We start from the raw sequence: 736,254 nt of genomic DNA, 5'->3' as shown, positions 1-736,254 counted from the left end.
AGGCAGCGAAGGCGTCATGGCGGGTTGCATCATTGGTAGTAGCCCGGGCCGCGCACGTTGGCGTGCGCCGGGCTGGTCCATTCGGCGGGCGCTTCCTGGGCGACGCGATCCCGGTTGTTGGCCAGCAGATCACGCACGTGTCTGTAGCGCACGGTCCCCAGCGCCAAGGCGCGCTCGCACGCCGCCTCCAGCCGTTCCTTGCCGTAGCGCCGCGACAGACTCAGCAGCCCCAGGCAGGAGCGATAGCCGTGCTCCGGATGCTTGTAGGTCTGCAGAAGCCGGGTGATGAGTTCGCCGCAGGCCATGCCGATCTGCCGGCCCCACTCGATCAGGCGCTGGGGCGTCCATTGCAGCTGTGCCCGGTGCGCTGCGGGCATGTGTGCTTCGACCGTGGTGTAGCCGCCGCGCCGGTCGCTGCGGACATGGGCGGCCACCCGCTGGCCGCGCAGCAGCAGCTCCACGGCGTGCTTCGTCAGCCGTGCCTCCAGCGTCTGCCCCACCAGCGCGTGGGGCACGCTGTAGTGGTGGCCGTCCAGCTGGACGTGATAGTCAATGTGGACCTTCACCGTCTTGAAGCGGGCGAGTTCATAGCGCTGCGGCGGCAGCGGCATCAAGGCCGGCGCGTCCAGCTCGGCGAACACGCTGGCGCGGCTGCCGGGCAGCTTTTGGAACGGGCGCTCGTTCACGCTGGGCAGCAGCTTGGCGATGGCCGCGTCGACCTGGGCGACGGTGTCGAAGCGGTGGTGACGCAGCCGCGCCAGCACCCAGCGGCCGATGATTTGCACCGAACTTTCTGCGGAAGCTTTATCTTTTGGCGAACGCGGGCGCGCCGGTAAAACCGAGGTGCCGTAGTAGCGGGCGAAGTCCTGCACCGTGTCGTTTGCGCGCGGCTCGTAGCGATCGGCCGAGGCGATTACGGCCGTGGCGTTGTCAGGCACGACGAGCGCCGGTAATCGTGAGGACCGTTTAATGCGAAGCAGAGTCACCCCCACTGCGGCACCACTCTGAACACCCCTTCCATCAGAAGGTCACCTGCTCGTCATTTGGCGGTTTCGTCTATGCCCTTGATCGGGATGCATCCCGATCAAGGAGACACGCCATGTTTGACCGCGTTTCGCCACAGCATGCTGCGCTGCTGAGGCAACTTAAGCACCAACTCGTTGACACCGGTTACAGCTCAGGCGCGATCCGACGCCAATGCGCCGTCGCTGCGAACTTCCTTCGCTACCTCGAGCGGCGCAAGCTCGCTGTCGCAGATCTGCAGCCGCTGCACGAGGAGCAGTACCTGCGCTGCGAGCAACGACGATTCCAGCGACGCCACGGACACGCGCCGCGGTCTATGGGAAGCTGGCGCGGCTCGCACAGCGCAGGCATCCACCAACTGATGCGGATGGTCATGGGCCGATGGCCGCCTGAGCCCTCGCCAGGCAATGAATTCGAGGCATTTGCCCACTCGCTTTGTGATGAGTTCGCTCAGTGGCTCGAGCAGGACAGGGGGATGGCCGCCGAGACCATTGACGACCTGGTCGCCGAGGCGCGGCGGTTCATGTGCTGGCGTCACGGCCAACAGTCGTTGGCCGACGAGCTGCGTTCGCTGAGCACCGCTGACATCGACGCGTACCAGCAGGCGCGGGCGCCTTCGTTGCGGCGCGTCTCACGCAAGTCGCTGGCCCAGCGGTTGCGCAGCTTTCTGCGCTTCCTGCACGCCAGTGGTAGAACGCCCGACGAGCTGGCCAGCCGCGTGTTGGCGCCGACACTCTACGCGCTGGAGTCGATCCCTTCGGCGCTATCGGTGCAGCAGATCAACGACGTCGTGCGGATCTGCCGCGCCGACCGCTCGCCGACAGGGCTGCGCGACCACGCCATCGTATTGCTGCTCGCTAATTATGGGCTGCGTGCCGGGGAGATCGTTCGGCTGCGGCTGGAAGACATCGACTGGCGAGGCGATCAACTGTTCGTGCGGCATTCCAAGACCGGCGCGCAATCGGTGCTGCCGCTGCTGCCGGCGGTCGGATCCGCGCTGCTCGCCTATCTGCGCCACGGTCGGCCCGCAACAGGTGCTCGCGAGATCTTCATTCGCGCACGTGCACCCTATCGGCGCTTTGCCAGCGGATCCAGTCTGTACGCGCAGCTCCAACGACGGCTCAACGCCGCCGGCGTGCAAACCGACGGCAAGCGGGGTCCTCATGCCTTCCGGCACGCGCGCGCGGTCAGCCTGCTGCGCAGTGGAGTCCCACCGAAGGTCATTGGCGATGTGCTGGGACATCGATCCGCAGCATCGACAGCGCCGTATCTGAAGCTCGCTGTGGACGAGTTGCGCGATGTGGCTCTGGAGATCGATGAACTCATTGGGGAGGGCGCGCGATGAACACCTGGCCTGACGACGACTCTGCGATCGAGCGGCATCTGAAGCACCTGAAGCTGCGCAGCCGCGACACAGTAGCGGTCTACCGGTGCGTGCTACGCGGGTTTCAGCGCTTCGTGCGCGAGCGTGACGACCCGAGCGTCGGCATCGCGACGCTGCAGGCCTGGCTGCGCGATCGTACGGCGCACTGGCAGTCATATCTGGTGCTGCATAGGGCGCGCATCGTCGATCGCTTCCTCGACTTCCTGCAGTCCGAAGCGGCGATCCCGATCAACCCCCTTGCCCAGCTGCGCGAGCGCTACGCTCAACGATGGAGCACCCCGGTCGTGCGTGCGCTGTTTGCGGCCGATCCACACGGCACGCTCGAAGCCCTGCGCCCGCCGCCACGGTTCGCCAGCTTTCTGGGCGACATGCTGCGCCGGCACGTCGAGCTGATGCGCGCCATCGGCTACCGCTATGAGACGCAGTCGGCGCGCCTGCTGCGTTTCGATCGCTTCCTGCAAGGCCGCCCGGAGCTCGCCGGCCAACCGCCGAAGGTGCTGCTGCAGCAGTGGGCGGCACAGAGCCGGACGCTGAACGACGCCTGGGAGTGCGAACAGACGGCGCGCACAGTCGCGCGCGCCTGGCGACGACTCGATCCGACCATCGATCTGCCTCCGCCGGATCGGCGGCTCAAGCGTTGCGCCAAGCAGCAACAGCGCCGCCCCTACATCTACTCCCCGCAGGAGCTACGCCTATTGCTCGACACCGCGGGAAGCTTTCCGTCCCCGTGCGCACCCCTGCGCCCGCACGCGCTTCACACCATGCTCGTGCTCGCTGGCTGCGCCGGGCTGCGGCTGGGCGAACTCGCGCGCCTCGATCTGCGCGACGTCGACTTGGACGCCGGTCTACTCGAAGTGCGCGAGACGAAGTTCTTCAAGTCCCGAGTGCTGCCGCTCAGCGGCAGCGTGATGGCCGTCTTGCGCGAGTATCTCGACGCCCGGCGCCGGGCCGGCGCACCGCAGGACGGCAGCAGCGGCCTGTTCTGGCATCAGCAGGCCGCGGGCCGCTACTCGCGAGTGATGATCGAGAAGCTACTTGTCCGGGTTCTTCGGCGAGCCGGGCTCAAGCCGGATCGGGGCAGGTGCGGACCCCGCATCCACGATCTTCGTCACGTATTCGTCGTCTATCGCATGCTGGCGTGGTATCGACAGGGCATTTATCCGCAGGCGCGGCTGCCGTACCTGGCGACCTATCTCGGCCACAAGGACATCCATTCGACGCTGGTGTACCTGACGGTGACTCAAGAGCTTCTGCAACTGGCCAGCGAGCGGTTCCGGCAACTGGCACTGCGCAAGCTGCACGCCACGACGGGAGCAGCGCGATGAAGCCGGTCGATCCGTTCCCTGCATTGCTGCACGCCTTCTTCTATGAGCGGCTGGTCCAACAGCGCAACGCCTCCGTGCACACGATACGCTCGTACCGCGACGCGTGGCGACTGTTCCTGCGCTTCGTCGCCGCGCACCGACACTGCCGCGTCACCGACCTCACTCTGCCGGCGCTGAGCGCCGGCGAAGTGGCTGCATTCTTGCAGTACAGCGAGTGCGATCGGAAGGTGTCGATCGGCACGCGCAACTGCCGGCTCGCGGCGCTACACAGCTTCTTCGCCTTTGTCGCCGAGCGCGAGCCTGCGGCCGTCGCGCAGTGCGCCGAGGTGCTGCGAATCCCCACCAAGAAGGCACCCAGGCCAGCCCACCGGGACCTCGAGCTGCACGAGATCGAGGCGATCCTGGCGCAGCCCGACCGTGGCCGACTGGAGGGTCAACGCGACCACGCGTTGCTATGGTTCCTCTACAACACTGGTGCACGTATTCAGGAGGCACTCGATGTCCGTGTCGCCGATGTTCGCTTCGATACACCACGTTGCGTTCGCCTGTTCGGCAAGGGCCGCAAGGAACGCATTTGTCCGCTGTGGCCGGAGACGGTCGACTTGCTCTCAGCACTGCTCGAGCGCCAGCCACGCACCGGTGATGAACTACTGTTCGTCAACCGCTACGGGGCACCTCTGGGCGCATCAGGCGTGCGGTTCAAGCTCGCGCAGTACGTCCGTGCCGCCACCCAAGTGATGCCAACGCTGGCATTGAAGAAGGTTTCGCCGCACGCGTTTCGGCACGCTGCCGCGGTTCATCTACTCGCCGCTGGAGTCGATGTCGCCGTAATCCGCAGCTGGTTGGGCCATGCGAGCCTTGAGACCACCTATCACTACGCCCAAGCCAACCTGGACACCAAGCGCGAAGCACTGGAGCGGCTGCAGCCACCACCGACCAAGAAGTCTGCGCCTTGGCGACGCGATGCCAGCCTGCTCGCCTGGCTGGAATCGCTCTGACTGCGTGCAGCCACCAATGCGAAGGAACTGTCCGTCTTGGGCGTGTTCGGATCCAGGGACCACATCAGTTCCTTCGCATTAAACGGTCCTCACGATTACCGGCGCTCGTCGTGCCTGACAACGCCACGGCCGTAATCGCCTCGGCCGACCGCTACGAGCCGCGCGCAAACGACACGGTGCAGGACTTCGCCCGCTACTACGGCACCTCGGTTTTACCGGCGCGCCCGCGTTCGCCAAAAGATAAAGCTTCCGCAGAAAGTTCGGTGCAAATCATCGGCCGCTGGGTGCTGGCGCGGCTGCGTCACCACCGCTTCGACACCGTCGCCCAGGTCGACGCGGCCATCGCCAAGCTGCTGCCCAGCGTGAACGAGCGCCCGTTCCAAAAGCTGCCCGGCAGNCGCGCCAGCGTGTTCGCCGAGCTGGACGCACCGTCCTTGATGCCGCTGCCGCCGCAGCGCTATGAACTCGCCCGCTTCAAGACGGTGAAGGTCCACATTGACTATCACGTCCAGCTGGACGGCCACCACTACAGCGTGCCCCACGCGCTGGTGGGGCAGACGCTGGAGGCACGGCTGACGAAGCACGCCGTGGAGCTGCTGCTGCGCGGCCAGCGGGTGGCCGCCCATGTCCGCAGCGACCGGCGCGGCGGCTACACCACGGTCGAAGCACACATGCCCGCAGCGCACCGGGCACAGCTGCAATGGACGCCCCAGCGCCTGATCGAGTGGGGCCGGCAGATCGGCATGGCCTGCGGCGAACTCATCACCCGGCTTCTGCAGACATACAAGCATCCGGAGCACGGCTATCGCTCCTGCCTTGGGCTGCTGAGTCTGTCGCGGCGCTACGGCAAGGAACGGCTGGAGGCGGCGTGCGAGCGCGCCCTGGCGCTGGGGACCGTGCGCTACAGACACGTGCGTGACTTGCTGGCCAACAACCAGGATCTCGTCGCCCAGGAAGCGCCCGCCGAATGGACCAGCCCGGCGCACGCCAATGTGCGCGGACCGGGCTACTACCAATGATGCAACCCGCCGTGACGCCTTCGCTGCCTGTAAACCACCAAACAACGCTGATCCCCATGCTCAATAACGCCACCATCGCCCAACTGCGCTCCCTCAAGCTCCAAGGCTTCGCCGACGCGCTGCAGCAGCAACACGAGCAGGCCGACTGCCTGGGCCTGTCCTTCGACGAACGCCTGGCCCTGCTGGTTGAGCGAGAGGTCTATGCCCGCAACGACCGCAAGCGCACCCGACTGCTGCAGCGGGCCCAGCTGAAGTACACGACCGCGACGCTGGAGGACGCGAGCTTCGAGGGCATCCGCGGCATCGATCGCTCGACGTTGATGGGTCTGGCGCTGTCCACGTGGATCGAGCGCGGCGAGACGGTCTGCTTCGCCGGGGCCACGGGCCTGGGGAAGACCTGGTTGGCGTGTGCCCTGGCGCAATACGCCTGCCGCCAAGGGCACTCGGCGCAGTACCTGCGCGTGCCGCGCCTGGCCGAGGAGCTGCGCATCCTGCACGGGGCGGGCAGCTTCCGGCGTTGGCTGCAGCAGCTGGCCAAGGTGGACGTCCTTGTGCTGGACGATTGGGGAACGGGTGCCATCGATGCATCCACCCGTGCCGACCTGCTGGAGATCATCGACGACCGCAGCGCGCAGCGCGCCACGGTCATCACGCACCAGTTGCCCGTTGAGCACTGGCACGCATGGCTGGGAGATCCGACCCTGGCCGACGCAATCCTCGACCGCTTGATGCAGCACTGCCGGCGCTTCACNCTCGAAGGCGAATCACGTCGCACGGGACGCAACGCAGGTGTGGCAAGCAAGACGAAAAAGACAACTCAGGAGGCCAAATCCTGACCTGACCTCACGCCCCGACCCTACACTTCACCCCCTACGCAGTACCCGCCGCCGGCCCGGCGGTCACGATCGCCGAAACGGGCGGTCACGATACCGAAACGACATTTGCCGACGCCCTCATCGGCGTCGGTCACGATGACCGAAATGATCGGTCACGTTGGCCGAAATACGCAGTTTCCAGTAGGCCATGAACTCGCGTTCAAACTCTCGGCGGCAATCTCCCTCTGACATGCACAGAAGCTGGATCGCGGCCTGCAGGTGATCCAGAACGCGCGATCCGGCTTCTGCGGCGCAGCGCGTAGCTATGAGACAAAGTCGCGCGTCTCGCTCAACATGAGGCCAGCGAAAGTCTCTTCCGGCTTGGGGCGCGAAGACCCGCGGCTGTGAGTTGGGAAACGAAGAGTCGATCGTCACGATCAAGTGGTCAACCCCGCCGATGCGCAATGTCTCGGGTGGAATTTCCACGCGCCAGCCGTGCCGCGAGCCACCATACGGGGCTTGTTCAAGCTTAGCCTGCGAAAGCCTCCTCCAACGCCCAGGGTACTGGGCGTTCAGGTTCTGCTCGATGTTCGCAATCAAATGGTTTCAGCCTCGCCGTGTCAGCCGAAACGGCCGCCGCCATCGCTCCTGCGCGCGGTTTCGACAGTCGTAACGGTAATGGCAGAGCCTTTGCCGTTGCCGCCATCAACGTCGTTGTCGGGGCGATCCGTGAAGAACGTTGTGTCGAAGACTTCGTCCCAAGCTTCTCGCGCCTTCTTTCGCGTGGTCTCGGCGCTATCCAGGACCTGCAACGTTTTGAGCGCGCTGCTCAGGCAGTCGCGAAAGAAGACGACCTCCTCGTCACCATGCTCAGCTAGGTTGGCCGAATTGACTGGATGCTTGACCTCCGTGGAAGCGAGCAACTTACTTTCGATCGCCTTCCATGTTTCCCGAAGGGCAAGGTCATCCCGAGTCTCCTTGTGAACAAAATGGTCCACGACGAGCTTGGTGATGCAAATTCCGCTGGTGGTCTCGTCTTTCCAGCTCTCGCGGCGCGCAAACTTCTTGGTGAGTTTCGTTACCCGGCGCATCTGGCTGCCATCACTCTCGCCTTGGTTCAGCTCACCAACAAGATCGTTGAACCAGCGTGTCACTGCTCTGGCATCAGATTTGACCCAATCGTCCCCACTGGCCAATTCGTAATGTTCGACCGATTCGCCACTTCCATTGACCGTTTTGACCACCCTATAGACGGGAACGTCAATGTGATAGCCCACTGCGTATTCCTGTCTAACGCAGTTGCTCTTTACCGTAGCTTCTTGCTTGAAGCGTCCATCCCACTTGAGCGCATCACAAACGCGCTGCCGCGCCGCCACAGGTGAAAGAGCAGTTCCGTTGCTGTCTTTGAGATCGTCTTGCTCAAAATAGGTGCCGTCGTCAATGTCGTAGTCATTGCCAGAATCCTGAACCATGGTTCGCATTTGATACGACCCCTGTGACTTCACCTCCCGGGGCTGGGGGTGGTCGGCTACTGTCAGCCCGTTTTGGAGGCGGGTTCGACCGTTATCTCTGCGTTCGCGCATATCTTTTTGCTGCGCTGAAGAGAGCGTCACTTCGTCGCGATGGAATGCGGTCATTTCGCCGTGGCAATCGATATCAGCCATGTTGATCCTTGTTCGAGTTGTTACCGGGTGGAGCGTTGGATAGGGAAAGGGCTTCGTGAAAGGCACGCATGCGCGGTTCTTTCTTCATTGCCGCCCAGGCATAGTCGACATCCGAGATCGCTTGTCGCGAGAGCGCATTCAATACCTTGGGGCGAGCGTCATCCATGTTCACCAAGTAGTGGCGAAGATCGTTTGACGGGCACTGAGCTGGCAGTCGAAACGCAAAGCTTTCATCGCCGCGAAGTTCTGCCATCTTTCCGCAGAGATAGTCATAACCCACGGCCTGAGCGTTCAAGCTTGCAGCAATAGCTTTCAGCCCGAATTTCCAGCCCCATGCTGCTCGATGCACGCTCGCGCCTGTCTCTTCTTCGCCGCCCTGAGAGGGGAGGGTGCCGAGCATGAAGAGCTGGATGGGCCGTTGCTCGCCACGGTCGTGAAGAATTTCGATCGCCTCCATCATGCCGACAAGGCCCGGGTTGTTCGCCCACAATCCACCATCCACATAGGTCGCTGTGGTGCCGTTGCCGCCGGGTTCCTCGAGCTGCGCCATCGAACGAAGAATGGGCGCAGCGCTGGTGGCCATGCAGACGTCGACCAGCCTGCGATCGTCATCGCGACCGTTCAGGCGCCGAAGATGTCGCGTTTTGAACACCACCGCTGCATGGCGATTGAGGTCGATTGTGGGGATGGCCAGGGCGATGCCTCGTCGCGCGTAGACCGCGCCGATGGTCTCATCTCCAAGAAATTCGGAGAGTGTCGACCTGAGCGCGCGATCCCCCGCGCGCAACCCGCACCCCAACATTGGGATCAGGGTGCTCAGGACTGGCCAGCGTCGCAAACGTTGGTATGGAAAAATCTTGTCGCCCGCGTCCTGATACAGGCGCCCCACAGTGTCAAGCGGCACGCCACCCGCCAACGCGCAGGCTACGATTCCTCCAGTACTGGTGCCGACTATGAGATCGAACGCGCGTCCTACGTCTATTTCATAGTTCACATCGCCTGAGGCTCGGGCTCGTTTGGCGAAAGTTGCTAGGTATGCCGCCTGGTAGGCGCCTCGCATGCCGCCGCCATCCAGACAGAGCACTCGAAAAGGTTCGGGCGCAATCCCCTCCATCCTCATTTCCCTTCATATTGTTTTTGGCAAGGTTGGTGCGAGGAATGTACTTTCAAGGACCCCTCAGCAAGATCCGACGCACGTGAGCGCCTATGGTGGGCATCTTCCCCAATGACGCCTCGATCACGAGGCTCGTCGGCGCCATGATGATGGAGCAGAACGCAGCTTCCGGAAAGACGCTTGAGGACCTCCGAGGCTGAACTGCGCTCGAGCGGATGTCCTTGGTTGATCGACTTCGAACCGATTCGTCAAGGCGCTGCAGGCCTGCGCCGAGGCGGATCGCTTAGTTGGTCATGACGACGCATTGGGGGCCCACGAGAGCAGGCGCTGCCCTTCTGACCGGGGCACCCGCTTGGTCGATCCAGCCGGAGCCTCTGTACTTCGTCCTCCGAGTAGGCACGCAAGCCCGGCGCTTCGAGATCCTTGACGCCGAGCACCTGAAGGTTAAGGGGGGGCATCGTCTGGTCCACCGTCCTATTGCAGATCCCAGGCGCGGTAAACGCTTCGTTGGGTGGACTACAAAAACGCCGGGGCCAGGAGCTGCGTGCTGCATTCCGGCAGGCACTCGAAGAAAGGCGGGCTGAGCTATGAATCGCCTCGGGTTTTGAGGAGGCTCAACACTCTGAGAGGATTGAGCCATGAGCAAGTCGAACAAGTTCTCACCCGAGGTGCGTGAGCGTGCCGTGAGGATGGTGCAGGAGCACCGTGGGGAGTACCCGTCGCTGTGGGCGGCGGTCGAATCGATAGCGCCCAAGATTGGATGCGTGCCGCAGACGCTGCTGGATTGGGTCAAGCGCGTCGAGGTCGACACCGGCGTGCGCGAAGGCGTCACTACCAGCGAGGCCCTGCGGATGAAGCAGCTCGAGCGCGAGGTCAAGGAACTGCGCCGGGCCAACGAGATATTGAAGCTGGCCAGCGCGTTTTTCGCCCAGGCGGAGCTCGACCGCCGGCTCAAGTCCTGAAGGACTTCATCGACAAGCACCGCGATGCCTTCGGGGTCGAGCCGCTCTGCAAGGTCTTGCAGGTCGCCCCGTCGGCATACCGAAGGCATGCGGCACTGCTTCGAGAGCCCCACAGGCGCTGCGCCCGCACTCTTCGAGACGAGATGCTGATGCCGCAGATTGAACGTGTCTGGCAGGCCAACATGCAGGTCTACGGCGCCGACAAGGTGTGGCGGCAGCTGGCACGCGGGGACGTTGTCGTGGCTCGTTGCACGGTCGAGCGACTGAGCTCTCCGGTGAGGCAGAGCGGCCGCCCGCAGTTTGCTTTTGTGTCGATTGTCGTAGTCAGACTACGATACCGGACGCAAGTCCAAGGTGCGCAAAAGTGCATATTGCTCCGACCAGTGCAGGGCCAGCGGATTGCCGGCGCTGATGGCCGCCGAGCGCGTTCCCGTGCCGGCTATACCTCCTGACATCGGCCCTGTTGAACTTTGCGCGCGGTGCAATGATCCCGAAGACATGGCGACGTGGCAGAAGTGCGAACTCGTCTTCGATGAGGACAGCGCCACCGTCGATAGCTTCGCCTACTTGGCAGTTCTATGCCGCAACTGCAGTTCGAACGGCAAGAGCGTTGAGGTCACACCTCGGCTTCCGTGGTTTCCGTCTGGCGCAGCTCTCGAACAACAAGCCTCTGGCGCTCTGACGGGCGAGGAGTGTTCGAACTGACATCGCTCGCTCGCAGTGGTTGATCACCGCGATACGGCGGGCGAAGTCTCCTCCAACTACCAGAATTTCCAGAACGAGCGCCTGCAAGGAGCAGCTTCAAGGGGTGCTCTGATCGTGGTTCCGCTACCGAACCGCGGCGTCGAACTTCTCGCTCGTGGTCATGGGCTGGTCCGCGAGCTTCCACATGACCACGGAGAGCCAAGAGTCGAAGTCGGTGTGCTCGGTCAAGAAGATCCTCGTCGGAGAGCTTGCCCGGCTCAGTGATCATGGTGGCGCGATTTTGCCTGAGCTCGGATCGCGACTCTGACCGGACGGTAGGCGCGCCGCTCGAACGCAATCATCCGCACTCACAAGCCGCGGTTCTCATGCCGCCGTTGCCACGGATCGCGCTGAACTTTCAAGTGACCAAAGAGTAATCCTCACGACCATCGTAATACCGTCTGGGCAGCCGCAATAGCTTCGGAGACTAAATCTGGCGCATAGAAAGCTTCCGGTCAGTGCAGTCATTCCCCGCGAAGGTCAAATTTCCGAGGTCAAACTTCACAAAAAAGGGAGCGAATCAGTTCGCAGAAAGTATTGAACGCGAACTTAAAAACGAGAACGTTTCGTGCGGAAAATGAAAGGCCTAAATCCGGGGTTAATCAGGACTCCGCACGTGCGCTTGACAAGCGGGCTGGACAGCGCTATCAATTCGCTCCCCGGCGCGCTCGATGTCAGAGACATCAGCTATAGCAGTGGCGTCAAGAACTACCACTGCCAACATCGCGAAGAGTTCCCTGAAGGGGTTCGACTTCGACGAGCTTCGATTTGCGATCGTCGCAAAACTTTCCGACGAAACATCGTCACGGCCTCAATTTGCTTGGAGGTCGCAAATGGAATCTTGCGCTCCCAAAGATCGTGAGCGCGTGCTCACTGGTCAAATTCCATTCATCTCGCTCCAGCCAACAACGATCCTGCCAGCCGCGCCAGTGGCCTTTTTCGAAGACGGACTGGACCCAGCCTTTGGAACGGAGGCATGGGCCAATGCAGTTTTTGCTTCAGCAAGTGCAGGCGAGGGTTGGTCGCGATCCCGAATGACGCATCGCCATCAAATCTTGATTGATGGCGAATATAAGCACATCGAAGGCTTCGAGAATTTGGCGGCCTACGCTTTGAACTATTTGGCTAAGACTGGGCAAATTGGTCGTTGGAAGTCACAGCCTTTTCAATGGCAATTGGAAAAAGATGGTCCCTTGAGGGTTCCGGATTTTCTGGTCGAACTGTTGGTGCCGCCGCCACGATATTTGATCATTCAGGTGAAAGCGGCGCGATTCTTGACGGTTGCGATTCAAAATGAATTTGAGCGAGAACGTGCCGCCGCGAGACCTCTGGGCGTCGAGCACGTTGTCTGGACGGACAAGCGTCCGCTCGATCAAAAGGCAAGAAATCTTTTCTTTCGAATAAGAAATTCAAGGCAGTATCCGGAAGGCGAGCTCGTCGCGCTGGTCTCCGAAGTTGAAAAGTCGGGCTCTTGCACGGCGTTGCAACTCGCGGAAAAAGGACATGACCCTGCTTTGCTGCCAATCGCGATTCAACAAGGAAGAGTGTTTTTAGATCTGCGGGGGTCGATCCATGAGCAAGCCATCATTTCCACGAGCCCCATCACTGATCCAAGAGAGTTTCTCCTTTGCAACTGGGCTGATCCTACGAGTTGGTGGAACAGTCTGCCAAGCACAAAAAATTGAGGGGCAAGACGTATACCTTCAGCATTGCGTTACGCACGAGGTCCGCATCGAACAGCTCTGCAAGCTGGAGGCCTTGGTCCCAGGTGTCGATTTCGTTGTCGCTAGTCCGAACGACCTGGAGCAGGTCATCGACCTGATAGCCCGCTCCGACAGCGAGCGCAAATTGCTTCGCGCCTTGCCAGCGGAAAACAAGTCGCCAGCGACGATGAGCATCTTCCTCGAGCGATTGCGATGGCTCAATGCCTTGCACTCATCGGGGCTCGGTCCGTTCGTCGAATCCGACCTTACATCGCTCGAGATCCGATATCTTGCCCAGAAGTACGACCTTCCCGTCAGATCCGGCGAGACCCTCGCCAAGTGGGAAAAGCTTGGAGCGGATGCCGGGCCCCAGCTGCTCCCGGACTTTGCTGCGCGCGGTGGAAAGGGGCAGGTCCGAGGGCAACCTCAGGTGGAGGAGTTGATCGCCCAGGCCGTAGTGATGGCTCGCGCCGGCAAGATCCCGCTGACCACCCAAGCCATCAAGGAAAAGCTCGAGACGATGGTCAACACGGCGAGGGTGGAGACTGGAGTTCCTCTCGATTTTCCAAGCGACAGCACGATCCGGCGACGCTGGATGAGTCAGGCAACGCCGTATGAGAAGGCTGTGGCGAAGGTGGGGAAGAAAAAGGCCGACCGGATGTTCAGGCCGGCGGGTGCGCGAGCCAGGGTGACAGAGCCTGGCCTCGTCTACGAGTTCGATGACACGGACACCAAGGTCTTCTGCGTAGACGATCGAACGAAGCTTCCTTGGGGGCGGCCGTGGCTGACGCTCGGCGTAGATCAGCATTCGGCGATGCCAACTGGCCTCTCGATGGACACCATACCGCTGTCGAGCCAATCGGCGGTGAGTGCGCTGGTGCACTCGATCGAAGTCAAAGATGTCGAGTATCTCAACTCCTCTGGCGGCGGCAACGGTATCAAGTACATGTGGGAGGTGAGCGGGTACCCAACGCAAGCCGTCTTTGACAACGCCGTGCAGAACAGCTTGCGCGTGGTCTCATTGAACGCGAACGTCGCCGACGCAAGTTGGGCAAGGCCCTACTGGCCGACTGACAAAAGAGAGGTCGAATACAAGAATGGACGCTTGGTGACCTGGCTCTGCAAGCAGCCCGGATTTCGCGGAGTGCGCGGAGATGTCGATGCAATCAAAGAAGGATTGGCCACCGCAACACTTTCCATCGATCAACTCAGGCAGGGAATCCTGCGATGGCTACTCGGCGTGGATGCGAACCAGCCTGGGAAGGACGGACTCACATCGAGGCAGCGCTATTTGGAATATGGGCGCGCCCTGAAGCTGGCAAGGCAAATTCCTCCGGACACGCGCCGACTTCGAATGCTTCGCATGCTTGCGCTTCCCAAACCGGTCACCTGGAATCGCTATGGCATTCGGATCCTGGGCGGACTTACGTATCAGGACGCCGACCTGTTCACGCGCTACATCAACCGCCCTGGCGGCGACATGAAAGTCAATGTCCGCATCGACCCGGAAGATCTTTCCTCCATCTACGTGATCGTCCCAGATTCCGAGCTCGTCTTGGTGGTCGACTGTTGCGTTCCAGACTATGTCGAAGGACTGACCCTGTACGGGCAGAAGCTCATTTTGAAGCTCTGCCGCGAGAAGAAGAAGCAGAACCCTTCGATCATCGACTTGTGGGCCGCGCGAATGGAACTCCAAACGATGACCGAGCAGTGGGTCGCGGACAAGAAGGTGGTGCTTCGCAAGCGCGCGGCGGCTATCAAGCAGTCAATCGCACTCAAGAAGCAGAAGAAGGAGGAGGAATACGCAGCTTCCCGCCTTGAGACCGCCTGCACTGAGCTGGACGCCGTGACGTTGGATCAGGAGGACGAAAGATGGCAACTGCCGATCGCCGACTAGGTCGAGAGCGTTGGCGCGGCGCCTCGCTCGCCGACCGCCATGCAGCCTTCAAGGCCGTCTACCTCGCACACCCACAGTCCGTGAGGATCATCAAGAACTTGGACATTCGACTCCGGATGCAGGGGCTGTCCGGGGAGAGCACGGGCATCGTGATCCGCTGTCCGTCGGACGGCGGAAAATCCGCCTTTATCAGATACCTCAGGCGCAGGTATCCGCCAGTGGAGAAAGAGGATCGCACGCTTTATCCAATCATCGGATTCAGCGTACCTAGTCCATGTAACCCGCTGCGCATCGCCAATGCCATCCTCGAGGAGATCCACGATCCCGATGCCGAGGGAATGAATGCAGGTCATCAAATCAGCCGTGCACGGAGGCTCTTCGGGGAAGCTGAAACGAAGATTATCGCGATCGACAACTTCCAGGACGTTCCTGAGCGCCGAGGAATCAAGGGAGTGCAAATCGTCGGTAACGCCCTTCGCGATGTGATCGATTGCAACCTTATCGCAGTCCTTTTAGGGACCGACGAGGGGGACATTGTGGTTCGATCGAACGAGCATCCAACGTGGCTACTGAAAACCAGGTATACGCGGGAGAGTCTTGTCCCCGGCCCCCAGTACTGCCCTCATTGCCTTGCGCAAAGCGGCGGTGGGTACTTCAGGACGGTGTGGCGCCTTGGGTTCGTCACGGTGTGTCCCATTCACCTCTGTGAACTGCTCGATCGTTGCCCCGCTTGTGGGGCAGGCGTATGGCCCGTAGGCGCGACAATGCCACGTCTCTTCGAAGTCGATCGGCCCACCGATTACCTGCACTGCGCGCGATGCGGGTTTCAACTCAGCAGAGCTCCCACCGATCGGGCGCCGGAACCCGAGGACACAACCTGGTGGGCGACATCATTAATCGCAGGCACGCCTCAGGAGCTCGCTGCTGATCTATCAGCAGCAAGCGTCGACTACCTCCAGGGGCTGGACGCGATCTGCCATCTGTTCATCCGAAACCGGCCGCGTGCGCAGATCGTTGCTAGTTCTACTGGATGGGCGGACGTCGCGAGCGGCTTGGTGCTCGAATCTGGTACCAACCAAGTCGAGCTCCTGTGCATTGAAGATCGCCGAAAGCTGATCCACCTCGCACGGCCGATGTTGAGCGACTGGCCCGATGCGTTCGTCGACTTCGCTCGGCGGACAGGCTTGAGCCAAGAGCACTTCAGCGGATCGGAGCACTTGATGCCCGAATGGATGAGGAAAGTCGTCTACCAAAAGCTCCGCAAGCAAAAGAGGGCATCCATGCCGGTCGTCTCCGCGGAGATTCAGGCGATGCAGTCGGCCGGCCTGAAGGTCACCCAGCAGGCCCTGCGTGAACGGCTGGGCGGTGATTCGAAAGCGATCAGGGTTCTGCTTCCATGTCGGCCGAAGGCGAACCGGTGGGAATACGCACGCTTCTCAAGGAGGACGACGAGCGGGCATCAACGACACCGAAAGCGTCAGACCGTGGCGCTCGTGAGGAATCGACTTCACCTGATCCTTGCGGCCCTCTCCGGTACGACCTTGGAGGGGGTGGCGGCCATGACGGTCCGAGAGGTCCAGGCATTCGTCGATGTTAGGCACGGAGGCGCGACCGCTGAGGAGCGTGCTCTTGTCGTTTCGATGGGCGAGCATTGGGAGCGCTTGTCTGCTCGGGCCGTGACCTGGGGGGATCCTGTTCTGCCATTTCGAACCTCGAACAATACCGATCCTGCTCGAACCGCCCGATATGCACTACTCAAAGTGATGCGCGGCATGAAGCCGGATCTGCGTCGCGACATCAGCGTCTTCTGGCGACGGGGGAGGCCGCATCAGGTCTAGAGCGCCGCCGCCGACGACCGGCCGGTTACCCGAAGGAAGTCGGTTCGTCATTCGTCCCGCGGCGCATGATGAACACGCCTGGCCCGGGTGGCTCATGGCGCTGGCCAGCGACAACCACTTCGATGGAATTCCAAAGTTAGCTGCGCTTTACGGTGTAAGCCCGCGGCAGCTGATTCAGCTCGACCCTGCGTACGGCAGGGATGCAATTCTGAGCGGCAAGCCAATCAAGGTTCAACCGACGACAGGCCGCGCCGGTAGTGAACGCTCGATCTTTTGCCGCGCGTGCGGGCAGTGTTTTGCGACAGACAAGAAGCCATATCACCGCGCGGAGTGGGATCTGCCGCTGAGCCTCGTTTGCAGCATCCACTCGACGCTGCTCATAGATACCTGCAGTGCCTGCGGGAAGCCCATCGACTACCTTCGTGCGGAGGTTACCCGCTGCTCGTGCGGAGCCTCATTTCCGGCAACCGGCGAGGCAGCGCCGCCTTGGCTGAACACCATGGTGAAGTTGTTCATCGACCCCGACGCCCCGCAAAGGCGGATGAGGTTCGCGTTGCCCGACGAGGACGAGATGCTGGCAGCCCGAGCGCTCATCCGGATGGCGGACCATCAGGCTGGGCGGTCGAAGGTGTATGCGAGCGGAAGACGCGTCGTCGTGCCGATGCTTCGACAGGAGCACCTTGAAGACCTGAGGCCGTGGTTCGAGCATGGCGCCGCATCCTTCCTTGCCCGCATGAGAGAACTCGGCGGCGAGGAGGAGGGCTGGATGCGCTACCGGATCAGTTTGAAGCTCTATCGGTTTCCGCGGCTGTCAGGAGTGCTATCAACTGCCATAAAGGCCAAGCCGCTGCGCGTTCGGCGAGCCGCAAGGCGCGACGGAGGTGAGACCGAGGAGTTCTACCGCGCGGACGATCTGCGCAGAGCCTTTCGCATGAATCGGGACACGGTCGTCTACTGGGCTTCGGTCGGCATCCTTCCTGCGGACTCGTTTCCGCCAGGCCAGCGTAGTCGCATCTCTGTGGCAGCGTTCGAGAAGGTCAAGAAGTTGTTCGATGGCAGTTGCTCGCAGGAGGAAGCTGTCGATCGTCTTGGGTGCACGAAGGAGGTCGTGCGAAAACTGATACGGTTGGGGCCGCTCAAACGTTCGAACTTGTTGCCTACGGTCGGCCACGACAGGGTCGAATTGAAATCGCTGCAGGACTTGAGTCGTTTCTTCTTTTCGCGCGCCGCGACGGGAGGTATCCAAGCTCAGAGCATCTCGCTCGAAGAGGTGGTCAAGGACATCGCGACTGCGGAAGGGTGGAAGGACTTCCAATTGAGCATCGCATCGGGGGCCTGTATTTGCTGGTTGGGGGAGGGGGACCCTCCGCGCTTGGGCGACGTGCGATTTCCCTGCTAGGAGATGACACGAGCACGGATCCTCATGACATCGCCGCCGCGGTCGTCACCGCAAGCGCACAGTTAGGAGCCAACCGAAGCCGAAATCGGAAGGTCGGCTGAGAGCCACTGACCAGTCGCGGCGCCGGCCCGTTGTCTACTTCGGCAACGTGCCCTTAGCGGACTAAGCGCGGTTTGAAAAGTTTTGCCAGCGCGACCAGTAAGCAGCCTCGAAGGACGATGCAATTTGTCCCTGAGACCGGACGTGCGAAAAAGTGAACACCGGCAGTCTGCTCGGACCTCCGAGGCCGTAATAGGCCACCGAGCAGATCGGGGCTTCCTCGTCCGTCGCACGAGGGCCCACGCTCGCCGCAGGTGTCATTCGAGCGGCGCCCCAGCAGCGAACGCGTCCTTGATTGTCACGATGAGACCGCCGTCGCGGACTTCCAAGGGCAACTTCTTGAGGCACAAGCCGCCCGTCCCGGGCATGCAACCCGTGGTCACGTCAAAGCGCAGCCCGTGTGCGGGGCAGCGAAGGATGCGTCCTTCCAGCTTCCCGCTCGCCACGGAGGCGCCCTGGTGAGGACACTCGTTGTCGATGGCGTGAAACTCGCCGTCGATGTTGAAGACAACCAGGCTGCGGCCATCGATGAAGGCGAGCTTGCGCCCGCCGGGCGGCAGGTCCTCCGTTCTGGCAACGAGAATCTCACGCATTCGTGGCTCCTGTTACTCAGGCTTGAAGCCGATCTCGCGAAGCAAAGCTTCCGTCTTTGCCGAGTCCGAGGCAAGTGCCCGCGTCAGTTCCTCCGGAGAACGGTTCACGCCTGGGAGCTCGAAGCCGATCTCGCTGAGACGGGTGCGCATGCCCGGCTGCGCGAGTGACTTCTCGATCGCTTCGCGCAAGCGGTTCTGCACCGTCGCTGGCACATCCGGCTTGACCCATACGGCGAGCCAGGAGACCGCTTCCAGTTGCGGATACCCCAGTTCGGCAAAGGTAGGCACATCGGGCAGCAACGGCGAGCGTTTAGGGGAGCTGACCGCGAACGGCCGGATCTTGCCCCCAGTGATCAGCGGCAATGACGTGGGAATGCCGTCGAACATCAAGGGCACGTGCCCGCCCATGACGTCGGCGAGTGCAGGAGTGGATCCCTTGTAGCCCACGTGAACCAGATCGATGCCGGCCGCCTTGTTGAACTGCAGGCCGAGAAGGTGCGACATCGTTCCCGCGCTGTAGGAGGCATAGCTCACCTTCCCGGGCTGGGTCTTCACGTACGAGACCAGTTCCTTGAGGTCCTTGGCGGGCACCGACGGTGCCCCGACGAGAACCAGTCCGGTGCGAGCAATCTCCGCCACTGGCTTGATCTCCCGGGACATGTCCACGGGGAGCTTGACGATATGCGGCACTTCGCTGACCAGCGAATTGACGGCGACGAGCACCGTGTGCCCGTCGTGGGGCGCCCTCGACAGTTCATTGACCGCGATCGCGCCGGCGGCACCCGGCCTGGGATCGACAACGGCAGGTTGTCCCAGTACCTTGCTCAGATTGTCCCCAAGCAGGCGCGCGACGATGTCGGCCGATCCGCCCGCCGGCCCCGCGACGATGACGCGCACCGGCTTCTCAGGCCAGTTGTCGGCCTGCGATGCGATCGGCGCAAAGGCCGCGATCCCAGCGAATCCTGCGAAGCAGATGGCGCGCAGCGCACCCCGAAGCGAAGTAGTGAAGTCCATAAGGTTCTCCTTGTGCGATCGGCGCCTCAGAGCGTGGGAAGCTGGTGGTTCTGGAACTGTTCACGCAGCTTGTTCTTCTGCATCTTGCCGGTGGCACCCAGCGGGATGCTGTCGACGAAGACGACATCGTCGGGTGTCCACCACTTGGCGATCTTGCCGTCGTAGAAACGGATCAACTCTTCGCGGCTCACCTCGGCATTTGGCTTCTTGGCCACCACGAGCAGCGGCCGCTCGTCCCACTTGGGATGGCGCACGCCGATGCACGCGGCCATCGCGACGGCGGGATGCGCCATCGCGATGTTCTCCAGATCGATCGAGCCGATCCACTCGCCGCCCGACTTGACGACGTCCTTGCTGCGGTCCGTGATCTGCATGAACCCATCGGTGTCGATGGTCGACACGTCACCGGTCGGGAACCAGCCATCGACCAGCGGATCGCCGCCCTCGGACTTGTAGTAGCTGGAAATGATCCACGGCCCACGGACCATGAGCTCGCCAGCGGATCGTCCGTCATGGGGAAGCTCCTGGCCATCATCGCCCACGATCTTCATTTCCACGCCGTAGATCGCCCGTCCCTGCTTGGCCTGCACGGCCGCGCGTGCGGTCGCATCGAGCGACAGGTGCTTCGGCTTCAGCGCGCAGACCGTGCCAAGGGGACTCATCTCGGTCATCCCCCAGGCATGCATGACATGCACGCCGTGATGGTCCTGGAATGCCGACATCATGGCCGGCGGGCAGGCCGAGCCGCCAATGATCGTGCGGCGCATCGTGCTGAACCTCTGGCCCGTCGTCTCGACATGTGTCAACAGGCCCTGCCAAACCGTGGGCACCCCTGCGGACAACGTGACACCTTCGCCCTCGAACAGGTCGTAGAGCGACTTCCCGTCCAGCCAAGGCCCTGGGAAAACCAGCTTGGCGCCGACCATGCACGCCACGTAGGGCAGCCCCCAGGCGTTGACGTGGAACATGGGGACGACGGGCAGGATCGTGTCGCGTGCCGAGCAGTTGAACGTATCGGGCAGCGCCGCCGCGTAGGTGTGCAGCACGGTGGAGCGATGGCTGTAGAGCGCGCCCTTGGGGTTGCCGGTGGTTCCCGACGTGTAGCACAGCGACGAAGCGGTGTTCTCGTCGAACGAGGGCCACTCGAACTCGTCGGAGTGCGCCTCGATCAGATCCTCGTAGCACAGGAGATCGGGTAGTGCCGCCGAAACCGGCATGTGGGCGCGATCGGTCATCGCGACGAACGCCTTGACGGTCTTCACACGCGAGGCGATGGCCTCGATGAGCGGCAGGAAGCTCAGGTCGAAGAACAGGATCTGGTCTTCGGCATGGTCCGCGATCCAGACGACCTGGTCCGGATGCAGTCGCGGGTTCAGCGTGTGCAGCACGGCACCGGAGCCGGACACCGCGTAGTACAGCTCCATGTGGCGGTAGCCGTTCCAGGCCAACGTGGCCACGCGGTCGCCAAACTTCATGCCGCGGGCCGCGAGCGCGTTGGCCATGCGACGGGCGCGCTGGCCGAGTTGCCGGTAGGTCTGCCGGTGCAGGTCGCCTTCGACGCGACGCGAAACGATCTCCTGCTCACCGTGATGGCGTTCGGCGTGGGTCAGCAGGGTGGAAATCAGCAGCGGCTGCCGCATCATCAGTGCATTCATGATGGTCCTTGAAAGTGATGCTTTGTTGAAAAAGGCGCTGCTCGCTCAGGCAAGCGCTTTTCGAGGCGCGGGAGGGAAGACGGGGCCGCCATCGCCGAGTGGCTCGCCGGCGCGCTTCGCATCGGCCTCGTAGCTGCGAGAGGCCGCCATGAAGGCCACTGCGGCGACCACGGCAAATGTGGGCATCGCGGTCAACGCCGTCTCCAGCCCCCAGTGGTCCGACAGAACGCCGGTGATGAAGGGACCGGCAGCCAGGCCGAACAGGTTCTGGCACAGCGCCAGCACGGAGGCTCCGGTGGCCCGCACGCCGGGGTGGATGACATCGATCGCCACCGCAGCGACGGGTCCGACCGTGCAAGTCATCAGGAAGCCACCGAACGCGATGAGTGCGAACTGCGACTGCCGCGAAAGACCCAGTTGCAGCTGGGCTTCGCCGAATGCCGTCGCGAGCACAATCAGCGAGGACAGGCACAGCAGCGCCATGAGCATGAGCTTGGCTCGCGGACGCCGCGCGCCGGCACGGTCGACCACGGCACCCCAGACCACGCTGCCCACGGCACCGCACAGGACGACCAGTGCTGCCTTGACGCCCGCCTGGTCGGCAGCCATTCCGTGTACGCGATTGAGGAAGCTGGGCAGCCACGACCAGACGGTGGAGACCACGATGAGCTGCATGGACCCGCCGATGCAGATCCACAGCATCGTCCGCGAACGAAGCAGCCCGCGCGCGATGGCGCGCGCCGCGGTCCCCGTGGAACGGGTCGCCGCATCGAGCCGGGGTGTGAGCGCGACCGTGCGGTAGTCTCGAACCGTCAGGTACAGCAATGCGAGCACCAGACCCGGGATGCCCACGACGCCGAACGCCGCCTGCCAACCCCACCGGGCCGCGATCACGCCGCCCAGCATCACGCCGAGTACTGATCCGACCGAGGCGCAGGCAAAGAAGCCAGCCATCAACATGCCGCGCAAGCGCGATGGAAAGTGACTGGCGATGAGGGCTCCGCCCACCGAACCGTAGCCCGCCTCGCCGAGCCCCACGACTGCTCGCGCGGCGAACAGCTGGCCGAAGTTGCGCGTGAACATGCACGAGATGCTCGCCAGGCTCCACGCCGTTGCCATCACGACGATGCTCCTCACGCGACTCGTGCGATCGGCAATGAGGGCCACCGGCAGGGCGCCCAGAGCGACGGTGATCGACACGACCGACACGAGGGAGCCGAGCTGCTTGTCCGACAGCCCCCAGGCAAGCTTCATGTGCGGGAACATCGAGACGATGACCTGACGGTCGATGTAGTCGAACACCATCAGGCCGATCGTCATCGCGAACGCGAACCACGCCTGGCGGGGGCCGTAGAGGTATTTGTCCGGGTGGGGCCGGGCGTCTTGAGTATGCAGGTCCATGATGGGTCTCAGGGAACGAGTACGGTGGCGCCGGTGGTGGCGCGCGATTCGAGGGCGCGGTGCGCGTCGGCCGCGCGGGCGAGCGAGAAGATCTGCTTCGGCTCGCTGACGATCTTTCCCGCCTTGACCAACGCGAAGACCTCATCGGCCATCTCCAGCATGTGGGCGCGCGGATGGATGTAGTGCACCATGGCCGGCCGTGTGACGAAGAGGGATCCCTTGAGGGCAAGTTGCCGGTGGGTATCGATCACGACGGGGCCGGAGGATGTGCCATTGCTTACCAGCAAGCCGCGCGGCTGCAGGCTGTCGAGCGAGGCTTCCAGCGTGTCCTTGCCGACCGAGTCGTACACGACAGGCACGCCCCTGCCGTCGGTGATCTCTTTGACGCGCTCGACGATGTTCTCGCGGGAGGTCACGATCACGTGCGCGCAGCCGTTGGCCTTGGCGATCTCGGCCTTCTCGTCGGTGCTAACGGTGCCGATCATGGTCACGCCCATGGCGCGCGCCCATTGGCACGCGATCAGGCCCACGCCGCCAGCGGCCGCGTGGTAGAGGATGGTCTCGCCTCCTTTGAGCGGATACACCTGACGGAACAGGTACTGCGCCGTCATGCCCTTCATCATGAGCGTGGCCGCGGTGCGATCGGAGACTTCATCGGGCAATGGAATCAGGACCGCCGCCGGCATAATCCGTACTTCCGAGTACGCACCCAGAGGACCCATCAGGTAGCCGACCCTTTGGCCGACCTGCACCTCCGTCACGCCGGGGCCAACGGCCTCCACCACCCCAACGGCATCCGAGCCCAGGCCGCTCGGCAGTGACGCCGGATAGAAGCCGGTACGGTGGTAGACGTCGATGAAGTTCACCGCGATGTAGGTATGCCGGATGCGAACCTCGCCCGGGCCGGGATCGCCCACCTCGACGTTCTCGAGTTGCAGCACGTCCGGGCCGCCCGTCGCATGGAAGAGGATGGCTTTTGGCATGGGAGAGCTCCTGTGAATGGAAAGAGAAAGTCTGAAACTTCGATCGCCATCAGCCCTTCCCGCCAGGGAAGGCCGATGCCGATTCGTTGAGCCCGGTGGCGGACCTCAGGCAGGGTCCGCCATCGCCGAGCTCAAGCGTGCTGCAGGAACCCCTTTTGCCCAGGCTTGCGATTGGGCGCAAAGCCATTCTTGGCCAGGGTTTCGTCGGCGTCCTTGTAGAACGTGCCGATCTTGTAGATCTCGCGTGCCTCCTTGCCGTTGGCGACCGGACGGCCGCACTCCTTGGCAATGCGTACCAGTTGCTCGATCTGTTCCACGCTGGTCATCTTGCGCGAGCGGTCAGGCCACCAGATCGTGTCCTCGATGCCGCAGCGCACGTGTTGCCCCAGCGCGATGGCCATCATGTTGAGAGGCAGGACGTTGTTCATCTGGGCCTCAAAGGTCAGCACCGCGCCGTCCGGTACCGCCTTGAGGAAGTTCGTCATGTTGTAGGGCGTCATCGAGTCGGCACCGCCGCCGATCGGGATCCAGGTGAGGATGAGGGGAACGTTGCACACGCCGCGGCGCATCATCCGTTCAACAGTCTCAAGGGAGTTGATGTTGCCCAACTGGAACTGGATCTGGATGCCGTTGTTGGTGAGGCGCCTGATGTGCTCCTCGACCCATTCCGGGCCGGCGGGAATGGTCATTTCCCGGTAGGCGTGCTGCTTCGCCGGATCCGCGAACGAGGTGCCCGCGACGTCGGATTCGTGCAGTGCCTCGATGATGTTGAACTGGTTCGAATTGATGGCCAGGGTCACCTGGTCCGGCTTGGGCGTCAGTTCAGCCAGCATGTGACGCGTGTCGTCCGAGAGCCACTTGGCGACGTCACCTTCGCTCTCCGGCGCGAACGAGATAGAGCCGCCCACCTGGATGATCATGTCGGGCACGGCCTCGCGAACGCCGGCGATCAGCTCATTGAACTTCGACAGGCGCTTGCTGCCCTTGCCATCCAGTTCGCGCACGTGCAGATGCAGCACGGTGGCGCCGGCGTTGTAGCAGTCGACCGCCTTCTGGACTTGTTCTTTCATGGTGACCGGGATGTCTTCCGGGAAGTCGCTGACCTCGAACTGGGGCCCATAGGGCGCTACTGTGATGACGAGTTTTTCCTGGTTCTCGGGGTAGAGCGATCCGTCGATGAAATTCATGATGTATCTCCTTGGTGAAAATGAGCGGTCAGAAGGGCTGGTCGCCGATGATTCCTGCGCGTTCCATCTTTCGATGACATGGCGCGTAGTCCATGACGGCGTAGTGCTGGGTCGAACGGTTGTCCCACATCGCCACGTCATTGGGTTGCCAGCGCCAGCGGACCTGATATTCCGGAATGGCCGCCTGGGCGATGAGGTACTGCAGCAGGTCCGAACCGCCGCGCGTGAAGTCCTGCCCAAAGCGAACATTTGTCGCCGTGTGGAAATTGGTGAAGTGCGTCGTGAACACATTCACGAAAAGAACCTTCTCGCCGGTCTCGGGATGTGTCCGCACCACCGGGTGCTCGGCGTCCGGGTACTGGGCCTTGAGCGCGAGGCGCTTCTCGATCGGCATGGCCGCACCGAAGGTCGCCTCGATGCTGTGGCGGGCGCGTAGCGGGGCGATCCTCGCCTTGATGTCGTCAGGCAGGCGCTCGTAGGCGAGGGCCATGTTGGCCCACATGGTGTCGCCGCCGACCGGCGGGCACTCGACGCAGCGCAACACGGCGCCGAAGGGCGGCTTCTCGCGCCAGGTCGCGTCGGCGTGCCAGCTGTTCTCGTAGCGCTCCTTGGGGGACTCCGGCGTCTTGTAGATGCGCACCAGCCCGGGGTTCTCGGGGTCGCTCCCGGCGACCGGGTGGTCCTCCAACTCGCCGAAATATCGGGCGAAAGCGACGTGCTCGGCGCGGGTGACGTCCTGGTCGCGGAAGAACAGGACCTTGTGTTTGACCAGCAGGGCGCGGATCTCGGCCACCAGGCCGGGCTCGCGCGACGCGGCGCCCAGATCGATGTTTTTTAGTTCGGCGCCGATCGCGCAGGTCAGCGGCTCGACCTTGATCGAGTCCGGTAGTGATGCGGCACGCGCGGTGCCCGGCGCCTGGGCTGGAATATCAATGGTCATCAAGTCGTCTCCTATGGTTCGGAGGGCTGCTGCTGACAGCGCCCCCCGATGGAGACGAACTTTAGAAGCTGGGGGGCGGCCAGTCCCCCCCCTTGGTGCGGGGGGAGGAGGGGGTCAGGCAGCGGCTTCGAGCAACCCGAGAATGCGGGCGCGCTGAACCACCTGCTTGCGCGAGCCGGTGTCCAGCTTGGCCATGAGATTTTTCACGTGCCATTTGATCGTCTGATCACCGGTCTGCAGCGCCAAGCCGATTTCCTTGTTCGTCAGGTTGCGCGCCAGCAGGGCGAGCACCTCGCGCTCCTTCGGCGTCAACGCCAGGCTGGGGGGCGTGGCCGGTGCCGACGGCTCCGGTTTCGTACCCGTCGGCACAGCCAGCGGGCCGGCGCCAGTTGCCAGCCGCCCACCCGCTCGGTGCCTGACGTCTCGCACCAGGTCGGCCAAGGCGGGGTGAGCATCCTGGAAAACCCGCACGAGACCACTGGAGTCCGCCAGGCTGGCTGCCTCGAGGATCAAGGGATGGGACTGCTCGCCGCGCCGGTCGAGTGCGAGCGCCCGAAGCCCCATGAGTTCGATGGTCAGCCTGCCCAGCTTCATGCGTCGCGACAGTGCCTGTGCCAACTCCAGCGCCTGGAGCGCGCCTTTCCAGTCCTGATCGGCGATTGCGGCATATCCACGACCAAGCTCGACGAGAACGTCGACGCTGCGGTGCCAGAGAGGTCCGCGGTTCCGCACGGAATCGGCCGCCATGGCTTCGTCCAGGCGCTGGCGGAGATCCCGGCATGTCTCGGAACGGAACGAGCGCGCGTGCATCCGGATCTGGTCCACGAGGCTGGCGATGCACAGCCTCGGCATGCCTCTGGAAAGACCGACGGAATGCATTTCGACGAGCAACTCGGTGGCGCGGCTCTCTGCGCCCTCGGCCAGCGCAATGCGAGCCAGGGTGCGGAAGCCGAGCAGCAGCGTTTCGGGCAGACCCACGTGCTCCAGGACGTCGAGGCGGTTCGCTAGCGCGGAGGCGGCATCTCCGAGCCGGTCCCGCTCCAGCAAGGCCGAGGCGAGCAGCGAAGCGAGCATGCAGGTGAACGGGCTGCGTCGCCCCAGGTCGGCCTCGACGGCCGCCAGCGTCGGCTGCATGAGTTCCTCGGCCAGACGGACCTGGCCTTCCCACAGGTAGGAGAGCCCAACGAAGAACTCGCTCCACCGCCGGATGTGGGAGAGCGCACCGTCGATGTCGCCCCGCGGAGCTTCCTGGACCCGCAGCCGCGCCAGACCCGGTTCGCCGTCGAGCAGCGCGCGCAAGGCGGACCGGTTCGCGTGCACATGCAGCAACAGGGGATCGCTCAGCGGCGGGTTCTGGCTCCACGGGTCGTGCAGCTCCGCAAACCGATCCGGTTCGTCGGCAAACATGGCCGCACCGCTTGAAATCATGGCGCACTCGCACCGCAGCGCGTCGTCGGCGCCGGGGTGGGCGAGCAGGCGTGAAACCAGCCCTCCGGCCTTACTGTGACGCTCGCTGAGGGCCAGCGACCAGGCCGCCGTCAGCAGCAGCCGGGGTCGGCGCTCGAGCTCCTCGTCCGGCAGGCGTGCCCACCACTCCAGCACTGCGGCCTGGCGACCTCGGCTGAACGCCTCGTAGAGGCTGCGCTCGGCCAGGTCGTACGCCTTGTCGCGCTGCCCTGCACTCAACGCGTGACCCGCGGCTGCTTCGACCAGCCCGTGCGCGTCGAGCCAGTCCGCCGCCCGCGTGTGAAGCAACGACCGGCGTTCGGCCGGCAGGGCGTCGAAGCGTCGCCGGAGCGCCTTGCGCGCCAACGTGTGCATGCGCATCCAGTCGCCGTACTCTGCAGCGACGAAGATCGGCGTCTCGCGGCTCAGGCGGCCGAGGCGTTCGGCCGCGGCGGCGTCTTCGGTGACTGCCCGGCACAGTTCCGGGTGCAAGGGATCGAGGATCGCGATGCCGGTCAGGAACTCCACGTCGGCCGCTGGCAGGTTCGCGAGCATCACCGGCACGAATCGATCGCCTGGCTCTCCTGCATGCGCGGAGATCGAGGAGATGGTTGCCGCGGGTTCCTGCCCTGCCGCAATGATGGACAGCGCGAGCTGCAGTCCGAGGGGCCAACCTTCGGTGAACTCGTGCAATTGAACGGCGGCTGCATCGCTCACGCGCTTGCCAAAGCGGTTGCGCACGAGCTGCAATGTCTCGTCCACCTGGAAGCGCAGCATCGGGGCGCCTACGGTGACGCAAAGTCCATAGTGGATCAGGTCGTCGACGCCAAAGCTGCAGTCGGCCCGCGCAGCGATCACGAGGCGCAGGTTGGGCGGCAGGTTGCGTAGTAGATAGGCCAGCAGTTCCCGAGACGCCTCGGGCAGGCGGTCCGCCTCATCGATGATCAGCACCGTGCTCAGCGCGGACTGGGCCACCTCTGCCAGCCAGATCGTGATGGCTTCGAGACCTCCCGGCGCCGATGCGTCCAGCAGCGTGTGGCCGAACGTCGGGCGCCCCGAACCGGTCCGGAAAGCCAGAACGAGCGCATGCACCAACCGCTGGGGCTCGTCGAATGGTTGCGCCGAAAACCAGGCGACGACGGTCCCGTGCGCAAGGTGCTCACGCCTCCACTGGGCCAGCAAGGACGTCTTGCCGAATCCGCCAGGCGCCTGAATCAGGACAACCGGACGGTCGCGAAAGGGCTCGGCACTGGACAGCAGGCGTGGACGCGCATAGAGGTCGCGCGGCACGCGAGGTGCCGTGACTCGAAGAAGCAGGTCATCGGTTGTGCCGGTCGTTCTCGGTTTTGTGTGAGTTGCCACAGTTTCGCGCCTGACGTTCAGTGAGCATGCCCCGGTGCCGAAGCCGCACGGTGCGCCCCGGTGCGGAAATCGGCTCCCTGACTCGCAAAGCATGATAGCGGCCATGCACGATGCGAAGGACCAGTGGGTTCCCGCGATTTCGGCGCATGCGTTCGCCCGTGAGCCGGCCTTCCCCGAGCCGGCGGAACTAGCCGATGCTTGGCTGCGGGACGAATGCCGAGTGACCGAGGAACGGGGGGTCCCCCCGCCAAGAGGGGGGAATCTCTCGCGCTGGCAATTCAGAATTTCGGACATGCCGCCCCGGGCGACGCTTCGGCTCCCAGGGCAGTCTACGACCTGCCTTCCCATCGACGATCTTTCGGAAAATCCCCATGGCAAAGACCCAGCACAAAGTCATCATCACCTGCGCCGTCACAGGTTCCATCCATACGCCGACCATGTCGCCGTACCTGCCGGTGACGCCGGACCAGATTGCCGAGCAGGCCATCGAGGCTGCGGAAGCCGGCGCAGCGATCTTGCATCTTCATGCACGCAAGCCGGAGGACGGGTCGCCTACGCCTGACCCAAATGTCTTCGACCGGTTCGTTCCGCGCATCGCGGAGGCCACCGACGCGGTGATCAATATCACCACCGGCGGCAGCACGCGAATGACAGTGCAGGAGCGCCTTGCATATCCGCTTCAGGCCAAGCCGGAGATGTGCTCGCTGAACATGGGATCGATGAACTTCTCGATCCACCCGGCCGCCCGGAAGATCAAGGAGTGGCGATACGACTGGGAGAAGCCGTACGTGGAAGGGATGGAGGACCTCATCTTCCGCAACACCTTCAAGGACATCAAGCACATCCTCCAACTGCTCGGTGACGGTTGCGGCACCCGCTTCGAATTCGAGTGCTACGACGTCGGCCATCTCTACAGCCTGGCGCACTTCGTCGACGAGGGGCTCATCAAGGGGCCGCTCTTCATCCAGTCCATCTACGGCATCCTGGGCGGGATGGGTCCCGACCCCGAGAACCTGGTGATCATGCGCACGACCGCCGACCGCCTGTTCGGCCGCGAGAACTACCAGTTCTCCATCCTCGGCGCGGGCAGGCACCAGATCCCGCTGCTGACCATGGGCGCGATCATGGGCGCCAACGTACGGGTCGGCCTCGAGGACAGCCTCTATCTCGGCAAGGGCGAGATGGCCAAGTCCTGTGCCGAGCAGGTCCGCAAGATGCGACGCATCCTCGAGGAACTGTCGATGGAGGTAGCAACGCCAGCGGAGGCGCGCGCAATGCTGGGTCTCAAGGGCAGGGACGCCGTGGCTTTCGCTTGAAGGCTTCCCATGACAAGCAACAAGCAGCTCTGCGAATCGCTGCCTCCCTGGGCCCGCAGAACCGTCCCCGCGCCAAGAGCGCCAAGGGGTGAACATCCAAACATCAGGGGCATCCGATGACCCAGCGCCATGAATATCGCATCGATTCATTGCTCGATCACGTCGGTCGCGATTTCGGTGTGACGCGCGGAATGCTGGTCGACCAGCCGCTAATCGACCAGTTTGCCGAATGCAGCCGCGATGACCAGTGGATTCACGTCGACGTGGATCGCGCCCGGAAGGCGCCGCTGGGCACGACGATCGCGCACGGTCTGCTCACACTGTGTCTGACCACCGCGGCGCAGTACGAACTCGGTGTCTTCCCGAGCGACGCGACCCAGGTGCTTAACTATGGCCTCGACAAAGTTCGCTTCCTGGCGCCGGTGCCTTCGGGGTCGAGCATCGTGATCCGCGTGGAACTCGCCAGTGCCGAACCGAAGGGTTCCGGGCGAACGCTCATCGCCTGCCGCAACACCGCCTATTGCGAGGGCAGGCTCGACCGGCCCGTGATGGTGGCCGAGTCTCTCTACCTGCTGATGGCCTGAGCGGAGGAGTTTCCCCTGCCTGCCCCTGGATACCTTCCATTCGCACGAGCTCGCATCGTCCGATGGATTCGCTGAATCCGAATTCCAAAGTCAATGAGTGCCACACAAAGGAATGAATTTATGAAGATCCTGGTCCCCGTCAAGCGGGTCGTCGACTACAACGTGAAGGTGCGCGTCAAGTCTGACGGCACCGGTGTGGACATTGCCAACGTCAAGATGAGCATGAACCCCTTCGACGAGATCGCCGTTGAAGAGGCGGTTCGGCTCAAGGAAAAGGGCGTGGCGACGGAAATCATCGCCGTGTCCTGCGGCGACGCGAAGTGCCAGGAGACACTGCGCACCGCCATGGCCATCGGCGCGGATCGCGGCATCCTCGTCGAAACCTCCGAAGAGCTTCAGCCGCTGGCCGTTGCCAAGCTGCTCAAGGCCCTGGTCGACAAGGAACAGCCCCAACTCGTCATCCTCGGCAAGCAGGCCATCGACGACGACAACAACCAGACCGGCCAGATGCTGGCGGCCCTCACGGACCTGCCGCAGGCCACCTTCGCCTCCAAGGTCGAAGTGGCTGGCGACAAGGTGAGCGTGACCCGTGAAGTGGATGGCGGCCTGGAAACCCTCTCGCTGTCCCTCCCCGCCGTCATCACCTCCGACCTGCGCCTCAATGAGCCGCGCTACGTGACCTTGCCCAACATCATGAAGGCCAAGAAGAAGCAGCTCGACACCTTCAAGCCCGAAGACCTGGGCGTGGACGTCAAGCCGCGCCTGAAGACCCTGAAGGTCGCCGAGCCCCCCAAGCGCGGCGCCGGCATCAAGGTGCCCGATGTGGCCACGCTGGTGGACAAGCTGAAGAACGAAGCCAAGGTGATCTGATCATGACCGTACTTGTTATTGCCGAACACGACCACGCCACGCTCAAGCCGGCGACCCTGAACACCGTGACCGCTGCCAAGGCCTGCGGCGGTGATGTGCACATCCTGGTGGCCGGAGCGAACGCCGCCGAAGCCGGCAAGGCGGCTGCCCAAGTGGCAGGCGTTGCCAAGGTGATCGTGGCCGACAGCCCGAGCCTGGCCGAGAACCTCGCGGAGAACGTTGCCGCCCAGGTGCTGGCGATCGCCAGGAACTACACCCACATCCTGTTCCCGGCCACGGCCAACGGCAAGAACGTCGCCCCGCGCGTGGCGGCCAAGCTGGATGTGGCCCAGATCAGCGACATCACCAAGGTCGACAGCGCCGACACCTTCGAGCGCCCGATCTATGCGGGCAACGCCATTGCAACGGTGCAGAGCAGCGACGCGATCAAGGTCATCACGGTGCGCACCACGGGCTTCGACGCAGCAGCCGCCACGGGCGGCAGCGCCCAAGTCGAAAGCGCCGACGGCGTGGCCGACAGCGGCAAGAGCAGCTTCGTGGGCCGTGAAGTGACCAAGAGCGACCGCCCCGAACTCACGGCCGCCAAGATCATCGTCTCGGGCGGCCGGGCGCTGGGCAGCGCCGAGAAGTTCAATGAAGTCATGACGCCTCTGGCCGACAAGCTCGGCGCAGCGCTCGGTGCCAGCCGCGCTGCAGTCGATGCCGGCTACGCCCCCAACGACTGGCAGGTCGGCCAGACCGGCAAGATCGTCGCCCCGCAGCTGTACGTCGCCTGCGGCATCTCCGGCGCGATCCAGCACCTGGCGGGCATGAAGGACTCCAAGGTGATCGTGGCGATCAACAAGGACGAAGAGGCCCCGATCTTCTCGGTGGCCGACTACGGCCTCGTGGCCGACCTCTTCACGGCCGTGCCGGAACTCGTCAAGGCGCTCTGATCCACCCGCAGATCGCTGTCTGAACCCAGAAGGGGCATCGTTCGCGATGCCCTTTTTCACGTCGGTTCGCATCGGGCCCGAGGGCCACAGGAGAGACCACCGTGAGCTACACCGCTCCCATCAAGGACATGCTGTTCGACATCGAGCACCTCGCCGACATCGCGAAGGTGTCGCAGATGCCGGGCCTCGAGGAAGCCGGACTCGAAACCGCGCAGGCCGTGCTCGAAGAGTGCGCGCGCTTCAACCAGGACGTGATCGCGCCGCTGAACGTCGAAGGCGATCGCAACCCTTCGTCGTTCAAGGACGGCAAGGTCACGACCACGCCCGGCTTCAAGGAGGCCTTTGCGCAGTACGTGGCGGGCGGCTGGCAGGGCCTGCAGCATCCCACGGACTTCGCCGGCCAGGGCCTGCCCAAGACGATCGGGGCGGCCTGCGTCGAGATGCTGAACTCGGCCAACATGAGCTTCGCGCTGTGCCCGCTCTTGACCGACGGCGCCACCGAGGCGCTGCTGACCGCGGGTTCGGACGAACTCAAGGCGACCTATCTCGAAAAGCTGGTGACCGGCCAGTGGACAGGCACGATGAACCTGACCGAGCCGCAGGCCGGCAGCGATCTCGCGCTGGTACGCAGCCGCGCGGAGCCGCAGCCTGACGGCACCTACAAGGTCTTCGGCACGAAGATCTTCATCACCTACGGCGAGCACGACATGGCCGAGAACATCGTCCACCTCGTGCTGGCCCGCGTGAGCGGCGCGCCCGAAGGCGTGAAGGGCATCAGCTTGTTCGTGGTGCCCAAGTTCCTCGTGAACAAGGACGGCTCGCTCGGCGCGCGCAACGACGTGCACTGCGTTAGCATCGAGCACAAGCTGGGCATCAAGGCATCGCCGACGGCGGTGCTGCAGTACGGCGACGGCACGGCGGCGAGCATCGCAGACAGCGCCGGACCCGGCGCTGTGGGCTACCTCGTCGGCGAGGAGAACCGCGGCCTCGAGTACATGTTCATCATGATGAACTCGGCCCGCTACGCCGTGGGCATGCAGGGCATCGCGATCGCCGAGCGTGCGTATCAGCACGCGGTGGCCTATGCGAAGGAGCGGGTGCAGAGCCGTCCGGTCGATGGCTCGATCAACGCGAGCGCGGCGATCATCCATCACCCGGACGTGAAGCGCATGCTGATGACGATGCGCGCCTACGTCGAAGGCTGCCGCGCCATGGCGATGACGGCGGCTGCTGCCTACGACGCGGCGCATCACCATCCCGACGCCGATACGCGCAAGCAGAACCAGGCCTTCTATGAGTTCCTCGTGCCGCTGGTCAAGGGCTACAGCACCGAGATGAGCCTGGAAGTGGCGTCGCTCGGCGTGCAGGTTCACGGCGGCATGGGCTTCATCGAGGAAACCGGTGCGGCGCAGTATCTGCGCGATGCCAAGATCCTGACGATCTACGAAGGCACGACCGCGATCCAGGCGAACGACCTCGTGGGACGCAAGACCGCGCGCGACGGCGGACAGGTCGGCAAGGCGATCGCCGCGCAGATCGAGAAGACCGAGGCCGAACTCGCCAGGCGCGACAGCGCCGATGCGAAGGCCGTGGCGAAGCGCCTGAAGGCTGCACGCGAGGCCTTCGTCGACGTGGTCGGCTTCGTCGCCGGGCAGACCAAGGCCTCGCCCAACGCGGTGTTCGCGGGCAGCGTGCCTTACCTGATGCTGGGCGGCAATCTGGTGGCGGGCTGGCAGCTCGCGCGCTCGCTGCTGGTGGCCGAGGACCTCGCCAAGGCGGGCACCGACGTGCCTTTCATGAAGGCCAAGATCGCGACGGCGCGCTTCTATGCGGAGCACATCCTGAACAAGGCAAGCGGCATTCGCGACAGCATCGTCGAAGGCGGCAACAGCGTGACTGCGTTGGACGTTCAGTCCTTCTGATGCAAGAAAGAGAGACTACCCGGCTACGCCCCGAACGACTGGCAGGTGGGCCAGACCGGCAAGATCGTCGCCCCGCAGCTGTACGTGGCCTGCGGCATCTCCGGCGCGATCCAGCACCTGGCGGGGATGAAGGACTCCAAGGTGATCGTGGCGATCAACAAGGACGAGGAAGCCCCGATCTTCTCGGTGGCCGACTACGGCCGCCCGACTCCAGTTTAGAAATGACCGGATTCGGGGGAGACGTCAATTCAACCTTCTTCCGCGAGGATCGGGTGTCCGCAAATCGGGTCAACTTCAACTTTAGACCTTGGAGAGACTTGCAATAAAAAGATCTCTAGTTGCCCTGGCTGTTGGCGCCGACAGCTGCTCGAGGCCTCCGCCTGACCCGCACCCCCTCCACCGAGGGTGGGGTGCGGCCGCCCCCTGGCTCCTAAAGTTCGTCTCCAATGGAGGCGCTTGCGAGCAGGCAAGCAAGCGGTTGGGTTCTGACATGACCCGGCATCGCGAATCTGCAATGACGGTCAGGCACACAAGCTCCGTACCCCAATCATCAATGACCAAAGCAACTCGACTACTCATGAAAAAAGGTCTGATCGCCCTGACCGTGCTCACCCTCTGCGGTGCTGCCTCGGCACAATCCTCCATGACCGTGTTCGGCGTGGTCGACGCCACGGTCAGTGGCTATGCGAATACCGCCGAGACCCCGCTGGGTGTCAGCGTGAAGACGAGCAGCACGGGGCAGAACAGCTCAGGCTATGCCGGCAGCCGCCTCGGATTCCGTGGCACCGAGGATCTCGGCGGCGGCGCAGCTGCCAACTTCTGGCTCGAAGCCGGCCTGCTCAACGACACCGGCGCAGGCATCTCGCCCGGCGGCGGTCTTGCGTTCAACCGCCGCTCGACCGTCAGCCTCTCGGGTGTCCTGGGCGAAGTCCGCCTCGGCCGTGACTACACGCCGACCTTCTGGAACGACGCGGTGATGGATCCGTTCACCTCCAACGGCGTGGGTCTGAATCTGATCGCCACGGCGAGCGGTTTCAACACCCCGGGCCAGGCCGCCAACGGCTTCCAGGGCAACCCCAACTACGTTCGCGCCTCCAACTCGGTGGGCTACTTCCTGCCGCCGAACCTGGGTGGCTTCTATGGCCAGGTGATGTATGCCTTCAACGAGGCGACCAAGTACGACCCGGGCCCCCTGACCCCGAGCGTCGCGAACAGCCAGCGCGCCGGCCGCTACGTCGGCGGCCGCTTCGGCTACACCAACGGCCCGCTGGATGTGGCAGTGGCGGCCGCGCGAAGCACCATCGGTGACACGTTTGCGCATCTCCAAGTGTGTTCGAATGGCCCAGACTTCTTTTGCCTTGAGCGGTGCCTTCTGGCCGATCAGCTTTCCCTTGTTCCAAGGTCCATGGGCGGAGGTGTCGTGCAATTCCATGATGCACTCCTTCTCAAAGGGATGGCAATGCCATCCTCCACCGAGGCCGCAGCCACCTGCGGCTGCTCACTGGAGCCGTCCACCGTCTTGAATGCTACAGAGAGGCCCCGGACAAGGGGCGTCGCCGCCACGTGCTCACTTCGGCTGAGCTAGGCAACGCGACGCGGTACGCACGCTGAGACCGGGCACAGCGGACCGCTCACGAGCGGTATCCAGACGGCGTCATTGGCCCTTCGAGGGGGCGGCTATCGGCAGGTGCGTGCCCATTTCGCTCACTGGGCCTTCTCAATCCAGGTGACCAGACGCCCCCAATGCCAGGGAACCGGACCGTCCACTTGCTGGCAGACTTTAAAGGTGCGGTCATCTCATCCATCTCCGCCACAGGAGATGATCGAGCGACCAGGCTCCGGCCCCGCGGCAAAGGAGCACCAGTAGCATCGCCGCCCACTGGATGTGCGTCGGCCACGCCTGCGGGTAGACGAAGACTTCGATCACGGTCGTCATGCCAAGGAGCACGAAGGCGGCGGGCCGGGTGAGCAGGCCCAGCACGAGCAGGACCGGCGTGCTCAACTCGATGCTCGCGGCCATGTAGGCGGCCAGTTCCGGCGCCAGCAGCGGCACACGGTACTCTTCGGTGAACAACGCGACGGCCGTGTCCCAGTTGGCCAGCTTGGTCATGCCGGAGTTCCAGAACACGGTCGCCACCGCAAGCCTCAGCGGCAGCGCCAACAGCGCATAGGGAACGGCTTCGAGCCAGCGGCGAATGCGGTCCAGGAGATCGGTCATGGCGCGTGCTCCGGCCGGAGAAGCTTGAATGCGATGCAGCGCCGCTGGAGCAGATGCTCGGCGAGCAACGCCGCACCATCGCTGCCCGGCGAAGCAGCGAGCGCGGCAACCAGCGGCGAGCCGCTGAACAGCGCGCTCGCAAAGGTCCATGCGGGCTCGTCGAGCCGCGCAACCTCGACAGCGCTGCCAAGGCGCTGCACTATCAAATGCACCGGGCCTGAGCCGGTATCGAGCACCGCCAGCGCCGCCTCGTCCTGCTGCAGTACGGCGCGCCAGATCGCGTCGATCGGGAAGTCCGACCGCAGCATTGAGATCGACGGGTGCGCCACGAAGCTCACGTGGTCCTGATCGGCGGGTGCAACCGCTGCCAGCTCGGATGGATCGAGCGCCTGTGCATCCGCCGCGTGCAGCGCGCGACTCACTGCCCATTCGAGTCGGGCGACGTCGGGCAGGTAGGACAGCATCGCCGCCGGCTCGAAGCGCTCGAGGAAATCAGGGAACTCGGCGCCGAAGGCATTGAGATCGGCGCAGCGCGGAGGCCGTTCGCGCGCAAAGATCTGCGCCGCGCCCTCGAAGAAGTCGGCTCCGACCAGGCGAAGCACGGCAGGGAATGACAGCCGCAATGCCTTGGCGAGGGTGCCGAGAATCGTGTTGCGATAGACGCTGAGCCGCTGCCCGGGTTCAAGTTCCCCGCCAACGATGGAGGCGTCGGGCTCGCGGTCTGGATCCTGTAGAACGCTGCGTCGGATCGATTTCTGCAGCTCAAGCAAGGTCGACATATGCTCTCTCCTTGGGCAGCGTGATCGAGCAGCGCGGTGGCTTGATCCGCCTCGGCCAGCAGCACGTCCAGCGATGGGAGGTTGTTGTCCCACTCGATCAATGTCGGCACCCGACCGAAGCGCGTCAGGGCCTGCACATAGAGCGCCCAGACCTCCGGCGCAACGCGCGAACCGTGATCGTCGATAAGCAAGGTCTGGCCGCCCTCGATCTGCTTCATGGCATGGCCGGCGAGGTGGATCTCTCCGATCGCCTGCGCAGGCAGGGCGTCCAGGTAGGCCACGGCGTCCCAGCCGTGGTTGCACGCGCTGACGTAGATGTTGTTGACATCGCAGAGGATGCCGCACCCCGTGCGTTGCGCCACCTCGGCGACGAATTCCCATTCGGGAATGGTCGAGTGCGTGTAGCAAAGGTAGCTCGACGGGTTCTCGACCAGGATTCGGCGTTGCAGCCAATCCTGTGTTTGATCCACATGGCGGCAGATGAGGTCGAGCGCCTCGTCGGTCATGGGCAGCGGCAGCAAGTCGGGCAAGTAGGTGCCGCCCGCCACGCTCCAGGAGAGGTGCTCCGAGACGAGCCCGGGCTCGATGCGGCGAACGACCTCCCGGATGCGTTCGAGGTGGGCAAGGTCCAGGCCTTCGGCGCTGCCGAGGGACAGCCCGACGCCATGCAGCGAAACCGGATAGTCGCGCCGGATCGCCTCGAGCGTCCCGATGGAGGGGCCGCCGCCCATGTAGTTCTCGGTATGCGCCTCCAGCCACGCGACATCGGGTCGTGTTTCAAGCACGGCCTGATGGTGTTGGAAGCGCAACCCGATCCCTGCAGCGGCCGGCACGGTGTCCCGTGCGTCTCGCATGACGTCGTTTCCGCTCAGGCCGCCTTCAGGCTGCCGCCCTGGATCTTGCTGCAGTCGCCCGCCGGCAGAAGCACGAAGGACTTCGGATCGCGCGCTTGCGTGGACTGGCCGGCGCAGGAGTGAGCGCCCTCGGCGCAGTCATTCTTGGCAGCCGCGTTGATGCCGTAGCACTTCTCCAGTTTGTTGGCCTGCATGCGCATCATGTTGTCCTTGACCACCTGCGGCGCCTTGCTCATGTCCATCCCCTGCGACTGGGCCGGCAGCGCTGCGGCGGCCATCACCAGGCCGAGCGCAGTGGCCAGGGTGGAGCTTGTAAACACCTGACGATTCATGGTTTCACCTCTCGCGTTGAGGTCTCGCCCATCGAGACCGCTACTTGGCAGTTCGCCGCGAGATGAAGAAAGGTTACCTGCATAGCGAAAAATATATCTTCGCTCGTTCCTTCCATTGCACGCTATCTTCAAGGCATGAACAACGACGCCCGCGACCACGCCCCGACGCTGAGGCTCGTGCCTGGCGCCGCGGCATCGGCGACGGCCACCGAAGCGGTCGCGGCGCTGCCCCGCGATGTCGACTGGGCCATCTTGATGGCGCACGCGCAGTCTGGCGATCGTGATGCCTATCGTCGCCTGCTCGAGGAAATCGCGCCCTACCTGCGGTCGCTGGCTGCCGCTTCGCATCGCGATCCACGCGACATCGAGGACACGGTGCAAGATGTGCTGATGACAGTGCATTCGATTCGCCAGACCTACGATCCGACGCGTCCGTTCGGCCCCTGGCTGGTCGCCATCGCGCGTCGACGCATCGTTGATCGGCTGCGTGTGCAGGGCCGCACCAGCGGGCACGAGACCCCTCTGCTGCCCGAGCATGAAACCCTTCAGGCTACGGAAGCGAACTGCGCTGAGGAGAGCGTTGATGCTGCGGCTGTGCGCGAGGCGGTAGAGCGGCTTCCGGCCGGCCAGCGTGAGGCGATCCATCTGATGAAGTTGCAGGAAATGTCGCTGCACGAGGCCGCCACGGCCAGCGGGATGTCCATCGCTGCCTTGAAAGTGGCAACCCACCGCGGCTTGAAAAGCCTTCGCAGAATTCTGACCGGGCCGCGCGACAGATCATGATCAATACGTCCGAACTGATCGAAGTCCTGGTGAGCGACGCGCGGCCGGTGCGTCGCTTGCTGCCGCCACTGCTGCGTGCAGCGCTTTGGTTGATGGCGCCTGTGTCGGTCTTCGCGCTGCTGGCACTGGGCCAGGGCGTGCGACCCGATCTCGCGCAACAGTTGCGCGAACCGGCGTTCGTGCTTGGGACGGCCGCGTCGCTGGCCACGGGCGTGCTGGCAGCGGTCGCGTCCTTCATGCTGAACCTCCCGGATCGGTCGCGCCACTGGGGGTGGCTGCCGGTGCCCACACTGGTTCTATGGATCGCGGCCGTCGGTCAGGGCTGCCTGATGCACTGGGTCGACATCGGTCCTGGTGGCGTGCAACTAGGCGAATCGGCGCGATGCCTGACCACCGTGCTGGTGACCAGTCTTCCGCTGTCGCTGACCCTCTTCGCCATGCTGCGCCATGGGTCTCTTCTGCGGGCGAATTCGGTAACGCTCACCGCAAGCCTGGCCGTGGCCGCAATGAGCGCGACCGCGATCTCGTTCTTTCACAGCATCGACGCAAGCGTGATGATCCTGATCACGAACTTGGGCACCGCAGCGCTCATCGTCGTAATTGGCAGCCTTTTCGGGCGCCGGGTGGCTTCCAGCGGCGGGCTGTGAAGTAGCGCGGACTGGGCAGTCTCCGCGGCGTTGTCCGGGTTCGGGATGGCGCTGCTCTACCCAAACCTGTCAGCGGCCGTGGCGGACATCTCGCATCCCTCATGGCGTGGCTCCGCCATCGGCTCTACCGCTTCTGGCCGCGACCTGGGCTATAGCATTGGCGCTCTGGGCTTGGGCCTTGTCGCTCATTTCACCGGGCAGATGGAGTCGGCTTTCTGGTTCGTCGCTCTCTCGATGTTCGCCTCCGGCGCGCTGCTTTGGTGGCTCGGCGAAGAGACCCATCTTCGATTGAATCCGGCAACCGACCCCTATAGCCGCTCTCAATCCGCAGCCAAGGCATGGATGATCGGACAGGTGCCGCGCTCCGATCCGTTATCGCACTGGCGCAGCAGCGCAGCCAGCGCTTTGCGCATCACGTTGAGACCGTCCAGCTTGTCTTCTATGACCTGCAGTTTGTGCGCGGCCAGGTCACGCGTTTCGGCGCAGGCGTGAGCCTCGTCAAGCTTAAGCAGGCTGATGATCTCCCCCAGGGTAAAGCCCAGCCCCTGTGCACGCTTGATGAAGCGAACGCGCCTGACCGCGTCGTCGGCGTATCGACGATGCCCATGCGTCGGCCTGGCCGGCTCCGGCATCAACCCTCGGCGCTGGTAGTAGCGAATCGTCTCGACGTTCACTCCGGCCTCGTCCGCCAGACGCCCTATCGTCAGCTCAGTCATCTCTGCACCCCTTGACTCCGTACCATGGTACGGACTCTAGACTGTCTGGCATCGAACAGTTGCACGACGGGTCAATGCCAACGATCAAGTACAAGGGTTCTCTTGCCGCCGGAGTGCTGGCTGCCATCGGTGCATCGGTGTGCTGCGTCGGGCCGTTGGTGCTGTTAACGATAGGCGTCGGCGGCGCCTGGGTTGCCAGCCTCACGGCGCTCGAGCCGTTGCGGCCGTGGTTCATGGCGGCGACGCTGGTCTTCCTGGGCCTGGCTTTCCGGCAGCTGTATCTGCAGCCGCAGGTCTGCGAGCCGGGGGCCGCATGTGTCGAATCGGCGGTTCTCAAACGCCAACGGCTGATCTTCTGGATCGTCACCTTGGCGCTGCTCTCGTTGTTGTCGGTGCCTTGGCTGGCACCGTTCTTCCTCTGAAGGAGCGCCTCATGCGCAATTCGATCGCCTCTCTGCTGGTTGCCGCGATGCCGCTGGCCGCGCTGGCGGCAACACCTCAAACTGCCGTGCTCGACGTGAAGAACATGACCTGCGAGCTCTGCCCCGTTACCGTCAGGAAGTCGCTGGAGAAGGTGCCCGGCGTGAGCCAGGCGCGGATCGACTTCACCAGAAAGACGGCCACCGTCATGTTCGATGCCGACAAGACGAATACGGCGGCTTTGGTCAAGGCGACGACCGACGCAGGCTACCCCTCGACGGTGCACAAGTGACGAGCACTGCCCCGGTGCTCGAGTCGGTACTGACCTGCCCCAAGTGCGGCCACGCCAGGACGGAACTCATGCCGACCGACGCCTGCCAGTTCTTCTATGAATGCGAGCATTGCAAGGCCGTGCTGCGTCCCCGGGCCGGCGACTGCTGCGTGTTCTGCTCATACGGATCCGTGAAGTGCCCACCCATGCAGATGCAGCAGGGCTGCTCTGCCTGCCGCGGGTGACGGTCGTCTGCGGTTTGGCAGCAGTTCACCGAACTTGCTCTCGGGTAATCAACTGAGGGCGGTCGATCCGCCTCGATCTTGGTCTCGAGAGCGGCACTTCATGGGCAACCTGAAGAGTCGATAGCCACTTGTCGGTATCGATGGTTCGTTCTGCAACTTGGAATCTGTGCTCGGCGCGAGGTCGGCTTCGCAGCGCGAGCGGTAGCCCGCGTTACCTCGCGAGCCGTCAGCTTCGGGGCCCGCTTCCGACCTTCCCCGAAGCAACTGCGCATTGCGGCTCCGCGCCCTTTGCTGACGTACAAGTGGGACAGTCTGTTCATGTGAGTTCTTCTGGGCCCCAGCTGCCTGACCTGCCGGCAGGGCATCCATCCTTGCCATCCGCCGTCGTCTCACTCCCGAATCTAGTCCGTTCGGATCTCAGCCTTGTCTTTGCTTCCAACTCGAAGCCGTCATTCCAAAGTTCTGTCTGAACCAGAAGGCGAAGGAGCTCGGACTCGAGAACCCGAGGAGATCGGCAAGCTCTGCCAAGGAGTGGTCACTGTCGAGAATATGTCGGCAGGCAAACTCGGAACGGACCGCACGCAGCAGCAACGAGAAATTCGTGCCTTCAGCGAGCAGATGCCGATGGAGGGTGCGCCGATCCATCCCCAGCGTTTTGGCGACCTGTTCGACCGTGCAGCGGCCAAGCGGCAGCAAGGCGATGATGACCTGCCGAGCGTTGTAGGCTGAACTCTCACCGGCGCAGGAAAGGGCCTGGTCCAGAAGACGTCGAGCGTAGGGCGCCAGGCGAGAGTCGGCATCGGTCAGACTGGCGTTCAGGTCCTGCGTGGCGCATGCAATGCCGTTGAAGCTTGCATTGAACTCCACGCCAACCCTGAACATCGATCTGTGGATGGTTGGACCATGCGGTGGGCGGTGTTCGAAACAGACAGCTCTCGGTTTCCAGCCAGGCCCCAGCAGCTCGGCGACGATTCGGTAGAGAACCCCGATGGCCAGCTCGATGGACTGGCGCACGGGGTCGCGGTTGTCGGTCAGTATTTCCTCACGGATGATCGACACGTCTTGATGCTCCTCGATACCGGTGAGCAGTTCCGCATTAAGCAAGCGCATGTAGCGACAGAGGTTGTCGATGGCCTCACGAGCGGTTCGAGCTTCTCGCATCACGGCGCTGATCGGCCCCAGATTCGACAGTTTCCGCGTCCTCGCCAATTGGAGCCCGAAGTCCTCGGCCCCTGACGCAGCAGCGGAGGCTTCCAGCAACTGGCGTACGGCCCGTGCGCTGATTGGCGTGTCTGGATCGGCGAGGTGCCGGGGATTCAGGCCAGCCCGTCGCAGCATCGCGTCAGGGTCGAGCCCGACCCCTCGCGCCAGCTCGGCATAGCCCGTGAGGCTGGCGCTTCGAAGCATGGGTACGGAGCGCTGCAATGTGTGTCCCCGTTTCGACATTCAATGTCCCGGAATATACATTCCGATGGTGCCGTCGTCGACAAACTTCACTCACCGAAGCAACCCTTTTCAGGAACAGACATGAACTTCCTCGACGGCTCTCTATTTCCCGAGAACCAGGACAAGCTGGTCATCACCGCTGCACCCTACGGTCCGGAGTGGTTTCCCTCCGACTTCCCCGAAGACATCCCGGTCACGATGGAAGAGCAGGTGCAGAAGGCGGTCGACTGCTACAACGCCGGCGCGACGGTGCTGCATCTTCACGTGCGTGAACTGGACGGCAAGGGCTCCAAGCGCCTGTCGATGTTCAACGAGTTGATCGCAGGCGTTCGCCGCGCAGTGCCGGACATGGTCATTCAAGTGGGCGGCTCGATCTCCTTCGCCCCTGAAGCCGATGGAGCGGCCGCGAAGTGGTTGAAGGACGACACGCGCCACATGCTGGCCGAACTCGATCCCAAGCCGGATCAGGTGACGGTCACCGTCAATACGACGCAGATGAACGTCGTGGAGCAGATGGACATCCGGGACATCGCCGGCACCTCCATGGGCGGCGAGACCTATCAGGCCTACCGCGAGATGATCGTGCCCTCGGGCCCCGGCTTCATAGAGGAGCACATTCGGCGGCTGAGCGCCGCCGGCATCCAGAGTGCCTTCCAGTTCTACAACATCAACAGCTACGAGTCCGTGGAGCGCCTGATTCGGCGCGGCGTCTACAAGGGCCCGCTCGTGATGAACTGGGTGGCGATTGGCGGTGGCATGGATGCACCCAACATCTACAACCTGGCCAATTTCCTGCGCGCCATCCCGGACGGCGCAATGCTGACGGTGGAAAGCACCATGCTCAATGTGCTGCCCATCAACATGATGGGCATCGCGCTCGGCCTGCATGTGCGCTGCGGCATCGAGGACAACCTCTGGAACCAGACGCGCACCGGGAAGATGTCGACTGTCAGGCAGATCGAGCAGCTGGTGCGAATCTCGCGCGAGTTCGGGCGCGAGATCGCCACGGGCAAGGAAGCCCGCGAGATCCTGAAGATCGGCGTCTTCCACGACACCGTGGAGGAAACGCTCGCCGCCAACGGATTCGCGCCCAACCCCTCGGGTCGTCAGCAGGGATATTTGCGAAAAGTGGCCTAGCACTCGCCGTTCCAGATTCAAGCCGACAAGACGGGCACATCATGAACAGTTCACTGCTTCCCCACCCTACACGGCGCGCCATGCTGGCCGCAGCAGCCCTGAGCGCCTTCGGCATTGCGGCTCGAGCGCAGAGCTTTCCCAGCAAGCCGCTGCGGGTGATTGCCGCTGGCACGGCCGGGGGCACCGCCGACATCGTCGCGCGCCTGATTGCCGATCCGCTGTCAAGGGGCCTTGGCCAGACCGCATTTGTCGAGCCCAAGTCTGGAGCGGCTGGAGCGATTGCTGTCAACGACCTGCTGCAGTCGCCGCACGACGGTCACACGTTGCTGGTAGGCGTCAACTCGCTCGTCAGCGAAATTCCGCATGCCGTGAAGCTAAAGATCGACATGGGGCGCTCGCTGCAGCCGATCGTCGAGCTGGCACGCAGCGGCCTCGTGCTCGTGGCCAACGCAGGTTTCCCGGCCAGCAACCTCAAGGATTTGATCGCCTACGTGAAGGCCAATCCGGGCAAATTCAGTTATGCCTCGTACAGTCCCGGCACGCTGAGCCACGTACTCGGCCTGCTGCTCAACAAGGAGGCCGGGCTCGACCTCATACATGTGGGCTACAAGGGCTCCTCGCCGGCGCTGATCGATGTGATGGGCAACAACGTGCCGCTGATGTTCGACGGCATCGGCACGTCGCTGCCGTTGCTCAAGAGCGGCAAGATCAAGGCGATCGCCGTGAGCACGCCCAAGCGCTCGCCCCTGCTGCCCGACGTGCCCACTTTCACTGAGCTCGGGTTTCCGAATCTCGAGGGGATGAGCTGGATGGGCCTGTGGTGCACGCCCGACGTGCCGAGCGTTGCGCAGGCGCGGGTACGCGAGGCTGCTCTGATGATCTTGACGCAGCAATCGGTGCGAGATCGCTTCTTCGAACTTGGCTTCGAGGTTCTAGCGCCGCGCAGCGTCTCCGAGATCGTGGCCAGCCTGAAGGCCGACTCAGACCGCGTCGGCTCCATGCTGCAGTCGATAGGGTTCAAGCCGGAATAGAAGAGTGCCTCTTGGCGAAGTGCCGCCGCCAGTCTGGCGTTCGAGGAAGAGCGGCCAAGATGAACGGTCCCCTCTATTGCGATTGATCCGAATCAATGGCCGGTGCCCTCAGGGGCGAAGCTAAGCTAGATTTCCTCGTCGCCATGGATGGTGATGATAGGCGCGCCCGATCGGTTGCCATATCTGAAGTCGGCCGACAACCGCGCGAGCGGTGCGATCGTCATCCAGATGGAGATTGTGTGATCGTGATGCAGATCGCCCGCATGGCGAAGTCCGGGCTTGCCGGCGATGTGATCAGCCGCTTGAATTTCGCAGATGCTGCCTATTGGACGGGGCGCGTGAACAACAGGGGAGGACCCGATCCGCTCTCGTCGTGCTCCGGACTGCGACTTCGCAGCGTGAAGCGTCCTTCAGGAGTGCAGGGTGGAAGGGCGGGTACTGCCCTTTGCGGACCTTGGTCCGAGTCATCGAAAAGACCGCTTTCGAGTCGAGCGGTCGCTCCATTTCGCTTGGGGTCGCTCTCTGCCCTCTAGCCTTCTTGGACGCCCTCGTCGAGCCAACCGGCCAGCGTGCGCACCGGCTTCAGCGTGAGAAGCCTGACCAACGCAAGCTAAAAACTGAGGTTCATGTTTGCCGTTGCCGCTGCGGGCGCTGCTTGGCTACTGGCGCGGGACCCCGCATCGCTGCTGCGACATAGGCGATCAACTCAGCCTCCAGTTCCTTGCGGTTCGCGGGATCCGCAATCCCTCCAGAAAGGCGTGCCACGCGGCTGTCGCGCGCCTTGTCCGTGACCGACATGAACACGGTCGTGGCCATGAAGTTGTAGCGCCAATACAGCGTCTTGAGTGTCGTGCCTGGAAGCGCATCGCCCAAGGCGCTGATGAACTTGCGCGCCATGGGATCGAAATGTTGCTCCATGATCTTCGTGGTGATCGGTGACGGACTCATGCGATTGAGCAGCAGAAACTGAGCAAGAAGTTCGCCGTGAGTCTGCTCGTTCGGCGCAAGGTATGGGTGCAGGAATACCTGAACGATTTCCTCGACGCTCGCCACATCACCTCTCTCACGTGCGCTCGCACACAACTCATCCAGCGCGCGCGACCGTGCGTCGTTGACCCGCTCAGCCAAGCTTGCGAAGACCGCTTCTACCAGCACGTCCTTCGAGCCGAAGTGGTAGTTCACCGAGGCCACGTTGACGCCCGCGAGGGCAGTGATGTCGCGCAGCGAAGCCTTTTCAATGCCGTGCTGAGCGAACAGCGTCTCCGCCGCCCGAAGAAGCTTCTCAGTGGCCAAGGAGTCCTTGGGAGTTCGACCGTTCGCCATCGTCATTCCCCTTCGCGAGGCAGCCGGGGCGGCAGTTCGCGCTCGGCAGACAGTTCCGCGCCAGAAGCAAGGGATTTCCCTAAGCACATATTTCAAACACCTGTTGGAAACTGCTGTTGGTTAACGATACCACTGTTTCAAGACCTATGTCAGACATCTTCAAACCCGGTCTGCCTCCTATCCGACGCTTGGTGACCGCGATCGACGCCGAGGGGCGCTCCACGTTCCAATCTGTTGGCCCATCGCCGACGACGCGCACCTCGGACGCGCGGCCCGGCTACCTCGTGACGGAAATCTGGCGAACAACTGAAACGCCGGCCCGCATCGAGGCTCCCGACACGATCGCCGAACATGTCGGCATTCGACCCCCCAGCGGAGGGTCGGTCCTACGCATCATCGACTTTCCGCCCGATCCGACTGATCCGGAAGAGTTCGCGCGCGGCGTGCAGGCGACCTTCGCCCGCACCTTTGGAAACGACGCTCATCGCGACGGCAAGGGAGACCCCGCCATGCACACGACCGATTCGATTGACTACGCAATCCTGTTGGCCGGTGAACTTGTTGCGCTCATGGACGACGGCGAACACGTGATGCGACCGGGCGACGTGCTGATTCAACGCGGCACCCGCCACGGCTGGCGCAACCGATCCAAGGAAATGGCGCGAATTGCCTTCGTGCTCATCGACGGTCATCGCGAATAGTGAAACCTGCCCACACATGCGAGGTTTATGACATGAACAACACCGCCAACGGATTGAACGCAGTGGCACCCAACTACGACGATAGCGTGGGCGAATTTTCGCGCGGCTGGCTGGTCCTGCTTGCGTGTCTGATCGGCGTCACTGCAGGATTCAGTTCGACCTACTTCTATTCTTCCGGCCTCTTCCTGGTGCCCGTGGCGAAGGAACTGGGCCTGACCCGTGGGCAGGTGTCGATGAGCCCGCTCTTTTGCTATCTGACGGCCGCCGTGGTGGCACCCGTTATCGGTCGTGCCGTCGATCGCTTCGGGCCCATCATGATCTCGCTGGTCTCGGGGTTGGGCCTGTCGCTCGGCTTCTTCCTCTTGGCCAACTTCACGCAAAGCCTATCGACATTCATCGCCTTGTCGATGCTGATCGCCATACTCGGCGCCGGCACCACGGCGGTCTCGTTCAGTCGAATGATCGTGGCCACCTTCCGCAAGCGCCGTGGCGTCGCCTTTGGCATCATGCTGACGGGACCGGGCGTTGGCGCCATCCTGATTCCCGCGCTTCTGTTGCCGTACCTTGCCGAGGCGGGCTGGCGAAGCGCCTATCAGGCCTTGGGCATCGTCGTGCTGGTGGCCTGCGCCGTCGTGGGCTGCATCCTGTATACGCAGCGCGCCCTCATTGCAGCAGGCAGCAAGGATGCCGCGTCGAGTGAAGTTCCGAATGCTTCGGTGCGGACCATCTGGCTCAGTGCACCGTTCTTGCTTCTCGGAGGTATCTTCCTGCTCGCGGCGCTAGGCGTCATCAGTGTCGTCGTGCACTTTGTCCCGATGCTGGTCGATGCAGGAATCACTGCGGCGAGCGCTGCAAAGCTTGCTTCGTCGATTGGCTTTGCCGTCATCTTTGGCCGACTCCTCACGGGGTACCTGCTCGACAAGATCGATGCCGAACTGATTGCGCTCGGCATGTTCGGCCTGGTCGTCGTCGGTCTAGCGCTGCTGGCACTTGGCGGAAGTGCAATGGCGCTCCCGGGAGCAGTGATCTCCGGCCTGGCCGTCGGCGCCGAGATCGACCTCCTGGCTTTCCTGACGGCACGCTACTTCACTGTGCGTTCCTACGGGACCGCATACGGCGGCATCTTTGGCCTGTTCCTGATCGGTGGCGCCATCGGCCCAGGCATGACTGGGAAGCTGTATGACATCACGGGCTCGTACAAGGTGCCGCTGATCTGCGCAATCGGCTTTATGGCGGTCGCTTGCATTCTTCTATATGCACTCCGCGTAGGTCGCAGCCGCTGGCAGAAGATCTAGACGCGCAAACAAGGGAAGTCCCATGAAAACACTCATTCGAAACGCATTCGTCGTCTCGGTCGACCCGACGATCGGCAACGTAGACGGAGCAGACATCCTGGTCGAGAACGGGCGCATTACTGCAGTGCGGCCCGACCTCGCGCAAGAGGTCGACCTCGCCGCATGCGAAGTCGTCGATGCAACCGGCCACATTGCTTCGCCGGGCTTCGTGGATACCCATCACCACGTATGGCAAAGCGCGGTGCGCGGCATCACCGCGGACTGGTCGATCCGCGACTACGTCTCTGGCATCAGATTGTTCGTTGCATCGTGCTACCGCCCGGAAGACATGTACGCGGCACAGTTGGGCGGCTTGCTCCAAGGCCTGCGCGAAGGAGTGACCACAACCGCTGACTACTGCCACAACCTGAACTCTCCCGACCACGTCGAGGAAAGCATTCGAGGCAACCAGGAGTCGGGGGCACGGGTGGTCTGGAGCTATGGTTTCAATCGGCCGCCGTTGCCCAATCCCGCCTTCACCAGCCTGCAGGATCGGGAAGACTACCTGCGTCGCACAGCAAGCAAATACTTCGCGTCAAAGGACAGCTTGCTCACTCTCGCCGTTTCGCCCGAAGAGTCATGGTTCTGGGCCGATCGCGCGTACGGCGCTCGACAGTTCCGTGTGGCGCGCGAGCTCGATGCTCACATCTTCTGGCATGCCAATTCCACGCGAAACATCTTCGACGGCACGCCTCGACGTGATGTGGGCCAGCTCGTGGAGGAAGGGTTGCTGGGTTCCGACCTCACGCTTGTGCACATGAATCACTCTCAACCGGACGAGTGGCACGCAGTGGCCGACGCGGGCGCGCATGTCTCGATCACGCCGGAGACAGAGCTTCAGATGAACATGGGGTGGCCCGTCATTGAGGAGACGCGACGCCACGGCATCAATGTGGGCCTGGGTATCGACATTCTTTCGAACAACAGCGCCGACCTTCGCTTCCAGCTGCGATTGCTCCTGCAAACAGGTAGGCGCATGCTCACCCAAGCCGAATCGGGCAAGCTTGATAAGGGTGTTCCGATCAGCTGCGCCGAGGCTCTGCATTGGGGAACGTTGGGCGGAGCGCAGGCGCTGGGCCTTGGCGACCAGATCGGCTCGCTCACGCCGGGCAAGGCGGCCGACATTCTCTTGCACGACGCCCGTGGTCTCTCGATGCTGGGCTGGCCCAGAAGCAATCCTGAGGCCGCAATCCTGCTGCACGGCGGCGCAGACACTCTCTCCACGGTCATGGTCGGAGGTCGCTTCGTCAAACGAGATCATCGACTCACCTGCGACGAAGGAAGGGCTGTTTCGTTGTTGTCCTCAACGCACGATCACCTGCTCGCCCGATTCGAGGAGCAAGGTGGCCTCGCCGCGGCGATGGACAAGCCTATCGACAGATATGCGGGTTCCAGTGATTCGAAGGAGGGCCGGGTCATCCGGGTGTAGTCGAAGGAGCGCGCTCAGGGCGCGGAAGCTGACGAGTTCGTAAACCGTTGGCTTCGTCATCCAACCAGTTGCGGCCTACGGGCCGCTTTTTCTTGGCACGGACGCTTCTGCGGGGGAGGCAGAGAGGACGGCAACCGGCTAGCGACATCGAGCCGCAGCCTGAATGACTTTAGTGGTGGGGAGAAAAGGAGAAGCGGATGCGGTGAGACGCGCCACCAATCAGTGGCGGTCTCCCGGGAGGTGCGCGATCGCGATCAGGCCTGCGCTACGAGCACCCTGCCGGTTGAACGGCCGAAGCCGATCGAAACGCAACCTGGTGCGGTCGCTTGCGCAGAAATGATCAGCTCATCTCCGTCTTCGAGGTACCCCCGGCTCTCTCCGTTCGGCAGAAGAATCTTCCTCTTGCCACCGAGTGTCAGTTCCATCAGACAGCCTAGTTCGGCCGAATTCGGGCCTGAGATCGTGCCGGTTCCGAGAAGATCGCCAGTCTCAACCGCGCACCCATTGCTGGTCTGGTGAGTCAGCATCTGGAAGGCGGTCCAGTACTGGTCCTTGAATTGAGGCTGTGAGATCAACGTGGCTGCTTCGCCGGCGGCCCGCATCGTTGGGGTCAACAACCGAACCTCGAATTCCAGAGACAGCCCACCTTTTGCCCGATCCTTCGGATCGTTGAGGTGGCTCAGGAGCTCGGGCGCACCCGCCTCTCGAGGTGCTGCAGGAATGCGAAATGGAGCGAGCGCCTCCAGCGTGACCACCCATGGGCTTAGCGTTGAGATGAAGCTCTTGGCAAGGAAGGGGCCGAGAGGAGCGGATTCCCACGATTGAATGTCGCGGGCCGACCAGTCGTTCAGGATTGAAAAACCAAAGATGTGATCTGGTGCGTCTTGAAGGCTGATGCGTTCACCCAACGCATTTCCCTTGCCAACATACACACCCAATTCGCATTCAAAGTCAACGGCCTCGCTCGGCTTGAAGACTGGTTGGGAGGAGCCCTCCGGAAGGAACTGACCCATAGGCCGCGCGAACTCAGTGCCGCTCACAACCAGCGTCGATGCGCGGCCATGGTAGGCCACGGGGAGAGAGTGGAAGTTCGCGAACAGCGGGTTGTCCGGACGCTTGAGCTTGCCGGAGTTGCGTGCGTGATTGACGGAGGTGAAGAAGTCGGAGAAGTTGCGAACATCAACGGGCTTGAGCATGTGTGCTTCATGGCGAGGCGACAGGCAAGCCTTCAGCGCTTCACTCACGCGCGAGTCCTTCCGCAGGATGCGCGAAAGGCTCAGACGCAGGGCCGATGCGGACTCCCGCGGCAGCGCCATGAGATCGTTGAGCCAACCGAGCCGGCATGCCGCCACAGCCTCCGCGGCCTTGCCATCGAGAGCGCCCGCCAAGACCGCCGCTTCCAAGTCGAGCACGGAGTCTCCGATCGCGACGCATGGTACTGGGCGTCCGGAGCGCGGGGAAATGAATCGCCCGTAGGGCAGGTTCTGAATGGGGAAGCTCGCCGCGTCCGGCAAGGTGGAAGGAACCCAAGTTCTCAGCTGGGCGTCATGGGTTTCGTTGATGTCGGGCGCCATATATCTCCTTGAAGAATAGGTCAATCGTATAGTAGATGAGTCGGTGTAGCAATGGAGGTTTGACTCTATTGATGCGGCACGTGGTGCGAACACAATTGGTCATTCATATAGTCAATAGGAGTTGCCATGAACATTTCCCCAAGTCGCCGTTTCGTCGATCTGTCGGTCGTTTTCGAAGATCGCCCCACGAGCCCCCCGGGCCATCAACCCAAGATCGACTACGTGGATCACCGCGGCTCATTCGAGGTCTTCAGCCGTGCCTTCGGCGGCCTTGAAGAAGGGGATCTGCTGGACGGCGAGGGCTGGGCGGTGGAGAGGGTTTCCCTCAGCACCCACGCGGGCACCCATATGGATGCGCCGTGGCACTACCACTCCACGACCAACCATCGACTCATTCCAGGCGGAGAGCCGTCCCCAACGATCGACCAAGTCCCGTTGGAGGTGTGCTTCCGGCCGGGCGTCAAGCTCGATTTCCGACATCTGGATGCGGGCTACATCGTGCAACCCGAGGACATCGATCGGGAGCTGCAGCGCATCGGTTACCAGATCCAGCCGTTGGACATCGTGCTGGCCAACACCGTGAGCGGCCAGCGTCACAGAGATCCGGACTTCGCCGACTGCGCCTGCGGATTTGGCCGAGCAGCTACGCTACATCTGCTGGAGATGGGGGTGAAGGTAGTCGGTACCGATTCCTATACCTGGGATCCGGCGTTCAAGGCGACGGCCCAGCGCTTCAAGGAGACCGGCGACCGGTCCCTTCTGTGGGAAGGGCACAAGGCGGGCAGAGAGATGGCGTACTGGCAAATGGAAAAGCTGTGCAACCTCGAACAGCTCCCTGCGTTCGGGTTCACCGTCATTTGCTTTCCGGTGAAGATCCACCGTGCGTCTGCCGGATGGACGCGCGCCGTCGCGATCCTGGACAACTGAAGAAAGCGGAAAGGCCAGCCGCGTCAGCGACTGGCCTTACCCAAGGGCTTCAGGCCCTTGCCTCGATCAGTTCCCGTAGTTCTCCCGCTGGTATCCCTTGGTGGAGCGCAACTGGTCGATGTTGATCTCCCGGTACTGCCTTTCCAGTCGCTCTCTCGAAGCCCAGACCTGTTCGACGATCGACGGTTGTTGCACGCCCAGCAGTGCCCCATTGCGCTTGATTGCGCGTCCGTCGACCCAGACGCTGTCCACATCATTCGGCGTGGCGTAGTGCACGAGCGTGGCTTCCGGGTCCCATGCGCCCATGGTGTTGAAGCTGGTGCGTCGCACGCAGATGACGTCCGCCTTCTTGCCTGGCGTGAGGCTGCCGATCTTTGAATCGAGCCCGATCGCCTCGGCTCCGCCCATCGTCGCGACGCGGAGCACATCGCGGCAGCGGAACTCCAGCCGTCGCGGAATCTGATCGTTCTTGAAAAGCACGTCGTTGTCCGCCCCGCGCTCTTCGACCAAGGCAGAGCGCATGGGGTGGAACATGTCGCCGCCGATGTTCGAGACGATGTCGACACCCAGTCCGATCTTTGCGCCGGCTCGCAGCGCGGCCCCGAGGATGGGCCTGCCCATTCCCATCTGCACCTCGATCTCCGGCGTAGCCGAAATCGCTGCACCGTGGTCGCGCACCATGCCCAGTTCGTGCCTGCTCAGGGAGTTCCCATGTACGAGCAAGATGTCCGGCCCCAGCAACAGGGCCCTGCCGAGGTTGGTGGTGACGGACGGGCGAACATGGACGCTGTGGCCCCCCATAGCCACGTGGCAAGAGATGACCTTTGCGCCGATCTCGCGACCAAACCGCACTTCCTCGGCGACCGCTTCGAACGCCGGCTTTTCCACCTCGGCTGGGGCAAGTCCCATGTAGACCGGACCGTCATCGCTCGCGAGCGCCCCTTTGCGAATTCGCCTGGCGTCATCGAGGCGCCAGCTCGGATCGAAATCGTCGAAACGGAACGGATGATGTTTCGGATTGGGAAAGAGCCCGTAGCACCAGACCGCTCGCCCGCCGGCTTCCCGCAGGCCGCGCAGGGCCTCGTCGGCGTGTTCAGGGGAGTTGAGGATGTGGCAGTGGTCCACGATCGTCGTCACGCCCGCGTTCAAGGCCTCAAGGGCGCCCGCGTAGTTGCCAAGGAAGGCGTCTTGCGGCTCGTAGAACGAGCTATAGCCAAGGCGAATGTTCAGGCCATAGTCCGACAAGGTGTAGTCGGAGGCGACCGTGCGTAACTGGGTCTGCCACGTGTGTCTGTGGGTGTCCACAAACCCGGGGCAGACGACCATGCCCTTCGCGTCGACCACTTCGGCATCTGCAACCTGCAGATTGGGGCCGACCGCTTGAATGACATTTCCTTCGATCAGAACATCGCCCACCGGCAGATCAGGGATGGAGGGATCGATCGTGAGGACATGCCCCCCGCGGATGAGGGTGCGACGTGAAGACATCTTGGGTTTCCTTCAGGTTTTACGGGTTGCGATTGATTTCGCAGTGGCCGGTTTGGCCTTGCGACGTGATGGGGACGTTGGCGGCGAGTCGGTCGGCGACTCGGCCTGCTGCGGGTAGTTCGCATCAGGCAGCGGTAGAACAGTTGCCAGCGACCTGGGTGTCAACGCGAGCGTTCCTGCTTTGCTCATGGCTGCGATCCGCTCGAACGCACCAGTGAGGAAAGGCACGAGCAGCGACATCACCGTTTTCACATCGTCTGGGTCCGCTTCGTTGTTGGACAGCAAGCGAACGCGACCGGTCGGCGAAATCGCGGCAATCATCGATCCCACGGCAAACACGTAACACCACGCCAATGTGGCGCGATCCAGCTCGGGCAATGCCAGGTGCAAGACCCGGAGCGTTTGCCTGGCGATCGGATCGGTGAAGGAGCGCGATATGTTCCGCGCATGTGGCTGGGGATCGTTGGTCACTTGCGCGATCAACTGAGCGTAGTAGTTGCCCCCGGACGCCTTGTCTCGGGAGAGCAGAACAGTGGGCTCCAAGAACGCCTGCAAGACGTCCTCGACAGCGGGCTTGCCAGACGGCTTGCAATTGACCTCCACCGCGTCCAGCAGTGCGAGTCGGCGATGGTTGATCGCGACGATCCGCCTTTCCATGACGGCGGAAAAAAGAGCTTCTTTGGTCTTGAAGTGGTACTGGACCAGCGAAACGGAGATGCCGGCGCCTTCGGCGACTTGGCGCATCGAGACGCCGTGATAACCGCGTTCCGCGAACTGAGCCTCTGCCGAGTCCAGCGCCTTGACAAAGGGATCGCTGCGGCTCATCGGGCCAGCTCCGTCGTCTTCCAAAAACTATTCATGTGACCTACTTTCATACGAATACCCTCCAGTGACATATAGGACAAACACCTATCACGACGCCAACTTGTGGCCTATACGATTGACCTAACGAAATCGAGCTTCGCAACTTTAACCCTCAGGAGACCCTTATGTCCGTTGCACCCGACCGAACCCGCCGCGGCTTGATTCAGGCCGCAGCCCTTGCAGCAGTGTCCACGACCTGGTCGGCGCGCGCGTTCGCCCAGCAGGGCCCCCTGAAGATCGGGATGATCGCGCCTCTGACGGGCGTTGCAGCAGCATTCGGTACCGAGTACGCCGAGGGCGCCAAGGCCTATGTCAAAGCCTGGAATCAGCGAGGTGGCTTCAAGGGCCGGCCGGTCGGCTTCGAGCTGATCGACGACGAAAGCACCTCGGTTGGCTCGCTGAGCGCGTTCAAGCGGTTGGCGAGCGCACCGGACACCTCCCTCATCTGGCTGGCGAGTGCCTCAAGCGCAATCCTCGCGGTTAAGGCGGTCACCGACGAATACAAGGTGCCCGTGATCTGCGGGGGGATCGTGGATCAGATCGGTGTGCCTCCGGCGCCCTATCTTTTCAAGGTGGCGCCGGGTACAGCCGACTTCCAAAAGGCGCTGATCGTTTGGATGGCCAAGAAGAACTTCAAACGAATCGGCGTCATGTACCCGAATGACGGCTACGGCCAGGCGGAGATCCTCACCATCAAGAAGCTCGCAGCCGACAACGGCGCCGAGATCGTGGCGGCCGAAACGTTCCAGAACCAGGACACCAACTTCGCGACGCAACTCACCAAGCTGCGCGCTAGCCGCCCGGATGTGGTCTACATCGCTGCTGCAGCGGCGCCTGCGATCCTGATCTACAAGCAGTACCGGCAGCTGCGCCTGCCGTTCCCCCTGGCGATGACCCAGGCGACCATCTCGCGAACCTTCTTCGAGAGCATTGGAGGAGCAGCCAACGCCAAGGGCCTGTACATGGCGACGAACATCGGAAGTCTTGGCGCGGGCGTCCCTGGTCCATCCGGCAAGCTGTACGCTGAGATGGAAAAGGCGCTCGAGAAAAAGGGGACCCTCTTCACGACGTTCGGCTGGGATCACGGCATCCTGACGGAATGGGCGACGGCCGCGGCGGGACCTGATCGAAAAGCTCTTCGGGACAAGATCGAACAGGCCAAGGACGTGCCGGCGATCAACGGGCCGTTTACCTACACACCCGAGAACCACATCGGGCAGGACTACCGAGGCCTGACCGTGGCTGAGCACGACGGCGAGCGCTTCGTCATTGCGCAATAGGCGACAAGCGTCGCGACAGGCCGCCCATGGATCTGCAATCCCTTTCCCAGTTCTTCTTCTCTGGCCTGTCGACCGGGTGCATCTATGCGCTGGTTGCCGTGGGCTACGTGCTGTGCTTCAACGCGACCGGCGTCATCAACTTCGCTCAAGGCGAGTATGTGATGGTCGGCGCGCTGGTAGCCGCGTTCGCACACGCGCATGGACTGCCACTCACGATCGCGATCGCTGCGGCGGTTGCCGCTGGCGGGCTCGTCGGCTTCGCACAGGAGCGACTGACTCTGGCTCCAATTCGCAGCAGTCCGGATTTCATCAGGGTCACCGTCACCTTTGGCTTCGCGGTAGTACTGCGCGGACTCGCGATGGTCGTTGCGGGCGCAGACCCATTGCCGCTTCCAGGCTTCAGTGGCGATGACGTCTTCGAACTCCTGGGCGCGTTTCTCGCATGGCAGATCGCGTGGGTGTGGCTGCTCACCATATTGGTACTTGCGATCGTCTTCTACTTCCTGATGCGTACTCGTTGGGGTCGCGCTGTTCGTGGTTGCTCCGAGAACCTGATGGCGGCGCGACTCATGGGCATCGCACCCGAGCGCGTGGCGCTGCTTGTTCTATCAGTCGGCGGTGCGCTTGCCGCCCTCGGGGGCGCAGTCGTCGCGCCCATCACGTTGGCGTCCTGGACGCTCGGGATCGACTTCGGGCTGAAGGGATTCATCGCAGCCCTGCTCGCCGGATTTCGATCACCGCAAAAAGCGGTCGCGGTTGCGCTCAGTGTTGGTGTGATCGAGACGGCCGCCGCGGGACTCGTCTCTTCCGGGGCACGCGACATCATCGTCTACGGATTGCTCCTGGCCTATCTACTCATTTCCGCAGGCGTCTCCAGCAAGCGCCAGCAACTCACCATGATTGGTCACTAAGTCATGCTGGCTCGTTCTCTCTCTGGCGAACGCCTCGCCCTGGTGGCGTTCATAGCGCTGATTGCCGTAACGCCACTCTTCGTCCAATCGGAATACGTCCTGGGAGTACTGATCGTCGTTGGAATGCTGGCCATCAGCGCGACCGGCATGGTGCTCATGTTCGGCCTGGCGCATCAACTTGTACTCGGCCAGGCAGCGTTCTGTCTCATTGGCGCATATGGGTCGGGGTTGCTCACGTTGAAAGCCGGATGGAGCCCATTGCCAGCGCTATTGGCATCGGCTGCCATCTCGATGATCTCCGCCTATCTGCTTGGCAAGCCGATTTTGCGGCTTCGAGGATTCGTCCTGGCCATGGCCTCGCTCGCGGTCCAACTGATCCTGATTCACGTCGCATCGGAATCGATGGAACTCACTGGTGGCGCAATGGGCCTCACGGGCGTGCCTGCCTTCTCCGTGCTCGGCTGGCGCTTCGAATCGGCCGCTTCGTTCTTCTACCTCGTATGGGCGTTCGCGCTGCTCGCGGTTTTCATCTGCCGCAACATCGCTGTGTCGCGCATAGGCCTGGGCCTGCGAGCAATCGCGACGACAGAGGCCGGAGCCGCTTCCGTTGGAATCGACATCGCAAAGCAGAAGGTTCGGATGTTCGTGCTTTCGGCGGCGATGGCTTCTATCGCTGGCAGCCTGACCGCACACTACTTGCGGCTGATTGAGCCGCAGGTCTTCAATCTGCAGTACGGCTTTGCAATCCTGACCTCCGTCATCATCGGCGGATTGACATCTCCATGGGGAGGCGTCATTGGCGCCGCATTGGTGACGGCCTTGCGCGAGGGCATGAAAGGCTTCTCCATGCCGCTGCTGGAAATGCTGATCATGGGCATCGCCACCGTGCTCGCGCTTATCGCGATGCCGGGTGGGATCGTCGGAACGCTGCGCTCCTGGCTGTCGCGCGATCGCTCGGACGCTGCACGTGGTGCTGCGCCATTGGCGGCAGGGGCAACCCCGAAGGAAGTCGCAAAGCTTCCAATGTCGACTCGAACCGACCGGCAACCCTCCGGCGACCTACTCAAGGCTTCGGACGTCTCGATCGCGTTCGGCAGCCTCAAGGCGGTGGACAGTGTGAGTTTTGCTGTGCCCGAAGGACAGATTACGGCCTTGATCGGGCCCAACGGTGCCGGCAAGACGACCACCTTCAACCTGTTGTGCGGTTACCTGCCGTGCAGCTCGGGGAAAGTGATGCTGGACGGTCGCGAGATCCAAGATCTTCGCGTTGACGAGATCGCGCGCCTGGGCGTTGCCCGAACTTTCCAACTGATCCAGCTGTTCGGTGGAATGACCGTTCTCGAAAATGTCATGGCCGGACGCACTCGATTCGCGCATGCTTCGATCGGAGCGATATGCGCGGCAACGCCGCATGCCCGCCGCGAAGCTGCAGACGCACGACTGCAAGCCATGAAGTATCTCGAGTTCGTCGGACTGAGCGAGCTCGCGGGCGCATCGCCTCAGAGTCTTCCTTTCGGCCAGCAACGGCAGGTGGAGTTGGCCCGCGCGCTGGCTTGCGAGCCACGACTCATCATCATGGACGAGCCGGCTTCAGGGTTGAACGACAGCGAAACCGAGGAACTTGCCCGACTCATCGTGCGCATCCGCGCAGCTGGCACTACCGTGTTGCTCGTCGAGCACGATCTACGTCTTGTCATGGGCCTCTCGGATCACGTCGTGGTGCTGGACCGCGGACGCAAGCTCGAGGAGGGACCTCCCAATGAAGTACGCAACGCCAAGAGCGTCATCGACGCCTATCTCGTAGGGAGCAACGCATGACCGACCGAGCACTTCTTGAAATCAGCAGCCTCGTTTGCGGTTATGGCCAGTCGACGGTCTTGCATGGCGTAGATCTCGTAGTGCGTGAGGGTGAAATCGTGAGTCTTCTCGGCGCGAACGGCGCCGGCAAGACCACCATGCTCTCAGCGATCTCGGGCCTCCTTCCGGCAACGGCTGGATCGATCCTCTTCGATGGGAAGGAGATAACCAATTGGCCGGCCGCCTCTATCGTGCTGAAGCGCTTGATTCAGGTGCCCGAGCGGCGGCAGTTGTTCTCTGGGATGACGGTCGAGGACAACTTGCTGCTGGGCGCCTTTCATCAGCACGACAGAGGCGTGATCCAGAGCGATCTCGAAAAATGCTATGAAGCGTTCCCAAAGCTCGCGGAGCGCAAGTCGCAACTGGCACGATCCATGAGTGGAGGCGAGCAACAGATGCTGGCCATTGCGCGAGCGATGATGGCTCGACCTCGCTTGCTCTTGCTCGATGAGCCCTCTCTGGGCTTGGCGCCCATCTTCGTCAATGCGGTGTTGGAGCTGACGCGAAAGCTGAGGGATCAGGGCTGTACCTTCCTGCTCGTGGAGCAGAACGCCCGTGCGGCGCTCGCAGTTTCGGATCGAGGCTATGTGCTTGCCGCAGGTCGCATCGTTACCGAAGGCACTGCGGCCGACCTGCTGTCTGACTCGTCAGTTCAGGAGGCATATCTGGGCAACGAGTCCGCGGGCGAAGGCGCGATGGAGGCGCGTATCCGTGCATTTGCTGCGCAGACATCTGCGTGAGATCTAGCCCTGTCCGATAGGACACCATGTGGTTCCTATTGCGGTCCCTCAGCAGAGCAATCTGAGCTGCAGGTCTGCAGCGTGAAGCGTCCTTCGGAAGGGCAGGGTGGATGGGTGGGTACGTGCCCGTTGCGTTCCTTGGCCTGCGCTTGGGAAGGACCGCTGTCGGGTCTACTTCATCCTCTACGCCCGCCCAGAAGGATGGCAGGGTGCTTGGTTGACGTGCTCGGGACTGCGATTCAAAACAGCGACGCCTTACTGTAATTTCGAATTCAATTCGTCTACTTTTGCGTTGCTCGGTAGCCGGTACAGAGCCGTCCCATCACTCGGTGCCTTCGTAGACGACGTTACTCCGAGCTCTTTTGCTTCTGACCAATCAGATCAGAGTACAGCGTCACCAGGTATCTTGCGTCGCCTCTGGCTCTTCTCTCCGCGGCATCCGCATCGGCGGAGTTGTTGCCGACCAATCTAATTGCGTCTGCCTCGAGTGCTGCTTTGATGATCTCGAAGGCCTGGGCTTCGTTGAAGTGCTCCATGGGAGTGCTTGCCCACCCGGGGCCCACTGTTGAAGAATGAGGAATTTACTCGGCGGACGCCCGCCATGCCAGCGGCCACGTGAGCGATCGCATCAAGGCATCGCTGGATGCGGGCATGCATGCCATCAACGCCCACCAATCGTGAGGCACCTAGCAGTTCAGAAGTCAGCAGACGGAGCTTGAGACTGCGAAGGCCGTCGTTGCCATCGACACCGGCAGGTCTCCCGTAGTGCTTAGCCCGCTGCATGCAGAAAAGTGAGAACCAGCGCGGCCAGAAGGATGGTCTCGCACAGGATCAGGGCTATGGGCCGAATGCCGACGTTCAACAGTTCCTTCGGTCGCGTCTTCATGCCGATGCTGGCCACCGCCACGACGAGCAGCCATCGCGACACGTCACTGCCCAGTTGCTGCGTGCTTGCAGAGAAGCAACCGACGCTATTGATGCACACAAGCACCGCGAAACCGGCGACGAACCATGGGACCAGTGGGGGACGACGCGATCCTGCAGCGGCGGTGGCACGTGTCATCGCCGCAGTCAAGGTGACGATCGGCAGCAGCATGGCGACCCTCAGCAGCTTGACCAACGTGGCCGTGTCGCCAGTCTCTTGCGACATCGAATAGCCCGCCCCGACGACCTGGGCGACGTCGTGAATGGTTCCACCCAGAAAGATGCCAGCCTTGTGCGGATCCAATGCCATCCAGCGGGCAATCGTCGGGTAGGCGACCATGGCGAGGGTGGAGAGCGTGCTCACAGCGATCACCGTGAGCATGGTGGCGCGCTCCTTTTGAGGGTGCGGAGGCATTGCACTTGACAGCGCCAATGCAGCAGATGCGCCGCAGATTGCGGTCGCTCCACCTGTAAGCAGTCCGAAGAGCGGATCAAAGCGCAATGCCCTCGCAGCGTGCATTGATAGGGCGATGATCAGGATGACCGAGAGCGAGATGAACGCCACGAGCGGCCAGCCGAGCGAAAGGATCTGCGGCAAGGTAATCCGCATCCCGAGCAGCGCGATGCCGGCACGCAGCATCGTCTTTGAGCAGAACTCGATCCCCGGCGTGCAGCGCACCTCGGTCGACATGAAATTCATGGCGATGCCGAGCAGGAGTGCAATCAGCATGACGGGCGCGCCGTGGTGTTCTGCGACCCAGGTTGCGGCTGCGGCAACGACGCCGCATGCCAGTGCGCCTGGGAGCAGGCGTCGGCTGCGCTCGGGCCATGCGCCCAGTGAAGTGGTGGCCATGGGATTCGCTCAGGCCGTCGGCAGCGGGTGCCGCTTGAATCGTTCGCGCAGTTCGTTCTTGAGCATCTTGCCGTTCGGATGAACAAATGCCCGGCAATTTACGAAGCGCCGGCCTCTTCGGAAGCCGCCCCCGCTACGCAAGACGATGGCCGAAGCGACCTCCTTTGAAGAGACAGGCGACATCTTTCCTACCTCTTGACGAGGTCGGCGCACGCCATATCTTTTCGAATGGCCTGGTCTTGCTTGTTGCCTACTGGCACATTCTGAGTGAGGTGCGTCACACAATCCTCTTTCGTGAGCGCAGTGGTCAGCTTTGCCTCTGTCCCGGATGCACAGGCGCTCAGATTGCTCGCGACGATGGCGACGATCGCGATTGAAATCAAGGTCTTCAAGGTGTCTCCTTTTGAGATGATGAAATGATTATGAAATTCGCTTCGAGCACTGCTGGTCGTCTACATTGATGGCCCCTCCTCGCATCGTCTCGGCGCTCCGCTCTCAGAGACGAGATTCCGGTCGCTTGTGCAGCGCGAAGTCGCTCATGCCCTACGCCCAGGCCGTCGCCAGCGGATGGCTCTTGAACTGCTCTCGCAACTTGTTCTTGAGCATCTTTCCGGTCGCGCCCAGTGGAATGGCTTCAACGAACGCGACGTCGTCGGGCGTCCACCACTTGGCGACCTTGCCCTCGAAGAAGGAAAGCAAGTCATCGCGCGTGAGCTCGGCGCCGGGCTTCTTCACGACCACCAGCAGCGGCCGCTCATCCCATTTGGGATGGGGCACGCCGATGCACGCAGCCATCGACACCTGGGGGTGTGCCATCGCGATGTTCTCGATGTCGATCGAGCCGATCCATTCGCCGCCGGACTTGATCACGTCCTTCGCGCGGTCGGTGATTTGCATGAAGCCGTCGGCATCGATCGTGGCGACGTCGCCGGTGGGGAACCAGCCGTCGACGAGCGGGTCGCCGCCCTCGTTCTTCAGATAGCGTGACACGACCCAGGGACCGCGCACCATCAACTCGCCACTTTGCTTGCCATCCCATGCGAGCTCGGCACCGTGCTCGTCGACGATCTTCATGTCCATGCCGGGCACGGCGCGGCCCTGCTTGGCTTGGATCGCGTAGCGTTGCTCGCTCGATAGCGACGCCAGGTCACCCTTGAGCACGCAAGCCGTTCCCAGCGGGCTCAGCTCGGTCATGCCCCAGGCGTGGATCACCTGCACGCCGTGCTTCTCCTGGAAACAGCGCATCATCGCAGGCGGGCACGCCGCGCCGCCGATCACGGTGCGGCGCATGGTAGAGAACGTCAGGTCATGAGCCTCGACGTGTGCCAGCAAGCCCTGCCAGACGGTGGGCACGCCTGCAGACAAGGTGACGCCCTCCGACTCCAACAGCTCGTGCAATGACCGTCCGTCCAGGCCCGGGCCGGGAAGCACCAGCTTTGCGCCGACCATGCAGGCGACATAGGGCAGCCCCCACGCATTGACGTGAAACATTGGCACGACCGGCAGGATCACGTCGCGCGCGCTGCAATTGAGCGAGTCGGGCAGTGCCACCGCATACGCGTGCAGCACCGTCGAGCGATGGCTGTACAGAACCCCTTTGGGATTGCCCGTGGTGCCGCTCGTGTAGCAGAGCGTCGCCGCGGTGTTCTCGTCGAACGTCGGCCAGACGTAGCGGTCATCGTGCGCGGCGAGCAAGTCCTCGTAGCACAACAGGCCGTCAATGCGGCTCGAGGCGGGCATGTGGGCGCGGTCCGTCATCGCGACGAACGCCTTGATCGTCGTCATGCGCGGCGCGACGGCTTCCACCAACGGCATGAAGCTGAGGTCGAAGAAGAGCACCTGGTCTTCGGCGTGGTCGGCGATCCATGCGAGCTGGTCCGTGTGCAGCCGCGGATTGAGCGTGTGCAGCACGGCCCCCGAGCCCGACACGGCGAAGTACAGTTCCATGTGGCGGTGACCGTTCCAGGCCAGTGTACCGATGCGGTCGCCGGACTTCACGCCCAGCGCGATGAGCGCGTTGGCCATGCGGCGTGCGCGCGATGCGAATTCCCTGAAGCTCTGGCGATGAATGTCGCCTTCGACGCGACGCGAGACGATCTGCTGGGCGCCGTGATGGCGCTCGGCGTGCGTCAGCAGCGATGAGATCAGCAGCGGTTGCTGCATCATCTGTCCGTTCATTTGATACTTCCTTTTTGAATGGCAGTCTTCGTCAGATCACAGCGCCGCCATTTGGACTGATCACTTGGCCAACCAAGTAGTGATCGTCTGATGCGAGATACACCGCCAACGATGCATATTCCGCCGGCTGACCGATGCGGCCTGTCGGGATCAACTGGAAGAGGCTGTTGCGTTGTGCCGCAGTCGCGGTGTCGAGGTAAGCCTGAAAGGGCGGCGTCAGCACGGCTCCGCACGCGATCGCGTTGACATGTATGTTGGCGCCGGCGACATCGAGCGCCGTGGTCTTGGTCAGGCTGATCACCCCCGCCTTGGTCGCGGAATAGCCGGGGCTATGCATGCTTTGCGTTCCTAGGCCGGCGATCGAAGCGATGTTGATGATCTTGCCCGAGCGTCGTGGCTCCATGATGCGCAGAGCCGCGCGCGTGCAGAAGAACACGCCATGCATGTTGACGTCCCACCATTTGAGCCAGTCTTCATCGCTCAACGAAGCAACGATGCCCAGTGACTGCCTCTCCATCGGCGTGGTCAGGTAGGCGTAGTGGCGGTTACGTCGTGATTCCTCCGCGGGTGAGGTCGGGACGCGGGCCGCGTTGTTGACCAGGATGTCGACTGTGCCGAACCGCTCCGCCGCCTGGGAGAACATCGCATCGACGGCCGCACTGTCGGACACGTCGCAGCGCAGCGCCAAGCATTCGACTCCGGTCGCAGCAAGTGCCTTCTCGGTATGAGACAACGCTTCGGAATCGATGTCACAGACGACGAGATTCGCCCCTTCCTGCGCCATCGCCAGGGCAATAGCACCGCCGAGGCCCGGTCCTGCGCCGGTGACCAGCGCGACTCGCCCGGCCAGGCGCCCCTGTGCTGCATTGCTTGATTTGCTCATGAGAAATTCCTTCAGTGAGCGATGGCCGGCGTTGGCGCGCATTGCACCTTCGGACCGCGCGCAGCCATCGCGAAGAACACACCGGCGAGAACGGCGAACAGGTCGGTTGCCAGTAGCACAACCGTCAAGGGTGATGCGAAGCCCGCGGCAGTCAGGCGATCACTCGCAGCGCCCGCAGCCAGGTTGCCGATCGCAACGGCCAGGACATTGATGAGGAGCATCGTCACGCCGGTCACCGTCGAGCGCATCTGCACCGGGGTCAGTCCTTGGATCAGCGCGAGCGCCGGGCCGTAGAGGGCGAGCGGCAGAAAGAAGCCGGCGCAAAGCCCGACATAGAACAGGTCTGAGCCCGCCGGCGCAAAGCGCGCGGCAATCATCAGCGGCGTGCACAGTGCGATCAATGCCAGCATGAAGCCGGCGTGGCCGCCTTTCATGCGGCGCGCGAAGCGGTCGCTCAGCATGCCGCCGACCAGCGCGCCCAGCACGCCGAACAGAATCTCCAGGCCGCCGAGCTGCCGCGCGATCTGGCTCGGATCGAAACCACGCTCACGCACCAGCCACAGTTGCGTGAAAACCAAGCCCACGAACACGAGGTGCACGAGCACGAAGCCGGCGATCGTCGCCTGCACGGTACGGTTCGCGCGCAGGACCGCGAGCACTCCACGCACTTGCTGCCGGAACGGCGCACCGCGTTCGGCCTCGCCCGGGGCACCGCGTCGATCGCGCAGCATCAGCAACGGCAGCGCGACTACTACTCCCACGATGCCGAGCATCGTGAAAGTCGATCGCCATCCCTCGCTCGCACCGAATGAGCCTGCCAACAGGAAGCTCAATCCCATGCCCAGGGGGATGCCCATGAAAAAGATGCCCATGGCCCCGCCGCGTCGCTCATCGCCGAACAGCTCAGCCAGTAATGACACCGCAGCGGGCACGAGGGCGGCTTCCCCGCTTGCGACAAGGAACCGGGCCGCGGCCATCTGCTCGAAGCTGTGCGCCGCGCCCGAGGCCGCGGTGCACACGCTCCACACCAGAATGCCCGCCGCCATCACCTTCGTACGGCTGAAGCGGTCGGCAAGCGTGCCCATGAAGACAGCCATGACACCGAAGCTCAACACCCACACCGCGCCGGTGAGGAACCCGTATTGCGCATTGCTCAGCGCGAGTTCCTGCGTGATCTGCGGCGAAAAGCCGAGCAGCATGTTGCGGTCGATGTGGGCCAGCACATGGATCGCGAGCAGTGCGACGAGCACGGCGCGAGGGCTGTTCTTCCAGCGCATGGGTGTCTCCTTATTTGACGTCCGTGAAGCCTCAGGCGACGCGACGCAGCGGCGTTTCGCGCTCTCCGGCGAAGCGATTGGGTGCGTAACCGAGCGCGGCCAACGTCTCGTCAGTGTTGGCGTAGTGGGTGCCGATCTGGTAGATGCGGCGCGCGTCTTCGCCGGTTGCCACCTCGCGGTGCAACTCGCGCGCGATGCGAACCATCTGCTCAATCTGCTGCACGCTCGTGAAGCGCTCGCCCTTGCATGCCCACAGGTTGTCCTCGATGCCGACCCGGACGTGCAAGCCCATCGCGATGGCCATCGTATTGAGCGGAAGCACGTTGCGCATGACGCTTTCGATCGTCAGCACTGCGTTCTCCGGGCACCGGTTGATGAACTCCATCATGTTGCGCGGATTGGGACCGTCGGCGCCGCCACCGATGGCGACCCAGTTCAAGATCAACGGGCCGGTGTAGGCGCCGCGCCGGATCAGGCGCTCGACGGACTCCAGGTTGGCGACGTGGCCGAGCATGAAGTGCGGCTGGATGCCGGCAGCCTGCAGGCGCTTCAGATGCTCGTCGACGAAGGCCGGACCCGACTCGTACCACATCTCGCGATAGGCCTTGTAGTAGGCCGGCGTCGAGAGCGACGTTCCGGCGATGTCGTCCGCGCTCATCAGCTCCATGATGTTCATCTGGCTGGTGTTGACGGCGACGGTCACCTGGTCGGGCTTGGGATCGAGCTCAGCCAGCATGTGGCGTGTGTCGTCCGTGAGCCACTTCGCCTGCTCGCCGTCGCCTTCCGGCGCGAACGAGATCGAGCCACCGACCTGCAGCACCATCTTTGGCACCGCTTCGCGAAGGCGCGCGAGCAGCTCGTTGAACATGGACAGACGCTTGCTGCCCTTGCCGTCGGCTTCCCGCACGTGGACATGCAGCACGGTGGCGCCCGCGTTCCAGCAGTCCACAGCCTTCTGGACCTGTTCGGCCATCGTGACCGGAATGTCGTCGGAGTCGCCAGGCAGGAATTCGGGCCCGTAAGGCGCGACCTGGATCACCAGGGGTTGCTGGTTCTCCGGCAGGAGGGAGTCATCGAGAAATTGCATGGTGGTTCCTTTCGGTGTTGGTGGAGGCTGTGTCGTTGCTGCGCTCGATTTCCTCGAGCAGGATGGGAGCGCCCAGACTCATGCTGTGAATGCCGAGTACCGCGACGCATTGGAGGACTGCGGCGATTTCTTCCTTGCTCGCGCCAAGGTCCAGCGCCTTGCGGATATGGCGGCGCACGCCCGGCCCGTACATGTGAGTGCAGGACGCGTCGACTGCGATGGCGAGGAATTCGACGGTCTTGGGATCCAGTGCGCCGCCCAACACGGGCGTGGCGCCCATCACCATGAATTTCTCGGTCCATGCCGGATCGAGTTCGTAGATGGGGTCCCAGTTGGGGTTCCATTCGCCTGCGTCGCGCAAGCGGTCGCACAGGGGCGTGGTTGATTGACTTGATGGCTTCATGTCGTGTCTCCTTGAGCCCGAATTCTTCTCAATCAGCGCTTTCTCGTCTTGACCGATCGGGACATTGACTTACCATTTCGGGACACCTGCCGTTTACCCCATGACGAACCTTGTTCGCAGCGCAAGCCTCACTTCCTTTGCGGAGATGGCGGGCGCCTGTGCTCTCGATGCACACGCCTTGCTGTCTGAGGTAGGACTGCCCAGCCGCTGCCTGGGAGAACCGGATCTACTGATCCCGGCACAGCCGGTCGGCAGGCTCCTGGAACTGGCGGCCCGGCGGGGACACGAGCCGGCCTTCGGGCTTCGAATGGCTCAATCGCGGCGCCTGTCCAATCTGGGCCCTCTCGGCTTGATGCTTCGTGATGAGCCCACGCTTCGGCATGCCCTTGAAGCCATCGTCGCGAACACGCATCTGCACAACGAGGCGCTATCGCTGCAAGTCGAGGAAGTGGGCAACCTGGTCGCGATTCGCGTTGAACTCGCGACGGAGGATGGCAAGCCCTACCGGCAGGCCACCGAGCTGGCCATCGGGGTGATGTTTCGAACCCTCGAGGTCTTCATGGGGGCACAGTGGCGCCCGCGTCTCGTGTGCTTCTCTCATCGGGCGCCGCAACGGCTTTCGCTCTATCAGAGCGTCTTCGGCCCGGCCGTCGAATTTGGCCACGCCTTCAACGGGATCATCTGCAATACGGCCGACCTCGATGCGCCAAATCCGGGCGCAGACCCCGTCATGGCCCGCTATACAAACCGCCTGCTCGGGACATCTCCAAGAAGGAAGCCGAAGGTCTCCGATCGAGTGCGCGAGCACATCGTGCTCTTGTTGCCGCGCGGACATTGCCGCGTGGAAGTGATCGCGCAGCATCTGGGCATCGACCGCAAGACCGTGTCGCGCCACTTATCGCGCGAAGGCACGACCTTCAGCGCGCTGCTCAATGACGTGCGCAAGGACCTGTTGAACCAATATCTGGAGGACGGCGCGCGCCCCCTTGGAGAGGTCGCCGCTTTGTTGGGATTCTCCGAACCGAGCGCTTTCTCACGCTGGCACAAACAACTGTTCGGAACGACAGCACGCAGCCGGTTCACCACCCGAGCAGGGTGGCTGGCAGGGCGGAGCTAGGAGACGTTCGCGCCGGATTCAGCGCACTGCACCGTGCGAGCCCTGTCCGCCGCGCGGACGAACGGCTATGCTTCGCCGCGATTCGCTTCTGTTCAAAACATTCTGTTTACTGAGGGGCATCATGGCCGCATGGACTTGGGCGATACCTGTAGCGACGATGGTCGTGCTGGCGCTTGCCGGCGTCGCGAGTGCAATGGGTGCAGTGCTCGGCACGCTTTGTGCCCTCGGTCTCGGCGCTGCGGTGGTGGCCGCGGTGCATCACGCCGAGGTCATTGCGCATCGAGTGGGCGAGCCTTTCGGCACGCTGGTGTTGGCACTGGCGGTCACCGTGATCGAAGCGTCACTGCTTCTCTCGATGATGCTTGCCGGCGGCGAGGAAATGGCCGTGCTGCCGCGCGACACGATCTATGCCGCGGTGATGATCATCTGCAACGGCGTGGTCGGCATTTGCCTGCTCGTTGGCGGGTTGGCGCATCGCGAACAGAGTTTCCGGATCGAAGGCAATGCGGCCGGAATGGCCGCTTTGATTGCGATGTCAGCCCTGATCCTCGTGCTGCCAGCATTCAAGTCCGGCAATGGAGGGTCGTACACCCTCCCTCAACTGTGGTTCGTTGCCTGCGCTTCTGCCGCGCTGTGGGCGATCTTCATCTTCATTCAGACGGTGAGTCATCGCGACTACTTCCTTCCGACCAATACGGCGGCCGATGAGCAAGCACATGAAGCGCCGCCGTCCGCGCGCGAGGCCTGGACAAGCTTTGCGCTGCTACTGGTGTCGCTCGTCGCGGTCGTTGGGCTCGCCAAGGTGCTCTCGCCAAGCATCGAGCGGGCGGTTGAGGCAGCCAATGCGCCCAGGGCAGTCGTCGGGATAGCGATCGCGTTGCTGGTGTTGATGCCGGAAGCGCTGGCGGCGACGCGCGCTGCCCGAGCGAACCGCTTGCAGACCAGTCTCAACCTGGCTATCGGTTCGGCCTTGGCTTGCATCGGTCTGACTGTTCCGGTCGTTGTCGTCGCCGCCGTCGCGTTCGACTTGCCTTTGGTGCTGGGACTCGATCCGATCGAAATGGCGCTGCTCATGGTGACTTTCATCGTCAGCGCCATCACGCTTGGCAGCGGTCGGACACATATGATGCAGGGAGCGGTTCATCTTGTGATCTTTGCGGCCTTCCTGTTCCTGGCGATTGAGCCCTGAGCGGATGCGCGGGCGACGATGCCGCCACAGCGCGCACCACGAATCGATGCTTCGCACTCGATAGAACGCGGGCTCGGCAGGGACGTCGGTCCAGATCGAGAATTGCGTAAACATGATGCGCCGTCGAACGACCGGTCTATGGCAGGGCGCATGTCCGCTATGGGGCGGCGGTGCCGCCGAAAGAGAACGTCTGAACCAAGTCGGTAGTGCAGCGTGTCCGGACAAAGTCGCATCGCTGCTCGAACGCCCGCAAACAGGCGGACAGCGGCCCTCCCAGTCGCCCTAGAGGGACGACCGCTGGGGGGCATACCGGCCTCACGGCAGAAATCAGACCCTCGCAATGCAGCCGTCGACATGCGTCCCAGTGGTCGGGCGAGCGCCGCTCAACTCCTTGAAGGCGCCGGCTTAATTTTGAAAAAGCGGGGGTCGGAAATTTGGAAGGCGAGGCGCTAAGTTGTTGATTTTCCTGGGTAACCAGAAGAGACAAGTTTGAAGAAACTCAGAGTTCGTTCAAAGTTAGGCCGGAATTCCATCAAATTTAGGGCCTAACTTTGACGACCGCGCGCGCAAGTCGTTGATTCGATGAGGAGTCGGGCGCCGCGGAACCCAAACGCCCTCGCCGTCCTTCTTGGCACTCGGGCAAAGACCGGTCAGGGTAGGGCGGGGCGGGGGAGCACGTCCGCCCCTACAGGGGACCCCCAAACCGCCCCAGAAGTCTTTCACGCGTCGCGTTCGACTGCACGATCCGTAGGGGCCTCAGGCAGTTCAAACAACTGCCCAACGCCAGCGACCACGGCAGTGACAGCGGCGGCGGTGTTGGGAATGTGTTCAAAAACACGCGCGGGATCTAGCTCTCCCACATAGTTTGATCGGGCCACATGTCTGAAGCCCAAGACAGACTTGAGGCTCTTCGCGCCTGCGGCATCGATCAGTGCGCCCCGGTCTTCCGTAGGCATGCTTGCAAGACGGATGAGATCTTGGTGCCACGTCTCGCTCTTTGGCAACTTGCCGTCCGTTTGCTCGATCACCTGCTTGAGCAGGCTCTCCAGCTGGGTGTAGATGCCTTGGATGTGCTGTGCGATGCCCGCGGCGTGGAATGCCTCGTCATAGGCGTCGGATGATTCGACTTCAATCGCTGCTGCTTCGCCTCGGCATCTTGCAAGGCCGCGATGGCCCGCTCCAGATCCGCCGCCTTTGACAAAAGAAGGGTTTGAAAGGCGTGTTCACTCACGGGCATGCTCTTTCATCAGCGCTACCTTCGTCGCCGGCAGGTGGTCCGCGAATACCAAGTCGACATCGACGTCCCGCAGGTGGGCCCATGCCACATCCCAGACGTCTGCCTCAGAGAGGCCGCCCTTGGACTCCACCAGGATGTCCAGGTCCGATTCCGCGTCGATGAGTGCGCTGGTGCGCGCGAATGATCCAATCACCTCGCACACCACGCCGCGGTGCCTCAGTGCCTCAAGGGTCTCCTGAATCTGCGCACGCAGCATCGCCCGCCGAGCATCGCTGCGATCTCGGAGAATGTCGCCAATGGGTCGACGCAGGAGACTGGGCATCGCATGATGTTAGCGGATCGACCAGCCTCACGCGGGGTTTCTGTCTTTCGCACGGTCACCGGTGGTTTGGCGCGCAGCGCAGGACTGCTTTTAACCAAAGGGGCTACAGCAGATGCGAGCGCCAGCTGCAGGAGGGGCAGGGCGCTCGGATCACCCCCGAAGCGCGTGCGCACTGATGGCATGGCAGACCACAATGCGCCACACCGCCGATTCCGGCCAGAACCAGGCAGTCGGTCGCGGCGTGAGCCACGTCCTTACCCGCACACGGAGGACGATGCTCGGCAAGACTGCACCGAGCAGGCCCATCACGTTGGATGGTGAGCTTCATGAACGCCAGATGGTAAATTGCCGCGCCTGAGCGCGCGGAGGTCAGCAGATCTCTCGCAGCGATATCAACATCGAAGGATCTTGGCAGCTGATGAGCACCGTACCCACGGACCAGGCCAACCACACTGCGCACCACGCGGCCTCGCTGGCGCCCTTGTTCACACCGCACGGCCGTCTCACCTTGGTCCAGGCGGAGGATGTGCCATCGCTGGAAGTCGCCACAGCTGCTCGTCTTCAGGAGGCGTTTGCGCGCGGCTCGGGCCTTGGACTGCTGCAACTCGGTGCGGGCGAAGTAGCGACTGCGCTGCCTGCCGTCCTGTCCTACTGGCGCGACTTCGCAACTCGGTACGTGACAGCGCTGTGCACGCTACCCGACGCCGACGAAAACGGTGCCAAGGTTCACGTGGCGCCCCCTGCTTACGATGTGCTGGCGTCGCTGGCCGATGCCGCCCCGCCCATGGCGGGCGCCGAATATGTCACGGGGACCGCGCTTGCCTCGCTCTGGCAAGAGCTCGATACGGCGTTCGCCAGCGAGTTGCTCCAAACGGGCAGCACCGTTCAGGAGTTTCTGCGGCGTCACGATCCGGCCTGGAACCTCGTCGGCCGCGTGCACTTCAACCTGGCCGAAAACCGCAAGGACGAGGAAGCCCCGTTCGCGTTCGTCGCCACCTACACGACCCGGCTGTCGAAGCAAGCCAAGGCCCAGCACCTTCCCTTGGGGCGGGCACTGCAAGAGTACGCCGACGCGTCGAACCAGGAACTGCTGTCGTTGCTGCTGCCAGTCCAGCGCGCGGCGGAGCAATGCGCCTGGCTCAAGGCGATGGTCGACAGCGGGGAGATCTTCCATCCCCTGCGCTGGACGCCGCAGGACGCCTTTGCGCTGCTGCGCGACGCCCAGGCGCTGGAGGCTGCGGGCATCGTCCTGCGCATGCCGGCCCGCTGGCGCACAGGCCGGCCGGCGCGCCCACAGGTGACGGCAATCCTCGGGACAGCGTCACCCTCGAAACTGGGAACAGACGCGCTGCTGGACTTCCGCATGGACGTCACGCTCGAAGGCGAGACACTCAGCGCCGGCGAGATCACGGAGTTACTCGCCGAGTCCGACGGGCTCGCGCTGGTTCGCGGCCAGTGGGTCGAGGTTGACCACAAGAAGCTCGCAGCGACACTCGAACACTTTGAGCAAGTCGAGCAAGCCGCCTCGTCGCAGGGGCTGAGCTTTGGCGACGCCATGCGGATGCTTGCGCGCGCCGACGCGGAAGGCTCGCTCGCCGCCCCCGAAGTCGGCGTGGACTGGTCGCAGGTGATGGCCGGCCCCTGGCTCGCGCAGACGTTGCAGGGGCTGCGCAGCCCGCAGGCGCTGGAATCGCTCGACCCGGGGCCGGCGTTGCGAGCAACGCTGCGGCCCTATCAGCAAGTGGGCGTGCGGTGGCTGCATCTTCTGGCCCGGCTTGGCTTGGGCGCCTGCCTGGCCGACGACATGGGCTTGGGCAAGACGATCCAGGTGCTGTCGCTGCTGTTGGTGCTCAAGAACCAGGTCGACGCTCGGACGCCGGCGAAGCCGAGCCTCCTGGTGGCCCCAGCCTCGCTGCTCGCGAACTGGGCGAGCGAGATCGCGCGCTTCGCTCCGAGCCTGAAGCTGCTGCTTGCGCATCCGTCCGCATTGGCGGCCAACGATTTGACTGCGGTCGATGCGGCACGGCTGGCACAGGTGGATCTCGTCATCACGAGCTACGGCACGTTGCTGCGCCTGCCCTGGCTGAAGGACACGGCGTGGCGCCTGGTCGTTATCGACGAGGCGCAGGCAATCAAGAATCCGAATGCCAAACAGACCCGCGCCGTCAAGCAACTCGGCGCCGAGGCACGCATTGCCTTGACCGGCACGCCGGTCGAGAACCGGCTTGGGGACCTATGGTCGATCTTCGACTTCATCAACCCCGGGCTGCTCGGCTCTTCCAAGCAGTTCGCGGCCCTGGTCAAGCAACTGGTGGAACGCGAACACAACCCCTACGGTCCACTGCGGGAACTGGTGCGCCCCTACATTCTGCGGCGCATGAAGACTGACAAATCGGTGATCGCCGACCTGCCCGACAAGACGGAGGTCAAGGCGTACTGCCCGTTGAGCCGCAAGCAGGCGGCGCTCTACGAGGCTGCGGTGCAAGAACTCGCAACACACCTCGAACAGACCGACGGCATTCGACGCCGGGGCGTCGTGCTCGCGGCCCTGATGCGTTTCAAGCAGATCTGCAACCACCCATCGCAATGGCTGGGAGACAACGCCTGGGCTGAAGACGACAGCGGCAAGTGGGCTCGGCTGCGTGAGCTCGCCGAGGTGATCGCGGCCAAGCAAGAGAAGGTGCTGGTGTTCACGCAGTTTCGGGAGATGACGGCGCCGATTGCAACGTTTCTCGCCTCGGTCTTCGGGCGCTCCGGCCTGGTCCTGCACGGCGAAACCGAAGTGAAGAAGCGCCACGAACTGGTGCGTCGCTTCCAGGACGACGAGGAGATCCCCTTCTTCGTGCTCTCGCTCAAAGCCGGTGGCGCCGGGCTCAACCTGACCGCCGCCTCGCACGTCATTCACTTCGACCGCTGGTGGAACCCGGCGGTGGAGAATCAGGCCACCGATCGGGCGTTTCGGATCGGGCAGAAGAAAAACGTGCTGGTTCACAAGTTTGTCTGCCGAGGCACCGTCGAAGAAAAGATCGACGAACTCATCGAGTCCAAGCGCCAGCTGTCGTCCAACCTGCTCGAAGGCGGCGCCGAGCTCATGCTGACCGAGATGAAGGACGATGAGTTGCTCAAGCTTGTCGCGCTCGACATTCATACCGCCATGGAGGAGACCTGAGTCATGTCCTACGAGTACGGCTGGAAGCCTTACGTGAGCGTCGCCGAGCGGCGCAGGAAGGCCGAACGTGAAATGGCCAAGCTGCGCAAGAAGGGATACAACGCCGCACCGGTGGTGCTTCAAGGGCGCAAGCTCGCCACCACGTTCTGGGGCAAGGCCTGGGGCGACAACCTCGAGTCGTACAGCGACTTCGCCAACCGGCTCCCCCGCGGGCGCACCTACGTGCGCAACGGCTCAGTGGTTGACCTGCAGGTCGACGGCGGCGAGGTCAAGGCCATGGTGATGGGATCGGAACTCTACGAGGTAACGGTGACCGTGTCGCCGCTGCGGAAGGCGCGCTGGAATTCGATCTGCACGGACTGCTCGGGATCGATCGATTCGCTGGTCGAGCTCTTGCAAGGGCGCCTGTCCAAGGCGGTGATGGAGCGCGTGTGCCAGCAAAAGACGGGGCTTTTCCCGTCACCCGCGGAGATCAAGCTGTCGTGCAGTTGCCCGGACTGGGCCGAGATGTGCAAGCACGTGGCGGCCGTGCTCTATGGCATCGGTGCCAGGCTCGACGCGCAGCCCGCTCTGGTGTTCAAGCTTCGTGCCGTCGACGAGGGCGAGCTGATCGCCGGCGCCGCGAAAGGACGCACACTCGGGAAGACAGCGCCCGTGTCGGCGAAGGTTCTTGACGGCGATGACCTCTCGGCCCTCTTCGGTCTGGAGATAGAGAGCACAGCGAAGCCCGAGCCGAAAACAAAGGCGAGCGCAAAGAATCCGAAGTCAGCGCCCGCCAAGAAGAAGCCAGCGGACGAACCACTTGCTGCGCGTACGCCGGCAAAGAAATCGCGCACCAAGCCGCTCACCCTGACTGACCCAGTCAAGGCACGATCTTCGAAAGCACGGCCGACGTAATGCGACTGCCTGAACGCGACGACGCTACTCGCCCGGCACGATGAAGAGCTGCTTCGATCCTGCCGTCCAGCGGTACCTGGTCCCGGCCAGAACCAGCCAGTCGGTCGCGCCGTGAGCCACGTCCTTACGCGCATAAGGGCGTGCCCCCAGGCAACAGGCATCCACATCGCTCCGTTCAACGAAATGCCCCGGGCGCTCGGCCTTGTCGAACGGGTTGCGTCAATATTGGTTTTGATATAAACTCGCGGCCAATGGACGAACCTCCGCGTAAGAAGATCACATTCCTCGGCGGGTCAGCTGGGCTGATTCGGGGCTTTCCGGAGTCTGCCAAGAAGGATGCCGGTTTCCAGTTGGACAAGGTTCAGCAAGGCTTAGAGCCCGACGACTGGGAACCAATGACCACGGTCGGACCGGGATGCAGGGAGATTCGAATTTGGGAGGAGGATGGAACATACAGGGTCCTGTACGTCGCCAAGTTTCCTGAGGCAGTGTATGTCCTGAACGCTTTCAAAAAGACGATGAAAAAGACGCCGCAAGCAAACATCGACGCCGCGAAAGCGGCGTATGCACAGATTCCGAAGCCAGCAGCGAAAGGAAAGGGGAAGAAATGAAGCACGCCACCGAGACTTACGACAATGTTTGGGATGCTCTGACGGATACCCCGGCAGAGGCTGAGAACATGAAGCTTCGTTCGGCTTTGATGCTGAAGATCGGCACATGGGTGAAAGGCCACGACTGGACGCAGGCTGCCGCAGCCAAGAAGCTCGGAATCAATCAACCCCGCCTGAACGATCTGCTCAAAGGGAAAATTAGCAAATTCAGTCTCGATGCGCTCGTGAACATTGCTGCTGCAGCTGGCCTGCACGTTCAGGTTGAAATCTTTGAACTCGAGGAAGCCTAGGCGATCGCTCACCCACCCACCGCGTTGGACCGCAGACGGCCACGAGCCGACGTTCGGCCGCGCCTCGGAATTCGCCGGCGAGCGGACATTCGCAGAGGGAGAGACGTCGCCGGGGCGGAGTCCTTCACCTCCATCTTCTTGAGGAGGGACCTCGCCGGCTTAAGTCAACTCGGTATGGCAGGATGCCGCATCGACCGCGGACCGCAATATGCCACGAAACTCATTTCAGAAGATTACCCAGGTTTTCGAGTTGACCGTAGCGCGCAGCATATAACACCACGATGAAAAGAATTTTGACCACAGTTTTTCTGCTGGTGTTTTGGTTTTTAGGTGTGGGTTGCACGGCTACACCTAAGGCCTCCGAGCCGCCACAGGGATACCTTTACTGCAATGTCTTTACGTCTAATGCTTGTTTCAGCATAGACAGAGGGGACGTCATGACGATGCGTCTTCCAGTTGATTTTGTTATTTACAATTTGGAATTATCCGGCGGATTGAAGCTGTTGCTCTATAACGGCTATCAGCCGTCTAAAGTGCCTGCAGCAGAAAGTTCCAGCGTCAAGCGCTACTCATCTCTAGATGGGAGCTATGAGTACGTTTTGGCGTCTGACGGGAGACGCGTAATCACTTACGCGTCAAATCAAAAAAAATTCCCAGCATTGCAACTTGTAATCAATAAATTTGAAACTTCGCAAAAGAAAGTTCTGATTGATTTTTTGGAGACTTTTCGACCTTGTAGCGGCGGCGGGACTGGAGTTTTTTCGTGCGACAAAAATGAAGTCCTTTTCAAGGACTTCATTCAGGAGAATTTGAGGTAAATCGCAATAACCTCTAAACTGCGGTTGCATGTCCGATTTCGGCCAGTAGCCGTCCTTCACAAGTTGGTCCTTGGACGACTGGTGGCGATCACAAAGCAGCCGCGGGTTGCGCGGATGCTGGTCGGCAGCTCGGTGCCGGAAGATGACAAGCAACTGTCGAGTTCCGTTGTGCAGCACGTGCCTTCGGGAGGGCAGGGCGGAACTGCGGGTTCGTCCACGTTGCAGCCTTAGACGGTTTTGGGGCGCCGTCGCATCGCGGCCTAGAACCGATTAGTGGGCCTCGCCTCACAATTCACGGGATCGCTGACGTCTCGTGGCGTTGACAGGCACGTACAGGACAGCCAGGGCACCCGCTAGACGGTACATTCGCATCGCATGGTGAAGCCAGATCGGTTTCAATTGCAACAACTCGCACCAAATCCCTCTAACCGGCGCTCGGGGCTTACCGTGTAGGAGTAGCGTCAGCGGATGCATTGGCCGACGCCAAGTAAGTGAGCTGGACTCATGCTTGCAGGCATTGCGCGTGCTCCATATTCTTCGGGATCCGAACCGCTGGGCGCAACAATGCAGCCGGACGCTCCATCCTCGTCCTGCAAGGAGATCCAATGAGCACCGCTACCGAAGCCAAGCCCCCGCTTCCCCCCTTCACGCTGGAGTCGGCACGCCAAAAGGTGCGTCTTGCCGAAGACGCGTGGAATACGCGCGATCCTAAGCGCGTCGCCCTTGCCTACACGGTGGGCAGCGAGTGGCGTAACCGCGCCGAGTTCCCGGTGGGCCGCACCGAAATCGAGGCCTTCCTCACCCGCAAGTGGGCGCGTGAGTTGGATTACCGCCTAATTAAGGAGTTGTGGGCGCACGACGGCAACCGCATCGCGGTTCGTTTCGCCTATGAATGGCACGACGACGCAGGCAATTGGTTCCGTTCCTACGGCAACGAAAACTGGGAGTTCGACGCAAACGGATTGATGGCAAAGCGATTTGCCAGCATCAACGACAAGCCCATCGCGGAGAGCGAGCGCAAATACCATTGGCCTCAGGGCCGGCGGCCGGATGAGCATCCGGGACTCAGCGAGCTTGGCCTGTAGGGGCTCTATCAGTCGATCGAATTCGACCCCCACACCGGCAGCGGGCCGCTCAGATGCACGAGATCGCAAATCCACCCGCCGTTTTGCCAGTTCCGGCGTCGGAGGTGCTGAGTGCCCCCTTGCGACGGGAAGACCGCAAAGGGCGCATACCAGCCCCACAGCAGACGTCAAGAGTGCAGCGGGCAATGCAACGCACTACTTGAATGGCCGCTAGGCGGCGGATAGTTGCCTCCACCATCGAGGTGTAGCTGCGACTGCATTGCGCACACCGGCCCTGCAGCAGACGTCAGAATCAGAACTGCCGCGAAGCCGTCGTCGGCAAGTCGTCGTAGCCGACCTGCAAGTGCGATCCCGCGTTCAATGCAGGGTGCCTGAAGCCTCGTCCGGATCAAGTACTTCAGCGGGCAGGTCCCTCAGTGCGAGATGAAGTCTGCCGGCATCGACGGCTCGAGCGACAGCATCTTGCACGGCCTGATAGATCTCTCGGGCTGTGAGATGCGCAAGTCTGTTGGATATAGCAGGGGAAGGCGCAGCGAACCCGCCAATGCCAAGTTGCTGAGCAGCAGCTGTCGCTACCACTCGCGCAGCCAGTAGTGCATCCGCGCCGGTCGGGGGCTCGATACGAAACTCACGAAATCGAGTGCGCAGCGATTCGGGCACCCTGCTTGGGTCGTTAGATGTCCCAATGTAGATTGCCAGACTCGCATCGAACTCGATATCGAGAGACGCATCGCGCACCCTGCTTGCCGTGGTCGGCTCGAGCAGCGAGTGGAGCGCAGCCAAGGGGTCATATTGGGACCGCCTGGGTGCCTTGTCGAGTTCATCGAGCAGGAACACCGGGTTGGCTACGGTTCCAAGGCCGATCTCTTGAAAGATCATCCCTTGGGTGGCAGTACTCCAATGCCGTTCTGTGCCGAGGAGAAGGGACGTGGTCTGGGCGTTCTCAAAGGAGTGCCGCCGGATCGGCGCGCCAAGCGCCTGAGCCAGATCGTTGGCGTAATGGGTCTTCCCGAGCCCAGGATCTCCCCAGAGGTGGAGCGGCGGGATCTTCAGAGGCTGCCGTCCGTGTATCGAAAGAGTCACGCGCCGGGCGACGAAGTCCGTGACTTCAGCGAAATGCGGGTGTGCCTCGCGCAGGTACTGAAGAGACTTCGCCCATTTTTGCGGTCGGAACGCGGGATTGGCAACTCTGCGCAGTGCACCAGCGAGCTCGAGCTTCTTGGTGAGTTCGAGTTCGCGCTTCTGATAGTCCTTGTCGCGAAGGGTGGCGATGCGCCCGATTACCCTCAGCAGTTCTTCGCCACGAAGGACGGGGTGTTGGCGATCACGCCTTCGGCGTAGCACTCCGCGCTCGAAGGCCGTCACGAACGCGATCGCGTTCATCACCGGGGCGGCCGGTGTTGCTGGCACCCGACTGCTAGACCGAGAGAATAGCTCCTCGCGACGTAGATCTTCCTCAGCGTCGCGGGCCGCTTGAGCGAGTCTTGCTCGCTCTTGCTCCTTTTCGCGCACTTCCTCGGCGACAGCTAGCGGTAACAGCAGCTCGAACGGTCTGTGAGGATGTGGGCGTGCTATTCCAGATAGTCGGAAGCCTGCCGGGACATCGTCTTGTATCGAGAACACGATGGGCTCCTAAGCGGAGCCCGCGGGTCAGGCTCCTGGATTTGAACGATGGGCAAAAGAGGCGAGATAGGTCTCGAGCTTCGAGATTCGCGATCGATTGCTTTGCTGCCGCGGACGCACGCATTCACACGCGCGATTCATCGCGCGCATGGTCGGCATCGTGAAGAGGTGCGGCATGACGTTCATTCCGTGTATGCGCTGAATGCTAGCCAGTGGCGAGCGCCGAGTCAAAGCCTCGGACGGGTGGATTAATTTTGAAAAAGCGGGGGGTGGAACTTTGAAAATCGCCGCGCTAAGTTGTTGATTTCCTGGGGTAACCAGGCGAGACAACTTTGGAGAAACTCACCGGGCCGTGGCGGTGAGCCGCCGCCGACCAGCGCGACCGCGCTCGCGGTGTGGTGCGGGCTGGCGGTGGGCCTTCGCATCCAGCGCTCGGCCGCGAAGCGGCCGGCCAGGCTCGCGATGGCGGCGCTTTCGAGCGCCTCCTCGATGCGCATCGCCGGCAGCAGCCCGGCAAAGCGCTGCGCGAGCATCGACTTGCCCGAACCCGGCGGGCCGACCATCAGCAGGCTGTGATTGCCGGCGGCGGCGATCTCCAGCGCCCGCTTGGCGCCGGCGTGGCCCTTGACGTCGGCGAGGTCGGGATGCTGTCCGGCCGCCGCCGGCGGCGCGGGCATGACCCGCGCCCATCCTTCCCCGGCGGGCGCTGCCGGCTCGCTGCCGGCCGGCAGGAACTGCTGCACCACGTCGAGCAGGTGCCGTGCACCGTAGATCTCCGCGCCGGGCACCAGCGCGGCCTCCTGCGCGCTGTCGGCCGGCAGCACCAGCCGGGTGGCAATCCCGCGCGTGTGCAGCGCCAGCGCCATCGCGAGTGCACCACGAACAGGCCGCAACTGCCCCGAAAGGGAGAGTTCGCCGGCGAACTCGTGGCCGGCCAGCCGGTCGGCATCGATCTGGCCGCTCGCCGCCAGGATGCCGAGGGCGATCGGCAGGTCGAAGCGCCCCGAATCCTTCGGCAGATCCGCCGGCGCGAGGTTGACCGTGATCCGCTTGTTATTGGGGAATTCGAGGCCGGCGTTCTGGATGGCCGAGCGCACGCGCTCGCGGGCCTCCCTGACCTCGACATCGACCAGGCCCACCAGCGTGAAGCTGGGCAATCCGTTGGCCAGATGCACCTCTGCCGTGACGCTGGCCGCCTCGAGACCCAAGAGTGCGCGGCTCTGCACCAAAGACAGACTCATTTTTGCTCCCTTTCCCCAAGATGGTGCGCCCACCTCTTCTTGTTTGTGACGACGTGCAAGCCCGTGCAAGCCATTGTGAATGGGCTTTGGCCCGGTTTGGCACGCTCCCTGCTTGACTTGGCTTCAAACGCTTTCAAAACCACCGAGGAGTTTCTTGATGATGCATCGTAAATCCGACCAGTTTCTGGCCGTGATCGCCCTGGCTGCCCTCCCTGCGATCGCAAGTGCGCAAAGCACCGATGCGAGCGCGGCCGCGGCAGCGCCCGCGCCCAATCTCACGGGGAACGTCTCCGTGACGACGAACTACAAGTTCCGCGGTCAGGACCAGGATGTCCTCGGGCGCAACGACTTCGCCAAGACGAGCTGGTTCAAGCCGGCGATCCAGGGTGGCCTCGACTACGTCTTCGGCGACAGCGGCTTCTACGTGGGCAACTGGAACTCGAGCGTCAACTGGCTCAAGGGCAACTCGGTCGAGATGGACTTCTACGGCGGCTACAAATTCAAGGCCGGCATCCTCGACCTCGACGTGGGCGTCTACCAGTACTACTACCCCGGCAACACCGCGGGCAACACCACCGAGATCTACGGCGGGGCTTCCTGGACCGACGAGAAGATCGGAACCTTCGCGGGCAAGTATTCGTGGACTGTCTCGAAGGACTACTTCAACTACGCGGGCCATCAGGGCGGCTCGGGCCTGGACGGCCAGAACACCGGCTACCTGAACCTGTCGTACACGAAGGAAATCATCCCCAAGGTCACCTTCAAGACGGCCGTGGGCTACACCTTCCTGTCGAGCGATATCCGCAGCCTCGGCTTCAAGAGCTTCTTCGATTACAACGTGGGCGCTTCGTACGACTTCGGCAGCGGCCTGTCGCTCGCCGGCTCGATCCAGGGCGCCACCGAACAGAGCGCGTTCAACCTCGTGGCCAGCCCTGGCTTCGTTGTTTCGGGCGTTCCTGTCGGCACGACCTACTTCTCGCCGAACAAGCCCCGTTTCATCCTGACCTTGACCAAGACGCTCTAGTAGTCGCCGCGGACGCGGCCCGGACAGGCCGCGCCGTTTCCATCCATCTGTAGGAGAACATCATGAAGCTGGTCACAGCCATCATCAAGCCCTTCAAGCTCGACGAAGTGCGTGAGGCACTTTCGGCAATCGGCGTGCAGGGCATCACCGTTACCGAGGTCAAGGGCTTCGGCCGCCAGAAGGGCCACACCGAGCTGTATCGCGGCGCGGAATACGTGGTCGACTTCCTGCCCAAGGTCAAGATCGAAGCCGCCGTCGCCGACGAGCTCGTCGAGCGCGTGATCGAGGCGGTCGAAGGCGCCGCGCGTACCGGAAAGATCGGCGACGGGAAGATCTTCGTCTACGACCTCGAGCAGGTCGTTCGCATTCGCACTGGTGAAACGGGCCGCGAAGCCCTCTGATACGCACGGCACGAAAGACAAACCGAAATGAAAAAATTCCTTGTTTCGCTCGCGCTCGGATTGAGCGTGCTGGCCGCCGGCACCTCCGGCTTCGCGCAGACGACACCGGCCGCCCCCGCCGCCCCGGCCGCGGAAGCGCCGGCAGCCGCCGCGGCACCTGCGGCTGCGGCCGCTGCTCCCGCTGCCGCCGCCGCAGCAGCAGCACCGGCCGCCGCTGCAGCGGCAGCCGCGCCGGCTGCGCCCGCGGCGGCCCCTTCGTTCAACAAGGGTGACACGGCCTGGATGCTGGTCTCCACGCTGCTGGTCATCATGATGACCGTCCCCGGCCTCGCGCTGTTCTACGGCGGCCTGGTCCGCAGCAAGAACATGCTGTCGGTGCTGATGCAGGTGATGGTCACCTTCTCGATGATCGTGGTGCTGTGGATGATCTACGGCTACAGCCTCGCGTTCACCGAGGGCAACGCCTTCATCGGCGGCTTCGACCGGATCTTCATGAAGGGCATCTTCGATCCGGCCACCGGCGTCTTCGCGCCGGGCGCGACCTTCAGCAAGGGTGTGTACATCCCCGAACTGCTGTTCGCCGCCTTCCAGGCCACCTTCGCGGGCATCACCTGCTGCCTGATCGTCGGCGCCTTCGCCGAGCGCATCAAGTTCTCGGCCGTGCTGCTGTTCATGGCGATCTGGTTCACCTTCAGCTATGCGCCGATCGCGCACATGGTCTGGTTCTGGATGGGCCCGGACGCCTACGCCAGCAAGGAAGTGGTCGACCAGATGAACGACAAGGCCGGCCTGATCTGGCAGTGGGGCGCGCTCGACTTCGCGGGCGGCACCGTGGTGCACATCAATGCGGCCGTCGCCGGTCTCGTGGGCGCCATCCTCGTGGGCAAGCGCATCGGCTACGGCAAGGAAGCCTACACGCCGCACTCGTTGACGCTGACCATGGTCGGTGCCTCGCTGCTGTGGGTGGGCTGGTTCGGCTTCAACGCCGGTTCCGCGCTCGAAGCCGGCACCAGCGCCGTGCTCGCCTTCATGAACACCTTCTCCGCCACCTCGGCCGCCGTGCTCGCATGGTGCCTCGGTGAAGCGATGATGCGCGGCAAGGCGTCGATGCTCGGCGCTGCATCGGGCGCCGTCGCCGGCCTCGTGGCGATCACGCCGGCCGCCGGCAACGTCGGCCTGATGGGCGCGATCATCATCGGCCTGGTCGCCGGCTTCGCCTGCCTGTGGGGCGTCAACGGCCTCAAGCGGATGCTCGGCGCGGACGACTCGCTCGACGTGTTCGGCGTGCACGGTGTCGGCGGTATCGTCGGCGCGCTGCTCACCGGCGTGTTCAACACCCAGGTGCTCGGCGGCCCCGGCCTCGTGGCCGACTGGGTCACCGCGTCCGTGACCTCCAACGGCATCGGCGCCCAGTTCTGGATCCAGCTCAAGGCCGTGCTGCTGACCGTCGTGTGGTCGGCCGTCGTGGCCTTCATCGCCTACAAGATCGTCGATCTCACCATCGGCCTGCGCGTGAGCGAAGAGGAAGAGCGCGAAGGCCTGGACATCTCGGCCCACGGCGAAACCGCCTACAGCCGTTGATCGCGAACGGGCCGCCCGGCGCGGCCCGCTCCTTTCGCAACACATCTTTCAAGACGAATTCCGTTTTTTCGCTGCGAGGTTCTCCTCTGGATGTTCGACCCGCCAGCGCTTGCGCGCCAGCGGGTCTTTTTTTGTCCCGATTTGCCCCTAAGCTGGCGCCATGTGGACCACACTGACCGACAGCCTCTGCCAGCTCGGCGAATCGCCGTTCTGGCATCCCCTGGAGCGCTCCCTCTACTGGCTCGACATCCCCGGCCGTGCCGCCTTGCGCACGCGCGGCGACATCCACCATCCGACCATCGAGCGCTGGGACATGCCGACCGAGCCCGGCTGCATGGCCCCCGCGCGCAGCGGCGGCGTGGTGATCGCCCTGCGCGACGGCATCTACCGTGCGCGTGAATGGGGTGGCACGCTCAAGGCGATGGCGCGCGTGGACCACGACGTGCTCAAGATGCGCTTCAACGACGGCAAGTGCGATCCGCTCGGCCGCTTCTGGGCCGGGACGCTCAACGAGGCCAAGGACGGCGCGATCGCCGCGCTCTATTGCCTCGACGCCCGCGGCGGCCGTGCGCCCGCGCTCCGGCAGATGGCGAACGAGGCGACCACCGCCAACGGCCTGGCCTTCTCGCCCGATGCCGACACCCTGTACTGGGCCGACACCGCCGCGCATCGCGTGGTCGCATGGACCTGGGCGGCGCGCGTCAACACCCTGTCGCGGCAGCGCGTGTTCCAGCAGTTCGACGAAAAGCCGCCCGGCTGGACGCCGGAGTCGCCGCTGCGCTACCAGGGCCGTCCCGACGGCGCGACGGTCGATGCCGAAGGCCACTACTGGGTCGCGATGTTCGAGGGCGGCCAGGTGCTGCGTTTCGCGCCGTCGGGCGAGCTGGTGGCATCCCTGCCCACGCCGGTGCAATGTCCGACCATGCCGTGCTTCGGCGGCGATGATCTGCGCACGCTGTTCGTGACCAGCGCGCGGCGGGGCAGGCCTGCATCCGAGCTCGAATTGCGGCCCGCGTCCGGGCATGTGATCGCGATGCGCGTCGCCACGCCTGGACTGCCGGTCAATTTCTTCGAGGACTGACAGTGTTCGGGGCGGTACGATCGCCGCCATGGAGCCAGCCCTTCGCCAGATCACCGAGCGCATCCGCGCCGCCGCCGCCGACGGCAAGATGCTGTCCATCCGTGGCGGCGGCACCAAGGACTTCTACGGCGAGCCGCGTGAGGGCGAGCCCCTGTCCACCAGCGGGCTCGCCGGCATCACCAGCTACGAACCGAGCGAACTGGTCGTCACCGCGCGCGCGGGCACGCCGCTGGCCGAGCTTGAAGCGGCGCTCGCCGAAAAGGGCCAGTGCCTGGCGTTCGAGCCGCCGCGCTTTGCCGACGGCGGAACGGTCGGCGGCATGGTCGCCGCGGGCCTCGCCGGCCCGTCGCGGCCCTGCGTGGGTTCGGTGCGCGACTTCGTGCTCGGCGCCGTGCTGGTCAACGGACGCGGCGAGGTGCTGACCTTCGGCGGGCAGGTGATGAAGAACGTCGCGGGCTACGACGTCTCGCGCGTGCTCGCGGGGTCGCTGGGCGTGCTCGGCGTGATCGCGCAAGTGAGCCTCAAGGTGCTGCCGGTCGCGCCCGCCGAAGCCACGCTGGAGTTCGCGTGCGAACAGGCCGATGCGCTGCGGCTGCTCAACGACTGGGGCGGCCGTCCGCTGCCGCTCAACGCGAGCGTGTGGCGCGAGCGCGATGGGTCGGGCTTTCTCTCGCTGCGCCTGCGCGGGGCCGTGGCTGCCGTGGAAGCCGCCTGCACGCATCTCGGCGGCGAGCGGCAGGACCCCGAACGTTCCGCGGCCGGCTGGCAATCCTTGCGCGACCAGCGCCACGCGTGGTTCTCGAGTCACGCGGAGCACGACCTCTGGCGATTGTCGGTGCCGCAGACCGCGCCGGTGCTCGATGTGGCCGGCAGCACGCTGGTCGAATGGCACGGCGGCCAGCGCTGGTATCTCGCGCCGCCCGATCAACGCCCGCAACTGCGCGCAGCGGCGCAGGCCGCGGGCGGTCATGCCACCCTCTTCAGGCCCTCGGACGCGCACGCCCATCGCGTGCTCGGCCGCTTCGATGCGCTGAGCGCCCCGGCCCTGCGCATCCATCGCGCATTGATGCAGGAGTTCGATCCTCACGCCGTCTTCCATCGCGGGCGGCTCTACCCCGTGGCCTGAGCAGCATGCAGACCGAACTCGCCCCCGAATTCAAGAACACGCCCGAAGGCCGCGACGCCGAGGCCATCCTGCGCAAGTGCGTGCACTGCGGCTTCTGCACCGCGACCTGCCCGACCTACCAGCTGCTCGGCGACGAGCTCGACGGGCCGCGCGGCCGCATCTACCTGATCAAGCAGGTGCTCGAAGGCAAGGCGCCGACGCGCAGCACGCAACTGCATCTGGACCGCTGCCTCACCTGCCGCAACTGCGAATCGACCTGCCCGAGCGGCGTGCAATACGGCCACCTGGTCGACATCGGCCGCAAGATCGTCGAGGACAAGGTGCCGCGTGCGCCGCTCGACGACGCGCTGCGCTGGACGTTGAAAGAGGGCCTGAACTCGCCGCTCTTCGCGCCAGCGATGAAGCTCGGGCAGTCGGTGCGCGGGCTGCTGCCGGCCAAGCTCAGGGCCAAGGTGCCCGAGCCGCGGCCGGCCGGCGCATGGCCTTCGCGCACGCACGCGCGCAAGATGCTGATGCTCGCGGGCTGCGTGCAGCCGGCGATGGCGCCGAACATCAACAGCGCGACCGCGCGCGTGCTCGATGCGGCCGGTATCCAGGTGCTGGTCGCGTCCAAGGCGGGCTGCTGCGGAGCGATCAGGTTCCACCTCAACGACCACGACGGCGGCAAGGCGCAGATGCGCGCCAACATCGATGCCTGGTGGCCGCAGGTCGAGCGCAGTGAAGTCCAGGCCGTCGTCATGAACGCCTCGGGCTGCGGCGTCACGGTGCGCGAGTACGGCCACATGCTCAAGGACGACCCGGTCTACGCGGAAAAGGCCGCGCGCATCAGCGCGATCACGCGCGACCTGAGCGAGCTGCTGCCCGACATCGCGCCCGCGCTGAAGCCGCGCGTCAGGCCGCCGGCGGGCCTCGTGGCCTACCACCCGCCGTGCACGCTGCAGCATGGGCAGCAGCTGCGCGGCGGCGTCGAAAAGCACCTGCGCGCGCTCGGCTTCGACGTGCAGCTCGCGCAGAACGAATCGCACCTGTGCTGCGGGTCGGCGGGCACTTATTCGGTGCTGCAGGCGGAGCTTTCCTACAAGCTGCGCGATCGCAAGCTCGGGCACCTGAACCAGCTGCAGCCGACCACCATCGTGTCGGCCAACATCGGCTGCATCACGCACCTGCAGAGCGGCAGCGAGGTGCCGGTGCGGCACTGGGTCGAACTGCTGGACGAGGCCCTCGCGCCCGCAGCCTGATCGCACAAGCACTGGGGGTCCGGTCTGACCCCGCGCGCGCCGGCGCGGCGCGAACATTCCCGCGTGTTCACCACGGGAGTGATTCGATGAAACGAACTTCCATCCAGACACTGGCACGCGCCGCCACGGTGTGCGCGTGCGCGCTCGCGCCATGGATGGCGCAGGCGCAGACCCCGGTCCTCGCGCCGTCGATGAAGGCCTTGGGCGCAGCCCGCTACGTGTGCGGCGGCATCGGCGCCGAGGAATCGAGCGCGATGCGCGCCGCGATGAAGGACCACCCGCTGTCGCTGCTCTTCGCCCGCGAAAGCGGTGCCTATCTAGCGGACGTGCAGGTCACGGTGACGGACGCCCAGGGCAGCACCGCGCTGTCGATGCGCGCCGACGGGCCGGTCTGCCTCGTGGACCTGCCGGCCGGCCGCTACACGGTCGAGGCCGCGAGCGAAGGTGTCGCCAAGACGCAGGTGGTGTCGCTGGGCAACGGCTCGAAGGTGGCCGACTTCCGCTTCTGACAGCGGTGCGCGGGCCTCAGGCCGCGAGGGCCGCCTCGATGTCCGCGCTGATCGATTCGGGCTTGTCGATCGGCGCATAGCGCCGGATCACCTGCCCGTCCTTGCCGACCAGGAACTTGGTGAAGTTCCACTTGATCGCCGCGCTGCCGAGAAGGCCACGCGCTTCCTTGACCAGCCACTTGTAGAGCGGCGCCGCGCCCGCGCCGTTGACCTCGATCTTCTCCATCATCGGAAAGCTCACGCCGTAGTTGCGGGTGCAGAAGGCGCCGATCTCCTCGTTGCTGCCCGGATCCTGCTTGCCGAACTGGTTGGACGGGAAGCCCAGCACCGTGAGACCCTTCGGCCCGTACTTCTCGTGGAGCGCCTCGAGCCCTGCGAACTGCGGCGTGAAGCCGCACTCGCTCGCGGTGTTGACGATCAGCAGCACCTTGCCCCTGAACTCGGAAAGCGAGATCGGCTTGCCGTCGATCTGCCGGGCTTCGAAATCGTAGACGCTGGTCATGAGGGTTCTTTCTGGAGTTCCTGTCGCGCATCATCCTCGTCGCCGGGTGTTCGCGCAAACGCCGACCATGCTGCCGCGAGAACGATCAGCGCGCCGCCCGTCCAGATGCGCGCGCTCATGGTCCCCGCGCCCAGGGCGACCGACGAGACGCTCGCGAACAGCACTTCCGACAGCATGATCACCGCCGTCACGTTGCCCGCCAGCCGGGCCGCGCCGTACTGCAGGCAGATGTTGGCGAAGACGAAGCCGGTGCCGAGCACCACGGCCCAGCCCCACCAGGCGGTGTCGGCCCACGGCGGCGCGGGCATCGCGCCCAGCGCGGTGCCGGCAATCGCGGTCGTGCCGGCCACCAGCGCGCAGCCGGCGAACATCGCCAGCGCGCGCGACTCGCCCGGCGCATGGCGCTGGCCGCGCAGCAGCACGTTCGTCACCGCGAAGCAGAAGCCCGCAGCCACGCCGAGCCAGTCCGGCAGGCTGGACGGCACCGGCCATTCGACCCCCGGCGTCTTCAGCACCACCGCGACGCCGACCAGCGCCAGCGCGACGCGGGCCAGCGCGGAGGCGGTCGGGCGCTCACCGAGCAGCAGCCACGCCAGCAGCACGCTCCACAGCGGCATCAGGTAGAACAGCAGCACCACGCGCACCACGTCGCCCTGCGTCACCGCCCAGTTGAACCCGACGTTGGTGAGGCCCGCCGCCAGCCCGAGCAACACCAGCCCCGGATGACGGACGAACATGTGCCACATGCTGCGGCGCAGCACGCCGATCACCGCCGCAATGACGATGTAGACCAGAAAGGTCGCCCACACCGGATGCAGGCCGTGGGCCTCGATCTGGCGGAAGGGAAACCATGAAACGCCCCAGACGAAGGCGTTGAAGACGAGCGCAAGCGCAGCCAAGTCAGTACGAACCAGAAATCAGTGATGCTTGTCGCTGCGGGCGATGGCCAGGAGGTGCTCGACTTCTTCCGGGTACCTGCGCAGGTTCTGCTGGTGCCAGCGCTTGATCAGCCACATGAAGCCGGCCACCACCACGCCGAAGGCGGTGATCGCCGCGTAGGCCGACATGCCGAGCCCCGTGCAGGCGCTGTAGAACGCGCCGAGGATCAGGATGCAGGCCTGCTCGTTGAAGTTCTGCACCGCGATCGAGCGGCCCGCGCCCATCAGGTTGTGGCCGCGGTGCTGCAGCAGCGCGTTCATCGGCACCACCAGGAAGCCGCCGAGCCCGCCGAGCAGGATCAGGAACGGCACCGCCACCCAGATGTTGCCGATGAAGTTCATCGCCATCACGAGGATGCCCATCGCGATGCCCATCGGGATCACGCGGGTCGCCATGTCCAGCCGCATGCGCATCGAGGCCACCACCGCGCCGATGGCGGTGCCGATGGCGACCACGCCCGTCAGCGACGAGGCCTGCGCGGTGTCGTAGCCGAGCGCGAGCGAGGCCCAGGCCAGAACGATGTACTTGAGGTTGCCGCCGGCGCCCCAGAACAGCGTGGTGGTCGCCAGCGAGATCTGGCCGAGCTTGTCGCGCCACAGGCGCGAATTGCAATGCCAGAAATCCGGCAAGAGCGCGAGCAGGTTGCGCACGAAGCCGTACTGCGGATTGGCGCGCAGCGGGCGCATCTCGACGCCGGTGTCCGGAATGCGTGTGTTGAACCAGGCCGCGACCACATAGACCAGGATCAAGGTCGCGATCGCAGCCTCGGGCGGCGTCTCGACGCCGGTGTCGATGAAGGGGAAGTCGAACGCGAGCAGGTGCCTCGACAGCGTATGGCCCACGAGCTGCCCGCCGAGCACGATGCCGAGAATGATCGATGCGATCGTCAGACCCTCGATCCAGCCGTTGGCCTTGACCAGCTGCGATGCCGGCAGCAGTTCGGTCAGGATGCCGTACTTGGCCGGCGAATACGCCGCCGCGCCGAGCCCCACGATCGCATAGGCGACCAGCGGGTGCGAGCCGAACAGCATCATCACGCAGCCCACCACCTTGATCGCATTGCTGATGAACATCACCTTGCCCTTCGGCAATGCGTCGGCGAAGGCGCCCACCAGCGGCGCGAACGCCACGTAGAAGATGGTGAAGATCGGGACCAGCGCGGCGCGCTGCCATTCCGGCGAGCCATTGCTTCGCATGAGTTCGACGGCAGCCACGAAAAGCGCGTTGTCGGCCAGTGACGAAAAGAACTGGGCCGACATGATCGTGTAGAAACCGCGCTTCATCGATGAGCTGACTGGCCAGCAACGAGTTCTGGCGATGGTGAAAGAGCGCCGCCTTGTTGGCGGCTGCGCGGTTATAGCATGGGGGTGCGGTGTCAAAATCGCGCGAAGTCCCGTAGTGCGGGGCTCCTTTCTGTGCGTGTTTTCAGCTTTCCCCGGGATTTTTTGCCGTGCCGCGTCCGATCCTCGCCACCATCCATTTCGCTGCGCTGCAGCACAACCTCGACCGCGCACGCCGCGCGGCGCTCGATTCGCGCGTCTGGGCGGTGGTGAAAGCCAACGCCTACGGCCACGGCATCGAGAACGTCTTCGAAGCCTTCCGGGCCGCGGACGGCTTCGCGCTGCTCGACCTCGACGAAGCCGAGCGGGTGCGCGCGCTCGGCTGGCGCGGCCCGGTGCTGCTGCTCGAAGGCGTGTTCGAGCCGCGCGATCTCGAACTCTGCTCGCGGCTGGACCTCTGGCACGCGGTGCACTGCGATGCGCAGATCGACTGGCTGGCCGCGCACAAGACACAGGTGCCGCACCGCGTCTTCCTCAAGATGAACTCCGGCATGAACCGGCTCGGCTTCACGCCCGAGCGCTTCCGCGCGGCCTGGACCCGGCTCAACGCGCTGCCGCAGGTCGACGAGATCTCGCTGATGACGCATTTCAGCGACGCCGACAGCCCGCGCGGCATCGCGCAACAGCTCGAAGTGTTCGACGAAACCACGCGCGACCTGCCGGGCGAGCGCTCGATCGCCAACAGCGCCGCGACCCTGCGCCACGCGGCGGCGGCGCGTGCCGACTGGGTGCGCCCCGGGATCCTGCTGTACGGCAGCTCGCCGGATTTCCCCGAGCACGACGCGGCGCACTGGCAGCTCCAGCCCGGCATGACGCTCGCGACGAAGCTGATCTCGGTGCAGACCCTGGAGGCCGGCGACACCATCGGCTACGGATCGCGCTTCACCGCCGACGGCCCGCTGCGCGTCGGCGTCGCCGCGGTCGGCTATGGCGACGGCTACCCGCGGCATTGCGACACCGGCACGCCGGTGCTGGTCAACGGCGTTCGCACCCGCATGGTCGGGCGCGTGAGCATGGACATGATCACCGTCGACCTCACGCCGGTGCCCGATGCGGGCTTCGGCAGCGAAGTCACGCTGTGGGGGCGCGCGTCGAACGGCGCGGTGCTTTCGATCGACGAAGTCGCGAAGGCGGCGGGCACCGTCGGCTACGAGCTCATGTGCGCGGTGGCGCGGCGGGTGCCGGTCGTGGCCGACTGAGCGGGGCGTACCCCTGAAGAGTCCACCCTGCGGTGGATGCGCCGGCATATAGTGGCGCTGACCTGTGCACGCCGTGTGTGCAGGCAAAAAGAAGCTTCAGGGAGTATTCAATGAAAAACCGCTTGCGGTCAGCGGAGGCGTGCGCGCCGTCTGCAAGAGCAGGGGCACCACGCCCGTGGCTGCTCAATGTCAAAGCCCATCTTCATCGGGGCCTGTGTGCCGCGGCCGTCGTGCTGTTCGGCGCGGCGGCGGGGGCGCAGCCGTCAGGTTGCGTAGATGTCTTCGGTGGTCACCACGTGGACCGTAGCATGGCTGTGGACTTCGTGACTCGGGTTTATCGCTATCAATTGGCAAACCCTTTGGAACCTTCGCCGCTCATGCAGACGCCGACAGACGTCGATGGGCCCACCGGCCTCTCCAATGCGTGTGGTATGGAGACGAGAAAGACGGTTCAGACCCATGGTCCGTACTCGTTGGTAGAAGGCGCCAACGTCTTCGATGGCATCACGTACCACTCAGTCGAATTTGCGATCCCGTATAGCAAGGGCCAGAGTTGCGCAGTCTGGACGAGCACCCATCGATGGCTCGGGGTGGATCCAGCAACTGGAGACAACGACTCATGGCGCGAGGGAGAAGGCGTGGTTTGCGCGCATTGGGTGAGCGGCCCCGAGATGACTATCGAGCCCCTGACTGTGCGCGCCGGAAGTGTCAATACGCCGATGCGCGTTCGCATCATGGCCAGCGGAAAACCTGTCCCTGACATGTTCGCGCGGCTGAGCATTGATCCCGCTGCGCCGGTGCGCGGGCGGCTGTACTGCGATTCGTACACCAATGCGGAGGGCTATCTTGGCTGCTCCTATACCGCACCCAAAACGATGACCGTCGAGAAGGTAACGGGTGAATGCGCGGAGTGTCTGCAGCCTGCGAAGAGCACGATCACGGTGACGAAGCCGATGGTGGTTGGGTTTTTTAATGGGGTGTGGAATACAGACTATCAGGCAAGCGATGGCCTCAAAGCACTCAAGGAACTCATCGGTCTGAAGTACGAGGGCACAGACCTTCGTTATGAGAATTTCTATAACCAGACCGGTTCGGGCAACGGCAACACAGCTTTGCAGGACATCGCCGAGGTGTTCATCCAGCGCGGCAAAGAGCTCGATGGCGTGCTCAACAACCGGTGGGAACACTACTGGGAGTTGCTCGCCGGCAAGCATGCCGAAGGCGATTCGCTCACGGCCCGGCTGCTGAATGGATTGGGCAATGGAGCATCGGCCTTGGCCGGGTTGCTCGATGCGACCTTCAGCGCCACGTTGGCCCAGATTTTCAGCGGCTACTCGCAGATGCTCAGCAATCCGCCCACCGCCGCGGACGTGGCGGCACAACTTCAAAAGCTCAGGAGCTTGGCCGACGAGGACCACTCCTTCGTCCTCATCGCGCACTCGCAAGGCAATCTCTTCGTGAACAGCGCTTACGACGGGCTTCGCGGCAGCCATCCGGACACCAAGGCCGGTGTGGTTCATGTGGCCCCGGCTTCACCCACCTTGCGCGGCGAACACCTGCTGGCCGATATCGATCTGGTCATCAATGGGCTGCGCATTCAGGGCATCAACGCGGTGGCCTCGAACAACATCAGCCTTCCGGCCAGCAAGAGCGACTTGAGCGGGCATACCCTGGTTGGCACCTATCTCGACGCCACCCGCGCGGCGCGGGAAAAGATCAACGGCATGGTGCAGGCCGTGCTCGGAAAACTCTAAGTTCTACACAGGGAGAAAATGAAATGACAGCATTCTTGAAATCGTTCATCGGTGGCGTTGTCTTGGTAGTCATGCTCACGGCCTGCGGTGGCGGTAGCAATGGCGGCTCCGGCTTCTTCGGGGCGGGCACCGGTTCGTCCGCGCCATCGACCGGCAGTTCGACCGATTCGTCCTCTAGCTCTTCATCCGGCACATCGCCCACTGCGCCGGGAAGTCTCTCGCTCTCGCAGCAGATCGAACAATTGGAGCGCAAGGGGGGGTATCCAACACTGGACCGTTCGTCGGATATCGCGGGACCCGACGCCAACAAGAACGGCGTGCGCGACGACATCGAGGCATGGATCGGAACGCTCGACGTGACCGAGCCGCAGCGCAAGGCGCTCATGCAGGATGCGCGCGCCCTTCAGCAGACTCTGATCGTTGACCTCACGGACAAGGCCGCTGTGCAACAAGCGGGGGAAAAAATCATGGCTGCGGTCAACTGCGGGGGGGACAGATTTACTCCCTATGCACAGTTCTCCAAGTTGGGGGGGAAGATCGAAGCAATGACCGCGAACACCCGTCAGCGCGCGGAGCGGTACATGCAATACAACAAAGCGCGTTCAGGCAGCAGCACGACGCTCCCCAGCTACGACACCTGCGAACCCTAAATGGCAGCGTCTTCGGCACACCGAAGAGTTCATCCAGCACCGCAGGGGACTCGGCGGCGTGCTCAACAACCGTTGGGAACACTACTGGGAGTTGCTCGCCGGCAGGCATGCCGAGGGCGACTCGCTCACCGCCCGGCTGCTGAATGGATTGGGCAATGGAGCATCGGCCCTGGCCGGGTTGTTTGACTCGACCTTCAACGCCATGCTGGGCCAGATCTTCAGCGGCTACTCGCAGATGCTCAGCAATCCGCCCACTCAGGCGGACGTGGCCAGTCAACTGCAAAAGCTCAGGAGCTTGGCCGACGAGGACTACTCCTTCGTCCTCATCGCGCACTCGCAAGGCAATCTCTTCGTGAACAGCGCTTACGACGGGCTTCGCAGCAGCCATCCGGACACCAAGGCCGGTGTGATTCATGTGGCCCCGGCTTCACCCACCTTGCGCGGCGAGCACCTGCTGGCCGATATCGATCTGGTTATCAATGGGCTGCGCATTCAGGGCATCAACACGGTGGCCTCGAACAACATCAGCCTTCCGGCCAGCAAGAGCGACTTGAGCGGGCATACCCTTGTCGGGACTTACCTCGACGCGGCCCGCGCAGCGCGGGAAAAGGTCAACAGCATGGCTCAAGCCGTGCTCGGCGCGCTCTGAGTTTTGAAAGTAAGGGAGAACTGAAAATGATGACATTCCTGAAGCCGCTCGTCGGCGGCATTTTCTTGGTGGTCATGCTCGTAGCCTGCGGAGGCGGGAGCGGCGGCGGGTCGAGCGTCTTCGGGACGGGCACCGGCTCTTCCGCGTCCTCGACGGGCAGTTCGTCAGAATCAACGTCGGGCTCGCCACCCGGCACTTCGCCCTCTGTTCCGGGAAGTCTCTCGCTCGCGCAGCAAATCGAACAGTTGGAGCGCAAAGGCGGATATCCGACGTTGGATCGCTCGTCCGACATTGCAGGTCCGGACAGCAACAAGAATGGTGTGCGAGATGACATCGAGGCATGGATCAACACGCTCAACGTCACTGACGTCCAGCGCGCCGCACTCATGCAAAAGGCAAGAGCGCTCCAGCAGACTCTCCTTGTTGACTTGGCGGATAAAGGCGCCGTGCAACGGGCAGGTGAAGCGCTTATGGCTTCTACCAATTGTGGTGCCAGCAGATTCAAGCCGTTCGCGGAATTCATCAAGCCAAACGAAAAGATCGAAGCCATGACGGCCAACACTCGAGAGCGCGCGGAGCGGTACATGCAATACAACAAGGCGCGCTCGGGCAGCGTCACGACGCTTCCCAACTACGACACTTGCGAGCCTTGATGGAGGCGTATCGCGAATCATGTCCCTGTGTCCCAGGAAATATCCTGCTTCTGGGCTCAAACTTGAAAGCCTTCGCTTGAAAATCCTGTCCGACTGGGGCTCGGTGCGCGTCTGGGAATCGAAGGTCGAGCACGACCTTCAACGCCATGCTGGCCCAGATCTTCAGCGGCTACTCGCAGATGCTCAGCAATCCGCCCACCGCCGCGGACGTGGCGGCACAGCTTCAAAAGCTCAGGGCCTGGCCGACGAGAACTACTCCTTCGTACTCATCGCGCACTCGCAGGGCAATCTCTTCGTGAACAGCGCTTATGACGGGCTTCGCAGCAGCCATCCAGACACCGCGGCCGGTGTGGTGCATGTGGCTCCGGCTTCGCCCACCTTGAGAGGCGAACACCTGCTGGCCGACATTGACTTGGTCATCAACGGATTGCGCGTCCAGGGCATCAACTCCGTGGCGGCGAACAACATCAACCTGCCCGCAAGCAAAAGCGATCTGAGCGGCCATACGCTGGTCGGCACCTATCTCGACGCCGCGCGGGCGGCGCGGGAAAAGATCAACGGCATGGTGCAGGCCGTGCTCGGCAAGCTCTAAGTTCTACAAAGGGAGAAAATGAAACGACAGCATCTTCGAAATCGCTCATTGGTAGCGTTGTCTTGGCAGCCATGCTCACGGCCTGCGGTGGCGGTAGTGGCGGCGGTTCCGGCTTCTTCGGGACAGGCTCCGGTTCTTCTGCGTCATCGACCGGCAGTTCGTCCGAACCGTCGTCTGGCTCGCCCTCCGGCGCATCGCCCACTGCGCCGGGAAGTCTCACGCTCGCGCAGCAGATCGAACAACTGGAGCGCAAGGGGGGTTATCCCACACTGGATCGCTCGGCAGATATCGCAGGACCCGACGCCAAAAAGAACGGCGTGCGCGACGACATCGAGGCATGGATCAACACGCTCAATGTGACCGAGCCGCAACGCGAGGCGCTTATGCAAAAAGCGAAGTCGTTGCAACAGACTCTCCTTGTCGACCTCGCGGACAAGGATGCCGTGCAGCGTGTCGGCGAAGGCCTGATGGCTTCCACCCATTGCGGCGCAACTAGGTTCAAACCTTTCGCCGAATTCATCGGACCTAACCAGAAGATCGAAGCCATGACCGCGAATACCCGTCAGCGTGCGGAGCGGTACATGCAGTACAACAAGGCGAGTTCGGGAAGCGTCACAACGCTGCCCAACCACGACACCTGCGAGCCGTAAACAGCGGCGTCTTCCAACACGCCGAAGGTTCATCCAGCGTGGCAGGGAACTCGATGGCGTGCTCGACAACCGATGACTACTGGAAGTTGCTCGCCGGCAGGCATGCCGAAGGCGACTCGCTCACGGCACGGCTGCTGAATGGATTGGGCAACGGAGCATCGGCCTTGGCCGGGTTGTTCGGTGCGACCGGTCATCGATCGCTTCATGGCGCAAGTGAATTCACTGCCCGCGGCGGTGCATAAGCTGCTCCACCGCTGAGCGCTGAGGTCCGCCTCAGTACAACCCCAACTGCCGCGCCCGCAGCCGCGCCAGCCCCAGCAGCGCATCGGTGAACGGCGCCTGAACACCGGCCAGTTGCCCGAGCTCGCGCACCGCCGACACCAGCGCATCGAGTTCGACCGCGCGGCCGGCTTCCACGTCCTGCAGCATCGAGGTCTTGAAAGCGCCGAGCTTGCGCGTCACCGCGTGGCGGTCCTCGGGGCTTTCGGCGATCGGCACGCCGATGCGGGCGCCGATCTCCCTGGCCTCCAGCATGATCGTGGAGATCAGGCCGCGCACCAGGTCGTCGGAGAGGATCAGGTCGGTGGTGGCGCCGGTCAACATGCTGATCGGGTTGACCGTCATGTTGCCCCAGAGCTTGTACCAGACGTCCTTCTGGATCTGCGGCGAGATGCGGGTGTCGATGCCCGCGCGCGCCAGCAGCTCGCCCAGGGCCTGGACGCGCGAGGTCGATTCGCCCGAGGGCTCGCCGATGATGAGCCCGTTGCCGAAGTGATGCCGCACCACGCCCGGCGCATCGAGCGAGCAGCTCGCATGCACCACGCAGCCGATGACGTGCCTGGCCGGAATCCCGGCATCGATCTTTCCGCCCGGATCGACCGCCTGCAACTGCGCGCCCGCCACGGGGCCGCCGAAGCCGCCCTGCAGGAACCACCACGGGACGCCGTTCATCGCGGTGAGCACGATGGTGTCGGGGCCGAGCAGCGGTCCGATGCGTTCCGCGACCGCGGGCAGCGCCGGCGCCTTCACCGCCACGATTACCAATTGCTGCACGCCGAGCGCGGCCGGATCGTCGCTGGCATTCACCGGCACCGAAACGCGCTTGTCGCCGCTCACCAGGGTGAGCCCGTCGCGCTTGAGCGCTTCGAGCGTCGCACCGCGCGCGACCACGTCGAGCTCGCAGCCCACTTGCGCGAGCTTCGCGCCGATCCAGCCGCCGATCGCGCCGGCGCCGTAGATGCAAACCTTCATGATGTCGTTCAGTTCTTGTAGGAGGAGTCGATGCGATCGACCTGGCGAACGAGCGCATCGAACACGTCCTGCCCCGCGCCGTGGTGGGGATTGAACTGCAGCGCATCGCGCGTGCACTTGCGGGCGATCTCTTCCGACACCGGGATCGGCGCGCCCATCGAGAGCGTCGCCATCTGGATCTCGCAGGCGCGCTGCAAGGTCCAGAGGATCGCAAAGGTCTGCGGCAGTGTCTGACCCCAGGCCAGCAGGCCGTGGTTGCGCAGGATCACCGCCGGCTTGTTGCCGATGCTCTTGAGCAGGCGCGGTCCTTCGTCGGCATGGATCGTGATGCCCTCGAAGTCGTGGTAGGCGACCATGTCGTGCAACTGCGCCGAATAGAAATTGGTCTGCTGCAGACCGCCCTGCAGGCAGGCCACCGCGACGCCCGCGGTGGTGTGCGTGTGCATCACGCAATGGGCGTCGGGCAGGCCGTCATGGATCGCCGCATGCACCGTGAAGCCGGCCGGGTTCACCGGATACGTCGAGCCGTCGAGCACGTTGCCGTGCAAGTCGATCTTGACCAGGTTGCTCGCGGTCACCTCGGTGTAGTGCAGCCCGAAGGGGTTGATGAGGAACTGCTTCTCGCCGCCGGTCACGCTCTCCGGCAGGCGCACCGTGATGTGGTTGTAGATCATCTCGGTCCATCCCAGCATCGCGAACACGCGGTAGCAGGCCGCGAGCTGCAGGCGCGCCGCGCGCTCGTCGGGATGGATGGCCGGATGCACCAGTGCCGTAGGGGAGGGGATGCTCATGGGGTTTCCTTCAAAGTTCCAACAATCTCCCCCGGCGCCTTCAGTGCGCCCGAGGGTCAGCTTTCAGCCGTGAAGCCGATCTCCTTCACGATCGGGCCCCACTTGGCCGTGTCCTTCTTCAACAGATCCGCGAGTTCGGCCGGCGACGAAGACATCGCCTCCAGCCCGAACCCGGCGAGCCCATCGATCAGGTCCTTCTGCGCCAGCGCCGACTTCATCGCGGTGTTGAGGCGCCCGACCGCTTCGAGCGATGCCTTCGCCGGCAGGAAGAAGGCGAACCATTCGCTGTGCGCCATGTTCTTGAGCCCTTGCTCGCCGAAGGTCGGCACGTCCGGCGTGAAGCGGCTGCGCTTCTCGCCCGAGACGCCGAGGATGCGCACCTTGCCGGTGGGCAGGTGCTGCATGATGTCGCCGATCGGGCCCGACACCGCCGAGATGTTGCCGCCCAGCAGGTCCAGCATCGCGGGCTGCGTGCCGCGATAGGCGGCATGCTTCAGTTCGAGGCCCGCGCTCTTGCCGAGCAGCGCGCCGATGAAGTGCGGCGTCGAGCCCGCTGCCGGCGAGCCGAAGTTGCCGCCGCTCGGGTTGGCCTTCACCCACGCGAGGAATTCGGGAACCGTCTTCACGCTCGCCGGCACCGCCGGGCCGACCGCGAAGCCGAAGTCGAACACGCAGGCCAGCGACACCGGCGACAGGTCGACCGCCGGGTCGTACGGCAGCTTCTTGTAGATGTGCGGGTAGATCGTGAGGATCGAGGTCGGCGTCTGCAGGATCGTCGCGCCGTCGGCCGGCTGGCTCTTCACGTAGGTCACCGCGATCTGGCCGCCGGCGCCGGTCTTGTTGTCGACCACGACCGACTTCGCATAGCCCGGCGCGAGCTGCGTGGCGAAGCGGCGACAGGTGGTGTCCGAGGTGCCGCCGGCCGCGAAGCCGGTGATGATGCGCGCGGTCTCGAAGCCTGCCTGCGCGAAGGCCTGCTGGCCGATGCTGGCGAGCAGTGCGGTGGCGCCGGTGGTTTGCAGCAGGCTGCGGCGAGTGAGGATCATGGTGTCTCCAAGGGGGTTCAGGATTCGTTGCGCAGCCACGTGACCGCGCCCGAGTGGGTCACCGCGCCCAGGTGAGCCGGGCGCACGGTGTGCGCGTATTTTTCCAGCAAGCCCCCGTGCCGGACCCCCGCGTTTACCTGACGTCTCGCTCATGGGATCGGATGGCGTTAGTAGGTGCCGCCCGATGGGGTCTTTGCCGCACTGCCCTTGAAGCGCGCCGCGAGCGCGGTCGTATGGCGCACCAGCAGGTTGGTGTCGAGCCCGACCGCGACGAAGAGCGCGCCGAGTTCCAGATAGCGCTTCGCCAGCGTTTCGTCCGGTGTCAGGATGCCCGCCGCCTTGCCCGCGCGGTTGATGCGCGCGATCGCATCCTCGATCGCGGCCTGCACTTCCGGATGGCCCGAATTGCCCAGGTGCCCCATCGAGGCCGACAGATCGGCCGGGCCGATGAAGACGCCATCCACGCCATCCACCGCCGCGATCGCATCGAGATTCGCGAGCGCCTCGCGCGACTCCGCCTGCACCAGCAGGCAGACGCGGTCGTTCGCTTCCTTCGCGTAGGCCGGATAGCGGCCCCAGCCCGACGCGCGTGCGCCGCCCATGCCGCGGATGCCGTGCGGCGGATAGCGCATCGCGCGCACGATCGCCTTCGCCTGCTCGGCGGTATCGACCATCGGCACCAGCAGCGTCTGCACGCCGAGGTCGAGGTATTGCTTGATCAGCGCCGTGCCCGCGTCGCCATGGCCGAGCGGCACGCGCGCGATCGCGTTCGCACCCGGATAGGCCGCGATCGCCTGCGCCTGTTGGAGGACGCTCTGGAGCCCGTTCGGCGAATGCTCGCCGTCGATCAGCAGCCAGTCGAAACCGGCGCCGGCGCAGATCTCCGCGCTGTACGCATCGGCGAGGCCGAGCCAGAGGCCGATCTGCGCGCGCTTTTCGGCGAGCGCCTGCTTGAAGAGGTTGATGGGGGTTTGCATGTCGGTTCTTTCAGTCGATGACGTTCAGACGAAGCGGAAGGCGATCGAGCCGAGCGGACCGTAGTCGGCATGGAAGGTATCGCCGGGCACCGCGTTGGTCGGCCGCGTGAACGAGCCGCCGAGCACCACTTCGCCCGCTTCGAGGTATTCGTCCCACGGCGCGAGCTTGTTCGCGAGCCATGCCACGCCGGTGGCCGGATGGTTCAGCACCGCGGCGGCCACGCCCGATTCCTCGATCACGCCGTTCTTGTAGAGCAGCGCGCTGACCCAGCGCAGGTCCACCGCATCGGGCTTGACCGGACGGCCGCCCATCACGATGCCGGCATTCGCCGCGTTGTCGGCGATGGTGTCGAAGACACGGCGCATGGCCTTGGTATGGCGGTCGAACTGCTCGATGCGCGCGTCGATGATCTCGATCGCCGGCACCACGTAGTCGGTGGCCGCGAGCACGTCGAAGATCGTCACGTTCGGCCCCTTGAGCGGCTTGCCGAGCACGAAGGCGAGTTCGACCTCGATGCGCGGCGCGATGAAGCGCTTGAAGGGAATGTCGCCGCCCTGCTCGAAGAACATGTCGTCGAGCAGCGTGCCGTAGTCGGGCTCGGTGATCTGGCTCGCCTGCTGCATCGCGCGCGAGGTGAGGCCGATCTTGTGGCCCTTGACCGTGCGGCCTTCGGCGATCTTGGCCTTCACCCATTCGCGCGAGATCGCGTAGCCGTCCTCGATGGTCATCTCGGGATAGCGCTTGGAGAAATGCTCGACCTGCACGCGCGACTTCTCGCTTTCGTGCAACTCGGCGGCGAGTTGCTGGATGACGTCCCTGGCGAGCATGGCGATCCTTATTTGTTGTTGAAGAGGGGATGCAGGTTGCTGTGCTTGGCGTCGTACACCTGGCCGGGGCTTTCGTCCACGTTCAGCGTGATGCCGATGAGGCGCCTGGCGAAGACCGGCTCGAAGTGCCGCTTCGCGCTCTCGATGAGCGCATCGCCCGCGCGCCGCTTCACCGCGTCGCTGCGGCCCGCGGCCATGCGCAGGTTGAGGTAGACGAAGGCGTAGTCGCCCTTGCCGTCGGCCACCGCGTAGTGCGCGGCCGGATAGGCGAGCACGCGCGTGCCGCCGGTCGGAAAGACCTGCTTGCCCGCTTCGTCGCGCTGCTCGAGCATGGTGTCGGCCAGCGTGCGGCAGAGCGCGCTCATGTCGGTTTCGCGCTCGATGTTCGGCGTGTAGAGGATGACCAGATGCGGCATGGCGAGCTCAGAGACGTGAAACGGCCTGAAAGCCTTCGGCGCTCGACGCCTGGGCCTTCGGAATGGCGCGCCCATCCTGCGGCGTGACCGGAAAGATCGCGTTGATCTGCCCGGTGCCCGAGGAGCCGAAGTAGGGCGTGATCACTTCCGCCTTGCCGTCGTAGGCCGACCAGCCGAGCGCGCCGAGGATCATCGCGGTGTCGTGCATGAAACCTTCGCCGTGGCCCTTGACCGCGTACTCCGGCAGCATCGAACAGAAGTCGGACCATTCGCCGTTCTGCCACATCTGCACCACGTCGTGGTCCATGTGCTCGAGCAGCGGGCTCCAGATGCGGTCGGCGAACTGCGGCGCCAGCCCGTTCTGCGCGAAGCGATGCGAGAGCGAGCCGCTCGCGAAGAAGGCCACGGTGCCGTCGTAGTGGTCCTCCACCGCGCGGCGCATCGCCCAGCCGAGGCGCGCGCTGTCGTTCAGGTAGTGGCCGGTGCACAGCGCCGACACGCAAATCGCCTTGAAGTGCAGGTCCTCGTTCATGTAGCGCATCGGCACCAGCGTGCCGTACTCCGGCCCGAGCGTGGTGGCATCGTGCGCCAGCGTTTCCACGCCCCACTCGTTGCAGGTCTTCGCGAGCAGCTTGCCGAGTTCCGGGTTGCCCGGAATCTCGAACGGCATGTTGCTGATGAAGTGAGGCAACTCGTTGCTCGAATAGATGCCCTTGAAGTGCGGCGCGCAGTTCAGGTGATAGCTCGCGTTGACCAGCCAGTGGGTGTCGAACACCACGATGGTGTCCACCCCCAGTTCGCGGCAGCGGCGGCCGATTTCGCGGTGGCCGTCGATGGCGGCCTGGCGGCTCCCCTTGCGCGGACCGTCGAGCTCGCTGAGGTAGAGGGAGGGGACGTGCGTGATCTTGGCGGCGAGTGCGAGCTTGCCCATGATTAGACTCCCCAATGTGGAATGTGATGACTGCCGAGCGAGACTGCGACGTTCTTCGGCTCGCAGAACACCTCGTAGCTCCAGGTGCCGCCTTCGCGCCCCGTGCCCGAGGCCTTGGTGCCGCCGAAGGGCTGGCGCAGGTCGCGCACGTTCTGACTGTTGACGAAGCACATGCCCGCCTCGATCGCGGCGGCCACGCGGTGCGCCTTGCCGATGTTCTCGGTCCACACGTAGCTGGAGAGCCCGTACTCGATGTCGTTGGCCAGGCGGATCGCATCGGCCTCGTCCTTGAACGGGATCAGGCAGGCCACCGGCCCGAAGATCTCGTCCCGCGCGATCTTCATGCGGTTGTCCACGTCGGCGAAGACGGTCGGCAGCACATAGTTGCCTTTCTTCACGCGGTCCGGCAGCTCGGGCGCTCCGAGGCCGCCGCAGAGCATCGTCGCGCCTTCCTTGGGGCCGAGCTCGATGTAGCTGCGCACCTTGGCCAGATGGGCCTGCGAGATCATCGGACCGACGATCGTCTTCTCGTCGAGCGGATCGCCGACCGTGATGCGCCTGGCACGCTCGACGAAGCAATCGACGAACTTCGCGTAGATCGACTGCTGCACCAGGATGCGACTGCCCGCCGTGCAGCGCTCGCCGTTGTTGCTGAAGATCATGAACACCGCGGCGTCGAGCGCGCGTTCGAAGTCGGCGTCATCGAAGATCACGAACGGGCTCTTGCCGCCGAGTTCCATGCTGAACTTCTTCAGGCCCGCCGTCTTCACGATGCGGTTGCCGGTCGCGGTCGATCCGGTGAAGGAGATCGCGCGCACATCCGGATGCGCCACCAGCGGCTCGCCGGCGTCCTTGCCGTAGCCATGCACGAGGTTCAGCACGCCCGCCGGGATGCCCGCTTCGAGCGCGAGCTCGCCAAGCCGCGCCGCGGTCATCGGCGACAGCTCGCTCATCTTGAGCACCGCCGTGTTGCCGAAGGCGAGGCAGGGCGCGACCTTCCAGGTCGCGGTCATGAAGGGCACGTTCCACGGCGAGATCAGCGCGCATACGCCGACCGGATGGAAGAGGGTGTAGTTCAGGTGCGTGGGCGTCGGATAGGTGTGGCCATCGACCCGCGTGCACATCTCGGCGAAGTAGTAGAAGTTGTCCGCCGCGCGCGGCACGAGCTGCTTGCCGGTCTGGGCGATCACCTGGCCGCAGTCGTTGGTCTCGGTCTGCGCGATCTCGGGCACGTTCTTGGCGATCAGGTCGCCGAGCTTGCGGATCAGCTTCGCGCGCTCGGTCGCCGGCATGCCGGCCCACTTCGGAAAGGCTTCCTTCGCGGCCGCGACGGCGGCGTTGACCTCGGCTTCGCCGCCAGCAGCGACCTCGGCCAGCACTTCCTGCGTGGCGGGGTTGACGGTCTGGAAATAGTCGCGGCCCGCGACCGGCTTGCCGTTGATGAGGTGGTCGATTTGCATGGGGGCTTTCGGGGTTCAGTCGATTCGGATCTCGCGCGCAGCGATCAGGGCCTGCCATTTCTTGCGCTCCGACTGCACGTAGCGGTTCATGTCGGCGGCGTTGGTGGGTCGTGCTTCCCAGCCGGCGTCGAACAGCTTCTGGCGCACGGCGGCGTCGTTCATGGCCTTCAGCAGGTCGGCGCCCAGCTTCTGCTGGATGTCCTTCGGCGTCGCGGCTGGCACTACCAGGCCCTGCCAGGTGTAGGCCTCGACCTCGCCGAAGCCGAGTTCTTTCGCGGTCGGCACCTGCGGCAGCTGCGGCACGCGCTCGCCCGACATCGCGAGCAGCGGCACCACCTTGCCGGCCTTGACCGCGCTGATGCCGCTCGGCAGGTCGAGCATCATCAGCGGCACCTGGCCGCCCATCAGGTCCTGCAGTGCCGGAGCGCCGCCCTTGTAGGGCACGTGCAGCAGTTGCACGCCGGCCTCGCGCTGGAAAAGCTCCAGCGCCAGGTGGTGCGGGCTGCCGGCGCCCGGCGTCGCGATGCTGTACTTGCCCGGCTCCTTGCGCAGCGCAGCGATCAGCGCCTTGGCATCGGCGAAGCCCGTGCCTGGCGCGGCCGTGATGATCAGGGGCGAGCGGCCCATCATGCCGAGGGCGACGAAGTCCTTCTCGGCGTCGTAGGGCAGCTTCCTGTAGAGCACCGGGTTGTAGACCAGCACGCCGTTGTCGGCCGAGAACACGGTGTAGCCGTCGCCGGGCGAGCGCGCCACGATCTCCGACGCGATGATGGCGGCGGCGCCGGGCCGGTTGTCGATGAGCACCGGCTGGCCGAGCTGCTGCGACAGCTGCGTGCCCACCGTGCGCGCCAGGAAGTCGGTGCCGCCGCCGGCCGGATAGCCGACCACCCAGCGCACCGGCTTGGCCGGATAGCTCTGCGCCGGTGCGTCGAATGCCAGCACCGATGCGGCCAGCGCGACCATCGCGGCCACGAGCTTGATCATCTTCTTCATCATCTTGTCTCTCTCGGCTTCCGTTGAAAAAAAAGAGGGGCGGCGCGCTCTCGCTCAGGCCGCGGCAATGGTGTTGACGAGCGCGCCGATGTGTTCGATCTCGGTCACGATGACGTCGCCGGGGCGGCAATCCACCACGCCATCCGGCGTGCCCGTGAGGATCAGATCGCCGGGTTGCAGCGTCATGAAGCTGCTGAAGTACTCGATGAGGAAGGGCGCGTCGAAGATCATGTCCTTCGTGTTGCCCGACTGCGTCAGCTTGCCGTTGACCGTGGTCGAAAGGGCCAGCGACATCGGGTCGGGCACGTCCTTGGCATCGACCAGCCACGGGCCGATCGGCGTGCAGGTGTCGCGGTTCTTCACGCGCAGGTTGGGGCGATACCAGTTCTCGAGGTAGTCGCGGATCGCATAGTCGTTGGCGACCGTGTAGCCGCCGATGAAGTCATAGGCGTCATCGCGCTTGACCTTGCGCGCGGTCTTGCCGATGACGATCACGAGCTCGCATTCGTAGTGCATGAACTGCACGTCCGACGGGCGATAGGTGAGTTGGCGGTGGCCGGTGAGCGTGCTCTCGCCCTTCACGAACACCAGCGGCTCTTCCGGCGCCTTGAATTCGAGTTCCTTCGCATGGTCCGCGTAGTTGAGCCCGAGCGCGAGGATGGTGCGCGGGAGCGGCGTCGGTGCGAGCGGCGGCAGCCAGGTGACCACGTCGAGCGCCACTCTGCGGCCGTCGCCCAGCAGCAACTGGCCGTCGCTCTCGACCGCGTCATGCACCGTGCCTTCATAGAGGATGCGTGCGCGCTTCATGCCTTCTCCTTCACGAGCGTGTTGACCAGCGTCTCGAAGCCCGGCGCGCTGATCTCGATGGTGTCCCCGGCGCGTGCGAGCGGCCGGCCGGCATCGCAGCCGAGCATCAGCACGTCGCCGTGTGCGAGCGTCATGAACGCGCCCACGTCCGAGAGCAATTGCGAGGCGTTGCGCACCGTCTTCGAAAAATCGACCGATTGCCGAAGCTCGCCGTTGATGCGCACCTCGAGCCTGAACTCCGACGGATCGGCGACCTCCTGCGCGTCGCGCATCGCGGGACCGATGCCGAGGAAGCCGTCGAGGCACTTGTACTTGACCGGCGGGCGGAAGAAGCTCGCGTGCGGGATCGAGAGATCGTTCATCAGCACGAAGCCTTCGACGTCGTTGTCCGGTCCGATCACCATCGCGATCGTCGCGCCCACTTCGACCTCGGCGACATGCGACGGCATCGTGATCGCGCTGCCGCTCGGACTCCAGGTGTTGGCCGTCTTCACATAGAGGACGGGTGCCTTCGGCGGCGCCTTGTAGGGCGGCTGCGTCATCTGCGGCGCGAGCGCCTCGACTTCCGCGCGGAAGTTGAGGAGCACGCCGTAGACCGTGCCGGTGGGTAGGAAACTCATGGTTTCGCCGCCGGGCCGCCCCAAGGCGAAACGTGCCCCCTCGGGGGGCCGCGACGACACGGAGTGCGGAGAGTGGGGGTTCATGGTTGCTCCAGTGCGATCAGTTCGTCGAGCAAGGCGTAGAGCTGGGTGAGCTTCTCCTTGCCGAGCGACTCTTCCATCCACTTGTAGTGCGCCTCGATGCTCACCGAGAGCCGCGCCACCAGCTTGCGCCCGTGCGGCGTCGCCTCGATGACGGTGCAGCGCTGGTCTTCGGGATCGCGGCTTCGCGTGATGAGCCCGTCGCGCTCCATGCGTGCGAGCACGCCGGTGAGGCTCGGACCGAGGATGAAGGCCTCGCGCGCCACCCGGCCGGTTTCCACCGCGCCGTGTTCGCCGAGCACGCGCAGCACGCGCCATTGCTGGTCAGACAGCTCATGCTCGCGCAGGCTCGGCCGCGTGTGCGCCATCACGGCTTCGCGCGCCTGCAGAAGCAGGCGCGGCAAGTTGCGGTGCGTGAAGGCGGTGCTCATGGCTGTCTCTCGATTTATTTAATATGTTAAATAAATCGGGGCGAGATGCACCTCGGGTTAACCCTTGGGTCTAAGCGGCCGAGGGGACAGTTACATCCGATGCGGCCTGCGCGAGATCGACCGCATGGCCGAACGCACCGCATGGCCGGAGCGCTGTGTCCAAGTGATGGGCATGGCCGATGCACCAGCCCAGGTATGGCAGCGCATCCGGGCGTTGAGGCGGGTGCTGGCGTGAGTCCCCGCCGAATGTTCCCCGGCGGCCTGCGCCCCTCTACCAGATGGCGAGAACCATCATCGCCAGTCCGACGATGCTGACCCCCCAGATTGCCGTGCGCAAATAGGCGATACCGGCGTAGTAGACCGGGATGTACAGCACGCGCGCCCAGAAGAAGATGTCCGCGCCGGTGGCCACCTTCGGACTGTTGGCGCCCGCCGCGTGCGCAACCAGTGCGATCGCGGCAAAGAGAATGAAGTTCTCCAGCGTGTTGCGCGCCGCGCGCTCGGCCCGTCCCGCGAACGGCGTGGCCGAGGGCAGGTTGTCGCGGTTGCCCAGCGCGACCATGGTGCCGGAAACCGTCCATCCCTTCACCCGGATGAGGCTCGCGACAAGCAGCGTGAGCCACGTCAGGATCGCCATATAGATCACGAGCGCGAGGGTGTGGGTCATATCGAAATCCTGTGAGGGTTGTTATTTGCGAACGGTGGGCCGGGCTGCGTCCGGCGTCGCTGGCGCGCCGACGATAGGCCGGATGGTCCTCCGCGTCTCGCCGGGGTTTGTACCTATCGCCCGCCCGACCTGGCCGCCTCCCTACACTCGACCCATGGCCAAGGAAAAAACAATCTACGTCTGCTCCGAATGCGGCGGCACGAGCGCCAAGTGGCTCGGCAAATGCCCGAGCTGCGGCGCATGGAACACATTGATCGAACAGGTCGCGACCCCGGCCGCGGGCGCAACCAACAACCGCTTCGGCACCCAGTTCGCGTCGCTCGGCGGATCGGCCGAACTGGCCACGCTGTCTGAAATCGAAGCCGCCGACGTCGCGCGTGCACCCACCGGCATGGAAGAACTCGACCGCGTGCTCGGCGGCGGCATCGTCGATGGCGGCGTGACCTTGATCGGCGGCGACCCGGGCATCGGCAAGTCCACGCTGCTGCTGCAGGCCGCCGACGCGCTGCAGAACGCGGGCCGCAATGCGCTCTACGTCACCGGCGAGGAAAGCGGCGCGCAGGTTGCGCTGCGCTCGCGGCGCCTCGGCCTCGACCACTCGCAGGTGCAGGTGCTGGCCGAGATCCAGCTCGAGAAGATCATCGCCACGCTCGACGCCACGCGGCCCACGATCGCGGTCATCGATTCGATCCAGACCGTGTACTCCGATCAACTGACCTCCGCGCCCGGCTCGGTCGCGCAGGTGCGCGAATGCGCGGCGCACCTCACGCGCTTCGCCAAGGCCAGCGGCACGGCGGTCGTGTTCGTCGGCCACGTGACCAAGGAAGGCGCGCTCGCCGGTCCGCGCGTGCTCGAACACATGGTCGACACCGTGCTGTACTTCGAAGGCGACACGCATTCGAGCTTCCGCCTCGTGCGCGCCATCAAGAACCGCTTCGGCGCCGTGAACGAGATCGGCGTCTTCGCGATGACCGAGCGCGGCCTCAAGGGCGTGACGAATCCGAGCGCGATCTTCCTGAGTCAGCACGCCGAGCCCGTGCCCGGCAGCGTGGTGCTCGTCACGCTCGAAGGCACGCGGCCGATGCTGGTGGAAATCCAGGCGCTGGTCGACAACGGCGGACCGAGCCCGAGGCGCCTGTCCGTGGGCCTGGACCGCGACCGCCTCGCGATGCTGCTGGCGGTGCTGCACCGCCACGCGGGTGTGGCGTGCATGGACCAGGACGTGTTCGTCAACGCGGTTGGCGGCGTGCGCATCAGCGAACCGGCGGCCGACCTGGCCGTGATGCTCGCGATCACGTCGAGCCTGCGCGGCAAGCCGCTGCCCAAGGGCTTCATCGCGTTCGGCGAAGTGGGCCTGGCCGGCGAAGTGCGGCCCGCACCGCGCGGCCAGGAGCGTTTGCGCGAAGCGGCCAAGCTGGGCTTCAGCGTGGCCGTGGTGCCGAAGGCGAACGCGCCGAAGAAGGGCGCGAAGGAGATCGAGGGGCTGACGATCCACGCGGTCGAGCGGATCGAGGAGGCGCTGGATATCGTTCGCCAACTCCAGTAGCTTCAGTCAAGGCCGCGGGCGGGAAAAGACGACGCAGTACCTGCATGAGCTGCAACAGACGTTCGGATCGCGACATCAGGCGATGTTAGGCCAGCGGGGCGAACGTCCGATTCCTCTTTTGGCTCGAGAGATCGGGATGAACTGGAAGTCAGCCTCGGAGAACTGAGTCGCAAGGCGCTGGCGCTCGGTGTGGCCCTCCAGCTCAGCTCCCCGTCGACAGCACGCACCGCGCGCAATTCAGGTCGTCCTGCACCTGCAGGCGAATCGCTTCGGCCAGCGCCGCCTTGTAGGTCGCCGGATCGAGCAGGGCCGTGTAGCAGATGAGGTGGTGAAAGCAGGGGAGCGTTGCGTCGATCGACACGCCGAGGCCGCCATCCACCGGGATCGTCTTTTCCTGATGCAACGGCTTGTAGCTCGAGAAGTGAAGCAGGTCCCGGGTCGGGACCTTCGGGACCTTGTCCTGCACGTAGTTCCAGAGGTCGTAGTTGATGTTCATGCCCTCGAAGAAATCGACGAAGCGCTGATTGCCGGTGTGGGGCGATGCGAAGAAGCAGCCCTTCGCCGGCGTCCCCTGCAACGCCAGGTCGAGCGTGAGGTAGGTGGCCAGGGCAGATCCCAGGCTGTGGCCCAGAACCGTGAGCGACGCGTTGGCCGGCAGGTTGAGGTTGCCGAGGCCCTGCGCGGCAGGGAGCGGGCCGCCGCCATTCAGCGGATGAAACATCAGGGTCCGGTAGATGCTCCAGAACCCCTGGTCCACGAGGCCCGCGTTGGGATTGGGGTGTTGCATCATGAGGAAATCGAGGTCGTCGGCCCACTCCAGGAGCCCGTGGGTCCCTCGGATCACAGCGACGTATTCGCCCGGGCCGCGACAAGCGACGTAGCCATAGCAGACACGGTTCATCGCCGCGTCGCTGCTTCCGAACATGCGACTGCGAAGGCCCGACCCCGAAACAAGAATGGCGTCGGATGCCGAGAGGTAGCCCACCAGGACATTGAAGCCGGCCGCGGCAATCCGCGCGTCCGGCGCGGGGGCCAGGTTCGAAGGCATGGCGGCGCACATGTCGAAGCCATACATAACCAGGAGCGCGTTCTGCGCAGCCGACACTCTGTCCATGACAAGCCTCCGTGACGGGAGTCGATGGGGTGGGGCGAATCTTCGTCCTATTCGGGTTCTTGTAAACAGCCGATCGGGGCGCTCGGCTCGATCTCTCCTCCAGGCTGGGGAGGGACGGCGCTATGAAGACAACTCGATGGTCTGGCGCAGCAGGCCTGATTGATCGGCACTCGGTCCGGCGAGGATCTCGACCTCGCCCGCCTCGAACACGGGCTGCAGGTCCGGCCCGAGCAAGCGTAGCTCGGCCGCCGGCAGCTCCAGCGTCACCGAGCCGGCTTCGCCGGGCATCAATCGCAGCTTCGCGTAGCCCTTGAGCTCCAGCAGCGGCCGGGTGACGCGGCTCAGCCTGGCGCGAACGAACAGGAAGACGGTCTCTTCGGCCTCTCGCGCCCCGATGTTGCGCAGCCTGACGCTGATCTTCAGCGTGTCCTGTTCGCGCACGCGCCGCGGCTCGACCCGAAGCTCGTCGTAGCAGAAGCGCCCGTAGGTCAGGCCGTGACCGAAGGCATACAGCGGCGTGTTGTCGACGTCCTGGTACTTGCTCGTGAAGTAGTCGGCGGGATTCATCGGCCGGCCGGTGGGACGCTGGCCGAAGTAGATCGGCACCTGCCCGACGACGCGCGGCCAGCTCATCGGCGTGCGGCCGCCAGGCGAGACCCGGCCCGTGACCACGTCGGCGATCGCGTGGCCGGCTTCGACGCCGAGGAACCACGCAGCCAGCAAGGCATCGGCGTGTTCGGACAGCCAGGGGACGACGAGCGGGCGGCCCGAAAACAGGATCGCGACGACGGGAATGCCGAGCGCGCGCGCACGCGCCACCGCTGCTTCGGCCAGCGCCTGCTGCCTGCCGGGAAGCGCCGGCGTGGCGCGGCTCGCCGCCTCGCCGCTCATCGTGGCACGCTCGCCCAGGCACAGCACGAGGGCGTCGGCGCCGTCGCACAGTGCGACGGCGGCTTCGATGCCGCTTTCGTCGTCTCCCTCGATGGCGACGCCGGGTGCATGGCGTATGTCGGCCTGCGGCAGCGCGGCGCGCAGGCCGGCCAGCACGCTGATGGCCGGCTCGTGTTCACCGGCACCCCACCACGGACCTTTCATCTCCGTGTGTGCGTCGGCCAGCGGGCCGATGACACACAGCGCCTTCGCCGCTGCGGGCAAGGGCAGGGTGTCGCGCTCGTTCTTCAGCATGACGATGGACCTGCGCGCCACATCGCGCGCCAGCGCGTGCCGCTCGGTGACGACAGCCGCGGGCTCCGGTGTCGTGCCGCGCCGGTAGGGGTCGTCGAACAGGCCGAGCGCCTCCTTGAGCCGCAACACGCGCCGCACGGATGCGTCGACTTCCTCGATCGTCACCCGTCCCTGCTCGAGCGCGATCGGCAGGCCCTTGCGATAGGCGTCGGCCATCATGTCGATGTCGACGCCGGCCTTCAGCGCCAGCACCGCGGCATCGACGAGATCGGCGGCGACCCCGTGCTTGATCAATTCCGCGATCGCGTTGTAGTCGCTGACGATGACGCCGTCGAAGCCCATCTCGCCGCGCAGCCAGTCGCGCAGCAGGGGGATGTGCGCCGTCATCGGCACGCCGTTGAGATCGGTGAAGGCGGGCATCAAGGTCGCGACGCCGGCGCGCACGGCCGCTGCGAAGCCCGGCAGATACACCTCGCGCAAGCTGCGCTCGGAGATGTCCACGGCGGCGTACTCGCGCCCCGCGGTGACCGCGCCATAGGCGACGAAATGCTTCGCACAGGCGGCCATCGATTCGGGCGACGACAGGTCGTTGCCCTGGAAACCGCGCACCTTGGCCTGCGCGATGCGTGCGTTGAGCCAGGGGTCTTCGCCCGGGCCTTCCGCGGTGCGGCCCCAGCGCGGATCGCGCGATACGTCGAGCATCGGCGCGAATGTCATCGCCAGACCATCGGCTGCGCCTTCGCGCGCGGCCTCGCGCGCCGTGCGCTCCCAGATCTCTTCGTCGAAGACGCCCGCCTCCGCGAGCGGGATCGGAAAGAGCGTGCGATGGCCGTGGATGATGTCCAGGCCGATCAGGAGCGGAATGCCAAGCCGTGACTTCTCGACGGCCAGCCGCTGCATCTCGTGCACGGGCCCGGCGCCGACCATGTTGAGCAGGTTGCCGATCGTGCCGTCGATGATCGACTGCGTGGAGTCCCCCGCGATCACCGGCCCGGTGACCGTGTAGCTGGAGGCAGTCATCGTCAGTTGGCCCAGCTTTTCGGATAGCGTCATGCGGGCGATGAGGGTGTCGATGCGACTCATTGGAGATTTCGAAACGGAACCCAAGGGGGCCTGATGATGGCATGCTGCGGGGGGTCATCGGCGGCGTGGCGTCGATGACTCGATGAAACCAAACGTGACACACCCAATCAGGAGGCGTTCGTGTTGAAGGATGACCGGAACCCGAGGGCACTGGCGGCCCTGCCCGATGAAGCCTTGATCGAGGCCGTGCAGCGCCAGACCTTCCGCTATTTCTGGGACGGTGCGGATGCCGCCAGCGGCCTGGCCCTCGACCGCCGCACGCTCGTCGGCCCCACAGGCGAAGACAGGGCCGACGAGCGGGTCGCGATCGGTGGCTCCGGCTTCGGCGTCATGGCCTTGATCGTCGCGGTCGAGCGCGGCTGGGTCACGCGGGACGAAGCCCTGGATCGCCTGCGGCGCATGCTGGATGCCTTGTTCCGCGCCGGGCGCTACCACGGCGCCTTCCCGCACTTCATGGACGGCGCCAGCGGCCGGGCGATCCCGATGAGCCCGAAGGACGATGCGGGCGATCTGGTCGAGACCTCGTTCCTCATGATGGGTCTGCTGTGCCTGCGCCAGTACTTCAGCGAGGACACGGCTGCCGAGCGCCGGCTGCGAAGCGATATCGACACGCTGTGGCACGACGTCGAATGGAACTGGTTCACCCAGGGACGGGACGTCCTCTATTGGCACTGGAGCCCGAACCACGGCTTTGCGATGAACCATGAGGTGCACGGCTGGAACGAGTGCCTCATCACCTACCTGATGGCCGCGGCCTCGCCGCGCCATGCGGTCGATCCGCGGGTCTACCACCGCGGCTTCGCGACGGGGCCGGACTTCGTCAACGGCCGCTCGTACTACGGCATCGAACTGCCGCTGGGCGCGCCGTACGGCGGCCCGCTGTTCTTCACGCACTACTCGTTCTGCGGCCTCGATCCGCACGGGCTGAAGGATCGCTACGCCGACTACTGGGATCTCAATGGCCGGCACGTGCGGGTCAACCGCGCGCACTGCATCGCCAATCCGAAGGGCTTCCAGGGCTACGGCGAATCGTGCTGGGGCCTCACGGCCAGCGACGACCCGGACGGCTACCTCGCGCACGCCCCGGACACCGACAACGGCACCATCTCGCCGACGGCGGCGCTGGCCAGCCTGCCGTATGCGCCCGCCGAGGTGATGCAGGTGCTGCGGCATTTCCTCACCGTGCATGGCACGCGGCTGTGGAGGGACTACGGTTTCGTCGATGCGTTCTGCGAGCAGCGCGGCTGGTTCGCTGAGACCTTCCTCGCCATCGACCAGGGCCCGATCGTCGTGATGATGGAGAACCATCGGACGGGCCTTCTGTGGAAGCTGTTCATGAGCGTGCCCGAAGTGCAGGCCGGCCTGCGCGCCCTGGACTTCACGAGCCCGCATCTCGGGTCGCCTGCACCGTGACCTTCAGCGTGCCGAGCCCGCAAGACCCGGCGTTCGAGTCCTGGCTCGAAACACAGCTCGGCCATTCGGCGCGCGCGATGCTGTCCAGCATCTCGCCGCTGTCGATCGTGAAGCACCGCCTGGGCTTCGCTCAGACCATACGGCCGATCGCCGGCGCCATCGTCGCCTCGCCCGTGCTGGGCAACTACGACCCGGACCCGGACTACTTCTTTCACTGGTTCCGCGACTCCGCCGTCGTCATCGATGCGCTGCGGCTGCTCTACGTCGACCGGCAGGTCGGTGACGAAGCCCTGCAGCATCTGCGCGACTTCACCCGCTTCAGCCTGGCCTTGAACCGACTCGACGGCCGCGCGGTGGCCGAGGTAGAGGGGCGCAGAGCGCGCGTGGCCCCCGATTTGCTGCAGTACCTGCGCGAGGACAGTGAGCTCGCGAGCGTCCACGGCGATGCCGTCGTCGCCGAGACGCGGGTGAACCCCGACGGCACGCTCGATATCCTGCGATGGGCGCGCCCCCAGCACGACGGGCCGCCGCTGCGCGCGCTGGCGCTGCTGCGCTGGGCGGCCGGCGGGCACCTCGACGCGCCCCTGCTGGCGGAGGTCACATCCCTGATCCGCTTCGACCTCGACTTCACGCTGCGTCACTGGCGCGAGCCGTCGTTCGACATCTGGGAAGAGGAAAGCGGCCATCACTACTACACGCTGCGCGTCTCGGCGGCCGCGCTGGCCGAAGGCGCGGCATGGCTGCAGGGCCTGGGCGAGACGGCGCAGGCGCAGCGCTGCCGGGACGAGTCGAAGGCCGTGCTGAGCCTGCTCGACGGCTACTGGATCGACGATCCCGACGCGACGCGCGGCTACTACCGCTCACGCAGGCTGCCGGACGACCGGCCCAGTCCGAAGGCGCTGGACATCGCGGTGATCCTGTCGGCGATCCATGGCCTCGGCACAGAGCTCGCGCATGGCCCGGCCGATCCACGCATGCAGGCCACGCTGGCACGCCTGGACGCGCTGTTCGATGCCGCCTATCCGATCAACCAGGGCCGTGCCGCAGGCCGTGGCGCGGCGATGGGCCGGTACGCCGGCGACGTGTACTGCTCGGGCGGCGCGTACTACTTCTCGACGCTCGGCGCCGCCGAGTTCTGCTTCCGCGCCGCGGCGGCAGAGGGCGGCGATGCACGCCACTGGAACCAGTGGATGGGGCGCGGCGACGCCTACCTCGCCACCGTCCGCGCGTACACGCCGGCCGGTGGCGACCTGTCGGAGCAGTTCGATCAGAAGAGCGGCGCGCAGACCTCGGCCAGGCAACTGGCCTGGAGCCACGCCGCGTTCATTTCGTGTGTCTCGGCGCGCCGCATCGCGGCCGCCGCCTGCCAGGCGCCGCCGCGGCGATGAGTGCAACGTCGCCGAACCGTGCCGAGCCGGCTGCGAGGACCGGCGTCTTCCATCAGGTCCGCGAGTTGCTCGGCGCCTTGCGCGTGTCGCCGGTCGGCAAGACGCTGGTCGCGCTGATGGGCGGGATCGTCGTGGTGGTCGCGCTCACCGCGTATGGGCAGATCGAGCTCAATCGCTGGAACAAGCCGTTCTACGACGCGATCTCGCGCCGCGACCTGAGCGACTTCATCGTGCAGGTCGGCGTCTTCGCGGTGATTGCGGGCGTGCTGCTGGTCTTGAACGTCGCGCAGCGGTGGCTGGGCGAAACCTTGCAGCTGAGGTTGCGCGAAGCCGTGGTCAATGACCTCGTGGGGCTCTGGATGCACCCGCGTCGGGCATTCTGGCTTCAGGCCAGCGGCCCCATCGGCGCCCACCCGGACCAGCGCATGCACGAAGACACGCTGAAGCTGTGCGACCTGTCGGTCGCCCTCGGCGTGGGCCTGCTGCAGGCAGCGATGCTGTTCGGCAGCTTCGCGAGCGTGCTGTGGGTCCTCTCCAAGGACTTCAGCATCTTCTACGACGGTCAGGACCACGTCTTGCCGGGCTTCATGCTGTGGGCGGCGATCGTCTATGCAGTCGTCGGCTCGCTGATGACCTACTGGGTCGGCAACGGCCTCGTCCTGCGCAACGCCGAGCGCTACGCGCGCGAAGGCGAATTGCGCTTCTCGCTGACTCGCATCAACGAGCATCTCGACGGCATCTCCCTGGCTGGTGGCGAGACCGACGAGAAGCGTCGCGTCGCCATGCATTTCGGCGACGTCCTGCGCGCCCAGTCGCGCGTGGTGCTCGGGCTGACCAACCTGACCTGGGTCACCGCGGGGTTCGGCTGGGTCACCATCATCGCGCCGACGCTGGTGGCGGCACCGCTCTACTTCTCGGGGAAGGTTTCGTTCGGCGGCTTGATGATGGCCGCCGCCGCCTTCACGCAGGCGCAGTCGTCGCTGCGTTGGTTCGTCGACAACTTCAGCATCATTGCCGACTGGCGCGCCACCTTGCTGCGTGTCGCCGACCTGCGCCGGATGCTGGCGTCCGACCTGGAGGCCCAACCTGGCGGCAGCCGCATCGCCTACGAGGAAAGCGATGCCGGAACCCTCTCGATCGAAGCGCTCGAGGTTCGCTCCTGGACCGGGCACGATCGGCTGGCCCCCCGGGATCTCGTCGTGCAACCCGGTCAGCGCCTGCTGATCCTCGGCACGACGGGCACCGAGAAGACCTTGCTGTTCCGGGCGCTCGCGGGCCTCTGGCCCTGGGGCTCCGGCATCGTGCGCCGGCCGCGCGGCCAGACGATCCACTACATGCCGCGCGGTACGCCCTACCTTCCCCGCGGCACGCTGGCCGAGGTGCTGTCGTATGGGATGGAGCCGCCCTGCTATCCGAGAGAAGCCCTGGAGGCCGCGCTGGCGAGCGTGGGCCTGCGGCGGCTGGAGCCATTGCTGGACAGGACAGGTCGCTGGGAGAGCGAACTCAGCATGGACGAGCAGCTGCGGCTGGGCTTTGCCCGCGTGGTGCTGCAGGCACCGCCCTGGCTGGTCATGGACGACGCATTCGGCGCGTTCGACGATGACACGCTCGAACTGATCATCGACCTGCTGGGCAAGCTCGCGCACACCGGCATCGTCCATATCGGCTCAGCCGGAGAGGCGCACGACCGGCTGTTCACGCAGGTGGTGCATCTGGTCAAGGCGCCTGATGCCCTGCCCGAGGAGCAGCGACCATGAGACACCCTGGGTCAACCGCCCGTCGCGCGCGTCGCGCCCTCATCCGGCTGCTTCTTGCGCTGCCCGCGTGGGCCTGGGCGCTGGATTTCGGCTTCCGACCACCGCGCGATCCCGACGATGCCTCCGCCGCCGACCTGATGCGGGATCTGGCGCAGCGCATCCTGCCGGTCTACCAGGAGGCGGACACCGACGTCTTCCTGGCCAACGTGACCGCGCTTCAGCTCGTCAGCGGCGCCTTGCGTGCGGCCTACGACAGCAACAGGTCGCTGCGCAGCCGGCGCCAGGGCAAGCCCTTCGACGACCTGGTTCAGCGTGCGATCCTCGACGGCATCTACGTGCGTGCGCGCGTGCTCGAAGCGGACGAGCACCTCGGCTTTGCCGAAGCCTACGCGCGCGCGTTCCGGGAGATGGTGTCGCCGCTCGACAATGCGCAAGCCCAGGCCATCATGGCGCGGCTCGAAACCCCGCTGGCCGTGTACGGAAAGCAGCTCGATCAACAGTTCGATCTCTGGCGCGCGAAGGGCAGCCTCCCGGAGGCCGACGCCGTGGCGCTCGTGCGCACCTGGCTTTCGTACGATTCGCGTCGCAACTTCGGTGCGCTGCTGCCCGACTTGTTCGCGGCCGAAAACCGCAGCCGCTACGTGGCGGATGCCGACGTCCGGATTCCCGTGCGTGCGGGCGTCATCCATGCCAGCCTGGTCCGGCCCGGCCGCGCGGAGGGCGCCCTGCCGACCTTGCTGCGCTTCACGCTCGATCCCGCCGAGGACGACGCGCATCGCAGCGCTGTCAAAGGCTACGTCGGCGTCACGGCCTACGTGCGCGGACGCACGCCCGACGGCAAGGGCGCCGTGTGGCCCTTCGTTCGCGACGGCGAAGACGCCGTCGCCGTCATCGACTGGATCGTCCAGCAGCCGTGGAGCGACGGCCGCGTCGCCATGCTCGGCGACGGCTACTCCGGCTACGCCGCCTGGGCGGCCGCGCGCAGAAGACCGGCGGCACTCAAGGCCATCGCCACGATCGCGCCGATGGCGCCGGGCATCGACTTCCCGATGGCCGGTCAGATCTTCCGCAATTCCATGGTGCGCTGGGCACAGGAGCACGCGACGCTCGAACCCCCGCGGGCCGCCATCGACGCGGACGCCGACCCGGACGCGATATGGCAGGCGCTCGACGCGCGCTGGTATCGCGGCGATCACCCTTACTGGGACATCGACCGCGTCCTGCTCGGCAAGCGCAGCAGGCTGATCCGGACCTGGCTGACGCACCCGAGTCACGATCGCTTCTGGCAGAAGTTCCTGCCGTCGCCGGAGCAGTTTGCGCGCATCGACATCCCGGTGCTCAGCTTTGCCGGCTACTACGGCGCCGACGCCGGCGCGCTGTACTTCCACCACGAGCATCGTCGCCAAAGGCCGCAGGCCGACACGACGCTGCTGCTCGGCCCCTACGACGCGAGCTCGATCCGGCTCGGCACGGCGGCCACGCTGCGCGGCTACACGCTGGACCCCGTCGCACGCGTCGACCTGCCCGAGCTGCGCTTGCAATGGCTCGACCACATCCTGAAGGGCGCGAACAAGCCATCTCTGCTGTCGGATCGCGTCAACTACCAGGTGATGGGCGCGGACCAGTGGCGCCATGCGCCGACGCTGGACGCACCGGAGCGCACCCGGCTGCGCCTGTACCTCGACACCCGCGAACGCGACGATCCGCACCGCCTGTCGTCGTCGCCGGCCGAAGGCGGTGGCAATGCGCGCCTCTCGGTCGATCTTGCCGATCGACGCGACGTGCGCATCCCGTGGTCGGATGCGCTGCGCGTGCAGCAGCTTCCGATGCGCAACAGCATCCGCTTCGTGAGCGATCCGCTGCCGGCGGACACCGAGATCGACGGCAGCCTGCGCGGCGTGTTCGACATCACGCCCTCGCGGCAGGACGTGGACTTCGTCATCTCGATGTACGAGCAGACGCAGAGCGGCGAATACCAGCTGCTGTTCGAGCCCTACGACTTCCGCGCCAGCTACGCCGGCCATCGCGTGCGGCGCCGGCTGCTTCGGGCCGGCATGCGTCAGTCGCTCGCCTTCAGCGCCGAGCGCGTGACCGCCTGCAGGCTTGCGGCGGGCAGCCGCATCGTGCTTGTGATCGGCCTCAACAGGCGCCCCGACCGGCAGATCAACTATGGCAGCGGCAAGGACGTGAACTCGGAAACCATTGCCGATGCAAGATGGCCCGTGCGCGTGCGCTGGCACGCGCACAGCTACGTCGAGATAACGACGCCTTCATAAGGCGCCAGCACCAGGGGCCCTTCGATGAATTCGGCGCGCGCCGGATCGGTCGATGCCAGCACGACCGGCTGGTGCGGCAGCAACGCCGGCGACATCGGCGCCGAGGTGGCGCCGAAGTTCAACAGCACCACCAGCCGTTGTCCTTCGCCGTTGCGCGCATAGGCGAGCACCTCACTCCCGGCATCAAGCGCTTCGTAGTCGCCCCGGTTCAGCGCAGGCTGCGCGCGGCGCAATGCGATGAGGCGCCGGTAGAGCGCCAGCATCGATCCCGCGTCGTGCGACTGGGCTTGCACGTTGTGCGTGCGCCAGTCGTGGGCCAGGCGCAGCCACGGAGCGCCGGTCGTGAAGCCGGCGTTGGATTCGGCGCTCCACGCCATCGGTGTCCGCTGCGGGTCGCGACCCATGCCGGGTTTGTTCTTCTCGAACGGGTCCTGGACTTCGCGGGCCGGGATGGGGACGTCGGTCATGCCGATCTCGTCGCCGTAGTAGAGCGTCGGCGTGCCGCGCAGCGTGAGCAGCAGCATGGCCGCGAGCCGCGCCATCTGCGGCCCGATGCGGCTCGCGATGCGGGACTTGTCGTGATTGCCCAGCACCCAGTTCGGCTGGGCGCCAGCGGGCAGGGCGGCCTCGTAGTTGCGCACCAGCCGCTCGATGCGCGCGGCCTGCCACTCGGTCTCGATGAGCTGGAAGTTGAAGGGCAATTGCAGGCCTTCGAGCACGCCCTGGGCGCTCCGGCCGTAGTAGGCGACCAGGCGCGAGAGCGGCAGGTAGAGCTCGCCGATCAGCACGCGCGACGAGCGCGTGTTGCTGAACGCATCGACCACGCGCCGCATCTCGGCCACGACCTCTTGCACTTCCGGCAGGTCCGTGTTGTAGCGCATCAACCAGCGGTGAAACGGGTCCTGGCCTTCTACGAAGTCCGGGTTCGGCGGGTTGTCGCGGAACTGCGCGTCCTTGAAGATCTGAGACAGCACGTCGACGCGAAAGCCGTCGACGCCGCGCCGTAGCCAGAAGCGCAGCACCTCGTACATCGCGGCTCGCACTTCGGGGTTGCGCCAGTTGAGGTCGGGCTGCTCCTTCAGGAACGCATGGCCGTAGTACTGGCCGGTCGCCGGATCGAAGGTCCAGGCCGGGCCGCCGAAGTTGCTGATCCAGTTGTTGGGCGGGCCGCCGCCCCGCGCCGGGTCGCGCCACAGGTACCAGTCGCGCCGCGGGTCGCTGCGTGCGCTGCGGCTCTGCACGAACCACGGATGCTGGTCGGACGTATGGTTCGGCACGAAGTCCAGGATGACCCTGAGCCCGCGCGAATGGGCATCACTGACCAGGGCATCGAAGCCGTCCAGCGTGCCGAAGCGTGGATCGATGTCGCAAAAATCGGAGATGTCGTAGCCGAAGTCGGCCATCGGCGAGGGGTAGATCGGCGAGATCCACACGGCGTCGATGCCGAGCGACACGAGATAGTCGAGCCGCGCGCGGATGCCTTCGAGGTCGCCGATGCCATCGCCGTTGCTGTCCTGGAAGGAGCGCGGGTAGATCTGATAGACGATTCCGTTCTTCCACCATGCGTCGGCCGGCATCCCGGGAGCGTGCCACGATCGAGCCTGGATGGGAAGAGCGAGGCGCAAGCCGGTCACACCGGCTCGCCAGGGTGTAGAGTCGAATGAGACCGAGGGCTGATCGTGAAAACCTTGTTTCTCGTGCGGCATGCCAAATCGAGTCGCGACGATCCGTCGTTGCCCGACCGGGAGCGGCCGTTGGACGATCGCGGCCGCCAGGACGCGCCGATGATGGGCAAGCGCCTCGGCAAGCGCGAGCTGAAGCCCGATCTGCTGGTGTCGAGCCCGGCACTGCGCGCGCTGACGACAGCGCAACTGATCGCCGACGAGATCGGCTATCCGCGCAAGAACATCGTCGTCGATGAACGGCTCTATGCGAGCAGCCCGGACGACCTGCTCGCCGTCATTTGCGCACTGGATGACAAGCTGAACCGCGTGATGCTCTTCGGACACAACCCCGAGTTCGCCGAACTCGCGCACCGGCTGTCGAGCGAAATCACCGACATGCCCACGTGCGCCGTCGCCGAGTTCCGCTTCGACGCCAAGGCGTGGGCGGATGTCCGGGGGATCGGCCCGTCGAAGGTCAAGCTGGACGCGCCGAGGAAATAGCCCGCCTCGTTCGCAGCCGCCGATTCACGGCAGGGCGACATCCTCGAGCATCGAGAAAAGTACCTGGAAGACTTCCCTTGTCGTGACCGAACCCTGCGCGTCCTTCTTGAGCTGGATGAGCTGCTGTGCATCGGGCAACCCGGCGGGTATCACCATCGTGCCGCCCGGCTTCAACTGGTAGATGAGCGCGGGCGGAATCAGCTCGGGCGCCGCTGTCACGATGATCTTGTCGAACGGCGCATGTTCGGGCCAGCCCTGGCAACCGTTGCCGGTCCTGATCTCGACGTTGTCGCACCCTTGGTCGGCCAGCCGATGCGCGGCCTGCTCGGCCAGCTCCTCGATGATCTCGACAGTGAAGACGCGGTGCGCGAGTTCCGAAAGGATCGCCGACTGGTAGCCCAGCCCCGTGCCGACCTCGAGCACCGTGTCGGTCGGCTGCACGTCGAGCAGATCGGTCATGACGGCGACGATGAAGGGCTGCGAGATCGTCTTGCTGAAGCCGATCGGCAAGGGTGTATCGACGTAGGCGTAGGGCCGCAGCTCGAAGGGCACGAACGCGTGGCGCGGCACCGTGGCCATGGCGTTCATGACCTTCGAGTCCAGCGCCGCCTTGCCCAGATACGTGGTCGAGAAGATCGTCTTGGCGGCGATCTCGGCCAGCATGCGCTGCCGCAGCATCGTGAAGTCCGGCTCGCTCATGGTGCTTTCCGGCATCTGGGGTCGGTCTATTCGCTCGGGGTGCGGATGTTGGGGAACGCGTGCGCGAGCTCCTTGCGTTGCACGTCGGCGTCGTACCAGAAGAGAGATCCTTCCTGCTCGTCGCGCGTCAGCTTGTGCGTGCCGTCGCAGAAGGGCTGGTTCGCCGACAGGCCGCAACCGCAGATGAATTTCGTCTCGCCGCCGATCTCGATCGGATAGGGCTTGCTGCGCGTGCGCATGACCAGTCTCGCCATGATTGCCTCCACAGAGTTTGACGCGGCGCCAGGGCGTTCGTTTCCGCATTTGAGCAAAGCGCAGGGGCATTCCGGCAACTTCGACCGGGAGACCCTGATGGCCGAGGAGGCACTCGGCCTGGGCGGCTGCAAGTTCTTCAGAATGGGCGGGAGCGTGTTTTCGCTCGAAGGAGACAGCCGTGGAACTCACAACCGTCCCGATCGACAAGCCGGACGACATGAACTTCATCCTCGGCCAATCGCACTTCATCAAGACGGTCGAGGATCTGCACGAGGCGATCGTTCAGACGGCGCCCCAGATGAAGTTCGGCATCGCGTTCTGCGAGTCGAGTGGCCCGGCACTGGTTCGCCGAACGGGAAACGACGCCGAACTCGTCGAACTGGCGCAAAGGAACGCCCTGGCGCTTGGCTGCGGACATTGCTTCATCATCTTCATGGCCGGTGGATTTCCGATCAACATCCTGAATACCATCAAGGCCGTGCCGGAGGTTTGCGGCATCTACTGTGCGACCGCCAACGCGACGGAAGTCGTCGTGGCTGACACCGGGAGCGGGCGCGGCATCCTCGGCGTCGTGGATGGCCTGAGAAGCAAGGGCGTCGAAACCGAATCCGACGTCGTGGCGCGAAAGGGTCTGCTGCGCCAGTTCGGCTACAAGCTCTGAACCAGCAAGCGGTCGATCACATGGAATTCTCGAACCATACCCTGAAGGACCTTTTCGGCCAGCTCGGCTTGCCCGACTCGTTCGAGGAGATCGAAGCGTTCATCTCGAAGCATCGGCCGCTGGCTGCCGGCGTCCGGCTCGCGGACGCCCCGTTCTGGACCTCGTCGCAGGCGAATTTCCTGCGCGACGAGATCGACGAAGACGCGGACTGGGCCGAACTGGTCGATCAACTCAACCTGCGGCTCAGGGAATAGTCCAGGCGATCCGCGAGCGGCGGTGCTCGCGGGACCGCTAGCTGCCAGTTACTTGCCAAACCACTTGGCCACGTGCTGCCACGAGCGCAGCATGAAGCCCGCGCGTTCCACGTCGGCCTGCGCGACCAGCGGCGCTTCTCCCACCGGCTTGCCGTTCGAGGTCGCGACCACCTTGCCGATCACCGCACCCTTGGTCACCGGCGCCTCCAGGTCGGGCTTGATCTGCGCCGAGGTTTGCACCTGCTGGCCGCGCGGCACCGTCAGCGACCATGGCGACGCCAGCGCTGCAGGAACCGTGTCGGCCTTGCCGAAGCTGACCTTGGCCGTCGCGACGACCGTGTTCGGCTGAATGGGGGTGGCCTTCTCGAAGTTGCTGTAGCCCCAACCGAGCAGCGCGCGCGTCTCGTCGGCACGCGCCTGCGCGCTGTTGGTGTTGAGGATCACCGTGATCAGGCGCATCCCGTTGCGCTTGGACGAAGTGACGAGACAGTAGCCCGCCTCCTGGGTGTGGCCGGTCTTGAGGCCGTCGACCGTCGGGTCGGTGTAGAGCAGGGCGTTGCGATTGCCCTGCTTGATGCCGTTGTACTTGAACTCGCGCTCGGCGTAGATCGGGTAGTAGTCGGAACTGTCGCGGATGATCGCGCGCGCCAGGATCGCGAGATCCCGCGCCGACGCCTTGTGGTCCGGATCGGGCAGGCCCGTGGCGTTCACGAAATGCGCGTGCGTCATTCCGAGGCGCTGGGCTTCGGCATTCATGAGCTTGGCGAAGCCCTCTTCGGAGCCGGCCATGTGCTCGGCGATCGCCTTGGACGCGTCGTTGCCCGACTGGATGATGATGCCGCGCAGGATGTCGATCACCGTGGCCTGGCTGTTGAGCGGCAGGTACATGCACGACTCGGTGCTCGAGCCACGGCACCAGGCGTACTGGCTGGTCGTGACCAGATCGTCCTTCTTGAGCTTGCCCGAGCGAAGTGCCTGTTCGACCAGGAAGCTGGTCATCATCTTGGTCAGTGACGCCGGCGGCAGCGGTTCGTCGGGATTGGCCGAGGCGAGCACCTCGCCGGAGTCGAAGTCCATCAGCAGCCATGCCTTGGCGGGCAGCGCCGGCGGCCCGCCGGCCACGGCGGTCTCTCCGGCGACTGGCGCCGGGGCGGGTGCCTCGGCCGCGGGTTTCGTATGGGTTGCGCGCTTGGCGGCGTGGGGGGCTGCGAAGGACTCGGAGCTTGGAACCAGGGTGCTCGCGGCGATGGCGAAGACGACCGGGAGGATGGAGAAAGTCTTGGATTGCATGGGTGTTCAGGGGCAGAACCGGGATTGTCGCGGATCGAGCGTCGATTCTTGGGTCGTGCAGTAAGCTCTTTGGTAACGACAAGCCACCCTCTGCATGAATGCCTTCCTCAATCACGCGGAACTCAGGGAACTCGCAAGGCGCCGGCTTCCTCGCGCCGTGTTCGAATACATCGACAGGGGCACCGAGGATGAGGCCGGCCTTCGGCACAACCGGGCGGCCTTCGACGCGGTGCGCATCCGTCCACGGGTGTTGACCGGCGGTGGCACCCGTTCGCAGGCCATCACCCTGTTCGGACAGGCATGCGACCTCCCCATCATTGCCGCACCCACCGCTTGTGCAGGGCTGGTGCGCTTTCGCGGAGAAGTCGAGCTTGCGAAGGCGGCAGCCGAGAGCAGGATCCCGTTCTGTGCCGCGCTGGAGGCCATCAACTCCCTGGAGGACATCACCGAAGCGAGCGCAGGGACCGTCTGGTTCCAGGTCTACGTCTGGGAGGACGAAGAGCGCGTGCGCGAACTGCTGGCGCGTGCCTGGGGCTTGGGCGTGCGGACGCTGGTCGTCACGCTCGACAGCCCGGTGGCGAGCAAGCGCGAGTACAACCTGCGCAATGGCTTTGGCCTGCCGTTCAGGTTCTCGGCGCGCAACGTCTGCGACGTCGCGCTCCACCCCCGCTGGGCATTCGGCGTTCTCGGCCGCTACCTGGTTTCCGGCAGCGTGCCTTCGTACTCGAACTATCCGCCAGGGCATCGCAGCACCCTCTTTGCATCGAGCAAGCCGCTGGCGTACCAGGCCGACCTCGGCTGGAAGCACATGCACTGGCTGCGCGACGAGTGGAAGGGCAACCTCGTCCTCAAGGGCATCCTGCACCCGGATGACGCCCTCCTCGCGGCCGAGCTCGGAGCGGACGGCATCGTGGTTTCGAATCATGGCGGGCGCACCTTCGACAGCGCGGTGGCGCCCATCGAGGTGCTGCCGGAGATCGCGCGCGCGGTGGGTGACAGGACGGTCGTGCTGGCCGACAGCAGCGTGAGGCGCGGCAGCGATGTATTGAAACTGATGGCGGCCGGTGCGAAGGCGGTGATGGTCGGTCGGATGCTGCTCTATGCCACCGCAGTCGGCGGCATGTCGGGCGCGAGCCGTGCCATCGAGATCCTGCGCAGCGAAATCGACGCTTCGCTGGCAATGAGCGGCTGCCAGGACATACGAAACGTCGACGGGAGCCTGCTGGTCGGCGCCGACCGGGAGACCCGGCCGCTCACGGCCGGAGCTTGAACAGCCGCTTCAACCAGGAGTCGCCCGCGCGCTCGGCCGCCGGCGCCGGGGCCTGCGCGTCCGTCATCTCGATGCCGCGGGCCATTTGCGCCAGCGTCTCGAAGACCAGGCGCTGCGTCTCCAGCCGCACTCCCGAGGAGCGCTCGAAGTGGATGACCGTGCGCCCGGCCTTCAGGGAGTCGCCGCCGAGATCGAAGAAGTTGTCGCGCGGATCGATCTCGTCCGGGTCCATGCCAAGCACCTCGGCCCACACAGCGGCGAGGGCTGCCTCGGCCGGCGTGCGATCCGCGCTGCGGACCTCCCGGCGGGCCCGCGCCTCGGACAGGGGCGCGGGAAGCGCATGCCGATCGATCTTGCCGTTGGGCAGCAGCGGCAATGCCTGCAGCGTCACGTAGTGCTGCGGCAGCATGTAGTCGGGCAGGCGGGCCCTGAGATGGTCCTTGAGGTGCGCGTCGTCGACGGTGGCGCCTTCCGTCGCCACCACGTAAGCCACCAGCCGCACATCGCCCGGCCGGTCTTCGCGTGTCACCACCAGGCATTGCGAGAGCTCGGGCAGCGCCCGCAACTGGGCTTCGATCTCGCCGGGTTCGATGCGATGACCGCGCACCTTCACCTGGAAGTCGAGCCGCCCCTGGTGCTCGAGCAGGCCGTCGTGGCGCCAGCGTCCACGGTCTCCCGTCCTGTAAAGCCGCGCGCCGGGAGCGGGGCTGAACGGATCCGGAACGAAGCGCTCGGCCGTCATCCCGGGCTGGTTCAGGTAGCCCAGCGCCACGCCATCGCCGCCGATGAAGATCTCGCCGGAGCACCCGACGGGGCAGGGCTGGCCGCGCGCATCGAGCACGTGCACGCTGGTGTTGGCGATCGGCCGTCCGATAGCGATCACCCCCGGTGCGGCCGGCACCTTCCAGCAGGTGGACCACACGGTGGTCTCGGTCGGGCCGTACATGTTCCACAGCTCGCCGGTGCGTACGGACAGCGCCTGCGCCATGTCCTCGCTCAGGCTCTCGCCGCCGATGAGCGCCTTGAAGCCGGGGGCGCCGTTCCAGCCCGCGTCGATGAGCATCCGCCAGGTCGTCGGCGTCGCCTGCATCGCGGTCGCACCCGACTGTTCGAGCAGGACCCGCAGCGCCGCGCCATCGATGGCCTGCTCGCGGGTGGCGAGCACGACGGTGGCGCCCACGGACAGCGGCAGCAGCAGCTCGAGCACGGCGATGTCGAAGCTCAACGTGGTCACCGCGACCAGCACATCCTCCTTGCCGAGGCCGGGTTCGCGCTGCATCGACAGCAGGAAGTTCACCACCGCCCGGTGCGGCACCATCACGCCCTTGGGCCTGCCGGTGGAGCCGGAGGTGTAGATGACATAGGCCGGGTCCTCCGGCCGCGCGTCGCGCTCGGCGTCGGGCGGCGGCGCGGTGTCGGGCGCCGCCTCGACCTCGGCGGCGTCCAGGAGGAGCATCGGCAGCGACAGGCCGTGCCAGTGCCCGGCCAAGTCGCTGCGGGTCAGCAGCAGCGACAGCTGCGCGTGCCGGGCCATGTCGTGCAGGCGCTGCTGCGGGTAGGAGGGGTCGAGCGGAACATAGGCGGCCCCGGCCCGGAGGACGGCGAGCTGCGCCACCACCATGCCGGGGTCGCGTTGGAGGCAGAGGCCGACCAGCGTGCCCCTGTGCACGCCGCGTCGGCGCAACAGGTGGGCCAGCCGGTGCACGCCCGACCACAGCTGCGCATAGCTCGCCGCATCGCCTGGAAGCTGCAGCAGGGCGGTGCCTTCGGCCCCGCAGTGGCGGGCCAGGAGGTCGTTGATCGTGTGGCCCTGCGGATAGGCACGCCCGGTCTGGTTCCATGCGGCCAACCTGGCGAGTTCCTGGGGACTCGCGAGCGCATGCTCCCGCATCGGCCGGTCCGGCTCGCGGATGAGGCGCTGCAGCAGATGCAGGTAGTTGTCCAGCAGGGCCTGCGCGGTGGCGGCCGTGAACAACTCGGTGGAATAGCTCAGGGAGAGCGCGTTCTCGCTCTCGGTGTCGACGGTGAGCGCCAGGTCGAACTGCGTCGCCCCGAGGCCGAGCGGCATGTAGTCGAGCTCGAGCCCTTCGAGCGCCAGGGCCTGGCGAGGCGTGTTGAGCACGTTGAACATGACGCGCACGTCGGGGATGCGGCCGCCTTCGCCGTGCTCGCGCAGATAGCCGACCAGATCGTCGAGCGGAACGTCCTGATGGGCGAAGGCCGACAGGCAGGTTTCGCGCACCTGGCGCAGCAGCGCGCGGAAGCTCTGCTCGGGTTGTACGACAGAGCGCAGCACCAGCGTGTTGATCAACGAGCCGACCAGGTCCTCGGCCTCGACGCGGGTGCGCCCGGCGATCGGCGTGCCGACGGCGACGTCGTCCTGCCCGCAATAGCGCGAGAGCAGCCACTGGAAGGCCGCCAGCAGGGTCATGAAGGAAGTCATTCCGTGCTGCCCGCTGAAGCGCTGGATCGCCATGAACCAGTCGTCGGAGAGCGCTTGCCGCACGCGCGCGCCCTCGCTGGTGAAGCGGTGCGCCGCAGAGGTGTCGACCGGAAGATTGAGCGGGCTCATGCCGGCAAGCTGCCGCAGCCAGTAGCGCACCTGCGGCGCGAGCACCTCGTCGTTGACATGCTCGCGTTGCCAGTTCGCATAGTCGATGAAATCGATCGCGCGGGCCGGCGGTGGCGGCGCTGCCTTTCCGTGCGCGCCCGCGCGATAGAGCGCCTGCAGCTCGCGCAGCAGGATGCCCCATGACCAGGCGTCGCCGATGATGTGGTGCATCACCAGCACGAGCGCATGGTCCTGCGCGCCGAGCTGGATGAGGACGAAGCGGTGCAGCGGGCCCCGCTGCAGGTCGAAAGGCTGCGCCGCGATGCGCCGGGCCTCGCTTTCGAACTGCGCCTGGCGCGTCGGCCCGGACCATGCGCGTACATCCACCTCGATCAGGTTTGCCGGCTGCGGCCGGCCGATGACGGCCATGGGCTCGGCACCCGCCAGCTCGAAGGTGGTGCGAAAGGCCTCGTGCCGGGCGACCAGTTCGTCCAGCGCGGCGCGCAGGACGTCTTGCCGCAGCGGGCCGCGCACGCGCAGGGCCTCGCGCATGTTGTAGGCCGCGCCCTGCGGGTCCATCTCGTGCAGGGCCCACATGCGCCGCTGCGAGAACGAAAGGAGCGCCGGCTGCGCGCGCGACACCACGGCGATGGGGCGGGTCGCCGCCGCATCGCCGCCCGGCGAACGGGCGAGCAGCCGCCCGACCACCCGGGCCAGCGCCTCGATCGTCGGGTGCTCGAACAGGCTGCGAACCGGCAGGTCGATCCTGAAGGTGGCGCTGATCCTGGAGACGATCTGGGTCGCGAGCAGCGAATGCCCGCCCAGGTCGAAGAAGTTGTTCCGCACCCCGAATCCGGACCTGCCCAGCACGGCCTGCCATGTCTCCAGCAGAACGGATTCGATCGGCGAGCGCGGCCCGATCCGGCCGGAGGCCGCCGCGTCGGGATCGGGCTGCGGCAGGCGCCGCCGGTCGATCTTGCCGTTGGGCAACTGCGGCAGTGCGGGAAGAAACACGAACGCCGCGGGAACCATGTAGTCCGGCAGGCGCGCCTTGAGTCCGGTGCGCAACGCATCCTCGTTGGCCTCGGTCTCGCAGGCGACGTAGGCGACCAGTTCCTTGTGCCCCGGCAGGTCCTCGCGCAGCAGCACGGCGGCCGCACGCACGCCGGGGCAGCCGAGGAGGCCGGCCTCGATCTCGCCCAGCTCGATCCGGAAGCCGCGCAGCTTGACCTGCTGGTCGTTGCGACCGATGAACTCGACGACGCCATCGTTCAGCCAGCGGGCCAGGTCGCCGGTGCGGTACATGCGCTCGCCGGGCCGGAAGGGATTGGGCACGAACTTCTCGGCGCTCAGCTCCGGCCGGTTGAGATAGCCGCGGCCCACGCCCACGCCACCCACATACAGCTCGCCGGCGACATTCACCGGCTGCGGCTGCAGCCAGGCATCCAGCACGTAGAGCTGCACATTGGCGATGGGGCGGCCGATCGGCACGATGGGGCGTTCCGGCAGCTGCTCGCCCGGCTCGTACCAGGCGCTGTCCACTGCGGCCTCGCTGGGCCCGTAGAAATTGCCGAGCGTGACGCCGGGGAGCGTCCGGCGAAAGGCGCGGGCGAGTGCGCTGTCCAGGGCTTCGCCCCCAGAGAGCACGTAGCGCAGGCGGGTGCGGCGATGCATCGCCGGCTCGTCCAGGATCGCGCGCATCTCCGACGGCACGAACTGGACGACGGTGATGCCCTGCTCGCGGATGGTCTCGGCCAGCAAGGACAGGTCGCGGTGCGCATCGGGTTGCGCCAGCACCAGCTCGGCGCCCGAACTCAATGCCCCGAGGAACTCCCAGAGCGACGCGTCGAAGCTGATCGAGGTCTTCTGCAGCACGCGATCTTCCGGGGCGAGCCGCAGCGCATCGTTCATCCAGAGCACGTGATTGCAAAGGCCCCGGTGCGTCAGTTGCGCGGCCTTGGGCTCGCCGGTCGAGCCGGAGGTGTAGACGAGGTAGGCAATGTGCTCCGGCCGGCTGAGTTCGTCCGGCGCGGGCAGCGGCTCCTGCGCCATCTCGCCGCCGCCTCCCTGCACCTCGAGGATTTCGCATGTCGGCAGCGCGTCGAGTTGCCGCAGGGCGTCGCCGAAGGGCGCCTCTGCGAGCACGAGCGTGGGCGCCGCATCGGCGAGCATGGCGCGCAGGCGCTCGGGCGGATGGTCCGGATCGAGCGGCAGCAGCGTCCCGCCGGCCTTGAAGACGGCGAGCAGCCCGACCACCAGGCCGAAGCCGCGTTTCATGCAAAGGCCGACCACGGCCTCCGGCCCCACGCCCTTGCGCCGCAGCAGGTGGGCGAGCTGCTGCGACGACGCGTCGAGTTGCGCGTAGCTCATGGCGTCCTGGCCGAAGCGCAGCGCGATGGCCTGCGGCGTCCGCAGTGCCTGGTCGCGAACATGCACGTGCACCGGCCGGTCGTTGGCGAGGGGGCGGGCGCTGTCGTTCCATTCGATGAGCAACTGCTGCCGCTCGGCCTCGCCCAGCAAGGGCAGCCGGGCCACCGCGCGTTCGGGCTCTGCCACCATGGCCGCGAGCAGCCGGCGCAAGTGCGCCGCCATGCGCTCGACGGTCTCTGCATCGAACAGGTCGGTGCGGTATTCGATCTCGGCTTCGAGGCACGTCCCGACCCCGACCACGTTCAGCGACAGGTCGAACTTGGCGCTTTGCGAGTGCACGCCCAGCCGCTCGCTGTGCAGGCCTTCGAGCTGGAGGACACGGTGGTCGAAGTTCTCCAGCGCGAAGGACACCTGGTAGAGGGGGTTGCGGCTTGCATCGCGGACCGGACTGAGTTCGCTCACCAGGCGGTCGAACGGCATCCCCTGGTGCGTCAGCGCCTCCAGCGTCGCCTCGCGGCTGCGCCGCACCAGCTCGACGTAGGAGGGCTCTCTGCCGAGATCGGCGCGCAGGACCAGCGTGTTGACGAAGAAGCCGACCACGTCGCGCACGCGCGGGTCATCCCGCCCTGCGAACGGCACGCCGACGGCAACGTCGTCCTGGCCCGTATAACGCATGAGCAGCGCCTGGAAGGCCGCGAGCAGGGCCATGAAGAGCGTGGCATCCTGCCGCGTCGCGAAGGCCCGCACTGCGGCCGTGAGCCCGGCGTCGATGCGAAACGCCAGGGTCCGGCCGGCCGAACCGGCCTGCGGCGGATGGGGCCTGTCGGTGGGCAGCTGCAGGGTTGGCAGGTCGTGCAGCTTGTTGCGCCAGTAGTCGAGCGCAGCGCCCATCTCGCCGTGTTCGAATCGCTCTCGCTGCTGCGCTGCATGGTCGCTGAAGGCAAGCACCGGTTCGGTCAGCGGCGGCGTTCCACCGCTGCGGGCGTAGAGCCGGGCGAGCTCGCGATGGATGATGCTCATCGACCAGCCGTCCGCGACGATGTGGTGGATCACCAGCACCAGCACGTGATCCTCGGGTGAGACGCGCAACAGGTCGGCGCGCAGCAGGGGTGCGTGCGACAGGTCGAAGGGCCGGGCCACGCTGGCGGCGATGTGGGCGTCGAGCACCGCGTCCGAGCCCTCCTGCGCCAGGCCTCGGACGCGTGTGAAGCGAAAGCCTTCCAGGGCTTCCGCGACCGGCATGACGCGTTGCACCGGCCCCTGCTCGGTCGCGTGGAACGAGGTGCGCAGGCTGGTGTGCCGGGCGACCAACGCACGCAAGGCTTGCTCGAGGCGCCCGGCGTCCAGCGGCCCTTGCAGCCGCGTGACCGAATGGATGTTGTAGGCGGCGCTGCCGGCCTCCAGCAGATCGAGGAACCAGAGCCCCTCCTGCGCGAACGACAGCGGCGCGTCCTGCGGCGGCGCGGAGGCGGGTCGCGACGCCGGCAGAGCGCGCTGCTGCTGGAGCTTTCGCGCGAGCAGGCGGCGCCGGACAACGGCCATGTCGATGTCCAAGGCCTCCGGCGGGGGTTGATTCAGGTCAGGGGCGACATCCATTTCGTGGCAGCAGAGGGTGGTGGTCAGGTGTCGTGGTCGAGGAGGCGCTCGATGTCCTCGTCGGTGAGTCGGTCGATCTCGCTCTGCAGTGCATCGCCAAGCGCATCGGCGTCGTCGATGGCGGCCTGGAGCAGCGCGGCGAAGGCGCCGACCGTGGGCGCGGCCAGCACCGCCGAAGCGGACAGCTCGACGCCCCAGGTCTCGTTGACCACTTGCGCCAGGCGCGCCGCCGACAGGGAGTCGCCTCCCAGTGCAAGGAAGTTGTCGTCGGGACTGGCGACCGGTCGGCCCAGCAAGCCGGCGAAAAGGCTCGCGGTGCGCGCCTCGATGGCGGTGAAAGCGCGCACGCTGCCGCCGGGCGCGGGCGCGGGCGCGGCGCGCTCGATCTGCCGGTGCAGCTGGCGGCGCTGCAGCTTTCCGCCGCTGCCTGTGGGGATCTCGTTCAGGACGTGGATGCGCGCGGGGACCTTGAAGTCGGCAATGGTCCCGAAGAGCGCCGTGCGAAGGGCGTGCGGATCGGCGTCGCGGCCAGGCTCCAGCACCACGGCGGCGTGCACGTCCTCGCCCAGCGTCGGATGCGGCACCGGGTAGGCGGCCGCCTGGGCCACGGCGGGCAGGCGCAGCAGCGCCTGCTCGATTTCGAAGGGCGCGAATTTCTCGCCGCCGCGATTGATGATGTCGGCGTCGCGTCCGACGATGTGCAGGTAGCCATCGGCATCGAACCAGCCAAGGTCGCCCGTGACGAACCAGCCATCCTGGAAAGCCTCGGCGTTCGCCGCGGGCGCATCCTCATAGCCGCTGAACAGCACGGGTCCGCGCGCCACGATGCCGCCGACGCTCCCCGCCGGCTGCTCGGTTCCGCCGGCGTCGACGACGCGCAACGCGGCGCCCGCGGGCAAGCCGACCGATCCGGCCTTGCGCAGTCCGGGCGGAAGCGGGTTGCTCGCCATCTGGGTCGCGGACTCGGTCATGCCGTAGGACTCGATGACCGGTGCGCCCCAGAGGTCTTCCAGTCGCTGCATCAAATCGGGCGGCAACGCCGAGGAGGCCGAGCGGATGAAACGCAACTTGTGGGTCGACAGCGCGCCGTTGGCCTCAAGTGCCAGATCGGCGACCGCCCGGTGGATCGTGGGGGCCGCGGTGTACCAGGTGGGCGCGAACTCGGCGAGCCACGACAGGAAGGCAGGGCCGTCGAAGCCGGGCGTGCACACGACGGACGCCCCGGCCGTGAGCGGCGCAAGCAGCCCTCCCACCAGACCGTGGCTGTGGAAGAGCGGCATCAGGCACAGGCCGCGATCGTCCGGGGTCAGGCCGAGATGGCGCGCGATGTTGCACGCGGAAGCCAGCACCTGCCGATGGGTGAGCGGCACGCGCTTGGGCTTCCCGGTGGTGCCGGACGTGAAGAGAACGAAGGCCGTGTCATCCGGCGCGGGCCGGGCGCGCGTGTCGGTTTCGCTGGCAAGCGTTTCCGTGGGGCTGGGCAGCAACCGTTCGAGATCGAGCGCAAGGCTCGTGATTCCTTGCTGCCGCGCGAGCCGCGCCGCAAGCGGATCGTCCGGCCAGCTCAGCACGGCATCGGCGCGCGCCTCGGCCAGCAAGGCTGCCAGCTCGGATTCCGTCAATCCGGGATGCAGCGCAACCACCGTGGCATGGCAGCCAACGGCCAGCACGGCGATCGCCAGCGCCATGCCGCTCGGCAGGCAAACGGCGACGCGGGAACCGACGCCCAAGCCATTCGACGCCAGCCATGTGCCCGCACGCGAGACGACGCCCGACAGGTCGGCGTAGGTGAGAGTCGGATATCCGGTCGCGAGCAGGGCAGGCGCGGAAGGTCTCGCATGCGCATGACTCACCAGCCAATGGCGCAAGGTCATGCGATCGGCGTTCGTCGCGACCATGAAATTCCCTTGCGGAGGTTCGAGTGCAGCAGTCACGGTGACCCTGGCGCTTTGAAGAGGGGCGCTGATCGCATATCAAGCCATTCTGGGCACGCCGTTCCCAGTGGGCTTGTAGGAATGCGACTTAACTTGGAGACAGTTTGTTGCAGTTGATTCGAGACCCCCATATTGCAACAATCGCGCCGGCCATGTGCCAATCGTGAAGGAAGAGGCGAGGGCCGCGAGCCGCTGCGCTGGTGCGGGTGAGAATACCGACCTTAACTCGGCGCGACAATCGCGCCCATGAATTTCGGCAAAGTCCTGGTGCCCCTCGTCGGCATCGTTTTGATCGCGGGGGCCTGGCGCAGCTACGGGTGGGCCGGCGTGGCGCTCGCCGTGGGCGCGATGGTGATGTTCGTGCTCCTGAATCTCAACCGAGCGATCCAGGTGTTGAAGCGCGCGGCCGATCGCCCGATCGGCACCGTCGCGAGCGCGGTGATGCTCAATGCCAAGCTCAAGCCCAAGGCGAGCCTGCTGCACGTGGTGGCGCTCACGCGCGCGATCGGCGAACTGCGCTCGCCGAAGGACACGCAGCCCGAGGTCTTCCGCTGGACCGATGCCGGCGGCTCGTGGGTCGATGCGAGCTTCGTCAACGGCAAGCTGACCGAATGGAAGCTCGTGCGGCCCGAGCCCACGGAAGACGAGGCGGCCGCGATCGAGGCCGATGCGCCGGCGTCCGATGCGGTCAAGCCCGGCGCGACGGACGCGCTGCGTCCGCCGGTCTGAACGCCTGGCGCCGGCTAGGGGCCTGTTCACACTATTTCCGCGACCCGGGAAATAGTGTGGACAGGCCCTAAAACGGCGCGGATTCGTCGGCCAGCGCTTCTTCTTCGGCCTTGGCCGGTGCGGCCGGTGCCGGTGCGGCGGCGGGTGCGGCACCGAGCTGCATTTCACCGCCCAGCGCTGCGAGCAGCTCCGGCACCAGCTGGCCCAGCTCGCCGGTCGCGATCGCCGCGTCGGCATCGAAGTTGTCTTCCTTGCCCGAGCCCGGCGCCTCATCGAGCGTGCCTTCGAGGAACACGATCTTGCGCAGCTGCATGCCCTCGGTCAGTTCGAAGGAAACGCGGTCGTCCCAGGTCATCGCGAGCCGCGTCGGGCGCTTGCCGCTGGCGATGTGCTGGCGGATCTCGTCGATGTCCAGCGGGTGCTTGGCGTAGCGCACCACGGCCTTCGATTCGTCGCTGGCCTTGAGCTCGCATTCGCGGTCGATCGTGAAGCCGGCCGGCGGCTCCTGGCTCGAGAGCCACTCGGCCATCGCGGCGGCCGGCTCGACCTGCGTGTTGACGAGGCTGACCGCGAAGCCGTCGAGCCCCTTCACGAGACTTGTGACCACCTCGTCGGCGCGCTGCGCGTTGCTCGCGTTGACCACCAGCCGGTGCGTCTGCGGATCGATCCACACCGCCACGCGCGCATGGCGCGTGAAGGCCAGCGGCAGCAGCTCGTGGGTGATGTCTTCCTTGAGCTCCTTCTTTTCCTTCTTGCCGGGCTTGCGGCCGGTGGCGGCCTCGATCTGCGCGGCGCGTTCCTCGACCTTGCGGCGCACCACCGAGGCCGGCAGCGCCTTGCTCTCGATCATGAATTCGAGCAGCCACTGCCCACCCACCGATTCGACCAGGGGACCGTGCGCCTCGCCGCGGGGCTCGATCCAGCCGATGGACTTCTCCTGCGAGGGGCCGCAGGGGACGAAGCGCTGGGCGTCGAGGCCCTTCTCGACCTCTTCGAGCGGCTGCGACCACGTGGTCTCGATGCGGTAGACGATGACGTTCTTGAAAACGGACACGGGAACCCTTTACTCTGGCTGATTGGCAAAGCCGAGCATTGTCGTGCGGCGGAAACTGGCTCGGCCGTAAAATCGTCAGCTTTTGCGACATCCCCCTCCCGCGAAGGACAAAGAACATGAGCGCGCTGCCCCCCGCACTGGACGACCGTGACGGCAAGATCTGGATGGATGGCGATCTCGTGGACTGGCGCGACGCCAAGATCCACGTGCTGACCCATACGCTGCACTACGGCTGCGGCGTCTTCGAAGGCGTGCGCGCCTACAACACGGCAGGTGGCACCGCGATCTTCCGCCTGCAGGAGCACACCGAGCGCCTCTTCAACAGCGCCAAGATCCTGCGCATGAAGATCCCCTTCACGCCCGAGCAGGTCAACGAGGCGCAGAAGCAGGTGGTGCGCGTCAACAAGCTCGAGAGCTGCTACCTGCGCCCGCTGGTGTGGATCGGCTCCGAAAAGCTCGGCGTGAGCCCCAAGGGCAACACCATCCACGCGATGGTCGCCGCCTGGTCGTGGGGCGCCTACCTCGGCGAGGAAGGCCTCAGGCAGGGCATCCGCGTCAAGACCTCGAGCTACACGCGCCACCACGTCAACATCACGATGACGCAAGCCAAGGCGGTGAGCAACTACAGCAACTCGATCCTCGCCAACATGGAAGCGACGGAGGACGGCTATGACGAAGCCCTGCTGCTCGACTCGGCCGGCTTCGTCTCCGAAGGCGCGGGCGAGAACATCTTCGTGGTCAAGGGCGGCGTGGTCTACACGCCCGACCTGTCGGCCGGCGCGCTCAACGGCATCACGCGCAACACCGTCCTGCACATCTGCAAGGACCTCGGCATCGAGGTCGTGCAAAAGCGCATCACGCGCGACGAGGTCTACATCGCCGACGAGGCCTTCTTCACCGGCACCGCGGCCGAAGTCACGCCGATCCGCGAACTCGACCGCGTGCAGATCGGCATCGGCTCGCGCGGCCCGGTGACCGAGAAGATCCAGAATGCGTTCTTCGACATCGTGAACGGACGCAATCCCAAGTACGCCCACTGGCTAACCAAAGTCTGAAGAAGCCCATGTCGTCCCCCAAAGCCGTCATCGAACTGCTCGCCAAAGACCTGAACGACCAGGGCGGCGTGTTCTGCCCGAATCCGAAGGCGGACATGCAGCTCTGGAATGCACACCCCAAGGTCTACCTCGACGTCGCGCGCCTCGGCGAAGCCAAGTGCCCGTACTGCGGCACGGTCTACCGCCTCAAGGCGGGTGAAGTGGCCGGCAGCCACCACTGAAGTCCATGAGTCTCCTTCGCGTTGCGGGTGGAGGCTCCATCCGGGCACTTCCGCTCCTTGGCATCTTCAGGGTCCGGCGCCGTGCGCGGGCCCAGCCTGCGCGGGGCCTGTTCCTCGTCAACGTCAAGGTGGGGCGCGGCTCCAGCAACAAGCTGTCCTCCGGATTGGCGGGCGCGTATGTCTCGGCCTACGTGACCGCGGCGGACAAGGACGCCGCCCAGCGCCTCGCGATCACCAAACTCACCGCGAAGGGCTTCGAGTTCCTGGCGACGCAAGGCCCCGTCGCGCGCATCGAGCTCGACGCATGGCCGCTGCATGTCGCGCAGTCGTGGCCCGAGTTCATCGACGAACTTCCTCGGCAGCACGAGCTCGCCGCCGGCCTCGAAAAGGACATGGTGTTCTTCGGGCCGTTCGTGGGCTACGAACGGTCGGCCTAGGAGTGTGGGCGGCAGAAGGGTAGTCCCTGAGAACCATCGAGGCGCGAGGGACGTTGAGCGAACATGAGCTACCGCCCCTACGAACCCGAGCAAGAGATGTTGCTGCCGGCATCGCTGCAGGACTGGCTGCCCAAGGGGCATCTGGCGTACTTCATCGGCGACAGTGTCGATGCCTTGAACCTGAAGGCGTTTTACGCGCGCTACGACGGTGGCGGCTCGCGCAACCAGCCGTTTCACCCGGCGATGATGGTCAAGGTTCTGATTTACGGCTACGCCACTGGCGTGTTCAGCTCGCGCAAGATGGAGCGGCGGCTGCATGAGGATCTGGCCTTTCGGATGCTGGGCGCAGGCAATTTCCCCAAGCACCGCACGATCCGCGACTTCCGCGCGCTGCACCTCAAGGAGCTGAGCGATCTGTTCGTGCAGGTGGTCAAGCTGGCCCAGGAGATGGGGCTGGTCAAGCTGGGCACGGTGGCCATCGACGGCACCAAGATCAAGGCCAATGCCAGCCGCCACAAGGCGATGAGCTACGAGCGCATGCAGCAGGCCGAAATCGAACTCAAGGCGCAGATCAATGCGCTGCTGGAGCGGGCAAAGACGGCCGATGCGGCCGAAGCCGACGCGCCTGAAGTTGACATCCCTGCAGAGATAGAGCGGCGCGAGGACCGTCTGAAGGCCATCACCGAGGCGCGCCAGCGACTGGAGCAGCGACAGCGAGAAGCCGACATCGCGCGCGGGCGCAGCGACGACGACGACCGACGCCCGCGCGACGATGGCGGCAACCCCAAGGGCGGGCGCTACAAGCGCGAGTTCGGCGTGCCCGAGCCCAAGGCACAAGACAACTTCACTGACCCCGACAGCCGCATCATGAAGCGCGCCGGCGGCGGCTTCGACGCCAGCTACAACGCCCAGACGGCGGTGGACGGCGCAGCGCACATCATCGTGGCGGCCGAGTTGGGCAACAACGCCGCCGACGTGGGCCAACTCGTGCCGATGCTCCAGGCGGTGAAGGACAACACCGGCATGGTGCCCGAGCAGGCGCTGGCGGACGCGGGCTATCGCAGCGAGAGCAACTTCGAAGCCCTCGCCGACTCGCCAACCGATCTGGTCGTGGCCATGGGGCGGGAAGGCAAGCGCTGCGCCGAAATCGATGCAACGGCGATGCCGCGCACGGCAGCGATGGCCGCCAAGCTACAGACCGAGGAAGGCCAGACGGCGTACCGCAAGCGCAAGTGGATCGCTGAGCCGCCCAATGGCTGGATCAAGAGCGTGCTGGGGTTGCGCCAGTTCAGCCTGCGCGGCCTGCAGCGAGTGCAAGCCGAGTTCAAACTCGTGTGCCTGGCGCTGAATCTGCGGCGCATGGGCACCCTGAGCACGGCATAAGGGTAGCGAGATGCGCAGATCTGATCCGAACAGGTTGCGCCAGCGGGCGCGCACTGCACACATGAGGTCCATCGACGCGGCGTCGGCGCGCTTCGCCAAAAAATCGGACTCGCCAAGGTCGCTCTCGGTCGCGATCATCAGGGCGGCGGACTTCTGCCGCCCACACTCCTAGACAGAATGGCTTGAGCCGTTGAGGAGGCCCGTCTCCGGGACTACCGTGGGTTGCGCACCGTGGGGTGCGCCGAGCCACAAGGCTGTACCCCGAGGGGCGAACAGCCTGCAACGTGCAAGGAGACGGGCCATGAGTCAATCTACCACCACTGCGGCCACCGTTTACGTTGGCCTGGACGTCCACAAGGACAGCATCGACATCGCCCTGGCCGAGGCCGGCCGTGACGGCGAGGTGCGCCATCTGGGCGTGGTCGCCGGCGGCGTCGTTGCCGTCAGCAAGGCCCTGCGCCGCCTGGTCAGCCGGGGCCACTGCGCGCAGGTGGTCTACGAAGCGGGCCCCTGCGGCTTCGTGCTGCAGCGCCACCTCTGCGCGCTGGGCTACCACTGCGAGGTGGTGGCGCCCTCGTCGATCCCCAGGCGCTCGGGCGACCGGGTGAAGACCGACCGGCGCGATGCGTTGATGCTGGCGCGCCTGGCGCGCGCGGGTGAACTCAGCGCGGTGCGCGTGCCCGACGCGGTGGACGAGGCGCTGCGCGACCTGGTGCGAGCTCGCGAAGATGCCGTGCGCGAGCAGCGCAACGCGCGCCACCGGCTGAAGGCGTTGCTGTTGCGCAGCGGCGTGGTGTACGCGGGCAAGAGTGCCTGGACGGCGGCGCATCTACGCTGGCTGGCCGGCCTGGCGCTGCCGCACGCCGCGCAGCAGATCGCCTTCCAGGAGTACCTGCACGCGGTGAGCGAGTCGGGGTCGCAAACACCCGCTGAGGAAACGCCTATCGGACAACACCATCTGAGGCCGGATCGGGAACGCGGCGCAGCCACGGCCACAGGGGAATCCTCGAGGCCGCTATTGGCGCAGCCACGCAAGTGGCCAACCGCAGACCCTAGAAAGCAGGCAGCCCCGCGACGAACACATGAACTGTCGGTAGCCAATCCACGCATATCAGCATGATCAACCGTCGCTCACGCACCCGGCTCCGTCGCGCTCCCCATCCGGCATTCGCGAACGATTCTGCAATCCGGCACCCGGAGGGATCGGCTCGCCCTCTTGACAGGATCAAGCCATATCAGCGGCTGATTGACACCCTTTTTCGCCCGCCCAAGGATGGCGGCGTGGACTCGACGTGCCTTCCAGGGCTGGAAGGGGCTTGCGGCAGATGAAACGTCGCGCCGTGCTCCTCGCGCCGGCCGCTACCGCGCTCTCGATGCTCGCAGCTTGCGCGCAGAGACGGGTTCACGCCGAGGAAGAGCCGAAGTCGCTGATGGATGCCGCCGTGGCGCAGCTGCTCGCTCAGCCGTCGGAGCATCCTTTCGGCGCGGTGGTCGACTTCTCGCGGCATTCGGCGAAGCCGCGCTTCCATGTGGTCGAGCGCAGTTCCGGGCAGGTCGTCCAGAGCTTCATCGTGGCGCATGGCATCGGCTCGGCGGCGCCCGCGGACGACGGCTATGCGGAGGCGTTCTCCAACCTCGAGGGCAGCGAAGCCAGCAGCCTCGGGCTCTACCGCACCGGCGACACCTACGTGAGCGAGCAGCTCGAGCATGGGCTGTCGATGCGGCTGCATGGCCTGTCGCCAAGCAACAGCAACGCCTACAAGCGCCTCATCGTGGTCCACGCGCACTGTCCATGGAGCCGCGCAACGTCCGCGAGCGCGGCAGCGCGGGCCTGAGCGAAGGCTGCATGGTCTTCTCGTACAAGGACCGCGATGCCGTCGTCGACCTGCTCAAGGGCGGCGCGCTGATCTTCGCGGTGAAGGACTTCGCGCGCCTTCAGGTCTGAAGCCGGGCCGGCACGGCGGCATTGCGTTGCGGCACCAGAGCGCGCCATGAATCGCCCGGCGCCTGCGCGAGCCGCAGGTAGACCATCGACACCCACAGGATCGAGAGTCCGATCTGCGCATCGCGAAGCGCGGAGTTGAGGCTGGTGGCGACGAGGAGGATCAGCGTCGCGACGAAGGCATGGCGGCCGGCGACATCGTCGCGCCGCCAGGCCAGCCAGATCGCGGTGAGCACGATCGCCAGCAGGCAGAGCGAACCCGGAACGCCCGCCTGCGAGCCCATCCAGAGAAAGTCGTTGTGCGGCATGTTGTAGTCGGCGAGCAGCTTCGGCCCGCGCAGGTGCCACTGCTCGGTCCATCCGCCGATGCCCCAGCCGGCGAGGGGTCGGTCGATGATCATGCGCGCGGTGTCGCGGTACATGTAGTAGCGCACCACCCAGCTGCCTTCCGACACCGCGCCGCCCTGCGCGGCCTCGATTTCCTGCATGCCGAGTTCGAACTTCTGCTGCACCGTGGGCGAATTCCAGATGCCCGCTGCAACCACCGCGCCGCCGATCACGATCGCCACCGCGAGCAGCTCCAGTTGCCGGCGCCACTTGTGCACGCAAGCCGCAGCCGAGGCGATCAGCAGCGCGAGCAGCGAGGTGCGCGACGGCAGCGTGAGCGTGATGATCGCGATCACGGCCAGCACCAGCGCGAAGGCCGGCACCGCGCGCCACGGGCGGTGCTCCATGAGCGACTTGAGGGCGAACACGAACGCCGTCGCCGCCATGATGGTGAAGAGCAGGGCGTTGCTGATCGACTTGTTGCCGACCAGGACCAGCACGCCACGCCACGCCTCGAGCATCGGAAACCCGACCGTGTAATAGAGCGCGATCATCACCAGGTTCACCAGGCCGATGATCCAGAAGCCGCGCAGCGCCCAGAGGGCCTCCTCCTGCGTGAGCGCGAGCGCCATCAGCACCGTGGCCGCGATGCGCAGTCCGTGGACCAGGTTCGACCCGGTCTGCGGATAGTGCGGCTCCAAGCTCAGCACGACCAGTGTCCACGCCACGTAGGCGATGACCGGCCACCACATCGGATTGCCGCGCAGCCGCACGGCGCGCTCGCGCCAGCCGCCGGCCGCGAACAGCGCGATGAGGAGGAGGAAAGCCGCAACGTAGGTGACGCCGACGGGCATGAACACCGTGAGGCCCCAGAACATGGCAGCGGGGCGGACGATGTTCTTTCTCATGAAAGGATTATCTCGTGCTCACTTCGTGTCACCGCCGGCTCGCTTCAGCCAATCAATGCGGCAAGGTGATGACGAAACTTGCGCCGCCGCCGGGCCGGTCTTCGCAGCGGACGCTGCCGCCGTGGCGTTCGGTGATGGACTTGACCAGCGCGAGGCCGAGGCCGACGCCGCCGTTGCGTTCGCTGGCGCCGGGCAGGCGGTAGAAGGGCTCGAAGATGCGTTCGCGCAGCGCGGCAGGCACGCCCGGGCCGCGGTCGCTGACTCGGATCTCGGCCAGGTTGCCGCGGCTCGCCAGTTCGACGCTGGTTTCGCCGGCGCCGTAGCGGCGGGCGTTTTCGAGCAGGTTGCGGATCGCGCGGCGCAGCAGGCGCGGCACGCCGCGCACCGTGAGCGCGTCGCTGTGGGTGCCTTCGCTCAGTTCGAGGTCGGCGTCGACCCGCGCGCACTCTTCGGCGGCGAGGCCGGTGAGGTCGACCGACTCGACGGTGCCCATGTCGGCTTCCTTCGCATCGAGCCGGCTGGCCAGCAGGATCTCGTCGATCAGCTGGTCGAGCTCGGCGATGTTGCGCGAGATCTCCTCGCGCGCGGCCGCGCTGGGCCGTTCGCCGCCCATCAGTTCGAGGCCCATGCGGATGCGCGCGAGCGGCGAGCGCAGCTCGTGCGAGGCGTTGGCGAGCAGCGACTTGTGCGAGCGCACGAGCTGCTCGATGCGGGCGGCCGCCGAATTGAAGCGCTTCGACAGGTCCGCCACCTCGTCCTGCCCGTCTTCGGCGACGCGCATCGAGAGATCGCCTTCGCCCCAGCTCTGCACGCCGCGCTGCAATTCCTCGAGGCGCTTGGTAAGCCGCCGCACGATCGGGTAGACGCCCAGCGCGACGGCGACGCCGATCAGCGCCACCATCCATCCGAGCCCGAACGGTGTGCGCCACGGCGCGAGGCCCGGCCCGCCGGGGCCGCCTGGGCCACCCGGTCCGCCTTGGGGCCGGGGGGCGACGCGCAGCGTGACATTGCGCCCGTCACCCAGGTTGACATCGAACTCCAGGCCCTGGCCCGGCACGCGCAGGGCCGTGCCGCCGCCGATCACCTTGTCCTGATCGTCGAGAACCACCACGTTGCGCGGCACCGGGGCCAGCCGCTCGCGCTCGTACTCGGCGGCCTCGCGCACGATCCAGTTGGCCGTCAGCGTGAGGATGAAGACACCCGCCACGACCGCCAGCCAGATGCGGACGTAGAGATGGCGCCGGTAGAGGTTCAGCAGCATCGCCGCGCCTAGTCTTGCTGCTTGGCGAACACGTAGCCCACGCCGCGCACGGTGAGGATGCGCTTCGGGTTCTTGGCGTCGGCCTCGATCGCGGCGCGGATGCGGCCCATGTGCACGTCGATCGAGCGGTCGAAGGCTTCGAGCTCGCGGCCGCGCACGGCTTCCATGATCTGGTCGCGCGTGAGCACGCGGCCGGCGCGCTCGGCCATCGCCGTGAGCAGGTCGAACTGGTAGGAGGTGAGGTCCGCCGGCTCGCCGCCGACCGTGACGGTGCGCGCGTTGCGGTCGATTTCCAGCGAGCCGAAGCGCATCACCGACGGCGCGGCCGCATCGGCCTGGCTTTCGCCGCGGCGGCGCAGCACCGCGCGGATGCGGGCGAGCAGCTCGCGCGGCTCGAAGGGCTTGGGAAGGTAGTCGTCGGCGCCGATCTCCAGGCCGATGATGCGATCCATCGGATCGCCCTTGGCGGTGAGCATCAGCACCGACACCTTGGCCAGCCCGTTGGGCAGCGCGCGGATGCGGCGGCAGACCTCGAGGCCGTCGGTGTCCGGCAGCATCAGGTCGAGGATGACGAGATCGGGCGTGCGCTGCTGCAGCATCTCGAGGCCGGTCGCGCCGTCGGCGGCGTGGCTGAAGCCGAAACCCGACTGCGTCAGGTATTCGCCCACCATCTGCGCGAGGCGGGTGTCGTCTTCGATCATCAGGAGTTGGGGCGTGCTCATCGTTATTTCCCTCCGCGGGGCGGCATCTTGCAAGGTTCCTCGCCCGCCGCCAAGCGGGCTTGAACGCAGCGTAAAGTTGGGTAAACGTCTTTCGCCGGATATTTCAGGCCGGTGCGAAAAGCATCGGTTCGCGAGGGCTCTCGCCGGCCACCAATGTCGGCCGCTCGCCCTGTACGGCGCGCAGTCCGCCGCCATCGAGCGCGGGGTGATCGCGTGTCGCGCGGTCGAGGACCTCGGCGGCGAGCAGGTCGAGACGCCGCGTCGACTCCTTCAGCCGCTGCACGAAGGCGCGATCGTCGAGCCGGTCGGTGAGGCTGCGGTTCAGCTCGGCGAACCACGGCAGCGCGGCATGGTCGAGCAGCACCGGCGGATTGCGCCGCCGGCTCACCGCCGACCAGGCGCGCAGGAAGCCCTGCATCGCGAAGTTCAGGCGCTGGCAATGCAAGAGCTCGCTGCGCAGCCGGCCCAGCAGCGCCAGGTCGGTGAGACGCTGCTGGAAGAAGATCTGCGACAGCACGCCCCAGTAGTAGGTGTAGTCCCAGATCACCTTGACCGGCAGCTTGCGCTTGAGCATGCCGGCGCGGCCGCAGGCATCGACCAGCCAGCGCGCGTGCAGCGCGCGGTTCTCGCCGCCGCACGCGCATTCGATCAGATGCGGCGATCGCGCGTCGCCCGCCAGGTCGATGCGGCGCACCGTCGCGCCGTCGATGAACTGCACACCGCGGTGCGCGGCCTCCTCGGCGAGGTAGTTCTCGAAGATGCCGCGGTCGATCTGGTAGCTGGGCACGAAGAGGTAGCGGCTGGCGCCGATCTCGGTCACCGCATCGATGTCGCGCCGCCCTTCGCTGAAGAAGAAACGGAAGCCGAACTTGCGCAACTGCGCGCCCCGCATGTGCGGCCCGAGGCCGAGCACGGTGTCGAAATAGTGCGCGCCGATCTCCACCGACGATTCGCCCACCTTGTGCGCCGCATGCGGCACTGGATGGTTCCGGCGCTCCAGCGCCACCACGTCGATGTCGGCGAACGTCTGCTTGAGCTGCAGCGCGAGCGTGAGCCCGGCCAGCCCGCCGCCCATGATCACGACGTCGTGCCGGGCGGCGGTGGCGGTCATGGCGACCTCAGCAAGCTTGCAGTGCGAGTTGCAGCGAGAGCTTGTCGGACAGCGGCAGGCGCAGCGATTCGGCATCGCCGCGCGCCAGCGCTTCGAACACGGGCAGCGCATCGGCCATCGCGTTGTCGCCCAGGGCGCGTGCGGCATCGGTGCGCAGCGGCGTCGCGGCCGCGGATCCGCGCGCCAGCGACCAGTCGATCGAGGCCACGGCGCGCTCGCTGCGCTCCGGGGCGACGACCAGCGCGACCGCCAGCAGGCCACGGCTCCTCGTCACCGAGGCGAGCGCACCCACGGCCGGCATGTCGTAGCCCACGAGCAGCACCGGGCGCTCGTCGGCCGCGCACTGCGCCGCCGCTTCGAGCAGGGCGGATGCGAAGGTGCTTTCGTAGGCCGAGAGCGAATTGCTCGCGGCCATGCAGCCGGTGCCGATGGTCCAGTAGCCGACGGCCGCGTTGTGCACCGAGTTGTGGAACTTGATCGGCGACAGCAGCTTCGGGTTGGCCGCGAGCGTGCTGCACATGTAGTCGTTGATGCCGAGGTCGCCGTGCGCCGATGCGAACACGCACGGCAGGTCGGCCGCATTGCGGCCCGAGCCGGCGACCGCGGCCGCCGCGACTTCGAGCGACAGCGCGACGGTGTCGGGCGCGCGGCGGCGCTCGGCGGGGGCCAGCAGCTGCGGCGAGGGCCGCTTGGCCGGCGGATCGACGGGCTGCGCCTCGCCGCGGAAGACCGCGCGCGCGACCTCCCAGCCGGGTAGCGTGGGCGCCCAGAACGCCGGTCCTTCGATGTAGACGGTAGGAGTCTTTGCGCTCATTGGGATACCTCCGTGCTTCGCACTGCGGTGCGAGCCCCCTTCGGAACGGCCGGGCGGGCGCTCATGCCGAGGCTCCCTTGCCGAAGACCAGCGAGCAGTTGTTGCCGCCGAAGCCGAAGGAGTTGCTCAGGGCATAGCGCACCTCGCCGCGCGCCGGCTGCAGCTTGATCTGCGGGCCGCATTCGGCGTCGAGCGCGGTGGTATTGACGGTGCCGGGCTTGAGGCCGGTCTCGATCGCGAGCAGGCTGATCACCGCCTCGACGATGCCCGCCGCGCCCAGCGTGTGGCCGGTGAAGCCCTTGGTCGAGCTGGCGTGCGTGGTCGGCGGGAAGCGCCGCGCGACCAGCGCGCCTTCCACTTCGTCGTTCTTGGTGCTCGCGGTGCCGTGCATGTTGATGTAGTCGATGTCCCCGGGCTCGAGGCCGGCGCGCGCGAGCGCGTCGTCGAGCGCCCGTTCGGCGCCCAGCCCTTCGGGATGCGGGGTGGACATGTGGTGGGCGTCGCTGGCCTCGCCGTAGCCCAGCAGTTCGAGCGGGCCCGCGCCGCGCTCCAGCAGCGCGAAGCCCGCGGCTTCGCCGAGGCTGATGCCGTTGCGGGCCGCGTCGAACGGCCGGCACGGTTCGGGCGACACCAGTTCGAGCGAGTTGAAGCCGAAGAGCACGCTGCCGCACAGCGTGTCGACACCGCCGACCACGGCCGCGTCGACCAGCCCGAGGCGGATCAGCCGCTCGGCCGACGCGAACACCTTGCCGCTCGACGAGCAGGCGGTGGAGATCGTCTCGGCCGGTCCTTCGAGGCCGAGCGCTTCCTGCACGAACAGGGTCAGCGAATGCGGCGTGTGCACCTTGGGCCGGCGCTGGTGGGCCGGGAAGGCGCCGTCGTCGAGTTCGGTGTAGGCGGCTTCGGTCTCGCCGATGCTCGAGGTCGAGGTGCCGAGGATCAGCGCGATGCGCTCCGCGCCGTAGCGTTGGCGCGCCGCGGCGACCGCCTCGATGAAACCATCGGCCTGCAGCCCGAGCCAGGCGAGCCGGTTGTTGCGGCAATCCCAGCTTGCGAGCTCGTCGGGCAGCCGGAGTTCTTCGAGGCCCTCGACGCGCCCGATCCAGGTCGCAAGCGGCGTGGGGCCGAAATCATTGGCGCGAAGGCCGCTCTTCGATTGTTCGAGCGCCGCGAGAAGCGGGCCCTTGCCCACGCCGACCGACGACGTGGCGGTGAAGGCGCTGACTCGCAGGGGAGGGATGCGTGAAGGTGACACGATGAAAGAGGTGTGCAAATGCGCTTCGGCGCGAAAACTTTAAGCCTAACAGCTACCGGCAGCTACGGGCGATTCGCATGCAACCGTCCGATCCGGTGCGGGGGGCCCATGGATCAGGTGGTGGCGGCAGGGTCGGGCGCCTCATCCTCGTCCTTTTCCTTGTCCTTCGCCGTGCCGTTGGTGTACGAGCGCGACGCCAGCGCCACCAGGAACAGCACCGGCACCCCCAGCGCCGCGGTGCCGACGAAGAAGGCCTGGTAGCCGTAGGCATCCACGAACGCGCCCGAATACCCGGCGATGAACTTGGGCAGCAGCAGCATGAGCGAACTGAACAGCGCGTACTGCGTGGCCGAGTAGCTCACGTTCGTCAGGCTCGACAGGTAGGCGATGAAGGCCGCCGAAGCGATGCCGCCCGCGAGGTTGTCGGCCGACACCACCAGCACCAGCGCCGTGAGGTCGTGGCCGCGCGTGGCGAGCCCGGCAAACAGCAGGTTGCTCGCCGCGCTCAGCACCGCGCCGAGCATCAGCACGCGCATCACGCCGAGCCGCATCGACAGCACGCCTCCGACGAAGGCGCCGAGCAGCGTCATCACCACGCCGTAGATCTTGCTGACGGTGGCGACCTCGTCCTTGGTGAAGCCCATGTCGACGTAGAACGGGTTGGCCATGATGCCCATCACCACGTCGCTGATGCGGTAGATCGCGATCAGGGAGAGGATCAGCACCGCCTGCCACTTGTAGCGGCGGATGAAATCCGCAAAGGGTTCGACGAGCACGCTTTCGAGCCATTCGCCCGCGCTCCGGGGCCGGGGCAGCGCGGCGCGCACCGGTTCGGGCGACAGCAGCACCGTGACGACGCCCACCGCCATCGAGCCGGCCATCACGAGGTAGGCGAACTTCCACGCACCGTTCTGGTAGCCCGCGAGGCCAGGGAGCTCGGCCCAGGCGGCGATCCACAGCACGCCCGCGCCGGCCCAGATCATCGCCAGGCGATAGCCCGTCTGGTAGGCGGCGGCGAGCGCGGCCTGCTTGCGCGCGGCGGCGGATTCGATGCGGAAGGCGTCGAGCGCGATGTCCTGCGTGGCCGATCCGAAAGCCACCAGCACCGCGCACCACACCAGCGGCGGCAGGCCCTCGCGCGGATCGTTGAAGGCCATGCCGACGAGGCCCGCGATCACCGCGAACTGCGCGAGCAGCAGCCAGCCGCGGCGCCGGCCCAGGAGGCTGGTGAACGGCGGCACCGGCACGCGGTCCACCAGCGGCGCCCACGCCCACTTGAAGCCGTAGGCGAGGCCGACCCAGCTCAGGAAGCCGATCGTGGTGCGGTCGATGCCCGCTTCGCGCAGCCGGAAGCTCAGCGTGCCCAGCACCAGCAGCAACGGCAGGCCGGCCGAGAAGCCGAGCGCGAGCATGCGCAGCGTGGCGGGTTCGAGATAGACCTTCAGCGCGTCGCGCCAGGGCAGGGAAGGGGGGGCTTCGGCAGCCGGTGGTGCGGACATGGACGGGTGTTGTGCTGAGGCCTCCCATTATTCCCGCTTGCGTAGTGCGTCCTCGCGGTCGATGCGCGTTCGCGCGTTGGCATACCGCTTGCAAGGCATCTTGTACACAAGACGGGATGCTTAAAGATGGTGCACGAGCAATGGGATGACAGAGCCGGGCCGGCGTGGATCACGCGGCTGGCCGCGCCCGTGAAGACGGCCGGGAGCGGCCCGCTGGCCGGCCTGCGCTTTGCGGCCAAGGACAACATCGACGTGGCCGGCGTGCCGACCACCGCCGCCTGCCCCGCTTTCTCCGAGTTCTCGCGCACACCGGCGGCGCACGCAACGGTGGTGCAGCGCCTGCTCGACGCCGGTGCGGAACTGCTCGGCAAGACCAACCTCGACCAGTTCGCCTGCGGCCTCAACGGCACGCGCTCGCCCTACGGCGCGGTGCCGAACAGCTTCGATCCGCGCTACGTCTCGGGCGGCTCCAGCTCGGGCTCGGCCTACGCGGTGGCGACGGGCGAGGTCGATTTCTCGCTCGGCACCGACACGGCAGGCTCCGGGCGCGTGCCGGCGGGCCTCAACAACATCGTGGGCATCAAGCCGTCGCGCGGCCTCGTGAGCGCGCGCGGCGTGGTGCCGGCGGCGCAGAGCGTGGATTGCGTGTCGATCTTCGCGCGCACCGTCGATCTCGCGGTGCGCGTGCTGCAGGCCGCGATGGGCTTCGACGCCGGCGATCCGTATTCGCGCAGCCTCGCGCTGGCGACGGAGCCGCTGCCGGCGAACTTCCGCTTCGGCGTGCCGTCGCTGCTGCGCTTCTTCGGCGACCTGCAGGCGCAGCAGGCCTTCGCGCAGGCGATCGAGCAGATGCGCGCGCTCGGCGGCACGCCGGTGGAGATCGACTATGCGCCGCTCGCCGAGGCCGCTGCACTGCTCTATGACAGTGCGCTGGTGGCCGAGCGCTACGCCGCGGTGCGCGAGTTCTTCGATGCGCACGAAGCCGAGGTGATCGAACCGGTGCGCGGCATCCTCGCGCAGGGCCGGGACTACAGCGCCGCCGATTTCGTCCTTGCGCGGGTGAAGCTGCAGGCGCTGGCCCAGCGCGCCGCGGCGCTGTGGGACGGCATCGACGTGCTGCTGGTGCCGACCGCGCCGACCCATTACACGATCGAGGCCATGCAGGCCGATCCGGTCGGCCTCAACCGCAACCTGGGCGAGTACACGAACTTCGTCAACCTGCTCGACTACGCGGCCATCTCGGTGCCCGCAAGCATCCGCGAGGACGGCCTGCCTTTCGGCATCACGCTCATCGGCCGCTCGGGCAGCGACTTCCAGCTGGCCGAACTCGGACAGCGCTTTCACCATGCCACCGGCCTCACGCTCGGCGCCACCGGCGAGCCGATGCCCGCGCCGCAGCCGCTGCCGATCGTTGCGCCGGCGGAGGCCGTGCGCGTCGCCGTGGTCGGCGCGCACCTGTCCGGGATGCCGCTCAACGGCCAATTGATCGAACGTGGTGCGCGGCTGCTGCACGCGACGCACACCGCGCCGCAGTACCGCCTCTATGCGCTGGCCGGCACGGTGCCGGCGAAGCCCGGGCTGCTGCGCGTGCCTGCGGACCAAGGCGCCGCAATCGCGGTCGAGATCTGGGAGATGCCGCTTGCGCGCTACGGCAGCTTCGTCGCGCTCATCCCGGCACCGCTTGGCATCGGCAGCGTTCTGCTCGCCGACGGCAGCAGCGTGCAGGGCTTTCTTTGCGAAGCGCTGGCCGTGCTGGGCGGCGAGGACATCACGCACCACGGTGGATGGCGAGCCTACATCGCATCGCGCCGCTGAAAGGAGCCGCCATGACGCCCGCCCAGATCGAAGCCTACGTTGACGCGACATCCGCCGCCCTCGGCCTGCGGCTGCGGCCCGACCACCGTGCGGGTGTCCTCCGCTACTTCGCGCTCGCGGCCGAGTTCGCCGCGGTCGTCGATGCGGTGCCGCTCACGCCGCACCACGAACCTGCGGTGGCGTTTTCGCCGGTCGTGCCGAGGGAGAAAGAGCAATGAACGCTGCCGGGATCGTGCTCAAGGATGCGACCTCGATGGCCGAGGCGGTGCGCTCGGGCGTGCTGAGTGCCGGCGCGCTCGTGCAGGCCAGCCTCGACCGCATTGCGGCCACCGACGTACGCGTGAACGCATTCACCGACGTGGTCCGCGAGCGCGCGTTGCGGCGCGCGTCGCAGATCGACGAGTCCCTCGCGTCGGACAGGGGCGCGCGCACGCGCGAACTGCCGCTCCTGGGCGTGCCCTTCGCGGTGAAGAACCTCTTCGACATCGCCGGCCTGCCGACGCTCGCGGGCTCGAAGATCGAGCGCGAGGCCACGCCGGCGCGCGCCGATGCGGCGCTCGTGCGCCGGCTGGAGAGCGCCGGCGCAGTGCTGGTCGGCGCGCTCAACATGGACGAGTACGCCTACGGCTTCACCACCGAGAACAGCCACGTCGGCGCGGCACACAACCCGCATGACCTGTCGCGCATCGCGGGCGGTTCGTCCGGCGGCTCCGGCGCGGCGGTGGCGGCAGGGCAGGTGCCGATCACGCTCGGCTCGGACACCAACGGATCGATCCGCGTGCCCGCATCGCTGTGCGGGGTGTTCGGGCTCAAGCCGACCTTCGGCCGCCTGCCGCGCACCGGCAGCTATCCCTTCGTGTCGAGCCTCGACCATCTGGGCCCGTTCGCGCGTTCGGTGCGTGATCTGGCGGCGGCCTATGACGCGATGCAAGGCCCGGAGACCCTGGGGCCGCGCGATCCCGGATGCGCGCAGCGGAGCATCGAGCTCGCGTCGCCGGCCCTGGGGCACGGCCTGCACGGGCTGCGCATCGGCGTGCTCGGCGGCTGGTTCCGCGAACGGGCGCTCCCCGAAGCGATCACCGCAGTGGATGCGGTCGCGCAGGCCCTGGGCGCGAACCACACGGTGGAGCTGCCCATGGTCGAGGCGGGACGCGCAGCCGCCTTCCTCATCACCAACGCCGAGGGCGCAGCGCTGCATCTGCCGGACCTGCGCGCGCGCCCGCAGGACTTCGAGCCGCTGTCGCGCGACCGCTTTCTCGCGGGCGCGCTGCTGCCGGCCGCGTGGGTCGCGCGGGCGCAGCGCGTGCGGCGGCTCTATGCGCAGCAGGTCGCGCGCCTGTTCGAACGCTTCGATGTGCTGCTTGCGCCCGCCACGCCGTGCGCCGCGACGCCGATCGGCGCCGAATGGTTCGAGCTCCATGGCCAGCGCCTGCCGGTGCGGCCCAACATGGGCGTGCTGACTCAGCCCATCTCGTGCATCGGCCTGCCGGTGTGCGCGGTGCCGGTGTGGGGCGCGCATCCCAGCCTGCCGATCGGCGTGCAGGTGATCGCCGCGCCATGGCGCGAAGACCTGGTGCTGCGCGTTGCCGCGGCGCTCGAATCGGCAGGCGTCGCGCAGGCGCCTGTCGCACCGCTTTGAAGAAAGCCGACCCGACGATGACGCTCCCCATCAATCTCCCCGAGGTCGTGGCCGAAGTCAGCGCCGCCTTCGATCGCTACGAAGACGCGCTGGTGAACAACAAGGTCGATGTGCTGGACGAGCTGTTCTGGGACAGCCCGTACACGCTGCGCTACGGCGCGACCGAGAACCTCTACGGCTACGTGGAGATCCAGGCGTTCCGCGCCGCGCGCCCGGCGCAGGGCCTGGCGCGCCAGATCCTGCGCACCGTGATCACCACCTATGGGCGCGAGTTCGCGACCGCCAACATCGAATTCCGCCGCGAGGGAAGCACAAGGACGGGGCGCCAGAGCCAGACATGGGTCCGCACCGCCCAAGGCTGGCGCGTCGTGGCCGCGCACGTGAGCCTTCTGGGCTGATTCCGGCCCCTTTCGAGCCCCATTCCGGCGCATCGCCACTGGTACGGTTTATGCATACCAACTTGTATCCAAGTTAGGCCTTCAGCGCCCTCCGACCCCTTCACTTCCAGGAGCCTGCACCATGAGCCAGTTCAATCGCCGAGATTCCCTCAAGTCCCTTGCAGCACTCGCGTCGGCGACGACGCTCGGTGGCTGGAGCGCGCTCGCGCGGGCGCAGAAACCGATGACGGTCGGCGTGATCTATGTCGGGCCGCGCGACGACTACGGCTACAACCAGGCGCATGCGCAAGCGGCCGCCGAGCTCAAGAAGATGCCTGGCATCAAGGTGGTCGAGGAAGAGAACGTGCCCGAGACCGCGGCGGTGCAGAAGACGATGACCGGCATGATCGCGCAGGACGGCGCGTCGCTGCTCTTCCCGACCTCGTTCGGCTACTTCGATCCGCACATCCTCGCGGTCGCGCCCAAGTACCCCGACGTGCGCTTCTCGCACTGCGGCGGCCTCTGGACCGAGGGCAAGCATCCGAAGAACGTCGGCAGCTTCTTCGGCTACATCGACGAGTGCCAGTACCTCAACGGCGTCGTGGCCGGCCACATGACGAAGAGCAACAAGATCGCCTTCGTCGCCGCCAAGCCCATTCCGCAGGTGCTGCGCAACATCAATGCCTTCACGATGGGCGCGCGCTCGGTCAAGCCGAACATCACCTGCAGCGTGATCTTCACCGGCGACTGGTCGATGGCCGTGAAGGAGGCCGAGGCCACCAACAGCCTCGCGGACCAGGGCTGCGACGTGTTCACGATGCACGTCGACGGCCCGAAGGTGGTCGTCGAGACGGCCGCCAAGCGCGGCAAGATGGTCTGCGGCTACCACGCGAGCCAGGCCAAGCTGGCGCCCGCCGCGTACCTCACCGGCGCCGAATGGAACTGGCTCACCGCCTACAAGACCATCATCGAAGCGGCAGAGGCCGGCAAGCCGCACCCGAACTTCCTGCGCGGCGGCCTCAAGGAAGGCTACGTGAAGATGTCGCCCTACGGCTCGATGGTGACCGACGCGGCGAAGAAGAACGCCGACGACATCAAGGCCAGGATGCTCGCCGGGACCTTCGACATCTTCCAGGGGCCGCTCAAGGACAACAAGGGCAGTGTCGTGATCGCCGCCGGCAAGACGCTCAAGCAGACGGATCTCGAACTGGAAAAGATGAACTACCTCGTCGAAGGCGTCGTCGGCTCCGTAGGCTGAGCCCTGCGCCCCGTCAGCACCCGAGCCCACGATGCCCAGCGCATTGAAAGAGATCGCCCTGCCGGTGCTCGCCATCGCGGCGGCGCTGCTGCTGTTCGGCGTGTTCGTCTGGTTCGCCGGCGTGAGCCCGGTGGATGTCTGGGTCATCCTCTTCAAGGGCGCGTTCGGCGACTGGTTCTCGTGGCAGAACACCCTGCAGCGCGCGGCGCCGCTGATGCTCACCGCGCTGTGCGTGGCGATTCCCGCGCGCGCGGGGCTGGTGATCATCGGCGGCGAAGGCGCGCTGGTGCTGGGCGGGCTGGCGTGCGCGGCATTGCCTTACGTGATGCCGCTGCCGGCCAACATCGCCGGCACCTTCGCGCTGTGCGTGGCGGGCGCGCTCGCGGGTGCGGCGTGGATCGCCCTGGCCGGCTGGCTGCGCCAGTACCGCGGCATCAACGAGACCATCAGCAGCCTGCTGCTGGCCTATGTCGCGATCGGCCTCTTCAAGCATTTCGTCGAAGGCGCATTGCGCGATCCGGCGAGCCTCAACAAGCCGGCCACGCGCTCGCTCGCCGACGGGTTGGGCATCGGCGGCATCGGCGGTTCGGACGTGCACTGGGGTCTCGCGATCGGCGTCGTGGCGTGCCTCGCTTCCGGGCTGTGGCTTCGCTTCACGGCCTCGGGCTTTTCTGTGCGCGTGGTCGGTGGCAACCCGCGCACTGCGCAGCTGGTCGGATTGCCGGCCAACCGCTTGATCCTGGCCGCGTGCGGGCTCGGCGGCGCGTGCGCCGGCGTGGCGGGTGCGGTCGAAGTCGCCGCGGTGCACACCAATGCGAATGCGTCGCTGATCGCCGGCTACGGCTATGCGGGCATCCTCGTGTCCTTCATTGCGCGGCACAACCCGGTCGCGATCGTTCCGGTGGCGATCCTCTTCGGCGGATTCGGTGCCGCCGGCAGCCTGCTGCAACGGCGGCTCGGGCTGCCGGATGCGTCGGTGCTAGTGCTGCAGGGCGTCGCCTTCGTGCTGATCCTCGCGAGCGAAGGGCTGCGCATGATCGACTGGAAGGGGCTGGTCAAGAGCCGCGCGCCGGCCGCGCCGCGCGCTGCCGCGATCGCGGCGACGGAGGTCACGCCATGACGGCCGACCAGTGGGTCGCGCTCTTCGCGGCGATCATCGGCGGCGCCTTGCGCGTCGGGGCGCCCTTTCTCTTCGTGAGCCTCGGCGAATGCCTGACCGAGAAATCGGGCCGCATCAACCTCGGGCTCGAAGGCGTGCTGGTGCTGTCGGCGATGGCGTCGTTCGGCGGCGCCTGGCTCACCGATTCGGCCTGGCTCGGCGCGCTGATCGGCGCCGTCGCCGGCGCGATGCTCGCGCTGCTGCATGGCCTCCTGTGTTCGCTCGATCGGGTGAACGACGTCGCGACCGGCATCGCGCTGATGCTGTTCGGCACCGGCCTCGCGTTCTATCTCGGCAAGCCGCTGATCCAGCCGCAGGCGCCGCAACTGCCGGCCATTGCGCTGGGCAACTGGAGCGACAACCCGGTGATCCGCTCGGCGCTGCAGGTCAACGCGCTGGTGCCGGTCGGCATCGCGCTCGCGGTGCTGCTGTGGTGGGGCTTCGCGCGCACGCGCATCGGCCTCCTGGTGCGCATGGCGGGCGATTCGGCGAACGCGACGCGGGCCCTCGGCTACTCGGTCTCGGGGCTGCGCATCGCGGCGACCACGGCGGGCGGCTTCATCGCCGGGCTCGGCGGCGCGTCGCTCACGCTCTTCTATCCCGGCAGCTGGAACGAAGGCATCTCCAGCGGACAAGGCCTGATCGCGGTCGCGCTGGTGATCTTCGCGCGCTGGAGCCCGCTGCGCTGCATCGGCGCGGCGCTGCTGTTCGGCGGCGCGGGCGCGATCGGGCCGGCGCTGCAATCGATCGGGGTGGGCTGGGGGTATCACCTCTTCAACACCGTGCCCTACGTGCTCACGCTCGTGATCCTCGTGCTGACCTGCAAGCCGGGCAAGGTGGCGGTCGGCAGTCCGGGCGAACTGTCTTCCACACGATGAACGCCATGAACACCACACATGTTGCGGCAGAGCCCTATCTCTGGCCCTACAACGGCGCGCTGCGGCCGGACAACACCGCGCTGATCGTCATCGACATGCAGACCGACTTCTGCGGCGAGGGCGGCTACGTCGACGTGATGGGCTACGACCTCACGCTGGTGCAGGCGCCGATCGAGCCGATCCGCCGCACGCTGGCGCGGATGCGGCAACTGGGCTTTCACATCATCCATACGCGTGAAGGCCATCGCCCGGATCTCGCCGACCTGCCCGCGAACAAGCGCTGGCGCTCGCGGCAGATCGGCGCGAATGGCGTCGGCATCGGCGATGCGGGCCCGTGCGGCCGCATCCTCGTGCGCGGCGAGCCGGGCTGGGAAATCATCCCCGCGCTCGCGCCGATCGACGGCGAAGTGGTGATCGACAAGCCGGGCAAGGGCTCGTTCTACGCGACCGATCTCGAACTGGTGCTGCACACGCGCGGCATCGAGAACCTGATCCTCGCCGGCATCACCACCGACGTCTGCGTGCACACCACGATGCGCGACGCCAACGACCGCGGCTTCGAGTGCCTGCTGCTGTCGGACTGCACCGCCGCGACGGACCACGGCAACCATCTCGCGGCGCTCAAGATGATCACGATGCAGGGCGGGGTGTTCGGCGCGCATGCGAGCTCCGGCGCGCTGCTGGAAACGCTGGCGACCTTCCGAGAGGCCACCGCACCATGATTGCACCCGTCGATCCGATCACGCCGGCCACCGGCGCCCTCGCGCTGGACACCTACGAGCTCACCAAGCGCTTCGGCAGCTTCACCGCGATGGACCGCGTGACGATGCGCGTGGAGCCCGGCACCGTGCACGCGCTGCTCGGCGAGAACGGCGCGGGCAAGAGCACGCTCGTCAAGTGCGTCGCCGGCTACCAGCGCGCCGAGGAGGGCAGCATCCTCATCGACGGCCGCGAGCAGGACATCGCCAACCCGATCGTCGCCCGCGCGCTCGGCATCGGCATGGTCTACCAGCACTTCACGCTCGCGCCGGGCATGACGGTGGCCGAGAACCTGCTCCTGGCCGGCGGCAAGACACCGCTGCTCATCGACTGGAAGCGCAAGCGCGCCGAGCTGAAGGACTTCCTCGCCACCACGCCCTTCAGCCTCGACCTCGACATGCGCCCGGCCGAGCTCGCGGCCGGCGAGAAGCAGAAGCTCGAGCTGCTCAAGCAGCTCTACCTGAAGCCGCGCCTCCTGATCCTCGACGAGCCGACCTCGGTGCTGACACCGCAGGAGGCCGACGAAGTGCTCGGCCATGTGCGCGAGTTCGCGCAGAGCGGCATGTGCACCGTGCTCATCATCACGCACAAGTTCCGCGAGGTGATGGCCTATGCGGACAGCGTGACGGTGCTGCGGCGCGGCAAGGCAGTGCATCACTGCAAGGTGACGGACACCGACCCCGCGCGGCTCGCGGCGGCGATGATGGGCGAGGGGGAGGGGCCGCCCCCCGAAGGCGATACGCCGCCGGCCTCCGGTCGCGCATGGCATGCGGTGACGCCCACGCGCGCCGATGCGCCGGTTGCACTCAAAGTGGAGCGGCTGAGCGCCCAAGGCGATCGCGGCACGCTCGCGGTGCACGACCTCAGCCTGCAGGTGCGCAGCGGCGAGATCCTCGGCGTGGCCGGCGTGTCGGGCAATGGCCAGCGCGAGCTGGTCGAGGCGCTGGTCGGCCAGCGCCCGCGCCTTCGCGGACAGGTCACGGTGATGGGCGAGCCCTACGGCGCGCGGCGCGAGGAGAACCGCCGGCTGAAGGTGCGCAGCCTCCCCGAAGAGCCGCTGCGCAATGCCTGCGTGGGCGATCTCAGCGTGTCGGAAAACATGGCGCTGCGCGATTTCGACCAGCCGCCGCTGGCCTGGAAGGCGAGCGGCGCGGACGTGCTGAACTTTCCGGTCTGGCGCAGCCGCGCGCGCGAGTGGATCGCGGAGTACGGCGTCAAGACGCAGGGCGAAGGCGCCCCGATCCGAAGCCTGTCCGGCGGCAACGTGCAGCGCGCGGTGCTGGCGCGGGAGCTGGCTGGCGACATCAACGTGCTGATCGCGGCGAACCCGGTGTTCGGCCTCGACTTCGCGGCGGTCGCGGAGATCCACGGCCGCATCAGGCAGGTGCGCGCACGCGGCGGTGCGGTGCTGCTCATCAGCGAGGATCTCGACGAGCTGCTCGAAATGGCCGACCGCATCGTCGTGATGAGCGAAGGCCGCGTGGTCTTCGAGACGCCCGCCGCCACCGCCGAGCGCCATGTGCTCGGCGCGCACATGGGCGGCGGGGACCATCAGCACGCGGCTGCCGCATAAGCTTGCGGACATCCCCATGCAGATCGACGCCAATCCGTTCGCCTACGAATTCGAGCTCGCGAAGACCGCGCTCGTGCTCATCGACATGCAGCGCGACTTCATCGAGCCCGGCGGCTTCGGCGAAACGCTGGGCAACGACGTGTCGCTGCTCGAAGCCATCGTGCCGGCGACCCGCAGGGCGCTCCAGGCGTGGCGCAAGGCCGGCGGCCTCGTCGTCCACACGCGCGAGGCGCACCAGCCCGATCTTTCGGACTGTCCGCCGGCCAAGCGCAACCGCGGCAATCCGACCCTGCGCATCGGCGACGAAGGGCCGATGGGCCGCATCCTCGTGATGGGCGAGCCCGGCAACCAGATCATCGAGGCGCTCGCGCCGGCCCCGGGCGAGATCGTGGTCGACAAGCCCGGCAAGGGCGCCTTCTACGCCACCGGCCTGCACGAGATGCTGAAGCGGCGCGGCATCACGCACCTGATTTTCGGCGGCGTGACCACCGAGGTCTGCGTGCAGACCAGCATGCGCGAGGCCAACGACCGCGGCTACGACTGCCTGCTGCTCGAAGACTGCACCGAAAGCTACTTTCCCGCCTTCAAGGCGGCAGCCATCGAGATGATCCGCGCGCAGGGCGCGATCGTCGGCTGGACCGCCCGCAGCGAAACACTGCTCGCCGCGCTCGACAGGCCCTAACATTCCATTCGTGTCCAACGTCCGATCCCCTTCCGACCCCGCCGCCACCGCGTCCCAGGACGCGGCCTTTCGCACACGCGCCGACCAGGTCTATGCGCAACTCAAGCGCGACGTCGCCGAGTTCCGCCTCGTGCCGGGCGACCGCTTCACCGAGAACGAAATCAGCGAGCGGCTCGGCGTCTCGCGCACGCCGGTGCGGCAGGCGCTGTTCCGGCTGCAGCAGGAAGGCTTCGTCGAAGTGCTGTTCCGCAGCGGCTGGCGGGTGCTGCCTTTCGACTTCGACCAGTTCGAGCAGCTCTACGACCTGCGCATGGTGCTGGAGACCACCGCGGTGCACCGGCTCTGCGAAAGCGACCATCGCGTGGACCGCAGCCTGCTCGACAGCCTCGCCAGCATCTGGCTGGTGCCGGCCGCGCAACGCAGCACCGACACGGTGCAGGTCGCGCAATGGGACGAGGCCTTCCACTGCGCGCTCGTCGAAGCCGCCGGCAATGCCGAGATGGCGCGCGTGCATCGTGACGTGACCGATCGCATCCGCATCATCCGCCGGCTCGACTTCACCAAGCAGCCGCGCATCGATGCGACCTACGACGAGCACGCCAAGATCCTGAAGGCGATCCGTGCGAATCGCGGCGATCAGGCCGCGATGCTGCTGCGCGCGCACATCGAGACCAGCCAGGCCGAGGTGCGCAAGATCACGCTGCACGAGGTGCACATGGCGCAGCATGCGGGCCGCGCGCGACGGCCCGGGCGCTGAGCTCGCTGCGTTGCTCAGCCGGCGGCGGTGCCGCCGCGCTCAGAGCTTGAATTCGTAGTCGACCGTGATCGGCGCATGGTCGCTGAACTTGATCGTCTTGAAGATCGACTCGGTGCGCGCGAGCTTCGCGATCGCCGGCGTGGCGAGGTGGTAGTCCAGACGCCACCCGACGTTGTTCGCGTAGGCCTGGCCCCGGTTGCTCCACCATGTGTAGGCCTCGCCGGTGGTCTCGGGCTTGAGCTGGCGGTAGACGTCGACGAGGCCCGCGCCTTCCGCGCCGGCGTCGAGCAGCTTCGTCATCCAGGCGCGCTCCTCAGGCAGGAAGCCGCTGTTCTTCTGGTTGCCGCGCCAGTTCTTGAGGTCGATCTCCTTGTGCGCGATGTTGATGTCGCCGCACAGGATGAACTCGCGCTCCCTCTTGAGCGCGACCAGGTGCGGGAAGAAGCGCTTGAGAAAGCGGAACTTCGCCTCTTGCCGCTCCTCGCCGGACGATCCGCTCGGGAAATAGCAGCTGATCACCGAAAGCTTGCGCCGGGGCGTGTCGAAGCGCAGTTCGAGGTAGCGGCCCTCGGCATCGAATTCGGTGTCGCCCCAGCCGACCACGACGTCGCTCGGCGCGTGCCGGGTGTAGACGGCGGTGCCCGAATAGCCCTTCTTCTCGGCGAAGTGGAAGTGGCCCCTGAGGCCCGCCATCTGCTCGAAGCGGCCCTCGATGTCGCTGGCCTGAACGCGGGTTTCCTGCATGCAAATACAATCCGGCGCCAGTTCGGCCACCCAGTCGGCGACGCCCTTGGTGGCAGCCGATCTGAGGCCGTTGAGGTTGAGGCTGGTCAGTTTGAACACGAGGACATTCCCTATGGCTGGAGAGATCGGAGAGGGCGGCGCGCTGGCACAGGATTTCGTGCAGTTCGCCCTGGAGTCGGGGGTGCTGCGCTTCGGCCAGTTCAAGACCAAGGCCGGTCGCATGAGCCCCTATTTCTTCAATGCGGGCCTGTTCGACGATGGCGCCAAGATCGCGCGGCTCGCAGGATTCTATGCAGACCGCCTGATCGAGAGCGGCCTCGAATTCGACATGATCTTCGGCCCGGCCTACAAGGGCATCCCGCTGGGCGCGACGGTGGCCGCCGAGCTCGCGCGGCGCGGACGCAACGTGCCGTTCGCCTACAACCGCAAGGAAGCCAAGGACCACGGCGAGGGCGGCACGCTGGTCGGCGCGCCGCTCAAGGGCCGGGTGCTGATCGTCGACGACGTGATGTCGGCCGGCACGGCGGTGCGCGAATCGATCGCCGCCATCCGCAATGCCGGCGCCACGCCGCACGCGGTGGCGATCGCGCTGGACCGTCAGGAGAAAGCGACCGAGAACGGCGTCGACGTGGACCACAGCGCCGTGCAATATGTACGGAATCAGCTCGGCCTGCAGGTGGTGGCGATCGCGACGCTCGACGACTTGTTACAGTACCTGTCGGGCCGCGCCGACGGAGAATTGGGCGCCTACCGTCAGGGAGTGTTGGAGTACAGGGCGCGCTACGGCGCGCGCTGATTCGACCTGCCTGAAGGATGGACGTTGGCGAGAACCCAAGCACTGTTGGCTTTCATGGCGCTCGCGCTGGCTGCGGCCGGTGGGGCGCAGGCGCAGCAATCCGGTGCGGCTCGCCAGCCGGGCGGCGGCGGCGCCGGCCCCGGCATCTACAGCTGTGTCGACGCCAAGGGTCGCACGATCACCGCGGATCGTCCGGTCGCGGATTGCATCGACCGCGAGCAGCGCGAACTGAGCCCCAGCGGCACCACGCGCCGCAAGATCGAACCCACCTACACCGCGCGCGAGCAGGCCGAGCGTGAAGAGCGCGAGCGCCAGGCCCAGCTGCAGGCCGCGCGCCAGGTCGAGGAGCGCCGGCGCGAACGCGCCTTGCTGGTCCGCTACCCGAACGCCGCCGCGCACGACCGCGAACGCGCCGAGGCGCTGGTGCAGATCGATGCGGTGACCAATGCCGCCAGGAAGCGCCTGGGCGAACTGGCCGAGGACCGCAAGCGCATCGATGACGAGCTCGAGTTCTACAAGAGCGATCCGGCCAAGGCGCCCGGTTCGCTTCGTCGCAAGGCCGACGACAACGCGCGCAGCGTCGATGTGCAGAACCGCTTCATCGCGGAGCAGGAAGAAGAAAAGAAGCGCGTCAACGCGCGCTTCGACGAGGAGCAGGCCCGCCTGAAGCCGCTCTGGGCCGCCAATGCGGCCTCGCAGGCGCAGCGCTGACCGCCGCCCCGTTCAGCCCAGCTTTGACTTCAGCAGCGCATTGACCTGCGCCGGGTTGGCCTTGCCCTGGCTGGCCTTCATGACCTGGCCGACCAGCGCGTTGAAGGCCTTGTCCTTGCCGGCGCGGTATTCGTCGATGTTCTTCTGGTTGGTGGCCAGGACGCCATCGATGATCTTCTCGAGCGCACCGGTGTCGCTCATCTGCTTCAGGCCCTTGGCCTCGATCACGCGGTCGACATCCTGGCCTTCGCCGGTCCAGAGCGCGTCGAACACCTGGCGCGCGGCGTTGTTCGAGATGGTGCCGTCGCTGATGCGCGCAATGAGCTTGGCGAGTTGCGCGGGACGCACCGGCGCTTCGTCGATGCCGATGTCCTGCAGGTTCAGCCGGCGCGCGATCTCGCCGGTGATCCAGTTGCTCGCGAGCTTGGGCGAAGCGCCCTCGCTCACCGCATCGTCGAAATAGCGCGCGAGCGCGGGGCTCTGCGTGAGCTGCGTCGCGTCGTATTCCGACAGGCCGTGCTGCTGCACGTAGCGCTCGGCCATCGCGCGCGGCAGCTCGGGCATCCCGGCGCGCACGCGCTCGATCCACTCGGTCGCGATCGCCAGCGGCGGCAGGTCCGGGTCGGGAAAGTAGCGGTAGTCGGCGGCGTCTTCCTTGGTGCGCATGGCGCGCGTCTCGCCGGTGTCGGGGTCGAACAGCACCGTCGCCTGCTGGATCGCGCGGCCTTCCTCCAGTTCGTCGATCTGCCAGCGGATCTCGTAGTCGATCGCCTGCTGCATGAACTTGAAGCTGTTGAGGTTCTTGATCTCGCGCCGCGTGCCCAGCGGCTCGCCGGGCTTGCGCACCGACACGTTGGCGTCGCAGCGGAAGCTGCCTTCCTGCATGTTGCCGTCGCAGATGCCGATCCAGGTCACGATCTTGTGCAGCTCGCGCGCATAGGCCACGGCCTCGGCGGTGGAACGCATGTCGGGCTCGGTCACGATTTCCAGGAGCGGCGTGCCGGCGCGGTTGAGGTCGATGCCCGACTGGCCGACGAAGTCCTCGTGCAGCGACTTGCCGGCGTCTTCCTCGAGATGCGCGCGCACCAGGCGCACCGTCTTCTTCTCGTCGCCGAGGTAGAAGCTCACCGAGCCGCCCTGCACGACCGGGATCTCGTACTGGCTGATCTGGTAGCCCTTCGGCAGGTCGGGGTAGAAGTAGTTCTTGCGCGCGAACACGCTGCGCGGCGCGATGTGCGAGCCGAGCGCGAGGCCGAGCCTGATCGCGCGCTCGACCGCGCCCTTGTTCATCACCGGCAGCGTGCCGGGCAGCGCGAGATCGACCGCGCTGGCCTGCGTGTTCGGCTCCGCGCCGAAGGCGGTCGAGGCGCGGCTGAAGATCTTCGATGCGGTGGAAAGCTGGGCGTGCGTCTCGAAGCCGATGATGACTTCATAGCCGCGCACCAGCGGACCCGTCGGGCGTCCCTGCTGTTGCGCTTCAAAGGTGTTGGTTTCGCTCATGTCAGTTCTTCGCCATCAAAAGCCGACAGGCGCGCGCTGGTGCCAGTCGGTGGCTTGCTGGAAGCGGTGCGCCGCGTTGAGTAGTCGCGATTCCTCACAGTAGTTGCCGAGCAACTGCAGGCCGACCGGCATGCCGCTGTCGAAGCCGGCCGGGATGCTCATGCCGGGCAGGCCCGCGAGCGAACCCGGCAGCGTGAAGATGTCGGCCAGGTAGTCGGCCACCGGGTCGCCGCCGTGCTCGCCGAGCTTCCATGCGACCGTCGGCACGGCCGGGCCGGCGATCAGGTCGCATTGCTCGAAGGCCTGCTGGAAGTCGTCCGCGATCATGCGGCGCACCTTTTGCGCCTGCAGGTAGTAGGCGTCGTAATAGCCGTGCGACAGCACGTAGGTGCCGATCATGATGCGGCGCTTGACCTCGTCGCCGAAGCCCTCCTCGCGCGTCCTGGCGTACATGTCGGCGAGGTCGCGATAGTCCTTGGCGCGATGGCCGAACTTGACGCCGTCGAAGCGGCTCAGGTTGCTCGATGCCTCGGCCGCCGCAATGATGTAGTAGACCGGGATCGACAGCTCGGTGCGCGGCAGCGTGATCTCGACGCGGCGGGCACCGAGCTTTTCGTATTCGGCGAGCGCGGCCTCGACCACGGCGCGCACGCCGGGCGCCACGCCGTCGCCGAGGAATTCCTTCGGCACGCCGATGCGCAGGCCTTCGAGCGAATCGCCGAGGCGGCGCGAGAAGTCCTCGGCCGGGCGGTCGAGCGAGGTCGAGTCGCGGTCCGGGTCCGGGCCGCACATGGCGGACAGCAGCAGGGCGCAGTCTTCGGCCGAGCGGGCCATCGGGCCGGCCTGGTCGAGGCTCGACGCGAAGGCGACCATGCCATAGCGCGAGGCGCGGCCGTAGGTCGGCTTGATGCCGGTCACGCCGCAGAACGAGGCCGGCTGGCGGATCGAGCCGCCCGTGTCGGTGCCGGTGGCGGCGGGCGCGAGGCGTGCCGCCACGGCCGCCGCGCTGCCGCCCGACGAGCCGCCGGGGATGCGGCCTGGGTCCCAGGGATTGCGCACCGGCACCGCCTTGTCGAAGCCGACCGCGGGCACCGCGACGTTCTCGTTGGACGAGCCCATCGCGAATTCGTCGCAGCTGAGCTTGCCGAGCGTCACCGCGCCGGCTTCGGCGAGACGCCGCACCACGGTGGCGTCGAAGGGCGAGCGATAGCCGGCCAGGATCTGCGAACCCGCGCTGGTCGGCAGGCCGGTGGTCACGAAGATGTCCTTGTGGGCAATCGGCACGCCGGTGAGCGCGCCGGCATTGCCGGCGGCGAGCTTCTGGTCGGCGGCGCGGGCCTGCGCGAGCGTGAGTTCTTCGTCGACGGCCACGAAGGCGCCGAGGTCCTTGTGCTGGCCGATGCGGTCGAGCTGGTGCCGCGCTGCCTCGACCGCCGACACCTTGCGCCCCTGCAGCGCCTTGGCGAGCTCGGTCACGCCCATCTGATGGATTGCGACGCTCATTTCAGCCCCCACTCTCGGCACTTCGTGTCCTCGCTGCCCCCCGAGGGGGCGCGAGCTTGCTCGGGGCGGCCCGTCGCGGCGCTCATTCGATCACCTTCGGGACCAGGAACAGGCCGTTCTCGACGGCGGGCGCGCTGCGCTGGTTGGCTTCGCGGTTGTCGGGCTCGCTGACGACGTCTTCGGCCAGGCGAAGCGTCACGTCCTGGATCGTGGCGACCGGGTGGGCGAGCGGCTCGACGCCGGTGGTGTCGACGGCGCGCATGCGCTCGACGAGGTCGAAGAAGCCGTTGATCTGGCCGCGCAGGCGTTCGCTCTCTTCGGGCGCCAGCTGGAGCCGGGCGAGCGATGCGATGCGCGCAATATCGGAAGCAGTGAGGGACATCGGAAAAAGAAGGCTTGGCGGCCGAGAAAAACGCGGAGCGTCGGACCCTTAAAGGTGCGCCGGAACGCTGGCGCGTCAAGGGATTCGGTTATTATCCCGCCTTTGCCGCAACCCCCGCGAACGCGCCGGCATTTGCCGCAAAAACGTTTCAATCCACCCCTGTCAAACGACCCACCAAGAGGGCGACGGACTGCCGACGCGCAGGCCGTGCTCCAGAGGATTCCACAATGTTCGGAGCTTTTCGTCGGTACTTCTCGACCGACCTCGCGATCGACCTCGGCACCGCCAATACGCTCATTTTTGCCCGCAACAAGGGCATCGTCCTGGACGAGCCGTCGGTGGTCGCCATTCGCCACGAAGGCGGCCCCCACGGCAAGAAGGTGATCCAGGCCGTCGGCCGCGAAGCCAAGGCGATGCTCGGCAAGGTGCCCGGCAACATCGAGGCCATCCGCCCGATGAAGGACGGCGTGATCGCCGACTTCGTGATCACCGAGCAGATGATCAAGCAGTTCATCAAGATGGTGCACCCGCGCTCGCTGCTCACGCCGAGCCCGCGCATCATCATCTGCGTGCCCTGCGGTTCGACCCAGGTCGAGCGCCGCGCGATCAAGGACGCGGCCGAAGCGGCGGGCGCCACCTCGGTCTACCTCATCGAGGAACCCATGGCCGCAGCGATCGGCGCCGGCCTGCCGGTGTCGGAAGCCAGCGGCTCGATGGTCGTCGACATCGGCGGCGGCACCACCGAAGTGGGCGTGATCTCGCTCGGCGGCATGGTTTACAAGGGCAGCGTGCGCGTCGGCGGCGACCGCTTCGACGAGGCCATCATCAACTACATCCGCCGCAACTACGGCATGCTGATCGGCGAGCCGACCGCCGAAGTCATCAAGAAGAGCATCGGCTCGGCCTTCCCCGGTTCCGAGGTCAAGGAAATGGAAGTCAAGGGCCGCAACCTGAGCGAAGGCGTGCCGCGCAGCTTCACCATCAGCAGCAACGAAGTGCTGGAAGCGCTGACCGATCCGCTCAACAACATCGTTTCCGCCGTCAAGAACGCGCTCGAACAAACCCCACCCGAGCTCGGCGCCGACATCGCCGAGCGCGGCATGATGCTCACCGGCGGCGGCGCGCTGCTGCGCGACCTCGACCGCCTGCTGGCCGAGGAAACCGGCCTGCCGGTGCTGGTCGCCGAGGACCCGCTGACCTGCGTGGTGCGCGGCTGCGGCATCGCCCTCGAGCGCATGGACCGGCTCGGGAGCATCTTCACGAGCGAATAATGCGCCTGATGCGCAAATGGCCGGCCCGCGTTTGCGCAGGGCCGGCTTTTTCAATTTAAAGTCCCTCCGCCATGCCGCTCGGCACGCTCGATCGCACCGCGCCACCTCTGTTCAACCAGGGGCCCTCGGCGCTCAGCAAGCTGATCTTCTTCAGCGCGCTCGCGCTGTTCCTTATGGTGGCCGATGCGCGCTTCAACATCGTGCAGCCGGTCCGTACGGCAGTCGGCGCGGTGCTCTACCCGATCCAGTGGCTGGCGCTGAAACCCGTGCAGCTCGTGGTGGGCGGCAGCCGCTATCTCGAAGACCTGCAGGACGCGCAGGCCAAGGAGGCCGAGGCGCGCAAGGCCCTGGCATTGCAATCGGAGCGCGCCAGCCAGGCCGACCTGCTGGCGCAGGAAAACGCGCGCCTGCGCTCGATGCTCGAGTTGCGCCAGGTCACGCAGACGCCGGGCCGGGTGGCCGAGGTGCTCTACGACACCTCCGATCCGTACACCCGCAAGGTCGTGATCGACCAGGGGCTGACGCACGGCATCGCGGCGGGCTCGCCGGTGATCGACGAGAACGGCGTGCTCGGGCAGGTCACGCAGGTGCAACCTTTCACGAGCGAGATCACGCTCGTGATCGATCGCGATCTCGCCATCCCCGTGCAGAACACGCGCACCGGTGCGCGCAGCGTGGCCTTCGGCGACGCCAGCGCCCACGGCGGCGGGCTCGAACTGCGTTTCATGGGTGCCAACTCGGATGTGCAGGAGGGTGACCTGTTGACGACGAGCGGGGTCGACGGCGTCTATCCGCCCGGGCTGCCGGTCGCGAAGATCGATCGCATCGAACGCCGTGCCGATTCCGCCTTCGCCCGCATCCACCTGACGCCGATGGGTCATGTGGACTCGGCGCGCTACGTGCTGGTGCTGGCGCCGACCGGCACGCCGCCGGTGCCCAAGCCCGCTCCGGCGGCGCCGGCAGCGGGCACCCCGGCCAAGAAGAAGAGCGACAAGGCCGGCGCCAAGGCGGACAAGGCAGATAAATCCGACAAGTCCGACAAGGCCGGCGCAAAGACCGACAAGACCGACAAGAAGGAGAAGCGCACGCCATGATCATGCGTCCCGGCCAGCAGCAGCTCCTGTTGCCCGTCAGCCCGCTGTTCATGTGGGCCAGCCTGATCGTCGCCCTGTTGATCAACATGGTGCCGATCGGCCGGGCCGCGTGGACGCCGGATCTTCTGGCGCTGGTGATCGTGTTCTGGAGCGTGCACCAGCCCGCGCGGATCGGCATCGGCGCCGCCTTCGTCTTCGGGCTGCTGATGGATGTGCACCAGGCCTCGATGCTGGGGCAGCATGCGCTGTCCTATACGACGCTCGGCTTCTTCGCGATCATGATCCACCGGCGGCTGCTGTGGTTTTCGGTGGCCTCGCAGGCGCTGCAGGTGCTGCCGCTGTTCGCCGTGTCGCACCTGATCGAGCTGGCGATCCGCATGATCGGCGGCGGGGTGTTTCCGGGCTGGACGCTGCTCATCGCGCCGGTGATCGAGGCCGCGTTGTGGCCGCTGGTCAGCGTGCTGTTGTTGGCACCGCAGCGTCGGGCGCCGGAACCTGACGCCAACCGGCCACTCTGATGTTGCTCGCCCAGCCGATGGAGTTGCTGGTGAGTATTTGCTTTCGATGTTCGTCCCGCTAAGCTGAGCTTCCATGACCGAGATCCGTAACGTCGCTGCCGACCTGTCGCGCTTCAAGCGCCGGGTGGTCGTGATCGCGCTGGTCGTGCTGGTGTGCTTCGGGCTGCTGGCGTCGCGGCTCGTCTACCTGCAGGTGGTGCGGCACGAGGACCTGGCCGAGCAGGCGGAGAGCAATCGCACGGCGATCGTGCCGGTGGTGCCGAACCGGGGCCTGATCGTCGATCGCAACGGGATCGTGCTGGCCTCCAACTACTCGGCCTACACGCTGGAGATCACGCCATCGAAGGCCGGGGATCTCGAGGAAACGATCGACAGCCTGTCGGCGGTGCTGGAGATCTCGCCGCGCGACCGCCGGCGCTTCAAGCGGCTGCGCGAGGATTCGCGCAGCTTCGACTCGGTGCCCATCCGCACCCGCCTGAGCGACGAGGAGGTCGCCCGGTTCGCCGCGCAGCGCTATCGCTTCCCGGGCGTGGAGATCAAGGCGCGGCTGTTCCGCAACTACCCGAACGGCGAGCTCGCGAGCCATGTGCTGGGCTACATCGGGCGCATCAACCAGGCCGAAAAGGCGGCCATGGAAGACTGGGAAGACGAGGACCTCGCCAACTACAAGGGCACCGAGTACATCGGCAAGCTCGGCATCGAGCAGAGCTACGAGAAGACCCTGCACGGCCTGACCGGCGTCGAGCAGATGGAAACCTCCGCCGGCGGCCGCGCGGTGCGCCGGCTGGCGGCGCATCCGGCGACGCCGGGCAACACCGTCATGCTCTCGATCGACATCAAGCTGCAGAAGATGGTCGAGGACATGTTCGGCGAGCGGCGCGGCGCACTGGTCGCGATCGATCCCAAGACCGGCGAGATCCTGGCCTTCGTGAGCAAGCCGACCTTCGATCCGAACCTCTTCGTCGAGGGCATCGACAGCGAGAACTGGAAAGAGCTCAGCGAGTCGATCAACAAGCCGCTGCTCAACCGGGCGCTGCGCGGCACCTATCCGCCGGGCTCGACCTACAAGCCCTTCATGGCGCTGGCCGCGCTGCAGACCGGCAAGCGCGCGCCCAACGTGGTGGTCAACGACCCGGGCTACTTCAATTTCGGCGGCCACCGCTTCGGCAGCCCCGAGGGCAACATCGGCGGCGTGGACATGCGGCGCGCGATCCAGCTGTCGAGCAACATCTACTTCTACTCGCTGGCCAACGAGATGGGCGTGGACCTGATCCACGACTCGATGAAGCCGCTGGGCTTCGGCCAGATCACCGGCATCGACATCGGCGGCGAAGTGCGCGGCGTGCTGCCGAGCACCGAGTGGAAGCGCAACACCTACAAGCGCCCCGAGCAGAAGAAGTGGTATGCGGGGGAGACCATCTCGCTCGGCATCGGCCAGGGCTACAACGCCTTCACGATGCTGCAGCTCGCGCACGCGACCTCGATCGTGGCCAATGGCGGCATCAAGCTCAAGCCCCACCTGGGCCTCGCGATCCGCGACACCGTGACCGGCGTCGTGAAGCCGATCGAGCAGGCGCCGGCGCAGAACCTCAACATCCCGGCAGCGAACATCGGCGTGGTCCGCGATGGCCTGGTCGCGGTGGTCAATGCCGGCACCGCGCGCGGCGTCTTCGTCGGCGCGGGCTACCAGGCGGCCGGCAAGACCGGCACCGCGCAGGCGGTGGGCATGGCGGCGAACACCAAGTACAACGCCAAGGCGCTCGAGGAGCATCAGCGCGACCACGCGCTCTTCACGGCCTTCGCGCCGGCCAACGATCCGAAGATCGCCGTGGCGCTCATCGTCGAGAACGCGGGCTGGGGTGCCGGCGCCGCCGCGCCGATCGCGCGCCGCGTGTTCGACTACTGGCTGCTGAACCAGTACCCGAGCGAGGCCGACATGGCCGCCATCCAGCAGGGCAAGGCCGCCGCGCCGATCGGCAAGCCGCGCGTCGCGAGCGAGGTCGCGTGGCCGCCGCCGGGCACCCAGGCCGCTGCATCGGCCGCCCCCTGATGCGGCGCCGCCGGCTCATTGGAGTACCTCCGCGCAGCAGCGCTCCGGTATTCGCCTTGGGGCGGCCCGGCGGCTCATGCGCCGGCTTCAGCGCAGGAAGGCGTCGTAGGCGGTCTTCAGGATCAGCGCGCTCACCACGAAGATGAACACCGTGCGCACGAAGCCCGCGCCGTGACGGATCGCCACGCGGGCGCCGATCACGCCGCCCGCGACGTTCGCCACCGCCATCACCAGCCCGTAGTGCCACAGCACGTGGCCCTTGAGCCCGAGCAGCAGCAGCGCGCCCAGGTTGGTCATGACGTTGAGGAGCTTGGCCGACGCGGCGGCGTTGAGGAAGTCGTAGCCCAGCCAGCGGACGAACAGGAACACGAAGAAGCTGCCCGTGCCCGGCCCGAAGAAGCCGTCGTAGACGCCGAGCGCGAAACCGATCGCTGCGGTCGCGGCGAGTTCGGCGCGGCCGTGGAAGCGCGGCTCGTGATGCTTGCCCATGTCCTTGCGCGCGAGGGTGTAGAGCAGCAGCAGCACGAGGATCACCGGCAGCAGCTTGCGCAGGAAATCGCCCGGCACCGCCGTCACGGCCCAGGCGCCCATCAGCGAACCGAAGAATGCCAAGGCCGCCGCCGGCATCAGCGTGCGCCAGCGCAGGCCGACGCGGTAGTGGAACTGCGCGGTGGCCGCCGCCGTGCCCCAGACCGAGGCGCTCTTGTTGGTGCCCAGCAAGGTTGCCGGGGCCACGCCGGGCAGCACGCTGAAGAGCGCCGGCACCAGAATCAGTCCGCCTCCCCCCACGATCGAATCTACGAATCCCGCGAACAGCGAGGCCAGGGTCAGCACGACGATTTCCATTGGCGGAGATTGTCGCAGCGCGGTTTGCTATTGATTTTGTAGCTGCAAACCCATGGCCGGCAGGAGCTCCCGACCGGCGGGCCAAAAAAAGAAAAGGCGCCGACCAGCGGCGCCTTGATCAAAAAAACAGCATCTCGTGCGGATGCCTTGTGTCTAGTGTTCTGGTTCTTCGAAGGTTTGTCTCCTCGGTCCCCCGCGCAGCGGGCAGGCCCGTTTGCGAGTGGGGGGACTTTATTCGGCGCACCGCCGCAGTGCATCGGGGATTACCCGCCAATCGGCCCCAATCTGCAACAACCGGCAACGCAACTGCCCTCAAACCCGCTCAGCAGTGGTTTCGAGGACCCATGCGGCCGCCTTCTCCGCCATCATCAGCGTCGGGCTGTTGGTGTTGCCGCTGGTGATCGTGGGCATTGCGCCGGCATCGACCACGCGCAGCCCGCCGATGCCGCGCACGCGCAGGCGCGGATCGAGCACCGCCATCGGATCATCGTCTCTGCCCATCTTCGTGGTGCCGACGGGGTGGAAGATGGTGGTCGCGATGTCCCCCGCGAGGCGCGCGAGTTCTTCGTCGCTCTGGTACTGCGGGCCCGGCTTCCATTCCTCGGGGCTGTACCGCGCGAGCGCCGGCTGCGATGCGATGCGGCGCGTGACGCGCAGCGAATCGGCCGCCACCTTGCGGTCCTCGTCGGTGCTGAGGTAGTTGGGCGCGATCGCGGGCGCATCCTCGAAGCGCGGGCTCTTGATGCGCACCGTGCCCCGGCTCGTCGGGTTCAGGTTGCAGACGCTCGCGGTGAAGGCCGGAAAGCTGTGCAGCGGCTCGCCGAAGGCGTCGAGCGAGAGCGGCTGCACGTGGTATTCGAGGTTCGGCCACTCGTAGGCCGGCGAGCTGCGCGTGAACGCGCCGAGCTGCGAGGGCGCCATGCTCATCGGTCCGGTGCGCCGGAGCACGTATTCCAGCCCGATCTTCGCCTTGCCGTAGAGCGATGACGCCAGCACGTTGAGCGTCGGCGCATCCCTGATCTTGTAGACCGCGCGTATCTGGAGATGGTCCTGCAGATTCGCGCCGACCCCCGGTGCATCGCGCACGACGTCGATGCCGTGCTGGCGCAGCAGATCCGCCGGACCCACTCCCGAGAGCTGCAGGATCTGCGGCGAGCCGATGCTGCCGGCGCAGAGGATGGTCTCGCGCGTGGCGTGCGCGATCACCATCTCGTGCCCGTCCCACACCTGCACGCCGGTGCAGCGGTGGCTGCCGTCCGCATGGGTGTCGAAGATCAGGCGCGACACCTGGGCGCCGGTCCAGAGCTCGAAGTTCGGGCGCCCATAGCAGGTCGGCCGCAGGAAGGCCTTGGCGGTGTTCCAGCGCCAGCCGTCCTTCTGGTTGACCTGGAAATAGCCCACGCCCTCGTTGCTGCCGCGGTTGAAGTCGGAGCTGCGCGGCACGCCGGCCTGCACCGCCGCTTCGGCGAAGGCGTCGAGGATGTCCCAGCGCAGCCGCTGCTTCTCGACGCGCCATTCGCCGCCGGCGCCGTGAACTTCATCCGCGCCGAGGTAATAGTCCTCGTGCTTCTTGAAGGCGGGCAGCACGTTCGCCCAGCGCCATTCGTCGTCGCCGGTGAGGCCCGCCCACTGGTCGTAGTCGCGCGACTGGCCGCGCATGTAGATCATTCCGTTGATGCTCGACGAGCCGCCGAGCGTCTTGCCGCGCGGATAGCGCAAGATGCGGCCATTGAGGCCCGCGTCCGGCTCGGTGTTGTAGAGCCAGTCGGTGCGCGGGTTGCCGATGCAGTAGAGATAGCCGACCGGGATGTGGATCCAGTGGTAGTCGTCCTTGCGGCCGGCTTCGATGAGCAGCACGCGCATCCGCTTGTCCGCGCAGAGGCGGTTGGCCATGAGCGATCCGGCGGTGCCCGCGCCGATGACGATGTAGTCGAAGGTGGTGTCGGTCATGCCGCTGCTCGTCTCTGCTTGTTGTGAGTTGCCGGGGTTCGGTCGCCGATTGTGGCAAACGCCCGAGAGATGCGCCCGTGCGCCGTGCGCGTTCGTCCCGAGGGTTTGCACGGACGCACCCGGTTAGGATGCTGCGTTGTTCGTTGTTTGCTGACGCCCCCTCCGCCTGCATGTCTGCCAACCCCCCGCCCCCCACCGCGCCGGAAGCCGAGAGCGATCGCCCTCGGGTCGAGGAGCGCGAGCAGGAGGGCGGCCACTGGGCCATTGCGAGCGGCCGCTGGACCGCGCTCGCGATGTCCTCGCGGCGCGCCTGGGACGCGCTGTCGAGCAACCTGGCCGTCGTGCCGCCGAGCGACGACCGTGCGTGGGACCTGCGGTCCATCGAGACGCTCGACCACATCGGCGCGCAACTGCTGTGGGACCACTGGCGCCATGCCTGGCCGGCCCGCATCGAGATGGACTCGCAGCACAAGGCGGTGCTGGACCAGGTCGCGCTCTACACCTGCGTGGCGCCGGCCGAAGTCGGTCCGACGCTCGCGGACCGGTTCAAGGCCTTCGCGCACAACGGTCCGCGCATGATGTTCGTGGCGCGCGATTTCCTGGGCCTCATCGGCCAGCTCACGCTGGACGTCGGCAAGCTCCTGCGCGCGCCGCACCGCGCGCCGTGGCGCGACTTCTCGGGGCAGGTCTACCACTTCGGCGCCACCGCATTGCCGATCACCGCGCTGGTGGGGCTGCTGATCGGCGTGGTGCTGGCCTACCTGACCTCCCAGCAGTTGCGGCAGTACGGCGCGGAAACCTTCATCGTCAACATCCTGGGGCTCTCGCTGATCCGCGAGCTCGGCCCGGTGCTCGCGGCGGTGCTGATCGCGGGTCGCTCGGGCTCGGCGATCACCGCGCAGATCGGCGTGATGCGCGTCACCGAAGAGCTCGATGCGATGCGCGTGATGGGCATCCCGCACGGCTTCCGGCTCGTGATGCCGCGCGTGCTGGCGCTGGCGATCGCGATGCCGCTCATCAGCATGTGGACCTCGATGGCGGCGCTGTTCGGCGGCATGATCGCGGCCGACCTTGCGCTCGACATCTCGCCGTCGTACTTCATGTCGGCGCTGCCGCGTGCGGTGCCGATGGCGAACCTCTGGCTCGCGATGTCGAAGTCGGCGGTGTTCGGCGTGCTGATCGCGCTCATCGGCTGCTATTTCGGCCTCAAGGTCAAGCCCAACACCGAGAGCCTCGGTCGCGGCACGACGTCGTCGGTGGTGACCTCGATCACCGTCGTGATCCTCGTCGACGCGCTCTTCGCGGTGCTGTTCAAGGGCGTGGGATTCCGCTAGGCATGACACTCGCCCCCAGCGCGCCTCTCGTCGAGATCCGCAAGCTCTGGACGGTCTTCAAGACCCCGGACGGCGATCAGGTGGTGCACCGCGATCTCGATCTCACGATCCGGCGCGGCGAGGTGCTGTCGCTGGTCGGCGGCTCGGGCACCGGCAAGACGGTGCTGCTGCGCCAGATCCTCGGCCTGGAGCATCCGTCCAAGGGCACGGTCACGGTGCTCGGCCGGCCGCCGGGCCAGTTCAGCGCGAAGGGCGCGGCCAACGTCGGCATGCTGTTCCAGCACGGTGCGCTGTTCTCGGCCTTCAGCGTGCTGGACAACATCGCGTTCCCGCTGCGCGAACTCAAGGTGCTGCCCGACGAGCTCATCCGCGACGCCGCGCTGGTCAAGCTGCAGATGGTGGGCCTGGAACCCAAGCACGCGACCAAGAGTCCGGCCGATCTCTCGGGCGGCATGATCAAGCGCGTGGCGCTCGCGCGCGCGCTCATCATGGACCCGCCGCTGCTGCTGCTCGACGAGCCCACCGCCGGCCTCGATCCCGAGGGCGCCGACGGCTTCTGCGACCTGCTGCGCGGGCTGCATCGCGAACTCGGGCTCACGGTGGTGATGGTCACGCACGACCTCGACACGCTGTTCGACCTGAGCACGCGCATCGCGGTGCTGGCCGACCACAAGGTGATCGTCGCGGGCACGGCGCGCGACGTCATCGCCTACCCGCACCCCTTCATCCACGAATACTTTCTCGGCGGCCGCGGCCAGCGCGCCATGGAGGCGCTCCATGACGGCTCCGTCCCCGCGGCCCTCGCCGGACCGGCCGACACGGCCTCGTCCCCCCAAAACGAAAGGTAGCTGCCATGGAAAACAAGGCCCATGCCCTGGCCGCCGGTGTCTTCGTCCTCGGCCTGGTCGCCGTGCTCGTCGCGCTGGTCGTCTGGCTCACGCGCGACGACACGGTGCGCAACACCTTCGAACTGTCCACGCGCGATCCGGTGAGCGGCCTGCAGCCGCAGGCGATGGTGCGCTATCGCGGCATCGCGGTCGGCAAGGTCGCTTCGATCGACTTCGATCCCAAGGTCAAGGGCAATGTGCGCGTGCGCATCACGGTCGACCAGCGCGTGCCGCTCACGACCTCGACCTTCGCGACGCTGAGCTACCAGGGCGTGACCGGGCTGGCCTTCATCGCGCTCGACGACAAGGGCGAATCGCAGGTGGCGCTCGTGCCCGACAACGACAACCCGCCGCGCATCCCGCTCAAGCCCTCGCTGCTCTCGCAACTGCAGGACCGCGGCGAGGCGATCGTCGGCCGGGTCGAGGACGCGACGAAGCGCCTCAACACGCTGCTGAGCGAGGACAACCAGAAGCGCATCGCCGATGCGCTGGAGAACATCGCGCAGGCGGCGGCGAGCGCCAACCAGCTCACGAGGTCGCTCGACGACACCATCAAGACCGGCCTCAACCCCACGCTCAAGGCCCTGCCGCCGCTGGTGGAGCGCACCAAGGACACCATGGTCTCGGTCAAGGGCGCGGCCAGCGACGTTTCGCGTGTCGCAGGCAACCTCAACAACACGGTGGTGCGGCTCAACGCGCAGGACGGCCCGATCGACCGGCTCGGCGACGGGACCAGGTCGCTGTCGCAGGCGGTGGAGTCCTTCAACAACGCCACGCTGCCGCGTTTGAACCGCGTGGCCGACGACACTTCGCGCGCGGTGCGTCGCCTCGGGCGGGCGGCGGACAACATCAACGACAACCCGCAATCGCTGCTGTTCGGCAGCGGCGGCGTGGTCGCGGGGCCGGGCGAACCGGGCTTCGCTTCGCCTTCCGCTTCCCCCGCGCCCTGAGATCATGACCATGAAGATGCTCCCACCGTTGAAGAACGCGGCCACCGCCGTTGCGCTGCTGGCGGCGCTCCTGATGGCGGGCTGCGGCGCGCTGCCCGACAAGCCCGCCCGCGCGACGCTCTACGACTTCGGGCCGGGGCCGGTATCGGCCGCTTCCGCACGCACCGGCACGCCCGCGTTGCAGCCGCTGGCGCTGGCCGACATCGAGGCGAACACCCGGCTCGACGGCACGCAGATGCTCTACCGCCTCGGCTACGCGGACGCGAACGAGGTCAGGCCCTACGGCCAGTCGCGCTGGAGCCAGGCGCCTGCCCAATTGTTCCGGCAGCGGCTGCGCGAGGCGCTCGTCGCCACGCGCCCGGTGCTGGGGCCGGAGGAGAGCGCCACCATCGCGCGCACCGAAGGCCGGATGCCGGATACCTTGCGCGTCACGCTGGAGGAGTTCAGCCATTTCTTCGAATCGCCCTCGACCAGCGTGGGCCTGATCCGCGTCAACGCGACCCTGATCCGCACCGCGCCGGGCGGCGACCGCGTGCTCGCGCAACGCAGCTTCACCGCTCGGCAGCCGGCGCCGAGCAACGACGCGCCGGGCGGCGTGAAGGCGCTCGCGGCCGCGAGCGACGCAGTGGTCACCGACATCGTGGCCTGGGTCAGCCAGCCGCGCTGAGGGCGGCAACACCGGCTGCTGCCGCATGCGACGCATCGGCCTCGTCTCTGACACGCACGACCTGCTGCGGCCCGAGGCGCTGGCGTTCCTGCGCGGCTGCGACCACATCATCCATGGCGGCGACATCTGCGGGCAGCGCATCCTCGACGCGCTGGCCGGGGTCGCGCCGCTGACCGTTGTTCGCGGCAACAACGACCGGGGTGCCTGGGCACAGGAGATTCCGGAAACGGCCTTGCTCGAGCTCGATGGCGTGCGCATCTACGCGATCCACAACCTCGCGGAATTGCCCGCGGGCCCCGTCGCCGCCGGTGTGCGCGTGGTGGTTTCCGGGCATTCGCACCGGCCGCTGGCGCAGGAGCGCGAAGGCGTCCTCTACATCAATCCCGGGAGCGCCGGGCCGAGGCGCTTCAAGCTGCCGATCTCCGCCGCCGAACTGCTGCTCGATGGCGGCGCGGTCACGCCGCGCATCGTCGAGCTGGTTGCACGCTAAGGTCGGGGATCACGCCGCCCGGTGCAGCACCGGGAACAGCGTGCCGAGCCCGGCCGCCATCACTTCGACCGCGAGCGCGGCGAGGATCAGGCCCATCAGCCGCGTCATGACGTTGATGCCGGTCTTGCCGAGCACGCGCGAGATCGGCTCGGCGAGCGAGAAGGTCACGCCGGTGGCCAGCCCGATCACGACGCCGTAGCCGACCAGCACCGCGAGCTCCCAGTAGTGCTGCGCCCGCTCGGCGAAGATGACCACGGTCGACATCGTGGCCGGTCCGGTCAGGAGCGGGATGGTCAGCGGCACCACTGCGATCGAGGCGCCGAGCGAGGCCTTCACCTCGGTCGCGCGGATCTCCTCGGTGGTGGTCTTGGATTCGGCCGGCTGCGCATTGAGCATGGAGAGCGAGCTCATCAGCAGCAGCATGCCGCCGCCGACCTGGAAGCTCGCGATCGAGATGCCGAAGAACGACAGCAGCTGCAGCCCGAGCAGCGCGCTCACCGCGATGACGACGAAGGCGCTGAAGGCCGACACCCAGGCCGTGCGCCTGCGCTGCAGATCGGTGCAGCCCTGGGTGTAGTGGATGAAGAACGGGACGATCGCCAGCGGATTCACGATGGCCAGCAGCGTGATCAGCGGCTTGATCAGGTCCATCGTCGGCGTGGCCATCTAGTGCAGTGTTCCATTCTGTTTGGAACTTAAGCGGCGGTTGGCACGAATGACCTTCTGCAGGATGTCGCGAGCGCTCTTGGTCCAGATGAACGGCTTGGGTTTGATGTTGTGATGTGCGACGTACTCATCGATGGCAGCGACGAGTTCGGGCACGCTGGTGAACACGCCGCGGCGCAGCCGCTCGGTGGTGATGTCGCGAAAGAAGCGCTCGACCATGTTCAGCCACGACGCCGAGGTGGGCGTGAAGTGCATGTTGAAGCGCGGATGCTTGGCCAGCCACTCCTGCACGGCCGGATGCTTGTGCGTGGCGTAGTTGTCGGCGACCAGATGCAGCGTCTTGTCCTTGGGCGTCTGGCGATCGATTTGGCGCAGGAACTTCAGCCACTCGACGTGGGTGTGGTGCTGCTGGCACTGGCCGATGATCTGGCCGTCCAGCACGTTGAGCGCGGCAAACAAGGTGGTGGTGCCGTTGCGCTTGTAATCGTGCGTCATGGTGGCCGCGCGCCCCTTCTTCATCGGCAGCCCGGGCTGCGTGCGGTCCAGCGCCTGCACCTGGCTCTTCTCGTCACAGCACAGCACCAGCGCATGCTCGGGTGGCGACATGTACAGCCCCACGATGTCTTCGAGCTTCTGGACAAACTTCGGGTCCCGCGAGACCTTGAAGCCGCGCACGATATGCGGCTTCAAGCCGTGGGCGTGCCAATGGCGCATGACGGTGCTGGCGCTCACGCCCAACTCGGCGCCCATCTTGCGCGTGCTCCAGTGCGTGGCCGCCGCGGGCGTGCTCTGGGTCGTCAACGCCACCAGGCGAGCAACGTCAACCTTCACCGGCGGCGCGCCGCGCGGCAAGTCGCGCTGGATGCCGGCCAGGCGCAATTGCCCATAGCGCTCACGCCAACGTGCGACCTGCACGCGTCCGATTCCCAACTGCTCGGCGATGTCCTTGTTTTGCACCCCGTCAGCGGCCAGCAGCACGATGCGCGCGCGCTGCGCCAGCCTCACGCTCGTGAGCTTGGAGCGAACCAGCCTCGTCAACTCGCCTCGCTCCTCATCGTTCAACACTATTTCGGAGGCAACTCGCATTCGCTCTCTCCAACCTGGATGGCAGTAGAGCATGAGAGAAGCCCGATTCATATAAGTTCCGTTAAGAACAGAACACTACACTAGCGTCCGCCCGTCACGTCGAGCGAGGTGCCCGTCACATAGCTGGCGTCATCCGACAGCAGCCAGACGATGGCCTGCGCCACTTCCTCGGCGCTGCCGGTGCGTTTCATCGGCACCGTCGGCGCGAGCTGGAAGGCGCGGTCGGGCATGCCGCCCGAGGCGTGGATCTCGGTGTCGATCAGGCCCGGCCGCACCGCGTTGACGCGGATGCCCTCGTCCGCGACTTCCTTCGCCAGCCCGATGGTGAAGCTCTCGATCGCGCCCTTGCTGGCCGCGTAGTCGACGTACTGCCCCGGCGAGCCGAGCCGCGCCGCCGCGCTGGAGAGATTGACGATGGCGCCGCCTTCGCCGCCGTGCTTCGTGCTCATGCGCCGCACGGCCTCGCGCGCGCAAAGGAAGCTGCCGATCACGTTGATGCGCAGCATGCGTTCGAGGCGCTCGAAGCTCATCTCGTCGACGCGCGCCTGCACGTCGACGATGCCGGCGTTGTTCACCAGCGCGGTGAGGCGGCCCAGCTTGGCATCGACCTTGTCGAACATCGCCAGCACCTGCGCTTCGACGCCCACGTCGGCCTTGACGGTGATCGCGGTGCCGCCGTCGGCGCGGATCGCGCGCACCACTTCATCGGCGGCGAGCGAATTGCTCGTGTAGTTGACCGCGACCGCAAAGCCGCGCTTCGCCGCCAGCAAGGCCGTGGCGGCGCCGATGCCGCGACTGCCGCCCGTGACCAAGAGCACCTTGTCCAATTCCCACCTCCTGCACAGAAGCCGTGCCTCAGTTAAAAACCCTGGGTCGGATTACATCATCGAGGAGCCTCCCGTGAGCCGCACCATCGACTACTACTTCACGCCCCAGAGCCCTTGGACCTACCTCGGACATGCGCGCTTCGCCGCCATCGCCAAGTCCCACGGCGCCGCCGTGCGCGTGCGGCCGATCGATTTCGGCGCGGTGTTCCCGGTGTCCGGCGGGCTGCCGCTGGGCAAGCGCGCGCCGCAGCGGCAGGCCTACCGGCTGGTCGAGCTGGCACGCTTTTCCCACCATCTGGACATCCCGCTGAATCCCAAACCCAAGTTCTTCCCGGTGGCGAGCGACGATGCGGCCAAGCTCATCATTGCGGTCGATCTGCATGACGGCACCGACATCGCGATGAAACTGTGCGCGGCGATCTTCGCGGCGGTGTGGGTGCAGGAACGCAACATCGCGGACCCCAAGGTGCTGGAGGCCCTCGTCGCCGAATGCGGCCTGTCGGCGCGGCGCGTCGAGCAGTCGCTCAGCCAGACCGTGCAGGAACGCTACGAGGACTACACCCAGGAAGCCATCGACACCAAGGTCTTCGGTGCGCCGAGCTACGTGATCGACGGCGAGATCTTCTGGGGCCAGGACCGGCTCGAATTCGTCGAGCGCGCACTCAAGCCATAACGATCAACAAGCAAAGGAGCACTCACATGGGTCAATTCATCGATCTCACCGCCAGGGACGGCTGCACCTTTCCCGCGTACGTCGCGGAACCGGCGGGCAAGCCCAAGGGCGCCGTGGTGGTCGTGCAGGAAATCTTCGGCGTGAATTCGCACATCCGCGCGGTCGCCGATGGCTACGCGGCGGACGGCTATCTCGCGATTGCGCCGGCGACCTTCCATCGCGTGAAGCAAGACGTCGAACTCGGCTACGCCGAGGACGACATGAAGGCCGGGGCCGCGCTCAAGGCGGCGGTCGAAGGGCTGCCGGCGCCGGGCGTGCTGCAGGACCTGCAGGCCGCGGTCGACTACGCGACGAAGGCCGGCAAGGTGGGCATCGTCGGCTACTGCTGGGGCGGCCTCCTGACGTGGCGCGCGGCCGTGCAACTCTCGGGACTGTCGGCCGCGGTGCCCTACTACGGCGGCGGTTCGACGACGCCCGGGGAAATCGCACGCCAGCCCAAGGTGCCGGTGCTCGCGCACTTCGGCAAGGAAGACCACTGGATTCCGCTCGACACCGTCGAAGCCCTCAGGAAGGCGCATCCCGGGGTCGAAGTCCACCTCTATGACTGCGGTCACGGCTTCAACTGCGACCAGCGCGGCGCCTACAACGCCCAGGCGGCCAAGCTCGCGAAGGAGCGCACGCTGGCGTTCTTCGCCAGGCACCTCGGCTGAGCGGATCAGGCCGGCGCCGTCGATGCGGCGCGGGCCACGCGGGTGCTGCGCTTCGCAGGCCGGGCGGGCGCCGCCTCGGCGACCCTGGACTCGAGAAAGTCGAGCATGGCGCGAAGCGCCGCGCTGTTGTGGCGGCGCTGCGTGTAGGCGGCGTACAGCCACAGGTCGGTCGGCATGTAGTCCTTGAGCACCGGCACGAGCGCGCCGCGCTCGATCTCGGGCTGGGCCATGATCGCCGGCACGCACACCGCGCCGAGTCCGGACAGGGCAACGCCGATCAGCGGCGCCGCGTCGTTGGCGTCCATGCGGCTGTGCACCGGGACGCTGTAGGGCTTGCCGTCCACTTCGAAAGGCAGGCTGGGCGTGTTGCCCGCCAGCGAATAGGTCAGCACGTCATGCCGCCGCATGTCGTCCGGCTTCCTGGGGAGGCCGCGCTTGGCCCAGTAGCCCGGCGTCGCGCAAAGCGCGAGGTCCATCCGCTGGAGCCGCCGCACGATGAGGTTCTCGTCGCGGATGCGGCCCAGGCGCAGCGCGATGTCCACGCCTTCCCCCACGAGGTCGATCACGCGGTTGCTCAGGTGCAGGCTTACATGCACGTCCGGATAGGTGGCCATGAATTCGCCGATCAGGCCCGGGAACTTGCCCTGGCTCAGGCCGTGCGGCGCGGTGATCCGCAGCCGTCCGCGCGGATTCCCCGCGTGCTCCTGCAGCTCGCTCTGCGTGAGCTCGACCATTTCCATGAACGGCGTGCTGCGTTCGAGCAGCAGATGCCCGGCGTCGGTCAGGCTCACCGAGCGCGTCGAGCGGTTCAAGAGCCGCACGCCGAGGCGCTCCTCGAGCTGCGCCACGTATTTGCTGATATTCGCCTTCGACATCCCGAGCGTGGTCGCGGCGCGCGAAAAGCTGCCCCGCGCGGCAACCTCACGAAAGGCTTTCAGCAAGTCAAGACTGTCCATTGGAATTCCATTGTTTCTCTTTGGTGAACACCGTTGTTCAGTTTTATAGGGTTTCTACCTAGAAAACGGGAGCAAACTCGCGGCACAGAGCAGCCAACCAAGACTGATCTGGCCGAGCCGGGATCCCATCGCTGATGAATGCCCGGCCGACGTAACCAGAACCAAACCAAGGAAGACCTCCAGAATGAACACCTCGAAGCTCATCGCCGCCGCAGCCCTGTCGATTCTCGCCGCCGCCGGCGCGCAGGCCGAAACCTACGACGGCGTGCACGCGCCCGTGTCGGCCAACAGCCGCGCCGAAGTCCAGGCGCAGGGCGTGGTCGCCGCCCGCAGCGAGAATGCATACGGCGATGCCGCCTCCTCGCGTGTCGAACCTGCGCTGACCGCGTCGGCCGACCGCCAGGCAGTTCGCACCACCGCCGTTGCCACCGCGCACTCGGCGAACCAGAACCTGAAGCGCGAAGCGTTCGTGAACAGCGTGGTCCCGTCGCAGTTCAAGCTCGAGACGACGAAGCAAGCCGGCCTGTAATCCCCGATTCGCTCGGAACAGGGCGGGCCGCGTGCAAGCGCGGCCCGCCTTCATCTTTTCGGCGTTTTCGCGATTGTTTCGATCGCGGAAACGCCGTGTCTCATTTCTCGGTGTTTTCCCTGAGGTGTTCCGCCGGACACTCTGCCGCACAGGCCAGCGACAGCGAGCCTGGGTTGAAAACGATCCCGACCTCCGACGAACCAAAGGAACTGAAATGAAGACCTCGCACATCCTCGCCGCTGCCGCTCTCTCGATCCTCGCCGCCGCTGGCGCCCAGGCTGAAACCTACACCGGCGTGCATGCCGCCGTCTCGGCCAAGAGCCGCGGCGAAGTGAACACGGAAGCCGTGAGCGCCGCCGGCGCTGCCGACCAGAACATCCCGCGCGGTTCGCGCGGCGCCGAGCCGTTCAAGTCGGTCGCCAATGAGGCGGCGGTGCGCGCCGACGCCGTCGCCACGGCCAATGCGCCCGACCAGAACGTGTCCGCCGGTTCGCGCGTCAACAGCCGCGTGATCTCGACGATGAACAAGTCGGCCGAGCCGCGCGTCCAGGCCCAGAAGGAAGGCGCAGCCGCGGCCAAGTAATCCGGCCCCCGCCTGCCAAGGCCGGACGGTGCGAAAGCGCCGTCCGGCTCTTTCTTTTTCCGTTCGCACTAGCGCGTGCGCGCCAGGTAGCGCTTGCGCCAGAAGACCACCACGAGCACCAGCGCGATCGCGCCCATGGACCCCATGGCGATCCAGAAGCCGTCGGCCTTGTGGATCAGCGGGATGAACTCGAAATTCATCCCGAAGATGCCGGCGATCAGGTTGAGCGGCAGGAACACCGCGGTCAGCACGGTGAGCACGCGCATGATGTCGTTCGTGCGGTGGCTCTGCACGCTGAAGTGCATCTGCACCGCGGTTTCGGCGTTCTGTTCGAGGCGCCGCACGTGGTGGACCACGCGCTCGATGTGTTCGAGCACGTCCCGGCTGCGGATCATGACGAGCTCGTGCTCCCGGTGCGCCGTGGCGCTGGCCGGGGCCGGCAGGGTTTCGAGCGCGTCGATCCAGTCCTGGATCGAGGCGCGCTGGTCTTCGCAGATTTCGCCCAGATGGTGGAGCGATTGGCGGGCCTCCATCAACGCGCCCCAGTTGCTGAAGCGGCTCTTCGGGTCGATCAGTTCGGACTGCCAGTGATCGAGCTGGCGCGTCAGTTCGCGCCTCAGGTCGAGATAGGCATCGACGATGTGGTTGACGACGCGCAGCATGAGGTCGGCCGGGTTCGCGGGAATGCGCGCCGAAACCGCCCGCACGTCGAGCGCCGGCGCCGCGCTGCCGCCGAGTTCACCGGGTGCGGCCGCCGCAAGGAGCTTGGATGCGAACGCATCGCGCACCGCGCCGTCTTCGGGATGGACCGAGAGCAGCACCCGATCGAACAGCGCGAAGCCGACCGGTCGCGTATCGATCCGCCGCAGCACGGTCGGCCCCGTCTTCGGCGCGGCAGGCGCGGCCTGCTCGGACGGCGGATGGCCGTTGGAGGCCGCCAGCCGGCGAAACACCAGCAGGTCGTACTGGGAGGTGTAGTCGTAGCGCGAGGGAAGCTGGTCGTTTAGCAGATCGCTCACGTGCAGGTCGACCAGATGCGTGCTGCACAGGGACTGCAGCACGTCCTGCGCCTCGGCGAGCGAGGCGCGGAATTCGTCCCGCGTCAGCGACAGCCAGAGGTAGCCCTGCTCGCAGGCGCCCGGCGCAGCCATGGGCGCGAGCGCGTCGTGTTCGGTGACCTGCGTACCGTTGATCTTGAAGATGCGCATGAGGCCTCTTGCCGTGGGGTCCATGACGCCGGCGCCGTGGCCGGGGCGCCGGCAGTGTCGTCCGCTCAGCGCCGCTTCAAAAGCCGTGCGGCATCGCGCGCGAAATAGGTCAGGACGCCATCCGCGCCGGCGCGCTTGAATGCAAGCAGGCTTTCGAGGATGACCGCGTCGCGGTCGAGCCAGCCGTTCTGCGCCGCGGCCATCAGCATCGCGTATTCGCCGCTGACCTGATACGCGAAGGTGGGCACCTGGAACTCGTCCTTGACCCGGCGCACGATGTCGAGGTAGGGCATGCCCGGCTTGACCATCACCATGTCCGCGCCTTCGGCGATGTCGATCGCGACTTCGCGCAGCGCTTCGTTGCTGTTGCCAGGGTCCATCTGGTAGACCTTCTTGTTGCTCTTGCCGAGGTTGGCGGCCGAACCGACCGCATCCCGGAAGGGGCCATAGAAGGCGCTCGCGTACTTGGCGCTGTACGCCATGATCCGCGTATGGATGTCGCCGCGCGCTTCGAGCGCCTGGCGGATCGCGCCGATGCGCCCGTCCATCATGTCGCTCGGCGCCACGATGTCGACGCCGGCCCGGGACTGGGTGAGCGCCTGTTTGACCAGCACTTCCACGGTCGGGTCGTTGAGGATGTAGCCGGTCTCGTCGAGCAGGCCGTCCTGGCCGTGGCTGGTGTAGGGGTCCAGCGCGACGTCGGTCATCACGCCGAGTTCCGGGAAGCGGGACTTGAGCGAGGCGACCACGCGCGGAATCAGTCCGTCGGGATTGCACGCCTCGTCGCCGGCCGGCGTCTTCAGGCTCGGGTCGATCACGGGGAAGAGGGCCATCACCGTAATGCCGAGTTCGACGCACTCCTCGGCGACCGGCAGCAGCGCGTCCAGGCTCAGGCGCTCCACGCCCGGCATCGACGGCACCGGATCGCGGCGCTTTTCCCCCTCCTGCACGAAGACCGGATAGATCAGGTCATTCGTTGAAAGCATGTGCTCACGCACGAGATCGCGCGTGAAGGCATCGCGGCGAAGCCGGCGCGGCCGTCCGGCAGGAAAGGGGGCATGGAGGGTCATGCCGAAAATTGTGCCCCAAGAGGCGCTGCCGCTTTCCGGGGCGGGTGATCTACGCCGATTTGTCAGAAAAAACTATCAGACAGCGCCTCTGAAGCATCAATCTGTAGACCGAAAGAACAAAAAAAGTCACCGTTAGCTTGATAGGTTGTTTTGCCTTTGTTAAATTCTGTCTTGGGCGGCTTGCCGCTCCCCGCTTTTCCTCCCTGAGCGGGTGCCTTGATGTGTGACAGCAAAAGGGCTTCCCGCCCGGCGTTCAGACGCCGGGCTTTTTTTTGCCCGCGCGAGCGGCCGGCGTCGGGCCCGGAGCCGGCCACTAAACTGCCGCACCATGCTTTGGGTCAAGTCGCTGCACATCGTCTTCATCGCCAGCTGGTTCGCCGGCTTGTTCTATCTGCCGCGGATCTTCGTGAACCTGGCCATGGTCGCGCCGGAGTCGGTGGCGGAACGCGCCCGGCTCGTGCTGATGGCGCGCAAGCTGTTCCGCTTCACCACCTTCCTGGCCGTGCCCGCGGTGGGATTCGGTCTCTGGCTGTGGCTCGGCTACGGCATAGGCCGGGGGCCGGGCAATGGCTGGATGCACGCGAAGCTCGCGCTGGTGCTGGTCGTGATCGGCTATCACCACGGCTGCGGCGTGCTTCTGCGCCGGCTGGCCTCGGGAGAAGACAGGCACAGTCATCGCTGGTATCGATGGTTCAATGAACTCCCGGTGCTGCTTTTGCTCGCAATCGTCGTGCTGGTCGTCGTCAAACCCTTCTGAACGCTGTGGAAACGCAGCACAAGTCCATCGCGCTGCCGCTGGCCTTGGCGTATGCGGTTCTCATCGTCTATGCGAGCCTCTATCCGTTCGCGGACTGGCGCGACCAGGGGATCGCGCCGTGGGCCTATCTGGCCGCGCCGTGGCCGAGGTGGTGGACCGGCTTCGATTTCGGGATCAACGTCGTCGGCTACATGCCGCTCGGCTTCCTGGTCGCCGTGGCGCTGCTGCGCTCGCGGCCTGATGCTTCGGCGATGGGCGCGGTGTTCCGCGCGACCTTGGCGGGCGGCGCGATTTCATTCGCGATGGAAACCCTGCAGAGCTATCTGCCGTCGCGCGTCCCCTCCAACGTCGACCTGGGGCTGAACACCCTCGGCACCTTCGTCGGCGCGTTGCTGGCGGCCGCGTTCGAGCGATTTGGGCTGGTGGCCCACTGGCAGCGCGCACGTGCCAACTGGTTCGTGGAAGACGCGCGGGGCGGGCTGGTCCTGCTGGCCCTCTGGCCGCCGGCCCTTCTGTTTCCCGCCGCGGTCACCTTCGGCCTCGGCCAGGTGTTCGAGCGGGTTGAATCCGCGATCTCGGAATGGCTCGTCGACACGCCTTTCATCGACTGGCTGCCGGTGCGGCAGTTCGAACTCGAACCGCTGGTGCCCGGCGTGGAGGCGTTCTGCGTGATGCTCGGCGCGCTGGTTCCCTGTCTCCTCGGCTTCCTGGTCACGCGCTCGGTCGCCCGGCGCGCCATCCTGCTGCCGGCGACGCTCCTGGCCGGCATCGCGGCGAGCGCGCTGTCGGCGGCCCTGAGCTACGGACCCGAGCACGCGTGGGCGTGGCTCAGCCTCCCGGTGCAGATCGGCATCGCCGCGGCGCTGTTCTTCGGTGTCCTGCTGGTGCGCGCGTCCAGGAGGTTCTGCGCCGCGCTGCTGCTCATCGCCCTGATGGTGCACCTGAGCCTGTTGAACCAGGCGCCCGAAAGCGCCTACTTCGCGCAGACCCTCGCGACCTGGGAGCAGGGGCGCTTCATCCGCTTCCACGGGGTGGCGCAATGGCTGGGCTGGATCTGGCCGTTCGCGACGCTCGGCTACGTGCTGATGGTGCTTTCAGGCCGGCCGCGAAACGGCTGATGGCACGACCCTGCTGGAGCATCCGCCGGGCATCGCTCCCTAAAATGCCTCGATGTCCAGTTCCAACGCACCGGCGCCGAAGGGTTACTACGGCCGACACATCTTCTTCTGCCTGAACGAGCGCAAGGGCGACGAGGATTCCTGCTCCAAGCACAACGCGCAGCAAGGGTTCGAGCGCTGCAAGCTGCGCGTCAAGGCCGAAGGTCTTGCCGGGCCCGGCAAGGTCCGCGTCAACAAGGCCGGCTGCCTGGATCGCTGTGCGGGCGGGCCGGTGGCGGTCGTCTATCCGGAAGCGGTCTGGTACACCTACGTCGACGAGAACGACATCGACGAGATCGTCGATTCCCACCTCAAGAACGGCCAGGTGGTCGAGCGTCTGCTGCTCCCGCCCAACGTCGGGCGCTGAAGCATCGGGCCGCCATGAATTCACGTACGGAAAAGCTAAAGCTCAAGGGCGCGGCCGGCGCCATCGAAGCGCTTCGCGATCCGGCGGCCGACGGCACGCCGGCGCTCGGCGTTGCGGTCATCACCCATCCGCATCCGCTCTTCGGCGGCACCATGGACAACAAGGTGGTCCAGACCCTGGCTCGCGCGTTCGTGAGCTGCGGGTGGACCGCCGTGCGCTTCAACTTCCGCGGCGTCGGCGCCAGCGAGGGCGTGCACGACGAAGGGCGCGGCGAGTACGAGGACCTGCTTTCGGTGATCGACCAGGTGGCGCACGACGGGCCGCTGGCGATCGCCGGGTTTTCGTTCGGCGCCTTCGTTGCCAGCCGGGCCATCGAGAAACTGGCCGCATCCCGCGATATCCGGCATATCGTGCTGGTCGGCACGGCGGCGGCGCGTTTCGCGGTTGCGGCGGTGCCGCCGGCCTGGCATGAGCGCACCCTCGTCGTGCACGGCGAGCAGGACGACACCGTGCCGCTCGCTGCGGTGATGGACTGGGCGCGTCCGCAGACACTTCCTGTCACAGTCGTTCCCGGGGGCGGTCATTTCTTTCACGGACAATTGCCGCTGCTCAAGAATCTCGTGGTCCGCCATCTGCGCGCGGGCTAGGTTTTTCGCCTCTCTCATCCCCATGAGTCGCTTCATCACGGCGCTGCGTGCGTTCGCGGTCGCTGCTGCCCTTTCCTTTTGCATCGTCGCCGTCGCGCAGGTGCCCGCAGCGCCGGAAATCGCCGCGCGAAACTACCTGCTGCTGGATGTGACGGCGAGCCAGGTGCTGGCGCAAAAGGACATCGACAGCCCGGTGGAACCGGGCTCGCTGACCAAGCTGATGTCCGCCTACCTGGTCTTCGACGCCCTGAAGTCCGGGAAGATCACGCTGCAGCAGACCCTGCCGGTCAGCACGCGCGCCTGGAAGATGCCGGGCTCCCGGATGTTCATCGATCCGAAGATGCAGGTTCCGGTCGAGGATCTGCTCAAGGGGCTGATCGTCCAGTCGGCCAATGACGCGACCATTGCATTGGCAGAAGGCGTCGGCGGCACGGTCGAGCATTTCGTCGAACTGATGAACGAGCAGGCAAGGGTGCTCGGGCTGAAGAACACCACGTACAAGAACCCGGAGGGTCTGGCCGCGCCGGGCCACATGACCACCGCGCGCGATCTCGGCACCCTGGCGACGCGGCTGATGCGCGACTTCCCGCAGTACATGTACTTCTATGCGATCAAGAAGTACCGCCTGCCGGGCGCGCCGTCGACCAACGACACCAACCGCAACGTGCTCCTCTTCCGCGATCCGACGGTCGACGGCCTGACGACCGGCCATACCGACGGCGCCGGCTATTGCATGGTCGTGACGGCCAAGCGCGACTTCCCGAACCTGAGCGGTGGCCGGCGCCTGCTGTCGATCGTCCTGGGTGCCGCCAGCGAGAACGCGCGCGCCAACGAATCGCAGAAGCTGCTGAACTGGGGCTACACCGCGTTCGACGCCGTGCGCCTGTTCGACGCGAATCAGCCCGTCGCGACGCCGCCGGTGTGGAAGGGCAAGGAAAGCACCGTCAAGCTGGGCCGGCCGAACCCGATCGTCGTGGCGGTTCCCGCGGGTACCGCGGGCAAGATCAAGACGCAGGTGGCGCGGCCCGAACCGCTGGTGGCGCCCTTCACCAAGTACCAGCCGATCGGCTCGCTCAAGGTCACCCTCGCGGACGAGCCGGTCGCGGAAGTCCCGCTGGTCGCCCTGGAGCCCGTGGAGCAAGCGAGCGTGCTCGGGCGAGCCTGGGATGCAATCCGCCTCTGGATAAAGTAGCTGTTGCTCCTTCGGCCGGCGCGGCCCGGGGGTGTGCTATGATCGAGAGCTTTTCGGAAAAATCCGAAGGGTTTCACGTTTTCGTTCATCTCCTGGCCCCCTCGCGTGTCACGTCGCGACGAGGAATCTGGCTGGGGTTGGACTTGTTTTGGGACTTATTCATCCATGCCAACCATCAATCAACTGGTGCGTCAGGGTCGCGAGGTCGAAAAGACCAAGTCGAAGAGCCCTGCCATGCAGAACTCGCCGCAGCGTCGTGGCGTCTGCACCCGGGTCTACACCACGACCCCCAAGAAGCCGAACTCGGCGCTGCGCAAGGTCGCCAAGGTGCGCCTGACCAACGGCTTCGAAGTCATTTCCTACATCGGCGGCGAAGGCCACAACCTCCAGGAACACAGCGTCGTGCTGGTTCGCGGCGGTCGTGTCAAGGATCTGCCGGGTGTTCGCTATCACATCGTGCGCGGTTCGCTGGACCTGCAGGGCGTCAAGGATCGCAAGCAGTCTCGCTCCAAGTACGGCGCGAAGCGTCCCAAGAAGGCCTGATCGAGGTCGTGTTTCAACGGTGTTCGGTCGCCTGGCTGGCGCATCGGACGGAGTGACCCGCCATTGGGTCGAGTAAGTGAGAGTTCTTTGTTGGCTCTCGCGGTGCCGGCAACGGCGCCAACTGAAGCAAAGAGGTTTTAAAAATGCCACGTCGTCGCGAAGTCCCCAAACGTGAAATCCTGCCGGATCCCAAGTACGGCAATGTCGAGCTGTCGAAGTTCATGAACGTGATCATGGAAGGCGGCAAGAAGGCGGTTGCAGAGCGCATCATCTACGGCGCCCTCGACCAGATCGAAAAGAAGAACCCGGGCAAGGACCCGGTGGAAGCCTTCACGATCGCCATCAACAACGTCAAGCCGATGGTCGAAGTGAAGTCGCGCCGCGTCGGTGGTGCGAACTACCAGGTGCCGGTCGAAGTGCGCCCGGTTCGCCGCCTGGCGCTGTCGATGCGCTGGATCAAGGAAGCCGCCCGCAAGCGCGGCGAGAAGTCGATGGCCCTGCGCCTGGCCAACGAGATCATGGAAGCCACGGAAGGCCGTGGCGGTGCCATGAAGAAGCGTGACGAAGTGCACCGCATGGCCGAGGCCAACAAGGCGTTCAGTCACTTCCGCTTCTAAGAATCGTCACATAAGTCAGACAGGCTGGAAGCCCGACCCGCTGAATTGGTGGGCGGGCTTTCATCCGTTAACGGAGTAATTTCATGTCACGCAAGACCCCCATCGAGCGCTACCGCAACATCGGTATTTCGGCGCACATCGACGCCGGCAAGACCACCACGACCGAGCGCATCCTTTTCTACACCGGCGTCACCCACAAGCTGGGCGAAGTGCACGATGGTGCGGCGACCACCGACTGGATGGAGCAGGAGCAAGAGCGTGGCATCACGATCACGTCCGCAGCCGTGACCTGCTTCTGGAAGGGCATGGACCGCTCCTTCCCCGAGCACCGTATCAACATCATCGACACCCCCGGGCACGTGGACTTCACCATCGAGGTGGAGCGCTCGATGCGCGTGCTCGACGGCGCCGTGATGGTGTATGACTCGGTCGGCGGCGTTCAGCCCCAGTCCGAAACCGTCTGGCGCCAGGCCAACAAGTACAAGGTGCCGCGCCTGGCGTTCGTGAACAAGATGGACCGCATCGGCGCCAACTTCTTCCGCGTGCGCCAGATGATGGTCGACCGCCTGCGTGCGAACCCCGTTCCGATCGTGATTCCGATCGGCGCCGAGGACAAGTTCCAGGGCGTCGTGGACCTGCGCAAGATGAAGGCGATCATCTGGGATGAGGCTTCGCAGGGCATGAAGTTCGAGTTCAAGGAGATTCCGGCCGAGCTCCTGGAGCAAGCCAAGGAATGGCGCGAGAAGATGGTCGAAAGCGCGGCCGAGGCTTCCGAGGAGCTCATGAACAAGTACCTCGAAGAGGGCGACCTCACCGAGGACGAGATCACGCTCGGCTTGCGTACCCGCACGATCGCCGGCGAAATCCAGCCGATGCTGTGCGGCAGCGCGTTCAAGAACAAGGGCGTGCAGCGCATGCTCGACGCCGTGATCGAACTCATGCCGTCGCCGCTGGACATTCCGCCCGTCGGCGGAACGGACGAGGACGAGAAGGAAGTGAACCGCAAGCCGGACGACGGCGAGAAGTTCTCCGCCCTGGCGTTCAAGCTGATGACCGACCCCTATGTCGGCCAGTTGACCTTCGTGCGTGTGTATTCGGGCGTTCTGGCCAAGGGCGACACCGTCTACAACCCGGTCAAGGGCAAGAAGGAGCGCATCGGCCGTATCGTGCAGATGCACGCGAACGAGCGTCTCGAGATCGAAGAAATCCGCGCCGGCGACATCGCTGCCTGCGTGGGCCTGAAGGACGTCACCACGGGCGAAACCCTGTGCGATCCGGATTCCGTCATCACCCTCGAGCGCATGGAGTTCCCCGAGCCCGTGATCTCGCAGGCCGTCGAGCCCAAGACCAAGGCCGACCAGGAAAAGATGGGCATTGCGCTGCAGCGCCTGGCCTCGGAAGATCCGTCGTTCCGCGTGCGTTCCGACGAAGAATCCGGCCAGACCATCATCTCCGGCATGGGCGAGCTGCACCTCGAAATCATCGTCGACCGCATGAAGCGCGAGTTCGGCGTCGAGGCCAACGTCGGCAAGCCGCAGGTGGCCTACCGCGAAACCATCCGCAAGACGGTTGAAGATGCCGAAGGCAAGTTCGTGCGCCAGTCGGGCGGCAAGGGCCAGTACGGCCACGTCGTGCTCAAGCTCGAGCCGAACGAAGCCGGCAAGGGCTTCGAGTTCGTCGACGCGATCAAGGGCGGCGTGGTGCCGCGCGAGTACATCCCCGCGGTCGAGAAGGGTGTCATCGAAGCACTGACTCAGGGCGTGCTCGCCAACTATCCGGTGGTCGACGTCAAGGTCACGCTGCACTTCGGTTCGTACCACGACGTGGACTCGAACGAAATGGCGTTCAAGATGGCTGCGATCTTCGGCTTCAAGGAAGGCGCCCGCAAGGCCAACCCCGTGATCCTCGAGCCGATGATGGCCGTGGAAGTCGAGACGCCCGAAGACTACGCCGGCAACGTGATGGGCGACCTGTCCTCGCGTCGCGGCATGGTGCAGGGCATGGACGACATGGTCGGTGGCGGCAAGGTCATCAGGGCCGAGGTTCCGCTGTCGGAAATGTTCGGCTACTCCACGACGCTGCGCTCGATGTCGCAAGGACGTGCCACGTACACGATGGAGTTCAAGCACTACGCTGAAGCGCCTCGCAACGTCGCAGAAGCGATCGTCGCCGCTCGCACCAAGTAAGTAACAGGCAGCGCAGCTGCCTCACAAGGACAAGGCGGCGCAGCTGCCTTGTTTCCATCCAGTTGCATTCTGCGACCGTGTGCCCCTCGTTGTCCGTGGCGAGGGATCCAGCAACACGGTGCAGACGTTAAACCCCACACGGACTCTGCTCTTTCAAGGATTGAAAAATGGCAAAAGGAAAATTCACCCGCACGAAGCCGCACGTGAACGTGGGCACGATTGGTCACGTTGACCATGGCAAGACGACTCTGACGGCGGCGATCGCGACCGTGCTGTCGAGCAAGTTCGGCGGCGAAGCCAAGGCCTACGACCAGATCGACGCGGCGCCCGAAGAAAAGGCGCGTGGCATCACGATCAACACCGCGCACGTCGAGTACGAGACGGCCAACCGCCACTACGCGCACGTGGACTGCCCCGGCCACGCCGACTATGTGAAGAACATGATCACCGGCGCTGCCCAGATGGACGGCGCGATCCTGGTGTGCTCGGCCGCTGACGGCCCGATGCCCCAGACCCGCGAGCACATCCTGCTGGCCCGCCAGGTGGGTGTGGGCTACATCATCGTCTACCTGAACAAGTGCGACATGGTGGACGACAAGGAACTGCTCGAGCTGGTCGAGATGGAAGTTCGCGAACTGCTCGACAAGTACGAGTTCCCGGGCGATGCCACCCCGATCATCCACGGCTCGGCCAAGCTGGCGCTGGAAGGCGACAAGGGCGAGCTGGGCGAAGGCTCGATCATGAAGCTGGCCGAGGCGCTGGACACCTACATCCCCACGCCCGAGCGCGCGGTGGACGGCACGTTCCTGATGCCGGTGGAAGACGTGTTCTCGATCTCGGGTCGCGGCACGGTGGTGACCGGCGCTGTGGAGCGCGGCATCATCAAGGTCGGCGATGAAATCGAGATCGTCGGTATCCGTCCGACCCAGAAGACCACCTGCACGGGCGTGGAAATGTTCCGCAAGCTGCTGGACCAGGGCCAGGCTGGCGACAACGTGGGCGTGCTGCTGCGCGGCACCAAGCGCGAAGAAGTCGAGCGCGGCCAGGTGCTGTGCAAGCCCGGTTCGATCAAGCCGCACACGCACTTCACCGCCGAGGTGTACGTGCTGAGCAAGGACGAGGGCGGCCGCCACACGCCGTTCTTCAACAACTATCGCCCGCAGTTCTACTTCCGCACGACGGACGTGACCGGCTCGATCGAGTTGCCCAAGGACAAGGAAATGGTCATGCCCGGCGACAACGTGTCCATCACGGTGAAGCTGATCAACCCGATCGCCATGGAAGAAGGCCTGCGCTTCGCGATCCGCGAAGGCGGCCGCACCGTCGGCTCGGGCGTCGTGGCCAAGATCCTCGACATCTGATTCGAACGCTAGCAAGGAATCAACATGGCCACCAAGCAAAAAATCCGCATCCGCCTGAAGGCGTTCGACTACAAGCTGATCGACCAGTCGGCTGCCGAGATCGTGGACACCGCCAAGCGCACCGGCGCCATCGTCAAGGGTCCGGTGCCGCTGCCGACCCGCATGAAGCGCTTCGACATCCTGCGCTCGCCGCACGTCAACAAGACCAGCCGCGACCAGTTCGAGATCCGCACGCACCAGCGTCTGATGGACATCGTCGATCCGACGGACAAGACGGTGGACGCGCTCATGAAGCTCGACCTGCCGGCCGGCGTGGACGTCGAGATCAAGCTCCAGTAAGCTTCTTCGACTATCTTGAAAGCCCGCGCGCAGCAATGCGCGCGGGCTTTTTCGTATCGGTGGCGAAGGTGTGGCATCCTAGGGGGCCTGGAGTCGCGACCATTGGCATGGCGATCAGAGAGGCGCAGATGAAACGTATCGGGGTGAGACATGTGTTGGCGACGACGGCCTTGGCGCTTCTGGCCGCCTGTGGCGGCGGCGGAGGAGGGGGCAGCAACCTGGCCGCCCTGGCGACGGTGGGAATCCCCGGTGCGACCACCGTCACGCTGAGCGGCGTCGTGACCTATGACTCCGTTCCGAATCCCTCCGGCGCGCTCGTGTACGCGGCCACCACCCAGAAGCCGGTGCGCGGCGCGGTGGTCGAAATCCTGAACAGCGCCTCGTCCGTCATCGCGACGACCGGCACGGATGCGAATGGCGCATACTCGGTTTCGCTGCCTTCGAGCACTGCCGTCGTCGTTCGGGTCAAGGCCCAGATGTCGCAGGGCGGCACCGGCCCGACGTGGGACGTGACGGTGCGCGACAACACGCAGTCGAATGCGATCTACGCGATGGAATCGCCGTCGTTTTCGACCGGCACCGCAGCGCTCACGCGCAACGTGAACGCGCCCTCCGGCTGGACCGGCGCCAGCTACGGCGCCACCCGCGTGGCCGCACCCTTCGCGGTCCTCGACACGATCTACTCGACCCAGGCCAAGGTGCTGTCGGTCGCGCCCGGCACGGCATTCCCATCCCTGCGCGTGTTCTGGAGCGTCAACAACCTGCCCGCCAGCGGCGATCCGACCCAGGGGCAGATCGGGACGACGTTCTTCGGCAGCGACAGCGCGGGTCGCGTCATCTACGTGCTCGGCAAGGAGAACGTCGATACCGACGAATACGATGCCACGGTCGTCGCCCACGAATGGGGCCACTACTACCAGTCGGCGTTCAGCCGCGACGATTCCCCGGGTGGCAGCCACGCGTTGAGCGATCTCGTGGACCGCCGCGTCGCGTTCTCCGAGGGCTGGGGCAACGCCTGGTCGGGCATCGCGCTCGGCCGCAGCAACTACACGGACTCCGCCGGAGCGGGCCAGGCCCAGGGTGCCAACCTCGACCTGACGGTCGGGCCCGGCTCCAACCCGGGGTGGTACCGCGAAGCCTCCATTCACTCCATCCTGTGGAACCTCAACAATCAGGTCGGCTTCAAGCCCATCCACGACACCCTGACCGGATCGTTCAAGAGCGGACTGCCGGTGACTTCGATCCATCCCTTCACGGCCGCGTTCAACGCTGCTGCGCCGGGCAGCTCGTCGGCGCTGGCCGGATTGCTTGCCGGGCAGAACATCAGCACGGCGCCCAACGATCCCTTCGGCGTTTCCGAGACGAACAACGGAACGGTGTCGCAGGCCCTGCCGATGTACGTCAACGGCCTGAGCCCGGCCTGCGTCACGAACAAGGCAGGGTCCGGCAACAAGCTCGGCAGCTATGTCTATCTCCGCTTCAGCGTCGCCACGGCCGGAAGCCACCAGATCTCGGTCAGCGGTCCGACGTCCCCGGCCTCGGATCCCGATTGGGTCGTCTACAACGGCGGCCAGATCGCGGCATCGGACGGATTCGGCACGAGCGAGACCGCGACGGTCGGCCTGCCGGCCGGCGAGAGCATCCTGGTCATCAACGACTTCAACAATTCCTCGGCAAACACATGTTTCAGCGTGACCATCAATTGAAGCCATCCCTCGTCGCGACGAGGTTCGGCATGGCGGCCGCGGCGCTGTCCGTGCTGGCGATGCTGGTGCCCGCATGCGCGAGCGCCGACGGTGTCGCCAAGTCGTCGCCTGCCAGGAGCCAGGCCGGCGCGCCGCCGATGAAATCGGCGCCCATGAAGTCCAGCGGATCCGGGGTGGCGGTCCAGTACCGCGTCGACGGGACCCCCGAGGTCGGCACGACCGTCCGGGTCGTGCTGAGCTTCGACGGCGTCACCGATCCCGCCGGCGCTGCGCTGCGCTTCACCACCGAAGGCGGGCTGGCGATGGGTGCGACGACGCCGGCGGCCGTCACGCTGCCCTCGGGGCAGGCCACGACGATCACGGTCGAGGTCGTGCCTTCCGCGCAGGGCATCGCCTACCTCCACGTCTTCACGACGCAGAACGGCGCGACCAGCGCAACCTCGATCCCGGTGCAGGTCGGCAAGGCGCCGGCCGCGCTGCCCGCGACCGGCGAGCTCAAGCAGGATGCGGCCGGCGAGAAGATCCGGTCGATGCAGGTGAAGTAGCCTCCTCCAGCCAAAAAGGTCGGGAGTTGCGCGCGGCGGGTCCCGCGGGCTATAATCTCCGGCTCTGCCCAACTTGCGCCTTGGCATGCTGCATGCCGCCTGCGTTGAGCGGGGCTTTATCAACCTTCTTTCGCATACCAAACGCTGTCGCCAATTGAAGTGGCAGCGGCGGAAGTTTTGGAGAAAACCAATGAGTCTGAGCAATTCCCTCGGGTTGCTGGGCCGCAAGGTGGGGATGATGCGTCTCTTCACCGATGACGGGGACGCAGTTCCCGTCACGGTGGTGGACGTGTCCAACAACCGCGTGACCCAGATCAAATCCCAAGAGAACGATGGCTACGTCGCACTTCAAGTGACGTTCGGTTCGCGCAAGGCATCGCGCGTGACCAAGCCCGAAGCCGGCCACCTCGCCAAGGCGGGCGTCGAAGCTGGCGAAATCATCCGCGAATTCCGCGTGACCGCCGATGCCGCTGCCCAGCACAAGGCGGGTGGCGCGATCGCCGTCGGCAGCGTCTTCGCCGTGGGCCAGAAGGTCGACGTGCAAGGCACCTCGATCGGCAAGGGCTACGCCGGCACGATCAAGCGCCACAACATGGGTTCGCAGCGCGCCTCGCACGGTAACAGCCGTTCGCACAACGTTCCTGGCTCCATCGGTATGGCGCAGGACCCCGGCCGCGTGTTCCCGGGCAAGCGCATGACGGGCCACCTGGGCGACGTCACCGTCACGACCCAGAACCTCGATGTGATCCGTATCGATGAAGCGCGTCAGTTGCTCCTGATCAAGGGTGCGATTCCGGGCTCGAAGGGTGGCTTTGTCACCGTGCGTCCGGCCATCAAGGCCAAGCCGCAAGCCGCTGAAGGAGCCAAGTAATGGAACTCGAACTCCTGAATGAGCAGGGCCAGGCGGCGTCGAAGTTCGACGCGCCCGAGACCGTGTTCGGCCGTGACTACAACGAAGACCTGGTTCACCAGATCGTCGTTGCCTACCAGGCCAATGCACGCCAAGGCACGCGCGCCCAGAAGGACCGCGAGCAGGTCAAGCACTCGACCAAGAAGCCTTTCAAGCAAAAGGGAACGGGCCGCGCCCGTGCCGGTATGACTTCCTCGCCGCTGTGGCGCGGGGGTGGCCGCATCTTCCCGAACATGCCTGACGAAAACTTCACGCAGAAGATCAACAAGAAGATGTACCGCGCCGGCATGGCCTCCATCTTCTCGCAGCTCGCTCGCGAAGGCCGTCTGGCTGTGGTCGATTCGATCAAGGTCGATTCGCCCAAGACCAAGGCGCTGGCCGCCAAGTTCAAGGCGATGAATCTCGAGTCCGTGCTCGTGATCGCCGAGGAAGTCGACGAGAACCTGTATCTGGCATCGCGCAACCTGGTGAACGTGCTCGTCGTCGAGCCGCGTTACGCCGACCCGGTTTCGCTGGTCCACTACAAGAAGGTGCTGGTCACCAAGGGTGCCGTCGACAAGCTCAAGGAGATGTTCGCATGAGCCGCATGAACCCTACCCCCCAGCAGCGTCAGTTCGACGAAGGTCGCCTGATGAACGTGCTGGTCGCCCCGATCGTGTCCGAGAAGGCCACGATGGTCGGCGAAAAGTCGAACGCAGTCACCTTCAAGGTGCTGCAGGATGCCACCAAGCCCGAGATCAAGGCGGCCGTTGAACTGATGTTCAAGGTCGAAGTCCAGGGCGTGTCGGTGCTCAACACCAAGGGCAAGACCAAGCGCTTCGGCAAGTCCGTCGGCCGCCGCGACAACGTTCGCAAGGCCTATGTGACGCTGAAGGCCGGTCAAGAGCTCAACCTCGTCGGGGAAGGCGCTTAATCATGGCCGTCATCAAGCAGAAACCCACTTCGCCGGGTCAACGCGGTGCAGTGAAGATTTCGCGCGACCACCTGTACAAGGGTGCAGCGCACGCGCCTCTGCTGGAATCGCAATTCCAGAAGGCCGGCCGCAACAACAACGGTCACATCACGACCCGTCACAAGGGCGGTGGCCACAAGCACCACTACCGCGTGGTGGACTTCGTGCGCAACAAGGACGGCATCCCGGCCAAGGTCGAACGCATCGAGTACGACCCGAACCGCACCGCCCACATCGCCCTCGTTTGCTATGCAGACGGCGAGCGTCGCTACATCATCGCCCCGCGCGGCCTGGAAGCCGGCGCAACGCTGCTGAGCGGTTCGGAAGCCCCGATCCGCGCCGGCAACACGCTGCCGATCCGCAACATCCCCGTGGGTTCGACGATCCACTGCATCGAGCTGCAGCCCGGCAAGGGCGCGCAGATCGCCCGCTCGGCCGGTACCTCGGCCACGCTGCTGGCCCGTGAAGGCGTCTACGCCCAGGTCCGCATGCGTTCGGGCGAAGTCCGCCGCGTGCACGTCGAGTGCCGCGCGACCATCGGTGAAGTCGCCAACGAAGAGCACAGCCTGCGCCAGCTCGGCAAGGCCGGTGTGAAGCGCTGGATGGGTATCCGCCCGACCGTTCGCGGCGTGGTGATGAACCCGATCGATCACCCGCACGGTGGTGGCGAAGGCCGCACTGGTGAAGGCCGTCATCCGGTTGACCCATGGGGCAACCTGACCAAGGGTTATCGCACCCGCAACAACAAGCGCACGCAGGTCTTCATCGTGTCGCGTCGCAAGAAGTAAGGGATAGCAAATGACTCGCTCTCTCAAGAAGGGTCCGTTCGTCGACCACCACCTGCTGGCGAAGGCCGACAAGGCCGTGACGACCAAGGACAAGAAGCCGATCAAGACCTGGTCGCGTCGCTCGATGGTCCTGCCCGAGTTCATCGGCCTGACCATTGCCGTGCACAACGGCAAGCAGCACGTGCCTGTGTACATCACCGACCAGATGGTCGGCCACAAGCTCGGCGAATTTGCGCTCACGCGCACGTTCAAGGGCCACCCCGCGGACAAGAAAGTCCAGAAGAAGTAAGGAACGACCATGTCTGAAACACGTGCAGTCCTCCGCGGCGTCCGCCTTTCGGTCGATAAGGGCCGTCTGGTCGCCGACCTGATCCGCGGCAAGAAGGTCGATCAAGCCCTCAACATCCTGCAATTCACGCAGAAGAAGGCCGCTGTGATCGTGAAGAAGGTGCTCGAGTCGGCCATCGCCAACGCCGAGCACAACGACGGTGCCGACATCGACGAACTGAAGGTCAAGACCATCTACGTCGAGCAAGGCGCCACGCTCAAGCGCTTCACCGCGCGCGCCAAGGGTCGCGGCAATCGCATCAGCAAGCCCACGTGCCATGTGTACGTGACGGTTGGCAACTAACAGGCCTGGAAGAAACATGGGACAGAAAATCCACCCAACCGGCTTCCGCCTCGCGGTCAGCCGTAACTGGTCCAGCCGCTGGTACGCAAGCAACCGCGACTTCGCCGGCATGCTGGCCGAAGACATCAAGGTGCGCGAGTACCTGAAGAAGAAGCTCAAGAACGCGTCCGTGTCGCGCGTGCTGATCGAGCGCCCCGCCAAGAACGCACGCATCACGATCTACTCGGCACGTCCGGGCGTCGTGATCGGCAAGAAGGGCGAGGACATCGAAAACCTCAAGCGCGAGCTGGGCAAGCAGCTCGGCGTTCCGGTCGCGGTCAACATCGAAGAAGTGCGCAAGCCCGAAATCGATGCGCAGCTGATCGCCGACAGCATCACGCAGCAGCTCGAGAAGCGGATCATGTTCCGCCGCGCCATGAAGCGTGCGATGCAGAACGCCATGCGTCTGGGTGCCCAGGGCATCAAGATCATGTCGGCCGGTCGTCTGAACGGCATCGAAATCGCCCGTACCGAGTGGTACCGCGAAGGTCGCGTGCCGCTCCACACGCTGCGCGCCGACATCGACTACGGCACCTCGGAAGCCAAGACCACCTACGGCGTCATCGGCGTCAAGGTCTGGGTCTACAAGGGCGACACGCTGGGTCGCAACGACCTGCCGGTCGTCGAGACGCCGCGTCCCGAAGAAGAGCGCCGTCCGCGTGGCCCGCGCCGCGATGGCCGCCCCGGTGGCGACCGTCCCGGTTCCGACCGCCGCGGTCCCCGCGGTGCCCGTGGTCCGGTCGGCGGCAACGCCGCTCCGGCCGATGGCAGCGACAAGCCGGCAGAAGCCGGTGGTGCAGACTCGAAACCCGCCGTTAAGCGCGTCCGCAAAGCCGCGCCCGCTGCAGCAGCGGACGGTGCCAAGACCGAGTGATCGGTCTTAGAACTACGGAGTAACAAACATGCTGCAACCTGCACGCAGAAAGTTCCGCAAGGAACAAAAGGGCCGCAACACCGGCATCGCGACCCGCGGCAACGCGGTGTCGTTCGGTGACTTCGGCCTGAAGTCGATCGACCGCGGCCGCCTGACGGCGCGCCAGATCGAAGCCGCACGTCGCGCGATCTCGCGCCACGTCAAGCGCGGTGGCCGTATCTGGATTCGCGTGTTCCCCGACAAGCCGATCTCCCACAAGCCCGCAGAAGTGCGGATGGGTAACGGCAAGGGCAACCCCGAGTACTACGTCGCCGAAATCCAGCCCGGCAAGGTGATCTACGAGATCGTCGGCGTTCCCGAAGAACTCGCTCGCGAGGCCTTCCGTCTGGCCGCTGCCAAGCTCCCGCTGCGCACGACCTTCGTCGCACGCCAGCTCGGCGCCTGATCGAGGAGAACACCATGGCAATTCGTAAGAAGAAGGACGCCGCGGCAAACGCCAAGACGTCGAAGGCTGCCGAGCTGCGCAACAAGGACGTTGCCGGCCTGCAAGCCGAAATCAAGGATCTGCAGAAGGCCCACTTCGGCCTGCGCATGCAGAAGGCCACGCAACAACTGTCGAACACCGCTACGCTGCGCGTCACCCGCCGTGACATCGCGCGTGCGAAGACCATTCTTGCGCAGAAGCAGCAAGAAGCCGCCAAGTAAGGAGTGACCATGACGGAAGCTAAAAAGTCCCTCAAGCGCACCTTGATCGGCAAGGTGGTCAGCGACAAGCGCGCGAAGACCGTGACCGTTCTGGTCGAGCGTCGCGTGAAGCACGAGCTCTACGGCAAGATCGTCGCCAAGACGAGCAAGTACCACGCCCATGACGAAAAGGGCGAGTACAAGCTCGGCGACATCATCGAGATCACGGAAAGCCGTCCGATCTCGAAGTCGAAGAACTGGGTTGTGACCCGCCTGGTCGAGAAGGCCGCCCTGGTCTGATCCCGGCGAAGCAGCCAACGCAAAAGCGGCCCACAATGTGGGCCGTTTTTCTTTTTTGAGGAGCATTTCAGATGATCAAAGTTGGCGACACCCTTCCCTCGGCAACGCTGCAGGAGTATTCGGAGGTTGAAGGCGAGGGCTGCAGCATCGGCCCGAATGCTGTCGACGTGGCCAAGGCGACCGCCGGCAAGACCATTGCGCTGTTCGCGCTGCCGGGCGCGTTCACGCCCACCTGCTCCGCCAAGCACGTCCCGGGCTACGTGCAGCATTTCGACGATTTCAAGGCCGCCGGCGTGGACGAGATCTGGTGCGTCAGCGTCAACGACGCCTTCGTCATGGGCGCGTGGGCCCGCGACCAGAAGACCTCCGGCAAGGTTCGCATGCTGGCCGACGGCAGCGCAGCCTTCGCGAATGCCACCGGCCTGACGCTGGACCTGACCGCGCGCGGCATGGGCATCCGCAGCAACCGCTATTCGATGCTCGTGAAGGACGGCAAGGTGGCTTCGCTGAACGTCGAGGCGCCCGGCAAGTTCGAGGTCAGCGACGCCGACACCCTGCTCGCTCAGGCCAAGGGCTGAGCTAAACCGAACTTTGAGCACATGAAGTAGCCGGAGCCCAAGCGTGGCGCGGGTTTCGGCTATTTTTGTGTGCAAATATGTAGCCATGTAAATTGATATTTTTGTACTTGAATTTCCTCGATTCGTGATCCATACATGAAGCCATGTACATCGAGGCCGTCCCCAACCGCGACTCACCCCCCGCGATCCTGTTGCGCGAGTCCTATCGCGAAGACGGCAAGGTGCGCAAGCGCACGCTGGCCAATCTGTCGAGCCTGAGTGCGGAGGTCATAGAGGGCTTGAAGGTGTTGCTGCGCGGGGGCGTGGCCGTGCCCGACGCGCAGGAGGTCTTCAGCATCGAGCGCAGCCTGCCCCACGGCCATGTGGCCGCCGTGCTGGCGGCCGCGCGCCAATGCGACGCGCCGGCCTGGTTTGCCAGTGCGCCCGAGGACCTGCGCGCACTGTTGCTGGCCATGCTCGTGGCGCGCGTGCTCACGCCCGGCTCCAAGCTCGCGACGCATCGCATGTTGCACGACGACACCGCCACCCACTCGCTGGGCCGCGTGCTGGGCGTGGGCCAGTGCAGCGCCGATGATCTGTACCGTGCGCTGGACTGGCTGCACGGCGCGCAGCCGGCGATCGAGCGACGACTGGCGCGCAAGCATCTGGCCGGCAGCACGTTGGTGCTGTACGACCTCACCTCGACCTGGCTGACGGGGCGTTGCTGCGAGCTGGCCGCGCGCGGCCACTCGCGCGACGGCAAGCGCGACGATCCACAGATCGTGTTCGGGCTGGTCTGCGCCGCCGATGGTTGCCCGATCGCCGTCGAAGTGTTCGCCGGCAACACGGGCGACCCGGCCACGGTGGCCGAGCAGGTGGCCAAGCTCAAGCAGCGCTTTGGCATCGAACGCATCACGTGGGTGGGCGATCGCGGGATGCTGACCTCGGCACGCATCGAGCAGGTGCTCAAGCCGCAGGGCATGGACTGGATCAGCAGTCTGCGCGCGCCGCAAATCGCGCAGCTGGCCGCCGAGCTCGGGCCCTTCCAGCCGTCGCTGTTCGATGAGCGCAATCTCATCGAAGTCAGCAGCGAGCACTTTCCCGGCGAGCGGCTCGTGGTGTGCCGCAACCCGCTTCTGGCGGCCGAGCGCTCACGCAAGCGCGCCGAGTTGCTGGCGGCCACCGAGGCCGATCTGGGCAAGATCACCGCGGCCACGCAGCGTGCGCGCCAGCCGCTGCGCGGCGAGCAGGCCATCGCGTTGCGCGTGGGGCGCCTCATCGACCGCTTCAACGTGGCCAAGCACTTCGAGCTCACGATCACCGAGACGACCTTCGCATTCCGGCGCAAGGCCGACTCGATCGCAGCCGAGACCGCGCTGGACGGGCTGTACGTGATCCGCACCAGCTTGAGCGCCAAGCAGCTTGATGCCACCTCGGCGGTGGCCGCCTACAAGAGCCTGGCCCAGGTGGAGCGCGCGTTCCGCTCGATGAAGACGGTGGACCTGCATGTGCGGCCGGTCTTCCACTACAACACCGAGCGTGTTCGCGCGCATGTCTTCCTGTGCATGCTTGCCTACTACGTCGAATGGCACCTGCGCGAGCGCCTGAAGCCCATGCTGTTCGACGATGAGTTCCTCGAGCAGGCCCAAGGCCAGCGGGCTTCTCCGGTCGCCAAGGCGGTGCGCTCCGAGCACGCCCGCGACAAGGACACATCGAAGCACGCCAGCGACGGATTGCCGCTGCACAGCCTGCGCACGCTGCTGCAGGACCTGGCCACGCTCGCCTACAACATCACCCACACGAGCCTGAATCCGAACGCCAAGATCGTCATCACCACGCGGCCCACGCCGCTGCAGGACAAGGCCTTCAAGCTGCTCGCCGTCAATCCCGCCTGTACCCAGTAAGCCCACCCAGCCTCGCTGAACAAACTCAGCAGGATCAAGGGGTTGCGCTCATTCGCAGCTCAAAGTTCGGGCTAAAGCTCCACCTTGAGGTAGTGCGACCCCGGAATCGGGTTGTGGTAGTAGGGGGGCACTTCGACGAAGCCCAGGTCTTCGTAGAGTGCCCTCGCCGATTCCATGTCGTCGAGCGTGTCCAGCAGCACGCACGCATAGCCGGCGCCGCGCGCGGCATCCAGGATGGCTTCGGCCAACTGCCGCCCGAGTCCCACCCCGCGAAATTCGGGCCGCACATAGAGGCGCTTCATTTCCGCGGCGTTGGGATAGTCGGCTGAATCCAGCGGGCGCAGCGCACAGCAGCCCGCGACATGGGCAAGACCCCCCTGGGCGCGCTGCAAGGGCTCGGCCTTCACCAGCACGGCCGTATCCGTGGTGCTGACCAGGGCCAGCAACAGCGCGCCGCGCGGCTCGGCGTATTCGCCCGGCAGGGCCGCGAGCTCTTCATCGAAATGCTGGAAACAGAGATCGATGTCCAGCGAGGCCGCGTAGTCGCGGAAGATGGCGCGGACAGCGTCGAGCTCGTGCGCCTCGTCGGGCGTGAGCAGCACGATCTCGGGCATGCCCGCCAGCGGGAGCGGACGCGACGTCGAATGGCTCATAGGCGCAGCGACGCTCCCGGATGGCGTCGCGCGCGCTCGAGGGAGGCGGTCATGGGTGGCGGTGGGCGCATGGCTCTCGGGAAGCGCAGATTAGCAAACTTCGGCGGCGGGCCGTCCTGCGGGTTGTCTCTAGTCCCGCCCGCGGCACCGTGCCCCACGACGCCTCCGCGAGAGGGATTCGCGATGAAACGTCTTGTCACACATGCGGTGAAGCTGCATGGGCCCGTGGGCAAGACCTGCAAGGCGTGCCACGACGACTTTCGTAACCGCTGAAAAAAAAGCGCTGCCTCGGGCAGCGCCTTGCTTGCGTGGGCCGCCAGGCCCGGTTCAGGCCTCGGCGAGCAGCTTCTCGATCAGCTTGTGCAGTTCGGCGAAGTCCGGCTCGCCGACGTAGCGCTTCACGATCTCGCCGCGCTTGTTGACCACGTAGGTGGTCGGCGTGAGCTTCACGTCGCCCCAGGCCTGGGCCACCGCGCCGGTGTTGTCGATCGCCACCTTGAACGGGAGCTTGCGCGTCTCGGCGAAATTGACGACATAGGCCGGCGGGTCGTAGCTCATCGCGACGGCCAGGGTGTCGTAGCCCTGGTTCTTGTACTTGTCGTAGGTTGCGATCACCTTGGGCATCTCCCCGACGCAGGTGACGCAGCTCGTTGCCCAGAAATTGACCAGCGTCACCTTGCCCTTCAGGTCCTCGGTGGTTTTCTTGGTGCCGTCGAGCAGCACGAAGGTCGAGGCCGGCGCCGCGGAAGCGCCGGTGCCGAGGTAGACGCCCGCGCCGACAGCCAGGGCAAGGCCCAGAAGGGCGGCGGGAATGAGTTTCTTCATGGTGGGCGGATAGGGTGTCCAGACGCGATTTTAGTTCCGCTTGCCGTCATGTGCAGCCCGGCCGTGCGCCGGCCGGCGGGTTCGATAATGACCGCTCCATGTCATTTGCCTACCGCCTGGCCCGCGCCGTGCTCGCCGCCGCGACGGCCGTTCTCGCCGCCTGCAGCCCCACCTTCAACTGGCGTGAAGTGCCCATCGGCGACGCGGGCGTGATCGCACTGCTCCCGTGCAAACCCGAGCGCGCCACGCGCGATCTGCCGCTCGGCAGCACGTCGATCCCGGTCGACATGGCCGGCTGCAAGGCCGGGGGCGCGACCTTTGCGGTCGCGCACGCCCGGGCGGAGAGCGCCGAGCAGGCCGAGCTCTGGCTGCGCGCCTGGCACGCGGCCACGCGGGGCCAGCTGGCCGGCGTGCCCGTGGTCGAGTCGCCGGCGGTCCTCGCCCGGGCCGCGTCCTCGCCCGCGCCGGCGCGCCTCGACACGCAGGGGGCGGAAGCGGCCCACGTGCTGTGGTTTGCCCATCGCCGACCGGACGGCAGCGCGTCGATCTACCAGGCCACCGTCTCGGGTGCGCCGTCATCGGCGGACGCCGTGGCGACGTTCTTTGAAGGGTTCCGCATCCCGTGAGCGCGAAAAATCAAGCCCTGCGAGCGCAGTTCCTTTCCTGGATGCCCCCGCATAATCGACAGGCAGCAGATCGACCCGCATGAACAGCATCTTCATCATCGCCCACGTGCCGCTCGCGAATGCGCTGCGGCAATGCGCGCTGCATGTGTTTCCCGATTGCGAGTCGTCGATCGCGGCGCTCGACGTGCTGCCCAATGTCTCGCCGGACGAAACCCTCGCGGCCGCGCGCATCACGCTGGCGCAGCTCCAGCGGACGCCGCGCTCGCAGGTGCTCGTGCTGGCCGACGTGTTCGGCGCGACGCCCTGCAACGTGGCCCAGAAGCTCGTCGACGGCGTCCGTTCGCGGCTCGTGGCGGGCGTCAACCTGCCCATGCTGCTGCGCGCCGTGAGCTACCGCAACGAGCCGCTCGATACGCTGGTGCAGCGCGCGCTCACCGGCGGCACCGCCGGCGTGATGCAGGTCGCGGTGACCGCACCCCAGAACCAGGCAAGAAGAAAGCACAGTGATCAAGACATCCGTGACCATCAGCAATAAGCTGGGCCTGCATGCGCGCGCCTCGGCCAAACTCACCAAGCTCGCGGGGGGCTATCCCTGCGACGTCTGGCTCTCGCGCGGCGAGCGCCGCGTGAATGCCAAGAGCATCATGGGCGTGATGATGCTGGCCGCCGGCCTCGGCGTGACGGTGGAGGTCGAGACCCAGGGCGATCAGGAGCAGGAGGCCCTGGACGCCATCGTTGCGCTCATGAACGACAAGTTCGGCGAAGGAGAGTGATGACTCGGCGGGGCGGTGAGGTGCTGACATGACATTCGCTATCCACGGTCTTCCGGTCGCCCGTGGCATTGCCATCGGGCGTGCGGTGCTCGTGGTGTCGAGCCGCATCGACGTCGCGCACTACTTCATCAAGCCCGAGGAGATCGAATCCGAGATCGACCGCGTGCGCGTCGCCCGCAACGGCGTGACCGAAGAACTGCAGAAGCTGCAGGCCAGCGTCGCGCTCATGGGGCCCAACGACGCGCCGCACGAACTCTCCGCGCTGCTCGACGTGCACCTGATGCTGCTGCAGGACGAGGTGCTCACCACCGGCGTCAAGCACTGGATCGTCGAGCGCCTCTACAACGCCGAATGGGCGCTCACCACCCAGCTCGAAATCGTCGCCCGCCAGTTCGACGAGATGGAGGACGAGTACCTGCGCGAGCGCAAGGCCGACCTGGAGCAGGTGGTCGAGCGGCTGCTGCACCGCATGAAGGGCACCGCCGCGGTCCTCGCGCCGCCGCCTCCGCCGCGGCGCAAGCGGGCCGCCGCCGAGAACGACGACGTGGACCATGCCGATCCCACCGCCGGCGAGGCCTTCGATGCGCCGCTGGTGCTGATCGCGCACGACCTGTCGCCGGCCGACATGCTGCAGTTCAAGAAGAGCGTGTTCGCCGGCTTCGTGACCGACGTCGGCGGCCGCACCTCGCACACCGCGATCGTCGCGCGCAGCATGGACATCCCTGCCGTGGTCGGCGCGCGCAGCGTGAGCCAGCTCGTGCGGCAGGACGACTGGGTCATCATCGACGGCGATGCCGGCGTGGTGATCGTCGATCCGTCGCCGATCATCCTGGCCGAATACGGCTTCAAGCAGCGCCAGGGCGACCTCGAACGCGGGCGGCTGTCGCGGCTGCGGCACAAGCCGGCTGTCACGCTCGACGGCCAGCGCGTCGAGCTGCTCGCCAACATCGAGATGCCCGAGGACACGCTGGGCGCCGTCAAGGCGGGCGCGGTCGGCGTCGGCCTGTTCCGCAGCGAATTCCTCTTCATGGGGCGCGAGTCGCAGCGCAAGACGCGCCTGCCCGACGAGGAGGAGCAGTACGGGGCCTACCGGCGCGCGATCGACGGCATGCAGGGCATGCCGGTCACGATCCGCACCATCGACGTCGGGGCGGACAAGCCGCTCGACGGCAAGTCGGTGCGCGACGACGCCCATCTGAACCCCGCGCTCGGCCTGCGCGCGATCCGCTGGAGCCTGGCCGATCCGGCGATGTTCCTCACGCAGCTGCGCGCCATCCTCCGCGCCGCGGCGCACGGCGAGATCCACCTCTTGATCCCGATGCTGGCGCACGTGAGCGAGATCCGGCAGACGCTGTCGCTCATCGACTTCGCACGCGCCGAACTCGACAACCGCGGCGTCGCCTATGGCCACGTGAAGGTCGGCGCGATGATCGAGATCCCGGCGGCCGCACTCACGCTGCGCACCTTCCTCAAGTACTTCGACTTCCTCTCGATCGGCACCAACGACCTGATCCAGTACACGCTTGCGATCGACCGTGCCGACGAATCGGTGGCGCACCTCTACGACCCCGCGCACCCCGCGGTGCTCAGGCTGGTGGCCGACACCATTGCCGAGTGCCGCCGCCAGGGCAAGGGCGTGAGCGTCTGCGGCGAAATGGCCGGCGACGTGATGTTCACCCGCCTGCTGCTCGGGCTGGGCCTGCGCAGCTTCTCGATGCATCCCTCGCAGATCCTGGCGGTCAAGCAGGAGGTGCTGCGCGCCGACGTCAGCAAGCTCGAAGCCTGGGCGCGCGAAGTCGTCGAGGCCGAGGATCCCGCGGCCGCGCTGGCCCGGTAGATCGGCGCCGAAGCGCCGCGCCGCAATAAAACGAAACACAGCGAAACCGCCGCGAAAGGACTTCGCGGCCGCTCGCCGCGAGCATGGAGTCTTCCGATCGATCCCCGATCGCAACGCAAGGAAGATGCTCATGAATCCCTGGTTCAAACGATCCCTCTTCGGCCTCGCCGGTGCGGCGCTGGTCGCCGGCAGCCTCACCGGTTGCGGTGCCTATCGCCACGGCGGCTGGCACAACGCCTCCGAGCAGGACCGCGCCGAATTCCGCGCACGCATGGTCGAGCGCGTGAGCAGCAAGCTCGAACTCGACGCCGCGCAGAAAGCCAAGCTCGTGACCCTGAGCGAGAAGATCCAGGCCCAGCGCGCGGCACTGCGCGGCGGCGGCGATCCGCGTGCCGAGTTCCGTGCCCTGTTTGCCGGCGACAAGCTCGACCAGGAGCGTGCGAAGAAACTGGTCGAGGACAAGACCGCCGCCATCCAGGCCGGCAGCCCCGAGGTGATCGCCGCGGCGGCCGACTTCTTCGACAGCCTCAATCCGACGCAGCAGCAGAAGGTCCGTGACTTCATGGACCGCGCCCGACGCTGGGGCCGGGGATGAGCTACGTCTCGCACTCATCGGGCGTGCCGCGCGCCGGGAACTGGCCGGCGGCGTGGACGACCCGCCGGCAGGCGGCCGATGCCGCTGCAGAGGGCGCGGTCTCCGGCGGCGTCCGCACGGTGCTGCGCCTCGAAGGCCTCGTCGTGCTGCTCGCCTCGGTCGCCGGCTACGGGCAGTTCGGTGCAGGTTGGGGCGCATTCGCCACGCTGTTCCTCGTGCCCGACCTCTCGGTCCTCGGCTACCTGGCAGGGCCGCGCACCGGCGCGGCGATCTACAACCTCGCGCACGCGTACGCCCTGCCGGTGGCGCTGCTCGCGCTCGGCGCCGTGGCCGGTCTGCCGGTCGCGCTCGCGGTCGGCCTGATCTGGTGCGCGCACATCGGCTTCGACCGCATGCTGGGCCTGGGACTGAAATACGGCTCGGGCTTCGCGGCCACGCACCTCGGGCGCATCGGGCCGGCCGATCCCTGGTGAACGCGACCGGCGTATGCACAATGCCCGAATGCCACGCATCCTGCTGATCGACGACGACGAGCACCTGGGCGCACCGCTCGCGAGCTACTTCGCGCGCTTCGACTACGTGCTGGAGAGCACCACGCGCCCCAGCGACGGCCTGGCGAAGCTGCGCGCCGGCCACTATGACGCCGCGATCCTCGACGTCATGCTGCCCGAGATGGACGGCTTCGCGCTGTGCCGCGAGATCCGCAAGGAAAGCGACATCCCGATCGTGATGCTGACCGCACGCGGCGAGGTCATGGACCGCGTGGTGGGCCTCGAGCTCGGCGCCGACGACTACCTGCCCAAGCCCTTCGAGCCGCGCGAACTGGTGGCGCGGGTGCAGACCATCCTGCGGCGCCAGCGCAGCACGCCGGCCGCACCGCCGGCGCAGCGCCGGGACTTCGACGGCCTCTCGATCGACCTCGACAAGCGCGAAGTCCTGCGCCACGGCGAGCGCATCGAGCTGACCGGCACCGAGTTCGAGCTGCTCGCGCTGCTGGCCGACCAGCCCGGCAAGGTCTGGAGCCGCGACGACATCCTCAACCGCCTGCGCGGGCACGAGGCCGAGCTCTACACGCGCGCAGTCGACATCGTCGTCAGCCGGCTGCGCAAGAAGCTCGAACCGCTGGACTGCATCAAGACGCTGCGCAACGCGGGCTACACGCTCGCCGTGGGCAAGAGCGCGCCATGAGGCGTAGCAACGGCCGGCCTTCGCACTGGCGCCATCGCTGGGGCCATTCGCTGCGCGTGCGGCTCATCACCGTTTTCGTGCTGCTCGCGCTGGCGATGACGGCGGTGTTCCTCGGCGGCATGCAGCGCGCCTTCTCCGGCGGCTGGCGCGATGCCGCGCGGCCGATCGTGACCGACTACCTGGACCGCCTCGTGGCCGACCTCGGCACGCCGCCCGACGTCGAGCGCGCGAAGGCGCTGGTCGCGCGCCTGCCGATCTCGATCCGCATCGAAGGACCGGCGGTGAACTGGGATTCGCATCCGGACCGCCGCCGCTACGGCTACGGCTACGGCGCGCGCGGCGACTGGCTCAGCCGCACCACCGCCGACGGCCACCGCGTCACCTTCGGGCTCGGCACGCTGCCCTGGCAGCGCGAGCCGCAGGGCATCGGCTGGATCACGCTCGCGCTGCTGCTGGGCTTGATCGTGCTGGCCTATGCCTATGTGCGCCGATTGCTGCGCCCGCTCGACGACATCCGCGCCGGTGCCGAGCGTTTCGGGCGCGGGGCCTTCGATGCGCCGATCCCGCTGCGGCGGCGCGACGAACTGGGCGATCTCGCGGCGCGCATCAACACCATGGCGCGCGACATCCAGGGCATGCTCGACGCCAAGCGGGCCTTGCTGCTGGCGCTCAGTCACGAGCTGCGTTCGCCGCTCACCCGTGCGCGGCTCAACGCCGAGCTGCTGCCGGCGACGCCCGAAGGCGCGACCGAGCGCGCCGCGCTGCTGCGCGATCTGGCGGAGATGCGCGACCTGATCAGCGACCTGCTCGAAAGCGAGCGGCTCGCCAGTCCACATGCAGCGCTGCATCGCGAGCCGGTCGATCTCGCAGCGCTGGTGCGCGAAGTGGCGGGCGAGCTGGAGGGCGGGGAGCGGGTCGTCATCGACGCGCCGACCGATCTGCCGACGCTCTCGCTGGACCGCGCGCGCATCCGCCTCCTGGTGCGCAACCTGCTGGACAACGCCCTGCGCCACGGCGCCGAAGGCCCGCAGCCGCCGCATCTGGCATTGCGCCGCGCGGGGCAGGGCGGCATCGAAATGGAGGTGCGCGATTTCGGCCCGGGCGTCGATGCGGCCCAGCTCGACCGGCTGACCGAGCCCTTCTACCGCACCGACAGCGCACGCCAGCGCGCGACCGGCGGCGTCGGGCTCGGCATGTACCTGTGCCGGCTGGTGGCCGAAGCGCACGGCGGCCGGCTCTCGGTGCGCAACGCCGCGCCGGGGCTCGCCGTCACGGCCGCGCTGGCCTGACCGTGTCTGCCGCCCCAGCGGGCTGGCGCTGGCCGGCCTGCTGCACGGCGTCGTCGACGCTCCAGGCCGCATAGGCGGTGGGCGGCAGATCGTCGGACCGCACCTTCGCGAGCAGGTCGCGCACCGAGTCCTTCACGCGGGCAAGAATCAGCTGTGCGCCGCGCTGGCGGACATGGGCCGCGAAGTCGCACAGCGCTTCGGTGCTGGTGCCGTCGAGGTCGGCCGATTCCTCGAGACTCAGCACCACGTGATGGAGGTCCGGCGCCTGCTCCAGCTGCGACTGGATCCTGGCGAACACCGGCTCGACGTTGCCGAAGAAGAGCGGCATCTCGGGCCGCGCGATCTGCATGCCGGGCGGCACCCGCGCTTCGGGGTGCCGCGCGATGTCGACGAAATCGTGGCTGTCGCCGAGCCGGCCGAGCCAGCTCACGCGGTCGGCCGACATGCCCCGCAGCAGAAGCAACAGGCTGACGCCAATGGCGGCCAAAAGGCCGTCCAGCACGCCCAGCAGCAGCACCGCGACGAAGGCCACGAGCGCGATCAGCCGGTCGCGTCGCCACGAGAAATAGGGTCGCAGGCTGCCGGGGTTGAGCGTGTGGCCGACCGCATGGATCACGATGGCCGCCAAGAGCGGCTCGGGCGTGTGGGCGATCCACGGCAAGAGCGCGATCGCCGCCAGCAGGACCACGCCGCCCGCGATCAATCCGGCCGCGCGGGTCTGGGCGCCGGCGGCTTCGTTGGCCGAGGTGGCCGAAAAACCCGCGCCGACCGGCATGCCCTGGAACAGGCCCGAGACGAGATTGGCCGCGCCGAGCGCCATCAGATCGCGGTTGGCCGAGACGCTGTCGCCATGCCGCAGAGCGAAAGTGCGGATCGATCCGTACGACTCCGCATAGAGGATCAGCGCCATCGCAAAGGCCAGTTCGCCCATGCGCAGCCACAGCTCGCGCGAAAGCTCCGGCAGGCTCGGGGCCGTGAGGCGGATCTCGATAGGGCCCACCGCGTCGATGCCCCATTGCCGGCACACGCCGGCCAGGTCGAGCGCGATGCCGGCCGCGATCACCAGCAGCGCCGCCGGCACGGCGCGGGTCGCTCGCCAACGGCCCAGGCCCTGCAGCAATGCCACGCCGGTCGCCGCCATCGCGAGGCCCGCGAAGTTCCACCGGCCGATGCTCGCGGCCAGTTCCCACGTGAGGCGCAGGAAATCGCCGTGCGCCGGCTGCACGTCGACCACCTTCGGCATCTGCTTGACCACGATGGTCAGCGCCAGGCCCAGCGCGAAGCCGCGCAGCACCGGCTTGGCGATCAGGTTGGACACGGCGCCGAGCCGCGCCGCCGCGGCGATCAGGAAGAACACGCCGGCGAGCACGACGATGCCCGTGCCGAGCGCGATCCGCAGCGCGAGATCGCCCTGCGCGGCCGAGGTGGTGGCCGCCAGCAGCACGGCGGCGGACGAAGAGGTGGCCGAGACGATCGCAAAGCGGCTGCTGCCGAGCAGGCCGTAGATGACGAGGCCCACGAGTAGCGCGATCACGCCCGCCTGCGGCGGCAGCCCCGCAATGCCCGAATAGGCCACGGCCTCGGGCAGCAGCAGGCCGGCGATCGACAGGCCGGCCACCCAATCGGCCGCGCGAAAGGCGCGAGAGGCGTGATGCGCCGACGGCACGCCCACGCGTCAGGCGCCTCGCCTCGCCTGCTGCCTGAATTCGCTCGGGCTGCCGCCGGTGTGCTCGCGGAACACCCGGCTGAAATGCGAGAGGTTGCAAAAGCCGGAGGCCAGTGCGATGTCGGTGATCGACCGCGCGGCATTTGCCGGGTCCTGCAGGTCGCGGATGCAGGCGGCGAGCCGCTGCTGGAGGATGTAGCCGGTCAGCGTATCGTCGTCGCCCGCGAAGGCGTTGTGCAGATGCCGCTTGCTGCACCGCAGCGCCTGCGCGATCGCTTCGATCGACAGGGCCGGATCATGCAGATGCTGCGCCACATGGCGGCGGATCCGGTCCTTCAGGGCCTCGCGCTGGGTGCGCGGCGTGTCCTGCCCGGCCAGCTCCATCAGCGACAGCCGCACGAGCTGGATGATCAGTTCGCCCGCCCCGCGCGCCGCCGCTTCGCTCATGCACGGCAGCTCCTGGTAGGTGTTGCGCATGGTCTCCAGCGCCACGCGCGAGATGCCGCTGCCGCCGCCGATGCGCCGCGCCACGAGGTCGCGAAGCGGCAGGCCCGGGGCGGCGATCTGGTCCTTGGGCAGCATCACGATCAGGTGGTCGCTGCGCTCCGGATTGGCGACGGTGTAGTCGGTGGTGGTGTCGTAGAGCGTCCAGCCGCCGGCACGCACCGCCGCCGCCCGCCCGCACTGGACGACTTCCGCCGAGCCTTGCCACGGCGCGACGATCTTCAGGTAGGGGGCTTCGCTGGTGCGCGCCATCTGACGGGTGCGCAGAACGCGGTGGCGGTTGGCTTCGAGCCGGGTCAGGATCACGTCGCCGGCGTGCGAGGCGGCGAGATGGCCTTCGAATTCGGTGTCGCCGTACAGGTCGGATTCGAGCCCGCCGAAATGGCGCCACACCCAGTCGCGCCACACCGGCGCGCGTTCGCGCGAGGGCACTTCGTCGGTCGACATGAGTGAGGAGGCGGCCATGGGTCAGCGTTTGAAAGCCCGCCTATTGTCCGGCGCGGGGATCGCTGCCAAGCTTTCGGGTTAACCACTAGCGGCGTGCACGCTGCGACAAGCGCTTTGTGCGCAGAAGGCACAGCGCGCGGCCGGCGGCCTTCCTACGATGCCGGCACCGGACGCATCAGGGCGCCGGAAAAGGAGACCGCATGCTTCACAACGCCAATCGCCGCCGCTGGATCCAGGGAACCGCCACCGCGCTCGGCGCCGCCGCCGTCGCGCCGAAGCTCTTCGCGCAGGGGGCGCCGGTGCGCGTCGGCTACGCCATCGCCCGAACGGGTCCGTGGGCCGCCGGCGCACAGGTCAGCCAGGAGCCCAACTACCTGCTGTGGGCCGAGCAGGTCAACGCCGCGGGCGGGCTGTCGGTGAAGGGCGCGAAGCGGCCCATCGAGCTGATCGGCTACGACGACCGCAGCGAGACCGAGACCTGCGTGCGCACCTTCGAGAAGCTCATGGGCAGCGACAAGGTCGACCTGATCCTGCCGCCCTGGGGCTCGGGCGCGAACTTTGCCGTCGCGCCGCTGGCCAACCGCTTCGGCTACCCGATGCTTGCGCCCACCGCGCTGTCGCGCAAGCTGATCGACATGCGCCTGCCGTACTTCTTCTCGATGCTGCAGCAGCCGGACAAGATGATGGGCGCGCTGGTCGACATGCTGGTGGCCAACAACGTGAAGTCCGTCGCGATCGTCTACATGGACGACCTGTTCGGCCTGGAGAACTTCGCCGCGCTCAATGCCGCGCTCAAGAAGACCAGCATCCAGGTGGTCGAACGCAAGAGCTATCCGCTGGGCGTGACGGACCTCGCGCCGGTGCTGCGCACCATCAAGGACCTGAACCCCGACGCCTTCATCGGCATCACCTATCCGCCGGACACCCTGCTCGTGAGCAAGCAGTCGCGCGAGATCGGCTTCAACCCGAAGTTCTTCTACGCCTCGGTCGGCACGGCCTTCCAGCTCTACACCAACGTCATGCAGGCGAACGCCGAAGGCGTGATCGGCATGGGCTCGTGGAACGCCAAGACCAGCCCCGAGGCCAAGGCCTACTTCGATGCGCATACCAAGAAGTTCGGCAAGGAACCCGACCGCTGGGCCAGCGGCCATTGCTGGGCCGGGCTGGAGATCCTGGAGCAGGCCGTCGGCAAGGTCGGTCTCGACCGCAAGGCGCTGCGCGACCTGATCGCGAAGAACGAGTTCAAGACCATCGTCGGCCCGATCCGCTTCGAGGGCAGCGAGAACGCCTCGATCCCCGGCACCGTCGCGCAGTGGCAGAAGGGCGAGTTCGAAGTCGTCTGGCCCAAGGACCGCGCCACCGCGAAACTTGAGACCCCCAAGCCGGCCTGGAAATAACGTGTCCTGGAGTGCGTGGGCCGAGCTGCTGGCCGGCGGATTGATCACGGGCGGCATCTACGCGCTGGTGGCGATCGGGCTCAACCTGCAGTACGGCCTGATGCGCATCATGAACATCTCGCACGGCGAGTTCCTGATGCTCGGCGCCTTCCTGACCTGGTGGGCGCATAGCGCGTGGGGCGTCTCGCCGCTGGTCTTCCTGCCGGCGGCCTTCGCGCTGCTCATGGTGCTCGGCATGGCGGTGCACCGGCTGTGCTTCCGGCAGGTCGCGGCGCGTGCGCCCAATGTGGAGGTGTTCGAGGCGCGCAGCCTGATGGTCGGCTTCGGCCTGATGTTCTTCGTGCAGAACGCCGCGCTCCTGATCTGGGGCGGCGACCTGCGCGGCTACGACTACCTCGCCGAGCCGGTGCAGTTCGCCGACCTGCGCTTCACTGCGAACAAGCTGGTGCTGTTCGGTGTCGCGCTGGCGTTGAGCTTGGTGCTGATCGCGCTGCTCAAGCTCACGCTGCTGGGCAAGGCGGTGCGCGCGCTCATGCAGTCGCCGGTGGGTGCGCAGCTCGTGGGCATCAATACCAGGCGCCTGCATCCGCTGATGTTCGGCATCGGCCTCGGGCTCTCGGGCGTGGCCGGCGGGCTGCTGTCGATGACCTATGAAATCTCGCCCTCGATGGGTGCGCCCTACACCGTGACCGCGCTCATCGTGATCACGCTCGGCGGCTTCGGCAGCATCGCGGGCAGCCTCGTCGGCGGCCTGCTGCTCGGCGTGGTCGAGGCGCTGGGGATGCACTTCACCAGCCCCTCCCTCAAGATGCTGCTGTCGTACGCCGTCTTCATCGGCGTCCTGATCTGGCGGCCCAACGGATTGTTCTCGCGATGAAGGCGCAGCTCGCCAACAGGCCCTGGCTCGCGCTGGGCATCGGCATCGTGCTCGCGGCCTGCGTGCCGTGGGTGGCCTCGGAGTTCGTGGCCTCGGTGGCGCTGTCCTGCCTCATGTACATCGCGCTCGCCACGAGCTGGTCGCTGTTCTGCGGCGCCACGCGCTACCTGTCGCTCGCGACCTCGGCCTTCTTCGGGCTCGGCGCCTATGCGAGCGCGATGCTGCTCGAGGTGTTGCCGTGGCCGCTCGTCATCCTCTGCGGCGCGCTGGTGGCGAGCGTGGTCGCGCTGCTGATGGGCTCCGCGGTGCTGCATCTGCGCGGCACCTACTTCGCGGTGCTGACCTTCGGCATGACCGAGCTGATCCGCCATGCGGTGACCTTCGTCGAGAAGCAGGTCTCCGGCACCGTGGGCCGCGTGCTCGCGGTGGTGCCGTCGAACGAGACGGTCTATCTCACGGTGCTGGCGATCGCGGGCGGCGCGATCGCGACGGCCATCGTGGTCAAGCGCAGCCGCTTCGGACTCGCGCTCGCGGGCATCGGCGCCGACGAGCAGCGCGCGCAGACGCTCGGCGTGGACACGCGGCGCATCAAGATCGCGGGCTTCGCGCTCACCGCGGCCTTCGCCGGCGCGGTCGGTGCGGCGATGGCGGTGCGCTGGACCTACATCGAGCCACCCGCGGTGTTCAGCCCGTTCATCGGCTTCCAGACGGTACTGATCGCGCTCATCGGCGGCGCGGCGAGCATCGGCGGACCGGTAGTCGCGGCGATCGTCTTCAGCCTGCTGGCGGAAACGCTGCGGCTGCAGCTGCCCTACGGCTACATGATGGTGCTGGGGCTGCTGCTGATCCTCAGCGTGATGTACCTGCCCAACGGGCTCGCCTCGCTGTGGCAGCAGAGCGGCGTGCGAAGGAACGGGCGTGGCTGAGGCACCGATCCTGCTCGAAGCCCGCGAGGTCACCGTGCGCTTCGGCGGCCTCACCGCCGTCGATGCGGTCAGCATGCAGCTGCACGCGGGCGAGCTGGTGGGCATCATCGGGCCGAACGGCGCGGGCAAGACCACCTTCTTCAATGCGGTCTCGGGCGTCGTCGCACCGACCGGCGGCCATCTCTTCGCCGAAGGCGTCGAGCTCACCGGACGCGGCCCGCACCGCTATGCGGCGCATGGCATCGCGCGCACCTTCCAGACGCCGCGCGTGATGGGCGACATGACATTGACCGACAACGTGCGCTTCGGCATGGAGTTCGCAGGAAGGCATCGCGAACCCATCGCCGGGTTGCGCAGCGAGCGCGACATCCTCGACATGCTCTCACTCGCATCGCTCGCCGACCGGCCGGCGTCGGAGGTGACGCCGTCGCAGCAGCGCCTGCTGGAGATCGGCATGGCGCTCGGCACCCGGCCGCGTGTGCTGCTGCTCGACGAAGTGGCGGCGGGCCTGACCGAAGCGGAAGTCGATGCGATGGCGCGGCGCATCCGCAAATTGCGCGACGAACACGGGCTCACCGTGGTGTGGATCGAGCATGCCGTCACCACGCTCTTGAGGTACGTCGAGCGCGTGCTGGTGCTGCACCAGGGCCGCAAGATTGCAGACGGCACACCTGTAGAAGTCGTGCGCAACGCCGAGGTGGTCGAGGCCTATCTGGGCGACGAGATGGTGGAGGTCGCTCCATGAGCCGCCCGGCCGCCCGTAGGCGAATCCCGAAGCGCCGCTGCGCGAGGGTCGTGCAATGAGCGCCAGCCGGATGACAGTGCGCGGCCTGCTGGCGGGCTACCACGGCTTCCAGGTGCTGCAGGGCATCGACATCGATGTGCTGCCGGGCATCACCGTGGTGCTCGGGCCGAACGGCGCGGGCAAGACCACCTTGCTGAAGTCGCTTGCCGGCCTGCTGCCGCGCCGCGGCGAGGTGAAACTCGACGATGGCGCGCTGCCGGCGGAGGACGCAACTGCCTGCGTGCGCCACGGGCTCGCGCTGGTCGCGGAAGGGCGGCAGCTGTTCCCGCAGATGACCGTCACCGAGAACCTCGAACTCGGCGGCTGGCTGGTGCCGGCCAAGGTGCGCGCACAGCGGCTCGCCCGTGCGTTCGAAGACTTTCCGCGTTTGAAGGAACGCGCATCGCAACTGGCCGGCACCATGAGCGGCGGCGAGCAGCAGATGGTCGCGGTGGCGCGCGCCATGATGAGCGGCCCGCGCCTGCTGATGCTCGACGAGCCTTCGCTCGGGCTCGCGCCGCGCATGGTCGACGAGCTGCTCGCCATCGTGCGGCGCATCGCGGCGCAGGGCGTCACCGTGCTCATGGTCGAGCAGAACGTGCGCAAGGCGCTGCAGGCGGCCGACCGGGGCTATGTGCTCGAACGCGGGCGCGTCGTGGCTTCCGGGGATGCAGAGGCGCTGCTTCATTCCGACGTGATTCGCCACGCCTATCTCGGCAAGGCCTGATCTCACCCACTTTGCTTCGAGGAGTTTTCGCATGACCACCATTTCCATGCTCATCAACGGCGAGCGCCGCCAGGCCGAGGGCGGCGCGACCTTCGAGCGCCGCAATCCGCTCGACGGCGGCGTCGCGACAGAGGCACCGGCCGCCACGACGCGCGATGCGATCGCGGCCGTCGAGGCCGCGCAGGCCGCTTTCGCGGCCTGGTCCCAGACCGGCCCCGGCGAACGCCGCGCACTGCTGCAAAAGGCGGCGCATGCGCTCGAAGCGCGCACCGTGGATTTCATCAAGGCGATGGCGCGCGAGACCGGCGCGTCGGCGATGTGGGCCGGCTTCAATGTGCATCTGGCCGCAGGGCTCCTCACCGAAGCCGCGGCGCTCACCACGCAGATCGGCGGCGAGCTGATCCCTTCAGACGTCCCCGGCAGCCTCGCGATGGGTGTGCGCCAGGCGGCCGGCGTGGTGCTCGGCATCGCGCCGTGGAACGCGCCCGTGATCCTCGCCACGCGCGCGATCGCGACGCCGCTCGCCTGCGGCAACACGGTGGTGCTCAAGGGCTCGGAGCTGTGCCCCGAGACGCACGCGCTGATCGTCGATGCGACGAACGAAGCCGGCCTGCCGCCGGGCGTGGTCAACTTCATCACCAATGCGCCGGCCGATGCCGGCGCGGTGGTCGAGGCGATGGTGGCGCATCCGGCGGTGCGGCGCGTGAACTTCACCGGCTCCACGCGCGTGGGCCGCATCATTGCGCAGACCTGCGCCAAGTACCTCAAGCCCGCGGTGCTCGAACTCGGCGGCAAGGCGCCGCTCGTGGTGCTGGACGATGCCGACATCGACGTGGCGGTGAACGCGGCGGCCTTCGGCGCCTTCGCCAATTCGGGCCAGATCTGCATGTCGACCGAACGCATCGTGGTCGATGCGGCCATCGCCGATGAATTCGTCGCCAGGTTCGCTGCCAAGGCGAAGAGCCTGCCGGTCGGCGATCCGCGCGAAGGCCCGGTGGTGCTCGGCTCGGTGGTGGATGCGAGCACGGTCGCGCGCTGCAATGCGCTCATCGACGATGCGCTCGCCAAGGGCGCCAAGCTGGTCTGCGGCGGCCGCGCCGAGAACACCTTGATGCCGGCAACGGTCATCGACCATGTCACGCCGCAAATGCTGATCTACCGCGAGGAATCCTTCGGGCCGGTGAAGGCGGTGGTGCGCGTGAACGGCGTCGAGGAAGCGGTCGCGACCGCCAACGACAACGAGTTCGGCCTCTCGTCCGCGGTGTTCGGGCGCGACATCGCACGCGCCTTCAACGTCGCGCGCCGCATCGAATCCGGCATCTGCCACGTGAACGGCCCGACGGTGCACGACGAGGCGCAGATGCCTTTCGGCGGCGTCAAGCATTCGGGCTATGGCCGCTTCGGCGGCAAGGCCGGCATCGAGGCCTTCACCGAGCTGCGCTGGATCACGGTGCAGACCACGCCGCGGCAGTACCCCTTCTGACGCCGCGCGGGTGTCGCCTTCGCTACCCGCCGGGGCGCCGGTCGGGGCTACGATGCGAGAGCCCCAGCCCTGAAGGAGACACGCGCATGAGCACCACCACCCTGAGCAACCGGCAGATCCGTCTCGCCAAGCGCCCGCAAGGCGCGGCCACCCGCGACGACTGGCAGTTCACCACCGAGCCGGCCGGCGATCCGGCGGAAGGCGGCGTGCTGGTCAAGACGCTGTCGCTCTCGCTCGACCCCGCGATGCGCGGCTGGATGAACGAGGGCAAGAGCTACATCGCGCCGGTCGAGCTCGGCGCGGTGATGCGCGCCGGCGGCGTGGGCCGCGTGGTCGCGTCGCGCAATCCGGCCTTTGCGGTGGGCGACATCGTCTACGGCTCGCTCGGCGTGCAGGAATACGCGCTCATCCCAGAGGAGGAGATCAAGCGCTCGGGCCTTTCGAAGATCGACCTCTCGCTCGGCACGATCGGGCAGTGGCTCAATGTGCTCGGCATGCCGGGCATGACCGGCTACTTCGGCCTCATGGACATCGGCGAGCCCAAGCCGGGCGAGACCGTGGTGGTGTCCGGCGCGGCCGGCGCGGTGGGGCAGACCGTCGGCCAGCTGGCGAAGATCAAGGGCTGCCGCGCGGTCGGCATCGCCGGCGGGCAGGCCAAGTGCGACTTCGTGGTCAAGGAGCTGGGCTTCGACGCCTGCATCGACTACAAGGCCGGTCCGGCGGCGGTGCGCGAGGGGCTGAAGGCGCATTGCCCCAAGGGCATCGACATCTACTTCGACAACGTCGGTGGCGACATCCTCGATGCGGCGCTGGCGAAGATCACGCGCGGCGCGCGCATCATCATCTGCGGTGCGATCAGCCAGTACAACAACACCACGCCGATCCAGGGCCCGAAGAACTACCTGAGCCTCCTGATGAACCGCGCGCGCATGCAGGGCATGGTGGTGTTCGACTATGCCGACCGCTACCACCTCGCGATCGCCGAGATGTCGGCCTACCTGAAGGACGGCCGCATGAAGAGCCGCGAGGACGTGGTCGAAGGGCTCGAAACTTTCCCCGAGGCGCTGACCAAGCTCTTCACCGGCGAGAACTTCGGCAAGCTGGTCCTGAAGGTCGCGGACTGAAGCTCAGCGCGCCCGCGTGCCCATCACGGCCGCGGAGATGATCAGCGCGGCCGCGAGCGCGATCGTCCAGCTCAGCGGCCGTTGCGTCACGACGAGCAGCAGCGCGGTGGAAGCCAGCGGCGTGATGTAGCTCAGGATGCCGATCTGCCGCGCATCGCCGCGCTTGAGCGCCATGTCCCAGAAGAAGAACGCGGCGCCGAGCGGGCCGAGCCCGCAGAGCGCGACCAGCAGCCAGTCGCTCGAAGAGAGCGTCACGGAGGGCTCCAGCAGCGCATGGCAGACGAGCGAGAGCGCGCCGGAGACCAGCCCGAACAACCCGATCGCGGTCGTCGGGAAGGCCGCGACGCGCTGCGTCCACAGCGAATAGCTCGCCCAGATGAAGGCCGACCCGAGCGCCGGCAGGAAGCCCCAGTAGCTGCCGCCGCCCGAGGCCGCGCCGCGCGCGCCGAGGATCGCGATCGCCGCGCCCGCGAAGCCGAGCAGGGCGGCCACCACATGCAAGGGCCGCAGCGACATGCGCGGCAGCAGCACCGGCGCCAGCACCACCATGAAGAGCGGCCAGAGATAGTTGACGAGATTCGCTTCCACCGGTGGCGCCAGTCGCAGCGCGATGAACAGCAGGAAGTGGAAGCCGAACAGCCCGTAGACGCCCAGCGCCAGCGTGCGACCCGGCACCGCCCAGGCGCGCGGATTGCGCAGCACCAGCGGCCAGCTCATCGCGCTGCCGATCAAGAGCGCGAGGCCGGTGAGCAGGAATGGCGGCAGGTGCGAGAGCGAAGTGCCCAGCGAGGCCAAGGTGGCCCAGAGGGCGATGGCGGCGAGGGCATAGAGGGTCGAAGACATGGCCGCCGAGCTTAAGCGCTGCGATCGTCGCGAAACGACGATGCGTCGTCGCGCGCCGAGGATTCGGTGGCGCTTCAGCCGGCGTGGCCCGAGCGCCGCATCGCCGCCGTCAGCGCCGAAGGCGAGCGGTAGCCGGTGCGCCGCGCGGCTTCGGCAACGCTGATGCCGCGGCCCTGCAACTGGCGCGCCTGCAGCAGCCGTTGCGCGCGCAGCCAGTGCATCGCGCTCATGCCTTGCTCGTCGCGGCAGCGCTGTGCGAACTGGCTCGGGCTCAGGCAAGCGACCGCCGCGAGATCGGCGACGCCGAGCGGGCGATGCCAGCGGCTTCGCGCCCAGTCCGAGAGGCCCTGCCAGTCGATCGCGCGGCGGCGGCCGTTCGGCACCACGGGACCCCAGGCTTCGAGCAGCAGGGCGGGCGCCTGGTGCAGGGCGGTGGGCGAGGTCCCGGGCTCCGAGACGCACAGCGCCAGATAGCGTGCCAGCGCCAGCAGTTGCGGCGCGAGCGGCGCGCGCCCTGCGCATTGCGCCCAGAGATCCTGCGTGGTGTCGAGGACGAGGCAGCGGCTGCCGTTCTTCGATTCGAAGTCGTGCCGGTCGCCGGGCGGGACCACCCAGCCGTCGCCGGCGCCGACGCGGCGGCCGCGGCCTTCGACCTCGAGGTCCAGCACGCCATCGAGGCCGATCAGCACCTGGAAATGGTCGTGCGCGTGGCTGCCGCGCGATGCGCCGTAGCGTCGCAGCGAAAGGCCGTTCGAAGAAGAAGGAAGTGCGGCGCCCATGGGAGACGGTCGATTTTCCACGCCGCGCGCGGCCCTGTCACCCGAGCCGCAGCAGCAGCGCGGTCAGGCCGCAGACCAGCAGGAACGGAATGCTGATGCGATGGAATTCGCGCAGCCCGTTCGGCAGCTTGGCGAGCCTGAGCGCGATCAGGTTCGCGAGCGAGCCCAGCACGCAGCCGAAGCCGCCGACGCTCACCCCGGCCGCGAGCGCAGGCAGGTCGTGCACGAAGCCTTCGAGCAGGATGGCGGCCGGGACGTTGCTGATCACCTGCGAAGTGACGATGGCCGCGAGGTAGGGGCGCCAGCCTTCGCGGATCGGCAACTGCGCGAACAGCGCGTTCACCGCGGGCAGCTCCGCGAGCTGGCGCAGGTCGATGAACATCAGCGCGATGATCAGGAGCAGGGTCCAGTCCACGCCGAGCAGCACGCGCGGGCGCAGCAGCAGGAAGGCGCCGAACACCAGTGCGAGTCCCGCCAGCATCCGGTGCCGGTCGAGCGCGACCACGAAGGCGACGAACAGCAGGCCCGAGAGCGTCAGCAGGCGCGGCTCCACCGGCACCTCGTCGCCCGAAGGCTTGAGCAGGATCGGCGCGCGCGGCACCAGGAAGCGGATCGCGGCGAAGAGCCAGAACAGCATGACCGCGACCGTCGGCGCCATCATCGCCATGAAGCCGACGAAGCTGTCGCCCGAGCGGTGCCAGAGAAAGAGGTTCTGCGGATTGCCGATCGGCGTGAGCGCCGAGCCCGCGTTGACCGCCAGCGCCTGCAGCACCACGAGACGCCCGAGCGGCAGATGCGCCTGCTGGGCGAGCACGCGGGTGAGCGGCACCAGCAGGAACAGGCTGACATCGTTGGTGACCAGCGCCGAGAGCAGCGCCGCGCTCGCGGTCAGCAGGTAGACCAGATGGCGCAGCTCGGTGGTGCGCGAAAGCAGTTGCGTCGCGAGCTTCTGCAGCATGCCACTGCGCTCGACGCCCTGGGTGATCGCGAGCAGGCCGGCGAGCGCGCCGATGGTCTGCCAGTCGACGAGCCGGACGTATTCGAGGGGCGCGCGCGGCCGCACGAAGGCGAACACGGCCGCCGCGGCGAGCAGCACCCACAGCAGGCCGTTGCCGCCGCCTTCGTGCGCGTCAACGGGCTTCGCGTTCACGCAACTCGCGCTTGAGCACCTTGCCGATCGCGCTGCGCGGAAGCTCGTCGACGAAGTTCAGCCGCGCGAGGCGCTGCGTCTTGCCCAACTGCGCGTTGGTCCATTGCAGCAAGGTGTTGTCATCGGTGGCATCGCCTTCGCGGCGCACCACGAAGGCCACCGGCGTCTCGCCCCATTGCTCGGAGGGCACGCCGACCACGGCCACGTCCGCCACCGCCGGATGGCCGCGCAGCACGGTTTCGAGATCGCTCGGGTAGATGTTGAAGCCGCCGCTGATGATCATGTCCTTCTTGCGATCGAACAGCGTGAGGAAGCCGTCGGCATCGAAGCGCCCGACGTCGCCGGTGCGGATGAAGCGCTTGCCGCTGGCGTCGAACCACTCGACCTCGCGCGTCTTCTCCGGCTGGCGGTGGTAGCCGACCATCATGCCGGCCGAGTGGCCGACCACCTCGCCCGCTTCGCCGACCGGCACTTCGCGGCCCGATTCGTCGACGAGGCGGATGTCGCTGCCTTCGGCGGGCTGGCCGACCGTGTGCAGCTTGTCCGGATGCAGATGCGCTTCGAGGATGCAGGTGCCGCCGCCTTCGGTCATGCCGTAGAACTCGATCAGCCCGCCGGGCCAGCGCGCGAGCACGTCGGCCTTGAGCGCGGCGTTGAACGGCGCGCTGGTGCTGAACTTGAAGCGGAAGCTCGACAGGTCGTGGGCGTCGAAATCGGGCCGCGCCATCAGCCGCTGGTACTGCACCGGCACCAGCATGGTGTGCGTGACGCGCAGGCGCTCGGCGAGCTTCAGGTAGCCCGCGGCGTCGAATTTGGGGCTAAGCACCACGCAGCCGCCGAAGGCGATGGTCGGGAAGAACACGACCAGCGTGGTGTTGGAGTAGAGCGGCGTCGACAGCAGCGTGACGGTCTCGGGGCCGTACTCGTATTTCGCGCCGCGCCGCACGTGCGCCCAGCGCATGCCGTGGCCCTGCACGATGCCCTTGGGCTCGCCCGTGGTGCCGGAGGAATAGATGATGTTGAAGGGCCAGGACGGTTCTGGCCGGACGGGCGCGGGCGCGCTGCCGGCGGGCGCGAGCCAGGCCTCGAAGTCGCCGCCGGCGGTGGAGCCATCGATCGCGATGCGCGGGACCGAAGGCGCCGCCGCGGTCCCGATGGTTTCGGCGGCCGCGGCATCGACGAAGAGGAGGCGAGCGCCCGCGTCCTCGATCATGCGCGCGAGGCTTGCCGGCGTGGAGCCCGGCGCGAGCGGCGCCACGGCGATGCCGGCGCGCAGCGCGCCGAGGAAGATGGCGGCGTAGTTCACGCTCGATGCCGCGCAGATGGCGATGGCGTCGCCCGCCTGCAGGCTATCGCGCTGGAGGCTGGCCGCGATGCGATCCATCAGCGCGTCGAGCGCGCCGTAGGACAGCGAGCGCTGCGCATCCGCGAGCGCCGGGCGGTCCGGCGATTGTCCGGCGTGGAGATGAACGAGTTCGGCGATCACGCCGAAGTCGCGCCCGATGGCTCGTTCGAAGTCGTTCATTGTTCTTCTGCCTGGAATGCCCGCCCGTCTCCCGGGCGAGGGGCGGCTAGACGCCGGCCGCGTGGGCCTGCTGGTCGGCGTGGTAGCTCGAGCGCACCATTGCGCCCACCGCGGCATGGCTGAAGCCCATCTTGTAGGCCTCTTCCTCGAACATCTTGAAGGTGTCGGGATGCACGTAGCGGCGCACCGGCAGATGGCTGTTGCTCGGCGCGAGGTACTGGCCGATGGTCAGCATCTCGATGTCGTGCGCGCGCATGTCGCGCATGACCTGCAGGATCTCTTCATCGGTCTCGCCGAGGCCGACCATGATGCCGCTCTTCGTCGGCACCTGGGGGTGCAGCGCCTTGAACTTCTTCAGCAGGCTGAGGCTGAACTGGTAGTCGCTGCCTGGGCGCGCTTCCTTGTAGAGGCGCGGCACGGTCTCGAGGTTGTGGTTCATCACGTCCGGCGGCGCGGCCTTGAGGATCTCCAGCGCGCGGTCGTCGCGGCCGCGGAAGTCGGGCACGAGGATCTCGATCTGCGTCTGGGGCGACAGCTCGCGCGTGCTGCGAATGCAGTCGACGAAGTGCTGGCTGCCGCCGTCGCGCAGGTCGTCGCGGTCGACGCTCGTGATCACCACGTACTTGAGGCGCAGCTTGGCGATGGTCTTCGCGAGATTGAGCGGCTCGTCCTTGTCGAGCGGATCGGGGCGGCCGTGGCCGACGTCGCAGAAGGGGCAACGGCGCGTGCACTTGTCGCCCATGATCATGAAGGTGGCGGTGCCGTTGCCGAAGCATTCGCCGATGTTCGGGCACGAAGCCTCTTCGCACACGGTGTGCAGGTTGCTCTCGCGCAGGATCTGCTTGATCTCGTAGAAGCGGGTGGTGGGCGAACCGGCCTTGACGCGGATCCACTCGGGCTTCTTGAGCACCTCGCCCTGGACCACCTTGACGGGGATGCGGGACAGCTTGGCGGCGGCCTTCTGCTTGGCCGAGGGGTTGTAGTCGGCGGCGCTTTGGGCCTCTCGGACCACGGTGGGTTCAACGTGCGGGGTGCTCATGCGTTCTCTCTGGCGGGCTCAAGGTGCGAGGTAGACGTTGAGCTTGCTGCCCAGCACCTGCGCCGCTTCGTCCCAGGTTGTTCGGACCCCGATTGTAAAAAGGTCGACGGTTTTCAGCCCGGCATAGCCGCAAGGGTTGATGCGGGTGAAGGGTTCGAGGTCCATCGCCACGTTGAGGGCGACACCGTGGTATGTGCAGTGCCGGCTCACCTTGATGCCCAGCGCGGCGATCTTGCCGAGGCCGCGGAACGGGTCGTCCGGGTGTGCCGGGCCGGTCAGCGCCGCATGCGAGAACGGGTCGTCGAGCCGCACGTAGATGCCCGGCGCGCCGCCGACGCGGTGGCCGGTCACGCCGAAGTGGGCGAGGGTGCGGATCACCGATTCCTCGATGCGATAGACGTATTCCTTGACGTAGTAGCCGGCGCGCCGCAGGTCGATCAGCGGATAGGCCACCACCTGGCCGGGGCCGTGGTAGGTCACCTGGCCGCCGCGATTGGTCTGCACCACGGGGATCTCGCCGGGGTTCAGCACATGGTCGGCCTTGCCGGCCAAGCCCTGCGTGTAGACCGGCGGATGCTCGCAGATCCAGAGCTGGTCGGGCGAATCCGCCGAACGCTCTTCGGTCGCCTTCTGCATTGCCGCGTAGGTCGCGGCGTAGTCGACGCGGCCGAGCAGCGAGACCTGCAGGGCGCTCATTGACCGCCCTCGCGCAGCAGCGCTTCGGGATTCGCCTTCGGAGCGGCCGGGCGGCTCAGAGCACCACCTTGACCATCGGATGGCTGGAGAGCGCGCGGTACAGGTCGTCGAGCTGCTCGCGGCTGGTCGCGGTGACGGTGATCGTCACGCCGAGGTAGTTGCCGGCCTTGCTCGGGCGCAGTTCCACGGTGCTGGCGTCGAAGCCCGGGTCGAAGCGCTCGGCGACCTGCGTGACCGCATGCACGAAGCCGTCGACCTTGGCGCCCATGACCTTGATCGGGAACTTCGAGGGGTACTCGATCAGCGAATCCTTGCGCGGATCCACCGGGGTGTCGGGCGTTGCGCCGCTGGGCGGGGTGCTGGGGGTGCTCATGCTGTGACTCCGTTGTCCTGGGTGCTGCTCGCCTTCGCATCTTCGATGGCTCGCTGGTAGCCGGCAAAAAGGGTTTGAAAGACGGGGCCGGGCCGGCCGCTGCCGATCGCCCGGCCATCGAGCGTGACGACCGGCAGGATCTCCTTGCTCGCCGAGGACAGCAGCAACTCGTCGGCGTCGAAGACTTCCTCGCGCGCGACGCGGCGCAACGTGAAGGGGATGCCGGCTTCGGCGCACAGGCGCTCGATCAGGCCGTAGCGGATGCCGGCGAGCACCAGTTCGTCCTTCGGCGGCCCGACGACTGCGCCTTGCTTGACGATCCACACGTTGCTCGACGACGCCTCGCTGAGCCATTTGCCGCGGAACATGATGGTTTCCGCCGCGCCGGCTTCGACGCTGATCTGGCGCGCCAGCACCGCGCCGAGCAGGCTGGTGCTCTTGATGTGCGCCTTCTGCCAGCGGAAATCGTGCGCGCTGACGCAGGCGACCCCCTTGGCGCGGACGGCGTCCGGCACCGGCTTCATCGGATTGAGCATGACGAAGACCGTCGGCGTGAGCCCTTGCGGCATCGCGTGTTCGCGTGGCGCGACGCCGCGCGTCACCTGGATGTAGAGGCCCTGCGTGCCCGCGCGCGCAGCGGCGGGCGAGGCTTCGATCAGCCGCGCGGCGATGCCCTGCCATTGCGACGCGCTCAGCGGATTCTCGATCTGCAGTTCGGCCAGCGAGCGTTCGAGGCGCGCCATGTGCTCGTCGAAGCAGAAGAGATGGCCTTCATAGACCGGCACGACCTCGTAGACGCCGTCGCCGAAGATGAAGCCCCGGTCCAGCACGCTCACCTTCGCGTCGCAGAGGGGCGTGTAGGTGCCGTCGAGGTAGCAGAGTGAATCGGGGAGGGCGTCGATGATCGGGTGCATGGGGAATTATGGTGGGGGCGGATCGTGGCTTTCCAACCCGGCCGATGCCGATTCGGCATCCGGCTGTCAAGGCCATTTCCGCGCATGTGTCGTCAACCTGACGGAAGCCCGTGTCTTTCTACCTATAATCAATGGCTTTGTAGAAATTCTGGGTCGTCATTCGGGCTTCATTTGAAATGAAAACAAACGCCCGCGATGCCTCGAAGGGATTCCATGAGGACAGCCCTGACCCGGAAGAAGATTACAAGCCGCTGACAGCCGAGGAGGCGCAGCGGCTTCGCGACAGGAAGCCGTTGATCTCGCCATGGCGCGTGATCGCGATTCAGGTCGCGGCGGGACTCCTGGTGGCCTTGGCCGCCTGGGGGCTCACAGGGAGGCAAAATCTGGGATGGTCCGCCGGATACGGCGCGCTCGCGGTGGTTCTGCCCGCGGCGGTGTTCGCGCGGGGGCTGACCGGAAGGTTTGCTTCGTTGAATCCGGGTACTGCGGTATTCGGATTCTTCTTGTGGGAAATGGTCAAGTTGGCCTTGACGATGGCGATGCTGATCGCCGCGCCGAGGCTGGTAGTGGCGCTGAGCTGGCCAGCAATGCTGATCGGCCTGGTGGTGACAATGAAGGCGACCTGGGTGGCTGTGATGCTGGCTCCCAAGCGCCCCAAACTTTAAGAACGAGTAACGAATGGCTGTTGAAAACGCTGCGGAACATGGTCCGACCGCCGGTGAATACATCATTCACCATTTGACGCATCTTCAGAGCCACACACCGAAGAGTGTGGCCGATCTGTCCGTTTTCAACCTCGACTCGATTTTCTTTTCGATCGTGCTCGGCGCGCTGATCTGCTGGGTCATCTGGCGCGCCGCCCGCAAGGCGACCTCGGGCGTTCCGGGGCGCTTCCAGGCTGCCGTCGAGATCCTCGTCGAGATGGTCGACCAGCAAGCCAAGGGCATCGTCCACAACGCGCAAAGCCGCAAGTACGTCGCCCCGCTGGCGCTGACCGTCTTCCTGTGGATCCTGACGCTCAACGCGATGGACCTGCTGCCGGTCGATCTGCTGCCTGCCATCTGGACCGGCGCCTACACCGCCGCCGGCGGCGAGGCCCACCATGCCTATCTGCGCGTCGTGCCGACGGCCGACCTCTCGGTGTCGATGGGCTTCTCGGTCACCGTGCTGCTGCTCTGCTTCTACTACAACATCAAGATCAAGGGCCTCGGCGGCTGGGTGCATGAGCTCTTCACCGCGCCGTTCGGCAACCACTGGGCGCTGTACCCGTTCAACTTCGCGATGCAGATCGTCGAGTTCGTCTCCAAGACCGTCTCCCACGGCATGCGGTTGTTCGGCAACATGTACGCCGGCGAACTGATCTTCCTGCTCATCGCGCTGATGGGCGGCGCCTGGACGCTTTCCGCGACCGGCATCCTCCTGGCCATCGGCCACATCATCGCGGGCACCGCGTGGGCCATCTTCCACATCCTGATCATCACGCTGCAGGCCTTCGTGTTCATGATGCTGACGCTCGTCTACATCGGTCAGGCACACGATCACCACTGATCGCCCGCTTTCAGTTTCGTTTTTCTTTTCTCTTCAACCAAGTCCTCTAGGAGTCATCATGGAAGTTATTAGCTTTGTCGCCCTGGCCGCCGGCCTGATCATCGGTCTGGGTGCTGTTGGCGCTTGTATCGGTATCGGCATCATGGGTAGCAAGTACCTCGAGTCGGCCGCGCGTCAACCTGAGCTGATGGGCGAACTGCAAACCAAGATGTTCCTGCTGGCTGGTCTGATCGACGCCGCGTTCATTATCGGCACCGGTATCGCGCTCTGGTTCGCAACTGCCAACCCGTTCCTCTCGCAGATCGCCGCCGTCGCCAAGTAAATCGGCCCAGGCTTTCTCGTCGAACCCATGTCGTTCCTCGCCGAATGACCTTGGATTCATTCCCAAAGAGAGGGAACAAAAAGTGAGCATTACCGGTACCCTGATCATCCAGATGATCGTGTTCCTGATCCTGGTCGGGTTCACGATGAAGTATGTGTGGCCGCCTATCGCCAAGGCGCTGGACGATCGTGCCCAGAAGATCGCCGATGGCCTGGCTGCTGCCGACAAGGCCAAGACCGAGCTGAGCGCCGCCAACAAGCGCGTCGAGGCCGAACTCGGCCAGGCTCGCAACGAGTCCGCCCAGCGTCTTGCAGATGCCGAACGTCGTGCGCAGGCCATCGTTGAAGAGGCCAAGGCCCGCGCCACGGAAGAAGGCAACAAGATCATCGCCGCCGCCCGCGTCGAAGCCGACCAGCAGGCCATGAAGGCGCGCGAAGCCCTGCGTGAGCAGGTCGCCGTGCTGGCCGTCAAGGGCGCCGAGCAGATCCTGCGCAAGGAAGTGAATCCGGCCGTCCACGCCGATTTGCTGACCCGCCTGCAGACGGAACTCTGATCAAGCCATGGCAGAACTCGCCACCATTGCACGTCCCTACGCCGAAGCGCTGTTCAAGGCCTCGGCGTCGGATCTGAGCGGCGCGGCAGCCTGGGTCGAAAAGGTTGCGGCCATCGGCGCCAACCACGAACTGCAGCAGCTTGCGGACAACCCCAAGGCCACCAACGAACAGGTGCTCGATGTGGTCGCCGGCGCGTTCGGCGCGCCGCTGCCGCCTGCCGCGAACAACTTCCTCGCGGCGCTGCTCGAGAACGGGCGCTTCCATGCGCTGCCGGAAATCGCCAGGCAGTTCCACGCCCTGGCGAACGCACAGAGCGGTTTGTCCGATGCCGTGGTGTACAGCGCCTTCCCCATCGATGCGGCTGCGCTCGGCAGCGTGGCTGCCACGCTCGAAAAGCGCTTCGCCCGCAAGCTGCAGGTCACGGTCCAGCAGGACCCGTCGTTGATCGGCGGCATCCGCGTCGTGGTCGGCGACGAAGTGCTCGACACCTCCGTCAAAGCGCGTCTTGAACAAATGAAAGTTGCGCTGGTGGCCTGAGGCCGTCAGCCCCCTTAACGAAAGAAGGAAAGAGTCATGCAACTCAATCCCGCAGAAATTTCCGAACTGATCAAGAGCCGCATCGAGGGTCTCGGCGTCAGCGCGAACATCCGCAACGAAGGCACCGTGGTGTCGGTGACCGACGGCATCGTGCGCGTGCACGGCCTGTCGGACGCCATGCAGGGCGAAATGCTCGAGTTCCCGCCCACGGCCGATGGCACGCCCTCGTTCGGCCTCGCGCTGAACCTCGAGCGCGACTCGGTCGGCGCCGTGATTCTGGGCGAGTACGAGCACATCTCCGAAGGCGACACCGTCAAGTGCACGGGCCGCATCCTGGAAGTGCCGGTCGGCCCCGAGCTGATCGGCCGCGTGGTGAACGCCCTGGGCCAGCCGATCGACGGCAAGGGTCCGGTCAACGCCAAGATGACCGACGTGATCGAGAAGGTCGCCCCGGGCGTGATCGCACGCCAGTCGGTCGACCAGCCGATGCAGAGCGGCCTGAAGTCCATCGACTCGATGGTGCCGATCGGCCGTGGCCAGCGCGAGCTGATCATCGGCGACCGCCAGACCGGCAAGACGGCCGTGGCGATCGACGCGATCATCAACCAGAAGGGTCAGAACATGACCTGCGTCTACGTCGCGATCGGCCAGAAGGCCTCGTCGATCAAGAACGTGGTGCGCTCCCTCGAACAAGCCGGCGCGATGGAATACACCATCGTCGTCGCCGCCTCGGCTTCCGAATCGGCCGCCATGCAGTACGTGTCCGCGTACTCGGGCTGCACGATGGGCGAATACTTCCGCGACCGCGGCCAGGACGCGCTGATCGTCTATGACGACCTGTCCAAGCAGGCCGTGGCCTACCGCCAGGTCTCGCTGCTGCTGCGCCGCCCGCCGGGCCGCGAAGCCTACCCTGGCGACGTGTTCTACCTGCACAGCCGTCTGCTCGAGCGCGCCGCGCGCGTGAACGCCGACTACGTCGAAGCCTTCACCAAGGGTGAAGTCAAGGGCAAGACCGGTTCGCTCACCGCGCTGCCGATCATCGAAACGCAAGCCGGCGACGTGTCCGCCTTCGTTCCGACCAACGTGATCTCGATCACCGACGGCCAGATCTTCCTGGAAACCAACCTGTTCAACGCCGGTATCCGCCCCGCCATCAACGCCGGTATCTCGGTGTCGCGCGTGGGTTCGTCGGCGCAGACCAAGGTCATCAAGGGCCAGTCCGGCGGTATCCGTACCGACCTCGCCCAGTACCGTGAACTCGCAGCCTTCGCGCAGTTCGCTTCCGACCTCGACGAAGCGACCCGCAAGCAGCTCGACCGCGGCGCCCGCGTGACCGAACTGCTCAAGCAGGCCCAGTACAGCCCGCTGCCCATCTCGCTGATGGGTGCCTCGCTGTTCGCGGTGAACAAGGGCTTCATGGACGATCTCGACGTCAAGCAGGTCCTCTCGTTCGAGCATGGTCTGCATCAATTCCTGAAGGCGAGCCATGGCGCGCTGCTCGACAAGATCGAGCAGTCCCGGGCCCTCGACAAGGACGCCGAAGCCGAGCTGAGCGCAGCCGTCACCGCGTTCAAGAAGTCGTTCGCCTGATCGACCAAGCAAGGAGCCCCAATGGCAGCTGGTAAGGAAATCCGCGGCAAGATCAAATCGGTGGAGAACACCAGGAAGATCACCAAGGCCATGGAAATGGTGGCCGCGTCGAAGATGCGCAAGGCGCAGGATCGCATGCGTGCCGCCCGCCCCTACAGCGAGAAGATCCGCCACATCGCGGCCAACCTTGGCAAGGCGAACCCGGAGTACACCCACGCCTTCATGAGGACGCACGACGTGAAGGCCGCGGCCTTCATCGTCGTGACGACCGACAAGGGCCTGTGCGGCGGCATGAACACCAACGTGCTGCGTTCCGTGACGTCCAAGATTCGCGAACTGCAGTCGGCCGGCACGGCCATCGAGGCGGTCGCTGTCGGCAACAAGGGCCTGGGTTTCCTCGGCCGCGTCGGCGCCCGCGTCGTGTCGCATGTCACCCAGCTGGGCGACACGCCGCACCTCGACAAGCTGATCGGTCCCGTCAAGGTGGCGCTCGACGCCTATGCCGAAGGCAAGCTCAGCGCGGTCTATCTCTGTTACACCAAGTTCATCAACACGATGCGCCAGGAGTCGGTGGTCGAGCAGCTGCTGCCGCTGCCTGCCGAGGCGCTGAAGCCCGAGCAGGGCGAGCACTCGTGGGACTACATCTACGAGCCCGACGCGCAGAGCGTGATCGACGAGCTGCTGGTGCGCTATGTCGAATCGCTGGTGTACCAGGCCGTGGCGGAGAACATGGCTTCCGAGCAGTCGGCCCGCATGGTCGCGATGAAGGCGGCCACCGACAACGCCGGCAACGTGATCGACGAACTCAAGCTGGTCTACAACAAGACCCGCCAGGCAGGCATCACGAAGGAGCTGTCCGAAATCGTTTCGGGCGCTGCAGCCGCCGCTGGCGTCTGAGCCAGCCAACCAGATTTAAATTTTTATCGGAGCAGATGATGGCTCAAGAAAACGCAGCTCAAGGCAAGATCGTTCAATGTATTGGCGCCGTGGTCGACGTGGAGTTTCCGCGTGACCGGATGCCGAAGATCTACGACGCCCTGAAGTACGAAGGCGGCGGCCTGACCCTCGAAGTGCAGCAGCAGCTCGGCGACGGCGTGGTCCGCACGATTGCGCTCGGTTCGTCGGACGGTCTGCGCCGCGGCCTGACCGTGGTCAACACCGGTGCGGCGATCACGGTGCCGGTCGGCAAGGCCACGCTGGGCCGCATCATGGACGTGCTGGGCAACCCGATCGACGAGCGCGGTCCGGTCGGCCAGGAACTCACGGCCCCGATCCACCGCAATGCTCCGGAATACGACGAGCTCTCGCCCTCGCAGGACCTGCTCGAAACCGGCATCAAGGTGATCGACCTGGTCTGCCCGTTCGCCAAGGGCGGCAAGGTGGGCCTGTTCGGTGGCGCCGGCGTGGGCAAGACCGTGAACATGATGGAGCTCATCAACAACATCGCCAAGGCGCACTCGGGCCTGTCGGTGTTCGCCGGCGTGGGCGAGCGTACGCGCGAAGGCAACGACTTCTATCACGAAATGTCGGACGCCAAGGTGGTGGACCAGGAGAACCTGGCGAACTCCAAGGTGTCGATGGTCTACGGCCAGATGAACGAGCCGCCGGGCAACCGTCTGCGCGTGGCGCTGACCGGCCTGACGATCGCCGAATCGTTCCGCGACGAAGGCCGCGACGTTCTGTTCTTCGTCGACAACATCTACCGCTACACGCTGGCCGGTACCGAAGTGTCCGCCCTGCTGGGCCGCATGCCTTCCGCCGTGGGCTACCAGCCGACGCTGGCCGAGGAAATGGGCCGCCTGCAGGAGCGCATCACCTCGACCAAGGTCGGCTCGATCACCTCGATCCAGGCCGTGTACGTGCCGGCGGATGACTTGACCGACCCGTCGCCCGCCACGACCTTCGCCCACCTCGACTCGACCGTGGTGCTGTCGCGTGACATCGCTTCGCTCGGTATCTACCCCGCCGTGGATCCGCTCGACTCGACCTCGCGCCAGCTCGACCCGCACGTGGTCGGCGAAGATCACTACAACGTGGCCCGCGCCGTGCAGGGCACGCTGCAGCGCTACAAGGAACTGCGCGACATCATCGCGATCCTGGGCATGGACGAACTCGCGCCGGAAGACAAGCTGGCCGTGGCCCGCGCCCGGAAGATCCAGCGCTTCCTGTCGCAGCCCTTCCACGTCGCCGAAGTGTTCACCGGCTCGCCGGGCAAGTACGTGCCGCTGGCCGAGACGATCCGCGGCTTCAAGATGATCGTGAACGGCGAATGCGACCACCTGCCGGAACAGGCGTTCTACATGGTGGGCGGCATCGACGAAGCGTTCGAGAAGGCGAAGAAGGTCGCGTGAAATGACGCTCACCCCCATGCGCCTTCGGCGCTCCCCCTCTCCGGGGGCGCACCCAGCGGCCCGGCAAAGCCGGTTCCGCGGGTGCCCTGGGTTGGGCTGCGCCGAGGTCACGCATCGCGGGTCAGTGGAATACTGAAGGAATTAGCAGATGGCTAACACTATTCATGTGGACGTGGTCAGCGCCGAGGAGTCCATCTTCTCGGGCGAGGCCAAGTTCGTCGCGCTCCCCGGCGAAGCCGGCGAGCTCGGCATCTACCCGCGCCACACGCCGCTGATCACGCGCATCCGTCCCGGCGCCGTGCGCATCGAGACGGCCGACGGCGGCGAGGAATTCGTCTTCGTGGCCGGTGGCATCCTGGAAGTGCAGCCGACCACGGTGACCGTGCTGTCCGACACCGCGATCCGCGGCAAGGACCTGGACGACGAGAAGGCCAGCGCCGCCAAGGCGCGCGCCGAAGAGGCTCTGAAGAACGCCAAGAGCGACATCGACATCGCCCTGGCCCAGTCCGAACTCACCGTGATGGCCGCGCAGATCGCTGCGCTGCGCAAGTACCGCCAGAAGAAGTGACCGGCACGGTCTGACTTCTCCGAAAAAGCCGCCTTTGGGCGGCTTTTTTATTTGTGCGCCCAGCATGGGCGCGATCCTGGAGGTGCGAGTCCTCCCGCGAGCTGACCACAGTGAGCGAAGTGAAGTGCAACTGCGTGAGGGCGACCGAGCGTGGGAAGGAAGCATGGAGCGTAAGCCGCGAGTCGAGGAACACGAAGCGCATATGAGGCGGTGCCGAGCAGGGCGAGCGGGCAAATGATCGCGAAGCCCTTGTGGTCAAGGCGAGGTGACGTAGATGCGACGGCTGTGCGGTGAAGGATGGCGTTCTTACCTGGGGAGATCTCGCCTTGTGCCTGAAAGGGCGACACCGATGAGGTGGAGCGAGAAGTCAGCAGAGGTTGTAGTAGTCGGGGCGACCCGACGAAGAACCGAACGAGAAGGACAGTGACGAGTCATGAGGCTTGGCGGTGCATTGCATCAGAAGCCCGGGAGGTCGCAAGACGGACCGGGGCGCACGGGAGTGAGGCGCGGTGAAGCCGCGTCTGAAGCCGGGAGCGATGAAGCAACGCTGGCGCGCCGTGAACAAACGAACTGTGGGGCCACTGACCTGCTGGGGCAGGCGCTGGCCAGAGAGAACATGGCGCGCGCGTGGAAACGCGTGAAGGCCAACAAGGGCAGCGCTGGCGTCGATGGACGCACAGTGCAAGAAACGGGCGACTATCTCAAGACAGCGTGGCCGGCCATCCGAAGAAGAGTGTTGGACGGCAGCTACCGGCCCGAGCCGGTGCGCCGCGTGGGCATTCCCAAACCGGGTGGCGGGATGCGCGAACTGGGGATACCGACCGTCGTGGACAGATTGATCCAGCAGGCGCTGCTGCAAGTACTGCAACCGCTCATCGATCCGACCTTCAGCGAGCACAGTCACGGCTTCCGGCCGGGGCGAAGCGCGCACGACGCGGTGTTGGAGGCGCAGCAGTACGCGCAGGCGGGCTACGGGATCGTGGTAGACGTGGATCTGGAGAAATTCTTCGACCGCGTGAACCACGACATCCTGATGGACCGCCTGGCAAAGCGGATAGCGGACAAGCAGGTGCTGCGGCTGATTCGCCGTTACCTGCAAGCGGGCATCCTGGCGCACGGGGTGCACAGCGAACGGTTTGAGGGCACGCCGCAAGGCGGGCCACTCACGCCATAGACGCAAAAGGCAACTTCGAGTTTGAGCGGTGCGTTGCGTTGTGCCGGACGCGATCGATTCTTGACTTTAGACGCAAGAGGTAATATGTTTGCGTCCAATGTCGCGATCCTCCGGCGCCGAAAGGGCCCAACGCTTGAACGCTGCATTCGATCTGCTCACTCAAGGCCATGCTGTCGCGCAGGCTGCGGCGATGCTGACCGAACAGTTCGGGTTGTCGCAGCGCCAAGCCTATCGCTATTTGCAGGAAGCCCAGACGATCAAACGCCCTGTGGCGGTCTCGGCACCCAGCGTGGCCATCACCATCAAGGTGCCCGGGGACATCGTCACGACGCTGCGCGAGCACGCGCATGCCACGGGTTCGACGATCGGCGATGTGGTTTCGCGTGCCGTCTCGGCCTTGGTGGCTCGGGAGCGTCGGCGTGGCTGAGCGCCGCCACAGTCGCCAGGTCCGATTCGAATATTGTTTTGACCGCTTGTTCAGCGCCAAGCTCGAACAGGTCTATGACATCCTGGTTCCCGATCGAACCCGCCGTACCGGCGAGGCTGGCCGAATAGGAGGGCACGCTCATGAAGACAGCGGCGATCTATGCACGGGTGTCCTCCGACCAGCAGAAGGAGGACAAGACGATCAACAGTCAAACGGCCGCACTGATGACGTTCGCTTCAAGCCAAGGTTTCAGCGTACCGGCTGAGTGGATCTTCGAGGACGAGGGCTTTAGCGGAGCCACACTGATTCGACCAGGCCTGGAGCGAGTCCGAGACCTCGTCGCTGAAGGTCAGATTCAGGCCGTTCTGGTGCTATCGCCGGATCGACTCAGTCGCAAGTATGCCTACCAGGTCCTGCTCACCGAGGAATGGCTGCGTCACGGCGTGGAGACGATCTTCATCAAAGCGCCGCAGTCGCAAACACCTGAGGACCAGTTGCTGCTGCAGTTCCAGGGCATGATCGCCGAATACGAACGCGCCCAGATCCTGGAGCGCTCGCGCCGCGGCAAGCGCCACCGCGCCAAACAGGGCGAGATCAGCGTGCTCAGTGGCGCCCCGTATGGCTATCGCTACATGCGCAAGACCGAGGAACGAGCGGCCTACTACGAGGTCATCGAGGAGCAGGCCGAGGTGGTCCGTCAGGTCTTCGATCTGTACACAGCGCAGGCGCTGAGCATCGGTGCAATCACGCGGCGACTCAACGAGGTCGCCGTGCCCACGAGGAAGGGGCAGTCCTGCTGGGAGCGCTCGACGATCTGGGCGATGCTGCGCAATCCGGCGTATCGAGGCTTGGCCTGCTTCGGCAAGACACAAGAGGCCCCGCGACAGCGCCGCAGCAGCCGTGCCGTGCGCATGAGCAGCCGACCACCGCGGCGCGGTACTCGAACCCAACACGAAACGCCCCCTGATCAGTGGATACAGATCCCCGTTCCTGCGCTGGTGGATGAGCAGACATTCGATCTGGCGCAAGAGCGACTGCAAGACAACAAGAAGTTCTCCCCACGCCGTACGGTCGAGCCGAGTATTTTGCAGGGCTTGGTGCACTGCGCCGAATGCGGCTATGCGCTGTATCGGACTTCCACGTGCAGCAGCGCGCGCAAGATCTACTACTACCGATGCCTGGGATCGGACGCGTGGCGCTACCAAGGGAAGGCGCGGTGCAATGCGCGGCCCATCCGGCTCGATCTGCTGGAGGATACGGTGTGTGTCGGCGCCGATTCAAATGTGACCCACCCTGCCGATCGAATTCTGACCCGGGGATGGAAGCCGGCAGCGTTCGTGCCGACTGTGGATAAGTGTAGGTTGTTTGCCGACGAAGGATGTTCTCCATGACGGTGGAAGTCGCGCGGGGCAAGCTGCGAAGGGCGTAGCCCGTAGCAGCTTGCCCCGCGCGCGGCGGCCTTCGCTGGAGGCTTCATCCCCCTAGGAAGGCCGCAGAACGGGCCTATGGCGGCGCCTACACCTGCGGCAGCTCCTGAGGAGACCTGCGACTCATTTCACGCTCCTTGACGCGCTTCTTGGCCGCGGCCGTGCTGCGCGTGAAGCGGATCGACTCGTTGCCCGTCTCCAGGATGTGGCAGTGGTGCGTGAGCCGGTCCAGCAGTGCCGTGGTCATCTTCGCGTCGCCGAACACCGTGGACCATTCGCCGAAGTCGAGGTTCGTTGTAATGACCACGCTGGTGTGCTCGTACAGCCGGCTGAGCAGATGGAACAGCAGCGCCCCGCCGGCTTGACTGAAGGGGAGATACCCCAATTCGTCCAATACGACCGCGTCCATGCGCATCAGGCTTGCCGCGATGCGCCCGGCCTTGCCCTGGGCCTTCTCCTGCTCCAGCGCATTGACCAAGTCCACCACCGAGTAGAAGCGAACACGCTTGCCATGTCGCGTGATGCCGCTCACGCCGATGGCGGTTGCAAGATGACTCTTGCCCGTGCCTGTTCCACCTACCAGGACCACGTTGTGCGCGTTTTCGGTGAACGACATGTCCGCCAGCTGCATCACGAGCTTACGATCCACCGGCGAGATGCCGAAGTCGAAGCCCGCCAGGTCGCGATGCACCGGGAACTTCGCCGCCGTCATCTGGTGACGCACCGAGCGCATTGCACGATCAGTGCCCTCCGCCTCCAGCAGGTGCTCGATCAGCCAGCGCGAGGAATCCACCGCCGCACTGCTGCCTTGGTCGACCAGATCGGCCCATGCCCCAGCCATGCCGTGCAGACGCAACTCCTTGAGCTCCGTGATGAGGTCACGCATGGCCGACCTCCTCGGCCGCGAGGGCCGCGCCTGCGCGCAGCAGGTCATAGCGCGCCGTGTCCGCCAGCGGCGGCACGCTCAACTGCAACGCCGTCCTGACGTTCTGCGGCGGGGGCGCTGCGTTCATCCGCCCCAGCACGTTGAGTACATGCTCGACACTCACACGGCCCGACGGCGGCGCACTCTCCAGCGCGAGTTCCACTGCCACCAGGACCGCGTCGAGCCCGGCGCTGGGCACGATGGCCAGCACCTGCGCCATCACGCGATCCCCGCCAGCCTCGCGCAACAAGGCGCGCCGCAGCCGTTGCAGCGGCTCAGGCATGTCGGCGAACGGTGCCCCATTGCGCAGCGCCCCGGGCTTGCGCTGCAGCAGCGGGATGTAATGCTGCCAGTCGTACTGCGTCCTGCTCTCGTCAGCGAGGCGCTCGTGGTCGGCGACCACCTGGTCGCCCGCCACCACCTTCACACGGCTCGGGTACAGCCTTGTCGACACCATCTGACCGGCCAGCTCACACGGCACCGAGTAGCGGTTGCGCGCCACCGACACCAGGCAGGTACTCGACACGCGTGCGGCCTTCTCCACGTAGCCGTCGAACGCCACCGTCATCGGCATCAGGTGGGTCCGCTCGTGCTCGAGCATCTCCGCGATGCTGAAGGCTTCATGTTCGGGGTGGCGCACCTCCTGCCACAACTGACGGCACCGTGTCGCCAGCCATGCGTTGAGCTCCTCGAAGCTGCCCCAGCGCCGCTTGGTCGCCTCCAGCCACACGCGCCGCCGGCTGTCCTGCACGTTCTTCTCCACGATGCCCTTCTCCCAGCCCGCAGCGACGTTGCAGAAGTCAGCATCGAACAGGTAGTGAGCGCACATCACGGCGAAGCGTGAGTTGACGACGCGCCCTTTGCCCTTCTTGACCTTGTCCACGGCCGTCTTCATGTTGTCATAGATGCCGCGACGCGCGATGCCCAGCGCCGCAAACCCGCGCGTGTGCGCGTCGAACAGCATCTCGTGGCCCTGGCTCGGGTAGGCCACCAGCCAGAAGGCCCTGGACGCGCACAGCTTCATGTGCGCCAGCATCACGCGCCGGTACACCCCCGCGATCACCAGTCCTTCATCGCTCCAGTCGAACTGGAACGCCTCACCCAACTCGAAGGCCAGTGGCACGTACGCCTTGGCGCTCAGATCAAGGCCCTCGCGCTGGCGCCACTCCCGGATGAAATCGGTCAGCCGGCTGTAGCCCCCGTCGTAGCCAGTGGCCTTGAGCTCCTCGTGGAGCGCGCGGGCCGTGCGCCTCTCGCGCTTGGGCCGCCGCGCGTCAGCCTTCAGCGCCTGCAGGATCGTCTCGTGGAACGGCGTCAGCTTGGTCGGCGCCGCCGCCCGCCGATACCGCGGTTCATCGACCTGCCGCACCCGCAGGTATTTGCGCACCGTATTGCGCGACAGGCTCGTCGCCCGCGCAATCTCGCGCACCGTCTTGTTCTCGCGGAAATGCATCCGCCGAACCTTGCCAATCATGGCCATGGTGATCACTCCTTACATCTCCTGCTGCACAAAAAAACAGCAGGGTAGGTTGAACACCCGGGTCAAATTTCGGTCGGCACAATCCTCACAGGTGGGTCAATTTTCGGTCGGCGCCAACAACGGTGTGGACCGAGGTTGCTCGATTGCTCGAAGACCCTGGGCTGATTCAGGCCGAACTGACCCGGCGGGTGGAGGCGGCGCGCACATCCCATCCGGCCCAACGCAACCAGGAGAGGATCACGCGCGAGTTGCTGCAGGTTCAGCGGCGCGTTGACCGGCTGCTGACGGCCTACCAAGAGGACCTGCTCAGCCTGGACGAGCTACGCCGACGCATGCCCGAGTTGCGCCAGCGCGAGACACGGTTGAAGGCGGAAATCGAATCGTTGCGAAGCCAATTGGCCGATCAAGCAATTTATCTGCGCCTCGCTCACACACTGGGCGAGTTCCTTGAACGCCTGCGCATGCAGGTGCAGGATCTGGACGTTCTGGAACGACAGCGCATCGTCAGGCTGCTCGTCAAGGAGGTCGTCGTTGACGACGACACCATCACGATCCGACACTCGATCCCGAACTCGAACAGGCCGTCCGGCGGGCCCGAGGGGCCACGCAATCCGGGCGGCCCTTTGCCCCGCGGGGATGGTCCGGAAGCAAGTTCGCTATTGCGTACGTGGTGTGCTGAGCCCGCTGCTGGCCAACGTGCTGTTGGACGAGGTGGATCGAGAATTGGAGCGGCGCGGACACAAGTTCGTGCGCTACGCCGACGACTGCAACGTCTACGTCAGGAGCCAGCGGGCGGGAGAGCGTGTGCTGCAAGCACTGCGCGGCTGCTACTCAAAGTTGCGGCTGCTGGTCAACGAGTCCAAAACGGCGGTGGGCGAGGTCTGGGGACGTAAGTTCCTGGGCTACTGCCTGTACGTCACGTCCAAGGGTGAGGTAAAACGGGCGGTGGCCGATCAGGCCATGCACAAGCTGTGTGAGCGCATCCGGCAACTGACGCGACGCCTTAAGGGGCGCAGCCTTGAACAGATCGCGAAGGACCTCCAAGGCTACGTGCCGGGGTGGAAGGCGTACTTCCGCCTCGCGCAGACGCCCAGGGTCATGCGTGCACTCGACGAATGGCTGCGGCACCGGCTGCGCAGCGTTCAGCTCAAGCAATGGCGGCGCGGGACGACGATGTTCCGCGAGCTGCGCAAGCTGGGCGCGAGCGTGGAGGTGGCTGCGCGCATTGCCGGCAACGCGAGACGTTGGTGGCGCAACAGCCACAGAGGCCTGAACAAAGTGCTGTCCGTGCGCTACTTCGATAGCCTGGGAGTCCCCAAATTCTCCTGACCTCAACTTCTCGAACCGCCCGGTGCGGACCCGCATGCCGGGTGGTGTGGGAGGGGTCCGATCAGCGATGATCGGCCCCTATCCCGATCCGGTGCGGTGTGGATCGCCGCTTCTTGATGGAGCTCAATCCTGTCGTGTGGGATGTGCGCAGAATGGCAGCAGCAATCCGCCGCACCATGGCCAAGAAATTCCCCATCAAGCCCGCGCACCCCGAGCGTGTCTGCTGGGGCTGTGACCGCTACTGCCCGTCCGACTCGATGATGTGCGGCAACGGCTCCGAGCGCACGCAGCACCCCGCTGAGCTGTTCGGAGACGACTGGATGGACTTCGGCAGCGCAAACGCGGCCGGTGACGGCGATGCCTCGGATGGCTTCGATCCAAATTTGGTCGAAGTTAAGTCTTGTTAGGCTGAAGACGCGCTCCTAGTATTCGCGTTCGCCCAAGGTCCAGCGGGACACCGGCGATTCACGAAAAACGACGGAGACAACGCGTGACCCCCTGGAGTCGCCTGACTGCCGACGAGTTGCAACTGCTGGAGACCACGTTCTGGTCGGCCGGCGGTTCGCGCCATGGCATGGCGGAACAGCTGGGCTTCTCCAAGAGCAAGGCGAATGCGCTGATCGCCGGCCTCGTCGACCAGGGACTGCTGACCGAGGCGGGCCTGCGGCGCTCGACCGGTGGCCGCCGCGCCGAGAACCTGCAGCTGCATGCAGGGCTGGGCGTGCTGGTGGGCGTCGATATCGGCGCCACGAGTCTGGATGTCGCCGTGCTCGCCCCGGATCTGAGCGTGCTCGCGCATCACGCGGAGCCGGCCGACGTGCGCGAAGGTCCGGGCGTGGTGCTCGCACGCGTTCGCGGGCTCATCAAGGAATTGCTGGCGCGCGCCGGCTTCACTTCGAGGCAGGTGCTGGGCATCGGCATCGGTGTGCCGGGCCCGGTCAACTTCGAGATCGGCCAGCTCGTGAATCCGCCGCTGATGCCGGCCTGGGACAGCTTCTCGATCCGCGACTACCTGCGCGAGGACTATGCCGCGCCGGTCTTCGTCGACAACGACGTCAACCTGATGGCGCTCGGCGAGCTGTGGCGGCTCAAGCGTTCGCTCTCCAACTTCCTCGTCATCAAGGTCGGCACCGGGATCGGCTGCGGCATCGTCTGCCATGGCGAGGTGTACCGCGGCGCGGCGGGCTCGGCCGGCGACGTCGGCCACATCTGCGTCGACCAGGAAGGCCCGCGCTGCCATTGCGGCAACCTCGGCTGCGTCGAAGCGATGGCGGCCGGACCGGCCATCACGCGCATGGCGGTGCAGGCCGCCGAAGCCGGCGAGAGCGCCGCGCTGGCCGAATGCCTGCGCACCCAGGGCCGCATCGAGGCCATCGATGTCGGGCAGGCCAGCCGCGCGGGCGATGCGGCGGCGAATGCGATCGTGCAGCGCGCCGGCAACCTGATCGGCCAGATGCTGGCGTCCATCGTCAACTTCTTCAACCCGTCGCATGTCTTCATCGGCGGCGGCATCACGCGCATCGGCCCGCTCTTTCTCGCGGCGGTGCGGCAGAGCGTCTACCAGCGCTCGCTGGCGCTGTCGACGCGGCATCTGGAGATCCAGTACACGCCGCTCGAAGGCCAGGCCGGCCTGATCGGCGCCGGCGTGCTGGCAATGCAGGAAACCCTCAAGGTGCGGGGGGTGGCGCCATGACGGGCAGCGCCGCGATCGCCACACCGCGGCAGAAAGCCGCCGTTTCCGTCGAGTTCGACCACGTGGTGAAAGCCTTCGGCCCGGTGCAGGTGCTGCACGGCGTGAGCTTCTCGCTCGCGCCTGGCCGGGTGTACGGCCTGCTCGGCGAGAACGGCGCCGGCAAGTCGACCCTGATGAAGATCCTCGCGGGCTACGAGCCGCTCACGGACGGCATCCTGCGCGTCAACGGCCAGGCGCAGCAGTTCGAGAGTTCGCGCGATGCGGAGGCATTGGGCATCGTCCTGATCCACCAGGAATTCAATCTCGCGGAACACCTCACCATCGCGCAGAACATCTTCCTCGGCCATGAAAAGAAGATGTCGCCCCTTGGCCGTCTCTTCGCGACGTCCGTCCCCCGAGGGGAGCAAGGAAGCTTGGGGCGGCCCGGCGCTTCCAAGGGCTGGCTGCTCGACGATGCGACGATGGCCCGCGATGCCGCCGCCGCGCTCGCCGAGGTCGGCCTCCACATCGACCCGGCCACCAAGGTGCGCCGCCTGATCGTCGCCGAGAAGCAGCTCGTGGAGATCGCGAAGGCGCTCTCGCGCCACGCGCGCCTCTTGATCATGGACGAGCCGACCGCCACGCTCACGCCCGGCGAAACCGAACGACTCTTCAGGCTCATCGCCCAGTTGCGCGCCGACGGCGTGACGGTGGTCTACATCTCGCACAAGCTCGACGAAGTCGAGCGCGTCACCGACGAAGTGATCGTGATGCGCGATGGCCGCTTCGTCGCCCGCGCGCTCACGCCGGATGTGACGCGGCACCAGATGGCGAACCTGATGGTCGGCCGCGAGCTGGCCGACCTCTATCCGCCGCGCGACAAGGTGGTGGCGCACGCCGCACCCGCGATGCGCGTGAGCCGCTTCAGCGTGCCCGGCTGGGCGGAGGATGCGAGCTTCGAGGTGCGACCGGGCGAGATCCTCGGCTTCGCCGGCCTCGTCGGCGCGGGGCGCACCGAGCTGTTCGAGGGCCTTCTGGGACTGCGCCCCGCCAGCGGCCAGGTCGAGATCCACGGCAAGGCCGTTCAGCTGCGCAATCCGCGCGAGGCCGCGAAGCACGGCCTCACCTACCTCAGCGAGGACCGCAAGGGCAAGGGCCTGCACGTCAACCTCGGCCTGCGCCAGAACCTCACCCTGATGGCGCTCGAACGCTACGCCACGCCATGGCTTCACCCCGACGCCGAGCGCAGCGCGCTCGCGGCCGCGGTGAAGGACTACGGCATCCGCACCGGCGACCTCGATGCGCGCGCCTCGTCGCTGTCCGGCGGCAACCAGCAGAAGCTCGCGCTCGCGAAGGTGCTGCAGCCCAGGCCGAAGATCGTGGTGCTCGACGAACCCACGCGCGGCGTCGATGTCGGCGCCAAGCGCGACATCTATTTCCTGATCCAGCGCCTCGCGCGCGAAGGGCTCGCGGTGATCGTGGTCTCGTCCGAACTGATGGAACTGATCGGCCTGTGCCACCGCGTCGCGGTGATGCGCGCCGGCCATCTCGTGACCACGTTGAACGCCGAGAACCTGACAGAAGAGGAACTCATCGCTCATGCCACCGGAACCGCCACCCCGCACTGAGGCGCAGGCGCAGCACCGCGCCGAGGCCAGGCCGCGCTGGACCGAGCGCCTGCACGGCTTCGGGCCGGTCATCGGCCTCGTGCTGCTGTGCATCGCGGGCACCCTGCTCAACAGCGATTTCGCGACGCTCGACAACGCGATGAACGTGCTCACGCGCACCGCCTTCATCGGCATCATCGCGGTGGGCATGTGCTTCGTGATCATCTCGGGCGGCATCGACCTGTCGGTGGGCTCGATGGCGGCGCTGATCGCCGGCTGCGTGATCATGTTCATCAACGCGCTCGGGCCGCTGCTCGGATCGCCGGTGCTTGCGGTGATGCTGGGCGCGCTGCTCGCCGTGGCGCTCGGGGCGGTGTTCGGCCTCGCGCACGGCCTGCTCATCACCAAGGGACGGATCGAGCCCTTCATCGTCACGCTCGGCACGCTGGGCATCTTCCGCGCCTACCTGACCTACTTCGCCAACGGCGGCGCGCTCACGCTCGACAACGAGCTGTCGGATGTCTACGCGCCGGTCTACTACGCGAGCCTGCTCGGCGTGCCGATCCCGGTCTGGGTCTTCCTCGTCGTCGCGGTGATCGGCGGGCTGATCCTCAACCGCACGGCCTATGGGCGCTACGTGCAGGCCATCGGCTCGAACGAGCAGGTCGCGCGCTACGCGGCGGTCGGCGTCGATGGCGTGAAGGTGCTGACCTATGTGTTCCTCGGCGTCTGCGTCGGCATCGCGACGCTGCTCTACGTGCCGCGGCTCGGCTCGGCGTCGCCGACCACCGGCCTGTTGTGGGAGCTCGAAGCGATCGCTGCGGTGATCGTCGGCGGCACCGCGCTCAAGGGTGGATCGGGCAGCGTCGTCGGCACGGTGATCGGCGCAATCCTGCTCTCGGTCATCAGCAACATCCTGAACCTCACCAGCATCATCAGCGTCTACCTCAACGCGGCGGTGCAGGGCTTCGTGATCATCGTCGTCGCGTTCCTCCAGCGGGGCCGCCGATGACGCAACAACGCTTTCCCGTCCGTTCCGTTTCATCATCAACCAAGGAGACAAGCAGCATGAAGACTTCCATTTCCCGTCGCATGGTCCTCGGTGCGGTTGCCGCGGCGAGCTTCGCCGCGTTTCCCGTCCTCGCGGCTGCGGAGCCGGTGCACCTGGGCGTGTCGATCCCGGCCGCGACGCACAGCTTCATGGGCGGCATCAACTACTGGGCCAACCAGGCGAAGAAGGACCTCGAGAAAGAGCACAAGGACCTGAAGATCACGATCAAGACCGCGGCCAATGCGCCCGAGCAGGCGAACCAGCTGCAGGACCTCTCGACCGTGAGCAAGATCAACGCGCTCGTGATCTTCCCGTTCGAGTCGGCGGCGCTCACCAAGCCGGTGGCGCAGGTCAAGGCCAAGGGCATCTACGTGACGGTGGTCGACCGCGGCCTGACCGACACCAGCGCGCAGGACGCCTACGTCGCCGGCGACAACACCGCCTTCGGCAAGATCCCGGCCGAATACCTCGCGAAGAAGCTCGGCGGCAAGGGCAACATCGTGGCGCTGCGCGGCATCCCGACCACGCTCGACAACGAGCGCATGGACGCCTTCAACAGCGTGATGAAGAACTACCCAGACATCAAGCTGCTCGATGCCAAGTACGCCAACTGGAACCGCGACGACGCCTTCAAGGTCACGCAGGACTACCTGACGCGCTTCAAGAACATCGATGCGATCTGGGCCGCCGACGACGACATGGCGGTGGGCGTGCTCAAGGCCATCGAGCAGGCCAAGCGCGACGACATCAAGGTGATCTTCGGCGGCGCGGGCGCCAAGGGCATGGTCAAGACCATCATCGACGGCAAGGACAAGCGCATCGATGCCGACGTGAGCTATTCGCCGAAGTTCATCTACGACGCGATCAAGCTCACGGCCGAAGCGCGGCTGAAGGGCGAGAAGCTGCCGGCGACGACGATCATTCCTTCGGTCCTGATCACCAAGGAAAACGCCAAGGACTTCTACCACCCGGACTCGCCGTTCTGATGACCAACCCCGGGGGGCGAGCCAAATGACTAAATTGCGTTACGCCATGGTGGGTGGCGGGCGCGATGCCTTCATCGGTGCGGTGCACCGCAAGGCGATCGCGCTCGATGGGCAGGCCGAGCTGGTGGCCGGGGCGCTTTCCTCGAGCCCGGAGAAGGCGAAGGCTTCGGGCCGCGACCTGTTCCTGGCCGAGGACCGCAACCACGGCGACTGGCGCAGCCTGCTCGACGACGAGCTGAAGCGGCCGGCGCACGAGCGCATCGACTTCGTCTCGATCGTCACGCCCAACCACATGCACTTCCCGGTGGCGCAGGCCTTCGTGGACGCGGGCTTTCACGTGGTGTGCGACAAGCCGCTGGTGCACACGCGCGCACAGGCCGATGCGCTGGTGGAGGCGGTCGCGCGCCAGGGCACTGTCTTTTGCGTGACCTACAACTACACCGGCTATCCGATGGTGCGGCAGGCGCGCGAGATGGTGCGCTCGGGCGAGCTCGGCGAAGTCCGCAAGATCGTCGTCGAATACAACCAGGGCTGGCTCGCGACGCGCCTCGAAGGCGCGGGCAACAAGCAGGCCGCGTGGCGCAGCGATCCGGCGCAAAGCGGCGCGGCCGGTGCCATCGGCGACATCGGCTCGCATGCCGAGAACCTCGTGGCCACCGTGACCGGCCTGGAAATCGAAAGCCTCTGCGCCGACCTGAGTTCCTTCGTGCCCGGCCGGCCGCTCGATGACGACGGCAGCCTGTTGCTGCGGTTCAAGGGCGGCGCGCGCGGCGTGCTGGTCGCTTCGCAGATCAACGCCGGGCTCGAGAACGACCTGCGCCTGCGCGTCTCCGGCGCGCTCGGCACGCTCGAATGGCGGCAGGAGCGGCCGAGCGAGCTCACGCATCTGCCGCACGACGGGCCCAGGCGCGTTTTCACGCGCGGCACGCCCTGGCTGTGTGAATCGGCGCGGCGCGCGAGCCGGCTGCCGAGCGGGCATCCGGAAGGCTTCATCGAGGCCTTCGCCAACCTCTACGGCGGCGTGATCGCGGACATCCGCGCGAAGCTGGCCGGCGTCGCCGCCGATCCGCTCGCGGCCGACTATCCGCGGGTGGAGGACGGCGCGCGCGGCGTGCGCTTCATCGAACGCACGGTGGCCTCGGCGCAGAGCCAAGCCAAGTGGACCGCATGGTGAGGGCCCGGGTCAGAGGATCACCGGCGCATCCGGCAGCTCGTTGCTGTCCTTCTCGCCCTCGGCGAGCGGAAAGTGCTCGATCAGCAGCGCGGAGACCTCTTCGAGCGCCTGCGTGAGCCCGTCCTCGAAGCGCCCTTCGCGGAACGCCTCGCCCATGCGCCTGGCCGTCGCGGCCCAGGCCGCGTCGTTCACGTGCAGGTCGATGCCGCGATCGGCCACGATCTCGATCGCATGGTCGGCCAGGAGCAGGTAGATCAGCACGCCGTTGTTGTTCGCCGTGTCCCAGACGCGCAGCTTGCTGAACATCATGATCGCCCGCTCGCGTGCCGTCGCATCGCGCCACAGGTAGGACATCGGCAGCCCGGCCTCGACGCAGATGCGGATCTCGCCGCTGTGCCGCCGCTCGCTCGCGCCGACGCGTTGCGTCAGGCGCTTGAGCGCGTCGGCCGGCAGCGCGCGCCGCACATGGGCCTCGTCGACCCAGCGATGGCGCCAGATGCGCGCGATGCGTGAAGTGAGCGTTGCCATGCCTACCAGTCCCCCGAGGCGCCGCCGCCGCCGAAGTCGCCGCCGCCGCCCGAGCCGAAGCCGCCCCCGCCGCCGGACGAACCACCGCCGCCCCAGCCGCCGCCACCGCCACGTCCGGCGCCCCAGCCGCCGCCGAGACCGCCGAGACCGCCGCCGCGCCGCATCGGACCGGCGCCGAAGGCCATCGACAGCAGCGTGAACAGCAGCGCGGCCAGCCCCGCCAGCACCGCGATCACGATGCTCGACGTCAGCATCATCACGACGAAGCCGGTGATCCCGCCCATCGCCAGCGAGCCCGGGATCTTGCCGAAGATGCGGCGCAGGATCGGCCCGCCGACCATCACGGCAATGAAGAAGAACACGGCGAGGTCCTGAAAGTTGAACCCGCCGCCGCCGCCGCCGCCGCGGCCCTCGCCGCCGAAGTCGCCGCCGCGCGCATCGACCTCCGGCAGCGCCTCGCCCTTGACGCGCGCGATGAGCTGGTCCGCCGCCGCATCGAGCCCGCCCGCGAAGTCGTTCTGGCGGAAGCGCGGCTTCATCGCCTCGTCGATGATGTGCGCCGCCGCGAGGTCGGGCACCGCGCCTTCGAGCGTCTTGGCGACCTCGATGCGCATCTTGCGGTCGTTCTTGGCGACGATCACGAGGATGCCGTCGCCGACCTCGCGCCGCCCGATCTTCCAGGTATTGCCGACGCGGTTGGCGTAGCTCGCGATGTCCTCGGGCGCGGTGGTCGGCACCATCAGCATCACGATCTGCGAGCCCTTCTGCTGCTCGAAGGCCTGCAGCTTGGCTTCGAGCGCGGCGCGCTCCGATGGGGTGAGCGTGCCGGTCTGGTCGATCACGCGCGCATCGAGCTTCGGCACCGGCAGCAGGCCCTGCGCCAGCGCATGCCCGCTCAGCAGCGCCGCCGCGAACAGCAGCAGTGCGGTCAATGCAAAGCGGATGCGGACCATCGACATCGCAAGTCGCCGCGTCGCCTTACTTCTTCGGCGCGCTGAAGTCGACCGTGGGCGGCGTCGAGATCTGGGCCTCGTTCTGCACCGAGAAGTTGGGCTTGGGCTCGTAGTTGAAGACCTTCGCCGTCAGGTTGGTCGGGAAGCTGCGCGCGAGCACGTTGTATTCCTGGACCGTCTGGATGTAGCGGTTGCGCGCCACGGTGATGCGGTTCTCGGTGCCTTCGAGCGTCACGCGCAGGTCGCGGAAGGCCTGGTTGGCCTTGAGGTTGGGGTATTGCTCCGACACCGCCATCAGCCGCGACAGCGCGCTCGACAGCTCGCCCTGCGCCTGCTGGAACTTGTTGAAGGCCTCGGGGTTGTTGAGCGTCTCGGGCGTCACCTGGATCGAGGTGGCCTTGGCGCGCGCCTCGATCACCCGGGTCAGCGTTTCCTGCTCGAAGTTGGCTTCGCCCTTGACCGTGGCCACGATGTTCGGCACCAGGTCGGCGCGGCGCTGGTACTGGTTGAGCACCTCGCTCCAGGCCGACTTGCTGGCCTCGTCGAGTCGCTGGAAGTCGTTGTAGCCGCAGCCCGAGAGGGCGAGTGCGGCGAGGATGATCATCAGCCAGCGTTTCATCATCATCGAGGTCCCTTGTTGTGAATTCGGCGAAGGTAGCATAGCGCCATGCCGGTCGATCCCATCCATGCGCTGCAGGCGGGCCGGCGAGGCCCGGCGCAGCAGGATGCGGGCACGGGCACGCTCCTCATTGCCGGCGCCACCGGCGTGCTGGGCCAGGAGCTGGTCCGGCGCCTGGCCGGCCGGCACCGCTTCGACCACACGCGCGTGCTGGTGCGCGAGCCGATCCGCGAAGGGATCGCCGGCGTCGAGACCGTGCTCGCGCCTGACGCGCCGATCGACGATTGGCCGCTGGTGGAAGCCGACACGGCGCTGATCCTCTTCGAGCCGCCGCGCCTCTACTACGACCGCGAACGCGCCCTCTGGACGCCCGCGCCCGAGCAGTTGCCGGCGCTGGCCCGCTGGCTGCGCGCAAGCGGCGTCGAGTCGCTCGCGATCGTCCAGCCGCATGCGCAGGGGCGGCTGCCCGAGGCGCTCAAGCGCGGCCTCGCTTCGCTCGACGAGCAGGCCGTGGTGGCCGAGGGCTTCGAGCGCGTGATCCTCGTGCGCTCGGCGCAGAAGCCGGCCAAGCCGCGGCAGGCGAACCCGGCCCAGCGGCTCGCCGACTGGATGCTCTCGATCGCGCGCTTCATGGTGCCGGCGAGCGAGCAGCCGGTGCGCGCCTCCAAGGTCGCCGAGCTGGTCGACGTCGCGCTGCGCCTGGCGCCCCCCGGCGCGCGCGTGATGGCGCCCGAGACGGTCTGGCGCGCGGCCCAGGGCGATGTGCGCGAGACCGTCGAAGCCTGGATCGCGGAGTCGCACTGAAGCACCCGCCGGCACGCGTCCGAGGCAAAATCGATCCCTCCCGGCAGATCACCCCATGTCCACCAAAACCAGACTCCGCGCCGCCACCGTCGGCGGCACCGCCGACGACGTCGAGGCGGCTTTCTACGAGGCTCTGCAACGCGGCGACGTCGACGCGCTGATGGATTGCTGGGCCGACGAGGACGAGATCTTCTGCGTCCATCCCGGCGGCCCGCGGCTGGTGGGCGCCGACGCGATCCGCGCCGCCTTCGAGCACATGTTCGGCAACGGCGGCGCGATCCACGCCACGCCCGCGCGCGTGCGCAAGGTCGAATCGCTCGCGAGCGCCGTGCACAACGTGCTCGAACGCATCGAGGTGCTGACCCCCGACGGGCACAAGCACGGCTTCGTGCTCGCCACCAACGTCTATCACAAGACCGCCCAGGGATGGCGCATGGTCGCGCACCATGCGAGCCCGGGCAGCGCACAGGAGCCGGGCGACGTCGCCGAGACGCCGCAGACCCTTCATTGATGCAGTACGTCGCACCGCGCTGGTTGCCCGGCGGCAACCTCCAGACTATCTGGGCCGCCCTGTACGGCCGGCGCGTGATGGCGCCGCTGCCGCCGTACCGGCGCGAACGCTGGACCGCGCCGGACGGCGACTTCATCGACGTCGATTTCCTCGAAGCCAAGGGCCCGGGCCCGCGGCCGCTGCTGGTGCTCTTCCATGGGCTCGAAGGCTCGTCGCGCAGCCACTACGCCGAGGCCTTCGCGGCCTTCGCGCTGGAGCGCGGCTGGGACTACGCGGTGCCGCATTTCCGCGGCTGCAGCGGCGAGATCAACCTCGCGCCGCGCGCCTACCACTCGGGCGATTTCGAGGAGATCGACTGGATCCTCGCGCGCCTGCACGAGGGCCGCGAGGCCATCCGCGCGGTGGGCGTCTCGCTCGGCGGCAATGCGCTCATGCGCTGGGCGGAAGAGTCGGGCAGCGAGGCTTCCAAGCGCGTGCGCGCGGTGGCCTCGATCTGCGCGCCGCTCGACTTGGCGGCCGGTGGCACCGCGATCGGGCAGGGCTTCAACCGGCTGGTCTACACGCCGATGTTCCTCTCGACCATGAAGCCCAAGGCGCTCGCCAAGCTGGCGCAGCACCCGGGCCTCTTCGACCGCGATGCGCTCCTCGCGGCGCGCGACCTGCACGACTTCGACGACGTCTTCACCGCGCCGCTGCACGGCTTTCGCGATGCCGACGACTACTGGCGCCGCGGCTCGGCCAAGCCGCACCTGCACCGGATCGAGATCCCGGCGCTGGTCGTGAATGCGGTCAACGATCCCTTCGTGCCCGCCGCCAGCCTGCCGCGGCCGGGCGAGGTCGGCCGCCATGTCACGCTCTGGCAGCCGGCCCACGGCGGCCATGTCGGCTTTCCGCTCGGCTTTCCGCCCGGCCATGTGCGCGGCATGCCCGAACGAGTCATAGCCTGGCTCGCGGATAAGTAAGAGAAGCGCAGAACACCGCAGAACACCGCGAAACCGGCTTCGCCGGGCCGCTGGTGTTGCCCCCGGTCGGGGGTTGGCGGCTACGCGCAGCGAGCAAGCCTGGGGGCGAGCAAAATACCGCGCCATGGACGACATCGTCAGACAGGCCCTGGCCAAGTGGCCGAACGTGCCGCATTGCTACGGCTGGCTCGGCCTCGATGCGCGCGGCAACTGGTATCTGCGCGATGCGCCCACGCAGGCCGCCGGCCCCTTCGCGGCGTCGAAGGGCTCGATGGTCCGGCACGAGAAGCTGATCGAATTCATCCAGCGCAACTACGAGCGCGACGGGCAGGGCCAGTGGTTCTTCCAGAACGGGCCGCAGCGCGTCTATGTCGAGCTCGAAGCGACGCCGTGGATCTGGCGCGTCGCCGAGGACCTGTCGGTGCGCTCGCACGCGGGCGAGCCCGTCGAGCCCTCGGCCTGCCTGCTCGACGAGGACGGCAAGCTGTACCTCCTCGCGTCGATCGGCCTCGGCCTCGTGCACACGCTGGACGTCGGCCTGGCGTCGGAGGCGGTCGAGCAGGGCCGGTGGGTGCCCGAGGACGTCCGCGCGGCCGATCTGCCGGCCCGCTTCGGCTACGTGACGAGCCCGGCGGCCTCGCGCTGAGCGCCGCGCAGCCAAAAAAGAGTAAGCGTCTCGCGGCCCCATCTTGCCGGGGAGGCGATAACGGGTTACTGACCGCGCGCAGTGGTGGCAAGGCGACAAGACGCCGGGTTTTGCGGGGTGGTACGGGTCCGGCCACGGTGGCAGCATCCAGCCTCCTGAACTCGGGTCAAGGAGGTATCAATGTCTGAGCGAACGTCGCGACTTATTGCGTCCGGCGGCCTCGTCGTGGGTTCCGTTCTGGGTATGGCCGGGGCGTTCACGCCCTCTGTCCCAGTTCGCGGGGTGCTCTGGGGCCTCGATGGCATCACGCTAGTCGTTGCTGCCGCGCTTCTGGTGATTCACCACTTTCGCAAAGGTAACGACGTAGTCGCCGCCGGCTTTCTGGTGTACGTGGTCGGCCAGACGCTAGTCTTGTCCAGCGCTGCAATGGATCTTGCGGCTAGTGGTCCCGTGTTCGGGGCAGGAGCTGGCCTTTGGGCTGCATCGCTGTTCTTGCTGAGCGCGCCGAGAGTTGCGTCGCTCTGGATTCGCATCGTTGGTGTGGTTGCCGGCGCGTTGTTCCTGGTGGTCGCGATACGTCTACTCATGGGGCAAGCGCTAACAGCACTGTCAGAGCCATTTCCCTTCAATGCGTATCCGTTGTTAGTTGCCACCCTCGTAGGCTGGGCATGGGAGCGTTATCGCGGTGCCGCCTAACAACCGTAATGGTCCGACGACGGCCGTCCTGGCCTGACTCTCCCGTGCCCCGGTGGATGGAACCTCACCAAAAAAAAGAGCCCGCTGCTGCGGGCTCTTTTTTTTGGCGCGGGGGGCCGTTACTTGGCGGCGCCTTCCGCAGGCTTGGCTGCATCGGCGGTCGCGGCGCCCTCGGCCGGCGCGGCGGCGGCCTTGTCCGGCACCGGGAAGTTGGCGCCGCCGGCATTGGCCATGTAGACCACGGCGCGGCCGATTTCCACGTCCTCGAAATCGCCGCCGCCTTGCGGAGGCATCGCGTTCTTGCCCTTGAGCGCGTGGTCGAGCAGCGTCGCGTAGCCCTGGCCGATGCGGGGGCCCCAGGCCGCGGCGTCGCTGAAGTGCGGCGCGCCGGGAATGCCGGGGGAGCCATGGCAGGTCACGCACTGGGCCTTGAACACGGCTTCGCCGGTGGCGAGCGCACGGTTGGCGTCGCGGATCTCGATGGAGCCGACCTTCTTCAGGCGCTCGGCGACATCGCGGTCGCGCACGTCCTTCGACACGCCGGTGAGCGCCAGGCCCTCGCCCTGTGCCTCACCCGAGGGGCGGGTCCCCGAGACCACGTACGAGACCAAGCCCGCGATGATCAGGATGGGAGCGAGGAATGAGAAAAATACCGCTATCAGGAGTTGCCGGGGATTCTTGATCGGTCCGGTGTGGGCTTCTTCTGTGGCCTGGTAGTGCACTTCGTCGCTCATTGGGTCCTCAGTGTGGGGCTCGTCGGGGGCTTTTTAGATCACGGCGGATTATAGGGATCCCACTGCGCTCGCTTTGCGATCCGCGCGCTCGACCCGCGTGGGCGGGTGCGGGCCGACGAATCGGCAAGAATACAATTGCCAACGGCCACCGTCCCGGCATCGCGCGCCCTATCTCCCAGGCAATCCCATGTTCTCAGCGCATTATTGGAAGTTTCGCGCGTCTACCTGGAGCGCGTGGGCGTTGGTGCTTGCATGCCTCGCCGGACCGGCCTGCGCGCCGGCACGTGCCGCGCTGCCGGAGGAATATCCCTCGAACTACGGAGCCGTGGTTCTGGCCGCCCGCGACGAAGGCAAGGTCGTCGTGTACTCGACGACCGATCGGTCTGCCGTGGCGGCGCTTATTCACGACTTCGAGACTTTGTATCCCGGCGTCAAGGTCGACTACGAAAAAATCAACAGCCCGGAGCTTTACCACCGATACCTTTCCGAGACCGCGGCGAACCAGCCATCGGCCGACGTGCTTTGGAGTTCGGCGATGGATCTCCAGATGAAGCTCGCGAACGACGACTACGCGCAAAGATATCGGTCGCCCGAGGCGGACCACCTGCCGGAGTGGGCCGTGTGGCGCGATTCAGCCTATGGCACCACGTTCGAACCTGTCGTGTTCGTCTACAACAAGCGATTCGTCACGGGTTCGGATATCCCGCAGACGCATGCGGACTTCGCAAGGCTGATCACCACGCAACACGACAAGTACGCCGGCAACGTTGCCACATACGATCTGGAACGTTCGGGCGTTGGCCTTCTTTTCGCGACGCAAGACAGCCGCGTTCAGCCGGGTTTCTGGGACCTGGTCAAGGCGCTCCACGGCGCAGGGGTCAAGTACGAATCCAACACCTCGGTGATGGTGCAGCGGATCGTCTCGGGGCAATACTATCTGGGCTACAACCTGATCGGGTCCTACGCGATGACCCGGGCGCGCCGGGACCCTTCGATCGGGATCGTCCTGCCCAAGGACTACACACTGGTCATGTCGCGCATTGCCCTGCTGTCAAAAACCGCGCGGCATCCCAACGCCGGCAAGCTCTGGCTCGACTACCTCTTGTCCAAGCGCGGGCAGACCGTGCTGTCCACCCGAGCGGAGTTGTTCTCCATCCGCACCGACGTCGCCGGTGAATTCACCGCGGCCACGCTCCGACAAGAGCTCGGCACCTCGCTGAAGGCCATCGGCGTCGGGCCGTCGCTGCTCGTGTTTCTCGACCATGCCAAGCAAGCCGAGTTCATGCGGCGCTGGGGGCAAGACGCCGGAGCCAGCGCGGAGCTCAAGTAGCGTCCGGCGTCGAATCCGCAGGCTGCGGACCGGCCTCTTGCAGATGGATGCGCACCGCCAGGCCCACGCCGCTGCTGGGCGTGCGCAACTCGATGCGGGATCGATGGGCGATGCAGATGTCGCGCACGATGGACAGCCCCAACCCCGATCCGCCGACGGCCGAGCCGGGCGCCCGGTAGAACCGTTCGAAGACCTTGTCGCGCTCGGCGAGCGGGATGCCAGGCCCGTCGTCCTCGATTTCCAGGACGGGCCCGCCGCCGTCGCGATTCAGGCGAATCGCGACGCTTCCACCATGGCGACCATAGGCGATGGCGTTGTCGATCAGGTTCGCGATCAGCTCACGAAGCAGCAGTGCATTCCCCATGACGACCACCGGCTGCGGGGCGTCTTCCAGGCTCAGGTCCATCGATCTTCTTCTCGCCTTCGCGACGTACTCCAGCGCAGTGTCCAGCGCGAGTTCGCTCAGGTCCACAGGTGCAATGCGCTGGTCGTGCAGGACGTCCGGATCCAATCGTGCCTGCAAAAGAATCTGCGAGATCAGGCGTGCCAGGCGGTCGATGCCCGCTTGCGTGTCGATCAATGTCGCGCGGGACAACTCCGGTCGATTCTGTTGCACGCTGTATTCGATTTGCATGCGCATCTCGGCCAGCGGCGTGCGCATCTGGTGCGATGCGTCCATGATCAGCCGCTCCCGGCTCGCCAGCAGGTTCGCGACACGCCCCATGTGCAGATTCAGGGCCTGGATGAGCGGACGAACCTCCTTCTGGATGCCCGACGGATCGATCGGGCTGAGGTCCGACGGCTCGCGTTCGGTCACGCTGGCGTGCAAACGCCTGAGCGGCTCGAGGCCGCGGAGCAGACCGAACGCCACGAGCAGCCCTGCGGCCAGGATCAACAGCCCCTGTCGCGTCAGGCCTTCGATCAGGATCTCGCGCGACAGTGCATTGCGCGCTCCACCGGTCGCCGCGACGACGATCGTGACGGGCGCCGTCGGGTTGGCGCCGTAGACCTGCTTGTTCAGGGCCAGGAGATGGATGGTCTCGCCGCGATACTGCGCGGAATAGGCGACAGACTCTTGCGGCGGCACGGGCGCGCTTGCGGGCAGCGGCAGGTCGTCGTATCCCGTCAGCGTCTTTCCGTCCGGAGCGACGACGCGATAGAAGACGCGTTCCTGCATGTTCGATTCGAGCAGCTGGAGGGCGGCATACGGCAGATCCACGGCGATGCCGCCGTTCCTGACCTCGATGCCCTCGGCGATCGCATCCGCCGACGCCATGAGAAGACGATCGAACGCGAGGTTGGCCGTTGCCACCGCGGTTCGATTGCTGAACCATGCATTGACCAGCAACAGGAGCAGCAGCGGAATCAGCAGCCAGCGCAGCAGCTGAAATTGCAGGCTGTCAGCCTGCTTCCAGAACATATCCCAGGCCGCGCAGAGTGACGATCGAAACGCCGGTTTCGTGGAGTTGCTTGCGCAGTCGATGGATGTAGATCTCGACCACGTCCTGGCCGGTCGTCGCATCCAGCGAGAACACGCGTTCGTACAGCGCGGCCTTGCTGACGGCCTTGCCCATTCGCATCAGCAGCACTTCCAGCACGGAGTGCTCCTTGGGACGCAGCACGAGCCTGCGGCCGTGCAGCGTGAAGAGTCGTCCGCTGGTCTCGTACTCCAGGGGGCCGAGTTTGACTTTCGGGGTGCTCACGCCGTGCGCCCTGCGCATGACCGCAGCCAGTCGCGCCTCGAGCTCGGAAAAGTCGAAGGGCTTGGCGAGATAGTCGTCGGCGCCGAGGTTCAGGCCCTTGACGCGCTCTTCCAACTCGCCCCGGGCCGTCAGGATGACCACCGGCGACGAGTTCCGGCGTTCGCGGGCACGCTGAAGCACGGCCAATCCACCCATGCCCGGCAGCGACAGGTCAAGCACGACCGCGTCGTAGCTTTCCGTGCACAGCAAGGCGTCCGCCTGGACGCCGTCGTGTACTTCGTCGACGGCGAATCCACGTTGGCCTAACGCCTTACTCAACCAGGAGGCCAACTTGAGACTGTCTTCGACCAGCAGCAAACGCATTTTGTGGGGGCACTGAATCGCGCGGCGCGCGCATTTGGGACCCGATATTGGGCGTGCACGCAGCGGCGGTGATGGTCGGTGTTTTCCCGAACCCGAACCAAAGTAAAGCGGCGCGAAAGGTCGCAAAAACAGAATCCGCCGCGTGCAACGCCAAGGGCGGCGCACTGACAACAACCCCCACCCGTACCGTCAAAGAGTCGAGGAGAAGACCGCGTGAAGAAGACCGCATTGTGCAGCGCCATTCTGGCTATTTATTCGATATCGGCGCCTGCTTTCGCCGACCAGGTTGCCGACCTGAAGGCAGAGATCGCGGCTCAGAAGCAGGCCGCAGAGGCCCAGAAGCTGCGGCTCGACGCGCTCGAGCAGAAGCTCAACGCGGTGCAGACGCAGCAGCAACAGCAACAGCAGCAGATCTCGGCCGCTCCCGTCGCGGCGCCCGGTGCCCTGCCTGAAGGCGTGAGCTTCGAGCGCGGCAAAGGCCTGAGCTACGCCACGCCGCAGGGCAGCGTCTCGCTGTATGGCCTGATCGACGTGACCTACGTTCACACCAACAACGCGGACAAGGACGGCAACAGCGTGACTTCTCCGCGCGTTGCATGGTTCAGCGGCAACCGCTGGGGCCTGACCGGCAGGCGCGCCATGGGCGACAGCGGCCTGGATACGATCTTCAAGCTCGAGAGCGAGTTCGAGAGCCAGACCGGCTCCGACGACACGCCGGGCGTGACCTTCAATCGCGACGCCTGGGTCGGCGTGCAAAGCGATGCGTTCGGCAAACTCACGCTGGGTCGCCAGAACGCCATTGCCCGCGATCCGATCTCTTCGGGCATCTACGGGGATCCATACGGCCCGGCTGCGCCGACCCTCGAAGAGGGCGGCTACACCAACAACAACAACTTCAAGCAACTGGTCTTCTACGCGGGCAGCGCCACGGGCACGCGACTGGACAACGGCGTCGTGTACAAGAAGAAGTTCGACAACGACCTGTACCTCGGCGCGGCATATCAGTTCGGCGGCGTGCCGGGCAGCTTCTCGCAAGGCTCGACGGAAACGCTGACGCTCGCTTATGCAGGCGGCGCGTACAACCTGGCCGGCTTCGCCACATCGGCCAACGTGGACGGCCGCACCAACCGCTCATACTCCGTCGGCGGCAACTACACCATCGGCCCTGTCAGGCTGAATGCCGGCTACTACCACTACACGGCGGAGCAAGGGCTGCTCGGCAGCCGGACCGACAATGCCTACACCGTCTCGGCCAAGCTCGCGCCCAAGGGCAGCAAGTTCGACTATCAGCTGGGCTACCAGAACATGAAGGCCGACAACGCGGCCGTCAACGCCGGCGGCAATGTCCTGAACGCGTTCTCGAACACCAGCCTGGCGACGGCGACGGCCACCGGCAGCCGTGGCACAGTCTACGGGTCGACGTTCTACCACTTCGACAACATCACGGAGGTCTACCTCGCCACCGACTACCTCAGGCTGAGGGATGGCTACAAGGTTGCCAACACCCACGGCTTCGGAAGCCAGTGGGAGTTCGGCGTCGGCCTGCGCACCCGGTTCTAGTCGACACTCGCGGACTTGGGCGGCGGCCGGCTTCAAAGTCACCTTATCAAGGAATGAAAGCTCCAGCCTTGCGCCTTCGCGGCCGACAAGCCTCGATGTGGTCGCCGAGCGCGGAGGCGTCACCTGAAATCCCAGACGCCTCGTGAATCCTTCGAAAACTTAAACAGAAAACCCCGAGATATCGAATGCAACGACGCACCGTCCTTCAAGCCGCCGGTCTGATGACCGTCCTCTCGCCCGCCTGGGCGCAGGAAAAATATCCGTCCAAGCCAATCACTTTCGTCTGCCCTTACGCGGCCGGCGGCGGTTCGGACCAGCGATCACGGCAGATTGCCCGCTTCATCTCCGCGGAGCTGGGGGTTCCGGTCATCGTCGAGAACAAGCCGGGTGCCGGCGGCAACATCGGCACCGACTTCATCGCCAAGGCCAAGCCGGACGGCTATGTCATCGGGATGGGGAATTTCGCCCCGCTCTCGGTGAACGAGGCGATGTTTCCCAAGCTTCCCTTCAACCCGGCCAAGGACCTGGTGCCGATCTGCCTGATCGAAAAGGGACCGCTGGCCCTCACGGTGCGTCCCGACTCGCCCTTCAAGAGCGTGAAGGACATCATCCAGGCGGCGAAAGCCCATCCCGGCAAACTGTCGTTCGCATCGGGGGGCCTGGGCGGATCTCACCATCTTTCGGGTGAACTGTTCAAGTCGACCGCGAAGATCTCGATGACCCACATCCCGTATCGAAGCGGGGCGCTCGCGACGACCGACCTGCTGGGCGGACAGGTCGACATGATGTTCGAGCAACTCTATTCCGCAGCGCCGAACATCCAGGCCGGGAAACTGCGGGCCCTGGCCATCACCAGCACCAAGCGCTCCCCTCTGTTCCCGGAGGTCCCGACGATGATCGAGGCCGGCGTGCCGGGCTTCGAAGTCGAGAACTGGCAGGGCCTGATCGCACCCGCAGGCACGCCGAAGGCCATCGTCACGCTGTTGAACGGCGTCGTGAACAAGGCGCTTCAGGATCCCGAGATCCGCAAGCAGATGCTCAGCCAGGGCAACGAGGTGATGGGCGGGACACCGGAGCAGTTCGCAGCCTACGTGGCTGCCGAAACCGCCAAGTGGAGCAAGCTCGTGAAGGCAGCCGGCATCAAGCCGGAGTAGGCTGGCCGGGATCTGATCGCGGGCGTCGCGCTTCGGCAACAGCGTGACTTCTCCGCGCGTTGCATGGTTCAGCGGCAACCGCTGGGGCCTGACCGGCAGGCGCGCCATGGGCGACAGCGGCCTGGATACGATCTTCAAGCTCGAGAGCGAGTTCGAGAGCCAGACCGGCTCCGACGACACGCCGGGCGTGACCTTCAATCGCCACGCCTGGGTCGGCGTGCAAAGCGATGCGTTCGGCAAACTCACGCTGGGTCGCCAGAACGCCATTGCCCGCGATCCGATCTCTTCGGACATCTACGGGGATCCATACGGCCCGGCTGCGCCGACCCTCGAAGAGGGCGGCTACACCAACAACAACAACTTCAAGCAGCTGGTCCTGGCCGGCTTCGCCACATCGGCCAACGTGGACGGCCGCACCAACCGCTCATACTCCGTCGGCGGCAACTACACCATCGGCCCTGTCAGGCTGAATGCCGGCTACTACCACTACACGGCGGAGCAAGGGCTGCTCGGCAGCCGGACCGACAATGCCTACACCGTCTCGGCCAAGCTCGCGCCCAAGGGCAGCAAGTTCGACTATCAGCTGGGCTACCAGAACATGAAGGCCGACAACGCGGCCGTCAACGCCGGCGGCAATGTCCTGAACGCGTTCTCGAACACCAGCCTGGCGACGGCGACGGCGACCGGCAGCCGTGGCACGGTCTACGGGTCGACCTTCTACCACTTCGACAACATCACCGAGGTCTACCTCGCCACCGACTACCTCAGGCTGAGGGATGGCTACAAGGTTGCCAACACCCACGGCTTCGGAAGCCAGTGGGAGTTCGGCGTCGGCCTGCGCACCCGGTTCTGATCGACGCGGCGCACAGGGCGGGGCGGCGCGCGCTATCGCGTGGCCCAGCCCCCGCCCAGCGTCTTGAACAGGGCGACCTGGTTCTGCAGTTTCGACTGGCGCGCCTGCGCGGTGGCCAGTTGCGCCATGTACAGCGAGCGCTGCGCGTCCAGCAGGTCGAGCCCGCTCGCGATGCCGTTGCGATAGCGCATGTCCGACAGCTTGAAGCGGATCTCTTCCGCGTTGGCCTGCGCGATCAGGGCCCGCAACTGTTCGTCGTAGGTCGCCTGCCCGGCGAGCGCATCGGCGACTTCGCGGAACGCAGTCTGGATCGCCTTCTCGTACTGCGCCACCGCGATGTCGCGCTCGACGTTCGCCGAGTCGAGCCCCGCGCGGTTGCGGCCCGCATCGAAGATCGGCAGCGTGATCGCCGGCGCGAAGCTCCAGGCCTTGGAGCCGCTCTTGAAGAGCCCCGAGAACTCGTTGCTCGCGGTGCCGATCGACGAGGTCAGCGTCACGCGCGGGAAGAACGCAGCCCGCGCCGCGCCGATGTTGGCATTGGCCGCAATCAGCTGCTGCTCGGCCGCGCGGATATCGGGCCGCTCGGTGAGCAGGTCCGAAGGCAGCCCCGCGGGCAGGTCCTGGATCGGCGTGAGCGCCTGCAGGCCGGCCGCGCTGCCGGCAAACGCCTCCGGCGGCACCGGCGCGCCGAGCAGCAGCGCGAGCGCGTTCTCGTCCTGCATGCGCAGGCGTTGCTGCGCCGCATAGGCAGCGCGCGCGGTCTCGGCCTGCGACTCGGCATTGCGATAGTCGATCTCCGAGGCCACGCCGTTGTCGAAGCGCAGCTTGGTGAGGCGGAGCGACTCGTCGCGCGTCTCCATCGTCTGGCGCGTGATCTCGAGGAACTCGTCGTCGCTCAGCACCGTGAGCCATCCGGTGGCGACCGCGCTCACGAGGCTGATCTGCGCCGCCTTGCGCGATTCCTCGGTGGCGAGGTATTGCGCGAGCGCCGCGTCCTTCAGGCTCGCGATGCGGCCGAAGAAATCGATCTCCCACGAGGTGAAGCCGACGCCGACCGTATCGACCTCCGACACATTGCCGATACCTGTCACCGAGGGCCGCTGCCGGGTCTGGGTCGCCGATGCATTGAGCGTCGGGAACAGCGCCGCGCGCTGGATCTGGAACTGCGCACGCGCATTCTCGATGTTGAGCACCGAGACGCGCAGGTCGCGGTTGTTGGCCAGCGCGATCTCGATCAGCTTCGCGAGGCGCGGATCGGTGAAGTAGTCCTGCCAGGCGATGGTCGCTGCCGGCGGCTGCTGCGCCGCCGGCGCGGCCGTGTTCGGGAAGGCCTGCGGCACCGGCAGCTCCGGACGCTGGTACTTGGGTGCCAGCGAGCACGCGCTCAGGAACAGGGCCGCGCCCGCCGCGACGGCGGCGAGGCGGATGCTGGGGGTGTTCTTCATGTTGCTTCCTCGATGCCTGCCGCCTCGGCGTGGCGCTTGTCTGCCAGGTGCTGGCGTTCGCTGCCCTTGAAGAGCGTGCGAACCACCACGAAGAACACCGGCACGAAGATCACGGCCAGCGCCGTGCCGGTCAGCATGCCGCCGAGCACGCCGGTGCCGATCGCGCGCTGGCTCGCCGAGCCCGCTCCGCTGGCCAGCGCCAGCGGCACCACGCCGAGGCCGAAGGCCAGCGAGGTCATGATGATCGGGCGGAACCGCAGGTGCGCCGCGGCCAGCGCCGACTCGATCACGCCCTTGCCCTGCGCCTGCAGGTCCTTCGCGAACTCGATGATCAGAATCGCGTTCTTCGCCGACAGGCCGATGATCGTGATCAGGCCCACCTGGAAGTACACGTCGTTCGAGAGGGATCGGATCAGCGTCGCCAGCAGCACGCCGAGCACGCCCAGCGGCACCACCATGATCACCGACAGCGGAATCGTCCAGCTCTCGTACAGCGCCGCCAGGCACAGGAACACCGCCAGGATCGCGAAGCCGTACAGGATGATGGCCTGCGAACCCGCGAGCTTTTCCTCGCGCGACTGGCCGGTCCATTCGAAGCCGAAGCCTGCCGGCAGCTGCGCCGCCATCTTCTCCATCTCGGCCATCGCGGCGCCCGAGCTGTAGCCCGGTGCGGCCGAGCCCGAGATGCGCGCCGCCGGATAGCCGTTGTAGCGCACCGTCTGCTGCGCGCCCGTGACCCAGCGCGTGCTCGCGAAGGCCGACAGCGGCACCGGCACGCCCTTGGTGTTGCTCGCGTTGAGCCGCAGCAGGTCTTCCGGCTGCATCCGGGCCGGCGCATCGGCCTGCACCACCACGCGCTGCAGGCGGCCCCGATTCGGGAAGTCGTTGACGTAGGACGAACCCAGCGCCGTCGACAGCGTCGTGTTGATCGCATCGAAGGTCACGCCCAGCGCGTTCGCCTTGTCGCGGTCGATGTCGATCTGCAGCTGCGGCGCGTCTTCGAGGCCGTCCGGCCGCACCTGCGTGAGCAGCGGGCTCTTGCTCGCCATGCCCAGCATCTGGTTGCGCGCGTTGATCAGCGCCTCGTGCCCCGCGCCCGAGCGGTCCTGCAGGCGGAAGCTGAAGCCGCTCGCGTTGCCGAGTTCAGGAATCGGCGGCGGGCTGAGCGGGTAGATGAAGGCATCGCGGATGCTGGAGAGCGCCCCGAAGGCGCGGCCCGCCACCGCATCGGCCGAGTGCTGCGGGTCCTTGCGCTGCTCCCAGTCCTTGAGCGTCACGAAGGCGAGGCCCGCGTTCTGCCCCTGGCCCGAGAAGCTGAAGCCCAGCACGGCGACCATGTTCTCCACTTCCGGCTGCTTGAGCACGTAGTCCTCGACGCTCCCCATCACCGACAGCATGCGCTCCTGGGTCGCGCCCGGCGGGAGCTGCACGTTCACGATGATGTAGCCCTGGTCTTCCTGCGGCAGGAAGGAGGTGGGCAGGCGGCTGTAGACGAGCGCCACCGCGCCGATGATCGCCGCGTAGATGATCAGATAGCGCGCCGCGCGCTTGAGGATGCGCGCCACCAGGCCTTCATAGCCCTTGGCCGTGCGCGTGAAGCCGCGGTTGAACCAGCCGAAGAAGCCGGTCTTCTCGTGGTGATGCCCCGCCTCGACGGGCTTGAGCAAGGTCGCGCACAGCGCCGGCGTGAGCGACAGCGCCATGAAGGCCGAGAAGCCGATCGACGCCACCATCACCGCCGAGAACTGGCGGTAGATGTTGCCGGTCGAGCCCGCGAAGAAGGCCAGCGGCACGAACACCGACACCAGCACCACCGTCACGCCGATGATCGCGCCCGAGATCTGCTTCATCGCCTTGCGCGCGGCTTCGAGCGGCGGAAGACCTTCCTCGCTCATGATCCGCTCGACGTTCTCGACCACCACGATCGCGTCGTCCACCACGATACCGATCACCAGCACCATGCCGAACATCGTCAGCACGTTGATCGAGAAGCCCAGCGCCAGCAGAATGGCGAAGGTGCCCAGCAGCGAGATCGGCACCACGATCGTCGGGATGATCGTGTAGCGCCAGTTCTGCAGGAACAGGAACATCACCAGGAACACCAGCGCGATCGCCTCGAACAGCGTCTTCACCACTTCCTTGATGGAGATGCTCACGAAGCGCGAGCTGTCGTAGGGAATGGTCCACTTCACGCCCTGCGGGAAGAACTTGGAGAGCTCGTCCATCTTGGCGCGGATCAGCTTGGCCGAGTCCAGCGCGTTGCCGCCCGGTGCGAGCTGCACGCCGATACCCACGGCGGACTGGCCGTTGAGGCGCGCCGACGTCGCATAGGCCTGGCCGCCCAGCTCGATGCGCGCCACGTCGCGCAGCCGCACCGACGAGCCGTCGGTATTCGCGCGCAGCACGATGTTGCGGAACTGCTCGACGTTCGAGAGCTGGCCGTTGACCACCACCGTGGCCGAGATCGCCTGCCCCGGCACGTTCGGCAGGTCGCCGATCACGCCCGACGACACCTGCGCGTTCTGCGCCTTGATCGCGTTGTTCACGTCGGCCGCCGACAGGTTGTAGCCCTGCAGCTTGGCCGGATCGATCCACACACGCATCGAGCGCTCGGTGCCGAACAGCTGCGCCTGGCCGACGCCGGAGATGCGCTGCAGTTCGGGCACCACGTTGCGCGAGGCGTAGTCGCCCAGCGCGATCGTGTCGTAGGCCGGGTTGTCCGACGAGAGCATCGTGAACAACAGGAAGTTGTTGCGCGACTTGTCGACGCGCACACCCTGCTGCGTCACCGCCGCGGGCAGGCGCGGCGTGGCGCGCGACAGCCGGTTCTGCACGTCCACCTGCGCGAGGTCGGGGTTGGTGCCGGTCTCGAAGGTGATCGTGATCGTGCCGGTGCCGTCCGCCTGCGCGACCGACTCCATGTAGATGAGGCCGGGCGAGCCGTTCATTTCGCGCTCGATCACCGACAGCACGCTGTCTTCCAGCGTCTGTGCCGACGCGCCGGGGTAGGCGGTGGTGACCACGATCGCGGGCGGCGCCACGGGCGGGTATTGCGAGATCGGGAGCTGCGTGATCGCCACGCTGCCCATCACGATGATGAACAGCGCGATCACCCACGCAAAGATCGGTCGATCGATAAAGAACTTGGCCATGCGGGCGGGCTCCTTACTCTTTCTTCTTCTTGTCGTCGGCAGGCGCCGGATCGGCTGCCGCGGCCGCCTGGGCAGCCGGCGACGCTGCGCCTGCGGGCTTCCACGGCACCGCCTTCACCGGCGTGCCGGGCGGCATCATCTGCATCTTCTGGAAGCCGTCGACCATCACCTTCTCGCCGGCCTTCAGGCCGTCGATCACCACCCACTGGTTGTCCTGCGCGGCGCTGATCTTGACGGTGCGTTTGTTGAGCTTGCCGTCATCGGCCACCACCGTGACCGTGTCGCCCTGCTGCGTGCGCGTCACCGCCTGCTGCGGCAGCGTGATCGCGTCGGAGGCCTGCGCCTGCTCCACGCGCACCCGCACGTACAGGCCCGGCAGCAGGTTCTTGTTCGGGTTCGGCACCTCGGCGCGCAGCGTGACCTGGCCGGTGGTCGAATCCACCGTCAGGTCGGAGAACAGCAGCCGGCCGGGCAGGGGGTATTCGCTGCCGTCTTCGAGCACCACGCGCACGCTGGCCGCGTTCGGGCCTTCGGCGCGCTTGAACTGGCCGGCCTCCATCTGGCGGCGCAGGCGCATCACGTCGGTGGCCGACTGCGTGAAGTTCACGTAGATCGGGTCGATCTGCTGGATCACCGCGAGCTGCGTCGTTTCGCCCTGGCCCACCAGTGCACCTTCGGTGACCAACGCGCGGCCGATGCGGCCCGAAATCGGCGCCGTCACCTGCGCGTAGCCCAGGTTGATCTTGGCCGTCGTCAGCGCCGCGCGGCTCACGCCCACGTCGGCCTCGGCCGTCTTCTGCGCGGCGACCGCGTTGTCGTATTCCTGCTTGCTGACCGCATTGGCCGCCACCAGCGGCTTGTAGCGCTCGGCCAGCGCCTTGGCCTGCACGGCATTCGCTTCGGCCCGCGTGAGGCTGGCTTCGGCGCTGCGCGCGGCGGCGGCATAGGGCGCCGGGTCGATGCGGAACAGCAGCTGGCCGGCCTTCACGTCGCTGCCTTCCTTGAAGACCCGCTCCATCATGATGCCGGCCGCACGGGCGCGCACCTCCGAGACGCGCGAGGCCTCCAGCCGTCCAGGCAGCTCGGTCACCAGGCCAACGCTGGTCGGCGTCGCGACCACCACGCCCACTTCAGGCGGCGGCGGTGCCGCACCGCCATGGCCGCCGGCTGCGGGGGCTTCGCCCTTGCCGCAGGCCGCGAGCGTCAGCAGCACGGCGGTGGCGGCGACAGCGCCCGCCAGGCGCGGCGAAAACAAAAAGGGGCGCGAAACATGCAGGTTGGGCATGCGAATCCTTTGTATCGAGGACGGGGGACAGCGCTGGTTCGCGCGCGGGCCTAAAGCAACACGGCGAAGTTGGCTATCCGGGAAAGGGCGCTAGTTTACATACATTCGTGCATGTATAGTGACAGCCTTTACGCGCGAGGGGCGATTTTAGAAACGGGAGCCAAAAATGGTGAGACGCACAAAGGAAGAAGCCCAGGAGACCCGCCAGCGCCTGCTCGACGCGGCCGAGGTGCTGTTCCAGTCGCAGGGCGTATCGCAGACCACGCTGCAGCAGATCGCCCAGCAGGCCGGTGCCACGCGCGGCGCCATCTACTGGCACTTCAAGGACAAGGCGGATCTCTTCAACGCCATGATGGACCGTGTCACGCTGCCGTTGGAGGCCGCCGTGCAACAGGTTGCAAAAGATGGTTCGATGGAGGGCGTCGAACGCATGATGGTCGAGGCCCTCCAGCTCGTGACCACCGACCCCCAGATGCGCCGCGTGTTCGAGGTCGCGACCCACAAGGTCGAATACACGCACGACATGCAGTCGGTGCACCGCCGCCACCTGGACGCGCGCAACGAATGCGTGGTCGACTTCGAGAAAGCCATGGTCGCCGAGGCCCGCCGCTCGCGCATCAAGCTGCCCATCCCGGCCGCCGACGCGGCCAGCGGCCTGCACGCGCTGATCGACGGGCTGATCAAGAACTGGCTGCTCGACCCCGAGGCCTTCGACCTCGTCGAGACCGGGCGCCGCACCTTCCGCGTCTACCTCGCGGGGCTGGGTTTCGGGAAGCCCGAGCCAAGCTGCGGCTGATAGGCGATAATGTCGGTCTTCCGACCACGTCGGAGCCCAGATCCTCGCTGTATTTCAACGGATAGAATTCGGCCCTCCGAAGGCTGAGATCCAGGTTCGATTCCTGGCGGCGGGACCAGATACATAAGGAATCCGGAAGAGTTTTGGCTCTTCCGGATTTTTTGTTTTGGGCGTGGCGTCTGACAGGACTTCGTCAGGCGCATGCATGATCTGCCGGAGACTGCGAGAAGTCTTTGGCTGGTTGGTGCCAGTTGACGGCGATACGCTTGTTCCACGGAACTCAAGATCTGAGCAACTATGGGATCGCCGGGGCTTACAACTGCACCCAAGGTCACAATGAACCGGGATTGCTCCTCCAGTCGTCGATCAGGTCCCCTTTGAGTCGGCGAAACTCCGCTTCGAGCGCTGTTTCCTCCGCGTGCTCCCACGGCTCCACGTTGGCCCCCCGACTCAGGTTTCAGAAGAATCAGTTCGTGCAGTGCGCCTTCTTCCGCCTTGTGCAGTTGGAACCTCTGCTGCACCAGTTTCAGCACCCGCTCCTGCGCCGTCTTGCCCACGGTCTGCAAGGTCGCCCCCCGGTCGTTATCCGCCTGCGGGGTCCGCTGTCTTCTTGGGCAGCTACGTTGCCCAGTGCTTCCGGGTCGCCGCGCCCATCGTCCCTCGCCCTTTCGTTCTCGTGGGTATCTGCTCCGGCCTCGGCTTCGTGTCCACCCTGATCGTCGAAGGATTGCCGACGGCCGGGTCTTGGGCACTGTCAGCGCTCCTTGGACCGCGGCGCCCGATTCGCATCGGCGAAGTCGATCATGTCGGCCATGTAGGCGCCGACCCCCTCGATCGTGCCCTTGTACTTCTCGGTGCCGGGCCCCTGCTTCGCAGAAACGAATTGGAGTACCCGCGTCTGTGCTTCGGCCAAACGGGTGCGGGTAGACGGATGAGATGAAGACTCGGGCGATGCGTAAGAGACGATCACCTGGGTCGTGACCGTCATCAGCAAACCGAAATACGAAATCGGGGAGGCTGCGAATCCCTCCTCGTCCGCATTGATGATGTCCATGGCGCATTTGTCGGCGTCGAGCTCAAGCTTGTGCCTGGCGATGGCTTGGCTAGCGACGGGTTGCTTAAGAATCGAATCGATCTTCGAGCCGTGGTCTAGACCGAAATGGCAGCGCTCGTGGAGGCTAAGAAAATTAAGTGCAACCAGGAACAAATTCTGTTCACGCTTCTTGAAGTCAGGATCGGCCAGCAGCCCGTCGTACCGCGATGCCTCCACGCCGCTCTCCAGCGCATCTTTTTGTACCTGCTGGATCGGGTTGATGCTGAGCTTGGCACCCTGAGTGATGAACTGCTGCATCAATCCCCGATGTAGGGCCATCTGGTCTTTCGGGTTGAGGGTCGCACCCGCGACAATTGCGCGCGATTGGCCCATCAGTAAGCCAATCATTTGAATACCAAACACGACTCCAGTGCCGTAGACGGACAAGGAATCGAAGGTGCCGGGGTTGTCACAAACAACGAACTTAAGCCCAACGTTTCGTTCAACAAAGGACTTCGGCAGTGCTCCGGTGGCCGCCAGGCGCTCGGACTTTTCCTTAAGCAGCCGCTGGTACTTTTCCTCAAAGACAGCGCTTACGATTGCATTGGCTTCCGGCTCGGTGTACTCACGTTTGCATAGAACCGAGCTAAGAGCTTATCCGTAAATTATGTTGACGTCGGCAGGCACTTTGCGGAAGGCGATGATGGCGGCGGCGAGATGGTTGAGCGCGACAAAGCTGCGCTCGAGTTTCTCGTAGCGCACGAGAAGCTTGCGGAAGCGGTTGAACCAGCTATGGCAGACCTCGACGACCCAGCGGCGGGCTTTCTTGTTCGGATCGCGATGCTTGATATCGGCTTCGGTGCGTCGACCAACGACGTGAGGGATGTAGCCGTGGTCCTCGATAGTGCGACGGTGCTCGGCTCCGCGGTAGCCCGCGTCGGCGCACAGATGCTTGTTTCGCCGATGTGGCGGATCCTTGCGCTTGACGACGATGGTGCTGAGCACATCGTCAAGGCGCTTGCAGTCATGGACGTTGGCCCCGGTCACGACGAGCGACAACGGGACGCCACGGCCGTCCACCAACAGGTGGCGCTTGCTGCCCTTTTTTCCCCCGATCCGTCGGGTTGCGGCCGACGGCTTGCTGTGCCAGCGGCGCCTTCATCATCGCGCCGTCCACACTCTGCCAGCGCCAGGCAATGCCCTGCATCTGGTCGTACTCGGCCAAGCCCGCCTTCCACAGAGCTTCGAAGAATCCCGCGGCTTCCCACTCAAGGAATCGCTTGTGGATGGCGCTCGCGCTGCCGAAGCGCTCCTTGGGCAGCGCCTTCCACTGGCAGCCCGTGCGCAGCACGTAGACGATTGCCTCGAACACCAGTCGAGCCGGCTTGGCTGGTCGACCGGCCCCTGGCTTGCGCACGTAGACCTTGTCTGCCGCCGAGCGCGCGGGAATCAGCGGCTCCACCCGCTGCCAGAACTCATCGGTCACCACCCACGACTCAACACGTTTCGCCAAGATTTCAATCCAGCGCCGCGCCCAATGCGGCTCGGATCGACAGTTTACCTAATTACGGATAAGTTCTAAATCCACTTGCTGCGTAAGCCGGCATCGCAACGGCCATGATGGTCGCACAAAGCAGTCCGCCGTTCAGCGCATTTTGTAGGTTCATTTCGGGCCTTCTTTCTGACCCTGAAGGTCCGGCGTGACGGCGAGGAAGAGTTCGGGCGACGCGCTGAGAACGGCCAGTTCGGGAGTCTTCAGGTACGCGGCGTACGGCGCCGGGTTCGACGTGCGAAGCTTTCGGTAGACCGCAAGCGTGTCGGCGTGCCCGGTGCCGGCCAGCTTGTTCGTCAGGCACACCTCGTAGGTTTCACCCTGGAGGATTTCGGACTGGCACCTCTCGATGAGTTCCCGGTACTTCACAAGATCGACCTGCCACTTCATTTCGCCGAGCCAGGCGGTGCGGGCGCCGGCATCGTTCAGCACGCCGGGACCGGGTGTCGAGATTCGCTCCTCCATGTCACGCATCCACGCGCGATTTCCATCCGAGAGCTCTCTGCCGTCGAGACAGACGATCCATATCTGCTGTTCGGCGTGGTCGAAGGCGATGAACCGGTCCGCCAGCATCCACATGGCATCGGGTGTGGGCGCATCCTGGGCATGCTCGCCGTCCAGTTCGCCCTTGAGCTCATAGCCGAAATAGCCGACGTACCCGGCCGCGAAATCGAACGGAAGCGGCGGCCCTCCCGGAGGGCGCTTCGGAATGCGCTCTTCGATGTAGTCGAAGATGCTTTGCGTCCGAACCTCGATGCCTGCGCGTCGGTGGATCTCGAGCTGGCGCGTCCGCGACCTGTAGGTGATGCGTTCGCTGTTCGGACTGCTCGCATCGCCCATGTACGAGAAGCGCGCACCGCTGGCGTCGACAAGGCTGCTGTCCAGCCAGAACGCCTCGCTGCTGTCCGAGAACAGTTGCTTGAAGGCGACTTCAGGGTCGGGATATGCGTCGAGGCACCTTGCATGAATCGACTGGGCGCTTTCCTGGCGGAGCCTTGGCCGGCTTCGAATGGGGGCCAGGAGCTCGTGCGCGATGCGGCCGTCGCGCCATTCCTCGGTGAGCTCCCTGAAATTGCGCAGGAGCCGGGCTCCGTATTCGGTGCAGATCGACTCCGGATGGAACTGCACGCCCCACCAGGGCTTGCTGGCATGGCGCAGCGCCATCAACGTCCCGTCCGAGGTCCAGGCCAATGGTTGCAGCGTCGGCGGAAGATCGGTCACGGCGAGCGAGTGGTACCTCACCGCTTCGAACGGGTCGGGAATGCCCCGGAATAGATCGCTCCCGCAATGTGTGATGCGGTCGAGACGACCATGCATGGGACGAACGGCAAGCCCGACCGTGGCACCGCAGAAGTGTGCGATCGCCTGATGGCCGAGGCACACGCCGAGCACCGGGACGCGCGCGTGGCGCAGCGCGTCGGCAGACACGCCGAGATCGCTCGGGCGTTGCGGTCGGCCGGGCCCCGGCGAGATGACGATGTTGTCGAAGCCCAGGTCCTCCAGTTCGGCCCAGCTCATCTCGTCGTTCCTGACCACCGTTGGCGGCTGAGCGTTGCTCGCGGCCAGGTACTGGTAGAGGTTGTAGGTGAACGAGTCGTAGTTGTCGATCAACAGCGTGCGCATCTGGAACCCCCTGCATCGTGAGAGGTGGATGCTGGGGGAGCCTGGGAGGCGGGACAACTATCAAAGCGGGTAGGGGGACGGGCTTGCGGCTGGTGCCGGTGTGCGATAGGCGCCCGAATTTGCGCAGCAGCAGCTGCACAGTTGCCGTGGATCGGTCTTCGCTTTTTCATCGACACTCAAGACCCGCTTGCGCGACCAGCTTTGCTGCACGGTCTGTTCGGCGTACCAGGCGCGATCTGCGGCCGAATCCAACTGGGTCAGCAGGGTGACGATGTGGAACCACGGCAATTGGTCAGCAGGCTGCTGACCAAATTGGCCATCAGGGCAATGCTGGGCAAGGCGTTCGTGCCCGCGGGCCGGGGGCTCGTGGTCGAGCGCGACGGCGCCGTTGCGGGCTATCGCTACGAGCTGCTGGGCCACCTGCTCACGGGCAATTCCTTCGTCGAGCCCTACCGGGTCACGCTCTCCGACGAAGCCGGGCCCCATGCCGTGTTCCAGCATCCGGGGCTCAAGTTCATCCATCTGCTGTCGGGGGCAGTCCGGTATCGCTACGCAAGCCGCGCCATGGACCTCAAGCCCGGCGACTCCCTGTTGTTCGAGGCGACGGCGCTGCACGGCATCGAGCGGATTGCCGAGCGGCCGGTGTCCTACCTGTCGGGGACCGTATACCGTTGCTCGGGGTGGTTCTCCATTTCGGGAATGGTGTAGGCAAGCCGTCCCTCTGCGACCATCGGGGAGAGGTGATTCCGCACGAGCTTCTTGGCGTCTTGGCGCTCAAGCGCCGCGGCGAGCTCGCGGGAGCTCAACGGGCGCCATCGGCACAGGGCTTCAACGAGTCGGCGCACCTCTTCCTGGCGAGGTTTGGCGCCCGCGGCCTTGATTTGGGCCTGTATGGGCGCCGGAATGGGCACCAGGGGCTGGTGCCCATCGCCAGGAGGGGTGGTGCCCAAATCCCTGTGGGGCACCACCTCGGCGGCAGGGGGAGCCGCAATGGCCTCGAAAGCAGACCCAGGAAGGTAATAGGTCCGGCTGCCGCTGCCCTTCATGGTCAGGAGGTCCAGATCGCGCAGTCGCCGCAAATGGGTCGATGCGTTGAGTGTGTCCGTCCGGTTGATCGAGCGGTAGGCCGCATTGTCGATGGCTCCCAGCTCGCGGACGAAGACCAGGGCTCGCGCTTCCTCGTCGCTCAAAGGCTCCGGCGTCAGGCGTCGCAACCAGGAGAGGTCATCCTTGCCGAGGAAGTGGTGGAACAGAAAGGTGGCCACGAACTGGTCGGGCCGGCGGGTGGACTCGAAGGTCGGTGGCAGCAGGTCATGCTGGATCATCAGCTCCCGCATGGCGCGGATGCCGCTGCCTTTGGTTTCGGCCACATTGACCTCGTGCAGTACGGCCGCGATGCGAGGGTTGCGCGTCTCGCTACCGGGCTCGCCGAGCTGTTCTTCCGCCTTGATGGAATGCCCCGGGTTGCGGACTTCGAGCCGGTTGGCGTATCGGATGACTTGGATCGCGCCATGGATGCGGTAACTGCGGTGCATGACCGCGTTGACGATGGCCTCGCGGATGACCCGCAAGGGCAGGGTCGGTTCGTCCTCCCGCTCAAGCGCGCCTTCCGGGAGCGAGAAGCTTTGGAGAAGTTCGTCGCGAACGGCATTGGTTGCGCGCCGGATGGCGGTCAGCAGCGGTGCTCGTATTTCCATGGTGTCGAACCGGTGCGCAGGGTCTTCCACCCACTGACGGCCGGGCACCCGGATGTAGTCGATGCGCATCATGGGAAAGCAGCGCCGCAGCGACTGGGGCGTGCCGAAGAGCAGTAGGCCTGCGACCGTGGGCTTGAGCTCGCCTCCTTGCCGCACGACCGCCCCAAGTGAGCGCAGCAGATCCTGATCGTTCCAGGTGAGCTCTTCGGCGCTGGGATTGATTCTCTGACGTTGCCGGCGGTAGTCCTCGATAGCGGCTGGATCAGTGTCTTCGAGGTCTGTGTCCGCCAGAACCGCGCCGTCGAAGGTGTCGGTCTGGTGTCCGGCGTAGAGGGTGATGAGGTCGTCTTCGCTGCCTTCCTGATCGGTCGAGCCCACACGCCGAAAGGCACCCCTGGGGTCCCAGTTTGCTGAGGTAGATCGGCTTGTCGGTCGGTGCTGCCTCCGGCACGTAGACGACGATCACGGTCTTTCCCTGAATCGACTCCACTGATACGCGTAGCCGCAGCGGCCGATTGAAAACGCTGGCGCATTGGCTTGCCAGATCCGACTGAAGCTTGTCGGGGTTGCTCACCCCGACCACGTCGTACGCTGTGCCGAACATGTCGTCCAGGTCGCGCAGATCAGCGTGCGCACCACATGCATTTCCCACGTTGGACGCGGTGCGGCCTACCCGTTCGGGTAGTGCCGCGAGGCGGGGCGCTCCGGTGCAATGCCGGGTCGCGCAGGGGGAGGGGATGAGATGGAGATCATCACAGGCACGGCCGATAGCCTGCCCGCGGGGGTGCACACGGCCCTGGCCCGCTACCGTCATCGGGTCTTCGTCGAGATGCTGGGCTGGAGGCTCGCGTCGCGCGACGGCATGGAGCTCGATCAGTTCGACCGCCCCGATACCCTCTATGTCGTCGCACGTCGGCACCATGGCGAAATCATGGGCATGGCCCGCCTGCTGGCCACCGATCGACCTTACTTGCTGGGCGAGATCTTTCCGCAACTGCTCGGCGAAGTGCCGCCTCCCCGCACGCCCGCCGTGTGGGAGCTTTCGCGGTTCGCGGCCGTCGATTTCGCCGCTGGCCGTCGAGCGGATTCTGCGGAACGTGGGAATCAGTGCCCATCGCGCCGGTCCTCCGGTCGTGGTGGACGGTGCCCCTTTGATTGCGTGCTGGATCGAGGTGTGCCGATGATCTGCGTTTCGTCGTGCGGCACCAAAGCTTGTCGAGTGCGACACCAATTCCTGGGCACCGACCGGATAGCGCTCGTATCGGATCGGGAGGGGAGTGCGTAAGCTTCGGCAGTCGACGGGTCGCCGCTCGAGCCTGTGAGACGCGTAGGCCTGGTCGCCAAGATGGCAGCTCGCGCCTAAGACTTCCGCACCCGGGCCATGAGCCGACACTCATTGCCGCCCCCCCAACGAGGGGTCGGCAGCAACGCTGCTTGATCGCTTGGCGGCAAGCGGCGCGCGTGTAGGATGCCCCGATTCGCAAGAATAGAGCGCTCGATCATGAACTGTGCTCGCCGCCAACTCCTGTTGCTAATGGGCGCCGCTTACTGCGGTTGGGTGCAGGCCCAGGCGGGAGTTCGCGTCATCGGTGTTCTTGGCAACTCGCGGGACGATCCAGCAACGCAGGCGCTCGTGACTGCCATGGAGAAGCTGGGCTGGAACGAGGGTCGGAATGTCCGCTACGACTGTAGGCCGGGAAGCGACGATTACGAACGGCTTGGCGACGTTGCCCGCGCACTTCTTGCAGCCAAGGCAGAGGTTATCGTAGTGACAGCGGGTGTCACTGCCGCGCTGGCGGCGCGCCGGGCCACCGAAACTACACCCATCTTCGCTCTGGGTGTTGCAGACCCGGTGCGATTTGGCTTGGTCCGGAGTCTGGCCAATCCGGGCGCAAACGTGACAGGAATCGTGGCAACGACTCCGGCTTGGGGTAAGTATCTGGAGCTCGCCCGCGAGGCACTGCCGCGCGCCACACGACTCGCGCTCTTTGCCAACCCCGCCAATGTCGGCTTTGACGACTACGTGGCCCAAAACGAAGTGGCGGCCAAAGCCCTGGGGCTGCAACTCAAGGTACTTCGGGTTGCGGAAGAACCCCAACTCGACAGCGCCTTCGATACCTTGAATCGCGAGCGCGTGGACGTACTAGTTTTCGGGCCCGACCGGATCTTCATCCGTCATTTGGGCAAGCTGCTGAAACGCGCAGAGGAGCAGCAGTTGCCGGTGGTGGGACCGACCCGACAAGCTGCTCTGGCGGGCGCGCTGCTGTCCTACAGTCTCGACCCACGGGAAGTTTACGAGCGCAGTGCGGCATTACTCGACCGGATCTTGCGAGGCTCAAGGCCTGCCGACATTGCCTTTGAGCAACCCACTCGATACCTCCTCGTGGTCAATCTAGAAGCGGCGCGGCGCTTGGGCATCATCGTTCCGTCATCACTCATGCTTCGTGCCGACGAGGTGCTGCGATAGCCGGATGATCTGGCAGCGTTTGCGAGCTCCCGCTTTGATTTGGTGAGATGCCCGCTCAGCGCACGCTAGCCTTCCAGGTTATGACCCAGTCCGGCCATGAGCAGACCTTCGTCAACCTGATGCTAGAACCAATCTTGATGGTGCTCGCCGTAGCGGGCCTTTTCCTTTCATACTTTGTTGGGGGCATGCTGTATAGGCGCGGGAGGCGAATTCCAGCCATCGTCTCGCCTCTGTTCATTTTTCTCCCTACTGCTTTGATTTGTCTCGGGCAGATTAGGAGACTGACTGTCGCAGACGTAGGGGCGATTGTGGGTTTCGCATTGCTTATCTCGTTCTGCAACTGGCTCACTGACCGGGGCTGGTAGGTACCTGCGAGTCCACAGGCTTCGGAGCGCATCGGCTCCGCGAATGACCATCTTTTTCCATGTCGGGTGACCGCAAAGGGCCCGAAGCTCCGACGACCGCAACGGGCTACAGTCGGCCAAAAGCCGACCTTCGTGGGTGAGTCGCAACAAACCACTGTGGGCGCGTGCTCACTCCGATGCAGACAACAACAATCACCCCATGGCTGCACTATCAAAACAAATTGGCGGGGAGGAGGACGACGTCGTTCGCCCAATTCAAGACACGACCGCTTGTGGCGCGCCACGTGAGGAACTGGCCAGAACCAGACCTTCGCCAGCAGGTTAGATTTCCGCCCATGACACGTTCACGAACACCTCTCCAGGCCGCCGCAGGCAAGCTCATCGCAGCTATTCAGAAGGAGTGGGTCATCGAGTTTGGCCAGCCAGAGCGATATGCGAGCGAGAACGTGATGAACGAGGCCCACTTGCTGCTGCAGGCTGCTTCCAAGCCAGGATCAATCGCGAGCGTCATCGGTACGGGCTCCGTCTCCGAATTCTTGGGCGAGCAGTGGGTTCGAAACCACCCGCGAGTGATGCCGTACATCGAGGCGCTTGAGCGCGTTCAATGAGCAGCCAAGAGCCGCCCCTCGTTCATCAAGTTCACCCGACAAATGCGAATCGAGCGTCACCAACTTGCAAGTCTTCTGTATGGCTTGAGCGCCATCGGCCCGCTCACTGTTTGGTACTTGCTGCTATTCACCGCGGTTCCGGCCAGTCAGGGACCACTGGAACACGCGGCCGGTCTCACGGCCTACGTCTTCACCGAATCCGAAGCGCCATGGTTCTTCGTCGCCTTGGCCTTAACGCCCCTTCTCCTACTCGCACTCTGGACTTGACCCTGTTGCGCGGATGGGTTGGGGCTTGATTCTCAAGTCGGATTGATTGGCTGCGAAGACTTGTCCACCGGCGGCGTGGCGCATGCCACGCAGACGCCGACGGTGGTCAAGTCGTGTTCGAGGCGAGGCGGTCTACTTGGATTGCGTCGTGGTGGTTCCTTTCAAACGTCGCCGGCGAGATCTGTCCGAGTGCGCTGTGACGCCGGCGCGGGTTGTACCAGCCCTCGATGTAGGTGAACAGTGCCAGCCGTGCCTCGGTCTTGGACTGCCAACTGCGCCGGTCAATCAGTTCGCATTCGAGCGTGGCGAAGAAGCTTTCGGCCATCGCGTTGTCGTAAGCATCGCCGACGGTGCCCATCGACGGGCGCACGCCCATCTTCTTGCACCGTTCGCCGAAGGCGATGCTGGTGTACTGGCTGCCTTGGTCGCTGTGGTGGATCACGCCGTGGGCCTTGCGCTGTTGCAGCGCCATGTTCAGCGCCGCAAGCACCAGATCGGCGGTCATCTGCTCACCGATGGCCCAGCCCACGATGCGTCGGCTCCATACGTCCAGCACGATGGCCAGGAAGATGAAGCCCGCCCAGGTGGGCACGTAGGTCATGTCTGCGACCCACAGCTTGTTGGGTCCACCGGCAATGAACTCGCGCTTGACCAGATCGGGTGCCGGGCGTTGTCGCTCGTCGCGCCGCGTGGTCACGACGAAGCCGCGGCGTCGACTGACGCCTCGAATCGCATTGACACGCATCAGCCGAGCCACGCGCTTTCTGCTGATGCGTGTCCCTTGGTCGATCAGTTCGGCGCGCACGCGTGGCATGCCGTAGGTGGCGTCGGATTCGGCGTGGATGACCTGGATTCGCTCCACCAGCACCGCGTCGTCGATCAAGCGCCTCGACGGCGGTCGATCTCGCCACGCGTAGTAGCCACTCGCGGAAACCTTGAGCACGCGGCACATCGTATGCACTGGAACCTTGGCCTGGTTCGCACTCACGAGTTCGTAGACCCGATGGATGTCTTCTCGCCTTTGCCGGCGAACCAGGCCGTAGCCTTTGCCAAAATATCCCGCTCAAGCTTGAGTTGTCGGTTCTCTCGGCGCAACCGCACGAGTTCCTCGCGCTCGGCGCTGCTCAAGACGTCCTTGCCGCGTGCGGGCTTGCCACTGTCGGCGGCCGCTTGCGCCACCCAAGTCGAGATGCTCTGGGCAGTGCAGCCGAACTCACGCGCGAGCTGCGAGGGCGTTCGGCCAGCTTGGACCAGCTCGACCATCTGACGGCGGAATTCCGCCGGGTACGGAGGCTTCGATGCAGGCATATCGGACTCCTTCTTCCGTAAGGATCGGGTGTCCGCGAAATCGGGTCAACTTCACTCGCTGCTTCATTCTGGCGACGCACTCCCGCAGGTGCGCAACGGGCGCCTTGGCTCAAGTGGGCCGGAGTTGTCGCGACCATACTTTCTGCGGTGGTCTGTTGGCCAGTGGCCATAACGTCAGCCCAAGCGACCTACTACGTTTTCCGCAGAGCCGCCGCCTGACTTTCGCCTTCAGGCGGCGGAACGGCCGCTTACAACAGGGAGGAATGACCGGAAAGGGCGCACAACGGCCGGCCAGGTCGCAACCGTGAGCTGCGGCTCTGTTTACTAGCCGGCCCGCACAGTTCGAGCCCAGGGGTGCTTTCACTCGTCCTCGTCGTCTTCCAGCGCAACCGCCTCCTCCGGCACGCACTTCTCGTAAGTGAAGGCGTTGCCGTTGGCGTAGCGCGCGATCAGGTAGATGCGTTCGATCTTCTCTTCGCCGAACTCCATCAGGCAGTCGCAGAACGCCATGCCCTGGCGCTGCACGGAAGCCAGCAGCTTCTCGCCCGGCACCTTCTTCTTGCGCCTGCCGATCGTCGAATCCGCTAGCAGCGGCAGGTAGTGGTGCACGCCCGCCTGGCTCTTGAAGGTGACGGTGAGATCCACCTCCGACACCAGGCCGCCGCCCAGCTTCCTCATGTCCTTGATGAGCTGGCCATAGGCGTTCTGAATGAGCGCCAGCAGTTCGCCCGACGGGGCCTGGAGCTTCGGGTCGAGCTTTTTCGGGGGCGCAGGCTTCTTCATCGTGAGCTTTCAGTGGAGGACGGGGCTCGAGGCGTGCGGATCAGGGCTTGGGTCGCTGCTGCCGCGGGCGCTGTCCTGGGTCAATACGAGGGCCGCGTCGCATCGGGAATCACTGCTCTGCTGTAGCGGCGGATTTCACCTGGCCGGGAGGCGCCCGTTCCTCCGAGCTTGGGAGGGTGGCGTGCGGGCTCGGGGCCGTGCATCCATTATTGATGCCGGCCGGGCCAGAAAGCGCTTGCGCTTGTGGATAATGCTGTGAATAACCTGAGGATAAGTGGCGCTTTTTGAGGCCGCTTTTGTCAGTTTCGAATCGCATTGTTCGGGTGGTAACGGGGCGCTACAAGGCCTTGACGGGCGCCGAAGCCAGGGGTCCGCGCGTTGGATAGATCTCGGGGTTCAGGACGGCCGGGCACCGCGCCGACGCTTGGGCTCCGGTTGGCCCGACCGGGCTGGTGACCTATGCATTTGAGTAGCGCGTGTGGATGCCTTATCAGGGCAGCCGACGGAAGTGCCTCTTGAGGCTCGCTCCGCTGGCGGCTTGATCAAGGGCGGCAGCCAGATCGAAGGCATCTACGCGCCGCCGGGCACGCCCAGCGCCATCGTCGACAGGCTGGCCCTGGCCATCACGCGCACGGTGCACCTAGGAACGCCTTGCGTACTGCAACTCGGATGCCTGAGCGCGGGCATCCTGCGCACTCATTCCATATGCACGTCGGAAGGCGCGCGCAAAAGCCGACGCGCTTTTGAAACCCAGCCCGAGCGCGATGTCCGCGATCGGCTCATTCGGGCGTCGGACCAGTTCATCGACTACCGCGCGCAGCCTGCGATTGAGGATGTATGCGCCCAAGCCACCCTCGTGCTCGAACCAGCGATAGACCGTGCTGCGTGTCAGCTTCAGCTCATTCACGACGCTCGAGGGAGAAAGCCTGCTCTGATGCAGGTTCCGATCAATGTACCTGCGCACCCGCCCGAGAACGGCGCTTTGCATGGCCGCGCGGGTGTCGCCGCTGACCCGTGCCTGCTTTTGAAAGGTCGCAACGAGAAGCTGTGCGCCGACCTGCAATGCTTCGGCCGCGTCATGGACGTTCATGGTCGGCAAGTCACGGCTGAGCGCGGTCATGTGTTCATAGACCAGGTCGGTCAGCGGCGAGACTCGGCCGATGACGCGGCCATGCATCGATTCGGCGTTCGGGAAGCTCGAATCGATCAACTGCTTCGGCACGAAGAGGCTTAGCAAACGGGACGCCGGGCGTTCGATACGAAAAGCCTGGTTCAGATCGAGCGCGACGATTCCCAGCGAGGGTTCCTCGGCACTGCGCTTTCTATTCACGCGGGTCAAATGTCCGGTGTGCCCCTCGGTCACGACGTGGAAGGCGTAGTCTTGCCTGGCACCGACGGACAGTCTCGCGAGCCAGCGTTCGAGCACCAACGGGTCGGTGCGGCAATCGGTAAAGGCGAGATTCCCAATTGCGTATCGATCAATGGCTCCCCTGAACCCGTTGGCGATTTGCGCCTTCGAGGGGGAGACATCAACGACGTGTCCGACTCGATCTCGCCATGCCAGCACTTGCCTTTCAGTTGCCTCCCCGTGGGTGTCGAAATGGCTATGAGTCATCAATGTCTCACCCGTGGTGAATGGACGAGATGAATCTGAGGGTCTGTACTTTGGCATGCATTGTTTTCCGAGATGCGAGTCACTCCGGCATCGAGATCGACATTTTTCTTTCTCTATTTTCCAAATTGGGACGCACGGTAAAGCCGGTCGGATTTCGCGCGGTACTCTCGGACGCGACGTGATGTAGATGGTTGGCAATTTGCGTGCCGGGTGTTCGACACGCAAATTTCATATCCGCATTGCGAGACGCAGTCAGGAGTGAGGGCTCCGAATTCAGGTGACTGCGAGAAGGCAAATCGAATTTCAACGAAGAGAGCAAACGATGAATCGGAGAAGGTTTTCGCTCACGGCGGTGGGTGCAGCGGTGTTGGCCGGATGCGGAGGTGGCGGCAGTGGCGGCGGGTTTTCGTTCCCGTCGATCGCGGCGGCGCCCGCTGCTCCGGTTGCGTCGCCCGAGGTGCCTGCCGCGACTCCCGCGCCTGCCGCGCCCCCAGCAGCGTCGCCTGCACCCGCTCCCGCTCCCGCTCCGGCCCCAGGCCCCGAACTCGCAACAGCCTCGTCCTTGCCGGCCTCCACCGTGTTCATGCAGTCCATCGTGAACGAGGACGGCGGTAACAACGCGGGCCCCGGGCAAGCCAATTACTGGGACTTGAGTACTGACTTCAGTCTCAATGATGGTTCTCACGATCAGTTCGACGGGGCATTGATGCTGAGTGTTGCCGTCGGTGGCACCTCGAATACGTTCCCGAGCGACCAGACGTACGCTGAACTGACAGCCCTCGGCCCTGATATGGGCGTGGCGGACGGCCTCAAGCTCGTGTCATTCTCCACGGACCCCGCATTCGTGGTCAGCGGCACGACGACGGCCTACCTGCATGCGGTCCCGAACGCCCGTCTTCAGCAGACCCTGAATCTGGGCGGTGCCGTAGGCGCGCTGACGCTGTCCTGGAGCGGGAATCCTGGCAGCACGTCCGACAATTTCGGCGACGAGCCCGGCTTCGTGCAGGTGGTGTTGCGCGACACGGGCGGCAACCTGCTGACGACGCTTTACAGGCAAGACCGCAGCGGAATTGCCGGCACTTGGGGCAATGCCTCCTTGACCGCCTATGCCGGTCAGACCGTCGTCCTTTCATTCGAGCAATACTGCGTGAGCTGGGGCACCAGCATTGACGATGTGTCGGTGACCGATACGGCCGCCACTCCGGTGCAGTTCGTCGTCAACGGCAATTTCGAGGCCGGCAGCACGGGCTGGACGGTGCCGGCAGCCAAGTCCGCGCAAAACATCCGCTCGGGCAGCCGGACCTTGATGGGGCTGGTCGTGCAACGCACCTTCTACTCGCAGCCCAATCTGCTGTGGGGACGATGGACGGACACGTTCACCAACCCGACCGCGGCTGCGATCAACGCCGTGGCGTCGTACGACAACAATCTGGGTTCGGACACGGCGGGCATCATCTACCCGACGCCCGGTGCAACGCAGAAGTCGCTGACGAATTGGGACGGTAGCGGCAGCGACCGCGATTACGGCATGATTTTTGGCGCTGCGGATGTTGTCACCTACCGGTCTGCCTCCGCGCTGAATACGTACGACGGGAGTGAAACCCCCCAGTTCCAGTTCAATATCTCAGTGCCGCCCGGCGCAACCGTCACGCTGATGAATTTCATCGTTATGACGGGAACGAGCACTTGGATGGGTGCCGTGGATATCACAGCCAAGGCCACCGAAGTGGACACGCAAGCGGCGGACATTGCCAACAACTTCAGGACGAACCTTGTGTACCAGCGAGGCTTGACCCAGCAGCAACTGGATACGCTGAAGAACTTCTAGACAAGCCATCCGGCGCGCCAGCGCCGGCCGGTGGCGCTCCACCAGGGGTCGTCGGCAAGGGGACGTTCGACGTGCACGAAGAGCCGGGCAAGCACGACATCGATCTCGTGGTGCTGACGGGGCCGGCACTTCGTGCGTATCTGGATCAGGAGGCACCTGAGCATCGCCAGTTCCTGAGAGGCCGGGCCCCCGAGCGCGACCTCGGCTGACCCATGCGAGTGCCAGGTGCACCATCACGGAGCACATCGCGCCCATTGCGCGCCTCTACGGTGCATTCCCCCCGCCTGATCGTTGACAAGACTTTGTTGCAAACGACAGGCACAGGAAATGCAGGGCCGAGCATTCAAACCACCGAATCGGCCTGGGCGGGACAAAGCAAGCCGAAAACCGTGCGAACTCTATTTTTGGGGTGCTCATGATGAAGAAAGCCTTCGCTTTGCTGGCCTTGATCGGTGCGGTCGCGTTGTCGACCGCGAGTTGGGCGCAAGACAAGCCCGCTGCGCCGTCGGCGACGACCACGGCACCTGCCGCGAGTTCGCCTGCCGACGCCAAGCCGGCCGCTGCTGCTGCAGCGCCCGCCGCTCCTGCTGCCGCCGCGGACGCCGCGCCGGCTGCATCACCCAAATGCGGCGACAAGGGCTTCGACTGCAACAAGGGCGACGTCGCGTGGATGATGACTTCCACGGCCTTCGTGCTGTTCATGACCGTGCCCGGCCTCGCCCTGTTCTACGCCGGCATGGTGCGCAGCAAGAACGCACTGTCCACGGTGATGCAGAGCTTCGCCATCTTTTGCGTGATTGCGGTGCTCTGGGTCGTCTACGGCTACAGCCTCGCCTTCACCGCAGGCACCAATCCGTTCATCGGATCGTTCGACAAGCTCTTCATGAGTGGCGAGGACCTGTCCACCGCAGTGGCGGCGACCTTCAGCAAGGGGCAGTACCTGCCGGACGCCGTGTACGCCATGTTCCAGCTCACGTTCGCGGCCATCACCGTGGCCCTGATCTGCGGCGGCTTCGCGGAGCGCTTCAAGTTCTCGGCGATGATCATTTTTTCCGTCCTCTGGTTCACCTTCGCCTATCTGCCGGTCGCGCACATGGTGTGGTACTGGGATGGTCCCGACGCCTATACCTCCGCGGCCGCGGCTGAAGCCGCCCAGAGCCACGCCGGAAAGATCTTCCAGTTGGGCGCACTGGACTTCGCAGGCGGCACCGTGGTGCATGTCAACTCGGGGATTGCCGCGCTGGTGTGCGCCCTGATGCTGGGCAAACGGGCCGGCTTCGGCAGGGTGTCGATGGCGCCGCACAGCCTGATGATGACGGCGATCGGAACCGGCATGCTGTGGATGGGCTGGTTCGGTTTCAACGCCGGCTCCGCCCTCGAGGCCACGGGCTCGGCGGGCCTTGCGTTCTTCAACACCTTGTTCGGCACCGCCACCGCGGGCGTCACCTGGTCGCTGGCGGAATGGATCGTCAAGGGCAAGCCCAGCGTGCTGGGCATCTGCTCCGGCATCGTGGCCGGCCTGGTGGCGATCACCCCTGCGGCGGGTTATGTGGGACCGATCGGCGCTCTTGTCACTTGCGGCGTCGCGGGCATCGTCTGCTTCTTCGCGGTCACGAAGCTCAAGGCCTGGCTGAAATACGACGACGCGCTGGACACCTTCGGCGTGCACTGCGTCGGCGGCATCCTGGGCTCGCTGGGCACCGGGTTCTTCGTCAATCCGGCCTTTGGCGGCACCGGCGTCTACGACTACGTGGCCAACAAGGTGGGGGAGTTCGACGCCAAGGCGCAGATGCTCGCGCAGTTGCAGGACATCGGCATCACCCTGGTCTGGTCCGCATTCGTGGCCTTCGTGATCATGACGGTCCTGAAGTACACGATCGGCATCCGTTCCAGCGACGAGGCCCAGGAACAAGGTCTGGACCTGGCCGACCACGGCGAAAAGGCCTACAACCTCTGATTCTCGGAGTGGGGCTCGGACAGGATCTTGAGCCCCAGCCAGGCTGCTGCGATCACCGCATTCACCGACACGCTCAAGGCGCTCGGCACATAGAAGAGCGCCGATACCGCGGGCGCGCCGAGCAGGACTTCGACAGCCCCGCCCAAACCGTACAGCAGCATCGCGCAACACAGCCAGCGCCACATGTAGGTGAGAAGCCAGTGCGCCTGGGACTGGTTGTGCCGCCGGGCCGCAGAGCGCTCGAGGACATCGCCCTGGGTGACGTCCAGGAACAGCCACTCGAAAAAGAAGTAGCGGTACAGCAGAGTGCGGAATGACAGCTCGTGCACGATCCATTTCCTTCCGATGGCGATGGCGATGGCGGTGCTCCGTCCCAGCCGTCATTCTGCTGTGAATCGGCTGCAGGCGTCTTCGTTGCGATTGATGAGCTTCTCCACAGGCAAACCCTTAGGCCTGGCCCCGGAACTTCGCTGTTTGCCCGCGTTTCGAACAAAAGTGACTGCGGGAGGTAACGCGATGCAACATGGACCTTCCATCTGCAAACGGACATCCCTGGCGCTGTCGGTTGCCGCGATGTTCGCAACGGCCACGGGCCTGGCCTGGGCCCAGGACGACGACACGATCACGCTGGGCGCGGCGGTGTCGCTGACCGGCAAGTACTCGACCAACGGCAAGAACACGCTGGATGGCTACAACTTGGCCGTCGACCGCATCAACGAGATGGGGGGCGTGAAGGTCGGCGCCAAGACCTACAAGCTCAAGATCGCCTACTACGACGACGAGTCGACGTCGGCGCGCGGCGCGCAGCTGGCCGAGCGGCTGATCAGCCAGGACAAGATCAAGTTCATGCTCGGTCCGTACAGCTCGGGCCTGACCAAGGCGATCGCGCCCGTGACCGAGAAATACCAGGTGCCGATGGTCGAGGGCAACGGGGCCGACCGCGACCTCTTCACCCAGGGCTACAAGTGGCTGTTTGCGGTGCTGAGCACGTCGGACTACTACCTGCGTGACGCTGTGAAGCTCCTGGCCGAGCAGGCGAAGCTGCAGGGCCGGAAGCCGTCGGACATGAAGATCGCGATTGCGGTGGAGAACGACAACTTCTCGAAGGACGTGCGCAACGGTGTCGAAGAGGACGCCACGAAGTTCGGGATGAAGATCGTCATCGACGACAAGCTGCCGCCCGAGCTCAACGACATGGCGGCCACGCTCACCAAGGTGAAGGCGCTGCGGCCGGACATGCTGGTCGTCTCCGGCCACGAGAAGGGCGCCACGCTGGCCGTGCGCCAGACCGCCGACGAGAACGTCCATGTGCCGATGCTGGCCCTGACGCACTGCGACTCGGCGCAGATCGCCGAGAAGCTGGGCAAGGCGGCCGAGCTTGCCGTCTGCGCATCGCAATGGGACGACAGCCTGCAGTACAAGGACAAGTGGTTCGGCACGGCGAAGGACTATGCCGAACGCTTCCGCAAGGCCTACAACTACCGCGCGCCGTACCAGGCCGCGGAATCGTCGGCCTCCGTGCTCGTCTACGCCGATGCGCTCGGCCGGGCCGGCTCGCTCGATCCGCAAAAGGTGCGCGACGCCCTGGCGCAGACCAGGATCACCACCTTCTACGGCCCGATCCAGTTCGACGCCACCGGCAAGAACACGGTCAAGCCGATGGTGCTCTACCAGGTGCAGAACGGCGAATACAAGATCGTCGCGCCGGCCGAGTGGGCGCAGGCCAGGTTCATCTATGCCGCTGCCGGCGGCAAGGATGCGGCCCCGGTGGTGGATCGCAAATGACGCTGCGCTCGCAGTGAGGGGTGCATGGACAACCTGACAGTCCTCACTGAGGCGCCCGTCTTCAACCTGCAGCTGCTGGTCGACGGCGTGCTGATCGGCGCGCTGTTCGCGTTGGCCGCCTACGGCATGGCCCTGGTGTGGGGCGTGCTGCGCATCATCAACATCGCGCAGGGCGAGTTCGTCATGCTCGGCGGTTATGTCGTCGTCTACGCCGCGGCCGCCGGCCTGCCGCCGCTGGCCGCCGTGCCGCTGGCCGCAATTGCCCTCTACGTGCTCGGCTGGCTGCTCTACCGCGCGGTGATCTGGCGCGTGGTCGACCAGGACCTGTTCGTGTCCATCCTGGCCACCTTCGGCCTGTCGATCCTGCTGCAGCAGCTGGCCAACCAGCTGTTCGGCGCCAATGTGCGCAGCGTCGATGCCGGCCTGCCCACGCTGCAGCTGGCCGATGGCCGCGTCAGCGTGCCGGGGGTGAAGCTGCTGGCTTTTGCGGTGGCGGTGGTGCTGGGCGTGGCGCTGGCGCTGTTCCTCAAGCGCTCGCGGCTCGGGCAGGCGGTGCGCGCGACGGCGCAGAACGCGCGGGCCGCGCGCATCCTCGGCATCGACACCGACCGTGTGTACGCCGCCACCTTCGCCCTCAATGCCGCCATCTGCGGCGCGGCCGGCGCGCTGGTGGCGATGACCTGGGTGATCCACCCCTATCTCGGCCTGCCGTACACGGTGCGGGCCTTCGCGATCGTCGTGGTGGCAGGGCTGGGCAACCTGGCCGGCGTGATCGCCGCCGGTGCCGGGCTCGGCATCGCCGAACAGTACGCGGGCTTCCTGCTCGGCGCGGAGTTCCAGGTGGCCTTCATGTACGTGTTGCTGGTGGTCATCCTCATCGTTCGCCAGCTTGCGCTGCGCAGGCGCCGGCTGTACCTGAAATGAACCCTCGTCTTTTCCGGGGCGTGCTGGCGCTGGCTGCCGCGGCGCTCGCATTGGCGGGGCCGCAGCTGTTTGCGCAGTGGGTCATCCAGCTCGCATTCCTGTGCTTGATGGTGCTGTTCGCGCTCACCTGGGACCTGCTCGGCGGACAGATGGGCTACAACTCCTTCGGCAACGTGCTGTTCTTCGGGCTCGGCTGCTATGTCACCGCGGTGGTGCAGCGCGACAGCGGCTTGCCGTACTTTGCGTCGCTGGCCGCGGGCCTGGGCCTGTCGGCATTGGTCGCAGTGGCAGCGGCAGCGGTGCTCGGGCCTTTGATCCTCGGCATGCGTGGCCAGTACTTCGCCATCGCCACCTTGGGGATCGGCGTCGCGGCGGCCGACCTGTTCGCCGGCTGGGAGTTCGTGGGCGCGGGGTCGGGCATCGTGCCGGCGCTCTATCCGGGACCGGTCGACGAGCGCAACCGCTTCTTCTATTACCTGCTGCTCGCCTTGGCCGCGGCCGTGTTCCTCACCGTGCGCTGGCTCTACGGCACGCGCTTCGGGGCGGTGCTCAACGCCATCCGCGACGATGAGGACAAGGCCGAGGCCATGGGCGTGCGCACGACGCGCCACAAGGTGGCGGCATGGATGGTCGCCGCGCTGTTCCTCGGGCTGGCCGGCGGTCCGGTGGCGGGTCTGATCGGCTTCGTCGATCCGCGCGAGCTGGCTTTCGCGGGCACGACCTTCGGCGTCTGGATGGTGCTGATGGCCATGCTCGGCGGCAAGGGCAGCTTGTGGGGGCCGGTCATCGGCGCGGCGGTGTTCCACGTCACCCAGGAGCTGTTCTGGACCTACCTGCTCGGTTGGCAGCGCGTGGCCATGGGCCTCCTGATCGTGCTGATCGTGGTGTTCTTCCCGCAGGGCATCATGGGCTGGCTGCGCACGCACCGGCCGGACTGGTTCGGGGAGACCGTCGACGAGACTGAAGCTGCACCCCTGGCTGGGAGTCAACATGAGCGCGCTGCTTGAGGTCGACGGCGTCACCAAGTCGTTCGGCGGCGTGGTCGCCAACCGGGCGATCTCGATCAAGGTGCCGCAGGGCGCCATCGTCGGCCTGATCGGGCCCAATGGGTCGGGCAAGACGACGCTCTTCTCGTCGATCGTCGGTGCCCACCCGGTCGACCGCGGGCGCATCGCCTTCGACGGGCACGACATCACCCGGCTGCGCGTGGGCGCCATCGCACGGCTGGGGCTCATCCGCACCTACCAGCAGACGCGCGTCTTCCGCGACATGGACTGCATGCGCAACATGCTGGTTTCGGCGCCGCCGGTGCGGGACGGCGTGGGCGCGATGTTCGGGCGCTTTCCCGTGGAGCTCGAAGGGCGCGCCGAGGCGCTGCTGGATTTTGCGGGCCTGTATGCCAAGCGCCACCTGCGCGCCGGCACGCTGTCGTTCGGCCAGCAGAAGCTGCTGGAGTTCGCCATGGCGCTGATGCGCGAGCCGAAGCTGCTGCTGCTCGATGAACCGACTGCGGGCATCAACCCGACGCTGGTCAACCAGATGGTCGATCGGCTGCGACGCGCCAACCGCGAGTTCGGCGTCACGCTGCTGGTCATCGAGCACAACATGCGCGTGATGATGAGCCTGGCGCGCTACGTGTATTGCCTCGCGCACGGCGAGCTGCTGGCCCAGGGCGTGCCGGACGAGGTGCGCAACGACCCGCGCGTGATCGAGGCTTACCTGGGCAGGCACTGAGCACCATGGACGAATCCCTGATGCTCGCCGAGCTCGCGCCCGCGCCTGTGAGCGTCGCGCAACTCGATGTGCTGGCCGGCGGCGAACCGCTGCTGGCGATCGACGGCCTGGTCGCGGGATACGGCGCGATGCAGGTGCTGCACGGCGTGAGCCTGCGGGTCGCGCGCGGCCAGTCGCTGTGCCTGATCGGACCGAACGGCGCCGGCAAGTCCACCGTGCTGCACTCGGTCTTCGGCCTGGCCGACATCATGAGCGGCAGCATCAAGATGGATGGCGCCGACGTCACGCGGCTGCCGCCCAGCCGCCGGCTGCAGCATTCGGGCATCGCCTACGTGCTGCAGGACAGCTCGGTCTTCCCCGACATGACCGTGGAGGAGAACCTCTGGATGGGCGGCTGGCTGCTGCCCAGCCCGCACGAGGCGCACGAACGCGCCGAGCAGGTGTTCGAGCGCTACGCCATCCTGCGCGAGCGCCGCACGCGGCGTGCCGCCGTGCTGTCCGGTGGCGAACGGCGGCTGCTGGAGATCTCGCGGGCGCTGATCATGCAGCCGCAGCTGCTCTTGATCGACGAACCCTCGATCGGTCTCGAGCCGCGCTTCATCGACGTGGTGTTCGGCATCCTGCGCGAGCTGCAGCACGTGGACGGCAAGACCATCGTGATGGTCGAACAGAACGCAACCCGGGGCCTGGAGTTCGCCGACGTGGGGTATGTGCTCGTGGCGGGGCGGGTGGCGCTGGCCGGCGCGGGCAGCGCGCTGCGGGGCGACGCGCAGGTGGGGCGGATGTTTCTTGGTGGGTGAATCGGTCGCTTACAAGGACTCGCCGCACCAGTTCGGAACATTCGCGCAGATCTTCCGCAACAGTTCCTCGAAGAGCGCGTATTCACCCTTGGTGAGACAAGCCATCATGGCTCTCTCACGGGAAAGCAGTTTTGGCATGAACTTCCCGTGCAGTTGCCGCCCCTTCGCCGTGATGTAGAGGTGCTGTCGCCGCATATCGTCGGCGGATGGCGAGCGGCGCACCAGCCCTTTGGCTTCGAGTGCCGTCACGGCTCGGCTGATGTTGTTCTTCAGGTGGCCCGAGTGCTCGCAGATCTCGCTGGCGGTACAACCGTCCATGGCTGCGAGGAAGATCAGGACCAAGGTCTCGGGGCGCGCGAGGCCGTACTCGGACTCGATGGCGCGGAACGACGGCTCGCGATAGTTGTTGGTGATGTACCCCATCTTGTAGGCGATAGGGATGGTGACCTTGTCGAAGATCAGCCGGGCGTCGTCGTTGCTTTCCATCGTGGCGCGCGTCGTGCATTGGGCGCTCCCGGCGGGCCGCCGGGCGCTGCGAGCAGTTTACCGAGCGGGCGGCGGGGGCGTCGGGCGGGGCGCGCCGTTACGGGTCCAGGGTGACCTTGCCAGCGCGGATGTACTTCCCCCAGCGGTCGTACTCGCTGTCGCAGAAGCGCTGGTAGGCGGCGGGGGACGACATCGTGTCCATCACCATGCTCATCTTCTTCATGGCGTCGGCGACCTGAGGTTCGGCGATCGATGCGGTGATCGCAGTGCTGAGCTTCTGCACGATGTCCGGCGGCAATCCCGCGGGCCCGAGGAAACCGAGCCATGGGCCCATGTCGATGTCGACGCCGAGCTCCTTCATGATCGGCACGTTCGGTTGGCTCGGCAGCCTTTCGCGCGCCGTGACCGCCAGCATGCGCACCGTGCCGGCCTGCACGTACTGCTCCGCGACCAGCACGGGCACGATGGCGCAGTCCACCTGCCCGGCCAGTTGCGCCGTGATGAGCGGCGCGGTTCCGTTGTACGGGATGTGCAGCAGATTGACGTGCGTCGCCTGCTTCAAGGCTTCCATCGTGATGTGCCCCGAACTGCCTTGCCCCCAGGAGCCGAAGGTCGGCGGCTGTTTCGCATTCCTCGCGATCCGCAGGAACTGCTCAAAGGTCTTTGCCGGACTCGACGCGTGGACGATCAAGGTGAGCGGCGTGAACCCGATGGGTGCGATGGCCACGAAGTCCTTCTTCGAATCGTAGGGCCTGGTCTTCAGGATGTGTGGCGCAATCGAGTGCGAGTCCGCCGTGCCGTAGACAAGGGTGTAGCCGTCGGGAAGGCTGTGGGCTGCGATCTGGCTGCCGATGGTTCCGATCGCACCGGGGCGGTTGTCGACGATCACGGCCTGGCCGAGCCTCTGCGCAAGAGACGGGGTGATCGCGCGCACGAGCACATCGCCGCCGCCCCCGGCAGCCCAGGGCACGATGATGCGGATGGGGCGGTTGGGGTAGGTGCCTTGCTGGGCGCGGGCCGCAAACGGCGCTCCCGCTGTCATTGAGGCGACGATCGTCGCGAGCATGTCACGGCGGGTCGGACCGCCGCCCGTGGTCTTGGTTTTCATCCGTGTCTCCTTCATGCTTTCGTGGATGAGAGGTGGCGTCGCTGCATCCAGCGGCTGATCAGCGTCGCGATCTCGTCGCTGTTCTCTTCGATCATCAACATGTGGCCGTTGCCGATCACTCCCGCGTCGGGAAGCCACAGGAAATCGGCGCCGAGAAAGGTCGCCAGGCGCTGGTCGACGGCCTGTGGGTGCCGCGGATCGCAGTCGCCGGTGACGATCAGGATCGGCCGGTCGGCCACCAACGCCGGACTTTTCAGCCGGAGCCCCGCACCGCCGATGTTGAAGCGTTCATTGAGAATCCGGGAGCTCTCCGGGACGATGGACTTCGAATAAGCCCCGATCGAATCCTTCGGAAACCTCGGGCTATTGGCCCAGAAATCCTGAATGAAGGCGCAACCCACCTCCCTCGCCCGCTCGAGGCTTGAATAGACAGGGCAACCGGCCTGGCTATCAAAGCGCAGCGCACCGACGGCCTCGGGATCGGCAGGCAAGGGCTGCTGAAGGTTGGCAGGCGGACCCGGTGCGATCCCGATGACGGCTGCAACCGATTCGGGATGGTTCTCGGCGATCCACCAGGCCATCGGGCCGGCAGCCGAATGGGCGAGAACGATGGCTGGACCGACGGCGGCGATCAGCACAGCCAAGGAGGCCGCAGCTTCTCTTGTGGAGACCTGAGCCAGGGGCACGCGCGCGGGAGAGCGGCCGTGTCCCGGCCAGTCCGGCACATACACGTCGTGGCCGCGCTGACTGAAGAAAGAGGCCCATCCGGGGCGGCCATCCGGCGTCGCGAGATAGGCGACCCCCGTGTGAAAGGCACCATGCAGCATCACCACCGGCAGTTCGCGGCCGCAGTTCGCTTGGGCTGCCAAATGGTCGACATAGACGGGGTGTGTCTCTGTGCCGGAGTAAAAGCAGGACGGAAACAAGAGGGAGCGAGGTGGCCGGTGCATGAGGGGTTCGAAAGAACGCTTTGATGAGCGCTAATGGTTCCATATGGGACCATTAGAGCGCCTTAGCGTTTGCCCTACACACCGCCATCTATTTTGAAGATGCGGGCCGCATTAGAGTGCGAAACCCGGACTATATGTTCCATGTGGAACTAACTGTTGCCGCAAGCGGAAAGGCGCGCCGGGCTTGTTCGCACGCCCGGTGCGAATTCCTCATCACTTGTTTTGGCGATGACACCTGCTTCCCGCTGCGTAGACTCATCGAAGGTCAATCTCCGTGCGGAGGCACCCCATGAATGAACCCGACGAACCCGAACATTCGGGCAAGCTGCTGGCGACCGAGCCGGTGACCACCGAGTTTTTCGAGATCGGTGGCCACAGGTTGCCTCTGCACGGGACCTCTGGGCCGCCGAAGGTGCCGCCCCGTACAGCCGAGGGCCTGCCTGTCCGGCACGACGTCCCGAGCGCCGCCGCGAACATTCCCGCACGGACATCCGGTGTCAGCCCGCTGGAGCGCCGCATCGCCGAAGGCCGACCCGTGCAGCACACGCCGGGCCCGCAGGGTGCCGCCAAGGCACCAACGGGAAGCGGACAACTGATCGGCGGTCCGGTTCGCCGCGCTTGATCCATTCGGGTGAAGGAGAAGTGCCATGCAAGTATGGACATGGGACGGCTGGGGCTGGGGCACGTTCGACATCGCATTCCCTTTCGGGACCCAGGTGATCAACCGCCACTCGCATTGCGTTGTGTCGATCTGCGAACTTGCGCAGCCGCAGGGTCAGCCGCTCGACTTCCCGTTCATCGGCGCTGCCACCATGCGCGTGCACAACGTTGCGCCCGGCGACGACGGGGTGCTCCACGTGCGCTTCGAGATCGATTGGAACAGCGCGCTGCAGTGGCGTGCGACGTTCTTCATCGACTAGCGCGGCGCGACGTCGAGAGGCGGAGGCAGAAGCGATGGCTCAGATCACCACCGGTCTGGTCGGCAACCCGACCGCGCACTACTCGTTTTCCTACGACAGCTCGCTGCAGCGAACCGCAGCCAACCCCGCCGGACCGGAGCCGGCCCGCACCAATGCCCTGATCCAGGCGAGCGAAGCCGACTTCAACTGGATGTCCGGCTTGTTCGGCAACCCCGCGCTGGATTACCGCGTTCCTTGCACCGTGCAAGTCACCCAGAACGGCGGCGGCGCGTCCTGGTCGCTGGGCGGGGGCAACCTGGCGGTCACGCTCAATCCCGGCAGCAGCGGTGCCGACGTGTGCCGCTACCTGCTGGTCTCGGAGATCACCGAGCAATTCATGCGGGAACAGGGACGTGGCTGGTACGGAACGAACACGGAGGGCAGCGAAGGGGAGGGACTCTCGCGCTTTCTTGCAGCGCGCCTCCTGGCGATCAACGGGCTCGGTTTTCCGCCGGCCGGTTTCGACAACAGCAACTTGTGGATGAACAGCCCCCGCAACGACTTCGTCAACAACATCGCCAAGACGGACGACGGCCCGGACGCGATCACGGGTTGCTCGTTGCTCTTCATCTACTACCTCTTCAGCCAGCTCGGCTACACCGAAAACCAGATCGTTGCCGCGGGCGCGCCCACCCTGGGCGGCGTCTACAACAACCTCTATGGGGACCCGGGCGATCCCTTCCCGTACTTCAAGGCGCTCGTCGGCAGCGCCTACCCCGGCACAGCCACGATTCCGGGTCCCAATCTCGACAATCCCTTCCCGATCGCGAGACCGCTCCAGGTCTGGACCTGGGACGGCTGGGGCTGGGGAACGTTCGACATTGCCTTCCCGTTCGGGCGCAGCGTCCTCAATCGGCACTCGCGCGTGGAGATGTCGGTGTGCGAGTTGGGCGGGCAGCCGCTCGACTACCCGTTCATCGGCGCTGCGACCATGACGGTGCTCAACATTGCACCCACGGACGACGGCGTCGTGCACGTCCGGTTCGAGATCCAGTGGCCGAGTGCGCTCCAGTGGCGCGCTACGTTCTTCATTGCGTGAGGAAGGCCTCCACCCGCTGGCGACTTTGACCAGGGCAATTCTCTCGACAGCGTTGAGAGTCTTTCCAAGGCCTGATCGAAGCCCGAATTTGTGCGGCAGGCTGCTGCACAAACATCAGACAGCTTGTTGGCCCTGGGGCCCCAAGGCCCTCGTGCCGTGATCTAGCGACCCGCCGCCTGCGAGAACTCCTGGAACGCCGCGACCGCGCTCGCTGCATACATCAGCGACGGGCCGCCCCCCATGTAGGTGGCCACGCCGAGCGTCTCTTCGACCTCCTGCCGCGTGACGCCGAGCTTGACGAGGGTCTGCATGTGGAAGCCGATGCAGGGATCGCATCGTGCGGCCACGCCGAGCGCCAGCGCGATCAGCTCCTTGGTCTTGCGGTCGAGTGCGCCCTCCGACGTCGCATGCCGGCCGAGCTCGCTGAAGCTCTTCATGACCTCGGGGGTGCCGGTGCGCAGGCTGGCAAGGCCGGCGGAGACCGTCTGCGTCAGGTCGCGGTACTTGGTGGGTGGGTTCGACACGGTGGGCTTTCGGTTCAGGAGGCAGGTTGCATGATGGGGTCGCACCGGAAACACGCCATGACGCAGATCAAGGGAAGGAGCGGGTTGCCGGCACCCTGGACACGAAGGCCCGCCCGGCGGGCGGGGGGCGCGCGTAACCACCATGGCGGGTTGCCCGAAATAGCGTAGACACTCCCGTCCATCTGCCGCGAGCAAGCCCATGACGACTCGAACCGCTTTCGTATTCGCCGGCGGCGGCAGCCTGGGCGCCGTGGAGGTCGGGATGCTGCGCGAACTGGTTCGCGCCGGCGTTCGGCCGGACTTCGTCGTCGGTGCCTCGGCCGGGGCGATCAACGCGGCCTACTTCGCAGGCGCGCCGCATGCGGAGGGTGTTGCGGCCCTGCAGGCGCTGTGGTGCAACATCCGGCGCCGCGACGTGATGCCATTCAGCTTCACGTCGTTGTTCCGCATCCTGTTGCGCCGCCAGGAGCACCTGGTGCACAACGGCGCGTTGCGCAGCCTGCTTCAGCGCTCGCTCGACTACCAGGCGATCGAGGACACCCGTCTTCCATTGCATGTCGTGGCCAGCGAACGCGTGACCGGCGATGAAGTCGTGCTGTCCCGCGGGCCGGTGGTCGAAGCCGTCCTCGCGAGCGCCGCCATCCCGGGCGTGTTCCCGCCGATCGCGATCGAAGGTCGCGAACTGGTGGACGGCGGCGTGTGCAGCAACACGCCCATCGCGGCGGCGGTGCGGCTGGGCGCGACGGATGTCGTCGTGCTGCCTGCCGGCTTTGCCTGCGCGGTCCGGACGCCGCCTCGCGGCTGGATCGGCCACACGCTCCACGCCCTCAGCCTCGTGGTGGCGCGCCAGCTGGTGCAGGACATCGAGCACTTCGCGTCGCAGGTCCGCATCAGCGTCGTGCCCGCGCTCTGCCCGCTCGAAATCTCGTCCTATGACTATGACCACTGTGCCGCGTTGATCGAACGCGCCGCCGGCACCACGCGATCCTGGCTGGACGGCGGCGGGCTGGGGGCGGCGCCGAATCCGGGTCCCCTTGTCTTCCATACGCACTGAGGCCGGCGCACTCACTCAATCAAGGCGCCGATCCGTGCAAAGTTTCACTTGCGCCGGGGTGCGGCGCTGGTAATCCCTGATGGGCGTGGGCGGCACGCGGATGGGAAATTCGTCGCCACGTCTGCCTCGCTCATCCACCCCACCCGGAATCCACCCATGAAGACACTCCGCGCACTGCTTGCAGCAGGCGTCCTGACTTTCGGCGCCCTGGGCGCATCGGCCCAGATCCTGATCGGGCAGACGGCCGGCATGACGGGCTCGGTGGCGGCCGGCGTCAACGAGACCATTGCCGGCGCCAGGCTGTTGATCGACTCGGTGAATGCGCAGGGCGGCATCAATGGCGAGAAGATCGAGGTCCTGCGCATGGACGACGGCTTCGACGTCCAGCGGGCCGCCGAGAATGCGCGCGTGCTGATCGAGGACAAGAAGGTGGTCGCGCTGTTCATGAGCCGCGGCACGCCGCATTCCCAGGCCATCATCCCTTGGCTCGACAAGTACGACGTGGCGCTGATCGGCCCGTCCACCGGGGCCATGGCGCTGCACAAGCCGTTGCAGCGGCACGTCTTCAACGTGCGGTCCACCTACCAGCGGGAGGCCGAAAAGGCGGTCCAGCATCTGCTGACCATCGGCATGACGCGGATCGCGGTGGTGCATGTGTCCGATTCCTTCGGCAAGGACGCTCTCGAGGGCGCCATGACCGGCTTCAGCAAGGGCAAGGCGACGCCGCTGGTGGTCCTGCCGGCCGACCGCGACAAGCCCGACTACGCGGCCATCGTGCCGAAGATCACGGCGGGCAATGCGCAGGCCGTGGTGTGGCTCGGCTCGGGCACGGCAGTCGTCAACGGCATCAAGGCTTTGCGCGCGGCAGGCTCCTCGGCGCAGGTCGTGACGCTGTCGAACAATGCTTCCGCCGGGTTCATCAAGGAACTCGGCGACGCGAGCGGCGGCGTGATCGTGACCCAGGTGTTCCCCAACGAACGCTCGATCGGCCAGCCCATGGTCAAGGAAGCCCTGGCGCTGGCACGCGCCAGCGGAAAGAACGAGGTGTCTCCGGCCGCGCTCGAGGGCTTCGCCTCGGCGAAGGTGCTGGTCGAGGCACTGCGGCGCGCCGGGCCGAAGCCCACGCGGGCCAAGGTGATGGCGGCGCTGGAAAGCATCCGCAACTACGACCTCGGCGGGATGGAGCTGAGCTATTCACCGCAGGACCATTCGGGCCTCGAATACGCCGAGCTGTCGATCATCAGCGAGGGGCGCTTCAAGCGCTGAGCGGCGCAACCGTCCGGGCCGCAGGCCGGGCCAGGCAAGCAGCCTGCCTCGGTCAGCAGAGGCCACTCAGGTCGCCTTGATGCCGAATCGCTTGATGACTTCGCCGTAGAGCCGGGTCTCCTGGCGCATTCGCTCGGCGAAGGCTGCTGCGGGCATCGCGACCAGGTCGGTGCCGAGCGCGGCCAGCCGTGAACGCGAGTCGCTGCGCTTGAGCACGGAAAACGCCGCCTTGGAGAGGGCTTCGACGACCTCGGCCGGCGCATGGGCGGGAACGAGCAGGCCGTACCAGGTGACGAAGTCGTCGTTCTGCATGGTGCCGAGCGACTCACCCACGGTCGGCACGTCTGGCACCAGCGGCGAGCGCTTCTGTTGTGTGACCGCATAGGCCGCCAGCTTCCCGCTGCTGATGTGCGGCAGCACTGGCGGAGCGCCCACCAGCGCGAAGCTCACTTCCCCGCCGAGGACGGCGACGGTTGCAGGGCCGGCACCCTTGTACGGCACATGCATGATGTCCAGGCCGGTCTGCATGCGCAGGACCTCGACGGCAATGTGCTGCGGCGACCCGTTGCCGGGCGTGCCCACGGTGATGCCGCCGGGTCGCTTGCGGGCTGCCTCCAGTGCCTCGCGCAAGGTCTTTGCGCCCAGCGACGAACTGGCCACCAGGATATTGGGCGACTGGGAAACGAGCACGACCGGCGCAAAGTCGGTCACCGCGGAATAGTTCGCCTTGGCCTGCAACTGCGGCGTGATGGTGAGCTCCGGGTTGCCGGCCAGCAGCACCGTGTAGCCGTCGGGCTGGGCCTTCGCAACCGCCTCCGCCCCGAGCATGCCGCCGGCTCCGCCACGGTTATCCACCACCACGGGCTGGTGCAACTCTTCGCTCATGCCCTGAGCCAGCATGCGGGCCACCGCATCGATGCCGCCGCCGGCTGAATAGGGCACGACCATTCGAATGGGCGCGCTGGGATAGGGGCGCGCCGCGCGCGCGGGCAGCGTGAGCCAGCCCGCCGAAGTTGCGCCCAGAACGGCGAGCATTGTTCTGCGTTTCATGTCTTGTCCCCTTGGGTCTGGCCCTTGTTCGCCGAAATACTCAGTCGATGATGCGTCCACGGTTGAGGATGTTCGTCGGGTCCAATGCCTGCTTCAGCCGTCGCATGAGGTCGATTTCCTCGGGCGAGCGGCACAGGGCGAGATAGTCCTTCTTCAACCGGCCCACCCCATGCTCGGCGCTCACCGTGCCGCCGCAGCCGCGCAGGGCGCCGTACGCGATTTCATCCACTGCATGCATGCCGGCCTCGTCGACGGGTCCGCTGATGAGATGCAGGTTGTTGTCGCCCAAGTGCCCCAGGAACAGGTGCTCCGCCTGCGGCAGCCTCGACTGCAGCTCGGCATCCACCTTCTTGAGGTACTCGGCCGTGCGGGCCCACGGCAGGCCGATGTCCAGTGTGGCCGCCGGCTTGAGGTGCGTGAGCACCTCCGGAATGGCCTCGCGCACGCGCCAGAAGGCCTCGCGATGCGCCATGCTCGCGGCGATGGCGCAATCGCTGATCTCGCCCGTTTCCATGGAGTGCGAGAGGGCCTCTTGCAATGCCTCCTCCATGGGCTGCCCGGCATTTCCCGCCGCCTCGATCAGCACGTGCCAGGCGCCTTCCACCGGGACGGGCGCAGCGGCACCCGTCAGTCGGCACGCCGTGCGCACATAGCGGTCGGACATGAACTCGAAGGCGCACAGCGCACTCCCCAGGGTTCTCTTGAGCGAGCGCAGCAGGCGCGGCAGCGCTTCGAACTCCGAGGCGGCGACCCACGCCGCGGCAGCCTGCCCCATCGGCGGATGCAGACGCAGCGTCAACCGCGTGATGATGCCCAGCGTGCCTTCGGTGCCGATGAAGAGAAATCGCGGGTCGAGTCCCGTGCTGTTCTTGATCAGGCGTGTGAGGGAGGAAACGACGCTGCCGTCCGGGAGCACGGCCTCGACACCCAGGACCGAATCCCTCATCGTCCCGTAGCGAATCACGCGGATTCCACCGGCGTTGGTCGCGGCATTGCCCCCCACCTGGCAACTGCCGCGCGCCCCCAGGTCCAGCGCGAACATCCAGCCGGCCGCGGCCGCCGCCTCTTGCACCTGCTGCAGCGTCGCGCCGGCTTGCACCTGCATCACGCCTTCGAGTGCGTCGATGTCCTCGATGGCGTTCATCCGCTCGAGGTTGATGACGACGTCACCCTCGGCGGGAACGGCGCCGCCGGCCACCCCGGTCATGCCACCCTGCACCGTGATGGACAGGCCCTCGTGCCTGCAACGCCGCACCAGGGCCGCCACTTCCTCGGTGCTTCGCGGGCGCTGCACTTCGCGCGGTCGCCCGACTTTGAGTCCGCTCCAATCGCTCAGGAAGCGCTCTTCGATTTCGATGGCGGGTGTGCTCATGACAAGCTTTGCTCCAGTTTGGCGGGCACCGGCGTCGACGTGGACGAGCCGAGCTTGTGCGCCGCCTCGATGCCGCCGTGGCGTTCGATGAGCGCGGCCTGATCGGCCTTGGCCTGCCGGTCGACGGCCTGCGGGTCGCACAGCGCGAAGAGCGCGCGGCGCATGCTCTCCAGGACCTGGGCGTGCGCGGGGTCTGCGGCCAGGTCGTGCAGTTCCTCCGGGTCTTCCTGCAGGTCGAACAGCTCGGGCCGGAAGCCGACGTAGTAGTGGTACTTCCACCGCCCCTTGCGCAGCATGAATCCCGCGGAGTTGCTGCCGGCTGCGTGATACTCGCTGAGAATCGGGCGCTCGGGGTCCGGCTCCGACGCCGCCACCTCCAGCAGCGCACGACCAGGCCGGTCCTTCATTTCAGGCGCCGGGTCGATACCGGCGCCCTGCAGGATGGTGGGGAACAAATCCAGCAGGTCGACCGGCGTCTCGCAGACGGCCGGACCGATTCCAGGACCGGCCATCAGCATCGGCACTTTCACGCTCTCTTCGTAGAGCGTGGATTTGCCCCACACGCCACGAGCACCCAGGTTGTCGCCGTGGTCCGAGGTGTAGATGACCTGCGTGCTGCTCGCGAGTCCCGAATCCTCCACGGCGCGCACGATCTGTCCGACGTTGTGGTCGAGCCAGCTGCACAACCCGTAGTAGGCGGCGAAGGCGCGCAGCCGCTCCTGCGCATCGGCAAAGCGATCCTCCGAGCCCATGAAGTCCGCGTACTCCTGCACCCACGGGTGCCGCTGGTAGCCGCTGCCCGGATGCAGCTTGGGCTCGGGCATGCTGTCGAGCGGGTACAGGTTGAAGAACTCGTCGGGGACCACGAAGGGAAAGTGCGGCGCGACCAGCCCGACATAGAGCACGAATCCCTTGTCGTTGTCGCGTGCCGCTGCGTCGTTCAACCACTGCACTGCCCGCCGGGTCACGGCACGGTCGTACTGGGTGTACGAGGATTCCCCGGGGCCGATGCGTTCTCCCAGCATCCGCGGCCCATCGACGCGCGGACGGAAAGGGTCGCGAATGGAAGCCCAGACCATGCCATGGCCGCCCACGACGTGCATCGGCAGGTGCTCTTCGTCGAAGCCCGCCGGGTCCTCAACGCTGCGGTAGTGCAGCTTGCCGATGCTCTCCACTCGAACGTGGTGGTCCTGCAGCACATGGCCCCAGCCGCGCTGTTCGCCGGTGTAGGGCATGGCGTTGTCCCACAGCCGGGCCTGGTGCACACGTAGCCCCGTAGCGAAGGCCGCGCGGGCCGGTACGCAGATGGGGCTGGGCGTGTAGGCGTTGGTGAAGCGGATGCCGCGCCTGGCCAGCGCATCGAGGTGCGGTGTCTTGACGAAGGGATGCCCCGAGCAGCCCATGATTCGCGGGTCGTGCTCATCGGACATGATGACCACGACGTTCTTTCCTGCCATGTCTTGTCTCCGGTTGCCGGAGCCTCGAGGGCTCCTGTGCATCGGAGTGTGGAGAAGGCCGGCGCTCGAATCCAATACAGTCTTCGACTACCGAGGCTTCGGAATTTCTTATGGCCTTTCGATGAGCCGCCCGTACAGCAGGCCTGCCTCCAATTGCTCACGCACGACCTCGGCAAGCAGGTCGCGCACCGCCATGGACGCTGGCGAAAGTGGACGCTGCTGCGGCCAGACGATGGCCTGCACCCGGCTCAGCTCCGTTCCGGCGATGGGGCGGCCCACGATTGATTTGGCCGCGACGGCCTCGATGCAACTGCTCGGGGGCAGGATGGCATAGGCCAGTCCTTCCTTCACGACTGCCACCAGCATCGGAGGGCTGTTCAGCTCGTAGCGCACGTCCAGGGGCCGGTCAATCGCAAGGGCAGCGCGCTCGATGATCTTGCGCAGGTCGTGGGCGCGGTCCGGGGCGGCCAGTGGGCGCTGCGCGATCTGTGCGAAAGCAATCTCCGCCGGCTCACGCCGCATCAGCTTTGCGGCCCCAAAGACCATGAAGCGCTCTTCGAACACCGGCATCGCGTCCATGCCCTGCAGCTCGGAGGGACTGGGCATGAGGGCGAGCTGAGCGTGACCGGCTTCCACCTGAAGCCGGACCTCGGAGGACAGTCCGTCGCTGACCGTCAGCCGGATGCCCGGGTACCTTGTGGCGACCGCGGCAAGAAGCGGGGCGATGACCACACCGGCCACCGAACCGGCAACCATCAGCCGGACCGGGCCCACAGGCAGTACGTCGTGGCCGTGCACGTCGCCGCGAAGTGCGTCGAAACCTGAGATGAGCTCCACGGCGCGCTCATAGAGGCGCTGGCCTTCGGGGGAAAGATCCACCCCTTTGGCATGGCGTTCGAAGAGCTTGGCACCCAACTCGTCTTCCAGCGCCGCGATGTTCTGGCTCAAGGCCGGCTGCGCGATTCCGAGCTGCTGCGCAGCGCGCGAGAAGCTGCGGCTGCGCGCAATTTCGACGAAGTACTTCAGTTGACGCAGGGTGATGTGCATGGCAGCGACGGGGCGATGGCGTCAGAGCTCGCTGGCGTCGCGCAGCTGGCGCTGCTTGTAGATCAGGCGCAGGTTCGCCCGGTGCGCTTCGCCGCTGCGCTGCAGGATCACGTCGAACTCGCCGCTGATCCATGCCACGGAGGTGCTGCCCGGATCGAGGGCTGCGAGTTCGTTGCCGAAGGCACCCCGGCCCCATTTCAGCAGCGCCGAGAACGCGGCCTCGCCACTGTCAGGCAGGCCTTGCGCCGAGGCGTCGTATTCGACGCGTCTCAATTGCCCGTCGGCGAAGTAGAAAGTCGGCTTGAACATCAGCCCGGCGATGGGCGCGGGCTCGGCCCGCCAACTGCCCAGCAGTCCGCCCGACAGCCGCTGCGGGCGCGACACCGGTTCGGCGGCCGGCAGCGCGGCCTGCAGTTCCTGCGCGGTCATGCCCAGGTGGACGCCCGGTGGCAGCGCCTGGGCCTGGGCGGCCACCGAAGCTGCGCCGATGAACGCGCCGACCGACAGGATGCGGCTCGCGGGGGCTGGAAAAGCGAGGGGATGGAGGAGGCGCAGGAACGGACTTGGCATGAGGAGGCAAGAGGCAAGGCGATGGCCGCGCACCATGGCGGCGGCTCTGGAGAGGCCAAGTATCGCGCTTCGCTGCCTGGTGACGCGACAACCAAGGTGCAGCAGCCGGCGGCGCGCCACAATCCGCACATGCCAGCAGCGCGCCCCGTCAACGTCGTGGTCCGGGCCCTGAAGATCCTGCGCGCCCTCAACCGGCAGCCGGTGTCTTCGATCGACACCCTCCACAAGCAAACCGACATCCCCAAGCCGACGATCGTGCGCCTGTTGCAGACGCTGGAGTCCGACGGCCTGGTCAAGCGCGCGCCGCAGTACGGTGCCTACTACCTCACGTCGGAGGTCGTGGCGCTGTCCAGCGGCTATCACAGCGAGCCGCGCATCGTGGAGGCTTCCAGCGCGATTGCCGACGCATTGACGCAGAAGCTCAAGTGGCCGGTGTCTGTGTCGGTGCACGACGGCGACGCGATGATCGTGCGCTACAGCACTATCCCGAGCTCGCCGCTGTCCTTCTTCCATTCCACCATCAACATGCGGCTGAGCCTGCTGAGCCAGGCCCTGGGGCGCGCCTACCTGGCGTTCTGCGACCCGCAGTCGCAGGAGGCGCTGATCGAGCTGCTGACGCACGACGGACGGCCCGAGGACCGCGATGCGGGCAGCGCCGCGGACATCCGCCGCATGCTGGCCGAGGTGCGCGAGCTCGGCTATGCACTGCGCGACCCGCGGGTGCGGCCCGAGTCGTCGACGATCGCGGTGCCCATCTTCGAGGGTGCGCGGGTGGTCGCGACCATCGGGCTGACCTGGTTCAGCTCGGCGCTTTCCACCGCGCAGGCGGTCGAGCGTTTCCTGCCGCCGCTCAAGGAGGCGGCCGAGGCGATCTCGCGCGGGCTCGACGCCTTGTCCTGAGCCGCGGCGCCAACTTTCCGCCGCGCGGAAAGTCCTGAATCCCGGCTTGGTGCAGGGACGCGGCTGGCCGATGATTCCCGCATCGAACGGGGTGTGCGCGGCACGCAACCGGACTACACAAGGAGACCTCGATGAAACGACGCACGGCCATCGCCGCGGCGATGGCGCTCTGCACCCTCGCGCCGGCCTGGGCCACGGAGTGGCCCGCCAAGCCGATCACGCTGGTGATTCCATTCCCGGCCGGCGGCAGCACCGATGCGGTGGGCCGGCTGCTGGCGCAACGCCTGGGCGAGCGCCTCGGCCAGGCCGTGGTGGTGGACAACCGGGCCGGCGCGGGCGGCAACCTCGGCACCGAGATCGTGGCCAAGGCCGCGCCCGACGGCTACACGCTGGCGCTGTCGACCTCCGGCCCGCTGGCCAACAACAAGTTCCTCTACAAGAGCCTGCCTTTCGATCCGGCCAAGCTGGCGCCGGTCGCGGCGGTGGGGGAGATCCCGATCCTGATCGCCGCGCATCCGGGCGTGAAGGCCGCCAACCTGAAGGAGTTCGTCGAGCAGGCGCGCGCCAGGCCGGGCAAGCTGTCGGTCGCGCACCCGGGCAACGGCACCATGGGCCACCTCGCGGTGGAACTGGTCAAGTCGCAGGCCAGGATCGACACGCTCAACGTGCCCTACAAGGGCGACACGCCGGCCATCACCGACGTGCTGGGCGGCAACGTCGATGCGCTCAGCCTGCCGTTGACGGCCGTGGTGTCCCACGTCCAGGCGGGCAAGCTCAAGGGCCTGGCCGTCACTTCGCGCCAGCGCTTCGCGGGCCTGCCCGAGGTGCCCACCGCGCTCGAGCAGGGCATCGACGTGGACGCGACCGTGTGGTTCGCGGTCGTCGGGCCGGCCGGCCTGCCGGCCGCGGTGGTGGAGCGTCTCAACAAGGAGATCAACGCCATCCTCGCCACGCCGGAGGCGCGCGCCAAGCTGGCGCAGTTCGGCGCCAACCCGCTCGGCGGCACTGCCCAGCAGCTCGCGCAGCTGATGAGCACCGACAGCGCCAAATGGAAGAAGGTCATCGCGACCGCCGGCATCACCCTCGACTGAGAACCCCCATGAGCACCCCTGACTCCATCCGCCCGCTGCTGTTCGACTCGCATGCGCACCTGGTCGCCGACGACCAGGCCCGCTATCCCCGCAACCCCATGCAGCGCGCCGCCGACGCGCCCTACCGTCCACCCGGCGTGATCGGCAGGCCGGGCGGCCAGCACGGCCCGAACCCGATCAACGAAGTCCCCGATGCCCTGCGCATGCTGCGCTGGATGGAGGAGGAGAACGTCGACGGCATCGTCGCCGTGCAGAAGCGGATGATCTACCGCTACGACAACAGCTACATCCTCGATTCGTCGGACCGCTACCCCGAGCTGTTCTCCGCGGTGGTCATCCTGGATGCGGAAGACCCGGCCACGTCCGGGCTCGTCAGGACCTGGATCGACCGGCACGGGCTGGCGGGCGTGCGCCTCTTCGGCGGACGCAAGCCCGACGGCAGCATGCCCTGGCTCAACTCGCCGATGGCGCTGAAGACCTGGGAGGTCGCACAGCAGGCCGGGCTGGTGATGGACCTCGAAGTGCTGTCGCAGGGCGGCGGCGGGCCGTCGATCCCGTCGATCCTCGAACTGGCGCGCGACTACCCCGACGTGCGCATCGTGCTGGACCATCTGCTGGAGCCCGAGATGGAGGAGGGCGCGCACTTCGGCCTCGACGAGCGCTACGAGAAGCTGGCCGGCCGCGCCAACATCTTCTTCAAGTTCACGTCCATCAACCTCGACATCTGCCGCGAGGCCGGCATCCCGGCCGAGAAGGTGCTGCGCCGCGCCGTCGACATGTTCGGCGCCGACCACATCATGTGGGGCTCGGACATCGGCACCTCGTCGGGCACCTACGAGGACATGGTGCAGCGCATGCTCGATGCCTCGGTGCTGCTGAATCCGCAGGAGCAGCGCGCCGTCTGGCACGACACGGGCCGCCGCGTGTTCGTCAAGGGCGGCGTGAAGGCGCAGAAGTGACGCAGCACTGCTTCACCACCGTCAGCGCGGCCGGCATGGACACGGCCACGGCCTACCGCCTGATCTGCGGCGTGGTGGTGCCGCGTCCGGTGGCGTGGATCACCACCGTGAGCCGCGACGGCCGGGTGAACGCCGCGCCTTTCAGCTCGTACAACTACGTCGCGCACAGCCCGCCGATGGTGGCGGTGAACATCGGCACGCGGCTGGGCGATCTGAAGGACACGGCGCGCAACATCCGCGAGACCGGCTGGTTCTGCGTCAACGTGGCGACCGAGGCCTTGATGGAGACGATGCACCTGAGCGGCGCCGACTATCCGCCCGAGGTGGGCGAGCCGGAAGCCCTGGGCATCGATCTGCTGCCCGGGCACGCGACGCCGGTGCCGCGCATCGCGGTCTCGCCGGTGCATCTGGAATGCCGGCTGGACCAGGCCGTCACGCTGGGCCGCGGGCTCAACACGCTCTACATCGGCGAAGTGCTGGCCTTCCACCTTTCCGACACGGTGTACGACGGCCGCCATGTGGACAGCGTGAGGCTGCGCCCCATCGCGCGGCTTGGCGGTCCCTTCTACGCCGCCCTCGGCGAGATCTTCCACCGTCCCGCATTGCAGCGCCCGCCGGGTGAACGGAGCAGCGAACGATGATGACCACAAGCTATGAGCTGCCCCGGGGTGACGCGTTTCACGCCGGCACCTTCGTCAAGACCACCTCTGCGCAAACGATCGAGATCCTCGGCGGCTGCGGCCTGGACTTCGCGGTGCTCGATGCCGAACATGCGCCTTTCGACCGGGCCGCCATCGACCTCGCGATGATCGCCGGCCGCGCCAGCGGCCTGCCCTTGTTCGTGCGCGTGCCGGACCGCTCGGCGGCCGGCCTTCTCTCGGTGCTGGACATGGGCGCGGCCGGCGTGCTGGTCCCGCACGTGGAGAGCGCCGAACACGCACGCGAGGTGGTCGCGCATTGCCGCTACGTGGGCGGCGACCGCGGCTACTCCAGCTCGCCCCGTGCCGCCGGCTACGGCGCCCTGGGCATGAAGGGCGCCATCGCAGAGGGCGACCGCAACGTTGTGATCTGCCAGATCGAAAGCGCGCCGGCGGTGGAGCAGGCGCAACGCATCGCCGCCGTGGCGGGCGTGGGCGGCATCTTCATCGGCCGTGCCGATCTGGCCCTGTCGATGGGCCTGGACGACGCCCAGCACCCGCGCGTGTTCGAAGCCACCGAGCATGTGATCCGCGCCGGCCTGGCCGCGGGCAGCACCGTGGGCATGTTCGTCGGCAGCACCGCCGAGCGCGAGAAGTACCTGGCGCTGGGCGTGCGCTGGTTCGTCCAGGGCTCCGACCAGTCGCTGCTGCGCCAGGGCGCGCAGGCCATCGCCCGTTCCAACAGTTCCAGGACCCTGCAAGCATGACCACCACCTCCACCCCGACCTCGCGCGCCGCTTCCTGCGTGCGCCACCACGAACGGCCGCCGCAGATCGAGACGCCCGGCGTCCGCACCTGGGTCGCGCGCGGCGCCAACTTCATCGTCGCCGTGTCCTCGGTCACCGCCGGCGCACGGCTCGCGCGCAGCGAGCAGCCCGACGAGTACATGGTGTTCCTGCCCGATGCCGCGGCCACCATCAGCGCGGGCCGGGAATCGATCGAGGCCGCGCCGGAGTCGCTGACCATCGTGCCGCCGGGCGCGAGCGAGATCGTCGCCGCGCAGGACGGCCAGATCGTCTGCATCTACTCGCACCGCGCCGAAGACTTGCTGGCCCTGGCCGACAACGCGGCCGACTATGCCCAGCCCACGCCCGAGGTCGCGCCGCTGGTGCCGTGGCCGACGCCGGCCGATGGCTTCCGTCTGCGCCACTACCCGCTGTCCGCGTTCACCCAGCCCGACAGCAACATGCGCATCTTCCGCAGCACCAACCTGATGGTGAACGTGATGCTGCCGCGCCCGGTGCCGCGCGACGTGCGCAAGCTCAGCCCCCACTCGCATGCCGACTTCGAGCAGGGATCGCTCGCGGTCCGCGGCCGCTGGGTGCACCACCTGCGCTATCCGTGGACCGCCGACATGAACGCCTGGCGCGACGACGAGCACCTCGAGGTGGACAGCCCCTCGCTGGCCGTGGTGCCGCCCAAGGTGATACACACCAGCCGCAACGTCAACGAGGGCGGCTCCTGGCTGCTGGACATCTTCGCCCCGCCGCGCATGGACTTCTCCTCCAAGCCCGGCGCGGTGGCCAACGCCGGCGACTACCCGATGCCGGCATGAAGGTCGCGATCGTGGGTGCCGGCGCCATCGGCGGCTGGCTGGGGGCGCGGCTGGCCCTGGCGGGCGAGGCGGTGAGCGTGCTGGCGCGCGGCGCGACGCTGGCGCGCATCGCCGAACACGGCATCGAGCTGCACAGCGGCGGCCGGGTCGACACCGCGCGGGTGCGTGCCGCTGCGAGCGCGGCCGAGCTCGGCCCGCAGGATGTCGTGCTGGTTGCCGTCAAGGCGCTCTCGCTGCCCGCCCTGGCACCGTCGCTGCGCGCGCTGATGCACGAAGGCACGCTGCTGCTGAGCGCCTGCAACGGCCTGCCCTGGTGGTACTTCCTGGCGCCCGGCCAGCCCTGCAGCGGCCTGCGGCTCGCGAGCGTGGACCCGGAGGGCGCGCTCGAACACGCCATCCCGCTGCCGCAGGTGCTGGGCCTGAGCGTGTTCGCCTCCTGCCATTGCCCGCAGCCCGGCGTGGTGCGGCACAGCGCCGGCACGCGCCTGCTCCTCGGCGAGCCCGGCGGCGGCGCCAGCGCGCGCGTGGATGCACTGGCCCTGCGGCTGCAGGCGGCCGGCTTCGACGCCCAGCCCAGCGCCGGGATCCGGCGCGACATCTGGGTCAAGCTGCTGGGCAACGCCTGCTTCAACCCGGTGAGCCTGCTCACCGGCGCGGCGAGCGACGAGATGATCGACGAGCCTTCGCTGCACGCGCTCTTCATGCGCATGATGGAGGAGGCCATCGGCGTCGGCGGCCGTCTCGGGCTCAAGCTCGACGTGGATCCGGCCCGCCGCATCGCCCAGACGCGGCAGCTCGGCCACATCAAGACCTCGATGCTGCAGGACCTGGAGAGCGGCCGCGCGGTGGAGATCGACGCCATCCTCGGCGCGCTGGTCGAATGCGCCGCCGCGGTCGCGATGCCCGTCCCCACCCTCGATGCCGTGCTGGGGCTTGCGCGCCTGCGCGCCCGTACCGCCGGCCTGCCGGCAGCCTGAACGACACGCCATGCCCATCACCAGCGAACAGATCAAGCAACTCACGGCCGACCTCTACGAGTGGTCGCTCAAGAAGATTCCCGAAGACACCCGGCAGGCGCTGCACACCGCGGGCGAGCGCGAACGCAGCGAGGTCGGCCGCAAGACGCTGACCATCATGCTCAAGAGCGCCGCCGCCGCCGAGGAGAAGAGCGGACTGGTCTGCTCCGACGTCGGCATTCCGGTCTACAGCATCAAGATCGGAACGCGCGCGCGCTTCGACGGGCCGGTGCGCCAGGCCATCGTCGACGGCTTCGCGCTGCTGGCCGCGCGCATCGACCCGCCGATCCTCAAGATGGTGACGAACCCGCTCACGCACGAGCGCAGCCACCAGGGCAAGGACATCCCGATCACGAGCTTCGACGTCATCGACGAGGCCGACTACATCGACATCACCTGCGCGCCCAAGGCCATGGGCACCGGTCGCTGGGAGGCGCTGGAGACCTTCGTCTATCCCTCGCTGGAAACCATCGAGCGCTACGTGCTGGACACCGTGGTCAAGGCCGGCTCCCAGGCCTGCCCGCCGATGGTGGTGGGCGTGGGCATCGGCGGCACCTTCGACCACGCGGCGCGCATCGCCAAGGAAGCGGTGCTGCGGCCCTTCGGCCAACCCAATCCCGAGCCAGTGCTCGACGGCATGGAAAAGCGCCTGCTGACCGCCATCAACGCGCTCGGCTTCGGCCCCATGGGCACCGGCGGCGACGCCACCGCGATGGCGGTGCACATCAATCATTCGGGCTCGCATGGCTTCGTGCCGGTGGCGGTCAGCCTGAACTGCTGGATCAACCGCCGCACGCGCGCCCGCATCCACGACGACGGGCGCGTCGAGCGAATCGAGTGAGAAAGAAAGACATGAGCACGACGCACACGCTGAACCTTCCGCTGGCGCGCGAAGCGGTCGACCGCCTGCAGGTCGGCGACATGGTGCTGCTGAACGGCCTGGTCACGATGACCATCGGGCTGCCGACGCACCAGCGCGTGGTGGAACATCTCGACGCCGGCGAGCCGCTGCCGGTGGACCTGAAAGACGGCGCGTTCATGCACCTGAGCTGCTTCAACCGGGAGGCCGGCGACGGCACGCACGAGGCGCTGTACCTGAACCCGACCACCAGCACCCGCTACAACGCCTACATGCCGCGCCTGATCGAGGGCTGCGGCCTGCGCCTGGTCGGCGGCAAGGGCGGCCTGGACGCCGCCAGCGTCCAGGCCCTGCAGCGCCAGGGCTGCGTCTACCTCTCTTTCCTGGGCGGCGGCTGCACGCTGCTGGCGCAGGCCATCCGGCGCGTGGTGGCGGTGCACTGGTCCGACTACATCTCGCAGTTCCGGCTGGTCACGCTCGAGGTCCGGGCGCTGGGCCCTGCGACCGTGGCCATCGATGCGCACGGCGGCAGCGTCTACGAGCAGCTGCGCGCGCAGGCGCAAGAGCGCCTGCCGTCGATCGTGGCGCAGATGGACGCGCAGCGCTAGGTAGGCCCCTCAGCGGCACCCATCGCCCAGACGCTCCGTTCGCGGCGGGTTGGACGGAGTCACCGGGGGCAGCGGAAGCACGATCGATTCGTAGACGAACTGGGGCGCCGTGAAGCTTGTGCCGACCAGCCGCATCACGGTAGCGCTGCGGTTTCCGCCCGCCAGTCGTCCGCTGAGCACCTTGCTGTCGTCGCCCGGGTAGGCCCAGTCGGGCTGTTTGCGCGCGCCACGGCTCGGGTCGCCGCTGCTGTAGCTGCTGGGCATGCCAGGTGCGGATGCGTAGTACGCGGCGATGACGTCGGACTTCGCTCCGGTCGCGATGCCGTTGATGCTGCCGGCCGCGACCACTTCGGCGGGCCCGATGGAGCTTGGTTTGACATCGAGCTGCGATGATTCCTTCAAGTACCGCTTCGGGTCGTAGTTGGGACTATCGAAGTAGCCGTCGTAGCCGCGGCGGATGCGTCCCAGGTTCGGCTCGTTGCGCGCGAGATAGGCGTCGGCGATGCCGGGAACCACGCAGCCCGGCCGCACCTTGACCGCGACCTTCCATCGTCCCGCCGTCGCCAACGGGAGCCCCCCGAGCCAGTCCGTCCCCGTCGAGCGGGCCGTCGGCGTCACGATCATCAGAACCATCTTTTTCGCCGTATCGCCGCAGACATGGACCGCGACCGTCCACGCGGTCTCGTTCGCGGAATGGTGGATGCCCGGGTATTGCGCCGGAATCTCTTCCCCGTTGGGCGCCTTCAGGAAGATCTCGAGGTCGCCGATCGGCGTGTTCAGGGGAAGCCAGATCTCGAGATAGCACGGCGTCTGGGTGTCCGGCGCGACGTGCCAGTCGATGACGCCGCCCCCTCGAGCCAGGTCGAATTGCGCATGCGCCCTGGACAGGTGGCTGTTGCCACTCGGAACGACGACGCGCAGGTCGTAGCCGTCCTTCACGGCCTGGGCTGTGATGGCATCGATCGCCTTCTCGAGGATCGATGTGCCGTCGTGCGGGCCGGTGCGAGGTCCGTAACTGAGATTGATCAGGATGCGTGAGGCCTTCTTCTTGCACATGTCGCGGGCGTAGGCGCGAATCGCTTGAATACCACGCAACGCCAAGTGGTGGAGCCATTCGCCGTTGGGGTGGTCGAGGGCGTCACCCGGGAATTGCACGAAAGCGATGTCGATCGGATTGGGGATATGCGGAGGCAGGGGTTTCGTGTCGTGCGCATGGCCGCTCGCGTGGCTCAGGACCTGGGCGCCGTGACTGGTAGCGGAGCGCAGGCTGGGCAGGCCGCTCGCGAGGTAGGCGGAGTCTTCGTCGATCGAGCCGATGGCCGAAGTCGCACCGGCCATCAACGCCTGCAAGTCGGGCTCGGTGAAGAAGACCCCGCTGCCCTGGTCCCAGATGAACCGGACGGCGGGCTCGTTCGGCGCCTCACCCCTCAAGTGCACATGAGCGAACGGGCAGCCATCGTCGATGACGCCGATGACCGTATCGGAGCCCGGCGCGACGCCCTTGGGAAACTCCGGCACGAGCATGCCTGTCGGCGCCGCAAGCTCTAGACAGAGCAGGCCGGACTGTTGAAGCAACTGCAATTGGTCAACGAAATGCTCCTCGAATCCCTCCTTGGAGAGGTTGATTGCCGCATAGAGATGGCCTTCGTACGACGTGATCCAGATGAGTTCTGGGATGCGCATCTTTTCGATCGCGCTTCGCTCGAGTGGCCCGCTGAACTCGACCAGCACCGCATAAGTGTCGGACGGTTTCAGGTTGAAGTATTTGAACTTTGTCAGCATTGCCCACTGCAGATAGGCGTCCGCGTTAAAGACGAGGCTGAGTGGCAGTTCCAAGGGTTTCTGCATGATCCGCTCCCCGGCACGGGTGCTCGTTCACATCGCCAGGGCGGCGCGCTCCGCCTGGCCCTCGTTGAAGAGCTCGGTGAGCACCGAAGGGGCCGCTGCGGTGTTGACACCCACCTGCCCGTGGATCTGGTAGCAATTGAACGGACCGGGCGTGTAGAGCGTGTCGATCGGCTGGACCAGATCGAGGTCGAGGTCCTTGCCGGCCGTCGCCGTAGCCACGCTCGCGTCGAATTCGCGATACACCACCCGGCCTGCATTCCCCTGCGTGAGACGGGCGATGATGTACTCGGCAATGCTGTGGCCGAGCAGGCGCCCGACCACGCTGTCTGCCGGAAAGTGCACGCCGGCAATGACGCGGTTGGTGGCAATGCGGGCGGCCTGGCGGTACAGCTGCTCCCGCATCGAATCGAAATAGGCCCCCGTGGGCAGCATGAACGAGAGCAGCCGCGCCAGCATGAACGCCTGCGTCGAGTGCCCGCTCGGAAAGCTGCCGTGCCCCGGCGTCGTGATGACCGGCTGCACCTGCGCGGAATATTGGTTGGGACGCCAGCAGGCGAGCGCATGCTTGAACTGCATCTCGACCAGCACCGTGAACTGGATGGCGTTCACCAGCAGTTCGACGGTGTTCCGATGGCGATCGGGATTGAGGCCGGTCACCGACGCCACGAAGGCGAACTGGTTGTCGATCTGAGCCAGGATCTCCGGGATGCGGTCCAGTCGCAAGTCGGCCCAGCACAGGACGCGATGGAGCTGAGCATCGAAGAAGGCCGTCGAAGGCTGTGCGATGCGCACAATGGTCTGGCCGTCGGCCTTGAGCTCCATGGCGCTGGCGCCCATCCCACTGGGGTCGACCGTCACGCCCTTGCAGAGCTCCCATTGCACGAGGTAGGAGCGAACCCAGCTCTCCCAGCGCGGGATGTTGGCCGGATCGTTGAAATTTGGATTGGCCGGGGTTTGCGAGGGTGCGCCCGGATTGCTGGTCGCATCCCGATTGGCCACCAGCGCCGTGCACACCAGCGGATTGGCGAAGGCGTCCCCGAGGCTCCCGGGAACGGGGCCGCCGCCCCCATAGCCGCCATACCCTCCGTAACCACCATAGCCGCCGTACCCCCCGTAGCCACCGTAACCCCCATAGCCGCCGTAACCACCAAGCAGGGACATGGTTTACTCCTCAACGGTTTGTTTCGCGACGTTTCTTAGCTTTCTTTGGCGCCCGCCGCGCGAAGCGCGTCTTTCAATTTCTCCAGGTAGGCCGGCACGCGGTCGCGGGCGGGATAGCCTTGCGCGAAGCGCGTCACCGTGAATTGGGGATCTCGCTGGAGCATCAGGGCCAGCGTCGCACGCGCGGCATCCTGCTGGCCGGCCAGCGATTGCGCGATGGTCAGCGAGCGGTAGCTCGACAGGTGCGCGGCGTTGACCCTGAGCGACTGCTGTGCGAAGTCGATGGCCGATTCGTACTGTCCCGCGGAGATGGCGATGGAGGCCATCAGCGAGTGGTAGTAGTACTTCAGCGGATCGAGCGGCGACAGATCGAGCGCTCTCTGTCCTGCCGGCAGAGCCTGCGCGCCATCGCCGTCGAACGCGTGCGCCACGCCTTTGAAGAGCCATGCCAGCGGTTCATTGAACGACCGGTCGAGGGCCTGGTTGCAACTCTCCAGGGCGTGCTCCACGTCCTTCATGAGATGCAGCTGGACGAAGCCCTGCATCGCCCAGCCGAGCGGGTGCGAGGGCTCCACGTCGAGCGCGCGACGCGTCTCCTGCAGCGCCAGGCTGGCCTGGTTGCGTGCGTCCCCCGTCAGCCCGCGCGTGGCGCACAGGATGTACCACTTGGCGAGCCAGATGCGGGGCAGGGCGTGGGTCGGGTGGCGCTCGATCAGCGCATCGAGCACTTCGCGCGAACGGAGGAATTCCGACTTCGTGCTCCTGTGCATCAGCCCGATGCCGCCGAGCAGCAAGCCGTAGCTCTCGAGCGTCGGCAAGGGACGCACGAGCGCCTTCTGTGCCCCTTTTTCGAGCAGCGCCTGGTGGCATTCGCTGGCGATGGTGTCGCAGATCTCGCTGTCGAGCTGCATCAGGTCTTCGAGCTCGCCCTTGGCGCGGCCGGTCCATTCCACCTCCTTGTGGCGGACGCTCGCGAGCTCCGAAAAGACGAGCACCGTGTGGCCGGTCACCACGTAACTGCCGGACAGCACGTAGTCCGCACCGAGATGGGTCTCGGCCTGATCCAGCGTGCGCCATGTCCGGGCCAGCGCCGAGGTCGACAGGTGCGAGATCACGTTGATCTCCTGCGTCCGGCTCATGCGCCCGATGACGCCCTCCGCGATCAGGTCGCCGATCGCGAACTGCTCGAGCTCGACGTTGCGGGAGGCGTAGGGCATGACTGCGATGGTCGGCCGGAAGGGCGCCGGGTCGGCGTGCTCGGTGCGAAACGCGGGCTGCTGTCCGGCCTTTCGCACGCCATAGACGTGCAACGGTTGGTCGACGTGCTTGAGGTACCACTCGCCCAGGTCCTCGAGCTCGCCGTCGAGCCCGTCGGTCAGGCCGTCGCGGACGGCCGAACTCATGACCGTGTGGCCCGGCTGCGCCAGCGCGGCGATGCGGGCGGCGAGATTCACGCCGGTGCCATAGATGTCGTGCTCGTCCTCGTAGACCTGCGCAGCATGCATGCCGATGCGCAGGCGCATGGGCGCTTCGCTTGCGTCCGGCTCCGACTCGTCGAGCCAGCGATGCATCGCCAGCGCGCAGGCGGCCGCCTCGGGTGCGCCGTTGAATTCCGCCATCAGACCGTCGCCCAAGCTCTTCACGAGACGCCCTTCGTTGGCCGGCAGGATGTTGAGGGTCACCTGACCGATGAAAGCCCCCCAACGCCGGATGACGCCCAGTTCGTCCTTCAGCATGAGGCCCACGGAATCGACGAGGTCGGCGACCAGCACCACCTTTTCGTGTCGCTGGAGGTCGTGGCTCGTCGCTGCTTGGGCGAAGTTAGGGGGGGGCGCGCTCAAGGTCATCCTCCAGGTTGGGGTTGCGATGCCGCGACGAGGGAGGAGATCTTGCGTTCATGCGGCAAGAAAATGCAAGCGCGCGATAGGGTTCCCCCAATCCCGTCTCGCGGGAGTTACATCTATCCGCGCGGCGAAACCCCGATCAGCCACGCATGCGCCCAGAACAGGAAGACGACATACACCACCAGCCCGCCCACGAGCGCGATCACGTCGTTCATCGCGCCCGGCGGCGCGCCGGGCACCTTCTGCGGCACCGTGCGGTGCGTGAGCGAGATGCGGTCCGCGACCGCCCACACCAGAAAGCCGCCGAACAGCAGCACGTCGGCGAGCGTGCCGTTGGCGAGCAGGTGCGCCAAGGCCCAGAACTTGACCGCGAGCAGCATCGGATGCTTGGCGGCGCGCTGGATGCGTCCCGGCATGTAGGCCGCGAAGAGCAGGGGGAACACCGGCAGCATCAGCACCAGCGCCAGGTGCCGCAGCGCGACCGGCGGTGAATAGATCGGCACCGGCGCCTGCCGGGCCAGGCCGTAACCGTAGATCAAGAGCACGAAGCCGATGATCGAGACGAGCGCGTAGACGCCCTTGAAGGCGCGCTCGCCGCGCCGTTCGATCTGCGCGGCGCGCCAGCCGGGCGCGACGATCGATAGCGAGTGCACGCCGAGGAACAGGACGAGGCCGAGGATCAGCAGGGTCATTGGAAGTGCTCCGACGAATGGACGGCGCATTGTGGGCGATTGCGGCGCCGGTGTGTGCCCGTATGCTGCGTGCCTTATGTGACCTCGGAGCGACGCATGGCCTATCAACTGCACTACTGGCCCACGATCCAGGGCCGCGGCGAATTCGTCCGTCTTGCGCTCGAAGCGGCGGGCGCTGCGTATGTCGACGTGGCGCGCGAGCCGCCGGCCAAGGGCGGCGGCGAATCGGCGCTGATGCGCAAGCTGGGCGACCCGGACAATCCGCGCCCCTCGTTCGCACCGCCTTTCCTGGTCGACGGCGACGTGGTCGTCGGGCAGACGGCGGCGATCCTCCTCTACCTCGGCCCGCGCCTCGGCCTCGCGGGGGTGGGCGAGCTCGACGCGCTCTGGACGCACCAGATCCAGCTCACCGTCGCCGACGCGGTGGCGGAGGTGCACGACACGCACCATCCGATCTCGACCGGTCTCTACTACGAGGACCAGCGCGACGCGGCGCTGGAACGTGCGAAGGCATTTCGCGACGAGCGGATTCCGAAGTTCTTCCACTGGTTCGAGCGGATCCTGCAGCGCAATCCGGCCGGCGATGTGCACCTGGTCGGCGATTCGCTGAGCTATGCCGATCTCTCGCTGTTCCAGCTCGTGGCGGGGCTGCGCTATGCCTTTCCCAAGGCGACGGCGCGGGCCCTGGCGCACACCCCGGCGATCGTGAAGCTGTACGCCAACGTGGCCCGGCGCCAGCGGGTGCACGACTACCTGCAGAGTCCGCGTCGCATCTCGTTCAACGAGGAAGGCATCTTCCGCGCCTATCCGGAGCTCGACGGCTGAGTTCCAGGGTGAAAGCGCCTAGTCGTTGGCCTCGTCCCGCAGGCGCAGGGCCGTGTCGTAAAGCGCATTGCGCGGCGCACCGCTGATCTCCGCTGCGAGGCGCACCGCGCTCTTGAGCGGCAGCTCCGCCAGCAGCAGGCGCAGCACGCGCTCGCCTTCGGCGTTCTCGCCCGTCACGACCGGCCTGGGGTGCAGCACCAGCGCGAACTCGCCGCGCGTGCGGTCGCGGCTTTGCGCAAACCATTCGGGCAGCGATGCGGCAGCGACGGTGGCGATCTCTTCGAACTGCTTGGTCAGCTCGCGGCCGACCGTCACAGGGCGGTCACCGAGCACCGCGAGCGCGCGTGCCAGCGCCTCGATGCGATGCGGCGCTTCGAGCAGCACCACGCTGTGCGGCTCGTTGGCGAGTGCGAGCACCGCGGCATCGCGCTCGCCGGCCTTGCTCGAAAGGAACCCGGCAAAGACGAAGGCGCTGGAGTGCTCACCTTCGGAGACCAGCCCGGCCGCGCCGACCAGTGTCGTGACGCTGCTCGCGCCCGGCAGCGGCAGCACCCGGTAACCCGCCTCGCGCACGGCGGCGACGAGGCGCGCCCCGGGGTCGCTCACGCCGGGCGTGCCGGCGTCGCTCACGTAGGCGATGCGCTCGCCGTTCGCGAGCCGCGCGATGACGGACTGCGCCGCCTCGGCCTCGTTGTGCTGGTGCACCGCGAGCAAGCGCGCCGAAGGGCTCTCGATGCCGTAGGCGCGCAGCAGGCTCTGGGTGTGGCGCGTGTCCTCGCAGGCGATGGCGTCGACGATCTGCAGCACGTGCAGCGCACGCAGCGTGATGTCGGCGAGATTGCCGATCGGCGTGGCGACCACGTACAGCGTGCCCTGCGGATAATGCTGCGCGCCCGCAGCGTCGCTCGCGGCCTGGAGCGCGGCGCCGAACGAAGCGGGAGCGAGGGAGTTCAATGGGATTTCTCCATAACAAGAAGATCACGACCAAGGCGCGCGGCGATGCGGCCGAGGATGCAGCGCTCGACCATCTGCAGGCGGCGGGCCTGCAACTGGTCGTGCGCAATTATCGAACGCCGGGCCGCGGCGGCGGCGAGATCGACCTCGTCATGCGCGACCCGCGTGACGGCACGCTGGTCTTCGTCGAAGTGCGCAGGCGCGCATCGGGCGCCCACGGCGGCGCGGGCGGCAGCATCACCGGCGTGAAGCAGCGGCGCATCGTCTTCGCGGCGCGGCACTACCTGAGCCGGCTGAGCACGCTGCCGCCATGCCGTTTCGACGTGGTGCTGGTGGAAGAGCGCATCGAGTGGATCCAAGGCGCCTTCGATGCCGGCTGACGCGGCGGGTCGTTATCATCCGGCCCCATGCTTGAGCAACGGATTCAGCAGCATTTCATCGACAGCGCCGACCTGAAATACCAGGCCGGTCCCCTTCTCGAAAAACCGATCGCCCAAGCCATGCAGGCCCTGCTCGCCTGCGTGACCAGCGGCGGCAAGATTCTTTCGTGCGGCGCCGGCGTGTCCGGCTTTCTGGCCGCGCAGTTCGCGACGCAGTTCGTCGGCCGCTTCGAGCGTGAGCGACCCGAGCTCGCGGCGCTCGCCTTGCAGGGCGATGCCGCCGATCCGGCCGCCGACACGCCCGATGCGGCCGACACCGACCGCTACGCGCGGCAGGTGCGCGCGCTGGGGCAGGCCGGCGACGTGCTGCTGGCGCTGAGCGCGAGCGGCCAATCGGCCACGGTGCTCGCGGCCGTCGAAGCCGCGCACGCGCGCGACATGACGGTGATCGCGCTGCTCGGCAACGCGGGCAACACGGGCGGCGGCAACGGCGGCGCGGTGGGGCGTGCGCTGCGCGAGACCGACGTGCTGGTCTGCGCGCCGCACGAGCGCGCGGCGCGCATCCACGAGGTCCACCTGCTCACGCTGCATTGCCTGTGCGATGGCGTCGATGCCCAGCTGCTCGGCGACCAGGACACCGATTCCTCGCTGCTGTCGACCTGAGCGGTCGCGCGCGCACCGGCATCTAGGGCTGCGAAGCGGGCTTGCGCTGCGAGGGGGTCGCGCTTTCGGCGATGCGCCCCTGCAGCTCGCGGAACGCCGGCGTCTCGCGCAGCAGGCGTCCGCCGAGTTCGCGCAGGCGGTCGACGGCCTCGTCGGGCAGCACGAAGCTGGTCGGCAGGTTCATGAAGTAGCGCCGCTCCTCGGGGTCGGCGATGGACTCGAAGCTCACGTCGATGGCGTCGAAGCGCAGCTTGGGCACCGAGGCTTCGGCCTGCGCCCTCGACATGCCCGCGAGCCGGCGCTCGGCAATTTCGAGCTCGCGCTTGTCGGCCCAGCGCTGCGCGATGTCCTTCAGCAGCTCGACCGACTCGGAGGAGAAATGATCGATCGGCACGCTCGATGACTGGAAGAGCTGCGACACGATGCCTGGCGCGCGCGGCCGCCGGTCCCAGTCGGTGTCGGGCGCCGAGCGCGAGTTGACCACCACGACGACGATCCGGCGCAAGTCCTTGAGGCCCACCTGCTCCTGGAAGGCGGGGCTGGCTTCCACTTCTTCGAGTGCCACGAGCAGTCCGCGCAAGCCCAGGTTGTCGGAAACGCCGCCGTCGACCACGTGCAGGTACGGCCGGTCCTCGCTGTCCTGGAAGCTCTGGATCTCGCGATAGCGCAGAAGCGCACGCCCGGCCGGGCGCGCAGGGTTCTCGGGCCGGGTGACGTCGCTCACCCAGGCTGGCATTACCGCGCCGCAATGGCCGCCGTAGTTGTGGTACGTGACCGGCGAGAGCACCGCCGGCACCGCGGACGAGGTCGCCGCCGCGCGCGCGAGGCGCACCTTGCCGAGGTCGGAGCACAGCAGGTCGAAGTGGTCCTGCGAAAACGGAAAGCGCGCCCCGGTCGAGAGATCGGTCCCCGTGACGGCGGTGACCGGGGTGGGCTTGTCCATCAGGTCGTCGAAGGTCGCGCCGTTGAACAGGATCTCGTCGTAGTAGTCGGCGGCGAGCTCGGAGCGGCCGTAGGAGCCGCTGCCGAGCGCGAACCAGTTGAGCGGATCCAGCGCGCGCCGCGTGAGCGCGCCCTGCACGTCGCGCTTGAGGAAGCGGGGCTCGTATTCGGTGAACAGCCTGTCGCCGTACAGCGCATAGGCGAGCGCGGTGAAGCTGCCGCCCGAGACGCCCGCGATGGCATCGACCTCGGCGAGCAGGTTCACGTTTTTGCCGTTGACCTGCACGTTCGTGCGGCGGAGTTCTTCGAGCACGCCGTAAGAAAAGGCCGCCGCGCGCGTGCCGCCGCCGGAAAAGGTCAGCAGGAACAACGTGTCGGGGTCGTTCTTGGCGCTGTGGGTGTGCTTGAGCCTGTTGCCGACGCGATAGCCGCTGTTCAGATCGACGTGCTCGATCTTAGGATTGACCGGCGCCATCGCGTTGCATCCGGCCAGGATGAGCGCCGCCAGCGGCAGGATTGCGCTGGCCAGTCTGCGGGCCAGGCGAGTCTTCGGCTCAATATGTTGATTCAAGTGAGGTCCTTCTCGCTCGATCGCATACGAATTGACGCGGCGGGTGCTTGCAACAACCGCGCCATCGATCGCGGCGGGCAACACCCGTGCAGCAAATTGTAGGGACGTCGGATGACAGGTCGTAACCGACGATCCATGTCGCTGGGCTACCATCGAAGACCCAGTCACTCAATACAAGCAGGAAGGCTTCGATCCATGACGACGACCACCACCGCACAACGCATCGCGATCGCATTGGCTGCAGGCGCAGTATCGCTGGCAGGCCTGTCCGCTTGCGCGCCGCTGGTGGTCGGAGGCGCCGCGGTCGCGGGCGCCGGCATGGTGGCGACCGATCGCCGCACATCGACGGCGCAGCTCGACGACCAGGCGATCGAACTGCGCGGCGCCTCGCGCGTGCGCGAGATCGCGAACGACAACATGAACGTGACGGTCACGAGCTTCAACCGCCAGGTGCTGCTCACCGGCACGGTGGGCTCGGAGGCCGACAAGCGCAAGGTCGAGGACACGATCCGCCGCGTGGACAACGTGCGCTCCGTGGTCAACGAGGTGGTGGTGGGGCCGGGCAGCAGCTTCCCGGACCGCTCGAACGACACCTTCATCACCGGCAAGGTCAAGGCCTCGCTGCTGGACCAGAGCGACATCTTCGCGAACTCGTTCAAGGTCGTGACCGAGCGCGGCGTGGTCTATCTGATGGGCATCGCGACGCGCCGCGAGACCGATCGCGCCACCGACGTCGCGCGCAACACCTCGGGCGTTCAGAAGGTGGTGCGCATCGTGGAAATCATCAGCGACCAGGAACTCGCGGACCTGAAGGCGCAGCAGCCGCTGTCGTCGATGGGCGGGTCGTCGTCATCTTCTTCGGGCACTTCGTCTTCGACCACGCCGGCATCGACCTCCAGCTCGCGCGTGCCGCTGCCGCCGATGGAGCCGCTGCCCGCGTCGCCGTCATCGGCGCCGGCCAACAGCGGCGTCGTGGCAACCCCGATCCGCTGATCACGTCCGCGACAACCCAGCCCAGGGCCCCCGCGGAACCGGCTTCGCCGGGCCGCCGGGTGCGCCCCCCTCCCGCCGAAGGCGAGAGAGGGGGGAGCCGCGAAGCGGCTTGGGGGGGAGCCTATTTCAAGCGCGTGATCAGGCTCGACGTGTCCCAGCGCTTGCCGCCGGACTGCTGCACGTCGGCATAGAACTGATCGATCAGCGCGGTCACCGGCAGGCGCGCGCCGTTGCGCTTGGCTTCGTCGAGCACCAGCCCGAGGTCCTTGCGCATCCAGTCGACCGCGAAGCCGAAGTCGAACTGGCCCGCGATCATCGTCTTGCCGCGGTTGTCCATCTGCCAGCTCTGCGCCGCGCCCTTGCCGATCACGCCGAGCACCTCGTTCATGTCGAGGCCGGCGCGCATGCCGAAGGCGATGGCTTCGGACAGGCCCTGCACGAGGCCCGCGATCGCGATCTGGTTCACCATCTTCGCGAGCTGGCCGGCGCCGCTTTCACCGAGCAGCGTGCAGGCGCGCGCGAACGCCGAGATGACGGGCTTCACGCGGTCGAAGCTGGCCGAGTCGCCGCCGCACATCACGGTCAGCACGCCGTTCTGCGCGCCGGCCTGTCCGCCGGACACCGGCGCATCGATGAACTGCAGGCCGCGTTCGATCGCGGCCCTGGAAAGCTCGCGCGCGACATTGGCGGATGCAGTGGTGTGGTCGACGAACACGGCGCCCTTGGGCATGTCCGCGAACGCGCCGTTCTCGCCGAGCACGACCGAGCGCAGGTCGTCGTCGTTGCCGACGCAGCAGAAGACGATGTCCGCATTCGATGCGGCGCCGCGCGGCGTGGACGAATGGGCGAGCGTGCCCTTGGCAATCGGCCTGAACTCGTCGATCCATGCGTTGGACTTCGCGTCGGTCCGGTTGTAGACCGTCACGCTGTGACCGGCCAGCGCAAGATGGCCGGCCATCGGATAGCCCATCACGCCCAGGCCGAGAAAGGCGACCTTTTGCGGGGGGATGGCGTCGTAGGTTTTGGGTGTAAGGCTGCTCATTCCCCAAGCTTAGCGCGCAAGCCTGGGGAACGAACGCTCAAACAATCGCGAAATGCTCGGTGCCGGCCGAGAGATCGGTGGTGCGCGCCCGCTGGCTGTTGAGCTTGATCTGCAGCCGCAGGTCGTTCGCCGAGTCGGCGTTGCGCAGCGCGTCCTCGAAGGAGATCGCGCGGCCTTCGAAGAGGTCGAACAGCGCCTGGTCGAAGGTCTGCATGCCGAGGTTGCGGCTCTTCTTCATGATCTCCTTGATCTCGCCGACCTCGCCCTTGAAGATCAGGTCGGAGATCAGTGGCGTGTTCAGCAGGACCTCGACCGCGGCGATGCGGCCGTGGCCGTCTTCGGTCGGGATCAGGCGCTGCGAGATCAGCGAGCGCAGGTTGAGCGACAGGTCCATCAGCAGCTGGGCGCGGCGCTCTTCGGGGAAGAAGTTGATGATCCGGTCCAGCGCCTGGTTGGCGCTGTTGGCGTGCAGCGTGGCCATGCACAGGTGACCGGTCTCGGCGAAGGCCACCGCGTGCTCCATGGTCTCGCGGTCGCGGATTTCGCCCATCAGGATCACGTCGGGCGCCTGGCGCAGCGTGTTCTTGAGCGCGGCTTCCCAGCTGTCGGTGTCGATGCCGACCTCGCGCTGCGTCACCACGCAGTTCTTGTGCGGATGCACGAATTCGACCGGGTCCTCGACCGTCACGATGTGGCCGTAGGAGTTCTCGTTGCGCCAGTCGATCATCGCGGCCAGCGTGGTCGACTTGCCCGAGCCGGTGGCGCCGACCAGGATGCACAGCCCGCGCTTGGTCATCGCGACGTCCTTGAGCACCTGCGGCATGCCGAGGCCGTCGATGGTCGGCAGCTTGGCGGGGATGGTCCGCAGCACCATGCCGACCTTGCCCTGCTGCACGAAGGCGTTGACGCGGAAGCGTCCGATGCCGGTCGGCGAGATCGCGAAGTTGCACTCCTTGGTGCGCTCGAACTCGGCCGTCTGGCGGTCGTTCATGATCGAGCGCGTGAGCGCCAGCGTGTGCTGCGCGCCGAGCGCCTGCTGCGACACCTTGGTGACCTTGCCGTCCACCTTGATCGCCGGCGGGAAGTCGGCGGTGATGAACAAGTCGCTGCCGTTGCGGCTCACCATGAGCTTCAGCAGGTCGTTGATGAACTGGCTGGCCTGATCGCGTTCCATATCGATGCTCCGGTTCGGCGGCTTGGGAAGTCAGCCGGGGAAATTCTCGGGGATTTTGGCTTTGCCGCGCGCCTCGGCCGAAGAAATGACATTGCGCCGCACGAGGTCCGTGAGGTTCTGGTCCAGCGTCTGCATGCCCTGGCCGCTGCCGGTCTGGATCGACGAATACATCTGCGCGACCTTGCCTTCGCGGATCAGGTTCCGGATCGCCGGCGTGCCGAGCATGATCTCGTGCGCCGCCACGCGGCCCTGGCCGTCCTTGGTCTTGCACAGCGTCTGCGAGATCACGGCCTGCAGCGATTCAGACAGCATCGCGCGGATCATTTCCTTCTCTTCGCCGGGGAAGACGTCGATGATCCGGTCGATGGTCTTGGCCGCCGACGAGGTGTGCAGCGTGCCGAACACGAGGTGGCCGGTTTCGGCCGCGGTCATCGCGAGGCGGATGGTTTCGAGGTCGCGCATTTCGCCGACCAGGATCGCGTCCGGGTCTTCGCGCAGGGCGGAGCGCAGCGCGTTGGCGAAGGACAGCGTCATCGGCCCGACCTCGCGCTGGTTGATCAGGCACTTCTTGGATTCGTGCACGAACTCGATCGGGTCCTCTACCGTGAGGATGTGGCCGTATTCGGTTTCGTTGAGGTAGTTGATCATCGCCGCCAGCGTGGTCGACTTGCCCGAGCCGGTCGGGCCGGTCACGAGCACGAGGCCGCGCGGCTTGAGCGCGAGATCGCCGAAGATCTTGGGCGCGTTGAGCTGCTCGAGCGTGAGAATCTTCGACGGAATGGTCCGGAACACCGCGGCCGCGCCGCGCGACTGGTTGAAGGCGTTGACGCGGAAGCGCGCGAGGCCGTCGATCTCGAAGGAGAAGTCCACTTCGAGGAACTCTTCGTAGTGCTTGCGGTGGGTGTCGCTCATGATGTCGTACACCATGGCATGCACGGCCTTGTGGTCGAGCGCGTCGACGTTGATGCGGCGCACGTCGCCATGAACCCGGATCATGGGCGGGAGGCCGGCCGAAAGGTGCAAGTCGGACGCCTTGTTCTTGACGCTGAAGGCCAGCAGTTGGGTGATGTCCACGAAGTTCCTCGGTGACGTTTTGATACGCTTTGACGATTATGACGATGATTGGCGACAACCTCCAGCATGTTCGGGAGCGGATCGTGGCGGCATGCACGGCTGTCGGACGCGACCCCGCAAGCGTGCACTTGCTTGCGGTGTCGAAGACATTCCCCGCGGATGTGGTGCGGGAGGCACAGGCGGCCGGCCAAGCCGCCTTCGGTGAGAACTACGTGCAGGAAGGCGTCGCCAAGATCGAGGCGCTCGCGGACCTGCAGGGCAAGCTCGAATGGCATTGCATCGGCCCCCTGCAGAGCAACAAGACGCGCGTGGTGGCAGAGCACTTCGACTGGGTGCACAGCATCGACCGGCTGAAGATCGCGCAGCGGCTGTCGGAGCAGCGGCCCGCCGAACTGCCGCCGCTGCAGGTGTGCCTGCAGGTCAATGTCGATGCCGGCGCCAACAAGTCGGGGGTGGCCCCGGGCGAGGCGCTGGCGCTGGCGCGCGCTGTGGCGAAGTTGCCACGCTTGCGTCTGCGCGGCCTCATGGCGATCCCCGAGCCGGCGCCTGATTTCGAGTCGCAGCGCGCGCTGTTCCTCGCGGCCGCCCGCGTGTTCGACGCGATCCGAGCCGACGGCATCGCGCTCGACACCCTGTCGCTCGGCATGTCCGCCGACCTCGAAGCCGCGATCGCGGCCGGCAGCACGATGGTGCGTGTCGGCACGGCGATCTTCGGGCGGCGCTAGGCTGGCGCGTTGCCGGGCTGCTCGAAGAGCTCGAGCAGCACGCCCTTGACCCATTGATGCAGTGCGGAGGTTTCGTGGCGCTGGTGCCAGAACAGCTCCACCATGCGCGGCGGCGCTTCGAGAGGCACTGGCACCAGGCGCAGCCCCGCCAGGCGCGGCGGGTCCAGTCCCTTTGATAGCGGCAGCACCGCGATGAGGTCCGAGCTGCGAACCGCGTCGTAGGCCGTGGCGTAGTGGTTGACCGTCGCCACCAGGTTGCGCTGCAGACCGCGGCTGCGCAGGAACACGTCGTAGGTCGGCAGCGTCTTGCCGCCGAGGCTGACGTCGATGTGTCGCGCGGCCAGGAACTTCTTCAGCGGAATGCGCGCGAGGCGGCCGAGCGGATGGTCCTCGCGCATGACGCAGACGAAGCCCGGCGACCAGAGCGCGCGGGATTTGAGGAAGGGGGGCCGCTGCACCTCGTCGGCATAGACGCTGATCGCAAAATCCGCATGGTTGTTCGCGAGCACCGGACCGAAATCGACCAGGACGTTCGGAATGGTGTGAAGTTGCATCGACGGCGCGAGCCGGCTCAACTGGCTGGCGAGACGCGGCACCACGATGCTGGCAACGTAGTCCGACATCGCGATGGTCAGGGTCGCGATGCTGCGCCGCGCATCGAAGCTGTCGATCTCCAGGGTGCCGCGGATCGTCTGCAGCGCCTCTGCGAGCGGCTCCCACAGATCGATCGCGCGCCGCGTCGGCCGGATGCCCGTGCCGCTGCGGATGAAAAGCGGGTCGTCGAAGGTTTCGCGCAGGCGGCGCAGCGCGTTGCTGACCGTGGGCTGCGTGAGCGAGAGCTTTTGCGCCGCGCGTGTCACGTTGCCTTCAGTCATCAGGGCCTCGAACACCTTGAGCAGGTTCAAGTCGGCATTGCGGTAGGTGGTGGGTGAGGACACGACATTCAGGCCATCAATAACGACCATGGAAAGTATAAATTTGTCGTTATAAGAAGCTCTCCCTACGATCCGGCCCAGCGCCACAAAAGCGCCATCGAAAGACACGGAGACAAGGGGTTTCACATGACCGTTCTGTCGGCGCGCATCGAGCGCCTGCCGTTTTCCGGCTTCCACCGCAAGCTGCTCCTGGTCGGCGGACTGGGCTACACCTTCGATGCCATGGACGCCGCCGTCATCGCCTTCGTGCTGCCGGTGCTGCGCACGGCCTGGGAGCTCAGCAGCGTGCAGATCGGGGTGCTCGCGAGCGCGAACTTCATCGGCTTCTTCTTCGGTGCGCTTCTGTCCGGATCGCTCGGCGACCTGATCGGCCGGCGCAAGGTCATGATGTCGGCGCTGGCGGTCTACTGCGTCGCGTCGCTCTTCAGCGCGCTGGTCGACGACTGGAGCAGCTTCCTGGCGCTGCGCGTCATCGCCGGGCTCGGCACGGGCGCGGAGAGCGTGATCATCGCGCCCTACCTGTCGGAATTCGTGGCGCGACGCTACCGGGGCGCTTTCACGGGCGCACTGGCGGGTTTCTTTTCGTTCGGATTCGTGGCGGCGGCCTTGCTGGGCTATCTGATCGTGCCGGCGCATCCGGCGGGCTGGCGCATCGTCATCCTCATCACGGCCACGCCGGTGCTGATGCTGCTGTGGTGGCGCCGCGTACTGCCCGAATCGCCGCGCTGGCTCGAAAGCCAGGGGCGCACCGCCGAGGCCGACGCCGTCATGGATGCCGTGGAGGCCCGGCTCGTGCGCGCCGGGCATGCGCTGCCCGCGCTCGATCCGCAGGACGTGGCCGCCCCGCCGCCGAGCGACAGCCGCGGCGGCCTGCGGAAGAACTACGCGACGCTGCTTTCGCGCCGGCTCTTTCGCATCACCGGCATGACGTGGCTCATGTGGCTGTCGATCACCTTCAGCTACTACTCCTTCTTCACCTGGATTCCGAGCCTGCTGGTGCAGAGCGGCATGACGATCACCAAGAGCTTCGGCTATTCGCTGGTGATGTATCTCGCGCAGGTGCCGGGCTATTTTTCCGCCGCCTGGCTCAACGACCGCATCGGCCGGCAGGCGACCATCGTCGGCTACATGCTGCTGGGCGGCATCGCCGCGCTGGGGCTCGCGTTCACGCACAGCGACGGGCAGATCATGCTGGCAGGCGTGCTGCTGTCCTTCTTCATGAACGGCACCTACGCAGGCGTCTATGCCTACACGCCCGAGGTGTTCCCGACGCAGGTGCGCGCCACGGGCGCCGGGCTTGCGTCGGCCATCGGGCGCATCGGCGGCATCACGGCGCCGATCCTGGTCGGCTTCATCCATCCCGTGGCGGGTTTCGCCGGCGTGTTCGGCATGACGACCGCCGTGCTGCTGCTCGGCTCGGCGGCCGTGATGGTCCTCGGCGTCCCGACCCGCGGCCGTTCGCTGGAAGAGATCGCAGCCTCCGAGCTGCATTGAGGAGGAGTCCCTTGTCCCAGATGCCGTCCGACATTGCGCAACTCGCGCGCGTGGCCCGCGCCCACGGCGATGCGCAGCAGCCGCAAGCCACCTTCGCGGCGCTCGATGACGCGCTCGCGAAGACGATCGGCCACCGGCTGTTCACGATCCTGGTCCACCACCGCGCGCAGCGCGAGTCGGAGCGCGTCTACAGCAACATGCCGGACAGCTACCCCGTGCAGGGGCGCAAACCCGTGACCGATTCACAGTGGATGCGGCAGGTCATGGGCCTCGGCCTGCCCTACATCGGCCGCAACGCCGACGACATCCGCGAGGTCTTCTTCGACCATGCGCTGATCCATTCGCTGGGCTGCGAGAGCGTGCTGAACATTCCGCTGCGCTGGCGCGAGCAGACGATCGGGACGCTCAATCTCCTGCACCAGGAAAACTGGTACCAGGTTCACCATGTCGAACTCGCGACCGTGTTCGCGCAGTTGGCGGTGCCCGCCGTCATGGCGCTGGCGCCGGCGGACGATCCTTCCTCTTGAGGCAACACCATGACCACGACCTCCTTGCTTATCAAGAACGCATCCCTGCTCGATCCCCTGTTGGGCGAGTTGCAGGAAGGGCGCGACATCCTGGTCGAACAGGGCTTGGTGAAGGAGGTCTCCGACCGGCCGATCCGCACCCAGGCCGCGCGCACCATCGACGTCCGCGGCCGCACCGTGATGCCCGGGCTCATCGACCTGCACGTGCACGTGATCGCCGTGGAGCTGAATCTCGCGCGGCAGGTGCACATGCCCAACGTGCTCATCACGCTGCGCAGCGTGCCCATCCTGCGCGGCATGCTGCGGCGCGGCTTCACCACGGTGCGTGATGCGGGCGGTGCCGGCCATGCCTTCAAGCAGGCGGTGGAGTCGGGGCTCGCGCAGGGTCCCCGGCTGTTCGTCTCGGGCCGCGCGCTGAGCCAGACCGGGGGGCATGGCGACATGCGGGCGCGCTCGGATTTCCTCGCCACCGAATGCCCCTGCTGCGTGCGCGTCGGTGCGCTGGCACGCGTGGCCGACGGCGTGGACGCGGTGCGCAAGGCCGCGCGCGAAGAGCTCCAGATGGGCGCGGACCAGATCAAGATCATGGCCTCCGGCGGCGTCGCCTCGCCCACCGATCCGGTCGGCGCCTTCGGTTATTGCGAGGACGAAATCCGGGCCATCGTCGAGGAAGCCCGCGCCAGGGACACCTACGTGCTCGCCCATGCCTACACCGCGGCCGCCATCGCGCGCGCCGTGCGCTGCGGCGTGCGCACCATCGAGCACGGCAACCTCGTCGATGCGCCGACCGCCGCGCTGATGGCGCAGGCGGGGGCCTACGTGGTGCCGACCCTGGTCACCTACGACGCGCTGGCCAACGAGGGCGAGCGTTACGGCCTGCCGAAGGAAAGCGTCGCCAAGGTGGCCGACGTGCGCGAAGCCGGCCTGCGCTCGCTGGAGATCTACAAGGCTGCCGGCGTCAAGATGGGCTTCGGCTCCGACCTGCTGGGCGAATCGCAGCGGCTCCAGAGCGACGAATTCCGCCTGCGCGCCGAAGTGCTTTCCCCCGCGGAGGCCATCGCCAGCGCCACCGTGGTCGGCGCCGAGGTGCTCGGCATGAGCGACCGCCTCGGCCGCCTCGTGCCCGGTGCGCTGGCCGACCTGCTGGTCGTCGATGGCAATCCCCTGGAAGACATCCATTGCCTGCTCGGGCAGGGCGAGCGGATTCCGCTGGTCATGAAGGAAGGCGTGATCCAGTTCGACGCGGGATTGGGCTGACCCACAGCCTCGCCCTGGGGGCGAGCCATTTCAAGCACCCAGCGGCAGCCGCGCGCTGCTCTTGACCTCTTCCATCACCGCATAAGTCCGCGTCTCGCGCACGCCCGGCAGCTGCCACAGCACCGTGCCCGCGAACTCGCGGTAGGCGGCCATGTCGGCCATGCGGGTCTTGAGCAGGTAGTCGAAGCCGCCGGCGACCATGTGGCATTCCATGATCTCGTCGCGCACCTGCACCGCGGCCTTGAATTCGTCGAACACGTTGGGCGTGGTGCGGTCCAGCAGCACTTCGACGAACACGGTGAAGCCGCGCCCGAGCTTGTGCGGATCGAGGCGCGCCTCGTAGCCGAGGATGAAGCCCTCGCGCGTGAGGCGCTGGACCCGCGCCAGCACGGCCGTCGGCGACAGGGCCACGGCTTCCGCGAGCTTGAGGTTCGAGATGCGGCCGTCCTCCTGAAGAACCTTCAGGATTTTCATGTCGATCCGGTCGAGACCGGGTAGTTCGGCGCTCATGGCTGGTGAATTATCCGGCGGCTGCGATCATTTTTGGTGAATAACTCGGCGGCAGAAGGCGGACGATCGCATCCATTCGATCTTCACGAGAACACGCCATGCGCCTGCCCACGCCCTACCGCCCCGAAGCCGACGTCGTCGCCCACCGCCTTGCCGCGCTGAAGGGCGCGTTCGACTGGGAGGCGGTCGTGCCCGCCGCCACACCCTGGGTGCGCGCGGTGCGCGACCGGCCGCCGCCGTTCTGGGCCATGGAAAGCCTGCTGCGCGAATACCCGATCTCCAGCGCCGAGGGGCTGGCGCTGATGCGGCTGGCCGAGGCGCTGCTGCGCGTGCCCGACGCCGAGACCGCGATCGCGCTCACGGCGGACCAGCTCGGCCGCGCCAACTTCGAAGGCGCGGCGGATTCGACGCTGGCGCGGCTCTCGTCATCGGCGATCGCGCTGTCGAAGAAGTTCCTGCCGCACCTGTCCGACGGAAACGGCGATGCGGAGCCGGGCCCCGGGCTGATGGCGCGGCTGGGCGCACGCACGGTGGTGGCGGCCACGCTGCGGGCGGTGCAGCTGCTGGGCCGCCAGTTCGTGCTGGGGCAGACCATCGACGAGGCGATGGCCGAGGCGCGTTCGGCGCATCGCCGGCATGCCGCGCTGCGCTTCAGCTACGACATGCTGGGGGAGGGCGCGCGCACCGAAGCCGATGCGCAGCGCTATCTCGACAGCTACGCCAATGCGATCCGGTCGATCGCAGCCGCCGCGGGCAACGCCGAGCGGCCCGAGGACAACGACGGCATCTCGATCAAGCTGAGCGCGCTGCATCCGCGCTACGAGGACGCGCAGCGGGAGCGCGTGATGCGCGAGCTGGTGCCGCGCGTGTGGCAGCTGTGCGAGCTGGCGGCCGATGCGCACCTGAACCTCACCATCGATGCCGAGGAGGTCGACCGGCTCGAGCTGTCGCTCGACGTGTTCGAGGCGCTCGCCGCGCGCGTGGCGGCCGAGCGCCCGCAATGGCGCGGCTTCGGCGTCGCGATGCAGGCCTACCAGACGCGCGCGCTCGAACTGGTCGGGCACATCGCCGCGATCGCGCGCAAGTACCAGCTGCGGCTGATGTGCCGGCTGGTCAAGGGCGCGTACTGGGACGGCGAAATCAAGCGCGCGCAGGAACTGGGCCTGCCGTACTACCCGGTCTTCACGCACAAGCACCATACCGACGTGAGCTATCTGGCCTGCGCACGCGCGCTGCTGGCCGCGCCGGACGCGATCTACCCGCAGTTCGCGACCCACAACGCGGGCACGATCGCGGCGATCCTGCAGATGGCCGGCGGGGCCGGCAATGTGCCCTTCGAGCTGCAGCGCCTGCACGGCATGGGCGAGGGCATCTACCGCGAAGTCATGAAGACGACCGGCGTGCCGGTGCGCGTCTATGCGCCGGTGGGCCGGCACAAGGACCTGCTGGCGTACCTGGTGCGCCGGCTGCTCGAGAACGGGGCCAACTCGTCGTTCGTCAACCAGCTCGGCGACGAGTCGGTCGGCATGGGCGAGCTGCTCTCCTCGCCGCTCTGGCTCGACAAGGAGACCTCGCTGCCCCTGCCGCCCGCGCTCTACGGGCCGCCGCCCGCGCGGCGCAACAGCCAGGGGCTCGACCTCGCGGTCGAGTCGATGCGCGCCCCCTTGCTCGATGCCTGGGCGGCGACCACGGTGCCGGTCGTGCCGGCCTTCGATCCGCAGCGCGCCGCCGCAGCGGTCACTACCGCCGCCGCCGGCTTCCGGGCGTGGCGTCACACGCCGGTCGCGCAGCGCGCGGGGGTGCTGCGTCATGCGGCCGATGCGCTCGAAGCGGCCCTGCCGCGCTTTTGCGCGCTGCTGGTCAAGGAAGCGTTCAAGAGCTGGACCGACGCCATCGCCGAAGTGCGCGAGGCCGTCGATTTCCTGCGCTACTACGCGGACGAGGCCGAGCGCATCATGCGGCCGGTCGCGCTGCCCGGCCCGACCGGCGAGAGCAATGAACTGCGCCTCACCGGCCGCGGTCCGTGGGTCTGCATCAGCCCGTGGAACTTCCCGCTGGCGATCTTCCTGGGCCAGGTCGCGGCGGCGCTCGCGACCGGCAACACGGTGCTCGCCAAGCCGGCCGAACAGACGCCGGCGGTGGCCTCCGAGGCGGTCAAGCTGCTGCATGCGGCGGGCGTGCCGCAACAGGCGCTGCAACTGCTGCACGGCGCCGGCGAAACCGTCGGCGCCGCGCTGGTGGCCGCGCCGGGCGTGGCCGGCGTGGTGTTCACCGGATCGACGCAGGTGGCGAAGATCATCCATCGCGCGCTGGCCGCCAAGGAGGGACCGATCGTGCCGCTGATCGCCGAGACCGGCGGCATCAACGCGATGCTCGTGGACCCCACGGCCCTGCCCGAGCAGGTGGTCGATGCGGTGGTGCAGAGCGCTTTCCGCTCGGCCGGCCAGCGCTGCTCGGCGCTGCGCCTGCTGCTGGTGCACGAAAGCATCGCCGACGAGGTGATCGCGATGATCGCCGGCGCAGCGAAGGAGCTGGCGGCGGGCGATCCGGCGCAGCTCTCGACCGACGTCGGCCCGGTCATCGACCGCGAGGCCTTCGAGGGCATCCAGCGGCACCTGCAGCGCCTGGAAGCCGAAGCCAAGACCGTGGTCGGCGCGGGCGAGCCGGCGCAGGCGCTGCCCAACCTGCTCGGGCCGCGCGCCTACGAGGTGCCCTCCGTCGCCAGCGTGAAGGCGGAAATCTTCGGCCCGGTGCTGCAGATCGTGCGCTGGTCCGGCGATCCGCAGGCGGTGATCGACGAGGTCAACAGCCTCGGCTTCGGGCTGACGATGGGCATCCAGACGCGCATCGACAGCCGCGCGCAGGCGCTGGCGTCCCGCGCGCACGTGGGCAACATCTATGTCAACCGCAACATCATCGGCGCGGTGGTCGGCGTCCAGCCCTTCGGCGGCGAGGGGCTCAGCGGCACGGGCCCGAAGGCGGGCGGGCCGCACTACCTGCTGCGATTCTGCGCGGAGCAGACGCTTACCATCAATACCACCGCGGCGGGCGGCAATGCGGCCCTGCTTGCCGCTCACGCATAACGGGCAAAGCAACGCGCATAGCCGTGGCGCGGCGGGCGGCGGAGGACTATCGTCGCGCCCATCGTTCAACAACACGAGATCTCAATGAGTTCCTCCACCCTTTCCTACGTCCAGCCGACCGCCAACAGTCCGTGGGGCACGTACCTGTCGCAGGTCGACCGCGTCGTGCCCTACCTGGGCGAACTGGCCCGCTGGGTCGAGACGCTCAAGCGCCCGAAGCGCGCGCTGATCGTCGACGTGCCGATCGAGATGGACGACGGCACCATCGCCCACTTCGAGGGCTACCGCGTGCAGCACAACCTGTCGCGCGGTCCCGGCAAGGGCGGGGTGCGCTTCCACCCGGACGTCAACCTGGAGGAAGTCATGGCCCTCGCGGCCTGGATGACCATCAAGACCGCGGCGGTCAACCTGCCTTACGGCGGCGCCAAGGGCGGCATCCGCGTCGATCCCAAGAAGCTGTCGCCGACGGAGCTCGAGAAAGTCACCCGCCGCTACACCAGCGAGATCGGCATCATCATCGGCCCGCACAGCGACATCCCCGCGCCCGACGTGAACACCAACGCGCAGATCATGGCGTGGATGATGGACACCTACTCCATGAACGTCGGCGGCACGTCGACCGGCGTGGTCACCGGCAAGCCGCTGCACCTGGGCGGCTCGCTCGGCCGCGTCAAGGCCACCGGCCGCGGCGTGTTCGTCACCGGCCGCGAGGCGGCACGGCGCCTCGGCCTCGACCTGAAGGGCGCGCGCGTCGCGGTGCAGGGCTTCGGCAACGTGGGCTCGGTGGCCGCCGAACTCTTCGCCGAAGCGGGCGCGAAGATCGTCGCGGTGCAGGACCACACCGGCACCGTCATCAACGACAAGGGCCTCGATATGGCCAAGCTCGTGGAGCAGGCGCGCAAGGAAGGCGGCATCATCGGCTTCAAGGGCGGCGACACCATCTCCAACGAAGGCTTCTGGGACGTGGCCTGCGACATCCTGATCCCGGCCGCGCTCGAAGGCCAGCTCACCGCCGAGCGCGCGAAGAAGACCAAGGCGAAGCTGGTGCTCGAAGGCGCGAACGGCCCGACCGTGCCGGCAGCCGACGACATCCTGGCCGACCGCGGCGTGCTGGTGGTGCCGGACGTGATCTGCAACGCGGGCGGCGTGACGGTGAGCTACTTCGAGTGGGTGCAGGACTTCTCGTCCTTCTTCTGGGGCGAGGACGAGATCAACCAGCGCCTCGACCGCATCATGATGAATGCGCTCAACAGCATCTGGGACAAGGCCGACCAGCACAGGATCACGCTGCGCACCGCGACCTACGCGGTGGCTTGCGACCGGATCCTGATGGCGCGCCAGGAGCGCGGCCTCTACCCGTGATCGAGCTGCCGGCTTCCGCACTGGCGCGCATCGAGCGCCTCTTGGCCGGCGGGCAGCGCCGGCTGCTCGGCCTCGTCGGGGCGCCGGGCTCCGGCAAATCGACGCTGGCCCAGGCGCTGCTGGACGCACTGCCGCCCGGATGCGCGCAGGTGGTGCCGATGGACGGCTTCCACCTCGCCAACGTCGAGCTCCGGCGCCTCGGCCGGGCCGAGCGCAAGGGTGCGCCCGACACCTTCGACAGCGCGGGCTACGTGGCGCTGCTGCGGCGCCTGCGCGAACAGGGCCGTCAGCAGGGCAGCGAGATCGTCTATGCGCCGGAGTTCCGGCGCGAGATCGAGGAACCCATCGCGGGCGCCATCGCGGTCCTACCGCAGACGCAGCTGGTCATCACCGAAGGCAACTACCTCCTGCTCGACGAGGGCCCGTGGGCCGGGGCCGCGGCGCTGCTCGACGAGGTCTGGTATGTCGACGTCGACGACGCGCTGCGGCGCGAGCGCCTCGTGCGGCGCCACGAGCAGTTCGGGCGCAGCCGGGACGCGGCGCTCGCCTGGGTGGAGCACACCGACGAGCCGAACGCGCGCCGCATCGCAGCCACGCGCGGCAGGGCGCAGCACGTGATCCTGATCGGCGACTGATCGGCGACTGATCGAATCGGGCAAGTCAACGGGAACGTCCGCTCTCGCGTGATGTCCAACCGGGCGGCTTGCCGCTAGCATTGCCCCCGATTTGCCTTATTCCCTGCCGACATGCGTCCTTCGTCTTCCCTTGCAGCCGCGGCTGCGTTGCTCGTTGCCGTCCTCGTCTCCGGCTGTGGCGTCACCGAACGCCAGCGCGTGAGCTACGAGCCGGAAGAATTCGACTCCACCACCACCCACACGCGCAGCTTCACCGCGAGCGAGGCCAGGACCTGCGAGGCCGCGCGACGCGCGCTCCTGAGCCAGGGCTACATGATCACGGCGGCCACCCAGGAGCTGGTGACCGGCCGCAAGAGCTTCCAGCCGGCCTCCGAGGTGCACGTGGAGGTGGAGTTCCGCGTGGTCTGCGCGCGCGAGGGCGGCAAGGCGCGCAGCACCATCGCTTTCGCGAGCGCGCTGCAGGACCGCTATGGCGTCAAGAAGGTCAACAACTCGGCGAGCCTCGGCGTGGGCGCGATCGGTTCGCTGTCGCTGCCGTTCTCGTCCAGCGACGACGCGATGGTCAAGGTGGCGAGCGAAACCCTGACGGACGACCGCTTCTACGACCGCTTCTTCTCGCTGATCGAGCGCTACCTGCCCGAGTCCGTCATCGACGAGGCGGCAGCGCCCCCGCAGGCCCGTCCCGCCGAGGTCCGGCCGGTCGCCCCGGCGCAACCGCCCGCCGAGGCGCCGCTGCGCGCCGTGCCGCTGTCGCCGACGCGCGGCTGAGGGCTCAGCCCAGCAGGGCCGGAACCCACCGGTTGACCAGCGCACCGCCGATCACCAGCCATCCGAAGAGGATGGCGGCGAGCAGCAGCGGCCGGGCGCCCGCCTTGCGGATGGCGCCCAGATGGGTCGACAGGCCGAGCGCGCCCATGGCCATGGCCAGCAGGAAGGTGTCCAGCATGGTCGCGATGCCGGTCAGGTGCGAGGGCAGCACGTGCAGGGAATTGAGCAGCACGACACCGACGAAGCCGAAGGCGAACCATGGCACCGCAAGACGGGTCTTGTGCGGGACGCCGGCCGGGGCGCCGTCATGCCCGGCCTGCTTCGACGCATCGCGCGCCAGCCACCCCGACAGCAGGATCAGGAAGGGCGCCAGCATCATCACGCGCACCATCTTCGCGATCACGGCGGTGTCGGCGGCCTCCGGCCCCACCGAGCGCGCGGCGGCGACGACCTGGGCCACCTCATGGATCGTCGAGCCCGCATAGATGCCGAAGCCGTTCGTGCCGCCGGGGATCAAGTGCCACTGCTGGCTGAGATCGAAAAGCACCGGGTAGAGAAAGATGGCCAGCGTGCCGAAGACGACCACCGTGGCCACGGCCACCGTCACCTGCTCGGACCGCGCCTTGACGACCGGCCCGGTGGCCATGACCGCGGCCGCGCCGCAGATCGAACTGCCGGCGCCGATGAGCATCGCCGTCTTGCGGTCCAGGCCGAACCAGCGCGTGCCGGCGAAGCAGGCCAGCGCGAAGGTCGACCCCAGCATCAGCGCGTCGACGGCCACGCCCGCCAGACCGACGTGTCCGATGTCCTGCATCGTCAGGCGCAAGCCGTAGAGCACGACGCCGGCGCGCAGCAGCCTCTGCTTCGAGAAGTCGACGCCGGGGCCGCCGGCGGCCGCCAGGCGCGGATAGACGGTGTGGCCGGCGAGCATGCCGAGCACGATGGCCAGCGTCAGTGCGCTGAAGCCGTGGGCCTGCAGCCAGTCGACCTCGCCGAGCGCGATTCCGGCGGCCGCCAGCAGCGCGCAAATCGCCAGGCCCGGAAGCAGCCGGCGACTTTGCGTGGGCAGGCGCGGGCCCCTATAGGTCGTCGCGGGTGCGGCGCAGGCGTTCGCTGCGGCTGGTTGGTTCATGGCTCGGGTTCCTTGTCGCGTGTCTCGGGAGGAACTCTAAAAAGTTGCCATGAACCCGTCCAACGGGTTATATGGTTATGACCAATCGATCTGATCGCTAAGGAGGCTTTCATGGACGTCTTGCGGCTGACGCTGCGTCAACTCCAGATATTCGTCGCCGTCGCGCGAAGCGGCACCACCACCGCGGCGGCCGACGAGATCGCGCTGTCGCAATCGGCCACCAGCTCGGCCGTGAACGAACTCGAACGGCTGCTGTCGCTGCACCTGTTCGATCGGGTCGGCAAGCGGCTGCTGCTCAACGACAACGGGCGCGCCCTGTTGCCGCGCGCCCTGGCGTTGCTGGACGGCGCCGCCGGCATCGAACAGATGTCGCACGAGGGCCTTGCACAGGCGCAGTCGCTGCGCATCGGCGCCAGCACGACGATCGGCAACTACGTCCTGCCGAAGCTGCTGGCCCGCTTCATGTCGCAATGGGCGCCTGGCGCCGCCGAACCGTGGCGGTCGAGGATCGCGATCGGAAACACCGCGTCGATCTGCGATGCGGTCGCGGCGTTCGAGCTGGACGTCGGGCTGATCGAAGGCTCCTGCCACCAGCCCGCGCTGACCGTCACGCCGTGGCTGCAGGACGAGATGGAAGTGGTGGCCTCGCCGGCCAATCCGCTCGCGCACGCGGGCGAGGACAAGCGTGCGCCCTTGCGCGCGCTGCGCGAACAGGTGTGGCTGGTTCGGGAGAGCGGCTCGGGCACGCGCGAGGTCACCGACCAGGCATTGCTGCCGCATCTGCGCGCCTATAGGCGCGTCATCGAGCTCGGCAGCTCGGAGGCGATCAAGCATGCGGCGGCGGAGAACCTCGGCGTGGCCTGCCTGTCGTCGTGGGTGGTGCGCGACCTGATCGAGGCCGGCCGGCTGGCTCGCGTCGCCACGACGCTGCCCCGGATCGTGCGCCAATGCCACGTGGTCGTGCACGCGAAGAAGCAGCTTACGCCGGCGCTGCGCAGCTTCATCGAGGGCGCCCTGGCGGCGACGCCGGTGTTCGGGATGCCGGGCTGAGATCCCTGGGCGGGCGTGGCGCACGCCGGTGCCCATCCGGGCGCGTAGTCGGAGTCGAGGCAGTCGAGGCGCGATCGAGGACGTGTCGCCGGCCCAGGCCCGCCCCGTCGCGCCGGCGCATCCGCCGGTCGAGGTGCCGCTTCAGGCGGTGCCGCTCTCGCCGAGCCGCGGCTGAAGAATCCCTGCGGCCCATCTCGGACCCGGACGCCGAGGTTTCCGAACGCTCCTGGGCGGCGACACTACATCCTGCTCACCCCTGAGGCGAGGCTCAAGGCACGTTCGCGGTGTTCATCTGGAAGGGCTTGCCGGGCAAGGGCATCGCGCCACCGTACTCGGCCACGGCGCCGTTGATCGGGCAGCCGTTGGGCGCCGGGCATGCACCGCCGTCGGTGAAGATCACCGGACCGTAGCGGTAGTTGCGTACCGCCTTGCCGGCGTAGTCGAGCGCGCTCAGCACAAAGCCCTGGTTGGCGAAGTTGTCCGCGTCCTCCACCGCGATCAGGTCCCTCATCTCCTTGTGCCGGATGGTGCGGACGATCTTGCCGCTGTTGCCGTTGGATGCGAATCGCACCCAGTTGATCCTGTTGTCGCCGCGGGAGGCCACGATGACCTGCTGGTTGCTCGAGTCGATGCTGTCGTCGGCCGGCTCGCCCTTGGAGGTCGCAAGCGACGTCGGATTGCGGCCGATGCCGGTCACGCTGCCCACTTCGGCGATGTTGCTTGCCATCGGCTTGGCCGCCGTGTTCCAGCCGTCGCCCGGCGCGAAGCCGTCGAGGCTGTAGATGTGCAGCGTGCCGTCCTGCGTCGCGATCCAGGCGCGCGGGGTGGAACCGAAGACCGTGGTCTTCACCGCGGTCGGGCGCGCACCCAGCGACACCGTCTTGAGCACCGTCGGCTTCTGCGAGGCCTGCACGTCGAAGGTGAACGGCCACTGGTTGGCCGCCTGGCCGAAGTTGGTCGTCTGGCTCACGTTCGAGCTGAAGTACATGCCGTTGAAGTAGGCAAACAGCGGCTTCAGGTCGATGAACGCGGCCTTCTGCTCCGACTTGGAGATCACCACCGCCACACCGCCCTTGGCGTAGTTGTAGTAGTGGGCGCCGCCGCTCGCGAACTTCCGCCAGTGGCTTGTCAGCGGCGAGTTCGCGAGGCCGACGAACTGGCCCGCTGTCGGGCCGCTCCCATAGAGCGTCTTGAACTGGTCCATGCCGGTGGTGACGGCGATCTCGGTGGGCGCGTTGATGCCCGGCAGGTCGACGTAGCCCAGGATCTTCATGAAGGCGATGTCACCCATGTTCGGCAAGCCGGGATACACACCCATCCACTCCTGCCAGTAGTTGTACCAACGGGTGGCGTCGTGTGGATCGCAACCGTCGCACAGGCCTGCCAGTGCGATGACCGCCACCTGGCCCTTGAGTGCCTGCGTGTCCCACACCGTGACCAGGGCGAACTCGCTGTTGTTGGTCATCGCGATGGCCGTCGGCACCTTGTTGGCGGGCAGCTTCACCGTCGCCCGGTTGTGGGCCGTGTTGCTGCCGACCGTCCCGATGACGCCGTTCTGGAACGCGACGAGGCCCTGGGCGCAGAAGCCGGGTCGCCCGCCGCAGCGGCCTGCGGCGATCGGGTCGCCGCTCACGATGCCCTGCTCGCGATAGTCCATCACGGTAATGCTGTCGATGCCGCCGCCGGCAGTGGTTGCGCGCGTCCAGCTCAGCTGCGGCGACTGGGCAAACACGCCGTACATGTAGTTCGAGACCTGGATCTCGGCCACGCCCACGCGTTGCGCCGTGTTGTCCGCCACGAAGGTGATCGCGGCCTGGTTCGACGAGTAGGAACCGGCATCGCCGGAGGGCCGTCCGACCTGCCACCAGAACGGATAGTCGGGCGCCGGTGCGGCTAGCTTGATGTCCGCACGCCTGTTCAGCGCCGGGCCGGTGTTGGCCGTGCCGGAGGAGATGGCGTCCGGGCCGTACCGGTAGGCGATGCCGGCGTCCTTGCTCAACTGGGCCGCCATGGCGGTGTACTGCGCCGGAACGATGTTCAGGGCGCTGTCCACGATGTCGCCGGGTAGGGGCGCCGCGAACGCGCTGAACCCACCACGGCCTTCATTGCCGCTTGCTGCCAATATGCCTGCTGCGACAAACAGCAGAAGAGAAACTCGCTGCGTCATCGAGAACCCGCCGGCCAACGGAATCCGGGCCTTACCGGGACAAGGTCGACTTGCCGAACAGGCTTTCGATCAGCTCCACCGCCACTTCCGCCGTGCGGTTGCGCACGTCCAGCGCCGGGTTGAGCTCGACCACGTCCAGCGACGACAGCCGGCCGGTGTCGGCGATCATCTCCATGCAAAGCTGCATCTCGCGCCACGTCGGCCCGCCGCGCACGCCGGTGCCCACGCCGGGCGCGTAGTCGGGGTCGAGGCAGTCGAGGTCGAAGCTCACATGCAGGTGCGTGTCCTCGTCCACGTCCTGCAGCGCCTCGGTCATGGTGGTGCGCATGCCGTGCTCGTCGATGTGGCGCATGTCGAACACGTTGAGGCCCATCGTGCGGATCGCCGCTTTTTCATGCGCGTCGACGCTGCGGATGCCGATGAAGCGGATCGCGTCGTGCTCGAGCGCAGCGCGTTCGCCGCTCCAGCCCGTCAGCGCTTCCGGGCCGTGGCCCAGCAGGCACGAGACCGGCATGCCGTGCAGGTTGCCGCTCGGGCTGGTGGTCTCGGTGTTGACATCGGAATGCGCATCGAGCCACAGCACGCGCAGCTTCTTGCCGCGCTGTCGCGCATGCCGGGCGATGGCGCTGATCGAGCCGACCGCGATGCTGTGGTCGCCGCCCAGCAGGATCGGCAGCTGATTGGCCGTGAGCGCGGCATCGACGGCGTCGTAGACCGCCCGGTTCCACGCCACGACTTCGTCGAGGTGATGCAGCTCGGCGGTCGGCGCGATCCAGGGCGTCGCCGGCCCGGAAAGATTGCCCTGGTCCATGACCTCGAAGCCGAGGCGCGCGAGCGTCTGCGCGAGGCCGGCCACGCGCAGCGCGTCGGGGCCCATGCCGGCGCCTCGCGTGCTGGCGCCGATATCGGTCGGTGCGCCGATGAGTTGCAGGGTCGCGGTCATGGGCAGGGGCCTCCGGAAGTGCGATGCCTAACGGTACAGCATCGGGACCGGGCCCGCCCCCGGGTTGCCGAGGGGGCCGCCCGCTCAGGGCTGCGCCATCTTGCAGTCCGTGCCCTGCGCGAGCTCGTTGCCGCTGTAGACCGCATCGGTGCGGAAGCCGTAGTTGGTGCCTTCCCAGCCGACCTTCACCGTCTTGCCGTCCACCGGCGCGATGGTGTTGACCACCTGCGGGATCAGCAGCTGATGGTCTTCGGCGCGCATGCGCACCGGGCCGACCACCGAATCGAACGTGAGGTTCTCCATGGCCTTCGCCACCTTGGGCGTGTCCATGCTGCCGGCCTTGTTGATCGCGGCAGCCAGCAGGCGCGGCGTCATCTCGATGCGCGGCGCGAGGAAGTCCTTGCCCGTCTTGGCCTTGTAGGCCTTGGCGAGCGCATCGACCTTCGGCGAATCGGCCTGGCCCGGATGCCACTCGGCCACCCAGGTGAGCTGTCCGATCTTCGCCTGCGACACCGCGAGCACGGTGCCCGGTACCGAGCCGGCGCTGTGGTTGAAGTAGTGCAGGTCGTAGCCCGCATCGCCCGCGGCCTTGAGCAGCAGCGTCATGTCCTGGCCCCAGTTGCCGGTGATCACAGAATCGGCGCCCGACTGGCGGATGTTCGCGACATAGGGCGCGAAGTCCTTCACCCGGCCGATCGGGTGCAGCGTCTCGCCGACGAACTGGATGTCGGGCCGCGCGAGGCCCACCAACTGGCGGCCGTAGCTGGCCCACTGCTTGCCGTGCGCGTAGTCCTGGTTCAGCAGGTAGACCTTCTTCACCTCCGGCGTCTTCTTGATGTAGTTGGCGATGGCCTTCATCTTCATCGCCGTGTTCGCATCGGTCTGGAAGTGCCAGAAGCTGCATTGCCTGCCGGTCAGCTCGGGGTCGATCGACGAGTGGTTGAGCACCAGCAGCTCCTTGCCCGGGTTGCGCTGGTTCCACTTGTTCACCGCCTGCACGATCGAGCTCACCACCGACGAGCCCGAGCCGCCGGTGACGATCGCGCGCGCGCCCTGGTCGATCGCCGCCTGCAGCGCGCTCTGGCTCTCCTGCGCCGAGAGCTTGCTGTCGAACTGGAGCAGCTGCAGCCTGGTGCCGCCGAGCACGCCGCCCTTGGCGTTGATGTCCTCGATCGCGAACTGGGTGTGCGTGAGCATCAGCTCGCCCACGTTCGCGAAGGGGCCCGAGAGCGGGTCGATGTAGGCGATCTTGTAGGTCTGCTGCGCGTGCGCCGAACCGGCGGTGACGAGCGCCGCGGCCGCCACGGGCGCGAGCAGGGAAGGGAACTTCATGGACTGTCTCCGGTGGGTGGTTATCGGCGCTCGCGCAGGCCGATCACGCGCCATGCGAGCTTCGAGAGTTCGGCCGTCATTTCTTCCGGCGAAAGACGGCCGTCGGGCTTGTACCAGCTGAAGAGAAAGCCCGGCAGGCTCAGCGCCGCGAACGCGGTGATCTTGGTTTCGCCGAAGTCGAGGTCGCCGTCGCGCCGCGCCTCTTCCAGCAGCGGAAAGAGCTGGTCGTAGAAGTGATGCGCGAGCTTCTTCTGCGCCGCGAGGTACTCGGGGCGGTACACCTGCGGCTCCTTGTAGGCGAAGAAGGCGCAGGGGTAGTGCGAGATGGTGGCGCGGATCAGCCGCTCGATGCCTTCCTTGACCTTCAGGACGGCGCGGCGGTGGTCGTCGGGCGGGAAGTCCATCGCGGTGAAGCAGTCCACCGCGGGCCGCCACGACAGCGTCTCGAAGATCTCCTGCTTGTCGCGGAAGTAGTAATAGACGAAGGGCTTGGTCGCATCGAGCGCGCGCACGATCTGCGCCATCGTGGTGTTGGCGTAGCCCTGCGTCGCAAAGAGCTGCGTGGCCGCCTGCAGGATGCGCTCGCGCTGCACGTCGGTGCCCGCGGTGGCGGCGCGCTGCCGGCCCGTGCCCTGCGGGCGGTCGGGCCGCGCGGCGGGCGCAGGGCCTTGCCCAGAGGGTTTGTGCGGTGTCGCCGAAGTTATACCCATGGGTAGGATTGTTCGTGCACCATGCGGCGATTGGCAAGCGGCCAAGCCCTATCGATAACCCGAAGATCACAGACCTTGGAGTGACGCCATGGAGACAACCCAGCTTCCCGACCGACCGCAGCAGCCCCTGCACGAGTACCTGCGCACGCATGCGCGCGAGCGCGGCAGCCATCCGGCCTGCATCTGGTACGGCCACGCGATGAGCTACGCCGAGCTCGATGCCGCGAGCGATGCCTTCGCCGCGAGGCTGCAGGCGATCGGTGTCGGCAAGGGCGATCCGGTGGTGCTCTTCCTCAACAACTGCCCGCAGTACCTCGTCGCGCACTACGGCATCCAGAAGATCGGCGCCATCGTCTGCCCAAGCGGCCCGCTCAACAAGGAGCACGAGCTGGCCTACCAGGTGAACGACCTGAAGGCACGCGTGATCGTCGCGGCATCGTCGCTGCTGCCGGTGGTCGACAAGGTGCGGGCGACGAGCGCACTCGCGCATGTGTTCGTGGTGCACTACGCAGACCTGCTGCCCGCGTCGCCTGCACTGGACCTGCCCGCCGAGGTGGCCGCTGCGCAAGGCGAAGCGCGCAGCGTGCCGGCAGGGTGCGAAGACTTCCTCGCCGTGATGAAGAGCGGCGCGCGCCCCGCACCGGTGGCGCTGTCGCTGGATGACGTCGCGCTCATGACCTACACCTCGGGCACCACCGGCCTGCCCAAGGGCGCGATGCTCAGCTACGGCAACGCGCTCTTCAAGACCCGCGCCGCGGCCGACTGCAACGGCGTCAACGGCGGCGACGTGCTGCTGTCGATCGCGCCGCTCTATCACATCGCCGGCATGCTGATGGGCGTGAACGTGCCGGTGCTCACCGGCGCGACCTCGGTCCTGCTGCACCGCTTCGAGCCCCGCGCCGCCCTGCAGGCGATCGAGCGCTACAGAGTCACGTGGTGGTACAGCATCGCGCCGATGAACGTCGCGTGCATGCAGGTGCCGGGCATCGCCGGCATCGATCTCTCGACCCTCAGCATGAACCCGGTGACCAGCTTCGGCATCGCCTTCACCGAGCCGCTGGCGCAGCAGTGGCGCGGCTTCGCGAAGAACTGCAGCTCGTTCGAGGCCGCCTATGGCCTAAGCGAAAGCCACACCTGCGACACCTACACGCCGCACCATGCGCCGCGCTGGGGCACGCAGGGCGTGGCGGTGCCGGGCGTGACCATCCGCATCATCGATCCCGACACCGGCGCGGCCAAGCCGACGGGCGAGATCGGCGAGATCGTGCTCGCCAGCCCGGGCACCTTCAAGGGCTACTGGAACAAGCCCGAAGCCACCGCCGCGACCCTGCGCAACGGATGGGTGCACACCGGCGACATGGGCAAGCTCGATGCCGACGGCTACCTCACCTTCATCGGCCGCTTCAAGGAAATGATCAAGGTCTCGGGTTACAGCGTGTTCCCCGAGGAGGTCGAGACCATCCTCATCAAGCACCCCGCCGTAGCGCAGGCAGCCGTGGTTGCGCAGCCCGATGCGGAGAAGGGCGAGGTGGTCAAGGCGTTCATCGTGAAGAGGCCGGGCGCCGAGATCGATGCGGACGCGCTCGTCGCCTGGTCGCGCGACAACATGGCCAGCTACAAGGCACCGCGCGTGGTTCGCTTCATCGATGCGTTGCCGACGACAGGCGCCGGCAAGGTGCTGCGCCGACTGTTGAAGGATTGATCGAATGCTGCAGAGAGTTCTGATTGCCAACCGCGGCGAGATCGCGGTGCGGCTGGTGCGCGCGCTGCGCGACCTGGGCATCGCGAGCGTGGCGGTGCATGCGAAGGACGATGCGGCGGCATTGCATGTGCAGCTGGCCGACGTGGCGGTTCCCCTCTCGGCCACCGGGCCGTCGGCGTACCTCGACATGGCCGCGCTGATCGCGATCGCGCGCGCGCACGGCTGCGATGCGGTGCACCCGGGCTATGGCTTCCTGAGCGAGCGCGCCGACTTCGCGCAGGCCTGCGCCGACGCGGGCCTGCGCTTCATCGGCCCGACGCCCGGGCAGCTTTCGCTCTTCGGCGACAAGGCGCGTGCGCGGGCGCTGGCCGAGCAGTGCGGCGTGCCGGTGATGCCCGGCAGCGCGGGCGCGGTCACGCTGGCCGAAGCGCAGGCCTTCTTCGCGGCGCAGCAGGCCGACGGCGCCGGGGTGATGGTGAAGGCGATCGGCGGCGGCGGTGGGCGCGGCATGCGCGCGGTGCTCGGCGCCGACGAGCTGCCCGACGCCCATGCGCGCTGCATGTCCGAAGCCAGGGCCGCCTTCGGCGTCGAAGGCGTCTACGTCGAGCGCCTGATGCGCAATGCGCGGCACATCGAGGTGCAGGTGCTCGGCGACGGCCAGGCGGTCGCGAGCCTGGGCGAGCGCGAATGCACGCTGCAGCGGCGCTTCCAGAAGCTGGTCGAGATCGCGCCGAGTCCCTCCCTGCCTGAAGCGTTGCGCGACAAGGTCACGCAGGCCGCGCTGCGCATGGCGAAGGCGGTGGGCTACCAGAGCCTCGGCACCTTCGAATTCCTCGTCGACGAACACTCGACGACGCTGCCCTTCGTCTTCATCGAAGCCAATCCGCGCCTGCAGGTCGAGCACACGGTGACCGAGGCGGTGACCGGACTCGACCTGGTGCAGCTCCAGGTGGGCGTCGCGAGCGGGCAGACGCTCGCGGATCTGGGCATCGACGGCACTCGCACTGCAGCGCAGCGCGGCTTCGCGGTGCAGTGGCGCATCAACGCCGAGACGCTCGATGCGCAAGGCAATGCGCGCCCGTCCGGCGGCACGCTGACGCGATTCGACCTGCCGGCGGGGCCGGGCGTGCGGGTCGATTCGCACGGCTATGCGGGCCTTTCGCCTTCGCCGCACTACGACACGCTGCTCGCCAAGCTCATCGTGCATTCGCCGTCGCCGCGTTTTGCCGATGCGGTGCGACGATCGCTGCGTGCGCTCGAAGAGTGCCATGTCGACGGCATCGCGACCAATCTGTCGCTCCTGCGTGCGATCGGCACGCGCCCCGAGTTCGCCGTGCAGGCCGTGCACACGCGTTTCGTCGAAGCGCATCTGGCGGACCTGCTCGCCTCGGCGGCCCACATCGATGCGGCGGTCGCGAAGCATGCGCGGCCGGCCGCGATCCAGGCCGACGCGACCGTGCAGCCGGACGACGAAGACGGCCTTCGCATCAAGGCCCCGATGCCCGCGAAGCTCGTTCAGTTCGAGGTCGACGTCGGCGACGTGGTCCCGGCCGGCGCGCAGATCGGCGTGCTCGAAGCGATGAAGATGGAGCACCTGCTGCACGCGCCCGCGGCCGGCCGCGTGGTCGCTTTGCTCGCGGAGCCCGGCGACTACCTCGTCGAAGGCCAGTCCCTCGTGAAGCTGGAGCCGGTCGATGCCCATGCGGTCGAAGGCGAGGTGCGTACCGAGCAGGACCTCGGCGCGATCCGCCCCGATCTGCAGAAGGTGATCGACCGCCACGCCTTCACGCTCGATGCGAACCGCAAGGCCGCTGTCGCGAAGCGCCACGCGCAGGGCGGCCGCACTGCGCGCGAGAACATCGCCGACCTGTGCGAGTTGGCCGAGGACCCGGGCAACTTCACCGAATACGGCGCGCTGGCGATCGCCGCGCAGACGCGCCGCCGTTCGCTCGAGGACCTGATCGCCAACACGCCGGCCGACGGCATGGTGACCGGCATCGGCAGCATCAATGCGAAACGGTTCGGCCCCGAGAAATCGCGCTGCGTCGTGATGTCCTACGACTACACCGTGCTCGCCGGCACGCAGGGCCTGCGCAATCACCACAAGACCGACCGCATGCTGGGCATCGCGCACCAGTTGAACTTGCCGGTGGTGCTGTTCGCCGAGGGCGGCGGCGGCCGGCCGGGCGACACCGACATGCCGATCGTCGCCGGCCTCAACAACCACACCTTCAGCCAGTTCGCGGCGCTCTCGGGCAAGGTGCCGGTCGTCGGCATCGTGCATGGACGCTGCTTCGCCGGCAATGCGGCGCTGCTGGGCTGCGCGGACGTGATCATCGCGACCGAGGCCAGCAACATCGGCATGAGCGGGCCCGCGATGATCGAGGGCGGCGGCCTCGGCAGCTTCGCGCCGGAGCAGATCGGGCCGAGCAGCGTGCAGTCTCGCAATGGCGTGATCGACATCCTCGTGAAGGACGAGGTCGAAGCGGTGGCGGCCGCGAAGCTGTACCTCTCGTACTTCCAGGGAGGGACGAGCGATTGGGAATGCGCCGATCCGCGCGCGCTGCGCCATGCGATCCCCGAGAACCGCCTGCGCGTCTACGACGTGCGCGCGGCGATGCGCGGCGTGGCCGACACCGGCTCGCTGCTGGAACTGCGCGCCGGCTTCGGCGCCGGCATCGTGACCGCGCTCGCGCGCATCGAGGGCAAGCCGGTGGGGTTGCTCGCGAACAACCCGCATCACCTCGGCGGCGCGATCGATGTCGAGGCCGCGGACAAGGCCGCGCGCTTCATGCAACTGTGCAATGCACACGGCCTGCCGCTGGTTGCGCTGTGCGACACGCCGGGTTTCATGGTCGGCCCCGAGGTCGAGGCGCAGGCGCAGGTGCGCCGCGTGTGCCGTATGTTCATGGTTGCATCGCATCTGCGGGTGCCCTACTTCGCGGTGGTGCTGCGCAAGGGCTACGGTCTCGGCGCGCAGGCCATGACTGCGGGCGGCTTCGACGCGCCGGTGTTCACGGTCGCGTGGCCGACCGGCGAGTTCGGCGCGATGGGGCTCGAAGGGGCCGTGCGGCTCGGCTTCCGCAAGGAGCTCGAAGCCGCCGCCGAAGGGCCGGAGCGCGACGCGCTGTTCAGGAAGCTGGTCGCGCAGCAGTACGCGAACGGCGAGGCGATCCACATGGCGCAGACGCTGGAGATCGATGCGGTGATCGATCCGGCGGATACGCGCGCCTGGCTGGTGCGCGGCCTGGCGTCTTGCGCCGCGTCGAAGCGCGAGGCAACGGCCTACGTCGATACCTGGTGAATCGCGCGTGCTTCTGCAGGAGCAGGCCTACGCGTGCGTTCCGGTCGACCAGGGAAGTCACAGCTCTACACAACACTTCGTCAGCGGCTTACAAGCAGTTCACATGGGGCGTGGAGGATGAAGTCTCCAGCAACTCGAAGGAGTCCCCATGAAAAAACTCGCTGTCACTTTCGCAATGGGAGTCGCATCCGTGCTGACGGTGGGCACCGCGATGGTCGCGCCGACCGCTGCGCAGGCCCAGGCCGTGATCTCGGTGCAGGTCGCGCCGCCGCCGCCGCGCTACGAGCCGGTTCCGCCGCCGCGCCCGGGCTACGTCTGGGCACCGGGCCACTACGAGTGGAACGGCCATCACCATGTGTGGAATCGCGGCAACTGGATGCGCGAAAGGCCGGGCTATGCCTACCGCGCACCGGAATGGCGTGAACGCGATGGCCGCTGGGAATACCAACACGGCCGCTGGGACAGCGACCATGACGGCATACCGAACCGGTACGACCATCATCCCTACGACCCGAACCGGGGCTGACTTCAGAACAGGCGGAACACCAGGGGCATGAGGAGTGCGGCCAGCACCACCTGCATGCCCAGCGCCAATCCCGCATAGGCGCCCGCATCGGCGTTGACGTGCAAGGCACGTGCGGCGCCGATGCCGTGCGCGGCGGTGCCCAGGCCGAAGCCGCGCGCCGCAAAGCCCGTGGGGCTGGTGCTGATCCGCAGCATGTCGAAGAGGTACTTGCCCGAGAGGGCCCCGATCATCCCGGTGAGCACCGCGAACACCGCTGACAGAGCCGGGATGCCGCCGATCCTTTCCGAGATGCCCATCGCGACCGGCGCGGTCACCGACTTCGGCGCGAGCGACAGCACCACGTCGTGCGGCAACCCGAGCGCCCATCCCAAAGCGACGGCCGATCCGCCGGCCGCGGCGCCTCCCAGGAGCGATGCGAGCACCAGCCGCCCGAAGCGCGCGCGCAGCTCGGCGCGGCGCTGCCATAACGGCCACGCGAGCGCGACCACCGCGGGGCCGAGCAGGAAGTGGATGAACTGCGCCCCGGCGAAGTAGGTCTGGTAGTCCACGCGCGTGAGCAGCAGCCCGCCCGCGAGCACGATCACCGACCACAGCACCGGGTTGGCCCAGGGCGCGCCGCCGAGCCGCGCGTACACCGCGGCCGCGATCAGGTAGACGACCAGCGTGGCCGTGAGCCCGAACAGCGGGGTGGCGGAAAGATAGATCCAGAGTTCGACGAAGCGCGGCACGGTGATCCTCAGGGCTCGGTTCGCGTTTCGCTCTTGCGGTCCGGCCACCAGAGCACCAGCGCGGTGACGCCCAGGCCGATCCAGGTCGACAGCGCGATGATGATCAGCATGCGCCCGCCGTACTGGCTGAGCAGCGCGAGATGCGTCATCACGCCGACGCCGACCGGCACGAAGAGCAGCGAAAGATGCGTGAGCAGAAAGCCCGCGCATTCGGCCACCGGCTCGCGCACGACCGGAAAGCGCAGGCCCGCGAGCATCAGCAACATGCCGAGCACCGGGCCGGGAAAGGGCAGCGAGAGGCCGCGCGAAAGAACTTCGCCAATCGACTGGAACACCAGCAGCCAGGCCAGGCCTTGCAGTCCCTTCATGCTCAGAAGCGCGGAATGTCCGCGAAGGCTTGCGGCTGCCCGGCGCGGAACACCTGCTTGCCGTACTCGGCGCAGCGCTGCAGCGTCGGGATCACCTTGCCGGGATTGAGCACGCCGGCCGGATCGAAGGCGCGCTTGATGCCGAACATCTGCTCGTTCTCCTCGGCCGTGAACTGCACGCACATGCTGTTGAGCTTTTCCACGCCCACGCCGTGCTCGCCCGACACCGTGCCGCCCATCGCGACGCTGGTCTCCAGAATGTCGGCGCCGAACAGCTCGCAGCGATGCAGCTCGTCGGGGTCGTTGGCATCGAACAGCACCAGCGGATGCAGGTTGCCGTCGCCGGCGTGGAAGACGTTGCAGCAGCGCAAGTTGTATTTCTTCTCCATGTCCTGGATCGCTAGCAGGATGTCGGCCAGCCGCTTGCGCGGGATCGTCGAATCCAGGCACATGTAGTCGGGGCTGATGCGGCCCGAGGCGGGGAAGGCGTTCTTGCGGCCGCTCCAGAACTTGAGGCGCTCGTCCTCGTTCTCGCTGCAGGCGATCGCGGTGGCGCCGCAGCCGCACAGCACCTCGGTCATGCGGCCGATTTCCTCCTCGACCTCTTCGGGCGTGCCGTCGGATTCGCACAGCAGGATCGCGGCGGCGTCGAGGTCGTAGCCGGCATGCACGAAGTCCTCGACCGCGGCGGTCATGGGCTTGTCCATCATCTCCAGGCCGGCCGGGATGATGCCCGCGGCGATCACCGCGGCGACCGCATCGCCGGCTTTGCGCACGTCGTCGAAGCTCGCCATGATGCAGCGCGCGAGCTGCGGCTTGGGCACCAGCTTGACCGTGACTTCGAGCGTGACCGCGAGCATGCCTTCGCTGCCGATGACCAGCGGCAAGAGGTCGAGGCCGGCGCAGTCGAGCGCCTCGCCGCCGAATTCGACCGGCTCGCCTTCGGCCGTGAAGCCGCGCACCCGCAAGACGTTGTGCAGCGTCAGGCCGTACTTCAGGCAATGCACGCCGCCCGAGTTCTCGGCCACGTTGCCGCCGATGGTGCAGGCGATCTGGCTCGACGGATCGGGCGCGTAGTAAAGCCCGAAAGGCGAGGCCGCCTCGCTGATCGCGAGGTTGCGCACGCCGCACTGCACGACGGCGGTGCGGCTGACCGGGTCGATCTTGACGATGCGATTGAACTTGGCGAGCGACAGCGTCACGCCCATTGCGTTGGGCATCGCGCCGCCCGAGAGGCCGGTGCCGGCGCCGCGCGCCACCACCGGAACGCCGAGCGTGTGGCAGGCCTTGAGCACGGCGGCGACCTGCGCCTCGGTTTCCGGCAAGGCGACCACCAGTGGGCGCTGGCGGTAGGCGGTGAGGCCGTCGCATTCATAGGGGACCGTGTCCTCAGCGTTCCAGATCAGCGCATGGGCCGGCAGGTGCGGCTGCAGCGCCTGGACGATCCGGGCCTGCCGTTCGGACTTTTCCAGCGCCGATTGCTGCAGCGGTGTGGTGGGCGCGTTCATGGTGAATCCCCCCTGCTTGGATGGATGGGCCGCTACTTGAAGACCACGGTCCGGTGCCCGTTCAGCAGCACGCGATGCTCGCTGTGCCACTTCACGGCCCGCGCGAGCACCTGGGTTTCGGTGTCGCGGCCGCGTGCGGTCAGGTCTTCCACGGTGTCGGTGTGGTCGGCGCGCTCCACGTCCTGCTCGATGATCGGGCCTTCGTCGAGGTCGGCGGTCACGTAGTGCGCAGTGGCGCCGATCAGCTTCACGCCGCGGTCGTGCGCCTGGTAGTAGGGCTTGGCGCCCTTGAAGCTCGGCAGGAACGAGTGGTGGATGTTGATCGCGCGGCCCGCCAGTTGGGTGCACAGGTCGTTGCTCAGGATCTGCATGTAGCGCGCGAGCACCACGAGGTCGGCGCCTTCGGACTCGATGATCTCGAGCTGCCTGGCCTCGCCCTGCGCCTTGGTGGCCGCGGTCACCGGGATGTGGTGGAAGGGCACGTTGTAGCTCGCCGCGAGCTGGTAGAAGTCGCGGTGGTTCGAGACGATGGCGCGCACGTCGATGGCCAGCAGGCCGCTCTTCCAGCGGAACAGCAGGTCGTTGAGGCAGTGGCCTTCCTTGCTGACCATGATGACCGTCTTCATCGGCTCGGCGGCCGCGTAGAGCTTCCAGGTCATCCCGAATTTCGCCGCCAGCTCGGCGATCTGCTCGCGCAGCGCGGCTTCGCTCTCGTCGCAGGCGAAGCCCACGCGCATGAAGAACAGGCCGGTGCCGTGGTCGTTGTACTGCGCCGCTTCTTCGATGTTGCCGCCGCGATCGAGCAGGAAGCCGGAGACGGCATGGACGATGCCGGTGCGGTCGGGGCAGGAAAGGGTGAGGATGTAGGCGGAGGTCATAAGCATGGCCATTGTCGCAGGGAGCCCGGACCGCAATGCCGGTGCCAAAATGGCCCTTCCGGCAAGAATTCACCCACGAGGAGCGATTCATGGCTTACAACGACTTCAGCATGGACAACCAGTGGTTGCCCTTCACCCCGAACCGCCATTTCCGGAAGGACCCGCGGGTCTTCGTGGCGGCCGACGGGATGGAGTTCACCACGCACGACGGGCGCAAGGTGATCGACGGCATCTCGTCGCTCTGGTGCGTGGGCGCCGGCCATAACCGCAAACCGATCAACGAAGCGATCAAGGCGCAGCTCGACACGCTCGATTACGCGACCGCCTTCCAGGTCAGCAACGACAAGGCCTTCCGGGCCGCCGAGATGATCAGCGCGATGGCGCCCGGCGACCTCAACAAGGTGCTGTTCTGCAATTCGGGCAGCGAGGCGGCCGATACGTCGCTGAAGGTCGCGCTGGCCTACCACCGCGCGCGCGGCGAAGGGCACCGCAATGTCTTCATCGGCCGCGAGAAGGGCTACCACGGCGTTGGCTTCGGCGGCATGTCGGTGGGCGGCATTCCGGGCAACCGCAAGGTGTTCGGCTCGGCTTTCCTGCCGCGCGTGGACCACATGCGCTTCATCCACGACCCGGTCAACCACGCCTACATCCAAAACGAGGAGCCGGTCTGGGCCGAGGATGCGCTGGCCGACCTCGAGCAGCGCATCCTGCCGCTGCACGACCCGAGCAACGTGGCCGCGATCATCGTCGAGCCGATCGCCGGTTCGGCCGGCTGGTACGTGCCGCCCAAGGGCTACCTCACGAGGCTGCGCGAGATCTGCGACAGGCACGGCATCCTCCTGATCTTCGACGAGGTCATCACCGGCTTCGGCCGCATGGGCACCAACTTCGCGTCGGACTACTACGGCGTGGTGCCCGACATGCTGAACTTCGCCAAGTGCGTGACCAACGGCGTGATCCCGCTCGGCGGCGTGATCTGCCGCGACAAGCTCTACGACGCCATGATGAACACCTCGGCGCCGGAGCACGTGGTCGAGTTCTTCCACGGCTACACCTATTCGGGCCACCCGGTCGCCTGCGCGGCGGCGATCGCGACGCTCGATCTGTTCCGGAAAGAGCAGCTCTTCAAGCGCGCGGGCGAGATGGGCAAGGTGCTGGGCGATGCCTTCCACAGCACCTTCAAGGGCCTGCCGAACGTGATCGGCATCCGCAGCCTGGGCCTCGCGGCCGCGGTAGAGCTTGCGCCGGTCACGGGGCTGCCGGGCAAGCGCGCCTACGACATCTTCCTGGACTGCTTCCACAAGGGTTCGCTGGTCCGGCCGGCGGGCGACGTGCTGGTGATCGCGCCGCCGTACGTGGTCGAGAAGTCGCACATCGACACGCTGGTCAACACGCTGGCCGACTCGATCAGGAAGAACGCTTGACGGGGCGGATCTCGGCGCAATAGTCCTTCTCGGGCACCGGCGGCGTCGGCCACGCGGTGTCGAAGGCGCCCGCGGTGGCGCGCGGCGCACCCGCCTGCATCTGCACCACCTTCACCGACACATCGGTCGGCAGGTGCTGCGGCACGCCCAGCGCCTTGTTCGCGTGCCCGGCGCCGCTCACCAGCAGCACCGTCTTGCCCGGTGCGCGCGACTTGACGATCGCCTGGGCCATGGCCCGGTCGCGCGCGATCTGGATGCGCGTCATCGGCGCGATCTGCGATTCGGGCAGCAGGTTGCAGTGGCCGGCGCGCACCGCTTCCTCCTGCGCGGTGCGTGCCTCGACCGTCAACTGCGCGTCGAGCGAGACATCGGCCATCGCGTCCTTCATGTGCTCGCGCGGCAGGTTGGCGCCGACCACCGGCACCCCCGCGCGCACGGCCGCCATCACCGCGGGGCCGTAGGCGCTCCAGGGCCAGGCCTTGTCGTTCCAGCTCAGGGCGGCCTTGACCTGCTCCTCGGTCGCATCGCGTGGCAAGTACCCGGTGGCGTTGCCTTCCTCCGCCATCTCGATCGCCAGCGCGGCCAGCCGGCCCCGGGCGGCGAGCGCCTCGACGGTTTCGCGCTCCATCACCTGGTGCTCGGGCGCGTCGTGCTGTTCGCCGAGGAGCAGCGCGTCGACCGGCAGCAGTGCGGCGACGCGGCGTTCGGTCGGCGCGTCGGCGGACGGCGAGGTCGCACAGGCCATGAGCGTGGCGGCGCCGACGAGCGGCGCGAAGCGAAGGAACGCTTGGATGCGGAGGAGGGGCATGCCGTACTATGCCCGGCCCGCGCGCCGCCGTCAGATCTGTCTTGTCCAACGCTACCCTCCGATTCCCGCTCCGCGTTCTCGCCACCCTCCTGCTGGCCCTGGCCGCCGCGGGTGCCTGTCTGGCATTTCACACGCCGCTGCCCTGGATGATCGGGCCGCTGCTGGCCGTCTCCATCGCTTCGATCGCCGGCGCGCCGACCGCGAGCCACACGCCCTTGCGCAACGCGGGCCAGTGGATGATCGGCACGGCGCTGGGCCTTTATTTCACGCCGCAGGTGGTCGCGCTGGTGGCGAGCGTCTGGTGGGCGATCGCGCTCGCGATCGCCTGGGCGCTCGCCATGGGCGGGGCGTTCTCGTACTGGCTCTATCGGTTGCACGCGGCACGCATGCCGCATGTGCCAATGCGTTCGATGAGAGCGACGGCTTACTTTTCAGGCGCCATCGGCGGCGCATCGGAGATGACGCTGCTCGCCGAGCGGGCCGGCGCCCGCACCGATCTGGTGGCTTCGGCGCACAGTCTGCGGGTGGTGATGGTGACGGTGCTGATCCCGTTCGCGATGCAGTGGAGCGGCATGCACGGCCTCGAGATCAACCTGTCGAGCGTGCGCGAGGTCCGTGCGGGCGGCCTCGTCCTGCTGGTGCTGGCGACGGGCGCGGGGGCGGTGCTGATGCGGGCGATGGGGCGGTCCAACCCGTGGTTCATCGGTGCGCTGTTGGTGGCGATGGGCTTCAGCGTCGCGGGCGTCCAGCTTTCCGCGGTGCCGACCTGGCTGTCGAACACCGCGCAGCTCGTGATCGCGGTCAGCCTCGGCGCGCGTTTCAGCCGCGAATTCCTTCAGACCGCGCCGCGCTGGCTCGGGACCGTCGCCCTCGGAACGCTGGGCCTGATCGCCCTGTGCGGCGCCTTTGCGTGGGGCTTGGCGGTGGTGACCGGGCTGCATCCCGCCACCATGATCCTCGGGACATCGCCCGGCGGCATCGCCGAGATGTCGATCACCGCGAAGGTGCTTCAGCTCGGCGTGCCGGTGGTGACCGCGTTCCAGGTGTGCCGGCTGGTCGCGGTGCTGCTCGTCGTGGGGCCCTTGTACGGCTGGCTGTTCGGCCGCCAATGAAAAGGAGCGCCGAAGCGCTCCAGTCATGAAGAACAGGTGGAATCAGTGCACCAGGACCGGGGTGTGCGCCAGTTCGGCGTAGCCCTCCAGCGTGTCTTCGACTTCTTCCTGCGTGGGCGTGTTGAGCTGCCAGGCGGCGATCTGCTGCTGGAAGAGCTCGGCCCAGGAGCCATCGAGGTAGACCTCCTTGCCCGAGCGCTTGTCGACGATCTCGAAGCCATGGCGCGCCAGGGCCGGGACGTTCGGCGCCACGGGCGCGTCGCCTTCGGTCGGCTGCACGTGCACGACGACGAAGGAGTCGGAGTCGTAGAGCATTTGCATGGCGGGTCCTGTGAGGATTTCGATAGCGTTCATGGTCGTTAGATAGCAATCAACGCGCCAGTTTCAATATCCGTCGTCACAGCGTAGGAATGGGCCTGTATCTTTTTGTGACTTTTTACCTCGCCGGCGTGGAAAGCGGCTCCGGATCGTCCAGCCAGGCGACCATCAGCGTGTACGAGACGGCCAGCAACACCGGCCCGACGAAGATCCCGACCAGCCCGAAGGCGAGCAGCCCGCCGATCACGCCCGCGAAGATCAAGAGCAGCGGCAGGTCCGCGCCGCGCTTGATCAGGAACGGGCGCAGGAAGTTGTCCATCGTCCCGACGATGATGGTCCAGACCAGGAGGAAGATGCCCCAGCCGGTCGAGCCGCTCCAGAACACCCAGACCACCGCCGGCGCCAGCACCAGGGTCGGGCCGATCTGGACGATGCAGAACATGAACATCATCGCGGTCAGCAGGGCCGCGAAAGGCACCCCGGCGATCGCGAGGCCGATGCCGCCCATGACCGCCTGCACGATCGCGGTGACGCCCACCCCGAGCGCGACGCCGCGGATCGCCTTGCCGGCCAGCACGACTGCGCCTTCGCCGCGCTCGCCGCCGAGCTTGCGGCCGAACTGCCGCATCGTGGCCGCGGCGGTCTCGCCCTGGGCGTACATCAGGCCCGCGATGACGACGGTGAGGAGGAACTGCAAGGTCAGCGCGCCGACCACGCCCGCTTGCGCGAGCAACCATGTGGTGACCTGCTTGGCATAGGGCGCGATCTGGGATTCGAGCCCGGACACGCCCGAGGCGACCTGCGCGTTCCAGGCCGCGGTCAGCCTGGGCCCGACGAAGGGCAGGCTGCCGATCCAGGCCGGCAGTTCGGGCGCTCCCCGGCTGATCAGCGTCTTGACCCAGGTGTAGACCTCGTCGGCGTTGGCGGCGATGGTCGAGATCGCCATCGTCAGCGGCAGCACGAACAGCAGCAGCAGGATCAGCATCATCACCAGCACCGCGAGGCTGCGTCGCCCCCAAAGCTTCTCTTCGAACCACAGCAGCGCCGGCCAGCTCGCCACCACCACCATCGCGGCCCAGATCGTGGCGCCCAGGAACGGACGCAGGATCCAGAGCGACGAGGCGATGAGGAGCGCGATGCTCAGGACGCTGAAGGTGGTCTTGGCCAGGTCGGATCGAATGTCGGGCATGGTGCGGCGGCGCGGGTTGCTTGGACGCCTTGCAGTGTCACCGAAGTCGGCCGCCTCGGGGCCGATCCGGCTACATCGGCACCTTCTCGCGCAACTGCAGGTCGATGAAATCGCCGTTGGACTGAGTCTGCCGGATGCGTATCGGCAGATAGCCGAGCTCGGGCGCGAGCCACAGCTCGATCTTGTCGTCGAAGGGCTTGCGCGGGTTGCGCGTGAGCTTGCGCGCGGTGAACTCGCCGGCCTGCACCGCGACCTGCTCGTCGCCCGAGATCGTGAAGGTCCAGATCTCCGCGTCGCTCGGGCCGACCGTCTGCACGGCGATGACCGAGTCCGGCGGATAGCGCCCCGGGTCGCCCGCCATCAGCGCGCCGAGCTGCATGACCACGCTCAGCCGGTCCTGCGCGCCCGCCAGCAGCGGCGCGGCGGGCGAGTTGTTGCTGAAGACCACCGTCTTCTGGTCGCGCACGAAATGCGAGGCCACCTCGGTGCGGCGTTTGTCCGAATAGCGCAGCGGCTCGATGCCCGTCGGCCCGATCACGCCGGTGCTGCGCGTGTTGCGGAAGGTCACGAACAGGAACTTGATCGACAGGCTGGCGTCGTAGTGCGTGCCGTCCTGCTGCCAGAAGAGATCGCCGAACGCGCCCTGCATCGGCTGCGCGCCCTGTTGGGCGGTCGCGGCGAAGGCGAGCCGCACCGATCCCGAGATGCGCAGCGGCACCGAGCCGGGGATGTTGCCGCCCGTGTCGCCTGCGCCGGTGCCGGGTCCCTGGCCCGCGCCGTTGCCGGTCGTCGCTTCGCCGGTGGGCGCTTCCTGCGGCGCGACGGCGGCTTCGGGCGGAACCTGCGAGACCAGATCCTGCGACCCGGGCTGAGCCGATGCCGCTGTTTCCGGCTGAGGCGCCGGAGCCGGCGCCACCGGGCGCGGACGCGCGACCGGATGCGGGCGCGGCGGCTTCGGCGTCGGCCTGGCCTCGGCTTTCGGCGGCGGCGCCAAGGCGGGCGGCTCGCTGGCCGCGGGCGGCGCGACGATGATGGTCCGCGTGATGAACTTGTCGACCGCCGGCGCCGGCGGCGCCCCGACGATGGAGGGCGCGAGGCCCAGCACCGCCAGGTGCCCGGCCAGCACGATCGCCGTCACCACCGCCAGCGTGCGCCAGCGCGGACGCGGCGCATAGGACGGGGGGAGCAGCAGGGCGGATGTCGGCATCGGAAGTCGGACCCGGTGCCGGCCGCGAGGTTCACCTCGGTACACTGCCGCCCGGTCAACCAGTTTAGTAGCGATGCCGCGCCGGCATCCGCCGCCACCCATGAAACTCGCCACCCTCAAAGACGGCTCGCGCGACGGCCAGCTGGTCGTCGTCTCCCGCGACCTGACGAGCGCCCACTACGCCACCGGCATCGCCAACCGCCTGCAGCAGGCGCTGGACGACTGGGGCTTCATCGGCCCGCAGCTCCAGGCGCTCTACGACGCGCTCAATACCGGGCGCGCGCGGCATGCGTTTCCGTTCGACCCGTCGCAGTGCATGGCGCCGCTGCCGCGCGCCTACCAGTGGGCCGACGGCTCGGCCTACCTCAACCACGTCGAGCTGGTGCGCAAGGCGCGCAATGCCGAGGTGCCGCAGAGCTTCTACACCGATCCGCTCATGTACCAGGGCGGCAGCGACGACTTCATCGGCCCGTGCGACCCGGTGGTCGTGCCCAGCGAGGCCTTCGGCATCGACTTCGAGGCCGAGATCGCCGTCGTCACCGGCGACGTGAAGATGGGCGCCACGCCGGCGCAGGCGCTCGACGGCATCCGTCTCGTGATGCTCGCCAACGACGTCAGCCTGCGCAACCTGATCCCGGCCGAACTGGCCAAGGGCTTCGGCTTCTTCCAGAGCAAGCCCGCGACCTCGTTCAGCCCCGTGGCGGTGACGATCGACGAGCTCGGCGACGCCTGGCAGGGCGGCCGCGTGCACCTCCAGCTGCAAAGCACCTGGAACGGCCGCAAGGTCGGCATGTGCGATGCGGGCGAGGAAATGACCTTCCACTTCGGCGAACTCGTCGCACACATCGCCAAGACGCGCAACGTGCGCGCCGGCAGCATCGTCGGCAGCGGCACGGTGAGCAACAAGGGCGTCGAAAAAGACGGCCGCATGGAGTGGCCCAGGGGCTACAGCTGCATCGCCGAGAAGCGCTGCATCGAGACCATCCAGGACGGCCAGCCGAGCACCGAGTTCATGAAGTTCGGCGACACCATCCGCATCGAGATGAAGGGCAAGGACGGCCACTCGATCTTCGGCGCGATCGACCAGGAAGTGGTGTCGCCCGCGGGCGCGGCGGCCGGCGCCGCCGGCTGATCTACCCGATCGCACGCCGCTTCGCTTCGAGGTAGGCACGGATCTCGTCGATGTCGCGCAGATCGACGATCCGGACCTCGCGGAATGCCTTGCTGCGCATCCGGACCTCATTGGCGAAGGCATTCGCCTGCGAGCGGTACATCCGTTCCTTCTCCATGGCGGTGGCGGTGTTGGCCATGTAGCCGTCGATCACGCGCTCCGCGGTCAGCAGCGTGGTCGGGATGTCGAAGTAGACATCCCGCTTGCCCTTGAAGGCCCACAGCATCGGCCTGCCTTCCGCGCCGCCCGCCGCGTCGGTCTGCTCGCATGCCGCGCCGAACACGTGACGGACATTGGCGATGTCCAGCCCGTGGAAGGAGTTGTGCGGCACCAGCAGCTCCACCGTGAACGGCCCCAGCTTCGCCTCGTGCTCGCGGCGCCTTTCGACGAAGGGCCGGACCGCCTGCTCGTAGTAGCCGATGGCCAGGGACGATGCCGGCGCCCAGCGCGGAAGGAAGTCCGCCGACCGCTCCTTGATCAGCGCCACGATCCGGAGCAGGGCGGCCTCCAGGCTCTTCTTGTCCGAGAAGCGCAGCCGCTGGATGCCGCGGATGTCGCCGGCCACATGGCTCGCCTCGCCCTTGCCGACCTGCTCCAGGATGAACACGCGCTTGGTGCCGATGTGGCCGTAGAAGAGGCCCAGCTCGAAAAGCACGTTGTCGCGCACCGTGATCTTCGTGTTCTGGGCCTTGGCGTCCTCCACCTTCTTCAACGATTCCGCGACGGTCTGGCGCAGGTCGTCCTGGCTGAAGACGAGGATCGCCCATTCGCAGGTCTTGGCCGCGAGGTCGAGGATCTGGTAGGTCTCGGCGCCGATATGCCCTTCGAACCAGTCGCCCCACAGGTTGACGTTCAGCGGAGGGTCGAGTTCTGCCTTGGAGAAGATGTCCTTCAAGAGCGGAACGAATTGCTTGTTCTTCGCCAGGAACTCCGATGAACTGCCGACGAAGACGTCGTTGGGGCTGTCTTGCATGTGCTTCCTCTCTCCATGGCATTGATGAACGGAAGGCGATCGCATTGTGGGCTGCGCCGCGCTTGCCGTACATCGGCCGGAGGTCATGCATGCGGGCCGCGCAGCAGCTCGCTCAGCCGCCGGCGGCAAGCGCCGCCTACGGATATGTCGCTGCTGGCGACACGTCAATAGAACGTGTCGCTGTTTTTTGATTTTGTCGACACGTTGATGCCTCATGTCGCTGGTAACGACACGAGCGCCAAACCTGTTGCTGATTTGGCTTTTCATCGACAATCCGCGGGGCGCCCTATGCCTCAACCAAGCGCGTCTGGGTTTTAGCCAAGCTTGAGTCGAGTCGAGATGCATTTCACGGCGTTGAGTGATTTCGACCTCAAGACCGGGTGAGCAACTCCTTCAAAGTCCCGATCCCGAGCCGGCGGAACGCGCGGTACTGGTGCGTGCGCGCGGTGGTGAGTTCGATGCCGATCTCGCGCGCCGCTTCCTTGGCGGTCTTCCCCGCGAGCAGGTGGCCGATGACCTCGCGCTCGCGCAGGCTCAGCACCAGGAGGCGCGAAGCGAGCAGCGGCTCGGCGGCCTCGTGCCGTGCGGCGGTGCTGCGGGCGTGCGCGACCGTGGCGTCGGCCAGCAGCTGCGCGTGCGCTTCGAGGCGTGCGAAATCGTGCTCGTCGAAGTCCGGCTGCGCGAGGCTGCGGTAGAAGCTCACCGCCGCGCGCTGGCCGGTCGGCAGCAGCACCAGCACCGAGGCCCGCTCGCGGATGCCGACGTCGGTGTAGCAGGCGGCGCGATAGGCCGGATCGGCCACGTCCTCGGCCGTGTGATGCCCCATCCAGAGCTGCGGCCGCTTCGGCAGCTTGCGCGCCGCGAGCCAGGCCATGTTGGGGTCGAGCAGATCGAAGCGTTCCGCGACGTAGCGCTCGGCCGTGCGTTCCGCAGTGTTGCCGTAGGTGCTGGCGGCGGACACGGTTTCGATGCGGCCCGACGCACTGGCCGCGAACACGGTACAGAACGTCACCGGCAGCACGCGATGCATCGCCGACAGGTAGCTCGCCGCCAGATGCGAGGTGCCGATGCCGGCCAGCACACCGCTGACCAGCGCCGGCGCGAGTGGGATTTGATCGGCTTCGCGCACGGGCCAGCGCTTCATCGGGATTCCAGACTCGGATTCGGGTTAATACCTCGTACGAAGTTACGACGTCGCGCGTCTCGTCGCATCGGGACAATCCCGTCGCATGAACACCGCTGCCGTCTCTCCTCCCGCCGCGCGTGCCGGCGATGCCGCGACCGGCCCCTTGCCGCCGGTCGCAGGCGATCTGCCGCCCTCCGTCGGCGCCTTCGACTACACGCGCTTCGCGCCGCGGCTGCCGCTGCTCGAAGACGGCATGGAGCCGGGCCGTCATCCGGTCGTGATCGCCGGCGGTGGTCCGGTCGGCATGGCGCTCGCGCTCGGGCTGGCCAACCATGGCGTGCGCAGCGTGATCCTGGAGGCCGACGACACCGTCTGCGTGGGCAGCCGTGCGGCCTGCATCTCGCGCCGCAGCCTGGAGATCGTCGAGCGCCTGGGCGCGCTGCCGGCCTTCATGGCCAAGGGCCTGCCGTGGGCCGGCGGCCGCAGCTTCTACAAGACCGATGAAGTCTTCCGCTTCGAGATGCCGACCAGCGCGCAACAGAAGCTGCCGCCGATGATCAACCTCGAGCAGTACTACATCGAGCAGTACCTGCTGGACGAGATCGTGCGCCGCAACGCCGAGACGCCGGGGCTGATCGACATCCGCTGGGGCACCGAGCTCACCGGCTTCTCGGAGGAAGGCGATGGCCTCGTGCTGTCGGCGCGCAACGCGCTGGGTGCCTACCGGTTGCGCGGGCAATGGCTGGTCGGCTGCGACGGCGGGCAGAGCTTCGTGCGCAAGTCGCTCGGCCTCAATCTCGAAGGCACGGCCTACGAAGGCCGCTACGTGATCATCGACATCGAGCTGCACAGCGGCCACCCTACCGAGCGGCGCGCGTGGTTCGATCCGCCGTGGAATCCCGGCTCGACCGTGCTGATGCACAAGCAGCCCGATGACATCTGGCGCATCGACTACCAGCTGCGTGCCGGCCAGAGCACCGAGGAGGCGCTGCAGCCCGCGGCGGTGACCGAATTCGTGCAGCGCCATCTCGATGCGATCGGCGAAGGCCACCTGCCGTGGAAGACGGTCTGGACCTCGGTCTACCGCGCCGGCGCGATGACGCTCGAGGACTACCGCCACGGCCGCGTGCTGTTCGCCGGCAATGCCGCGCACGCGATGCCGATCTTCGGCGTGCGCGGACTGAACTCGGGCTTCGACGATGCCGACAACCTCGCGTGGAAGCTGGCGCACGTGGTGCGCGGACTGTCCGATGTCGCATTGCTCGACAGCTACTCGCAGGAGCGCATCGCGGCCTTCCACATCAATGCCGAGAGCGCGATGCGCAGCACCGAATTCATGTCGCCGCCGTCGCGCGGCTTCGACCTGCTGCGCGAGGCGGCGCTGTCGCTGTCGGGCGCGCATCGCGGCATCGCGAACCTGATCAATCCGCGCCAGACCCAGGCGGTCGAGTACCGCGATTCGGTGCTCTCCACCGGAGGCGACGGCCTGACGGCGGGCCCGTGCCCCGGCGAGGCGATGCCCGAGCAGCCGCTCGCGCACGACCTGCATCTGAGCGACCGGCTGCGGCCGACCTTCATGGTGCTGGTGCTCAACATGGACAAGACGGACGAGGCGCTGGCCGCCGAGATCGCCGACGCAAAGGCCGGTCCGCTCGCGCTGAACGTGTGCGAACTGCCGCCCCGCAGCGCCGACGCGTCGGTGTTCGCCGCGCTCGGTGCGGCGCAGGGCGCGGTGTATCTGCTGCGCCCCGACGGCCACGTCGCCGCGCGCTGGCGCCGGGTGCCCAAGGGCGCCTTGCTTCGCGCGCTCGCGCGTGCCTCCTTCCTTGTCGAAACGGAACGCTCATGACTGCCCTTGATCTCGACGCGCGCGATCGCGTCTATGCCGAATGCGCCCGCGCCATCAGCGAGGCCGGCACCGAGCGAGAATCGCTCTTCCTCGCGCGGCTGGCCCTGCTGCTGTTCGAGCAGGTCGGCGATGAAGCACGCTGCCGCGCCGCACTGGCGCAGGCGCTCGACGGCCTGCCCGTGCCGTCCTTGTCCGCCGCCGGGGACTGACCCTTCCATACCGACATCCAGAAGACCAGGAGACCATTCGATGGATCGCAGAACTCTGCTCACCACGCTGGCCGCGACGGCAGCCGCAGGCGCAGCGCCGTGGGCCCGGGCCCAGGACTATCCCCAGCAGCTCGTCAAGTGGGTGGTGCCCTACCCGGCGGGCGGCGGCACCGACGTGATCGCGCGCACGCTCTCCGAGGCCATGCGCCAGACGCTGGGCCAGCAGATCGTCATCGACAACCGCCCCGGCGCATCGACCAACATCGGCGCCGAGATCGTCGCCAGGTCCAAGCCGGACGGCTACACCATCCTGTCGGCGGACAACGCGGTGCTGGCCTTCAACGAGCACCTGTTCAACAAGCTGCCGTTCAACCCCGAAAAGGACTTCAGCTACATCGGCGCGATCGGCAAGTTCCCGCTCGCGCTGGTGGTGCATCCGGATTTCCCGGCGAAGGACTTCAAGGCTTTCCTGGCCTACGTGAAGGCCAATCCCGGCAAGGTCAACTACGCCTCGCCCGGCAACGGCTCGCCGCACCACCTGGCGATGGAGATGTTCAAGAACCGCACCGGCACTTTCATCACGCACATCCCCTACCGCGGCGCGGCGCCGGCGATGGCCGATGTGATGGGCGGCCAGGTGCCGTGCATGTTCCTCGACCTCGCCTCGGGCCTGTCGATCATGCAGGGCAAGAAGGTGCGCGTGCTGGCGATCGGCTCGGGCGCGCGCTCGAAGCTCTTGCCCGACGTGCCGACGCTCGCCGAAGTGGGCGTGCCCAATTCGGAAGTGTTCGCCTTCCAGGGCATCCTCGGCCCGGCGGGCATGCCGCCCGCGGTCGTCAACCGGCTCAATGCGGATCTGAACAAGGCCTTCACCACGCCCGCGGTAGAGAAGCGCTTCGCCGATTTCGGCATGGAAGCCATGCCCGGCACGCCGCAGCAGTTCTTTGCGCTGTCTCGCGCCGAATCGCGCCGCTGGGGTCCGATCATCAAGGCCGCCGACATCAAGCTGGACTGAGCCCGATGTTCACTGGCTCGAGAATTCCTTTCGCGAGCCGTCCTCGAACACCTGGTCGTCGCGCTCGAGCTTGCCGCCGGCGTCCCATGCGCGCTCGCGCGTGACGCGGCCGTTCTCGTCGTAGATCGACTCGGCGATCAGCGTTCCCTTCTCGTCGAAGCGCTGGTGCGTGCCGATCGGCGTCTGGCGGAAGCGATCGGTCGCGACGTAGCGGCCCACCGCTGCACGCTGGCCGTTGTCGTAGTACTCGGTGATCTCGATCAGCCGGCTGCCGCCGTCCACGCCGTAGACGGCCTTGCTGCGCGGCTGGCCGTTCAGGTAGAAGCTCTCGTCGGTGACCGGATCGCCGGCGGCGCTCCAGCGCTGGTCGCGCACCAGCGTGCCACGCTCGGAGAACTCCTGGTCGCGCTGCCGGATCGCGCCGCGCTCGGTGAGCAGCGACACCACTTCGCGGCGCTTGACGCCTTCGGATGAGAAGCGCCGCTCGGTGCGCTGGTTGCCCGCGAGTTCGTCCTGTGCCGCGGGCCTGCCGTTGTCGTAGAAGTCCTCGCTGCGCACGCGCTTGCCCGAGAGATACGACAGGCGCGAGCGCAGGATGCCCTTGCCGTCGAACAGCTCGACCCGTGACGGGTTGCCGCCGAAGCCGCAGAGCTTCGCGTCGTCGGTGGTCGGCCCGAGCACCGGCTTGTCGCCGCAGCGCAGCGCCGAGAGCTGGCCGCGCTCGGTGAATTCGGCGAAGGCGCGCTCGCCCGCCGCGTCGGCGAAGTAGGTCACGCGGCGCAACTGGCCCGAGGGATAGAAGCTGCGCACGAGCCCGATCTCGTGGCCGTCGTCGTAGCTGGCTTCGCGCACCACCTTGCCGTTGGGCGCGAACTCGCGCGCCGGGCCGTGCATGTTGCCGGCCGCGTTCGCGTTGTATTCCTTCGCGAGCTTGCCCTTGTCGTAGTAACGCACGACGCCCTCGAAGGTGCCGCTCTGGATCTGCTGCTCGCGCATCGGCTCGCGGGTGTCGTGGTCCCGGCAGCGCATCAGGCCGGACTTGCCGGCGGTCGTCGCGCTATTGGCCGGATTCACGGCGACGCCGTTGATCTCGCAGTCCTGCACCGCGTGCGCCGCCCCGTGCGCGAGCAGCAGCGCGGCCGCGATCGGACCCGCGGCATGCACGGAGAGCGCCGCGCGGTGCGTCATGTGGCGTAGACGGTGTCCAGCGACCGGAAGCCCTTGGCTTCGATCGGGTTGCCGAAGGGATCGTGGAAGAACATCGTCCATTGCTCGCCCGGCTGGCCCTCGAAGCGCACTTGCGGGCGGAGCACGAAATCGGTGCCGGCGGCTTCGAGGCGGTCGGCCAGCGCGCGCCACGCGGGCAGCTCCAGCACGATGCCGAAGTGCGGCATCGGCACCATCACGTCGCCGACGCGGCCGGTGCGCGCGGTGGCGAAGGGCTCGCCCAGGTGGAGCGAGATCTGGTGGCCGAAGAAGTCGAAATCGACCCAGGTGTCGGTGCTGCGACCCTCGGCGCAGCCGAGCGCGCCGCCATAGAAGCGCCGGGCCTCGTCGAGGTCGCGGACATTGAAGGCAAGGTGAAAGATCGACATGTGACTTTCTGTGTCTGGTGCGGCATTTTCCACAAGCAGGGGGGCCGTGGCGAGTCCCGTTCATAATGCCTGGCCATGGATCCCCTGCGCCGCGCCCGCCGCCTCGTCAGCTTCGTGCTGATGTGGTTCGCGCTGTCGCTCTGCGCGGCGATCGCGTCGCCGGTGGTTCATCCGCAAGCCATGGAGCTTCTCTGTTCCGGCACTGGCGCGGTGAAGGTGGTCGTGCATACCGATGACGGCATCCAGGAAATGGGCGCCTCCCATTTCGATTGCGCGCTGTGCATGGTGGCCGGCGCGCCGCCGCCTTCTCCCGTGATTTCGCTTCCATCGACCCAGCCGCTCTCGCATGCGGTTCGGTCGATGCCGGCCGCGCGCCTTGCCGCGGCCACCGCCGCGCCCCTGCCGGCGCGCGGCCCGCCCAGCCTGCTCTGAGATCGATCGGCTTCGCCTCGCGTGGTGCTCTCGTGCGCGCCCGCGACGGTTCCCCCAATTGATCGGCGTTCCCGCGCGGACGCCGAGGAGCCGTCTTCTCTACGACCTCCGATTGAACACTTCACGAAAGTCTCCGATGAACACTTCCATGAACGCATCCTTCTCTATCCGCCAACTCGCCGCCTGCATCGTGCTCGCGGGCAGCGGCAGCGCCTTCGCGCACGTGACCTTGCCGCCCGGCGGCGCCACCGCCGGCAGCGACTACGAAGCCGCCTTCCGCGTCGGCCACGCCTGTGAAGGCGCGAAGAGCACAACCGGCATCACCGTGCGGCTGCCCAAGGGTTTCGCCTTCACCGATGCGCAGGCGCGCAAGGGCTGGAAGCTCGAAGCGCCGCCGGCCGGCGACAACGGCGGCGAAGTGCGCTGGACGGCGGAGAACGCCCAGGCCGCGCTGCCCACCGGCGAGCGCGCCGAGTTCGTGCTGCGCGGCAAGCTGCCCGCCACGCCGGGCGTGCTCTGGTTCAAGGTGCTGCAGAACTGCGACGTCGGCAGCGCCGACTGGGCGCAGATCCCCGCCAGCGGCACGTCCACCACCGGCCTCGGCAGCCCGGCGGCGCGGCTCGACGTGCTGGCCGCCGGCGTCGCGCCGGTCGACGTGCGCGATGCATGGATCCGCGCTGCGGTGCCCGGCCAGAGCGGCACCGGCGCCTTCATGAAGCTCAACGCACCGTCCGGCACGCGCCTCGTCGGCGCCTCCACGCCGGCCGCCGGCGTCGCCGAAGTCCACGAGATGAAGATGGAAGGCGACACCATGCGCATGCGCGGTCTGCCGAGTCTGGACCTTCCGGCGCGGCAGACGGTCGAGCTCAAGCCGGGCGGCTCCCACCTGATGCTGATGGACCTGAAGCAGCCGCTCGCCAATGGAACGAGCGTGCCGCTGACGCTGCTCTTCGAAGACGCCAAGGGACGGAAGAGCTCGCTCGAGATCAAGGTGCCGGTGCAGACCGCCGCCGGAGCGGCCGCGGCCGGCGAGCACAAGCATTGACGACAGAGGGCGGCGCGGGCGGCCCAAAACGCCACCTGCTTGGAGTAAGCTGCCCGCACAACAACTCACCTCCGGAGCCGTCCATGAGCGACACGAGCAAGCCTTTCGCCTTCAGCCAGTTCGTTCCCGGATTCGACTTCCTCAAGAACCTGGCCGGCGGAAGCGCGGCGGCGGGCGTGACGCCCGGCATGCCGAGTCTTGCGAGTTGGGTCGCGCCGACGCTGAGCGTCGAAGAGGTCGACAAGCGCATCCAGGAACTGAGGACCGTGCAGTTCTGGCTCGAACAGAACGGCCATGCGCTCAAGGCCACCATCCAGGCGCTCGAGGTGCAGAAGATGACCCTCTCCACGCTGCGCGGCATGAACGTGCAGATGGAGGATCTCGCGAGCGTCTTCACGCGGCAGGCCGCGGCCGCGCCGGAGCCCGCGCCGGCCCCCGCACCCAAGGCGGAGCCGAAGAAAGCCGAGCCGGCCGCGGACGCCGAAGAAACCGAGGCGGCGGCGAAGCCGTCCCGGCGCGCGCGCGCAGGCGGCAACGGCAGCGCCGCAGCGGGCGACGGGGCAGGCGTGGTGGACCCGCTGCAATGGTGGGGCGCGCTGACGCAGCAGTTCCAGCAGATCGCGAGCGCGGCCCTGCAGGAAGCCGCGCATCTGAAGATGCCGGCGATGGCGCAGCCGTCGTCCGGCGCGGCGGCGCAAAAGGCCCCGGCGGCCAAGTCCGCGAAGAAGCCCGCCGCCGCGGCAGGCAGCAAGTCGACATCAGCCGGCGGCCAGGGCGCCGCCGCTGCCGGCAAGACGCCGGCTCCGGCGCGCAAGCGGGCGCGCTGAGGCCGGCACCGTATTCCTTCCCGCGAGAGAAAGCGAAGCCCATGAAGCTGTTTCCTTCAGGCCACGCCACCCATCCGCAATGGCGCATGGCTGCGGGGCTGGTGCTCGCGCAACTGCGGGCACAGATGGCGTTGCCCGACTACGCGCATTCGCCGACGCTGGGGCTGCTCTACGTCACCGACCACTATTCGGCCGATGCGCAGGAGATCCTCGATCACCTGAGCGCGGAGCTGCCCGAGATCACCGACTGGTCGGGCACCGTGGGGGTCGGCGTGGCGGCCAACAATGCCGAGTATTTCGACGAGCCCGCGCTCAGCGTGATGCTGTGCGAGCTGCCGAGCGACCAGTACCGCGTGTTTTCCGGCGTGGCGCCGCTCGCGAGCACCGAGACGAGCGGTTTCTCGGCGCACACGGCGCTCGTCCATGCCGACCCGCGCACGCCCGAGCTCGCCGAGCTGATCGCCGAGATGGCGGAGCGCACCGACACCGGCTACCTCTTCGGCGGCCTCTCGTCGGGCCGCGCCGGATCGTTGCAGTTCGCGGTCGGCGGCAACGGCAACATTCCGGGCCACGGCGCCCATGGCGGGGTGTTCCAGGGCGGCCTGTCGGGCGTGGTCTTCGGCGAAGGCGTGCGGCTGGTGTCGCGTGTCACGCAGGGCTGCCAGCCGGTGTCGGGCGAGCGCGAGATCACGCAGGCCGACGGCAACCTGCTGCTCGAACTCGACGGCCTGCCGGCGCTCGACGTGCTGCTGGACGATCTCCATGTTTCGCTCGACGAGCCCGAGGAGGCGATCGCCGCGGTGCGCGCGACGCTGGTGGGCCTCGCCGAGGCCGGCAGCGATCGGGTCCATCGCACGCGCGACCTCGGCTCCGACGTGCGGGTGCGGCACATCATCGGCCTCGATCCGACGCGGCGCGGCGTGGCGATCGCCGACGTCGTCGAGCCCGGCATGCGCATGACCTTCTGCCGGCGCAACGCTCAGGCCGCGCGTTCCGATCTCATGCGCGTCTGCGCCGAGATCCGCGAGGAGCTGGAGCCCGAGGAGCAGACGCTCGCCACCGCGCGCGCAGTCGCCGGCTCGGAAACCGGCGCGGCACCGCATCCGGCGCGTCGCGTCGCGGGGGCGGTGTACGTGAGCTGCTCGGGGCGCGGCGGCCCGCACTTCGGGGCGCCGAACGCGGAGCTGCAGATCGTGCGCCATGCGCTCGGCGACGTGCCGCTGGTCGGCTTCTTCGCCGCCGGCGAGATCGCGCGGCACCACCTCTACGGCTACACCGGCGTGCTGACGGTCTTCACCGCCGACGACTGAGCCCTGCTGAGGCCGGTGAACGCGAAGTCCACCTCGGGCGCGAGCCCGCTCACGATGCGCGCGATCGATTTGCCGGAGCCGCAGGCATGCGTCCATCCGAGCGTGCCGTGGCCGGTGTTCAGGAACAGGTTCGCAAGCTTCGTGGCGCCGATCAGCGGCACGTTGCTCGGCGTAGCGGGGCGCAGGCCGGTCCAGAACTGCGCCTTCGACGCATCGCCCGCGCCGGGGAAGAGCTGCTCCACCCGCCGCACGATCGCTTCACAGCGCACGCGGTTGAGGTCGCGGTCGTAGCCGTTGAGCTCCGCCGTGCCGGCGATGCGCAGGCGGTCGCCGGTGGCCGAGGTGTAGCGCGAGAAGACGAGCTTGAACTCATCGTCGGTCAGCGACACCTGGTGCGCCTTCGACGGATCGATCACCGGCATCGTCACCGAGTAGCCCTTGGCCGGATAGATCGGCAGCCGGATGCCCAGCGGCGCCGCGTAGAGCGGGCTGAGCGAGCCCATCGCGAGCACGTAGGCGTCGCCGCGGATGCGCTGGAAGCGGCCTTCGCTGTCGGTGGCTTCGACGTGGTCGATGCGGCCGCCGGCTTCGCGCAACGCGGTCACGGTGTGGCTCATGAGGAAGCGCACGCCGGCCGCCTCGGCGAGCTTCACGAGTTCGCGGGCGAAGCGGTTGGCGTCGCCCGATTCGTCCTCGGCGGTGTAGGTGGCGCCGGCGAGCTGCGCACGGATGTGGGCCAGCGCGGGTTCGATCGCAACGGCCTCGTCGGCGGAGATCACGCGGCGCTCGCAACCGAGGGCGCGCATCTGCTCGGCCGGCTCGAGCGCGCCGTCGAATTCCTTCTGGTTCGTATAGAAGTGCAGGATCCCTTGCGTGCGCTGCTCGTAGCCGATGCCGGTGTCGCGGCGCAATTGCTGCAGCGTGTCGCGGCTGTAGGTGCCCAGGCGCACGATCTGCTCGATGTTGTGACGGGTGCGCGCCGGGGTGCATTCGCGCAGGAACTGCAATCCCCAGAGCCATTGCCGCACGTCGGCGCGCAGGCGAAAGAGCAGCGGCGCGTCTTCCTTGCCGAGCCATTGCAACACCTTGAGCGGTGCGCTGGGATTGGCCCACGGCTCGGCATGGCTCACCGAGATCTGGCCGCCGTTGGCGAAGCTGGTTTCGGCGGCCGGGGTGGCCTGTCGGTCGATCACGGTCACTTCGTGGCCGAGTTGCTGGAGGTAATAAGCCGAGGTCACGCCGAGCAGGCCGGCGCCGAGAACGATCACGCGCATTTCAGAACCCTTTAAAGGTTGCAGCGCTTGGACGAAACGGAAACCGGTGCCGTGAAAAAAGAAAAGCAACCGGATTGCGTCCAAGTTGCCGCTCCCCCTGTCCTCGGTACCTGAGAGATTCGCCCGTTGCACCCGCAACAGGGCTTGCTCCTTCGGTGCATCACATGGCGTGATGGCTCTCCAGACGGCTCTGACAGTTGATTGCAGTACAGGCTCGTGGCGAGCCGACCTGAGCGTTTATGGGAGTTTGCGCCTTCGGTGGAGCCGCTTTCGCGGCCCGCTCTCCTGCAAGTGCGGCGATTGTAGGGGCTTCGCCGCCGAACGGCTACAAGGGCGTGTTCACCCTTCGAAGACACCCTATAGGCCGCGGAAGGCGAAGTCGAGTTCGGGGCGCAGCCCGCTCACGATGCGCGCGATGGACTTGCCTGCCCCGATCGCGTTGGTCCAGCTCGGGGTGCCGGGCGCGGTGTTGAGGAACAGGTTCGGCAGCCGCGTCTTGCCGATCATCGGCAAGCGGTTGCTGGTGACCGCGTGCATCGCGGTTTCGAGCGACGCGCGGCTCGCATCGCCCACGCCCGGGAACAGGGTCTCGACGCGGCGCAGGATCGCGGCGAAGCGGTCCGAATCGGGCTCGTTCTCCTCGTCGTCGTTGACGCGGACGGTGGAGGTGATGCGCAGGTGGTGCCCATGCGCGTTCTCCAGCCGCCGGATGCGCAGCCTGCCCTGGCGGTCGTGCAGCGACAGGCGGGGCGCGATCGAGAGGTCCTTGACGGGCAGCGTGACCACGTACTCGCGCACGAAGCGCAGCGGCATGTCGATGCCCAGGTGCTCGGCATGCGGCACGCTCGATGCGCCGAGCGCGAGCACATAGGACTGCGCGCGCACGATCACCGGCTCGCCCTGCGGATCCAGAAACTCGACGTGGTCGATGCGGCCGTTGCGCTCCTTCAGCGAGACCACGGTGTGCTTCATCATGAAGCGCACGCCGGCCGCGCGGCAAAGGAAGACGATGCCCGCCGCGAACTGCGCAGGATCACGCGCCGGGTCGTCGGGCGAGTAGGTCGCGCCGGCGAGGCTGTCGGCCATGAGTTGCAGCGAAGGCTCCATGTCGATGGCCTCGCCGGCCGACAGCAGGCGCTCCTCGCAGCCCAGTTCCGACCAATGCGCGTTCCGTTCGATACGCCCCCGGAACACCTCGGCATCGGTGTAGAGGGTCATCTGTCCGGTCGAGCGCGGGCGCGGCGGCATGCCGGACTCGTCGCGCAGCGCATGGGCGCTCTGGCGGCTGTAGACCGCGAGACGGACCAGGTGATCGAGCGGATTGCTCCTGGGCGGCACCACCGCGCGGTCGAGCAGGCTTCCAAAGCGGCGGCGGAGGGCGGTGCGAAGGCGCAACCAGCGTCCCGGGGCAGGCCGCGCCGGCATCGAGGCTGAAGCCGAATCGGTCGATGCCGCGGGCTCGCCGGAAGGGACCCGGCCCCGGGCCTTCGCCGCTGGCGTCGCATGGCGATCGATGACGATCACCTCGTGACCGAGCTGCTGCAGGTAATAGGCCGTCGTGACGCCGTGCAGGCCGGCGCCGAGTACAACCACGCGCATGTCCGATTCCTTTTGGGAGGGCATGAACGGCCGGGGCGAGCACTCACTGTGCGGAGCGTCGGGACCGGGGGTTCAGTTTTTGCCGCTCCCTCTGTCTTCTTTACCTGAGAGATTCATCGGCTGCGGCATGCAGCGGACTTGCTCCTTCGGTGCGCCACGTCGGTGTGGCGTCTCTCCAGTCGGCATGGGTCAATAGAGGGCAGTCTACGAACCGCGCTGCGGTTCACCTTGAGCGTTCATGGGAGGTTGCGCCAACGGTGGGACGGGTGCCGTCCGCTTTTCTGCGGGCTGAATCTTATCGAGGAAACCGGTTTCTGTCTGTGACGGGCCGGGATCAGCCCCGCCGCAGCCGGGTGAATAGCTCGAACTCCCAGTTGCGCATGCCGAGCAGCAGGGTATAGCCCTCGCGCTCTTTCGGCGGCAGCTTCTGGTCGGTCTGGTGCTGCTGCGCGAAGTCCTGCGCGACGCGCTGGAGCCGGTCCAGAAAGGCCGGCGCGAGCGATTTGCTGATCTGCCCGTGCACCAGCAGCAGGCCCTCGGCGGGGCCGTCGAAGCCGCCGCGGTAATAGTCGAGCACCACGTTCTCGCGGAAGAAGTCCATCACCGGCCCGTGCGGGCGCCAGCGGAAGGTCTTGGCGAGCTTCAGGCGATACCGGTTGAGCGGGCGCAGCTCGATGATGCCGATCCGGTCCAGTTGCGCGAGGTAGCCGATGCATTCGGCCTCGCTGATGCGATAGGCCGCCACGATCTGCTCCAGCGTCCACTGGCTCAGCACGCAGATCGCGATCAGGAGCAGCTTCTTGTCCGCGATGACGGCCTTTTCCTGCTCCAGCGTGAGTTCCTTGAGCAGCGGCTGCGAATCCGCCACGCGCCGCGCGAGCTCGGCGAAGTCGATCTTCAGCGTCCGGCAGATCGCATCGACCCGGGTGAGCGGCATGTCGCCCTTGGCGAGCATCCGCTTGACGCTGGATTCGGCCATGTCGAGCGACTTGGCGAGATCCGCGTAGGTCATCCGGGCGTTCTTGAGTTCGTTCTTGAGGGCGACGACCAGGTCGGCGGTGGTGCTCATTGGGTAACCTCCGCGCAGCAGCGCTGCGGTATTCGCCTTGGGGCCGGCGGCTCATGGGCGGCGCCAGGTATTACCGGGCGATACCGGGGGTGGTGAATAAGTGCTCCGTATCGATTCTCGATGCCGTGGAGGGGGTTGGCAACCTAGATTGCGCCCATCGAGTCATCCCTTGGAGTCCGCCATGTCGCTCTCGTTGCTGTCGAATCGCGAACGCTACCTCCTGGCCCTGTTCGCGCTGCTGCTGCTGGCCGCGGTGGTCGGGCCGGCCATTCCCGCCCCCGGCCTTGCCGGGGCGCCGTTCGCGGACGCAGAGGCGTGGGGCCCGGTCCCCAACGCCATGGACGTGCTGAGCAACCTGCCCTTCGCCGCGATCGGCATCTGGGGCTTGCGCTGGCTCCGCTGGCTGGATCGCGCGCACGAGGAAGCGCTGGATGCGGCGGCGGTGCAGCAGACCGGATGGCACCTGCCGGTGAACGCCCTCGATTGCGCCTGGATGTTCTTCGCCGGCCTCGTCCTGACCGCGCTCGGCTCGGCCTTCTATCACCTGCAGCCCGACAGCGTGCGGCTGGCCGCGGATCGTGCCGGCATGGCCGTGGCCTTCGCGGGCCTGATCGGATTCGCGACCTGCGAGCGAGTGAGCGCTCGCGCCGGCTGGCCGGCCGCATGGTTCACGCTGGTCGGCGGATTGCTGGCCACGGCGGTGTGCCACGAGACCGGCAACGCGCTGCCCTGGGCGCTGGTGCAGTTCGGCGGCATGGCACTGATCGTGCTGCTGTCGTTTGCGCGGCCGACCAGCGGCGCCGTCGGACTCCGGCTAGGCTGGGTGGTCTTCTTCTATGCGCTCGCGAAGCTCTTCGAGCTCGCGGACCACGCGATCTTCGAAGCGACCCAGCACCTGATCTCGGGCCACAGCCTCAAGCACCTGACGGCGGCGCTCGCAGCACTGCCCGTGCTGCATGCGCTGCAGACCATCGGACGGCGGACGCTGCGGCACAATCCGGGCGCCGTCACCGTGACGGCTTGAGGAAGCCGCCAACCAGGCATTGCGAATGACAACGACCGCCAACGCATCATCCTCCGCCGTGCACGACGCGCCGGCGCACGCCAACCAGTTCGAACTGCTGGGGCAGCGGCGCTTCGCGCCGTTCTTCTGGACGCAGTTCGCCGGCGCGGCGAACGACAACCTCTTCAAGTTCGCCTTCACCGTGATGGTCACCTACCAGCTCCAGGTGAGCTGGATGCCGCCGGCCATGGCGGGGCTGGTGATCGGCGCGCTCTTCATCCTGCCCTACCTGCTGTTCTCGGCGACCGCCGGACAGCTCACCGACAAGTTCGACAAGCGGAAGACGATCCGCTTCGTCAAGAACATCGAGATCGGGATCATGCTGATCGCCGCCTGGGGCTTCATGCATGCCGATGCCGTCGTGCTGCTGGCCTGCGTCTTCCTGATGGGGCTGCATTCCACGCTGTTCGGACCGGTCAAGTTCGCCTACCTCCCGCAGATGCTCGATCCGCACGAACTCACCGGCGGCAACGGCATGGTCGAGATGGGCACCTTCGTCGCCATCCTGCTCGGCCAGCTTGCCGGCGGCCTGCTGGTCGCGATGCCGCAGATCGGCCACAGCTCGGTGGCGCTGGCCTGCGTGCTGCTCGCGCTGGCGGGGCGCGCGGTGGCGCAGGCGATTCCGGCCGCGCCGGCCACCGATCCGGGGCTCAGGATCAACTGGAACCCGGTCAGCGAAACCTGGCGCAACCTGAGGCTCGCGCACGGCAACATCGTGGTGTTCCGTTCGCTGCTCGGGATTTCGTGGATGTGGTTCTTCGGCGCGACCTTCCTGAGCCTGTTCCCGAGCTTCGCGAAAGAGGTGCTGCATGGCGACGAGCAGGTGGCCTCGCTGCTGCTGGTGGTGTTCTCGGTGGGCATCGGCACCGGTTCGCTGCTGTGCGAGACGCTGAGCCGCCGCCAGGTCGAGATCGGGCTGGTGCCGCTCGGCGCGATCGGCATGAGCGTGTTCGCGATCGACCTCTACTTCGCGTCGCGCGCGCTGCCGGCGCTCGGCGATCTGGGGCTTGGCGCATTCCTGCACCAGTCCGCCCATTGGCGCGTGCTGGCCGATCTCGGCCTGCTGTCGCTCTTCGCGGGGCTCTACAGCGTACCGATGTACGCGCTCATCCAGATGCGCAGCCAGCCGACGCACCGCGCGCGCATCATCGCGGCCAACAACATCCTCAATGCGCTCTTCATGATCGCCAGTGCGGTGATCGCCGGGGCGCTGCTGAAGGCCGGGTTCACGGTCCCGCAGATCTTCCTCGTCACCGGCATCGCGAACGCCGTCGTCGCCTTCTACATCTTCATGCTGGTGCCGGAATACCTGCTGCGCTTCGTGGCCTGGGTGCTGTCGCGCTTCGTCTACCGCTTCGGCGTCAAGGGCGGCGAGCACATCCCCTCCGAGGGCGCCGCGGTGCTGGTCTGCAACCACGTGAGCTTCATCGACGCGGTGCTGCTGATGGCGGCGAGCCCGCGTCCGATCCGCTTCATCATGGACCACCGCATCTTCGCGGTGCCGGTGCTCGGATGGCTGTTCCGCCTGGCGAAGGCCATTCCGATCGCGTCGCAAAAGGAAGAACCGGCTTCCTACGAGGACGCCTTCAGGCAAGCCGTGCAGGTGCTGCGCGAAGGCGATCTGCTGGCGATCTTTCCCGAAGGCGCGATCACGCGCGACGGCCGGTTGCAGCCCTTCAAGGGCGGCGTGATGAAGATCCTCGACGGCGCACGCGCCGAAGGCATCGAGGTGCCGGTCGTGCCCATGGCGCTGACCAATCTGTGGGGCTCCTTCTTCAGCCGCATCGAAGTGCGCGACGGGCAGAACGTCGCAATGGTGCGGCCATTCAGGCGCGGCTATTTCAGCCGCGTGGGACTCAACGTCGGCGACGCGATGCCGTATGCCGAGGTGCAGCCCGATGCGCTCCAGCGGCGCGTGAGCGGACTCATGGGAACATGAGCTTCGCCTGATGCTGCTGCACCCTCGAGCACTTTTGGCCGCTATCACCTGGTTCGGTGACAGCGGCTTTCTCCTGCCCGTGTCCCTGTGGATCACCGCGTGGCTCGGGTTGCCCCCCGCGACGCGCGAGTCGGCAGGGCGCTGGGTGGTCCTCTTCGGTCTCGGCTGCAGCATGATCCTGGCATCGAAGCTCGCGTTCCTCGGCTGGGGCATCGGCATCGCGGCGATCGACTTCACCGGATTCAGCGGCCACACGGCACTGTCGGCCAGCATCTGGCCGGTGGCCGGCTGGCTGGTGACTTCGCGGCAGGATCACCGCGTCCGCGTCACGGCGTCCGCGCTCGGGCTGGCGTTCGCGGCCGCGATCGGCGCCTCGCGCCTCGTGCTCCACGCGCACTCCCCTTCGGAAGTGGCGGCCGGCTTCGTGCTCGGCGGGACGGTGAGCGGGCTGTTCCTGTGGTGGCAGCAGCGTTCGCCGCATCCGCGCCTCAGCTGGATGCTCGTGGTGCTGAGCCTCGCGACGCCGGCGCTCCTGCAGCGTCCGGGTAGCGCGGCACCGACGCAGGATGCGCTCGAGGTCATCGCCATGCGCCTCGCGGGGACCGACCGGGTCTACACCCGCGCCGACCTCCTGGCCCGGCGCAACGGTTCCCCGGGCGGTATCGAATAGAGATACCGAAGGCGCTGGAGGGCGCCACCGGCTCGCTTGTTTGTGCCGCGACGCCGAGGCGAGAACCATCATCCGCGCATCCCCACCTACGAGAACCTGTCATGAAGCGCACCACGAACTTCGGCCCCTACGAGCGCGAATACCGGGCCCGCGTCTCGCGCTCGCGCCGCCTGCTCCGAAACGCGATGCAGATGATCCTGGCGGCGGCCGCGGTCATCCTGGCCGGCGTGTTCCTGTTTCCGCTCAACGCGCACGCCGGCCGGCCGTGCGCAAGCCCTGGTCCAGAATCCGCGAACTTCATTGAAGGAGCGCCATGAGCAAATCCCTGCGTCTGTCCGAAAAGTGGTTTCGCCGCGGCCTCTGGCTGGTGGCGGTGGTTTTCGCGAGCTTCCTGATCGGACTGGGCAGCACCATCGTCGGCGACCTGCCGCGGGTCGAGCACCGGATCGAGCTGGATGATTTCATCGACCGCGCCGCCGCCGAACCGCTGCGCAACACGGTGCGCAACGCGGAGCGTGTCGAACAGGAGGCCGTGCGCGAGCGCGAGCAGGCGGATCTCAAGCTGCTCGCCGCGCGGCAGGCCAGCCGCGCGGCCCGGGAGACCTTCTCGAACTGGCTCGCGACGCGCCACGCGACGGCGCAGCCGGACCAGGACGCCGAGCTCATCGCGCGCACCAAGGCGCTCGACGCGCTCAAGCAGAAGGAGGACGAGGCCGAGCGGGCCGTAGGCGCAGAGCGGCAGATTGCGCTCGACGCGCGCCAGTCGCGCCAGCGCGCCGCGGAGCAGCTCGCGAAGCTGGAGGACGAAGCGCGCACCCGGATGGACGCGGAAAACCGGCGCGTCGAGCTGCGGGTGTTCCTCTATCGCCTCGCGCTCACGCTGCCGCTGCTGGTGATCGCGGGCTGGCTCTTTGCGAAGAAGCGCAAGAGCACCTGGTGGCCCTTCGTCTGGGGCTTCATCTTCTTCGCGCTGTTCGCGTTCTTCGTCGAGCTCGTCCCCTACCTGCCGAGCTACGGCGGCTACGTGCGCTATGCGGTGGGCATCCTGATCACGGTGCTGGTGGGGCGCTATGCGATCGTCGCGCTCAACCGCTATCTCGAGCGCCAGAAGGCCGCGGAATCACAGCCCGACACGGTGCGCCGCAACGACCTCGGCTACGACACCGCGCTCGCGCGGCTCGCCAAGGGCGTGTGCCCGGGCTGCGAGCGGCCGGTGGATCTCAAGAACACGGAGATCGATTTCTGCCCGCACTGCGGCATCGGCCTGTTCGACCACTGCCCCGCCTGCAAGACGCGCAAGAGCGCCTTCGCGCGCTTCTGCCACGCCTGCGGCACCGGCGCGGCGGCAGCTGCGCCGCGCGATCCCTCCTTGCCTCAGGTCCAGCCGGCGTCCACCACGTAGTCCTGCGCGGTGCACATCTTCGAATCGTCGGCGGCGAGAAAGAGCGCCATGGCGGCAATGTCCTCGGCCATCACGCGGCCGGGCAGGCACTGCGCGGCGTCGATCTCGGCGTGGGACTCGGGCTTGACCCACAGCTTGAGCTGGCGTTCGGTCATCACCCAGCCGGGCACGAGCGAGTTGACGCGGATGTTCTGTTTGCCGAGGTCGCGCGCCAGGGCTCGCGTGAGCCCGCGCGCGGCCGACTTGCAGGCCTGGTAGACCGGGTAGCCGCGGCCCTTGATCATCCAGCTCACCGAGCCGAAGTTGATGATCGAACCGCCGCCGGATGAGCGCATGTCCTCGGCCACGGCCTGCGCGGCGAAGAACTGGTGCTTGAAGTTGATCGCGGTCATGCGGTCGAAGTCCTCGCTGGTCACGTCCTCGATCTCGTGCCGGCGGTCGTTCGCCGCGTTGTTGAGCAGCACGCGGATCGGGCCGAATTGCGCGCGCACCGCGGCGATGGCGGCCTGCAGCGCCCCCACGTCCGTGACGTCGCACTGAAGGAAGAGCGGCGCGTTCTCGCCGCCGAGACCGGCGGCCAGCGCGCGGCCGGCGTCCGCGTCGATGTCGCAGAACCCCACGCGCGCGCCTTGCGCGTGGAAGGCGCGCACCAGCGCTTCGCCGATCCCGGTCGCGCCGCCGGAGATGAACACCGTGCGGCCCTTCAGCGATGGATAGTGGGCCGAGGGCGCAGGAGAAGTCGATTCGGTCATGTCGGGGTTCCCATGAAGATCAGCCCGGACGAAGGGCCGGGCTCGCGCGATTTTGACGCAGCCCGTGCAGTGTGCCACCTGTGTGAACGAGAATGCCGCGATCCCAGCGAACCGTGGTGCGATTCGATGAACGACAAAGAGACAGAACGGGTCCGGCTCGAAGCAGGCGCGCTGCGCCTCGAACTGGCGCCGGCAATCGGTGGCGCGGTCACCGCGCTCTATGACGTCGAGGGCGGTACGCGCTTCGACTGGCTTCGCCCGGCGACCGACGAGGCGCTGGCGCGGCGCGATCTCTTCGCGATGGCGAGCTTTGCGCTCCTGCCCTGGTGCAACCGGATCCGCGAGGGCCGTGCGCATTTCGGCGGCCGCGAGATCGCGATTCGTGCAGGGCATCCGGCCGGGCCGTCGGGCAAGCATCCGCTGCATGGCATCGGCTGGTTGCGCCCATGGCGCGTCGCGCAGGCCTCGGCGACGCGGGCCTTGCTCGAACTTGCCGTCGATGCCGACGCGCAATGGCCGTGGCGATTCGAGGCTTCGCAGAGTTTCGAGCTCGATCCGGCGGGACTTCGCTGCACCGTCACGCTGACCAACCGCGACCGCGCGCCGATGCCCGCGGGGATCGGGCATCACCCGTACTTTCCCCATCGCGCCGGCACGCGGCTGCAGACCGAGACCGCCGCGATGTGGCGCGGTGATTCGGAAGTGATGCCCGCCGGCCTCGAACCCGCGGCCGAGGTGGCCCGGCTGCGCAATGGCGTGCGCCTGTCCGAATTCGACCTGGACAACAACTTCACGGGCTGGCAGCGTAGCGCCCGTATCGACTGGCCCGACGCCTCGCGCGCGCTGGTGATGGCGGCCGAATCGCCGCTCGACTTCTTCGTGCTGTACTGCCCGAGCGGCGCGGACCACTTCTGCGCCGAACCGGTGAGCCAGTGCACCGATGCGATCAACCTCGCGGACCGTCATGGCCCGGCCGAGGTCGGCGGGGCCGTGCTCGCGCCCGGCGAAACGCTCTCGGGAACCTGGACCCTTCGCTCGGTGCGCTAGGGCGTGTTCACCCTAATTCCGGGGATCGCGTTGCCGAGCAAAGGGGCTGGATGCAAGGCGCCCGTGCGCAGCAAGGCTTCGGCCTTGCAAGCGCGGGCAACGCCGCAGACGGCCCCTTTGCTCGGCAACCCCAGGGAAGGTGTGCCAGGGCGGGCCACTCGGCGTTGCGCTCCTTGCATGTGCCAACGCACATGCGGCGTCGCGCGCCTTGATTGGCCCGCCCTGGCACGCCTTCGCGACCCCGGAATTAGGGTGAACACGCCCTAAACGCCGCGTGCGCGGTCGGCCTTGAACTGCGCGCGGAATTCGCTGAAGCGCCCCGCGTCGAGCGCCTCGCGGATCTCGCGCATCAGGTTCAGGTAGTAGTGCAGGTTGTGGATGGTCGTGAGCATCGGGCCGAGCATCTCGCCGCAGCGGTCCAGGTGATGCAGGTAGGCGCGGCTGAAGCCGTCGCGGCCGCCCTCGTTCCAGGGCACGCCCGACGAACCCGCGCAGGCATGGCAGGTGCAGCTCGGATCGATCGGCTGCGGATCACTCTTGTGGCGCGCGTTGCGCATCTTGAGGTCGCCGTAGCGCGAGAACAGCGTGCCGTTGCGCGCATTGCGCGTGGGCATCACGCAGTCGAACATGTCGACGCCCTGCGCCACGCCTTCGACGAGGTCCTCGGGCGTGCCGACACCCATCAGGTAGCGCGGCTTGTGCGCCGGCAGCCGGTGCGGGGTGTGCGCCATGATGCGCAGCATCTCGTCCTTGGGCTCGCCGACGCTCACGCCGCCGATCGCGTAGCCGGGGAAGTCCATCTCGACCAGCTTGGCGAGCGACTCTTCGCGCAGGTTCTCGAACATGCCGCCCTGCACGATGCCGAAGAGCGCGTTGGGGTTCGAAAGCCGCGCGAACTCGTGCTGGCAGCGCAAGGCCCAGCGCAGGCTCAGCTCCATCGACTTGCGCGCCTCGGCCTCGGTGGTGATGTGGCCCTGGGTCTCGTACGGCGTGCACTCGTCGAACTGCATGACGATATCGCTGTCGAGGATGGTCTGGATCTGCATCGAGACCTCGGGCGTGAGGAACAGCTTGTCGCCGTTGACCGGCGACGCGAACTTCACGCCTTCCTCGCTGATCTTGCGCATCGCACCGAGTGACCAGACCTGGAAGCCGCCCGAGTCGGTGAGGATGGGCTTGTTCCACTTCTCGAACTCGTGCAGCCCGCCGAAGCTCGACATCACATCGAGGCCGGGCCGCATCCACAGGTGGAAGGTGTTGCCGAGGATGATCTGCGCGCCCATCTCCTCGAGGCTGCGCGGCATCACGCCCTTGACGGTGCCGTAGGTGCCCACGGGCATGAAGATCGGCGTCTGCACCACGCCGTGGTTCAAGGTGAGCTTGCCGCGGCGCGCGTGGCTCGACGGGTCGGTGGCGAGGAGTTCGAAGTTCAGCATGGATCAGGACTTTCTGGCGAGGAGCATCGCATCGCCGTAGCTGAAGAAGCGGTAGCGCTCGCGGATCGCGTGGGCATAGAGCGCCATCACGCGCTCGTAGCCGGCGAAGGCGCTCACCAGCATCATGAGCGTGCTCTTGGGCAGGTGGAAGTTGGTGACGAGCACGTCCACGTGCTCGAAGGCGAAGCCGGGCGTGATGAAGATGCTCGTGTCGCCCGAGGCCTCGCCGCTCCTGGCCCAGGATTCGAGCGTGCGGACGGTGGTGGTGCCGACCGCGACGACGCGGCCGCCGCGCGCCTTGGCCTCGGCGATCGCGCGTTGCGTCGCGCCAGGCACCTCGTAGCGCTCGGCGTGCATGGTGTGCTCGGCGATGTTCTCGGTCTTCACCGGCTGGAAGGTGCCGGCGCCGACGTGCAGCGTGACGTTCGCTCGCTGGACGCCGCGCGCTTCGAGTTCGGCGATGAGGGCGTCGTCGAAGTGCAGCGCGGCGGTCGGCGCCGCGACCGCACCGGGCACACGCGCGAACACGGTCTGGTAGCGGCTTTCATCGTCCGCCGAATCGGCGTGCGTGATGTAGGGCGGCAGCGGCACGTGGCCGCAGCGGGCCATCAGCGCGTACGGGTCTTCGCCCGCGGGGCTTTCGAAGCGGAAGCGGAAGAGGGCGCCGTGCTCGTCGGGCCAGCGGCCGAGGAGCGTGGCGCTGAAGCCGCCGGTCATCGCGAGCGTGGTGCCCACCTGCGGCTTCTTGCTGACCTTCATGTGCGCGACGACCTCGTGGTCCTGCAGCACGCGCTCGACCAGCAGTTCGAGCTTGCCGCCGGTCGGCTTTTCGCCGAAGAGCCGCGCCTTGACGACGCGCGTGTCGTTGAAGACCAGCAGGTCGCCGGGCAAGAGCAGAGAGGGCAGGTCCCGGAAGATCCTGTCGGCCGGTGTGTTGCCAGTGCCGTCGAGCAATCGGGAGGCGCTGCGCTGCGCAGCGGGGTGTTGCGCCACCAGTTCGGGCGGCAGATGGAAATCGAAATCGGAAAGCGTGAAGTCGCGCATGGTGCTTGAGGGCCGGACGGGCCCGTGCCAAGAAGGCGAGGGGTTGCGAAGAGGCGGGCAGAATTGTCCCATGCCCGCCGCCGCCAAGTCCCCGCCCACGGAAAAGCCCGTCCCCGCATCGGCGCCCGCACCCGGCACCGGCCTGAGCGCGGTCCAGCGCGCGCTGCGCAAGCTGGGCCTGCTGCGGGACATCGATTTCGCGCTCTACCTGCCGATGCGCTACGAGGACGAGACGCGCCTCGTGCGCCTGGCCGACACGCGCGACGGCGACATGGCGCAGATCGAAGCGGTGGTCACCTCGTGCGAAGTGGTCTACCGGCCTCGGCGCCAGTTGATCGTGACCGTCGACGACGGCAGCGACACCTGCCAGCTTCGCTTCTTCAACTTCTATCCGTCGCAACAGAAGCAGCTCGCCGTCGGCGGTCGGGTGCGCATTCGCGGCGAAGTGCGCGGCGGCTTCGTCGGACGGCAGATGATGCATCCGGCCGTCAAGGCGGCGGGCACCGCATTGCCCGAGGCCTTGACGCCGGTCTATTCGACCATCGCCGGGCTGGCGCAGCCGGTGCTGAGGCGCGAAGTCCGTTCGGGGCTGGCGCGCGCGCTGCTCGACGAGACCCTGCCGCCGGGCGCGGCGCCTCACGGCACGTGGGAGCTGCGCCGCGCGCTGAATTTCCTGCACTATCCGGCGCCGGACGTCGCGATCGCCACGCTCGAAGACCACAGCCATCCGGCCTGGCAGCGGCTCAAGGCCGACGAGCTGCTCGCGCAGCAGCTGTCGCAACTGCAGGCCCGCCGCGAACGCGCCGCGCAGAAGGCGCCGGTGCTCGAAGTGGACGCCTCCGGCGGTCCGCTGCACAAGGATCTGCTGGCTGCGTTGCCGTTCAGTCTCACCGGCGCGCAGCGGCGCGTGGGCGAAGAGATCACGCGCGATCTGGCGCGCAACGTTCCGATGCACCGGCTGCTGCAGGGCGACGTGGGTTCGGGCAAGACCGTGGTCGCCGCGCTCGCGGCGGCGCGCTGCATCGACGCGGGCTTCCAGTGCGCGCTGATGGCGCCGACCGAGATCCTCGCGGCGCAGCACTTCGGCAAGCTGGTGAACTGGCTCGATCCGCTGCTCGCCGAGCGCGGCCTGCGGGTCGCATGGCTCACCGGCAGCCAGAAGAAGAAGGAACGCGACACCATGACAGCCGCCATCGAAAGCGGCGAAGCCGCGCTGGTGGTCGGAACGCACGCCGTCATCTCCGAGAAGGTGCACTTCCGCGATCTCGCGCTGGCGGTCATCGACGAGCAGCACCGCTTCGGCGTGGCGCAGCGGCTCGCGCTGCGTGGCAAGGCCGGCGACGAGTTCGAGCCGCATCTGCTGATGATGAGCGCCACCCCGATCCCGCGCACGCTGGCGATGAGCTATTACGCCGACCTCGATGTGTCCACGCTCGACGAGCTGCCGCCCGGCCGCACGCCGATCGTCACCAAGCTGGTGGCCGACCATCGGCGGGATGAAGTCATCGACCGCATCCGCGCCCAGCTCGAACAGGGCCGGCAGGTCTACTGGGTGTGCCCGCTGATCGAGGAAAGCGAGGCCATCGACCTGCGCAACGCCACCGAGACGCGCGACGAACTGGCCGAGGCGCTCGGCGAGCAGGTCCGCGTCGGCCTCCTGCATTCGCGCATGCCGACTGCGGAGAAGCAATCGGTGATGGAGGACTTCACGGCCAACCGCCTGCAGGTGCTGGTGAGCACGACCGTGATCGAAGTCGGCGTCGACGTGCCCAATGCCTCGCTGATGGTGATCGAGCACGCCGAGCGCTTCGGCCTTTCGCAACTGCACCAGTTGCGCGGCCGGGTGGGCCGCGGCGCCGCGGCTTCCGCCTGCGTGCTTCTCTATGCGCCGAACGAGGGCGGGCGCGTCGGCGAAGCCGCCCGCGCCCGCCTCAAGGCCATGGCCGAAACCAGCGACGGCTTCGAGATCGCGAGGCGCGACCTGGAGATCCGCGGTCCCGGCGAATTCCTGGGCGCCCCGCCAGTCCGGCGCGCCGCTGCTGCGCTTTGCCGACCTGAGCACGGACGTGCTGCTGCTCGACTGGGCCCGCGAACTGGCGCCGAAGATGCTCGACCGCGACCCGGAATTGGCAGCGCGCCACGTCGATCGCTGGCTGGGCAGCAAGGCCGAATACCTCAAGGCGTAGGGCCCGCAGCCCGGGGCGAGTAATAATAGCTTTTAGCTATGACACTCACGGAACTCAAGTACATCGTCGCGGTCGCGCGCGAGAGGCATTTCGGAAAGGCCGCGGAAGCCTGCTTCGTGTCGCAGCCGACCCTGTCCGTGGCGATCAAGAAGCTGGAGGACGAACTCGAGGTCAAGCTGTTCGAGCGCAGCGCGGGCGAAGTCACCGTCACGCCGCTGGGCGAACAGATCGTCCAGCAGGCGCAGAGCGTGCTCGACCAGGCCGCGAGCATCAAGGAGATCGCCAAGCGCGGCAAGGACCCGCTTTCGGGGCCGCTGAACCTCGGGGTGATCTACACCATCGGCCCCTATCTGCTGCCCGACCTCGTGCGCCAGAACATCGCCCGCACGTCGCAGATGCCGCTGGTGCTGCAGGAGAACTTCACCGCCAGGCTGCTCGAGATGCTGCGCTCCGGCGAGATCGACTGCGCGATCATGGCCGAGCCCTTTCCCGACACCGGGCTCGCGATGGCGGCGCTCTACGACGAGCCTTTCATGGCCGCGCTGCCGGCCCACCATCCGCTGGCGAGCAGGGAATCGGTCACCTCGGACGAGCTCAAGAAGGAGACGATGCTGCTTCTGGGCACCGGCCATTGCTTCCGCGACCACGTGCTGGAGGTCTGCCCGGAATTCGCGCGCTTCTCCAGCAACGCCGAGGGCATCCGCAAGAGCTTCGAAGGCTCGTCGCTCGAAACCATCAAGCACATGGTCGCCTCGGGCATGGGCGTCACGCTGGTGCCGCGCCTGTCGGTGCCGGCCGATGCGCTCAAGCCCAGGTCGAAGAGCCGCAGGGAGCCGGAGCAGATCGTGCGCTACCTGCCGGTGCTCGACGCCCAGGGCGGCGATCCGCCGACCCGGCGCGTGGTGCTGGCGTGGCGCCGCAGCTTCACCCGCTACGAGGCCATCGCCGCGCTGCGCAACGCGATCTATGCCTGCGAACTGCCGGGCGTCAGGCGCCTTTCCTGAAAGACGCGCCATCGGACTGCGAATTGACGCACGGCTTCGCGCGATGGCTGCGCTAGAGTGGCGGTCTTGCCGTCAACCAACTGAAGAAAGAAGTCATTGCCATGGCCAAAGTCGAGAAGAAAGCCAAGTCGACCGCCAAAGCGCCGGCCGGGTCCGCCGGCAAGGTGCCCAGGAAGGGTGGCGTGGCGGTTGCGGAGGAGTCCGGCAGCCGCAACGCCCCGGTCATCAACATCGGCATCGAGCGTCAGGACCGCGCCGCCATCGCCGAGGGCCTGAGCCGGGTGCTCGCCGACACCTACACGCTCTACCTCACGACCCACAACTTCCACTGGAACGTGACCGGCCCGCACTTCAACTCGCTGCATGCGATGTTCATGGCGCAGTACACGGAGCTGTGGGGCGCGACCGACGTCATCGCCGAGCGCATCCGCGCGCTGGGCCACTACGCGCCGGGCTCGTACGCCGAATTCGGCAGGATCGCCACGGTCCCCGACGTGCCGCAGACGCCGCCCAAGGCGATGGAAATGGTCCGCATCCTGGTCAAGGGCCACGAGACCGTCTCGCGCATCGCGCGCGAGTTCATCCCGGTGGCCGAGGACGCCGGCGACGATCCCAGCGCCGACATGCTGACCGCGCGCTGCACGGTGCACGACCAGACCGCGTGGATGCTGCGCTCGCTCCTTGAAGACTGAGGCCGCCATGCCCGCCGCAGGGTCGGTCCCACCGGCGCCCGCGCCGCGCCGCGGGCGTTTGGCCCTTTATCTCGACCTGATCCGCTGGAACCGGCCGGCGGGGTGGCTGCTGCTGCTCTGGCCGACGCTGGGCGCGTTGTGGTTCGCCGCCGGCGGCTGGCCGGGCTGGCATCTGCTGGCGGTGTTCGTGGTCGGCACGATCCTCATGCGCAGCGCCGGCTGCTGCGTGAACGACGTCGCCGACCGCGACTTCGACCGGCACGTCAAGCGGACCGCGAAACGGCCGGTCACCAGCGGCGAAGTCTCGGTGCCCGAGGCGCTCACGCTGGGCGCCGTGCTGGCGCTGGCCGCATTCGCGCTGGTGCTGACCACCAATCGGATCACCGTCCTGATGTCGTTCGCGGCGCTCGCGGTGACCTTGGTCTACCCATTCGCCAAGCGCTTCGTCTCGGTGCCGCAGGCGGTACTCGGCATCGCCTTCAGCTTCGGCATCCCGATGGCGTTCGCCGCCGTTCGCGGGAGCGTGCCGGCGGTGGCGTGGTGGCTTCTGGCCGGCAATCTGTTCTGGGTGCTGGCCTACGACACCGAATACGCGATGGTCGACCGCGACGACGACCTCAAGATCGGCATGAAGACCTCGGCGATCACCTTCGGCCGCTTCGACGTGGCGATCGTCATGGCGAGCTACGCGATCTTCCTGGCCGTCTGGACCGTCATCGGCAGCGCCGCCGGGCTGGGCGCGGCGCTCTACCTGGGGATCGGCATCGCCGCCGCGCAGGCGCTGTGGCACTGGCGGCTGATCCGCGACCGCACGCGCGACGGCTGCTTCAAGGCCTTCCGGCTCAACCACTGGCTCGGTTTCACCGTGTTCGCCGGCATCGTCGCCGGGTATCTATAGCTTCCCGAATTCCTTGCCGAGCTCGGCCGCGCGGCGCTGGGCCGCGCGGATCGCGGTCTTGAACTTCGCCTTGACCTCGTCGTTTTCCATCGAAGTGATCGCCGCGTAGGTGGTGCCGCCCTTCGACGTCACCCGCTCGCGCAGCACGGCGGGCGGCTCGGTCGCGCTTGCGGCCAGCGCGGAGGCGCCGGTGAACGTGCCCACCGCGAGTCGGTGCGCCTGCTCCGGCGCGAGGCCCAGCTCGACGCCGGCCTCGGCCATCGCCTCGATGAAATAGAACACGTAGGCTGGGCCGGAGCCCGAAACGGCTGTCACGACGTCGAGCGCCTCCTCGGCGTCGACCCACATCAGCTCGCCGGTCGCGCCGAGGACCTGCTCGATGAGCTTGCGGTCGGCGATGTCCGCCGCCTCGCGTGCGAAAAGGCCGGTCATGCCCTGGCCGACCAGTGCCGGCGTGTTCGGCATGGCGCGGACGACGCGCTCGGTCCCGAGCCAGCGCGCGATGCTGCCGGAGGGGATGCCGGCGGCCACGCTCAGGTGCAGCGCCTCGGGCGCCAGTCCGCGCACGGGCTGCGCCGCCTCGGCAAAGCTCTGCGGCTTGACGGCCCACACGATCACCCCGCACCGGCCCAGTGCCGGGCCCGCCGCGGGCTGTGCGGTGATGCCGAAATCGTTGGCGAGCCGGGCGCGCGCCTCGGCCAGCGGCTCGACGACTTCGATGCTGGCGGCCGGAATGTCCTGCTTGAGGAGCCCGCCGATGATGGCGCTGGCCATGTTGCCGCCGCCGATGAAGCCGATGGGCGGCAGGGGTGTCGGTTCCCGCCGCGGCAGGAAGGTGACTGCGATATTCATGATCTGTCCGGTGAATTCGAAAGCTGCGAACCGGGTGATCTGCAGCGGATTGAAATTGTCGTCGCTCCCCGCGACCCGGTGCCGGTGACACGGAGGCCGTCCGTCCGGCCCCTATAAGTTGTTGACGGGGAACGGATCATGTGCCATAATATCGGGCTTCGCTTCAAAAAGGCGAAGCTTCTGCCCAGCGGAAGCGCACCGAAGTGGTTTCGGTGCGTGGACGACGGGCCCAAGACTGATCGTTTGGTTGCTCCGGGCTGGTCCGGGTGGCAAGCGGTACAAGTTGGGAATATCACGAAATGATCCAAACTGAATCCCGGCTCGATGTGGCCGACAACACGGGCGCGAAATCCGTCCTGTGTATCAAGGTGCTCGGTGGCTCCAAGCGGCGCTATGCCAGCGTCGGCGACGTCATCAAGGTCTCCATCAAGGAAGCTGCTCCGCGTGGTCGCGTCAAGAAGGGCGAGATCTACAGCGCGGTGGTGGTTCGCACCGCCAAGGGCATCCGTCGCGCCGACGGCTCGCTCGTCAAGTTCGACGGCAATGCCGCCGTGTTGCTCAACGCCAAGCTGGAGCCGATCGGCACCCGCATCTTTGGACCGGTCACGCGCGAACTGCGTACCGAGAAGTTCATGAAGATCGTGTCGCTGGCCCCCGAAGTTCTCTAAGGACAACAACGCCATGAACAAGATTCGCAAAGGCGACCAGGTCATCGTGTTGGCCGGGCGCGACAAGGGCAAGCGCGGCACCGTCACGCTGCGCAAGGACGACTCGCACGTCGTCGTCGAGGGCATCAACCTCGTCAAGAAGCACACCAAGCCGAATCCCCTGAAGGGTACGACGGGTGGCATCGTTGAAAAGGCCATGCCGATTCATCAATCCAACGTGGCGATCTTCAATGCCGCTACCGGCAAGGCCGATCGCGTCGGCATCAAGGTCACGGACGGCAAGCGCGTGCGCGTCTTCAAGTCCAGCGGCGAAGAAATCAAGGCCGCCTAAGGGGTACTTACATGGCACGTCTCCAACAACACTATCGCGAAAAGATCGCGAAGGATCTGACCGAAAAGTTCGGCTACACCTCGCCGATGCAGATCCCGCGCCTGACCAAGATCACGCTCAACATGGGTGTGGGCGAAGCAGTCGCCGACAAGAAGGTGCTCGACAACGCCGTCGCCGATCTGACGAAGATCGCCGGCCAGAAGCCCGTGGTGACCAAGTCGAAGAAGGCGATCGCCGGCTTCAAGATCCGTGAGATGCAGCCGATCGGCTGCATGGTCACGCTGCGCGGCGTGCAGATGTACGAATTCCTGGATCGTTTCGTGACCATCGCGCTGCCGCGCGTTCGCGACTTCCGCGGGATCTCCGGTCGTGCGTTCGATGGCCGTGGCAACTACAACATCGGCGTCAAGGAACAGATCATCTTCCCCGAGATCGAGTACGACAAGGTCGATGCCCTGCGCGGTCTCAATATCAGCATCACGACGACGGCCAAGACCGACGAGGAAGCCAAGGCGCTTCTCGCCGGCTTCCGTTTCCCGTTCAAGAACTGAGGTGGTTTGTGGCTAAAGTAGCTTTGATCGAGCGCGAGCTCAAGCGAGAAAAACTGGTCGCAAAGTACGCCGCCAAGCATGCGGAACTGAAGGCGATCGCCAACGACGCAAAGAAGAGCGACGAAGAGCGCGCAGCTGCCCGCCTGGCTCTGCAGAAGCTCCCGCGCAATGCGAACCCGACGCGCCAGCGCAACCGCTGCGAAATCACGGGTCGTCCGCGCGGCACCTTCCGTCAATTCGGTCTGGCGCGCGCCAAGATCCGCGAAATGGCCTTCAACGGCGACATCCCTGGTGTCACCAAGGCCAGCTGGTAAGCCAGGCAGGAGCAAACAACATGAGCATGAGTGATCCCATTGCCGACCTGCTGACGCGTATCCGCAACGCGCAGATGGTGGCGAAGCCCACCGTGTCGGTTCCGTCTTCCAAGGTGAAGGTCGCAATCGCACAAGTCCTGAAGGACGAGGGCTATATCGACGGCTTCAAGGTCAAGACCGAAGCCGGCAAGAGCGAGCTCGAGATCGCGCTGAAGTACTACGCTGGCCGTCCGGTCATCGAGCGCATCGAGCGCGTGAGCCGCCCCGGCCTGCGCGTCTACAAGGCCAGCGCCGCGATTCCGCAAGTCCAGAACGGCCTCGGCGTTGCCATCGTCACGACCCCGAAGGGCGTGATGACGGACCGCAAGGCGCGCGCCGCCGGTGTCGGTGGCGAAGTGCTGTGCTACGTCGCCTAACCGAGACATCAAGGAGAAACCGAATGTCCCGCGTAGGAAAAATGCCGGTCGCCATCCCCGCAGGCGTGGATGTGTCGATCAAGGAAGACCAGATCAGCGTCAAGGGCTCGGGCGGCACGCTCAGCCTCGCGCGCAATGCGCTGGTGAACGTCGTCAACAAGGACGGCAAGCTGAGCTTCGAGCCCGCCAACGATTCGCGTGAAGCCAACGCGATGAGCGGTACGGTTCGCCAGCTGGTGAACAACATGGTGGTCGGTGTGACCAAGGGCTTCGAGAAGAAGCTCAACCTGATCGGCGTCGGTTACAAGGCCCAGGCGCAAGGCGCCAAGCTGAACCTGTCGGTCGGTTTTTCGCATCCGGTCAACAAGGACATGCCGCAAGGCATCACGGTGGCAACGCCCACCCCGACCGAAGTCGTGATCAAGGGTGCCGACCGCCAGCGCGTCGGCCAAGTGGCCGCTGAGATCCGCGCCATCCGTCCGCCCGAGCCCTACAAGGGCAAGGGTATCCGCTATGCGGACGAGAAGGTCGTGATCAAAGAGACCAAGAAGAAGTAAGGGGCAGCAAAATGATGTTGACCAAAAAAGCACAGCGTCTCCGTCGCTCGCGTCAGACCCGCATCCGCATTGCAACGCAAGGCGTGGCACGTCTGACGGTGAACCGCACCAATCTGCACATCTACGCCACCGTCATCTCCGGCGACGGCTCGAAGGTGCTTGCAAGCGCCTCGACCGCGGAAGCCGAAGTGCGCGCCGCCCTGGGCGCCTCGGGCAAGGGTGGCAACACCGCTGCCGCAACCGCCATCGGCAAGCGCATCGCCGAAAAGGCGAAGGCTGCCGGCGTGGAAAAGGTTGCCTTCGATCGCGCAGGCTTCGCATACCACGGTCGCGTCAAGGCGCTGGCCGATGCGGCCCGCGAAGCCGGCCTGCAGTTCTAACCGGACACGAGATTCAAAATGGCAAAGATTCAGGCAAGAACGCAGAACGAAGGACCCGAGGACGGTCTGCGCGAGAAGATGATCGCGATCAACCGCGTCACCAAGGTGGTGAAGGGTGGTCGTATCCTTGGTTTCGCAGCGCTCACCGTGGTGGGTGACGGCGACGGCCGCGTCGGCATGGGCAAGGGCAAGTCCAAGGAAGTGCCCGCTGCCGTGCAGAAGGCAATGGAAGAAGCGCGTCGCAATCTGATGAAGATTTCGATCAAGAACGGCACGCTGCATCACCGCGTGACGGGCCACCATGGCGCCGCTTCGGTGGTCATGATTCCGGCGCCCAAGGGTACCGGCATCATCGCCGGCGGCCCGATGCGCGCCGTCTTCGAAGTCATGGGCATCACCGACATCGTGGCCAAGAGCCATGGCTCGTCGAACCCCTACAACATGGTCCGGGCCACCCTGGACGGCCTGAAGAATTCGACGACCGCGTCAGAAGTCGCTGCCAAGCGCGGCCTGACCGTCGAAGAACTCTTCGCCTGAAACGGAGCAGTCAGATGACGACGCAACAACAAACCGTCAAGGTGCAACTGGTCAAGAGCCCGATCGGCACCAAGCAATCGCATCGCGCCACCGTGCGTGGCCTGGGCCTGCGCAAGCTCAACAGCGTGAGCGAACTGCAGGACACGCCCGCGGTCCGCGGCATGATCAACAAGATCAGTTATCTGGTCAAAGTGCTCTAAGCAGAGTCACTGAGAGAGACGCATATGGAACTCAATGGCATCAAGCCGGCAGCTGGCGCCAAGCACGCCAAGCGCCGTGTCGGCCGCGGTATCGGCTCCGGCCTCGGCAAGACCGCGGGCCGCGGTCACAAGGGTCAGAAGTCGCGCGCGGGCGGTTTCCACAAGGTGGGCTTCGAAGGCGGCCAGATGCCGCTGCAGCGTCGCCTGCCGAAGCGCGGCTTCAAGTCGCAGCTTCTGAAGTTCAACGCCGAAGTGACGCTCGCCTCGCTCGAGCAGCTCGGCCTGGCCGAAGTGGACGTGCTGGCTCTCAAGCAGGCCGGCCTGGTGGCTCAGATCGCCAAGGTCGTCAAGGTCGTGAAGTCGGGTGAGCTCACCAAGGCCGTCAAGCTGACGGGCATCGGTGCGACGGCCGGCGCCAAGGCTGCGATCGAAGCGGCCGGCGGCAGCGTTGCCTGAACAAACGGACTGAAAGAAGTTCTTCGTGGCAACCAACGCGGCAACGCTCGCAAAAACAGGCAAGTTCGGTGACCTGCGTCGCCGGCTTGTCTTTTTGCTGCTCGCTCTCGTGGTCTATCGCGTCGGGGCTCACATCCCGGTGCCCGGCATCAATCCGGACCAACTGGCGCAGCTGTTCCAAGGCCAGCAAGGCGGCATCCTGAGCCTGTTCAACATGTTCTCGGGCGGCGCGTTGTCGCGCTTCACCGTGTTCGCGTTGGGCATCATGCCTTACATCTCCGCGTCGATCATCATGCAGTTGATGACCTACGTGTTGCCGAGCTTCGAACAGTTGAAGAAGGAAGGCGAGGCGGGCCGCCGCAAGATCACCCAGTACACCCGCTACGGGACGCTGGGCCTTGCGCTGTTCCAGTCGTTCAGCATCGCCGTTGCGCTCGAGTCGTCGCCGGGTCTGGTCCTGGCGCCGGGGTTCGGCTTCCGCCTCACCGCGATGATCAGCCTGACCGCGGGTTCGATGTTCCTGATGTGGCTGGGTGAGCAGATCACCGAGCGGGGCCTGGGCAACGGGATCTCGATCCTGATCTTCGCCGGTATCGCTGCGGGCCTGCCCAATGCGATCGGCGGCTTGCTCGAACTGGTTCGCACCGGCGCAATGAACGTGCTGGTTGCCTTGTTCATCGTGGCCGTGGTGGTCCTCGTGACCTACTTCGTCGTGTTCGTCGAACGTGGCCAGCGCAAGATCCTCGTGAACTATGCGCGGCGCCAGGTGGGCAACAAGGTGTATGGCGGCCAGTCGTCGCACCTGCCGCTCAAGCTGAACATGGCCGGCGTGATCCCGCCGATCTTCGCGTCGTCGATCATCCTGCTGCCGACCACGATCGTGGGCTGGTTCAGCACCGGCGAGAGCTCGCGCTGGATCAGGGACATTGCCAGTGCATTGCACCCGGGTCAGCCGATCTACGTCCTGCTGTACGCCAGCGCCATCGTGTTCTTCTGCTTCTTCTATACGGCGCTCGTGTTCAACAGCCGTGAGACCGCAGACAACCTGAAGAAGAGCGGCGCGTTCATCCCGGGCATCCGTCCGGGCGACCAGACCGCAAGGTATATCGACAAGATCCTGGTTCGTCTGACGCTGGCCGGCGCGGTGTACATCACCTTCGTCTGCCTGCTGCCGGAGTTCCTGATCCTGAAGTACAACGTGCCGTTCTATTTCGGCGGCACCTCCCTGTTGATCATCGTGGTGGTCACGATGGACTTCATGGCCCAGGTGCAGAACTACATGATGTCTCAGCAGTACGAGTCCCTGCTCAAGAAGGCGAACTTCAAGACGTCGTAGGCATGAGATGTCGAAGGACGATGTCATCCAGATGCAAGGCGAGGTTCTGGAGAACCTGCCGAACGCAACATTCCGGGTGAAGCTCGAAAACGGGCACATCGTTCTTGGTCATATTTCCGGAAAGATGCGGATGCACTACATCCGCATCCTTCCAGGTGACAAGGTCACCGTTGAGTTGACGCCCTACGACTTGAGCCGGGCGCGCATTGTGTTTCGGGCGAAATGAGTCGCCGGGTTGAAGAGTTTTAGGAGAATGAAATGAGAGTTTCGGCTTCGGTCAAAACCATTTGCCGTAATTGCAAGATCATCCGCCGCAAGGGTGTGGTGCGTGTGATCTGTTCCGACCCGCGCCACAAGCAGCGCCAGGGTTGATTGATAGAGTACTAGAGGACGCACATGGCACGTATTGCTGGCATCAACATTCCGCCGCACAAGCACGCTGAAATCGGCCTGACGGCCATTTACGGCATCGGTCGCACGCGCGCTCGCAAGATCTGCGAAGCGAGCGGCATCGAGTACTCGAAGAAGATCAAGGATCTGACCGACGCCGATCTCGAGAAGATCCGCGACCAGATCGCGCTCTTCACGATCGAGGGCGACCTGCGCCGCGAAACGACGATGAACATCAAGCGCTTGATCGACATCGGTTGCTATCGTGGTTTCCGTCATCGTCGCGGCCTGCCGATGCGCGGCCAGCGTACGCGCACCAACGCCCGCACCCGCAAGGGTCCGCGCAAGGCAGCGCAGTCCCTGAAGAAATAAGGATAGACCAGCATGGCTAAAGCTCCTGCCAATAACGCAGCACAGCGCGTTCGCAAGAAGGTTCGCAAGAACGTCGCGGACGGTATCGCGCACGTGCACGCTTCGTTCAACAACACGATCATCACGATCACGGACCGCCAGGGCAACGCCCTGTCGTGGGCCTCGTCGGGTGGTCAGGGCTTCAAGGGTTCGCGCAAGTCGACGCCGTTCGCTGCGCAGGTCGCCTCTGAAGTCGCCGGCCGCGCCGCGGTCGAGCAAGGCATCAAGAATCTCGACGTCGAGATCAAGGGTCCCGGCCCGGGTCGCGAATCGTCGGTGCGCGCGCTGGCCGCGCTCGGCATCCGGATCAACTCCATTGCCGACGTGACCCCGGTGCCGCACAACGGCTGCCGTCCGCAGAAGCGTCGTCGCATCTGAGGCGATGACGTCCGGCGCAGCGCGCTTCACGGCCGCTGCGCATTTGCTTTTTTAACAAGCCCACCGCCGTCGGCACGCCGCTGACGGCTCCCGCAGTCCACTGCGGCAGATGAACAAAGGAAGATCAAGTGGCACGCTACCTCGGCCCCAAGGCCAAACTCTCGCGCCGCGAAGGCACCGACCTGTTCCTGAAGAGCGCCCGTCGTTCGATCCAGGACAAGGCCAAGTTCGACTCCAAGCCCGGTCAGCACGGCCGCACCTCGGGCCAGCGCACCTCCGACTTCGGTCTGCAACTGCGCGAAAAGCAGAAGGTCAAGCGCATGTACGGCGTGCTCGAGAAGCAGTTCCGCCGCTACTTCGAAGAAGCTGACCGCCGCCGCGGCAACACGGGTGCCAACCTGCTGTTCATCCTCGAGTCGCGCCTGGACAACGTCGTCTATCGCATGGGCTTCGGCTCGACCCGCGCGGAAGCCCGCCAGCTCGTGTCGCACAAGGCGATCACGGTGAACGGCCAGTCGGTCAACATCCCGTCGTACCTGGTCAAGACCGGCGACGTCATCGCGGTCCGCGACAAGTCGAAGAAGCAGAACCGCGTCGTCGAAGCGCTCCAACTGGCACAGCAAGTCGGGATTCCGGCTTGGGTCGAAGTGAATGCCGACAAGGCCGAAGGCACCTTCAAGAAGGTGCCCGATCGCGACGAATTCGCTTCGGACATCAACGAATCGCTGATCGTCGAACTGTATTCAAGGTAAGGCGATAACGTGCCGCTGACGCGGCGCGTACTTTTGATTTTTCGTTCCCGCCGGGGAGGCATTCCCGCCGGGGACTTCACCAGCCTTACCGGTGTAACGAGCCGGGGGTATTGAGAGGAAGTCTGCATGCAAACCACCCTGCTGAAACCCAAGACGATCCAGGTCGAGCAACTCGCGCCCAATCGCGCGAAGGTCACGCTCGAGCCGTTCGAGCGCGGCTACGGCCACACGCTCGGCAACGCGCTGCGTCGCGTTCTGCTTTCGTCGATGGTCGGCTATTCGGCGACGGAAGTCACGATCGCGGGCGTGCTGCACGAGTACTCGTCCATCGATGGCGTGCAGGAAGATGTGGTCAACATCCTCCTGAACCTCAAGGGCGTGGTGTTCAAGCTGCACAACCGTGACGAAGTCACGCTGAGCCTGCGCAAGGACGGTGAAGGTGCCGTGACGGCGTCGGACATCCAGACGCCGCACGACGTCGAGATCATCAATCCCGATCATGTGATCGCTCACCTGTCGCAGGGCGGCAAGCTCGACATGCAGATCAAGGTCGAGAAGGGCCGCGGCTACGTGCCGGGCACCATGCGCCGCTATGCGGACGAGCCGACCAAGTCGATCGGCCGCATCGTCCTCGATGCCTCGTTCTCGCCGGTCAAGCGCGTGAGCTACACGGTCGAAAGCGCCCGTGTGGAGCAACGCACCGACCTCGACAAGCTCCTGGTCGAAATCGAGACCAACGGCGCCATCACGGCTGAAGACGCGGTTCGCGCTTCGGCCAAGATCCTGGTCGAGCAACTGGCCGTGTTCGCGCAGCTCGAAGGCGGCGAACTCGCCGCGTTCGACCAGCCGGCGCCGCGCAGCGCCCAGCAGTTCGATCCGATCCTGCTGCGTCCGGTCGACGAGCTCGAACTCACGGTTCGCTCCGCGAACTGCCTGAAGGCGGAAAACATCTACTACATCGGTGACCTGATCCAGCGCACCGAGAACGAGCTGCTCAAGACCCCGAACCTGGGTCGCAAGTCGCTCAACGAAATCAAGGAAGTGCTCGCCTCGCGCGGCCTGACCTTGGGCATGAAGCTCGAAAGCTGGCCGCCGGCCGGCCTCGACAAACGATAAGCCAGAAGGACAAGGCTGCCGCTTGCGGCATGCCTTGTTATCCTCTGGTGGAAGGTGAACACCCAGTACCTGACACGGCTGGGTGCAATTTAAAGGTAAAGGAAAACACACCATGCGTCACGGACACGGACTCCGCAAACTCAACCGCACCAGCTCGCACCGCCTCGCGATGCTGCAGAACATGATGAATTCGCTCATCGAGCACGAAGTCATCAAGACCACGGTCCCCAAGGCCAAGGAACTGCGCCGCGTCATCGAACCGATGATCACCCTGGCCAAGAAGCCGACGGTCGCCAACAAGCGTCTCGCCTTCGACCGCCTGCGCAGCCGCGACAGCGTCGTGAAGCTCTTCGGTGAACTCGGTCCGCGCTACCAGGCTCGTCCTGGCGGCTACACCCGCATTCTCAAGATGGGTTTCCGCGTCGGCGACAACGCGCCCATGGCGCTGGTCGAACTGGTCGATCGCCCTGAAGTTTCTGAGGCTGCCGACGAGCAAGCCGCTGCGGAATAAGCTATAATTTACGTCTGCCGCGCGATGGAGCAGCCTGGTAGCTCGTTGGGCTCATAACCCAAAGGTCGCAAGTTCAAATCTTGCTCGCGCAACCAAATAAAAACGCCCACTTTTTCAAGTGGGCGTTTTCTTTTGTGCGTCGTTTCGAATCAATCGGGGATTACAGCGGTGACCTCGATTTCCACTTTGGCGCGGGATTCGACCAGCGCCGCCACCTGCACGCAAGTCATCGCGGGAAAGTTGCGGCCCATCGCATCGCGGTACACCGGGCCGAGTTCGCCCAGGCGGCGGTTGTACTCATCGCGATCGGTCACGTACCAGGTCATGCGCACCATGTGCTCGGGTCCGGCACCGGCCTCGCGCAGGATTTCGACGATGTTTCTGAGCGCCAGCCCCGTCTGTTCGATGAAGTCGTCCGATTCGAATTGCTGCTGCGCATTCCAGCCGATCTGTCCGCCGACGAACACCATGGTGCCGCGTGCGGCGACGCCGTTCGCGTAGCCTTTCGGAGGGGCCCAGCCAGGGGGTTGGAGGAGTTTGATCATGCGAGTTGCCTCAGTTTGAATCGTTGGAGTTTCCCGGTCTCGGTGCGCGGCAGGCTCGCCACGAACGCGACCTCCCGGGGATATTTGAAAGGCGCGATGCTCGCCTTGACGTGATCCTGCAGCGCCTTGACCAGCGCCGCATCGCCTGTGTGCCCGGGCTTGAGGACGCAGAACGCCTTGACGATCATTCCGCGCTCCTCGTCCGGCTTGCCGATGACGCCGCATTCCGCCACCGCGGGGTGCTTGAGCAGCGCGTCTTCGACCTCGGGCCCGCCGACGTTGTAGCCCGCGGTGACGATCATGTCGTCGGCGCGCGACTGGTAGAAGAAGTAGCCGTCCTCGTCCTCGACGAAAGCGTCGCCCGGGTAGTTCCAGCCGTTCCTGACGTAGTCGCGCTGACGCGGATCGTCCAGGTAGCGGCAGCCCACCGGGCCGATGATGGCCAGCCTGCCCACCGTGCCCCGCGGCACCTCGTTGCCCTCGTCATCGACGATCCTCGCGGTGAAGCCGGGCACGGCCTTGCCGACCGCGCCGCGGCGCACGTCGCTGCCGGCCGCCGAGATGTAGATGTGGAACACCTCGGTGCCGCCGATGCCGTCGAGCATCTCGACGCCGGTCGCCTGTTTCCAGAGCTGCCGCGTCGCATCGGGCAGCGCTTCGCCGGCGCTGACGCTGATGCGAAGGCTGGGCACGCCATGCTGCTTCGCGAATGCCGCCATCTGCCGGTAGAAGGTGGGCGCGGTGTAGCAGATCGTCGCGCCGACGTTCCGGATGACCTGCACCATCGTCTCGGGCGTGTAGGGGCCGTCGTGGAAGTAGACCGAAGCGCCAGCCCACATCGGGAAGATCAGCAGGCCGCCGAGACCGAAGGTGAAGGCCAGCGGCGGCGAGCCGATCACGATGTCGTCGCTGCGTGCCCGCAGGATGTGGCGCGGCCAGGTCTGGCACATCGCGAGCACGTCGCGATGCGTGGTGACCGGCGCTTTGGGCTTGCCGGTCGTCCCCGAAGTAAAAGCCAAGAGGGCGATGTCGTCCGCCGAGGTGGGACACGCCTTGAACACGCCGCTCTTGGCCGCGGCGCGCGCGGTGAGCGAATCCGGCGCATCGGGCTGGTTGAAGGCGACGATCGTCCTGAGCACCGGATGTGCCTCCCTGGCCGTCTGCAGCTCGTCCAGCAGCTTGCCGTCGCACAGCGCGACGGCGGGCTGCGCCTTCTCGAGGATCTCGCCCAGCTCCTTGGCGCGAAGCAGCGGCATGGTCGCGACCGCGATCATGCCGGCCTTGACCACCGCCAGCCACGCCAGGGCCATCGGGATCGAATTGCCCCCGCGCAGCAGCACGCGATTGCCCGGCACCAGCCCCAGGTCCTCGGTCAGCACCTGCGCAATGCGGTTGACCTCGACCGCGGCCTCGGCGTACGTGAGCGTCCTGGCCGGGGAGCGCAGCATCGGCTTGTCCGCGAAGCCTTTGTCCGCCGCCTTGTCGAGCAGTTCCTCGACCAGGTTCAGCTGATCGGGCAGTCGAAGCTCGGGCAGGTCGTAGCGGAAGATCGGCAACTGGTCGGCCGGCGGCAGCCGGTCATGCACGAAGCGGTCGATTTGCGCGCTGTTCATGGGGTCCTCAGGACGGATTTGCCGATGATGAGCTGCTGGACCTCCGTCGCGCCTTCGTAGATGCGCAGGGACCGGATGTCGCGGTAGAGGCTCTCGACCTTGCTGCCGACCTTGACGCCGAGGCCGCCGTGCATCTGCAGCGCCATGTCGATCACCCGGCTCGCGTTCTCGGTGGCGCTCATCTTGGCCATGGCGGCGGCGGCGGTCAGGTCGCCGACGGCCGGCGCGCCGCGACGCTCGCTGTCGTCGCGCATCCAGGCGGCGCGATAGGTCAGCAGCGCGCCGGCATCGACCAGCGCGGCCATCTCGCCGAGCTTGGCCTGCGTGAGCTGGAAGTCGGCCAGCGTCTGACCGAACATCTTGCGCTTCTGTGCATGCTGCACGGCTTCGGTCAGTGCCCGGCGTCCCATGCCCAGCGCGGCGCCGGCGACCGAGGCGCGGAAGATGTCGAGCGTGCGCATCGCCAGCTTGAAGCCGCCGTTCAGCTCGCCGAGCTGGGCGCTCTTCGGAACCACGCAGCCGTCGAAGCGCAGCGTGGCCAGCGGATGCGGCGCCATGACGTCGATATGTGACGAGGTGTCGAGCCCCGGCGTCTTCGCGTCGACGATGAACGCGGTGATGCCGCGCGAACCGGCGCCCGGATCGGTCTTGGCGAAGACGCAATAGAAGTCCGCGAGCCCGCCGTTGCTGATCCAGGTCTTCTCGCCGGCAAGGCGCCAGCCGTCGGCGGTGGGCTCCGCGCGCATGGCCATCGCGCCGACATCGGAGCCGGCGTCGGGCTCGCTCAGCGCAAAGGCCGCGATCTTGTCGCCGCGACCCACCGGCACGAGGTAGTTCGCGTGCTGCTCGGCGCTACCCGCGAGCGTGATCGCGCCACTGCCCAGCCCCTGCATCGCGAAGGCGAAATCGGCCAGCGGCGAATGGAAGGCCAGCGTCTCGCGCAGCAGCACCAGCGCGCGCGAATCGAGCCGGTCGAGCGCGCCGCCCGAAGCGGCCGGCACGCAGTAGCGCAGCCACCCGGCATCGCCGAGGCGCCGGACCCAGTCGCGGCAGGCGGCGCGATCGTCGCGCTCGTCCACCGACTGCGCGCGCGCCCACGGCAGCAGGTCGCGCGCCAGCGCGCGATGCGCGTCATCGAAGAACGGCAGCGCGAGGTGCGTCGTGGAAGGATCGACAGAGGATGCGGCCATGGATCAGTCCCCCTCGAACACCGGCTTGCGCTTGGCCGCGAAGGCCTCGAAGGCGCGCTTGAAGTCCTCGGTCTGCATGCAGATGGCCTGTGCCTGGGCTTCGGCCTCGATGGCCTGGTCGATGGTCATCGCCCATTCGTGCGACAGCATCGTCTTCGTCATGCCGTGCGCGAAGGTCGGGCCCTGTGCGAGTTCGCGCGCCATGGCGGTCGCGGCTTCGAGCAGGCCGTCGCTTTCATGCAGCGCATTGAAGAAGCCCCATGCCAGGCCTTCCTGCGCGTTCATCGCGCGGCCGGTGAAGAGCAGTTCCGACGCCCGGCCCTGGCCGATCACGCGCGGCAGCAGCGCGCAGGCCCCCATGTCGGCGCCTGCGAGCCCGACGCGCGTGAAAAGGAAGGCGGTCTTCGCCCCAGGCGTGCCGTAGCGGATGTCGCAGGCCAGCGCGATCATCGCGCCGGCGCCGGCGCAAACGCCGTCGATCGCGCCGACGATCGGCTGCGGGCAGTGGCGGATCGCCTTCACCAGGTCGCCCGTCATGCGCGTGAACTCCAGCAGCTCGGGCATGCGCATCTTGGTGAGCGGACCGATGATCTCGTGCACGTCGCCGCCCGAGCAGAAATTCCCGCCCGCGCCGGTCACGACGATCGCCTTCACGTCGGTCGCGAAATACAAGGCGCGGAACAGGTCGCGCAGCTCCGCGTACGAATCGAAGGTCAGCGGGTTCTTGCGCTCGGGCCGGTTGAGGGTGACCGTGCCGACGCCGTCCTTGAATGACCAGGAGAAGTGTGTGGCGGCGTAGTCCGCCTTCGGATCGAACTGGGCGCGCATGGGGTTGTCCGCGCCGATGTAGTGCTTCATAGAGTCTCCGCCAATTGTTGATGTGAGTGCTGCTTGACCTTGCCGAGCAGCTTGTGAAGTTGCGCGATCTCCTTGGGGTTCAGCGCGGAGAACGCCTCGCAGATCCATGCCTCGTGCTGCTGCGCCATGTCGTTGAAGAGCTTGCGTCCGCGTGCGGTGAGGCGTACGCGCCAGGCGCGGCGGTCGCCTTCGACGTCGACCCGCTCCACGAGACCTTCGGACACCAGCTGGTCGGTGATGCCGGTGACGTTGCCGCCGGTGACCATCATGCGGCGCGACAGCTCGTTCATCTTCAGTCCCTCGGGCGCGCGTTCGAGTTGCGACATGAGGTCGAAGCGCGGCAGCGTGGTGGCGAACTGCTCGCGCAGCTCGTTGCGGACCTGCTTCTCGATGAGCTGGGTGCAGGTCAGGAGGCGCAGCCAGAGGCGCAGCTCCTCCGGATGCTCGCTGTGGGCGCGGGCCTCTAAGTCCATCAGTGTGTCTCTTCGGCTGCCGGGCGCTGTCCCGCGGCGACCGCGGCCGCCAGCTGCTGCTGCTTGGCGATCTCGCGGTACATCTGGTCGCGGCCGCTCAGGTACTGCTTCGGCCAGTCGACGTCGCGGTTCTGCAGCTTGGCGGTCTCGTGCAGCGTCCAGGCCGGGTCGGCCAGATGCGGCCGGGCGAGCGCGCACAGGTCGGCACGGCCGGCGGCGATGATGCTGTTCGCCTGGTCGGCGTCGGTGATCGCGCCGACCGCGATGGTGGAGATGCCGACCTCGTTGCGGATGCGGTCCGCGAAAGGGGTCTGGTACATGCGGCCATACACCGGCCTGGCGCCGCGCGTGGTCTGGCCCGAGGAGACGTCGATGAAGTCGGCGCCGGCTTCCTTGAAGGCGCGCGCCATTTCGACCGCGTCATCGGCGGTGTTGCCGCCCGGTGCCCAGTCGTGCGCGGAGATCCGCACGCTCATCGGCCTCTCCTGCGGCCACGCAGCGCGCATCGCGCGGAACACTTCGAGCGGATAGCGCAGGCGGTTCTCGAGGCTGCCGCCGTATTCGTCGGTGCGCAGGTTCGTCAGCGGGCTCAGGAAGGACGACAGCAGGTAGCCGTGCGCGCAATGCAGTTCGAGCCAGTCGAAGCCCGCTTCGGCGGCGCGCCGGGTCGAGGCGACGAACTGGTCGCGCATGAGGTCCATGTCGGCGCGCGTCATCTGCGCGGGCATCTGGTTCTGTTCGCCGTAGGGCAGGGCGCTCGCCGCGAGCAGCGGCCAGTTGCCCTGCGGCAGCGGCTCGTCGGTGGCTTCCCAGCCGAGCTGCGTCGAGCCCTTGGGGCCGCTGTGGCCGAGCTGCATCGCGATCCTGGCGGTCGACTGCGTGTGCACGAAATCGACGATGCGCTTGAAAGCCGCCTGCTGGGCGTCGTTGTAGAGCCCGGTGCACCCGGGGGTGATGCGGCCTTCGGGCGTCGGGCTGGTCATCTCGACGAAGACCATGCCGGCGCCGCCGAGTGCGCGTGCGCCGAGGTGCACGAGCAGGAAGTCCTGCGGCACGCCGTCGACCGCGCTGTAGGTGGCCATCGGCGAGACCACGATGCGGTTCTTGAGCGTGAGCCCGCGCACGGTCAGCGGCATCAGCATCGGCGGCAGCGGCTTGCCGCCCGCGAGCCACTGCTCGTAGCCTCCGAGCCACTGGGGGTCGCGCAGGCGCAGGTTCTCGTGGCTGATGCGCTGCGAGCGCGTGAGCAGCGAGTAGGCGAACTGCTCGATTTCCATGCCGGTGTAGCGGTCGACGTTCTCGAACCACTCGGTGGAGTTGCGCGCCGCGTTCTGGATCTTGAGCACCTCGACGCTGCGGCGCGCCTCGTAGGCGGTCAGCACCTCGTCGATCGCGTGGCCGCTGCCGAATTCGTTCGCGAGGTCGATCGCGTCTTCGAGCGCCAGCTTGGTGCCCGAGCCGATCGAGAAATGCGCGGTGTGCGCCGCGTCGCCCATGAGCACCACCGGGACGTCGCGGCCTTTCACCTTGATGCGGTGCGTCCAGTGCTTGCAGATCACGCGCGGGAAGCGGATCCAGTTGGCCGAGCCGCGCAGGTGCGATGCATTGCTGATGAGCTTGTGTCCGCCGAGGTACTTCGCGAACATCTTTTCGCAGAAGGCGATCGCCTCGGGCTGCTCCATCTTGTCGAGGCCGTGGGCCTTCCAGACCTCCTCGGGCGTCTCGACGATGAAGGTGGAGGTGTCGTTGTCGAACTGGTAGGCGTGCGCCTGGAACCAGCCGTGCTCGGTCTCTTCGAACGCGAAGGTGAAGGCATCGAAGGTCTGGTGCGTGCCGAGCCACACGAAGCGGCACTCGCGCAGGTCGATGTCGGGCTCGAAGACGTCGGCATAGCGCTGGCGGATGCGGCTGTTGAGGCCGTCGCTCGCGATCACCAGGTCGGCGTCGTACTGCGCGGCCAGCGCCTGGTCGTCCGTGACGTCGGTTTCGAACACCAGCTTGACGCCGAGCGCGAGGCAGCGCTCCTGCAGGATGTTCAGGAGCCGCTTGCGGCCGATGCCGCAGAAGCCGTGACCGCCGGAGCGTACCTGACGGCCCTTGAAGAACACCTGGATGTCGTCCCAGTGATGGAACTCGCCGCCGATGAGCTTCGCCGTTTCGGGGTCGGCCGCGGCCAGGTTGTCGAGGGTCTGGTCGCTGAGCACGACACCCCAGCCGAAGGTGTCGAAGGGGCGGTTGCGCTCGACGACCGTGATGTCGAGGGCCGGCTGCCGGGCTTTCATCAAGAGCGCGAAATACAGGCCGGCCGGGCCGCCGCCAATGCACAACACGCGGTGAAGGTTCGGGGTTGAGCTATTCATGGATAAATAGTTTAGACATAAACGATTTGCTGTCAACCCGCGTTCGCACCGGGTTTGCCCGGGTACCCCAGTTGACGCGGTCGCTGGCGCTCGCAAGAATCAGTAACATGCAAAGCCTGTTGCCGAAGATCGAGTCCCAGCTTTCCGCGCTGCCCGTTCCCATCACGCTGCGGCTTCCCGACGGCCGGCAGGTTGCCAAGCCCGGTTCTCGCGTCACCCTGGCTTTTTCCGAGTGGTCCGCGCTGGCCAAGCTCGCGACCCGGCAGGTCGGCGCGATCGGCGAGGCCTACGTCGAAGGCCGCGTCCAGATCGAAGGCGCGATGCGCGATCTGATCGACGCCACCGTCAGCCTGCTGCCGGGCAATCCGGCCGAGACCAACGCCACCTGGTGGAGCCGCATGCAGCGTCGCGCCAAGTCGCGCGGCGCGCACTCGCTGGGCAAGGACGCCCGGCAGATCGAGTTCCACTACGACGTCTCCGACGACTTCTACGCGCTGTGGCTCGATGCGCGCCGCGTGTATTCGTGCGCCTACTTCCGTGACGCGGCGATGACACTCGGCGAGGCGCAGGAAGCCAAGCTCGACCACATCTGCCGCAAGCTGATGCTGAAGCCCGGCGAGCGCTTCCTCGACATCGGATCAGGCTGGGGCGCGCTCTTGATGTGGGCGGCCGAGCACTACGGCGTGGATGCGACCGGCATCACGCTGTCGAAGAACCAGCATGCGCACGTGCAGCGGCTGATCGAGGAGAAGGGCCTCCAGGGCCGCGTGCGTGTGGAGCTGCGCGACTACCGCGCGCTCGATCCCGCCAAGCCCTTCGACAAGATCTCGTCGGTCGGCATGTTCGAGCACGTCGGCGCGGCCAACATGCCGGTGTATTTCCGCAAGATCCATTCGCTGCTCGCGCCCGGCGGCATGGTGCTGAACCACGGCATCACCTCGGGCCAGCTCGACTACAGGCAGCTCGGCGCCGGCATGGGCGACTTCATCGAGAAGTACATCTTCCCGGGCGGCGAGCTGCTTCACGTGACCCACGTGCTGCGCGAGACGGCGGCGGCAGGGCTGGAGATGGTCGATACCGAGAACCTGCGCCCGCACTATGCGCGCACGCTGTGGGCCTGGTCGGACGCGCTCGAATCGCAGCTCGACAAGGCGCGCGAAGTACTCAAGGGCAGCGGCGGCGGGCAGGGCGAGAACGCCGAGCGCATCCTGCGCGCGTACCGGCTGTACCTGGCGGGTTCGGCGATGAGCTTCGAGCAGGGCTGGATCGCGCTGCACCAGATGCTTGCCGTCAAGCCCGACGGCAAGGCGGGCGATGGCCCGATCCGCGGCGCGCAGTCGCAGTACCCGTTTGTCCGGGATTACATCTACAAGTAGAGAGAGGCTGTCACCATGCTGTATCGATTCCACTCCCGTGCGACGCCGCCCTTCGTGATGCTCGAAGTTCACGCGCGCCAGCTGTTCGACATCATCGGCAAGGCGCCTGCGCCCAAAGGCATCATCACCATCGATCAGATGCCCGCGGCCATCGCGGCGCTAGAGGCCGCGATGCAGCGCGAGGCGCGCAACGTGCACAACGACGACGATTACGCGGTCGAAGGGCATGACAACGAAGCCGAGAAGCAGCACATCGGCATCCGCCAGCGTGGCGCGCCGCTGCTGCACATGCTCAAGGACTCCCTGGCCGACAAAAAAGACGTCACCTGGGATGTTTAGCTCGCCCCCCAAGCTTCGCTAGTCGACCTTTGCGCCCGAGGCTTTCACGACCTTTGCCCACTTCTCGTGTTCGCTCGCGATGAACTTGGCGAACTCGGCGGGGGTGTTGCCGCTCGGGATCGCGCCCTGGGCTTCCATCTTTTCCTTGATCGCGGGGGTCGACAGCGATTTGGCGACTTCCTGCTGGATGCGATTGATGATGTCCGGCGAGGTGCCCGCGGGCGCCAAGAGGCCGAACCATGAGCTGGCTTCGTAGCCCTTGAGCAGCGGGCCGCCGACCTCTTCGACGGTCGGCACGTCGGGCAGGGCCGGCGAGCGCTTGGCGCTGGTGACGGCCAGGGCCTTCAGCTTGCCGCCCTTGATCTGCTGCATCGACGAGGGCAGGTTGTCGAACATCACGTCCGCATTGCCGGCCACCATGTCCATCAGCGCCGGGCCGGAGCCGCGATACGGGATGTGGGTCATGTAGCTGCCGGTCATGCTCTTGAACAGCTCGCCTGCCAGATGGATCGAGGTGCCGCTGCCGCTCGACGCCATGTTGAGCTTGCCCGGGTTGGCCTTGGCGTACTTCACGAAGTCGGCCACGCTGTTGATGCCCAGCGCCTTCGCCTTGTCGACGTTCATCTCCATCACGTTCGGCACCGCGGCGACGAGCGTGATCGGCGCGAAGTCCTTGATCGGGTCGTAGGGCAGCTTGGGGTAGAGCGCGCGGTTGATGCCGTGCGTGCCCACCGTGCCCATGAGCAGCGTGTAGCCGTCGTTCGGCGACCTCGCGACGATTTCCGCGCCGACATTGCCGCCCGCGCCCGCGCGGTTGTCGACGATGAACGGCTGGCCGAAGGCCTTCGAAAGCTCGGGTGCGACCGCCCGCGCGAGGATGTCGGTGGTGCCGCCGGGCGCGAAAGGCACCACGATGCGCACCGGCTTGGTCGGCCAGGCGGCCTCAGCCGCGGCGGAGCCCGCAACGAGGGTGAAGGCCGCCAGTGCGGCGAGGTTCAACGCGGTGCGGCGGCGCAGCGGAAGGGGATGGGACATGGGGGTTCCTGTGGATCGAATGCGGCCCTTTTAACAGGGGAAGAGGCCCCTTCGTTGCGGGTGGAAACCCCGCCTCCGACGCGCTCAGGCGCTTGAGTCCGCGGCGCAAGTAGCGCAATTGCCTGCAGGGATTGTCCCGATGCCGCGCGCGGCGCGCGGCCGCGATACTTAGTTCGGCACTCGAACTAACTGCCGTTCACTTCATTCCGGCACGTCGGTCTCGTGTCATACCAACCCATCACAAGCCTGGAGACTCGCATGAAGCTTGCCCGTACCCTGACCTCCCTCGCCTTCGGACTGACCGCCATCGGGGCCTGTGCCCAGACCGTGGTGGGCGTGAGCTGGTCCAACTTCCAGGAGGAGCGCTGGAAGACCGACGAGGCCGCGATGAAGGCCCAGCTCGAGAAGCTCGGCGCGAAGTACATCAGCGCCGACGCCGGCGGCTCGCCCGAAAAGCAGCTCGGCGACATCGACGGCCTGATGTCGAAGGGCGCCAAGGCGCTGATCGTGCTGGCGATGGACAAGGACGCGATCCTCCCGGCCGTCAACAAGGCGCTCAAGCAGAAGGTGCCGGTGGTGGCCTATGACCGGCTGATCGAAACGCCCGGGATCTTCTACATCACCTTCGACAACGTCGAGGTCGGCCGGATGGAGGCGCGCGCCGTCTTCAAGGCCCAGCCCAAGGGCAACTACGTGATGATCAAGGGCTCGCCGACCGACCCGAACGCCAACTTCCTGCGCGCCGGCCAGCAGGAGGTGATCGACGCGGCGGTCAAGAAGGGCGACATCAAGATCGTCGGCGATGAATACACCGACGGCTGGAAGCCCGAGGTCGCGCAGAAGAACATGGAGCAGATCCTCACCAAGGTCGGCAACAAGGTCGACGCGGTGGTGGCGGCCAACGACGGCACGGCCGGCGGCGTGGTGGCGGCGCTCTCGGCCAAGGGCATCCGCGGCATTCCGGTGTCGGGCCAGGATGCGGACCACGCGGCGCTCAACCGCATCGCGCTCGGTACGCAGACCGTCTCGGTGTGGAAGGACTCGCGCGAGCTTGGCCGCGAGGCCGCGAGCGCAGCGGTTGCGCTTTCGCAGGGCAAGCCGGTGGAGAAGGCGGCCGAGTGGAGTGGCGGCGAGAAGAAGATCGCGCTCTCCTCGCGCCTGCTGACGCCGGTGCCGATCACCCGCGACAACCTCGATGTCGTCGTCAAGGCCGGCTGGATCAAGAAGGACGACCTCTGCAAGGGTGTCCAGGCCGACAAGGCGCCCGCAGCCTGCAAGTAACCGACGATGGCCTCTTCTCAGGGATGGTGGCGCCGGACCGGCGTCGATCTACGGCTGCTGCTCATGGGCGTGCTGCTGGTGGCGATGGCGGTCGTGTTCCACGTGATGTCGGGCGGCGTGTTCCTGTCGCCCGAGAACCTCTACAACATCGCGCAGCAGACCGCGGTGGTCGGCATCGTGTCCACGGTGATGGTGCTGATCATCGTGGCCCGCCACATCGACCTGTCGGTCGGTTCGGTGATGGGCTTCGTCGGCGTGCTGGTCGCCTACCTGCAGTACACCTCCGGCTGGTCGTGGCCGGCCGCGAGCCTCGCGGGGCTGGCGGTGGCGCTCTTGGTGTCGCTCTACCAGGGCGGGCTCACCGCGGTGCTCGGCGTGCCGTCGTTCGTGGTCACGCTCGGCGGGCTGATGTCGTTTCGCGGCGCGGCCTTCCTCGTGGCCGACGGCAAGACGCAGCCGGTCAACGACGAGTTCTTCCAGCGCCTGGGCGGCGGCTACGACGGCGGCATCGGCACCAGCGCGAGCTGGGCGCTCGCGGCGCTCGTCGCCATCGTGCTCTTCGTGCGCATGCTGCAGAAGCGCCGTGCGCGGCAGCGGCACGAGATGCCGGTGGAGCCGCTGTGGATCGAGCTGTTGCTCACCGCGGTGCCGGCCGTGATCGTGTTCGCCTTCGCGGCAACGATGAACAGCTACCAGATCGCCTCCAAGGCCGAGCCGCAGGGCATGCCGATCCCGGTGCTGATCTGGGCCGCGGTCGCGGTCACGCTGTCGTTCATCGTGCACCGCACGCGCTTCGGGCGCTATGTGTTCGCGATGGGCGGCAACCCGGATGCGGCCGCCCTGGTGGGTATTCCGGTCAAGCGCGTGACGCTGCTGCTGTTCGCGCTGCTCGCGGTGCTGGTGACCATCGCGGCCATCGTCTCCATCGCGCGGCTCAATGCAGGCACCAATTCGCTCGGCACCGGCATGGAGCTCTACGTGATCGCAGCGGCGGTGATCGGCGGCACCGCGCTGGCGGGCGGCAGCGGGTCGATCCTCGGCTCGGTGCTGGGCGCGCTCATCATGCAGTCGCTCGACAGCGGCATGCTGCTGCTCGACGTGGCGATCGGCAAGCGCATGGTCATCATCGGGCAGGTGCTGATCGTGGCGGTCGTCTTTGACGTGCTCTATCGCAAACGCTTCGGAGAAACATCATGAGCGCGCCGCTCGTCGAACTGCGCAACATCCGCAAGGCCTTCGGTGGCGTGAAGGCGGTGGACGATGTCAGCGTGAATCTCTATCCCGGCGAAGTGGTCGCGCTGCTCGGGCACAACGGCGCGGGCAAGTCCACGCTGATGAAGATGCTCGCGGGCGCCTACCCCATCGATTCGGGCGACACGCTGATCGCGGGCGAGAAGGTCCATATCCGGACCCCGTCCGAAGCGCAGGCGCAGGGCATCGAGACCATCTACCAGACGCTCGCGCTCGCCGACAACCTCGATTCGGTGGCGAACCTCTTCCTCGGCCGCGAGAAGCTCACGCCCTGGCGCACGCTCGACGACCACTTCATGGAAGGGCAGGCGCGCAAGGTCTTCCAGCGCCTCAACAAGAACTTCACCAACATCCGCGTGCCGGTGCGGCGGCTCTCGGGCGGGCAGCGGCAGGTGGTCGCGATCTCGCGCGCGCTCTACTTCAACGCCCGCATCCTGATCATGGACGAGCCCTGCGCGGCGCTCGGTCCCGAGGAGACGGCGATGGTCGGCGCGCTGGTCAAGCAGCTCAAGGCCGATGGCGTCGGCATCTTCCTGATCACGCACGACATGCCCGACGTGTTCGGATTGAGCGACCGGCTCGCGGTGATGAAGAACGGCAAGCTGGTCGGCACCTACCGCACCGCGGACGTCAACGAGGACGAAGTGCTGGGAATGATCATTGCGGGCAAGCGCCCCGAGGGCAAGGCGCAGGCCGAGCACGCGACATGAGCCGCCCGGCCGCCCGTAGGCGAATCCCGAAGCGCCGCTGCGCGAGGGTAGTCCAGTGAACGCGGCGTAGGCGCGGCATGAAGACCAAGGGCGACCAGCAACTGGTCAAGCGCATCAACCGCAGCGTGCTGCTGCGCCTGGTGCGCGCGCAGCCGGGCCTGTCGCGTGCGCGGCTGGCGGCGCAAAGCGGCCTCACCAAATCCACCGTGAGCCTGCTGGTGCGCGAGCTGCTGGGCGACGGCTGGCTCGACGAGGCCGGCGCTTCGGTCGCCGACGGCATGGGGCGGCCCTCGACGCCGCTGCACATCAGCGTCGGCGTGCGTGCGCTGATCGGCGTGGAGATCAACATCGGGATCGTGCGCGTGGTGTGCGTATCGCTGCAGGGCGATGTGCTCCATGCCGATGCAGAGGCGCTCGACGACCACGCACCGCCGGTGGTGTGCGCGCAGGTCGCGCGCAGGGTGGCGGCGGCGCATCGGCATCTGCTCGCGTCGGGGCTGCGGCTGTCGGGAATCGGTGTCGGCGTTCCCGGCACGGTGGACGACGCGACCGGTGTGATCCGCTTCGCGCCCAACCTCGGCTGGCGCAACGTCAACCTGCTGCCCGGGCTCACCGATGCGCTCGCGGGCGAAGGCGTTCCGGCGGACATCGACCTGCAATTGCAGAACGACGCCGATGCCGCCGCGCTCGGCGAATTCGAGTTCTCGGACGGGGAGGGCGAGGACCCGCTGATCTTCGTGAGCTGCGACGTCGGCGTCGGCGCCGGCATCGTGCTCAACGACCGGCTCTTCACCGGCGCGCGGGGCATGGCCGGAGAGATCGGCCACACGGTGCTGCAGATCGACGGACCGCGATGCTCGTGCGGCCGGCTGGGTTGCGCCGAAGCCTTCATCAGTTCGCGCGTGCTGGAGCAGGCCGGCGGCGACACCAGCCGCGCCGCGCGCTACCTCGGCATGCTGCTGCAGAACCTGTGGGTGACCTTCGAGCCGCGCGCGATCGTGGTCGGCGGCAAGTCGTGCGAAGCCCATCCGGAGTTCCTGCGCGGCGCGATCGACACCGTGGCGCGCTATGCGCAAAGCGCGGGCCTTGCGCCACCGGTGATCCGTGCGCCGCGCTACGGCGCCTGGACGCCAGCGGTCGGCGCCGCCGCGCTGGCGCTGCACGAATACCTGCGGCCCCTGCGCTCGAACGCGGACGCGCGGCGCGAACGCAGCGCGTCCGCCGAATCGCCGGCCTGAGTCTTCTAGCCGCGCCAGTTCCTGAGGTGGCGATACAGCGTGCCGCGCGACACGCGCAACTGCCGCGCGGCATGCGAGATGTTGCCGCCGTGCAGCGCCAGGGTTTCCTCGATCAGCTTGCGGCTGTGGCCGCGCAGCGTGCCGTCGCGCGGGTCGCCGGTCGTCGATGGCGGCGCATCGGCGGGCTGCTCTGGCGGCGCAGGCGTGGCCTGCGGATCCGGCGCCTGCGCGAGAACGGTGCCGACCGCATGCCCGAAGTCCACGCCGTCGTGCCCCTGCAGCCGCGCCTGCAGCCACACGCCGAGCCCGCTCGCGAGGCGCACCGGCCGCGCCGCAGCCGTGCGCGTCAGCCGCAGCAGCGCCGCGAGGTCGAGGCCGAACAGCATCTCGACGTCGCACGGGCCCGCCTCCGGCACGCCGCCGATCAGGCGCGCCCCCGCCGCGTTGAGCCAGTCCACGGTGCCGTCCGGCGCGATGCCCGCGAGCGCTTCGAGCGGCGTTCCGAGCAGGGCGGGGCTGGCCTGGAAGCGCAGCACCAGCCGGTCGCGCGACTGCGCGAGCAGCAGCCGGTTCTCGATCGTGGTCGCATAGAGCGCGACCATCGATGCCGCATCGAAGCCGAAGCGGCGCGCCTCCACCGTGAGGTCGAGCACGCCCGCGAGTTGCCCGCGCACATCGCGGATCGGCGCGGCCGCGCATTGCATGTGGCGCAGGTACTCGAAATAGTGCTCGGCGCCATCGACGGTGCAGGCATGCCCGGTGGCCGCGACGATGCCGGGCGCGGTGGTGCCCACCACGCTCTCGGCGATGTTGACGCCGATGCGCGCGGTCTGGCGCAGGATCGGCTGCTGCGCCGTCGTCGGATGCTGCGTGACGTGCACGATCACGCCCTGCGCGTCGGTCAGCAGCACGCGGCAGTCGGTGCCGGCGAGCGAGCTTTCCATGCCGACGAGTTCCTGCCGTGCGGCATCGAGCAGTTCGCGGTTGCGGCCCATCGTGGCATGCAGCCGGCTCGGCGTCACGGCATCGAAGGCGATCACGCGGCGCCGGTCGGCGTGGATGCGGGTGCAGCGCATCCACGACTGGATGACCGCTTCGCCCACGAGCCCCGAAGGACGCACGCCCTCCTCGAAGAACTGCTGCCTCGCCAGCGCCACGCGCTCCGCCGGCGAGCGCGCGAAAAGCTGCCGGGGACCCCCCGCCGGGTTGCGCGTCGACATGGGCACTTGCGTCTCCAGAGTGGGCAAAGATGCCGAATCTGTTCCGCAACGGAACAGTCGGGGTCTAGGGAAATCCCGAGGGTGAACAAAGCGCGCCGGCGGACCATTCTTCAGGCACAACGACTGGAGACGACACGATGACCAAGACTCACGCCACGCTGGCGCTGGGTGCGTTGCTGTGCCTGGGAGCCGCAGCAGCCATGGCCCAGCCCGCGAAGGGATCTCCCGAGCACATCAAGGCCGCGACGCAGAAGGTGGACGGCGGCTTCATCCGCGCCAACGCCGCGAAGACGCCCGACTGGCCCAGCTACGGGCTCGACTACGCGGAGACCCGCTTCAGCAGGCTCGACCAGGTCAACGCGGCCAATGTGAAGGACCTCGGCCTCGTGTGGTCCTACGACCTGCAATCGACGCGCGGCGTCGAGGCCACGCCGCTGGTGGTCGACGGCATCATGTACGTCACCGCGTCGTGGAGCGTGGTGCATGCGATCGACGCGCGTACCGGCAAGAAGCTCTGGACCTTCGATCCGAAGGTCGATCGCTCCAAGGGCTACCAGGGCTGCTGCGACGTGGTCAACCGCGGCGTGGCGATCTACCAGGGCAAGGTGTACGTCGGCGCCTACGACGGCCGCCTCATCGCGCTCGACGCGGCCACGGGCAAGGTCGTCTGGGAGAAGGACACCGTCATCGACCATGCGAGGTCGTACACCATCACCGGCGCGCCGCGCGTGGTCAAGGGCAAGGTGCTCATCGGCAACGGCGGCGCGGAGTACGGCGTGCGCGGCTACATCACTGCCTACGACGCGGCATCGGGCGAGCAGAAGTGGCGCTGGTTCGTCGTGCCCGGCGACCCGTCGAAGCCCTACGAAGATGCCTCGATGGCCAAGGCCGCCAAGACCTGGGACCCGAGCAACAAGTACTGGGAATCGGGGGGCGGCGGAACGCCATGGGATTCGCTTGCCTACGACCCAGAACTCAACCTGCTGTACGTCGGCACCGGCAACGGCTCGCCGTGGGCGCGAAGCCAGCGCAGCCCGAAGGGTGGCGACAACCTGTACCTCGCATCGATCGTCGCGCTCAACCCCGACACCGGCAAGTACGTGTGGCACTACCAGGAAACACCGGGCGACAACTGGGACTACACCTCGACCCAGTCGATGATCCTGGCCGACATCAAGCAGGGCGGCAAGCCGCGCAAGGTGATCCTCCATGCGCCGAAGAACGGCTTCTTCTTCGTCGTCGACCGGACCAACGGCAAGTTCATCTCGGCCAAGAACTTCGTCGACGTGAACTGGGCGACGGGCTATGACAAGAACGGTCGGCCGATCGAGGTCGCCGCGGCGCGCGAGGGCACCAAGCCCAACGACAGCATTCCCGGCCCGTTCGGCGCGCACAACTGGCATCCGATGTCCTTCAACCCGCAGACCGGGTACGCCTACCTGCCGGCGCAGCATGTGCCGATCAACCTCATGGACGACAAGGACTGGAAGTTCAACGAGAACGCGCCCGGCCGGCCGCACGCGGCGCTGGGCTGGAACACCGCCAAGTTCGCCAATGCCGAGCCGCCCGCGAGCAAGCCGATGGGCCGGCTCGTCGCCTGGGACCCGATCGCGCAGAAGGCGGCATGGAGCGTCGACTACGTGTCGCCGTGGAACGGCGGCACGCTCACCACGGCGGGCAATCTCGTGTTCCAGGGCACGGCGGACGGCCGCTTGATTGCCTACAACGCGAAGACCGGCGAGAAGCTGTGGGAAACGCCGACCGGCACCGGCGTCGTCGCCGCGCCCGCCACCTACATGGTCGATGGCAAGCAGTACGTCTCGGTCGCCGTGGGCTGGGGCGGCGTCTATGGCCTGGCGCAGCGCGCCACCGAGCGGCAGGGCCCGGGCACCGTCTACACCTTCGCGATCGGCGGCGACGCGCCGAAGCCGGAGTTCGTGCAGTACCGCATGGGCAAGCTGGTGCAGGGCGTGAAGTACGACCCCGCCAAGGTCGAGGCCGGCACGATGCTCTACGTGAGCAACTGCGTCTTCTGCCATGGCGTGCCCGGCGTCGACCGCGGCGGCAACATCCCGAACCTCGGCTACATGGACCCGGCCTTCATCGAGAACCTCGACAAGTCGCTCTTCAAGGGTCCGGCGATGGAGCGCGGCATGCCGGACTTCACGGGCAAGCTCACGCAGGAAGACGTGGACAAGCTCAAGGCCTTCATCCAAGGGACTGCGGACGCGATTCGGCCGAAATAGTTAACGCCGCAAGCCACGCGCGCTTCGTGCCCCCTGCTCGGGGGCGGCACGACGGGCGAGCCATTCCTAAAAAGAAGCAGGCCAAGAAGAACTGCTCGTTTCCGCGGCATTTTTCGGACGATTCCGAAAGATTCCTTGGAGCGCCCCTCCTAGACTGACCGTCAAGAGGCGCCCGCTCCTGTGCGCCGAGAAGCTGGACCTTCCGCGCACCTCGGCGCGGCAACAAGAACAATGACTTTTCTTTCTCGCCGGTGGGCGCGGCCCACGGCGGCTGTTCGTCGTGCTACGAAACTCCCGGTTTCCACGCTCTCGCCCCTCCTTCTGATGGGGCTGGCCGGGCCGTTCGCGGCCCAGGCGCAAGTCGCATCGACGCCTCGCCCCTTCGTCGAGGAGCAGCGCCAGCAGGAACGCGAACGCGCGCTGCGCGAACAGAACGAGCGCGCGGTCGACGTGCGACGGCCTGCCGGGCCGCCTGCGGCAGGCCAGCGGCTGCCCGAAGCCGAGAGTCCGTGCTTTCGCATCGACCGCATCCGGCTGGTGGGCGAGCACAGCGACGCCTTTCAATGGGCGCTGGCGGCGATGTCCGAAGCCGCGGATGGCGTGGCCGACGCCCCGCTTGGCCGCTGCCTGGGCACGGAAGGCGTCAACATCGTGCTGGCACGCGTGCAGCAGGCCCTTGTCGCGCGCGGCTGGGTCACCACGCGCGTGCTCGTGGGGCCGCAGGACCTCGCGAGCGGCGAGCTCGTGCTCACGCTGATTCCGGGGCGCATCGCTGCCATCCGGCTGGCCGATGCCTCGGGCACGACCACCGAGGCGTCACTGGGCGTGCGCATGGCCATTCCCGCGGCGCCCGGCGACCTGCTGAACCTGCGCGACATCGAGCAGGGCCTGGAAAACCTCAAGCGCCTGCCCACCGCTGAAGCCGACATCCGGATCGCGCCTTCGAATGCAGCGGACGCGCGTGCGGGCGACAGCGACCTGGTCGTGCAGTACCGCCAGGGCCGGGCGGACCTGCCTTTGCCCTTGCGCGCCAATCTCAGCTATGACGACAGCGGCACCGAGGCCACCGGCAGGAACCAGGGCGGCCTCACGCTCGCGTGGGATGGACCGCTGCACCTGAACGACCTGTTCTACCTCAGCCTCAACCACGACGTTTTCAACCACGCGGGCCAGGGCACCTCGGGGAACACCGTCCACTACTCCATTCCGTGGGGCAACTGGCTTTTCTCGACCACCGCCTCGGAGGGCCGTTACTGGCAGAGCGTGGCAGGCCTCGCCCAGAACTACACCTACTCGGGCTACAGCAGCAACGCCGAACTGCGCGTCGCGCGCATGCTCTATCGCGACCAGCATCGCAAGACGAGCGCCAGTCTGCGCGCCTGGCAGCGCACCTCGCACAACTACATCGACGACACCGAGGTGGGCGTGCAGCGGCGCCTCGTCGGCGGCTGGGAACTGGGCCTCGCCCATCGCGAGTTCATCGGCACGGCCACGCTCGACGGCAACCTGGCCTACCGGCGCGGCACCGGGGCCTTCGGCGCGATCCCCGCGCCCGAGGAGGCCTTCGGCGAAGGCACTTCGCGCATGAAGCTCGTCACGGCCGACCTCAATTTCAACCAGCCCTTCGAGCTCGGCGGACAGAGGCTCAGGTACGCGGGCCTGTGGCGCGCGCAGTGGAACGGCACGCCCCTCACGCCCCAGGACCGCTTCGCGATCGGCGGGCGCTTCACGGTGCGCGGCTTCGACGGCGAAGCGAGCCTCATGGGTGACCGCGGCTGGCTGGTGCGCAACGACATCGGCTGGGCACTGCCCGCCGAAGTCTTGGGTACGCCGCTCGGCGCGGAGCTGTACCTCGGCGTGGACTACGGACAGGTGAATGGTCCCAGTGCCGAGCGACTCGTGGGCAAGCGCCTGGCGGGCGCGGTGATCGGCCTGCGCGGCGCGGTGCGGGGCTTGAGCTACGACTTTTTCGTCGGCATGCCGATATCCAGGCCCGAGGGCTTCCACACCTCGAGCTGGACCACTGGATTCAGCCTGAACTACGGATTCTGAGAAGGGAAGAGACCGGACTCACCGGGAGGGAAGAACATGAACAAGAATTTGCACAAGGTGATCTTCTGCGCGGCGCGCTCGATCCGAGTGGCCGTGCACGAATGCGCGCGCAGCGCCGGCAAGGGCGCCAGCCGCACGACCGGCAGTAGCGCCCCGGCATCGGGTGGAGGCGCCGGCATCGCGACCGCCATCACGACAGGTATGGGTCTGGTCGCGATCCTGGCGTCGATGGGGGCCTCGGCGCAGATCGTGGCCTCTCCGTCTGCGCCGGGCACCCAGCGCCCGACAGTACTGGTGGCCCCGAACGGTGTGCCGCTGGTTCAGATCACCACGCCGAGCGCCGCCGGGGTGAGCCGCAACACCTACAGCCAGTTCGACATCCAGAACAACGGCGCGATCCTCAACAACAGCCGCACCAACGTGCAGACGCAGCTCGGCGGCTGGGTGCAGGGCAATCCGTGGCTCGCGACAGGCACCGCCAGGGTGATCGTCAACGAGGTCGTCTCGGGCAACCCGACGCAGCTGCGCGGTGCGCTCGAGGTGGCGGGCACCAGGGCCGAAGTGGTGGTGGCCAACCCCGCCGGCATCGCAGTGGACGGCGGCGCGTTCATCAACGCCAGTCGCGTGACGCTGACCACTGGCACCCCCCAGTACAACCTCTCCGGTGGCCTGGACGGCTACGCCGTGCGCGGCGGCACCGTGAGCGTCGACGGCAAGGGCCTCGACCTGAGCCAGACCGACTATGCGGCGATCCTGGCGCGCGCCGTGCAGGTCAACGCGGGCATCTGGGCGAGCGAGCTCAAGGTCGTCACCGGTGCCAACGACATCAGCGCGGACCATAGCCAAGTGGCACCCATGCAAGGCGCTGGCGCCGCGCCCGCCTTTGCCCTCGATGTCGCGCAGCTCGGGGGCATGTACGCCAACAAGATCTTCTTGGTGGGCACCGAGGCAGGCGTCGGCGTGCGCAACGCCGGCGCCATTCAGGCCAGTGCGAATTCCGCCAGTGGCGCCCCGGCGACCCTGGCCGGAGCCGGGCAGTTTGTCGTGACCTCGGCGGGGCGCCTGGAGACCAGCGGCACCCTGCAGGCGGACACCCAGCTTCGCATCGATGCCCCCAGCATCGCCAACAGCGGCACCATCGCGGCGGGCACGGACCTGCACATCGCGAGCAGTGCCGGCGATCTCGTGAGCAGCGGCCTGATCCAGGCGCCCCACCTGGACCTGTCGAGCAGCGCGCAGATCGACAACCGTGGCGGCACGATCCGCCAGACCGGCAGCGCGAGCCTGACGGTGAGTGCGCCCTCCTTGAGCAACACCGCCGGTGGCACGATCGGCATCGAGACGCTGGCCAGTACGGGCACCTCGGCGAGCACGCCTTCCGCTGGCGGCACCGCGAGCAGCACCACCACTGCAAGCACCTCGCCCTCGACGGCCAGCGTGGACGCGGGCACGACGACACCGCCTGCGTCCACGACGCCGCCCACGCCCGGAACGATGAGCGCCGCCACCGCGATCCTCAACGACGGCGGCCACATCGAAGCCGGCGGCGCCTTGGTGCTCGCCACGCCGCAAATCAACAACGCGGGCGGACGCATCGCGGTGGCGGATCTCGCCGTGAGCGGCCCGACGTTCAGCAACGCCGGGGGCACGCTCGCGATCGCCAACGGTTTCTCCGCCAACGTCGGCGCCTTCGACAACACCGGTGGTGTCCTGCGCGCGGGGAATCTGAGCATCGCGAGCACGGGCGACCTGATCAATCAAGACGGCACCTTGAGCAGCGACGCAGATGCCACGCTCAATGCTGGAGGCTCGCTCAACAACACGCGCGGCACGATCTCGGCCGCGGGCGGCCTGAACGCCAGCGCCGCGGGAGCGCTCACCAATGCTGCCGGCTCGCTTACAGCCAACAACGCGGTGGTGCTCGCCGCGCAGGCGCTGAACAACGCATCGGGCACGATCACCTCGGCGCAGGCCGGGGTGCAGGTGGCCACCAGCGCCGCGCTCCTCAACACCCAGGGCCGGATCCACGCCGCGACCGATCTGCAATTGCAGGCCGGGAGCTTGAACAACACCGGCGGCACCTTGCGTGCCGAGCAGGACGCCACGCTCGCCGTCGCAGGGCCGCTCACCAACGATGGCACCTTGAGTGCCGCGCGCCACGTCACCGTCACGGCGGGCAGCCTCTCCGGCGGCGGCCTGCTGGGCGCCGGCATCGCGGCCGATGGCAGCATGGGCAGCGCGGGTGACCTCAGCGTCAGCACCAGCGGCGCCCTGGCCGCGCATGGCCAGAACCTCGCTGCCGGCAATGCGACGCTGCAGGGCGCCAGTGTCGACCTCTCGGGCAGCACCACGAGCGCTGCGAACATCGCGGTGACCGCCACCCAGGGCGAGCTCGCCACCAGCGGCGCCACCGTGGCGACGCCGGGGACCTTGATCCTGCGAGCCGACAGCAACGGCGCGCAATCGCTGGTGAACCAGGGCGGCACCCTGAGCGCGGGTGCACTCGATGTGCGCAGCGCCAACCTCGACAACAGCGCTGCAGGCCAGATCCTGCAAACCGGCTCGGGCGCCACCAGCATCGCCGTCAGCGGCCAGATCGACAACAACACCGGCGTCATCGCGAGCAACGGCAACACCGCCATCAGCGCCGGGGCGCTCAGCAACCAGGGCGGCGCAGTGCGCGCTGTGAACGGCTCCAGCCTCGATCTCGCTGTCGCAGGTGCGCTCGACAACAGCCAACAGGGCACGCTCAGCGCCGATGGCAACGCGACGCTTCGTGCCGGCACATTGAAGAACGACGGCGGCAAGTTCACCGCGGGCGCTGATCTCGCCGCCACGGTCCAGGGGCAGGCCAGCAATGCCCTGGGCCTGATCGCGGCCAACGGCAACACCACCGTGGCAGCGGGTGCCTTTGACAACAGCGCCGGCACCGTAGCCGCCGTGGGCCAGGACCTCTCCATCACCACCGGCGGCGCGACCATCAACGCGGGCGGCACCCTGCAGGCCGGCGGCAACACGACGCTCGTCAATGCGGGCCTGGACAACAGTGCCGGCAAGGTCTACGGGACCCACCTGCATCTCGACACCCACGGCCAACAGTTCACCAACACGCAAGGCATCCTGGTCGCGAGCCAGACCGCGCAGTTGCAGACCGGCGCCCTCGTGAACGACGCCGGCCTGATCCAGGCCGGCACGGGCCTGTCGATCGACACCCACGGCCAGAGCCTGAGCAACACCAACACGCTCGGCAACCAACTGGCCGGCACCAGCGCCACGCCGCAGGGCATCCTCAGCAGCGGTGCGCTGCAACTGGCCACCGGTGCGATCGACAACACCACCGGCTACATCCGCGCGGCGGACGCCCTGACCGCCACCACGGGCGACCTCACCAACAACGGTGGTGCCGTGCTCGGCGGCTCCAATGTCGCCATCGATACGCAGGGTGGCAACTTCACCAACAACGGCGGCCACGTCCAGGCCGTGGGCGATCTGAGCCTCAATGCCGGCACCATCAACAACGCCAATGGAGGCCTGATCCGCGCCGGCGGCACCACGACCCTTGCGGCCGCGCAGATCGACAACAGCGCCACCCTCGGCACCGACCAGGGCATCGAAGGCACCCAGGTGGCGATCACCACGAACGCGCTGGTCAACCAGTCCGGCGCCGTCCGCGCCAGCGGCAATGCCACGATCACGAGCGGCGGCACCATCGACAACACCGCAGGCCTCATCAGCGCCGCCGACACCCTCACGCTGCAAGACCCGAACCGGGCCGATCCGGCCGCGAAGACGCTGGCCATCGTGAACACCGGCGGCACACTGGCCGGCGGCACCGCGGCGAATGCCGCCAATGGCACCACCGCCTTCGGCGGCATCGTCATCGACGCGGCGCGCTACCAGCTCGGCCAAGTCGCCGGGGGCACGCTCGCCTCGGCCAACGACCTCGCCATTGCACTCACGCAGGACATCAGCAACAGCGCCAGCCTGAGCACCAGCGGCGCCCTGAGCCTGAGCACCACGGGCAAGCTCAGCAATGCAGGGCAGCTCGTGGCCGGACGCACCCTGACGGTCAGTGCCAACGCGATCGACAACGCCGCCAGCGGCGAACTCTCGGGCGCCGACACCCACCTCGTCGCGGGCAGCGTCAGCAACCGGGGGCTCATCGACAGCAACGGCGAGACGCGCATCGATGCCAGCACCAGCGTCGACAACCTCGGCACCGGCCGCATCTACGGCGACCACATCGCGATCGGTACGGGCACGCTGACCAACGACGCCGAGACCATCAATGGCCAGACCTCCAGCGGCGCGATCGTCTCGCGCGGCGACCTGGACATCGGCGCAGCACAGATCAACAACCGCAACGGCGCCCTTATCCACAGCGAGGGCGACCTGTACGTCGGCGGCGCGCTGGATGCCAACGGCTATGCCATCGGCACGGCGGCACAGTTGAACAACCACAGCGCCGACCTCGAGTCCGTGGGCAGCATGACTCTCGATGTCGCCAACGTCGACAACCGCGACACCCAGATGCAGGTCGTCCCCGGCGCCCAGGTGACGCAGAGCAGCACCTCGGAGTGGAAGACCTACCTGAGCAACCTGGGCCTGTGGACCACCACCACGACCTCCACGACCGACGGCATCGCCAACGTCCGCCCCGCCGTCATCAGCGCCGGGGGCGACCTCACGCTCACGGGCAACCTCGTCAACCGCGACAGCAAGGTGCTCGCGGGCTACGACCTCACGATCCATCGCAACGTGGACAGCCAGTCCACCCAGGGCCAGCAGAGCGTGTCGGTGCACACCACGGTGCTGGGCATCGACGCCGGAGGCAACACGGCGCTCTTCGACCTGGGCACGCAGACCACCGCCACCGCCATCGACCTCACGGCCTACGGCCCACCCCAGGGCCACCAGGCGACCAGCGCCGTCGGCGGCGCCCCGGGCACCGCGAGCAGCGGCAGCGGCAGCGGCTCGGCGAGCGGCGCCGGCACCGCCAAGAGCGGCCAGGGCGCGGGCGCGATCCTCGAAGTGCCCTCGGCCGTGGGGTCGGGTCCCGGTGTCACCGGGGCCAGCGCCGACGGCGCCGGCTCGGCCAGCCAGGGCGTCCCGATGGTCGTGCGCACTGCCGCGCCCGGCACCCAACTGCCCACGGCGAGCCTCTTCCGGACCCACCCGCAAAGCACCGCCCGCTTCCTCATCGAAACCGACCCGCGCTTCGCCAACTACGGCCAGTGGCTCGGCAGCGACTACCTCTTCAGCCAGCTCGGCCTGGACCCGAACAACCTGCAAAAGCGCCTGGGCGACGGCTTCTACGAGCAGCGCCTGATCCGCGAACAGATCGCCCAGCTCACCGGCAACCGGTTCCTGGACGGCTACTCGGACGACCAGAGCGAGTACCTCGCGCTGATGGACGCGGGGGCGACCTTCGCGAAGGAATATCACCTCACCCCCGGCATCGCGCTCACGCCCGAGCAGATGGCGCAGCTCACGAGCGACATCGTCTGGATGGTCAGCCAGACCGTGACCTTGCCCGACGGCAGCACGCAGCAGGTGCTGGTGCCCCAGGTGTACGTGCGGGTGCAGCCCGGGGACATCGACGGGCACGGGGCGCTGCTGTCGGCCGAGCGGGTCAAGATCGACACCCAGCCCGGTGCGGGCGCCGTCACCAACAGCGGCACCATCGCCGGACGCTCGCTGGTGTCGATCACGGCCGATGACATCCGGAACGTCGACGGCGGGCGCATCACGGGTGGCGCCGTGGGCCTCACGGCGCGCAATGACCTGGACAACATCGGCGCGACGATCGATGCGCGCAAGTCCTTGAGCCTCGCGGCGGGCCATGACATCCATATCGCCAGTACCACGAGTGCGACCACACTCAATGGTGCGGTCAATGGGCAGGTCGTCGATCGGGTGGCCGGCGTCTATGTGAGCGATCCGAAGGCGACGCTCTCGATCAATGCCGGGAATGACCTGAACGTCACGGGCGCCAACATCGCCAACCGAGGCGCGGGCGGCATGACCACCCTGCACGCGGGCAACGACATCAATCTGGGCACCGTCACCGAGTCGAGCAGCTTCAGCTACGTGGCGCCCAACGGCAAGGGCTTCATTGCCTCCAGCCAGAGCCACGAGGTGGGCAGCACGATCGCCACCAACGGCACCACCCTCATCACCGCCGGCCAGGACATCAATGCGCGTCAGGCGAACGTGAACTCGGGAGAAGGCCTATTGATCGTCAACGCCGGACGTGACCTGAACATCGTCGACGGGCAGAGCACCCGCAGCACGGCCTTTGGCTACGAGTCCACCAAGAAAGGCACCCTCTCCAGCTCGACCACCAGCCTGGGCGCGAGTGAAGCCAGCAGCACCAGCGTGGGCAGCAGCTTCTCGGGCGGCTTGGTGTCGATGCACGCGGACAACAACGTCAACATCGTCGGCTCGCACATCAGCGGCACGCAGGGTGTGGGCATCACGGCCGGCAATGAACTGAATGTGGTCGAGGGGCGCAGCACCACGAGCAGCAGCGCCTACATCCATCGCAGCACCAGCGGGCTGATGAAGGACCCCTTCCTCACCAAGGACAGCGCTGGCGGCAATGGCATCGAACTGCGCACCGACAACGCCTCGGCCAGCAGCATCACCAGCAGCCAAGGCGGTGTTCTGCTCGAGGGCAACAACAGCGTGTACCTGCGCGGCGCCGAGGTCTCCGCGGCCAAGGATGTCAACATCAAGGGTGGCGACGTGACCATCGTCGCGGCGACCAACGAAGCCGGCCTCACACTCAGCGAGGATCGCAAAGGGGGAAGTGTCAGCGCGGTTGCGCTGCATCCGCCCGGGCACGGCTTCGGCGCCAAGAGCCAGGACACCTACGATGCGCAGGCCACCTCGCTGGCGCGCTCCAGCCTGCAGGGCGCCAACATCAACATTACGGCCGAGGATGCAAACGGCGTGCGCGGTGCCGTGACCATCGCGGGCACCACCATCAGCACCCCCGGCACGCTCAAGCTCGAAGGCGACAGCGTCAACCTCGCGCTGCAATCCACCGACCTGACCATGACCCAGAAGGGCAGCGGCAAGGATTTGATGTGGCAGCGCACGTCCGACTCGGGGACAAGCAAGGAGACGCTGAACTACAACCAGATCAACGCCGGCGGGCTGCAGGTGAATGCCAACCGCGTGACGGTCGGCATGAACGCCAGGGACAGCCTGGAGGCGCTGGCGCAGCAGCCGGGGATGGGCTGGGTGCAGCAGATCAACAGCGACCCGAACCTGCAGGGCAAGGTCGACTGGCAGAAGCTCGATGAAGCGAACCGGCAGTGGAACTACGGCAAGCAGGGGTTGACGCCCGAAGGCGCGGCTGTGGTGATGGCCGTCGTGACATGGGCGACCTGGGGCGCGGCTTCAGGCGCGGGTGCGGCTGCGAGCGATGCGGCAGCAACCTCCGGGATGGCCGCGGTAGGCGAAGGTGGGTTTGTAGCGGCCGGGGGGATGACGGTTTCGAGCGTCGTCGGGGGCGCGGTGACGGCAGGTGTTTCTGCACTGGCGGGCGAGGCTGCGGTGGCGCTGCTCAACAACCAAGGCGACATCGGCGCGGCGCTGCATGACCTCGGGTCCAGCGCCAACGTCAAGGGTCTGGTGACGGCCATGCTCACCGGCGGAGTGTTGGCGGGGCTCGATCTCAACCCCAATGGCCTGCCTACGGTCAATGGCGGCGCGCAAGGCTTCATGGACCAGCTCGGGCAGAACCTCAAGGCGGCAGGTGCCAAGGCGCTGATCAACACGGCGGTCAACGGGGGCAGCCTGGAGAGCAATCTTGCAAGTGCTCTGAAGAGCGGTGTGCTCGATACCGTCGCGGCGCAAGGGGCGTACGCCCTTGGTGACCTCAAGGCCGCAGGCGTGCTGGACGACTTTACGCAGAAAGTGGCACATGCGATTGCAGGATGTGCGGTGGGCGCGGCGCGTACCGATGGAAGCTGCTCGGCCGGGGCGATCGGCGCCGTGATTGGCGAAATCAGCGCCAGCGTCTATGGACGCGATGAAGAAGGCAACGTCAAACCGGGAGCCGTCGAGATGGCCGGCATGTTCGCTGCCTTGGCTGCCGCCATAACGGGAGCCGACGCCCAGGGCATCGCGCTGGCGCAGGCCGCCGGAGCCAACGCAGCGGCCAACAACGCGCTGAGCCTGCGCGGCACCAGCAAACTCGTGGCGGATCTGCGCGCATGTTCGGGCGGCACCGGCAACACCTGCGACGTGAACCAGATGCGCCAGGATGCCGCCAGCGATGCCGCCAAGCAGGCTGAGCGCATCGATAGCGCCTGCGGTGGCAGCGGCAGCAACCTCAGCCAATGCATGCAACTGGGTAACAACGCCAGCACCAACCTCGAACAACTGATGTGGGCGTCGACTTATGCCGACACGCCAGAGAAAAAGGCGCTCGTCAATGAGCTGATGTGGCAGCAGGTAGACGACATCACCAAGTTGCGCGACTCGCTGTCGGGTGTGGTACAGGCTGCGGGGGTGGTGGATCGCATGACGGCTGTGCTGGTGGGGGCGGGACCGACCATTGGGGTGGCTATTGGGGGCGCGATCGGCAGCCCTAAGGTACCTTCGACTCTCCAGCCGTTCACCAATCCACCGCAGGCGCCGGTCATCCCATCTGATTGGGTTAGTCTGCCAGGTAGAACACCAGGAAGCACCATTTATTACCCGCCCGGCACAAACCCAAACGCACCTGGCAGCACGTATATTCGCGTGATGCCCCCTGGCGCGACGCCGGTGCTGGGTCTTCAAGACGGCTACTGGATTTCGGTGAAGAATGGGCAGCCGATAAATCCGTCGACTGGAGGGACCGGAGCTAGGGGTGATACACATATCCCGCTGCCTCCAAATTCAATGCCGCCAGCCCGCTGAAAGAATCAGGATGATTAATGTTGATAAACGAGACTTGGAAGAGTTTTCGTCCGCTCTTTTAGTGGGGATTACCATTGGGGCGGGTTCGATTGCGATGATTTTCTCAAGTGACGCGAGCTTGTTAATTCAATGCCCATTCAAATGCACGAATGGAGACGTTGTTCTCAGCGGCAATGGCGAAGAGCCAAGCTCCAGTTTTTTGTTGATCGGATATTTGAACAAGAAGGTTAGAAAATCGGAATATATTGATGGAGTTTTCGCGTTGGAGTTTGAGACGGGAGAGGTCTTGACGGTAATTCCCAACCGAGATGGACTTGAGTCTTATGTGATCACGAATCGATTTGGTGTATTGCCAATAGCAGTTTTGTAAATTAAGACTGGCAGAAGATCGATGAAGTGCGCAGCAGTGGAACTATGGTTGACGCCCGAAGGGGCCGCTGTGGAGATGGTGGTCATGACTTGGGCGACCTGGGGAGCGGCTTCAGATGCGGCTGCGAGCGATGCAGTGCAACCATCTGGGATGGTTGCGGTGGGCGAAGGTGGATTAGTAGCGGCCGGGGGGCCTGGACCCGAACAACCTGCAAAAGCGCCTGGGCGACGGCTTCTACGAGCAGCGCCTGATCCGCGAACAGATCGCCCAGCTCACCGGCAACCGGTTCCTGGACGGCTACTCGGACGACCAGAGCGAGTACCTCGCGCTGATGGACGCGGGGGCGACCTTCGCGAAGGAATATCACCTCACCCCCGGCATCGCGCTCACGCCCGAGCAGATGGCGCAGCTCACGAGCGACATCGTCTGGATGGTCAGCCAGACCGTGACCTTGCCCGACGGCAGCACGCAGCAGGTGCTGGTGCCCCAGGTGTACGTGCGGGTGCAGCCCGGGGACATCGACGGGCACGGGGCGCTGCTGTCGGCCGAGCGGGTCAAGATCGACACCCAGCCCGGTGCGGGCGCCGTCACCAACAGCGGCACCATCGCCGGACGCTCGCTGGTGTCGATCACGGCCGATGACATCCGGAACGTCGACGGCGGGCGCATCACGGGTGGCGCCGTGGGCCTCACGGCGCGCAATGACCTGGACAACATCGGCGCGACGATCGATGCGCGCAAGTCCTTGAGCCTCGCGGCGGGCCATGACATCCATATCGCCAGTACCACGAGTGCGACCACACTCAATGGTGCGGTCAATGGGCAGGTCGTCGATCGGGTGGCCGGCGTCTATGTGAGCGATCCGAAGGCGACGCTCTCGATCAATGCCGGGAATGACCTGAACGTCACGGGCGCCAACATCGCCAACCGAGGCGCGGGCGGCATGACCACCCTGCACGCGGGCAACGACATCAATCTGGGCACCGTCACCGAGTCGAGCAGCTTCAGCTACGTGGCGCCCAACGGCAAGGGCTTCATTGCCTCCAGCCAGAGCCACGAGGTGGGCAGCACGATCGCCACCAACGGCACCACCCTCATCACCGCCGGCCAGGACATCAATGCGCGTCAGGCGAACGTGAACTCGGGAGAAGGCCTATTGATCGTCAACGCCGGACGTGACCTGAACATCGTCGACGGGCAGAGCACCCGCAGCACGGCCTTTGGCTACGAGTCCACCAAGAAAGGCACCCTCTCCAGCTCGACCACCAGCCTGGGCGCGAGTGAAGCCAGCAGCACCAGCGTGGGCAGCAGCTTCTCGGGCGGCTTGGTGTCGATGCACGCGGACAACAACGTCAACATCGTCGGCTCGCACATCAGCGGCACGCAGGGTGTGGGCATCACGGCCGGCAATGAACTGAATGTGGTCGAGGGGCGCAGCACCACGAGCAGCAGCGCCTACATCCATCGCAGCACCAGCGGGCTGATGAAGGACCCCTTCCTCACCAAGGACAGCGCTGGCGGCAATGGCATCGAACTGCGCACCGACAACGCCTCGGCCAGCAGCATCACCAGCAGCCAAGGCGGTGTTCTGCTCGAGGGCAACAACAGCGTGTACCTGCGCGGCGCCGAGGTCTCCGCGGCCAAGGATGTCAACATCAAGGGTGGCGACGTGACCATCGTCGCGGCGACCAACGAAGCCGGCCTCACACTCAGCGAGGATCGCAAAGGGGGAAGTGTCAGCGCGGTTGCGCTGCATCCGCCCGGGCACGGCTTCGGCGCCAAGAGCCAGGACACCTACGATGCGCAGGCCACCTCGCTGGCGCGCTCCAGCCTGCAGGGCGCCAACATCAACATTACGGCCGAGGATGCAAACGGCGTGCGCGGTGCCGTGACCATCGCGGGCACCACCATCAGCACCCCCGGCACGCTCAAGCTCGAAGGCGACAGCGTCAACCTCGCGCTGCAATCCACCGACCTGACCATGACCCAGAAGGGCAGCGGCAAGGATTTGATGTGGCAGCGCACGTCCGACTCGGGGACAAGCAAGGAGACGCTGAACTACAACCAGATCAACGCCGGCGGGCTGCAGGTGAATGCCAACCGCGTGACGGTCGGCATGAACGCCAGGGACAGCCTGGAGGCGCTGGCGCAGCAGCCGGGGATGGGCTGGGTGCAGCAGATCAACAGCGATCCGAACCTGCAAGGGAAGGTCGACTGGCAGAAGCTCGATGAAGCGAACCGGCAGTGGAACTACGGCAAGCAGGGGTTGACGCCTGAGGGCGCGGCCGTGGTGATGGCGGTCGTGACCTGGGCGACCTGGGGCACGGCCTCGGGACTCGGGGCGAGCGCTGGCAGTGCCGTGGGCGGTGGCACGACAGGCATGGTCGTGAGCGGAGCGGTGACGGCGGGCGTGTCGGCCCTGGCGGGGCAGGCGTCGGTGGCGCTGATCAACAACCAAGGCGACATCGGCGCGGCGTTGCACGACCTGGGTAGCAGTTCCAACGTGAAGAATCTGCTGACGGCCATCGTGACGGGTGGCGTGCTCGGCGGCTTGAACATGAATCCGACGGGGCTGCCGACAGTGAGCGGTGGCGCGCAGCCGTTCATCGAACAACTGGGGCAGAACCTGACGGCCGGTGCGGCCAAGGCAGTGATCAGCACCGCCATCAATGGCGGGAGCCTTGAAAGTGCCTTGAGCGAAGGGTTGAAGAACGCCTTCCTTGACACCGTTGCAGCACAAGGTGCGTTCGGGATCGGCAGCAACATCCAGCCGGGCAGCGTCGCGAACATGCTGGCGCAGGCGCATGCCATTGCGGGATGTGCGGTGGGAGCCGCACGCACGGATGGCAGCTGCGGTGCGGGCGCCTTGGGTGCAGCCATTGGCGAACTCGCAGCCAGCCTGTACGACCCCGGGGCGCTGAACACGCAGGGCGACACGGTCCAGTTCGCCGCCATGATGAGCAGCATCGCCGGCGCGGTTGCCGGACTGGATGCGGCAGACATCAACCTCGCGAGTCAGGCCGGGGCCAATGCGGCGGCCAACAACTGGTTGGCGACTCAGCAGAAGGCCCAGTTCGAGGCGGAGAAGGCCGCGGCCAAGACGCCCCTGGATCAACTCAAGGTTCTAGCCAAGTGGGGCGCGACGAGCTTTGCTCAGGATGAGTTGACCAAGATGGGCGTCGGCCTTGGATTGGTGCAATCCGGGATCAGCGACGTCAAGGGGTTGTTGGACTTCCTCTCAGACCCGGTCGCTGGTCTCAATGGTCTGCGCCAACTCATCAGCGACGACAACATGCGCCAGAAGCTTGGCGACAGCCTGTTCGGCGAACTGGACGCGAAGATCAGTCGCATGCAGACCGCGCTGGACGTGGGTGGCGCGCAAAACTCGGTGCAGCTTGGTCAGGACCTGGGCAGTCTGATCTATCAGGTCGGCGCGGTGGTCGGCGGCGTGGGAGCCGCCGCAAAGGTGGGCGTCGCTGTCGTGGATGCGGCCACCAGCCTCGGGGCGAAGTCGTTGGGGAGTGTGGCGGTTAGAGCGGCGACTGGGGCAGATAGCGCTGTAAACGTTGTCAATGGATTGAATCTCAACAAGTCACTAGCGAGTCAGCAGCAGCTTTCGGAGCTACTTTCTGGGAACGGCATCAACATCGCAGGCAATGGGACAAGTGTTCCTCTGCGAGATGCCTCCCGTTTGGTGGCGGAATACGGAGGGCAAGCGAGCGACTGGAGTAAGGTAAGCAGTGCAAGCTACACAGCGGCCGATGGTTTGAAATTCGAGATTCATGCATATCGGAACGCGATAACCGGCCAAGTTGTAGAGCCCAAATCGATTCCCTTGAGATGAGCGAGTTGCGCGCAATGAATGAATACCAGACCTTGGAACGTCGCCGCCTGGTGACGATAGTGCGGGCTATGCTGAGTGGCGAGCTCCCGTTCTTGGAGGGAGCGGAGCAGGTGCTGGGCATCAAGAGTCAGTTGGTTGGAGTTGCTGATCGCGATCCTGACTTTGATGTCTTCGTGGTGATTCGGTCAGAAACCGATCACTTTCCTCTTGAGAATCAGCGCCACCTATGGGCTCCGGAGGCCCTTGCACGGCTGGAGCCCGAAATGAAGAGTGCAGAGAAGTGGGCGAGTTCGTTCGCTCCACAAGCGTGCAGAAATCTCATTGATCGATTTGGCTGTTGACTCTGCAGTGTCGATGGCGGGCGGTGCGCACGGCCACGCCGAGCACCCTGCCCACCGCGAGCCTCTTCCGAACCCACCCGAGAGCACCAGCCGCTACCTGATCGAGACCGACCCGCGGTTCACCAACTACGGCCAGTGGATCGGCAGCGACTACCTCTTCAGCCAGCTCGGCCTGGACCCCAGCAACCTGCAAAAGCGCCTGGGCGACGCCTTCTACGAACAGCGCCTGATCCGCGGCAGATCGCCCAGCGCACCGGCAACCGCTTCCTCGCCGGCTACTCGGACGACCAGAGCGAGACATCGCGCTGATGGACGCCGGAGCCACCTTCGCGAAGGAATACCACCTGACCCCCGGCATCGCACTCACCCCCGAGCAGATGGCGCAGCTCACGAGCGACATCGTCTGGATGGTCAGCCAGACGGTGACCTTGCCCGATGGCAGCACCCAGCAGGTGCTGGTGCCCCAGGTCTAGGTGCGGGTGCAGCCCGGAGTTCTCGTACACGCTCTTCTCAAATAGAAACGATATGGAAATAGAAATTTCGCAACCGCTGTGGTCCACTACAAGGAAGAATATCGACGCAAGCACTGTGCCATCGAGTTTCGAAGGCAAAATATCGAAGGATGTCCTCGCCAGCATCAAAGAAAGTTTTTTGCAATTTCCCAAATGGTGGTAACGACATGATGAAGTTGAAACTCGGTGTGACAGCCGGGCGCTGCAGAGGCGAAAATAACCGTCAGGCTGAGGGTGAATATGGGGATAATGGCGAGTGAATGGGCGGCGCCTGATTAATCCGGCGAACTCTGGTTTTGGCAGTGAGAACGCCGAAGCGGCCTCTTAAGCGTGCGGTATTCAGTTGACCGATCAAATGCAAAATGAGCTTGGTGCTGAATTTATTGTTTCGGTCAAGGTCCGACTTGCAATAGAGTGTCCCGACGCCATCAACGGCATCGAACTGCAACGCGGCCAGCAGCATCGCCAATAGAAAGAAATACCAAACATAACTTGTACGTGCGGTCATCAGATTAGGCATGGCGAAATCCCATGTCGTGATCGGCTGCTGCTGATTTCTGATGAGGCCTATGATCAGTTTTGGGGCTCCGTAGACGCGGAGGAAATCTATCGCGCGATGCTGCCGGTGCGCAAGTGCCCTAACTGCGGACGTTTGTGGGTGTTTTGGGCGGGATTCGCAAGGCCCGCCTCCGTGTATAAGCCGGATTAGCATGCTGCTGAAATACCCCCTTCCGAAGCGAGCCATCCAGGAATTAATTGCCGCAGCCTGAACTTCCGGTACAACTCGACTGGCGGCAGATATCCCTGAAAAAAGGTGAGTGCTATGAGAGAAAACGACACGTTTGTGTTGCCGAAGCCCGTTGAAGCAACGGTGATTGGAGAGCGCCGAACTGTTGCGCTGCCTGTCGGGACTGTTGTGAAAGTGGTATTGGTCTTTGGTGACCCCAACTCGCCCGCAGCCTATGAAGTAGAGGCCTTCTTACCGAAGGACGATATCTATGCGTTGGCAACTATTGAGACTCGTGATGGTGGGTAAATTTTGATGTGGCAAACAATGCAGTGGCTGCGTCGCGCCGATACACCGGCGATCCTGAGGTATCTGGAAGCTCGATGGCCGTCCGTTGAATTAGGTGTCCTAGTCAATTTTCAATCGACATGCGAAGCGAAGTACGCAATGGCTGGACCGTCGAGTTCAGGAGGAACATTCACATGTATTGCCACAGCCTCAAGATGGCCAAAGCTGGTCGGAAATATGACATTCCGTGTGAAGACTCTCCGATGGGTTTCGTTGCGATATGGCCTTACGAACTGAATCTGGAGGACTCTGTTTTTCAAGACTTGCTCGTGGGATTACGGGCATGGGCAACTCTCTCGGGCATCAAGTACAAGCTCTATACATCTAAGGACGACTGCGAGACGAATGAGAACGGTCTCTAAGGATGCCTAACAATTCGCTGCCGTCGATGGTCTTAATGACGTTGACGGGCTTTCGCCACCTAAGGTCGGGGCAAGCCGGCGTTCCACAAACACAAAGCCCCTCCGAGGAGGGGCTTTTGCATGTACCTTGCGGGGCTCAATCAATCCGCATAAACGCCCGCAGCCTTGATGATCGGACTCCACTTCGCAATCTCCGCCGCCACGAACTTCTTGTGCCCCTCGGGCTCGATGCGGCCGTCATTAGCGACCACGGCGCCCAGGCTTTCCTGCCGCTTGATGAACTCGGGGTCCTTCAGGGCCAGCTTCAGCGCATCGTTGAGCTTCTTGGTGACGGCCGGCGGCGTGCCCTTGGGCGCATAGAGGCCGTGCCAGATGGTGACCTGGAAGTCCTTCAGGCCGGCTTCCTGCAGGGTGGGAAGGTTCTTCAGCAGCGGGGTGGTGAGCCGCTTGGGCGTGGTCACGGCGAAGGCCTTCACCTTCTTGCCCTCGATGTGCGGCGAGGTGTTGGTGGTCTGGTCGCACAGCAGGTCGATCTGGCCGCCCATCAGGTCGGTGATGGCCGGCGCGGTGCCCTTGTACGGCACGGGCGTCATCTCGGTCTTGGTGGCGCTCTGGAAGAGCAGGCCGCACAGGTGCGAGGCCGAGCCCACGCCCGCGTTGCCGAGGTTGATCTTGCCCTTGTTGGCCGCCATCCAGGCGGACAGCTCCTTGTAGTTGTTGGCCGGCAGGTTGGGCCGCGAGATCAGCGTCATCGGCACGTCGTTGACGATGCCGAGGTATTCGAAGTCGGTCTCGACCTTGAAGGGCACGTTGCGCACCAGCGTCGGGATGGTGGACATGCCGATGTGGTTGAGCAGCAGCGTGTAGCCGTCCGGTGCCGCGCGCGCCACCTTGGCGGCGCCGATCGAGCTGCCGGCGCCCGGCACGTTGTCGACCACGATGGTTGCGCCGCCCAGCGGCTTGCGCAGCGCCTCGGCGAGGTCGCGGGCCACGCGGTCGGTCGGGCCGCCGGCAGCGAAGGGGACCACCACGGTGATGGTCTTGGAACCAGGGAAGTCCTGGGCATGGACGCCAGCGACTGCCGCGGCGATCGCCACGAGGGCGAACAATTTCTTCATGGTCTCTCCGGATACGGATGGGGAAGCAGTTGGACCGCCGATCTTATCGGCTGACCCGACGCTGACTCATCCCGGTGTCCCCCTACGCGCCGGCAGGGTCACTCGCCCTTGAGGATGGTCTCGCCCCGCAGCGGGCCCATGTCGCGGATGTTGAAGCGGTGCCGCTTCCAGCCGCCCACGGTGCGGCGCCAGTTCACGACCGAGATGAAGTAGTACAGCACCTTGAACATGAAGAGCGACCGCCGGTAGGCCGGCCCGTGGTGGATGTCGGCCGCCAGCAGCGACATCAGCCCCTGCTTGGCGTTGAAGACATTGTTCGGGTGCATGAACATGTCGCGGATCGTCGGGTTGGTCACCCGGTAGATGAACCACGAGTAGTCGCGCGGGCCGACGCGCATGCGCTTTTCGAGCGCCTTGCGCGCCGCGGGCAGCTCGGCCGGGCGGTCGAGCGCGGTCTCCACCAGCTTCGCGCCGTCGAACGCGCTCTGCATCGCGAGGAACACGCCCGAGGAGAACATCGGATCGATGAAGGTGAAGGCGTCGCCCACCATCAGGTAGCGCTCGCCGGTGGCGTGCGTGCTGGAGTAGGAGAAATTGCCGGTGGCGTGCACCATGTCGTCCACCAGCGTGGCGTCCTTGAGCCGGTCGTGCAGCTCGGGGCACATCGCGATGGTGTCGAAGAAGTAGTCCTTGAGCGGCTTGTCGCGCGCCTTCAGGTAGTAGGCCCAGCACACCGCGCCCACGCTGGTGGTGCCGTCGGCGAGCGGGATGAACCAGAACCAGCCGTGCTCGAACCAGCAGATGCTGATGTTGCCCTCGCGCTTGCCTTCGAGCCGGCGCGCGTTGCGGAAGTGGCCGAAGAGCGCGGTGCTGTTGTGCTCGGGGTTCTTCTGCTTGCTCTTGAGCTTGTTGGCGAGCACCGTGTCGCGCCCGCTCGCATCGACCACGAAGCGCGTGCGCCAGCTGCGCCTCGTGCCGTCCTCCAACGTAGCCTGCACCGTCGCGCCGCTGTCGTCGAAATCCACCTGCCGGACCTGGGCGCCTTCGAGCGTCACGGCGCCCTGCCGGGCCGCGTTGCGGAACAGCAGCTCGTCGAGCTCCGAGCGCCGCACCTGCCAGGCCGAATCCTTGCGCGGGTCCCAGCCTTCGGAGAAGTCGACATAGCTGCGGTAGTCGAGGTCCGGCGGCACGAACTCGATGCCGAACTTGGGCATGCCGATCCGGTCGACCTCCTCGCGCACGCCGAGCTTCTCGAACAGCTCGACGTTGCCGGGCAGCAGCGATTCGCCGATGTGGAATCGCGGGTGATGGTCCTTTTCGAGCATCACGACGCGGCGGCCCTGTCGCGCCAGCAGCGTGGACACCGTCGAGCCCGCGGGACCGCCGCCGATCACGAGCACGTCGCAGTCTGGCTGGCTTGCTTGCATGGTCTTCCCTTTCCTGGTTCGCAGTTGAAATCGTTGAAATGACGCGGGTGCGGATTGTGCCGCCGACCCGCGGGCGCTCAGTGGTGGCCGGCCGCGCGCTCGACCGGATCGCGCGAGCGCCTGTCGATCAGCGTCAGCAAGGGGCCGGTCGATGCGGTGGTGACCAGCGCCATCACCAACAGCATGGTGAACAGCTCCGCGCCGATCAGCCCGGTGTCGAGGCCCACCTTGATGACGATGAGCTCCATGAGCCCGCGCGAATTCATGAGGCAGCCGGTCGAGAGGCTTTCGCGCCAGCCGTAGCCGCAGACCCGCGCACCCGCCGCGCCCCCCGCGAGCTTGCCGACCATCGCGGTCAAGAGGATCAGGCCCATTGCACCGAGGCCCGCATTCGCGAACGCGCCGGGCGTGGTCCCCAGGCCTGCGAGCGCGAAGAAGATCGGCATCAGCACCACGACCGAAAGCGGCTCGATGCGGGCTTCCAGCGCAGCGAGCAGCCGGTCGTCGCGCGGCAGGCAGGCGCCGAACAGGAATGCGCCGAACACCGCGTGCAGGTGCAGCCATTCGGTCAGCATCGCGCACGAGAAGAGGCCGATCATCAGCCCCGCCAGCGCGAGCGGCGAGGGCACGCCGCCGGGCGCGTGAACGCGCAGCAGCCACGCGACCAGCGGCTTGACGACGAGGAACACGGCGGCGACCAGCACCGCGAGGCCCGCGCTGATCCTGAAGAAGCCCTGCAGGCCGGCCGCCGAACTGGCGAGCGCTACCACCAGCGCGAGCAGCACCCAAGCGACCGCGTCCACCACCCCGGCCGCGCTCAGCGCGAGCTGGCCGACGCGGGTGCGGGTCATGCCGCGGTCCTTGAGGATGCGCGCGAGCACCGGAAGGCGGCGATCGACAGCGCCACGCCGAGGAACAGCGCGAAGGGCCAGAAGGCCACGCCGGCAGGCGCGAGCGCGGGATGCAGCACCGGCGCGATCGCGAGCCCGAGCAGCATCGGCAGCGCCATGCTCGACAGCCCCACCCAGCCCGCCGCCCGCAGTTGCGCGCCCATGCCGCCGGGCGAGCGCAGCTCGGCCCCGACGATGAACATGAACAGCACGACCCCGATCATCGCCAGCGACGACAGGCCCGGCAGCGACGCCGCGGGAAACAGTTGCGCATGCCCCTCTGGAAACATCGCGCCGAACACGGCCGGACCGAGCAGCATGCCGGCCGCCATCTCCCCGATCACCATCGGCTGGCCGAAGGCGCGCAGCAGCTGCCCAGAGAGGCGGGCGACGATCAGGATCACGGTGAGTTGCAGGAGCAGCAGGGCCAGCGGCATGACGGGGAGGGCTTCGGTCGGTCGGCGGAAGAAGCACGCATTTTCGGCGATCGGTTTTTTCCGCGCCGCGTGCAAGAATCACTGCCTTGCCGGATGCCCCGAATCGAGCGATGACCGAAAGCCGTGGACCGATAGCGACCGCCATCGAGTTGCTGCGCGAGGCCCGGCGCATCGTGGTCTTCTCGGGGGCGGGGCTGTCGAAGGCCTCCGGCATCCCGACCTACCGCGATGCCGACGGTCTCTGGATGAACCAGAACGCGCTTCGGTATTCGCATGCGGACGACCTCGAGCGCGATCCGGCGGGGTTCTCCAGGTTCTGGGCAGAGCGGCTCGCGGTGGTCGAAAGCGCGCGCCCCAATCCCGGCCATCTGGCGCTGGCCCAATTGCAGCGGCTGCGTCCGGCGACACGGCTCATCACGCAGAACGTCGACGGGCTGCTCGGCATCGCGGGCTGCCAGGACGTGCTCGAACTCCACGGCTCGCTGCGGCGCTGGCGCTGCGACCACTGCGGCAACCGCCGCGGCCCGTGGCTGCTCAACCGCTGCAAGCGCTGCGGCTCGCGCGCGCGGCCCGACGTCGTGATGTTCGGCGAGATGCTCAACCAGGGCGTGCTGCTGGATGCCAGCACGGCCGCGCAGGACTGTGACGTCTTCATCGTGGTCGGCAGCACTGCGGTCGTCTATCCGGCGGCCGACCTGCCGCTCGCGGCGCTGTCGGCGGGCGGCCAGCTCATCACGCTCAACATCGAGCCCCTGCACCTCGACGATTCCGCCAGCGCCGTATTGCGCGGTGCGGCCGAGGAGCTGCTGCCGCGGCTGGTCGCGGGGCTCGGCCATTCGGGCGCAGGATCCTGAAAGTAGAACTCCTGTCGTAATCCTGGCATCGCCGACGCTGCATTGGCTTGTGAGGGCCGTGCGGGCCGCGCAGAATGGATGCGCTTGCCATCCCGGAGGACGAAAGCATGAAGACAGTGGCTGAAATTCTCAAGGCCAAGGGTAGCTCGGCGGTGTACGCGCTCGCGCCGTCCGCGACGGTCTTCGAAGCCGTCAAGCTGATGGCCGAAAAAAACGTCGGCGCGCTGCTGGTCATGGAGGGAGAACGCATCGTCGGCGTCGTGACCGAGCGCGACTACGCGCGCAAGGTCGTGCTGCTGGCGCGTTCCTCCAAGGACACGCTGTTGCGCGACGTGATGACGAGTGCCGTGATCTACGTGCGGCCGAGCCAGACCAGCGAGGAATGCATGGCGCTGATGACCGAAAGCCGGGTGCGGCACCTGCCGGTGCTGGACGACGGCCGGCTGGTCGGGCTGATCTCGATCGGCGACATCGTCAAGGGCATCATCTCGGAGCAGAACTTCATCATCGAGCAGCTCCAGCACTACATCTCAGGAGACCGCAGCTGATCCGGCCGCGCCCTGCATGCCTCTTTCGCCCGAAGAACTCGAACGCATCGAATCCCTGACGCTGGCGCACTACGACGGGCAGGCCGACGATTTCTGGGTCGCCACGCGCCGCCATGACGTGAGCCAGAACATCGCGGCCTTGCTCGATCACATCGAGGCGCCGCCGCCTTTCACCCTGCTCGATTTCGGCTGCGGCCCGGGCCGCGACCTGAAGACCTTCTCGCGGCTCGGCCATGTGGCGATCGGCCTCGAAGGCGCGCCGCACTTCGCGCAGATGGCGCGCGCCCACAGCGGCTGCGAGGTCTGGCTGCAGAACTTCCTGTCGCTGGACCTGCCGTCCGAGCGCTTCGACGGCATCTTTGCCAATGCGTCGCTGTTCCACGTGCCGCAGCAGGAACTGCCGCGCGTGCTCGGCGAACTGCGGGCCTCGCTGAAGCCGGGCGGCGTGCTGTTTTGCTCCAATCCGCGCGGGGAGGGGGAGGAGGGCTGGCGCGGCCAGCGCTATGGCGCCTTCCACGACCTTGCGGGCTGGCGGGCGTTGATGACTTGCGCCGGCTTCGACGAGCTCGACCACTATTACCGCCCGACCGGGCTGCCGTTCGAGCAGCAGCCGTGGCTTGCGAGCGTGTGGCGCAAGCCCTAACGCGTGAGCAGCTGGCGCAGGCGATCGCGCAGCGCGACGATGGACTGGCTGGTCTCGGCGGCGGCATCATCCCATTGCCGATAGGTCGTCCGTTCGCGCTCGAGGCAGTGGCGCAGCGCGGCGAGGTTGCGTTCGTTGTAGGCCCAGACGCCCTGCACCACGAAATTGCCCGGCGTCTCGGAATCCGGGCGCGGCGAAACCGCCACCCCCTCGGCGCCGATCGCCTGCAGCAGCGCGGAACGCGCGAGGGCGATCTGCATGCCGTCGCCATGCATTTCGATCTCGCGGCTCAGCAGGTAGCTCACCGCCTGCAGCCCCTGGAACTGCTCGGCGAGGAAGGTGGTGACCTCGAGCAGCACGAGGGGGCCGAAATTCCGCTTTTCCTTCTTCACGAAGGCCGAAGGCAGGAAGCGCTGGATCAGCACTTCGGTGCCGTCGCGGCTCACGGTGACGGGATCGAGCGTGCCCAGGAAGGTCCCGCGGTCATGGACTTCCATGGGCTCGCCGAGCCGGAAGTGGCGACCGTCCTGTCCGGTGATCTGCAGTTTCTCGAATGCCATGTCTCTCGCGCCGTGCAGCGTCTGCTTGTTTGCGCGTTCGAGGATGCCATGGCAAGGCGGACCGGTCGGGCCGGCGCGGGTGCACGGCCCGCCGCCACCGTCAAGACCGCACGAAAAGGGCCTGAAAGTTGCGGGGGACTGTTGCGATCCGTGATCAGCTTGCCATCAGATCGTCGAGCAGCCGGTAGTCCGGCAAGGTGGTGTCGATGGCCCGGCCCGAGCGAACGACCGTGCGGTCGAACTGCGTGCGCGACAGCATCTCGGAGTAGTTGCGCGCCTTGAGCACGAGGAAGTCCGCGCGGGCGCCCGCCTTCAGCACGCCCCGGTCGATACCCATGATCGCGGCCGGCGTCTCGGTGGCGGCGCGGATCCAGTCGCCGAGCGGATGGTCCAGGTGCAGGATCTTCACCGCCTGCGTGAAGGTGTCGAGCATGTCGTGGTCGCCCCAGGCGTAGAAGGGATCGCGGCAGTTGTCGCCCGCCACCGCCACGCGCAGGCCGTGGGCCTTCATCTCGTGCAGCAGGGTCACGCCGCGCCAGCGCGGGGTGCGACCGGCCGGGCTGCGGTCCTGCAGGTACATGTTGACCGTCGGCAGGCTCACGATGTCGATGCCGGCATCCCGGCACGCATCGAGCGTTTCCAGGATGAATTCGTCGGTCTGCAGCGCGAGCGAGGTGCAGTGGCCGCAGAGGATGCGGCCCGCGAAGTCCTCGGCGACCGCGGTCCGCGCGACGCGGATCAGCGCACGCGCGCGCGGATCGGTCGATTCGTCCACGTGCAGGTCGAGGTCGAGCCCGCGCTCCGCCGCGAGGCGGAATACGCGCACCAGCGCCTCGTCCATGTCCGGCGGCATCGTCTCGCCCGGGAAGCGGCCCGAGCGCGTGACGCAGCCGAGCCGGCCGCCGCTCTCGGCCACGATGTCGGCGAGCTGGCGGCCCTCGTCCCCGAGGAAGATGTCGAGCGGCGCGATCGACGACACCTGCAGCTCGATGCGCCCCGCCCAGCGCTCGCGCACTTCGCGAAACACCGGGAACGAGATCGACGCCTGCGGCGCCAGCGAATCCAGGTGCGTGCGGATCGCGACCACGCCCTTGGCGTAGGCGGTCGAAAGGCCGAATTCCATGCGGCGGCGCACGTCGTCCGCATTCCAGCGCGCGGTGCGGTCGCGCATCGTGGCGGCCGACGCGCCGGCGCCGTCGCCGGTCGGGTTGGCCTGGCGCGGCCAGATGTGGCCCTTGTCGAGATGCGTGTGGCAATCGACCATGCCCGGCAGCAGCATCGATGCGTCGAGGTCCGGGCCGAGTTCCGCGGGCATGCGGCCCGCGGCATCGATGGCGGCGATGCGCCCGTCGTCCACCAGCAGGTCGATGGCGAGCAGGTCGCCGGCCGCATCACCCGGCAGTTCGGCCTGAACGATGCAGCGGGGCGCCCGCAGGTTGCGCAGGGCGTAGCGGGAGACGGCCGGCGGCTGGAAGAACGCGTGGGTCATCGGTAGCGTGCCGCAAGGACCATGCCCGCACCCCCGCGCTCAGTGCGCCGTGCGGTCGTTGAGGATGCGCATCACGATCGGCTTCAGGACCTGGCTGCCTGCCGCGTGATCGTCCGCGGCCGGTGCCTGGCGGTCGGTGAGGTTGCCGACGAAGATGTAGTGCTCGCCGCTGCCTTCGACGAAGCCGACGAACCAGCCGTCGCGCAGCTTGCCCGGCGCCCGGTCGGTGGCGCGCATGCGGTGGCGCCCCGCGCCGGTCTTGCCGTAGATGTCGGCGCCGTTCTCGAGCTTGCCGAGCGCCATGTTCTGGCGGGTCTGGTCGATGGCCTCGCGCGAGACCGGGAGCTGGTGCGCTTCCATCGCCTTCAGGAATTCGAGCTGCTCGTAGGCCGAGATCTGCAGGCTGCTGCTCAGCCAGGCATTGGTCAGGCCGTTGTTCTTGCCGATGTCGCCCGTGAAGTCGAGATTGCCGTACCTGAAGTCGTCGAGGTACTTGCCGATGCGCGCATAGCCCAGCGAAGGCGCGACGTCCTGCGACACCCACACCACCGAATCCTGCAGCCAGCTTCGCGGCGTCTGGTCGCGGTTGAGTTCGGACCGCTCGTATTTCTGGCCGTTCCATTTGAAGACGGTCTGCGGCTCGATGAGCTTCTCGTTGAAGGCCATCAGCGACAGCGGCACCTTGAAGGTCGAGTCGGGCGCGATGCGCTGCTTGCAGCGGCCGCCGGGGTTGTATTCGGCGACGAGCTTCTTCGCGTTCACGTCGTAGAGCAGGAAACAGGCGTCGAAGCCCTTGAAGCTTTCGTTGAAGGAGGGCGCTTCCGTGGCAGCCGTGGTGCCCGTCCACGGGCCGATCAGCGCGGCCACGAGGGCAAGGGAGGAAATGCGGAGAGTCTTCTTGATGTTCATGTTGGCGGCCTGGGGCCTCGGGTCCGGCGCTTCCGGCGGGATGCGCTCAGGGATAATTCTCGCCGACCGAGCGAGGATCCAAATTGAGCACCGATAACGCTTTTTCCGAACTGGGACTGGGCTCCGACGCCACCGAGCGTGAAGTCAAGGCCGCCTGGCGGCGCCTCGTGTCGCAGTGGCACCCGGATCGCAACACCAGCGCCGACGCGGTGGCGCGCATGCAACGCATCAACCGGGCCTTCGAGGAAATCCGCAATGCGGGATTCCGCGCGCGGCCCGAAACGCCGGCGGCCGACGAAGGCCGCGCCGACGAGGCGGATGCGCCGGATCGCGACGCGGCCCGGCACGATGCCGAGGAAGAATCCGTTCAGCCTCGCCGCCGCCCGATCCAGCGAAAAGTCAAGCTTTCCCTCGAGGAAGCCGCAGCAGGTTGTATCAAGGCGTTGCGCGGCCGCATGACGATGGCCTGCGCCACCTGCGACGGCGCCGGGCACCAGGTGCTCGGCGGCAATTGCGCCCATTGCGGCGGATCGGGCGCGATCCCGAAGCGCAACTTCTTCGGCTGGCCCGGCGGCATGACCGAATGCGCCGCCTGCCACGGCGGCGGCATCGCGCAGCGCACCTGCCCCGACTGCAACGGCGCCGGCACGCACACGCGCACCTACCAGCTCAAGGTGCGCATTCCGCCGGGCGTGCGGCAGGGCGATCTGCTGCATGTGGACGGACGCCGCGCGCGCGGAAACCCGCCGCCGGCCGATCTCGAGATCCGCGTCGAACTGCTCGCGCACGAATTCTTCGAGCTCGACGAAGACGGCACGATCCGCTGCGAGGTCCCGGTCGACGGCTTCGCGTGGATCGCCCAGCGGACGATCGAGGTGCCCACGCTCGTGGGCCTGAAGCCGGTGGCGCTGCGTCGCGACCGCCTGAGCTACAGCCTGCCGGGGCTGGGCTTTCCGGCCACGCGGCGTGGTGCGAACGCAGACCACGTCGTCATCGTGAAGCCCATCTTTCCGGAAACATTGAGCGCCGAACAGGCGCATCTGCTCGACCATCTCATCGCGAGCGCGTCGGGTGCGGACGGCGAGCCCATCGACAAGCGGCTCGCCGCATGGAGCCGCCAGCAGCGCGCCTGGGAGCGCGGCGCAGGGCGCGCTTCGAGAGAACAGTGATCGAGAGGGGCACGTGCGCGCGGCACGATGCCCGTCACTTCCGTCCGCGGGCCTTGTCGTACTTGCGCCAGTATTGGAACTCGTCCTCGTGCACCTCGATGTCCAGCTCCATCACCCGGGCCTGAAGCCGCTCCTGCACGTCGGCCACCGCCTTGTTGTAGATCGCCGGGCCGATCTCTTCGAGGAAGAAGCCGAGCAGGGCGCCCGCGGCGATGTTGCCGATGGGTTCGTCCATGTTCTCGCGGAAGTAGCGCTCGATCGAAGCGATCGCCTCCTGGCGGGCTTCCTTGTTCAGCTCGATGGTCATGGTGGTGATGCCACCCGGTTGAGGGCGGGCTGCTCGTTGAAGATCCGCCCGGCATTCTGCCGGGCCGCGCCGCGTCAACGGTAGGAACGCAGATCCTCGATCACCTTGCCGTCATTGGGCAGGCTGCCTTGCGCGACGAACTCGACGCCGCCACGCAGCTTGGTCACTTCGCGGATCACCTCGCCGATACGCTCTGCGAGCCCTTCAGGCGCAGCAGGGCATTCGAGCTTCAGCGTCATGCGGTCGTTCGCCATCTCGCCTTCGACCACCAGCCGCGCGCGCTGCACTTGCGGAAAGCGCCGCGCGATCTCCGCGACCTGGCCCGGGTGGACGAACATGCCGCGCACCTTCGTCGTCTGGTCGGCGCGGCCGAGCCAGCCCTTGATGCGCGTGTTGGTGCGGCCCGTGGGGCATTGGCCCGGCAACACTGCCGAGAGATCGCCGGTGCCGAAGCGGACCAGCGGGTAGTCGGGGTTGAGCGTGGTGACGACGATCTCGCCGACCTCGCCTTCGGGCACCGGGTCGCCGGTGCCGGGACGCACGATCTCCACGATCACGCCTTCGTCGAGCACCAGCCCTTCGCGTGCGGAAGTTTCATACGCGATCAGCCCCAGGTCGGCGGTCGCGTAGCACTGCATGCCCGTCACGCCGCGCTCGGCGATCCAGTCGCGCAGGCTCGGCGGAAAGGCCTCGCCCGACACCAGCGCCTTGGTGAGCGAGGGCAGCGCGACGCCCTTTTCCGCCGCCTTCTCGATGATGATCTTCAGGAAGCTCGGCGTGCCTGCATAGCCTGCCGGCTTGAGGTCGACGATGGCCTCGACCTGCTGCTCGGTCTGCCCGGTGCCGCCCGCGAACACGGTGCAGCCGAGCGCGCGCGCACCGCTTTCCATGATCGATCCGGCGGGCGTCATGTGATAGCTGAAGCAGTTGTGCACCAGCTCGCCGCCGCGGAAGCCAGCCGCGTAGAGGGCGCGTGCTGTGCGCCAGTAGTCGCGCGCCTCGCCTTCGGGCTCGTAGATGGTGCCGGGACTCGCGAACACGCGCGTCATGCGCGAGCCGAAGCGGATCGCCGAGAAGCCGCCGAACGGGTCGCTCGCGCGGCGTTCCTTCTGCAAGGCCAGCAACTCCGACTTGCGCGTGACCGGCAGCTTTGCGAGCGCCTCGCGGCTCGTGATATCGGCCGGCTTCACGCCATCCAGCAATCGCGCGAACGCGGGTGCCGCCGTCTGCGCCTGCAAGATCTGCCTGGGCAGCGCCGCGAACAGATCGCGCTCGCGCTCCTTCGGGTCTCGCACTTCGAGTGCGTCGTAGTAGTCCGTCATGAACCGTTGCTCCCTTTCAATGCCGCACAGCTCAAGGCGGGAAACACCGCGGAACCGGCTTTGCCGGGCCGCCGGTGTTGCCCCCTCGAAGGGGGTGCAGAGCCACACGAAGTGGGCGAGGCTGGGGGTGGTGTCATTACGCCAGCCACCGTTTCCTTCGCTTGTAGCTCTTGACGTCGCGGAAACTCTTGCGGTCCGCGCCTCCGACGCCAAGATAGAACTCCTTGACATCCTCGTTCTCGCGCAGGCTCTGCGCCTCGCCGTCCATCACGATGCGGCCGTTCTCGAGGATGTAGCCGTAGTCGGCATAGCGCAGCGCCATGTTGGTGTTCTGCTCGGCGAGCAGGAAGGTCACGCGCTCCTTCTCGTTCAAGTCCTTCACGATGCTGAAGACTTCCTCCACGATCTGCGGCGCGAGGCCCATCGAGGGCTCGTCGAGCAGCACCATGCTCGGGTTCGCCATCAGCGCGCGGCCGATCGCGCACATCTGCTGCTCGCCGCCCGAGGTGTAGGCGGCCTGCGAGCTGCGCCGCGTCTTCAGGCGCGGGAAGTAGGCGTAGACCTTCTCCAGCGTCTCGGCCACTGCGGCCTTGCCGTCGCTGCGGGTGTAGGCGCCGGTCATCAGGTTGTCCTCGATCGACAGGTGGGCGAAGCAGTGCCGGCCTTCCATCACCTGGATCAGGCCGCGCTTGACCAGCTCGGCCGGCGAGAGCGCCTCGATGCGCTCGCCGCGCAGCTCGATCGTGCCCTTGGTCACCGCGCCGCGCTCGCCCGCCAAGAGGTTCGACACCGCGCGCAGCGTGGTCGTCTTGCCCGCGCCGTTGCCGCCGAGCAGTGCCACGATGCCGCCTTCGGGCACCGTGAGCGACACGCCCTTGAGCACGAGGATCACGTGGTTGTAGATGACCTCGATGCCGTTGACGTCGAGAAGGACCTTGCGTTCGCTCATGGTGTTCCGAAGTGCGTTCTCTCGCTGGAACTCGTCAGGCGCCGCAGTCCGATGCGTCGCGGCGATTGAGTTTCTTCTCGCCCGCGTACTTCTCGCCGGCCGCCTTCACCATCGGCCTGATGATCTGCTCATCCGCCTGGTACCAGTCCGCGCCCACGTTCCATTTGCTGCCGTCCCAGGTCTCGATGCGCGCCCAGCTCGAACCCATGTGGTCCTGGCACGAGGTGCTGATCGGGCGCAGCACGCCCGCGAAGCCCAGCGCATCGAGCTTCTTCTGGTCGAGCGCGAGGTTCTCCAGACCCCAGCGCACCTGCTCGCCGTTCATGACCTTGCCCTTGCCGAAGCGCTCCTGCGCGCGCCGCACCGCCTCGATGCCGAGCATCTGGATGATCACGCCGCGCGTGTAGAGCACCGAGCCGACCTCGTCGCGCGGACCGCTGCCCTGGCCCTTGTCGTGCACGTTCTTGAGGATGTCCTGGATCACCTTCGGCTCGGTGCCCGAGGTGTTGAGCGCGAGCGCGTTGTAGCCCTTGGCATTGGCGCCGACGTCCTTCACGTCCGGCTCGGCGCCGGCCCACCACACGCCGTACATCTTCTCGCGCGGGTAGCCGGTGGCGACCGCCTCCTTGAGCGCGGTCGAGTTCATCACGCCCCAGCCCCACAGCAGAACGTAGTCGGGCCGTTGCTGGCGCACCTGCAGCCAGGCCGACTTCTGCTCGATGCCCGGTGCCGCCACCGGGATCAGTGTGAGCTCGAAGCCGTTCATCTTCGCGCGTTCCTGCAACAGCGGGATCGGCTCCTTGCCGAACGGCGAGTCGTGATAGACCAGCGTGATCTTCTTGCCCTTGAGCTTGTCGGCGCCGCCTTCCTTCTTCGCGATGTGCTGGATCAGGATGTCGGCGGCGGTCCAGTAGCTGCCCATGAGCGGGAAGTTCCACTTGAAGACATTGCCGTCCTGAGAGGCCGAGAGGCCGTAGCCCAGCGTCAGGAGCGGGATCTTGTCGGCTGGCGCCTTGTCGGTCAGCGCGAAGGTGATGCCGGTGGCCTGCGGATCGATCAGCGTCGCGCCCTTGTCCTTGAGGCGCTCATAGCACTCGACGCCCTTGTCGGTCGCGTAGCCGGTCTCGCATTCCTCGTAGCTGATCTTCACGCCGTTGATGCCGCCGGTCGCATTGATGAGCTTGATGTAGTCCTGTTTGCCGTTGGCCCATGGCGTGCCGTTGGGCGCGTACGGCCCGGTGCGGTAGACCAGCAGCGGGAAGAACTGCTCCTTGGCCTGTGCCTGCGCGAGCGCGGGTGCGAGCGATGCGGCGGTCAGTGCCGCGGCCAGGGCGAGCGATTTCAGTTTCATGCCAGTCTCCTGTGCGCCGGTCAAAACCGGCAAAGTGTTGTGAATGAAAGTTTCATACGTTGAAGGCTTAGCCAGCTACGGCGGCCCCGAGTCATGCGTGCACATCCGCGAGGGTGTGGGCGAAGCGTTGATAGGGGGACGAGCGGGCCGGGTATCGAGCCGCGTAATACATGCCCCGTGGCGACAGCTGCGGGTGGTCCGGGGTGCCGAGGCAGTAGGAGAATGCCGAAGGTCACACCGTCGCTGCCGCATTGGCGAGGCAGAGGCGGACCCCGCGCGGTCAAAGACCCCGAGCACGCACGCAAGCACTTTGTTCGGGAACCGGGAGATCCCGCGTCCTTCTGCGCAGCGCTGGGAAGCGCTGGCTGCAGAGCGCATCGTGAAGCCCAAGGGCGTACGACGATGAGCCACAGGCGCGGGAAGTCGGACTGCTGCGTAGTACCGAAGAAGCTGCCGAACAAGGCTGCGGGGGAAGCTCCTGCGGCGGCGGAGGTGGTGGAGGGAAGGCGGCAGGCCAAGGGAAATGCCATCGCGGCGCGCATGTCCCGCAGATCGGTGCGGGTCTATGACATGGGAACCGCGCTCGATGGCATACGACAGACGGCAAAGGGCCGTCGTGATGCGAGGTTCACGGGACTGCTGCATCACATCTACGCGGTCGAACGCCTGCGGGCGGCTTACCTCGCGCTCAAGCGCGACGCGGCCGCCGGGGTGGACGGCCAGACCTGGCAGACGTACGGACAGGACCTGGAGGGCAATCTCCTGGAGTTGTCCGAGCGGCTGGCCCGAGGGGGCTACCGGCCCCAGCCTGTGAAGAGGGTGTACATCGACAAGGCCGACGGCAGCAAGCGCCCGCTGGGCGTGCCGGCGCTGGAGGACAAGCTCGTCCAGCGTGCCACGGTCGAAGTGTTGAACGCCATCTACGAGCAGGACTTCCTCGGGTTCAGCTACGGCTTCAGGCCCGGGCGCAGCGCGCACAACGCGCTGGATGCCGTGGCGGTGGGTGTGGGCGCAAGGAAGGTGAACTGGATACTCGATGCGGACATCGCCAAGTTCTTCGACACGATCGAAAGGGACTGGCTGGTGAAGTTCATCGAACATCGCGTGGCTGACACGCGCGTGGTGCGGCTGATCAAGAAATGGCTGCACGCGGGCGTGCTGGAGGACGGCAGGCTCACGCAAGGTGAGTTGGGGACGGTTCAGGGCGGGAGCATCAGTCCGCTGCTGGCCAACATCTACCTGCACTATGCGTTGGACCTGTGGGTGAAGCAGTGGAGGGGGCGCCATGCCCGGGGTGACGTGATCGTCGTGCGCTACGCCGACGATTGGGTTGCGGGGTTCCAGTTCCGTGATGACGCCGAGCGCTTCCAGCGCGCGGTGGCCGAGCGGCTGGGCCAGTTCGGGTTGAAGCTGCATCCCGAGAAGACGCGGCTGATCGAGTTCGGGCGCTTCGCCCACGAGAACCGACGCCGCAAGGGACAAGGCAAGCCGCAGACCTTCGACTTCCTGGGGTTCACGCATTGCTGCGGGACGACCCGAAAGGGCAAGTTCATGGTCCTGCGACTCACCAGTGCCAAACGCCTGCGAGCCAAGCTGCAGGTGATCAAGCTCGAACTCAGAAGGCGCATGCACCAACCCATCCCGGAGCAGGGCCAGTACCTGCGGGCGGTGGTGACTGGGCATGCGCGCTACTTCGGCGTGCCGTGCAACGGCGCGCGGCTGAGGACATTCCGCCATCAGGTCGTCGGGCTGTGGCATCGCACGCTGTGCCGCCGCAGCCAGAGCCACGACCTGCCTTGGCGACGCATGTATCGCTTGATGGCGCACTGGCTGCCTGTCCCGAACATCTGCCACCCCTACCCGAACCAGCGTCTGATCGTCATGACCCAAGGCAGGAGCCGTATGCGGTAGCTCCGCACGTACGGATCTGTGGAGGGGGTGTTGGGTGACTGACATTCCTACTCTGACTGGGGGTTTTGCGAACGAGATCAATGCGGGAAGGGCCAGAGGCGCAGCTTCTCTTTGGCGGTGGACCAAAGGCGTGCCAGCCCGTGCGGCTCGACGATCAGGAAGAACACGATCAGCGCGCCGAAGATCATGAATTCGAGGTGCGACTGGAACGCGGTCGAGACGGGCAGCCCGAACCATCCCGGCAGGTTGTTGAGCAGGATCGGCAGCAGCACGATGAAGGCGGCGCCGAAGAAGCTGCCCATGATCGAGCCAAGCCCGCCGATGATCACCATGAACAGAAGCTGGAACGAGCGGTCGATGTTGAACGCGGCCGGCTCCCAGGTGCCCAGGTGCACGAAGCCCCAGAGCGCGCCCGCCACGCCGACGATGAACGAACTCACCGCGAAGGCCGAGAGCTTGGCGTACACCGGCCGGATGCCGATGACGGCGGCCGCCACGTCCATGTCGCGCATCGCCATCCACTCGCGGCCGATGGCGCTGCGCACGAGGTTCTTCGCCAGCAGCGCGAAGACGGCCAGCAGCGTCAGGCACAGCAGATACTTCTGTTCGGCCGTTTCGACCGGAAGGCCGAACAGGTTGAGCCCGGACACCGACACGGAGCCCGACGAAGAGTTGTTCGTGAGCCAGTTGATGCGCAGGAACGCCCAGTCGATGAAGAACTGCGCGGCCAAGGTCGCCACCGCGAGATACAAGCCCTTGATACGCAGGCTCGGAATGCCGAACAGCACGCCGACCGCGGTCGAGCACAGCCCGCCGAGCAGCAGCGAGAAGATCAGCGGCATGCCGTCGATGCGCACGTGGAAGTTGTAGGCCGCGTAGGCACCCACCGCCATGAACGCGCCGGTGCCCAGCGAGATCTGCCCGCAATAGCCGACGAGGATGTTGAGTCCGAGCGCGGCGAGCGAAAGGATCAAGAAGGGAATCAGGATCGCGCGGAACCAGTAGTCCGACGCGATCGCCGGCACCACCGCGAAGGCGAACACCAGCAGCACGAGGATCGCGATGCGGTCCTGCCGGATCGGGAAGATCTGCTGGTCGGCGCGGTAGGTCGACTTGAACTGGCCATTCTCTCTATAGATCATCTACGTGCTCCATCACGCCGCAACGCTTGAGCATGGAACCACCGATGCCAGGAATCCCGCGGAACCGGCTTTGCCGGGCCGCTGGGATTGCCCCCGGAGAGGGGGTGTCCGAACCACACGAAGTGGGTGAGGCTGGGGGTGAACAACATCGCTAGACTCGATCGATGATTTTTTCGCCGAACAGACCCTGCGGGCGAACCAGCAGGAAGACAAGCGCCAGCACGTAGGCGAACCAGATCTCGATCCCGCCGCCGAGCATCGGCCCGAGATAGATCTCCGACAGCTTCTCGCCGACACCGATCAGCAGCCCGCCGACGATCGCGCCCGGGATCGATGTGAGCCCGCCGAGGATCACCACCGGCAGCGCCTTCAGCGCCACCAGCGAGAGCGAGAACTGCACGCCGAGCTTCGATCCCCAGATGATCCCGGCCACCAGCGCCGCGAAGCCCGCGACCGACCACACGATGACCCAGATGCGGCTGAGCGGAATGCCGATCGACTGCGCGGCTTGATGGTCGTCCGCCACCGCGCGCAGCGCGCGGCCGGTCGAGGTCTTCTGGAAGAAGAGCGCCAGCACCACCACCAGCGCGGCGGCGACCAGCGCGGCGATCAGGTCCTCCTGGCTCAGCAGCAGCCCGCCCTGGAAGACGCTCTCCAGCACCATCAGCGGCTCCTTGGGCATGCCGACGTCGATCTTGTAGATGTCGTTGCCGAAGATCGACTGGCCGAGGCCATCGAGGAAATAGGCGATGCCCAGCGTCGCCATGAGCAGCGTGATGCCTTCCTGGTTGACCAGCTTGCCGAGCACCAGCCGCTCGATGAGCCATGCCACTGCGATCATCACCGCCATCGCCGCGAAGAAGGCCAGCAGGTTGGCGAGGATCTGGCTTTCGAAGCCCAGCCAGTGCGGGATCCATTCCGCGAAGCGCGCCATCGCCAGCGCCGCGAACAGCACCATCGCGCCCTGCGCGAAGTTGAAGACGCCCGAGGCCTTGTAGATCAGCACGAAGCCGATCGCGATCAGCGAATACAGCATGCCGACCATCAGGCCGCCGAAGAGGGTTTCGAGGAAGAAGCCCATGTCAGTGCTCCGTGGCGTTTGTTGGAAAACGCGGTGATGCGTTCGGGGTGCGTGGGGAGGACGCAGGGTGGTCCCCTCCGCGAATGTCCCCCGGCTTCGCCTCCTCCTTTATTTCGCTGCGAGGACCACCCTGCATCCTCCCCACGGGAAGCGCCGTGCTCTGCCCGCCGGTCAACCACGGCCGTGACGGATCGCGACGATGGTGTGCTCTGCGCAGCGAAATAAAGGAGGAGGCCGAAGGCCGGGGGACATTCGCGGAGCAGAGTACGCCGTCCGTGCGATCCCGCCCCCGCCCGTCGAACCCGCAATTGATGGGAGCGAGCGTCATTCCTAGTGCTCCGTTCCAAGATAAGCGCGGATCACATCCGGATTGCTGCGCACTTCATGGGGCGTCCCATCGCCGATCTTCTTGCCGTAGTCGAGCACCACCACGCGGTCGGAGATGTCCATCACCACGCCCATGTCGTGCTCGATCAGCACGATGGTGGTGCCGAACTCGTCATTCACGTCGAGGATGAAGCGGCTCATGTCCTGCTTCTCCTCGACGTTCATGCCGGCCATCGGCTCGTCGAGCAGCAGCACCTGCGGCTCCATCGCGAGCGCGCGGCCGAGGTCGACGCGCTTCTGCAGGCCGTAGGGCAGGCGCCCCACCGGCGTCTTGCGGTGCAACTGGATCTCGAGGAAGTCGATGATGCGCTCGACGAACTCGCGGTGCGCCAATTCCTCGCGCTCGGCCGGGCCCCAGCGCAGCGCCTGCGCGAGCAGGCCGCTCTTCATCTTGAGGTTGCGGCCGGTCATGATGTTGTCGAGCACGCTCATGCCCTTGAAGAGCGCGAGGTTCTGGAAGGTGCGCGCCACGCCCATCTCGGCGACCTGGCGCGAGTTCATGTGCCTGAAGTGCTGGCCGCGAAAGGTGATCGAGCCCTGCTGCGGCTGGTAGACGCCATTGATGCAGTTGAGCATCGAGCTCTTGCCCGCGCCGTTGGGGCCGATGATCGCGCGCACTTCATGTTCGCGGACGTTGAAGCTGATGTCGGTGAGCGCCTTCACGCCGCCGAAGCTGAGCGAAATGTTCTGCACGTCGAGGATGACGTCGCCAATCCTTCTCGCGCTCATGCTGCAGCCTTCATCGGCGCGAAGCGCTTGGCCTCGACGATCTTCAAGGTCGCGCTCACGGCGCCGGTGCGCCCATCCTCGAACTTCACCTGCGTCTCGACGAACTGCTCTTTCTTGCCACCGTAGAGTGCATCCACCAGCACCGCATACTTGCCTGCGATGAAGCCGCGCCGAACCTTGCGCGTGCGCGTCAGCTCGTCGTCATCCGGGTCCAGCTCCTTGTGCAGGACGAGGAAACGCGCGATCTGGGTGTCGGCCATGCCTTCCTCGGCCGCGAGATCGGCGTTGACCTTCCCGATGCAGTCGGCCACCAGCGCCAGCACCTCGGGCTTGCCCGCGAGATCGACATAGCCGCCGTACGGCAGCCCGCGCCGCTCGGCCCAGTTGCCCACGGCCTCGTAATCGATGTTGATGAAGGCGCAGACTTCGTCGCGCTCGTGGCCGAAGCACACCGCTTCCTTGATCTGCGGGAAGAACTTGAGCTTGTTCTCGATGTAGTTGGGCGCGAACATCGCGCCGGCGGCCCGGCCCTGCGGCGCGGCCATGCGGCCCACGTCCGTCGCGCGGTCGATGATGCGCAGGTGCCCTTCGGCGTCGAGCACGCCGGCGTCGCCGGTGTGGAAGAAGCCCTCGGCATCGAGCACCTCGGCGGTCGCATCGGGGCGCTTGTAGTACTCCTTGAGCACCGAGACGCCGCGCACCAGCACTTCGCCGTCCGGCGCGATCTTGAGCTCGATGCCCGGCGCCGCGCTGCCCACGGTCTGCAACTTGACCTTGCCGTCCTGCTGCAGGCACACATAGGCGCAGGTCTCGGTCTGGCCGTAGAACTGCTTGAGGTTGACGCCGATCGAGCGGTAGAAGCGGAACAGGTCGGGCCCGATCGCCGCGCCTGCCGTGTAGGCCACGCGGATGCGGCTCATGCCCAGCACGTTGCGCAGCGGACCGTAGACAGCCAAGTCGCCGAGCTTGTAGAGCAGCCGGTCGCCGAGGCTCACCTGCGCGCCGTTCAGGATGTCGGCGCCCACGCGGCGCGCGAGCGCCATGAACTTCGCATAGAGCCAGCGCTTGGGCGCGGCGGCGTCTTCCATGCGGATCGACACCGCCGTGAGCAGGCCTTCGAAGGTGCGCGGCGGGCCGAAGTAGTAGCTCGGGCCGATCTCGCGCATGTCGTTCATCACCGTCTCGGACGACTCCGGGCAGTTGAGCGTGAAGCCGCCGACCAGCCACTGCGCGACCGAGAACAGGTGGTCGCCGACCCAGGCCATCGGCAGATAGCTCATGATGTCGTCGCCGGGGCCGAGCCTGTCGGTCTCGACGCCGCCGCGGCCTGCCGCGATGAAGCTCGCATGCGTCTGGCACACGCCCTTGGGGCGGCCGGTGGTGCCCGAGGTGTAGAGGATCACCGCGACGTCGGACGGCTCGCCCGAGGCCACCGCGGCTTCGAAGGCGCCGGGGTTCGCCGCGTCCCATGCGCGGCCGAGCTCGCAGAGCTTCTGGTAGCTCATCAGTCCGGGCTGGTCGTAGTTGCGCAGCCCGCGCGGGTCGTCATAGACGATGTGGCGGATCGCAGCACCCTTGTCCTTCTGGATGTCGCGGCATTCCAGCAGCTTGTCCACCTGCTCCTGGTCTTCGGCGATCACGAATTCGACCGCGGCGTCTTCGAGCATGAAGACCATCTCGCCCGCCACCGCATCCTGGTAGAGCGGCACCGGCACGCCGCGCAGGCTCTGTGCCGCGACCATCGCCATGTAGAGATGCGGCCGGTTGGCGCCGACGATCGCGAGGTTGTCGCCGGCCTTGAAGCCCAGGCTCGCAAGCCCGCAGGCGATCTCGCGCACGTCGCGCGCGACCTGCGACCAGGTCCAGGTCTGCCAGATGCCGAGGTCCTTCTCGCGCATGGCGGGCGCCTCAGGCTGCCGCTGGGCATGGCCTTGCAGCAAACGGGGAAAGGTGTTGGCTGTGGTGGTCTGCACGATGGGGCGGACTGTAGAACCAACTTTGACGCCAGCTTGTCGTTACGACGACAATCCTAGGGACACTACTCCCCGGAGTTTCCCGATGCCCCAAGGCAAGGAAAGCGGCGCCTCCCAGCTCCGCGATCGCGTGCGGCCGGCCAGCGCCGAAGAGCTCGAGAACATCCCCTGGATGCACACGCTGACGCCCATCGAACGGCGCCGCGCCGAGTCCGCGGTGGTGGTCGGCGAGGCCGAGCCCGGCGACCTCGTCTGCCGCATCGGCCGGCCGCCGACCTACTGGTTCGGCGTCGTCGAGGGCCTGCTCAAGATGAGCAACGACAACGCCGACGGCACCTCGATGACCTACAGCGGCCTGCCGCCGGGCGGCTGGTTCGGCGAAGGCACGGCGCTCAAGCGCGAGCCGTACCGCTACAACATCCAGGCACTGCGGCGCAGCGTGGTGGCGGGGCTGCCGGTGGATGACTTCCACTGGCTGCTGGATCACTCCATCGGCTTCAACCGCTTCGTGATGAACCAGCTCAACGAGCGCCTGGGCCAGTTCATCGCGGCGCGCGAGGCGGACCGGCTCAACAACCCCGATGCGCGGGTGGCGCGCAACCTGGCGGCGCTGTTCAATCCGGTGCTGTTTCCGGGTGTCGGCCAACTGCTGCGCATCACGCAGCAGGAGCTGGCCTATCTGATCGGGCTGTCGCGCCAGCGCGTGAACGAAGCCTTGCGCACGCTGCAGGCGCAGGGCGCGATCCGGGTGGAATATGGGGGGCTCCGGGTGCTCGATCTCGCGGCGCTGCGCGCCAACGGGACGAGGAACTAGCGCGGCACGATTTCGCGCACCAGCTTGTCGTCGGCGTAGGGCCGCAGGTAGGCGGCGGTCTCTTCGACGGGGCAGTGGAGCCAGTCGTCGATCCAGGCATCGCGCAGCATCGCGGCGCGGCGCCGTTCCGGGCGCTCGGGCATGCCGAAGGTCAGCAGCGCGAAGCTTTCGACGCAGTCGCCGTTCGGTGCGCGCCAGCCGTTCCAGAGACCGGCCAGCGCGAGCGGCTCGCCGTCGGAGCGCGACACGCGCACCGCCGAACCGGGTTCCTCGCCATGCTGGAAGAGCGCATCCGCAAGGATCACGCAGCGATGGCCGCGCTTCCACGGCTGGTAGAAATTGCGCTCGGCGGCGGCGGTTTCGCTTCGCGCCTCGAAGGTCTCGGGGTCCTGTCCGTCCTTGGAGAAGAGCGGAATCAAGCCCCAGCGTCCGGGCGCGACCTCGAAGCGTTCGAGCTGGACCTGGCTGCTGGCGTCGGCGCGCGGGCGGCGCACGAAATGGCCCTGCTCGCCGGGTTGCACCACCATCGACGGCTGCGGCCGAAAGGAAATGCCGAAGCGCCGCGCGAAATGGCCGGGATCGCTCGCTGCTTGGTAGTGCGTGGGCATGTTCTGTCGAGGAAAGGCGGGCCAATTCTAGTCAGCGCCTGCCGGCACGCCGATACCATCAGAGGCACGGCAAATCCCGTCCGCAAGACCTTTCTCACGAAATCCGCCATGACCTCTTCGCACCTCACCGTCATCACCGGCGCTTCCCGGGGCCTGGGTCGCGCCATGGCCGAACAGCTTCTGCAGCCGGGCCGGCGCCTCGTGTGCATCTCGCGCCGCAGCGACGACCAGCTCGCCAGGCGGGCCCGCGAGGCCGGCGCCGAACTGGACCAGTGGGAGCTCGATCTCTCGGAGCCGGTGGCCGCTGCCGAGCGGCTTTCGGCATGGCTCGCCACGCTCGACGCCGCGTCTTTCGACAGCGCGACGCTGATCAACAACGCCGGCACCGTGGGGCGCATCCGCCCGTTGTCCGAAGCCGTGCCTGCGGAGCTGTCGCAGGCGCTGCGCGTCGGCCTCGAGTCGGCGATGCTTCTGACGGCGGCGTTCCTCGGCGCGACCAAGGGGTGGCGCGCCGAGCGCAAGGTGCTCAACATCTCTTCGGGACTCGGCCGCCACGCGATGGGCAGCCAGGCGCCCTACTGCGCCGCGAAGGCCGGCATGGACCACTTCTCGCGAGCCGTCGCCCTGGAAGAAAAAGGCCCGGGCGCCGCGAGGATCGTGTCGCTCGCGCCGGGCGTGATCGACACCGACATGCAGGTCCAGCTGCGCCAAAGCGAAGCGGACATGTTCCCGGACCGCGTGCGCTTCGAGCGCCTCAAGGCCGATGGCATGCTCGATTCGCCGCAATCCGCCGCGGCCAAGGTCCTGAAGTACCTGGACCGCGTCGACTTCGGCAGCAACCCGGTCGCCGACGTGCGCGATCCGGCCTGACGGTTTACTCGATCGTGGCTCCGGAAGCCTGGACGATGGCTTTCCACTTCTGGTAGTCGTTCTTGAGCAGCGTGCCGAACTGCTCGGGCGTCATGCTCTGCGGCTCGGCACCCTGGGCGATGATCGCGTCCTTCATCTCCTGCGTGGCCAGCAGCTTGTTCACCTCGGCGTTGACCTTGGCGACGATGTCCTTCGGCGTGCCGGCCGGCATGAACAGGCCATACCAGGTGCTGACGTCGAAGTCCTTGTAGCCCAGCTCGGCCACGGTCGGCACGTCGGGCAGCGAGCTGCTGCGGCGCAGCGAGGTCACTGCCAGCGGGCGCAGCTTGCCGGACTTGATCTGGGCCATCGCCGACGGCACCGAGGACACCATCAGGTCGACGTTGCCCGCGAGCACATCCATCATCGCGGCGTTCGAGCCCTTGTAGGGCACGTGCCGCAGCTTGATGTTGGCCGCGCTCTTGAAGATCTCGCCCGCGAGGTGAATCGTGGTGCCGTTGCCCGGCGAGCCATAGGTGATCGCATCGGGCTGCGCGCGCGCGGCGGTGACCACGTCGGCCAGCGTCTTGAACTTCGACTCGGTGCGCGTGACGATGATGACCGGCGTGTAGGCCACATGCGCGACGGCGACGAGGTCCCTGGTCGGGTCGTAGCTCAGGTTCTTGTAGAGCCAGGGCGCGACCACCAGGTTGTCCTTCTGGCCCATGACCATCTCGTAGCCCGAAGGCGCGGCGCGCGCCGCTTCGGCGATGCCGATGGTGCCGCCCGCGCCGGCGCGGTTGTCGGCCACCACGGTCCACTTGCTGGCTTCGGTGAGCTTGTTGGCCACCAGCCGCGACAGGATGTCGGTGCCGCCGCCGGGCGGGAAGGGCACCACCAGGCGGATGGGCTTCGCGGGATAGGTGTCGGCGTGTGCGGTGGCGGCAAAGGCCAGCGCCAGCGTGCAGAGGGTGAGCAGCTTTCGGATCATGGGTGTCTCGTCTTGAATTGGCGCCGTGTTCCGGCGCACGAAGCGCCGGAGTGTGCCGCAACGAGACCGCCCGAGCGCTCTCGATTCGAGATGACCGCCGTCTCGAATCGAGTTCAGTGGACGGTGGGCGGGCCGAGGTCCTCTTCGGGATCGACGTAGGCCGTGACGATCGGCGCTGCGCCGGGGTCCGCGCCGCGCGCATCCGCACGGCGCTGCAGCGCCTCGATGCCGGCCATCATGGCCGCGCCGTAGGTCGGCATCGGCCCCGCGGCCGCATCGATGGGCTTGCAGTCGGCGCCGTCCTGCTTCTGCAGCACCCAGTAGAAGTGGCCGGCGATGGGTTCGTCGACCACGAGTGCAATCGATTCGCTGTCCATGATGTTCCCTTTCCGCAGGTCGCGGAAAGAGGTTTTACGCATCCTGCGGAAGGCGGGGTATCAACGAAATCACACTGCAGCGCACGCCTTTGCAAAAGCGGCGGCTTGCGTGAAAAACGCAACGCGCGGGCGGCATGGCGCGCCGCATTTACGCCTTCTTTACGGGTCCGCATCGACTCTGTTCCCCCTTTTTACGCCGGCCTGCCGAGACTGCAGGCCATGTCTTGTACAGAGGAGTGAATCGAATGGACATCGTGTGGTTGGCTGCGCTGGCGGCTTTCTGGGCTGCCATGGTGGCGATGGTGGCCGGGCTCGTCAGGCTCGAAACGCCGCGGAGGGCACGGCCGTGATCAGCCTGGACATCCTCTATGGCTTTGGCGCCCTCGTCGCCGTGGTCCTGTTCGCGTACCTCGTGTTCGCGCTCATCTGCGCCGAGGAGTTCTGACCGTGAACGCCTCCGCCTGGGCCCTGCTGGGCCTCTACCTCGTGGTGCTCGGCGTGCTGGCATGGCCGCTCGGGCGCTATCTCGCCGCGATGTGCGAAGGGCGGCTGCCGGGCTGGATGCAGGCGGCCGAAGCGCCGCTCTACAGGCTCGCGGGCACCTCGCCCGATCGGTCGATGCACTGGCGCAGCTACGCGATCGCGCTGCTCGCGTTCAACACGCTCGGCGCACTGGCCGTCTATGCGCTGCAGCGCCTGCAGGCCTGGCTGCCGCTCAATCCGGCGGCCATGGCGGCGGTGTCGCCGGACTCGGCCTTCAACACCGCGGTGAGCTTCGTCTCCAACACCAACTGGCAGGGCTATACGCCCGAATCGACGATGAGCTATTTGACGCAGATGCTCGGGCTCGCGGTGCAGAACTTCTTTTCCGCCGCGACCGGCATCGCGGTCGCGTTCGCGCTGGCACGCGGCTTTGCGGCACGCAGCTCCGACGGCCGGGGCCTGGTCGGCAACTTCTGGGTCGACATCACGCGCATCACGGTCTGGCTGCTGGTGCCGGTCTCCTTCGTGCTGGCGATCTTCTTCGTCGGCCAGGGCGTGATCCAGAACTTCGATGGCTACAAGACCGTGACCACCATCGAAGCCACGGCCTACCAGAATCCCAAGTTGGACGCCGCAGGCCAGCCGCTCAAGGACGCCGCGGGCAATCCGGTGACGGAAGACGCGAGCACCACGACGCAGACGCTCGCGATGGGCCCGGTGGCTTCGCAGGAGGCCATCAAGATGCTCGGCACCAACGGCGGCGGCTTCTTCAATGCCAATTCGGCGCACCCGTACGAGAACCCGACCGCGCTCGCCAACTTCGTGCAGATGCTGGCGATCTTCCTGATCCCGGCCGCGCTGTGCTTCGCGTTCGGCCGCGTGGTCGGCGACCTGCGCCAGGGCTGGGCGGTGCTGGCCGCGATGACGCTGATCTTCGTCGCCGCGGTCCTCGTGGTCATTCCGGCGGAGCAGGCCGGCAACCCGCTCCTGGGTGCGCTCGGCGCGGACCAGGCGGCGAGCGCGCTGCAATCCGGCGGCAACATGGAAGGCAAGGAAGTGCGCTTCGGCATCGCGCCGTCGGGACTCTTCGCCGCCATCACCACCGCGGCCTCGTGCGGCGCGGTGAACGCGATGCACGACTCGTTCACGCCGCTCGGCGGCATGGTGCCGATGGTGCTGATGCAGCTCGGCGAGGTGGTCTTCGGCGGCGTCGGCACCGGGCTCTACAGCATGCTGATTTTCGCGATCCTCGCGGTGTTCATCGCGGGGCTGATGATCGGCCGCACGCCGGAGTACCTCGGCAAGAAGATCGAGATCCACGAGATGAAGCTGAGCTCGATCGCGATCCTCGTCACGCCGATCCTCGTGCTGGCTGGCGCCGCCCTCGCCGTCATCGCGGACGCGGGCAAGGCGGGCATCGCCAATCCGGGCGCGCATGGCTTCTCCGAGATCCTCTACGCGCTCACCTCGGCCGCCAACAACAACGGCAGCGCCTTTGCCGGCCTCTCGACCAACACGCCCTTCTACAACGGGCTGCTCGCGGTGGCGATGTGGTTCGGCCGCTTCGGCGTGATCGTGCCGGTGCTCGCGATCGCGGGCGCGCTGGCGGCCAAGAAGCGCATCCCCGTCACCGCGGGGACCATGCCCACGCACGGGCCGCTGTTCGTGGCGCTGCTGATCGGCACCGTGCTGCTGGTGGGCCTTCTGAACTACGTGCCCGCGCTGGCACTCGGGCCGGTCGTCGAGCACCTCGTGCTCTGGAAGTGATGAACAAGATGAAAACGAAGATCTCGCTCTCCCTGTTCGATGCCGCGCTCGTCAGGCCGGCTCTCTGGGCCGCCGTCACCAAGCTGAGCCCGCGCGTGCAATGGCGCAATCCGGTGATGTTCATCGTCTACATCGGCAGCATCCTGACGACAGTGCTGTGGGTGCATTCGCTGGGCTATCCCGGCGACACCGGCATGTCGCCGGCCTTCGTGCTCGCGGTGTCGATCTGGCTGTGGTTCACGGTGCTGTTCGCCAACTTCGCCGAAGCGCTGGCCGAGGGCCGCAGCAAGGCGCAGGCCGCTTCGCTGCGCGGCCTGCGCAAGGACACCTGGGCCAAGAAGCTGGCCGACCCCCGGCACGGCGCCAAGTGGCTGCCGGTGAAAGCGACCGACCTGCGCCGCGACGACGTGGTGCTGGTCGAGACGCACGACGTGATCCCGCTCGACGGCGAAGTGATCGAAGGCGTGGCCTCGGTCGACGAGAGCGCGATCACCGGCGAATCCGCACCGGTGGTGCGCGAATCGGGCGGCGACTTCTCGGCCGTCACCGGCGGCACGCGGGTGCTGTCGGACTGGCTCGTGGTGCGCATCTCGGTCAACCCGGGCGAATCCTTCCTCGACCGCATGATCGGCATGGTCGAGGCCGCCAAGCGCCAGAAGACGCCGAACGAGATCGCGCTCACCATCCTGCTGGTGGCGCTCACGATGGTGTTCCTGGTCGTCACCGCGACGCTCCTGCCCTACTCGGTGTTCAGTGTCGGCGCAGCGGGGGCGGGCACGGTGGTGTCGCTCACCGCGCTGGTCGCGCTGCTCGTGTGCCTGATCCCGACCACCATCGGCGGGCTGCTCTCGGCGGTCGGCGTGGCCGGCATGAGCCGCATGATGCAGGCCAACGTGATCGCCACCTCGGGCCGCGCGGTCGAGGCCGCGGGTGACGTCGACGTGCTGCTGCTGGACAAGACCGGCACCATCACCCACGGCAGCCGGCAGGCCAGCGCCTTCATCACGGCGCCCGGCGTGTCGCAGGAGCGCCTTGCGCGCGCCGCGCTGCTGGCATCGCTGACGGACGAGACACCCGAGGGCCGCAGCATCGTGGAACTCGCGCGGCGCGGCGGCACCGCCGATGCGCCGGTGCAAGGCGCGCATGTCGTGCCCTTCACCGCGCAGACGCGCATGAGCGGTGTCGATCTTCCGGCGCCATCGAACAGCCTCGATGCGCATCCGACCGTGCTACGCAAGGGGGCGGTGGATGCAGTGCGCCGCCACATCGAAGCGCTCGGCGGCATGATGCCGGCCGTGCTGGTGGATGCGGCGGACGCGGTCGCACGGCGCGGCAGCACGCCGCTCGCGGTGGCCGAGGGCGAGCGCGTGCTCGGCGTGGTCGAGCTCAAGGACATCGTGAAGACCGGCATCCGCGAACGCTTCGCCGAACTGCGCCGCATGGGCATCAAGACGGTGATGATCACCGGCGACAACAAGCTCACCGCCGCGGCGATCGCGGCCGAGGCGGGCGTCGACGACTTCCTCGCCGAAGCCACGCCCGAGGACAAGCTCAGGCTGATCCGCGGCTACCAGGCCGACGGCCGGCTCGTCGCGATGACCGGCGACGGCACCAACGATGCGCCCGCGCTCGCGCAGGCCGACGTGGCGGTCGCGATGGGCAGCGGCACGCAGGCCGCGAAGGAGGCGGGCAACATGGTCGATCTCGATTCGAATCCGACCAAGCTGCTCGAAGTGGTCGAGACCGGCAAGGCGCTGCTGATGACGCGCGGCTCGCTCACCACCTTCTCGATCGCCAACGACGTGGCGAAGTACTTCGCGATCATCCCGGCAATCTTCGTCTCGACCTATCCGCAGCTGGGCGCGCTCAACGTGATGCGGCTCGCGAGCCCGTCGTCGGCGATCCTGTCGGCGGTGATCTTCAACGCGGTGGTGATCGTGTTCCTGATCCCGCTCGCGCTGAAGGGCGTGCGCTATCGGCCGGTGGGGGCGGCAGCGCTGTTGCGGCGCAATCTGGCGATCTACGGCCTGGGCGGCCTGATCGTTCCCTTCATCGGCATCAAGCTCATCGACTGGCTGCTCGTCGCGGTCGGACTGGTCTGAGGACATCCCCATGAAAGACATCTTCCGTCCCGCCATCGTGCTCTTCGTGCTGCTCAGCGCGATCACGGGCATCGTCTATCCCTTCGTCGTGACCGGCGTCGCGCGAACCGCGTTTCCCGCGCAGGCGGGCGGCAGCCTCGTCCTGCGCGACGGCAAGCCGGTCGGCTCGACCTTGATCGGCCAGAACTTCAGCGACCCCAAGCACTTCTGGGGCCGTCCTTCGGCCACCGCACCGATGCCCTACAACGGCGGCTCGTCGGGCGGCGCCAACCAGGGGCCGCTCAATCCGGCGCTCGCGGACGCGGTCAAGGCCCGCATCGAGGCGCTGCGCGCGGCCGACCCGGGCAACACGGTGCCGGTGCCGATCGACCTGGTCACCGCCTCGGCGAGCGGCCTCGATCCGGACATCAGTCCGGCCGCCGCGCGCTACCAGGCGCCCCGCATCGCGCGTGCACGCAACCTGCCGGTGGAGCAGGTGCTGGCGATGATCGATGCACGCAGCGAGAAGCCCGTGTTCGGCCTGTTCGGCGAACCGCGCGTGAACGTGCTGGCGCTGAATCTCGCACTCGATGCGCAACCCGCGCCCTGATCCATGGCATAAGCTGCGTCGCCTGACCCGATGAACGACGACGCCCGCCCCGACCCCGACGTGCTGCTCGCGCAGTGGCACGCGGAAGAGGCGCGCGCGCGGCGGGGCCGGCTTCGCATCTATTTCGGCGCCAGTGCGGGCGTCGGCAAGACCTGGGCGATGCTGAGCGCCGCGCAGCGCGAGCGCGCCGCCGGCCGCGACGTGGTGGTCGGCATCGCGGAAACCCATGGCCGCAGCGAGACGGCGGCGCTGCTCGGCGGGCTGGACGTCCTCCCGCTGCGCGAGGTTGGGCATCGGGGCCGCACGCTCGCCGAGTTCGATCTCGATGCCGCGCTGGCGCGCAAGCCGGCGGTGCTGCTGGTCGACGAACTCGCGCACACCAACGCGCCCGCCTCGCGCCACGCCAAGCGCTGGCAGGACGTGGAGGAACTGCTCGCTGCCGGCATCGACGTCTGGTCGACGCTCAACGTCCAGCATCTGGAAAGCCTCAACGGCACGGTCGGCGCGATCACCGGCGTGCGCGTGCACGAGACGGTGCCCGACTCGGTGCTCGACGAGGCCGACGAGGTGGTGCTGGTCGACGTCACGCCCGACGAGCTGACCGCGCGGCTCGCGGCCGGCAAGGTCTACGTGCCGCAGCAGGCCGAGCGCGCGGCGCAGAACTTCTTCCGCAAGGGCAACCTGATCGCGTTGCGCGAGATCGCGCTGCGCCGCACCGCCGAGCATGTGGAGGACGACGTGCGCAACTGGCGCATCGAGCAGTCCGGCCCGCGCGGCGATTCGGGTCCGCCGGCCTGGAACACGTCCGGCGCGATCCTCGCCTGCGTCGGTCCCGACGAAGGCGCTGCGCAGACGGTGCGCAGCGCCGCGCGGCTGGCCGGCCAGCTCAACGTTCGCTGGCATGCGGCCTATGTCGAAACGCCGCGTCTGCAACGGCTCGATGCGGCCCGGCGCGACCGCATCCTCGCGGTTCTCAAGCTCGCCGAAGGGCTGGGTGCGGAGACCGCGGTGCTGACCGGCGAGGACATCGCCGCCGCGCTCGCGGGCGAGGCGCAGCGCCTCAACTGCGCCACGCTGGTCGTCGGCCGCGCGGCGCCCGCGACCGGCTGGGCGCGCTGGTGGCCGGCGCCTGCGCTCGCGCGCCGGCTTGCGCGCGACGCGCCGGGCCTCGACATCGTCGAAGTCGGGCGCGTCGAGAGCTCGCGGCGGCTGCCCGACGGGCCGGTGGGTGCGCGGCGTGCCGATTCGCCGATGGAAGACCGCCCCCGCGCGCGCTGGCCCGCCTATGCGTGGGCGGTCGCGATCAGCATCGCGGTCACGCTGCTGGCGGCGCCGCTCGTGGGCGTGCTGGAGCTTTCCAACATCGTGATGCTGTTCCTGCTCGGCGTGGTCGGTGTCGCGATGCGCTTCGGCCGTGGTCCGGCGGCGCTGTCGGCGCTGCTCAACGTCGCGGCCTTCGATTTCTTCTTCGTCCCGCCGCGCCTGTCGTTCGCGGTGGGCGATATCCAGTATGTGCTGACCTTCGCGGTGATGCTCGCGGTCGGCCTGCTGGTGGGCCAGCTCACCGCGGGGCTGCGCTTTGCCGCGAGCGTCTCGGCGAGCCGCGAACGGCGTGCGCAATCGCTCTTCGAACTGACGCGCGAGCTGTCCGCGGCGCTCGAAAGCAGCCAGGTCGCGGCGCTCGGTGCAGCGGCGGTACAGGGGCATTTCGGCGGCCGCGCGCTGGTGCTGTCGACCGACGCGAACGACCGGCTCGTGATGCCGCCGGATGCCGCGCCCGGCTTCGACGCCAGCGTGGCGGACTGGGCCTTCCGCCACGGGCAACCCGCCGGCCTCGCCACCGCCACGCTCGCCGCACAGCCCTGGCACTACGTGCCGCTGAAGGCGCCGATGCGGGTGCGCGGCGTGCTCGCGCTCGAACCGGCGCAGCCGCACTGGCTGCTGATCCCCGAACAGGCGCAACAGCTCGACACGCTCGCGCGGCAGATCGCGATCGCGCTGGAGCGTGTGCACTACGTCGACGTCGCCCAGCAGGCGGTGGTCGAGATCGAATCGGAGCGCCTGCGCAATGCGCTGCTCGGTGCGATCTCGCACGACGTTCGCACGCCGCTGACGGCGCTGATCGCGCTCGCGGAATCGCTGCAGACGCTGCCCGAAGGCGGCGAGCAGCGCGAGGCGGCGCGCGCGATCGTCCGGCAGGCGCATCAGCTGCATGCCCTGGTCAGCAACCTGCTGGACATGGCGCGCCTGGAAAGCGGCATCGAGGGCGGCGCGGTCAACCTGCGGCGCGAGTGGCAGTCGGTCGAAGAGGTGGTGGGCTCCGCGATCCGCGCCGTGCGGCCGGCGCTCGGCGACATGGCGGTGCAGACCGATCTGCCGCCGGACCTGCCGCTGGTCGAGTTCGACGCGGTGCTGATCGAGCGCGTGCTGGTCAACCTGCTGGAGAACGCGGCCAAGTACGGTGCGCCGCCTGTCGTCGTCGGTGCGCGTGCGCCCGAAGGCTCGCTGGTGCTCGGCGTACGCGATCACGGCCCGGGCCTGCCGGCTTCGCTGAAGGGCCGCGAGCAGACGCTGTTCGACAAGTTCACGCGCGGCCAGGCCGAATCGGCGACGCCGGGCGTCGGGTTGGGGCTTGCCATCTGCAAGGCGGTTGTGAACGCGCACGGCGGGCAGATCGCGGCCGCGAATGCGGAAGGCGGCGGTGCAGAATTCACGGTCACGCTGCCGCGTCGCCCCTCGCCTGAACCCGTCGAAATCCCGCTCTGAAGCCATGCCCAGCCCCACCGCCATCGTGATCGAGGACGAGCCGCAGATCCGCCGTTTCGTGCGCGGCGCGCTGGAGGCCGAAGGCTGGCTGGTGCATGAAGCCGGCACCTTGCGCGATGGGCTGGCGGCGGCCGGTACGCGCCAGCCCGATCTGCTGGTGCTCGATCTCGGATTGCCCGATGGCGACGGCGTGAGCCTCATCCGCGACGTGCGCGGCTGGTCGGGCGTGCCGATCATCGTGCTCTCGGCCCGCAGCGACGAGGCCGACAAGATCGCCGCGCTCGATGCCGGCGCCGACGACTATCTCACCAAGCCTTTCGGCACCGGCGAGCTGCTCGCGCGCGTGCGCGCCAACCTGCGCCGGCCCCGCACCGCGGTCGGCAACGACGAGCCCGAGCCGGTGTTCCGCTTCGGCGAGGTCGAGGTCGATCGCACCGCGCGGCTGGTGCGGCGCGCGGGCGTGCAGGTGCATCTCACGCCGACCGAGTACCGCCTGCTGTCGGTGCTGGTCGCCAATGCCGGCCGCGTGCTCACGCAGCGCCAGCTGCTGCGCGAGGTCTGGGGGCCTTCGCATGGCGATCAGAACCACTACCTGCGCATCTACATGGGCCACCTGCGGCAGAAGCTCGAAGCCGATCCGGCGCAGCCACGCCATCTGATCACCGAAACGGCGGTGGGTTACCGGCTGGTGGCCTGACGTACGCGCACCAGCAGCACGATCGCCACACCGCCGAGCACGAGCACCGACGCGACCAGCAATCTGAGGCTCGCGGATTCGCCGAGAAAAGCCACGCCGCCGAAGGCCGCGATCACCGGCACGCTGAGCTGCACCGTCGCGGCGCTGGTCACCCGGAGCTCGCGCAGCGCCGCATACCAGATCACGTAGCCGAGCCCCGAGGTGAGTGCGCCCGATGCGATCGCATAGGCGACGCCCGCCGGGCTCCAGCGCATCGAGGACAGCATCGCGGCGCTCACCGCGAGCGCCATCGGCGCGGAACGCGCGAAGTTGCCGGCCGTCACCTGCGTCGGATCGCCGGCGCCCTTGGCGCGCAGCGAATAGACGGCCCACGAGATGCCCGCGACGATCATCAGCAGCGCGCCGTCCAGCGGCGGGGCGGCAATTCCCGGCAGCAGCAGGAAGACCAGCCCGCCCACGGCCAGCGCAAAGCCGATCGCCTGCGAGCGTGTGAACCTCTCGCCCTTCGACAGGCCCCATCCGATCATGCTGATCTGCACCGCCGCGAACAGCAGCAGGGCACCCGAGCCGGCCGGCAAGCTGATGTAGGCGAAGGAAAACGCCTCGGCGTAGGCAAACAGGGCCAGCGCCGAAAGCCATCCGCCCGCGAGCCGCCGGGGCCGTGCGGCGGCCTGCCGCGATGCGATCAGCCAGAGCACCAGCGCGCCCGACGCCAGCCGCACCGACGTGAAGCTGGCGGCATCGATGCCGGCGTGCTGCAGCGCGACGCGGCACAGCAGCGAGTTGCCGGCGAAGGCCAGCATGGCGACCGAAGTGAGGACGACGATGTTCATCGAGGCGGCGCGGCAGCGAGGACGCGAGGAGCTGAGGCAGCGATTGGAACATCCCCCGCATGGATGGCGGAAAATCGCCGCAACCCGAGTCCGCCGATCCCCATGCCCGACACCCCCGCACCTTCCCGCCTCAACAAACGCATGGCCGAACTGGGCCTGTGCTCGCGCCGCGAGGCGGACGACTGGATCGCCAACGGCTGGGTCAAGGTCAACGGCCAGGTGGCGGAGATGGGCGTCAAGGTCACGCCGGCCGACCGCATCGAGGTCGACCGCAAGGCGCAGAACCAGCAGCAGCAGCAGGTGACGATCCTGCTCAACAAGCCGGTCGGCTACGTGAGCGGACAGGCCGAGGACGGGCACGACCCGGCGGTGGTGCTGGTCAACTCGCGCACGCACTGGCGCGAGGACACGAGCCGCATCCGCTTTTCACCGCCGCAGCTGCGCGGACTGGCGCCGGCGGGGCGGCTGGATATCGATTCGGTGGGGCTGCTGGTGCTCACGCAGGACGGCCGCGTCGCGCGCCGCCTGATCGGCGAGGACTCGGACATCGAGAAGGAATACCTGGTGCGCGTGTCCTATGGCACGGTCGCGCAGGACGTGCAGGCCGCGTTCCCGCGCGAGCAGCTCGCGAAGCTGCGCCACGGCCTCGCCCTCGACGGCCAGGCGCTGAAGCCCGCGCGCGTCGACTGGCAGAACCCCGAGCAGTTGCGCTTCGTGCTGACCGAAGGCAAGAAGCGGCAGATCCGCCGCATGTGCGAGCTCGTCGGGCTCAAGGTGGTGGGACTCAAGCGCATCCGGATCGGACAGGTGATGCTGGGCCATCTGCCGGTGGGGCAGTGGCGGTATCTGGGGCCGCACGAGCGGTTCTAGGCGCGGCCCGGCAGCGCCGAGGCTAGCCAGCCCCAGCATTCCGGCACGCGTCGGCCGATTCGCAAGCCAGAAACTGGCCTGCCCAATACACAGGCCCGAAAAGCGGGGTTCGCCCGACTCGGCTGATGCAGGGGCGGCGGCGACCATCGGTCACAGCAGATGGTCGCCGCGCAGTGACGTCAACGCGAAGACGACGCGGCAGTGATCATTTCGACACCTCGAAGCCTTGTGCTTCGAGCGCCGCCACCGCTGCGTCATGGTCCTGCTGCGCGTTGCCGCCCGAGATGCCGATGCCGCCGGCGATCTTGCCGCCGACGACGATGGGCACCCCACCGCCGACCGCCATGACGCGCGGATGCTGGGCGAGCGGCGCAGTCGCGGGCTGCGCGACGACCTGGTTCCAGACCTGGGTGCTCAGACCGAACGACGCGGCCGTCCACGCCTTGTCGATCGCCACGCCGGCCGTGAGGAAGGGAGCACCCTCGGCCCGCTCGAAGGCCACGAGATGGCCACCAGCGTCGGTCACGGCGATCGCGAGTTCGATCCCGATGTCCTTGCCGGCTTTGCGCGCGGCCGCAACCAGCGCGAGGGCGCCGTCCCGGGTGATCGAGGCGACAGGCGTAGTAGACGTATGGGAGATTTGCGACATGGATCTATCCTGGTTTAGTGAATGAGGAAGAGAAGATTGGCGACGACGTGGGTGAGGCTCAGAACCCCTCCAGCACCACCTTGCCAATCGATTTGCCCGTCTCGACGAGCGCGTGTGCCTTCGTGAGGTTGGCTGCGTTGATCGCGCCGACAACGGCATTGGCGGTCGTGCGAAGTTGTCCGGCATCGACCAGCCTGGCGATTTCACCGAGCAGGCGGCCCTGCTCATGCATGTCGCTCGTGGTGTAGAGCGACCGGGTGAACATCAATTCCCAATGAAGCGAAATCGACTTGGACTTCAGTGCCATCGGATCGAGCCCCTTCGGGTCGTCGATGAGGCCGAGCGCGCCTTGAGGTTTGAGGCTCTGGATGATTTGCGGGTAGTGCACCTCGGTATGCGTCAGCGAGGCGACGTAGTCGACCTCACCGATGCCAGCGGCCTTCAACGCGTCGGCCAGCGGCTTCTCATGGTCGATCACAGCGTGCGCCCCGAGCGTGAGGCACCAATCGCGGGACTCGGGCCGCGACGCGGTGGCGACGACTCGCAGCTTGGTGAGGCGTTGCGCCAGCTGGATCAGGATCGAGCCGACACCTCCGGCGCCGCCGACGACAAGCAGCGTCTGGCCCTCGCCGCCACCCTTGGGGACGCGCAGCCGGTCGAACAGCAGCTCCCACGCGGTGATCGCGGTCAGGGGCAGTGCTGCTGCCTGCGCGTCGGGCAGCGAGGAAGGTGCCTTGGAGACGATACGTGCGTCGATGGCGTGCAGTTCGCTGTTGGCGCCGGGTCGATCGATCGCCCCGGCGTACCAGACCCTGTCGCCGATGGCGAAGCCTTGCGCTTGCGCACCCACCGCCTCGACGATCCCGACGGCGTCCCATCCCAGCACGCGAGCCTGGCCGGCCGGCGGCGGCGAGCCTTTGCGCACTTTCGTGTCAACCGGGTTGACGGACACGGCCTTTACACGAACCAGCAAGTCGTGGGCCGTGGTCTGAGGTACGGCCAGCTCGAGATCTTCGAGCGCGTTGGGGGCCTCGATGGGCAGGTTCTTGCGATAGCCGACAGCTTTCATGTTGATGCTCCTGTTGAGTGGTTGCGTCGTGGGAAGAACTCTACGCTTTCAAACTGGACCTGATAAGATCGCCAACGATGGCTTCTGTTTCAAATGAAAATTGAAAATATCGACGACCTCCAGGTGCTGCTGCACGCAGCCCGCGGCGGTTCGCTCAGCGCGGCGGCACGCGCGCTGAACATCACGCCTGCTGCGGCCAGCGCGACCCTCAAGCGTCTCGAGGCGCAACTTCGCACGCGGCTCATGGAGCGGTCCACCCGTGCGATGCGCCTGACCCAGCCTGGCCAGATCCTGGTGGAGTACGCAACTCGAGCCATCGAGTTGCTCGCCGAAGGCGAAGCTCAGATGGACATGGAGCGCGGGGCGCTGTTGGGGACCATACGCGTGGCGGCGCCTTCAGATCTCGCGCGTGCAGTGCTGTTGCCCATGTTCGATGAGTTCCTGCGTCTGCACCCCGGTGTGAAACTCGTGCTCAACGTCGGCGACCGTGTCCTGGATGTTCTGCGAGACGAAGTCGACATCGCGCTTCGCTACGGTGTGCTTGCCGACTCACGCCTGGTGGCGCGTACGCTGACTCACGCCAGGACGATCCTGACGGCGTCGCCGGCGTACCTGAAGGAACGCGGCACACCTCGATCACCGATGGATCTGGTCGACCACAACTGCATCGCGTTCATGCGCGCTGGGCGGCCTTTCCAGACCTGGCGGTTTGGCCGGGATGGTCAGTGGACAACTGTGCGGGTCAGCGGAGACCGGACAGTCGACGATGCATCGCTGGCTCACGATTGGGCGGTCGCCGGGGCAGGAATCATCCTGAAGACCGAGGTGGAACTGCGACATGATCTGCGCCGCGGAACGCTCGTGCCGCTGCTGACCGAATGGGAGACGGAGCCTTACCCGCTTCACGCGCTGCTGCCCAGCGGTCGGTTCGTTCCCAATCGCGTCCGAACGCTGGTGGATTTCTTGGCGGAAAGATTCGCAGCTATGTAGAGCAGTTTCGAGACCCGATCCCAGCAGAAGCTGGCCATGTGCCGCGACCGCCCGTCGGCGCTCTCATGCAGGGCTAAGAAAACAAGCGTAGCCTCGACGCACTTGTGTTTTCGACCCAAGGAGCCCCGGTGCGCGCATTGCTCGTGGAAGACGACGAAATGATCGGCCGCAGTCTCTCGCATGCGCTCGACAATGCCGGCTGGTCGGTGGACTGGGTGCGCGACGGCGCCTTGGCCCACAGCGCGCTGGCCGACGGCGGCTACACCTGCGTGCTGCTCGATATGGGGCTGCCCAAGCTCGACGGTACCGAGGTGCTGCGCCGCGCCCGCAAGCGCGGCGATGCGACGCCGGTGCTGGTGCTGACCGCGCGCGACGGGCTCGACGACCGCATCGAGACGCTCGACCTCGGCGCGGACGATTACCTGCTCAAGCCCTTCGAGCTGCGCGAATTGCTCGCGCGCATGCGTGCTGTGGTGCGGCGGCGCGACGGCGCGGCGCATTCGGTGATCGGCACCGCCACGCTGCAGCTCGACCTCACCACGCGCGACGTGGTCGTCGACGGCGTGCGCGAGGTGCTCACCGCACGCGAGTTCGCGCTGCTGCACGCGCTCCTGGAGCGGCCCGGCGCGATCCTCTCGCGCGAGCAGCTGGAGGGCCGCATCTACGGCTGGGGCGAGGAAGTCACGAGCAACGCGATCGACGTGCTGATCCACGGCATGCGGCGCAAGCTCGGCGCGGAGGCGATCCGCAACGTGCGCGGCCTCGGCTGGCGCGTCGTGCCGGCGTGAGCCCCCGCCCGGCCGCTCCGAAGGGGGCTCGCACCGCAGCGCGAAGCGCGAAGGTTTCCGAATGAGCCCCCCCCAGCCCGTGCCGCTGCACTTCAGGCTCCGATCCCTGCGCAGCCGCCTGCTGCTGTGGCTGGTGGCGCTGTATCTGGTGGCGATCGCGGCCACGGTTTGGTTTTCCTATGGCGCCTACGGCCGGCTGGTCAACAACTTCATGGATGACCAGATGCGGCTCGTGGCCGAGTCGCATGTGAGCCACCATCGCCCGCCGCCGCTGCAGTCGGCGACCCGCGACGACGTGATCCGGCGCGGCGCCTTCGTCGTGCAGGTCTGGAGCGGCGACGGCAGCTCGCTGCTGGGCTCGTCCTGGCCCGGGCTCGAGATGCCGCTGCAATCCGACGCCGGCTTCAGCGACGTGCGCGCCAGCCCGCGAAGCGAGGATGCATGGCGCGTCTTCACCGCCGAGCCGGGCGCGCAAGCCGACATGCCGCGCGTCCAGGTGGTGCAGAACGACGGCTTCCGCCGCAACCGCATCGTGCGCCGTGCCTTGCTGGAAAGCCTGCCGATCCTGCTGATGCTGCCGGTCACGCTGCTGATGCTGCTGCTGATCGTCTCGGCGGCGTCGCGCTCGCTGCGTGCGGTCGCGCGCGACGTGGCGGCGCAGGAGGTGGGCGACACGCACGAAGTGGCGAGCGCCCGCGTGCCGGAGGAGATCGCGCCGCTGGTCGATGCCTTCAACAGCGTGCTCGGGCGGCTGCGCGGCGCCTTGTCGACCCAGCGCCGCTTCATGCAGGACGCCGCGCATGAGCTGCGCACCCCGATGGCCGCGATCCGGCTGCAGATAGAGAACCTGCGCGGCCACGTTCCGGCCGGCGACGCGGCGGAGCGCTTCGCCCAGCTCGAAGGCGGCGTGGAGCGGGCGCAGCATCTCATCGAGCAGTTGCTGCGCCTGTCGCGGCAGGACGGGCCGCCACCGGCCGCGCGCGGGCCGGTCGACGTCGCCGCGCTGCTGCGCGACAGCGTGGGCCAGCTCATGGTGCTGGCCGACCAGCGCCGCGTGGACGTGGGATTCGACGGCCGCGTCGCCCCGCTGGTGTCCGCGCCGCCGTCGGAGCTGCGCAGCGTGTTCGACAACCTCATCGACAACGCGGTGCGTTACGCGCCCGAGGGCGGCGTGGTCGACGTGCGGCTGCACATGGTGGATGGCCAGCCGGTGGTCGATGTGCTGGACGATGGCCCGGGCATCCCGCCGGAACAGCTCGAGCGTGTGTTCGACCGCTTCTTCCGCATCGCGGGCGCACCCGCCGGGGGCAGCGGGCTGGGGCTTTCCATCGCGCGCACCGCGGCATTGCGCAACGGGCTGCGCATCGCGCTCGCGAACCGCGCCGATGGCCCGGGTCTGCTGGCGCGCGTGTACCTGACGGCCTCATCCTGAGCTCATTCTTCGCTCATTCCTGGCTCAGACTGGCTGCCTAGAGTGGCAAGGGTCACTTCAGGAGAACAACATGCATGCTTCCAGCAAGGCGGTCGCGCTCGGAACCTTCGCGGCCCTCGCGGCCTTCGCTTCATTCACCGTGAGTGCCCAGACCCAGCCACAATCCGACGGCTCCGACTATCGGCCGATGCAGACGAACAACAGCACCTCGATGCCCGAAGTCGCCGCCGGCGCGAGGTCCGCGGCCCGCCCGACCGACACCGAGTCGATCGGTCAGTCGACCAGCGCGCCCATGCCGACCGGCCAGCTCACGCGCGCCGAGGTGTACAAGGGCGCGGTCGAGGCGGCGCATCCGCTGCAGACCGAGTCGATCGGCCAGTCCACGGGCATGGCCGGGATCACCGGCGGCGCACCGCACTGACCCTGATCCGGCGCCCGGCGCGAGACGCTATCCTCGCGGTTTCCTCGTGAAACCCGGGATGGCCCCATGCACTTTCTCGCTCAGAGACGCACCCTTGCCGCCGCCGGCGTATTGCTCGGCCTGCTGGCGGCATCGAACGCGGGAGCGCAGGGCACGGTGAATGCGCTGTGCAGCACCGACGCGAGCTGGTGCGAGGCGGCCGCGGCGGAGTTCGCGCGCGCCACCGGCATCCGCGTGCTGCAGGCCCACAAGGGCACCGGCGAGATCGCGGCGCAACTGCGCGCCGAGGCGGCCAACCCCAAGACCGACATCTGGTGGGGCGGCACCGGCGATCCCTTCCTGCAGGCGGCCGAGCAGGGGCTGCTCGATCCCTACCGGCCGGCCTACATCAACGACCTCTACGACTGGTCGGTGCGCCAGTACGCGATGTCGCAGAACATGGTCGGCGGCTTCTACACCAGCGCCATGGGCTTCGGCTTCAACACCGACGTGCTCAGGAAGAAGAAGCTGCCCGAGCCGCGCTGCTGGGCCGACCTGATCAAGCCCGAATACAAGGGCGAGATCGAGATGTCGCACCCCGCGACCAGCGGCACCGGCTACACCATCGTCGCCGGCCTGGTGCAGCTCATGGGCGAGGACCAGGCCTTCGACTACCTCAAGAAGCTGCACCGCAACACCACCGCCTACACCCGCAGCGGCCAGGCGCAGGCGCCGAACGTGGCCAAGGGCGAGGTCGCCATCGGCATCAGCTTCATCTTCGGCTTCGACCGCTGGCGCTACGACAAGTACCCGGTCAAGTCGGTTGCGCCCTGCGAGGGCACCGGCTACGAGATCGGCGGCATCGCGCTCGTGAAGGGCGCGCGCAACAAGGCCAACGCGATCCGCTATTACGACTGGCTGATGAGCCCGGCCGGGCAGTCGATCGGCGCCAAGGCCGGCAGCCTGCAGTCGCCCGCCAACAAGACCTTCAAGCCGGATCCGCGCATTCCGTCGATGAGCGACGTGCGGCTCATCAGGTACGACTTCGAGAAGTACGGCAGCGCGGCCGAGCGCAAGCGCCTGATCGACCGCTGGACCCGCGAGGTCGAGTCGCAACCGAGGTAGCGGCCTCGGGCCTCAGAGGCCGTGGACGATGAAGACGCCGTCCGGAGGGGCGGCAATGGTCAGCGTGGTTTCGCCGACGCGGCTGAACCGGTATTCGATGCCGTTGAGCAGGATGGACGGCATATTGGTCCAGACGCGGTACTGCAAGCCCTCCTTGACCGGCGTGATCTGCAGCACGCGGAACACCGGCGGAACGACGATCCTGAACGACAGACGGGCGGACGCGCTGTTCGCGCCGGGCGCAGCGATGGTGGCTTCGGCCGCGCAGGCGAGCGGCGCGAGCATCACCGCGAGCAGGATGCCCCTGGCCGCGCGTCCGCCGACGCCGCGATTCGCACCGATCTCTTTCCCCGACATTGCACTCCATCCTGCGTCCGGGCGACGCCGACCTCGGGATATCGGCAGTTTGATCCAAATGTGAAGGGTGGAGCATCCTTCCGAAGATGGAGATCAGCGGTCGCGCTGGATCGCGAAGTCGGCGGTGGTCGTGTCGCGCACGAACACGTCGACGCGGCGCGTCGCCGGACCCGGATTGCTCCACGGCAGCGGCAGGTTGTCGGGGATGAGTTCGATCTCGTGATGGCCGGGCGCCACCGCCGGGAAGCTGTAGAAGCCCTGTGCGTCGGTGCGGGCGACGAAACGGCCGTTGAGCACCACCGTGACGCCGGGGATGCCGCCTTCGTTGGCCTCGCGCACGCCGTTGCCGTTCTGGTCGAAGAACACGTGGCCTTCGAGCCGGCCCGAGCCGCCGGCGGCGCTGCCGCCGATCGGCACGGTCGCCGTGCCGGCGCGCGCCTCGTAGCGGATCGCGAACATCAGCGTCCGGCTGGACGGCAGCACGACCACGGGCGCCAGGGTGGCCGCGGTCAACGCCGATACCACCGCCGGATTGAGCGATTCCTGCCCCTGCGCGGCGGTGTACTGCACGTAGAACGACCAGCCGGCGCCCAGCGCCCAGCTCACGCGCGCATTGGCGTTGAGGTAGCGCGCGTCGTTGCCGCCGATGCCGTTGCTGCCGCGCACGCCCAGGTCGAGCCGGCCGCTCGCGAGAAAGGGCAGGCTGCCGAGCGCGCCCCAGATCGCGGAGCGCGCGGTGACGCCGAGCTGCTCGGCCTGCTCGAGCGCCAGCGTGGTCGAGAGCGAGGCGTTTTCCGCCACCGGCCAGGCCTGGTCGAGGCCGAAGCGCACCACTTGCGAGTTGCGGCCGTGCGCGATGTCCGTGCGCCATTGGCTCTGGCCCCAGGTCGGCGAGATGTGTTCCCAGGTGACTTCGATCGACTGCGCGGCCTGGCTGCCGGTGCGCCCGGCGAGGGTCGACGAGATCGCGTCGCGCGAATCGAAACGGTAGCGCCCGAAGACGTTGCCGAAGAGCGAGCGGCCGCTGAGGCCGCTCACGCTTTCGCTCAGTTCCAGGTTGGTGCCGAGCTGCCACTGCCGGGTCGAGACGTCGCCGCGCCAGCTCGCGCCCTGCAGATCGCCCGCGATCGGCGTGCTGCCCCAGCGCAGCGCCGGATCGAAGCGGAAGAGGCTCGCGCTCTGCCGCGCCCAGTCGCCGCGCCAGTCCGCATCGACCCAGAAGCCGTTGGCCGAATCGCGCGGCGCGAGCGAGCCGGGGGTCGACGGCTGGCCTTCGCTGTGCGCGTAGTTGGCCTGCACGCGCATCCCGCCCGGGCGCTCGGTCAGCGGGCCGATGCCGGCGCCGACCGAGTCGGCCCAGGGCGACACGCCCTGCCACGAGAGCCCGCCCCAGTACGCGCGGGTGTTCTGCGCATAGCCGGTCAGGCCGTTGAGGTTGACGTCGCGCGCGTCCACCAGCTGGAAGGCGGCGTCGGTGCGGTTGATGCCGAGCGGGTTGTCGTCGCCGCTGAGCCGCTGTTGCGCGCCGAACGTGGTCGCGTTGCCGCGCCCGACCGTGAAGCCCTGCGAGTTGATCCCGTCGAAGAAGCCCAGCCGGCCGCTGGAGGCGTTGATGCTGGTGATGCCGGGCTTCTCGAAGCTGGTGGAGAAGCCTTCGATCGGCAGCGAGGGCAGGAAGACCCGCCCGAGGCCGCGCGACATCGGCGTGGCGGCGGTATTGATGTCGCCGAGGCTGTTGTTGGCGTACCAGCCGTTCTCGAGGGGCATCGCGCGCTGGTCGATGCGGCCGGTGTTGCCGCTCAGGTAGGAGAGGTTGTAGAGCGTGCCACCGAGGCCGGTGACGTCGAACACGGTCACCGGGCTGCGGTAGCGGTTCAGGCTCAGGTCGGCGGAGAAGGCGCCGTAGTTCGGCGTGTCGAGAAAGCCTGTGAACTGCAGCGTCTGGTTGCGAGCTTCGGTGACCACGCGCTGGCGCTGCGATTGCAGCTCGACGCTGCCGCCGCGCGGCCAGCCGGTGGAGGGGGCCTCGAGTGCGGATTCGTCGACCTCGGCCTGCGGCCCGCTCTCGAGCACGCGGTCCTCATAGGCAGGCGCCGCCGGCTCTTCGGCCCGGCCGTCCAGCGCAGAGCCCGCGCCGAGCATGCCGAGCGCGACGCAGGCGAGCCGGCGCCTCATGGAGCGAAGCGCTGATCGATCTCGGTCGACCCCGAATCACCCCATTCGAGCTTGCCGCGCACCGTCACCGGAAAGCTGACCTGCACCGCCGCGTCCGCGTTGCCCGGACGCGTCGCGCTCAAGGCGATGTCGCGCGTCTCCCCCGGCAGGATCGGGAGGGTGGCGGCGGTGAATTCGAGCGCCGTGCCGCTGGCATCCGTGCCCTTGAGGAAGCCGCCGAGCCTGCCGTGCGCGGTGCCGTCGTTGCGCACCTTGAGCACCGGCACCTTCATGCCGTTGACCGTCTGCACCGCGGCGCCGACCACGCTGAGCGCCGGCTGAACCTCGCCGACCGCCACGTAGACGACGACGCCGACGCGGGCCGCGAGGCCGATCGGCATGTTCGGGCTCGCGGGCTGCTCCTTGCCTTCGATGAGGATCGCGAAGCGGCATTCCGTCGGCGGCGTGTCCGCCGGCGCTGCGACCTCGAAGCGGAAGCGATAGGGCCGCCCCGGCGTGACGGTGAGCTCCTTGCGCTCGATCGCCACCCATGGGCGGCAACTGTTGGGCGCCAGCGCGTCGATGAAGTCGACCGTGGCGTCGGGCTTGAAGGTCCAGTCGGCGGTGCGCACCGTGTAGGCGCCCGGCCGAGCATCGACCTGCGACAGCTCGATCACCTCCCGGATCGGCGTGCCGGGCTTGCTCTTGAGTTCGAAGCGCGGCGGCGACACCGCGAGCGCGAATTGCGCGAAGGCCGCCGGGCACAGCGCGGCCAGACCCAGCGCGAGCAGCGTCAGCGATCGGAGGCGCCCGCGGTATCGGAGCGAGCGAAGAACGGTCGGTCGGTTCAAGGCGATACCTCGATCTCGAAATAGAACTGCAGCTGCTGCGTCCGCGTCAGCAGCCGGCCATCGGCCAGCAGGTTGAGCCGGATGGTTTCATTCAGGAAGGGCTCGTTCACCACGCCGTCGAACACCAGCGTGCGCCCGCCGCCGCGCACCGAGCCGGGCAGCAGGCGCCCCTGCGTGCGCCAGCTGGCAATGAGCTGCTCGCCCTCCGTGGGCGCGAGCACCATGTAGATGCGCGCCGGACGGTTGATCCAGTTGGTGAGATTCAGGCGCAGCGCCACGCTGAGCTGGCCTTCGACCGCGTTGTCGCCGGTGCGCGAAGGCACGACCTGGCGCCATTTCATCGGCGTGACCGGCTGGCTCACCAGCGTGCCGGTGTCGTCGACCCGAAACGTTGCGGCCGGCGAAGGCGCGGCCAGGATCGCGAAAAGGATGGCGCACAGCGCAAACGCAATGCCCTTGACGATCCGGCGCAGCGAAATAGTCATCATGGCGCGACCAGTTCGTAGACCGCGCGGCCGGTGAAGGTGCCGGCGGGCGCGAGTTGCGCGTTGGAGTAGCTGAAGGTCAGGCAGCTTTCGAACCAGCTGTTGACCCCGACCGAGAGCAGAAGCTGCCGGGATCCGGTGAATGTGCCGCTCGGGATCGTTGCCGATGCGTCGCGGGCGCCGCTCGATACCCACGAGATCGTGCTGATCGGGATGGTGTCGCTGGTCGCGTTGACGAGGTAGGCCGGCGCGGTGACCGTCAGCGTCGCGTCCTGCTTGGAGCCGTGCGACCGGTAGAAGCCGCCGACGTAGACCTGCCCGCTGCCTGGCGTGCAGTACGCATAGTTGTCGTAGGGGCTGTTGGCCGTGGTGCTGTTGGTCGCCATGGTCTGCGCACCGGCGCCGATGGCGCTGGCCGGCACCGTGGCGGTGACCGTGTTGATCGTGCTGTCGTTGCCGGGCGTGCCGCCGCTGTAGGTGCCGGTGAAGCTGCCGGTCCCCACCTGCAGGTAGATCGCCCGTGCGCCGGGCGTGATGCTGACCAGGTAGGCCTGCGCGCTGCCCGCGCCCGCAAGGCCCGCGATGGCCAGCGCGGCAGCCGCAGCGGCCCTGGCCGCGCAAGCAGAGGGCGATGAAAGGCGCATCACGCTGGGCATCGTCTCGATCTCCCGGAACTCAGGGCATGGTCGCCGTGTAGGTGACCCGGCCATTGTTGACCCCCGCGCCCCCATACGTGCCGGCCGCGACCACATTGTTGTTCGCATAGCTGTAGGTCCACTTGCCCTCCTGGCGCACCATCTTGTTGGACGCCGGCAGCAGCACCGAGGTGCCCGCGCCGCCGGTGGCGTTGAAGCTCGGGTGGGTGATGCTGCCGTTGCTGAAGTTGGCGGTGGTGTTCGACAGCGCGCTGCTGGCCACCGTGATCTGGTCCCAGCCGATCTGCTGGCTGGCCGTGCCGTTGTTCAGCGGGCCGGTGGTGTTGGCGTTGAGCGTGATGTCGCCGCCGTTGCCCATCACCCGCACCGTGACCGCCCCGCTGCCCAGGTCGCCGCCGGTGCCGGCCACCGGCGTGCCGGTGCCGACCGAGGCGGCCGGGACCGCGAAGCTGATCATGTCGATCGTGGCGCTGCTGGCGTATTCGGTGCCCGTGCCCACCCGCAGGTACAGGATGCGGGGGATGGTCACGATGAGATCGAGGCGGGCCGTGGCCGTCAGCGTGCCGCTCGACCCACTGACGAATTGGGATTCGGCGTGGGCCGCGGCCTGCACAGCAGCGGCGAGCCCGGCCAGCAGCGCCAGCCGCGCCCAGGTCCACATGATCGGAATGAACTCGTCGAGGAAGCCGGCGTGCTCAGGGCATCGTGGCGGTATAGGTCACGGTGCCGTTGTTGGTGTTGCTTGCACCGCCGTAGGTGCCGGCTGCAACCACGTTCTGGTTCTTGTAGGCATAGGTCCACTTGCCTTCCTGGCGAACCAGGCCGGAGGTTGCCGTCAAGGTGGTCGCGGTGCCTGCGCCGGTGTTGGAACTGTTGAAGGCCGGATGCGTGATCGCGGCGTTGGTGTAGCCGGAGGTGGTCGTGGCAAGGGCCGATGCCGTGACGTCGATTTGGTCCCAGCCGATGGTCGAGCCCGCGCCGTTGGTCATGGCGCCGGTGGTGGAGGAATTCAGGCTGACATTGCTGTTGCCGTTGGCCAGCACGCGAACCGTGACGGAACCATTGGCCTGGTCGCCGCTGGCGGCGGTGGCGGCCACGGAAGTGCTGTTGCCGATGCCGCTGGCGGGCACCTGGAAGTCCATTAGGTCGACCGTCGTTCCTGCCGCCATGACCGTGCCGGTACCGACTTGCAGGAAGAGCACGCGCGGAACGGTGATCTTGACGTCCACGCGTGCCTGGGCGGTGCCGTTGGACGGCGTGCTGGGGTTGACGTTGGATTCCGCCAGTGCTGCCAGCGGCAAGACGAGGGCCGCAACGATCGGGAGCGGGAGGAACCTTTTCATGATTGATTTCCTAAATTGATCGACGCATGTCGATAAAGTCGATGCGTTTCAATGTAGGACAGATATGCCATTCGTTGTAGGACATAGTTCTCAAAATGTCTAAATGAGTACTTTTTGGCGTTTTTTTGCGATGTAAGTTTTTGCAACTGTATGTTTGCGCCCACGGCGACGGCGCATTCGGCCACGGCTGCTGCACCAGAGCGTCCAGTAAAGTTGTCTGTTCGCCATCGGCGATGTGTTTTCTTTCGACTGACAACGCGTCATGACCATTTCCAAGACCAAACTCCCCTTCCAGGCCGAAGTCGCGCAGCTGCTTCACCTCGTCACGCATTCGCTCTACTCGAACAAGGAGATCTTCCTGCGCGAGCTGATCTCGAACGCATCGGACGCCTGCGACAAGCTGCGCTTCGAGGCCATCGACCAATCCGCGCTGTACGAAGACCAGCCCAATCTCGAAGTGCGCGTGTCCTTCGACCCGGGCGCCAAGACCATCACCATCGTCGACAACGGCATCGGCCTCGGCCAGCAGGAAGCCATCGACAACCTCGGCACCATCGCCAAGAGCGGCACGCGCGAGTTCATGAGCAAGCTCTCGGGCGACCAGAAGGCGGACGCGCAACTCATCGGCCAGTTCGGCGTGGGCTTCTATTCGGGCTTCATCGTGGCCGACAAGATCACCGTCGAATCGCGGCGCGCCGGGCTGCCGGCGGAGGAAGGCGTGCGCTGGGTCAGCGCGGGTGCCGGCGACTTCGAGGTCGACAGCATCAACCGCCCGCAGCGCGGCACCAGCGTCACGCTGCACCTGCGCGACGACGCGGACGAATACCTCAACGCGTGGAAGCTCAAGTCGGTGATCGGCAAGTACTCCGATCACATCTCGCTGCCCATCCTCATGGAAAAGGAGGAATGGAAAGAGGGCGAGGACAACAAGGGCGGCTCGATGGTCAAGACCGGCGAGTGGGAGACCGTCAACCAGGCGAACGCACTCTGGAGCCGTCTGAAGAAGGACATCAGCGAAGAGCAGTACGTCGAGTTCTACAAGAACATCAGCCACGACTACGACGCGCCGCTCGCCTGGAGCCACAACCGGGTCGAGGGCAACACCGAGTACACGCAGCTGCTCTACATCCCGGCCAAGGCGCCGATGGACCTCTGGAACCGCGACAAGCACGCGGGTGTGAAGCTCTACGTCAAGCGCGTCTTCATCATGGACGATGCCGAGTCGCTGCTGCCGAGCTACCTGCGCTTCGTCAAGGGCGTGATCGATTCCGCCGATCTGCCGCTCAACGTGAGCCGCGAACTGCTGCAGGAAAGCCGCGACGTGAAGGCAATCCGCGAAGGCAGCACCAAGCGCGTGCTAGGCATGCTGGAGGACCTCGCCAAGAAGCAGAAGACCGGCAGCGAGAGCAGCGAGGGCAAGATCGACGTCGGCTCGGGCGAATCGGTGCCCTCGCCCGATCCGACCGAGGGCCTGAGCGCGGTCAGCGATGTGGTCGACAAGAACGCCCAACCCACGCCGGCCGCCGAGGCCGCCGCCGCCTTCGCCGACGAATCGGGCAAGTACGCGAAGTTCTACGCCGAGTTCGGCGCGGTGCTCAAGGAAGGCCTCGGCGAGGACTTCGTCAACCGCGAGCGCATCGCCAAGCTGCTGCGCTTCGCATCGACCACCAGCGACACCGTGAGCGTGAGCCTGGCCGACTACAAGTCGCGCATGAAGGAAGGCCAGGACGCGATCTACTACATCACCGCCGACACGCTGGCCGCCGCCAAGAACAGCCCGCAGCTCGAGATCTTCAAGAAGAAGGGCATCGAGGTGCTGCTGATGACGGACCGCGTCGACGAATGGGCGCTCAACTACCTGACCGAGTTCGACGGCACGGCGCTGCAGAGCGTGGCCAAGGGCGCGGTCGATCTGGGCAAGCTGCAGGACGAGTCGGAGAAGAAGGCGGCCGAGGAAGCCGCCGAGTCCTTCAAGCCGGTGCTTGAGCGCCTCAAGGAAGCGCTCAAGGACAAGGCCGAGGACGTGCGCGTGACCACGCGCCTCGTCGATTCACCGGCCTGCCTGGTGGTGCAGGACGGCGGCATGAGCACGCAGCTCGCGCGCATGCTCAAGCAGGCCGGCCAGCCGGCGCCGGAGGTGAAGCCGGTGCTCGAAGTCAACGCCGAGCATCCGCTCGTGAAGAAGCTGGAGAGCTCGGCGCATTTCGACGATCTGGCGAACATCCTGTTCGACCAGGCGCTGCTTGCCGAAGGCGGCCTGCCGGCCGATCCGGCGGCCTATGTGCGTCGCGTGAACGCGCTGCTGGCCTGAGGCCCGGACGCCGGGCCGACCCGGCGCCGAAAGCGTTTCGTTTTGGAGGTGCCATGTCCACGGAGCACATCGAAACCATCGTGATCGGCGGCGGCCAGGCGGGCCTGGCAATGAGTCACCACCTGGGCCGAGTGGGCGGCGAGCACCTCGTGCTCGAGCGCGGAGAACTGGCAGAGCGCTGGCGCAGCGAGCGCTGGGATTCGTTGCACTTCCAGTCTCCCAACTGGAACATGAATCTTCCGGGTTGGCCACGCATGACAGCCGACCCGCAGGCCGACCCCGATGCCTTTTCACCGCTGCGCGAGGTGACGCACTATATCGAGCGCTACGCGGCGGCGATTCGCGCTCCGGTGCGCACCCAGTGCGCGGCGCTCTCGGTCACGCGCAGGCCCGGGTCGCGCCAGTTGCAGGTGCAGACCGACGGCACCCTTTACGTGGCGCACAACGTCGTCGTGGCGACGGGCCCCTACCAGGTTCCGCGCGCGACACTTGCACTGGGCGCGGGCGTGTTCGAGCTCCATTCGACCCAATACCGCAATCCCATGCAATTGCCCGCCGGCGCCGTGCTCGTGGTCGGCACCGGGAACTCCGGCGTGCAGATAGCAGAGGAACTGTGCCGCGCCGATCGGCGCGTGTTCCTGTCCGTCAGCTCGCACGAGCGGATCCGGCGTCGCTATCGCGGGAAGGATTGCATCTGGTGGCTGATCGCGACAGGCTCCGCCGATTCGACGCTTCGCGAGTGGAAGGGCGCTCGCCTGTCGCGCTTGATGACCGGTGTGAATGGCGGGCATGACATGGACCTGCGCCAGCTGGCGGCCGAAGGGGTCGTGCTGCTCGGCCGCGTCAAGGCCGCCGAGAACGGACGGATCGCCATTGCCGACGATCTCGCCGCCAGCATCGCCCACGGCGACGAATCGCTGCAGGCGTTCGCCCGTCGATGCGACGACGCGGCCCGTGCGCAGGCATTGGATCTGCCTGCGGCGCAGCCGCCCGCCGACCCGTTGCCGGATCCGCCGGAACTTCATGAGCCCATCCGCACCCTCGATCTCGCGCGCGAGGGGATCAACTCGGTGATCTGGGCCAACGGTGCGCAGGCAGAGTTCGGCTGGATCGACCTGCCCGTCTTCGGCCAGTCCCCCGGACCGAAGAGGACACCCGTGCACGAGCGCGGCCTGACCTCCGAAGCCGGCCTGTACTTCCTGGGCCTGCCCTGGCTGCACAAATGGAAGTCGGCCTTCCTGTTCGGCGCCGACGAGGACGCCGCCTACCTGGCACAGCAGATCGCTCCACGGAAGGCGAGCTGACCGGGCGGATTCGCCGGCCAATGACGATGCTCTCGAGGAGGCGCCATGGATGCCTTGTCAGAGGTTTTGAAGGTCCTGCAGTTCAACAGCGCGATCTTCTTCAAGGCCAGGTTCACCGCACCGTGGTGCTTTGCCTCCCCGGAGGCGGACGCGGTGGCCCGGCAGGTCCACGCGGGATCCGAGCGGCTGCTCTTCTATCACCTGTTCGTGGACGGTTCGTGCACCGTGAAGCTGGACGGCATGCCACCGCTTCGCCTGCAGGCCGGCGACATCATTCTCTTTCCGCATGGCGATGCGCACACGATGGCGTCGTCCGGATCGGACGGGCCGGTGCCGATGCTCGACGTGCACGGCCTGTTGCGCGAGAGGCCGGAGGAACTGCAGCTCGGCGGCGGCGGCGAGCCCACGCGCATCATCTGCGGCTATCTGTCATGCGATCCCGTGCTGTGCAAGCCGATCCTGACGACGCTGCCAAGGGTGTTGACGGTCAGCCTCAGGGGAGACGAAAGCACCGATTGGGTGGAGCGTTCCTTTGTCTATGCGGTGGCGGAGGCCGCCGCCACCGAGCCCGGCGGCGAAGGCGTACTGGCCAAGTTGTCCGAGGTGCTGGTGGTCGAGACCTTGCGCCGCTACATCTCCCAGATGTCGGAGGGCCATACCGGCTGGTTCGCCGGATTGCGCGATCGTGCCGTCAGCAGGTGCCTCGCGCTCATGCACGAGAAGCCGGCGTATCCGTGGACGCTCGAAAGCCTGGCCCGCGAAGTCGGAACCTCGCGTTCGGTTCTCGCAGAGAAGTTCACCCACTACGTGGGGCAGCCTCCGATCCAGTATCTCGGCAAGTGGCGCATGGCGCTCGCGTCCAACCTGCTGCGGCGCAGCGCCCTGAGCCTGATGCACATCGCGCTGGAAGTCGGCTATGAAACCGACACCGCCTTCAGCCGAGCCTTCAAGCGCGAATTCGGCGTGCCCCCGGCATCCTGGCGCCGCGAACACAGCCTCGGGAGCGCGCGACCAGCGAGCGGGGAATCCGTGCCGCGAGGATGACCACGCACTGCAGATCGTGGCCCCTCGCGAACCTTGCGGTTAATGGCGCGTCATGCCGGGCGACGACGCGGGCATCGCATGGAGCAGCGGCTGCAATGCCTGCGTCACCCTGGCGGTCTGCCGGTCGTCCAGCACGCCGAAAAGAATCTTCTGGAAGCGCGGCGCCGTCACGCCCGACACGATGTACTGCCAGCGGTAGGCCTTCAGGACCCCATCGGCGATGGCGGCGCGCTGCGCATCGTCGTAGCGCATGCCCGCGATCGACGCGAAGTAGCTCGCGTCGGCGCCTGCCTGCGCAACGAGGATCCCGTCCACTGCCACGACCAGGTCGATCAGGTCGCCGACAGCGGCATCGCGTTCGGCGGCGCTGAGGTGCGCGTCCTCGCGAAGGAATTCCAGCTCGTCCAGTTGCGCGTGCTGCGACTCTTCCTTCCAGTGGGCCAGGAAGACGTCCTTCCACAGCGCGCACAGGTCGTCCTCCGGCTCGATGCTGGCGCGATAGTGGGCCTGCGTGAAGAGCTCGATGTCCAGCGTCAGCGCGAGCACCGACCAGGTGCTTTTGCCGAGCACGGCCGCGGCGACCGCGTCGGGGTCGGCGGTGGCCATGTAGCCCGCCGGCATGTCGTCGGCCATCATCGATTCCATGCGCCGGAACAGCTTCTGATGCTTCAGTTCCTCGTCGGTCATGCGGACCAGCGCTTCGAGGGCCGCCTGGTCGCCCAGTGCGTGCTGGCGGCTGATCTCGAGCATCTTGGCGCCGATGAAGCGTTCCACCAGGCCGAAGATGTAGGCGTAGCTCCGGCCCTGCACCTGGCTCAGCAGGCGGCGATCGTCCGGCGTCATGAAGTCCAGTTCGTTCACCAGCGACAGGCCGGCCGGCAGGAAGGTCTTGTCGAGATCGAATCGCCGGTTGCGGATGACATCGCTGTCGATGTCCCAGCGGACGCGCCTGGAATTCTCGATGACCTTGGCGTACGGATTTGCAGAGGGAGCGCTTTGCATGATGACCTCTATCGATGTCGTTGAAGGAGTTTCGATGATCGAAGCGCGAGGCGAACCCGATCGGGCCGCGCGTCTGCAAAACCTGTCCGATCATCCGGACGCGGGCCACGGCGGGTTCAAGCCGGTCGGCCGTTCAGCCACACGGTTCCGATGCCGCCCAGCCCGATGAGGCAGATGCCTGCGACCGCCCACAGGTCCGGCGCATGGGCGAACAGCAGCCACCCGATCGCCGTCGCGAAGACGATCTGCGCATAGGCGAAGGGCATCAGCACCGACAGCGGAGCGACCCGCACGGCGCCCGCCATGCAGACATGGCCTGCGGTGGCGAACGTGCCCATCAGCAGCAACAGGGCCCACTGCTTGCCGCTCGCGAGGCGAAGCGTCGGTGCGAGATCGAGTGGGAGTGCCCACAGCACCGCGCCCAGTACCGAAGTCACGAGCAGCGCCGAGAGAAGGTTCGTGACGACGAGATCGTCCGCGCTGGCGATGCGGCGCGTCACCAGTTGGAAGGCCGCATAGCAGAGCGCGCTGGCGATCGGCAGCAGCGCACCCCAGCCCAGGGCGCCCGCGCCTGTCGGCCGCACGACGGCCAGCATGCCCGCGACGCCGAGCGCGACCATGGCCCACCGCGCCGGCGAGACGGACTCCTTGAGCACGAGCGCACCCAGCACGGTGGTCGCCACCGGTGCGAGCAGCATGAGCGCGGTGAACTCGGCCAGCGGAAGGCGTTGGACGCCGTAGAAGGAAGCCGCCGAGTTGCACAGCAGCAAGGCGCCACGCAGACACTGCAGCATGGGGACCCGGCTTCGGATCTTCAGCGGCCCGCCCCGCAGCAAGTGCCATCCCGCCATGGTGGCGGTCTGGAACATGTAGCGCACCCACAGCAGGACCAGCACCGGAATCGAACCGCCGAGGTACTTGATGGTCGCATCGCTGCCGGCGAACATGCAGGTCGTCACGAGGACGAGCCCGATGCCGGTGCTCAGGTCTGGGGCTTTTGAAGCCTTGTTCGTGGGGGACATTCCAGGGAGGTGAGGTGGTCGCAGGCGGCTCATCGCATGACGTCGGCACCTGGCCGCACATTATCTCCGCCAGGATGCAGGACTTGATCGGCGTCAAACCGCGGCGATGCGGACTGGCTATGCTGGTCATGGTGCCGATGGCACGACGTCAAGAAGGAGTGTGCGCGATGGAACACCCGCTCGACAGTCAATCCTCCCTGGAGGCGCCTGCGGTGCGTCGGGTCGGCGCGCTGCGGCCCTTCGCCTGGCTGTGGATGGGTGCACGGGATCTGGCGTTCCGTCCAGGCGTGAGCTTCGGCATCGGTGCCGTAGTGGCTGTCGTCGGCCTGATCCTGATGGCGGCGACCTGGCAGGCCACCTACCTCGCGCCAGCGCTGCTCGGAGGATTCCTGCTGGTGGCCCCCTTCGTCGCGATGCCGCTGTATGCCCTGTCGCGCCAGCGGGAGCAGTCCGCCGCGCCGGACACCACACAGGCCTTCCGCGCCTGGCAAGGCAACGCCGATTCGATTGCGCTGTTCGGTCTGGTGCTTGCGCTGGCGTACCTGGCCTGGGAGCGCCTGGCGGCCATCGTCTTCGCACTGTTCTTCACCGAGCAGGTGCAGCAGGTGCCGCACCTGCCTCCGGCGCTGCTCCTGTCGGGCCAGCCGGCCACTCTGGTGCTTGCCTTCCTCGCCGTGGGCGCCACGGTGGCGGCGCTGGTCTTCGCGTTCGGTGTCGTCAGCGTGCCGTCGCTGATGGATCGGCCTGTGGACGTGATTACCGCGGCGCTGACCAGCCTGCGATGCTGCGCCCGCAATCCGGGCGCCATGCTGCTGTGGGCGGCCTTGATCGCAACCCTGACGGCCCTTGGCTTCGCGACATTCATGCTCGGGCTCATCGTGACGTTCCCGTGGCTCGCGCATGCCAGCTGGCACGCCTACCGCGAAATGGTGGGGACCTGATTCCGCACAGGCTGCGGGCTCGGCACTGAGCGGGCGGGCCAGGCCAACATTCCCAGCCCCAACAGCAGGATGAGGCTGCCGCGCAATCCGACACGTTCGCATGCGATTGGCCGCGCGGAGCGTAACATTCATCGGCAACTTGCATAGGGTTCGACGGGTGTGAACGGGTCTGGTCTCAAGCAGCGCCTGGCAGCGATCCTCGCCACGGATGCGGCGGGCTATTCACGCCTGATGGCGATCGACGACCGCGCGACCGTGGCCGCGCTCGATGCGGCGCGCACGGTATTTCGAGCTCAGATCGAGTCGAACCATGGCCGTGTGATCGACATGGCTGGCGACTCGGTGCTCGCCGTGTTCGACACCGCGGCCGGAGCGGTCGCCGCCGCCGTTGCTGTTCAGCATGAGCTAAGCGTGTCCTGCGACGCCGCGCCCCGGGATCGGCAGATGCGCTTTCGGATCGGCGTTCACATGGGCGACGTGATCGAGAAGCCGGACGGCACGGTGTACGGCGACGGGGTGAACATTGCAGCGCGGCTGCAGGCGCTGGCCGAACCGGGCGGCATCACCGTTTCGGACGCAGTGCACGGGGCCGTGAGGAGCAAGGTCAGTGCGGAGTTTGTCGATCAGGGCGAACAGCAGGTGAAGAACATCGGCCATCCAGTGCGGGCCTTCAAGGTGGCGCCCGCGAGGCCATCGGTGGATGTCCCCGCGGCGGCGTCGCCATCGTCTGCGCCGGTGCTGCGTCTGCCTGACAAGCCCTCGCTCGCGGTGCTGCCGTTCACCAACATGAGCGGAGACCCCGACCAAGAGTACTTCGCCGATGGCATCACGGAAGACATCATCACCGACGTCTCCAAGATATCCGGCCTGTTCGTGATCGCCCGCCACTCGTCCTTCACCTTCAAGAAGCAAAGCGTCGACATCAAGGACGTCGGAAGGAAGCTGGGTGTGCGACATGTGCTCGAAGGCAGCGTGCGAAAGGCCGGCATGAGGGTGCGCATCAATGTGCAACTCATCGATGCCGAATCCGGCGGCCACATCTGGGCCGAACGTTATGACCGGGACCTCGAGGACATCTTCCTGGTCCAGGACGAAGTGACGCGGAAGATCGTCCATACGCTCGAGGTGACCCTCACCGGCAGCGAAAGGGCGCGTCGGCAGGATCGCGGCAAGGTCAATGTCGAGGCGTACGACTGCCTCATTCGCGCGAAACGCCGCATCCGGGATTTCAACGCCGCAGCGCTCGTCGAGTGCCGTGCCATGCTGGAGCGCGCGCTGGCGATCGACCCGGGGCTGGCGCAGGCCTATGCGTCCTTGGCGATCTGCTGCGGCGTCGAGTATGCCAACGCATGGAATGGTCGCACGGCGAGCGATCTGAAACAGGCCTTGGCGCTGGCGCGCAAGGCGTGCGAGTTCGACGCGTTCGATGCGGTTTCGCACCACGCGCTGGCGGTCGCCCTGATGTGGCTGCAAAGCCTGGACGAAGCCGAGAGCGCGGCGCGCCGGGCGATCGAGTTGGACGCGAACTCTGCCCCGTCCCATGGCACCCTGGGCAGCGTGTTGCATTTCGCCGGACGGCACGAACAAGCGCTCGAGTCATTCGAACGGGCGCTTCGGCTCGACCCGGAATTCGACCTGTGGATGCATGCTCTGGGGCGGGCCCTATTCGCCCTCGGACGCTACAACGAGGCCGAAGCGACGTTCAAGCGGCGCCTGATTCATATGCCCGCGTCGGACGTCACGCGCGCCTACCTGGCCTCGCTTTACGGTCATACCGACCGTCAAGACGAGGCCCGTCGAGTTTGGCGAGAACTGATGGCCATAAACCCCCAGTACACGATCGAACACACGCTGCGAGTCCTGCCCTACAGAAACCCCGCGCCCCTCGAACAGTTCGTGGAGGGTCTGCGCAAGGCCGGACTGGCTCAATGAGTCCGGTATGGCGGTTGCCTGTCCGGTCACGAAATATCCGGGCGGATTTGCAAGCTACGCAGCCAGCTCAACTGCTCTAGCCTCAAGCAGATCAATCAGGATGCGCTCAACACGACTTCCCCCCACGCTAATGCGCTGATCTACTGATACCGATTTCAATGATTCGGCGGCATCGGCGTACTGCCCCCTGGCAAATTGACCGATAGCATCAACCAGACAGAGTGAGAGCCGCGTCTGGTCGCTGGGCTCCCTGGTCGCAATTGCCGCCCTGCTTTGCTCCAGCGAGGCGAGATCGCCGGCTGATGCCTGAATACCGGCAAGATGCAACGCTATGAACGGATGCGAAAGCATGGACCTGAAGCGCTCGGACAATGCAGAAACTGCAGCCGAGACCGGACGGGTAGTACCTGTTCGCAGATATTCACGCAATAGAAAACCGCCGCAATCGGCCAGAGTCAGCACCGGACCACAGCGAGTTTTCTCGGGTGCACAGTAACGCTCGTAGCGCTGCCACGCCTGCTCGGCCAATCCCAACTGCCATTCCGCCAGCGCCAGATGCCACTGAACGTGACCATACATGGCGCCGCCTTCTGCCGACAGGCGGTGTTCGTTCAGCCAGTTACCCAGCAAGTCCAGCGACTCCTCAGGCTTACCCTGATCGTGCAATACATGAGCATAGCTGTGGATGACATAGGGTGCCTGCGGCCGCTGCCGCAATGCCCGCTCGACAAGTACACGACCGCGGTTCCGATCGCCGGCCTCACTGGTCGCAAACCCGAGGCGCGCGAGACATGCCCAATCATCATGCAAACTGGGATCGACCGATTCCATGATACGCAGAACGCGCTCGAGCTTGCGCGCACCGCCGTAGAAGATCAGGTACCCACAAAGTTGCGAGATCACCAGCAGGTCACTGGGATTCCCAGCGATATAGGCCTCGGTCGCTGCAAGATTGGAATAAGGGTCTTCAAGCAGCGCAAAGAGCGCGAGGATATGCGCACGCTCCCAGGGCAGCGCGGCTTCTGCCGCCATGAGTGCACGCTCTTTGAAGCCATCGGCGTCCGCTGAATTAGCGTCCTTTGCAAGCATGTAGCGTGCGGCCAGTGCCAGAGCGAGATCACTGTCCAGCACCAAAGCCCGATCGAGGGCTTCTGCTGCACCCGTCTCGGAGCCAAGGATGCGATCGACAGCCAGCTGATACTGCTCTGCAGCCTCAAGGCTGCCTGTAGTGAGGGATTGGCCCCCACGCGCGTCAATCATGTTGGTTCCCCGAGCTCCAGGTTTCAGAGACGCCGAACTGCTTCAGTGAGTTTCAGTGTAGTCCAAACCAAGGCGTGACGACTTCGGTGACGCACGCTGCGTCTGTCCGCTCTCACCCTTCTGACCGTTCATTGCGCAGAGCCCTCAAGCACAAGGTGCACTGAGCGGGCGGCTCGGCAGAACCCGCTGCCGGCCGGACAAAAGACGCTGCTGCGAGTGATCTGATTCTTCGGTCGGCCAGCTTCGCGCCGGAATCGCAGACTATGCTGGACGCATCATGGACGTGCGTGACGGCTTCATCCAGGCAGTCGGCCATACGCCGCTGATCAAGTTGCGCAAGGCCTCCGAACTGACCGGTTGCACGATCCTCGGCAAGGCCGAGTTCATGAATCCGGGCGGCTCGGTCAAGGATCGCGCGGCGCTCTACATCGTGCTCGACGCCGAGGCGCGGGGCGCGTTGCGGCCGGGCGGCGTGATCGTCGAGGGCACCGCGGGCAACACCGGCATCGGCCTCGCGCTGGTCGGCAACGCGCGCGGCTACCGCACGGTGGTCGTGATCCCGGAGACCCAGAGCCAGGAGAAGAAGGACGCGCTGCGCTTGTGCGGCGCCGAACTGCGCGAGGTGCCCGCGGTCCCGTACAGCGACCCGAACAACTATGTGCACGTGGCCGAGCGCCTCGCCGACGAGCTCGCGCACAGCGAACCCTGCGGCGTGCTGTACGCGAACCAATGGGACAACCTGTCGAACCGGGAGGGCCACGTCCGATCGACCGGCCCCGAGATCTGGGCGCAGACCGATGGCCGCATCGACGGCTTCGTCTGCGCGATCGGCACGGGGGGCACGCTGGCCGGCGTCGGGCTGTACCTGAAGAAGCGCAAGCCGGAAGTCGTCATCGCCGCCGCCGACCCGATGGGGGCCGCGATGTACCACTACATCAAGCATCGCGAGTTGCGCAGCGAGGGCAGCTCGATCACCGAAGGCATCGGCCTCGGCCGAGTCACGCGCAATCTGCAGGACGCGCCGATCGACGACGCCTATCAGATCGAGGATGCGGAGGCGCTGCCGGTGCTGTTCGACCTGCTGCGCGAAGAGGGCCTTTGCCTGGGGGGCTCCAGCGGCATCAATGTGGCCGGGGCGATCCGCATGGCACGCGCGCTCGGCCCGGGCAGCACGATCGTGACGATCCTCGCCGACGCCGGCACGCGCTACCAGTCGAAGCTCTACAACCCCGCCTTCCTGCGAGAGAAAGGCCTTCCGGTACCGGCCTGGCTCGCCTGAACGCTGCAGGCGCCGGGGTCAGTCCGCCGGATCGAGAAAGCGCGCGCCCGGCGTCAACGGCGCATGCCGGTAGGTCGCCGGTGTGCGGCTGAGCCTGACCGGCGAACCGATGCCCCGATAGCCGCCTTCGAGCTCCACCACCATGCCGCGATGCGCGGTGTGCGGATGCGTGAGCGCCGCATCCACCGGCAGCACCGGCGCGGCAGGCACACCGGCCGCCATCAGCGTGTCGACCAGCGCACGGCCGTCGAAGTCGGCCAGCGCGGCTTCGAGCTGCTGCTTGAGCCCGTCGCGGTTCACCGAGCGCTGGCCGGCGGTCGCGTAGAGCGGGTCCTCGGCCAGTTCTGGATGGCCGATGCAGGCGCAGAAGCTCGCGAACTGCCGGTCGTTGCCGACCGCGACGAAGATCGGATCGGTGCGCGTCTTGAGCGCGTCGTAGGGATAGATGTTCGGGTGCGCGTTGCCGGTGCGCTTCGGCTCGGTGCCGTCCATGAACCAGTTCGCCGCATGCGGATGCAACAGCGACAGGCCGCTGTCGTACAGCGCCGCTTCCACGAACTGGCCGCGCCCGCTGCGCTGGCGCTCGTTGAGGGCGAGCAGCACGCCGATCACCGCGTTGAGCCCGGTCACCATGTCGACCACGGGCAGGCCCACGCGCAGCGGTCCGCCGTCCGCTTCGCCGTTGATGCTCATGATGCCGGTCATCGCCTGCACCGCCGCGTCGTAGCCGGGCAGCGCGCCGAGCGGACCGTCGGCGCCGAAGCCCGAGACGCGGCACCAGACGAGGCGCGGAAAGCGCTTGGCCAGCGTGTCGTAGCCGATGCCCCAGCGCTCCATCGTGCCGGTCTTGAAGTTCTCGATCAGCACGTCGGCTTGCGCGACCAGCGCCAGCAGCGCCTCGCGCCCCTCCGGCGAGCCGAGGTCCAGGTGCTGGACGCGCTTGTTGCGGTTGAGGCCGTGGTAGTACGAGGCCACGCCGTCGCGGAAGGGCGGGCCCCAGGTGCGCGTGTCGTCGCCTTGCGGCGGCTCGACCTTGAGCACGTCGGCGCCGTGGTCGCCGAGGATCTGGCCGCAGTAGGGGCCGCCGAGGATGCGCGAGATGTCGAGCACGCGCACGCCCGCGAGGGCGCCGGTCGGCCGGGCATTGGTGGTCATGGGATCTGCTTCTTGTTGGGAGAACTCAGTCGAGCTGCGCGCCGGACTGCTTGACGACCGAGGCCCACATGGTCATCTGCGCGGGAATGAACCTGGCGAGCGCTTCGGGCGACGTCGACGGCGCGGGCTCGAGGCCCTGGCTCGCGAACTGCTGCTTCACCTTGGGCGATGCGAGCACCTTCGCGAAGGCCTCGTTGAGCTTCTTCACACGCTCCGGCGGCGTGCCGGCCGGCGCGACGATGCCGAAGAACACGCTCACGTCGTAGCCCTTCAGGCCCTGCTCGGCGAGCGTGGGCACGTCGGGCAGCGCCTGCGAGCGCCCGGCGGTGGTGACGCCCAGGGCGCGCAGCTTGCCGCTCTTGACATAGGGCATGGCGGTGAGCACGTCGGTGAAGCTCATGCTCACCTGCCCGCCCAGCAGATCGGTCAGCGCCGGCCCGGTGCCCTTGTACGGAATGTGCTGCAGGTCCACGCCCGCCATCCCGTTGAACAGCACGCCCGCGAGGTGCGACGAGGCGCCGTTGCCCGACGAGGCGTAGCTCAGCTTGCCCGGATGGCTCTTGGCGTAGGCGATCAGCTCCTGGGCGTTCTTGGCCGGCACCGAGGGATTCACGACCAGGATGTTGGGCAGGTGGCCGACCTGGATCACCGGCGCGAAGCTCTTGGACGGGTCGTAGTTGATCTTGCGGTAGAGGCTCGAATTGATCGCCAGCGGCCCCGAGGTGCCGAACAGCAGCACATAGCCGTCGGCCGGTGCGCGCGCCACGTACTCGGCGCCGATGTTGCCGCCGGCGCCGCCGCGGTTCTCCACGATCATCGTCTGGCCGATCACGTCCCTGATCTCGGCGGCGAGCGTGCGCGCCATCGCGTCGGTCGGGCCGCCCGGCGGGAAGGGCACGACCAGCGTCAGGGTCTTGTCGGGAAAGCTCTCCGCGTGGGCCGCAGGCACCATGGGCAGTGCCGAGGCGCAGGCGATGAGAAGGGGGGCGAGGAATCTCTTCATGGGTTGTCTCCTTATATCTTTGGATTGCGGTGTTCAGGCGGTGGCGAGCCTTGGGGCTGCCGTCTTCGCGGCCCAGTCGGCCGGCACCGCGTCGGGCGTGAGCGGGTCGCGCGGCAGCACGCGATGCAGCAGCACCAGCTGCGCCCATTCGACGCGCTGCGCCGAGCCGGTGCGCGAGCCTTCCCAGGCCATCGCGATCGCGCTGCAGGAGTGATAGAGCGCGGACGCCGCCTGGCGTGCGATCACGTCGCCGCCTTCCTGCGTGGCGGTCGCGGCCAGCGCGGCGGCACGGGCGAGCGCATCGCGCAGGGCGGTCGCGAAGGCCGGCGCCAGGGTGGCCTGGCCGAGCAGCATGCCGAAGTGGTCCTGCAGTGCGGCCAGCGAGTCCTCGCGCCTGATGGCGCGCAGCACGTCGAGCGCGACGATGTTGCTCGTGCCTTCCCAGATCGAGCCCAGGTGTGCGTCGCGCAGGAGGCGCGGATCGGACCATTCCTCGATATAGCCGCAGCCGCCGCGCACTTCCATCGCATCGCCCGTGACCTTGCGCGCATCGCGGCAGGCGCGGAACTTGATGAGCGGCGTGAGGATGCGCAGCAGCGGGTAGGCGCCCTTGTCGCCGGCGTCCGAGCGCGCGAGCGCCAGCGCGGTCTGGAACACCATCGTGCGCGCCTGCTCGGCCGGCAGGCGCAGCTTGGTGAGCTGGCGCTGCATCAGCGGCATGTCAGCCAGGCGCTTGCCGAAGGCGCGGCGCTCGCTCGCGATGTATTCGGCCTCGGCGACCGCGCGGCGCATCAGGCCGGCGGCGCGCACGCCGTTCGACAGGCGCGAGTTGTTGACCATGTCGGCCATCTGCACGAAGCCGCGCCCCGGCTCGCCCACGAGGTAGGCCACCGCGCCTTCGAGGCGGATCTCGCCGCTCGCCATCGAGCGCGTGCCCAGCTTGTCCTTGAGGCGGATGATGCGGTAGTGGTTGGCGCTGCCGTCCTCGAGCTGGCGCGGCAGCAGGAACAGCGACACGCCCTTCATGCCCGCGGGTGCACCATCGGCGCGGGCCAGCACCATCGCGAAATCGGCGTCGGGGTTGGAGCAGAACCACTTGTCCCCGGTGAGGCGCCACTGGCCCGCCTCGTCCTGCCAGGCGCGGGTGAGCGTGGCGGCGATGTCGGAGCCGGCGGCCTGCTCGGTCATGAACATCGCGCCCTGCGCGAGCGTGTCGAAATCGAGCGAGGTGAGGCGGCCGATGAAGCGCTCGACCAGCTCGGGGCTGCCGAACTTCTTGAGCGTGCGGGTGAGCGAATCGGTCATCGAGACCGGGCAGCACAGGCCGAACTCGGCCTGCACGAAGAGATAGGTCAGGAGGTACTTGACCAGCGGCGGCATCTTGCCCTTCCAGCCCAGGGTCTCTTCGCGGTGCGAGATCGCGGCGAGGCCGAATTCGCTCAGCGCGAGGCGTTCCATCTCGACGTAGGCCGGATGCTTGACCACCTTCTCCTCGTCGATGCCGGTGCGGGTGCGCAGCTTGAGCGTGGGGGGATTGCGGTCGGCGGTCTGCGCCAGGTCGTCGAGCGGGCCGCCGGCCAGTGCGCCGAGGCGCTCGAAATGCGGCTGCATGTGCCGCGCCAGATCGGGCGGCAGGTAGAGCGCGATGAGCTTGTGCAACTCGGTGTCGGTGGTGAAGAGGTTCTGACCGTGGCGGTCGGGCACGGGGTGGGCGGCGGTGTCGCCGGTCGTCGCTGCGGTGCTGGACATGGCTCGTCTCCTTTGAGGGGCGAATTGTTCGAGGGCAGGGCGATTCTTGTCCAATATCGAATAGGTCTTGATTGATCCGATTTGCCTATCGTGGGAGACTGCGCCGCATGGAACTGCGACACCTGCGCTACTTCGTCGTGCTGGCCGAGGAACTGCATTTCGGCCGCGCCGCGCGCCGGCTCTCGATCTCCCAGCCGCCGCTGAGCGTCGCCATCCGGCAACTGGAGGAATCCGTCGGCGCGCGCCTGTTCGACCGCAACAGCAAGGAGGTGCGCCTGACCCCGGCCGGCGATGCGCTGCAAACCTCGGCGCGTGCCTTGCTGCGGCAGGCCGAGGAGGCCGCGCTCGAGGCGCGGGATGTCTCGCGAGGCTCGGCCGGGCGCCTGCGCATCGGCTTCGTCGGCGCCATGCTGTATCGCGGCCTGCCGCAGGCGCTGCGCAAGTTCCAGGCGAAGCACCCGGCGGTGCGCGTCACGCTGGCCGAACTCAATTCGAGCGAGCAGATCGCCGAGCTGCTGCATGACCGGCTGGACTTCGGCTTCGTGCACACCAGCCGCATGCCGGCGGAGCTGCGGCATGCGCTGCTGGTGTCCGAACCGTTCGTCGCCTGCCTGCCGGTCGGTCATCGCCTCGCGCGGCGGCGCACCGTGCCCGCGGCGAGCCTGCGCGACGAGCCTTTCGTGCTGTTCTCGCGCAGTGTGTCACCCGACTATCACGAGCGCATCCTCGCCATCTGCGCGGATGCCGGTTTCCGGCCCGAGGTGCGGCATGAAGTGCGCCACTGGCTGTCGGTGGTGTCGCTGGTCTCGCAGGGAATGGGCGTCGCGCTGGTTCCGAGCGCACTGCACCATTCGGCGCTGCGCGGCGCGGTCTTCCGGCCGCTGGAGGAGCAGGTCGCGCACTCGGAGTCGTATTGCGTGTGGCGCGATGGGCCCGAGAACGCGGTGGTGCAGGCCTTTCTGCGCACGGTGCAGGTCAGTACGGCGGATTGACCACCACGTACTGGGAGCCCTGCGGCTGGTACCACTGGCTGCCGCATTGCTGATACACCATGCCGCCGTAGTTGACCGGGACGCAGTTGGGCGGCACGGTATTCACGATCGAGCCCACCACGGCGGAAGTCACCGCGACAGCGCCCGCGACAGCCATCGCGCCCGCGACCGGGTGATAGTCATTGTCCCAGCCGTTCCCGCAGCAGTTGTTGCCGCTGACATTGACGTTGACGTTGCGATTGGCGTTGACGGTGGTGTTCCGACTGGCATTGACGTTGGTATTCCGGCTGTTGACGTTGTTCACGCTGGTACTCCGAACCTCATTGGTCCGTGCGTCGGCCCTGTTGCTGTTGGCCTGAACAGCCTGCCTGCCGCCACCGGCATTTGCGGCCCGAGCGCCCCCACCCGCCGCATTCGCACGGGCGCCACCAGCCCCTGCGTTTGCGCGTGCTCCGCCACCGCGATCGCCGCGATCACCCACGGCCTGCGCCACGGGAGTCAGTACGAGACCGCCAAAGATCAGGGCGGCCAGAGGAGCCACAAGCATCTTGCTGAATGAGTTCATGGTCGTATCCCCCTATCTCTTCACAGGGACGATCTCGATCCTGGTTGCCCCTTGGGGTGGAACGAACCTGAATGTGGACTCGTTGAACGCAGGCTTCAGATTCCAGTCGATGACGCTGACGGATTGCGGTCGCGCCTCGTCGCCCAGGTTGGTGATCACCACTTTGCGCGGGAGTGGCTGGGCGCCGGTGGCAATCCATATCTGCCAATCAAAGCCGCCCTGGCGGAATGCATAGTGGTCGCAGAGCGTGTTCGCGACGAAATCCTGGCCGGCGTTCATCGCCGACTCGATTGCGTCGACCGGTGCTGCGGGCGTGCCCCATGTGAACAGGTCGGCCATGGGGATCTCGACGCCGTAGCGCTCCTCCAACTTGTCCACGAGCGCGCTGACGGGCTCCGAGAACTCGACCGCCGAGTAGTACTTCTGGGCCGGCGCATAGAGGGTCACCGTCTTCCCGTCATAGACGAGTTCGCGCTCCGAGCGTGCACTCCACATCCGCGCTCGCAGCTTGTTCGGGCGCTGCGCATCCACGGTCGCCGACGCCATGTGCATCAGCTTCTGGCCGTCCTTCAGGACGCGCTCGCCCGTCAGCGAGGTCTTCGCCTGGAACCGATCCAGCGTCTGGAGGAAGGCGCCCATGTCCTTGAGCGCCTGGATCGAAGCCGGGTCGACGGGATTGGCGGCCGGCGGGGCCGCGGCCGTCGGTGCACTCTGCTGGGCACCGGCGAGTGAAGTCATCACCGACAGGGTCAGTACGGCCGTCAGGCGTCGTGCGAGTTTCATCGTGACTCCTCCAATGAGGTGGATGGATTCATGCCGAGACAAGACCGACGGAAACACCAGCACGCCCTTGGCCCGTGCGGTCAGCTTGCGCGAGCCCGGCACTCGGGCGTGGAGTGCGGAAAGCGTTGGAGCACCGCTAAAGATAGTAGGCCTGCGCAAACTTTGCGAGGTCTTTTCGCGCGAGTCTGTGCTCGTGTCCCCTATTCGAAACTTGCCAGCTGCCTGGCGGGAGCAATGACACCATTGCCTTTCCGGTTATCCCCAGCAAGGCTTCAGCGCTGGAAGCGTTGCACCCGGCGAGGTGCGCGTTCGACTATCGAATCACCTCGTCCGCGCGCAGCAGCAATTGCGTTGGAATCGTCAGATCGAGTTTCTCCGCGGTCTTGCGGTTTACGAGCAGGTAATACCTCGTCGGCTGCTCCACCGGCAGGTCGCCCGGGCTCGCTCCCTTGAGAATCTTGTCGATGTAGTTCGCCGCGCGACGATACATGTCGTCCATGTTCGGACCGTAGGACATCAAGCCGCCGTCTCGGACATAGTATCCATACTCGTACATCGCCGGGATGTGTTGTGCCGCGACGAAGTCGAGGATCTGCTTGCGATTGAGGTTCGTGAGCGAATCCGAAACCACGAAGCACGCGTCGGGGTGCACCTGCGTCATCGTGGAGAGGGCATCGTCGATCTCTTCGGGGTTGTGCACTCCGAGAGGATGAACGGTAATGTGCAGGAGGCTTGCCGCTTTCTCGACCTCCTTGTAGCGCAGCGTCATCGCCCGATCGCCGGCATTCCAGAGAATCGCGACATGCGTCGCGCTCGGCACCGCCTGCGTGAGGAACTCGAGCCTCTTGGCACTCAGTTCGGTGGCCATGTCGGTGATGCCGGTCACGTTCCCTCCCGGCCGCGCCATGCTCGTGATCAGACCAAGCCCTTCCGCGTCGCCTGGCGCGATGAAAACGATGGGGATCGTCGAGGTCGCATCTTTGGCAGCCTGGGCAGCCGGAGCGCCCACTGTGAGCAGCAGATCAACCTGAAGGCGCACGAGATCCGCGGCCATTCCGGGCAGTTGCTCGAATTGGGCTTCCGCCCAACGACCCGTATAGGTCACGTTCTTGTCGACGACGTAGCCGAGTTCCTGGAGCGCCTGTCGCAGCGCAGCGGGCAACGCGTCATCTGCCGGACGTGCGCCGCCGGACAAGAAACCAATTCGCCAGATCTTCGCCGGTGTCTGAGGGGAGCTGTCGAATGGTGCCGCCAGCAAGCTGCCTACTGCAAAGAGCATGACCGTTCGACGATCGATCTGATGCAAGGTCGGACTCCCTTGGGCGCGGAGAATACTTCCCGTCAATCAGTTTAGTGCATCACTTGATCGCCGGCATCCCCCGTTGGGGGTGCCTGGCGGATGAGCCGCAACGTGCGCGGCGGCTCGCCCTACGCCCTGGTGGACGCTTCAAACTTTGCCACGGCGTCTTCCAGTCGCGCGAACATCCGCTCGCGACCCAGAGCAGCGATCCCGGCAGGGTGCGCGCAAATCGGCAGCAATGGTGGGCTCTTGTTCGCCACGCGTCTATCCGGACGTTTGCGCACATGCGCGGCCGTATCGCAGCCAACACCGCTCCAGTCGGCGACCCCACCCGTCGCCTTCGGGTTCGCCCGCTTCAGCGCCTGCCCCCGGGTTTGCAGAATCACGCAGTGCGCCAACAGGCCGACGACGTGCCGCTCACGCGAACGAGGAGATTGCATGACCACGCTGACCGATTTCACCGCAGTCCTTGCCCATTGGGAGGCGCAGCGACCCGATGCGACGGCGATCACCTTCGGTGGATCCAAGTGGACCTGGCGCGAACTGGCGGCGCGCGTCCGCCGGAATGCGGCGGCCCAGCGGGCGGCGGGGCTGCGCCCCGGCGAGCGGATCGCCGTGCTCGACTTCAACCATCCGTCGTGTCTGGAGCTCACGCTGGCCTGTGCGCAGGTCGGCACGGCCAATGCCATTGTCAATTTCAGGCTCGCGCCGCCGGAGATGGTGTATGTGATCAACGACGCCGAGGCCCGTCTTCTCTTCGTCGGACCGGAGTTCGCGGGGGCTGTCGAACAGCTTCGCGCGCAACTGCCGACGGTCGAGCGGGTGATCCGCATCGGCGGCCCCGATGACGAGTACGAGGCGTGGCTTGCGGCGCAAGAGCCCGACGCCGAACCCTGTTCCGCCCAGCCCGACGACTGCTTCGTGCAGCTCTATACCTCGGGCACGACCGGCTTTCCGAAGGGCGCGATGCTCACGCATCGCGGAATGCTCGCGCACGCGCGCAATGTCGCACTCGACCAGGAAATGGGCCCCGACGCGAAGGCTCAGGTCGCGATGCCGCTGTACCACGTCGGCGGCACGAGCTACTCGCTGGTGGCGATCAGCCAGGGCGCCCGGATCGCGATGCTGCGGCTGCCCGATCCGGCGGCGGTGCTGGACATGCTGGAAGCCGAGAAGATCACCCACACCTTCCTGGTGCCCGCACTGCTGGCCATGGTCAACAAGGTCCCAGGCGCCGCCGGGCGCGACTATTCGGCCTTGAAGAGACTGTCGTACGGAGCCTCGCCGATGCCGCTGCCGGTGATGCGCGCCTCCCTCGCGCTTTTTCCCGGCGTGATGCAACAGGTCTACGGCATGACCGAGGAATGCGGCGTGGTCAGCGTGCTCGGCGTGGCGGACCACATGGACCCGTCGGTGGCCCACCGGCTGGTGTCGGCGGGCAAGGCGATCCACGGCGTGGAAATCAAGATCTGCGAGCCAGGCACCGGTGAGCCTGTCCCAACCGGGCAGCCCGGCGAAATCTGGATCCGAAGCGAGCAACGCATGAGTGGCTACTGGCACAAGCCCGAAGCGACTGCCGCGGCCTTCACGGCGGACGGCTGGCTGCGCTCGGGCGACGGCGGCCACATGGACGCCGACGGGTACCTGTACGTCACCGACCGGATCAAGGACATGATCATCAGCGGCGGCGAGAACATCTATCCGGCCGAGATCGAGCGGGTGCTGGTCGAGCATCCGTGCATCGACGACGTCGCCGTGATTGGCGTGCCGGACGAGAAGTGGGGCGAGGTCCCCAAGGCGGTGGTCGTCGCAGCGCCCGGCCGCGCCATCGACGTCGATGACATCCTTGACTACTGTCGACAGCGGCTGGCGCCGTTCAAGTGTCCGAAGTCCGTCGACGTCGTTGCCGCGCTGCCCCGGAATCCGACCGGCAAGATCCTGAAGAAGGACTTGCGCAAGCCCTATTGGGAAGGACGAGAGCGCCAGATCGTCTGAGGTCATTACCTCAAATGATTGGCGAATAGATCGGCATCCAGGGCTTCGGCTGAACCTCCGCGGCCATGGGGGCAAACGCGTCGAGGTTGTACAACCCGATCAATGGCACCGCCAACAGTGCCAGCCAGGCCAGGAAGAGGGCAATCGCCCACGCGCCTGGTTTCCAGCCCTTTCGGAGCAGGCCCTGGGGGCGGCCGAGCGCGCCGGTTGCATCCGCGTTGATCATGGCAACTCCTTGTGGATCCGGGAGGAATACGATAGAAGTCACCGCCGCGTTTGCGCCGAAAGAACTCGCAATGAACGCCGAAATCTCGCCGAAAGCTGCTTGCGCGCTATGAGCAGATCATTCCTGGCCACACCATCAGGAGCCTGCGTGCGACAGAAGCATCGAGGAACCCGCAGTTCTGGGCCGAACGCGACCGCTTCTACGTCGGCCTTCACAAGGCGGGGTTGCCTGAATAGCTCATTGCAGACAGTGCGTGGCGTGCGTCCTTGATCATCGGCCGTTCCAGGGCCACACTGGTTTTCGGAGGTGACTCAAATGACCATCGAGTACTTTGCGGAGAGCAATCCCGGCACGCGAACCTTGCCACGCTCACAGGCAACCAAGGCCGGCGGCTTTGTGTTCGTATCCGGTCAGGTCGCCAGAGACGAAGGCGGCAGCATCGTCGCCGGCGGGATCGAGGCTCATGCACGCCAGACGTTGAAGAACGTCGCCCATGTCCTCGAGCTCGCGGGCTGCACGCTGGAGGACGTCGTGAAGACAACCGTCTGGCTCGAAGACGCCCGGGACTTCGATGACTTCAATCGTGTCTACGCGGAGTTCTTCAAGGAGAACAAGCCGTCACGTTCGACGATGCAGGCGAAGAACATGGTCGGCACCAAGGTGGAAATCGAGGCCGTTGCCTATAAGCCTTGAACCCTTCGCCGTCGGCAGACGTGCTCAGAAGTCTTCGAGTGCCATCTCCACGACCGCTTCCGAGCCCGCGACGATGCTGTCGCGCAGGCCCGGCACGCGGGTCAGGATGTGGTCGGCATAGAAGCGCGCCACGGTGATCTTGCTGCGCATGAACGCCGGATCGTCGCCTGCCGCGAGCCGGTCTTCGGCCGCCAGCAGCGCGCGCCCCATTTGCCAGCCCGCGGCCAGGTTGCCGGTGAGCAGGAGGTAGGGCACCGAGCCGGCGAACACGGCGTTGGGGTCCGGCTTGAAGCGCGCCAGCACCCAGTCGACGACCTCGAGGAAGGCCTCGCGGCCCACCGCCAGGCGCTGGGCCAAGGTCTGTGCGGCCTCGCTGTCGCGCTGTCGCAACTTGGCCTCCACGGCCGCGATCTCCCCGGCAAACGCGCGCGCCACGGCACCACCGTCGCGCACCGTCTTGCGGCCCACGAGATCGTTGGCCTGGATCGCAGTGGTGCCCTCGTAGATGGTCAGGATGCGCGCGTCTCGGTAGTGCTGCGCGGCGCCGGTCTCCTCGATGAATCCCATGCCGCCGTGCACCTGCACGCCCAGGCTCGTGACCTCCAGGCTCATCTCGGTCGAGTAGCCCTTCACCAGCGGCACCAGGAACTCGTAGAGCGCCTGCTCGCGGCGGCGCACGTCAGCCTCGGGATGCGCATGCGCGGCATCGGCGGCCGCCGCTGCCGCAATGGCGAGCGCGCGGCAGCCTTCGGTCTGGGCGCGCATCGTGAGCAGCATCCGCTGCACGTCCGGGTGGTGAATGATCGGCGCCGCGCCGGGCAGCGACCCGTCCACCGGGCGCGACTGCACACGCTCGCGTGCGTAGGCCGCGGCGAGCTGGCGGGCGCGCTCGGCCACCGCGATGCCCTGCAGGCCCACCGCAAAGCGAGCCGCGTTCATCATCACGAACATGTACTCGAGGCCGCGGTTCTCCTCGCCGACCAGGTAGCCGATGGCACCGGGACCGGCGTGGTCCGCGATGCTCCCCGCCGTGCCATCGCCGAATTGCAGCACGGCCGTCGGGCTCGCCTTGATGCCGAGCTTGTGCTCGATGCTCACGCACTGCACGTCGTTGCGTTCGCCGAGCGTGCCGTCGGCGTTCACGAGGAACTTCGGCACCACGAACAGCGAGATGCCCTTCACGCCTTCAGGTGCGCCGGGCAGGCGCGCGAGCACGAGATGGACGATGTTCTGCGCCATGTCATGGTCGCCGTAGGTGATGAAGATCTTGGTGCCGAACACCTTGTACGTGCCGCCCTCCTGCGGTTCGGCCCGGGTGCGCACCAGCGCGAGATCACTGCCGGCCTGCGGCTCGGTCAGGTTCATGGTGCCGGTCCATTCGCCCGAGATCATGCGCGGCAGGTACAGCTCTTTCAGGGCCTGCGATCCGGCCGTCAGCAGCGCCTCGATGGCGCCGTCGGTCAGGATCGCGCACAGCGCGAAACTCAGGTTGGCGCTGTTGAGCATTTCGGCGCAGGCGGCCGAGATGGTCCTGGGCAGCGCCTGCCCGCCGAATTCGGCGGGGTGCTGCAGGCCCTGCCAGCCGCCCTCGCCGAACTGCCGGTAGGCATCGGCGAAGCCCGGCGTGGTGGTGACGCGGCCGTCCTGCCACCACGAAGGCTGCTTGTCGCCCGTGGCGTTGAGCGGCGCGACCACGCCTTCGGTGAAGCGCGCGCATTCCTCCAGCACGGCCTGCGCAGTATCGATGCCGGCTTCCTCGAAGCCGGGCAGGGCGGCGATTCGCTCGATGCCGGCCAGTTCGGTCATGCAGAACAGCATGTCTTTGACGGGCGCCTGGTAGGTCATGGTGGAGTCCTTGAATGTTCGTGATGATTGGCTCGACGCGCGGTGCTGCACGTTGGCGACACGGAATTCTGGGTGGCGGACCGGTTGGACGCCCCCTCCTTCGCGGAGGGGGGCTAACGGCCCGTCGATGGATTTGCACACGTCCAAGGCTCACGCGTGGGTCGCGCAATGAAGTACAACCCCCATTGCCGCCGTTCGGTCAGGCGCGCGCCCGTGCATCTGGTAGCGCGATCACGCCTGCTGTCGAGCGTTGAGGAGTTTCGCGGCCGCCCGGTGCGCTGCCGGCGTGATCGCCGTCCATGAACTGACGCGGGCGCCGCACGATGGCTACACGGTGCTCGTGGCCGTCAACTCGCTGGTCAGCGAAGTCCCCCATATCGTCAAGCTGCGCGTCGACATGGCCCAGGAGGTCAAGCCGGTGGCGGAGATCGCCCGCACCGGGCTGGTCCTTGTCGGCGCGCCTTCGGTACCTGCCAAGGACCTCCGGCAACTGGTCTCGTACGCGAAGACCCAGCCCGGCAAGGTGAGCTATGCCTCCTACAACGCGGGAACGATGTCGCACCTGCTTGGACTGCAATTCAACAAGGCCGCCGGCATCGCGTTCGGCGCGGGGAATACACTAGCCGCTCCAAGTCTCGCCCATGTCGCGCCGCCAATTCCATCGCTTCGGCACCACGCTTGTCATGGTGCTATCGCTGCTGTTCGCGCAGCTGGCATTGGCCGCGTACGTCTGCCCAGGGCAGGCTGATTCGGAAGCCATGGCCGGGATGATGGCTGGCAGCGAGCCGTGCACGGGCATGGACGAGCAACAGCCTGTGCTGTGCCAGCAGCATGCTGCCGATCCCGGGAAGGTCATTGAAGCGGTCAAGCTCCCCTCGGTTTCGCTCCCTGCAGTCGTGCAGGAGTTCGTACTGCCTCTGGTGCTCGGGGCTCAAGTGGCCGGTGCCGTGCCCGTGGCGGCGACCCCCGAGGCGCGGCCGCCGCCAGCCCCCGTCTTCCTGTCCACGCTCAGACTCCGAGTCTGAATCACTCCGTCGACTGACCGGCGCTGGTGCGGATCGCGTGCATCAGCGGCACCTCGCTTGTCCACGGAGTTCCCATGCGAACAACAACCCTGCGCGCAGTCGCACTGACTGCCGCCATCCTGCCGGCATTTGCCGTTGCACAAACGCTTTCCTTTGACCAGGCGCTGAAGCTGGCTGTCCAGCGTTCTGAAGCTGCCCGCGCCGGCCGCGCTGCCGCGATGAGTGCCAGCGAGTTCGCCCAGGCTGCAGGGCAGTTGCCGGACCCGATGCTGCGGGCGGGCATCGAAAACCTGCCCGTCACCGGCCCCGATCGCTTCAGCACCACGCGCGATTCCATGACCATGAAGCGCGTCGGCATCAGCCAGGAATGGCTGTCGACCGACAAGCGGGCCGCTCGTGCAAGCGCCGCCCGAGCGGTGGCCGAGCGCGAGGCTGTCCAGGCGAACGTTGCCGAGGCCGAGGCACGCCTGCAGGCTGCCTCGGCCTACCTCGATGCGTGGTACGCGGACGCGGCACTCAAGCTCACGAGTCAGACGGAGCATCACCTGCATGAAGAATTCGAAGCCGCACGTGCCCGCCTCGCGGCTGCGAAGGGCGCAAGCGCCGAGGCGCTGCAACTCAGCGCCGCCAGAGGCATGGCTGAAGACGAGAGTGAAGAGGCCCGGCAGCAGCAGGCCGCGGCCCTCGTCGCGCTGCAGAGGTGGGTCGGCTTCCGACCGGACGTCCTTGAGCCTGTAGCCAGCCTCGGCGTGGTCGACGAACAGGCCTACGTTCTCCGGCATCCGGCAGTGGTCAGCCTGCAACGGGATGTGGAGGTCGCGCGCCAGAACGCGGCTGTCGCGGCCAAGGAGCGCACCCCCAACTGGACTTGGGAGCTTTCCTATGGCCAGCGGACCAACTATTCGGACATGGTGACGGTCGGCGTCAGCATTCCGCTCCAGATTTCGCCTGCGCAGAGACAGGACCGCGAGACCGCCTCCAAGATGGCGTTGGTCGACAAGGCCGAGGCTGCGCTGGCAGAAGGGTCGCGCGCTGCATCGGCCGAGTACTCGGCGTTCAGCAGCGATGCCGAGCGTCTGAAGCAGCGCATCGTGCGCTACCGGGCCTCGGTCGTCGCGCCGGCGCTGCAACGAACGGCCGCGGCCACTGCGGCCTACCGCTCCAACGACGCGCCGCTCTCGAGCCTTTTCGAGGCGCGGCACGCAGAAGTCGAAGCCGAGCGCAAGCTGCTGTCGCTGCAGCGTGATTTGGCCAAGGTGCAGGCCCAACTTTCTTTCAAGCCGCTGGCCCAGGGAGACGTCCAATGAAGCGCTCAACCCTCGTCGCGTCGCTCGCCGTTGGCGCCGCCGTTCTCGCAATGGGGAGCTTCTACCTCGGCCGCTCCACGCACGACGGCGCATCTCCCTCGGCGTTCGCGATGGCCACTGCAGTCCCCTCATCGGGCGAGCGCAAGGTTCTCTACTGGCACGACCCCATGGTGCCCGGCCCACGTTTCGACAAGCCGGGCAAATCACCGTTCATGGATATGCAACTGGTTCCCGTCTATGCGGACGAGACGGGTGACACCGGGGTCAAGGTCAGCCCGACGGTCCAGCAGAACCTCGGCATCCGGACGGCAGCGGCCACAAGGGCTGAAGTCTCGCCGTCGTTCGATGCCATCGGAACCGTGCAGTTCGACGAGCGCCTGAACGTCGCGGTGCAGACGCGAGTTGCCGGCTATGTCGAGCAACTGGCCGTTCGGGCACCGATGGAACTGGTGCGCAAGGGGCAGCCGCTCGCCACCATCTTTGCCCCGGAGTGGCTCGGGCCGCAGAACGAACTCCTGGCGCTGAAGCGCGCCGGCGTCGCGCCAGACATCGTTGCGGCTGCGCGTGACCGCATGCGCGCGATGTCCATTCCGGAATCGCTCATCCGCCAGACCGAGGCGCGCGCAACGGCACAAGCGAGATTCACTCTGAGTGCGCCAGTCAGCGGTGTCGTGGCCGAACTCGGCGTGCGCGAAGGTGTCGCCATTTCGCCGGGGACAACGCTCTTCCGCATCGCCGGCCTGGAGAAAGTCTGGGCGGTTGCGGAAGTGCCCGAAGCGCAGGCGGTGCGACTCGCCAGGGGTCAGAAAGTCACGGCATCTCTTCAGGCCGACCCATCGAGGAGCTTCACCGGCGAATTGAAGGAGCTTCTTCCGCAGGTGAATGCGAGTACGCGCACGCTGCAAGCCCGGTTCGAGGTCGACAACAAGGATGGCCAATTGACTCCGGGGATGCTTCTGCGGCTGCATGTCGCGGCACCCGGATCCTCGCGCCTCGTTGTTCCAGCGGAGGCCGTCATCCGCACCGGCACGCGCGCAGTCATCATCGTGCGAAAGGACGCAGGCTCGTTCGAGCCGCGCGAGGTGAAGCTCGGTGCGGATCTCGGCGACCAGCTCGAAGTGCTCGATGGCTTGCGTGAAGGCGAGGAAGTGGTCGTGAGCGGCCAGTTCCTCATCGACTCCGAAGCCCGCTTGAAGTCCGTCCTCGGCGCCATGGCCGCCGCAAACGCTGGCGCCGCGACCGCGAGCCCGGCCGCCTACCGCGCCGAGGGCAAGGTCGAGAGCGTTGAATCGGACAGCATCACCATCTCGCACGGCCCAGTTCCCGAGCTCAAGTGGCCGGCGATGACGATGGGCTTCGGAAAGGCGGACGCGGCGGCTTTTGCGGACGTCAAGCCCGGCGACGCGGTGCGCTTCGAGTTCAGGAAGGGAGGTCCGATGGACTGGGAACTGGTCTCCGTGCAACGGACCGGGGGTGCCAAGTGATAGCCGCCGTCATCCGCTGGTCGGTTGCGAACCGGTTCCTCGTGCTCATGGCGACGGCGTTTCTGGTCGCCGCGGCCGTCTGGTCGGTGGCACACACGCCCGTGGATGCACTGCCCGACCTGAGCGACACGCAGGTCATCGTCCGCACGACGTATCCGGGCAAGCCGCCGCAGGTGGTCGAGGACCTGGTGACCTATCCGCTGACCACGACGATGCTGAGCGTCCCTGGCGCGAAGACGGTGCGGGGCTATTCGTTCTTCGGCGATTCGTTCGTCTATGTGCTCTTCGACGACAGGACGGACCCCTACTGGGCCCGGTCACGGGTGGTCGAGTACCTCAACCAGGTGCAGGGCCGTCTGCCGGCAGGTGCCAATGCGGCGTTGGGTCCGGACGCCACGGGCGTCGGCTGGGTCTACGAGTACGCATTGGTGGACCGCTCCGGAAAGACCGACCTTGGCCAGCTTCGCGCCCTCAATGACTGGTTCCTCAAGTTCGAGTTGAAGACCGTTCCGGAGGTCGCCGAGGTCGCAAGCATCGGCGGCATGGTTCGTCAGTACCAGGTCGTGCTGGACCCGGACCGCATGCGGGCCTTGAACGTCACCCAAGGCATGGTGACGGAGGCGCTGAAGAAGGCGAACCAGGCCTCCGGCGGCTCGGTGGTCGAGATGGCCGAATCCGAGTACATGGTTCGCTCGCGTGGCTTCCTGAAATCGCTGGACGAATTCCGCGGCATTCCCTTGACCGTGGCCGGTGCGACACCGGTGCTTCTGCGCGATGTCGCCACCGTGCAAGTCGGCCCGGAGATGCGCCGGGGAATCGCCGAGTTGAACGGCGAGGGCGAGGTGGCGGGAGGCGTTGTGGTCATGCGCTCCGGCAAGAACGCGCGCACGACCATCGATGCGGTCAAGGACAAGCTTGCCGCGCTGAAGCCGAGCCTGCCGGAAGGCGTCGAAGTCGTCGAGACCTACGACCGTTCCAAGCTCATCGACCGGTCCATCGACAACCTCAAGCTGAAGTTGACGGAGGAGTTCGTCGCCGTCGCGGTCGTTTGCGCCATCTTCCTGTTTCACCTGCGTTCGGCGCTGGTGGCGGTCATCGCGCTGCCCGTCGCCGTCGGGGCCGCCTTCGTGGTCATGCGCTGGCAAGGACTGAATGCGAACATCCTTTCGCTGGCTGGCATCGCCCTCGCGCTCGGTGCAGCGCTCGACGGGGTCGTGGTCCTGCTGGAGGCAGCGCACAAACGCATCGAGGAGTTCGAGCAGCACCACGGTCGCCGGCCCACGGTCGCCGAGCGGTGGTCGCTCGTGACCGACGCCTCTGTCGAAGTCGGCCCGGCGCTGTTCTTCTCGCTGCTGGTCATCACGCTGTCGTTCCTGCCGGTGTTCACGCTGGAAGCCCAGGAGGGGCGACTGTTTGCGCCGCTCGCCTTCACGAAGACCTACACGATGGCGGCCGCTGCGGCACTTTCCGTCACATTGGTGACGGTGCTCATGGGCTACCTCGTGCGCGGCCGCATCCCCCGCGAGACGGCCAATCCTTTGAACCGCTTTCTCATGGCCGCCTATCGCCCGGCGCTGGAGGCGGTGTTGCGGTATCCAAGGACGACGCTGGCCGCCGCCGGCTTCGTCCTCGCATTGACCCTGATTCCACTGACGCGCCTGGGCGGGGAGTTCATGCCGCCGCTGGACGAGGGTGATCTGCTGTACATGCCGTCCGCACTGCCTGGTCTTTCGGTGTCGAAGGCGACCGAGCTCCTGCAGCAGACGGATCGCCTCATCAAGACCGTGCCGGAGGTCGAGAGCGTGTTCGGCAAGGCGGGGCGCGCCGACTCGGCGACGGACCCGGCGCCTCTCGAGATGTTCGAGACCACCATCCAGTTCAAGCCCCGCGGGCAGTGGCGCGCCGGAATGACGCCTGACCGGCTCGTCGAGGAACTCGACCGGGTGGTGAAGGTGCCCGGCCTTTCGAACGTGTGGGTGCCGCCGATTCGCAACCGCATCGACATGCTCGCCACGGGCATCAAGAGTCCCGTGGGCATCAAGGTCGCCGGGGCGGACCTCGCGACCATCGACCGACTCACGACGCAGATCGAAGCTGTCGTCAGGAAGGTTCCGGGCGTGTCATCGGCCTTGGCCGAGCGATTGACCGGCGGCCGGTACATCGATGTGGAAGTCGACCGCGCCGCCGCGGCCCGCTACGGTCTGTCCGTGGCCGATGTGCAGGCCATCGTTTCGACCGCCATCGGTGGGGACAACGTCGGCGAGGTCGTCAGCGGCCGCGAGCGCTTCCCCATCAACGTCCGCTATCCGCGTGAGATTCGGGATTCCCTCGAACGCCTGCGGAACCTGCCATTCCTGACGGACAAGGGGGCACAGCTGCTGCTGCGGGAGGTCGCGCGAGTGGGCATCGAGGAAGGGCCGCCGATGCTGCGCAGCGAGAATGCGCGGCTGTCGGGCTGGGTCTACGTCGACGTTCGCGGGCGGGACCTCCGATCGGTCGTGCACGACATGCAGATCGCGCTACGCGATGAAGTGCCCATGCCCGCCGGCTACGCGGTGTCCTGGTCGGGCCAGTTCGAGTACCTCGAGCGTGCGACGGAACGCCTGAAGGTCGTCGTGCCAGCCACGCTCGCGGTCATCTTCGTGCTGCTGTACCTGCTGTTTCGCAATGCCGCCGAGGCGGCCCTGGTGATGGCCGCTGTACCGTTCTCGCTTGTTGGCGGCTTCTGGCTCGTGTGGTTGCTCGGTCACTCGATATCGGTCGCGACCGCGGTGGGGTTCATCGCACTGGCCGGCGTGGCCGCGGAGTTCGGCGTGGTGATGCTGGTCTACCTCGAGAACGCAAGGAAGCGGCGTCTTGCTGCCGGCGAGCCGGACAACCACGAGACGCTGCTTGCGGCTGTTCGCGAAGGCGCGGTACTGCGGGTGCGGCCGAAGGCCATGACCGTCGCCATCGTCCTGGCGGGCCTCATTCCGATGTTGCTGGGCGAAGGCGCGGGCGCCGAGGTCATGGAGCGTATCGCGGCGCCCATGGTGGGCGGCATGGTCACCGCGCCTTTGCTGAGCATGCTGGTCGTCCCGGCTGCCTGGTACCTCATCCGTCGCCGGCGCTTGGCGCCCCCGAACATCAACAAGCTATCGGCGAACCTGCGGGTGAGCCAGCTCTCTAGTCCTCATTGAATGAAAGGGTTCCATCCATGAAAAGCCAACTTCCTGTCGCAGTCCTCGCGCTAGCCGCCTTCTCGACCAGTGTCAGCGCCCAGGGCATTTCTTCGCCCATGAGGCCTTCGGCCGCGGCATCGGCGACCGCAATGCCGTTGGTCGATGGAGAGGTCCGCAAGGTCGACCTTGAGCAAGGACTGATCGTCCTTCGCCACGGCGACATCCCGAACCTTGCCATGCCCGCGATGACGATGGGATTCGATGTCGCCGACAGAAAGATGCTCGCAGGCTTGAAAGTTGGCGACAAGGTCAGGTTCCAGGCCGAGATGCTCAAGGGAAAGGCCACGGTTACTGAACTCGTGGTCGGGAAATGACGCACGCCGGTTGCGTGAAAGTTGCTCGCATCGCTCGCTGCCGGCCGAGGTGGCTGGGCGGAAGATGGGTGATTGACTATTCGGCACAATGAGATCGGACGAAAACGTCCGGCGAAAGGAAAGCAAATGAAGCCGCTGAGCCTGCTTTGCCTGCCCTTCACTCTTCTCTTCCTCGGTCAGGCCGCTCACGCGGAGGGGAATGCAGTCCGCGGTGCCGGCGTCTTCCAGATCTGTGCTTCATGCCACTCGATTCAACCGACACGGAACCTGACCGGTCCATCGTTGGCCAACGTCTGGGGCCGCCGTGCCGGCACAGTCGACGGCTTCCTTCGCTACTCCGATGCATTGAAGCGATCTGGAATCGTTTGGAACGACAAGACCCTGCAGGCTTGGCTGGCCGATCCGCAAAGCGTGGTGCCTGGCAATGCCATGGCGTTCCCTGGCATTCGAGATGCGCAGGCAAGGACGGACCTCGTCGCGTATCTCCATGCTGTGTCCGAAGGCAAGGCTCCTGCTCCGCAGGGCGTGGCTCGCGGCGGGATGATGGGGGCCAATGAACCCGCCGACTTGCGACAAGCCGGTGCAGATGCGCAGGTGGCATCGATCCGCCACTGCCGCGACACCTATACCGTGCAAAGGCGCAACGGCAAGACTGATCGAATCTGGGAATACAACCTGCGGATCAAGACTGATTCCAGCGCCAACGGGCCGCGCGCGGGCGTCCCGGTCATCATCGGCTCCGGCATGCGCGGCGATCGCTTTTCCATCGTGTTCGCGGCGCCCGCCGAGATCTCGCGCGCCATTACCGAGGACTGCAGCTAGAGCCAGTGCTTCGCAGTCCCAGCTTGACAGTTGCCCACCCGGGGTCTTGAATTTCCTTCCCCTGTTTCCGTGCAGCGCAAGGAGGCATGCGCCGTGGCAGACGATCCCTTTGCCCAGCTGAAGTCCGTCCAGCGCGAAGGCTGGGCCCTGTTTGCACCGCTCGAGGCGGTGACCACCATTCCCGCCGCGCGGCTCGTGAAGCACGCCGGCGTTCGCGCTGGGCAGCGGGTGCTGGACGTCGGCTGCGGCACCGGCGTGGCGGCGCTCACCGCGGCGCGCCAGGGCGCCAAGGTCTGCGCCCTCGATCTCTCACCTGCGCTGATCGAGCACGGCAGGTGCCATGCGGCCCTGGCACAGGTCGAGATCGACTTCACGGAAGGCGATGTCGAGGCCCTGCCTTACGAGGACGGCGCCTTCGACGTGGTTCTCAGCCAGTTCGGCCACATCTTCGCGCCGCGCCCCGAGGTGGCTGTCGCGGAGATGCTGCGCGTGCTCAAGCCGGGCGGCACCATCGCCTTCTCCACCTGGCCGCCGGAGCACTTCATAGGGCAAATGTTCGCCCTCGTGGGCAAGTACGTGCCGCCGCCTCCCGGCGCCGCGCCGCCGCCGCAGTGGGGCGACCCGAACATCGTGCGCCAGCGCCTGGGCGAGGCTGTGAGCGACATCCGCTTCGACCGCGACGTGATGATCTATCCCACGCTGAGTCCGCAGCACTACCGCAAGACCTTCGAGGAGACCGCGGGCCCCGTGGTGAAGCTGGTGGCCGCGCTGCAGGACGATCCGGCCCGGCTTGCGGCCTTCCGCTCGGAGCTGGAGGAGTTCCTGGGCCGCCATCTCGAGGACAACCTGGTGCGCCAGCACTACCTCATGACACGGGCCACGAAACGCTGAGGCTGGCCGAGGAACTCCCCGAAGTGTTCGAGCGGTGGTCGCGCCACCGAATGAGGCGCGTCGCGAAGGATTCTTCGCGAAGCTTTGGCGGGAATCCACGAAGGCGTTCGAGGCGTATTGAGGGGATGTCGCAACCTCGCCCACAATCACCCAATGCCCGCTGGCGTCACTCCCGACGACGAACTCATGGCCCTGCTCGATCGCCTCGCGAGCCGGGATGCGACGGCCCTGCAATCCCTCTACCAGCGCACCTCCGGCCGCTTGTACGGGCTGGCGCTTCGCGCGGTGCGCCAGACGGAATGGGCCGAGGACGTCCTGCAGGACGCGTTTCTCACCATCTGGCGCTCGGCGCCGGAATACCGCGCTTCGCTCAGTCCGCCGATGGCCTGGATGGGGCTCATCGTGCGCAGCCGCGCGCTGGATCTGCTTCGGCGCCAGCGGGCCGAGGGGGCGGGCCGCACCCAGGATTTCGACGAGGTGCTCGCAGAGACCTTGCCGGCGACCCAACCCGGCCCGCAGGAACTGGCCGATGCCAGCGAGCAGGCATTGCTGCTGCACCAGTGCCTGCAGCAGCTCGCGCCGGCACAACGCGAGGCGCTGTCGCTGGCCTACATGCGCGAGCTCAGCCACAGCGAGCTGGCCGAGCGTCTGGGCCAACCGCTGGGCACCATCAAGACCTGGATCCGGCGCGGGCTCGACAAGCTCCGGGCCTGCATGGAGCGCGCTGCATGAGCCGCCGGGCCGTTCCGAAGGCGAATCCCGAAGCGCCGCTGCGCGAGGGTAGTCCAATGAGCCGCGGTGCGAACGTCAGGAGCCCTGCATGAACATCGCATCCAACCTCCGCCTGCTGGCGCTCCTTTCCGCCGGCTATGCCCTGGGCACCCTCAGGGGGGGAGCGCGGCGGCGGTTCGAGTCGCTTGCCCGCGAACAGGCATCGGTGCGCGCCAGTGCGCTGCTGTGGCAGGAACGGCTGGCCGGCTTCGTCGAACTCGCGCCGACGGTCGAGCCGTCGCCCGTGGTGTGGACGCGCATTCGCAATTTGGTGGATGGCGAGCTTCAGCGCGAGCGAATGTCATTCCAGCCATCGAAGCCATCCGCGCAGGCCCCCTCGGCTGCTCCGGGGTGGTGGGCGAGCCTGCCGCTGTGGCGCGGGGCCGCCGTCCTGGGCTTGTGCGCCACGCTGTTGGCGGGCTTCCTTGCCAGCCAGTGGTGGCGCGAGGCGCAGGGCATCCGGCCGGTGCAGTACGTCGCCGTGCTGGCCGACGAAGGCGCCGCGCCCTCGATGCTGGTGACCTTCGATCCACGCAGCGGCCAACTGACGCTGCAGCGCGTGGGCAGCTATCGCGAGGCAGCGGACCGCTCGCTGCAGCTCTGGGCGCTTCCGCCGGGCCGCACGCCGCAATCGCTGGGCGTGCTGGACCCCTCCGGGCCCGGCATGCGGCTGCCGGTGGATGTGCAGTCGCTGCGGCAGGCGCCGGCGCTTGCGATCAGTCTCGAACCCAAGGGCGGCGTGTCGGGCGAACGCGGCCCGACCGGGCCGGTCCTGTTCAAAGGGCCACTGGTCGAGAAGACGCTCTGACGAACATGGCACCTAGACCGGAAGCAGTTGAACGTCGAAGACGCGTTCGCAGAACCAGAGGCCGGCAATCACCGCGGCGAACGCGGAGCCCGAGCCCAGGATGAGGCGCGGATAGCCTGGCCACTTGCGAAGCGCGACGAGGAGCGTCAGCGCAATCATGACGATCAGGAGCTGGCCGGCTTCGACACCGAGATTGAACTGCAGCAACGCGACCATGAAGCCGCTCACGGGCAGGTCGAGCTCGGACAGAACGCCGGCGAACCCGAAGCCATGGATCAGCCCGAACAGGAAGCAAAAGAGCTTGCGCCGGCCGCGCAACACCGGATGGATGTTGTCGATCGCGGCAACCATGATGGTGAGCGCGATGCCCGGTTCGACGACGCGCGGCGAGAGCGTCACGAGCTTCAGGCCCGCCAGCGCGAGGGTCATCGAGTGCGCCATCGTGAACATGGTCACCATGCCGAGCATCGGCCACACGGCGTCCCGCCAGTTCAGCACCGGTTGCCATTGGCCTGCCCCGCGGCGCAGCACGACGGGCAGCAGCAGGCAGATGAGGAACAGCACGTGGTCGTAGCCGATCAGGATGTGATGGGTGCCGTCCCTGAAGAAGCTGGGCGCGAGAGAGGCCCCGGGCAATTCGAGCGACACCGGGCCGCCCGCCGGATCGAGCGACCGCAGCACGGGTGCCGCGGCGCCAGCCGTCTCGATGCGCAGCAGGCCGCGATGTGTAGGGTCGATTTCGCGGAACAGCCGGTAGTCGATCTCCAGCGCCGCGCCGCTGTTGCAGCGCGCCTGCATCTGCAGGACCAGATAGGCGCCATCGATCCGGTCCTCGACGGCGGGTGGCTGCGCCTGCGCGAGGCGGCATTGCCCGCCCTGCAGGCGCAGGTGCGAAGTCGCATAGACCTGGATCTCGTCCATCTTCGCGCGGACTTCCCCCCAGCTCAGCTTGCGGTCGCCGTTGCGATCGAGGTCCAGCATCGCGTCGAGATCGCGCAGCGCGATGTCCCAACGTATGAGGAGCGAGTCGCCGTCCCGCTCCAGAAGCAGGTAGGCGTCGCTCGCCTTGTGCGCGTTCGCGGTCAGGGCGAGCAGGCACAGCGCGGCTGCCCACACGGCTTGCCACAGCACGCGTCGCGGGCGCAGGGCGGAGGCGTCAAAGAACGGCATCGACACGTGCGTCCTTGAGTCCGGTCTGCTGCATCAGGCGCTTCACCTGGCGTCGCGCCTCGTCGTCATTCGCCGCAACGGCCGCGCGCGCGAAGAGCAGCAGGTCGATCGGTTCGCGTTGCAGTTCGACATCCAGGCGCGCGAGTTCGAGCGCGCGCCTGGCGTCGCCCTTCACGTCCAGCGCGAAGAGCGCCTCTTCCCGCGCATGCGGCACTGTCGCGCCCGGACGCAGCGCGGCCGATTCGAAGCGCGCCTGCAGTTCATCGCTGTACGTGCGGGCCGATGGAAGCTGCTGCGAAGCGCCTTCGGCATTGCCGGCGGCGGAGCGCGCGGCAATGGCCAGTCGCAGCAGGACGGCGTCGCTGCGCGCCTCGTGCCCGAGCAAGGCGGCAATCCGATCCGGACGGCCGGTCCGCTGGAGGAAGTCGCTGTACGCCAGCAGCACATAGCCCGAAGGCTTGGCCTGGATCGCTTGACGGTAGGCGGCCTCGGCTTCGGACGCGCGGCCTGCAAGCTCCTCCACCTCGGCCAGGGTTGTCAGCAGCCATTGCCGCGTGCCGGCCTGCGCCGTGCCCTGAACTGCCGGATCGGCCAGGAGGGCATTGAGCGCAGTGCGCGCACCGTCGTGGTCGCCGCGCAGCCCGGCGTTCTCGGCCAGGCACGCCACGCCGTAGAGCGCGGCGCCGACCCGGCCCAATGCGCGGCAGGCAACGTCGGACTCGAGATAGCGCCCGCGCACGCGCGCAATGGTGGCCAGCGTGATCCAGGCCTGGGCGTTGCCGGGCTGCCGGGCCAGGGCTGTCTTCAACGCGGCTTCCGCACCGGCGAAGTCGTGCAGGAACTGCATGACCGTGGCACGCATGACGAGGACGCCGGGTGGCGTGTCGGGCGACGCCGCATCCCACGCCTGCAGTGCGCCCAGCGCGTAGCCCGCATAGCGCGCGTCCCCTTGCGAGCGCGCGATCTCCAGGTAGTCCTGCGCCGCTGCGATCGCCGTGGCCTCGTCGCGTGGCCGCAGCGCGAGTTCGCGCCTCAGTCGGCGTTCCTCGGCCGTCCAGCCGGCGACGGACGGGAGGCTTTCGACGATGACGTCGTCGTTCGCGGGCACGCGCGGCGTCGCGTGGCCCGCGCCGCCGATGCCGGCCGCGACGCATGCGGCTGCGAGCGCGCGCATTGCATGTCGCCGTAGCGCGGCAGCCGGTTTCATCACTGCGCCGCGACAGGTTCGGCGGTCTCCGATCTCGGCGGCGGATCGAAGGCCGACACGTCGGCGGGCTCGGCGGAGGAGGAGGAGGACGCGACCATGTCCTTCACGAATGCGAGGAACTTGTCGAGCGCGCTCGCCTGCGCCGGAGGTGTCGCGGTCGCCGGAGGCGATGTGGTGGTCGCGACGACAGGCACGGCAAAGCCTCCATCGCTCCCTCCGCCGCCGCATCCGGCGAGGATGACGGCCATCAGCAAGGTCGAGGCGACCCGATGGATCTTTCGATTCATGACGGCCTCCTCATTGCGCGCCCGGAAGCGGCGTGTTCAGGTAGGGGAATGCGTCCGGGAACTGTGCCGGGCTCTGCAGGGCCCCATCCGTCAGCGGCGCGCCGCCGGCGGGTGCATCGGCCGGCTTGCAGCCCACCTTCAGCGCGTCGGTGGGACCCGTTGCCACGCACAGCGCGCCCATCGCGACACGCAATTCGGCATCGACCACGTCGTCTCCCGGCCGGCGCCCGTTGGGGAAGCCCGCGTTGTCGCCGCCCAGCACCCCGAGGTTGCTCTGATTGGCCTTGAGGGTGGGCGCGACGCTGGTGTTCAGCCTCAGCATCTCCGACGCCTTCACGTTCGCCGGCTTGTTGACGCCGTCGATGCCCGTGAGGAAGGCTGCGACCAGGTCCGTCCGGGGAAAGTTCGTCGGCGCCGCCGCGGACGGGAACAGTGTCTGGATCAGCGCAGGGAGCGTCGGGTTGGTGACGTACTCCGCGAACTGCCCGTCGTCCTTCGGCTTGGAACTGTTGAACCTGTCCTTGTCCTTGAGGCCGATCACCACCTCGTTGACGAGGGGCATCCCAAGGCGGGAGACCTGCGCCCACGGGCCGCCGTTCAACGCCGTCGTCTGGTATCCGCTCTTCGGCTTGTTGGCGATCAGGCGCCCCTGGCGAACGCTGGCCGTGGTCCAGCCTCCGATGATCGGACTGCCTGCCGTCAGGCAGGCAGTTGGCACTTCGAGAGCCAGCGTGGTCACGTTCTTGCCGGCCAGCGCATCGGGGTTGGCGTTGGTCGAACCCAGGGGATTGAGATTGATCAGGTCGAAGACCTGTCCGAGCGCCACGGTGAAGGGATCCTTGCGTTGTCCGACGAAGACGCGCGCCGGCGCTGCACAGTCCGGGAGGCTCACCGTGTAGAGGTGCTGGGCAGCGTAGGCGGCATAGCCGCCGGGGCCGCCGAAGGTCTTGTCGCCGATGTTGTCGGTGGGCTTGTCGAAGGTCGTCCCGCCGGCCGGGTTCATGACCGGCGTCGACCTGCCCGCGCGACGGTCGCCGCGCACGACGCTGAGCGTGAAGGTCTCGCGCAGGTTGCTGGTTGGCTGATTCGGCGCGGAAATGACGCCGTCCTGAACCAGCGGAATCGAAACCGCTTTGTCCGAGATCGGCAACTGGATGTCGCGCAGCGTGTTCTGGAAGCGGAACTGGAAGCTCAGGTCCTCGACCGCGTCGCCGTCGTTGTCGATGTGGATCTCGTAGAGCGCGTCAGGATCCATCACGAAATAGTTGGGGCCGCCGTACGGACTCTGGTCGGGCTGGTAGTTGGCGATCAGCGTCACGTAGTCCTGGCGGCCGGGCTCGTAGCTGCGAAACATGTAGAAGTCCGTGCCGTCGACTTTCGGCATTCCCGCGATGGAAGGCGCCTCGCGGTGGCTGGAAGCGAAGGCACTCGCGGCTGCGACCGCGCAAACGGCAAGGGCACTTCCCCGGAGGGGCGGTTTGTAGAGTCTCATCGGCTTCACCTCGAAAGTGGAGTGTTTCTGAAGAACGCATAGGGCCTGGAACACACGCTGGAGCGCGTGCAGCATGGGTACGCGGCAAACCTCCAGTTGGATTCAGCGCCAGGAGGTCGAGGTCTTGCCGTTCGAAACAAGTCGGCGCTGGGTTCGTTCGCAGCGCCGCTGGCGAACAGTGCCTGATGACAAAACTGTAATCGGGTCGTCCTGAATCTGATGGTCTGGCTTTTTAAAGTCTCAGCACGCCGCCAATGAACGCGGCGCCAGCCAACCACCGCTACAAAGGATCAAAAATGCAAATGTCTGCGCTCCGACTGCCCATCGCTTCCCTGGTTCTCGCTGCTGCCGCTGCCCCGGCCTTTGCTGGCAATTACGCCGAAGGCGATCCGAGGCCCGTTGCGCTCAGCTCGAGCGCCTCGCCCTCTGCCGTGGCCGCCGAAACCCGTGCCTGGATGGCGTCCGCACCGACGATCGGATACCCGGAGGGGAACCCTCGCGCGGTCGTTCAAGTGCAGGAGAACACACGCGCCGCCGTCCAGGCCGACACGATGAACTGGATCAAGTCGGGTCTCGCTTCCGTTCAGTTCGGCGAAGCGGGTGCCGATCCCTCGCGTCCGGCCTACCGTCAGGCCGCGCAAGCCTACGCTGAATTGCGCAATGCGGGCGCGAGCGCCGAGGCACCGCAGACGGGCACCGCAGGCGCGCTGGTTCGCTGACGCGACGGCTCCATTCTGCGCACGCGTTGGCACTATTCGGCTGGCCCGGCCAGCACGAGTCCGATCCGGGTCACGCCATGCGCGGATTCCGCGAAGGTGGTCCCGTCGTGCATGCGCGCAATGGCCGCCACGATCGCGAGGCCCAGACCGTGATGGCTCGAGGAGCCGCTTCGAGACCGGTCGGCGCGATAGAAGCGCTCGAACAGATGCGGCATCGCGTCCGCGGCGATCGAGGCGCCCCGGTTCTCGACCGCAATGCGAACGCCCCCGTCCTGCGGCTGGATCAACACGCGAATCAGACTCTTCGGCTCTGCATAGCGGATGGCGTTGCTCACGAGGTTCGACAGGGCCCGGCGAAGCAGTCCGGCGTCGAGTTCCAGTTCCGCATCGCCTTCGACGCGCAGCGCGAGTTGCGCATTCTCGAGCCCGCCCTCGTGAAACTCCGCGACCGCCGCGACTTGCTCGGCCACACGAACAGGCCCCGATCGGCGGGCGCTTGCGCCTCGGTGCGCCTTTGAAAGAAAGAGCATGTCCGTGACGATGCCGGACAGACGCTGCGCCTCTTCGAGTTGAGAGCCCAGGGCATCCTGAAGCGCGTCGACGGAGCGGGAGTGACTGAGCACGATCTCGGCCTGAGCGATCATGTTCGACAGCGGCGTGCGCAGCTCGTGGGCCACATCCGCATTGAAGGCCTCGAGTTGGGCGTAGGCGTCCTCGACCCGTTCGAGCAGGGAGTTGAACTGGTGGATCCAGGGCTGCAACTCCGACGCGAACGTTGAAGGGTCGAATATGAAGGGCATGCACTTCAATCTAACAATCAATAGAATAACCGCATGACACAGCTGAAGAGCCATCTCTATGAGCAGGTCGCCCGCATCGGGCGCGCGCTGGCCAGCCCGAAGCGGCTGGAACTGATCGAGTTGCTGTGCCAGGGCGAAAAGACCGTCGAGACGCTGGCGGCGCAGGCCGAGATCAGCGTCAAGCTGGCCAGCGCCCATCTGAAGGAGCTGCGCCTTGCGCGCCTGGTCGAGGCTCGAAAGGACGGCAAGTACGTGCGGTACCGGCTCGCCGACACCGGCGTCGCAGACCTCTGGGTCGCGCTGCGCAGCCAGGCCGAGGAGCGGCTCGTGGAGCTGCAGGTGGCCTTGGCCAACATCGTGGCGCACGGCGACGATCTGCAGGGAATGGACCGGCGGTCCATCCTGAAGAAGGCCGCCAGCGGCGAAGTGCTGGTACTGGACGTGCGGCCTGCAGAGGAATATGCGTCGGCCCATCTGCCGCACGCGCGCTCGCTGCCGCTGGACGAGCTGAAGAAGCGGCTCAAGGAAGTTCCCAAGGAGTTACCGGTAGTGGCCTACTGCCGCGGCCCGTTCTGCCTGATGGCCAAGGACGCGGTGGAGCTGCTGCGCAAGAGGGGCTACCGGGCCATGCACCTCACCGACGGCGTGGCCGAGTGGCGTGCACGAGGACTACCGATCGAGGAGTGATCCGTGGGTAGCTCACAAAGGAGAGGGTGATGTTCTTTCGCCAACGCGACGCGGCCAACGCGACGCTTTCGTACTTGTTCGGCTGCGGCGGCCTTGGCAAGGCGATCGCAGGAGCAGGCCTGTCCGGCAAACCGGGATCGACGATCGGCTTTGAGCGCCGATTCAACCCGCTGCTCTCCATGTCGCGCGACGCGTTCGTGGACGCCCTGGTCGCGAGCATCCCGCCTTGGCCCGCGGAGATGCGGACGATCGTCCGCGACAACCTCGGACAGGCGCGCTGAACATCCATGCATGGGACCACGCTGCGGCTCGGCCTGCGCGAGAACCTGGGCCAGTTTTCGCTGCTGGTGCTCGTGAACGCTTTCGTCGGCGCGATGGTGGGCTTGGAGCGCAGCATCCTGCCGGCGATCGCCGAGCACGAATTCCACGTTGCAGCGCGCGCGGCGATCCTGTCCTTCATCGTCGTCTTCGGTCTGACCAAGGCGTTGACCAACTACGCCGCCGGCCGATTGTCGGATCGCTTCGGCCGCAAGCAGGTGCTGGTGGCGGGCTGGTGCGTCGCCGTGCCTGTGCCCTTCGTTCTGATGTGGGCGGGCAGCTGGGAATGGATCGTCGCAGCCAACGTCCTGCTCGGCGTCAGCCAGGGCCTCACGTGGTCCACGACGGTCATCATGAAGATCGACCTCGTGGGACCGAAGCAGCGCGGCCTGGCAATGGGGCTCAACGAGTTTTCTGGCTACCTCGCGGTGGCCGCCAGCGCGCTCGCCACGGGCTGGATCGCGGCGCAGTACGGGTTGCGGCCGCAGCCGTTCTACCTGGGCGTGGGCTATGTCGCCGCGGGCGGGCTGCTGTCGTGGCTGGCAGTGCGCGAGACACGGCACCACGCGCAGCACGAAGCGAGGCAAAAGCCGCATGCGGCCGCCGGCGGCCCGAGCCAGGCCGAAATCTTCAAGCGCACCTCGCTGACGGATCCGAACCTGTCGAGCATCAGCCAGGTGGGCCTCGTGAACAACCTGAATGACGGCATGGCATGGGGCCTGTTCCCGCTGGTGTTCGCCGCGGCGGGCCTGAGCCTGGAGCGCATCGGCGTCCTGGCGGCGATCTATCCGGCCGTCTGGGGCGTGGGGCAGGTCTTCACCGGCGTGCTGTCCGACCGATTGGGGCGCAAGTGGCTGATCGCCTGGGGCATGTGGGTGCAGGCGGCAGGCATCGGCCTGACGGCGCAGGCCAGCGGCTTCAGCGCCTTTGCCGCCGGAGGTGTTCTGTTGGGCCTTGGCACCGCCATGGTGTATCCAACCCTGCTTGCTGCAATCGGCGACGTCGCCCACCCCTCCTGGCGCGCCTCTGCGGTCGGTGTCTACCGGCTCTGGCGTGATCTCGGCTACGCGATCGGAGCCTTGATCGCCGGCGTCACCGCCGACGCATTCGGACTGGTCGCGGCCATCTGGCTGGTGGCCGGATTGACCTTCCTGTCCGGCGCGATCACGGCCGTGCGCATGAACGAAACCCTGGTCAAAGAACACACATGAAGACGCCACATGAACCGGCCTCGCTGTCGCCGTCCTCGTGAGTCCGCGGGCAATCCGGCGCCGCCCAATTGGTATTCGGTTCGATGAAATCTATACTGAAAACGCTGTATCTCAATCCGGTGTTAGGGAACGCATCGCCTGGATTTCGTCCGACCCGAAGTCTCTGAGGCTGGAGAAGCATCATGTCAGCACAAGTCAATCGCGCGGAGCTTGAGGACAAGGTCAAGGCGATGTATCGCGACGTCGCCGAGAACCCGCATGGCGAGTTCCACTTTGAGATGGGTCGTGCGCTGGCGCTGCGCCTGGGCTACCGGGCCGGGGACCTGGACCGCATTCCGGCCGAGTCCATCGATTCCTTCGCCGGCGTCGGCTACTACTTCAACTTGCTGGACGACATCGAGGGCGCGCGAGTGCTCGATCTGGGCAGCGGCTCGGGCATGGACACATTCGTCGCCAGCCTGCACACGGGCCCCACGGGCACGGTGATCGGCCTGGACATGACCGACTCGCAGCGCGCCAAGGCCGAGGCGTTGCGTCGGCGGCACGACGTGCGCAACGTCACCTACGTCAGGGGCTACATCGATGCCGCGCCGTTCGAGGACGGCAGTTTCGACGTGGTGATCAGCAATGGCGTGATCAACCTGGCAGCGGATAAGCCGCAGGTGTTCCGCGAGATCGCGCGGCTGCTGCGCCCGGGCGGCAAGCTGGCCCTGGCCGACATCGTGACCGACGTGCAACTGCCCGAGACCATCACCTGCAACACGACGCTGTGGGCAGCCTGCATAGGCGGCGCCTGGCAGGCCGGGCGCTATCGCGACGCGATCGCGGCTGCCGGCCTGCGAGTCGTTGCCGAGCAGGTGAATGAACAGTACCGCTTCCTGTCCGACAACGCGCAGGGCGCGGCGAAGAAGTTCGGTGTCAAGAGCGTCTCGTTGCGCGCGGACAAGGTCTGAGCTTGCCCGGCCGGCAATTGAGAGTCGGGAGCCACGGAGCCAGTGCTCCCCGTCCCCCAAGCTTGTCTGCCAGGACCTACCGGATCGAATAGCGCGCCGCGTGTTCTGCACAAGTCGAACTCGCAGGGCAGACGATGCTCATCTGCTCCGTATCCATATCCAACCAAGTGTCACGACCAGAAGAACGATTGCGATCCAACGCAGGCGACGCCTTTTCCAAACGGAGAGCACGAGGAAGCCGCCGGCACTCAATGCTGATCCGACGGTAATAGGGTCTGTCATCAAATCATCTCATCCAGGTACCCGCGAGAGTCGACCGCAACACGATTTCTGCAACTGCATGGGCGGGCATTTCACAGAGCCGAATGAACAGAAAACGCAGCAATCGCCGGGGTTGGGGCGCAGCAGATTCTTGCAGCTCTCGCATTCATAGAAGAACTGGCATGCGTCGACGGGCATCTGTTCGCGTTTCGCGTGGCCGCAGTGCGGGCAGGTGAGCACCGAGTCGAGAATCACGGCATGGCTCAGGTTCGGCTCTTGCGTCATGGTCGCACCTGCCGGGTCTCGCAGTCGGCCGAGTTGCAGCGCTTGTCAATGAAGAGGTCTTCATGCCCGGCGAGGAATTCCAGACCCATCGCCGTGCCGAGGCCCGCAAGCGCCGGAAAGCAAGCCGGACACGAGGCGGCGGAGACAATCGTGCCGAGGGCGCCAGCCTTGTCCGCAGCGCGCGTGATCCATGCCATCGGTCGATTCCTTGTCGCTTCCATTGGTCCACAATACTCCCGTACTCAAGTACGGAGTCAAGCGACATGGAACAGCAGGCCAACACTTTGAGAATCGGAGCCTTCGCCGAGGCGGCCGGTGTCAACTTGGAGACCATTCGGTTCTATCAGCGCAAGGGGCTGCTGGCGGAGCCAGAGAAGCCATACGGCGGCATCCGTCGCTACGGCAGAGACGATGTGGCGCGAGTCCGATTCATCAAGTCCGCCCAGCGCCTCGGCTTCAGCCTCGACGAGGTTGCTGGTTTGCTCGCGCTGGACGACGGCACGCATTGCGATCAGGCGCGCCAGCTCGGGGAACAGAAACTCGCCGATGTCCGTGCCAAACTGGCCGATCTGCATCGCATCGAGGCGGTCCTGTCCGCTTTGATCAAAGACTGCTGTACGAGCCAGCGCGCAATGTCTTGCCCATTGATCGCCGCAATGCAGGAACAATAGCGGGAACACGCGGGTTACGGGATGCCGACGATCTTGTGGGTCTGGATCGACAGACGCCACTGCGGATGTGCCAAGCAGTATTCGACGGCGAGCTGCGTGTTGCGGGCCTTGTCGGGACCGTCCATCGGCTGCAGGAAGAAGTGATCGAAAGCGAGGTCGGCGAAGCGCTCGGGCATCGCGAGCGGCTGCGGATAGACGAGCTTCAGCTCATTGCCGCGTGTCAGCAAGAGCGGGGCGTTCGCCTTGGGGCTCACGCAGATCCAGTCGATGCCGGACGGAGCGGGCCGAGTGCCGTTGGTTTCGATCGCCACCTCGAAGCCCGCGGCTTGGAACGCTTCGATCAACGGCCCGTCGAGTTGCAGGAGCGGCTCGCCGCCCGTGCACACGACGAGAGGACGACCGCGCTGCCCCGTCGGCCACCGGCTCGCCACTGCCTGCGCCAACTTGGCGGGCGTCTCGAACTGGCCGCCGCCCGGGCCATCGGTGCCCACGAAATCGGTATCGCAAAAGGTGCACACGGCGCCCGCGCGATCGGCCTCGCGGCCGGTCCACAGGTTGCAGCCGGCGAAGCGGCAGAAGACCGCCGCGCGGCCGGCCTGGCCACCCTCGCCTTGCAGCGTGTAGAAGATCTCCTTCACCGAGTACTTCATCTCACACCGGCAGCGCCGGTCCTTCATCGCCGGCCAACACGATCGCGCCGCACCCGCGGGTCTCGTAGAGGTCGACGCGGTCCAGTGCTGGCAGCACCTCGCGCGCCTTGCCGAGTATCCAGCGTGCGAGGCTCGCGGTGTCGCAGTCCTCGAGCTCGGCAGTCTCGTGCAGCGGCCGGTGGTCCAGCATATCGAAGATCGGCGAGAAGAGCTCCTTCACGTCGCCGAAGTCCATGGTCCATCCCATCACCGTGTCCAGCGGCGCCGACAGGTGCAGGCGCAACACGTAGGTGTGGCCATGGATGCGCCGCAAGACGCTGCCCTGTGGCGCGCGCCTGAGCTGCAGCGCGCTGTCCAGCGAGAATTCCTTCCAGATGCGGTAGCGCGTGCCGTCGTAGTGGGCGCCCGACGAGCCGGTCTCGTAGACCGTGACCCACGAGAGCGCGGGCAGCGCAGGCTCGAGGCGCTTCCACAGCCAGCTCGAGAGCAGCTCGCTCGTGGGATTCTCGAGGCCGGGCACGTCATTCAGGCACGCATGGTCGAGCTGCGCTGAAAGCGGAGCCCACAACGCTTCGAGTCGGTCGTAGTCGATGGCCAGGTCGCTCTTGCCGATATCCTGGTCGGCATGCACGATGACCTCAAAGCCGTGGCCGTGCATGCGGCCGCACTTATGGCCCGGTCGCACCTGCGGCAGGCGGTGCGCGGACTGGAACGCGAAGCGTCGCCAGACATGCGCATGGCCGGCGGCGTCGAGGTCAACGCCTTCGTGCGCCGTGCTCTGGATGCCCACCTGCTCGATGCCCGGCGCATCGACGTGCGCGCGGATCCAGCGCGCCAGGTTCTCGTCGGTGGGCTGCGTCACCACCTCGTTCAGCAGCCGGTAGTCGAGGCGCGCCACCTGTGCCGCCAGGCTGTCGCGCAGGCGCTCCACCTCGCCGCCGGGAAACGCCGCCCAATCCGGCGGCAGTGCACAGCGCAGCTTTGCGAGATAGCTGTGACCGTGCAGGCGGCGCGAGCGGTGACCGGCCGGTAGCACGTCAACGTGACAGGCGGATTCGAAGGTCAATGCCGCCGTGAAGAGCGTACGGATCGGGGAAGACATGCGAAACCTGTGGGCGGAGCGGGCAGTATAGGCCGAAGATCGGGTGGCGCAGTTGGGGCCAATTGCGGACGCTCCGCCCCAGACGGTAAGCTGCGGCAGTATCGGACTGCGCTTGCATCTCTCGGCGGGTTGCCAGCCTACGCGGACACGCCTGAGGCCTGTGGTTTTCCGAGTGATCGGAACGATGGCTGGGCGGTCACCGCAATCGACGAGGACAAGGTCGTTGACGGCGGTGCGCTTTGTCGCATGACTGATCGGCTCACGGCTTCGGGGGCCAACATTCATTCGGTTCTGGTCGTCCACGAAGGAAAGCTGGTGTTCGAGCGGTACTTCTGAGTTGTCGGATTTGCGCACCCCGGAGAAAGACCGCCTCTTGCTGCTGCATGCTCTCAATATGACGATGGGGCTCGAGTGGATCGAGGCTGCTCCGGCAACTGGAGGCTTTGCCAACGATGAGGTGCGCATGCGCTTGGCGCATGATCCGTGTCGTTACGTCCTCAGTCGTGCGCTGATTTCGCCGGCGGGACAAGCATTTCACTACAGCACCGGCGCGCTCGCCCTCGTGTCGGCCGTCGTTCGCAAAGCCACGGGACACCCCCTCGACGAATTCGCGCGTGCGAATCTCTTTGAGCCTCTGGGCATTTCCGGCGGAGGCTGGAACCGATACCGAGGGGACACCGACGCAGGAGGCGGATTGCGCTTGCGTTCGCGCGAAATGGCCAAGATTGGCCAACTCGTCCTGGCGGGCGGACGCTGGGGCGAACGCCAGATCGTTTCCAAAGACTGGATCGAAACTTCGACGGCACCGAAGATCGAGGCGACGGACGATCAGCTTTATGGATACCTCTGGTGGCTCGGCCGATCCCGGGTTGGTCGGCGCGAGGTCCCGTGGATTGGGGCACTGGGTCGAGGGGGCCAGTCGATTCGCATCGTCCCGGAACTCGATCTGGTTGTCGTGGTGACTGCGGGGTACTACCAAGACTACAGCCCGCAAGCGTTCCGGGTGCAGTACAGCGTCTTCTGGGACGTTCTTCGGGCCACTTTGCCTCGGGGTTGAGTTCGCGAGCAGACCTGGTCACCCGTCCGCGGGCGTGTAGCCTCGGCGGCAGGCGTGGTATGTTCCAACGTTCTATCGTCAACGAGGTTCTTCCGTGATGGACCGGCGGACGTTCATCGGTGGTATTGCGGGTGTTCTGGTCGCCATGCCGCTTGCCGCGCGCGCGCAACAAGTGGGGAAGATCTATCGCATCGGGCTTCTGGAGTCGATTCCTGCCGCACAGAACGCCGCCAATCTCGACGCCCTGCGTAAGGGACTGCGGGATCTCGGTTACGTCGAAGGGCGCAACCTGATCATTGAATATCGATCGGCAGAAGGCCGTGCCGAGCGGTTCCCGGACCTCGCATCCGAACTGGTGCGTCTCAAGGTCGATCTGATCGTAACCAGGGGGACCCCTGCCGCAATGGCGGCCAAAGACGCGACCGGAACAATTCCATTGCTTATGGCGACGATGGGCGACCCGCGTGCCATCGTGACAAGCTTCGCCCACCCGGGGGGGAATATCACGGGGGTGACGACCTTCAGCACCGAGCTGACAGCGAAACGGATTGAACTCATCAAGGAGATGGTTCCGAATCTTTCGCGCGTTGCGTTGCTTCACAACATGGGCAATCCAGCGGCTCCACCCGAATGGGACGAGACGAAGAGGGCGGCCCGCGCGCTAGGTCTCCACGCTGAGCTTCTTGACGTGCGGAACCAAGGCGATCTAAGCCGCGCATTCGAGTTTGCAGTTCGACAGCATGTCGACGCGCTTGTCATCGGGGCAGACGGTCTTACCCAGATGCACCAGCAAATGATCCTCGACTTGGCGGCCCGCAATACGCTGCCTGCCGCCTGGCCCGCCCGCGAGTTCGTCGAAGCCGGGGGATTGGTAGCCTACGCGGTGAACTATCCCGACCTCTATTTCCGGTATGCAAGCTTCATCGACAGGATCTTCAAGGGCGCGAAGCCCGGCGAGCTTCCTGTGGAACAGCCAACCAAGTTCGAGCTGGTGATCAATCTCAAGACTGCGAAGGCACTCGGAATCACTGTCCCGAAGTCGCTGCTGCTTCGTGCTGATGAGGTGATCCCATGAATCGAAGAACGATTTGCTGCGCAGAAGCAAGCTCTTGACGCCATTGCGGGTGGGGATTGCCCATCGGAGCTGGCTCGCGCGCGACTTGAATCGGGTCGGGCGTACAGAGGCTCTTCGGCCATCGCCTCGTACTGGTCCTGCAGCATCTGGATCTGCCCCTTCCAATAGTCGCTGGTGCCGAACCACGGGAAGTTGATCGGGAAGATCGGGTCCTCCCAGCGCCGTGCCAGCCATGCGCTGTAGTGGATCAGCCGCAGCGTGCGCAGCGGCTCCGCGGTTGGGACTCCCAGACCTAAACCGAGAACTCCTCGGGGGCGGCGCGTAGTGCACGCTGCCTGATCATGCTAGGCTGCACAACCGGGCAGTTCGGGCCGCCGGCCCGACCAATCGTTCGAGGTGGGAGCTTACGATGGAGCGCAAACTGGCGGCGATCCTCAGCTCGGATGCCAAGGGCTACAGCCGGCTCATGGGTGAGGACGAAATCGGGACCGTCCAGACCCTCACGGCGTGCCGTACTCTCATGGCCGCCCTCATCCAGGAGCACCAGGGTCGCGTCGTGGACTCCCCAGGAGACAACCTGCTGGCAGAGTTCGCGAGCGTAGTGGAGGCGGTACGGTGCGCGGTCGCCATCCAGCGCGAGTTGCGCGTCCGAAACGCCGTCCTGCCTCTTCATCGTCGGATGGAGTTCCGCATTGGTATCAATCTCGGCGATGTCATCGAGGAAGGGCAACGCATCTACGGCGACTGCGTCAACATTGCAGCTCGATTGGAGAGCCTTGCAGAGGCGGGCGAGCTCTGCATCTCGGGGACCGCGTTCGACCATGTCAAGAACAAGCTTGCACTGGACTACGAGGACCTTGGATCGCAATCGGTCAAGAACATCGCCGAACCCGTGCGGGTCTACCGGGTACGGACCGAGCCTGGGCAAGTCTCGCCCGCGTCCCGAGTCGTGCATGCTGCGCACCGCCTCGCGGCGCGCTGGCGGCACCGACAAGCGCTGGTATTGCTGGCGCTCCTACTTGTGGTGGCTAGCGTTCTCTGGCAGTCGTCGGTGCCTCGGATGGCGCCGGGCACATTCCCCGACCCCGCCACCCAAGGCGCGCCGCGCTTGTCGCTCGTGGTGCTCCCCTTCGAGAACTTGAGCGGCGATACCAGTCAGGAGTACTACGCTGACGGCCTCACCGAGGACCTCACGACCGATCTGGCAAGCATGCCCGGCACCTTCGTGATCGCACGCACTTCCGCCTTTGGCTACAAGGGCCGCCCCATCGATGTCAAGAAAGTGGGGGCAGAACTCGGCGTGCGGTACGCCGTCGAGGGAAGCCTGCGGAAAATCGATGATGTGCTGCGCGTCAACGTCCAGCTGATCGCCACTGAAAGCGGCGCCCACCTCTGGTCCGATCGCTTCGATCTCGCTATCAAGGAACTGGCTCAAGGCCAGGGCCAGGAAGACATCGTGCGCCGCATCGCCACGACGCTCAACGTCAAGATTGTCGACCTCGAAAGCGCGCGAAGCTCACGCGAGCGGCCCACCAACCCCGACGCATTCGATCTCATTTTGCGGGCGTGGGCCTTGCACGCCCAGCCACCCAGCCGGCAACGGGAGCACCACATGCGCGAGCTGTACGAGAGTGCGCTCCAGCTCGATCCGTCATCGACGATTGCCATGCTGGGCATTGCCAACACCATCATCAACCAAAGCCTGGGCTTTCTCGGGCAATGGGTCACCGCCGACGAACTCGCCCGAGCCGACGCGCTGGTGAAGCAGGCCCGTGCGATCTCGCCAAATGCGGAGGCTGTCCTGGAGAACGTGGCGCTGCTGCACCAGGCCCATGATCAATGGGAAGAAACGGCCGCCGCCGCCACGCGCCTGATCGAGGCCTATCCGAACAATGCCGGCGGCTACGAGCTGCTCGCCACGGCCAAGCGCTACACCGGTCACGCCGACGAGGCCATCGCGCTGTACGACTCTGCGATCCGGCTCAATCCGCGTAGCCCCAGCATCTTCCAACTCTACGGATTCAAGTCGTTCGCACTTCTGCAGGTCGGACGCTATGACGAAGCCGTCGACTGGGCCGAGCGCTCGCTTGCTGCCAATCCCGAAGCGCCCACTCCAGTGCGTTCGGCCCGATATCGCACCAAAGCGGTAGCGCACGCGTTGGCCGGGCATATCGACGACGCACGCGAGGCCCTTGCGACGGCCAATAAGCTCTGGCCGTTCTCGACCGTACGTTCGAACGCTCCAGAGAACTTCGCCAGCCCCGCGTTCGTGGCGTGGGTGCAGGACAAGTACTGGGTGGGAGCGCGTCTTGCCGGCCTGCGAGACCACGCAGATGAGGAAGCTGATTTCAATGTTCCGGCGAAGAGGGAACTCAACGGGACACTGGCCGGGTGGACGCCGACGACAGTACCTGGAGCGACCACGGTGCGAACGTCAGAGTTGCCCGCGCTGCTTCAGAAATATCGGCCCGTGGTAGTCGACACCGTCACACACCCCGCAGGTCGGTCCATTCCCGGGGCCATCGGTCTGAAGCACGCCGGTTCGGGCGGAACCTTCGGAGATTCGGCCGAAGAGCATCTGCGCCGCAAGTTCCTCGATCTGACGGGAAGTTCGCTGGAACGACCGATCGTGGTGGTCGGCTACAACGCTGAGCGCTTCGACGGGTATAACCTAGCGTTGCGATTGGTGAATCTCGGCTACGCCCATGTCTACTGGTACCGAGGCGGGCGAGAGGCTTGGGAGGTCGCTGGCCTTCCCGAAACCACACTGAACGTCGAGGACTGGTAAGGAAGGATGCACAGTCCACCGCGGGTTGACAGACGACCATCACCAAGAGTCGGCCCAGTTCGACGCCGCATCGTCACCACCCGCAGTTTCCTTCGCTTCTCACGCCCCGACCACGAGCTTTGAGAGAAGCGATGGTTGTTTGATGGTGTATGCGAATGGCTCTTGTGGGCCCTGCCGGGCCGGCTTGCGCGACATGCAGAATGCCAGGAGCCGTCCTTCACAAGGCTGTCCTTGCACGACCGGTGGGTCGGCCGCTCGGTGCCCATTGCCGAAGTTCGAACGAACGCGATTCCTGCCTGCATGCGGCCATGTTGTGCGTTCGAGAAAGCGGATCGATGGTCGCGAGTGCAGACCTAAGGGCGTGCTGCAAGTGGCGGAAGCTCAAGAAAAAGCTGAAAGCGGAACTGCGTCCACCAGGGCTGCGCTTGCCGCGCCAATGGCACGGCCGTTGGAAGACCCAGCCACATCGGCAAGCGCACGCCGCAGGACGCGCATCCCGACGTTGCGCTGCTGTTGCCCGAGGTGAATGGGCGCAAGCTGGCCGAAGAAGCCCTGCGCCGTCGTCCAGGACTTCGGGTGTTGCTCACCACCGGCTATACGCGCAACGCGGCGGCGCACTACGGCGTGCTCGATCCCGGCGCGCAGCAGTGGAGGAGCTGGTCACGCGGGTGCGCGAGTGCTGGATGCGCCAACCCCGGCGCGCGGCGGCCTCTTCCAGGCCTGGCAATGCTCAGGATGAGCCCGATGACGGCCGAGTAAGCATTTAGTGCAACTTTTTCACATTGCGTGAGAGTTCGACCTTGCGACGGCTAGCGATTTTTGGAAACATTAGTTCACACTTGCATCACTTAGACACAAGGAGTGAGACATGGGTCGATCAATAGACGGGCGCTCGATCAACTTGCTGGCCGCGGCTTCGCTGTGCGTCTTGGCGCTTGCTGGCTGTGGCGGGGGTGGCGGCGCGACAGGCGCGATCGGCGCGACCGGCGCTGTGAGCGCGACCAGAAGCGCGAGCGACAGTGGGGCCGGGACTGGCAACGTCGGCCCGGACGCCTCGGTGAGCGCGACCAGAAGCGCGAGCGACAGTGGGGCCGGGACCGGCAACGTCGGCCCAGTTGCCGCGGTGAGCATGTCAAGCGGCGCCGAAGCCCCCGTGAAGCTCGCCGTGACGTTCGACGGCACGGCCAGTGCGGATGCCGATGGCGATGCCTTGAGCTACCTTTGGACGCTGGCATCGCGCCCTGAGGGCAGCGCCGCGGCACTGGACGCCAGCGCAGGCGCCATGGTGAACCTCACACCGGACGTGCCCGGCGACTACGTCGTAACCCTTGTGGTCAACGACGGCAAGGTCGACAGCAGTGCGACCTCGGCCACTTTGCGTGCCGTCAATGTCGCGCCCGTGGCCAACGCCGGGTTCGACCGCTCCCTGCAAATCGGCGAAACCGGAGTGCTCGACGGCTCGGCCAGCTCCGACCTCAACGGCGACGCCCTGACCTATGCGTGGTCGGTAATCGCGCGGCCGAGCGGAAGCACGGCCACGGTGACCGATCCCACGCAGGCGTTCGCGCGCTTCGTGCCCGACGCTGCGGGCGACTACACGTTCGGCCTGGTGGTCAATGACGGTGCGTTGGCGAGCGCGCAGGCCACCGTGCGGTTGACTGCGGTCGCGAGCGGCTCGAACCGCGCGCCGACGGCTGACGCCGGGATCGATCAGAACGTGCCCATGGGCACCGTCGTCACGTTGGATGGCAGCGCCAGCTCGGATCCCGACGGCGACCCGATCACCTACATGTGGACGCTGGATTCCAAGCCGGCGAACAGCACGGCAGCCATCGTCGACGCCTCGTCGCCGCGTCCTTCGCTGACACCTGACCAGGCCGGGACGTACATTGCATCGCTCGTGGTCACCGACAGCTTGAATGCGAAGAGCGTCGCCGACCAGGTGGTCGTTACCGTGAGCCCGGTGAACAAGAACAATGCCCCCATTGCGGTGGCGGGCCCCAATCAGAACGTGCTGGTCGGCGCAACCGTTGAACTCGACGGCAGCGGCAGCTCGGATGCCGACGGTGACCTTCTTTCCTACAGCTGGAGCATCACCTCCAAGCCGGCAGGCAGCACGGCTCAGCTCTCCTACATCGATGGCGTGGCCGACGATCCTGCGCCGACCTTCGTGGCCGATGTGCCGGGGGTCTACGTGATCGGGCTCGTCGTCGGCGATGGCAAGGCCTACAGCACGACGCAGGCATCGGTGACGGTGACCGCAGCGCTGGGTAACGTGGCGCCGGTGGCCAGCGCGGGCGATGACGTGTCGACGGTCGTTGGCACGGCGGTAGCCCTCAGCGGCACGCTAAGCAGCGATGCGAATGGCGACGCGCTGACCTATTCGTGGACGCTCGTCAGCCGCCCGGCCGGCAGCGTGGCCGCGCCAGTCAATCCGAGCAACGCGACCGCAACGCTGACGCCCGACGTGGCGGGCGTCTATGTCGTCGAACTCGTCGTGTCCGACGGCATGCTCTCGAGTGCCCCCGACAACGTCGTCGTGACCGCCGGCGACCCGAACGTCAACCTGGCGCCTGTCGCGAAGGCCGGACCGCGTCAGCGCAGTGCAATCGGCCAGACCGTCACGTTGGATGGCTCAAAGAGCTACGACCCGAACGGAACCGCGGTCACGTACACGTGGAAGTTCAAATCGAAGCCGAAGAAGAGCACGGCGACGATGACGGGTGCCACGACTGTCGCGCCGACCTTCGTCCCCGACGTCCGTGGGAACTACGTGGTGCAACTCGTCGTCAGCGATGGGCAGCTCACGAGCGTGGCCAGCTCCGTGATGATCCAGGTCAAGCGCTAGCCTGGGTCTTCCGCGAGTCCGCGCGGGGCCGGTGACCACCGGCGCCACGCGACGTTGATCCATTGATTTTCGGTCGGCGTCACGCCACGCTCGGAACAAGGGGTCTATCCGCGAACGAACCCCGCCTTCCTCGCTGTGCAACTCGTCCACAAGGACCTTTTCGTCCGACCAAGCCTTCCTCAGGATAGGTTCAGGATCTTCGGCTATTTCTCGGAGACATTCGAGGAGGAACGACGTGACCTTGGCAAGCGCGGCATGACCATGACCGCCTATCGATAGACACAAGCATGAGGCCACCGCCGCACCGTGCTTGCAGAGAAAGCACGCTGGCAAATATGGACCATCTTGCCATCTTGTTCGCCAGAACAAGCGAATCGCGCAAAGGAGATTGCAATGCTGGAGATTGGAGGAGCAACTACGCAGGCTGGCACCGGCCGCCGCGTGGTCTACCAGGTGAAGTACTCGCTTGCCGAGGACAGCCAAGGGGCGCGGAGCGGACGCATTGCGCTGGCTCGCGGGGAGTGGCATGCGCTCACCGGCGGTTTTCCGGTCAACATCACGAGCCACACGATCGAGGCTGTCGTCAGGCAGGCGATGTCCTCGGAGATCGATGACCTGGACATGGAAGCTCTGGAGCGCTCACGATGAAGAGGTCAGGGCCTTGGTTGTTTGCGATTTCGGCCGTCCTCGCTTTCGTTGGCTTGGCTTGGACGAGCGACTGGGTCACCCTGCAGCCGCGAGGGCACGACCCGGTCGTTTCATGCGGTATCGAAATGGCGCTGGTATCTGCTGCGCTGGGGTATCGCCCTGGGCCACGATGCGGCAAATTGAATTCTGAAGCGCACCCACGTCACCGGACGGTATCATCGATAGAACATTAGTCACTGCAACCGCACCCAACCCCGCTTCGGCGGGGTTTGCTGTTCTTGGGATTCCATTAGCAGGAAGAAAGGATGCAAGGACCGTCTGAACGTCATGGGCACGCATGCCTGCATGCGGACCTGGGCGTTCTCCGTGGACAGCTTTAACCGATAAGCATGAGAGTACTTGTCTGTGGTGGACATCGCTACGATGACTGGGCGTTCATCGTCAGCGTTCTTGACCGCCTTCATGCACGTCGACCCGTCACGCTGCTGATCGAAGGCGGTGCGACCGGCGCAGACAATCTGGCGCGCCGATGGGCCTTGGCAAGAGGTATCGAGGTTGCCACGTATCGCGCAGACTGGGATCGTTATCAGCACCGTGCTGAGCCGATCAGAAACGCTCAGATGCTGCGCGAGGGTCGGCCGGAGCTCGCTGTTGCATTCAAGGGTGGTCGCGCGACCGCACACATGGTCACGATTGCTTCGGCAGCGCTTGTGCCTGCGCCGAAGACCTGGCGGCTCTCGGGTCAGGTAGGGGCTGTTTGAACCGCATTCCCTCCCCGCTTGCTGAAGGGCAATTGCCGACCTTCGCCGAGCTCAGTATCACAGGGCCCGGGTCTGCTCCGTACCGACTCGGGAATCCCATGCACATCTACGATGGCGAGACACATGTCGGGACCATCGGGGCAGTGACCGTATCACCCGGTGGGCACACGGTTCACCTCGACCGCTTCGTGCCCTCGGCCGCCCCAAAGTGGCCCCACTTGGTGACAAGGAGTCTGGTGCTCGTCGAGGTAGTCGCATTCTTGGCCGAGCATTTCCCGGCAGTGGCAACGATCAGGGTCTCTTTGAGCTCGCCCGTTGAAAGGCGCGACGACCTCCTCAAGGTGGCGAGGGAACGTGCCCGGCTCCTGCATCGGATCGGCGCAGATCCCATCAGCATCATCCCCAACCTGGAGCCCTCAAGTCGGGGAAATTTCACGGTCAGCGGGGTCTGGAAGCGCAACCCGGAAGGCCTCAAGGTCTTCAATGCCGCTCTACGCGACGAACGCGAAGTGCACCGATCTCGCAAAGCGGCCGCGGCCACTGTCAGAGGCCGCCTGGCAGGACTCGGGAAACAGATCGGACGCCTGCTCTCCGGTTCGACCAAGAAAGGAATCTGAAGTGCATGCCTGCCCGGAAGTTCGTGTGCAAATTACCGTCGCTCTCGCGAGAATTTGAAGTCGATGCATGGAGCGCAGATGCCGACGGCGCAACATTAGCACTGCGCGGGGGCGGCTTTGGCTCAAAGCGTACTTGTACGCTGGCTGGTGACGCATGCCCATGCTCGCTGACGACCAACCTGCTTGCAGCACCGATTTCTCGTGAGGACACATCGGTAACCGGCCAGATAGTCATGCCTATTGCGACCTGAGTTGGCCCCGTTCCTTGTCGTGCGACGACTCCCCTGTTTCAGTGTCGGCAGTGGAGAGAAGAAATGCGCCTAATGCAAGGACAAAGCCTGCAAGCAGCACAGGCCAGCCAAAGGCAACGACCAATGCCGCCGTCGCAAGTAAGCTGACAAGAAGGACGACAAATTGCATACGTATCTCCGAAGTTTCTCTCTTTCATCGACAGGCCGGGCCTCGTCAATTCGAGCGCCGGGCCTTTCTTGGGGACCCAATGTAGGCATACAAGCAAACGCAGTCATGAACGGCATGCCCTTACTTGGGGAGGACTGAATTCCCGGCTTTTTGCTACGTCAGGCATGACATAACTCCTGCGCTGCACGCGAGAGTTCGCCGCAGGTTTGGCACCCCCGCGCGGGCAAGGCCAGTGGCCGCGACATCCGGCAATCAACGCTCCCGCATGGAGCGGCGCAGGACCTGAAGGATCGGCTCCAGGAAATACTGAAGCGCGGTCCGCGTCTCTCCCGTGACGTAGACCTCCGCGGGCAGGCCCGCCAGAAGCTTGAGGTCTCCGGCGTCCGACAGGGAAGCCGGATCGGCCTCGACGAGCACCGAGTAGTAGGGGATGTTGCTGGCCCGCTCCACCAGGCGGTCACCCGAGACATAAATGACCCATGCACGAGATGCGTCGTGCGGTACTGGAAGGCCGTGAGCCGGACGTCCGCCGGCTGCTCACGCCGGACACGGTTGATGTCCTCGGTCCGCACGCGTGCCTCGATGAGCAGGCCGGCGCCCTCGGGAACGATGTCCGCGATCGTCTCGCGCGGCGGGATCACCGCGCCGGGCGTCGAATACTTGAGGTCGATGATTTCACCGCTGGCCGGCGCCGTGATCACCCGGCGCGCGGAGGCGTCGAGCGACTTGCGCCGCTCCTGCTCGATCTCGGAAAGCCGCGCCGCTGTGGCTTTCCGCTGGTCGCTCGCTTGCTGGCGATAGTCCCTCTCCAACGAGCGGATGCGCAGATCGGCATCGACCGCGCGCTGCTGGGCGCGCGCCAGCTCTGCGCGTCGTTCCTCGATCTTCACGCCGTAGTCGGCGACAGCGCTTTCCAGTTGGGCGATGCGGGCGGCCGAGATGAAGCCGTCCCTGAGCAGCTTCTTGTTGGTCTCAAGATCGCTTTTCCGAAATTTCATCGATTCGCTCGCCTGCACGATCTGAGCGCGCAGCGCGACGATTTCCTCCGCGACCTTTTCGCGCCGCGAACGAAGTAACTGCACTTGTCCCACCAATACATCGCGTCGCGCCTCGAACAGCGCGCGTTCCTTGTCTATCTGCTCGGCCAGCCGTGGGTCGACCGCCGCAGTCTCGACCACGTCCGGCGGGAAAGTGATCGCGCGCGCCAGGGTCTGCTCCGCGTCGAGCCGCGCCACGAGTCCCGCGAACAGGACCTGTTCCGTGAAGGCTAACGACCCGGTGGTGGTGCAGGTGGGGACTCTGCCGTTATTGGAGTTGATCGAGGGATTAGTGAACTATTTGTGGGATCACCAACTTCGAACGGTTCTTTTGACGCCCTGAGTCTGGTTAACCCTAGTCACATTTTCTTACATGAACCGTAATCTCTGCCGCCCTAGAGATGTGAATTCTGCACATATGCCTTGCTTGGATGGGGATTCCGAGAGGGAGGAGGTGCCTGATGCCTGTTCACAAACCAGACGGAAAAAACGAAGTCAACGCGAGTCTTGCTGCCGATGCACAAATGGTGGCAAGCATGCGGCTGGTACTCTCCGTTGCTGCGCTGTCGGCGGTTCATGTCGATCCTGCTGGGTTGAGGGGAATCGCAGGATTTACCTGGCTCCCTTTTCTCGGGTACATCCTGTACAGCCTGATCGTCTTCGTCTGTTCGCGGCTGAATTCGCCGTTTGCTCACAGCAAATCGGTTCACTGGCTGGATCTCTGCTGGTATGCATTGATCGTTCTCTCCACGGAGGGGATCCACAGCTTCTTCTTCCTGTTCTTTTTCTTCGTCATCCTCACCGCTTCCCTTCGGTGGGGCTTCGAAGAAGGCGCGCGCGTGACCCTTGCCTCGGTTGCATTGTTCGCGGCCTGCGGCGTGGGATCGACGACCGAAAAGGATTTGCCCCGCGTATTGCTGCGAGCCACATTTCTGCTGACCCTGGGCTACATCAGCGTCCACTGGGGTGGGTCGAAGGTCGAACTGAAGAGGCGTCTTGCGCTTCTTGGTGACGTCAGCCGCTTGTCGAATCCGCGGTTTGGAGTTGATCACACCATCACCAATGTCCTGGAAAAGGTTCTGACTTTCTTCAGGGGCAGCTGCTGCATCCTGGTCACGCGGGACAAGGAGTCCGGCTCCTGTTTTCTGCGCACGATCAGGCTTGGCGACCCAAGAAATTCGGTTCATGCCGAATGGATCGGAGCGGATGCAGCTGCGCCCCTCATTGCGCTTCCGCAGAACCGCATCGCCGCCTACTACCGTCCGCTCTGGCCGGCCATGTCGGCGTTTGCTGGGGCCGCAGCGTACGACAGCACCCAAGGCAAGTGGAGCCAGCTCGACGGGCCGGCAAGCGGCAACCTCGCCGAGTTGCTGGATGCTCGTTCGTTCATCTGTGTGCCGGCATCGTTGAGAAGAAGCGACGGCTGGCTCTATGTGTTCTCCGGACAGAGGTTCAGGAAGGCCGATGCGCTCTTCCTTGACCATATCGCTGCCCAGGCGTTTCCGGTGATAGAGAACATCGAGTTGCTGGACAGAATGGCCTCGGACGCGGCTTCGCAGGAGCGAAAAAAGTTCGCTCTCGACCTTCACGATACTGCCATTCAACCCTACATCGGATTGAACATGGGCCTTAGTGCCCTGCGTAACAAGGCAGCGGCCGACAACCCACTGGTCGAAGATCTCAACAAGCTTGGCGAGATGGCCGCAAAAGTGATTTGCGATTTGCGCCGCTATGCCGGTATCGTCAGAGACGGCGCGTGCAAGACCGAGCACACCTTGATCGTTGTCTTGCGGCAGCAGGTGGCACAGATCAGGGACTTCTACGGGATCGACGTCGCGGTCTTCGTCGAAGGCGAACTCAATGTGTGCGACCGTCTGACCGCAGAGGTCTTGCAGATCGTGCGCGAGGGCTTGAGCAACATCTGCAAGCACACGCTGGCGCGCCGCGGATCCGTCAAGCTGGAGTGTGCTGACGGCGTGATCAGGGTACGGATCGAGAACGAAGCCGACGGAACCCAATTGGTGGATTTTCACCCAAGGTCGATCACGGAACGCGCAGCCGCGCTGGGTGGAAACGCGCACGTCCGACCTGGAACGGGCGGGTCCACCGCCGTGTGCATCGAAATACCTGTGTAGGAGGGAACCATGCAGCAAGCAGAAAGACCCATCGGCGTGATGCTTGTCGATGATCACCAGACGATGCTGTGGGGATTGTCCAGATTGATCGATGGAGAAAACCCGCGAATGCAGGTGGTCGGCATAGCGAGGAACTGCGAAGAGGCTCTCGCACAGGCCGGCCAGATCAGGCCCGATGTCATCCTGCTCGACCTTGACCTGAATGGGAGCAGCGCGTTGGACATCCTACCCGGCCTGATGTCCAACTCGGAGTCACGAGTATTGATACTGACGGGCGAGCGCCAGCAGAAGACTCTGGACCTGGCAGTGCTCGGCGGCGCACGCGGGGTCTTGCGCAAGGACGCCTCGGCGGAACACGTATTGCAAGCCATCGAGCGCGCGCACAACGGCGAACTGTGCCTGGACAACGAAATGATGGCTCGCGTGTTGACGGAGTTCGTCGACGCCAAGCGGCCGCACAAGATCGATCCCGAGGTGGCGAAGCAGGCGACGCTGACAGCGAAGGAGAGGAAGATCATTCACGCCGTGGTCGATGGCCGCGGCGCACCGAACAAGTCGCTGGCCGAGCGACTCTTCATCACCGAGCACACATTGCGCAACCACCTGACTTCGATCTATCAGAAGCTCGACGTGGCGAATCGACTCGAGCTCTATGTGTACGCGGTGAAGTACCAGTTGGACAAGCCGATGTGCTGAAGCCGCGAGAGGACCGGCTCGAGGGAGTGACCATTGGGGCACCGTCGAAGGCGGACGCTGGCGTCCGGTCCGGGTCTGGACCTCCTCCAGCGTTGAGAAACGCATCGTCAAGTATCAGGGACGGCACCTCAAGTGGATTCCGCCCGAGTTCGTAGAGACATGGGCGCTTTCTCGCGAACTTCGCTCGTTCCGGCTGAAGACATCTCAGCCGGTTCCTGTGGCCAAGAGCCAGCCGATCTGCGCGTACCCGACCAAGGCGACCTGCAAGGGCAGCGGCGATCCGTTCGCGGCGGCCAGCTACGCCTGCCAATAATACCAATTTGCGTTCAATAGATTAGATATCATGTCTGTCCACGTACTTCAAGGAGTCGTGGATGAAGAGTCTGATCGTTGGGGATAAGGCGACCGTGATGCGCTTGGCAGAACGGCTCAAGCAAGCCGACAGCCATGCGCAGTACCAGCGCATCCAGTGCGTGCTGATCAGGGCCACGCTGGGCAGCTCGGCCGCGCAGATTGCACAGTTGCTGGGTTGGTCAACCACCACCGTGCATGTGATGCACTCTCGATGGGCCAAGGAAGGTGATGCCATCTTCGATCTTCGAGGCCGCGGTGGCAGACACCACCAGCATTTGAGCGCCGAACAGGAGCAGGAGTTGCTGGCACCCTTCGTCGAACGCGCACAGGCAGGCGGGATGTTGACGGTAGCTGAGATCCAGCAGGCCTACCAGAAGCAACTCGGCAAGGCGGTGGCGCCCTCGACGATCTATCGGCTGCTCGACCGTCACGGCTGGCGCAAGGTCGTGCCCCGGCCCCGGCATCCCAAGGCGGACGTCGCGGCACAGGCCGCCTTTAAAAAAACTCCGCCGCCAGGTACGCCAAGAGGTCGTGCGCCAGGCTGAACAAGGTCGCGCGGTGCGGCTGATGTTCCAGGACGAGGGGCGATTCGGATTGCTGGGCACGCCGCGTCGCTGCTGGGCGCGACACCGCATTCGACCTGTCGTCGGCGCTCGCCTGGAGCGCAAGTACATCTATGCCTTCAGTGCCGTCAGCCCACACGACGGCGTGATGGACAGCCTCGTGCTGCCCTGGGTGAACGCCGAGACCATGTCGCTATTCCTGGCCGAGGTCGCCCAGCGCCATGTCGAGGAATTCATCGTGATGGTCATGGACCAGGCGGGCTGGCATCTGGCAGGTCAACTCGCGGTCCCGGATCACATGCGACTGATCTACCTGCCTCCGTACAGCCCCGAACTCAACCCGGCCGAGCATCTGTGGGAGGCGATTCGCGAGGACTGCTTTGCCAACCATGTCTTCGCCAACCTCGACGCCGTCGAACGCGCCCTCACGACAGGGCTGGTGGCGCTCGAATCAGATCACGAGAGAACCCGATCGATGACCGGTTTCGATTGGATAACTTCTATATCTTTGAACGCAACTTAGTATAAGACGGGCCGACACGGCGGCTTCGAGCCTTTCGCTGCCTCGGGGCCGGTCCCTCCGGGAGACATGGCGATCGCTCGAGATCGCCGATTTCAGTTCAACATTCCTGTTTCTGCGGCGATGCGACATCGATGACGCATTCGCGATGGTGGGCCGCCGCTTCTGTATGTCCAAGAGTTGCGAAGTTTCCGGCGGACAAGCATTTTGCACGCTAACCGATGCCCCATATCATTCGTTTAACGCGCCCGGCGTGCCTTCTGTGGGCCAGCGAGCCCGAGGCACCGCATCGCCTCATGACGCCGTTCTTCCGAGGTGTTCGATGGTGACCTGGTGCAGTCGCAGATGGGCTGCGCTCAGATCCTCCTCGATCCGCAGCAAGTTCAGCCGCGCCGGGCTGGTCGTAGCCGTGCCGAAGGTCTGCGATTCCACACACGAGCCGCTCAGCGGACAGAGTGCGTGCCGCAAAGCAGTCTTTCGCAGGCGCTCGGTCCTTGACGGAAGTCCCCCGACATCAAACCGGAATTGTTGACGCGAATTGGAGGCTGGTCAGTTGACTGAGGCGTCCCTGGCGGCATGGAGCGCCGCCAAGGCGTGCAAGTGCGTGTCGTGCCTTTCGGGGCAAGGACGAATCGCGGTCGCCCGATACGCGATGGCTGCCGCGACAACCCCTGGCTCTACTGCGCCGGTCACGTCAAAAAAAACGTGATCGGGATTGGACTCCCGCTCGACCCGCGGCGACGCAAGCCGCAGCAACCGCAGAGGTTGCGGCGGTTCCTGAAACTGAACCCGCAGGGGAGCCCATCCATGACCAAGTCCAATCGCGCATCCGCGCCGTCGCTGCACAAGGCATCGTCACACGCCCTGCAGCTCGACGACGATTTCTGCAATCTCAAGCAAGCGCTTCGTGCCGTCGCGTGCCTCGAAGGCCTGCTCTCGCCAGTCCATCGGGCGGCGCATTACGAGGAGTTCAGCTTCGAGCCGGGCGACCTGCGTGCGTTGGTCGCGCTGATCAACGCCGAACTGGTCCGCTGCACGGAGCCGGTCGACTCGTCCATCCGTTCGTTGCGCAAGGCCCTCAAGCACAAGGTGCACTGAGCCGGCTCGAAAGAGCGCGCTGCCGTCCGAAGTCAGGCGTACAGAGGCTCTTCCGCCATCGCCTCGCACTGGTCCTGCAGCATCTGGATCTGCCCCTTCCAGTAGTCGCTGGTGCCGAACCACGGGAAGTTGATCGGGAAGATCGGGTCCTCCCAGCGCCGCGCGAGCCACGCGCTGTAGTGGATCAGCCGCAGCGTGCGCAGCGGCTCGATCAGCGCCAGCTCGCGGCGGTCGAAATCGCGGAACTGCTCGTAGCCGTCGAGCAGGCCGCTCAACTGCCCGGTGCGCTGCGCGCGGTCGCCCGACAGCAGCATCCACAGGTCCTGCACCGCGAAGCCGGTGCGCGCGTCGTCGAGGTCGACGAAATGCGGTCCGCCGTCGGGCCGGTCGGTGGGTGTCCAGAGGATGTTGCCCGGATGAACGTCGCCGTGCAGGCGCAGTTTCGCGAGCGGCGGGTCGGCATCGCTGGGGGCGTCGCCGAGCGCGGTCGCCGCGATCATGGCGAAGGCCTCGTTGCACGCGGCTTCCCATTCGCGCTGCACATCGAGCGGCACCATGTGATGCGCGATCAGCCAGTCGCGCGACGCCAGGCCGAAGGTCTGCAGGTCGAGCGCCGGCCGCGCGACGAAGGGCTTCTGCGCACCGACTGCATGGATGCGCGCGAGAAAGCGGCCGATCCATTCGAGCACCTCGAAATCGTCGAGCTCCGGCGCGCGGCCGCCGCGGTAGGGGCTGACGCTGAAGGCGAAGCCGGCGTGGTGATGCAGCGTCTGGCCATCGATGGCCATGGGCGCCACGGCCGGCACCTCGGCGCCCGCGAGCTCGGTCGAAAAGCTGTGCTCTTCGAGGATCTCGGCCTCGCTCCAGCGGCCCGGCCGGTAGAACTTGACGACCACCGGCACGCGGTCTTCCAGGTACACCTGATAGACGCGGTTCTCGTAGGAATTCAACGCAGTGAGTCGGCCGTCGCCGTGCATGTCCAGCGTTGCGAGCGCATCGAGCACCACGTCGGGCGTGAGGTTTTCGTAGGGGTGACCGGCCGAGGCCGAGTCCGGGGAGAAGGTATTGGGAGGCGCCACGACGACATTGTCGGGCCTGTCCCGTTGCGGCGCGCGCCCCTAGGCCGATGGCATGGCGTCGCTCAGCTGCAATTCGTGCCGGCGCTCGGTGCCTATCGCGAGACGCGGGCGGCCGGCGGCGACTTCGCGGCCGCGCTGCAGGCCATGAGCGACGGTGCTGCGGCCGGCAGGGACTCGACCCGGCAGCTGCAGGCGAAGGTCGGACGCGCGGCACGGCTGGGCCCTCGATCGATCGGCGTGCTGGATGCGGGCGCGACGAGTTGCTGTCTGATCCTGCAAACTCTCGCATCGTCCCTGCAAGGTCGGCTGACCAGCATGGGCCGCGTCGAGCCGGCTGATAGCGGGCCGGGCAGGAGTCACCGCATGAAGAACGAATTCGCCAACGAACTGCACGAGATCTTCGAACGCTTCGGCCCGATCTCCCTGCGCCGGATGTTCGGCGGCCATGGCGTCTTTCACGACGGCCGCATGTTCGGCCTGGTCGCGGGCGGCCGCCTCTACCTCAAGGCGGATGCGCAATCGGTGGCCTTCTTCGAGGCCCGGCAGTTGGGGCCTTTCGAGTACCTGCGCCGCGGCAAGGCCGCGCGCCTCTCCTACTACGAGGCGCCGCCCGAGCTGTTCGAGGACCGCGACGAAGCGGCGCTCTGGGCTCGGCGTGCCTGGGAGGCCGCGCTGCGATCAGGCAGGTCGAAATGACAGGACGTGCCCGACGCGCGGATCGCCCTTGCCGGCGAGCACCTCGGCATAGGCCGCCTGCACCGCGGCATCGCCGTCGTGGTGCTCCACGCGCAGCCAGGGCGTCTTCGCGTCCATGACCCGGCCGGTGAAGCTGCGCCAGGCCTGCGCGAGGCGCTGGCCGAAGGCCTCCTCGCCCCATTCGCCGACGCGCTTCTTGATCTGCGCCGGCGCAAAGAAGAAGGTGGCGCGCGGACCCGGAAGCTCCTTGGCGGTGCCGCTCGGCGCGAGCTGCTCGACATGCGTGCCGCCGATCACGGCGCTGTGCCTGAGCTGCGTGAAGCGCGTGTGGATCGCGCGGCGCAGCTCGCCGTTGCCGGCGAAGTCGACGTAGACGCAAGGCGTATCGGCGGGGACCTGGTCGAGCTCGTCATACGCGAGCACGCGGTGGTAGCAGCCCAGGCTCTCGCAGAACGCCTTGTTGGCGGCGGAGGTGAGGCCGGTCACCTGGATGCCTTCGCGCTGCGCAAGCTGGAAGGCGGTGCCGTAGGCCGTCTTGCTCGATGCGCTCGACAGCAGCACCGCGCCCGGCCGGGCGCCGAAGAAGTCGTTGTCGTCCAGGAAGTCGTCGATGAGCCACGACGTGATGTAGAGCGGCCGCAGCAGCGCCTGCACGTCTTCGGTGTCGGCCGTGTAGAGCGGATCGGACTTGCAGCGGAAGTACTGGTTGTAGACCGCCGGCAGCGCCGCCCGGTGCGCCGAGCCTTCCGAGAGCATTCCGGGCGAGACGCGCTTGGGCGTCAGCACCGAACCCGAGGCCATCGGGAAGTAGCCGTACAGCCGCTCGCCGACCGCGACGCCCGGATGCAGCGAGTGCACCACCGTCGCGAAGCCCCACACCGGGATGATTCCCCAGCCTTCCTCGCCCGTCGGGAAGAACTGCCAGTAGCTCATCGAATCGCCGAACGCGGCATAGGTGATGTTGTTCGAGGTGAGGGCGAAGCGGTCGATGCGCACGCGGACCTGTCCGTCGGCGAGCCGCTCGTCATCGGCGGTGCGCAGTTGCGTGGAAGAGAGGTCGTCCTTGCGGACCAGGAAGCGGGTCGTGCTCACGAGGTTCTCCTGTTGCCTTGGGCGTGGCGCACCTTAGCGCAGCGCGGCGTCGGTTGCATGAAAAAAGCCCGCCGGGCCGTCGCATAGGCGACGCTCCCGACGGGCTCCGGCGGCCGTCTGGCGCGGATCAGTTGATCGCCAGTTCGACCTCGACGTTGCCGCGCGTGGCGTTCGAGTACGGGCACACCTGGTGCGCGGTTTCGACCAGCAGCTTCTTCTGTGCGTCGTCGAGGCCCGGCAGCGTGATTGCGAGCTTGACCGCGATGCCGTAGGCCGCGCCGCCGTCGATCGGGCCGAGCGACACGCTGGCGTCGATGGCCACGTCATCCGGCACCTTGACGCTGATCTTCGGCGCTACCGCCTTCATCGCGCCGATGAAGCAGGCCGAGTAGCCGACCGCGAAAAGCTGCTCGGGATTGGTGCCGGGCTTGCCGGAGCCGGGCGGGCTCAGCTTGACGTCGATGGCGCCGTCGCTGCTCTTGCCGGCGCCGTCGCGGCCGCCAATGGTGTGGGCTTGCGCGGTGTAGAGGACCTTGTCGAGTTTCTTGACCATGATGCTTCCTGCAGGTGGTTGGTTGGTTGGAACGGAACGGAAATAAAAAGGGTTGGCTACGCCGCCCTGATGCGGTCGCGCAGCTGCTGCACCTGCTGCGTGAGCGACGCGATCTCGTCGAGCGAGCATTGCGAGGCAGCCAGCAGACAGGCCGGGACGCTGGCGGCGCGCGACTTGAGCTTGCGGCCGGCGGCGGTGAGGTTGACGTGCACCCGGCGCTCGTCGGCGACGTCGCGGATGCGGGCCACGAGGCCGTTGGCTTCGAGCCGCTTCAAAAGCGGGGTGAGCGTGCCGGAATCGAGCGAGAGTTTTTCGCCGAGCTCGGACACCATGAGGCCGTCGCGCTCCCAGAGCACCAGCATCACGAGGTACTGCGGGTAGGTGAGATGGAGCTTTTCGAGCAGCGGCTTGTACAGCTTGGTCATCGCCAGCGAGGCGGAATAGACCGCGAAGCAGAGCTGGTTGTCCAGGCGCAGCATCTCGTCAGCAGAGGGTGCGGAAGAAGCCGGGGTACGCATGGGCCGAAGTATAGCCAACAATTAAATTGCGTGCAATCTAATTGGTATCCGGGTGTTCGGGACGAATCGTCGAGTTTGGAAGAGGGTGATGCGGCGCAAGGGCCGCACCGGATCAGCGCCCCGTGAACCGCGCCGGACGCCGCTCGACGAACGAGCGCACGCCCTCGGCCGCGTCCTCGCTGTTCGCGAGTTGCTGCTGCACCGGGATGAAATCCTCGACCGCGGCGAGCGGCCCGTTCTCGATGGCCTTCATGACGTTGAGCCGCGTCGCGACCACTGCGAGCGGCGCCTGCGCGGCGATGCGTTGCGCGATGCGCAGCGCTTCGTCGAGCTCCCGTCCGGCGGGGACCACCTTCTGCACGAAGTTCAGCCGATAGGCTTCGGCGCTGTCGAACTCATCGGCGGTGAGCAGATGCAGCATCGCGTTGCCCAGCCCCGCGCGCTCGGCCATGCGCAGGGTCGCGCCGCCGGTGGCCATGATGCCGCGCTGCACTTCCATCTGCGAGAAGCGGCAGTTGTCGGCAGCGACCACGATGTCGGCGCCGAGCATCAGCTCGATGCCCACCGTGAAGCAGATGCCCTTGACCGCGACCACCATCGGCTTGGTGCGGCGGCGATAGCCGGCGAGGCCGAAGTCGTGCGGCTCGACCAGCCCTTGCGGAACGGCCTTCTCTCCGCGCTTCATGTATTCGGCCACCGCCGGCAGGTCCAGCCCGGCCGTGAAGTGGTCGCCGAAGGCATGCAGCACGCCCACGCGCAGCGAAGGATCATCATCGAGCTGCGTGTAGGCCTCGGCCAACTGGCGGAACATCGGCGGCGTCCAGCCGTTGCGCTTGGCGGGGCGGTTGATGCCGATCAGCAGCACGTGGTCGAGCACCTGCGTGTCGATGCAGCCCTCGGGCGGCGGTGTGGTGGGCGTGGCGGTCATTCGGCTTGTCTCCTTTGTTGTCGAGGCCTCAGTACGTGTACACGCCCCGGCCGGTCTTGCGGCCGAGCTGGCCCGCCGAGACCATTTCCTTCAGCAGCGGGCAGGGGCGGTACTTCGAATCGCCAAACTGCTCCAGGTACACCTCCATCACCGCGAGGCAAACGTCCAGCCCGATCATGTCGGCCAGCGCCAGCGGGCCGATCGGCTGGTTGCAGCCGAGCTTCATGCCGGCGTCGATGTCCTCCGCCGTGGCAATCCCTTCGGCGAGCACGAAGAAGGCCTCGTTGATCATCGGCACCAGGATGCGGTTGACCACGAAGCCCGGCGCGTTCTTCACCGTGATCGGCGACTTGCCCAGCCGCTCGGCCAGCGCCTTCACCGTGTCGTGCGTCGCGTCGCTGGTGAGGTAGCCGCGGATGATCTCCACCAGCGCCATCATCGGCACCGGGTTGAAGAAGTGCATGCCGATGAAGCGGTCCGGGCGCGAGGTCGCGGCGGCGAGCTGCGTGATCGAGATCGACGAGGTGTTCGACGCGATGATCGCCTCGGGCGGCAGCAGGGCGTCGATCTGCTTGAGGATCTTGAGCTTGAGCTCGTGGTTCTCGGTCGCCGCCTCGATCACGAGCTGGGCGCTCTTGAGGTCGTCGTAGCTGGTCGAGCCCTTGATCAGCGCCAGCGCCGCGTCCTTCTGGGCGACGGTGAGCTTGTCCTTCTTGATCAGCCGGTCGAGGCTGCCCGCCACGGTGGCGAGCCCCTTGTCCACGGCGGCCTGCGCGATGTCGATCATGACGACGTTGACGCCGGCGACCGCGCACGCCTGCGCGATGCCGTTGCCCATCGTTCCTGCACCAATGATGCCGACGGTCTGAATGGTCATGGGATAGCTTTCCTTGAGATGAAAAAATGAAGGGGCCCGGAAAATATGCCGGCGCCGCGTGCAGCGATTGTGAAACAGCCCCGGCCCGCCCTCGTTGCCGCGTGTGACAGCCCGGGTGATTTACAGTGCCGCGTTCACTGTCTCTCTGCTAGCGACGCAACCGCACCATGACCACCCTCGGCACCCCCCTTTCCCCTTCCGCCACCCGCGTGATGCTTCTCGGCTCCGGCGAGCTCGGCAAGGAAGTCCTCATCGCCCTCCAGCGCCTCGGCGTGGAGACCATCGCGGTCGACCGCTACGAGAACGCGCCCGGCCAACAGGTCGCGCACCACGCGCGCACCATCACCATGAGCGACCCGGCGCAGCTCAAGGCGCTGATCGAGGCCGAGAAGCCCCAGCTCGTGGTGCCCGAGATCGAGGCGATCGCCACGCCGATGCTGCAGCAGCTCGAGGACGCCGGCGTGGTGCGCGTGATCCCCACCGCCCGCGCCGCGCGGCTCACGATGGACCGCGAAGGCATCCGCCGGCTTGCCGCCGAAACGCTCGGCGTGCCGACCAGCCCCTACAAGTTCTGCGATTCGCTGGAAGAACTACAAGCGGCGATCGACGGCGGCATCGGTTACCCGTGCATCGTCAAGCCCGTGATGAGCAGCTCCGGCAAGGGCCAGAGCAAGATCGACGGCCCCGCCGACGTCCGGAAAGCCTGGGACTACGCCATGGCCGGCGGCCGCGTGAGCCATGGCCGCGTGATCGTCGAGGGCTTCATCGACTTCGACTACGAGATCACGCTCCTGACCGTGCGCGCCCTCGACGCCAGCGGAAGCGTGCAGACGCATTTCTGCGACCCGATCGGCCATGTGCAGGTCAGCGGCGACTACGTCGAGAGCTGGCAGCCGCACCCGATGTCGCCGGTGGCGCTCCAGAAGGCCCAGGACATCGCCCGCAAGGTCACTTCCGACCTCGGCGGACAGGGCCTCTTCGGCGTCGAGCTGTTCGTGAAGGGCGAGCAGGTCTGGTTCAGCGAGGTCAGCCCGCGCCCGCACGACACCGGCATGGTGACCATGGCGACGCAGTGGCAGAACGAATTCGAGCTGCACGCGCGCGCGATCCTCGGCCTGCCGGTCGACACCAGCCTCAAGAGCCCGGGCGCCAGCGCCGTGGTCTACGGCGGCGTGGATGCCACGGGCATCGCCTTCGACGGCGTGGCGCATGCGCTGGCGGTGCCGGGCACAGAGCTGCGGCTCTTCGGCAAGCCCGAGAGCTTCGTCAAGCGCCGCATGGGCGTGGCGCTCGCGCATGCCGCCGACATCGACACCGCGCGCCGCAACGCCAAGGAAGCGGCGTCGCGCGTCAAGCCCCGCCAAGCCTGATCCATCTCAATCAACCGGAGCCCGCCATGCTGCATCCCCAAGCCAAGGCCTTCATCGACCTGCTGATCGAGAAGGGCGTGCCGCCGACGCACACGCTGCCGTTCACCGATGCGCGCAGGTTCTACCGCGAGCGGCGTGCCCTCACGCAGCCCGCGCCGAGCGAAGTGGCGCTGGTGCAGGACCTGAGCGCCGAGGGGCCGCAGGGGCCGATCCCGCTGCGCTACTACCGCCCGCTGGGTTCGGACGCGGCGGCGCTGCTGCCGGTGCTCGTCTACTACCACGGCGGCGGCTGGACCATCGGCGACCTCGACACGCACGACACGCTCTGCCGCGAGCTGTGCAATCTCTCGGGCTGCGCGGTGGTGGCCGTCGACTACCGCATGGGGCCGGAGCACCGCTTCCCGGCCGCGGTGGACGACGTGCTCGCCGCCACCCGCTGGGTGCGCCGGCAGGCGGCTTCGCTCAAGCTCGATGCCGAGCGCCTCGCGGTGGGCGGCGACAGCGCGGGCGGCAACCTCGCGGCCGTGGTGTCGATCGCGGCGCGCGACGCGGGCGACCTGCCGATCGCCTTCCAGCTGCTGATCTACCCCGCCACCGACCAGCGGCGCGGCCACGCCTCGCACACCACCAACGCGCAAGGCTATGTGCTGACCAGCGACAGCATCACCTACTTCCACGACCACTACATCGACGACCCGAGGCACGACCTCGACTGGCGCGCATCCCCGCTGCTGCAGCAGAACCTGAAGGGCCTGCCGCCGGCGCTGGTGCTGACCGCCGGCTACGACCCGCTGCGCGACGAAGGCCTGGACTACGCCCGCGCGCTCACCGACGCCGGCAACCGCGCGGCCTACGTCTGCTTCGAGCGGCAGATCCATGGCTTCATCACCATGGGCCGGATCCTCGACGAGGCCAACGTTGCCGTGGGCCTTTGCGCCGCCGAACTGCGCCGCGCGCTGAAGCCCTGACGGCGCCCCCGGGCGCGTGCGCGAAAGCAGGGTAAAGCCCGCTATTGCGCGGAATCAAAGCTCGGTATCTTCTTGTATCAATCGGTCCCCGCGCCCTTGAATCCATCGGGCGCGGCGGCTCGGTGCCGGCGCAGTCCCACCGTGCAAGGAGTCGAACATCGTCTCGCCTGCCCAACGTGCTGATCTGCTCAACGTCGAGGGCGTCACCGTGCGCTTCGGGGGCATCACGGCGCTCGACAAAGTCTCGTTCGCGGTGGCGCCGGGGCACATCGTCGGGCTGATCGGGCCCAACGGCGCCGGCAAGACGACGCTCTTCAACTGCCTCTCGCGGCTCTACGCCTTCAGCGAAGGCCGCATTCTTTTCGAGGGCCGCTCGCTGCTCGCCACGCCGGCCCACGGCATCGCGGCGCTCGGCATCGGGCGCACCTTCCAGAACCTGGCGCTGTTCCAGACCATGACGGTGCGGCAGAACATCCTGCTCGGCGGCCATTGCCGCACGAAGAGCGGCTTCTTCTCGAACGCGCTGCGGCTGCCCTGGGTGCGGCGCGAAGAGGAAAGGCTCGAAGCCCACGCCGACCAGCTCCTGGAACTGCTCGACCTGCGCGGCGTCGCCGGCACGCGCGTCATGGACCTGTCCTTCGGCACCCAGAAGCGCATCGAACTGGCGCGCGCGCTCGCGAGCCAGCCCAAGCTGCTGCTGCTCGACGAGCCCGCGGGCGGGCTGAACCACGAGGAGGTCGGCGTGCTCATGGCGCTCTTGCGGCAGGTGCGCGACCGGCTCCGGCTCACGATGCTGCTGGTCGAGCACCACATGAACCTCGTCATGCGGGTGTCGGACCGCGTGGTGGCGCTGGACTTCGGCCGCGTCATCGCCAACGGCTCGCCGGCCGAGGTGCAGGCCGATCCCGAGGTGGTGCGCGCCTACCTGGGAGGGGCCGCCTGATGCCCGCGCTGCTCGAAGTCCGCGGCCTCAAGGCCCAGTACGGCCCGAGCAGGGTCCTGCACGGGCTCGACTTCGGCGTCGAGGAAGGCGGCATCACCACCATCCTCGGCGCCAACGGCGCGGGCAAGACGACCACCTTGCGCGCCGTCTGCGGCATGGTGAAGACAGAGGGCGAAATCGTCTTCGCCGGCAGCCGCATCGACGGCCGGGCGACGGAAAGCATCGTGCGCCTCGGCGTGGCCCACGTGCCTGACGGCCGCGGCACCTTCGTCGACCTGAGCGTGGAGGAGAACCTCCGCCTCGGGGCCTACACGCGGCGCGACAAGGGCGGGGTCGGGGCGGATTTCGAGCGCGTGTACGACCACTTCCCGCGCCTCAAGGAGCGCCGCCGCCAGCAGGCCGGCACCCTCTCGGGCGGCGAGCAGCAGATGCTGGCCGTCTCGCGTGCGCTGATGCTGCGGCCGCGCCTGCTGCTGCTCGACGAGCCCTCGTTCGGCCTGGCGCCGCGCATCGTGCAGGAGCTCTTCGAGATCTTCGGCGAGATCAACCGGCGCGATCGCGTGAGCATGCTGCTGGTCGAGCAGAACGCTGCGCTGGCGCTCAGCCTGGCCGACCGCGCCTACCTGCTCGAGACCGGCCGCGTCGTGATCTCCGGCAGCGCCGAATCCATCCGCAACAACGAAGCGGTGCGGCGTTCGTACCTCGGCTACTAGCGGCAAGGCGACCGAGATGAACGTTCTGCTCCATCAAGTGCTCGCCGGCCTCGCCACCGGCGGCATCTATGCCAGCCTGGCGCTCGCGCTGGTCATGATCTACCAGGCCACGCACCTCGTGAACTTCGCGCAGGGCGAACTGGCGATGTTCTCCACCTACATCGCGTGGAGCCTGATGCAGGCGGGCCTGCCGTACTGGGGGGCCTTCGTCGCCACGGTGGCGGGAGCGTTCGTGCTCGGCGTGCTGATCGAGCGGGTCATCGTGCAGCCGGTGGAGAGCGCGCCCATCCTGTCGATCGTGATCGTCTTCATCGGCCTCCTGGTGATCCTCAACAGCCTGGCCGGGTGGATCTTCACCTACACCATCAAGCCCTTTCCGAGCCCGTTTCCGGAGCAGCCGCTGTTCGGCAATGCGTACGTCGGCCCGCACGAGCTGGGCTCGATCGGCGTCACGCTGTCGGTGCTGGTCGCGGTGTTCGTCTTCTTCCGGTTCACGCCGCTGGGGCTGGCGATGCGGGCGGCGGCGCAGAACCCCGTGTCCAGCCGGCTCGTGGGCATCCGCGTCGGCTGGATGCTCGCGCTCGGCTGGGGGCTCGCGGCGGCCATCGGCGCGATCGCCGGGATCATGGTCGCGCCGATCGTGTTCCTGGAGCCGAACATGATGGCCGGCATCCTGCTGTATGCCTTCGCGGCGGCCCTGCTGGGCGGCATCGACAGTCCCGGCGGCGCGGTGCTCGGCGGCTTCATCGTCGGCGTGCTCGAAAACCTGGCCGGCATGGTGCTCGGCACCGAGCTCAAGCTGACGGTCGCGCTGGTGCTGATCGTCGGCGTGCTGGTGATCAGGCCTTCGGGCCTGTTCGGCAAGGTCCACGTGACGCGGGTCTGAGCCATGGCGGCACACGACGAACCCGAACGCGCGCCTTCCGGCAGGGGGCGACTCATCGGCCTGCTGCTGGTGCTGGCCGTGGCCTGCGTGCTGCCGTTCGTGGTCAGCAACTACCGGGTGTTCCAGTTCACGCTGGCGCTGGTCTATGCGATCGCGCTGCTGGGGCTCAACATGCTGACCGGCTACAACGGCCAGATCTCGCTCGGCCATGGGGCCTTCTATGCCATCGGCGCGTACGTCGCGGCGATCCTCATGGACAAGTTCGGCGTGCCTTACTGGATGACCGTGCCCGCCGCCGGTGCGGTGTGCCTGCTGGCGGGCTTTCTCTTCGGCCTGCCGGCGCTGCGGCTCGAAGGGCTCTACCTGGCGCTCGCGACCTTCGCGCTCGGCGTGGCGATGCCGCAGATCCTCAAGTACAAGCACCTGGAGCCCTGGACCGGCGGCGTGCAGGGCATCGTCATCGTGAAGCCCGACGCGCCCGAGTGGACCGGCCTGACGCAGGACCAGTGGCTCTATTTCATCGTCCTCGCGACCTTGCTGCTCCTGTTCGCCATCGGCTGGAACCTGCTGCGCGGCCGCATCGGGCGCGCGATGGTCGCGATCCGCGACCAGCCGATCGCGGCGGAGGCGATGGGTGTCAACACCGCCATGGTCAAGTCGCTGACCTTCGGCGTCTCGGCCATGTACACCGGCATCGCGGGGGCGCTGGGGGCGATCGTGATCCAGTTCGTCGCGCCCGATTCGTTCTCGATCTTCCTCTCGATCTCGCTGGTGGTGGGCGTGGTGATCGGCGGCCTGGCGTCGATCCAGGGCGCGATCTACGGTGCCCTCTTCATCCAGTTCATCCCCAACGTGGCCGACCAGATTTCCAAGGCGGCGCCGTGGGCGATCTACGGCATCTTCCTCATTGCCTTCATGTACCTGATGCCCACCGGCGTGGCCGGGATGGTGCAGATCGCCATCGGTCGACTCCGGCGGCGGCGCAAACGTTGACTGTTTGGAGTCCGGCCCGGTCGCGCCCCGCGGGCCCGCCCGGTTTGTTTCGTTCGATGAGATGGAAGGAGACACACCATGAAGTTCAGTCCAGACCGCCGTGCCGCCCTGCTCGCCGTTGCGGGCGCGGTGGCCCTGTCCGTCGCCGCACCGGCCGCCGCGCAGAAGAAGTACGGGCCCGGCGTCTCCGACACGGAAATCAAGCTCGGCCAGACGATGCCCTACAGCGGCCCGGCCTCGGCCTACGGAACCATCGGCAAGCTCCAGTTGGCCTATTTCAAGATGATCAACGACAGCGGCGGCATCAACGGCCGCAAGATCAACCTGATCAGCCTGGACGACGGCTACAGCCCGCCCAAGGCGGTGGAGCAGGTGCGCCGGCTGGTCGAGCAGGACGAGGTGCTCGCGCTGTTCAATACGCTCGGCACGCCGAGCAACACCGCCATCCACAAGTACGTCAACGCGAAGAAGGTGCCGCACCTGCTGCTGGCGACCGGCGCGACGAAGTGGAACGACCCCAAGAACTTCCCGTGGACCATGGGCTTCAACCTGAGCTACCAGGCGGAGGGCGCGATCTACGCCAAGTACCTGCTGAAGGAAAAGCCCAACGCGAAGATCGCGATCCTCTACCAGAACGACGACTACGGCAAAGACCTGCTCAAGGGCGTGAAGGACGGGCTCGGCGCCAAGGGCGCGAAGATGATCGTCGCCGAGGCCACGTACGAGGTGAGCGACCCGACGGTGGATTCGCAGATCGTCACGCTGCAGGGTTCGGGCGCGGACACCTTCATCAACATCACCACGCCCAAGTTCGCGGCGCAGGCGATCCGCAAGGCCTACGACTCGGGATGGAAGCCGCTGCACATCGTCAACAACGTGGGCGCGTCGGTGGGCTCGGTGCTGGTGCCGGCGGGGCTCGACAAGTCGGTCGGCCTCTTGACGCTGGAGTACTACAAGGACCCGAACGATCCGCAGTGGAAGGACGACCCGGCGATGCTCGAATGGCGCGCCTTCATGGGACGCCAGTACCGCGAGGGTGATCCGAAGGATGCCGCCAACGTCTACGCCTACCTCGCGGCGCAGACCATGGTTCAGATCCTCAAGCAGTGCGGCAACGACCTGACGCGCGAGAACGTGATGAAGCAGGCCGCCAGCATCAAGAGCCTGAAGCTGCCGCTGCTGCTGCCGGGCATGGCGCTGAACAGTTCGCCGACGGACTTCGCCCTGGTCAAGCAGGGGCAGCTGGCGCGGTTCACGGGGACCCTGTGGCAGGGCTTCGGTGAAGTCCTGAGCACCTCCGATTGAGACCCTAAGGGAAAGTCCCCGCGTCCCGGCGCACACCGGGCGAGCGGCCCGCCGCTACGATCGCCCCATGGCGGGGTCGGCCATGGGGCCGGCCACCGCCCTGCGGAGGACGGCATTTTGGTGAGCAGTCAGACGAGAGAGGCGCCCCGCGACGGCGGCCGGGGCGAGCGCCTCATGTGGATCACGGCCCAGCGGGTGTTCTATGCGGGCCTCCTGGGGGCGGCGACCGAGCGCGTCCTGGGCGGGCTCGGTGTGTACGTCTCGCCGACCGGTGCACCGCTCTCGATCCGCATCGGCGGCGGCGCCTGGCAGAGCGGTGAATTGCTCGTGGTGCCGCCGCAGGTGCCGCACCAGGTCACGACCGAGCAGCGGCTGGTGTTCAATCTCCTGATCGAGGCCGAATCGGTCGACCCTTCGCGGCTGCCGGCCTTCATGCAGCATTGCGGGCCGGCCGATGCGCCGGCCTTCGTGCGGCGCGTCCGGGAGGCGCACGCGCGGCTGCTCGAAGCCTCGGGCAGCGGCAGCTTCGAGGGCTTCGAGTTCGACACGCTCTTCTTCGGCGGACCGCTCGCGCCGCGCAGCATCGATGCGCGCATCCGCGCGGTGGTCGACCGCATCAACGCCGACCCGGCGGCGCAGACCTCGGCCGAGGAATGCGCAGCGGCGGTCGGCCTCTCGTTCTCCCGCTTCCTCCATCTCTTCAAGCAGGAGACCGGCGTGACCTTCCGTGCCTTCCGTGCGTGGAAGCGCGCACGCAGCCTGTTGCGCCACGTGCGGCAGACGGCGTCGCTGACCGACATCGCGCTCGATACCGGCTATCCCGATTCGACCCACTTCAGCCACTCGATCCGGCAGGTCTACGGCCTCCGACCCAGCGACATCCTCGCCGGTTCGAGGCGTCTGGTACTGCACCAGTGAAGAGATGACCTGTCGCGGCCGCACACCTGAATCGCGCGCGGCGGCCCGCGGTCGTCGCCCTCGGATTTCTCGCCGGCCAGTTCGATCCGCACCTCGATCGGGCCCGGCTCGCGGAACGCCTCGATGCCGGCATCGATCCGGCCCAGCACCTGGATCGCGCCGCTGATCGCCTGCCCGTCGTGGCCGTGGAAGATCGTGAGATCCGGCCCCGGCGACCAGCAGATCATGTCGCCGACCTCGTAGCTCTGCGTGCTCGTTCCCTTGGCCGAGATGGCCTTTGGCAGCGGGCCGAATTTCTCGCGCCGGAACATGTCGTGCATCGTGATCGTCATCGGCAGCATCGCGATGAACTCGCGCGCCGTGTCGTTGTCGGCCAGCGTGGCCGCGATCACCCTGCCATTCAAAACCAGATGAACTTTCATGGTGAACCTCGTCAGGAATCGGAAATGCGCAGCCGGCCGTCGCCCGCGCGGCGACGGCCGGCTGGCGGGTTGTTTCAGTCGTTGGGGCGGCCGCCGAGCTGGAGCTCGCGCAGGCGCTTCACATCGCGCGCCGGCGGCAGGCCGAAGAAGCGGCTGTACTCGCGGTTGAACTGCGACTGGCTTTCATAGCCCACCCGGTGCCCCGCGGTCGCGGCATCGACGTGCTCGCTGATCATGATCCGCCGCGACTCCTGCAGCCGGATCTGCTTCTGGAACTGCAGCGGGCTCATCGCGGTCACGGCCTTGAAATGCTGGTGCAGCGACGACACGCTCATGTGCACCGCATCCGCGATGTCCTCGACCCTGAGCGGCTCCTGGAAGCGCTGCGTCAGCAGGTTGATCGCATGCGCGATCCGCTGCGAGTGGCTGTCCACCAGCGCCATCTGCGCCAGCCGCCAGCCGTCGGGCGACTTCAGCAGCCGGTAGAGGATCTCGCGCGTGATGAGCGGTGCGAGCGCCGCCACATCCTCCGGCGCATCCAGCAGCTTGACCAGCCGCAGCAGCGGGTCGAGGAGCGTGGTCGAGAGCTCGCCGGTGAAGATGCCGCGTTCCGAGGTGCGGCGCTGCGCCTGCTGGCCCAGCTTGAGCTCGAGCCCGAGCGCCGCGATGTCCTTGACGTCGAAGCTCAATCGCAGGCCGAGGTACGGCGCCTCGGGCGAGGCATCGATCACCTGGCCCGACACCGGCAGGTTCTGCGACACAACCAGGTACTGGTTGCTGTCGTAGACGTAGACCTCGTCGCCCAGCAGGACCCGCTTGCTGCCCTGCGCCAGCACGCAGAACGCGGGCTCGTGCACCGTGTGCACCGGCTTCTGCATCTGCGAGGCGCGGCCCAGGGCGAGCCTCGGAATCGCGGTCTCGTGCGAGCCGTCGGTGACGGTCTTGCGGTCGATGATCGCGGCGAGCTCGGCCCGCATCACCGTGGCCTGCAAGGGGCCGGAGGGGCGATCGCTGCGCAGTACGTGGGGGGTGGAAGTGAGCATGGGGGGAAGCTTAGGCATCTCGCCGCCGCTTGTCTCGGGCTGCGCGCCTTGGCCGGACGATCGTGCAAAGATCTTCAACAATCCTGCAAGGGGACGGACCATGATGTCGAGCCCGAAGATGAAACCCGCCACCATCATGTTGTGGCTCGTTACCGCTTGCGCCGTGGCGCTGGCCGGACCCGCCATGTTTCAGAACCGATTGCTTTATTTTCCCGCGCAGGCGAGCGTCGCCGAAATGGTGTCGACCGGGCTCGCCGCATGGCCGGCCGAAGGCGACTTCCGTGGGCTCGTCGCCGAGGCGCAGGGCGCGGTGCGCGGCACCGTGATCGTGTTCCACGGCAACGCAGGCCATGCCGGCCATCGCAGCTATTACGCCGATGCGCTGACCCGGCTCGGCCTGCGCGTGATCCTCGCCGAATACCCTGCCTACGGTCCGCGCGGCGGCGCCCTGGGCGAGCGCAGCCTGGTCGACGACGCAGCGCAGACCATTGCGCTCGCGCATCGGCTGCACGGTGCGCCGCTGCTGGTCGTCGGCGAATCGCTGGGCGCCGGCGTCGCGGCAGCGGCTGCCGCACGCGAGCGCGATCGCGTCGCGGCTCTGATGCTCATCACGCCGTGGGACCGGCTCGAAAACGTCGCGGCCTTTCACTACCCGTGGCTGCCGGTCGGCTGGCTGCTGCGCGACCGCTACGACAGCGCCGCCAAGCTCGCATCCTTCGGCGCTCCGGTGCTCGTGGCGGTCGCCGAACGCGACGGCGTCGTTCCGGCCCGCTTCGGCATCGCGCTGCACGAAGCGCTCTCCGAGCCCAAGCGGATCGAGGTCGTTCGCGGTGCGGACCACAACAACTGGATCCGGTATGTCGACGAGGCGTGGTGGCGCCGCGCGGTGGGTTTTCTGCTCGGCGAGCGGACGGGGTCTGGCGCGGCGGCTGCGAAATAGACTGCTGCACCATGGCCCGCAATATCGAAATCAAGGCAAGTGTCGAGAACGTCGAGTCGCTCATTCCGGCGGTGGCGAGCATCGCGAATTCCGGACCCGTGGAGATTGCTCAGGACGACACCTTCTTCCGCTGTGACACTGGAAGGCTGAAGCTGCGTGCGTTCTCTTCCGACAAGGGAGAGCTCATCTTCTACAGGAGAGCGGACCGGTCGGGCCCCAAGGAGTCGTTCTACATCCGCTCGGCAACGTCCGAGCCGGAATCGTTGCGCGAGTCGCTTTCGTTGGCCTATGGACAGGTCGGGCGCGTGCGAAAGCTGCGCACGCTGTTCCTGGTGGGGAGGACGCGGGTTCATCTCGACAGGGTCGAAGGCCTGGGGCACTTTCTGGAGCTCGAAGTCGTTCTTGGCGATGATGAGTCGCCGGAATCGGGTGTCCGCGAGGCCCACGAACTCATGGGCCGGTTGGGAATTCGACCGGACCAGCTGATCGACTCCGCCTACGTGGACCTCCTCGCTCGCCGCACCGTCACAAGAGAATGAGCAACCCTCTTCGGCAGGGGCCATCCCTGCCTTCACTTCCCGGGACTCCCATGGACGACCTTCATCGACAAATCTTCGACAGCTTTTCCGCGCAGGGAATGATGACCACCATCGGCGCGCGCCTCGCGCTGGTGGCGGATGGCGAAGTCCACATCGAGCTGCCGTTCTCGAGCACCCTGTCCCAGCAGCGCGGATTCCTGCATGCCGGCGCGACCACGAGCATCGTCGACAGTGCCTGCGGCTACGCGGCGCTGACCAAGGCGCCGCCCGGGTTCGATGTCGTCACCGCGGAGTTCAAGCTCAACCTCCTCAGACCGGCCGTGGGCCAACGCTTTCTGGCGATCGGGCGCGTGGTCAACGCGGGCCGGTTCCTCGCCGTCTGTACCGGCGAGGTAAGGGCGTTTCCCGAAAAAGCCGGCGAGACCTACAAGGTCGTCGCGCTGATGCAGGCGACCATGGCCAATGTGAGCACCTCCCTGTGACCCTCTTGCCGCGGGTGGACTTCCGGCGCAGCATTGGCCTCCGGCTCGATCACCACCACGAAAGAGGAACCGGTATGGCACGCATCTGGATCGGAAACATCGAACCCGACACCTCCGACGAGGAACTGCGGGAACTGCTCGCCAAGTACGGCTTCCCGACCTGCGATGCGCTCGAGCGGGTGGCCAGCGACGGCTCGCGGCCGGCGGCCATCGCCACGTTCGAAGGCGCCTCGCCCGAAGGACTGCGAATGCTGGTCCCGCGGATCCACGACCTGTTCTGGAAGCATCGCAAGCTGACCGTGCAGGTGCTGCGCGACAACTTCGCCTGAAGGGGCATGGCAAGCTTTTCCCCTCCGTGCACCGCTGCGGAGGCGCTCGAGCGTCTTCAGCAGGGCAACGAACGCTTTGTCCAGGGCCGCGCACGCTTTCCGACCGTTCAGAAGGAGATCCTGGCCGAACTCGCCAAGGGCCAGCAGCCTTACGCGACCATCCTGGGGTGCAGCGACAGCCGCGTGCCGCCCGAACTCGTGTTCGACGCCTCATTCGGCGAGTTGTTCGTCATCCGGGTCGCGGGCAATGTCCTCGGCTCGAGCATCCTCGGCACGCTGCAGTACGCCGGCTCGCATCTGCAGACGCCGCTCTTCGTCGTGCTGGGGCACGAGGGATGCGGCGCGGTGGAAGCCGCCATCGCTTCGCGCTTCCGTGGCGCCGAGCACAAGAGCAGGATCGAGATCCTGCTGGAGAACATCGTTCCCGTCCTGGAGGGGCTCGACGCCTCGCAGCCTCCGGCAGCCTTGCTCTGCCAGGCCGTGGAAGCCAACGTGCGGCACACCGTACGCGCCTTGCGTGCCACACCCGAAGCCCAGGCGCGCGAGCGCGAAGGCCTGATGAAACTGGTCGGTGCCGTGTACGAGCTGCAGACCGGGCGGGTGCGCTTTCTCGATGCCGGCGCGTAGCGCGCACGCGGCGCGCGAGCCTGACTTTTTTGCCCCGCGCTGAAGCGATCGACGTATCACTTTTCCGATCGTTGGATGGTGAAATTTAATCGCTTTTGGTCTTGCAATCCCGCGCGCAGAATCGCCTTCGAAAGCCCGCGAGCCGGGTGCTGCGAACTCCGTTCAATGAGGGATTTCTCGAAGATGAAACGACTTCTCCCGTCCGCGCTCGGCATCGCCGCCGCGCTCCTGTGCGCAAGCGCCATGGCGCAAAGCGACACGCTCGCAAAGATCAAGGAAAGCGGCGTCGTGAACATCGGCGGGCGCGACAGCCAGATCCCGTTCTCGTACAAGCCGGCCGGCGGTGGCGATCCGGTCGGCTTCACCAACGACATCTGTCTGAAGATCGTCGACGCGATCAAGGCCAGGCTCGGCCTGTCCAAGCTCGAGGTCCGCTACACGATCCTGACCTCGACCAACCGCATCCCGCTCTTGACCAACGGCAGCGTCGACCTCGACTGCGCGACGACGACCAACACCGTGCAGCGCCAGCAGCAGGTGGCGTTCGCGCCGAGCCATTTCGTCACCAACATCACGGCGGCGGTCAAGAAGAACTCGGGCATCAACAGCTTTGCCGACCTCAACGGCAAGAAGGTGTCGACCGTGGCCGGCAGCACCGGCGTGCAGCTGCTGCGCGGCTATCGCAAGACCGGCAACATCGAGGTCGAGGACCTGCCCGCGAAGGACACGGCCGACGGCTTCCTGATGCTCGCGTCGGACCGCACGGTGGCCTACATCCTCGACGACGTGCAGCTCGCGGGCCTGATCGCGACCTCGCCGTCGCCGGGCGACTACAAGATCCTGAGCCAGGAATCGCTGCGCCAGGAGCCCTACGGCATCATGTACCGCAAGAACGACGAGGCGTTCAAGGAGCTCGTCGACAAGACGGTGACCGACATCATGAAGTCGGGCGCCATCAACGAGCTCTATGCGAAGTGGTTCATGCGGCCGATTCCACCGAGCAACGCGAACCTGAATTTCCCGATGACCGAGCCGGTCAAGGAGATCTACCGCAACCCGAACAACAAGGGGGTCTGACGACCGTCGCCATAGGGCCTGTTCACGCTATTTCCGCGACCCCGGAAATAGCGTGAACAGGCCCTACGCCGCGGCCTGGAACATGCGCGTGAAATCGCAGCATTCCTGCGCCAGCATGACCACCGAGGCGAGCAGCGCGCTGCGGTGCTCGCCCTTGTACATCGCGACGTAGGTGACGGGCGGAAGCGCTGGCGTGACATCGAGCCGCAGCAGCAGGCCGTCGGCCACCATCGGGCCCAGCGCCTGCTTCGGCAGGTAGCTCACGCCGAGCCCCGAGACCGTGAGACCGATCAGCGCGACCAGGTTGTGCACCACGATCGAGTCGGCCGGCGCGACGCCCAGCTCCTTCATCCAGCTGTCGTAGAGCAGCCCGGTGCCCGACTTGGAGCCCTGCAGCAGCAGGCGCCGGGCCGCGAGCTCGTGCAGCCGGATCGAGCGCCGCGGCGCCACGAGGCCGGGCTTGCACATCCATGCGCTCTCGACACGGCCGACCGGCTTGCTCGGGATGCGCGTGTCGGCGAAGGCGTCCGGCACGATGATCAGGTCGAGCTCGTCCGAGAGCACCTTCTCGCGCAGGTTGACGCTGCTGTCGACGTCGGGCTCGAGCGTGACCTTGGGATAGTGCTGCTGGATCAGCTCGACCCAGCGCGGCAGCCAGGTCATGGCCGTGAGCTCGGTGACGCCGATGCGCACGCGGCGCTCGATCACGTCGACGCGGCTGAACTGCTCGACCGCGGCATTGCGCTGCTCGAGCAGCTTCTTCGCGAGCATGAACATCTCCTCGCCCTTGTCGGTGAGGCGCGCAGTGCGCTGGCTGCGGTCGAACAGCTCGATGTCGAACGCGGTCTCGAGCTCGTGCACGCGCTTGGAGACCGCCGATTGCGAGGTGTGCAGCTTGTTGGCGGCGAGCGCGAAGCTGCCGAGCTCGCCGATCCAGTACAGCGCCTCGAGCTGCTTGAAGGTCATCATGGGGCGCGCTCCTGCCGGTTCAATGCATCACTTTTTCTCTCTCGATGCTATCTAAAAATATCGCTTTTGGAAAACTGTGCCCGCCGCCAGAATCCATCGGCCCGCTTCAAAGGAACCTCACATGACTGCCGTGCACGGCGAACTCTTCCCGACCCCCCTGATGGCGCAGATCAAGAGCCGCTTCCACTACGTCGACCACGACATGAACGGCCGCGAGCGCCTGTTCTTCGACAACGCGGGCGGCTCGTTCCGGCTCAAGGCCGCCGTGGAGCAGGCGGGGCGCATCGATGCGCTGCCCGATTGCCCCGAGCGCATCCACGAGCTCGCGCGCTACCTGCAGGACGTGCAGGCGAAGGGCAGCCAGGACTTCCGGACGATGCTCAATGCGCAAGGCGGCAGCGTCTATGCCTCGCTGACCGCCTCGGGCGCGATGTTCGACATGGTGCGCGCGATCGCCGAGAACGTGCCCGGCACGAACATGGTCACGACGGTGCTCGAGCATCCGTCGTCCTTCGATGCGATGTCGCTCTATGCGGAGCGGCTCGGCCGCGAACTGCGCGTCGCGCCCTCGAACCCCGTGACCGGCGGCGTCGACGTCGAGGCGATCGTCGGCCTGGTCGACCAGGACACCGCGCTGCTCAGCGTGATCTACGCATCGAACATCTCGGGCGCGAAGCTCGACATCGCATCGATCGTGAAGCGCGCGCGCGAGGTCAAGCCGGACCTCTACATCGTCGTCGACGCGGTGCAGCATGCGCCGCACGGGCTGATCGACCTCGAGAAGACGCCGATCGACGGCATCAACGTCGCGCCCTACAAGTTCTTCGGCTGCCGCGGCTCGGGCATGTCCTGGCTCTCGGAGCGGGCCTCGGTGCTCCCGCATCACAAGCTCGCGGGCAAGAGCCGGGACTTCTGGGATCTCGGCAGCGCCGCGCCGTGGCAGTTCGCGGTGATCTCCGAGATCACCGACTACGTCTCCTGGCTCGGCAGCCAGTTCAGCGGGGCGAGCGCCCGGCGGACCCTGTTCGCACGCGGCATCGAGCGCATCGAGTTGCACGAGCGCGCCCTGCTGACGCGCCTGCTGCACGGCAGCGACGAGGCGCCGGGACTGCGCGCGATCGAGGGCGTCCAGGTGTTCCTCGACCATGACGACCTGAGCCGGCGCGACCTGATCCTCGCGATCGGCATCGACGGCCTGGAGCATGCGCAGGCGGTGCGCGAGTACGAGAAGCGCGGCGTGATCGTCTACGAGCGCGTCGCGACCAGCCTCTACTCGAAGCGCATGCTGCAGTCGTTCGGCCTCGAGGGCGCGATCCGCGTCTCGCCGCTGCACTGCCACTCGGCCGCCGACATCGACCGCTTCCTGCGCATCACGGGCGAGATGGCCGCGCAGGTCGCGGCCGGGCTGATCAGGGCAGATTGAAGCTGAGCGGCGGCACCGGCGCGTTGGTGTCGATCGCCGTGCTCTGCACACTGCCGTTGGAGTTCGCCTGCATGGTGTACAGGCCGGCGACCGCCGAGTCGGCCGTGAAGCCGAACGAGGACGCATTGGCCGCGAACGGCGCGCGCACCGGTGCGCCGATGGGCAGATTCAAGCTGAATGCACCGCTCGTCGCATCCACCGGGGGCGACGCCACCTCGATGCCCGGCCCGCCGCTGAGGTTCTGCAACGCGCGCACCGTCGCGCTGGCCGGGCTCACCGTTCCGCTGACCGCGCGCATGAGCGTGCCCGGCGGGTTGATCCGCACGCTGTCGCTGCCGACGCTGGTGACTGCGGTCGCGCTGACCGGCACGCCCATGACGACCGCGGTGGCGTGATCCGCCGAGGTCACCACCAGGTCGTAGTTGCCGACCGGAACCGGGAACAGAACGAAGCGGCCGCCGCCGTCCGGGATGCTGGCCTTGACCGGCTGGCTTTGCGACTGCAGCGAAATGAAGGTGGTGCCGGCCGCCAGCGACGGATCGACCCAGCCCTGGATCCGCTGGCCGCCGCTGTTGACGACCGGCACCACGGTGATCACCGGCTTGAGGTTGTAGTGGCCGGAGTTGCCGCGCTTCACCACGGACTTGCAGGCGTCGAAGTCCATCACCACATCCAGCACCTGGCCGGCCGGCACGTCGACGTTCATGTTGAGCTTCAGGCCGCTTTGCTGGGCGCTCGGGGTGTCCAGCGGCGTCTCGCTGCCACCGGTGGGCTTGACCGAGTTCGCCAGCGGATTGGCTTGCGTGTTGTCCACCAGGACCAGGCGCATCTGCTGGTACTTGCCGGCCGGAAGCGGCGCTTCGCCGAGCGGAAAGAGCACGCCGTTGGTCAGCGTGAGCAGGTCCACGCGCTGCGGACTGGCCAGCGCAATGTCCACCCAGCCGCTGGCGGTGTCCGCGGCGTCGCTGCTCTGGTTCACGCGCACCTTGTCGATCGTGACGTTGACCGCGTCGTAGCCGCAGGCCGGGGCGTCCGTCATTGAGACGCGCATGGTGCCCTTGTCCGCGCTCGCGCCGGTCCCTCCGATGCCGCCGCCCGCGAAGCCCCCGCCGCCGCCGCCACACGCCGCGAGGAGCAGGGAACACGAGGCAACGCCCGCGGCCAGGAATCTTTGAATCTTCATCGTGTTTCTCCTTGGGATGAAGGAGCCTCCGGCTCCTCGAAGTAGTAAATGCCCAGGCCGATGCGCATGCGTGGCGTGCCGGCGCAATCGTCGTCCTTGCCTGCAGTGGCCACCCTGTCGCGCACCTGCAGCCAGCGATCCATCCGCTCCAGGAGCGACTGCGCCTGGGTGGCGCTGAGCTTGCGAAAGGCCGGCAGGTCGCTGCGCGGGATGGCGTCGTACATCACCTTGCGCTGGAAGCGCGGGTCGCCGGCGCCGTGCTGGATGTTGTGGTCGATCGTGGCGATGAGCGCCGCCACGTCCTGGCCCAGGATGCCCAGCTTGTCGGATTCGCTGCCGGCCGGCACGTAGGCGCGGGCATGCAGTTGCACATGCTGGTCGTCATGCCAGTGCACGGCACCCACCCGATGCAACTCGTCGAGCACCGCGCGTGCCGGCATGTCGCCGCTGTGGCGCCGCACCAGTTCGGCGAAGCCCCGGGGGCCGTCCATCGGCAGTGCGCGCGGTTCGCCGGCATCGTCGAGGAAGTCGGGGTCGCGTACCCATCCGGTGAGCACGCGGGCGGCACGGTTGTAGCGCTCGCCGCCACTTTCCACCGATTCGCGTGCGGGCAGCGAAAGCAGCCGCCGCACCTCCTTGCGGGTGAGTCCCGAGAGGATGGAGGCGCGCGAGATGGTCGACTTCTTGCCGTCGATGGCGAAGTCCTTCATGGCCACCTCGACATAGGCGCGCCGTGCCAGCTCGTCGAAGGCGGAATAGGACATGGAATGACGCAGCAGCACCCGGAACAGGGCGCGCAGCACATTCGTGACCGCGGCTTCCAGGGCCTGATGCATCTTCGAGCGGGCGTCCATTTTGGGAAATTTATCCCAAAAATACGACAAATCCAAGACGCAAGCAGCGCCGCTCGGCTAACCCGGTTCCACCGAGCGCAGGTCCAGCATCCGCACTTGCTGCACCTCCCCCACCCGCGCCCGCAGCTGTCCGCAGCCGCCATCCACGTCCTGCCCCGCCGAGTAGCGCAGCTTCGTGAGGATGCCCCGCTCGTGCAGCGTGCGGGCGATCTGCCTGCAGCGCTCGAACGACGGGCGGTTGAAGCCGGTGCCGTCGACCGTGTTGAAGGGGATCATGTTCAGCACGCCGTACTTGCCCGAGAGCAGCCGCACGATGCCTTCGATCTCGTCCTCGCCGTCGTTGATGCCTTCGAGCAGCGTCCACTGGTACTGGATCGGGTAGCCGGTGGCGCGCGCATAGCGTTCGCATTCGGCCACCAGTTCCTCGGGCGCCAGGTTCGGCGCGCGCGGCAGGAGCTTGCGGCGCAGCTCGGCGCGGGTCGTGTGCAGCGACAGCGCGAGCGCCGGTTTCACGCGGCCCTCTTGCAGCCGCTCGAAGGCGCGCGGGTCGCCCACGGTGGAGAACACGAGGTTCTTGTGGCCGATGTCGCCCGCGGTGCCGAGCAGGTCGATCGCTTCGATCACGTTGTCGAGGTTGTGCGCCGGTTCGCCCATGCCCATGAAGACCACCTTGCGCACCGGACGGCGCTGGCGCGCGAGCGCGACCTGGGCCACGATCTCGGCGCTGCCGAGCTTGCGCAGCAGGCCGTCCCGGCCGGTCATGCAGAAGCGGCAGCCGACCGCGCAGCCGACCTGCGACGAGACGCACAGGCCGCCGCGCGGCAGCAGCACGCTTTCCACCGTCTGGCCGTCCGCGAGGGCGACCAGCAGGCGCTCCGAACCATCGCTGCCGGGGTGCACCGAGTGGATGCGCGCCAGCGCCGCCAGATCGGCTTCGATGCCGGGCAGGGCAGCGAGCAGCGACGACGGAAAGAAGCTCTCGGGCAGGCGCCGGCCGCTGTTGCGCGGCAGCGCATGGGACCACAGGCGCAGCACCCGGTGCTCGTGGAGTGGGCCCGCGCCGGCTTCGTGGAGCCGGCGCCTGAGTTCGTGGATTCGCATGAGGGGCGATATTGTGCCTACGCCGTACAGCGTCACTGGATCACCCTGTCCGCCCGCGTCAGCACCGAGCGCGGAATCACGTAGCCCAGCCGTTTCGCCGTGTTCAGGTTGATCAGCAGCTCGAACTTCGTCGGCTGCTCGATCGGCAGGTCGGCCGGCTTCGCGCCCTTGAGGATGCGCACCACGTAGCGCGCGCCGTCCTTGCCCTCGTTGCCATAGCCGGGGCCGTAGGCCATCAGGCAGCCGTTCTCGGCATAGTCGCCGCGTGCGCAGATCGACGGCAGCTTGTTCTCGATCGCGAGATCCGCGATCAGCTTCTGGTTGGAATTGGCGACCGGATTCAGCGTCACCCACACCGCGTGGCTGCCCGCCTGGACCGCCTGCCTGAATGCTTCGGCGTAGCTCTGCGCGCTGCTCGCCTCCATCGAGTAGAGCTCCAGTCCGAGTTGCCGCGCCGGCTGCTGGCTGGCTTCCCATTGCGGAATGGAGCCGGGCGCCTTCGGGTCCCACAGCACCGCGACGCGCACCATCTTCGGATTCGTCTCCTTCAGGATCTCCAGCCGCTTGCCGGTGAGGATCGCCGCCACGTTGGTGATGCCGGTCGCATTGCCGCCGGGGCGCGCGAGGCTTTCGGCGAGGCCGGCGCTGATCGGGTCCGTCACGCCCATGAAGACGATCGGCACGGTCGATGTCGTCTTCTTCGCCGCCTGCGCCGCGTTGGTGGTCACGGCCACCAGCACGTCGATGTTCATGGCCACGAGGTCCGCGGCGTGCTGGGGGAGCCGGCCGAGGTCCTCGCTCTCGTGGCGGTAGTCGATCTGGAGGTTCTGCCCTTCGACATAGCCGAGGTCGCGCAGGCCCTGCCGGAAGGCCGCCAGGCGCGGTGCGTCGGCGACGGCGGAGACGGCCGCGAGGTAGCCGATGCGCACCGTCTTCTTCGCCGGCTGCTGCGCCGGCGATGAGGCTCCGGCCGCCAGCAGCGCGGCGCAGAGCAGGAACCGCAGGAACTTGCCGGGCATCGCGTCTCCTCGGGTGGCCAGCGTGCTTCGAACGGGGATTTTGCGCCGCTTCGGCCGCCTTGCCTGTGCCACTTCCGCGCTGCCGGGCGGCCATGCATCGGCCAATCGGCGTAGCGGCGCGGTCTTCCCTCGGCGCGGGCGGCGATGTCCAATGGCAGGGCCATGACGCCCCCGGACTCGTCTCCCAGCTCGCTTTCGGGCGAGCCAGCGTCGACGGCCGACGGCAGCGGCCGTCGCTTCACGGTCTTCTCGCAGGCCACGCGGGAAGTGCATCGCGGGCGGCTGTTTCGCAAGTACTTCCTGCTGATCCTCTCGCTGGTCACCGCCGTGCTGCTGGTGTCGAGCGCGATCAGCCTCTACTTCTCCTACCAGGAGAACAAGGCGGCGCTCGCCAGCCTGCAGCACGAGAAGGCGCTCGGCGCGGCGTCGCGCATCGAGCAGTACGTGGAGCACATGACGCAGCAGCTCGCCTATGCGTCGCTCGCGCAGCTCGATGCCTCGGACCTGGAATCGCGCCGCACCGAGTTCTGGCGCCTGCTGCGGCAGGCCCCGGAAGTGACCGACATCGCGCAGATCGGCCGCGACGGCCGCGAGCAGATCGCGGTGTCGCGCCTGGGCATGGACGTGATGGGCTCGGGCAAGGATCGCTCGCGCGAGGCCGCCTTCCGCCACGCGGCTGCGGACTCGGCATGGTTCGGCCCGGTCTACTTCAACCGCGACACCGAGCCCTACATGACGGTCGCGGTCCGCGCCGGCGGCGAGAAGGGCCCGGTGACGGTGGCGGAGCTCAACCTCAAGTTCATCTGGGACGTGGTCTCGCGCATCCAGATCGGCGAGAAAGGCAAGGCCTACGTGCTCGACAGCAACGGGCTGCTCATCGCGGACCCGGACATCGGCCTCGTGCTGCGCAAGACCAGCTTCGCCGCGCTGCCGCACGTGCAGGCGGCGGATGCCGATGCGGGCGCGCTCGAAGGCGATGCGATGGTGTCGCGCGACCTGCAGGGCAGGGCGGTGCTGACCTCGATGGCGCGCATCAAGCCGCTGGGCTGGAAGGTGTTCGTCGAGCAACCCATCGGCGAGGTCTACGCCAAGCTCGATGCCTCGTTCCTGCGCGCCGCGGTGCTGCTGCTCGCTGGGCTGCTGATCTCGGCCGTGGCGGCCTCGGTGCTCGCGCGCAGCATGGTGCGGCCGATCCGCACCTTGGCGCGCGGCGCGCGGCACATCGGGCAGGGCGATCTCAACCAGCAGATCGTGGTCAATACCGGCGACGAGCTCGAAGGGCTCGCGGACCAGTTCAATCGCATGTCCGCCAAGCTGCGCGAGTACTACGGCGGGCTGGAGCGCAAGGTCGAGCGCCGCACCGCCGAGCTCAGCGCGGCGCTCGAACACCAGACCGCGACGGCGGAAATCCTGCGCGTCATCAGCCGCTCGCCGACCGACCTGCGGCCGGTGCTGCAGGCGGTGGCCGAGCGCTCGGCGATGCTGTGCAAGGCCTACGGGTGCCGTGTCTGGCTGCCCGAGGACGATCACCTGCGCTCGGTGACCGGCTACCTCGGCGCGAACGGCGACGTGATTTCCGGCCTCGACGAGGTGGTGCGGCTCACGCGCGGCTCGGTGGTGGGGCGCGCCTTCATCGACCGCCACACGGTGCACGTGGAGGACGTGGTGGGCCTGCTCGACACCGAATACCCCGACTCGCGCGAGCCGCAGTCGCGCCATGGCTTCCGCACCGTGCTGGGCGTGCCGATGATCCGCGAGGGCACATCGGTCGGCGTCATCGCGGTCATCCGCCAGGAAGTGCGGCCGTTCTCCGCTGGCGAGGTCCGGCTGGTCGAGACCTTCGCCGACCAGGCGGTGATCGCGATCCAGAATGCGCGGCTGTTCCAGGAGATCGAGGACAAGAGCCACCAGGTCGAAGTCGCCAACCAGCACAAGTCGGAGTTTCTTGCGAACATGTCGCACGAACTGCGCACGCCGCTCAACGCGATCATCGGTTTTTCCGAAGTGCTGGTGGAGCGCATGTTCGGCGAGGTCAACGAGAAGCAGATGGAATACCTGCGCGACATCCACTCGTCGGGCCAGCACCTGCTGACGCTCATCAACGACGTGCTCGACCTGTCGAAGATCGAGGCCGGCCGCATGGAGCTCGACCTGAGCAGCTTCGATCTCGGCCTCCTGATCGAGAACGCGCTCACGCTGGTGCGCGAACGTGCGCAGCGCAACGGGCTCGCGCTCTCGCTGGAGGTCGGCGAGGGGCTCCGGGAGTGGGTCGCCGATGCGCGCAAGGTCAAGCAGATCATGGTCAACCTGCTTGCCAACGCGGTGAAGTTCACGCCATCGGGCGGGCAGGTGCGGGTGACGGCGCGGCGCATCGAATCCGCCGGCCAGCCCGCGGCCGAGGTCTGCGTGGCCGACACCGGCGTGGGCATCGCGCCCGAAGACCATGCGCTGATCTTCGAAGAGTTCAGGCAGGTCGGCGGCGACTACCTGCGCAAGGCCGAAGGCACGGGGCTCGGGCTCTCGCTCGCGCGGCGCTTCGCGCAACTGCATGGCGGCACGCTGGCGGTCGAGAGCCGGTTGGGCGAGGGCGCCACGTTCACACTGGTACTGCCTCTGAAGCACATGGAGGCCCTCGAATGGAATGAAGGGCGCCAGACATGAATCCGCACATCCTCGTCGTGGACGACGTACCCAGCAACGTCAAGCTCTTGACCGACATCCTCACCGCGCGCGGCTACCGCACGACCACCGCGACATCCGGAGAACAGGCGATGGCGAGCCTCGCGGCCGACCCGCCGGACCTGGTGCTGCTCGACGTGATGATGCCGGGCATGAACGGCTACGACGTGTGCCGCGCGATCCGGGCCGATCCCCATTTCGCGGTGCTGCCGGTGGTGCTGGTCACCGCGCTCGACCCGGAGCGCGAGCGCGTCAACGGGCTGAACGCGGGCGCGGACGATTTCCTCTCCAAGCCGATCCACCAGGCCGAGCTGATGGCGCGCGTGCGATCGCTCTTGCGCGTGAAGTCGCTCTACGACGAGGTGCAGCGCCAGCGCACCGAGCTGCAGGCCTGGAACACCACGCTCGAACAGCGCGTCGCCGAAAGCGTGCAGCAGCTCGAACGGGTGGGCCGGCTCAAGCGCTTCTTCTCGCCGCAGCTCGCGGAGGCGATCCTTGCCGGCGGCGCGGACGATCCGCTCAGGAGCCACCGGCGCGAGATCACCGTGGTGTTCCTCGATCTGCGCGGCTTCACCGCCTTCACCGAAACCGCCGACCCCGAGGAAGTGATGGCGGTGCTCGCGCAATACCACGCGGCGATGGGCCGGCTCGTGGTCGAGCACCAGGGCACGCTGGAGCGCTTCTCGGGCGACGGCATGATGATCTTCTTCAACGACCCGCAGCCGGTGCCCGATGCGCCGGTGCGCGCCCTGCGCATGGCGGTGCGGATGCAGCGCGAGATGGCGGCGCTGCGCAGCCAGTGGAGCCGCCGGGGCTACGACCTGCACATGGGCGTCGGCATCGCGCAGGGCTTCGCGACGCTCGGCGGCATCGGCTTCGACGGCCGCATCGACTACGGCGCGATCGGCACCGTGACCAATCTCGCGGCACGCCTGTGCGGCGAGGCGGCGGGCGGCGAGATCCTGATCTCGCAGCGCGTGCGGGGCGCGCTGCAGGACATCGCGCCCGACGGCGAATGGCGCTTCGAGGAGGCCGGCGAGCTGGAACTCAAGGGCTTCCAGCGCAAGGTGCCGGCCTGGCGGGTGGTGCCGATCACGGGCTGAGTTGCTTCGCGGCCATCGCGAGGAGTTCGGGCGCGCGGGCCGTGGCTTGCGCCGCCCGCGCGGCGATGGCGGCGAGCCTGTCCTTGACTTCGGGCGTGATTTCCACGCCCCTGAGGATCACGGCCTGCGCGTTGAGCCGGCACTTCGACAGCCAGGCCATGAGCTCCGGCTGCTGCCGCCACTGCGCGGCGTTGGCGAGCGTTTCCACCCACATGGTGACGAAATCGGCGGGCCGCTCCGGTCCGCGCACGGGCTTGCACAGGGCGTTCTGCTCCGCGGTGCCGGCGGTGTGCGCCTCGACCCAGGCGATCACGCTCGCGCTCATCAGCGGCTGGCAGAAGCGCAGCATCAGGAGGTTGATGGCGCCCGGCTCGAAGATCGGCAGGTCCGGCAACGGCTGGATCGCCGAGGCCGAGCAGTCGATGTAGAGCGTATCGCGATCCGACGCGAGCTCGCCGCGTTCGAGCACCATGCGTGAAGGCGCGATGCTCCGCACGCGGCCGAGCCGCACGATGCCGCCGGCCTCGCCGATGCGCCGCAGTTGCGCGAGTTCGCCGCGCGAGACCACGGCGCAGCGGTAGGTCGCGGGCTGCACCTCGGGGTCGATGCGCATCAGGGCGCCGCTTTCCTCGAGGCGGCGGAACAGGTCCGCCAGATCGGTGGCCTCGCACAGCGCGTCGAGCTGCGCCATCGAGAACGCGAAGTTGCTGCGCCAGCCGTCGGGGCCGGGCTGCAGGTTGGCGCGGTCCATCATCCAGGGGTCGCGCGGCACGATCCAGCGGATGCGCTCGTGCGGCACGCCGTTCTCCAGCAGCCAGATGCAGGCGTCCATGCCGGTCTTGCGCGCGCCGACGACGGTGTAGTTCGCCCAGGTGCGCTCGACGGCGGGCAGCCCGTTGAGCGGGATGCAGGTCACGCCCGGCGTCAACGCGTACTTCGGCGGATGGGTGGAGGGTACTTCGACGCGCGCGTGCGTCGCGTTCACCAGCTTGCGGCGCACCTTCACCGTGTGCGCCTCGCCGGCCATGAGGGAGCGCACGCGATGCACGCCATCCTCCGCGCCCAGCCATTCGCATTTCGGAAGCCACTGCACGCGCCCGCCGGAAAGAAAGCGGTGCTTCATCACGTGCTCGAAATGCGCGAGCACCTCCGGGCCCGAGGCCAGGCTCCACATGCCGGCGTTGAGGCCGGTGGTTTCGCGGTGCCAGTCGCTCAGCTCGTACGACGCGACGCCGTACCACGCGGCGGGTTGATGCAGGCGCACGAAGGAGTAGGCGTCGTTCCATTGGCCGCCGGGGCGGTGGTGGCGGTCGACCATGACGAACTGCGCCGCGGGTTCCTCGGTGAGCAGCGTGTCGACGAATGCCATCGCGCTGCCGCCGGTGCCGATCACGAGGTAGTCGGTCTCGATTGCTGCCATGGCGCGCTCCTGTCGAGCAAGGGAGCGGGGAAGTATGGGCGGCGCGTGGCGGACCCGGAATGTGAACAAACTCACGGCATTAGTTGATACAAATGAATTACATTTGCTACCGTTTTAAAACGAATTGCTTCCTTCACGGCCATGAACAAGACCTTTCGTACGCTCTGGAATCCTTCGCTTTCCACCTGGGTCGCCGCACCCGAAACCGCGCGCGGCCCGGCGCGCACGCGCAGCGTGGGCGGTGCCTGTGCCGCGGCTGTCGCGGTGATCGGACTCTGGGCCGGGCCGGTTCTTGCCGCAGGTGGCGCGGGCGGGCAGCCGGACTCCACGTACTACGCCGGCAGCGGCGGGAGCAACGGGCAGGGCGGTGGGGGCGCGCTGAACGACTCCGGTTCGCAAGCCCACGGCGGCGCGGGCGGTTCGGCCAACGAATCGACCTCCACGGCGGGCGCCAACGCGGACATCGGCGGCTTCTTCGGCGCGATCGCAGGCGCTGGCGGTGCGGCGGGCACCTCCCCCGGTCAAAGCGGCGCGGCGGGCGAGAGCCCGGGCGTGGCCAATGCCTATGGCGGCGGGGGCGGTGCAGGTTTCGTCGGCTATGCGCTACCGAGCGGCATCCCTTCCTTCTCCGGGGTGGTCGCGGGCGGCAGTGGCGGAAACGGTGGCGATGGCGACTGGGCCGCAGGTGGAGGGGGGGCCGGAGGCTATGGCATCACGCTCTTTTCACCGCTGTCCGCGTGGACACTCGACGGATCGATCCGTGGCGGTGCAGGCGGCAAGGGCGGGGACGCCTGGTCGCAGGCCGGCGGCGGTGGCAGCGGCGGCGGCGGACTGTTCGTGAGCATCGGCGGCGCGGCAGCCCCGCTCACCAACAGCGCTTCGATTGTTGGCGGCGCCGGTGGTGCGGGCGGTTCGGAGTTTCCGGTCGGTGCGCACAGCAACGCCTCGGGCGGTGGCGGTGGTGAAGGCGGATTCGGCGTGGTTTTCGCCGGAAATCGCGGGACCTTGAGCAACAACGGCGTGATCTCGGGCGGCGCCGGTGGCGCGGGTGGTGCCGGAGGCGGCGAACGGACCAACGGTACCGGCGCGCCGGGCGGCGGCGGTGACGGCGGTGTCGGCCTGTGGTCGCAAGGGGCGGGTTTGACCGTCACCAACGCCGGACTCATCACCGGCGGCAATGGCGGCGTCGGCGGCACCAACAGCAACGGCGGCGCCAGCGGTGCGAACGGCGCCGGCGGTGCGGGCGTCCTCGGCGTCAACGTCGACATCACCAACAGCAGCGGCGGCACGATCTCGGGCGGCCTCGGCGGCGACGGCACGACGCGGGCAGACGCGGTGCACTTCACCGGCGGCACCAATTCGCTCACGCTCGGCGGCGGTTCACTCGTCGGGGCGGTGGCGATCGATGGTGCCGCAACAGCGACGATCCGCGCCGGCGGCGCCAACCAGAGCGCGAGCAGCGCGCTGATCCTCGGCGGCGCCGGCACCTTCGACACCAACGGCAACGACATGACGTGGTCGGGGGCGATCTCCGGCGGCGCCGGGTTGACCAAGACCGGCAGCGGCGCGCTCACGCTCGGCGGCGACAACACCTACAGCGGCGGCACCGCGCTCAAGCAGGGGCGCCTGAACGTCGGCAGCAACACCGCCCTCGGCACCGGCGAGCTCGCGATGGACGATGGCACCACGCTCGGCTTCGCGGCCAACGGCCTCACGATCGGCAATGCGATCCGGCTGACCGGCACGCAGGACCCGGTCATCGACACCGGCGCGTTCAACGCGACGGTGGCCGGCGCGATCACCGGCGCCGGCTTCCTCACCAAGGAAGGCACGGGCGCGCTGACGCTCACCGGCGCCAACAGCTACACCGGCGCGACCAACGTGGCGGCAGGCACGCTGCGCGCGGGCGCGGCCAACACCTTCAGCGCGGCGTCGGCGTACACCGTCGCGGCCGGCGCGACGCTGGACCTCGCGGGCTTCAGCCAGACGCTGCAGTCCGTCGCCAACGCGGGCACGGTGTCGCTGGTCGGCGCCGCGCCGGGCACGACGCTGACCGTCACCGGCCCCTGGGTCGGCAACGGCGGCACGCTGCGCGTGGGCACCACGCTCGGCACCGACGGCAGCGCCACCGACCGGCTGGTGCTGCGCGGCGCCACCGCCATCGCCAGCGGCACCACCGGCGTGCTCGTGACCAACCTGGGCGGCCTCGGCGGTCAGACCACGGGCAACGGCATCGAGATCATCGGCACGGAAAACGGCGGCAGCATCCAGTCCGGCGCGTTCGCGCTGGCCGCGCCGGTCGCGGCCGGCGCCTACCAGTACCGGCTGGACACGACGGGCACGGCGGCCTATCTGAGCAACACGATCACCGTGGTGCCGCCCACCGCTGCGCAGGCGCCCACTTCGACTGCAACGTCGACCGCACAGGCTGTCTCGGTCTCCACGCCGGCAGCGGTCGTGGTTCCCCTGTACCGCGCCGAGGTGCCGCTCTTCGCCGCGCTGCCGGCGCAGCTGCGCCAGGCCGACGCCGCGATGCTCGGCAACATGCACCAGCGCATCGGCGACACCGACGTGGTCGCCGGCGGCGCGACGCAGCCGCCGGCCGCTGGCCAGCGCCGCGCCTGGGGCCGCGTCATCAGCACCGACATGGACATCCGCCAGGAAGGCACCGTGAGTCCTTCGAGCGATGGCCGGCTCAACGGCTTCCAGGCCGGCACCGACCTCTGGGCCGATGGCCGCTGGCGCGCGGGCGTCTATGCCGGCCAGCTCGACGGCAACGTGGACGTGACCGGCTTCGCCAGTGGCATCGGCAACCTGGCCGTGGGCCACAACGACCTGCGCAGCCAGTACCTGGGCGTGTACGGCACGTACATGAGCGAGGCCGGCTTCTACGCCGATGCCGTCCTGCAGGGATCGCGCCACCGCTACACGGTGAATCCGGTGTCGGCGCTTTCGGTGGACGGCAAGGGCAGCGGCTTCCTCGCCTCGCTCGAAGTGGGGCAGGCCTTCGCGATCGCGCCGGGATGGGCCATCGAGCCGCAGTTGCAGGTCGCGCACCGGCAACTGAGCCTGGACGACACGGTGATCTCCGGCGCGCTGGTGCACAACGACGGCGAGAACGGCTGGCTCCTGCGCGCCGGCGTGCGCGTCAAGGGCGAGATCGCCACCGGCGCGGGCATGCTGCAGCCGTATGCGCGCGTGAACGTCTACCACGCCGCGAGCGGCACCGACGTGGCCCGCTTCATCGGCCCCGCCGCCTTCACCGACATCAGCTCGCGCACCGGCTACACCACCACCGAGGTGGCGCTGGGCGCGACGCTGCAGCTCAGCGCCGCGACGAGCGTGTACGGCGAGGTGGGCCAGCTCTTCGATTCCGGCGGCGACCAGCGGCTCAAGAGCGGCGTCCAGGGCTCGGTCGGGTTGCGCGTCAACTGGTAGGCGCGCCGGCCTCGCGCCGCTATCGCCCCATGTACCGGTCGTAGCTGCGCGAGACCCGGTCGATCAGCGCCGGGTCGCGCGCACCGCTGGCATCGAACTGCACGCGCACGCTGCCGTCGGCCTGCTGGCGCACGCTGGCCGTCACGGTCGCGTTGCCCTGGGTGCCGACGATGGTGCCGCTGGCGCGGTCTTCGGTGCGGATCGCGAGTCCCTGCTCGCGCATGGCGTTGCCGGCGGCGCTGAACGAGCGCTCGAAGCTCGCGGGGACCGGCGCGGGATACGCGACCGGCGGGTAGTAGCAACCCGACACCGACATCGAGAGGGCGCAGACCACGGCGCCCTGGATCAACCAGCGATTCATGCGTTGCCTCCAGTCAGAACAAGAGCCACATCCGTCGCGCAGTGTAGGGCCGGCAGGAAAAAAACGGGTCCCGAAGGACCCGTTGAAACTGCGTCGCCAGCAGCGACCAGGAGACACGAAGAAATCCGCATACCCATGCCGCATTTCTTGCGCTTGTGAGTCAATCCTCGACGAACGCTTCCTCGCGCTTGGACTTCACTGCAGGCAGCAGCACGATCACCAGCAACAAGCACGCGGCGAGCAGCAGGCCGGCCGACAGCGGCCGCGTGACGAAGACGGCCCAGCTGCCGCGCGACAGCAGCAGCGCGCGGCGCAGGTTCTCTTCCATCATCGGGCCCAGGATGAAGCCCAGCAGCAGCGGCGCAGGTTCGCAGCCAAGCTTGAGGAACAGGTAGCCGATGAAACCGAAGGCCGCGACCATCCAGACGTCGAAGGTGTTGTTGTTGGTCGAGTAGACGCCGATGGCGCAGAACAGCACGATGGCCGGGAACAGGAACTTGTAGGGCACCGTCAGCAGCTTGATCCACATGCCGATCAGCGGCAGGTTCAGGATGATCAGCATCGCGTTGCCGATCCACATCGAGGCGATCAGGCCCCAGAAGAGTTCGGGGTTGCTGCTCATCACCTGCGGACCGGGCTGGATGTTGTGGATGGTCATCGCACCCACCATCAGCGCCATCACCGCGTTCGGCGGAATGCCCAGCGTCAAGAGCGGGATGAACGAGGTCTGCGCGCCGGCGTTGTTGGCCGATTCGGGCGAGGCGACGCCGCGGATGTTGCCCTTGCCGAAGGCGATTTCGCCGGGCCGCATGCGGATCTTCTTCTCGAGCGCATAGGCCGCGAACGAAGCCAGCAGCGCGCCGCCGCCGGGCAGGATGCCGAGCGCCGAGCCCAGCAGGGTCCCACGCAGCACGGCGGGCGTCATGCGCCTGAAGTCGTCCTTGGTCGGCCACAGGCCGGATACCTTCGCGGTGAAGACCTCGCGTTCCTCGTCCGGTTGCGAGAGGTTGCCGATGATTTCGCCATAGCCGAATACGCCCATCGCGATCACCACGAAGCCGATGCCGTCGGTGAGCTCCGGCACGTCGAAGCTGAAGCGCGCGACGCCCGAGTTCACGTCGGTGCCGACGATGCCCATCAAGAGGCCCAGCACGATCATCGCGACCGCCTTGAGCAGCGAGCCCGAGGCCAGCACCACCGCGCCGATCAGGCCCAGCACCATCAGCGAGAAGTACTCGGCCGGGCCGAACTTGAAGGCCAGCTCGGTCAGCGGCGGCGCGAAGGCAGCCAGGATCAGCGTGCCCACGCAGCCGGCGAAGAACGAGCCCAGACCGGCCGCCGCCAATGCGGGACCCGCGCGGCCCTGGCGCGCCATCTGGTAGCCGTCGATGCAGGTCACCACCGAGGACGACTCGCCCGGCAGGTTGACCAGGATGGCGGTGGTGGAGCCGCCGTACTGCGCGCCGTAGTAGATGCCGGCCAGCATGATCAGCGCCGACACCGGCGGCAGCGCATAGGTGGCGGGCAGCAGCATCGCGATCGTCGCGACCGGCCCGATGCCCGGCAGCACGCCGATCAGCGTGCCCAGGATGCAGCCGATCAGGCAATAGAGCAGGTTGGTCAACGTGAACGCAACGCCGAAGCCGGTCGCAAGGTTCTGGATCAGATCCATGGCGCCCTCCTCAACCCGAGATGAAGGTGGGCCAGACCTGGATCTGCAGCTTCAGCGCCCAGATGAAGGCGATGTAGCTGCCCGCGGCCAGGATCGTTGCCAGGATGAGCACGTCCTTCAGATTGAAGTCTTCTCCGGCGAGGCTCGAAATGATCGTCAACGCGTAGATCGCGATGATCATGCCCATCGCCGGCACGCCGATGCTCGGCAGGCCGCCGAGCAGCACGCCGAAGGCGAGGTTGGCCGCCAGCACGAAGAACAGCGGCTTCCACGCCCACTTGCCGATGGGGTCGCCGTCGACCGTCTCGACCACCAGCGACTGGAACAGCACCGCTGCCCCGAGGATCGCCAGCAGGATCCCCAGCATGAGCGGAAAGTAGCCCGGCCCCATGCGGGCGCCTTCGCCGATGCTGTAGGAGGTGGCGCCGATGGCGAAGGCGCCGCCCGCGGCGATGAACATGAGTCCCGAATAGAAGTCTGCCTGACTCTTGATACGCATGTCTCTTTGTCTCTCGACCCTCGTTGTCATGAAGAACTCGATGAGGGTCATCCCGCTTACCTGACTTTTGGCTGACTTGTTCGGTAGGCACTTCCACCTAGCACCATCGGCAGTGGCGCGTACGCGGATGCAGCGGGCCTTCAGCCCTTGCGGCGCAGCGGTGCGAGCAGGCCCTTGAGGCCGTTGTGGTCGATCTCCTGCATCAGCGCCAGGAGCCGGCCGATCTCTCCCTTGGGGAAGCCTTCGCGCGCGAACCAGTTCAGGTAGTTGCCGGGCAGGTCGGCGATCACGCGGCCCTTGTACTTGCCGAAGGGCATTTCGAGCGTGACGAGCTTTTCGAGGTCTTCGGGCTTCATGGCCGCAGGGCGGGATGGGAGGCCGATGGAGTGGGGTCGTGCATGCCCGGATTCTCTACGGCCGCACGGAGCCTGCTCACTCCCTCGCCGGCCGCTTCGCGATGCCCATCGTCTTCGCGAGGATGCCCAGCATCACCTCGTCCGCGCCGCCGCCGATCGAGGCCAGCCGGCCGTCGCGGTACAGGCGCGAGACGCGGTTCTCCCAGGTGAAGCCCATGCCGCCCCAGAACTGCAGGCAGGTGTCGGCCACCTCGCGCGTGAGGCGGCCGGTCTTGAGCTTGGCCATCGAGGCGAGCTCGGTCACGTCCTGGCCGTCCATGTGCAGCTCGCAGGCGCGGTAGGTGAGGGCGCGCAGCGCCTCGACCTCGGTCTTGAGCTCGGCGAGCTTGAACTGCACCCACTGCTGGTCGGCCAGCGTGCCGCCGAAGAGCTTGCGCTGCTGCGCCCACTCGATGGTCTCGGCGATGCATTCGTCCAGCGGCACCAGCGAACTGGCGGCGCACCACAGGCGCTCTTCCTGGAACTGCTGCATCTGGTAGACGAAGCCCTGGCCCTCCTCGCCGATGCGATAGCGCTGCGGCACGCGCACCTCGTCGAAGTAGATGAGGCCGGTGTCGCTCGAATGCATGCCGATCTTGCGGATCTTCTTCGCCTTCGTGATGCCGGGGCTGTTCATGGGCACCATGACCAGCGACTTGTTGCGGTGCGCCGGGCCGTCGCTCGTGTTGACCAGCATGCACATCCAGTCGGCCTGCAGGCTGTTGGTGATCCACATCTTCTGCCCGGTGATGAGATAGTCGCCGCCGTCCTTGCGCGCATGGCTCTTCAGGCCCGCGACGTCGCTGCCGGCGCCCGGTTCGCTCACGCCGATGCAGCCGACCGTCTCGCCCGCGATGGCGGGCGCGAGGAACTCGCGCCGCAGCGCATCGCTGCCGAAGCGGGCCAGCGCCGGCGTGCACATGTCGGTCTGCACGCCGATCGCCATCGGGATGCCGCCGCAGCTCACGTGGCCGAGCGCCTCGGCCATCGCCATCGCGTAGGAATAGTCGAGCCCCGAGCCGCCGTAGGCCTCGGGCTTGTTCAGCCCCAGCAGTCCGAGCGCCGCGAGCTGGCGGAAGACCTGGTGCGCCGGAAACTGCTCCGCCGCTTCCCATTCGTCGACATGCGGATTGATCTGCTCGTCGATGAAGCGGCGCAGCGTCTTCTGGATCTCGAGATGTTCGTGGGTGTACTGCATGCTGTCTCCGGTCGGTCCGCTCGTGGTGCCTGATCCGGAGACTGTAGGACGCGCCCGGCGCGGGGCGCTTGCGGGAAGTGGCTACAGGCTGTTACGCCGCCTGCCGTTCGCCGCTGCGGGCGCGGGGTGCCTGCAGGCAGCCCAGCCCTTCGAGCGTCGCGCGGACCGCCGCGTCGAGCGGCGTGTGCGGCTCGCTCCCCAGCAGCGCCACCAGCCGCGCATTGCAGAGGCGCACGGGCTTTTGCCACAGGTAGCGCATCTCGCGCAGCTCGCGCAGCATCGGCACGAACGGCGAGGCCAGCATCGCGAGCCGCCATGGAAAACGCCGCACCGGGAGGTCGGGCCGCCCGCTCGCGCGCCGGATCGCGGCCTGCATCTGCGTGCCGTCGGCGTCCCAGTGGCCGGCCATGTGGACGCTCTCGAAGGTCGCGAGCGCATGCTCGCGCTCGACGAGCTGCGCGATGGCCTCGGCCATGTCGGGCAGGTAGGTCCACTGGTGGCCGAGGCCAGGGCGACCCGGATCGCCGATCGAAGCGAGCGGTCGCCCGGCCTTCACGAGCCCCTGCGCGAACCAGTTGCTGTGCGCACGCGGCCCGAAGAAGTCGCCCGCCCGAACCACGAGCGTGCGCACCCCGCGCGTGGCCGATTCGCAGAGGCGTTGCTCCATCCGCACGCGGATCGCCCCCTTGCGCGTGACGGGGTGCTGCGGCGCGCTTTCGTCGATGTCGGGAAAGGCGTCGGGCCCGTAGTTGTAGACGTTGCCCGGCAGAACGATCCGCGCGCCCGTGGCTTCGGCCGCGCGGAGGGTGTTCTCGAGCATCGGCGGCACCAGCGTCTCCCAGTCCCGATAGCCCGGCGGGTTGACCGCATGCACGATCAGCGCGGCGCCGCGCGCGGCGGCAAGCACGCTCGCGGCGTCCATCGCATCGCCCGCGACCCACTCCGGGCGCAGGGTGCCGGCGGGCCATTGCGCGGCTGCCCGGGCCGGGTCGCGGGCCAGCGCCCGCACCTTCCAGCCCCGCCGCAGCAGGGCTGCGGCGGTTTCCCCGCCGATGCCGCCGGTCGCGCCGAGCACCAGTGCCGTACCTCTTTCCATGACTGCTTCCTCTTGAGTTGCGTGATGAAGCGATTCTTCGGCCAGGCATGGATAAACACAATTGTGTTAACTGTGCAGTCAGCTAGTATGAAATGTATGAGCATGAATCCACTCGACTGGGAAAGCCAGCGCGCCTTTCTCGCCGTGCTGCGCGAGGGCAGCCTCTCCGCCGCCGCGCGCGCGATGGGCGTGGCGCAGCCCACGGTGCGGCGCCGTCTCGATGCGCTGGAGCGCTCCATCGGCGTCGCTTTGTTCACGCGCTCGCCCACCGGTCTGACGCCGACCGATGCGGCGCGCGATCTCGGCGCCCATGCCGAGGCCATGGGCGCCGCGGCCGATGCCTTTGCACGCGCGGCGTCGGCCGACACCGGTGCGGCGTCCGGCAGCGTGCGCATCACGGTCAGCGAGGTCATGGGCGCGGAGGTGCTGCCTTCGATGCTGGCCGACCTGCAGCGCAAGCACCCGGGCCTCGCGTTCGAGCTCAGCCTGACCAATCGCAACGAGGACCTGCTGCGGCATGAAGCCGACATCGCGATACGCATGGCACGGCCCACGCAGGCGGCCCTCGTCGCGACGCGCGTCGGCACGGTCGAGCTCGGCTTCTTCGCGCGGGCGGACTATCTGAAGAAGCACGGCACGCCGAAGAGCCTCGACGATCTCGGCCGCTTCGCGCTGATCGGGCCGGATCGCGAGACGGCCCACCTGCGCTGGTTGCGCGACCTCGGCATCGACCTCCGGCGCTCGATGTTCAGTTGCCGCACCGACAACCAGATCGCGCAGCTCGGTGCGATCCGCGCCGGGCTCGGCATCGGCGTGTGCCAGAAGGCGCTGGCCGCGCGCGACCCGAAGCTGGTGCCGGTGCTGCCGCGCGCCTTCAGCCACGGGCTCGAGACCTGGGTCAGCATGCACGAGGACCTGCGGCGCATGCGCCGCGTGCACGTGACCTTCGCGCATCTGGTCGCCGCCCTGACCGCGTACTGCGGCAGGGCAGCGCCCGGCGCGTGAAGCCGGCGGGAACTCAGCGCTGCGGCCGGATCCGATAGAGCGCGTTGTTGCGGTCCGCAGTCACGTAGACCGTCCCGTCGCTGCCCACCGCCACGCCCGTTGGCACGTAGGGCGGCGGCACGCCGGGGCCGCCCTCGAGGCCGATCGGCAGGCCTTCGGCGACGCTGCGCCGCGTGCCGGCGGCCGGGTCGATCTCCACCACCCGCCGCGCGGCGCTTTCCGCGACGATGAAGCTGCCCCACGGCGTCTGCGCCACGCCCTCGGGCATGGCCAAGCCCTCCGCGACCGCGCGCAGCGGCGCGCTGGCATCGAGCGGAATGCGCGTGAGCTTGCCCGTGGCTTCGGTCACGTAGAGCGCGCCGTCCTTGCCGAGGATCATCTGCACCGGGCCGCCGAGGCCGCTGGCGATGACTTCCTTCTGCTCGAACTTCGGCCCGTTGGCTCGCGTGATGCTGCCGGTCGCGAACTCGGCGTAGATCACGCTGCCGCCTTGCATCGGGATGGCGTCGTACGGCGCCTTCAGGCCGCGGATCACGCCGCTGGTCTTCAAGGTCTTGCGATCGACCAGTTGCACCGTGCCGCTGAACCACGAGGCCAGCGCGAAGTGCGTGGGCGAGAGGCCGACCGCGAACGGGTATTCGAGATCCGGATCGCGCTGCATGCGGAAGATGTCGCGCACCGCGCCGCTCGTCGCATCGACCTGCCGGAAGCCGAAGACGTCGGCGACGAAGAGGTCGTTGCCGTCGATCTTCATGCCGGCCGGTACCGCGAGCTTGCCGCTGGTCGGCATGCGCGGATCGCCGGTGGCGGGGTCCAGGGCCTCGATCGAGAAGCCGTGCACGCCGTTGAAGGACGAAGGCGCGACGATCGCCTCCGGTGCGGCCCATCCAGCGGGCCGTCTGGGCGGCGCCGTCGGCGCCGTCGTGCAGGCGCCGAGGAGAAATGCCGATGCCAGCAGGACGCCACCCATGATCCGCTTCATGCCATCTCCTTCGCGTTCAGGCCCTGAACCGGCGGCGCGTGAGTCCGAGCGCAATCCAGTACGCGGCGACCGTGTAGGCGACGAGCACCACGGCATGCCGCAGCCAGTCGTCGGGCCACTGGTCCATGAAGAGCGGCCGCACCAGCATCACCGCATTGGTCAGCGGCAGCCACGCGGCCACCGCGCGCACCACGCCGGGCAGTTGCTCCAGCGGAAAGAACACGCCCGAGAGGAACATCATCGGCGTCATGAACAGCGTGAAGTAGTAGGTGAAGAAGTCGTAGCCCTTCGCGAGCGCATTGAAGATCAGCGCGATGCACGAGAAGGTGATGCCGCAGCCCACCAGCACCAGCCACGCGATGAAGAGCTTCGGCGTGTGGCTGATGCCCAGCGCCAGCATCACGAAGAGGATCGCGGTGGTGGTGAAGATCGCCTTGAAGCCGGCCCACAGCATCTCGGCCAGCACCACGTCGTCGAGGCCGACCGGTGCGTTCATGATGCCGTCCCAGGTCTTCTGCACGTGCATGCGCGAGAAGGCCGAATAGAGCGCCTCGAACGAAGCCGCGTTCATCGCGCTCATGCAGATCGAGCCGCTCGCCAGGAAGAGGATGTAGGGGATGCGCGTGCCTTCCACCTCGACCTGGCCCACGAGTGCGCTCATGCCGTAGCCGAAGGCCACCAGCCAGATCAGCGGCTCGGCGATGTTGCCGATCAGGCTCGGGATCGCGAGCTTGCGCCACACCAGCAGGTTGCGCAGGAACACCGGCCACCAGCGCGTCGAGAGCTCGGGCGGGCGCCAGACGGAGCGGGCGGGCGGTGCGGCATCGATCACTGCGGACATGCGTCTTGTCTCCTGGGTCGCGGTCAGCCATCTTCGCGGATCTGGCGACCCGTGAGCTTGAGGAACAGGTCTTCCAGATTCGCCGGCCGATGAAAGGTGCGCAGGCCGCTGCGGTCGCCCAGCGCCGCCATCAGGCCGCGCGCGTCCTGCGTGTAGAAAAAAACCGTCTCGCCGCTCACTTCCACGCGCGCCGCGTAGTCCTTGAGCGGCGAGTGCGCGAGTTCGAGCGCGCCGTCGCCGTAGAGCTCGACCACGTCCGGCTCCAGATGCTGCGCGATCAGGTCGCGCGGCCGGCCCTCGGCGATCTTGCGCCCATGGTCGAGCACCAGGAGCCGCGAGCACAGACGCTCGGCCTCGTCCATGAAGTGCGTGGTCAGCAGGATCGATTTGCCCTGTTGCAGCAGCACCTGGAGCCGTTCCCACATGAGGTGCCGCGCTTGCGGGTCGAGGCCGGTGGTGGGCTCGTCGAGCATCAGGAGCTTGGGATCGTTGACCAGCGCGCGCGCCAGCGACAGGCGCCGCCGCATGCCGCCGGAGAGCTCGCCGGGCCGCGCATCGGCCTTGTGCGACAGCGCCGCGAACTCCAGCAGCTGAGGGATGCGCGGCATGATCTGCGAGCGGCGCATGCCGAAGTAGCGCGCGTAGACCATGAGGTTCTCGGCGCAGGTGAAGTCGGGGTCGAGCGTGTCGAACTGGCTCACCACGCCGAGCTGCGCCTTGATCGCGCGCGCATCGCGCGGCATCGAAAGCCCGCCCAGCGCCTCGATCGTGCCGTGGTCCGGCGCCGTGAGGCCGAGGCACATGCGGATGGTCGTCGTCTTGCCGGCGCCGTTCGGGCCGATCACGCCGAGGCATTCGCCGGGCGCGATCTCGAACGAGAGGTCGTTGACCACCACGGACTCGCCGTAGCGCTTGAAAAGGCCGTGGGCCTGGAGGAGGGGTGTCGGCACCGGCCCATTGTGGCGCAGGACCGTCAGAGCCGAATCCCGGCGAATTCCTGCTTCATCCATTCGACGAAGACCCGCGTGCGTGCCGGCAGCAGGCGGGCGTGGGGATAGATCACGCTCACGGGCCGAGGCGGCGGCTCGAATTCCTCGAGCACGATTTCCAGGCGCTTGCGCGTGACGTGCGGCAGGACCTGATAGGAAAAGAAGCTGCCGAAGCCCATGCCCGCGGCGCACGCCTCGACCGCGGGCGCGATGTGGTTGAACTCCAGATTCCCCTCGGTCGACACGGCGATCGGCCGGCCTTCGTCGCGGAACCGCCAGGGGCCGGTGGTGGTGGGGTGGATGTGCACGCAGTTCGCCTTCAGCAGATCGCGCGGATGCTTCGGTCTGCCATGCCTCAGCAGGTATTCGGGGCTCGCGACCACCACGCGGCGGATGCTGCCGAGTTGCTGCGCGACCAGCGACGAGTCCTCCAGCGCGCTGATGCGGATGCCGACATCGACGCCTTCTTCCAGCAGGTTCACGGGCCGGTCGTGCAGCAGCACGCTGCAACGCATCTTCTCGTAGCGCTGCAGAAAGCGAACGATCGCCGGCGACACGTACATGTGGCCGAACAGCACCGGCGCGGTCACGATGAGCCGGCCGGTCGGTTCGGCCGCGTCGACCGTGAGCGCGCGATCGGCGGCATCGGCCGCGGCCAGCACCTCGCGTGCGCTCTGCAGGTAGGTGCGGCCTTCCGAGGTGAGCGAGATGCGGCGCGTGGTGCGATGGAAAAGCCGAACCCCCAGATGCGCTTCGAGCGCGGCGAGCGAGCGCACGACCGCGGGCAGCGAGCTGCCGAGCACGTCGGCCGCCTTGGTCAGGCTGCCGTGATCTGCGATCTGCACGAAGGTCTGCCAGAAGCGCCCAACACATTGTCAACATCTGCGCCCGCAGCTGTTCGGAATTCAGGCGCCGTAGACCGCAACCCACAGGTGCAAATTGTCAACACGGCGCTGGTTGCGCTACTCGCCTCCGCGTCCAGCAAACAGAATGTTAGATCGTCATCGCACCTGCGCGCTCGCTCTCATTTCAGACGTTCATCCAGGTTGGACGCAATTCATTCAGCGCCAGGGCCGCGAGTCGCCGCAAACAGCGGATCTGCAGTAGCTTCGGCCGTTGGCTCGCCTCACCTGAACCGATTTCCCCAGCGGGGCGGCGCATCGTCCTCGACTTCGTCAGCGAAAGTGTCGAGGGTGAGCACGGTGAGGACCTTGCCCCAGTTGCCAAGGCTACGGACTTCCTCCGACACCTCAAGATCGTAAGGACCGTTAAACCAGTCCTTCAGCTCCCCGGTCCCATCGGAGCGACTCGCGCCCGACACCAAGGCCGACGAAGCGGTGAAGCGGGCGGTGATACTGCCGATAGGAACCGGTTCACCACGGCGAGGCCAGTCTAGGCCGCGGAACTCCCGCAGCGACGGCGACCACTTGCAGTACTCGACTCGCCCATTCGAACTGACGATCACTGCCGCGGGAATAGACGTGTGGTCCACATATCGGTTCGCGGTGGCAACGAGCGAAGTCCCGCACAGTTCGGCCAGGTGCTCCACGCCGTCCATGCCGTCGTCGCTCTTGCGGAGGGCACTGGTGAACCAATCCTTCGGCATCAGGAGAGCGGCCGCGAAGGAATCCGCCTCCTGCTCGTAGGGGTCGCTGCTGCCGCTTGCGGCGCGTGATTCGTGGACCTTACCGTTCGTTCCTAGCACCGCTTCCACGTGACCTGGCATGAAGTAGTGCCCCAGTTCATGTGCGACGCTGAATCTCTGGAAACCGGTGCTGGAGATCGCCGTCGAGTACAGGATGCCGAACGTCGTACCGTGACGAAGCAGCAGCCCAGATACGCCGGGCTTTGTGCTCGGCGCGGGCTGCACTGCGATGTCGCACCCTTCGGCGATCACGATCGGGTCCACGGGCAAAGCCTTGAAGCCGCGCTCTGCAAGAACCTGTTGGGCCTGGATCTCCGCGGCACCAGCATCAGGAATGGGCCGGCTCACGACTTGCGCTTCTCCGCGTCTTTCTTTGCCAGCAGGTCGAGGAATGCCTCGGCCAGTTGTAGATTTTCCTGGGTGAGCTTCGCCGCGTGCCGCGCCAGTGTGTCCGGGGTGCCAACCTCTTCAGGCGCGTCAACCCGGCCCAACAGGTAGTCGGCGCTGACCCTGAGGCTATCCGCCAGCCGCTTCAAGTTGTCGAAGGACGGCTTGCGCGTGCCTCCTTCGAAGTGGGAAATGGATGTGGAAGGCAGGGCAGCGGCCTCGGCGAGTGCTTGCTGGCTCAGCTGCCGTAGCTCGCGGGCAGCCTTTAGCCGTGACGGGAAGAGATCGTCCTTGGGGTTCATTTTCGAAGTCGACAACTAGAACTTGACGGTATCGACAAGTTATCGCTATATTTCTCGACAAGTCGATCTTGTCGTTTCCGCATTGTGCGTTGGAAGTGGGTCGACTGCAAATAGGGAAAACCTATGCAAGCTGACGCTTCAGCCAGCAAGCCGGATGGCGACCGGAAACAGGACGTTCACATCTTCGTGGACGGTGAACGCGAGGATGTGGAGGTGAGCAGCCTCACAGCGCGCCAGATCATTTCCGACTTGGCCAAGCGCGACCCCGCAAACTACTACTTGGTGCAGATTCACGGCAACGACCGGATCAGCTACCAGGGCAATCCCGATGAGCCCATCGCGCTCAAGAACGGGGTGCACTTCCAGACCGTGCTCTCCGGCGCCACCCCCGTTTCCGACGGCGCCTTGACGGGGCCCGGGGCATTCGCCCGCGGCTTGGCCGAGGCGGGCTTCAGCGTTGCGACCGTACCCGGCCATCCTGATCACCTCTATTTCGACTACGTGGTGCCCTCAGGAACGAAAGCAGGCACCAAAGTAAAGGTCGGCGTGATCGTCCCGCAGGACTTTCCTGAAACCCCGCCCAGCGGACCTCACGTCTCACCCCGCGTGTTCCCTATCAACACGAGCGGCACGCACCCGTACGGCGCTATTTACCTCGAGCACTCGGCGAAGTTCAGCCAAGCCCTGAGCGAGCCGTGGCAATACTGGTCGCGACCGTTCCAGGACTGGAGCACCGGCCGCAAGACCGTGGCTGCCTACCTGAGCCACATTTGGCGCCTGTGGGATAGCCAATGAGCGGGACACCCACCTTCAGCGCTGCGATGACGGCCGCCGTGCACGAGCAGGCGGCCGCCCATCTGCTCCGTGCCGACGGTCAGGAGGACATATGTTTCGCGTTGTGGAGTCCGAGTTCCGGTGCCACTCGGACTACGGCACTGGTCCGGGAATTGATCCTCCCAGGCGAAGGGGACCGGATACTGCACGGCAACGTGAGCTTCACGCCGCTTTTCTTTGAGCGCGCACTCGCCACCGCCGCTGCCCGCGGCGCAGGGCTTGCGATGCTGCACAGCCATCCGCTCGGCGCAGGGTGGCAGGGTATGAGCGTCCCAGATGTCGCTGCGGAGAGTGGGAACGCCGGTGCCGTGATGGGCGCAACGGATTTTCCCTTCGTGGGGCTTACTCTCGCAGGGTCTGACCAGTCCTGGAGCGCAAGGTTCTGGTATCGCCATGCTCCCCGAGACTGGCGTCCCAACTGGTGTGAAAACGTGCGCGTGGTCGGCGAAGCTCTCCGGACAACTTTCTGTCCGGACTTGGTGCCTGCGCCTCGGGCGAGCGGACGGCTGGTCCGTACCGTGTCAGCGTGGGGTGAGCAGAAGCAGGCCGATCTCGCCCGGCTACGGGTCGGCGTTGTGGGGGCGGGAAGTACCGGCGGCTTCATCGGTGAAGGCTTGGCACGTACAGGCATCCAGCACGTGCGGGTGTTCGACTTCGACAAGGTGGACGAGCACAATCTCGACCGTCTGTGCTACGCCCTTCCTTCAGACGTGGGGAAGCCCAAGGTGCGTGTGTTCGCCGAGAGGCTGCGCTCCATCGCGACGGCGGAGAGGTTCCTGGTCGAGGAGGTGCCGCATGCCGTTTACGAACCAGAGGCCTACCGACTGGCCTTGGACTGCGACGTGCTGTTCTCGTGCGTGGACCGGCCGTGGGGCCGTCATGTGCTGAACCACATTGCGTACGGGCACCTGATCCCGGTGATCGATGGAGGAATCCTGGTGCGGACCAATCGCAGCCGGCAGTTGGTCGGCGCGGACTGGACAGCGCAGACCGTGGGGCCGGGCCGTGCGTGCTTGCAGTGCCTGGGCCAATACGACACCGCGTACGTGCAGACGGAGCGTGAAGGACGCCTGGACGACCCACAGTACATCGAGGGTCTGCCCGGGGACCACCCCCTCAGGGCCCGCCAGAACGTGTTCGGCTTTTCCATGGCCTGCGCCAGCCAGCAGTTCCTCCAGATGCTGAACTTGGTGATCGCGCCCCTGGGGCTGGCCGACAGCGGCGTTCAGCGGTATCGCTTCGTCGACTCCACGATGGAGTCCAAGCGGCGCTGCACATGTAAGCCAGGTTGCGCGCTGCCTTCGCTCATCGCTGCCGGCGACAAGTCGCCGTATAGGGTGTATAGAACCTAACAAATCTTGCCGGACTGACACGAACGATCTTCACGGAGCCTTGGCTGGGCATCCCTTGAAGGCAGCCCCAGACTTGGCAAGCAGTGATTGGGTATCAGGTTTCGAAGCTCGCTCAGCACAAATTCCTTGCTTCAGCTGCGGGTGAAGCCACCGCATCGGAGCGTCATGGCGAGTCGTCAGTTCCCTGAACGCACCGTGTCATCCGTAGCTATAGGGAGAGTCCAAGAGTCGGGCTGCAATACTTGGATTGGGGGCTTCAAGGACCTGCACGCCCTCGAAGTTTGCGAATCGCAGAAGGCGCGAGTAGGTAGCTTCTGCGTGCTTGCGAGATTCGCTAGACATGAATCCGAGCCTGCTATCTCCCGAGTGTCGAAACTGAGCTCGTAAAGTCGGGCCAAGAGCCCTTCGCAGCCGGGTCAGAAGCGGACCAGAAGTGGACGGTCGACAGCGCCGCGGAATTCGCCGGATAACCCCCGCGTTGCCGCGATGAGCGCGTGCCTGCAGCCGCCTGTCCATGAGGGACCTTCAGGTGGCGGCTTGGTGCATTCACCGCGCCTCGTTGTCGCAGAAGGCCATTCGGGTACGCCAAGCAGCAACATTGAATTGCCCGAAGATGCTGTCGACAAGACGGGCGATCACATCCAGCTCTTTGGCATCGCGAGCAGCCGGGCCATGCTCACGCAACCCCCTGCGGGCTCTGAGAGACGGGCTGGGCACGCCAGAGCCTTCATGTCCATCACACAGTCGGGCCATGTGTTGTCGTTGGCCACAGGCGGCTTCTGGCATCAAGGATATTGAGAGCGGCAGTCGCCGTCTTGTTGGCAGCGGGAATGGCCCCCCAGATTTTGGGGCGCTCCTGCTGGCACTGGCTTCACCTTTCAGGGAAGCAATCGAGCTGAGCAGCCAATGCGTGCCAACGTGTCGCGGAATCGAAGCACTCGCGACGTTCACGTGCCGTGCTGATTTGCGCCATGGACAGCGGCAGCCGCTCAGAGTTGTCCTGCCGACTCCAGACTCCCACCCGTTGGGGATGACGAACAGGCGGCAATCGCCGTATCACTCGGGTGCGCGAGGCAGGAGTGCGCATTCCTCTTCTGCCCCGACCCGACCAACCACCACCAACGAGGACTGACATGCGAATCAGGAAAAGTGTGGCCCGTCTGAGCGCGGGCGAGAAGAAGGCATTTGTCAACGCTGTCATTGCGCTGAAGAATCGACCCAGCGTTCTGCACCCAGGTGACGCTTCGCTCAGCCGCTACGACGACTATGCGGACATCCACATGAACGCCATGACGGCCACGCCAGGTTGGGCACATCAGCGGCCCGCCTTCTTCCCATGGCATCGCGAGATGTTGCTGCAGTTCGAGAACGATCTGGAGGCAGTCGATCCCGCTGTGACCCTGCCCTACTGGGACTGGACGGATCCAGCATCCTTCCCGTTCACGGTCGATTTCCTCGGCACCAATGGCTCGGGGCCAACAAGTATGGTTGTCGACGGGCCATTTGCATCTACCGCGTCTGCGCATTGGACGATCAAGATCAAGGACAACCCCGGCGATCCCAACTTCTTGCAGCGCAACTTTGGCGCAGACCCTACGGCCACGGCACTTCCGTCGCTCGCACAGGTCAATAGCGTTCTCGGCATCACTCCGTACGACAACTTCCCGTGGGCAGGGAATACAGGCGGCTTTCGTGCCAGCCTGGAAATCTCTCTGCACAATCTAGTCCACCGGTGGGTCGGCGGCACCATGGGAAACATGACCTCGCCCAACGACCCGGTGTTCTTCTTGCATCACGCAAACATCGATCGCCTGTGGTCGCGATGGCAGGGTAGGCACTTGAGTTCCGCTCCGTACCTTCCGGTCAGCGGAGCAGCTCAAGGTCACAACTTGCAAGACGCGATGATCTTCAACGCCGAACCGCCGCCACCGTGGGCCGGCACCGCCACGCCGGCAAGCGTGATTGACACCCATCCACTGGGCTATGTCTATGACGACGAGGTCCGGGTGCCCAAGTTTGACAACGTGCTCTCGCTCACGCGGGTACTGTTCGGTGTGATCAACGATGCGCCGGGTGTGGTCATCGGGCCCGACGGCAAGCCTCACCCAGTGCCGGGTGGTCCCGGTCCGGTATGGAATCAACTATCGGCCCGGCAGAAGGATCAGCTGCTCGGTTCAGTAGTGCACGAATTGGCTGGGATGGTGCACAGTGCGCCCGCAAGAAAGTCGCTGCAAGACACCGCTGCGCGCATGGAAAAGCAGTGAGTTCCTCGGAGGAGCCATGCGACGGATTGAGCGGCCCGTCACGCGATTTGCGGTGCGTTTGATTCCGTAGGGGTAGAGACTGCCCAATTGAAGGGGCGTCCGTTGCATGCGGACGCCCTTTCTCCTTTTTGATTGCATCCAACAGATGGAGTGCGCACGCACGCAGGTCAAAGCGTGGCCAAGTGAAGCGATTGACTGCGGTCACGGATCACCCACGACCCTTGGCGAACTGCAATCCACAAAGATGGGGATGCTTGCTCCCACCAAGGGGATCTCAAATGAGGTCCCAACAACTTAGGGGGACGAGCCATGTCCGCATGCGCCAGCCGTGACATCTTCCTGCAGATCGAGCCCCTCCTTGATTACAGCCCACTCGCGCCGCTTCTATGCGCGAGGCGCTATGGTCGCGATTGCCAGTTCAACGATGGCCATGAACTCGGCCGTATCCCGGCCGAGGAGATTCTCGACGCGCGTGTTGACGCATTGGTCTATCGCGAGTACCTCGACGGGGACTACACGATCCCGAACACCGCGCCTCTGGTGCCTTCCGACGTCGCCGAGCCCCCATGGGACCGGCGCGTACCGAGCGCGCTGATCTGGGCCAAGCCCGGCGAGCGCCTGCGCATCCACTTGCGCAACGCAGACCCGCGCGATTGCCACAGCCTGCACGTGCACGGCCTGCGCTATGGCATCGACTCCGATGGCGCATGGCCGCGCGGCGTGGCGAGCAAGGACGGGCGGCGCAGCGACGAGATCCTGCCCGGCCAGACCTGGACCTATGTCTTCGACATCACCTCCGAGACGATCGGCGCATGGCCTTTCCACGATCACGTGCGGCACGTGCAGATGAATATCAACCGTGGGTTGCTGGGCGGCATCATCGTCCGAGACCCGCGCGCAACACGCGTCGATCACGAAGTGCCGATGTTCTTTCACGTGATGGCCGGCTCCAGCGGCAGTGTGCAGTTCGAAAGTCCGATGCTCTCGCACGGCGACGTGTTCAAGTTCAAGTTCCTGGCGGCCGACCAGACCACCGACTACATCTGCCGGATTCACGGCCCCAGCATGGCGGGGAGTGTGCACGTGGTGGCCGGTTCGCCCACCGCGGCGGTGAACGTGAAGATCGAAGACAACAAATTCACCCCGGCCGACATCACCATCACCGCCGGCACCGAGGTGATCTGGACCAATTCCGGTGACAACCAGCACATCGTGTTTTCGGGTGGTGGCGGCAAGGCGAGCTTCTGCCTCAACGGCCGCGCGTTCGTCGGCAACACGCCGATCATCAGCGCCAACTCGGGCGAAACGATCCGCTGGTACCTGTTCAATCTCGACACCGGCAGCATGTGGCACAACTTCCACCCCCACGCGTCGCGCTGGCAGATTCCGTCGCCGCCAGGCGGCGCCAGCGACGTGCACGCGCTGAGTCCGGTCGAGACCTTCATTGTCGACACTGAAGTGCCTCCGGCCCTACGCCTGCCCTGCGAGCTGGAGCAACTGCAGTGCTGCCCGCCGGCCGATGCGTGCCTGACAGAGCTGTGCGCCGACTTCCTGTTCCACTGCCACGTCGAAGAGCACATGATGGCCGGCCTCGCCGGGCTGATTCGCGCGACGCAGAAGGTCTGGATCACGGATGCGGTGCTCAAGCAGACCCAGCTGGTGCTGCCTCTGGGCTGCTGCGACAACGAGTGCACACCGGTGGACCTGACGCGCTGCATGGGCCGCGAGCCGTTGCGGCCGACGCAGCAGCCCCCGACGCGCGGTGACAGCCCGATGCCGATGACCATGCCGGCCGACGCGGGCACACCCGAGCACGTGGTGCAGATGCAGGAGCATGCCCACACGCCGGATGCGATGGATCACGAGCACCCGTTCGAGCCGGTGGTGGTTCCCGCTACCGGCCCGGTTGACGCGCAGACCGTGGCGAAGCTCGGCTACTGGGAACTGCTGCCATGCGAGCTGCCCGTGCTCGCGGTGCATGCAGCGTTGATGCACACCGGCAGGATCGTGTTCTTCGCTGGTAGCGGCAACGACGAACTCTATACCACGGGCTTCCGCAGTGCGGTCTACGACTACAAGAGCGGCACCATGACGATGCCGAACACGCCCGCCGATGTGTTCTGCGCCGGCCAGTCGTTCCTCCCCGACGGGCGATTGCTGGTGGGCGGCGGCACCGAGCGCTACGACCCCTTCGTCGGCTTGAAGACGGCACTGCTCTTCGATCCAGCGACCGAGCATTGGACCTTCGTGCATCCAATGAAATGGGGCCGCTGGTACCCCGCGCTGATCACGCTCGGTGATGGCCGGGTGATGGCTGCCTCGGGCGGAGGTAACCCGGAGAACGAGCTCTACAGCAACCCCACCGGCTGGTCCGTGGCGGGGCCGGGCTTCGGCTGGCCGCTTTACCCGCACCTGAACCTGTTGGCCGATGGCCGCGTATTCCATTCGGGGATGCGGCTGGGCGGCTCGGGCGTACAACCTGGCTTCCTGATACCTGCCACCGGCGCCTATGCGCCGCTGCCGGCGGCGGCCATTCCCGCCAGCTTCAACTTCGGCGCCCGCGACCAGGGCGCGACTGTGCTGCTACCGCCGGCTCAGATGCAAAAGATCATGGTGATGGGCGGTGGCAGCCCGAGCATCAACGCCGTTCACATCATCGATACCGATGCGCCCGGTCCGCACTACGTCGCCGCACCGTCGATGCTTCGCAACCGTATCCACGTCAACGCCGTGATCCTGCCCGACCGAACCGTGGTCGCCACAGGCGGCAGCGGCATCGCCGAAAACGCGCTCACCGCGTCGACCGAGGCGGAAATCTACGACCCTGTCACCAACACCTGGACGACCGGCGCCCGGGCGCGTGTGCCGCGCATGTACCACTCGATCGCGCTGCTGCTTCCGGATGCGCGCGTGCTCACCGCCGGCTCCAACCCGAGCCGGCGCAACGACGAAATGCGGCTCGAGGTCTATCACCCGCCGTATCTGTTCCGCGGGCCGCGACCTTGCATCGAGAGCGCGCCCGCCGAACTCACGCTGGGTGATTCGTTCTCCCTGCACATTCCCAACGCGGAAGACATCAAGTGGCTGAGCCTGGTGCGGCCGATGGCCACCACGCATTCGTGCGACAGCGAGCAGCGCCTGGTCGACATCGCGTTCAGGCGCAGCGGTGTATGCAAGCTCGTCGCGCACCTGAGCGACAACCCGAACCTGGTGCCACCCGGCCACTACATGCTGTTCGCGGTGAATCAGGCCGGCGTGCCGTCCATCGCGCATTGGCTGCGCGTGAAGTCCAAGCTCGAGACCATTCGCACGGTGAAGATCCACCCGGCCATCGGCATCGCGCGTGTCGGCAACAGCCCGAGCGAATTCTTCATCGGCCCGGAGATTCCCGGCGACAGCACGCCGCCGGCCGGCGGCTACAAGGACAAGCAGCACCGTGTGAAGCGCCAGGCCGCGCGCTTTCGTCTGTTCGGCTACGACGAACACGGAAAGCTGGTGCAGGAGCTGGACTCGAAGGACGCCACCATTCATTGGACCGTTCACCTGGCCAACAAGAAGGCGGCCGGGCCCCGCTTTGAGGGCCTCAAGCAAGACACGCCGCTGCGCAACGCCGGCGTCGCCGATCGCAAGACGCTCGAGATCGACCCTGGTGCGCGCTCGATCAGCGGGGTTGCGCAATCGGCCAGCTTTGACAGTGGAACCTTCCTCGGCGCCAGTGTGCCGCTCGGCGAGATCCGCACCGACGAACAGGGCCGGCTGCTGGTGCTTGGCGGCTTCGGCCACTCGGCGTCGCCTGCCAGTGCGCCAATCACCTCCTTCGCCAACAACGACGGCTGGCACGACGACGTGTCCGACGGCCCCGTCACTGCCACGGTGGAGTTGCACGGCCTGGACCAGACGCTGCATGCAGTGGGGGCCTGGGTCATCGTCGGCCCGCCGAAGTTCGCGCCGGCGGTCCAGAGCATCAGCACGCTGTACGACGTGCTCCTTCAGACCGCGGTGGACAAGCTCGGTTTCGCGCTGCCCGAGCAGCCCTCGTTCAGCCGCGACATCTTCCCGCTGCTGGCGCGGGTCACGCAGATGAAGTGGGTCAGTGCGCTGGCAGGCTCGGCGCACAAGACCTTGGCCGCCATCGTGCCGCCACCGGGGCCCGACGCGGTGCGCGCGGCGATCTTCGAGCGCCTGCGCAACCCCAATGACGGCTCGGGCGGCGACATGCCCATGGTTTGGTCGGAGCACTACGGCATGCAGGCCGACGAGCGGGCCGCGCCGCGCAACGTGGCTGATATGGCCGAGATGGACGAGGCCCAGAACCAGCCCGTCACGCGCATCCAGTACCGCGTGCTGGAACAGTGGAAGAACGGCGACTTCGTCAACGACTGGAGCGGGCCGCCATCACCCGCCACCGAGATCACGCCAGAAGGGCTGGATCGGGCTGGCCTGGACACCTGTGTCGGCGGGCCGTTCTACCCCGGCATCGAGGCGGGTTGGGCCCTGCGAGACGTGTTGCCCTTTGCCGAGCCGTTCAGGCTCTCGCTGGTTGCGTTGTCGGCGGGCGACGTGACGCAGCAGATGTCGGTGCCATGGCAATCGGACTTCAACGACTGCCAGTTCGAGGAGCCGCTCGCTTGGTGGCCGGCGCAGCGGCCCGACGATGTCTTTGTCGGCACCAGCGACACGCCGGTGAAGTGGACCCGCGACATCGTCGATGGCCCGGAGGACATGATCAAGCGCTGGCACCGGCTGGGCTTCGTGGTCAAGGATGGCACGCGTTTCGTGGAGAGCGAGCGCGAAGACCAGGACTAGCGCCATTGGCCACCGCCGACGACGTCGCGATCATTGGCGCCGGCCCGGCCGGCTGTGCCACGGCGCTGGCATTGCGTCAGCATGGGCACAGCTGCCTGCTGCTCGAGCGTGCCGCCGATTCGCCAGCCCGCGTTGGTGAAACCCTGCCGCCCGCCGCGTGCCGTCCACTCGCAGCCCTGGGCGTGTGGGAGGCCTTCATCGCGTCGATGCCGCTGCCCTCTGTCGCGATCCAATCCGTCTGGGGCCACAGCGAGCCTCTTGAGCGCGACTTCATCTACGACCCCTACGGCAACGGCTGGCATCTCGACCGCGCGCGCTTCGATGCGATGCTGCTCAAGCAGGCGCAAACTGCGGGCGTCGGGTTGCGTCGGCCGGCGCAAGTGCATTCGGCCGAACGCGACGCAGACGGCCTCTGGGCGCTGCGCATCGCAGGTGAAGTCCTGCGTGCACGCTTCGTCGTCGATGCCAGCGGCCGCGCCGCTTCATTCGCGCGGCGCCAGGGTGCGACGCGTGTGGCGCGCGACCGCTTGATTGGCGTCGTCGCGCGTTATCGACCCCGCACCCGCGAGCGCACCGAGGCAGGGGTGATGCTGCTGGAAGCCACCGAACATGGATGGTGGTACGGCGCACCCTTGCCGGACGCACAGATCGCGGTCAGCTATATGACCGACCCCGATCTGCACCCGCGGAGCGTGTGCCAGTTCGAGTCCGCACTGAGTCACACGGAGCATCTGGCTCACCTCGTAGAGGCTCACCTGCTCGACCGGCCGCCGCGTCCGGTGCCGGCTGACAGCGCCTGCCTGCAGCCGGCGTACGGCATTGGCTGGCTAGCCGTCGGTGACGCGGCCGCCTCTTACGATCCACTGTCGGGTCAGGGCATCTTCAAGGCGCTCTCGAGCGGGCGGCTTGCGGCAGATGCCATCAGCGCGAACCTGGCCGGAGATCACTCGGCACTTCAGGTTTACGACACCAAGATCCTCGCCGATTTTGACCTAGCGATGGCCCTGCGCAACGCCTACTACGCCCATGAGAAGCGTTGGCCCGAATCCGTGTTCTGGCGCCGGCGCCAGAACAATGAACGGGGTTGATCGAGTCACGCGTCGCATCGAAGGGAGGCCATCTGTCCCCGCCATGACCGGCATGCCCTGATAAGTCCACTTGGGCGTGGAGCTTGGCCCCCAGCGTCGCCAGCGACAACAGCCTCAACCGTCCGCGAATTGGAACGTCGGCCTGATGTTTTGATTGAGGCGGAAGGAGTTCGTCGCGCGACGAGCCGAACTGATCGCCTTCGAAGCTGGCCTGCAAGTACGTGATCGAGCGATGACTGGTTGCGAGGCCAGCCTCGTAGGTCTCGGGGATAGGGGGATCGTCACTGTGACGACCGGCATATCGCCCGAGAGCCGGCGTTTCTCGATCGCGCACGAAATCGGGCATTGGGAGCAGCACCGCGGCCAGAGTTTCTCCTGCCGAGTCGAGGAACGGGCGCTGGATAAGGCCGAAAAAAGCAAGGAGCGTGAAGCCGACGACTACGCTTCATCGCTCATGATGCCCACCGGCATGTTCAAGGAAGCCATCAAGGCCGGTAAGAGCGAGGTGTCGTTGGCACTCGTGAGTGACCTGGGCGCAGCGTTCCAGGCCAGCTTTCCGGCGGCTGCCATCCGCTTCGCGGAGTTGTCCGGAGAACCAGTCGTTCTGATCTTCAACGGCGCCGACAATGGCAGATGGTGGTCCGCTCGCTCCAGTCGCGTTCCTGAGCATTTATGGCTAAAGCGGGAGGTCAACAGCGACAGCTACGCGAGTGACTTGCTGGAAGCTGGTGCCGGTACAAAGAAGCAGGGCAAGATGCCTGCGGAACTCTGGTTCGAGTCGGTCCCGGAGGATCGATACGATGTTCAGGAACATTCAATCAGGTTTGCCGAAGGTGTCTACACCCTGCTGCACTTCACAGACGAAGTGCTGCTCGAAGAGCGAATGTCCGCCAAACGGGCCTGGCGCCATCGCGAGTAGACGTACTTCGAACCGAAGCCCCGGATTCGCGGGACGAGGCTTGGGGATAGGGTGGAGGACGCCATTTCCTCGGTGTCCGAGTAGCCTCAGAGGCTCACGCGCAGCTGCCTTGTAGAGATCAAAAGCGGGGTCGCAAGACGACGAACTCAGGTACTGCAATGTTGTCGCGAAAGGGCTGAGCAGGTGAAATCTTGTCGCCTGACGGTGCCCTTCTACGGTCCGAGCTATTTCGTGAAAGCAGTGAGTTTCAGGATCCTTCAGCTAGTCAGCTTCGGACGGAGATTGGCTTGGCGTCGCAATTTGTTATAGACATTCTCAATCCACTGGCGATCATAAGACATCATCCAGCTCCACCAGGTCTTCACGAAAGAAATCGGAATTCCGGTTGGCGAGAGCTCTCCTTTGTCTAACGAAATCATTGCGATTTCACGCAACTGCGCTATCCTTTCAGATAAGTCTTTATATTTCCCCGAAGGGCACTGAGTCTTCAACCAGTCTCGGTCGTTTTTTCTAAGCCAGTCCGAAACCCCAGACGGAAGGTCACGCATTTTGAAGCCCGGGTCTTTGTTGCGCATCTTTACGAGAATTGATCTATATCGGACGCGTGTCGCTTCTCGCGGTTTAAGTACTCTAATGATTCGAGGGACGTGCGCTTCAAACCACTTTCGATCATTTCTCAAAAGAAATTGGTACAAGCCTGGTCGAGCATTGGAGATCTGGGACCGACAAAGGCCTGCTGATGTCATATTTAAAGCCATTTCCCTCGCGGCGATAATGCGCTGCTGCATGCGTTCTGCCAGGATTTCCGTCCGTATCCCGCTTTGTGCCCTCCGCTTCTCCAGATCCTCGGCTCTCCCGCGAGTCAACCAGCCAACACCCCTCGAGCCGGCGTTGGTTCTTAATTCCCAAATTTTGGATTGCACCTCCCTGGAAAATTTGTTTTCAAGAAGCGCCAAGACATTTTCGCCAACACACGCCCTGCGAGCGACCTCCTGTCTCGAATGGCCCCGCATTAGCATCGACACGATGTCCGGCGAAAATCCTTGCTCCACACTTATCTCGACCGCGTGTTGCTCGTCATCCGAAGGCAGAGGAATCGAGCTTCCGCGGAATTTCTGTGAGGCGCTCTTTAGCCAACTAGCCGGTGCTCGTTCCAGAGCGAACGCACACAGCGCCGCTTGAAGCACTACGGGCACCCTGCTCGGCAAGCCGATAAGCGCCGTTTTGACTCTTTCGCGTGAAGCAAAGCAATGAAGCGTTCGTTGGACTGCCTCGAAAGAATCAACCCCAAACCACGTGACGAATTCGGCGAGCAAACTTCCAGGCGAAGAGAGATCGTGAGATTCACTGAAGGCTGCATGACAGAGGCGATGCCGCTGATAAGGCCTAAGTATCGGCGCCGTCCCCCGATAAACATTTTGAAGCAATTCGCACGTCTTCTGGTAGCCCTCTGAAAATTGAAAGCGTGTTCGAGGGAGTTCGTATTCAACGCTGTCTTCGCACCTCTTACATTTTGTATGCGCTGGTATAAAGCTCCGGCTACTTCTGCAGGCTTCGCATCTAAACCTGAGCTGCCGACCGTGAAGAGGACACCTTTGGATGAACCCCAGCTGATGAAAAAGATGCCAGTGCCCAAACCCATACCGCGCCAAATCGTCTGCGACGCAGTCTGGGCAGACCCGGCACATGGAGGGCGAGGACGTCCCATCGAAGGCAAGTGTCATGATGGAGTGGCGACCGCGAGCATCGCCTGCCGCCAAGGAGGCAAGCCAAAGCAATTCTTCCTCCTCGGTAAAAAATGCCCCCCATAAGCCCGCTTGTGAGTGCGAAGCCATCAGGGTTGCGGCTGCGATGCTTCCACCGAGCAGATCCTCGGAAATTCGGTTTGCTCGCAACGCAAAAGGGTTCTCCAATCTGGCCTGGCCGCCTTCGAAATCCTTGCTAATGTCCTTTGCACGGAAGCACCCACATGCGCCATACGCAGTCAATATCGATCGAACTGTCGCATCTAGGGGTACCAGAGGAGTCATGCTGGATCCATCTCGCTAAAGTGGGGCAATCTTTCGGTTGATGTCGACAACTTTTCGCCCTAACTTAGAAGCTGATGCCGATCTTTTTCGCGCCTGATCTGCTCCTGAGCCTGCTATCGCGTTCGGATATATAGAAGAAAGTGAAAAGTCTTGGACATCGGGGAAAAATTCCACTCGCTCCTCAGCGGATAGGGCCGCCCAGCGCTCTGCGAAGGCCGCGACAGGTTGGTCTTTGAATTTCGATAGCGCCTCAATATCTCGCCGCACATAAGCCGAGATGATTGGCCTCACTCCAACCATGGGACTACTGTGCACAGCTTCAATCAAAGCTTCCGAATCGACGCGCTCTTTTCCTGCTAGCAGGGTGCACAAGAGTGTTTCCCTGCGCAATCGGCGCACGTACGCCGGCAGGCCACCCGTCAGACACCAGATTACCTTGGGCAGATCTTCGATGTGGGAATCAGAATTTGGACCGAAGACCGTGAATCCCCACAGATGCGGAATTATGTCTTTCGTCCAGCGATCAGTGAGCCACGAAATTTCAGGAAAGAACTTCCAATCTCCGCCCTCGGTGAAACGATTTAGATCTTGGCTGTCTGCCATAAGATCGTCAAACGCAAGCGGATTTCCCATGAGAACTACGGGCGTTCCAGAATTCAGAAGGCGCAGAAAAAATTTGCGAAATATCTTGCCGATCACGGGGGTGTTCAGGTCCCCATCTTGTGATTCTTCTATAAACAGCATGCTACATCGATGGAGGCCTAACCAGTGAACTATATGCACCAACTTAGTGTCGACGCTTTTTAGCTTTGCCAGTTGGGTGGCATAGTTGGTACACAGAACCTTGTCCATCTCGCGAGCGATAGATTCGCACAAAGTCGACCTACTGCCATCGGCTGGCATTTCCGCACATAGCCAAACCAGCTGTTTAAGCTCTGCCCAACCGCACTCTTCATTTCGTCCCCGATCGATGCGCTGCACAAACTGCGCCGTGAAGCGTTGTCGAAAGGCCGTTTTGCCACTCTGACTCGGCCCTTGGAGAATCGCCCCTTGAGCCCTCATTTGTTCGTACGGGGGGTCGGGAATGTCGTCAATGGTCTTATCGAGCGCAGCAAAGGCATGGAACGCCCATTCCTTGTTCGATTGCAGCCTGGGGTCTCTTTGAACAAGACTGTTGATGAGCATCAGATGGAGTCTTATGGCTGCCTCCACGTCGTCAAAACGCGGTACGTAGACGTTGCTAATCTGCTCGATGGCGAGGAGCCGTCTCTCCGCGGCCACCTTCGTTGGCCACTTGCGGCAGGGATCAAAAAAAAGAGCGTTTGCCCAATCGATGGCTCCCATCAGCGGAGTTACGCCGGGGAGCAGCGGATTACCATCGGCCCACGCAAAGGAATCGCTGTTGCTATCTACCTGTGCCATGATTTGCGGATCGCCTCCATACGCGCGGTCTGGCTAGAAGTAGTGCTCTTGGCCGGTAACGCCGACTCGTAATCCATTGGTGCGATCGTGGCATTTCCAGGTAAGCCGAGGTCCCTTTTCTTTGCCGAATTCAACTCTTTGGCAAGGCCAGACCTTTTTCCGCTTCGTCTGGCTGCTCGGCTCGGGCGTTTCGCTAGGGCATTCAATTCAGCCTGCTTTTCTCGCATTGTGTGCTGATTGGCTCGATCATTCTTGGCAATACGTGATCCTTCCGCGTTTTGGACAACACGCGTGGCGATGAATGCTGCGAGCTTGTCGCTCGAGGCGATCGTTAGCCAGTCCACAAGCGTTACCTTGTTTAACTCAGCATCTCGCGCCTTTAGATCTAACGACTTCATGCCATTGAGCTGAATGAATATTTGGCTCAGATTCGATGGATCGACGAACGCCTCATATTCAATAGCCTTCTTTCGCGCACGTGTTAAAATGTCGGTCTGATAAAGCCATTCAGCCGAATAAACCAAGCCCGGGATCAGCTCCCCACGGGTGCCTCGCGGATCGCGCAAGTGAACCCCGTCTCCGTGCACGACAGCCGCTATTCGAGGTAGACACTGGGCCCGGAGCAAGTCAAGGTTTATTGGTTCGCTCGCGATGTATCCTTTTCTTATTTTCCACAGAACGATTTCTTTTCGCGTTGGCTTGACGCCGTCGTTTCGCATCTCGAGCGTCAAATACTGAGGAACTTGTTCTACATTGTTGTGATACAAGATCCCTTCAATCAGATGAGGCATGTTTTCGGAATGCGTTCGACAGGCGACATCTTCACGAAACGGATCTCCCCGCTTTCGCCGTCGGCCATGTGTTGCCCCGATATTTCGTGAGTCAACCAGACTATGCAACGTCTTATGCCCGGCTTCGACTTTGGCTTTGCTGTTTGGGCTGAATAGCTTTGTAAAGGCGATCGAGAGCTCACTTTTGGAAAGAGTCTTGATGCTGTTATGGGCTTTTATGTCGCCGTTGTCTCCCGTCACCTGTTTCGGCATCCAGTTGATCCAGTCGTCTTTTTCTATTTGGACGCTAAATTGTGCGGCGTATTCAACGTGTCCTTCGGCACAATTGAGAAGGGCCCGCATTCCAGTGTATTGGCTTGAGTGCTGATGTCCTGACGCGACACCCAAGATGTAGTCGGTAGAGTCTTCTACAACAAGCGTCCTCCAGCTCGTCGGAAGCACGATGAGTCTGGATGCTTCGCTAACCGGCGTCTGGTCTTCACTGGTGCTGTCAAGATATGCGCGCAGGCCGAATATGTTGGCCCTCTCGTAGCCGGAATGCCTGATCGGCTGCTGATGTCCCTCGTAGTGAGCGACGCCCAGATTAATCTGCTGTGGGCGATCCCTTTTTGAGGCGGGGCCGTGCAGTTCAAATTGTGCGAGAGTCGGGCGTCTTTCTGGCGGTAGATAAACTACTTCAGGATCTTTCGAGGAGGCAGTGTATTCGAGCTTGGCTGCATAATATTCACTCATCGTTTTGTGATATGCATATTCCAAGGTGGCGTCGGAAGATTTGTATTTCTGGTACCCCGCTCGGAGATTTTCCTTGTCGCGCTCAGTGAGATTGAGACCGAGCTTCCGTTTGCGCGCAGCGCCTGACAGGGCCTTGGCTTCTATGTTGGGTCGACCAGGCTTCGTCTTAAACTGCTTGGATTGCCCAAGCCCGCCACAACATCCAAAGTAGGGCAAAAGAGAATTTCGATGACCAAGTCCTAGCATATATCGCCGCAACAGTTGGACGATCTTTGGTGGCGATACGTTTTTAATACCCGCCTGTTGCGCAGCGAGTTCTGAGGCTAGGCCGGCTTCTAGGAGGGCAAATGCATCGTATTCATTGACGATTCCTGCAATCAGTGCATCGTGCTGGTTTCTGCGTTTCAACCATTTTGCGGGGTGCGCGCGCGATTTTCTAATCAAGTGATCAATTGTGACGCCATGTTCCAGGTCTTCGTCCGAGAGCTCCCACTCAGCGGGGAAGCCCGCTCCAATCAACGAGAATTCGCCAGATTTTATAAGTCGTTCAAGTTCGGCTTCATCGATTCGCCGTGGGGATTTGATGTGGTGGGCAAGGCGTTTATTTTTTTCTCCTTGCTTTGGAAACGGAATCCACCAGAGCGCGGATCCGTCTGGCAAGACACAAACGACTCGCCCTTCGTGAACGGGTAAGCCTGTTGTATGCGAGCGCAAAACAGAGCCTAGAACATCTGAATCGATGGCCATCAGGCGTCCAGTAGTTCTCGCCGCAAGCGGTCGCGAAATGCTTCCGAGGAACGGTTGAGCATCTTGTTCATGTAGATCGGCTGGGTCAAGTCGATGTCAATGAGACCGCCCCAAGCGGCCATGCGGAAGAATGTGTGGCTGTACTCCAGATCCAAGCCGGTCTTCTTTGCCGCCTTGATCCTGCACACCTCGATCGAATCGCTGTTGGCGAGACGCATAAATTCATGGGCAAAGTCAATCAGCTGATTTGACCTGCCAAAGGCTTCAATTTCGGAACGTAGTGGTTCGAGCCAAAGCAGATTTTCGTGAAAGCGCTCAGGGAGAGAGTCGCTGTACATAATCTTCGAAAAGGCGCCAGCCTCTATCGCGTATCTTTCTTCGAGCGCCAACCGCTGGACCACTCGCCGGCTGCGTGGGGATTGGCGTTGCGTTGCCGGCTTACATTGCCAGAGTGCTAAGCGGTCCTTTGGGGGCGTACCGTGGCGAATCATCAGATCGGTGGTCGCAACAAAGGGAATGTCCGTGCCCGGATACACGCCATGCTTTATCCCCAAGTCGTGGGCGATCTCGAGCATCCCGCGTAGAGGGGGTAGAAATGCATCCCGGTCGATGTCCCAACCTGTCAGGGGGTGCTCGTGCTCGCCTGGCCACATGGGCATCTGTTCTCGAATTTCTGTAGCGCCGAGCCACGTTGCGATTCGACTTGCCCTCTCTTCCCCAGTTGAAAGGAGGTGGAGAGAGCGGTAGCGATAGAGCGGCGTGTGACTTACGAAGATCGTGCTGATCGGCGAGCTGAGGCGACGTCGCACGCGGATCCAAGAGCAATACGATTCTCCAATCCCACAGCCAACGCCGCCGTCGATCAACGCAAAGAGCCGCTTTTTCGTCATTACAGTTCTGTAAGGCTGAACCAACCCGGCGGGTGCCGCGGACGGCCTGAACCCTGACCACGCACCGTTTTGCTCGTGCAATTCACGCGCCAATAGAACGGTACGTAGTGGGCCCTCAAGCCGGGCGATTTCCGGGCACTTTGTCATTGGACGACACTTGTATCGGCTTCCGGCACCTGGTTGGCGCTGGTCCAAGCGTGTGTCCGTCGCGCTCCCTTGCGCGGGAAACACGGAGCGCGCCTATCGCTACGGACTCGGGCAGAGACCTCAAATCGGCGAGCTGGATGCCTGCCAGGCGAGCTCGACAACAAGCACAAATGGGTGTGCCCGCTCTCGGGCATAAACGAGCAGACCCGTCGTACGTCACGCGCCGCCCTGCGCGACGCGGCCTTATTCGCATCAATTAGTAACGCCGACAGTTGTTCTGATCGTTCCATCGAGGGCTCCGCAATGGCTGCAAAGGGCATTGGGCGGTAAATTCCGGCCAGTTTGTATGAGCGTCGCAAGCTTGAACACCTGCACTGAAAGGCGGAGTTTCTGTACCCTTGTTCCATGTCACGACAAGCGGATCTCCGTGCCAATGGGTGGCTCGAGCCTCGACGAGCGACTGTGGGGCGCCCAACGAGAGATCCCCTTGACTCGCTTCGCACGCGGCTGTGGTTCAGCGTCGTTCTGCAAAGCAGTGGTGCTCGCTCGGCTCATTCCTTGGAGCAATTGATTGAGCCCAAGCCCGGGCGCGAAACCGGCGACGGCATTCGTCGAACCAACAAGTGGGCGCACTATCGTGATGGCATCAGGATCCCCACTGCCACTGGGGGGAGGCCAAGTGCCGTCGACTTGGCGGAGTGTGCGTTTAGCGGCACGGCACGCTACTTTCGCAGTCCAATTTGGCTGATCCTGGCAGGCTGGACGCCAAACCAGCAGGAAAGTAACGACCTCCTGCTGAAATGTGATGCCCGGGTTCTCAGCATCATGTCCAACAGTCGGGAGACCCGCACCTTTGCGGGAGAAGGGCTTCTGGGATTTTGTGACGAGGACGCTCGTCTCATCGCGCGCCTTGGGGACTTTAGTGCTTACGAAGCCTTGGTCATCGTGCTTGCGCGTTCAGACGCGATCGCCTCGGCGCAATTGCGACACTCCGCGTTCGATGGCTTGCGAATTCTCGAGGACGCCCTTGCCGTGAACCCTATCCTGGGGCCATTTTGCGAAGAGCTCTATCATGAAATCACGGGCCGTTTTAGGTGTTGGTTGTTCGATACCTCCATGTTCCGCGAAGACTTGTTGTTCGTGCCTTGGTCGCTTCACCGCGCGATCTTGCGCGAAGGTGCTTTGGTCCGGTCGCGATGATCGCATTCGCGAGGGTAACGCGACGTGATAGTCCCGATTTCGAAGGGACTGATCCCGTCTACTGCTACATCTCCAGGGCGCAGTTCGCATACCTGCGGCTCGCTGCCGGACCAGGCCGGCCATGCGAAATTGAACCTGCGCGGAGTGCTGTCGATGCTGGGGTCGACCGAGGAAGCCCAGGTTGTCTGGCGAGAAAACGCAAGCACTACATCCGTCTGCTGTCCAAGCCGCCTCGCCGCCGAAGGGACGTCGCCCCTGCGTTCGATATGGCCTGCGGGATGCGCTGGGAGCGCTCGTCTGCTCACAACGCCTGAAGGTCATGATCCCTGCACTGCTGCCGGCCATGCTTCGGCACGGCAGGATCAGCGACGATCCCAACTTGCATGCGCAGTAGGCGGCCTCCTGCACTCGTTCGAGATGCCGAGCGAGCTGGCCGAGGTCCTGGAGACACCCACTGCCGTGGCCGGTGTCGTCGAGGCACTGACGCTGTCGGCCCTCGGCGCCACCGGCCGCATGGAAGCTTCATTTGCAAGTGGCAACGAGCTTCGCCGTGGTCGCGGCACACGGCCAACCGGCTAACGGCGACCGCCCGTGATGTCAGCGATCACGCGTTCGAGCCGCGCATAGTCGATACAAAGATATAGCCCTTGCCCCCCGAAAGACGGATGCGGCCCCTGCCGGCATGGCGAGACACTGCACCATGGACAATCGAAGCAGGCACTCGAGTGTGGTGGCGGCAGGCCGCTGGATCGACGGCACGCGCGAGGATGGAGCGACCGTGCTGTACCTGCAAGGTGCCTGGCGGCTGCCGTACCTGCATGCCGTGACCGACGAGATCGAGTCGCTGCCGCTGTCGCCGCAGCAGCCCTGCATCCTGGACGGCAGCCGTCTCGAGACGCTCGACACGGCCACGGTGTTCGTGCTGCTCATCCGTCTCGTCGCCGTGGGATACACGCGGGCCACGGTCAGCCTGCGCCGGGGTCGTTCCGCCGACTCATCGCTCGCCTGACCGAGCACCTCAAGGAGCTGGACAAGCTGGTTCGCGAGTTCGAAGAACAAATCAAGGCTTGGCATCGCAGTAGCGAGCTGAGCTTGAAGCTAGAAAAGATTCCGGGCATCGGCCCTCTGGGTGCCAGCGCTCTTGTCGCCTCCATCGCCGATGCGAACAGCTTCGACAACGGCCGACAGCTCTCGGCCTGGCTCGGGATGGTGCCGAGGCAGCACTCGAGCGGAGGCAAGCCCACGCTCCTGGGCATCAGCAAGCGTGGCGACGTATACCTGCGCACGCTTCTGATTCACGGTGCTCGCTCGGCTATCGTCGCAGCGCAGAACGAGGCCGTGAACACCAACGTGTGGCTAGCGAGCCTGCTGAACCGACGACATCCGAACGTGGCCGCGGTCGCGCTGGCCAACAAGAACGTGCGACCCGTTTGGGCGCTGCTGGCTCACGGGCGCGAGTTCCGTCCCAGCTACGTGCCGCCACAGCTCGCTGCAAAGCACTGATACGCATCAACAAGGAAGGCGAGGAGACCGAACCACCGATTGCTCAGGCAATCACGCAGTAATGGCAGGACAGGTTGGACCATGGTTGGCGAAGCCCAGAATGGCCGAAGCACTTGGAGTGCGGAGAACCGATAGAGGAGCCGACCAGCAGACCCCATCAGGGACAGCGGCGAGAAGCCGCAGCCAAAGTCCGAATGTACGGGTGCAATCGAACCCTTCATGTCATCATCAACTGAAAGCTTGGGGGGCGGAGAATCCTGCCGTGTCGGGTCATCGAGCGGCGAGAACGCGCGCCCATGGCTCATCGATGTCGACCAGACCCAGCACGGCGACCACGTTGTCGAGCATTCCGGCGCCGAACCAGCGCCGCACGGCATCGTCATCGCCTAGCAACTGCCGAACGGTGTCGACCTGCTTGGCGTAGCACCGGCGCACGGCCTGCCCCACTAGCGGCTCGCCGGCGGCACAGTTCGCGTGCATGAGGAAACGCAGGATGTTCCGGTCCGTGACGAGCGCGGCGTAGGCACCGCGCGCCGCATCAAACGCCGCCTCCGGCGCCAGCCCGGCCTCACCCGATGCCAACGAGTGAGCGAACAGCGTTTCGGTCATGACGACGGACACGTGGTCGACCGCCGCCGCGAACAGCGCTTCCTTATTCGGGTACAGGCGATAGAGATACGGCTGAGAGATGCCGACCCAAGCTGCGATTTCGTGCGTCGTTGTACCGTAGAAGCCCTTTTGCGCGAAGCAATCGACCGCGGCGGCCATGATGGTCCGACGTCGCTCGTCGCTCTTCGTGCTAGTGCCGGGGGCGGGCATGGGGATCAGCAAGAAACATGGCGCTCCTCAGCTCCCAAAAGGCACGTTGAGGCCTGGGTCGGACGGCACATCGCGGGGTGTGAGCGCCTCTATCGCGACCAGCGGGTTCCAGTAGTCCAGATAGTGGGTGATGAGCGCGTCGTCATTGGTCCTGACGACGGAGATGCACGTCTGCTCGTACGGCTTGCCGGTTGGCAGCGCAGTGCCCGTCGAGCGGAATTCGGCGATGACCAGACTCGGGTCGACCGTGTCGTGAAACACCAGGTCGACGAATTCCACGTCAAAGGTCTTGGGAAAGTTGCTCATATGCGCGAACAGTGCGTCTCGCCCCGTGACCCGTTTGGGCACGCCGACCGGCGCGTACGGGAACTCGAGCACCGCGCCCGCGGCGAACAGCTTCACCCATTCGTCGACGCGTCCTGCGGCGGTGAGGCGCAGGTGCTCGGCCAGGGTGTGCCGGGCAGCAGCGCGGCGGGCGGCGTCGTCCTTCTTGACTGTCATGTTCATTCCTTGGTTAGTGGTCGACCTATAGCTTACCATTTCGCACCAGCCGCTGCAAGTTGGGGAGCAGGAAGGGTGATGCCACCCGCCAGTTTGAAGTCGCCTGATGAGATCGAGCCCTCACCGTTGATCCGCCATGGCGTCAGATTCCAGCCCGAATGCACATCGACATTCATTCGAGTTGGAATTTGCTGTCGGTTCTCACTCGAGCTGTCGGTTCTTCTCACTCGAGTTGGAAGTTTTCTCATTCGAGTTTGAACTCGCCACCGGTGATGGCGGAGCGGCGGCGGGGGATCTGGAGGAGGAGGGGGAGGCGGCGCCGATCGCGCGGCGACGTCCGGAGGAGCCGAGTCGGAAATGCAGATCGCGGACCTGGTCGCTGTCACCCACCAGATGGCCGGCGGCGTGATCTAGGTACGATCCTCGATCGCCTGCGATGGCCGCTCAGCAATGAGCGGGGGACCGCTTCGCGGCCAGACGCGACCTATCAGTTGGGCAACAAGTAAGAGAGCACCAGAGCCACGGCGAGGGCTAGCAGCAAGGCGCGGCGACAGTTATATGAGGGTTGCGCGCGTGTCGTCGGACATGGCGGGTTGCTCCGGTAGACCTTCGGACCTGACCCTTCGTGGAATGCTGCGCCGATTTCATGACAGTTTCATGAGCGCATGTGAGCATCTGGATCAACTTTGCTCGCGCGAGAGCTGAAGCGGCCTGGATGCCAGCCATAGAGACCTTGAATCAGTTCGCAAACTGCCTCAGCCCGTTGTTCGAACGCTGGACCCAGCTGACCGACGCGTACGCCAAGCAGTTCTTTTTAATGCACCGCGGTGACAAGGCAGCGCGCCTTGAGGCGCTGCGCTTGGCCCAGGAGCTCCAGCGCCTGAACCGCTCCATGAGCGCTGAGGTCTGAATCGGCGTTTGCGCCACTGCGAAGTGAGCGCGAGGACGATGCTCACGGCTCCAGTACCTTCAGCACGAGCAAGCCATCGGCCGTCTGAAAAGTGTCGATGCTGGTCCGCATGACGCTGCGGCCGACCTCGAGACGGTACTCGATGACTTCCGTCTGCTGCTCCCCCGGGGGAGGACTCGTCTCCACCTCCACGTATCGCAAGATGACATGACGCTTTCCGACTTGGTCTGTCACGGGGATGCGTTCGGTGGGTGCCTTTCGTTTCATCGCGCAATCCGGGTTTGCTGCAATGCAGCAATTCTCGCGCTACCATGTTCACGACGCCAAGCGGCATCCTCGGACGCGAACTGACACACTTTTGTCACAGAGCGGTCTGGTCTCCGAGCAGTGCATCGAGTATGTTGCACGCCTGCCGGCGCCGCCCTCTCGTCCGTCCACCAGGAGCAAGAACATGTGCCGATACCACTGCGAATTGACGACTCTCTTGCAGGACCTGAAGGCCCGTTACGGGGAAGACGACGATTCAGTGAGGCAGGTAAGGCGCGAGCTCGAGACGGTCGAAGCCCGGGATGCCGAGCGCCGGCACTTTGCGCTTGGCCGCGACTGCTCTCTACACGCGAGCAGGCACAGCTGGGAGGGCTACTCAAGCCTCTTGCATTCAAGCCAACGTCCCGCACCCTTGGGGTCAGACCTGCGCGCGGGATAGGCGTCGTGTGAGGGGCGTCGGTGAGCTGTTGAAGCGCATGCAGTACTGCGCGCAGAAGCTCGCTCTTCTTGGCGGGGCGCTTGAAGTCTAGCGCGCGGTCCTTGAGTACTGCAATCAGACCGAAATCCGACTCGGGCATCGTGAAGCTGTCGCGCACGAGCTTTGCCTTCCCTTTTCCCGCGTCGTGCACGCTTTGCTGTGACGCGGTGAGCCGCCGCCTAACCAGGTTTTCGTGATCGTGCGCGTGCCGTGTGGGAGCGGGTGGCCCCAGAGAAGACTTTGCACTAGCCTCGTTAGGCTTTAATGCGCGCCACCGGCATCCATCGGCGCCGACGACCGCGACGGCCGGGTCATCCAGACCACCCCGATCAGCAGCGCGAACAGAAGAGCCGAGCCCAGGAAGATGTCGTCCGCGGCCCGCGTGAAGGCCTGCTGGTCGATGAAGCGGTTGAGCTGGGCGGCGGCCTGCTGTGCATCGAGCCCCAGTTTCCCGAGCGCGGCGAAACCATCCGCGGCATCGGGGCTCGCGTAGGTGAAGAACTCGGTCAGGTGCGCATGGTGCAGGGTCGCGCGGTTGTCCCAGAGCGTGGTCGTGATCGAGGTGCCGAAAGCGCCGGCCGTGATGCGCACGAAGTTGCTGAGGCCCGTGGCCGACGCGATCTTCGAGGGCGGGAGCCCCGAGACGATGACCGCCACCAGCGGGGTGAAGAGGCACGCAACCGCCGCGCTGCCGGAACTGGGTGGCGGCCTTGGCGGCTTCCGCTTCGAGTTGCGCGGCCGGCAGGCCGGTTTCCAGTGCTGCACGCTGGGCCAATGCCGTGGCGTGGGCGTCGAGGCCATCCGCGATGCGTTCCAGAAACGCAGCACGGACCGCGAGGCTTGTATTGTTGTAGCTGTCGAACGCTTCGTCCCGACTGAAAGCCGTTGACTAGTTCTGCCGCCGCCTCGTTATCCAGAGCGCGCGCTGAGATGATCTTCGTTCGAACGGGATTGGTGGACTGTCCACGCGCTTCCGCCCTAGCCGTATATCGCCGCAAGGTTGGCTCAAGCTGGGTCAACCGGTTTGCTCTCGCCCGGGGTCTTCGCAACAGTCGATCGGGGCAGGCCGGGTAAGGGCCTATTTCTTGCCATTCGCGGACTGGGACTCGATGAGATTGCTGCGCAGCGCCACGATCGCTTTCTGTATTTGCGCAAATTCGTCCGGACCCAGGCCAGTGGCGCCGACAAGACTGATTTTCAGAAATCGTTCGCGAAGTTGTCGACCATCCTTCGTCAGACTGACCCGTACTTGGCGCTCGTCCTCGGGATCGCGCTGCCTCTCCAGATAGCCCATGGCTTCGAGCTTCTTCAGGATCGGCGTGAGCGTGTTCGATTCGAGAAACAGTTTCTCGCCCAATTGGCCGACTGTCTGGTCGTCTTCCTCTGATAGCGCAATGATGGTGATGTATTGCGTATAGGTAAGCCCCAGCTGATCGAGGATCGGCTTGTACGCCTTGCCGAAGGCCAGGTTCGCAGAATAGACTGCAAAACACAGAAATTCCGAAAGATTCCGCCTCGCGGGAGCTGCTTTGTCGGTGGATTTCATTTGTGTCCTCTTTGCCAGGGATCGATTCCGTGCATGATCGATTATAGGTCGCATACGATCGTATCGCGATGGATCTAAAATCAGGTGGTGTTCCGGGCTTCGCGGCGATCCGGAGGTGCTGTCGTCAGGAATCCGGCCTGGGAATGAGAGATGCGGATGTCCTTCTCCATCCCGGTCATCACCTCAGCGGTGCCCGCATCGTTCTCCGCAGCGTAAGGCTTGCGGCAATGGTTTCAACCAAGACGGTAATGCCGCGCAGGCTGCCGACGCCACGACAACTGCAAGGGGCTGGAAGATTACTCGGATGCGTTTGTATCGCATCCGAGTACGATGACACTGGAAGGCGATCTGTCAAGTGCTTACAGCGGGAGCTGATCACCATGCGCAGCGGCGAAGGCTTGCGCTCGAACCGCGGCGCGATCCACGACGCCAACGGACGTGGAAGCGACGCCCTGGCCGTAGCCTTCCGCGTAGGGGTTCGCGCTGTGGGCGCTTACCACTGCCTCGGAGCGCACCCCAAGGCGATCGGTCGATGCGACCAACCGGGGCGTAACGCGCGAGGAGACGGCATCGGCGTACGGGTTCTCGCTGTGCGCTGCGATGACAGCCTGGGCACGGACGTCGACGCGATGGTTGGCTGACACAGGCGCTTGCACGCCTTCGTAGGTTTCCGCCTGAGCGCCGACGATGCCTACGAGCGAGAGAGCGGCGGCAGCGATGAACTTCGAGGTCTTCATTTCAATTTCCTTCAAGGGGCTGGATGATGTCAAGGAGGGTCTTGTGCATCGAATGCGATTACATCGGATCCGATGGAACGAATGATGGCCCCCCAGTTGGTCGATGTCAAGCAGAAAATGCGCGACCGTTTGTAACGGATCATTTATCAAGCCGGCCCTTCCAGAATGCCGGTGGCTGACGTCCGCTGGGGGGCTGATGCCAGCAATGGATGGAGTGTGATTCCCACCTGGTTACGACAGCGCCTCATTGGGCGCCGACTCAACGAGGAGCAAGTCATGGCCCAGTCCCCGCTCTACTCGACGATCTGAAGGTCGGCGATACGTTCAAGACCAGCAGCTACGAAGTGAAGACCGAGGACATCAATCGATTCGCGAGGGAGTTCGACGCCAGCCTATTCATCTCGACGACGATGCGGCGCGCGACACCTTCTTCGGCAGCCTAACAGCCAGTGGCTGGCATACCGCCGCGATCACGATGCGGCTGTTCGTGGCCGGCGAGCCTCACCTCGCCAACGGCATCGTTGGCGCCGGCGGCGTTGTCGAGTGGAAGGCGTCGACGCGGCCCGGTGATGTGCTGCATGTCGAGAGCGAGGTCCTCGAACTGATCCCATCGCGCTCGAGGCCTGAACGGGGCGGGGTCGTGCTGCGCTCCAAGACCGTCACCCGGCGCGGCGACGTCGTCCAGGTATCGACTGCCAAGCTGATGGCGACGCGCCGAACTTCCTCTTAGCGGACCCATGTCGGGCCGGCCCGAGGAACTGGTGGCCTTCGACTCGAACAGCTCGACGATCAGTCGATGAACACCCGCACCTTGGCGCTGAGATGGCGGTTCGGCAGATAGATCACGCTGACCGGGATGTTGTCGATCGTGCAATCCTCGAACAGCGTGACTGGGCCACCATCGCCGAGCGCCGGCCCCACGCCATATGTGGGGGCCTGGATGATCCGGAGCCCCTAACCGCAATCGGCGAGGTAGGCATTGGTGTCGTTCACCACCGCCGATGCCCGAGCGTGAGGGCACTCCATGTCTACGATTCACTTCGTCTATGCGACCACTTCGACGCCCGAGGAGTTTGTCGCCGCGCTCACGGACTTCGGGCCCGGTCGCTCGAAGCTCTTTGGCAACAGCGCCGACGAGTACCTCAAGGTGCATCGCCGCGGCCCGACCGAGGCCGATGTCACGGGAGGCTCAAGCGGCATCTGGGAGCGCCTACGATTGGTCCGACCCGCTCCGCGTCGTCATGACCACCATTGACTCCAATGTGTGGGGAGGTCGGTCGAGTCATGCCTACACCTGCACGCGGATGCCCGATGGAACGACCACCGTGGACGCCGTCGTGGTGCGCGAAGGCAAGAACATCAAGGGATGGGTGCTCGGCTTTGTGCTCGGGACCATCGGCAAGCGTTCTGAAGAAGGCGTTCGCCAACACCATCAAGGCCATCGAAAGCCGGCACGCGCCCGCTGCCACGGTAAAGCCGCAGTCTGTCCAAGGGGTCCTGAACCTCCAGCGACACGATGTCTGAATAAGAGGGAAATACGGCATTTAAGAAGCCGCGAAGACGCTTATCTTTCCAATGCGAATGCTTGGCGGCTCGACGGCTTCATCGCTTCGACCGCGTTTCCGTCGAAGCTAACCAAGTGCGAATCGCTGCGGCTCTTTTTTCCCAATCTCCAAACCATCTTGAAGGAATGATCATGATCAATGAAATCGACAAGGTTTTGTACACCGCCAAGACCCACACCACTGGTGGACGCGATGGCGCTGGAAAGTCCAGCGATGGCGCACTCAATGTGAAGCTGAGCAGCCCAGGCAGCAACAGGCCGGGCACGAACCCGGAGCAGCTGTTCGCCGTCGGATGGTCGGCCTGCTTCATCGGCGCCCTGGGCCTGGCGGCAAAGGCGAGAAACATCTCCTTGCCCGCCGATGCGGCCGTCGACGCCGAAGTGGACCTGGGCCTCACGGACAACATCTTTTCGCTGCGGGCGCGACTCAACGTCCATGTGCCGGGGCTGGATCGCGCGCTTGTCGAGGCCCTGGTCCGCGAGGCACACCAGACCTGCCCGTACTCGAGAGCGACCCGCGGAAACATCGACGTGGCCTTCAACGTCATCTGAGCCGCTGGATGACTCCATTGACCGACAGGAAGAACGTCATGACCACGACCAAGACTACGCTCCGAACCCTCCAGAACGCCTTTCTCGCGCTTCTGGTCGTCTGCGCCGCTCTGCTTCAAACGCAAGCGCAAGCCGCTTCGCCCTCGGGCAAGCCGACCATCGTCCTCGTTCACGGCGCTTTCGCCGAGTCCCTGAGTTGGGAATCCGTCATCGAGCGCCTTCTCGCGAAGGGCTACCCCGTGGTTGCAGTGGCCAATCCCTTGCGCGGACTGCGTAGCGATTCAGCCTATGTTGCCAATCTGGTGGATACCATCCCCGGTCCTGTCGTGATGGTGGGCCACTCGTACGGCGGCGCCGTGATCTCGAACGCCGCCGAGGGCAAGCCCAACGTCAAGAGCCTCGTGTTCGTGGCCGCGTTCGCGCCAGACAGCGGCGAGGCGCTCGGTGAACTGGGGGCACGGTTCCCTGGCAGCACGTTGGGCTCGGCGCTGGTGCCGGTGGCCTTGCCCAGCGGTGGCAAGGACCTTTACGTCGAGCAAGCCAAGTACCGCGAGCAGGTTGCGGGCGACGTTCCCGAAATCGTCGCAGCTCTCCTCGCGGCCACGCAAAGACCCGTCGCCGAGGCTGCGTTCACCGAGAAGGCGGGTGCCCCTGCGTGGAAGGAAGTGCCCTCCAGGTTCATCTACGGCACGGCCGACAAGGCCATCGCGCCGCCGCTGCTCGCGTTCATGGCGCAACGCGCGGGCTCGAAGCACACCGTTGTGGTTCAGGGCGCGTCGCACGCCGTGCTGGCATCGCATGCCGACGATGTCGCCGCGCTGATCGAAGAAGCGGCCGCCGATTGAGCGCCGCTTCGGCTTCACAGTTCATCTCCGATTGAAAGGCCATTCACATGAGCTCCCTCGAGAATCCAAAGCCCTCGCCGCTGTCCCGACGCCACTTTCTAGGCGGTTCGGCTGCAGCGCTTCTTGCCACCCAGCCGGTGTTCGCTCTTGCCGATGTCCGCAGCGACCTTGTCGCTGCGGACCTGCCACGCGACGATGCCCGGATCCGTCCGTTTGCCGTCCATGTGCCCCAGAGCGAGCTGGCAGACCTGCACCGGCGCATCGCCGCGACCCGATGGCCTTCGCGCGAATTGGTGACGGATGCATCGCAAGGCGTGCAACTCGCAACGATGCGCGAACTGGCGCGCACCTGGCAGACGGACTACGACTGGCGCAAGTTCGAGACGAGGCTGAACGGGTTGCCTCAATTCATGACGACGATCGACGGCGTGGACATCCACTTCATCCACGTTCGTTCAAAGCATCCCAATGCACTGCCGGTGATCGTCACGCACGGGTGGCCGGGTTCGATCGTCGAGCAGATGAAGATCATCGATCCGCTGACCAACCCGACGGCCCACGGCGGGGCCGCATCGGATGCTTTCGACGTCGTGATTCCTTCGCTGCCCGGCCATGGCTTTTCGGGAAAGCCCACCATGCTCGGCTGGGACCCCATCCGCATCGCCCGTGCCTGGGCTGTGCTGATGAAGCGCCTGGGCTACTCGCGCTATGTCGCGCAGGGCGGCGATTGGGGCAATGCGGTCACCGAGCAGATGGCGCTGCTGACGCCTCCGGGCCTGGTCGGCATTCACACCAACATGCCTGCCACGATCCCTGATGACATTGCGAGTGCGCTGCAGGCAGGCGGTGCGCAACCGGCAGGGCTTTCGGCGGAAGAGGAGTACGCATACGGCCAGCTCGACTTCTTCTACAAGAACGGTCTGTCCTATGCCCTGGAGATGAGCAAGCGTCCCCAGACGCTCTACGGGATCGAGGACTCGCCGATCGGACTCGCGGCCTGGATGCTCGATCACGACGCGCGTAGCTACGCGCTCATCTCGCGCGTCTTCGCGGGCAAGTCCGAAGGCCTGACGCGAAACGACATTCTCGACAACATCACGCTGTACTGGCTGACGAAAACGGGCGTTTCCTCGGCTCGCCTTTACTGGGAAAGCAAGCTGGCTTTCTTCGCGCCCAAGGGTGTCGCCCTGCCGGTTGCGGTCAGCGCCTTCCCTGACGAGATCTACACGGCACCGCGCAGTTGGACGGAGCGGGCGTATCCCAAGTTGGTCCACTACGGCAGGCGCGACAAGGGAGGGCACTTCGCAGCGTGGGAACAACCGGAGGTCTTCGCGACAGAGCTGCGCGCGGGGTTCAAATCGTTGCGCGCTTGAGGCCTGCACGGCTGACCGAAAACGAGGTCTTATTGTCCTAGCCGCCGTCCGGCCTCGGTGCTACCTTCTTGCCGCGTCCCGTCGCTCCGGATCGGACGACGGGCGGGCGCTCTCCCGCCATGACAAGGGGAAGCGGGCATATGAAGGTCAACGGAACGAACAGGCCGGTGGAGGCCACGGGTGGATGAAGACACTGCCGTGCTCTGGGTGTTGCGCGACGTACTCGGGTTGACAGGCACGAAGTTCGGATGCGGGCTGGGTTTGTGGGGCGCTTGCACCGTGCATGTCAACGGTGTGGCCACGCGGTCGTGCATCACACCGCTGCAAGCGGTGGCCGACGCGAACGTGAACACCATCGACCTGCGTATTCGCGCAGGCATAGAGCAGGCGGCGCTCGCGCTTTCCACGAACGCGAAGGCCAGCTGAAAGGATCTTCGATCGTCTGATGAACGACGCCCGCACAGACCTGTCGCGGCGCGATTTCCTGTCTGTGGCCTGCGCAAGGACGCCTGCGAAGTGTGGGTCGGCAGCCAGGTGCTGACGCGTGCGCAGGCCGCCGCGGCTCAGTGACGGGCCTCCCGCTCGACAAGGTCACGGTGCACAACCAGCTTCTGGGTGGAGGCTTCGGGCGACGCCTGGAGGTAGACAGCGTGACGCGCGCGGTACAGATCGCCCAGAAGGTCGACGGCCCGGTCAAGGTGATCTGGACCCGTGAGGAAGACGTCCAGCACGACATGTACCGCCCTTACTTCTGTGACAGGGTCAGTGCCGGCCTGGGCTCCGACGGCAGGCCCGTGGCCTGGAAGCATCGCATCACCGGCTCGTCGATTCTCAAGCGGTGGGCTCCTCCGATGTACCAGAACGGATTCGACCCCGAAACGGTCGATGGTGCAGTGAATCCGCCCTACGCGTTGTCGAACGTGCTGATCGAGTATGTGGATCACGAGCCGCCGATTCCCACTGCGTTCTGGCGTGGCGTCGGACCGACCCACAACATCTTCGTCGTCGAGAGCTTTGTCGATGAGTTGGCCGCCGCTGCGAAGACCGACTCGTTGAAATACCGCCTCGCACTCCTTCAGGAAAACCCGCAAGCCCGCGCTGTGTTGCAAGTGGCGGCCGAGAAGGCCCAATGGGGCCGCGCGATGGGCGAGCGCCAAGGCCGCGGGTTGTCGTTGCAATTCGCGTTCGGAACCTACATGACGCAGGTGGCCGAAGTGGAGGTGGCCCCGGACGGCAGCGTCGCGGTGCGGCGTGTCGTCTGCGCACTCGACACGGGCGTGATCGTGAATCCGGACACCGTGCGCGCGCAGATCCAGAGTGCGGTGATCTTCGGCATTTCCGGCGCTCTCTACGGCCAGGCCACGTTGAAGAACGGCCGCATCGAGCAGTCGAATTTCCATGACGTGCGCGTGCTGCGCATCAACGAGGCGCCGCAGATCGAGATCCACATCGTCGCGAGCACGGAGGCACTTGGCGGCATGGGCGAACCCGGGACGTCCTGCCTGGCGCCAGCGTTGACCAACGCGATCTTCGCCGCGACAGGCAAGCGCGTGCGCAAGCTGCCCGTGGATCCGGATCAGCTCAAGGCGGCGTAGCGCGGAATTGGCCCAGGCGCCGGGCCGCTGTGTCCCAGAGCGTCGAGCGGCCGCGCGCGCCCGAATCAACTGAGGCGGATGTTGCTGATATTGATGAACTGATGAACACCATCTCTGCGTCGAGCACCGGTCGGCCCTGGGCGTCTCTCATGTAAGCACGCCGCCGCGTGGGGAACTTGAGACCGTCGAATTCCTGCACCTCGTCGACGTACTGTGCCGCGGCAAACCCGCCGGCCACATCGACGGGGTAATCATGTCGCCGCAGCAAACCGTCATCTCCGAAATAGAACTCCTGCTTCGTGCTGTGACTGGCGATGCTGGCAGGAAAGGTTGCTCGCAATCCGCGCCATGTCTCCTTGCCTTCCTGCCACGGTTCGATGTCTTCGATGACGAAGCCCGGCATCGCGAGGGCGAACGGCAAAGTGAGATAGATCCACTGGGCGTAGCCGTTGAAGTAGGCGCGCTGCAACGGATCCCAGGGGGTCGCCAGTTCGTGGCCGGCGAAGGATGCCCGCGGGTCGCTACGCTCGGCGACCACGGTGCCGTCCAGCTTTTCGATGGCGACGCGATTGGCTGTGAATCTCGTCCGCTGGTCCGGCGCCCCGAAGGGCGAGAGGGATGCCTGTTGCTCGTGCAACGAGACCGTCATTTCGCGCGGCGTAGGGTCCCGGGGGCATCCCCTTGCGGATGAACAGCTGCCCGCCACTCACGATCGTGGCCTGGACGCTGTTGAAACGGTGCCAGCGGTCGAGTCCGCCGTGGGCTTTCATGGCATCTGACAGGAGCTTGTTCATCGCTGGTTCCTTGATCGGATGAGGAATATCAAAGACGCGTCACATCGACGACAGCGGCCGCGAAGGCTTCGGGCGCCTCCTGAGGAAGGTTGTGTCCGATGCCGCCACTCACGAGCCGGTGCTCGTAGGGTCCCGAGAACTTCTTCGCGTAGGCGCTCGGTTCGGGATGTGGTGCACCGTTGGCGTCTCCTTCAAGCGTGATGGTGGGTACACCGATCAGCGGGGCCTGCGCCAGCCGCGCTTCGAGATCGCGATACTTCGCTTCGCCCTCCGCCAAGCCAATCCGCCAGCGATAGTTGTCGATCACGATGCGCACGTGATCCGGGTTGTCGAGGGCGGCCGCGCTGCGTTCGAATGTCGCGGGATCGAAGGCCCATTTCGGTGACGCGGTTTGCCAGATCAGCTTGGCGAACTCCTTGCGATTCTTCTCGTACCCGAGACGACCGCGTTCGGTGGCGAAGTAGTACTGGTACCACCACTGCGATTCGGCCTGTGGCGGCAGAGGGACCTTGCCGATCTCCTGGCTGCCGATCAGATAGCCGCTGACGGAGACCAGCGCATTCACGCGCTTCGGCCACAGCGCCGCCATGATGCACGCTGTCCGCGCCCCCCAGTCGCAGCCTGCAACCGTTGCCGTCTCGATGCCCAGTGCATCCATCAGGGCGATGAAGTCGACGGCGAGAACACTCTGCTGACCGTTGCGAGGCGTCTTGTCCGAAAGGAACCGGGTTCCACCGTACCCGCGCAGATGCGGAACGATCACCCGATGGCCGGCTGCGGCCAGCAACGGCGCGACGTCGGCATACGTGTGGATGTCATAGGGCCAGCCGTGCAGCAAGATCACCGGCGCTCCATCGGCGGGGCCGAGTTCGAAGTACTCCACATTGAGTGCCCCGGCGTCGATGTTCTTCAGCGGCTGAAGGCGCTTCGCGGGGGATGCATCGCGGGTGGTCGGCGAATCCGCGCCGTTAGCGAAAGCGGTTCCGGCGGCGAACCGGGTGGCCACGATGCCGACGGCCGTGGCGCCCAGGAATGACCGTCTGGGCAGGGACTGGGTGTGTGACATGGAAAAGTCCTCGGATCTCGGGATCAGCGCAGCGGCCTGAACGTAGCCCGCATCGCGGCAAAGAGCTCCGGCTCTTCCCGGGCCACGAAGTGGCCACGCTTGCTGATCTCGTCGAAGTGGAAATTCAGAGAGGCTCGACTGCCGCGGCGCGCAGGCGACTGATGCCGTAGCGCGGCGCTGCGACGACGTTCGAAAGCCTGCCCGACATCGCGCGGCGCGCGCCGTCGTACGCATCCCATTCCGCCCGGTCGGGAAGGGCAGGAATGGTGACCTCTTCGCCCTGGTCCAGGCCAGCCAGTGCCGCATCGACCATGTCGTCGGCGCTCATGACGCCGATCTCTTTCGGCAAATGCTCGACCGGCAGGCCGGCGACGGTCCAGAACTCTGTCGCAGTGGCTCCTGGAAGGACCGCCTGCACGCGCACGCCCTTGTCGGACAGCTCGTGTTGCAGCGACTGGCTGAAGGCGAGGACATAGGCCTTGGAGCCGCCGTAGACGCCATTGAGCGTCTCAGGAGAGATCGCGACGACGGATGCAATGTTGATGATCGTGCCTGCGCCGCGACTGACAAAGGCAGGCGCTGCCGCATAGGCGAGGCGGGTGAGTGCGACGACGTTCAGGGTGATCATTTCCTCCATCTTCTTGATGTCTGAGGACAGCAGCGGCGCGGTCGCGCCGAAGCCAGCGTTGTTCACCAGCATGGTGATGTCCTCGCGGCTGCTGAGCGTTGCCTCGACGCGCGCAAGGTCTTGCGAGTCCGAGAGATCGGCCACGAGCGTGTCGACGCGGCGTCCCGTCGATTCGACAAGACGATCGGCCAGGGCACGCAGTCGATCGCCGCTGCGCGCCACCAGGATCAGGTTGAATCCGCGTCGGGCCAACCGGTCGGCGTAGACGGCACCGATGCCGGAGGACGCGCCCGTGATGAGTGCGGTGCCTGGGTTCTGCTTGTGAGTCATGACATTTTCCTTTCGCTACTGGCGGTGTATGAAGAGGAAAGTGTCCGCCGAACGCGCGATGGCGTAAATGTCGAATAAGCAACCTTTTATGCCACCACGGTACGGACGCGCGGCATTCAGGCTCCGGGTTGCACAGCAGCGTTCTGCCTGGCCATCCTGCGCATGCTTTGCGGCGGATGGCCCAACGAACGAAGGAAGGCGCGGCGCATCCGTTCGGGATCGCCGAAACCCGATTCCTCTGCGATGACACTCAATGCCAGATTGCCGGCATCGATCATTTCGCGGGCTGCTTCCACGCGCAGGTTCTCGATGGCATGTGCGGGCGATTGCCCGGTCTCTGACTTGAAGGCCCGGCTGAATTGGCGCGGGCTGAGATGGGCGACTTCGGCCAGATCCTCGACCGACAGCGGGTCGCGCAGATTCGCCCGTGCATGTGCCAGCGTTTGCTGGATGCGATCGGACTTCGGCTCCAGTTCGAGCAGCGCGGAGAACTGCGACTGTCCGCCTGCGCGCCGGTGGTACACCACCATCTTCTTTGCCACCAAGCGCGCGACGTCGACGCCAAGATCGTCTTCCACGAGCGCGAGCATCAGGTCGATGCCCGCGGTCATTCCCGCCGAAGTCCATACCTGTCCGTCGTGAATGAAGATGCGGTCAGGCATCAGCTTGACCAGCGGATGACGCTTCTGCAGTTCGTTGGCAAACGCCCAGTGGGTGGTGACCATGCGGCCGTCGAGGATGCCGGCGTCGGCCAGGCCGAATGCGCCCGTACAGATGCTGGCGATGCGGCGCGCGCTGCGCTTGCGCGAGCGCAGGTAGCGACACAGCCTTTCCGGTGTCGGCCCGATCGTCAATGACCCGGTCATCACGAGCGTGTCAAACATCGTTGTGCTGAGTCGCTTCGACGCGACGCACACGCCCGATGAACTGGGGACCATGCCTCCGTCGACCGAGAGCAACTCGACCTTGTAGAACGGCCGCTCCAGGCTTGCGTTTGCGAGTTCGAAGGCGGCGATGGCGGCCAGGTCCAGGATCTGGAAGCCGGGAAAGACGAGGATGGCGACGGATTTCATGATGACTTGAAAGGAGGGAAATGGTGTCTTGAAGAAAGACTACGCCGCGGCCCTTTACGAGTCAATCACTGGCCATTCCAGTCAACGAGGGCGCGTGTCTTCTTCCCAGCCACCCCCGAGCGCAAGAAACACATTCACCTGATCCGACGCCAGCTTACTGTCGGCTGCGGCCACGGACTGCTCCACGACCGTGAGCGTGCGTGTCGCATCCAGCACCGGCATAAAGCCTTGCCTGCCGAGCGCGAAGAGCTGTTGCGTGTCTTGCACCGCACGGCTTGCCTTCTCGCGGGCCGCTTCGAGCAGCGCGCGCCGCTCGAGACCGCGGGCATAGGTCTCCAATGCGCTCTCTGTTTCCTTCAGCGCATTCAGCACGGTGCCGTCGAAGTGGGCGAAGGCGATCTGCTGTTCGGCGTCGGCTGCGCGAATGCGGGCCTGGATGCGGGACCGGTCGGGAAACTGCAAGCTGATCAGCGGCCCGAGCGAGAACTTCAAGGTGTCGGGATCGAGGAAATTCTTGTTGAGCCCGACCGAGCCAATCGATGCGCCCAGCGTGATCTTCGGGTAGAGGTCGGCCGTGGCGACGCCGATGCGGGCGGTGGCCGAATGCTGTTCGAATTCGCTGCGCCGGATGTCCGGCCGGCGACGCAGAAGGCTGGCGCCATCGCCGATCGGGATGGGCCGTGTCAGGTGCGGCTCCTCTTCGCAGGACTGGACGGCGCGCGGGAAATCTTCGGGCGCACGTCCGGTCAGCACCGCCAGCCGGTACAGCGCCACTCGCTTCTGCGCGTTGAGGACCGGCATCGTCGCGCGCACCTGGTCCGCCTGAAGCACGACCACCCACTCGCCGACCATCCGGATACGGCGCTGGCGGCTCCTTTCCCGGTCAATCCGATCTGATCGGCGACAGGGCGACGCGGTTGACCGGCTGCGCCGGCGTGCCCGCCAGGCTTTGCAGGCAGGCCCGGGCGTCGCCGGCCGCTGCATCGGCCTTGTACAGCGCGACGCGGGTCGGCATCTCGCTGCCCATCGACTCGTAGCGGCTCACCGCGAGGGAGTACGCGCTACAGATACCTGCGGCCACCACCAGTGCGTTTGCCACGGCAATGAGCCATTCCCGAAGCGTCGCATGGCGCTTCGCGGTCTGTGAACTGGCGCTTTCGTTCCGGGTGTTCATCGCGGGCCTCCGTCATTGCATGTGAATCACTCTAGGCGTCGGAGCGCGTCAGAAAAAGGGCGCGAATGCCAAAGCGCTTTTGGTCGGATGACAACAATCGAATGCGCGCGCATGCGCGGCGATTGTTTCGTTCCTGCCAACACGTTAGTTCAGTTTGCATAGGGTTTCTACCTAGCGTTTTGGAGCAAACTTCGCTTCACAGAACAGCCATCGACTGATCTGCGTGAACAGGCATCGAAAGAGCGGCAGTCCATCGGGACGACGACTTCAAAGCGAGACCGGTTCAAAACACTCAACCCCTGAAGGAACTGAAATGAAGACCTCGAAGATCATTGCCGCCGCCGCCGCCGCCGCCGCCGCCGCCGTCGCGCTCCTGGCTGCCGCCGGTGCGCAAGCCGAAACCTATGAGGGCGTGCACCCGCTCGTGTCGGCCAACAGCCGTGCCGAAGTGCGTGCAGGGGCCGTCGACGCCGCGCACAGCGACAACCCGTATGACGAAGCCGTCTCTTCGCGCGTCGCACCGCTGCAGACCGCATCGGCCCCCCGCGTCACGGTGCGCAACGAGGCAGTCGCCGCCGCGCACAGCGCGAACCCGTATGCGGAAGGCTTCGGACAAGGCGTGGCTTCGGTGTCGTCCGGCATCGTCGATCGCACTGCAGTGCGTTCGCAGGCCTATGCAGCAGCCCACGGCCAGCGGCTTCCGCTGTGAGCAGTGCGTCGTTTCGATACAGGGAGCCGGGCATGTCCCGGCTTCTTTTGTGCGCCCAGCATGGGCGCGATCTTCGGGGTGGAAGTCCCCGGCCGAGCTGACCACAGTGAGGCAAGCGAAGCGCAACTGCGTGAGGGCGACCGAGCGTGGAAAGGAAGCGTGGAGCGTAAACCGTGAGTCGAGGTACACGAACCTCATCTGAGGCGCTGCCGAGCAGGGCGAGCAGGCAAAAGGCTGCGAAGCTCTTGTGGTCAAGGCGAGGTGGCGTAAATGGGGCGACTGTGCGGTGAAGGATCGCGTTCTTACCTGGGGAGATCTCGCCTTATGCCTGAAAGGGCGACGGGCTTGTCCGGAGCGAGAAGTCAGCAGCGGTCGTAGTAGTCGGGGCGACCTGACGAAGGGCCAAACGAGAAGGACAGTGACGAGACATGTCGCTCGGAAGTGAATCGCATCAGAAGCCCGCTGGTTCAGCGGGGCGCGTAGGCCGCGCACAGGGTGAAGCCCGGTGTGAGCCCGCACGTGATGAATCGCGACCGGCGCGGGATGAACAAACGCACTGGGGGCCAGAGGACCTGCTTGGGCAGGCGCTGGCGAAGCGCAACATGGCGGCGGCGTGGAAACGCGTCAAAGCCAACAAGGGAAGCGCCGGCGTCGATGGGCGCACGGTAGAGCAGACCGAGGGGTACCTCAAGCGCCACTGGCCTGACATCCGGCAAAGTCTTCTGCTTGGAACGTACCGGCCCAGTCCGGTGCGCCGCGTGCAGATTCCGAAACTGGGCGGTGAGTACAGGGAGTTGGGTATCCCTACGGTTGTTGATCGACTGATCCAGCAGGCCCTGCTGCAAGTGTTGCAACCGGTGATCGACCCTACATTCAGCGAGCACAGCTTCGGGTTCCGGCCCGGGCGCAGCGCGCACGGGGCCGTATTGCTGGCGCACAGCTATGTCCAGCAGGGATGCACGGTAGTGGTGGACGTGGACCTAGAGAAATTCTTCGACCGCGTGAACCACGACATCCTGATGGAGCGACTGGCCCGACGCATCGCCGACAAGGCGGTGCTGTGGCTGATCCGCAAATATCTTCAGGCCGGGATCATGGACGGCGGGCTTCAACTGGAGCGCCACGAGGGCACGCCGCAAGGCGGGCCTCTGTCGCCTCTGCTGGCCAACGTGATGCTCGACGAAGTGGACCGCGAACTCGAACGCAGGGGGCACAACTTCGTGCGCTATGCCGACGACTGCAATGTCTACGTCAAGAGCATCGCGGCGGGTAAGCGGGTGCTGGCAGGACTGCGGCGCTGCTACGCGAAACTGCGCCTGTCGGTCAACGAGGCCAAGACGGCAGTGGCGCTGGTTTGGAAACGCAAGTTTCTGGGCTACTGCTTCTGGCTCTCGAAGACCACAGGCAAAGTCCATAGGGATGTGGCGGCGGCAGCGCTACAGCGCTACCGTCAGCGGGTGAGTTGCCTCACCCGGCGGCAGACCGGCCGCAGCTTTGATCAGATCGCCAAGGACTTGCAGGCATTCATGCCCGGCTGGAAGGCCTACTTCCGGTTGACGCAGACGCCCAGCACGTTCCGCGAACTGGACAGTTGGCTGCGCCATCGGCTCAGAGCGATCCAGTTGAAGTTCTGGTGCCGTGGAACGACCGTATTCCGGGAACTTCGCGCCTTGGGCGCTTCTGTCGATCTGGCCGCGCAAGTGGCTGCCCACGCCCGTCGCTGGTGGTATTGCAGCGCCAACCTCGTCAATCGGGTGCTGACCAACGCGTACTTCGACAACTTCGGCATTCCCCGGCTATGCTGACCTCAACTTCTCGAACCGCCCGGTGCGGACCCGCATGCCGGGTGGTGTGGGAGGGGTCCGGTCTTCGTGACCGGCCCCTATCCCGATTTTGATCAGTCAAGCCCCCTTTTTCCCCTTCGCCGGTGCATGACTCTGTGGATAACCCGATGAGCATCTCGCCGGAGCCGCTTCCTGATTGGCTTTCCTTGCGATGCTCACCGAATGGGCAGGGGAAAGCTATTTTTTGCAGCGCTGTCGCGGCGCTCAGCAGGTCTGGTCCGCGACGACGCGGGCGACCGTCTCCAGGGACCGCTCGAGCCGCGTCAAGTCGACCGAGCCGAGCGCCAATCGAAGGGCGTGGGGCACCTGGGCCGAGGTCGAGAAAGGCTCGGCAGTCGATACGGAAATCCTTTCGCGGCTCAATGCCATCGCAATGGCATCTGCGCGGACCTCGGGCGCCAGCGGGAGCCAGAGGAAGTACGAATTGGGGTGGCCGATCGTTTTCAGGCCGCCGAGGACGTCCGCAGCGAGGCGCTGGCGTCGTGCGGCATCGCGTCGCTTCTCCTTTTCGAGGCGGGCCGCCGTTCCATCCTCCAGCCATCCGCAGGCGATCGCCGTCATGGTCGCCGGGGTGTTCCAGGTGGTCGCGCGGATGACCCGTTCGAGCTTGGCGATCCATGGGTCCGGCGCGCAGACGAAGCCCACGCGCAGACCGGTCGCGACGCTCTTCGACAAGCCGGATACATGGACCGTCGTCTCTGGCGCGAGTGCCGCCAACGGCGGCGGCGCGCGCTCGGCCAGGAAGGCATAGGCCGCATCCTCGATCAGGATCAGTCCATGCCGCCTGGCGATGGCGACGAGGTCCCGGCGCCTCGTCGCGCTTATGACCCAGCCGAGCGGGTTGTGCAGCGTCGGCATGGTGTAGACGGCGCGCACCCGCCGCCGCCTGCACAAGGCCGCCAATGCGTCCAGATCGGGGCCCTGGCCCGCGGACGGAATCGGCACGAGCTCCAGGCGCTGGGTTTCGGCAACCAGCTTGAACCCCGGATAGGTCAGTGCATCTGCAGCGACCACATCACCAGGCTCGAGCAGGCCCATCGCAGTCGTTGCCAGCCCGTGCAGCGCCCCGCTCACCAGCAGCACCGTTTCGGCAGAGGCCGGGAGACCCTGGCGGGCCAAGTGACGCGCGACGATCGCCCGCTCATGCGCGCGACCGCCGTGAGGCTGGTATCGCAGCAAGGCCTCAAGATCCCCGGTTGCGGCAAGCTGGCGCAGGGCCGCCCTGAGCAGGTCGGCCTGGCCCGGCAAAGACGGATAGTTGAAGCTCAGATCCACCATGTCCGCGCTCATGGCATGCATGTCGGTCCCTTGCCCGCGCGGGAGAGGCTCCTTGACGAATGTGCCGCGGCCGGTCTCGCCGCTGACCAGGCCCATCGCTTGCAACTCCGCATAGACGCGCGTGGCCGTGACCAGTGCGATGCCTTCCCGTGCGGCGAGCTTGCGGTGCGTCGGAAGCAGCGTCCCAGGACGCAGCCGGCCCGAACGGATGTCATCCGCGAGCCGGTCGACCAGTTGCTTGTAGCGGGCGTGGGCCATGCAATGTATCCATGACAATTATTTGATTGTATGGAGTCGCTTGCCTACGATGACTTGTCGCCACGACGCATTGCAAGAGACCCACCATGCACATCGCCATCCTCACCTTCGAAGGCTTCAACGAGCTCGACTCGCTCATTGCGCTCGGCATCCTCCATCGCATCAAGAAGGCGGATTGGCGGGTGTCGATCGCCAGCCCGACGGCGCGCGTGCGGTCGATGAACGGGGTGGTGCTCGAAGCCCAGGCCAGCCTGGAAGAAGCCAGCGCCGCCGATGCCGTCATCGTCGGCAGCGGCAGGCAAACGCGCGAGGTGTTCGCCGACCCGGCGCTGATGGCCCGACTGCGGCTCGACCCGTCCCGGCAGCTGCTCGGTGCGCAATGCTCCGGCACGCTCGTTCTTGCCAAGCTCGGGCTGCTCGACGGCGTGCCCGCCTGCACGGATCTGATCACGAAGCCTTGGGTCGAGGAGGCCGGCGTCTGTGTGCTGAACCAGCCCTTCGTCGCCAAAGGCAACGTCGCCACGGCGGGCGGCTGCCTGGCGTCTCAGTATCTGGCCGCGTGGATGATTGCTCGGCTGGAGGGCATCGAGGCGGCGAAAAGCGCGATGCACTACGTCGCTCCTGTGGGAGAGAAGGACGAGTACGTTTCTCGCGCCTTGCGGAACATCGCGCCCTACCTCGAGGGGGTCTTTGCGACGGCCTGAGGCCGCCGCAACTCACTTCGCGTTGCTCGCCGCGGCGGCGATGGCGTCGGCGACCTGGGCCGGCCTGGACACCTGCGGAACGTGCGACGTCGGCACGCTGACGACGTGCGCGGAGATCTTCTCCGCCATCGCCTTCTGCAGCGCCGGGTCGATCATGTGGTCCCGCTGTGTGAGGACGAACCACGAGGGCTTCGTCTTCCAGGCCGCGGTGCTCACCTTCTCCTCGAAGCTCCTGGCGCTGATTGGGCCTTGAGTCGCGGCCATCACCCGGGTTGTCGCCAGCGGCAGGTCCTGGGCGAAGTGCTTCGCCATGCCCTCTGCACTCAGGCTCAGAAAGCCCTCCTTGTCCTGCACGATGAAGTCCGAGCCGGGCGGCTTCGGATAGTCCTTGCCCAGCTCGGCGGCGGACCGACCTTCCGACGGCGCGAATGCAGCCACGTAGACGAGCGACTTCACCCGCTCATCGGCGCCCGCCTCCGAGATCACGACGCCGCCCCACGAATGGCCCACCAGAACGACGGGGCCGGTCTGTGCGTCCAGCGTGCGGCGCGTTGCCGCGACGTCGTCCGACAGCGATGTGAGGCAATACGGCGCTTGATCGACCGTCTCATCTGCACGCTCAGGTTGCGCAGGCCCTGAACAGCGATGTGCAGGTGCTGAAAGCGCATGCCGATTTGAAACCAGTCAGAAATGCGTTCCTTGGCTGCCGGCAACTTGCAAGCCCAGGCGATATCCTCCCCGCCGTCGGACAAGACAACAAGGGGTTGGTTGGGTGAATGTCGGCAGAGCCGAGAAAGGCCTGCTGCCGCAGCCCTGCCCATGGGTCGTAGCCAGTGGAGTAGGCATGCGCGAGGTTGCGGCCAGTCTGCGCATGTAGATCTTCGAGGCGATGACAGATAACCAACGGCGTCCCTCGACCTTGGATGTCGACCTGATGTAACCGGTGTCAATCTGAATGGCAACCTCGCTTCGTGCGCAGGGCGTTGGCGGCGTTGGCGCACCTCGGCAAGCAATGGCGGTGCTCTTGACGTTGTCTTGCACTTCCTGCTCAAGCCGTTCGCTGACGGTTCGCACAACGGTCTTCAGACTCGACGCGGCAAGTGCAGCGCCGCCTGGAAATGCATCGCGCAGGAAGATCTGGGCGAGACGATAGGACAGCACGCTGGCGTACCGACATTGGAGCCAGGCCCACTGCAGGTGAGTGCGTTCCGGCAACGCAAGGGCCAAGGGGTCGAATGTGGCGCGATCACAAGCCGTGAAACCGCAGCGAGCACATCGGGAATACAGCTGCGGGCTGTCCGGCTCGACCTTCCCGAAGGGCCGTGCGGTAGACCAGCGCTCTCATGCTCTTCGCGGCATGGCTTCGGCCGCAACCCTTGCAGCAGACAGCCGCCTTGAGGAAGGCGTCCACCTGCTCCTGCAGCACGACCGTCTGCAGTCTTTGCAAGACGTCGTGCGTCTCGCGGACAAGAAGACCGAGCCCTGACGAGGGCGCGCTGTCAGATTTCCTCACAACGGCACCGAGCACTACCGTGACTGGTGGCGCGCGGTCGCCACGGTCGACAACCGCCTGAATCGTGATTCGCGTGGGCAGCTCCGCTCAACAGTTTGAAGAGCGCGATCGTCGCACCCGCGGGTCGGCCTGACGACCGCCTCCGATTTGGCCACTCCCTAGCAATAAATGATCCTGGCTAGCGGAATTAACGCGCCCCAACACTAAGATCGTCATCACCACGCGGCCCACGCCGCTGCAGGACAAGGCCTTCAAGCTGCTCGGCGTCAAGCCTGCCTGTACCCAGTAAACCCCCCGCGCCTTGCTGAATAAACGCAGCAAGATCAAGCCCTTGCGCTCATTCGCAGCTCAAAGTTCGGCCTGGACAACAATCTTCTGTACGCTCGAGCCACGAAGCAGTTCGGTCTTCTCCGACTCGATCGTTCCATCGACGAACACCAATGTGTTCGTTGTCCTCGTGACCCGACCACGGGCTTCCAGGAACTGCCCTTCGCGCGCTGCAGCGAGGAACTGCGTGCTGAGCTGAACCGTCACGCATGCACGCCGACCCACGGCCTCCCAAGCGACGGCACTCACGACGTGATCGAAGAGCGCGCACAGCCCGCCGCCGTGGACGAAGCCCGCCGGATTCAGATGCTCTTGTGTTGCGAGGATGCCGTAGGCCCAGCCGTCATTCTCCTTTCTGGTCCAAAGAGGACCGAAGCGGTCCGCGAACCCGCCCAGTGAGCGTTGCTTCCAGCCGGCGAGTTGCAGCGCCTCGACTCGCTCGGTCATATCGTTCACACTCGCTCTCGACGACAACTCTTTGTCACTGTGCCAAAGCGGCGGACTCGGCCTGCATGTCTGCCGCGAGCGCTTGCAAGGTCGACGCGGTCAACGTGTCGGCCATGCCCAGCGCGGCTACAGCGTGAGTAACGCGACGCTGCGCATCAAGGATGGGAACGGCCAGCACTGAGATGCCGCTGATGTAGTTGCCTCGATCGACTGCGAACCCCTTTCGCTGGACCGACTTCACTTCCTTCAGCCACGTCTCGAACGAAGGTGGATTCTCCCAGTTCAATGACTTGAAGCGGCGTGCGAGTTCGCTGTCGGTCAGGCCGGAATAGTGCGCGATGATTCGCCCTGTTGCGCTGGTAAGAGCGGGCACCCTGCTGCCGACTTCCACATACAGGCGAAACGGTCCTCTTGACCTGGCCAGGGCGAGCACCACGAGGTCCTCAAGGCCCGAGACTTTCATCCCGATCGTGGTGACGTTCCATTGCTCGGCAATCCGGTCGAGTGCGCCTTGCAGGCGCGCAGAGAAGGGATTGTTCTCGACCACGCTGCGCGCCAGGGACAACACGCCGATATCGAGGCTGTATCGCTTCGTCCCTGGCTCGAGCCTGACCATTCCTTCTTCGACCAGGACACGAAGGATGTGGAGGCATGTGCTCGTCACCAGATCGAGTTGCTCCGAGATCGTCTTGAGCGACATCGGCTCGGAGCTTGCGGCTAGCAACCGAAGGATGGCGAGAGCGCGCGAGACCGCGGGTACGGGGCGAACGCGGGGACCCTTGACGGGCGGAGGCGTGGGTGCTGCGACAGGCATGGGAAGGGCGGATCACAAGGTTGGCGAAGCATACGACGCTTTGTCTCGCGCACATTCGCGTCGGCTTTCGGGTGTCTGGCATGCGAGTGAGACCTGGCTGTCGAAATTGTATATAGACAAGTTATAGACGCTATTGACAATTACAACGCGGACGCGCAAAGTCTCTCCATCACGAGCAACGAGAGACAGCGATGACGAAACTGACGCAGTTCACCTCCTACGCGAATGCGCAAGCGCACTGCAGCACCGCGGGCCTGTGGGAGCTGTTCGATGGCGACGCGCAGCGCATGAACATTGCGCACGAGTGCATCGATCGCCATGTGGAGGGAGACAACGAAGCGGTTGTCCTCGTGCGGGCCAACGGCGGGGACGAAGCGCTGAGCTTCCGGCAGATCTCGGAGGGCTCGTCGCGCTTCGCCCACTTCCTCGTGGAGCTGGGCATCCAGCCCGGCGACCGCGTCGCCGTGATGCTCGAGCCGTCGCTGGCGTTCTACGTGGCGATCTTCGGCGCGATGAAGATGGGTGCCATCGCGGTCCCGCTCTTCACGCTCTTCGGTCCGGACGGCATCCGCCTTCGGGTGCAGGACTGCAAGCCCAGGCTGCTCGTGACGAACCACGAGAAGGCAGAGGTCGTACCGGCGGGCGATGACCTCAAGGTGGTCGTCGCGGATGAGGCGTTCATTGCTTCGCTCGATCGCCTTGCGCCGCGGTTCGAGGTCAACACCCGGGCCGACGACCTTGCGATCTTTCAGTACACATCCGGAACCACGAGGGAATTGCCGGACGCGGTCAAACACACGCATCGCGCAATCGTCACGCTGATGCTTGCGGCGTTGTACGGAACGGGCGTGCGGCCGGGCGACCGCTTCATGTGTCCTTCGTCACCGGCCTGGGGGCATGGGCTCTGGCACGGAACGCTGGCGCCGCTCGCGATGGGCGTCACGATCGGCGCCTACGCCGGCAGGTTCAACGGCGAGCGGCTGTTGCAGGCGCTGGAGACGCACCGATTCAACAATCTCTCGGCCGCGGCGACACACTACCGGATGATGCGCAACTCGGGTGCCGCATCGAAGCACCGCTACGTCCTCGACAAGGTGTCGTTCACCGGCGAGCCGATCGACAGCGAGACCGCCGCGTTCATCGAGGCGACCTTCGGTCACAAGGCCTGCAGCATGTACGGCACGACCGAGATCGGCGTGTGCCTGGTGTCCTATCCCGGTGCACCGGACTTCCCGGTCAAGTCGGGATCGCTCGGAAAGCCGATCCCCGGCCTTCGCGTCGAGGTGCACGACATCGACGGCAACCCTTGCGCCCCCGGCGTGACCGGCGAGCTAAAGCTCTGGCGCCGTGGCGAATGGGTCCCGACGAAGGACCTTGGACGCGTCGACGAGGACGGGTATTTCTGGCACGGAGGCCGCGCGGACGACGTGATCATCTCGGCCGGCTGGACGATCGGTGCGGTGGAAGTCGAGGACGCGATCCTCAAGCACCCCGACGTGAAGGAAGCCGCAGCCATCGGCGTGCCGGACGCGCTGCGCGGACTGATCGTCAAGGCCTTCGTGGTCTCGGACCGGCCCGCGGGCGAGAAATTCATCGAGGAGATCCAGGACGCGGTCCGCACGCGCCTGAGCCAGCACGAGTACCCGCGGCAGGTCGCGTTCGTCGCCGAACTGCCGAAGACGCCCGCCGGAAAGATCCACCGGAAGAAGCTGCGCGAGCAAGAAGCCGCCGTCGCTTCCGCCCATTCGTAATCCCCCAATTTTTTTCAACAGGAGACGGCATGTCCACCACCACCGAAAGAACCTTCCCGAAGATCACCGACAACGGCCTGGACGAGCTGCGTGAGCGCATCGGCCTGAAGATTGGCGCGACGGCCGAGCCATGGTGCTACGAGGCGACGCGCGACAACATCCGCCACTATGCGCACGGTATCGGCGACGACAACCCGCTGTGGTGTGATCCGGACTACGCCGCGAAGACGAAGTACGGCGGCATCGTCGCGCTGCCGAGCTTTCTGTTCTCGACGAGCCGGATCGTCTCGGGCTATGTGGGCGGCCTGCCGGGCGTGCACGCCATGTGGTCGGGCGCCGACTGGGAATGGCACAAACCGGTCCATCGCAACGACACCATCCGGACCGAGGCCTACCTGAAGGACCTGATCGAGCACGAGACCCGCTTTGCCGGCCGCGCGGTGCAGCAGATCTATCACGTCGACTTCTTCAACCAGGAAGGCGACAAGGTGGCCGAGGCGGACAGCTGGTGCTTCCGCACCGAGCGCGATCATGCGCGCGAGCAGGGCAGCAAGTACAAGGAAGTGCGTGCCCGTGCGCCGCGCCGCTACTCGACCGAGGAGATCCAGGAGGCCTACAAGCTCTACGCCAAGGAAGAAGTTCGCGGCAGCACGCCTCGCTACTGGGAAGACGTGAAGGAAGGCGAGGCGCTCCCGGTGATGTTCAAGGGCCCGATGACGGTGACCGGCTTCATCGCCTATGCCCAAGGCTGGGGCGGGCTCTACATCCGGGCCAACAAGCTGGCGTGGAAGCTCATCGACGCGCACCCCGGTGTCGGCATCACGAACCGCTTCGGCATTTCGGACGTGCCGGAACGCGTGCACTGGGAAGAGGACTTCGCGCTCGAAGTCGGCGCTCCCGGCGCGTACGACTATGGGCCGGAGCGCACTTCGTGGCTCACGCATCACCTGACCAACTGGATGGGCGACGACGGCTTCCTGCGCAAGGCGCACTGCAAGATCCGCCGCCACAACCCCGAGGGCGACATGCTGTTCATCAAGGGCTACGTCAAGCGCAAGTTCGTCGAGAACGGCCGCCACCTCGTGGAAATTTCCCAGGAGGCGCACAACCAGGACGACGAACTGTCGGCGATCGGCTCGGGCATCGTGGAGTTGCCCGCGCGCGGTTGAGTCGCCTCGCCCCACCGGGGCGCAGGCTGGGCAGCACATCGGCACCGCCTGGCGCTTGGCCCGCGTAAATTCGCCAAGGCGGTTCCTTCCGGATTAGCTATGCCAAATACTTTAAGGCGAAGCGCCAGCGTGCACGGTGCGCTAGCAGGACTGCGGGTCATCGACCTGTCTAGGGTCCTGGCGGGTCCTTTGTGCACCCAGATGCTTTCCGATCATGGCGCCAATGTGATCAAGATCGAGCCGCCCACAGGCGACGAGACGCGGACACTCGGACCGCCGTTTAACGACGACGGCGACGCGGCCTACTTCACGGCGGTCAACCGGGGCAAGCGCGGAATCGCGTTGAACCTCGCGCACCTCGAAGGCCGCGAGACGCTCCTGAGCCTTCTGCAGGACGCCGACGTGCTCATCGAGAACTTCGTTCCCGGCACCATGCAGCGCTGGGGGATGGACTTCGAGGACGAGCTGAAGCCGAGGTTCCCCGGCCTCATCTACTGCTCGATCTCCGGGTTCGGGGCCGATGGTCCGCTCGGCGGTCTGCCTGGCTACGACGCCGTGCTGCAAGCCATGTGCGGCCTCATGAGCGTCAATGGCGACCCCGCGTCGGGCCCGACCCGCATGGGCGTTCCGATCGTCGATCACCTGACGGGCTACGCGGCGCTGACCGGCATCCTGCTCGCGTTGCACCACCGCGATCGAACGGGCCTTGGCCAACGGGTGGAAGCGACGCTGTTCGACACCGCGTTGAGCTTGCTGGTGCCGCATGGCGCGAACTGGATGCACTCGAACCAGGTTCCCGGCCTGCTCGGCAGCGCGCATCCGAACATCGCGCCTTACGACAAGTTCCAGTGCGAGGACGGGCAGGTCTTTCTCGGGATTCTCAATGACCGCCAGTTCGCCAAATTCTGCGCAGTCGTGGACCTTCAAGGGCTTGTGGGCGATCCGCGTTTCGCGACCAATGCCGCGCGCCTCCAGCATCGTGACGAACTGCAGCGGCAGATCGAAGCTGTGCTTGCTGGATGGAAGCGGGAAGCGGTGTGCGGCGCGCTGATGCGAAGCGGCGTGCCGGTCGGCCCCGTGCACACCGTGCCCGAAGCCTTCTCGCAGGCGCACGCGGTGCATCGCGGCATGAGCCTGAGCATCGATGGCTACAAGGGCATCGGTGTACCGGTTCGACTTTCGCGAACACCGGGCCGGCCCGGTCGAACTCCGCCGCGCTTCGGCCAGCACGTGCAAGAGGTTCTTGAAGAGGCGGGATTCGATCAACGACGGATCAGCCACCTGATGGCCATCAACGTCTGCCCGGAAGCGGCGCCCTGAAGCAAGGGCGACCGCGCAAACAGCCAATATAAGGAGACTATGCAATGGAACGGATCGTTAGCATCTTGATTGCGCTGGTCGCGCTCTTGAGCTCATCCCTCGTCTCGGCCCAGGCCTATCCCACCAAACCAATACGGATCATTGTTCCCTATCAGGCCGGGCAGGGCACTGATGTTGCAACCCGCTACCTGGCCGAGCATTTGGGCCGCGGACTCGGCCAACCCCTGGTGATCGAGAACCGCGCGGGCGCGGGCGGAAACATCGGCGCCGCCGAGGTGGCGCGCGCCGCTCCCGACGGCTATACCCTGCTCATGGGAACCAACGGAACCCATGTGCTCAACCAGTTTCTCTATCCATCCATTCCGTTTGATCCGGAGAAAGACTTCGAGCCGGTGGCACTGGTGAGCACCTTCCCCATGGTCATCCTCGCGAATCCGAACGCGCCCTACAAGAACATGGCTGACCTGCTGGCGGACGCGAAGGCGCGGCCCGATGTCGTCAACGTCGGCCTGCCGAGCACGACGTCGCGACTGGTGCTGGAGCTCATCCAGAAGCAGAGCGGCGTTGTCATGCGGTCCGTTCCGTACAAGGGATCCGGCACGTCCATGACCGATCTCATGGGTGGACAGGTGCTGGTCGGCATCGATACGGCGAGCGCGGCGCGTCCCTTCGTCGCGAACGGCAAGCTCAAGGCGCTGGCGGTGACGTCGCTCAAGGACTCGGCGCTTCTGCCGGGCGCGCGGCCCGCGGCCAGCCAGGGGTTGGAGGGATTCGAGGTCGTCGCGTGGAACGGACTCTATGCGCCCCATGGGACGCCTGCGGCGATCGTTCAGAAACTCAATGCGGAGATCGTCAAGATCCTGGCGCTGCCCGAAGCGCGGCAGCGACTCCTGGAACTTGGCCACGAAACCGCCGGTGGAACGCCGGACGGTCTGGACCGCTTCGCGCGCAGCGAACGGGAGAAGTGGGGACCTCTCATCAAGAGCGTCGGAATGAAACTCGAGTGAGCCGCGCGACCTTCCCTTCCTGAGACACTCTTGAATCCCGGCATGACGGCACTGACAACGAAACTGAACACACGCTCTGAGGAATTCCAGGCCAATGCGCAAGCCATGCGCGCCCTGGTCGACGACCTGCACGCCCAGTTCGCCAAAGTGGAAGCCGGCGGCGGCGAGGCCGCGCGCAGCAAGCACACCGCACGCGGCAAGCTGCTGCCGCGCGAGCGCGTCGCGCAACTGCTCGACCCCGGCACGCCCTTCCTGGAAATCTCCCCGCTCGCCGCGCACGCGATGTACCACGGCGCGGCGCCCGGCGCGGGCCTGATTGCCGGCATCGGCCGCGTGAGCGGCGTGGACTGCATGATCGTGTGCAACGACGCGACGGTGAAGGGCGGCACCTACTACCCGATGACCGTCAAGAAGCACCTGCGCGCGCAGGAGATCGCCGAGCAGAACCGCCTGCCGTGCATCTACCTCGTCGACTCCGGCGGCGCGAACCTGCCGAACCAGGATGAGGTGTTTCCGGACCGCGAGCACTTCGGCCGCATCTTCTACAACCAGGCGAACATGAGCGCGCAGGGCATCGCGCAGATCGCGGTGGTGATGGGTTCGTGCACCGCGGGCGGCGCGTATGTGCCGGCGATGAGCGACGAAAGCATCATCGTCAAGAACCAGGGCACCATCTTCCTGGGTGGCCCGCCGCTGGTGAAGGCGGCGACCGGCGAGGTGGTGACGGCCGAAGACCTGGGCGGCGGCGACGTGCACACGCGACTGTCGGGCGTGGCCGACCACCTGGCGCAGAACGACCTGCATGCGCTGGCGCTGGCGCGCACCGCGATCGCGAATCTGGGTGCCAACCGGGCGCAAGCGCCCGGTCCTTCTGTGGTCAGCGCCCCCGCCTACCCCGCGGAGGAACTCTATGGCGTGATCCCCGTCGACACCCGCAAGCCCTTCGATGTGCGCGAGATCATCGCGCGCATCGTCGACGGCAGCGAGTTCCACGAGTTCAAGGCGCGCTACGGCAACACGCTGGTCTGCGGCTTCGCCGAGATCGAGGGCATGCCGGTGGGCATCGTCGCCAACAACGGCATCCTGTTCTCCGAATCGGCGCAGAAGGGCGCGCACTTCATCGAGCTGTGCTGCCAGCGCAAGATCCCGCTGGTCTTCCTGCAGAACATCACCGGCTTCATGGTCGGGCGCAAGTACGAGAACGAAGGCATCGCACGCCACGGCGCCAAGATGGTGACGGCGGTGGCCACCGCCAGCGTGCCCAAGTTCACGATCATCATCGGCGGCAGCTTCGGCGCGGGCAACTACGGCATGTGCGGCCGCGCCTACTCGCCGCGCTTCCTCTGGATGTGGCCGAACGCGCGCATCAGCGTGATGGGCGGCGAGCAGGCCGCGAGCGTGCTCGCCACCGTCAAGCGCGACGGCATCGAGGCCAAGGGCGGCCAATGGAGCGCGGAGGAGGAAGAAGCCTTCAAGGCGCCGATCCGCCAGCAGTACGAGCTGCAGGGCCATCCCTACTACGCCACCGCGCGCTTGTGGGACGACGGCATCATCGACCCCGCCGACACGCGCCGCGTGCTGGCGCTGGGCCTGGCCGCTGCGCGCAATGCGCCGATCCCCGGGCCGAAGTTCGGCGTCTTCCGCATGTAGTGCGCAATGATCAAAAAGGAAGGAAGCCCGAATGGAATTCACGACGCTCGAACTGACCATCGATGACGCGGTGGCGAGGATCTGGTTGAACCGCCCGGAAATGCGCAACGCCATTGACGAAGTGTTCATCCGCGAACTGTGTGTCGCCTTTGCCGAGATCGAAGCGGTGCCTGGCGTGCGCGCCGTGGTGCTGGGCGCCCGTGGGCCCTCGTTGTGTGCTGGCGCGAATCTCAATTGGATGCGAAGGGCCGCCGAGTTCACGCCTGAACAGAACCTGCAGGATGCGGCGGGCCTGCCGCGCATGCTGCGCACCTTGTCCGAAAGCCGGCTGCCGGTGATCGCGCGCATCCAGGGCGACGTGTATGCGGGCGGCGTGGGGCTTGTGGCCGCGGCCGATGTAGCCATTGCGGTGGAAGGCGCGCACTTCTGCCTGAGCGAGGTGAAGATCGGCCTGATTCCCGCCACCATCAGTCCCTACGTGATTCGAGCAATGGGAGCGCGTGCGGCCCAGCGCTACTTCCTGACAGGGGAGCGCTTTCCGGCCGATGAGGCGCGTCGCATGGGGCTCGTGCACGAGGTGGTGACAGCCGATGCGCTGGACCTCAAGGTGGACGAGGTGCTCAAAAACATCGTCGCCGCGGGCCCCTCGGCCGTCGGCGAATGCAAGCAATTGCTGCGCGATGTCACGGGTCGGCCGATCGATTCCGCGCTTTCCGATGAGACCGTGCGCCGCATCGCCGCCATCCGCGCGAGCGACGAAGGGCAGGAGGGCCTGCGGGCCTTCCTCGAAAAACGCAAACCTGTGTGGGCCGCCTGATGCGAGCCAGCATCTGAGTCCTGCACGCCGCCAATTTGAAAGCTTCGTATTGTGTTCAAGAAGATCCTGATCGCGAACCGTGGAGAGATTGCCTGCCGTGTGGCCGCGACCGCGCGCCGCATGGCGGTGCGCACCGTTGCGGTGTACTCGGATGCCGATGCGCATGCCAACCATGTCCGCGCCTGCGAAGAATCGGTCCACATCGGCGGCAGCGCGCCCAAGGACAGCTACCTGCGCTGGGAGAAGATCCTGGCAGCCGCGAAGGCGACCGGCGCGGAGGCCGTGCACCCCGGCTACGGCTTCCTCAGCGAGAACGAGGAGTTCGCGCAGGCCTGCGCCGACGCCGGCCTGGCGTTCATCGGCCCCCCGCCCTCGGCGATCAAGGCGATGGGCCTGAAGGCCGAATCCAAGCAATTGATGGAGAAGGCCGGCGTGCCGCTGGTGCCCGGCTACCACGGCAGCGACCAGCACCCCGAGCTGCTCCAGCGCGAAGCCGACCGCATCGGCTACCCGGTGCTCATCAAGGCCAGTGCGGGCGGCGGCGGCAAGGGCATGCGGGTCGTCGAGAAGAAGGGCGACTTCGCGGCGGCATTGGCCTCGTGCCAGCGCGAGGCGATCAACAGCTTCGGCGACGATGCGGTGCTGATCGAGAGATACGTGCAGCGCCCGCGCCACATCGAGATCCAGGTGTTCGGCGACACCCAGGGCCACTACGTCTACCTGTTCGAGCGCGACTGCTCGGTGCAGCGCCGCCATCAGAAGGTGCTCGAAGAAGCGCCCGCGCCGGGCATGACCGAAGCGATGCGCAAGCAGATGGGCGAAGCCGCGGTGGCGGCAGCGCGTGCAGTGAACTACGTCGGCGCAGGCACCGTCGAGTTCATCGTCGAGCAGCGCGACGACGGACACATGAACTTTTTCTTCATGGAGATGAACACCCGCCTGCAGGTCGAGCACCCGGTGACCGAAGCGATCACCGGCCTCGACCTGGTCGAATGGCAACTGCGCGTGGCCGCCGGCGAGAGCCTGCCGCTGAAGCAGGAGCAGCTCCAGATCCACGGCCACGCGATCGAGGCCCGCATCTGCGCGGAAAACCCCGACAACAACTTCCTGCCCGCGACCGGCACGCTGCACGTCTATCGCAAGCCGGCGCAGCACACCGCCTTCCAGCGCAGCCGCGTGCGCATCGACGACGGCGTGCGCGAGGGCGGCGTGATCTCGCCCTTCTACGACTCGATGATCGCCAAGCTCATCGTGCACGGCAGCACGCGCGAGGAGGCGCTGGCGCGGCTCGACCAGGCGCTCGCGCAGACGCACATCGTCGGCGTCGCGACCAACGTGCAGTTCCTGTGCGGCATCCTGCGCACCGATTCCTTCGCCCACGCGAAGCTCGACACCGCGCTGATCGAGCGCGAGCGCGACGTGCTCTTCGACCGGGAGCCGCTCGGCCTGCCGCTGGCCGCCGCCGCGTCGATTGCGCGCACGCTGCTGGCCGAAGCCGCGACCGCCACCGCCGACCCGTTCAGCCGTCGCGATGGCTGGCAGGTGCAGGGTGTCACCGTGCGGCCGTTCGAATTCGAGTTCCGCAGCGAGACGAAGACCGCCGAGCTGCGCTATCTGCACGACGGCGCGCTCTCGCTGAAGGTCGGCGACGTGGCGGGCCCGCTGGAGATCGGCAGCTTTCCCTCGGGCGAGATCGAGCTGCAGTTCAACGGCCAGCGGCACACGCTCAATGTGTACGAGGACCCGTCCGCGGTTCATGTCTTCGCGGCGGACGGCGCGACGAAGATCACCACGGTCGACCGCCTGGCCCATGCCGGCGACACCCATGCCGAAGGCGGCCGCCTGACCGCGCCGATGCCCGGCAAGGTCGCGTCCTTCGCGGTCCGGGCCGGCGACAAGGTCAGCCGCGGCCAGCCGCTCGCGGTGATGGAGGCCATGAAGATGGAGCACACCATCACAGCGCCGTCGGATGGGACCGTGGAGGAGCTGTTGTTCGCGCCGGGGGACCAGGTGGCCGAGGGCGCGGAGCTGCTTCGGCTGGCAGGTGCAGCGCCGGCAACGTAGGTTGAATCGTCGTATCAACCGAAAAGAACATGGCATATCCCAAACGCGTCAAGCTCGTGGATGTCGGACCACGCGACGGCTTGCAGAACGAAGCACAACCCGTTTCGGCGGGCGTCAAGATCGAACTTGTGCATCGTCTGCAGAATGCCGGCCTGAAAGACATCGAGGTCACCAGCTACGTCAGCCGGAAATGGATGCCCCAAATGGCCGATAACTCGCAAGTGATGTGCGGCATTCGACGCGCCCCCGGAGTGCGCTACTCTGTCCTCGCGCCCAACATGAAAGGCCTTGAAGCGGCGCTTGCTGCGGAACGCCCAAAGTGGCCCGATGAAATCGTCGTTTTCGGTTCAGCGAGCGAGACCTTCAGTCACAAGAACATCAACTGTTCCATCGCCGAGAGCATTGAAAGATTCGCTCCAGTCGTCGCCGCCGCGCGCGAGAACGGCATTCATGTGCGTGGGGCGATGTCATGTGCGGTCGGCTGCCCTTACGAGGGCGATATTGTGCCGGATGCGGTGGGCCGCCTTGCGAGGACGATGAAAGACATCGGGGTGCAGCACGTAGGGGTTGCCGACACCATCGGCGTAGGTACACCCGGACGGGTGCAGCGCGCCCTCGAGGCCGTGCTTGCAACCTACGCCATCGATGACGTTTCAGGACATTTTCACGACACCTATGGCCTTGCCCTGTCCAACGTGCTGGCAAGCATGGAACTGGGCATATGGCAGTTCGACACGTCTGTTGCAGGGCTGGGCGGCTGTCCCTGTGCCAAGGGTGCAACGGGCAACGTCGCGACAGAAGACGTCGTCTACACGTTGCAGAGCGTCGGCGTTGAAACCGGCATCGACCTCGACAAGTTGATTGATGCGGGGGTCTATATCAGCCATGCGCTCGGGCGCGAACCGAACTCGCGCGCTTCCAGGGCATTGCGGGTCAAGCGTGTCAGTGCGGGACTATGTCACTGACGCACTGGTTTCGGGGCAGGTGAGCTCGCGTTCAAGAAGGCTTCCAGGCACGAATCTCCGCAGTTCCAGCGGGACGGTATCCGCATCGGTGCGATCCCAACTCTACCGCCAGCCGCGCGGCTGCGGCTACACCGAGCGCTTGGCCGAGCGAGCGACGCGCTCTGGAGCAGGACCGCCTTCGCCCCTCGTCACGTCCTGCCAGGGCATGGATGCTCTCAGCAAACGTGCGACGCTGGCACTCCAATTTCGGGCGTCTCAAGCGACGAACTTCCACCGACGCGACTACCTGCTTCTCGATGCACAGACGTTCGGCCAGGCGCTCAGCAAGCTTGCCACAAGGCTGTGTCACTGAATTGCGGAAGTCTCGGCCTTCGAAAAGTAGGCGGCGCGCAGCGCCTTCTTGTCGATCTTGCCCGCCGCGGTGAGCGGCAATGAATCGACGAACTCGATCGACTTCGGTACCTGCGCGGCGCCCTTTTTCTCGCGAACCAGTGTCCGCAGCGAGTCAGCAGAAGGCTTCTCGCCGGCGCGCAATACGACGATTGCGGTGACGGCTTCGCCCCAATATGCGTCGGGCACGCCGATCACCGCGCAGCTGGCCACGGCCGGATGACCGCCAAGAACGTCCTCGACTTCACGCGGGTACACGTTGAAGCCGCCAGTGACGATCACGTCCTTCTTGCGATCGACGATTCGCATGAATCCACTCTCATCGCGGATCGCGACGTCGCCCGTGTGCAGCCAGCCGCCGGCAAGGGCTTCGGCGCTCTGCTCCGGGCGGTCGTGGTAGCCAGCCATGACGAGCGGGCCTCGGACGCAGATCTCACCCGGCATGCCATCCGGCACTGGGCGCATCTGCTCATCGAGGAGGGAAACGTGCACCCAGGGAACGGGGCGTCCGCAGGACGCGAGGCGTTGAGGGTCGTCCGCGACATGATCGTCTCGGCGCATGACGCAAATCGTCATGGGCGCTTCGACCTGACCGTAGAACTGGAAGAAGACGGGCCCGAGCCGGGCAATGCCCTCGCGCAATCGCGTGGGTGACATCATGGAGGCGCCATAGAAGATCGTCTCGAGGCTCGACAGGTCGAACTCCGAAAAGCGGGGGTGATCCAACAGAGCGTAGATCATCGTCGGCACGAGGAGGACGCAATTGATCCGGTACTTCTCAATGGCTTGAAGCACCATCAGTGGATCGAACGATGGCATGATCACCATCGAGCCGCCTCTCAGCAGGGTAGGCAGGAACATCGCGGAGCCTGCGTGGCTGAGATGCGCGCACATCAGCTGCCGCATCTCGGAGGGCCACTCCCACTCCGAGAGCATGATGCTCAGCATGGCGCTGCCAACTCGATGCGTGCCGGAAACCGCCTTCGGCTTGCCCGTTGTGCCGCCGGAATAGGCAAGGCGATACAGATCATCGGCACTGGAGCTCGGCGCTGTCAGGGCTGTGGGTCGCATCCCGCGCGCCAGCTCGCACAGATCGTGTCCGACTCCTGAGGGCCCGAGCGAAACGATGAGTAGGCCTTCGACCCGTTCTGCCAGCGCCATGCCGCGCTCCATGTAGCGCGAGGGATCGACTATCAGCGCCTCCATCTTCGAATCGTTGACGACGTAAACATAGTCGTCAAGCGAACCCAGAGGATGCATCGGTACGATGACGTATTCGCCCAAAAGGCAGGCACCCGTGATCGCAAGCACTTCGGGCCGATTCGCTGATAGCACGCCAATTCGCGCGCCACGCCGGAGACCGAGCGACCGCAGCGCCTGAAGATACTGGCTGACCAGTTCGGCGTAGCCGCCCGCAGTAAGCATCTGGCCATCGTCGTAGTACAGAAACGGTCGGCTCGGGTCGTAGCTCAGGGCATGTACCAGCAGCTGAGGCTGGAAAACGCCCTGGTAGGGGCCTTCAAGGGTGGTCATCGGTTGGTGCGTGGGGAGCTTCATGATCGAGTCCATCTTTCTTGCTGAGGTCGAGACTGCCGATGGTGTGCGCCTACCCAGGGATATCCGCTTCGGGCCAGGTGCTCATGAGAGGTGTCTTCTTCACGGTTGCAGCCCGTGTCTTGAATTTCCAGACGCCATCGACCTTTTCATAGACATCCCGATATACGCCGATCCATGCAACCTGATAGTTCTTCTTGCCTGTTCTGAGTTCCAGGCTCACGATGCCCGTCCCGTGGTCCGAGTCCTGCAGATCGATCAGGTGATTGCATAAGTGTGGCCACGGATCGAGCAACTCGAATCCGTCTGCGTAGACCTTGCGGACTGCGGACAGCCCCTGTTTCTCATTGCCATCCGCAATCACCGAGCGTTCGAAGTCGACTGAGGCGCCATTGTCCGCAAAGAGTGACATGACGAGGTCTGCATTCTTGTCTCGAACGGCGTGTGCGTAGCGCACGACAAGCTGCTCGATCTGCATCCGGTCGTACAGTTCTGCGACCCGTTGCGACAGTGTCGAAGTCTCGCACTGGTCGGCGCCAGGTGAATCCTGATTCATGATATTCCTCATGCCCTGGCGTGCAGGTCGACAAATCGGCGCCATTGAGAGTGCAGTGCCTGGCTATCGATATCGCTGACGGTGGCCATCATCCCGCCCAGGAACGGCAACTGCATTTCGACCTTCTCGGCAAGCTCGACAGCACAACCCCAATCCTTCAGGCACGCCTTCACCATCCTGACGAAGTAATCGGGGTCACTGGACAACACGTCCATGTTGGCGACCGTTTCACCGACGTCGTGTGTCCAGAAATTCTGGCCGGCTCCTTTCTCGAGTATGGCGGCGACACTCGATGGGGGCATGCCGTAGGCCACGCCCAGGCGGTAGCACTCCTGCATCAGATACATGTTCGCGATCCCGAGCATGTTGTTGAGGATCTTGGCAGTCAGGCCTCCTCCGAGTGCGCCACATCTGACGACTTCACGACCCATCAGTCGCAGCACCGTTTCAGCATGCGCTACATCTGCGGGATCGCCGCCGGCCAGAATCAGCAGTTTGCCCTGCTCGGCGAGAATCGGTCCGCCGGTTACCGGAGCGTCGACGGTGTGGACGCCTTTCTGGGACAAGCCGGCCGCGATCTGGCGCGCCTCATCCGGCATGATGGTGCTCATGATCAGGACGAGCGGCGGGGTGGAGGGGTCGATGGCCGAGAGCAACCCAGACGGACCAAGGGTCGCACTCAGTGCCTCGGTGCCATTCATCACGAAGATGATCACGACATCGGCCGAGGCGCACTCTGCAGGTGTCGCGGCAATGGCCGCTCCATCTGCGGCGAAGGCCTTCTGCACCGAAGCTGCCGGATCGCAGATGATCAGTTCGTGACCTTCCCGCATGAGCAGACGCGCGAGTCGGCCCCCCATCTGTCCTGCGCCGATGAATGCAATTCTGCGGAACTCCGGATCGATGACCGGTTGACTTGGTTGCATGAATGGTGCTCCTTGGGTGTGGCGAATCGTCTTCTGCCGAATGTCGGCGTCGCGCCAGATTAAGGTCACGAGCACTCGCCTCACAAGTACGCACGCAAAAGTGCGCTGCCCATGTCAACGTGGGTGACGCAGGTGGCGAGTCACACCGGACTCCGCTCATTGAAAGAATGGATCACGCGCCCGAAGCGATGCGACTTGCTTACGCGCATGTGTGTACCGCACCTTTGCGTGCGTACTTGTTCTGGACAGAGCATGTGCGACTTAATGTCGTCATAACGGCGCAAACCCTGACGCCCCCAAACCACGAGAAGAAAGCTGTTTTGAACCACACTATCGCATCGCGGGTTCCCGCAATCCGTCCGGCCCTCCTTGGCATGGCGGTCGCTCCAGTGTTTGCACTGTCCGGGGCGGCCTGGGCGTCCGAGATCGATGTCGGGAATCATGAACTCAAGGTGCGGTTCGACAATACCGTTCGCTATGACATCGGCATTCGTGCGAAAGACTGCGATCCAAACATCTGTGGCAATGGCGCCGGAGCTGGCGATGTCACGGCCCACCAGTCGGACAACAAGTTTGCGAAGGTGGGCAATGTGATGGCAAGTCGTCTCGATCTTTTGTCCGAGCTCGATGTCGCATACAAAAGTCGATATGGCTTTCGCGTCAGCGCAACGGCGTGGTACGACGCAGCGTACTCGAACCGGATCGAAGGCGATCCAGTCCTGAGTCAGGCTCCTCGCGGTGCGGGGCAGGGGGCTGGACGCACGGGCGGGCCGTACACGAGCTACACGCAGCGATGGAATATCGGGCCATCGGGCGAGTTTCTCGATGCGTTCTTGTTCGGCAAATTCGATCTCGGCGATGTCCCGCTGAATATCAAGCTGGGCCAGCACAACATCTATTGGGGCGAGTCCGTCTTCTCATTTGTGGGAGGCGTCGCGTACGCGCAGGGACCCGTGGACATTCGCAAGGCGGTGGCGAATCCCGGTGCTGAGGCGAAGGAACTCTTCAAGCCGCTGAATCAGTTGTCCTTCTCGGCAGACATGAGCGATCGCGTCACGCTCGCCGGTCAATACTTCCTGGACTGGGATGCGTCTCCTCTTCCCGATGGTGGAACGTACTTCGGCGCTGCGGACGGCTTGAGTTTGGGTGGTGGTGGAAATATCCTGGGTGTCCCGTTCGGGGGAGTGACCGGGATGCCGGCGCGCAAGCACGGCGATTGGGGCCTGGCCCTGAAGCTACGTCCTGAATGGCTCGATGGCACAGTGGGCTTCTATCTGCGTGAGTACACCGATAAGCTTCCACAGTTGGTGATGAGCGGCAGTACGCTGAGGGGATCTTCCGTGCTGCCGACCCAGTTTGGACTCGACTACACCACGCCGAGGCAGAAGATGTTGGGCTTCAGTCTGTCGAAGCAGGTGGGTGACGTGTCGGTCGGTTCGGATCTGACTTACCGCAGGGATGCGCAACTGCCGGCTAGACCCTTTACGACTCCGGCCGGAAATGCGAACCTGGGCGCCGGACCCGTTGGCAACAGCCTGCTCCCAACAGGCGATGTTTTCGCTGGGGTCATCAACGCTATCTCCTACTTCGGACGAAGTCCCCTGTTCGACTCGGCGACCTTGACTACCGAATTGAACTTTGCGCATCTGATCCGTGTCGTCAGCAATCCGCAGTCCTTCTCCGGCGAAGGCTTCAACTGCCCATCTGCGGCCTCCGGTGGTTTCCCCTACGGGTGCGCGACGACGAATTCCGTCGGCCTCGCTGCGCAGTTCGAGCCGAAATGGTTTCAAGTCCTCAACGGTGTCGACCTATCTCTCCCGATGTTCGTCGGCGTAGGACTAAAGGGCAATTCACCGGTGCCGTTCGGCGACCGAAAGGGGCAGGGGAACTACAGCATCGGGCTCTCTGCCGACGTCAAGAACCAATACACGGTCACTCTCAAGTACATCGGCTACCTTGCCAAGCACACCAATGACTCAGCAGGCTTCCAATCATTGAGCAACTCTCCGCTCGGCAAGTATTGGGATCGAGACTGGGTGTCCTTGACCCTCAAGACCACCTTCTAGGCGCTTACCACTTCAGGAGACAGCACATGTTTCGCAGGACACACATCGCTTTTGGGCTCACTTTCGTCCTCGTCGGCGCCATAGCCCACGGAGCGACTTCGCCAGAGGAGGCCAGGCAACTCGGCGGCGAGAAGCTCACGCTGATCGGTGCCGAGGCGGCCGGTAACAAGGAAGGGAGCATTCCCCCCTACGGCGGCAAAGCGCCAAGGGCTCCAGCTGCTTATGACCTGAAGGACCCTGGCCAGCGCCCGGATCCCTACAACGACAAGCCGCTTTACACCATCACGGCGAAGAATGCCGAGAAGTACGCGGACAAGCTCGACGCGATGCGAGAAGTGTTCGTGCGCTATCCGGAGTTCCGGATGGATATCTATCCGACCCGGCGCGACATCGAGTATCCAAAATACGTCCTCGAGAACACGGCAAAGAACGCAACCTCTTGCAAGGGAGCGCAGAACGAACTTCGGTTGGAAGGCTGCTACGGGGGGGTTCCGTTTCCGATCCCGAAAACGGGGAATCAGGTCATGTGGAATCATCTGCTTCAGTATGGAGCGCATGCCTACGGTGGGAAGACGAGTTCGTGGGTGACCACGCCGGACGGACAGGCCGTGCTGCAGACAAAGGTGGAGCAGCATCAGCAGTTCGACTACTTCGACCCGAAGAACTCGAACCCGAATCCTTCGGACATGCTCTACTGGAAGATCGCGAACAACGACGTGGCGCCCGCCAGAAAGGTGGGCAACAAGCTGGTCATACTCGACTCGCTGGACATGGTCGACAAGGGGCGCCGCGTCTATCAATACATCCCTGGTCAGCGTCGCGTCAAGCTCGCACCGAACCTTGCTTACGACACACCCAGTCCCAATTCAGGTGGAACATCGACGATGGACGATGCCAAGGGATTTCTTGGTGCCCTGGATCGGTACGACTTCAAACTGATTGGCAAGAAGGAGAAGTACATCATGTACAACACCTTCGGCTTGGTGAACCACAAGACTTGTACTGATCAGAAGGTCGTCGAGTTCAAGAACTTTCCCAATCCGGAGTGCGTTCGGTGGGAGTTGCACCGGGTCTGGGTCGTCGAGGCTACTCTGAAGAGCGGCTTCCGGCACGTGTACCCGCGACGCGTGTTCTATTGGGACGAGGATGCACCCGGTGCGGGTTCCACCGAGAGCTATGACGCAGCGAACAAGCTCTATCGCGTTGCCAACACTGTTGCCGTTCCTTTCTATGAGGGACAGCTTGGCGTATACACCGACTCCACGATGCAACTCGACTTGCAGTCCGGAACCTGGTTCGTGCAGGGTTTGGCTGGTTTCCCCGAAGGGGGCATGTCCCCGGTGAAGCCACTGGACGATCGTGCGTTCTCGCCTGAAGCCATGGCCGGAGAGGGCATACGGTAGGCCTGATCGATGCGCCAAATCGCGACCGCTGCGCGGACCCGAGGCAACTACTCATGAAGAGCTCACGTCATTCAGCAAGCATTGCCACGATTGGCCTTCTCCTATGCTGCGCTGTCTTCAGGCATGGCGTGGCTGCGCCGACGCCTGAAGGTGGTGATACCCGGCCTCCGGCGCCGGCGGGAGCTTACCGGCCGCTAGCCGATACGCCGGCGGCACCTAGCGCATTCGAGGTGCGCACTCCGTTGCTGGCTGTGGCGGCTGCGGGTTCGCGCATCGTCGCTGTCGGGCTGCGTGGCCACATCGTGTACTCGGACGACGGCGGAAGGACAAGGGTGCAAGCCAAGGTTCCGGTCGAGACGGACCTTGTCTCGGTGTGCTTCCCGACTCCAACTGTCGGGTGGGCCGTCGGTCACGGCGGCATAGTCCTCGCCACCGCGGACGGCGGCAAGAGCTGGACCAAGCGGTTTTCCGGCCGGGAGTTGGATGAACTGACCGATCGCCACTCGCAGGGCAAGCCGGATGAGTCAGAGCAGTCCATTCCGTCGCTGTTGGACGTATGGTTCGAATCGCCGATGAAGGGGACCATCGTTGGCACGTTCGGTACGGTCTTCAGGACCGAGGACGGAGGAAAAACATGGTCCTCACAGATGGACCGGGTCGACAACCCCGAGAAGCTGCATTTTTACGCAGTAAAGGGTGACGCTGATTTCCTGTACATCGCTGGCGAGAAGGGAAATGTCTGGCGATTCGACCGTGAGTCGAAAAGGTGGGTTTCGCTGCCAACGGGTTACTCTGGAACCTTGTTCGGCCTCGTTGTCGACGGCCCGAAGGTGGTGGCCTTCGGAATGAGAGGAAGCGCCTTTCTCAGCGAGAACGGCGGCAAGAGCTGGACGGCTGTCGCCACTCAGCGCGCGGCGGGGATCACGGCGGGGCTGCGCCTTGCGAATGGGGACATCGTGCTTGCTGATCAGAGCGGCGGGCTCGTGCGGAGCAGAGATGGTGGTCGGACGTTCACGTCGTTCGGCGGCGACACCCACATTCCAGTGTTCGGCCTCACACAAGTCGAAGGAGGCCGGGTGTTTTCTGTGGGCGTCTTGGGCGTGACCGCTCAGATGTCGCATTAAGCCGGATTCGGATTTGGATTCGATCTCGATTGGAAAGGGATTATGGAAGCAGTCACCGGAAATGCGGCTCAAATGCCGGTCACCGCCAACCTGGCGGACTTCGACCCTGGATCCGGCAATCGCTTGGAGAGGTTGATCTTCAACCACCGCGCGTGGGTCATGCTGGCGTGCCTGATGTTGAGCGCGGTTCTCGCGCTGCAGTTCAGAGGGCTGATGCTCGGGGCGAGCTTCGAGAGGATGCTGCCGCAGTCCCATCCGTACATCCAGAATTATCTGAAGAACCGAGCCGAGCTGCGCGGCCTCGGTGATTCGGTGCGCATCGTCGTTGAGAACCCCAGTGGTGATCTGTTCGACAAGGGGTTTCTCGAGCAGTTTGCCAAGATCAATGATGAAGTCTTCCTGCTCCCCGGGGTCGATCGGGCATGGATGAAATCCATCTGGACACCCGTCGTGAGGTGGACTGAGGTGACCGAGGAGGGCTTCGTGGGTGGCCCTGTCATGCCGGCCCGATTCGATGGGACGCCGAAGGCGATCGACGAGCTGCGCCTGAACATCGGTCGCGCCGGCGTGGTCGGAAGCCTCGTGGCGGACGACTTTCGCTCGGGGACGATCGTGGTGCCGCTTCTGCCGCAAAGCGCTGAGTCGGCGCAAAAGGGTGGATACAAGGAGTTCTGGGATGGCCTGAAGCGTATCCGAAGCGAACACGAGGGACCCGGATCCACAGGGACAGGCGCGCGCATTTACGTCACCGGCTTTGCCGCCCTTGTGGGCACGCTCATCGATGGTCTGAACAAGGTCATGTGGTTCTTCGTGGCTGCCGCGCTGGTTGTCGCCGCAATCCTGCTGTCCTTCACGCGATGCATCCGAAGCACCGCATTGGTGTTGACATGCTCGTTGATCGCTGTCGTGTGGCAGCTCGGCGTGATCGCGCTCTTTGGCCAGGTGCTCGACCCGTTTTCGATCCTGGTGCCGTTTCTCGTGTTTGCCATTGGCGTCAGCCATGGAGCACAGAAGATGAACGGAGTGATGCAGGACATCGGAAGGGGGACACATCGCCTGGTGGCGGCACGGTACACGTTTCGACGGCTCTTTCTCCCTGGCCTGACCGCCTTGCTGGCGGACGCCGTAGGCTTTGCGGTTCTGATGGTCATCGATATCCCCGCGATCCGGGATCTTGCCCTTGGTGCAAGTCTCGGAGTGGGCATGCTCATCCTGACCAATCTCATTCTGCTGCCTGTCTTGCTGTCCTATGTCGGCGTCAGCCAGACGGCTGCGCTGCGCAGTCTGCGCGAGGACGCGGCCGAGGTCGATGGCAGACGACTGGGCAGGCTTTGGATTGCGATCGAGAAGTTCACCCAGCTTCGCTTTGCGGCAGTGGCCATCTCCGGTGCCTTGGTCATGGGCGTCGTTGGCCTGGTGGTGAGCAGGGACGTCCAGATTGGCGACCTGGAGGCCGGGGCACCGGAGCTGAGGGCGGACTCGCGCTACAACCGGGACAATGCCTACATCACCTCGCATTACGGCGTATCGAGCGACGTGTTCGCGGTGATGGTGAAGACGGCGCCCGACCAGTGCAGCACCCGCGAGACGCTGATTGAAGCGGATCGCTTGAGCTGGGCGCTGGCCCAGGTTCCCGGTGTACAGCGCACCGTCTCTTTGGCGGATACGGTGAGATCGTATGTCGTGGGCAGTTTCGAGGGCAATCCGAAGTGGATGACGGTCGATGTCGATCAACGGATCCTCGACACGCAGATCTCCAATGCCTTGAACTGGAGCTCGGAGTACCTCAACAGCGCTTGTTCGATGTTGCCGGTGCTCGCCTACCTGTCCGATCACAAGGCAGAAACCCTCAATCGGGTCACGGAGGTGGCACGGCAATTCGCGGCGGAGCACGACACTCAGGGGCGTCAGTTCTTGCTGGCAGCGGGCAACGCCGGCGTCGAGGCGGCAACCAATATCGTGGTTCGGGACGCGAATGCCAGGATGCTTCTCTACGTGTACGCAGCGGTCATCCTGCTGTGCGCCGTCACCTTCCGCACCTGGCGCGCGGTGGTAGTGGCGGTATTGCCACTGGTGCTGACGTCGGTTCTGGCAGAGGCACTCATGGTCAAGCTTGGTATTGGCCTGAAGGTCGCCACCTTGCCGGTTGTGGCACTGGGGGTGGGCATCGGGGTGGACTATGCACTCTATCTGCTGAGCATCCAACTTGCTCAGCAGCGCGAAGGTCTGACCCTGCTAGAGGCATATCGGCGGGCGATTGCATTCACTGGAAAGGTGGTCGGACTGGTGGGGATCACGCTCGCCGCCGGCGTGGTGACCTGGGCCTGGTCCCCGATCAAGTTCCAGGCGGACATGGGCATCATGCTGACGTTCATGTTTCTTTGGAACATGATCGGCGCGCTGATTCTGATCCCGGCGTTGTCGCATTTCCTTTTGCCTCGCGTCGGTTCAAGCTCCAAGGCGCGAGCTTCCGATCCCCCCGTGCTCGAAGCTCGAGCATGCCCGGCGGCTACCGAGGCGATGTCGTAGCAGCCCATCGTCTCGTACCCCCGAAGAAGGACGCATTTCCCTGAACCTGTCGAGTGAACTGACCTCGGGGACGCGAGCGGCACGAACGCCTTGTCTGTCGCACTGGCCTTTCCCTTACCGCCAAGCCCGATTGAAGTCGGGCAGCCGGCGGTAGCTGCCTGCATATTCCTGGTATCGCGACTCGATCTTCGCGGGTGCCTTGACCCATTTCTTCGCAGTGTTGTGCGACAAGCCGTGCGCCGCGCGAGGTCGCTGAACGAGAGATGGGCATCCGCTTGACCTTGCGGACAATGTCCTTGGTCTTTCGCCCTGCTGCGCCAACACATGCGAGCAGGCGAGCGCGCCGCGGCGGTCATGCGCTTGGACCTCTCGGCGCTATGCGTACCTGAAGGTGTCCTCCAGCGCGCTGCTCACGCACCGGATCGACGACTGCCGCACCGATGGCATGCAGGGACCGCAACCGACTGACTCTGGCGGGGTTCGAAACAGAGGCCGGCGTCAAGTTGACTTCACCGGACGCCTACGTCGTGACGGACGACGGCCATGCCTGCACCGGGCTGGCCTACGGCCTGATCTCCAGCAACCAAAGCATCTCGTGCGCCGGCGGGGCTTCGTGCTCGCCTTGAATTGGCGCGAGTGAAGCGCCGCTGAGTCCCAGGGATGCGGGACTCAAGCCTTCTCGAGAATGTGGACCACGCAGGCCGACCCGCGTCCGGGCGAGCCGCCGACGACATGCGTCAGGCCGATGCGAGCGGCTTCCACTTGCCGTGTCCCTGCCGAGCCTCGCAGGTGCGTCGCAACCTCGTAGAGGTTGGCGATGCCCGTGGCACCGAGCGGATGGCCCTTCGACAGCAGACCGCCTGATACGTTGACTGGGATGCGCCCTCCCAGCGCAGTCTCGCCGGCGTCGATCATTCGGCCCGCGTCTCCATCCGGGCACAGGCCGAGGTTTTCGTAGTGGATCAGCTCAGCCGTGGCGAAGCAGTCATGAAGCTCGACCAGGTCCAGGTCATCCGGCCCTATGCCTGCCCCTTCGTAGGCGGCACGCGCGCAGTTGCGGGTGACCTGATTGAAATCAGGGATGGCGAATTCCTGTGGGGTGTACGGTCCGGAAGTCATCTCCGAGGCCCGCACTCGCACTGCCCGGCCCAGAAGACCGAGGCGTTGTGCCACTGACCTCGAGGCGATCACGGCGGCCGCCGCCCCGTCCACGTTGATCGAGCACATCAACTTCGTGTTGGGCCACGAGATCATTTCCGACTCCATCACCTCTCGCAGCAAAGTCTCGCGCCGGCTCATGGCCTTGGGGTTCATTGTCGAGTGATGGTGATTCTTGACCGCCACCTTGGCGAACTGCTCGAAGGTGGTGCCGTACTTGCGCGCATGCTCGACGCCGATCTGAGCGAACATGGCAGGCATGGTGCTCGATCCGAGGACACCTTCCTCGACGAAGCCATCCGGGCGGGAACTTCCGCCCAGCAGGCCGCGGCCCATCTGCTCCACGCCGACGACAAGCACTAGTTCGTGGAGCCCGGCCTTCACTGCAATGAGACCTTCGCGAAACGCAGTAGCACCGGTGGCGCAGGCATTGGCGGTGTTGATCACCGGGATTCCGGTGAGCCCGATCTCCCGGAGGATGCGCTGGCCCAGCATCAGATGCGCTTCCAGAAGGTTGCCGCAATAAAGTGCCTGCATGTCTCGAATTCCGAGGCCAGCGTCGTCCAAGGCAAGCAGCGCGGCTTCCGCGCCGAGCTCGGCCACGGTGCGCCCCGGGTAGCGCCCAAATGCGATCATGTCGATCCCGACGATATAGGCTTCGGTCATGTTTGATCTCCGGTTGACGGGACGAAGTAGTAGGCCAAGAAGGGGGAGCCGCTGGCCGCCTTTTGACCCGATTCCCGGTAGACGACTTTCACAGGCATGTCGTAGGGCAAGGCCTGAGGATCGGGCGCAACCCCCAGAAGCGTGCCCTTCAGGGTTCCGCCACCGTCCAGGTTGACGATGGCCGCGACAAAGGGTGTCTTCACGCCGGGGAAGCTGCGATGTACAACGGTGTAGCTGTACAGGCGCCCCCGCTCGGCGAGCCGAACCGGCGAGAGGCCGGAGCGGGCGCCGCACGCCATGCACACGCTGCGCTTTCCGGGAATGGTGGCGCCGCAGCCCTGGCAGCGCGAACCGACCAGGTGGGCGCTGGCATCGGCGCCAATAACCAGGAACGGCACGACCGGTACCTCCGCACTCCGAATCGGCTCAGCGGACATGGCTGGAACTCCCTTGTGCGTCGAGCAGTTCGGCATAGCGCTGCAGATGCTGATCGACCGTGCCGTACTGGAGATTGATCATTTCGATGCGGCGGAAGTGGTGACTTACGTCCAACTCATCGGTGATTCCGATGCCGCCGTGTATCTGAACGGCCGCCTGAGCCACCATCCGGCCGGCCTTCCCGACGAGTGCCTTCGCTGCGGAAACCGCGGACCGCCGCTCGGCCGGATCACCATCGAGCGTCGATACGGCTCGCTGCGTGATGGATGAAGCCTGCTCGCACGCCAGCAGCATGTCCACCATGCGGTGCTGCAACGCCTGAAACGAACCGATCGGTTTGCCGAACTGCTTGCGTGTGCGCGCGTACTCGACTGTAGCGCGCAGGAGGGCGTCCATCGATCCAGCCGCGTCCGCGCAGAGCATAGCGGTCGCTTCGTCGCAGATACGCTCGATCGCTTCCCGAAGATCGTGGCGCCCGCCTATCCGGGCGCTGTCCGGTACGAATGCCTTGTGCAGATGTATCGTCGAGGCGCTGCCACCATCGATGGTTCGAGCGTGGCGCATCCCGAGACCGGGTGCATCGACAGGCAGGATGAAAGCACCGATTGCACCACCCTCGGCTTCTATCTTCGCAATGACGATGACGTGGTCGCTCCAAATCCCGCCCACGACAGCCGTCTTGTGCGCCTCGATTTCGAATCCACCCGCGGTCGGCCAGGCCGACGCTTGGAGTGCATTGATGTGAGCAGCGTCATTCGCGACGTCACATGCGAACGCGATGACGCTGGTGCCGCCGATGACAGCTGGAAGATACCGCTCTTGCTGAGCAGTCGTACCAACCCGGGCGAGAAGTGCGGCCGCGCAAATCACCGTCGAGACGTAGGGTGCGATCACGAGGTTCTTGCCGAACGCCGACATGACCATCATTGCAGCCGCTGGATCCGCGCCTGAACCGCCGCATCCCTCGGGCAATGTCGCGCCAAGGATTCCCAGTTGCCCGAGTTCCTCCCAGAACGGACGATGAAAGCCCTGTTCGTGGAGGATGGCTGTGCGCCGGACGTCAAGCCCATGACGCTCGGCGGCCAGCCGCTCCACCATTTCGCGCAGCATGCGCTGCTCATCACTCAGTGTGCCATCCATATCGATCCCTGTGTCGACATTGCCATGCCCAATTTGCCGATTCCCACGTTCGCCTCAGCGTTACAGGTCCAACGCAATCTTTGCGAGGATGTTCCGCTGGACCTCGCTGGATCCACCGTAAATCGTGGCGGCCCGCGTGTTCAGGTACCGCGCCATCGCCACCGTTGCCTCGTGAGCTGTCCCATCCCGCCTCGTGGGATCGTGCGCGTACATCGAACCGGGACCTCCCGCCAGGACGCACAGTTCGGTCGCGCGCTGGAGCGTCTCGGTGCCGGCCAGCTTGAGGAGGGAGGTCGTCACCCCGCTGCTCTTTGCTTCGCTTCCGAGCAGGATGCGCAGCTCGCCGGCCTCGAGTGCATCGCACTCGATAGCGATTTCCGCAAAGCGGCGACGAAAGTCCGCATCTCGCCAGCGCCGCCCGTCTTTCTGGGTGAGCCGTCGCGCATGAGCCAGCATTCGACGGACGCGCGGGCCGTAGACGCCACTGCGCTCGAATTCGAGCAGACGCTTGGCGATGGTCCAGCCGTCGCCCTCTTCGCCGATTCGGTTGGCCGCTGCAGTTCGCACGCCGTCGAAGAAGACCTGATTGACCTCGTGCTCGCCGGACATGCTGATGATCGGCTCGACCGTCACTCCCGGCGAGCGCAGGTCGACCAGAAGGAAGCTGATGCCCTGCTGCGGGCGCTCATGCGTCGAGGTGCGCACAAGCACGAATATCCAGTCTGCGCAATGGGCGTGCGTGGTCCATATCTTGGTGCCGTCGATGATGTAGTCGTCGCCCTCACGGCGGGCGCGGCAACGCAGTGCCGCAAGATCCGAGCCGGCGCCGGGCTCCGAGTAGCCCTGACACCAATAGTCTTCTCCCGATCGCAGGCGCGGCAGGAAGCGCGCCTTCTGTTCCGCCGTGCCGAAGTGGATGAGCAGGGGCCCGAGCATAAGCAGGCCTGCCGACGATAGCGTGGGCGCGTTCGCTAACGCACACTCCTGCTCGAAGATCAATCTCTGCTGCGGCCCCCAGCCTCGGCCTCCGTGCTCCAAGGGCCACGTGGGCGTGATCCAACCGCGCTCGTAAAGTCTGCGGTGCCACAGGCGCCCAATCTCGGGTGGCGAGAAGACACCGATCTGCCCGGATCCGGCCTGCCGCAATTGGGGGGTCAAAGCCTGATCGAGAAACGCACGTACTTCAGCGCGGAATTGAGCCGGATCGATGCTTTCCAGGGTGTCGGGTTGCGTGGTCATCGTGTTATTGGCTTTCTGGTGCAGCCTCAGTTATTGATCACAAGCTTCTCGTACTCGCCCGCCCCATCACGCATGCGTGCGAACTCGACGACCTGTCTGGCCATCAGCTGCAGTTGCTTGCTGATCGCGCTGTCCAGGCAGTTGCCCTCGGTGTCGAAGATCTGCGAACTGCTGTTGACTGCCACGCCAACGGGCGTCGGCCAGCCGCGAAGCGCATGCACGATCGATCGCAACGCGGCCAGCGTGCTGCCGGTGGCCTGCCATCCGAAAGCGCAGGCTACGCAGCCCACCGCACGACCGTCCAGGTACGCCGCTTCGTCCTCGCGCATGTCTTCAACGTAGTCCAGCGCATTCTTGATGAGGCCCGATACCGAGCCGTGATAGCCAGGCGACGCGACGATGACCCCGTGACATCGGCGCAGCAGAGAGATCATTTCGCTCGCGCTGGAGCAACGCTCCGTCCTGTCCTGCGAGTACATCGGGAACTCCAGCAGGGGCCCGGCCACGATCGCGGTCTGGGCGCCCGCGCGCTGCGCCGCATCCAGCGCAAAGCGCAGGGCCACCTCCGTTGTTGAGCCGGCCCTCGCCGTGCCCCCTATCCCGACAATCAAAGGAACAAACGTTCCCTGCCTCGCGCGATGTGGAATGTGCTGCATCAGTCGTGTGTCCATTTCGGAATGGAGTTGAAGGCATCCGGCCTTGGACCTCAAGTACGCACCCGAAGGTGCGTTGCGCACTCACCCCTATGGACTCGACGAGATGATGGAGGTCGGTCGCCCTTCACGCACATGGAGGTGAGTGGCCCACTTTCTCGTACGTGCTTGTGTGGTGGGCATAGCCGACTCTAACCTCGGGTCCGAGATGCACACCGATCCGGTGAAGTGAATGAAGGAGATAGACATGCCAGACACTACGCAAGCGACGTCCACGAAATACCAACTGCCCGACCCCATCGCGTCATTCGCAGGCTTGATCAACGATACAGACGGGCACGAGGCCATGCCGATCAAGCGTTGGGGAGATACGTACGGCGCGGAAGTCCAGCCGCTCGCTGCTGCGTTGCTGAACGCCGGCAATGAGGGTGAGGCGATCATCCAACATCCGGACCTCGACGGCGACGACACGGAAATCACGGTGGAGTCCGTCTGGAAAGTCAAGATGGAGAAGGCGCCCGGTTCCTATGACATCAAGCGACGCATCGAGGTGATGGACTTCACCGGTGTCCATCGCCAGATCATGTATCCGGGCATTGCACCTATCTACGCCCACGCACTCTACAACAAGGCGGACGACCCGAGCGTGTTTCGATCGATCACCGGTGATCGCAAGGCCTACGCCTACCGGCTGATGAACATCTACAACGACTGGTGCGCGCGCGTCTCGCGCGAACAGGATCGGGTGCGTCCGACGGCGCTGCTGATCGATGAGACGCCGGAGGCGATGTACGAGAAGGCCAAGGAACTGGTGGGCAAAGGCGTGCGTCTCTTCATGCTCGCTACGGACGAGCCTCCCGGCGGCGTATCGCCGGCGAGCCCGCGACTCGACCCCTTGTGGTCTCTGCTGGCAGCAGCCAAATGCCCCATCGTGGGCCATATCTCGATCAGCGAAAAGCTTCTTTCCACACTCGAGTGGCGCAACGCCCCGGCATTCAAGGGGTGGATGCTCGGTGCGGAGTTCTCGCTCGATCCGTGGACTCTGACGAATATTCACCTGCAGATCCAGAACTACGTGATGACGATGGTGCTGGGAGGCGTGTTTGATCGGCATCCCGGTCTTGTTTTCGGATGCGCGGAATTCACCGGCCACTGGGTGGGGCCGCTTGCGGAAAACATGGATCGCTTCTATGGCCGCACGCCCTTTCCATCGTCGCAGTCGCACACCAAACTGAAGCTCAAGCCTTCAGAGTATGTACGGCGTAACCTTCGCGTCGCGTGTTTCGACTTCGAGCCGGTCGGCACTTACATCGATCGCTATGGCTTCGAGGACGTGTTCTGCTACGCCAGTGACTTTCCTCATCACGAGGGCGGCAAGGACCCGATGGGGAGCTTCGTCAGGAGCCTGGAGGGCAAGAGCCAGGAGATCCTGAGGAAAGTGTTTGTTGACAACGGCCGGGCGCTGCTTCCGGACTGAAGGAGTGGCGGCAAGCTCGTTGCGCTGCGCACGTTTCGCTACTGACTACCAACCACATGAGGAGTTTCCAAAATGCTATCGATCGATGAACGATTGAAGACCATCGAAAGGCTACCCGACCACAAGGGCGGACACTTTCCCGATGGTGCACACGTCGTGCGTGTGAACAGGTTGCCGTGGACGCCCTTCAATCTCGTCGGCACCCCAGACGGCCCGGTGTTCAAGCTGCTGGCAGTGGACTGGCGCCGCGAGATGCTCGTGATGATCTTGAACGTTCCCGGTGGGATGGCGGTCGAGCCGCACTATCACCTCGAGGAGGCGCAGGGCTACATCATGACCGGTGATTTCGAGTACGAGTACGGCCACATCTTCGCCGAGAACTACATCGGCGAAGGTGCAGCCATCGCGCACAGCGCCACGATCGGCAAAGACGATGTGCTGCAGTTCTCTATTATTTTCGGTGGGCTCTGCGGCGTCAGGCCCGATGGTGGGCCGGACCTGTCGGTCATCGTCGGGTGTCAGGCCGCCTACGAGATGGCCAAGGCCAACAACGCGGCCGATCACATCGCGCCGCCGCCGCCAGGCTGGAAGAGCCGGTGGCAGCAGCAGGACAACTAAAGAAGGAGACTCCGAATGACCGGCACTGCAATACTTCCAAATCAAGAGAAAGAGATCGATCTTCCTATCGTTCTTGGCAAACTGAACTTCAGCCAGGACATTCCGCGCGCAACGTCGAATCTGATCGACCCGGCCAAGACCCACCGGCCGCTGGAGGCCCATGAGGTGGAGATCCGGGATGCCCGACCGATCCGGGACCGACTGGACCTGGACCGGGAGGGGTTCGTTCTGGTGGACCACCACAGCAGCGTTTCGCATCTTCGCGACGCCAAGCAGCTGGAAGGCGTCTACCACGATGAGATTGGGCCTTTGGTCAAGCAGCTCACTGGCGCTGATGTCGTCCTTCCGTACCGGGCCTATTGTCAGGTCCGGCTGTCCCAGCGTGCGCCCGGCGAGACCGGGGACGAAACGACGCGACCGGCCGGCTTTGTGCATGCGGATGTGACCCGCGAGACATTCCTCCAATGGGCGAGCTATGTCCAGCAGGCCGAGGGGGTGACAGTTCCCCCGTATCGCCGGGTTGCCCTGTACAACGCATGGCGCGCCGTGTCACCGCCGCCGCAGGACTTCCCACTGGCACTGGCGGACGGCTTCAGCGTGAAGAGCGGCAAGTATGTCGTCATGGACAACGTGACCGGCCTGGAGGGCGAGGGTCCTTCGGTCGAGACGCGGCTCGCACTCCACGACCGGAGCAACAAGTGGTACTACTTCTCGAACATGCGCGCGAACGAGCTGCTCCTGTTCAAGACTTACGACAGTAAGTTCAACGACGACCAGACGGTGATGCACAGCAGTTTCAACGACACGGCCAGGCATCCCGACGCTGTGCCGCGCGAGAGCATTGAAGCGCGGTTCTTTGCGTACTGGCTGTAGGCAGAGACAGCAAAGGAGACTTGCAAGTGAGAGAGTGTTCTCTTTATTCTCCCGGGAGGGACAGATGTCGACAGTGAGTCTTGAGAGACTGAAGGGCAAAGTGGCGATCGTCACCGGCGGTGGTTCGGGAATCGGGGAAGGCATTGCGCGGGTGTTTGCGCGCGAAGGGGCCCGGATGGTTGTTGCCGACGTTGATTCCCGCGCCGGGGAGGCTGTGAGCGATTCCATCCGGGCGGAAGGTGGCCATGCTTTCTTCGTGAAGGCCGATGTGCGCCAGGAGGCCGAGGTCAAAGCACTGGTGGACCGAGCCGTTGCCACATATGGAGGCCTGGATGTGCTGGTCAACAATGCGGGCGTCGGCATCGGCAAGACGGCCGAAGAGACGAGCGAGGAAGAATGGGATCGGATCCTCGACATCAATGTCAAGGGCGCGTACCTGGCGACGAAGTACTCGGTTCCGCACCTGCGCGCGCGCGGCGGAGGCTCCATCATCAATATCGGGTCTCTGTTCGCGCTGCGCGGCGGGCCCAGCTACGCCGCCTATCACGCTTCCAAGGGGGCGGTACGCCAGCTCACGAAGTCCACTGCGCTTGCCCTGGCCTCCGACCGAATCCGAGTGAACGTGCTGCATCCGGGACTCATCAGAACGCCGGGATCCACCCGGGATGCCAGCGCTCAGGCGTTCGCAGCAGCGAGCATGGGGCCGATGCAGCGTTGGGGCGAACCTGGAGAGATTGCGCATGGCTGCGTGTTCCTGGCCTCGGACGAGGCGAGTTTCATCACAGGTATTGATCTGCCTATCGACGGCGGACTATCGATTTGATCACCAAGAGAGAGAGCGACCATGGCGGAACAGCAAGGCATTCGAGAACTTCAGGAGATCGAGGCGATAAGGCAACTCAAGGCACGCTACGTTCGATTCGGGGACACCAAGCAGTGGGATGAACTCGGGGAGCTATTCACCGACGACTATGAGGCGCACTTCGACTCCATGCCGCGGATGCACAAGGATGGGCCGATCAGTGGCAGCGTGAAGGGGCGCGAGAACTTCATACGACTGTTCAGAACCATGCTGGTTGACTGCACAACCATCCACCACGTCCATTCCAGCGAGATCACGATGACGGGTCCCGATACGGCGGTCGGGATATGGGCTCTGCACGATGTGGTCATGCTGCCGACCTGCGTCTTCGAAGGCTGGGGCCACTACCACGATCGGTACGTCAAGGTCGGGGACGTGTGGAGGCTCAGCAAGTCGCATACCACGCGCATTCGCAGCGAAGAGCGTTGGTTGATCTAGCGGGAGTCAGGAGCAAGTCATGCGTTTCCATCACATGTGCATCGTGACGACCGATATGGAGGAGGCGATCCGCCTGTGGCGTGACCTCATGGGCTTCACGTTGAAGGCTGATTTGATCATTCCCGATGGGGAGGAATACGGGCCCACAGTCATGGCGCCCAGGATACTGCTGGAGGATCTCTACAAGGTGCCAGGCGCCACCGCGAGGGTCGCCGTCTTGATCTCGAAGGAGGGGGCGATGATCGAGCTTCTGCAACCTCAGACGCCCCATGTTCAGCAGACGCCGCCGGACCGGCTGCTGTATGGCCACAGCGGCATCCGCGAGCTTGGCTTGGTGCTCGATGACATTGACGACTTTTTTGAGAAGGTTCGTGCCGCCGGATATAGGACCCAGACCGACTACGTGTGGCCGTGCGCAAACATGGGCCGTTCCTTCATCTTCTATGACAAGGACGGCAACATGATTCAGATCTGGGAGCATGCCGTCGATGCACCGGCCGACTTGCGGGCGGCGTAGCTCACCCGCTGGTCTCGGCGGACTTGGGCCGATCGCGCAATCAACAGGAGAAAAAATGAAGGTTATGGAACTCGTGGGCCCAGGCTTGGATGGGATACGGTTCGCTGAAAGGCGTGAGAAGGACGTCCCGCTTGGGCACGTCCGGTTGAAGCTGAAGGCGGTATCCCTCAACTACCGCGATCTACTGATTGCAAAGGGCTCGGTACCTGTCACGTATCCATGCATTCCACTTTCGGATGCGGTTGGCGAAGTGGTCGAGACAGGCGTCGGCGTCGGGCGGGTCAAGGTCGGCGATCGAGTCTGTCCCACGTACTACCCGGACTGGATCGACGGGACCATTGCGACGGAGAAGTTCGCGCGCGACCGCGGATGGCACGGCGACGGGGTTGCGGCGGAGTACCTCGTGCTATCGGAGCAGGAACTGCTGCATGTGCCGGCGCACCTGTCCGACGCTGAGGCCTCGACGCTGCCTTGCGCCGCTGTGACAGCTTGGGCCGCGGTGACACGCCATGTCACCCTTCGTCCAGGGAGCACTGTTCTGATCCAGGGCACAGGCGGCGTCTCGCTGTTCGCCCTTCAGTTCGCACTCGCGGCGGGCGCAGAGACCTTCTTGATCTCTTCGGACGACGAGAAGCTGGCACGCGCGAAGGCACTGGGTGCTCACCATGTTCTGAACTATCGGGCGAATCCGCAGTGGGGTGCAGCGATCCTCGAGCAGAGCGGGGGGCGGGGCATGGAGCTGGTCGTGGATGTCGTGGGCGCCGGTACCCTGGAGCAGTCGGTGATCGCGCTATCAAACGGCGGGCACATATCCCAAGTCGGGGTTCTTGGCGGCTTTGCCGCCTCGGTCTCGCTCTATCCGCTCATGACGAAGGAGGCACATATCGACGGCATCATGAGCGGTAGCCGCGATTGTGCCGAGTCGATGATGCGTGCAATCACGCATCAGCGGTTGCGCCCAATCGTCGAGGTCAGCCGTCAGTTGACGGACCTCCCCGAGGCGCTGCTTCACCTGGAAGGGCAGCACCACTTTGGGAAGGTGACTCTCGCCATCGATCACTGAACAGGTTTCAGTCAGTCCCTTCCAACAGGCCCAGGATTCGCGCGCGCTGGACGACCTGCTTGCGCGTTCCGGCATCGAGCTTGGCGAACAGGTTTTTCATGTGCCATTTGATGGCCTCTTCGCTGACCTGCATCGCCAGTGCCATCTCCTTGTTCGTGAGGGCCCGTGCGAGCAGTGCCAGGACTTCGCGTTCCTTTGGGGTCAGTGCCATGCTCGGCGTCGTGCGTACCGGGTTCGGGCGTTGCGCCGATGCTCGCATCGGCGCGGCTCGCGCGCTGGAAGCGTCCGGTCCGTCCGGCGCGAGTTGCAACACCAGGTCCTCCAACGCTGGATGGACGTCGCGGAACACCCGCAGCAAGCCGTAGGTCTGCGCGAGGTCGGCAGCCTCGCGCAGGAGAGATTGCGACCTCTCGCCACAACGGTCGAGTGCAAGCGCGCGCAAGCCGAGGAGCTCAATGTGTGAGTGGTGCTGCTCCATCTGCTGCGCGAGGGCGTCCGCTGGCTCCAACAGATCGAGCGCGCGGCGCCAGTCCTGTGCCGCTATCGCCTCGTAGACATGGGCGGGGCCGCTGAGCAATTCAACGCTGCGTCGCCACATTGCTTGCATTCTCGTGGGATCGGCGGTCAGTTCGTCGATTCGATTGACCAGGTCGCGACAGGTTTCCGCTCGGTACCGACGTGCGTGAATGCGGACCTGCTCGGCCAGGCTTGCGATGCAAAGGCGAGGCAGGCTTCGGCTAACTCCGACGGCATGCAATGCGCCCAGCAGTTCCAAGCTGCGATGCTCGGCCCCACTGGCCAACGCTATGCGTGCCATGGTGCGATACCCCAGCAACAAGGCCTCCGGCATTCCGCTGTGTTCCAGCACGTCGAGCCGGTTTGCGAGCAACGCAGCTGCTTCCGTCGCATTGTCGCGCTCCAAGAGCGCGGTGGCCAGCAGCGAGGCCACCATGCATGTCATGGGGGCGCGCCGTCCGAGGTCGGCTTCTGCGCCGGTCAGTGCGGGACGCAGTTGGGCCTCGGCCAATAGCACCTGCCCCTCCCACAGATAGCTGAGGCCGACCAGCAGTTCCCGCCAGCTTCGATGGTAGTCGTACGGCAGTCCCGAGTCGCTGAGTGGGCCTTGCTGCTGCCGCAAGCGGGCGAGTGCTGGCTTGCCTTGCTGTAGGGCGAGCAAGGTGCTTCGATTGACGTGCATCTGCTGCAGCGTCTGGTCGCGCAGTGGCGCTCCCTCTGACCAGGGGGCGTGCAGGGCGGCGAGGCGATCCGGATCGTCCGTGAAGACGGCGACACCGCTCAGAATGATCCCGCATTCGCAGCGCAGTGCGTCGCTGACATCGGGCCGCGCCAGAATGCGTGCGACCAGTCGGCCTGCCTGTTCACGCCGGTCGCTGGGCGCCAGGCTCCAAGCGGTCGCCAGCAGTAAGCGCGGCCGCCGATCAAGCTCTTCGTCTGGCAGCATGCCCAGCCAGTCGAACACGGCACCATACCGTCCGCGGGCCATCACCGCCTCGTACAAGCCTCGCTCGGCCAGAGCGTAGGCCATCTCCTTTTGCCCGGAGGACAGCGCGTGGCGGGCGGCCTCCTCGAGGAACCCATGATCGGCAAGCCAGGCCGCGGCCCGGGCATGCAACCCGGCTTGTTGCTCGCCAGGCAGCAAAGCGACACGCTGGCGCAGCGCCTCGCGCGCGAGTGAGTGCATGTGTGACCAGTGGCCGTGCTCGTGTCTGGCAAGCAGGGGAGTGTCCCGGCTCAGGCGCGCGAGGCGCTCGGCCGCGTCGTCTGACTCGGAAATTGCTCGACAGAGCTCCGGTTGCAGGTGGTCCGCGATCGCGATCTTTGCCAGGAAGTTGACGTCCGCGGGGTTCAGGTTGGCAAGCAGCAGGCCGACGAGTTGCTCGCGCAGCGCACCGCCGCCCGCCGCCAAGGCGGCGAGAGCGGTGCGGGGATCGTTGCCGGAGGAGATCACCGCTAGTGCAAGTTGCAGGCCGAGGGGCCAGCCTTCGACCAGCTCGTGCATGCGCGCAGCCACGTCCTGATCGACGCGCGAACCGAAGCGGCCGCTCACGAGAGCCAGTGTTTCGTTGAGTTCGAATCGAAGTGTTGAAGCGCCGATCACGAGGCACTGCCCGTAGTCCATGAGGTCATCGACCCCCAGCTCGAGGGCTGCGCGCGCTGCGACCACGACCCTCAGATTGGGCGGCGCGTTGCGCATCAGGTAGGCGAGCACCTCGACCGATTCGCCAGGCAGGCGTTCGGCCTCGTCGACGATAAGCACCGTCTCGAACGCCAGTTGGGCCAATTCGGCAAGCCATGTCGTGGTGCCTTCGAGGGCGCTATCGACAGGCCCATCCAGCAACGCACTACCGAAGGCTGGCCTGCCGGCACCGACGCGGACCGCGAGAACGAGGGCCTGAACCAGGCGCAAGGGGTCGTCGTGCGCCTGGGCGGACAGCCACGCCACAACGGCGCCCCGGCCCAGGTGCTCGCGTCGCCATTGGGCGAGCAGCGATGTCTTGCCGAAACCGGCCGGCGCCTGCACCAGCAGAAATGGATGGCTGCGCAACTTCACGTCGCTGGACAGCAGCCGCTCGCGGGTCACGAGGTGCGGTGGGACACGCGGAGGGGTGACCTTCAGGAGAAGGTCATCTGGACGGAGGGGGGGCACAAGGGTAGCCACGGGCTCTCAGAGGACTAGGCGATGCCTGACGGCATGCCCGAATGGGTACAGATTGCAACGGCAGCAGTCTACGGCTCGCATAGGGGGCGACCCTAGCCTACCCATTGAGTGGAGGGTGGGCGCGAGGCGCCTGCCTACTATGAGTTCCATCAGCCCACTCCCATGCGTGTGAAGCAATGTACCGACATCTCCTGGTTCCCATCGACGCGACGGATCTGTCTGCCGAATTGGTGGCGAATGCCGTCGACTTTGCGGGCTCAGTAAGCGCGCGGATCACGTTCTTTTACACCGCTCCGGATTATGCCGGTATGCCGTGCGGCGATACCGAGGCGCGGACGGCGGGTGCAGCAACCGGTGTCCACGCCGGACAGGTGCGGGAGTTGCTGGCCAAGGCAGAAGGCGCAGCTCATGCGAACGGCGTCCCTTGCGACTCGATGCAGGGATGCAACGAAGGCCGGCAGGGCGCGATTGTGGCAGCCGCACAGGGCCGGGGCTGTGACCTCATCTTCATGGCGTCGCACATTGATGGCATCCGGACCGCGATGGCGTTCTTCTCCGAGACCATCGACGCGGCGGCGCATGCGGGCCTTCCCGTTCTCTTGTTCGCGCGGGGCGCGGTGCAGCCGCCAACGCGCGCCATCGCGACTATCCGCGACGAGCATCGATCGCTGTCGGCAGTACTGCATGCAGGGATGAATGCGTTGGCGGTGGCCCGCGCCCGCGGCGATGTGCCCGATCCGGCCCTGATGGATGCCGTCGTCTACTACCTCGAGCGCATGCGCGTCGCGCAGCACCATCCGAGGGAGGAGGACCATCTCTTTCGGCGGCTGAAAGCCCGCACGTCTGCCTTCGATGCGGAGATCGATGAACTCGAGCGCCAACATGACAAGGATCGTCACCTTGTCGCCGTCGTGGCCCGGCGTGTCAGAGCTGTCTCGGCGGCCATTGGCGATGAGGCACGCGCTTCTGCCATTCGTGCGCTCGAAAACGCCGTATCCCACTACGCCGCCTTCATCTGGGAGCATCTGGGACGCGAAGAGGGAGTGATCCTGCCGGCCGCTCGGCGTTATCTGACTGTCGCGGACTGGGCGGACATCGACGCTGCGTTCGCGAGCGATGCGAGCCTGCGAATCGGCGGCTGCGTGGAGATGCATTCCGGGCACCCCCCTTCTCACGTCTTCGATCTCACTCGGTCTCTGGACGAACCGATGTCTTCTTCCTGACGTTCCATCAACTACGCCATGCAATCGAACCAATCCTCTCGCACTGCCCACTATCAGCTTCGATACCAGTCGCTGAAGCGGCAGGAAAAGGTGCTTGCATTTCCATGCGATGCCCAGGGGCGTGTCGAGATGAACAGTCTGAGCGATTTGGCACGCAACGACTACCTGTATGCGCGAGCCGTCGTCGACTTCGAATTTGCACGACCGACCGTCGTGCAGAGAGACGCTTCCACGATCTGCTCAGGAGATCGCAGATGAACACGTTTGTTCCCTTGATTGTCGGGATAGGGGGCACGGCGAGGGCCGGCTCAACAACGGAGGTGGCCCTGCGCTTTGCGCTGGATGCGGCGCAGCGCGCGGGCGCCCAGACCGCGATCGTGGCCGGGCCCCTGCTGGAGTTCCCGATGTACTCGCAGGACAGGACGGAGCGTTGCTCCAGCGCGAGCGAAATGATCTCTCTGCTGCGCCGATGTCACGGGGTCATCGTCGCGTCGCCTGGCTATCACGGCTCGGTATCGGGCCTCATCAAGAATGCGCTGGACTACGTTGAAGACATGCGCGAGGACGAAGCGGCGTACCTGGACGGTCGTGCGGTGGGCTGCGTAGCCTGCGCTTTCGGATGGCAGGCCACCGGCAGCACGCTGGCCGCGTTGCGATCGATCGTGCATGCGCTTCGCGGCTGGCCGACGCCCGTTGGCGTGGCAGTCAACAGCAGTTCGCAGATCTTCGACACCGAGGGCAACTGCCTGGACAGCGCGATCAGCAAGCAACTGCAGCTGATGGCCAGACAGGTCGTCGAGTTCGCACGCATGCGCGATGGGGCAGGCGCGGGGATGCGTACAGCGGCAGACGTCAAAAGTGCAGCACGCACGGCGCTTCCAACACGGTCGCGTGATGTTGGCGCTCCCATTGTCTAGGACATATGAGACTAAACCTGTGAGTGGAAAATAACATGAGAGAAAGCACGTGCTACAGACCGAATGCGGCCGCCTTCAGCGCAGAGGCGGTCTTCCGATGTCTGTCTGGCCGTTGGAAGCTGCTGATTGTGTTCCACCTCTTCGACGGCAAGGTGCGACGCTTCTCGGACCTCGAGCGCTTGACCCCCGGCATTTCCCAGAAGATGCTGGCTCAGCAACTACGCCAGCTAGAAGAGGACGGCGTTGTGACGCGCACGGTCTATCAGCAGATTCCGCCCAAGGTGGAGTACCAGCTCACGGAATGGGGCCAGTTGCTTGGCCCGGCGCTCGATGGGCTGCTGCAGTGGGCCGACTGTCGTGACGCCTCCGTCTCAAGGCTCGCCAGCCCGCATCTCGAGGTCGCCAGTGCCTGATACACGAGTCATGGGTGGGGCGTCGCAGATGCGCAGCAGCGCCTTCGGGTCGACGCACGACATGACGCCGTTATCCAGCGCCCGAAGGCGATGCCGCGCTTGAGCAACTGGGCACTTGGCGCACTCGTTGCCGATGATGTACAGCTTGGGCCGTTGTAGGGGACGCAACGAGGAGAATCTCAGGAGGAACGGGTCGAAGTCCTCGTTCGCGCAATAGAGGTAAATAGTGGCTTACCACGGTCGAGCTGGCGACGCCAGTGGGAGGGATCCGACTGAAACGCCGTAACGTCGCCCAACCCCGCGGCGTTACCACTGAAATTTTGGTCGAGGTCTTGTGTGCGTAGTCTCAGGTTGTAGCGGACTGTCGTGTCGAACTGGAGCTGGAGATTCGGATCGCCGGCATTGGTCTGGCGCACTGTCGTCTCGGCGGCCAGCCGAAAGCGAGGATCGTCGCAAAGGGTGTGTGGCGCGAGGCCACGCGAGCAACGCTTCTGCTTACTCATCGAGCGGCGTTTCCCTATGTGATGACAGATGTCCCGCTTTCGACAGCATGGCCCTCCACAATGACAGCGCGGTAGTCCGCACCGCGTAGGCGGTGCGCAAGCGCCTCGCGGTAGGCCGGCGTGTCGTACCAGCGTTCGGCGTCCTCGAAGGTGGGGAATTCCAGGATCGAAACAGCTTCGATGTCTGGCCCCTCCAGGATCCGGTAGCGTCCATGAAACGCGCGAACGATCAACGGATGCCCCGCGGAGGCGGCTTTCGCCTTGGGGGAGTACGCCGCAAGTTCGGCGGCATCGCGAGTCTTCTCCCGGACAACTACAACATACGCGGCCATTGCCACCTCCATCACATGAGTCGATTGCCTGTCGCGATGCAGGTTAGAGGGGTGACAGGCCCCCCACAAGTACGCACGAGGAAGTGGGATGCGCACCTGCTGGTGAGGTGCTGGGGGCTGCGTTCGTCGGGGTACGAGGCCACGTCGTGCGCACGACCTCGAGTCTTGCGTTCACCCACGGCCACGTCTCGGAGGAAGGCGTGGAGATGCCATCGCATGCGCGCTGCTGAATCGTCGTTTGCCGACTGACCAGCGGGTCGATAGCTCACCTTCAGGTGCGTACTTGTGGGGGGCCTGTCACCCCTCTAACCTGTCGCGTAACAAGCATTCGATCCGGTGGTTCGACTGCTGAGATGCAAGGCACCTCGCAATGGCAACGTTGACCGACTACGTCTCTGATGCGTACGCGCAGGCCTAGGTGGAGGTGTCTTCTCAACGAAGAGTGTTCTGATGGATAGCAATTCGAGTTCAGTGCGGGCACCACGTGCGCTTTCCGTTAAGGCGCTTCGACGAAGCATCACGGTGGTAGTCACCATCGCGGCGTGCTTGGGAGCATCGGTGGTTGTGGGCGTTTTCACTGCTTGGACCAACCCTCGACCTTCGTCCTTGCCGCCTATCGAGACGGGCGATCGGAAGGGGCTGAAGGACGCGCAGCAGTCTCCAGACGTTTCCGCTACCGAGAAGGTGGGACCAGACGCGCCGTACGCAGACTCGCCGACACCGTTTCGTGCCGTTTCTATCGGTGAGGTCTTCGCACGGGCCCCGCGATAGCCCTGAATCGCCAACTGGAACTGGATTGATCCTGAAGGAGAACGTCAATGGAACTTATCGCGATCGAACACCTGAACAAGGTCGCACGTGTGTCGCTGAACCGGCCGCAGGCGCGAAATGCGCAGAACACCCAATTGCTGGACGAACTCCATGAGGTTTTCGCCGCGCTGCGCGAGGACGAGGGTGTGCGCGTCGTGGTCCTGGCAGCGAACGGGCCGCATTTCTCAGCGGGCCACGATCTGCGGGAAGGCCAGGCCGAGCGCGCCCACTACGGTGTGGAGCAGCGCTGGATGCACGAGGAAAAACGCTTCTTCGACTACTGCCTGGAGATCTATGACTTTCCCAAGCCGGTGATCGCGCAGGTTCAGGGCGCCTGCATCTCGGCAGGCTTCATGGTGGCCAACATGTGCGATCTGATCATCGCCTCGGAATCGGCATACTTCCAAGACCCGGTTGTCCACACTCTGGCAGCGGCCTCGGTCGAAGTACTGATCCATCCGTGGGTACTCGGCCTGCGCAAGGCCAAGGAGATGCTCTTCACCGGGCTTCCAGTTTCCGCGGCAGAGGCGCTGCAGGCCGGCATGGTCAACCAGGTTGTGCCGGACGACCAACTGGAGGCGAAGACCCTGGCGTTTGCCCAGAAGATCGGGCAGGCACCGCCCTTCGCACTACGACTGGTCAAGCGCTCGCTCAATCGATCAGTGGATATGCAGGGCCTTCGTAACGCGCTCAGCGCGCACTTCGATACTCACCAGCTTACTCACGCCACGGGCGAGTTCGCCGAGGTCAAGAAGGCCGGACTCGACAACGCGCTCCGAACCAGAGCTTCAGAATGAGATGCTGGACCCGCATTGCAGGCGGCACTATGGTTCATGGGCTCACCCCCGCCGCGCGTGCCTTTGACTCGCGGGCGATGCATTGTCGTGCCACGTGCGGCACTGGAGTAGGGAAGGGATAGGAAAGTCCATCGGATGCCAGCGACACATTGCCTTCACAGGCGAAACGACCGACGTCAGGGAGACAGAATGAAGTGCGAGAAGAGAGTCTCGGGCGCGGGGCGGAACCGTTCGAGCTCTTGTCGCCGCCGCGAAGATGGAATTGGTGACCGCAGGGAAGATCGCGGCCGTGCCGTCCTCTCCGATGCCACCCGGCGCCGCCGTGCTCTTGACGAAGCGAGTCTCGATCACCGGCGCCTCGTTGATGCGCAGCACCCGGTAGTCGTGGAAGTTTGATTGCTCGATGCGCCCGTTCTGGTCGATCGCCTCTCAGCGCAGGGACTTGAACGCGGCGCGCACTTCCTCGGCGAAGAGCTGGGGCTCTTCCCAGGCGGCGAAGTGGCCGCCCTTGCCGACCCTGGTGAAGTAGGCCAGCTTCGGATAGGCCTTCCTGGCCCAGCTCTGTGGCGCCTGATAGATCTCGCCGGGGAACACCGTCACCCCGACGGGCACCTTGATCTCCCGCGTCCGTTGCTCGACGACATTGAAGTTATTGTTGTTGTTCTCCCAGTAAAGCTGCGATGCCGAAGTGGCGCTGTTGGTCAGCCAGTAGAGCGTGATGTCGTCGAGCATCTCGTCCTTGGTCAGCGCACGCTCAGGGTCACCGTCGCTGAAGGTTCAGTCTGCGAACTTGTCGTAGAACCACGCCGCCTGCCCGACAGGCGAGTCGGACAGGCTGTAGCCCAGCGTCTGCGGGCGCGTCACCATCACCCCTGCGTTGCCGCCGCCCTGGGTGTAGAGCTTGTTCATCGAGTTGTAGGCCGTCTTCACGTCGCCGGTCAGGCTGGCCGGCGCGGGCGCACCGCTCTTGAGCGCCTTGGCGATGTTTGCCGGCACGGTGGCGGGCATGTTGACGTGGATGCCGAGCAACCCTTGCGGCGCCTGGCGGCCCTGCGCCTGCGCCACAACCGCGCCCCAGCCGGCGGCCGTGGGCGTGCCGGACAAGCCGTAGCCGGGCATCGAAGGCATCACGACGTCGAAGGCGTCCTCGGCACGACCGCCGTAGACGGCGGGATCCGTGAGCGGCCCGATCGTCTTCAGCAACTCGAACACCGAGCCAGGCCAGCCGTGCGTGACGATCAGCGGCATCGCGTTCGGATGACGGGACTTGACGTGAATGAAGTGGATGTCGAGTCCGTCGATCCGGGTCACGAACTGCGGATGGGCATTGAGCTTGGCTTCCGTCTTGCGCCAGTCGTAGTCCGCGCCCCAGTAGTGCACGAGCTCCTGGATCTTGGCCAGCTGCGCGCCCTGGGATCGGTCGCTCACTGTCTCTCGGTCGGGCCAGCGTGTCGCCGCGATTCGTTGACGCAGTTCTGTGATGGCCGAGTCCGGGAAGCTGGCGCGGAAGGGACGGATGGACTCGTCCGCGGCCACGACGCGCGTCGTTGCATTGGCATCGGAGTTGGCCGTCGTCTGCGCATAGCTTGTGAGGGACAACTGGGCGAGGCCCATGGCACTCACGGCGACTGCAATGGTCAGGAATCCTGGCTTGGGGTACTTCATTTCGGCTCTTTCAGTGACAAGATGAGATGGCTGGAAGGGATCACATCACGATGTGTCAGTGATTGGTGCGGTGCATGCAAACCGTGCGCGAACGAGGATCCGCTGAACCGGGACCCAAGCAGGATGCTCGATGAGAACGATCCTGTTGCCAGCTCCTAACAAGCGCTGCCGGCGGGAACGTTCAGCAGGACGGCGCCAGCGCTCGCGCCTCCCGTCAGTTCACGCCACCTCTCGTTGCTCAACGTGGTTCGCGCCGAGTTCTCAGAAGCAATTCGTCGATGTGACCGACCGGATGCTCGGCAATTGGGCCTGCGGCGAGATTCAGGAGCCATCGCGCCTCCCACAAAGTACGTCTTCAGGTTTTGACTCACCCGAAAGGGTGATTGGGCCGAGCCCGAACGCACACCCACAAATCACCCTGGCGCGCGTTGTTGTGCAGGCAGCCAACTTCCACAATGGCCCCGTCGGGACCGCGCCGGCTCCGGCACTGCAATCGACTGTGCAACAAACCTGTCCGCGCGTTCACCGGCGAGTTCCCCGTTTGTAGTTTGGTCACGTCCGCATGCGCCCTTGACAGTTCTTACCTTGAGGAGCCCCCATGAGCATTGAATCAACGAAGTACCCCGCCAAATATCGCACGGCGGGCGGTGGCAACGGCAGGTCACGCATCGAAGATGACGCCATCCGAGATCCGGAAAATGAAGTTCTGGGCGACGAGTACGAACACACGGCCGTCCCTCAGTCTGCACGACGAAGCCTCTTCTCCATTTCGATGGTCTGGATCGGCTTTCCGATGATCATTACCGGAGCCATGACAGGGTCAATACTTGTGGCAGGCATGGGTTTCATGTCGGCGCTGTGGGCAATGATCATTGGCAACGTCCTGCTGTTCGCATACATAGGCGCAAATGGCGTACTGGGTACCAAGCGCGGGCATACCTTTGCACTGATCGCCAGCGCAGTTTTCGGCAAGAGGGGCTATGTGCTGGCGTCCGGCCTGCTGTCCACCTTGCTTCTTGGCTGGTATGCCGTACAAACCGGCATCACAGGAAACCTGATCCACGCCGCATTTCATCTCGACTACCTGACGATGACCATCCTGGCGGGTGCGTTGTACTTGGCGATCGCATTTGTCGGCATCAAGGGATTGCACTGGATCGGCCTGGTGTCGGTGCCGTTGTTCGTCTTGCTTGGGGGCTGGGTTGCGATCGATTCTGCCGCCGGTGCGGGCTGGAGCAACGTGCTCGCGTACGCGGGCACAAAGCCGGAGTTGTCGATGCCCTTCGGCGTCGGCTTGACGATCGTTCTCTCATTGTTCGTCGACGCCGGAACCGTCACTGCCGACTTCAATCGCTGGGCGAAGGACTCTCGTCAGTCATTGATTGCTACGTTCTGCGCATTCCCCTTCGCCAACCTGCTGGCGATGCTGGTGGGCGGCGTGATGACCGCGGCGCTCGCCGTACCCGAGCCTCAGGCCTTCGGCCTGGACAACATGTTCGGATACATGCTGGCGCAGCACAAGCCGTGGCTGTCGGCCCTCGCATTCGTCTTCCTGGTCTGCAATCTCGGTTCGGTCTGCGCGCATTGCCTCTACAACTCGGCGGTCGGATGGTCGCGCATCGGCGGTGGCCGCATGCGCCTTTTTGCTGTTGGGCTGGCATTGATTGGCATCGTGGTCGCGGCAGCCAACGTCTGGGCCCTGTTCATTCCTTGGCTGTCAGTGTTGGGCATCGTGGTGCCGCCCATCGGCGCCATCGTGCTCGTCGACCTGTATGTCGTTCGGCCTGGCGCAACGATCGATTCCGACTGGCGTCCGCGGGCCTTCGTTGCGTGGGCCGTCGGCTCGGCGGTGGCCTACCTGGTCGAGACCTTCGCGCCGCAGCTCTCGACTGCTCTGAGCGCGTTCATCGCGGGTGGTGTCGGTTACTGGTCCCTGAGCGCGGGCTTCGCGCCGCAGGTCGATTCGATGGCAGTGGAGCGGTAGGGACAAGGGGATGGCCATGACAAACGAATTCTCGAACGAGCTTTGCTCGATGGACGCCGTAGCGCTTGCCGCGCTCATTCGTTCCAGGGAGGTGTCGGCGCTGGAAGTCACCGATGCGGTCCTGTCACGCATGCAGATGCTGGAGCCCGAGTTGCACGCTTTCTGCACGCCAACGCCGGACCTGGCACGCGCAGCCGCCAAGCAGGTCGACAAGCACCTCGGGTCCGGCGAGGTAGTCGGCCCCCTCGCGGGCGTCCCATGGGGTTGCAAGGACCTAATTTGTACTGCGGGGGTCAAGACCGCGTCGGGGTCGGTAGCCTACGCCGACTTCGTGCCGGATGAAGACGACGTCGTGGTCGAGCGGATGCGCGACGCCGGCGCCATCTTGCTCGGCAAGACGAACGTGCCCGAGTTCGGCTACAGCGGGGTGGGCCACAACAACGTGTTCGAGACGACGCGCAATCCATGGAACACCAATCTGACGTCAGGCGGATCCAGCGCGGGGTCGGGAGCGGCCGTCGCGAGCGGGATGGGACCGTTCGCGATCGGCAGCGACGGTGGCGGATCGGTCCGAATCCCGAGCAGCATTTGCGGTCTCTACGGCATGAAGGCATCGATGGGACGCGTGCCCTTGTACCCCGGCGTCAAGGACGAGCGACTGCCGGGGGTGTCGAGCTGGGAGGCTCTGGAACACATCGGCCCCATGAGCCGCACGGTAGCGGACAGCGCGCTGATGCTCTCGGTCATCGCGGGCCCCGACAGCCGCGACAACCGATCGATTCCGCACGAGCGAGGCTTCGACTGGATGGCCTCGCTTCGAGGCGACATCAAGGGACTTCGCGTCGCCTACAGCCCTGACCTGGGCTACGCGCGGGTCGACCCACGCGTACGCGACATCGTGGCGCGGGCGGTCAGGGTGTTCGAGCGCGACCTGGGATGCATCGTCGAGGAAGCGAACCCGGGCTGGGAGAATCCGTACGACGCCTTCTGGGCCCTACTGGCGGGCGATTCGGACCTGAAGGGCATGCGAGCGATGGAAGCAAAGCTAGGCGACAGGATGACGCCGCACCTGCGAGAATTTCTCAGGACCGAGTGGACGGCTGAGCAACTCACCGACGCGGTGATGACGCGCAAGGCCGTGAACAACAAGATGTGGCGGTTCATGCGCAAGTACGACCTGTTCCTGACGCCCACCCTGGCCGTGCCGCCGTTCGAAGTGGGTATTCAGGGACCCTCGAATATCGACGGGTTCGACGTGGAGCCGTTCGAATGGCTGCACTTTACCTATCCCCTGAATTTCACGGGCCAGCCGGCCGCCTCAATTCCGGCCGGATGGACGGATGACGGTTTGCCGGTCGGCTTGCAGATCATCGGCCGACACTTGGACGACGCGACGGTGCTCAGAGCCTCGGCCTGCTTCGAGGCCGCCCAGCCGTGGAAGCATCGATGGCCGCCCCTTCTCGCTGCGATGGGAATCGCCTAGCCTGGATTTCCACGCGGGGTAGTTGGGCTAACAGAGGGGCCTGTTGCTGAGCTCCACAAGGCTACGCCGACATGCGCAAGGAATGGCCGTTCCACCAGGGGATGGAAACCGGAGTATTGAGCAATCCGGAAGCGAGGATGATGGGCAAGTGGGCGCGGCGGTGGAAGTGGACCTGGACCTCGGAGTCGGTGACTGAGACGTCGGCGGGCGTGTCGATAAGGTCACGGAAGATGTGGCGAGCCTGGGCATCGGCGTAGCCGCGCATGCGACGCGCCAGCAGCCGGTACAGGCCACTGGCGATGACCAGCAGGGTCATGTCGAAGTCCACTTTCATTCCGACTGCCGAGGACAACGCATCCATGTGAAAGAAGCGAACGGCGTCGGACAGGGCGTTCTCGATGAGCATGCGCTGGGCGTAGCGGGTGAGCAGCTTGGCGTGAGAGGTGTCACGGTCGTTGGTCAGGAGGATCGTGGGCTGTTCGTGGCCGAGATCGACGACGAAGAGCTGACGCAAGGTGGCGCCGGCCAGGCTGATCGACTGCTCGAACACGCGAGGGTTCTTGAACTTGCGGGCGGGCACATCGAGACTGACCCGGCGCCAGGCCGAGGCGGGAAGATCGTCCACCTCCTGCAGCAGCGCCGCAGAGCGGCGACGCAGCGTCATGAAGGTGATGCCCATCTGGTCCAGGCGCGCCAGGTGGGCGTAGGTGGTCAGGCGCGAATCGAACACCAGATGCCGCGGGAGCTCACCGTGCTGACGCTTCCAGAACTCGATGAAGCGGAAGATTTCTTCGGCCTCCTCGCCCTTGCGCAGATCGGCATTGGAGTAGCAGAAGGCGCGACCGCTGGCGTCCTGCGCGAGGAAGGCCAGCACGCTGGGTTGCGCGCGACTGCGTGCGGACACGAAGTGGCGCTGGACCTGGGGATCGTCGCCGTAGTACGGCACCGAGTGGAAGTCGAGGTTGAACGAGCGGGCATCGAACAGATGCTCCTCGGTGACGGCGCGGTGCCAGGCCCCCAGCAGCGAGACGGTGCGCTCACGTTCGACGCGAGAGGAATACTCGCACAAGTAGCTCTTCTTGGGCACGACGTTCAGGCCGCAGAACAGGGCCAGGCCCGGATCGGTGACGAAGGCCATGACATGGCTCTTGCGCTCGATCGACCACAGCTTGAGCGCGAGTGCGCAGCGCAGTGCGTGAGACGAGGGGATCATCCTGGAGCCGGGCAGCTTGGCGCGCGCGGCGATCTCCTCGAACTGCAGGCGCACCAGATCGGGCAGGAAGAGGAGCAAGCCCCCGCAGCGCGTGGTGAACTGCGTGCCCGGGCGTAGCGCGAACTCGCGCACATCGGCCACGGCTTCGGCGATGGGCCCCAGCCGATCGAGTCGCTCGTCGTCGCCGCGCCGCGGCAGCGGCGCGAACCCCTCCTCGCGCAGCACCTCGCGCACGGCGGTGGGACTCAGGGGCGTGCCGTGCGCCTTGAGGGCCTGGCTGATCTCGTAGACCGAATGGTTCTGCTTGCGCAGGGCGACCGCCAAGTCGTGAGCCTTGGACTTGTGCGGCTGGGTGCGCGGACCATGGCTGGGAGAGGCGAAGAACTGCGGATCGGGATCGCGGCGGAACTGATGGCACAGCACACGGAAGGACCCTGGCGTGTAGCCGAAGGCGCGGGCGACTTCGTGGGAGGGGTGACCTTCGACGAAGAAGGCGCGAAGGGCTTCGTACTGTCGCTGGCGGGGATGGGAGGGCTCGGCGAAGAATCGTCGGATATCTGTTATGTCTTTAGGTACGCCTATACCCATAAAAGCATTGTTGTACATACATACAGCCATGTCAACAAGAATCTCCCCCGAACCAGTGAAGATCGCTCAAAAAGTCAAGCTGCATGCGGCTGGGCAGGTGATCTGCCCGTGGCTGGCGCGAGCCATGCACAAGCGCAGACGGCCCCGCATGGGGGCCGTCTGGCCTATGGGTGGGCGCGCACAAATTGCTAACGCTGGAGGGCTCCTGGCCACTCGGGCGCGCGAGCAAGAACTGGTCTGCCCTATCGAGCAGCGTTAGCCAAAAAGTGGTGCGTGGAAATCCAGGCTAGAGACATTTCGATGTCGAGCTCTGCCCGTCCGCACTGCGTGGGCCCGAATTGCCTTAGGATGGGTACCTCTCGACGGCGGGAGACGAGCATGCAGTTGAACGCGAAGGAGCGAAAGGGCCCGGGCTCCATCGTGTCCGGCGCCGACTTGGCGCGCCAGGTCGAGGCGCTGAATGAACGCATCAGCGAGGTCGAGAAGGCCAACCGCGCGCTCGAGCGCGAAGTCGTCCAACGCCGCACGGCAGAGGAAGCCGCGCGTTCGCAGACCCGTGTGCTGCTGCGTTCTCTCGGGATCCTGGCCGCCGGCTCCAGCCTGGATCGCTTCCTCGGCCACCTGCTGAAGGTGACGGTGCAGCAACTCCATTGCGAGGGCGGCACGCTCTGGTTCCCCGCCCCCCCGAGTGGCGGCGTCCGGTTGCACCTCGAGTACGTGGGCGGCCGGGTGATTGGAGCATCTGAATCGCGCCATCCGGCGGCGCTGCGCCTGCTGCCTGTAGGCGGCAAGGGGATCTCGACCTTCCCGACCGACGGCCCCGAAACCTACATGATGTCCGATCAGATCGCCGGCATGCCTGAGGAGAACCAGGCCTACGTTCGCTCGCTCGGGGTGCATGCGCTGCTCACCGTGCCGATGCTGCTGGGCCGCGAGCCTGTCGGCTGGATTTGCGTGCGCAGCCGCAAGCGTGACCCCGCCGAGATGGAAGAGAAGATTCATCTTGCAGAGGCCTTGGCCAATCAAGCGACGTTGGCGGTGCAGATGGCCCGGCTGGGCGAGCAGGCACGCGAAGCCGCTGTGCTTGGCGAGCGCAACCGCATCGCGCGCGACATCCACGACACCTTGGCGCAGGGCTTTACCGGCATCATCCTGAACCTGGAGGCGGCCAGCATGACCCTGCGCAAGCAGAGTACTGACGTCGCGCTGCAGCATCTGGAAAACGCTCACGGGCTGGCCAAGTCGTGCCTGGATGAGGCGAGGATCTCGGTGCGCGCGCTGCGGCCGCCGATGCAGCAGCCGTCGGACCTGATGCACCAGCTCGAGTTGCAAGTCGGCCGCGCCTCCGGCGCCGGTGTCAGCGCGCGGCTGTTGACACGCGGGGAAGCGCTGCCTCTGAAGCTGGAAACGCAGGCCGAGCTGGTGCGGATCGCACAGGAATCACTGACCAACGTTTTGCGGCACGCGCGGGCTCGGAGCGTCGAGCTGTTGCTGTGCTTTGCGCCCGGCGAGCTGCGTCTGTCCGTGGCCGACGACGGCGTGGGTTTCGATCCGGCGGCCCGCCACGAAGGCTTCGGGCTGCAGGGCATGCGCGAGCGCGCGCAGCGCATCGGCGCGCAGCTCGTGGTGGCGAGCCGCGTCGGCGAGGGCTCGCGCATCGAGACCGTATTGCCGCTGCGCGGCGGGTGACCCGATATGCCCGCCTTTGCGCGCTCCAACCCGGCTGCCGACGTGCAGGGCGTGGCCGCGCGTCACATCCGTGTGTTGATCGCCGAAGACCACGCACTCGTGCGCCGCGGCTTGGCCGCGGTCATCGGCCTGGAAGACGACTTCCAGATCGTGGGCGAGGCCGCCAACGGCGAGCAGGCGGTTGCACTGTGGCGGGAACTGCGGCCCGATGTCACGCTGATGGATATACGCATGCCGGTGATGGAGGGCGTGCAGGCAATCCGTTGCATCCGCGGCGAGGATCCTGCGGCCGCGATCATTGTGCTGACCACTTTCGACCACGACGAAGACATCTATGCCGGGCTGCGCGCCGGTGCCAAGGCATATCTGTTGAAGGACGTGCAACCTGAAGAGCTGTTCCGCTGCATCCGCACCGTGCACGCCGGTGACGCGTACCTGCAGCCCAAGGTGGCGGCCAAGCTGGCCCAGCGCGTGCAGGAGGAGCCGCTCACCGAACGCGAGGTGCAGGTCCTCGGTTTGCTCGCCGAAGGTAAGAGCAACCGCGCGATCGGCCAGCACCTGTTCATTTCTGAAAGTACGGTGAAGAGCCACCTGAAGACATTGTTCGTGAAACTCGACGCCACGAGCCGTGCGGAGGCCCTCGCGCTGGCCGCAAAGCGCGGCTTCGTCAAGTTCTGACCGTTGCTGCTGCGCCGCCGGCAGCCAGACGGCGAGCACGTGGCGGCGGAGTCTGGAGCCCAGCATGACCGAGGAATCGCTTTCGCTTCTGGACACCACCATCAGGGATGTCCACACGCGGATGAAAGCGGGGGAGCTCAGCTGCACCCAGCTCGTCCAAGGGTACCTGGACCGCATTTGCCGCTACGACCGTCAGGGACCGGCGTTGCATGCGATCGTCAACGTGAATCCGCAAGCGCTGGAGTGTGCTCGCGAATTGGACCGGCACCTCGCGTGCACCGGGGTACTGAAAGGGCCGCTTCACGGCGTGCCGGTGCTCGTGAAGGACCAGGCCGAGACCAGCTTCGTCCCCACCACCTTTGGCAACCGCGCCTATGTCGACTACCAGCCTGCCACCGATGCGTTCATCATCTGCAAATTGATCGAGGCCGGAGCGGTGATCCTGGCCAAGACCAGCATGTGCGATTTCGCCGCCGGCTGGTTCTCGTTCTCTTCGGTCACCGAGCGCACTCGCAACCCATACGCACCCGAGCGCGACGCCGGCGGCTCCAGTGCCGGCACGGGTGCCGGGTTGGCCGCGAATTTCGGCCTCGTCGGCGTCGGCGAGGATACGGGCGGCTCGATCCGCATTCCGGCCTCGTTCAACAACCTGTTCGGGCTGCGCGTCACGACGGGGTTGATCAGCCGTACCGGGTTCGCGCCCCTGCTCCACTTCCAGGACACGCCGGGGCCGATGGCGCGCAGCGTGCGCGACCTCGCCAAGCTGCTCGACGTGCTGGTCGGCTACGATGCGGCCGACCCCTACACCGGCGCTGTCTCGCTGGCCGCCGACGCTGGGCACTACGAGGCGTTGCTCGACGGAGCGCGCATTGACGGCGTCCGGATCGGCGTATTGCAGGAAGGCTTCGGCGGCGACGATCCGTCGTCGCCCGAGGTCAATTCGGTTGTCCACCGTCTGCTGGAGCGGTTGCGGGAAGCGGGCGCGCAAACCGTCGACGTGCGGATTCCCTCTCTGGAGGACTGGCTATTGCGCACCTCGCTCTACACCTTGCAATCCAAGGCCGACCTGAACCGCTTCATGGCCGGCTGCGCAGCTGCGCCGCGGCGGACGTTCGATCAGATCTACGCGAACGGCTGGTTCCATCCGCTGAATGACCTGTTTCACGCGCTCGCTGCCGGACCTGCCGAGCCCGACCTTGCGGCGTACTACTCGCAGCGACTGGCACAGGTCGAGTTTCAGCGGCTGCTGCTCAACGTTTACGCCGCGCACGGCCTGGACGTTCTGATGTATCCCGACGTCCAGGTCCTGCCTCCGACCTACCGCGAGTTGGAGTCGAACAAGTGGACCTGCCTGACCTTCCCGACCAACACTGTCATCGCCTCGCAGTCGCATCTGCCGGCGCTCAGCATGCCGGCGGGCTTCTCTGGCGGGCGCGTTCCGGTCGGCGTCGAAGTGGTTGGCAAGCCTTATGCAGAAGCCGCGTTGCTGCGCTTCGCCCACGCTTGTGAGCAACTCATTTGTCCGCGGCTCCCGCCGGCGCTGGAGGGTATGGCCGTTCCTGCGTAACTGTACTTTCTGAACAAATCAGTGCGCTTCCGCCTGCGCTTCTCATGCGATTTTTTCCTGACATCTCGAACCAGCGCATCGACACCCAGGTGTCATGAAGACCCAACATCTGTCGCACTGGGCGTCCCCTCGAGGGAGCAGCCGGAAAAGGTCGAAGAGTTGGAGATTCTCGTCAATGAGACCGTGACGCAAGTCGCCAACATTTCTGCGAGCTGACCTGAACTTCCAACATTCTTGCTGGCAAATCGGTCATGGCCTACGGGGTCAGCATGATCACCATGACCCGACCCACACGTCAACAAGCAGTTCCGGGATGAGGAAGTTCAGGGAAGAATTGGTTGGGGCAATCATGCTTTCGACGCAGAACGACACGGCCGCGCTGGCGGAAATCGAGCGAAGATCCGATGCAATTGTTGGGAGCCCAGGGACCCCTGACGGCTTACGTGGCAGGTTTCTTCGCGCGTGGGGTTTTCGGCGCACTGGGGTTGGTCTTTTGTCGGGTTTCCAGTTGGCGAACCGCCGCGGCCGTCGCCGCCTGGCTCTCGCGCAGCTGCGTGATTTCGCGTCAACTCGGGCCGAGGATCCTCCTTCACATTCAACTTCTTCTCCTGATCGTAGGGGGGAGCGTGCCAATGTTCGATCAGATCGGATTGACCGGGAAAGGAACGGCGAGCGCCGTAACCGGATGGTCGGCGAGTGGGTGGTCGAAAGCGCCAGTTCACAGACCGCAAAGCGCCATGCGACGCTTCGGGAATGGCCCATTGTCGTGGCAAATGCACTGGTGGTGGCCGCAGGCGTCTATAGCGCGGACGCCCTCGCGGTGAGTCGCTATGGGTCCGATGGGCAGCGAGATGCCGACCCAGGTCGCGCTATACAAGGCCGATGGGTTGGCCGGCGACGCCCAGGCCTGCCTGCAAAGCGTCGCGGCCACACCGGCGCCTGTCGTCGTGATTCACATGCAATGACGGAGGCCCACGATGAATACTCGGAACGGTGCATCATGCTGGTGATGCGTTGTTGACTCAAGAAAGGCCCGATGGCGAAGCCATGCGCACGCTGGGTACTGCCAACTCCCGGCCCACCATCTCCCTGGCGAACAGATAGTTGCGACGCCCCCGTTCCGAGAGTTCATCCAGGTTGACGTGGCCTGCCGAGTCGCAGGCGAACGCGAACGTTGGAGCGAAGTACGGTACAGCCCGGACGCCATGCCCACGCGCGGAGATCACGTCCTCTAGCGCAACTCTGACCGATCGAGCTTGGGCGCCTGGGTCGGCGAGTCATCCAGGCCAACTTCGAGGACGGGGATCTCGGTTCGGACGTCGGCGTCTTGCTGCTGCGGTGCGTCTAGGGATGGTGTTCAAAACGCCGGCGGCGAAGCGGCCCCAGGGACTGACAGCCAGCTGCAGATCGCTTTGCTTCGATGGCAGGTCCATCCAGGTCTGTTCCGAGCCGTTTTCTCGGTGGCTTTCGGCCACTTGGCCCATCGCGGGCGCACTCATCCCTGTGCTTCGGATCGAAAGTACGAATTGATTCGATGCTCACTGAATGCTCGCGTTGCAAGGGATGCTGCGGCGGAGGCTGCGGCCGTCTTGTCGGGGCAGCAGGCACCGAAGTCAGACGCGATGGTGGAGATCAAGCGGCTGAAGTCGGCACTCTTTCAGAGATTCGGGATCGGCGAGTAAGGGCAGCACGTCGACTCGCGCGGAATCGGCGGCGCAAACCAAAGGGATGGAGCACCCCAACGTTGAACTGTTCGAACTGCTTGCCCTCATGCTGGATCTACAGGGCAGCAGCAAGATCCTGGGCGATGCGATCGCCGAGCTGGCAGGATGGATGGATATGGCCCGCGACCATCTCACCGACGATGACTGGGCGGTCCTTGGCGAAATTGGAGCTGTGCGGTACTGAGAAGGTCTGCATCGCAGGCAGGCGTAAAAACCCGGCGTGTGGTTGGTTCGCACGGTGCAGCGACGCGCCTACCAGCTGTTCGCGGTAGATCGCTGCATGCCAGAAAGCTGCTAAAGAACGAACTCGTCAATCAATGACGCGCGCAGGAAGAAGCAACACTTCCTTCGGCAAGACCAACCCTATGTTGGAACCTTTCCAAGATTTCCAACGCTACTTTAGTCTAGAGTGGACCACAACGCGCTTTCAGCGGATGAACTGCGGCGGACGCTTTTCCCTGAATGCCGCGCGCGCCTCGATGTGATCGGTGCTTCGCAGTGCGACGCGTTGCATCTCGATCTCGACGCGCATCTGCTCCTCGAGGCCATTGCGCAGCGATCGCGCGATCAGCTTCTTGATCATGCCGGGGCTCTGGCTGGGGCCGTCGACGAGTTTGCGCGCTGTCGCCTGAACGATGGTGCGAAGGTGGCTGTCGGGCACGGTCTTCCAGATCAGGCCCCAGGCCGCGGCATCTTCCGCAGGCAGTCTCTCTCCGAGCATCATCAGACCGGTGGCCCGCGCCCGCCCGAGGGCTTGCGGCAGAAGCCAGCTCGATCCGAGGTCCGGAACCAGTCCGATGTTGACGAAGGGCTGCAGGAAGTAAGCCGACTGCGATGCGATCACGATGTCGCAGGTGAGCGCGAGGCCCATGCTGGCCCCGGCGCACGGGCCGTTGACTGCGGCAATCGTGGGAATCTCCAGCTCGGCCAACAGGCGGAACGGCGGTGCGAACCAGTCGCGCAGGAACTCGTCCGGGTCGTTCGGCTCCAGGCCGTCGCGTGGCGCCTGAAGATCGGCGCCGCTGCCGAACGCTCGGCCTTCGCCGGTCAGCACCAGGCAACGGGCCGGCGATGCAATCACTGCCTTGAGCGCAGTGCGCAGCTCCGCCAGCATCTGCGGGCTCAAGGCATTCAAAGTCTCGGGGCGGGCCAGCGTCAGCGTGGCGAGACCGTCGTCGATCTCCAGCCGCAGGGTTTCGTAGTGCGCCATGACATGCCTCTGCGATCAGGCAACCGTCTCGAGCAGGTCGACGATCTCCTGCTCGCTCCTGAACTTGCGCGGATTGCTGTGGGTCCAGCGGTCGAGCAGGGCGTTTTTCGCGACGAGCGCGAAGTCGGATCGCTGCACGCCGACCTTGTGCAGCCGGTTGGGCATCTCCAGTTCGTCGATGAACGCCGCGACGAGGTCGGCCGTCTCGCGCCGCGCGTCGCCGAGTGCCTCGCTCAGTAGCTTCTGCTTGGCCTCGGTCACCGGCTTATTGAAGCGCAGTACCGCGGGCAGGGTGATGCAGGTGCAATGCCCATGCGGCACATGGAAGGTGCCCGCGAGCACATGGCCGATGCCGTGGCTCGCGCCCATCGGCACCAGCGACCACATGCCCATCTGCGAGAGCCACATGCCGGCCTGCGCGTCGGCGCGTGCCTCCAGGTCGTCGGGGTCGCGCTTCGTGCGTTTGAGCGCATCGGGCAGCACGCGCAGCGCCTGCAGCGAAGTGCCGTCGACAAACGGGCTGCCATAGGGCGAATAGAACGACTCCACCGCATGATCTACGGCACGCATGCCAGTCGACAGCCAGAGGCCGAGCGGCGTGTGCATCGTGAGCGCCGGATCGAAGACCACGGTGCGCGGAATCATCAGCGGATTGCGGATGCTTTGCTTGAGCTTCTTGACGGGATCGTTGGAGCCGCCGCTTTGGTGGAACTCACCGCCCGACAGCGTTGTCGGGACCGCAATCTGGCGCACCGTCGGGCCGCGGAACACCGGCGCCTCGACGACGCTCGTGACGGGATCGGTCTTGAGCCGGAAGGGTTCGAACTGGTCCAGTTCGGTGATGTCGTGTTCGAGGCACAGCTGAACGTTCTTCCCCGCATCGGTGATCGAGCCGCCGCCGATCGTCACGATCAGGTCGGCCTTTGCCGCGCGCGCGATGGCCGCGGCGCGCAGCACCGCATCGCGCGGAATGTGCGCCGGGATGTCGTCGTAGATCGCGGCGAAGCGGCTGCCGAGCGCGTCCTGCATCTTGCGGATCTCGCCCGTCTTGTTGTTGAGCGTGTTGCTTACCAGAAGGAAGACGCGCTGCGCGCCGAGACGCTCAACCTCTTCCATCACGACCTCGACGTACGGACGGCCGAAGAAGACGCGCTCCATCGGGGGAATGCTGAAGGAACCTTGACGCATGGGGATCTCCTGTTGAGGGTTTTGAATAGGCGGATCGCACCGGGCTGTGCGCGAGGCGCATGGATCTCAGGCCGGTGGACCGAAGATGGGGGATTAGGTCGACGGAACGGTCTGTGGTCGCTGCTGCGGCAGGGCGCTCGCCATCTTCTTGAGGGCGGTGCGCTCCACCTTGCCGTTGGTCATGGTCGGCAGCGCATCGAGAATCACGATCTGCGACGGCCGCTTGTAGGGCGAGATGCGGTCCTTCAGGAAGGCGAGCAATGTCGCGCTATCGAGGGGCTGGCCGGGGCGGGGCTGCACAAAGGCGATCACCTCTTCGTTGCGTTCGACCTCGCGACCGACCACCGCGGACTGCGCGACCGCCGGATGCGCGTTGAGCGCCGCCTCAACCTCCGCCGGATAGACGTTGAAGCCCGAGCGGATGATGATGTCCTTGATGCGGCCGACGAGAAAGACGCTGCCGTCCGCATCCTGGCGCGCGATGTCCCCGGTGCGCAGCCACGGCCCGCACAGGGCGGCCCGCGTGGCCTCCGGATCGCGGAAGTATCCGCGCATGGCGCCGGGGCCGCTCGCCCAGAGTTCACCGGATTCCCCGGGCGCCACATCCTTGCCTTCGGCATCCACGATGCGAATGGCGACGCCCGGGATCGGCGGACCGACCGAGGCATCCTCGCGATGCTCGCCGAAGCGCGAATGGCAGAGTGTCGGCGAACTCTCGGTGAGGCCGTAGCCGTTGTGCATCGGAAGGCCGAAGAGCGCCTCCACCTCGGCTTTCAGCGTGGGGTCGAGCGGCGAGCCGCCCGCATAGACGTATCTCAGTTGGCCTAGTTGCAAGGTGCGGCCGTGGCGCCGGAGGTGTGCCAGCAGTGCCGTGTGCATAGCCTGCACGCCCTGGAAGAGCGTGAGCCCCTGCGTCTCGATCGCTTCGAGCAGCGCCTCGACCTCGAAGCGCGGGCTCAACAGCACCGAGCCACCGGCGACGAGCGTGCTGAGCAGGACGCTCGTCAGCCCCATCGTGTGCGACATGGGAAGCACGCCATAGCTGCGGTCCTCGGGCGACAGCTTCCGGAAGTTGGCGAGGGTGGTCGCCACGAACAACAGCCCCGCATGCGTCAGCATCACGCCCTTGGGCTTGCCCGTGGAGCCGGAGGTGTAGATGAGCGCCGCCACATCGTCGGGCTGAGGCTCGAAGCTCCGCGCAGCGGCAAGCGCTCGCACGGGGCCTGCCCGGCCGCAATCCAGCGGCATTGCGCCACGCCGCAGCGCATGCGCGACGCCTTCCTTGAAACCGGCGTCGATGTAGACCTCCGCCTGCGGCTGCGCATGCTCGACGATAGCGTCGATCTCCGGCGCCGAGAGTCGCGCGTTGACCAGCACGAACGAGGCGCCAAGGCGGCTGGCCGCGAACGCAAACGCCACCAGGGCCACGCAGTTCTCCGCCACGAGCAGCACGCGCTGCGAAGGCGCAACATTGAGTCCCGTGAGCGCGGCCTTCGCGTCGTCGATGGCGCGCTGGAGCTGGGCGTAGGTGAGGGTCCGGCGGTCCTCCAGCAGCGCGACGGCGTCGGGCGTCTGCGTGGCCCACCGCGCAGGCACGTCGTGAAGGCGCAGGAATGCAGGGGTTGTCATGATCGCCTCAGATCAGAGGGATGAAGTGGCCGCCTCGACATTGCGCACCATGTTCACCAGACGCGGACCCCACTTCTCGCGCAAGTCGCGCTCGGGCAGCTGGAAAGCCGGACCGCAGCAATTGAAGCCAAGGACGACCGTGCCGTCTGCAGGCCGGAAGGGCACGCCGACCGCATTGACGTCGCTTTGCCATTCACCGGCCGAGATGCAGAAGCCGAGTGCGGCATAGCTCTTCAGGCCCGCATCCAAAGAGGCCTTGATCTGCCGGAAGTCGGCACCGGCGCGTTGCGACAGCTCGGACAGCAGTTGCTCGCGTTCACGTTCGTTCAACCCGCAGTAATAGGCGCGCCCCATCGCGGAGGTGGCCAGCGGGACGCGCGAGCCGATGTTGAGCCTGAAGTTCTGGTTGGCCGCGCTGGCCGCGTTCTCGATGTAGAGCATGGTGTGGCGATCGCGCGAGCCGATGCCCACCGAGGCCGAGCAGCTCTCGGCCAGCTCGCGCATGAAGGGTCGTGCGACCTGGCGCACGCGCAGCGCCCCCAGAGCCGAGAAACCCAGCGAGATCACGCGTGCGCCCAAGTAGAACTGGCCTTGGTCCTCCAAATACTCGAGGTAGCCGTTGGCCGCCAGCGTATGCGCCAGGCGTGACACCGTCGCCTTGGGAAGGCTGCTCCGTTCCACCAGGTCCTGCACCGTCAGGAATCGCTCGGACGAACGGAACGCATCGAGCAGCTGGAGTCCGCGTGCGAGCGCGGAGACTTGATCCTTGTCGATCTCTTCGGCTTGCCGGGCTGGCGGTGAAGTCCTGGATGCTTTCATATTGGGTCTTGGATGTGGAACAGTTGATCCATTATTTAGATAATCATCCAAAAACGCAAGGGACCAGAAAGGTCGCTTCGATAGAAGGGTCGCTGCGTTTGCGAGTTGACAGTGCGAGAGCATTTTTCAAGAATGATTTAAATGGAACATGAGTTCCAAACGAAGAACTTTTTATTTTTTGGAGCTCCCTGTATGCAATCACAGTTCAGCACCCCGATCACCGACCTGTTCGGCACCCGCCTTCCCATCGTGGCCGGGGGGCTTCAATGGCTGGCCAATGCCGACTACGTTGCTGCGGCCGCCAAGGCGGGCGTGATGGGTTTCATCACCGCGTCGAGCCATGCGACGACGGCGGGATTGCGTGACGAGATCGCGCGCTGCCAGGACTTGGCGGGCGACCTGCCTTTCGGCGTCAACGTCTCGATGCTTCCTGCGCCCGCGGCGGGCGAGCGTGTGCAAGAGACCTTCGAAGAAATCATGCGCGCCGGCGTTCGCTTCGTCGAGACCTCCGGTCGCAATCCCGAGCCCTATCTTCCGCTGCTGCACGGGGCCGGCATCAAGGTGCTGCACAAGGCGCCGTCGGTGCGCCATGCGCTCAAGGCGCAGTCGATCGGCGTGGATGCCGTCTCCGTGGTGGGTGCAGAGTGCGGCGGTCATCCCGGCGTCGATCTCGTCGGCTCGATCGTGCAGGGCGCACTCGCCGGCAGGGGGCTCGACATTCCCGTGCTTCTGGGTGGCGGCATCGGTACGGGTGCGCAGGTCATGGCGGCGCTCGCGCTCGGTGTCGATGGTGTGACCATCGGCACGCGCTTCCTGGTCGCCGAGGAAATCTGGGCGCATCGCCAGTACAAGGAAGTGCTCGTGCGTTCGCGCGAGACCGACACCGCGTTGATCATGCAGAGCGTGCGCAACACTGTTCGCGCCTTCCGCAACGAGACCACGGACCTGGTGAACGAACTGGAGCGCTCGCACGGCGGCGATTTCGAAGTCCTGCGCCCGCATGTCTCGGGCCAACTCGGACGCAAGGTTTACGAGACGGGCGATAGCCGGAACGGCGCGCTGTCGCTGGGCCAGGCTGTGGCCTTCGCCGATCGCGTCGAGCCGCTCGCCGACATCGTCGCGCGTATCGAGAAGGAGATGCGCGAGGCGCTCTCGTCGCTCTCGCGCTTCGGCCTTTCTTCCCCGTCCCTCGATGACTGACTCCATTGGAGAGATATCCATGACATCCCGACGCCTCTTTCTTTCGGCCGCGCTCGCTGCCGGGACCCTTGCCACCCTCGGCATGCCTTCCCTGGCCAGGGCCGAGGGCTACCCCGACAAGCCCGTGAAGCTTGTCGTGCCTTTCCCGCCGGGCGGCATCACGGACGTGATCGCACGCAACCTCGCCAACCATGCTCAGCAGGCCATGGGGCAGCCCATGATCGTGGACAACCGGCCCGGCGGTGGTGGCGTGATCGCGACCGACCTGGTTGCCAAGGCGCCGGCGGACGGCCACACGGTGCTGCTCGCAGCCATCGGCCAGGCCGTGGTCAACAAGCATCTGTTCAAGAAGCTGCCCTACGACCCGAACGCGGACCTCGCGCCCGTGTCGCTGATCGCGCAAGGCCCCAACGTCCTCGTCGTGAACGCTTCGAGCCCGTACAAGACGGTGGCGGACCTGCTCGCGGCGGCGAAGAAGTCGCCGGAAATGCTCACCTTCGGGACCTACGGCAACGGCTCGTCGCCGCATCTCCAAGCGGCGTTGCTGATGCAGCGGACCGGCGCCCGGTTCACGCACATCCCGTACAAAGGCTCAGCGCCGGCGATGAACGATCTGCTCGGCGGGCAGACTACCTTCATGTTCGACAGTCTCATCACATCGCTGCAGAACATCCGCGCCGGCAAGCTGCGTCCGCTGGCGGTCACTTCGCCCAAGCGCAGTCTGCTCCTGCCCGACGTGCCGACCTTCGCGGAAGCAGGCGTTTCGGACTTCAGCTTCATGGCGTGGTATGGCATCCATGTGCCCGGCAAGACACCGCCGAAGGTGATCGAACGCCTGCACCGGGAGATCGACGAGTTCACGCACAACCCCGCGGTCGCGAGGCAGTTCGCCGATCAGGGGCTCGAGCTGACCTCGAGTTCCCCGGCCGACTACGCGCGCTTCCTCGCGTCGGAAGACAAGACATGGGGCGCGGTCATCCAGCAGGCCGGCATCACCATCGATTGAGCCATGCAGACGAACCATGCACTCGACGCGGCGGACCGCGGTGCAATCCAGGCGCTGTGCAACGCGGTGCTCGACGACTTCATGACTGCGCTCAATGCGCACGATGCGGCGGGGATGGATGCCTGCATGCACTTCCCGCACACGCGATTCGCCGGCCGGTCAATCAAGGTCTACCAGGCCGCCGGCGACAACCCGATGGACCTCTTCTCGCGCCTACAGGCGGAAGACGGCTGGTCCTACAGCCGCTGGGAGTCGAGGGAGGTCATCCAGCACAACGTCGACAAGACGCACGTGGCGCTGTCCTACACGCGCTTTCGGGCAGACCACAGCATCATCGGCGTGTACGAGTCGCTCTACATCATGACGCGCGTGGAGGGACGCTGGGGCATACACGCCCGATCGAGTTTCGGGCCCTGAGAGGCGAAGGAGCCGGGCTTTCGCGACCGGCGCCATCTGCGAGAGGCCTTCATGCGCAGCTTCGGCGTGCCGCCGCAGGCGGTGCGAAGCGAAGCGCGCGCGCCGCGATCCTGAGCGGCCACTGCGGGCCTGCTCGCATCAGCCGAAGGTGAAGGCGTAGGCCTCGGCGCCGGGCTCCAAGAACTCGATCTCGAAGATCCGGTCCTTGTCCGGTGCTGCCTGGCGAATGAGCTGGTAGAGCTTCTGCCGGTCGATGATGCCTTCTCCCTGGGCGTTGATGTCCGAGCCGTGGTCGGCAAGCGGCGGGTGGCCGTCGAGGGTGACGCGGATGTGCACAGGCTGCCCGTCGTCGGATGGGCCCAGCACCATGTGCAGGTCGCGTGCGCGAAAGCGATGGATCACGCGGCTGCTCTTTCCGGTCGTCACCGCGCGCTCGGACTCCAGCCGCCAGGGGCCGGCCAGCGTCCACTGGTTGGCGCCCAGTTCGGTTGCGGGCATGTAGGCCGCGTCCCGGTCGCGGTTGGCGCGCGTGGCGCCCGGCGCGAAGTCCGTCGCCTTCGCGTAGCCCAGGTAGCTCTCGCCGGAGTAGAGCGTCGACAGCTGCGGGGGCGCCTCGACGCCACGGGCCTCAGGGTGGACGGGTCCACTGCCGGGGAATGTGTGCCCTGCCTCGGAAAGAAGGCGCCGGATCGCCTGCTCCGTCCGCTCGTAGTCATGCTCGCCCGCGACTTCGTAGCGGACGCGTCCCCGGCCATCGAGCAGATAGAAGGCGGGCCAGGACTGGTTGCCGAACGAGCGCCAGATCCTGAACTGGCTGTCCAGGGCCACAGGGTACCGGATGCCCAGGTCCCCGACGGCGTTGCGCACGTTGGACGCCTTCTTCTCGAAGGCGAACTCCGGCGAGTGCACGCCGACCACCACCAGGCCCGCATCCTTGTACTTCCCGGCCCAGGCTTTGAGGTGGGGGAGCGTGCGCAGGCAGTTGATGCACGAGTAGGTCCAGAAGTCAACCAGCACGACCTTTCCGTCGAGGTCGGGCGCGCCGAGCGACGGCGTGTTGATCCACTCGTCGGCATCGCGCAGCGACGCGAGCGGTCCGCTTGTTGCGGCCGGCTCGGCAGGCGAGCCGGCTTGACGGATGCGGTCGACCAGCTGCTGTTCCAGCCGCGTGGTGCCCGGCGTGGAGAAGCGCGAGAGCAGCGTCGTGTTCCAACCGAGTGCCGTCATGGCGACGCCGACAAGTACGGCGGCGCCGGCCAGCCGGCGCAGGCCGTCGGCCACCGGCAGGAAGCGCCGCAGGGCCGTCGCCATTCCGCGCCCCAGCCAGAGGGTCGCGGCCAGTGCCGCAGCCGCGCCACATCCGAAGGAAAGCAGCAGCAAGGACGTCTGGACGTTCACACCGTTGAGCGCGGCGCCGGTGAGCAGCAGTCCCAGGATCGGGCCCGCGCACGGCGCCCACAGCAGGCCCGTGCCAATGCCCAGCCCGATGGGCAGGAGCGAGGAAGCATCGGGCCGCCCGGGTCTCGCGTCGACCATGCGGCTGCCCAAGGTCACCAGCGGCCTGCTGATCCAGTCGCCCACCGAAGGCAGGAGGAGCGCGAGTCCGAAAAGCGCCAGCAGCCCCATCGCGGCATAGCGCGCGCCCTCGTTGAGCGTCACCACCCAGGCGCCGCTGACCGCCGCCAGGCTGGTGACCGCCGTGAACGCGACGGCCATGCTGGCAAGAAGCGGCAACGTGTGCGCCCGGAACGAGCCCGCCCGGCGCGCGAACACGAAAGGCAGGACGGGCAGGATGCACGGGCTCACGATCGTGAGGACGCCACCGAGGAAGGCAACAAGGATGGTCAACATGGCATGCACCGCTTTCTCTGGATTGGGGATAGAGCAGAGGCGCGCTCAGGGCCCGCGCTTTCGCTGGCGTGGATCCGTGCCCTGACGCACGGAGATGGCCTGGCAGCTGAGCGGATGGCGCAACTCGTGCGCCATCCCGCCGGCAAAGAAGAGGAGGGCGAACCAGAGCTTGCGCATGTGTCAGCTCCCCGCGGCGGGCGCGGGTTCGGCAAGCAGCGCCTGGATCCTGCGCTCGGTCTCGCCGTAGCGCCCCTCCCCGAAATGGCTGTAGACGATGCGGCCGTTCTTGTCGATCAGGTAGGTCGCCGGCCAGTACTGGTTGCCGAAGGCCTTCCAGGTCTTGTACTCGTTGTCCTGGGCCACGGCATGCTCGATGCCGAGCCTTTCGATCGCCTTCCGGACATTCCCGGCGGGCTTCTCGTATGCGAACTCGGGGGTGTGGATGCCCACGACGACCAGGCCCTGGTTCTTGTACTTGCTGTGCCATTCTTTCACGTAGGGCATGTGGTTGAGGCAATTGATGCAGTCGAAGGTCCAGAAGTCGACGAGCACCACCTTGCCTCGCAGCTTCTCGAGTGAGAGCGGTTGGGAGTTAAACCAGGTGTCCAGGCCCTGGAACTCGGGGGCCGCGGGTGCCCGGGCCGCCTCCTTCCTCGAGCCCTCGGCCGCGGCGGGCAGCGGGGCATCCACGGCCGCATTGCAGGCGGCAAGCAGGGTGCAGCCGAGGAAGACGCCGGCGGTAAGCCGGTGGCGTGTCGAGTCTTTCATGGGTGATCCTTTGCGCGTGGGTTGTGCAGCCGGTCTCAGGACGTCAGGACGTTCAGCGTCATGTGGACGTTTCCCCGGGTGGCCTTCGAGTACGGGCAGATCTCGTCGGCGGAATGGGCGATCTCCTCCGCCAGGGCCTTGTCTAGGCCGGGCAGGAACACGTTCAGCCTGGCCTGCAGCAGATAGGCGCTGCCGGACATGCCCAGGTCCACCTCCAGGTCGACGGCCCGGTAGCTGGGCAACCGCACCTTCATCTGCTTGGCGATGACATCCAGCGCGCTGATGTAGCAGGCGGACCAGGCACCGGAGAAGAGCTGCTCGGCGGTCGGGTGCGCCTGGACGCCCTCGAAGGCGTGGACCAGGTTCGGGTTGTTGGGCGTGGAAAGCTCGATGTCGAGACGGTCTTCGCCGCTACTGGAGGCCCTGTTCTGCGAGACGGTCGTGTGAGTCTTGCCGGTCAAGAGGATTTTCTGGATTCGGGGAGGCATGCTGAGCTCCTGTGGTTGAACTGGATAATTATCGAAAGCGATTAAATCGCATGCGCGTTAAATGAATGGTAGGAATCGTTCCGCAAGACGTCAACGCCTGCTCCGGAAAATTTGCATCAAATCGTTTGCGAGTGCATCGCATGCGCTATAACATGGAGCCATCAACCGCCGCGCGCAAGGTGCAAATGAAGACCAAGACTCCGTCCGACCCGCCCCAGAGAAAGCTCGCCGACTTCCTCTGCTTTGCGGTCTACTCGGCCAACATCCCCTCTCCTTCTTCGTGTTGGTGCTCACCGCGACAGTGGCCCGAGCACGGAAGTCATCCGGCGCCCGCCTTTCCAGATCCCGTGTGCCACACCCCTTCATAGGCTTGATACGCCCAGCGACGGATAGTCCGTGTAGCCCCGGGCTCCCGACGCCGGGAGGTCGTAGATCGTCTCTGCTACTACCGGGTTCAGCGGCGCGCCGATCTTGAAGCGGTGCACGAGGTCGGGATTCGCGATGTAGTCCTTGCCGAATGCGACAGCGTCGGCCAATCCCTGCTTCACAGCCTCGGCCCCTGCAGTGAAGTCGAAGCCATCGTTGGCGATGATGGCGCCGCCGAACTCGCGTTTGAGCTTTTCCAGGAGCGCACCCGGCCCGCGAGTCTCGCGGATGAAGAGGAATGCTAGCCCGCGCTTGCCCAGTTCCGACGCCACATAGCCGAACGTCGTCTCTGGATGGCTGTCAGACACGCCGTGGTTCGGAGCGCGTGGCGCGAGGTGCATGCCGACTCTGTCCGCGCCCCAGACGTCCGCGACGGCGTCGGTGACTTCGAGCATAAGCCGAGCACGCCGCTGCACGCTGCCTCCGTAGCCGTCGGTCCGGTGGTTCGTGCCATCCTGGAGAAACTGGTCGAGCAAATAGCCGTTGCCTCCGTGAAGGGTTACGCCATCGAAGCCAGCCAGCTTCGCGTTTTGCGCCGCAAAGCGAAACGACTCGATGATTCCAGGAATCTCCTCGACCGCCAGCGCACGGGGAACCACGAACGGCCGTTTCGGGCTCAGCAGGAACACATGGTCCGGCGCCGCGATCGCACTCGGCGCCACCGGCAGATCGCCGCCCAGGTATTGCGGGTCCGAGATACGTCCCACGTGCCACAGCTGCATGAACATCCGCCCTCCGGCAGTGTGGACCGCATCGCTAATGCGCCGCCACCCGGCCACCTGCTCCTTGGTCCAGATCCCTGGAACATTCGGGTAGCCGATCGCCTGAGGCGACACCGGTACGCCTTCGGTGATGATCAATCCCGCACTCGCCCGCTGTACGTAGTACTGGGCCATGAACTGATTTGGCACGTGCACGGGCGCCGCGGCCCGCAATCGCGTGAGTGGCGCCATGACGATGCGATTCGGCAACTGGACACTGCCGAGGCTGAGAGGATCGAAAAGGCTGGGCATGCCCTTGGGGTTGTCGGTTGCGATCATCTGGATTCCTTCATGTCGGAGTGGATTGACAGCTCGAATGTAGGGGTTTGCCATTTGTCCCAAATGACAAACATCCATCTTTTTATGCCAACATGCATGCGGCCCGCAATGGCGCCCTTGCCGAGCCGGATAGCCGGCAGATTCGGACGTCAGCGCGATGCCGATCACCACGCCCGAATACAGTGGCCGCGCATCGCTGTTGCTATCGCGAGCGCGCTGAAGCCGCCGCCCAGTCCGCACACCGCGGCGATGGCCCAGGCATTGCCGAGCACCGCCACCTACGCGAGGCAGGCGGCCGTGCCCAGCATGGCCGCCAGGCACAGACGATGCGCCTGCGCCGCCTTTACTCGGATCGCCAGCACCGCGCCCAGCAGGTATCCCGCGTAGTTGCCGCCAGGCGAGCATCTTTGCGCGCGCCGGCATGGCGCTCTCGCGCTCGACCCTGGCCGAGTGGGTCGGCACCTGCGGCGTGCAGTTGCAGCCGCTGGTCGATGCCCTCAAGCAGGAGGTTCTGGGCCACGGGGTTCTGCATGCCGACGAGACCCCAGTGGCCATGCTCGCGCCGTTCAAGAAGAAGACCCACAAGGCCTACCTGTGGGCGTACTGCCCCGGGGTCTTCGAGGAGATGAAGGCCGTCGTCTATGACTTCGCGCGAAGCCGTGCCGGCGAACATGCCCGGGCCTTCCGGCAAAGTGATGGTGTGCCCTGGCATCATTTCTATGACTTTGGGCCTGGCAGGCTGCGCTGGATACCGCGAATTTCGTGAGGGTCAGGCCAAGCTGGCGGATGGACAGACCGAACAAGGACTGGCCCAACTACGCCATGCAATGGAACTGGACCCAAGCAATGATGAAGTCAAGCGGGCCCGGCAGATCGATGCTGCGTTCGCCGTTCGCCGCGAATGAGAGAGCCCGCCCCCCGGTCAAAGCGTACCAATCTACTGAGATGGAACCGGCGCCACCCCGATACGACACTGAGCGGCTCATCAAGCGTTTTCATTGGAGGTCTGCGATGGACATCGACATCCTGGGCATTGACTTGGCGAAGCGTGTGTTTCAGCTTCACGGTGCGGATCGCAGCGGTCGCGCCCTGCATCGCTCCAAGGTCGCGCGCGACGGTTCTCTGGAGGCGGTGCGCACCTTGCGTCCGCGCGTCGTGGCAATGGAGGCGTGCAGCTCGGCGCACCACTGGGGCCGATGTTTCCAGGCGATGGGCATTTGAAGTGCGGCTGATCAGCCCGCAGTACGTTTCTCCGTTCGTGAAGACCAACAATAACGACCGCAATGATGCGCAAGCCATCGTCGAGGCCGCCAGCCGTCCGACGATGAACTTTGTGACCCTGAAGTCGGTCAAGCAGCAGGACATGCAGGCGGTGCACCGTGTGCGAGAGCTGCTGGTCCATCAGCGCACCGCACTGATTAACCAAGCCAGGGGCATATTGGGTGAGCGCGGCGTGACGATGGCGCAATCGCCTGCAACCGCGGTAGTCGCTGCGGTTGGCGATGCCAAGGAGTTTCGCAACGGTCGACATCTGTCTGCCTGGCTCGGGTTAGTGCCACGCCAGTATTCCTCGGCGGCAAGTCGCAGCTCAAGGGCATCAGCAAGCGGGGTGACACTTATCTTCGTACCTCGCTGATTCACGGTGCCCGATCTGTGTTGCGCTACGCGGTGGGCAAGACTGATGCCCAGAGCCGGTGGCTGCAAGATCTGATCGCTCGACGCGGCTACAACCGCGCGGCGGTGGCACTGGCCAACAAAAATGCACGGGTGATCCAAGCGCTGCTCAGCCGAGACGCCCCTTACCGCCCGAGCGTCGGAGCGCATTGAGCAAATTCGACCACCGATCGGCAAGAACCGCATTTCGTTCAGGGAGGAATCACCCCAGCACTGGTTTGCGAAGCTTTCGGAAGTGATGACAGAACTGGTTGGACCAACGCCCACAAGCCTGCTTTTCGTGCCGGCTGCGCCTTCGGGCTCAAGCCGTCAATTTACTGAGGACAGGGCGTGCGGATCTCATCGAGACTGCGGCCATGTTTCGGCGCGCCCACCGGCGAGCCGTATACATGCATGCAGACCGTTTGACGTCACCGAACAGAGCTTGCAAGAGGCGCAGGGTCCATACATGCACGGAGGAAAGTACGACTACCCCAAGCTCGGACGCATCCATGTCGGCGCGCCGGTGCGCGTGCGCATGATCGGCGAAACGCGGTGGCTCGAGGGTCATGTCGACAGCATCGCTACGGCCATCGAGGACCGGGAGCGAAGCGGCCTTTGACGCTCACCGGAACTGACCCACTGTTGCTCACGCAAACTGACCCGGGTTGCATGTCGGGCGATGGGATCGCGGTGGTTTGACGGGTCGGGGTTGCAGGCCATCAGGGCGCGCGGTCGGCGTGGCGGGTCGGCGATGTTCGAGCCCGCGGCATGCATGGCAAGCAAGGCGAGGTCGCTGCGGCTGGCTTGATTTGAATGACGACGGCTGGACCGGGGGGGTGCCTCCCAGACCGCGGCACGGTGGACGCCGAGCGTCTTGCCGAGGTAGAACCTCACCGTGAAGTAGAACGGGCGCGACAGCCGCAATGACCGGGAAGTTGTTTCGATTGCCGCGCCCCACCGTGTCCACCACGAGTGCGCGCAAAGTATTGCATCGGCGGGCGATGCCGTCCAGTGTGGGGAGATTGGTCCGTCCGCGCAGCGCGCTCTGGAGGTTGGAGCGAGCGCGTCGATGGCTGCAGCTGGAACGACGAGTGGGCCCCTTGCCAGGCCGATCAGCGCCCGACGGTTCGTCTGCGCACGCTGCCAGGCCGAGGTGGTGGTGTGCAACGTATGCGACCGAGGCCGGCGCTACTGCGGCAGTGAATGCAGCTCGCAGGCGCGGGGTGCGTCGTTGCGCGAGGCGGGGCGACGCTATCAGAGCAGTCGCGCAGGAAGCGTCGCCCATGCACGGCGCGCGCGCCGCTATCGACAGCGGCGGCGATGGCCGCCGCCGCCGCCGCCGCCGCCGCAGCAGCAGCAGCAGCAGCAGCCACCGCCATCATCACCACCAAATACCGTGACGCATCAGTCTTCCCAGGCGGTGGATGGCGGTGATGTACTGGCGGCGAAGTTGAATGAAGTGGCACAGGGCACGGATGGCGAAGCACCGCGGCGGCAATGGCATTGCTGCTGGTGTGCGCGCACCGGCCACAGCGAGGTTCGGCACGACTTCCTGCGTCGCGCTCGAACGCCCCAACAGTCTGCGGATTGGAGTCGCCGAGGAGCACCTTATGGCCCATCACCCTGAGAACCCGGATGGCGGCGCACCTGGCGCGACCCCGTAGACGAGGTGCGAGGACCCTGCGATGGAGCTGGATCTGCACCGTCTGGAGCTGCGCTTTGCGGCGATGCGCATCAACGACGCGCCGGCGGTGCAGCGGCTGGCCAATTCGATCCAGGAGTGCGGTCAGTTGGTGGAGTGCGTGGCCGCGGGCGATCCCGAGGCCGCGAGCCTGGTACTCATCGACGGCTACCGGCGCGTGGCTGCGCTTCGGCGACTGGGACGCGACACCGCGCAGGTGCAGTGCTGGAGCTGCCCGGTGGGCCAGGCGCTGACGCAAGTACTGGCGCGCTCGGGCTCACGCCAGTTCACCCCCATCGAGGAAGCGCTGCTGCTGCGCGAGCTGATCGATGCGCACGGATTGAAGCTGCGCGACGCAGCCCGTCAGTGCGCACGCGACGTGAGCTGGGTGCAGCGGCGCCTGGTGCTGCTGGGCGAACTGCCCGAGGCGCTGCTGGCGGCGGTACGCAGTGCGCAGGTATCGAGCTGGGCGGCCACGCGCGTGTTCGCGCCGTTGGCGCGCGCCAACCGCGATCACGCGAACCGGCTGCTGGCGAGCCTGGAGGCGCACATGCTGTCCACGCGCGAGCTGCGCACCTGGTTCGACCATTACCAGGGCGCGCAGCGTGAGCAGCGCGAACGCATGGTCGAGCATCCGCACCTGTTCATCCACACCTTGAACCAGCGCGAGCTCGATCGCGATGCACAGCAGCTGCGCGAGGGGCCCGAGCGCGACGTGGTGGGCGATCTTGGCCATTTGCGCGCGCTGCTGGAGCGCGTGCACCGGCGGCTCGAGCGACTGAGCACGCCGGTGGCCACGCCGATTGCGCGTGCGTGTGGCCGCGTGCGAGCCGCGTTGCCCGGGGTGGCGGGCGAAGTGGGGAGGTTGTGCGATGACGCCGATCGAGATGCGCAACGCCGTGCTCACGCTGCAGCAGCAGGGCACGGGACTGCGCGAGACAGCCAGGCTGCTGGGGCTGTCGCGTAACACCGTGCGGCGCATCCTGCGCGAGCCGGCGGTGCGGGCCGCGCGCGTCGGTGCGGTGAACGAGGCGATGCGCCAGCGGCTTGCGCAGGTCTATGCGCGCGCCGATGGCAACGCCGTGCGCATGGGCCAGATCCTGGCCGAAGAGCACGACCAACAATTGCCCTACAGCACACTCACGCGCTGGGTGCGCCAGGCCGAGCTGCGCGAGCCGCCCAAGCGCTCGGGCGAGTACCACTTCGAGCCGGGCCAGGAGATGCAGCACGACACCTCGCCGCACCGGGTCGAGGTCGCCGGCAAGAAAATCAAGGCGCAGTGTGCAGGGTTGACGCTGGCGTATTCGCGCCGTCTGTTGGTCCAGTACTACCCCGCCTTCACACGCTTCGAGGCCAAGCACTTCCTGCTGCTGGCCGCGCAGTTCATGGACGGCACGTGTGGGCGCTGCGTGATCGACAACACGAGTGTCGTGCTGGCCGGTGGCTGCGGGGCGCACGCCGTGATCGCGCCCGAGATGGCGGCCTTCGCGCACAGCCTGGGCTTCAAGTTCCTCGCCCACCGCATCAATGATCCCAATCGAAAATCCCGGATCGAACGGCCCTTCAGGTGGGTGGAATCCAACTTCCTGCCCGGGCGCAGCTTCGCCTCCTTCGATGACCTGAACGCGCAGGCGCTGCGCTGGTGCATCGAGGTGGCCAACGCCAAACCCAAGCGAAGCCTGGGCATGTCGCCCGAGGCGGCGTACGTGATGGAGAAGCCCCATCTGCGCAGCTTGCCGGCGGTGGTCCCGGCGGTGTACGACGTGTTCGATCGCGTGGTGGACCTGTACGGCTTCGTCAGCGTGGACACCAACCGCTACTCGGTCCCCGAGCGTCTGGTGGGCAAGACGGTGACCATCTACAAGCACTATGCTCGAATCGAGATCCACTACCGCCGGGTGCCGGTGGCGAGCCATCCTCGGTTGGTCGGCGTGCGCGATGCGCGCCACACGCTGCCTGGGCATCACACGGTGCCACGGCGCGCGCCGCGTCAGCCCGCACTGCACGCACAGCTGCTGTGCGGCGAGCACCCCACGCTGGATCGATACGTCGCCGCGCTCGGCACGCACCTGCACGGTCGCGGCACGCGCGCCCTGAACCGGCTGCTGCAGCTCAAGCGCTCCTATCCACCGCAGCCCTTCCTGGCCGCGGTGGAGCAGGCGCTGAAGTACGGCCTGTTCGATCTGAGTCGGCTGGAGACCCTGGTGCTGCGGCATGTGGCGGGCGACTTCTTCGCGCTCGATGACGATGGCCAAGACGACACCCCTGACGACGCGTGAGCAGCTGCACGCGCTGCTGCACGAGTTGAACTTCAAGGGCATGGAGCGCGTCCTCGACGCCGAGCTCGAGCGCGCCGAGCGCGATGGCGCGCCGGCGGCCGAACTCGTGCAGCGCCTGCTCGCCGAGCAGGCCTCGTTCCAGCGTGAGCGCGCCATGGTCAATCGGCTGACCCGGGCGCACCTACCCTGGCAGTGGACCATCGACACCTTCCCCTTCAAACAGCAGCCCGGCGTGAACAAGGCGCAGATCCAGGGTCTGGCCGGCCTGGACTTCGTGCGACGCGCCGAGAACCTGGTTCTGATCGGCGGGACCGGTACGGGCAAAACGGGCATCGCGCTGGCCCTGCTGCGCCAGGCCTGCGTGAACGGCTGGCGCGGGCGCTTCTACAACGCGCAGACGCTGTTCGACGAGCTGTACGCCTCGCTGGCCGATCGCTCCACGACGAAGCTGCTCACGGCACTCAGTCGCACTCAGCCTCTGGTAATTGACGAGCTCGGCTATCTGAACCTGAAAAGCGAACAGGTCAACGCATTCTTCCGACTCATGGACCAGCGCTACGGGCGCGTGAGCACCATTCTGACGACCAACCTTGACTACCCCGCGTGGTATGGCTTGTTCGACAACAAGCCCTTGGTCGATGCGCTGCTGGACCGACTGCAGCACCACTGCATCACCATCCGCATCACCGGGCCGTCCCTGCGCGCCGCCGCCGCGCCCGATGCGCCACCCTCACCAACCCCCAAGGCCGACCACAAGCCCCAGCCAAGGGCTCAGTGAGCCTGCCGCGTCGTCAGCCCACCGCGCTGCCATGGTTCCTGCGCCGCGCACGACACCATCGCCTTCGCCCATCCCCACTCGACCACCGCGCAATCACAAACACCTGCGCACTCGCTGGGTCAGCTTCGGGTGAGCGCAAGTGGGTCAGAAAACGTGAGCGCCGAGGAGCGGCAGCACGAACCTGCTCGCCAACGTGAATCCGACCTTCAATTGGGTGCGGCTCGCACAGCGCATTCCGGTGCGGGTGCAACTGGACCATGTGCCTCCGGACACGAGGCTGATCATGGGGCGAACGGCGACCGTCGAAGTGGTCGAGGCGCCGAACGGCGCCGCCTCAACCGTGGCGCAGGGAGTTCGGTGATGGCGCGGCTTCTCATGCTCTTTGTTGCCGCGATGCTCGCGGCCTGTACCGCCGTGGGGCCCAACTACGAACGGCCTGCGGACTCGGCGGTCAACAGCCAAGCCTCGAATGGGCCCCATTCCTTGGCGCAAGCAATCCAGTCTTCGATCCCGAACCCGTCCCGGCCGACTGGTGGCGCCTCTACGATAGCCCCGCCCTCGACGACCTGGTGCAGCAAGCCTTGGCGGCCAACACCGATCTGCGCGCCGCGGCGGGAAACATCGAACGCGCCCTCGCGGGGCAGGACTATGCCGACGCCGCGCGCAATCCGACCACCAGCCTGCAGGCTACGACCACCTATTCGCGCCGATCGGCAGAGGAGGAACTCAGGCCCGGCAAGGCGCTCTCGAACAATTTCGTCTACGGCCTTGGGGCCGGCATCGCCTACCAGGTCGATCTGTTCGGCCAGATCTCGCGAACCATCGAATCGGCGGACGCCGACACGGGTGCCGCGCGCGCCGCCTACGACGCGACCAGGGTGACGGTGGTCGCGGAAACCACCCGCGCCTATCTCGATGTCTGCTCGTGCGGGCGCGAGATCGCCGTGGCGCAGCGTTCGGTGGCGCTGCTGGAGAAGAGCACGGAGCTCACCCGGGCACTGGTCCGCGCGGGCCGCGGGAGCACGCTGGACACCACTCGCGCATCGAATGCGCAGAAGCGAGTGGCGCTCTACCGACTGGCGGTGCTGACCGGACATGCGCCCGAAGACTTCCCGCACGCAGTCCAGTCCTGCGATCAGGAACCGCAGTTGGCGCGTCCGATTCCTGTCCGCGACGGTGCCAGCCTCCTGCGTCGTCGCCCCGACATCCGGCGCAGCGAGTTCGAACTGCATTCGGCGACCGCCCGCATCGGCGTCGCCACGGCTCTACCCGAAGGTCACGCTGGGTGCATCGATCGGCTCGGTCGGACTCAATAAGAACTTCCTCGATGCCGACACTTTGAAGTTCTCGCTCGGGCCGCTGATCAGCTGGCAGTTTCCCGATCGGTCCCGCATCCAGGCTCGCATTCGCGCGGCTGATGCGGAGCAGCAAATCGCTTTTGCCCACTTCGATGGCACCGTGCTGAATGCGCTGAAGGAGACGGAGAGCGCCCTGGAGACCTATGCCCGCGACCTGGAGCGGCGTGCATTGCTCGAAGCGGCTCGCGAGAAGGAAAGCCGCGCGGCCGACGATACGCAACAGTTGTTCGCGCTCGGCAGGCTGGGCTATCTGCCGGTGCTCGATGCGACGCGCACGCTCACCGTCGTCGAGCAGTCCGTTGCCGCAGCCGACAGCAAGCTGGCGTCGGACCAGGTCAACGTGTTTCTCGCGCTCGGGGGAGGTGGGAAGAAAGCCCACCTGCGCGTTGATCCTCCAGCGTCAGGCGCGCTTGAGCGAGTCGGAATCGACGGGCAGCTTGCGGATGCGCCGACCCGTCGCCGCGAAGATCGCATTGGTGATCGCAGGGAAAATCGCGGCGGTCCCCGCCTCTCCGATGCCGCCCGGTGCCGCCGTGCTTTTGACGATGAATGTGTCGACCACCGGCGCCTCGTTGATGCGCAGCACGCGATAGTCGTGGAAGTTTGATTGCTCGATGCGCCCGTTCTTCAAGGTTGCCTGCCCATACAGAGCAGCCGAGATGCCGAAGATGACGGCACTTTGCAATTGCGCCTGCACCGTGTCGGGGTTGACCACAACGCCGGTATCGATGGCGCAGACCACGCGTTTCACCGCCACGTCGCCGTCCTTGGAGACGTCCACTTCGGCCACCACAGCAAGGTAGCTGTCGAACGCGAATTGCAGGGATACGCCGCGAGCCTGGCCGGCTGGCAGTGGCGATCCCCAGCCGGCTTTCTCGGCCGCGAGTTGAATCGCCGCCTTGGCCCGCGGATTGTCTCCAAGCAGCGAGCTTCGATAGACGACCGGGTCTTGTTTTGCCGCCGCAGCCATCTCGTCGACAAAGCTTTCGACGACGAAAACGTTGTGCGCAGGACCCACGCCGCGCCAGAACGCGGTGGGGATCGGCGGTTCGTGGTTGACGTATTCAACCAGGATGTTCGGCAAGTCGTAGGGCGGGTGGACCGCGCCGTCCACCGTCTCCGGATCAAGGCCTTTGCTGAAGAGCGGCGGTGCCCAGCGCTTGACGATGGAAGAACCCGTGATGCGATGGCTCCAGGCCACCGGGCGTCCTTGTGCATCAAGACCGGCGGCGACACGGTCGTAGAAGTACGGTCGATACATGTCGTGCTGGACGTCTTCTTCACGCGTCCACACGACCTTCACCGGGCCGTCGACCTGTTTGGCGATCTGCACCGCGCGCGTGACGCCATCGACCTCCAGCCGGCGCCCGAAGCCACCACCGAGGAGGTGGTTGTGCACCGTCACCTTTTCTACCGGCAATCCGGTGACGGCCGCAGCCGCCGCTTGTGCACGACTGAGGACCTGACTGCCGACCCAGACTTCGCAACTGTCCGGGCGCACGTGAACGGTGCAGTTCATCGGTTCCATCGCGGCGTGGATGAGGAAGGGCAACTCATAGACGGCCTCAAGGCGAGTGGCCGCGCCTTGCATGGCCTTGGCGTTGTCGCCTTCGCTGCGCGCCACCGCCGCCGGTCCGGCAGATGCTTTCGTCATCGCTTCCACGATGTCGGCGGTCGAAAGATTGGCGTTCGATCCGTTGTCCCATTCGATGACCAACGCAGCGAGGCCTTTCTTTGCGGCGCCCATGTGGTCGGCGACCACAGCCACGCAGTCGGGAAGTCGCACGACCTGCCGCACGCCGTGGACGGCCATGGCCTTGCTGTCGTCGACGCTGCGCAGGCGTCCACCGAATACCGGAGATTGCGCCAGCGTGGCGACCTTCATGTTGGGGAGCAACGCATCAATGCCGAACTTTGCCGTGCCGTTCACCTTGGACGGAGTGTCCAGGCGCTTGGCAGGTGTGCCGATCAACTTGAACCCGTCTACCGGCTTCAGGGCCACCTTCTCGGGGACTGGCAGCCTGGCCGCATCGGCAGCCAGCGCACCGTATTTGGCCTTCCTGCCGCTCGGGCCATGCGTCACTTCACCGTGCGCCGCCCGACAGGTCGCTGCGTCGACTTTCCAGCGTTGTGCAGCGGTCTCGATCAACATGACGCGAGCGGTTGCCCCGGCACGTCGCATCGGCTCGAAGGCGCCTCGGATGGCATTGGAATTGCCCGTTGCCTGCAAGCCGAGGAGCGGATTGGCGTACAGCTTGTCGTTTGGCGGCGCATGCTCGACGTGTACCGTCGTGAGGTCGACCTCCAACTCCTCGGCGATCAGCATCGGGATCGATGTGTAGGTGCCTTGCCCCATCTCGACGTACGGCATCGTGAGCGTCACCCTGCCATCGGGGTCGATGCGCACGAATGCATTCGGCGTGAAGGGGGCGCCAGCCGCCGTCTGCGCCGCGTCGGCTTCCGAGGCCGACAGAACTCCCACGCCGATGAGGAGGCCGCCAGTCCCCGCGAGGCTGGCGGACAGCAAGGTCCTGCGGGAGACTCCGAAGGAGCCTGGCATGGAGGCACCGTCCTGGATGCGATCGGTGATCATGACTTGGCCTTGCCAGGGTTGGTCGCCAGCGTGCGCGCAGCTGTCTTGATGCCCTCTCGTATGCGCGCGTAGGTACCGCAGCGGCAGATGTTGCCGGCCATGGACTCGTCGATGTCCTTGTCGGTGGGTGCAGTGTTCTTCGCGAGAAGGCTTGCAGCCGACATGAGTTGCCCGGATTGGCAATAGCCGCATTGAGGAACTTCGAGATCGACCCACGCCTTCTGCAAGGCCCGACCGATTCGCGAATCCCCGAGTTGTTCAATGGTTCCGACATTGGCACCGACCACCGACTCCACGGGCGTGATGCAGGAGCGGGTCGCGCTTCCGTTCACGTGAATCGTGCACGCACCGCAAAGTCCCATACCGCAGCCGAACTTCGTTCCGGTCATTCCGAGCACGTCACGCAGCACCCAAAGGACGGCCGTGTCTCCGTCCACCTCCACAGTCCGACGCGCACCGTTGACAGAGATTTGTTGTGACATTCCATTGCCCTCCTCGGACGCAGGACGGCGTACGGCGACCGCCCAGACGCCGTATGTACACCGACCACAGCCAATTGGGCGCTTGTAGTCCTTCGCTTTCAACTCGTCAAGCTTGAGTCCTCTTGTCCTCTTGATGAGCGAGACCTCACACGCTGCGACCATTGCGGAAAGTGAAAAGGCGCTTTCGCCTGTGCCGTCTAACTCTCCGAGGAGGGTGCTCCCAGAATCCGCCTACCCACAGCGCATAGGAGCACCCCATGATCATCGACCCTTCCAACCTGGACGCGACCTCGAACTACAAGCTTCTCATCGGGTCCATCCTCCCGCGCGCCATCGGCTGGGTGAGCACGCAATCCAAGAGCGGCATCGCGAACCTCGCACCCATCTCGTTCTTTACCGCCGTGGGGCGCAAGCCACCGGTGGTTTCCATCTCGCTGCAGCCGCGTTCCGACGGCGTCACGCTGAAGGACACCTTCGTCAACATCCGCGACACGGGCGAGTTCGTGGTGAACATGGCCACGCTGCCGTTAGCGCATGCGATGCACCGCAGCGCATTCGAGTTCGAATCGGACGTCGACGAATTCACTGCGATCGGCCTCGAGAAGGCGGATTCGGTCATCGTCAAGGTGCCTCGCGTGAAGGACGCGCCGATCTCGCTGGAGTGCAAGCTCGACCGCATCATCCCGATGGGGGGCATGAACGACCACGTGGTGTTCGGCGAGGTCGTTCGCTTCCACATCCGCGATGACGTGTACATGGACGGCGGCCGCATCGACACCGGCGCCCTGCAAGCGGTGGGTCGCCTGGCCGCCGAATACACGCTCGTGCACAACGCCTTCACCACGCCCCTGGACGAAGAGCTCCTGAGCTCCTTCCGCGGCAAGCGCGCCGGCCGCCTCGACGGGCACGCGGATGGCTATTCGCCGATCGACTCGAAAGAGTGGTCCGCCTCCGGCGCGACGCGCTGATTCCCGACACACCTCACAGGAGCACTTCATGACCTCGGTCCATCCAGCGGCGGCTGACGCCGGCCGCGAACCCTCGCTCGTCTTCATCCACGGCTTTCTGGATGGTGCTGCCGTCTGGAACGACGTCGTCCAGGCACTTGGTGCGCGCGCAGCCGATGCGCTGTGCGTGAACCTCCCCGGCATGGGGGAGCGCTCAGGCGAGCGCGGGCCATTCAATCTCGACGGCTTCGCCGAAGATGTCGCGCAGCAGGTGGGCGCGCTGGAACGACCGGTGGTGCTGGTGGGCCACAGCATGGGCGCACAAGTGGCCGAGATGGTCGCGGGCGATCTGGCCTCGCAAGTGCGCGCGCTGGTCCTGCTGACGCCGGTCCCGCTGGCCGGCACGGGCATGCCCGACGACATGATGCAGCCCTTCCGCACGCTGGGTGGCAACCCGGGCGCTCAACGCGATCTTCGCCGCCATCTGTCGGTCAACCTGGATGGGGATCGACTCGAAACGCTCGGCCGTATGGGCGACGCGGTGGATCCCGCTTCGGTCGGTGTGTTTGCCGATCTCTGGAACCGTGGCCACGCTCTGGGCGCATCGCACTCCCGCTTCACCGGCCCCGTACTCATCGTGCGCGGCGAGGGCGACTCCTTCGTCACCGCGGACCTTGTCGACAATGCCGTGGCCCCGCGTTTCGACGCGCCGGACCTTGCCTGCATCGGCAACGCCGGCCACTGGGCGCACGTAGAACAACCGGAATCCTTCGCGAAGGCGCTCGGAGAGTTTCTCTCGACCGTCGACCACAGCGCCGGCGCAGCCACCGCGCAACAGGGGTGGACCCGCGCATTCGAGCAGAAGTCGTCAGACGCCTTCGCCGAGGCGTTCGCTGCGGACATCGTCCTCGAGGCGAGCACGCTGGCCAAGCCCGTGGCCGGCGCCGAACTGGTCAAGGCCGTGATGGGCACGGCCAGCCGGATCTACGAGGCACTCGCCTTCACGCACCAATCGACCAGCGGCCCGCGCAGCTACCTCGAATGGGAGGCGCAGGCCTTCGGCGGCGAGAAGCTCAGCGGCATCACCGTCCTCACCCGGAACGAGGAAGGAAAGATCGTCCGCGCCGCCATCCATCACCGGCCGCTCGGCGGCGCCTTGAAGTTCTCGGCCGAGCTCGGCCGGCGGCTGCAGGGCCGGGTCGATGCGAGCCACTTCTATGGCGCCGACTGAGGCGCACACCTTCCAAGGAGAACGGAAATGATCAAACGCACCGATGTGGAATTCGAAGCCGACGGCGGCGTCAAGCTTCGCGGCTGGCTCTTCGTGCCGCCTGGCGAAGGCCGTCGTCCCGCCATCACCATGGCCCATGGCTATGCCGGCGTGAAGGAGCAGGGCATCGAGCCCTTCGCCAAGGCTTTCGCGGAGGCCGGCTTCGTCGTGCTGCTTCACGACCACCGGGGCTTCGGCGCCAGTGAGGGCGTGCCGCACCATGACGTCGATCCGTGGCGACAGGTTGCCGACTGGCGGCGCGCCATCAGCTACCTGGAAACCCTCGACGCGGTCGACCCGAAGCGGATTGGCCTCTGGGGGACCAGCTATGCCGGCGGCCACGCGCTGGTGCTCGGGGCGACGGACCGCCGCCTGAAATGCGTCGTCGCGCAGGTGCCGACCATCAGCGGCTACGAGCAGGGCCTGCGTCGCATTCCGCCGGAGAACGTGGCGACGATCGAAGAGATGTTCGCGCAAGACGATCGCGCACAGCTTCGCGGCGAGCCCCCACGGCGGCAGGCCATCGTGAGCGACGACATGCGCATCGCGGCTTCCTACCGCGCGAGGGATGCAATCGACTTCTACCTGCAGCCGGTGCCGCCTGGCGCCTGGGAAAACAACGTCACCGTGCGCTCGACCCGCGCCGCGCGCATGTACGAGCCCGGCCAGTGGATCGCTCGGGTGTCGCCGACGCCGCTGCTGATGGTGGTCGCGATGCGCGACACCATCACGCTGACCGACCTGGAACTGGCCGCCTACGAGCGCGCATTGCAGCCCAAGCGCCTGGTCACGATCGAGGGCGGGCACTTCGACCCCTACCTGTCCCAGTTCCATGTATCCAGCGGCGCTGCCGTCGAGTGGTTCAAGCAGCACCTGGGCTGAGCTCGCCTCCCAACCCCATCAAGACAAAGGATCGCACCATGTCCCACCTCACCGTGCACTTCGACGAGATCGCCACCATCGTGCTGGACCGCCCGCCGCAGAACCGCATCGACGACCAGATGGTCGATGAGCTCGCGGAGGCGGTGGCCGCCATCGAGCGCAGCGATGTACGCGCCGTGCTGCTGCGAAGCGAAGGCGAGAACTTCAGCTTCGGCGGCGACATCATGGGCTGGCCCGACGCCAGCATCCAGTCGCTGCGCGAGCGCTTCGACTACTACATGTCGGTATTCAACCGCTTCGAGCGCCTGCCCATGCCGGTGATCGCGGCAGTGCAAGGTCTGTGCTTTGGCGGCGGCTTCGAGCTTGCGCTGCGGGCGGACATGATCTTTACCGGCGAATCGGCCACCTTCGGACACCCGGAGCAATCGCTCGGGATCGTCACCGTGCTGGGCGGCATCTACCGGGCCGCCGAGCGCGCGGGCCGTTCGCGCGCCGCTGAATGGGCCCTGACCTCCGAACGGGTGCCGGCCGCGACGATGGAGCGCTTCGGCATCGTGAACCGCATGGTCCCGGATGCAGAGCTGCTGCAGGAGGCCCGCGCCTTCGCGCGCAAGGTCGCGCAAGGGCCGACGCGCGCCTACGCGGCCCATAAGGCGCTGCTGCGTGCATGGGCCGTCGGCGGTGTCTCTTCCGCTGACGAGGCAATGCTCGACATCGCTATGCCGCTGTTCGAAACTGATGACGTCCGGCGCGGCCTCACCTCGGCGGTCAATGCGCTGAAGGCGGGCAAGCCGAGGCCAGTTCTCGATTTCAAGGGCCGCTGAGCGGCCGCGAAGGAAAGTCATGAACGATCTGTTGCAGCAGGTGCTGAAGGCGCATGGCGGCCTCGATCGGTGGAACCAGTTCAGCAGCGTCACGGCCCAGCTCTCGACCGGGGGTGGGCTCTGGGCGCTCAAGGGGCTGATCCAGGACGCGGCACCGCGCCAGATGACGGTTTCCACGCAGGAAGAGTTCGCCTCGGTGACGCCGTTCGGCCAGCCCGACTGGCGCACGAGCTTCCGTCCCGGGCGCGTGGCGATCGAGACCCTCGACGGCACCGTCGTGCGTGAACGCGACAACCCGCGTGCGTCACTCGACGGCCACACCATGAACACGGCGTGGGACCCGCTTCACCGCGCCTACTTCAACGGGTACGCGATGTGGACCTACCTGACGACGCCGTTCTTCGTGGCGATGCCGGGCTTCGAGGTCAGCGAGATCGATCCGATCGAGGAGGGCGGCGAGCAGTGGCGAGGCCTGCGGGCGCGCTTTCCCGACCACATCGCGAGCCACAGCAGGGAGCAGGACTTCTATTTCGGCGAGGACTTCCTGCTGCGCCGGCATGACTACCACGTGGACATTGCGGGTTCCTTCCCCGCGGCGCAGTACGTCGACCGGATCGTGGAAGCGCAGGGCATCCGCTTGCCGACCCGCCGTCGCGCCTATGTGCGCGGCCCCGATGGCAAGCCGGTGCGCGACCTGCTGATGGTCGCCATCGATCTGCAGGATTTCCGGTTCACCTGAAGCGCTCGCCGCGCTCACAGCCGCTCGAGCACGGTGGCGATGCCCTGGCCGCCCCCGACGCACTGCGTGGACAGCGCGTAGCGTCCGTTCTGGCGTTGCAACAGAGCCGCCGCCTTGCCGGTGATGCGCGCGCCGGTCGCGCCGAGCGGATGGCCGATCGACAGACCACCGCCGTCGAGATTGACCTTGGCCATATCGAGGCCCAGGTCACGGATGCAGGCCAGCGCCTGCGAGGAGAAGGCTTCGTTGATCTCGACGACGTCCAGGTCAGCGACAGCCAGCCCGGCGCGCTTCAGCGCCTTGCGGGTCGCCGGGATCGGGCCGATGCCCATGATGGCCGGGTCGACCCCCACAGTTGCGAAGCTGCGCACTCGGGCGAGCGGGTTCAGGCCATGGCGAGCGGCGAATTCGTCGCTCGTGACGAGCACCGCCGCTGCGCCATCGGTGAGCGGCGACGAGGTGCCGGCCGTCACCACGCCATCGGGGCGGAACGCCGGCTTGAGGGCCGCGAGAGCCTCCAGCGTGGTGCCGGGGCGGATGCAGCCGTCGATGTCGATCACCTCGCCATCGGTCAGTGCGATCGGAACGATTTCGGCCGCCAGCCGGCCCTGCTCGCGTGCCGCAGCGGCCTTCTGGTGGGACTGGAGGGCCAGCAGGTCCTGGTCCGCGCGGTTCACGTTCCAGCGCTGCGCGACGTTCTCTGCCGTCTCGCCCATGGACAGGTAGGCGTCGGTGTTCGCCTTCAGCTCCGGATTGGGCGAGAAATTGAAGCCGCCCTGCGGCACCGTGGTCATGGATTCCACGCCGACGCACAGAAACGCTTCGCCCATGCCGGCCTCGATCTGCGCCGCGGCGATGTGCACGGCCTGCATCGACGAGCCGCAGAAGCGATTCACCGTCATGCCGCCGACCTCCTGCGGCAGTCCGGCCAGCAGGCCGACGATGCGCGCCAGGTTGTTGCCCTGCGCCGCCTCGGGGTAGGCGCAGCCGAGTATCACGTCCTCGATCAGCGCCGGATCGAGATCGGTGCGGCGCAGCAGGCCCTGGACGACCTGCGCGGCCAATGTGTCGGGCCGCACCTCGGCGAGGCGGCCCTTGCGGGCGAAGTGAAACGGCGAGCGCGCGTAGGCGCCGATGACGGCTTTCATGAAGTTCTCTCCAGGCGGTGACGTAAGGGGATCGTCGAGGTCAATGGTGCAGTCTCCACGCCATGGCGTAAAGGACGTATATAGTCATGAATACGGACATACCCTGGCGAGGAACATTCCATGCATCGCATCGGTTACGTGCTTCCTGAAGGCTTTCAGGTCATGACGTTCAGCACCCAGCCCGTCTTCGAGTTCGCCAATCTGCTGGCGCGGCGGACGGTCTACGAGGTGGAGAACTACGCCCTCGGCGGCGGAGCGGTCCGCTCGTCGTTCGGGCTGACCGTCCGCGCCCGGATGCTCACGGCCCGCAGCAGTGCCGACACCTGGATGGTGGCCGGCGTCATCGACCCGTTGGCGACCTCGATCGAGCCCGCATTGCTGCGGCTGGTGGACAAGCTCGGCGGGCGCTCTCAAAGAACCTGCGGGCTTTGCACCGGCTCGTTCGTGCTGGCGGACGCCGGGCTCCTCGAGGGTCGCCGCGCCACGACCCACTGGTACTGGGCCGATGCGCTTCAGCAGCGACATCCCGCCGTTCAAGTGGAAGCCGATCGGATCTACGTCACCGACGGACCGGTGTGGACCTCGGCCGGCATGACGGCGGAGATCGACCTGGCGCTGGGACTGGTCGAGATGGACCTCGGCGCCGAGATCGCCCGATCCGTCGCGCACCGGCTGGTGATGCATCAGCGTCGCTCGGGCGGCCAGTCGCAGCACTCCGAGATGCTCAAGCTCGCGCCCAAGTCCGACCGCATCCAGCAGGCGCTCGAACATGCGCGGCGCCACCTGGACCATTCGCTGAGCGTGGAGGAACTGGCCGACGTCGCGCACCTGAGCCCGCGCCAGTTCAGCCGCGTCTTCGCGGCCGAGACGGGCCAGTCGCCGGCCAAGGCGGTCGAGGGTCTCAGGATCGAAGCGGCCCGGCTGATGCTCGAGAGCAGCCGGCATCCCGTGGAGGTGGTCGCGAAAGAGACGGGCTTTCGCGACCGGCGTCACCTGCGAGAGGCATTCATGCGAGGGTTCGGCGTGCCCCCGCAGGCGGTTCGCAGGGAGGCGCGGATGCCGCGAAGCTGAGGCCAGGCCTCAATGCGCGCCGCCGGCATCGATCGGCGCTGACGTGCGCGCCGGCCGGGCCAGCCAGACCACCGCGATCAACAGCGCGAACAGAAGGGCGGAGCCCAGGAAGATGTCGTCCGCCGCCCGCGTGAAGGCCTGCTGGTCGATGAACCGGTTGATCTGCGCCGCGGCCTGCTGCGCATCGAGCCCCAGCTTGCCGAGCGCGGCGAATCCCTCGGTGGCGTCGGGGCTCGCAGAGGTGAAGAACTCGGTCAGGTGCGCGTGGTGCAGGGTTGCGCGGTTGTCCCACAGCGTCGTCGTGATCGACGTGCCGAAGGCGCCGGCCGTGATGCGAACGAAGTTACTCAGGCCGGTGGCCGAGGCGATTTTCGACGGCTCGAGGCCCGAGACGATGATCGCCACCAGCGGCGTGAAGAGGCAGGCGACGGCCGCGCCCTGGATGAAGGTCGGCAGCCCGATCGACCACTGGTCGACCTGCGGCGTGTACTGCGAGCGCATCAGCAGCACGGCGACGAACACGGCGAAGGAGGTGGTCGATATCCATCGCGGGTCCACGCGGGGCAGGATCCGCCCGATGAAGGGCGACAGCAGCACCGCCAGCACGCCGACCGGCGCCAGCGCAAAACCCGCCGCCGTGGCCGTGTAGCCCATGTACTGCTGCAGCCACAGCGGCAGCAGGACCACGTTGCCGAAGTAGACTAGCCAGGCCAGCGACAGCGTCATCACGCCGATGGCGAAGTTGCGGCTCGCGAAGAGCCGCAGGTCGACGATCGGATGCTCGGCCGTCAGTTCCCAGATCAGGAAGACGACGAAGCCGATGGCCACGACGACGGCCATCGCGACGATGGCGGGCGAGTGAAACCAGTCGAGCTCCTTGCCCTTGTCCAGCAGCACCTGCAGCGTGCCGACCCAGAGCACCAGCAGGCCGAGACCCACCGCGTCGATCGGCAGCTTGCGCGTGGGCGTCTCGCGATGGCGGTAGATGCTCCAGGTCACGGCCGCCGCGAGGACGCCCACGGGCACGTTGATGTAGAAGATCCACGGCCACGAGACGTTGTCGGTGATCCATCCGCCCAGGAGCGGCCCGGCGACCGGGGCGACCAGCGTCGTCATCGACCACATTGAAAGCGCCGTGCCGGAACGCTCCGCCGGATAGGTGGACAGCAGCAGCGTCTGCGACAGCGGGATCATCGGCCCCGCCACGAGGCCTTGCAGGATGCGGAAGACGATGAGCGCCTCCAGCGTGGGCGCGAACCCGCACAGCCAGGACGTGAGCACGAAGAGCAGAACGCTGGCGGTGAACAGGCGCACCGCGCCGACGCGCTGCGCCAGCCAACCCGTCAGCGGCACCGAAATGGCATTCGCCACCCCGAAGCTGGTGATGATCCATGTGCCCTGGTTGGGACTCGCACCCAGATTGCCGGCGATGGCGGGCAGCGACACATTGGCGATCGAGGTGTCCAGCACGTTCATGAACGTGGCGAGGGACAGCGCGAGCGTCCCCAGGACGAGCGGGGCGCCCGAGAGCGGGCGCTGTGCGGCAGCGACGGAGGCGGACATGGTGCGGGTTCCCTTGCGGATCAGAGTGCGGACGCCGCGGGCGTCGACTTCGGCACCGCCGCGACCCTGCGAACGTCGACCGGCGCGGATGCGTGCGACGTGTCGTTGCCGGCAACGATGTCGCGCACGCGGTCGTCCGCGCTGTGCAGCTGGCCATCGAACACGGTCGTGCTGGCGACCGCGTGATCGCGCGGCGCATCGGCGAGCGTCTTGCCCGCGGTGTTGCGCACATCCACGGTCACGTCCATCGACAAGCCCACCCGCAGCGGATGCGCGGCGAGTTCCTCGGGCTGCAGTTCGATGCGCACTGCTACGCGCTGGACGATCTTGATCCAGTTGCCCGTGGCGTTCTGCGCGGGCAGCAGCGAGAAGGCGGAGCCGGTGCCCGCGCCCAGTCCGGCCACCTTGCCGTGGTACTCGACCTTCTTGCCGTAGACGTCGGCCTGCAGGTTCGCGGTCTGCCCGATGCGCAGCTTCTTCAGCTGGCCTTCCTTGAAGTTGGCATCCACCCAGACGCCGTTCAGGGGCACCACCGCCATCAGCGGCGTGCCGGCGGCAACCCGCTGGCCGACCTGCACGCCGCGCTTGGCGACGTATCCGTCGACCGGCGCCGGCAGCGCGGTGCGGTGTAGGGCGATGAACGCCTCGCGCACCCGTGCGGCCGCGCGCAACACGCTCGGGTGCGTGTCGGCCGTGGTGCCGTCGGTCAGCACCTGATTGGACGCAAGCTGCTGGCGTGCGGCCACCAGGGCCGCCTGCGCGGCGGCAAGGCTGCTGCGCACCGATGCGAGCTGCGCGTTGGTGTGGTTGAACTCTTCCTTGCTCACCGCGCCGTCGCGGAGCAGGGCGGTGCGCCGCTGCGCGTCGTCCTCGGCTTTGGCGACATCGCTGCGGGCCTTGTCCACATCCGCCTCGTGCAGCTTGACCTGTGCCGCCAGGGTGCCGTTGTTTGCATAGAGGGTGCGTACCTCGCGCACGGTCTGCGCGAGCTGGGCCTCGGCCTGTTCGAGCGCCACCTGGGCGTCGACCGGATCGAGAAGCACCAGGTCCTGCCCGGCCTTGACGAAATCCGTGTCGTCGGCGTCGATGGCGATCACCGTGCCGCTCAGCTGGGGCGTGATCTGCACGATGTTGCCCTGCACATAGGCGTTGTCCGTCGATTCGTAGCGGCTGCCCGCCACGGCGAAATAGCCACCGTAGGCGACCGCGCCGAAGGTCACGATGGCTGCGACGCCTGTCAGCCAGTGGCGCCGCTTCGCGCGGTTCGCTGCGGCCGGTGAATCGGTGCTTTCGTTGTGGGTGGTCATGGTGGATCTCCGCGAGCCGATTGACGATGTCGGGAGCGATTGCCTCCCTTGCACCTACAGCAATGTAGGAATCGAAGCGGAGATGAAACAGCGGGGAACGGGCAATACGTTGTTGGTGAAGCCTCAACAATCGCCAAAGCGCCGGATCCGATTGAAAAGTAGTGTGTGCGCGATCTCTCGCAGATACATAGGCATACGCAAATCGCTTCGGATCGGCTCCCGGAGCCCAACAATGCTGCCGTGCCCCTCCCAATCCTCACCCTTGCATCGAAGGAACCATCGTGAAGATCCCAAGCAGCATGCGCGTGCGACTCAACCAGCTCCTCGTCGGCGTGGCGGCCGCCGCCGCGGTCGTCTGCTTCGCCGCGGCCGGCGCCGGAAGCGCCCCGGCGTCACAGTCTCGATCAACGCCGGAATTCAGGGACATCGACACCTGGATCAACTCGCAGCCGCTGAAGCTGGAGGAACTGCGCGGCAAGGTCGTACTGGTCGACTTCTGGACCTACACCTGCATCAACTGCCTCAACCACCTCCCGTATGTGAAGGAATGGAACGAGAAGTACAAGGACCAGGGCCTGGTGGTGGTCGGCGTTCACACGCCCGAGTTCGCGTTCGAGAAGTCCACCGGGAACGTGCAGGACGCGGTCCAGCGATTGCAGATCAAGCACGCAGTGGCCCAGGACAACAGCTACGCGACCTGGCGGTCGTTCGACAACCAGTACTGGCCCACGGTCTACCTGATCGACAAGAGCGGGAAGATCGTCTATTCGCACTTCGGAGAGGGCAGCTACGCGACGACCGAGAAGAAGATCCAGGCACTGCTCGCGGAGCCGGCGCCGTCGGGGCCATGACATGAGGAAGCTGTGCTTCGCGCTCCTCTTCCTCGCGGGCGGGATCTCGCACGAGATACGGAATCCGCTCAACTGCGTGTGCATCGCGGCCCGCCGCTCCGGCGAGCCGGAGACGGAGCATTCAGGATCCCGCAAAAGACTGTTGTAGCGGCGGCGCTTTCCGGCCACAGCAAGCGCGCGTAGATTTGCACGCATCCCAAACGAGGAGCAAGTCATGTCCCGGCAACTTCTCTACTTCGACGATCTGAAGGTCGGCGACACGTTCACGACCGGCAGCCACGAGGTGAACGCCGAGGACATCAAGCGCTTCGCGGGTGAGTTCGATCCGCAGCCCTTTCACCTCGACGAATCGGCTGCACGCGACACCTTCTTCGGCGGGCTGGCCGCGAGCGGCTGGCACACCGCCGCGATCACGATGCGGCTGCTTGTCACCGGCGGACCGCATCTGGCCAACGGCATCATCGGCGCCGGCGGCGACATCGAATGGAAGATGCCGACGCGGCCGGGCGATGTGCTGCACGTCGAGAGCGAAGTCCTCGAGCTGATTCCATCGCGCTCGCGGCCCGACCGGGGCACGCTCCACCTGCGCTCGAAGACCCTCACGCAGCGCGGCGATGTCGTGCAGGTATCGACGGCCAGGTTGATGGTGGCGCGCCGCGTTTCCTAGCGCACCGGCCGCGGGCGCCTGAGATATTCGTGGCGCTCGAAGAGCGCGACCACCCAGTCGATGAACACCCGCACCTTCGCGCTCAGATAGCGGTTGGGCGGATAGATCACATTGACCGGGATGCTGGCGACGGTCCACTCGTCGAACAGCGTGACCAGGCTGCCGTCGCCCAGCGCCGCATGGACACCATAGGTCGGCGCCTGAATGATCCCGAGCCCCGAAGTCCCCGCCGCGAGATAGGCGTTGGTGTCGTTCACCACGAGGCGGTGGGCGAGCGAGAGTTCGAGGTTCTCGTCACCGTTGACGAAGCGGAACGGCAACGGCCTTCCCGCGCGCGATGAACTCAGGCCGATGGTCGGGAGCGCGTAAAGGTCCTGCGGGGTCGAAGGCGTGCCGTGCTCGGCAAGGAACTGCGGCGTGGCGCAGGTGGTGAACCGGAACTCGCCCACGCGGCGTGCGACGAGGAACTGATCGGTGACCTCGCCCACGCGGATGGCGCAGTCGACCCCTTCGGCCACCAGATCGGCCTGGCGATTGGCCGCGCCGAGTTCGATCTGCACCTGCGGGTTGTTGCGGTAGAACTCGCCGAGTGCCGGCACGATCACCAGCGCAGCGAGGCCCGCGGCGGTTTCGACCCGCACGCGCCCGGACGGCGAGGCCACGGACTGCTTGGCGGTCGATTCGATGTCCGCCAGGTCCGCGAGGAGAGCGACGACGCGCTCGTAGTAGGCCGCGCCTTCCGGCGTCACGGTGACGGAGCGGGTGGTCCGGTGGAGCAGGCGGATCTTGAGATCTTCCTCGAGGCTTTGAATCAGCCGCGTGACCGTGGCGTTCGGAAGATTGAGCGTGTCGGCCGCCTTGGTGAAGGTACCGGCCTCCACGACACGCACGAAGGCTGTCATTGCGGCGATGCGGTCCATGCTTGCAGCCCTCCGACAAAATGGAGCGCGATCTTAACTCCGTGCACCCGCGGCCGAAGCCGCCCTTTGCGCGTTTCGCAATGGCGTTTTGCTTTGGCGGCAGTGTCCGTTCGCCGCGCCATTCAGTAGATTCGGCGCATGCCAATCGGACCGGATCCGGGTGTGCCCGGAATGCGCGAACGCCTGTCGCATGCGGACTTTCTTGCGAGCGCGCGCGCAAGCGCTCCGGCAGGCTTCCGGATGCGCTCGCATGCGGATTTCGAGGCCACGCTGGAGCGAATCCTTCGCCGTCACCGTGCCGGCGATCCGCTGCATGTCTTCGCCTACGGCTCCTTGATGTGGAACCCCGCGCTGGAACACGACGCCCAGTTCCGGGCGCGCATCCACGGCTGGCATCGCAGCTTCTGCATTCGCAACTTCGTCGGCCGCGGCACGCCAGAATGCCCGGGCCTGATGCTTGCGCTCGACCGGGGAGGCTCTTGCAACGGAATGCTGCTGCGCATCCCGGCCCCGAAGGTCGGCGAGGAAGTGGCGCTCCTGTGGCGCCGCGAGATGACCTGGGGCACGTACGACGCCCGTTGGATGACTGCATGGGTCGATTCGGTACCGGTGCAGGCCCTGGCCTTCGTCGTCGATCGACGGCATGAGCGTTACGTCGGCACGCTGTCGCCGCAGGAGACCGCGCGCCTCATCAACTGCGGGCGGGGCGTGCTCGGCAGCTGCCGCAACTACTTCGACGCCACCGTGCAGAAGCTCAGGGAACTGGGCATCCGCGACGTGGCGATGGAGCGCCTGCACGACGTGGTTCACGCGCACCAGGCCAGTGGGGACGCATTGTTTCTCTGAGATCAATACCGCGTTGTCGGCGGCCGTCTTGGTCCGCGAGGCCGCTCTGCCTACATTGGACTCATCGACCTTCAACCGGGAGATCGCAATGATTTCAGCAGCACCCGTCGACATGCCAGCTCGCAGCCCTGCCTTCATCGATGCAACTGGCGAGGCCCTCCTCGACGCGGCATGGAAAGGGATCGACATCTCCAAGGTCCGGTTCCGCGAAATCCGTGCCGATGACTATTCGATGCTGCATGCCTTCGTGCATGGCCTCTCGCGGGAGACGGCGTACAAGCGGCTGCTCTCGCCGAGAACGCCGACCGACGAAGAGCTCCATCGCTGGTCCGCCATCGATCCGGCCAACGAATTCGCGGTGATCGCCGTGGCTGGGCCGAAGGATCGCGAGGAACTCGTCGGCGTCGCGCGCTACGTGATCGAGGCGCCGCTGGAGGCCGACTTCGCCATCGTGCTCGCCGATGCATGGCAGGGGCTGGGACTGGGACACGAACTGTTGTCGCGCCTCATCGTCGCCGCGCGCAGGCGCGGCCTGCGCCGGCTGAGCGGCCAGACGCTCGCGACCAATACCGGGATGCTGACGCTCGCCGGGCGGCTGGGCTTCGCGAGACTGCGCCTGTCCGGACTTGTCACGACGCTCAGGCTCGACCTGACGTCCTGATACGGGGAGGCGTCATGACTTCCCAAGCCACCCAGATCGGCCGGTTCGAGTTGAGGTTCTTGTCACTCTTCAACTCGGGCCGAGGATTCGCATTCGCTTGCGACTCGGCAGGCCACGTCAACCTGGATGAACTCTCGGAGCGGGGGCGTTGCAACTACCTCTTCGCCAGGGCGATGGTAGGGCGGGAGTTCGCAGTCCCAAGCGTACGCATGGCTTCGCCATCGGTCCTTTCCTGAATCAACAACGTATCACCCGCATGAAGCACGAATACCGACTCGCCGAGCATCGAGACACCGCGCTCGCAGATACCGCCTCTACCAAACGTGGTTCCGATGCAGACACTTCATTCGGCGACCTCGGAGATCCGCATCGGGATCCCGGCCGCGAAACCGCGTGGGACAACTGGAAGTCCGTGCGCGATGTAGGTGACGCGACGTAGCGTGTCATTGTTGTCCTGCCGCAAGAGCGCATTGACGGTTTCCGTCCTTATGGGTGCAAGAGGCGCACCGCACCGCCCCTGCTCGAAGGCCACTCGGGGCAACATCGACGTCACGATCAATTTGATCTGATCGGAGAGAAGGGGATGCGTTCGCCCTTATTCCTGAGGTGATTGCGTTCTCGTTTGTCGCCGGCGTCGACCCTGCCGTAGGCCTTTTCGCGTCCTTTGTCATCAGCATTGTCATTGCCTTCTCCGGAGGACGCCCCGCAATGGTGTCCGCTGCGGCTGGCTCCGTCGCAGTTCCGTGGGTCGTCGGCATGAATGAACAGAGCCGGGCGCTGATCTCGAAGTTCGACCCTGGTATCTTATAGTCGACTATCGGTCTATCGCTCGACGCTCAGAAAGGCCAAGCAACTGGAAGCATAGCCAGCGGCCTCTGGTAGACCCGGCGACGGGTATCGTCTGCGTCGCTGATGACAAGGCGGTGAGAGGTCGGACGAAGACGCGTTGACGTCTTGATTGCGCGCGAGCAGACCTTGAACAACGCGTTCCTGAGCGTGTACCGCGCGCATCGCGCCCTCCAGTCTGGCATTTGCTTTCGACAGGTGGCGAAACTCGTTGGCTGTGTCTTGCATCTCGAGGCTCTCGTGGGGCAGAAAGCGGCTCCGAAGCTCGCCAGAGAATTGTGAGCCGCTGAGCCGAGGCGAGCAATGCTTCAACATCCGACCCAGACACTGCGGGATGCACGACCGTCCGCTTTCCCGGGGCACTCGCGGCGCCGCTGGGCGCGATGTCCGCAAAGGGGCACACACCGGCCGGACAGCAGACGCGAGGGACGCCCCGAAACGATCGCTCGCCGTGTCTCTCTGGCCCTTAGCCGCTACCAGAACCGTCAAAAGCGACGCCTGCGCGCAGGCGCCTCTAACGGTGCGCTCAGCGTGGTTGCACTGCCAAACCGGCGCCGGATTTTGCGTTCGTGCTCGTGAGCAGGTCCGCGAGCTTCCGCGTGGCCGCGAAGTGCCAGGAGCCGAAGCTGATGCGCGCGGTCGAGAAGATCCTCGTCGGAGAGATTTCGCGGCTGGGTCATCATGATGATGCGATTCTGCGTGGTCCCGCCTCGGCCATCGCCCTACCAGTGCTCGGAGGCCATAGCCCTAAGAGCGCAACGAAATTTCAATAGCGCTCGTCGAGCGATCCACTCTTCTGCTCAAGACTCGTTCTCGCGACCGATGACTTCGCCTGTTGGTTTGGCGCGACGCGTTTTGGCAAAGTTTCCGCAACCCCGATCAGGGTTAGTCGAAAATTCCCACAACTTTAGTGAACCAACGCCCTTGCAGGAACTCATCCGCGTGATGGATGCCTGTCGCCAGAGCGGCATCATGCAGATCGGAATAGCCACCCAGGATCTCCGGTGATGCGCGACGAAGCCGAGCGGCCGGGCCCGGTTCGCGGCGAGTTGCCACCGGCCGTCGTCATCACGCTCGCACTGCTCATGGAGTTGGTTCTGCTGGGCGGCATCACGACGTGGGTCAAGCCTGCGAGCTGGTCCCACGCCGCGTCCCCTGAGGGCCTGCGACTGGCACTGGTCGATCCGGTCGGGGCGCCCGAGCCGCAGACGCCCGCGCCACGGACCCCGCAGCCGCCTGCGCCATTGCAACACCCACCCGACCCGCCCAGGGCCGCGGTTCGACCGCCGGCCCGACCGGTGCCTCGGGTCAGCGCATCACCTGCGCCAAAGCCGCCGCCTGTTTCCCCGGCGCCGGCGACGCCGAATCCCGAGGCGGGGTGGCGCCATCCGCGCAAGCCGCGCCACCCACGACAGCACCGCCGACACCTGCCTCGACCCCTGCCTCGACCGCAGGGCCGCCCTCCGACGATCGCCAGGCCGAGGCCGACCTGGTGGCCCGGCTGCGTGCGGCCATCCAGGCCGCCCTGGTCTACCCGTCCGCAGCGCGCGATGCCGGATTCCAGGGCCATGCGCGGGTGGAGTTCGTGTTTCGTGACGGCGTGGCGCGCAACCCGCGCATCATCCGGTCCAGCGGCATGGGGCTGACGGATCGTGCCGCATTGGCGGCCGTGGAGAACGCCATCTATCCCGCTGTGCCGCCGAGTCTCGCAGGCAGGGAGACCACCTACCAGGTCACCGTTCGCTTCGAGATGGTTCAGGAGCGCTGATTCGCGGGGCCGAAATCCCGATCAACGTCGCGACCTCTCGACCCCATTCGGAGATCAGCAATACTTCAATGGAGCGTTGTCCCACGCTCATCCGGATCAAGAGCGTCGAGCGGCAGGTCGGCGAGGAGCAGGTGAAATCGGCCGGCATCAACGGCCCGAGCGGCCGCGTCCTGCACGGCCTGATAAATCTCTCGCGCTGTGAGATGAGCAAGTTTTTTGCAGATTGCAGGGCAAGTCGCAGCGAACCCGCCAATGCCAAGTTGTTGCGTGGCAGCTGTCGCAACTACTCGCGCAGCCAACAATGCGTCCGCCCCGGTCGGGGGCTGGATATGAAACTCGCGAAATCGAGAGCGAAGCGACTCGGGCACCCTGCTTGGATCGTTGGATGTCGCGATGTAAGTCGCCAGACTCGCATCGAACTCAATATCGAGCGACGCATCGCGTGCTCTGCATGCTGTGACCGGCTCAAGCAATGAATGGAGCGCAGCCAAGGGATCGTATTGGGATCCCCTGGGAGCCTTGTCGAGCTCATCGAGCAGGAACACCGGATTGGCTACCCTCCCCAGGCAGATCTCTTGAAAGATCATCCCTTGGCTGGCGGTACTCCAATGTCGTTCGGTGCCGAGGAGCATGGAGGTGGTCTGGGCGTTCTCAAAGGAGTGCCGACGGATTGGCGCTCCAAGCGCCCGGGCCAGATCGTTGGCGTAGTGAGTCTTCCCGAGTCCAGGATCTCCCCACAGGTGGATCGGCGGGATCCTCAGAGGCTGACGTCCGTGAGTCGAAAGCGTCACACGGCGAGCCACGAAGTCCGTGACCTCGGCGAAGTGCGGATGGGCCTCTCGCAGATATTCAAGAGCTTTCGCCCATTTTTGCGGTCGGAACGCGGGATTGGCAACTCCGCGCAGTGCACCAGCGAGCTCGAGCTTCTTGGTGAGCTCGAGTTCGCGCTTCTGGTAGTCCTTGTCACGAAGGGTGGCGATGCGCCCGATCACCCTCAGCAGTTCTTCGCCGCGAAGGACAGGGTGCTGGCGGTCGCGCCTTCGCCGTAGCACACCGCGCTCGAAGGCCGTCACGAATGCGATGGGGTTTGGCACAGGGGCGGCAGGCGCCGCTGCTGGAGGGCTCGACCGCGTCCGAAATTCCTCGCGCCGCAGATCCTCCTCCGCTTCGCGGGCCGCCTGAGCAATCCGTGCGCGCTCTTGCTCCTTCTCGCGCAGCTCATCGGCAAGGGCCAGCGGTAGCAGCAGCTCGAAGGGCCTGTGAGGATGAGGGCGGGCTATTCCAGAGAGACGGAAGCCTGCCGGGACATCGTCTTGTATCGAGAACACGATGGGCTCCTGGGACGGAGCCCGGGCGTTTCAGGCTCCTGGATTTGAACGATGAGCAGAGGAGGCGAGGAAGGTCTCGACTTTCGAGACTCGCGATCGATTGCTCTGCATCCGCGGACGCACGCTTCCACACACGCGATTCATCGCGTTCATGGAGGGCATCATGAAGAGGTGCGGCATGACGTTCATTCCGTGTATTCGCCGAATACTATCGAGGGAAGCTTGCGGAGTCAAAGCCCGGAGGCTAGCTGAGAGCACAGGGCGTGACGACCGTACGGACTTCTTCGTCACGTGGAGGCATTGCAAATTCGGGTGCCCGCGAATGATCGAGAAGAACTTCTGATCCGCACACGACCTCACGTGCGTTGTTCGAAGAAGTTGGTGCGCGGCACGCAAAGAGAGGGCTCGTGAAGCACCGCCCGTTGGGAGGAGTGCGTTCGGTGTTGAAACTCTGTATTCTTAACTTTTCAAGTCGGGCGAAGTTTTTGACACTCTGTTGAGTATTTTGACAATCTGTTAGGCGCGACTGTCTGCATGGCTTTGAGTCGGTCCATGGCGCGATTAAACCGGAAACCGAAGCAGTCAAGTGCAATCTGCACCATTGTTTCCCGGCAGGCAGCAAACCAGAATGACCTCCATCACAGCCCGTCAGGAGAACTCACATGAATGCCAAGCGTCCCGCCCAGCCGATCAAGGTGTACAGCGCATCTCTTTCCGGCCACTCGCATCGTGTGCGCCTCTTTCTTTCGCTGCTCGGCTTGCCGTTCGAGGCCGTCGAGGTCGACATGCGCGCCGGCGCGCATCGCACGCCCGAATTCCTGCGCCGCAACGCCTTCGGACAGGTGCCGGTGATCGAGGACGGCGACGTAACCGTGGCCGATTCGAACGCGATCATGGTCTACCTCAACGAGCGCTATGCGGACGATCCGGGGCGCTGGTATCCGCGCGACCCGTTCGGGGCCGCGCAGGTGCAGCGCTGGCTGTCGGTCGCGGCCGGGCAACTCGCGGGCGGCCCGGCAACGGCGCGCGTCATCGTGCTTTTCGGCCTGCCCAAGGATCCGGCCGAGATCATTGCGCGATCGCACGAGCTGCTGCGCGTGATGAACGACGAACTCGCCGCGCGCCCCTTCCTGGCCGGCGCGTCGCCGACGCTGGCCGACGTCGCGAACTACAGCTACGTGGCCCGCGCGCCGGAAGGCAATGTGTCGCTCGCGAACTATCCGCACGTGCGTGCGTGGCTGGCACGCATCGAAGCGCTGCCGGGCTTCGTGCCGATGGTCGCATCGCGCGTCGGGTTGGCCGCATGAACACCGATCCCTGGCATGAAGGCGAGCGCTCGATGCAGGCGCGCGTGGGCGCCGCCGACAAGCTCGCGGCGTTCGGCCCGCGCATCCTGCGCGACTTCATGCCGGACCAGCACCGGAGCTTCTTCGCGCAACTGCCCTTCATGATCGCGGGCAGCCTCGACCCAGCAGGCCAGCCGTGGGCGAGCGTGCTCGCGGCGCCGCCCGGATTCGCGCATTCGCCCGACGCGCACCACCTGCGCATCGATGCGTTGGCGGCCGCGGACGATCCGCTTTCCGGTGCGTTGGCGGCTGGTACGCCGATCGGGCTGCTGGGCATCGAGCCGCAGACGCGGCGGCGCAACCGCATGAACGGCATCGTGTCGGAGATCGATGCGCAGGGCTTCACGGTCGAAGTGCGGCAGAGCTTCGGCAACTGCCCGCGGTACATCCAGGCGCGCGAGCCGGTGTTCGTGGACGAGGGCCGTTCCGCGTTCGAAGCGCGCCGCATGGACCGTGTGGATGCAGCGGCCCGGCGCATCATCGAGAACGCCGACACCTTCTTCATCGCGACCGCACATCCGTCGGTGGGGGATGGCGATGCGTCGCATGGCATCGACGTCTCGCATCGCGGCGGCCGGCCGGGCTTCGTGCGGGTGTCCTCGGGCGGCACGCTGATCGCGCCGGATTTCAACGGCAATACCTTCTTCAACACGCTCGGCAATATTGCGCTGAACCCGCATGCCGGCCTGCTGTTCATCGACTTCGAGACCGGTGATCTTCTGCAGGTCGCGGTGAGTGCCGAAGTGGTGTGGGAAGGGGAAGAGCTGGCCGCATTCGAAGGGGCCGAGCGGCTGCTCCGCATGCAGGTCGTCTCGGCGCTGCATCGCTCCGCCGCGCTTGCGCTGCGCTGGGGCCGCACGGAGCTGTCGCCGTTCCTCGCTGGCACGGGCGACTGGGCCGAGGTTGCTCGGCTCAATGAAAGCGCGGGATCCGCGCATTGACGGACGGCTGGTAGTCCCATCCGCGCGCCAGCAGCGCTTCGGTGCGGAGGCCGGCTGACAGCAGTGCCCGGAGCCCCGCCGCCGCGATCGTGAATGCGAGCGCCTGGCCGGGGCAGGCATGCGGGCCGTAGCCGAAGCCGAGCGTTTGCCGATGGGTCCGCATCAGCTCGAAGGTCGCGGGCGCGGGGTTGAGCGCCGGATCGCGGTTCGCCGCGGCGAGCACGAGCAGGACCGCGTCGCCCGGCGCGAGCAGGGTGCCGTCGACGAAGGTGGACCGGGCGACGAAGCGGCGCGTGTTCTGCACCGAGGGATCGTGGCGCGCGACTTCCTCGACGAGTGCCGGCAACAGTTCCCAGCGGGAAGCGAGCCTGCGCCGAAGGTCCGGCTCGCGCGCCAGTGCCGCGAGGCTGTTGCCCAGAAGGCCGGCGGTCGCTTCGCAGGTCTGCGACAACAGGCCGACGAGATTCGCGCGCAGGGTGCGCGAGCGTGGCTCCGAGGCCTCGGCCTGTACGGCCGCGAGCAGGCTGCCGCGCGGCGCGGGGCGGGCATCCGCAAGGCGCTCGAAGCGCTCCATCAACGCGGCGGCGGCGCTGCTTGCGGCATCGAGTTGCGCGGGCGTCGAAAGCGGCGAAAGGCATGCGACGAACTCGCGCATCCAGTCGGACAGGTGCGCAAGCTCCTCGTCGGCGAAGCCCAGCAGGTGGGCCACCGCACGCACCGGATACGCAAGGCACAAGCCGGACAACGGTGCGTGCGACATCCGCGCCGCGATGTGCATTGCGGCCTCGTGCGCCGATGCGAGGTCCAGTCCGGCCAGCGCGCGCTGCAGCACGGGCTTGTGCGTCGCATGCGTGTCGCCCTCGTTCATCCGCACCAGCTGCCCGAACACTTCGCCCGCAGGCGTTCCTGCGATCGCGGCAGGTACTGGCTCGGCGACAGGGCGCACCCGCAGCGCGTCGTTCGTCAGCAGGTCGCGCACCACGTCGGCCCGGCTCGCGATCCAGAGCCGCAGCCGTTCGTCGCGGACCACGGCCGGACCGCTTCGCAGCGCGGCGTACCACGGGTAGGGATTCGGATGCGTGACGGCCGCGATGGCGTCGCCGGGTGGCGCAGTGTGTGTCATGGCGGGAGTGTGGACTTTCTCTTGCAGACACACTTCGCTTACGATCGAAATGTGGATGCAAATGCCGACGTCGATCTTGCCCGCCTGGCCGGCGCCATTGCCGAGCCCGCGCGCGCCCGCATGCTGTGCTGCCTGATGGATGGCCACGCGCGCACGGCCACGGAACTCGCCACGGTCGCCGAGGTCGCGGCATCGACGGCCAGCGCGCACCTGTCGCGCCTCAAGGAGCAGCGCCTCGTCGAGTCCGTCGCCCAGGGCAAGCACCGCTACTTCCGCCTCGCGAGCGGTCAGGTGGCGACCGCGCTCGAAAGCCTGCTCGTCGTCGCGGGCACGCCGCGCGGCGAGTTCCGACCCACCACGCCGAGCCGCCTGCGCAGTGCGCGTACCTGCTACGACCACATGGCCGGCGCCGCCGGCGTCGCGCTGCACGATCGCCTGCATGCGCAAGGCTGGCTGCAAGGCACGTCCGACGACGGCGACTACAGGCTGACCTCCGAAGGCGCCATCGCGCTCGAAACCCTGGGCATCGACGTCGACGCCCTGCGCAGCTCCCGCCGCCGTTTCGCCTGCGCCTGCCTGGACTGGAGCGAAAGGCGCCCGCATCTGGGCGGCGCGCTGGGCGCGGCATGGCTGCAACTCGCGCTGCGCCGCGACTGGGTCCGCCAGGACCTCGACGACCGCGCCCTCGCGGTCACCGCCAAGGCGCAGCGGGAACTCCCCGAACTCTTCGGCGCCTAGGCGCGCGACGCTACTGGAACGCGACCTCCGCGAAGCTGCGCAGCTTGCGGCTGTGCAGCCGGCTCGACCCTTCCTGGCGCAGGATGTCGATCGCCGCCATGCCGATGCGCAGATGCTGCTCGACGCGCTCGCGGTAGAACTGGTTGGCCATGCCCGGCAGCTTGATCTCGCCGTGCAGCGGCTTGTCGCTCACGCACAGCAGGGTGCCGTAGGGCACGCGGAAGCGGAAGCCGTTGGCGGCGATGGTGGCGCTTTCCATGTCGAGCGCCACCGCGCGGCTCTGGCTGAAGCGGCGCTGCGGCTGGTTGCCGGGCAGCAGCTCCCAGTTGCGGTTGTCGGTGCTCGCGACGGTGCCCGTGCGCATGATCTTCTTGAGCTCGGTGCCCTGCATGCCGGTGACATCGGCCACCGCCTTCTCGAGCGCGAGCTGGATTTCCGACAGCGCCGGGATCGGCACCCAC

The 736,254-nt window shown here is 66.0% G+C and carries 684 protein-coding genes, 2 tRNA genes, 26 pseudogenes, 3 riboswitches and 1 other annotated feature (1 of these 716 only partly in view); of the genes and pseudogenes, 416 read left to right on the top strand and 296 right to left on the bottom strand.

Annotation, left to right across the window (positions count from 1 at the left end):
- Window positions 1-29: 29 nt before the first annotated feature.
- Window positions 30-953, bottom strand: a pseudogene (locus VAR608DRAFT_RS17010) (Mu transposase domain-containing protein); the annotation flags it as partial.
- A 146-nt stretch (window positions 954-1,099) separates the two neighbouring features.
- Between VAR608DRAFT_RS17010 and VAR608DRAFT_RS17005 the strand changes: the two are divergent.
- The 5 genes and pseudogenes from VAR608DRAFT_RS17005 (at window position 1,100) to istB (VAR608DRAFT_RS16985) (ending at window position 6,585) form a co-directional block, all read left to right on the top strand.
- Window positions 1,100-2,368 carry a site-specific integrase gene (locus tag VAR608DRAFT_RS17005; RefSeq protein WP_088952376.1) on the top strand — a complete coding sequence of 423 codons (1,269 nt, stop codon included), beginning with the start codon at window positions 1,100-1,102 and terminating at the stop codon, window positions 2,366-2,368.
- Window positions 2,365-3,732 (top strand): tyrosine-type recombinase/integrase, encoded by a 1,368-nt coding sequence (locus VAR608DRAFT_RS17000; RefSeq protein WP_088952377.1) that lies wholly within the window; start codon window positions 2,365-2,367, stop codon window positions 3,730-3,732. The genes VAR608DRAFT_RS17005 and VAR608DRAFT_RS17000 overlap by 4 nt, the downstream gene beginning before the upstream one ends.
- Entirely contained in the window at window positions 3,729-4,730 is a 1,002-nt protein-coding gene (locus tag VAR608DRAFT_RS16995) for a tyrosine-type recombinase/integrase (RefSeq protein WP_088952378.1), read from the top strand. Before VAR608DRAFT_RS17000 ends, VAR608DRAFT_RS16995 begins: the two co-directional genes overlap by 4 nt.
- A gap of 95 nt (window positions 4,731-4,825) precedes the next feature.
- Window positions 4,826-5,749: pseudogene (locus VAR608DRAFT_RS16990) on the top strand (Mu transposase domain-containing protein); the annotation flags it as partial.
- Window positions 5,750-5,805: 56 nt separating this feature from the next.
- On the top strand, window positions 5,806-6,585 hold the full coding sequence (istB, locus tag VAR608DRAFT_RS16985; RefSeq protein ID WP_088954487.1) for an IS21-like element helper ATPase IstB: 780 nt from the start codon (window positions 5,806-5,808) through the stop codon (window positions 6,583-6,585).
- Between the two features lie 117 nt (window positions 6,586-6,702).
- Here the strand turns inward: istB (VAR608DRAFT_RS16985) and VAR608DRAFT_RS38555 are convergent, their stop codons facing one another.
- The 3 genes from VAR608DRAFT_RS38555 to VAR608DRAFT_RS16970 all read right to left on the bottom strand — a co-directional run bounded on the left by VAR608DRAFT_RS38555 (window position 6,703) and on the right by VAR608DRAFT_RS16970 (window position 9,342).
- Window positions 6,703-7,050: an E2/UBC family protein gene (locus VAR608DRAFT_RS38555; RefSeq protein ID WP_443082953.1), complete on the bottom strand. Its 348-nt coding sequence runs from the start codon at window positions 7,048-7,050 to the stop codon at window positions 6,703-6,705.
- A 134-nt stretch (window positions 7,051-7,184) separates the two neighbouring features.
- A complete protein-coding gene (locus VAR608DRAFT_RS16975) occupies window positions 7,185-8,228 on the bottom strand; it encodes a cyclic GMP-AMP synthase DncV-like nucleotidyltransferase (protein ID WP_088955121.1) in 1,044 nt (347 codons plus the stop codon).
- Complete coding sequence (locus tag VAR608DRAFT_RS16970; protein ID WP_157731029.1) at window positions 8,221-9,342, bottom strand: patatin-like phospholipase family protein; 1,122 nt, start codon at window positions 9,340-9,342, stop codon at window positions 8,221-8,223. The genes VAR608DRAFT_RS16975 and VAR608DRAFT_RS16970 overlap by 8 nt, the downstream gene beginning before the upstream one ends.
- Before the next feature lie 638 nt (window positions 9,343-9,980).
- On the opposite strand from VAR608DRAFT_RS16970, the pseudogene VAR608DRAFT_RS16965 reads away from it, so the two are divergent.
- The 5 genes and pseudogenes from VAR608DRAFT_RS16965 to VAR608DRAFT_RS16950 form a co-directional block, all read left to right on the top strand.
- Window positions 9,981-10,570, top strand: a pseudogene (locus VAR608DRAFT_RS16965) (IS3 family transposase); the annotation flags it as partial.
- Window positions 10,259-10,375, top strand: a sequence feature (AL1L pseudoknot). It overlaps the preceding pseudogene by 117 nt.
- 1,311 nt (window positions 10,571-11,881) lie before the next feature.
- Window positions 11,882-12,733 (top strand): hypothetical protein, encoded by an 852-nt coding sequence (locus tag VAR608DRAFT_RS37105; protein ID WP_157731027.1) that lies wholly within the window; start codon window positions 11,882-11,884, stop codon window positions 12,731-12,733.
- A 73-nt stretch (window positions 12,734-12,806) separates the two neighbouring features.
- Window positions 12,807-14,648 (top strand): Mu transposase C-terminal domain-containing protein, encoded by a 1,842-nt coding sequence (locus tag VAR608DRAFT_RS16960; RefSeq protein WP_157731025.1) that lies wholly within the window; start codon window positions 12,807-12,809, stop codon window positions 14,646-14,648.
- The gene (locus tag VAR608DRAFT_RS16955) at window positions 14,624-16,486 is read left to right on the top strand and encodes a TniQ family protein (RefSeq protein WP_088955118.1); all 1,863 of its coding nucleotides are present in this window, start codon (window positions 14,624-14,626) and stop codon (window positions 16,484-16,486) included. Before VAR608DRAFT_RS16960 ends, VAR608DRAFT_RS16955 begins: the two co-directional genes overlap by 25 nt.
- 94 nt (window positions 16,487-16,580) lie before the next feature.
- Window positions 16,581-17,885 (top strand): TniQ family protein, encoded by a 1,305-nt coding sequence (locus VAR608DRAFT_RS16950; RefSeq protein ID WP_088955117.1) that lies wholly within the window; start codon window positions 16,581-16,583, stop codon window positions 17,883-17,885.
- A gap of 356 nt (window positions 17,886-18,241) precedes the next feature.
- On the opposite strand, the gene VAR608DRAFT_RS16945 is transcribed toward VAR608DRAFT_RS16950, so the two are convergent.
- From VAR608DRAFT_RS16945 to VAR608DRAFT_RS16910, 8 genes are all read right to left on the bottom strand, one after another.
- Window positions 18,242-18,577, bottom strand: coding sequence for a Rieske (2Fe-2S) protein (locus tag VAR608DRAFT_RS16945; protein WP_088955116.1), 336 nt, complete (start codon window positions 18,575-18,577; stop codon window positions 18,242-18,244).
- Window positions 18,578-18,589: 12 nt separating this feature from the next.
- Window positions 18,590-19,474, bottom strand: a complete 885-nt coding sequence (locus VAR608DRAFT_RS16940; protein ID WP_157731023.1) for a Bug family tripartite tricarboxylate transporter substrate binding protein — start codon at window positions 19,472-19,474, stop codon at window positions 18,590-18,592.
- A 143-nt stretch (window positions 19,475-19,617) separates the two neighbouring features.
- Window positions 19,618-21,246 carry a 3-(methylthio)propionyl-CoA ligase gene (locus tag VAR608DRAFT_RS16935; RefSeq protein ID WP_088955114.1) on the bottom strand — a complete coding sequence of 543 codons (1,629 nt, stop codon included), beginning with the start codon at window positions 21,244-21,246 and terminating at the stop codon, window positions 19,618-19,620.
- Between the two features lie 45 nt (window positions 21,247-21,291).
- The gene (locus VAR608DRAFT_RS16930) at window positions 21,292-22,647 is read right to left on the bottom strand and encodes an MFS transporter (protein WP_088955113.1); all 1,356 of its coding nucleotides are present in this window, start codon (window positions 22,645-22,647) and stop codon (window positions 21,292-21,294) included.
- An 8-nt stretch (window positions 22,648-22,655) separates the two neighbouring features.
- Window positions 22,656-23,630 (bottom strand): quinone oxidoreductase family protein, encoded by a 975-nt coding sequence (locus VAR608DRAFT_RS16925; protein WP_088955112.1) that lies wholly within the window; start codon window positions 23,628-23,630, stop codon window positions 22,656-22,658.
- 131 nt (window positions 23,631-23,761) lie between these two features.
- The gene (locus VAR608DRAFT_RS16920; protein ID WP_088955111.1) at window positions 23,762-24,817 is read right to left on the bottom strand and encodes a 3-keto-5-aminohexanoate cleavage protein; all 1,056 of its coding nucleotides are present in this window, start codon (window positions 24,815-24,817) and stop codon (window positions 23,762-23,764) included.
- Window positions 24,818-24,845: 28 nt separating this feature from the next.
- Window positions 24,846-25,694: a TauD/TfdA dioxygenase family protein gene (locus VAR608DRAFT_RS16915; protein ID WP_088958827.1), complete on the bottom strand. Its 849-nt coding sequence runs from the start codon at window positions 25,692-25,694 to the stop codon at window positions 24,846-24,848.
- A gap of 177 nt (window positions 25,695-25,871) precedes the next feature.
- Complete coding sequence (locus VAR608DRAFT_RS16910; RefSeq protein WP_231973537.1) at window positions 25,872-28,493, bottom strand: LuxR C-terminal-related transcriptional regulator; 2,622 nt, start codon at window positions 28,491-28,493, stop codon at window positions 25,872-25,874.
- A 443-nt stretch (window positions 28,494-28,936) separates the two neighbouring features.
- Here VAR608DRAFT_RS16910 and VAR608DRAFT_RS16905 point away from each other — a divergent pair, with 443 nt between their 5' ends.
- The 7 genes and pseudogenes from VAR608DRAFT_RS16905 to VAR608DRAFT_RS16875 all read left to right on the top strand — a co-directional run bounded on the left by VAR608DRAFT_RS16905 (window position 28,937) and on the right by VAR608DRAFT_RS16875 (window position 35,777).
- Window positions 28,937-29,881 (top strand): 3-keto-5-aminohexanoate cleavage protein, encoded by a 945-nt coding sequence (locus VAR608DRAFT_RS16905; RefSeq protein ID WP_088955110.1) that lies wholly within the window; start codon window positions 28,937-28,939, stop codon window positions 29,879-29,881.
- Between the two features lie 116 nt (window positions 29,882-29,997).
- Window positions 29,998-30,465 (top strand): MaoC family dehydratase, encoded by a 468-nt coding sequence (locus tag VAR608DRAFT_RS16900; RefSeq protein ID WP_088955109.1) that lies wholly within the window; start codon window positions 29,998-30,000, stop codon window positions 30,463-30,465.
- Window positions 30,466-30,585: 120 nt separating this feature from the next.
- Window positions 30,586-31,335 (top strand): electron transfer flavoprotein subunit beta/FixA family protein, encoded by a 750-nt coding sequence (locus VAR608DRAFT_RS16895; RefSeq protein ID WP_088955108.1) that lies wholly within the window; start codon window positions 30,586-30,588, stop codon window positions 31,333-31,335.
- Between the two features lie 2 nt (window positions 31,336-31,337).
- On the top strand, window positions 31,338-32,270 hold the full coding sequence (locus VAR608DRAFT_RS16890; protein WP_088955107.1) for an electron transfer flavoprotein subunit alpha/FixB family protein: 933 nt from the start codon (window positions 31,338-31,340) through the stop codon (window positions 32,268-32,270).
- Between the two features lie 101 nt (window positions 32,271-32,371).
- On the top strand, window positions 32,372-34,192 hold the full coding sequence (locus VAR608DRAFT_RS16885; RefSeq protein ID WP_088955106.1) for an acyl-CoA dehydrogenase: 1,821 nt from the start codon (window positions 32,372-32,374) through the stop codon (window positions 34,190-34,192).
- Between the two features lie 21 nt (window positions 34,193-34,213).
- Window positions 34,214-34,411: pseudogene (locus VAR608DRAFT_RS16880) on the top strand (electron transfer flavoprotein subunit alpha/FixB family protein); the annotation flags it as partial.
- Between the two features lie 358 nt (window positions 34,412-34,769).
- On the top strand, window positions 34,770-35,777 hold the full coding sequence (locus tag VAR608DRAFT_RS16875) for a porin (protein WP_088955105.1): 1,008 nt from the start codon (window positions 34,770-34,772) through the stop codon (window positions 35,775-35,777).
- Between the two features lie 207 nt (window positions 35,778-35,984).
- Here the strand turns inward: VAR608DRAFT_RS16875 and VAR608DRAFT_RS16870 are convergent, their stop codons facing one another.
- From VAR608DRAFT_RS16870 to VAR608DRAFT_RS16855, 5 genes and pseudogenes are all read right to left on the bottom strand, one after another.
- Window positions 35,985-36,410 carry a DoxX family protein gene (locus VAR608DRAFT_RS16870; protein WP_088955104.1) on the bottom strand — a complete coding sequence of 142 codons (426 nt, stop codon included), beginning with the start codon at window positions 36,408-36,410 and terminating at the stop codon, window positions 35,985-35,987.
- The gene (locus tag VAR608DRAFT_RS38020) at window positions 36,407-36,874 is read right to left on the bottom strand and encodes a hypothetical protein (protein ID WP_231973672.1); all 468 of its coding nucleotides are present in this window, start codon (window positions 36,872-36,874) and stop codon (window positions 36,407-36,409) included. Before VAR608DRAFT_RS38020 ends, VAR608DRAFT_RS16870 begins: the two co-directional genes overlap by 4 nt.
- Window positions 36,875-36,955: 81 nt before the next feature.
- Window positions 36,956-37,189: pseudogene (locus VAR608DRAFT_RS38015) on the bottom strand (HvfC/BufC N-terminal domain-containing protein); the annotation flags it as partial.
- Window positions 37,190-37,212: 23 nt separating this feature from the next.
- Window positions 37,213-38,043: pseudogene (gene bufB, locus VAR608DRAFT_RS16860) on the bottom strand (MNIO family bufferin maturase); the annotation flags it as partial.
- A 14-nt stretch (window positions 38,044-38,057) separates the two neighbouring features.
- Window positions 38,058-38,375 (bottom strand): BufA1 family periplasmic bufferin-type metallophore, encoded by a 318-nt coding sequence (locus tag VAR608DRAFT_RS16855; protein ID WP_088955102.1) that lies wholly within the window; start codon window positions 38,373-38,375, stop codon window positions 38,058-38,060.
- Window positions 38,376-38,510: 135 nt separating this feature from the next.
- On the opposite strand from VAR608DRAFT_RS16855, the gene VAR608DRAFT_RS16850 reads away from it, so the two are divergent.
- The 3 genes and pseudogenes from VAR608DRAFT_RS16850 to VAR608DRAFT_RS16840 all read left to right on the top strand — a co-directional run.
- Window positions 38,511-39,158, top strand: a complete 648-nt coding sequence (locus VAR608DRAFT_RS16850; protein ID WP_088955101.1) for a sigma-70 family RNA polymerase sigma factor — start codon at window positions 38,511-38,513, stop codon at window positions 39,156-39,158.
- A 29-nt stretch (window positions 39,159-39,187) separates the two neighbouring features.
- Entirely contained in the window at window positions 39,188-39,805 is a 618-nt protein-coding gene (locus VAR608DRAFT_RS16845) for an NrsF family protein (protein WP_331713036.1), read from the top strand.
- A 45-nt stretch (window positions 39,806-39,850) separates the two neighbouring features.
- Window positions 39,851-40,117, top strand: a pseudogene (locus VAR608DRAFT_RS16840) (MFS transporter); the annotation flags it as partial.
- Window positions 40,118-40,125: 8 nt separating this feature from the next.
- On the opposite strand, the gene merR (VAR608DRAFT_RS16835) reads toward VAR608DRAFT_RS16840, so the two are convergent.
- Window positions 40,126-40,521 (bottom strand): Hg(II)-responsive transcriptional regulator, encoded by a 396-nt coding sequence (merR, locus tag VAR608DRAFT_RS16835; protein WP_088955099.1) that lies wholly within the window; start codon window positions 40,519-40,521, stop codon window positions 40,126-40,128.
- Between the two features lie 74 nt (window positions 40,522-40,595).
- On the opposite strand from merR (VAR608DRAFT_RS16835), the pseudogene merP reads away from it, so the two are divergent.
- Both merP and VAR608DRAFT_RS16820 read left to right on the top strand, forming a co-directional pair.
- Window positions 40,596-41,233 (top strand): annotated as a pseudogene (merP, locus tag VAR608DRAFT_RS38550) (mercury resistance system periplasmic binding protein MerP).
- Window positions 41,230-41,457: a GDCCVxC domain-containing (seleno)protein gene (locus VAR608DRAFT_RS16820; RefSeq protein ID WP_088955096.1), complete on the top strand. Its 228-nt coding sequence runs from the start codon at window positions 41,230-41,232 to the stop codon at window positions 41,455-41,457. The pseudogene merP and the gene VAR608DRAFT_RS16820 overlap by 4 nt, the downstream one beginning before the upstream one ends.
- Window positions 41,458-41,874: 417 nt before the next feature.
- On the opposite strand, the gene VAR608DRAFT_RS16815 is transcribed toward VAR608DRAFT_RS16820, so the two are convergent.
- Window positions 41,875-42,864, bottom strand: coding sequence for an AraC family transcriptional regulator (locus VAR608DRAFT_RS16815; protein ID WP_088955095.1), 990 nt, complete (start codon window positions 42,862-42,864; stop codon window positions 41,875-41,877).
- Between the two features lie 120 nt (window positions 42,865-42,984).
- Between VAR608DRAFT_RS16815 and VAR608DRAFT_RS16810 the strand changes: the two genes are divergently transcribed.
- Both VAR608DRAFT_RS16810 and VAR608DRAFT_RS16805 read left to right on the top strand, forming a co-directional pair.
- A complete protein-coding gene (locus VAR608DRAFT_RS16810) occupies window positions 42,985-44,040 on the top strand; it encodes a 3-keto-5-aminohexanoate cleavage protein (protein WP_088955094.1) in 1,056 nt (351 codons plus the stop codon).
- Window positions 44,041-44,081: 41 nt separating this feature from the next.
- Window positions 44,082-45,071, top strand: coding sequence for a Bug family tripartite tricarboxylate transporter substrate binding protein (locus VAR608DRAFT_RS16805; protein WP_088955093.1), 990 nt, complete (start codon window positions 44,082-44,084; stop codon window positions 45,069-45,071).
- A 624-nt stretch (window positions 45,072-45,695) separates the two neighbouring features.
- Here VAR608DRAFT_RS16805 and VAR608DRAFT_RS16800 read toward each other — a convergent pair.
- A complete protein-coding gene (locus VAR608DRAFT_RS16800) occupies window positions 45,696-46,400 on the bottom strand; it encodes a TetR/AcrR family transcriptional regulator (protein WP_088955092.1) in 705 nt (234 codons plus the stop codon).
- 185 nt (window positions 46,401-46,585) lie between these two features.
- Here VAR608DRAFT_RS16800 and VAR608DRAFT_RS16795 point away from each other — a divergent pair, with 185 nt between their 5' ends.
- From VAR608DRAFT_RS16795 to VAR608DRAFT_RS16785, 3 genes are read left to right on the top strand one after another with little or no spacing between them, the layout of a single operon-like run.
- Window positions 46,586-47,095: a cupin domain-containing protein gene (locus VAR608DRAFT_RS16795; RefSeq protein WP_231973536.1), complete on the top strand. Its 510-nt coding sequence runs from the start codon at window positions 46,586-46,588 to the stop codon at window positions 47,093-47,095.
- Window positions 47,096-47,127: 32 nt separating this feature from the next.
- Window positions 47,128-48,390: an MFS transporter gene (locus VAR608DRAFT_RS16790; RefSeq protein WP_088955090.1), complete on the top strand. Its 1,263-nt coding sequence runs from the start codon at window positions 47,128-47,130 to the stop codon at window positions 48,388-48,390.
- Window positions 48,391-48,412: 22 nt separating this feature from the next.
- Window positions 48,413-49,858 carry an amidohydrolase family protein gene (locus VAR608DRAFT_RS16785; protein WP_088955089.1) on the top strand — a complete coding sequence of 482 codons (1,446 nt, stop codon included), beginning with the start codon at window positions 48,413-48,415 and terminating at the stop codon, window positions 49,856-49,858.
- Window positions 49,859-50,112: 254 nt separating this feature from the next.
- On the opposite strand, the gene fahA is transcribed toward VAR608DRAFT_RS16785, so the two are convergent.
- Window positions 50,113-51,432: a fumarylacetoacetase gene (fahA, locus tag VAR608DRAFT_RS16780; protein WP_088955088.1), complete on the bottom strand. Its 1,320-nt coding sequence runs from the start codon at window positions 51,430-51,432 to the stop codon at window positions 50,113-50,115.
- 126 nt (window positions 51,433-51,558) lie between these two features.
- On the opposite strand from fahA, the gene VAR608DRAFT_RS16775 reads away from it, so the two are divergent.
- Window positions 51,559-52,359, top strand: a complete 801-nt coding sequence (locus VAR608DRAFT_RS16775; RefSeq protein WP_088955087.1) for a cyclase family protein — start codon at window positions 51,559-51,561, stop codon at window positions 52,357-52,359.
- 66 nt (window positions 52,360-52,425) lie between these two features.
- On the opposite strand, the gene VAR608DRAFT_RS16770 is transcribed toward VAR608DRAFT_RS16775, so the two are convergent.
- Window positions 52,426-53,847 (bottom strand): amidohydrolase family protein, encoded by a 1,422-nt coding sequence (locus tag VAR608DRAFT_RS16770; RefSeq protein ID WP_088955086.1) that lies wholly within the window; start codon window positions 53,845-53,847, stop codon window positions 52,426-52,428.
- A 12-nt stretch (window positions 53,848-53,859) separates the two neighbouring features.
- Complete coding sequence (locus VAR608DRAFT_RS16765; protein ID WP_088955085.1) at window positions 53,860-54,672, bottom strand: TetR/AcrR family transcriptional regulator; 813 nt, start codon at window positions 54,670-54,672, stop codon at window positions 53,860-53,862.
- A 164-nt stretch (window positions 54,673-54,836) separates the two neighbouring features.
- Between VAR608DRAFT_RS16765 and VAR608DRAFT_RS16760 the strand changes: the two genes are divergently transcribed.
- From VAR608DRAFT_RS16760 to VAR608DRAFT_RS16745, 4 genes are read left to right on the top strand one after another with little or no spacing between them, the layout of a single operon-like run.
- On the top strand, window positions 54,837-55,991 hold the full coding sequence (locus VAR608DRAFT_RS16760) for an ABC transporter substrate-binding protein (RefSeq protein ID WP_088955084.1): 1,155 nt from the start codon (window positions 54,837-54,839) through the stop codon (window positions 55,989-55,991).
- Between the two features lie 26 nt (window positions 55,992-56,017).
- A complete protein-coding gene (locus VAR608DRAFT_RS16755; protein WP_088955083.1) occupies window positions 56,018-56,902 on the top strand; it encodes a branched-chain amino acid ABC transporter permease in 885 nt (294 codons plus the stop codon).
- A gap of 3 nt (window positions 56,903-56,905) precedes the next feature.
- Entirely contained in the window at window positions 56,906-58,720 is a 1,815-nt protein-coding gene (locus VAR608DRAFT_RS16750) for a branched-chain amino acid ABC transporter ATP-binding protein/permease (RefSeq protein WP_088955082.1), read from the top strand.
- Window positions 58,717-59,499: an ABC transporter ATP-binding protein gene (locus VAR608DRAFT_RS16745; protein ID WP_088955081.1), complete on the top strand. Its 783-nt coding sequence runs from the start codon at window positions 58,717-58,719 to the stop codon at window positions 59,497-59,499. Before VAR608DRAFT_RS16750 ends, VAR608DRAFT_RS16745 begins: the two co-directional genes overlap by 4 nt.
- Before the next feature lie 347 nt (window positions 59,500-59,846).
- On the opposite strand, the gene VAR608DRAFT_RS16740 is transcribed toward VAR608DRAFT_RS16745, so the two are convergent.
- The 8 genes from VAR608DRAFT_RS16740 to VAR608DRAFT_RS16705 form a co-directional block, all read right to left on the bottom strand.
- On the bottom strand, window positions 59,847-60,035 hold the full coding sequence (locus tag VAR608DRAFT_RS16740) for a hypothetical protein (RefSeq protein WP_088955080.1): 189 nt from the start codon (window positions 60,033-60,035) through the stop codon (window positions 59,847-59,849).
- A 233-nt stretch (window positions 60,036-60,268) separates the two neighbouring features.
- Window positions 60,269-61,276, bottom strand: a complete 1,008-nt coding sequence (locus VAR608DRAFT_RS16735; protein ID WP_088955079.1) for a YeiH family protein — start codon at window positions 61,274-61,276, stop codon at window positions 60,269-60,271.
- Between the two features lie 188 nt (window positions 61,277-61,464).
- A complete protein-coding gene (locus VAR608DRAFT_RS16730) occupies window positions 61,465-61,668 on the bottom strand; it encodes a hypothetical protein (protein ID WP_088955078.1) in 204 nt (67 codons plus the stop codon).
- A 151-nt stretch (window positions 61,669-61,819) separates the two neighbouring features.
- A complete protein-coding gene (locus VAR608DRAFT_RS16725) occupies window positions 61,820-63,454 on the bottom strand; it encodes a 3-(methylthio)propionyl-CoA ligase (RefSeq protein WP_088955077.1) in 1,635 nt (544 codons plus the stop codon).
- A 31-nt stretch (window positions 63,455-63,485) separates the two neighbouring features.
- Window positions 63,486-64,337, bottom strand: coding sequence for an SDR family NAD(P)-dependent oxidoreductase (locus tag VAR608DRAFT_RS16720; protein ID WP_088958825.1), 852 nt, complete (start codon window positions 64,335-64,337; stop codon window positions 63,486-63,488).
- An 11-nt stretch (window positions 64,338-64,348) separates the two neighbouring features.
- The gene (locus VAR608DRAFT_RS16715) at window positions 64,349-65,614 is read right to left on the bottom strand and encodes an MFS transporter (protein ID WP_088955076.1); all 1,266 of its coding nucleotides are present in this window, start codon (window positions 65,612-65,614) and stop codon (window positions 64,349-64,351) included.
- Between the two features lie 31 nt (window positions 65,615-65,645).
- Window positions 65,646-66,701, bottom strand: coding sequence for a 3-keto-5-aminohexanoate cleavage protein (locus VAR608DRAFT_RS16710; RefSeq protein WP_088955075.1), 1,056 nt, complete (start codon window positions 66,699-66,701; stop codon window positions 65,646-65,648).
- A complete protein-coding gene (locus VAR608DRAFT_RS16705; protein ID WP_088955074.1) occupies window positions 66,685-67,104 on the bottom strand; it encodes a carboxymuconolactone decarboxylase family protein in 420 nt (139 codons plus the stop codon). Before VAR608DRAFT_RS16705 ends, VAR608DRAFT_RS16710 begins: the two co-directional genes overlap by 17 nt.
- A 100-nt stretch (window positions 67,105-67,204) precedes the next feature.
- Here VAR608DRAFT_RS16705 and VAR608DRAFT_RS16700 point away from each other — a divergent pair, with 100 nt between their 5' ends.
- Complete coding sequence (locus tag VAR608DRAFT_RS16700; protein WP_088955073.1) at window positions 67,205-68,221, top strand: AraC family transcriptional regulator; 1,017 nt, start codon at window positions 67,205-67,207, stop codon at window positions 68,219-68,221.
- 67 nt (window positions 68,222-68,288) lie between these two features.
- A complete protein-coding gene (locus VAR608DRAFT_RS16695) occupies window positions 68,289-69,410 on the top strand; it encodes a calcium:proton antiporter (RefSeq protein ID WP_443082939.1) in 1,122 nt (373 codons plus the stop codon).
- Between the two features lie 719 nt (window positions 69,411-70,129).
- Here VAR608DRAFT_RS16695 and VAR608DRAFT_RS37100 read toward each other — a convergent pair.
- Together VAR608DRAFT_RS37100 and VAR608DRAFT_RS16685 are read right to left on the bottom strand one after the other, a co-directional pair.
- On the bottom strand, window positions 70,130-70,480 hold the full coding sequence (locus VAR608DRAFT_RS37100) for a hypothetical protein (RefSeq protein WP_331713038.1): 351 nt from the start codon (window positions 70,478-70,480) through the stop codon (window positions 70,130-70,132).
- A gap of 153 nt (window positions 70,481-70,633) precedes the next feature.
- On the bottom strand, window positions 70,634-70,969 hold the full coding sequence (locus VAR608DRAFT_RS16685) for a hypothetical protein (protein WP_157731017.1): 336 nt from the start codon (window positions 70,967-70,969) through the stop codon (window positions 70,634-70,636).
- A 418-nt stretch (window positions 70,970-71,387) separates the two neighbouring features.
- Between VAR608DRAFT_RS16685 and VAR608DRAFT_RS16680 the strand changes: the two genes are divergently transcribed.
- From VAR608DRAFT_RS16680 to VAR608DRAFT_RS16660, 6 genes are all read left to right on the top strand, one after another.
- Window positions 71,388-74,138: a DEAD/DEAH box helicase gene (locus VAR608DRAFT_RS16680; protein WP_088955069.1), complete on the top strand. Its 2,751-nt coding sequence runs from the start codon at window positions 71,388-71,390 to the stop codon at window positions 74,136-74,138.
- Window positions 74,139-74,141: 3 nt separating this feature from the next.
- Window positions 74,142-75,035 carry an SWIM zinc finger family protein gene (locus VAR608DRAFT_RS16675; protein WP_157731015.1) on the top strand — a complete coding sequence of 298 codons (894 nt, stop codon included), beginning with the start codon at window positions 74,142-74,144 and terminating at the stop codon, window positions 75,033-75,035.
- Window positions 75,036-75,286: 251 nt separating this feature from the next.
- Window positions 75,287-75,646 (top strand): type II toxin-antitoxin system RelE/ParE family toxin, encoded by a 360-nt coding sequence (locus VAR608DRAFT_RS16670; RefSeq protein ID WP_088955068.1) that lies wholly within the window; start codon window positions 75,287-75,289, stop codon window positions 75,644-75,646.
- A complete protein-coding gene (locus VAR608DRAFT_RS16665; RefSeq protein WP_088955067.1) occupies window positions 75,643-75,936 on the top strand; it encodes a helix-turn-helix domain-containing protein in 294 nt (97 codons plus the stop codon). The genes VAR608DRAFT_RS16670 and VAR608DRAFT_RS16665 overlap by 4 nt, the downstream gene beginning before the upstream one ends.
- A 437-nt stretch (window positions 75,937-76,373) precedes the next feature.
- A complete protein-coding gene (locus VAR608DRAFT_RS37095) occupies window positions 76,374-76,754 on the top strand; it encodes a hypothetical protein (RefSeq protein ID WP_157731013.1) in 381 nt (126 codons plus the stop codon).
- 605 nt (window positions 76,755-77,359) lie between these two features.
- Entirely contained in the window at window positions 77,360-77,839 is a 480-nt protein-coding gene (locus tag VAR608DRAFT_RS16660) for a nuclear transport factor 2 family protein (protein ID WP_088955066.1), read from the top strand.
- Window positions 77,840-78,196: 357 nt separating this feature from the next.
- On the opposite strand, the gene VAR608DRAFT_RS16655 is transcribed toward VAR608DRAFT_RS16660, so the two are convergent.
- Together VAR608DRAFT_RS16655 and VAR608DRAFT_RS16650 are read right to left on the bottom strand one after the other, a co-directional pair.
- On the bottom strand, window positions 78,197-79,222 hold the full coding sequence (locus VAR608DRAFT_RS16655) for an AAA family ATPase (RefSeq protein ID WP_088955065.1): 1,026 nt from the start codon (window positions 79,220-79,222) through the stop codon (window positions 78,197-78,199).
- A 581-nt stretch (window positions 79,223-79,803) separates the two neighbouring features.
- Window positions 79,804-80,703: pseudogene (locus VAR608DRAFT_RS16650) on the bottom strand (YifB family Mg chelatase-like AAA ATPase); the annotation flags it as partial.
- Window positions 80,704-80,863: 160 nt separating this feature from the next.
- On the opposite strand from VAR608DRAFT_RS16650, the gene VAR608DRAFT_RS16645 reads away from it, so the two are divergent.
- From VAR608DRAFT_RS16645 to VAR608DRAFT_RS16610, 7 genes are all read left to right on the top strand, one after another.
- Entirely contained in the window at window positions 80,864-81,727 is an 864-nt protein-coding gene (locus tag VAR608DRAFT_RS16645) for a TorF family putative porin (protein WP_088958824.1), read from the top strand.
- A 62-nt stretch (window positions 81,728-81,789) separates the two neighbouring features.
- Window positions 81,790-82,128 (top strand): P-II family nitrogen regulator, encoded by a 339-nt coding sequence (glnK, locus tag VAR608DRAFT_RS16640; protein ID WP_088955064.1) that lies wholly within the window; start codon window positions 81,790-81,792, stop codon window positions 82,126-82,128.
- Between the two features lie 27 nt (window positions 82,129-82,155).
- Window positions 82,156-83,709 carry an ammonium transporter gene (locus VAR608DRAFT_RS16630; protein ID WP_172843862.1) on the top strand — a complete coding sequence of 518 codons (1,554 nt, stop codon included), beginning with the start codon at window positions 82,156-82,158 and terminating at the stop codon, window positions 83,707-83,709.
- A gap of 160 nt (window positions 83,710-83,869) precedes the next feature.
- The gene (locus VAR608DRAFT_RS16625; RefSeq protein WP_088955061.1) at window positions 83,870-84,790 is read left to right on the top strand and encodes an SMP-30/gluconolactonase/LRE family protein; all 921 of its coding nucleotides are present in this window, start codon (window positions 83,870-83,872) and stop codon (window positions 84,788-84,790) included.
- A gap of 28 nt (window positions 84,791-84,818) precedes the next feature.
- Window positions 84,819-85,916 (top strand): glycolate oxidase subunit GlcE, encoded by a 1,098-nt coding sequence (glcE, locus tag VAR608DRAFT_RS16620; protein ID WP_088955060.1) that lies wholly within the window; start codon window positions 84,819-84,821, stop codon window positions 85,914-85,916.
- 5 nt (window positions 85,917-85,921) lie between these two features.
- Entirely contained in the window at window positions 85,922-87,154 is a 1,233-nt protein-coding gene (glcF, locus tag VAR608DRAFT_RS16615; protein WP_088955059.1) for a glycolate oxidase subunit GlcF, read from the top strand.
- 86 nt (window positions 87,155-87,240) lie between these two features.
- Window positions 87,241-87,663: a carboxypeptidase-like regulatory domain-containing protein gene (locus VAR608DRAFT_RS16610; RefSeq protein ID WP_088955058.1), complete on the top strand. Its 423-nt coding sequence runs from the start codon at window positions 87,241-87,243 to the stop codon at window positions 87,661-87,663.
- Between the two features lie 16 nt (window positions 87,664-87,679).
- Here VAR608DRAFT_RS16610 and VAR608DRAFT_RS16605 read toward each other — a convergent pair whose 3' ends face one another.
- Genes VAR608DRAFT_RS16605 through lplT form a run of 3 tightly spaced genes read right to left on the bottom strand, consistent with a single transcriptional unit; the run spans window position 87,680 to window position 90,387 of the window.
- The gene (locus VAR608DRAFT_RS16605; RefSeq protein ID WP_088955057.1) at window positions 87,680-88,165 is read right to left on the bottom strand and encodes a glutathione peroxidase; all 486 of its coding nucleotides are present in this window, start codon (window positions 88,163-88,165) and stop codon (window positions 87,680-87,682) included.
- Window positions 88,162-89,064 carry a DMT family transporter gene (locus VAR608DRAFT_RS16600; protein ID WP_088955056.1) on the bottom strand — a complete coding sequence of 301 codons (903 nt, stop codon included), beginning with the start codon at window positions 89,062-89,064 and terminating at the stop codon, window positions 88,162-88,164. The genes VAR608DRAFT_RS16605 and VAR608DRAFT_RS16600 overlap by 4 nt, the downstream gene beginning before the upstream one ends.
- An 18-nt stretch (window positions 89,065-89,082) precedes the next feature.
- Window positions 89,083-90,387 (bottom strand): lysophospholipid transporter LplT, encoded by a 1,305-nt coding sequence (gene lplT, locus VAR608DRAFT_RS16595; RefSeq protein WP_088955055.1) that lies wholly within the window; start codon window positions 90,385-90,387, stop codon window positions 89,083-89,085.
- 167 nt (window positions 90,388-90,554) lie between these two features.
- Between lplT and alr the strand changes: the two genes are divergently transcribed.
- The 7 genes from alr to VAR608DRAFT_RS37080 all read left to right on the top strand — a co-directional run bounded on the left by alr (window position 90,555) and on the right by VAR608DRAFT_RS37080 (window position 96,591).
- Window positions 90,555-91,643, top strand: a complete 1,089-nt coding sequence (gene alr / locus VAR608DRAFT_RS16590; RefSeq protein ID WP_088955054.1) for an alanine racemase — start codon at window positions 90,555-90,557, stop codon at window positions 91,641-91,643.
- 110 nt (window positions 91,644-91,753) lie between these two features.
- Window positions 91,754-93,397 (top strand): hypothetical protein, encoded by a 1,644-nt coding sequence (locus VAR608DRAFT_RS37085; RefSeq protein WP_157731011.1) that lies wholly within the window; start codon window positions 91,754-91,756, stop codon window positions 93,395-93,397.
- Between the two features lie 23 nt (window positions 93,398-93,420).
- Complete coding sequence (locus VAR608DRAFT_RS16580; RefSeq protein ID WP_088955052.1) at window positions 93,421-94,047, top strand: hypothetical protein; 627 nt, start codon at window positions 93,421-93,423, stop codon at window positions 94,045-94,047.
- 58 nt (window positions 94,048-94,105) lie between these two features.
- Window positions 94,106-94,696 carry a hypothetical protein gene (locus VAR608DRAFT_RS16575; RefSeq protein ID WP_088955051.1) on the top strand — a complete coding sequence of 197 codons (591 nt, stop codon included), beginning with the start codon at window positions 94,106-94,108 and terminating at the stop codon, window positions 94,694-94,696.
- A 26-nt stretch (window positions 94,697-94,722) separates the two neighbouring features.
- Window positions 94,723-95,349: a hypothetical protein gene (locus VAR608DRAFT_RS16570; protein WP_088955050.1), complete on the top strand. Its 627-nt coding sequence runs from the start codon at window positions 94,723-94,725 to the stop codon at window positions 95,347-95,349.
- Window positions 95,350-95,425: 76 nt separating this feature from the next.
- Window positions 95,426-95,941, top strand: a complete 516-nt coding sequence (locus VAR608DRAFT_RS16565; RefSeq protein ID WP_088955049.1) for a hypothetical protein — start codon at window positions 95,426-95,428, stop codon at window positions 95,939-95,941.
- 62 nt (window positions 95,942-96,003) lie between these two features.
- Window positions 96,004-96,591, top strand: coding sequence for a hypothetical protein (locus VAR608DRAFT_RS37080; protein WP_157731009.1), 588 nt, complete (start codon window positions 96,004-96,006; stop codon window positions 96,589-96,591).
- Window positions 96,592-96,864: 273 nt separating this feature from the next.
- On the opposite strand, the gene VAR608DRAFT_RS16555 is transcribed toward VAR608DRAFT_RS37080, so the two are convergent.
- The 13 genes from VAR608DRAFT_RS16555 to VAR608DRAFT_RS16495 all read right to left on the bottom strand — a co-directional run bounded on the left by VAR608DRAFT_RS16555 (window position 96,865) and on the right by VAR608DRAFT_RS16495 (window position 107,890).
- The gene (locus tag VAR608DRAFT_RS16555) at window positions 96,865-97,842 is read right to left on the bottom strand and encodes a 2-dehydropantoate 2-reductase (RefSeq protein ID WP_088955047.1); all 978 of its coding nucleotides are present in this window, start codon (window positions 97,840-97,842) and stop codon (window positions 96,865-96,867) included.
- Between the two features lie 8 nt (window positions 97,843-97,850).
- Complete coding sequence (locus VAR608DRAFT_RS16550) at window positions 97,851-98,633, bottom strand: class II aldolase/adducin family protein (RefSeq protein ID WP_088955046.1); 783 nt, start codon at window positions 98,631-98,633, stop codon at window positions 97,851-97,853.
- A 56-nt stretch (window positions 98,634-98,689) separates the two neighbouring features.
- Window positions 98,690-99,679 carry a Bug family tripartite tricarboxylate transporter substrate binding protein gene (locus VAR608DRAFT_RS16545; RefSeq protein WP_088955045.1) on the bottom strand — a complete coding sequence of 330 codons (990 nt, stop codon included), beginning with the start codon at window positions 99,677-99,679 and terminating at the stop codon, window positions 98,690-98,692.
- A gap of 167 nt (window positions 99,680-99,846) precedes the next feature.
- On the bottom strand, window positions 99,847-100,656 hold the full coding sequence (locus VAR608DRAFT_RS16540; RefSeq protein WP_088955044.1) for an aldolase/citrate lyase family protein: 810 nt from the start codon (window positions 100,654-100,656) through the stop codon (window positions 99,847-99,849).
- A 24-nt stretch (window positions 100,657-100,680) separates the two neighbouring features.
- Window positions 100,681-101,484 carry a 2-oxo-hept-4-ene-1,7-dioate hydratase gene (hpaH, locus tag VAR608DRAFT_RS16535; protein WP_088955043.1) on the bottom strand — a complete coding sequence of 268 codons (804 nt, stop codon included), beginning with the start codon at window positions 101,482-101,484 and terminating at the stop codon, window positions 100,681-100,683.
- Between the two features lie 8 nt (window positions 101,485-101,492).
- Entirely contained in the window at window positions 101,493-101,900 is a 408-nt protein-coding gene (locus VAR608DRAFT_RS16530) for a 5-carboxymethyl-2-hydroxymuconate Delta-isomerase (RefSeq protein WP_088955042.1), read from the bottom strand.
- 7 nt (window positions 101,901-101,907) lie between these two features.
- A complete protein-coding gene (gene hpaD, locus VAR608DRAFT_RS16525; RefSeq protein WP_088955041.1) occupies window positions 101,908-102,831 on the bottom strand; it encodes a 3,4-dihydroxyphenylacetate 2,3-dioxygenase in 924 nt (307 codons plus the stop codon).
- Window positions 102,832-102,833: 2 nt separating this feature from the next.
- Window positions 102,834-104,291 (bottom strand): 5-carboxymethyl-2-hydroxymuconate semialdehyde dehydrogenase, encoded by a 1,458-nt coding sequence (hpaE, locus tag VAR608DRAFT_RS16520; RefSeq protein WP_088955040.1) that lies wholly within the window; start codon window positions 104,289-104,291, stop codon window positions 102,834-102,836.
- Window positions 104,292-104,306: 15 nt separating this feature from the next.
- Window positions 104,307-105,284: a Bug family tripartite tricarboxylate transporter substrate binding protein gene (locus VAR608DRAFT_RS16515; RefSeq protein ID WP_443082952.1), complete on the bottom strand. Its 978-nt coding sequence runs from the start codon at window positions 105,282-105,284 to the stop codon at window positions 104,307-104,309.
- A 54-nt stretch (window positions 105,285-105,338) separates the two neighbouring features.
- Window positions 105,339-106,091 carry a fumarylacetoacetate hydrolase family protein gene (locus VAR608DRAFT_RS16510; protein ID WP_088955038.1) on the bottom strand — a complete coding sequence of 251 codons (753 nt, stop codon included), beginning with the start codon at window positions 106,089-106,091 and terminating at the stop codon, window positions 105,339-105,341.
- Window positions 106,088-106,711 carry a fumarylacetoacetate hydrolase family protein gene (locus tag VAR608DRAFT_RS16505; protein WP_088955037.1) on the bottom strand — a complete coding sequence of 208 codons (624 nt, stop codon included), beginning with the start codon at window positions 106,709-106,711 and terminating at the stop codon, window positions 106,088-106,090. Before VAR608DRAFT_RS16505 ends, VAR608DRAFT_RS16510 begins: the two co-directional genes overlap by 4 nt.
- 80 nt (window positions 106,712-106,791) lie before the next feature.
- Window positions 106,792-107,223 (bottom strand): homoprotocatechuate degradation operon regulator HpaR, encoded by a 432-nt coding sequence (gene hpaR / locus VAR608DRAFT_RS16500; RefSeq protein WP_088955036.1) that lies wholly within the window; start codon window positions 107,221-107,223, stop codon window positions 106,792-106,794.
- A 271-nt stretch (window positions 107,224-107,494) separates the two neighbouring features.
- A complete protein-coding gene (locus VAR608DRAFT_RS16495; protein ID WP_088955035.1) occupies window positions 107,495-107,890 on the bottom strand; it encodes an MAPEG family protein in 396 nt (131 codons plus the stop codon).
- Between the two features lie 154 nt (window positions 107,891-108,044).
- Between VAR608DRAFT_RS16495 and radA the strand changes: the two genes are divergently transcribed.
- Window positions 108,045-109,436 carry a DNA repair protein RadA gene (radA, locus tag VAR608DRAFT_RS16490; protein ID WP_088955034.1) on the top strand — a complete coding sequence of 464 codons (1,392 nt, stop codon included), beginning with the start codon at window positions 108,045-108,047 and terminating at the stop codon, window positions 109,434-109,436.
- A 202-nt stretch (window positions 109,437-109,638) separates the two neighbouring features.
- Here radA and VAR608DRAFT_RS16485 read toward each other — a convergent pair whose 3' ends face one another.
- Together VAR608DRAFT_RS16485 and VAR608DRAFT_RS16480 are read right to left on the bottom strand one after the other, a co-directional pair.
- A complete protein-coding gene (locus VAR608DRAFT_RS16485) occupies window positions 109,639-110,550 on the bottom strand; it encodes a lipase family protein (protein ID WP_088955033.1) in 912 nt (303 codons plus the stop codon).
- 120 nt (window positions 110,551-110,670) lie between these two features.
- The gene (locus VAR608DRAFT_RS16480; protein WP_088955032.1) at window positions 110,671-112,818 is read right to left on the bottom strand and encodes a glycoside hydrolase family 3 N-terminal domain-containing protein; all 2,148 of its coding nucleotides are present in this window, start codon (window positions 112,816-112,818) and stop codon (window positions 110,671-110,673) included.
- Between the two features lie 120 nt (window positions 112,819-112,938).
- Here VAR608DRAFT_RS16480 and VAR608DRAFT_RS16475 point away from each other — a divergent pair, with 120 nt between their 5' ends.
- The 4 genes from VAR608DRAFT_RS16475 to VAR608DRAFT_RS16460 are packed head-to-tail and all read left to right on the top strand — an operon-like array spanning window position 112,939 to window position 119,652.
- Complete coding sequence (locus VAR608DRAFT_RS16475) at window positions 112,939-114,231, top strand: glucoamylase family protein (RefSeq protein WP_088955031.1); 1,293 nt, start codon at window positions 112,939-112,941, stop codon at window positions 114,229-114,231.
- 8 nt (window positions 114,232-114,239) lie between these two features.
- Window positions 114,240-115,619, top strand: a complete 1,380-nt coding sequence (locus tag VAR608DRAFT_RS16470; RefSeq protein ID WP_231973535.1) for a glycoside hydrolase family 15 protein — start codon at window positions 114,240-114,242, stop codon at window positions 115,617-115,619.
- Window positions 115,616-117,376, top strand: coding sequence for an ABC transporter ATP-binding protein/permease (locus tag VAR608DRAFT_RS16465; RefSeq protein ID WP_088958823.1), 1,761 nt, complete (start codon window positions 115,616-115,618; stop codon window positions 117,374-117,376). Before VAR608DRAFT_RS16470 ends, VAR608DRAFT_RS16465 begins: the two co-directional genes overlap by 4 nt.
- Window positions 117,373-119,652: a CocE/NonD family hydrolase gene (locus VAR608DRAFT_RS16460; protein WP_088955029.1), complete on the top strand. Its 2,280-nt coding sequence runs from the start codon at window positions 117,373-117,375 to the stop codon at window positions 119,650-119,652. The genes VAR608DRAFT_RS16465 and VAR608DRAFT_RS16460 overlap by 4 nt, the downstream gene beginning before the upstream one ends.
- On the opposite strand, the gene VAR608DRAFT_RS16455 is transcribed toward VAR608DRAFT_RS16460, so the two are convergent.
- Window positions 119,625-121,229 carry an alpha-amylase family glycosyl hydrolase gene (locus VAR608DRAFT_RS16455; RefSeq protein ID WP_088955028.1) on the bottom strand — a complete coding sequence of 535 codons (1,605 nt, stop codon included), beginning with the start codon at window positions 121,227-121,229 and terminating at the stop codon, window positions 119,625-119,627. The genes VAR608DRAFT_RS16460 and VAR608DRAFT_RS16455 overlap by 28 nt on opposite strands.
- 102 nt (window positions 121,230-121,331) lie before the next feature.
- Between VAR608DRAFT_RS16455 and VAR608DRAFT_RS16450 the strand changes: the two genes are divergently transcribed.
- Window positions 121,332-121,817 (top strand): SixA phosphatase family protein, encoded by a 486-nt coding sequence (locus VAR608DRAFT_RS16450; RefSeq protein ID WP_088955027.1) that lies wholly within the window; start codon window positions 121,332-121,334, stop codon window positions 121,815-121,817.
- 24 nt (window positions 121,818-121,841) lie between these two features.
- On the opposite strand, the gene VAR608DRAFT_RS16445 is transcribed toward VAR608DRAFT_RS16450, so the two are convergent.
- Both VAR608DRAFT_RS16445 and VAR608DRAFT_RS16440 read right to left on the bottom strand, forming a co-directional pair.
- Window positions 121,842-122,516, bottom strand: a complete 675-nt coding sequence (locus VAR608DRAFT_RS16445; RefSeq protein ID WP_172843861.1) for a protein-L-isoaspartate(D-aspartate) O-methyltransferase — start codon at window positions 122,514-122,516, stop codon at window positions 121,842-121,844.
- 26 nt (window positions 122,517-122,542) lie between these two features.
- Complete coding sequence (locus VAR608DRAFT_RS16440; protein WP_088955025.1) at window positions 122,543-122,770, bottom strand: CDGSH iron-sulfur domain-containing protein; 228 nt, start codon at window positions 122,768-122,770, stop codon at window positions 122,543-122,545.
- A 179-nt stretch (window positions 122,771-122,949) separates the two neighbouring features.
- Between VAR608DRAFT_RS16440 and VAR608DRAFT_RS16435 the strand changes: the two genes are divergently transcribed.
- Both VAR608DRAFT_RS16435 and VAR608DRAFT_RS16430 read left to right on the top strand, forming a co-directional pair.
- Window positions 122,950-123,432 carry an adenosine-specific kinase gene (locus tag VAR608DRAFT_RS16435; RefSeq protein ID WP_088955024.1) on the top strand — a complete coding sequence of 161 codons (483 nt, stop codon included), beginning with the start codon at window positions 122,950-122,952 and terminating at the stop codon, window positions 123,430-123,432.
- 20 nt (window positions 123,433-123,452) lie between these two features.
- Window positions 123,453-123,686, top strand: a complete 234-nt coding sequence (locus tag VAR608DRAFT_RS16430; protein ID WP_088955023.1) for a DUF2789 domain-containing protein — start codon at window positions 123,453-123,455, stop codon at window positions 123,684-123,686.
- A 48-nt stretch (window positions 123,687-123,734) separates the two neighbouring features.
- Here the strand turns inward: VAR608DRAFT_RS16430 and VAR608DRAFT_RS16425 are convergent, their stop codons facing one another.
- Window positions 123,735-124,976, bottom strand: a complete 1,242-nt coding sequence (locus tag VAR608DRAFT_RS16425) for a D-alanyl-D-alanine carboxypeptidase family protein (protein ID WP_088955022.1) — start codon at window positions 124,974-124,976, stop codon at window positions 123,735-123,737.
- 94 nt (window positions 124,977-125,070) lie between these two features.
- Here VAR608DRAFT_RS16425 and VAR608DRAFT_RS16420 point away from each other — a divergent pair, with 94 nt between their 5' ends.
- Window positions 125,071-126,246 (top strand): alpha-hydroxy acid oxidase, encoded by a 1,176-nt coding sequence (locus VAR608DRAFT_RS16420; RefSeq protein ID WP_088955021.1) that lies wholly within the window; start codon window positions 125,071-125,073, stop codon window positions 126,244-126,246.
- On the opposite strand, the gene VAR608DRAFT_RS16415 is transcribed toward VAR608DRAFT_RS16420, so the two are convergent.
- Window positions 126,230-132,709, bottom strand: coding sequence for a non-ribosomal peptide synthetase (locus VAR608DRAFT_RS16415; RefSeq protein WP_172843860.1), 6,480 nt, complete (start codon window positions 132,707-132,709; stop codon window positions 126,230-126,232). The genes VAR608DRAFT_RS16420 and VAR608DRAFT_RS16415 overlap by 17 nt on opposite strands.
- Before the next feature lie 77 nt (window positions 132,710-132,786).
- Window positions 132,787-134,661 (bottom strand): non-ribosomal peptide synthetase, encoded by a 1,875-nt coding sequence (locus VAR608DRAFT_RS16410; RefSeq protein WP_088955019.1) that lies wholly within the window; start codon window positions 134,659-134,661, stop codon window positions 132,787-132,789.
- Window positions 134,662-134,934: 273 nt separating this feature from the next.
- On the opposite strand from VAR608DRAFT_RS16410, the gene VAR608DRAFT_RS16405 reads away from it, so the two are divergent.
- Complete coding sequence (locus VAR608DRAFT_RS16405; RefSeq protein ID WP_088955018.1) at window positions 134,935-135,426, top strand: glycerate kinase; 492 nt, start codon at window positions 134,935-134,937, stop codon at window positions 135,424-135,426.
- A gap of 67 nt (window positions 135,427-135,493) precedes the next feature.
- Here the strand turns inward: VAR608DRAFT_RS16405 and VAR608DRAFT_RS16400 are convergent, their stop codons facing one another.
- Entirely contained in the window at window positions 135,494-136,480 is a 987-nt protein-coding gene (locus VAR608DRAFT_RS16400; protein WP_088955017.1) for a recombination-associated protein RdgC, read from the bottom strand.
- A gap of 116 nt (window positions 136,481-136,596) precedes the next feature.
- Here VAR608DRAFT_RS16400 and VAR608DRAFT_RS16395 point away from each other — a divergent pair, with 116 nt between their 5' ends.
- The 7 genes from VAR608DRAFT_RS16395 to VAR608DRAFT_RS37075 all read left to right on the top strand — a co-directional run bounded on the left by VAR608DRAFT_RS16395 (window position 136,597) and on the right by VAR608DRAFT_RS37075 (window position 141,521).
- Window positions 136,597-137,535 (top strand): branched-chain amino acid transaminase, encoded by a 939-nt coding sequence (locus VAR608DRAFT_RS16395; RefSeq protein WP_088955016.1) that lies wholly within the window; start codon window positions 136,597-136,599, stop codon window positions 137,533-137,535.
- Between the two features lie 8 nt (window positions 137,536-137,543).
- A complete protein-coding gene (locus VAR608DRAFT_RS16390; protein WP_088955015.1) occupies window positions 137,544-137,756 on the top strand; it encodes a zinc-finger domain-containing protein in 213 nt (70 codons plus the stop codon).
- A gap of 5 nt (window positions 137,757-137,761) precedes the next feature.
- Entirely contained in the window at window positions 137,762-138,193 is a 432-nt protein-coding gene (locus VAR608DRAFT_RS16385) for a hypothetical protein (protein ID WP_088955014.1), read from the top strand.
- Window positions 138,194-138,256: 63 nt separating this feature from the next.
- Window positions 138,257-139,576, top strand: a complete 1,320-nt coding sequence (locus tag VAR608DRAFT_RS16380) for an IS1182 family transposase (RefSeq protein ID WP_088955013.1) — start codon at window positions 138,257-138,259, stop codon at window positions 139,574-139,576.
- Between the two features lie 301 nt (window positions 139,577-139,877).
- Complete coding sequence (locus VAR608DRAFT_RS16375) at window positions 139,878-140,696, top strand: IS110 family transposase (protein WP_088955012.1); 819 nt, start codon at window positions 139,878-139,880, stop codon at window positions 140,694-140,696.
- Between the two features lie 205 nt (window positions 140,697-140,901).
- Entirely contained in the window at window positions 140,902-141,411 is a 510-nt protein-coding gene (locus VAR608DRAFT_RS16370) for a murein L,D-transpeptidase catalytic domain-containing protein (RefSeq protein WP_088955011.1), read from the top strand.
- On the top strand, window positions 141,369-141,521 hold the full coding sequence (locus VAR608DRAFT_RS37075; RefSeq protein ID WP_157731007.1) for a hypothetical protein: 153 nt from the start codon (window positions 141,369-141,371) through the stop codon (window positions 141,519-141,521). Before VAR608DRAFT_RS16370 ends, VAR608DRAFT_RS37075 begins: the two co-directional genes overlap by 43 nt.
- Here the strand turns inward: VAR608DRAFT_RS37075 and VAR608DRAFT_RS16365 are convergent.
- From VAR608DRAFT_RS16365 to VAR608DRAFT_RS16335, 7 genes are all read right to left on the bottom strand, one after another.
- Window positions 141,512-142,753: an O-antigen ligase family protein gene (locus tag VAR608DRAFT_RS16365; protein ID WP_088955010.1), complete on the bottom strand. Its 1,242-nt coding sequence runs from the start codon at window positions 142,751-142,753 to the stop codon at window positions 141,512-141,514. The two genes, VAR608DRAFT_RS37075 and VAR608DRAFT_RS16365, sit on opposite strands and share 10 nt — an antisense overlap.
- Before the next feature lie 52 nt (window positions 142,754-142,805).
- A complete protein-coding gene (locus tag VAR608DRAFT_RS16360; RefSeq protein ID WP_088955009.1) occupies window positions 142,806-144,014 on the bottom strand; it encodes an ATP-binding protein in 1,209 nt (402 codons plus the stop codon).
- A gap of 8 nt (window positions 144,015-144,022) precedes the next feature.
- Window positions 144,023-144,736: a response regulator gene (locus VAR608DRAFT_RS16355; RefSeq protein WP_088958822.1), complete on the bottom strand. Its 714-nt coding sequence runs from the start codon at window positions 144,734-144,736 to the stop codon at window positions 144,023-144,025.
- A gap of 103 nt (window positions 144,737-144,839) precedes the next feature.
- Window positions 144,840-145,847, bottom strand: a complete 1,008-nt coding sequence (locus VAR608DRAFT_RS16350; RefSeq protein WP_172843859.1) for an NAD(P)/FAD-dependent oxidoreductase — start codon at window positions 145,845-145,847, stop codon at window positions 144,840-144,842.
- A gap of 7 nt (window positions 145,848-145,854) precedes the next feature.
- Entirely contained in the window at window positions 145,855-146,661 is an 807-nt protein-coding gene (locus tag VAR608DRAFT_RS16345; RefSeq protein ID WP_088955008.1) for a beta-ketoacyl synthase chain length factor, read from the bottom strand.
- 61 nt (window positions 146,662-146,722) lie between these two features.
- Window positions 146,723-147,934, bottom strand: coding sequence for a beta-ketoacyl-[acyl-carrier-protein] synthase family protein (locus VAR608DRAFT_RS16340; RefSeq protein WP_231973534.1), 1,212 nt, complete (start codon window positions 147,932-147,934; stop codon window positions 146,723-146,725).
- Window positions 147,935-148,029: 95 nt separating this feature from the next.
- The gene (locus VAR608DRAFT_RS16335) at window positions 148,030-149,415 is read right to left on the bottom strand and encodes an AmpG family muropeptide MFS transporter (protein WP_088955007.1); all 1,386 of its coding nucleotides are present in this window, start codon (window positions 149,413-149,415) and stop codon (window positions 148,030-148,032) included.
- Between the two features lie 126 nt (window positions 149,416-149,541).
- Between VAR608DRAFT_RS16335 and atzF the strand changes: the two genes are divergently transcribed.
- The 11 genes from atzF to VAR608DRAFT_RS16280 all read left to right on the top strand — a co-directional run bounded on the left by atzF (window position 149,542) and on the right by VAR608DRAFT_RS16280 (window position 160,312).
- Complete coding sequence (gene atzF / locus VAR608DRAFT_RS16330) at window positions 149,542-151,230, top strand: allophanate hydrolase (RefSeq protein WP_088955006.1); 1,689 nt, start codon at window positions 149,542-149,544, stop codon at window positions 151,228-151,230.
- An 11-nt stretch (window positions 151,231-151,241) separates the two neighbouring features.
- Window positions 151,242-151,448 (top strand): DUF4089 domain-containing protein, encoded by a 207-nt coding sequence (locus tag VAR608DRAFT_RS16325; RefSeq protein ID WP_157731005.1) that lies wholly within the window; start codon window positions 151,242-151,244, stop codon window positions 151,446-151,448.
- Window positions 151,445-152,869 carry an AtzE family amidohydrolase gene (locus VAR608DRAFT_RS16320; protein ID WP_088955004.1) on the top strand — a complete coding sequence of 475 codons (1,425 nt, stop codon included), beginning with the start codon at window positions 151,445-151,447 and terminating at the stop codon, window positions 152,867-152,869. The genes VAR608DRAFT_RS16325 and VAR608DRAFT_RS16320 overlap by 4 nt, the downstream gene beginning before the upstream one ends.
- Before the next feature lie 17 nt (window positions 152,870-152,886).
- A complete protein-coding gene (hpxZ, locus tag VAR608DRAFT_RS16315; protein WP_088958820.1) occupies window positions 152,887-153,267 on the top strand; it encodes an oxalurate catabolism protein HpxZ in 381 nt (126 codons plus the stop codon).
- A 121-nt stretch (window positions 153,268-153,388) separates the two neighbouring features.
- Complete coding sequence (locus VAR608DRAFT_RS16310; protein WP_088955003.1) at window positions 153,389-154,504, top strand: BMP family ABC transporter substrate-binding protein; 1,116 nt, start codon at window positions 153,389-153,391, stop codon at window positions 154,502-154,504.
- Between the two features lie 31 nt (window positions 154,505-154,535).
- Window positions 154,536-155,624 (top strand): ABC transporter permease, encoded by a 1,089-nt coding sequence (locus tag VAR608DRAFT_RS16305; protein ID WP_088955002.1) that lies wholly within the window; start codon window positions 154,536-154,538, stop codon window positions 155,622-155,624.
- Window positions 155,621-156,541, top strand: a complete 921-nt coding sequence (locus VAR608DRAFT_RS16300; protein ID WP_088955001.1) for an ABC transporter permease — start codon at window positions 155,621-155,623, stop codon at window positions 156,539-156,541. Before VAR608DRAFT_RS16305 ends, VAR608DRAFT_RS16300 begins: the two co-directional genes overlap by 4 nt.
- A gap of 5 nt (window positions 156,542-156,546) precedes the next feature.
- Window positions 156,547-157,263: a biuret amidohydrolase gene (gene biuH, locus VAR608DRAFT_RS16295; RefSeq protein WP_088955000.1), complete on the top strand. Its 717-nt coding sequence runs from the start codon at window positions 156,547-156,549 to the stop codon at window positions 157,261-157,263.
- Window positions 157,260-158,873: an ABC transporter ATP-binding protein gene (locus tag VAR608DRAFT_RS16290; RefSeq protein WP_088954999.1), complete on the top strand. Its 1,614-nt coding sequence runs from the start codon at window positions 157,260-157,262 to the stop codon at window positions 158,871-158,873. Before biuH ends, VAR608DRAFT_RS16290 begins: the two co-directional genes overlap by 4 nt.
- A 16-nt stretch (window positions 158,874-158,889) precedes the next feature.
- Complete coding sequence (locus tag VAR608DRAFT_RS16285; RefSeq protein ID WP_088958819.1) at window positions 158,890-159,555, top strand: cysteine hydrolase family protein; 666 nt, start codon at window positions 158,890-158,892, stop codon at window positions 159,553-159,555.
- Between the two features lie 10 nt (window positions 159,556-159,565).
- Window positions 159,566-160,312, top strand: coding sequence for a GntR family transcriptional regulator (locus VAR608DRAFT_RS16280; protein ID WP_088954998.1), 747 nt, complete (start codon window positions 159,566-159,568; stop codon window positions 160,310-160,312).
- A 39-nt stretch (window positions 160,313-160,351) separates the two neighbouring features.
- Here VAR608DRAFT_RS16280 and VAR608DRAFT_RS16275 read toward each other — a convergent pair whose 3' ends face one another.
- Window positions 160,352-161,155, bottom strand: a complete 804-nt coding sequence (locus tag VAR608DRAFT_RS16275; RefSeq protein ID WP_088954997.1) for an exodeoxyribonuclease III — start codon at window positions 161,153-161,155, stop codon at window positions 160,352-160,354.
- A gap of 13 nt (window positions 161,156-161,168) precedes the next feature.
- Between VAR608DRAFT_RS16275 and pyrE the strand changes: the two genes are divergently transcribed.
- Together pyrE and VAR608DRAFT_RS16265 are read left to right on the top strand one after the other, a co-directional pair.
- On the top strand, window positions 161,169-161,852 hold the full coding sequence (pyrE, locus tag VAR608DRAFT_RS16270) for an orotate phosphoribosyltransferase (protein ID WP_088954996.1): 684 nt from the start codon (window positions 161,169-161,171) through the stop codon (window positions 161,850-161,852).
- Between the two features lie 24 nt (window positions 161,853-161,876).
- The gene (locus VAR608DRAFT_RS16265; RefSeq protein WP_443082938.1) at window positions 161,877-162,563 is read left to right on the top strand and encodes a DUF4124 domain-containing protein; all 687 of its coding nucleotides are present in this window, start codon (window positions 161,877-161,879) and stop codon (window positions 162,561-162,563) included.
- A 12-nt stretch (window positions 162,564-162,575) separates the two neighbouring features.
- Here the strand turns inward: VAR608DRAFT_RS16265 and gatB are convergent, their stop codons facing one another.
- The 3 genes from gatB to gatC all read right to left on the bottom strand — a co-directional run bounded on the left by gatB (window position 162,576) and on the right by gatC (window position 165,948).
- The gene (gene gatB / locus VAR608DRAFT_RS16260; RefSeq protein WP_088954994.1) at window positions 162,576-164,063 is read right to left on the bottom strand and encodes an Asp-tRNA(Asn)/Glu-tRNA(Gln) amidotransferase subunit GatB; all 1,488 of its coding nucleotides are present in this window, start codon (window positions 164,061-164,063) and stop codon (window positions 162,576-162,578) included.
- 15 nt (window positions 164,064-164,078) lie between these two features.
- Window positions 164,079-165,566, bottom strand: a complete 1,488-nt coding sequence (gatA, locus tag VAR608DRAFT_RS16255; protein WP_088954993.1) for an Asp-tRNA(Asn)/Glu-tRNA(Gln) amidotransferase subunit GatA — start codon at window positions 165,564-165,566, stop codon at window positions 164,079-164,081.
- A gap of 82 nt (window positions 165,567-165,648) precedes the next feature.
- Entirely contained in the window at window positions 165,649-165,948 is a 300-nt protein-coding gene (gene gatC / locus VAR608DRAFT_RS16250; protein WP_088954992.1) for an Asp-tRNA(Asn)/Glu-tRNA(Gln) amidotransferase subunit GatC, read from the bottom strand.
- Between the two features lie 227 nt (window positions 165,949-166,175).
- On the opposite strand from gatC, the gene VAR608DRAFT_RS16245 reads away from it, so the two are divergent.
- The 4 genes from VAR608DRAFT_RS16245 (at window position 166,176) to mrdA (ending at window position 170,881) form a co-directional block, all read left to right on the top strand.
- Window positions 166,176-167,219, top strand: coding sequence for a rod shape-determining protein (locus tag VAR608DRAFT_RS16245; RefSeq protein WP_028249609.1), 1,044 nt, complete (start codon window positions 166,176-166,178; stop codon window positions 167,217-167,219).
- Between the two features lie 71 nt (window positions 167,220-167,290).
- Window positions 167,291-168,313: a rod shape-determining protein MreC gene (mreC, locus tag VAR608DRAFT_RS16240; protein WP_088954991.1), complete on the top strand. Its 1,023-nt coding sequence runs from the start codon at window positions 167,291-167,293 to the stop codon at window positions 168,311-168,313.
- Entirely contained in the window at window positions 168,310-168,831 is a 522-nt protein-coding gene (gene mreD / locus VAR608DRAFT_RS16235) for a rod shape-determining protein MreD (RefSeq protein ID WP_088954990.1), read from the top strand. The genes mreC and mreD overlap by 4 nt, the downstream gene beginning before the upstream one ends.
- A gap of 73 nt (window positions 168,832-168,904) precedes the next feature.
- The gene (mrdA, locus tag VAR608DRAFT_RS16230; protein WP_088954989.1) at window positions 168,905-170,881 is read left to right on the top strand and encodes a penicillin-binding protein 2; all 1,977 of its coding nucleotides are present in this window, start codon (window positions 168,905-168,907) and stop codon (window positions 170,879-170,881) included.
- Window positions 170,882-170,968: 87 nt separating this feature from the next.
- Here the strand turns inward: mrdA and VAR608DRAFT_RS16225 are convergent, their stop codons facing one another.
- Both VAR608DRAFT_RS16225 and VAR608DRAFT_RS16220 read right to left on the bottom strand, forming a co-directional pair.
- Window positions 170,969-171,727 carry a sulfite exporter TauE/SafE family protein gene (locus VAR608DRAFT_RS16225; protein ID WP_088954988.1) on the bottom strand — a complete coding sequence of 253 codons (759 nt, stop codon included), beginning with the start codon at window positions 171,725-171,727 and terminating at the stop codon, window positions 170,969-170,971.
- A gap of 312 nt (window positions 171,728-172,039) precedes the next feature.
- Complete coding sequence (locus tag VAR608DRAFT_RS16220) at window positions 172,040-173,677, bottom strand: GMC family oxidoreductase (protein ID WP_088954987.1); 1,638 nt, start codon at window positions 173,675-173,677, stop codon at window positions 172,040-172,042.
- 170 nt (window positions 173,678-173,847) lie between these two features.
- On the opposite strand from VAR608DRAFT_RS16220, the gene VAR608DRAFT_RS16215 reads away from it, so the two are divergent.
- From VAR608DRAFT_RS16215 to VAR608DRAFT_RS16195, 5 genes are read left to right on the top strand one after another with little or no spacing between them, the layout of a single operon-like run.
- The gene (locus tag VAR608DRAFT_RS16215; protein WP_088954986.1) at window positions 173,848-175,011 is read left to right on the top strand and encodes an MlaE family ABC transporter permease; all 1,164 of its coding nucleotides are present in this window, start codon (window positions 173,848-173,850) and stop codon (window positions 175,009-175,011) included.
- Between the two features lie 2 nt (window positions 175,012-175,013).
- Window positions 175,014-175,859 (top strand): ABC transporter ATP-binding protein, encoded by an 846-nt coding sequence (locus VAR608DRAFT_RS16210; protein ID WP_088954985.1) that lies wholly within the window; start codon window positions 175,014-175,016, stop codon window positions 175,857-175,859.
- A gap of 5 nt (window positions 175,860-175,864) precedes the next feature.
- Window positions 175,865-176,848: an MlaD family protein gene (locus VAR608DRAFT_RS16205; RefSeq protein WP_088954984.1), complete on the top strand. Its 984-nt coding sequence runs from the start codon at window positions 175,865-175,867 to the stop codon at window positions 176,846-176,848.
- 10 nt (window positions 176,849-176,858) lie between these two features.
- Complete coding sequence (locus VAR608DRAFT_RS16200; protein WP_088958818.1) at window positions 176,859-177,515, top strand: ABC-type transport auxiliary lipoprotein family protein; 657 nt, start codon at window positions 176,859-176,861, stop codon at window positions 177,513-177,515.
- Between the two features lie 25 nt (window positions 177,516-177,540).
- Window positions 177,541-178,005, top strand: a complete 465-nt coding sequence (locus VAR608DRAFT_RS16195; RefSeq protein WP_088954983.1) for a metallophosphoesterase family protein — start codon at window positions 177,541-177,543, stop codon at window positions 178,003-178,005.
- Between the two features lie 9 nt (window positions 178,006-178,014).
- Here the strand turns inward: VAR608DRAFT_RS16195 and VAR608DRAFT_RS16190 are convergent, their stop codons facing one another.
- The 3 genes from VAR608DRAFT_RS16190 to VAR608DRAFT_RS16180 form a co-directional block, all read right to left on the bottom strand.
- Complete coding sequence (locus VAR608DRAFT_RS16190) at window positions 178,015-178,656, bottom strand: MarC family protein (protein ID WP_172843981.1); 642 nt, start codon at window positions 178,654-178,656, stop codon at window positions 178,015-178,017.
- Window positions 178,657-178,671: 15 nt separating this feature from the next.
- Entirely contained in the window at window positions 178,672-179,757 is a 1,086-nt protein-coding gene (locus VAR608DRAFT_RS16185) for an IS630 family transposase (protein ID WP_088954981.1), read from the bottom strand.
- Between the two features lie 80 nt (window positions 179,758-179,837).
- Entirely contained in the window at window positions 179,838-180,584 is a 747-nt protein-coding gene (locus VAR608DRAFT_RS16180) for an SDR family oxidoreductase (RefSeq protein ID WP_088954980.1), read from the bottom strand.
- A 73-nt stretch (window positions 180,585-180,657) separates the two neighbouring features.
- Between VAR608DRAFT_RS16180 and VAR608DRAFT_RS16175 the strand changes: the two genes are divergently transcribed.
- A complete protein-coding gene (locus tag VAR608DRAFT_RS16175; RefSeq protein WP_088954979.1) occupies window positions 180,658-181,257 on the top strand; it encodes a 2-hydroxychromene-2-carboxylate isomerase in 600 nt (199 codons plus the stop codon).
- A gap of 26 nt (window positions 181,258-181,283) precedes the next feature.
- A complete protein-coding gene (locus tag VAR608DRAFT_RS16170; protein WP_088954978.1) occupies window positions 181,284-181,967 on the top strand; it encodes a dienelactone hydrolase family protein in 684 nt (227 codons plus the stop codon).
- Between the two features lie 5 nt (window positions 181,968-181,972).
- Here the strand turns inward: VAR608DRAFT_RS16170 and VAR608DRAFT_RS16165 are convergent, their stop codons facing one another.
- On the bottom strand, window positions 181,973-182,923 hold the full coding sequence (locus VAR608DRAFT_RS16165; protein ID WP_088954977.1) for a LysR family transcriptional regulator: 951 nt from the start codon (window positions 182,921-182,923) through the stop codon (window positions 181,973-181,975).
- A gap of 184 nt (window positions 182,924-183,107) precedes the next feature.
- On the opposite strand from VAR608DRAFT_RS16165, the gene VAR608DRAFT_RS16160 reads away from it, so the two are divergent.
- Together VAR608DRAFT_RS16160 and VAR608DRAFT_RS16155 are read left to right on the top strand one after the other, a co-directional pair.
- Window positions 183,108-183,452, top strand: a complete 345-nt coding sequence (locus tag VAR608DRAFT_RS16160) for an alpha/beta hydrolase (protein WP_088954976.1) — start codon at window positions 183,108-183,110, stop codon at window positions 183,450-183,452.
- A 214-nt stretch (window positions 183,453-183,666) separates the two neighbouring features.
- Window positions 183,667-184,035, top strand: a complete 369-nt coding sequence (locus tag VAR608DRAFT_RS16155) for a DUF4148 domain-containing protein (protein ID WP_088954975.1) — start codon at window positions 183,667-183,669, stop codon at window positions 184,033-184,035.
- 68 nt (window positions 184,036-184,103) lie between these two features.
- On the opposite strand, the gene VAR608DRAFT_RS16150 is transcribed toward VAR608DRAFT_RS16155, so the two are convergent.
- Both VAR608DRAFT_RS16150 and hemB read right to left on the bottom strand, forming a co-directional pair.
- Window positions 184,104-185,243 carry a magnesium transporter CorA family protein gene (locus tag VAR608DRAFT_RS16150; RefSeq protein ID WP_088954974.1) on the bottom strand — a complete coding sequence of 380 codons (1,140 nt, stop codon included), beginning with the start codon at window positions 185,241-185,243 and terminating at the stop codon, window positions 184,104-184,106.
- Window positions 185,244-185,308: 65 nt separating this feature from the next.
- Complete coding sequence (gene hemB / locus VAR608DRAFT_RS16145) at window positions 185,309-186,313, bottom strand: porphobilinogen synthase (RefSeq protein ID WP_088954973.1); 1,005 nt, start codon at window positions 186,311-186,313, stop codon at window positions 185,309-185,311.
- A gap of 328 nt (window positions 186,314-186,641) precedes the next feature.
- Here hemB and VAR608DRAFT_RS16140 point away from each other — a divergent pair, with 328 nt between their 5' ends.
- The 24 genes from VAR608DRAFT_RS16140 to VAR608DRAFT_RS16025 all read left to right on the top strand — a co-directional run bounded on the left by VAR608DRAFT_RS16140 (window position 186,642) and on the right by VAR608DRAFT_RS16025 (window position 205,369).
- A complete protein-coding gene (locus tag VAR608DRAFT_RS16140) occupies window positions 186,642-187,070 on the top strand; it encodes a CopD family protein (RefSeq protein WP_088954972.1) in 429 nt (142 codons plus the stop codon).
- Window positions 187,071-187,075: 5 nt separating this feature from the next.
- Window positions 187,076-188,188, top strand: coding sequence for a VanZ family protein (locus tag VAR608DRAFT_RS16135; RefSeq protein ID WP_088954971.1), 1,113 nt, complete (start codon window positions 187,076-187,078; stop codon window positions 188,186-188,188).
- A gap of 52 nt (window positions 188,189-188,240) precedes the next feature.
- On the top strand, window positions 188,241-188,594 hold the full coding sequence (locus tag VAR608DRAFT_RS16130) for a (2Fe-2S) ferredoxin domain-containing protein (protein WP_088954970.1): 354 nt from the start codon (window positions 188,241-188,243) through the stop codon (window positions 188,592-188,594).
- A gap of 14 nt (window positions 188,595-188,608) precedes the next feature.
- Window positions 188,609-189,241: an alpha/beta hydrolase gene (locus tag VAR608DRAFT_RS16125; protein ID WP_088954969.1), complete on the top strand. Its 633-nt coding sequence runs from the start codon at window positions 188,609-188,611 to the stop codon at window positions 189,239-189,241.
- Between the two features lie 22 nt (window positions 189,242-189,263).
- Complete coding sequence (locus tag VAR608DRAFT_RS16120; protein ID WP_088954968.1) at window positions 189,264-190,433, top strand: D-alanyl-D-alanine carboxypeptidase family protein; 1,170 nt, start codon at window positions 189,264-189,266, stop codon at window positions 190,431-190,433.
- A 165-nt stretch (window positions 190,434-190,598) separates the two neighbouring features.
- Complete coding sequence (gene rpsL, locus VAR608DRAFT_RS16115; RefSeq protein ID WP_017759704.1) at window positions 190,599-190,976, top strand: 30S ribosomal protein S12; 378 nt, start codon at window positions 190,599-190,601, stop codon at window positions 190,974-190,976.
- A 143-nt stretch (window positions 190,977-191,119) separates the two neighbouring features.
- The gene (rpsG, locus tag VAR608DRAFT_RS16110; protein WP_088954967.1) at window positions 191,120-191,593 is read left to right on the top strand and encodes a 30S ribosomal protein S7; all 474 of its coding nucleotides are present in this window, start codon (window positions 191,120-191,122) and stop codon (window positions 191,591-191,593) included.
- Window positions 191,594-191,676: 83 nt separating this feature from the next.
- Window positions 191,677-193,779, top strand: a complete 2,103-nt coding sequence (gene fusA, locus VAR608DRAFT_RS16105; protein ID WP_088954966.1) for an elongation factor G — start codon at window positions 191,677-191,679, stop codon at window positions 193,777-193,779.
- A gap of 167 nt (window positions 193,780-193,946) precedes the next feature.
- Window positions 193,947-195,140, top strand: coding sequence for an elongation factor Tu (gene tuf, locus VAR608DRAFT_RS16100; protein WP_088954965.1), 1,194 nt, complete (start codon window positions 193,947-193,949; stop codon window positions 195,138-195,140).
- A 24-nt stretch (window positions 195,141-195,164) separates the two neighbouring features.
- On the top strand, window positions 195,165-195,479 hold the full coding sequence (gene rpsJ / locus VAR608DRAFT_RS16095) for a 30S ribosomal protein S10 (protein WP_028250951.1): 315 nt from the start codon (window positions 195,165-195,167) through the stop codon (window positions 195,477-195,479).
- A 128-nt stretch (window positions 195,480-195,607) separates the two neighbouring features.
- Complete coding sequence (locus tag VAR608DRAFT_RS16090) at window positions 195,608-197,185, top strand: carboxypeptidase-like regulatory domain-containing protein (protein WP_088958817.1); 1,578 nt, start codon at window positions 195,608-195,610, stop codon at window positions 197,183-197,185.
- Complete coding sequence (locus tag VAR608DRAFT_RS16085; protein ID WP_157731003.1) at window positions 197,182-197,730, top strand: hypothetical protein; 549 nt, start codon at window positions 197,182-197,184, stop codon at window positions 197,728-197,730. Before VAR608DRAFT_RS16090 ends, VAR608DRAFT_RS16085 begins: the two co-directional genes overlap by 4 nt.
- A gap of 190 nt (window positions 197,731-197,920) precedes the next feature.
- On the top strand, window positions 197,921-198,601 hold the full coding sequence (gene rplC / locus VAR608DRAFT_RS16080; RefSeq protein WP_088954963.1) for a 50S ribosomal protein L3: 681 nt from the start codon (window positions 197,921-197,923) through the stop codon (window positions 198,599-198,601).
- Entirely contained in the window at window positions 198,601-199,221 is a 621-nt protein-coding gene (gene rplD / locus VAR608DRAFT_RS16075) for a 50S ribosomal protein L4 (protein WP_088954962.1), read from the top strand. The genes rplC and rplD overlap by 1 nt, the downstream gene beginning before the upstream one ends.
- A gap of 5 nt (window positions 199,222-199,226) precedes the next feature.
- Window positions 199,227-199,553, top strand: coding sequence for a 50S ribosomal protein L23 (rplW, locus tag VAR608DRAFT_RS16070; protein ID WP_172843980.1), 327 nt, complete (start codon window positions 199,227-199,229; stop codon window positions 199,551-199,553).
- Between the two features lie 2 nt (window positions 199,554-199,555).
- On the top strand, window positions 199,556-200,380 hold the full coding sequence (rplB, locus tag VAR608DRAFT_RS16065) for a 50S ribosomal protein L2 (protein ID WP_088954960.1): 825 nt from the start codon (window positions 199,556-199,558) through the stop codon (window positions 200,378-200,380).
- Between the two features lie 10 nt (window positions 200,381-200,390).
- Window positions 200,391-200,669, top strand: a complete 279-nt coding sequence (rpsS, locus tag VAR608DRAFT_RS16060) for a 30S ribosomal protein S19 (protein WP_068640579.1) — start codon at window positions 200,391-200,393, stop codon at window positions 200,667-200,669.
- 9 nt (window positions 200,670-200,678) lie between these two features.
- Entirely contained in the window at window positions 200,679-201,011 is a 333-nt protein-coding gene (gene rplV / locus VAR608DRAFT_RS16055) for a 50S ribosomal protein L22 (protein WP_019657678.1), read from the top strand.
- Window positions 201,012-201,027: 16 nt separating this feature from the next.
- Entirely contained in the window at window positions 201,028-201,924 is an 897-nt protein-coding gene (rpsC, locus tag VAR608DRAFT_RS16050) for a 30S ribosomal protein S3 (RefSeq protein ID WP_088954959.1), read from the top strand.
- A 28-nt stretch (window positions 201,925-201,952) separates the two neighbouring features.
- The gene (gene rplP / locus VAR608DRAFT_RS16045) at window positions 201,953-202,369 is read left to right on the top strand and encodes a 50S ribosomal protein L16 (RefSeq protein ID WP_028250943.1); all 417 of its coding nucleotides are present in this window, start codon (window positions 201,953-201,955) and stop codon (window positions 202,367-202,369) included.
- Between the two features lie 14 nt (window positions 202,370-202,383).
- Complete coding sequence (gene rpmC, locus VAR608DRAFT_RS16040; protein ID WP_088954958.1) at window positions 202,384-202,629, top strand: 50S ribosomal protein L29; 246 nt, start codon at window positions 202,384-202,386, stop codon at window positions 202,627-202,629.
- Window positions 202,630-202,638: 9 nt separating this feature from the next.
- Window positions 202,639-202,908: a 30S ribosomal protein S17 gene (gene rpsQ / locus VAR608DRAFT_RS16035; RefSeq protein WP_088954957.1), complete on the top strand. Its 270-nt coding sequence runs from the start codon at window positions 202,639-202,641 to the stop codon at window positions 202,906-202,908.
- A 71-nt stretch (window positions 202,909-202,979) separates the two neighbouring features.
- On the top strand, window positions 202,980-203,486 hold the full coding sequence (locus VAR608DRAFT_RS16030; protein ID WP_088954956.1) for a peroxiredoxin: 507 nt from the start codon (window positions 202,980-202,982) through the stop codon (window positions 203,484-203,486).
- A 143-nt stretch (window positions 203,487-203,629) separates the two neighbouring features.
- Window positions 203,630-205,369: an IS1634 family transposase gene (locus tag VAR608DRAFT_RS16025; protein ID WP_088954955.1), complete on the top strand. Its 1,740-nt coding sequence runs from the start codon at window positions 203,630-203,632 to the stop codon at window positions 205,367-205,369.
- A 71-nt stretch (window positions 205,370-205,440) separates the two neighbouring features.
- On the opposite strand, the gene VAR608DRAFT_RS16020 is transcribed toward VAR608DRAFT_RS16025, so the two are convergent.
- Window positions 205,441-206,022 carry a GNAT family N-acetyltransferase gene (locus VAR608DRAFT_RS16020; RefSeq protein ID WP_088954954.1) on the bottom strand — a complete coding sequence of 194 codons (582 nt, stop codon included), beginning with the start codon at window positions 206,020-206,022 and terminating at the stop codon, window positions 205,441-205,443.
- 327 nt (window positions 206,023-206,349) lie between these two features.
- The gene (locus VAR608DRAFT_RS16015; RefSeq protein ID WP_088954953.1) at window positions 206,350-206,847 is read right to left on the bottom strand and encodes a TlpA disulfide reductase family protein; all 498 of its coding nucleotides are present in this window, start codon (window positions 206,845-206,847) and stop codon (window positions 206,350-206,352) included.
- A gap of 98 nt (window positions 206,848-206,945) precedes the next feature.
- On the opposite strand from VAR608DRAFT_RS16015, the gene VAR608DRAFT_RS16010 reads away from it, so the two are divergent.
- The 8 genes from VAR608DRAFT_RS16010 (at window position 206,946) to VAR608DRAFT_RS15975 (ending at window position 213,155) form a co-directional block, all read left to right on the top strand.
- On the top strand, window positions 206,946-207,473 hold the full coding sequence (locus VAR608DRAFT_RS16010; protein ID WP_088954952.1) for a hypothetical protein: 528 nt from the start codon (window positions 206,946-206,948) through the stop codon (window positions 207,471-207,473).
- A gap of 79 nt (window positions 207,474-207,552) precedes the next feature.
- A complete protein-coding gene (locus VAR608DRAFT_RS16005) occupies window positions 207,553-208,008 on the top strand; it encodes a PTS sugar transporter subunit IIA (protein ID WP_088954951.1) in 456 nt (151 codons plus the stop codon).
- A complete protein-coding gene (locus VAR608DRAFT_RS16000; RefSeq protein WP_088954950.1) occupies window positions 207,977-208,246 on the top strand; it encodes an HPr family phosphocarrier protein in 270 nt (89 codons plus the stop codon). The genes VAR608DRAFT_RS16005 and VAR608DRAFT_RS16000 overlap by 32 nt, the downstream gene beginning before the upstream one ends.
- A 28-nt stretch (window positions 208,247-208,274) precedes the next feature.
- The gene (ptsP, locus tag VAR608DRAFT_RS15995) at window positions 208,275-210,083 is read left to right on the top strand and encodes a phosphoenolpyruvate--protein phosphotransferase (RefSeq protein WP_088954949.1); all 1,809 of its coding nucleotides are present in this window, start codon (window positions 208,275-208,277) and stop codon (window positions 210,081-210,083) included.
- 130 nt (window positions 210,084-210,213) lie between these two features.
- Window positions 210,214-210,678, top strand: coding sequence for a Spy/CpxP family protein refolding chaperone (locus tag VAR608DRAFT_RS15990; RefSeq protein ID WP_088954948.1), 465 nt, complete (start codon window positions 210,214-210,216; stop codon window positions 210,676-210,678).
- Window positions 210,675-211,151: a DUF4260 domain-containing protein gene (locus VAR608DRAFT_RS15985; protein ID WP_088954947.1), complete on the top strand. Its 477-nt coding sequence runs from the start codon at window positions 210,675-210,677 to the stop codon at window positions 211,149-211,151. Before VAR608DRAFT_RS15990 ends, VAR608DRAFT_RS15985 begins: the two co-directional genes overlap by 4 nt.
- A gap of 28 nt (window positions 211,152-211,179) precedes the next feature.
- The gene (locus VAR608DRAFT_RS15980) at window positions 211,180-211,866 is read left to right on the top strand and encodes a response regulator transcription factor (RefSeq protein ID WP_172843858.1); all 687 of its coding nucleotides are present in this window, start codon (window positions 211,180-211,182) and stop codon (window positions 211,864-211,866) included.
- A complete protein-coding gene (locus VAR608DRAFT_RS15975; protein WP_172843857.1) occupies window positions 211,863-213,155 on the top strand; it encodes a HAMP domain-containing sensor histidine kinase in 1,293 nt (430 codons plus the stop codon). The genes VAR608DRAFT_RS15980 and VAR608DRAFT_RS15975 overlap by 4 nt, the downstream gene beginning before the upstream one ends.
- Here the strand turns inward: VAR608DRAFT_RS15975 and VAR608DRAFT_RS15970 are convergent.
- Both VAR608DRAFT_RS15970 and VAR608DRAFT_RS15965 read right to left on the bottom strand, forming a co-directional pair.
- The gene (locus VAR608DRAFT_RS15970) at window positions 213,136-214,827 is read right to left on the bottom strand and encodes a SulP family inorganic anion transporter (RefSeq protein WP_231973533.1); all 1,692 of its coding nucleotides are present in this window, start codon (window positions 214,825-214,827) and stop codon (window positions 213,136-213,138) included. The two genes, VAR608DRAFT_RS15975 and VAR608DRAFT_RS15970, sit on opposite strands and share 20 nt — an antisense overlap.
- Before the next feature lie 3 nt (window positions 214,828-214,830).
- Window positions 214,831-215,790, bottom strand: a complete 960-nt coding sequence (locus tag VAR608DRAFT_RS15965; protein WP_088954945.1) for a helix-turn-helix domain-containing protein — start codon at window positions 215,788-215,790, stop codon at window positions 214,831-214,833.
- 182 nt (window positions 215,791-215,972) lie between these two features.
- Here VAR608DRAFT_RS15965 and VAR608DRAFT_RS15960 point away from each other — a divergent pair, with 182 nt between their 5' ends.
- The 7 genes from VAR608DRAFT_RS15960 to VAR608DRAFT_RS15930 all read left to right on the top strand — a co-directional run bounded on the left by VAR608DRAFT_RS15960 (window position 215,973) and on the right by VAR608DRAFT_RS15930 (window position 223,090).
- Window positions 215,973-217,169, top strand: coding sequence for an amino acid ABC transporter substrate-binding protein (locus VAR608DRAFT_RS15960; protein WP_088954944.1), 1,197 nt, complete (start codon window positions 215,973-215,975; stop codon window positions 217,167-217,169).
- A 1-nt stretch (window position 217,170) separates the two neighbouring features.
- Window positions 217,171-218,046: a branched-chain amino acid ABC transporter permease gene (locus tag VAR608DRAFT_RS15955; protein ID WP_088954943.1), complete on the top strand. Its 876-nt coding sequence runs from the start codon at window positions 217,171-217,173 to the stop codon at window positions 218,044-218,046.
- On the top strand, window positions 218,043-218,972 hold the full coding sequence (locus VAR608DRAFT_RS15950) for a branched-chain amino acid ABC transporter permease (RefSeq protein WP_088954942.1): 930 nt from the start codon (window positions 218,043-218,045) through the stop codon (window positions 218,970-218,972). Before VAR608DRAFT_RS15955 ends, VAR608DRAFT_RS15950 begins: the two co-directional genes overlap by 4 nt.
- Entirely contained in the window at window positions 218,965-219,717 is a 753-nt protein-coding gene (locus VAR608DRAFT_RS15945; RefSeq protein ID WP_088954941.1) for an ABC transporter ATP-binding protein, read from the top strand. Before VAR608DRAFT_RS15950 ends, VAR608DRAFT_RS15945 begins: the two co-directional genes overlap by 8 nt.
- Window positions 219,718-219,772: 55 nt before the next feature.
- Window positions 219,773-220,483 carry an ABC transporter ATP-binding protein gene (locus tag VAR608DRAFT_RS15940; RefSeq protein WP_088954940.1) on the top strand — a complete coding sequence of 237 codons (711 nt, stop codon included), beginning with the start codon at window positions 219,773-219,775 and terminating at the stop codon, window positions 220,481-220,483.
- 31 nt (window positions 220,484-220,514) lie between these two features.
- Complete coding sequence (locus VAR608DRAFT_RS15935; protein ID WP_088954939.1) at window positions 220,515-221,966, top strand: aldehyde dehydrogenase; 1,452 nt, start codon at window positions 220,515-220,517, stop codon at window positions 221,964-221,966.
- A gap of 86 nt (window positions 221,967-222,052) precedes the next feature.
- On the top strand, window positions 222,053-223,090 hold the full coding sequence (locus tag VAR608DRAFT_RS15930) for an NADP-dependent oxidoreductase (RefSeq protein ID WP_088954938.1): 1,038 nt from the start codon (window positions 222,053-222,055) through the stop codon (window positions 223,088-223,090).
- Between the two features lie 3 nt (window positions 223,091-223,093).
- Here VAR608DRAFT_RS15930 and VAR608DRAFT_RS15925 read toward each other — a convergent pair whose 3' ends face one another.
- The 8 genes from VAR608DRAFT_RS15925 to VAR608DRAFT_RS15890 all read right to left on the bottom strand — a co-directional run bounded on the left by VAR608DRAFT_RS15925 (window position 223,094) and on the right by VAR608DRAFT_RS15890 (window position 230,409).
- Window positions 223,094-223,933, bottom strand: coding sequence for a DMT family transporter (locus tag VAR608DRAFT_RS15925; protein ID WP_088954937.1), 840 nt, complete (start codon window positions 223,931-223,933; stop codon window positions 223,094-223,096).
- 74 nt (window positions 223,934-224,007) lie between these two features.
- Window positions 224,008-224,712, bottom strand: a complete 705-nt coding sequence (locus tag VAR608DRAFT_RS15920) for an AraC family transcriptional regulator (RefSeq protein ID WP_088954936.1) — start codon at window positions 224,710-224,712, stop codon at window positions 224,008-224,010.
- Window positions 224,713-224,749: 37 nt separating this feature from the next.
- Window positions 224,750-225,862 carry an SLC13 family permease gene (locus VAR608DRAFT_RS15915; protein ID WP_088954935.1) on the bottom strand — a complete coding sequence of 371 codons (1,113 nt, stop codon included), beginning with the start codon at window positions 225,860-225,862 and terminating at the stop codon, window positions 224,750-224,752.
- Window positions 225,843-227,387 carry a class I adenylate-forming enzyme family protein gene (locus tag VAR608DRAFT_RS15910; protein ID WP_088954934.1) on the bottom strand — a complete coding sequence of 515 codons (1,545 nt, stop codon included), beginning with the start codon at window positions 227,385-227,387 and terminating at the stop codon, window positions 225,843-225,845. The genes VAR608DRAFT_RS15915 and VAR608DRAFT_RS15910 overlap by 20 nt, the downstream gene beginning before the upstream one ends.
- A 46-nt stretch (window positions 227,388-227,433) precedes the next feature.
- Window positions 227,434-228,426 (bottom strand): lipoyl synthase, encoded by a 993-nt coding sequence (gene lipA, locus VAR608DRAFT_RS15905; RefSeq protein WP_088954933.1) that lies wholly within the window; start codon window positions 228,424-228,426, stop codon window positions 227,434-227,436.
- 18 nt (window positions 228,427-228,444) lie between these two features.
- Complete coding sequence (gene lipB, locus VAR608DRAFT_RS15900; RefSeq protein WP_088954932.1) at window positions 228,445-229,122, bottom strand: lipoyl(octanoyl) transferase LipB; 678 nt, start codon at window positions 229,120-229,122, stop codon at window positions 228,445-228,447.
- 55 nt (window positions 229,123-229,177) lie between these two features.
- Window positions 229,178-229,495, bottom strand: coding sequence for a YbeD family protein (locus VAR608DRAFT_RS15895; RefSeq protein ID WP_088954931.1), 318 nt, complete (start codon window positions 229,493-229,495; stop codon window positions 229,178-229,180).
- Window positions 229,492-230,409: a D-amino acid aminotransferase gene (locus VAR608DRAFT_RS15890; RefSeq protein WP_088954930.1), complete on the bottom strand. Its 918-nt coding sequence runs from the start codon at window positions 230,407-230,409 to the stop codon at window positions 229,492-229,494. Before VAR608DRAFT_RS15890 ends, VAR608DRAFT_RS15895 begins: the two co-directional genes overlap by 4 nt.
- A 176-nt stretch (window positions 230,410-230,585) precedes the next feature.
- Here VAR608DRAFT_RS15890 and VAR608DRAFT_RS15885 point away from each other — a divergent pair, with 176 nt between their 5' ends.
- The 12 genes and pseudogenes from VAR608DRAFT_RS15885 (at window position 230,586) to VAR608DRAFT_RS15825 (ending at window position 240,871) form a co-directional block, all read left to right on the top strand.
- Window positions 230,586-231,074 (top strand): ATP synthase subunit I, encoded by a 489-nt coding sequence (locus VAR608DRAFT_RS15885; RefSeq protein ID WP_088954929.1) that lies wholly within the window; start codon window positions 230,586-230,588, stop codon window positions 231,072-231,074.
- Window positions 231,075-231,087: 13 nt separating this feature from the next.
- The gene (gene atpB, locus VAR608DRAFT_RS15880) at window positions 231,088-231,957 is read left to right on the top strand and encodes a F0F1 ATP synthase subunit A (RefSeq protein WP_088954928.1); all 870 of its coding nucleotides are present in this window, start codon (window positions 231,088-231,090) and stop codon (window positions 231,955-231,957) included.
- 58 nt (window positions 231,958-232,015) lie between these two features.
- The gene (gene atpE / locus VAR608DRAFT_RS15875; RefSeq protein WP_088954927.1) at window positions 232,016-232,279 is read left to right on the top strand and encodes a F0F1 ATP synthase subunit C; all 264 of its coding nucleotides are present in this window, start codon (window positions 232,016-232,018) and stop codon (window positions 232,277-232,279) included.
- 82 nt (window positions 232,280-232,361) lie between these two features.
- Window positions 232,362-232,832, top strand: coding sequence for a F0F1 ATP synthase subunit B (locus VAR608DRAFT_RS15870; RefSeq protein WP_088954926.1), 471 nt, complete (start codon window positions 232,362-232,364; stop codon window positions 232,830-232,832).
- Between the two features lie 7 nt (window positions 232,833-232,839).
- Window positions 232,840-233,370, top strand: coding sequence for a F0F1 ATP synthase subunit delta (locus tag VAR608DRAFT_RS15865; RefSeq protein ID WP_088954925.1), 531 nt, complete (start codon window positions 232,840-232,842; stop codon window positions 233,368-233,370).
- Between the two features lie 36 nt (window positions 233,371-233,406).
- Window positions 233,407-234,960: a F0F1 ATP synthase subunit alpha gene (gene atpA, locus VAR608DRAFT_RS15860; RefSeq protein WP_088954924.1), complete on the top strand. Its 1,554-nt coding sequence runs from the start codon at window positions 233,407-233,409 to the stop codon at window positions 234,958-234,960.
- 21 nt (window positions 234,961-234,981) lie between these two features.
- On the top strand, window positions 234,982-235,857 hold the full coding sequence (gene atpG / locus VAR608DRAFT_RS15855) for a F0F1 ATP synthase subunit gamma (RefSeq protein ID WP_088954923.1): 876 nt from the start codon (window positions 234,982-234,984) through the stop codon (window positions 235,855-235,857).
- Between the two features lie 38 nt (window positions 235,858-235,895).
- On the top strand, window positions 235,896-237,311 hold the full coding sequence (atpD, locus tag VAR608DRAFT_RS15850) for a F0F1 ATP synthase subunit beta (RefSeq protein WP_088954922.1): 1,416 nt from the start codon (window positions 235,896-235,898) through the stop codon (window positions 237,309-237,311).
- Between the two features lie 148 nt (window positions 237,312-237,459).
- A complete protein-coding gene (locus VAR608DRAFT_RS15845) occupies window positions 237,460-237,879 on the top strand; it encodes a F0F1 ATP synthase subunit epsilon (RefSeq protein ID WP_088954921.1) in 420 nt (139 codons plus the stop codon).
- 433 nt (window positions 237,880-238,312) lie between these two features.
- Window positions 238,313-239,050: pseudogene (locus tag VAR608DRAFT_RS15835) on the top strand (reverse transcriptase domain-containing protein); the annotation flags it as partial.
- A gap of 136 nt (window positions 239,051-239,186) precedes the next feature.
- On the top strand, window positions 239,187-239,480 hold the full coding sequence (locus VAR608DRAFT_RS15830) for a hypothetical protein (RefSeq protein WP_197700434.1): 294 nt from the start codon (window positions 239,187-239,189) through the stop codon (window positions 239,478-239,480).
- 140 nt (window positions 239,481-239,620) lie between these two features.
- The gene (locus VAR608DRAFT_RS15825) at window positions 239,621-240,871 is read left to right on the top strand and encodes a recombinase family protein (protein WP_088954918.1); all 1,251 of its coding nucleotides are present in this window, start codon (window positions 239,621-239,623) and stop codon (window positions 240,869-240,871) included.
- A 124-nt stretch (window positions 240,872-240,995) separates the two neighbouring features.
- Here the strand turns inward: VAR608DRAFT_RS15825 and istB (VAR608DRAFT_RS15820) are convergent, their stop codons facing one another.
- From istB (VAR608DRAFT_RS15820) to VAR608DRAFT_RS15810, 3 genes are all read right to left on the bottom strand, one after another.
- The gene (istB, locus tag VAR608DRAFT_RS15820) at window positions 240,996-241,793 is read right to left on the bottom strand and encodes an IS21-like element helper ATPase IstB (protein WP_088954917.1); all 798 of its coding nucleotides are present in this window, start codon (window positions 241,791-241,793) and stop codon (window positions 240,996-240,998) included.
- On the bottom strand, window positions 241,786-243,312 hold the full coding sequence (gene istA / locus VAR608DRAFT_RS15815; protein ID WP_088958814.1) for an IS21 family transposase: 1,527 nt from the start codon (window positions 243,310-243,312) through the stop codon (window positions 241,786-241,788). The genes istB (VAR608DRAFT_RS15820) and istA overlap by 8 nt, the downstream gene beginning before the upstream one ends.
- Window positions 243,313-243,632: 320 nt before the next feature.
- Window positions 243,633-243,872 carry a hypothetical protein gene (locus VAR608DRAFT_RS15810; protein WP_088954916.1) on the bottom strand — a complete coding sequence of 80 codons (240 nt, stop codon included), beginning with the start codon at window positions 243,870-243,872 and terminating at the stop codon, window positions 243,633-243,635.
- Window positions 243,873-243,981: 109 nt separating this feature from the next.
- Between VAR608DRAFT_RS15810 and VAR608DRAFT_RS15805 the strand changes: the two are divergent.
- The 7 genes and pseudogenes from VAR608DRAFT_RS15805 to VAR608DRAFT_RS15775 form a co-directional block, all read left to right on the top strand.
- Window positions 243,982-244,641, top strand: a pseudogene (locus VAR608DRAFT_RS15805) (group II intron maturase-specific domain-containing protein); the annotation flags it as partial.
- A gap of 176 nt (window positions 244,642-244,817) precedes the next feature.
- The gene (locus tag VAR608DRAFT_RS15800; protein WP_088958813.1) at window positions 244,818-245,048 is read left to right on the top strand and encodes a DUF3079 domain-containing protein; all 231 of its coding nucleotides are present in this window, start codon (window positions 244,818-244,820) and stop codon (window positions 245,046-245,048) included.
- 116 nt (window positions 245,049-245,164) lie between these two features.
- Window positions 245,165-246,334: an ROK family protein gene (locus VAR608DRAFT_RS15795; protein ID WP_088954914.1), complete on the top strand. Its 1,170-nt coding sequence runs from the start codon at window positions 245,165-245,167 to the stop codon at window positions 246,332-246,334.
- The gene (locus VAR608DRAFT_RS15790; RefSeq protein ID WP_088954913.1) at window positions 246,331-247,941 is read left to right on the top strand and encodes a sugar ABC transporter ATP-binding protein; all 1,611 of its coding nucleotides are present in this window, start codon (window positions 246,331-246,333) and stop codon (window positions 247,939-247,941) included. Before VAR608DRAFT_RS15795 ends, VAR608DRAFT_RS15790 begins: the two co-directional genes overlap by 4 nt.
- Window positions 247,913-248,932, top strand: coding sequence for an ABC transporter permease (locus tag VAR608DRAFT_RS15785; RefSeq protein WP_088954912.1), 1,020 nt, complete (start codon window positions 247,913-247,915; stop codon window positions 248,930-248,932). Before VAR608DRAFT_RS15790 ends, VAR608DRAFT_RS15785 begins: the two co-directional genes overlap by 29 nt.
- Before the next feature lie 80 nt (window positions 248,933-249,012).
- On the top strand, window positions 249,013-249,957 hold the full coding sequence (locus tag VAR608DRAFT_RS15780; protein ID WP_231973564.1) for a substrate-binding domain-containing protein: 945 nt from the start codon (window positions 249,013-249,015) through the stop codon (window positions 249,955-249,957).
- A 25-nt stretch (window positions 249,958-249,982) separates the two neighbouring features.
- The gene (locus VAR608DRAFT_RS15775; protein ID WP_088954910.1) at window positions 249,983-251,131 is read left to right on the top strand and encodes a Gfo/Idh/MocA family protein; all 1,149 of its coding nucleotides are present in this window, start codon (window positions 249,983-249,985) and stop codon (window positions 251,129-251,131) included.
- A 9-nt stretch (window positions 251,132-251,140) separates the two neighbouring features.
- Here the strand turns inward: VAR608DRAFT_RS15775 and VAR608DRAFT_RS15770 are convergent, their stop codons facing one another.
- The 3 genes from VAR608DRAFT_RS15770 to VAR608DRAFT_RS15760 are packed head-to-tail and all read right to left on the bottom strand — an operon-like array spanning window position 251,141 to window position 253,237.
- A complete protein-coding gene (locus VAR608DRAFT_RS15770) occupies window positions 251,141-251,659 on the bottom strand; it encodes a TPM domain-containing protein (RefSeq protein WP_088954909.1) in 519 nt (172 codons plus the stop codon).
- 2 nt (window positions 251,660-251,661) lie between these two features.
- Window positions 251,662-252,618 (bottom strand): TPM domain-containing protein, encoded by a 957-nt coding sequence (locus VAR608DRAFT_RS15765; protein ID WP_088954908.1) that lies wholly within the window; start codon window positions 252,616-252,618, stop codon window positions 251,662-251,664.
- 19 nt (window positions 252,619-252,637) lie between these two features.
- The gene (locus tag VAR608DRAFT_RS15760) at window positions 252,638-253,237 is read right to left on the bottom strand and encodes a LemA family protein (protein ID WP_443082937.1); all 600 of its coding nucleotides are present in this window, start codon (window positions 253,235-253,237) and stop codon (window positions 252,638-252,640) included.
- A gap of 42 nt (window positions 253,238-253,279) precedes the next feature.
- On the opposite strand from VAR608DRAFT_RS15760, the gene VAR608DRAFT_RS15755 reads away from it, so the two are divergent.
- From VAR608DRAFT_RS15755 to VAR608DRAFT_RS15735, 5 genes are all read left to right on the top strand, one after another.
- On the top strand, window positions 253,280-254,035 hold the full coding sequence (locus VAR608DRAFT_RS15755; protein ID WP_088954907.1) for a hypothetical protein: 756 nt from the start codon (window positions 253,280-253,282) through the stop codon (window positions 254,033-254,035).
- A gap of 55 nt (window positions 254,036-254,090) precedes the next feature.
- On the top strand, window positions 254,091-254,546 hold the full coding sequence (locus VAR608DRAFT_RS15750) for a YybH family protein (RefSeq protein ID WP_088954906.1): 456 nt from the start codon (window positions 254,091-254,093) through the stop codon (window positions 254,544-254,546).
- Window positions 254,546-255,508 (top strand): YheT family hydrolase, encoded by a 963-nt coding sequence (locus tag VAR608DRAFT_RS15745; protein ID WP_088954905.1) that lies wholly within the window; start codon window positions 254,546-254,548, stop codon window positions 255,506-255,508. The genes VAR608DRAFT_RS15750 and VAR608DRAFT_RS15745 overlap by 1 nt, the downstream gene beginning before the upstream one ends.
- Before the next feature lie 124 nt (window positions 255,509-255,632).
- Window positions 255,633-256,154 carry a DUF2946 family protein gene (locus tag VAR608DRAFT_RS15740; RefSeq protein WP_088954904.1) on the top strand — a complete coding sequence of 174 codons (522 nt, stop codon included), beginning with the start codon at window positions 255,633-255,635 and terminating at the stop codon, window positions 256,152-256,154.
- A 180-nt stretch (window positions 256,155-256,334) separates the two neighbouring features.
- On the top strand, window positions 256,335-256,850 hold the full coding sequence (locus VAR608DRAFT_RS15735; protein ID WP_088954903.1) for a hypothetical protein: 516 nt from the start codon (window positions 256,335-256,337) through the stop codon (window positions 256,848-256,850).
- 119 nt (window positions 256,851-256,969) lie between these two features.
- Here VAR608DRAFT_RS15735 and VAR608DRAFT_RS15730 read toward each other — a convergent pair whose 3' ends face one another.
- Window positions 256,970-257,584 carry a c-type cytochrome gene (locus VAR608DRAFT_RS15730; protein WP_088954902.1) on the bottom strand — a complete coding sequence of 205 codons (615 nt, stop codon included), beginning with the start codon at window positions 257,582-257,584 and terminating at the stop codon, window positions 256,970-256,972.
- Between the two features lie 187 nt (window positions 257,585-257,771).
- On the opposite strand from VAR608DRAFT_RS15730, the gene VAR608DRAFT_RS15725 reads away from it, so the two are divergent.
- Window positions 257,772-258,914: an ABC transporter substrate-binding protein gene (locus VAR608DRAFT_RS15725; protein ID WP_088954901.1), complete on the top strand. Its 1,143-nt coding sequence runs from the start codon at window positions 257,772-257,774 to the stop codon at window positions 258,912-258,914.
- Here VAR608DRAFT_RS15725 and VAR608DRAFT_RS15720 read toward each other — a convergent pair.
- Window positions 258,907-260,334: a sensor histidine kinase gene (locus tag VAR608DRAFT_RS15720; RefSeq protein WP_088954900.1), complete on the bottom strand. Its 1,428-nt coding sequence runs from the start codon at window positions 260,332-260,334 to the stop codon at window positions 258,907-258,909. The genes VAR608DRAFT_RS15725 and VAR608DRAFT_RS15720 overlap by 8 nt on opposite strands.
- A complete protein-coding gene (locus tag VAR608DRAFT_RS38010) occupies window positions 260,315-260,980 on the bottom strand; it encodes a response regulator (RefSeq protein WP_088954899.1) in 666 nt (221 codons plus the stop codon). The genes VAR608DRAFT_RS15720 and VAR608DRAFT_RS38010 overlap by 20 nt, the downstream gene beginning before the upstream one ends.
- 444 nt (window positions 260,981-261,424) lie before the next feature.
- Between VAR608DRAFT_RS38010 and VAR608DRAFT_RS15710 the strand changes: the two genes are divergently transcribed.
- From VAR608DRAFT_RS15710 to VAR608DRAFT_RS15700, 3 genes and pseudogenes are all read left to right on the top strand, one after another.
- On the top strand, window positions 261,425-262,540 hold the full coding sequence (locus tag VAR608DRAFT_RS15710) for a porin (protein WP_088958811.1): 1,116 nt from the start codon (window positions 261,425-261,427) through the stop codon (window positions 262,538-262,540).
- A 185-nt stretch (window positions 262,541-262,725) separates the two neighbouring features.
- Entirely contained in the window at window positions 262,726-263,694 is a 969-nt protein-coding gene (locus VAR608DRAFT_RS15705; RefSeq protein WP_088954898.1) for a Bug family tripartite tricarboxylate transporter substrate binding protein, read from the top strand.
- Window positions 263,695-263,710: 16 nt separating this feature from the next.
- Window positions 263,711-264,547 (top strand): annotated as a pseudogene (locus VAR608DRAFT_RS15700) (porin); the annotation flags it as partial.
- Between the two features lie 32 nt (window positions 264,548-264,579).
- Here the strand turns inward: VAR608DRAFT_RS15700 and VAR608DRAFT_RS15695 are convergent.
- Genes VAR608DRAFT_RS15695 through VAR608DRAFT_RS15685 form a run of 3 tightly spaced genes read right to left on the bottom strand, consistent with a single transcriptional unit; the run spans window position 264,580 to window position 270,429 of the window.
- The gene (locus VAR608DRAFT_RS15695; RefSeq protein WP_088954896.1) at window positions 264,580-265,992 is read right to left on the bottom strand and encodes an efflux transporter outer membrane subunit; all 1,413 of its coding nucleotides are present in this window, start codon (window positions 265,990-265,992) and stop codon (window positions 264,580-264,582) included.
- Complete coding sequence (locus VAR608DRAFT_RS15690) at window positions 265,989-269,144, bottom strand: efflux RND transporter permease subunit (RefSeq protein ID WP_088954895.1); 3,156 nt, start codon at window positions 269,142-269,144, stop codon at window positions 265,989-265,991. Before VAR608DRAFT_RS15690 ends, VAR608DRAFT_RS15695 begins: the two co-directional genes overlap by 4 nt.
- Before the next feature lie 13 nt (window positions 269,145-269,157).
- Window positions 269,158-270,429, bottom strand: a complete 1,272-nt coding sequence (locus VAR608DRAFT_RS15685) for an efflux RND transporter periplasmic adaptor subunit (RefSeq protein ID WP_088954894.1) — start codon at window positions 270,427-270,429, stop codon at window positions 269,158-269,160.
- Window positions 270,430-270,595: 166 nt separating this feature from the next.
- Here VAR608DRAFT_RS15685 and VAR608DRAFT_RS15680 point away from each other — a divergent pair, with 166 nt between their 5' ends.
- Window positions 270,596-271,225: a TetR family transcriptional regulator gene (locus tag VAR608DRAFT_RS15680; protein WP_088954893.1), complete on the top strand. Its 630-nt coding sequence runs from the start codon at window positions 270,596-270,598 to the stop codon at window positions 271,223-271,225.
- Window positions 271,226-271,268: 43 nt separating this feature from the next.
- Window positions 271,269-271,343 (top strand) — tRNA-Arg (locus VAR608DRAFT_RS15675).
- A gap of 636 nt (window positions 271,344-271,979) precedes the next feature.
- Here the strand turns inward: VAR608DRAFT_RS15675 and VAR608DRAFT_RS15670 are convergent.
- From VAR608DRAFT_RS15670 to VAR608DRAFT_RS38005, 4 genes and pseudogenes are all read right to left on the bottom strand, one after another.
- Window positions 271,980-272,705, bottom strand: a complete 726-nt coding sequence (locus VAR608DRAFT_RS15670; RefSeq protein ID WP_157730999.1) for a hypothetical protein — start codon at window positions 272,703-272,705, stop codon at window positions 271,980-271,982.
- A 207-nt stretch (window positions 272,706-272,912) separates the two neighbouring features.
- A pseudogene (locus tag VAR608DRAFT_RS15665) lies at window positions 272,913-273,720 on the bottom strand (IS5 family transposase).
- A gap of 201 nt (window positions 273,721-273,921) precedes the next feature.
- Window positions 273,922-275,433 carry a glutamine amidotransferase-related protein gene (locus VAR608DRAFT_RS15660; RefSeq protein WP_088954890.1) on the bottom strand — a complete coding sequence of 504 codons (1,512 nt, stop codon included), beginning with the start codon at window positions 275,431-275,433 and terminating at the stop codon, window positions 273,922-273,924.
- Window positions 275,434-275,493: 60 nt separating this feature from the next.
- A complete protein-coding gene (locus VAR608DRAFT_RS38005) occupies window positions 275,494-275,721 on the bottom strand; it encodes a hypothetical protein (protein WP_231973532.1) in 228 nt (75 codons plus the stop codon).
- Between VAR608DRAFT_RS38005 and VAR608DRAFT_RS15650 the strand changes: the two genes are divergently transcribed.
- A complete protein-coding gene (locus VAR608DRAFT_RS15650; RefSeq protein ID WP_231973531.1) occupies window positions 275,635-276,141 on the top strand; it encodes a cupin domain-containing protein in 507 nt (168 codons plus the stop codon). The two genes, VAR608DRAFT_RS38005 and VAR608DRAFT_RS15650, sit on opposite strands and share 87 nt — an antisense overlap.
- On the opposite strand, the gene VAR608DRAFT_RS15645 is transcribed toward VAR608DRAFT_RS15650, so the two are convergent.
- Complete coding sequence (locus VAR608DRAFT_RS15645; RefSeq protein WP_088954889.1) at window positions 276,081-277,508, bottom strand: ATP-binding protein; 1,428 nt, start codon at window positions 277,506-277,508, stop codon at window positions 276,081-276,083. The two genes, VAR608DRAFT_RS15650 and VAR608DRAFT_RS15645, sit on opposite strands and share 61 nt — an antisense overlap.
- Window positions 277,509-277,872: 364 nt before the next feature.
- On the opposite strand from VAR608DRAFT_RS15645, the gene VAR608DRAFT_RS15640 reads away from it, so the two are divergent.
- The 3 genes from VAR608DRAFT_RS15640 to VAR608DRAFT_RS15625 all read left to right on the top strand — a co-directional run bounded on the left by VAR608DRAFT_RS15640 (window position 277,873) and on the right by VAR608DRAFT_RS15625 (window position 280,570).
- A complete protein-coding gene (locus VAR608DRAFT_RS15640; protein WP_269458559.1) occupies window positions 277,873-278,415 on the top strand; it encodes an acyl-homoserine-lactone synthase in 543 nt (180 codons plus the stop codon).
- Window positions 278,416-278,631: 216 nt separating this feature from the next.
- Entirely contained in the window at window positions 278,632-279,597 is a 966-nt protein-coding gene (locus VAR608DRAFT_RS15635) for an ABC transporter substrate-binding protein (RefSeq protein WP_157730997.1), read from the top strand.
- Between the two features lie 700 nt (window positions 279,598-280,297).
- On the top strand, window positions 280,298-280,570 hold the full coding sequence (locus tag VAR608DRAFT_RS15625) for a hypothetical protein (protein WP_088954886.1): 273 nt from the start codon (window positions 280,298-280,300) through the stop codon (window positions 280,568-280,570).
- A gap of 373 nt (window positions 280,571-280,943) precedes the next feature.
- On the opposite strand, the gene VAR608DRAFT_RS15615 is transcribed toward VAR608DRAFT_RS15625, so the two are convergent.
- The 3 genes from VAR608DRAFT_RS15615 to VAR608DRAFT_RS15605 all read right to left on the bottom strand — a co-directional run bounded on the left by VAR608DRAFT_RS15615 (window position 280,944) and on the right by VAR608DRAFT_RS15605 (window position 284,543).
- A protein-coding gene (locus VAR608DRAFT_RS15615) for an IS3 family transposase (protein ID WP_088954884.1) occupies window positions 280,944-282,145 on the bottom strand; the annotation gives its coding sequence in 2 pieces (ribosomal slippage) (window positions 280,944-281,878 and window positions 281,878-282,145; 1,203 coding nt in all).
- A 360-nt stretch (window positions 282,146-282,505) separates the two neighbouring features.
- On the bottom strand, window positions 282,506-282,928 hold the full coding sequence (locus VAR608DRAFT_RS15610) for a hypothetical protein (RefSeq protein WP_088954883.1): 423 nt from the start codon (window positions 282,926-282,928) through the stop codon (window positions 282,506-282,508).
- A 640-nt stretch (window positions 282,929-283,568) separates the two neighbouring features.
- On the bottom strand, window positions 283,569-284,543 hold the full coding sequence (locus VAR608DRAFT_RS15605; protein ID WP_231973530.1) for a helix-turn-helix domain-containing protein: 975 nt from the start codon (window positions 284,541-284,543) through the stop codon (window positions 283,569-283,571).
- A gap of 562 nt (window positions 284,544-285,105) precedes the next feature.
- Between VAR608DRAFT_RS15605 and VAR608DRAFT_RS15600 the strand changes: the two genes are divergently transcribed.
- A complete protein-coding gene (locus VAR608DRAFT_RS15600) occupies window positions 285,106-286,371 on the top strand; it encodes a hypothetical protein (RefSeq protein ID WP_157730995.1) in 1,266 nt (421 codons plus the stop codon).
- Here VAR608DRAFT_RS15600 and VAR608DRAFT_RS37070 read toward each other — a convergent pair.
- Complete coding sequence (locus VAR608DRAFT_RS37070; protein WP_157730993.1) at window positions 286,368-286,535, bottom strand: hypothetical protein; 168 nt, start codon at window positions 286,533-286,535, stop codon at window positions 286,368-286,370. The genes VAR608DRAFT_RS15600 and VAR608DRAFT_RS37070 overlap by 4 nt on opposite strands.
- Before the next feature lie 254 nt (window positions 286,536-286,789).
- Here VAR608DRAFT_RS37070 and VAR608DRAFT_RS15595 point away from each other — a divergent pair, with 254 nt between their 5' ends.
- Window positions 286,790-288,328, top strand: a complete 1,539-nt coding sequence (locus tag VAR608DRAFT_RS15595; protein ID WP_088958809.1) for an ammonium transporter — start codon at window positions 286,790-286,792, stop codon at window positions 288,326-288,328.
- Here the strand turns inward: VAR608DRAFT_RS15595 and VAR608DRAFT_RS15590 are convergent.
- Window positions 288,316-288,657: a hypothetical protein gene (locus VAR608DRAFT_RS15590; RefSeq protein ID WP_088954880.1), complete on the bottom strand. Its 342-nt coding sequence runs from the start codon at window positions 288,655-288,657 to the stop codon at window positions 288,316-288,318. The genes VAR608DRAFT_RS15595 and VAR608DRAFT_RS15590 overlap by 13 nt on opposite strands.
- Window positions 288,658-288,844: 187 nt before the next feature.
- Here VAR608DRAFT_RS15590 and VAR608DRAFT_RS15585 point away from each other — a divergent pair, with 187 nt between their 5' ends.
- The 5 genes from VAR608DRAFT_RS15585 to VAR608DRAFT_RS15565 are packed head-to-tail and all read left to right on the top strand — an operon-like array spanning window position 288,845 to window position 293,571.
- Window positions 288,845-290,113: an amino acid ABC transporter substrate-binding protein gene (locus VAR608DRAFT_RS15585; RefSeq protein ID WP_088954879.1), complete on the top strand. Its 1,269-nt coding sequence runs from the start codon at window positions 288,845-288,847 to the stop codon at window positions 290,111-290,113.
- A gap of 24 nt (window positions 290,114-290,137) precedes the next feature.
- Window positions 290,138-291,037, top strand: coding sequence for a branched-chain amino acid ABC transporter permease (locus VAR608DRAFT_RS15580; protein ID WP_088954878.1), 900 nt, complete (start codon window positions 290,138-290,140; stop codon window positions 291,035-291,037).
- Window positions 291,034-292,044: a branched-chain amino acid ABC transporter permease gene (locus VAR608DRAFT_RS15575; RefSeq protein WP_088954877.1), complete on the top strand. Its 1,011-nt coding sequence runs from the start codon at window positions 291,034-291,036 to the stop codon at window positions 292,042-292,044. The genes VAR608DRAFT_RS15580 and VAR608DRAFT_RS15575 overlap by 4 nt, the downstream gene beginning before the upstream one ends.
- A complete protein-coding gene (locus tag VAR608DRAFT_RS15570) occupies window positions 292,028-292,771 on the top strand; it encodes an ABC transporter ATP-binding protein (RefSeq protein ID WP_088954876.1) in 744 nt (247 codons plus the stop codon). The genes VAR608DRAFT_RS15575 and VAR608DRAFT_RS15570 overlap by 17 nt, the downstream gene beginning before the upstream one ends.
- Window positions 292,772-292,776: 5 nt before the next feature.
- Complete coding sequence (locus VAR608DRAFT_RS15565; protein ID WP_197700539.1) at window positions 292,777-293,571, top strand: ABC transporter ATP-binding protein; 795 nt, start codon at window positions 292,777-292,779, stop codon at window positions 293,569-293,571.
- 9 nt (window positions 293,572-293,580) lie between these two features.
- On the opposite strand, the gene VAR608DRAFT_RS15560 is transcribed toward VAR608DRAFT_RS15565, so the two are convergent.
- The 3 genes from VAR608DRAFT_RS15560 to VAR608DRAFT_RS15550 all read right to left on the bottom strand — a co-directional run bounded on the left by VAR608DRAFT_RS15560 (window position 293,581) and on the right by VAR608DRAFT_RS15550 (window position 296,115).
- On the bottom strand, window positions 293,581-294,057 hold the full coding sequence (locus VAR608DRAFT_RS15560) for a MarR family winged helix-turn-helix transcriptional regulator (protein ID WP_197700538.1): 477 nt from the start codon (window positions 294,055-294,057) through the stop codon (window positions 293,581-293,583).
- 97 nt (window positions 294,058-294,154) lie between these two features.
- Window positions 294,155-295,165, bottom strand: a complete 1,011-nt coding sequence (locus tag VAR608DRAFT_RS15555) for a Bug family tripartite tricarboxylate transporter substrate binding protein (RefSeq protein ID WP_231973528.1) — start codon at window positions 295,163-295,165, stop codon at window positions 294,155-294,157.
- Window positions 295,166-295,176: 11 nt separating this feature from the next.
- Window positions 295,177-296,115: an alpha/beta fold hydrolase gene (locus tag VAR608DRAFT_RS15550; RefSeq protein ID WP_088954875.1), complete on the bottom strand. Its 939-nt coding sequence runs from the start codon at window positions 296,113-296,115 to the stop codon at window positions 295,177-295,179.
- A gap of 289 nt (window positions 296,116-296,404) precedes the next feature.
- On the opposite strand from VAR608DRAFT_RS15550, the gene VAR608DRAFT_RS15545 reads away from it, so the two are divergent.
- From VAR608DRAFT_RS15545 to VAR608DRAFT_RS15535, 3 genes are read left to right on the top strand one after another with little or no spacing between them, the layout of a single operon-like run.
- Complete coding sequence (locus VAR608DRAFT_RS15545) at window positions 296,405-296,737, top strand: hypothetical protein (RefSeq protein ID WP_088954874.1); 333 nt, start codon at window positions 296,405-296,407, stop codon at window positions 296,735-296,737.
- Between the two features lie 25 nt (window positions 296,738-296,762).
- Window positions 296,763-297,035 (top strand): hypothetical protein, encoded by a 273-nt coding sequence (locus tag VAR608DRAFT_RS15540; protein WP_088954873.1) that lies wholly within the window; start codon window positions 296,763-296,765, stop codon window positions 297,033-297,035.
- Between the two features lie 34 nt (window positions 297,036-297,069).
- On the top strand, window positions 297,070-298,113 hold the full coding sequence (locus VAR608DRAFT_RS15535; RefSeq protein ID WP_088954872.1) for a hypothetical protein: 1,044 nt from the start codon (window positions 297,070-297,072) through the stop codon (window positions 298,111-298,113).
- A gap of 161 nt (window positions 298,114-298,274) precedes the next feature.
- On the opposite strand, the gene VAR608DRAFT_RS15530 is transcribed toward VAR608DRAFT_RS15535, so the two are convergent.
- Complete coding sequence (locus VAR608DRAFT_RS15530; RefSeq protein ID WP_231973526.1) at window positions 298,275-298,637, bottom strand: carboxymuconolactone decarboxylase family protein; 363 nt, start codon at window positions 298,635-298,637, stop codon at window positions 298,275-298,277.
- A 199-nt stretch (window positions 298,638-298,836) separates the two neighbouring features.
- Between VAR608DRAFT_RS15530 and VAR608DRAFT_RS15525 the strand changes: the two genes are divergently transcribed.
- A complete protein-coding gene (locus tag VAR608DRAFT_RS15525) occupies window positions 298,837-299,691 on the top strand; it encodes a patatin-like phospholipase family protein (protein WP_088954870.1) in 855 nt (284 codons plus the stop codon).
- A 156-nt stretch (window positions 299,692-299,847) separates the two neighbouring features.
- Window positions 299,848-300,957, top strand: a complete 1,110-nt coding sequence (locus VAR608DRAFT_RS15520) for an ABC transporter substrate-binding protein (protein ID WP_088954869.1) — start codon at window positions 299,848-299,850, stop codon at window positions 300,955-300,957.
- A 66-nt stretch (window positions 300,958-301,023) separates the two neighbouring features.
- On the opposite strand, the gene VAR608DRAFT_RS15515 is transcribed toward VAR608DRAFT_RS15520, so the two are convergent.
- The 5 genes from VAR608DRAFT_RS15515 to VAR608DRAFT_RS15495 all read right to left on the bottom strand — a co-directional run bounded on the left by VAR608DRAFT_RS15515 (window position 301,024) and on the right by VAR608DRAFT_RS15495 (window position 306,453).
- Window positions 301,024-302,007 carry a Bug family tripartite tricarboxylate transporter substrate binding protein gene (locus tag VAR608DRAFT_RS15515; protein WP_088954868.1) on the bottom strand — a complete coding sequence of 328 codons (984 nt, stop codon included), beginning with the start codon at window positions 302,005-302,007 and terminating at the stop codon, window positions 301,024-301,026.
- A 40-nt stretch (window positions 302,008-302,047) separates the two neighbouring features.
- Window positions 302,048-303,379 (bottom strand): FAD-binding oxidoreductase, encoded by a 1,332-nt coding sequence (locus tag VAR608DRAFT_RS15510; RefSeq protein ID WP_088954867.1) that lies wholly within the window; start codon window positions 303,377-303,379, stop codon window positions 302,048-302,050.
- Window positions 303,376-304,836 (bottom strand): sulfatase-like hydrolase/transferase, encoded by a 1,461-nt coding sequence (locus tag VAR608DRAFT_RS15505; protein WP_088954866.1) that lies wholly within the window; start codon window positions 304,834-304,836, stop codon window positions 303,376-303,378. The genes VAR608DRAFT_RS15510 and VAR608DRAFT_RS15505 overlap by 4 nt, the downstream gene beginning before the upstream one ends.
- A 108-nt stretch (window positions 304,837-304,944) precedes the next feature.
- On the bottom strand, window positions 304,945-305,883 hold the full coding sequence (locus VAR608DRAFT_RS15500; RefSeq protein ID WP_088954865.1) for a LysR family transcriptional regulator: 939 nt from the start codon (window positions 305,881-305,883) through the stop codon (window positions 304,945-304,947).
- Window positions 305,884-305,904: 21 nt separating this feature from the next.
- Complete coding sequence (locus VAR608DRAFT_RS15495) at window positions 305,905-306,453, bottom strand: hypothetical protein (RefSeq protein WP_231973525.1); 549 nt, start codon at window positions 306,451-306,453, stop codon at window positions 305,905-305,907.
- A 21-nt stretch (window positions 306,454-306,474) separates the two neighbouring features.
- On the opposite strand from VAR608DRAFT_RS15495, the gene VAR608DRAFT_RS15490 reads away from it, so the two are divergent.
- The 9 genes from VAR608DRAFT_RS15490 (at window position 306,475) to VAR608DRAFT_RS15450 (ending at window position 314,139) form a co-directional block, all read left to right on the top strand.
- The gene (locus tag VAR608DRAFT_RS15490) at window positions 306,475-307,353 is read left to right on the top strand and encodes a DNA-binding transcriptional regulator (RefSeq protein WP_231973524.1); all 879 of its coding nucleotides are present in this window, start codon (window positions 306,475-306,477) and stop codon (window positions 307,351-307,353) included.
- Between the two features lie 131 nt (window positions 307,354-307,484).
- The gene (locus tag VAR608DRAFT_RS15485) at window positions 307,485-308,444 is read left to right on the top strand and encodes a Bug family tripartite tricarboxylate transporter substrate binding protein (protein WP_088954864.1); all 960 of its coding nucleotides are present in this window, start codon (window positions 307,485-307,487) and stop codon (window positions 308,442-308,444) included.
- 8 nt (window positions 308,445-308,452) lie between these two features.
- Window positions 308,453-309,403, top strand: a complete 951-nt coding sequence (locus tag VAR608DRAFT_RS15480) for an amidohydrolase family protein (protein ID WP_088954863.1) — start codon at window positions 308,453-308,455, stop codon at window positions 309,401-309,403.
- Window positions 309,400-310,044 (top strand): flavin reductase family protein, encoded by a 645-nt coding sequence (locus VAR608DRAFT_RS15475; protein WP_088954862.1) that lies wholly within the window; start codon window positions 309,400-309,402, stop codon window positions 310,042-310,044. Before VAR608DRAFT_RS15480 ends, VAR608DRAFT_RS15475 begins: the two co-directional genes overlap by 4 nt.
- Window positions 310,041-310,808, top strand: a complete 768-nt coding sequence (locus VAR608DRAFT_RS15470) for an HpcH/HpaI aldolase family protein (protein ID WP_231973523.1) — start codon at window positions 310,041-310,043, stop codon at window positions 310,806-310,808. Before VAR608DRAFT_RS15475 ends, VAR608DRAFT_RS15470 begins: the two co-directional genes overlap by 4 nt.
- Entirely contained in the window at window positions 310,805-311,656 is an 852-nt protein-coding gene (locus VAR608DRAFT_RS15465; protein WP_088954861.1) for a hypothetical protein, read from the top strand. Before VAR608DRAFT_RS15470 ends, VAR608DRAFT_RS15465 begins: the two co-directional genes overlap by 4 nt.
- Window positions 311,653-312,633: a ketopantoate reductase family protein gene (locus VAR608DRAFT_RS15460; RefSeq protein WP_088954860.1), complete on the top strand. Its 981-nt coding sequence runs from the start codon at window positions 311,653-311,655 to the stop codon at window positions 312,631-312,633. Before VAR608DRAFT_RS15465 ends, VAR608DRAFT_RS15460 begins: the two co-directional genes overlap by 4 nt.
- A 10-nt stretch (window positions 312,634-312,643) precedes the next feature.
- A complete protein-coding gene (locus tag VAR608DRAFT_RS15455; RefSeq protein WP_088954859.1) occupies window positions 312,644-313,513 on the top strand; it encodes a fumarate hydratase in 870 nt (289 codons plus the stop codon).
- An 11-nt stretch (window positions 313,514-313,524) separates the two neighbouring features.
- Window positions 313,525-314,139 (top strand): fumarate hydratase C-terminal domain-containing protein, encoded by a 615-nt coding sequence (locus tag VAR608DRAFT_RS15450; protein ID WP_088954858.1) that lies wholly within the window; start codon window positions 313,525-313,527, stop codon window positions 314,137-314,139.
- Window positions 314,140-314,148: 9 nt separating this feature from the next.
- Here VAR608DRAFT_RS15450 and VAR608DRAFT_RS15445 read toward each other — a convergent pair whose 3' ends face one another.
- From VAR608DRAFT_RS15445 to VAR608DRAFT_RS15430, 4 genes are all read right to left on the bottom strand, one after another.
- Window positions 314,149-315,987, bottom strand: coding sequence for a hypothetical protein (locus VAR608DRAFT_RS15445; RefSeq protein WP_088954857.1), 1,839 nt, complete (start codon window positions 315,985-315,987; stop codon window positions 314,149-314,151).
- 27 nt (window positions 315,988-316,014) lie between these two features.
- Entirely contained in the window at window positions 316,015-317,148 is a 1,134-nt protein-coding gene (locus VAR608DRAFT_RS15440) for a phosphatase PAP2 family protein (RefSeq protein ID WP_088954856.1), read from the bottom strand.
- A 35-nt stretch (window positions 317,149-317,183) separates the two neighbouring features.
- A complete protein-coding gene (locus VAR608DRAFT_RS15435) occupies window positions 317,184-318,989 on the bottom strand; it encodes an adenylate/guanylate cyclase domain-containing protein (protein ID WP_157730991.1) in 1,806 nt (601 codons plus the stop codon).
- Between the two features lie 119 nt (window positions 318,990-319,108).
- The gene (locus tag VAR608DRAFT_RS15430) at window positions 319,109-319,684 is read right to left on the bottom strand and encodes an NnrU family protein (protein ID WP_088954854.1); all 576 of its coding nucleotides are present in this window, start codon (window positions 319,682-319,684) and stop codon (window positions 319,109-319,111) included.
- A gap of 96 nt (window positions 319,685-319,780) precedes the next feature.
- On the opposite strand from VAR608DRAFT_RS15430, the gene VAR608DRAFT_RS15425 reads away from it, so the two are divergent.
- Window positions 319,781-320,509, top strand: coding sequence for a glutathione S-transferase (locus VAR608DRAFT_RS15425; protein ID WP_088954853.1), 729 nt, complete (start codon window positions 319,781-319,783; stop codon window positions 320,507-320,509).
- Window positions 320,510-320,527: 18 nt separating this feature from the next.
- On the opposite strand, the gene rsmI is transcribed toward VAR608DRAFT_RS15425, so the two are convergent.
- Window positions 320,528-321,463, bottom strand: a complete 936-nt coding sequence (gene rsmI, locus VAR608DRAFT_RS15420) for a 16S rRNA (cytidine(1402)-2'-O)-methyltransferase (protein ID WP_088954852.1) — start codon at window positions 321,461-321,463, stop codon at window positions 320,528-320,530.
- On the opposite strand from rsmI, the gene VAR608DRAFT_RS15415 reads away from it, so the two are divergent.
- The gene (locus VAR608DRAFT_RS15415; RefSeq protein ID WP_088954851.1) at window positions 321,463-321,843 is read left to right on the top strand and encodes a YraN family protein; all 381 of its coding nucleotides are present in this window, start codon (window positions 321,463-321,465) and stop codon (window positions 321,841-321,843) included. The genes rsmI and VAR608DRAFT_RS15415 overlap by 1 nt on opposite strands.
- 27 nt (window positions 321,844-321,870) lie before the next feature.
- Entirely contained in the window at window positions 321,871-322,506 is a 636-nt protein-coding gene (locus tag VAR608DRAFT_RS15410) for an SIS domain-containing protein (RefSeq protein ID WP_088954850.1), read from the top strand.
- Between the two features lie 22 nt (window positions 322,507-322,528).
- On the opposite strand, the gene VAR608DRAFT_RS15405 is transcribed toward VAR608DRAFT_RS15410, so the two are convergent.
- Window positions 322,529-324,019 (bottom strand): patatin-like phospholipase family protein, encoded by a 1,491-nt coding sequence (locus VAR608DRAFT_RS15405; RefSeq protein ID WP_157730989.1) that lies wholly within the window; start codon window positions 324,017-324,019, stop codon window positions 322,529-322,531.
- Window positions 324,020-324,214: 195 nt separating this feature from the next.
- On the opposite strand from VAR608DRAFT_RS15405, the gene VAR608DRAFT_RS15400 reads away from it, so the two are divergent.
- A complete protein-coding gene (locus tag VAR608DRAFT_RS15400) occupies window positions 324,215-325,012 on the top strand; it encodes a BON domain-containing protein (protein ID WP_088954848.1) in 798 nt (265 codons plus the stop codon).
- Between the two features lie 121 nt (window positions 325,013-325,133).
- On the opposite strand, the gene VAR608DRAFT_RS15395 is transcribed toward VAR608DRAFT_RS15400, so the two are convergent.
- The 3 genes from VAR608DRAFT_RS15395 to VAR608DRAFT_RS15385 are packed head-to-tail and all read right to left on the bottom strand — an operon-like array spanning window position 325,134 to window position 328,302.
- Complete coding sequence (locus VAR608DRAFT_RS15395) at window positions 325,134-326,054, bottom strand: NAD(P)-dependent oxidoreductase (RefSeq protein WP_088954847.1); 921 nt, start codon at window positions 326,052-326,054, stop codon at window positions 325,134-325,136.
- Between the two features lie 37 nt (window positions 326,055-326,091).
- Window positions 326,092-327,228, bottom strand: coding sequence for a PilT/PilU family type 4a pilus ATPase (locus tag VAR608DRAFT_RS15390; protein WP_088954846.1), 1,137 nt, complete (start codon window positions 327,226-327,228; stop codon window positions 326,092-326,094).
- Between the two features lie 30 nt (window positions 327,229-327,258).
- Window positions 327,259-328,302 carry a type IV pilus twitching motility protein PilT gene (locus VAR608DRAFT_RS15385; RefSeq protein ID WP_088954845.1) on the bottom strand — a complete coding sequence of 348 codons (1,044 nt, stop codon included), beginning with the start codon at window positions 328,300-328,302 and terminating at the stop codon, window positions 327,259-327,261.
- 38 nt (window positions 328,303-328,340) lie between these two features.
- On the opposite strand from VAR608DRAFT_RS15385, the gene VAR608DRAFT_RS15380 reads away from it, so the two are divergent.
- Window positions 328,341-329,027, top strand: coding sequence for a YggS family pyridoxal phosphate-dependent enzyme (locus VAR608DRAFT_RS15380; protein WP_088954844.1), 687 nt, complete (start codon window positions 328,341-328,343; stop codon window positions 329,025-329,027).
- Here the strand turns inward: VAR608DRAFT_RS15380 and VAR608DRAFT_RS15375 are convergent.
- Window positions 329,024-330,139 (bottom strand): LysR family transcriptional regulator, encoded by a 1,116-nt coding sequence (locus VAR608DRAFT_RS15375; protein WP_231973522.1) that lies wholly within the window; start codon window positions 330,137-330,139, stop codon window positions 329,024-329,026. The two genes, VAR608DRAFT_RS15380 and VAR608DRAFT_RS15375, sit on opposite strands and share 4 nt — an antisense overlap.
- Between VAR608DRAFT_RS15375 and VAR608DRAFT_RS15370 the strand changes: the two genes are divergently transcribed.
- Genes VAR608DRAFT_RS15370 through VAR608DRAFT_RS15360 form a run of 3 tightly spaced genes read left to right on the top strand, consistent with a single transcriptional unit; the run spans window position 330,089 to window position 333,240 of the window.
- Window positions 330,089-331,456 (top strand): MFS transporter, encoded by a 1,368-nt coding sequence (locus VAR608DRAFT_RS15370; RefSeq protein ID WP_088954842.1) that lies wholly within the window; start codon window positions 330,089-330,091, stop codon window positions 331,454-331,456. The two genes, VAR608DRAFT_RS15375 and VAR608DRAFT_RS15370, sit on opposite strands and share 51 nt — an antisense overlap.
- A 20-nt stretch (window positions 331,457-331,476) precedes the next feature.
- Entirely contained in the window at window positions 331,477-331,983 is a 507-nt protein-coding gene (locus VAR608DRAFT_RS15365) for a GAF domain-containing protein (RefSeq protein ID WP_088954841.1), read from the top strand.
- A 9-nt stretch (window positions 331,984-331,992) separates the two neighbouring features.
- A complete protein-coding gene (locus VAR608DRAFT_RS15360; protein WP_088954840.1) occupies window positions 331,993-333,240 on the top strand; it encodes a metal-dependent hydrolase family protein in 1,248 nt (415 codons plus the stop codon).
- Window positions 333,241-333,270: 30 nt separating this feature from the next.
- Here the strand turns inward: VAR608DRAFT_RS15360 and VAR608DRAFT_RS15355 are convergent, their stop codons facing one another.
- Window positions 333,271-333,750 (bottom strand): Lrp/AsnC ligand binding domain-containing protein, encoded by a 480-nt coding sequence (locus tag VAR608DRAFT_RS15355; RefSeq protein ID WP_088954839.1) that lies wholly within the window; start codon window positions 333,748-333,750, stop codon window positions 333,271-333,273.
- A gap of 98 nt (window positions 333,751-333,848) precedes the next feature.
- On the opposite strand from VAR608DRAFT_RS15355, the gene VAR608DRAFT_RS15350 reads away from it, so the two are divergent.
- The 4 genes from VAR608DRAFT_RS15350 to VAR608DRAFT_RS15335 all read left to right on the top strand — a co-directional run bounded on the left by VAR608DRAFT_RS15350 (window position 333,849) and on the right by VAR608DRAFT_RS15335 (window position 339,598).
- A complete protein-coding gene (locus VAR608DRAFT_RS15350; RefSeq protein ID WP_088954838.1) occupies window positions 333,849-336,833 on the top strand; it encodes an L-glutamate gamma-semialdehyde dehydrogenase in 2,985 nt (994 codons plus the stop codon).
- Between the two features lie 84 nt (window positions 336,834-336,917).
- Window positions 336,918-338,195, top strand: a complete 1,278-nt coding sequence (locus VAR608DRAFT_RS15345) for a Glu/Leu/Phe/Val family dehydrogenase (RefSeq protein ID WP_088954837.1) — start codon at window positions 336,918-336,920, stop codon at window positions 338,193-338,195.
- Complete coding sequence (locus VAR608DRAFT_RS15340; RefSeq protein WP_088954836.1) at window positions 338,192-338,830, top strand: nucleoside/nucleotide kinase family protein; 639 nt, start codon at window positions 338,192-338,194, stop codon at window positions 338,828-338,830. The genes VAR608DRAFT_RS15345 and VAR608DRAFT_RS15340 overlap by 4 nt, the downstream gene beginning before the upstream one ends.
- Before the next feature lie 147 nt (window positions 338,831-338,977).
- Window positions 338,978-339,598 (top strand): DUF2242 domain-containing protein, encoded by a 621-nt coding sequence (locus VAR608DRAFT_RS15335; RefSeq protein WP_231973521.1) that lies wholly within the window; start codon window positions 338,978-338,980, stop codon window positions 339,596-339,598.
- A 4-nt stretch (window positions 339,599-339,602) separates the two neighbouring features.
- Here VAR608DRAFT_RS15335 and VAR608DRAFT_RS15330 read toward each other — a convergent pair whose 3' ends face one another.
- On the bottom strand, window positions 339,603-340,730 hold the full coding sequence (locus VAR608DRAFT_RS15330; protein WP_088954834.1) for a YeiH family protein: 1,128 nt from the start codon (window positions 340,728-340,730) through the stop codon (window positions 339,603-339,605).
- A gap of 111 nt (window positions 340,731-340,841) precedes the next feature.
- Here VAR608DRAFT_RS15330 and VAR608DRAFT_RS15325 point away from each other — a divergent pair, with 111 nt between their 5' ends.
- Window positions 340,842-341,780: a LysR family transcriptional regulator gene (locus VAR608DRAFT_RS15325; protein WP_088954833.1), complete on the top strand. Its 939-nt coding sequence runs from the start codon at window positions 340,842-340,844 to the stop codon at window positions 341,778-341,780.
- A 268-nt stretch (window positions 341,781-342,048) separates the two neighbouring features.
- On the opposite strand, the gene VAR608DRAFT_RS15320 is transcribed toward VAR608DRAFT_RS15325, so the two are convergent.
- The 4 genes from VAR608DRAFT_RS15320 to VAR608DRAFT_RS15305 all read right to left on the bottom strand — a co-directional run bounded on the left by VAR608DRAFT_RS15320 (window position 342,049) and on the right by VAR608DRAFT_RS15305 (window position 346,932).
- Window positions 342,049-343,833 carry a hypothetical protein gene (locus VAR608DRAFT_RS15320; protein ID WP_157730987.1) on the bottom strand — a complete coding sequence of 595 codons (1,785 nt, stop codon included), beginning with the start codon at window positions 343,831-343,833 and terminating at the stop codon, window positions 342,049-342,051.
- Window positions 343,834-343,978: 145 nt separating this feature from the next.
- On the bottom strand, window positions 343,979-344,890 hold the full coding sequence (rocF, locus tag VAR608DRAFT_RS15315; protein ID WP_088954831.1) for an arginase: 912 nt from the start codon (window positions 344,888-344,890) through the stop codon (window positions 343,979-343,981).
- A gap of 84 nt (window positions 344,891-344,974) precedes the next feature.
- Window positions 344,975-346,222, bottom strand: coding sequence for a branched-chain amino acid ABC transporter substrate-binding protein (locus VAR608DRAFT_RS15310; protein WP_088954830.1), 1,248 nt, complete (start codon window positions 346,220-346,222; stop codon window positions 344,975-344,977).
- Window positions 346,223-346,242: 20 nt separating this feature from the next.
- Window positions 346,243-346,932, bottom strand: a complete 690-nt coding sequence (locus tag VAR608DRAFT_RS15305) for a TetR/AcrR family transcriptional regulator (RefSeq protein WP_088954829.1) — start codon at window positions 346,930-346,932, stop codon at window positions 346,243-346,245.
- An 88-nt stretch (window positions 346,933-347,020) separates the two neighbouring features.
- Between VAR608DRAFT_RS15305 and VAR608DRAFT_RS15300 the strand changes: the two genes are divergently transcribed.
- The 3 genes from VAR608DRAFT_RS15300 (at window position 347,021) to VAR608DRAFT_RS15290 (ending at window position 352,464) form a co-directional block, all read left to right on the top strand.
- A complete protein-coding gene (locus VAR608DRAFT_RS15300) occupies window positions 347,021-348,634 on the top strand; it encodes an AMP-binding protein (protein ID WP_088954828.1) in 1,614 nt (537 codons plus the stop codon).
- 4 nt (window positions 348,635-348,638) lie between these two features.
- Window positions 348,639-351,938 carry a carboxyl transferase domain-containing protein gene (locus tag VAR608DRAFT_RS15295; protein WP_088954827.1) on the top strand — a complete coding sequence of 1,100 codons (3,300 nt, stop codon included), beginning with the start codon at window positions 348,639-348,641 and terminating at the stop codon, window positions 351,936-351,938.
- 148 nt (window positions 351,939-352,086) lie between these two features.
- Window positions 352,087-352,464 (top strand): YXWGXW repeat-containing protein, encoded by a 378-nt coding sequence (locus tag VAR608DRAFT_RS15290; RefSeq protein ID WP_088954826.1) that lies wholly within the window; start codon window positions 352,087-352,089, stop codon window positions 352,462-352,464.
- A 2-nt stretch (window positions 352,465-352,466) separates the two neighbouring features.
- On the opposite strand, the gene VAR608DRAFT_RS15285 is transcribed toward VAR608DRAFT_RS15290, so the two are convergent.
- The 4 genes from VAR608DRAFT_RS15285 to purU are packed head-to-tail and all read right to left on the bottom strand — an operon-like array spanning window position 352,467 to window position 355,946.
- Window positions 352,467-353,192, bottom strand: coding sequence for an LrgB family protein (locus VAR608DRAFT_RS15285; protein WP_088954825.1), 726 nt, complete (start codon window positions 353,190-353,192; stop codon window positions 352,467-352,469).
- Window positions 353,193-353,200: 8 nt separating this feature from the next.
- Entirely contained in the window at window positions 353,201-353,560 is a 360-nt protein-coding gene (locus tag VAR608DRAFT_RS15280; protein ID WP_088954824.1) for a CidA/LrgA family protein, read from the bottom strand.
- 2 nt (window positions 353,561-353,562) lie between these two features.
- Window positions 353,563-355,068 (bottom strand): FAD-linked oxidase C-terminal domain-containing protein, encoded by a 1,506-nt coding sequence (locus VAR608DRAFT_RS15275; protein WP_088954823.1) that lies wholly within the window; start codon window positions 355,066-355,068, stop codon window positions 353,563-353,565.
- A 32-nt stretch (window positions 355,069-355,100) separates the two neighbouring features.
- Window positions 355,101-355,946 carry a formyltetrahydrofolate deformylase gene (purU, locus tag VAR608DRAFT_RS15270; RefSeq protein WP_088954822.1) on the bottom strand — a complete coding sequence of 282 codons (846 nt, stop codon included), beginning with the start codon at window positions 355,944-355,946 and terminating at the stop codon, window positions 355,101-355,103.
- Window positions 355,947-356,035: 89 nt separating this feature from the next.
- Between purU and VAR608DRAFT_RS15265 the strand changes: the two genes are divergently transcribed.
- A complete protein-coding gene (locus VAR608DRAFT_RS15265) occupies window positions 356,036-357,370 on the top strand; it encodes an aminotransferase class III-fold pyridoxal phosphate-dependent enzyme (protein WP_088954821.1) in 1,335 nt (444 codons plus the stop codon).
- Here VAR608DRAFT_RS15265 and VAR608DRAFT_RS15260 read toward each other — a convergent pair.
- A complete protein-coding gene (locus VAR608DRAFT_RS15260; protein WP_088954820.1) occupies window positions 357,354-358,178 on the bottom strand; it encodes a ChaN family lipoprotein in 825 nt (274 codons plus the stop codon). The genes VAR608DRAFT_RS15265 and VAR608DRAFT_RS15260 overlap by 17 nt on opposite strands.
- An 8-nt stretch (window positions 358,179-358,186) precedes the next feature.
- On the opposite strand from VAR608DRAFT_RS15260, the gene VAR608DRAFT_RS15255 reads away from it, so the two are divergent.
- The gene (locus tag VAR608DRAFT_RS15255; protein WP_088954819.1) at window positions 358,187-359,290 is read left to right on the top strand and encodes an AbrB family transcriptional regulator; all 1,104 of its coding nucleotides are present in this window, start codon (window positions 358,187-358,189) and stop codon (window positions 359,288-359,290) included.
- A gap of 42 nt (window positions 359,291-359,332) precedes the next feature.
- Here VAR608DRAFT_RS15255 and VAR608DRAFT_RS15250 read toward each other — a convergent pair whose 3' ends face one another.
- The 3 genes from VAR608DRAFT_RS15250 to VAR608DRAFT_RS15240 form a co-directional block, all read right to left on the bottom strand.
- Window positions 359,333-359,611 (bottom strand): BTH_I0359 family protein, encoded by a 279-nt coding sequence (locus VAR608DRAFT_RS15250; RefSeq protein WP_172843856.1) that lies wholly within the window; start codon window positions 359,609-359,611, stop codon window positions 359,333-359,335.
- 115 nt (window positions 359,612-359,726) lie between these two features.
- Window positions 359,727-360,797, bottom strand: coding sequence for an AI-2E family transporter YdiK (gene ydiK / locus VAR608DRAFT_RS15245; RefSeq protein WP_088954817.1), 1,071 nt, complete (start codon window positions 360,795-360,797; stop codon window positions 359,727-359,729).
- A 70-nt stretch (window positions 360,798-360,867) separates the two neighbouring features.
- On the bottom strand, window positions 360,868-362,004 hold the full coding sequence (locus tag VAR608DRAFT_RS15240; RefSeq protein WP_088954816.1) for a DUF3108 domain-containing protein: 1,137 nt from the start codon (window positions 362,002-362,004) through the stop codon (window positions 360,868-360,870).
- A 100-nt stretch (window positions 362,005-362,104) separates the two neighbouring features.
- Between VAR608DRAFT_RS15240 and VAR608DRAFT_RS15235 the strand changes: the two genes are divergently transcribed.
- The gene (locus VAR608DRAFT_RS15235; RefSeq protein ID WP_088954815.1) at window positions 362,105-363,136 is read left to right on the top strand and encodes a fumarylacetoacetate hydrolase family protein; all 1,032 of its coding nucleotides are present in this window, start codon (window positions 362,105-362,107) and stop codon (window positions 363,134-363,136) included.
- Window position 363,137: 1 nt separating this feature from the next.
- Here VAR608DRAFT_RS15235 and VAR608DRAFT_RS15230 read toward each other — a convergent pair whose 3' ends face one another.
- Complete coding sequence (locus tag VAR608DRAFT_RS15230) at window positions 363,138-364,148, bottom strand: TIR domain-containing protein (protein WP_157730985.1); 1,011 nt, start codon at window positions 364,146-364,148, stop codon at window positions 363,138-363,140.
- Window positions 364,149-364,518: 370 nt separating this feature from the next.
- Window positions 364,519-365,292: a LuxR C-terminal-related transcriptional regulator gene (locus VAR608DRAFT_RS15225; RefSeq protein ID WP_088954813.1), complete on the bottom strand. Its 774-nt coding sequence runs from the start codon at window positions 365,290-365,292 to the stop codon at window positions 364,519-364,521.
- Window positions 365,293-365,377: 85 nt separating this feature from the next.
- Between VAR608DRAFT_RS15225 and VAR608DRAFT_RS15220 the strand changes: the two genes are divergently transcribed.
- From VAR608DRAFT_RS15220 to VAR608DRAFT_RS15210, 3 genes are read left to right on the top strand one after another with little or no spacing between them, the layout of a single operon-like run.
- Window positions 365,378-367,123 carry an FAD-dependent monooxygenase gene (locus VAR608DRAFT_RS15220; RefSeq protein WP_088954812.1) on the top strand — a complete coding sequence of 582 codons (1,746 nt, stop codon included), beginning with the start codon at window positions 365,378-365,380 and terminating at the stop codon, window positions 367,121-367,123.
- Window positions 367,120-367,332 carry a DUF2783 domain-containing protein gene (locus tag VAR608DRAFT_RS15215; RefSeq protein WP_088954811.1) on the top strand — a complete coding sequence of 71 codons (213 nt, stop codon included), beginning with the start codon at window positions 367,120-367,122 and terminating at the stop codon, window positions 367,330-367,332. Before VAR608DRAFT_RS15220 ends, VAR608DRAFT_RS15215 begins: the two co-directional genes overlap by 4 nt.
- A 40-nt stretch (window positions 367,333-367,372) precedes the next feature.
- A complete protein-coding gene (locus VAR608DRAFT_RS15210; RefSeq protein ID WP_088954810.1) occupies window positions 367,373-368,347 on the top strand; it encodes a Bug family tripartite tricarboxylate transporter substrate binding protein in 975 nt (324 codons plus the stop codon).
- Window positions 368,348-368,356: 9 nt separating this feature from the next.
- On the opposite strand, the gene VAR608DRAFT_RS15205 is transcribed toward VAR608DRAFT_RS15210, so the two are convergent.
- Together VAR608DRAFT_RS15205 and VAR608DRAFT_RS15200 are read right to left on the bottom strand one after the other, a co-directional pair.
- Window positions 368,357-369,535: a toxin-antitoxin system YwqK family antitoxin gene (locus tag VAR608DRAFT_RS15205; protein ID WP_157730983.1), complete on the bottom strand. Its 1,179-nt coding sequence runs from the start codon at window positions 369,533-369,535 to the stop codon at window positions 368,357-368,359.
- Complete coding sequence (locus VAR608DRAFT_RS15200; RefSeq protein WP_088954809.1) at window positions 369,532-369,942, bottom strand: VOC family protein; 411 nt, start codon at window positions 369,940-369,942, stop codon at window positions 369,532-369,534. The genes VAR608DRAFT_RS15205 and VAR608DRAFT_RS15200 overlap by 4 nt, the downstream gene beginning before the upstream one ends.
- A 75-nt stretch (window positions 369,943-370,017) precedes the next feature.
- On the opposite strand from VAR608DRAFT_RS15200, the gene VAR608DRAFT_RS15195 reads away from it, so the two are divergent.
- The 4 genes from VAR608DRAFT_RS15195 (at window position 370,018) to VAR608DRAFT_RS15180 (ending at window position 373,556) form a co-directional block, all read left to right on the top strand.
- Window positions 370,018-370,374: a hypothetical protein gene (locus tag VAR608DRAFT_RS15195; RefSeq protein WP_088954808.1), complete on the top strand. Its 357-nt coding sequence runs from the start codon at window positions 370,018-370,020 to the stop codon at window positions 370,372-370,374.
- Between the two features lie 148 nt (window positions 370,375-370,522).
- Window positions 370,523-371,419: a copper chaperone PCu(A)C gene (locus tag VAR608DRAFT_RS38390; RefSeq protein ID WP_088958801.1), complete on the top strand. Its 897-nt coding sequence runs from the start codon at window positions 370,523-370,525 to the stop codon at window positions 371,417-371,419.
- Between the two features lie 83 nt (window positions 371,420-371,502).
- Window positions 371,503-372,246, top strand: coding sequence for a PhaM family polyhydroxyalkanoate granule multifunctional regulatory protein (locus VAR608DRAFT_RS15185; RefSeq protein ID WP_088954807.1), 744 nt, complete (start codon window positions 371,503-371,505; stop codon window positions 372,244-372,246).
- Between the two features lie 41 nt (window positions 372,247-372,287).
- Window positions 372,288-373,556: an FIST signal transduction protein gene (locus tag VAR608DRAFT_RS15180; RefSeq protein ID WP_088954806.1), complete on the top strand. Its 1,269-nt coding sequence runs from the start codon at window positions 372,288-372,290 to the stop codon at window positions 373,554-373,556.
- On the opposite strand, the gene VAR608DRAFT_RS15175 is transcribed toward VAR608DRAFT_RS15180, so the two are convergent.
- The 3 genes from VAR608DRAFT_RS15175 to VAR608DRAFT_RS15165 all read right to left on the bottom strand — a co-directional run bounded on the left by VAR608DRAFT_RS15175 (window position 373,517) and on the right by VAR608DRAFT_RS15165 (window position 377,498).
- Window positions 373,517-374,830, bottom strand: a complete 1,314-nt coding sequence (locus VAR608DRAFT_RS15175; protein ID WP_088954805.1) for a D-amino acid dehydrogenase — start codon at window positions 374,828-374,830, stop codon at window positions 373,517-373,519. The two genes, VAR608DRAFT_RS15180 and VAR608DRAFT_RS15175, sit on opposite strands and share 40 nt — an antisense overlap.
- 87 nt (window positions 374,831-374,917) lie before the next feature.
- Window positions 374,918-375,024: riboswitch (glycine riboswitch) on the bottom strand.
- Window positions 375,025-375,128, bottom strand: a riboswitch (glycine riboswitch).
- A gap of 59 nt (window positions 375,129-375,187) precedes the next feature.
- On the bottom strand, window positions 375,188-376,429 hold the full coding sequence (locus VAR608DRAFT_RS15170) for an FAD-dependent oxidoreductase (RefSeq protein ID WP_157730981.1): 1,242 nt from the start codon (window positions 376,427-376,429) through the stop codon (window positions 375,188-375,190).
- Window positions 376,430-376,510: 81 nt separating this feature from the next.
- A riboswitch (glycine riboswitch) is annotated at window positions 376,511-376,618 on the bottom strand.
- 145 nt (window positions 376,619-376,763) lie between these two features.
- Window positions 376,764-377,498, bottom strand: coding sequence for a helix-turn-helix domain-containing protein (locus tag VAR608DRAFT_RS15165; RefSeq protein WP_088954803.1), 735 nt, complete (start codon window positions 377,496-377,498; stop codon window positions 376,764-376,766).
- Between the two features lie 181 nt (window positions 377,499-377,679).
- Between VAR608DRAFT_RS15165 and VAR608DRAFT_RS15160 the strand changes: the two genes are divergently transcribed.
- The 5 genes from VAR608DRAFT_RS15160 to VAR608DRAFT_RS15140 all read left to right on the top strand — a co-directional run bounded on the left by VAR608DRAFT_RS15160 (window position 377,680) and on the right by VAR608DRAFT_RS15140 (window position 382,572).
- Complete coding sequence (locus VAR608DRAFT_RS15160) at window positions 377,680-378,522, top strand: hypothetical protein (RefSeq protein ID WP_088954802.1); 843 nt, start codon at window positions 377,680-377,682, stop codon at window positions 378,520-378,522.
- 25 nt (window positions 378,523-378,547) lie between these two features.
- Window positions 378,548-380,500, top strand: coding sequence for an MFS transporter (locus VAR608DRAFT_RS15155; RefSeq protein ID WP_088954801.1), 1,953 nt, complete (start codon window positions 378,548-378,550; stop codon window positions 380,498-380,500).
- 34 nt (window positions 380,501-380,534) lie between these two features.
- Window positions 380,535-381,170: a phosphatase PAP2 family protein gene (locus tag VAR608DRAFT_RS15150; RefSeq protein WP_197700537.1), complete on the top strand. Its 636-nt coding sequence runs from the start codon at window positions 380,535-380,537 to the stop codon at window positions 381,168-381,170.
- A gap of 101 nt (window positions 381,171-381,271) precedes the next feature.
- Window positions 381,272-381,487, top strand: coding sequence for a hypothetical protein (locus tag VAR608DRAFT_RS15145; protein WP_088954799.1), 216 nt, complete (start codon window positions 381,272-381,274; stop codon window positions 381,485-381,487).
- Window positions 381,484-382,572, top strand: coding sequence for a double zinc ribbon domain-containing protein (locus VAR608DRAFT_RS15140; RefSeq protein ID WP_088954798.1), 1,089 nt, complete (start codon window positions 381,484-381,486; stop codon window positions 382,570-382,572). The genes VAR608DRAFT_RS15145 and VAR608DRAFT_RS15140 overlap by 4 nt, the downstream gene beginning before the upstream one ends.
- Here the strand turns inward: VAR608DRAFT_RS15140 and VAR608DRAFT_RS15135 are convergent.
- Entirely contained in the window at window positions 382,545-383,324 is a 780-nt protein-coding gene (locus tag VAR608DRAFT_RS15135; RefSeq protein ID WP_088954797.1) for an SDR family NAD(P)-dependent oxidoreductase, read from the bottom strand. The two genes, VAR608DRAFT_RS15140 and VAR608DRAFT_RS15135, sit on opposite strands and share 28 nt — an antisense overlap.
- A gap of 126 nt (window positions 383,325-383,450) precedes the next feature.
- On the opposite strand from VAR608DRAFT_RS15135, the gene VAR608DRAFT_RS15130 reads away from it, so the two are divergent.
- Window positions 383,451-384,371, top strand: coding sequence for an aldose 1-epimerase (locus tag VAR608DRAFT_RS15130; RefSeq protein ID WP_088958800.1), 921 nt, complete (start codon window positions 383,451-383,453; stop codon window positions 384,369-384,371).
- A 263-nt stretch (window positions 384,372-384,634) separates the two neighbouring features.
- Here the strand turns inward: VAR608DRAFT_RS15130 and tgt are convergent, their stop codons facing one another.
- Both tgt and queA read right to left on the bottom strand, forming a co-directional pair.
- Entirely contained in the window at window positions 384,635-385,807 is a 1,173-nt protein-coding gene (tgt, locus tag VAR608DRAFT_RS15125; protein WP_088954796.1) for a tRNA guanosine(34) transglycosylase Tgt, read from the bottom strand.
- Between the two features lie 3 nt (window positions 385,808-385,810).
- Window positions 385,811-386,851, bottom strand: coding sequence for a tRNA preQ1(34) S-adenosylmethionine ribosyltransferase-isomerase QueA (gene queA, locus VAR608DRAFT_RS15120; protein WP_088954795.1), 1,041 nt, complete (start codon window positions 386,849-386,851; stop codon window positions 385,811-385,813).
- Window positions 386,852-386,921: 70 nt separating this feature from the next.
- Here queA and recG point away from each other — a divergent pair.
- From recG to ubiA, 4 genes and pseudogenes are all read left to right on the top strand, one after another.
- Window positions 386,922-389,037, top strand: a pseudogene (gene recG / locus VAR608DRAFT_RS15115) (ATP-dependent DNA helicase RecG).
- Window positions 389,038-389,075: 38 nt separating this feature from the next.
- Window positions 389,076-390,041 carry a LysR substrate-binding domain-containing protein gene (locus VAR608DRAFT_RS15110; RefSeq protein ID WP_088954794.1) on the top strand — a complete coding sequence of 322 codons (966 nt, stop codon included), beginning with the start codon at window positions 389,076-389,078 and terminating at the stop codon, window positions 390,039-390,041.
- Window positions 390,042-390,142: 101 nt separating this feature from the next.
- Window positions 390,143-390,733, top strand: coding sequence for a Dps family protein (locus VAR608DRAFT_RS15105; RefSeq protein WP_088954793.1), 591 nt, complete (start codon window positions 390,143-390,145; stop codon window positions 390,731-390,733).
- 7 nt (window positions 390,734-390,740) lie between these two features.
- Complete coding sequence (ubiA, locus tag VAR608DRAFT_RS15100) at window positions 390,741-391,631, top strand: 4-hydroxybenzoate octaprenyltransferase (RefSeq protein WP_088954792.1); 891 nt, start codon at window positions 390,741-390,743, stop codon at window positions 391,629-391,631.
- Here the strand turns inward: ubiA and proC are convergent.
- Window positions 391,626-392,483 (bottom strand): pyrroline-5-carboxylate reductase, encoded by an 858-nt coding sequence (gene proC, locus VAR608DRAFT_RS15095; RefSeq protein ID WP_088954791.1) that lies wholly within the window; start codon window positions 392,481-392,483, stop codon window positions 391,626-391,628. The two genes, ubiA and proC, sit on opposite strands and share 6 nt — an antisense overlap.
- Window positions 392,484-392,782: 299 nt before the next feature.
- On the opposite strand from proC, the gene rplN reads away from it, so the two are divergent.
- From rplN to VAR608DRAFT_RS15000, 19 genes are all read left to right on the top strand, one after another.
- Window positions 392,783-393,151 carry a 50S ribosomal protein L14 gene (gene rplN, locus VAR608DRAFT_RS15090; protein WP_068674584.1) on the top strand — a complete coding sequence of 123 codons (369 nt, stop codon included), beginning with the start codon at window positions 392,783-392,785 and terminating at the stop codon, window positions 393,149-393,151.
- A gap of 13 nt (window positions 393,152-393,164) precedes the next feature.
- Window positions 393,165-393,482 carry a 50S ribosomal protein L24 gene (rplX, locus tag VAR608DRAFT_RS15085; protein WP_088954790.1) on the top strand — a complete coding sequence of 106 codons (318 nt, stop codon included), beginning with the start codon at window positions 393,165-393,167 and terminating at the stop codon, window positions 393,480-393,482.
- An 11-nt stretch (window positions 393,483-393,493) separates the two neighbouring features.
- Window positions 393,494-394,033 carry a 50S ribosomal protein L5 gene (rplE, locus tag VAR608DRAFT_RS15080; protein WP_088954789.1) on the top strand — a complete coding sequence of 180 codons (540 nt, stop codon included), beginning with the start codon at window positions 393,494-393,496 and terminating at the stop codon, window positions 394,031-394,033.
- A gap of 8 nt (window positions 394,034-394,041) precedes the next feature.
- Complete coding sequence (gene rpsN / locus VAR608DRAFT_RS15075; RefSeq protein WP_088954788.1) at window positions 394,042-394,347, top strand: 30S ribosomal protein S14; 306 nt, start codon at window positions 394,042-394,044, stop codon at window positions 394,345-394,347.
- 20 nt (window positions 394,348-394,367) lie between these two features.
- Entirely contained in the window at window positions 394,368-394,763 is a 396-nt protein-coding gene (rpsH, locus tag VAR608DRAFT_RS15070) for a 30S ribosomal protein S8 (RefSeq protein ID WP_088954787.1), read from the top strand.
- A gap of 23 nt (window positions 394,764-394,786) precedes the next feature.
- Window positions 394,787-395,320, top strand: a complete 534-nt coding sequence (gene rplF, locus VAR608DRAFT_RS15065; protein WP_088954786.1) for a 50S ribosomal protein L6 — start codon at window positions 394,787-394,789, stop codon at window positions 395,318-395,320.
- A 14-nt stretch (window positions 395,321-395,334) separates the two neighbouring features.
- Window positions 395,335-395,700: a 50S ribosomal protein L18 gene (gene rplR, locus VAR608DRAFT_RS15060; protein WP_088958799.1), complete on the top strand. Its 366-nt coding sequence runs from the start codon at window positions 395,335-395,337 to the stop codon at window positions 395,698-395,700.
- A gap of 18 nt (window positions 395,701-395,718) precedes the next feature.
- Window positions 395,719-396,237, top strand: a complete 519-nt coding sequence (rpsE, locus tag VAR608DRAFT_RS15055; RefSeq protein WP_088954785.1) for a 30S ribosomal protein S5 — start codon at window positions 395,719-395,721, stop codon at window positions 396,235-396,237.
- Window positions 396,238-396,251: 14 nt separating this feature from the next.
- Window positions 396,252-396,437 (top strand): 50S ribosomal protein L30, encoded by a 186-nt coding sequence (gene rpmD / locus VAR608DRAFT_RS15050; RefSeq protein ID WP_088954784.1) that lies wholly within the window; start codon window positions 396,252-396,254, stop codon window positions 396,435-396,437.
- A gap of 24 nt (window positions 396,438-396,461) precedes the next feature.
- Complete coding sequence (gene rplO, locus VAR608DRAFT_RS15045) at window positions 396,462-396,893, top strand: 50S ribosomal protein L15 (protein WP_088954783.1); 432 nt, start codon at window positions 396,462-396,464, stop codon at window positions 396,891-396,893.
- Between the two features lie 25 nt (window positions 396,894-396,918).
- Window positions 396,919-398,229, top strand: coding sequence for a preprotein translocase subunit SecY (gene secY / locus VAR608DRAFT_RS15040; RefSeq protein WP_088954782.1), 1,311 nt, complete (start codon window positions 396,919-396,921; stop codon window positions 398,227-398,229).
- Window positions 398,230-398,236: 7 nt separating this feature from the next.
- The gene (infA, locus tag VAR608DRAFT_RS15035) at window positions 398,237-398,455 is read left to right on the top strand and encodes a translation initiation factor IF-1 (RefSeq protein ID WP_086919801.1); all 219 of its coding nucleotides are present in this window, start codon (window positions 398,237-398,239) and stop codon (window positions 398,453-398,455) included.
- 32 nt (window positions 398,456-398,487) lie between these two features.
- A complete protein-coding gene (rpmJ, locus tag VAR608DRAFT_RS15030) occupies window positions 398,488-398,601 on the top strand; it encodes a 50S ribosomal protein L36 (RefSeq protein ID WP_068641696.1) in 114 nt (37 codons plus the stop codon).
- A gap of 24 nt (window positions 398,602-398,625) precedes the next feature.
- Window positions 398,626-398,991 carry a 30S ribosomal protein S13 gene (rpsM, locus tag VAR608DRAFT_RS15025; protein WP_088954781.1) on the top strand — a complete coding sequence of 122 codons (366 nt, stop codon included), beginning with the start codon at window positions 398,626-398,628 and terminating at the stop codon, window positions 398,989-398,991.
- Window positions 398,992-399,003: 12 nt separating this feature from the next.
- Entirely contained in the window at window positions 399,004-399,408 is a 405-nt protein-coding gene (gene rpsK, locus VAR608DRAFT_RS15020; protein WP_009124825.1) for a 30S ribosomal protein S11, read from the top strand.
- Between the two features lie 128 nt (window positions 399,409-399,536).
- Window positions 399,537-400,160 (top strand): 30S ribosomal protein S4, encoded by a 624-nt coding sequence (rpsD, locus tag VAR608DRAFT_RS15015; RefSeq protein WP_088954780.1) that lies wholly within the window; start codon window positions 399,537-399,539, stop codon window positions 400,158-400,160.
- 126 nt (window positions 400,161-400,286) lie between these two features.
- The gene (locus VAR608DRAFT_RS15010; RefSeq protein ID WP_088954779.1) at window positions 400,287-401,276 is read left to right on the top strand and encodes a DNA-directed RNA polymerase subunit alpha; all 990 of its coding nucleotides are present in this window, start codon (window positions 400,287-400,289) and stop codon (window positions 401,274-401,276) included.
- 112 nt (window positions 401,277-401,388) lie between these two features.
- Window positions 401,389-401,787 (top strand): 50S ribosomal protein L17, encoded by a 399-nt coding sequence (rplQ, locus tag VAR608DRAFT_RS15005; protein WP_088954778.1) that lies wholly within the window; start codon window positions 401,389-401,391, stop codon window positions 401,785-401,787.
- 18 nt (window positions 401,788-401,805) lie between these two features.
- Window positions 401,806-401,882, top strand: a tRNA-Met gene (locus tag VAR608DRAFT_RS15000).
- 54 nt (window positions 401,883-401,936) lie between these two features.
- Here VAR608DRAFT_RS15000 and VAR608DRAFT_RS14995 read toward each other — a convergent pair.
- Genes VAR608DRAFT_RS14995 through VAR608DRAFT_RS14970 form a run of 6 tightly spaced genes read right to left on the bottom strand, consistent with a single transcriptional unit; the run spans window position 401,937 to window position 408,826 of the window.
- Window positions 401,937-402,332 (bottom strand): RidA family protein, encoded by a 396-nt coding sequence (locus VAR608DRAFT_RS14995; protein ID WP_088954777.1) that lies wholly within the window; start codon window positions 402,330-402,332, stop codon window positions 401,937-401,939.
- Window positions 402,329-403,945 carry an AMP-binding protein gene (locus tag VAR608DRAFT_RS14990; protein WP_088954776.1) on the bottom strand — a complete coding sequence of 539 codons (1,617 nt, stop codon included), beginning with the start codon at window positions 403,943-403,945 and terminating at the stop codon, window positions 402,329-402,331. The genes VAR608DRAFT_RS14995 and VAR608DRAFT_RS14990 overlap by 4 nt, the downstream gene beginning before the upstream one ends.
- Window positions 403,942-405,135 carry an acyl-CoA dehydrogenase family protein gene (locus VAR608DRAFT_RS14985; protein ID WP_088954775.1) on the bottom strand — a complete coding sequence of 398 codons (1,194 nt, stop codon included), beginning with the start codon at window positions 405,133-405,135 and terminating at the stop codon, window positions 403,942-403,944. Before VAR608DRAFT_RS14985 ends, VAR608DRAFT_RS14990 begins: the two co-directional genes overlap by 4 nt.
- Before the next feature lie 3 nt (window positions 405,136-405,138).
- Window positions 405,139-405,993: an enoyl-CoA hydratase family protein gene (locus VAR608DRAFT_RS14980; RefSeq protein WP_088954774.1), complete on the bottom strand. Its 855-nt coding sequence runs from the start codon at window positions 405,991-405,993 to the stop codon at window positions 405,139-405,141.
- Window positions 405,990-406,466 (bottom strand): MarR family winged helix-turn-helix transcriptional regulator, encoded by a 477-nt coding sequence (locus VAR608DRAFT_RS14975; RefSeq protein WP_088954773.1) that lies wholly within the window; start codon window positions 406,464-406,466, stop codon window positions 405,990-405,992. The genes VAR608DRAFT_RS14980 and VAR608DRAFT_RS14975 overlap by 4 nt, the downstream gene beginning before the upstream one ends.
- Complete coding sequence (locus tag VAR608DRAFT_RS14970; RefSeq protein WP_088954772.1) at window positions 406,466-408,826, bottom strand: bifunctional salicylyl-CoA 5-hydroxylase/oxidoreductase; 2,361 nt, start codon at window positions 408,824-408,826, stop codon at window positions 406,466-406,468. The genes VAR608DRAFT_RS14975 and VAR608DRAFT_RS14970 overlap by 1 nt, the downstream gene beginning before the upstream one ends.
- Window positions 408,827-408,933: 107 nt before the next feature.
- Between VAR608DRAFT_RS14970 and VAR608DRAFT_RS14965 the strand changes: the two genes are divergently transcribed.
- Both VAR608DRAFT_RS14965 and VAR608DRAFT_RS14960 read left to right on the top strand, forming a co-directional pair.
- A complete protein-coding gene (locus VAR608DRAFT_RS14965) occupies window positions 408,934-410,202 on the top strand; it encodes an SAM-dependent methyltransferase (protein WP_088954771.1) in 1,269 nt (422 codons plus the stop codon).
- 15 nt (window positions 410,203-410,217) lie between these two features.
- Window positions 410,218-410,541: a DUF1840 domain-containing protein gene (locus VAR608DRAFT_RS14960; protein WP_088954770.1), complete on the top strand. Its 324-nt coding sequence runs from the start codon at window positions 410,218-410,220 to the stop codon at window positions 410,539-410,541.
- Between the two features lie 18 nt (window positions 410,542-410,559).
- Here VAR608DRAFT_RS14960 and VAR608DRAFT_RS14955 read toward each other — a convergent pair whose 3' ends face one another.
- Window positions 410,560-411,576 carry a Bug family tripartite tricarboxylate transporter substrate binding protein gene (locus VAR608DRAFT_RS14955; RefSeq protein WP_088954769.1) on the bottom strand — a complete coding sequence of 339 codons (1,017 nt, stop codon included), beginning with the start codon at window positions 411,574-411,576 and terminating at the stop codon, window positions 410,560-410,562.
- Window positions 411,577-411,834: 258 nt separating this feature from the next.
- Here VAR608DRAFT_RS14955 and xylF point away from each other — a divergent pair, with 258 nt between their 5' ends.
- The 4 genes from xylF (at window position 411,835) to VAR608DRAFT_RS14935 (ending at window position 416,056) form a co-directional block, all read left to right on the top strand.
- Window positions 411,835-412,857, top strand: a complete 1,023-nt coding sequence (gene xylF / locus VAR608DRAFT_RS14950; RefSeq protein WP_088954768.1) for a D-xylose ABC transporter substrate-binding protein — start codon at window positions 411,835-411,837, stop codon at window positions 412,855-412,857.
- Between the two features lie 6 nt (window positions 412,858-412,863).
- Window positions 412,864-414,054: a sugar ABC transporter permease gene (locus tag VAR608DRAFT_RS14945; protein WP_088954767.1), complete on the top strand. Its 1,191-nt coding sequence runs from the start codon at window positions 412,864-412,866 to the stop codon at window positions 414,052-414,054.
- On the top strand, window positions 414,051-414,818 hold the full coding sequence (locus VAR608DRAFT_RS14940) for an ATP-binding cassette domain-containing protein (protein ID WP_088954766.1): 768 nt from the start codon (window positions 414,051-414,053) through the stop codon (window positions 414,816-414,818). The genes VAR608DRAFT_RS14945 and VAR608DRAFT_RS14940 overlap by 4 nt, the downstream gene beginning before the upstream one ends.
- 77 nt (window positions 414,819-414,895) lie before the next feature.
- Window positions 414,896-416,056, top strand: coding sequence for an ROK family protein (locus VAR608DRAFT_RS14935; RefSeq protein WP_088954765.1), 1,161 nt, complete (start codon window positions 414,896-414,898; stop codon window positions 416,054-416,056).
- 5 nt (window positions 416,057-416,061) lie between these two features.
- Here VAR608DRAFT_RS14935 and VAR608DRAFT_RS14930 read toward each other — a convergent pair whose 3' ends face one another.
- Window positions 416,062-417,276 (bottom strand): helix-turn-helix domain-containing protein, encoded by a 1,215-nt coding sequence (locus tag VAR608DRAFT_RS14930; protein ID WP_088954764.1) that lies wholly within the window; start codon window positions 417,274-417,276, stop codon window positions 416,062-416,064.
- 137 nt (window positions 417,277-417,413) lie between these two features.
- On the opposite strand from VAR608DRAFT_RS14930, the gene VAR608DRAFT_RS14925 reads away from it, so the two are divergent.
- From VAR608DRAFT_RS14925 to VAR608DRAFT_RS37060, 7 genes are all read left to right on the top strand, one after another.
- Window positions 417,414-419,522 (top strand): PQQ-dependent dehydrogenase, methanol/ethanol family, encoded by a 2,109-nt coding sequence (locus tag VAR608DRAFT_RS14925; RefSeq protein ID WP_088954763.1) that lies wholly within the window; start codon window positions 417,414-417,416, stop codon window positions 419,520-419,522.
- Window positions 419,523-419,846: 324 nt separating this feature from the next.
- Window positions 419,847-421,574 (top strand): ShlB/FhaC/HecB family hemolysin secretion/activation protein, encoded by a 1,728-nt coding sequence (locus tag VAR608DRAFT_RS14920; protein WP_172843977.1) that lies wholly within the window; start codon window positions 419,847-419,849, stop codon window positions 421,572-421,574.
- A 36-nt stretch (window positions 421,575-421,610) separates the two neighbouring features.
- A complete protein-coding gene (locus VAR608DRAFT_RS14915; protein WP_088954761.1) occupies window positions 421,611-430,490 on the top strand; it encodes a two-partner secretion domain-containing protein in 8,880 nt (2,959 codons plus the stop codon).
- Window positions 430,491-430,500: 10 nt separating this feature from the next.
- Window positions 430,501-430,860, top strand: a complete 360-nt coding sequence (locus VAR608DRAFT_RS37065) for a hypothetical protein (RefSeq protein ID WP_157730979.1) — start codon at window positions 430,501-430,503, stop codon at window positions 430,858-430,860.
- A 400-nt stretch (window positions 430,861-431,260) separates the two neighbouring features.
- Window positions 431,261-434,704, top strand: a complete 3,444-nt coding sequence (locus VAR608DRAFT_RS14910; protein WP_157730977.1) for a DUF637 domain-containing protein — start codon at window positions 431,261-431,263, stop codon at window positions 434,702-434,704.
- Entirely contained in the window at window positions 434,701-435,045 is a 345-nt protein-coding gene (locus VAR608DRAFT_RS14905) for a DUF2489 domain-containing protein (RefSeq protein WP_231973519.1), read from the top strand. Before VAR608DRAFT_RS14910 ends, VAR608DRAFT_RS14905 begins: the two co-directional genes overlap by 4 nt.
- A 308-nt stretch (window positions 435,046-435,353) precedes the next feature.
- Complete coding sequence (locus VAR608DRAFT_RS37060; RefSeq protein WP_157730975.1) at window positions 435,354-435,518, top strand: hypothetical protein; 165 nt, start codon at window positions 435,354-435,356, stop codon at window positions 435,516-435,518.
- A gap of 262 nt (window positions 435,519-435,780) precedes the next feature.
- Here VAR608DRAFT_RS37060 and VAR608DRAFT_RS37055 read toward each other — a convergent pair whose 3' ends face one another.
- Window positions 435,781-436,077, bottom strand: a complete 297-nt coding sequence (locus tag VAR608DRAFT_RS37055; protein ID WP_157730973.1) for a hypothetical protein — start codon at window positions 436,075-436,077, stop codon at window positions 435,781-435,783.
- Window positions 436,078-436,380: 303 nt separating this feature from the next.
- Between VAR608DRAFT_RS37055 and VAR608DRAFT_RS14900 the strand changes: the two genes are divergently transcribed.
- Window positions 436,381-436,593, top strand: coding sequence for a hypothetical protein (locus VAR608DRAFT_RS14900; protein ID WP_231973518.1), 213 nt, complete (start codon window positions 436,381-436,383; stop codon window positions 436,591-436,593).
- Between the two features lie 541 nt (window positions 436,594-437,134).
- Here VAR608DRAFT_RS14900 and VAR608DRAFT_RS14890 read toward each other — a convergent pair.
- From VAR608DRAFT_RS14890 to VAR608DRAFT_RS38280, 4 genes are all read right to left on the bottom strand, one after another.
- Window positions 437,135-438,112 (bottom strand): tripartite tricarboxylate transporter substrate-binding protein, encoded by a 978-nt coding sequence (locus VAR608DRAFT_RS14890; RefSeq protein WP_088954757.1) that lies wholly within the window; start codon window positions 438,110-438,112, stop codon window positions 437,135-437,137.
- A 98-nt stretch (window positions 438,113-438,210) separates the two neighbouring features.
- Window positions 438,211-439,539 (bottom strand): NAD(P)/FAD-dependent oxidoreductase, encoded by a 1,329-nt coding sequence (locus VAR608DRAFT_RS14885; RefSeq protein ID WP_088954756.1) that lies wholly within the window; start codon window positions 439,537-439,539, stop codon window positions 438,211-438,213.
- Between the two features lie 77 nt (window positions 439,540-439,616).
- Window positions 439,617-440,390 (bottom strand): cation:proton antiporter, encoded by a 774-nt coding sequence (locus VAR608DRAFT_RS14880; protein WP_269458557.1) that lies wholly within the window; start codon window positions 440,388-440,390, stop codon window positions 439,617-439,619.
- Window positions 440,387-440,866, bottom strand: coding sequence for a cation:proton antiporter domain-containing protein (locus tag VAR608DRAFT_RS38280; protein WP_269458556.1), 480 nt, complete (start codon window positions 440,864-440,866; stop codon window positions 440,387-440,389). The genes VAR608DRAFT_RS14880 and VAR608DRAFT_RS38280 overlap by 4 nt, the downstream gene beginning before the upstream one ends.
- A 110-nt stretch (window positions 440,867-440,976) precedes the next feature.
- On the opposite strand from VAR608DRAFT_RS38280, the gene VAR608DRAFT_RS14875 reads away from it, so the two are divergent.
- The 3 genes from VAR608DRAFT_RS14875 to VAR608DRAFT_RS14865 all read left to right on the top strand — a co-directional run bounded on the left by VAR608DRAFT_RS14875 (window position 440,977) and on the right by VAR608DRAFT_RS14865 (window position 442,911).
- Entirely contained in the window at window positions 440,977-441,720 is a 744-nt protein-coding gene (locus VAR608DRAFT_RS14875) for an SIR2 family NAD-dependent protein deacylase (RefSeq protein ID WP_088954755.1), read from the top strand.
- A 107-nt stretch (window positions 441,721-441,827) separates the two neighbouring features.
- A complete protein-coding gene (locus tag VAR608DRAFT_RS14870) occupies window positions 441,828-442,268 on the top strand; it encodes a CBS domain-containing protein (RefSeq protein WP_088958797.1) in 441 nt (146 codons plus the stop codon).
- A gap of 16 nt (window positions 442,269-442,284) precedes the next feature.
- Window positions 442,285-442,911 (top strand): class I SAM-dependent methyltransferase, encoded by a 627-nt coding sequence (locus tag VAR608DRAFT_RS14865; RefSeq protein ID WP_088954754.1) that lies wholly within the window; start codon window positions 442,285-442,287, stop codon window positions 442,909-442,911.
- Here VAR608DRAFT_RS14865 and VAR608DRAFT_RS14860 read toward each other — a convergent pair.
- The 3 genes from VAR608DRAFT_RS14860 to VAR608DRAFT_RS14850 all read right to left on the bottom strand — a co-directional run bounded on the left by VAR608DRAFT_RS14860 (window position 442,908) and on the right by VAR608DRAFT_RS14850 (window position 445,869).
- Entirely contained in the window at window positions 442,908-443,471 is a 564-nt protein-coding gene (locus tag VAR608DRAFT_RS14860) for a hypothetical protein (RefSeq protein WP_088954753.1), read from the bottom strand. The two genes, VAR608DRAFT_RS14865 and VAR608DRAFT_RS14860, sit on opposite strands and share 4 nt — an antisense overlap.
- A 154-nt stretch (window positions 443,472-443,625) precedes the next feature.
- Window positions 443,626-444,960 (bottom strand): cytosine deaminase, encoded by a 1,335-nt coding sequence (locus VAR608DRAFT_RS14855; RefSeq protein ID WP_088954752.1) that lies wholly within the window; start codon window positions 444,958-444,960, stop codon window positions 443,626-443,628.
- 39 nt (window positions 444,961-444,999) lie between these two features.
- Window positions 445,000-445,869 carry a class D beta-lactamase gene (locus VAR608DRAFT_RS14850; RefSeq protein ID WP_197700536.1) on the bottom strand — a complete coding sequence of 290 codons (870 nt, stop codon included), beginning with the start codon at window positions 445,867-445,869 and terminating at the stop codon, window positions 445,000-445,002.
- An 83-nt stretch (window positions 445,870-445,952) separates the two neighbouring features.
- On the opposite strand from VAR608DRAFT_RS14850, the gene VAR608DRAFT_RS14845 reads away from it, so the two are divergent.
- On the top strand, window positions 445,953-447,038 hold the full coding sequence (locus tag VAR608DRAFT_RS14845) for a DnaJ C-terminal domain-containing protein (protein WP_088954751.1): 1,086 nt from the start codon (window positions 445,953-445,955) through the stop codon (window positions 447,036-447,038).
- 34 nt (window positions 447,039-447,072) lie between these two features.
- Here VAR608DRAFT_RS14845 and VAR608DRAFT_RS14840 read toward each other — a convergent pair whose 3' ends face one another.
- The 4 genes from VAR608DRAFT_RS14840 to VAR608DRAFT_RS14825 all read right to left on the bottom strand — a co-directional run bounded on the left by VAR608DRAFT_RS14840 (window position 447,073) and on the right by VAR608DRAFT_RS14825 (window position 450,967).
- A complete protein-coding gene (locus VAR608DRAFT_RS14840) occupies window positions 447,073-447,345 on the bottom strand; it encodes a DUF2164 domain-containing protein (RefSeq protein ID WP_088954750.1) in 273 nt (90 codons plus the stop codon).
- 74 nt (window positions 447,346-447,419) lie between these two features.
- Window positions 447,420-448,667 carry a phenylacetate--CoA ligase family protein gene (locus VAR608DRAFT_RS14835; RefSeq protein ID WP_088954749.1) on the bottom strand — a complete coding sequence of 416 codons (1,248 nt, stop codon included), beginning with the start codon at window positions 448,665-448,667 and terminating at the stop codon, window positions 447,420-447,422.
- Window positions 448,668-448,803: 136 nt separating this feature from the next.
- Window positions 448,804-449,616 (bottom strand): ABC transporter ATP-binding protein, encoded by an 813-nt coding sequence (locus VAR608DRAFT_RS14830; protein WP_088954748.1) that lies wholly within the window; start codon window positions 449,614-449,616, stop codon window positions 448,804-448,806.
- 34 nt (window positions 449,617-449,650) lie between these two features.
- On the bottom strand, window positions 449,651-450,967 hold the full coding sequence (locus VAR608DRAFT_RS14825) for an ABC transporter substrate-binding protein (protein WP_088954747.1): 1,317 nt from the start codon (window positions 450,965-450,967) through the stop codon (window positions 449,651-449,653).
- Window positions 450,968-451,369: 402 nt separating this feature from the next.
- On the opposite strand from VAR608DRAFT_RS14825, the gene ltrA (VAR608DRAFT_RS14820) reads away from it, so the two are divergent.
- On the top strand, window positions 451,370-452,878 hold the full coding sequence (ltrA, locus tag VAR608DRAFT_RS14820; protein ID WP_231973458.1) for a group II intron reverse transcriptase/maturase: 1,509 nt from the start codon (window positions 451,370-451,372) through the stop codon (window positions 452,876-452,878).
- 77 nt (window positions 452,879-452,955) lie between these two features.
- On the opposite strand, the gene VAR608DRAFT_RS14815 is transcribed toward ltrA (VAR608DRAFT_RS14820), so the two are convergent.
- From VAR608DRAFT_RS14815 to VAR608DRAFT_RS14800, 4 genes are all read right to left on the bottom strand, one after another.
- The gene (locus VAR608DRAFT_RS14815; RefSeq protein WP_088954746.1) at window positions 452,956-454,020 is read right to left on the bottom strand and encodes a branched-chain amino acid ABC transporter permease; all 1,065 of its coding nucleotides are present in this window, start codon (window positions 454,018-454,020) and stop codon (window positions 452,956-452,958) included.
- A 151-nt stretch (window positions 454,021-454,171) separates the two neighbouring features.
- Window positions 454,172-455,101, bottom strand: a complete 930-nt coding sequence (locus tag VAR608DRAFT_RS14810) for a branched-chain amino acid ABC transporter permease (protein ID WP_088954745.1) — start codon at window positions 455,099-455,101, stop codon at window positions 454,172-454,174.
- Window positions 455,102-455,431: 330 nt separating this feature from the next.
- Window positions 455,432-456,217, bottom strand: coding sequence for an ABC transporter ATP-binding protein (locus VAR608DRAFT_RS14805; protein ID WP_088954744.1), 786 nt, complete (start codon window positions 456,215-456,217; stop codon window positions 455,432-455,434).
- A complete protein-coding gene (locus VAR608DRAFT_RS14800) occupies window positions 456,214-458,190 on the bottom strand; it encodes an AMP-dependent synthetase/ligase (protein ID WP_231973517.1) in 1,977 nt (658 codons plus the stop codon). Before VAR608DRAFT_RS14800 ends, VAR608DRAFT_RS14805 begins: the two co-directional genes overlap by 4 nt.
- Window positions 458,191-458,275: 85 nt before the next feature.
- Here VAR608DRAFT_RS14800 and VAR608DRAFT_RS14795 point away from each other — a divergent pair, with 85 nt between their 5' ends.
- Window positions 458,276-459,004 carry a Crp/Fnr family transcriptional regulator gene (locus VAR608DRAFT_RS14795; protein ID WP_088954742.1) on the top strand — a complete coding sequence of 243 codons (729 nt, stop codon included), beginning with the start codon at window positions 458,276-458,278 and terminating at the stop codon, window positions 459,002-459,004.
- On the opposite strand, the gene VAR608DRAFT_RS14790 is transcribed toward VAR608DRAFT_RS14795, so the two are convergent.
- On the bottom strand, window positions 459,001-459,612 hold the full coding sequence (locus VAR608DRAFT_RS14790) for an SOS response-associated peptidase family protein (RefSeq protein ID WP_088954741.1): 612 nt from the start codon (window positions 459,610-459,612) through the stop codon (window positions 459,001-459,003). The two genes, VAR608DRAFT_RS14795 and VAR608DRAFT_RS14790, sit on opposite strands and share 4 nt — an antisense overlap.
- Window positions 459,613-459,720: 108 nt before the next feature.
- Between VAR608DRAFT_RS14790 and VAR608DRAFT_RS14785 the strand changes: the two genes are divergently transcribed.
- A complete protein-coding gene (locus VAR608DRAFT_RS14785) occupies window positions 459,721-460,482 on the top strand; it encodes an SDR family NAD(P)-dependent oxidoreductase (RefSeq protein ID WP_088954740.1) in 762 nt (253 codons plus the stop codon).
- Between the two features lie 4 nt (window positions 460,483-460,486).
- On the opposite strand, the gene VAR608DRAFT_RS14780 is transcribed toward VAR608DRAFT_RS14785, so the two are convergent.
- Both VAR608DRAFT_RS14780 and VAR608DRAFT_RS14775 read right to left on the bottom strand, forming a co-directional pair.
- The gene (locus VAR608DRAFT_RS14780) at window positions 460,487-461,452 is read right to left on the bottom strand and encodes a Bug family tripartite tricarboxylate transporter substrate binding protein (RefSeq protein ID WP_088954739.1); all 966 of its coding nucleotides are present in this window, start codon (window positions 461,450-461,452) and stop codon (window positions 460,487-460,489) included.
- 113 nt (window positions 461,453-461,565) lie between these two features.
- Window positions 461,566-461,829, bottom strand: coding sequence for a hypothetical protein (locus VAR608DRAFT_RS14775; RefSeq protein WP_088954738.1), 264 nt, complete (start codon window positions 461,827-461,829; stop codon window positions 461,566-461,568).
- Between the two features lie 346 nt (window positions 461,830-462,175).
- Between VAR608DRAFT_RS14775 and kdpF the strand changes: the two genes are divergently transcribed.
- From kdpF to kdpE, 6 genes are read left to right on the top strand one after another with little or no spacing between them, the layout of a single operon-like run.
- Entirely contained in the window at window positions 462,176-462,274 is a 99-nt protein-coding gene (kdpF, locus tag VAR608DRAFT_RS14770; RefSeq protein ID WP_088954737.1) for a K(+)-transporting ATPase subunit F, read from the top strand.
- A gap of 2 nt (window positions 462,275-462,276) precedes the next feature.
- Window positions 462,277-464,079, top strand: a complete 1,803-nt coding sequence (kdpA, locus tag VAR608DRAFT_RS14765; RefSeq protein ID WP_088954736.1) for a potassium-transporting ATPase subunit KdpA — start codon at window positions 462,277-462,279, stop codon at window positions 464,077-464,079.
- Entirely contained in the window at window positions 464,079-466,181 is a 2,103-nt protein-coding gene (kdpB, locus tag VAR608DRAFT_RS14760) for a potassium-transporting ATPase subunit KdpB (protein ID WP_088954735.1), read from the top strand. Before kdpA ends, kdpB begins: the two co-directional genes overlap by 1 nt.
- A 10-nt stretch (window positions 466,182-466,191) precedes the next feature.
- Entirely contained in the window at window positions 466,192-466,770 is a 579-nt protein-coding gene (gene kdpC / locus VAR608DRAFT_RS14755; protein ID WP_088954734.1) for a potassium-transporting ATPase subunit KdpC, read from the top strand.
- A gap of 30 nt (window positions 466,771-466,800) precedes the next feature.
- Window positions 466,801-469,536 carry a DUF4118 domain-containing protein gene (locus VAR608DRAFT_RS14750; RefSeq protein ID WP_088954733.1) on the top strand — a complete coding sequence of 912 codons (2,736 nt, stop codon included), beginning with the start codon at window positions 466,801-466,803 and terminating at the stop codon, window positions 469,534-469,536.
- Window positions 469,537-469,540: 4 nt separating this feature from the next.
- Complete coding sequence (gene kdpE, locus VAR608DRAFT_RS14745; protein WP_088954732.1) at window positions 469,541-470,233, top strand: two-component system response regulator KdpE; 693 nt, start codon at window positions 469,541-469,543, stop codon at window positions 470,231-470,233.
- On the opposite strand, the gene VAR608DRAFT_RS14740 is transcribed toward kdpE, so the two are convergent.
- A complete protein-coding gene (locus VAR608DRAFT_RS14740) occupies window positions 470,215-471,066 on the bottom strand; it encodes a DMT family transporter (protein WP_088954731.1) in 852 nt (283 codons plus the stop codon). The two genes, kdpE and VAR608DRAFT_RS14740, sit on opposite strands and share 19 nt — an antisense overlap.
- Window positions 471,067-471,168: 102 nt before the next feature.
- Between VAR608DRAFT_RS14740 and VAR608DRAFT_RS14735 the strand changes: the two genes are divergently transcribed.
- Entirely contained in the window at window positions 471,169-471,936 is a 768-nt protein-coding gene (locus tag VAR608DRAFT_RS14735) for a pseudouridine synthase (protein ID WP_088958795.1), read from the top strand.
- Between the two features lie 205 nt (window positions 471,937-472,141).
- Here VAR608DRAFT_RS14735 and VAR608DRAFT_RS14730 read toward each other — a convergent pair whose 3' ends face one another.
- Together VAR608DRAFT_RS14730 and VAR608DRAFT_RS14725 are read right to left on the bottom strand one after the other, a co-directional pair.
- Window positions 472,142-472,585 (bottom strand): GlcG/HbpS family heme-binding protein, encoded by a 444-nt coding sequence (locus tag VAR608DRAFT_RS14730; RefSeq protein ID WP_088954730.1) that lies wholly within the window; start codon window positions 472,583-472,585, stop codon window positions 472,142-472,144.
- 58 nt (window positions 472,586-472,643) lie between these two features.
- Window positions 472,644-473,654, bottom strand: a complete 1,011-nt coding sequence (locus tag VAR608DRAFT_RS14725) for a zinc-binding alcohol dehydrogenase family protein (RefSeq protein WP_088954729.1) — start codon at window positions 473,652-473,654, stop codon at window positions 472,644-472,646.
- 93 nt (window positions 473,655-473,747) lie between these two features.
- Between VAR608DRAFT_RS14725 and VAR608DRAFT_RS14720 the strand changes: the two genes are divergently transcribed.
- From VAR608DRAFT_RS14720 to VAR608DRAFT_RS14700, 5 genes are all read left to right on the top strand, one after another.
- Window positions 473,748-474,644: a LysR family transcriptional regulator gene (locus VAR608DRAFT_RS14720; RefSeq protein ID WP_088954728.1), complete on the top strand. Its 897-nt coding sequence runs from the start codon at window positions 473,748-473,750 to the stop codon at window positions 474,642-474,644.
- A gap of 128 nt (window positions 474,645-474,772) precedes the next feature.
- The gene (locus tag VAR608DRAFT_RS14715; RefSeq protein WP_088954727.1) at window positions 474,773-475,432 is read left to right on the top strand and encodes a response regulator; all 660 of its coding nucleotides are present in this window, start codon (window positions 474,773-474,775) and stop codon (window positions 475,430-475,432) included.
- A gap of 61 nt (window positions 475,433-475,493) precedes the next feature.
- Window positions 475,494-476,864 carry a sensor histidine kinase gene (locus VAR608DRAFT_RS14710; RefSeq protein ID WP_088954726.1) on the top strand — a complete coding sequence of 457 codons (1,371 nt, stop codon included), beginning with the start codon at window positions 475,494-475,496 and terminating at the stop codon, window positions 476,862-476,864.
- Between the two features lie 70 nt (window positions 476,865-476,934).
- Entirely contained in the window at window positions 476,935-477,285 is a 351-nt protein-coding gene (locus VAR608DRAFT_RS14705; protein ID WP_088954725.1) for a hypothetical protein, read from the top strand.
- Window positions 477,286-477,351: 66 nt separating this feature from the next.
- Window positions 477,352-478,389, top strand: a complete 1,038-nt coding sequence (locus VAR608DRAFT_RS14700; protein ID WP_088954724.1) for an ABC transporter substrate-binding protein — start codon at window positions 477,352-477,354, stop codon at window positions 478,387-478,389.
- Between the two features lie 12 nt (window positions 478,390-478,401).
- Here the strand turns inward: VAR608DRAFT_RS14700 and VAR608DRAFT_RS14695 are convergent, their stop codons facing one another.
- The 7 genes from VAR608DRAFT_RS14695 to VAR608DRAFT_RS14665 form a co-directional block, all read right to left on the bottom strand.
- Window positions 478,402-478,746 (bottom strand): hypothetical protein, encoded by a 345-nt coding sequence (locus VAR608DRAFT_RS14695; protein ID WP_088954723.1) that lies wholly within the window; start codon window positions 478,744-478,746, stop codon window positions 478,402-478,404.
- Between the two features lie 93 nt (window positions 478,747-478,839).
- Entirely contained in the window at window positions 478,840-480,921 is a 2,082-nt protein-coding gene (locus VAR608DRAFT_RS14690; protein WP_088954722.1) for an SdrD B-like domain-containing protein, read from the bottom strand.
- Complete coding sequence (locus VAR608DRAFT_RS14685; RefSeq protein ID WP_088954721.1) at window positions 480,918-481,751, bottom strand: hypothetical protein; 834 nt, start codon at window positions 481,749-481,751, stop codon at window positions 480,918-480,920. Before VAR608DRAFT_RS14685 ends, VAR608DRAFT_RS14690 begins: the two co-directional genes overlap by 4 nt.
- Window positions 481,748-482,239 carry a hypothetical protein gene (locus VAR608DRAFT_RS14680; protein WP_088954720.1) on the bottom strand — a complete coding sequence of 164 codons (492 nt, stop codon included), beginning with the start codon at window positions 482,237-482,239 and terminating at the stop codon, window positions 481,748-481,750. The genes VAR608DRAFT_RS14685 and VAR608DRAFT_RS14680 overlap by 4 nt, the downstream gene beginning before the upstream one ends.
- Complete coding sequence (locus tag VAR608DRAFT_RS14675) at window positions 482,236-482,892, bottom strand: hypothetical protein (protein WP_088954719.1); 657 nt, start codon at window positions 482,890-482,892, stop codon at window positions 482,236-482,238. The genes VAR608DRAFT_RS14680 and VAR608DRAFT_RS14675 overlap by 4 nt, the downstream gene beginning before the upstream one ends.
- A gap of 19 nt (window positions 482,893-482,911) precedes the next feature.
- Window positions 482,912-483,553, bottom strand: coding sequence for a hypothetical protein (locus VAR608DRAFT_RS14670; protein WP_088954718.1), 642 nt, complete (start codon window positions 483,551-483,553; stop codon window positions 482,912-482,914).
- Between the two features lie 34 nt (window positions 483,554-483,587).
- On the bottom strand, window positions 483,588-484,235 hold the full coding sequence (locus VAR608DRAFT_RS14665; protein ID WP_088954717.1) for a hypothetical protein: 648 nt from the start codon (window positions 484,233-484,235) through the stop codon (window positions 483,588-483,590).
- Between the two features lie 262 nt (window positions 484,236-484,497).
- Here VAR608DRAFT_RS14665 and htpG point away from each other — a divergent pair, with 262 nt between their 5' ends.
- The 3 genes from htpG to VAR608DRAFT_RS14650 all read left to right on the top strand — a co-directional run bounded on the left by htpG (window position 484,498) and on the right by VAR608DRAFT_RS14650 (window position 488,894).
- Window positions 484,498-486,546, top strand: a complete 2,049-nt coding sequence (gene htpG, locus VAR608DRAFT_RS14660) for a molecular chaperone HtpG (RefSeq protein WP_088954716.1) — start codon at window positions 484,498-484,500, stop codon at window positions 486,544-486,546.
- An 80-nt stretch (window positions 486,547-486,626) separates the two neighbouring features.
- Complete coding sequence (locus VAR608DRAFT_RS14655; RefSeq protein WP_197700535.1) at window positions 486,627-487,850, top strand: NAD(P)-binding domain-containing protein; 1,224 nt, start codon at window positions 486,627-486,629, stop codon at window positions 487,848-487,850.
- 45 nt (window positions 487,851-487,895) lie between these two features.
- Entirely contained in the window at window positions 487,896-488,894 is a 999-nt protein-coding gene (locus VAR608DRAFT_RS14650; RefSeq protein ID WP_088954714.1) for an AraC family transcriptional regulator, read from the top strand.
- A 39-nt stretch (window positions 488,895-488,933) separates the two neighbouring features.
- On the opposite strand, the gene VAR608DRAFT_RS14645 is transcribed toward VAR608DRAFT_RS14650, so the two are convergent.
- The gene (locus VAR608DRAFT_RS14645; protein WP_088954713.1) at window positions 488,934-489,896 is read right to left on the bottom strand and encodes a hypothetical protein; all 963 of its coding nucleotides are present in this window, start codon (window positions 489,894-489,896) and stop codon (window positions 488,934-488,936) included.
- 116 nt (window positions 489,897-490,012) lie between these two features.
- Window positions 490,013-490,918, bottom strand: a complete 906-nt coding sequence (locus VAR608DRAFT_RS14640; RefSeq protein WP_172843854.1) for a DMT family transporter — start codon at window positions 490,916-490,918, stop codon at window positions 490,013-490,015.
- Window positions 490,919-491,085: 167 nt separating this feature from the next.
- Here VAR608DRAFT_RS14640 and VAR608DRAFT_RS14635 point away from each other — a divergent pair, with 167 nt between their 5' ends.
- Window positions 491,086-491,859 (top strand): DUF2189 domain-containing protein, encoded by a 774-nt coding sequence (locus VAR608DRAFT_RS14635; protein ID WP_157730971.1) that lies wholly within the window; start codon window positions 491,086-491,088, stop codon window positions 491,857-491,859.
- 159 nt (window positions 491,860-492,018) lie between these two features.
- Entirely contained in the window at window positions 492,019-493,791 is a 1,773-nt protein-coding gene (locus tag VAR608DRAFT_RS14630) for an adenylate/guanylate cyclase domain-containing protein (RefSeq protein ID WP_197700534.1), read from the top strand.
- Between the two features lie 54 nt (window positions 493,792-493,845).
- Here the strand turns inward: VAR608DRAFT_RS14630 and VAR608DRAFT_RS14625 are convergent, their stop codons facing one another.
- Window positions 493,846-495,051, bottom strand: coding sequence for a hypothetical protein (locus VAR608DRAFT_RS14625; RefSeq protein WP_231973516.1), 1,206 nt, complete (start codon window positions 495,049-495,051; stop codon window positions 493,846-493,848).
- 277 nt (window positions 495,052-495,328) lie between these two features.
- On the opposite strand from VAR608DRAFT_RS14625, the gene VAR608DRAFT_RS14620 reads away from it, so the two are divergent.
- Window positions 495,329-496,330, top strand: a complete 1,002-nt coding sequence (locus VAR608DRAFT_RS14620; RefSeq protein WP_088954710.1) for a cysteine synthase A — start codon at window positions 495,329-495,331, stop codon at window positions 496,328-496,330.
- An 18-nt stretch (window positions 496,331-496,348) separates the two neighbouring features.
- On the opposite strand, the gene VAR608DRAFT_RS14615 is transcribed toward VAR608DRAFT_RS14620, so the two are convergent.
- The 3 genes from VAR608DRAFT_RS14615 to VAR608DRAFT_RS14605 are packed head-to-tail and all read right to left on the bottom strand — an operon-like array spanning window position 496,349 to window position 500,237.
- Entirely contained in the window at window positions 496,349-497,485 is a 1,137-nt protein-coding gene (locus VAR608DRAFT_RS14615) for a CaiB/BaiF CoA transferase family protein (RefSeq protein WP_088954709.1), read from the bottom strand.
- Window positions 497,486-497,510: 25 nt separating this feature from the next.
- Window positions 497,511-498,488 (bottom strand): Bug family tripartite tricarboxylate transporter substrate binding protein, encoded by a 978-nt coding sequence (locus tag VAR608DRAFT_RS14610; RefSeq protein ID WP_088954708.1) that lies wholly within the window; start codon window positions 498,486-498,488, stop codon window positions 497,511-497,513.
- Between the two features lie 33 nt (window positions 498,489-498,521).
- On the bottom strand, window positions 498,522-500,237 hold the full coding sequence (locus tag VAR608DRAFT_RS14605; RefSeq protein WP_088954707.1) for an acyl-CoA dehydrogenase family protein: 1,716 nt from the start codon (window positions 500,235-500,237) through the stop codon (window positions 498,522-498,524).
- A 107-nt stretch (window positions 500,238-500,344) separates the two neighbouring features.
- Here VAR608DRAFT_RS14605 and VAR608DRAFT_RS14600 point away from each other — a divergent pair, with 107 nt between their 5' ends.
- The gene (locus tag VAR608DRAFT_RS14600) at window positions 500,345-501,229 is read left to right on the top strand and encodes a LysR substrate-binding domain-containing protein (protein ID WP_088954706.1); all 885 of its coding nucleotides are present in this window, start codon (window positions 500,345-500,347) and stop codon (window positions 501,227-501,229) included.
- Here the strand turns inward: VAR608DRAFT_RS14600 and VAR608DRAFT_RS38545 are convergent.
- The 4 genes from VAR608DRAFT_RS38545 to VAR608DRAFT_RS37050 all read right to left on the bottom strand — a co-directional run bounded on the left by VAR608DRAFT_RS38545 (window position 501,213) and on the right by VAR608DRAFT_RS37050 (window position 504,338).
- The gene (locus VAR608DRAFT_RS38545; RefSeq protein WP_443082936.1) at window positions 501,213-501,533 is read right to left on the bottom strand and encodes a hypothetical protein; all 321 of its coding nucleotides are present in this window, start codon (window positions 501,531-501,533) and stop codon (window positions 501,213-501,215) included. The two genes, VAR608DRAFT_RS14600 and VAR608DRAFT_RS38545, sit on opposite strands and share 17 nt — an antisense overlap.
- A 273-nt stretch (window positions 501,534-501,806) precedes the next feature.
- The gene (locus tag VAR608DRAFT_RS14590; protein ID WP_088954704.1) at window positions 501,807-502,577 is read right to left on the bottom strand and encodes a DUF2092 domain-containing protein; all 771 of its coding nucleotides are present in this window, start codon (window positions 502,575-502,577) and stop codon (window positions 501,807-501,809) included.
- A 313-nt stretch (window positions 502,578-502,890) separates the two neighbouring features.
- Window positions 502,891-503,883 carry an ABC transporter substrate-binding protein gene (locus VAR608DRAFT_RS14585; protein WP_157730969.1) on the bottom strand — a complete coding sequence of 331 codons (993 nt, stop codon included), beginning with the start codon at window positions 503,881-503,883 and terminating at the stop codon, window positions 502,891-502,893.
- 122 nt (window positions 503,884-504,005) lie between these two features.
- A complete protein-coding gene (locus VAR608DRAFT_RS37050) occupies window positions 504,006-504,338 on the bottom strand; it encodes a hypothetical protein (protein ID WP_157730967.1) in 333 nt (110 codons plus the stop codon).
- Between VAR608DRAFT_RS37050 and VAR608DRAFT_RS14580 the strand changes: the two genes are divergently transcribed.
- Window positions 504,316-505,872, top strand: a complete 1,557-nt coding sequence (locus VAR608DRAFT_RS14580) for a long-chain-fatty-acid--CoA ligase (protein ID WP_088954702.1) — start codon at window positions 504,316-504,318, stop codon at window positions 505,870-505,872. The genes VAR608DRAFT_RS37050 and VAR608DRAFT_RS14580 overlap by 23 nt on opposite strands.
- A gap of 10 nt (window positions 505,873-505,882) precedes the next feature.
- On the opposite strand, the gene VAR608DRAFT_RS14575 is transcribed toward VAR608DRAFT_RS14580, so the two are convergent.
- Window positions 505,883-506,098 (bottom strand): hypothetical protein, encoded by a 216-nt coding sequence (locus tag VAR608DRAFT_RS14575; protein WP_088954701.1) that lies wholly within the window; start codon window positions 506,096-506,098, stop codon window positions 505,883-505,885.
- Window positions 506,099-506,413: 315 nt separating this feature from the next.
- On the opposite strand from VAR608DRAFT_RS14575, the gene VAR608DRAFT_RS14570 reads away from it, so the two are divergent.
- Window positions 506,414-506,791 (top strand): RidA family protein, encoded by a 378-nt coding sequence (locus VAR608DRAFT_RS14570; protein ID WP_088954700.1) that lies wholly within the window; start codon window positions 506,414-506,416, stop codon window positions 506,789-506,791.
- A 24-nt stretch (window positions 506,792-506,815) separates the two neighbouring features.
- Here VAR608DRAFT_RS14570 and VAR608DRAFT_RS14565 read toward each other — a convergent pair whose 3' ends face one another.
- Entirely contained in the window at window positions 506,816-508,636 is a 1,821-nt protein-coding gene (locus VAR608DRAFT_RS14565) for an acyl-CoA dehydrogenase (RefSeq protein ID WP_088954699.1), read from the bottom strand.
- Between the two features lie 286 nt (window positions 508,637-508,922).
- Between VAR608DRAFT_RS14565 and VAR608DRAFT_RS14560 the strand changes: the two genes are divergently transcribed.
- The 9 genes from VAR608DRAFT_RS14560 (at window position 508,923) to VAR608DRAFT_RS14515 (ending at window position 519,279) form a co-directional block, all read left to right on the top strand.
- Window positions 508,923-509,384, top strand: coding sequence for a tripartite tricarboxylate transporter substrate-binding protein (locus VAR608DRAFT_RS14560; protein ID WP_157730965.1), 462 nt, complete (start codon window positions 508,923-508,925; stop codon window positions 509,382-509,384).
- Window positions 509,385-509,687: 303 nt separating this feature from the next.
- The gene (locus tag VAR608DRAFT_RS14550) at window positions 509,688-510,968 is read left to right on the top strand and encodes a TolC family protein (protein WP_231973515.1); all 1,281 of its coding nucleotides are present in this window, start codon (window positions 509,688-509,690) and stop codon (window positions 510,966-510,968) included.
- A complete protein-coding gene (locus VAR608DRAFT_RS14545; RefSeq protein ID WP_088954695.1) occupies window positions 510,965-512,452 on the top strand; it encodes an efflux RND transporter periplasmic adaptor subunit in 1,488 nt (495 codons plus the stop codon). Before VAR608DRAFT_RS14550 ends, VAR608DRAFT_RS14545 begins: the two co-directional genes overlap by 4 nt.
- Entirely contained in the window at window positions 512,449-515,631 is a 3,183-nt protein-coding gene (locus tag VAR608DRAFT_RS14540) for an efflux RND transporter permease subunit (protein WP_088954694.1), read from the top strand. The genes VAR608DRAFT_RS14545 and VAR608DRAFT_RS14540 overlap by 4 nt, the downstream gene beginning before the upstream one ends.
- Window positions 515,632-515,648: 17 nt before the next feature.
- A complete protein-coding gene (locus VAR608DRAFT_RS14535) occupies window positions 515,649-515,987 on the top strand; it encodes a copper-binding protein (protein ID WP_088954693.1) in 339 nt (112 codons plus the stop codon).
- A 126-nt stretch (window positions 515,988-516,113) separates the two neighbouring features.
- Window positions 516,114-516,809 carry a c-type cytochrome gene (locus tag VAR608DRAFT_RS14530; RefSeq protein ID WP_157730963.1) on the top strand — a complete coding sequence of 232 codons (696 nt, stop codon included), beginning with the start codon at window positions 516,114-516,116 and terminating at the stop codon, window positions 516,807-516,809.
- Window positions 516,810-516,902: 93 nt separating this feature from the next.
- Window positions 516,903-517,700, top strand: a complete 798-nt coding sequence (locus VAR608DRAFT_RS14525; RefSeq protein ID WP_088958791.1) for a class I SAM-dependent methyltransferase — start codon at window positions 516,903-516,905, stop codon at window positions 517,698-517,700.
- A 153-nt stretch (window positions 517,701-517,853) separates the two neighbouring features.
- Complete coding sequence (locus VAR608DRAFT_RS14520; RefSeq protein ID WP_088954692.1) at window positions 517,854-518,432, top strand: RNA polymerase sigma factor; 579 nt, start codon at window positions 517,854-517,856, stop codon at window positions 518,430-518,432.
- A gap of 88 nt (window positions 518,433-518,520) precedes the next feature.
- A complete protein-coding gene (locus tag VAR608DRAFT_RS14515; protein WP_088954691.1) occupies window positions 518,521-519,279 on the top strand; it encodes an anti-sigma factor in 759 nt (252 codons plus the stop codon).
- 12 nt (window positions 519,280-519,291) lie between these two features.
- On the opposite strand, the gene VAR608DRAFT_RS14510 is transcribed toward VAR608DRAFT_RS14515, so the two are convergent.
- Genes VAR608DRAFT_RS14510 through VAR608DRAFT_RS14495 form a run of 4 tightly spaced genes read right to left on the bottom strand, consistent with a single transcriptional unit; the run spans window position 519,292 to window position 523,435 of the window.
- Complete coding sequence (locus VAR608DRAFT_RS14510) at window positions 519,292-520,449, bottom strand: HupE/UreJ family protein (protein ID WP_088954690.1); 1,158 nt, start codon at window positions 520,447-520,449, stop codon at window positions 519,292-519,294.
- On the bottom strand, window positions 520,436-521,623 hold the full coding sequence (locus VAR608DRAFT_RS14505) for a hypothetical protein (protein WP_231973513.1): 1,188 nt from the start codon (window positions 521,621-521,623) through the stop codon (window positions 520,436-520,438). Before VAR608DRAFT_RS14505 ends, VAR608DRAFT_RS14510 begins: the two co-directional genes overlap by 14 nt.
- 32 nt (window positions 521,624-521,655) lie before the next feature.
- Complete coding sequence (locus VAR608DRAFT_RS14500; protein WP_088954688.1) at window positions 521,656-521,943, bottom strand: hypothetical protein; 288 nt, start codon at window positions 521,941-521,943, stop codon at window positions 521,656-521,658.
- 10 nt (window positions 521,944-521,953) lie between these two features.
- On the bottom strand, window positions 521,954-523,435 hold the full coding sequence (locus tag VAR608DRAFT_RS14495) for a DUF4331 domain-containing protein (protein ID WP_088958790.1): 1,482 nt from the start codon (window positions 523,433-523,435) through the stop codon (window positions 521,954-521,956).
- 254 nt (window positions 523,436-523,689) lie between these two features.
- Here VAR608DRAFT_RS14495 and VAR608DRAFT_RS14490 point away from each other — a divergent pair, with 254 nt between their 5' ends.
- Window positions 523,690-524,154: a hypothetical protein gene (locus tag VAR608DRAFT_RS14490; protein ID WP_157730961.1), complete on the top strand. Its 465-nt coding sequence runs from the start codon at window positions 523,690-523,692 to the stop codon at window positions 524,152-524,154.
- Window positions 524,155-524,186: 32 nt separating this feature from the next.
- On the opposite strand, the gene VAR608DRAFT_RS14485 is transcribed toward VAR608DRAFT_RS14490, so the two are convergent.
- Window positions 524,187-525,008, bottom strand: coding sequence for an ATP-binding protein (locus VAR608DRAFT_RS14485; protein ID WP_088954686.1), 822 nt, complete (start codon window positions 525,006-525,008; stop codon window positions 524,187-524,189).
- On the opposite strand from VAR608DRAFT_RS14485, the gene VAR608DRAFT_RS14480 reads away from it, so the two are divergent.
- The 4 genes from VAR608DRAFT_RS14480 to VAR608DRAFT_RS14465 all read left to right on the top strand — a co-directional run bounded on the left by VAR608DRAFT_RS14480 (window position 524,988) and on the right by VAR608DRAFT_RS14465 (window position 528,123).
- Window positions 524,988-525,641, top strand: a complete 654-nt coding sequence (locus VAR608DRAFT_RS14480) for an ArsR/SmtB family transcription factor (protein WP_088954685.1) — start codon at window positions 524,988-524,990, stop codon at window positions 525,639-525,641. The two genes, VAR608DRAFT_RS14485 and VAR608DRAFT_RS14480, sit on opposite strands and share 21 nt — an antisense overlap.
- Before the next feature lie 29 nt (window positions 525,642-525,670).
- Window positions 525,671-525,922, top strand: coding sequence for a hypothetical protein (locus VAR608DRAFT_RS14475; RefSeq protein ID WP_443082951.1), 252 nt, complete (start codon window positions 525,671-525,673; stop codon window positions 525,920-525,922).
- Between the two features lie 6 nt (window positions 525,923-525,928).
- On the top strand, window positions 525,929-527,170 hold the full coding sequence (locus VAR608DRAFT_RS14470; RefSeq protein WP_088954684.1) for an MFS transporter: 1,242 nt from the start codon (window positions 525,929-525,931) through the stop codon (window positions 527,168-527,170).
- 182 nt (window positions 527,171-527,352) lie between these two features.
- Window positions 527,353-528,123, top strand: coding sequence for a methyltransferase domain-containing protein (locus VAR608DRAFT_RS14465; RefSeq protein WP_088954683.1), 771 nt, complete (start codon window positions 527,353-527,355; stop codon window positions 528,121-528,123).
- Window positions 528,124-528,414: 291 nt separating this feature from the next.
- Here VAR608DRAFT_RS14465 and VAR608DRAFT_RS37990 read toward each other — a convergent pair whose 3' ends face one another.
- Together VAR608DRAFT_RS37990 and VAR608DRAFT_RS14455 are read right to left on the bottom strand one after the other, a co-directional pair.
- On the bottom strand, window positions 528,415-528,669 hold the full coding sequence (locus VAR608DRAFT_RS37990; RefSeq protein WP_088954682.1) for a GDCCVxC domain-containing (seleno)protein: 255 nt from the start codon (window positions 528,667-528,669) through the stop codon (window positions 528,415-528,417).
- Window positions 528,666-528,866: a hypothetical protein gene (locus VAR608DRAFT_RS14455; RefSeq protein WP_088954681.1), complete on the bottom strand. Its 201-nt coding sequence runs from the start codon at window positions 528,864-528,866 to the stop codon at window positions 528,666-528,668. Before VAR608DRAFT_RS14455 ends, VAR608DRAFT_RS37990 begins: the two co-directional genes overlap by 4 nt.
- A gap of 66 nt (window positions 528,867-528,932) precedes the next feature.
- Here VAR608DRAFT_RS14455 and merR (VAR608DRAFT_RS14450) point away from each other — a divergent pair, with 66 nt between their 5' ends.
- A complete protein-coding gene (gene merR, locus VAR608DRAFT_RS14450; protein ID WP_088954680.1) occupies window positions 528,933-529,340 on the top strand; it encodes an Hg(II)-responsive transcriptional regulator in 408 nt (135 codons plus the stop codon).
- A 14-nt stretch (window positions 529,341-529,354) separates the two neighbouring features.
- Here the strand turns inward: merR (VAR608DRAFT_RS14450) and queE are convergent, their stop codons facing one another.
- The gene (queE, locus tag VAR608DRAFT_RS14445; RefSeq protein WP_088954679.1) at window positions 529,355-529,990 is read right to left on the bottom strand and encodes a 7-carboxy-7-deazaguanine synthase; all 636 of its coding nucleotides are present in this window, start codon (window positions 529,988-529,990) and stop codon (window positions 529,355-529,357) included.
- A 1-nt stretch (window position 529,991) separates the two neighbouring features.
- A complete protein-coding gene (locus VAR608DRAFT_RS14440; RefSeq protein ID WP_088954678.1) occupies window positions 529,992-531,092 on the bottom strand; it encodes a 6-carboxytetrahydropterin synthase in 1,101 nt (366 codons plus the stop codon).
- 337 nt (window positions 531,093-531,429) lie between these two features.
- Between VAR608DRAFT_RS14440 and VAR608DRAFT_RS14435 the strand changes: the two genes are divergently transcribed.
- Complete coding sequence (locus VAR608DRAFT_RS14435; RefSeq protein WP_331713034.1) at window positions 531,430-532,149, top strand: serine hydrolase domain-containing protein; 720 nt, start codon at window positions 531,430-531,432, stop codon at window positions 532,147-532,149.
- Between the two features lie 97 nt (window positions 532,150-532,246).
- A complete protein-coding gene (locus tag VAR608DRAFT_RS14430; protein ID WP_088954677.1) occupies window positions 532,247-533,224 on the top strand; it encodes an ABC transporter substrate-binding protein in 978 nt (325 codons plus the stop codon).
- A 98-nt stretch (window positions 533,225-533,322) separates the two neighbouring features.
- Here VAR608DRAFT_RS14430 and VAR608DRAFT_RS38275 read toward each other — a convergent pair.
- A pseudogene (locus VAR608DRAFT_RS38275) lies at window positions 533,323-533,496 on the bottom strand (serine/threonine protein kinase); the annotation flags it as partial.
- A gap of 137 nt (window positions 533,497-533,633) precedes the next feature.
- Here VAR608DRAFT_RS38275 and VAR608DRAFT_RS14425 point away from each other — a divergent pair.
- From VAR608DRAFT_RS14425 to VAR608DRAFT_RS14400, 6 genes are all read left to right on the top strand, one after another.
- Window positions 533,634-536,012 carry an adenylate/guanylate cyclase domain-containing protein gene (locus VAR608DRAFT_RS14425; RefSeq protein WP_088954676.1) on the top strand — a complete coding sequence of 793 codons (2,379 nt, stop codon included), beginning with the start codon at window positions 533,634-533,636 and terminating at the stop codon, window positions 536,010-536,012.
- A gap of 576 nt (window positions 536,013-536,588) precedes the next feature.
- The gene (locus VAR608DRAFT_RS37615) at window positions 536,589-536,771 is read left to right on the top strand and encodes a hypothetical protein (protein WP_197700531.1); all 183 of its coding nucleotides are present in this window, start codon (window positions 536,589-536,591) and stop codon (window positions 536,769-536,771) included.
- Between the two features lie 109 nt (window positions 536,772-536,880).
- Window positions 536,881-538,860: a PKD domain-containing protein gene (locus tag VAR608DRAFT_RS14415; protein ID WP_088954674.1), complete on the top strand. Its 1,980-nt coding sequence runs from the start codon at window positions 536,881-536,883 to the stop codon at window positions 538,858-538,860.
- Between the two features lie 393 nt (window positions 538,861-539,253).
- The gene (locus VAR608DRAFT_RS14410) at window positions 539,254-539,508 is read left to right on the top strand and encodes a hypothetical protein (protein WP_088954673.1); all 255 of its coding nucleotides are present in this window, start codon (window positions 539,254-539,256) and stop codon (window positions 539,506-539,508) included.
- A gap of 389 nt (window positions 539,509-539,897) precedes the next feature.
- Entirely contained in the window at window positions 539,898-540,269 is a 372-nt protein-coding gene (locus VAR608DRAFT_RS14405; RefSeq protein WP_088954672.1) for a DUF2493 domain-containing protein, read from the top strand.
- A 98-nt stretch (window positions 540,270-540,367) separates the two neighbouring features.
- Entirely contained in the window at window positions 540,368-540,886 is a 519-nt protein-coding gene (locus VAR608DRAFT_RS14400) for a hypothetical protein (protein ID WP_088954671.1), read from the top strand.
- Between the two features lie 237 nt (window positions 540,887-541,123).
- Here VAR608DRAFT_RS14400 and VAR608DRAFT_RS37035 read toward each other — a convergent pair whose 3' ends face one another.
- Window positions 541,124-541,306, bottom strand: a complete 183-nt coding sequence (locus tag VAR608DRAFT_RS37035; protein ID WP_157730957.1) for a hypothetical protein — start codon at window positions 541,304-541,306, stop codon at window positions 541,124-541,126.
- A 158-nt stretch (window positions 541,307-541,464) separates the two neighbouring features.
- Complete coding sequence (locus tag VAR608DRAFT_RS14395) at window positions 541,465-542,541, bottom strand: HlyD family efflux transporter periplasmic adaptor subunit (RefSeq protein ID WP_231973511.1); 1,077 nt, start codon at window positions 542,539-542,541, stop codon at window positions 541,465-541,467.
- Window positions 542,542-542,804: 263 nt separating this feature from the next.
- On the opposite strand from VAR608DRAFT_RS14395, the gene VAR608DRAFT_RS14390 reads away from it, so the two are divergent.
- From VAR608DRAFT_RS14390 to VAR608DRAFT_RS14370, 5 genes are all read left to right on the top strand, one after another.
- Complete coding sequence (locus VAR608DRAFT_RS14390; protein ID WP_088954670.1) at window positions 542,805-544,478, top strand: sensor histidine kinase; 1,674 nt, start codon at window positions 542,805-542,807, stop codon at window positions 544,476-544,478.
- A gap of 9 nt (window positions 544,479-544,487) precedes the next feature.
- Window positions 544,488-545,174 carry a response regulator gene (locus VAR608DRAFT_RS14385; protein WP_231973510.1) on the top strand — a complete coding sequence of 229 codons (687 nt, stop codon included), beginning with the start codon at window positions 544,488-544,490 and terminating at the stop codon, window positions 545,172-545,174.
- A 374-nt stretch (window positions 545,175-545,548) separates the two neighbouring features.
- A complete protein-coding gene (locus tag VAR608DRAFT_RS14380) occupies window positions 545,549-546,073 on the top strand; it encodes a winged helix-turn-helix domain-containing protein (protein WP_088953016.1) in 525 nt (174 codons plus the stop codon).
- Window positions 545,991-546,614, top strand: coding sequence for an IS630 family transposase (locus VAR608DRAFT_RS37985; protein ID WP_231973560.1), 624 nt, complete (start codon window positions 545,991-545,993; stop codon window positions 546,612-546,614). The genes VAR608DRAFT_RS14380 and VAR608DRAFT_RS37985 overlap by 83 nt, the downstream gene beginning before the upstream one ends.
- An 804-nt stretch (window positions 546,615-547,418) precedes the next feature.
- Window positions 547,419-547,709, top strand: a complete 291-nt coding sequence (locus VAR608DRAFT_RS14370; protein WP_088954669.1) for a hypothetical protein — start codon at window positions 547,419-547,421, stop codon at window positions 547,707-547,709.
- Between the two features lie 32 nt (window positions 547,710-547,741).
- On the opposite strand, the gene VAR608DRAFT_RS14365 is transcribed toward VAR608DRAFT_RS14370, so the two are convergent.
- Window positions 547,742-548,788, bottom strand: coding sequence for a serine/threonine protein kinase (locus VAR608DRAFT_RS14365; protein ID WP_088954668.1), 1,047 nt, complete (start codon window positions 548,786-548,788; stop codon window positions 547,742-547,744).
- A 75-nt stretch (window positions 548,789-548,863) separates the two neighbouring features.
- Between VAR608DRAFT_RS14365 and VAR608DRAFT_RS38540 the strand changes: the two genes are divergently transcribed.
- Window positions 548,864-549,484, top strand: a complete 621-nt coding sequence (locus VAR608DRAFT_RS38540; RefSeq protein ID WP_231973509.1) for a TfoX/Sxy family protein — start codon at window positions 548,864-548,866, stop codon at window positions 549,482-549,484.
- On the opposite strand, the gene VAR608DRAFT_RS14350 is transcribed toward VAR608DRAFT_RS38540, so the two are convergent.
- From VAR608DRAFT_RS14350 to VAR608DRAFT_RS14330, 5 genes are all read right to left on the bottom strand, one after another.
- On the bottom strand, window positions 549,467-550,576 hold the full coding sequence (locus VAR608DRAFT_RS14350; protein WP_088954667.1) for a DUF2855 family protein: 1,110 nt from the start codon (window positions 550,574-550,576) through the stop codon (window positions 549,467-549,469). The two genes, VAR608DRAFT_RS38540 and VAR608DRAFT_RS14350, sit on opposite strands and share 18 nt — an antisense overlap.
- 127 nt (window positions 550,577-550,703) lie before the next feature.
- Window positions 550,704-551,129, bottom strand: a complete 426-nt coding sequence (locus tag VAR608DRAFT_RS14345) for an organic hydroperoxide resistance protein (protein WP_088954666.1) — start codon at window positions 551,127-551,129, stop codon at window positions 550,704-550,706.
- Window positions 551,130-551,185: 56 nt separating this feature from the next.
- Window positions 551,186-551,647 carry a MarR family winged helix-turn-helix transcriptional regulator gene (locus tag VAR608DRAFT_RS14340; protein WP_088954665.1) on the bottom strand — a complete coding sequence of 154 codons (462 nt, stop codon included), beginning with the start codon at window positions 551,645-551,647 and terminating at the stop codon, window positions 551,186-551,188.
- Window positions 551,648-551,759: 112 nt separating this feature from the next.
- Window positions 551,760-552,575 (bottom strand): crotonase/enoyl-CoA hydratase family protein, encoded by an 816-nt coding sequence (locus tag VAR608DRAFT_RS14335; protein WP_088954664.1) that lies wholly within the window; start codon window positions 552,573-552,575, stop codon window positions 551,760-551,762.
- 28 nt (window positions 552,576-552,603) lie between these two features.
- Window positions 552,604-553,452: a 3-hydroxybutyryl-CoA dehydrogenase gene (locus tag VAR608DRAFT_RS14330; protein ID WP_088954663.1), complete on the bottom strand. Its 849-nt coding sequence runs from the start codon at window positions 553,450-553,452 to the stop codon at window positions 552,604-552,606.
- A gap of 167 nt (window positions 553,453-553,619) precedes the next feature.
- Between VAR608DRAFT_RS14330 and purT the strand changes: the two genes are divergently transcribed.
- The 8 genes from purT to VAR608DRAFT_RS14290 all read left to right on the top strand — a co-directional run bounded on the left by purT (window position 553,620) and on the right by VAR608DRAFT_RS14290 (window position 561,548).
- Entirely contained in the window at window positions 553,620-554,822 is a 1,203-nt protein-coding gene (gene purT, locus VAR608DRAFT_RS14325; protein WP_088954662.1) for a formate-dependent phosphoribosylglycinamide formyltransferase, read from the top strand.
- A 26-nt stretch (window positions 554,823-554,848) separates the two neighbouring features.
- Entirely contained in the window at window positions 554,849-555,790 is a 942-nt protein-coding gene (locus VAR608DRAFT_RS14320; RefSeq protein WP_088954661.1) for an alpha/beta hydrolase, read from the top strand.
- Window positions 555,791-555,998: 208 nt separating this feature from the next.
- Window positions 555,999-556,733: an ABC transporter ATP-binding protein gene (locus VAR608DRAFT_RS14315; RefSeq protein ID WP_231973508.1), complete on the top strand. Its 735-nt coding sequence runs from the start codon at window positions 555,999-556,001 to the stop codon at window positions 556,731-556,733.
- On the top strand, window positions 556,733-557,446 hold the full coding sequence (locus VAR608DRAFT_RS14310; protein ID WP_088954659.1) for an ABC transporter ATP-binding protein: 714 nt from the start codon (window positions 556,733-556,735) through the stop codon (window positions 557,444-557,446). Before VAR608DRAFT_RS14315 ends, VAR608DRAFT_RS14310 begins: the two co-directional genes overlap by 1 nt.
- A gap of 16 nt (window positions 557,447-557,462) precedes the next feature.
- Window positions 557,463-558,332: a branched-chain amino acid ABC transporter permease gene (locus VAR608DRAFT_RS14305; RefSeq protein ID WP_088954658.1), complete on the top strand. Its 870-nt coding sequence runs from the start codon at window positions 557,463-557,465 to the stop codon at window positions 558,330-558,332.
- 3 nt (window positions 558,333-558,335) lie between these two features.
- On the top strand, window positions 558,336-559,325 hold the full coding sequence (locus VAR608DRAFT_RS14300) for a branched-chain amino acid ABC transporter permease (protein WP_088954657.1): 990 nt from the start codon (window positions 558,336-558,338) through the stop codon (window positions 559,323-559,325).
- 78 nt (window positions 559,326-559,403) lie between these two features.
- Window positions 559,404-560,630, top strand: a complete 1,227-nt coding sequence (locus tag VAR608DRAFT_RS14295) for an ABC transporter substrate-binding protein (protein ID WP_088954656.1) — start codon at window positions 559,404-559,406, stop codon at window positions 560,628-560,630.
- Window positions 560,631-560,750: 120 nt separating this feature from the next.
- Window positions 560,751-561,548, top strand: coding sequence for a helix-turn-helix domain-containing protein (locus VAR608DRAFT_RS14290; protein WP_443082935.1), 798 nt, complete (start codon window positions 560,751-560,753; stop codon window positions 561,546-561,548).
- Here VAR608DRAFT_RS14290 and VAR608DRAFT_RS14285 read toward each other — a convergent pair.
- Together VAR608DRAFT_RS14285 and VAR608DRAFT_RS14280 are read right to left on the bottom strand one after the other, a co-directional pair.
- A complete protein-coding gene (locus VAR608DRAFT_RS14285) occupies window positions 561,488-561,970 on the bottom strand; it encodes a cyclophilin-like fold protein (protein WP_088954654.1) in 483 nt (160 codons plus the stop codon). The genes VAR608DRAFT_RS14290 and VAR608DRAFT_RS14285 overlap by 61 nt on opposite strands.
- A gap of 74 nt (window positions 561,971-562,044) precedes the next feature.
- Entirely contained in the window at window positions 562,045-563,013 is a 969-nt protein-coding gene (locus VAR608DRAFT_RS14280; RefSeq protein ID WP_088954653.1) for an AraC family transcriptional regulator, read from the bottom strand.
- 118 nt (window positions 563,014-563,131) lie between these two features.
- Between VAR608DRAFT_RS14280 and VAR608DRAFT_RS14275 the strand changes: the two genes are divergently transcribed.
- From VAR608DRAFT_RS14275 to VAR608DRAFT_RS14250, 6 genes are all read left to right on the top strand, one after another.
- Window positions 563,132-563,953, top strand: a complete 822-nt coding sequence (locus VAR608DRAFT_RS14275) for an alpha/beta hydrolase (protein WP_088958786.1) — start codon at window positions 563,132-563,134, stop codon at window positions 563,951-563,953.
- 11 nt (window positions 563,954-563,964) lie between these two features.
- Window positions 563,965-564,492, top strand: coding sequence for a class IV adenylate cyclase (locus tag VAR608DRAFT_RS14270; protein ID WP_088954652.1), 528 nt, complete (start codon window positions 563,965-563,967; stop codon window positions 564,490-564,492).
- A 50-nt stretch (window positions 564,493-564,542) separates the two neighbouring features.
- Window positions 564,543-564,974, top strand: coding sequence for a PaaI family thioesterase (locus VAR608DRAFT_RS14265; RefSeq protein ID WP_088954651.1), 432 nt, complete (start codon window positions 564,543-564,545; stop codon window positions 564,972-564,974).
- 74 nt (window positions 564,975-565,048) lie between these two features.
- Window positions 565,049-565,303: an RNA recognition motif domain-containing protein gene (locus VAR608DRAFT_RS14260; protein ID WP_088954650.1), complete on the top strand. Its 255-nt coding sequence runs from the start codon at window positions 565,049-565,051 to the stop codon at window positions 565,301-565,303.
- Between the two features lie 6 nt (window positions 565,304-565,309).
- Complete coding sequence (locus VAR608DRAFT_RS14255) at window positions 565,310-565,930, top strand: carbonic anhydrase (RefSeq protein ID WP_088954649.1); 621 nt, start codon at window positions 565,310-565,312, stop codon at window positions 565,928-565,930.
- A 183-nt stretch (window positions 565,931-566,113) separates the two neighbouring features.
- On the top strand, window positions 566,114-567,007 hold the full coding sequence (locus tag VAR608DRAFT_RS14250; RefSeq protein WP_088954648.1) for an amino acid ABC transporter substrate-binding protein: 894 nt from the start codon (window positions 566,114-566,116) through the stop codon (window positions 567,005-567,007).
- 63 nt (window positions 567,008-567,070) lie between these two features.
- Here the strand turns inward: VAR608DRAFT_RS14250 and VAR608DRAFT_RS14245 are convergent, their stop codons facing one another.
- The gene (locus VAR608DRAFT_RS14245; protein ID WP_088958785.1) at window positions 567,071-567,973 is read right to left on the bottom strand and encodes a LysR family transcriptional regulator; all 903 of its coding nucleotides are present in this window, start codon (window positions 567,971-567,973) and stop codon (window positions 567,071-567,073) included.
- 124 nt (window positions 567,974-568,097) lie between these two features.
- On the opposite strand from VAR608DRAFT_RS14245, the gene VAR608DRAFT_RS14240 reads away from it, so the two are divergent.
- Window positions 568,098-569,399, top strand: a complete 1,302-nt coding sequence (locus VAR608DRAFT_RS14240) for an aminotransferase class V-fold PLP-dependent enzyme (protein ID WP_088954647.1) — start codon at window positions 568,098-568,100, stop codon at window positions 569,397-569,399.
- On the opposite strand, the gene VAR608DRAFT_RS14235 is transcribed toward VAR608DRAFT_RS14240, so the two are convergent.
- Genes VAR608DRAFT_RS14235 through VAR608DRAFT_RS14220 form a run of 4 tightly spaced genes read right to left on the bottom strand, consistent with a single transcriptional unit; the run spans window position 569,386 to window position 573,556 of the window.
- Complete coding sequence (locus VAR608DRAFT_RS14235) at window positions 569,386-570,582, bottom strand: DUF4382 domain-containing protein (protein WP_088954646.1); 1,197 nt, start codon at window positions 570,580-570,582, stop codon at window positions 569,386-569,388. The genes VAR608DRAFT_RS14240 and VAR608DRAFT_RS14235 overlap by 14 nt on opposite strands.
- Window positions 570,579-571,436, bottom strand: coding sequence for a DUF6502 family protein (locus VAR608DRAFT_RS14230; RefSeq protein WP_088954645.1), 858 nt, complete (start codon window positions 571,434-571,436; stop codon window positions 570,579-570,581). Before VAR608DRAFT_RS14230 ends, VAR608DRAFT_RS14235 begins: the two co-directional genes overlap by 4 nt.
- A gap of 57 nt (window positions 571,437-571,493) precedes the next feature.
- A complete protein-coding gene (locus VAR608DRAFT_RS14225; RefSeq protein ID WP_088954644.1) occupies window positions 571,494-572,537 on the bottom strand; it encodes an RNA methyltransferase in 1,044 nt (347 codons plus the stop codon).
- Between the two features lie 32 nt (window positions 572,538-572,569).
- Window positions 572,570-573,556, bottom strand: a complete 987-nt coding sequence (locus VAR608DRAFT_RS14220; RefSeq protein ID WP_157730955.1) for an ABC transporter substrate-binding protein — start codon at window positions 573,554-573,556, stop codon at window positions 572,570-572,572.
- Window positions 573,557-573,718: 162 nt separating this feature from the next.
- Between VAR608DRAFT_RS14220 and VAR608DRAFT_RS14215 the strand changes: the two genes are divergently transcribed.
- Window positions 573,719-576,217: a sensor histidine kinase gene (locus VAR608DRAFT_RS14215; protein ID WP_172843853.1), complete on the top strand. Its 2,499-nt coding sequence runs from the start codon at window positions 573,719-573,721 to the stop codon at window positions 576,215-576,217.
- A complete protein-coding gene (locus VAR608DRAFT_RS14210; protein ID WP_088954641.1) occupies window positions 576,214-577,338 on the top strand; it encodes an adenylate/guanylate cyclase domain-containing protein in 1,125 nt (374 codons plus the stop codon). The genes VAR608DRAFT_RS14215 and VAR608DRAFT_RS14210 overlap by 4 nt, the downstream gene beginning before the upstream one ends.
- On the opposite strand, the gene VAR608DRAFT_RS14205 is transcribed toward VAR608DRAFT_RS14210, so the two are convergent.
- A complete protein-coding gene (locus VAR608DRAFT_RS14205; RefSeq protein ID WP_088954640.1) occupies window positions 577,328-578,758 on the bottom strand; it encodes a hypothetical protein in 1,431 nt (476 codons plus the stop codon). The genes VAR608DRAFT_RS14210 and VAR608DRAFT_RS14205 overlap by 11 nt on opposite strands.
- Before the next feature lie 141 nt (window positions 578,759-578,899).
- On the opposite strand from VAR608DRAFT_RS14205, the gene VAR608DRAFT_RS14200 reads away from it, so the two are divergent.
- A complete protein-coding gene (locus VAR608DRAFT_RS14200) occupies window positions 578,900-582,196 on the top strand; it encodes an autotransporter outer membrane beta-barrel domain-containing protein (protein ID WP_088954639.1) in 3,297 nt (1,098 codons plus the stop codon).
- 19 nt (window positions 582,197-582,215) lie between these two features.
- Here the strand turns inward: VAR608DRAFT_RS14200 and VAR608DRAFT_RS14195 are convergent, their stop codons facing one another.
- From VAR608DRAFT_RS14195 to VAR608DRAFT_RS14170, 6 genes are all read right to left on the bottom strand, one after another.
- Window positions 582,216-582,557, bottom strand: coding sequence for a hypothetical protein (locus VAR608DRAFT_RS14195; protein WP_088954638.1), 342 nt, complete (start codon window positions 582,555-582,557; stop codon window positions 582,216-582,218).
- A gap of 160 nt (window positions 582,558-582,717) precedes the next feature.
- The gene (locus VAR608DRAFT_RS14190) at window positions 582,718-584,229 is read right to left on the bottom strand and encodes a tripartite tricarboxylate transporter permease (protein WP_088954637.1); all 1,512 of its coding nucleotides are present in this window, start codon (window positions 584,227-584,229) and stop codon (window positions 582,718-582,720) included.
- 10 nt (window positions 584,230-584,239) lie between these two features.
- The gene (locus tag VAR608DRAFT_RS14185) at window positions 584,240-584,728 is read right to left on the bottom strand and encodes a tripartite tricarboxylate transporter TctB family protein (RefSeq protein ID WP_088954636.1); all 489 of its coding nucleotides are present in this window, start codon (window positions 584,726-584,728) and stop codon (window positions 584,240-584,242) included.
- Window positions 584,729-584,868: 140 nt separating this feature from the next.
- Window positions 584,869-585,084, bottom strand: coding sequence for a DUF3820 family protein (locus VAR608DRAFT_RS14180; RefSeq protein WP_088954635.1), 216 nt, complete (start codon window positions 585,082-585,084; stop codon window positions 584,869-584,871).
- A 76-nt stretch (window positions 585,085-585,160) separates the two neighbouring features.
- Complete coding sequence (locus tag VAR608DRAFT_RS14175; protein ID WP_088954634.1) at window positions 585,161-586,321, bottom strand: acyl-CoA dehydrogenase family protein; 1,161 nt, start codon at window positions 586,319-586,321, stop codon at window positions 585,161-585,163.
- Window positions 586,322-586,412: 91 nt separating this feature from the next.
- Complete coding sequence (locus VAR608DRAFT_RS14170) at window positions 586,413-587,417, bottom strand: NAD(P)H-binding protein (RefSeq protein WP_088954633.1); 1,005 nt, start codon at window positions 587,415-587,417, stop codon at window positions 586,413-586,415.
- A 102-nt stretch (window positions 587,418-587,519) separates the two neighbouring features.
- On the opposite strand from VAR608DRAFT_RS14170, the gene VAR608DRAFT_RS14165 reads away from it, so the two are divergent.
- Window positions 587,520-588,422 (top strand): LysR family transcriptional regulator, encoded by a 903-nt coding sequence (locus VAR608DRAFT_RS14165; protein ID WP_197700529.1) that lies wholly within the window; start codon window positions 587,520-587,522, stop codon window positions 588,420-588,422.
- A gap of 13 nt (window positions 588,423-588,435) precedes the next feature.
- On the opposite strand, the gene VAR608DRAFT_RS14160 is transcribed toward VAR608DRAFT_RS14165, so the two are convergent.
- The 6 genes from VAR608DRAFT_RS14160 to VAR608DRAFT_RS14135 form a co-directional block, all read right to left on the bottom strand.
- Complete coding sequence (locus tag VAR608DRAFT_RS14160) at window positions 588,436-589,404, bottom strand: hypothetical protein (RefSeq protein ID WP_088954631.1); 969 nt, start codon at window positions 589,402-589,404, stop codon at window positions 588,436-588,438.
- A gap of 16 nt (window positions 589,405-589,420) precedes the next feature.
- A complete protein-coding gene (locus VAR608DRAFT_RS14155) occupies window positions 589,421-590,245 on the bottom strand; it encodes an ABC transporter permease (protein WP_088954630.1) in 825 nt (274 codons plus the stop codon).
- Window positions 590,246-590,268: 23 nt separating this feature from the next.
- On the bottom strand, window positions 590,269-591,255 hold the full coding sequence (locus VAR608DRAFT_RS14150) for an ATP-binding cassette domain-containing protein (protein ID WP_088954629.1): 987 nt from the start codon (window positions 591,253-591,255) through the stop codon (window positions 590,269-590,271).
- Window positions 591,219-592,079, bottom strand: coding sequence for a LysR family transcriptional regulator (locus VAR608DRAFT_RS14145; protein WP_088954628.1), 861 nt, complete (start codon window positions 592,077-592,079; stop codon window positions 591,219-591,221). The genes VAR608DRAFT_RS14150 and VAR608DRAFT_RS14145 overlap by 37 nt, the downstream gene beginning before the upstream one ends.
- A 281-nt stretch (window positions 592,080-592,360) precedes the next feature.
- A complete protein-coding gene (locus tag VAR608DRAFT_RS14140; RefSeq protein ID WP_157730953.1) occupies window positions 592,361-593,227 on the bottom strand; it encodes an ImmA/IrrE family metallo-endopeptidase in 867 nt (288 codons plus the stop codon).
- Window positions 593,224-593,568 carry a helix-turn-helix domain-containing protein gene (locus VAR608DRAFT_RS14135; protein WP_088954626.1) on the bottom strand — a complete coding sequence of 115 codons (345 nt, stop codon included), beginning with the start codon at window positions 593,566-593,568 and terminating at the stop codon, window positions 593,224-593,226. The genes VAR608DRAFT_RS14140 and VAR608DRAFT_RS14135 overlap by 4 nt, the downstream gene beginning before the upstream one ends.
- 123 nt (window positions 593,569-593,691) lie before the next feature.
- On the opposite strand from VAR608DRAFT_RS14135, the gene VAR608DRAFT_RS14130 reads away from it, so the two are divergent.
- From VAR608DRAFT_RS14130 to VAR608DRAFT_RS14100, 6 genes are all read left to right on the top strand, one after another.
- Window positions 593,692-594,363 carry a hypothetical protein gene (locus VAR608DRAFT_RS14130; protein ID WP_088954625.1) on the top strand — a complete coding sequence of 224 codons (672 nt, stop codon included), beginning with the start codon at window positions 593,692-593,694 and terminating at the stop codon, window positions 594,361-594,363.
- The gene (locus VAR608DRAFT_RS14125) at window positions 594,360-595,754 is read left to right on the top strand and encodes a HesA/MoeB/ThiF family protein (protein ID WP_088954624.1); all 1,395 of its coding nucleotides are present in this window, start codon (window positions 594,360-594,362) and stop codon (window positions 595,752-595,754) included. The genes VAR608DRAFT_RS14130 and VAR608DRAFT_RS14125 overlap by 4 nt, the downstream gene beginning before the upstream one ends.
- Before the next feature lie 1,133 nt (window positions 595,755-596,887).
- On the top strand, window positions 596,888-598,018 hold the full coding sequence (locus tag VAR608DRAFT_RS14115) for a tyrosinase family protein (RefSeq protein WP_088954622.1): 1,131 nt from the start codon (window positions 596,888-596,890) through the stop codon (window positions 598,016-598,018).
- Window positions 598,019-598,327: 309 nt separating this feature from the next.
- Window positions 598,328-602,824: a LodA/GoxA family CTQ-dependent oxidase gene (locus VAR608DRAFT_RS14110; RefSeq protein ID WP_088954621.1), complete on the top strand. Its 4,497-nt coding sequence runs from the start codon at window positions 598,328-598,330 to the stop codon at window positions 602,822-602,824.
- A 5-nt stretch (window positions 602,825-602,829) separates the two neighbouring features.
- A complete protein-coding gene (locus VAR608DRAFT_RS14105; protein WP_157730951.1) occupies window positions 602,830-603,912 on the top strand; it encodes an NAD(P)/FAD-dependent oxidoreductase in 1,083 nt (360 codons plus the stop codon).
- 232 nt (window positions 603,913-604,144) lie between these two features.
- On the top strand, window positions 604,145-604,831 hold the full coding sequence (locus VAR608DRAFT_RS14100) for an ImmA/IrrE family metallo-endopeptidase (protein ID WP_088954619.1): 687 nt from the start codon (window positions 604,145-604,147) through the stop codon (window positions 604,829-604,831).
- A 257-nt stretch (window positions 604,832-605,088) separates the two neighbouring features.
- Here the strand turns inward: VAR608DRAFT_RS14100 and VAR608DRAFT_RS37970 are convergent, their stop codons facing one another.
- From VAR608DRAFT_RS37970 to VAR608DRAFT_RS14085, 5 genes and pseudogenes are all read right to left on the bottom strand, one after another.
- Window positions 605,089-605,787, bottom strand: a complete 699-nt coding sequence (locus VAR608DRAFT_RS37970; RefSeq protein WP_231973506.1) for a hypothetical protein — start codon at window positions 605,785-605,787, stop codon at window positions 605,089-605,091.
- A 624-nt stretch (window positions 605,788-606,411) separates the two neighbouring features.
- Window positions 606,412-606,666, bottom strand: a pseudogene (locus VAR608DRAFT_RS38535) (TniQ family protein); the annotation flags it as partial.
- 210 nt (window positions 606,667-606,876) lie between these two features.
- On the bottom strand, window positions 606,877-608,283 hold the full coding sequence (locus tag VAR608DRAFT_RS14090) for an AAA family ATPase (protein ID WP_088954617.1): 1,407 nt from the start codon (window positions 608,281-608,283) through the stop codon (window positions 606,877-606,879).
- A complete protein-coding gene (locus VAR608DRAFT_RS37030) occupies window positions 608,271-610,553 on the bottom strand; it encodes a hypothetical protein (protein WP_157730947.1) in 2,283 nt (760 codons plus the stop codon). Before VAR608DRAFT_RS37030 ends, VAR608DRAFT_RS14090 begins: the two co-directional genes overlap by 13 nt.
- Window positions 610,553-611,443 carry a TnsA endonuclease N-terminal domain-containing protein gene (locus VAR608DRAFT_RS14085; protein ID WP_157730945.1) on the bottom strand — a complete coding sequence of 297 codons (891 nt, stop codon included), beginning with the start codon at window positions 611,441-611,443 and terminating at the stop codon, window positions 610,553-610,555. The genes VAR608DRAFT_RS37030 and VAR608DRAFT_RS14085 overlap by 1 nt, the downstream gene beginning before the upstream one ends.
- A 705-nt stretch (window positions 611,444-612,148) precedes the next feature.
- Here VAR608DRAFT_RS14085 and VAR608DRAFT_RS14080 point away from each other — a divergent pair.
- The 3 genes and pseudogenes from VAR608DRAFT_RS14080 to VAR608DRAFT_RS14070 all read left to right on the top strand — a co-directional run.
- Window positions 612,149-612,790: a hypothetical protein gene (locus tag VAR608DRAFT_RS14080; RefSeq protein ID WP_088954615.1), complete on the top strand. Its 642-nt coding sequence runs from the start codon at window positions 612,149-612,151 to the stop codon at window positions 612,788-612,790.
- Window positions 612,791-613,490: 700 nt separating this feature from the next.
- Window positions 613,491-613,799, top strand: coding sequence for a hypothetical protein (locus VAR608DRAFT_RS14075; protein ID WP_157730943.1), 309 nt, complete (start codon window positions 613,491-613,493; stop codon window positions 613,797-613,799).
- Window positions 613,766-614,293 (top strand): annotated as a pseudogene (locus VAR608DRAFT_RS14070) (IS110 family transposase); the annotation flags it as partial. The gene VAR608DRAFT_RS14075 and the pseudogene VAR608DRAFT_RS14070, both read left to right, overlap by 34 nt.
- A 270-nt stretch (window positions 614,294-614,563) precedes the next feature.
- On the opposite strand, the gene VAR608DRAFT_RS14065 reads toward VAR608DRAFT_RS14070, so the two are convergent.
- Together VAR608DRAFT_RS14065 and VAR608DRAFT_RS14060 are read right to left on the bottom strand one after the other, a co-directional pair.
- Window positions 614,564-615,124 carry a TetR/AcrR family transcriptional regulator gene (locus VAR608DRAFT_RS14065; protein ID WP_231973505.1) on the bottom strand — a complete coding sequence of 187 codons (561 nt, stop codon included), beginning with the start codon at window positions 615,122-615,124 and terminating at the stop codon, window positions 614,564-614,566.
- A gap of 15 nt (window positions 615,125-615,139) precedes the next feature.
- A complete protein-coding gene (locus tag VAR608DRAFT_RS14060) occupies window positions 615,140-615,613 on the bottom strand; it encodes a nuclear transport factor 2 family protein (protein ID WP_088954612.1) in 474 nt (157 codons plus the stop codon).
- A 667-nt stretch (window positions 615,614-616,280) separates the two neighbouring features.
- On the opposite strand from VAR608DRAFT_RS14060, the gene VAR608DRAFT_RS14055 reads away from it, so the two are divergent.
- Window positions 616,281-616,523, top strand: coding sequence for a hypothetical protein (locus VAR608DRAFT_RS14055; RefSeq protein WP_088954611.1), 243 nt, complete (start codon window positions 616,281-616,283; stop codon window positions 616,521-616,523).
- A 42-nt stretch (window positions 616,524-616,565) separates the two neighbouring features.
- Here the strand turns inward: VAR608DRAFT_RS14055 and VAR608DRAFT_RS14050 are convergent, their stop codons facing one another.
- Both VAR608DRAFT_RS14050 and VAR608DRAFT_RS37025 read right to left on the bottom strand, forming a co-directional pair.
- Window positions 616,566-616,790: a hypothetical protein gene (locus tag VAR608DRAFT_RS14050; RefSeq protein WP_157730941.1), complete on the bottom strand. Its 225-nt coding sequence runs from the start codon at window positions 616,788-616,790 to the stop codon at window positions 616,566-616,568.
- A 739-nt stretch (window positions 616,791-617,529) separates the two neighbouring features.
- Window positions 617,530-617,925: a hypothetical protein gene (locus tag VAR608DRAFT_RS37025; protein ID WP_157730939.1), complete on the bottom strand. Its 396-nt coding sequence runs from the start codon at window positions 617,923-617,925 to the stop codon at window positions 617,530-617,532.
- Between VAR608DRAFT_RS37025 and VAR608DRAFT_RS38530 the strand changes: the two genes are divergently transcribed.
- A complete protein-coding gene (locus VAR608DRAFT_RS38530; protein WP_231973503.1) occupies window positions 617,915-618,157 on the top strand; it encodes a hypothetical protein in 243 nt (80 codons plus the stop codon). The two genes, VAR608DRAFT_RS37025 and VAR608DRAFT_RS38530, sit on opposite strands and share 11 nt — an antisense overlap.
- A gap of 189 nt (window positions 618,158-618,346) precedes the next feature.
- Here VAR608DRAFT_RS38530 and VAR608DRAFT_RS14035 read toward each other — a convergent pair whose 3' ends face one another.
- Window positions 618,347-618,814, bottom strand: a complete 468-nt coding sequence (locus VAR608DRAFT_RS14035; RefSeq protein ID WP_088954608.1) for a MarR family winged helix-turn-helix transcriptional regulator — start codon at window positions 618,812-618,814, stop codon at window positions 618,347-618,349.
- Between the two features lie 359 nt (window positions 618,815-619,173).
- On the bottom strand, window positions 619,174-619,551 hold the full coding sequence (locus VAR608DRAFT_RS14030) for a helicase SNF2 (protein WP_088954607.1): 378 nt from the start codon (window positions 619,549-619,551) through the stop codon (window positions 619,174-619,176).
- A gap of 475 nt (window positions 619,552-620,026) precedes the next feature.
- Here VAR608DRAFT_RS14030 and VAR608DRAFT_RS38370 point away from each other — a divergent pair, with 475 nt between their 5' ends.
- Entirely contained in the window at window positions 620,027-620,281 is a 255-nt protein-coding gene (locus VAR608DRAFT_RS38370; RefSeq protein WP_331713033.1) for a hypothetical protein, read from the top strand.
- Between the two features lie 59 nt (window positions 620,282-620,340).
- Here VAR608DRAFT_RS38370 and VAR608DRAFT_RS38270 read toward each other — a convergent pair whose 3' ends face one another.
- Window positions 620,341-620,472, bottom strand: coding sequence for a hypothetical protein (locus VAR608DRAFT_RS38270; RefSeq protein WP_269458553.1), 132 nt, complete (start codon window positions 620,470-620,472; stop codon window positions 620,341-620,343).
- Window positions 620,473-620,575: 103 nt separating this feature from the next.
- On the opposite strand from VAR608DRAFT_RS38270, the gene VAR608DRAFT_RS37605 reads away from it, so the two are divergent.
- The 7 genes and pseudogenes from VAR608DRAFT_RS37605 to VAR608DRAFT_RS13995 form a co-directional block, all read left to right on the top strand.
- Entirely contained in the window at window positions 620,576-620,806 is a 231-nt protein-coding gene (locus tag VAR608DRAFT_RS37605) for a hypothetical protein (RefSeq protein WP_197700527.1), read from the top strand.
- Window positions 620,793-621,245 (top strand): hypothetical protein, encoded by a 453-nt coding sequence (locus VAR608DRAFT_RS37600; RefSeq protein ID WP_197700526.1) that lies wholly within the window; start codon window positions 620,793-620,795, stop codon window positions 621,243-621,245. Before VAR608DRAFT_RS37605 ends, VAR608DRAFT_RS37600 begins: the two co-directional genes overlap by 14 nt.
- 5 nt (window positions 621,246-621,250) lie before the next feature.
- The gene (locus tag VAR608DRAFT_RS14015; protein ID WP_269458565.1) at window positions 621,251-621,667 is read left to right on the top strand and encodes an organic hydroperoxide resistance protein; all 417 of its coding nucleotides are present in this window, start codon (window positions 621,251-621,253) and stop codon (window positions 621,665-621,667) included.
- Window positions 621,668-621,705: 38 nt separating this feature from the next.
- Window positions 621,706-622,512 carry an alpha/beta fold hydrolase gene (locus tag VAR608DRAFT_RS14010; RefSeq protein ID WP_088954606.1) on the top strand — a complete coding sequence of 269 codons (807 nt, stop codon included), beginning with the start codon at window positions 621,706-621,708 and terminating at the stop codon, window positions 622,510-622,512.
- 47 nt (window positions 622,513-622,559) lie between these two features.
- On the top strand, window positions 622,560-623,885 hold the full coding sequence (locus VAR608DRAFT_RS14005; protein ID WP_088954605.1) for an epoxide hydrolase family protein: 1,326 nt from the start codon (window positions 622,560-622,562) through the stop codon (window positions 623,883-623,885).
- A gap of 180 nt (window positions 623,886-624,065) precedes the next feature.
- Window positions 624,066-624,245: pseudogene (locus VAR608DRAFT_RS14000) on the top strand (2Fe-2S iron-sulfur cluster-binding protein); the annotation flags it as partial.
- Between the two features lie 135 nt (window positions 624,246-624,380).
- Window positions 624,381-625,480 (top strand): annotated as a pseudogene (locus VAR608DRAFT_RS13995) (xanthine dehydrogenase family protein molybdopterin-binding subunit); the annotation flags it as partial.
- Here VAR608DRAFT_RS13995 and VAR608DRAFT_RS13990 read toward each other — a convergent pair.
- The 6 genes from VAR608DRAFT_RS13990 to VAR608DRAFT_RS13965 form a co-directional block, all read right to left on the bottom strand.
- A complete protein-coding gene (locus VAR608DRAFT_RS13990) occupies window positions 625,467-626,129 on the bottom strand; it encodes a hypothetical protein (protein ID WP_197700524.1) in 663 nt (220 codons plus the stop codon). The pseudogene VAR608DRAFT_RS13995 and the gene VAR608DRAFT_RS13990 overlap by 14 nt on opposite strands.
- 173 nt (window positions 626,130-626,302) lie before the next feature.
- The gene (locus VAR608DRAFT_RS13985) at window positions 626,303-627,340 is read right to left on the bottom strand and encodes an alpha/beta fold hydrolase (RefSeq protein ID WP_088954604.1); all 1,038 of its coding nucleotides are present in this window, start codon (window positions 627,338-627,340) and stop codon (window positions 626,303-626,305) included.
- A gap of 124 nt (window positions 627,341-627,464) precedes the next feature.
- Entirely contained in the window at window positions 627,465-628,298 is an 834-nt protein-coding gene (locus tag VAR608DRAFT_RS13980) for an SDR family NAD(P)-dependent oxidoreductase (RefSeq protein ID WP_088954603.1), read from the bottom strand.
- A gap of 116 nt (window positions 628,299-628,414) precedes the next feature.
- Entirely contained in the window at window positions 628,415-629,371 is a 957-nt protein-coding gene (locus VAR608DRAFT_RS13975) for a GlxA family transcriptional regulator (protein ID WP_088954602.1), read from the bottom strand.
- A gap of 81 nt (window positions 629,372-629,452) precedes the next feature.
- Window positions 629,453-630,208: a TolC family protein gene (locus VAR608DRAFT_RS13970; protein ID WP_157730937.1), complete on the bottom strand. Its 756-nt coding sequence runs from the start codon at window positions 630,206-630,208 to the stop codon at window positions 629,453-629,455.
- 46 nt (window positions 630,209-630,254) lie between these two features.
- Complete coding sequence (locus tag VAR608DRAFT_RS13965; protein WP_088954600.1) at window positions 630,255-630,545, bottom strand: hypothetical protein; 291 nt, start codon at window positions 630,543-630,545, stop codon at window positions 630,255-630,257.
- Between the two features lie 313 nt (window positions 630,546-630,858).
- Here VAR608DRAFT_RS13965 and VAR608DRAFT_RS13960 point away from each other — a divergent pair, with 313 nt between their 5' ends.
- Window positions 630,859-631,254 carry a helicase SNF2 gene (locus VAR608DRAFT_RS13960; protein WP_088954599.1) on the top strand — a complete coding sequence of 132 codons (396 nt, stop codon included), beginning with the start codon at window positions 630,859-630,861 and terminating at the stop codon, window positions 631,252-631,254.
- A gap of 428 nt (window positions 631,255-631,682) precedes the next feature.
- Window positions 631,683-633,059, top strand: a complete 1,377-nt coding sequence (gene ltrA, locus VAR608DRAFT_RS13950; RefSeq protein WP_088954598.1) for a group II intron reverse transcriptase/maturase — start codon at window positions 631,683-631,685, stop codon at window positions 633,057-633,059.
- A gap of 243 nt (window positions 633,060-633,302) precedes the next feature.
- Here ltrA (VAR608DRAFT_RS13950) and VAR608DRAFT_RS13945 read toward each other — a convergent pair whose 3' ends face one another.
- Window positions 633,303-634,634, bottom strand: a complete 1,332-nt coding sequence (locus VAR608DRAFT_RS13945; RefSeq protein WP_088954597.1) for an aminotransferase-like domain-containing protein — start codon at window positions 634,632-634,634, stop codon at window positions 633,303-633,305.
- Between the two features lie 86 nt (window positions 634,635-634,720).
- Here VAR608DRAFT_RS13945 and VAR608DRAFT_RS13940 point away from each other — a divergent pair, with 86 nt between their 5' ends.
- Window positions 634,721-635,338 carry a DJ-1/PfpI family protein gene (locus tag VAR608DRAFT_RS13940; RefSeq protein WP_088954596.1) on the top strand — a complete coding sequence of 206 codons (618 nt, stop codon included), beginning with the start codon at window positions 634,721-634,723 and terminating at the stop codon, window positions 635,336-635,338.
- A gap of 12 nt (window positions 635,339-635,350) precedes the next feature.
- Here VAR608DRAFT_RS13940 and VAR608DRAFT_RS13935 read toward each other — a convergent pair whose 3' ends face one another.
- The 3 genes from VAR608DRAFT_RS13935 to VAR608DRAFT_RS13925 form a co-directional block, all read right to left on the bottom strand.
- Window positions 635,351-636,022, bottom strand: coding sequence for an alpha/beta fold hydrolase (locus tag VAR608DRAFT_RS13935; protein WP_088954595.1), 672 nt, complete (start codon window positions 636,020-636,022; stop codon window positions 635,351-635,353).
- A gap of 1,177 nt (window positions 636,023-637,199) precedes the next feature.
- Window positions 637,200-637,625 (bottom strand): PaaI family thioesterase, encoded by a 426-nt coding sequence (locus VAR608DRAFT_RS13930; RefSeq protein WP_088954594.1) that lies wholly within the window; start codon window positions 637,623-637,625, stop codon window positions 637,200-637,202.
- Between the two features lie 34 nt (window positions 637,626-637,659).
- Complete coding sequence (locus VAR608DRAFT_RS13925; RefSeq protein ID WP_088954593.1) at window positions 637,660-638,439, bottom strand: IclR family transcriptional regulator; 780 nt, start codon at window positions 638,437-638,439, stop codon at window positions 637,660-637,662.
- A gap of 191 nt (window positions 638,440-638,630) precedes the next feature.
- On the opposite strand from VAR608DRAFT_RS13925, the gene VAR608DRAFT_RS13920 reads away from it, so the two are divergent.
- The 8 genes from VAR608DRAFT_RS13920 (at window position 638,631) to VAR608DRAFT_RS13885 (ending at window position 649,182) form a co-directional block, all read left to right on the top strand.
- Window positions 638,631-640,190 (top strand): acyl-CoA synthetase, encoded by a 1,560-nt coding sequence (locus VAR608DRAFT_RS13920; protein ID WP_088954592.1) that lies wholly within the window; start codon window positions 638,631-638,633, stop codon window positions 640,188-640,190.
- Window positions 640,191-640,219: 29 nt separating this feature from the next.
- Window positions 640,220-641,359 carry an FAS1-like dehydratase domain-containing protein gene (locus VAR608DRAFT_RS13915; RefSeq protein ID WP_088954591.1) on the top strand — a complete coding sequence of 380 codons (1,140 nt, stop codon included), beginning with the start codon at window positions 640,220-640,222 and terminating at the stop codon, window positions 641,357-641,359.
- A 201-nt stretch (window positions 641,360-641,560) separates the two neighbouring features.
- Window positions 641,561-642,679, top strand: coding sequence for a CoA transferase (locus VAR608DRAFT_RS13910; RefSeq protein WP_231973500.1), 1,119 nt, complete (start codon window positions 641,561-641,563; stop codon window positions 642,677-642,679).
- A 44-nt stretch (window positions 642,680-642,723) separates the two neighbouring features.
- Window positions 642,724-643,686, top strand: coding sequence for a Bug family tripartite tricarboxylate transporter substrate binding protein (locus tag VAR608DRAFT_RS13905; RefSeq protein WP_088954589.1), 963 nt, complete (start codon window positions 642,724-642,726; stop codon window positions 643,684-643,686).
- 42 nt (window positions 643,687-643,728) lie between these two features.
- Complete coding sequence (locus tag VAR608DRAFT_RS13900) at window positions 643,729-645,336, top strand: carboxyl transferase domain-containing protein (RefSeq protein ID WP_088954588.1); 1,608 nt, start codon at window positions 643,729-643,731, stop codon at window positions 645,334-645,336.
- Between the two features lie 31 nt (window positions 645,337-645,367).
- Window positions 645,368-646,153 carry an enoyl-CoA hydratase/isomerase family protein gene (locus tag VAR608DRAFT_RS13895; protein ID WP_088954587.1) on the top strand — a complete coding sequence of 262 codons (786 nt, stop codon included), beginning with the start codon at window positions 645,368-645,370 and terminating at the stop codon, window positions 646,151-646,153.
- A gap of 51 nt (window positions 646,154-646,204) precedes the next feature.
- Window positions 646,205-648,217, top strand: a complete 2,013-nt coding sequence (locus VAR608DRAFT_RS13890; protein WP_088954586.1) for an acetyl/propionyl/methylcrotonyl-CoA carboxylase subunit alpha — start codon at window positions 646,205-646,207, stop codon at window positions 648,215-648,217.
- 29 nt (window positions 648,218-648,246) lie between these two features.
- Entirely contained in the window at window positions 648,247-649,182 is a 936-nt protein-coding gene (locus VAR608DRAFT_RS13885) for a hydroxymethylglutaryl-CoA lyase (RefSeq protein WP_088954585.1), read from the top strand.
- Between the two features lie 345 nt (window positions 649,183-649,527).
- On the opposite strand, the gene VAR608DRAFT_RS13880 is transcribed toward VAR608DRAFT_RS13885, so the two are convergent.
- Genes VAR608DRAFT_RS13880 through VAR608DRAFT_RS13870 form a run of 3 tightly spaced genes read right to left on the bottom strand, consistent with a single transcriptional unit; the run spans window position 649,528 to window position 652,677 of the window.
- Entirely contained in the window at window positions 649,528-651,129 is a 1,602-nt protein-coding gene (locus VAR608DRAFT_RS13880; protein WP_197700523.1) for an AMP-binding protein, read from the bottom strand.
- Window positions 651,130-651,178: 49 nt separating this feature from the next.
- Window positions 651,179-651,682: a nuclear transport factor 2 family protein gene (locus VAR608DRAFT_RS13875; protein ID WP_157730935.1), complete on the bottom strand. Its 504-nt coding sequence runs from the start codon at window positions 651,680-651,682 to the stop codon at window positions 651,179-651,181.
- An 8-nt stretch (window positions 651,683-651,690) separates the two neighbouring features.
- On the bottom strand, window positions 651,691-652,677 hold the full coding sequence (locus VAR608DRAFT_RS13870) for an NAD(P)-dependent oxidoreductase (RefSeq protein WP_157730933.1): 987 nt from the start codon (window positions 652,675-652,677) through the stop codon (window positions 651,691-651,693).
- A gap of 98 nt (window positions 652,678-652,775) precedes the next feature.
- Between VAR608DRAFT_RS13870 and VAR608DRAFT_RS13865 the strand changes: the two genes are divergently transcribed.
- The 5 genes from VAR608DRAFT_RS13865 to VAR608DRAFT_RS38265 all read left to right on the top strand — a co-directional run bounded on the left by VAR608DRAFT_RS13865 (window position 652,776) and on the right by VAR608DRAFT_RS38265 (window position 660,356).
- Entirely contained in the window at window positions 652,776-654,674 is a 1,899-nt protein-coding gene (locus VAR608DRAFT_RS13865; protein ID WP_157730931.1) for a DUF1302 domain-containing protein, read from the top strand.
- 26 nt (window positions 654,675-654,700) lie between these two features.
- Window positions 654,701-656,077 (top strand): DUF1329 domain-containing protein, encoded by a 1,377-nt coding sequence (locus tag VAR608DRAFT_RS13860; protein ID WP_088954581.1) that lies wholly within the window; start codon window positions 654,701-654,703, stop codon window positions 656,075-656,077.
- A gap of 53 nt (window positions 656,078-656,130) precedes the next feature.
- Window positions 656,131-657,201: a WD40/YVTN/BNR-like repeat-containing protein gene (locus VAR608DRAFT_RS13855; RefSeq protein ID WP_088954580.1), complete on the top strand. Its 1,071-nt coding sequence runs from the start codon at window positions 656,131-656,133 to the stop codon at window positions 657,199-657,201.
- A 42-nt stretch (window positions 657,202-657,243) separates the two neighbouring features.
- Entirely contained in the window at window positions 657,244-659,730 is a 2,487-nt protein-coding gene (locus VAR608DRAFT_RS13850; protein WP_088954579.1) for an efflux RND transporter permease subunit, read from the top strand.
- Window positions 659,731-660,233: 503 nt separating this feature from the next.
- Window positions 660,234-660,356, top strand: coding sequence for a hypothetical protein (locus tag VAR608DRAFT_RS38265; protein WP_269458552.1), 123 nt, complete (start codon window positions 660,234-660,236; stop codon window positions 660,354-660,356).
- 43 nt (window positions 660,357-660,399) lie between these two features.
- Here the strand turns inward: VAR608DRAFT_RS38265 and VAR608DRAFT_RS13840 are convergent, their stop codons facing one another.
- From VAR608DRAFT_RS13840 to VAR608DRAFT_RS13820, 5 genes are read right to left on the bottom strand one after another with little or no spacing between them, the layout of a single operon-like run.
- Window positions 660,400-661,554, bottom strand: a complete 1,155-nt coding sequence (locus tag VAR608DRAFT_RS13840) for a thiolase C-terminal domain-containing protein (protein WP_088954577.1) — start codon at window positions 661,552-661,554, stop codon at window positions 660,400-660,402.
- Entirely contained in the window at window positions 661,551-661,991 is a 441-nt protein-coding gene (locus VAR608DRAFT_RS13835) for a Zn-ribbon domain-containing OB-fold protein (RefSeq protein WP_157730929.1), read from the bottom strand. Before VAR608DRAFT_RS13835 ends, VAR608DRAFT_RS13840 begins: the two co-directional genes overlap by 4 nt.
- A complete protein-coding gene (locus VAR608DRAFT_RS13830) occupies window positions 661,981-663,132 on the bottom strand; it encodes an acyl-CoA dehydrogenase family protein (RefSeq protein WP_088954575.1) in 1,152 nt (383 codons plus the stop codon). Before VAR608DRAFT_RS13830 ends, VAR608DRAFT_RS13835 begins: the two co-directional genes overlap by 11 nt.
- Before the next feature lie 60 nt (window positions 663,133-663,192).
- Entirely contained in the window at window positions 663,193-664,371 is a 1,179-nt protein-coding gene (locus VAR608DRAFT_RS13825; RefSeq protein ID WP_088954574.1) for an acyl-CoA dehydrogenase family protein, read from the bottom strand.
- Window positions 664,372-664,397: 26 nt separating this feature from the next.
- Window positions 664,398-664,934: an NADPH-dependent FMN reductase gene (locus VAR608DRAFT_RS13820; RefSeq protein ID WP_231973499.1), complete on the bottom strand. Its 537-nt coding sequence runs from the start codon at window positions 664,932-664,934 to the stop codon at window positions 664,398-664,400.
- 337 nt (window positions 664,935-665,271) lie between these two features.
- On the opposite strand from VAR608DRAFT_RS13820, the gene VAR608DRAFT_RS13815 reads away from it, so the two are divergent.
- The 7 genes from VAR608DRAFT_RS13815 (at window position 665,272) to VAR608DRAFT_RS13785 (ending at window position 670,872) form a co-directional block, all read left to right on the top strand.
- Complete coding sequence (locus tag VAR608DRAFT_RS13815) at window positions 665,272-666,501, top strand: amidohydrolase family protein (RefSeq protein WP_157730927.1); 1,230 nt, start codon at window positions 665,272-665,274, stop codon at window positions 666,499-666,501.
- A 93-nt stretch (window positions 666,502-666,594) separates the two neighbouring features.
- Window positions 666,595-667,119 (top strand): cupin domain-containing protein, encoded by a 525-nt coding sequence (locus VAR608DRAFT_RS13810; RefSeq protein ID WP_157730925.1) that lies wholly within the window; start codon window positions 666,595-666,597, stop codon window positions 667,117-667,119.
- Between the two features lie 15 nt (window positions 667,120-667,134).
- The gene (locus VAR608DRAFT_RS13805) at window positions 667,135-667,992 is read left to right on the top strand and encodes a CmcJ/NvfI family oxidoreductase (RefSeq protein WP_088954571.1); all 858 of its coding nucleotides are present in this window, start codon (window positions 667,135-667,137) and stop codon (window positions 667,990-667,992) included.
- A 64-nt stretch (window positions 667,993-668,056) separates the two neighbouring features.
- Entirely contained in the window at window positions 668,057-668,815 is a 759-nt protein-coding gene (locus VAR608DRAFT_RS13800) for an SDR family NAD(P)-dependent oxidoreductase (protein ID WP_088958781.1), read from the top strand.
- A 21-nt stretch (window positions 668,816-668,836) separates the two neighbouring features.
- Complete coding sequence (locus tag VAR608DRAFT_RS13795; RefSeq protein ID WP_088954570.1) at window positions 668,837-669,292, top strand: nuclear transport factor 2 family protein; 456 nt, start codon at window positions 668,837-668,839, stop codon at window positions 669,290-669,292.
- 19 nt (window positions 669,293-669,311) lie between these two features.
- Entirely contained in the window at window positions 669,312-669,809 is a 498-nt protein-coding gene (locus VAR608DRAFT_RS13790; protein WP_088954569.1) for a VOC family protein, read from the top strand.
- 55 nt (window positions 669,810-669,864) lie between these two features.
- Entirely contained in the window at window positions 669,865-670,872 is a 1,008-nt protein-coding gene (locus VAR608DRAFT_RS13785) for a zinc-dependent alcohol dehydrogenase family protein (RefSeq protein WP_172843851.1), read from the top strand.
- A 7-nt stretch (window positions 670,873-670,879) separates the two neighbouring features.
- On the opposite strand, the gene VAR608DRAFT_RS13780 is transcribed toward VAR608DRAFT_RS13785, so the two are convergent.
- Window positions 670,880-673,474, bottom strand: a complete 2,595-nt coding sequence (locus VAR608DRAFT_RS13780; RefSeq protein WP_231973498.1) for a LuxR C-terminal-related transcriptional regulator — start codon at window positions 673,472-673,474, stop codon at window positions 670,880-670,882.
- A 254-nt stretch (window positions 673,475-673,728) separates the two neighbouring features.
- Here VAR608DRAFT_RS13780 and VAR608DRAFT_RS13775 point away from each other — a divergent pair, with 254 nt between their 5' ends.
- The 3 genes from VAR608DRAFT_RS13775 to VAR608DRAFT_RS13760 all read left to right on the top strand — a co-directional run bounded on the left by VAR608DRAFT_RS13775 (window position 673,729) and on the right by VAR608DRAFT_RS13760 (window position 676,105).
- Window positions 673,729-674,775: a hemerythrin domain-containing protein gene (locus tag VAR608DRAFT_RS13775; protein WP_088954566.1), complete on the top strand. Its 1,047-nt coding sequence runs from the start codon at window positions 673,729-673,731 to the stop codon at window positions 674,773-674,775.
- A 254-nt stretch (window positions 674,776-675,029) separates the two neighbouring features.
- A complete protein-coding gene (locus VAR608DRAFT_RS13765; protein WP_088954564.1) occupies window positions 675,030-675,692 on the top strand; it encodes an NADPH-dependent FMN reductase in 663 nt (220 codons plus the stop codon).
- A gap of 35 nt (window positions 675,693-675,727) precedes the next feature.
- Window positions 675,728-676,105: a winged helix-turn-helix transcriptional regulator gene (locus VAR608DRAFT_RS13760; protein WP_088954563.1), complete on the top strand. Its 378-nt coding sequence runs from the start codon at window positions 675,728-675,730 to the stop codon at window positions 676,103-676,105.
- Between the two features lie 517 nt (window positions 676,106-676,622).
- Here VAR608DRAFT_RS13760 and VAR608DRAFT_RS13755 read toward each other — a convergent pair.
- Window positions 676,623-676,940 (bottom strand): DUF1330 domain-containing protein, encoded by a 318-nt coding sequence (locus tag VAR608DRAFT_RS13755; protein WP_088954562.1) that lies wholly within the window; start codon window positions 676,938-676,940, stop codon window positions 676,623-676,625.
- An 818-nt stretch (window positions 676,941-677,758) separates the two neighbouring features.
- Here VAR608DRAFT_RS13755 and VAR608DRAFT_RS13750 point away from each other — a divergent pair.
- On the top strand, window positions 677,759-678,547 hold the full coding sequence (locus VAR608DRAFT_RS13750) for an enoyl-CoA hydratase (RefSeq protein WP_088954561.1): 789 nt from the start codon (window positions 677,759-677,761) through the stop codon (window positions 678,545-678,547).
- A gap of 429 nt (window positions 678,548-678,976) precedes the next feature.
- On the opposite strand, the pseudogene VAR608DRAFT_RS13745 reads toward VAR608DRAFT_RS13750, so the two are convergent.
- Window positions 678,977-680,212, bottom strand: a pseudogene (locus tag VAR608DRAFT_RS13745) (epoxide hydrolase family protein).
- 598 nt (window positions 680,213-680,810) lie between these two features.
- Between VAR608DRAFT_RS13745 and VAR608DRAFT_RS13740 the strand changes: the two are divergent.
- Together VAR608DRAFT_RS13740 and VAR608DRAFT_RS13735 are read left to right on the top strand one after the other, a co-directional pair.
- Window positions 680,811-682,196 carry a purine-cytosine permease family protein gene (locus VAR608DRAFT_RS13740; RefSeq protein ID WP_088954560.1) on the top strand — a complete coding sequence of 462 codons (1,386 nt, stop codon included), beginning with the start codon at window positions 680,811-680,813 and terminating at the stop codon, window positions 682,194-682,196.
- A 16-nt stretch (window positions 682,197-682,212) separates the two neighbouring features.
- Window positions 682,213-683,679 carry an amidase gene (locus tag VAR608DRAFT_RS13735; protein ID WP_231973497.1) on the top strand — a complete coding sequence of 489 codons (1,467 nt, stop codon included), beginning with the start codon at window positions 682,213-682,215 and terminating at the stop codon, window positions 683,677-683,679.
- Window positions 683,680-683,740: 61 nt separating this feature from the next.
- Here VAR608DRAFT_RS13735 and VAR608DRAFT_RS13730 read toward each other — a convergent pair whose 3' ends face one another.
- Window positions 683,741-685,498 (bottom strand): hypothetical protein, encoded by a 1,758-nt coding sequence (locus VAR608DRAFT_RS13730; RefSeq protein ID WP_157730628.1) that lies wholly within the window; start codon window positions 685,496-685,498, stop codon window positions 683,741-683,743.
- A 402-nt stretch (window positions 685,499-685,900) separates the two neighbouring features.
- On the opposite strand from VAR608DRAFT_RS13730, the gene VAR608DRAFT_RS13725 reads away from it, so the two are divergent.
- The 4 genes from VAR608DRAFT_RS13725 to VAR608DRAFT_RS13710 all read left to right on the top strand — a co-directional run bounded on the left by VAR608DRAFT_RS13725 (window position 685,901) and on the right by VAR608DRAFT_RS13710 (window position 691,322).
- Window positions 685,901-687,169, top strand: coding sequence for a GAF domain-containing sensor histidine kinase (locus tag VAR608DRAFT_RS13725; protein ID WP_172843850.1), 1,269 nt, complete (start codon window positions 685,901-685,903; stop codon window positions 687,167-687,169).
- Between the two features lie 6 nt (window positions 687,170-687,175).
- The gene (locus VAR608DRAFT_RS13720; protein ID WP_088954558.1) at window positions 687,176-687,847 is read left to right on the top strand and encodes a response regulator; all 672 of its coding nucleotides are present in this window, start codon (window positions 687,176-687,178) and stop codon (window positions 687,845-687,847) included.
- Window positions 687,848-687,911: 64 nt separating this feature from the next.
- Window positions 687,912-689,414 (top strand): amidase, encoded by a 1,503-nt coding sequence (locus VAR608DRAFT_RS13715; RefSeq protein ID WP_088954557.1) that lies wholly within the window; start codon window positions 687,912-687,914, stop codon window positions 689,412-689,414.
- A gap of 1,728 nt (window positions 689,415-691,142) precedes the next feature.
- Window positions 691,143-691,322, top strand: coding sequence for a hypothetical protein (locus VAR608DRAFT_RS13710; protein WP_088954556.1), 180 nt, complete (start codon window positions 691,143-691,145; stop codon window positions 691,320-691,322).
- A 243-nt stretch (window positions 691,323-691,565) separates the two neighbouring features.
- Here the strand turns inward: VAR608DRAFT_RS13710 and VAR608DRAFT_RS13705 are convergent, their stop codons facing one another.
- From VAR608DRAFT_RS13705 to VAR608DRAFT_RS13690, 4 genes are all read right to left on the bottom strand, one after another.
- On the bottom strand, window positions 691,566-692,348 hold the full coding sequence (locus VAR608DRAFT_RS13705; RefSeq protein WP_088954555.1) for an enoyl-CoA hydratase-related protein: 783 nt from the start codon (window positions 692,346-692,348) through the stop codon (window positions 691,566-691,568).
- A gap of 15 nt (window positions 692,349-692,363) precedes the next feature.
- Window positions 692,364-693,536 (bottom strand): iron-containing alcohol dehydrogenase, encoded by a 1,173-nt coding sequence (locus VAR608DRAFT_RS13700; RefSeq protein WP_088954554.1) that lies wholly within the window; start codon window positions 693,534-693,536, stop codon window positions 692,364-692,366.
- Window positions 693,537-693,629: 93 nt separating this feature from the next.
- A complete protein-coding gene (locus VAR608DRAFT_RS13695; RefSeq protein WP_088954553.1) occupies window positions 693,630-695,165 on the bottom strand; it encodes a class I adenylate-forming enzyme family protein in 1,536 nt (511 codons plus the stop codon).
- Between the two features lie 12 nt (window positions 695,166-695,177).
- Complete coding sequence (locus VAR608DRAFT_RS13690; protein ID WP_172843849.1) at window positions 695,178-695,984, bottom strand: IclR family transcriptional regulator; 807 nt, start codon at window positions 695,982-695,984, stop codon at window positions 695,178-695,180.
- Window positions 695,985-696,125: 141 nt separating this feature from the next.
- Here VAR608DRAFT_RS13690 and VAR608DRAFT_RS13685 point away from each other — a divergent pair, with 141 nt between their 5' ends.
- From VAR608DRAFT_RS13685 to VAR608DRAFT_RS37960, 4 genes and pseudogenes are all read left to right on the top strand, one after another.
- Entirely contained in the window at window positions 696,126-697,184 is a 1,059-nt protein-coding gene (locus VAR608DRAFT_RS13685) for an NAD(P)H-dependent flavin oxidoreductase (RefSeq protein WP_231973496.1), read from the top strand.
- Between the two features lie 19 nt (window positions 697,185-697,203).
- A complete protein-coding gene (locus VAR608DRAFT_RS13680; protein WP_157730921.1) occupies window positions 697,204-698,190 on the top strand; it encodes a Bug family tripartite tricarboxylate transporter substrate binding protein in 987 nt (328 codons plus the stop codon).
- A gap of 3 nt (window positions 698,191-698,193) precedes the next feature.
- Complete coding sequence (locus tag VAR608DRAFT_RS13675) at window positions 698,194-698,607, top strand: hypothetical protein (protein WP_088954549.1); 414 nt, start codon at window positions 698,194-698,196, stop codon at window positions 698,605-698,607.
- A gap of 3 nt (window positions 698,608-698,610) precedes the next feature.
- Window positions 698,611-698,721 (top strand): annotated as a pseudogene (locus tag VAR608DRAFT_RS37960) (GlxA family transcriptional regulator); the annotation flags it as partial.
- Between the two features lie 24 nt (window positions 698,722-698,745).
- Here VAR608DRAFT_RS37960 and VAR608DRAFT_RS13670 read toward each other — a convergent pair.
- The 5 genes from VAR608DRAFT_RS13670 to VAR608DRAFT_RS13655 all read right to left on the bottom strand — a co-directional run bounded on the left by VAR608DRAFT_RS13670 (window position 698,746) and on the right by VAR608DRAFT_RS13655 (window position 703,153).
- Window positions 698,746-700,458, bottom strand: coding sequence for a redoxin family protein (locus VAR608DRAFT_RS13670; RefSeq protein WP_088954548.1), 1,713 nt, complete (start codon window positions 700,456-700,458; stop codon window positions 698,746-698,748).
- 45 nt (window positions 700,459-700,503) lie between these two features.
- Window positions 700,504-700,635, bottom strand: coding sequence for a hypothetical protein (locus VAR608DRAFT_RS38260; protein WP_269458551.1), 132 nt, complete (start codon window positions 700,633-700,635; stop codon window positions 700,504-700,506).
- Window positions 700,636-700,638: 3 nt separating this feature from the next.
- Window positions 700,639-701,226, bottom strand: coding sequence for a thioredoxin family protein (locus VAR608DRAFT_RS13665; RefSeq protein WP_088954547.1), 588 nt, complete (start codon window positions 701,224-701,226; stop codon window positions 700,639-700,641).
- A 35-nt stretch (window positions 701,227-701,261) separates the two neighbouring features.
- Window positions 701,262-701,714: an Ohr family peroxiredoxin gene (locus VAR608DRAFT_RS13660; protein ID WP_088954546.1), complete on the bottom strand. Its 453-nt coding sequence runs from the start codon at window positions 701,712-701,714 to the stop codon at window positions 701,262-701,264.
- 362 nt (window positions 701,715-702,076) lie between these two features.
- Entirely contained in the window at window positions 702,077-703,153 is a 1,077-nt protein-coding gene (locus VAR608DRAFT_RS13655; protein WP_088958779.1) for an alkene reductase, read from the bottom strand.
- Between the two features lie 418 nt (window positions 703,154-703,571).
- Here VAR608DRAFT_RS13655 and VAR608DRAFT_RS13645 point away from each other — a divergent pair.
- The 9 genes and pseudogenes from VAR608DRAFT_RS13645 to VAR608DRAFT_RS37950 all read left to right on the top strand — a co-directional run.
- A pseudogene (locus VAR608DRAFT_RS13645) lies at window positions 703,572-703,865 on the top strand (IS66 family transposase); the annotation flags it as partial.
- Window positions 703,866-704,191: 326 nt separating this feature from the next.
- Window positions 704,192-705,007 (top strand): annotated as a pseudogene (locus VAR608DRAFT_RS13640) (IS110 family transposase).
- 295 nt (window positions 705,008-705,302) lie between these two features.
- Window positions 705,303-705,455 carry a hypothetical protein gene (locus VAR608DRAFT_RS37015; RefSeq protein ID WP_157730919.1) on the top strand — a complete coding sequence of 51 codons (153 nt, stop codon included), beginning with the start codon at window positions 705,303-705,305 and terminating at the stop codon, window positions 705,453-705,455.
- Between the two features lie 1,066 nt (window positions 705,456-706,521).
- Window positions 706,522-707,484: a ParB/RepB/Spo0J family partition protein gene (locus VAR608DRAFT_RS13635; RefSeq protein WP_088954544.1), complete on the top strand. Its 963-nt coding sequence runs from the start codon at window positions 706,522-706,524 to the stop codon at window positions 707,482-707,484.
- Window positions 707,390-708,796, top strand: a complete 1,407-nt coding sequence (locus VAR608DRAFT_RS13630; RefSeq protein ID WP_088954543.1) for a Mu transposase domain-containing protein — start codon at window positions 707,390-707,392, stop codon at window positions 708,794-708,796. Before VAR608DRAFT_RS13635 ends, VAR608DRAFT_RS13630 begins: the two co-directional genes overlap by 95 nt.
- A complete protein-coding gene (gene istB / locus VAR608DRAFT_RS13625; protein WP_088954542.1) occupies window positions 708,765-709,574 on the top strand; it encodes an IS21-like element helper ATPase IstB in 810 nt (269 codons plus the stop codon). Before VAR608DRAFT_RS13630 ends, istB (VAR608DRAFT_RS13625) begins: the two co-directional genes overlap by 32 nt.
- 163 nt (window positions 709,575-709,737) lie before the next feature.
- A pseudogene (locus VAR608DRAFT_RS13620) lies at window positions 709,738-709,935 on the top strand (efflux transporter periplasmic adaptor subunit); the annotation flags it as partial.
- Between the two features lie 208 nt (window positions 709,936-710,143).
- Complete coding sequence (locus VAR608DRAFT_RS37955) at window positions 710,144-710,890, top strand: TolC family protein (RefSeq protein WP_231973494.1); 747 nt, start codon at window positions 710,144-710,146, stop codon at window positions 710,888-710,890.
- Window positions 710,805-711,215 (top strand): annotated as a pseudogene (locus VAR608DRAFT_RS37950) (TolC family protein); the annotation flags it as partial. The gene VAR608DRAFT_RS37955 and the pseudogene VAR608DRAFT_RS37950, both read left to right, overlap by 86 nt.
- A 117-nt stretch (window positions 711,216-711,332) precedes the next feature.
- On the opposite strand, the gene VAR608DRAFT_RS13610 reads toward VAR608DRAFT_RS37950, so the two are convergent.
- Together VAR608DRAFT_RS13610 and VAR608DRAFT_RS13605 are read right to left on the bottom strand one after the other, a co-directional pair.
- On the bottom strand, window positions 711,333-713,525 hold the full coding sequence (locus VAR608DRAFT_RS13610; RefSeq protein ID WP_197700521.1) for a xanthine dehydrogenase family protein molybdopterin-binding subunit: 2,193 nt from the start codon (window positions 713,523-713,525) through the stop codon (window positions 711,333-711,335).
- Window positions 713,522-714,007: a (2Fe-2S)-binding protein gene (locus VAR608DRAFT_RS13605; RefSeq protein ID WP_088954541.1), complete on the bottom strand. Its 486-nt coding sequence runs from the start codon at window positions 714,005-714,007 to the stop codon at window positions 713,522-713,524. The genes VAR608DRAFT_RS13610 and VAR608DRAFT_RS13605 overlap by 4 nt, the downstream gene beginning before the upstream one ends.
- Window positions 714,008-714,264: 257 nt before the next feature.
- Between VAR608DRAFT_RS13605 and VAR608DRAFT_RS13600 the strand changes: the two genes are divergently transcribed.
- The 5 genes from VAR608DRAFT_RS13600 to VAR608DRAFT_RS13580 are packed head-to-tail and all read left to right on the top strand — an operon-like array spanning window position 714,265 to window position 718,669.
- Complete coding sequence (locus VAR608DRAFT_RS13600; protein ID WP_088954540.1) at window positions 714,265-714,975, top strand: flavin reductase family protein; 711 nt, start codon at window positions 714,265-714,267, stop codon at window positions 714,973-714,975.
- A gap of 28 nt (window positions 714,976-715,003) precedes the next feature.
- On the top strand, window positions 715,004-716,185 hold the full coding sequence (locus VAR608DRAFT_RS13595) for an alpha/beta fold hydrolase (protein WP_172843848.1): 1,182 nt from the start codon (window positions 715,004-715,006) through the stop codon (window positions 716,183-716,185).
- Between the two features lie 27 nt (window positions 716,186-716,212).
- Window positions 716,213-717,106: an alpha/beta hydrolase gene (locus VAR608DRAFT_RS13590; protein ID WP_088954538.1), complete on the top strand. Its 894-nt coding sequence runs from the start codon at window positions 716,213-716,215 to the stop codon at window positions 717,104-717,106.
- A 38-nt stretch (window positions 717,107-717,144) separates the two neighbouring features.
- Complete coding sequence (locus VAR608DRAFT_RS13585) at window positions 717,145-717,930, top strand: enoyl-CoA hydratase/isomerase family protein (protein WP_088954537.1); 786 nt, start codon at window positions 717,145-717,147, stop codon at window positions 717,928-717,930.
- A 19-nt stretch (window positions 717,931-717,949) separates the two neighbouring features.
- Window positions 717,950-718,669 (top strand): hypothetical protein, encoded by a 720-nt coding sequence (locus tag VAR608DRAFT_RS13580; protein ID WP_088954536.1) that lies wholly within the window; start codon window positions 717,950-717,952, stop codon window positions 718,667-718,669.
- Window positions 718,670-718,683: 14 nt separating this feature from the next.
- Here VAR608DRAFT_RS13580 and VAR608DRAFT_RS13575 read toward each other — a convergent pair whose 3' ends face one another.
- The gene (locus VAR608DRAFT_RS13575) at window positions 718,684-719,817 is read right to left on the bottom strand and encodes a thiolase family protein (RefSeq protein WP_088954535.1); all 1,134 of its coding nucleotides are present in this window, start codon (window positions 719,815-719,817) and stop codon (window positions 718,684-718,686) included.
- A gap of 120 nt (window positions 719,818-719,937) precedes the next feature.
- Here VAR608DRAFT_RS13575 and VAR608DRAFT_RS13570 point away from each other — a divergent pair, with 120 nt between their 5' ends.
- On the top strand, window positions 719,938-720,888 hold the full coding sequence (locus VAR608DRAFT_RS13570) for a GlxA family transcriptional regulator (protein ID WP_088954534.1): 951 nt from the start codon (window positions 719,938-719,940) through the stop codon (window positions 720,886-720,888).
- A gap of 9 nt (window positions 720,889-720,897) precedes the next feature.
- Here the strand turns inward: VAR608DRAFT_RS13570 and VAR608DRAFT_RS13565 are convergent, their stop codons facing one another.
- Together VAR608DRAFT_RS13565 and VAR608DRAFT_RS13560 are read right to left on the bottom strand one after the other, a co-directional pair.
- Window positions 720,898-722,451, bottom strand: a complete 1,554-nt coding sequence (locus VAR608DRAFT_RS13565) for a DHA2 family efflux MFS transporter permease subunit (protein WP_088954533.1) — start codon at window positions 722,449-722,451, stop codon at window positions 720,898-720,900.
- Window positions 722,452-722,471: 20 nt separating this feature from the next.
- Window positions 722,472-723,758: an HlyD family secretion protein gene (locus VAR608DRAFT_RS13560; protein ID WP_088954532.1), complete on the bottom strand. Its 1,287-nt coding sequence runs from the start codon at window positions 723,756-723,758 to the stop codon at window positions 722,472-722,474.
- A 299-nt stretch (window positions 723,759-724,057) separates the two neighbouring features.
- Between VAR608DRAFT_RS13560 and VAR608DRAFT_RS13555 the strand changes: the two genes are divergently transcribed.
- Both VAR608DRAFT_RS13555 and VAR608DRAFT_RS13550 read left to right on the top strand, forming a co-directional pair.
- Window positions 724,058-724,609, top strand: coding sequence for a thioredoxin family protein (locus VAR608DRAFT_RS13555; protein WP_088958777.1), 552 nt, complete (start codon window positions 724,058-724,060; stop codon window positions 724,607-724,609).
- 214 nt (window positions 724,610-724,823) lie between these two features.
- A complete protein-coding gene (locus tag VAR608DRAFT_RS13550) occupies window positions 724,824-725,276 on the top strand; it encodes a MaoC family dehydratase (RefSeq protein ID WP_088954531.1) in 453 nt (150 codons plus the stop codon).
- Here the strand turns inward: VAR608DRAFT_RS13550 and VAR608DRAFT_RS13545 are convergent.
- Window positions 725,273-726,196 (bottom strand): LysR family transcriptional regulator, encoded by a 924-nt coding sequence (locus tag VAR608DRAFT_RS13545; protein ID WP_088954530.1) that lies wholly within the window; start codon window positions 726,194-726,196, stop codon window positions 725,273-725,275. The two genes, VAR608DRAFT_RS13550 and VAR608DRAFT_RS13545, sit on opposite strands and share 4 nt — an antisense overlap.
- 138 nt (window positions 726,197-726,334) lie before the next feature.
- On the opposite strand from VAR608DRAFT_RS13545, the gene VAR608DRAFT_RS13540 reads away from it, so the two are divergent.
- From VAR608DRAFT_RS13540 to VAR608DRAFT_RS13520, 4 genes and pseudogenes are all read left to right on the top strand, one after another.
- Complete coding sequence (locus VAR608DRAFT_RS13540) at window positions 726,335-727,042, top strand: gamma-glutamylcyclotransferase (protein WP_231973492.1); 708 nt, start codon at window positions 726,335-726,337, stop codon at window positions 727,040-727,042.
- Window positions 727,043-727,070: 28 nt separating this feature from the next.
- A complete protein-coding gene (locus tag VAR608DRAFT_RS13535; RefSeq protein WP_157730917.1) occupies window positions 727,071-727,703 on the top strand; it encodes a GNAT family N-acetyltransferase in 633 nt (210 codons plus the stop codon).
- 585 nt (window positions 727,704-728,288) lie between these two features.
- Window positions 728,289-728,468, top strand: a pseudogene (locus tag VAR608DRAFT_RS13525) (SulP family inorganic anion transporter); the annotation flags it as partial.
- A 1,459-nt stretch (window positions 728,469-729,927) separates the two neighbouring features.
- Window positions 729,928-730,317, top strand: coding sequence for an energy transducer TonB (locus VAR608DRAFT_RS13520; protein WP_157730915.1), 390 nt, complete (start codon window positions 729,928-729,930; stop codon window positions 730,315-730,317).
- Window positions 730,318-730,382: 65 nt separating this feature from the next.
- On the opposite strand, the gene VAR608DRAFT_RS13515 is transcribed toward VAR608DRAFT_RS13520, so the two are convergent.
- Complete coding sequence (locus VAR608DRAFT_RS13515) at window positions 730,383-731,645, bottom strand: AAA family ATPase (RefSeq protein WP_157730913.1); 1,263 nt, start codon at window positions 731,643-731,645, stop codon at window positions 730,383-730,385.
- 662 nt (window positions 731,646-732,307) lie between these two features.
- On the opposite strand from VAR608DRAFT_RS13515, the gene VAR608DRAFT_RS13510 reads away from it, so the two are divergent.
- Together VAR608DRAFT_RS13510 and VAR608DRAFT_RS13505 are read left to right on the top strand one after the other, a co-directional pair.
- A complete protein-coding gene (locus VAR608DRAFT_RS13510; protein WP_088954523.1) occupies window positions 732,308-732,952 on the top strand; it encodes a glutathione S-transferase family protein in 645 nt (214 codons plus the stop codon).
- Window positions 732,949-733,932, top strand: a complete 984-nt coding sequence (locus VAR608DRAFT_RS13505; protein WP_088954522.1) for a pyridoxamine 5'-phosphate oxidase family protein — start codon at window positions 732,949-732,951, stop codon at window positions 733,930-733,932. Before VAR608DRAFT_RS13510 ends, VAR608DRAFT_RS13505 begins: the two co-directional genes overlap by 4 nt.
- On the opposite strand, the gene VAR608DRAFT_RS13500 is transcribed toward VAR608DRAFT_RS13505, so the two are convergent.
- The gene (locus VAR608DRAFT_RS13500; protein ID WP_088958776.1) at window positions 733,904-735,055 is read right to left on the bottom strand and encodes a cytochrome P450; all 1,152 of its coding nucleotides are present in this window, start codon (window positions 735,053-735,055) and stop codon (window positions 733,904-733,906) included. The genes VAR608DRAFT_RS13505 and VAR608DRAFT_RS13500 overlap by 29 nt on opposite strands.
- A 51-nt stretch (window positions 735,056-735,106) precedes the next feature.
- Here VAR608DRAFT_RS13500 and VAR608DRAFT_RS13495 point away from each other — a divergent pair, with 51 nt between their 5' ends.
- The gene (locus tag VAR608DRAFT_RS13495; RefSeq protein WP_231973490.1) at window positions 735,107-735,793 is read left to right on the top strand and encodes an ArsR/SmtB family transcription factor; all 687 of its coding nucleotides are present in this window, start codon (window positions 735,107-735,109) and stop codon (window positions 735,791-735,793) included.
- A gap of 10 nt (window positions 735,794-735,803) precedes the next feature.
- Here the strand turns inward: VAR608DRAFT_RS13495 and VAR608DRAFT_RS13490 are convergent, their stop codons facing one another.
- A protein-coding gene (locus VAR608DRAFT_RS13490; RefSeq protein WP_088954521.1) for an AMP nucleosidase crosses the window boundary here: on the bottom strand, window positions 735,804-736,254 show its final stretch. The gene runs 1,067 nt beyond the window's last position; only the last 451 of its 1,518 coding nucleotides appear in the window; the start codon falls outside the window, past its right edge; its stop codon occupies window positions 735,804-735,806.

The sequence above is a fragment of the Variovorax sp. HW608 genome (genome assembly GCF_900090195.1).
GTDB lineage: Bacteria > Pseudomonadota > Gammaproteobacteria > Burkholderiales > Burkholderiaceae_C > Variovorax.
This window is presented reverse-complemented; position numbering and strand designations above follow the sequence as displayed.

What these genes read in the sequence shown, in the direction of transcription:
- VAR608DRAFT_RS17005 (WP_088952376.1), top strand. Translation starts at nt 1,100, where the DNA reads ATGTTTGACCGCGTTTCGCCACAGCATGCTGCGCTGCTGAGGCAACTT.
- VAR608DRAFT_RS17000 (WP_088952377.1), top strand. Translation starts at nt 2,365, where the DNA reads ATGAACACCTGGCCTGACGACGACTCTGCGATCGAGCGGCATCTGAAG.
- VAR608DRAFT_RS16995 (WP_088952378.1), top strand. Translation starts at nt 3,729, where the DNA reads ATGAAGCCGGTCGATCCGTTCCCTGCATTGCTGCACGCCTTCTTCTAT.
- VAR608DRAFT_RS16975 (WP_088955121.1), bottom strand. Translation starts at nt 8,228, where the DNA reads ATGGCTGATATCGATTGCCACGGCGAAATGACCGCATTCCATCGCGAC.
- VAR608DRAFT_RS16970 (WP_157731029.1), bottom strand. Translation starts at nt 9,342, where the DNA reads ATGGAGGGGATTGCGCCCGAACCTTTTCGAGTGCTCTGTCTGGATGGC.
- VAR608DRAFT_RS37105 (WP_157731027.1), top strand. Translation starts at nt 11,882, where the DNA reads ATGGAATCTTGCGCTCCCAAAGATCGTGAGCGCGTGCTCACTGGTCAA.
- VAR608DRAFT_RS16955 (WP_088955118.1), top strand. Translation starts at nt 14,624, where the DNA reads ATGGCAACTGCCGATCGCCGACTAGGTCGAGAGCGTTGGCGCGGCGCC.
- VAR608DRAFT_RS16950 (WP_088955117.1), top strand. Translation starts at nt 16,581, where the DNA reads ATGGCGCTGGCCAGCGACAACCACTTCGATGGAATTCCAAAGTTAGCT.
- VAR608DRAFT_RS16945 (WP_088955116.1), bottom strand. Translation starts at nt 18,577, where the DNA reads ATGCGTGAGATTCTCGTTGCCAGAACGGAGGACCTGCCGCCCGGCGGG.
- VAR608DRAFT_RS16935 (WP_088955114.1), bottom strand. Translation starts at nt 21,246, where the DNA reads ATGAATGCACTGATGATGCGGCAGCCGCTGCTGATTTCCACCCTGCTG.
- VAR608DRAFT_RS16930 (WP_088955113.1), bottom strand. Translation starts at nt 22,647, where the DNA reads ATGGACCTGCATACTCAAGACGCCCGGCCCCACCCGGACAAATACCTC.
- VAR608DRAFT_RS16925 (WP_088955112.1), bottom strand. Translation starts at nt 23,630, where the DNA reads ATGCCAAAAGCCATCCTCTTCCATGCGACGGGCGGCCCGGACGTGCTG.
- VAR608DRAFT_RS16920 (WP_088955111.1), bottom strand. Translation starts at nt 24,817, where the DNA reads ATGAATTTCATCGACGGATCGCTCTACCCCGAGAACCAGGAAAAACTC.
- VAR608DRAFT_RS16905 (WP_088955110.1), top strand. Translation starts at nt 28,937, where the DNA reads ATGGCAAAGACCCAGCACAAAGTCATCATCACCTGCGCCGTCACAGGT.
- VAR608DRAFT_RS16900 (WP_088955109.1), top strand. Translation starts at nt 29,998, where the DNA reads ATGACCCAGCGCCATGAATATCGCATCGATTCATTGCTCGATCACGTC.
- VAR608DRAFT_RS16895 (WP_088955108.1), top strand. Translation starts at nt 30,586, where the DNA reads ATGAAGATCCTGGTCCCCGTCAAGCGGGTCGTCGACTACAACGTGAAG.
- VAR608DRAFT_RS16890 (WP_088955107.1), top strand. Translation starts at nt 31,338, where the DNA reads ATGACCGTACTTGTTATTGCCGAACACGACCACGCCACGCTCAAGCCG.
- VAR608DRAFT_RS16875 (WP_088955105.1), top strand. Translation starts at nt 34,770, where the DNA reads ATGAAAAAAGGTCTGATCGCCCTGACCGTGCTCACCCTCTGCGGTGCT.
- VAR608DRAFT_RS16870 (WP_088955104.1), bottom strand. Translation starts at nt 36,410, where the DNA reads ATGACCGATCTCCTGGACCGCATTCGCCGCTGGCTCGAAGCCGTTCCC.
- VAR608DRAFT_RS38020 (WP_231973672.1), bottom strand. Translation starts at nt 36,874, where the DNA reads ATGCTGTCCTACCTGCCCGACGTCGCCCGACTCGAATGGGCAGTGAGT.
- VAR608DRAFT_RS16855 (WP_088955102.1), bottom strand. Translation starts at nt 38,375, where the DNA reads ATGAATCGTCAGGTGTTTACAAGCTCCACCCTGGCCACTGCGCTCGGC.
- VAR608DRAFT_RS16850 (WP_088955101.1), top strand. Translation starts at nt 38,511, where the DNA reads ATGAACAACGACGCCCGCGACCACGCCCCGACGCTGAGGCTCGTGCCT.
- merR (WP_088955099.1), bottom strand. Translation starts at nt 40,521, where the DNA reads ATGACTGAGCTGACGATAGGGCGTCTGGCGGACGAGGCCGGAGTGAAC.
- VAR608DRAFT_RS16815 (WP_088955095.1), bottom strand. Translation starts at nt 42,864, where the DNA reads ATGCTTCGAAGCGCCAGCCTCACGGGCTATGCCGAGCTGGCGCGAGGG.
- VAR608DRAFT_RS16810 (WP_088955094.1), top strand. Translation starts at nt 42,985, where the DNA reads ATGAACTTCCTCGACGGCTCTCTATTTCCCGAGAACCAGGACAAGCTG.
- VAR608DRAFT_RS16805 (WP_088955093.1), top strand. Translation starts at nt 44,082, where the DNA reads ATGAACAGTTCACTGCTTCCCCACCCTACACGGCGCGCCATGCTGGCC.
- VAR608DRAFT_RS16800 (WP_088955092.1), bottom strand. Translation starts at nt 46,400, where the DNA reads ATGACGATGGCGAACGGTCGAACTCCCAAGGACTCCTTGGCCACTGAG.
- VAR608DRAFT_RS16790 (WP_088955090.1), top strand. Translation starts at nt 47,128, where the DNA reads ATGAACAACACCGCCAACGGATTGAACGCAGTGGCACCCAACTACGAC.
- VAR608DRAFT_RS16785 (WP_088955089.1), top strand. Translation starts at nt 48,413, where the DNA reads ATGAAAACACTCATTCGAAACGCATTCGTCGTCTCGGTCGACCCGACG.
- fahA (WP_088955088.1), bottom strand. Translation starts at nt 51,432, where the DNA reads ATGGCGCCCGACATCAACGAAACCCATGACGCCCAGCTGAGAACTTGG.
- VAR608DRAFT_RS16775 (WP_088955087.1), top strand. Translation starts at nt 51,559, where the DNA reads ATGAACATTTCCCCAAGTCGCCGTTTCGTCGATCTGTCGGTCGTTTTC.
- VAR608DRAFT_RS16770 (WP_088955086.1), bottom strand. Translation starts at nt 53,847, where the DNA reads ATGTCTTCACGTCGCACCCTCATCCGCGGGGGGCATGTCCTCACGATC.
- VAR608DRAFT_RS16765 (WP_088955085.1), bottom strand. Translation starts at nt 54,672, where the DNA reads ATGAGCCGCAGCGATCCCTTTGTCAAGGCGCTGGACTCGGCAGAGGCT.
- VAR608DRAFT_RS16760 (WP_088955084.1), top strand. Translation starts at nt 54,837, where the DNA reads ATGTCCGTTGCACCCGACCGAACCCGCCGCGGCTTGATTCAGGCCGCA.
- VAR608DRAFT_RS16755 (WP_088955083.1), top strand. Translation starts at nt 56,018, where the DNA reads ATGGATCTGCAATCCCTTTCCCAGTTCTTCTTCTCTGGCCTGTCGACC.
- VAR608DRAFT_RS16750 (WP_088955082.1), top strand. Translation starts at nt 56,906, where the DNA reads ATGCTGGCTCGTTCTCTCTCTGGCGAACGCCTCGCCCTGGTGGCGTTC.
- VAR608DRAFT_RS16745 (WP_088955081.1), top strand. Translation starts at nt 58,717, where the DNA reads ATGACCGACCGAGCACTTCTTGAAATCAGCAGCCTCGTTTGCGGTTAT.
- VAR608DRAFT_RS16740 (WP_088955080.1), bottom strand. Translation starts at nt 60,035, where the DNA reads ATGGAGCACTTCAACGAAGCCCAGGCCTTCGAGATCATCAAAGCAGCA.
- VAR608DRAFT_RS16735 (WP_088955079.1), bottom strand. Translation starts at nt 61,276, where the DNA reads ATGGCCACCACTTCACTGGGCGCATGGCCCGAGCGCAGCCGACGCCTG.
- VAR608DRAFT_RS16725 (WP_088955077.1), bottom strand. Translation starts at nt 63,454, where the DNA reads ATGAACGGACAGATGATGCAGCAACCGCTGCTGATCTCATCGCTGCTG.
- VAR608DRAFT_RS16720 (WP_088958825.1), bottom strand. Translation starts at nt 64,337, where the DNA reads ATGAGCAAATCAAGCAATGCAGCACAGGGGCGCCTGGCCGGGCGAGTC.
- VAR608DRAFT_RS16715 (WP_088955076.1), bottom strand. Translation starts at nt 65,614, where the DNA reads ATGCGCTGGAAGAACAGCCCTCGCGCCGTGCTCGTCGCACTGCTCGCG.
- VAR608DRAFT_RS16710 (WP_088955075.1), bottom strand. Translation starts at nt 66,701, where the DNA reads ATGCAATTTCTCGATGACTCCCTCCTGCCGGAGAACCAGCAACCCCTG.
- VAR608DRAFT_RS16705 (WP_088955074.1), bottom strand. Translation starts at nt 67,104, where the DNA reads ATGAAGCCATCAAGTCAATCAACCACGCCCCTGTGCGACCGCTTGCGC.
- VAR608DRAFT_RS16700 (WP_088955073.1), top strand. Translation starts at nt 67,205, where the DNA reads ATGACGAACCTTGTTCGCAGCGCAAGCCTCACTTCCTTTGCGGAGATG.
- VAR608DRAFT_RS16695 (WP_443082939.1), top strand. Translation starts at nt 68,289, where the DNA reads ATGCTTCGCCGCGATTCGCTTCTGTTCAAAACATTCTGTTTACTGAGG.
- VAR608DRAFT_RS16685 (WP_157731017.1), bottom strand. Translation starts at nt 70,969, where the DNA reads ATGCCCAGTCTCCTGCGTCGACCCATTGGCGACATTCTCCGAGATCGC.
- VAR608DRAFT_RS16680 (WP_088955069.1), top strand. Translation starts at nt 71,388, where the DNA reads ATGAGCACCGTACCCACGGACCAGGCCAACCACACTGCGCACCACGCG.
- VAR608DRAFT_RS16675 (WP_157731015.1), top strand. Translation starts at nt 74,142, where the DNA reads ATGTCCTACGAGTACGGCTGGAAGCCTTACGTGAGCGTCGCCGAGCGG.
- VAR608DRAFT_RS16670 (WP_088955068.1), top strand. Translation starts at nt 75,287, where the DNA reads ATGGACGAACCTCCGCGTAAGAAGATCACATTCCTCGGCGGGTCAGCT.
- VAR608DRAFT_RS16665 (WP_088955067.1), top strand. Translation starts at nt 75,643, where the DNA reads ATGAAGCACGCCACCGAGACTTACGACAATGTTTGGGATGCTCTGACG.
- VAR608DRAFT_RS37095 (WP_157731013.1), top strand. Translation starts at nt 76,374, where the DNA reads ATGACGATGCGTCTTCCAGTTGATTTTGTTATTTACAATTTGGAATTA.
- VAR608DRAFT_RS16660 (WP_088955066.1), top strand. Translation starts at nt 77,360, where the DNA reads ATGAGCACCGCTACCGAAGCCAAGCCCCCGCTTCCCCCCTTCACGCTG.
- VAR608DRAFT_RS16655 (WP_088955065.1), bottom strand. Translation starts at nt 79,222, where the DNA reads ATGAACGCGATCGCGTTCGTGACGGCCTTCGAGCGCGGAGTGCTACGC.
- VAR608DRAFT_RS16645 (WP_088958824.1), top strand. Translation starts at nt 80,864, where the DNA reads ATGCATCGTAAATCCGACCAGTTTCTGGCCGTGATCGCCCTGGCTGCC.
- glnK (WP_088955064.1), top strand. Translation starts at nt 81,790, where the DNA reads ATGAAGCTGGTCACAGCCATCATCAAGCCCTTCAAGCTCGACGAAGTG.
- VAR608DRAFT_RS16630 (WP_172843862.1), top strand. Translation starts at nt 82,156, where the DNA reads ATGAAAAAATTCCTTGTTTCGCTCGCGCTCGGATTGAGCGTGCTGGCC.
- VAR608DRAFT_RS16625 (WP_088955061.1), top strand. Translation starts at nt 83,870, where the DNA reads ATGTGGACCACACTGACCGACAGCCTCTGCCAGCTCGGCGAATCGCCG.
- glcE (WP_088955060.1), top strand. Translation starts at nt 84,819, where the DNA reads ATGGAGCCAGCCCTTCGCCAGATCACCGAGCGCATCCGCGCCGCCGCC.
- glcF (WP_088955059.1), top strand. Translation starts at nt 85,922, where the DNA reads ATGCAGACCGAACTCGCCCCCGAATTCAAGAACACGCCCGAAGGCCGC.
- VAR608DRAFT_RS16610 (WP_088955058.1), top strand. Translation starts at nt 87,241, where the DNA reads ATGAAACGAACTTCCATCCAGACACTGGCACGCGCCGCCACGGTGTGC.
- VAR608DRAFT_RS16605 (WP_088955057.1), bottom strand. Translation starts at nt 88,165, where the DNA reads ATGACCAGCGTCTACGATTTCGAAGCCCGGCAGATCGACGGCAAGCCG.
- lplT (WP_088955055.1), bottom strand. Translation starts at nt 90,387, where the DNA reads ATGAAGCGCGGTTTCTACACGATCATGTCGGCCCAGTTCTTTTCGTCA.
- VAR608DRAFT_RS37085 (WP_157731011.1), top strand. Translation starts at nt 91,754, where the DNA reads ATGAAAAACCGCTTGCGGTCAGCGGAGGCGTGCGCGCCGTCTGCAAGA.
- VAR608DRAFT_RS16580 (WP_088955052.1), top strand. Translation starts at nt 93,421, where the DNA reads ATGACAGCATTCTTGAAATCGTTCATCGGTGGCGTTGTCTTGGTAGTC.
- VAR608DRAFT_RS16570 (WP_088955050.1), top strand. Translation starts at nt 94,723, where the DNA reads ATGATGACATTCCTGAAGCCGCTCGTCGGCGGCATTTTCTTGGTGGTC.
- VAR608DRAFT_RS16555 (WP_088955047.1), bottom strand. Translation starts at nt 97,842, where the DNA reads ATGAAGGTTTGCATCTACGGCGCCGGCGCGATCGGCGGCTGGATCGGC.
- VAR608DRAFT_RS16550 (WP_088955046.1), bottom strand. Translation starts at nt 98,633, where the DNA reads ATGAGCATCCCCTCCCCTACGGCACTGGTGCATCCGGCCATCCATCCC.
- VAR608DRAFT_RS16545 (WP_088955045.1), bottom strand. Translation starts at nt 99,679, where the DNA reads ATGATCCTCACTCGCCGCAGCCTGCTGCAAACCACCGGCGCCACCGCA.
- VAR608DRAFT_RS16540 (WP_088955044.1), bottom strand. Translation starts at nt 100,656, where the DNA reads ATGCAAACCCCCATCAACCTCTTCAAGCAGGCGCTCGCCGAAAAGCGC.
- hpaH (WP_088955043.1), bottom strand. Translation starts at nt 101,484, where the DNA reads ATGCTCGCCAGGGACGTCATCCAGCAACTCGCCGCCGAGTTGCACGAA.
- VAR608DRAFT_RS16530 (WP_088955042.1), bottom strand. Translation starts at nt 101,900, where the DNA reads ATGCCGCATCTGGTCATCCTCTACACGCCGAACATCGAGCGCGAAACC.
- hpaD (WP_088955041.1), bottom strand. Translation starts at nt 102,831, where the DNA reads ATGGGCAAGCTCGCACTCGCCGCCAAGATCACGCACGTCCCCTCCCTC.
- hpaE (WP_088955040.1), bottom strand. Translation starts at nt 104,291, where the DNA reads ATGCAAATCGACCACCTCATCAACGGCAAGCCGGTCGCGGGCCGCGAC.
- VAR608DRAFT_RS16515 (WP_443082952.1), bottom strand. Translation starts at nt 105,284, where the DNA reads ATGAAGAAGATGATCAAGCTCGTGGCCGCGATGGTCGCGCTGGCCGCA.
- VAR608DRAFT_RS16510 (WP_088955038.1), bottom strand. Translation starts at nt 106,091, where the DNA reads ATGAAGCGCGCACGCATCCTCTATGAAGGCACGGTGCATGACGCGGTC.
- VAR608DRAFT_RS16505 (WP_088955037.1), bottom strand. Translation starts at nt 106,711, where the DNA reads ATGAGTTTCCTACCCACCGGCACGGTCTACGGCGTGCTCCTCAACTTC.
- hpaR (WP_088955036.1), bottom strand. Translation starts at nt 107,223, where the DNA reads ATGAGCACCGCCTTCACGCACCGCAACTTGCCGCGCCTGCTTCTGCAG.
- VAR608DRAFT_RS16495 (WP_088955035.1), bottom strand. Translation starts at nt 107,890, where the DNA reads ATGACCCACACCCTCGCGCTCGTGATCTATATGGCGATCCTGACGTGG.
- radA (WP_088955034.1), top strand. Translation starts at nt 108,045, where the DNA reads ATGGCCAAGGAAAAAACAATCTACGTCTGCTCCGAATGCGGCGGCACG.
- VAR608DRAFT_RS16485 (WP_088955033.1), bottom strand. Translation starts at nt 110,550, where the DNA reads ATGGACAGAGTGTCGGCTGCGCAGAACGCGCTCCTGGTTATGTATGGC.
- VAR608DRAFT_RS16480 (WP_088955032.1), bottom strand. Translation starts at nt 112,818, where the DNA reads ATGAGTCGCATCGACACCCTCATCGCCCGCATGACGCTATCCGAAAAG.
- VAR608DRAFT_RS16465 (WP_088958823.1), top strand. Translation starts at nt 115,616, where the DNA reads ATGAGTGCAACGTCGCCGAACCGTGCCGAGCCGGCTGCGAGGACCGGC.
- VAR608DRAFT_RS16460 (WP_088955029.1), top strand. Translation starts at nt 117,373, where the DNA reads ATGAGACACCCTGGGTCAACCGCCCGTCGCGCGCGTCGCGCCCTCATC.
- VAR608DRAFT_RS16455 (WP_088955028.1), bottom strand. Translation starts at nt 121,229, where the DNA reads ATGCCGGCCGACGCATGGTGGAAGAACGGAATCGTCTATCAGATCTAC.
- VAR608DRAFT_RS16445 (WP_172843861.1), bottom strand. Translation starts at nt 122,516, where the DNA reads ATGAGCGAGCCGGACTTCACGATGCTGCGGCAGCGCATGCTGGCCGAG.
- VAR608DRAFT_RS16440 (WP_088955025.1), bottom strand. Translation starts at nt 122,770, where the DNA reads ATGGCGAGACTGGTCATGCGCACGCGCAGCAAGCCCTATCCGATCGAG.
- VAR608DRAFT_RS16430 (WP_088955023.1), top strand. Translation starts at nt 123,453, where the DNA reads ATGGAATTCTCGAACCATACCCTGAAGGACCTTTTCGGCCAGCTCGGC.
- VAR608DRAFT_RS16425 (WP_088955022.1), bottom strand. Translation starts at nt 124,976, where the DNA reads ATGCAATCCAAGACTTTCTCCATCCTCCCGGTCGTCTTCGCCATCGCC.
- VAR608DRAFT_RS16420 (WP_088955021.1), top strand. Translation starts at nt 125,071, where the DNA reads ATGAATGCCTTCCTCAATCACGCGGAACTCAGGGAACTCGCAAGGCGC.
- VAR608DRAFT_RS16415 (WP_172843860.1), bottom strand. Translation starts at nt 132,709, where the DNA reads ATGGCCGTTGTCCGGCGCCGCCTGCTCGCGCGAAAGCTCCAGCAGCAG.
- VAR608DRAFT_RS16410 (WP_088955019.1), bottom strand. Translation starts at nt 134,661, where the DNA reads ATGGTCGCGACGAACGCCGATCGCATGACCTTGCGCCATTGGCTGGTG.
- VAR608DRAFT_RS16395 (WP_088955016.1), top strand. Translation starts at nt 136,597, where the DNA reads ATGAGCGCGCTGCCCCCCGCACTGGACGACCGTGACGGCAAGATCTGG.
- VAR608DRAFT_RS16390 (WP_088955015.1), top strand. Translation starts at nt 137,544, where the DNA reads ATGTCGTCCCCCAAAGCCGTCATCGAACTGCTCGCCAAAGACCTGAAC.
- VAR608DRAFT_RS16385 (WP_088955014.1), top strand. Translation starts at nt 137,762, where the DNA reads ATGAGTCTCCTTCGCGTTGCGGGTGGAGGCTCCATCCGGGCACTTCCG.
- VAR608DRAFT_RS16380 (WP_088955013.1), top strand. Translation starts at nt 138,257, where the DNA reads ATGAGCTACCGCCCCTACGAACCCGAGCAAGAGATGTTGCTGCCGGCA.
- VAR608DRAFT_RS16375 (WP_088955012.1), top strand. Translation starts at nt 139,878, where the DNA reads ATGAGTCAATCTACCACCACTGCGGCCACCGTTTACGTTGGCCTGGAC.
- VAR608DRAFT_RS16370 (WP_088955011.1), top strand. Translation starts at nt 140,902, where the DNA reads ATGAAACGTCGCGCCGTGCTCCTCGCGCCGGCCGCTACCGCGCTCTCG.
- VAR608DRAFT_RS37075 (WP_157731007.1), top strand. Translation starts at nt 141,369, where the DNA reads ATGGAGCCGCGCAACGTCCGCGAGCGCGGCAGCGCGGGCCTGAGCGAA.
- VAR608DRAFT_RS16365 (WP_088955010.1), bottom strand. Translation starts at nt 142,753, where the DNA reads ATGAGAAAGAACATCGTCCGCCCCGCTGCCATGTTCTGGGGCCTCACG.
- VAR608DRAFT_RS16360 (WP_088955009.1), bottom strand. Translation starts at nt 144,014, where the DNA reads ATGCTGCTGAACCTCTACCGGCGCCATCTCTACGTCCGCATCTGGCTG.
- VAR608DRAFT_RS16355 (WP_088958822.1), bottom strand. Translation starts at nt 144,736, where the DNA reads ATGAGCACGCCCCAACTCCTGATGATCGAAGACGACACCCGCCTCGCG.
- VAR608DRAFT_RS16350 (WP_172843859.1), bottom strand. Translation starts at nt 145,847, where the DNA reads ATGACCGCCACCGCCGCCCGGCACGACGTCGTGATCATGGGCGGCGGG.
- VAR608DRAFT_RS16345 (WP_088955008.1), bottom strand. Translation starts at nt 146,661, where the DNA reads ATGAGCGCAAAGACTCCTACCGTCTACATCGAAGGACCGGCGTTCTGG.
- VAR608DRAFT_RS16335 (WP_088955007.1), bottom strand. Translation starts at nt 149,415, where the DNA reads ATGTCCGCACCACCGGCTGCCGAAGCCCCCCCTTCCCTGCCCTGGCGC.
- atzF (WP_088955006.1), top strand. Translation starts at nt 149,542, where the DNA reads ATGGTGCACGAGCAATGGGATGACAGAGCCGGGCCGGCGTGGATCACG.
- VAR608DRAFT_RS16325 (WP_157731005.1), top strand. Translation starts at nt 151,242, where the DNA reads ATGACGCCCGCCCAGATCGAAGCCTACGTTGACGCGACATCCGCCGCC.
- VAR608DRAFT_RS16320 (WP_088955004.1), top strand. Translation starts at nt 151,445, where the DNA reads ATGAACGCTGCCGGGATCGTGCTCAAGGATGCGACCTCGATGGCCGAG.
- hpxZ (WP_088958820.1), top strand. Translation starts at nt 152,887, where the DNA reads ATGACGCTCCCCATCAATCTCCCCGAGGTCGTGGCCGAAGTCAGCGCC.
- VAR608DRAFT_RS16310 (WP_088955003.1), top strand. Translation starts at nt 153,389, where the DNA reads ATGAGCCAGTTCAATCGCCGAGATTCCCTCAAGTCCCTTGCAGCACTC.
- VAR608DRAFT_RS16305 (WP_088955002.1), top strand. Translation starts at nt 154,536, where the DNA reads ATGCCCAGCGCATTGAAAGAGATCGCCCTGCCGGTGCTCGCCATCGCG.
- VAR608DRAFT_RS16300 (WP_088955001.1), top strand. Translation starts at nt 155,621, where the DNA reads ATGACGGCCGACCAGTGGGTCGCGCTCTTCGCGGCGATCATCGGCGGC.
- biuH (WP_088955000.1), top strand. Translation starts at nt 156,547, where the DNA reads ATGAACACCACACATGTTGCGGCAGAGCCCTATCTCTGGCCCTACAAC.
- VAR608DRAFT_RS16290 (WP_088954999.1), top strand. Translation starts at nt 157,260, where the DNA reads ATGATTGCACCCGTCGATCCGATCACGCCGGCCACCGGCGCCCTCGCG.
- VAR608DRAFT_RS16285 (WP_088958819.1), top strand. Translation starts at nt 158,890, where the DNA reads ATGCAGATCGACGCCAATCCGTTCGCCTACGAATTCGAGCTCGCGAAG.
- pyrE (WP_088954996.1), top strand. Translation starts at nt 161,169, where the DNA reads ATGGCTGGAGAGATCGGAGAGGGCGGCGCGCTGGCACAGGATTTCGTG.
- gatB (WP_088954994.1), bottom strand. Translation starts at nt 164,063, where the DNA reads ATGAGCGAAACCAACACCTTTGAAGCGCAACAGCAGGGACGCCCGACG.
- gatA (WP_088954993.1), bottom strand. Translation starts at nt 165,566, where the DNA reads ATGAGCGTCGCAATCCATCAGATGGGCGTGACCGAGCTCGCCAAGGCG.
- gatC (WP_088954992.1), bottom strand. Translation starts at nt 165,948, where the DNA reads ATGTCCCTCACTGCTTCCGATATTGCGCGCATCGCATCGCTCGCCCGG.
- VAR608DRAFT_RS16245 (WP_028249609.1), top strand. Translation starts at nt 166,176, where the DNA reads ATGTTCGGAGCTTTTCGTCGGTACTTCTCGACCGACCTCGCGATCGAC.
- mreC (WP_088954991.1), top strand. Translation starts at nt 167,291, where the DNA reads ATGCCGCTCGGCACGCTCGATCGCACCGCGCCACCTCTGTTCAACCAG.
- mreD (WP_088954990.1), top strand. Translation starts at nt 168,310, where the DNA reads ATGATCATGCGTCCCGGCCAGCAGCAGCTCCTGTTGCCCGTCAGCCCG.
- mrdA (WP_088954989.1), top strand. Translation starts at nt 168,905, where the DNA reads ATGACCGAGATCCGTAACGTCGCTGCCGACCTGTCGCGCTTCAAGCGC.
- VAR608DRAFT_RS16225 (WP_088954988.1), bottom strand. Translation starts at nt 171,727, where the DNA reads ATGGAAATCGTCGTGCTGACCCTGGCCTCGCTGTTCGCGGGATTCGTA.
- VAR608DRAFT_RS16220 (WP_088954987.1), bottom strand. Translation starts at nt 173,677, where the DNA reads ATGACCGACACCACCTTCGACTACATCGTCATCGGCGCGGGCACCGCC.
- VAR608DRAFT_RS16215 (WP_088954986.1), top strand. Translation starts at nt 173,848, where the DNA reads ATGTCTGCCAACCCCCCGCCCCCCACCGCGCCGGAAGCCGAGAGCGAT.
- VAR608DRAFT_RS16210 (WP_088954985.1), top strand. Translation starts at nt 175,014, where the DNA reads ATGACACTCGCCCCCAGCGCGCCTCTCGTCGAGATCCGCAAGCTCTGG.
- VAR608DRAFT_RS16205 (WP_088954984.1), top strand. Translation starts at nt 175,865, where the DNA reads ATGGAAAACAAGGCCCATGCCCTGGCCGCCGGTGTCTTCGTCCTCGGC.
- VAR608DRAFT_RS16200 (WP_088958818.1), top strand. Translation starts at nt 176,859, where the DNA reads ATGAAGATGCTCCCACCGTTGAAGAACGCGGCCACCGCCGTTGCGCTG.
- VAR608DRAFT_RS16195 (WP_088954983.1), top strand. Translation starts at nt 177,541, where the DNA reads ATGCGACGCATCGGCCTCGTCTCTGACACGCACGACCTGCTGCGGCCC.
- VAR608DRAFT_RS16190 (WP_172843981.1), bottom strand. Translation starts at nt 178,656, where the DNA reads ATGGACCTGATCAAGCCGCTGATCACGCTGCTGGCCATCGTGAATCCG.
- VAR608DRAFT_RS16185 (WP_088954981.1), bottom strand. Translation starts at nt 179,757, where the DNA reads ATGCGAGTTGCCTCCGAAATAGTGTTGAACGATGAGGAGCGAGGCGAG.
- VAR608DRAFT_RS16170 (WP_088954978.1), top strand. Translation starts at nt 181,284, where the DNA reads ATGGGTCAATTCATCGATCTCACCGCCAGGGACGGCTGCACCTTTCCC.
- VAR608DRAFT_RS16165 (WP_088954977.1), bottom strand. Translation starts at nt 182,923, where the DNA reads ATGGACAGTCTTGACTTGCTGAAAGCCTTTCGTGAGGTTGCCGCGCGG.
- VAR608DRAFT_RS16160 (WP_088954976.1), top strand. Translation starts at nt 183,108, where the DNA reads ATGAACACCTCGAAGCTCATCGCCGCCGCAGCCCTGTCGATTCTCGCC.
- VAR608DRAFT_RS16155 (WP_088954975.1), top strand. Translation starts at nt 183,667, where the DNA reads ATGAAGACCTCGCACATCCTCGCCGCTGCCGCTCTCTCGATCCTCGCC.
- VAR608DRAFT_RS16150 (WP_088954974.1), bottom strand. Translation starts at nt 185,243, where the DNA reads ATGCGCATCTTCAAGATCAACGGTACGCAGGTCACCGAACACGACGCG.
- hemB (WP_088954973.1), bottom strand. Translation starts at nt 186,313, where the DNA reads ATGACCCTCCATGCCCCCTTTCCTGCCGGACGGCCGCGCCGGCTTCGC.
- VAR608DRAFT_RS16140 (WP_088954972.1), top strand. Translation starts at nt 186,642, where the DNA reads ATGCTTTGGGTCAAGTCGCTGCACATCGTCTTCATCGCCAGCTGGTTC.
- VAR608DRAFT_RS16130 (WP_088954970.1), top strand. Translation starts at nt 188,241, where the DNA reads ATGTCCAGTTCCAACGCACCGGCGCCGAAGGGTTACTACGGCCGACAC.
- VAR608DRAFT_RS16125 (WP_088954969.1), top strand. Translation starts at nt 188,609, where the DNA reads ATGAATTCACGTACGGAAAAGCTAAAGCTCAAGGGCGCGGCCGGCGCC.
- VAR608DRAFT_RS16120 (WP_088954968.1), top strand. Translation starts at nt 189,264, where the DNA reads ATGAGTCGCTTCATCACGGCGCTGCGTGCGTTCGCGGTCGCTGCTGCC.
- rpsL (WP_017759704.1), top strand. Translation starts at nt 190,599, where the DNA reads ATGCCAACCATCAATCAACTGGTGCGTCAGGGTCGCGAGGTCGAAAAG.
- rpsG (WP_088954967.1), top strand. Translation starts at nt 191,120, where the DNA reads ATGCCACGTCGTCGCGAAGTCCCCAAACGTGAAATCCTGCCGGATCCC.
- fusA (WP_088954966.1), top strand. Translation starts at nt 191,677, where the DNA reads ATGTCACGCAAGACCCCCATCGAGCGCTACCGCAACATCGGTATTTCG.
- tuf (WP_088954965.1), top strand. Translation starts at nt 193,947, where the DNA reads ATGGCAAAAGGAAAATTCACCCGCACGAAGCCGCACGTGAACGTGGGC.
- rpsJ (WP_028250951.1), top strand. Translation starts at nt 195,165, where the DNA reads ATGGCCACCAAGCAAAAAATCCGCATCCGCCTGAAGGCGTTCGACTAC.
- VAR608DRAFT_RS16090 (WP_088958817.1), top strand. Translation starts at nt 195,608, where the DNA reads ATGAAACGTATCGGGGTGAGACATGTGTTGGCGACGACGGCCTTGGCG.
- rplC (WP_088954963.1), top strand. Translation starts at nt 197,921, where the DNA reads ATGAGTCTGAGCAATTCCCTCGGGTTGCTGGGCCGCAAGGTGGGGATG.
- rplD (WP_088954962.1), top strand. Translation starts at nt 198,601, where the DNA reads ATGGAACTCGAACTCCTGAATGAGCAGGGCCAGGCGGCGTCGAAGTTC.
- rplW (WP_172843980.1), top strand. Translation starts at nt 199,227, where the DNA reads ATGAACCCTACCCCCCAGCAGCGTCAGTTCGACGAAGGTCGCCTGATG.
- rplB (WP_088954960.1), top strand. Translation starts at nt 199,556, where the DNA reads ATGGCCGTCATCAAGCAGAAACCCACTTCGCCGGGTCAACGCGGTGCA.
- rpsS (WP_068640579.1), top strand. Translation starts at nt 200,391, where the DNA reads ATGACTCGCTCTCTCAAGAAGGGTCCGTTCGTCGACCACCACCTGCTG.
- rplV (WP_019657678.1), top strand. Translation starts at nt 200,679, where the DNA reads ATGTCTGAAACACGTGCAGTCCTCCGCGGCGTCCGCCTTTCGGTCGAT.
- rpsC (WP_088954959.1), top strand. Translation starts at nt 201,028, where the DNA reads ATGGGACAGAAAATCCACCCAACCGGCTTCCGCCTCGCGGTCAGCCGT.
- rplP (WP_028250943.1), top strand. Translation starts at nt 201,953, where the DNA reads ATGCTGCAACCTGCACGCAGAAAGTTCCGCAAGGAACAAAAGGGCCGC.
- rpmC (WP_088954958.1), top strand. Translation starts at nt 202,384, where the DNA reads ATGGCAATTCGTAAGAAGAAGGACGCCGCGGCAAACGCCAAGACGTCG.
- rpsQ (WP_088954957.1), top strand. Translation starts at nt 202,639, where the DNA reads ATGACGGAAGCTAAAAAGTCCCTCAAGCGCACCTTGATCGGCAAGGTG.
- VAR608DRAFT_RS16030 (WP_088954956.1), top strand. Translation starts at nt 202,980, where the DNA reads ATGATCAAAGTTGGCGACACCCTTCCCTCGGCAACGCTGCAGGAGTAT.
- VAR608DRAFT_RS16025 (WP_088954955.1), top strand. Translation starts at nt 203,630, where the DNA reads ATGTACATCGAGGCCGTCCCCAACCGCGACTCACCCCCCGCGATCCTG.
- VAR608DRAFT_RS16020 (WP_088954954.1), bottom strand. Translation starts at nt 206,022, where the DNA reads ATGAGCCATTCGACGTCGCGTCCGCTCCCGCTGGCGGGCATGCCCGAG.
- VAR608DRAFT_RS16015 (WP_088954953.1), bottom strand. Translation starts at nt 206,847, where the DNA reads ATGAAGAAACTCATTCCCGCCGCCCTTCTGGGCCTTGCCCTGGCTGTC.
- VAR608DRAFT_RS16010 (WP_088954952.1), top strand. Translation starts at nt 206,946, where the DNA reads ATGTCATTTGCCTACCGCCTGGCCCGCGCCGTGCTCGCCGCCGCGACG.
- VAR608DRAFT_RS16005 (WP_088954951.1), top strand. Translation starts at nt 207,553, where the DNA reads ATGAACAGCATCTTCATCATCGCCCACGTGCCGCTCGCGAATGCGCTG.
- ptsP (WP_088954949.1), top strand. Translation starts at nt 208,275, where the DNA reads ATGACATTCGCTATCCACGGTCTTCCGGTCGCCCGTGGCATTGCCATC.
- VAR608DRAFT_RS15990 (WP_088954948.1), top strand. Translation starts at nt 210,214, where the DNA reads ATGAATCCCTGGTTCAAACGATCCCTCTTCGGCCTCGCCGGTGCGGCG.
- VAR608DRAFT_RS15985 (WP_088954947.1), top strand. Translation starts at nt 210,675, where the DNA reads ATGAGCTACGTCTCGCACTCATCGGGCGTGCCGCGCGCCGGGAACTGG.
- VAR608DRAFT_RS15980 (WP_172843858.1), top strand. Translation starts at nt 211,180, where the DNA reads ATGCCACGCATCCTGCTGATCGACGACGACGAGCACCTGGGCGCACCG.
- VAR608DRAFT_RS15975 (WP_172843857.1), top strand. Translation starts at nt 211,863, where the DNA reads ATGAGGCGTAGCAACGGCCGGCCTTCGCACTGGCGCCATCGCTGGGGC.
- VAR608DRAFT_RS15965 (WP_088954945.1), bottom strand. Translation starts at nt 215,790, where the DNA reads ATGGCCGCCTCCTCACTCATGTCGACCGACGAAGTGCCCTCGCGCGAA.
- VAR608DRAFT_RS15960 (WP_088954944.1), top strand. Translation starts at nt 215,973, where the DNA reads ATGCTTCACAACGCCAATCGCCGCCGCTGGATCCAGGGAACCGCCACC.
- VAR608DRAFT_RS15950 (WP_088954942.1), top strand. Translation starts at nt 218,043, where the DNA reads ATGAAGGCGCAGCTCGCCAACAGGCCCTGGCTCGCGCTGGGCATCGGC.
- VAR608DRAFT_RS15940 (WP_088954940.1), top strand. Translation starts at nt 219,773, where the DNA reads ATGAGCGCCAGCCGGATGACAGTGCGCGGCCTGCTGGCGGGCTACCAC.
- VAR608DRAFT_RS15935 (WP_088954939.1), top strand. Translation starts at nt 220,515, where the DNA reads ATGACCACCATTTCCATGCTCATCAACGGCGAGCGCCGCCAGGCCGAG.
- VAR608DRAFT_RS15930 (WP_088954938.1), top strand. Translation starts at nt 222,053, where the DNA reads ATGAGCACCACCACCCTGAGCAACCGGCAGATCCGTCTCGCCAAGCGC.
- VAR608DRAFT_RS15925 (WP_088954937.1), bottom strand. Translation starts at nt 223,933, where the DNA reads ATGTCTTCGACCCTCTATGCCCTCGCCGCCATCGCCCTCTGGGCCACC.
- VAR608DRAFT_RS15920 (WP_088954936.1), bottom strand. Translation starts at nt 224,712, where the DNA reads ATGGGCGCCGCACTTCCTTCTTCTTCGAACGGCCTTTCGCTGCGACGC.
- VAR608DRAFT_RS15910 (WP_088954934.1), bottom strand. Translation starts at nt 227,387, where the DNA reads ATGAACGACTTCGAACGAGCCATCGGGCGCGACTTCGGCGTGATCGCC.
- lipA (WP_088954933.1), bottom strand. Translation starts at nt 228,426, where the DNA reads ATGAGCACCCCGCACGTTGAACCCACCGTGGTCCGAGAGGCCCAAAGC.
- lipB (WP_088954932.1), bottom strand. Translation starts at nt 229,122, where the DNA reads ATGAGCGCCCTGCAGGTCTCGCTGCTCGGCCGCGTCGACTACGCCGCG.
- VAR608DRAFT_RS15895 (WP_088954931.1), bottom strand. Translation starts at nt 229,495, where the DNA reads ATGAGCACCCCCAGCACCCCGCCCAGCGGCGCAACGCCCGACACCCCG.
- VAR608DRAFT_RS15890 (WP_088954930.1), bottom strand. Translation starts at nt 230,409, where the DNA reads ATGCACCCGATCATCGACGCCCTCCCCGATTCACTCTGCTACCTCGAC.
- VAR608DRAFT_RS15885 (WP_088954929.1), top strand. Translation starts at nt 230,586, where the DNA reads ATGAAAACAAACGCCCGCGATGCCTCGAAGGGATTCCATGAGGACAGC.
- atpB (WP_088954928.1), top strand. Translation starts at nt 231,088, where the DNA reads ATGGCTGTTGAAAACGCTGCGGAACATGGTCCGACCGCCGGTGAATAC.
- atpE (WP_088954927.1), top strand. Translation starts at nt 232,016, where the DNA reads ATGGAAGTTATTAGCTTTGTCGCCCTGGCCGCCGGCCTGATCATCGGT.
- VAR608DRAFT_RS15865 (WP_088954925.1), top strand. Translation starts at nt 232,840, where the DNA reads ATGGCAGAACTCGCCACCATTGCACGTCCCTACGCCGAAGCGCTGTTC.
- atpA (WP_088954924.1), top strand. Translation starts at nt 233,407, where the DNA reads ATGCAACTCAATCCCGCAGAAATTTCCGAACTGATCAAGAGCCGCATC.
- atpG (WP_088954923.1), top strand. Translation starts at nt 234,982, where the DNA reads ATGGCAGCTGGTAAGGAAATCCGCGGCAAGATCAAATCGGTGGAGAAC.
- atpD (WP_088954922.1), top strand. Translation starts at nt 235,896, where the DNA reads ATGGCTCAAGAAAACGCAGCTCAAGGCAAGATCGTTCAATGTATTGGC.
- VAR608DRAFT_RS15845 (WP_088954921.1), top strand. Translation starts at nt 237,460, where the DNA reads ATGGCTAACACTATTCATGTGGACGTGGTCAGCGCCGAGGAGTCCATC.
- VAR608DRAFT_RS15825 (WP_088954918.1), top strand. Translation starts at nt 239,621, where the DNA reads ATGAAGACAGCGGCGATCTATGCACGGGTGTCCTCCGACCAGCAGAAG.
- istB (WP_088954917.1), bottom strand. Translation starts at nt 241,793, where the DNA reads ATGCGTGACCTCATCACGGAGCTCAAGGAGTTGCGTCTGCACGGCATG.
- istA (WP_088958814.1), bottom strand. Translation starts at nt 243,312, where the DNA reads ATGGCCATGATTGGCAAGGTTCGGCGGATGCATTTCCGCGAGAACAAG.
- VAR608DRAFT_RS15800 (WP_088958813.1), top strand. Translation starts at nt 244,818, where the DNA reads ATGGCCAAGAAATTCCCCATCAAGCCCGCGCACCCCGAGCGTGTCTGC.
- VAR608DRAFT_RS15790 (WP_088954913.1), top strand. Translation starts at nt 246,331, where the DNA reads ATGACGGGCAGCGCCGCGATCGCCACACCGCGGCAGAAAGCCGCCGTT.
- VAR608DRAFT_RS15785 (WP_088954912.1), top strand. Translation starts at nt 247,913, where the DNA reads ATGCCACCGGAACCGCCACCCCGCACTGAGGCGCAGGCGCAGCACCGC.
- VAR608DRAFT_RS15780 (WP_231973564.1), top strand. Translation starts at nt 249,013, where the DNA reads ATGGTCCTCGGTGCGGTTGCCGCGGCGAGCTTCGCCGCGTTTCCCGTC.
- VAR608DRAFT_RS15775 (WP_088954910.1), top strand. Translation starts at nt 249,983, where the DNA reads ATGACTAAATTGCGTTACGCCATGGTGGGTGGCGGGCGCGATGCCTTC.
- VAR608DRAFT_RS15770 (WP_088954909.1), bottom strand. Translation starts at nt 251,659, where the DNA reads ATGGCAACGCTCACTTCACGCATCGCGCGCATCTGGCGCCATCGCTGG.
- VAR608DRAFT_RS15765 (WP_088954908.1), bottom strand. Translation starts at nt 252,618, where the DNA reads ATGTCGATGGTCCGCATCCGCTTTGCATTGACCGCACTGCTGCTGTTC.
- VAR608DRAFT_RS15760 (WP_443082937.1), bottom strand. Translation starts at nt 253,237, where the DNA reads ATGATGATGAAACGCTGGCTGATGATCATCCTCGCCGCACTCGCCCTC.
- VAR608DRAFT_RS15755 (WP_088954907.1), top strand. Translation starts at nt 253,280, where the DNA reads ATGCCGGTCGATCCCATCCATGCGCTGCAGGCGGGCCGGCGAGGCCCG.
- VAR608DRAFT_RS15750 (WP_088954906.1), top strand. Translation starts at nt 254,091, where the DNA reads ATGTCCACCAAAACCAGACTCCGCGCCGCCACCGTCGGCGGCACCGCC.
- VAR608DRAFT_RS15745 (WP_088954905.1), top strand. Translation starts at nt 254,546, where the DNA reads ATGCAGTACGTCGCACCGCGCTGGTTGCCCGGCGGCAACCTCCAGACT.
- VAR608DRAFT_RS15740 (WP_088954904.1), top strand. Translation starts at nt 255,633, where the DNA reads ATGGACGACATCGTCAGACAGGCCCTGGCCAAGTGGCCGAACGTGCCG.
- VAR608DRAFT_RS15735 (WP_088954903.1), top strand. Translation starts at nt 256,335, where the DNA reads ATGTCTGAGCGAACGTCGCGACTTATTGCGTCCGGCGGCCTCGTCGTG.
- VAR608DRAFT_RS15730 (WP_088954902.1), bottom strand. Translation starts at nt 257,584, where the DNA reads ATGAGCGACGAAGTGCACTACCAGGCCACAGAAGAAGCCCACACCGGA.
- VAR608DRAFT_RS15725 (WP_088954901.1), top strand. Translation starts at nt 257,772, where the DNA reads ATGTTCTCAGCGCATTATTGGAAGTTTCGCGCGTCTACCTGGAGCGCG.
- VAR608DRAFT_RS15720 (WP_088954900.1), bottom strand. Translation starts at nt 260,334, where the DNA reads ATGTTCTGGAAGCAGGCTGACAGCCTGCAATTTCAGCTGCTGCGCTGG.
- VAR608DRAFT_RS38010 (WP_088954899.1), bottom strand. Translation starts at nt 260,980, where the DNA reads ATGCGTTTGCTGCTGGTCGAAGACAGTCTCAAGTTGGCCTCCTGGTTG.
- VAR608DRAFT_RS15705 (WP_088954898.1), top strand. Translation starts at nt 262,726, where the DNA reads ATGCAACGACGCACCGTCCTTCAAGCCGCCGGTCTGATGACCGTCCTC.
- VAR608DRAFT_RS15695 (WP_088954896.1), bottom strand. Translation starts at nt 265,992, where the DNA reads ATGAAGAACACCCCCAGCATCCGCCTCGCCGCCGTCGCGGCGGGCGCG.
- VAR608DRAFT_RS15690 (WP_088954895.1), bottom strand. Translation starts at nt 269,144, where the DNA reads ATGGCCAAGTTCTTTATCGATCGACCGATCTTTGCGTGGGTGATCGCG.
- VAR608DRAFT_RS15685 (WP_088954894.1), bottom strand. Translation starts at nt 270,429, where the DNA reads ATGCCCAACCTGCATGTTTCGCGCCCCTTTTTGTTTTCGCCGCGCCTG.
- VAR608DRAFT_RS15680 (WP_088954893.1), top strand. Translation starts at nt 270,596, where the DNA reads ATGGTGAGACGCACAAAGGAAGAAGCCCAGGAGACCCGCCAGCGCCTG.
- VAR608DRAFT_RS15660 (WP_088954890.1), bottom strand. Translation starts at nt 275,433, where the DNA reads ATGCGCACGCTGTTGATCGACAACTACGACTCGTTCACCTACAACCTC.
- VAR608DRAFT_RS15640 (WP_269458559.1), top strand. Translation starts at nt 277,873, where the DNA reads ATGGAGATCATCACAGGCACGGCCGATAGCCTGCCCGCGGGGGTGCAC.
- VAR608DRAFT_RS15635 (WP_157730997.1), top strand. Translation starts at nt 278,632, where the DNA reads ATGAACTGTGCTCGCCGCCAACTCCTGTTGCTAATGGGCGCCGCTTAC.
- VAR608DRAFT_RS15625 (WP_088954886.1), top strand. Translation starts at nt 280,298, where the DNA reads ATGACACGTTCACGAACACCTCTCCAGGCCGCCGCAGGCAAGCTCATC.
- VAR608DRAFT_RS15610 (WP_088954883.1), bottom strand. Translation starts at nt 282,928, where the DNA reads ATGAAGAAGCCTGCGCCCCCGAAAAAGCTCGACCCGAAGCTCCAGGCC.
- VAR608DRAFT_RS15605 (WP_231973530.1), bottom strand. Translation starts at nt 284,543, where the DNA reads ATGACTCATAGCCATTTCGACACCCACGGGGAGGCAACTGAAAGGCAA.
- VAR608DRAFT_RS37070 (WP_157730993.1), bottom strand. Translation starts at nt 286,535, where the DNA reads ATGCTCAGGTGCCTCCTGATCCAGATACGCACGAAGTGCCGGCCCCGT.
- VAR608DRAFT_RS15595 (WP_088958809.1), top strand. Translation starts at nt 286,790, where the DNA reads ATGAAGAAAGCCTTCGCTTTGCTGGCCTTGATCGGTGCGGTCGCGTTG.
- VAR608DRAFT_RS15585 (WP_088954879.1), top strand. Translation starts at nt 288,845, where the DNA reads ATGCAACATGGACCTTCCATCTGCAAACGGACATCCCTGGCGCTGTCG.
- VAR608DRAFT_RS15580 (WP_088954878.1), top strand. Translation starts at nt 290,138, where the DNA reads ATGGACAACCTGACAGTCCTCACTGAGGCGCCCGTCTTCAACCTGCAG.
- VAR608DRAFT_RS15575 (WP_088954877.1), top strand. Translation starts at nt 291,034, where the DNA reads ATGAACCCTCGTCTTTTCCGGGGCGTGCTGGCGCTGGCTGCCGCGGCG.
- VAR608DRAFT_RS15570 (WP_088954876.1), top strand. Translation starts at nt 292,028, where the DNA reads ATGAGCGCGCTGCTTGAGGTCGACGGCGTCACCAAGTCGTTCGGCGGC.
- VAR608DRAFT_RS15565 (WP_197700539.1), top strand. Translation starts at nt 292,777, where the DNA reads ATGGACGAATCCCTGATGCTCGCCGAGCTCGCGCCCGCGCCTGTGAGC.
- VAR608DRAFT_RS15560 (WP_197700538.1), bottom strand. Translation starts at nt 294,057, where the DNA reads ATGGAAAGCAACGACGACGCCCGGCTGATCTTCGACAAGGTCACCATC.
- VAR608DRAFT_RS15555 (WP_231973528.1), bottom strand. Translation starts at nt 295,165, where the DNA reads ATGAAAACCAAGACCACGGGCGGCGGTCCGACCCGCCGTGACATGCTC.
- VAR608DRAFT_RS15550 (WP_088954875.1), bottom strand. Translation starts at nt 296,115, where the DNA reads ATGCACCGGCCACCTCGCTCCCTCTTGTTTCCGTCCTGCTTTTACTCC.
- VAR608DRAFT_RS15545 (WP_088954874.1), top strand. Translation starts at nt 296,405, where the DNA reads ATGAATGAACCCGACGAACCCGAACATTCGGGCAAGCTGCTGGCGACC.
- VAR608DRAFT_RS15540 (WP_088954873.1), top strand. Translation starts at nt 296,763, where the DNA reads ATGCAAGTATGGACATGGGACGGCTGGGGCTGGGGCACGTTCGACATC.
- VAR608DRAFT_RS15535 (WP_088954872.1), top strand. Translation starts at nt 297,070, where the DNA reads ATGGCTCAGATCACCACCGGTCTGGTCGGCAACCCGACCGCGCACTAC.
- VAR608DRAFT_RS15525 (WP_088954870.1), top strand. Translation starts at nt 298,837, where the DNA reads ATGACGACTCGAACCGCTTTCGTATTCGCCGGCGGCGGCAGCCTGGGC.
- VAR608DRAFT_RS15520 (WP_088954869.1), top strand. Translation starts at nt 299,848, where the DNA reads ATGAAGACACTCCGCGCACTGCTTGCAGCAGGCGTCCTGACTTTCGGC.
- VAR608DRAFT_RS15515 (WP_088954868.1), bottom strand. Translation starts at nt 302,007, where the DNA reads ATGAAACGCAGAACAATGCTCGCCGTTCTGGGCGCAACTTCGGCGGGC.
- VAR608DRAFT_RS15510 (WP_088954867.1), bottom strand. Translation starts at nt 303,379, where the DNA reads ATGAGCACACCCGCCATCGAAATCGAAGAGCGCTTCCTGAGCGATTGG.
- VAR608DRAFT_RS15505 (WP_088954866.1), bottom strand. Translation starts at nt 304,836, where the DNA reads ATGGCAGGAAAGAACGTCGTGGTCATCATGTCCGATGAGCACGACCCG.
- VAR608DRAFT_RS15500 (WP_088954865.1), bottom strand. Translation starts at nt 305,883, where the DNA reads ATGCACATCACCCTGCGTCAACTGAAGTACTTCGTCGAAATTGCGCGC.
- VAR608DRAFT_RS15495 (WP_231973525.1), bottom strand. Translation starts at nt 306,453, where the DNA reads ATGCCAAGTCCGTTCCTGCGCCTCCTCCATCCCCTCGCTTTTCCAGCC.
- VAR608DRAFT_RS15490 (WP_231973524.1), top strand. Translation starts at nt 306,475, where the DNA reads ATGGCCGCGCACCATGGCGGCGGCTCTGGAGAGGCCAAGTATCGCGCT.
- VAR608DRAFT_RS15485 (WP_088954864.1), top strand. Translation starts at nt 307,485, where the DNA reads ATGAAACGACGCACGGCCATCGCCGCGGCGATGGCGCTCTGCACCCTC.
- VAR608DRAFT_RS15480 (WP_088954863.1), top strand. Translation starts at nt 308,453, where the DNA reads ATGAGCACCCCTGACTCCATCCGCCCGCTGCTGTTCGACTCGCATGCG.
- VAR608DRAFT_RS15470 (WP_231973523.1), top strand. Translation starts at nt 310,041, where the DNA reads ATGATGACCACAAGCTATGAGCTGCCCCGGGGTGACGCGTTTCACGCC.
- VAR608DRAFT_RS15465 (WP_088954861.1), top strand. Translation starts at nt 310,805, where the DNA reads ATGACCACCACCTCCACCCCGACCTCGCGCGCCGCTTCCTGCGTGCGC.
- VAR608DRAFT_RS15460 (WP_088954860.1), top strand. Translation starts at nt 311,653, where the DNA reads ATGAAGGTCGCGATCGTGGGTGCCGGCGCCATCGGCGGCTGGCTGGGG.
- VAR608DRAFT_RS15455 (WP_088954859.1), top strand. Translation starts at nt 312,644, where the DNA reads ATGCCCATCACCAGCGAACAGATCAAGCAACTCACGGCCGACCTCTAC.
- VAR608DRAFT_RS15450 (WP_088954858.1), top strand. Translation starts at nt 313,525, where the DNA reads ATGAGCACGACGCACACGCTGAACCTTCCGCTGGCGCGCGAAGCGGTC.
- VAR608DRAFT_RS15445 (WP_088954857.1), bottom strand. Translation starts at nt 315,987, where the DNA reads ATGCAGAAACCCTTGGAACTGCCACTCAGCCTCGTCTTTAACGCGGAC.
- VAR608DRAFT_RS15440 (WP_088954856.1), bottom strand. Translation starts at nt 317,148, where the DNA reads ATGTCCCTGCTTGGTGGTTACGGCGGCTATGGGGGTTACGGTGGCTAC.
- VAR608DRAFT_RS15430 (WP_088954854.1), bottom strand. Translation starts at nt 319,684, where the DNA reads ATGACCCTGCTGATCCTCGGCCTCGTCCTGTTCCTCGGCGTGCACTCG.
- VAR608DRAFT_RS15425 (WP_088954853.1), top strand. Translation starts at nt 319,781, where the DNA reads ATGGCCTATCAACTGCACTACTGGCCCACGATCCAGGGCCGCGGCGAA.
- VAR608DRAFT_RS15415 (WP_088954851.1), top strand. Translation starts at nt 321,463, where the DNA reads ATGGGATTTCTCCATAACAAGAAGATCACGACCAAGGCGCGCGGCGAT.
- VAR608DRAFT_RS15410 (WP_088954850.1), top strand. Translation starts at nt 321,871, where the DNA reads ATGCTTGAGCAACGGATTCAGCAGCATTTCATCGACAGCGCCGACCTG.
- VAR608DRAFT_RS15400 (WP_088954848.1), top strand. Translation starts at nt 324,215, where the DNA reads ATGACGACGACCACCACCGCACAACGCATCGCGATCGCATTGGCTGCA.
- VAR608DRAFT_RS15395 (WP_088954847.1), bottom strand. Translation starts at nt 326,054, where the DNA reads ATGAGCAGCCTTACACCCAAAACCTACGACGCCATCCCCCCGCAAAAG.
- VAR608DRAFT_RS15390 (WP_088954846.1), bottom strand. Translation starts at nt 327,228, where the DNA reads ATGGAACGCGATCAGGCCAGCCAGTTCATCAACGACCTGCTGAAGCTC.
- VAR608DRAFT_RS15380 (WP_088954844.1), top strand. Translation starts at nt 328,341, where the DNA reads ATGACGATGATTGGCGACAACCTCCAGCATGTTCGGGAGCGGATCGTG.
- VAR608DRAFT_RS15370 (WP_088954842.1), top strand. Translation starts at nt 330,089, where the DNA reads ATGACCGTTCTGTCGGCGCGCATCGAGCGCCTGCCGTTTTCCGGCTTC.
- VAR608DRAFT_RS15365 (WP_088954841.1), top strand. Translation starts at nt 331,477, where the DNA reads ATGCCGTCCGACATTGCGCAACTCGCGCGCGTGGCCCGCGCCCACGGC.
- VAR608DRAFT_RS15360 (WP_088954840.1), top strand. Translation starts at nt 331,993, where the DNA reads ATGACCACGACCTCCTTGCTTATCAAGAACGCATCCCTGCTCGATCCC.
- VAR608DRAFT_RS15355 (WP_088954839.1), bottom strand. Translation starts at nt 333,750, where the DNA reads ATGAGCGCCGAACTACCCGGTCTCGACCGGATCGACATGAAAATCCTG.
- VAR608DRAFT_RS15350 (WP_088954838.1), top strand. Translation starts at nt 333,849, where the DNA reads ATGCGCCTGCCCACGCCCTACCGCCCCGAAGCCGACGTCGTCGCCCAC.
- VAR608DRAFT_RS15345 (WP_088954837.1), top strand. Translation starts at nt 336,918, where the DNA reads ATGAGTTCCTCCACCCTTTCCTACGTCCAGCCGACCGCCAACAGTCCG.
- VAR608DRAFT_RS15330 (WP_088954834.1), bottom strand. Translation starts at nt 340,730, where the DNA reads ATGAACCAACCAGCCGCAGCGAACGCCTGCGCCGCACCCGCGACGACC.
- VAR608DRAFT_RS15325 (WP_088954833.1), top strand. Translation starts at nt 340,842, where the DNA reads ATGGACGTCTTGCGGCTGACGCTGCGTCAACTCCAGATATTCGTCGCC.
- rocF (WP_088954831.1), bottom strand. Translation starts at nt 344,890, where the DNA reads ATGACCGCGACCCTGCAACTCATCGGCGCACCGACCGATATCGGCGCC.
- VAR608DRAFT_RS15310 (WP_088954830.1), bottom strand. Translation starts at nt 346,222, where the DNA reads ATGAAGTTCCCTTCCCTGCTCGCGCCCGTGGCGGCCGCGGCGCTCGTC.
- VAR608DRAFT_RS15305 (WP_088954829.1), bottom strand. Translation starts at nt 346,932, where the DNA reads ATGGGTATAACTTCGGCGACACCGCACAAACCCTCTGGGCAAGGCCCT.
- VAR608DRAFT_RS15300 (WP_088954828.1), top strand. Translation starts at nt 347,021, where the DNA reads ATGGAGACAACCCAGCTTCCCGACCGACCGCAGCAGCCCCTGCACGAG.
- VAR608DRAFT_RS15295 (WP_088954827.1), top strand. Translation starts at nt 348,639, where the DNA reads ATGCTGCAGAGAGTTCTGATTGCCAACCGCGGCGAGATCGCGGTGCGG.
- VAR608DRAFT_RS15290 (WP_088954826.1), top strand. Translation starts at nt 352,087, where the DNA reads ATGAAAAAACTCGCTGTCACTTTCGCAATGGGAGTCGCATCCGTGCTG.
- VAR608DRAFT_RS15280 (WP_088954824.1), bottom strand. Translation starts at nt 353,560, where the DNA reads ATGAAGGGACTGCAAGGCCTGGCCTGGCTGCTGGTGTTCCAGTCGATT.
- VAR608DRAFT_RS15275 (WP_088954823.1), bottom strand. Translation starts at nt 355,068, where the DNA reads ATGAACGCGCCCACCACACCGCTGCAGCAATCGGCGCTGGAAAAGTCC.
- purU (WP_088954822.1), bottom strand. Translation starts at nt 355,946, where the DNA reads ATGACCTCCGCCTACATCCTCACCCTTTCCTGCCCCGACCGCACCGGC.
- VAR608DRAFT_RS15265 (WP_088954821.1), top strand. Translation starts at nt 356,036, where the DNA reads ATGGCTTACAACGACTTCAGCATGGACAACCAGTGGTTGCCCTTCACC.
- VAR608DRAFT_RS15260 (WP_088954820.1), bottom strand. Translation starts at nt 358,178, where the DNA reads ATGCCCCTCCTCCGCATCCAAGCGTTCCTTCGCTTCGCGCCGCTCGTC.
- VAR608DRAFT_RS15255 (WP_088954819.1), top strand. Translation starts at nt 358,187, where the DNA reads ATGCCCGGCCCGCGCGCCGCCGTCAGATCTGTCTTGTCCAACGCTACC.
- VAR608DRAFT_RS15250 (WP_172843856.1), bottom strand. Translation starts at nt 359,611, where the DNA reads ATGCAAATGCTCTACGACTCCGACTCCTTCGTCGTCGTGCACGTGCAG.
- ydiK (WP_088954817.1), bottom strand. Translation starts at nt 360,797, where the DNA reads ATGCCCGACATTCGATCCGACCTGGCCAAGACCACCTTCAGCGTCCTG.
- VAR608DRAFT_RS15240 (WP_088954816.1), bottom strand. Translation starts at nt 362,004, where the DNA reads ATGCCGACATCCGCCCTGCTGCTCCCCCCGTCCTATGCGCCGCGTCCG.
- VAR608DRAFT_RS15235 (WP_088954815.1), top strand. Translation starts at nt 362,105, where the DNA reads ATGAAACTCGCCACCCTCAAAGACGGCTCGCGCGACGGCCAGCTGGTC.
- VAR608DRAFT_RS15230 (WP_157730985.1), bottom strand. Translation starts at nt 364,148, where the DNA reads ATGCAAGACAGCCCCAACGACGTCTTCGTCGGCAGTTCATCGGAGTTC.
- VAR608DRAFT_RS15225 (WP_088954813.1), bottom strand. Translation starts at nt 365,292, where the DNA reads ATGAAGCGCTGGCCCGTGCGCGAAGCCGATCAAATCCCACTCGCGCCG.
- VAR608DRAFT_RS15220 (WP_088954812.1), top strand. Translation starts at nt 365,378, where the DNA reads ATGAACACCGCTGCCGTCTCTCCTCCCGCCGCGCGTGCCGGCGATGCC.
- VAR608DRAFT_RS15215 (WP_088954811.1), top strand. Translation starts at nt 367,120, where the DNA reads ATGACTGCCCTTGATCTCGACGCGCGCGATCGCGTCTATGCCGAATGC.
- VAR608DRAFT_RS15210 (WP_088954810.1), top strand. Translation starts at nt 367,373, where the DNA reads ATGGATCGCAGAACTCTGCTCACCACGCTGGCCGCGACGGCAGCCGCA.
- VAR608DRAFT_RS15205 (WP_157730983.1), bottom strand. Translation starts at nt 369,535, where the DNA reads ATGACGCACCGCGCGGCGCTCTCCGTGCATGCCGCGGGTCCGATCGCG.
- VAR608DRAFT_RS15200 (WP_088954809.1), bottom strand. Translation starts at nt 369,942, where the DNA reads ATGTCGATCTTTCACCTTGCCTTCAATGTCCGCGACCTCGACGAGGCC.
- VAR608DRAFT_RS15195 (WP_088954808.1), top strand. Translation starts at nt 370,018, where the DNA reads ATGGATCCCCTGCGCCGCGCCCGCCGCCTCGTCAGCTTCGTGCTGATG.
- VAR608DRAFT_RS38390 (WP_088958801.1), top strand. Translation starts at nt 370,523, where the DNA reads ATGAACGCATCCTTCTCTATCCGCCAACTCGCCGCCTGCATCGTGCTC.
- VAR608DRAFT_RS15185 (WP_088954807.1), top strand. Translation starts at nt 371,503, where the DNA reads ATGAGCGACACGAGCAAGCCTTTCGCCTTCAGCCAGTTCGTTCCCGGA.
- VAR608DRAFT_RS15180 (WP_088954806.1), top strand. Translation starts at nt 372,288, where the DNA reads ATGAAGCTGTTTCCTTCAGGCCACGCCACCCATCCGCAATGGCGCATG.
- VAR608DRAFT_RS15175 (WP_088954805.1), bottom strand. Translation starts at nt 374,830, where the DNA reads ATGCGCGTGATCGTTCTCGGCGCCGGCCTGCTCGGCGTGACCTCGGCT.
- VAR608DRAFT_RS15170 (WP_157730981.1), bottom strand. Translation starts at nt 376,429, where the DNA reads ATGCGCGTGGTTGTACTCGGCGCCGGCCTGCACGGCGTCACGACGGCC.
- VAR608DRAFT_RS15165 (WP_088954803.1), bottom strand. Translation starts at nt 377,498, where the DNA reads ATGAGCACCACCGCCGACCTGGTCGTCGCCCTCAAGAACGAACTCAAG.
- VAR608DRAFT_RS15160 (WP_088954802.1), top strand. Translation starts at nt 377,680, where the DNA reads ATGTCGCTCTCGTTGCTGTCGAATCGCGAACGCTACCTCCTGGCCCTG.
- VAR608DRAFT_RS15155 (WP_088954801.1), top strand. Translation starts at nt 378,548, where the DNA reads ATGACAACGACCGCCAACGCATCATCCTCCGCCGTGCACGACGCGCCG.
- VAR608DRAFT_RS15145 (WP_088954799.1), top strand. Translation starts at nt 381,272, where the DNA reads ATGAAGCGCACCACGAACTTCGGCCCCTACGAGCGCGAATACCGGGCC.
- VAR608DRAFT_RS15140 (WP_088954798.1), top strand. Translation starts at nt 381,484, where the DNA reads ATGAGCAAATCCCTGCGTCTGTCCGAAAAGTGGTTTCGCCGCGGCCTC.
- VAR608DRAFT_RS15135 (WP_088954797.1), bottom strand. Translation starts at nt 383,324, where the DNA reads ATGACCGAATCGACTTCTCCTGCGCCCTCGGCCCACTATCCATCGCTG.
- VAR608DRAFT_RS15130 (WP_088958800.1), top strand. Translation starts at nt 383,451, where the DNA reads ATGAACGACAAAGAGACAGAACGGGTCCGGCTCGAAGCAGGCGCGCTG.
- tgt (WP_088954796.1), bottom strand. Translation starts at nt 385,807, where the DNA reads ATGCTGAACTTCGAACTCCTCGCCACCGACCCGTCGAGCCACGCGCGC.
- queA (WP_088954795.1), bottom strand. Translation starts at nt 386,851, where the DNA reads ATGCGCGACTTCACGCTTTCCGATTTCGATTTCCATCTGCCGCCCGAA.
- VAR608DRAFT_RS15110 (WP_088954794.1), top strand. Translation starts at nt 389,076, where the DNA reads ATGACACTCACGGAACTCAAGTACATCGTCGCGGTCGCGCGCGAGAGG.
- VAR608DRAFT_RS15105 (WP_088954793.1), top strand. Translation starts at nt 390,143, where the DNA reads ATGGCCAAAGTCGAGAAGAAAGCCAAGTCGACCGCCAAAGCGCCGGCC.
- ubiA (WP_088954792.1), top strand. Translation starts at nt 390,741, where the DNA reads ATGCCCGCCGCAGGGTCGGTCCCACCGGCGCCCGCGCCGCGCCGCGGG.
- proC (WP_088954791.1), bottom strand. Translation starts at nt 392,483, where the DNA reads ATGAATATCGCAGTCACCTTCCTGCCGCGGCGGGAACCGACACCCCTG.
- rplN (WP_068674584.1), top strand. Translation starts at nt 392,783, where the DNA reads ATGATCCAAACTGAATCCCGGCTCGATGTGGCCGACAACACGGGCGCG.
- rplX (WP_088954790.1), top strand. Translation starts at nt 393,165, where the DNA reads ATGAACAAGATTCGCAAAGGCGACCAGGTCATCGTGTTGGCCGGGCGC.
- rplE (WP_088954789.1), top strand. Translation starts at nt 393,494, where the DNA reads ATGGCACGTCTCCAACAACACTATCGCGAAAAGATCGCGAAGGATCTG.
- rpsH (WP_088954787.1), top strand. Translation starts at nt 394,368, where the DNA reads ATGAGCATGAGTGATCCCATTGCCGACCTGCTGACGCGTATCCGCAAC.
- rplF (WP_088954786.1), top strand. Translation starts at nt 394,787, where the DNA reads ATGTCCCGCGTAGGAAAAATGCCGGTCGCCATCCCCGCAGGCGTGGAT.
- rplR (WP_088958799.1), top strand. Translation starts at nt 395,335, where the DNA reads ATGTTGACCAAAAAAGCACAGCGTCTCCGTCGCTCGCGTCAGACCCGC.
- rpsE (WP_088954785.1), top strand. Translation starts at nt 395,719, where the DNA reads ATGGCAAAGATTCAGGCAAGAACGCAGAACGAAGGACCCGAGGACGGT.
- rpmD (WP_088954784.1), top strand. Translation starts at nt 396,252, where the DNA reads ATGACGACGCAACAACAAACCGTCAAGGTGCAACTGGTCAAGAGCCCG.
- rplO (WP_088954783.1), top strand. Translation starts at nt 396,462, where the DNA reads ATGGAACTCAATGGCATCAAGCCGGCAGCTGGCGCCAAGCACGCCAAG.
- infA (WP_086919801.1), top strand. Translation starts at nt 398,237, where the DNA reads ATGTCGAAGGACGATGTCATCCAGATGCAAGGCGAGGTTCTGGAGAAC.
- rpmJ (WP_068641696.1), top strand. Translation starts at nt 398,488, where the DNA reads ATGAGAGTTTCGGCTTCGGTCAAAACCATTTGCCGTAATTGCAAGATC.
- rpsM (WP_088954781.1), top strand. Translation starts at nt 398,626, where the DNA reads ATGGCACGTATTGCTGGCATCAACATTCCGCCGCACAAGCACGCTGAA.
- rpsK (WP_009124825.1), top strand. Translation starts at nt 399,004, where the DNA reads ATGGCTAAAGCTCCTGCCAATAACGCAGCACAGCGCGTTCGCAAGAAG.
- VAR608DRAFT_RS15010 (WP_088954779.1), top strand. Translation starts at nt 400,287, where the DNA reads ATGCAAACCACCCTGCTGAAACCCAAGACGATCCAGGTCGAGCAACTC.
- rplQ (WP_088954778.1), top strand. Translation starts at nt 401,389, where the DNA reads ATGCGTCACGGACACGGACTCCGCAAACTCAACCGCACCAGCTCGCAC.
- VAR608DRAFT_RS14995 (WP_088954777.1), bottom strand. Translation starts at nt 402,332, where the DNA reads ATGATCAAACTCCTCCAACCCCCTGGCTGGGCCCCTCCGAAAGGCTAC.
- VAR608DRAFT_RS14990 (WP_088954776.1), bottom strand. Translation starts at nt 403,945, where the DNA reads ATGAACAGCGCGCAAATCGACCGCTTCGTGCATGACCGGCTGCCGCCG.
- VAR608DRAFT_RS14985 (WP_088954775.1), bottom strand. Translation starts at nt 405,135, where the DNA reads ATGGCCGCATCCTCTGTCGATCCTTCCACGACGCACCTCGCGCTGCCG.
- VAR608DRAFT_RS14980 (WP_088954774.1), bottom strand. Translation starts at nt 405,993, where the DNA reads ATGAAGCACTACATCGGCGCGGACAACCCCATGCGCGCCCAGTTCGAT.
- VAR608DRAFT_RS14975 (WP_088954773.1), bottom strand. Translation starts at nt 406,466, where the DNA reads ATGGACTTAGAGGCCCGCGCCCACAGCGAGCATCCGGAGGAGCTGCGC.
- VAR608DRAFT_RS14970 (WP_088954772.1), bottom strand. Translation starts at nt 408,826, where the DNA reads ATGAATAGCTCAACCCCGAACCTTCACCGCGTGTTGTGCATTGGCGGC.
- VAR608DRAFT_RS14965 (WP_088954771.1), top strand. Translation starts at nt 408,934, where the DNA reads ATGCAAAGCCTGTTGCCGAAGATCGAGTCCCAGCTTTCCGCGCTGCCC.
- VAR608DRAFT_RS14960 (WP_088954770.1), top strand. Translation starts at nt 410,218, where the DNA reads ATGCTGTATCGATTCCACTCCCGTGCGACGCCGCCCTTCGTGATGCTC.
- VAR608DRAFT_RS14955 (WP_088954769.1), bottom strand. Translation starts at nt 411,576, where the DNA reads ATGTCCCATCCCCTTCCGCTGCGCCGCCGCACCGCGTTGAACCTCGCC.
- xylF (WP_088954768.1), top strand. Translation starts at nt 411,835, where the DNA reads ATGAAGCTTGCCCGTACCCTGACCTCCCTCGCCTTCGGACTGACCGCC.
- VAR608DRAFT_RS14945 (WP_088954767.1), top strand. Translation starts at nt 412,864, where the DNA reads ATGGCCTCTTCTCAGGGATGGTGGCGCCGGACCGGCGTCGATCTACGG.
- VAR608DRAFT_RS14940 (WP_088954766.1), top strand. Translation starts at nt 414,051, where the DNA reads ATGAGCGCGCCGCTCGTCGAACTGCGCAACATCCGCAAGGCCTTCGGT.
- VAR608DRAFT_RS14935 (WP_088954765.1), top strand. Translation starts at nt 414,896, where the DNA reads ATGAAGACCAAGGGCGACCAGCAACTGGTCAAGCGCATCAACCGCAGC.
- VAR608DRAFT_RS14930 (WP_088954764.1), bottom strand. Translation starts at nt 417,276, where the DNA reads ATGTCGACGCGCAACCCGGCGGGGGGTCCCCGGCAGCTTTTCGCGCGC.
- VAR608DRAFT_RS14925 (WP_088954763.1), top strand. Translation starts at nt 417,414, where the DNA reads ATGACCAAGACTCACGCCACGCTGGCGCTGGGTGCGTTGCTGTGCCTG.
- VAR608DRAFT_RS14920 (WP_172843977.1), top strand. Translation starts at nt 419,847, where the DNA reads ATGGGGCTGGCCGGGCCGTTCGCGGCCCAGGCGCAAGTCGCATCGACG.
- VAR608DRAFT_RS14915 (WP_088954761.1), top strand. Translation starts at nt 421,611, where the DNA reads ATGAACAAGAATTTGCACAAGGTGATCTTCTGCGCGGCGCGCTCGATC.
- VAR608DRAFT_RS37065 (WP_157730979.1), top strand. Translation starts at nt 430,501, where the DNA reads ATGATTAATGTTGATAAACGAGACTTGGAAGAGTTTTCGTCCGCTCTT.
- VAR608DRAFT_RS14910 (WP_157730977.1), top strand. Translation starts at nt 431,261, where the DNA reads ATGGCGCAGCTCACGAGCGACATCGTCTGGATGGTCAGCCAGACCGTG.
- VAR608DRAFT_RS14905 (WP_231973519.1), top strand. Translation starts at nt 434,701, where the DNA reads ATGAGCGAGTTGCGCGCAATGAATGAATACCAGACCTTGGAACGTCGC.
- VAR608DRAFT_RS37060 (WP_157730975.1), top strand. Translation starts at nt 435,354, where the DNA reads ATGGACGCCGGAGCCACCTTCGCGAAGGAATACCACCTGACCCCCGGC.
- VAR608DRAFT_RS37055 (WP_157730973.1), bottom strand. Translation starts at nt 436,077, where the DNA reads ATGCCTAATCTGATGACCGCACGTACAAGTTATGTTTGGTATTTCTTT.
- VAR608DRAFT_RS14900 (WP_231973518.1), top strand. Translation starts at nt 436,381, where the DNA reads ATGAGAGAAAACGACACGTTTGTGTTGCCGAAGCCCGTTGAAGCAACG.
- VAR608DRAFT_RS14890 (WP_088954757.1), bottom strand. Translation starts at nt 438,112, where the DNA reads ATGAAGAAATTGTTCGCCCTCGTGGCGATCGCCGCGGCAGTCGCTGGC.
- VAR608DRAFT_RS14885 (WP_088954756.1), bottom strand. Translation starts at nt 439,539, where the DNA reads ATGCAAGCAAGCCAGCCAGACTGCGACGTGCTCGTGATCGGCGGCGGT.
- VAR608DRAFT_RS14880 (WP_269458557.1), bottom strand. Translation starts at nt 440,390, where the DNA reads ATGACCCGCACCCGCGTCGGCCAGCTCGCGCTGAGCGCGGCCGGGGTG.
- VAR608DRAFT_RS38280 (WP_269458556.1), bottom strand. Translation starts at nt 440,866, where the DNA reads ATGCCGCTGGCCCTGCTGCTCCTGCAACTCACCGTGATCCTGATCGTC.
- VAR608DRAFT_RS14875 (WP_088954755.1), top strand. Translation starts at nt 440,977, where the DNA reads ATGACCGAAAGCCGTGGACCGATAGCGACCGCCATCGAGTTGCTGCGC.
- VAR608DRAFT_RS14870 (WP_088958797.1), top strand. Translation starts at nt 441,828, where the DNA reads ATGAAGACAGTGGCTGAAATTCTCAAGGCCAAGGGTAGCTCGGCGGTG.
- VAR608DRAFT_RS14865 (WP_088954754.1), top strand. Translation starts at nt 442,285, where the DNA reads ATGCCTCTTTCGCCCGAAGAACTCGAACGCATCGAATCCCTGACGCTG.
- VAR608DRAFT_RS14860 (WP_088954753.1), bottom strand. Translation starts at nt 443,471, where the DNA reads ATGGCATTCGAGAAACTGCAGATCACCGGACAGGACGGTCGCCACTTC.
- VAR608DRAFT_RS14855 (WP_088954752.1), bottom strand. Translation starts at nt 444,960, where the DNA reads ATGACCCACGCGTTCTTCCAGCCGCCGGCCGTCTCCCGCTACGCCCTG.
- VAR608DRAFT_RS14850 (WP_197700536.1), bottom strand. Translation starts at nt 445,869, where the DNA reads ATGAACATCAAGAAGACTCTCCGCATTTCCTCCCTTGCCCTCGTGGCC.
- VAR608DRAFT_RS14840 (WP_088954750.1), bottom strand. Translation starts at nt 447,345, where the DNA reads ATGACCATCGAGCTGAACAAGGAAGCCCGCCAGGAGGCGATCGCTTCG.
- VAR608DRAFT_RS14835 (WP_088954749.1), bottom strand. Translation starts at nt 448,667, where the DNA reads ATGACGGACTACTACGACGCACTCGAAGTGCGAGACCCGAAGGAGCGC.
- VAR608DRAFT_RS14830 (WP_088954748.1), bottom strand. Translation starts at nt 449,616, where the DNA reads ATGAGCGAACGCAAGGTCCTTCTCGACGTCAACGGCATCGAGGTCATC.
- VAR608DRAFT_RS14825 (WP_088954747.1), bottom strand. Translation starts at nt 450,967, where the DNA reads ATGAAACTGAAATCGCTCGCCCTGGCCGCGGCACTGACCGCCGCATCG.
- ltrA (WP_231973458.1), top strand. Translation starts at nt 451,370, where the DNA reads ATGAGCCACAGGCGCGGGAAGTCGGACTGCTGCGTAGTACCGAAGAAG.
- VAR608DRAFT_RS14815 (WP_088954746.1), bottom strand. Translation starts at nt 454,020, where the DNA reads ATGATCTATAGAGAGAATGGCCAGTTCAAGTCGACCTACCGCGCCGAC.
- VAR608DRAFT_RS14810 (WP_088954745.1), bottom strand. Translation starts at nt 455,101, where the DNA reads ATGGGCTTCTTCCTCGAAACCCTCTTCGGCGGCCTGATGGTCGGCATG.
- VAR608DRAFT_RS14805 (WP_088954744.1), bottom strand. Translation starts at nt 456,217, where the DNA reads ATGAGCGCGAGAAGGATTGGCGACGTCATCCTCGACGTGCAGAACATT.
- VAR608DRAFT_RS14795 (WP_088954742.1), top strand. Translation starts at nt 458,276, where the DNA reads ATGCCCCAAGGCAAGGAAAGCGGCGCCTCCCAGCTCCGCGATCGCGTG.
- VAR608DRAFT_RS14790 (WP_088954741.1), bottom strand. Translation starts at nt 459,612, where the DNA reads ATGCCCACGCACTACCAAGCAGCGAGCGATCCCGGCCATTTCGCGCGG.
- VAR608DRAFT_RS14785 (WP_088954740.1), top strand. Translation starts at nt 459,721, where the DNA reads ATGACCTCTTCGCACCTCACCGTCATCACCGGCGCTTCCCGGGGCCTG.
- VAR608DRAFT_RS14780 (WP_088954739.1), bottom strand. Translation starts at nt 461,452, where the DNA reads ATGATCCGAAAGCTGCTCACCCTCTGCACGCTGGCGCTGGCCTTTGCC.
- VAR608DRAFT_RS14775 (WP_088954738.1), bottom strand. Translation starts at nt 461,829, where the DNA reads ATGGACAGCGAATCGATTGCACTCGTGGTCGACGAACCCATCGCCGGC.
- kdpB (WP_088954735.1), top strand. Translation starts at nt 464,079, where the DNA reads ATGAACAAGATGAAAACGAAGATCTCGCTCTCCCTGTTCGATGCCGCG.
- kdpC (WP_088954734.1), top strand. Translation starts at nt 466,192, where the DNA reads ATGAAAGACATCTTCCGTCCCGCCATCGTGCTCTTCGTGCTGCTCAGC.
- VAR608DRAFT_RS14750 (WP_088954733.1), top strand. Translation starts at nt 466,801, where the DNA reads ATGAACGACGACGCCCGCCCCGACCCCGACGTGCTGCTCGCGCAGTGG.
- kdpE (WP_088954732.1), top strand. Translation starts at nt 469,541, where the DNA reads ATGCCCAGCCCCACCGCCATCGTGATCGAGGACGAGCCGCAGATCCGC.
- VAR608DRAFT_RS14740 (WP_088954731.1), bottom strand. Translation starts at nt 471,066, where the DNA reads ATGAACATCGTCGTCCTCACTTCGGTCGCCATGCTGGCCTTCGCCGGC.
- VAR608DRAFT_RS14735 (WP_088958795.1), top strand. Translation starts at nt 471,169, where the DNA reads ATGCCCGACACCCCCGCACCTTCCCGCCTCAACAAACGCATGGCCGAA.
- VAR608DRAFT_RS14730 (WP_088954730.1), bottom strand. Translation starts at nt 472,585, where the DNA reads ATGTCGCAAATCTCCCATACGTCTACTACGCCTGTCGCCTCGATCACC.
- VAR608DRAFT_RS14725 (WP_088954729.1), bottom strand. Translation starts at nt 473,654, where the DNA reads ATGAAAGCTGTCGGCTATCGCAAGAACCTGCCCATCGAGGCCCCCAAC.
- VAR608DRAFT_RS14720 (WP_088954728.1), top strand. Translation starts at nt 473,748, where the DNA reads ATGAAAATTGAAAATATCGACGACCTCCAGGTGCTGCTGCACGCAGCC.
- VAR608DRAFT_RS14710 (WP_088954726.1), top strand. Translation starts at nt 475,494, where the DNA reads ATGAGCCCCCCCCAGCCCGTGCCGCTGCACTTCAGGCTCCGATCCCTG.
- VAR608DRAFT_RS14705 (WP_088954725.1), top strand. Translation starts at nt 476,935, where the DNA reads ATGCATGCTTCCAGCAAGGCGGTCGCGCTCGGAACCTTCGCGGCCCTC.
- VAR608DRAFT_RS14700 (WP_088954724.1), top strand. Translation starts at nt 477,352, where the DNA reads ATGCACTTTCTCGCTCAGAGACGCACCCTTGCCGCCGCCGGCGTATTG.
- VAR608DRAFT_RS14695 (WP_088954723.1), bottom strand. Translation starts at nt 478,746, where the DNA reads ATGTCGGGGAAAGAGATCGGTGCGAATCGCGGCGTCGGCGGACGCGCG.
- VAR608DRAFT_RS14690 (WP_088954722.1), bottom strand. Translation starts at nt 480,921, where the DNA reads ATGAGGCGCCGGCTCGCCTGCGTCGCGCTCGGCATGCTCGGCGCGGGC.
- VAR608DRAFT_RS14680 (WP_088954720.1), bottom strand. Translation starts at nt 482,239, where the DNA reads ATGATGACTATTTCGCTGCGCCGGATCGTCAAGGGCATTGCGTTTGCG.
- VAR608DRAFT_RS14675 (WP_088954719.1), bottom strand. Translation starts at nt 482,892, where the DNA reads ATGCCCAGCGTGATGCGCCTTTCATCGCCCTCTGCTTGCGCGGCCAGG.
- VAR608DRAFT_RS14670 (WP_088954718.1), bottom strand. Translation starts at nt 483,553, where the DNA reads ATGTGGACCTGGGCGCGGCTGGCGCTGCTGGCCGGGCTCGCCGCTGCT.
- VAR608DRAFT_RS14665 (WP_088954717.1), bottom strand. Translation starts at nt 484,235, where the DNA reads ATGAAAAGGTTCCTCCCGCTCCCGATCGTTGCGGCCCTCGTCTTGCCG.
- htpG (WP_088954716.1), top strand. Translation starts at nt 484,498, where the DNA reads ATGACCATTTCCAAGACCAAACTCCCCTTCCAGGCCGAAGTCGCGCAG.
- VAR608DRAFT_RS14650 (WP_088954714.1), top strand. Translation starts at nt 487,896, where the DNA reads ATGGATGCCTTGTCAGAGGTTTTGAAGGTCCTGCAGTTCAACAGCGCG.
- VAR608DRAFT_RS14645 (WP_088954713.1), bottom strand. Translation starts at nt 489,896, where the DNA reads ATGCAAAGCGCTCCCTCTGCAAATCCGTACGCCAAGGTCATCGAGAAT.
- VAR608DRAFT_RS14640 (WP_172843854.1), bottom strand. Translation starts at nt 490,918, where the DNA reads ATGTCCCCCACGAACAAGGCTTCAAAAGCCCCAGACCTGAGCACCGGC.
- VAR608DRAFT_RS14635 (WP_157730971.1), top strand. Translation starts at nt 491,086, where the DNA reads ATGGAACACCCGCTCGACAGTCAATCCTCCCTGGAGGCGCCTGCGGTG.
- VAR608DRAFT_RS14625 (WP_231973516.1), bottom strand. Translation starts at nt 495,051, where the DNA reads ATGATTGACGCGCGTGGGGGCCAATCCCTCACTACAGGCAGCCTTGAG.
- VAR608DRAFT_RS14620 (WP_088954710.1), top strand. Translation starts at nt 495,329, where the DNA reads ATGGACGTGCGTGACGGCTTCATCCAGGCAGTCGGCCATACGCCGCTG.
- VAR608DRAFT_RS14615 (WP_088954709.1), bottom strand. Translation starts at nt 497,485, where the DNA reads ATGACCACCAATGCCCGGCCGACCGGCGCCCTCGCGGGCGTGCGCGTG.
- VAR608DRAFT_RS14610 (WP_088954708.1), bottom strand. Translation starts at nt 498,488, where the DNA reads ATGAAGAGATTCCTCGCCCCCCTTCTCATCGCCTGCGCCTCGGCACTG.
- VAR608DRAFT_RS14605 (WP_088954707.1), bottom strand. Translation starts at nt 500,237, where the DNA reads ATGTCCAGCACCGCAGCGACGACCGGCGACACCGCCGCCCACCCCGTG.
- VAR608DRAFT_RS14600 (WP_088954706.1), top strand. Translation starts at nt 500,345, where the DNA reads ATGGAACTGCGACACCTGCGCTACTTCGTCGTGCTGGCCGAGGAACTG.
- VAR608DRAFT_RS14590 (WP_088954704.1), bottom strand. Translation starts at nt 502,577, where the DNA reads ATGAAACTCGCACGACGCCTGACGGCCGTACTGACCCTGTCGGTGATG.
- VAR608DRAFT_RS14580 (WP_088954702.1), top strand. Translation starts at nt 504,316, where the DNA reads ATGACCACGCTGACCGATTTCACCGCAGTCCTTGCCCATTGGGAGGCG.
- VAR608DRAFT_RS14575 (WP_088954701.1), bottom strand. Translation starts at nt 506,098, where the DNA reads ATGATCAACGCGGATGCAACCGGCGCGCTCGGCCGCCCCCAGGGCCTG.
- VAR608DRAFT_RS14570 (WP_088954700.1), top strand. Translation starts at nt 506,414, where the DNA reads ATGACCATCGAGTACTTTGCGGAGAGCAATCCCGGCACGCGAACCTTG.
- VAR608DRAFT_RS14565 (WP_088954699.1), bottom strand. Translation starts at nt 508,636, where the DNA reads ATGACCTACCAGGCGCCCGTCAAAGACATGCTGTTCTGCATGACCGAA.
- VAR608DRAFT_RS14545 (WP_088954695.1), top strand. Translation starts at nt 510,965, where the DNA reads ATGAAGCGCTCAACCCTCGTCGCGTCGCTCGCCGTTGGCGCCGCCGTT.
- VAR608DRAFT_RS14535 (WP_088954693.1), top strand. Translation starts at nt 515,649, where the DNA reads ATGAAAAGCCAACTTCCTGTCGCAGTCCTCGCGCTAGCCGCCTTCTCG.
- VAR608DRAFT_RS14530 (WP_157730963.1), top strand. Translation starts at nt 516,114, where the DNA reads ATGAAGCCGCTGAGCCTGCTTTGCCTGCCCTTCACTCTTCTCTTCCTC.
- VAR608DRAFT_RS14520 (WP_088954692.1), top strand. Translation starts at nt 517,854, where the DNA reads ATGCCCGCTGGCGTCACTCCCGACGACGAACTCATGGCCCTGCTCGAT.
- VAR608DRAFT_RS14515 (WP_088954691.1), top strand. Translation starts at nt 518,521, where the DNA reads ATGAACATCGCATCCAACCTCCGCCTGCTGGCGCTCCTTTCCGCCGGC.
- VAR608DRAFT_RS14510 (WP_088954690.1), bottom strand. Translation starts at nt 520,449, where the DNA reads ATGCCGTTCTTTGACGCCTCCGCCCTGCGCCCGCGACGCGTGCTGTGG.
- VAR608DRAFT_RS14505 (WP_231973513.1), bottom strand. Translation starts at nt 521,623, where the DNA reads ATGCGCGCGCTCGCAGCCGCATGCGTCGCGGCCGGCATCGGCGGCGCG.
- VAR608DRAFT_RS14500 (WP_088954688.1), bottom strand. Translation starts at nt 521,943, where the DNA reads ATGAATCGAAAGATCCATCGGGTCGCCTCGACCTTGCTGATGGCCGTC.
- VAR608DRAFT_RS14495 (WP_088958790.1), bottom strand. Translation starts at nt 523,435, where the DNA reads ATGAGACTCTACAAACCGCCCCTCCGGGGAAGTGCCCTTGCCGTTTGC.
- VAR608DRAFT_RS14490 (WP_157730961.1), top strand. Translation starts at nt 523,690, where the DNA reads ATGAACGCGGCGCCAGCCAACCACCGCTACAAAGGATCAAAAATGCAA.
- VAR608DRAFT_RS14480 (WP_088954685.1), top strand. Translation starts at nt 524,988, where the DNA reads ATGACACAGCTGAAGAGCCATCTCTATGAGCAGGTCGCCCGCATCGGG.
- VAR608DRAFT_RS14485 (WP_088954686.1), bottom strand. Translation starts at nt 525,008, where the DNA reads ATGGCTCTTCAGCTGTGTCATGCGGTTATTCTATTGATTGTTAGATTG.
- VAR608DRAFT_RS14475 (WP_443082951.1), top strand. Translation starts at nt 525,671, where the DNA reads ATGTTCTTTCGCCAACGCGACGCGGCCAACGCGACGCTTTCGTACTTG.
- VAR608DRAFT_RS14470 (WP_088954684.1), top strand. Translation starts at nt 525,929, where the DNA reads ATGCATGGGACCACGCTGCGGCTCGGCCTGCGCGAGAACCTGGGCCAG.
- VAR608DRAFT_RS14465 (WP_088954683.1), top strand. Translation starts at nt 527,353, where the DNA reads ATGTCAGCACAAGTCAATCGCGCGGAGCTTGAGGACAAGGTCAAGGCG.
- VAR608DRAFT_RS37990 (WP_088954682.1), bottom strand. Translation starts at nt 528,669, where the DNA reads ATGACGCAAGAGCCGAACCTGAGCCATGCCGTGATTCTCGACTCGGTG.
- VAR608DRAFT_RS14455 (WP_088954681.1), bottom strand. Translation starts at nt 528,866, where the DNA reads ATGGCATGGATCACGCGCGCTGCGGACAAGGCTGGCGCCCTCGGCACG.
- merR (WP_088954680.1), top strand. Translation starts at nt 528,933, where the DNA reads ATGGAACAGCAGGCCAACACTTTGAGAATCGGAGCCTTCGCCGAGGCG.
- queE (WP_088954679.1), bottom strand. Translation starts at nt 529,990, where the DNA reads ATGAAGTACTCGGTGAAGGAGATCTTCTACACGCTGCAAGGCGAGGGT.
- VAR608DRAFT_RS14440 (WP_088954678.1), bottom strand. Translation starts at nt 531,092, where the DNA reads ATGTCTTCCCCGATCCGTACGCTCTTCACGGCGGCATTGACCTTCGAA.
- VAR608DRAFT_RS14430 (WP_088954677.1), top strand. Translation starts at nt 532,247, where the DNA reads ATGGACCGGCGGACGTTCATCGGTGGTATTGCGGGTGTTCTGGTCGCC.
- VAR608DRAFT_RS14425 (WP_088954676.1), top strand. Translation starts at nt 533,634, where the DNA reads ATGGAGCGCAAACTGGCGGCGATCCTCAGCTCGGATGCCAAGGGCTAC.
- VAR608DRAFT_RS14415 (WP_088954674.1), top strand. Translation starts at nt 536,881, where the DNA reads ATGGGTCGATCAATAGACGGGCGCTCGATCAACTTGCTGGCCGCGGCT.
- VAR608DRAFT_RS14410 (WP_088954673.1), top strand. Translation starts at nt 539,254, where the DNA reads ATGCTGGAGATTGGAGGAGCAACTACGCAGGCTGGCACCGGCCGCCGC.
- VAR608DRAFT_RS14405 (WP_088954672.1), top strand. Translation starts at nt 539,898, where the DNA reads ATGAGAGTACTTGTCTGTGGTGGACATCGCTACGATGACTGGGCGTTC.
- VAR608DRAFT_RS14400 (WP_088954671.1), top strand. Translation starts at nt 540,368, where the DNA reads ATGCACATCTACGATGGCGAGACACATGTCGGGACCATCGGGGCAGTG.
- VAR608DRAFT_RS37035 (WP_157730957.1), bottom strand. Translation starts at nt 541,306, where the DNA reads ATGCAATTTGTCGTCCTTCTTGTCAGCTTACTTGCGACGGCGGCATTG.
- VAR608DRAFT_RS14390 (WP_088954670.1), top strand. Translation starts at nt 542,805, where the DNA reads ATGCCTGTTCACAAACCAGACGGAAAAAACGAAGTCAACGCGAGTCTT.
- VAR608DRAFT_RS14385 (WP_231973510.1), top strand. Translation starts at nt 544,488, where the DNA reads ATGCAGCAAGCAGAAAGACCCATCGGCGTGATGCTTGTCGATGATCAC.
- VAR608DRAFT_RS14380 (WP_088953016.1), top strand. Translation starts at nt 545,549, where the DNA reads ATGAAGAGTCTGATCGTTGGGGATAAGGCGACCGTGATGCGCTTGGCA.
- VAR608DRAFT_RS14370 (WP_088954669.1), top strand. Translation starts at nt 547,419, where the DNA reads ATGACCAAGTCCAATCGCGCATCCGCGCCGTCGCTGCACAAGGCATCG.
- VAR608DRAFT_RS14345 (WP_088954666.1), bottom strand. Translation starts at nt 551,129, where the DNA reads ATGGTCAAGAAACTCGACAAGGTCCTCTACACCGCGCAAGCCCACACC.
- VAR608DRAFT_RS14340 (WP_088954665.1), bottom strand. Translation starts at nt 551,647, where the DNA reads ATGCGTACCCCGGCTTCTTCCGCACCCTCTGCTGACGAGATGCTGCGC.
- VAR608DRAFT_RS14335 (WP_088954664.1), bottom strand. Translation starts at nt 552,575, where the DNA reads ATGACCGCCACGCCCACCACACCGCCGCCCGAGGGCTGCATCGACACG.
- VAR608DRAFT_RS14330 (WP_088954663.1), bottom strand. Translation starts at nt 553,452, where the DNA reads ATGACCATTCAGACCGTCGGCATCATTGGTGCAGGAACGATGGGCAAC.
- purT (WP_088954662.1), top strand. Translation starts at nt 553,620, where the DNA reads ATGACCACCCTCGGCACCCCCCTTTCCCCTTCCGCCACCCGCGTGATG.
- VAR608DRAFT_RS14320 (WP_088954661.1), top strand. Translation starts at nt 554,849, where the DNA reads ATGCTGCATCCCCAAGCCAAGGCCTTCATCGACCTGCTGATCGAGAAG.
- VAR608DRAFT_RS14310 (WP_088954659.1), top strand. Translation starts at nt 556,733, where the DNA reads ATGCCCGCGCTGCTCGAAGTCCGCGGCCTCAAGGCCCAGTACGGCCCG.
- VAR608DRAFT_RS14305 (WP_088954658.1), top strand. Translation starts at nt 557,463, where the DNA reads ATGAACGTTCTGCTCCATCAAGTGCTCGCCGGCCTCGCCACCGGCGGC.
- VAR608DRAFT_RS14300 (WP_088954657.1), top strand. Translation starts at nt 558,336, where the DNA reads ATGGCGGCACACGACGAACCCGAACGCGCGCCTTCCGGCAGGGGGCGA.
- VAR608DRAFT_RS14295 (WP_088954656.1), top strand. Translation starts at nt 559,404, where the DNA reads ATGAAGTTCAGTCCAGACCGCCGTGCCGCCCTGCTCGCCGTTGCGGGC.
- VAR608DRAFT_RS14285 (WP_088954654.1), bottom strand. Translation starts at nt 561,970, where the DNA reads ATGAAAGTTCATCTGGTTTTGAATGGCAGGGTGATCGCGGCCACGCTG.
- VAR608DRAFT_RS14280 (WP_088954653.1), bottom strand. Translation starts at nt 563,013, where the DNA reads ATGCTCACTTCCACCCCCCACGTACTGCGCAGCGATCGCCCCTCCGGC.
- VAR608DRAFT_RS14275 (WP_088958786.1), top strand. Translation starts at nt 563,132, where the DNA reads ATGAAACCCGCCACCATCATGTTGTGGCTCGTTACCGCTTGCGCCGTG.
- VAR608DRAFT_RS14270 (WP_088954652.1), top strand. Translation starts at nt 563,965, where the DNA reads ATGGCCCGCAATATCGAAATCAAGGCAAGTGTCGAGAACGTCGAGTCG.
- VAR608DRAFT_RS14265 (WP_088954651.1), top strand. Translation starts at nt 564,543, where the DNA reads ATGGACGACCTTCATCGACAAATCTTCGACAGCTTTTCCGCGCAGGGA.
- VAR608DRAFT_RS14260 (WP_088954650.1), top strand. Translation starts at nt 565,049, where the DNA reads ATGGCACGCATCTGGATCGGAAACATCGAACCCGACACCTCCGACGAG.
- VAR608DRAFT_RS14255 (WP_088954649.1), top strand. Translation starts at nt 565,310, where the DNA reads ATGGCAAGCTTTTCCCCTCCGTGCACCGCTGCGGAGGCGCTCGAGCGT.
- VAR608DRAFT_RS14250 (WP_088954648.1), top strand. Translation starts at nt 566,114, where the DNA reads ATGAAACGACTTCTCCCGTCCGCGCTCGGCATCGCCGCCGCGCTCCTG.
- VAR608DRAFT_RS14245 (WP_088958785.1), bottom strand. Translation starts at nt 567,973, where the DNA reads ATGACCTTCAAGCAGCTCGAGGCGCTGTACTGGATCGGCGAGCTCGGC.
- VAR608DRAFT_RS14240 (WP_088954647.1), top strand. Translation starts at nt 568,098, where the DNA reads ATGACTGCCGTGCACGGCGAACTCTTCCCGACCCCCCTGATGGCGCAG.
- VAR608DRAFT_RS14235 (WP_088954646.1), bottom strand. Translation starts at nt 570,582, where the DNA reads ATGAAGATTCAAAGATTCCTGGCCGCGGGCGTTGCCTCGTGTTCCCTG.
- VAR608DRAFT_RS14230 (WP_088954645.1), bottom strand. Translation starts at nt 571,436, where the DNA reads ATGGACGCCCGCTCGAAGATGCATCAGGCCCTGGAAGCCGCGGTCACG.
- VAR608DRAFT_RS14225 (WP_088954644.1), bottom strand. Translation starts at nt 572,537, where the DNA reads ATGCGAATCCACGAACTCAGGCGCCGGCTCCACGAAGCCGGCGCGGGC.
- VAR608DRAFT_RS14220 (WP_157730955.1), bottom strand. Translation starts at nt 573,556, where the DNA reads ATGCCCGGCAAGTTCCTGCGGTTCCTGCTCTGCGCCGCGCTGCTGGCG.
- VAR608DRAFT_RS14215 (WP_172843853.1), top strand. Translation starts at nt 573,719, where the DNA reads ATGACGCCCCCGGACTCGTCTCCCAGCTCGCTTTCGGGCGAGCCAGCG.
- VAR608DRAFT_RS14210 (WP_088954641.1), top strand. Translation starts at nt 576,214, where the DNA reads ATGAATCCGCACATCCTCGTCGTGGACGACGTACCCAGCAACGTCAAG.
- VAR608DRAFT_RS14205 (WP_088954640.1), bottom strand. Translation starts at nt 578,758, where the DNA reads ATGGCAGCAATCGAGACCGACTACCTCGTGATCGGCACCGGCGGCAGC.
- VAR608DRAFT_RS14200 (WP_088954639.1), top strand. Translation starts at nt 578,900, where the DNA reads ATGAACAAGACCTTTCGTACGCTCTGGAATCCTTCGCTTTCCACCTGG.
- VAR608DRAFT_RS14195 (WP_088954638.1), bottom strand. Translation starts at nt 582,557, where the DNA reads ATGAATCGCTGGTTGATCCAGGGCGCCGTGGTCTGCGCCCTCTCGATG.
- VAR608DRAFT_RS14190 (WP_088954637.1), bottom strand. Translation starts at nt 584,229, where the DNA reads ATGGATCTGATCCAGAACCTTGCGACCGGCTTCGGCGTTGCGTTCACG.
- VAR608DRAFT_RS14185 (WP_088954636.1), bottom strand. Translation starts at nt 584,728, where the DNA reads ATGCGTATCAAGAGTCAGGCAGACTTCTATTCGGGACTCATGTTCATC.
- VAR608DRAFT_RS14180 (WP_088954635.1), bottom strand. Translation starts at nt 585,084, where the DNA reads ATGAAGCCCGAAGACCTCGAAAAGCTCGTCACGCTCGAAATGCCCTTC.
- VAR608DRAFT_RS14175 (WP_088954634.1), bottom strand. Translation starts at nt 586,321, where the DNA reads ATGCAGTACACCCACGAACATCTCGAGATCCAGAAGACGCTGCGCCGC.
- VAR608DRAFT_RS14170 (WP_088954633.1), bottom strand. Translation starts at nt 587,417, where the DNA reads ATGGAAAGAGGTACGGCACTGGTGCTCGGCGCGACCGGCGGCATCGGC.
- VAR608DRAFT_RS14165 (WP_197700529.1), top strand. Translation starts at nt 587,520, where the DNA reads ATGAATCCACTCGACTGGGAAAGCCAGCGCGCCTTTCTCGCCGTGCTG.
- VAR608DRAFT_RS14160 (WP_088954631.1), bottom strand. Translation starts at nt 589,404, where the DNA reads ATGAAGCGGATCATGGGTGGCGTCCTGCTGGCATCGGCATTTCTCCTC.
- VAR608DRAFT_RS14155 (WP_088954630.1), bottom strand. Translation starts at nt 590,245, where the DNA reads ATGTCCGCAGTGATCGATGCCGCACCGCCCGCCCGCTCCGTCTGGCGC.
- VAR608DRAFT_RS14150 (WP_088954629.1), bottom strand. Translation starts at nt 591,255, where the DNA reads ATGGATGAAGCAGGAATTCGCCGGGATTCGGCTCTGACGGTCCTGCGC.
- VAR608DRAFT_RS14135 (WP_088954626.1), bottom strand. Translation starts at nt 593,568, where the DNA reads ATGAACCCCAAGGACGATCTCTTCCCGTCACGGCTAAAGGCTGCCCGC.
- VAR608DRAFT_RS14130 (WP_088954625.1), top strand. Translation starts at nt 593,692, where the DNA reads ATGCAAGCTGACGCTTCAGCCAGCAAGCCGGATGGCGACCGGAAACAG.
- VAR608DRAFT_RS14125 (WP_088954624.1), top strand. Translation starts at nt 594,360, where the DNA reads ATGAGCGGGACACCCACCTTCAGCGCTGCGATGACGGCCGCCGTGCAC.
- VAR608DRAFT_RS14115 (WP_088954622.1), top strand. Translation starts at nt 596,888, where the DNA reads ATGCGAATCAGGAAAAGTGTGGCCCGTCTGAGCGCGGGCGAGAAGAAG.
- VAR608DRAFT_RS14110 (WP_088954621.1), top strand. Translation starts at nt 598,328, where the DNA reads ATGTCCGCATGCGCCAGCCGTGACATCTTCCTGCAGATCGAGCCCCTC.
- VAR608DRAFT_RS14100 (WP_088954619.1), top strand. Translation starts at nt 604,145, where the DNA reads ATGACTGGTTGCGAGGCCAGCCTCGTAGGTCTCGGGGATAGGGGGATC.
- VAR608DRAFT_RS14090 (WP_088954617.1), bottom strand. Translation starts at nt 608,283, where the DNA reads ATGGCACAGGTAGATAGCAACAGCGATTCCTTTGCGTGGGCCGATGGT.
- VAR608DRAFT_RS37030 (WP_157730947.1), bottom strand. Translation starts at nt 610,553, where the DNA reads ATGGCCATCGATTCAGATGTTCTAGGCTCTGTTTTGCGCTCGCATACA.
- VAR608DRAFT_RS14085 (WP_157730945.1), bottom strand. Translation starts at nt 611,443, where the DNA reads ATGACGAAAAAGCGGCTCTTTGCGTTGATCGACGGCGGCGTTGGCTGT.
- VAR608DRAFT_RS14075 (WP_157730943.1), top strand. Translation starts at nt 613,491, where the DNA reads ATGGACAATCGAAGCAGGCACTCGAGTGTGGTGGCGGCAGGCCGCTGG.
- VAR608DRAFT_RS14060 (WP_088954612.1), bottom strand. Translation starts at nt 615,613, where the DNA reads ATGACAGTCAAGAAGGACGACGCCGCCCGCCGCGCTGCTGCCCGGCAC.
- VAR608DRAFT_RS14050 (WP_157730941.1), bottom strand. Translation starts at nt 616,790, where the DNA reads ATGAAACGAAAGGCACCCACCGAACGCATCCCCGTGACAGACCAAGTC.
- VAR608DRAFT_RS38530 (WP_231973503.1), top strand. Translation starts at nt 617,915, where the DNA reads ATGACCGCCACCAGCGGGGTGAAGAGGCACGCAACCGCCGCGCTGCCG.
- VAR608DRAFT_RS14035 (WP_088954608.1), bottom strand. Translation starts at nt 618,814, where the DNA reads ATGAAATCCACCGACAAAGCAGCTCCCGCGAGGCGGAATCTTTCGGAA.
- VAR608DRAFT_RS14030 (WP_088954607.1), bottom strand. Translation starts at nt 619,551, where the DNA reads ATGAAGACCTCGAAGTTCATCGCTGCCGCCGCTCTCTCGCTCGTAGGC.
- VAR608DRAFT_RS38370 (WP_331713033.1), top strand. Translation starts at nt 620,027, where the DNA reads ATGCGGCTGTTCGTGGCCGGCGAGCCTCACCTCGCCAACGGCATCGTT.
- VAR608DRAFT_RS37605 (WP_197700527.1), top strand. Translation starts at nt 620,576, where the DNA reads ATGTCTACGATTCACTTCGTCTATGCGACCACTTCGACGCCCGAGGAG.
- VAR608DRAFT_RS37600 (WP_197700526.1), top strand. Translation starts at nt 620,793, where the DNA reads ATGACCACCATTGACTCCAATGTGTGGGGAGGTCGGTCGAGTCATGCC.
- VAR608DRAFT_RS14010 (WP_088954606.1), top strand. Translation starts at nt 621,706, where the DNA reads ATGACCACGACCAAGACTACGCTCCGAACCCTCCAGAACGCCTTTCTC.
- VAR608DRAFT_RS14005 (WP_088954605.1), top strand. Translation starts at nt 622,560, where the DNA reads ATGAGCTCCCTCGAGAATCCAAAGCCCTCGCCGCTGTCCCGACGCCAC.
- VAR608DRAFT_RS13990 (WP_197700524.1), bottom strand. Translation starts at nt 626,129, where the DNA reads ATGACGGTCTCGTTGCACGAGCAACAGGCATCCCTCTCGCCCTTCGGG.
- VAR608DRAFT_RS13985 (WP_088954604.1), bottom strand. Translation starts at nt 627,340, where the DNA reads ATGTCACACACCCAGTCCCTGCCCAGACGGTCATTCCTGGGCGCCACG.
- VAR608DRAFT_RS13980 (WP_088954603.1), bottom strand. Translation starts at nt 628,298, where the DNA reads ATGACTCACAAGCAGAACCCAGGCACCGCACTCATCACGGGCGCGTCC.
- VAR608DRAFT_RS13975 (WP_088954602.1), bottom strand. Translation starts at nt 629,371, where the DNA reads ATGAAATCCGTCGCCATCCTCGTCTTTCCCGGCTTCCAGATCCTGGAC.
- VAR608DRAFT_RS13965 (WP_088954600.1), bottom strand. Translation starts at nt 630,545, where the DNA reads ATGAACACCCGGAACGAAAGCGCCAGTTCACAGACCGCGAAGCGCCAT.
- VAR608DRAFT_RS13960 (WP_088954599.1), top strand. Translation starts at nt 630,859, where the DNA reads ATGAAGACCTCGAAGATCATTGCCGCCGCCGCCGCCGCCGCCGCCGCC.
- ltrA (WP_088954598.1), top strand. Translation starts at nt 631,683, where the DNA reads ATGTCGCTCGGAAGTGAATCGCATCAGAAGCCCGCTGGTTCAGCGGGG.
- VAR608DRAFT_RS13945 (WP_088954597.1), bottom strand. Translation starts at nt 634,634, where the DNA reads ATGGCCCACGCCCGCTACAAGCAACTGGTCGACCGGCTCGCGGATGAC.
- VAR608DRAFT_RS13940 (WP_088954596.1), top strand. Translation starts at nt 634,721, where the DNA reads ATGCACATCGCCATCCTCACCTTCGAAGGCTTCAACGAGCTCGACTCG.
- VAR608DRAFT_RS13930 (WP_088954594.1), bottom strand. Translation starts at nt 637,625, where the DNA reads ATGACCGAGCGAGTCGAGGCGCTGCAACTCGCCGGCTGGAAGCAACGC.
- VAR608DRAFT_RS13925 (WP_088954593.1), bottom strand. Translation starts at nt 638,439, where the DNA reads ATGCCTGTCGCAGCACCCACGCCTCCGCCCGTCAAGGGTCCCCGCGTT.
- VAR608DRAFT_RS13920 (WP_088954592.1), top strand. Translation starts at nt 638,631, where the DNA reads ATGACGAAACTGACGCAGTTCACCTCCTACGCGAATGCGCAAGCGCAC.
- VAR608DRAFT_RS13915 (WP_088954591.1), top strand. Translation starts at nt 640,220, where the DNA reads ATGTCCACCACCACCGAAAGAACCTTCCCGAAGATCACCGACAACGGC.
- VAR608DRAFT_RS13910 (WP_231973500.1), top strand. Translation starts at nt 641,561, where the DNA reads ATGCTTTCCGATCATGGCGCCAATGTGATCAAGATCGAGCCGCCCACA.
- VAR608DRAFT_RS13905 (WP_088954589.1), top strand. Translation starts at nt 642,724, where the DNA reads ATGGAACGGATCGTTAGCATCTTGATTGCGCTGGTCGCGCTCTTGAGC.
- VAR608DRAFT_RS13900 (WP_088954588.1), top strand. Translation starts at nt 643,729, where the DNA reads ATGACGGCACTGACAACGAAACTGAACACACGCTCTGAGGAATTCCAG.
- VAR608DRAFT_RS13895 (WP_088954587.1), top strand. Translation starts at nt 645,368, where the DNA reads ATGGAATTCACGACGCTCGAACTGACCATCGATGACGCGGTGGCGAGG.
- VAR608DRAFT_RS13885 (WP_088954585.1), top strand. Translation starts at nt 648,247, where the DNA reads ATGGCATATCCCAAACGCGTCAAGCTCGTGGATGTCGGACCACGCGAC.
- VAR608DRAFT_RS13880 (WP_197700523.1), bottom strand. Translation starts at nt 651,129, where the DNA reads ATGAAGCTCCCCACGCACCAACCGATGACCACCCTTGAAGGCCCCTAC.
- VAR608DRAFT_RS13875 (WP_157730935.1), bottom strand. Translation starts at nt 651,682, where the DNA reads ATGAATCAGGATTCACCTGGCGCCGACCAGTGCGAGACTTCGACACTG.
- VAR608DRAFT_RS13865 (WP_157730931.1), top strand. Translation starts at nt 652,776, where the DNA reads ATGGATCACGCGCCCGAAGCGATGCGACTTGCTTACGCGCATGTGTGT.
- VAR608DRAFT_RS13860 (WP_088954581.1), top strand. Translation starts at nt 654,701, where the DNA reads ATGTTTCGCAGGACACACATCGCTTTTGGGCTCACTTTCGTCCTCGTC.
- VAR608DRAFT_RS13855 (WP_088954580.1), top strand. Translation starts at nt 656,131, where the DNA reads ATGAAGAGCTCACGTCATTCAGCAAGCATTGCCACGATTGGCCTTCTC.
- VAR608DRAFT_RS13850 (WP_088954579.1), top strand. Translation starts at nt 657,244, where the DNA reads ATGGAAGCAGTCACCGGAAATGCGGCTCAAATGCCGGTCACCGCCAAC.
- VAR608DRAFT_RS13840 (WP_088954577.1), bottom strand. Translation starts at nt 661,554, where the DNA reads ATGACCGAAGCCTATATCGTCGGGATCGACATGATCGCATTTGGGCGC.
- VAR608DRAFT_RS13835 (WP_157730929.1), bottom strand. Translation starts at nt 661,991, where the DNA reads ATGTCCGCTGAGCCGATTCGGAGTGCGGAGGTACCGGTCGTGCCGTTC.
- VAR608DRAFT_RS13830 (WP_088954575.1), bottom strand. Translation starts at nt 663,132, where the DNA reads ATGGATGGCACACTGAGTGATGAGCAGCGCATGCTGCGCGAAATGGTG.
- VAR608DRAFT_RS13825 (WP_088954574.1), bottom strand. Translation starts at nt 664,371, where the DNA reads ATGACCACGCAACCCGACACCCTGGAAAGCATCGATCCGGCTCAATTC.
- VAR608DRAFT_RS13815 (WP_157730927.1), top strand. Translation starts at nt 665,272, where the DNA reads ATGCCAGACACTACGCAAGCGACGTCCACGAAATACCAACTGCCCGAC.
- VAR608DRAFT_RS13805 (WP_088954571.1), top strand. Translation starts at nt 667,135, where the DNA reads ATGACCGGCACTGCAATACTTCCAAATCAAGAGAAAGAGATCGATCTT.
- VAR608DRAFT_RS13800 (WP_088958781.1), top strand. Translation starts at nt 668,057, where the DNA reads ATGTCGACAGTGAGTCTTGAGAGACTGAAGGGCAAAGTGGCGATCGTC.
- VAR608DRAFT_RS13795 (WP_088954570.1), top strand. Translation starts at nt 668,837, where the DNA reads ATGGCGGAACAGCAAGGCATTCGAGAACTTCAGGAGATCGAGGCGATA.
- VAR608DRAFT_RS13790 (WP_088954569.1), top strand. Translation starts at nt 669,312, where the DNA reads ATGCGTTTCCATCACATGTGCATCGTGACGACCGATATGGAGGAGGCG.
- VAR608DRAFT_RS13785 (WP_172843851.1), top strand. Translation starts at nt 669,865, where the DNA reads ATGAAGGTTATGGAACTCGTGGGCCCAGGCTTGGATGGGATACGGTTC.
- VAR608DRAFT_RS13775 (WP_088954566.1), top strand. Translation starts at nt 673,729, where the DNA reads ATGTACCGACATCTCCTGGTTCCCATCGACGCGACGGATCTGTCTGCC.
- VAR608DRAFT_RS13765 (WP_088954564.1), top strand. Translation starts at nt 675,030, where the DNA reads ATGAACACGTTTGTTCCCTTGATTGTCGGGATAGGGGGCACGGCGAGG.
- VAR608DRAFT_RS13760 (WP_088954563.1), top strand. Translation starts at nt 675,728, where the DNA reads ATGAGAGAAAGCACGTGCTACAGACCGAATGCGGCCGCCTTCAGCGCA.
- VAR608DRAFT_RS13755 (WP_088954562.1), bottom strand. Translation starts at nt 676,940, where the DNA reads ATGGCCGCGTATGTTGTAGTTGTCCGGGAGAAGACTCGCGATGCCGCC.
- VAR608DRAFT_RS13750 (WP_088954561.1), top strand. Translation starts at nt 677,759, where the DNA reads ATGGAACTTATCGCGATCGAACACCTGAACAAGGTCGCACGTGTGTCG.
- VAR608DRAFT_RS13740 (WP_088954560.1), top strand. Translation starts at nt 680,811, where the DNA reads ATGAGCATTGAATCAACGAAGTACCCCGCCAAATATCGCACGGCGGGC.
- VAR608DRAFT_RS13735 (WP_231973497.1), top strand. Translation starts at nt 682,213, where the DNA reads ATGACAAACGAATTCTCGAACGAGCTTTGCTCGATGGACGCCGTAGCG.
- VAR608DRAFT_RS13730 (WP_157730628.1), bottom strand. Translation starts at nt 685,498, where the DNA reads ATGTACAACAATGCTTTTATGGGTATAGGCGTACCTAAAGACATAACA.
- VAR608DRAFT_RS13720 (WP_088954558.1), top strand. Translation starts at nt 687,176, where the DNA reads ATGCCCGCCTTTGCGCGCTCCAACCCGGCTGCCGACGTGCAGGGCGTG.
- VAR608DRAFT_RS13715 (WP_088954557.1), top strand. Translation starts at nt 687,912, where the DNA reads ATGACCGAGGAATCGCTTTCGCTTCTGGACACCACCATCAGGGATGTC.
- VAR608DRAFT_RS13710 (WP_088954556.1), top strand. Translation starts at nt 691,143, where the DNA reads ATGGAGCACCCCAACGTTGAACTGTTCGAACTGCTTGCCCTCATGCTG.
- VAR608DRAFT_RS13705 (WP_088954555.1), bottom strand. Translation starts at nt 692,348, where the DNA reads ATGGCGCACTACGAAACCCTGCGGCTGGAGATCGACGACGGTCTCGCC.
- VAR608DRAFT_RS13700 (WP_088954554.1), bottom strand. Translation starts at nt 693,536, where the DNA reads ATGCGTCAAGGTTCCTTCAGCATTCCCCCGATGGAGCGCGTCTTCTTC.
- VAR608DRAFT_RS13695 (WP_088954553.1), bottom strand. Translation starts at nt 695,165, where the DNA reads ATGACAACCCCTGCATTCCTGCGCCTTCACGACGTGCCTGCGCGGTGG.
- VAR608DRAFT_RS13690 (WP_172843849.1), bottom strand. Translation starts at nt 695,984, where the DNA reads ATGAAAGCATCCAGGACTTCACCGCCAGCCCGGCAAGCCGAAGAGATC.
- VAR608DRAFT_RS13685 (WP_231973496.1), top strand. Translation starts at nt 696,126, where the DNA reads ATGGAACATGAGTTCCAAACGAAGAACTTTTTATTTTTTGGAGCTCCC.
- VAR608DRAFT_RS13680 (WP_157730921.1), top strand. Translation starts at nt 697,204, where the DNA reads ATGACATCCCGACGCCTCTTTCTTTCGGCCGCGCTCGCTGCCGGGACC.
- VAR608DRAFT_RS13675 (WP_088954549.1), top strand. Translation starts at nt 698,194, where the DNA reads ATGCAGACGAACCATGCACTCGACGCGGCGGACCGCGGTGCAATCCAG.
- VAR608DRAFT_RS13670 (WP_088954548.1), bottom strand. Translation starts at nt 700,458, where the DNA reads ATGTTGACCATCCTTGTTGCCTTCCTCGGTGGCGTCCTCACGATCGTG.
- VAR608DRAFT_RS38260 (WP_269458551.1), bottom strand. Translation starts at nt 700,635, where the DNA reads ATGCGCAAGCTCTGGTTCGCCCTCCTCTTCTTTGCCGGCGGGATGGCG.
- VAR608DRAFT_RS13665 (WP_088954547.1), bottom strand. Translation starts at nt 701,226, where the DNA reads ATGAAAGACTCGACACGCCACCGGCTTACCGCCGGCGTCTTCCTCGGC.
- VAR608DRAFT_RS13660 (WP_088954546.1), bottom strand. Translation starts at nt 701,714, where the DNA reads ATGCCTCCCCGAATCCAGAAAATCCTCTTGACCGGCAAGACTCACACG.
- VAR608DRAFT_RS13655 (WP_088958779.1), bottom strand. Translation starts at nt 703,153, where the DNA reads ATGCCCAGCCTTTTCGATCCTCTCAGCCTCGGCAGTGTCCAGTTGCCG.
- VAR608DRAFT_RS37015 (WP_157730919.1), top strand. Translation starts at nt 705,303, where the DNA reads ATGCACGGAGGAAAGTACGACTACCCCAAGCTCGGACGCATCCATGTC.
- VAR608DRAFT_RS13635 (WP_088954544.1), top strand. Translation starts at nt 706,522, where the DNA reads ATGGAGCTGGATCTGCACCGTCTGGAGCTGCGCTTTGCGGCGATGCGC.
- VAR608DRAFT_RS13630 (WP_088954543.1), top strand. Translation starts at nt 707,390, where the DNA reads ATGACGCCGATCGAGATGCGCAACGCCGTGCTCACGCTGCAGCAGCAG.
- istB (WP_088954542.1), top strand. Translation starts at nt 708,765, where the DNA reads ATGGCCAAGACGACACCCCTGACGACGCGTGAGCAGCTGCACGCGCTG.
- VAR608DRAFT_RS13610 (WP_197700521.1), bottom strand. Translation starts at nt 713,525, where the DNA reads ATGATCACCGATCGCATCCAGGACGGTGCCTCCATGCCAGGCTCCTTC.
- VAR608DRAFT_RS13605 (WP_088954541.1), bottom strand. Translation starts at nt 714,007, where the DNA reads ATGTCACAACAAATCTCTGTCAACGGTGCGCGTCGGACTGTGGAGGTG.
- VAR608DRAFT_RS13600 (WP_088954540.1), top strand. Translation starts at nt 714,265, where the DNA reads ATGATCATCGACCCTTCCAACCTGGACGCGACCTCGAACTACAAGCTT.
- VAR608DRAFT_RS13595 (WP_172843848.1), top strand. Translation starts at nt 715,004, where the DNA reads ATGACCTCGGTCCATCCAGCGGCGGCTGACGCCGGCCGCGAACCCTCG.
- VAR608DRAFT_RS13590 (WP_088954538.1), top strand. Translation starts at nt 716,213, where the DNA reads ATGATCAAACGCACCGATGTGGAATTCGAAGCCGACGGCGGCGTCAAG.
- VAR608DRAFT_RS13585 (WP_088954537.1), top strand. Translation starts at nt 717,145, where the DNA reads ATGTCCCACCTCACCGTGCACTTCGACGAGATCGCCACCATCGTGCTG.
- VAR608DRAFT_RS13580 (WP_088954536.1), top strand. Translation starts at nt 717,950, where the DNA reads ATGAACGATCTGTTGCAGCAGGTGCTGAAGGCGCATGGCGGCCTCGAT.
- VAR608DRAFT_RS13575 (WP_088954535.1), bottom strand. Translation starts at nt 719,817, where the DNA reads ATGAAAGCCGTCATCGGCGCCTACGCGCGCTCGCCGTTTCACTTCGCC.
- VAR608DRAFT_RS13570 (WP_088954534.1), top strand. Translation starts at nt 719,938, where the DNA reads ATGCATCGCATCGGTTACGTGCTTCCTGAAGGCTTTCAGGTCATGACG.
- VAR608DRAFT_RS13565 (WP_088954533.1), bottom strand. Translation starts at nt 722,451, where the DNA reads ATGTCCGCCTCCGTCGCTGCCGCACAGCGCCCGCTCTCGGGCGCCCCG.
- VAR608DRAFT_RS13560 (WP_088954532.1), bottom strand. Translation starts at nt 723,758, where the DNA reads ATGACCACCCACAACGAAAGCACCGATTCACCGGCCGCAGCGAACCGC.
- VAR608DRAFT_RS13555 (WP_088958777.1), top strand. Translation starts at nt 724,058, where the DNA reads ATGCGCGTGCGACTCAACCAGCTCCTCGTCGGCGTGGCGGCCGCCGCC.
- VAR608DRAFT_RS13550 (WP_088954531.1), top strand. Translation starts at nt 724,824, where the DNA reads ATGTCCCGGCAACTTCTCTACTTCGACGATCTGAAGGTCGGCGACACG.
- VAR608DRAFT_RS13545 (WP_088954530.1), bottom strand. Translation starts at nt 726,196, where the DNA reads ATGGACCGCATCGCCGCAATGACAGCCTTCGTGCGTGTCGTGGAGGCC.
- VAR608DRAFT_RS13540 (WP_231973492.1), top strand. Translation starts at nt 726,335, where the DNA reads ATGCCAATCGGACCGGATCCGGGTGTGCCCGGAATGCGCGAACGCCTG.
- VAR608DRAFT_RS13510 (WP_088954523.1), top strand. Translation starts at nt 732,308, where the DNA reads ATGAATGCCAAGCGTCCCGCCCAGCCGATCAAGGTGTACAGCGCATCT.
- VAR608DRAFT_RS13505 (WP_088954522.1), top strand. Translation starts at nt 732,949, where the DNA reads ATGAACACCGATCCCTGGCATGAAGGCGAGCGCTCGATGCAGGCGCGC.
- VAR608DRAFT_RS13500 (WP_088958776.1), bottom strand. Translation starts at nt 735,055, where the DNA reads ATGACACACACTGCGCCACCCGGCGACGCCATCGCGGCCGTCACGCAT.